Origin of the sequence: Kordiimonas sp. SCSIO 12603, assembly GCF_024398035.1 — a bacterium.
GTDB lineage: Bacteria > Pseudomonadota > Alphaproteobacteria > Sphingomonadales > Kordiimonadaceae > Kordiimonas.
Window position 1 is genome coordinate 1313378 of record NZ_CP073748.1, and the last position, 922746, is coordinate 2236123.

At 46.2% G+C, this 922746-nt stretch carries 873 protein-coding genes, 8 tRNA genes, 3 pseudogenes and 1 riboswitch (2 of these 885 only partly in view); of the genes and pseudogenes, 521 read left to right on the plus strand and 363 right to left on the minus strand.

Annotation, left to right across the window (positions count from 1 at the left end; genetic code table 11):
- Nucleotides 1-267 carry the 5' portion of a pilus assembly protein TadG-related protein gene (locus tag KFE96_RS05900; protein ID WP_255835061.1) on the minus strand. The gene continues 1203 nt to the left of window position 1, outside the view, so the window shows 267 of its 1470 coding nt (coding positions 1-267); its start codon is at nt 265-267; its stop codon lies off the left edge, out of view.
- Nucleotides 268-750: 483 nt separating this feature from the next.
- Here KFE96_RS05900 and KFE96_RS05905 point away from each other — a divergent pair, with 483 nt between their 5' ends.
- On the plus strand, nt 751-1743 hold the full coding sequence (locus KFE96_RS05905) for an alpha/beta fold hydrolase (RefSeq protein WP_255835062.1): 993 nt from the start codon (nt 751-753) through the stop codon (nt 1741-1743).
- Nucleotides 1744-1829: 86 nt separating this feature from the next.
- Here the strand turns inward: KFE96_RS05905 and KFE96_RS05910 are convergent, their stop codons facing one another.
- Complete coding sequence (locus tag KFE96_RS05910; protein ID WP_255835063.1) at nt 1830-2450, minus strand: TetR/AcrR family transcriptional regulator; 621 nt, start codon at nt 2448-2450, stop codon at nt 1830-1832.
- A gap of 120 nt (nt 2451-2570) precedes the next feature.
- Nucleotides 2571-3386, minus strand: a complete 816-nt coding sequence (hisN, locus tag KFE96_RS05915; protein WP_255835064.1) for a histidinol-phosphatase — start codon at nt 3384-3386, stop codon at nt 2571-2573.
- 94 nt (nt 3387-3480) lie between these two features.
- Between hisN and KFE96_RS05920 the strand changes: the two genes are divergently transcribed.
- Complete coding sequence (locus KFE96_RS05920) at nt 3481-4608, plus strand: FAD-binding oxidoreductase (protein WP_255835065.1); 1128 nt, start codon at nt 3481-3483, stop codon at nt 4606-4608.
- An 11-nt stretch (nt 4609-4619) separates the two neighbouring features.
- Here the strand turns inward: KFE96_RS05920 and KFE96_RS05925 are convergent, their stop codons facing one another.
- Complete coding sequence (locus tag KFE96_RS05925) at nt 4620-4871, minus strand: GlsB/YeaQ/YmgE family stress response membrane protein (protein ID WP_255835066.1); 252 nt, start codon at nt 4869-4871, stop codon at nt 4620-4622.
- Between the two features lie 12 nt (nt 4872-4883).
- A complete protein-coding gene (locus tag KFE96_RS05930; protein WP_247015356.1) occupies nt 4884-5111 on the minus strand; it encodes a YqaE/Pmp3 family membrane protein in 228 nt (75 codons plus the stop codon).
- 204 nt (nt 5112-5315) lie between these two features.
- Between KFE96_RS05930 and KFE96_RS05935 the strand changes: the two genes are divergently transcribed.
- Nucleotides 5316-6680 carry a methyl-accepting chemotaxis protein gene (locus KFE96_RS05935; protein WP_255835067.1) on the plus strand — a complete coding sequence of 455 codons (1365 nt, stop codon included), beginning with the start codon at nt 5316-5318 and terminating at the stop codon, nt 6678-6680.
- A gap of 38 nt (nt 6681-6718) precedes the next feature.
- Here KFE96_RS05935 and KFE96_RS05940 read toward each other — a convergent pair whose 3' ends face one another.
- Both KFE96_RS05940 and KFE96_RS05945 read right to left on the minus strand, forming a co-directional pair.
- A complete protein-coding gene (locus KFE96_RS05940) occupies nt 6719-7495 on the minus strand; it encodes a hypothetical protein (RefSeq protein ID WP_255835068.1) in 777 nt (258 codons plus the stop codon).
- Between the two features lie 154 nt (nt 7496-7649).
- Nucleotides 7650-8414, minus strand: coding sequence for a hypothetical protein (locus KFE96_RS05945; protein WP_255835069.1), 765 nt, complete (start codon nt 8412-8414; stop codon nt 7650-7652).
- A 204-nt stretch (nt 8415-8618) separates the two neighbouring features.
- Between KFE96_RS05945 and KFE96_RS05950 the strand changes: the two genes are divergently transcribed.
- From KFE96_RS05950 to KFE96_RS05990, 9 genes are all read left to right on the plus strand, one after another.
- Nucleotides 8619-10727, plus strand: a complete 2109-nt coding sequence (locus KFE96_RS05950) for a methyl-accepting chemotaxis protein (protein ID WP_255835070.1) — start codon at nt 8619-8621, stop codon at nt 10725-10727.
- A gap of 87 nt (nt 10728-10814) precedes the next feature.
- Nucleotides 10815-11645 (plus strand): mechanosensitive ion channel family protein, encoded by an 831-nt coding sequence (locus KFE96_RS05955; RefSeq protein WP_255835071.1) that lies wholly within the window; start codon nt 10815-10817, stop codon nt 11643-11645.
- Between the two features lie 305 nt (nt 11646-11950).
- Nucleotides 11951-12607 carry a penicillin-binding protein activator LpoB gene (locus KFE96_RS05960; RefSeq protein ID WP_255835072.1) on the plus strand — a complete coding sequence of 219 codons (657 nt, stop codon included), beginning with the start codon at nt 11951-11953 and terminating at the stop codon, nt 12605-12607.
- A gap of 57 nt (nt 12608-12664) precedes the next feature.
- Nucleotides 12665-14290 carry a hypothetical protein gene (locus tag KFE96_RS05965; RefSeq protein ID WP_255835073.1) on the plus strand — a complete coding sequence of 542 codons (1626 nt, stop codon included), beginning with the start codon at nt 12665-12667 and terminating at the stop codon, nt 14288-14290.
- Complete coding sequence (locus KFE96_RS05970; RefSeq protein WP_255835074.1) at nt 14287-14757, plus strand: hypothetical protein; 471 nt, start codon at nt 14287-14289, stop codon at nt 14755-14757. Before KFE96_RS05965 ends, KFE96_RS05970 begins: the two co-directional genes overlap by 4 nt.
- Before the next feature lie 2 nt (nt 14758-14759).
- Nucleotides 14760-15608, plus strand: a complete 849-nt coding sequence (locus tag KFE96_RS05975; protein ID WP_255835075.1) for a hypothetical protein — start codon at nt 14760-14762, stop codon at nt 15606-15608.
- Between the two features lie 196 nt (nt 15609-15804).
- Nucleotides 15805-17916, plus strand: a complete 2112-nt coding sequence (locus tag KFE96_RS05980; protein WP_255835076.1) for a methyl-accepting chemotaxis protein — start codon at nt 15805-15807, stop codon at nt 17914-17916.
- A gap of 97 nt (nt 17917-18013) precedes the next feature.
- Complete coding sequence (locus KFE96_RS05985) at nt 18014-18589, plus strand: hypothetical protein (RefSeq protein ID WP_255835077.1); 576 nt, start codon at nt 18014-18016, stop codon at nt 18587-18589.
- Between the two features lie 71 nt (nt 18590-18660).
- Nucleotides 18661-19101: a MarR family winged helix-turn-helix transcriptional regulator gene (locus KFE96_RS05990; protein ID WP_255835078.1), complete on the plus strand. Its 441-nt coding sequence runs from the start codon at nt 18661-18663 to the stop codon at nt 19099-19101.
- A gap of 55 nt (nt 19102-19156) precedes the next feature.
- Here the strand turns inward: KFE96_RS05990 and KFE96_RS05995 are convergent, their stop codons facing one another.
- Together KFE96_RS05995 and KFE96_RS06000 are read right to left on the minus strand one after the other, a co-directional pair.
- Complete coding sequence (locus tag KFE96_RS05995; RefSeq protein ID WP_255835079.1) at nt 19157-19573, minus strand: hypothetical protein; 417 nt, start codon at nt 19571-19573, stop codon at nt 19157-19159.
- A 25-nt stretch (nt 19574-19598) separates the two neighbouring features.
- Nucleotides 19599-20087 (minus strand): SRPBCC family protein, encoded by a 489-nt coding sequence (locus KFE96_RS06000; RefSeq protein ID WP_255835080.1) that lies wholly within the window; start codon nt 20085-20087, stop codon nt 19599-19601.
- A 231-nt stretch (nt 20088-20318) separates the two neighbouring features.
- Between KFE96_RS06000 and KFE96_RS06005 the strand changes: the two genes are divergently transcribed.
- The 4 genes from KFE96_RS06005 to KFE96_RS06020 all read left to right on the plus strand — a co-directional run bounded on the left by KFE96_RS06005 (nt 20319) and on the right by KFE96_RS06020 (nt 24068).
- The gene (locus tag KFE96_RS06005) at nt 20319-20669 is read left to right on the plus strand and encodes a YciI family protein (protein WP_247015333.1); all 351 of its coding nucleotides are present in this window, start codon (nt 20319-20321) and stop codon (nt 20667-20669) included.
- Between the two features lie 12 nt (nt 20670-20681).
- Nucleotides 20682-21923 (plus strand): RNA polymerase sigma factor, encoded by a 1242-nt coding sequence (locus tag KFE96_RS06010; RefSeq protein ID WP_255835081.1) that lies wholly within the window; start codon nt 20682-20684, stop codon nt 21921-21923.
- A gap of 484 nt (nt 21924-22407) precedes the next feature.
- Nucleotides 22408-22926: a PAS domain S-box protein gene (locus KFE96_RS06015; RefSeq protein ID WP_255835082.1), complete on the plus strand. Its 519-nt coding sequence runs from the start codon at nt 22408-22410 to the stop codon at nt 22924-22926.
- 5 nt (nt 22927-22931) lie between these two features.
- Nucleotides 22932-24068 (plus strand): methyl-accepting chemotaxis protein, encoded by a 1137-nt coding sequence (locus KFE96_RS06020; RefSeq protein ID WP_255835083.1) that lies wholly within the window; start codon nt 22932-22934, stop codon nt 24066-24068.
- Nucleotides 24069-24116: 48 nt separating this feature from the next.
- On the opposite strand, the gene KFE96_RS06025 is transcribed toward KFE96_RS06020, so the two are convergent.
- Nucleotides 24117-25157, minus strand: coding sequence for a proline racemase family protein (locus tag KFE96_RS06025; RefSeq protein ID WP_255835084.1), 1041 nt, complete (start codon nt 25155-25157; stop codon nt 24117-24119).
- 114 nt (nt 25158-25271) lie between these two features.
- On the opposite strand from KFE96_RS06025, the gene KFE96_RS06030 reads away from it, so the two are divergent.
- On the plus strand, nt 25272-26213 hold the full coding sequence (locus tag KFE96_RS06030; protein ID WP_255835085.1) for an ornithine cyclodeaminase family protein: 942 nt from the start codon (nt 25272-25274) through the stop codon (nt 26211-26213).
- Here the strand turns inward: KFE96_RS06030 and KFE96_RS06035 are convergent.
- From KFE96_RS06035 to typA, 3 genes are all read right to left on the minus strand, one after another.
- Nucleotides 26194-27804, minus strand: a complete 1611-nt coding sequence (locus tag KFE96_RS06035; RefSeq protein WP_255835086.1) for a hypothetical protein — start codon at nt 27802-27804, stop codon at nt 26194-26196. The two genes, KFE96_RS06030 and KFE96_RS06035, sit on opposite strands and share 20 nt — an antisense overlap.
- 243 nt (nt 27805-28047) lie before the next feature.
- A complete protein-coding gene (locus tag KFE96_RS06040) occupies nt 28048-28194 on the minus strand; it encodes a hypothetical protein (protein ID WP_247015325.1) in 147 nt (48 codons plus the stop codon).
- A 173-nt stretch (nt 28195-28367) separates the two neighbouring features.
- Nucleotides 28368-30206 (minus strand): translational GTPase TypA, encoded by a 1839-nt coding sequence (typA, locus tag KFE96_RS06045; RefSeq protein ID WP_247015323.1) that lies wholly within the window; start codon nt 30204-30206, stop codon nt 28368-28370.
- Between the two features lie 280 nt (nt 30207-30486).
- On the opposite strand from typA, the gene KFE96_RS06050 reads away from it, so the two are divergent.
- The 4 genes from KFE96_RS06050 to KFE96_RS06065 all read left to right on the plus strand — a co-directional run bounded on the left by KFE96_RS06050 (nt 30487) and on the right by KFE96_RS06065 (nt 34445).
- Nucleotides 30487-31368 carry a hypothetical protein gene (locus KFE96_RS06050; RefSeq protein WP_255835087.1) on the plus strand — a complete coding sequence of 294 codons (882 nt, stop codon included), beginning with the start codon at nt 30487-30489 and terminating at the stop codon, nt 31366-31368.
- Nucleotides 31369-31613: 245 nt separating this feature from the next.
- Nucleotides 31614-32489: a hypothetical protein gene (locus KFE96_RS06055; RefSeq protein ID WP_255835088.1), complete on the plus strand. Its 876-nt coding sequence runs from the start codon at nt 31614-31616 to the stop codon at nt 32487-32489.
- Between the two features lie 125 nt (nt 32490-32614).
- On the plus strand, nt 32615-33430 hold the full coding sequence (locus KFE96_RS06060) for a hypothetical protein (protein WP_255835089.1): 816 nt from the start codon (nt 32615-32617) through the stop codon (nt 33428-33430).
- A 103-nt stretch (nt 33431-33533) separates the two neighbouring features.
- Nucleotides 33534-34445 (plus strand): hypothetical protein, encoded by a 912-nt coding sequence (locus KFE96_RS06065; RefSeq protein WP_255835090.1) that lies wholly within the window; start codon nt 33534-33536, stop codon nt 34443-34445.
- Here KFE96_RS06065 and yjjX read toward each other — a convergent pair.
- The 5 genes from yjjX to KFE96_RS06090 form a co-directional block, all read right to left on the minus strand.
- Nucleotides 34442-34966, minus strand: a complete 525-nt coding sequence (gene yjjX, locus KFE96_RS06070) for an inosine/xanthosine triphosphatase (protein WP_255835091.1) — start codon at nt 34964-34966, stop codon at nt 34442-34444. The genes KFE96_RS06065 and yjjX overlap by 4 nt on opposite strands.
- A 24-nt stretch (nt 34967-34990) precedes the next feature.
- Nucleotides 34991-35719, minus strand: coding sequence for a hypothetical protein (locus KFE96_RS06075; RefSeq protein WP_255835092.1), 729 nt, complete (start codon nt 35717-35719; stop codon nt 34991-34993).
- Between the two features lie 161 nt (nt 35720-35880).
- Nucleotides 35881-36924 (minus strand): glycosyltransferase family 1 protein, encoded by a 1044-nt coding sequence (locus tag KFE96_RS06080; RefSeq protein ID WP_255835093.1) that lies wholly within the window; start codon nt 36922-36924, stop codon nt 35881-35883.
- Between the two features lie 22 nt (nt 36925-36946).
- Nucleotides 36947-37915 (minus strand): UDP-2,3-diacylglucosamine diphosphatase, encoded by a 969-nt coding sequence (locus tag KFE96_RS06085; protein WP_370650567.1) that lies wholly within the window; start codon nt 37913-37915, stop codon nt 36947-36949.
- Between the two features lie 568 nt (nt 37916-38483).
- Nucleotides 38484-39383, minus strand: coding sequence for an N-formylglutamate amidohydrolase (locus KFE96_RS06090; protein ID WP_255835095.1), 900 nt, complete (start codon nt 39381-39383; stop codon nt 38484-38486).
- Nucleotides 39384-39524: 141 nt separating this feature from the next.
- On the opposite strand from KFE96_RS06090, the gene KFE96_RS06095 reads away from it, so the two are divergent.
- Nucleotides 39525-39600: transfer RNA gene (locus tag KFE96_RS06095), tRNA-Val, on the plus strand.
- Nucleotides 39601-39635: 35 nt separating this feature from the next.
- Here the strand turns inward: KFE96_RS06095 and KFE96_RS06100 are convergent.
- The 3 genes from KFE96_RS06100 to KFE96_RS06110 form a co-directional block, all read right to left on the minus strand.
- On the minus strand, nt 39636-40517 hold the full coding sequence (locus KFE96_RS06100) for a dienelactone hydrolase family protein (RefSeq protein WP_255835096.1): 882 nt from the start codon (nt 40515-40517) through the stop codon (nt 39636-39638).
- A gap of 89 nt (nt 40518-40606) precedes the next feature.
- Complete coding sequence (locus KFE96_RS06105; RefSeq protein ID WP_255835097.1) at nt 40607-42043, minus strand: FAD-dependent oxidoreductase; 1437 nt, start codon at nt 42041-42043, stop codon at nt 40607-40609.
- A gap of 136 nt (nt 42044-42179) precedes the next feature.
- Nucleotides 42180-42560: a VOC family protein gene (locus tag KFE96_RS06110; protein WP_255835098.1), complete on the minus strand. Its 381-nt coding sequence runs from the start codon at nt 42558-42560 to the stop codon at nt 42180-42182.
- A gap of 190 nt (nt 42561-42750) precedes the next feature.
- Here KFE96_RS06110 and KFE96_RS06115 point away from each other — a divergent pair, with 190 nt between their 5' ends.
- On the plus strand, nt 42751-43695 hold the full coding sequence (locus KFE96_RS06115; RefSeq protein WP_255835099.1) for a CPBP family intramembrane glutamic endopeptidase: 945 nt from the start codon (nt 42751-42753) through the stop codon (nt 43693-43695).
- Here the strand turns inward: KFE96_RS06115 and KFE96_RS06120 are convergent.
- Complete coding sequence (locus KFE96_RS06120) at nt 43692-44555, minus strand: AraC family transcriptional regulator (protein ID WP_255835100.1); 864 nt, start codon at nt 44553-44555, stop codon at nt 43692-43694. The genes KFE96_RS06115 and KFE96_RS06120 overlap by 4 nt on opposite strands.
- Nucleotides 44556-44707: 152 nt before the next feature.
- Between KFE96_RS06120 and KFE96_RS06125 the strand changes: the two genes are divergently transcribed.
- Complete coding sequence (locus tag KFE96_RS06125) at nt 44708-47062, plus strand: serine hydrolase (protein ID WP_255835101.1); 2355 nt, start codon at nt 44708-44710, stop codon at nt 47060-47062.
- 54 nt (nt 47063-47116) lie between these two features.
- Here KFE96_RS06125 and KFE96_RS06130 read toward each other — a convergent pair whose 3' ends face one another.
- Nucleotides 47117-47707 carry an NADPH-dependent F420 reductase gene (locus tag KFE96_RS06130; RefSeq protein WP_255835102.1) on the minus strand — a complete coding sequence of 197 codons (591 nt, stop codon included), beginning with the start codon at nt 47705-47707 and terminating at the stop codon, nt 47117-47119.
- A gap of 82 nt (nt 47708-47789) precedes the next feature.
- Here KFE96_RS06130 and KFE96_RS06135 point away from each other — a divergent pair, with 82 nt between their 5' ends.
- Nucleotides 47790-48149 (plus strand): helix-turn-helix domain-containing protein, encoded by a 360-nt coding sequence (locus KFE96_RS06135; protein ID WP_255835103.1) that lies wholly within the window; start codon nt 47790-47792, stop codon nt 48147-48149.
- Nucleotides 48150-48199: 50 nt separating this feature from the next.
- Here KFE96_RS06135 and yghU read toward each other — a convergent pair whose 3' ends face one another.
- Nucleotides 48200-49072, minus strand: a complete 873-nt coding sequence (gene yghU / locus KFE96_RS06140) for a glutathione-dependent disulfide-bond oxidoreductase (protein ID WP_255835104.1) — start codon at nt 49070-49072, stop codon at nt 48200-48202.
- A gap of 217 nt (nt 49073-49289) precedes the next feature.
- On the opposite strand from yghU, the gene KFE96_RS06145 reads away from it, so the two are divergent.
- The 4 genes from KFE96_RS06145 to KFE96_RS06160 all read left to right on the plus strand — a co-directional run bounded on the left by KFE96_RS06145 (nt 49290) and on the right by KFE96_RS06160 (nt 51376).
- Complete coding sequence (locus KFE96_RS06145) at nt 49290-49643, plus strand: hypothetical protein (RefSeq protein WP_255835105.1); 354 nt, start codon at nt 49290-49292, stop codon at nt 49641-49643.
- A gap of 211 nt (nt 49644-49854) precedes the next feature.
- Nucleotides 49855-50496: a HupE/UreJ family protein gene (locus tag KFE96_RS06150; RefSeq protein WP_370650568.1), complete on the plus strand. Its 642-nt coding sequence runs from the start codon at nt 49855-49857 to the stop codon at nt 50494-50496.
- 10 nt (nt 50497-50506) lie between these two features.
- Nucleotides 50507-51025 (plus strand): hypothetical protein, encoded by a 519-nt coding sequence (locus KFE96_RS06155; protein WP_255835107.1) that lies wholly within the window; start codon nt 50507-50509, stop codon nt 51023-51025.
- 21 nt (nt 51026-51046) lie between these two features.
- Nucleotides 51047-51376, plus strand: a complete 330-nt coding sequence (locus KFE96_RS06160; RefSeq protein ID WP_255835108.1) for a DUF6488 family protein — start codon at nt 51047-51049, stop codon at nt 51374-51376.
- A gap of 44 nt (nt 51377-51420) precedes the next feature.
- Here the strand turns inward: KFE96_RS06160 and KFE96_RS06165 are convergent, their stop codons facing one another.
- The gene (locus tag KFE96_RS06165) at nt 51421-52050 is read right to left on the minus strand and encodes a LysE family translocator (protein ID WP_255835109.1); all 630 of its coding nucleotides are present in this window, start codon (nt 52048-52050) and stop codon (nt 51421-51423) included.
- A 296-nt stretch (nt 52051-52346) separates the two neighbouring features.
- Nucleotides 52347-53675 (minus strand): hypothetical protein, encoded by a 1329-nt coding sequence (locus tag KFE96_RS06170; protein ID WP_255835110.1) that lies wholly within the window; start codon nt 53673-53675, stop codon nt 52347-52349.
- Between the two features lie 227 nt (nt 53676-53902).
- On the opposite strand from KFE96_RS06170, the gene KFE96_RS06175 reads away from it, so the two are divergent.
- Genes KFE96_RS06175 through KFE96_RS06185 form a run of 3 tightly spaced genes read left to right on the plus strand, consistent with a single transcriptional unit; the run spans nt 53903 to nt 56402 of the window.
- Nucleotides 53903-54679, plus strand: coding sequence for a hypothetical protein (locus KFE96_RS06175; protein ID WP_255835111.1), 777 nt, complete (start codon nt 53903-53905; stop codon nt 54677-54679).
- Entirely contained in the window at nt 54679-55533 is an 855-nt protein-coding gene (locus KFE96_RS06180) for a hypothetical protein (protein WP_255835112.1), read from the plus strand. The genes KFE96_RS06175 and KFE96_RS06180 overlap by 1 nt, the downstream gene beginning before the upstream one ends.
- Nucleotides 55534-55553: 20 nt before the next feature.
- Nucleotides 55554-56402 (plus strand): hypothetical protein, encoded by an 849-nt coding sequence (locus KFE96_RS06185; RefSeq protein WP_255835113.1) that lies wholly within the window; start codon nt 55554-55556, stop codon nt 56400-56402.
- Between the two features lie 71 nt (nt 56403-56473).
- Here KFE96_RS06185 and KFE96_RS06190 read toward each other — a convergent pair whose 3' ends face one another.
- Nucleotides 56474-57919, minus strand: a complete 1446-nt coding sequence (locus KFE96_RS06190; protein ID WP_255835114.1) for an alpha/beta hydrolase — start codon at nt 57917-57919, stop codon at nt 56474-56476.
- A gap of 138 nt (nt 57920-58057) precedes the next feature.
- Between KFE96_RS06190 and KFE96_RS06195 the strand changes: the two genes are divergently transcribed.
- Nucleotides 58058-59551 carry a LytTR family transcriptional regulator DNA-binding domain-containing protein gene (locus tag KFE96_RS06195; protein ID WP_255835115.1) on the plus strand — a complete coding sequence of 498 codons (1494 nt, stop codon included), beginning with the start codon at nt 58058-58060 and terminating at the stop codon, nt 59549-59551.
- 3 nt (nt 59552-59554) lie between these two features.
- Here KFE96_RS06195 and KFE96_RS06200 read toward each other — a convergent pair whose 3' ends face one another.
- The 3 genes from KFE96_RS06200 to KFE96_RS06210 all read right to left on the minus strand — a co-directional run bounded on the left by KFE96_RS06200 (nt 59555) and on the right by KFE96_RS06210 (nt 62582).
- Nucleotides 59555-60160, minus strand: a complete 606-nt coding sequence (locus tag KFE96_RS06200) for a hypothetical protein (RefSeq protein WP_255835116.1) — start codon at nt 60158-60160, stop codon at nt 59555-59557.
- Between the two features lie 211 nt (nt 60161-60371).
- Nucleotides 60372-61538, minus strand: coding sequence for a serine hydrolase (locus KFE96_RS06205; RefSeq protein WP_255835117.1), 1167 nt, complete (start codon nt 61536-61538; stop codon nt 60372-60374).
- Nucleotides 61539-61661: 123 nt separating this feature from the next.
- Nucleotides 61662-62582, minus strand: coding sequence for a LysR family transcriptional regulator (locus KFE96_RS06210; RefSeq protein WP_255835118.1), 921 nt, complete (start codon nt 62580-62582; stop codon nt 61662-61664).
- Between the two features lie 126 nt (nt 62583-62708).
- Between KFE96_RS06210 and KFE96_RS06215 the strand changes: the two genes are divergently transcribed.
- Nucleotides 62709-63167: a (2Fe-2S)-binding protein gene (locus KFE96_RS06215; protein ID WP_247015255.1), complete on the plus strand. Its 459-nt coding sequence runs from the start codon at nt 62709-62711 to the stop codon at nt 63165-63167.
- A 3-nt stretch (nt 63168-63170) separates the two neighbouring features.
- Nucleotides 63171-65357, plus strand: coding sequence for a xanthine dehydrogenase family protein molybdopterin-binding subunit (locus KFE96_RS06220; protein WP_255835119.1), 2187 nt, complete (start codon nt 63171-63173; stop codon nt 65355-65357).
- Nucleotides 65358-65407: 50 nt separating this feature from the next.
- On the opposite strand, the gene KFE96_RS06225 is transcribed toward KFE96_RS06220, so the two are convergent.
- Nucleotides 65408-65881, minus strand: coding sequence for a potassium channel family protein (locus KFE96_RS06225; protein WP_247015251.1), 474 nt, complete (start codon nt 65879-65881; stop codon nt 65408-65410).
- 11 nt (nt 65882-65892) lie between these two features.
- A complete protein-coding gene (locus KFE96_RS06230; protein WP_255835120.1) occupies nt 65893-66114 on the minus strand; it encodes a DUF1289 domain-containing protein in 222 nt (73 codons plus the stop codon).
- A gap of 222 nt (nt 66115-66336) precedes the next feature.
- Here KFE96_RS06230 and KFE96_RS06235 point away from each other — a divergent pair, with 222 nt between their 5' ends.
- Complete coding sequence (locus tag KFE96_RS06235; protein ID WP_255835121.1) at nt 66337-67047, plus strand: bifunctional 2-polyprenyl-6-hydroxyphenol methylase/3-demethylubiquinol 3-O-methyltransferase UbiG; 711 nt, start codon at nt 66337-66339, stop codon at nt 67045-67047.
- An 89-nt stretch (nt 67048-67136) separates the two neighbouring features.
- Entirely contained in the window at nt 67137-67571 is a 435-nt protein-coding gene (locus KFE96_RS06240) for a DUF6491 family protein (protein ID WP_255835122.1), read from the plus strand.
- Nucleotides 67572-67649: 78 nt separating this feature from the next.
- Here KFE96_RS06240 and KFE96_RS06245 read toward each other — a convergent pair whose 3' ends face one another.
- Together KFE96_RS06245 and KFE96_RS06250 are read right to left on the minus strand one after the other, a co-directional pair.
- Entirely contained in the window at nt 67650-70757 is a 3108-nt protein-coding gene (locus tag KFE96_RS06245; protein ID WP_255835123.1) for an autotransporter outer membrane beta-barrel domain-containing protein, read from the minus strand.
- Nucleotides 70758-71051: 294 nt separating this feature from the next.
- The gene (locus KFE96_RS06250; RefSeq protein ID WP_247015241.1) at nt 71052-71762 is read right to left on the minus strand and encodes a DUF599 domain-containing protein; all 711 of its coding nucleotides are present in this window, start codon (nt 71760-71762) and stop codon (nt 71052-71054) included.
- Nucleotides 71763-72166: 404 nt separating this feature from the next.
- Here KFE96_RS06250 and KFE96_RS06255 point away from each other — a divergent pair, with 404 nt between their 5' ends.
- Nucleotides 72167-72547: a YbaN family protein gene (locus KFE96_RS06255; protein ID WP_247015239.1), complete on the plus strand. Its 381-nt coding sequence runs from the start codon at nt 72167-72169 to the stop codon at nt 72545-72547.
- Nucleotides 72548-72629: 82 nt separating this feature from the next.
- Nucleotides 72630-74951 (plus strand): P-loop NTPase fold protein, encoded by a 2322-nt coding sequence (locus KFE96_RS06260; protein ID WP_255835124.1) that lies wholly within the window; start codon nt 72630-72632, stop codon nt 74949-74951.
- A gap of 12 nt (nt 74952-74963) precedes the next feature.
- On the opposite strand, the gene KFE96_RS06265 is transcribed toward KFE96_RS06260, so the two are convergent.
- The 4 genes from KFE96_RS06265 to KFE96_RS06280 all read right to left on the minus strand — a co-directional run bounded on the left by KFE96_RS06265 (nt 74964) and on the right by KFE96_RS06280 (nt 79752).
- Nucleotides 74964-76142: a DUF3089 domain-containing protein gene (locus KFE96_RS06265; RefSeq protein ID WP_255835125.1), complete on the minus strand. Its 1179-nt coding sequence runs from the start codon at nt 76140-76142 to the stop codon at nt 74964-74966.
- 81 nt (nt 76143-76223) lie between these two features.
- Complete coding sequence (locus tag KFE96_RS06270) at nt 76224-76778, minus strand: sortase domain-bontaining protein (protein ID WP_255835126.1); 555 nt, start codon at nt 76776-76778, stop codon at nt 76224-76226.
- A complete protein-coding gene (locus KFE96_RS06275; protein WP_255835127.1) occupies nt 76768-78885 on the minus strand; it encodes a marine proteobacterial sortase target protein in 2118 nt (705 codons plus the stop codon). The genes KFE96_RS06270 and KFE96_RS06275 overlap by 11 nt, the downstream gene beginning before the upstream one ends.
- A gap of 132 nt (nt 78886-79017) precedes the next feature.
- Nucleotides 79018-79752: a hypothetical protein gene (locus tag KFE96_RS06280; protein ID WP_255835128.1), complete on the minus strand. Its 735-nt coding sequence runs from the start codon at nt 79750-79752 to the stop codon at nt 79018-79020.
- A 459-nt stretch (nt 79753-80211) separates the two neighbouring features.
- Here KFE96_RS06280 and KFE96_RS06285 point away from each other — a divergent pair, with 459 nt between their 5' ends.
- On the plus strand, nt 80212-82314 hold the full coding sequence (locus KFE96_RS06285) for a TonB-dependent siderophore receptor (protein ID WP_255835129.1): 2103 nt from the start codon (nt 80212-80214) through the stop codon (nt 82312-82314).
- An 83-nt stretch (nt 82315-82397) separates the two neighbouring features.
- The gene (locus tag KFE96_RS06290; RefSeq protein WP_255835130.1) at nt 82398-83783 is read left to right on the plus strand and encodes a serine hydrolase; all 1386 of its coding nucleotides are present in this window, start codon (nt 82398-82400) and stop codon (nt 83781-83783) included.
- Between the two features lies 1 nt (nt 83784).
- On the opposite strand, the gene KFE96_RS06295 is transcribed toward KFE96_RS06290, so the two are convergent.
- Together KFE96_RS06295 and KFE96_RS06300 are read right to left on the minus strand one after the other, a co-directional pair.
- Nucleotides 83785-85131 (minus strand): anti-phage deoxyguanosine triphosphatase, encoded by a 1347-nt coding sequence (locus KFE96_RS06295; RefSeq protein ID WP_255835131.1) that lies wholly within the window; start codon nt 85129-85131, stop codon nt 83785-83787.
- A gap of 86 nt (nt 85132-85217) precedes the next feature.
- Nucleotides 85218-85823: a TetR/AcrR family transcriptional regulator gene (locus tag KFE96_RS06300; RefSeq protein ID WP_255835132.1), complete on the minus strand. Its 606-nt coding sequence runs from the start codon at nt 85821-85823 to the stop codon at nt 85218-85220.
- Between the two features lie 219 nt (nt 85824-86042).
- Between KFE96_RS06300 and KFE96_RS06305 the strand changes: the two genes are divergently transcribed.
- The 4 genes from KFE96_RS06305 (at nt 86043) to KFE96_RS06320 (ending at nt 91314) form a co-directional block, all read left to right on the plus strand.
- Nucleotides 86043-86576: a peroxiredoxin-like family protein gene (locus KFE96_RS06305; RefSeq protein ID WP_255835133.1), complete on the plus strand. Its 534-nt coding sequence runs from the start codon at nt 86043-86045 to the stop codon at nt 86574-86576.
- Nucleotides 86577-86806: 230 nt separating this feature from the next.
- Complete coding sequence (locus tag KFE96_RS06310; RefSeq protein WP_255835134.1) at nt 86807-88231, plus strand: sensor histidine kinase; 1425 nt, start codon at nt 86807-86809, stop codon at nt 88229-88231.
- A gap of 15 nt (nt 88232-88246) precedes the next feature.
- Nucleotides 88247-89812, plus strand: coding sequence for a DUF3369 domain-containing protein (locus KFE96_RS06315; protein WP_255835135.1), 1566 nt, complete (start codon nt 88247-88249; stop codon nt 89810-89812).
- A 113-nt stretch (nt 89813-89925) separates the two neighbouring features.
- Entirely contained in the window at nt 89926-91314 is a 1389-nt protein-coding gene (locus tag KFE96_RS06320; protein WP_255835136.1) for a nicotinate phosphoribosyltransferase, read from the plus strand.
- Here the strand turns inward: KFE96_RS06320 and KFE96_RS06325 are convergent, their stop codons facing one another.
- The 5 genes from KFE96_RS06325 to KFE96_RS06345 all read right to left on the minus strand — a co-directional run bounded on the left by KFE96_RS06325 (nt 91315) and on the right by KFE96_RS06345 (nt 96054).
- Nucleotides 91315-91719, minus strand: a complete 405-nt coding sequence (locus tag KFE96_RS06325; RefSeq protein WP_255835137.1) for a MerC domain-containing protein — start codon at nt 91717-91719, stop codon at nt 91315-91317. It abuts the gene before it with no gap.
- Nucleotides 91720-91721: 2 nt separating this feature from the next.
- Nucleotides 91722-92216, minus strand: a complete 495-nt coding sequence (locus KFE96_RS06330; RefSeq protein ID WP_255835138.1) for a Fur family transcriptional regulator — start codon at nt 92214-92216, stop codon at nt 91722-91724.
- Between the two features lie 94 nt (nt 92217-92310).
- On the minus strand, nt 92311-92580 hold the full coding sequence (locus KFE96_RS06335; protein WP_255835139.1) for a hypothetical protein: 270 nt from the start codon (nt 92578-92580) through the stop codon (nt 92311-92313).
- A 126-nt stretch (nt 92581-92706) separates the two neighbouring features.
- Nucleotides 92707-93648: a CPBP family intramembrane glutamic endopeptidase gene (locus KFE96_RS06340; RefSeq protein ID WP_255835140.1), complete on the minus strand. Its 942-nt coding sequence runs from the start codon at nt 93646-93648 to the stop codon at nt 92707-92709.
- Between the two features lie 126 nt (nt 93649-93774).
- Nucleotides 93775-96054 (minus strand): CocE/NonD family hydrolase, encoded by a 2280-nt coding sequence (locus tag KFE96_RS06345; RefSeq protein WP_255835141.1) that lies wholly within the window; start codon nt 96052-96054, stop codon nt 93775-93777.
- A 175-nt stretch (nt 96055-96229) separates the two neighbouring features.
- Between KFE96_RS06345 and KFE96_RS06350 the strand changes: the two genes are divergently transcribed.
- Nucleotides 96230-98269: a winged helix-turn-helix domain-containing protein gene (locus KFE96_RS06350; RefSeq protein WP_255835142.1), complete on the plus strand. Its 2040-nt coding sequence runs from the start codon at nt 96230-96232 to the stop codon at nt 98267-98269.
- Nucleotides 98270-98527: 258 nt separating this feature from the next.
- Here KFE96_RS06350 and hmpA read toward each other — a convergent pair whose 3' ends face one another.
- Complete coding sequence (gene hmpA, locus KFE96_RS06355; RefSeq protein ID WP_255835143.1) at nt 98528-99706, minus strand: NO-inducible flavohemoprotein; 1179 nt, start codon at nt 99704-99706, stop codon at nt 98528-98530.
- Between the two features lie 166 nt (nt 99707-99872).
- Here hmpA and norR point away from each other — a divergent pair, with 166 nt between their 5' ends.
- Nucleotides 99873-101396 (plus strand): nitric oxide reductase transcriptional regulator NorR, encoded by a 1524-nt coding sequence (norR, locus tag KFE96_RS06360; RefSeq protein ID WP_255835144.1) that lies wholly within the window; start codon nt 99873-99875, stop codon nt 101394-101396.
- Here norR and KFE96_RS06365 read toward each other — a convergent pair.
- Together KFE96_RS06365 and KFE96_RS06370 are read right to left on the minus strand one after the other, a co-directional pair.
- Complete coding sequence (locus KFE96_RS06365) at nt 101382-101732, minus strand: hypothetical protein (protein ID WP_255835145.1); 351 nt, start codon at nt 101730-101732, stop codon at nt 101382-101384. The genes norR and KFE96_RS06365 overlap by 15 nt on opposite strands.
- On the minus strand, nt 101729-102721 hold the full coding sequence (locus tag KFE96_RS06370; protein ID WP_255835146.1) for a sterol desaturase family protein: 993 nt from the start codon (nt 102719-102721) through the stop codon (nt 101729-101731). The genes KFE96_RS06365 and KFE96_RS06370 overlap by 4 nt, the downstream gene beginning before the upstream one ends.
- Nucleotides 102722-102853: 132 nt before the next feature.
- On the opposite strand from KFE96_RS06370, the gene KFE96_RS06375 reads away from it, so the two are divergent.
- Nucleotides 102854-103459 (plus strand): TetR/AcrR family transcriptional regulator, encoded by a 606-nt coding sequence (locus tag KFE96_RS06375; RefSeq protein WP_255835147.1) that lies wholly within the window; start codon nt 102854-102856, stop codon nt 103457-103459.
- Here KFE96_RS06375 and KFE96_RS06380 read toward each other — a convergent pair.
- The gene (locus tag KFE96_RS06380; protein ID WP_255835148.1) at nt 103456-104091 is read right to left on the minus strand and encodes an ABATE domain-containing protein; all 636 of its coding nucleotides are present in this window, start codon (nt 104089-104091) and stop codon (nt 103456-103458) included. The genes KFE96_RS06375 and KFE96_RS06380 overlap by 4 nt on opposite strands.
- Nucleotides 104092-104228: 137 nt before the next feature.
- On the opposite strand from KFE96_RS06380, the gene KFE96_RS06385 reads away from it, so the two are divergent.
- On the plus strand, nt 104229-104858 hold the full coding sequence (locus tag KFE96_RS06385; protein WP_255835149.1) for an FMN-dependent NADH-azoreductase: 630 nt from the start codon (nt 104229-104231) through the stop codon (nt 104856-104858).
- Between the two features lie 53 nt (nt 104859-104911).
- On the opposite strand, the gene KFE96_RS06390 is transcribed toward KFE96_RS06385, so the two are convergent.
- Nucleotides 104912-106063 (minus strand): PepSY domain-containing protein, encoded by a 1152-nt coding sequence (locus tag KFE96_RS06390; protein WP_255835150.1) that lies wholly within the window; start codon nt 106061-106063, stop codon nt 104912-104914.
- A 556-nt stretch (nt 106064-106619) separates the two neighbouring features.
- On the opposite strand from KFE96_RS06390, the gene KFE96_RS06395 reads away from it, so the two are divergent.
- From KFE96_RS06395 to KFE96_RS06405, 3 genes are all read left to right on the plus strand, one after another.
- On the plus strand, nt 106620-107666 hold the full coding sequence (locus tag KFE96_RS06395; RefSeq protein WP_255835151.1) for a sensor histidine kinase: 1047 nt from the start codon (nt 106620-106622) through the stop codon (nt 107664-107666).
- Complete coding sequence (locus tag KFE96_RS06400; RefSeq protein WP_255835152.1) at nt 107659-108351, plus strand: LytTR family DNA-binding domain-containing protein; 693 nt, start codon at nt 107659-107661, stop codon at nt 108349-108351. The genes KFE96_RS06395 and KFE96_RS06400 overlap by 8 nt, the downstream gene beginning before the upstream one ends.
- Nucleotides 108352-108899: 548 nt before the next feature.
- Nucleotides 108900-109568 (plus strand): TetR/AcrR family transcriptional regulator, encoded by a 669-nt coding sequence (locus tag KFE96_RS06405; protein ID WP_255835153.1) that lies wholly within the window; start codon nt 108900-108902, stop codon nt 109566-109568.
- 74 nt (nt 109569-109642) lie between these two features.
- Here KFE96_RS06405 and KFE96_RS06410 read toward each other — a convergent pair whose 3' ends face one another.
- Nucleotides 109643-110008, minus strand: a complete 366-nt coding sequence (locus tag KFE96_RS06410; RefSeq protein ID WP_255835154.1) for a DUF962 domain-containing protein — start codon at nt 110006-110008, stop codon at nt 109643-109645.
- Between the two features lie 266 nt (nt 110009-110274).
- Here KFE96_RS06410 and KFE96_RS06415 point away from each other — a divergent pair, with 266 nt between their 5' ends.
- A complete protein-coding gene (locus KFE96_RS06415; RefSeq protein ID WP_247015170.1) occupies nt 110275-110871 on the plus strand; it encodes a hypothetical protein in 597 nt (198 codons plus the stop codon).
- A gap of 145 nt (nt 110872-111016) precedes the next feature.
- Entirely contained in the window at nt 111017-111571 is a 555-nt protein-coding gene (locus KFE96_RS06420) for a PAS domain-containing protein (RefSeq protein ID WP_255835155.1), read from the plus strand.
- Between the two features lie 233 nt (nt 111572-111804).
- Here the strand turns inward: KFE96_RS06420 and KFE96_RS06425 are convergent, their stop codons facing one another.
- A complete protein-coding gene (locus tag KFE96_RS06425; protein WP_247015166.1) occupies nt 111805-112383 on the minus strand; it encodes a TetR/AcrR family transcriptional regulator in 579 nt (192 codons plus the stop codon).
- Nucleotides 112384-112673: 290 nt separating this feature from the next.
- Between KFE96_RS06425 and KFE96_RS06430 the strand changes: the two genes are divergently transcribed.
- Nucleotides 112674-113219, plus strand: coding sequence for a hypothetical protein (locus tag KFE96_RS06430; RefSeq protein WP_255835156.1), 546 nt, complete (start codon nt 112674-112676; stop codon nt 113217-113219).
- A 15-nt stretch (nt 113220-113234) separates the two neighbouring features.
- On the opposite strand, the gene KFE96_RS06435 is transcribed toward KFE96_RS06430, so the two are convergent.
- The 4 genes from KFE96_RS06435 to KFE96_RS06450 form a co-directional block, all read right to left on the minus strand.
- Nucleotides 113235-113729 carry a hypothetical protein gene (locus tag KFE96_RS06435; RefSeq protein WP_255835157.1) on the minus strand — a complete coding sequence of 165 codons (495 nt, stop codon included), beginning with the start codon at nt 113727-113729 and terminating at the stop codon, nt 113235-113237.
- A gap of 2 nt (nt 113730-113731) precedes the next feature.
- Entirely contained in the window at nt 113732-114379 is a 648-nt protein-coding gene (locus KFE96_RS06440; RefSeq protein ID WP_255835158.1) for a hypothetical protein, read from the minus strand.
- Between the two features lie 123 nt (nt 114380-114502).
- On the minus strand, nt 114503-115633 hold the full coding sequence (locus KFE96_RS06445; RefSeq protein WP_255835159.1) for an alkene reductase: 1131 nt from the start codon (nt 115631-115633) through the stop codon (nt 114503-114505).
- A gap of 3 nt (nt 115634-115636) precedes the next feature.
- Nucleotides 115637-115909, minus strand: coding sequence for a hypothetical protein (locus KFE96_RS06450; protein ID WP_255835160.1), 273 nt, complete (start codon nt 115907-115909; stop codon nt 115637-115639).
- A 142-nt stretch (nt 115910-116051) separates the two neighbouring features.
- Between KFE96_RS06450 and KFE96_RS06455 the strand changes: the two genes are divergently transcribed.
- From KFE96_RS06455 to KFE96_RS06470, 4 genes are all read left to right on the plus strand, one after another.
- The gene (locus KFE96_RS06455) at nt 116052-117002 is read left to right on the plus strand and encodes a LysR family transcriptional regulator (protein ID WP_255835161.1); all 951 of its coding nucleotides are present in this window, start codon (nt 116052-116054) and stop codon (nt 117000-117002) included.
- Nucleotides 117003-117421: 419 nt separating this feature from the next.
- On the plus strand, nt 117422-117799 hold the full coding sequence (locus tag KFE96_RS06460; protein ID WP_255835162.1) for a DUF6404 family protein: 378 nt from the start codon (nt 117422-117424) through the stop codon (nt 117797-117799).
- Complete coding sequence (locus KFE96_RS06465; protein WP_255835163.1) at nt 117792-118181, plus strand: DUF6404 family protein; 390 nt, start codon at nt 117792-117794, stop codon at nt 118179-118181. Before KFE96_RS06460 ends, KFE96_RS06465 begins: the two co-directional genes overlap by 8 nt.
- A gap of 9 nt (nt 118182-118190) precedes the next feature.
- Complete coding sequence (locus KFE96_RS06470) at nt 118191-118562, plus strand: DUF6404 family protein (RefSeq protein WP_255835164.1); 372 nt, start codon at nt 118191-118193, stop codon at nt 118560-118562.
- 44 nt (nt 118563-118606) lie between these two features.
- On the opposite strand, the gene KFE96_RS06475 is transcribed toward KFE96_RS06470, so the two are convergent.
- Together KFE96_RS06475 and KFE96_RS06480 are read right to left on the minus strand one after the other, a co-directional pair.
- Nucleotides 118607-118966 (minus strand): DUF4345 family protein, encoded by a 360-nt coding sequence (locus KFE96_RS06475; RefSeq protein WP_255835165.1) that lies wholly within the window; start codon nt 118964-118966, stop codon nt 118607-118609.
- A 26-nt stretch (nt 118967-118992) separates the two neighbouring features.
- The gene (locus KFE96_RS06480; protein ID WP_255835166.1) at nt 118993-119916 is read right to left on the minus strand and encodes an SDR family NAD(P)-dependent oxidoreductase; all 924 of its coding nucleotides are present in this window, start codon (nt 119914-119916) and stop codon (nt 118993-118995) included.
- A 171-nt stretch (nt 119917-120087) separates the two neighbouring features.
- Here KFE96_RS06480 and KFE96_RS06485 point away from each other — a divergent pair, with 171 nt between their 5' ends.
- On the plus strand, nt 120088-120711 hold the full coding sequence (locus KFE96_RS06485) for a LysE family translocator (protein ID WP_255835167.1): 624 nt from the start codon (nt 120088-120090) through the stop codon (nt 120709-120711).
- Here the strand turns inward: KFE96_RS06485 and KFE96_RS06490 are convergent, their stop codons facing one another.
- Nucleotides 120712-121335 (minus strand): hypothetical protein, encoded by a 624-nt coding sequence (locus tag KFE96_RS06490; RefSeq protein ID WP_255835168.1) that lies wholly within the window; start codon nt 121333-121335, stop codon nt 120712-120714.
- A 63-nt stretch (nt 121336-121398) separates the two neighbouring features.
- Here KFE96_RS06490 and KFE96_RS06495 point away from each other — a divergent pair, with 63 nt between their 5' ends.
- Nucleotides 121399-122070: an ABC transporter substrate-binding protein gene (locus KFE96_RS06495; RefSeq protein ID WP_255835169.1), complete on the plus strand. Its 672-nt coding sequence runs from the start codon at nt 121399-121401 to the stop codon at nt 122068-122070.
- Between the two features lie 64 nt (nt 122071-122134).
- Here KFE96_RS06495 and KFE96_RS06500 read toward each other — a convergent pair whose 3' ends face one another.
- The 3 genes from KFE96_RS06500 to KFE96_RS06510 all read right to left on the minus strand — a co-directional run bounded on the left by KFE96_RS06500 (nt 122135) and on the right by KFE96_RS06510 (nt 124946).
- Entirely contained in the window at nt 122135-123361 is a 1227-nt protein-coding gene (locus KFE96_RS06500) for a multidrug effflux MFS transporter (RefSeq protein ID WP_255835170.1), read from the minus strand.
- Between the two features lie 119 nt (nt 123362-123480).
- On the minus strand, nt 123481-123951 hold the full coding sequence (locus KFE96_RS06505; RefSeq protein ID WP_255835171.1) for a nuclear transport factor 2 family protein: 471 nt from the start codon (nt 123949-123951) through the stop codon (nt 123481-123483).
- Nucleotides 123952-124013: 62 nt separating this feature from the next.
- Nucleotides 124014-124946 (minus strand): TIGR01777 family oxidoreductase, encoded by a 933-nt coding sequence (locus KFE96_RS06510; RefSeq protein ID WP_255835172.1) that lies wholly within the window; start codon nt 124944-124946, stop codon nt 124014-124016.
- 176 nt (nt 124947-125122) lie between these two features.
- On the opposite strand from KFE96_RS06510, the gene KFE96_RS06515 reads away from it, so the two are divergent.
- A complete protein-coding gene (locus KFE96_RS06515) occupies nt 125123-125443 on the plus strand; it encodes a hypothetical protein (RefSeq protein ID WP_255835173.1) in 321 nt (106 codons plus the stop codon).
- Nucleotides 125444-125711: 268 nt separating this feature from the next.
- On the opposite strand, the gene KFE96_RS06520 is transcribed toward KFE96_RS06515, so the two are convergent.
- Nucleotides 125712-126731, minus strand: coding sequence for a lipopolysaccharide assembly protein LapB (locus KFE96_RS06520; RefSeq protein WP_255835174.1), 1020 nt, complete (start codon nt 126729-126731; stop codon nt 125712-125714).
- Nucleotides 126732-127979: 1248 nt separating this feature from the next.
- The gene (locus tag KFE96_RS06525; protein WP_255835175.1) at nt 127980-128702 is read right to left on the minus strand and encodes a helix-turn-helix transcriptional regulator; all 723 of its coding nucleotides are present in this window, start codon (nt 128700-128702) and stop codon (nt 127980-127982) included.
- A 150-nt stretch (nt 128703-128852) separates the two neighbouring features.
- Here KFE96_RS06525 and KFE96_RS06530 point away from each other — a divergent pair, with 150 nt between their 5' ends.
- From KFE96_RS06530 to KFE96_RS06555, 6 genes are all read left to right on the plus strand, one after another.
- Nucleotides 128853-129836, plus strand: coding sequence for a DUF1376 domain-containing protein (locus KFE96_RS06530; protein ID WP_255835176.1), 984 nt, complete (start codon nt 128853-128855; stop codon nt 129834-129836).
- A 35-nt stretch (nt 129837-129871) separates the two neighbouring features.
- Nucleotides 129872-130426 (plus strand): hypothetical protein, encoded by a 555-nt coding sequence (locus KFE96_RS06535; RefSeq protein ID WP_255835177.1) that lies wholly within the window; start codon nt 129872-129874, stop codon nt 130424-130426.
- Between the two features lie 226 nt (nt 130427-130652).
- Nucleotides 130653-131240, plus strand: a complete 588-nt coding sequence (locus tag KFE96_RS06540) for a PAS domain-containing protein (RefSeq protein ID WP_255835178.1) — start codon at nt 130653-130655, stop codon at nt 131238-131240.
- Between the two features lie 431 nt (nt 131241-131671).
- Complete coding sequence (locus KFE96_RS06545) at nt 131672-132211, plus strand: PAS domain-containing protein (protein ID WP_255835179.1); 540 nt, start codon at nt 131672-131674, stop codon at nt 132209-132211.
- 133 nt (nt 132212-132344) lie between these two features.
- A complete protein-coding gene (locus KFE96_RS06550; RefSeq protein WP_255835180.1) occupies nt 132345-132896 on the plus strand; it encodes a hypothetical protein in 552 nt (183 codons plus the stop codon).
- A 176-nt stretch (nt 132897-133072) separates the two neighbouring features.
- Complete coding sequence (locus KFE96_RS06555; RefSeq protein ID WP_255835181.1) at nt 133073-133804, plus strand: hypothetical protein; 732 nt, start codon at nt 133073-133075, stop codon at nt 133802-133804.
- Nucleotides 133805-133806: 2 nt separating this feature from the next.
- Here the strand turns inward: KFE96_RS06555 and KFE96_RS06560 are convergent, their stop codons facing one another.
- Nucleotides 133807-134175 carry a VOC family protein gene (locus KFE96_RS06560; RefSeq protein WP_255835182.1) on the minus strand — a complete coding sequence of 123 codons (369 nt, stop codon included), beginning with the start codon at nt 134173-134175 and terminating at the stop codon, nt 133807-133809.
- A 320-nt stretch (nt 134176-134495) separates the two neighbouring features.
- Here KFE96_RS06560 and KFE96_RS06565 point away from each other — a divergent pair, with 320 nt between their 5' ends.
- The 5 genes from KFE96_RS06565 to KFE96_RS06585 all read left to right on the plus strand — a co-directional run bounded on the left by KFE96_RS06565 (nt 134496) and on the right by KFE96_RS06585 (nt 139289).
- The gene (locus KFE96_RS06565) at nt 134496-134942 is read left to right on the plus strand and encodes a helix-turn-helix domain-containing protein (protein ID WP_255835183.1); all 447 of its coding nucleotides are present in this window, start codon (nt 134496-134498) and stop codon (nt 134940-134942) included.
- Complete coding sequence (locus KFE96_RS06570; protein WP_255835184.1) at nt 134890-136194, plus strand: DNA-packaging protein; 1305 nt, start codon at nt 134890-134892, stop codon at nt 136192-136194. Before KFE96_RS06565 ends, KFE96_RS06570 begins: the two co-directional genes overlap by 53 nt.
- Entirely contained in the window at nt 136194-137363 is a 1170-nt protein-coding gene (locus tag KFE96_RS06575; protein ID WP_255835185.1) for a phage portal protein, read from the plus strand. Before KFE96_RS06570 ends, KFE96_RS06575 begins: the two co-directional genes overlap by 1 nt.
- 75 nt (nt 137364-137438) lie before the next feature.
- On the plus strand, nt 137439-137948 hold the full coding sequence (locus KFE96_RS06580; protein WP_255835186.1) for a hypothetical protein: 510 nt from the start codon (nt 137439-137441) through the stop codon (nt 137946-137948).
- Between the two features lie 141 nt (nt 137949-138089).
- A complete protein-coding gene (locus KFE96_RS06585; RefSeq protein WP_255835187.1) occupies nt 138090-139289 on the plus strand; it encodes an HK97 family phage prohead protease in 1200 nt (399 codons plus the stop codon).
- On the opposite strand, the gene KFE96_RS06590 is transcribed toward KFE96_RS06585, so the two are convergent.
- The gene (locus tag KFE96_RS06590; protein WP_255835188.1) at nt 139286-139948 is read right to left on the minus strand and encodes a hypothetical protein; all 663 of its coding nucleotides are present in this window, start codon (nt 139946-139948) and stop codon (nt 139286-139288) included. The genes KFE96_RS06585 and KFE96_RS06590 overlap by 4 nt on opposite strands.
- A gap of 139 nt (nt 139949-140087) precedes the next feature.
- Here KFE96_RS06590 and KFE96_RS06595 point away from each other — a divergent pair, with 139 nt between their 5' ends.
- From KFE96_RS06595 to KFE96_RS06645, 11 genes are all read left to right on the plus strand, one after another.
- On the plus strand, nt 140088-140402 hold the full coding sequence (locus KFE96_RS06595; RefSeq protein WP_255835189.1) for a ubiquitin-like domain-containing protein: 315 nt from the start codon (nt 140088-140090) through the stop codon (nt 140400-140402).
- A gap of 181 nt (nt 140403-140583) precedes the next feature.
- Nucleotides 140584-141675 carry a phage major capsid protein gene (locus tag KFE96_RS06600; protein ID WP_255835190.1) on the plus strand — a complete coding sequence of 364 codons (1092 nt, stop codon included), beginning with the start codon at nt 140584-140586 and terminating at the stop codon, nt 141673-141675.
- Nucleotides 141676-141808: 133 nt separating this feature from the next.
- The gene (locus KFE96_RS06605; protein WP_255835191.1) at nt 141809-143311 is read left to right on the plus strand and encodes a hypothetical protein; all 1503 of its coding nucleotides are present in this window, start codon (nt 141809-141811) and stop codon (nt 143309-143311) included.
- Nucleotides 143312-143332: 21 nt separating this feature from the next.
- Entirely contained in the window at nt 143333-145471 is a 2139-nt protein-coding gene (locus tag KFE96_RS06610; protein ID WP_255835192.1) for a hypothetical protein, read from the plus strand.
- Nucleotides 145472-145566: 95 nt separating this feature from the next.
- Nucleotides 145567-145761, plus strand: a complete 195-nt coding sequence (locus tag KFE96_RS06615; protein WP_255835193.1) for a hypothetical protein — start codon at nt 145567-145569, stop codon at nt 145759-145761.
- Between the two features lie 3 nt (nt 145762-145764).
- Nucleotides 145765-145992 (plus strand): hypothetical protein, encoded by a 228-nt coding sequence (locus KFE96_RS06620; protein WP_255835194.1) that lies wholly within the window; start codon nt 145765-145767, stop codon nt 145990-145992.
- Nucleotides 145989-146426, plus strand: coding sequence for a hypothetical protein (locus KFE96_RS06625; RefSeq protein ID WP_255835195.1), 438 nt, complete (start codon nt 145989-145991; stop codon nt 146424-146426). The genes KFE96_RS06620 and KFE96_RS06625 overlap by 4 nt, the downstream gene beginning before the upstream one ends.
- 12 nt (nt 146427-146438) lie before the next feature.
- Nucleotides 146439-146720 (plus strand): hypothetical protein, encoded by a 282-nt coding sequence (locus tag KFE96_RS06630; protein WP_255835196.1) that lies wholly within the window; start codon nt 146439-146441, stop codon nt 146718-146720.
- A 1-nt stretch (nt 146721) separates the two neighbouring features.
- Nucleotides 146722-147360 (plus strand): phage head-tail connector protein, encoded by a 639-nt coding sequence (locus KFE96_RS06635; protein ID WP_255835197.1) that lies wholly within the window; start codon nt 146722-146724, stop codon nt 147358-147360.
- Nucleotides 147357-147689, plus strand: coding sequence for a phage head closure protein (locus KFE96_RS06640; protein WP_255835198.1), 333 nt, complete (start codon nt 147357-147359; stop codon nt 147687-147689). The genes KFE96_RS06635 and KFE96_RS06640 overlap by 4 nt, the downstream gene beginning before the upstream one ends.
- The gene (locus KFE96_RS06645; protein ID WP_255835199.1) at nt 147686-148096 is read left to right on the plus strand and encodes a DUF3168 domain-containing protein; all 411 of its coding nucleotides are present in this window, start codon (nt 147686-147688) and stop codon (nt 148094-148096) included. The genes KFE96_RS06640 and KFE96_RS06645 overlap by 4 nt, the downstream gene beginning before the upstream one ends.
- Here the strand turns inward: KFE96_RS06645 and KFE96_RS06650 are convergent.
- The 4 genes from KFE96_RS06650 to KFE96_RS06665 all read right to left on the minus strand — a co-directional run bounded on the left by KFE96_RS06650 (nt 148084) and on the right by KFE96_RS06665 (nt 150070).
- Nucleotides 148084-148545 (minus strand): hypothetical protein, encoded by a 462-nt coding sequence (locus KFE96_RS06650; RefSeq protein WP_255835200.1) that lies wholly within the window; start codon nt 148543-148545, stop codon nt 148084-148086. The two genes, KFE96_RS06645 and KFE96_RS06650, sit on opposite strands and share 13 nt — an antisense overlap.
- Nucleotides 148546-148551: 6 nt before the next feature.
- A complete protein-coding gene (locus KFE96_RS06655; protein WP_255835201.1) occupies nt 148552-149019 on the minus strand; it encodes a hypothetical protein in 468 nt (155 codons plus the stop codon).
- A 97-nt stretch (nt 149020-149116) separates the two neighbouring features.
- Entirely contained in the window at nt 149117-149539 is a 423-nt protein-coding gene (arfB, locus tag KFE96_RS06660) for an alternative ribosome rescue aminoacyl-tRNA hydrolase ArfB (protein WP_255835202.1), read from the minus strand.
- 21 nt (nt 149540-149560) lie between these two features.
- Entirely contained in the window at nt 149561-150070 is a 510-nt protein-coding gene (locus tag KFE96_RS06665; RefSeq protein ID WP_255835203.1) for a hypothetical protein, read from the minus strand.
- Between the two features lie 144 nt (nt 150071-150214).
- Between KFE96_RS06665 and KFE96_RS06670 the strand changes: the two genes are divergently transcribed.
- The 12 genes from KFE96_RS06670 to KFE96_RS06725 all read left to right on the plus strand — a co-directional run bounded on the left by KFE96_RS06670 (nt 150215) and on the right by KFE96_RS06725 (nt 160025).
- Nucleotides 150215-150619: a phage major tail protein, TP901-1 family gene (locus KFE96_RS06670; RefSeq protein ID WP_247015062.1), complete on the plus strand. Its 405-nt coding sequence runs from the start codon at nt 150215-150217 to the stop codon at nt 150617-150619.
- A 10-nt stretch (nt 150620-150629) separates the two neighbouring features.
- Nucleotides 150630-150977: a GTA-gp10 family protein gene (locus KFE96_RS06675; protein WP_255835204.1), complete on the plus strand. Its 348-nt coding sequence runs from the start codon at nt 150630-150632 to the stop codon at nt 150975-150977.
- A gap of 208 nt (nt 150978-151185) precedes the next feature.
- On the plus strand, nt 151186-152079 hold the full coding sequence (locus tag KFE96_RS06680; RefSeq protein WP_255835205.1) for a hypothetical protein: 894 nt from the start codon (nt 151186-151188) through the stop codon (nt 152077-152079).
- Between the two features lie 25 nt (nt 152080-152104).
- On the plus strand, nt 152105-152614 hold the full coding sequence (locus KFE96_RS06685) for a hypothetical protein (RefSeq protein ID WP_255835206.1): 510 nt from the start codon (nt 152105-152107) through the stop codon (nt 152612-152614).
- A 1-nt stretch (nt 152615) separates the two neighbouring features.
- Nucleotides 152616-153206 (plus strand): hypothetical protein, encoded by a 591-nt coding sequence (locus KFE96_RS06690; protein WP_255835207.1) that lies wholly within the window; start codon nt 152616-152618, stop codon nt 153204-153206.
- Complete coding sequence (locus KFE96_RS06695; RefSeq protein ID WP_255835208.1) at nt 153206-156418, plus strand: phage tail protein; 3213 nt, start codon at nt 153206-153208, stop codon at nt 156416-156418. Before KFE96_RS06690 ends, KFE96_RS06695 begins: the two co-directional genes overlap by 1 nt.
- The gene (locus tag KFE96_RS06700; protein WP_255835209.1) at nt 156400-156996 is read left to right on the plus strand and encodes a hypothetical protein; all 597 of its coding nucleotides are present in this window, start codon (nt 156400-156402) and stop codon (nt 156994-156996) included. Before KFE96_RS06695 ends, KFE96_RS06700 begins: the two co-directional genes overlap by 19 nt.
- Nucleotides 156997-157023: 27 nt before the next feature.
- Complete coding sequence (locus KFE96_RS06705; RefSeq protein ID WP_255835211.1) at nt 157024-157206, plus strand: hypothetical protein; 183 nt, start codon at nt 157024-157026, stop codon at nt 157204-157206.
- On the plus strand, nt 157206-157463 hold the full coding sequence (locus KFE96_RS06710; RefSeq protein ID WP_255835213.1) for a hypothetical protein: 258 nt from the start codon (nt 157206-157208) through the stop codon (nt 157461-157463). The genes KFE96_RS06705 and KFE96_RS06710 overlap by 1 nt, the downstream gene beginning before the upstream one ends.
- On the plus strand, nt 157460-157987 hold the full coding sequence (locus tag KFE96_RS06715) for a D-Ala-D-Ala carboxypeptidase family metallohydrolase (RefSeq protein WP_255835214.1): 528 nt from the start codon (nt 157460-157462) through the stop codon (nt 157985-157987). Before KFE96_RS06710 ends, KFE96_RS06715 begins: the two co-directional genes overlap by 4 nt.
- A 13-nt stretch (nt 157988-158000) precedes the next feature.
- Nucleotides 158001-158405, plus strand: a complete 405-nt coding sequence (locus KFE96_RS06720; RefSeq protein ID WP_255835215.1) for a 3TM-type holin — start codon at nt 158001-158003, stop codon at nt 158403-158405.
- 51 nt (nt 158406-158456) lie between these two features.
- Nucleotides 158457-160025 carry a hypothetical protein gene (locus KFE96_RS06725; RefSeq protein ID WP_255835216.1) on the plus strand — a complete coding sequence of 523 codons (1569 nt, stop codon included), beginning with the start codon at nt 158457-158459 and terminating at the stop codon, nt 160023-160025.
- 177 nt (nt 160026-160202) lie between these two features.
- On the opposite strand, the gene KFE96_RS06730 is transcribed toward KFE96_RS06725, so the two are convergent.
- Together KFE96_RS06730 and KFE96_RS06735 are read right to left on the minus strand one after the other, a co-directional pair.
- Nucleotides 160203-161030, minus strand: a complete 828-nt coding sequence (locus KFE96_RS06730) for a response regulator (RefSeq protein ID WP_255835217.1) — start codon at nt 161028-161030, stop codon at nt 160203-160205.
- 192 nt (nt 161031-161222) lie between these two features.
- The gene (locus KFE96_RS06735) at nt 161223-161930 is read right to left on the minus strand and encodes a hypothetical protein (protein WP_255835218.1); all 708 of its coding nucleotides are present in this window, start codon (nt 161928-161930) and stop codon (nt 161223-161225) included.
- A gap of 150 nt (nt 161931-162080) precedes the next feature.
- On the opposite strand from KFE96_RS06735, the gene KFE96_RS06740 reads away from it, so the two are divergent.
- On the plus strand, nt 162081-163181 hold the full coding sequence (locus KFE96_RS06740) for a calcium-binding protein (protein WP_255835219.1): 1101 nt from the start codon (nt 162081-162083) through the stop codon (nt 163179-163181).
- Between the two features lie 273 nt (nt 163182-163454).
- A complete protein-coding gene (locus KFE96_RS06745) occupies nt 163455-164207 on the plus strand; it encodes a 4'-phosphopantetheinyl transferase superfamily protein (protein WP_255835220.1) in 753 nt (250 codons plus the stop codon).
- A 30-nt stretch (nt 164208-164237) separates the two neighbouring features.
- Here the strand turns inward: KFE96_RS06745 and KFE96_RS06750 are convergent, their stop codons facing one another.
- Together KFE96_RS06750 and KFE96_RS06755 are read right to left on the minus strand one after the other, a co-directional pair.
- Entirely contained in the window at nt 164238-165983 is a 1746-nt protein-coding gene (locus KFE96_RS06750) for a pentapeptide repeat-containing protein (RefSeq protein WP_255835221.1), read from the minus strand.
- Between the two features lie 101 nt (nt 165984-166084).
- The gene (locus KFE96_RS06755) at nt 166085-166732 is read right to left on the minus strand and encodes a suppressor of fused domain protein (RefSeq protein WP_255835222.1); all 648 of its coding nucleotides are present in this window, start codon (nt 166730-166732) and stop codon (nt 166085-166087) included.
- A 154-nt stretch (nt 166733-166886) separates the two neighbouring features.
- Here KFE96_RS06755 and KFE96_RS06760 point away from each other — a divergent pair, with 154 nt between their 5' ends.
- The 6 genes from KFE96_RS06760 to KFE96_RS06785 all read left to right on the plus strand — a co-directional run bounded on the left by KFE96_RS06760 (nt 166887) and on the right by KFE96_RS06785 (nt 173920).
- The gene (locus tag KFE96_RS06760; protein ID WP_247015029.1) at nt 166887-167714 is read left to right on the plus strand and encodes a flagellin; all 828 of its coding nucleotides are present in this window, start codon (nt 166887-166889) and stop codon (nt 167712-167714) included.
- A 104-nt stretch (nt 167715-167818) separates the two neighbouring features.
- Entirely contained in the window at nt 167819-169603 is a 1785-nt protein-coding gene (locus tag KFE96_RS06765) for a CIA30 family protein (RefSeq protein WP_255835223.1), read from the plus strand.
- Nucleotides 169604-169749: 146 nt separating this feature from the next.
- Complete coding sequence (gene kdsA / locus KFE96_RS06770) at nt 169750-170592, plus strand: 3-deoxy-8-phosphooctulonate synthase (protein WP_255835224.1); 843 nt, start codon at nt 169750-169752, stop codon at nt 170590-170592.
- Nucleotides 170593-170601: 9 nt separating this feature from the next.
- A complete protein-coding gene (locus KFE96_RS06775; protein WP_255835225.1) occupies nt 170602-171111 on the plus strand; it encodes an HAD family hydrolase in 510 nt (169 codons plus the stop codon).
- On the plus strand, nt 171108-171857 hold the full coding sequence (gene kdsB, locus KFE96_RS06780) for a 3-deoxy-manno-octulosonate cytidylyltransferase (protein WP_255835226.1): 750 nt from the start codon (nt 171108-171110) through the stop codon (nt 171855-171857). Before KFE96_RS06775 ends, kdsB begins: the two co-directional genes overlap by 4 nt.
- Nucleotides 171857-173920: a capsular polysaccharide biosynthesis protein gene (locus tag KFE96_RS06785; protein WP_255835227.1), complete on the plus strand. Its 2064-nt coding sequence runs from the start codon at nt 171857-171859 to the stop codon at nt 173918-173920. The genes kdsB and KFE96_RS06785 overlap by 1 nt, the downstream gene beginning before the upstream one ends.
- A 3-nt stretch (nt 173921-173923) precedes the next feature.
- Here KFE96_RS06785 and KFE96_RS06790 read toward each other — a convergent pair whose 3' ends face one another.
- The 4 genes from KFE96_RS06790 to KFE96_RS06805 form a co-directional block, all read right to left on the minus strand.
- On the minus strand, nt 173924-174997 hold the full coding sequence (locus KFE96_RS06790) for a hypothetical protein (protein WP_255835228.1): 1074 nt from the start codon (nt 174995-174997) through the stop codon (nt 173924-173926).
- A 36-nt stretch (nt 174998-175033) separates the two neighbouring features.
- Nucleotides 175034-175798, minus strand: a complete 765-nt coding sequence (locus tag KFE96_RS06795; RefSeq protein ID WP_255835229.1) for a hypothetical protein — start codon at nt 175796-175798, stop codon at nt 175034-175036.
- Nucleotides 175776-176834 carry a GSCFA domain-containing protein gene (locus KFE96_RS06800; protein ID WP_255835592.1) on the minus strand — a complete coding sequence of 353 codons (1059 nt, stop codon included), beginning with the start codon at nt 176832-176834 and terminating at the stop codon, nt 175776-175778. The genes KFE96_RS06795 and KFE96_RS06800 overlap by 23 nt, the downstream gene beginning before the upstream one ends.
- A gap of 116 nt (nt 176835-176950) precedes the next feature.
- Entirely contained in the window at nt 176951-177346 is a 396-nt protein-coding gene (locus KFE96_RS06805) for an adenylyltransferase/cytidyltransferase family protein (RefSeq protein ID WP_255835230.1), read from the minus strand.
- Between the two features lie 132 nt (nt 177347-177478).
- On the opposite strand from KFE96_RS06805, the gene KFE96_RS06810 reads away from it, so the two are divergent.
- The 10 genes from KFE96_RS06810 to KFE96_RS06855 all read left to right on the plus strand — a co-directional run bounded on the left by KFE96_RS06810 (nt 177479) and on the right by KFE96_RS06855 (nt 187521).
- Entirely contained in the window at nt 177479-179431 is a 1953-nt protein-coding gene (locus KFE96_RS06810; protein WP_255835231.1) for a LicD family protein, read from the plus strand.
- 255 nt (nt 179432-179686) lie between these two features.
- Nucleotides 179687-180592, plus strand: a complete 906-nt coding sequence (gene cysD / locus KFE96_RS06815; protein ID WP_255835232.1) for a sulfate adenylyltransferase subunit CysD — start codon at nt 179687-179689, stop codon at nt 180590-180592.
- Nucleotides 180593-180627: 35 nt separating this feature from the next.
- The gene (locus KFE96_RS06820; RefSeq protein WP_255835233.1) at nt 180628-181434 is read left to right on the plus strand and encodes a sulfotransferase family 2 domain-containing protein; all 807 of its coding nucleotides are present in this window, start codon (nt 180628-180630) and stop codon (nt 181432-181434) included.
- Nucleotides 181435-181442: 8 nt separating this feature from the next.
- Complete coding sequence (gene cysN / locus KFE96_RS06825) at nt 181443-183365, plus strand: sulfate adenylyltransferase subunit CysN (RefSeq protein WP_255835234.1); 1923 nt, start codon at nt 181443-181445, stop codon at nt 183363-183365.
- Between the two features lie 91 nt (nt 183366-183456).
- Complete coding sequence (locus KFE96_RS06830) at nt 183457-183954, plus strand: DinB family protein (RefSeq protein WP_255835235.1); 498 nt, start codon at nt 183457-183459, stop codon at nt 183952-183954.
- Between the two features lie 120 nt (nt 183955-184074).
- The gene (locus KFE96_RS06835; protein ID WP_255835236.1) at nt 184075-184683 is read left to right on the plus strand and encodes a hypothetical protein; all 609 of its coding nucleotides are present in this window, start codon (nt 184075-184077) and stop codon (nt 184681-184683) included.
- A 47-nt stretch (nt 184684-184730) separates the two neighbouring features.
- The gene (locus tag KFE96_RS06840) at nt 184731-185327 is read left to right on the plus strand and encodes a hypothetical protein (protein WP_255835237.1); all 597 of its coding nucleotides are present in this window, start codon (nt 184731-184733) and stop codon (nt 185325-185327) included.
- 318 nt (nt 185328-185645) lie between these two features.
- Nucleotides 185646-186278, plus strand: coding sequence for a hypothetical protein (locus KFE96_RS06845; RefSeq protein ID WP_255835238.1), 633 nt, complete (start codon nt 185646-185648; stop codon nt 186276-186278).
- Nucleotides 186279-186337: 59 nt separating this feature from the next.
- Nucleotides 186338-186682, plus strand: coding sequence for a nuclear transport factor 2 family protein (locus KFE96_RS06850; protein ID WP_255835239.1), 345 nt, complete (start codon nt 186338-186340; stop codon nt 186680-186682).
- Nucleotides 186683-186837: 155 nt separating this feature from the next.
- A complete protein-coding gene (locus KFE96_RS06855; protein WP_255835240.1) occupies nt 186838-187521 on the plus strand; it encodes a hypothetical protein in 684 nt (227 codons plus the stop codon).
- 81 nt (nt 187522-187602) lie between these two features.
- On the opposite strand, the gene KFE96_RS06860 is transcribed toward KFE96_RS06855, so the two are convergent.
- The gene (locus tag KFE96_RS06860) at nt 187603-188964 is read right to left on the minus strand and encodes a hypothetical protein (protein ID WP_255835241.1); all 1362 of its coding nucleotides are present in this window, start codon (nt 188962-188964) and stop codon (nt 187603-187605) included.
- 262 nt (nt 188965-189226) lie between these two features.
- Here KFE96_RS06860 and KFE96_RS06865 point away from each other — a divergent pair, with 262 nt between their 5' ends.
- The 4 genes from KFE96_RS06865 (at nt 189227) to KFE96_RS06880 (ending at nt 192131) form a co-directional block, all read left to right on the plus strand.
- Nucleotides 189227-190390 carry a Na/Pi symporter gene (locus KFE96_RS06865; protein ID WP_255835242.1) on the plus strand — a complete coding sequence of 388 codons (1164 nt, stop codon included), beginning with the start codon at nt 189227-189229 and terminating at the stop codon, nt 190388-190390.
- Between the two features lie 3 nt (nt 190391-190393).
- Entirely contained in the window at nt 190394-190603 is a 210-nt protein-coding gene (locus tag KFE96_RS06870) for a hypothetical protein (RefSeq protein WP_255835243.1), read from the plus strand.
- Nucleotides 190604-190730: 127 nt separating this feature from the next.
- Nucleotides 190731-191627 carry an alpha/beta hydrolase fold domain-containing protein gene (locus tag KFE96_RS06875; protein WP_255835244.1) on the plus strand — a complete coding sequence of 299 codons (897 nt, stop codon included), beginning with the start codon at nt 190731-190733 and terminating at the stop codon, nt 191625-191627.
- Nucleotides 191628-191687: 60 nt separating this feature from the next.
- Complete coding sequence (locus KFE96_RS06880; RefSeq protein WP_255835245.1) at nt 191688-192131, plus strand: DUF805 domain-containing protein; 444 nt, start codon at nt 191688-191690, stop codon at nt 192129-192131.
- On the opposite strand, the gene KFE96_RS06885 is transcribed toward KFE96_RS06880, so the two are convergent.
- The gene (locus KFE96_RS06885; RefSeq protein ID WP_255835246.1) at nt 192128-193693 is read right to left on the minus strand and encodes an LTA synthase family protein; all 1566 of its coding nucleotides are present in this window, start codon (nt 193691-193693) and stop codon (nt 192128-192130) included. The two genes, KFE96_RS06880 and KFE96_RS06885, sit on opposite strands and share 4 nt — an antisense overlap.
- Nucleotides 193693-194964 (minus strand): capsule biosynthesis protein, encoded by a 1272-nt coding sequence (locus KFE96_RS06890; protein ID WP_255835247.1) that lies wholly within the window; start codon nt 194962-194964, stop codon nt 193693-193695. The genes KFE96_RS06885 and KFE96_RS06890 overlap by 1 nt, the downstream gene beginning before the upstream one ends.
- 492 nt (nt 194965-195456) lie before the next feature.
- Here KFE96_RS06890 and KFE96_RS06895 point away from each other — a divergent pair, with 492 nt between their 5' ends.
- Genes KFE96_RS06895 through KFE96_RS06925 form a run of 7 tightly spaced genes read left to right on the plus strand, consistent with a single transcriptional unit; the run spans nt 195457 to nt 202796 of the window.
- Nucleotides 195457-196476, plus strand: coding sequence for an SIS domain-containing protein (locus KFE96_RS06895; RefSeq protein ID WP_255835248.1), 1020 nt, complete (start codon nt 195457-195459; stop codon nt 196474-196476).
- A gap of 29 nt (nt 196477-196505) precedes the next feature.
- Nucleotides 196506-197288, plus strand: coding sequence for an ABC transporter permease (locus KFE96_RS06900; RefSeq protein WP_255835249.1), 783 nt, complete (start codon nt 196506-196508; stop codon nt 197286-197288).
- Nucleotides 197264-197935, plus strand: coding sequence for an ABC transporter ATP-binding protein (locus KFE96_RS06905; protein WP_255835250.1), 672 nt, complete (start codon nt 197264-197266; stop codon nt 197933-197935). Before KFE96_RS06900 ends, KFE96_RS06905 begins: the two co-directional genes overlap by 25 nt.
- A 58-nt stretch (nt 197936-197993) precedes the next feature.
- Entirely contained in the window at nt 197994-199130 is a 1137-nt protein-coding gene (locus KFE96_RS06910; protein ID WP_255835251.1) for a hypothetical protein, read from the plus strand.
- Nucleotides 199123-200757: a polysaccharide biosynthesis/export family protein gene (locus KFE96_RS06915; RefSeq protein ID WP_255835252.1), complete on the plus strand. Its 1635-nt coding sequence runs from the start codon at nt 199123-199125 to the stop codon at nt 200755-200757. Before KFE96_RS06910 ends, KFE96_RS06915 begins: the two co-directional genes overlap by 8 nt.
- A gap of 9 nt (nt 200758-200766) precedes the next feature.
- Nucleotides 200767-201765, plus strand: coding sequence for a glycosyltransferase family 2 protein (locus KFE96_RS06920; protein WP_255835253.1), 999 nt, complete (start codon nt 200767-200769; stop codon nt 201763-201765).
- A complete protein-coding gene (locus KFE96_RS06925) occupies nt 201762-202796 on the plus strand; it encodes a hypothetical protein (protein ID WP_255835254.1) in 1035 nt (344 codons plus the stop codon). The genes KFE96_RS06920 and KFE96_RS06925 overlap by 4 nt, the downstream gene beginning before the upstream one ends.
- Before the next feature lie 4 nt (nt 202797-202800).
- Here KFE96_RS06925 and KFE96_RS06930 read toward each other — a convergent pair whose 3' ends face one another.
- From KFE96_RS06930 to galE, 4 genes are all read right to left on the minus strand, one after another.
- Nucleotides 202801-203385, minus strand: a complete 585-nt coding sequence (locus KFE96_RS06930) for a hypothetical protein (protein ID WP_255835255.1) — start codon at nt 203383-203385, stop codon at nt 202801-202803.
- On the minus strand, nt 203378-205177 hold the full coding sequence (locus tag KFE96_RS06935) for a hypothetical protein (protein ID WP_255835256.1): 1800 nt from the start codon (nt 205175-205177) through the stop codon (nt 203378-203380). Before KFE96_RS06935 ends, KFE96_RS06930 begins: the two co-directional genes overlap by 8 nt.
- On the minus strand, nt 205174-206313 hold the full coding sequence (locus KFE96_RS06940; protein WP_255835257.1) for a glycosyltransferase: 1140 nt from the start codon (nt 206311-206313) through the stop codon (nt 205174-205176). Before KFE96_RS06940 ends, KFE96_RS06935 begins: the two co-directional genes overlap by 4 nt.
- A gap of 98 nt (nt 206314-206411) precedes the next feature.
- Nucleotides 206412-207401: a UDP-glucose 4-epimerase GalE gene (gene galE / locus KFE96_RS06945; RefSeq protein WP_255835258.1), complete on the minus strand. Its 990-nt coding sequence runs from the start codon at nt 207399-207401 to the stop codon at nt 206412-206414.
- 187 nt (nt 207402-207588) lie between these two features.
- Here galE and KFE96_RS06950 point away from each other — a divergent pair, with 187 nt between their 5' ends.
- The 8 genes from KFE96_RS06950 (at nt 207589) to KFE96_RS06985 (ending at nt 220469) form a co-directional block, all read left to right on the plus strand.
- Complete coding sequence (locus KFE96_RS06950; protein ID WP_255835259.1) at nt 207589-208818, plus strand: glycosyltransferase; 1230 nt, start codon at nt 207589-207591, stop codon at nt 208816-208818.
- Nucleotides 208819-209180: 362 nt separating this feature from the next.
- Nucleotides 209181-211076, plus strand: coding sequence for a type I secretion system permease/ATPase (locus tag KFE96_RS06955; protein WP_255835260.1), 1896 nt, complete (start codon nt 209181-209183; stop codon nt 211074-211076).
- A 1-nt stretch (nt 211077) separates the two neighbouring features.
- The gene (locus tag KFE96_RS06960) at nt 211078-212448 is read left to right on the plus strand and encodes an HlyD family type I secretion periplasmic adaptor subunit (RefSeq protein ID WP_255835261.1); all 1371 of its coding nucleotides are present in this window, start codon (nt 211078-211080) and stop codon (nt 212446-212448) included.
- A gap of 67 nt (nt 212449-212515) precedes the next feature.
- Nucleotides 212516-214699 (plus strand): DUF6212 domain-containing protein, encoded by a 2184-nt coding sequence (locus tag KFE96_RS06965; protein ID WP_255835262.1) that lies wholly within the window; start codon nt 212516-212518, stop codon nt 214697-214699.
- Nucleotide 214700: 1 nt separating this feature from the next.
- Nucleotides 214701-216704, plus strand: coding sequence for a glycosyltransferase family 2 protein (locus KFE96_RS06970; RefSeq protein WP_255835263.1), 2004 nt, complete (start codon nt 214701-214703; stop codon nt 216702-216704).
- 114 nt (nt 216705-216818) lie between these two features.
- Nucleotides 216819-217880, plus strand: a complete 1062-nt coding sequence (locus tag KFE96_RS06975; protein ID WP_255835264.1) for a DegT/DnrJ/EryC1/StrS family aminotransferase — start codon at nt 216819-216821, stop codon at nt 217878-217880.
- The gene (locus KFE96_RS06980; RefSeq protein WP_255835265.1) at nt 217877-219766 is read left to right on the plus strand and encodes a hypothetical protein; all 1890 of its coding nucleotides are present in this window, start codon (nt 217877-217879) and stop codon (nt 219764-219766) included. Before KFE96_RS06975 ends, KFE96_RS06980 begins: the two co-directional genes overlap by 4 nt.
- Nucleotides 219767-219800: 34 nt before the next feature.
- Nucleotides 219801-220469, plus strand: coding sequence for a sulfotransferase (locus KFE96_RS06985; protein ID WP_255835266.1), 669 nt, complete (start codon nt 219801-219803; stop codon nt 220467-220469).
- A gap of 37 nt (nt 220470-220506) precedes the next feature.
- On the opposite strand, the gene KFE96_RS06990 is transcribed toward KFE96_RS06985, so the two are convergent.
- From KFE96_RS06990 to rfbC, 6 genes are read right to left on the minus strand one after another with little or no spacing between them, the layout of a single operon-like run.
- Nucleotides 220507-223464 (minus strand): glycosyltransferase, encoded by a 2958-nt coding sequence (locus KFE96_RS06990; protein ID WP_255835267.1) that lies wholly within the window; start codon nt 223462-223464, stop codon nt 220507-220509.
- Nucleotides 223465-223497: 33 nt separating this feature from the next.
- The gene (locus tag KFE96_RS06995) at nt 223498-225774 is read right to left on the minus strand and encodes a glycosyltransferase family 2 protein (protein WP_255835268.1); all 2277 of its coding nucleotides are present in this window, start codon (nt 225772-225774) and stop codon (nt 223498-223500) included.
- 15 nt (nt 225775-225789) lie between these two features.
- Nucleotides 225790-226668 carry a glucose-1-phosphate thymidylyltransferase RfbA gene (gene rfbA, locus KFE96_RS07000; RefSeq protein ID WP_247014939.1) on the minus strand — a complete coding sequence of 293 codons (879 nt, stop codon included), beginning with the start codon at nt 226666-226668 and terminating at the stop codon, nt 225790-225792.
- A gap of 42 nt (nt 226669-226710) precedes the next feature.
- On the minus strand, nt 226711-227610 hold the full coding sequence (rfbD, locus tag KFE96_RS07005; RefSeq protein WP_255835270.1) for a dTDP-4-dehydrorhamnose reductase: 900 nt from the start codon (nt 227608-227610) through the stop codon (nt 226711-226713).
- A 1-nt stretch (nt 227611) separates the two neighbouring features.
- The gene (gene rfbB / locus KFE96_RS07010) at nt 227612-228661 is read right to left on the minus strand and encodes a dTDP-glucose 4,6-dehydratase (RefSeq protein WP_255835271.1); all 1050 of its coding nucleotides are present in this window, start codon (nt 228659-228661) and stop codon (nt 227612-227614) included.
- Nucleotides 228662-228676: 15 nt separating this feature from the next.
- Entirely contained in the window at nt 228677-229240 is a 564-nt protein-coding gene (gene rfbC, locus KFE96_RS07015; RefSeq protein ID WP_255835272.1) for a dTDP-4-dehydrorhamnose 3,5-epimerase, read from the minus strand.
- 121 nt (nt 229241-229361) lie between these two features.
- Between rfbC and KFE96_RS07020 the strand changes: the two genes are divergently transcribed.
- The 4 genes from KFE96_RS07020 (at nt 229362) to KFE96_RS07035 (ending at nt 233461) form a co-directional block, all read left to right on the plus strand.
- Nucleotides 229362-230528 carry a glycosyltransferase gene (locus tag KFE96_RS07020; protein WP_255835273.1) on the plus strand — a complete coding sequence of 389 codons (1167 nt, stop codon included), beginning with the start codon at nt 229362-229364 and terminating at the stop codon, nt 230526-230528.
- Nucleotides 230525-231484: a hypothetical protein gene (locus tag KFE96_RS07025; protein WP_255835274.1), complete on the plus strand. Its 960-nt coding sequence runs from the start codon at nt 230525-230527 to the stop codon at nt 231482-231484. The genes KFE96_RS07020 and KFE96_RS07025 overlap by 4 nt, the downstream gene beginning before the upstream one ends.
- 66 nt (nt 231485-231550) lie before the next feature.
- Complete coding sequence (locus tag KFE96_RS07030) at nt 231551-232984, plus strand: mannose-1-phosphate guanylyltransferase/mannose-6-phosphate isomerase (protein ID WP_255835275.1); 1434 nt, start codon at nt 231551-231553, stop codon at nt 232982-232984.
- A 9-nt stretch (nt 232985-232993) separates the two neighbouring features.
- A complete protein-coding gene (locus KFE96_RS07035; protein ID WP_255835276.1) occupies nt 232994-233461 on the plus strand; it encodes a glyoxalase/bleomycin resistance/extradiol dioxygenase family protein in 468 nt (155 codons plus the stop codon).
- Between the two features lie 54 nt (nt 233462-233515).
- On the opposite strand, the gene galU is transcribed toward KFE96_RS07035, so the two are convergent.
- The 3 genes from galU to KFE96_RS07050 form a co-directional block, all read right to left on the minus strand.
- A complete protein-coding gene (gene galU / locus KFE96_RS07040; RefSeq protein WP_255835277.1) occupies nt 233516-234382 on the minus strand; it encodes a UTP--glucose-1-phosphate uridylyltransferase GalU in 867 nt (288 codons plus the stop codon).
- A gap of 39 nt (nt 234383-234421) precedes the next feature.
- The gene (locus KFE96_RS07045) at nt 234422-235693 is read right to left on the minus strand and encodes a hypothetical protein (RefSeq protein WP_255835278.1); all 1272 of its coding nucleotides are present in this window, start codon (nt 235691-235693) and stop codon (nt 234422-234424) included.
- A 178-nt stretch (nt 235694-235871) separates the two neighbouring features.
- The gene (locus KFE96_RS07050) at nt 235872-236492 is read right to left on the minus strand and encodes a 2OG-Fe(II) oxygenase (protein ID WP_255835279.1); all 621 of its coding nucleotides are present in this window, start codon (nt 236490-236492) and stop codon (nt 235872-235874) included.
- 105 nt (nt 236493-236597) lie between these two features.
- Here KFE96_RS07050 and KFE96_RS07055 point away from each other — a divergent pair, with 105 nt between their 5' ends.
- Both KFE96_RS07055 and KFE96_RS07060 read left to right on the plus strand, forming a co-directional pair.
- Nucleotides 236598-237137, plus strand: coding sequence for a hypothetical protein (locus KFE96_RS07055; protein ID WP_255835280.1), 540 nt, complete (start codon nt 236598-236600; stop codon nt 237135-237137).
- Between the two features lie 130 nt (nt 237138-237267).
- On the plus strand, nt 237268-237696 hold the full coding sequence (locus KFE96_RS07060) for a hypothetical protein (RefSeq protein WP_255835281.1): 429 nt from the start codon (nt 237268-237270) through the stop codon (nt 237694-237696).
- Between the two features lie 52 nt (nt 237697-237748).
- On the opposite strand, the gene KFE96_RS07065 is transcribed toward KFE96_RS07060, so the two are convergent.
- The 3 genes from KFE96_RS07065 to KFE96_RS07075 form a co-directional block, all read right to left on the minus strand.
- Nucleotides 237749-239968, minus strand: a complete 2220-nt coding sequence (locus KFE96_RS07065; RefSeq protein ID WP_255835282.1) for a patatin-like phospholipase family protein — start codon at nt 239966-239968, stop codon at nt 237749-237751.
- Between the two features lie 162 nt (nt 239969-240130).
- Nucleotides 240131-240853 (minus strand): hypothetical protein, encoded by a 723-nt coding sequence (locus KFE96_RS07070; protein ID WP_255835283.1) that lies wholly within the window; start codon nt 240851-240853, stop codon nt 240131-240133.
- A gap of 129 nt (nt 240854-240982) precedes the next feature.
- Entirely contained in the window at nt 240983-242638 is a 1656-nt protein-coding gene (locus tag KFE96_RS07075; protein ID WP_255835284.1) for an SUMF1/EgtB/PvdO family nonheme iron enzyme, read from the minus strand.
- Nucleotides 242639-242809: 171 nt separating this feature from the next.
- On the opposite strand from KFE96_RS07075, the gene KFE96_RS07080 reads away from it, so the two are divergent.
- Nucleotides 242810-244603: a winged helix-turn-helix domain-containing protein gene (locus KFE96_RS07080; RefSeq protein WP_255835285.1), complete on the plus strand. Its 1794-nt coding sequence runs from the start codon at nt 242810-242812 to the stop codon at nt 244601-244603.
- Here KFE96_RS07080 and KFE96_RS07085 read toward each other — a convergent pair.
- The 4 genes from KFE96_RS07085 to KFE96_RS07100 all read right to left on the minus strand — a co-directional run bounded on the left by KFE96_RS07085 (nt 244584) and on the right by KFE96_RS07100 (nt 249149).
- Entirely contained in the window at nt 244584-245021 is a 438-nt protein-coding gene (locus tag KFE96_RS07085; RefSeq protein ID WP_255835286.1) for a hypothetical protein, read from the minus strand. The two genes, KFE96_RS07080 and KFE96_RS07085, sit on opposite strands and share 20 nt — an antisense overlap.
- Nucleotides 245022-245030: 9 nt before the next feature.
- Complete coding sequence (gene glmS, locus KFE96_RS07090) at nt 245031-246845, minus strand: glutamine--fructose-6-phosphate transaminase (isomerizing) (RefSeq protein WP_255835287.1); 1815 nt, start codon at nt 246843-246845, stop codon at nt 245031-245033.
- Complete coding sequence (gene glmU / locus KFE96_RS07095) at nt 246845-248209, minus strand: bifunctional UDP-N-acetylglucosamine diphosphorylase/glucosamine-1-phosphate N-acetyltransferase GlmU (protein ID WP_255835288.1); 1365 nt, start codon at nt 248207-248209, stop codon at nt 246845-246847. The genes glmS and glmU overlap by 1 nt, the downstream gene beginning before the upstream one ends.
- Nucleotides 248210-248309: 100 nt before the next feature.
- Nucleotides 248310-249149 (minus strand): phytanoyl-CoA dioxygenase family protein, encoded by an 840-nt coding sequence (locus KFE96_RS07100; RefSeq protein ID WP_255835289.1) that lies wholly within the window; start codon nt 249147-249149, stop codon nt 248310-248312.
- A 482-nt stretch (nt 249150-249631) separates the two neighbouring features.
- Between KFE96_RS07100 and KFE96_RS07105 the strand changes: the two genes are divergently transcribed.
- Both KFE96_RS07105 and KFE96_RS07110 read left to right on the plus strand, forming a co-directional pair.
- Nucleotides 249632-250762, plus strand: coding sequence for a HAMP domain-containing sensor histidine kinase (locus KFE96_RS07105; protein WP_255835290.1), 1131 nt, complete (start codon nt 249632-249634; stop codon nt 250760-250762).
- Nucleotides 250763-250880: 118 nt separating this feature from the next.
- Nucleotides 250881-252029: a HAMP domain-containing sensor histidine kinase gene (locus KFE96_RS07110; protein ID WP_255835291.1), complete on the plus strand. Its 1149-nt coding sequence runs from the start codon at nt 250881-250883 to the stop codon at nt 252027-252029.
- Nucleotides 252030-252088: 59 nt separating this feature from the next.
- Here the strand turns inward: KFE96_RS07110 and KFE96_RS07115 are convergent, their stop codons facing one another.
- The gene (locus tag KFE96_RS07115; protein WP_255835292.1) at nt 252089-253621 is read right to left on the minus strand and encodes a S10 family peptidase; all 1533 of its coding nucleotides are present in this window, start codon (nt 253619-253621) and stop codon (nt 252089-252091) included.
- 149 nt (nt 253622-253770) lie between these two features.
- On the opposite strand from KFE96_RS07115, the gene KFE96_RS07120 reads away from it, so the two are divergent.
- The gene (locus KFE96_RS07120) at nt 253771-254211 is read left to right on the plus strand and encodes a nuclear transport factor 2 family protein (protein ID WP_255835293.1); all 441 of its coding nucleotides are present in this window, start codon (nt 253771-253773) and stop codon (nt 254209-254211) included.
- Here the strand turns inward: KFE96_RS07120 and KFE96_RS07125 are convergent, their stop codons facing one another.
- Entirely contained in the window at nt 254212-255108 is an 897-nt protein-coding gene (locus KFE96_RS07125; RefSeq protein WP_255835294.1) for a LysR family transcriptional regulator, read from the minus strand.
- A 171-nt stretch (nt 255109-255279) separates the two neighbouring features.
- Here KFE96_RS07125 and KFE96_RS07130 point away from each other — a divergent pair, with 171 nt between their 5' ends.
- From KFE96_RS07130 to mmsB, 7 genes are all read left to right on the plus strand, one after another.
- Nucleotides 255280-256785 (plus strand): CoA-acylating methylmalonate-semialdehyde dehydrogenase, encoded by a 1506-nt coding sequence (locus KFE96_RS07130; RefSeq protein WP_255835295.1) that lies wholly within the window; start codon nt 255280-255282, stop codon nt 256783-256785.
- A gap of 138 nt (nt 256786-256923) precedes the next feature.
- The gene (locus tag KFE96_RS07135) at nt 256924-259728 is read left to right on the plus strand and encodes a pitrilysin family protein (protein WP_255835296.1); all 2805 of its coding nucleotides are present in this window, start codon (nt 256924-256926) and stop codon (nt 259726-259728) included.
- A gap of 92 nt (nt 259729-259820) precedes the next feature.
- Entirely contained in the window at nt 259821-261740 is a 1920-nt protein-coding gene (locus KFE96_RS07140; protein ID WP_255835297.1) for a S9 family peptidase, read from the plus strand.
- A 28-nt stretch (nt 261741-261768) separates the two neighbouring features.
- Nucleotides 261769-262908 (plus strand): acyl-CoA dehydrogenase family protein, encoded by a 1140-nt coding sequence (locus KFE96_RS07145; protein WP_255835298.1) that lies wholly within the window; start codon nt 261769-261771, stop codon nt 262906-262908.
- Between the two features lie 6 nt (nt 262909-262914).
- Nucleotides 262915-263907, plus strand: coding sequence for a hypothetical protein (locus KFE96_RS07150; RefSeq protein ID WP_255835299.1), 993 nt, complete (start codon nt 262915-262917; stop codon nt 263905-263907).
- A 2-nt stretch (nt 263908-263909) separates the two neighbouring features.
- Nucleotides 263910-264971, plus strand: coding sequence for an enoyl-CoA hydratase/isomerase family protein (locus tag KFE96_RS07155; protein ID WP_255835300.1), 1062 nt, complete (start codon nt 263910-263912; stop codon nt 264969-264971).
- A gap of 15 nt (nt 264972-264986) precedes the next feature.
- The gene (gene mmsB / locus KFE96_RS07160; protein ID WP_255835301.1) at nt 264987-265868 is read left to right on the plus strand and encodes a 3-hydroxyisobutyrate dehydrogenase; all 882 of its coding nucleotides are present in this window, start codon (nt 264987-264989) and stop codon (nt 265866-265868) included.
- 54 nt (nt 265869-265922) lie between these two features.
- Here mmsB and KFE96_RS07165 read toward each other — a convergent pair whose 3' ends face one another.
- Nucleotides 265923-266642 (minus strand): response regulator transcription factor, encoded by a 720-nt coding sequence (locus KFE96_RS07165; RefSeq protein WP_255835302.1) that lies wholly within the window; start codon nt 266640-266642, stop codon nt 265923-265925.
- 283 nt (nt 266643-266925) lie between these two features.
- Here KFE96_RS07165 and KFE96_RS07170 point away from each other — a divergent pair, with 283 nt between their 5' ends.
- The 4 genes from KFE96_RS07170 (at nt 266926) to astB (ending at nt 272168) form a co-directional block, all read left to right on the plus strand.
- Complete coding sequence (locus KFE96_RS07170; protein ID WP_255835304.1) at nt 266926-268185, plus strand: hydrolase; 1260 nt, start codon at nt 266926-266928, stop codon at nt 268183-268185.
- Between the two features lie 118 nt (nt 268186-268303).
- Nucleotides 268304-269350 (plus strand): arginine N-succinyltransferase, encoded by a 1047-nt coding sequence (locus tag KFE96_RS07175; protein WP_255835305.1) that lies wholly within the window; start codon nt 268304-268306, stop codon nt 269348-269350.
- Entirely contained in the window at nt 269350-270828 is a 1479-nt protein-coding gene (astD, locus tag KFE96_RS07180) for a succinylglutamate-semialdehyde dehydrogenase (protein ID WP_370650569.1), read from the plus strand. The genes KFE96_RS07175 and astD overlap by 1 nt, the downstream gene beginning before the upstream one ends.
- Nucleotides 270828-272168, plus strand: coding sequence for an N-succinylarginine dihydrolase (astB, locus tag KFE96_RS07185; RefSeq protein ID WP_255835307.1), 1341 nt, complete (start codon nt 270828-270830; stop codon nt 272166-272168). The genes astD and astB overlap by 1 nt, the downstream gene beginning before the upstream one ends.
- Before the next feature lie 61 nt (nt 272169-272229).
- Here the strand turns inward: astB and KFE96_RS07190 are convergent, their stop codons facing one another.
- Both KFE96_RS07190 and KFE96_RS07195 read right to left on the minus strand, forming a co-directional pair.
- On the minus strand, nt 272230-272775 hold the full coding sequence (locus KFE96_RS07190) for a hypothetical protein (RefSeq protein ID WP_255835308.1): 546 nt from the start codon (nt 272773-272775) through the stop codon (nt 272230-272232).
- A gap of 105 nt (nt 272776-272880) precedes the next feature.
- Nucleotides 272881-273462 (minus strand): PAS domain-containing protein, encoded by a 582-nt coding sequence (locus KFE96_RS07195; RefSeq protein ID WP_255835309.1) that lies wholly within the window; start codon nt 273460-273462, stop codon nt 272881-272883.
- A gap of 333 nt (nt 273463-273795) precedes the next feature.
- Here KFE96_RS07195 and msrP point away from each other — a divergent pair, with 333 nt between their 5' ends.
- The 3 genes from msrP to KFE96_RS07210 all read left to right on the plus strand — a co-directional run bounded on the left by msrP (nt 273796) and on the right by KFE96_RS07210 (nt 276484).
- Nucleotides 273796-274758, plus strand: coding sequence for a protein-methionine-sulfoxide reductase catalytic subunit MsrP (gene msrP, locus KFE96_RS07200; RefSeq protein WP_247014859.1), 963 nt, complete (start codon nt 273796-273798; stop codon nt 274756-274758).
- 7 nt (nt 274759-274765) lie between these two features.
- Nucleotides 274766-275401 carry a sulfite oxidase heme-binding subunit YedZ gene (locus KFE96_RS07205; protein ID WP_255835311.1) on the plus strand — a complete coding sequence of 212 codons (636 nt, stop codon included), beginning with the start codon at nt 274766-274768 and terminating at the stop codon, nt 275399-275401.
- Nucleotides 275402-275464: 63 nt separating this feature from the next.
- A complete protein-coding gene (locus tag KFE96_RS07210; RefSeq protein ID WP_255835312.1) occupies nt 275465-276484 on the plus strand; it encodes an endonuclease/exonuclease/phosphatase family protein in 1020 nt (339 codons plus the stop codon).
- 43 nt (nt 276485-276527) lie between these two features.
- Here KFE96_RS07210 and KFE96_RS07215 read toward each other — a convergent pair whose 3' ends face one another.
- Complete coding sequence (locus KFE96_RS07215) at nt 276528-276911, minus strand: hypothetical protein (RefSeq protein ID WP_255835313.1); 384 nt, start codon at nt 276909-276911, stop codon at nt 276528-276530.
- Nucleotides 276912-276973: 62 nt separating this feature from the next.
- Nucleotides 276974-277426, minus strand: coding sequence for a MaoC family dehydratase (locus tag KFE96_RS07220; RefSeq protein ID WP_255835314.1), 453 nt, complete (start codon nt 277424-277426; stop codon nt 276974-276976).
- A gap of 108 nt (nt 277427-277534) precedes the next feature.
- On the opposite strand from KFE96_RS07220, the gene KFE96_RS07225 reads away from it, so the two are divergent.
- The 6 genes from KFE96_RS07225 (at nt 277535) to KFE96_RS07250 (ending at nt 282967) form a co-directional block, all read left to right on the plus strand.
- Nucleotides 277535-277894, plus strand: coding sequence for a CidA/LrgA family protein (locus tag KFE96_RS07225; protein ID WP_255835315.1), 360 nt, complete (start codon nt 277535-277537; stop codon nt 277892-277894).
- Nucleotides 277887-278558: an LrgB family protein gene (locus KFE96_RS07230; protein ID WP_255835316.1), complete on the plus strand. Its 672-nt coding sequence runs from the start codon at nt 277887-277889 to the stop codon at nt 278556-278558. The genes KFE96_RS07225 and KFE96_RS07230 overlap by 8 nt, the downstream gene beginning before the upstream one ends.
- An 86-nt stretch (nt 278559-278644) precedes the next feature.
- Entirely contained in the window at nt 278645-279943 is a 1299-nt protein-coding gene (locus tag KFE96_RS07235; RefSeq protein WP_247014845.1) for an amidohydrolase family protein, read from the plus strand.
- Nucleotides 279944-280081: 138 nt separating this feature from the next.
- Complete coding sequence (locus tag KFE96_RS07240; RefSeq protein WP_255835317.1) at nt 280082-281458, plus strand: S41 family peptidase; 1377 nt, start codon at nt 280082-280084, stop codon at nt 281456-281458.
- Nucleotides 281459-281659: 201 nt separating this feature from the next.
- Nucleotides 281660-282253 carry a hypothetical protein gene (locus KFE96_RS07245; protein WP_255835318.1) on the plus strand — a complete coding sequence of 198 codons (594 nt, stop codon included), beginning with the start codon at nt 281660-281662 and terminating at the stop codon, nt 282251-282253.
- Between the two features lie 72 nt (nt 282254-282325).
- On the plus strand, nt 282326-282967 hold the full coding sequence (locus tag KFE96_RS07250; protein WP_255835319.1) for a hypothetical protein: 642 nt from the start codon (nt 282326-282328) through the stop codon (nt 282965-282967).
- On the opposite strand, the gene KFE96_RS07255 is transcribed toward KFE96_RS07250, so the two are convergent.
- The gene (locus KFE96_RS07255; protein WP_255835320.1) at nt 282964-284199 is read right to left on the minus strand and encodes a diguanylate cyclase; all 1236 of its coding nucleotides are present in this window, start codon (nt 284197-284199) and stop codon (nt 282964-282966) included. The two genes, KFE96_RS07250 and KFE96_RS07255, sit on opposite strands and share 4 nt — an antisense overlap.
- Nucleotides 284200-284388: 189 nt before the next feature.
- Here KFE96_RS07255 and KFE96_RS07260 point away from each other — a divergent pair, with 189 nt between their 5' ends.
- Nucleotides 284389-284736 carry a hypothetical protein gene (locus KFE96_RS07260; protein WP_255835321.1) on the plus strand — a complete coding sequence of 116 codons (348 nt, stop codon included), beginning with the start codon at nt 284389-284391 and terminating at the stop codon, nt 284734-284736.
- Nucleotides 284737-284791: 55 nt separating this feature from the next.
- On the opposite strand, the gene ychF is transcribed toward KFE96_RS07260, so the two are convergent.
- Genes ychF through KFE96_RS07275 form a run of 3 tightly spaced genes read right to left on the minus strand, consistent with a single transcriptional unit; the run spans nt 284792 to nt 287302 of the window.
- Nucleotides 284792-285895 (minus strand): redox-regulated ATPase YchF, encoded by a 1104-nt coding sequence (gene ychF, locus KFE96_RS07265; protein ID WP_255835322.1) that lies wholly within the window; start codon nt 285893-285895, stop codon nt 284792-284794.
- The gene (pth, locus tag KFE96_RS07270) at nt 285895-286629 is read right to left on the minus strand and encodes an aminoacyl-tRNA hydrolase (protein WP_255835323.1); all 735 of its coding nucleotides are present in this window, start codon (nt 286627-286629) and stop codon (nt 285895-285897) included. Before pth ends, ychF begins: the two co-directional genes overlap by 1 nt.
- Before the next feature lie 34 nt (nt 286630-286663).
- Nucleotides 286664-287302, minus strand: a complete 639-nt coding sequence (locus KFE96_RS07275) for a 50S ribosomal protein L25/general stress protein Ctc (RefSeq protein WP_255835324.1) — start codon at nt 287300-287302, stop codon at nt 286664-286666.
- Between the two features lie 298 nt (nt 287303-287600).
- Between KFE96_RS07275 and KFE96_RS07280 the strand changes: the two genes are divergently transcribed.
- A complete protein-coding gene (locus KFE96_RS07280; protein ID WP_255835325.1) occupies nt 287601-288269 on the plus strand; it encodes a hypothetical protein in 669 nt (222 codons plus the stop codon).
- Nucleotides 288270-288342: 73 nt separating this feature from the next.
- Here KFE96_RS07280 and KFE96_RS07285 read toward each other — a convergent pair whose 3' ends face one another.
- Entirely contained in the window at nt 288343-290958 is a 2616-nt protein-coding gene (locus KFE96_RS07285) for a P-loop NTPase fold protein (RefSeq protein ID WP_255835326.1), read from the minus strand.
- A gap of 111 nt (nt 290959-291069) precedes the next feature.
- A complete protein-coding gene (locus tag KFE96_RS07290) occupies nt 291070-293499 on the minus strand; it encodes a TonB-dependent receptor (protein ID WP_255835327.1) in 2430 nt (809 codons plus the stop codon).
- A gap of 263 nt (nt 293500-293762) precedes the next feature.
- On the opposite strand from KFE96_RS07290, the gene KFE96_RS07295 reads away from it, so the two are divergent.
- Nucleotides 293763-294470, plus strand: a complete 708-nt coding sequence (locus tag KFE96_RS07295; RefSeq protein WP_255835328.1) for a CPBP family intramembrane glutamic endopeptidase — start codon at nt 293763-293765, stop codon at nt 294468-294470.
- A gap of 97 nt (nt 294471-294567) precedes the next feature.
- Nucleotides 294568-295296 carry a hypothetical protein gene (locus KFE96_RS07300; RefSeq protein WP_255835329.1) on the plus strand — a complete coding sequence of 243 codons (729 nt, stop codon included), beginning with the start codon at nt 294568-294570 and terminating at the stop codon, nt 295294-295296.
- A 106-nt stretch (nt 295297-295402) separates the two neighbouring features.
- On the opposite strand, the gene KFE96_RS07305 is transcribed toward KFE96_RS07300, so the two are convergent.
- Together KFE96_RS07305 and pgeF are read right to left on the minus strand one after the other, a co-directional pair.
- Nucleotides 295403-296335 carry a ribose-phosphate pyrophosphokinase gene (locus tag KFE96_RS07305; RefSeq protein ID WP_370650570.1) on the minus strand — a complete coding sequence of 311 codons (933 nt, stop codon included), beginning with the start codon at nt 296333-296335 and terminating at the stop codon, nt 295403-295405.
- A gap of 160 nt (nt 296336-296495) precedes the next feature.
- Nucleotides 296496-297260: a peptidoglycan editing factor PgeF gene (gene pgeF / locus KFE96_RS07310; RefSeq protein ID WP_255835331.1), complete on the minus strand. Its 765-nt coding sequence runs from the start codon at nt 297258-297260 to the stop codon at nt 296496-296498.
- A gap of 461 nt (nt 297261-297721) precedes the next feature.
- Between pgeF and KFE96_RS07315 the strand changes: the two genes are divergently transcribed.
- Complete coding sequence (locus KFE96_RS07315) at nt 297722-298327, plus strand: hypothetical protein (RefSeq protein WP_255835332.1); 606 nt, start codon at nt 297722-297724, stop codon at nt 298325-298327.
- A gap of 22 nt (nt 298328-298349) precedes the next feature.
- Here KFE96_RS07315 and KFE96_RS07320 read toward each other — a convergent pair whose 3' ends face one another.
- Both KFE96_RS07320 and lgt read right to left on the minus strand, forming a co-directional pair.
- Nucleotides 298350-299414 carry a class I SAM-dependent methyltransferase gene (locus KFE96_RS07320; protein WP_255835333.1) on the minus strand — a complete coding sequence of 355 codons (1065 nt, stop codon included), beginning with the start codon at nt 299412-299414 and terminating at the stop codon, nt 298350-298352.
- 5 nt (nt 299415-299419) lie between these two features.
- Nucleotides 299420-300250 carry a prolipoprotein diacylglyceryl transferase gene (gene lgt / locus KFE96_RS07325; RefSeq protein WP_255835334.1) on the minus strand — a complete coding sequence of 277 codons (831 nt, stop codon included), beginning with the start codon at nt 300248-300250 and terminating at the stop codon, nt 299420-299422.
- Nucleotides 300251-300424: 174 nt separating this feature from the next.
- Between lgt and KFE96_RS07330 the strand changes: the two genes are divergently transcribed.
- The 3 genes from KFE96_RS07330 (at nt 300425) to proC (ending at nt 302491) form a co-directional block, all read left to right on the plus strand.
- Nucleotides 300425-300670: an accessory factor UbiK family protein gene (locus KFE96_RS07330; RefSeq protein WP_255835335.1), complete on the plus strand. Its 246-nt coding sequence runs from the start codon at nt 300425-300427 to the stop codon at nt 300668-300670.
- A 325-nt stretch (nt 300671-300995) separates the two neighbouring features.
- A complete protein-coding gene (locus KFE96_RS07335) occupies nt 300996-301508 on the plus strand; it encodes a YbjN domain-containing protein (RefSeq protein ID WP_247014806.1) in 513 nt (170 codons plus the stop codon).
- A 149-nt stretch (nt 301509-301657) separates the two neighbouring features.
- Complete coding sequence (gene proC, locus KFE96_RS07340) at nt 301658-302491, plus strand: pyrroline-5-carboxylate reductase (RefSeq protein ID WP_255835336.1); 834 nt, start codon at nt 301658-301660, stop codon at nt 302489-302491.
- Here the strand turns inward: proC and KFE96_RS07345 are convergent.
- Nucleotides 302488-303363, minus strand: coding sequence for a transporter substrate-binding domain-containing protein (locus tag KFE96_RS07345; RefSeq protein ID WP_255835337.1), 876 nt, complete (start codon nt 303361-303363; stop codon nt 302488-302490). The genes proC and KFE96_RS07345 overlap by 4 nt on opposite strands.
- 442 nt (nt 303364-303805) lie before the next feature.
- Between KFE96_RS07345 and KFE96_RS07350 the strand changes: the two genes are divergently transcribed.
- From KFE96_RS07350 to KFE96_RS07360, 3 genes are all read left to right on the plus strand, one after another.
- Complete coding sequence (locus tag KFE96_RS07350) at nt 303806-305437, plus strand: peptidylprolyl isomerase (RefSeq protein ID WP_255835338.1); 1632 nt, start codon at nt 303806-303808, stop codon at nt 305435-305437.
- A gap of 74 nt (nt 305438-305511) precedes the next feature.
- The gene (locus KFE96_RS07355) at nt 305512-306537 is read left to right on the plus strand and encodes an AraC family transcriptional regulator (protein WP_255835339.1); all 1026 of its coding nucleotides are present in this window, start codon (nt 305512-305514) and stop codon (nt 306535-306537) included.
- A 92-nt stretch (nt 306538-306629) separates the two neighbouring features.
- Nucleotides 306630-307991 (plus strand): amidohydrolase family protein, encoded by a 1362-nt coding sequence (locus tag KFE96_RS07360; protein ID WP_255835340.1) that lies wholly within the window; start codon nt 306630-306632, stop codon nt 307989-307991.
- Nucleotides 307992-308038: 47 nt separating this feature from the next.
- Here the strand turns inward: KFE96_RS07360 and KFE96_RS07365 are convergent, their stop codons facing one another.
- Nucleotides 308039-308932: a LysR family transcriptional regulator gene (locus KFE96_RS07365; protein ID WP_247014790.1), complete on the minus strand. Its 894-nt coding sequence runs from the start codon at nt 308930-308932 to the stop codon at nt 308039-308041.
- Between the two features lie 139 nt (nt 308933-309071).
- On the opposite strand from KFE96_RS07365, the gene KFE96_RS07370 reads away from it, so the two are divergent.
- Together KFE96_RS07370 and KFE96_RS07375 are read left to right on the plus strand one after the other, a co-directional pair.
- Nucleotides 309072-309386, plus strand: coding sequence for a hypothetical protein (locus KFE96_RS07370; protein ID WP_255835341.1), 315 nt, complete (start codon nt 309072-309074; stop codon nt 309384-309386).
- Nucleotides 309386-309892: a hypothetical protein gene (locus KFE96_RS07375; protein ID WP_255835342.1), complete on the plus strand. Its 507-nt coding sequence runs from the start codon at nt 309386-309388 to the stop codon at nt 309890-309892. Before KFE96_RS07370 ends, KFE96_RS07375 begins: the two co-directional genes overlap by 1 nt.
- A gap of 209 nt (nt 309893-310101) precedes the next feature.
- On the opposite strand, the gene trxB is transcribed toward KFE96_RS07375, so the two are convergent.
- The 3 genes from trxB to KFE96_RS07390 all read right to left on the minus strand — a co-directional run bounded on the left by trxB (nt 310102) and on the right by KFE96_RS07390 (nt 312239).
- Nucleotides 310102-311070: a thioredoxin-disulfide reductase gene (gene trxB / locus KFE96_RS07380; protein WP_247014784.1), complete on the minus strand. Its 969-nt coding sequence runs from the start codon at nt 311068-311070 to the stop codon at nt 310102-310104.
- Between the two features lie 190 nt (nt 311071-311260).
- Nucleotides 311261-311533: a hypothetical protein gene (locus tag KFE96_RS07385; RefSeq protein ID WP_255835343.1), complete on the minus strand. Its 273-nt coding sequence runs from the start codon at nt 311531-311533 to the stop codon at nt 311261-311263.
- A gap of 172 nt (nt 311534-311705) precedes the next feature.
- Nucleotides 311706-312239, minus strand: coding sequence for a hypothetical protein (locus tag KFE96_RS07390; protein WP_255835344.1), 534 nt, complete (start codon nt 312237-312239; stop codon nt 311706-311708).
- Between the two features lie 168 nt (nt 312240-312407).
- Here KFE96_RS07390 and KFE96_RS07395 point away from each other — a divergent pair, with 168 nt between their 5' ends.
- The 3 genes from KFE96_RS07395 to KFE96_RS07405 are packed head-to-tail and all read left to right on the plus strand — an operon-like array spanning nt 312408 to nt 314291.
- Entirely contained in the window at nt 312408-313001 is a 594-nt protein-coding gene (locus KFE96_RS07395) for a glutathione S-transferase family protein (RefSeq protein WP_255835345.1), read from the plus strand.
- Nucleotides 313002-313028: 27 nt separating this feature from the next.
- On the plus strand, nt 313029-313838 hold the full coding sequence (locus KFE96_RS07400) for an ABC transporter substrate-binding protein (RefSeq protein WP_255835346.1): 810 nt from the start codon (nt 313029-313031) through the stop codon (nt 313836-313838).
- Nucleotides 313839-313883: 45 nt separating this feature from the next.
- Nucleotides 313884-314291, plus strand: coding sequence for a helix-turn-helix domain-containing protein (locus KFE96_RS07405; RefSeq protein WP_255835347.1), 408 nt, complete (start codon nt 313884-313886; stop codon nt 314289-314291).
- A gap of 3 nt (nt 314292-314294) precedes the next feature.
- Here the strand turns inward: KFE96_RS07405 and KFE96_RS07410 are convergent, their stop codons facing one another.
- From KFE96_RS07410 to KFE96_RS07420, 3 genes are all read right to left on the minus strand, one after another.
- Nucleotides 314295-314594: a hypothetical protein gene (locus KFE96_RS07410; RefSeq protein ID WP_255835348.1), complete on the minus strand. Its 300-nt coding sequence runs from the start codon at nt 314592-314594 to the stop codon at nt 314295-314297.
- A 147-nt stretch (nt 314595-314741) separates the two neighbouring features.
- On the minus strand, nt 314742-315008 hold the full coding sequence (locus KFE96_RS07415; RefSeq protein ID WP_255835349.1) for a hypothetical protein: 267 nt from the start codon (nt 315006-315008) through the stop codon (nt 314742-314744).
- A 314-nt stretch (nt 315009-315322) separates the two neighbouring features.
- Nucleotides 315323-317092, minus strand: coding sequence for an amidohydrolase (locus KFE96_RS07420; RefSeq protein WP_255835350.1), 1770 nt, complete (start codon nt 317090-317092; stop codon nt 315323-315325).
- 114 nt (nt 317093-317206) lie between these two features.
- Between KFE96_RS07420 and KFE96_RS07425 the strand changes: the two genes are divergently transcribed.
- Complete coding sequence (locus KFE96_RS07425) at nt 317207-317779, plus strand: hypothetical protein (RefSeq protein ID WP_255835351.1); 573 nt, start codon at nt 317207-317209, stop codon at nt 317777-317779.
- Nucleotides 317780-317820: 41 nt separating this feature from the next.
- Here the strand turns inward: KFE96_RS07425 and KFE96_RS07430 are convergent, their stop codons facing one another.
- From KFE96_RS07430 to KFE96_RS07450, 5 genes are all read right to left on the minus strand, one after another.
- Complete coding sequence (locus KFE96_RS07430) at nt 317821-318879, minus strand: hypothetical protein (protein WP_255835352.1); 1059 nt, start codon at nt 318877-318879, stop codon at nt 317821-317823.
- A complete protein-coding gene (locus tag KFE96_RS07435) occupies nt 318876-319358 on the minus strand; it encodes a hypothetical protein (RefSeq protein ID WP_255835353.1) in 483 nt (160 codons plus the stop codon). The genes KFE96_RS07430 and KFE96_RS07435 overlap by 4 nt, the downstream gene beginning before the upstream one ends.
- A gap of 36 nt (nt 319359-319394) precedes the next feature.
- Nucleotides 319395-319880, minus strand: coding sequence for a hypothetical protein (locus tag KFE96_RS07440; RefSeq protein WP_255835354.1), 486 nt, complete (start codon nt 319878-319880; stop codon nt 319395-319397).
- A 10-nt stretch (nt 319881-319890) separates the two neighbouring features.
- Nucleotides 319891-320121 (minus strand): helix-turn-helix transcriptional regulator, encoded by a 231-nt coding sequence (locus KFE96_RS07445; RefSeq protein ID WP_255835355.1) that lies wholly within the window; start codon nt 320119-320121, stop codon nt 319891-319893.
- 165 nt (nt 320122-320286) lie between these two features.
- Nucleotides 320287-320892, minus strand: coding sequence for a peroxiredoxin (locus tag KFE96_RS07450; RefSeq protein ID WP_247014766.1), 606 nt, complete (start codon nt 320890-320892; stop codon nt 320287-320289).
- 294 nt (nt 320893-321186) lie between these two features.
- Here KFE96_RS07450 and KFE96_RS07455 point away from each other — a divergent pair, with 294 nt between their 5' ends.
- The 4 genes from KFE96_RS07455 to KFE96_RS07470 all read left to right on the plus strand — a co-directional run bounded on the left by KFE96_RS07455 (nt 321187) and on the right by KFE96_RS07470 (nt 325181).
- On the plus strand, nt 321187-322248 hold the full coding sequence (locus tag KFE96_RS07455) for an AraC family transcriptional regulator (protein WP_255835356.1): 1062 nt from the start codon (nt 321187-321189) through the stop codon (nt 322246-322248).
- 120 nt (nt 322249-322368) lie between these two features.
- On the plus strand, nt 322369-323184 hold the full coding sequence (locus tag KFE96_RS07460) for a sterol desaturase family protein (protein WP_255835357.1): 816 nt from the start codon (nt 322369-322371) through the stop codon (nt 323182-323184).
- A gap of 201 nt (nt 323185-323385) precedes the next feature.
- Nucleotides 323386-324504, plus strand: a complete 1119-nt coding sequence (locus KFE96_RS07465; RefSeq protein WP_255835358.1) for a helix-turn-helix domain-containing protein — start codon at nt 323386-323388, stop codon at nt 324502-324504.
- Nucleotides 324505-324662: 158 nt separating this feature from the next.
- Nucleotides 324663-325181, plus strand: coding sequence for a hypothetical protein (locus tag KFE96_RS07470; RefSeq protein ID WP_255835359.1), 519 nt, complete (start codon nt 324663-324665; stop codon nt 325179-325181).
- A gap of 80 nt (nt 325182-325261) precedes the next feature.
- On the opposite strand, the gene KFE96_RS07475 is transcribed toward KFE96_RS07470, so the two are convergent.
- The 3 genes from KFE96_RS07475 to KFE96_RS07485 all read right to left on the minus strand — a co-directional run bounded on the left by KFE96_RS07475 (nt 325262) and on the right by KFE96_RS07485 (nt 329044).
- Entirely contained in the window at nt 325262-326173 is a 912-nt protein-coding gene (locus KFE96_RS07475) for a TraB/GumN family protein (protein WP_255835360.1), read from the minus strand.
- A gap of 95 nt (nt 326174-326268) precedes the next feature.
- Nucleotides 326269-327201: an EF-hand domain-containing protein gene (locus KFE96_RS07480; RefSeq protein WP_255835361.1), complete on the minus strand. Its 933-nt coding sequence runs from the start codon at nt 327199-327201 to the stop codon at nt 326269-326271.
- A gap of 145 nt (nt 327202-327346) precedes the next feature.
- Complete coding sequence (locus tag KFE96_RS07485; RefSeq protein WP_255835362.1) at nt 327347-329044, minus strand: hypothetical protein; 1698 nt, start codon at nt 329042-329044, stop codon at nt 327347-327349.
- A 246-nt stretch (nt 329045-329290) separates the two neighbouring features.
- Between KFE96_RS07485 and KFE96_RS07490 the strand changes: the two genes are divergently transcribed.
- The gene (locus KFE96_RS07490; protein WP_255835363.1) at nt 329291-329770 is read left to right on the plus strand and encodes an Lrp/AsnC family transcriptional regulator; all 480 of its coding nucleotides are present in this window, start codon (nt 329291-329293) and stop codon (nt 329768-329770) included.
- A gap of 124 nt (nt 329771-329894) precedes the next feature.
- A complete protein-coding gene (locus tag KFE96_RS07495) occupies nt 329895-330668 on the plus strand; it encodes a crotonase/enoyl-CoA hydratase family protein (RefSeq protein WP_255835364.1) in 774 nt (257 codons plus the stop codon).
- A 10-nt stretch (nt 330669-330678) separates the two neighbouring features.
- Here the strand turns inward: KFE96_RS07495 and KFE96_RS07500 are convergent, their stop codons facing one another.
- The 4 genes from KFE96_RS07500 to carA form a co-directional block, all read right to left on the minus strand.
- Complete coding sequence (locus KFE96_RS07500; protein WP_255835365.1) at nt 330679-331431, minus strand: ABC transporter substrate-binding protein; 753 nt, start codon at nt 331429-331431, stop codon at nt 330679-330681.
- Between the two features lie 140 nt (nt 331432-331571).
- Nucleotides 331572-332045, minus strand: coding sequence for a transcription elongation factor GreA (gene greA / locus KFE96_RS07505; protein WP_255835366.1), 474 nt, complete (start codon nt 332043-332045; stop codon nt 331572-331574).
- Between the two features lie 162 nt (nt 332046-332207).
- Entirely contained in the window at nt 332208-335456 is a 3249-nt protein-coding gene (carB, locus tag KFE96_RS07510; protein WP_255835367.1) for a carbamoyl-phosphate synthase large subunit, read from the minus strand.
- Between the two features lie 73 nt (nt 335457-335529).
- On the minus strand, nt 335530-336705 hold the full coding sequence (gene carA / locus KFE96_RS07515; protein WP_255835368.1) for a glutamine-hydrolyzing carbamoyl-phosphate synthase small subunit: 1176 nt from the start codon (nt 336703-336705) through the stop codon (nt 335530-335532).
- A 261-nt stretch (nt 336706-336966) separates the two neighbouring features.
- Between carA and KFE96_RS07520 the strand changes: the two genes are divergently transcribed.
- Complete coding sequence (locus KFE96_RS07520) at nt 336967-337422, plus strand: GatB/YqeY domain-containing protein (protein ID WP_255835369.1); 456 nt, start codon at nt 336967-336969, stop codon at nt 337420-337422.
- Nucleotides 337423-337493: 71 nt separating this feature from the next.
- Here KFE96_RS07520 and KFE96_RS07525 read toward each other — a convergent pair whose 3' ends face one another.
- Nucleotides 337494-337670, minus strand: coding sequence for a hypothetical protein (locus tag KFE96_RS07525; protein ID WP_255835370.1), 177 nt, complete (start codon nt 337668-337670; stop codon nt 337494-337496).
- A gap of 102 nt (nt 337671-337772) precedes the next feature.
- Between KFE96_RS07525 and KFE96_RS07530 the strand changes: the two genes are divergently transcribed.
- The 4 genes from KFE96_RS07530 (at nt 337773) to KFE96_RS07545 (ending at nt 343734) form a co-directional block, all read left to right on the plus strand.
- The gene (locus tag KFE96_RS07530) at nt 337773-338669 is read left to right on the plus strand and encodes a LysR substrate-binding domain-containing protein (protein WP_255835371.1); all 897 of its coding nucleotides are present in this window, start codon (nt 337773-337775) and stop codon (nt 338667-338669) included.
- A gap of 116 nt (nt 338670-338785) precedes the next feature.
- Nucleotides 338786-340696 (plus strand): DNA primase, encoded by a 1911-nt coding sequence (gene dnaG, locus KFE96_RS07535; RefSeq protein ID WP_255835372.1) that lies wholly within the window; start codon nt 338786-338788, stop codon nt 340694-340696.
- Nucleotides 340697-340771: 75 nt separating this feature from the next.
- Nucleotides 340772-342790 carry an RNA polymerase sigma factor RpoD gene (gene rpoD, locus KFE96_RS07540; protein WP_255835373.1) on the plus strand — a complete coding sequence of 673 codons (2019 nt, stop codon included), beginning with the start codon at nt 340772-340774 and terminating at the stop codon, nt 342788-342790.
- Between the two features lie 128 nt (nt 342791-342918).
- Nucleotides 342919-343734, plus strand: coding sequence for an aspartyl protease family protein (locus tag KFE96_RS07545; protein WP_255835374.1), 816 nt, complete (start codon nt 342919-342921; stop codon nt 343732-343734).
- Nucleotides 343735-343790: 56 nt separating this feature from the next.
- On the opposite strand, the gene KFE96_RS07550 is transcribed toward KFE96_RS07545, so the two are convergent.
- A complete protein-coding gene (locus tag KFE96_RS07550; protein ID WP_255835375.1) occupies nt 343791-344621 on the minus strand; it encodes a flagellin in 831 nt (276 codons plus the stop codon).
- Between the two features lie 143 nt (nt 344622-344764).
- Nucleotides 344765-346138, minus strand: a complete 1374-nt coding sequence (locus tag KFE96_RS07555; protein WP_255835376.1) for an amidohydrolase family protein — start codon at nt 346136-346138, stop codon at nt 344765-344767.
- 163 nt (nt 346139-346301) lie between these two features.
- On the opposite strand from KFE96_RS07555, the gene KFE96_RS07560 reads away from it, so the two are divergent.
- The gene (locus KFE96_RS07560; protein WP_255835377.1) at nt 346302-346526 is read left to right on the plus strand and encodes a hypothetical protein; all 225 of its coding nucleotides are present in this window, start codon (nt 346302-346304) and stop codon (nt 346524-346526) included.
- A gap of 71 nt (nt 346527-346597) precedes the next feature.
- Here the strand turns inward: KFE96_RS07560 and KFE96_RS07565 are convergent, their stop codons facing one another.
- The 21 genes from KFE96_RS07565 to KFE96_RS07665 form a co-directional block, all read right to left on the minus strand.
- Nucleotides 346598-348913, minus strand: a complete 2316-nt coding sequence (locus KFE96_RS07565) for a TonB-dependent receptor (RefSeq protein ID WP_255835378.1) — start codon at nt 348911-348913, stop codon at nt 346598-346600.
- A 94-nt stretch (nt 348914-349007) separates the two neighbouring features.
- Nucleotides 349008-350612 (minus strand): PepSY domain-containing protein, encoded by a 1605-nt coding sequence (locus tag KFE96_RS07570; protein ID WP_255835379.1) that lies wholly within the window; start codon nt 350610-350612, stop codon nt 349008-349010.
- A complete protein-coding gene (locus tag KFE96_RS07575; RefSeq protein ID WP_255835380.1) occupies nt 350609-350878 on the minus strand; it encodes a hypothetical protein in 270 nt (89 codons plus the stop codon). Before KFE96_RS07575 ends, KFE96_RS07570 begins: the two co-directional genes overlap by 4 nt.
- Nucleotides 350875-351195, minus strand: coding sequence for a DUF3325 family protein (locus KFE96_RS07580; RefSeq protein ID WP_255835381.1), 321 nt, complete (start codon nt 351193-351195; stop codon nt 350875-350877). The genes KFE96_RS07575 and KFE96_RS07580 overlap by 4 nt, the downstream gene beginning before the upstream one ends.
- A gap of 174 nt (nt 351196-351369) precedes the next feature.
- Nucleotides 351370-352554: an HD domain-containing phosphohydrolase gene (locus KFE96_RS07585; RefSeq protein ID WP_255835382.1), complete on the minus strand. Its 1185-nt coding sequence runs from the start codon at nt 352552-352554 to the stop codon at nt 351370-351372.
- Nucleotides 352551-353627: a response regulator gene (locus KFE96_RS07590; protein WP_255835383.1), complete on the minus strand. Its 1077-nt coding sequence runs from the start codon at nt 353625-353627 to the stop codon at nt 352551-352553. Before KFE96_RS07590 ends, KFE96_RS07585 begins: the two co-directional genes overlap by 4 nt.
- Nucleotides 353628-353641: 14 nt before the next feature.
- Nucleotides 353642-354970 (minus strand): ATP-binding protein, encoded by a 1329-nt coding sequence (locus tag KFE96_RS07595; RefSeq protein ID WP_255835384.1) that lies wholly within the window; start codon nt 354968-354970, stop codon nt 353642-353644.
- 9 nt (nt 354971-354979) lie between these two features.
- The gene (locus KFE96_RS07600) at nt 354980-355522 is read right to left on the minus strand and encodes a heme NO-binding domain-containing protein (protein WP_255835385.1); all 543 of its coding nucleotides are present in this window, start codon (nt 355520-355522) and stop codon (nt 354980-354982) included.
- A gap of 105 nt (nt 355523-355627) precedes the next feature.
- Entirely contained in the window at nt 355628-356632 is a 1005-nt protein-coding gene (locus tag KFE96_RS07605; protein ID WP_255835386.1) for a response regulator, read from the minus strand.
- 109 nt (nt 356633-356741) lie between these two features.
- Entirely contained in the window at nt 356742-357434 is a 693-nt protein-coding gene (locus KFE96_RS07610) for a response regulator (RefSeq protein ID WP_255835387.1), read from the minus strand.
- Nucleotide 357435: 1 nt separating this feature from the next.
- A complete protein-coding gene (locus KFE96_RS07615; protein ID WP_247014692.1) occupies nt 357436-357909 on the minus strand; it encodes a hypothetical protein in 474 nt (157 codons plus the stop codon).
- Nucleotides 357893-359956: a hypothetical protein gene (locus KFE96_RS07620; RefSeq protein WP_255835388.1), complete on the minus strand. Its 2064-nt coding sequence runs from the start codon at nt 359954-359956 to the stop codon at nt 357893-357895. The genes KFE96_RS07615 and KFE96_RS07620 overlap by 17 nt, the downstream gene beginning before the upstream one ends.
- Nucleotides 359957-359965: 9 nt before the next feature.
- Entirely contained in the window at nt 359966-360832 is an 867-nt protein-coding gene (locus KFE96_RS07625) for a glycosyltransferase family 2 protein (RefSeq protein WP_255835389.1), read from the minus strand.
- Nucleotides 360825-361325, minus strand: coding sequence for a glycosyltransferase (locus KFE96_RS07630; RefSeq protein ID WP_255835390.1), 501 nt, complete (start codon nt 361323-361325; stop codon nt 360825-360827). The genes KFE96_RS07625 and KFE96_RS07630 overlap by 8 nt, the downstream gene beginning before the upstream one ends.
- Nucleotides 361326-361397: 72 nt before the next feature.
- Nucleotides 361398-361862, minus strand: coding sequence for a hypothetical protein (locus KFE96_RS07635; protein WP_255835391.1), 465 nt, complete (start codon nt 361860-361862; stop codon nt 361398-361400).
- A gap of 4 nt (nt 361863-361866) precedes the next feature.
- Nucleotides 361867-363096, minus strand: coding sequence for a glycosyltransferase (locus tag KFE96_RS07640; protein WP_255835392.1), 1230 nt, complete (start codon nt 363094-363096; stop codon nt 361867-361869).
- Nucleotides 363093-364037: a glycosyltransferase family 2 protein gene (locus tag KFE96_RS07645; protein WP_255835393.1), complete on the minus strand. Its 945-nt coding sequence runs from the start codon at nt 364035-364037 to the stop codon at nt 363093-363095. Before KFE96_RS07645 ends, KFE96_RS07640 begins: the two co-directional genes overlap by 4 nt.
- A complete protein-coding gene (locus tag KFE96_RS07650) occupies nt 364034-365317 on the minus strand; it encodes an O-antigen ligase (protein WP_255835394.1) in 1284 nt (427 codons plus the stop codon). The genes KFE96_RS07645 and KFE96_RS07650 overlap by 4 nt, the downstream gene beginning before the upstream one ends.
- Complete coding sequence (locus tag KFE96_RS07655; protein WP_255835395.1) at nt 365314-366570, minus strand: Coenzyme F420 hydrogenase/dehydrogenase, beta subunit C-terminal domain; 1257 nt, start codon at nt 366568-366570, stop codon at nt 365314-365316. The genes KFE96_RS07650 and KFE96_RS07655 overlap by 4 nt, the downstream gene beginning before the upstream one ends.
- Nucleotides 366570-367838: an oligosaccharide flippase family protein gene (locus tag KFE96_RS07660; RefSeq protein WP_255835396.1), complete on the minus strand. Its 1269-nt coding sequence runs from the start codon at nt 367836-367838 to the stop codon at nt 366570-366572. Before KFE96_RS07660 ends, KFE96_RS07655 begins: the two co-directional genes overlap by 1 nt.
- Nucleotides 367831-369084 (minus strand): polysaccharide pyruvyl transferase family protein, encoded by a 1254-nt coding sequence (locus KFE96_RS07665; protein ID WP_255835397.1) that lies wholly within the window; start codon nt 369082-369084, stop codon nt 367831-367833. The genes KFE96_RS07660 and KFE96_RS07665 overlap by 8 nt, the downstream gene beginning before the upstream one ends.
- Nucleotides 369085-369347: 263 nt before the next feature.
- On the opposite strand from KFE96_RS07665, the gene KFE96_RS07670 reads away from it, so the two are divergent.
- The 4 genes from KFE96_RS07670 to KFE96_RS07685 are packed head-to-tail and all read left to right on the plus strand — an operon-like array spanning nt 369348 to nt 375278.
- Nucleotides 369348-371075: a sugar transferase gene (locus KFE96_RS07670; protein WP_255835398.1), complete on the plus strand. Its 1728-nt coding sequence runs from the start codon at nt 369348-369350 to the stop codon at nt 371073-371075.
- A gap of 2 nt (nt 371076-371077) precedes the next feature.
- Nucleotides 371078-371935, plus strand: coding sequence for a DUF4114 domain-containing protein (locus tag KFE96_RS07675; protein WP_255835399.1), 858 nt, complete (start codon nt 371078-371080; stop codon nt 371933-371935).
- Entirely contained in the window at nt 371926-373281 is a 1356-nt protein-coding gene (locus KFE96_RS07680) for an archaeosortase/exosortase family protein (protein WP_255835400.1), read from the plus strand. Before KFE96_RS07675 ends, KFE96_RS07680 begins: the two co-directional genes overlap by 10 nt.
- Nucleotides 373278-375278, plus strand: coding sequence for a hypothetical protein (locus tag KFE96_RS07685; RefSeq protein WP_255835401.1), 2001 nt, complete (start codon nt 373278-373280; stop codon nt 375276-375278). Before KFE96_RS07680 ends, KFE96_RS07685 begins: the two co-directional genes overlap by 4 nt.
- Here the strand turns inward: KFE96_RS07685 and KFE96_RS07690 are convergent.
- From KFE96_RS07690 to KFE96_RS07710, 5 genes are all read right to left on the minus strand, one after another.
- The gene (locus KFE96_RS07690) at nt 375275-376693 is read right to left on the minus strand and encodes a sigma-54 dependent transcriptional regulator (protein WP_255835402.1); all 1419 of its coding nucleotides are present in this window, start codon (nt 376691-376693) and stop codon (nt 375275-375277) included. The genes KFE96_RS07685 and KFE96_RS07690 overlap by 4 nt on opposite strands.
- A 14-nt stretch (nt 376694-376707) precedes the next feature.
- Nucleotides 376708-378972, minus strand: a complete 2265-nt coding sequence (locus tag KFE96_RS07695; protein ID WP_255835403.1) for a response regulator — start codon at nt 378970-378972, stop codon at nt 376708-376710.
- Complete coding sequence (locus tag KFE96_RS07700; RefSeq protein WP_255835404.1) at nt 378969-379625, minus strand: heme NO-binding domain-containing protein; 657 nt, start codon at nt 379623-379625, stop codon at nt 378969-378971. Before KFE96_RS07700 ends, KFE96_RS07695 begins: the two co-directional genes overlap by 4 nt.
- 144 nt (nt 379626-379769) lie before the next feature.
- Nucleotides 379770-381341 carry a sodium:solute symporter gene (locus KFE96_RS07705; protein WP_255835405.1) on the minus strand — a complete coding sequence of 524 codons (1572 nt, stop codon included), beginning with the start codon at nt 381339-381341 and terminating at the stop codon, nt 379770-379772.
- A 48-nt stretch (nt 381342-381389) separates the two neighbouring features.
- Nucleotides 381390-383132: an amylo-alpha-1,6-glucosidase gene (locus KFE96_RS07710; protein ID WP_255835406.1), complete on the minus strand. Its 1743-nt coding sequence runs from the start codon at nt 383130-383132 to the stop codon at nt 381390-381392.
- Nucleotides 383133-383371: 239 nt separating this feature from the next.
- On the opposite strand from KFE96_RS07710, the gene KFE96_RS07715 reads away from it, so the two are divergent.
- Nucleotides 383372-384640 carry a glycerate kinase gene (locus KFE96_RS07715; RefSeq protein ID WP_255835407.1) on the plus strand — a complete coding sequence of 423 codons (1269 nt, stop codon included), beginning with the start codon at nt 383372-383374 and terminating at the stop codon, nt 384638-384640.
- 23 nt (nt 384641-384663) lie between these two features.
- Complete coding sequence (locus KFE96_RS07720) at nt 384664-385677, plus strand: LacI family DNA-binding transcriptional regulator (RefSeq protein WP_255835408.1); 1014 nt, start codon at nt 384664-384666, stop codon at nt 385675-385677.
- Here KFE96_RS07720 and KFE96_RS07725 read toward each other — a convergent pair.
- Nucleotides 385674-386843 carry an ROK family transcriptional regulator gene (locus tag KFE96_RS07725; protein ID WP_255835409.1) on the minus strand — a complete coding sequence of 390 codons (1170 nt, stop codon included), beginning with the start codon at nt 386841-386843 and terminating at the stop codon, nt 385674-385676. The two genes, KFE96_RS07720 and KFE96_RS07725, sit on opposite strands and share 4 nt — an antisense overlap.
- 338 nt (nt 386844-387181) lie before the next feature.
- On the opposite strand from KFE96_RS07725, the gene KFE96_RS07730 reads away from it, so the two are divergent.
- The 6 genes from KFE96_RS07730 to KFE96_RS07755 all read left to right on the plus strand — a co-directional run bounded on the left by KFE96_RS07730 (nt 387182) and on the right by KFE96_RS07755 (nt 394804).
- On the plus strand, nt 387182-389635 hold the full coding sequence (locus KFE96_RS07730; protein ID WP_255835410.1) for a TonB-dependent siderophore receptor: 2454 nt from the start codon (nt 387182-387184) through the stop codon (nt 389633-389635).
- Between the two features lie 92 nt (nt 389636-389727).
- On the plus strand, nt 389728-391023 hold the full coding sequence (locus KFE96_RS07735) for a trehalase family glycosidase (protein WP_255835411.1): 1296 nt from the start codon (nt 389728-389730) through the stop codon (nt 391021-391023).
- 2 nt (nt 391024-391025) lie between these two features.
- Nucleotides 391026-391820 carry an SDR family oxidoreductase gene (locus tag KFE96_RS07740; protein ID WP_255835412.1) on the plus strand — a complete coding sequence of 265 codons (795 nt, stop codon included), beginning with the start codon at nt 391026-391028 and terminating at the stop codon, nt 391818-391820.
- Nucleotides 391813-393009, plus strand: a complete 1197-nt coding sequence (gene uxuA / locus KFE96_RS07745) for a mannonate dehydratase (RefSeq protein ID WP_255835413.1) — start codon at nt 391813-391815, stop codon at nt 393007-393009. Before KFE96_RS07740 ends, uxuA begins: the two co-directional genes overlap by 8 nt.
- Before the next feature lie 11 nt (nt 393010-393020).
- Nucleotides 393021-393932, plus strand: coding sequence for a sugar kinase (locus KFE96_RS07750; RefSeq protein WP_255835414.1), 912 nt, complete (start codon nt 393021-393023; stop codon nt 393930-393932).
- The gene (locus KFE96_RS07755) at nt 393929-394804 is read left to right on the plus strand and encodes an SMP-30/gluconolactonase/LRE family protein (protein ID WP_255835415.1); all 876 of its coding nucleotides are present in this window, start codon (nt 393929-393931) and stop codon (nt 394802-394804) included. Before KFE96_RS07750 ends, KFE96_RS07755 begins: the two co-directional genes overlap by 4 nt.
- A gap of 144 nt (nt 394805-394948) precedes the next feature.
- Here KFE96_RS07755 and gabT read toward each other — a convergent pair whose 3' ends face one another.
- Entirely contained in the window at nt 394949-396226 is a 1278-nt protein-coding gene (gene gabT, locus KFE96_RS07760; protein WP_255835416.1) for a 4-aminobutyrate--2-oxoglutarate transaminase, read from the minus strand.
- Nucleotide 396227: 1 nt separating this feature from the next.
- A complete protein-coding gene (locus tag KFE96_RS07765) occupies nt 396228-397649 on the minus strand; it encodes an NAD-dependent succinate-semialdehyde dehydrogenase (RefSeq protein WP_255835417.1) in 1422 nt (473 codons plus the stop codon).
- A gap of 151 nt (nt 397650-397800) precedes the next feature.
- Here KFE96_RS07765 and KFE96_RS07770 point away from each other — a divergent pair, with 151 nt between their 5' ends.
- Nucleotides 397801-398988 (plus strand): MFS transporter, encoded by a 1188-nt coding sequence (locus KFE96_RS07770; RefSeq protein ID WP_255835418.1) that lies wholly within the window; start codon nt 397801-397803, stop codon nt 398986-398988.
- A 12-nt stretch (nt 398989-399000) separates the two neighbouring features.
- Here KFE96_RS07770 and KFE96_RS07775 read toward each other — a convergent pair whose 3' ends face one another.
- Nucleotides 399001-400428, minus strand: a complete 1428-nt coding sequence (locus KFE96_RS07775) for an aldehyde dehydrogenase family protein (RefSeq protein ID WP_255835419.1) — start codon at nt 400426-400428, stop codon at nt 399001-399003.
- A gap of 1 nt (nt 400429) precedes the next feature.
- Nucleotides 400430-401317 carry a fumarylacetoacetate hydrolase family protein gene (locus tag KFE96_RS07780; RefSeq protein WP_255835420.1) on the minus strand — a complete coding sequence of 296 codons (888 nt, stop codon included), beginning with the start codon at nt 401315-401317 and terminating at the stop codon, nt 400430-400432.
- 160 nt (nt 401318-401477) lie between these two features.
- On the opposite strand from KFE96_RS07780, the gene KFE96_RS07785 reads away from it, so the two are divergent.
- Nucleotides 401478-402281 carry an acetoacetate decarboxylase family protein gene (locus tag KFE96_RS07785; RefSeq protein ID WP_255835421.1) on the plus strand — a complete coding sequence of 268 codons (804 nt, stop codon included), beginning with the start codon at nt 401478-401480 and terminating at the stop codon, nt 402279-402281.
- Nucleotides 402265-402627 (plus strand): DOPA 4,5-dioxygenase family protein, encoded by a 363-nt coding sequence (locus KFE96_RS07790; RefSeq protein ID WP_255835422.1) that lies wholly within the window; start codon nt 402265-402267, stop codon nt 402625-402627. Before KFE96_RS07785 ends, KFE96_RS07790 begins: the two co-directional genes overlap by 17 nt.
- Here KFE96_RS07790 and KFE96_RS07795 read toward each other — a convergent pair.
- The 3 genes from KFE96_RS07795 to KFE96_RS07805 are packed head-to-tail and all read right to left on the minus strand — an operon-like array spanning nt 402624 to nt 406721.
- The gene (locus tag KFE96_RS07795) at nt 402624-404084 is read right to left on the minus strand and encodes an aldehyde dehydrogenase (RefSeq protein WP_255835423.1); all 1461 of its coding nucleotides are present in this window, start codon (nt 404082-404084) and stop codon (nt 402624-402626) included. The two genes, KFE96_RS07790 and KFE96_RS07795, sit on opposite strands and share 4 nt — an antisense overlap.
- Nucleotides 404085-404102: 18 nt before the next feature.
- Complete coding sequence (locus tag KFE96_RS07800; RefSeq protein ID WP_255835424.1) at nt 404103-405395, minus strand: glutamine synthetase family protein; 1293 nt, start codon at nt 405393-405395, stop codon at nt 404103-404105.
- A gap of 48 nt (nt 405396-405443) precedes the next feature.
- Nucleotides 405444-406721 (minus strand): cytochrome P450, encoded by a 1278-nt coding sequence (locus tag KFE96_RS07805; protein WP_255835425.1) that lies wholly within the window; start codon nt 406719-406721, stop codon nt 405444-405446.
- Between the two features lie 159 nt (nt 406722-406880).
- Between KFE96_RS07805 and KFE96_RS07810 the strand changes: the two genes are divergently transcribed.
- Nucleotides 406881-407768: a hypothetical protein gene (locus KFE96_RS07810; RefSeq protein WP_255835426.1), complete on the plus strand. Its 888-nt coding sequence runs from the start codon at nt 406881-406883 to the stop codon at nt 407766-407768.
- Between the two features lie 70 nt (nt 407769-407838).
- Here KFE96_RS07810 and KFE96_RS07815 read toward each other — a convergent pair whose 3' ends face one another.
- Together KFE96_RS07815 and KFE96_RS07820 are read right to left on the minus strand one after the other, a co-directional pair.
- Complete coding sequence (locus KFE96_RS07815; RefSeq protein ID WP_255835427.1) at nt 407839-408672, minus strand: gamma-glutamyl-gamma-aminobutyrate hydrolase family protein; 834 nt, start codon at nt 408670-408672, stop codon at nt 407839-407841.
- A gap of 92 nt (nt 408673-408764) precedes the next feature.
- Nucleotides 408765-409772, minus strand: a complete 1008-nt coding sequence (locus KFE96_RS07820; RefSeq protein ID WP_255835428.1) for an AraC family transcriptional regulator — start codon at nt 409770-409772, stop codon at nt 408765-408767.
- Between the two features lie 146 nt (nt 409773-409918).
- Here KFE96_RS07820 and KFE96_RS07825 point away from each other — a divergent pair, with 146 nt between their 5' ends.
- The 3 genes from KFE96_RS07825 to KFE96_RS07835 all read left to right on the plus strand — a co-directional run bounded on the left by KFE96_RS07825 (nt 409919) and on the right by KFE96_RS07835 (nt 412582).
- Nucleotides 409919-410944 carry an AraC family transcriptional regulator gene (locus KFE96_RS07825; RefSeq protein WP_255835429.1) on the plus strand — a complete coding sequence of 342 codons (1026 nt, stop codon included), beginning with the start codon at nt 409919-409921 and terminating at the stop codon, nt 410942-410944.
- A 65-nt stretch (nt 410945-411009) separates the two neighbouring features.
- Entirely contained in the window at nt 411010-412257 is a 1248-nt protein-coding gene (locus KFE96_RS07830) for an NAD(P)/FAD-dependent oxidoreductase (protein WP_255835430.1), read from the plus strand.
- Between the two features lie 4 nt (nt 412258-412261).
- Entirely contained in the window at nt 412262-412582 is a 321-nt protein-coding gene (locus tag KFE96_RS07835; protein WP_247014630.1) for a 2Fe-2S iron-sulfur cluster-binding protein, read from the plus strand.
- A 139-nt stretch (nt 412583-412721) separates the two neighbouring features.
- Here the strand turns inward: KFE96_RS07835 and KFE96_RS07840 are convergent, their stop codons facing one another.
- Complete coding sequence (locus KFE96_RS07840; RefSeq protein ID WP_255835431.1) at nt 412722-415088, minus strand: TonB-dependent receptor; 2367 nt, start codon at nt 415086-415088, stop codon at nt 412722-412724.
- Nucleotides 415089-415273: 185 nt separating this feature from the next.
- On the opposite strand from KFE96_RS07840, the gene KFE96_RS07845 reads away from it, so the two are divergent.
- Nucleotides 415274-415350: transfer RNA gene (locus KFE96_RS07845), tRNA-Ile, on the plus strand.
- On the opposite strand, the gene KFE96_RS18250 is transcribed toward KFE96_RS07845, so the two are convergent.
- Nucleotides 415307-416857, minus strand: a complete 1551-nt coding sequence (locus KFE96_RS18250) for a recombinase family protein (protein ID WP_370650571.1) — start codon at nt 416855-416857, stop codon at nt 415307-415309. The two genes, KFE96_RS07845 and KFE96_RS18250, sit on opposite strands and share 44 nt — an antisense overlap.
- A gap of 2 nt (nt 416858-416859) precedes the next feature.
- Entirely contained in the window at nt 416860-417318 is a 459-nt protein-coding gene (locus tag KFE96_RS07850) for a hypothetical protein (RefSeq protein WP_255835432.1), read from the minus strand.
- Nucleotides 417319-417346: 28 nt separating this feature from the next.
- On the opposite strand from KFE96_RS07850, the gene KFE96_RS07855 reads away from it, so the two are divergent.
- Together KFE96_RS07855 and KFE96_RS07860 are read left to right on the plus strand one after the other, a co-directional pair.
- Nucleotides 417347-417937 carry a hypothetical protein gene (locus KFE96_RS07855; RefSeq protein ID WP_255835433.1) on the plus strand — a complete coding sequence of 197 codons (591 nt, stop codon included), beginning with the start codon at nt 417347-417349 and terminating at the stop codon, nt 417935-417937.
- Nucleotides 417934-418497: a hypothetical protein gene (locus KFE96_RS07860; RefSeq protein ID WP_255835434.1), complete on the plus strand. Its 564-nt coding sequence runs from the start codon at nt 417934-417936 to the stop codon at nt 418495-418497. The genes KFE96_RS07855 and KFE96_RS07860 overlap by 4 nt, the downstream gene beginning before the upstream one ends.
- A gap of 8 nt (nt 418498-418505) precedes the next feature.
- Here KFE96_RS07860 and KFE96_RS07865 read toward each other — a convergent pair whose 3' ends face one another.
- Complete coding sequence (locus KFE96_RS07865) at nt 418506-420026, minus strand: hypothetical protein (RefSeq protein ID WP_255835435.1); 1521 nt, start codon at nt 420024-420026, stop codon at nt 418506-418508.
- A gap of 247 nt (nt 420027-420273) precedes the next feature.
- Between KFE96_RS07865 and KFE96_RS07870 the strand changes: the two genes are divergently transcribed.
- Entirely contained in the window at nt 420274-420831 is a 558-nt protein-coding gene (locus KFE96_RS07870; protein WP_255835436.1) for a recombinase family protein, read from the plus strand.
- Between the two features lie 300 nt (nt 420832-421131).
- Nucleotides 421132-422646, plus strand: a complete 1515-nt coding sequence (locus tag KFE96_RS07875) for a hypothetical protein (RefSeq protein ID WP_255835437.1) — start codon at nt 421132-421134, stop codon at nt 422644-422646.
- 247 nt (nt 422647-422893) lie between these two features.
- Here the strand turns inward: KFE96_RS07875 and KFE96_RS07880 are convergent, their stop codons facing one another.
- The 6 genes from KFE96_RS07880 to KFE96_RS07905 all read right to left on the minus strand — a co-directional run bounded on the left by KFE96_RS07880 (nt 422894) and on the right by KFE96_RS07905 (nt 429045).
- The gene (locus KFE96_RS07880; RefSeq protein ID WP_255835438.1) at nt 422894-423409 is read right to left on the minus strand and encodes a hypothetical protein; all 516 of its coding nucleotides are present in this window, start codon (nt 423407-423409) and stop codon (nt 422894-422896) included.
- Nucleotides 423410-423443: 34 nt separating this feature from the next.
- Nucleotides 423444-425294 carry a hypothetical protein gene (locus KFE96_RS07885; protein ID WP_255835439.1) on the minus strand — a complete coding sequence of 617 codons (1851 nt, stop codon included), beginning with the start codon at nt 425292-425294 and terminating at the stop codon, nt 423444-423446.
- A complete protein-coding gene (locus KFE96_RS07890) occupies nt 425291-426073 on the minus strand; it encodes a hypothetical protein (protein ID WP_255835440.1) in 783 nt (260 codons plus the stop codon). The genes KFE96_RS07885 and KFE96_RS07890 overlap by 4 nt, the downstream gene beginning before the upstream one ends.
- 85 nt (nt 426074-426158) lie before the next feature.
- On the minus strand, nt 426159-428012 hold the full coding sequence (locus tag KFE96_RS07895; protein WP_255835441.1) for a type IV secretory system conjugative DNA transfer family protein: 1854 nt from the start codon (nt 428010-428012) through the stop codon (nt 426159-426161).
- A gap of 134 nt (nt 428013-428146) precedes the next feature.
- Nucleotides 428147-428575 carry a hypothetical protein gene (locus KFE96_RS07900; RefSeq protein WP_255835442.1) on the minus strand — a complete coding sequence of 143 codons (429 nt, stop codon included), beginning with the start codon at nt 428573-428575 and terminating at the stop codon, nt 428147-428149.
- A gap of 107 nt (nt 428576-428682) precedes the next feature.
- Nucleotides 428683-429045, minus strand: coding sequence for a hypothetical protein (locus KFE96_RS07905; protein WP_255835443.1), 363 nt, complete (start codon nt 429043-429045; stop codon nt 428683-428685).
- A 324-nt stretch (nt 429046-429369) separates the two neighbouring features.
- Between KFE96_RS07905 and KFE96_RS07910 the strand changes: the two genes are divergently transcribed.
- The 4 genes and pseudogenes from KFE96_RS07910 to KFE96_RS07925 all read left to right on the plus strand — a co-directional run.
- Nucleotides 429370-429855 (plus strand): J domain-containing protein, encoded by a 486-nt coding sequence (locus KFE96_RS07910; protein ID WP_255835444.1) that lies wholly within the window; start codon nt 429370-429372, stop codon nt 429853-429855.
- A gap of 234 nt (nt 429856-430089) precedes the next feature.
- A complete protein-coding gene (locus KFE96_RS07915; RefSeq protein WP_255835445.1) occupies nt 430090-431037 on the plus strand; it encodes a hypothetical protein in 948 nt (315 codons plus the stop codon).
- Complete coding sequence (locus KFE96_RS07920) at nt 431024-431503, plus strand: hypothetical protein (RefSeq protein WP_255835446.1); 480 nt, start codon at nt 431024-431026, stop codon at nt 431501-431503. Before KFE96_RS07915 ends, KFE96_RS07920 begins: the two co-directional genes overlap by 14 nt.
- A 63-nt stretch (nt 431504-431566) precedes the next feature.
- Nucleotides 431567-431701: pseudogene (locus KFE96_RS07925) on the plus strand (IS481 family transposase); the annotation flags it as partial.
- A 60-nt stretch (nt 431702-431761) separates the two neighbouring features.
- On the opposite strand, the gene KFE96_RS07930 reads toward KFE96_RS07925, so the two are convergent.
- The 5 genes from KFE96_RS07930 to KFE96_RS07950 form a co-directional block, all read right to left on the minus strand.
- Entirely contained in the window at nt 431762-433054 is a 1293-nt protein-coding gene (locus KFE96_RS07930) for a DUF5623 domain-containing protein (RefSeq protein ID WP_255835447.1), read from the minus strand.
- A 352-nt stretch (nt 433055-433406) separates the two neighbouring features.
- Nucleotides 433407-434705 (minus strand): relaxase/mobilization nuclease domain-containing protein, encoded by a 1299-nt coding sequence (locus KFE96_RS07935; protein WP_255835448.1) that lies wholly within the window; start codon nt 434703-434705, stop codon nt 433407-433409.
- Nucleotides 434702-435040 (minus strand): hypothetical protein, encoded by a 339-nt coding sequence (locus KFE96_RS07940; protein WP_255835449.1) that lies wholly within the window; start codon nt 435038-435040, stop codon nt 434702-434704. Before KFE96_RS07940 ends, KFE96_RS07935 begins: the two co-directional genes overlap by 4 nt.
- A gap of 291 nt (nt 435041-435331) precedes the next feature.
- A complete protein-coding gene (locus KFE96_RS07945; RefSeq protein ID WP_255835450.1) occupies nt 435332-436426 on the minus strand; it encodes a DUF2855 family protein in 1095 nt (364 codons plus the stop codon).
- Nucleotides 436419-437834 (minus strand): hypothetical protein, encoded by a 1416-nt coding sequence (locus tag KFE96_RS07950; protein ID WP_255835451.1) that lies wholly within the window; start codon nt 437832-437834, stop codon nt 436419-436421. Before KFE96_RS07950 ends, KFE96_RS07945 begins: the two co-directional genes overlap by 8 nt.
- Before the next feature lie 92 nt (nt 437835-437926).
- On the opposite strand from KFE96_RS07950, the gene KFE96_RS07955 reads away from it, so the two are divergent.
- The 3 genes from KFE96_RS07955 (at nt 437927) to KFE96_RS07965 (ending at nt 442685) form a co-directional block, all read left to right on the plus strand.
- On the plus strand, nt 437927-438511 hold the full coding sequence (locus KFE96_RS07955) for a TetR/AcrR family transcriptional regulator (protein ID WP_247020810.1): 585 nt from the start codon (nt 437927-437929) through the stop codon (nt 438509-438511).
- Nucleotides 438512-438812: 301 nt separating this feature from the next.
- Complete coding sequence (locus tag KFE96_RS07960; RefSeq protein WP_255835452.1) at nt 438813-441290, plus strand: zinc-dependent metalloprotease; 2478 nt, start codon at nt 438813-438815, stop codon at nt 441288-441290.
- A gap of 186 nt (nt 441291-441476) precedes the next feature.
- A complete protein-coding gene (locus KFE96_RS07965) occupies nt 441477-442685 on the plus strand; it encodes an alpha/beta hydrolase-fold protein (protein ID WP_255835453.1) in 1209 nt (402 codons plus the stop codon).
- A 51-nt stretch (nt 442686-442736) separates the two neighbouring features.
- Here KFE96_RS07965 and KFE96_RS07970 read toward each other — a convergent pair whose 3' ends face one another.
- From KFE96_RS07970 to KFE96_RS07980, 3 genes are all read right to left on the minus strand, one after another.
- On the minus strand, nt 442737-444413 hold the full coding sequence (locus tag KFE96_RS07970) for a serine hydrolase (protein ID WP_255835454.1): 1677 nt from the start codon (nt 444411-444413) through the stop codon (nt 442737-442739).
- A 150-nt stretch (nt 444414-444563) separates the two neighbouring features.
- Complete coding sequence (locus KFE96_RS07975; RefSeq protein WP_255835455.1) at nt 444564-445265, minus strand: LytTR family DNA-binding domain-containing protein; 702 nt, start codon at nt 445263-445265, stop codon at nt 444564-444566.
- Between the two features lie 4 nt (nt 445266-445269).
- Nucleotides 445270-446727 carry a sensor histidine kinase gene (locus tag KFE96_RS07980; protein ID WP_255835456.1) on the minus strand — a complete coding sequence of 486 codons (1458 nt, stop codon included), beginning with the start codon at nt 446725-446727 and terminating at the stop codon, nt 445270-445272.
- A 265-nt stretch (nt 446728-446992) separates the two neighbouring features.
- Here KFE96_RS07980 and KFE96_RS07985 point away from each other — a divergent pair, with 265 nt between their 5' ends.
- Nucleotides 446993-448513, plus strand: a complete 1521-nt coding sequence (locus tag KFE96_RS07985) for a serine hydrolase (RefSeq protein ID WP_255835457.1) — start codon at nt 446993-446995, stop codon at nt 448511-448513.
- A 52-nt stretch (nt 448514-448565) separates the two neighbouring features.
- On the opposite strand, the gene tmpT is transcribed toward KFE96_RS07985, so the two are convergent.
- A complete protein-coding gene (tmpT, locus tag KFE96_RS07990) occupies nt 448566-449204 on the minus strand; it encodes a thiopurine S-methyltransferase (RefSeq protein WP_255835458.1) in 639 nt (212 codons plus the stop codon).
- A gap of 104 nt (nt 449205-449308) precedes the next feature.
- On the opposite strand from tmpT, the gene KFE96_RS07995 reads away from it, so the two are divergent.
- The 5 genes from KFE96_RS07995 (at nt 449309) to KFE96_RS08015 (ending at nt 454869) form a co-directional block, all read left to right on the plus strand.
- Entirely contained in the window at nt 449309-449734 is a 426-nt protein-coding gene (locus KFE96_RS07995) for a helix-turn-helix domain-containing protein (RefSeq protein ID WP_255835459.1), read from the plus strand.
- Nucleotides 449735-449916: 182 nt separating this feature from the next.
- The gene (locus KFE96_RS08000; RefSeq protein ID WP_255835460.1) at nt 449917-450228 is read left to right on the plus strand and encodes a PadR family transcriptional regulator; all 312 of its coding nucleotides are present in this window, start codon (nt 449917-449919) and stop codon (nt 450226-450228) included.
- Nucleotides 450221-451990 carry a PspC domain-containing protein gene (locus tag KFE96_RS08005; protein ID WP_255835462.1) on the plus strand — a complete coding sequence of 590 codons (1770 nt, stop codon included), beginning with the start codon at nt 450221-450223 and terminating at the stop codon, nt 451988-451990. Before KFE96_RS08000 ends, KFE96_RS08005 begins: the two co-directional genes overlap by 8 nt.
- A gap of 22 nt (nt 451991-452012) precedes the next feature.
- A complete protein-coding gene (locus KFE96_RS08010) occupies nt 452013-453326 on the plus strand; it encodes an alkaline phosphatase PhoX (RefSeq protein ID WP_255835464.1) in 1314 nt (437 codons plus the stop codon).
- Between the two features lie 67 nt (nt 453327-453393).
- Complete coding sequence (locus KFE96_RS08015; protein WP_255835465.1) at nt 453394-454869, plus strand: DUF2271 domain-containing protein; 1476 nt, start codon at nt 453394-453396, stop codon at nt 454867-454869.
- 5 nt (nt 454870-454874) lie between these two features.
- On the opposite strand, the gene KFE96_RS08020 is transcribed toward KFE96_RS08015, so the two are convergent.
- Complete coding sequence (locus tag KFE96_RS08020; RefSeq protein WP_255835466.1) at nt 454875-455753, minus strand: LysR family transcriptional regulator; 879 nt, start codon at nt 455751-455753, stop codon at nt 454875-454877.
- A 127-nt stretch (nt 455754-455880) separates the two neighbouring features.
- On the opposite strand from KFE96_RS08020, the gene KFE96_RS08025 reads away from it, so the two are divergent.
- Complete coding sequence (locus KFE96_RS08025) at nt 455881-457128, plus strand: cytochrome P450 (protein WP_255835467.1); 1248 nt, start codon at nt 455881-455883, stop codon at nt 457126-457128.
- 61 nt (nt 457129-457189) lie between these two features.
- Entirely contained in the window at nt 457190-457723 is a 534-nt protein-coding gene (locus KFE96_RS08030; protein WP_255835469.1) for a hypothetical protein, read from the plus strand.
- Here KFE96_RS08030 and KFE96_RS08035 read toward each other — a convergent pair.
- Nucleotides 457713-457994: a DUF1294 domain-containing protein gene (locus tag KFE96_RS08035; RefSeq protein WP_255835470.1), complete on the minus strand. Its 282-nt coding sequence runs from the start codon at nt 457992-457994 to the stop codon at nt 457713-457715. The genes KFE96_RS08030 and KFE96_RS08035 overlap by 11 nt on opposite strands.
- 75 nt (nt 457995-458069) lie before the next feature.
- Between KFE96_RS08035 and KFE96_RS08040 the strand changes: the two genes are divergently transcribed.
- A complete protein-coding gene (locus KFE96_RS08040) occupies nt 458070-458330 on the plus strand; it encodes a GIY-YIG nuclease family protein (protein WP_255835471.1) in 261 nt (86 codons plus the stop codon).
- A gap of 50 nt (nt 458331-458380) precedes the next feature.
- On the opposite strand, the gene KFE96_RS08045 is transcribed toward KFE96_RS08040, so the two are convergent.
- A complete protein-coding gene (locus KFE96_RS08045; protein WP_255835472.1) occupies nt 458381-458701 on the minus strand; it encodes a hypothetical protein in 321 nt (106 codons plus the stop codon).
- A 122-nt stretch (nt 458702-458823) separates the two neighbouring features.
- Here KFE96_RS08045 and KFE96_RS08050 point away from each other — a divergent pair, with 122 nt between their 5' ends.
- From KFE96_RS08050 to KFE96_RS08075, 6 genes are all read left to right on the plus strand, one after another.
- A complete protein-coding gene (locus tag KFE96_RS08050) occupies nt 458824-459606 on the plus strand; it encodes a helix-turn-helix domain-containing protein (RefSeq protein WP_255835473.1) in 783 nt (260 codons plus the stop codon).
- 64 nt (nt 459607-459670) lie between these two features.
- Nucleotides 459671-460966 (plus strand): metallophosphoesterase, encoded by a 1296-nt coding sequence (locus KFE96_RS08055; RefSeq protein ID WP_255835474.1) that lies wholly within the window; start codon nt 459671-459673, stop codon nt 460964-460966.
- A gap of 439 nt (nt 460967-461405) precedes the next feature.
- Entirely contained in the window at nt 461406-461921 is a 516-nt protein-coding gene (locus KFE96_RS08060; protein ID WP_255835475.1) for a hypothetical protein, read from the plus strand.
- A gap of 44 nt (nt 461922-461965) precedes the next feature.
- A complete protein-coding gene (locus KFE96_RS08065) occupies nt 461966-462733 on the plus strand; it encodes a sulfite exporter TauE/SafE family protein (RefSeq protein WP_255835476.1) in 768 nt (255 codons plus the stop codon).
- 114 nt (nt 462734-462847) lie between these two features.
- Entirely contained in the window at nt 462848-465196 is a 2349-nt protein-coding gene (locus tag KFE96_RS08070; RefSeq protein WP_255835477.1) for a M1 family metallopeptidase, read from the plus strand.
- A gap of 84 nt (nt 465197-465280) precedes the next feature.
- A complete protein-coding gene (locus KFE96_RS08075) occupies nt 465281-465619 on the plus strand; it encodes a hypothetical protein (RefSeq protein ID WP_255835478.1) in 339 nt (112 codons plus the stop codon).
- Nucleotides 465620-465741: 122 nt separating this feature from the next.
- On the opposite strand, the gene KFE96_RS08080 is transcribed toward KFE96_RS08075, so the two are convergent.
- Both KFE96_RS08080 and KFE96_RS08085 read right to left on the minus strand, forming a co-directional pair.
- Nucleotides 465742-466110, minus strand: coding sequence for a hypothetical protein (locus KFE96_RS08080; protein ID WP_255835479.1), 369 nt, complete (start codon nt 466108-466110; stop codon nt 465742-465744).
- 67 nt (nt 466111-466177) lie between these two features.
- Nucleotides 466178-466852: a nitroreductase gene (locus tag KFE96_RS08085; protein ID WP_255835480.1), complete on the minus strand. Its 675-nt coding sequence runs from the start codon at nt 466850-466852 to the stop codon at nt 466178-466180.
- A gap of 296 nt (nt 466853-467148) precedes the next feature.
- Here KFE96_RS08085 and KFE96_RS08090 point away from each other — a divergent pair, with 296 nt between their 5' ends.
- The 9 genes from KFE96_RS08090 to KFE96_RS08130 all read left to right on the plus strand — a co-directional run bounded on the left by KFE96_RS08090 (nt 467149) and on the right by KFE96_RS08130 (nt 476031).
- The gene (locus KFE96_RS08090) at nt 467149-468375 is read left to right on the plus strand and encodes a 3-methyl-2-oxobutanoate dehydrogenase (2-methylpropanoyl-transferring) subunit alpha (protein WP_255835481.1); all 1227 of its coding nucleotides are present in this window, start codon (nt 467149-467151) and stop codon (nt 468373-468375) included.
- A 3-nt stretch (nt 468376-468378) separates the two neighbouring features.
- Complete coding sequence (locus KFE96_RS08095) at nt 468379-469395, plus strand: alpha-ketoacid dehydrogenase subunit beta (protein WP_247020758.1); 1017 nt, start codon at nt 468379-468381, stop codon at nt 469393-469395.
- Nucleotides 469395-470702: a dihydrolipoamide acetyltransferase family protein gene (locus tag KFE96_RS08100; protein ID WP_255835482.1), complete on the plus strand. Its 1308-nt coding sequence runs from the start codon at nt 469395-469397 to the stop codon at nt 470700-470702. Before KFE96_RS08095 ends, KFE96_RS08100 begins: the two co-directional genes overlap by 1 nt.
- Nucleotides 470703-470704: 2 nt before the next feature.
- Nucleotides 470705-472096: a dihydrolipoyl dehydrogenase gene (gene lpdA / locus KFE96_RS08105; RefSeq protein ID WP_255835483.1), complete on the plus strand. Its 1392-nt coding sequence runs from the start codon at nt 470705-470707 to the stop codon at nt 472094-472096.
- Between the two features lie 216 nt (nt 472097-472312).
- Nucleotides 472313-473572, plus strand: a complete 1260-nt coding sequence (locus tag KFE96_RS08110; protein ID WP_255835484.1) for a sulfite oxidase — start codon at nt 472313-472315, stop codon at nt 473570-473572.
- An 8-nt stretch (nt 473573-473580) separates the two neighbouring features.
- Nucleotides 473581-474024: a hypothetical protein gene (locus tag KFE96_RS08115; protein WP_255835485.1), complete on the plus strand. Its 444-nt coding sequence runs from the start codon at nt 473581-473583 to the stop codon at nt 474022-474024.
- Nucleotides 474025-474245: 221 nt separating this feature from the next.
- Nucleotides 474246-474863 carry a YceI family protein gene (locus KFE96_RS08120; RefSeq protein ID WP_255835487.1) on the plus strand — a complete coding sequence of 206 codons (618 nt, stop codon included), beginning with the start codon at nt 474246-474248 and terminating at the stop codon, nt 474861-474863.
- A gap of 2 nt (nt 474864-474865) precedes the next feature.
- On the plus strand, nt 474866-475477 hold the full coding sequence (locus tag KFE96_RS08125) for a cytochrome b (protein ID WP_255835488.1): 612 nt from the start codon (nt 474866-474868) through the stop codon (nt 475475-475477).
- Nucleotides 475477-476031, plus strand: a complete 555-nt coding sequence (locus KFE96_RS08130; protein WP_255835489.1) for a YceI family protein — start codon at nt 475477-475479, stop codon at nt 476029-476031. Before KFE96_RS08125 ends, KFE96_RS08130 begins: the two co-directional genes overlap by 1 nt.
- Here the strand turns inward: KFE96_RS08130 and KFE96_RS08135 are convergent, their stop codons facing one another.
- Nucleotides 476032-477663: an iron ABC transporter permease gene (locus tag KFE96_RS08135; protein ID WP_255835490.1), complete on the minus strand. Its 1632-nt coding sequence runs from the start codon at nt 477661-477663 to the stop codon at nt 476032-476034.
- A 148-nt stretch (nt 477664-477811) separates the two neighbouring features.
- On the opposite strand from KFE96_RS08135, the gene KFE96_RS08140 reads away from it, so the two are divergent.
- Together KFE96_RS08140 and KFE96_RS08145 are read left to right on the plus strand one after the other, a co-directional pair.
- The gene (locus KFE96_RS08140) at nt 477812-478861 is read left to right on the plus strand and encodes an ABC transporter ATP-binding protein (RefSeq protein ID WP_255835491.1); all 1050 of its coding nucleotides are present in this window, start codon (nt 477812-477814) and stop codon (nt 478859-478861) included.
- A 72-nt stretch (nt 478862-478933) separates the two neighbouring features.
- Nucleotides 478934-479953: a Fe(3+) ABC transporter substrate-binding protein gene (locus tag KFE96_RS08145; RefSeq protein ID WP_255835492.1), complete on the plus strand. Its 1020-nt coding sequence runs from the start codon at nt 478934-478936 to the stop codon at nt 479951-479953.
- A 56-nt stretch (nt 479954-480009) separates the two neighbouring features.
- On the opposite strand, the gene KFE96_RS08150 is transcribed toward KFE96_RS08145, so the two are convergent.
- Nucleotides 480010-480672 carry a Fe2+-dependent dioxygenase gene (locus KFE96_RS08150; RefSeq protein ID WP_255835493.1) on the minus strand — a complete coding sequence of 221 codons (663 nt, stop codon included), beginning with the start codon at nt 480670-480672 and terminating at the stop codon, nt 480010-480012.
- Between the two features lie 112 nt (nt 480673-480784).
- Between KFE96_RS08150 and KFE96_RS08155 the strand changes: the two genes are divergently transcribed.
- From KFE96_RS08155 to KFE96_RS08175, 5 genes are all read left to right on the plus strand, one after another.
- Entirely contained in the window at nt 480785-481714 is a 930-nt protein-coding gene (locus KFE96_RS08155; RefSeq protein WP_255835494.1) for a hypothetical protein, read from the plus strand.
- A 209-nt stretch (nt 481715-481923) separates the two neighbouring features.
- Nucleotides 481924-482394 carry a GAF domain-containing protein gene (locus KFE96_RS08160; protein ID WP_255835495.1) on the plus strand — a complete coding sequence of 157 codons (471 nt, stop codon included), beginning with the start codon at nt 481924-481926 and terminating at the stop codon, nt 482392-482394.
- A 1-nt stretch (nt 482395) separates the two neighbouring features.
- A complete protein-coding gene (locus KFE96_RS08165; RefSeq protein ID WP_255835496.1) occupies nt 482396-482815 on the plus strand; it encodes a VOC family protein in 420 nt (139 codons plus the stop codon).
- A gap of 114 nt (nt 482816-482929) precedes the next feature.
- Nucleotides 482930-484507 carry a HAMP domain-containing sensor histidine kinase gene (locus KFE96_RS08170; protein ID WP_255835497.1) on the plus strand — a complete coding sequence of 526 codons (1578 nt, stop codon included), beginning with the start codon at nt 482930-482932 and terminating at the stop codon, nt 484505-484507.
- 92 nt (nt 484508-484599) lie between these two features.
- Nucleotides 484600-485067, plus strand: a complete 468-nt coding sequence (locus tag KFE96_RS08175) for a hypothetical protein (protein WP_255835498.1) — start codon at nt 484600-484602, stop codon at nt 485065-485067.
- A gap of 63 nt (nt 485068-485130) precedes the next feature.
- On the opposite strand, the gene KFE96_RS08180 is transcribed toward KFE96_RS08175, so the two are convergent.
- Together KFE96_RS08180 and KFE96_RS08185 are read right to left on the minus strand one after the other, a co-directional pair.
- Nucleotides 485131-486414 carry a cystathionine gamma-synthase family protein gene (locus KFE96_RS08180; protein WP_247020728.1) on the minus strand — a complete coding sequence of 428 codons (1284 nt, stop codon included), beginning with the start codon at nt 486412-486414 and terminating at the stop codon, nt 485131-485133.
- 25 nt (nt 486415-486439) lie between these two features.
- Complete coding sequence (locus tag KFE96_RS08185) at nt 486440-486859, minus strand: DoxX family protein (RefSeq protein WP_255835499.1); 420 nt, start codon at nt 486857-486859, stop codon at nt 486440-486442.
- A gap of 274 nt (nt 486860-487133) precedes the next feature.
- On the opposite strand from KFE96_RS08185, the gene KFE96_RS08190 reads away from it, so the two are divergent.
- The 3 genes from KFE96_RS08190 to KFE96_RS08200 all read left to right on the plus strand — a co-directional run bounded on the left by KFE96_RS08190 (nt 487134) and on the right by KFE96_RS08200 (nt 489758).
- Nucleotides 487134-488279 carry an MFS transporter gene (locus KFE96_RS08190; RefSeq protein ID WP_370650572.1) on the plus strand — a complete coding sequence of 382 codons (1146 nt, stop codon included), beginning with the start codon at nt 487134-487136 and terminating at the stop codon, nt 488277-488279.
- 14 nt (nt 488280-488293) lie between these two features.
- The gene (yaaA, locus tag KFE96_RS08195) at nt 488294-489067 is read left to right on the plus strand and encodes a peroxide stress protein YaaA (protein WP_255835501.1); all 774 of its coding nucleotides are present in this window, start codon (nt 488294-488296) and stop codon (nt 489065-489067) included.
- 241 nt (nt 489068-489308) lie between these two features.
- Nucleotides 489309-489758, plus strand: a complete 450-nt coding sequence (locus KFE96_RS08200; protein ID WP_255835502.1) for a hypothetical protein — start codon at nt 489309-489311, stop codon at nt 489756-489758.
- Nucleotides 489759-489796: 38 nt separating this feature from the next.
- Here the strand turns inward: KFE96_RS08200 and KFE96_RS08205 are convergent, their stop codons facing one another.
- Together KFE96_RS08205 and KFE96_RS08210 are read right to left on the minus strand one after the other, a co-directional pair.
- Entirely contained in the window at nt 489797-490477 is a 681-nt protein-coding gene (locus KFE96_RS08205) for a PEP-CTERM sorting domain-containing protein (RefSeq protein ID WP_255835503.1), read from the minus strand.
- Nucleotides 490478-490688: 211 nt separating this feature from the next.
- Nucleotides 490689-491342, minus strand: coding sequence for a hypothetical protein (locus tag KFE96_RS08210; protein WP_255835504.1), 654 nt, complete (start codon nt 491340-491342; stop codon nt 490689-490691).
- 224 nt (nt 491343-491566) lie between these two features.
- Here KFE96_RS08210 and KFE96_RS08215 point away from each other — a divergent pair, with 224 nt between their 5' ends.
- Together KFE96_RS08215 and KFE96_RS08220 are read left to right on the plus strand one after the other, a co-directional pair.
- A complete protein-coding gene (locus KFE96_RS08215; protein WP_255835505.1) occupies nt 491567-492016 on the plus strand; it encodes a (2Fe-2S)-binding protein in 450 nt (149 codons plus the stop codon).
- Between the two features lie 2 nt (nt 492017-492018).
- Nucleotides 492019-494280, plus strand: a complete 2262-nt coding sequence (locus KFE96_RS08220; RefSeq protein ID WP_255835506.1) for a xanthine dehydrogenase family protein molybdopterin-binding subunit — start codon at nt 492019-492021, stop codon at nt 494278-494280.
- Nucleotides 494281-494360: 80 nt separating this feature from the next.
- Here the strand turns inward: KFE96_RS08220 and KFE96_RS18255 are convergent, their stop codons facing one another.
- The 3 genes from KFE96_RS18255 to KFE96_RS08230 are packed head-to-tail and all read right to left on the minus strand — an operon-like array spanning nt 494361 to nt 495576.
- Entirely contained in the window at nt 494361-494483 is a 123-nt protein-coding gene (locus KFE96_RS18255; RefSeq protein WP_370650537.1) for a PEP-CTERM sorting domain-containing protein, read from the minus strand.
- 30 nt (nt 494484-494513) lie between these two features.
- Entirely contained in the window at nt 494514-494840 is a 327-nt protein-coding gene (locus KFE96_RS08225; protein ID WP_255835507.1) for a hypothetical protein, read from the minus strand.
- Nucleotides 494806-495576 carry a VacJ family lipoprotein gene (locus tag KFE96_RS08230; RefSeq protein WP_255835508.1) on the minus strand — a complete coding sequence of 257 codons (771 nt, stop codon included), beginning with the start codon at nt 495574-495576 and terminating at the stop codon, nt 494806-494808. The genes KFE96_RS08225 and KFE96_RS08230 overlap by 35 nt, the downstream gene beginning before the upstream one ends.
- Nucleotides 495577-495801: 225 nt before the next feature.
- Between KFE96_RS08230 and KFE96_RS08235 the strand changes: the two genes are divergently transcribed.
- The 3 genes and pseudogenes from KFE96_RS08235 to metH all read left to right on the plus strand — a co-directional run bounded on the left by KFE96_RS08235 (nt 495802) and on the right by metH (nt 501374).
- Nucleotides 495802-496743, plus strand: coding sequence for a metalloregulator ArsR/SmtB family transcription factor (locus KFE96_RS08235; RefSeq protein ID WP_255835509.1), 942 nt, complete (start codon nt 495802-495804; stop codon nt 496741-496743).
- A 4-nt stretch (nt 496744-496747) separates the two neighbouring features.
- On the plus strand, nt 496748-497668 hold the full coding sequence (gene metF / locus KFE96_RS08240; RefSeq protein ID WP_255835510.1) for a methylenetetrahydrofolate reductase: 921 nt from the start codon (nt 496748-496750) through the stop codon (nt 497666-497668).
- Nucleotides 497668-501374 (plus strand): annotated as a pseudogene (gene metH / locus KFE96_RS08250) (methionine synthase). The gene metF and the pseudogene metH overlap by 1 nt, the downstream one beginning before the upstream one ends.
- 38 nt (nt 501375-501412) lie before the next feature.
- Here metH and KFE96_RS08255 read toward each other — a convergent pair.
- The 13 genes from KFE96_RS08255 to KFE96_RS08315 all read right to left on the minus strand — a co-directional run bounded on the left by KFE96_RS08255 (nt 501413) and on the right by KFE96_RS08315 (nt 514339).
- On the minus strand, nt 501413-502456 hold the full coding sequence (locus tag KFE96_RS08255) for a hypothetical protein (RefSeq protein ID WP_255835513.1): 1044 nt from the start codon (nt 502454-502456) through the stop codon (nt 501413-501415).
- Between the two features lie 94 nt (nt 502457-502550).
- Nucleotides 502551-503390 (minus strand): S9 family peptidase, encoded by an 840-nt coding sequence (locus KFE96_RS08260; protein ID WP_255835514.1) that lies wholly within the window; start codon nt 503388-503390, stop codon nt 502551-502553.
- A gap of 135 nt (nt 503391-503525) precedes the next feature.
- A tRNA-Thr gene (locus KFE96_RS08265) sits at nt 503526-503601 on the minus strand.
- A 29-nt stretch (nt 503602-503630) separates the two neighbouring features.
- A tRNA-Thr gene (locus tag KFE96_RS08270) sits at nt 503631-503706 on the minus strand.
- Between the two features lie 244 nt (nt 503707-503950).
- Entirely contained in the window at nt 503951-505180 is a 1230-nt protein-coding gene (locus KFE96_RS08275) for a TIGR03862 family flavoprotein (RefSeq protein WP_255835515.1), read from the minus strand.
- Nucleotides 505181-505251: 71 nt separating this feature from the next.
- Nucleotides 505252-506484 (minus strand): ABC transporter permease, encoded by a 1233-nt coding sequence (locus KFE96_RS08280; RefSeq protein WP_247020692.1) that lies wholly within the window; start codon nt 506482-506484, stop codon nt 505252-505254.
- Nucleotides 506481-507218, minus strand: a complete 738-nt coding sequence (locus KFE96_RS08285) for an ABC transporter ATP-binding protein (protein ID WP_255835516.1) — start codon at nt 507216-507218, stop codon at nt 506481-506483. The genes KFE96_RS08280 and KFE96_RS08285 overlap by 4 nt, the downstream gene beginning before the upstream one ends.
- The gene (locus KFE96_RS08290) at nt 507218-508690 is read right to left on the minus strand and encodes an efflux RND transporter periplasmic adaptor subunit (RefSeq protein WP_255835517.1); all 1473 of its coding nucleotides are present in this window, start codon (nt 508688-508690) and stop codon (nt 507218-507220) included. The genes KFE96_RS08285 and KFE96_RS08290 overlap by 1 nt, the downstream gene beginning before the upstream one ends.
- A 118-nt stretch (nt 508691-508808) precedes the next feature.
- The gene (locus KFE96_RS08295) at nt 508809-509552 is read right to left on the minus strand and encodes a sulfite exporter TauE/SafE family protein (RefSeq protein ID WP_255835518.1); all 744 of its coding nucleotides are present in this window, start codon (nt 509550-509552) and stop codon (nt 508809-508811) included.
- Nucleotides 509553-509716: 164 nt separating this feature from the next.
- The gene (locus tag KFE96_RS08300) at nt 509717-511153 is read right to left on the minus strand and encodes an aldehyde dehydrogenase family protein (RefSeq protein ID WP_255835519.1); all 1437 of its coding nucleotides are present in this window, start codon (nt 511151-511153) and stop codon (nt 509717-509719) included.
- A 44-nt stretch (nt 511154-511197) separates the two neighbouring features.
- The gene (locus tag KFE96_RS08305) at nt 511198-512460 is read right to left on the minus strand and encodes an FAD-binding oxidoreductase (RefSeq protein WP_255835520.1); all 1263 of its coding nucleotides are present in this window, start codon (nt 512458-512460) and stop codon (nt 511198-511200) included.
- A complete protein-coding gene (locus tag KFE96_RS08310; protein WP_255835521.1) occupies nt 512457-513386 on the minus strand; it encodes a proline racemase family protein in 930 nt (309 codons plus the stop codon). The genes KFE96_RS08305 and KFE96_RS08310 overlap by 4 nt, the downstream gene beginning before the upstream one ends.
- A gap of 8 nt (nt 513387-513394) precedes the next feature.
- Complete coding sequence (locus tag KFE96_RS08315) at nt 513395-514339, minus strand: dihydrodipicolinate synthase family protein (RefSeq protein ID WP_255835522.1); 945 nt, start codon at nt 514337-514339, stop codon at nt 513395-513397.
- 143 nt (nt 514340-514482) lie between these two features.
- On the opposite strand from KFE96_RS08315, the gene KFE96_RS08320 reads away from it, so the two are divergent.
- Both KFE96_RS08320 and KFE96_RS08325 read left to right on the plus strand, forming a co-directional pair.
- The gene (locus tag KFE96_RS08320; protein WP_247020676.1) at nt 514483-515193 is read left to right on the plus strand and encodes an AraC family transcriptional regulator; all 711 of its coding nucleotides are present in this window, start codon (nt 514483-514485) and stop codon (nt 515191-515193) included.
- 118 nt (nt 515194-515311) lie between these two features.
- Nucleotides 515312-516007, plus strand: coding sequence for a pirin family protein (locus KFE96_RS08325; protein ID WP_255835523.1), 696 nt, complete (start codon nt 515312-515314; stop codon nt 516005-516007).
- A gap of 32 nt (nt 516008-516039) precedes the next feature.
- Here KFE96_RS08325 and speA read toward each other — a convergent pair whose 3' ends face one another.
- Nucleotides 516040-517953, minus strand: a complete 1914-nt coding sequence (speA, locus tag KFE96_RS08330) for a biosynthetic arginine decarboxylase (protein WP_255835524.1) — start codon at nt 517951-517953, stop codon at nt 516040-516042.
- Nucleotides 517954-517965: 12 nt separating this feature from the next.
- A complete protein-coding gene (gene speB, locus KFE96_RS08335) occupies nt 517966-518877 on the minus strand; it encodes an agmatinase (RefSeq protein WP_255835525.1) in 912 nt (303 codons plus the stop codon).
- Nucleotides 518878-518997: 120 nt separating this feature from the next.
- On the opposite strand from speB, the gene KFE96_RS08340 reads away from it, so the two are divergent.
- A complete protein-coding gene (locus KFE96_RS08340) occupies nt 518998-519960 on the plus strand; it encodes an S-adenosylmethionine decarboxylase proenzyme (RefSeq protein WP_255835526.1) in 963 nt (320 codons plus the stop codon).
- On the plus strand, nt 519950-520813 hold the full coding sequence (gene speE / locus KFE96_RS08345) for a polyamine aminopropyltransferase (protein ID WP_255835527.1): 864 nt from the start codon (nt 519950-519952) through the stop codon (nt 520811-520813). Before KFE96_RS08340 ends, speE begins: the two co-directional genes overlap by 11 nt.
- A gap of 86 nt (nt 520814-520899) precedes the next feature.
- Here speE and KFE96_RS08350 read toward each other — a convergent pair whose 3' ends face one another.
- Entirely contained in the window at nt 520900-526041 is a 5142-nt protein-coding gene (locus tag KFE96_RS08350) for an S-layer family protein (RefSeq protein WP_255835528.1), read from the minus strand.
- Nucleotides 526042-526352: 311 nt separating this feature from the next.
- On the minus strand, nt 526353-527273 hold the full coding sequence (locus KFE96_RS08355; protein WP_255835529.1) for a LysR substrate-binding domain-containing protein: 921 nt from the start codon (nt 527271-527273) through the stop codon (nt 526353-526355).
- A gap of 112 nt (nt 527274-527385) precedes the next feature.
- On the opposite strand from KFE96_RS08355, the gene KFE96_RS08360 reads away from it, so the two are divergent.
- Nucleotides 527386-528669: a DUF5690 family protein gene (locus KFE96_RS08360; RefSeq protein ID WP_255835530.1), complete on the plus strand. Its 1284-nt coding sequence runs from the start codon at nt 527386-527388 to the stop codon at nt 528667-528669.
- 52 nt (nt 528670-528721) lie between these two features.
- Nucleotides 528722-530092, plus strand: a complete 1371-nt coding sequence (locus KFE96_RS08365; protein WP_255835531.1) for an alkaline phosphatase PhoX — start codon at nt 528722-528724, stop codon at nt 530090-530092.
- A 26-nt stretch (nt 530093-530118) separates the two neighbouring features.
- Here the strand turns inward: KFE96_RS08365 and KFE96_RS08370 are convergent, their stop codons facing one another.
- Nucleotides 530119-531903 (minus strand): acyl-CoA dehydrogenase family protein, encoded by a 1785-nt coding sequence (locus KFE96_RS08370; RefSeq protein ID WP_255835532.1) that lies wholly within the window; start codon nt 531901-531903, stop codon nt 530119-530121.
- 118 nt (nt 531904-532021) lie between these two features.
- On the opposite strand from KFE96_RS08370, the gene KFE96_RS08375 reads away from it, so the two are divergent.
- A complete protein-coding gene (locus KFE96_RS08375; RefSeq protein ID WP_255835533.1) occupies nt 532022-533014 on the plus strand; it encodes a GlxA family transcriptional regulator in 993 nt (330 codons plus the stop codon).
- Here the strand turns inward: KFE96_RS08375 and KFE96_RS08380 are convergent.
- Nucleotides 532983-533432: a BLUF domain-containing protein gene (locus KFE96_RS08380; protein ID WP_247020651.1), complete on the minus strand. Its 450-nt coding sequence runs from the start codon at nt 533430-533432 to the stop codon at nt 532983-532985. The genes KFE96_RS08375 and KFE96_RS08380 overlap by 32 nt on opposite strands.
- Before the next feature lie 333 nt (nt 533433-533765).
- On the opposite strand from KFE96_RS08380, the gene KFE96_RS08385 reads away from it, so the two are divergent.
- The 5 genes from KFE96_RS08385 to KFE96_RS08405 all read left to right on the plus strand — a co-directional run bounded on the left by KFE96_RS08385 (nt 533766) and on the right by KFE96_RS08405 (nt 542217).
- Entirely contained in the window at nt 533766-534389 is a 624-nt protein-coding gene (locus KFE96_RS08385; RefSeq protein ID WP_247020649.1) for a TetR/AcrR family transcriptional regulator, read from the plus strand.
- A 128-nt stretch (nt 534390-534517) separates the two neighbouring features.
- On the plus strand, nt 534518-535711 hold the full coding sequence (locus KFE96_RS08390; protein WP_255835534.1) for an efflux RND transporter periplasmic adaptor subunit: 1194 nt from the start codon (nt 534518-534520) through the stop codon (nt 535709-535711).
- 12 nt (nt 535712-535723) lie between these two features.
- Nucleotides 535724-538888 carry an efflux RND transporter permease subunit gene (locus tag KFE96_RS08395; protein ID WP_255835535.1) on the plus strand — a complete coding sequence of 1055 codons (3165 nt, stop codon included), beginning with the start codon at nt 535724-535726 and terminating at the stop codon, nt 538886-538888.
- Nucleotides 538889-538973: 85 nt separating this feature from the next.
- Nucleotides 538974-540077 (plus strand): MBL fold metallo-hydrolase, encoded by a 1104-nt coding sequence (locus KFE96_RS08400; RefSeq protein ID WP_255835536.1) that lies wholly within the window; start codon nt 538974-538976, stop codon nt 540075-540077.
- Between the two features lie 109 nt (nt 540078-540186).
- Nucleotides 540187-542217, plus strand: a complete 2031-nt coding sequence (locus KFE96_RS08405) for a TonB-dependent receptor (protein WP_255835537.1) — start codon at nt 540187-540189, stop codon at nt 542215-542217.
- Nucleotides 542218-542283: 66 nt separating this feature from the next.
- On the opposite strand, the gene KFE96_RS08410 is transcribed toward KFE96_RS08405, so the two are convergent.
- A complete protein-coding gene (locus tag KFE96_RS08410) occupies nt 542284-543753 on the minus strand; it encodes a beta-lactamase family protein (protein ID WP_255835538.1) in 1470 nt (489 codons plus the stop codon).
- Nucleotides 543754-543935: 182 nt separating this feature from the next.
- On the opposite strand from KFE96_RS08410, the gene KFE96_RS08415 reads away from it, so the two are divergent.
- From KFE96_RS08415 to KFE96_RS08425, 3 genes are all read left to right on the plus strand, one after another.
- The gene (locus KFE96_RS08415) at nt 543936-544316 is read left to right on the plus strand and encodes a BlaI/MecI/CopY family transcriptional regulator (protein ID WP_255835539.1); all 381 of its coding nucleotides are present in this window, start codon (nt 543936-543938) and stop codon (nt 544314-544316) included.
- Nucleotides 544309-545838 carry a M56 family metallopeptidase gene (locus tag KFE96_RS08420; protein WP_255835540.1) on the plus strand — a complete coding sequence of 510 codons (1530 nt, stop codon included), beginning with the start codon at nt 544309-544311 and terminating at the stop codon, nt 545836-545838. Before KFE96_RS08415 ends, KFE96_RS08420 begins: the two co-directional genes overlap by 8 nt.
- Before the next feature lie 127 nt (nt 545839-545965).
- Nucleotides 545966-547507 carry a serine hydrolase gene (locus tag KFE96_RS08425; RefSeq protein ID WP_255835541.1) on the plus strand — a complete coding sequence of 514 codons (1542 nt, stop codon included), beginning with the start codon at nt 545966-545968 and terminating at the stop codon, nt 547505-547507.
- A 12-nt stretch (nt 547508-547519) separates the two neighbouring features.
- Here KFE96_RS08425 and KFE96_RS08430 read toward each other — a convergent pair whose 3' ends face one another.
- The 6 genes from KFE96_RS08430 to ggt form a co-directional block, all read right to left on the minus strand.
- Complete coding sequence (locus KFE96_RS08430; protein WP_255835542.1) at nt 547520-548590, minus strand: nitronate monooxygenase family protein; 1071 nt, start codon at nt 548588-548590, stop codon at nt 547520-547522.
- Nucleotides 548591-548707: 117 nt separating this feature from the next.
- Nucleotides 548708-549181, minus strand: coding sequence for a phosphoribosyl-AMP cyclohydrolase (locus KFE96_RS08435; protein ID WP_247020629.1), 474 nt, complete (start codon nt 549179-549181; stop codon nt 548708-548710).
- Nucleotides 549182-549263: 82 nt separating this feature from the next.
- Nucleotides 549264-549776: a DUF3299 domain-containing protein gene (locus tag KFE96_RS08440; RefSeq protein WP_255835544.1), complete on the minus strand. Its 513-nt coding sequence runs from the start codon at nt 549774-549776 to the stop codon at nt 549264-549266.
- A 1-nt stretch (nt 549777) separates the two neighbouring features.
- Nucleotides 549778-551094, minus strand: coding sequence for an ABC transporter permease (locus KFE96_RS08445; protein ID WP_255835545.1), 1317 nt, complete (start codon nt 551092-551094; stop codon nt 549778-549780).
- The gene (locus KFE96_RS08450) at nt 551091-551765 is read right to left on the minus strand and encodes an ABC transporter ATP-binding protein (protein ID WP_255835546.1); all 675 of its coding nucleotides are present in this window, start codon (nt 551763-551765) and stop codon (nt 551091-551093) included. The genes KFE96_RS08445 and KFE96_RS08450 overlap by 4 nt, the downstream gene beginning before the upstream one ends.
- A gap of 195 nt (nt 551766-551960) precedes the next feature.
- Entirely contained in the window at nt 551961-553739 is a 1779-nt protein-coding gene (gene ggt / locus KFE96_RS08455; protein WP_255835547.1) for a gamma-glutamyltransferase, read from the minus strand.
- A gap of 428 nt (nt 553740-554167) precedes the next feature.
- Here ggt and KFE96_RS08460 point away from each other — a divergent pair, with 428 nt between their 5' ends.
- Both KFE96_RS08460 and KFE96_RS08465 read left to right on the plus strand, forming a co-directional pair.
- Nucleotides 554168-556129, plus strand: coding sequence for a TonB-dependent siderophore receptor (locus KFE96_RS08460; RefSeq protein ID WP_255835548.1), 1962 nt, complete (start codon nt 554168-554170; stop codon nt 556127-556129).
- A gap of 192 nt (nt 556130-556321) precedes the next feature.
- Nucleotides 556322-559573 (plus strand): glycosyl hydrolase, encoded by a 3252-nt coding sequence (locus KFE96_RS08465; protein WP_255835549.1) that lies wholly within the window; start codon nt 556322-556324, stop codon nt 559571-559573.
- 110 nt (nt 559574-559683) lie between these two features.
- Here KFE96_RS08465 and KFE96_RS08470 read toward each other — a convergent pair whose 3' ends face one another.
- Nucleotides 559684-561117: a S41 family peptidase gene (locus KFE96_RS08470; RefSeq protein ID WP_255835550.1), complete on the minus strand. Its 1434-nt coding sequence runs from the start codon at nt 561115-561117 to the stop codon at nt 559684-559686.
- A gap of 290 nt (nt 561118-561407) precedes the next feature.
- On the opposite strand from KFE96_RS08470, the gene KFE96_RS08475 reads away from it, so the two are divergent.
- The 5 genes from KFE96_RS08475 (at nt 561408) to KFE96_RS08495 (ending at nt 568500) form a co-directional block, all read left to right on the plus strand.
- Nucleotides 561408-562316 (plus strand): polysaccharide deacetylase, encoded by a 909-nt coding sequence (locus KFE96_RS08475; protein ID WP_255835552.1) that lies wholly within the window; start codon nt 561408-561410, stop codon nt 562314-562316.
- Between the two features lie 299 nt (nt 562317-562615).
- On the plus strand, nt 562616-564919 hold the full coding sequence (locus KFE96_RS08480; RefSeq protein WP_255835554.1) for a TonB-dependent receptor: 2304 nt from the start codon (nt 562616-562618) through the stop codon (nt 564917-564919).
- Between the two features lie 73 nt (nt 564920-564992).
- The gene (locus tag KFE96_RS08485; protein ID WP_255835555.1) at nt 564993-566474 is read left to right on the plus strand and encodes an amidase; all 1482 of its coding nucleotides are present in this window, start codon (nt 564993-564995) and stop codon (nt 566472-566474) included.
- 120 nt (nt 566475-566594) lie between these two features.
- On the plus strand, nt 566595-567551 hold the full coding sequence (gcvA, locus tag KFE96_RS08490) for a transcriptional regulator GcvA (RefSeq protein WP_255835556.1): 957 nt from the start codon (nt 566595-566597) through the stop codon (nt 567549-567551).
- Between the two features lie 193 nt (nt 567552-567744).
- The gene (locus tag KFE96_RS08495; RefSeq protein WP_255835557.1) at nt 567745-568500 is read left to right on the plus strand and encodes an SDR family NAD(P)-dependent oxidoreductase; all 756 of its coding nucleotides are present in this window, start codon (nt 567745-567747) and stop codon (nt 568498-568500) included.
- Here the strand turns inward: KFE96_RS08495 and KFE96_RS08500 are convergent.
- Nucleotides 568490-569287: a DUF1989 domain-containing protein gene (locus KFE96_RS08500; protein WP_255835558.1), complete on the minus strand. Its 798-nt coding sequence runs from the start codon at nt 569285-569287 to the stop codon at nt 568490-568492. The genes KFE96_RS08495 and KFE96_RS08500 overlap by 11 nt on opposite strands.
- A gap of 381 nt (nt 569288-569668) precedes the next feature.
- On the opposite strand from KFE96_RS08500, the gene KFE96_RS08505 reads away from it, so the two are divergent.
- A complete protein-coding gene (locus KFE96_RS08505; protein ID WP_255835559.1) occupies nt 569669-570079 on the plus strand; it encodes a hypothetical protein in 411 nt (136 codons plus the stop codon).
- 95 nt (nt 570080-570174) lie between these two features.
- Here the strand turns inward: KFE96_RS08505 and KFE96_RS08510 are convergent, their stop codons facing one another.
- Nucleotides 570175-570633, minus strand: coding sequence for an ester cyclase (locus KFE96_RS08510; protein WP_255835560.1), 459 nt, complete (start codon nt 570631-570633; stop codon nt 570175-570177).
- Between the two features lie 280 nt (nt 570634-570913).
- Between KFE96_RS08510 and KFE96_RS08515 the strand changes: the two genes are divergently transcribed.
- From KFE96_RS08515 to KFE96_RS08540, 6 genes are all read left to right on the plus strand, one after another.
- Nucleotides 570914-571690 carry an SDR family NAD(P)-dependent oxidoreductase gene (locus KFE96_RS08515; protein WP_255835561.1) on the plus strand — a complete coding sequence of 259 codons (777 nt, stop codon included), beginning with the start codon at nt 570914-570916 and terminating at the stop codon, nt 571688-571690.
- A complete protein-coding gene (locus KFE96_RS08520) occupies nt 571687-573144 on the plus strand; it encodes an amidase family protein (RefSeq protein ID WP_255835562.1) in 1458 nt (485 codons plus the stop codon). Before KFE96_RS08515 ends, KFE96_RS08520 begins: the two co-directional genes overlap by 4 nt.
- Nucleotides 573145-573317: 173 nt before the next feature.
- Nucleotides 573318-573935, plus strand: a complete 618-nt coding sequence (locus KFE96_RS08525; RefSeq protein ID WP_255835563.1) for a VOC family protein — start codon at nt 573318-573320, stop codon at nt 573933-573935.
- A gap of 22 nt (nt 573936-573957) precedes the next feature.
- The gene (locus tag KFE96_RS08530; protein WP_247020591.1) at nt 573958-574401 is read left to right on the plus strand and encodes a nuclear transport factor 2 family protein; all 444 of its coding nucleotides are present in this window, start codon (nt 573958-573960) and stop codon (nt 574399-574401) included.
- Nucleotides 574402-574518: 117 nt separating this feature from the next.
- Nucleotides 574519-575169: an FMN-dependent NADH-azoreductase gene (locus tag KFE96_RS08535; protein ID WP_255835564.1), complete on the plus strand. Its 651-nt coding sequence runs from the start codon at nt 574519-574521 to the stop codon at nt 575167-575169.
- A 193-nt stretch (nt 575170-575362) separates the two neighbouring features.
- Complete coding sequence (locus KFE96_RS08540; RefSeq protein ID WP_255835593.1) at nt 575363-575824, plus strand: DUF4440 domain-containing protein; 462 nt, start codon at nt 575363-575365, stop codon at nt 575822-575824.
- 131 nt (nt 575825-575955) lie between these two features.
- Here KFE96_RS08540 and KFE96_RS08545 read toward each other — a convergent pair whose 3' ends face one another.
- Entirely contained in the window at nt 575956-577335 is a 1380-nt protein-coding gene (locus KFE96_RS08545; RefSeq protein WP_255835565.1) for a cytosine permease, read from the minus strand.
- Nucleotides 577336-578176: 841 nt separating this feature from the next.
- Between KFE96_RS08545 and KFE96_RS08550 the strand changes: the two genes are divergently transcribed.
- From KFE96_RS08550 to KFE96_RS08565, 4 genes are read left to right on the plus strand one after another with little or no spacing between them, the layout of a single operon-like run.
- A complete protein-coding gene (locus KFE96_RS08550; RefSeq protein ID WP_255835566.1) occupies nt 578177-578308 on the plus strand; it encodes a hypothetical protein in 132 nt (43 codons plus the stop codon).
- A 14-nt stretch (nt 578309-578322) separates the two neighbouring features.
- Nucleotides 578323-578682, plus strand: coding sequence for a GntR family transcriptional regulator (locus KFE96_RS08555; protein WP_247020585.1), 360 nt, complete (start codon nt 578323-578325; stop codon nt 578680-578682).
- A 12-nt stretch (nt 578683-578694) separates the two neighbouring features.
- Complete coding sequence (locus tag KFE96_RS08560; RefSeq protein WP_247020583.1) at nt 578695-579555, plus strand: ABC transporter ATP-binding protein; 861 nt, start codon at nt 578695-578697, stop codon at nt 579553-579555.
- Nucleotides 579552-580490, plus strand: coding sequence for a hypothetical protein (locus KFE96_RS08565; RefSeq protein WP_247020581.1), 939 nt, complete (start codon nt 579552-579554; stop codon nt 580488-580490). Before KFE96_RS08560 ends, KFE96_RS08565 begins: the two co-directional genes overlap by 4 nt.
- 74 nt (nt 580491-580564) lie before the next feature.
- On the opposite strand, the gene KFE96_RS08570 is transcribed toward KFE96_RS08565, so the two are convergent.
- Both KFE96_RS08570 and rlmB read right to left on the minus strand, forming a co-directional pair.
- Entirely contained in the window at nt 580565-580999 is a 435-nt protein-coding gene (locus KFE96_RS08570; protein ID WP_255835568.1) for a cupin domain-containing protein, read from the minus strand.
- Nucleotides 581000-581013: 14 nt separating this feature from the next.
- Entirely contained in the window at nt 581014-581838 is an 825-nt protein-coding gene (gene rlmB, locus KFE96_RS08575; RefSeq protein ID WP_255835569.1) for a 23S rRNA (guanosine(2251)-2'-O)-methyltransferase RlmB, read from the minus strand.
- Nucleotides 581839-582071: 233 nt separating this feature from the next.
- On the opposite strand from rlmB, the gene KFE96_RS08580 reads away from it, so the two are divergent.
- The 14 genes from KFE96_RS08580 (at nt 582072) to KFE96_RS08645 (ending at nt 598813) form a co-directional block, all read left to right on the plus strand.
- A tRNA-Tyr gene (locus tag KFE96_RS08580) sits at nt 582072-582157 on the plus strand.
- 63 nt (nt 582158-582220) lie between these two features.
- Nucleotides 582221-582294: transfer RNA gene (locus tag KFE96_RS08585), tRNA-Gly, on the plus strand.
- 144 nt (nt 582295-582438) lie between these two features.
- On the plus strand, nt 582439-583629 hold the full coding sequence (gene tuf, locus KFE96_RS08590) for an elongation factor Tu (RefSeq protein WP_255835570.1): 1191 nt from the start codon (nt 582439-582441) through the stop codon (nt 583627-583629).
- Between the two features lie 170 nt (nt 583630-583799).
- Nucleotides 583800-583875, plus strand: a tRNA-Trp gene (locus tag KFE96_RS08595).
- 131 nt (nt 583876-584006) lie between these two features.
- Nucleotides 584007-584198 (plus strand): preprotein translocase subunit SecE, encoded by a 192-nt coding sequence (gene secE, locus KFE96_RS08600; RefSeq protein ID WP_247021798.1) that lies wholly within the window; start codon nt 584007-584009, stop codon nt 584196-584198.
- Between the two features lie 11 nt (nt 584199-584209).
- A complete protein-coding gene (nusG, locus tag KFE96_RS08605) occupies nt 584210-584743 on the plus strand; it encodes a transcription termination/antitermination protein NusG (protein WP_255835571.1) in 534 nt (177 codons plus the stop codon).
- A gap of 112 nt (nt 584744-584855) precedes the next feature.
- Nucleotides 584856-585284 carry a 50S ribosomal protein L11 gene (gene rplK / locus KFE96_RS08610; protein ID WP_247021802.1) on the plus strand — a complete coding sequence of 143 codons (429 nt, stop codon included), beginning with the start codon at nt 584856-584858 and terminating at the stop codon, nt 585282-585284.
- A 4-nt stretch (nt 585285-585288) separates the two neighbouring features.
- Complete coding sequence (gene rplA / locus KFE96_RS08615; RefSeq protein WP_255835572.1) at nt 585289-585984, plus strand: 50S ribosomal protein L1; 696 nt, start codon at nt 585289-585291, stop codon at nt 585982-585984.
- Between the two features lie 342 nt (nt 585985-586326).
- Nucleotides 586327-586842, plus strand: coding sequence for a 50S ribosomal protein L10 (rplJ, locus tag KFE96_RS08620; protein WP_247021806.1), 516 nt, complete (start codon nt 586327-586329; stop codon nt 586840-586842).
- 98 nt (nt 586843-586940) lie between these two features.
- On the plus strand, nt 586941-587315 hold the full coding sequence (gene rplL / locus KFE96_RS08625; protein ID WP_247021808.1) for a 50S ribosomal protein L7/L12: 375 nt from the start codon (nt 586941-586943) through the stop codon (nt 587313-587315).
- A 239-nt stretch (nt 587316-587554) separates the two neighbouring features.
- A complete protein-coding gene (gene rpoB, locus KFE96_RS08630) occupies nt 587555-591655 on the plus strand; it encodes a DNA-directed RNA polymerase subunit beta (protein WP_255835573.1) in 4101 nt (1366 codons plus the stop codon).
- Between the two features lie 128 nt (nt 591656-591783).
- Complete coding sequence (rpoC, locus tag KFE96_RS08635) at nt 591784-596001, plus strand: DNA-directed RNA polymerase subunit beta' (RefSeq protein WP_255835574.1); 4218 nt, start codon at nt 591784-591786, stop codon at nt 595999-596001.
- A gap of 123 nt (nt 596002-596124) precedes the next feature.
- Entirely contained in the window at nt 596125-597774 is a 1650-nt protein-coding gene (locus tag KFE96_RS08640; RefSeq protein ID WP_255835575.1) for a glycosyltransferase family 39 protein, read from the plus strand.
- A gap of 70 nt (nt 597775-597844) precedes the next feature.
- Complete coding sequence (locus KFE96_RS08645; protein WP_255835576.1) at nt 597845-598813, plus strand: glycosyltransferase family 2 protein; 969 nt, start codon at nt 597845-597847, stop codon at nt 598811-598813.
- Here KFE96_RS08645 and KFE96_RS08650 read toward each other — a convergent pair.
- Nucleotides 598810-599226, minus strand: a complete 417-nt coding sequence (locus KFE96_RS08650) for a hypothetical protein (protein WP_255835577.1) — start codon at nt 599224-599226, stop codon at nt 598810-598812. The genes KFE96_RS08645 and KFE96_RS08650 overlap by 4 nt on opposite strands.
- A gap of 449 nt (nt 599227-599675) precedes the next feature.
- Here KFE96_RS08650 and rpsL point away from each other — a divergent pair, with 449 nt between their 5' ends.
- From rpsL to rplQ, 31 genes are all read left to right on the plus strand, one after another.
- The gene (rpsL, locus tag KFE96_RS08655) at nt 599676-600047 is read left to right on the plus strand and encodes a 30S ribosomal protein S12 (protein ID WP_247021816.1); all 372 of its coding nucleotides are present in this window, start codon (nt 599676-599678) and stop codon (nt 600045-600047) included.
- Nucleotides 600048-600068: 21 nt separating this feature from the next.
- Nucleotides 600069-600539, plus strand: a complete 471-nt coding sequence (gene rpsG, locus KFE96_RS08660) for a 30S ribosomal protein S7 (protein WP_255835578.1) — start codon at nt 600069-600071, stop codon at nt 600537-600539.
- A gap of 33 nt (nt 600540-600572) precedes the next feature.
- On the plus strand, nt 600573-602654 hold the full coding sequence (fusA, locus tag KFE96_RS08665; protein ID WP_255835579.1) for an elongation factor G: 2082 nt from the start codon (nt 600573-600575) through the stop codon (nt 602652-602654).
- Nucleotides 602655-602720: 66 nt separating this feature from the next.
- On the plus strand, nt 602721-603911 hold the full coding sequence (gene tuf / locus KFE96_RS08670) for an elongation factor Tu (RefSeq protein WP_255835570.1): 1191 nt from the start codon (nt 602721-602723) through the stop codon (nt 603909-603911).
- A gap of 60 nt (nt 603912-603971) precedes the next feature.
- Entirely contained in the window at nt 603972-604286 is a 315-nt protein-coding gene (rpsJ, locus tag KFE96_RS08675) for a 30S ribosomal protein S10 (RefSeq protein ID WP_247017970.1), read from the plus strand.
- Nucleotides 604287-604291: 5 nt separating this feature from the next.
- Complete coding sequence (gene rplC, locus KFE96_RS08680; RefSeq protein ID WP_370650543.1) at nt 604292-605041, plus strand: 50S ribosomal protein L3; 750 nt, start codon at nt 604292-604294, stop codon at nt 605039-605041.
- 5 nt (nt 605042-605046) lie between these two features.
- Nucleotides 605047-605667 (plus strand): 50S ribosomal protein L4, encoded by a 621-nt coding sequence (gene rplD / locus KFE96_RS08685; RefSeq protein WP_247017972.1) that lies wholly within the window; start codon nt 605047-605049, stop codon nt 605665-605667.
- On the plus strand, nt 605664-605957 hold the full coding sequence (locus tag KFE96_RS08690) for a 50S ribosomal protein L23 (RefSeq protein ID WP_255835580.1): 294 nt from the start codon (nt 605664-605666) through the stop codon (nt 605955-605957). Before rplD ends, KFE96_RS08690 begins: the two co-directional genes overlap by 4 nt.
- A gap of 4 nt (nt 605958-605961) precedes the next feature.
- The gene (gene rplB / locus KFE96_RS08695) at nt 605962-606798 is read left to right on the plus strand and encodes a 50S ribosomal protein L2 (RefSeq protein WP_247017976.1); all 837 of its coding nucleotides are present in this window, start codon (nt 605962-605964) and stop codon (nt 606796-606798) included.
- Between the two features lie 13 nt (nt 606799-606811).
- Nucleotides 606812-607093: a 30S ribosomal protein S19 gene (gene rpsS / locus KFE96_RS08700; RefSeq protein ID WP_247017978.1), complete on the plus strand. Its 282-nt coding sequence runs from the start codon at nt 606812-606814 to the stop codon at nt 607091-607093.
- 62 nt (nt 607094-607155) lie between these two features.
- A complete protein-coding gene (gene rplV / locus KFE96_RS08705) occupies nt 607156-607476 on the plus strand; it encodes a 50S ribosomal protein L22 (protein WP_247019091.1) in 321 nt (106 codons plus the stop codon).
- Nucleotides 607476-608171, plus strand: a complete 696-nt coding sequence (rpsC, locus tag KFE96_RS08710; protein WP_247017981.1) for a 30S ribosomal protein S3 — start codon at nt 607476-607478, stop codon at nt 608169-608171. The genes rplV and rpsC overlap by 1 nt, the downstream gene beginning before the upstream one ends.
- Nucleotides 608172-608202: 31 nt before the next feature.
- Nucleotides 608203-608613: a 50S ribosomal protein L16 gene (gene rplP / locus KFE96_RS08715; protein WP_247017983.1), complete on the plus strand. Its 411-nt coding sequence runs from the start codon at nt 608203-608205 to the stop codon at nt 608611-608613.
- Between the two features lie 19 nt (nt 608614-608632).
- Nucleotides 608633-608824, plus strand: a complete 192-nt coding sequence (gene rpmC, locus KFE96_RS08720; RefSeq protein WP_247017985.1) for a 50S ribosomal protein L29 — start codon at nt 608633-608635, stop codon at nt 608822-608824.
- A gap of 11 nt (nt 608825-608835) precedes the next feature.
- Nucleotides 608836-609072: a 30S ribosomal protein S17 gene (gene rpsQ / locus KFE96_RS08725; protein ID WP_247017987.1), complete on the plus strand. Its 237-nt coding sequence runs from the start codon at nt 608836-608838 to the stop codon at nt 609070-609072.
- 48 nt (nt 609073-609120) lie between these two features.
- Nucleotides 609121-609489, plus strand: coding sequence for a 50S ribosomal protein L14 (gene rplN / locus KFE96_RS08730; RefSeq protein WP_247017989.1), 369 nt, complete (start codon nt 609121-609123; stop codon nt 609487-609489).
- Nucleotides 609486-609806, plus strand: coding sequence for a 50S ribosomal protein L24 (gene rplX / locus KFE96_RS08735; protein ID WP_370650573.1), 321 nt, complete (start codon nt 609486-609488; stop codon nt 609804-609806). The genes rplN and rplX overlap by 4 nt, the downstream gene beginning before the upstream one ends.
- Nucleotides 609799-610353 carry a 50S ribosomal protein L5 gene (rplE, locus tag KFE96_RS08740; protein WP_247017999.1) on the plus strand — a complete coding sequence of 185 codons (555 nt, stop codon included), beginning with the start codon at nt 609799-609801 and terminating at the stop codon, nt 610351-610353. The genes rplX and rplE overlap by 8 nt, the downstream gene beginning before the upstream one ends.
- 23 nt (nt 610354-610376) lie before the next feature.
- The gene (rpsN, locus tag KFE96_RS08745) at nt 610377-610682 is read left to right on the plus strand and encodes a 30S ribosomal protein S14 (protein ID WP_247018001.1); all 306 of its coding nucleotides are present in this window, start codon (nt 610377-610379) and stop codon (nt 610680-610682) included.
- Between the two features lie 12 nt (nt 610683-610694).
- On the plus strand, nt 610695-611093 hold the full coding sequence (gene rpsH / locus KFE96_RS08750) for a 30S ribosomal protein S8 (RefSeq protein WP_247018009.1): 399 nt from the start codon (nt 610695-610697) through the stop codon (nt 611091-611093).
- A gap of 15 nt (nt 611094-611108) precedes the next feature.
- Entirely contained in the window at nt 611109-611642 is a 534-nt protein-coding gene (gene rplF, locus KFE96_RS08755; RefSeq protein WP_255835583.1) for a 50S ribosomal protein L6, read from the plus strand.
- A gap of 12 nt (nt 611643-611654) precedes the next feature.
- On the plus strand, nt 611655-612005 hold the full coding sequence (gene rplR / locus KFE96_RS08760) for a 50S ribosomal protein L18 (RefSeq protein WP_255835584.1): 351 nt from the start codon (nt 611655-611657) through the stop codon (nt 612003-612005).
- 27 nt (nt 612006-612032) lie between these two features.
- Nucleotides 612033-612605 (plus strand): 30S ribosomal protein S5, encoded by a 573-nt coding sequence (rpsE, locus tag KFE96_RS08765; RefSeq protein WP_247018021.1) that lies wholly within the window; start codon nt 612033-612035, stop codon nt 612603-612605.
- A gap of 6 nt (nt 612606-612611) precedes the next feature.
- Nucleotides 612612-612806, plus strand: a complete 195-nt coding sequence (gene rpmD, locus KFE96_RS08770) for a 50S ribosomal protein L30 (protein WP_247018023.1) — start codon at nt 612612-612614, stop codon at nt 612804-612806.
- 23 nt (nt 612807-612829) lie between these two features.
- Nucleotides 612830-613285 carry a 50S ribosomal protein L15 gene (gene rplO, locus KFE96_RS08775; RefSeq protein ID WP_255832259.1) on the plus strand — a complete coding sequence of 152 codons (456 nt, stop codon included), beginning with the start codon at nt 612830-612832 and terminating at the stop codon, nt 613283-613285.
- Nucleotides 613286-613342: 57 nt separating this feature from the next.
- Nucleotides 613343-614674, plus strand: a complete 1332-nt coding sequence (gene secY / locus KFE96_RS08780) for a preprotein translocase subunit SecY (RefSeq protein ID WP_247018027.1) — start codon at nt 613343-613345, stop codon at nt 614672-614674.
- Nucleotides 614671-615318: an adenylate kinase gene (locus KFE96_RS08785; protein ID WP_255832260.1), complete on the plus strand. Its 648-nt coding sequence runs from the start codon at nt 614671-614673 to the stop codon at nt 615316-615318. The genes secY and KFE96_RS08785 overlap by 4 nt, the downstream gene beginning before the upstream one ends.
- Before the next feature lie 115 nt (nt 615319-615433).
- Entirely contained in the window at nt 615434-615802 is a 369-nt protein-coding gene (rpsM, locus tag KFE96_RS08790) for a 30S ribosomal protein S13 (protein WP_247018031.1), read from the plus strand.
- A 46-nt stretch (nt 615803-615848) separates the two neighbouring features.
- Nucleotides 615849-616238, plus strand: a complete 390-nt coding sequence (rpsK, locus tag KFE96_RS08795) for a 30S ribosomal protein S11 (RefSeq protein ID WP_247018033.1) — start codon at nt 615849-615851, stop codon at nt 616236-616238.
- 96 nt (nt 616239-616334) lie between these two features.
- Nucleotides 616335-617351: a DNA-directed RNA polymerase subunit alpha gene (locus KFE96_RS08800; protein WP_255832261.1), complete on the plus strand. Its 1017-nt coding sequence runs from the start codon at nt 616335-616337 to the stop codon at nt 617349-617351.
- A 174-nt stretch (nt 617352-617525) separates the two neighbouring features.
- Nucleotides 617526-617984, plus strand: coding sequence for a 50S ribosomal protein L17 (gene rplQ, locus KFE96_RS08805; protein ID WP_255832262.1), 459 nt, complete (start codon nt 617526-617528; stop codon nt 617982-617984).
- Between the two features lie 54 nt (nt 617985-618038).
- On the opposite strand, the gene KFE96_RS08810 is transcribed toward rplQ, so the two are convergent.
- A complete protein-coding gene (locus tag KFE96_RS08810) occupies nt 618039-618821 on the minus strand; it encodes a hypothetical protein (RefSeq protein ID WP_255832263.1) in 783 nt (260 codons plus the stop codon).
- Nucleotides 618822-619075: 254 nt separating this feature from the next.
- On the opposite strand from KFE96_RS08810, the gene KFE96_RS08815 reads away from it, so the two are divergent.
- The 21 genes from KFE96_RS08815 to KFE96_RS08915 all read left to right on the plus strand — a co-directional run bounded on the left by KFE96_RS08815 (nt 619076) and on the right by KFE96_RS08915 (nt 636018).
- Nucleotides 619076-620533 (plus strand): Do family serine endopeptidase, encoded by a 1458-nt coding sequence (locus KFE96_RS08815; protein ID WP_255832264.1) that lies wholly within the window; start codon nt 619076-619078, stop codon nt 620531-620533.
- 35 nt (nt 620534-620568) lie between these two features.
- Nucleotides 620569-621867 carry a replication-associated recombination protein A gene (locus KFE96_RS08820; protein ID WP_370650574.1) on the plus strand — a complete coding sequence of 433 codons (1299 nt, stop codon included), beginning with the start codon at nt 620569-620571 and terminating at the stop codon, nt 621865-621867.
- Entirely contained in the window at nt 621839-622732 is an 894-nt protein-coding gene (locus tag KFE96_RS08825; protein ID WP_255832266.1) for a hypothetical protein, read from the plus strand. The genes KFE96_RS08820 and KFE96_RS08825 overlap by 29 nt, the downstream gene beginning before the upstream one ends.
- 182 nt (nt 622733-622914) lie before the next feature.
- On the plus strand, nt 622915-623463 hold the full coding sequence (locus tag KFE96_RS08830; protein WP_255832267.1) for a PAS domain-containing protein: 549 nt from the start codon (nt 622915-622917) through the stop codon (nt 623461-623463).
- A gap of 116 nt (nt 623464-623579) precedes the next feature.
- Nucleotides 623580-623957: a fluoride efflux transporter CrcB gene (gene crcB, locus KFE96_RS08835; RefSeq protein WP_247018053.1), complete on the plus strand. Its 378-nt coding sequence runs from the start codon at nt 623580-623582 to the stop codon at nt 623955-623957.
- A complete protein-coding gene (locus KFE96_RS08840; RefSeq protein WP_255832268.1) occupies nt 623954-624928 on the plus strand; it encodes an RluA family pseudouridine synthase in 975 nt (324 codons plus the stop codon). The genes crcB and KFE96_RS08840 overlap by 4 nt, the downstream gene beginning before the upstream one ends.
- Before the next feature lie 8 nt (nt 624929-624936).
- Nucleotides 624937-625488, plus strand: coding sequence for a dTDP-4-dehydrorhamnose 3,5-epimerase family protein (locus KFE96_RS08845; RefSeq protein WP_255832269.1), 552 nt, complete (start codon nt 624937-624939; stop codon nt 625486-625488).
- Nucleotides 625481-626407, plus strand: coding sequence for a Gfo/Idh/MocA family protein (locus KFE96_RS08850; RefSeq protein ID WP_255832270.1), 927 nt, complete (start codon nt 625481-625483; stop codon nt 626405-626407). The genes KFE96_RS08845 and KFE96_RS08850 overlap by 8 nt, the downstream gene beginning before the upstream one ends.
- A gap of 21 nt (nt 626408-626428) precedes the next feature.
- The gene (locus KFE96_RS08855; protein ID WP_255832271.1) at nt 626429-626974 is read left to right on the plus strand and encodes a dTDP-4-dehydrorhamnose 3,5-epimerase family protein; all 546 of its coding nucleotides are present in this window, start codon (nt 626429-626431) and stop codon (nt 626972-626974) included.
- A 1-nt stretch (nt 626975) separates the two neighbouring features.
- Nucleotides 626976-627857: a glycosyltransferase family 2 protein gene (locus tag KFE96_RS08860; RefSeq protein ID WP_255832272.1), complete on the plus strand. Its 882-nt coding sequence runs from the start codon at nt 626976-626978 to the stop codon at nt 627855-627857.
- Nucleotides 627850-628527, plus strand: coding sequence for an HAD-IA family hydrolase (locus tag KFE96_RS08865; RefSeq protein ID WP_255832273.1), 678 nt, complete (start codon nt 627850-627852; stop codon nt 628525-628527). The genes KFE96_RS08860 and KFE96_RS08865 overlap by 8 nt, the downstream gene beginning before the upstream one ends.
- 1 nt (nt 628528) lies before the next feature.
- Nucleotides 628529-628969, plus strand: a complete 441-nt coding sequence (locus KFE96_RS08870; protein WP_255832274.1) for a hypothetical protein — start codon at nt 628529-628531, stop codon at nt 628967-628969.
- Nucleotides 628970-629668, plus strand: a complete 699-nt coding sequence (locus tag KFE96_RS08875) for an ATP12 family chaperone protein (RefSeq protein ID WP_255832275.1) — start codon at nt 628970-628972, stop codon at nt 629666-629668.
- Between the two features lie 107 nt (nt 629669-629775).
- The gene (locus tag KFE96_RS08880; RefSeq protein ID WP_370650575.1) at nt 629776-631308 is read left to right on the plus strand and encodes an acyl-CoA carboxylase subunit beta; all 1533 of its coding nucleotides are present in this window, start codon (nt 629776-629778) and stop codon (nt 631306-631308) included.
- 20 nt (nt 631309-631328) lie between these two features.
- Nucleotides 631329-631559 carry a hypothetical protein gene (locus KFE96_RS08885; protein ID WP_255832277.1) on the plus strand — a complete coding sequence of 77 codons (231 nt, stop codon included), beginning with the start codon at nt 631329-631331 and terminating at the stop codon, nt 631557-631559.
- Between the two features lie 2 nt (nt 631560-631561).
- Nucleotides 631562-631816, plus strand: coding sequence for a hypothetical protein (locus tag KFE96_RS08890; RefSeq protein WP_255832278.1), 255 nt, complete (start codon nt 631562-631564; stop codon nt 631814-631816).
- Entirely contained in the window at nt 631809-632042 is a 234-nt protein-coding gene (locus KFE96_RS08895; RefSeq protein WP_255832279.1) for a hypothetical protein, read from the plus strand. The genes KFE96_RS08890 and KFE96_RS08895 overlap by 8 nt, the downstream gene beginning before the upstream one ends.
- Before the next feature lie 17 nt (nt 632043-632059).
- On the plus strand, nt 632060-634045 hold the full coding sequence (accC, locus tag KFE96_RS08900; protein WP_255832280.1) for an acetyl-CoA carboxylase biotin carboxylase subunit: 1986 nt from the start codon (nt 632060-632062) through the stop codon (nt 634043-634045).
- A gap of 48 nt (nt 634046-634093) precedes the next feature.
- Entirely contained in the window at nt 634094-635254 is a 1161-nt protein-coding gene (gene argE / locus KFE96_RS08905; RefSeq protein WP_255832281.1) for an acetylornithine deacetylase, read from the plus strand.
- Nucleotides 635255-635539 carry an acylphosphatase gene (locus tag KFE96_RS08910; protein WP_255832282.1) on the plus strand — a complete coding sequence of 95 codons (285 nt, stop codon included), beginning with the start codon at nt 635255-635257 and terminating at the stop codon, nt 635537-635539.
- A gap of 17 nt (nt 635540-635556) precedes the next feature.
- Entirely contained in the window at nt 635557-636018 is a 462-nt protein-coding gene (locus KFE96_RS08915; protein ID WP_255832283.1) for a PAS domain-containing protein, read from the plus strand.
- A 3-nt stretch (nt 636019-636021) separates the two neighbouring features.
- Here the strand turns inward: KFE96_RS08915 and KFE96_RS08920 are convergent, their stop codons facing one another.
- Together KFE96_RS08920 and lipB are read right to left on the minus strand one after the other, a co-directional pair.
- Complete coding sequence (locus KFE96_RS08920) at nt 636022-636459, minus strand: hypothetical protein (protein ID WP_255832284.1); 438 nt, start codon at nt 636457-636459, stop codon at nt 636022-636024.
- Between the two features lie 199 nt (nt 636460-636658).
- A pseudogene (gene lipB / locus KFE96_RS08925) lies at nt 636659-637288 on the minus strand (lipoyl(octanoyl) transferase LipB); the annotation flags it as partial.
- 156 nt (nt 637289-637444) lie between these two features.
- On the opposite strand from lipB, the gene KFE96_RS08930 reads away from it, so the two are divergent.
- Entirely contained in the window at nt 637445-637687 is a 243-nt protein-coding gene (locus KFE96_RS08930; protein WP_255832286.1) for a FliM/FliN family flagellar motor switch protein, read from the plus strand.
- Nucleotides 637688-637770: 83 nt separating this feature from the next.
- Nucleotides 637771-637859, plus strand: a tRNA-Leu gene (locus KFE96_RS08935).
- 80 nt (nt 637860-637939) lie between these two features.
- Here KFE96_RS08935 and KFE96_RS08940 read toward each other — a convergent pair.
- From KFE96_RS08940 to KFE96_RS08950, 3 genes are all read right to left on the minus strand, one after another.
- Complete coding sequence (locus KFE96_RS08940; RefSeq protein WP_255832287.1) at nt 637940-638683, minus strand: transporter; 744 nt, start codon at nt 638681-638683, stop codon at nt 637940-637942.
- A gap of 317 nt (nt 638684-639000) precedes the next feature.
- Nucleotides 639001-639594: a DUF998 domain-containing protein gene (locus KFE96_RS08945; RefSeq protein ID WP_255832288.1), complete on the minus strand. Its 594-nt coding sequence runs from the start codon at nt 639592-639594 to the stop codon at nt 639001-639003.
- 99 nt (nt 639595-639693) lie between these two features.
- Nucleotides 639694-640926 (minus strand): acetyl-CoA acetyltransferase, encoded by a 1233-nt coding sequence (locus tag KFE96_RS08950; RefSeq protein ID WP_255832289.1) that lies wholly within the window; start codon nt 640924-640926, stop codon nt 639694-639696.
- A gap of 93 nt (nt 640927-641019) precedes the next feature.
- On the opposite strand from KFE96_RS08950, the gene KFE96_RS08955 reads away from it, so the two are divergent.
- Nucleotides 641020-642486 (plus strand): carotenoid oxygenase family protein, encoded by a 1467-nt coding sequence (locus KFE96_RS08955; protein ID WP_255832290.1) that lies wholly within the window; start codon nt 641020-641022, stop codon nt 642484-642486.
- A gap of 72 nt (nt 642487-642558) precedes the next feature.
- Here KFE96_RS08955 and KFE96_RS08960 read toward each other — a convergent pair whose 3' ends face one another.
- Both KFE96_RS08960 and KFE96_RS08965 read right to left on the minus strand, forming a co-directional pair.
- Entirely contained in the window at nt 642559-643359 is an 801-nt protein-coding gene (locus KFE96_RS08960; RefSeq protein ID WP_255832291.1) for a DUF1295 domain-containing protein, read from the minus strand.
- A gap of 1 nt (nt 643360) precedes the next feature.
- Nucleotides 643361-644551, minus strand: coding sequence for an acetyl-CoA C-acyltransferase (locus KFE96_RS08965; RefSeq protein ID WP_255832292.1), 1191 nt, complete (start codon nt 644549-644551; stop codon nt 643361-643363).
- 152 nt (nt 644552-644703) lie between these two features.
- Between KFE96_RS08965 and KFE96_RS08970 the strand changes: the two genes are divergently transcribed.
- From KFE96_RS08970 to KFE96_RS08985, 4 genes are all read left to right on the plus strand, one after another.
- Nucleotides 644704-645636 carry a helix-turn-helix domain-containing protein gene (locus KFE96_RS08970; RefSeq protein ID WP_255832293.1) on the plus strand — a complete coding sequence of 311 codons (933 nt, stop codon included), beginning with the start codon at nt 644704-644706 and terminating at the stop codon, nt 645634-645636.
- Between the two features lie 185 nt (nt 645637-645821).
- Nucleotides 645822-647249: a magnesium transporter gene (mgtE, locus tag KFE96_RS08975; protein ID WP_255832294.1), complete on the plus strand. Its 1428-nt coding sequence runs from the start codon at nt 645822-645824 to the stop codon at nt 647247-647249.
- Nucleotides 647250-647270: 21 nt separating this feature from the next.
- Nucleotides 647271-648065 (plus strand): response regulator, encoded by a 795-nt coding sequence (locus KFE96_RS08980; protein WP_255832295.1) that lies wholly within the window; start codon nt 647271-647273, stop codon nt 648063-648065.
- A gap of 126 nt (nt 648066-648191) precedes the next feature.
- Nucleotides 648192-649772, plus strand: coding sequence for a M20/M25/M40 family metallo-hydrolase (locus tag KFE96_RS08985; RefSeq protein WP_255832296.1), 1581 nt, complete (start codon nt 648192-648194; stop codon nt 649770-649772).
- Between the two features lie 24 nt (nt 649773-649796).
- On the opposite strand, the gene panC is transcribed toward KFE96_RS08985, so the two are convergent.
- Together panC and KFE96_RS08995 are read right to left on the minus strand one after the other, a co-directional pair.
- Nucleotides 649797-650654 carry a pantoate--beta-alanine ligase gene (gene panC / locus KFE96_RS08990; RefSeq protein ID WP_255832297.1) on the minus strand — a complete coding sequence of 286 codons (858 nt, stop codon included), beginning with the start codon at nt 650652-650654 and terminating at the stop codon, nt 649797-649799.
- A gap of 9 nt (nt 650655-650663) precedes the next feature.
- Nucleotides 650664-651605, minus strand: coding sequence for a glucosaminidase domain-containing protein (locus KFE96_RS08995; protein ID WP_255832298.1), 942 nt, complete (start codon nt 651603-651605; stop codon nt 650664-650666).
- Nucleotides 651606-651751: 146 nt separating this feature from the next.
- Here KFE96_RS08995 and KFE96_RS09000 point away from each other — a divergent pair, with 146 nt between their 5' ends.
- From KFE96_RS09000 to KFE96_RS09030, 7 genes are all read left to right on the plus strand, one after another.
- Entirely contained in the window at nt 651752-652615 is an 864-nt protein-coding gene (locus KFE96_RS09000; protein ID WP_255832299.1) for a division plane positioning ATPase MipZ, read from the plus strand.
- Nucleotides 652612-653061, plus strand: coding sequence for a DnaJ domain-containing protein (locus KFE96_RS09005; protein ID WP_255832300.1), 450 nt, complete (start codon nt 652612-652614; stop codon nt 653059-653061). Before KFE96_RS09000 ends, KFE96_RS09005 begins: the two co-directional genes overlap by 4 nt.
- 98 nt (nt 653062-653159) lie before the next feature.
- A complete protein-coding gene (locus KFE96_RS09010; RefSeq protein ID WP_255832301.1) occupies nt 653160-653888 on the plus strand; it encodes an ABC transporter substrate-binding protein in 729 nt (242 codons plus the stop codon).
- A gap of 84 nt (nt 653889-653972) precedes the next feature.
- Entirely contained in the window at nt 653973-655352 is a 1380-nt protein-coding gene (gene pgmG / locus KFE96_RS09015; protein ID WP_255832302.1) for a phosphoglucomutase/phosphomannomutase PgmG, read from the plus strand.
- Between the two features lie 142 nt (nt 655353-655494).
- Complete coding sequence (gene clpS, locus KFE96_RS09020) at nt 655495-655776, plus strand: ATP-dependent Clp protease adapter ClpS (RefSeq protein WP_370650576.1); 282 nt, start codon at nt 655495-655497, stop codon at nt 655774-655776.
- Nucleotides 655777-655833: 57 nt separating this feature from the next.
- Nucleotides 655834-658203 carry an ATP-dependent Clp protease ATP-binding subunit ClpA gene (clpA, locus tag KFE96_RS09025; RefSeq protein ID WP_255832304.1) on the plus strand — a complete coding sequence of 790 codons (2370 nt, stop codon included), beginning with the start codon at nt 655834-655836 and terminating at the stop codon, nt 658201-658203.
- A gap of 3 nt (nt 658204-658206) precedes the next feature.
- Entirely contained in the window at nt 658207-658737 is a 531-nt protein-coding gene (locus KFE96_RS09030) for a GNAT family N-acetyltransferase (RefSeq protein ID WP_255832305.1), read from the plus strand.
- On the opposite strand, the gene KFE96_RS09035 is transcribed toward KFE96_RS09030, so the two are convergent.
- From KFE96_RS09035 to KFE96_RS09070, 8 genes are all read right to left on the minus strand, one after another.
- On the minus strand, nt 658734-659879 hold the full coding sequence (locus KFE96_RS09035; RefSeq protein ID WP_255832306.1) for a GNAT family N-acetyltransferase: 1146 nt from the start codon (nt 659877-659879) through the stop codon (nt 658734-658736). The two genes, KFE96_RS09030 and KFE96_RS09035, sit on opposite strands and share 4 nt — an antisense overlap.
- Before the next feature lie 9 nt (nt 659880-659888).
- A complete protein-coding gene (locus tag KFE96_RS09040) occupies nt 659889-660644 on the minus strand; it encodes a glycerophosphodiester phosphodiesterase family protein (RefSeq protein WP_255832307.1) in 756 nt (251 codons plus the stop codon).
- Between the two features lie 8 nt (nt 660645-660652).
- Nucleotides 660653-661114: a RidA family protein gene (locus KFE96_RS09045; RefSeq protein ID WP_247018155.1), complete on the minus strand. Its 462-nt coding sequence runs from the start codon at nt 661112-661114 to the stop codon at nt 660653-660655.
- Between the two features lie 131 nt (nt 661115-661245).
- Nucleotides 661246-661950, minus strand: a complete 705-nt coding sequence (locus tag KFE96_RS09050) for a GGDEF domain-containing protein (protein ID WP_247018164.1) — start codon at nt 661948-661950, stop codon at nt 661246-661248.
- Nucleotides 661951-662030: 80 nt separating this feature from the next.
- Entirely contained in the window at nt 662031-663347 is a 1317-nt protein-coding gene (locus tag KFE96_RS09055) for a DNA polymerase IV (protein WP_370650577.1), read from the minus strand.
- A gap of 4 nt (nt 663348-663351) precedes the next feature.
- Nucleotides 663352-664221 carry an ROK family protein gene (locus KFE96_RS09060; protein WP_255832309.1) on the minus strand — a complete coding sequence of 290 codons (870 nt, stop codon included), beginning with the start codon at nt 664219-664221 and terminating at the stop codon, nt 663352-663354.
- A gap of 1 nt (nt 664222) precedes the next feature.
- Nucleotides 664223-664855, minus strand: coding sequence for a hypothetical protein (locus tag KFE96_RS09065; RefSeq protein WP_255832310.1), 633 nt, complete (start codon nt 664853-664855; stop codon nt 664223-664225).
- A 3-nt stretch (nt 664856-664858) separates the two neighbouring features.
- Complete coding sequence (locus KFE96_RS09070) at nt 664859-665134, minus strand: DUF3572 domain-containing protein (protein WP_255832311.1); 276 nt, start codon at nt 665132-665134, stop codon at nt 664859-664861.
- Between the two features lie 193 nt (nt 665135-665327).
- On the opposite strand from KFE96_RS09070, the gene KFE96_RS09075 reads away from it, so the two are divergent.
- The 3 genes from KFE96_RS09075 to KFE96_RS09085 are packed head-to-tail and all read left to right on the plus strand — an operon-like array spanning nt 665328 to nt 667423.
- Nucleotides 665328-665693, plus strand: coding sequence for a response regulator (locus KFE96_RS09075; protein WP_247018174.1), 366 nt, complete (start codon nt 665328-665330; stop codon nt 665691-665693).
- 6 nt (nt 665694-665699) lie between these two features.
- The gene (locus KFE96_RS09080) at nt 665700-667073 is read left to right on the plus strand and encodes a PleD family two-component system response regulator (protein ID WP_247018176.1); all 1374 of its coding nucleotides are present in this window, start codon (nt 665700-665702) and stop codon (nt 667071-667073) included.
- 11 nt (nt 667074-667084) lie between these two features.
- The gene (locus tag KFE96_RS09085; protein ID WP_255832312.1) at nt 667085-667423 is read left to right on the plus strand and encodes an SdpI family protein; all 339 of its coding nucleotides are present in this window, start codon (nt 667085-667087) and stop codon (nt 667421-667423) included.
- Nucleotides 667424-667441: 18 nt separating this feature from the next.
- Here the strand turns inward: KFE96_RS09085 and KFE96_RS09090 are convergent, their stop codons facing one another.
- On the minus strand, nt 667442-668293 hold the full coding sequence (locus KFE96_RS09090) for a sulfurtransferase (protein WP_255832313.1): 852 nt from the start codon (nt 668291-668293) through the stop codon (nt 667442-667444).
- Nucleotides 668294-668512: 219 nt separating this feature from the next.
- On the minus strand, nt 668513-668680 hold the full coding sequence (gene rpmG / locus KFE96_RS09095) for a 50S ribosomal protein L33 (protein WP_247018182.1): 168 nt from the start codon (nt 668678-668680) through the stop codon (nt 668513-668515).
- A 210-nt stretch (nt 668681-668890) separates the two neighbouring features.
- Between rpmG and KFE96_RS09100 the strand changes: the two genes are divergently transcribed.
- Nucleotides 668891-669652, plus strand: a complete 762-nt coding sequence (locus KFE96_RS09100; RefSeq protein ID WP_255832314.1) for an Hpt domain-containing protein — start codon at nt 668891-668893, stop codon at nt 669650-669652.
- Nucleotides 669653-669660: 8 nt separating this feature from the next.
- Here KFE96_RS09100 and rnr read toward each other — a convergent pair whose 3' ends face one another.
- The 11 genes from rnr to KFE96_RS09155 all read right to left on the minus strand — a co-directional run bounded on the left by rnr (nt 669661) and on the right by KFE96_RS09155 (nt 682458).
- Nucleotides 669661-671934, minus strand: a complete 2274-nt coding sequence (gene rnr, locus KFE96_RS09105) for a ribonuclease R (RefSeq protein ID WP_255832315.1) — start codon at nt 671932-671934, stop codon at nt 669661-669663.
- Nucleotides 671935-671972: 38 nt separating this feature from the next.
- Nucleotides 671973-674552: a type I DNA topoisomerase gene (gene topA / locus KFE96_RS09110; RefSeq protein WP_255832316.1), complete on the minus strand. Its 2580-nt coding sequence runs from the start codon at nt 674550-674552 to the stop codon at nt 671973-671975.
- A 95-nt stretch (nt 674553-674647) separates the two neighbouring features.
- Nucleotides 674648-675760, minus strand: a complete 1113-nt coding sequence (gene dprA, locus KFE96_RS09115) for a DNA-processing protein DprA (RefSeq protein WP_255832317.1) — start codon at nt 675758-675760, stop codon at nt 674648-674650.
- Nucleotides 675761-675824: 64 nt separating this feature from the next.
- Nucleotides 675825-676415 carry a glycerol-3-phosphate 1-O-acyltransferase PlsY gene (gene plsY, locus KFE96_RS09120; RefSeq protein ID WP_255832318.1) on the minus strand — a complete coding sequence of 197 codons (591 nt, stop codon included), beginning with the start codon at nt 676413-676415 and terminating at the stop codon, nt 675825-675827.
- Nucleotides 676416-676419: 4 nt separating this feature from the next.
- Entirely contained in the window at nt 676420-677664 is a 1245-nt protein-coding gene (pyrC, locus tag KFE96_RS09125) for a dihydroorotase (protein WP_255832319.1), read from the minus strand.
- Nucleotide 677665: 1 nt separating this feature from the next.
- Nucleotides 677666-678643 carry an aspartate carbamoyltransferase catalytic subunit gene (locus KFE96_RS09130; protein ID WP_370650578.1) on the minus strand — a complete coding sequence of 326 codons (978 nt, stop codon included), beginning with the start codon at nt 678641-678643 and terminating at the stop codon, nt 677666-677668.
- A 100-nt stretch (nt 678644-678743) separates the two neighbouring features.
- Nucleotides 678744-679820: a PDZ domain-containing protein gene (locus KFE96_RS09135; RefSeq protein ID WP_255832321.1), complete on the minus strand. Its 1077-nt coding sequence runs from the start codon at nt 679818-679820 to the stop codon at nt 678744-678746.
- A gap of 124 nt (nt 679821-679944) precedes the next feature.
- A complete protein-coding gene (locus tag KFE96_RS09140; RefSeq protein ID WP_255832322.1) occupies nt 679945-680292 on the minus strand; it encodes a helix-turn-helix domain-containing protein in 348 nt (115 codons plus the stop codon).
- Nucleotides 680289-680747, minus strand: a complete 459-nt coding sequence (gene ruvX, locus KFE96_RS09145; protein ID WP_255832323.1) for a Holliday junction resolvase RuvX — start codon at nt 680745-680747, stop codon at nt 680289-680291. Before ruvX ends, KFE96_RS09140 begins: the two co-directional genes overlap by 4 nt.
- A gap of 10 nt (nt 680748-680757) precedes the next feature.
- On the minus strand, nt 680758-681915 hold the full coding sequence (locus tag KFE96_RS09150; RefSeq protein ID WP_255832324.1) for a DUF3089 domain-containing protein: 1158 nt from the start codon (nt 681913-681915) through the stop codon (nt 680758-680760).
- 27 nt (nt 681916-681942) lie between these two features.
- Complete coding sequence (locus tag KFE96_RS09155; RefSeq protein ID WP_255832325.1) at nt 681943-682458, minus strand: GNAT family N-acetyltransferase; 516 nt, start codon at nt 682456-682458, stop codon at nt 681943-681945.
- Nucleotides 682459-682551: 93 nt separating this feature from the next.
- Here KFE96_RS09155 and gatC point away from each other — a divergent pair, with 93 nt between their 5' ends.
- From gatC to KFE96_RS09180, 5 genes are all read left to right on the plus strand, one after another.
- Complete coding sequence (gene gatC, locus KFE96_RS09160) at nt 682552-682842, plus strand: Asp-tRNA(Asn)/Glu-tRNA(Gln) amidotransferase subunit GatC (RefSeq protein ID WP_247018209.1); 291 nt, start codon at nt 682552-682554, stop codon at nt 682840-682842.
- Between the two features lie 10 nt (nt 682843-682852).
- Nucleotides 682853-684328 (plus strand): Asp-tRNA(Asn)/Glu-tRNA(Gln) amidotransferase subunit GatA, encoded by a 1476-nt coding sequence (gene gatA, locus KFE96_RS09165; RefSeq protein WP_255832326.1) that lies wholly within the window; start codon nt 682853-682855, stop codon nt 684326-684328.
- Between the two features lie 5 nt (nt 684329-684333).
- On the plus strand, nt 684334-685818 hold the full coding sequence (gene gatB, locus KFE96_RS09170) for an Asp-tRNA(Asn)/Glu-tRNA(Gln) amidotransferase subunit GatB (RefSeq protein ID WP_255832327.1): 1485 nt from the start codon (nt 684334-684336) through the stop codon (nt 685816-685818).
- 109 nt (nt 685819-685927) lie between these two features.
- Nucleotides 685928-686395, plus strand: coding sequence for a hypothetical protein (locus KFE96_RS09175; RefSeq protein WP_255832328.1), 468 nt, complete (start codon nt 685928-685930; stop codon nt 686393-686395).
- A gap of 60 nt (nt 686396-686455) precedes the next feature.
- Nucleotides 686456-687802 (plus strand): glycine zipper 2TM domain-containing protein, encoded by a 1347-nt coding sequence (locus KFE96_RS09180; RefSeq protein ID WP_255832329.1) that lies wholly within the window; start codon nt 686456-686458, stop codon nt 687800-687802.
- Between the two features lie 32 nt (nt 687803-687834).
- Here the strand turns inward: KFE96_RS09180 and nhaA are convergent, their stop codons facing one another.
- The 3 genes from nhaA to KFE96_RS09195 form a co-directional block, all read right to left on the minus strand.
- A complete protein-coding gene (gene nhaA, locus KFE96_RS09185) occupies nt 687835-689034 on the minus strand; it encodes a Na+/H+ antiporter NhaA (protein ID WP_255832330.1) in 1200 nt (399 codons plus the stop codon).
- Nucleotides 689035-689128: 94 nt separating this feature from the next.
- Nucleotides 689129-689647: a glycine zipper 2TM domain-containing protein gene (locus KFE96_RS09190; protein WP_255832331.1), complete on the minus strand. Its 519-nt coding sequence runs from the start codon at nt 689645-689647 to the stop codon at nt 689129-689131.
- Nucleotides 689648-689763: 116 nt separating this feature from the next.
- Entirely contained in the window at nt 689764-691026 is a 1263-nt protein-coding gene (locus tag KFE96_RS09195) for a diguanylate cyclase (protein ID WP_255832332.1), read from the minus strand.
- Between the two features lie 133 nt (nt 691027-691159).
- Between KFE96_RS09195 and KFE96_RS09200 the strand changes: the two genes are divergently transcribed.
- Both KFE96_RS09200 and KFE96_RS09205 read left to right on the plus strand, forming a co-directional pair.
- Nucleotides 691160-692329 (plus strand): ATP-binding protein, encoded by a 1170-nt coding sequence (locus KFE96_RS09200; protein ID WP_255832333.1) that lies wholly within the window; start codon nt 691160-691162, stop codon nt 692327-692329.
- A 164-nt stretch (nt 692330-692493) separates the two neighbouring features.
- On the plus strand, nt 692494-692772 hold the full coding sequence (locus tag KFE96_RS09205) for an SEL1-like repeat protein (RefSeq protein WP_247018225.1): 279 nt from the start codon (nt 692494-692496) through the stop codon (nt 692770-692772).
- A 51-nt stretch (nt 692773-692823) separates the two neighbouring features.
- Here KFE96_RS09205 and KFE96_RS09210 read toward each other — a convergent pair whose 3' ends face one another.
- The 5 genes from KFE96_RS09210 to KFE96_RS09230 all read right to left on the minus strand — a co-directional run bounded on the left by KFE96_RS09210 (nt 692824) and on the right by KFE96_RS09230 (nt 700305).
- Complete coding sequence (locus KFE96_RS09210; protein ID WP_255835594.1) at nt 692824-695511, minus strand: zinc-dependent metalloprotease; 2688 nt, start codon at nt 695509-695511, stop codon at nt 692824-692826.
- A gap of 170 nt (nt 695512-695681) precedes the next feature.
- Nucleotides 695682-696041 (minus strand): hypothetical protein, encoded by a 360-nt coding sequence (locus KFE96_RS09215; protein WP_255832334.1) that lies wholly within the window; start codon nt 696039-696041, stop codon nt 695682-695684.
- A 73-nt stretch (nt 696042-696114) separates the two neighbouring features.
- A complete protein-coding gene (locus tag KFE96_RS09220; RefSeq protein ID WP_255832335.1) occupies nt 696115-696624 on the minus strand; it encodes a DUF6702 family protein in 510 nt (169 codons plus the stop codon).
- A 20-nt stretch (nt 696625-696644) separates the two neighbouring features.
- Nucleotides 696645-697787 carry a GGDEF domain-containing protein gene (locus KFE96_RS09225; RefSeq protein WP_255832336.1) on the minus strand — a complete coding sequence of 381 codons (1143 nt, stop codon included), beginning with the start codon at nt 697785-697787 and terminating at the stop codon, nt 696645-696647.
- 139 nt (nt 697788-697926) lie between these two features.
- Entirely contained in the window at nt 697927-700305 is a 2379-nt protein-coding gene (locus KFE96_RS09230; protein ID WP_255832337.1) for a M1 family metallopeptidase, read from the minus strand.
- A 194-nt stretch (nt 700306-700499) separates the two neighbouring features.
- On the opposite strand from KFE96_RS09230, the gene KFE96_RS09235 reads away from it, so the two are divergent.
- The 3 genes from KFE96_RS09235 (at nt 700500) to smpB (ending at nt 702668) form a co-directional block, all read left to right on the plus strand.
- Nucleotides 700500-701054, plus strand: a complete 555-nt coding sequence (locus KFE96_RS09235) for a hypothetical protein (RefSeq protein ID WP_255832338.1) — start codon at nt 700500-700502, stop codon at nt 701052-701054.
- 231 nt (nt 701055-701285) lie between these two features.
- Entirely contained in the window at nt 701286-702176 is an 891-nt protein-coding gene (gene dapA, locus KFE96_RS09240) for a 4-hydroxy-tetrahydrodipicolinate synthase (RefSeq protein ID WP_255832339.1), read from the plus strand.
- Between the two features lie 6 nt (nt 702177-702182).
- The gene (gene smpB / locus KFE96_RS09245) at nt 702183-702668 is read left to right on the plus strand and encodes an SsrA-binding protein SmpB (RefSeq protein WP_247018241.1); all 486 of its coding nucleotides are present in this window, start codon (nt 702183-702185) and stop codon (nt 702666-702668) included.
- A gap of 1 nt (nt 702669) precedes the next feature.
- Here smpB and KFE96_RS09250 read toward each other — a convergent pair whose 3' ends face one another.
- Nucleotides 702670-703443 (minus strand): cyclic nucleotide-binding domain-containing protein, encoded by a 774-nt coding sequence (locus tag KFE96_RS09250; protein WP_255832340.1) that lies wholly within the window; start codon nt 703441-703443, stop codon nt 702670-702672.
- A 340-nt stretch (nt 703444-703783) separates the two neighbouring features.
- Here KFE96_RS09250 and KFE96_RS09255 point away from each other — a divergent pair, with 340 nt between their 5' ends.
- Entirely contained in the window at nt 703784-705901 is a 2118-nt protein-coding gene (locus KFE96_RS09255) for a TonB-dependent siderophore receptor (RefSeq protein ID WP_255832341.1), read from the plus strand.
- Between the two features lie 53 nt (nt 705902-705954).
- Here KFE96_RS09255 and KFE96_RS09260 read toward each other — a convergent pair whose 3' ends face one another.
- Both KFE96_RS09260 and KFE96_RS09265 read right to left on the minus strand, forming a co-directional pair.
- Nucleotides 705955-706590 (minus strand): uracil-DNA glycosylase, encoded by a 636-nt coding sequence (locus KFE96_RS09260; protein WP_255832342.1) that lies wholly within the window; start codon nt 706588-706590, stop codon nt 705955-705957.
- 67 nt (nt 706591-706657) lie between these two features.
- Nucleotides 706658-707236: an NYN domain-containing protein gene (locus tag KFE96_RS09265; RefSeq protein ID WP_247018250.1), complete on the minus strand. Its 579-nt coding sequence runs from the start codon at nt 707234-707236 to the stop codon at nt 706658-706660.
- A 117-nt stretch (nt 707237-707353) separates the two neighbouring features.
- Here KFE96_RS09265 and folK point away from each other — a divergent pair, with 117 nt between their 5' ends.
- Together folK and rpoZ are read left to right on the plus strand one after the other, a co-directional pair.
- On the plus strand, nt 707354-707980 hold the full coding sequence (gene folK, locus KFE96_RS09270) for a 2-amino-4-hydroxy-6-hydroxymethyldihydropteridine diphosphokinase (RefSeq protein ID WP_255832343.1): 627 nt from the start codon (nt 707354-707356) through the stop codon (nt 707978-707980).
- Between the two features lie 122 nt (nt 707981-708102).
- Nucleotides 708103-708405, plus strand: coding sequence for a DNA-directed RNA polymerase subunit omega (gene rpoZ / locus KFE96_RS09275; RefSeq protein WP_304665213.1), 303 nt, complete (start codon nt 708103-708105; stop codon nt 708403-708405).
- 67 nt (nt 708406-708472) lie between these two features.
- Here the strand turns inward: rpoZ and KFE96_RS09280 are convergent, their stop codons facing one another.
- The gene (locus tag KFE96_RS09280; RefSeq protein WP_255832344.1) at nt 708473-709294 is read right to left on the minus strand and encodes an SDR family oxidoreductase; all 822 of its coding nucleotides are present in this window, start codon (nt 709292-709294) and stop codon (nt 708473-708475) included.
- A gap of 142 nt (nt 709295-709436) precedes the next feature.
- Here KFE96_RS09280 and KFE96_RS09285 point away from each other — a divergent pair, with 142 nt between their 5' ends.
- From KFE96_RS09285 to parC, 10 genes are all read left to right on the plus strand, one after another.
- Nucleotides 709437-711578, plus strand: coding sequence for a bifunctional (p)ppGpp synthetase/guanosine-3',5'-bis(diphosphate) 3'-pyrophosphohydrolase (locus KFE96_RS09285; RefSeq protein ID WP_255832345.1), 2142 nt, complete (start codon nt 709437-709439; stop codon nt 711576-711578).
- Between the two features lie 89 nt (nt 711579-711667).
- Nucleotides 711668-712252, plus strand: coding sequence for an orotate phosphoribosyltransferase (gene pyrE, locus KFE96_RS09290; RefSeq protein WP_255832346.1), 585 nt, complete (start codon nt 711668-711670; stop codon nt 712250-712252).
- 75 nt (nt 712253-712327) lie between these two features.
- Nucleotides 712328-712855 (plus strand): DUF2062 domain-containing protein, encoded by a 528-nt coding sequence (locus KFE96_RS09295; RefSeq protein ID WP_255832347.1) that lies wholly within the window; start codon nt 712328-712330, stop codon nt 712853-712855.
- A complete protein-coding gene (locus KFE96_RS09300; protein ID WP_343264877.1) occupies nt 712845-713576 on the plus strand; it encodes a pyridoxine 5'-phosphate synthase in 732 nt (243 codons plus the stop codon). Before KFE96_RS09295 ends, KFE96_RS09300 begins: the two co-directional genes overlap by 11 nt.
- Before the next feature lie 6 nt (nt 713577-713582).
- Nucleotides 713583-714245 (plus strand): ribonuclease III, encoded by a 663-nt coding sequence (gene rnc, locus KFE96_RS09305; protein ID WP_255832348.1) that lies wholly within the window; start codon nt 713583-713585, stop codon nt 714243-714245.
- Complete coding sequence (gene era, locus KFE96_RS09310; RefSeq protein ID WP_255832349.1) at nt 714245-715156, plus strand: GTPase Era; 912 nt, start codon at nt 714245-714247, stop codon at nt 715154-715156. Before rnc ends, era begins: the two co-directional genes overlap by 1 nt.
- Before the next feature lie 22 nt (nt 715157-715178).
- A complete protein-coding gene (gene recO / locus KFE96_RS09315) occupies nt 715179-715925 on the plus strand; it encodes a DNA repair protein RecO (protein ID WP_255832350.1) in 747 nt (248 codons plus the stop codon).
- Nucleotides 715926-716134: 209 nt separating this feature from the next.
- Nucleotides 716135-717349 (plus strand): serine hydrolase, encoded by a 1215-nt coding sequence (locus tag KFE96_RS09320; protein ID WP_255832351.1) that lies wholly within the window; start codon nt 716135-716137, stop codon nt 717347-717349.
- A gap of 10 nt (nt 717350-717359) precedes the next feature.
- Nucleotides 717360-718292, plus strand: coding sequence for an alpha/beta fold hydrolase (locus KFE96_RS09325; protein ID WP_255832352.1), 933 nt, complete (start codon nt 717360-717362; stop codon nt 718290-718292).
- A 186-nt stretch (nt 718293-718478) separates the two neighbouring features.
- The gene (gene parC / locus KFE96_RS09330; protein ID WP_255832353.1) at nt 718479-720728 is read left to right on the plus strand and encodes a DNA topoisomerase IV subunit A; all 2250 of its coding nucleotides are present in this window, start codon (nt 718479-718481) and stop codon (nt 720726-720728) included.
- A gap of 71 nt (nt 720729-720799) precedes the next feature.
- On the opposite strand, the gene KFE96_RS09335 is transcribed toward parC, so the two are convergent.
- From KFE96_RS09335 to KFE96_RS09375, 9 genes are all read right to left on the minus strand, one after another.
- Complete coding sequence (locus KFE96_RS09335) at nt 720800-721192, minus strand: VOC family protein (protein ID WP_255832354.1); 393 nt, start codon at nt 721190-721192, stop codon at nt 720800-720802.
- A gap of 115 nt (nt 721193-721307) precedes the next feature.
- The gene (locus KFE96_RS09340) at nt 721308-721736 is read right to left on the minus strand and encodes a thioredoxin family protein (RefSeq protein WP_255832355.1); all 429 of its coding nucleotides are present in this window, start codon (nt 721734-721736) and stop codon (nt 721308-721310) included.
- 71 nt (nt 721737-721807) lie between these two features.
- On the minus strand, nt 721808-723388 hold the full coding sequence (locus KFE96_RS09345; RefSeq protein ID WP_255832356.1) for a TRAP transporter large permease subunit: 1581 nt from the start codon (nt 723386-723388) through the stop codon (nt 721808-721810).
- Nucleotides 723388-723834: a TRAP transporter small permease subunit gene (locus tag KFE96_RS09350; RefSeq protein ID WP_255832357.1), complete on the minus strand. Its 447-nt coding sequence runs from the start codon at nt 723832-723834 to the stop codon at nt 723388-723390. The genes KFE96_RS09345 and KFE96_RS09350 overlap by 1 nt, the downstream gene beginning before the upstream one ends.
- Before the next feature lie 59 nt (nt 723835-723893).
- Nucleotides 723894-725063 carry a TRAP transporter substrate-binding protein gene (locus tag KFE96_RS09355; RefSeq protein ID WP_255832358.1) on the minus strand — a complete coding sequence of 390 codons (1170 nt, stop codon included), beginning with the start codon at nt 725061-725063 and terminating at the stop codon, nt 723894-723896.
- 88 nt (nt 725064-725151) lie between these two features.
- The gene (locus KFE96_RS09360) at nt 725152-725889 is read right to left on the minus strand and encodes an arginyltransferase (RefSeq protein ID WP_255832359.1); all 738 of its coding nucleotides are present in this window, start codon (nt 725887-725889) and stop codon (nt 725152-725154) included.
- 21 nt (nt 725890-725910) lie between these two features.
- Complete coding sequence (locus KFE96_RS09365; protein WP_255832360.1) at nt 725911-727743, minus strand: SLC13 family permease; 1833 nt, start codon at nt 727741-727743, stop codon at nt 725911-725913.
- A 123-nt stretch (nt 727744-727866) separates the two neighbouring features.
- Nucleotides 727867-728790 (minus strand): flagellar motor protein MotB, encoded by a 924-nt coding sequence (locus tag KFE96_RS09370; RefSeq protein WP_255832361.1) that lies wholly within the window; start codon nt 728788-728790, stop codon nt 727867-727869.
- 77 nt (nt 728791-728867) lie between these two features.
- Nucleotides 728868-731333, minus strand: coding sequence for a penicillin acylase family protein (locus KFE96_RS09375; RefSeq protein WP_255832362.1), 2466 nt, complete (start codon nt 731331-731333; stop codon nt 728868-728870).
- Between the two features lie 125 nt (nt 731334-731458).
- Here KFE96_RS09375 and KFE96_RS09380 point away from each other — a divergent pair, with 125 nt between their 5' ends.
- The 9 genes from KFE96_RS09380 to KFE96_RS09420 all read left to right on the plus strand — a co-directional run bounded on the left by KFE96_RS09380 (nt 731459) and on the right by KFE96_RS09420 (nt 742119).
- Nucleotides 731459-732343 carry an NAD(P)-dependent oxidoreductase gene (locus KFE96_RS09380; RefSeq protein WP_255832363.1) on the plus strand — a complete coding sequence of 295 codons (885 nt, stop codon included), beginning with the start codon at nt 731459-731461 and terminating at the stop codon, nt 732341-732343.
- A 66-nt stretch (nt 732344-732409) separates the two neighbouring features.
- Nucleotides 732410-732634, plus strand: a complete 225-nt coding sequence (gene nrtS, locus KFE96_RS09385) for a nitrate/nitrite transporter NrtS (protein ID WP_255832364.1) — start codon at nt 732410-732412, stop codon at nt 732632-732634.
- Between the two features lie 27 nt (nt 732635-732661).
- Nucleotides 732662-733483, plus strand: a complete 822-nt coding sequence (locus KFE96_RS09390; RefSeq protein WP_255832365.1) for a methyl-accepting chemotaxis protein — start codon at nt 732662-732664, stop codon at nt 733481-733483.
- A 136-nt stretch (nt 733484-733619) separates the two neighbouring features.
- A complete protein-coding gene (locus KFE96_RS09395) occupies nt 733620-734120 on the plus strand; it encodes a YHS domain-containing (seleno)protein (RefSeq protein WP_255832366.1) in 501 nt (166 codons plus the stop codon).
- A 211-nt stretch (nt 734121-734331) separates the two neighbouring features.
- Complete coding sequence (gene rpsD, locus KFE96_RS09400; protein WP_255832367.1) at nt 734332-734943, plus strand: 30S ribosomal protein S4; 612 nt, start codon at nt 734332-734334, stop codon at nt 734941-734943.
- 428 nt (nt 734944-735371) lie between these two features.
- The gene (locus KFE96_RS09405) at nt 735372-737621 is read left to right on the plus strand and encodes a methyl-accepting chemotaxis protein (protein WP_255832368.1); all 2250 of its coding nucleotides are present in this window, start codon (nt 735372-735374) and stop codon (nt 737619-737621) included.
- 28 nt (nt 737622-737649) lie between these two features.
- On the plus strand, nt 737650-738369 hold the full coding sequence (locus tag KFE96_RS09410) for a TorF family putative porin (RefSeq protein ID WP_255832369.1): 720 nt from the start codon (nt 737650-737652) through the stop codon (nt 738367-738369).
- Nucleotides 738370-738587: 218 nt separating this feature from the next.
- A riboswitch (TPP riboswitch) is annotated at nt 738588-738727 on the plus strand.
- Nucleotides 738723-740561, plus strand: a complete 1839-nt coding sequence (gene thiC / locus KFE96_RS09415) for a phosphomethylpyrimidine synthase ThiC (protein WP_247018327.1) — start codon at nt 738723-738725, stop codon at nt 740559-740561. Its footprint overlaps the riboswitch before it by 5 nt.
- Nucleotides 740562-740664: 103 nt before the next feature.
- A complete protein-coding gene (locus tag KFE96_RS09420) occupies nt 740665-742119 on the plus strand; it encodes a hypothetical protein (protein ID WP_255832370.1) in 1455 nt (484 codons plus the stop codon).
- Nucleotides 742120-742380: 261 nt separating this feature from the next.
- On the opposite strand, the gene KFE96_RS09425 is transcribed toward KFE96_RS09420, so the two are convergent.
- From KFE96_RS09425 to KFE96_RS09440, 4 genes are all read right to left on the minus strand, one after another.
- Entirely contained in the window at nt 742381-742971 is a 591-nt protein-coding gene (locus tag KFE96_RS09425) for a hypothetical protein (protein WP_255832371.1), read from the minus strand.
- A 128-nt stretch (nt 742972-743099) separates the two neighbouring features.
- On the minus strand, nt 743100-743711 hold the full coding sequence (locus tag KFE96_RS09430; protein ID WP_255832372.1) for a DUF2306 domain-containing protein: 612 nt from the start codon (nt 743709-743711) through the stop codon (nt 743100-743102).
- A gap of 125 nt (nt 743712-743836) precedes the next feature.
- The gene (locus KFE96_RS09435) at nt 743837-744253 is read right to left on the minus strand and encodes a hypothetical protein (RefSeq protein ID WP_255832373.1); all 417 of its coding nucleotides are present in this window, start codon (nt 744251-744253) and stop codon (nt 743837-743839) included.
- A complete protein-coding gene (locus tag KFE96_RS09440; protein WP_255832374.1) occupies nt 744253-744525 on the minus strand; it encodes a SemiSWEET transporter in 273 nt (90 codons plus the stop codon). Before KFE96_RS09440 ends, KFE96_RS09435 begins: the two co-directional genes overlap by 1 nt.
- Before the next feature lie 213 nt (nt 744526-744738).
- On the opposite strand from KFE96_RS09440, the gene KFE96_RS09445 reads away from it, so the two are divergent.
- The 7 genes from KFE96_RS09445 to KFE96_RS09475 all read left to right on the plus strand — a co-directional run bounded on the left by KFE96_RS09445 (nt 744739) and on the right by KFE96_RS09475 (nt 749330).
- Nucleotides 744739-744945 (plus strand): RebB family R body protein, encoded by a 207-nt coding sequence (locus tag KFE96_RS09445; protein ID WP_247018337.1) that lies wholly within the window; start codon nt 744739-744741, stop codon nt 744943-744945.
- Nucleotides 744946-744980: 35 nt separating this feature from the next.
- Nucleotides 744981-745244: a RebB family R body protein gene (locus KFE96_RS09450; RefSeq protein ID WP_255832375.1), complete on the plus strand. Its 264-nt coding sequence runs from the start codon at nt 744981-744983 to the stop codon at nt 745242-745244.
- Nucleotides 745241-745906, plus strand: a complete 666-nt coding sequence (locus tag KFE96_RS09455; protein WP_255832376.1) for a RebB family R body protein — start codon at nt 745241-745243, stop codon at nt 745904-745906. The genes KFE96_RS09450 and KFE96_RS09455 overlap by 4 nt, the downstream gene beginning before the upstream one ends.
- Nucleotides 745907-746035: 129 nt before the next feature.
- The gene (locus KFE96_RS09460; RefSeq protein WP_255832377.1) at nt 746036-746506 is read left to right on the plus strand and encodes a DUF3291 domain-containing protein; all 471 of its coding nucleotides are present in this window, start codon (nt 746036-746038) and stop codon (nt 746504-746506) included.
- A 200-nt stretch (nt 746507-746706) separates the two neighbouring features.
- Nucleotides 746707-747600, plus strand: a complete 894-nt coding sequence (locus KFE96_RS09465) for a class I SAM-dependent methyltransferase (RefSeq protein ID WP_255832378.1) — start codon at nt 746707-746709, stop codon at nt 747598-747600.
- A 114-nt stretch (nt 747601-747714) separates the two neighbouring features.
- Complete coding sequence (locus tag KFE96_RS09470) at nt 747715-748473, plus strand: class I SAM-dependent methyltransferase (protein ID WP_255832379.1); 759 nt, start codon at nt 747715-747717, stop codon at nt 748471-748473.
- A 74-nt stretch (nt 748474-748547) separates the two neighbouring features.
- Nucleotides 748548-749330, plus strand: coding sequence for a class I SAM-dependent methyltransferase (locus KFE96_RS09475; protein WP_255832380.1), 783 nt, complete (start codon nt 748548-748550; stop codon nt 749328-749330).
- Here KFE96_RS09475 and KFE96_RS09480 read toward each other — a convergent pair.
- From KFE96_RS09480 to KFE96_RS09500, 5 genes are all read right to left on the minus strand, one after another.
- The gene (locus tag KFE96_RS09480; RefSeq protein ID WP_255832381.1) at nt 749327-749974 is read right to left on the minus strand and encodes a response regulator transcription factor; all 648 of its coding nucleotides are present in this window, start codon (nt 749972-749974) and stop codon (nt 749327-749329) included. The genes KFE96_RS09475 and KFE96_RS09480 overlap by 4 nt on opposite strands.
- Nucleotides 749961-751394, minus strand: a complete 1434-nt coding sequence (locus KFE96_RS09485; protein ID WP_255832382.1) for a histidine kinase — start codon at nt 751392-751394, stop codon at nt 749961-749963. The genes KFE96_RS09480 and KFE96_RS09485 overlap by 14 nt, the downstream gene beginning before the upstream one ends.
- A gap of 258 nt (nt 751395-751652) precedes the next feature.
- Nucleotides 751653-752711, minus strand: a complete 1059-nt coding sequence (locus tag KFE96_RS09490; RefSeq protein ID WP_255832383.1) for an aldo/keto reductase — start codon at nt 752709-752711, stop codon at nt 751653-751655.
- 51 nt (nt 752712-752762) lie between these two features.
- A complete protein-coding gene (gene grxD, locus KFE96_RS09495; RefSeq protein WP_247018369.1) occupies nt 752763-753095 on the minus strand; it encodes a Grx4 family monothiol glutaredoxin in 333 nt (110 codons plus the stop codon).
- 123 nt (nt 753096-753218) lie between these two features.
- Nucleotides 753219-753452: a BolA/IbaG family iron-sulfur metabolism protein gene (locus KFE96_RS09500; protein WP_247018372.1), complete on the minus strand. Its 234-nt coding sequence runs from the start codon at nt 753450-753452 to the stop codon at nt 753219-753221.
- Nucleotides 753453-753635: 183 nt separating this feature from the next.
- Here KFE96_RS09500 and KFE96_RS09505 point away from each other — a divergent pair, with 183 nt between their 5' ends.
- From KFE96_RS09505 to KFE96_RS09520, 4 genes are read left to right on the plus strand one after another with little or no spacing between them, the layout of a single operon-like run.
- The gene (locus tag KFE96_RS09505) at nt 753636-754832 is read left to right on the plus strand and encodes a glycosyltransferase family 4 protein (RefSeq protein ID WP_255832384.1); all 1197 of its coding nucleotides are present in this window, start codon (nt 753636-753638) and stop codon (nt 754830-754832) included.
- A 1-nt stretch (nt 754833) separates the two neighbouring features.
- Nucleotides 754834-756309 carry an oligosaccharide flippase family protein gene (locus tag KFE96_RS09510; RefSeq protein WP_255832385.1) on the plus strand — a complete coding sequence of 492 codons (1476 nt, stop codon included), beginning with the start codon at nt 754834-754836 and terminating at the stop codon, nt 756307-756309.
- Between the two features lie 46 nt (nt 756310-756355).
- The gene (locus KFE96_RS09515) at nt 756356-757417 is read left to right on the plus strand and encodes an NAD-binding protein (protein ID WP_255832386.1); all 1062 of its coding nucleotides are present in this window, start codon (nt 756356-756358) and stop codon (nt 757415-757417) included.
- 53 nt (nt 757418-757470) lie between these two features.
- Entirely contained in the window at nt 757471-757884 is a 414-nt protein-coding gene (locus KFE96_RS09520; RefSeq protein ID WP_255832387.1) for a DUF1330 domain-containing protein, read from the plus strand.
- Nucleotides 757885-757924: 40 nt separating this feature from the next.
- Here the strand turns inward: KFE96_RS09520 and KFE96_RS09525 are convergent, their stop codons facing one another.
- Nucleotides 757925-758131 (minus strand): helix-turn-helix transcriptional regulator, encoded by a 207-nt coding sequence (locus KFE96_RS09525; protein ID WP_247018381.1) that lies wholly within the window; start codon nt 758129-758131, stop codon nt 757925-757927.
- The gene (locus tag KFE96_RS09530) at nt 758131-758625 is read right to left on the minus strand and encodes a hypothetical protein (protein ID WP_255832388.1); all 495 of its coding nucleotides are present in this window, start codon (nt 758623-758625) and stop codon (nt 758131-758133) included. The genes KFE96_RS09525 and KFE96_RS09530 overlap by 1 nt, the downstream gene beginning before the upstream one ends.
- Before the next feature lie 125 nt (nt 758626-758750).
- Here KFE96_RS09530 and KFE96_RS09535 point away from each other — a divergent pair, with 125 nt between their 5' ends.
- Nucleotides 758751-759974 carry a retropepsin-like aspartic protease gene (locus KFE96_RS09535; protein WP_255832389.1) on the plus strand — a complete coding sequence of 408 codons (1224 nt, stop codon included), beginning with the start codon at nt 758751-758753 and terminating at the stop codon, nt 759972-759974.
- A gap of 117 nt (nt 759975-760091) precedes the next feature.
- On the opposite strand, the gene KFE96_RS09540 is transcribed toward KFE96_RS09535, so the two are convergent.
- The 3 genes from KFE96_RS09540 to KFE96_RS09550 form a co-directional block, all read right to left on the minus strand.
- Entirely contained in the window at nt 760092-760694 is a 603-nt protein-coding gene (locus KFE96_RS09540) for a hypothetical protein (RefSeq protein WP_255832390.1), read from the minus strand.
- A gap of 131 nt (nt 760695-760825) precedes the next feature.
- On the minus strand, nt 760826-761230 hold the full coding sequence (locus KFE96_RS09545) for a GFA family protein (protein WP_255832391.1): 405 nt from the start codon (nt 761228-761230) through the stop codon (nt 760826-760828).
- Between the two features lie 16 nt (nt 761231-761246).
- Nucleotides 761247-761696 (minus strand): MarR family winged helix-turn-helix transcriptional regulator, encoded by a 450-nt coding sequence (locus KFE96_RS09550; protein ID WP_255832392.1) that lies wholly within the window; start codon nt 761694-761696, stop codon nt 761247-761249.
- Between the two features lie 131 nt (nt 761697-761827).
- Between KFE96_RS09550 and KFE96_RS09555 the strand changes: the two genes are divergently transcribed.
- Entirely contained in the window at nt 761828-762763 is a 936-nt protein-coding gene (locus KFE96_RS09555; RefSeq protein ID WP_255832393.1) for a hypothetical protein, read from the plus strand.
- An 82-nt stretch (nt 762764-762845) separates the two neighbouring features.
- Here the strand turns inward: KFE96_RS09555 and KFE96_RS09560 are convergent, their stop codons facing one another.
- The 4 genes from KFE96_RS09560 to KFE96_RS09575 form a co-directional block, all read right to left on the minus strand.
- Nucleotides 762846-763949, minus strand: coding sequence for a type 1 glutamine amidotransferase domain-containing protein (locus KFE96_RS09560; RefSeq protein WP_255832394.1), 1104 nt, complete (start codon nt 763947-763949; stop codon nt 762846-762848).
- 63 nt (nt 763950-764012) lie between these two features.
- A complete protein-coding gene (locus tag KFE96_RS09565; protein WP_255832395.1) occupies nt 764013-765257 on the minus strand; it encodes a HAMP domain-containing sensor histidine kinase in 1245 nt (414 codons plus the stop codon).
- The gene (locus tag KFE96_RS09570) at nt 765241-765936 is read right to left on the minus strand and encodes a response regulator transcription factor (RefSeq protein WP_255832396.1); all 696 of its coding nucleotides are present in this window, start codon (nt 765934-765936) and stop codon (nt 765241-765243) included. The genes KFE96_RS09565 and KFE96_RS09570 overlap by 17 nt, the downstream gene beginning before the upstream one ends.
- 36 nt (nt 765937-765972) lie before the next feature.
- Nucleotides 765973-767373 carry a S41 family peptidase gene (locus tag KFE96_RS09575; RefSeq protein WP_255832397.1) on the minus strand — a complete coding sequence of 467 codons (1401 nt, stop codon included), beginning with the start codon at nt 767371-767373 and terminating at the stop codon, nt 765973-765975.
- Between the two features lie 258 nt (nt 767374-767631).
- Between KFE96_RS09575 and gdhA the strand changes: the two genes are divergently transcribed.
- Nucleotides 767632-768975, plus strand: a complete 1344-nt coding sequence (gdhA, locus tag KFE96_RS09580) for an NADP-specific glutamate dehydrogenase (RefSeq protein ID WP_255832398.1) — start codon at nt 767632-767634, stop codon at nt 768973-768975.
- Between the two features lie 239 nt (nt 768976-769214).
- Nucleotides 769215-770600 carry a pyridoxal-dependent decarboxylase gene (locus KFE96_RS09585; protein WP_255832399.1) on the plus strand — a complete coding sequence of 462 codons (1386 nt, stop codon included), beginning with the start codon at nt 769215-769217 and terminating at the stop codon, nt 770598-770600.
- Between the two features lie 26 nt (nt 770601-770626).
- On the opposite strand, the gene KFE96_RS09590 is transcribed toward KFE96_RS09585, so the two are convergent.
- Together KFE96_RS09590 and KFE96_RS09595 are read right to left on the minus strand one after the other, a co-directional pair.
- Entirely contained in the window at nt 770627-771202 is a 576-nt protein-coding gene (locus tag KFE96_RS09590) for a hypothetical protein (protein ID WP_255832400.1), read from the minus strand.
- On the minus strand, nt 771195-771728 hold the full coding sequence (locus KFE96_RS09595; protein WP_255832401.1) for an RNA polymerase sigma factor: 534 nt from the start codon (nt 771726-771728) through the stop codon (nt 771195-771197). The genes KFE96_RS09590 and KFE96_RS09595 overlap by 8 nt, the downstream gene beginning before the upstream one ends.
- A 90-nt stretch (nt 771729-771818) precedes the next feature.
- On the opposite strand from KFE96_RS09595, the gene KFE96_RS09600 reads away from it, so the two are divergent.
- Entirely contained in the window at nt 771819-773255 is a 1437-nt protein-coding gene (locus KFE96_RS09600; protein WP_255832402.1) for an amidohydrolase family protein, read from the plus strand.
- A gap of 115 nt (nt 773256-773370) precedes the next feature.
- Entirely contained in the window at nt 773371-773613 is a 243-nt protein-coding gene (locus KFE96_RS09605) for a hypothetical protein (protein ID WP_255832403.1), read from the plus strand.
- A 370-nt stretch (nt 773614-773983) separates the two neighbouring features.
- On the opposite strand, the gene KFE96_RS09610 is transcribed toward KFE96_RS09605, so the two are convergent.
- Together KFE96_RS09610 and KFE96_RS09615 are read right to left on the minus strand one after the other, a co-directional pair.
- Nucleotides 773984-774649, minus strand: coding sequence for a hypothetical protein (locus KFE96_RS09610; protein ID WP_255832404.1), 666 nt, complete (start codon nt 774647-774649; stop codon nt 773984-773986).
- Between the two features lie 316 nt (nt 774650-774965).
- On the minus strand, nt 774966-776357 hold the full coding sequence (locus KFE96_RS09615; RefSeq protein WP_255832405.1) for an aminotransferase class V-fold PLP-dependent enzyme: 1392 nt from the start codon (nt 776355-776357) through the stop codon (nt 774966-774968).
- Nucleotides 776358-776707: 350 nt separating this feature from the next.
- Between KFE96_RS09615 and KFE96_RS09620 the strand changes: the two genes are divergently transcribed.
- From KFE96_RS09620 to KFE96_RS09630, 3 genes are read left to right on the plus strand one after another with little or no spacing between them, the layout of a single operon-like run.
- Nucleotides 776708-777019, plus strand: coding sequence for a helix-turn-helix transcriptional regulator (locus tag KFE96_RS09620; RefSeq protein WP_255832406.1), 312 nt, complete (start codon nt 776708-776710; stop codon nt 777017-777019).
- 9 nt (nt 777020-777028) lie between these two features.
- Nucleotides 777029-777271: a hypothetical protein gene (locus KFE96_RS09625; protein ID WP_255832407.1), complete on the plus strand. Its 243-nt coding sequence runs from the start codon at nt 777029-777031 to the stop codon at nt 777269-777271.
- Nucleotides 777272-777277: 6 nt separating this feature from the next.
- Nucleotides 777278-777499, plus strand: coding sequence for a hypothetical protein (locus KFE96_RS09630; protein ID WP_255832408.1), 222 nt, complete (start codon nt 777278-777280; stop codon nt 777497-777499).
- Here the strand turns inward: KFE96_RS09630 and KFE96_RS09635 are convergent, their stop codons facing one another.
- Entirely contained in the window at nt 777500-778057 is a 558-nt protein-coding gene (locus tag KFE96_RS09635; RefSeq protein WP_255832409.1) for a MarR family winged helix-turn-helix transcriptional regulator, read from the minus strand.
- A 120-nt stretch (nt 778058-778177) separates the two neighbouring features.
- On the opposite strand from KFE96_RS09635, the gene KFE96_RS09640 reads away from it, so the two are divergent.
- Nucleotides 778178-778549 (plus strand): hypothetical protein, encoded by a 372-nt coding sequence (locus KFE96_RS09640; RefSeq protein ID WP_255832410.1) that lies wholly within the window; start codon nt 778178-778180, stop codon nt 778547-778549.
- Nucleotides 778550-778792: 243 nt separating this feature from the next.
- The gene (locus KFE96_RS09645) at nt 778793-780067 is read left to right on the plus strand and encodes a serine hydrolase (RefSeq protein ID WP_255832411.1); all 1275 of its coding nucleotides are present in this window, start codon (nt 778793-778795) and stop codon (nt 780065-780067) included.
- 88 nt (nt 780068-780155) lie between these two features.
- Here KFE96_RS09645 and KFE96_RS09650 read toward each other — a convergent pair whose 3' ends face one another.
- Nucleotides 780156-780638 carry a MarR family winged helix-turn-helix transcriptional regulator gene (locus tag KFE96_RS09650; RefSeq protein WP_255832412.1) on the minus strand — a complete coding sequence of 161 codons (483 nt, stop codon included), beginning with the start codon at nt 780636-780638 and terminating at the stop codon, nt 780156-780158.
- A 122-nt stretch (nt 780639-780760) separates the two neighbouring features.
- Between KFE96_RS09650 and KFE96_RS09655 the strand changes: the two genes are divergently transcribed.
- Both KFE96_RS09655 and KFE96_RS09660 read left to right on the plus strand, forming a co-directional pair.
- Nucleotides 780761-782188 carry a beta-lactamase family protein gene (locus KFE96_RS09655; RefSeq protein ID WP_255832413.1) on the plus strand — a complete coding sequence of 476 codons (1428 nt, stop codon included), beginning with the start codon at nt 780761-780763 and terminating at the stop codon, nt 782186-782188.
- Nucleotides 782189-782254: 66 nt separating this feature from the next.
- On the plus strand, nt 782255-783295 hold the full coding sequence (locus tag KFE96_RS09660; protein ID WP_255832414.1) for a serine hydrolase: 1041 nt from the start codon (nt 782255-782257) through the stop codon (nt 783293-783295).
- A 49-nt stretch (nt 783296-783344) separates the two neighbouring features.
- Here the strand turns inward: KFE96_RS09660 and KFE96_RS09665 are convergent, their stop codons facing one another.
- Complete coding sequence (locus KFE96_RS09665) at nt 783345-783881, minus strand: NADPH-dependent FMN reductase (RefSeq protein WP_255832415.1); 537 nt, start codon at nt 783879-783881, stop codon at nt 783345-783347.
- 21 nt (nt 783882-783902) lie between these two features.
- Complete coding sequence (locus tag KFE96_RS09670; RefSeq protein WP_255832416.1) at nt 783903-784316, minus strand: VOC family protein; 414 nt, start codon at nt 784314-784316, stop codon at nt 783903-783905.
- A 128-nt stretch (nt 784317-784444) separates the two neighbouring features.
- Here KFE96_RS09670 and KFE96_RS09675 point away from each other — a divergent pair, with 128 nt between their 5' ends.
- On the plus strand, nt 784445-785338 hold the full coding sequence (locus KFE96_RS09675; protein WP_255832417.1) for a LysR family transcriptional regulator: 894 nt from the start codon (nt 784445-784447) through the stop codon (nt 785336-785338).
- A 63-nt stretch (nt 785339-785401) separates the two neighbouring features.
- Here the strand turns inward: KFE96_RS09675 and KFE96_RS09680 are convergent, their stop codons facing one another.
- The 5 genes from KFE96_RS09680 to purC all read right to left on the minus strand — a co-directional run bounded on the left by KFE96_RS09680 (nt 785402) and on the right by purC (nt 789875).
- A complete protein-coding gene (locus KFE96_RS09680) occupies nt 785402-785854 on the minus strand; it encodes a hypothetical protein (RefSeq protein WP_255832418.1) in 453 nt (150 codons plus the stop codon).
- 127 nt (nt 785855-785981) lie between these two features.
- A complete protein-coding gene (purL, locus tag KFE96_RS09685) occupies nt 785982-788186 on the minus strand; it encodes a phosphoribosylformylglycinamidine synthase subunit PurL (protein ID WP_255832419.1) in 2205 nt (734 codons plus the stop codon).
- A gap of 11 nt (nt 788187-788197) precedes the next feature.
- Nucleotides 788198-788860, minus strand: coding sequence for a phosphoribosylformylglycinamidine synthase subunit PurQ (purQ, locus tag KFE96_RS09690; RefSeq protein WP_255832420.1), 663 nt, complete (start codon nt 788858-788860; stop codon nt 788198-788200).
- Between the two features lie 5 nt (nt 788861-788865).
- Nucleotides 788866-789105, minus strand: coding sequence for a phosphoribosylformylglycinamidine synthase subunit PurS (purS, locus tag KFE96_RS09695; RefSeq protein ID WP_247018457.1), 240 nt, complete (start codon nt 789103-789105; stop codon nt 788866-788868).
- Nucleotides 789106-789110: 5 nt separating this feature from the next.
- Nucleotides 789111-789875, minus strand: a complete 765-nt coding sequence (purC, locus tag KFE96_RS09700; RefSeq protein WP_343264878.1) for a phosphoribosylaminoimidazolesuccinocarboxamide synthase — start codon at nt 789873-789875, stop codon at nt 789111-789113.
- 201 nt (nt 789876-790076) lie between these two features.
- On the opposite strand from purC, the gene KFE96_RS09705 reads away from it, so the two are divergent.
- The gene (locus tag KFE96_RS09705) at nt 790077-790403 is read left to right on the plus strand and encodes a DUF1476 domain-containing protein (RefSeq protein ID WP_247018461.1); all 327 of its coding nucleotides are present in this window, start codon (nt 790077-790079) and stop codon (nt 790401-790403) included.
- Between the two features lie 145 nt (nt 790404-790548).
- Nucleotides 790549-791283, plus strand: a complete 735-nt coding sequence (locus KFE96_RS09710) for an ABC transporter substrate-binding protein (protein WP_255832422.1) — start codon at nt 790549-790551, stop codon at nt 791281-791283.
- A 55-nt stretch (nt 791284-791338) separates the two neighbouring features.
- Here the strand turns inward: KFE96_RS09710 and KFE96_RS09715 are convergent, their stop codons facing one another.
- Together KFE96_RS09715 and KFE96_RS09720 are read right to left on the minus strand one after the other, a co-directional pair.
- Nucleotides 791339-791923, minus strand: a complete 585-nt coding sequence (locus KFE96_RS09715; RefSeq protein ID WP_255832423.1) for a PEP-CTERM sorting domain-containing protein — start codon at nt 791921-791923, stop codon at nt 791339-791341.
- Nucleotides 791924-792070: 147 nt separating this feature from the next.
- Complete coding sequence (locus KFE96_RS09720) at nt 792071-792745, minus strand: hypothetical protein (RefSeq protein ID WP_255832424.1); 675 nt, start codon at nt 792743-792745, stop codon at nt 792071-792073.
- Between the two features lie 335 nt (nt 792746-793080).
- On the opposite strand from KFE96_RS09720, the gene KFE96_RS09725 reads away from it, so the two are divergent.
- The 3 genes from KFE96_RS09725 (at nt 793081) to KFE96_RS09735 (ending at nt 797380) form a co-directional block, all read left to right on the plus strand.
- A complete protein-coding gene (locus KFE96_RS09725) occupies nt 793081-795153 on the plus strand; it encodes a tetratricopeptide repeat protein (protein WP_255832425.1) in 2073 nt (690 codons plus the stop codon).
- Nucleotides 795154-795231: 78 nt separating this feature from the next.
- Complete coding sequence (locus KFE96_RS09730) at nt 795232-796404, plus strand: MFS transporter (RefSeq protein WP_255832426.1); 1173 nt, start codon at nt 795232-795234, stop codon at nt 796402-796404.
- A complete protein-coding gene (locus KFE96_RS09735; RefSeq protein ID WP_255832427.1) occupies nt 796397-797380 on the plus strand; it encodes a dipeptide epimerase in 984 nt (327 codons plus the stop codon). The genes KFE96_RS09730 and KFE96_RS09735 overlap by 8 nt, the downstream gene beginning before the upstream one ends.
- On the opposite strand, the gene KFE96_RS09740 is transcribed toward KFE96_RS09735, so the two are convergent.
- Nucleotides 797381-797656 carry an Lrp/AsnC ligand binding domain-containing protein gene (locus KFE96_RS09740; protein WP_247018473.1) on the minus strand — a complete coding sequence of 92 codons (276 nt, stop codon included), beginning with the start codon at nt 797654-797656 and terminating at the stop codon, nt 797381-797383.
- Between the two features lie 424 nt (nt 797657-798080).
- Here KFE96_RS09740 and KFE96_RS09745 point away from each other — a divergent pair, with 424 nt between their 5' ends.
- From KFE96_RS09745 to KFE96_RS09800, 12 genes are all read left to right on the plus strand, one after another.
- Complete coding sequence (locus tag KFE96_RS09745; RefSeq protein ID WP_247018475.1) at nt 798081-798386, plus strand: STAS domain-containing protein; 306 nt, start codon at nt 798081-798083, stop codon at nt 798384-798386.
- The gene (locus KFE96_RS09750; protein WP_247018477.1) at nt 798383-798748 is read left to right on the plus strand and encodes a response regulator; all 366 of its coding nucleotides are present in this window, start codon (nt 798383-798385) and stop codon (nt 798746-798748) included. The genes KFE96_RS09745 and KFE96_RS09750 overlap by 4 nt, the downstream gene beginning before the upstream one ends.
- A 68-nt stretch (nt 798749-798816) precedes the next feature.
- Entirely contained in the window at nt 798817-801099 is a 2283-nt protein-coding gene (locus KFE96_RS09755; protein ID WP_255832428.1) for a chemotaxis protein CheA, read from the plus strand.
- Nucleotides 801100-801117: 18 nt separating this feature from the next.
- On the plus strand, nt 801118-801678 hold the full coding sequence (locus KFE96_RS09760) for a chemotaxis protein CheW (protein ID WP_247018481.1): 561 nt from the start codon (nt 801118-801120) through the stop codon (nt 801676-801678).
- A gap of 49 nt (nt 801679-801727) precedes the next feature.
- The gene (locus KFE96_RS09765) at nt 801728-805039 is read left to right on the plus strand and encodes a methyl-accepting chemotaxis protein (RefSeq protein WP_255832429.1); all 3312 of its coding nucleotides are present in this window, start codon (nt 801728-801730) and stop codon (nt 805037-805039) included.
- Nucleotides 805040-805112: 73 nt separating this feature from the next.
- Entirely contained in the window at nt 805113-805967 is an 855-nt protein-coding gene (locus KFE96_RS09770; RefSeq protein ID WP_255832430.1) for a protein-glutamate O-methyltransferase CheR, read from the plus strand.
- Nucleotides 805967-806602: a hypothetical protein gene (locus KFE96_RS09775; protein ID WP_247018487.1), complete on the plus strand. Its 636-nt coding sequence runs from the start codon at nt 805967-805969 to the stop codon at nt 806600-806602. The genes KFE96_RS09770 and KFE96_RS09775 overlap by 1 nt, the downstream gene beginning before the upstream one ends.
- A 9-nt stretch (nt 806603-806611) precedes the next feature.
- A complete protein-coding gene (locus KFE96_RS09780; RefSeq protein WP_255832431.1) occupies nt 806612-807652 on the plus strand; it encodes a chemotaxis response regulator protein-glutamate methylesterase in 1041 nt (346 codons plus the stop codon).
- 73 nt (nt 807653-807725) lie between these two features.
- Complete coding sequence (locus KFE96_RS09785) at nt 807726-808919, plus strand: methyl-accepting chemotaxis protein (protein ID WP_304665215.1); 1194 nt, start codon at nt 807726-807728, stop codon at nt 808917-808919.
- 17 nt (nt 808920-808936) lie between these two features.
- Nucleotides 808937-809236: an STAS domain-containing protein gene (locus KFE96_RS09790; RefSeq protein ID WP_247018493.1), complete on the plus strand. Its 300-nt coding sequence runs from the start codon at nt 808937-808939 to the stop codon at nt 809234-809236.
- A 32-nt stretch (nt 809237-809268) separates the two neighbouring features.
- On the plus strand, nt 809269-810489 hold the full coding sequence (locus KFE96_RS09795) for a PP2C family protein-serine/threonine phosphatase (protein WP_255832432.1): 1221 nt from the start codon (nt 809269-809271) through the stop codon (nt 810487-810489).
- The gene (locus KFE96_RS09800) at nt 810482-811393 is read left to right on the plus strand and encodes an ATP-binding protein (protein ID WP_255832433.1); all 912 of its coding nucleotides are present in this window, start codon (nt 810482-810484) and stop codon (nt 811391-811393) included. Before KFE96_RS09795 ends, KFE96_RS09800 begins: the two co-directional genes overlap by 8 nt.
- Here KFE96_RS09800 and KFE96_RS09805 read toward each other — a convergent pair.
- Complete coding sequence (locus KFE96_RS09805) at nt 811390-812283, minus strand: LysR family transcriptional regulator (protein WP_247018504.1); 894 nt, start codon at nt 812281-812283, stop codon at nt 811390-811392. The two genes, KFE96_RS09800 and KFE96_RS09805, sit on opposite strands and share 4 nt — an antisense overlap.
- Nucleotides 812284-812428: 145 nt before the next feature.
- On the opposite strand from KFE96_RS09805, the gene KFE96_RS09810 reads away from it, so the two are divergent.
- A complete protein-coding gene (locus KFE96_RS09810) occupies nt 812429-812908 on the plus strand; it encodes a tetratricopeptide repeat protein (RefSeq protein ID WP_255832434.1) in 480 nt (159 codons plus the stop codon).
- Nucleotides 812909-813313 carry an MAPEG family protein gene (locus KFE96_RS09815; protein ID WP_255832435.1) on the plus strand — a complete coding sequence of 135 codons (405 nt, stop codon included), beginning with the start codon at nt 812909-812911 and terminating at the stop codon, nt 813311-813313. It abuts the gene before it with no gap.
- Here KFE96_RS09815 and KFE96_RS09820 read toward each other — a convergent pair.
- Nucleotides 813310-814230, minus strand: a complete 921-nt coding sequence (locus tag KFE96_RS09820; protein WP_255832436.1) for a hydroxymethylglutaryl-CoA lyase — start codon at nt 814228-814230, stop codon at nt 813310-813312. The genes KFE96_RS09815 and KFE96_RS09820 overlap by 4 nt on opposite strands.
- A 136-nt stretch (nt 814231-814366) precedes the next feature.
- Here KFE96_RS09820 and KFE96_RS09825 point away from each other — a divergent pair, with 136 nt between their 5' ends.
- The 5 genes from KFE96_RS09825 (at nt 814367) to KFE96_RS09845 (ending at nt 818949) form a co-directional block, all read left to right on the plus strand.
- Complete coding sequence (locus KFE96_RS09825) at nt 814367-815812, plus strand: alpha/beta fold hydrolase (protein ID WP_255832437.1); 1446 nt, start codon at nt 814367-814369, stop codon at nt 815810-815812.
- Nucleotides 815813-815823: 11 nt separating this feature from the next.
- On the plus strand, nt 815824-816567 hold the full coding sequence (locus KFE96_RS09830; RefSeq protein WP_255832438.1) for an ATP-binding cassette domain-containing protein: 744 nt from the start codon (nt 815824-815826) through the stop codon (nt 816565-816567).
- The gene (locus KFE96_RS09835; protein ID WP_255832439.1) at nt 816564-817733 is read left to right on the plus strand and encodes an ABC transporter permease; all 1170 of its coding nucleotides are present in this window, start codon (nt 816564-816566) and stop codon (nt 817731-817733) included. Before KFE96_RS09830 ends, KFE96_RS09835 begins: the two co-directional genes overlap by 4 nt.
- 94 nt (nt 817734-817827) lie before the next feature.
- Nucleotides 817828-818310 carry an RNA polymerase sigma factor gene (locus tag KFE96_RS09840; RefSeq protein ID WP_255832440.1) on the plus strand — a complete coding sequence of 161 codons (483 nt, stop codon included), beginning with the start codon at nt 817828-817830 and terminating at the stop codon, nt 818308-818310.
- Between the two features lie 3 nt (nt 818311-818313).
- Nucleotides 818314-818949 carry a hypothetical protein gene (locus tag KFE96_RS09845; RefSeq protein WP_247018530.1) on the plus strand — a complete coding sequence of 212 codons (636 nt, stop codon included), beginning with the start codon at nt 818314-818316 and terminating at the stop codon, nt 818947-818949.
- Here KFE96_RS09845 and mnmC read toward each other — a convergent pair.
- Nucleotides 818946-820814, minus strand: a complete 1869-nt coding sequence (gene mnmC / locus KFE96_RS09850) for a bifunctional tRNA (5-methylaminomethyl-2-thiouridine)(34)-methyltransferase MnmD/FAD-dependent 5-carboxymethylaminomethyl-2-thiouridine(34) oxidoreductase MnmC (RefSeq protein ID WP_255832441.1) — start codon at nt 820812-820814, stop codon at nt 818946-818948. The two genes, KFE96_RS09845 and mnmC, sit on opposite strands and share 4 nt — an antisense overlap.
- A gap of 121 nt (nt 820815-820935) precedes the next feature.
- Between mnmC and KFE96_RS09855 the strand changes: the two genes are divergently transcribed.
- The 4 genes from KFE96_RS09855 to KFE96_RS09870 all read left to right on the plus strand — a co-directional run bounded on the left by KFE96_RS09855 (nt 820936) and on the right by KFE96_RS09870 (nt 824532).
- Nucleotides 820936-821460 carry a gamma carbonic anhydrase family protein gene (locus tag KFE96_RS09855; protein ID WP_255832442.1) on the plus strand — a complete coding sequence of 175 codons (525 nt, stop codon included), beginning with the start codon at nt 820936-820938 and terminating at the stop codon, nt 821458-821460.
- A 65-nt stretch (nt 821461-821525) separates the two neighbouring features.
- Nucleotides 821526-822473 (plus strand): DUF2336 domain-containing protein, encoded by a 948-nt coding sequence (locus KFE96_RS09860; protein WP_247018537.1) that lies wholly within the window; start codon nt 821526-821528, stop codon nt 822471-822473.
- Nucleotides 822474-822489: 16 nt separating this feature from the next.
- Complete coding sequence (locus tag KFE96_RS09865; RefSeq protein WP_255832443.1) at nt 822490-823632, plus strand: aminotransferase class V-fold PLP-dependent enzyme; 1143 nt, start codon at nt 822490-822492, stop codon at nt 823630-823632.
- Between the two features lie 315 nt (nt 823633-823947).
- Nucleotides 823948-824532 (plus strand): lysophospholipid acyltransferase family protein, encoded by a 585-nt coding sequence (locus KFE96_RS09870; protein ID WP_255832444.1) that lies wholly within the window; start codon nt 823948-823950, stop codon nt 824530-824532.
- A 58-nt stretch (nt 824533-824590) separates the two neighbouring features.
- Here KFE96_RS09870 and KFE96_RS09875 read toward each other — a convergent pair whose 3' ends face one another.
- The 4 genes from KFE96_RS09875 to KFE96_RS09890 all read right to left on the minus strand — a co-directional run bounded on the left by KFE96_RS09875 (nt 824591) and on the right by KFE96_RS09890 (nt 828582).
- Nucleotides 824591-825592, minus strand: coding sequence for a DUF945 family protein (locus KFE96_RS09875; RefSeq protein ID WP_370650579.1), 1002 nt, complete (start codon nt 825590-825592; stop codon nt 824591-824593).
- The gene (locus KFE96_RS09880; RefSeq protein WP_255832445.1) at nt 825589-826146 is read right to left on the minus strand and encodes a DUF945 family protein; all 558 of its coding nucleotides are present in this window, start codon (nt 826144-826146) and stop codon (nt 825589-825591) included. Before KFE96_RS09880 ends, KFE96_RS09875 begins: the two co-directional genes overlap by 4 nt.
- Before the next feature lie 64 nt (nt 826147-826210).
- Nucleotides 826211-827626: an FAD-binding oxidoreductase gene (locus KFE96_RS09885; protein ID WP_255832446.1), complete on the minus strand. Its 1416-nt coding sequence runs from the start codon at nt 827624-827626 to the stop codon at nt 826211-826213.
- Nucleotides 827626-828582, minus strand: coding sequence for an L-threonylcarbamoyladenylate synthase (locus KFE96_RS09890; RefSeq protein WP_255832447.1), 957 nt, complete (start codon nt 828580-828582; stop codon nt 827626-827628). Before KFE96_RS09890 ends, KFE96_RS09885 begins: the two co-directional genes overlap by 1 nt.
- Before the next feature lie 124 nt (nt 828583-828706).
- Here KFE96_RS09890 and KFE96_RS09895 point away from each other — a divergent pair, with 124 nt between their 5' ends.
- The 7 genes from KFE96_RS09895 to rlmD all read left to right on the plus strand — a co-directional run bounded on the left by KFE96_RS09895 (nt 828707) and on the right by rlmD (nt 837005).
- Entirely contained in the window at nt 828707-830503 is a 1797-nt protein-coding gene (locus KFE96_RS09895) for an acyl-CoA dehydrogenase (RefSeq protein ID WP_255832448.1), read from the plus strand.
- A 28-nt stretch (nt 830504-830531) separates the two neighbouring features.
- Entirely contained in the window at nt 830532-831731 is a 1200-nt protein-coding gene (locus KFE96_RS09900; RefSeq protein ID WP_255832449.1) for an MBL fold metallo-hydrolase, read from the plus strand.
- Nucleotides 831732-831820: 89 nt separating this feature from the next.
- Nucleotides 831821-832078, plus strand: coding sequence for an exodeoxyribonuclease VII small subunit (locus KFE96_RS09905; protein ID WP_255832450.1), 258 nt, complete (start codon nt 831821-831823; stop codon nt 832076-832078).
- Nucleotides 832079-832087: 9 nt separating this feature from the next.
- Complete coding sequence (locus KFE96_RS09910; protein ID WP_255832451.1) at nt 832088-832978, plus strand: polyprenyl synthetase family protein; 891 nt, start codon at nt 832088-832090, stop codon at nt 832976-832978.
- 73 nt (nt 832979-833051) lie between these two features.
- Entirely contained in the window at nt 833052-834986 is a 1935-nt protein-coding gene (dxs, locus tag KFE96_RS09915; RefSeq protein WP_255832452.1) for a 1-deoxy-D-xylulose-5-phosphate synthase, read from the plus strand.
- Nucleotides 834987-835000: 14 nt separating this feature from the next.
- Nucleotides 835001-835747: a TlyA family RNA methyltransferase gene (locus KFE96_RS09920; protein ID WP_255832453.1), complete on the plus strand. Its 747-nt coding sequence runs from the start codon at nt 835001-835003 to the stop codon at nt 835745-835747.
- The gene (gene rlmD / locus KFE96_RS09925) at nt 835740-837005 is read left to right on the plus strand and encodes a 23S rRNA (uracil(1939)-C(5))-methyltransferase RlmD (RefSeq protein ID WP_255832454.1); all 1266 of its coding nucleotides are present in this window, start codon (nt 835740-835742) and stop codon (nt 837003-837005) included. The genes KFE96_RS09920 and rlmD overlap by 8 nt, the downstream gene beginning before the upstream one ends.
- Here rlmD and KFE96_RS09930 read toward each other — a convergent pair.
- The 5 genes from KFE96_RS09930 to KFE96_RS09950 all read right to left on the minus strand — a co-directional run bounded on the left by KFE96_RS09930 (nt 837002) and on the right by KFE96_RS09950 (nt 841850).
- Entirely contained in the window at nt 837002-837958 is a 957-nt protein-coding gene (locus KFE96_RS09930; protein ID WP_255832455.1) for an alpha/beta fold hydrolase, read from the minus strand. The genes rlmD and KFE96_RS09930 overlap by 4 nt on opposite strands.
- Nucleotides 837959-838023: 65 nt before the next feature.
- On the minus strand, nt 838024-839097 hold the full coding sequence (gene aroC, locus KFE96_RS09935; protein WP_255832456.1) for a chorismate synthase: 1074 nt from the start codon (nt 839095-839097) through the stop codon (nt 838024-838026).
- Between the two features lie 8 nt (nt 839098-839105).
- Nucleotides 839106-839921, minus strand: a complete 816-nt coding sequence (locus KFE96_RS09940; RefSeq protein WP_255832457.1) for an enoyl-ACP reductase — start codon at nt 839919-839921, stop codon at nt 839106-839108.
- Nucleotides 839922-839984: 63 nt separating this feature from the next.
- Entirely contained in the window at nt 839985-840890 is a 906-nt protein-coding gene (locus KFE96_RS09945) for a YihY/virulence factor BrkB family protein (RefSeq protein ID WP_255832458.1), read from the minus strand.
- A 6-nt stretch (nt 840891-840896) separates the two neighbouring features.
- Nucleotides 840897-841850 carry a DnaJ C-terminal domain-containing protein gene (locus KFE96_RS09950; protein ID WP_255832459.1) on the minus strand — a complete coding sequence of 318 codons (954 nt, stop codon included), beginning with the start codon at nt 841848-841850 and terminating at the stop codon, nt 840897-840899.
- 150 nt (nt 841851-842000) lie between these two features.
- On the opposite strand from KFE96_RS09950, the gene pdxH reads away from it, so the two are divergent.
- From pdxH to KFE96_RS09985, 7 genes are all read left to right on the plus strand, one after another.
- Nucleotides 842001-842603 (plus strand): pyridoxamine 5'-phosphate oxidase, encoded by a 603-nt coding sequence (gene pdxH / locus KFE96_RS09955; protein ID WP_255832460.1) that lies wholly within the window; start codon nt 842001-842003, stop codon nt 842601-842603.
- A gap of 113 nt (nt 842604-842716) precedes the next feature.
- Nucleotides 842717-844168: a coniferyl aldehyde dehydrogenase gene (locus KFE96_RS09960; RefSeq protein ID WP_255832461.1), complete on the plus strand. Its 1452-nt coding sequence runs from the start codon at nt 842717-842719 to the stop codon at nt 844166-844168.
- 9 nt (nt 844169-844177) lie between these two features.
- Complete coding sequence (locus tag KFE96_RS09965; RefSeq protein WP_255832462.1) at nt 844178-845329, plus strand: iron-containing alcohol dehydrogenase; 1152 nt, start codon at nt 844178-844180, stop codon at nt 845327-845329.
- Entirely contained in the window at nt 845323-845769 is a 447-nt protein-coding gene (locus tag KFE96_RS09970) for an acyl-CoA thioesterase (protein ID WP_370650514.1), read from the plus strand. Before KFE96_RS09965 ends, KFE96_RS09970 begins: the two co-directional genes overlap by 7 nt.
- Nucleotides 845770-845790: 21 nt before the next feature.
- On the plus strand, nt 845791-846594 hold the full coding sequence (locus tag KFE96_RS09975; RefSeq protein WP_255832464.1) for an SDR family oxidoreductase: 804 nt from the start codon (nt 845791-845793) through the stop codon (nt 846592-846594).
- An 11-nt stretch (nt 846595-846605) separates the two neighbouring features.
- Entirely contained in the window at nt 846606-847373 is a 768-nt protein-coding gene (locus tag KFE96_RS09980; RefSeq protein WP_247018582.1) for a glucose 1-dehydrogenase, read from the plus strand.
- 9 nt (nt 847374-847382) lie between these two features.
- Nucleotides 847383-848453: a phosphotransferase family protein gene (locus tag KFE96_RS09985; RefSeq protein WP_255832465.1), complete on the plus strand. Its 1071-nt coding sequence runs from the start codon at nt 847383-847385 to the stop codon at nt 848451-848453.
- Between the two features lie 75 nt (nt 848454-848528).
- Here the strand turns inward: KFE96_RS09985 and KFE96_RS09990 are convergent, their stop codons facing one another.
- From KFE96_RS09990 to KFE96_RS10000, 3 genes are all read right to left on the minus strand, one after another.
- A complete protein-coding gene (locus KFE96_RS09990; RefSeq protein ID WP_247018593.1) occupies nt 848529-849413 on the minus strand; it encodes an acyl-CoA thioesterase II in 885 nt (294 codons plus the stop codon).
- Nucleotides 849414-849433: 20 nt separating this feature from the next.
- On the minus strand, nt 849434-850213 hold the full coding sequence (locus KFE96_RS09995) for a class II aldolase/adducin family protein (RefSeq protein WP_255832466.1): 780 nt from the start codon (nt 850211-850213) through the stop codon (nt 849434-849436).
- Nucleotides 850214-850306: 93 nt separating this feature from the next.
- Nucleotides 850307-851713, minus strand: coding sequence for an MATE family efflux transporter (locus KFE96_RS10000; RefSeq protein ID WP_255832467.1), 1407 nt, complete (start codon nt 851711-851713; stop codon nt 850307-850309).
- Nucleotides 851714-851992: 279 nt separating this feature from the next.
- On the opposite strand from KFE96_RS10000, the gene KFE96_RS10005 reads away from it, so the two are divergent.
- From KFE96_RS10005 to KFE96_RS10065, 13 genes are all read left to right on the plus strand, one after another.
- Nucleotides 851993-853174 (plus strand): acyl-CoA dehydrogenase family protein, encoded by a 1182-nt coding sequence (locus KFE96_RS10005; protein WP_255832468.1) that lies wholly within the window; start codon nt 851993-851995, stop codon nt 853172-853174.
- Nucleotides 853175-853189: 15 nt separating this feature from the next.
- On the plus strand, nt 853190-854326 hold the full coding sequence (locus KFE96_RS10010; protein ID WP_255832469.1) for an acyl-CoA dehydrogenase family protein: 1137 nt from the start codon (nt 853190-853192) through the stop codon (nt 854324-854326).
- 11 nt (nt 854327-854337) lie between these two features.
- Nucleotides 854338-856074: a class I adenylate-forming enzyme family protein gene (locus KFE96_RS10015; RefSeq protein ID WP_255832470.1), complete on the plus strand. Its 1737-nt coding sequence runs from the start codon at nt 854338-854340 to the stop codon at nt 856072-856074.
- A 2-nt stretch (nt 856075-856076) separates the two neighbouring features.
- On the plus strand, nt 856077-857309 hold the full coding sequence (locus KFE96_RS10020) for an acyl-CoA dehydrogenase family protein (RefSeq protein ID WP_255832471.1): 1233 nt from the start codon (nt 856077-856079) through the stop codon (nt 857307-857309).
- 8 nt (nt 857310-857317) lie between these two features.
- Nucleotides 857318-858106, plus strand: coding sequence for an SDR family oxidoreductase (locus tag KFE96_RS10025; RefSeq protein ID WP_255832472.1), 789 nt, complete (start codon nt 857318-857320; stop codon nt 858104-858106).
- A gap of 105 nt (nt 858107-858211) precedes the next feature.
- Nucleotides 858212-858670, plus strand: a complete 459-nt coding sequence (locus KFE96_RS10030) for a MaoC family dehydratase (protein WP_255832473.1) — start codon at nt 858212-858214, stop codon at nt 858668-858670.
- A gap of 30 nt (nt 858671-858700) precedes the next feature.
- Complete coding sequence (locus tag KFE96_RS10035; RefSeq protein ID WP_255832474.1) at nt 858701-859621, plus strand: SDR family NAD(P)-dependent oxidoreductase; 921 nt, start codon at nt 858701-858703, stop codon at nt 859619-859621.
- A gap of 11 nt (nt 859622-859632) precedes the next feature.
- Nucleotides 859633-860814, plus strand: coding sequence for an acetyl-CoA C-acyltransferase (locus KFE96_RS10040; protein WP_247018612.1), 1182 nt, complete (start codon nt 859633-859635; stop codon nt 860812-860814).
- Nucleotides 860815-860874: 60 nt separating this feature from the next.
- Nucleotides 860875-861849, plus strand: coding sequence for an NADPH:quinone oxidoreductase family protein (locus KFE96_RS10045; protein WP_255832475.1), 975 nt, complete (start codon nt 860875-860877; stop codon nt 861847-861849).
- 85 nt (nt 861850-861934) lie between these two features.
- Nucleotides 861935-863002 carry a hypothetical protein gene (locus tag KFE96_RS10050; protein ID WP_255832476.1) on the plus strand — a complete coding sequence of 356 codons (1068 nt, stop codon included), beginning with the start codon at nt 861935-861937 and terminating at the stop codon, nt 863000-863002.
- Nucleotides 863003-863035: 33 nt separating this feature from the next.
- On the plus strand, nt 863036-864739 hold the full coding sequence (locus KFE96_RS10055) for a long-chain fatty acid--CoA ligase (RefSeq protein ID WP_255832477.1): 1704 nt from the start codon (nt 863036-863038) through the stop codon (nt 864737-864739).
- 8 nt (nt 864740-864747) lie between these two features.
- Nucleotides 864748-865506: an SDR family NAD(P)-dependent oxidoreductase gene (locus tag KFE96_RS10060; protein WP_255832478.1), complete on the plus strand. Its 759-nt coding sequence runs from the start codon at nt 864748-864750 to the stop codon at nt 865504-865506.
- Between the two features lie 81 nt (nt 865507-865587).
- A complete protein-coding gene (locus KFE96_RS10065; RefSeq protein WP_255832479.1) occupies nt 865588-867336 on the plus strand; it encodes an ATP-binding protein in 1749 nt (582 codons plus the stop codon).
- 41 nt (nt 867337-867377) lie between these two features.
- Here the strand turns inward: KFE96_RS10065 and KFE96_RS10070 are convergent, their stop codons facing one another.
- Nucleotides 867378-868379, minus strand: a complete 1002-nt coding sequence (locus tag KFE96_RS10070) for an isoaspartyl peptidase/L-asparaginase family protein (RefSeq protein WP_255832480.1) — start codon at nt 868377-868379, stop codon at nt 867378-867380.
- 86 nt (nt 868380-868465) lie between these two features.
- Between KFE96_RS10070 and KFE96_RS10075 the strand changes: the two genes are divergently transcribed.
- From KFE96_RS10075 to KFE96_RS10085, 3 genes are all read left to right on the plus strand, one after another.
- Nucleotides 868466-870229 carry a DUF885 family protein gene (locus KFE96_RS10075; protein ID WP_255832481.1) on the plus strand — a complete coding sequence of 588 codons (1764 nt, stop codon included), beginning with the start codon at nt 868466-868468 and terminating at the stop codon, nt 870227-870229.
- A 176-nt stretch (nt 870230-870405) separates the two neighbouring features.
- On the plus strand, nt 870406-871404 hold the full coding sequence (locus KFE96_RS10080) for a cysteine synthase A (protein ID WP_255832482.1): 999 nt from the start codon (nt 870406-870408) through the stop codon (nt 871402-871404).
- 95 nt (nt 871405-871499) lie between these two features.
- Nucleotides 871500-871919 (plus strand): disulfide bond formation protein B, encoded by a 420-nt coding sequence (locus KFE96_RS10085; protein ID WP_255832483.1) that lies wholly within the window; start codon nt 871500-871502, stop codon nt 871917-871919.
- On the opposite strand, the gene KFE96_RS10090 is transcribed toward KFE96_RS10085, so the two are convergent.
- Complete coding sequence (locus KFE96_RS10090; RefSeq protein ID WP_247018632.1) at nt 871916-872383, minus strand: Lrp/AsnC family transcriptional regulator; 468 nt, start codon at nt 872381-872383, stop codon at nt 871916-871918. The genes KFE96_RS10085 and KFE96_RS10090 overlap by 4 nt on opposite strands.
- 165 nt (nt 872384-872548) lie before the next feature.
- Between KFE96_RS10090 and ald the strand changes: the two genes are divergently transcribed.
- Both ald and KFE96_RS10100 read left to right on the plus strand, forming a co-directional pair.
- Nucleotides 872549-873667: an alanine dehydrogenase gene (gene ald, locus KFE96_RS10095; protein ID WP_255832484.1), complete on the plus strand. Its 1119-nt coding sequence runs from the start codon at nt 872549-872551 to the stop codon at nt 873665-873667.
- A 24-nt stretch (nt 873668-873691) separates the two neighbouring features.
- Entirely contained in the window at nt 873692-874660 is a 969-nt protein-coding gene (locus tag KFE96_RS10100; RefSeq protein ID WP_255832485.1) for an asparaginase, read from the plus strand.
- An 11-nt stretch (nt 874661-874671) separates the two neighbouring features.
- On the opposite strand, the gene KFE96_RS10105 is transcribed toward KFE96_RS10100, so the two are convergent.
- On the minus strand, nt 874672-875124 hold the full coding sequence (locus KFE96_RS10105; RefSeq protein ID WP_247018638.1) for a MarR family winged helix-turn-helix transcriptional regulator: 453 nt from the start codon (nt 875122-875124) through the stop codon (nt 874672-874674).
- A 125-nt stretch (nt 875125-875249) separates the two neighbouring features.
- Here KFE96_RS10105 and hppD point away from each other — a divergent pair, with 125 nt between their 5' ends.
- The 5 genes from hppD to phhA are packed head-to-tail and all read left to right on the plus strand — an operon-like array spanning nt 875250 to nt 879543.
- Nucleotides 875250-876338, plus strand: a complete 1089-nt coding sequence (gene hppD / locus KFE96_RS10110; RefSeq protein WP_247018640.1) for a 4-hydroxyphenylpyruvate dioxygenase — start codon at nt 875250-875252, stop codon at nt 876336-876338.
- Between the two features lie 54 nt (nt 876339-876392).
- The gene (locus KFE96_RS10115; RefSeq protein ID WP_255832486.1) at nt 876393-876941 is read left to right on the plus strand and encodes a VOC family protein; all 549 of its coding nucleotides are present in this window, start codon (nt 876393-876395) and stop codon (nt 876939-876941) included.
- 36 nt (nt 876942-876977) lie between these two features.
- On the plus strand, nt 876978-877985 hold the full coding sequence (locus KFE96_RS10120) for a fumarylacetoacetate hydrolase family protein (protein ID WP_255832487.1): 1008 nt from the start codon (nt 876978-876980) through the stop codon (nt 877983-877985).
- Between the two features lie 5 nt (nt 877986-877990).
- Nucleotides 877991-878641: a maleylacetoacetate isomerase gene (gene maiA, locus KFE96_RS10125; RefSeq protein WP_255832488.1), complete on the plus strand. Its 651-nt coding sequence runs from the start codon at nt 877991-877993 to the stop codon at nt 878639-878641.
- Nucleotides 878642-878661: 20 nt separating this feature from the next.
- On the plus strand, nt 878662-879543 hold the full coding sequence (gene phhA, locus KFE96_RS10130) for a phenylalanine 4-monooxygenase (RefSeq protein WP_247018648.1): 882 nt from the start codon (nt 878662-878664) through the stop codon (nt 879541-879543).
- 133 nt (nt 879544-879676) lie between these two features.
- Here the strand turns inward: phhA and KFE96_RS10135 are convergent, their stop codons facing one another.
- Entirely contained in the window at nt 879677-880801 is a 1125-nt protein-coding gene (locus KFE96_RS10135) for a Glu/Leu/Phe/Val dehydrogenase (protein ID WP_247018651.1), read from the minus strand.
- Nucleotides 880802-880969: 168 nt separating this feature from the next.
- Here KFE96_RS10135 and KFE96_RS10140 point away from each other — a divergent pair, with 168 nt between their 5' ends.
- The gene (locus KFE96_RS10140) at nt 880970-881173 is read left to right on the plus strand and encodes a hypothetical protein (RefSeq protein WP_255832489.1); all 204 of its coding nucleotides are present in this window, start codon (nt 880970-880972) and stop codon (nt 881171-881173) included.
- Between the two features lie 7 nt (nt 881174-881180).
- Here KFE96_RS10140 and KFE96_RS10145 read toward each other — a convergent pair whose 3' ends face one another.
- The 4 genes from KFE96_RS10145 to KFE96_RS10160 are packed head-to-tail and all read right to left on the minus strand — an operon-like array spanning nt 881181 to nt 886798.
- A complete protein-coding gene (locus KFE96_RS10145; protein WP_255832490.1) occupies nt 881181-882347 on the minus strand; it encodes an isovaleryl-CoA dehydrogenase in 1167 nt (388 codons plus the stop codon).
- A 23-nt stretch (nt 882348-882370) separates the two neighbouring features.
- Nucleotides 882371-884377, minus strand: a complete 2007-nt coding sequence (locus KFE96_RS10150) for an acetyl/propionyl/methylcrotonyl-CoA carboxylase subunit alpha (protein ID WP_255832491.1) — start codon at nt 884375-884377, stop codon at nt 882371-882373.
- Nucleotides 884374-885180 carry an enoyl-CoA hydratase/isomerase family protein gene (locus KFE96_RS10155; RefSeq protein ID WP_255832492.1) on the minus strand — a complete coding sequence of 269 codons (807 nt, stop codon included), beginning with the start codon at nt 885178-885180 and terminating at the stop codon, nt 884374-884376. The genes KFE96_RS10150 and KFE96_RS10155 overlap by 4 nt, the downstream gene beginning before the upstream one ends.
- A 10-nt stretch (nt 885181-885190) precedes the next feature.
- Nucleotides 885191-886798: a carboxyl transferase domain-containing protein gene (locus KFE96_RS10160; protein WP_255832493.1), complete on the minus strand. Its 1608-nt coding sequence runs from the start codon at nt 886796-886798 to the stop codon at nt 885191-885193.
- A gap of 125 nt (nt 886799-886923) precedes the next feature.
- On the opposite strand from KFE96_RS10160, the gene KFE96_RS10165 reads away from it, so the two are divergent.
- The 3 genes from KFE96_RS10165 (at nt 886924) to KFE96_RS10175 (ending at nt 892123) form a co-directional block, all read left to right on the plus strand.
- A complete protein-coding gene (locus tag KFE96_RS10165; RefSeq protein WP_255832494.1) occupies nt 886924-887799 on the plus strand; it encodes a LysR family transcriptional regulator in 876 nt (291 codons plus the stop codon).
- Between the two features lie 161 nt (nt 887800-887960).
- A complete protein-coding gene (locus KFE96_RS10170; protein WP_255832495.1) occupies nt 887961-889022 on the plus strand; it encodes an efflux RND transporter periplasmic adaptor subunit in 1062 nt (353 codons plus the stop codon).
- Nucleotides 889022-892123, plus strand: a complete 3102-nt coding sequence (locus KFE96_RS10175) for an efflux RND transporter permease subunit (RefSeq protein WP_255832496.1) — start codon at nt 889022-889024, stop codon at nt 892121-892123. Before KFE96_RS10170 ends, KFE96_RS10175 begins: the two co-directional genes overlap by 1 nt.
- Before the next feature lie 52 nt (nt 892124-892175).
- Here KFE96_RS10175 and KFE96_RS10180 read toward each other — a convergent pair whose 3' ends face one another.
- The 4 genes from KFE96_RS10180 to KFE96_RS10195 form a co-directional block, all read right to left on the minus strand.
- The gene (locus tag KFE96_RS10180; protein WP_255832497.1) at nt 892176-893396 is read right to left on the minus strand and encodes a threonine ammonia-lyase; all 1221 of its coding nucleotides are present in this window, start codon (nt 893394-893396) and stop codon (nt 892176-892178) included.
- 77 nt (nt 893397-893473) lie between these two features.
- Nucleotides 893474-894331, minus strand: coding sequence for an alpha/beta fold hydrolase (locus KFE96_RS10185; protein WP_255832498.1), 858 nt, complete (start codon nt 894329-894331; stop codon nt 893474-893476).
- A complete protein-coding gene (locus KFE96_RS10190) occupies nt 894324-895874 on the minus strand; it encodes a class I adenylate-forming enzyme family protein (protein ID WP_255832499.1) in 1551 nt (516 codons plus the stop codon). Before KFE96_RS10190 ends, KFE96_RS10185 begins: the two co-directional genes overlap by 8 nt.
- A gap of 75 nt (nt 895875-895949) precedes the next feature.
- On the minus strand, nt 895950-898313 hold the full coding sequence (locus tag KFE96_RS10195; protein WP_255832500.1) for a TonB-dependent receptor: 2364 nt from the start codon (nt 898311-898313) through the stop codon (nt 895950-895952).
- A 163-nt stretch (nt 898314-898476) separates the two neighbouring features.
- Here KFE96_RS10195 and KFE96_RS10200 point away from each other — a divergent pair, with 163 nt between their 5' ends.
- Nucleotides 898477-899133, plus strand: coding sequence for a TetR/AcrR family transcriptional regulator (locus KFE96_RS10200; protein ID WP_255832501.1), 657 nt, complete (start codon nt 898477-898479; stop codon nt 899131-899133).
- Between the two features lie 92 nt (nt 899134-899225).
- Nucleotides 899226-901424 carry a S9 family peptidase gene (locus KFE96_RS10205; RefSeq protein ID WP_255832502.1) on the plus strand — a complete coding sequence of 733 codons (2199 nt, stop codon included), beginning with the start codon at nt 899226-899228 and terminating at the stop codon, nt 901422-901424.
- 311 nt (nt 901425-901735) lie between these two features.
- On the opposite strand, the gene KFE96_RS10210 is transcribed toward KFE96_RS10205, so the two are convergent.
- Nucleotides 901736-902608 (minus strand): alpha/beta fold hydrolase, encoded by an 873-nt coding sequence (locus KFE96_RS10210; RefSeq protein ID WP_255832503.1) that lies wholly within the window; start codon nt 902606-902608, stop codon nt 901736-901738.
- A gap of 375 nt (nt 902609-902983) precedes the next feature.
- Here KFE96_RS10210 and KFE96_RS10215 point away from each other — a divergent pair, with 375 nt between their 5' ends.
- A complete protein-coding gene (locus KFE96_RS10215; protein WP_255832504.1) occupies nt 902984-903745 on the plus strand; it encodes a MipA/OmpV family protein in 762 nt (253 codons plus the stop codon).
- Between the two features lie 239 nt (nt 903746-903984).
- Nucleotides 903985-904455 carry a fasciclin domain-containing protein gene (locus tag KFE96_RS10220; protein WP_370650580.1) on the plus strand — a complete coding sequence of 157 codons (471 nt, stop codon included), beginning with the start codon at nt 903985-903987 and terminating at the stop codon, nt 904453-904455.
- A 43-nt stretch (nt 904456-904498) separates the two neighbouring features.
- Here the strand turns inward: KFE96_RS10220 and KFE96_RS10225 are convergent, their stop codons facing one another.
- A complete protein-coding gene (locus KFE96_RS10225; RefSeq protein ID WP_255832506.1) occupies nt 904499-905092 on the minus strand; it encodes a hypothetical protein in 594 nt (197 codons plus the stop codon).
- Nucleotides 905093-905474: 382 nt separating this feature from the next.
- On the opposite strand from KFE96_RS10225, the gene KFE96_RS10230 reads away from it, so the two are divergent.
- From KFE96_RS10230 to KFE96_RS10250, 5 genes are all read left to right on the plus strand, one after another.
- A complete protein-coding gene (locus KFE96_RS10230) occupies nt 905475-905999 on the plus strand; it encodes a hypothetical protein (RefSeq protein WP_255832507.1) in 525 nt (174 codons plus the stop codon).
- 70 nt (nt 906000-906069) lie between these two features.
- Complete coding sequence (locus tag KFE96_RS10235) at nt 906070-907653, plus strand: peptide chain release factor 3 (RefSeq protein ID WP_255832508.1); 1584 nt, start codon at nt 906070-906072, stop codon at nt 907651-907653.
- A gap of 270 nt (nt 907654-907923) precedes the next feature.
- Nucleotides 907924-911163, plus strand: coding sequence for a hypothetical protein (locus KFE96_RS10240; protein WP_304665217.1), 3240 nt, complete (start codon nt 907924-907926; stop codon nt 911161-911163).
- A 130-nt stretch (nt 911164-911293) separates the two neighbouring features.
- Nucleotides 911294-914803, plus strand: coding sequence for a hypothetical protein (locus KFE96_RS10245; RefSeq protein ID WP_304665218.1), 3510 nt, complete (start codon nt 911294-911296; stop codon nt 914801-914803).
- A gap of 194 nt (nt 914804-914997) precedes the next feature.
- Nucleotides 914998-916689 carry a calcium-binding protein gene (locus tag KFE96_RS10250; RefSeq protein ID WP_304665219.1) on the plus strand — a complete coding sequence of 564 codons (1692 nt, stop codon included), beginning with the start codon at nt 914998-915000 and terminating at the stop codon, nt 916687-916689.
- A 4-nt stretch (nt 916690-916693) separates the two neighbouring features.
- Here KFE96_RS10250 and KFE96_RS10260 read toward each other — a convergent pair whose 3' ends face one another.
- Entirely contained in the window at nt 916694-917305 is a 612-nt protein-coding gene (locus tag KFE96_RS10260) for a LysE family translocator (protein ID WP_255832509.1), read from the minus strand.
- A gap of 86 nt (nt 917306-917391) precedes the next feature.
- On the opposite strand from KFE96_RS10260, the gene KFE96_RS10265 reads away from it, so the two are divergent.
- Nucleotides 917392-917775, plus strand: coding sequence for a VOC family protein (locus KFE96_RS10265; protein ID WP_255832510.1), 384 nt, complete (start codon nt 917392-917394; stop codon nt 917773-917775).
- Between the two features lie 21 nt (nt 917776-917796).
- Nucleotides 917797-918858 (plus strand): SMP-30/gluconolactonase/LRE family protein, encoded by a 1062-nt coding sequence (locus KFE96_RS10270; protein ID WP_255832511.1) that lies wholly within the window; start codon nt 917797-917799, stop codon nt 918856-918858.
- On the opposite strand, the gene KFE96_RS10275 is transcribed toward KFE96_RS10270, so the two are convergent.
- From KFE96_RS10275 to KFE96_RS10290, 4 genes are all read right to left on the minus strand, one after another.
- Nucleotides 918851-919549: a GPP34 family phosphoprotein gene (locus KFE96_RS10275; protein WP_255832512.1), complete on the minus strand. Its 699-nt coding sequence runs from the start codon at nt 919547-919549 to the stop codon at nt 918851-918853. The genes KFE96_RS10270 and KFE96_RS10275 overlap by 8 nt on opposite strands.
- Nucleotides 919550-919604: 55 nt before the next feature.
- Complete coding sequence (gene fliP / locus KFE96_RS10280) at nt 919605-920330, minus strand: flagellar type III secretion system pore protein FliP (RefSeq protein ID WP_255832513.1); 726 nt, start codon at nt 920328-920330, stop codon at nt 919605-919607.
- 67 nt (nt 920331-920397) lie between these two features.
- On the minus strand, nt 920398-920709 hold the full coding sequence (locus KFE96_RS10285; RefSeq protein WP_255832514.1) for a flagellar biosynthetic protein FliO: 312 nt from the start codon (nt 920707-920709) through the stop codon (nt 920398-920400).
- On the minus strand, nt 920706-921032 hold the full coding sequence (locus tag KFE96_RS10290) for an EscU/YscU/HrcU family type III secretion system export apparatus switch protein (protein WP_255832515.1): 327 nt from the start codon (nt 921030-921032) through the stop codon (nt 920706-920708). The genes KFE96_RS10285 and KFE96_RS10290 overlap by 4 nt, the downstream gene beginning before the upstream one ends.
- Nucleotides 921033-921180: 148 nt before the next feature.
- On the opposite strand from KFE96_RS10290, the gene flgB reads away from it, so the two are divergent.
- The 5 genes in view from flgB to fliR are tightly spaced (at most 39 nt apart) and all read left to right on the plus strand, a layout consistent with a single transcriptional unit that may run on beyond the window.
- Nucleotides 921181-921606, plus strand: coding sequence for a flagellar basal body rod protein FlgB (flgB, locus tag KFE96_RS10295; RefSeq protein ID WP_255832516.1), 426 nt, complete (start codon nt 921181-921183; stop codon nt 921604-921606).
- A 39-nt stretch (nt 921607-921645) separates the two neighbouring features.
- A complete protein-coding gene (gene flgC / locus KFE96_RS10300; RefSeq protein WP_255832517.1) occupies nt 921646-922053 on the plus strand; it encodes a flagellar basal body rod protein FlgC in 408 nt (135 codons plus the stop codon).
- Nucleotides 922054-922067: 14 nt separating this feature from the next.
- Nucleotides 922068-922391 (plus strand): flagellar hook-basal body complex protein FliE, encoded by a 324-nt coding sequence (locus KFE96_RS10305; protein ID WP_255832518.1) that lies wholly within the window; start codon nt 922068-922070, stop codon nt 922389-922391.
- Nucleotides 922392-922409: 18 nt separating this feature from the next.
- Complete coding sequence (gene fliQ, locus KFE96_RS10310) at nt 922410-922673, plus strand: flagellar biosynthesis protein FliQ (protein ID WP_255832519.1); 264 nt, start codon at nt 922410-922412, stop codon at nt 922671-922673.
- A 4-nt stretch (nt 922674-922677) separates the two neighbouring features.
- Nucleotides 922678-922746, plus strand: the 5' portion of a protein-coding gene (gene fliR, locus KFE96_RS10315; RefSeq protein WP_255832520.1) for a flagellar biosynthetic protein FliR. The gene runs 690 nt beyond the window's last position; only the first 69 of its 759 coding nucleotides appear in the window; it begins with the start codon at nt 922678-922680; its stop codon lies off the right edge, out of view.

The window sequence follows — 922746 nt, forward strand, 5'->3', positions numbered from 1 at the left end:
CTGCGCATCAGATTCCATATCATTGATATCAAGAGCATGACCTGCGGCCAGACCAGCGCTATCAAGTGATTTCTGTAAAACATCCTTCACATAGAACATGCGTGCACCGTCTACGGTTAGCCCGGCTGCGCTTGTTAGCACCAATATACTGGTGGCAACAGCAGGCATAAGACTGCCTCGGTCATCCTGCCATAGGTTCTTTGCGAAATTCATCAACTTGCGGCCTAAGCAAGTGGAGAGTTTATACGTATGGTTCTTTTTCATCATGATATTTGCCTGATCACTTACCCCTAAAGTGAACTATGCAAATGGAAATTCTGTAAATCTTTGCGGACAATTTTAACTAAACTGGGCTCAGTTTGAGCAGTTCGGTCATTTAGAAAAATAACTATAGTATATTGATATAAAAGAACTTTAAGGCAGGCTGTCGATGTGGGTGTGACAGTTTGTTGATAAACGAAGTGAAATTTTGTGATCAACGATACCATAGAAAAAATATGTGAAACTACACAGCGAGAGGTTGGGTGCTTTACTTGAAAGTGATGATTCGTCACTCGCGTGAAAGCGTTTATGGTGGGCCTTATTGAGCGCGGAACCTCGTGAAACAGCCTTTGTTCTACGGAAATTTTACTGGAAATTAACCATAAGACTGTGCATGCTGATAGATATATCAGTCTAAGTGGCTGAAATATTTAGGCATACTGCATATTTAGTAAGGGGAATAATATGCAAACTATGGCGGAGGCGTGTGTGAGTAACGACAAGCTACCAACACAAGAGATGTTGGATTTTGCGAAGGCTAACCGGAGAGAGCCACCTAAAGATACGGTGTTTGACTATTTCAAGTCCACCGATGGAGAACAAATCCGGTTCGCCAGATTTCCTGCCAGTAATGTGCTTGATATTAAAGGTACAGTTATCTTTATTCCGGGCCGTACGGAATTTATCGAAAAATTCGTAGAGGATGTTCATATCTTCAATGCGCTGGGTTTTGCCTGTGCGGCAATGGATTTGCGGGGGCAAGGTATGTCTTACCGTCCGCACCCAGACCGTGAAAAGCATTTTGTTCGCAGCTTTGATCCTCATCTTGAAGATTTGAAGACCTTTTTTGATAAGGTGCTGACCAACAAGATGGAAAAGCCATATATTCTGATGGGCCACTCGGCGGGATCGCATGTCATTCTCCGGTTCTTGAAAGAACATCCGGGATATGCGGATGCGGCTATCACGGTTGCGCCGATGGTGAAGGTTAATGGCGGTGGTGTACCAGATTTTATATTAAGTGGCTTACCGTGGGTTATGCGCCATCTAGGGCTTGGCGGAAGTTATATCCCGGGTCATACAGCCTTTAAAACAGGCCGTTGGGGCTGGCGTAAAAAGCTTACCCATGATGATGACCGGTTCGAAGATGAAGATTACTTTATCCATAATAAAGATCGTCGTTTAGCAGTAGGCGGTGCCACTCATAAATGGCTGTGGGAAGCTGTGAAATCTACCAAAAAGCTAAATGCGCTTGGTTATGCTGAAGCTATTGATACACCAGTGTTGATGCTTCAGGCCGGGGAAGATCAAATTGTGGATAATGATGCCCAAGATAAATTGGTTGCGCGTATGCCAAATGCCCGTTTGGTGAAGGTAGAAGGCGCCATGCATGAAATCCTGAAAGAAACCGATGATCATCGAGCTGATGTCTGGAATGCTATCAGAGAATTTATGAGCCTAAGAGAGCGACCTGAGTTTTAAAGTATGCTTCAGATTTTGGGCACTAGAGTTAAAAAGGCCGCCGATCATAGTTCGGCGGCCTTTTTATTTAGAATCTAGATTGAGTATCAGGCGACGTTTTGCGCATCAATGCTCGCCGGTGTTTCGGCAAGGCCAAGGCCTTTTAAAATTGTCTCCGCCATAGCATACAGCTGTTGCCGATCACGGATTACTTTACTCATCATATTGATGCCGACCATCTGGGATACAAAAGTTGCTGCGGTGGTGCGGGGATTATCTACCCCTGTTAGTTCACCGCTATCTATGGCGTGCTCAAGAAGTTCTGTATAGCGGTCAACACGGGTTCCCATAATATCCCGGAAAACATGCGCTACTTCACAGCTGTTTTCATTGTTGGCCATGCCATTTGTAACAAGACAGCCTTTGGCGTCTTCATCATCCATTCTTGCATCAATCAAGTTTTCAAAAACTTTTCTGAACGCAGGCAGAATAGGATCGCCTTCTTTCAAGTCACTCATGAAACGATCGCAAGACTGTTTGCCATACAAAGCAAGAACTTCACTGAACAGTGCTTCGCGTGAAACGAAACTGTTATAGAAACTGGACCGAGTGATAGACATACGCGAAGAGAGCTCGCTTACGGACGTAGGTTCATACCCCTGTTCCCAGAAAGCGTCGAGCGCAATTGCTATTGCATCATCTCGATTAAATTTTGCAGGTCTTCCCATGGCTACCCCTCCTTAGGTTTACTGCGGTTTCAATATCCGTTGAATATATAGTCCTTGAGGTTTGTTTTGCCAAAACAATCTTGTGAAATGTTTCACTTTGTCGCTTTAAGCTAGGAAATTTTACTCATTTATGGTGTGTAGTGCGGCTTTAAGGAGACCTTTGTCACCCACCACAAGTAATTTCCCGCAATCCCCAGGAGCTTGACCTTGCCAATTTGTTGCACTGCCTCCGGCTCCGCGTACAATCGGAATCAGTGCCATCATGTCATAAGGTTTCAAGCCACTTTCTATAACGAGATCCATAAACCCCGCAGCGACAATACCATAAGCGTAGCAATCCATGCCATACCTTATAAGTTTGCTCTGGTTCAAAATCGCGTTAAAGATCGTACGTTCGTCATCTTTGAATAGATCAGGATCGGTTGTAGAAATAGTTGCATCTGATAACGAGGCGCATGACCGTGTTGAAATAGCCTCTCCATTTAGAGTTGCTCCTTCTGTCCACCCGAGATAGCGTTCTTTGATGTAAGGCTGATCCAGAATACCAATCACAGGTACACCTTCATGCTTCAGGGCAATAAGAGTTCCCCATGTTGGTAAGCCCGAGATAAAAGCGCGAGTGCCATCAACTGGGTCCAGAACCCATTCAAATGGGCTGTCTGTTTTCTTTATGCCGTATTCTTCCCCGTGAATGCTGTGATCAGGAAAGCGTTCATCAATCAGGGCTCTGATGGCTCGCTCGGCACCTTGGTCCGCCTCTGTTACGGGGTCAAAACCGTTATCACCCAGTTTATTATCAATATCCACTTTCTGCCTGAAGTACTTAAGTGTCACTTCGGCTGCTGCATCTGCCAGTTCACAGGCAAACTGTTTCAGAGTTTCTACTGAAACGCCGCTCAGGGTCTCTGGAAGAGTAGTTGGTTGGATATAGCTCATGATCAGCCCCTTTTTCATGAAACAAAGTGATGGACGCTTGCCAAACTGGCGACTTTAGACCACATATGACCCAGTAAAAGCAACGGGTACTGTTATGTTGGATACTGAATTTTTAGTTATTGGTGGTGGAATTGCGGGAGCGGGAGTTGCCTATTTCCTGGCGCCACATGCAAAGGTTATGCTTCTGGATATGGAAGCACAAGCCGGCTACCACACAACAGGTAGGTCCGCAGCTTTTTACGCAGAAACATATGGTGGCCCACTGCTTCAACCATTAACAACGGCCTCAAAAGCATTTCTGTTGTCTCCGCCTGTGGAGGTATCTGAAATCCCGGTCCTTACCCAGATGGGGGCTATCCATGTGATGAAAGAGGAACAGCGTAGCGCAGCAGAAAACCTTCTGGAAGAAATGAAGGAACTACCGGGAGTAAGAGAACTATCAGTAAATGAGGTTCTTGAGCGCGCACCGCATCTCGATAAAACTCAGTTTACCGCCGGGGTGAATGATCCTGAGTGCGGGAACCTTGATGTAGCAACATTGCATCAGGGCTATTTACGTGCCGCAAAAAAAATGGGTTTAGAAGTTCGTCTGGAAGACGGCTTTGAGAGTGCTGAATTTAAAGAGGATCACTGGTTGGTAAAAACCCGAAAAGGGCAAATAACAGCCAGGACACTTATTAATGCGTCAGGTGCCTGGGCAGATGATGTTGCTATAAAAGCGCACGTTCAGCCACTTAAGCTTAAACCGCTGCGCCGTACCATTGTAACAATACCAAGCCCTGAAGGGTTGCCATTTGAGAAAAATAGCCCGGTTGTGATTGATGTGGAGGAAAGCTTCTATTTCAAACCTGAAGGTGCAGGTTATCTTGTGTCTCCGGCGGATGAAACATTAAGCCCCGCATGCGATGCACAGCCAGAACTTGAAGATATTGCGATGGCTGTGGAGCATTTTCAGAATGCAACAGGCAGTACGGTTGAGAAGATTGAAGCGAAATGGGCAGGGCTTAGAACTTTTGCAAAAGATAAAGCGCCCGTTATCGGATATGATGAAAATCAGCCAAATTTCTTCTGGAATGTTGGGCAGGGTGGATACGGTATTCAAACGTCCCCTGCATGGTCAGAGCTTGCCGCTAATCTGGCAATGGGTAATGCTGTGCCAGAGCATCTTAGAAAGCATGGTGTGAAGGCCGAACCATATCGTCCGGCCCGTTTGCTTGATTAAGGTTGGTAGTTCTAGTCTCTGCTACGGCGTTTCTTTACGCCAATATCAAACATAAGCATGAGAAGAACGGCACCCGCTGTGCCTGCAATAATATCAGCTATCAGACCATTTACATGGAAGCCGATAATACCAAACAGGAACTTACCTATAACGCCGCCTGCGATACCGATTAGAATGTTCCAGAAGGCCCCCATGCCTTCGCCGCGCAGGATTTTACCTGCGATGAAACCAACAAGTGCACCAATAAGAATTGAATAGATCATTATTTGCTCCCCTTAGTAACGACTATATCTATCATAGCGTCCATAACGAGCTCTGTCATAATCCATTTCACGACGCAACTCATCATTTCTGTATTGGCTAAGGGAATATACCGCCCAAATGGCTGCTACGGGCCACCCGATAACGGTTAGCCATAAAAGTGCACAGAAAATTCCTTGAATGGGCCGCCAGATTGTAAAGAAAACCAACGGCGGGAAAATGATCGCCAACAAAAGGCGCATTCGTTCCTCCTATATCCTCGCAATGTGTGTCGTTCATGCCCTCTTACGGGGCCTATAAAAAAATATGTAAGAATTAATCATGATTTTACAAGGGGTAGGGATTCCTTAAGGATATCGGGGCATTTTTTGTGATGCAATTGAGGCACCTTATGGTAACAATTGCGCGGGGGCAGAATGATTGTTTTGGGTCAAGGGGATTATTGAGTGACCAACTTCTTGCGTAACTTTAAAGTTAATGTACGTATCTGGACATTAACTGGCCTAGCCTTTCTAGGCATGCTGTTTATTGTTTTTGAGTTTAATACGCTTATCGAAGAATTGCGCAGCGGTACTGTGAGCGATGCCCAGTTCGAAGACGATGAGTTTATGGTCTATGTTTGGACCGCTGTTTTCATGGCACTTATTCTGTTTTTGTCATGGTCTATCACTAACAGTGTGATGAAACCTCTTCGGCGTTTGCAGCAAGAGCTCGAAATTCTTTCCAATGGTAATTATGAAACAGCTGTTTCTGACCTGAACCATAGAGATGGTATCGCCGCCATGGCGCGTGCGGCAGAGCATCTCCGTGAAGGTGCTCTGGAAACCGAAAAGTTACGTGAAGAGGCTGAAGAAGCCCGCCTTGCTCGAGAAAACGAAGAGCGTGAACAGGAGCGTCGCCGTATTGAGGAAGAAAGCCGTCAGCGTGAAGAAGAAATCCAGCGCCAACAGCAGATGCAGGATGAACGCACCCGTATGCAATCGGAAATGGCTGATAGCTTTGAAAGTGAAGTGTCTAGCGTTATTCAGTCTCTTTCAAGTTCAGTTGCTGAACTGCAGATGGCTGCGGATACTATGACAGATGCGATTGAGCAAACTAGCGTAGAAGTGAACTCGGCTGCAGGCGCAACGAATGCGACTGGACAGGATATGGTTTCCGTTGCCGAGGCTACAGAAGGCCTTACAGGCGCCATTGGTGAAATTCGTACGCAGGTAGAGCAGGCGAATACTATTACCACTAATGCAATGAATGTGGCGAAGGACGCCGAGGGCCGAGTTACGTCTCTGACCGCTGCTTCTGACCGCATTTCAGAGGTGGTGCACCTTATTAACGATATTGCCGAGCAAACTAACCTGCTGGCACTGAACGCGACGATTGAAGCAGCGCGTGCCGGTGAGGCAGGTAAAGGTTTCGCGGTTGTGGCTTCTGAGGTGAAAAACCTTGCGAACCAAACGGCAAGTGCAACGCAGGAAATTGAAGAGCAGGTAAGTGCGATGCAGTCAGCCACGCACCAGACAGTGGACGCGGTGAAAACTATCCATAAAACCATTGACCAGGTGAGTGAGATTTCGGGCATGATTGCTGCCGCGGTTGTAGAGCAGGAAGCCTCTACGGGTGAAATTAGCCGCAGCGTTCAAAACGCAAGTCAGGGCACCGCTAACCTGAGCCATAACGTAGGCCGCGTGCAGGAAATGGCCGAACGTAGTTCTGGCGCTGCAAAAGTGGTGAATGAAAGTTCCGGTGGCCTTACCGAGCAAACAAGCGTGCTTGAACAATCAGTAAACCGTTTCTTACAGCGGCTTCATGGTTAAAGGGTTACATTTCCAAACGATTAGAAAAGCACGCTAAATCAGCGTGCTTTTTTTTGTGCATGAACACCTTGGCTTTTGAAGAATTTTTCAAACTCTGCATCTAGCCAACCGCTTTCGGTGATTTCTTTAAGGCGTGACTGTAGATGAGCTAGAAAAGGTGCTGTTTTTTCATTCTTGAAACAAATGATGCCGTCTACGAGTTTATCCAGCTTTATATCAGTTTTGGTGATTTTATCGCTCACACCAAGGCGCGGGGCAAGCGTATCCAGATCAAAATCAAATCCAACCAGTGCCTCAATACGGCCGATAGATAACAGGTTCAGCATCTGTACCTGACTTTGCAGAGAAAAATCTTCTTTCAGGCCATATTTCCGGATAATGCGCAGCAGATTAACATCGGAAGCCAGGCGCAAATTACGTAGCTCTTCAATGCTCATTGGAACAGGGCTGCCAGCTGGCACATAAACTGTTACAAACAGTTCCCTGATAGGGCCAACGAACACTAATTCATCAGCGGTAATGCCGTTATTTTCCCATGCATCAAGTGCTCCGGTGGAAATATAGTTGCAGTCCAGATCCCGGTTAATCATTAACCGTGTAAGCCGTGCTGAAGGGTAAAAGGTGATATTATAGTCACCGTCATACCCTTTAGTAAGTTCTTCCAGCACCTTATGATAAACGCCAACGCCGTTTTCCTCATAGGCGTATGGAATTTCAAGACTGGCTATGTTGATAGAAGTTGATGTGTCGTCTGCGCCCGTTTCCCCTGATAAACTTAAGAATAGAAGTGCTAATAAGCTATTCCTAAAATTCATTCATATCCCCTGTTTCCCTCGCCCCCCTTAGGCTTGGATGGATACTATCTGTGCCTTTTCATTTTTCAGACAGGTTTTTGATAGCATTACTGTGATGAAGGTGTATTTCGCCCGCATCAATTGGATACTCTAAAACTCTTGTAATAAACGGTCGTTATTGTTGGCTTTGGCTTGCGAAAAATTTCTCAAACTCAGCGTCCAGCCAACCGCTTTCGGTAATTTCTTTCAGTTTGTTACGCAGGTGTGCCCGAAACGGCGCTGTTTTTTCGTTTTTAAAGCACACAACGCCGTCTACAAGCTTATCCAGTTTGATATCTGTCTTTACGATTTTATCAGTTACACCAAGGCGCGGGGCTAGAGTGTCGAGGTCAAAATCATATCCAACAAGGGCTTCAATACGGGCAATGGAAAGAAGGTTCAGCATTTGTACCTGGCTTTGAAGGGCAAATGATTCCTTTAATCCGTATCGGCGCACGGTATGGACAAGGTTCACATCCGATGCCAGGCGCATGGTTTTCAGATCTTCAATGGTATGGGGTACTTTACCGCCAGCGGGTACATATACTGTTACAAACAGCTCCCTGATAGGGCCAATAAACTCTAATTCATCAGCACTGATGCCGTCTTTTTCCCAGCGTTCAATTTTTTCTGTACCGATAAAATCACAGTCCACTTCCCGGTTCGTTACCAAGCGGTTGAAACGGGCGGACGGCATGAAGGAGACGGTTACGTCACCTTTATAGCCTTCAGTCAGCTTTTTAAACACGGTGTTATAAACGCCGTCGCCTGTTTCTGTGTAGGCATAGGGAATTTCCATGCTGGCGACTGTAATGTCATCGTCAGCGGCATTTACTTCAAAAATTGAAGCAAAGAAAAATGTGGAAAGCAGGGTGCTCACAAGATTTGTTTTCGCACGCATCACTTTATGGCCTCTAGTATTCTCGGTTTAGGGGAATAAATCCCCGTGTGGTGTTATTAGTTATAAGCATAAACCAATATCCGTTAATTTTTCTATACCATTACAATTGTTAATGAATTCACCCACGGAAAGGTGAATAAATTTGTAACATATTGTCCATATAGCTAACCCAAAGATATTAAGTGTACGATTGGGGTCGGCAAAATGGCATTCAAGTTTTCTAATATCTCCCTGCGGTGGAGAATTGGGGCAATTGTTCTCACGGCGTCTGTGGGTTTCCTTATCATTGCGGCAACGGTTTTTGTTACCAGTCGCGAACGAAACGCGGTCGATCAGGTAGCTCTGAAGCTAGAGCGGATGACCGGAGAAGCAAATACGCTTAACCTCGCGGTTCTGAAAATGCGTCAGCACGAGAAAGATTTTCTCCTAAATCGGGATATGGGGTTTGTAACGGCTTATAAGTCGGAACTTCGGATGGCTCTGGCGCTGGAAAGTAGCCTGCAGAGTGAAATTGGTGATGCTGAAACCAAACAGGAACTCCAATTTATTCGGCAAGCTATAACCTCCCACGGCAGGCGCTTCGAAGCGCTTGTCAAAACCATGCAGCAGTTAGGCCTAACGGAAAACGAAGGGCTTGAAGGGGCACTTCGTTCTTCTGTGCATAATGCTGAAGCGCAGCTCAAAGCCTACAGTGCTGATGCTCTTACGGTAAAAATGCTGATGATGCGCCGCCATGAGAAAGATTTCATCATGCGGAAGGCAGATAAATATATTGGCCGTCATGCAACGAGGCTTGCGGAGTTCGAAGCATTATTACCAGCCTCCACGGTCCCCGAGGGCGAGCGCAGTGCTTTGATGGAACTGATGAAGACTTATCACAGTACCTTTAAAGATTTCGCAGATATCACCCTTAATCGGGAGGCTACTGTTACCGATCTTGCGGCATTATTTGAACCAGTGCCGGAACTGCTGGACGGTGTGGTGCAATACCTTGAGTTTTCCGCAAGTGAGGCAGAGGCTGAACGTACCCGGGTGCAAGATGGTGCTGAACAGCTTATTGTTATTGCCATCACCCTCACCACAATCATTGCGGCGCTGTTCAGTATTTTCGTGGGCTTTTCCATTAGTCGCCCCATGGAGCGTGTGCGCCTGAGTGTACAAAATATCGCAGGCGGCGCGCTTGATACTGATGTGCCGTGCGTAAGCCAAACCAATTCCATCGGTGCTCTTGCACGCGCTGTGGATGAAATGCGTGAAGCGATTAAAGCAGGGGAAATTATTAAAGCCAAAGCTGCCGAGCGAGAACGAGAAGAAGGTCGCAGGCGCGAGGAAGAAATCCGCCGCCAGGCAGAGATGGAACGCAGGCAACAGGAACGTGAAGCAACAGAGGCCGTGCGCCGCATGGAAGCTGCACAGAAAATTGATGGTCTGATTGAAAACTTCAGACGCGATAGCAATGCTATGAGCACTGTGCTTGTGCGGTCTGTAGAGGCGCTTCAGGCTACAGCAAGCCGCATGGCCGAAATTGCTGAAGATGCTACAAAAAGCTCATACCACGTACAAAATACAACAGAAGAAACGGCTGATAGCGTGCGGGTGGTTTCCAGCGTTACCGATGAAGTTTCCCAAGCTATCAGCGATATGAATGCGCAGGTAAAATCAGCGAGTGATACATCCGCAAATACAGTAAATCGCACCGAAGAGGGCAGCGAGGCTATTCGGAGACTTGAAGAAAATTCAGGCAAGATTGGTGAAATCCTTAACCTTATTGATGATATTGCCGATCAAACCAACCTTCTGGCGCTGAATGCTACCATTGAAGCCGCGCGTGCGGGTGATGCGGGTAAAGGTTTTGCTGTTGTTGCCTCAGAAGTGAAAAACCTTGCAGGTCAAACAGCAAGCGCAACCGGGGAAATCGCAACCCAAATTGAAAATATGCGTGCTGCAACCGAGCAGGCGGTAAAGGCCAATAAGGAAACGGTGGACGGGATTACGGCTCTGAACCAGACACTGGTTTCTATCTCTGGCGCGGTGGCCCAGCAGGATGCATCCACCCACACGGTGCAGGCAAATGTAGAAACTGCAGCTCGAAGTACAGAAGATGTAAGTCGGGAGATTTTGAATGTGGTTTCCCGTTCTTCTGAAACCAGTGCAGAGGCCAACAGCGTAATGCAGGCTGCTGAGGATATGAGCGGTGCTGCAGAAAAGCTCACGGTTTTGATCAGTTCCTTCCTTGATAATGTACAGCAGGTAAAAGGCATGCTCGGGAATGACGTTACGCATCCGCCAGAAATCATGCTTAAAAGTGCATAGACCAAAGGTTTAAAGACGCCTGTTCCCTTTGCGCTTGAAATTCGCTATTGTAACCAAGGGTTTCAGGTGCACCGTGATTGAGGAAAAATGATGGATTTTTTTAAGACAGACTCTGCGCTCTATGATGAGTGGATTTCAAAGGGCATTGATATGGGCCTCGCCATTCTTGGCGCCCTCCTTATTTTATTTATTGGTCTCCGTGTTGCGGGCTTCGCTGAAAAGCAGTTAAGAAAGCTCCTTGGTAAAAGTAAAAAGATGGATGAAACGGTTTCCCAGTTCCTTGCGAGCTTGGCGAAATATACCATTATCATTATCACCTTCATTGCTATTCTCGGCCAGTTCGGCATTGAAACAACCAGCCTTGTTGCTGTTGTTGGTGCTGCCGGCCTTGCTATTGGTCTTGCGATGCAAGGCACGCTTTCAAACGTTGCGGCTGGTGTGATGCTTCTTATCTTCCGTCCGTTCAAGGTGGGGCAGTTTGTTGAAGTGGCAGGCCACTCTGGTGTTGTGAAAGCGATCACTCTCTTTGTAACTGAGATGGATACTGGCGATAATGTACGTATTGTTATCCCGAACGGCAGTGTGTGGGGCAGCAGCATCCGCAACTTTAACCATCATGATATCCGCCGCCTTGATCAGGTTTACGGTATTGGTTACGGCGATGATATCGATAAAGCGATGGATGTAATCAAAGGCGTATTGGCGTCTGATGACCGCTGTAAGACAGACCCAGAAGCACTTGTTGCAGTGGTTGGTCTTGGTGAAAGCAGTGTGGATATTGTTGTGCGCGTTTGGTGTAATGCCAGCGATTATTGGCCGCTTAACTTTGCTCTGCTCAAAGCAGTGAAAGAAGCGTTCGATAAAGAAGGCATCAGCATCCCATACCCATGCCGCTCGCTTTACATGGAAAAAAGCTGATTCATGACCTGTAGATAAACTTATGGGTGTTAATTAAGGGCGTTTTCTTAACGCTCTTTTTTTTAAACTTATGTTCTTTTTCGAAAACCTCCAAGATCATATTATAGTTGTATTTTCAATGTTTTAAGATTTTTTTTAAAATCTATACAATAATAAAGCACGCAATAGGAGAAACTATTTTCTTGACTCTAAACTATTAAACTAATCTTATTTTCCATGCAGAGGGGGTTATGTTTGGATGAACTATAAGTTCGTTCCCCCTTTATCTATGTCTATACAATCAATGATTAGGTCGGGGAATTCTCATGCGCCAAATTAGTTCATTTTCTAAGTTCATTAAAAAATCAGTAATGTTAACAGCACTATGTGGTGTTTTGGCAGCATGTGGCGGGCAGGCAGTTCATAATTCTGCGGGGGTAGCAACTGTTTCGCAAGATCCATCACGTACAGGCGCTGTTGCTGGGGTTGGCATTGAAGGCCAAGACATTCAGGCGATGACTGATCAGATGATGAGAGACATGCTGACAAACCCAATGCTGGCTAATGCAGCAAACCCCCCGGCAATTATTGTTGATAGTGGTTTCTTCGTGAATGATAGCACCCAGCGTATGAACAAAGACCTGATTACCAATCGCCTTCGCGTGAACCTAAACCGTGCTTCTATGGGGCGGATGGTTTTTGTTGGCCGTAATTATGCAGGCATGGTGCAGCAAGAACGTTCATTAAAGCGTGAAGGTGTGGTTGATACCGCAACACGCGGCACTACACAGGCACAGGCTGGTGCTGATTACCGCCTTGGTGGCACAATTGCTTCATCAGATAGCCGCGATGCACGCACAGGCATGATGCAGCGTTACACCCAAATTACCTTTGAAATGGTTGATCTGGAACGTGGTGTTATTGTCTGGAGTGGCATTTATGAGCTTTCAAAAGCTGCCGCAGATGATGTTGTTTACCGCTAACACTATTTTCAAGCCAACCTTTCAATAAGGTTGGCTTTTTCTTTTGGGGGTTAAAAGATGCAGAAATCAACTTTATTAGCGACTGTCGCCATTTGCGGCTTGGTTGCATTTACACCTGTGGTCGCTGACGATAGTGCCGCTCTTCTGGCGCTGAGAAGCCAACCTGCTGTTAGCCAGGATGCACTTGCGCATGAACAGCAATTACAGGCACGCCATGACTATTTGAAAACAACCCTTAAAGCTGGTGGGCTTTCCAAAGCTGAAAAAAAGCAAATGAAGGCTGATTTGAAGGTTGTAAAAAAAGAACTGAAAGCAGTTAAAAAGGCTAATAAAAAAGCGCAGAAAGCTTATGATAAACGATTGGCTTCCTTAACGAAAAATCTTCGCAAACAATATGGTATGGGGCCATATCCAGCAGAAATTTCGAACTTTGTCGCAGATAAACCTGAAGTGTTAAAGCCGTTTTATTCAAGCTTGTTCATTGAAGGTGAACGGAACGCCACGTTGAATTTGAACCGTCTTGGTTTGGCCGCAATGGAAGCAGGTTATTATGGGCATGCTGAATGGGCGTTTGATCGTGCGATTGATAAAATCGAAGCAATTTATGCTGATAACCCACAGGCGAAAGCCGCGAAATCCAAGTTTAAAGAGGAATCTGTAAAAGATTTTAAAGGCGAGCCATATGAACGCGCTATGGCATATTATTATCGTGGGCTGCTTTATCTTCGGATTGGAGATTATGAAAACGCCCGGGCCGTTTTTCGTGCTGGCGAATATCAGGATTCGGTCTCTGATCTGGAAGAATTTCAGGCTGATTTTGCGGTTTTGAATTATCTGGATGGTTGGGCACTTCAGTGCCAAGGTAGAAATGGGGAAGAACCCTTCCGTCGGGCCAACGAAGTGCGCCCTAACTTAGCGGCGCCAGCGCCAGAAAATAATACATTAATGATTTCAGAATTGGGTGCAGGGCCACAAAAAATTGGCGAAGGTAAATATAACGAAATTCTGAAATTTGAGAAAGATGAACGCTTTGGTGAAACCAATGCCAGGTTCATCGTGGAGAACCGCACAGGCGCGACAACAGAATTTACGAATGAAATTGCTTCAAGCGTTTATTGGCAATCTTCCACGCGCGGTGGCCGCCCTATTGATGGCTTACTTGAAGGGAAAGCTTCCTTTAAGGAAACAACAGATGCCATTGGCGATGGACTGGCAACTGTAGGAACAGGCGTGGCGCTCGCAGGCCTCGCATCGGGAGATTCTGATGCCGCTCTTATCGGGGCTGGGGTTGCTATTATTGGCGGTATTTTCTCTGCTGTATCTGCCAGTTCAAAGCCGCAAGCTGATACACGTATGTGGGATAACTTGCCTGATTTGGTAACAGTAAGCACGGGCGCGTTCCGCAGTGTTGGGGAGTATCGCTATTCAACCGTTTATTCTGGCCCACACGGTGATATTGCATCGCCATCAGAAGTTTACATGATGGGTGGGGATGATACCTGCGGCATTATATGGACCAGATCGCGTAGCGCATTAAATGTTCCGGAATCAAGCCCCGGCGCTCGTATGACATGGAAGAAAATGCGCAAACAGAAAAAGCGTGTCCAGCAGAAGGATATGAACTTCCGAAATTGGCTGCTTGTTGAAGCACCAATAGATACTTTACAGGCTGAATTAAGATGAAAAAAATATTAACGCTTGCTGCGGTTCTTGCAGCAGGGGCTTCTGTTGCAGAAGCCTCAACCGCTGTTGGTCCAACAGTGAAATGTGATTTTCGCCCCTATAAAAATGTAGTACGCGCGGGCCCGGCTCTTATTTCGGATGTGCCAACAACCATGACAGCAATTCCCCTGAATGCTGTGCAAATTGTTGATAAAAACATTCGTAAGAAAATTCTTCCACAGGCTGTGTTTTCGAAACGCACAGCGACAGGTACGGTTGAAGTTATGACACGGCTTGTTAACTGTACGGATTATAATCAAGAAGTGCTGGTAAGAACCTCGTTTATGGATATGAACCAGATGCCGCTTGAACCAACAACCGTTTGGAAGCGAGTGTTTTTATCACCAAAAGCCACGCAGGTTTATTCCGAAAAATCTATTTCTACTGGCGTGGGGTATTTTCTTATTGAAGTAGACGAAGGGGATTAAGCATGAAGCTATTTATGAAAGCCTGTGTTTTTGCGCTGGCCTGTTCCGCGTTTTATGTGCCTTCGGTTTCCGCACAGCAACGCCCGAATGTACCGCCGGTGATGAAAAAAGCACCTGAGCCCAAACTGCCTGATCAGAAAGAATTTATCAAAGCCTTCTATCGAGAAAATAAAAAGAAGAGCAGGCCCCGTTTTATACTATTCTGGAACCGGGAATTTTCTGATGAAGTTGTCACATATTATATTGATTATGTAGCTGCCAGTTCAAACGCTTATGCTAGCGCCAGCCACAACCCCTATACAGGGCGGACAACGGCCAATGTTTCACCAGGAACGACTGAAGTTACATCTGGTACCCGTCGTTTGAACAAAGATCAGGCCCGAGAAAATCTAAGGGAATTGTTGAATATGAAGCTGGAAAGCAGCTTCAAAAAAACCATGATCCGGGGTGGTACGCGAGTGATTAACCGGGAAATGGCAATTCGGACGACTGGGGCTGATGCAGCCAGCAATGAAGAGGTGAACACACACTCGTTGGAAACCAAAGCCATGGTTGGTAAGGCGGATTTGATGATTGAAATCCTCCTAACCCCAAGTATGGAAACAGAATCCGGTTTTGCCTTTCAGATGAATGTGATTGAGATTGAAACAGGTGAGAATATCGCCAGCTTGTTTACGGATGGTATGCCTCCTGTGATTAACCGACAGGAATTTATTGCCACTAACCGTGGTTTTGAACGCCACACTTTCCTTGAAGGTTTTAGTGATGAAGCTGTCGGCCGCCAATTAGCCATTGAAACCATGAAGGAATTAACCAGTTATTGGCAGATGATTGCGGAAATGGAAGGTTAATAGAGAAACGCAAGGTTACTTCACCTTTATAGCAGATGCATAGAATAGGCGTTTATGGCGCCTTTTCTTTTGTAGTTATATGGACTGTCTTAAAAATTCTATAAAAGCGTAACAAACCCCTGCCAAAACTACCCTAAGTAGGGACGATTGGGGGCTTGGGTGATGAACCGTATTACCCGGAGCTGTGGGGTTTGGTATGATTAAGTTTACGGATGTATCGCTCAGGGCGCGTATTGCGGCCACGGTGGCGACTGCGCTTATTGGTTTTCTGGTTATTGGCTATACTATTTTTTCAGCAGGTCAGAAGCTGGATGCAGCAAGCGAAACCTTTTCAGAAAATGAGCATTATACCACGGAAGCTAAATCCCTGAATTTATCAGCGCTGCAGATGCGCCGGCATGAGAAGGATTTCCTTCTCCGGAAAGATCCAAAATATATCAGTTCTTACCGGAGTGAGGCTGCGAATGCGCTCGCGCGTGCTGATGCCCTTATCGCCCAACTCCCCACTGGCGCGTTAAGGGACAGCGTTCAGACAGCGAAAGAAGCACTGGTTGAGCACGGCAAAGTTTTTGAAGAAGTATCTTCGCTTATCACGGTCATCGGGCTGGATGAAACATCAGGTATGGAAGGGGAACTGCGTGCCGCCGTGCATGCAGTGGAAGAAAAGCTTAAAGGGTACGGCGCTAAGGACCTGACCATCCTTATGTTGATGATGCGCCGCCACGAGAAAGATTTTATTCTCCGCCAGCAGGAAAAATATATCACGCGCCATGACACACGTGTGGAAGAATTTAAAGCCGCACTTGAACGGTCAACTGTACCTGTGAGTGAACGCGGGGAACTTTTGGCACTTATCCAAACGTATAGCACTACATTTAATCAGTTTGCGGATATGAATTTGCAGAAAACTGCGCTTACTGGGCAGCTATCAGCGCTTTATAAAAATATTCCCGAGGAACTGCAGACAATCTCATCAAAGACAGAAGCCGCGAGAGATGAAGCGCAGGCGGTGTGGATAGAAACCCAGCGTTCTACCGAAAACCAAGCGCTCATTACCATTGCCTTCACCAGTGTGGTGGCTGTTGTGTTCAGTATCCTTGTAGGGCGTTCAATCACTGGCCCGCTTACTGAAGTGAGGAATGCGGTGATGGCAATTGCGGGCGGTAACAGGACAACGCCCGTTGCTTGCCGGGAGCTGGGTGATGCAATTGGTGAACTTGCGCGCTCGGTGGAAGATATGCGGCTATCGATTATTGAAGGTGAGGAGGCACAATCTGCCCTCTCCGATAGCCGTCGACGCGAGGAAGAACAGCGCTTGGCGCAAGAGCAGGCTGAAGAAGAAGCGCGCAGAATTGAAGCGCAGAAACAGCGGGAATCTGAAGAAGCGCAGCGCAGGGCAGTTGCCGCAGGGCAGATCAGCCACTTGATCACCAGTTTCCGTTCTACAAGCACTGAAACAACATCAAAACTACAAACCTGTGTAGGGGAACTGAAACAAGCAGCGGAAAAAATGGTGCATATCGCCAGTAGTGTTTCTGAAAGCTCCAATAGCGTGATGGCAGCAACCCACCAGACATCTTCAAATGTGCAGTCGCTCGCCGTAGCATCAGATGAGATGGCGGCCTCTATCAGGCAGGTAAGTGATCAGGTGCAAACTGCGGGCACTATGTCTGGCCATGCGGTTGAAGCAACAGAAGAAGGTAATGCAGCCATTAGCAGGTTGGTGGGTAACAGCAGCAAGATTTCCCAAGTCCTGAACCTGATTAAGGATATTGCCGACCAAACCAATTTGCTTGCGCTGAATGCTACGATTGAAGCTGCGCGTGCAGGTGAGGCAGGGAAAGGTTTCGCTGTGGTGGCGAGTGAAGTGAAAAACCTGGCAACCCAAACTTCAGATGCCACAGGTGAAATCTCCCAGCAGATTGAAGAAATTCAGGCCGCGACCAAAAGCGCTGTTGAAGCCAATGAAAAAACCGCTGGCGGCATTGGTGAATTGAACGCGACCCTAGGTGAGATTTCTTCCGCTGTTGCAAGGCAGGATGAAACTACTATCAGTGTGGGCAGGAATGTGCAGGAAGCGGCAAGAGGCACCCAGTCTGTCGCCGATGAGATTACAGGTGTTGCTGGTAAGGCTGATGAAGCAAGCCTTGAAGCTGGTGATGTGATGGAGGTCTCCCAGCGCCTTGCTGCTGCGGCAGATGAAATGGCGTCTACTATTTCTTCCTTCCTTGAAACTGTACAGAATGTGCAGGCGATGCTTGATGATGGGCATGAAGGTGAAGACGAAGATGCGCTTCTATTCGCTTAAAGAGCAGCAATACAGCGGTTTTCTTAATATCTTTCCATTGCTTGTGTTTGCCGTCATACTGCCTACATAAAATAAAAGACGACAGGCGAGGAATATCATGGAATTCAGAGGCAATAATGCTCTGCGCTGGCTTTCTTTCTGGGGCCAGTTTTTAACCTTAATAGTGTTAGTGGTTGTGGTGCTTGAAGTGCCAGAGTGGTCAGGTGTTCTTAAATATTTTGTGCCGTATATAATGTTGCCACTCACGGCTTACAGTGCGTTTCGCGGTTTTCTTTGGGTGCGGGAAGATAACCCGACACTTCATATCTCTGATGCGGGTATAATCTATAGCGGCCTCGGGAATATTCTTATTCCGTGGGATGATGTTATTGAAGTGAACGAAAAGCTTAACATCCACCTGAAAGACGAGAAAAAATACCGTCAGCATATGAACTTGGCCCACAGGCTTTCGCTGGTAGAGCGGGGTTTTCTTCATGGTTTGCTGCAATTACCGCGTGCCTCGTTCCTTTTGGAAACAGGGGCGATTTATGAAGCTATCGAAAAACATATCCCCGACCGTATGGTGGATGCGGAAGATGTTGAATTTGAAGAGCTTACAAATAATTGGGGCCTGAAAGAAGACACAGAACATCCCCGCCCAACATCCGGTTACGGCGCGAAAAAGAAGAACTGAATATAGTTGATGTGGATCAACAATATATGTAGCAATCAATCATCATCGTTGCTTATGCCGAGGACAGAGCTTTGAAGAAAACACGGACAGTGCATGAAGTGGCTTTTCGCCTGAGCCATGATATGGGTCAGCAAATTGCGCCGCGCCTTGATGCCTTGGGGGCTGATCTTGCGCCGCAACAGTTGAGGACTATGCGGCTGATCTGGTCTGGTGAAAATGTAACGCTGGTGGATGTGGCAGATACCCTAAAGCGGGATAAGGCACAGGTTGTGCGGCTCATTGATAAACTTGTGGAAGCCGGTATGGTAACGCGTGAACCAAACCCTGATGATGGCCGGAGTAAAATCCTGCAACTCACACCAAAAGGCCTTGCGTTTTTTGAAGGAATTGAAGCCTTGGAAGCTGAATTTTCGGAAAAACTTACTGAAGGCATTGCCCGGAAGGATTTAGAAACATTCTTCAGGGTTTCAGACATACTGTCCAAGAACCTGCGCGACATAGATATTCCTTAAAACCCTCCCGGGACTTGCTGGCAGCTGGCGCGGGGGGAGCAGCCGCTAGGTCGTTCTAGGCCTGTGCCATTGCGGCATCTTCTGTTTGTAGCTTTTTCTCTGCACGGCGGAAGATTTGCAGTGCCAATTGGGAAAGCGCAAATAAGCCGAAGGTCAGCAACAGGCCTCGCAGCATTACAGGGTCATATTGCTCATTAAAGAGCGATACCACTCTCGCACTACCGTTAAAGAGAAAATAAAGTGATGCTGGTAGAAGCAGCATCCAGTCTTTCTTCAAAGCGCCAATAGCAGTGATCAGTGCAATACTGAGAAGCGGTGCACCCAGTGTGCGCATGTTGGTGAAGCCGTAATCTGTATTGGCATTAAAACCAGCAGCCAGATTTACAGCATCAGGTGCGAAGATAAGGGTTAGGGCCGATGTGCCTAAAACAAGCACAAACAAGCCGGACAAAAGTTGGGCAAAGCGTAGCATGGTCGGATCTTTCATGTATGGGGAATTAGGCCGCAGCTGCAGCAGGTGTTTTGTTGGTATAGGCCTGAAGGTCAGCCAGAACCTGCCCGAATTGTTTGGAAAGGCCAAACTTCAGGAAGGGATAGAGGACATAACCAAAGGCGGTTAGCTCTATATTAGATGTCCAACTAACTTCAGCTTTATCGTTACCGAGCGCTGTTACAGACATTGTGACAATGTTTTTGTGTACGGGGAAAATACGCGGAGCATTCACAGGCACCACATCAAACACAAACTGCTTCTTCTCTGGCGAATAACTCAGGATTTTTTCAATGGCTTTAAGCCCATCTGGATTATCTGTGAATTCACAAACTCTGCCAGCTACAGGGGCGCCATCAACGGTATCGCTGCTATCAACCTTGTGGGAATGATGCACAAAGCTCATCCATTTATAGGCTTGGTCGAATTCTTCGGCGATGATGTACCAGGCTTCATCCGCTGTGCGGTCTATGACCACTGTTTTAATTATCTCCATCATTTCTCTCCAGAATATAGTTGATTTTTATCAAATATGTTATTTAATTGATAATTGTCAAGTATGTGGATGTGTCAGAGGAATAGATTAGTGAGCCGGGCATTGGTTAAGCCTATAGAATTCATAGCCTTTCATTTTTTTTTAAAAATATGTCAATATTGCCTTTCGCCGTTCGACATAGGGGTAAGCAAGCGCGCTGGGCGCTCGCTTTGTCAACGAGGAAACAGAGACATGAAATCATTTGCACTGCTGCTTAACCACGCGCCTGATCGTTATCAGGGCCTTTCCGAAGCAGATTATATGGATATCATCAAAGACTATGTGGGCTGGGTTGAGGAAATGACCGAGCGCGGCATCTATAAAGGCGGGCATAAGTTGATGGATGAAGCTGGTAAAACTGTTACCCGCGTAAACGGTAACACAGAAGTACATGATAGCCCGTTCGCGGAGCTCGCAGAGGTACTTGGTGGCCTGATGATCATTGAAGCGGAAAATTATGATGCAGCGCTCGAGATCGCAAAAAGCCATCCGCACATGAAACATAATATCTCCATGGATATCCGCGAAATCCATGATGTTTAAGCCCGAGCAAACATGACAGCGTTTGATCCAAACAGGCTTGATCAGTTAGCGAGGCGGGAACGGGGGCGGTTGATAGCCAACCTCGTTCACCGGCTTGGTCCTCACAGGTTGGAACTGGCAGAAGATATGGTGCAGGAAGCAGTGCTGGCTGCAATCAGTAGCTGGCCTTATCGCGGTATGCCGGATAAACCAGCGGCATGGCTCGCCCGTGTCGCGCAAAATAAAGCCATTGACCGCCTGAGGAGAGAAGGGCGAGAAGATCTTTTCGAAGAAGACAATGACCCTCGTAAACAAACGGGCGTAGCCGATAATATTTCCGATCCCCGGCTTTCTGACCCGGAACTGAAATTGATGTTTCTATGCTGCCATCCTGTGCTTTCCGAACAAGACAGGCTTATGCTGACGCTCAAGATCGTGAGTGGTTTCACAGCAAGTGAAGTAGCAAGTATTTTCCTGATAAGCGAGAGTACTGCAGCACAGCGGCTGGCGCGGGCAAAAAGAAAATTAAGATTGGATGAGCAACAGCTGCTTTCCGGTATTTCCCGTTTTGAAGTGAAAGCCCGTCTGGATACAGTATTGAAAGTAATTTACCTGATGTTCAGCGCAGGATATGCCCCGCGGTTCGGGGACAGATTGATCTTGAAGGATGTTGCTTTTGAAGCGCTCAGGCTTGCTGAAGTTATTGCGGCGGATGAAGAGGCAACGACACCAGAAGCCCATGCACTGGTGGCGCTTCTAGCCTTTCAAAGCAGTAGGTTTAATGCCCGGATGGATGAAGACGGTAAATTACTTTTGCTTAAAGAACAGAACCGAAAGCTGTGGGACCATAAATTAACGGAAAAGGCGCTTTGTCATATGCCGCTTTCCCAAAATGGGCACGCCCTTAGTCGTTATCATATCGAAGCCTCAATAGCCGCTGTACACGCTCTGGCACCAACGTGGGAGCAAACAGACTGGGCCGCCATATGCGTGCTCTATAATGCGCTTGAGCAGGTGGCTGATAGCCCCGTTGTGCAAATTAGTTACAGCGTGGCTGAAGCCTTTGAGAAAGGGCCTGTTTCAGCTCTTGAAAGACTGGATGCTATTTCAGATGTGGCAGCGGTTGAATACTATGCCCCATATTATCTGGCGCGAGCGGAAATTTATAAGCAAGTGAAGGATATGAAGAAGGCGGAGGAAATGTTGGCAAAGGCACAAAATTGTGCAACTTCTTCTGTTACAAATGAATTTATAGAAACAGCCTTCTTTACTTGATTATATTTAAGTTTGAATGGCTAACTTTAAATGTATTTACTTATTCAGCTGAGAACAAAATATAACTTTCCTTAAATGCAGTTTTTCATCATGAATTTCCCGAAAGATAACTTGACAATTTAAGGTTTTGTTTAATGATGTGTTTGCAATTAGTGAGAATATTTCACTTTTTGTTTATGGGTCATGCGCTTGAATTAAAAAGCGTTTGATGCGCATAAGTCTGTGAGGGGTCGAAAATGTGTGCTTGGGGAAGCAGCGCATTGGATGGGAACAGTAATATTGGTGAAGGCCTCTACGTTATGCAGCATATTATTATACTGCAAAGCTATCTTTAAAATTTAGAATGATCCGAGATCACCAGCCATTAATTGTTATGGGGGTAACTATCTGGTGGAAAACCGTTTTATGGTTGATCGCGGTCAAAGATATTTAAGCGAGAGGCTCTACATATAAGCACCGATATGATAAGAATTGGAGCATTCTTATGGACTATACGGGCAGGGAATTGTTTTTTGATAAAAACGATTTGATCGTTAGTAAAACAGATACACAGGGTAAATTAACCTACACAAACGATATTTTTCTTGAAATTGCAGGGTATACGGAAGCGGAAGTAATGGGAAAACCGCATAATGTTATCCGTAATCCAAATATGCCACGTGCGATCTTTGATCTTCTTTGGAAAACAATTTCTGCGGGTGAAGAAATATTCGCCTACGTGGTGAATTCTGCAAAAAACGGGGATCACTACTGGGTTATTGCGCATGTAACCCCAAGCCGGGAAAACGGCGAAATTATCGGTTATCATTCAACACGCCGTGTACCTAATCATCAGGTTATTCGGGATGTGATTGAACCTCTTTATGACCAGCTTCGTGCCCTTGAGCAATCTGCCACGAACCGTAAGGCGGGGCTTGAAAAATCTATGGGGGCACTCAGGGATATGCTTTCGAATAAGGGGCAATCCTATAACGAATTTATTTCCGATTTGATGAGAGGGTAAGGGGCATGTTTGAAAAGGTTGACACGATAGAGGATAATGCAAGTGCTCCTGCAGGAGCAGTGAAAGAAGAAACCATTGATCAAATCCTGGAAGTTTGTGAAGCAGTTTGCAGAGGCAATTTTGAAGCACGTATCCTGAATATTACCACAGATGACGGTACAGAACGGCGGTTGTGCCACCGGATCAATGAGATGATTGACCGTGTGGATGCCTATGTTCGGGAAAGCACTGCTTGCCTTGGATTTATTGCTAAAAATCAGTATTTCCGGCGTATTGCAGAGCAGGGCATGGTGGGCAGTTTTGCGGAAGCAACACGTGAAATTAACGCTGCCGCTGATGGTGTTGAGTTGAAAATGAATAATTTTCAAAGTCTGGTGGATGATATCGCCAGTATGTCTTCCCAGCTGAACAGCAGCGCCAATCAGATGAATCAAACCGCATCATCTGCGGCAGAGCAGACAACAACGGTGGCTTCAAGTGCGGAGGAAGCAGGGCTGAATACACAAACGGTGGCAACAGCGGCTGATCAGCTCAGCAGTAGTATTCAGGAAATTAATGTGCAGATGGCGCATTCATCCACGATGGCAACGGGCGCTGTGGAAGAAGCAAATCATGCAAATAGCCTGGTGGTTGATCTTTCCCAGACATCGAAGGAAATCGAACAGGTGGTTAGCCTGATTAATGCCATCGCGAAGCAGACTAACCTTTTGGCGCTGAATGCCACGATCGAAGCAGCCCGCGCTGGTGAAGCGGGCAGGGGCTTTGCCGTTGTAGCATCAGAAGTGAAAAACCTCGCGAGCCAGACTGCGAAGGCAACCGAGGATATCAAGCATCAGATTGAGGCCATACAAACAGCATCAACATCTGCGGTAGATGCTATCAGCCAGATCACGGATTCTATCGGCAATATTAATGAAGTATCCACAGGTATTGCGTCTGCGGTGGAAGAACAGGGAGCAGCTACACAGGAAATTGCCCGCAATGTTCAGGAAGCAGCATCAGGTGTTGCTGAGATTACAATGAACATCAACGGCGTAACCACAGATGTGGATAATGTGCATTCCGTGGCGGGTGAGGTGATGAAAATTTCAGATCATTTGGCGGAGCAGGCCACCAACCTACGGCAGATACTGAATAGTTAAAAAGATGAGGGCTGTGGCCGCGCAGAACACAGCCCTTGCTTTATCCTTTTATGTGCGCCAAATGGCCCCGGCAGCTTCCGGGATTGGTAATCCGTTTGGTAGAGGGTCGTGTTCTTCCACGGTAAAAACGGCTGTGCCGCTATAATGCGCGCTGCCACCAATTTCTGTAATAACAGCTGTATGGTCGCCCAAAGTGGTTTCTCGCACGATGCGGCCTTTGAACGGGATGCCGCTGATACCGCAGAACTTATAAGAAGCGCCTGGGTCCATCTGCCCTTTTGCGTGCGCGAGTGCTAGCCGCGCTGTTACACCACTTCCTGTTGGGCTGCGGTCAAGCTGGCCTTCCGCAAAATAACAGAGATGCGGGTTAACTTCGCCTTCTTTCAGGGGGGCGTCACCTGTGATAATCGTGCCGTAAAGAAAGCCCAGATCAGGTTCTTTCGGGTGCGTAATGGTGTGGTTTTCACGAATGGTGTTGGTAAGGTTAACCGCCGCGCGGCGCAGATCCTCAAGTGGGCTTTTCGAAAGATCAAGCCCAAGGCGCGATGCTGGCACGAAAGCATAATATGCACCGCCATAGGCGATATCAACGGTGATGGTTTCACCGTTTTTAAGTGTTACTTCCAAATCGCGTTCCGCCAGATAGCCTTCAACACTTTCAAAACTTACATGGCTTACTTTACCGTCAGATGTTGCGGATTTTACATGCACTGGTCCGCACGGGCATTCCAATACAAATTCTGTCAGACCTTCTTTGGCTTCTACAATGCCGCTTTCGATAGCATAACGGCCCATGGCAATGGTGGCGTGCCCACACATGGTGCTGTAGCCAGAATTATGTGTGAAGAGGACCGCTAAAGCAGCACCTGGGTGGGTAGGGGCTGTTGGGATAACACCGTACATATCCGCGTGTCCGCGCGGCTCAAGCATAGCGATTTCCCGTAGGCGATCATGGTTCTTATGAGCATCCCGGCGTTTTTCCAAAATGGTATTCCCTTTTAGTTCAGGATAACCGCCTGTAATGATACGAACAGGTTCGCCTGCTGTGTGCATATCCTGCACATGAAGTTCGGAAATTTCTTTCGCCATTTGATGTATCCCTCCCCATATTTTTCAAGGAAGCCTACATTAGATAAAGGGATAGGCAAGCCTTATTTCATGCGGTATGCAGGATAAAAGAGGGTTATTTCTCAGGGGGATAAGATGAAGTTTATCGAAGCAAAAGAAATTGCTGATTACACGCCATATGCTGCGCTTGTTGATGCGCTCGAATGTGCTTTTTCTTCCTCGTTTGAAAGCCCGAAACGTGCTCACTATGAAGTTGGTGAAGGTGGTTCCACCATGCTTGTTATGCCGTGCTGGGTGGATGATGATTGCTTTGGCCTTAAGGCAGTGAGTGTGGTGCCCTTGAATGCTGAACGAGGGTTACCGACTGTAAGCGGTATTTACCAACTATTTGATGCGAAGGATGGCAGGTTGCTGGCGTTGATGGATGCAGCTGAACTGACCGCACGCCGTACGGCTGCGGCCTCGGCTCTCGCGAGCAGGTATCTCTCACGTGCTGACAGCAAGCGCTTGTTGATGGTAGGCACTGGTAAGCTGGCACCGTATTTTATCGAAGCCCATGCAGCGGTGCGCGGGCTTGAAGAAGTTTATATATACGGTAGAGATCAGGCAAAAATGCAGGCCACCTGCGAAGCTGTACAGCATCTCGGGCTTGATGCACGTCCTGTGGGTAATCTTCCAGATGCCGCGGCGAATGCAGATATCATCAGCAGTGCCACAACCAGTAAAACACCTATCGTACTGGGTGAATGGCTTAGGAAGGGTGTTCATCTTGATCTTGTGGGCGCATACAAGCCTGATATGCGGGAGGTGGATGGTACCGCAGTTTCGAAAGCCAGCGTTTTTGTGGATACCCATGATGGTGTAATGGGGGAAGGCGGAGATATTCTTCAAGCAATTGGTGAAGGTGTGTTCACCGAGGCAGATATAAAAGCTGATTTAGCTTCGCTATGTATGGGTAAGCATGAAGGGCGATCATCTGCCGGTGAGATTACGCTCTTTAAATCCGTAGGGGCTGCTATTGAAGATTTCGCTGCGGCAAAGCTTGTATATGCTGGCGCTAGTTTGGCTGCTCTTTGATTTCCTTCAGTTTTTCTATCATTGCTTTTTGTTTCGCATCATGTCTGGAATGGAAAGATTGATGCGCGCTTTGTGAAAAGCCGCCAATTAGAAAATCAAAGCTAATTGCCTTTTGTTGTTCAAGATACTTTAGCGATAGAAACATGGCTGTTTGATCTGCAAAGAAGATATTTTTTTCATTATATGCGTTGGCTTTAAACAGGCGCTTTATATAACTCGAAACGAGGGTGGCATATAGCCGACCAGGTCCATCAGATTTTATTGAAAAGTTTCCAGCCGCAATATTACCCCACAATAATCGCCAATATCCCTGATTTTTCCGCCAGATCCAGCTGTTAATTTTTAAGCTGCCGTCTCCAAAGTTGTGGAATTCCTCAAGCGGCATGTTTATCCAGCCATCTATGTCAGAAATGAAGATGCTTTTGTAAGCTTTCAGATACTCAGGCAGCAACATATATCGAGCACAGCTGGCTATGGCAGCTTTTTTTTGAGGGCGATCATGGAGTATATGGTTCACCTCGAAAGTCCAGTTCAAGCGAACATCATATTCTTTCTCCCATCTCAACATTAATTCTTCGAAATGTGGGTCTATCGGTTTGCTGTCTACAATATGAAAATGGACAAGAGGTGATGGATTGCTTGCTCCAATAACTTGTAGGAACAGTTCGGCGTAAGAATGGAAGTATTTTGTATCACAGGATATGAGTACGGCCTGTTCGTCGGTAGTTTTATGCCTGTATGTGAAGCTGGTTTGATGTTTATTCTCATACCAGTGATATGTATCATTATGGTCTCGGATAACATCCTTGATGTCGGCCACTACATGCATCTGCTCAAATATACTGCTGTTGAAGCCCTCCATGTTTGAGGCCTTCTTATAATGATCAACCGCTTCATCAAATTTTCCGTGCATGGTGCACTGTGTTGCCTGAAAGTTAACGGCAGCTACACGGTTTTTGTTGAGTATATCTTGAGTAAAAGGATAAGAAGCAATTGCCGCCAGGCGCCGCATCATCGCTTTCGGGTTTTGTACAAATTGCGGCATATGGCGCCGAATGGCCGTGAAAGTAAGAATATCAAATAACAGATCGCGTATTTTTTCTTCGTCTATATCGCGAAGAAACAACTGCTTATCAGCAAGCATATCCTGGGAAAGTAGTCCGCTGAGTTGGTGTTTACGTGCAAGAAATGCAAGCAAAAGATATTCAAGTCGAACGTGGGGCGACAGTGTACGAGCAACTTCCCGGCTTGCTTCGATATCGGTGAACATCTCTTCAGGCGGGCTACCTGGGCTGCCGGGAGAACGGCTTGCTTTTGCCGTATTCAGTATTTGCAATTCCAGGTCAGATATGCCGGATAGCTGAAAAATAGTTTCTTCAACTGCGTTATATGATTGTTTTGCAATATCCGATAAACGGCCCCAATAAATCCAGGGCAACCTGTATGTGGACGGGAAGTTAAATTCGAGTGTGTGAAGTGCCTGAAGCCGGCTTTCCAAGGTGTTGGTTTTTAAAAGGAGTGCTAGCTCCTTTTTGAGAGCTCTTGCCTCTGAATGCTGAACCGCTGCGGCAAGTAAACGTTTGAAAACCATAAAATGAATCCCTGAATTTATGCAGCTTGGGGCAATAAAACTATCATTCAGGGAACCTACTGGTATTTGATGTAATATGGAATGGGAATTTCAGCGCTGACGCCGAGAAAAGATTTTAGCAGCCCTTCCTGTTATTTGAACGGAAATACGGAAAAGGGGTTCCTAGTGCGTCCAACAGCACAATAGGAAACGCGAGCAGCAGTTGCTCGCATTCCGTGACATATTCTTTATTGAGAGTAATTTCTAGCGGAACAGTTTTGTTAGCCGCTTGATAATACCTTGGCGTGGGCCTCTGTTTGCTGCTGCGATAGCTGCGTTATGCTCTGCAACCTGGCGTGCATATTCAGATTTCGTTACGCCGTAGTGGCACGGAATAGGTGATGTTTGCATTTTTTTTCTCGCGTTTGTCGTCGTGTCGGCTATGCCGTTTTTTTCTTTATACTTGCTATGTAGGTAGGCTGGATTTGTATTTCAACCGTCTAACTGCAATTTTCTTATTTCATAAGAATAAGGCAAAAAAAAGCCGACCGCAAGGGGCCGGCTTTTTTCAGAACTTCAAAGGCTTAACCTTCAATTGATTTCGCGTGTTTCTTACGCTCGTGCGGTAGAAGGTAACGTTTGCGAAGGCGGATGCTTTCTGGTGTTACTTCCACAAGCTCGTCATCATTAATGTAAGCGAGAGCTTCTTCAAGTGGCAGAATTTTTGGTGGTGTCAGCTTCACTGCATCATCTTTACCAGCGGCACGGATGTTTGTTAGCTGCTTGGCTTTCTGTACGTTCACATCAAGATCGTTATCTCGGCTGTTTTCACCGATGATCATACCTTCGTATGTATCAGAACCCGCGTCCACCATAATGATACCGCGTTCCTGAAGGTTAAAGAGTGCGTAAGCAACTGCTTTACCAGCACCGTTCGCTACAAGTACACCACGCTGGCGACCAGCGATTGCGCCTTTATAAACATCATAACGGTCAAACGAGCGGCTCATGATACCTGTACCGCGTGTATCAGTTAGGAATTCACCGTGATAGCCGATAAGGCCGCGAGCAGGCGCATCAAACGTGAGTCGAACCTTGCCGCCGCCAGATGGAACCATGCCGGATAGCTCAGCTTTACGGAGAGACATTTTCTCAACCACGATACCCTGATACGCTTCGTCCACATCAACCTGAACTGTTTCATATGGCTCAAGGCGTTGGCCGTTATCGTCTTTCTGGAACAGAACGCGTGGGCGGCTGATAGCAAGCTCAAAACCTTCACGGCGCATTGTTTCAATAAGAACACCAAGCTGTAGCTCGCCGCGGCCAGCTACTTCGAACGCATCCTTGCTTTCAGTTTCCGTAATTTTAATCGCAACGTTACCTTCAGCTTCTTTAAGAAGGCGATCACGGATAACGCGGCTTGTTACAAGCTTACCTTCTCGGCCAGCAAGCGGGCTATCGTTCACTGAGAATGTCATCGCCAGGGTTGGCGGATCAACCGGAATAGAAGAAAGAGGCTCTGATACTTCTGTTGTTGAAAGTGTATCAGCTACTGTTGCTGTTTGTAGGCCAGCGATGGCTACGATATCACCAGCTTCTGCTTCTTCAACCGGCACACGCTCAAGCCCACGGAACGATAGAAGCTTGGACACGCGGCCAACTTCAATCACCTCGCCTGCAGCGTTCAGGGCGTGGATTGGGTCTGTTACCTTCACACGGCCAGTTTCAATACGGCCTGTAAGGATACGGCCAAGGAAGTTGTCGCGGTCAAGCATGGAAACAAGCATGGAGAATGGTTTCTCTACATTGCCGTCCTGTACCACTTTTGGCAGCTCAACATGCTCGATGATTTTATCAAGAAGCGGGTGAAGGTTTTCGCGTGGACCGTCCAGGCTTTCATCACACCAGCCATCACGGCCAGATGCGTATAGCACAGGGAAATCAAGCTGGTCATCGTTTGCGTCAAGGTTCACAAACAGATCGAAACATAGGTCTGTTGCAGCGTCCGGGTTGCCGTCTGGTTTATCAACTTTGTTCACAACAACAATAGGCTTCAGGCCAAGGGCAAGAGCTTTACTTGTTACAAACTTTGTTTGCGGCATTGGGCCTTCTGCGGCATCAACCAGCAGCACCACACCATCAACCATCGAAAGGATGCGTTCAACCTCGCCACCGAAATCGGCGTGGCCCGGTGTATCAACGATGTTAATGCGTGTATCGCCCCACATTACAGAAGTACATTTTGCCAGAATAGTGATGCCGCGCTCACGCTCAAGATCACCGCTATCCATTGCACGTTCTTCAACGCGCTGGTTTTCCCGCACAGTACCAGACTGTTTAAAAAGGTTATCCACAAGCGTTGTTTTGCCGTGGTCAACGTGCGCAATAATAGCAATATTGCGGATTTTCTTTGTGCTCATGACACAGACTTTCACGAATAAGGGGCGGCTTTTACTTCAAGGGAGGGCCAGCCCGGAAACTAAAAAAGCCTTCCCGGATATGACAATTACATGACAAGGGGGAAAGCCTGAAACCTAACATTTGCGCGCCTTATACGCGGAAAGCCGCGCTGCGGCAAGTGAGAAAGTGATAGGGGGAATTATGTGAGGATTGATTGCATTGTTTAACTTGCAATTGTACATGTTATGGTGTTAATAATCGGGTGGAACAAATGGGGTACATAATTGATTGGGGGATATTATGACATTCGAAGTAAGTGAGAAATCCGTTTCAGCTGGTAAGTTAATTGAGCATGTCTTTAAAGGGCTTTTAAGCGGACAGTTCGGAATCACTCAAGTTATAATAATGCCCTTACTATTGATGTTCGGGTTATATTATCTCTTCTTTTATTTGCTGGCTGAAGTAGCACAAGGACAAATCTCTGTTGCTGTTGCCAGTTTGGGTTTCATTGCGAGTATGGTGGGCATGTTTATTGTGCTTTCTCGCCTGTATTTTAACCTGATACGTATTTTTCTGCTGGGGCGAGATTATGCCACATTCTGGGATGGTGTACCCATTTTCTATAATCAGCAAACCCTGAAGCAAAAACAGCTCAATACTAAAGGATTTGGCTGGCGCTTCTTTGTGTTTTTGCTCGTCACTAATTTGCTTGTTACCCAAATCTCCAATGCTATTTACGTCTTCGGGCAAGGAAGTGGTGGAAGTCCGAACTTATTAGTAATAATGCTGGGGTATTGGTTTTCAGGAATGCTATTTCTCACTTTGGCGGGTGTTTTTGCATTGCCCTTAGCTGCAAAGGTGACAAATTTAAAAGACAGCCCGTTTTGGGGTGGCTCATATACGAAATCAGGCGCGCAGCGTATTGGTGTGCTGCAAGGTGCTTTTTTCCTTGGTTTGGTTTTGATGCTTCCGACCTTGGTATATGAATTGATGTATGAGCGAGTGCTTTCCTCTGTTTCCGCGTTTTCTCCATTGCTGCTTGAGGCTTTTTTTGTGTCGCTTGGTGGTATTTGGCGTGCAGTGTTTGCGGCATTAATTGGTGCCAGCGTATACACACAGCTGTTCCCTGATTTGAAAGATGAGGCGCTCGAGGTTGAAGAAACGGACAAGATGGCAGCGTAAGGAAACTATCCAAGATTTATAAGCTGATCTGAAGTTTTTGCTGGGGGAGGTAAAGTCGGCATCCTGCAGAAGTTACTCGCAATTTAAAATAGATGTAGGATTGAATTGGTTTGATAAAGAAACCGTTAGATTGCTTGTTGGTGCTTTATCTTTAGAGCGGTAACTGTATAGTGGCTTAGCAATCTTGGGATGTATTTTAAGGCCCATAGTGCTTGTTTTTAGTAGAATTTCTGTGGGGTGAAACTATGGCTGACTATTCCGAAACATTTGCACGGCCGGCAAACGAAAACGTAAGCATGTGGGCTGCAGCAAAAAGTGGCTTCTCATATCTGTGGCAGCTAAAGCGGTCATTATTTCCGGTTTATGTAGGATACAGTATTTTCTATTTCATTGTTATGTATGCGCTCGAAGCTATGGGCCTGGGGTATATGACCCTCGCTGAAAATGGCTTTGAGATAGGGGATCATTCGGCTTTTACTTTAACGATTTTTTTGCTGTTAAATTTGCTGTTGATTTGGGGAACGTCCCTTATAAGTTTCTATATATACTCGAGTTTCGTTGGTCGAAGAGATGAAGTAGCCCCCAGAAAGAAGGGGTCTTTCATAGAGTTTTTCAAATATGACCTCATAGTTACGCAGATCAATGGCTTTCTTGGTACGTTTACGCTGCTTTACTCTTCCACGACTGCGGTAATTATTTGGGGAGTGATTGGGTTCGCTCTGCAGCCAGTGTTTATGCGGCTGCGTTTGGGTTTGGTTTCCGCAGCAGTGGGCGGCCAGGAAAATAGCTTTTCTGATGCATGGGTGTTGGGTGATGGCCTGGGGTGGCGCATGTTCTGGGCGTTCTTCCTTTTAATGTTGGGCGTTGGCTTGGGGATGATTGTTCTTGAAACCATTTTAGGTTGGTTTGTCGGATTTTTAGGTGCAGGGACTGAACAAGGGGTTGTCTCTTTCCAGCAAGTTTGGCAAGGCTTGCAATCTGGCTTGTTTGCGCTTGCGAATATGTTTGTAACAGCTGCGTTCTATTGTGCTCTTTGCCCTGAATATGGATTTCGCGTGAATGGAGTAGTGCAGAGTGTCAATGCTGCTGACCCTTTGAATGAAGCGCCAGTCAGCCCATAGGTTTCTGATCCCAATGCTATAGAATATGGCCGTCGAAAAAAAACTCCTGGTTTTAAAGGCGTTAGAGGCGCGATTTTTGGGCTGTGGTAAAGCAATATATCTATGAAAATACTAAAGAGAAATTTATGTCGTTCAGAGTGATGCATTCCACCATCGGCGGTGTTCGCTATTTTTACCGTACACTCCCTTTTACTCTTCTTCTGGTATTTGGCTATGCACTTTTGCAGACGTGGTTTAGCTTGTTTATTAATGCATTCCTTGGTGGGCCAATAAATATCAGTATTGCGGATGGTGTGTTGCTCACACTGGTTTCCTGGGGTGATATGATGCTGGCGCTGGGAGGTTCTTCGGTAGGATTGTTGATGGGTGGATATCTTGCCAGAATTTGGTGGGGTAAGTATTTAAGATATGATGAAGATAGTAGTGCGCAGCCCAATGGTTTTTCTAAAGCTATGGTATTTCTTATCTGCATTTTTCTTATATTTTGGGGCGTAATGGTAGGCGCCGCCAAATTAGGATTTCCAGATATTTCTGTAGGTATTCAGTACGCATTTTTTGGGCTAATATTTCTGTGTTTTGCAGGGTTTCTCAAATTACCGTTCAGTGTGCATGCCAAAACCAAATCGATATGGAAAGAGCTGAATTTGGGTGTTTTGCGCCATTCGATCCCCATGTGTTTTTCGTGCATACTCGGAGGTATAATTGGTGTTCTGCCAATTAGTTTATCTTTGGGTGGGATTGAGTGGTTGCTGAGTAGGCTTTTTGAAAGTGCCTCGCCGAGCATAACGAATTTTATGGACCTATTAACCTCAGGCAATATTGGGCTGTTGTATGCCGCTATTATTGCCAATTATCTTTGTGATCTTGAGCCACGTTTCTCATTGGTTAAAAAACCGAGAGAAAATAGAGAAGGTGGACTTTATCCTCAGCAATACGGGTGAATAAAAGCACCCTATAGTGGTTTCGGGACTTTAAGAAAACCAAGTTATCCCCATATGTAAGGTTACATAAAAAATAGTGCGACAGATTTTCGGGGGATGATCAATGAAAATAAGTATGTGGAATGCCGCCAAGGATGGGATGAGCTTTTCCTGGCAGGTTAAGGAAGCTATTCTTGGTTTTGCTGTGGTTTACGCTCTTGTGTTTCTGGCCTTTGTCTGGGCGCTTCAGGCAGTAGGGTTTGGTTATGTAAATCCTGATGAAGTAGCTGCCGCTCTTCTGAATGGCGGCATGTCAGAATTTTCCTGGGGTGCGCAGGTTGTTAATATAGCGACAAATGTTGTTGCTCTTTTGGGAGCAATGGTTGGCGGTTATTATTTCCAGCGAACATTTATCAGGCGAGAGGATAATCCTTCTGAAAAAATGACCGGCTCTGCGGGCGCTTATATGCAAAAGAGCTTTTTGGTGAAGCTGCTGCCTGCTGTTTTTATGGCTGGGGTTGCCATACTTGGTTTGCCGTTTTCGCAAATAGCGGCGTTGGTTGCTGGGGTTCTTGTGGTTCAGCTATTAATTATACGTTTTGAGCTTTCTGTTGTTTCAACGGCATTAAACGGGCCTGACCAGAGTTTTGCTGAAGGATATCAGTTGGGGCGGGGACAAGCGTTCAAAATGTTTGCCTTTTTGGTACTCGCAACCATTCTTGTGTTTATCGTTTTTATCCCAGTTGATATTGCTTTTAGCCTGCTTGCACCTTTTTTAGGGATAGGGTCTGATTTGTATATTGCAGCTTCTGTATTTATGCAGGCCTTTAAATCTGGCGCCGTTATTGGGGTGTCGGCTATTGTGTTGGGAGCTTACTATTGTGCGCTTAGGCCGGAGTATGGTTTCTTTGACGGTGAGCTATTTTACTCGGTAGGGGATGAAGATATGGCACATGATTCAAAACCCAGTGATATACCAGTTGAAGATGATACCCAGCAGGCAGAAGCTCCTACAAGCTATGGAAAAAAGCGTTAAAACAACTCGTTTTTAATAGCAACTAACGCGAAGCACAGGGCCTGCACATAGGTGCCTGTGCGGTCATAAAGGCCATCAGTAAGCAGGCCAATTGCGCCACCTTTTTGTTTGGTGTTGTGAGCATTGAAAACTCTGTCCATTGCATCGCCCAGTTCAAGCCCTTCGTTCAGTAATTCAGCTACCCTTGGCGGTAGTGGTAGTGTGCTGGTGCGGGCGGTGGCAATCTTACCATCTTTGGTACGCACAGCCATCCAGGCGAAGGTGAATAATTGACCATCGATGATATCAATACCGCCCTCAAGGCCTACGGTATAATCAGCTTCACTTACCACCTGTGCAGCGTTTTCTGCGCGGGTTTTAGCGCCCAGTAAGGTTTCACCGTCACTGGCGGGTTGGTCGGCAACGCCAGAAGGAACATTTATCGGTTCTAATTCGAATTCTTGTTCAGGGAACGTTTTTGCAAAGGCTTCTGCCACAGCATTAATCTTTACCGGATTATGTGAAGCCACAACCAGTTTCATACAGCACTCCCATGAATAGTGTGATTAGCTTTTGCAGCTATTTAAGGCAGCTCTGAAGGCTGAGGTAAAGCCGGGATGGCCAAGGTGAGTTGGCTTTGCAATCTGGAAACCAATCGGCATCTTTCTGAAAAGCTCCATACGGAGGTTTTCTTCAACTAGCTTTCTGGTTTCTTCAGGCAGAACCCGGCGCATATCCACCGCAAGAAGAGCATCTGCTCTATTTGATAATAACATGGAAATCATGCGCTGTACGTCGGCACTACCTTCCACATAAACATATCTTTCTTTGAGCAAATGTCGTTCCATTGCTGAGCCTTTATAGGCGGTCAGTCGTGCTTTGCGTTTAAAGTCCTTTGTCCCCGGTTTAAGGGGGTTATCCTTGAGCATAAAGAAATAAAGATTGGTATCACCGGCAGGGCCTACCATACGCGCATCACGTTCATCAGTGGTTTTCATGGATGAAGGGAACCAAATACCATTTTTATGGCTAGTCATAAGGCTATTGGCGCGAGAAAGCGGCGCTATGCTTACCTTAAACGGCTGATTCATTTTCTCCATTGAACAGGTGAAAAGTTCGTAGGCTGATCCCTTCAGTGTTCCGTCCGGCTGTAGTTGAGCCATGCGGGTATCACCGTGTGTGAAGAAGATAACAGGGGATTCTTTAATAGTATCGCCACGTGCAACGTGAGCGAGAGAGAAAGATAACAATATAAAGATGGCAAACTGCCAATTCCAACCGAACACCCTGGTCATAATGTAACCTTTAAACGCCGAACAACATATGCGGCCTTTTATGCTTGAAGTAGTGTTACACTTCCTGCGTGTTGTGTCTATAACTTATGTACAGCGCGGTATAGAGTGCTACCTTTTTACACACCTAACTTGTTGAAAAAAATGGTGTTCAACGATTTCTGTTACCTCGGCTGGATTGAGAGTGCACTGATAAATTGTTCCGCCACCGTTTCCCAGTTGTAGAGCTGGGCAAATTCAGCGCAAGCTTTCCGTTCAAGTTTCAGCGCTTCCTTGATTGCTGAATCCAGATTCTCGCTTAAGGCTGCGATTTGTGTGTGCCAATTACTGAAGGGGCCTTTGCCGTCTGCGCCTAGAACATCAAGAGGGCCTTGAACAGGATAGGCTGCCACGGGTGTGCCAGATGCAAGAGCTTCAATCATCACTAGGCCGAAAGTATCCGTTTTACTAGGGAAGACAAAAACATCAGCAGATGCATAGGCTTTGGCTAGTTCATCACCAAACTTGGCACCTAAAAATTCAACAGCTGGGTATTGTTCTTTGAGCTTAGCAATAGCGGGGCCATCACCCACTACAATTTTCTTACCGGGAGTTTCACAAGCAAGGAAGGCCTCAATATTTTTTTCAACCGCCACACGGCCAACATAAAGCTGTACGGGGGCACCGACCTTTTCAGCTGGCTTGTGCGGATGGAACACATTGGTATCTACGCCCCGTGTCCAGGGAACGATGTTTTTAAATCCCTTGTCTCTCAATAGTTGCCTTACTGTCGGTGTAGCTACAAGCACGCCAGCGCTTGGTGCGTGAAAACGGCGAAATATTGGGTAGAACAGGTTTTCGGGAAAGATGGTGCGCGCTGCAATATATTCCGGAAAGGCGGTATGATAAGCGGTGGTGAAAGCTTGATTGTTCTTGATGCACCACTTGCGAGCTGCCCAACCAAGCGGGCCTTCTGTCGCGATATGTACAGCATCTACCTGCCAGCGCTTCATGATAGCAGGTAATCTGCCCACTGTATTCCACGCCAGCCTGATTTCCGGATAAGTGGGGCAAGGCATGGTTTTAAACATCTTCGGGGTTAGCATATAAACTCGGTGCCCCATGGATTTCAGTTCTTTTCTGAGGCTGTCGAGGGTGCGAACAACACCGTTTACTTGTGGATGCCACGCATCGGTGACGATGCAAATTCGTAAAGGACGGTCTGTCATAATGAGCTCAATTCTTCCGGGGTTATTCGGCAGGAACCGGTGCGGGGGAAGGGTCTTTATCTTTGTTTTTATCTCGGCGTTTTCGCTTGGGTTTATTTTCGTCCCGGGCGGCAACAATATCAGCCCAGTAGAGTATTTCGAACTTACCGTTTTCGTGTTCTACAAGCGCTGTGCAGCTTTCTACCCAATCGCCATCATTCATATATTCGATGCCGTCAAAATTCTGAATTTCTGCGTGGTGAATATGACCGCAAATCACACCGTCCAAACCACGTCTGCGGGTTTCTGCGGCAACGGCTTCTTCATATTGGCCGATATATTCAACAGCATTTTTTACTTTATGTTTCAGATAGGCAGAGAGAGACCAATAATCATAACCCAGCTTTTTCCTGATCCAGTTTACCGTAGTATTGAGCTTTAGAAGCAGCACATAGGCATGGTCACCAAGATGGGCGAGCCATTTGGCATATTTCATCACGCCGTCAAACTGGTCACCATGCAGTACCCAGTACCGTTTTCCGTTGGCACCCTCGAAAATTATTTCCGGCTCCAATGAAACTCCAGCCAGATCATGGCCTTCGAAACCTCGCAGGCCTTCATCATGGTTGCCGGGGATATACACCACCTTTGTGCCGTGTTTGGCCATTTTCAACACGCGGCGGATTACATCATTATGGGTGGTATCCCAGAACCAGGAACGTTTGATTTGCCAACCATCTACAATATCCCCCACCAGATAGAGCTGGTCACAGGTGATGTTCTTCAGAAAATCAAGAAGCAGATCCACTCTTGCCGCACGAGTGCCTAAGTGAGTATCGGAAATAAAGACCGCTCTATAATGACGGTCTTTTTTCTTATCCTGTTGGTAACTGGATGTATCGGCACTATGGGGGCTGCTATTGCCTTCGGAGCCTCCGTGATCAGGGCCAGTATGTAAATCTCTGGTGATCACTGGAGAGGTTTCCAATGAAGCAGCGGGTGCGCTGTTCATCTCGCTTGCAACAGCGGCGAATGCCATAGGTGCATTCTTAAAGGCCGTGTGCATCAAATTGCTCAGGTCTTTCTTCATGTCTGCCTTTTTATGGCCGCAGAGTGACAGACTTGTGTCGGAGGTATGACGGTTTTTTGAAGGGATAGAAGGGTTTAGGTGCGTGATTTGTGGGTGGTGGAAGTGATTCGGATCGCATTTTCGTGATTGAAAAGCCCCTTTTGAGAGGAAAATAGATATGTACAAAAAAAATATTCAAAAACTGTGTTCAAAAAAACACATGTAAAACAGGTGCTTGTCTCATGTTAACGAAAAATCAAGCTTCTGTGACATATCCTCTACTTGGAATTAAGGTTTAAAGACATTACCTTAGTAGTCAGCGGGTAATACCGCTAATGCCCTCCGTGGGCGTTTCCTCCCTGAGCCTGGGCCACGCATTGCGTGGCCTTTTTTTTGCGCGCGTATTTATTTTTGGTGGAAAATATACACTATTACGGTGTGTATGGTCGTGCGGTACCGCTAGAGTACTAATTGTTTATTGCTTTTTCAGTGAAACTTAGGATAGCGCAGCTTATTCCGCGGCATTTTTCAGGTTGGGTCCTGACGCTGAAGAAATGGAAGCTGAAAAGGCCGCTATCACTTGCGACATTGCTTTTTCAAGCGCTGCTTTTACCCCTTCAAACTGAGGTAATTTTTCATAGGTACGCTCATTCATGTAAAGGGAGCGGTTGATTTCAATCTGTAGCGCATGGAGCCGCGCGTTCGGGTTGCCGTAATGCTGGGTGGAATACCCGCCTGAATAGGGCACATTGCGCCGCACATGGAAACCGGCATCCAGAAGGGCTTTTTCCGCTGTTGCTGTAAGCTGTGCGGCACACGCACTTCCCCAACTGTCCCCCAGAATAATATCCGGATGTTTTGATTTGCCTGTAATCGGGCTGGCTTCCGAAGGCATTGAATGACAATCAACCAGAAATGCGCTGCCAAACCGTTTGCGCCTGTTATCCAGAAGTTCGTGAAGTTTGCCGTGATAGGGCGCGTGGATTTCCTTCACACGCTTTTCTGCCTCGCGGGCTGGCAGTGGCTCTTTATAAATATAAGCACCTTCTGCCACGATGGAGGGAATGATCCCTAACCCTGACCGTACCCGGTGGCTGATATCCAACCTGCCAGGGTCAAGCGGAGGCGAAAACAGATTTGGGTCCAGCTCACCTGCCGCGCGGTTCAAATCCAGATAAGCACGTGCATGTGTTGCCGCCAGAAGGCAAGCGCCTTTCTTTGGCACCCAACTGAACAGTTCATCAACAAACGCATCTTCTGATTGCCTCAATTCTGCATCTGAAAGAATAGACCGTGCACGAAAACTTTCGGGATACAGCCGCCCACTGTGGGGAGCTGCGAACACAAAAGCCGTGTGCTGGTCTTCAGGCGGTGTAAGAACAAAGGCCGGATGTTGCGGTGAAACTGTCATGGCTTCAGGCTACTTGTTTTTCCCTGTCCTGTCATCCCCAAGCTAAGCATGTGAAAAATAAAAGAGACTTGCACCCAGAAGGGCTCGGAATTATACAAAAAGAAAGCCGCGCTATCAGATGCGGCTCTCACCATGATATCAGGTCGGTTAGCTCAGTTGGTAGAGCGTTTCGTTGACATCGAAGAGGTCGCTGGTTCGAGCCCAGTACCGACCACCATTTAAGTTTTTTATTATACCTCCATATGAGGCGGCTCAAGCCAATGCGTTGCCGAATAGATGCAATAGGCGGGTCCATGCCTTGGCGGCTTGCTTTTTATGATATCCGTGGAAATCCGGTGTGCACCAGCCGTGAAGAGTGTCTTTATACACTTCAATTTCGGCGGGGATACCAGCGGCTTTATAAGCTGCCCTTATAATCTCTTTGGTTTCAGGTGATCTTTCATCATCATTTTCTGCGACCGCGTGAAGGGCGGGGGCAGATGATTTTGATATGAGGAGATGGGGGCTGTTTGGCCCCTTTGTTACCATGCTGCGGCTGCCGTGGAATGAAGCGACGGCCCCAACACGGTGCGGCACAGCAGCTGCGGTGAGCACCACAAGTTCACCAGCCATACAGTAACCCATGGTGCCGATTTTACGTTCAGGGTCCACACTGGCCTGTTGATCAAGGAAATTGATATAGGCTTTTGCGTCTGAAGTGACGACTTCGTGGGTAAGCTTCCATGCCAGATCTCTTAAATAATCCAGTATGCCGTCATCGCTAAAGCTGGCGCTTGGGTCCACCACAGGGGCTTTTGCATCACGGTAATATGGGTTTACCAGAAGTACGGAATATCCGGCTTCAGCCAGCTGTTTGGCCACCGTTTGATATACGGGACGTAATCCCTTGATATCAGGCCACATGAGAACGCCAGGGTGTTTGCCGCTGGATGGGTGCACGAAATAACAATCAGAGATACCATCAGGCATTGTTACCTGGACGGTCGTTTCGGTTACAGCACCAGCGAAGGCGGCTTTTGGTACCATTGCGGTAAGGAGTGCCGCTGCGCCCAGTTTACCAAAATCTCGCCTGTTTATAGCGTCGCGGTTTGCAAGGAAACGCTCTGCATCTTTTTCTGTTAATTCATCACACACGTTCACCCCTCCATCATGCATGTTATATAATTACATATGCTAACCCTGATTTTTGTTTGAGCGGTAGTAAAGTTCTGGTGATGGCTGAATTATTGGATATCAAGAATAGCTTTGGCCGCCCGCAAACCTGACAGTAGAGCGCCATGAGTTGTGCTGTGATACTCAAATATTGTGTGTTCGCCAGCAAAAAAGAGGCGATCCTTTATAGGTTCTTTGAATATTTCATATTGTGATTTAGTGCCCCCAACCTGTGGGTATGAATAGGCGCCCTTGAAATTGGGATTTTCGGACCAATGCGTTGTTAAAATTGAAAGAGGTTGTCCAACTGCCTTACCCCAAACGGAACGTAAAACACTTAGGGCGTCTTGCGCCATTTCTTCCGGGGTCATTTTGTCAGCCAATGGTGCATAGCGGCCAAAGGATAAACCTAGAAGAATATTTTCATCGCTGAAAGTTCGGTAATTAAGCCAATAATTCCAACGCCCTTTGGGTTCGGTTAAAACGCCAAAATATTGAGTATCTACGTCCCAGAAGGCATCTTCGAATTTCAGAGCTATTTTGGTTACGGTGCCAAAACCAAGTTCGGATATAGCTTCCTCTAATGTGGCAGGCAGAGAGGGAGTAAATTTAATATGGTTAGCTTTCAGTACTCCTAACGGCACGGTGCAGATTGCATAATCAGCTGTGTATTCATTTACTTGAACACCGGATTTGCTATAGGAAACAGATCTCACCGGATTGTTTAGGTGAATATCTAATCCATCCATAAGGGGTTGAAGGATACTATCATATCCATTTGTGAAAATAACATCATCCCCTTTGAATGCTTCATCTGCAAATGCAAGAGCCGCAGAGATGTCTTCAATGCCTGCGCCGATATCAAACTCTACAAAAGCTGATAAAAGCCACTTAGCTATGGGGTCTTGAAGTATGCTGGGATCAATATCGTTAATTACTTCTTTAATACTGCGTTGATCAGAACGATTTACCTTATAGTAAAGCTCTTCAACTAATCGTTCGTAAAGGTCATCAATGCGTTCATATTCGGCATCGGGTATTGATCCTTCTTCGATATCAAAAACTTCCAGATTGTCGTCTTTGGTTACGAAAGTGGATGCGTTAACTTGCTTGGCTAGCTGTTGGATGGGGTTGTTATTGCTTGGGCCATGTATCCAGCCCGCGCCATATTCAAAAGGGGCGCCCATCGAAACATCTGTTTTTATGCGCCCGCCAACATAATTTCCTGCTTCAAGTACTATAACTTTAGCGCCTTGGTCCTTCAAAGTTTGCGCGGCAGATAATCCCGCGATACCTGCACCAATGACAATAATGGTTTTTCCCTTAATATTTTTCGATGTGGCTTTGGTGCTAAGGCGAGTAGTAAAAGCTTTGGAGGCCACTCCCGACAATAATAACGCGATGCTGAATTTAAGGATGTTTCGCCGGTTATGCAATTCAGGCTCCCTATGTTTATACCATCTGTAATAAACGGATAAACATTGAATGTCTCTTACTTCACTGACCATAGCAGAGACTATAAAAGTGCATAAGAACCAATATATCCGCGTGTGTGAAGTTAAAAAAAGGCGAAAACCGCAGTTGGGTTTCGCCTTTCATAATCTTTGGAACCAGCGTCGCGGTTATGCGAGGCCTGATTTCGTTTTACGCCAGTCTGTGTAGCGCGCAGATTTTGTTGCCGCTCGGATCACGAAGGTAAGCAAGATAAAGCTTGCCGCCAGCGCCTTCACGCACACCCGGAGGGTCTTCAAGTGTTGTACCGCCGTTTGCAAGGCCCACTTCGTGCCACTTATCAATTGTTTCAGGGTTTTCAGCAACAAACCCAATTGTGCTGCCGTTACCGCCAGATGCTGGTTCGCCGTTAATTGGTACGCTAAGAGAGAAAATGCCTGATTTCTCCATATAGAAACAACGGCCTTTGTCATCCATAAAGCCAGGTTTGTGGCCAAGCACTTCCATAATGGCATCATAGAATTTGCGCGATTTTTCCATATCATCTGCGCCGAGCATAATGTGACTGAACATAATTATATCCCACATGATTATTTGAATGCATATGAAACTATGGCCTATTTCGGGGAAGTCAATTCACGCATCCTTTAGAGACCTATTCAAAAATGTTGGGCAAACCATTTTAGCGCAAGATTATGATATATCTGGATCGGATATGTCGCCTAGAACAAGAAGAATATAATAAAAAATAAGGTCGACAGCGATGTTTAAAAAATACCCTCTCTTTCCACAGGAATTAAGTTTTAAAAGAAAAAGCTGGCCGTGGATCACACCACTTCTCGCGCTTCTGATTATCGGATTTGGTCAGGCAATTGCTTTTGTACCGGTTATAGAAACTGGTTTGATCCCGAAAGAGCGGCTCGAGAGTTATCCTGAAATTCTTTACATGCTCTTTGCCGGTTTTGGCGCAATGGTGCTGCTCCTTACCCTGTGGGTAAAACTGTTTGAAGGCCGCAGTATGGCGGGCATGGGCTTAAGCCTGAAGGACAAGCCAGTTGGTGAAGTGTTGAAAGGGCTGTTTTTTGGCGTTTTCATGTCAGGCTCTATTGTGGGGCTTGTATATATATTGGGCGGCTACGAGCTTGAGATCGATAGCCGGATCGGTTTCGAAGGCATCGTTATCGTTACACTGCTGCTCAGCGGTTTTATGATCCAGTCAAGCACAGAGGAATTGATATTCAGAGGGTGGCTGTTTGGCCGCCTGAGCGAACAATACGGCTTAGTGGTCGGTATCGCTGTTAACGCTGCGCTTTTTATTCTTCTTCATCTGCCGGGGGTAGATTTTGCCAGTATCACAGCATTTGATACGGGCATCTATTTTATTGGAATGTTCCTGTTTTCCCTATATCCAAGCTTGATGGTGATTAATGATGGTTCCGTATGGCGTGCCGGTGCATGGCATGCTGGCTGGAACTGGTTTTTCATCACGGGTTTTGGGCTTGCAACTACGGGGATTGATCTGGGAACGGTGCCGATTGTGGCAGACCTGCAAGCTGTTGAAGGCCAGCCGAGGTGGCTAACGGGTGGTGAATACGGGCCTGAAGCAAGTGCTATGATGATGCTTGTACTCGCTACAGCGTCTGCGTTCGAATGGCGAAAATATAAGGATAAGAAATCTGTTTTGGCTGCGGTGGAAGAGGGGGCTTAGGCTCCCTTACGCCACTTTGCAGGTGTAGTGCCTGTATAGCGCTTGAAACGTTCGGTCATATGGCTTTGCTGGGCAAAGCCAGTGACTGCGCTGATGGATGCGAGGCATTTGTCTGAATTTACCAGAAGGTCTTTCACTTTTTCCAAGCGGTGGCGCATAACAAAACTGGCGGGTGAAAGGCCACAGCTTTTCTTGAACATGCGAGCAAAATGAAAGGGGCTTAGGCCAACAACTTCAGCCATATCTTCAAGGCTTGGGCTCGCACATGTGCTTTCATCAACAAACGCCATCACCTTCTTCAGTTGCATATGAGAAAGCCCACCTTTAAGTGCTGAACCCGGAACCGCACCACTGCAGTGGTTGGTGGTAAGCCTGTAGAGAATTTCATTGGTGGTTTCTTCTTTGGCCAGCAAACTGGTAGCTGCTCCTTCATAGTCCAGCTGCAGGCGCTTTAGCATCAAAGTGCGCAGTATTTCATCTTGCTTATAAACTGTGTCTTTGAGGTTGATCAGCCTGCTATCCCGCTCAAATGTGCGGCTGGTGAAGAAATCCAGCTGTTCATCGGAAATATACAGATGCGCAAAGTTAATAGGCCCGGCAATTTCCCAACTGGTTTCCTGCCCTTTTGGCATAATACACAGTCTGCCAACCTGCCCCTTGTTTGAAGCCTGATCATGGCGGTAACTGTTTTCGCCGCCCTTAAGGTATAGACTGAGGGTATGATGGCCATCTTTTTTATAGCTGATGCTGTTTCTATCCACTGCCCAAAGCGCAGCCTTTGGCAGGTCTGCGCCTTTGCCTGTATGCTCGGCTATATTGGTGGCAGCTTCAAGAAAAGCTGTATGGCTATCATGTTTCATGGCGTCCCCATTATTCCGCAACCTGCTTCAAACGTTTTGCGCAAGAATCTGATATAAATTCCCCAAACCAATGTGGAAATAGAGGGGCAGGATTTCAAGGATAATAATGGCCTGTAGTTGTTTGTGGGCCTTGAAAGATTGTGAGACAGCTAATGAAGAAAACCAATGTAAAACAGCCTATACTCCGTGCATTAACGGGAGTGGCAGTTTCCGCACTGATGACTGTCGCCTCAGTGGCAGATGATGTAAATTTTGATATACGGCTTGAGAAGCTTGCTGAAGCGCTTGAAGAAAAACGTCAGGAACTGCATATCCCCGGTATGGCAGTAGCCATCATTAAAGATGATAAAATCATCATGGCGCGGGGGTTCGGGAAAAGTGATCTGGAAGCTGGCACAGCCGTAACCCCTGAAACGGTGTTTGGCATTGGTTCTACATCTAAAGCATTTACCTCAACCCTTGTTGGTATGCTGGCGGATGAAGGTAAGCTAGCGTGGGATGATGCTGCAACCAAGTATATCCCTTGGTTCACACCGCAGCTTAAAGGTGCGGAGGATGACCTGACAATTCGGGATATGCTTTCCCACCGTAGTGGTATTTCAAGGAATGATATCTTGTGGGCTAGCGGGAAAGTAGGCCGTGAAGCTATGATGCGGGAATCCCTTGATGCAGAGCCGCTTACACCATTCCGCAAGCAGTTTAATTATAACAACGTAATGTATGTAGCAACTGGCATGGCATCTGCGAAAGCTGTAGGCGCTCATGATTGGGATACACTTCTTGAAACCCGTATTCTTGAACCGCTTGATATGGATAGCACTACATCGCGGGATGCGCGTGTTGATGAAGTGGGGACCCATGCCAAGGGATACCGCTGGAATGAAGATACGGGCAGTTACACTCTGCTTGAGCGCAAAAACACAGATAATATTGGTGCAGCGGGTGGTATCCACTCCAATGTGCTTGATATGGCAAACTGGGTACGTTTCCACTTGAATAAGGGCTCCTTTAAAGGTGAAAAACTGCTGAGCGATGCGCAGTATGGTGAAATGTGGAATACCCAGATACAGGTAGGCGGCGGTGCAACATACGGCCTTGGTTGGTTCCTGCGTGAATGGGAAGGCAAGAAGATTGTTGAACACGGCGGCAATATTCTGGGATATGCGGCTCAGGTTGCTTTGATGCCGGAAGAAAATCTGGGTTTTGTACTGCTGGCAAACGTAACCGCAAGCCCTTTGCAGCAAGGTTCTATGCCACTTGTATGGGACATGCTCTTGGGCGAGGAAGCTGAAGGTGGCGCTAGCGAAAGCTTTGACACTTTCATTGGTGAATATACCGCGAATTTTGGCCCGTTCAACAATGCAACCTTCACAGTGAAGGAACAAAATGGTCGTCTGGCTGTTGATGTGCCGGGCCAGCAAGTGTTTGAACTGAAGGCGCCTGATGAAGAAGGTAAGCGCTATTTTGTGATTACTAATCAGGTTGCGGTTTCATTTGACGGTGCTGAAAACGGCAAGGCGAACCAACTGAAGATGTACCAAAACGGCATGACCTTTGAGCTGCCGCGTAAAGGTGTAACTGTTAAGGCAGAAGTAGATATTGAAACACTTCAACCGTTTGTTGGAGATTATGAGGCAGGCCGCCTGCCAGCGCCAATTAAAGCACAAATCGTGAATAACAGGCTGGCAATCGATGTGCCGGGTGAAATGGTTTATGAACTTCATTTGCCTGATGAAAAAGGCCACCGTCAGTTCCGGGTTAACCCGCAACTGAGTGCGAAGTTTACAGTGGGCGATAGTGGGGCCGTGGAAAAGCTGGCTATTTACCGTGGTGAACGGAAAGCGTTGGAAGCAACACGAGCAAACAAGGCCGACGCTGGCCCACAGCTACCTACCGCTGATGATATTGCGAAACTCCGTAAAGTTAAGGAGCAGGTTGCGGCTTTCCAAAAAGCTGGTGGGTTCCGATTTAAGGGAACACTTACCATGAAGCAGGCTGGTGTTTCCGGCACTCTCGAAAACATCGTTCCAAACGAAGATAGCTTCGAACAGCATGTGGATTTTGGGGATTACGGCCAAATTCGCACCGTTGTAAATCCTGAAAAGGCATTCATGGATAACCTTGGTGATAAACAAAATCTGACGGGGATTTATGAAACGCAAGTAAGACGTGATCACCCACTCGCGGGGCTTGATTGGGCAACCTATTATGATCAGGTGTTGGTTGTTGGGCAGCGCGAGCATAAGGGACGTAAAGTCCTTGCACTGCGCCTGAAGAAAGAAGGCTTGCCTGATGTGCGCATAATGCTGGATGCGGAAACAGGTGATGTCCTAAGGGCAAGAGGCCGGGTTCTTAATCAGGTTACAGGGCCAATCCCGTTTGAAACTACATTCAGTGATTACCGTGATGTGAACGGTTTGCGTATTCCTTTCAAAGTTAATCAGTTCACACCAATGGCTGGTAATATTCTGATTGAATATGAAAGTGTTGAACCGATCGCAGATTAAAAGAATAAGCACGAGCGAGGGGAAGGGCCAGCTTTGGGGAGCTGGCCCTTTTTATTACCCGCGGTGGTAAATAAAGGCTGCGTTTGTACCGCCGCCCTGGCCAACCGCTAGTTCAATGTTCAGATGTGCAACAGCTTCCAGATAACGTGCAGCCGAAAGCTTATTGATGGTAATTGGGGCAAAGCCCATGCTGGCCGCTAGATTTGCCACTTGCTCCATCGCGTCTTGATCATCTGATGCTACAAAGGCAGTGGTAAGGCTGCCGTTCCTGTTCTGGTGCTCTGCCGTCATTACATCTGCAAAGATTGTATTGAAGGCTTTCACTACTTTTACGCCCGGCACCAGTTTTGCAGTTTCTTCTGCCGCAGATGATGTTTCACCAAGCAGCATAGGAGACCAATCTTCATTCAGTGGGTTAGTGGCATCCACCAGAATTTTTCCTTCCAGTTGATCTGCATACTTGGTGAGCACATCTGCAGTAGCGGCATAATGAATTGCCACAATGATAATATCACCGTGTTTTACTGCTGCTTCAATCGGTGTATCGCCATCCCGGTTGCCTACAACTACTTCATGGCCTGCCGCGCTGATGAGGGCTGCGAGGCGGGAGCCAACATTGCCTGCGCCAATAATACCAACTTTCATAACTCATTCCTTCCGTGTTTGAATTCACGGCTGAAGGTATGTAGTATGGTTTCTATTATCAATTAGGTACCTAGGAGTAACCATGGAGATTTTTCCAACTGATGCACAGCCGGATGCTTTTGTCGCGCGCTGCCCATCAAGGCAAGTACTTGTAAGACTTGCAGAAAAATGGACCATGCTGGCTATTGTTGCTCTTGCTGAAGGACCGGTAAGATTTGGGGAGCTTAAGCGCAAGGTTGAAGGTGTTTCCCAGAAAATGCTTACTCAGACGCTAAGGAATCTGGAACAGGATAAACTGATCACTCGTCAGATTTATGACGAAATGCCTTTGAGAGTGGAGTATGAATTAACAGCTTTGGGGCGTGATTTATTGCCACTTATTCAGGCAATCAAAGATTGGACTGAGGTCCATTTTAGAGAGATTGTTGGCGAGGCTGAATAGCCTTGGTAGGGACGGTGCCGCACCAGTAGAGTTGATGCGGCACAAGGGGGTTATTCTGCAGCTGTTGCTTTCGCCAGCTTTTCAAAATCTTCGCGGCTGTGGCGGTTTGGAAGCTGGTCCGCTTCATCGCCCCACACACGGTTTACCTTGATACCGCGTTTCACGGCAGGGCGGGCGGCAATTGCTTCTGCCCAGCGCACCACGTTTGTATATTCATGTACAGAAAGGTATTTGGCAGCATCATAAAGCTTGCCCATTACCAAAATGCCGTACCATGCCCAGATCGCCATATCAGCGATGGAATATTCATCGCCAGCCATATAGGTGTTATCTGCTAAATGCTTATCAAGCACATCAAGCTGACGTTTCACTTCCATAGAGAAACGATCAACCGCATATTCAATTTTCACAGGCGCGTAGGCATAGAAATGACCAAAGCCGCCACCAAGGTATGGTGCGCTACCCATTTGCCACATAAGCCAGTTTATGCACTCTGTGCGGGCTTTATGATCTTCCGGCATAAAGGCACCGAATTTTTCTGCGAGATACATAAGGATGGAACCACTTTCAAACACGCGTGTTGCCGGTGTTGTTGAATGGTCCAGGAGTGCTGGGATTTTGGAATTTGGGTTCACGCCCACAAAGCCTGAACCGAACTGATCACCTTCAGAGATGTTCACAAGCCATGCGTCATAATCTGCATCCAGTTTGCCAAGCTCCAGTAGCTCTTCAAGAAGCACGGTAACCTTCACACCGTTTGGTGTCGCAAGTGAATAAAGCTGCAAGTCATGCTCACCTTTCGGAAGATCTTGCTCTTTTGTTGCACCAGAAATGGGGCGGTTAATATTCGCGAATTTGCCACCGTTGCCTTGGTTCCATGTCCAGACTTCATCGGGGGTGTAATCAGAAAGTTCCTGTGCCATATCCAAAATCCTTCAGAGTTTTATTCCATACAGGCCAATAACATTGGTGCAGAAACGGGAAGCTGCAATAGGGGAATGTTAATTTTGTAGCGATAATTACAAAAATACCAGCTACCCCCGCAGTTTTAAGCTATATCACATTATTGCGATTGCTGGCATTGCACTGGCTTGCTTTCGGATTATAAATACATGTAGTGAGACTTGAACGTAGGGTGTGATGGATAGTTCCAATTATAAATTGATGAGCCTTCTTGCTTTCAGCCTCATGGTATTCATCCGCTTTGTGGATGTTGCTGTGTTTGATGGCGATCATCAGCATCTGGAACATCACGCCCGTGCTGAGATAGAGCAGGTGTCGCATGATCATCACCATCATGATGATATGGGCCACGATACAGAAGAAAGCATAAGTGCACATGCTGGCTTTCACGCGCTTCTCAGTGTGTTTACCTTCCCTCAGTTTGAAGATTTTATTTCATTGCTCAGGAACGCTTCTGTCTATGAAGCCATACCAGAGAGCAGCATATTTTCGGTTCATAACGGGCCACCAGTTCCTCCTCCCTTGAAATAGCCGCTTTGCGGTTTGCTGGTCCTTCCATGGCACGGGCCGGCAACCACGTTTTTGATCGCAGCGTGCGTTGGTATGCTGCATGGATATTTGAAATCCCGCATGGTCAGGTTTTTCTGCATGCGCGGATGTTTGTGATGGAGTGAGTATGAAATTTATACACTCTTTAAAGCCGTTTGGGCATGTGGGGCTGCTTGTTTTGCTTGCTGTTCTTATGGTGCCAGAGATGGCTTTGGCACACGGTGTTGATGATAAAACTCGGGTCTTCCTCGAGAATAACACCGGTGTGCAGTTTATTCCGTTCCTCTATATCGGGGCGAAGCATATGGTCACGGGATATGATCATCTGCTGTTCCTTTTGGGGGTTATCTTCTTTCTGTATAGGCCGAAGGATATTCTCCTTTACGTAAGCATGTTCACCATTGGGCACTCTCTAACGTTGCTCTTTGGTGTAATCGCTGATGTGGGCGTGAATGCGTATATCATTGATGCCATCATTGGCCTTTCAGTGGTTTATAAGGGTTTTGATAATCTTGGTGGTTTCAAGCGTTTGTTGGGGCATTCGCCTAACCCTAAAATTGCTGTGCTGATCTTTGGTTTGTTCCACGGGTTTGGGTTAGCCACAAAGATTCAGGAATTTTCCCTGCCGCAGGACGGTCTTTTCACCAATCTGATTGCTTTCAATATTGGGGTGGAACTGGGGCAGTTCACGGCGTTGGCCTTTATATTGCTGATTATCAGTTATTGGCGCAGGCATAAAAGTTTCCTGAAGTTTTCCACCACCACTAATACGCTGCTGATGAGCGCGGGTTTCATGCTTATGGGATACCAGCTTGTCGGCTTTGCTGTCTCTTAAGGAGAAGATCATGCAAGAAAATATGACAACACAGCCACTCATGAAGGCAACCATCTTCTCTGCTTTATTAGCATCGGTGGCGCTTCTTATTATCATTTTGCCCGCAGAATATAATATCGATCCAACGGGTGTGGGCCGCAAGCTGGGCTTAACGGTGTTCAGCGAGCCTGCTTCTGTGCCAGTGAGTGCGGACAATGCTTCCACAGGTGAGCGGGAGACCATTCTTATCACGGTGCCCGCTAACAAAGGCATCGAATATAAGTTCATCATGAACCAGTACGCCAAGCTTGAATATGAATGGCTGACCGATGGCACGGCTCTTTACCATGATCTTCACGGTGAACCGGAAGGTGATACCACAGGTTATTATGAAAGTTTCACCATCGCGACCGCGAGTGAAATGAAGGGTAGTTTTACAACGCCTTTTGCTGGTTCCCACGGTTGGTATTTCAAGAATGAAACGGATGCACCTGTTCAGGTGCAGTTGATTGTGAAGGGCGATTATAGCTCTCACGCCCTTAAGCAATAATTCAATAGAAAGATAAAATAGATGACTAAATTTATCACAGCCCTTTTGGTGGCAATCACTCTCTCATTCACTGCGCTCGCGCATGATGGGCACGGCGAAATTTCAGATAAGAAAGCCAAATCAATTGCGGAAATCACACTGCGTAAGATGACGTTCAAGGATATGGGTTTTGAAGTGGGTAAACTCGGCAAAGCTTGGAATGCAATTAAATCTGAGAATGCCAGCATCTACCAGAAGCTTGAAAAAGAAATCATTGTACGGGTACGCCATCCTGAAACGGCACAGGTGGTATTTGTGATTATGAGCAAAGAAGGCCGTATTAAAGATGTGAAAGGCGCCCCAACGCCTTAAAGTTAAAAGAGGCAGGCTCGATATTCCGGGCCTGCCTGTCTTGTTTAGTCAATAAACGCCAGTCGAATACCGAAATATCCAAACAGCCCGCTCGCCCCCCAAGTGAGAAACTGGGTGATTTTTTTATTCTGCTTTACCTTTTTTCCAGCGTACGCTGAAACCACTGCAAGGAAGTGGCACCACAGCATGCCGTTGATGTTAAAAATCAGCCCCAGAATGATGAAGGAAAGCGCTTTATCCTCAACAGCAGGGTCAATGAACTGCGGCATGAAGGCCAGAAAAAAGAGCGCAATTTTCGGGTTTAAAACGTTGGTTAGAAACCCTTGTCTGAAAATACGGCTATAGACAATGCTGGTGCTGAATTTCCGCTCTGCTTCCGTATTTTCCTCGCTGGTGCGCAGCATGGAAATAGCCATATAAAGTAGGTAAGCAGCACCGATATATTTGATGATGGTAAATGCGGTGGCTGATGTTGCCAGAATGGCTGAAAGCCCGAAGGCAGCGGCGAAAATATGGATAAGTGTTCCTGTACCAATGCCGAGTGCGGCAGTGGAACCTGCCTTAAATCCCTGGCTTGCGCTGCGCCCGATAATAAGCAGTGAATCCGGCCCCGGTAGCATGTTTAGTAGCAAACCAGATACTATAAAAAGCCATAGATTATGAATGCCGTCCATCCGTTTTTCCTTTAAAAAAAAGCAGTTAGGCGCGCCAAGGCTGGCACGTTATTCGGGTGATTTAGGGTGTCCGGATTTTGTTAATTTGGAACACTGGAAGAACCAGCCTGTTTCCACAAAGTTGGGACTTCCTCCTTTATAGAAACCAGCTTGGCTTTTCCAGTGTTAAATTGAGGGGCGTAATTCGCTCTCGTTATTGTTCTGAGATTGAGAAATTCCAAGCGGTGCCGTTTTCACTGCCAGTTAAAACTACTTTCACCTTCTGGTCAAATATACCTTGCTTGAGGAGAGTAATCTCATTCGATGACATTGATGATATAACTATGATTGTGCGTACCATTAAACTGACTTTCATAATTCCCCGGAGATATCTGCAATTTCAAGCCTGTACCATTCCCTCTGTCTCTCAATAATCTTAGCTCGATAAGGTTTTCTCCAGATTGAAGATTTGCAGTCAGGGTCGTGGATCCTCCTGTAATGTTTTTAACATCACCAATGTATTTCTCATTTACAAACAACTGGTAATCATCGTCTTGCGCTGAATTATGATCGACTACAGTAATTTTTACCTTCTTGGTGGCGACTGTGAATGTATCGGAGATTCTTAAATCGGAGTCTTTTAAGCTGCGTTTCTCGCATGTACCATATGTATGGTTCCAACCTGTAAAAGCAGAACTGTTGCATTTGTTTATTTGGGCTTCCAGTTCCCTTTGGCGGCGTTCTTCCTCAAGGCGTCTGCGCTCTGCTTCCTCGCGGGCTTTGCGTTCTGCCTCTAGCCGGGCTTCCAGTTTCTTTTCTGCGTTTAAAAGCCTGCCAGCGATGCCGTCTGAGCTGCTATCTGGTGCTGCTGCTTTCTTTTCGCCGTTCAGGCGGGCAGCCAAATCTTTAAGTTTGTCTTCTTTTTTCTTTTTCTCTTCTTCGGCTTTTTGCTCTTTTTCTTTTTCGCGTTTAGCGTAGGCCGCATCAATAGCCGCAATTTCCCGTTCAGGAATTTCTGCCTTCAGGGTGCTAATTTTATAGAGCGTAAGGGTTGTTGCGCAAACGAAGGTTTTTTTAACCACTTCCGGTGAATATGTCTCATCATTCAGCCATGTGGCGAAATCAGCCCACGAACCGCTACCGGGGCTGAGGCTTGATTGCACTTCACCGTTCTTGCCAATAAGCAGATGTTTTGTGCTGTTCACAAACCGTGAGCCTCGGGCAAAGGTGTCGGTATCCTTAATTGTTGGGCCGCAATTTGGCTTCATGTCTTTCAGTTCAAAATCTATTTCAAACTCAAAGCTCAGAGGTTTCATGGCGTCAAAGCGGCGAAGAAGATCAGGGTATTTGGAGAGATCATCCCGAGTGGTGCCACTGGGTAGCTGAAAGTTCGTTCCCCTGTTCCACTTGAGCTTATAATAATTAACTGGTTCGCCAAGAAGCTCCCACCACTGTACTTCAAGGGTAATGCCCTGAATAAATTCAAAGCTCGCATTCCCAGAATGGTTTTTGATGATCGCTTGAAAGCGTTCTTCTTCTTTTTCCACGGTGGTTTCGAACGGATACTGGGCTTGTGCCGGGAGAGCTGCAGAAAGCGCCAACGTCATAAGTGCTAAGCGGCGCAAGCCGGAATTCAAAATACCCACAGTTTTATCCCCCATAATTGAAGCCCGTTTTAAAACGTCACGAAGCTACCATTCTACTGCCCGCATAATGTTGAATAATAAATTCATCTTCTGTTCAAGTTTTATTCCAATAATCGGCTAAACCATAGCCAAAATTAGAAAATATATTGCGCAGTAGCGGAAAATGATGCGAATGTTTTTTTTGGGATAGGTGAGGTGGATAAAGCTATTAGACGGGGGATATATTTATGCTGCTTCAACGGGCTAAAGCACATTTAAAAAACTATCAATTTTGCGCTCTGATTTTACTTTTCACTCTTGCACCACTGGGGGCTCAAGCACAATTGTCACCGGAAGTGGAATTTGACCTCACGGTTCGGGAACTGGAAACAGCGATTGAGCATAATAATTGGTCAGAAGCAAAGAAGCTTCTTTACCGGCTTGATAAGCTGGAAATTGAACTTCCGCCAGTGATGAATTTTTATAAAGCTAAAGCATGGCTAGAGGAAAAAAACGAGTTAAAGGCGCTTGGAGAATTAGAGATATTTCTGGGGAAGGTTGATAGTTCCCATACCAAATATACAGCAGCTCTCGATCTGTATTCTTATGGTAAACAGCTCTGGAAAATCGCACGGGGCCGCCATCGAGATCAATTGAAGTCATACAATGGTCAGTTTGACCAGGTAAAAAAGGATTTAGAATTAGCAATTCGGACACGCTATATTTTAATGAATAAGAATTTCCCTATGGATAGGTTTGGCGGAACGAGCTTGCAGGAAATGGAAACCGCTGATTTAAGCCGTATCATTGGTATACTTCAGAACCAATTGAGAAATGGCTCAAACAGCAGGGTGCGAAACGATGCAAGGGTTGGCCTTAGCGAAATTCAAAACGAATATTTGCCCGAATTGCGGCGGGACAACAAAAAAATTCAAAAGCTGGAGGCGAAAAAGAAAGAATTACTGGCAAATATGAGGGCCAAACTGAAGCTGCTCAGAAATGAGTATGACGAAGGGAAGTACTGATGTTTGGGTACGCACAGTTATTTGGCAACAAAGCCACTATTTTCCTGTGTAGTTTTATTATCGCTGTGAGTGTTTTTGCTCCTTCTTCGGCGCACGCGCAACTGCCGCCAAAAGTGCAGTTTGATCTTGCCCTCAGGCAGCTTGAACAAGCAATTGAGAATAATCAGTGGAGTGAAACTCTTCAGGTAATAAAAAAGCTTGAAGACCAAGGCTTAGAACTTCCTGCCATCATGCATTATTACAAAGGCCGCGCTTATGTAGAAACCGGAAAAGGGTTGCTGGCTACCAAAGCGCTGGAAGCCTATTTGGGGACGGCGTCAGATACAGATGCAAAATACACGGAAGCGCTTGATTTATATACACGTGCAACCAAGCGTAAAGAGCAGCAAAAAAGCTGGCTGGAAGCTGATATTAAAAAACTGAAATCAGCTATTCATAACGCAGAAAGTCGTTCTCGCACACATTGGGATGCTTTCCGTTATATTGCTAGTAACTGGCCGCTACTTTATGAATTAAGTCAGGTACGTATCAGTGAAGCAGATATTGAATATGGTTTGGAAAGTGAGTGCGAAGCAGCATGGAAGGCATCCGTTGCGGAAGCTGAACGTAAATTACAAAATGGTGACTATCCAAAGCGCCAGAGGAAACACTGTAAAAAACGCTCCAACTTATGCAATTTGGTTGATGAGATGAATGACTATAAAACCCGGGGACCAAAGGTTTGTCGCAGCATGCATAGGGATTGGGTTTCAACGCGATATAAATATAACGAGCAGCGCAATATTGTTCTTACAAAAACAGCTGAGCTAGAGAAAAAGCAAGCTGAACTGGCGGCATATAATCCCGCGCAGTAACGGGAAATGGGGGAGTGAAGATGGTTTCTTTTAAAGGGATGAAAACGTTTGCGGTATCTGTGGTTTTGCTGCTGGGTTTTATATGGGTCCCCGCAGTGAAGGCCAGTGCAACCTTGCCGCCAGAGGTGGAATTGGATTTAGCCTTAAGGAAGCTGGAAACCTCAATCGAGACAGGGGAGTGGTCTCAAGTGCAAAAAACTATTCTCCGCCTTGAGGGAATGGATATAAAGCTCCCGCCGGTTATTGAGTTTTATAAAGCGAAAGCAGAGATTAAAGCTGGAACAGGCTATGCGGCTCTTGAAGCGCTTGAACGGTATTTTGCGCAGGTAGATAACACTCACGGCAAATATCAGGAAGCGCTTGATCAATATAATACGGCCAAAGCTATTTGGGAAAAAACAAGGGCGGAATTTGAAAGCGGAGTGAAGGCAGTAAGGCAACAGCTTCAGCGCGTTGAATTGAAGTTAGAAAATGTTACTGATGAGCGTTATATATTTCTCAACAAACATTACCCGTTTGATACAATTGGCGGCACCACATGGGAAGAAATGGAAACGGGAAATTTAAACCGCTGTATCCGTATTATGAATGAGAGATATCACGAAGCCAATACCAAGCTGGAAGCAAAGCAATACCCGAAAAGCGAGAAGAAGGCCTGTAAAAAAGGATGGGAAAGTGGGTGCACTTTATTGAGGCAAAAGAACTTTGCTGTTTATGGGCATCAACTTTGTACAGGTGAATATAAATCCTATTTAACTAAGTATAACCGAGAGATCAAAGAACTGCGGGCTAAAAAGGCAAAGCAGGAAGAGGCCATTCAAGGGGCTGTCGATTTGCTAGAGAACGAATATAAAGAAGGCCGGTTTTGATTGAGACGATTGGATAATCTGGTGTGTGTGAAGGGAAAGATGGTGATCTTTCCCTTTGTGTTTTATGGGGCTTAGCGTGCCTTTGACATATCAGGCAAATCAACCACAATCGTGGTATCTGTTACCGGTTTGTCTTCCATAAACAGGTTGATGGTTTCTTGCACTTTTGGGGACAGCATAAAGAGATTATGCCCCGCATTCACCACCGTTACTGCTGTGCGATTTTTCATCTCTTCTGTAGCTTCAAGCTGGCTTTCAATATAGGTGCGACCATCAAGGGTACCTGAAAGCAGAAGAAGAGGGATATCACTCGCTGGTTTCGCGCGGAAACCATCGCCAAGATCCAGCTCCGGTGCCAAGCCATCCAGGTGATAACTGAAATTCAGATAATCCTTTAGAAGTGATGTTTGTGCTTCTTCCGCAATAGCTGCTTTACGGTCCGCCGTCATGCCGGATGCGATATCCATAAGCGATGACATCACATCATAGGTTACTGGATCTTCAGGGGTTATAAAGCGGGCCATCAAGCTTGCAATCGGTTCGGTAACACCATTATCCAGCGCATTATACATAGCAAGCAGTGCGCGGGTACGAATGGGGTCTGAAACCATGCCTGAAGCCAAATGCTGCATATCTCTGCGGTGGAACATATAGTCTTTCGTGCTGCCGTCCCGCTGTGGAAGTTTTAGAAGCACTGGTTCCTTATCCAGTTTCGCATGTACGCGGGCGATCATGCTTTTGATATCGCCGTACATGGTTTTGGCTGCTGGCTGGGTGTTCACAGCTTCCTGAACACGGTCAAAATAATCATCTGTCCGGGCTGGCATTTTTACCGTTTGGTTCATGCCTTCAGCGCTCGCGATAATCACACGGTCAATATGTTCATCAAATTCCTTGATAGTAGCCATAGCCAGATGGCTGCCGTAGGAAATACCCCACAACACCATTTTATCTGCGCCAAAGTGTTTTCTGAGATCATTCAGATCGCGGGCATTTTCAGTGGTGGTGTAACCTTCAACATCAATGCCTTCGGCCTTCCAGCGGGCAAGGCATTCCATAAAGCCGCGGCGATAATAGCCGAGATATTCCTCGTCGCTTATTTTCTCTGCGGCAGGCACTATCTGGTTTGAGCGGCACTGATCATAAATTCTGGAGGCACCTGTACCGCGCTGATCAACGGCGATAACATCACCATATTCCCTAAGCGCCATAAACATGGCTGTGCGGCGGTTCTTTGCAGTTTGAATGCCTGAGCCGCCGGGGCCTCCAGAAAGATAGAAAATAGGCGGGCCTTTTTTCTCACCCGTTGCCGGGAAGCGCACATAGCGCACCGGGATCATTTTACTGTTTTTGTTAGCCCTGTTTTCAGGAACCTTTATTTCACCTTCGAAGGCTGCGTAACTTTCGCCGCCACGGGTTTCGAAGGTGATTGCTTTTTCACTGTCATACTGTGCCAACGCGGTGCTTGTGAGGAGCATGGTGGATAGGCTTAGTATCATTGATTTATATGGGCGCATGGTTTTCCTCGATAGTTGTCGTGTCTCTATAGAGATTGCGTAATATGCTTGTTATTTCACGCTGTTATCTGCGAGCGGTTGGGTATCTTCTGCGAATGGTAATGGTTTTTCAGGGGGCTTGGTGTTAGCGTATTTCTTATGAATATTCGCGTATTTACATATATTATTCTGTTGCTTGCTTGTGCGTGTGGGCCCCTGAAGGCGCAGCCCTTTTACAGTATCGACAGATCATCGGTTATTGTTTGCCAGACCGCCGAACGGCCAGATTTCAGTAGCTCTGACTGTGAACGGATAGATGTGTGGGATGTTGACCCGCAAGGTACGCATTTCTGGATGCAGGCCGATATTGATATACCGCTTTCTCTTTTGTCATCAGACAAGCCATTGGGGTTTTATTTTGCAGGCAAGGCCAGCGCTGTTTTTTATATGAATGGCGCCCGCGTGGGTGCAAGCGGTAAGCCCGGTTATTCACTTCGGGAAGAAGAAGCAGGCCCAATGGATACGGTTTTTTATCTGCCGCGCAGTATCTTGAGAGAAGGCAAAAATACACTGGTGATAGAGATGTCTGGCTATCACGGTTATATCAAGCTGGTACAGCCAATTCACCGTATCGGGGTGGCGGAATATGTGCAGCCAACGGATATTATTCTCCGTAGTTATTCGGGATCTATTATCCCGTTTGGCGTGTTGGTGATTGGTGTATTTTATTTTGGCCTTTTGGCGCTGCGCTCTGAAACACCAAAAACCCAGATATGGGTACCTTTGATGGCATTTTTCGCACTTGGGCAGCTTTCCAGCGAGATCAGCAGGGGGCTTTTTCCATACAGTTGGCCGTTTCATGATATTCGCCTGATGGCTATCCTGTTTTTTGGAATTGCGGCTTCCGCCAGCCTTCTTATGCATGTTGTTCAGCGGTTCTTGGTTAAGTGGCAAACTCGGTCAATGCTGGTTTATTTGCTGGGGCTTTGTATTCCCGCGTTTGTTGTTCCGGGGTTTGATGCAAAATCTGTTGCTGTGTTCCTGACGGCGGCCATCATCGGTGCGGTAGTGAGCTTCAGCGCATACAGGCGAGGTGATCAAGCCGGGCTGAAATATGGTGTGGCCTTCCTGATTTTTACTATCAGCGTGCATTTGGTGCCGTCAGGCTTTCTTGATCGTTACTACTATTATTTTGTTGCGGCTCTTCTCATATTTTTGTTTGCACAGCAGATTAAACAGCTTGAGGCCGAACGTGCGCAGCAGGCTGAAGATCAAGCCCGTGCTGACCGCTTGCAGCAAATGCTGGATGAAGCAAACGAACGGGTTAATCCGCGCCGAATAAAGGTATCTCATGAAGGTAAAGTGGAACTGGTAAGTGCTAGTGATATTGCTTACTGCAAGGGGGCTCGGGACTATGTAGAGCTTAAGTGCAATAACGGGAAAACCATTCTTTGCAGCCACACTCTTGCTGAACTTGAAAATGAATTATCTGGTAGCTTCCTGAAGGTACACCGGTCTTATTTGGTGAATGGGGATTATGCGGAGACTCTTGAACGAGAAGCAAACGGGGCAGGGAAGCTGCTTTTGAAAACCGGGGAATATATACCCGTCAGCAGGCGCATTATGCCGAAGGTGAGGAAAGCCTTGGCATAATGCTTATGGGCGCTGGTCGGGCGGGAAAATCAGGTCAGAGTCCGCTGGTGGTTCTGAGGCGATAGTGCGGTTCCTGAATACAGGACGTCTTTCAGCGGAGGTTAGCTGGGTAGGCGGTTCAAGTAGATCTCCAACAATATCAGCGAACAGGAATTCTTCATCCTTGAAGGATGGTCGTACCATAAAGCTTACGAGCGACTTGGTAGGTGCATTCCTAACCTTATTTCCATCCTTGTCTTTTGCCCCTACGAGAGAGGAAGTGATCAGATATTTATGGCTGTCTTCGCCTTCCCAGGATTTATCCAGTGAAACAGTTACCGTTTTCATTTCCCGCGGCAAAATAAGCAGCAAACGCTTATTCATTTTAATCGCAACAGGTTCGCGTGGGCTGTTTATTTTGCGTTGGGTTAGCTCCCTGATCCTGAGTTTAACAACAATAGGCGATGTGTGATTATTGCGGATATCAAAGGTGTAGCTTTTCTCTCCGTTCATCACTTTGGGTTCAAGGGGGGAAGAAACAGAATAATCGGCCTTCACGCCCGCAAGCACTGGCATTGCGAGGAGAGCCAGTGAAGCGGTTAATAACGTGAAGGCCTTGCGAGGGATCATTGTAATTCTCCAAAATCTCATGGAGAAGACATTGCACAAGGCTTGCCAAAGTTAATTTTTGTTAACCATATGATTTATAAGGATAAAAAAATACAGGTAGAAAAACACTCTTAGCGAAACGCTAAAATGTTGTTTTATTTTGCAAAAATAGATCGTTGCTTTATGCGATTCAGGTGCCCTAACGAGGGTAGGTTAAGGCACCGTGCCAAGTTTATTCCTTGTTTTGTAAGTTGAGAATAATCTCTGCCGCAAACCGGTAGACATTCCCTGTATAAGTTGGCGTGTTTGAAAAGGCTGCAACTGTATAGGGCGTGCCGATTGGATGAATGAAGGCAATTTTTGTTGCTCCGTTGGAGCCATTTTGTGGTGAAAAACGTTCAGCAATTTTGGCGAAAAGCGGTTCTGTAGTCTGATACTGGTTATCCATTTCGCTACTGGAATAAACTCTGCCGCCATATGCATAATGCTTCTCTGCGCTATAGACGGTGCTAAATTCTTTAAGCGTGGTGGCGGTTAGAAGTTTGCCGCTATAAAGTGCGTCTATTAATTTGATGCTGTCTGCCGCCGCCATATAACTACCGTGGCCTACAAAAGAGGGGAAAGGGTAATCACCATCGTGGCGTTTGCCGCGTGGGTTATAACCAATAGCGATATCAACGGTTTTTGGCGTCGCGCCGTTCAGATCAATTTCAAATGTACCGCTATTTTCCATACCTGCAGGGCTAAAAACATACTCTTGTAATACTTCGCCGTAACTCTTGCCGCTGACTGTACGCAGGATATGCTGTAACAAAATCCAGTTGGTGTTTGAATAATCAAACTGTTCACCCGGTGTGAATTTTAAATCACCGCTGCCGTATGCTTTCACCCCTTCTTCCGGGCTCATATCCATGAAACCGAGTGAATGCATCGTGGCGCCTGGGTTAGCCTTCAGGGCTGCAGGAATTTTCCCTACAGGCGGCATATAATCATTGGGCAAGCCAGAACGGTTTATCAGCATATGGTGAAGTGTCACCTTATCGCCTGTGTCTGATCTGTAATCCGGCAGATAGCGTGTGATAGGGGTATGAATATCAAGCAGGCCTTTATCCTGCATAGCGAGCACAGCGATGGCGGTGAGATATTTGTCCACAGAACCTGTCTGGAAAATAGTATTCCGCGTAAAGGGGCGCTTTGTTGAAAAATCGGCTACGCCTCGTGTAACAGTGATTGCTGGTTCACCTTCAATACCCACCACTAATACACCGTTGAAATTTTGTTCTTCAGCCCAGCGAGTGATCGTGTTTTTTAATTGATCGTGTTTGTCGATTGCTTTTGCATCGCCCGTGATATTTGCACCCATAAAAATGGTTAGTGCAATAAGCCAGCTTTTTTTCACTGTTTTATCCTCGTTTAGTTATCGTTATTTGAGGTGAAGCTGACAGCGGTAGATAGGGTGTTCAAGCTTACTTCTGCCAGAGGTATAGCTCTATCTGCGAACGGTTAGGTGAATAGGCGTGAGTTAAGCGAAGCGGGCACGGCGCAGAAGCTGGCTGTTTTTCTTCAAGAAATCGATAAATACACGTAGTTTCTGGCTTTGCTGGGCACGGCGCGGGAAATAGATGCACGGGCCTTCTTCCGGTACTTTGAAGTCATTCATAACAGAAACAAGCTTGCCGCCTTCCAGATAGGGAGTAGCAAGAAAATCAAAATAGTAACAGAGCCCAAGCCCCTTACTGGCGGCATCAAGGGCGATGGCAGCGTCTGCAACGGTTAAGTTACCTGTGGTATCGATTTGAACTTCTTCACCTTCCACCGTCATATGCCAGCGGTATATCGGGCCATTTGGCCCGTGGCGAAACTGAATGCAATTGTGTTTTTGCAAATCCTCAATGGTTTTGGGCATGCCACGTTTGCGCAGGTAATCTGGCGCGCCAAGAATAACAGAATTAATGGTGCCGTATAGTGATACGGAAACCATATCTGGCTCAACGCTCTCTCCCAGCCTGATGCCTGCATCATATCCTTCGGCAATAATATCTACGTTGCGGTTTTCTACGCCGATATCCAGTGCGACATCGGGATAGGTTTGAAGAAAGGGAACGACAACAGGCTCAATGATATTTCTAACTGCCATTGTCGGGATATTTAGCCTGAGCGTGCCTCTGGGAGCTTCTGAAAAAGCACGTACTTCATCAAAAGCCTGTTCCATTTCAGTGTTTGCAGGTGCAAGCCTTCTATGCAGGGCCTGTCCCGCTTCTGTAAGAGCTACGCTTCGTGTTGTACGGTAAAACAATGGCAGGCCTAATCTATCCTCCATTTGCCTGATTGCCTGACTGATGGCGGACGTGCTCATTTCAAGCTCAATGCCTGCTTTGCTGAAGCTTTCATGCTTAGCGACTGCAAGAAAGATAGGTACGCTTGAAAGCCATTGTTTTTGCATAAGGCTGTTTTCCGATTGATTATTAAGTACAGCTAAACAGTGTTTCCATATATTTAATATTAATAAAACAATGGTCAATACCCATACTCTAGTCCTCAGGTCCAACCCCTCGGCTAGGTGAATGTCATGGCATCAATAAAACTTAACGGGCAGCGCGTTTCAGTAGACGCTGCGCCGGATACCCCGCTTCTTTGGGTTATCCGTGATCATCTGAATTTAACAGGGACAAAATTTGGGTGCGGTGTTGCTTCCTGTGGTGCTTGCACAATCCTTGTCGACGGCGAGCCAATGCGGTCGTGTCAATTCCGTCTCGAGGATGCAGAAGGTGTTGAGATCAGCACAATCGAAGGGCAGGAAGATAGTGCCTTTAAAAATGTTCAGGCCGCTTGGCGTGAACTAGATGTGGTTCAGTGCGGTTATTGCCAGTCCGGTCAGGTAATGGCGGCGGCGGCACTTATTCGTTCGAACCCCAAACCAACTGACGAAGATATTGATGAAGCGCTGAACGGCAATCTCTGTCGCTGCGGCACATACCAGCGTATTCGTGCTGCCGTTCATTTAGCAGCAGAAAAGATGGAGGCATGAATCATGAAAAATCTATTTGCTTCCAAAAATAGTGGTCAACCGCAGCCAACCCGAAGGCAGTTTATGCTTTCAGCCGCCGCTGGTGTATTAACGGTTAGCCTTGCGCCAAGCATAGTATCAGGTGCGGCAAAAGCAGCGAGCCCCTATGCAGCAGATTTCCTTGAAGTGGCCGCAGACGGTACAATCACGGTTATTGCCAAACATTTTGAAATGGGGCAGGGCACGACCACCGGCCTTGCAACAGTAGTGGCTGAAGAACTAGGCGCTGACTGGAATAAGGTTTCTGTCCGCTGGGCGCCTGCTGATGCCAGCCGCTATAATAACCTGTTCTGGGGCCCTGCACAGGGCACAGGCGGTAGTTCCGCCATGGCAAATTCCTATATGCAGCTTAGAAAAGCAGGTGCAGCTGCCCGTTTTGCATTCCTTGAAGCAGCAGCCAAACGTTTTGGTGTGCCTTCTTCTGAACTGGTTGCTGAAGACAGTATGGTGAAGCATAAGCCTTCTGGCAAAAACATTAGCTTTGGTGATCTCACGACAGACGCTGCAAATGTGAAGGTGCCTTCAGAGCCACCCCTGAAAGATAGCAAAAGTTTCAAACTGTTTGGCAAGCATATCGCTCGACAGGATAGTGATGCAAAAACCGATGGTTCTGCCATTTTTGCGCAAGATGTGAAGCTGCCGGGCATGCTGAAAGCAGTGATTGCCCACAGCCCGTATTTTGGTGGTACGCTCAAGAGTTTTGATGCAACAGAAGCGCTGAAAGTGCAGGGTGTGGTGAAGGTGATTGAAACCTCTCGCGGTGTTGCAGTTCTCGCCAGGGATACATGGGCCGCCATGCAGGGCCGTGAGATGCTGGATATCCAGTGGGATACATCTGGCGCTGAATTGCGCTCGTCCCCTGAGATCATGGATGAATACCTGAAAGTTGCTGAAACAAAAGGTACGAAGGTAAGGCAGGAGGGTAATGCAGCCACAAAGCTTGCAGAAGCGGATGACCGGATTGAAGCAACATATCAGTTCCCGTTCCTTGCTCACGCACCGATGGAAGCACTGAATGCAGTTGCTCATATTCATGATGGTAAGTGTGAGATTTGGGCGGGCTCTCAGTTCCCGACAATTGAACAAGCAACTGCCGCCGCTATCACCGGTTTGCCGCTTGAGAAAGTGGAAATCCATACGGTTTATGCGGGCGGCAGCTTTGGTCGCCGCGCTACACCAAACGCTGATTATATCGCCGAAGCAGTGGAGATTGCACACCGCCTTGGAGATAGCACACCAGTACACCTAGTGTGGTCTCGTGAAGACGATATTCGTGGTGGTCGTTACAGGCCTGTTGCTGTGCATAAAGTATCAGCATCCGTGGGTGCTGACGGTATGCCAGAAGCGTGGGAACATACGATTGTTACCCAATCGATATTGAAGGGTACACCGTTTGAACCAGTGCTTGTGAAAGATGGCATTGATTCCACATCAGTAGAAGGTGTGGGTGATACGCCGTATCCAATACCAAATCTTGATGTGAGCCTGCATTCGGTTGAATCCAAAGTGCCAGGCCTGTGGTGGCGTTCTGTAGGGCATACGCATACAGGGTATGTGATGGAAACCATGATTGATGCCTGCGCAAAGAAGGCGGGTGTTGATGCGCTTGATTATCGTATCAAGCTGCTGAAAGATCATAAGCGTCACAGTGATGTGCTGGCGGAACTCAAGGCAAAATCTCGCTGGGGTAAACCGCTTGGGAAAAATAAAGCGCGCGGTGTTGCTGTGCATGAAAGCTTCGGCACTGTTGTTGGGCATGTGGTTGAAATCAGCCGAGATGGTGATGGTTACATCAGCATTGATCATGTCACCAGTGCTGTGGATTGTGGCCTGGCGGTGAACCCGGATGTGATTGAAGCACAGGTGCAGAGCAGTGTTGTTTATGGTCTAAGTGCCGTAATGCAGTTGCAGATCACGCTTGATGAAGGGCTTGTGGAGCAGGACAACTTCCCAAGTTATGAACCTATGCGTATTTCCCAGATGCCAGAGGTTGAGGTGCATATTGTGAAAAGCAGTGTGCCAACACCGACGGGTATTGGTGAACCGGGTGTGCCGCCAATTGGCCCGGCATTTGTAAACGCACTTACTAATCTCACAGGAGAAACCTATACCAAACTTCCGCTTGCGGAGCATGGTGTGGATTTCGCCTAAACTCTCTCATGTAAGTGGGATATCAAACGCGGCTTTCGGGCCGCGTTTTTTTATATGATGGGGTCATCCCAGCTTTTGGGGTTACTGCTAAAGGACATTTCATGCACAGATTTCGTACGAAGTGCAGTGAGGAATTCAACCTGAAATGCAGTTGACCAACCAAATACAAGGAAACCGTTGGCAGCGGTAAGGCCAGAAAGCAGGCGCCAGTTATCGGGTAGGATGATATCCCCGAAACCGAGGGTGGTGTATGACACCAGCGCAAAATAAACGGCAGTTTCGAAAGTATCGAATATATCAAGCCCGATATAGACAAAACTCCACAGAACTACTTCAATCAAATGTGCTGCCATTACCCAGATAACAGAAACTGCAAGTGCGATAGTCGTCGACCAGAAATGAGGGTTGTTTTGCGCCCAATCTGTCAGCTTTTTATTGCGTTTAAGCGTGATGGATAGAACGCCGGCATGGATGAAGGCAGTTGCCACAATAACCGCAAGGCCGATTAATATCTGTATCAGCATATCTTTTCCCTTCAGGCCTGTTTAGCAGCTTTCCTCGCACGGATTTCAGCAAGAATACGCTCTGAGCGCTCTGTGGCACTGTCGATAATTTCCTGCTTTTCAGCATTACTTGCCCGTGACCAGCGGCCAATATCATCGCGTGTTCGGAAACATCCCATGCAGAATTCACGTGCACGGTCCAGTTGGCAAACACCCATGCACGGACTTTTGATTTCTTCAACGGTAGTGTTCACGCCATACTTTCCCTGGAACGTTTTCTCTTAAATGCTGTTTAGCAGGATTGGCGCATAAAATCAGCTAGTAACATGAGCGTCACTTTATTGTGTGGAATTTATATCAAATTGTAAGGTTAAGGATTTGATAATAAACAGTATATAGAAAACCTATTGGGGCCGGATTGCATCGTGTGGCTTGGCAGCAGTCACGATTGGCAATTTGTATGTTGAGGTAAAAAGATGTCCGAATTTCTCGGCTTCTCTCTGGCGTTGGATCTGCTTTTCAATGGTCAGAATATGGATTATTGCGAAAGGCCGCTCAGCCTTTCTGCGATGGATAAATTCAATATCATTGATGATATCCGTGAAGGTGGCCATGTTGCGGTAATCGCGCCCGGTGGCGGCCGTTTGGTGCGTAACCTTGTTGAGCGCGGTTTCCGTGTGGATGCCTTTGAAGGGCGTGAGGAATGCCTTAGCCACCTGAAGGACCGTTTCGCAAACTTTCCTCGGATTGAATTAAGTAACATGACCCGGCTCGAGGATCCGTTTAAGCGGGAAAAGATGCATTATGATGCGATTTTCTGCATGGATGATCTTCGTTCTTTCCGTGAACGTGCTGGCTGGACAGAACATGTGCACCGTATCATGAAGCCTGAAGGGCATTTCATTTATTCGCAGGTATCAAACAAGCTTCCTGCAAAGAAAAATACTTTGGGTAAATATTTTAATCTGGTTGGTAGCCATAATGTAACGGAAGATACCTCTAAAGAGATCAGAGATAGTTACTTGAATCTGGATTACTGGCGGCCCACGGAAAAAGATATCAAGATGGCGAAAAGCACACTTGATATGGTTAAATCTGCTTCAGGCCTGCGCCGAAATATCATGAGTGGTGTGGAAGTTCGTTATGTTGTGTGGCAGAAGAAAAGTCTGACTGAAAGCATTTCATAAACCTTTTTCTATAATTGTTGCTTCATCAAGGGTTAAGTTAGCTGGTATATTATTGGAACCAACAATAGACAGCGGACGGAGTTGGTTAAATGATGAAAGCACTTGGAACAGCACTGGTTTCCTGCGCGTTGGTGGCCACTGCTGCAGCAGCTTCCGACAAAGGTAGAGATCCAGAAAAGGTAACAAAAGAACTCGCTAAATATGAGCAAACTGGCGAAACCAAAGCATGTATTAAGGTTTCAAGAATTAGAAACACTAAAGTTCTTGATGATTATACAATTATCTTTAATGGCCGGAATAAAACCTCTTATTTGGTTAATCTGGAAAACAGGTGTCACGGCTTAGGCTTTGAAGAATCTATCGCTTACACGGTTCGAGCAGGTAGTTTGTGTAGAAGTGATATCTTTAGTGTTATCAACAGGGGGGGCGGTTTTATTCGTTCAACCTGTGGGTTCGCTTCCTTTGAGGTGATGAAGAAGTTACCAAAAGATCAGCAGAAAAATCAGCCGGCCCAATCAGAATAGGCCGATCGGATACTCTTAATAAAAAAAGCCGGAGCAGCGTTATGCATCCGGCTTTTTTAGTGAATATCTTTAGAAGCTTTAGAAAGCCAGGCCGAAGTTGAAGCTCACTGAATGTGCGCGCTGTTGATCAAGCTTTTCGTACGCATAGTGAATGCGTGCGGTCGAATCGATACCGAAGATATTGAAGGCACCACCGATTTGTTCCACTGATTTTGCTGTCCGGTCTACTTCCGCTAGGAAGCTGGTGTCGCCGCCTACAAAAATTGCTTCGAGTGGTTCTGCATCAGCACCTGACAGGTTTTGAGTGTAGGAATAGAAAATCTCAGGCCGTACAATGCGTGTTTCATTTCTTGTTTTCCAATTGAAGTCGTAGCCGAGAGCCGCGCCAACTGTACCGTCTACCCGTGTGAAAGATGTACTTTCCACTGTTAGGTTTGCGCTATCGCCACCTTCTTCGGTGTAACCACCTTCTGAATAATTTTGCGCAGCAATACGGCCAAACGGCTTGATGCTTAATTTACCAACAGAAAGATTGTATCCCGCCTCGGCAGTAGCAACAAAGTTCCATCCATTTGTGCGGCTTGTTACAAGGCGGTCAACGGTACCAAACTCGATATTCCGTTCACGGCGAATAGCAACATATTGCACCGTTGCCTGACCACCAAGATAGAAGCCACCAGCGCGTGTAAGGGCATAAACGGATGTAAACGGTGCGAAGGTTGATAGTTCGCTATCAATCGTATCATCTTTACCGGAAAGGCCGTTCAGCGTGAAGCCAGCGTTTACACCAACCACCAGATTTTTATTCACCGGAGCATCATAACCAAAAGTCAGGCCAACTGTTAAAAGACTGGCATCAAAAGCACTGATTTGGCTGGTGCGGTCACCGATTGAAGTTACCTCACGTGCCCATCCGCCGCTTGCGAAAGATTTGCCTTCTACATAGTCACCAAGCCGGTTTGATAAGTGGTTTGCCAACTGGCGTCTTGAAGCCTGTGCAAGGTAGGTAGAACCACCTGTGATATCAGGTAACAGAGCATTCAAAGCCGCTTCGGTTGTTTCCTGAGTTGTTAGACCAGATAGGCTGGCTTCCAGAACGTTATCCAGGTCAAGGCCACTGGTTACGATGTTGTCGTATAACCCTGTGGCTGCTGAATTGACATTAAGTTCAGATGCATCTTTGGGGCGTACATTCAGTGTAATTGTGCTGCCATCAGTGCCATCATTTTGTGTAAGTGAAACATCAAACAAGTACGGCGTGTTTGAAAGCGCAAGAGAAGAACCTGCGTCAGCCAGTGAAATATTGTTCGCTGTAATCAGATCAAAAGACTGCTGAGAATTCGTGAGGCGGGTAATAACTGGCACAATATCCACATCAGATGATGCAGTGAGTGTATCTGTAATGATCAGCTGGCCGTTTTGACCCGCTTCAGGGTTTACAATAAAGCGTAGTTCCGCATCGCCAGAAAAATCAGCATTGGTGAAGTTCAATTGGCTAACGGAAGCAATTTCAATATCTGCATCATTCACTGAAAGGTCAAGTGTACCTTCAAAGCTTGAAGAGCCGCTGAAAACAGCTTCGTTGCGAATATTAAGCTGGTTGTTACCAAGCCCAAAGGAAAGGTCGCCTTCCAGTGTTCCGCCCTGAAGCGTAACGGTGTCATCACCGTCGCCCATTAGAACATCACCTACAAAAGTACCAGAGTTTGTAAGGTTGAAGCCGCTGGTGTTTGCTCGTACATCAAGGGCAATCGTATCACCACCGCCATTACTGTCTGTGGCGATCAGGAAATTGCCTGTGTTTGTGAAGGTTGTAAGAGTGCCAGAGAGGTCCCGAATACCGTATGCGTTTTGACCTTCACCCAAGGAATTTACCTGAATTGTATTGTTGTTGGTAAATTCAGAAAGTGAACCATCTTCACGGATCAGAATAGCTGTTGCCACACCACCGGGGCCGCGTGTTTGTGTACCATCACTGTTATTGGTGATGAGAGCGTTGGTGCCGATGTTGATGATGCCCTGATTAAGGAACGTTGGTACGGTTACATTATTGCCAATAATTACACCCGTGGAATTATTATCCTGGGCAATAAGAGAAATGGAACCTGTATCAAACCAGATGCCACCTTCAAAGGTAACCGGGGCATCAGCTGTACCCTTGAATTCTACGCCTGTTGATTCAAGGCCATTGGAACCGCCGAGTGTTTCAATACGGCCTTTATGTACCCAGCTAAAGCCTGTGTCGCCAACTTCACCAAGTACAATATCATTGCCGCTTTCAGTAGAATCTACCAGAAAAGCAGGAGCCCCGCCTGTTGAGATAATAACGGAATCTGTTGCCACATCCGGATTGCCGTCATCATCCACATCATTGTTTTGGCCTACGCCTTCAAACAAAACACCGCCAGTGATGCTATCTTCGATAAGAACCACGGCCTTCGCAGGTTCGGCTGCATTATCCGAAGTTGCAACATCACCTGCTGTAAGGTTGCCTGCAATAGTGAATGAACCGTCAATGCGGTCACCTACACGAACAGCAACAGCGCCTTCATCATCAGTGTTCACGCTGCCATCAATGGTTACATTGCCTGTTACCGGGCCATTAATATCAATACCAATGGTGTTAACGCCGATAACGTTGATATCACCATCGTAATTGATGTTGCCTTCAAAAGCGGTATCAATCGCAAAACCGCGGCCACCGCTGCCGTGTACATCGAACACGGCAGTATCTTCTATAGTAATATCACCTGCGTACCCTTGGTCGCCATCAATAAGCAGGCCTACAACAGTTGTGTTGTTGGATTCGTTAAAATCACCAGCAGCCTGTACAGCTACAGAAACAGAACCAGCAAGAGTTAGGTCAGCCTGAATACGTTGATTGGAGGTATCAACAAGAAGGCCGCGCCCTGCCGCAATATCATTTGATGTAATGGTGCTGGAACTTTGGAGCGCAATATTATGGTTACCATCCACGATAATCGCTGTCCCGTTTCCAACAGTCACCGATCCATCGGCGGTTACAGTAAGCGTGCCGTTATTGCCAATATTGAAACCACTTGTTCTTAGTGTTGTGGTGCGGGCTTCTCCCAATGTCGCATCCTGTGCGAAAGCTGGTGCTGATGCCAGAACGGCAAAAAGAGCAAGGGCTGAAACCTGTTGGCGGCGTGCAATACTACGAACCACGTGTGCGTCCTTTATAATTCTTTGTCTGCTGTCTGATACGTGCCAGACCGCAGTTTCCTCCGAGTGCTGTATAGTGCTTTTGCAAGCTGAATGTTTGCTGAACAACCCCACCAAATACAGCCAGCCTATAATTCAGTTGAAAAATAGGGCAGATATAAGGCGTTGGTAACAGAAAAACCGCTTAGGGCAAAGCGCTATTCAGTGCCAGTGCAGATGTTTTCTGCCACTAGCATAAATAAGCCACACCCATGCTTAAGTTTATTCCCTGATTAGAGAAAATTTTAGACTTTGGTTCTACAGTTCCCGAACCAGTTTTACGGCGCGGGATGTGAACTCGCGGCGGGTCAGTACAAACACCACAGCAAGCGTTGCGCTCATGAAAACAAGGGGGCCAACAAACCATGTAAGCCCCGCAAGCGCGAAGAAATAGGCCCTGATGCCCCGGTTGAAATGGTGCCCGGATGCAGAAGAAAGTTTGGCAGCCACTGAGGCACGTTTCATACGCGCGGCTTTATCTTCATCATAACGGCTGTCGCTCATGCCGCCGATCACAATGGCACAGTAATTGGCAATGCGGAATGCCCATGCAAACTTGAAGAAAGCATAAATGAAAATCCCTACCAGCAGGCCAACCCGCACCACGAAACCATCTGCGGTTAAGGGTTTCGCCAGTGGAATATGGGCAAAAGCTACTGCCAGCTGTTCGCTATAGCCCATCGCCGCAATAAGCCCACCCAGCACAAGGATAGTGGAGGACGCAAAAAAGCTGATACCGGTAACAAGAATTTTAAGAACGCCCGTATCAATCATCCGCATCTCGCGGTTCGCGGCTTCTGTTAACCAGCGAAGTCGCTGCCCATCCATAAGGTGGGAAATTGCTCGGGTTTTATATTTGCTATGGTCTGCAAGGAATGTGTAAAGCGCCCAGAGAAGCAGGAAAAACAACAGCGCCATCATATCCATATCGCTGAAGTTCAGGCTTTCAGTGAATGTGGTGAATGTCATACTGATCTTCCCCTCTCGGCTTGGTTCCCTCTAGCTCAATACCCATAAAACATGCTGTTGGCCGTTTCTGCAACGTATTGTTTTTATGCGTGAAAACCACTGGTCTATTTTTGCATTGGGCCTTTGCAATAATCGTCACTTCCAGTCTGAAGATCCATCCCCATCTCTTGAACGTAGAGATATGAATTCTTCGGGAAATAAGCCCCCAGCATTCCCAACCTGTGCCTCGCCCTACACAAAGCGCAGGTTTCCTCACCTCAGCTATCATTCCCGTAAGCTGATGGTCTAAGCCCGCAACAGTCCCCTGATTTACTGTTGCGGGCTTTTTTTTATTAAGAGGTTCACTTTTGGGGTGTGTCTCCCATATAGTGAAATAAGAATGGTTCGCAAAAGGAAGATAGCTTGTGCGCTATATTTGGATGGCATGTGGGTGGATAGCATTTGTGCTGGGGGTGATTGGTGCCTTCCTGCCACTTTTACCAACGGTACCCTTTCTTTTGCTGGCAGCTTTTTGTTTCTCACGCGGCTCGGATAAACTTCATAACTGGCTGTTGAACCACGAAAAATTCGGTCCGCCTATCGCCGAGTGGCGCAAACACGGCGCCATTGCCACGCGCGTGAAATTTATGGCCATGGGCTTTATTCTTTTCTCAATCGGATTGAGCTTTCTCTATGATGTACCCACACGCGGTTTCATCATCCAGATCGTGGTACTGTCCTGCGTTTCCCTCTTCATCCTAACCCGTCCTGCGCCCCCTAAAGAGGCCACTGAAGAGGGCGAGTGAATTTGCTCTTAATAATTGAAAAATAGTCTTTAATGTATATCTTGAGCACCTTGCTGGAATAAAGCGTAGGTGGGGGATGTATATGTTGTTCGAGTATTTTTGGTTAGGGTTGTTTCCGACGCTACCATTCAAGTTTTTTTTATATGTGTTGCAAAGTTTTTTGCAAATCGGTTGGGAGCTTTGGCTGGTTTCGCTGATATTGTTTAGTTCATCTTATTTGTTTTGCAAATCGTTTGTTGATGAAGAAAGTGATACGGCTGAGACCGATGGTTTTAAGATTTCCAATAAAACTATGGTGCACTCAGCTAGTGTAAACATATCTGAAGATAGGCTAGGCTATGCACTGTTTGCAAAAAAGATAGCTAGGGCACTTGAGAGGCCTGATAAAGGTGATGGTTTTGTAGTTGGAATTGAAGGAGGTTGGGGGATTGGAAAAACCACACTTATAAATTACGTAAAATTGTCATTTAAGTCAGAGACGAAGCATATCTCTTTCTCGCCTTGGTTGATAAGCGATAGAGATAAATTGATATACTCTTTGTTGATGGAGCTAGAGTATAAAATTCAAGAAGACAAACTTCTCCCATATAAAGATATTCAGTCGTTGAGGGATTATTCTCGACGTTTTTCGGAGCGTGTTGGGCCGATTGTGAAACTGATGGATACATTGAAAGCTTTGCCTTTCAGTATGGTGTCTTTTGATGCATTTACTAGTCTTTTGAAATCTGATCAAAAACCACTCGAAGATTTAAAGTCTGATGTTGTCTCCGGGTTACAGAAGTTACCAAATCATTTTATTATCTTTATTGATGACCTCGATCGTTTGGAACCCTCTGAGGTTGTTGAAGTTTTAAGAATGGTTAGGGCTGCCGTCGAGTTTCCAAACATAACATATGTGTTTAGCTATGATGAAGATAACGTAGCAAAGGCGGTATCTAATCATTTCCAAATTGATAACGGTTACGATTATTTAGGGAAGATTATCAATGCAAAGTTTGTGGTGCCTAAGCCTGAACAAGATGATTTGCTGACTTGGTTTTTTGACGAATGTTATAGTTTGTATGAACAGGTGCTCGGCCTGACAAATCTTAGAATTATCCGAACTGATTTGCTTGCGATAAGGAATTTAGTGAATTTAGAAACGCCTAGGCAGGTGTTGACACTAATAAACTCAATTAAAATGAGGTGGCCATCCGTAGCTGAAAATGTAAGTTTTCGCGATTTTATATGGTTGGAAGCAATTAAGTATGACAACCCAGTTTTATACAAAGCGATTGAATATTATGTGACAAGTTATTTTAGAATTCAGGATACTAAGCACAAACGGATATGGATGGATCGGCTGAAAGATCAGGTACAAAAGGCATTTGATCCAGAACGTAGAACAGATGACTATAGTAATGCCGCTCTCAGTATGCTTCTTCCGGGTTCTTCAGGAGGGAGCACATTACAGTTATTTGAGAATGAGAGCGAAACGAAAATTGTTGAAAATAGACAATTTAAAAGACTAGCCAGTGTGAATTATTATAAGTATTTTTTCCTTCACGATGCAGGAATTGGTCATCTTTCCGATAGAGAATTCTCCGACGCTTTGAACGCTCTGGAAACACGTGAAGGCGCGATAGAAGTATTACGCTTTTTAGGTGATGAAGTTCGCTCTAATGGTTCGACTAAGTTAGATAGTTTTTTGTACCGTATTCAAAACGAAGATATCAACCTCATCTCAAAAGATGTTGCGTGTAATATGATAATCGGACTGGCCGACTACATGGACGAATATCTCCTGAAGGATGGGAATGAGCATTGGGGGCGTATCCTTATATGGAGTGTTGCCACGGTTATCCTATCGAGGTTTATCAAGTTAGTTCAGGGTATTGAGCGTGGAAACTTATTGATTGATATATGTAATAATCTTAAAGCAAAAAGTTGGTTTACTATAGATTTTCTGTGGAACGAAATGATAGCTCATGGTGAAACGGAGCATGCAAGTAAGCCTGAAGATCAGTGGTTGCTAAACTCTGAGGAGCTAAACTCGTTAAAGTGTTATCTGATCGATAACGTATACGAAAATATGTCCGAATCTATAGCAGATGTCCCACAGTTTTTTGACTATATCTACACTTGGTGGGAAATTCACCACCCATCTCTAAAAAAATGGTGGAATATGGTTTCGGTATCAGATGAAAAGGTTTTAGAAATATTATTGAGGTTACGTAATCTATCTACAGCAGAAATAAGGCCATTAGATATAGATCAAGTAAGAGCGTATTTCGATATACATGTAGGTCATTTACTCATAGGTATTAGCGATAGAAATCCTGGAAATCAGGAAATTCATAGAAAAATTAATATCTTAGATGCGGCTATAGAAGCCGGAAATAACCGAGTTTATAAAAAGAAATAATACGTTATTGATTTACCCCAAAAACGTCTCAAGTCGTGCGGCGATGTTCTCACGCAAGTTCATATAAAACAGCGCCATATCCAGGTTATGGTAATTGCCGCCGAAAATGCCTGCATTGAGGGGCGCTTGCTCGGGTTTTGAGATTTTCAGGAAACCATGCTCATCAAGCTGGGCATCTGTGCCCGGCAGCATGGGGCCGATAAGCCCGCTGCACTTAAGGCCGAGCGGAGTATCTGCACCTGCAGCGTACAGCTTTGGCAGCAAGTTCATATCATTTGGCACTGGTGTGCAGATGCCTTTGTGCAGGCTTTTATCTGCGTGGGCACCATCCGCTTTCCAGTTAAGGGGATTAATAGCTTTTACAGGCGTCGCCGCACGGCGGAACCAGCCTGATTTAGCCCAGTGTTCAGCCGCATCGGGTTGATGAAGGGCATCTGTGCCTTCAAGGAACGTGTCGTATGCCACAAACACGCCCGTATCATCCGCAGCTGTTGCAGGTGCAGCAATATGGGCCATATCTTTTACGTTTTCGTCTGTCACTTTAAAGCCGATCAGGTAGGCGGCGATAAAGCGTTCCTTAAGCGCGGGATCATCAAATTCTTCTGCAAGCAGCCGCATAGCCATGGCGCAGCCCTGGCTGTGGCCCGCAATGAAAAACGGCCTGCCGCCATTTTCAACGTCAATGAAATGTTTGAATGCCCGGCGCACATCACGGAATGCGAGATCAAGGGCTGCGCGCCCGCTTTCACTTGGGTTGAAGAAAACTGAAAGGGTTGCCTGCCTGTAGCGCGGCGCGAAAATGCGGCAGCTGCCGTTAAAGATGCTGGCTTGCCCCGGCATGATTACATGGTCCACCACTTCATCAGCGCGGTTGCCGCCAATGGCTGCGTTCCATGTGCGGGTGCCTACATAAGTGGTGGGATGAATATAAAACACATCCGCCAGTGTATCTTCCGCGTTAGTGCGCTCAATACCTTCTGGCGTTAAGGCGGCGTTGCCTAGCTTGCCGGGTTTTGCGGCCCACATATCATCATCTGTATAGTCTGGCTCAAGTGGTGGTGTTTTTTCATCGAACGTATGGTTCGGGTGGATGGCTTCCAGCCACAATTGCAAACTGGATTTACCGGATGCCTGAGTAGAAGATTTATGAGTAGAAGAATTACCAGAGGAAGTAACAGAAAGATCGTCCACAAGAATACCCCAACCGAAAACGAATAAATGAATATTTGTCCATATAGGATGGAAAGCTTAAGATTCCACCCTCACAATGGTTTAAATTTTAATGGCCTGCATGATAATGCGCCGATCTGTCTCGCCTACGCTACGGAACGGGTAACAGCTGACTAGCAGGATTTGCTCCGCCGCTGATTGCGGCACCGAAAGCGCATCTTTATGTGCCACCCACGCGCGGGTGAGACGAAAGCTTTCTTCAGCACCATCAAGGGTTTTAAAGGTGAGGATATCCCCGTCCTCAAGATGCTCTAGGAACGCGAAATGGGTATCCCGGTGCCCAAATACGATAGGGGTGCCGCTCACCTCAGCCATTACGGGGCCAAACGCGAGCGCGCGCATATTATCCCCTGCCAGCACATAGTGGGTGATGCCTTTATCCGGCAGGCTGAGTTTCGCCACCGGGTGTGTGTCCGCCCATGACCACGGCTTTAGGGGCTTGCCCGTTTTCAGGCTTTCTTCCCATGCGGATTTCACCAGCACTGGGGCGAGGGCGGCCTTGGCAGCGATGATCGCACCGCCGCCAAGTTGCCACAGGCCAAGCGCTGTGAGGAGGGCAGCGCCAGCCATGATGGTTTTATGTTTCCTACGCTTCACGGCGTGCCTCCCGGCGTAGCCACAAGATAAGCTCGGTGGCGAACAGCAGCAGGATAAAACCAGTGATCAGCTTCAGGTCTTTCATCGTGGCTGTTTGTGGGCCAGAGAAGTTTGACTGCGCCATCATTTGCGGTGCGCTAACACGGCGAAGTTTCATACCTTTCGGCAGGTTTTCAGGAACGATACTGTCTTGCGCTGAGGTGCCTTGCGGGCGGCTGATTTTTTCCTCTACTGCTACAAAGCTTGTATATTTGCTGACAATTTGGTGCGTGAGCGCTGTTTTCAGAATTTGTGCTTTTGCTTCTTCCTGCGGTAAGCCCCTGAGTGCGGCATCAGAAATGGCTTCCACTTTCTTGCGTGCCCACAGTTTGCTGATACCTTTCCCGTTTTCCATGCGCTTTAGGCGTTCGCTGATCTTCCAGCGTTTGCTGTTTACGCTTTCGCCTTCAAGCCGGATTTTGCTGTCATCGGTTTTCACCACAAATACCGTTGGGCGGTTGCCGTATAAATCAGGAAGGCGTGTGGGATAAGCTTCAAACATACCGTTTCCTGAAAGCGTGAGTTTTTGAACGCTTGGGGCGGCCATGTTGCTGAACAACTCTTCCAGTGTTTTCTCCGCTTCCAGTGGATTATCAATTTGCGTGTGGATACCGCGGCCAAATTCAGCTGCCTTGCGCATAAACCAGCCGTTTGGTGCATTCCCGACACCAACAGTGAACAGGCGTGTGGTACCAAGCTTTTCTTCTACCAGCTTGAACATAGCTTCTTCGTAGCCAATAGCACCGTCTGTCAGGAACATGATCTGCGGTAGGCTTTTTTCATCGGCGGGAGCTGTTTGGTTCAAATCCAGTGCGTTCACAAGAGCGGGCATCATTTCGGTCCCACCATCTGCTTCCAAACCCAAAATATAATTTCTGGCTCGATTTACGTTTTCAGCGGTTGCTTGTTGTGTAGCACCAAATAAACGACTGTAATCGTTATTGAATTTTATGATATCGAACCTGTCTTCCGTGCGCAGGCGGTCCACCGCTTCAAGAAGGGCACGTTTGGCCTGAACAATAGAGTGCCCATGCATAGAGCCTGATACATCAATGATAAATTGAATATCTCTTGGTGGTGATTTCTGTAGGCTTTCTTCCTTCTTTGGTGGAATAACTATGCCGAGAACATATGTGCCACTTTCGGTTTCTTCTTTTATAAACAGCGGTTTGGGTTTGCCCGCAGGTTTATACTCCCAGCGCAGGATAAAATCCCGGTCAGCTGGTTCGGTATCAGCCCGGAGCGTAATGTGATAGCGGTTTTCTTGCTCGGCAATCCGAATATCATGGCTGGGGCTGGTGAGTTTCTGAACAGCTGCACCAGGCGCCAAAAAAATATCAAAAACCGCCAAATTCCCAGCGTTTTGAGGATGGCGGTAAATGCCGTGTTTTTGGTGATGCGTAGCGAGCGCGCTTTTGGGTTCAGGTGTGGGTACCATATCTTCAAGTCGGTGGTACCGAGGTGTAATCGCCTGCGGTAGTTTCCAACTGAAAGTAAGGCCATTTTGCTCCGCATGGGTAATGAAGGAAATCTCTACCGTAATCACCGCACCCGGCGCCACATTCCCTACCTTTGAACTGAACATGTTTGGCCTTATCTGGCTGAGGAGGGCAGCTTTCTTGCCTTCTTTCACAGCCTGTTCGTAAATGCGTTTTGCTTCCTGCTTTTCCTTGATTTTTCCTTTGATACGTTTTTCGCCTACCAGCATTTCAAATGCATCAATAGCGGCAGTATCAGGAAGCGGGAAACGGTATGTGCCGTTAACCCACTGGTCGGTGGTATTCCTGAAGGATTGTTTGACGGTGGTGTAGGCGATGAAGCCGTTGATCTCTGTTTTCACCTCGCTTGAAAGCTGGAGGGCATCAAGCCATAACTGCGGCATGCCTTCATGCGGGATCGATTTTATTTCAAACCCACCTTCCTGCCAGCTTCTAAGTTGTTTCTGGTCAGAGCTTGCAGTTGGCGGTGATGTTTCATCCGCGAGTGCAGGTCGGGTGTTTAGAACAAGGCCGAAGGCGAGTGCGGCGGCTGTATAGGCATAGAGGAGAGGCTGTGAAAAGCGTAGCATGATGATATCCCGTTCTGATCTGTTGGGATAACTCTGCCTATAGAATAGGGTGGTTGCCTGCCGAGATAGTGGCAGGCTTGAGAAACATTAAGGCGAACTCATGCCGAAGAAACGCAGTTCGCCCTGTTTGCCTTATTTATGAATACGGCGATTTGTTTTCACACGAACAAGAGCAGGGCGCTGTTGACGGAAATATGCAAGACCAAACATAAGCGGAAGTAGAAGCAGGATCGCAGATGGTTCAGGCACTGCTGCTGGTTCAACCGTAATGGTGGTGGTTGCAAAACCGGTATCCCGTGCGCCGTTAATCTGTGGCTGATTACTGTTTGGAATAATCGTACAACCCGCTGGCTGGAACGTAATCAGTGACGTGATTAAACCACAGTCGCCGCCCGGGGTAACAATATCGCCGTTTGCAAGTGCAACAAGCTCACCCTGAGGCAAGGTAATCGCCAAACCAAGCAGGTAATTCCCCGGTGAAGAAAATACGGTACCGGCACCTGTTGCGAAGGTTGTTGTAAGGCCACCTGCAACATCGGCACCGCTGAATGTTGCAATAATGTTCGCTGCCGTTAGTGCGGTTGCAGATGCTTCTGACGCATAATAGGTAAGCTCAAAGCTTGAAAGATCAGGGATGTCGCACAAACTCCAGCGAGGTTGCGTGCCAATGTTTGCACCTGTCACGGGGCCTTGAATAAGAGCGGAACCACAAGCGTTGATGGTAAGATCTTCACCAAGACCTACAGGCGCATATGTTCCTACATCAGAGAAGGTATCGGTGTAGAAATCAAATGTTCTTGCTTGTGCTGTTTCACCACTGAGGGCGAAACCAAAAAATGCAGCTGCAATAGCAATCTTCTTAAACACGATAGTATCCTTTAGTTACTCGTGACCGTATGAATAAGTTTCACATCTTTAATATTTCTAATCTACATAGGTTGTATAAAGAAAAAGTAAAGAGCGTATTTGCAGAGATATAGGCGTTTTGTCTGGGAATGTACCGCGAAAAAAAGTGCCTAGCGTAAACGTGAGGTTATAGAGGGTATTACTAAACGGGTTTAAGCTATAGTTATGAAAGAGGTTTCTCTGCGATTTTCAGTTGGCCGCACTTTGAAAACATTTTACCGCAATTTCCACCTTTCACCGGAAAAGTATGGCATCAGCATCTCAGGGAAAGTGCAATAGTATAACCTGAACGGCATTATGCTTAAGTTTACAGAAGGGGTGAACTTAGGTTTTGTCCAAAGATAATATACAGGCCATCGCAAATCCGCTGTTTGAGTAAGGGCAAACAGCAAACTGTAATGATGCGAGAGCGAGGAAATAATGAACCTACTTTTAGGTGGGGAGCGTAAGAACGCTTTAACTGTGCTGAAATCGGCGACAGCGATTTTGGCGATAACGGCATGCACCACTATGTCGTATGCGGTGGATAACGCCGCAGTTGATGATGATGGAGATGTGCCTGTAGCCAATTCGGCAAACACGTATCCAGCTTCATTCTTTGATCAGTATAACCCTCAAAATGCCTTTGAAATGATCCAGCGGTTGCCTGGCTTTTCATTTGATGGCGGTTCAAATGCGCGGGGTTTTGGGGGTAACGCTGGTAACGTGTTGATTGATGGTGCACGACCTTCTTCAAAATCAGCAAGTTTGCGTGAAGTTCTTATTCGTATTCCTGTAGCGCAGGTTGAACGGATTGAGATCGTGCGCGGTGGTACAAGTGCTGGCGATACCGCAGGCCAATCCGTTGTTGCGAACGTTATTAAGAAAGCAGGCGGCACCAGTGGTACCTGGGTTGCCAAATTGCGCCGTCCACCTGATGGGCGTGTACTACCAAATGTTGAAGGCTCACTTGCAACGAAAATTGGAGGGTGGGATACCACAAGCCGGTTTGATGTTGGTTGGAATGGTGGCAATCGGGATGCGCTTCTTCGTGATGTAGATGCCGAAGGAAACCTGATCGAAAGTGAGGATGAAACTTTCGAAAACCAGTTTAACTTCCAGGTGTTCTCTGTTGAGGCAATCCGAGATGCTTTTGGTGGTAAGCTAACTGTAAACGGCCAATTTTTCCGCGATAGATTTAAAGGCGACTTCTTCCGTGAAGGATTTAATGGCCGTTTGCCTGATGGCGGAACGCCGGATTTTACATGGCAGAACAACGAAAACGGTGGTGGTGAAGAATATGAACTGAGCGTTGATTGGAAAAAAACGTTCAGCAATCAGTGGAAACTTCATTCTATCATACTTGGTACCATCAATAATTTTGGTTTTGAAAGCCGCACTATTGAAAGCGAACCAATTGATGTTGTGAATGATATTACGGATTTTGAACAAAACCGTAAGCGAAAGGAATTCATTCTCAGAACCACCTATGGTGATGCAGGTTCGAACAAATTCAAGCCAGAGTTTGGTTTTGAAGTAGCGCGTAACAGTCTGGATTCTGATCTGTCGATTGTATCAAACGGTGAAGCAATTGATCTAAGTTCAGCCAATGCGAGCGTTCGAGAAATCCGGGGTGAAGCATTTGCTAACTTTAACTGGGCAGCTACGAAAAAGCTTTCCGTGGATGGAGGCCTGACCGGCGAAATTTCAGAGATTGAAGTATCAGGTGACGCTGGTAACAAACAGACATTCAAGTTTTTGAAACCACGCCTTACCGCAACGTATAACTTCAGTGATAACATTCAGTGGCAGTGGCAGATTGAACGGACGGTTGGGCAGCTTAACTTCCGTGATTTTGCCGCAAGTGCACAGATTAATGATGACCGTACAACGGCTGGTAACCCTGATCTGGCACCAAACAGTGCTTGGGAGCTTTCTACAACATTTGATTGGAAGTTCAGCGAGCGTGGCTCATTGAGTGTTAACGCTTTCCACGAATGGCGCAGTGATATTCTTGAACAGATTATTCTGGCAAGCGGTGACCCGGGCCGTGGTAACGCGGGTAACGCGCGTTTTTACGGTGTGGAAGCGGAACTAAATATCCCGCTTGATTTCATTCTGCCGGGTGGCCTTCTTGAAATTGAAGCAAACCTAAGGGATGCAAGTTTTGATGATCCCGTAACAGGGCAGAACCGCCGTATCAGTGGCTTTAATCCATCTTTCCTTGGTTTTGATTTCCGTCAGGACCTTGTTAAAGCGAAGGTTTCATGGGGTATTAGATATAATGGCATCTTCAGGGAAGAAGTATTCCTCACTGATCAGATTATCAGCTTCCGTGGTAACCGTCGGGTTAATGCCTTCATTGAAACAACACGTTGGTTTGGTGTGAAAACCCGTTTTGCTGTGGATCTGATTAACACTGGTAAGTTCCGCAGACAGCGTGATTTCTTTGATCCCGCCCGCGGAGGTGCTTTCACTGGTTCTGAGATTTCAGACCGTACCAGAAAGCCGGAATTCCGTATCGAAGTGTTTGGTCAGTTCTAAGCAATTTGAACACACTTCCGTTAGGTAACTTGAAAGACCCTGTCAGCTTTGGCAGGGTCTTTTCTCGTTTTAGGGAGAGGGCAATGAAACAGATATTGGGCATTTTTGCACTGGCGGCGTTGAGCACAGCGGCCACCGCGCAAGACAGAGAAACATCCACAACAATGAAAGCCTATGCTGCGGGCTATAAGGCAGCATTTACTTGTAGTGCCACATTCAACGGCGGCAAAACGCCTGAAATGATTGCGGCACAGGAACTTACTGGTATTTATCAAGGCTTCAGAGCACCAATGGCGGAACTGCCCGATGCAGTGATAGACCATAAAAACAAGCGTGTGAGTGTGAAATTTAATGATGGTCTGCCGCCGCGTATCAGCCAGTGGCGCGAGGGGCTTGGCTGTACGCAACTTCCTGTTGGTGCTGATTTTGCCGATGCACAGTATTTGCCAACCGTTGATATAACCCGGCCAAATACTGGCGATAGCCAGCCTTGGAAGAAACTGGATACAGGCAGTGGCGCACTGAAAGCCAAGCTCAAGAGCATGATGACTGATCCGTATTACGGTAAGGATGCACTCACCACAGCGCTGCTTGTGGCAACGCCTGAAGAATTGCTCGCTGAAGAATATATCGAGGGTTACACGCCAAAAACCAGCCAGCGGACATGGTCTGTGGCGAAATCAATTGCAGCTTCAGTAATTGGGGCGGCGGTTGAGGACGGCATGATTGATGTCTCAAAACCAGCGAATATCACTGAATGGCAAAGCCCGATTGACCCGCGCAAAAACATCACGCTTGAAAACCTGCTGCATATGGCATCAGGCATTGATAGCAACCGGGCAGGGAACCGTACTGACCGCCTATACGCGGGTGGTGGCCGAATGAGCGATGGCGCGACAGAGCATTCGCTTGATGTAAAGCCGGGCACACGATTTAAGTATGCGAACAATGATACCTTGCTGGCCGTACGTGCCTTAAAGAACAGCTTTGAAAGCACAAAGGCATATAACGAATATCCGTTTACAGCACTTCTTAATAAACTCGGTATGAATGATACGGTGCTGGAAACAGACTGGGAAGGCAACTTCGTGCTTTCCAGTCAGGTGTGGACCACAAGCCGCGATATGGCGCGCCTTGGTATCCTTCATTTGCAGGATGGTGTTTGGAAGGGTGAACGCATTTTGCCTGAAGGTTGGGTAGAGTATATTGCCACCGCTAAAGGTCCGCAGCCTGCACCACGTAGAAGTGGAGCCAAACCAATGGGCTACGGTGCACAGTGGTGGCTCTATGATAAAGATTTTGATGGCATTCCAAATGATGCATATGCAGCTCGCGGCAACCGGGGGCAATATCTGGTTGTGGTGCCGTCTCGGAACCTAGTCCTGATCCGCCGAGGGCATGATCCGGCGGGTGGTGAAGGTTTCAAACTTGATCTTTTCGTTCGTGATGTATTGAAGCTAGTGAAATAACTTACAGATGATCAAACACTGAGCCCACTCTCGGGCTCAGTAATCTTTCATACATTTGCATCAGATAATTATCTGTCATACCGGCGACATGGTCACAAATCTCGCGCAGGCTTTCGCCGTGTTCCACATATTTTCCGTATGCTTCAGAAGGCAGGAAACGCCGTGGTTCATGAGCGATAATCTCAAACACATCCACTACCATCTGTTGGCCTTTAAATTCAAGGTGCTGCACGCTCGGTTTCTGGATGAGTTTATCATAAACAAAGGCTTTGAAATCCAGCATCAATTGCCGTGCGGCGGGCGCTAGATCAAGGTTATATTTCAGCATAGGGTTACTGAAGCCCTCCACCTCATGCATCACCAGATGATCAAGGAAATAGGTAACCAGCATGCTGATGTTCATTTTACGGCGGGATGCATCACGCGCAAACATGCCGCTGATAAAGTTATCATAGGCATTATTGCTGCCGAAATATTTAGGCCGCTCGCGCTGCTGGTATTCAATATAATTCCGGCACCGATCAACGGTGAAAAAGGCGCGGAAATCTTCACTGTCTACAAACTTGAGCGAGATTGCGTCCTCGAGATCATGTACCGCGTTTGAAATATCGTCTGCCAGTTCCATGATTGAGCAATCAAGTGATTTATATCTGGGTTTGCCGTGTTCACCTTCTTTGCCGGGCGCAACACTTGTGAAGCGTGCCAGTTCTTCATCGCTAAACACGCTTAGTACCCAATCTACCACCTGTTTTTCTGTATCCAGATAACATTTGGGTGGCTTGCAGCTGTTGCGGTCCAAAAGATGAAGGCTGCCTGAGCTGTCACCTTTAGACGGCATAATATCCTTGTTTGCCACGCGGCTATATGGTGCTGGATATTTAAGAATACCAAGCAAGCTGCGGCGGGTGAGGTTCGCGCCCGCATCTTTGGAGAAGTGCTCAAGCTTCGAAAGAATGCGGAGTGATTGTCCATTGCCTTCAAAACCCCCGCTGTTTCGCATGCAATAATTAAGGGCAACTTCACCGCCGTGTCCGTAAGGCGGATGGCCAAGATCATGTACAGAACAGATGGTTTGCATCAGTGTGGTGGTGGGGAGGTGTATTTCCAGATCAGGAAACTCGGTTCTCGCACGCTTCATCAGCCCTACACCAAGTTGGGATACCTCAAGCGAATGGGTAAGCCGAGTGCGGTAAAAATCACTATCCCCCAAATTCAGTATCTGGGTTTTCCCCTGTAGGCGGCGAAAAGCAGCAGAGTGAATAACACGGCCATAATCCACATCATAGGCGGTACGTGCTTCTGATGCACCGCTTGTGCTCGTTTCAAACCGTTCTTCCCAAATATTCATGATGGCTCCCCAGTTGGATTAGTATCATGGTGATACCACAAATTCCTGCCGGGAAAACCAGTTAGTAAGAGACAGTTGATGAAAAACTAGTGAGACAGGATCATATTTGCGCGGGATTCCAGGTCTGCTTCAATACGGGCTGATGGCAGATCTGCTCTGGCTCTGAGGACATGGCCCTGACGAAGATCAAACATAAGGCGCGCACGTTCTTCTGATGGGAAGTCTACGGGCAGGCTACCACGGGATTTTTCCTCTTCAAACCGTGCTGCGAAAAGGCTGTCTGCCCCTTTGATAATATGTTGGAGTTTCTCTGTTGCACCTTCCACGTGGCCTGCGCTGGTGGGTACACAGCTGCTGATAAAGCACCCTTTTGGATGTTCAGGCGTACTGTCATCTTCTGTGATGCCGGTTTCAAGGAAAGCAATGATTGCTTTTTTGATATCAGTTTCATCGTTGAAGGCGCTGATCGGGCTTTTACCAAAGTTTTGGGAATAATGGTCAATGGCAGCCATAAAAAGCTGCTGCTTATCCCCAAAGACAGAATAAAGGCTGGGGCTGTTAATACCCATGGCATCTGTCAGGTCACGCATAGAAGTGCCGTCATAGCCCTTTTCCCAAAACACCGTCACCGCAGCATTCAGAGCTTGTTCTCTATCAAAGCCTCTTGGGCGCCCAACCTTCTTTTCTGGCATTTCTCAAAACCTCAAACATACATCAGTTATTATATTAATAACGTTTGTTACAAATCTCAAGAAGGCATGAATAGTTATATGGTGTGTGCTCTCCAACTATCTGGTGTGGCGGTGAATTCAGGTGGTAACTTTTATTTGATAACGGTCGTTACATAATTGGTTGAAAATTATGCATAAGCTAATTAAATAACAATCGTTACAAAATTAAAGGAGTGTTCGATGTATAGTAAAAAATTAGCTGCTGGAACTGAGTTTCCAGTGTTTTCTCTGAAGTCTACCAGCGGTGAAGACTTAACCCTTGGCAAGGCATCTGAAGGATTTGATTGGCAAATGATTGTGGTTTACCGCGGCAAGCATTGCCCTTTGTGTACACAGTATCTGCAGCAATTGAATGCGAAGCTGGATGATCTTCATGGTCTCGGTATTGAGGTAATTGCTGTTTCTTCTGATCCGCTTGAGAAAGCGACAGTGCAGATGGAGCAGGTGAACCCGAATTTCCCTGTTGGTTACGGCTTGACCATTGAGCAGATGCAGTCACTTGGGCTTTATATTTCCAGCCCGCGTTCTCCCGAGGAAACAGATGCACCGTTTGCCGAGCCAGGCATGTTTATTGTGAACGAAGAAGGCTTGTTGCAGGTTGTTGATTATGCAAATAGCCCGATTATTCGCCCGGAACTGGGTCTTCTTGTTGGTGGCCTTGCGTTTATTAAGAACCCGGAAAACAACTATCCTATCCGTGGTACTTTTGAATAAACCAATATAGTGATTGAAGTGAATCCCGTGATCTATATGAGGCACGGGATTTTCTCAATTAATCAGAAATTTAAAACCTGCTTGCCAAGTGCCGGCTTACTTACACGTGCCTTGATGAGTTTAATGTTTTTTAACTCTTTACGCCCACACTTATAACGTTGGTTTGGGAGGAGCCAGCCTGGAGTTTGTGTTTTCAGTATCGTTTGAAGTGCGCAAAAAAAGGCAGGGCATTGTTCACCAAAAATATATTCTTCCGCCAAACTTCATCTGTATCCACCCGCTTAAACCTTCTTAACCTTTTGGTGTTGCTTTCGGGTTTGTTAAGCATCGTTGGTGTTTATGAAATTCAGCTGGGGGCGCAGCTTCATAAATTAAATTACCAGCACCAAAAATATATCGATCAAGTTTATAAAGCCGTTGATCAGTTTGAACAAACGTCTGGCAATATTGAACCCGTTAAAGATTACGTAATTCTTGTTAGAGAACAACCGATCGAATGCCTGAATATGGTAAGTGCGTTCGAGAAATTCATGATGAAAATCATAGGAACCGGTGAAGCTATTGCCCTGTGCGAGCAGGATAAACTTCTTGCGGATGATATTCTGGATGAACTGGACCAGTATTCCCGTGGTGAAATAAGCAAAGAGGTTGTGGTTTCAAAGCTTAAAGTTGGCCTGGAGGGGTTATCTTCACACGGTGCACAATTTCAGCCGTTTGTCGCGAAAACGGTATCTACAATGTATATCATTGTGATTTCCATGGTTATTACGAAAGCAATCATTGTCCCGTTTTTAGGAGTGATTTTATCATCTAGTGTTTCACGAGATTACAGGACCCTCAACAACACGAAAAAGCAGCTTATTAATGAGCAGGAACGGAATGAGCTTATACAAAACGAGCGCATGAATGCATTATCTACAATGGTTGCAGGTGTTGCTCATGAAATAAATACACCTGTTGGCGTTAGTGTTACTGCGGCATCCCATGCCCGCGAACGACTTATGCAAACTGAAGAAGCTTACCAAAATGAATTGCTCTCGGAAGAAGATCTTCAAAGCTATTTCGTTGATTCAAAAGAAGCTTTCAGAATTATTCAAAATAATTTAAGACGTACGTCCGAATTGGTGAAAAGTTTTAAACAGGTGTCTGTGGATCAGACCGAAGATATTGTTCGAACCTTTAGTGCCAAAGAGTATCTGAAAGATATCATCATCAGTTTAAAGCCGATTGTGAAAAAGCCTTCTGTGGAAGTGGTTCTGGATGATGTTGAAGATATTTACATCGAAACATACCCAGGGGTTTTAAGTCAGATAATTACCAATTTAATCACTAACTCTCTTTCTCATGCTTTTGCAGCGAACGACGGTGGCGTCATCAATATTGCTTTGTCGCCTTTATCGAACAAAAAAGTTCAGATTGTTTTTTCTGATAATGGTTGCGGCATTAGCAAAGAGAACCTCAGGCATATTTTTGATCCATTTTTCACAACAAAACGCGGTCAGGGTGGTACGGGCCTTGGTTTGCATATCCTTCATAACTTAGTGGTCGATAAACTGGACGGTGAAATCAACTGCTTTAGTGCAGAAGGTGAAGGTACACGATTTGTCATTAATTTCCCGTGCGTGAACCACAGTGCAGAAGAACAATTTATCTAGTAGGGGATAGATAGAATGGCGTTAGTAGGAACAAAATTAAAGTTAAGCCCAAGCAAACCCCAGCAGGTTTCAAATGAGGCGGTTAAAACCAACTGGAAAGTCCTGATCGTTGATGACGAGGACGAAATCCACAGTGTTACCAAGATGGCTTTAAAAGGCTATGAGTTTGGTGGCAGGCAGCTTGAGTATCTGGATGCATACTCCGCAGCGGATGCAAGACAGATCCTTAAAGAGCATTCTGATATCGCCCTTATCCTACTGGATGTTGTTATGGAAAGTGATAATGCGGGGTTGGATTTAGTTCATTATATCCGTGGTGATCTGGGGAACAAGCTAACGCGGATTGTGCTGCGAACGGGCCAGCCGGGACAAGCGCCAGAGAAAAAGGTAATCATGGATTATGATATCAATGATTATAAGGAAAAAACCGAACTCACATCTCAGAAACTTTATACATTGTTGAGCGCTTCCCTTAGGTCTTACCGCGATATGGTTGCACTTGAGGACAGCAGGAAGGGTTTAAGAAAAATCATTGAAGCTACGGCTGATATTTTCTCAATCAATTCTATGCAAACTTTGGCCGAGGGGGCGCTGGATCAGCTCATGTCACTCTTGAGGGTGAAAGAAGGGGATTCCTTTTATGGCAGGCGAGTGGATTCTCTAGCCGCGTTAAAGAAAGATAACTCCTCTTTTGAAGTCCTCGCGGGTACAGGGCGGTATCGTACTGGTAATGATAACAGTGTGGACCCCAACTCACTGAATTTGGAAAAACTGATCTTAGAAGCCTCCCAAAAGGGGCAGGTGGTAAAAGGTAATCAGATTGTTAGTCATCATGTGGGGAAAAACGGCCATGAAAATGTGCTCTATGTATCCGGTGAACTAGCGCTTGATCATATGGATCGTGATCTGATTGAATTATATGCTCGCAATGTCGGTATTGTTTTCGAAAATCTGGATTTGAACCGCCAGGTAGAAGAAACCCAGCGGGAAATTGTTTACCGGCTCGGTGAAGCCGTGGAAACCCGTTCCATGGAAACCGGCAACCACTTAAAACGGGTTGCGGAGATATCAAAGCTATTGGCGCTGAAATTTGGGTTATCTGAAGAAGAAGCTGAAATTATTAAATATGCTTCGCCTCTTCATGATGTTGGTAAAATAGGTATTCCAGATTCAATTTTGAACAAACCCGGTAAACTGAATGCTGAAGAATGGGCTGTGATGCAAACCCATGCGCGGCTCGGGTATGAAATGCTTCAATCATCAGATAAGCCTATTTTAAAAGCGGGCGCTATGATTGCGCTGCACCACCACGAAAAGTGGGATGGGTCTGGGTATCCACACGGTAAATCCGGTGAAGATATCCATATTTATGGTCGCATTACCGGGTTAGCAGATGTTTATGACGCTTTAGGAAGTAGGCGCTGTTATAAAGAGCCTTGGGCCCTTGGGGATATATACCGGTTTATTAAAGAACAGCGGGGGAAACACTTCCAGCCAGAACTGGTTGATATCCTTATTCAGAATCTTGATCATGTGGAGCATATTCTTACGGTTTTTGCTGATACTCAGGCGGCGCACTAATTCTTTCCTAAGGAGCTTCTACAAGGAATGCAGCCTGCAAAGGTTGCAAAATAGGGTGTGTGTGATAGCAAAGGCTCCAAGCATATTTCTATGGGGCATTCTGAGACGTATCTATGACCAATATTATTCTTGATACAGATAGCTATAAACACAGCCATTATCTGCAGTATCCCCCTGAAACAACCATTGTGAACAGTTATGTGGAAAGCCGTGGTGGCAAGCATGAAAGCGTGCTTTTCTTTGGCCTTCAGGCATGGCTGAAGAAGCTGCTGGCGAACCCAATCACACAAGCGGATATCGATGATGCCGCCTGGGTGTGCCATGAACACGGTATCAGTTTTAACCGGGCTGGTTGGCAGCATATTCTCGATAAACATGACGGCTACTTGCCGCTGGAAATTGAAGCAGTGCCAGAAGGCACAATTGTACCAATCAGCAATGTGCTTGTACAGGTACGAAACACTGATCCGGCATGCTATTGGCTCAGTAGTTTTGTGGAAACGTCACTATTGAGAGGTGTGTGGTATCCAACAACCGTGGCAACCATCAGCTATCACGCCAAACAAAGTATTCTGGAAGCGCTGGAAGAAAGCAGTGATGAGCTGGCTGAGCCCGTTGCGCAGTTTATGCTGCATGATTTTGGTGCGCGCGGTGTCTCTTCAGAAGAAAGCGCAGCACTTGGTGGTCTCGCGCATCTGGTAAACTTCCGCGGTACAGATACGATGAATGCGCTTCTTGCGGCCCGCACATATTATCAGGAACCGATGGCGGCTTTTTCCGTTCCTGCGAGCGAACACAGCACCATGACAAGCTGGGGAGAAGATAGGGAAGCCGATGCCTACAGCAATATGCTCAAGCAGTTTAAAGGTTCGAACATCATCAGTATCGTAGCCGATAGTTATGATATTTTCCGCGCAGTGAATGATATCTTCGGCGGTGAGCTGAAGGATCAGGTGCTTGAGAATGCGGAAGCAGGTTCACGCCTTGTGGTTCGGCCAGATAGTGGTGACCCTATTGAAAACCCGATCGCTGTTATCAAAGCTTTGATGGAACAGTTCGGTAGCAGCACGAACAGTAAGGGCTATAAAGTTCTGCCTGATCATGTACGTGTGCTGCAAGGGGATGGTATCACCCCGGATACCATCAAGAAAATCCTCAGCCGGATGCTTGAAGAAGGCTTAAGCGCTGAGAATATTGTGTTTGGTATGGGCTCCGGACTGTTGCAGCAAGTAACCCGTGATACCCAGCATTTTGCCATGAAATGCTCGGCGGTAAAGGTGAATGGGAACTGGCAGGACGTGTTCAAGAACCCTATCACCGATAAAGGGAAAGCCAGTAAGCGCGGTGTGCTCGCACTGGTGAAAACCGAAGAGGGTTATGAAACTCGCCAAGCAGAAAGCGCAGAAGAAAATGCCTTACGCACGGTTTACCGGAATGGTGAAATGCTGGTGGAGGACACGCTTGAGCAAATCCGCCACCGCAGCATGACATATAAGGCTTAGTTAGCTTTCACAGGCACTGCCTGATGCGCAGTGCCTCCCTGCTTTGATATTTATAATATGTGCGGTAATGAGTGCTAAGCCACCAGCGACACTGGCAATCAATTCACCTGTTTCGCTTTCGAGTACAAGCTGTGCCAGTAAAAGGAGTGCAACACCGCCAGCCGCGTTTACTGTAGGCTGCATGCTGCAGTGGCACTTGTATCCTCTGAATAGAGCAAAAGCGCTGAGTGGCAGCATAACCCCGATAAGCAGTAGTTCAATATCGTGGTTGATCTCCGCGTAGACTGCGATAGCAGGCAGTACGGCGATAAGAATAGGGGTAAGGATACAGTGCACCACACACAGGCCGGATGCCGCCATGGCAATCCGGTCCATTACACTTGAATAAGCGGCAGGCTTCTCCATCACTATAATCCCGGATTTGCGCTGGGGCATGTTTCTTCGCGGCAGAGGGTCATGATTTCCACCACTTTATCTCTGGGTGTAAAACCGGCGCTGTTGGCGTTATCTTCAAGCGCATATTGCAGGGCTGGATTTTCAATAGTGTCTACATGCCCGCAAGCTTCGCAGATCATTAAGATACTGTGTTTGGTGAACGGCTTGGAAATGGGCCGGGCTGTAAAAGTGCGCGTGGAATGCACGGGCCGTACTAGGTTTTTCCGTGTGAGATCAGTGAGCGCACGGTAAATGGTAGGGGCCGTGTTCACACCTTGAGGGCGCAGTATTTCAAGCAGTTCATATGCTTTTGCTGACCTGCCCAAAGATAGCAGTGCATCATAAACCATAGCCTGATTGTTGGTAAGCCTTGGTGGCCTTAGTGGCTGGTAGCCATTGTTTGTATTACCCGGTGCAGGTGCCATGCTACGCGCACTGGCACCATCATATAATTCCATATGTTTCATTGTTAACTCTCTCGCGTGCAGACGAGCTACACGACAAATATCAGCTGGCATTTGCTGCCAACTGGATCAGATATTCAGGTTGCAATAGGGAGAGTTAAGCTTTTGGCGGGGCACGGGCGCTTGCGGCCGAAATGCTGACGCTATGCGGGATCTGGCTATGAAGTGGGTCATAATTATTGCCCGCGAAAGGGGGGAGGGCAATAGTCTGGACATTGTCTTCAATATCCATAGCTGCATGCGCTACGAGACAGTATCCGCATTCCAGCCGCGCGTCAGTATCATCAAACTGATTTTCCATCCCATGGTGGTGGAATGAGAAAAGAATACGAGTGAAGATAAACAGCCCAAGCACAGTGAGAAGCAATAGATACCTCTTCAAGCAGACTGCGGGAAGAACAGGCTGTTTATGTTCTACTAACGTATTCATAAGGTAGGTTATATAATAACCCAATGGCGAAGGGAACCCTGATTTCGCTAAACCGAAGCTTATTTACGGTGTAATGTTTGTTGCATTGGCTGAGAGAATAGTTCGAGATTGTTGCCGTTTCAGGTACCAGATCACTATAAAAGCTACGACAAATTCGAACAATACTGCGACAATCGTGTCAAACCACGAGAACTGGATTTCCCCTAAGCTCAGAAGTGTTGTTGTCGGTTCACCGGGGATATCATATCCCGCGACTGTAAAGGCGACCAGATTATTGAAAATATGCATTCCAATCGCTGCTTCGAGGCCACCCGTATAATGAGTAACAATACAGGCGGTGAAGCCGGCAACAAATATCAGTAATACATATTGATAGAAATACCCAGAATCTGCTTCAGGGTTTGCGAAATGCAGGCTGGCGAAAATCATGCTGGTGATCACATAAACCACCCAAGGGCTTTTTAGATAACGTACAAAAAACTGGTTCGCGTACCCGCGCAATAGTATCTCTTCAGAGGCGGCTTGAAATGGTACCAATATCAGCGTGACTATAAGAAATGACCAATAGCTATTGCTGTCATAGACCCAGGTAGCACCGCCGGAAAACCATTCATAGAGAGCGAGGATAATCATCGCACCTCCATAAAGGAATGCGGCGTTCCGCAACACAGACCACCGGAACGTCGGGGCGCTGGTTAATAGATCTAGCCATTTCCTTTTATGAATTTTTGTTTGGGCAACCCAGAAGGCTGGGTAGAAGGCCAGGAAGCTAGCCAGGAGGAGAAGGTGATCTTCAAATCCGTCTGGCATATCATCTGTTGGTAGCGCTGTACCGATAATGCCGAGTGCAAAGAGGATCGCAACAGAAGCAATAAAGAAAACAACCACGCCTATCATGATAGCGAGTACCGACCACATAAAGCTGTTGTCGCCGTAGTGCGATTGGTGGATGAAATCTATCTTCTCTGGAAGGCTGTTGTCTGCCGTTACTGTTGTGTCGCTCACAAAATATTCCCCCGCTGAATAGATGGAATATCTACCCTGAGTGGTGGATGTAAGCAATATTTCGCCAATAACAAGTGCGGGAGATGGTGAAGGCCGGGATAAACCCGGCCTTCCAATTGGTTAATATTACTTCAGTGGTTTGATAGGCAGGTTCAGGTAACTGCTGTTTTGCCATTCAAGCTTTAGCGGTTCACCAGCGTCTTTGATGCTTTCAAGGCTTACATCTTTCCCTGTGCCGTAATTTACCTGGGCAATCACATTTTTATTTACATTCACGATGGCGGCGATGCGGCTGCCTTCGGCTATGCGCTTACTCACCATACGCGTGCGGTTAAATTCAATGCTTTCAATTTCACCGGGGGTCAGCAAGTGTCGCTTGGTTTCATCAGCCGCATAACTGGCGCGGCCCATATAGGATGCCAAGTGAATAAACTTGCCGTTCGGCAGGATTTCATAAAGCGTTACAGCCAGATCTACGTCCTTTTTGTTCATGCGAATATCGAGCTTGCCGGAGAACTGGCCCGATAACTCCATATCTTCACCAAAAGTATCGGTGAGGAATACTTTGCCGCCGAAAGTCTCTAACTGGTCTCGGATAATTGGCCACGGGTATGAAGCATTATTCTGTGTTTTGCGGTCAGTATAATCTACGGTTTGCAGCACATTACCTGTTTTTGTTTCTCGGTGAGTACTGAGGGTGTGGTGTTCGCCAGAGCTTTCTGTATTCAGATAATAACGTACTGTATCAGCGTTCATTTCCGCGAGCGACGGCACGTGCTTCCATGTATCTGCTCCCATCACTTGATAGTTTACTTTGTTTTTCACAAGGGCAGGCTTTGGTGCTCCTTTAAGGATGTGATCCATCCATTCAAAAGTAATTTCCGGCACATTAATAAAGGCGCTTTGATCAAGCTCAATACCGCGCAGGTTTTTACGCTGTGTGCCTTGAGCGCTCCAATGATCATAAGGACCGATGATCAGATAGTGATCCGCGTTTTCGTTATAGGTGTGGTGATCATTTAGATACCTGAGCGCAGAGATTTGCCCGTCATCATAATAACCTGTAATGGAAAGCACAGGGATGTTGATGTTCTTATAATCATTTTTATAAGGCACCATTGCTTGCCAGTATTCATCATACGCGGGGTGATCCAGCCATTTCTGGAACCAAGGGTTTGTAAGGCCATCAACCGCATCATATTCGCGGTAAGGGCGGCCACTTTCAAACCATTTAGTGTTAAGGCCTCCCCAGCGTGCATTATCGAAATACAGGTCGAAATCAAGATCGCGGTTGTTGGCTACATAAAAGGGCCACGCATAATTGGCGCTGATAGAAATATTGTTTTCCATCGGCAGGCCATAACCAGGTATAGCTGCCACATAAGGAACGATGGTTTTAAGCGCTGGGTGTGCATGCTTTGCCGCCGCCCATGCCGCGAAACCGTTGTAGCTGCCACCATACATTGCCACTTCGCCATTATTCCAGCTTTGCTTGCTGATCCAGTCAACCACCGCGTTGGCGTCTTTGTGCTCGGTCTCGTATGGGCGGATCTCATCCGTGCTGAGGCGTTTGCCGCGGGCATCAGCTATCACACCCGCATAGCCGTGAGCTGCTGCGTTCAATGCCTCACGGAGATTGCTGTCCGGTACGTTGTAAATTGTGAAATTAAGCGCTGCTGGCATTGGTTCTGCCACTCCGCGAGGGCGCACTACAACTGCTGAAAGGGTGATACCTTCAGGTGTTTTTATAAGAACGTTACGATCAGTAATATAACGGCGGTCAATATCTTCTTCTTGCAGGGTTTTGCTGGCAGGAATAACGGCGTTGTAAACATAATAATCCTGATAATTGTAAAGAAGGCTGGCTGCGTCTTTACTGGAAAGTTCGTCACTGCCAGCTACGCGCCCAAACACAAATTTCATGTAAGGGATACCTTGTTCCAGGCTATAGCCCATATAATAACTGGCTTTATGTGCCTCCTTGTTATTCAGTGTGCGGAAGATGGCTTCATACACATGCCTGAAAGCAGTTTCGAAACTTTCACCTGTTTGCTGTTCACGGATTTTGGTTTTGAAGAATAATTCCTGCTGAAGGGTAAGAAACGGGTTTGCGGGATAAGCGCTTGTATCCTGGTTAGCCCTGATTTCTGCCAGTGCCTTCAGTGCTTCATCAAATTGGCCCGTTAGTGCGAGCAGGCGCATTTTGGTATCCAGGTTATGGCCTTCAGTCTTCAGCAGTTTTTCTGCAAGCGCCTGCATATCTCTGTGAAGTTGGCTTCTTGAATTTAACCGTTCAGCAAAGCCCTCAAAATCGGCTTTCACGGAGGCAGGTGTTTTGAAATTGTCCTGCGCTATGGAAGTTGTGGAAAGAAGGGCTGTTAATAAAAGTGCTTTTGTAATTTTCATCGTCGTGCCTCGGTTCATCATGTTATTGCCTGCACCACATCGGTGCGGCTTGAGATACCAATTCCACGAGGCGAAAAATAAGTAATGATCACGAGGTGATTTTTAGGTGATTTTTTGTGACCAAGCCCAAAAACCATGATAAGTTCACCGCCAAACTCGGGGTGGGTAATCGGTAATGCGTTGGAAAATAAGACAATTTATCTTTGATGAGAAAGAACAGGCTCTGCATGAAAAAAATGCAGACGGCACTGAAAAAACTGTGCAGTTGGAGCCTCTCCTTGCCGAAGTGCTCACCTATTTTTGCCTGAACCCGGATAAAACCATCAGCCGGGACGAGCTTGTTGATGCAGTTTGGGAAGCTCGTGCTATCACGGATAATGCCGTAAACCGGGTTATTGCAAAACTCAGGAAACAGCTGGGGGATGACCCTAAATCACCCCAATTTATTGCCACCTATCCTAAAAAGGGATACCGCTTTATTGCACCAGTTTCTGAACTAGCGGCAGAATCGGTTGTGGAAACTACTGCGGCAGATGGGGAAATGCAGGCCAAGCCACACAGCAGTAAACCCATGATGGTGTTTGCGCTGTTTATTATTGCAGCTTTTGCCGTGATGTATTTTCAGCAACCCACAAAGCCGGAACCAACTGTGAAAGGCACCGAATTTCTAACCCGCGGTGGCGGTCAGGAATTTCAGCCTTCTGTTTCACCTGATGGGAACCAGCTGCTTTACACCACCTTTGAAGATAATTTCCTTCAGCTTTATTTAAAGAACCTTACAACGCAGGAAACCGTTAAATTAAGTGAAGCGGGCGCGCACCATGGCCCTGCGGATTGGTCAGACAGTGGTAAATATATCGCGTACCTTTACACAGACCAGGAAAGCTGTGAACTGCGTCGCTTAACCCTTGATGGTATGAAAATAACGGTGCAGGAAACCATTCATTACTGCCCGAAGAACAGCTACGGCAAAGTGATATTCACCCATGATGATAATAAGCTTTTGTATGCAGAAGCTAGCGAGGTTGGGCCGCCATATTCCATTTATGAGCTTACGCTGCCCGCGGGTACCAGCCGCCGCGTGAGCCAGCCAGAACTTATTCTGGGCGGCAATACACAGTTTGATCTGCACCCGACAGAAGATAAGCTTCTTATTTCCTCGCCTGATGCAGAGCAGTGGCTTGCATTTTTCACACTTGATCTGAAGCGGGATAAACTCACTCAGATGTTCCGCCTTAATGAATATATGTGCTGCGCAATCTGGAACCTTCGGGGCGACCGTGTGATCGTAATTGGTGAACATCCTGCGTATGACCTTATCAGTTTTGATCTGGAAGGTGGAGACAGGCAGATTATCCACAGTGCCAGCCACCGGATTAGCACCCCAATTCGGGATGATCATACAGGTGGTTACGTATATGTGGGCGGTATCTATAACCGTGATATTATCTCCTTGGAGCGAGCAGATGACTCGCAGGAGCTGGTGGCAGCCTCTTCAGTAGATGATCGGTTGGTAACGCTTGCACCAAACGGCAAGATGATCGCTTACATGTCAGATAAATCAGGGCAAGATGAAGTGTGGCTTCAGTCTCTTGAAGATCATCAGGAAAGAAAGCTCACATCAGGCAGTAGCCATAGCCATTATTATGATTTGAAATGGTCAACTGATAGTAAGCGTCTGGTTGGTGTTACTATCAACGAACTTCATGTGGTTGATGCTGAAACTGGTGAGCGCCAGAAACTTGATATCCCGCAAACAGAAATCCGTGGTGTTTCCTGGTTTGATGCAAACACACTTTCTTACAGTGTTGCCGTAAAAGGTGGCTGGCAGGTGCATTATTATGATTTGCGTACCAATACAGTAAGCATCGAAAACAGATCTTGGGCCTATATTCGTTACGCCTCTGATATGAAAAATACCTTGTGGTTTTCAGAAACAGGGGAGCTTTTTTCCGGTGAGGGTAGAGAGCCAACTGGCTTAACTCTTTCAAACCCGATCGTTGGCCGTAAATTTGCTGTGGAAAAACAGGGTGATCAGCTTTTTTACTGGCAGTTTGAAAATGGTAAATGGGCTTTCTATGAACATGCTGTTGGCGGGGAGAAAGAGTTACTGCTTCAGGCAGACGGTATGCCCGCTTTCGCAGTTGCTGATGATAAGATTTATCTCTCCACGCTGAAAAGTCATTCAGCGGATATTTACCGTACCGTAAAATAAAGCGCCGCACCCACCGCAAGGACGAAGGTATAGTTCACCAAGCGGTGGATGGGTTCTGTGTGCAAGCTTCCTGCGAATAAGCGCTAAACCAACCCCTGACAGGATGAGGTTTATCGGGAAGTTTCAAATCCGGTTCCGGCAATGTTTTCTTCCGAAAAAGGGGGCATTGCCAGAGATGCGTATCCGAATTTTGTTGCTCCCTTGATGCAGGGATATACGATCATTCAACCAAGCAAGCATGCACAGCCAGAATAGGGGTTAAGCAGCCAAATCTTCCGCCGGGCCGAAGAATTCATAGTGAATCTGACTTTCTGGAATATTCAGCTCTTTCGCGATTTTCAGCGCAGACTGCATGAAAGGCTTTGGCCCAAGGAAATAAAATTCAACATCCCGATCGGATGGAATTTGTGCTTCAAGCATTTCTTTGGTGATAAAGCCTTTGGCATGTGGTGCGCATGTTGCTGTTGGTTCGTTATATACAAAGATAGGCTTTACGTTGGTGTGTTCTGCCGCTGTGTTTTGTACATGTTCACGGAAGGCGTGGGTGTTTCTGTTCAGGGCCGCGTGAATAAAGTGAATTTCACGGCCTGTCGCTGCTTCGGTATTCAGCATGCTGATCGCAGGTGTAATGCCAACGCCGCCTGTTACCAGTACAAGGGGTTTGTCATTCTTACGCAGGGTAAACTCACCAAACGGAGGCATAAGAGCAATGCTGTCGCCTTGGTTCAGATTGTTATGTAGATGGTTTGAAACTAAACCATGTTCCTCCCGTTTTACGCTGATACGGAGATAGTTTTTACCCGGTGCATCAGAAAGGCTGTAATTGCGGCGAACATGTTGACCATCAATGTTGAAAAGTGCCGCAATAAACTGGCCCGGTTCAAAAGCTGGTACAGCACCGCCATCCTTCGGTGTAAGATAGAAAGATGTAATGATATCGCTTTCGCGTACTTTATCCTTGATGATAAATTCGCGTAGTCCGCGCCAACCGCCTTCTTTGCTGGCGCCTGCAGCATAAAGACCTTCTTCCGCATCAATAAGAATACCCGCGAGCTGGCCGTATGCTTTGCCCCATGCTTCGATGATGTCATCAGAGGCGACATCACCAAGCACTTCTTTGATGGCTGCAAGCAAACATTCGCCAACAATATTATAATGATCAGGCTGGATGCCAAGTGAACAGTGCTTCTGGATAATTTGCTTTACCGCACCATCAAGAGCACCAAGGTTTTCAATGTGGAGTGCATATGCCACCACTGCATTCGCCAGTGCTTTAGGTTGGGAGCCTTTGGACTGGTGAGTTTGGTTGAAATACGGAATTACCTCAGGATAGCGCTCAAACATCAGGGGATAAAAGCAGGATGTAATTTCATCAGCTTTAGGAGCCACTACAGGGGCAGTTGCTTTGATAATATCGATAGTGTTTTGATCTAACATAATTTCACTCTCACAGCATTAAACTGACAATTACATAACAACAAACGTGCCAGTTTCAGGATTGGCGGTATCTCTGGGGTTTATATGATCGGAACATGCTGGTGAGGTTAAATTAACTTACTTAATGGGATGTTAAAATAACTCAGGGTGTGTTAAATGAACCCGCATGAGTATGTTACCGTTTATCAGTATTGTTGAAGACCTGAGTAAGGCGCTCAAGCCAGCGGAGCGGTATGAGCGCCTGATTGATGCTATCGCCCAAGCCATTGAATGCGATGCAGTTGTTCTCCTTGAGTTAAAGCAGAATATGCTGGTGCCATTGGCTGCCAAAGGGTTGAGCGAAGAGGTGATGGGGCGCCGCTTTGATGTGGAAAAACATCCGCGCCTGAAAAACATTCTTGAGAGTGATCAGCCAGTTCGCTTTGAAGCGGAATGCAAGTTGCCAGACCCGTATGATGGTTTGGTGGCGGATAGCGAACAGCTTCATGTGCATGACTGTATGGGGTCCAGCATCTATGTGGATGGTGATATTTGGGGCGTACTTACCCTTGATGCGATGAAAGCAGGCACGTTTGATGCTCTTAATCCCACAGAAACAAGGGCCTATGTAGCAGCCGTTGCTGCTGCGATTAAAACCAGTCTGCATATTGAAGCACTGGAAGCAAAAGCCAGCCAGCAACATGAAATCGCCCAGTCTCTGATGCATTCGGAAGCGCAGGATCATATGATCGGTGAAAGTGATGCCATGCAGGCGTTGGTGGGAGATGTTGAAACCGTTGCTCCGTCCTTGCTCTCTGTATTGATCACTGGTGAAACCGGTGTTGGTAAGGAACTGGTGGCGCGTCAAATTCATGATCAGTCGGGCCGAGCAAGTGAAGCATTGGTGCAGATTAACTGCGCGGCACTCCCTGAAAATATTGTGGAAAGTGAGCTGTTCGGCCATGTGAAAGGTGCCTTTTCCGGCGCGGTTACTGACAGAAGTGGTCGGTTTGAACTGGCTGATGGTGGAACGCTGTTTCTTGATGAAGTGGGTGAATTACCGCTTGGGGTACAGGCCAAGCTTCTACGGGCGCTACAGAGTGGTGAAATCCAGCGGGTAGGGAGCGATAGGATTATCTCCGTTGATGTACGAATTATCGCAGCCACCAACCGGAACCTGCAGGAAGAAGTGAAGGCGGGGCGTTTTCGGGCAGACTTGTACCACCGCTTGAGCGTTTACCCGCTTCCTGTACCTGCGCTCAAGGAGCGCGGTAAAGATGTTTTGTTGCTCGCGGGCTATTTCCTGGAAAAGAACCAGCACCGCTTGGGGCTTGGTAAGGTTCGGCTTTCTGCCAGTGCGGTTGAAAGCCTGCTTTCTTATAGTTGGCCCGGTAATGTGCGAGAGCTCGAGCATATCCTTAGTCGGGCAACACTGAAGGCAAGCCGGGATCAAACGGGTGCTGATATGGTAACCGTTGGAAATCATCACCTAGCACTGGAGAATGGGGTGCATCAGGCATTAGAGCCTGACATGCCTATCCAAGCTAAGGATCACAGCAAAGATATGCGAGAATTGGTGGATGGTTACCAGCGACAGCTGATAGCAGACCGGCTTGAATATTATGGCGATAACCTGTCTGCGGTGGCGCGTTCGTTTGGGGTGGACCGCAGCAATCTTCTGCGCACTATGAAACGGTTAGGGCTCAGATAGTTCTTCTTTGAAGCTGCGCAGGGAGAGTATCAATCCTGCGATGGATGCCAAAAGTAAAATGAACAGCGGCAGAATGCGTTCTGCCTCGCCAGTTGTGGGATCAATGCGAATAAAAAACATGGTGTAGAGCTTACCGCACATATAGGCCCAGACGCCGAACTGAAGCAGCTTGCCTTTCATTTCATTCAGCGACCGCAGTGCATAGAGAAATAGGGTGATTGCCACATAATCATCCAGTGAAAGGGGCCAGAATTTATCGGAAGTGAGCACAACAATCGTCTCCCCTATGAACAGCAGAGCCGAATAGATGATGCTGTAGATACGCAGAGCTTTCATGATTTTTTCTCCGCAAGTGGTAGTTCAGAGAGGGCGAGTTCTTCATAATATTCGGGGCGATCACCGTAATCAGCTGGCTTGTCGATGTCTCCATTAAAGGGCGCAGTTAGCTGGCCTAAGTAATCCTTGGGGTACTCGGGGTTGTGGAGCCCGATAGAACCTACCTCCTTTTCTTTTGGCCAAAAGAAGGTGCCGAAAATAATATCCCAAACAATCAGGTTGTTGCCGTAATTGGTGTTGCTCTGCTCGATGGCTTTTGAATGGTGCCAGCGGTGAAGCTCGGTCATGGAGAAAATATAGTTCATCATGCCCAGTTTCAGATAAATGTTCGAGTGCTGGAACAGGCCGTGGATACCGTTGAATACGAAATAAAGAGCGGTGGTTTCTGTGTTCACACCAAGCACAAGGAAGGGCACAACCTCGGGGATCAGGAAATAGATTTTCTCAATGGGATGAAAGCGTCCTGCGTTTAAAAGATACAGCCTGTTAGGGCTGTGGTGCACGGCGTGAAACTTCCACATCCAGTGAATTTCGTGAGCCCAGCGGTGAACCCAGTAACGGCCGAATTCAGCAACCAGCAGCATGAGGAACAGTTGCGCTATAAGTGGCCAATCATGCGGCCAAAGCGAGGGTGCTCTCTCCCCGATTAGATAGGCCAAACCGGATACCAGAGTGGCAAGATATAGGGGTTTTAACAGCCGCGGCATGATGATTTGGGCAACCACCATATGAATAAAATCTGTGCTTACATCACCATCATTCTGGTTCCAGCTTTTGCGGAAGGGAAGAGCATGTTCCAGAAGCCAGATGCCAAGTGCACCAGGGAATAACACATAAAAAACCGCCAAACCTTCATGCACGCCGATTTGCAAAAGGGCATAAACAGCAAGAAGGCAGCTTGTCATAAAGATGGGGAAAATCAGCCGTGCCGCAAGTTCACGAACAAAGGTGGTGTTTTCCGCTTTTGTATTTTCGTTGGCCGTATCCATTTCTTTGCCCTCCCAAGTAAATAAATGGAAACATTGTTTCCGATAATAAACAAAAGATGATAGATATAGCAAGAAAATCCTGTTTTCTGTGGCTTGTGCTGTTAAAGAAAGAGGGTGAAACAGGAGCTGTTTTTGGAACAAACACTGAAATCAGATAAGCGTAAAATTAAACCGGAAGCTCTGGAGAGTTTGCGGGCAACTATTCTTGCGTTGTTCAGCGAAGACGAGTTTCACCGTGTAGGGATTAGGGATATCTGCAAACGTGCGAAGGTAAGCCCTCAAACGGTTTATAAATATTACGGCAACAAGGAAGAGCTGCTGCTTGCCTGTATCGAACCGGATATGGAGGAACTCACGGCACTCGCTAAGGAGCGGTCAGGCACAGCGGAGGGGCTGAAGGCCAAGCTTAACGCGCTGGCTTCAACCCAGTTTGAATTTTACGCAGAACGCCCCGTGATAGCGAAGCTTGTGTTTATGAACCTGCCGCCCATTTTCTGGGTGAACCGTGCGTCTGTCGCGCAGGCTGAATTTCAGGATTTGTACGAAGATGTGCTTAAGGAAGCCCGAGCGGCTGGTGAACTACCTAGCGCGCTTGATCTGACGTTATTACAGGATATCAGTTCAGGTGCAGCTTCCCGCGTAATCTTGCGGTGGCTATCAGCGGGTGCGAAGGATGACCTGCGCACTAGCGGTAAAGCATACTTCGAACTTTTATGGCGCTTAGCGAATGGGAATTAAGCTTCGGCTTGTGCTTTTTTTCTGGCACGGTAAGCAGCGGCTTTGGCGCGGTTACCGCAAATTTCCATAACACACCAACGGCGCTGGTGGTTTTTAGTGCGGTCGTAAAACCAGAGCGGGCAGGCCGGGCCTTCGCAGTTCCTGATTAATTCCAAATGTTCATCAATCAATAGGTCAGCGATGGCTTCTGCGATTGGTACTAAAAGGCTGTCTGCTGTTTCGATCTGGCGGTTCCGAGCAAGGGAAAGGGCACCCTGTTCCCCTGAGTTGGTTAATTGGTGCTGATATTTAACGGGTAACGCCAAAATATCATTCAGGGGCTTAAGTTGAGCATCAGCATCCGTAAAATGAACACCATTTTCTTTATAGCGCTCTAGGTAGTCGCGCAGCCATTCGCGCAGGTTACGCGCGGTTTTTGCGGTTTTATCAAGAACGGCTTTTGAGAAAGCCTTCCTCACATGTGTGTGTTCTTCATCGGTCAGCAGGCCAGCCTGCATAAGCCAGTTCGTAATGTCTTCCCCACTGGATAGCCAGTCAAACTCAGTGCCGGAAGGTGCGCAGCGGGTGTTGAGAAAATCAAGCGCCGTGTGTTCCGCTACAAAAAATGCATCTGGTCTTTCGTTTGTCGCCAAGGGGCTCTCCTGTTGGTCACTTACCTGTGATGAGTAACCTCTTAAGTGGCTCTTGACAAGTTACTATTCAGTTAATAACTGTCAAAATATGTTTTTAAAGGTTATTTGTTTAAACCATGTATGAAAGTGATAGAACCATGACCAAACTTCTTTATGTGAACGCTTCCCCGCGTAAGGAAACTTCACACACCGCTAAAATTGCTGAGGCATATGTAAACCAGCGCCTGGCGGATGATCCGTCAATTGAGCTGGTAAGGCTTGACCTGTGGCAAGCGAACCTGCCGGAATTTGATGGTGATAAAGCCGCTGCGAAAATGACCTTTTTCGGCGTTGGTGAACTGGATAGCGGGCTTGAAAGCGCCTGGGATGAAATCGTGAAAATTACTAACCAGTTTATTGAGGCTGATGAATATGTATTTGCGGTGCCAATGTGGAATGGCGGTGTGCCTTATAAGCTGAAACAGTATCTGGATATTATCACCCAGCCGGGCCTTCTGTTCGGTTTCACACCAGAAGATGGTTACTTCGGCCTTTTAGAAAATAAGCGAGCGGCTGCTTTCTATACAGCTGGTGTGTTCGCACCGGGTGTTCCTTCCCGGTATGGGCAGGATTTCCATTCAACTTACCTAAGCTGGTGGTTTGATCTGGTGGGTATTACGAACATCCGAGTGAATCGCTTCCAACCGTCTCTGTTAACAGCTGACCCTCAGGGGGATGAGCAAGAAGCGGTAGAGCGTTCAATCAATCTTGCGAAAAATATCACCTAAAGGGAAGGTGGTATGAAGGCGCGGGAACCTGCGGCCTGCGCCTTCACTTTTATTTATGCTGCTGCGGCGGCGGTGCGTTTTGGTTTGCGGTTCAGTTTGCGTTTTTTCAGCCACATCCACACACCTGTTACATATAAAAACGGTGGAAGCAGGCCTGCGATGGCAAACAGTATCTGGTGGATAAGGCCAAAAGCCTGTGCTTCATGCAGTGGGCGCATCCAGTTAAAGAAACTATCAGCCGCCGTCATTTGTGAAGGTGACCAGTTGATAAGCTCTGCCCCGGTATATTGATCAAGCAACAAAATAGTATCGCCGTCTTCGTGAATATCACCAGTGTGCTTCACTTCAAGGCGGTAGGTTGCTGTTCTCTCTCTTGGTAGGCGAATGTCTGTAATAGTGCCGCCGCTGTAGCGTTCATCCACCAACATTACCAGTGCGGAGAGAGAAAGTGGTTCGCCGCCACTATCTTTGGATTCGAATGGTCCTTGAAATTGTGTGCGCTCAGAAAAAGCCGAGATTGGTGCTTCGAACACTTCAGGGAAAGCCATGGTAAAGCCTGTGAAAGCGCTTACGATCATCACAAGCCCAAGTGCTGCGCCAAAAGCTTTGTGGCTGTCAAAAAGCACGCGCATGGTATTGGCGTTCCATTTGATTTTAAAAGCCTGTTTGAAACGGCGTTTTTTTGGCCACCACAGAATATAGCCAGATAGCAGAATGAAAAATGCGGTCCCTGCCGTGATGCCTGTGATGGTTTTCCCGGTGCCGCCCGCGAGGAATTTTTCGTGGAACTGCATCACGGTGAACATAAAGGTATCTGTAAAATGGAATTCACCTAGAATTTCGCCTGAATAAGCATCCATTTTATAGGCGCCAACATTTCGGCGCCCTTCGCGGTAATTGAAGCTATAAACACCGTCACTGCCAGTAGGTGGTTGAATATCGGCCAGTTCGCCTTTGGTGTCGTGTGTTTCTGCCCAGTTCTGCATATGAAGGGTTGCTTCCTCAAGACTTAGCATATGGCCTTGTTCAACCGATGTAAGTTTATCTGAATTCATCAGGCGTACGATTTCATCATCGAAGGCCAGCATAGAGCCGGTTAGCCCTAGAAGAGCAAATAAAAGGCCTAGAGTTAAACCCAGATAAAGATGCAGCTTCACCAGAAAATCTTTAAAGGTGAAACCGCGTTTAGTGGAAGCGCGCGCCATGGTATCCTCGCTTGTCGTGTTCTGCTTTCTATGTTTCCCATAGATGGAACTGGTGCAGTATCCCTTCAGTTTCCTCTTGTCCCCACAAGCGATGTCTGCAAGCCCCATTGAGGGAACGGGTTAAAGCATGCAAACATCACATTTCGGATCGGTATCCTTTTGAACAAAAACAGAAACGGCAAAGTGCAAACGCCATCTGGTAACTTAACTCGCTACTGGTTCACCACTGACAAGAGTTGCAGATCGTGTTTGGGCACGTTTACTTCCCACCAGTGATTGCTACACAGAATATTTCTGTCTTTGTTCTGATATCCTCTCCGATGCTGATTGGTTACTGCACCAGCAACAGTGAAGAAGCACGCTTGGGCTGTGAAGATAAGGTATGCTTTGATCACCGACAGTATCTAAGGGACAAACAGAGGCTTTCACTGGATGAAAAGTTGTTGGTCATTTCTTTACTGTTGTTTATCCACAATGGAGTGCGGATATCATTCTTTGCCTGTTAAATAATCTTTCGTTCAAATAGTTTGTCTGGGAATTAGAAAAGGAACTTGGTTTGCTGCGACTTGTCCCTAAAAACTGGAAAACAGATACATATATTATCGGGCTGGTTTGGCTTTCGACCCTACTGCTTATTGTCTTCTCTCATGAGCAACCACATCTGCATGTGGGTGAAGCTGTTTATATGGTTTTCCGTGGCCTTTTAGCTGTGCTGTTGCTGTACGTGTTGTTGCCACGGTTTTTTTATAAAGGCGAATATGCGCTCTTTACCTTGTCTGCGGTGCTGGCCTTTGCGGTGTTTGGAAGTTTTGAAGAAGGGGTGATTGAACCGTTTTTCTTTCCCTATACCCGAGGGGCAGATCCCTGGTCTGTCACTGGGGTGATTTATATGGCCATTGAAACCCTGCCAATGATTGCAGTGATGACCTTTATCAAGCTGGCGTGGGATTCAAAGGAAGCACAGGAAAACCTGGTGGCGGCGCATAGCGAAAAGATGGAAAGTGAGCTTAAATTCCTTAGATCTCAGATTAACCCGCATATTCTTTTTAATGCGTTGAATAACATTTATTCCCATTCACTGACAGATACGGGCAAAGCCCCGGATATGCTTTTGAAGCTTTCGGATTTACTGCGCTACACGCTTTATGAATGCAGTGAGGATTTAGTGCCGCTTGAACGGGAATTGGCCTCTATCAATAACTATATCTCTATTCAAGAAATGGGTCTTGAAGGTAGAGGGTTTATTGATCTGCATATTGAAGGCGACACACAGGGGAAATTTATCCTGCCGTTCGTGCTTATCACTCTTGTGGAAAACTGTTTCAAGCACAGTTTTGATACTCAGGACAAAGGGATTGAAATTCGTATTTCTATTAAGGCGGGGGAAGATAAGCTTATCCTAAAAACAGAGAATAGCTTTGATGAAGACCACCGTACGGAAAGTGAAGGAGTAAAGGAAAAAGGCGTTGGGATTGCGAATGTGCGCCGCAGGCTTGAGCTTTTAAGTGACAGAGAGTTTTCTCTTACCCACGGTAGGAATGGCGATGTTTATGTGCTTGAGCTGGAAATGCCGTTGAAGACAAAAGGGATAGGCCATGACTAAGCTTCGTTGTCTTATCCTTGAAGATCAGTTGCCAGCACAGCGCGTGCTTAAAAACTATATCACCCGCCTTGACGGGCTTAAGTTGGTCGCTACCTGTTCCAGTGCTGCGGAAGCTTCCGTGGTGCTAAGTACAGATGAGATAGATGTACTGTTTCTGGATATTCACTTGCCCAAAATGGATGGTTTTTCTTTTCTTAAATCGCTGGATAACCCACCACACGTTATCGTAACCACCGCATATTCCGAACATGCTGTGGAGGGCTTTGAACTTGCGGTGGTTGATTATCTTTTAAAACCCTTTTCCTTCGACCGGTTTGAAGAAGCGCTTAACCGCCTGCCTGATGAGAAGGATGTTCAGACGCCGCCGCAGGAAGAAATAAAATCCCTGTTTATCAAGGTGGATGGTGATTATCTTCGGCTTGATCTGGATAAGCTTGTTCACATAGCGTCGGACGGGAACTTCCTGCATATCAATACAGCTGATGCTCGGCACTATATTCTCGGAACACTTCAAAGTTGGGCTGATCGCCTGCCGCAGGAAAAATTTGTGCGGGTTCATAAATCACATATCGTGAATATGGATTATGTAGAGCGTATCTCCGGTAACCAGCTGTTTACCGCCAGTGGTTCTATCCCAATAGGGCGAGCTTTCAAGGATGGTTTGCTTGCCAAGGTGATGAATTAATCATCTGGGTGTTCGCCATTTTTCACAAAACTTGTACGTCAGTGTGAGCGCAATTTTTGCGTGACCTGATTTATGCTGTGCGTTTGCTGCGGATTTTTTCGGTAAGCACGCGTAGCGCGACATTAATTCAAAAACAGCTTCTTCAGTAAATTAAGAAATAACAATGAGTTATAAGTTTTATATTTTTTTTCTTGAAATTAGAATTTAAATTCTATTTTATACGAAATACAAGATTTCACGGCGTTTCTTGGAGTTGGCTGACACTCAATTAAAGGGTGTTTTGGTGCGGGATAGCGTTGTTGCTGAATGGCGAGTGCTTTTGCCATTTACACGGCGCCCCCACCAACATGTTACCTGCTGTGTTTTGGCATGAAGCCGCTCGTGTGGTGATATTAAATTCTCCTGCACGAGAGAATGTTTTGAGTGAGTTTAGAGTTGGCAGTGGCCGTTTGCAGGCTTGGGTACACAGTATCCTGCAAATATGGTCATTGGGAGCTTAGCGGCCACTGCTATTACCGTTTGGGGCAACTTAATTTAGGAATTAAGAAATGGGTGCACACTCTGCGGCTTTTGAACGCAATGGGGATGGTGCTTGGCTATATGGTGAGTGGGTTAACGAGCCAGCACAAAACAGATCTGAAAAAACATTTTTCCGTTTTCTGGATGCAGCCGAGCAACTGCTTGATGATGGTCACTGGCATGAGGTTTCTGTACAAAATATTGTAAAAGAGGCCGATGCATCTGTTGGCTCCTTCTATAATCGGTTTCAGGATAAAGAAGCGCTTCTGCACTGCCTTGATGGCAGGTTAGGGCAGGAATGTGAATTGACGGTTGATAGCTTGCTTCACGAGCTTGAGTTATGCCGTGGTTTGCTACCGAACGCCGCCCAGATAATGGTAAGTTTGTTAATGCGTCTCTGTACTGAGCGTGGAGGTGTTATCCGGGCGCTTGATATCGCTGCAAAAACTTCTCCTGCGGGTACATACACGGGCTTTAATCAGCGGCTGGAAGAGGCACTAGGCAGGTATGCAGAGCATCTTAAAAAGCATGATGATGTTCTCGCTAAATATGATGTAAACTGCATTGTGGGAGCGTTTTTTGAAACGTTCACGATTGCCCGAGAAGCCATACTCTACCGTAAATATGCCAGCAGTGGGGAAACACTACATGTTAATTTGATGCGGCATTTCCGTGTGAGTTTGATGAGCTGGAATTAAGGTATAAATAAATGACCCAATAAAAAAGCTGAGCACTGATGCTCAGCTTTTTTTATCTTCGGCTTTGAATATATTTATTCAGCAGTTTTCATTTCCGGTGAAGACGTATCCTTCTTCGTGATGAAATGCTCACGAGGCAGTGTGCCTGTGAGGGCCTGAAAATACATTTTGAAATCGCCCATCAAACTCCAGAATGGATATGTGAAGGTAGCAGGGCGGTTTTTTTCAATCACGAAATGCCCGAACCAGGCAAACGCATACCCTGCCACTGGTGTTGCGGCAATCAACCAGTATTTTCCGGTGAGGATAGCACTAACCACAAGGCCAATCACGATTGTGGTGCCGATATAATGCATAAAGCGATCAGCAGCCAAGCTGTGCTCTGAAAGGTAAAAGGGATAAAACTCTTCAAAAGTTTTATATTTTCGTTCATCAGCCATGGTGCCCTCCATCTTTCCCAAGGTGCCGCAATGGTGGCGTTTATTGATAATTTTGTCAAATAACTTCGCTGGTATATTTGCGTGGAAAAGCTCGTAGATTTGACAGTTCTACTTAAAAATGAGACTATTCAGCCGTGTACAAAAAAGCGAAGCCGTGAAAAATGGCGGGATAGCGACAGGTTTATTGGTTGGGAAATTTTCCTGTAGCCGCCTCTTATTTCCAGTTTTTGAATGAATTCATGGTTACGTCTCTTGAGGGGATAACGATGCCGTCTGAGCTGCACCGTGAGGCCATAATACGCAAAATCGAAGATCCCAGTGTGCTGCCTGAAAGCTCACTGCATTTCGAATTTGCCGATTATTTGGCCAGCATAGCGGAACAGGGCATGATACAGCGCAGTAGCTTTGACCCTTCTGCTATTCCGCCAGAAATTCTGCCAAACCTTATGATATGGGATGTATTCCCGCCGGAGGTCAGAACTGGTTTATCTGATATAGATTTTCGTTTCAGGCTTATGGGCAGTGGGCTTGTTTCAATGCTCGGGTTCGAGATGACGGGTAAATTGCTTACTGAATTCCCGTTGTTGGTTTGTAAAGAATATCTGCGAGATAATGCGCTATTAGCGGAAAAGCATTCCAAGCCTGTGTTTTCTCATACTGCACTTGAGTATCCTGATGGCACGTTTCTAACCACAGATAAGGCTTATTATCCACTAAGGCATAAGGATGGCTTACACGGTATGCTGGTTATGTTCACAGCTACTACCCTGCAAGAGCTTTACAAACCTGTGATAGATTTAGGGGAACCTTGCGCAGTTGAGGACCGTTTTCGCGTGCTGCCTGGTATTGCTTTGTGGAGTTAACTTATTGAAAATATTAGGTTATGTTAGTATTTCTTTGTTGATTTCTAAGTTCTATACGTTCGCCGTATTATCTTAATAAGTTATAAAGCTTTTCCCGACACACTCAACTCAAGGTGATTCTTGTAGGTGCGTTAGGGGGACGAGCGTGTCGGTTTTTGATGCGATGGCAAACTTTTATGGAGCAGATCCAGCCGAAGATGAAATTCATCTCTGGCCTGATCATCATGCTCCGGATACCAGTAATCATTTAAAAGACGTTGCCGCTTATTTCAATTCCAAGAAGCTTGGTCGGTCTTTTAACCAGCGTCGGGATTTGAACCCTGCTGAACTGCGTAGTTATCTTACATATTTCATGTTGCTTGAATGTGAATTCACAGAGGGCTCAACAGGGCAGGTCATCAGTGAAGCGCATGTCAGGCTTATGGGAACGGATGTTTCTGCCGTTTACGGCGATGGTACCGGGCAGAAGTTGAGTGATTTTCACGGTGTTGCGGCACTTGAACGTTTCAAGCGCGTTACAGAATATTGCATTCAGGAACGCACGATAACAGTTGCACGTTCGGCAGCTTTTAACCGTGGACGGCCAAATTGGGATGTAACAGCCCTTTATGTACCTTTTTCTGATGCGGAGGACAAAAATGTTACCCAGGTGCTGGTCTTTACCGATGTGCTAAGGTGTGAACCGGGATCTGTTAATTAATCATGTCAAAATAGCCCTCTGACAGAAGTGTAAAACAACGTTAAACAGGGTATTTAAATACTAACATCCGTTTATCGCGAACAAAGGGCATTTTACCGCAAGGGTCACGACAAAGAGTTTCTAGCCTGCTAGCTAGATACTCAGAGGAAAGAACCTGAGTTTCGACAGCTAAAAATCCCCACAGAGGGAAAAAGTGATAAACACGGTGCCAAGGGGTTCCGTGTTTTTGCTTTTTATAGGTCTTTTGGTTTCAGGAAAATTGCCATTTCACTGGCTACAGACATCAGCGGTTCGCTGCTTCTGGATGCGCGAGCTGCTACCAGTGCTCCTTCAAAAGCTGAAAGGATAAGCCGAGAAGTAGCCCTGCGCCGTTCTTCAGGCCAGCCTTCGCGCGCGAGCATTTCGCAAACATGTTCGATCCAGATTTCATGTGTACGGTGGGCAACTGGGGTAATCATTTCAGATTGAGGTACGGTCTCTAATACAATCGTGGAAATGGGGTTCCCGTTTCTGTAGCCAGATCGTTCCATCCATTCAGAGAGAAGGGTAGCATATTCCACAACAAAATCAGCAGCTGTAGGTAGCTCTTCGCCAATTTTTTTGATGGCGTTGGTAAGTGTTTTACCTGCAGCTTCCACCGCAGCCGCGCCGATCTCTTCCTTGCCTTCGGGAAAGTAGTGATAAAGGCTGCCTCTCGGGGCTCCAGATTTTTCCAGAATGGCATTGGTGCCCGTCGCAGCGAAGCCTTGCCGGCAGAATAATTCAGCCGCAGCTTCGACGAGAGCATCCCGATGTTTTTGTGGTTTAGCCAAAATTGTTTCCTAAAGCGCTTGGAGTTTTCTTATTATCTGAAGGCAAATGCCTAAAAGTCAAATCTCGAATAGTTAAGTCAGGTGGAATGCGCTTTTAGGTGTTGTTTATATGAGTGTGGGTACCGTAGTTGCCAAAAAAGCCTGTAATTGGCTGAAATGCTGACTCTTGGGCAGTGTTTGACGTAAGTTATTATAAATATTTGATATTTTTATAAATTTTTTACTTAAGTAGGTTTGACAGTGCTTTCTTAACATGGTTAATTTTTGTTAACCTTAAATAGAAATGCGCTATGAATTCAGATGACTTTCAAAATCGGCCTCCTCGTATAACGAGTGATGTAGGTGGTTTTTCCGTAAGCCTGGCATCAGGAGTGGATGACCCACGCGCCAGCTTGGCGGGGCAGGAAATCATGAAATTTTTCCGAGTGAAGACTGAGGGGCAACGTCTCGCGACGAGAACCGATTTTACGCCAAGAGATTTTCAAAAGTATTTACCGAAGATAGCGCTGATCGATTTGCTATATGATGCATCAGGTAATGTAGAAGATGGTGTCCTAAGGGTATCCGGTAGTGATCTTGATGCCATTTTTGGCCCAAGCACTGGCATGAAGGTTATGGATCATCCCAGTGGTGTGGGGTACCGCTGTATTGAGACCGCGAAGCTTGCTGTCCGAGAGCGAGCCAATGTTTTGGCTGATGCACAGGAAGTCCACCCATCAAAGCCTTTTTGGACCAGTCGCTCGGTGAATATACCTCTTGCTGATGAGGCGGGTAAAATTACTCAATTGCTTATTTATGTCAGCGTGGAAAGCAAAACGGGTACACCGAAAGAATGATTTCTTTTGGGTAGGTTAGCTGCTCGTGGCGAAACGCCCTCGAACAGCTTGTACTGCTAACCAATATGCGCCGTAAGCTACCAGAAGCCAGCCAAGTGGAAATGCCATATCAAATACATCCGGCCAATAGTTAAACCAGATGAAAGCATTGACGAGATTAAGGATGGCATCAACAAATTCTTCCACGGCAAGCTTGATGAGATATTCAATGCTAAAGCCATTATTCAATAGCTTTCCAACCACTTCATAAAGCTGGCCAAGTTCGATGAACAGGTATGTAAAAAAGGCCATGGTGCCATAAAAACCACCACCAAATGTCACCCAGTTTTCCATAAGCCAGCCAGGTTTGCTGTCGCCATTTTCTTCCAGTTCTTGTTCTACTTCGCTGTGATGGTTGAAAGGTGTAATGTGGCCTTTTTTCAAAGCCCACCAGTGTATGGCATAGGTGAAGGCAAATAATGGCACACCTATAAGAAGCGCCGCTTTAAATATATCAACGATATTAATCATAACTATTTCTCTTGCGGCTCACTAGGGGCAGATTCAGTCTTTTGTTTAGCTTTTTGGGCATTTTGCAGCTTCTGCCATTCGCCTTTGGCTTTTTCTGTGGTGCTATCGCGCCAGCGTGCAAGGGCAGGCCAAACATGATGGCTATATTGGGAAACCTGCTTGGAGCCGATATAATAGCCAAGATAAGCCATCGCGAGCCAGATAACGATATGATCTTCAATAACGCGGCCCCAGGTAATGAACCATATAATCGCTGCGATGAAATTATAGAGAGAATTGAGAAGAAACTGGATTAGTAGATCAAGCCCAAGATTGCTGAATATATAGGCGATCTTACTAAGGTTTGTGATGAATTCCCAAATTTCCTGAAGCTCTATCACCACGTATGTGAAGAAGGCCATGATACCATAAAAACCGCCACCGAATGTCATCCATTTGTTGATGAAGAAGTCGCCGTGATCGGTTTTTTCACCTTTTTCTTTTTTCTGTTTTTTTTCCTCCTTCATCTGCTCCATTTGGGCTTTTAGTTCTTCACGCGTTTCAAAATGCTTGAGCGTGCCCTGTTTAAGAGCCCAGCCAAGCAGGAAAAAACTGAAGATTCCCACAGGAATAGTAGCCAAGAAGAAGGCTTCGAATATTGCTGATATCATGCGCGCCCCGTTACGCTTTTTTTGTTTCCTCGCTATAAACTAATGTAGGAGCGGTAAGCTGGAGCTTCAATCCCTAAAAAAATAGGGAGCCCGGAGGCTCCCTTGCTGGAGGTGGGGTTTCCTCTATTTGAGGAATGGATAATCCGTGTATCCTTTTGCATCACCGCCATAGAAGGTATCGAAATCAGGTGTGTTTAGATCGGCGCCTTTTTTGAAACGTTCCACCAGATCTGGGTTGGCAATATAAGGTTGGCCAAACGCAACCATATCTGTGTTGCCTAGTGCAATCTCTGCCGCTGCAGTTTCTGCTTTAAAACCGCCTGCTGTTAAGATTGGGCCTTTAAAATATTGGCGTACAAAAGCGTTGATGCTTTCTGGTAGGTCAGGCTTGTCTTTAGGACGGTTCAGGTCGTCGTTTGCTAGTTCAACAACAGAAAGGTAGGCGATACCTTTTTCATTGAGTTTGGTGATGACATATTCATAAAGTGCACCGTTATCTGAAAGAGTTGCCTCAAGGAATGTATTCCAAGGCGAAACACGCACTCCAATTTTATCAAGCGGCCAAACTTCTGATACTGCATCCAGCACTTCAAAGAGCAGGCGAGCACGGTTTTCAATGCTGCCGCCATAGCTATCTGTGCGCTTGTTCACATCGTCAGACAAAAACTGGTTCAGGAGGTAACCATTCGCTGAGTGGATTTCTATACCATCAAAGCCAGCCGCTTTTGCGTTGGCGGCCGCTTGGCGGAAATCCGAAATCAAAGCTTTGATATCACCTTCTGTTAGCGCACGAGGCTCCACAAATGGTTGCCAGCCAGCTTCGGTGAAAGCCTGGCCTGATGCTTCGCCCGGGATGCTGGCCGATGGTGCAACAGGGGTTTCCCCGTTTGGCTGCAGGTCAGGGTGAGAAATACGGCCACAGTGCCATAACTGCGAGATCATCTTAGCGCCGTTTGCCTGCACTGCATTTGTGATGTTTTTCCAACCATCAATTTGCGCTTGGTTGTAAATACCCGGTGTGAAGGCATACCCCGCCCCTGTTGGGGAGATAATGGTTGCTTCAGAAATAATCATCGCAGCACTAGAGCGCTGTTCGTAATATTCGCGCATTAAATCTGTTGGAACACGGTCACTTCCTGTGCGGGAACGGGTTAGGGGTGCCATTACCACACGGTGGTTTAATTCAAGGCTCCCTGCCTTGAAAGGGGTGAACAAGGTATCTGTATTCGCTTCAAATGTTGTTTCTGAAGTCATGTCCTATCTCCGGGTTATAGAAGAATTTACGATGGTTTTTGTCAGGGAAAATGCTTCCGCGCGTTTCAGGATTGCCGTTATCAAGGGGCTGATTACAAAGCTGATCAACGGAATGATGATGGCTGCTGAAATCGCGCTCCTGAATAGGATCGAGGTTTCAGGAAACAGCGCAGCATTTGTGCTGGCGAGCAGTGCAACGGTTGGTGTTACAAACACCCACATCAACATAAGGGCTGCGGTACGCGGCGGTTTTTGCTGTGCTTTTTTACCAGACATTGTTTTTCTCTCTGACGAGTGGATCAAATCAATATCTGCTAGATAGGGTAGGTTTATTGATGTTATAATAAGCAATAATTTGATATTTGTATTGCGTTTTATGCAATAATGATTTTGCAGTGTATGAAAAGCGAGCCGTGGTATGGATCAGTTTGCAGCCTTGAAGGCGTTTGTTATTGTTGGTGAAGAAGGCAGTTTTGTAAAAGCTGGCGCGGTGCTCGGTGTGGCAACATCTTCCGTCACGCGTCAGGTGAATAATCTCGAGGAACATTTAGGGGTTAAACTCCTGCACCGCTCTACGCGCAGCGTAACGCTTACGGACGTGGGGGAGAAATATCTGGCAGATGTAAGCCGTGTTCTTGAAGATCTAGACCAGGCAAACCGTAGTGTTATGGATACGGGCACGGGGCCAAGGGGCCTATTGCGGGTAAGCGCGCCGCTTGAGTTTGCTAGAGTGCATATTGCACCATTTTTAAAGGAATTTGGCGACCTGTATCCGGATCTTGAGCTTGAACTGGACCTATCCAACCGAGTGATTAATCTCGCGGAAGAGCGCATTGATGTAGCGATAAGGGTTGGACAAATTGAATCCATGTCGCTGATCGCGCGCAGGCTTGCGGGCCATAGGCGTATTCTCTGCGCTTCTGAAGGGTATTTCAAGCAGTATGGTATCCCCGAACAACCGCAAGATCTGAAGCGCCATAACTGTATTTCTTTTGTTAGTAAAGCTGGCGGCAGAAATTGGCATTTTGAACGGGATGGTGAACGGTACACTGTAAAAGTAAAAGGGAATATGCGGGCCAATAACTCTGAAATCTTGCGACAATCAGCTCTTTTAGGGGGCGGGCTTATTCTGGCACCAGATTGGCTGGTTGGGTGCGATGTAACCTGTGGGCAGCTAAAACAGGTGCTGGCGGATTGGGAAGTGACCACCAACACCAAAAATGGGGACGTAAGCGCAGTTTACTTACCACATCACCGTGGATCACAGAAGATCAACGCCTTCGTTGATTTCCTCAAAGCGAAATATGAACCCACACCTTATTGGTTAAAAAACGTGCAGGGCTGCGATTTATTGTCCTCATCTGAATAAAAATGATCTGTGAATTCAGGGCAGGACATTCCCAGCGAAATATAGCAGCTTTTATGGTGTGATACGATATTTTGAATAAGTTTCAATTTTTTGCATCTGTGATTTGACATATCGAAAAAACCGGATGAAAGTCTCGCACATGAAGTATCACTCAGGTTTAGGGAGCTTGAGAGTTCAGTTTCGAAAATCGTGCGTAGTATTGAGTTTGATTTTCGTATTGCAGCCGCTGTTTGAGGGGGCTGCTGGGGGTGCTCATCGGTGGGAATTGGTTGTCTTTGAGCACCTCCAACTACTTTGATTGATATTCATTCTTTTCCATTTATCAGAAGTGTTTAGTTAGGCTTTCACTCGCCTGTGATTTGCATATTTATTTCAATGATTTACAGCTTAAGCGTTGTTTATGCGCCTTTGAGGAATTTATGAAGCAAGATCCATATAACGCACGTGTGCAAGCTGCTCTAGCATTAATCCAGAGCAAGGGGTGCAAACCGGGAGAGCTTTATTTCCTTGGCCAGGGCCTGTTGAAGCGTTTTGGTTTTGAGGTTAGGCCTTTTTATTTTCTCCCGGCATGGCAACGCTGTTTATGGATGCTCCCTCTTTTTGTAGCTGGCTGGTTTACTGCTAGTTACCTTATGAATTTGATGTGGAGCTCGGAGGGGTCTAATAATTGGGTGGGTTTTGTTGCTGCTTTTTTAACAGGGGGCTTCATGCAGGAACGCAGAATTAGAAAGTTAGATTTACCCGCATGGGGCGATATCCCTATTGAAGAATACGAGGAAATCAAATTCGATGATTAGTGGCGCGAGTAAAGAGTTACATGAAGCCCGTGTTGATGCTGCTATTGAACTCCTTTTGGCTAAAGGAGTAAAGCCTTATGAGAGCTACAGCCTGCCACAGCGATTGTTGAGGTTTTGTGGATATTCAACACGGCCTATGTATTTCTTGCACCCAGTATGGTTTGGGGTGCAAGTGGGGATATTGTACGCTTTATTGATGACGTTGGCATACGCTATTCTTGGTCAGGAGATTAGCTACGGAATTGCTCTGCCTATCTGGAGTGTCTTCTTCGGTACCTTTATGGCTATATTTTTCAAAAGAAGGCGTGAAAAGCTTGATTTGCCTGCATGGGAAGATATCCCTGTTAAAGATCCTGTTTCAGTGGATGTTGTGAATAAGTAAGTGTTCAGAATGACAAATAAAGAAGTTTATGAAGCGAGAACTGTTGTAGCTATTAAGTTGTTGGAAGAAAAAGGGGTTCCCCCATATCAAGCTTATTCTCCATTGCGGCGCCTGCTTAGAAAGATGGGTGTTACCTTTCGTCCATTTTATTTTCTAAGCAAACAGCAAATGACATGGTTGATGTGCTTATATTTTGTTGTTTTGAGCGCTATTGCCAACATACTTAATGGTCGCCCTCCCGAGAGGATTTTTACCACTGCTGTGCTTCTAACGGTTATTGGGTATTTTATGTTTCGCAGCTATTTTGGTTGGCGTTTAAAGCAGCTTAATTTACCCGCTTGGGAAGACGTGCAAATTCCGATAGAAAAAACTCACGTTTGAAGCAAAAGGAACCATATAAGGCATAAGGCTCCTTCGTGTTTTATTTAGATTGCATATACCAGCACGCCAACCATAACCAACTCAACGATCAGAGGGGGTATTGCGGCTTTATCAAAACCATCAAAAACTAAGCCCACCAAGCGGCCAATCGCTACTGCACCAAGTAGGATAGCTACGGCGAGATACCACATGGTTTGCTCCTGCATGTAACCCAGCACAAGCATGCTTACGCTGCCAAGGAACAGGCCTCCTATTACACCGCGAATGGTATTGAGCCCCATGATGCCAACAGGTTCAACAGCAAAGTTTTTCAGCATTTTCTTTGGTGCAAACATAGATGTCATGCCGAGCCCAAATAACATCAAGGTGGCAATGCCAATAAAAATTTCTGGAAGGTTTTCCATTTTTACATTCCTTATGATTGGCTGTGTTAAGCAAAGCTGAGAAGAGCTGCGTATGCATTGTCTTCAAATTTTGGGTTATCAAGGTCAGCATACTCAAGTGTCTGGTCTACAAGCTCACCTGTGGGGAAATTGCCTTTGCTTGCGTAGAAATGTCCGCTTTTGAAGGTTTCGTTCATCACTGTATCAACATAGCGCTTCGCACCTACATCAAGCCCGTGCATCATGCCAAACAGAGGCATTATCGTACCGCCGATATATTTGAACATGATCTTCTTCAGGAAGGGGAGATCGTCCATGCCGTTAGTGCCTGAAGTGCCACCCGGGCTTACGGTGATAAACCGTATATCCTTATGCTTGCGCGCCATTGCAGCCATCCAATATGCGGCGGTTAGCTTAATGGCACCATATTCCACCAAGGGATCGCTTCCTTCACCGTATTTTGTGCCGTTGGCAATTGCGCTGAATTCCTCTGTTGAAGAGGTTTCCATATGAGGGCGTTCAATACCCATTTTCGGAATGCCGCGTGCGGCTTCAGACCCTGCATAAAGCACTGTGGAATTAATTAGGTTGCGTTTCAGGAGTTTATCTACAAACACCGTATGACCAAGCAGGTTTACGGCGAAGATGTTGGTAACACCGTCTGCTGTCAGCGCACGGGGGGTCGTGCCGCCAGTGCCGCCTGCATTTAGAATAATGGCGTCTATCGGTGCTTTGATATTTGCGACCGCTTTGCGCACTGAAGAAAGGTCCATCACATCAATCAATATAATTTCAAAGATGGAGCGCCCGGTTTCTGCTTCCAGTTCTGCCTTGGCTGCAAGTGCTTTTTCCTTGTTCCGGCAAGCCAGATATATTTTCTTTACGTCATTTATCTGTGCGAATTGCCGAGCGCTTTCCCGGCCTAATCCAGCATTTGCGCCGGTGATAAGAATGGATTGTATGTTGCTCATGTTTCTATCCTTGTCTCAATGATTACCCCTTAGATAGGTTGGTTCAAAAATGAGTTGAAGATGGAAATAAGTGAACAGTGTGGTTCAAAAATGAAACAGTTAATATATCAGTCGCTTGACAGATAGTGGTGAGCAGGGCTGAATGGCTTTCGTTGTTGAAGGAGTTGCCTTATGCCTGTTGAAACCATTCTTGCTTTTACCCTCGCTTCTGTACTTCTCGCATTCGCGCCGGGGCCGGATAATCTTTTTGTGCTTACACAGTCTGCGTTAAAAGGTGTTAAGGCGGGTATATTTGTTACCTTCGGTTTGGCAACGGGGCTTATTGTTCACACAGCAGCCGTTGTGCTGGGTTTGGCGGCGCTCATTCAGGTGTCGGTGGTTGCTTTCACGGTGTTGAAGCTTGTGGGTGCAGCTTATCTTTTGTATCTGGCGTGGGGGGCATTTCGTGCAAAGCCTGAAATTGCAGGCGAAGGCGAAGATACAGGGCTTACTGGTTTTCAGTATTACCGCCGTGGTATTATTATGAATGTTACGAACCCGAAAGTATCTATATTTTTCTTGGCATTTTTACCTCAGTTTGTTGATCCGGCCGTGGGCAGCCTTACTATGCAGATGCTTACGCTCGCGTTTGTGTTTTTCCTTGTGACAATTGTGGTTTTCTCACTTTTTGCCCTGCTTTCAGGGTTTCTGGGTTCTCGGCTTGCTAGGTCAGAGAAGGCGCAAAATATTATGAATAAAATCGCCGCATTTGTTTTTGCAGGATTGGCAGCCAAGCTTCTGGTTTCTAAAGCCTGATTATTTAGGCATGAACTGCCTGAATGTTTCTTCCCGAAGGTTGGAAATGTTTTTAAGAGCTAACAGAGCTGCTGCGTAACCAATGAAATCTTCTTTGATAGCTGTATGCCAGGCTTTTAAGGCTGGATGATCACACGGTATCTTGGCCAGTAACTCCATCCCGGTTTTCAGGTATTGTTGCCTGAATTGACTATAAAGCTGGTGATTAAAGTTTGGGTAATTATTGCTATCTGCTTCCAGAACCAGAAGTTGCCATCGCGTAGCTGGATAGACAGCTGGTTGCCAACCACATTTTTCGGTAATTTTTTCCTGAAAATGAGGAAGTAAGGTCCGGTAGGCCGTGAGCTGTTCACTAGTGTAGTTTTTATAATTTCTTAAAATATAAGGCTCAAAACCATTCTGTGTATTTAGTGAATATACAGGGTAAGAGGTGAATATTGTTAGTGTAGTTAATATAATAAGGATATGTTTTTTACTAAATTGCATAACTAAACTTAACAACACTCTGTTTTTGTAAATATTTAAAAATGTATGTTTAATTTTTTCTTTTGTTGAACCTGTGTCTGTTACTGCATATAGTTCACTCAATTTTGTGGGAGCAAAAGAGTAGTGGGGCTTATGCATCAGGGACTCCGCGGCCTGTTTGGTCAAATAGTATTATTGTTAGCTTTTTTAAGCGGTTTTAGTGTGCAAGCGGATGAGCCACAAAAGCAAGCTGAAAAAGACCTTAACCCTGTGATTATGGGGTACATGAATTTTCCACCTTTGATGGAAGACGTTGAAGGTATGCCCAAAGGTTTAATGATTGATCTGGTTCGCAAGCTGGCGCTTGATCAAAAACTGGATGTAACCTTTGTTCACCCTCCAACTACTCGGCTCTATCAGGCAATTGTACTTGGTGAAGTGCATATGTGGGTGGGCAGCCCCTATACCAAACCCTTACAGGGTAATATTCTTTACACTGAAAAACCTATTACAAAGGCAAGCCTTTATCTGTTCGCGCGCAAGGGGCAAATCGTGCCTGAGCTGAACAAGTTAAGTGGTAAACCTCTTATCGTGTTAGCGGGGTATCAATATGGTGAATTGCTGAAACGCATTACCGGCATGCATGAAAACATGCTTGTTTTGCCTGCAAGGAACCGGGCCACGGCTTTTGATTTGCTCGAAAAGGGGCGAGCAGATTATTTTCTGGATTACCGAAGGCCAAATCTCGGTGTGCTTGGGGATTACAGCACTCGGGCAATTCAGTCTTTTGATATTCACCTGATCGTTTCAAAAAAAGCGCCGCAGCCAGAATTACTGCTTGAGAAGCTTGAACGAGGACTCGTAAATATCGGGTATCAGAGGCACGCAGAATAGAAGTGTTTAGGCGCATTACTGTTTAAAAAGCAGCTCTGCCAGTATGGGAAGCTGCTTTGTTGGTTTATGCTTCAGCTTGTTTTTCTTTTCTTTCGCCACCTAACAGCATCACAATAATGCACGTAGCGATGCCGCCGCCCGCGAGCATGAGCGTAAGGGCTTCATAGCCGTGCTCAAAAACAGGGCTGCTGGCAAGTGCTGCACCAGCCGCCGCACCGATAGTGGGCAGGGCGCTTAGAAGTGAACTTGCTGTACCGGCTGCATGTGCTGCTGGTTCAAGGGCAATAGCATTTGCCACAGGCATCATGATAGAGAAGGCCAGGCAGTATAGGAACACAAGGGACCACAAAATATAAAGCGGTACTTGTTCCTGCGCACATAAAAGCATGGCAACACCAATAATACCTGAAAGGGCGGCGCCAAGTTTAAGTGGCGCGCGTACGCTACGTGTACCGAGAATTTTGCGACTGATAGCGGGACCAATCATCACGCTGCTGGCACTCAAGGCAAACAGCACACCGAACTGTTCCGGTGTTACACCGTAGTGTGCGTTTGTCATGGCAGCACCGATACCAAGAATGGCTGCATAGCCGCCGAACACGGTTGTCATGGCCAGCGTTCCCATCAGGAAATCTCTGTGGGTGAAAAGTTCAATAACCAGGCCGAAGGTAAGCGGTACTCGTTTTTGCACCACGCGTTCAGCGCCTTCACGGGACGGCGCAATGAAAAACTTGGCAACAAACATTAAAGCTACTGTAAATACTGCAAGGAACCAGAAGATACCGTGCCATGTGGTGAACAGCAGAATGCCACTACCTACAAGCGGGGCGAGCAGAGGCGCCGCACCAAAAATCATCAAGATGGTTGCCATTAGTTTGGCAGTGTCTTTCCCGCCGCCCTGATCACGTGCAATCGCACGGGCAATCACCGGGCCGCTGCCGCCAAAAATACCCTGAATAAGGCGGTAGAGCGAGATGCTTTCAAGACTGTCTGCTGTTGCGCAGAGAATACTGGTGATAAGGAAACCAGTCAGCCCGATATAAAGCGGGATCATACGGCCGTATTTATCGGCAAGTGGCCCCCACAACAGCTGGCCGGGGCCGTAGCCGATAAAGTAGGCGGCGATAATCACGCCAGCTTCTTCAGCGCGCTGGCCAAAGTCAACCGCCATGGCTGGCTGGCCGGGCAAGGATATATCAATGGCTGTTGCGGTCATTGCGGATATCGCAGCGAGCGCAAAAATAAAAGAAGGCCGCTGTACAAAGGGCCTTACATCAGGGGAGGCTGTCATCTTTAAATTCTTTTCATTTCTGCTTCAATGATAGCCTTATCCTGAAATAATCATAAAGAAAAGCACGTAAATTGCGCAGGAGCTATGCACAACTGAATGGTCAACCTGCGCGGTGTATTTTACTGTTTATCCGTGGGCCAGCTTTGCCAGATAATGTTGTGAATAATCCATTTGCCATCTTCCTTGGCGAGATGGATATAATCAATTCCCCACATGGCTTCCGCTTTCGCGCTGGCGGTTTTTCCCATTACATCCAGTACCACCGCCCTGCGGAAGGCGTCTTCGGGCAGGTTTTGTTCTTTGTGGAATTTGGGGGCAAGCTTTAAGGCTGCTTCTTTGGTCATGGGGTAAGGGCCTTTGAACTCAGTTGTGCCTTCACCACGCCACCATCCGAGTTTTCGCATATCAGGCGCTAAAACTTTCTCAAGGCGTTCAGGTTCACCTCTATAGAAGCCAAGAATATAATCATTCACGGCTGCCTCAACAGCCTTACGTTCTGCTTCTTCCGCTTCTGGTGAGGCGAGTGCCGTTGGTGTGAAAATTAGGCTTAAAGCAAGCAGGCAAACAGTTGGTAGAGATAATATACGCATGGGTAACCTCCCTCGTGTGATGAGGTAAGAGTGTGCGCTTCATTCAGTTCCCTGTCAAACCACTATAGAATGGCCTTGAAAGCGGCCTTCAGTGTTGGGTGATTGAACCGGAAATCATTTTCCTGAGCAACCTGAGGCACAACCCGCTGACCTGTAAGGAAAAGGTCTGACAGATCCTGTAGAAACAGTTTCACCATAAACGCAGGCGCCCACATAAATTGAGGGCGGTTTAATTTCTTGCTCAGCTGTTTTTGGAAATCTTTCTGGCGTACGGGTTCAGCAGCCGTTGCGTTCACAGGGCCAGATATATCTGTATCATAGACAGCGAAAAGGATCAGCCTGATGATATCTTCAAGGGTAATCCAGCTCATCCACTGTTCGCCACTACCGAGCGTGGCACCAAGCCCGAACTTTGAGGCCATGGTCATGGGCTCCATAAAGCCCCCTTTTTCAGACAGTACAATACCGGTTCTGAGTTTTATAAGGCGACCAACATAATCCCTTGCACCTTCTGCTTCAGCTTCCCAGCTAGAGCAGATGGTTGCCATAAAATCTTCACCGGCAGGGGAATGTTCATCTGCGGTGCCGCGCACCATATCACCATAATAGCCAATAGCGCTGCCGCTTAGCAGCACTTTGGGTTTCTTGCTCTGACGCTTCAGGAAATCATTAATATGTTTTGAAATGCCAGCGCGACTATCAAAAAAACTTTGTTTGCGGGCCTTGGTCCAGAAACCGCCAGCAAGTGGGCTGCCAGCCAGGTGGGCGATATGGCTGAAGGCGGCATCATCAGGCAGGCTGTTAAGATCTGTAATGGCGGTAATGGTATCACCAAACAGCTTATGCGCCTTTTCTGCATCACGGGTGTAGATTGATACTTTTGCCCCGCGGCTGAGAAGTTCAAAGGCAAGCGCGCTGCCAATTAAGCCAGTGCCGCCCGCTATAAGCCAATGATCACCTTCATGAAGTCCCGAAGTTGCTGGGTTTTCTGTCATAAGAACAAACCGCCTTTCTAGCCTTCGTACGTATCTGATTTTACGATGGATTTTAGAGGTTTGTCTATGGTGGTTTGAAATAAACAGTTTAAAGCTTGTTGGGGGAAGATAGTTGGCAAAAACCTGTGATGCTGCTAAATGCCATATAGTGATTTTCTATACATAAAGGTGCCTTCATGCGTTATTGCCTTGTCTCCGTTATTAATGGCGGGCCAGATGAACCCCAGAAACATTATTATGAAGTTGATGGCTCTGATAATGTACTGCGTGCGGTGGAAGATTTTGGCGATGATAGCTACGCCTGGGATGCGGTAAGCGAATATAAAGACGGACAAAATAGCCTGCTTGAAATGCCTTACAGTGATATTGAGTGGGATGAAGAGCCCGCTGAAATACCTGAAGACGAACAGTTGATGATTGAAAGCGCTGTGGATGTTGAAGCGTTTGAAACTGTTTTCAAAGAAGCGCAGGAAAAAGGCGAGCGCGTCGAATGGTAGCCAAAACAAAATTTCGGTTTAAATGAAAAAAGGGCAACCAAAGCCAGATGGTTGCCCTTTTGACTTTTCTCCCCAGGGAGGAACGGGAGAATAATCTGGTGCGAGGCTACCATTGCAGCAGCCTCGCGTGCCTCAGGAATGAAGCAACTGGAAGAATTTTGTGTGTGGGAATTCTTCCAGCAGGGCTAATTGCCTTATGTTCCATTACGGTTTAATGACGGTTTGAAGAAAATTTCAAAAAGACAATAATTGTTGCCTTCGTGCACACTTATGCGCGTTTGATATCTTTCTTTAGCTGCTTCAATAGTTTCTTGAGATTTTTCTCGCTCGACAGTTTTTTCGCCGTGATCATATGTTCCGTGGCAGCTTTCTTGTCGCCCTTCATCAGGTAAAGCGTTGCCATATAATAGTTGGCGTAAGCTTCTCTGAATTTGTTATCGAAAACGCCGTCGTTCAAATATTCTTCAAGGTTGCGGATGCCTGTGTCTGGGTCCATTTTGCTTTTACTGGCAACAGCACCCAGATAGTAATTGGCTGTGTAAGCGGCAAAACGCTCAGGCCCTGTGTTTTTTGTTTTTTCAGATCCACGCTGTGTTTTTAGATACTCAAAGTCTTCAAGAGCTCGGGCATATTGTTTGTTGCCATAAGTGCTTAAAGCGCGCGTGTAACGAGCTTGAATATGATCTGGCACTGCCACGATAATGTCATCGTACAGCTTCATGGCTGCTTCAGGTTGCTCTGTACCCATAAAAACTGAAGCTTCAAGCAGTTGGCCTTCAATCAGGTTGTGCTTTTGAAGTTCTTTTGCCTGAAGAGCAGCTTTTTCTTTACTGCCGCCAAGGAAGCTTGGTGCGCTAAGGTAATAAGTGATTAAACCACGGTTGGCACCTACGTGTGCAGGGTCCAGCTTAACGGCATGTTCAAATGCTTTGCGGCAGGCCTTCGCATATCCCGGTGCAGAGAAAATAGAGGCCTGACCAGCGAGTTCACCATTGGCTGCGCCAATTAGGTACTGCAACTGTGCATCATCAGCGTTGATGGCTTCCGCGGCTTCAAGATACTCAAGTGCTTTTTTCTGTTTTGCAAGCAGCCGGTATGCCTCACCAGTGCGCAAGTTAGCTTCGAAAGCGGTGTCGCCTGCTTTCAGATCTTCCGCGAAAAATTCAATAGCGGCTTTGTAATCGCCCTTTTCAAAGGCTTGGTTGCCTGCCGTAATATCTGCTGTCGCTGGAAGACTTAAGCTTAAAACAGCAGCAAGAATAGTTCCCCTCAGTAGTGTGTGTCGCACAATATATTCCCAAAAATTGTTAAGCGATGCGGCATCATACTTCTGGAAATGTGGCATTAATACGAAAGGTTTATGCTCTAAGTTTGGAGGAGCAGAGCGAACGGTAAAAATGAGAAGGCCACAGCTGAGGAAACATGCTGTGGCCTTAACTACTACCGAGAGCGGTACTGTAGGGGTATATGCCTACGGTGATTGAGGGGGAATGAGGCATATCATACCGCTCGAGATCATATTTGGACTGTTTCGGTGCATTTTACTAATCAACTGGTGTGCACGTGTTTGTGAGGCATCTGTGACGCTGTGGACATGAGATGGTTTCAAGGGGAAGGGCGAGGCCAGCGAGTATATTCGATGGGGACCGCTGGCCTCTTGAGCTGAAAACAATCACGCTCGGGGCGATAGGTTGCAAAGCGTGTGTGCGGCGCTTGTGCAGGCTATCATTACTTAAGACGAACATTGCGCATGGTTTGGGAATAGAAAATCCAATTATTTTATATTTTTTATCTCACACACTTCTTTCCATATGGCGGCATCCACTAAAAAGCGGGCGTTGCTGAGGTGTATGGCCTTAAGGCTGTGGCGAACTTCTACGAGCCATATCAACCTGCGTGTGGGGCATTGCGGTATGGGGTCAGGTGCAAATGCGGCTGAAAACCAACCGCTGATATCTTGTTTCTTCAAGGAAGAGGAGAGCCGCTTGGCGATATGCCACTTGTGCCTGATCCCTGCCATTCGCCTGGTACGCAGCAAATGGCAATTGTTACCCTGCATCATGGGCAGCCGAGGGGAGGGGCAGATGCTGCGCCAGCGGGAAATTGTAGGGCGATAAACCATCGGGCTTTAGCGGCATGAATGCGACTCTCCTTTCCAGAAACTGGCTTTAACAGCCAATTAACCCATTCCGGCTTTAGCGCGCGGAATATTGGGGCCAACTGCCAAAAGATCACGAAGCCTAAGCGCTGCTTAACCGCAAACCACACAGGATGGGGATTTTGTATACTCGAGGAATATACTGGCCACCTTTTCTTCGGTGTTGGTGAATATATATTACGAATAACGTAATTAAATGTAAAGATAAAAAATTACGAATAACGAAATAATTGAGTAAGGCATAAAAGTGATGCACTTGATGGTTCTCATCCCTGTGGATGAGGTACGTTAAGTCGGTAAGTGATTAAGGGTGGCAGGGCAGATAATCAGGTACTTGCGGCAATAACCGTGAAATATATAGTTTAAGCGTTAAGCGTATTATTTAGCGGCTTGCGGCATGTAGCGTCGGTGTACCCACTGAACAGCGGCAAAAATATCGTCGGTATACACAGTGGGTGACAGAGAATTTTCTGTGCCTTTAGAGGTGGTGGCTTCCAGAACTTGTGGGAGCGCGCTAAAGCGCCAGCTTTCAAAGGCCGGGTTCGGTTGCTCTGGTACTGGCGCTAACCAGGTTTCACCACCTTCAGCTGTCACCATTTGCCTGAGAGCGAGCTTATCCTTTCCGCGTTTCACAAGGAAAATACCGCCCGGTGTCATGGGGTAAAAGTGTGTGCGCGGATCAGCTGTGATGATGATATCACCTTGCTTGATCTCTTTTGCCATGCTGCTGTCACCCATAATGAAACAGTGAAGACCTTCATTAGAGGTTAAACCCGGCGGAACGGGAACTTCCTGCACACTTTCGTTAGCTGGGTTTGCAACAAGGCGGCCATCACCAAACAGCAGCCCCGTAATAGGAATGGTGGCGATGGTTTCATCCGCAAGGATAGTACGCTTACCTTCTTCAAGGCTTTTCAAAAGTGATTTAGCAGAAAGATTTAAAAGTTCAGCAAGTGGGATAATTTCATCCGCCTGAACTTCGCGTTTACCCTTAATAATATCGGTTACCCTAGGAGGTGTGATGCCTAGAGCTTCTGCAACATCCTTGAGCTTGCAGCCTTGATCCTTAAGGGACGCCTTTATCCATTCCTGTGTTCGCATGATTGCATTATTTCGATAAACGTAAAACAAAGCAAGGAAAATCGTAATTTTTTCTCTTGCATAAATTACGATAATCGTAAAATAATATAAAAAGAGAACTCAAACTCTCACTTAACGTTCAAATGATCATAAATGATGGAGGAGAGAGGCGTGGCAGAATTTCCCGCTTTGCCGCTTTATACAGATGCTTATCTGGCTGATACACGGCACCTGACCACTGAAGAGCATGGTGCTTATCTTCTGCTTCTGATGTGCATGTGGCGAACTCGTGGCTGCGCGCTGAAGGATGATGATAAACTGCTCGCCAGAATAGTTGGGGTTTCTTCGCGCCGGTGGATGAAGCTCCGTTTGGTCCTCGAGGATTTCTTTCTGGTAGCTGATGGCCTATGGCAACAAAAGAAACTGAACCTGGTTTATGAAGCTGTTGCTGCAAAAGTGGAGAAGAACCGCGCAAATGGTGCTAAAGGCGGTAAAACGCGGGCTGCCCGCGCTAAAGCTTTGAAAAATAAAGAAAGCTTGCAAGCACCTGCTTCTAGTTTGGTTGAAGCAAAAGCCAGCCAAACTGGTAGCAAAAAGCAAGCAGCCAAAGCCAAAACGGAATCCAAAGAATCTTCTGGCAGTAGAGAGATGGAAGCACTTTGTAGTGAGGTTGCTGCTGCTTCTGGCCTTCTTATTGGGCGGCTTGAAAGGGCGCAAATCAAAGCATGGCTGGATGGTGGTTGTGATCCCCAGCAGGATATTCTTGCCACCATTTCTCGCTTGAAAGAACGGGAGGAAACCCGGCAGGGCAAAGCGCCCCTGCATCTCGCTTATTATAATGCGGCCGTTGAAGAGGCAAAAGGAAGTAAGGAGCCTGCGCATAGTATATCTGACACGGAAGCGAGGCTTATTAAAAATCAGCGACTGTTCGACCGGAAAAACCCTGAGCATTGGCGTACTTTTTTGGGGAATGCATCAAGCCGATACCGGGGTGATTATATGAGCCAGAATTGGGTTATCCCTTCTGGTCATCCCGTTTTTATGCCTGCCGATATTGGGCCGGATCCCCGTGCCAGATTTAACCCTTCCATTCCCGGTGAAGTTTACGGCGAATATGCCGCTTTTTGGGGATGGCAACAGCCGCGCAAAAGATAATTTCAAGACATACTCATATGAAAGAGAGGCTTTATATGAAGCACAGCAGAAAGATATATAAAACGGCAACATCCACCCAGGAACGTAGTTTGAGGGAAACTTGCCTTGCCGTGAAAGCTGAGGAGCAAGTGGGGGATGCCCGCTATTCTAAAGAAAGCATAGCCATAAAGCTGGAAGCGAGATTGATAACCGCAGCATGGACTTTACGGCGCATGCCTGACAGAGAGCAGAGCTTTTTGAAAATGCGAGGCGCACTTTGGCCGGAAATGATGGCAGAACCGGGACAGTATCCCCGAGAGCGCATCAGCAGTTTTGAAGCACGACGCCGGGTGCGTATTTCAGCTAAAGAAATTGATGAAATGCAGCCCACGCTTGATTTGCTGTTATTGTTGCCGGATCTCATCGATCGGCAGATCCTTTTCTGGGCAGCCTGGCATCAGGATGGTGAAAAGCAGGACCGGCTTCCTTGGGCAAAGGTGAGACGTGCCTTGTTGGCTGCGAACGGTAAAAACTATTCACGTTGGACACTTAAGCGTAGATATGAAGCAGGATTATTGTGGCTTTCGGCACTTGTGCTTTTGCAAAATTAAAGTGTGAGTCGTTCAGCTGTGGTGCATGTATTTGGGCAAAAAACCATCAATAGTTTTTCTTAAGTTTAATGATAATAAAACTAAAAATGCCGAATTTCTGCGCTTTTTTCGTTCTATAGGCGAAATATCTCTATGGATGGTTATGCATTTAATTAGGGTTAATGGAAAATTTACGCTATACTCTGTGGATAACCGTTCAGAGTTCCTTCTTTCAATGGAGGTGCTTATGTATATCAGTAAAAGAGAGTTTCTCGAGCTGTTGAAATGTTGGCAGGATATGCCAAAAACCCTTTCACACACGCCCGCTAAAACCACTTTTACACCATCATCTATCTCAAAACTATTACCTCATGTTTTCCTGATGAAACAAAACCGTGATGGGGAATTCCAGCTTAGGCTTATTGGAACTGAATTGGAGACCATGCTTGGGGGTAAAGAAGCAAGTCGATCCCGTTTTCAACAGCTTGCCCGTGATGAAAATGACTTTTTCGGTGAATTTGTAAATCGCAGTATGAAAGAGCCTATCGGGGGCTTGCTTAGCCAAAAAATAAAACTCGGGGAAGAAGGCTATATCAGATTTGAAGCTTTCACTGTTCCGTTGGCAGATAAAGCGGGAGTGCCTCGCTATGTGCTTGGGGCCGTGTCGGCTGAGCGGCATTTCCTTAACCCTCCGCTGCAGGGTGGTATCCATGAGGAACCCCGTATCAATTTCTTCGATTTAAATGCAGCAGATCTGGAACTTGGGATCAGAAATCACTTTGTGCAGCAAGAAGAAATGGCGGCAGAAACAACAGCCCAGTATATTGTTCATTAACAGCTTCGGAAAAGAAATAAGATATCTGGGAAAGCTACTGACTACAGATTATTATGGCGAGATATTGCCTGCCGTGAGTGAATTCTAGGCTTACAAGCTGCTTAATAAAAAAGGTAATGTGATAAATATCAACACCTTCCTCTGAATGTTGAAAGTGTATGGTTTTTTGATGTTATCACTATCTTTCATTTGGAAAATTACATTCGATTACGCGACTTATGCTGGAAGTGCAGCGAGACGCTCGCGTAAAATTTACAACAGCTTCATCGCGGATTGATTGCATTCTTTGCAAGGGTACATAGAATTGAATTCTACACGTTCTATGAAGGTTTTAACTCTTTGTTTAGGTATTGGCCCTTAGGTGGGTGATGGGGTCGAATTATAGTATTGTGTAATTTACAGCTTTAGGCTGTATTAATGAGGGTGATGTAGTGCTCTTAGATCAAATGCCAATGGCGGGCCTCTCCGAAGCTACCAGAAAGTTGGTAACTTATTGGCAAAGCTTACCTCAAACCGGTGAATTCAGGGTGCCTGAACGCCGTGTTTTCCAAAGCGGGCCTGTGGTTGCGCCCTATTTGTCAGAGCTATTTATCATTGAGTGGAAATCCGTCGATGAAATTATCATTCGGCTTTCCGGTACCAAACTTGACCGTATTCTTGGCCGCGAAGTAACAGGCGAAAACCTGTTCGATTTATTGCCTCCGGAATTATGCGAAGAAGAAAAAAGCTATTACCAGCATCTGAAAGATAGTGGGTGCGCCGGTATGCTTACTCGAGCAGCACAAAATCTAAATAATTTTCCAATTGTCTATAGAACAGTACATCTTCCGCTTGCGGATAAGGAAGGTAATCTCAAATACTGGATTGGCACAGGTAGTATGCTCTCTGAAGAACAGGTGCGTTCAGAATATGCAGGCATTGATTTCACGACTGTTTTTGAATTAGGTCGTGAATTTTTTCAGTGTCACTAAGTCTAAGCCAAGTCTTTCAAATAAATCTGCAAATAAATAACTACTGACCTTTTCTTTTTTCAGGAAAAGAATACACTTATCCACTAATGAAGCCATGTTTATTATATAAAATTGATGGATAGTGGGATTTCGAATGTATTCGAGAAACAGCCCAACTTATGAGGCTGCTGCAAAAATTGCATCATATGGCACTCTTCTTTTAGGGGAAGATGTACTTCCCCTGTCTCCTGCAGCTAGAAAGCTTTATGAGCTTTATCAGTCTGCCGCAGTAGATGGCCTTGCTGACCGTAAGAAAATCAGCCTGCCAACTCTTGGCCGCATGGCTGCTCAGGTTACTATTTTTGAACCTGTTCCTCTTAATCCTGATGATCTGGAAAATGAAGCGGAAGATGATGCCCGCATCAGGCTTCTTGGTTCTGCAACGGCGCAGTTTTATGGGGAAATCACGGGTACACTGATATCCGAATATAAAAACGCCACTATTGCGGGGCGTATTTTAAAGGCTATCCGGCTTTGCCAGATGGAACGTAATATTCTGGCAGCTGCTACCAAAATTGATGGGGCTGAAACCCCGCTTGAACTGCGCGCGATATATTTCCCTATGACCACAGACGGCAAAAACGCCAACCAGATTTTCTGTCATCTAGCTATCAGCGAAATGGTAGAAGATAGCATTCAGCTTTAATTTACGAAAAACGTAAAAAATAACTTGCACCTTAATGCATAATATTGCACTATAGGGATAGTTAAGATCTGCAAATATGTGTGACGTCGGCGATTAAATTCGTGTGATAGCGTTCACAAGTATTTCTCTTCATGGTAGCAGTTATATTATTTTATATATTATTGCGTGTGGGGGCTATGAATACTCTTTCAATTTTGCTTATGGCTACGTCAGGTTTCTTGAATTCTGAAACAGCAAAGCCAGTCGAAAATGCACCTTTTGTTTTTTACTTGTCTGAAAAGAATTTAAGCGCAGTCACAAAATCTAAACTTGGCGTACATGGTGCGCCCTCTGTTTATTTGGATGAAGATACTGAGTTTTCTGTTTGTTCGGTGTCGTCTGGTACAGATATTATACCTTTGGAACGATTTCTTGAATTTTCTTATGAAAGTAAAAAGCAGGTACCAGTAGCGGGTGTTTGCCAACAGTTTATGCCCGGACGCCGGATGTTGAGTTTATCACCCTCAAGTGAGTTTGATGTTCGTAAAGCAGCAGGGATTAAGCTCTCTTTTACGCCAAAGAACTATGAGATAAACATTTTACATCTCTCTGTTTTCAGTAAGGATAAAGAACCTATCCGTTTTGAATTGAAAGATAACGTTTCTGTTTCGGTTGGGGAAGCTGGGCACACAATTGAGTATGTAGGCTCCAAACCACGTTGGAAGCCAGATGTAGGGTGCAGAGCGGTGATAGAGCATGAACTGGGTAGGTCTTCTAAGCCGGTGTCATGTTCAAATTTAAGGCCTGGCCATTATGAGCTTTACTATAATGGTCCAAGAGAAAACGTGATTGCCGAAGTGAATGTGATGGTTTCCTTCGAGAAATTTGATCCTAATTTGCAGACACGTCCTGAGAGTGAACTGGATTAAGCTTAACGGTGCTGGTCAATCAGTACAGGGTATCCGTCAGGATCAATCACCATAAAGCTGCCGGGTCCACTATCGCCGCCGCCTTCGTTTTGAATTTCTAGGCCGACTGCTTTCAGTTTGGCTTTAATATCTCGAACATCTTCAAAGGATGGCAGTTCGCCCGCTGATTGGTCCCACCCGGGGTTGAAGGTAAGCATGGGGCCTTCGAACATGCCTTCAAACAGGCCAACGAGTGTTTCACCATTTTTCATGATCAGATATTTATGGTCTTCGTTTCCGGCGAATTGATTGAAACCAAGGGCTTCATAAAAGGCCTTTGATTTTGCCAGGTCTTTCACGCCGAGACTGATAGAGAAAGCACCAAGTTCCATGGGTATTGCTCCTGCGAGTATGAATGCGAACTCTGAAACTACCACATATACTGTTTGGGCTTTTGAGCCGGATGTCAATCGCAGAACGATAGGCATATCCGGCATTTAGAAATTAATTTACGAAAAACGTAAAAAATAACTTGCACCCTAATGCATAATATTGCACCATAGGGATAGTTAAGTTCTGCAGTTGTGTGCGTCTGGGTGGGCAGCCCGGTTTCACGCTTACCATAGAAGATCATATAAAGATTATTATCAAAGCACGCGGTATTTGCTCGCGTGCTTTTCTCGTTTTTACCTTTGTATATAGGAAGGGCTTCATGAAACTGGGATGCGAAAAGCTGGAACAGCAAAAAGCTATCAAAGCCAAGTTTCTGGATTTTCTTTCTGAAGGCTATTCTGTGGTGAAAGCGGCTGAAGCTGCAGGTGTTTCGGGACGCACTGTTTATAAATGGCGACGAGTGGATATCGCCTTTGCTGTTGAATGGGAGCAGGCGCTCGATATCGCCACTGATCTTATTGAGGAAGAAGCAATGCGCCGCGCCGTAAAAGGGGTTGCAAAACCCGTTTACCGTGGCGGTGAAGTGGTGGGCCACGTGCAGGATTATTCCGATAGCATGCTTATGTTTCTTCTCAAGGCGCGCAGGCCAGAAAAATACAATGATAAAGCAGGGAAAGCTGATCAGCAGACCCTTGATACAGTTGGGGTGAAAGATGCGCTTCTCCGTAAGTTCCGTGCGGTCGCTCAGCCGCCCAAAAAGAACTGAGTTTCTTAAAAGTCTTACCGACGAGGAAGCAGCGCTCCTTTTTTATGATTGGTCCTTCTGGGCAAGGCGTAGCCAATTACCGCCAAAAGGCGCTTGGGCGCACTGGCTTGTACTCGCGGGTCGCGGCTTCGGGAAAACACGCGCAGGTGCCGAATGGGTTAGGGGGCTGGTGGAAATAGCGGAAGCGGAAAAAGATCCGGTCCGTATAGCACTTGTTGCCCCCACACTCCATGATGGTCGCGCGGTGATGATTGAAGGCGATAGCGGCCTTATGAGGATTTGCCCGCCTTGGGCAACGCCAAAGTTTGAAAGCAGTAAACGTACACTTACGTGGCCCGGTGGCTCGGTTGCTACCCTGTTTAGTGCTGAAGAGCCTGAACGCTTGCGGGGGCCGCAGCATCATGCCGCCTGGTGTGATGAGCTGTGTGCTTGGCGGCATCAGGAAAGCACGTGGGATAACTTGCTGTTTGGGCTTCGACTTGGCAGCAACCCGCGCTCCATGATTACGACAACACCAAAGCCCACAGCGCTTCTGAAGGCACTTCTTAAAGCTGATGATGTTGCTGTCACACGGGGCAGTACATTTGATAATATGGATAATCTGGCCCGCAGTTTTAAAAGCCAGATTTTAAAAAAATACGAAGGCACGCGTCTGGGGCGTCAGGAACTAATGGCAGAGGTGCTGGAAGATGTGGCTGGCGCTTTGTGGCAACGCGCGCATCTCGATACGCTCAGGGTGTATAAAGCCCCTGAGCTGGACCGCCTTGTGGTGGCCATTGACCCACCGGCCACAGCCGGAGAAAACGCCGATGAATGCGGTATTGTTGCTGCTGGTACTGCTGGCGAGCAAGCCTATGTGCTGGCGGATTGCAGTGTTCAGGGCTTGTCTCCAAATGGCTGGGCGCGGCGGGCAGTGGCGCTTTATCATACATTGAAGGCAGATCGTATCGTGATTGAGGTAAATCAGGGCGGTGCGATGGCGGAAAGTGTGATCCGGCAGGTGGACGCTACAGTACCTATTACCGCTGTCCACGCCACTCGCGGCAAACGTACACGGGCTGAACCTGTTGCCAGTCTTTATGAACTATCTCGCGTGCACCATGTGGGTGCGTTCCCGCAGCTCGAAGACCAGATGTGCAGTTTTACCGGTGCGGGGCCCGGCAGCAGCCCAGACAGGCTTGATGCTCTTGTTTATGCCATCTCTGATTTAATGCTCGGGCACAGCGCCTCACCGCAAATAAGGAAACTTTGATGTCAGTATTCGACACGCTTTTTAAACGAAAACAGGCACCGCGCGGTGCGGCAAAAGATGGTGAAGCATATTCAGCCAAACGCCCGATTTACAGCCGCGTTGGCCCAGGTCAGGCAATTGCAACCCCGCGCCGATACGATAAGCTTGCCAAAGAAGGTTACCTGCAGAATGTAATTGCATACCGGGCGATTAATCTGGTGGCAAAAGCGGTGGCTAGTATTCCGTTTGTGGTGGAAGAGGGCGGTAAGCGAATGAGCACGCATCCGCTTGCCAAGTTGATTATGCGACCGAACCCAAAGCTGCGCGGTGAAAACTTTCTCTATAACCTTGTGGGCTATTATATGATTGCGGGTAACGCTTATGCGTTTGCCGCAGGCCCAAAGGAAGGCGCGCCAAAAGAACTATGGCTCTTGCGGCCAGATACCATGAGTGTGATTGAAGGCACAGACGGTTTGCCAGCTGGCTATGAACAGCAGGTGATGGGCAAAAAACAACGTTTTGTGGTGCCCAGTGTGTTGCACTGGAAAACATTTAATCCGCTCTCTGATTGGTATGGTATGGCGCCTTTAGAGGCTGCGGCAACATCTGTGGATGCCCATAATGACGGTAGCCGCTGGAACCTGGCACTTATCCAGAATGGAGGCACACCTTCAGGTGTTCTTTATCAGGAAGATGCGGATCATCCTCTTACGGAAGCGCAGTTTGAAGCCCTGAAAACGCAGGTGGAAACTCAGTATACAGGTGCCTTAAATGCAGGCCGCCCGCTACTCCTTGAAGGGGGGCTTAAGTGGCAGGATATGGGCATGAGCCCGAAGGATATGGATTGGTCATCTTCAAAGAATATGAGCGCACGTGAGATTGCGCTGGCATTTGGTGTGCCGCCACAAATGGTGGGCGTGCCGGATAGCATGACATATTCAAACTATAGAGAAGCGCGGCAGAGCCTGTGGGAGGATACAATTATCCCGCTGGCAAGCGATATCGCCGCCGAGCTGACGGCATGGCTCGCCCCCAAGTTTGGTGGTGCGGAGACAAAGCTGATGCTTGAGCTGGATGATATCCCCGCGCTCGCCGATAAACGCGCTCGCCGGTTCGACCGTATCGCGAATGCAAACTTCCTGAAGGATGAAGAAAAACGAGAAATGCTGGGATTTAGTACCAAAAACTAGCAATCTTAACGTGTTCTGGAAAATTTAACCTTTTTGCGCTATACTCTTTCTACAGATACAGAAAGGGCGTTCTCAGTGAAACACGTTGTGTGCCCTTGTTGTAATAAGGGCGTTCAAAATCGACATCTCTATATGGCGCATCTGCCCGCCACCGTTGTGTGCACGGGCTGCGGAACCTGGCTTACCATCGATGTAAAATCAACTGGCAGTATGCCTGCACTTGTGGTTTTCCTCGGGGTAGTGGTTGCCAGCCTGTTCTGGTTGCCGATCCTAGTGCTTGCACCGCTCACACTGGTGCTTACCCTTAGGGACAGGCAGCGTTTCACCGTTGAAACCGCAAAACGCTGTAAGCCAAAGTTATGGACTGTCACCGAAGAAAATGGTGAATTGTGCCAGAAAGATATGCCTGTGAAGATGGAAAAGATCAGGGCAGGGCGCGAAAGTCTGCGACGCCAGCTTTCCCAATCACATAAAATGGTACATCTCTCAAGCTTCAGGGATATACCGCCGCATATTAAATCAAAACAGGAAAAAAAATACGGAACGCCGAGTGATGAAGATAAACCACCAGGCTTGCCGCATTAGCCTGATTTAAAAGTTTCCTCCCAGATGAGTGTGAGGCATAGCCTTATTGCTCAGCTCAATAACCCGCATACATCCCCAATGTATGCGGGTTCTTTTTATCTGAATACGGCTGCAGGGCCCAAACGAACCAAGAGAATTTGCATGACATCACAAACAACTATCTTTCCTCTCGAACTGAAGCAGGAAAGCGAGGACGGCACTTTTGAAGGCTACGGCGCTATCTTTGGTAATGTGGACCGTGATGGCGATATTGTTGAGCGTGGGGCGTTTGATGCAAGCTTGAAGAAACGCACGCCTGCACTTTTATGGCAACATGATCAAAAACAACCGATCGGTCGGTTTGAAATAATCCGTGAAGATGAAAAAGGCCTGTATGTGAAGGCTCGTATTGCGGTGAAAGGCGACGGTGAACGTGTTCATGAGCTTTTAAAAATGGGGGCCCTTAACGGGCTTTCCATTGGCTTTGTTGCCAAACGCGCGAGCCGTAGTGCCACAACAGGTGTTCGTACTATTCACGAGGCAGATTTGATGGAAGTATCCTTGGTTACCTTCCCTGCCAATGAAATGGCCCGCATCGAAAATGTAAAATCCCGCCAACAGGATACCACTATGCCTCATACACCCCGTTCTTTTGAAACTCTCCTCAGGGATAACGGTTTCTCCCGCACGCAGGCAAAAGCCATTACGGCAAAAGGCTTTAAAGCCGCAGGTTTTGGCGCTTCGGAGGAAGCAGAAATCGCGGACCTGATCCGCGAAGTGAAAACTCGCACTTTGGCACTCGAGGAGAAGAGATCGGGTGCGGATGCTGCAATCAGTGCCTTAGATTTGTTGTTTGGCGGGGAACTGGATGAAAATGGGCGACAGCGAGCAAGGGCGGAGGTTGCTCAGAAAATCAAAGAATATATCTTTAATTATATAGTTAGTGCGCGGTCAGGTGCTGAAAGAATGCCTGTGGTGTTAAATGCAGGTGAAAGTAAGAAGTTTTATATTCCGCCTCTTTTTGATAATCAGCCTAGAAGGTTAATTGGTGTTAAGGTCGAAAAACTGTCTGATAACAACGCAAACGTAAATTTTGCATGTATTGCTAAGTACATTGAATGGACGACAAGAGGGCCTAAACTGCAAACAGTGCATTTAGATAGTCAAAATAGCAGAGCGAGGATAGCTGTTGGTGGAGCAAGTATTATCCGTGCTTGGGCATTAAAAGCTGAAAAGCGTGATGTTGAGGATGCAGTAGCTATGCTGGATCGTTATTCGCAAGGCACACAGTTACAACTGAAATTACGTAAAGAAAATAATGTAGATAGACGACAAATAGCTTTCAGAATTCAAGTCGCCTAATAATTATATTTACCCCACATCTGGTCCATTAATTTATCCCAATGTGGGATAGTTGATAACGCGATAGTCTCGTCACAGGCAAGGGGGGGCTGATATGGGAAAAAGCTCTGATATACCTGCAAAATTGTTCCTAATTGATATTGCCTTACGGTGAATATTAAATCGGGCTTATCAGCATTTTCCAGCTCGAATTGTGCATAGCTTTGTACCGCATCCGGTTTGCTGCTAATAGGGTAGGCGTAATTGTCGGCATAAATGAAAAATGGCTTGTTAGGATTGGCCTTTAGAAAACTGACAAGAGCGGAACGTTCTTTTTTAAAGAGTGTGAAAGCAAGGCTCAGTTCCAACTCACCAAATTCATTTTTTCCAATATAAGAAATACAGGCTTTTTCAAATGGTTGTTGTGTGTCCATCTGAAAGGCTGGGTTTTGAGAGTATAAATCAAGAAATTTCTTTTGAGAAAAGGTGCCATTAAATGCGCTGATTGGCCCGCCTTTTATCGTGTTGTAAAGGCTGGGTTCCGTGAAATAGATAGCTGTTGGCTTTTGAGGTGTTTTTGTTTCTTCAAAACTATTTGTTTGTGATGAAGGCCATAAATAAAGAGCGGTAGCTGTTGTTACCAGTGCGCCAATGGCAAAACTCAGGATATGTGTTTTCATGTGTTTCCCCAACAATGAAATATATTCTTATAAATAGTTTTAACTATTTGATTGTGAAAATACTCGCAAAATAATGTTCATCTTTTGTTCATGGTGTATTATATACCTTATGGGTGCAATTATCACATTGGGGAAAATAATGAAAAAGTTCTTAAATGCGTTTCTTGTTGGTGGCTTGCTGATTTCAAGCACTGCCGCGTTTGCGGGGAAAGTTACACTTACTGTTGAATTTGATCGGGCAAAAATCAAGTTTCGTCAGATTGATACAGAGGTAACACCGGTTTGTACGTTTAAGCGTATGGTGGCTGAGCGCCTGAATATAAAGATGAAGGAATTTAATCTTAGAAGATCTGGTTCCTTATTGAGGGCAGATAATATGTTGAGTGATCACCGCATTCATTCTGGTTCAATCATTAAGGTTGAAAAAGTAAGTTATTCAAGCCAGTGCCGCTAAACGGAACGTAAAATAACATGAAGCCGCCTGCGTGATGCTGGCGGCTTTTTTTGTTGCTGATGCCAACAAAATTTGGCCCCCAAAACTGTGCGATGCAGGATGGATATCGCGGCCTTTTAAACCGCTCATTACCTAGTATGGGGATGAGCTTTTTTTATACCTTAAATTATGGAGTGATGTCATGGATATGACAGACCTGAAGTCCGCGATTGATGATCATATGGATGCGGCAGAAAACAGTATTATGGGCCTGAAAGGCCGACTTGATAACCTTGAAACAGAGCTTGCACGTCCTGGTTCAAATGGCGCATTCGGTTTTGCCGCTGATGATGCAGAGCATAAAACCGCTTTCCTTGATGGCTTTATCCAGAAAGGCGATGATACGGCGCTGAAAGCATTTGAAGCCAAAGCTCTTTCAACGGGCACTGGTGGTGATGGTGGTTTTGCTGTGCCAACAGTGATTGATGAAGAAATTGAAAAGCAGCTTGTTGACCTTTCTCCTCTGCGCAAGATCGTGAAGGTGAAAACAATTGAAACAAGCGATTATAAGCGTCTTGTTAACACTGGCGGTACTGGCTCTGGCTGGGTTGGTGAAACTGATGGCCGTACTGAAACGGATACACCTTCTCTGAAGGAAGTGTCGATTGTGCCAGGTGAGGTTTATGCAAATGCTGCGGCAACCCAGCGCGCTCTGGATGATATGCAGTTTGATGCGGAAGCATGGCTGCAAGAAGAAGTGGCAGAAGAATTTGCTGTGAAAGAAGCGGCTGCAATTGTGAATGGTTCAGGCACAGATCAGCCAAAAGGTTTTCTGCATGCTGATTACACGGCAACAATCGGCAAAGTAAAAACCGGTGCTGCTGGTGCGCTGCAAGATGCAGATGTGCTGATTGATGCCGTTCATGCGCTTAAGTCCCGCTACCGTCAGGGTGCATATTTTGTGATGAACAGTGCAACCCTCGCTGCAGTTCGCAAGCTCAAGGATGCTGACGGCAATTTCATTTGGCGTGCGGGCTTGATTGAAGGCCAGCCAGATATGCTACTGGGTTATCCAGTTGCCGAAGTTGAGGACATGCCTGATATGGCAGATGGTGCTTTTGCGATTGCCTTTGGTAACTTTGAGCGTGCTTATACTCTTGTCGAACGGGCAGGCGTGCGTGTGCTGCGTGATCCATATTCCAACAAGCCGTATGTGAATTTTTATGCCACCAAACGTGTGGGCGGTGCGCTTGTGAATGAAGATGCAATCAAGCTCGTGGAATTTTCTGCATAGGTTTTGCATAAAAAATACTCTGCCATTCTGCTCTTTGTGTTCGCATCACTTTATGTGGGATGGCTTATTTCGGGCAGTGCTTCTGGCACTGCCCTTTTTCTTTTTAGCCATATAAAAATCAGGAATTACCATCATGCTGGCGAACCGAGTTCGGGAATATTCAAAAACAACAGGTACAGGCGATATCATTCTTTCTGGTGCTATGGCAGGCCATGTGCGTTTTATTGATGGGTTCAGTGTTGGTGACAGTGTGATTTATGTGCTCGAGGATGGTGCTAATTATGAAATTGGTACCGGCACATTAACAACAACAGAGACGCTTGAGCGCACAGAAATACAGGAAAGTCTGATTGATGGTGAGCTGAAGAGGGGGGCTGAAGCAGAGCCGGTTCCTCTTTCAGGGCAAGCTAGAGTTTATTGTGCAGCGACAACGGAGTTTCTTACAAAACGACCAGAGATTACGACAGATATCATTCGCGAGGTAACGCCAGATGCGGGTGTGACAATTGATGGTGTATCGGTGCAGGATGGGAACCTCAAGACGCCCGGGGAAGTTAGTGTTGGTGGCAGAACCACGTTTGGTAATCGTTTCCAAAACGGTGAATATGCGCTGACATTGTTGCCTGATACTCAGGGGAAAAGCATCTTTCATGTGAAGAATGACAGGGATGCTATTCGTTGGGGACATGGGGGGAACGCGTATGGAGGGTTTCAGGAGTTAGCCACCCTTTCAAATCAAGGAACTTTTGTAGCTCAAAGGTTAGCTCACCCTACGATGGCTCTTGGAATGGCTTCAGGTGAGAGAAGCTGGTTTGCACCTATTTTAAGCGGTGTTACAGATTTTGGAAAAGAGTTTGGTTATAGCCCGGCTTTACGAAATGGTGCTGGTGCCTGGTATTTTGAGCATGATTTACAGACAGCTAGTATTTTTGCTAACGGTGATGGCCATGCCTTTAGTCGGCATGGCAGGCATGTTTCCTCGCCCAACCAGTTTGATGGTACAGTTTTACGGCTTGAGCAATCTAATCCTTCATACGGAACAAACCTAGAGCTTGTCTCCACACAAGGCCAGCAGGCAAGTATTGTGTTGGGGGACGTGAACAATCTGGATGGTTTTATTATACAGTATGGTGCAAGTGACAGCATTTTTATGATGCGCCACCAGAACGATCCTGTTCTTTCCTATAGCTCTAATAGTTGGGACCTTCACCAAAAGGGTATAGTCAATCTCCGTTCTCTTGTTGCAAATGTGGGTGAAGGCGGTGCTCAGATACGCTGGACACGGAGTAGTAACGACAGAAACCTTACTCAGGCTTTTGTACCAGCGGGAGATGTATCAGCGACTAATGTTCAGTATAATTTCGGCATTGGTGCAAATGCGCACTCCATGAAGCTTAGCAAATATGATGGCGAACAAACTGTTTCCCTACAAACATGGAATACAGATGGCTCTGTTTCTCTTTATCATAAAGGTGGTGAGGCGCTAAAAACCACTTTTGACGGTGTGATTATACGTGATCCAGATACACCGGATGGCGTGAATACTAAAGCGCCGGTACTCAGGTTTGAAAATCAAGATGGAACGGGTACGGCTGGGTTTATTCAATCATACCATTCAGGCCCTTTTGTTTTATGAAACCAGAATTTGGATGCTCCTATGCTTTTTCAGGGTATCGATACAGAAGGAATAGTTCGGACTTTACTACAAGCTGATCCTGAGGATGGCATAGCCTTAAACTATAAAGATGAAACAAAATTAGTTACTACAAATGCGGGCGTGCAGATTACACTTCCCTCTGGGACTATTGCAGGAACAGATATCGGGCAAGCTGGATTATTGATCGGGAATACAGATTTAGGGCTTGGTTTTGATACCAATGAAATTGTGTCTGCCGGGAGTGATTTATATTTAGGTGCGCTAGAAGGTGCTACTCATATCCGCAGTGGAAATGCAGATATCGTGTCTATAGGCACAGAAGCAATCAGATTCAAACGAAGAATTGTTATAGAACATAATGAAATTGCTCGAGGGTCTTTAACCGACCGTTTGGTGCTTTCAGGCAACTCAAGCAGCAATGCTGGAGCAGCTATTCAGCTTTTTGGTGAAAGTCATACAACGCAAGCAAATGATATCCTTTTTCAAGCTGGAACAAATGTACGTTTATTGTGGGATGATAGTGCGGGGCATTGGAGTTTCGAGAATACCTGGATCAATGGTGTTGCGGATTTAACAAGAGGTATAGGCACAGATAATTTATATTTATCAGGGGGGACTAATACAGGATTGGGCGCCAATATTATTCTGTACGGTCAAGAGCATCCAACTAATGCGGATGATGTGTTGTTTCGCAGTGGTTCTAGCTCTGTCGCACAATATGATGCATCAGCTTCGGCTTGGGATTTCAAGCAAAAACCTTTAAGAGCAGCGGAATATATAACTAGAGGCGTAAATGATGAGGTCTTTAGTTTAAGTGGGGGGAGCGAAATAGATTTTGGCGCAAATATAAATCTACATGGGCCATCACATACTACCCAATCAAATGACATAATTTTTAGAACAGGTACAACTCCTGTATTACATTGGCAAAATACTTCTGAGGTATGGGACTTTAAAGACACAAGAATCGATAACTTATCTGAGATGCGACTTTCTACAGGTGTTATTGCTAATAACTCCGCCGACAGTATTTTGATTGTCTCAGGAAGCAATAGTGGTGGTACTGGCGGCAATATTGCTTTGTATGGTTCAGAACACTCTACAAAGGCAAATGATATCGAGTTACGCCAAGGTACAGCGGTGCGCTTGCATTATGATTATAGTCAGAGTGTGTTTGACTTTCGTGGTAATAAAATAAGAAATGCAGGCAGAATTGAACGCTCTACAAATACGGATATATTGCAGCTATCTGGCGGAACAGATGTATTTAATGGCGCAAATATATTGCTGTATGGCGGAGCGCATAATTCTCAGGCTAATGATTTCAGATTTCGTGCCGGCACGAATGATAAGCTGAGTTATAATGATGCTGTGGCGACATGGAATTTTCAGGCCAATAGTCTAGCTGGTGTGGCCAATATTAGGTTAGACGGTGAAACTAGTCGTATACATTTTTCGGAAATTTCCACAGGTGATGGGTTTTCTATCGTTCATGATGGAACTGGTTTTGCGGATACCAATTTGTTGGAAATTCGCGGAGGGGCTGGCGCGCCGACACTGCACAATACTCATATTTCAATTGCGAGAGATAGTGGTGCTACCCAATTTAAAGGGCGTATTCTTGCGAATGGTGGGGTACTTCTTTCAGCGGCAGGTGATGTATCCCCAACTTCTTTGGAACATGCGTTTCAGATAGGTGATACCTCTTCATATAATCTTGTGATGGATAGTAATGAGATAATGGCGCGCCATAATGGCGTGGTATCTCGGTTGAATATCCAAATTGAAGGCGGAGAAACCCACTTTGGAGGTAGAGTAACCTTTGCGGGTAAATCATCATTTGGTTCTCCCGGGGAACTGAGCATTTTCGAAGGCGCTGTTACAGCCACCAAATCATTCCACGTTATTGATACAGAAGCAGATAGCGCATTAGATGATTTGGATACCATTCACGGCGGTGCAGACGGTGATATATTGATCCTGCAAATCTCATCGAACAGCAGAGCAGTTACCGTTAGGGATAACATGGGCAACATTAGGCTCTCTAGTGATTTCACCATGGATGTTACTTCCGACAAACTGGTCCTCATTCATGTTGGCTCTAACTGGCACGAACTTAGCCGATCTAATAACGCCTGATTGCGCATGAAAATCATAATTAGTGCCCTTTGAAGCGACCATACGATTTAACAGAAAAACTTTACCACAACCCACTTTAAATAATGGAGAGACATATGTCTGACCACACAGCTACGCATACCCAAAACCCAGAAATCAATCCAAAGCAAGCGGCCGTTATTCTTCAGCTCTTACAGCGAACACAAATGCAGGGTGCTGAAATGCCTGCTTATGTGGATGTGTTCAATACGCTTTCGGCAATAGTTGCAACAGCCCCACAGGAAATGGCAGAAAATCAGGCTGGAGCATAACTTATGGAAATCGCAGCCTCAGCCCCTGGGGCTGCCCCTATTGGTGCAGGCCCTCATGTAACTGCTTCAATCCATTTCACAGAAGAGGCTCAAAACATCATTACATATGGCTTTCAGTATTCGGCCGTGGAGTTTTCTGGCAACTCAAGCCGACAGATAAAACAGTTACGATCGCTTCCAAAACGGTTGCTTGCTGTATCTGCTGGTCCAATTATGGGAGTGGAAAAATGACCAATGTGTCCATGAAACTCACTCAGGCCTGCATGAAGGCAATTTTATCTGGTGAGTGCCACTTGCTTGAGGACAGCATAACCGCTGTGTTGCTATCACCAGCCTATAGTTTTGAGAACAGTCATCGTCAGTATGCAGACATTAAAGCCTTTTCCTTGAAGTCTAGTGACTATCAGCCGGTACAACTGAATGGAAAAAGGATATTTGATCCAGCCAGCTTTATCTCAGACCCTATAAATTTTGGCGATCCTGTAACGATAGGGCCGGTTGGCGCTGTTGCCCTTGTAAAGGCATTTCCAAAAGCCTTGAAGGATACATCTTTGTTATTGGCGGTAGGCAACATTAAAAAATCAGGTTCTCCTGTTGAAAGTATCCGTGGGCCTTTCATTCTTACACCATCCCCTTCAGGCTGGTTCACATTTTCTCAGCCATAAGGCACATCTAACATGACAGTTTACGCAAAAGATCCGTCTTCTGAGGTGGATTACAGCTTTGATTGGGCCAATTGGCTCGCAGCTGATGAAACAATTACATCTACAAGTTGGTCTGTTGAACCAGGCGCGGCTAGAGCATTGGTGCTGGGCGCAGATATCGCGGCAGGTACTGTGCGCGGGAAATATGTTTCTGGCGGCGAAGTTGGCTGCCGGTACCAGCTTTCATGCCAAATTACAACATCCGCGGGACGTGCTGGCGAACGCAGTGTCATTATCAGAATAGTGGAGCGGTAATATGCGGGTCGTAGATATAGAAAAAACAGACATTCTACCGGTCCTGCTTGAAGAATTTAAAGATCACCTACGTATCGATGGTGCGGACGAAGATGCAAGCCTCAGCAGTTTTCTTTCTGTTGCCGTACAGCTTATTGAGCAGCGTTATGATATGGCAATTATCGCTCGTTCAGCACATGTGTTGCTTGATCGGTGGGATATTCCAGGAAAGGTAAAAGAGCGTTGGTGGCAGGGTGTTGCCGAAGGCTCTGTTGAAAGCCTGTTTTGCGCCGGCAAGTTTGCATTGCTGCCTGTAAAACCGCTTATTTCAATTTCTCAGATTGATACACAGGATGCAGCGGGAGATTGGCAACTTTGGCCGGCAGCAAACTATACAGTGGTTCAAGGTCTTGAAGGCGGTGTTAATCGAAAATCAGGCAACAGTTGGCCCGTACCAGAGTGTGCGAAAGGCGGTATCCGTTTGGCTGTTACATATGGCTTCTCTGATACATGGAATGGTATCCCCGCATCTTTGCAGCAGGCTGTGCTTATGCTTGCTGCCTTCCTCTATACCAATCGTGGTACCAGCCAGACGGGCGATGTCTTTATGGCGTCTGGCGTAAAGCCAATCCTCTCGCCATATGAAAGGAAACGCCTATGAATATGCTTAGTAATATGCGTAGGCGGGTCACACTCCTTTCGGAGGCAACTCATATAGGTGCAGGGGGTAGACAGCAGAAAACGCATCCATTGATCGCGGATGTGTGGGCCAAAGTGGAAGAAGATGGCAACCAGTTGGAAATCCGTGCAGATGGTGAAATCTTCCCTGCAAAAGCGAGATTTACCGTGCGTTACAGTTACCGCTTTGCAAAAGCCAAAGCAATTGAATGGCGGCAGCAACATTACCGAGTGACAGGGATGGTTATCGACCGAAGCTTTGAACCCATGATCAGCTTTACAGCGGTTACAAAAACGGGAGAACAGGTATGACGGCAATGGCAAGCCACCGTTTGCAGGAAGCTGTTTTCCATGCACTTAAGCATGATGAAACTGTTAGTGCGCAGATGTGCGGCATTTATGATGAACCACCTACTGGGGCAAGGTTCCCTTATCTCGCGATGGGGGATACTAATATTACGGTTCAGGATTTAAAAGATCGTGAAGGCGTACAGATCACTTTTGATGTCACCCTATGGTCTGATGAACCGTCACAAATGCAGGTGAAGGAACTTATGGCGCATACAGATGCTGTTCTTCATGAAGCAGATCTGGCGCTCGTTGGGTTTGATCTTGTCTATCTACGTTTAGCAAATGCGGGGGTTATCAGGCAGTGGAATGAGCAAGGTAGTCTGTATCGTGGTAGGCTAAGTTACACTGCGCTTGTTTATGCTTTGTGATTTTCCCAGTAATTTTTTACGTGGGCAAAAATGTTATCTACATAGGGTTCCGGCAGTAAATCCAGCATCACAAACTGGGCTAAGCCCATTGCATATTCGCTATCTTTTTGCTTCAGATAGATACAGTTCTGGCCTGTATGGGGATGGATATCTTTTTTAACGAGCTCTATGTCGCCCCAGAAAAGATTGATATCAGGCTCTACCAGTGTATTGCCGGAATAACCGAAAATACCTTTGGAATTTACCTGCCAAACGGGGCGCTTTCGTGTACGAGTGAGAAACACATTTAGCGCTCCCGAAAAAGCAAAGAAGATAATGATCCAGTTGGTCATTGACCAAGTGTCTGAATATATTTGATACCCAAGCAGAAATATAACCAGAAGCACTCCTGCTAAAGCTAGCAGTGCTCGGATATTCGAATGCTTTTTGTAGAGATAGAACTCACGCATACAGGGTTAGCCGTGCTGGCTAGCTTCATCCCAGCGGTGATGGATCATACATGCAGGGCGGCGACCATCTGCAATCAGTTCATCAATAGCAAGCTTAACGCATTTGCCTTTGCCGTATGTGATCTTAAGGCAGCTTACACCAGTACAATCATCGCTTGGCGCATTGATCATAGAGATATCCGACCAAGGGATTGTTTTTGTGGAAAACAGCTCGTTGATAACTAGAGCATCATCTGTGAGGCGGATATAGGGTGTGCTGGATAGAAGAGCAGCACTAACGCGAATAATACCCAATATGGCTAGAACAAGAACGACACCTGCCATGATTTCGAGCGCCATGAAGGACCCATTAAGAATCTTCTCTGCGCTAAATGCTGCGGCGATAACGAGCCCGGCAAGTGCTAGCTGATAGTGTCGTTTCTTCCTGTGGAAGATAACGATTTCATTTGGCCCAGTCATTGTGTTCGCGTTCATGAACACCCCCTATGTATACTCTTACAGCCCCCGCTGAGTTAGAAAATGATATGCTTATAATTTAGGCTCTGCAAGCATTTCGCTTAAGTGCTTGTAATCATTCATCAGTTCTTACTTTTGCCCTGTTTTTCTTCAGGGTGCTGGCATGGGATTTTGCCTGCAAACGGCGCTCTTTCGAAGCTCTGGTTGGTTTTGTACTAACACGTCTTTTAGGCTTTTTTGCGGCAGCAGTTATAAGATCGAACAAGCGTTTCTCGGCGTCCAGTCTGTTCATGTGTTGGCTTTTATGCACTTCTGCATGAAGTGTGATGGTGCCATCATCTGCCATGCGGCGTCCGGCCAATTTGCGTAGGCGCTCAAGCATACTTGGGGTGATACTGGCGTTATAGGCAGCATTGAACTTCAGCTGCACCGCGCTGTTTGTAGTATTCACATGTTGTCCACCAGGGCCGGAGGAACGTACAGCGGTGATATGAAGCTCATGCGGATAAAGGGTAATATTCGGTGTAACCTGTATCATGCACACCGCTATATCACGGTTTTAGCCTAGAGGCTTACATTCATTTTGAACAACTTCTATCTGGCGGGATGTGTTTATTACATCCGGGTGGCTCTCTTTAAAACCTAAACCGATAAGCTGATCTTTTTTCTTGGCAAGTTCTGTCACGCGGTCTGTGCATGTAAGTTCAGCGGTTTTAGTGGAGGCAAGAGTATCTGCACAGCTAGATGAAACCGCTTGAATTTGTTTGTTAAGGTTAATGATAGCAGGGTGTTTGGCGCTGGCGCCTATTGTTATCAAATGATCTTTGTCTTTATACAAACTCAGGAGCCGCTGGTTGCAGCTGGAGGTTTCTGATTGTTGCCTGCGTGCGATCGATGTGACGAGTTCAAGCAGTTTTTGATTTTCTGTCCTTAAGGCTTTGAGTTCCTCTTGAAGGCTTAAGATCGTTTGGGCGATTTCGTTTTGTGTGAAACTCCCATCAGATGTTTCCTGCGTCAAAGCAGGAGCTGTTAGCATCACCGTACATATTGCTGGAATGATAAAGCGCATCTGGACCTCTCCCTTTAACTTTGCCTCGAGATGAAAACGGTATCAGTCGATCTGTAAAGGTGCAAGTTTTACGGGTTATTTCAAACTTATATTATTCGACAGCGGGCCTTGTGCTCGCTTTTTTTATTCCTGAAGGAGATTAAAATGGCTGCACAAAAAGGTCGTGAATTACTTTTGAAAATTGACACGGGCAGCGGCTTTGAAACTGTAGGTGGTTTTAAAACCAACGAATTAGATATCAACAGCGATACAGTGGATATCACCAGCAAAGATAGCGCAGGCTTCAAGGAATTGCTGGCAGGCGCGGGCACAACGTCCTTTAGCGTTAGTGGTGATGGTGTTTTTGTCTCTGATAATGCTTTTAATATTGTCCATACTCATATGTTAAACCGTACGCATCCAGATTGTCAGATCATTATTCCGGGGTTGGCTACATATGAAGGGCCATTCGCTATCAGTAGCCTGCGCCTTACAGGGGCTGAAGGTGACGCTATCACTTATAACATTTCGCTTGAAAGCGCAGGTTCAATATCTGTAACGCCAGTTTAAGGAATAGCAGATGGCAAGAAAGATTTTTGGTGAAGCCAGCCTGAAAGTCGGCGCACGTAAAGTACGTTTGAGGCTGGACATTGGAACCATGATGGATTTGGAAGATCATTTTGGTATGGGCCTTGTACCCTTTCTTTCAGGGAGGTTTCCGGAATTTCGTCTAAAAGATATGGCAGTGCTTTATCTGGCTATGACAAAAGGCGATTTTTCTGATGCAGAGGCTTGCAGGAAAGCAGCCGAAACAATTGTGAAAACCGGCTTAGCCGAAGTGGCAACTGCGATATCCAATTGTCTTGAACAAACACTTAACCCGGATGTGACTGCTGAAAGTACAGAAAGTGCGAAGCCGGGAAAGTAGAAAGTGCCGATAAAGCAGAAATGCTTGATTGGCAGATAATTATTTCAACGGGTCTTACCTTAGGGTGGCCTTTGAGTGATGTACTAGCTGCCACTCTGCCTGAATTAATGTTGGGCGTGGGTGTGTGGAAACGTACCAATGGTATTGAAGGCACTCCTTCCCAATCAATGACTAAAGAACGTTTGTTCTCACTCATGGAGACATATTCATGACATCTGATGTTGCAGCTTTACCAGCACCCGGTGGAGCTGGTTTGAACTTGCAAGAAGTACAAAGTTTGCTTGCAAAAGTTGGAGAGAAGTTTGGTGGCTTGGCAACCGGGCTTTCTGCTGTTCCGGGTTTAACTAATATTTCGAGCTCCCTTATGGAGGCGGCAAATACGGCCCTTGGCGCAAGCACCCGAATAGGGGAAATGGTCTCAGGCGGTGCTGGTTCAGTTCCTGCACAAGGGGGCGAAGTCGAAGAAGAGGGGGAAGAAGCAAACCCTCTTGATAAAACCAAAACCACGATTAATGAGCTCGCAGGTTTATGGGATTCTTATTATCAGGACTTGTTCGATAAGGACGGTAAACTGAACACGGAAAAGGCTAAAAATCTGGCGCTTGAAGTGGGTGATACCATTCTGGGGACCAAGAAAATGGCCAAAGTGAGAAAGGCTCTCGCTGTTGGGAATGTGGTTCGTAGTACAGCAGAAGCTGTTATGGTGGCCGCAAAATCAGCGCCGTTTCCTGCAAACCTGTTACCGATTGGTAAGGCGGTGGCGCTTGGCGCAAAACAGCTCTCTGCTGTGAAGGGGCAGGCGCACGACGGTATCAATAATATTCCGTCTACAGGTACTTATCTTCTTGAAAAGGGCGAACGGGTTGTTGATAGCCGTTTGAATACCGATCTTACAGGTTATCTTAAGGCGCAACGTGCATTAAATGGTACGAACAGTGTCCCAAATTCAAATCATACGGTGAATAATAGCCCTGTTTTGAACCTCAGTTTCTCTGGTGATGTAAGCGGTGATGCTGTGCGCAGCAACCGCGGTGAAATTGAAAGCATGATCCGGGAAGTATTTGCGGATCACGCAATGGTTGCTCCGTTTGATGCTGCATAATCTGCTGTAAATATAGAGACATCTTATGACAGATATTTTCCTACCTGGTGCAGGGCTTGTGCCGGATGACAATATTCCTGCGCCTGCTGCCGTTCGCGTGCGAACGCGACAACGTACTAAGGTTTCTGTTGCTGAAAGTGGCAGGATGCTTAGCAGAATACACGGCGGGCAAACCTTTGAAATTGGGCTTACTTATAACCCGATGCTGAAGGAGCAGGCAGGACCTATCATTGCCTTTTTGCAGGCGCAGCAAGGACGAAACGGGATTTTTAAAGTCAAGCTGCCACAATTAACGGGCATTGCCGGTGTGAGGCTTGGTAACTTTGTCAATTTCACTGATAGCGATAAGCTTCATCTGATCACAGATTACACCAGCACGAACCAGTTTTCTGTAACACCCGATGTCATTGGCACGCCAGTTGTTGATACGAATGGACCGTTTGTTCGCTGTTCGCTTGTGGGGGACGTGCAGGAAATTCGCCTGGATCGCGATCGTCTTATCCGCCTTCAGATCGATGTTGTGGAAAGGCTCTAGCATGATTTTTTCAAAAGCAACTGTAGAGCCCACCCTGAATGCTCTTGGCGCGAATGGTTTTCGTTTCGCGTGGCTGGTGAATTTGGGTAGCGAATTCCTTTTCACAGATAATGAAACCAATCTTAACTTCAGTGGTAATGAGTATCTGAGCGGAGGTGAGCTGCTTGGCTTGTCTTCTATCACTCGGGAAAAAGGCATTAAGCTTCAAAGCTATAGTTTTACTCTGTCTGGTGTTCATCAGGAAACTGCCAGCCGATTATTGTTCTTACTAAATGAGACAGGTGAGCCAGTTAGCGCCCGCAATGTTGCGGGTATGAATGGTGAGGTCTGGCTGGCGCTGCTTGATGAAGGCGGCAGGCATATCACCCAAACTATTAAAATGTATCAGGGCACGCTGCAAAGCTGGAAAGAAAGCGATAGCGGTTCATCTGTTCGCATCAGTATTACACTTGCGAGCCCGTGGTCTAAGCCCACCCTCACCAAGGGGCGGTTTACCAGCGACGACAATCAACAGCAGCTTTATCCGGGGGATGGCTTTTTTGCTCATGCTCACAGAGAAATTAAAAGCTTGGGATGGGGAGCAGACGGCTAATGGGGTTCTTCAGTTTTATTGGTGGTCTGTTAGGGCTTGGTGGGCCAACGCAAACCATTGAGATTTCCAAGGCTGCTGCCGCGCGAGGTTTGCCTGTTGTTTACGGAAAAAAACGCCTTGAGGCGATTACCATCTTCAAGGATGTAAACGGCAAAATCTATAACTTCAACAACAGCGGTTATGATCATGTTGCGGCATTTGGTTCAACAGAAAAACACCGGAAAGATAAAGCGGACCATGATTATCTGCACCGGGTGGATGTATGGTGCCTGGGGCCTATTGAAGGTATTGAGAAGTTTTGGGTGGATGGATATCTATCCACCGAACCTCGTTTCAGCAGACGCATGTATTTTCGGGGTGCCAGCAAATATGGTGGCAGCAAAAACAGCACAGCTGCAGGTGGGCTGACAGCTAATTCACGCTGGCGTTCTAACTATCTTGGTAAAGGTGTAGCTTATACCTACAGCCGTTTTTACCATAGTTGGAAGCGCCCACAGTTTGATTCAGAACCTGAACTCACTGCCCTTATCAAAGGCGTTCGGGTGTATGACCCGCGTGAGAGCAGCCAATCTGCCAGTAATTCTGATAGTTGGGCATATTCCAACAATCTGGCACTTGTTGTGTTGAATTATTTGATGGCTGACTATGGATACGGGGCAAATGCGAGCGAGATTGATTTTGATAGTTTCAGAATTGCCGCCGATATCTGTGACGGTAAAGATGTGCGGCCCAGTGCTGCTGGCGCTTCGCTTGCGAATGTAAAACTACATGTAAATATCGCGCTTGATCCGAAAGATGGGGTCGTCAAGAACATCAAGAAACTGCTGGAAGGTACCGGCTGGTCACTTCCCTGGTCGAACGGTAAATTTAAGCTGATCCTTGAACGCGCTATCGATAATGATGAAATCGCCATGCGGTTTGATGCCGATAGCATTATCGGCAATTGGAATATTGAACGCGGGATGCGTGCTGACCGTCTCAACCGCATCACGATTGAATATAAAGAAGCCGCCAAGGATTATGAAAAGCTGACAGTAAGCTGGCCGAAGAAGCTTTATGTGGGTGGTGCTGAAAGTGGCGTGATTGATCCAAGCAGCCAGTACGGCCAGTTCCTTTCTGAAGATTTTGGCCGTGAGCTTCATACCAACATCAGTATCGATACGATAACAGACAGAAATGCAGCTATTAAGCTGGCCAAATATAAAGTGCTGAAAAGCCGAGTGCGTACCCGCATTACGGGCTTAGAGCTTGCGCCAAAAGCTATGCTGCTTGAACCGGGTGATGTTATCGAGCTGGATTTCCCGGATAAAATCCCCGCAGCGACCAGCAATATTTCAGAGCCAGATCTAGGGCCGGATAATGATCCCTCAGATGATGACCGCGCCAATAAATTTATTGTTGAGCGTGTAACCGTTTCGCCCAAACTGGATGTGAAAGTTGACCTTCTCGAGTATGCACCTGAGGTCTACGGCGAAGAACCGCTTGAGGATTTACCTGAAGTAGATAGCCCTTTTAACCCGGAACGCTGGGATAGTCCGCCAGCGGTAGAAAATGCACAGGCTACTGTGATTGATGAACTGCATGCAGATGGTTCTATCATGCGGTCGATAGAGCTTACATGGGATCAGCCAGACGGTGCTATCAGCCTTTCTCATTATGATATTGAATGGCGAAAACGTACGCCAGCATCGACGCCGCTTGAGGTGAGTAGTGATGGTGATGTGGTGCTTTCAGGGCAATATGATGATGAGGGCAGTCTTGTTGAATATGAAGATTTTCCCAATCACATGCAGGTGCTTGGAAATTCCGTGTCTGCGCGCATTGAAAATGTGCTTAATGAGGATGTGATTTATGATGTAGCGATCACATACCGCACTCAGCGCAGGCAAACATCAGATGCTGTTCTTTTGCAGGTGGATACATCGGCGGCGAAAACCCGGCTTGATGAAATTCCAGTTTACGTTGGGGTGTATAGCCCATCAGCGACCTATCAGATTGGCAATCTGGTTACCTTTGAAGGCAGCAGCTATGTCTATATCGGGCAGTCGCCAGGTAATGGCGGACAACCGCCTTCATCCATTTGGGCACTTCTTGCAAGTGTTGGCGGATACAGGGATACGGTTTTCCGGCGCGCGGCAAGCAGGCCTTCAACCCCTTCGGGCACGAATCCTAGTGGCTGGAGCGATGGCCCTCCGGCTGCGAACGGCCAACCGCTTTGGATGTCCACGTCTCTTAGAGGCGCTGACAACAGCATCGTCAAAAATTGGACTGTGCCGCAGGAAGTAGGCGGCTCTGGGCTCGAGGTACAATATTCATCGAACGGCTCCAATTGGCATGAGCCACCATTTATCAGCGGGGTTGATTTGTTTATGCAGCAACGCCTTTCGGGCGGTAGCTGGTCGCCCCCATACCGGATTGTTGGCGAAGCCGGTGCACGAGGCTCTCAAGGCCCTCAGGGGCCGCAAGGACCTGCAGGTGCGGTTTGGCATAGTGGTACAGGCTACCCAAGTAGCAGCCTTGGGAGTGTTGGCGATTATTATCTTCGGACCTCCACCGGCGATATCTTTGTTAAAACCAGTTCTACTTTTTGGCGATTGGATGGAAACCTGAAAGGAGGGGATGGAGACAGGTGGCATTCGGGTTCCGGAGCGCCTTCCTCTGGCCTTGGCTCCACTGGAGATTTTTATCTTCGTCGAGATACAAACCAAGTTTACCAGAAGACATCGGGGGGGTGGCAGTTAAACTTTGCGCTGACGGATAGTTTAGGTGCCCTTGCATCGCTTGATGTGGTGAATACCGGAGATATCAGTGATGGAGCTGTTAGTGAAATTGTTCCAGCACCAAACAGTACGAATGAAACTTTTAATCTTTCAACGTCGAATAATCATCCAATTACATATTTGAATAACGTAGTGGGAGCCTATAGAGGGACGCAGATTACTGGCCGCGTTCTCATTCGGCTAGCTGCGAATGATCCATTAAACAATGTGAACCTGACCTTGCAGTTGCGTCATTCACCTGGCGGGGCGCTTAATGAAAAAGTGATTTTCGTCGATAAATTCGCCCGGTCTTATCAGATAAGCGTTTTTGATTTTGGTAATGTTTCAGGACAGTCTCGATCATATTCTCTGCAACTGAATGCGGGATCAGGTACCTCTGCGAGTGTGTATATTTCCTATAGGAGTTTGGTCGCATGGACACCCAAAAAATAGGTGTTGTCTATTCCAAGGCAACTGGTCGGATTCTTTGTCCTATTACATGTAGCTTAGGTGAAGGTTTTGATGAAACTCAGTTAGATGAAGGACTGGGTATCATGGAAGTGTTTTATGGTTTTGATCATACGCGTTTTCGGGTTGATGTTACACAGGATCCCCACGAGCTTATTGAATTAGATGAACTACCTAATGACTTTGCTGAGTTGGACTTTACTCGAGCTGAAGCATTACAAACGGTTGATAATCGTGCTGGTGAACTACGTACAGCACTTGGTAGCACAGGATATGGGCAAGAGAGTGTTTATTTAGTCAAAGAAAGTCAAGCCAGAGCTTATTGTAGCGCCATGTCACCCATCGACGTGGAGTATCCAATGCTGCTGGCTGAGGTGGGAATTACAGCTGATACCATAGCTGAGGTAGCTAATGTTATATGCGGTATGGCCGAGGCTTGGCGGTCTTTTGTGACGGATATTGAAGCAACTCGTTTGATGGCTAAAAAGCAAATTAAGCTCGCGTCTTCTATCAATGAAATTGAGAATATTATGGATTCAATTTCGTGGCCTTCCCCAAGCTAATCTTCCTCCACCAGAAAGAAAATTAAAATGAAAAAACTTATCCTCGGGTGGTGTGATGCCATTCGGTTCAAAACCCGTGTGCGGCTAGCGAAAGTTAGTCGCTTTTTTTATGTCCAGAAAACAGCTTTTAAAGGGCTTCCAAAATGGCATAATGCGCTAATTCTTGGCGCAGCACTGATCACCTTGATGACCTTATGGTGGTGCCTGTGATGACAGAAGCGCCTTTTAAGAAAGAATATGCAGATCACTGGCTGAATGGCAGTAATACCAGAGCATCAGGTGATGGCAGCGAAACCGCCAATGCAGCTCTTATGCGCGCAACATTGGCCTTGGACCGTATGGAACGGCATGAAGCCGAATGTGGCAGACGATGGGGCATTGTAATGAAGATGATGTTCCTTGTGCTCACGAAGCTCGGTGGGCTTCTTAGTTTTCTGGTGGCGGATAAACTTGGATGGTTCGTATGATCCGCATTCATCCAAAAGAACAGCTAACAGAACATTTCTCCCTTGATGAAATGTGCCGCAGTGCTACAGCCAAAAAATATGGTTTGCCGAACCTGCCGCGAGAGGAATGCGAGCTGGCGAACCTGCGGGTGCTTTGCCGAAACGTGCTGGAGCCCGCTCGACAAATTCTTTCAAGCCCGCTGCGTATTACGTCTGGGTTTCGTTCCACTACCCTTAACCGACTGGTGGGAGGCTCGAAATCCAGCCAGCATATGCTGGGGGAAGCTGCTGATTTCTGTCCTTATAAACTGCCGGTGAAAGATGCAGCCTTCACGCTTTCTCATCAAGAGCACCTTCCTTTTGATCAGCTCATTTACGAGCGGCGGAAAACAAAAGGTGGTTGGCAGGAATGGATACATATTTCCCACTGTCGTGTCGGCTTGAACAGGAGACAGGTTCTGTCTGTCATCTTGGACGGCAATACGCGAATGGTGAAAGAGGGCATAAAAGCGCCCCCTGAATTTATTTTCGAACCAGCTGAATAGGCGGAGAATAGCTATGGGAATACCTATTTTGGATACCATTCTGGATGTTGTGAAAGGCCCACTGGATAAGCTTATTCCAGATAAAGGTAAAAAGGCTGAATTCAGGCATGCCCTGGAGATGGAGATCCTGCGCACAGGGCTGGCTCAAATGGAAATCAACAAGACTGAAGCGAAACATCCTTCAGTATTTGTTGCCGGTTGGCGGCCTTTTATTGGTTGGATCTGTGGGTTTGCCCTTATGTGGCATTTTATGGGGTTTGATATCCTAAACTGGGTTCGTGTCGCCTTTTTCCCCGAAGCACCTGAGCCGCCTGCACTGGGGGGCAGTGAAACACTAGTTACCGTGCTTCTTTCCATGTTGGGTCTGGGCGGGCTTCGGACCGTTGAGAAGCTCAAAGGTGTAAGCCGAGAGCGTTGATCGTGCCGCTGTTTGCAATTTTCTAATTTATCGAAATGAAGGGGCAGAAATATGCTGCAGGCAATAGCGTCTGTTGGCCCGAAGGGCAAAAATGCAGTTAGAGATATTTTTGTACTTCAGCTTGCATTGAAGGTTATGAAAAACAAACGGGGCAGACCATATTTCATAGGTCCGATTAATGGGCGGATGTCTCGGAAATTAAGCTTTGCTATTGAGGCTTACTATGACGAAAATAATATTTCATCCATGTCACTGGCGCAGTCGGGGTATGTTACAGCGCATAGTATTAATCAACTTGTTAAGAAGCTGCCCGCAAAGTTTCAGAAAACTGAGTTTTTGTTTGATGCCGATCATCTAAGGAATAAAAAACTATGGGTAATAAATGCCCGCAATGTCAGAAATTTTAAGGCGGCACGCAATAAGTTTCCTCTGCCAAAACGGCTTGAAAACCAGCTGGAAATCATCATTCAAAGCGCTGTACGTTTTGATAACCTGACAGTAGAAGTTGTTGATATCGATATTACCAGTGACGGTCGCTTTGTGGCGGAATTAGCTGTTTTGAAAGGTGAGTGCCTTGATCTTGAGAAGGCTGAGTTTTGCAAGGTTACCAACAAGCAGGAACTGAGGGCGTTTTTGCAGCAACGCATTTTGGCCCGGTCTCATGTTTTATGGAAAATTCAGTCAGGTAATGGCAGTAATTTGTTTCTGCAGTCTCGGGTTTTCCCGGAAATGGTTTTATCAACCGCAGATCAGCATGAAATCCTTGAAGCTTTGGGCGGTATGCCAGCTTTTCACTTTAAATCAATAACCAAGTGCCTGCTGGCTTATGAAAATAAACGCAGACATAAGAAGCTTTCTGGCAGAGAGACGGTGCGGTTTCAAGAATGTTTTGGCTCTGCCAGAAAGCAAATTCTGGACGCCCAAGTTACACGAAAATTAAGATGCAAGGCTTTCCTGAAAAAACTGGATAAAGAGGTAGAGAAACTAGCAAGCTTGCTTAAACAGGCAGCGATGGCTCATACGGAAATAACACATGCTTTAGAGCGTTATGTGACCCTGCTGGATGAAGAATTTCAGAAGAAATTAATCGCTGTGATAGTGACGTTTGTGGAAATTGGCGCTTCTATTTTCGGATTAGGTGCTGCTGTTCGTGGCTCCTCGCGATTAGCCAGGAAGGCTGAAGATGTTGAAGTAGCAGCTTTTGCGGCAGGTTCCACCTATTCTGCCAGTCTGGCTGAGCCTCAAGATACGGACCTTTTGCTAACAGCTTTGGGTGGCGCAGCTATGATTGCCGCCGCTATAGCTTCGGGCCCGGCACTAATATTAGCGGTTCTGGTTGGTGTTGCAGTTTCCATTGCAAGTTTGGTTAGAACACTGACTGGTATTGATGATGAAATAGACATTGCACATAGAGTTTATCAGGACGCTAAATTCCGTCTTTATGAGCTTGAGCAGCAGATCCCGAAAACCATCAATTCCATATCTGTCTTGATTGATGCTATGGCAGCAGGTAGCTGCTTGGTTTCCCTTGCAGATTTTGATCTGAATCCCGAAGAAGATTACAGCGCAGGTATGCGTGCATTGCTCACGCGGGTTAACGCCTCAAAATCATTTGAATGATATATCGCCCCAGCGGGGGTGGCCTTTGGGCCGGAGACGCCAATCACCCAGCTTAAGTTAAACCCCGCCAGCGCGACCAATCGAGCACGCTTTGCAGCAAAACAACTATAGCGGAAAAATATAAACAAATGGTAATCAATTTTCAGGATATAGCTGTAAAATTCATATTTAGCTGTATCAGATTGCCATTTTCATCATGGCTAGTTTTTTCCTGAGAACAGGTTGCACGCGCTCAAAAGACATATGCAGTTCTTTGAAAAACTGCCCTGCGTGAGTGAGATCATTTTCTTTGCCTAGAATCTCCAGCTGCGCCGCTAAGTTTGAAACATCATCGGCGCCGAAAATAATACTGGTGGATTTCAACTTGTGGGCCAGATATTCCACCTTTTCCGCGTTGCCGTCGATCACTGCTTCCCCAATTTCCCCTAAATGATCCGGTGATACAGTTAGATAATCATGCATCAGGCGCTTATATTCGCCTTTCAACATAATGCTGTATTCTTTAAGCGTATCCCAGTTCAGGAGCTCCATTTCATCACGGTCGAGGATGGCATAAATCTCATCATCTTCCTGTGGTTTGCGAGTAGCTGCAGAAAGACAAACGCCAAGATTTTTGTGAAGTTCTTTCCAGAGATTCAGTTCATTTACAGGTTTCGCTAATGTGCCGTTAGCTCCCGCCGCTAGATACCGTTTGATATCTTCTTTGCTGAGTTTCGCAGAAACCGCGATAATGGGAATCTGGTTATAATGATCAGATAGAGCGCGAATATGTTTAATCGCGTCAACACCTTGCGCCTTGCCCATTCCTGCTTCAATCAGCGCCATATCATACTGTTTGGTTTTACAGAATTCTACGCCTTCTGGTCCGGTTACTGCGACAGCGTAACCCAATCCCGCCTTCTCAATGATTTTCCCTAAAATACGCCCCATCACATGATTGCTGTCTACGATCAGCACTTGTTTCTTTTGTTTGGCTTTTTGAGCGTTTGCCGGATGGTGTGTCACGTAATCTGTCCTGAGGCTTTTATTTTTCCCTGTTTATCCCGTGAACATATTAACAAGGAGTTAAGTATTTGTGAGCTTTTTTCATGTTTTTGTGAAGCATAGGTCGCTTTGGGCGAGAAAAGCTTGAAAAAGGCAGCTTTTCTCTTCTGCCATACATGTTGTGTATAGAAAAAATATAAAAAGGTCAGTCTGTTAGCTTGTTGCCTCAGCTTGCTGCCATTCTTTTGCAAATTGCCATAATTTCTGCCGGATAGCAGGTGTGTGCCATGCGAGTTCTCTATTGTAGTGTGCTCGTATTAGCATACCATCAATCACAAAATGAGTGCTGCAGCGCCCTGCAGGGCCATCAAGGCTCACAGTTCTAAAATCTATACAGTGTGCGAATGCTGGGTCTGTAGAGAATGTTGTTGAAGGACGAAGGCGGCTTGTGCTGTAGCTGCGTTTATCATCTGCATTCGCGTTATATATAAATAAGCCGGATTGAGGTTCGGCACTTGCGGAGCGCTCTTTGTGTTGGCCTGAACCTGTGAAAAGCATGATATCGCTGTTTAAAACACTATCTGTGTGAGCGGTGCCACCAACAGGTTCAATAGTCCAGATAATTTCTGACGCGCTGTTTTTTCTGTCCAGTGGAGTGCCGCTCAGAATTTCATCGGCATAACCGGAAAGTTGAATGCGGCCGGCGGTGGAAACCAGGTATTCTTTCACCATTTCATTCAGGTCTTGCTGTCCGTCAGGTAAATAAATGCGGGGCACACTCAGCCGGATATCACCTATTTCCTTGGTTTGATAAGGTTTACCTGCCTCTGTACTTATCCATAAATACAGTGCCCCCATACCAATACCTAAAATACAAAAGCCAATAAACAGTCTGCGCAGCTTTTCTGCCCGTGACATCATTTTTTCCTCGCAAGATTTTTTATTATTTCCTTCTATATAAGAATAAATATCCCGAATTTCCATATCTTACAAAGCCGTTCATTTTCCGTTCAGCGCGCTTACTCATACTTGGCTTCAAGAACAGAAACATAATGAAAGAAAGACAGCGCGATGGGTGAGTATGTAAGAACAATTTTCGGCGAGATACTCTTTGATGGTTCTGGCGAAAACAGCTTTTTCCGCAGCGAAGGTGGGGATGATATCCTCGTTGGTGGCAGTGGTAACGATTATATCCACGGCGGAGGGGGTGATGACATTATTGTCGGAGGCGGCTTTGATGACGGTAATATTGTACATCACCCCTGGTTCGATGATCCTCGCACAGATGGTCCTGATTGGGATGGTTCCGATACGCTGATTGGCGGCTCAGGTAACGATACGATCATTGGCGCTGGTTGGCAGGATGGCGATGTGGCAGATAATGGTCTGTTTGATGTGGGCGAAGAAGTATCTGGTGAAGTGTTTGCAGGATTTGCCCCTGAAAATGTTATCTGGGCTGGAACAGGTGATGATCTAGCTGTTGGCGGTAACGCTAATGATATCATTGGCGGTGGTTCAGGTGATGATGATATCTACGGTCTTGGTGGTGATGATTTGATCTATGGCGGTTTAGGCGATGATAACATTTTCGGCGAAAACGGCTGGGATGATATCTGGGCAGGCCAGGGCGATGATTTGGTTGAAGGTGGCGCCGGTGATGATTTAATTGGTGCCAGTAGCGGCGATGACACTGTCTTTGGTGACGCTGGCGATGATACGGTTTTCGGTGGCTCTGGTGATGATCTGCTGGTTGGCGGTTCAGGCGATGACGAGATTTGGGCCGGTTCAGGTGATGATGATCTGGAGGGCGGCACTGGCGACGATCAAATTGGTGGTGGCTCTGGTGATGATCTTATCTGGGGTGATGCCGGCGATGATGATCTCTTCGGAGGATTAGGAAATGACACTCTCCGAGGCGGTGAGGGCGAAGATTATTTCTATTTCTCTGACGGTTCAGGGGATGATGATGTATCAGATTTTGAACTGGATGAAGACAGGCTTGTATTCACCAATGTAACCCGGATCGAAGATTTCGATGATGTGCTTTTCTATTCGGAAGACACTGAGTTTAACGGACAAACCGGTGTGTTGATTGAAACCAGCTCGGAAGACAGTGTTTTCCTTGTGGGTATTAGTAAATCGGATCTGATTGCAGATGATTTCATCTTCTAGAGGATTTGGCCCGTATAAAGAACCCTTTGGTGGTTGTACTGTTCCTCGCTCTTAGGTACAGCCACATTCCTTCACATTATGCGATCAAGTGAAGGATAGCCCCTTGTGCCCCCTGCACAAGGGGCCCTCTCTTTTTTACCTTACGGAATCTATAGCGTTGAGTGTTTTCGTTTCGCTCCCGTTCTTTTTATATAAAAGCTGTTTGCATCTTCTCTCGTGATGCCATAAGCCTGTTGTGTGGGGGCGAGCCAAACTTTGTTGGCAGTTGGATGTATGATGGTTGATAAAGCGCTGGAAATCGAGAAGGTAACGCTGAAAATTCGTGCAGCGGATGCAGCGCTTGGCGCGCAGAATATGCTTTCGAAAGCTGAACATGAACGCCTGGCAGGCATGCATGAAGGTGCGAGACCAGCGTTTGTAACAGCCCGGGGTATGCTCCGGCAGGCGCTCGGAGACAATATGGGGCTACTTGCTTCTTCTGTGCCGCTTGTCCAGGAAGGCACTGGCCGTATCTTCCTTGATGGCTTTGCTGATGATGAACCGCCTTTTTACAGTGTTTCACACACAGGCGGTGCGGAAGATGGTATTGCAGCCGTTGCAGTTTCCGAAACCAGCCCGATAGGCATTGATATCCAGCAACTTGATCCGGTAGCCGACTGGATGCGCATTGCGGAGCGCCGTTTTCCTGAAGAAGAATGGCTCCTTCTTGCTGCGATGCCTGAGGCTGAAGCTCGTATGCTGTTTTTCACTCTTTGGGCTATCAAAGAAAGTTTTGTGAAGATGGAAGACGGCAAGCTAATGCCTTACTTGCGCGGCGTGGAGCTTGATCTTTCCTCTGGAAAACCAGTGCTGAAAGCCCCAACACCGGGCGGCACGAAAGATGCCACTATCTATTTCCACTTTATCCCGGAACACCAGCTTGTTGTGTCACTTGTTGCGGCCAAACCAGTGAAGGTGGTGCTGGACAGTGATATCCGCCCACCAAGCCGCCGCGCTGACCCACTTAATAACCGTGGTGAAGTATAGCGTGGTTTTCCGTATTCTCTGGAATTTCCATTACCCCAGCTTGAAATAATTCCGTACCGCAAGAAACGCGAAGAATATATGCAAGGTGGCAATGCTGTTATGCAGCAGTTTCCACCAGTGGGGAATGTTTGCCTTTATGGGGAACAAATATTGCACCATGCTTGCTTGTTCGCTCAAAAGCCCGCCAAGGAAAGAAAGCGAATTGGCAAAGCTATATTGCGCCACATTCCATATTTCTTCCTCGTTCAGGTCCAAAATGCTGATATCCGCGGCGTTCGCATAGATAAACATAAAGGCCGGTAGCCAGAAGAAAAACAACCACATCAATGGCCGTGCGAAACTAAGTCCGCATTTGCTGATAATATCAAACGAACGGATCATGGCCCGTTCCCAAAAGCCTTTGGCCTCATTCCCTCGCCGTGCCAGCAGTTCCACCCTGAAAAACTTTTTCTCTGCCAAGTGGTGGTGCCCTTGGTTGGCCAGTTCCTGAATGCGCCGTAATTTTGCCGCTGCTTGGCTATCATAGGTTCTGCTGGTTAGTAGATATTCACCTTTTGTGCGCAGGCGCTGCCAGAGGTTGAGCTGGTTTTCTTCTTTGTTTTTATAAATGGGTATATCGGCAATTTCTGTATAACCAAGGTTGGGGGCCTGTTCAAACACTGCCCCGCGAAAATTAGGCACAGTTTCGCTTTTACTGGTAACATGCAGTTTATCATATTTATCTTGCAGGGTTTTATCCCATTTTTCATACCGCTCAGGCGGTTTAGCGGTTTTTGGTTTGCCAAAGCAAACATAATCAAAATTGGCAAAAGCTTTGAACTTGGCATTTTCAAAATCACAGCCTGCCAGAAACTGGCTTTCAGAAAAATTAACTGATGTGTAAAACACTGTATTATTCCAACGGGTTTTAGCCAAAAATATCACCCCTTGGGATGATAATTTGTCATAAAACTCCGCCCTTTCGAAGTCTGCCCCGCAGGAGAATATCGCCCTTTCGAGGTAAGCCTCGCCGGAGAATGTCGCTCTCTCGAAATATACGTCGCCGGTGAATGTCGCCTTTATGAAGTCTACCTCGCCGGAGAAAGTTGCACTCTCGAAATCTACTGTGCTGGAGAAAGTTGCACTCTCGAAATCTACTGTGCTGGAGAAAGTCGCCCCCGTAAAGTCTGCATTGTCGGAGAATGTTGCTCTCATGAAGTATGCCCCGACAGAGAATGTTGCCCTCTCGAAGTCTGCTCTGTCGGAGAATGTCGTCCCCCTGAAGTCTGCTCCGCCAGAGAATGTCGTCCATTCGAAGTCTGCCCTGTCGGAGAATGTCGCCCATTCGAAGGTTACCCCGCCAGAGAATGTCGCTCCCGCGAATGTGGCTTGTGTGGGGAAATGGAAGTGTGTGAAATCAATAAAGGTTATTTTATATTTACCATTTTCATCTTTTTCTTGGCCATCTGAAAAATCGATGAAGTGTTCTTCATATGCTTCGTCATTAACGCTTTTCAGGCGCACATATGCATGGGTGCCTTTTTCTTCCCGCACGCACCAACGGTCTGCATAGACTTGCACCCACATGTTCCATGCCGCTGCGCCGCATTTTGCGCGCTCAACAGGTGTGAGATTATCAGCCGCTTTAGCGCGGATACGTTCAGTGATCGTTAAAACGGTTTCGCCAGTGAATATATCCCTGAGCAGATCTGGTACACGGTCTTCGAAACGGATTTCTGTGCCATCTGGCGTGTAATATTTTTCTTTTTCACCATTTTCTGGCTGGTCTTTCGGCACCGCGTATCCCCCTTCGGTAGTGTGGTGGGCAGTATGGGAAAATGGCGGGTATTATACAACCTGAAAAATAGAGTATGTTTTGCTAGACTAACCGCGAGCGGCTATAGTGCTTTCCAGTATGCTTCCGTGCCCATCGCTTCAGCATTCTTGGCTTCTTCTTCACTGAGTGCGTAAATCTGCAAAAGCTCACTTCTACCTGTTATCAAATTAATCTCGGCAGGGAAGTTCTTTGGTGGTGCAAGCATGATGTGGCTAGCACGGAGTAAGTCTGCCTGTTCTTCAAGAGGGAGGATATCCCACAGCGCAAGGGATGCTTTATCCTTATAATGTCCCATAGCGAGTAATAGGTTATAGGCCATCAATTTGGCTATGAATTCCTTGGCGCTGGGGTTCGGCGCATCATATTCCATAATGAATTCAATCCCCAGCCCTGAATATTCGTCTGTCAGACCATCCCATGCGTTAGACATGCCGCTTGTTGCATATATCCATGTGGCCCGATCTTCTGTTGGTGAGAAGGTCAAAACGCTGTGATGCAGCCAGAAGGGGTGAATGTTTTGGCGGCCAAATTCTTCTTTGAACAGCTCTTCTGTTAGGGCTAATTGCTCGGTCTCAGCCTTGCCGAAAAGCTCAACATACAGTTCTTCATCCCTTTGTTTCCAACATTTTTCCAACATGTCTGCCTGTTCCTGAACGCGTTTTTCGGCACGTGCTGAAAGTTTATCAGTGAAAAAGGAAAGGAGAGACATGATCAGGTTCCGTAGAAATGGCGGCTTATCTTGAAAAACAGCCGAAAATTATATATACTGAAGCTAGTTCGAGTGGTTAGAAATAGCATGCCAGAACGGTATGTGAAAGATGTTTGAAAGAAGCATCTGAAGCCCAAGAAGAGGGGAAGCTAAAATGGCTTTTTCAGTTTTAACAAATGCTGGTGCTTTTGCGGCCCTCCAAAACCTGCGCTCAGTGAACACTGATCTGGCGAACACCCAACAAAGAATAGCAACTGGCTTGCGTGTAAGCAGCGCCAAGGATGATGCAGCAACCTTCGCTATTGCGCAAAACTTGCGCAGTGATATCGCAGGGCTTGATGCAGTGCAGGCCTCTCTCTCGCGGGCGTCCTCATCGGCTGATGTTGCGCTTGCAGCAGGTGAGGCGGTTTCTGATCTCCTGATCGAACTTAAAGAAAAAGCGGTGGCCGCGAAGGACAGTGGCCTTGATACCGCGAGCCGGCAATCACTCAATGATGATTTTGAGCAACTCCGTGATCAGATCACTTCGATTGTGGAAAATGCTGAATTCAACGGTACAAATATCCTTTCTGGTGCTGGGGATATTATTTCAGCCATTACGGACAGCGTTGGGGATAACACCGTTCAGATTGCGGAACAAAACCTCACGCTAGGCGGCGGTAATGTGCTTATTACCGCAACACAGGGCATTGCAACAGCGGCTGCTGCTTCTGCTGCGGTGGATGCTATTGAGCAATCAATTGCCAATGTAAATAGTGCGCTTTCTTCTATTGGTTCTGGCGCGAGGCGCATCGAGCTGCAAACCAACTTTACCCAGAAACTTTCTGATACCATTGAAGTGGGTATTGGTAATTTAGTGGACGCTGATTTGGCGGCAGAAGCTGCGAACCTGCAAGCACTGCAGGTACGGCAACAGCTGGCTATTCAGGCGCTTAGCATTGCCAATAGTGCACCATCCTCAATCCTGCAGCTGTTCAGATAAATCCCATACCATGACATTTGTCATGGCCTTCCTATGACACCTCTAACTTGCTGGTGAACCCTTCCGCTTCCATATTTTAGGAAGCGACAGAAAGAGGGGTTCTTATGAAACAGAAATTTATTGCCGTTGGTGCGGTGGCTGCCATTGCCTTGATGGCAACCTTTGGGATGAAGGAAAAAACCGAGGAAACTGCATCATCAGCGAAAGCAGAAGGCCGGAACAGTTTCGCTATCACAGATGTTCGCGCATTTGATGGTGAAAGAGTGATTGAAAAAGCAACGGTGGTTGTGCGCGGTGGTAAGATTACAGCTATTGGCAGGCAACTTGAAGCATCAGAAGGCCTAACTAAAGTAGATGGAACAGGTCAGACCCTTCTGCCGGGGTTGATTGATGCCCATACCCATACCTATGGAGACGCACTTGTTGATAGCCTGAGGTTTGGGGTAACAACCAACTTGGATATGTTCACTGACCCATCCTTGTTCCGCGAAGAAAAACCACAGCGTGAGAACCGCAAATTTACCAATAAAGCAGATATGTTCTCTGCTGGTATGCTGGCGACTATTGAGGGCGGTCACGGCACGGAATATCCAGTGAAGGTGGAAACGCTTTCCGCGCCTGAAGAAGCAGATGGCTGGGTTGAACGTCGGGTTGCAGAAGGCTCAGATTATATCAAACTGGTTTATATGCCCTATCAGCCTGTATTCCCCAGCCTTGATAAAGCAACGGCAGCTGCCCTCATTGAAGCCGCCCACAAGCGTGGGCTTTTGGCTGTAACTCATGTGTTCAGCATGAAGGGTGCTGAAGATATGCTTGAAGCGGGTACTGATGGCCTTGTGCATGTATTTGCGGATAAAGTTGTAACGCCTGAGTTTGCAAAGCGTGCGGCAGATGCGGGCATGTTTGTTATTCCTACTACCACCGTGATTGGGGCGATTGGTGCGGAAGGCACAGGTAAAATCCTTGTGAAAGACAAGGCTATTGAACCGTTCCTTACTGAAGAGCAGAAAATTAACCTGAATGGCAGTTTCGGGCAGGAAATTCCCGGTTTTAACATAGAGTATGCCATTGAGAATGTTCGCAGGCTTCATGAAGCAGGTGTGGTTATTCTCGCGGGTACAGATGCGCCCAATATGGGCACGACCCACGGTGCCAGTCTGCATCAGGAACTTGGCTTTCTTGTTGATGCGGGGATGACACCGATTGAAGCACTGAAAGCTACAACATCTTCTGTGGCGAAGCATTTCAGATTGGAAGGCCGAGGTGTGCTGAAGGAAGGCGCAACGGCTGACATGCTGCTGGTAAACGGAAACCCGTTTGAAAATATTGCATCTACCAAAGATATCGCACTTGTTTATAAAAATGGGTTTGTAATCAGCCGTACACCGAAGAAATCAGGTCTTGAGACGAAAACCGATCTGCCATCAAACTTGATGGATTTCTCTGAGGGACTAGTTCTGAAGGCTGGTTTCAAATGGGTGGCAACTGACGACAGTATGATTGGCGGCAAATCAGAAGCTGCTATCAAACGTGAAGGGGAAGGTATTCGCGTTGATGGCAGTATTAATCTCGGGTTCACTTATCCCTGGTCAGGCGCGATGCTGAGCTTTTCAGAAGCTTTTAATCAGCCTTATGATTTTACCTCTAAAGCTAAGATCAGTTTCCAGATCAGAGGTACTGAGGGCACATACCGCACAATGTTATTCCGCCCGGCTGGCGCTGGTATCCCGCCTATGCAGGCATTTAAAGTGACAGGTGAATGGCAAACGGTTGAACTGGATATTAAAGCTTTCCGCGATATCAATCTCTCTAAAATCGCGGGACTTTCCATTGTGGCTGGCAAGGAAGGTAGCTTCTGGATTGAAGTGAAAGATATGCAGATCAACTAAGTGAGTACACTTCTGAAATAATGAAAAGGTACTGTGTGATCGTGTTCGTACAGTGCCTTTTTTGAACGATCATTGAACAGTTTTCTTGCGATTTTTAGCTGTGATTGGTAGCCATAGCTAACTACCAATTTCTGCTTGAGGGAACTATGATCCAATCTGTTCAGATTACAGACAATATTACTGTGGCGAATGATCTGCCGTTTGTGCTTTTTGGGGGGCTCAACGTGCTGGAAAGCCGCGACCTTGCTTTTGATGTGGCCGGCCATTTTGTGGAAGTAACATCAAAGCTTGGCATCCCCTTCGTATTTAAAGCCAGTTTTGATAAAGCGAACAGATCAAGCGTGCATTCTTTCCGTGGGCCGGGCCTTGAAAAAGGTATGGAGATTTTCGCCGACCTTAAGAAAGAATATGGTTTCCCGATTATCACAGATGTGCACGAACCACATCAGGCAGCACCAGCCGCAGAAGTTGTTGATATTATCCAGCTTCCTGCATTCCTTGCGCGCCAGACAGATCTGGTAACTGCGATGGCGGAAACAGGTGCCCCAGTGAATGTGAAAAAACCGCAATTCCTTGCGCCTGAAGAAATGAAACACATCATCAAGAAATTTGCTGAATCCGGCAATGAACAGGTGATGCTGTGTGAGCGCGGCAGTTGCTACGGCTATAATAACCTGATTGTTGATATGCTGGGCATGGACGTAATGCGTGCCCAAGCACCTGTGATTTTTGATGCAACGCACGCACTTCAGCGCCCCGGTGGTCGTAGTGATAGCGCAGGCGGCAGGCGTGCGCAGGCTGCAGCTCTCGCGCGCTCAGGAATGGCGCTTGGTATTGCTGGGCTCTTCATCGAAAGCCACCCAAACCCAGAGGAAGCTTTGTGTGACGGCCCGTGTGCGCTGCCACTGCATGCCCTTGAAGGGTATCTTACACAGATGAAAGCTGTTGATGATATGGTGAAATCTTTCGATCCACTGGTAACAGAATAGGCAGGATATATGCGGCTACTCGTGCTTGATGTTGATGGGGTGCTGACAGACGGCACAATTTTCTACACTGCGAATGGTGAAGATTTGAAAGCCTTCCACGCACAGGATGGGCTTGGCATGAAGCTCTTGCAGAAATTGGGGGTGGAAGTGGCGGTTATTTCAGGCCGTACCAGTGCACCACTCGAACGTCGCCTTGATGATCTGGGCATCACACGCCGTGTGCTTAAGTGCGCGAACAAGATTGAAGCGCTGAAGGGTATGGCTGCCGATCTCGGGGTTGAGTTCAGAGATATCTGTTTTATGGGCGATGACCTGATTGATATCGAAGCAATGGAAGCCTGTGGTTATTCTGTCGCTCCCGCCAATGCGGTAGAAAGCGTTCGCATTATCGCGGATTTTGTAACCAAGAAAGAAGGCGGTCATGGTGCGGTACGGGAAGCGTGTGAGCATCTGGCCTTCCGAATGGGCCATAATCTCGAAGCCGTTGCCCGCAACACAACAAAGGTACTTGTGCAGTGAAAATTGTGATCCCCGCACGATATGGCAGCAGCCGTCTTCCCGGTAAACCGCTTGCGGATATTGCTGGCAAGCCAATGATTCAGCATGTGTGGGAGCGTGCGCTGGAAGCTGCCCATGAGGGCGATGAGGTTGTAATCGCTGCAGACGATGAACGCATTCTTGACGCTGCGAAGGCATTTGGAGCAACAGCTGTAAAAACCAAAGATACCCACGAAAGTGGTACTGACCGTATTGCAGAAGTGGCTGAGATTATGGGCTGGGATGTTGGTGAGATCGTAGTGAATGTGCAAGGTGATGAACCTTTGATACCGCCAGTACTGGCACGCACAGTAGGTGAGCTTCTCGCCGCAGATGACTATGCAGATATCGCTACAGCCAGCTGTGCTATCAAGCGTGCTGAAGATGTGCTGAACCCAAACATTGTAAAAGTAGTAACCGATAACCACGGTATTGCCATGTACTTCTCCCGCTCACCCATTCCTTATAACCGGGATGGTGATATTGATGTGGAGGCTTTCAACTACCAGCGTCATATCGGACTTTATGCTTACCGGGTTGGAGTGTTGAAAGGCTTAACAGCAATGCCGCAGGGGCGAACGGAAAAGCTGGAGCAATTAGAACAGCTCCGCGCTATGGAAGCCGGGATGAAAATCGCTGTGGCAGAAATTGCAGAAGCACCGCCCCACGGTGTGGATACACAGGCTGACTTAGACGCTGTGCGTAAGCATTTTGAGGCGCAGAACTGATGGCAGAAAACTCTCCAAAAGCTATCACCGCATCACGCGGTATTGCCTCTGGTGTTGGGCTGGAAGCGCTTCTCGGTATGCCGATTAAGCACGGGCTAAGTGCCGATGAAGGCGATGTTGTTATCGGCTGGGGCGAAAAGGATAACACCGAGAAAGCCAAAGCCTACGCCAAGAAGAAAGAGCTGGAATACTGGCGGCTTGAGGATGGTTTTCTTGGTTATATGACCCACCCAGCGCTTGATAAACGCAGGCTTTCGCTGATTGTTGATAAATCCGGCATTTATTATGATGCTCATATGCCAAGCGATCTCGAGAAACTACTGAACCGGGATGACTGGATCACCGATGAACTTCTAGAGCGTGCGGAAAGCGCGATGGCTCGTATCCGCAAGTGGCGGCTTTCCAAATATAATCAGGCACCCTTTGAAATCTCAGATGAGCTTGATGAGAAACTGAAGGCCTATAAAGGCCCAAAAGTGCTGGTGGTGGACCAAACTTACGGTGATAAATCCATCGTGCAAGGCATGGCTGATGACAAGATGTTCATGCAGATGCTTGAAGATGCGCTTGAGGAAAACCCAACAGCGCTGATCTTGGCCAAAGTGCACCCGGATGTGCTGTTGGGTACCAAGCGTGGGCATTTTGATGTTGAACGTAAGATAGACCGTGTGATGTTTGTGGCAGAAGACGTAGCCCCGCAAGCGCTGATGGAGCGAGTTGACCAGGTTTATGTGGTCACCAGCCAGATGGGCCTTGAAGGGCTGATCGCTGGTAAAAAGGTGAGCTGTTACGGCTTGCCGTTTTACGCGGGCTGGGGCCTGACCCATGATAAGCAACTCTGCGAAGCGCGGATTGCGAACCGCACTCTACCAGAGCTGTTTGCAGGCGCTTTTATTCTCTACACACGATATATCGACCCATATAATGGTGAACGCTGTGAGATTGAGCATGTGCTGGATATTCTGGTAGCCGAACGCAAAATTACTCGGCCAGAAGCGAAGCGGGCGGTGGCCGTTGGTTTTAGCGTTTGGAAGCGCGGCTTTATTCCTGAGTTCTTTGGTGCAGGGGTTGAGAACACTAAGTTTATCAAGCCAAACCAGCTTGAAGGCTTCAAGTTCCAGGACGGTGACTGTGTGGTGCTGTGGGGGCGTAAGCATGATGGTTTATCTGCCCAGCATGTGCCCGAGCATATCCCCGTTTGGCGTATGGAAGATGGTTTTCTGCGTTCTGTGGGGCTTGGGTCTGATCTACGCCGGCCGTCCTCGCTGGTGATGGACAGGGTTGGTATTTACTATGATGGTCAGCGTCCGTCTGATCTTGAGAAGTTCCTGGTGACCCATGATTTTGATGAGCATGACGCGAAGCGTGGTAAAGCGCTCCGGGAGCAAATCCTTGCATCCAAAGTCAGCAAATATAATGTTGGTGAAAAAGGTGGTCTTGATTTCCGCACTGAGGCTGCAGGCAAGGAAATTATCCTTGTGCCTGGGCAGGTGGAAGCAGATGCCAGCATTCAGTTTGGCTCTCCGCATTTGAAATCAAATGGTGCACTGCTTGAGGCAGTGAAGACTGATAAGCCTGATGCTTATATCATTTTTAAGCCGCATCCTGATGTTGCTTCAGGCAACCGAGAAGGCTCAGTGCCTGATGACGTGCTGAAAGCGTGCGCTGATAAAGTGATTACAGACGCTGATATCATTGATGTGCTGGTGGCGGTGGATAGTGTCCATACCATGACCAGCCTGACAGGCTTTGAGGCCCTGATGCGCGGCAAAGATGTTACCTGTTACGGAATGCCGTTTTATGCTGGGTGGGGGCTGACACATGATAAGTGTGAGATGTTGCGCCGGGGCCGGGAGCTTTCCCTTGATGTGCTTGTTTATGCGCTTCTCTGTGTTTACGCGCGCTACTGTGACTGGCCGAGCGGCTTAAGCTACGGCCCAGAGGCGCTGGTGAAGGATATCGCTAAAGCTTCAACAGGCGGGAAAATCACACCGGGGGCCTTTGCTGGTGTGAAGCGGTTCGGCCGGAAAGCCAAATATTTCTATGATGCTCTAAAACGCTAAAAGTTAGAGGCCTAAGCTGTCTATCATGTACCTTCGGACAATATTACCATCTTTTGATAAACCATGAATTTCTTGGAGACCAGCTTCATAATCTTGAGGCGTTATTGAAGAAAGAGTGTTTTTCTCAATTAAATTAGCTATCTCAGAAATGTATTTAGCTTGGTTATCTATGAAATCTTCCATCTGAATGCGGATATGTTCAATACCGGAGTTTGCGATTTCATCCAGTAGGCTCTCATCTTCTGCTAAGTTCTGTTTATGAGATAATGTGCGCGCAACAGTACCTGAATCAATAGTGGCGTTTATTTTTGCCTTGTTCTTTTTTGTCCATACAGACCGTTCAGGCGTGTTGTGTAAAACGCTTGCCATTACTGCTTGAGCAAAATGATCTTTTCGGTTTACCAAAACTACCTTGGCTTCATTCTTAAGCAGGAATTTTATGAAGCGTTTTATAGAGAAATTTGTGTTGTTAAACAAACTACTTAACACATCGGTCTGCAGTAAAGCATATAAGTTGTCGTCCTGAGAAAATATTCGTTCAACTTCATTATAGAAACGGCTTACCTGAAAGTTCTTATGGAATTTTAGCCAGGTTGCTGTTGCTCTGCCTAAATACTCATAGGGCATTGGCAGGTTATTTTCTTTCATAGCATGGCTGATGAATTCCGCATCAGCATAGGGGGTGGATATGAAGAATACTGGCCTTGCTTTCTTACTTGGGGACGCGGGTTGATAGGGCCTGAATGTGGAATTTCTTTGCGGACCTGTGCAGGAATAAGAATATGTTCCTGATGTAATTATTTTGTCTGGGTATTGAGTTTGTAGTTTTTTTATGAGCGGCAATTCATCCTTGGAACAGAAGACCAATATCTTTTTAATATCTTCAGTAACGTGCTGTTCATATGTTTCTGGAGTTGCCAGATTATAGCGCATTTGCCGATTTTGGGCAGACATCACTTTTCTAATGAAAAAGGGATCAGCAATTAAAAGGTGCGTCTCGTCATAGCTGTAAAAAAGATACAACCATGAGAAATAACGAAAGTGCAATATTAGCTCATCTGCGGAAGGCGCATTCAATATCTTAACTCTTAATAATTATATGCCCGGGTGCCTTTATATGGCTTTTTGAAGTGCTTTTACAAGCAGTTCGCCATAGAGAGCATTGGCATGAATAAGGTCATGTTGCGATTGACTTTTCAAAACGGCATCATTCAATGGCTTTGAACCTGTCATATAGTCGTTGATGGTAAATATGCCGCGTGTAATTGATTTATCAGGTTGGGCAATATATTGCGCGCCGAATTTTTCAAGATATCGGGAAAGACAGGCTTCAAACATTCCTAAAAGCTGTTTGCAGGTGTCAATACGATCATCATCAAAACGGTAAATTTTCTGCGTTTTTGTAATAAATTCAGAAGGCAATGGAGCTAATGATACATAGGCCTGTTTATCAGTAACCTGCCGCAGTTTTTCCAACGTTGTGTGCAGGAGCGTACCATGAATGAATTTCTCGAATGTTTCTTCGATTAAGGCATTAGAGAGAAAACCGCCTTCTTTGATGTATGTATCCATCTTGATAATAGTTTGAACCAACATGGAGCCACTTACCAACCCATGGAGATAAAAGCTTTTATATTTTTCTGGGTTAATTTCATTAGTGATATTGCCAGAGGTTTTTAAAAAACTGTCTCTTAGGTTTTTATCGTTTGAGCTGAGCTTGCCGTCTTCGGCCTTAAGCAAACGCATAGATTGGCCTGGTCCGCCAAAAAATGTAAATTTGAAGGATCCTGTGTAATCTGAACTGTCTACAAACCGTTTCAATGCGGTTATGTGGGAACTGCCAAGAAGGGCAACTTTATTTTTTCTCCGAAAAAGCATCCAGCAATTCCTCTTCGCAGACAATATCATCTTCATCATTCTGGATTGTTTGTGTTTCCGCTTGAGCATGTTCTTTGGGTGCATTGGGAACATCGAAATCTGCAAAAAAATGTTCCATTACGTGCGCAACACCTCTGTTGGCTACGCTGCGTTGGTTTGGCTCGTAAAACATGCCTTTGTATGGCGTGCCTGTAATGATCTCATAAGATGGGAAATAATCTACATCATCTCTTTCATCAGCCAGATCTCCTGCAACGGCTCTAAGAGTTGATTTAGAATATGTAGTGGATACCAGAACATGTTTTTCTGCAGCGGTTGCCGTTAACGGTACCGGGGATACTGTAAGAATGAATTTAATGTCATCATTAATGCTTTTGACTAATTCAATTGCCTTAACAAGTGAGGAATGAATTTCAGGGTATTTAAGATTCACAAAAACATGTTTGGATTTATCAAAGCTGCCTTGAAGTGTTCCTGGGCAAAGTGGGTAGAAATATCCTTCTTCAGTGTTTTTCCAGGCCTCGGTTAACCCCAGAGTGAATACAAAGAACTTAGCGGTCTTTAAACTTTTGCGAATAGCAGTGAATGTAGCATTACGCGCAGCTATCAGTTCTTCTTCACTGGTAAAGCCGTTAGGCTCAATGTTTGGGCGGAAAGGGTCGTAATAGCGGCCGTTAGCATCCTTCCAGCATTCTTTGGGGGCTTTCGATGGATCTACCGCCCATTCAAGCCACTGAAGAAGTAAGCTTGTGGTGTAGATGTTTCCCGTACGGAATGAAAAAATACCGTAGTTATATTTATGTTTGGTTTCTGCATCGATAAAATCTGGAGCAATTTCCCCATCATGCCAGTTATAACCATTAGCTGATAAGGCTTTGCCAATATGTTGTGCAAAACAAGAACCTGCAGTTAAAACTTGTTGATCAGGAAGTATTTTAAACTTGGGTTTCCATAAACCTTCAATGTTTAGAGGGTTTTTGCTGGCAACAGCGGTACGCCAAAAAGCTTCGGTAGGTAGATTTGAATATGGATGCATCACCAATATACTTTTCTTCTCTAGGGCTTCTATCCAGTAGTATTATATGCATTGATACGCTTATATTTTTGCAAAGGGTTTTTCGAGTATCAACGCATAAGTATATGTAGCTATAATTACAGCCTTTCCGATATGTCGCCAATTAATTGAGTGGTCGAAATGCCATCTGTTCTTTCGAGATAAACTACCTCACATAGGGGTTTATACTCGTCAAACTTGCCTTCCCAGTCATTTCCCATTACGAGCGCATCTGCTTTAAATCGCTGAATGTATTCACCCTTTTTCTCAAGAGATTCTTCTACAAATACTTCATCAACGCATTCTAAAGCTTTGATAATTTCAACACGGTCTGCAGTGCTATATACTGGGGCTCTGTCCTTTTTTGATATGTTGAGCTCATCGCTCGATACACCAACAATCAAATGATCTCCAAGTGCCGCAGCTCGTTTTAGCAATCTGATATGACCGATATGAAGTAAGTCATATGTGCCAAACGTAATTATTCGTTTCATTATGTTCCCAATAGGTAGTCATTTACTTGATTTTTGTATCGTGCAATATACGCATAGATTTATGTAAGTAAAGCAATAGCCCTTTGGGAAAGCTTCGTTTCCCTTGGTTCCTGTTCGGAGAAATTTTTAAATATGTCTAACTTTAAATCGGGTCAACTTGACCGATTGAAGAAAAATTTTCAGCAGCTTAGCGAAGGTATGAATTTAACAGAGTTAGGTAAGTTTCTACCTGGTCATAAGTGGTCGCCTTCGACAGCGTTAAAAGCACTGCATATCTCTGTACCTAAGGGCATTAAGAAAATTCGTATTGAGTCTGATTCAGGCGCTAGTTCATCTCTGTGTTTTAGCCAGCTTAGTTTTATTGGCCTGGAAAAAGGCAAGGTTATGCTGACTGATTTGTCAGAGTATGTGACTGCTTCTCAAAGCAGCCATTACCGAGATGCAGGCAATGCTGAAGCAGCAACTTCAGGTGCACTTTTTAGTAATAATATACATACAAAAGCTGAAGTGGGTGCCTTTTGGCAGGCTGATTTACCTGACACGGTAGAACTGCAGGATATTTACCTGCAAAAACGAGGGGGTGTTGAAGGTATTAACCACAGTAAGCTGAAAGTTTTTGGTACAAGAAGTACAGGTGAAGATGTTCTCCTGTACCGAAACTTTGAAGGCGAGTTTCGAAGTGCCCAATTGCAAGAACTTATAGCTTCAACTATTGAAGCGGCCGAGCAGCTTGGAAAGTTTGTACCGGACAGGAAAAAAGAAACTTACGATTTACTGCTTGAGCTAATTGCCGCAGATATAGCTGAAGCTGCTGCTCTGCGTAAAAAAGAGGTATTTGAACCAAATCAACTTTGGCGGACTTCTCTTGCTCGTAAACTATTGAAGCTTGTTGATGCTGCTTTGGTGCCTGGGCAGGATTTTGGAACCAAGCCTGAAAGCGGTTATGTTGCCAAGTTTGCAAAGCAAAAAGCACGTTTTTTGCGTATCAGGGTATATGGTGCTTTGGCCACGTCTCTTGGGGGAATACAGCTTTTAAATAGCAACGTACCAGATGCTGATATGCCTGTTTTTTCAGGTAAAACAACCAAATTTATGTATCATATATCAAGTGCTTTTGCGCCTGATTATTACCAACTGGGTTTCAGAGGAAAAGCTTGCTCTCGTATTATCGAATTTGAGAGCGAGGAAGAGTTTGATGGGCTGCGCGTTTGGAACGTTAACCAAATGCAATGTGCAAATACCTTGTTTATTGATTTCGAAATCAGTGATGACCGAAAGACATGGACATGTATTCACCGAAAAGGTCGGGAATATAAATATTTAAATGATATACTGGATCTTGTTGGTGCTTTGTGCCCTTCGCCAATGCTGCCTGAGCATGGATATGTATTGGGGAAAATGTTCACCATCTATCGCCGCCGTAATATGATCAAACCTTTATCTGCATTAACTAGAAATTCAGGAAATCTGGAAGAAAAGGTTTTTGAAGGTTCTAACTCTGTATTCGATCAACAAAAGTATGCGTCTCCGCTCCGCCTTGGGAAGCATGGATTGATGGTACCGATTGGATATCGGGACGAAAAGGAAACAATGCAGCAGCTTTGTAGGGTTCGTGATGATATTGAAGCACTCGGATATAAGCCGATGCTGATGTATGGAACGTTATTGGGTGCGGTGAGGGAAAAAGATTTTATTCCACATGATGATGATCTTGACCTGGCAATTATTGTTGAAGACGTACACCCAGATAAGTTGATTGAAGAGGCAGATAAAGTTTATGACGCGATGAAGGCCGCTGGGATTAAAACTAGCCGGGGCCCAGCCCATGCACCTCTATTTCACTGTCAGAGGCCACCTTTAACAATTGATATATTTATATTAGCGCAGTTTGAGGGAAAAATATATTGGCCTCATAAAGCTCTGGCAATTGTGCCTGAGGATGCAAATATCTTTCTTCCGGCTGGGCAGATAGAATTCAAAGGTGAATTATTCTCTGCCCCAGCGGATGTAGAAGCTGTCCTGGAAGCTCGGTACGGAGCAGACTGGCGCATCCCAAACGCTGCTTTTGAGTGGACAGGGCAGTAATTTGATTATTGTTATGTGAGTAGGATCTTTTTTACATAATTACAAATTTATAAGAAAAATATACTCAAAAATAGCTATTTGTATATATTTTTTGAAAAGTTAATCTCTGATATATGAGTTGTATAGAAAATATTGATTTCTTGTTACTTGTATATGGAGTAGGACCTTCCCAAGTTATTGAAGGGTTTTTTCCGTGGATTAATACCTACGGTGAGATATTCTTGAAGTGCATGTATTAATTTTAGGCGGTTATTAATGACAAAAACGCTTACTCATTTGAAGCGACTGGAAGCGGAAAGCATCCAGATTATGCGGGAAGTTGCAGCAGAAGCTGAAAACCCAGTAATGCTTTATTCTATTGGTAAAGACAGTAGTGTGATGCTGCATCTTGCCATGAAGGCATTTTACCCTTCAAAACCTCCGTTTCCTGTAATGCATGTGGATACCACGTGGAAATTCCGCGAGATGATCGAATTCCGCGACCGTATCTGTAAAGAAAACGGTCTGGACCTTATTGTGCACATCAATGAAGAAGGTGTGAAAGAAGGCGTTGGCCCGTTCACTCATGGTTCCGCAATCCACACGGATGTGATGAAAACACAGGCGCTTAAGCAAGCGCTTGATAAATACAAGTTTGATGCAGCCTTTGGTGGCGCACGCCGGGATGAAGAGAAATCCCGTGCGAAAGAACGTGTATTTTCTTTCCGCTCTGCCCAGCACCGCTGGGACCCAAAGAACCAGCGCCCAGAGCTGTGGAGTGTTTATAACACCCGTAAATCGCAAGGTGAAAGCATCCGTGTATTCCCGCTTTCCAACTGGACCGAGCTTGATATCTGGCAATATATCCACTTGGAAAATATAGAAATCCCAAGCCTTTACCTTTCTGAAAAACGCCCGGTTGTTGAGCGTGATGGCCAGCTCTTTATGGTTGATGATGACCGCATGCCTCTCCGTGAGGGTGAAACACCAGAGATGAAAATGGTGCGGTTCCGCACGCTTGGCTGTTATCCGCTAACGGGCGCCGTGGAATCTGAAGCCAGCACACTTACTGAGGTTATTCAGGAAATGCTGCTGACAACCACATCCGAGCGTCAAGGCCGGGTGATTGACCATGATAGCGCAGCTTCCATGGAAAAGAAAAAGCAGGAAGGATACTTCTAGCCTTTTGGGTAGAGTATTTGGATTGGAACCGTTTCATGACACGCCGCGCATACGTTGATCATAATGCCAGAAGATTATTCTACTGGTCCCCCAAAGCTGGATGTACCAGCTTTGTGCGCTGGTTTATGATTAATCGGTTAGGCGTTCGCTATAAGGATTATAAGGACCGTTATTCCGGCCCCCGAGGATATCTGGATGGTGAAGGGTACGGCCTGGATCATAAAGAAGCGAACAAGCTAGCACTTGAAGAGGGCTATGAAACAGTTGCTCTTGTACGTCATCCCGCTACACGTGTTTTAAGCGCCTATCTGAATAAGTTTGTTCTGTATGGTGGTGATTGGTTGACATCGCGGGAGAGGCTGGAGCCTTTTGTTCAAATGTCACTGCGTCAGTGGGGGTATGATGAAAGTGATGATCAGCTTTATGCTGGCATTTCGTTTAGCCAGTTTCTGGATGTTTTATCAAAACATGTAAAAGCGGCAGGTAGGGCTTGCCCAAAACTTGATAACCACTGGAATATTCAGTCTCAAATCAATGATGCGGCAACCACTTTCAGTTTTGATCATATTTTCAAAATCGAAGAGATGAATCTGTTTAGTGAATGGCTGAAAGAACAATATGGTATCGATGCTGATATCGAGCATAAAAATCAAACCAAATACGAAACCAGTGAAACCTATGCTGATTATAGCGAACTGTCTTCCGTAGAGATCGCTGAGGCACAATATCCTCTGCATGCGAATAGTTTTTTGCAACAGCATACCCTTGAAAAAATACACCAAATCTTCGCGACAGATTTTGACGTGTTCAATTATGACCCAATGGTCATCCCACAACGATAGAAATTGCCATGGCACACCAAGACGAACTCATTGCTAAAGATATTGATGCATACCTCAAAGCGCAGGAAGAGAAATCCATGCTGCGTTTCATCACCTGTGGTAGCGTGGATGATGGTAAATCAACGCTGATTGGCCGCCTTCTTTATGATAGTAAGATGATCTTTGAAGATCAGCTGAATGCACTTGAATCTGACAGTAAGAAAATGGGTACGCAGGGCGAGGAAATTGATTTCGCACTGCTTGTTGATGGCCTCGCTGCCGAGCGTGAGCAGGGCATCACCATTGATGTAGCATACCGTTTCTTCTCAACAGATAAGCGCAAATTCATTGTGGCGGATACCCCAGGCCACGAACAGTACACCCGTAATATGGCAACAGGTGCTTCCACGGCAGATGTAGCCATCCTGCTGATTGATGCGCGCAAGGGTGTGCTTACCCAAACACGTCGCCACAGTTTTATCGCCAGCTTGCTTGGTATCAAGCATGTAGTGCTTGCGGTGAACAAGATGGACCTTGTGGACTATGACCAGAAGGTACTGACAGATATTGAGCTGGAATACCGCGAATTCGCGAAAAACTTCGGTTTCAAGCAGATTGTATCCATTCCGGTTTCCGCGCTCAAAGGCGATAATATCCTGAACCACAGTGAGAACACACCGTGGTATAACGGCCCGTGCCTTCTTGAGTATCTGGAAACTGTTGAGGTTGATGATGATCGCCAATCCGCAGATTTCCGTATGCCGGTGCAGTGGGTGAACCGCCCGAACCTTGATTTCCGTGGTTTCTCTGGTTCCATCGCATCGGGTACTGTACGTGTTGGTGACAGCGTAAAAGCTCTGCCAAGCGCGAAGGAAAGCAAGATTAAATCCATCGTTACCTATGATGGTGAACTTGATTACGCGGTGGCGGGTGAAGCGGTAACGCTCACCCTTGAGGATGAGATTGATATCTCCCGCGGTGATGTGATCGCAGGCAAAGATAACCCGCCAGAAGTGGCAGATCAGTTCGAAGCAAAAATCATCTGGATGTCAGATGAAGCCATGCTGCCGGGCCGGCCATATCTTTTCAAAACATCAAATAAGATGATGCCGGGCGTGGTAACAGACCTGAAAAACAAGGTGAACGTAAACACGCTTGAAGAAACAGCTGCCAAGAAGCTTGAGTTGAATGAAATTGGCCGCTGTAACATTAATCTGGATAGCCAGATCGCGTTTGATCCATACGATACAAACCGCGAAATGGGCAGCTTCATCATCATTGACCGCATGACCAATAACACAGTTGGTGTGGGCATGATCGATTTTGCCCTTCGCCGTGCCTCCAACATCCACTGGCAAGCTATGGATGTGGATAAAGAAGCACGTGCTGAGCAGAAGCACCAGCGCCCTGCGGTTCTGTGGTTCACGGGGCTTTCCGGTTCAGGTAAATCAACCGTTGCCAACATTGTTGAAAAGCGCCTGTTTGCGCGCGGTCGCCACACTTATGTGCTGGATGGTGATAATGTGCGCCACGGCCTCAATAAAGATCTTGGCTTCACGGATGCTGACCGTGTGGAAAACATCCGCCGTGTAGGTGAAGTATCCAAGCTTATGGTGGATGCGGGCCTTATGGTGATGACCAGCTTTATCTCACCCTTCAAAACCGAGCGCCGCATGGTGCGCGAGATGATGGGCGAAGGTGAGTTCATTGAAGTGTTTGTGGATACCCCGATTGAGGTATGTGCCGAGCGTGATCCGAAAGGCCTTTATAAGAAAGCAAAAGCAGGTGAAATTAAAAACTTCACAGGCTTTGATAGCCCTTATGAAGAACCAGAGCGCGCTGACATCCACGTAAAAACTGCGGAATTCGCCGCAGAAAAATGCGCAGACCAGATTATAGAATATCTCGAAGAAAATGGTTATCTGAACGCGAACGGAAACGGGCAGCGATAAGCCAGATGAAAAGCGATAGATAAAATATTTAAAGGCTGGGATTTCTCCCGGCCTTTTTTGTAACTGAATGCCAGATAAGGGAGAGTGTAGTATGCTCAAAGAGACAATTGTAAAACTTATGGATTTCAAGCGCTGGGCCAATAAGCGTACATTCGGGTTTGCTATGTCTTTAACGGAAGAAGAAGCGCTCAAGCACCGGAACACCCATTTTGGTAACATCGTTCACACACTTAACCATGTGTATGTGGTGGATGATATTTTCAGGGCCCACCTTGAAGGGCGTGCGCATGGCTATATGGGCAGAAATACAGATACATCCCCACCTCTTGCCGTTGTGTTTGAAGCACAGCAGATGATGGATGATTGGTGGTGTGCTTACGCGGAAAGCATGACCGAAGAATTGCTTGCGGAAGTGATCAATTTCACCTTCGTAGATGGCGGCGAGGGCGCGATGACCCGAGGCGATATTTTCATGCATATTGTAAACCACGGCAATTATCACCGGGGTTTTGTGGGTGCTATGCTCAATCAGGCTGGGGTAACACCAGATGCCACTGATTATCCTGTATATCTGCGTGATGTAGTTTAAACGTAAAGATTGCCGTTAAGGTGAAAATCACATTGTGTTGAAAGACTTAAGAAAGGCTGCCATGGGCGGTAGCCTTTTTTATTCTGGTGTGTATAGTTCCCTCATTGGTTGGGAGGATGTATGCAAACACTACTGGATGATGCGAAGAAGGAATTGGCAGAGGGCGAAGAAATTCTCTGGCATGGGCAAGGAACTTCGCGGTTTTTACTATCAGGCAATGAATGGTTGTGCTTAGGCGTGGTGTTGTATCAGGTTTGGAGCTTTTTCTTCCTGACAGGAAATGTGGAATATGCTGATCTGAAAGAAATGCCGGATAAAGTATTCTATCTTCTTAACTGGTTAGCTTATGCCCTTGTACCAATCCTATTATTTTTTGGCTTAGGTGTTCCTCGCATTAGGATGAATTGGCGAAAGAATTCTTTGTATGTCCTCACCAATGAGCGTGTTCTGCTGCTTCACGGGAAAGGCACAGAGGCGGTTTCCTATAAAGGACTGAGAGCAGTGCATTTAGTGCGTCATTGGGGTGGCCGGGAATCTATAATTTTTGAACCCTTGCAAAGCAATATTCCGGTCAGCTACGGAATGCTGTTGGCGACATATCGTTATATGGGTGGCAGTGGCCAGATAGTACATTTTTCAATGCTCGAAGATGCCGCAGAAGCAAAGGCAGTGTTAAGCCAGATTGCGCCGGGTAAACTGGATAATGAACTCGTTGGTGAAGCTGCATAGCCTGGCGATTTCAGTGCGAAATATGTGGTGATGAACAAAGGAAATAGATGCTGGATTTGTTAACTAAAGCCAAAGATGAACTTGTTGAAGGTGAAGAAATCCTTTGGCACGGGCAGGGCGGTTCGAAAATACATTTTACCGGGCTTCAGATCACACTATTTGCATTCGCTGTGTTTTTGGTGATGTGGGTTTTGATTGGCGGACTGGTTCAGTTAGTTAGTGCTGATTTAGATACTGCAATTGAATATGTGACGGGTACCACTAAGCTCATGCTTCTGGTGCAGGCTATACCACTATTTACAATAGGGTATAGTGAAGCTGAAAGAACAGCAAACGAGAGGAAAGCATCCCTATATGTGCTTACCAATAAAGGCGCTATTCGGTGCACGCATAAGGGTGTGTTTTGCTATAACTATAATGAGCTGAAAACTATTCATTTGAAGAAGCACAGGAACGGTGCAGAAGCCATTATTTTTGAACCAAAAAAAACACAAGCGGTGCTCGGCTATAAAGGATACCGTTTCTTCGGGAATGGCGGGCTTGTATCTTTTGCAGTGCTTGAAGATGCGGCGGGAGCGAAGGCTGTGCTAAGTCGGATTGTGCCGGATAAGCTGGATGGTGAGTTCACAGGCGCGGTGGTGTAATTTCCTGAATAATGCCGTTTCTTAAAGGTTCTCGACAATGGTAGTCTTTTTTATAAAGAGATTTCGTGTTATTATACATATTCATCGTCATAGATTTAGGTTGATAAAGTATTCACATGGCAACAAAAGAAATAACCCGAAATCAAAACACAGGTAGATTTGTTGTTTCTGAACAAAGCAATCGTGGCACAAGTAGGAAAACTACTAGGATAGTAAAATCGCCCGTAAAAAAGGGACATTTCACTGTTAGTGATGCTCAGTATACTATACGGCAGTCATTAAAAAAGACCGGCTAGTTTTCATAAAAGTTGGGGGTGTATGTCTAGTCAATATTCTGGCTATACAGATAATGTGTTTATTAATTGTCCATTTGATGATCAATATAAACCGCTATTGAATGCTATAATTTTCACCATTTTTGATTGTGGCTTTGTCGCTAGATCTGCTCTTGAAGTGGAGGATGGCGCTGAAGTTCGTATGGATAAAATATATCGTCTTATTGATGATTGTAAGTTTGGAATTCACGATCTTTCTCGTACGGAGTTAGATGAAACAAATCAGTTACCCCGATTTAATATGCCTTTGGAATTAGGATGTTTTTTAGGGGCTAAAAGATTTGGTGAGAACAAACATAAATCTAAGAAAGCTCTCATTTTAGATGTGGAAAGATATAGATATCAGGCTTTTATCTCCGATATTGCAGGTCAAGATATTAGAGCTCACAATAACGATGTAAATGAGGTAATTCGTGTTGTTCGTAATTTTTTGCAGCGGGACTCAAGGCGTGTAACTGTACCCGGCGCGAATATAATTATTGAACATTACCAGAGATTTATACAGACGTTACCACAAATGGCGAATGATTTAAGAATGGATGAGGAAGAGCTAGGTTTCAATGATATTTGTATTTTGTCTTCTGTGTGGCTGACGGAAGCAGGAGAAATAGAATAGTATACGTAACTCTAATTTGGCTCAGTAACTGAGATATCCATGTATAAAGAACCATCATCATGACCAATCACCCTGATGCTAAAACGCTTGCTCGGCTTTGGATTGAAGGCTGGATCGCGGGTAAGCCAGATGATATTCCGCTGGCGGATGAATTTACCCACACCAGCCCTTTTGGCCGTATGGAAGGGCGGGAGAAATATCTGGAATGGGTGAAGCCCATGGCGGCGGAAAATGTTGTCTCGCTTAAGATCGTTCGCATTATGGGCGAAGGGAATGAAGCAGTTATTCATTTTATCCACGAAACACCCAAAGGCCCTCGGCCTGCTGTTGATTGGCTCGTGTGCAAAAACGGCAAAATTCTGGAAATTCAATCTTTCTATGATGCCATCGAACTGCGGGATTAATTCCTGACAGGCTTAGATAAGCTGCTATCCCTATAGTCGTGCCCGTAGAGGGCCACATAAACCAACTAAAGAAGCGTCCCTTACAACTAAGGTTTTGTTGTTTTATATGCTCCCCGCGCTATGTTTTGCCTACACGACGATAGCGAGAGTTAAAAATGAAAAAATATCTAAAATATTGTTCCGCCACCCTTTTGTGTGCGGCCCTGTTGGGGCACGCAGCTGTGGCAGCTGAAGAAACTAACCCTTGGGATAACGCCTACAATAACGAAACCAAAGAGCGTTTCATTCCTGTTGAGCTGTTCACTGGCCTCAAGTGGGACGGTAAGCACGAACTGGTGCTGAAGGAAGCCACCACCACCACCTGTGTTTCAGTGAACGGCAGGCAGTGTAATGATTTTTATATTAAAGGCCCTTTTAAAACCGAAACCAATGATACGGAGATTAAGTGGGCTGGTGAAGAGATTCCCTACTATATCCGTACGTTCGATAACCCCTATACGGGCAAAGTGATATCCCATTTCACTATCAATGCATCACGGGATGGCCTGGTGCGCCTTTATGATAAGCGCAAAAAGTGGGGTGAGAGAATATATACTGGCCTTGGGATTAAATTCCCGCTGGGTAACTGGAAGCAGGGCGAGGTACGCACCTATCTTTCACCAAGGCCAATAAGGCTTGAAATTCTGGAACTGGATGGGCCTGATCACTGCCTTAAATTCCGCTGGACCATTGGCGATGGTTCGAAAAGAAATTCCGATAATATCTATACCTTCTGCCCCAATATTGGTTTCAAGGCCATGGAGCACGCCAATCGCTCTCGTAAGCGAGATAGAAAATAAAGTGTTTAAAGGATGAAGCAATTTTTGCTTCATCCTTTAAACACGAAAAGACATGTAAGTCTTCGGTGGGGGAGCTCACTATTAATTTGCTTGTGATGCGAGTGATTTCCCAAGCCGCGCCATAGTTTCCAACAATAAGGTTTTGTAGCGAGCCGGGTTTTCCTCTGGGAATTCCTCTAGCAGATAAAGGTTTTGCTTTGGTATGCCGTTTTGCCGTTTCAAGTAATCCGTAATCAGCTCTTTTGGTGAAGCGCTATAGGTGAAATTTTCTCTCGCATCTCTAAGGGCATCCAGTACTGTTAGCTTAAGTCCGGCCTTAGCTAAGGCATCATCCAACAGCAGCATGCTAAAAAGTCCGCACTGGTAAGCTTGTTCATTCGATTTTCCCTCGATAAGGGCTTCCAATTCGGTAAAACACGCTGTGCCTGATCTCTCAAAATCTTCTTCAAGGCGGTTCGTTTGGTTCAGCAGTTCTTTGCTAAAATGGCCTTGCCAATAAAGCGAACTGGCCCAATACGTCCAGTTTTCCTCAGGGTCGAGAAAATCTGCAAACCAATTGTACGCTGCTGTCGTGGAAAGGTTAGAAATAATATTCAGGCTCATTTGCTCACGCACATATTCGTTTTCTATGTCCAGATTATCAGCCCTGAAGTTCAGGATCATGCTCTCGCCACCTTGTGGGATGCTGGTCCAGTAATATTTGTCAGTCGGTTGATTATAATGGTGAACAAAGAAATTGATCGCCACTTCGGGTTCCCATAGGCCCGTGTCTTTAAACTTCTTCAACGTGCCGCTAATGATGTTGGTGAGAAAATCTCTTGCCCATTCGGATGTGCTCGGGGCAAACATAATGCGGTACCCTTCACCAGAAACGTCAAAATCGCCACTGCCGATATAAATAGGTTCTCCTTGGCGAGCTGAGAAGTTATCAATGATGCCGCCATTGAAGATATCATAATAACCGGCTTCGGCTTTCATATCAGCGCAGCTGTTATCTTCATCCTTTATGCAAAGTGTTGAGGTGAACTTCCTTTGTTCACCAATCACACTGCGTGGGTTCAAAAGAATACCGCCTTGCTTGAGTTGGCTGATAGACCAATGATCCAGATGTATGCCTGTTTGATCAGGTTTTAAAACAAGGGAGAAAGATTGGAAGGGTTTGCCATTTATAGCTTTAACCACTGCATTAGCGATGATGAGATCAGCCTCCTGTACTTGGAGAAGTGCACCGATATCGGCGTTGCTATGATATTGAAACTGGAAAGATGTTGTTGGCCTGTCTAGCTGATAGGTGGCAAGCAAGTGGTTTTCCTGCTTTTCAACAATAATATCAGCATGAATTTTTTCAGTCTTTGTTGTGGTCTCTTCCTGAGCAGATAAGGGCTGCATCCACATAAAAACAGATATAGAAAATAACAAACTAATTGCGTGCATGAAACGCATCAAAAATCCCCATCACAAAATATCTAAAGTTTATTCAGCTATAAAATCTTAAGGTTGATCAAGCACTTAAAAAGTGTGTGAACTATAGGCAGGCGCGAGTGCGTTTAAAAGCTGGAAAATAAGAAAAAAGCTGTCTTTGTCTGATCAATATCAATTCCCAAAGAGTCCCGGAACTGTAACGAAACTGTATTAAATTCATCATAGGGGAGTGGCTCTATACCTCGCGGATTATAGGGTTGCGAGTATATGTGGGACAAATACGATGACTGATGTATTGCCGGGTCGGCACGGCCAAACTTCATCGGGCAGTTGGGGGCAATGGTTCGCTATTGCAGGCCTTGTTTATGTGCTGCTGGTTGCGGTGGCGACCATTGGTGGCGGTTTTAAGTTAGCAACAGGGGATCAGGCGCGGGAGCTGTTTGCTTTTGCAAGTAATCCCATCACTGCACTTGTGATTGGTACGATCGCCACGGCGCTTATCCAGTCTTCCAGCACGGTGACCTCTATTATTGTTGGCTTAGTTGCGGGTGGCTTGCCTGTTGAAATTGCTATTCCCATGGTGATGGGCAGCAATATTGGCACCACAATTACCAACACGATTGTAAGCCTTGGCCATGTAAGACAGGGGGAAGAATTCAAACGCGCGTTTGCTGCGGCCACCATCCATGATTTCTTCAATGTGATCTGCGTGATTATCTTCCTGCCGCTCGAAATTATGTTTGGTTTCCTGCAAAAGGTTGGGGCTTATCTCGCGAACTTTCTGGTGGGCGGTGAGAATGTTTCCATGGGCGGATTTAACTTTATTAAACCACTGGTTTCCCCGCCGATTAATTTGGTCGAGGGGACGCTCGAGCGCTTTGGTGCATCTGATGTGGTGGCTGGTATCTTGATGATCTTTATCGGGATCGGGATGATTTTCCTGTCCATTTCCTTCATTGGCCGCCTGCTTAAAGAACTGATGACCGGGCGTGCGAAGGATATTATGCATTATGCGGTGGGGCGCGGGCCTGTATCAGGCCTTGCATCCGGTACGCTTATTACGGTTCTTGTGCAGTCGTCTTCCACGACCACCAGCCTTATTGTACCGCTTGCGGGTAGCGGGGTGTTTTCCCTAAGGCAGATATATCCGTTCACACTGGGGGCGAATATCGGCACCTGTATCACCGCGCTTCTTGCGGCAACGGCGGTTGTGGGCGGGAACGCTTATTTCGCGCTTCAGGTAGCGCTTGTGCATCTGGTTTATAACAGCCTCGGTGTGCTTGTTGTTTACGGTATCCCGTTTCTCAGGAATATTCCGCCGCAGCTAGCTGAATGGCTTTCCGGTCTTGCTGTAAAGAAAAAGATATATGTTGCCGCTTATATTGGCACTGTTTTCTTCCTTGTACCTTCCGCGCTGATTGCGCTTAGCGAAACAATGGGAATTTAGACCGTGACAGATATAGCCCTTCAAAAAGAATTGCTGCGAGAAAAGATTACGCAGGTGGAAGTTACACTTGCGAACCTGCAAGACAGAATCGAAATGCTCGAAGAAGAAGAACAGCATAATATGATCGATCATCTGGAAGATTATATTGATGAAGTTCACACAGAAGCATACGGTTTGCAAGAGTATTGGACAGCCCTGAAAACCGAGATTTAGGTAAAATTTTAGGTAAAAATGTACACTAATAGTTAAATGGTTGTATTTTTTACTTGAGATTTACTATCAAAAAGTGCTTTATGCGCCCCGTCATTCAGGCAAATGATGTTAAGCGGGGGAGTTTGGCATGCCGAGTTTAGCGGCACAATTCTGGATCGCGGTGTTGAAGGTTACAGGCAGAAAGAAAACCTTCTTATCCGCAGAAGCCCTACATGGGATGATGGCGCAGCGCGCCAACAGCATTACCTATGATCCACCTGAGTATGTGGAGAAAAGGTGCCATGTGGATGAAGCCCTTGTGGGCGGTTATCCGGTTATTACACTCACACCAAAAACGGGTACGAGCGGTGATGCGTTTATGTATCTTCACGGCGGTGCGTATGTTTTCGAAATTATTGAACGCCAGTGGATGTTCGCAGCCGATATGGCGTGCAGGCTGGGGCGTACAGTTTACGTACCAATTTATCCGCTAGCACCCACCTCAACGGCCGCAGATACATTGGCTTTTGCTGAAAAAGCGTATCTTTGGGCAGAAGAAAAGGTGGGGTACCGCAGGCTGGATGTGTTTGGCGATAGTGCGGGAGCTGGTATGGCTGTGGCCATTATGCAGGTGCTGCAGGCCAAAGGCATTACGCCAAAGGCGAAAAGCTTAGCGCTTCTTTCTCCCTGGTTTGATATCACCCTTGAAACAGATGGTGTGCTTGAGGTGGATAGGGTTGACCCCTGGATATCAAAGCCGGGCCTGGTGGAAGCAGGAAAGCTTTATGCCGGTGATCTTCAATTCCATGACCCACGCGTAAGCCCTATTGAAGGGCCACTCAACAATTTGCCGCCGTGCCATATTTTTATTGGTACACGGGATATTATGCTGGCTGATTGCCGCAGGTTTGAAGAAAAAATGAAAGCCGAAGGCGGGGAAGTGTATCTCACAGAATATAAGGGCATGTTCCACTGCTGGCCGGTGGTGAAGTCCCCTGAAGGTAAGAAGCTTAGAGAGCAGCTTGCAGATGTGCTAACAGCCTAGATGCTGGATTCTTAAAGCGCTGCTGGTTATAAAGCGGGATCAATATATCTGGGGTCCCGCATGTTTAAGGCTTTGTTTCGCACTTTTAGTTTCACGCTCAAACGTATGTTTGAATATGGTGGGCGTTCTTGCCGTGAAGAATATTGGTATTTCCTGATTGCCAGTTTTGTTTTCCATATCCCTGTGTGGATTGTAGCGGCAATTGCGGGCGAAGTTTCTGGGCCTTGGGTTATCCTCGCATACCAGATTATTATTGGACTTGGTTTTCTGTCGCTTCAGTCTCGCAGGCTTCATGATCTGGGGTACCCGTCTTATTGGCTAGGGCTTTATCTTATCCCTGTCACCGTATGGCTTCTGCCAGTTGCAGGTGATTTTCTCAGCTTACAGTTTATGTATACCGCTCTTGTTGGGGCCTTTATGGGCATATGTCTGTGGCTGAAGGGTGTATCTGGCGATAATGAGTTTGGAGAAGATCCGCTTAAGGAAGATAGCGCTGAAGATTAGCGTTTTAATGAAACACCACTTTCCTTCATCACGAAAGCTGCAAAATCATTGATTGCCATTGTGTTTGGTGCTGTTACCTGCTTTTCGCTGTTCCAGATTAGATAATCAGTAGGAATATCCGTGAAGCCATGTTCTTTAAAAAGCGAGCCGAGTGCGGGCATATGATCGCCGTATAGAGCAACAGTACGTGGGCGTTTGCTATTTGAGTTTGTGCTCAAGTTTTGAAACAAGCCCATCAGGTTTTCCATATGCTGCTGGTATAGGGCGAATTCCCTATCCCCTGTTGGGTTTTCAGCGATAAGAGCCGTTTCATTCACATGCTCATCAAGTCTGCCTGAAGCCCACGGCCCGTGGCTTTCAATGGTGATTGCAAAGATGAACAGTGGCTTGTCACTTGTGGTGTGATGTTCGGCAACAATCTCATCAATGCGTTTCCCCAGTGCGCTATCAGCAATATACTTCCCGAAGTAGGGTGCGTCATTAAATTCTTCGATACCGATGAATTCTTCAAACCCCAGATTAGGCATAACATCGGAACGGCGGAAAAATTCTTTTTTCGCCGGGTGGATGCAGATTGTGCGGTATCCAGCATCTTTGAGCAAACTTGCAATTGTTGTTACTGGCTTTTGCGCAAACCGCATGTAGGGGTTTATGCGGTCCACCCCCAGTTTGTTGTTTTCCATCATGGACAGGAAGGAAAACTCTGTTTGCATGGTATAGGCACCCCATGCAGGAACCTCTATTGTACCAGTGGTTACACCGTCGGCTTCAAGATTGCGGAGTGCTTGCCAGCCGGTGCGCTTAGCCTCCGGTAACAGGGTGAATAAGCGTTCCAGATCGAAGTAGCTTTCCCCTTGTATAGCAATGATATCCTGAGGTTTCGCTGTATGAGCTGTTATCTGCTGCGTACGTAGCTCGGTTTTATCAACAGTCATCTTCAGAAGCATGCGGTACAGCATCACTGTTGGGAACAGGCCAAAGCGGGTGATGTCTTCTTTCAGTTCCAGAGTAACACCGTGCTCGTTCATCGTCTGTTCGTTGAAGGAAAGGCTGAAAATACCTCTGAAAACTCTGATGAACACAAGCCACAGGCCGATAAAGAGAAAATAGGAAAGGGCCGGGTGAGGGGTGCCAATCCATCCGTATATTGGAAAGCTTTCTTCAAAATTAAGGCTTAAGCCAATGATCCCTGCAAATGCTGCAATCACAAGCGCAATGATAGGCCAGCCTACATAGGAAAGATAAAATTCAGGATAGATGTAAAGGTTCCTGAGATTATCAAAATCATGAGCGTTAAAGGGACTATCAAGTACTTCATATTTCTTGTTGGATACGGCGGTAAGGCCCGCATAAAACAGCGTTGAACCTGCTAAAGCCAAAATGGGGTGTGCAGCGAATACCGCGAAACTACCATATACAAAAGCCCCCATAAGCGGTGTGAGCAGATAGAAGCTGGCTGAACGTGTTGCACCGCCATTTTCATTTTCGGGGATTTTTCTTGCGTATGCTTCAGCACCAAAAGGCAGCACAATGATGGCTGCAAACAGGATTAAACCCAGCATTATTGTTTTTTCCTGTTCATAAGGCGTGTAACGGCAGCGCTTGCTGCAAGCTCAATACCAGTTGGCGTGAAGAAATCACCATACAGCTGGCTATCAGCACGTACAACCCTGAGGAAATTATTGATGAAAAGTGTGTCTGGTGCCTTGGCATTAGACCAAAAATCATCAAGTGGTCCCTGGTATGTCAGGCCCTTCATATCGTAAATTGCGCGGCCCATTACTTTAACTGGTGCATTTTGCTTTAAAGCGGCATAGCCAACGGTACTGTTGATAAGCACAACACCTTCGGCACGTTTTAATAGTTTATCCAGGTCACCGCCTTCAATGTAATCAATCCGGCCAGTTGCACCGTGCCTGAGAGCTGCCAGCTCAATCAGGTTTCGGTAGTCAATCATGCCGTTATCCAGCGGGTGGCTTTTAAATAGAAGCCGTATACCATTTGGTGCAGCCTTTGCGAAGGAGGCTATTACTTCATCAATGAAATCAGGTACGCTTTCATAATTACTGTGATTTCTGATTTGGAAATCACTGTTCAATTGTAGCGGTACCATGAAATAACGATCCGTTGGCTTTGCATAATATGCCAAAGCCTGAGAATTCGCTTTTTTATAGGCTTGCTTGCGAATGAAACGGTTTATCCAACCTTTTGCTTCTGCAGATACCTTTTCCGGGCGGTGTGTTTGGTAATTCCTGAAATGCATACAGCATAGAATATTAGAAAGATGGAACATCAAATCCATTCTAACTCTGGCACCCATTGGGTTTGGTAGTGTTGGTCTGTCGGTCTGATTATCCAGAGCGCCGGTCTCTTTCAGGGTTTTGGCTCTCGCCTCTACAGCTTCTTTTGTCCGTGGTAGAGGAGAATTCGCGTTGGTCCCGCCTGTTTCAAGAGTCACATAGTTCGGGCGTGTGTAGCCTTCTTCAAAAACATGAACGCGAATATTTAATTTCGCAGCAATAGGAAAGATTGGTTGGTGAATTGGGCGGCAATCACCAAACAGAATAACATCAGTGATGCGCTTTTCTTTAATGAGTTCCTCGTAGAACACCGGTAGATATTCATGAGGTTGCTGAAAACGTGTGGTTTCTACCTTGTGTCGCCCGAATTTCCCAAACCAGATATCGCCGCCGCAATAGTTCACTCTGTGGCAGGTTGCTCCGGCATCCGTAAGCTTGTCAGCCAACACCTTATAAAAAGGTGATGCTAGTCCTTGCAGAAACAAGACTGACATTGGCTTAACTGCGCTGGATTTGCCAACAGGTTGTGACATGCGTTTCTTTCGTTATTGGAAATATGCCTAAAGGCGAGTGCTCGTCTTAACAAATGCACGGAACGCATTCAACTGTTTGCTAGTGCAAATGAACCGGTTTATGTATCTAAACGTTTGTTCATGTTGAGTTCATGCTGACCTATTAAGGAATAGAATTATGCTGCTACAAAAAACGTAATTCGGATAAAAATGTAATTAACGGTTGAGTTTTTGTACAGTGATGCTTTAGGGAATAGGTTACAAACTTATTACGCCTAAGTGGTAGGGAAAAGGTGTGAGCTGAGTTGCATATAGCGTCTAGTATAGTTGGTTTTGGCCATAATAAGGGAAATCAAATCCTTCGGTTAAAGCGACTGATTAGTTGAGAATGCTAAGGTGTTATGATAGCGTGCGTCAAATTTGCTTCTGCAATTTGTAATTCACAGCGACTAAAACCAGCCGCACTTATGTATTTTGTTAGCTATTAAGTTAGTGTGGTATCGGGGGGTATATATGAAAAGTTCCGCGGATTTGGATGCTAATCAAGAAAATATTCTTGAGCTTCCGGTTAGTTTAAAAGCGGATATAGGACAAACTCTTAAGGATATTGGGTCTAATTTTCTAAAGCAGGGACAAGCTTTGGAACGTTTGTCGCAGACCTATGACGAAGAGGCGTTCCGTGAAGCCATCATGACCATCATGAATACGCGTGGTCATTTGATTGTTATTGGAATGGGCAAATCTGGCCATGTGGCGCGGAAAATTTCTGCGACTTTGGCGTCCACTGGTACCCCGTCATTTTTCTTGCATCCTGCTGAGGCATCCCATGGTGATTTGGGCATGGTTACTGCTGATGATGCGCTTTTGCTTATCAGCTATTCTGGAGAAACTCCTGAAATTTCACAGCTATTGCCATCTCTTAAATCTTTTGGAAATAAGATTATCGCGATTACAGGTGCAAAAAACTCCACAATGGGGCGCGTGGCAGATGTAGTGCTTGAAATTCCAATTACTGAAGAAGCCTGTCCAATTAATCTGGCTCCAACAACATCTATCATTGTAACAGCAGCAATTGGTGATGCGCTTGCCGTTTCTCTTATGAAACTTCGTAATTTTCACGCTCGTGATTTTGCTCGCTATCATCCAGGTGGGTCGCTTGGGCGCAGGTTGCTTACAAAAGTTGAAGAAGCAATGCTGGTGAACAATGTTCCTGTTGTATCGCCGGATATGGTTCTTCTTGAATTGGCTGCGGAAATGGCAGGTGGCTCAGCAGGTGTTGCTGTGGTTGTTGATAAGGCAGGGCTACCAATTGGTGTTGTAACCAAAGGCCAGCTTGGCGTTGCTCTTAGAGTAACACGCCGTGTACGTGAAGTTGCTGCCCATCAGTGTATGAGTAAAGAATTTTCTACTATTCAGGAGGACGTAATTGTGGATGAAGCAGAATCCATGATGCGGTCTGATGAAGTAAAGTTCCTTGTTGTGGTTGATGAAAAAGGAAGGTATGCAGGCATCTATAAACATGAAGATGCTTAGCCTTTTTAGTAACCAATAGTGGTGCAACCATGAAAGCCAGAACGGCGTTATCCATTCAGCGGGATGTAATTTTTGCGATTTTTCTTCGCGAAATGAACGCCCGCTTTAGCCGTTATACATTCGGTAATATCTGGATTATCCTTGAACCGCTGGTGATGATTGGCATGTTCATGGTCCTTTTTGGTTTGCGTGGGCGTGGGGAATTCGGCTTCGTAGAACCGCCTGTATTTGTCTATACTGCATTCCTTCCTTTTAGATTGCTCTGGAATAGTACCATGCGTGCCAATATGGGGGCAGCGGGTGCTGTTCGAGGTTTGATGGGCTTCCGGCAGGTTAAGCTGTTTGACGTGTATTTAGCACGATCTGTTGTGGAAGGCGGTGTGTTTCTTGTGTCTGCCACGGTTGTGGGGATGTTACTTTGGTGGGGCGGTCTTAACGTTATTCCAAACGATTTTCTTTTGGTGTTCGCTTATTGTGCTCTCTTTTGGCTTTTTGCTGTTTCTTTCGGTATTCTTGCATCGGTGATGTCCGCGTTTTCCCCCGAGATAACAAAGCTTATTAACTTGATGACGATGCCGCTTATGTTTGTATCAGCTGTTTTTTTTCCAATGACTCTGATACCTGAGGATCTCCACAGTCTTTTTGCGAAAAACCCGATACTTCATGCTATGGAACTTATCCGTGAAGCGTGGTTTGAGCAGTATACCAGCCCTGTGGCTGATGCGCGGTATCTGGCTGCATGGACACTTGGTTTGCTTACACTTGCTATTTCAGGCTACCGATTAAGATGGCAAAGGATGAGCCAGCGATGATCAGGTTTGAAAATGTTTCCAAATATTATCCAACACGCTTTGGACCGAAGTATGTGTTGAAGAATTTAAATATTGAAATCCCTGATGATAGGGATGTCGCTATTTTGGGAGCAAACGGCGCTGGTAAGACCACAATGGTTAACCTGTTAGGGGGAACTGATTTCCCCAGTTTTGGCAAAATTCATACAGATAGATTCATAAGTTGGCCTTTAGGACTTGGCTCAGGCTTTCAGCCTTCTATGTCAGGTAGAGAGAATGTTCGCTTTATCTGCCGTATTCACGGTATTCGTAATACTCGTGAATATGAGGACTTCGTGTTGGATTTCTCGGAAATTGGTACAAATTTTGAGCTGCCTGTTGGTTCCTATTCTTCAGGTATGCGCGCTAAGTTTGGGTTTGCTGTAAACATGGCTTTTGATTTCGATACCTATCTGATTGATGAAATCATGGCTGTTGGAGATCAGGCTTTTAAAAAGAAGTGTTCTACGACACTGTCTGAAAAACGGGAAACTGCAAATATTGTTCTTGTTTCTCATGACGAAAAAATCGTGCAGGAACATTGTAATGCCGCAATCTTACTTGCGTATGGTGGCGCTGAATATTACGAAAGTGTAGATAGAGCGCTTTACAGATACAGAAATTTATAGGTTCAGACGGGTTAGTAATAACGCAATGAATAATATGTTACGCAAATTCAGGGAGAAGATGGCTGATCGTACGCGGTTTAGCGAACGGGCCGTTGAAGATGTACGCAGTCGTACACTTAGTTTCTCCTCATACCGCTGGGTGCTTTTGGTTACTCTGATTGTTGGGGCCTATTATGCGCTTCTAGCATCAGATAGATATGTGACCGTTGCCCGCGTTTATGTGAAGTCTGCTACTGAAGCTACAAATGTAAGCTTCACTCAGCTTGCAGGATTGCCTGGGGCAGGTGGGACTGATACCCGCGAAGCGTTGCTTGCACAAGCCTATCTTAGCTCACGCGATATGCTTGAGTATCTTGAAAAAGCAGTTGGTTTCTCTGAACATTTTTCTTCAAGCGAGTGGGATTTTTATTCTCGACTTAGTTCCAACGCATCTGATGAAGAACGCCTTGACTTTTACCGAGACGCTATCAGCAGTTCGATAGAGTCAGATACAGGTATTCTTACAATCAGAGGACAAGGCTACACTAATGAGTTTTCATTGGCTCTGGTTCAGGCGATGGTCAAGGAAACTGAAAGATATATCAACAGAGTTAGCCAGAGTATTGCTTTGCAGGAAATTGGTTTTGTTGAAGGCGAACTGGCAAATGCCCAAAAACGCATGGAGACTGCACGTGATGTGTTTCTCGCGTTCCAGAATAAAAATGGTATTCTGAGCATAGAAGCCGCAGGAAAATCACTGCAGGGTGCTATTTCTCAGATGGAAAACATGCTGATTGAACACCGAACAGAAGAGAAGGTGTTGGCAAGTTATCTGAACCCAGAAGCTGCTGAACTGGTTACTGTGCGGTCAAAAATTGCGGCGCTGGAAGAACAGCTTCTTATTGAAAGAGCAAAGCTTGCAAGTCAGGATTCTACAACTCTTAATGATCAGGCCGCTGAGTATAAGCGTCTTGAAATGGACCTTACATTTGCGACAGAGCTTTATCAAACAGCCCTTGTTGGGTTAGAGAAAGCCAGAATTGAAAGTTACCACAAGCTGAAGCATCTGGTTGTTGTACAAACACCAATATTGCCGGATTCAGCTATTCTGCCGCGTAAACTTTATTCAGTTATTACACTTTTCGTAGCTTTGACACTGATCTATGGCATTAGCGCCATGATCTTGGCTACAATCCGGGAGCACCGCGATGTTTAATGTGAAATCTTGGAAACAGGCTGTTATTGCTGGCGTTGCTGCGCTCGGCTTCAGTAGTGTGGCTGCCGCGCAGGTAGCTCAATCTGTTGAGCCGATCCCTGAAGAAAAAGTGGAAACTATTGAAGATAGATCTGCGTTTGGTAGCTTTATCTTTGGCGGTAAGTTCAAAGAACAAAGTTTCGTTGGTTTTAATCCTGATTATGTAGTTTCTACAGGGGATAGAGTTCTTCTGCAGTTGTGGGGTGGTTTTGAATTTCAGGGTGATTTCACAGTTGATGCCCAAGGAAATATTTTTGTTCCAAAAGTTGGCCCCGTGAAGTTGCTTGGTGTTCGTAATGCCGATGTAAATAAAGTGGTTAGTGATGCTGTTAAGCGCGTCTTTCGTAAGAATGTAAATGTTTATGCTAACCTTGGCGGTGCTGAGCCTGTGAAGGTTCTCGTAACAGGATTTGTAAAGCAGCCGGGGCTGTTCGCGGGACATGCTTCAGATAGTGTTCTATACTTTCTTGATCAGGCTGGCGGTATTGATCCCGCGCGCGGTAGCTTCCTGAATGTGAAGGTGCTGCGAAATGGTAATGAGCATAGAGCCGTTAATATTTATGATTTTATCCTTACAGGTCAGTTGCCAATCTTCCAGTTGAATGATGGTGATACCATTGTTGTAACACCTGTGCTTTCACAGGCTGGCGTATATGGTGATGTGCAAAATGAAAACTTATTCGAGTTTCATGGCCCATCTGTACGAGCTGATCATCTTTTGGCGCTTGCGCGACCATTCCCGCAAGCAACCCATGTTCGGATTAGCCGCAATAACCGTGCGAAGAAAGAAGTGGAATATATTCCCCTGACAGACCTGACCGGAGTAGAGATTTACCGCGGTGATGTGCTTGAGGTTATGTCGGATAAATCCCAAGGTACCATCAGCGTTCGCATAGAAGGTGAACATGTAGGTGCTCAGGAATTGGTGTTGCCGTACGGTGCTACAATGGGTGATGTACTTAACCAGATTACATTTGGTCCGAATGCACAGCCTGAAGCTATCCAGCTGTTACGCGAAAGTGTAAAGGTGCGCCAGAAAGAAACGCTGGAGGCACAACTTCGTGCCCTAGAAAGTAGTGTACTAACTGCTCGTTCAAAAACAGCAGCTGAAGCTGATTTGCGTCAGCGTGAAGCAGAACTGATCCTTCAGTGGGTTGAACGTGCGCGCAAGATTGAACCCAACGGGCAGGTATCTCTGGCTGGGTCCTCTTTGCGAGATGATATCTTGATGGAACCGGGCGATATCGTTCGTATTCCTCGCAGAAGCAAGTTGGTCATGGTGCATGGTGATGTATTGTTCCCTAACGCTATGGCTTACCGTAATAAAGGAACCGTGCAGGATTATATCAACCTTGCTGGTGGTTTTACTCAAAGCCGCAGTGCTGCTAATGTGTTATTGCTGCATAGAGACGGTACCTTCACAAAGTTGAAGAAAAGCCAATTCAACAGTAAATCGCTTGTGATACAGCCGGGTGATGAAATTTTTGTTCTTCCGAAAGTTCAGACCAAGAGCTTCCAGCTGGCATCTGATTTGATCAATGTATTCTATCAATTAGCGCTCTCTGCGGGCGTGGTGCTGCGTTTGTAGGCAAAGACCATGACTTTTAAACCTTATAGAATGTGGCGCAAGTTTCGCCGCGACCCTATTGCCTATTGTATTGATAGTAAGCATGCTTTCTTACGCCGAAAAGGTGCGCGTATGTTTGAGGAACAGACACGGCACTTTGAAACGCTGGGTGCTGAAAATTCGGATACACTGATTACAGTGGTGATGACGGCTTATAACACAAGCCATCTCGTGGAAGGCGCTGTTCGTTCTGTGTTGGCGCAAACCCATAAGAATTTTGAGCTTATGGTGATTGATGATGCAAGCACCGATGATACGCTTGATGTGCTGAAGAAACTGGCACAGGAAGATCGCCGAGTGCGTATATTTCACTCGCCAGCCAATCACGGCACTTATTGGTCCAAAAACTGGTGTCTGTCACAGGCTAAGGGCAAGTTCGTTGCCTTCCACGATAGTGATGATCTTTCTGACCCTATGCGGCTTCAAACGCAGTTAGGCGCGATTTTATCTGGCAAAGGTAAAATAGCTGTCACGTGCCGTTGGCGGCGTGTGGATGGCGAAGGCAATCCGCTGAATATTGATGGTCTTTCTGAACGGATGGCAGCCATCAGCCTTATGATCCGCCGTGAAGAAGTGCTCGCTAAAACGGGCTTTTTTGATTCAGTGAGAATTTCCGCTGATACGGAGTTCATCACACGCCTTACCCAAGTGTTTGGTATCCGTCAGATGCATCATATGCGGCAGGTTTTATATACTGGCCTTCTAAGGGATGGATCACTTACCACAGGTGCGAATTCCGGGTTCAGTTGGAAAACTGATAATGGCGTTAGCTTTGTTCGGGAGTTATCTGGAGACAGAGCTGAATATCATAAGAGCTTTCATAACTGGCATGATAGTAATCTCGGTAATGAAAAAGTGCTGACAGTTGCTTTCCCTCAGGAAGCACGACGGTTTCCGGCACCAGAGGGTATCTGTAGAAACTGTAATGATCTGGACACTGATCAGGTGATTGAGGTGAGTGCCGCATGAGCACAGATTTCAGCATACTTAAAACACTAGGCGTTATTGGTTTCGTGGAAACACTGCCGAAAACAGCTCTATTGCTAACAGATGCTGATATTCTGAACTATATTGAGGAAGTTGCAGATAGTTCGGTAACCCTTCAAGATATAGATAAAATAACACCAGAGACACGATTGGAATTTTCGCAGATTTATGTATTCACACGATCTGCTGAAACTGGCCGTGTGAGGATGTATAGGCGATCGGCCATAGACAGTGAGATAATTTCTGTAACCTACCAGATACTGCCGAGGTTAGCCTTGGCTGTGGGGCAAGATAATAGCCCGGTTGCCGATAGTGATGCTGGCCCGCGTTTGATGGTAGTGCAGCCCGGTAGTGGTTTTGAACTGTTTGCGAAAATGCTGCGCAGCGCCGGGGTTGCTGATTATCAGGAATACATCACGCCTGAAGTTCTTAGTTGGATTAGTGGTTATAGTGATTTTTCGTTAATCAGGTTTCTAAGGCAAATCCAGTTAGGCCGTACAGATGGTAGGCTTGATGCTATCTTTGGTATGGATGTACTTGCTGGTTTGTTAGAAAAGGGCATTTTAAGGCTTTCATATGTGAAGCGGCTTTATAAAAAAAATGGTGGCGAAATATTATATTTTGCAAACCGGGATAAATGCAGACAAGCCGTAGTAAATACATATCTGAAGAACACGTTATACCGAGGGCAAGGTAATGTACCAGCTGGGGAGCGTAATCAGGTTTTTGCGGGTGGTTTTGATCTTTCAGAGGCATTTGAGCAGCTTAAATTGTTGTTGGAAGCTGAATTTAAGTTTGAAAAACACTTGGAAGCAGTGGAGCATTTCAAATTCATCACTATGTGGGATTTAGAACGTAATGCGCCAATGGTCGCTGAAAATATCGCAATCTTCTTGCATGAACATATTCAGAGATCCGTGGAGATCGAGTATGATAGCTGGCTGGAAGATATTCCTGAATTTGCAGAAGGTGTTCGTCAGTTGAAAGAAAAAATATCGAAGCTAATTAAGTAGAAAATCAGCAGTTAATTTTGATTTCGCTTACTGCGAGGCTTACAAAAGCATCTACACCTTCAGCCAGCCTTGAAATGCCGCTGGATTGCATACGGATAATATAAAATGGCCGATCTGGCATTGCAGGCAGGGAGCCTGTAAAAGTCCAACGATTAAAACCTCTGCGGGATAGGCTGAATTCAATTGGTTTATCATCAATCCACAAAGTGGTTTCTTTCAGGAAACGCCGCTTGGTGAAGCCGCAGCCCTTAATGGTGAACGCTCGCGGTTTCGTAAGATCAACAGGCAGCATGACTGTGCCTAACTTCCCCATCCAGCGGAAACTTGTGCCGTCTCTCCGTTTACCGAGTTTGCTCCATCCAGAGCCAATGAACTCGTCCGATTCCGCTAAAATATGCGCTGCAACTGCTTTTTCAGGAAGAGGCGAACTCGGGGTTGGCGGGCTGTATGCTTCAAGCTCCCGTTCAAACCGATTTCTTTGAACCGTAAGCAAGGCATCAACGAAATCTACCGCAGCTTTTGGGAAGCGCGCTTCAGGTGATTTGAAGGACAGAATATTCGTTCCAGCTATTTCGGTTTTTTCAGTCATGATCCAACCATTCCAAATTCAAGGGGTAGTCTGCAAGTGATTTAGTTAAAATTTCACTACAGCTTTCCTGGTTTTTTGCAGGGTCTTCGACAGCGACTGTAAAAAATAACACCCCAGTGGTGTCTGTTTCTAAACGTAAAGGTGTTTTTTGATTTAGTCTGTGTGTTGCAGTGGCTGATGAGACTGTAAGATTTCCACCTGCATTCAAGCATAGTTTATAGCTACCGGGTAGGCCCAGAATGAATACACAGGAAACGATGTCACGCACAGGATCACGTTTCCACAATAACCCTGAAACAGGTTCATAGCCACTCAGGGTGTCTTCTTTTATAGATGCTGGAAATGATACCGGTATGTTGCTTTTATGGTTGCTGAGATAACTGCTTAGATGCTTGTTCGCAGATATCGTACCCTCCATAGAAGAACCAAATGACACTGCTTTTTTAGCATGTTTGAGTTGGGATGTTATTTCAGAAACTGTGCAGTGACCGCCAACTGAGCTATCCGAAATAATGGATGCTTCATATCCTAGCTGTGAAAGCAGTATGGGGAGTGGTGTGTCGCTGTATAATTGTAAAGTTGTGCACAGGGTATCCGTTGCAAATTTGGGGCTGGTTGCGCTGTCAAATTCTGGGAATGCATCTTCTAAAATAGCCTTGGGTGGTACAGCACCAACAAGTGCGACTTGTCCGGTGGCCTCTATTTCAGCAGGCGATTCTGTTGAGACCTGAGGGGAAGCTATCTCTTTCTGATCATCAATAATAAGCGCTCTATCCGTTTCTTGGAGTATCTGAGTATGGCATCTGCTGAAATCTAAATCATGTAGAAGGCCTTCCAAGTGGCAGTTATAAGCTGCAAGCCAGTCATGGATTTCTGGTTTGCTGATAATTGCACCTAGCGCGGCGGTCAACCGCTGATCTGCTTGAGCATGTGGCATGTTAAATGATGGAGCCACAACATGTTGTGCCCATTTCTGCCCAGCGGTGATAAGTGGTTTTTTGCCTTGTAATACCAGTGGTAGATAGGCGGGAACATCCCGCTTGCTCTCTGAAATAAGTATAATATCAGAGCGGCTTATATATTGGGTAATATGAGCGTCGGAACCGTGAATGTTTGTGAAGGCAATATCTTTCCCGAGATCTGTTAAGTTTTTAACGGCTTCTTCGGCGCCTTCATGGGGACCGATAACCAGTATTGTAGGTACATCTCTCGCGAGGTTTTTCTGCTGCGTGTCAGAACTGTGAGGGCACACAGGTAAACCAGAAGTAAGTTCGGGTAGCTGCAATTGGTGTTGATAAATGCTTGGGAATATCAATTCCAGCGGTATTTCGTCCGCAATTGCATCAGACTCCCTGCCGCGCCTTAACAGTGCCTGGGCTATAATGTCTGCCTTATCTCCAAAGCACTGCCTTAGCCAATTGGTATAGTTAAAGGGCCAATCTGGTGTTGTTTTGAGATGTGCCACAAAAAGCCGGTAGAGAGATTTAGTTGCAACGATCACTGTACCAGAGAAACGTTCGTATAACTTTAAGGTATCCAGGCTTTGGTAGCTGTCTCCCAGAATGAATAGTCTTGCTGCCGTTTGTTCACGCTTGTTGAGGTTAATCAGGTCTCTGTGCCGCTTTACCTTAATCGTTTTTGGTACTGGAAGCGGGACAGGAGCATGATCAGCAATCACAACCGTTACGTCTGCGTGTTCGTTCATAAACAGTGCTGTTTGAATAGTGTATCCCGCAGCAACTGTGCTGATGGGTGCAAGTTCACCGAATATGAAGAGGGTAGGCTTAGTCATGCTTCCCCCCCCTTTGCTGAACTTTCCATGGGGAATAGTTCATCGAGTGTATCAAGTTGTGTTTTCTGGTAAGCGCCGAATACCTCCTGACTGGCGGCTTCCAACTCGGATATTCCACTGTCGGAGCTATCAAGTGTTTTCAGGGACTGTACGAGTGCGGCGACGTTGGCATGCTGGTGCAGATTGTATGGGCTTGGGATGCCGATCATGGCATCAGAGGTGGCGAGAAGAGGCTTTCCGTACGCCAGTGCTTCCACGGATTTAATTTTGAGCCCAGTCCCCCCCAGATTAGGGTTCAGGATGATATCCATGTCGGCATAAAAGCTTTCAGCACTTTCTACAAACCCGTGCTTAGTGAAAGGAATATCCTCCGCAACGCTGCTGCCACATATGGCGCCAGCTAACTCGAAGGTGAAGCGTTCATGCAGAATGGGTTCTTTATTCAATTCTTTCACAAGTTCGCTAAGTGCGTGCTGGTTAATGGGATTGTTGCTGGCCAGATACCCAACCTTCAGCTTCTCTCGTGATGCCGTAGGTTTGGGTAGATAGTTTGCAGGTACATAGTGGCCCAGTGTTCGCACTGCTGTTTTTGACAGCCTTTCAAAGAAACTTGCTTCGGTAGACTGTATGGCAAGCACACAGTCAGCCCGTTTGAGTGCCTTGGCTTCTTCCCGTTTAGTGGTGTTATACCAGCTGGGTTCCATGCCATCTGCTTTCAGTCTTTTATGCCTGTCAGCAAACATATCGTGGGTATCAAGATATTTAGGGATGCCTGGCGGTACATCATCAAGCCAGCGGCTGAACCACACATAATTGGCCAGACAGTAATCAATTTTCCATATTTTCAGGATGCGGGCTGTTATGTCGCTTACTTCGGGCACATACCAATCATCAATCAAATGATGATTGCGTCTGGACTGTTTGCGCACGCCCTTCTGCGGATGAACAATATAGACATGCTCCCAGCAGTTACGCATGGCAAGTTCTTGCTCTTCGCTTAGTCCCTCAAGGCCACCATAGACAAAATGAATGCTGTAACCACGGTCTTGAAGAGTTTTGCACAGGCTAAAAACACGTGCACGATTCCCGTGGTTCTGGGGGTGTGACGGAATCGGCGATGTAACAAGAATCTGCATTCTATGTAACTTTCAGGCCCTGTGCTTTGAAGTAGAGTGTATTAAATCCTCCGGTCACGATAGACCGGGAATTCAATTATGCCAACTGTTGCTTATGGTTACCGGTTTTTTAAAAAAGCCCAGGCGTGTTTGATCATGTCTTCCAGTTTCGGATATTCTGGTTGCCACCCAAGTATTTCATTGGCCTTACTCGCATTCGCGATAAGGAAAGCAGGATCACCAGGTCGGCGATCTTCCTCAATGGCGTCAAAGTCTATGCCTGTTACCTTTTTTGCAGTTTCGATAACCTCACGTACTGAAAAACCTGTGCCCGTTCCTAAGTTGAAGGCATCGTAAAAGCCTTCTGTTTTCTCTACTCGGTCGAATAGATATTCAAGCGCTTTTACATGTGCTGAAGCCAGATCACATACATGGATATAATCTCGAATACATGTGCCATCAGGTGTAGGGTAATCTGTACCAAACATCTTGATGTTTTTACGTTTTCCGCTGGCAGCTTGTAATACAAGTGGAATGAGGTGCGTTTCAGGTTCGTGTAGCTCGCCAATTTGCCCCGAAGGATCACTGCCCGCGGCGTTGAAATAGCGGAGGGCTATGGACTTGAAGGTGCATGATACGGCTAAATCTCTCAGCATGCACTCCACTGCCCATTTGGTTTGTCCGTATGGATTGATAGGCAGTTTAGGTAGAGTTTCCACCAGTGCATCATCTTCTTCCGGTTGACCATAAACTGCCGCGGTGGACGAAAATACAATATGCTCCACCTTGTGCTTTTGCATGCTTTGTAAGAGATTAAGTGTTCCAGCCGTGTTGTTGTCGTAGAAAGAAAGTGGATTTACCACGCTTTCTCCAGCTTCAATAAAAGCTGCAAAATGAATAACAGCATCGATGTTATGCTCAGTGAATATTTTGTCGAGTAGGGCGCTGTCTCTTATGTCGCCTTCAATTACCTCGCCGTTTAGAACGCTTTCTTTATAACCGTTTGAAAAGTTATCAAGAATAATGCTTTTGTACCCATGTTGGTGAAGTGCTTTCACGGTATGGCTGCCAATAAAGCCTGCACCACCTGGAACCAAAATTGTTTTCATTGGTAAATGTCTCATTAGAAGAATTAATAATGTTTATAGCTTTTAGCCTTCTTGCAAGGTATTGGGAAGGCGGGTTTTGTTTTTCATGCTCATTAAGGAAGTTGCAGTTGAAGGTAATCTTTTGTAACTCCATAAGTTGATTTTATTCATTGCTTTATGATCAAGAGTAAGTTGGGGTACCTGATAGATGCGTATTTTGTTCGTTCATAATAATTTCCCGGGCCAGTATCGCCGGCTCTTAAGGTATATCGAAAGCAATCCAAAACTTGGTGTTGAAGTAAATGTTGCAACACTTCAGAAAAATGAACAGAAATTTAAGGCAAAGCGTGTTTTCAAGTTCAAACCACACAGAGATGCGACACAAGGTATTCACCCATCTCTGATTGCTACAGAGCGGGCTGTATTACAGGGACACGCGCTGTATGGTGCTTTCCTAAATAGCAAAGACACATCATTTAAGCCTGATCTTATTATGTCACACTCAGGATGGGGATCTAACATGTTCTTGAAGGATATGTTCCCCGATGCGAAATTGTTGACCTACTATGAATGGTATTATCATGCTCGTGGTGGTGATGTTGAATTCCTCAACAACAAAAGAAGTGATGCCAATGATGCCATGCGCATACGGATGAAGAATAACCCGATTTTGCAGGACCTTGCTGTAATGGATCATGGGCAATGCCCAACATCTTTCCAACACAGTCGGTTACCGGAAGTGTTCAGATCTAAGGTTAGTGTGCTTCACGATGGTGTGGATACTGAATTTTTCCAGCCTAATCCAAAGATTAAAGTTCGGATCGGTGAACATACCTTCTCTGCCGAAGATGAAGTGATCACTTATGTTGCACGTGGTATGGAGGAATATCGGGGTTTTCCTGAATTTATGCGCATGGTTAATATCCTGCAAAAGCAGCGCCCTAATGTGCATGTGGTGATCGTTGGTGATGACCGTGTAGCCTATGGTGCTCAGCGTAAAGATGGTAAAAGTTGGAAAGAGGCAATGCTGGAAGAACTACCTGAGCTGGATCATAGTCGTATCCACTTCACCGGGCTTCAACCGCTTCAAATGTTGAAGGGCTTGTTCCAGATTACCCGAGCACACGTGTATTTAACTGTACCATTTGTGCTTTCATGGTCGATGTTGGAAGCTATGGCTGCTGGCGCCTTGATTGTTGGATCAGATACTGAGCCCGTAAGGGAATTGATCAATCACGGCGAGAATGGCGTGCTTGTGCCGTTCTTTGATGTGGAAAAGCAGGCTAATACTATTTGTCATATTTTAGACAATAAAGCGGACTATGAACCACTGAAACAAAAAGCAAGAGAAACAATTCTTGAGAATTATGCGGTTAATGATCTGTTGCCAAAATATTGGCAGTTAATTGAAAGTGTCGCTAATGGAACAAAGTCTTAGTTGGAAAAGACGGTTTTTAGAACTCAGAATTGCAATTGAAGTAAGGTAGTGTTTTAAATGATATGGTTGTAGCTGTTGATAGCTTCACTGGGAAGTTTTACTCTAACAGCTTGAGATGTTTAAGATAATCGAGAGGTCTTTTTATTTCTTAGGTAACAACCATCTAAATTATAGCCGTTTGATTTTATCCATTATTGAAAACGCCGATTTTCCCTAGGTATTCGGTATCGACACCTATTATAGCGTGTGATACCTATCTCTGTAATTTGGGCAAGGCTCACCTATAGAACTGTCTCTCTTTAGGTGTATGTGAGAAAGACAAACGCGCTCGTTAATCTTTTCGGGGAATAGTAGTATAAGTTATGGCGTTAATTGATGATTATAGGGAAGAAGAGCAGGAAATCCGCCGTTCGTTCAAGGTGATTTCTTTCTATTCCATTATCGCAGCGATCTGTATGCTGGGAATGCCGATCTTTATGTTTCAGGTTTATGACCGGATATTGAGATCAGGTAGTATTCCAACTCTGATGGTAATGCTTGCTTTTGCTGTCTTTATTCTCGTTTGCTATGGATATTTTGATAGTGTTCGCCAACGCCTGCTAGCTAAAAGTGCAGTACGACTTGAATCTAAGGTTGCAGGTTTTTTGTTTGCGGGGGAACTTTCTCGTGAAAGCGGTGCGAATACACAGAGTATCCGGGATTTGATGGTTATTCGTCAAACTCTTACATCACCTGCGATGTCAGCTGTTTTCGATTTGCCTCTATTGCCACTTTTTACCTTACTTATCTTCCTTATTCACTGGGGTCTTGGTTTTGTGGTTCTGGCTGGTGCGGTTATTATCCTTGCTGTTGGTGTATTTGGGGACCGAGCAACAAGCCATGCGAATATGGAATATTCAAAGGCGGCTATCAATTCTAATAGCAATATGGACAACTATATGTCCTCGCAGGAACTTATCCGTTCTCAAGGACTTTATAGAGAAGCTGTTACTGATTGGGGCAGGGTGCATGGTGAAGCGCTTTCCCGCTATGTGGATAGCAACAACACACTTGCCAAATATTCTGGTGCGACCAAGGCCGTAAGACAGATTGTTCAGGTTTTGATGATTGCAGCGGGTGCACTTCTTGTATTGCTTGAACTGGCTAGCCCAGGTGTGATTTTTGCGTCTGCGATGATTGGTGGACGTGCACTTCAGCCAATTGAAGCGATTGTGGGCAGTTGGCGCACGCTCGTAGCTGCTGTAGAGGCTCGCAAGCGTCTAATGCAGCGCCTTGAAGAAATGGATCTTCCTGTTGATAGAACACCGCTTCCAAGACCTAAAGGTGTAATTGGTCTGGACCGTGTTATGTATGTGCCGCGTCCTGGGATGCAGCCAGTTATCAAAGGCATTCAAGGCGTTATTCAAGCAGGAGATAGCGTTGCTATTATCGGGCCGTCGGGTGCTGGTAAATCAACGTTGGCACGCCTTATCGTAGGATACCTAAGGCCAAATAGCGGTGTGATCTCTCTTGATGGGCAAGACCTTCATGTTTGGGACCCTACAGCCCGCGGGATGCATATTGGATATATGCCGCAGCAGGTTACGTTCTTTAATGCTACTGTACGAGAAAATATCGCAAGACTAAGAAAAGATGATCCACCTGAAATGGCTATTGAGGCTGCAAAGCGTGCTGGTGTGCACGAGGTGCTTATGAAGCTTCCTCAAGGATATGATACGGTTATAAGCCCGGCTCAGTTTATGCCTTCTGGGGGACAGTCACAGCTTATTGCGCTAGCTCGTACTTTTTATGGTAACCCTGCTGTACTTGTGCTTGATGAACCAAATGCAGCGCTTGATAAGCAAGGCGAAGAAATTTTCCACAAGGCTCTTGCTCAGGCCAAGAAAGACAAAATTACGACCATTGTTGTAACACAGCGTCCGAACGTGCTTCAGCATGTTGATAAAGTGATGTTACTCCAAGATGGTACAGTTAAGGATTATGGCGACAAAGACAAGGTGATGAACAGCGGTAATGTAACTACACAAAAAGCTGTGCAGAACCCTGCAAACAAGGTGGTTGCAGCCTCTCAAAAAGCGGGGCAACAAGCACCCGAGAAGAAGCCACAACCAAAACCTGTTATTAAGACGATGAAACCAGTTTCTAAGGCTGATGCTCCTGCACCAGCGCCGAAAATTGAGTTGAAGATGCAGCCGGTAGAAAAACCATCTACAGAAGAACAGCCAGCCGACCCGTCTACAGAAAAGAAGGGGGCATAGAATGTCTAATGAAATTGCAAAACGCCCTTCTTCGGAAGTAGCAAATCAAATGAATATGCGTTTTGAAACCAAGGATCTAAGGGATTGGACCGAAGGCCTTGATACGGATAAGCAGCCTATACTTCGTCAGGCGATGATTGTATTCTTCCTGATCTTCGTGATTGGTGGTTTTTGGTCTGCTACGGCGCCGCTTGGTGGTGCTATCGCCGCTAGTGGCCGTGTAGTGGCTGCCGATAAAAACCGGGTTATTCAGCATTTGGAAGGGGGTATCCTTCAGGAGCTTTATGTTCGTGAAGGTGATAAAATTGAAAAAGGGCAAGTGCTAGCAAAGCTTGATGAAAGCCTTATTCAATCACAGCTTAAAGCAGCGATTTTAACGCGTGCTACCCTTCGTATTCAGTTGGCTCGATACCGGGCGATTGTGAACGACCTTGAGAAAATCCAGTTCCCAACAAATATTAACCCAACAGTTGCGAACCATCCCCGTGTACTTGAGGCGATCGTCAGCCAAGAAGAAGAATTCAATGCACAGCGCCGTATTCAGGCTGAAACACTTGAAATTCTTGATACACGTATCGAAGGTGAAAAAATTCAAATGGAAGGGACCGAGCAGGTCTTTAAATCCATGCAGCACCAACATGCTCTTTATAAGAAAGAGCTTGTAGATTTCCGTGATCTTCTTGCTCAGGGGCTGATCCAGCGCACAAGAGTATATGCAACAGAACGGGCTGTAGTTGAGCTTGAAGCTCGTATGCAGAATTCTGGTCTCGCAATTAAAGATGCCGAATATAATATTAAAAATCTGGAAGCGGAGAAAAAGCAGGCACGCTTGACAGTTGTAACAGAAGCGAATGCGGAACTAGTAAACGTTCAACAAAACCTTAGCCGTATTGAAGCACAGGTGGACCGTTTTACTAATATGCTTCAACGTACCGAAATTCGCTCTCCTGTGAACGGAACAGTGTTCCGTTTGAGCACTACATCAATTGGTGCGGTGCTGAGGCCAGGCGATGCCTTGATGGAAGTTTTCCCTGATGATGACAAACTGACTATCGAGGTTAGGCTGAAAGTTTCTGATATCAATAAGGTATATATCGGCCAGGAAATTGATGTTGTTTTCCCAGGTAATCGTGTGAAGGCTTTAACACCGCTTCCGGGAGAATTAACTTATATTTCCAGAGATGCTATTGTAGATGAATCTGCACCAGGCGGAGCATATATCTTGAGGGCTTCTATTAATCCAGGTGAAGAAACCGAAGATTTTGTGCCAGGTAATATGGCTGAGGTTTATATCAAAACCACTCCAACGACATTCTTCGAAATCTTGGCAGGCCCAGTTACCCGTTTTGGCTTAAAGGTGTTTAACGAGTAGAAAACAAATCTGCCCGACATGATGTTGTGTCGGGCATTTTGGATACTATTTTAGGGGGGCATTTCATTTGTTTACCTTCAGTGTAACAAGAGAAGCGCTATCATCATTTTATGCTGCACCATTAAGCTTGATGGTCAGTGCAGATATATTCAACAGCCTGAAACCAGTTTTTCCTACCGGTATCAGCGTATTTTGTCTGCGGGAAGAAGGTGTTATTTCCCTTAAAGCTCCACCGAAAGATAAAAAAGGTTCTAAAGATCGGGAAGCAAACTCGGGATCAGTAGCTTTGTCGGGTATGCCTACAGGTCTTTTAGGGATTGTTACGTCAGAGGCTATGGCGAAAAAGGGCGACTCTTTTTGCGAGTTCGTACTTTTCCATGGTGCACAAAAACCAGAACAGCTTACTCTTGAAAAGCAAGGGAAGTTTGGGTTGCTGAAAGGGTATGAAGCTTCACAGCTTCAATTCATTAAATTCACAAATAACCTGTTGGCAAATGATCTCGTTAACCTCTATGAGAAGTTCGGGAAGAAAGAACAGCAACTCGTAAGCCTTCGCCGTAAAAATGAAGAATTATGGCTGGGTAACGAAAAAGCCAAACGGATGATTGCCGGTATCGGCTTCAGTACCCGCAGTGTTTCTTTTGAACTACTACCAGGCGAGGCCGCGATCACCTTTGGTGAAGGTGATGCTCGCTTTTCACAAGTACTGCCCACTGATCTCGCAGGATTCACGGGGCTTGCACTCTACCTCACAGATATACCTGAAGGTGATGGTAGCCTTTCAGTATCTATTGCCCGTAGAGCAGATGACAGTCTCGTTGGAAAGCTAACAGTACCGTTCAGCCTTCTTAAAGATGGGTGGAATGATTTCAGTACAGCTGATGCAGTGCGCCGTACATTCGGTGATGGGATTATAAGCATTTCTTATAACGGAGAAGAGGCTCCAAAGGTAATGCTGGCCGATCAAGCTGTGGATCGTTTTGGTCTGGAGCATAGCTCGATCGCCATTCGCGTTTATAAAGGGCTGGAAGATACGGCAATCTTTTCAGAGGATGATTTCCAGCTTTGTGATCCTGAAACAGTGAACTTATCCCAGAATGGTGCGTCTTTGATGAAGTTTGCGGAGTTTGTTCCCGGACCTGAAGAACAGAAACGGTGCGAACAAGCTCTGGGCGGGACTGTACTGTACCCTGAAAAGACAGCACTGACTGTAAGGTTGGTACAAAGCGAAATAACCGGTTTTAGAGTTTCCAAACAAATTACCCCATCCATGCGATATATTAAGGCTATGGCGAGCAGAACGTATGCCGATGAAAGTCCATTGCTTGTTGCTCTTATCGCGGGGAATGATGGAAAAATACCAACAGATATTGATGGTTTTCTTAATAGCCTTGGACCTGAACGGGTTATGTCAGGGCAGGATGGTGTTTTAGCTTGGACATCTATGGTGCTGTCCGGAGATGCAGATCAATTTTTTATTTTACCAGTAACAGACTGTTTGGTTGGGAAAACGGATTTAGTATTTGCGGCGAAGCCTCTTGGTGTGGGGAAAAACCCGGGAGTGCTACAATGGAAATCGCTGGAAATTGAAGCCGTTCATACATTGTCTGCAGATAACATTCGGCCAATTCCCGAAGAACAAAGGCTTATCGGTGAAAACCGGAAAACACAGGTTCGGGTTTCCCGTTTCTCTGAATTGGTCGGGCGCGTTGAATATTATGCTGGCCAAACCAAAAAACAGCAGCTTGCAGATAAGCATGGTTTCTCACCTTTGATGGTGAATGACGGCACAGGCGCTATGCAGACCCACCCGCTTGCTGATGCATTGTCAGCATCTATTATGGCGGGAGGGGCTGTTGTAGGCGCGAGACAGGTCATGGCGGAAATTGGTACAGGTCATGAAGCGGCCCCAAGCTTTACCTATATTTTGATGGTTATACCAACAGACTTGGATAATCGACAGGAAATCATCGAAGAGATTGCTGAAAAAGTTGCTCTAGGTATGTTGGATAGTAGGGATGAGGAAAGTGGCGTTTTCTGGTCTTCTCAGACAGTTCCGGCAATGTTCCGCTCTACACTCACTGTTGAGTTTGACAGGCCTCGTACAGAGGCAGGTGATGTTGTGTTTGCTGTCCTACCTATTAATGGCGATATCACTTGCGGGTGGTGTAACTGGTATATGTTTGCAAACCTTACTGATGGATACGAGCATCCTTTAAATATACTGGATGCTCCTGAGGGCGACAGCTAGCATGGCCGCTAAACCTCCCATTGGTGTTGTTATTCCCGGGTATGGGCATCCTCAGTTTTTAGCTGAAGCCATCACAAGTGCCTGTGAACAGGATACTGATAGAGATATCCATGTGGTGGTGGTTGATGATGGCTGTAAATTCCCGGAAACTCGTACCACAGTAGCGAACCTATTACCTATGTATGGGGGTAAGCTCCATTATATCAGACAGAAAAATACCAGATTACCTGGCGCGCGAAATACAGGTATTCGTTTTCTTTTGGAATTGCTGCCTGATCTGGATGCTATCTATTTCTTGGATGCAGACAACCGTATTTCACCATACAGCATTGAAGCATATCGAAAAACTATCGGAGATGACGCAGAGATAGGCTGGGCCTATCCGGATATTTCCTTTTTTGGTCTGTCACATGGTGAAAATGGTTTTGATACCAGAGAAACAGCCCCTGATTACAGCGTGTTGAAACATTTACGAGGTAATATCTCTGAGGCAGGATCCATGGTGCGCGCTGATGTATTCCGTAAAGGCGTTATGTATGATGAAACCATGATCTTCGGCTATGAGGATTGGGATTTCTGGCTTTATGCGCTTGAAGCAGGGTTTAAGGGGCGACGCTGTGAGAACTCAGGCTTTCTATACCGAAGGCGCCCTGAAAGCATGCTTGCAGATAGTACCCGTATGGGGGAAGAACTGGTTTCACGCATGCGTAGAACCCATAAAAAACTGTATCAACCGCAATATGTTATGGCGCTTGAACATGAAGAGGCACCGTATTTTGCCCTTTATCTCAGTGATTTGAAGGATACAGTTTTACTGTTTAGTGATCCTGCAATAGAAGCAGAAAAAATCAGTTTTCAGGAATTTAAAACCCGTTTCGATCATTGGGTTAATTCCCGCCGTGAGTTTTTCTTCCCTCAGCTTTTGTTGACCATGCAGGAGGCTACTTGGAATGCGTTGCAAGAAAATAGAGAACTGTTGCGTTGGCTGTTTTGGCAGATGCGAGAGCAAGGTGCTGAGCAAAGATATTTGAGCTTCACCGAAAAAAAAGAGCCCGCTTTTAAGGTTCGCAATGCAAGCTCTGAAGAACATAAAGAACACGTGGCTGTTTCAATTATGTCGGCGGCTTATTTAAGAAGCCAGGTCGTTGATAGCGAAGAAACAATTAAACAGTTGCCTGCACCGCAGTATATGCACGGTGACATTCACTTGCCTGATGTATGCGGCATAGATCACCTTGTGCAGAGCGAATTTGAACGGTTTGAAGCGGAGCTAAAAGAACGTTTGGCGCCTGTTCCACATTATATCTGGCACCAGAATAAATCGTATGCTGGGCCTGATCCTGCTTATATCAGGAAAGCACTGATACGCGACATATGTGCCATAGAAAACAGAGAACCATTCCCTGCTTGTAGGGAAATGGAACGTACACTGGTAGCTGTTAAAGATGATTTCCTGACAAAGGAAACAATCCGCAATAAAATTGTGAATCTGTTAAAAACGCTACAGAGCGATAATCATGAGATAGTACTGCTTGTTGAATATGCATCCAGGTGTGATCTGGAAGAGTGCCATTATCAGGATTGGAAACATCTAATCAGCACACTGATCCCTTATCGCGTTAGCGATAAAAGTGGTATTTACAAAATGTATTTGGGGCGTGGTATCTCAACAGAATTCGCGCAGGGAACACCTGAAGATATGGCGCTGTTCGCGCGCCAGTGTACACGTGTTATTGGGTGTGGTGCGGTAGCTATGCTAGAAGCCTTTGGTGAAGCGCGCCTGCACGGTGCACCGGGATATGTTTTATTGGATAGAGAATTTGAAATAGCCGATACCAAACATACCACCCAGTTGGGCAAGCTTCTAGCTTATGAACACGCAGTGGTTAATATCGCGACAGATGAAACAGATTATAGAAATTCTCTCTCGGCGGATGGGTTTCCTCCGTCCAAGTTTATGACAACAAAAGATTTTTATAGAGATATTCTGAAAGAAGCTGGCTAAATAAAGCTGGGATATGAAAATTTTGACGATCTATTGGTAAGCGTTTTGACACAAGACCCGAAAATTTTTTGTTTAGTACCTGATATGCCTGATCCCGCTGAGGTGGGGAGCTATTTGGCTGAAATACATACCAATCGTTGGTATACAAACTTTGGCCCTTTGAATGAGCGCTTTGAAACCGAGATGGCAATGTTTCTGGAGCAAACTGGTTCTGCGAAACTCGGTACGGGCACTTTTTCTTCAGCAACAACGGCACTGGAATTGATGTTACGTGCCAAGCGTTTGGGGGAAGGTGCGAAGGTGCTTATTCCGGTGCTGACTTTCCCAGCTACAGCGCTTTCGGTTCTTAATGCCAGCTATAAGCCGGTTTTTGCGGATGTGGATAAGGAAAGTTGGCTGCTTACTCCTGAAATCGCCCGTAAAGCGCACAGTAAAGAGCCGCTGGACGCTGTCGTACCCGTTGCAACATACGGCAAACCTCTTGATGGTGAAGCATGGCTTGAGTTTCAAAAAGAAACAGGAGTACATGTATTTTGGGATGCCGCTGCTGTTTTGGGCCAGCAGAAGATCCCGCAAGGTATTACCGCGGTATTCTCGCTTCATGCCACCAAACCATTTGGAGTTGGGGAAGGTGGACTGGTGGCAACGAACGATCTGGAAACCTTAGACCGGGCTCGCTCATTATCTAATTTTGGTTTTATTGGACCTGCCGGAGTTGTGCAACAAACCGGAACGAATGCAAAGTTTGGTGAATATTATGCAGCTGTTGGCCTGCAACAAATCGCCCGTTGGCCCGAAGTTATAGAGCGTAGAAAAAACGTTGCGGATGCTTATTGGCGAGAATTAAAGAAACTTGGTAATCGTATCGAATTGCAGGCAGGGTGTGGTGATGACTTTATTCCCGCTACTCTACAAATTTATGCCAAAGACTTAGGTAAACAGATTTTTGATGCGCTTGCTGCCGCTGGTATACAAACCCGCCGTTGGTACTTGCCGCTTCTTCATGAACATCCTGCATTAAAAGATATTACTTTTGTGGGGAATGAAAATGTTGAGGAAGCTATTCCTGTGAGCCTGGAACTTGCCGAGGGCTTGGTGGGATTGCCATTCCATGCTTTTCTGTCTGATGAAGATATTATTGAAATATGTAATGTAGTTGCTGAGGTTGTTTCATGACAAATAAGGATTTAAGCAAAGAAAAGCTGATCAAGCTGATTTATGGCTTTAGGCAACTAGTAATCGAAGAAAAGTTTGACGAAACGCGTTCTTATCTGAACGAGATTTTTTTCAGATTAGAGCTTAGCAAAGATGTATTCGGTGGCAATCTTCGTAAGATGCTTCCGGTTGCAGAAAAAGAAGCGACTATATTTGCCTCGGCAATAGCACAAATGGTTACCTCGCCTTCGTTTGTAATGCGTCGGAATATTTTTGAACTTCTTACCAAAAACAAACGTGTTGTTAGCCAGACTTTTGAAATCAGTGGGTATCGTGGTACTGGCCATTTTATAGATATGTTTAGTACATTTAACGAGGACGGCTCCCAAAGCATTTCGAGTGAGAACATTCCAAAGTTATTCAGTGTTCTTTCTATAAATGCACTTACAAAACCGCTTCTGAATTTGCTGTTCAAACAATCCAAAGATATTTCCTGGCCGGTTGCTCGTGCTTTTTTAACAGAGCAGTTGGTTTATAATCCGCTGTCGGAAGAAATACGTTCACTTATCATTGCGAAAAGCCATATCTGGGCAGATTGTAAGGCAACGGATGCGGTTATCAATACGATGGGGCCTGTCTATATGGGCTGCAGTTATGTGGATGCACCTAATAAGCATGAGGTGAAGAAAACCGTAAACCATATCGTTCGTGATTGGCTTATGCGCAAAGGCCTAAAGGATGTGAACTTTACAGGGAAAAAACGGGTTATAAAGGAAAAGCCTACGCTTATCGTAATGGCGGAGCTGTATACAGCCGTACATGCGATGCACCGCTGTTATGGACCTGCGATAAGGGCATTAAGGGAACATTTCAAACTGGTTTATATGTCTGCGGAAGGTAAGTGTGATCCTCTGTTGGAGTATATGTTCGATGTGATTGACACCTCGAAGCTGGATAAGGCTAATCCGAAAGCTTTCTTTGAAAAGGTGAAAACATATAGGCCAGATGTAATCTATTATCCGAGTATTGGTATGCGTGCGCTTAGCCTTTATGGATCTAATTTACGCTTAGCTCCAGTGCAGCTCATGACATATGGGCATCCAGCTACAACGCACTCAAAATACATTGACTATTCGTTGGTAGTAGAGGGGCTGGTGGGAGCCGACTATACAATCGCGGATAAGATTATCTATTGGCATGAAGTTGCACGCTATGAGCACCGTCATGACGCGGAAAAACCTGTTGCACAAATTCGAGAAAATGCGTCTTCCTTAAAAATTGCCGTACCTGCATGGGCTAGAAAAATCACACCGAGGCTTCTTACTATTTGTCAGGAAATTGAGAAACGGTCCAGTAAACCTGTTGAGTTTGTTTTCTTTCCAAATGGTGCTGGGGCAATTTATCAAGCATTCAAACGTCGCATTGAATTTATGTGTAGTGCGAAAGTGGAGCCTCGTAATAGCTATAATGGATATATCGACGAACTTTCCAAGTGTGATATTTTCTTAAGTTCAATCCCATTCGGGGCAACAAATGGAATTCTGGATGCCTGCCCTCTTGGGTTGCCAATGGTAAATATGAAGGGTGCTGAGGTTCATGCTATGAACGATTCAGAGATGGTCTCGCATATGCCTCAGCCGGATTGGCTATCTACCAATAACGATGAAGAATATATCAGTGCTGTTCTTCGCCTTATTGAAAATGATGAAGAGCGTGTTGAAATCAGTAAAGCATTGGCTGCATTTGATTTTGATAAAGTGATGATGGTTGATCCGGAAGGCAGCTGTCCATCCTTTGGGCGCGCTGTGCGGTTTGCTTATGAATATCATGAAGATATTCAGGCATCGGACCAAAAGTCCTTTTCAACTCAAGAAGTTGGGGAACGTCTAAGTGAAAAGGCTGCTTGATAGTTGAGGCTGATGGAAAATGGATAGTTCTAAAATGAAAAATCCACCTTTTGTCTGTATTGTTACCTATGGCCGTTCTGGTTCTACGGTCTTGCAAACTGTGTTGCAGTCTATCCCAGGGTATCATATCTGCGGGGAGAATATGAATGTGCTTTATTCCCTTTTTGGGGCATCTAGCGCTGCATACTCCAGCCGTTATGAACACGGTAACAAAGAACATAGCCCGGAAGACCCATGGTATGGCGCAGACAAGATTGTGCCAGAACGGTTTTCAAAAAAACTAACAGAATTGTTTGTTGAGGAAATTATCCAGCCGCCAAGAGATGCGAGGGTAATTGGGTTTAAAGAAATCCGGTTCCATGAAGCTGGGCCAGACAAGTTTGAAGATTACCTCAATTTTATCCATGAAAATCTTGCTCCCTGCAAATTTATTTTCAATGTACGCAACTGGGAAGATGTATCAAAATCCGGCTGGTGGGCTTCCATGAACCCAGATGTAGTAAAGGGGATTGTGGAAAACTGCGATCATATGTACGCAGAGTACGGGAAGAAATATCCTGATCGCTGCATTCAGATGTCATATGATGAAACTAGGAACAACCCTCAGGCTTTTAAGGCACTTTTTGATTTCCTAGGAGAGCCTTTTGAAGAGGACAGGATAGCTGAGATAACTGGACGAAGGTTAAGCCACACTGGCGTGTAGATTAGACAAGGGGCATTTAGCCCCTTTTTTGTTGCAACTAGAACATATCCTTTGTATCGGCTTTCCAGCCTTCAAGATATCCCCGAAGGCGTGCTTCATTCTGCAGCATGCGGTCTTCAATAATCTTTGGTGTTACACCGTTTTTCTCGCCCCATTCTCTATCAGATTTATTTAAATCTTCGAGTGTATTTTGAAGTTCTTTCTCAGTACCGATCAGCTTGTATCCAAAGAAGTGTTTGAAGAACGCAGCTTCAATCATATTGCGCTCCTGATTTTCTTCAGGCGTGAAATCATGGCTGTGATAGACAATTGAACGTACAGCATACACCTTGGTATATCCTGCTTTGATGATGTCATCAGCCCATACCTGATCTTCGCCAAACTTGGTTTCACGGTACGGAATTTTTTCCCATACATCTCGGCGCATACAGCTGTTGTTATCGCTATAGAAATGCAGAAGCTGCTTCCACTGAACATCTTCTTCATCTGCGTAACGTTTCTTGTTTGTGTCTTTGTGCACGCTAAGCGGTGCTAAAGCCATATGTTTGAAATGGGCGTTCAGGTCTCGTTGGGTGAACTCAGTTGCTTCTGGGTATGGCAAGTGTCTGCCAAATGCGCCAGCCGCATTTGGGTTGCTTTCAATGGATGATACCAGGTTATAGAGCCAGTCTTCATTGGCTGGTAGCGCATCATGGGTGAGGAAAGCGATAAATTCGCCCTCTGTCAGTTCAACACCCAGGTTCCTTGTGCCACCGTGATTGAAATCTTTTTTATCAATTTGATGCAGTTTAACCGATGGGTATTTTGCAATGGTTTCCAGTGTGCCGTCAGTTGAACCACTGTCGATTACTAGTATCTCATATGGCCAAGGGGTGTTTTGCTCCGTAGTAGCCTTTAAAACCTTGTCCAGGATAGGGCCAGCGTTTAGTGTGGGGATAACAACAGATGCCTTACTTTTACGAGCCTTCGGGGCTTTCTCCTTGGGAGCAATATCGTTCCCGATTTCCGATAGGCGCTCAATGATAGCATTTTCAACAAGCTCTGCTGATGCTTCCCAGCTGAAACTGTTTACCCATTCTCTGGCTGCAATGGATTGCTTTTGCCGTTTCTTTTCATTGAGAATTAGGGCTTCCATAGCGTCTGCAATTTTAGCCGGGTGTGGTTCAGCCAAACTTACTGTTTCTTTAGGGAAAATACATTCGGTACTTTCACCTTTGAGTTCCACAATAGGCAAGCCGCACGCCATCATTTCCTGAGGGACGAGCGAATAATTGGTCGCCGAGAAAACGACACCAATATCAGCTTTCTGGAAAAGAACAGCCAATTCTTCAGGGGAAGCAACACCGTGATCTTTAAACTTGAACGGGGCCGCCTGTAAATCCAGATCAGCGCCAAAGAAATCTACTTCAAAATCAACGCCACGTTTCGCTAGTTCTTCAAGCGCAAGCATACCTAGTTCAACAGCTCTGCGTGCTGTGAAATGGCGGGCATAGAAGGCAATACGCGGGTGTTTGTTTGGTTTTTTCTTTGATACTGGATGATAAAGTTTTGTATCTGCAGCCAGCCAGAATGGGCGTGCCCAGCGGCCGTATTTTTCTTCCATCAATTTGGAAAGCCATGGGCTGGCGCAAATGCAGTCTAAATCTTCATAATATGTTTGTTCGGCAGCTAAATAATAGCTCCCCATTGCATGGAAACTTGGCTCAAAATCCTGCACAAAATAAAAGCGTCGATTAAAATTACTGGCTGATAACACGGGCCATACCGTCCAGCAATCGGTTGCAATAATTACATCGCCTTTGGCTTTTTTAAAGCGTTTATCCAGAAATTTCACCTTGCCAGTAAATTGCTGAAAATGCTTCAGAATATTATCTGCTGCTTTTTCCTCGTTGGCATGATGGTTCGGATCGTTGATCCAGATTGTCTGCTTATGGCCCTGACGTTCCAAAAAGCTTGCCATACGGAAAATAGTCATATGACCGCCGCCGCCGGGTGCGAAATCAGGGATCACCCAATGAATTTTCAGCTTGCTGCTTTTAAAATCAAGAGAGGCTGGTGCAAGTTCGGCCTTTTGGTAATCCAGCATACTGCGGAGCCGCTCTGGCACAGGTAGCTTGGCCTTTGCCCGAACCTTGTTTTTGGGGGCTTTTTTATCTTTGGTTTTTTCCGTAACCGCTTTTTTTGTTCCCCAGACCGGGCCGTTCTTTAGAAAGTGAAGGAGCGGATCATCTGTTTCTGTGTCCAGTTCCTTGTGTTTCTTGAAGTACTCACCGTTACTGAAATCAGGGGCAGGATCAAACTTGGTCTTGGGGGCATTAATATAGTGGACTACAGGGTTCTCTTTGCCGATATGGTCGTAATGAAACACTTTATACCAACCAGTATTGAAATGCGGGTTTGGTTGGCGGTTATGGATATGGCCTTCGGTAACAAAGTGAAACAGCAGGCTTCCATCATACTCCCACAGATCCTTATAATATTGGCGGTACCAGTTTTCCAGAAACAGGCCACTACTGTTGATCGCCACCATATCTTTGACCAGTTTAGCACCGTTTTCCCGAAACTGCAGTGTGGTTGGGAAAGCTATATATCCTTTAAACTGACCAACATGGATAAAGTGTTCAAGTGGGGTACCTTTAAAAGACGTTACTTCAGGATAATTTTCGATATACAGCTTTGATGAAAACAGCGGTGATGGGTTTTTGCCGTGCCTGCTACCGGTTTCCAAGTATTGTTCAAGCGAATTTACATCAGGCCTACGCGCACCCGGGGCTTGGCTACGGTACCAGTCAGGGTCAAAGTATGGGTTTGGCTTATAGCCTTTTTCGTCCCCGATCATGATGAAATGTTCGAGAAGATCTTGGTTTTCTTCAACCGCATCTGGATACTTTGCACCATACCATTCAGCATTGAAAAGCCCAGACTGCCTTAGAACCTTTTTAGTGTTCTTTTTATGTGCAAAAGGGTTGGCGATAGATTTGATAATCTTCTTCATAATAGGTCCGCGTAGCGTATTCGTTAGTGCTTATTATTTTTGGTTCTGGTTTGGGCGCTTTAAAATGGAAGTGTGCGTTGGTTCTTGCCGTAGTAGTACGGGAGAATAGTGGGGGTCTGCAACTAACAAATGCGCCCATTTTTGACGTATTTTTTCTCGTTCGGTATTTTCACGAATTTTTTTCGCAGTATCCTGTGCATCATAGCCACGACTTTTAGATTCCAAGTGCTGGAATGTGATTGCAGGCACATAAATATTTTTTAGCCCAATTTTGGAGACAGCCAGACTGAAATCCACATCATTAAAGGCGACAGGCAAGTTTTCTGCATCAAATCCACCAGCTTTTTCATAAGTATTTCGGCGACAGGCCAGAAAGGCTCCAATGAGCGCTGATGTTTGGTGCGGTAACTGTGACCGACGATTATAGCTTTGGTTCGGGCTTTCACCATAAGCCTCTTTCAGTACAATATTATCGGGATCAAGAATGTATCCGCCATATTGCAAAGTGCCGTCTTCAAACAGTAGGCGCGCACCAACAGCACCAACAGTAGGTCGGTTGAGATATCCCCGTAATATATGATCCCAGCCGTAATCCAGTGCGATTGTATCGTTATTTAAAAACAACAGGTATTCAGCTTCAGTAGCCTGTACGGCAAGATTATTGAGCTCGGCCCAGTTGAATGGAGCATCGTGCAAAAGCACACGAATACCGTCCATTGCATCCACTCGTCTTAGCCAGTCTTTTGTGTCTTCTTCTACACTGCCGTTGTCCACAATGATGATTTCGGTGTCGTAGGAATGCTGCAAGGTGTTTCGGAGGCTTTTGATACAGTTCCGCGTAAGATCAAGCGCGTCTCGCATGGGAATGATAATCGCCATCAATGGGTTTTTCGCAGGCAATGGCCATTTTATATAGCCAGTTTCTGCTGCGACACCGGCATATGGATCATTGGCTTCCAGTTCAAGTTTGGCATCTGGAGTTGTTCTCGCGAAATGTGCTTCAACAGCTCGTTTGTATTCACTTACTGAAGCGATACATGTTTGTTTTGCTTCAAAGAGCATATGGGGAACATGGGCAAACGCTTGTTCGCCAAATTGTTCATACGCTTTAAGCCACATATCATGGGGCTTCATGCCTTCTGGGAAAACCCCTTCTTTTGCTGCAAACGCATTGGCATAAGAGGCTCTTGTCAGTAGTTCTTCATAATCAAAACTGTGCTTGAAAATAGGAACGAGGGTGCCGTCTTTCTCCATCCATTCGTGATCTGAAAAAAAGATAACAGCACTCGGGTTTTTTAGAGCCGCTTCCTGAAAGAAATATTCAGCACCATCGGTTGCTGAAAGGCCTTCGCCAGCATAAAGTTTTAACGCTATAGCTGTCTGTGGCTTGGCGGTGGTTTCCTGCAATAAATGCTTTGATTGTGAATAGGCCGCAACGGGGATCGCAGCATAATTTTTCAAGTCTGGTAATGCATTTTGAATAAACTCGATCTGCTGCTGGATGTTTTCAGGGCTCTGTTGTGCTGCATGCTCAAGCGCATTTGTAAAGCGAACAATGTTAAGCGGATATGAAGTGCCCATGTTAGGAATAGCGCGAGCAGGACATATTGGGGCACCGGTTGCGTGATCGAAGACCGCAAGAATTAAATGATCCAGCTTGGCAAGATGTTCAGGTATGTTTACCGTGAAGGTAAAGCCTGTGTGTTTAAAGCCCGGGTGCTGCTCCTCAACATCACGCCGAAGATCGTCAGCCTCAGTAGTGCCAACATATGTACCGTTCAAATAGAAATCCAGTCGCAGGCTTTCCCCTTTACGGCTCAAATCTAGAGCATAGCCAAAACATTCATTGCCTCTAATATCTTCAATCACGCCAAGAACCGGAGCAGGTTGGTGACCAAAATAGCTTTCAATGCGTGTGGCAAAGTCTGCTGCTGAATAGCCTGAGGGGCCATTATCTATAATCTGTAGGAAACGCCAGTTGTTGCTTATGGCTAGTAATGCCTTTGTACGGTGCTCCACCGATTTTATTTTGGTACCGAAATGTTTTTTTACGGTTTGAATAACCAACTTTTGCTGTTCAGCAGAATAGGGCATCCAAGCGAGTGGTTTGCCGAGTGACAGGGGCTGTAAAACCCCATAGATAAACTCTTTTGAATTGATAAGGCCGCTTAGAACGCTGGCAACGGGCTTGCCTTCTCTACGGCTGATATCGCTTTCATGCTTGGGTTCACGGCCCAGAAAGATGAGCAGGAAGCCTCTGACATCTTCCTTGCTGCAATGCTTTCTGGCTTTTTTCGTGAGACCAAACATAACATCTGCCGCAACCTACTGGCTGCGACTTTCAAATTTCAGCAGGTTGGAAAGATATTCACCGTAGCTGTTTTTATATTTTGCAGCTTCTTCTTCAAGTTTGCTGTCATCAATAAAACCTGAGCGCCAAGCCACTTCTTCCGGGCATGCAATCTTCAGGCTTTGGCGCGCTTCAATTGTTTGCACAAACTGGCTCGCCTGCAACAGGCTATCGACAGTACCGGTATCAAGCCATGCGGTACCACGTAGAAGTTTGATAACGTTTAAGTCACCGCGCTGAAGGTAAGCATCATTTACGCTGGTAATTTCCAGTTCACCGCGTGCAGAAGGCTTAACTTCTTTCGCGATATCAACCACATCTTTATCATAAAAATAAAGGCCAGTTACTGCGAGGTTGCTTTTCGGATTAGTCGGTTTTTCTTCCACGCTTAATGCGCGGCCATTTTCGTCCATTTCCACGATACCGAAGGCTTCCGGGTTGCCAACAGGATAGGCAAATACGTACGCACCTTTTTCAACACTGCCAGCCTGTTGGAGATATTGAGTGAAACCTGCGGCATAGAAAATATTGTCACCGAGCGCGAGCGCACAAGGTTGGCCGTCTATAAACTGTTCGCCAAGAAGGAAAGCTTGGGCAAGGCCTGCTGGTGTTTCCTGCACGACATAATCAAGCCTGATGCCCCACTGGCTACCATCGCCCAGAAGATCACGGTAGAGTGGCAGGTGCTGTGGTGTGCTGATGATCAAGATTTCCCGGATGCCCGCCAGCATAAGTGTGGTGAGCGGATAATAAATCATCGGCTTATCGTAAATTGGCAACAGCTGCTTGCTGATTGATTTTGTAAGAGGGTAGAGGCGCGTGCCTAAGCCGCCAGCCAGAATGATACCCTTCATAGTGTTTCCCCGAATTCTAAAATAACTTGTTTAAATACTTCTTTAGCCTAGCTGGCCTTCACCGAAAAGGCGTTTTACGCATTTTGCTGTGCTTTCGCGCCAATCTGGCATCGTAATACTGAACGCTTCCTGAACTTTATCACAATTAAGCCGACTGTTCATTGGGCGTTTGGCAGGTGTTGGATATTCCGCTGTCGAGATTGCATTTGCCTTTGGTACGGGGTGTCCGTATTTGTGGCCTTCTTCAAAAATGAAGGAGGCAAAGCCATGCCAATTCGTATCTCCGGAGCCAGCGAGATGGTAAACACCCGCGACATTAGCAAGCGGTTTTCCAGCATCTAACTGTTGTACTATTTCCAAAATGGCTTCAGCGATATCAACAGCATAGGTTGGGTTGCCGTATTGGTCCGCAACTATTCCTAGTTCATCTCGGTTTTGAGCAAGTTTAAGCATTGTTTTAAGGAAGTTATTCCCAAAAGGGCTGTAAACCCAAGCTGTGCGCAGAATGATGCTATTCGGGTTTGATGCAGTTGCTGCTATCTCACCAGCAAGCTTGCTGCGCCCATAAGCCCCTTGCGGCGATACGGGATCAGTTTCCACATAAGCATCATCTTTATCGCCATCAAAAACATAATCGGTAGAGATGTGAATGAAAGGCACCTCTATGCTTGCTGCAATAGCTGCAAGAGTTCTCGGACCTTCGGTATTAATCGCATTTGCAGCTTCTTCGTTATCTTCCGCGGCATCCACAGCAGTGTAGGCAGCCGCGTTAACAATCGCTGTTGGCTGAAACGCTGTTATGGCAGCACGCATACCATCCGGATCTGTAAGATCAAAATCAGGCCGACCCGCAGTGGTAAGCGTAATGCCTTTATGCTCTACCGCTTCCTTGAGAGAAAGCGCAACTTGGCCAGATGAACCTGCAACAAAAATGCGGGTCATATTAATCTTCCTTCAGTACGCCTTTGCGCTCAGTTGCGTGACTACGAAGCGGCGCCCACCACCATTCATTATCCAGATACCACTGGATTGTTTTTTTGATGCCGGTATCGAAGTTCTCTTCAGCTTTCCAGCCAAGTTCGTCTTCAAGCTTTGTTGCATCAATGGCGTAGCGTGCATCATGGCCCGGTCGGTCGGTTACATAAGTAATCTGCTCGGCATATGGCCTGTTTTTCGGGCGTACTTCATCAAGGATTTCGCAGATACGTGTTACCACTTCAAGGTTAGTGCGTTCGTTTCGGCCGCCCACATTATATTTCTCGCCCAAACGGCCTTTGCTCATAATGGTGAAAAGTGCTTTCGCGTGATCTTCCACATAGAGCCAGTCGCGTACGTTGGAACCGTCGCCATAAATCGGAAGAGGGTGGCCATCAAGAGCATTCAGGATTACCAGCGGGATAAGCTTTTCCGGGAAGTGGTATGGGCCGTAGTTATTTGAGCAATTGGAAATTACTACAGGGAAACCATATGTTTCGTGCCAGGCATTTGCCAGATGGTCCGCAGATGCTTTAGAGGCAGAGTAAGGTGAACTTGGGTCATAAGGTGTTGTCTCATGGAACAAACCTTCGTCACCAAGGCTGCCGTATACTTCGTCTGTTGATACATGAAGGAAACGGAATGCCTTTTGGTCAACCTCTCGAAGGCCCAGCCAATAAGCACGGGCAGCCTCAAGCATGTTAAATGTACCAACGATGTTGGTTTGAATAAATTCGCCAGCACCAGTGATGGAACGGTCTACGTGGCTTTCAGCCGCTAGGTGCATTACAGCATCAGGTTGGTACTTCGCAAATACTTCATCAAGGGCATTTCGGTCGCAGATATCTACTTTTTCAAAATGATAGAGTTCGCTATCTTCAATTTCCTTGAGAGTTTCAAGGTTGCCTGCGTAGGTTAGCTTATCAACATTGATTGCTGTGTAGCCAAGGTCTTTTACTAAATGGCGGCATACCGCTGAGCCAATAAATCCTGCACCACCTGTTACAATAATTTTCATCGATAAATTCCTAAACTACCCTTCGAAAACGAATGGGTTTTCAATATCTTTTAATCTTGGTTGGGCACGGTCCTTATCTGAAAGGATGGCAGTGTTAATATCTATCGGCCATTCAATGCCCAGATCGGGATCATCAAAAGCGATACCTGCATCGTGCTCTGGTGCGTAATAATCGTCTACTTTATAACAGAACTCTGTATCGGGTTCGAGTGTACAAAAGCCGTGGGCAAAACCTTTCGGGACCCAGAGTTGTTGCCAATTCTCTGCGGAGAGTTCAACCCCAATATGTTTGCCGTATGTCGGGGAGCCTTTACGGATATCAACGATAACATCCAGCACTTTACCGCGTGTTACACGCACAAGTTTCCCTTGCGTGTAAGGAGGTGTTTGAAAGTGCATGCCGCGAATAACGCCAACATCACGGGACAGGGACTGGTTATCCTGTACAAAATTTACGCCTGGAACAACTTCTTCGAACGCACGTGCATTAAAAGTTTCGGAGAAAAAGCCCCGATCATCACCAAACTTTTTGGGTGAGAACAGGTAAACTCCGGGTAGTGAAAGTGCTTCCGCTTGCATAAAATATCCCAATTATTATTGGCTTTAAGAATGTGCCCTTTATACTGACCGTAATTGGCAAATAAAAGAGCCATGATGAATATATTCTGAATTAGGCTCAACAGGGAAGAAAACGGCGTTTATGTCAGCGGTTATGCGGCATTGGGATGATGGGGTAGACCTCAGAACATTCAGTGAGAAATGCATGGATGGTTTTATTGGGCTGTCTGATGCCGGTTTCAGTGCGGATGAGTGCGAGATTTTGGCCTACCATCCAGGTGTTGAAAGTAACCCATTTCAGAAGATGCTGTATTCTCGCGCGATGCAATTTGGCGTGGCGCCGATTGCTGTAACGCAGCTTTCTGAACTGGAAAACGTGCCATCCGGGTTAAAGCTTTCTGTCCATTTTCATTGGATACATCAGATTTTTTCTAAGATTGGGACAGAAAAAAAAGCTGAAGCCGCTGCCGAAAAGTTTCTTGCTGATGCAAAGGCTTTGAAAAGTAACGGAGCCAGAATTATCTGGACCATCCATAACGTGATTTCACACGGTTCACATTATGAAGCGGTGGAAATGAAATTACGTGCCCAGTTTGCAGAACTCGCTGATGTAATTCATGTTATGAATCCCAGAACTGCAGCTTTATGTGCACCATATTATATGCTGGATACACATAAACTGCTTGAGGTGCCACATCCATCCTACGCTGGTGTTTACGGGGACTATATTTCAAAAAGCCAAGCGAGGCTTGAACTTGGATTGCCTGCTGGGAAGCCAGTGTTTTTGCTGTTTGGTTCTTTGATGCCTCAAAAAGGCACAAGACAATTTCTTCACGGTATGGATGAACTACAAAAGCATTTTGACGGAGAAGCGATTGCATTGGTCGCAGGAAAAGCACGGCTAGGTAATTTTTACGAGGAAATTCTGAGGCTTGCATCCTCGAGGGTTGATGTAAAGCTCATGGCAGGGCATGTGGATGATCAGCATATTCAAATGCTTTTCAAAGCGTCCGATGTTGTAGTTTGTCCTTATATTAAAGGATTGAATTCAGGCGTGGTAATGACAGCAGCCAGTTTTGGCAGACCTGTTGTTGCACCGTCTTTCATTAAACCAACTCTTCACGAAATAGAGGATGCTATCACAGAATTTGATCCTGCAGATTTTTCCAGTTCATATACGGCTTGTACCGAAGCTTATAAGCTCGGGCAAAAACCGCAGTTGGAAGAACAGCTGCTTAGGTGGGCTGATGCGAATGCTGCTCATGCTATATCCGAACAATTTTTCAGTGAACTGAAAGAGCGTTCATGACTGATCTTGTTGGATATAGAACTCTGCGGAAACGGGATTTTCGGGCTTCAAGGATTGGCGCTTTTGGTACGGTGAAGCGGCAGAAAGTGCTGTTGCCGCGTAAAGGGCTGAACCGTTCTTTTTTCGTGGGGAGTGCGGATAACTGGTTTCTGGATATGGAAATTGTTGCGGGCGGTCATGAAGCTATAAGAAACGCAGTTTCCATTGAATGGAGTTTTACTAATTCTTTTGGCAAGTCGCTTAAAATATCCACAGAGGAATACACAAATTATCTGTTTGCTGATCCTGTGGAGTTTTCTTCTCCTCAAAGGGTGTGGGTAAAGCGCCCGAAGGATGCTGTTTTTGCTGTGGCCAAAATCTGCCGCCTGATAAAAGGTGTGAAGATTGGCTTGTCTGCCAAATTGAAATTACAAAAATCGCAGGCAAGTCCAAATGGCGAACAAGAACGCTTATCCCGTGACAGAGCAACGCTTGGTAAACTGCTCGTTCAAGCGACAGAAGAAAAACGATATAGCGATACGAGTGATATTTTAGCGCGTATGGTTTATCTTTGGCGTATGCCGGAAGATCGACGTTTGCTGGAAACTTGTATTGATGCTCGTAAATTGGTTGAACGAGGTTTTAAAATTCCGGTGCCCAAACAACCTTATAAAGCTGAACATCAAATATGGGACTATGCCCAGAGTTTAAGTGGGGATAGCTCTTCAGATGGTCTTTTATCCCGTTGGTTGCTAAGCGAAGTTTTGATGCTCACTGCCTATGCAAGGCAGAATAAAATCAAAACAATAACTATAAAAGGTAACGGCACGTTGGCACGCCGTACACTTGCACTATCATTGGCTCAAAAGGCGTGTGGTGGTGCCTTTGAAATTCAGCGAAACCCTGAAATGCCCCTTGTTGAAATTGAACCTGTTTCCCAATTTATTTCCCGGGAAGAAGTTCAAAGTTATTTATAGCGAACGCTTGTTTCATCCGTTAATTCGCATAGAATATTTATATATCTGTTTATTTGGAGATTTTTTATGAAAAAGACCATCTATCCTGTGATTTTATCAGGTGGGTCCGGTTCTCGACTTTGGCCAATGTCGCGGTCAAAATTTCCAAAACAGTTTCTTCCCATGCTTGGACAGAAGAGTTTGTTTGTGCAGGCCCTTGAACGGGTTGGCTCAAATTACGGCTTTGGAACACCGCTTGTGGTGGCTAATGAACATCACCGTTTCATCGTGAATGAACAGGCAGATAAAGCAGGTATTGAACTGCAAGCAGTTGTGCTTGAACCCGTGGGTAGAAACACTGCTCCTGCTATTGCCGTTGCCGCATTACAAGCTGCAAAAACTGATCCTGATGCGCTTTTACTGTTTCTGGCTTCCGATCACGTAATTCTGGATACACCGGGCTTCCACAAGGCAGTGAATGCAGCTGCGTGTGCCGCTAAAAAGGGATATCTCGTATGTTTTGGTATGACACCGACACGAGCAGAAACCGGATATGGTTATATTCAAGCCGGTGAGGCTATTGCAGGCGCTAAAGGCGCATGTGTTATTGAAAGCTTTAAAGAAAAGCCAGATATAGCAACAGCAGAAGCTTACCTCGCGGATGGTGGCTATAGCTGGAACAGTGGCATGTTTATGTTTGCTGCTTCCACAATTCTTGAAGAATTCGAAAAGCTGCAGCCTGAGATGCTCACTGCCTGTGAGGCAGCGCTTGATAGCGCAAAGCCAGATCTGAACTTCCTCCGTATGGGAGAGAGTGAATTTGGCGCGGTTCCAGCCGACAGTATAGATTATGCCATTATGGAAAAAACTCACCGTGCGGCGGTGGTACCCGCTGAATTTGGCTGGTCAGATGTGGGCAGTTTCTCAGCACTTGCAGGTGTTCAAGATGCGGATGCAGATGGCAATGTAACTGTGGGCGATGTGCTCACTGTAGATACTAAAAATACCTTCGTTCACGGTGATGGGCATTTGATTGCCACAGTAGGTGTTGAAAACCTGGTTGTTGTTGCCACTGATGATGCGGTGATGATTGCTAATAAAAACCGCGATCAGGATGTGAAAAAGGTAGTGGAACAACTGAAAGCCGGTAAACGGGCTGAAGCCGATTTCCATTCCACCGTTTACCGCCCTTGGGGTAATTACCGAACACTAGCAATGGGTGACCGCTATCAGGTGAAAGAAATTGAGGTTTATGCGGGCAAACGCTTAAGCCTTCAAAAACACCACCACAGGGCCGAGCACTGGGTGATTGTAGAAGGCTCTGCTGTCGTAACCCGCGATGAAGAAGAAATGCTTCTCACTGAAAACCAAAGTGTTTATTTGCCAGTTGGAGCGGTGCACCGTCTTTATAACCCGGGAAAAATCCCGCTGAGGCTAATTGAAGTGCAATCTGGTAGTTATCTGGGCGAAGATGATATAGTCCGCCTTGAGGATGATTTTAATCGGGAAAACGAAAAATAGGGGGCGATAATGCCTGTTGACCGTGTACCAGAGGGATATTCAACCGTTGCGCCTTTTATGGTGGTTTCAAACGCTAGAAAAGTGATCGATTTTCTGAAGCATACATTTGGCGCGGAAGTTAACGGACTTGTTTATGGGGATGAGGGGCCGGGCGGCGAACGGCTCATCATGAACGCAGATATAACTGTAGGAATAAGCCGTGTGTTTGTTGCTGATGCGCGAGATGGCAATGCGCCAGCTCCAACTTCGCTTTACTGTTATGTTGAAGATGTAGATGCCTGCCACGCGAGAGCGCTGGAGGCAGGTGGTGTTGAAATGATGCCGCCCATGGATATGTTTTATGGTGACAGGCATGGCGGTGTGACCGACCCATGCGGTAACACATGGTTTATCGCTAGCCATATCGAAGATGTTGCAGATGAGGAAATGCAGCGCCGTGCCGATGAAGTGAATGCTGAACGTAGAACTGCCAATTAATAAAAAGCCCGCGATCATATGGATGCGGGCTTTTCTTTGTTATTTTGTGAAGGATTATTGGAATGTAATCAACTGGCGCATCTGAGAGGCGAGGATTGGATCATCTCCTGCCATTGAAAGATTCGCCATCAACCAACCAATTTTACTACCACAGTCAAAGCGTTTGCCTTCAAAGTTAAGGGCATGGAAAGGCTGGTTGCCGATAAGCTTATCAAGCGCATCCGTAAGCTGGATTTCACCGCCTGCACCAATTTCTTTGGCCGCCAAGTGGTCCATCACTTCAGGCTGAAGAATATAGCGGCCCACCACGGCTTCTGTGGATGGCGCATCTTCTGGGTGAGGTTTTTCCACAAGGCCTTTAACTTCCGTCAGCTTGCCACTGCTTTCCCCTGGGGTGATCACGCCGTATTTGCTTGTATCTTCCTTGGCTACATCCATTGTCGCGATGATATTGCCACCAACTTCATTGTAGGCTTGGATCATCTGCTTCAATACACCTGGTTTACCTTTGATAAGGTCATCAGGAAGGGCAACGGCAAATGGGCTGTCATTCACAAAAGAGCGTGCACACCAAATAGCATGGCCAAGACCGCGTGGGCGCATTTGGCGAACGTATGTGATGCGACCCTCTTCAAGAAGCATAGAGCGTGAAATTTCCAGCGCTTCTTCTTTGCCTTTTTCCTGCAGGATACGCTCAAGCTCATAAGCATGATCGAAATGATCTTCCATCACTTGCTTGTTGCGGCCTGTAACCAGAATGATTTCTTCAATGCCTGCCTCAAGCGCTTCTTCAACCGCATACTGAATAAGCGGTTTATCAAGCACAGGCAGCATTTCTTTTGGAATAGCTTTAGTAGCAGGTAGGAAACGAGTGCCGAGGCCTGCTACTGGTAATACAATTTTCTTAACGGGTTTAATCATGAGTATATCCTAAAGGAAATGTCTTCCGTAATTAGGCGATTATAATTCACCTAGGTATTTACGAGTAAGTCTTTTTCCTTCTTCTACCGCTGGTTGGTCATAGGCGTCAACGCCCATTAGGTGCGCTGTCACCACTGTTTCCAGCATGAAGGAAATAAATAAACCACCAAGGTTTTCCTCTGTCAGGCCGTCAACAACAAGTTCCCGTACCATTCTGCCCTTTGAACGCAGGGTATCCTGCGTTGCCTTACTCTGGCAGGTAACCATGTCACCAATGGTGCGAGCCGCCATATAATCCAAACCGTATTTACGGGCTTCTTCTGGATCAATGCGCGGACCTTTTCCGTAACTCGGAATTGTTACAATCGTACAAAACTTATCGTTTGGACCGTCCAGATACAGTTGCAATTGGCTGTGCTGATCAACAGGACCAACGGCACGAACAGGCGTTGTGCCAAGGCCATCTTTACCAAGGCTTTCTGCCCAAAGCTGCCCGTGCCAACGTGTGAAAGAACGAAGGCTTTCTGCATATGGCATTAAAAGAATTTGGGAAATGCCTCGATGTTCGGAAAGGGTCTGTGTGGCTGCTGCTCCTACAACAGCAACTGCTGTTTCCGGATTGTTTGCGAAATCTTGGCATACTTCAGCTGCGCCGTTTCTGAAGCCTTCAACAGATAGGCCAGAAGCCGCAACTGGTAGCATACCTACATTTGTCAGTACGCTGAAGCGGCCACCAACATCATCTGGATGATCCAAAATAATACTACCCATATCTTCGCCGTAAGTGCGAAGGGCGCGTTCACCCGGCTCTGTGATGAAAGAGAAATGATCCTTGATCGGTTTGATCAGAACCGCACGTTCAAGCCAGCTGCGGCAAGCAAGAAGCTGTGCCAGTGTTTCACCTGTTGTCCCAGATTTTGAGATAGCAATAATATGTGTGCGTGCCGGATTAAGGCGGTTGAACAGGCGGTCCATCAAAAATGGATCAAGGCTGTCTGGCGTATGAATATCAACGCCTGCAGCGCCTTGGTAGGGGGCGATAGCAATAGCAGCTTGCGCACCCAGGCTGGAACCACCTGTGCCAAGTACAATCAAATCTGTAAAGTTGTTGCGAATATGGCTTGATAGCTCACGAATGCCAACCATATCTGCTGCATCAGATGTTTGGCGGGCGAATGGTAAAAAGTCATCTGCGGCAAAATTTGTCGCGAACTTTGTTGCTTTTTCTAGGTTTGCTAAATACGCATTCTTAAGACCAAGCTTATCAAATTGATCCAGTGCGCTGCTATCGCCGAATGAATAGCTAAACATTTTTATCCTTAATATATCAATTGAGTGGCATGAAGCCGATTTACAGTCGCCCAACTATGAAACCGTGACTGAATATAATCTTAACCAAATAGTCAACATTTACTAGCAATACCGCAGATTTTATAAGTATGACCATCAATTAGCAAGTAAATGCAGATTGTTACACTTGTGCGACACATCAGCTATCAGCATTATGTTGGTATGGGCCTTCACGGAACCAAAGGTTAAAAGCCCACTTCTCTCCTTCTAAAACCGGGCAGGCAGCATGCAGGCTTTTGGGGTGTCTTGTTTTGGTACCTGGCGTACAGTTATGAAAAACCAGTAGCTTTCCTCGTTCTGCAGGCACTTTTATATCCAGTTTTGGAAACTCGGTTTCACCGCCTTTTTGCACATCATTCAGATATCCAAGAACAGTGATAAGTCGTTGCCCCCAGTTTTTCATGTTACGCACGGCTGATGGTTCTTGTGGATTGAAGGCATCAAAATGAGCTCGATACTCCTGACCCTTTTCATAGTGGATCACCTGAAAACGTTCCGCATAGTTGATAGGCAGGCCCAAAAGCCCTGCAATGCGAGAGGCAATGCGTTTGGTGCCCAGATCATGGCTATGATCCAGCCAGCAAACGGAATTCGTACGCGCCTGAGAAACCTGTCCTTCATCCACGCCCGAAACTTTGGCACGTTTCATTCCAGCACCATTTGCGGATGAAATTAGATGTTTACATTCCATTGAAGACAGAAAACTGTCTACGGAATAGACCCGAGGCTCCACACTTAGGTCAATGATAGCACGCTGCATAAATCCCCCTATAAGCTGCAGGCTACAGCCTAAAATTTGTAATTTACAATAGTAAAGCATATGCTGCCCTATATTCAAAGTGTTGGGGGAGTTATGGGGGAAATGATGAGCGATTCCGCTTTAGAAACGATTTGTAAGAAACTTTCATCAACAAAGGTACTTGTGGTTACGGGTATCCTGAGCGCTGCTATGATGTTTTTGGTGTTTCCAAACCTGCCATATAACGGCGTGAAAACACTTGATGCACGTTTCAGCTATGATGCGATAACTGTTATGCAGGTCTTGGATGGTTTGGGCGCTGATGGCAGAGAGTTTTATAAATGGGGTAGTAGCTTCATAGATATGGCTTACCCTTTCATCTACGGCAGTTTTTTTGTGGGTTTGATATATAGATTAAGCCCGAACGAAAAATTCCGCATTTTGGCTATTATTCCAGTAATCACAGCAATGCTGGATTTTACTGAAAACTCTATGATCACTGCTATGATCTATAATTTTCCGAACATTCCTGAAAAACAGGCCAGTATTACAGCTACGCTTTCTACGGCCAAATGGAGCAGTGTATTCCTCTTTGAAGCGATTGTGGTTCTGTTTATCGCCGTTCAATTATTCCGCAAGTTAAAGCCGCAAGAAACGGCTTCATGATCTTGCCACACTTATGTTTATCCTAGCGAAATCAGCCCTTTGTGAAAGGGCTGAGAGTAGAAAGCGGATGACAGAAGTGGTTTTTCTGCTCTAAGATCATCGCAGGTTAAGTTATTTCAGGGAGCGAATGATGGTTCGCATGTTTATTGGCGCACTTGCTGTTGCCTTTATTTCATTTGGTGCTTCCGCGCAGGAAGATGTTGATAACTATAAAGGTACAGGTGTTCAGCCACCTGAAGAAATTACCCTTCAACAGGGACCGCTTGTGGGTGATGTACGCCTGCCTGCTGGCACAAAGGTGAATACAGATAAAACTGTTCTTACAGGCAGTGGCGTTAATTCTTATGGCCGTATCCTTGCTTCCACAAAAGGGTCTTCCTCGAAAGTGGTTCGTTTTTTCCTCGATAATATGCCTTCGGTAGGATGGAACTTGATCAGCGAACTTCAGGATGAAGATATCATGCTGGTGTATACAAAGCCGAACAGAGTGGTGGTTATTATGATTGAACGCGGCTCTCGCGCTACAGATATTCGTATTACGATGACACCGCGCAGCTAGGGTATATTTCTTTAGCAAGAAAGATAAGGCGGCTTTAAGCCGCCTTTTTTATTTAGAAGATCCCACCGATAAACAGGAAGAAGGATGTTCGGCCTGCGTTGTTATGACTGCCACCTATAAAGATAGGGCCGATCGGACTTTCAACGCCTGCGAATAAAGTTCCGCCCAGTATCAGGTCATCGGCGCTGAAATCATCCAGATCAGCCCATACGTTTCCAATTTCTGAGCTGAAACCCAGATAGAGCGGAGAATCAAATAGTACTTTGCTATCATCGCCCATGCGGCGATAGAAGGTGAGGCCTGCCTGTGTGATGTGTGAACCAGCCAGTTCATTTCTTGAGAAACCGGAAAGGCTTCTAAAGCCACCTAACTGGAACACATTTTGGAATTCTTCGTTATCTGAGAAGTTCGTTCCGAATTCTGAGAAGAATGCAAGTGTATTTCGGCCCCAGCTTTTTGCTGCTGCGAATTCAAGCTGCAATGATCCGTTAGAAAAGGCATCTCCCTGGCCAACATCAACAATATAATTGGCATTCAGGATCATACCCTTACGAGGGAAGGTGAGGCTATCAAGTGTATCAATACGGAAATTAGCGAAAGCCCCGATATCGTCTACGATGTCGTTATCAATAATAGCCTGTAACTGAGGATCTGTAATAAGGCCGCTTCTACGTTCAATATCAATTAAGCTATAAGCGGCACCAACAGAAAAACTACCCCACTGGCCAAAGTTTCGGCCTGCTGACAAACTGAAATCAAGCACGTTTGCTCCGAGTTCGAATGCAATGATGCCGTCTTCATCCCGGAATGGGACGCCCGTGCGCTGGAAACGGGCAGTGGCCTGCAAGAAGTGTTTTTCTTTATAGTCTAGTGGTTGGTAAAGCTGAGTTTGCAGGCGCTGGTTAGAGCCAATTTCCACTTCATTCCGCCATTCACCGCCAAGACCATTGAGGCCGTTTCGCGTGTGTTGAAGACTAAGCTGGACGGAACTTTCACCGTTAAAGTTATCATCAAAAGCAACACCAAAGCGGAGTGTATCTTTAGCCCATTCCCGGTACTTGGCATCAATCGCCAACTTGCTGCCGCCAAGTTCGTGTTCATCAATAGTGTATTTTATGCGGTCAAAATACCCGAGACCGTATAGCTGGCTCAGCCCTCTTTCTAGCTTTGCTTTATCTAATTTATCGCCAGCGGTTATACCGAGGAACGCCTCAAGCTTCGCAGTGGCAAGAGGGCTGTCGTTTGTGATCTGGATTTCCCGGATATATGGGTCTGCATGCTGAGTTTTAGCTTCCCGTGCTTCAGCGAAGGCAGCCCACTGGGTATCATCAACGCTGTAGGCGGCCAACTTGCTCTCTACTTGTTCTGCGGCCTCCTTGCCAACAGCGGCAATTTCAAGGGTTTTCTTGAAATCGGTAAAGCTAAAGCCTTCCATATCTGGGGTTATGATAATGTCCCCGCTTTCTTCGTTGATGGAAGCAAGTTGGATGCGAGCATTTTGGTAAGTTAGAAGCGCTGAAATTTGTTTAAGTGCACCAGTTATGCCGCGGTTTTCGTGGGCATCTTTTTCTGGGTCGACTGCAAGGTTCACTACAATCACCCGGTCTGCGCACATATTACGGGCAACGGATACAGGTACGTTGTTAGCGATGCCGCCATCCACCAACAACTTACCGTTCAGTTCAAACACAGGGAACAGGCTAGGAACTGACATAGAGGCCACAATAGCATCTGCCAGATTACCGTCCCCTAGAACCACTTCACTACCGTTGGAAAAATCAGTGGCTACTGCACGAAACGGGATGGGAAGGTTATCAAAATCAATATTGCCGTGACTGCTTTTCAGCAAGCCCCTTATCACCTGGCTCAGGTTAGCGTTATCGATAAAGGCAGGTGGGTTCACTACTTTGCCGTCTACTACGCCGAACTGGTAAGGGATCAGGAAGCTATCGGTATCTTGCTTTCGGCGGAAGGTTTGCTGTTGGCGAGGAATACTGTTTGAAAGCACCGTATCCCAATCAATATCCTGAAGGGATTTTTTCATCTCGTCCACGGAAACACCACTAGCGTATAACCCGCCAACGATGGCTCCAAAACTGGTGCCGGCAATACAGTCTACCTGCACATTCATGGCTTCAAGCTGCTCTAGCACTCCGATGTGTGCCGCGCCTTTAGCGCCGCCGCCAGATAGCACAAGGCCGATTTTAGGGCGCTCTACCTCTTGTTCTTGGTCGTGGCTGTCTGCCGTGAGTGATGTTGATAATAGCCCCATAAGGCACGCCGCTGAGGCCAGCCTTTTTACTGATGTTTTAAAACACACCATCCGTAAGATATCCGCTTCATTCCCTTATCCAGACTCTCTTCATATCTGGTTCTTGAGGGAACGGAAACATAAGATTATGGCAGCGATTGGAACTCAAACTAAGATGGCGCCTTAGAAGTTCCATTTCAGCTGAAACTGCACAACTGATTCAGTGATGCCTTCTATGCCAAATTTATTATGCCAATACTGAAATTCGATGCCAGCGAACAGCTTGCCTGGCCTTTCAAAAAATAGGGCGCCGGTATCTACCAGAAGCCTTGGAATAATAAGCTGGTTAGCGCGGGTATGGCCTTCACTGCCTGCGAAATCTGCTACACCTTCGGTTAGGAAGGAGACCTTTCCTATTTTAAAAGGAAGGTTCCAGACTGCTGTAATTTGGTGTGTGCTACCGGGTAAGTCTGGGGTGTCGCGGATATAGGCAATAAGGCGAAGGAAATTGAAGCCGGGAACATTGATATCTGTGGAAAGGCCATAAAGATAGCGCGGGTTTTTGCCTTTAGGAAGTTCAAGCGAGCCTGCGAGATATAGATCACTGAAAGGACCAAGCTTCAGCTTTGATTCTGTCATTTTGTTGAAGCTTAGGCGGAGAATACCTTCTGTATAGTGGTTGAAATCACCACCGTTTGGAAAAGATAAATCAGAAAAGGCGAAGAAATCACCATATTTGAAGGCGTTGGCATATTCGAGTGTGATGATATGCCGTTCATTGGGACCAAGCTCAAAGTTATTTCCGTATAGATACTGGATATTAGGAGCGTGGAACTTAAAAAAATCATCTGCTCGAACAGTGATAGAGGATACTAGCAACACAAGAACAACGAGGAAAACTTTCATCGGATGCGACCTTGGCTAACGGTTTCTAAACCAAGGATACAGGAGGAAAGTAAACACTCTCTTGCTTGAAAGGGGGCTGAGAGCGCGACGCGAGCAGAGCGACCGCGCTCTCATACTTGAGATCAACTGTTAACTGATTTTGGCGAAACCAATCCAGTTTAGTTTCCAGTTAGTATCAAGCGACCTTATTTGAAGGTGATGCCTACCTGCTGTCAACCTTATTGTATCTCCCGGTTGCGTCTTCCATTCCCAGTACCCGCCAGTGTTGAGTATTTTGCTGGTAGCTAGTTTCTTGCCATCAAGCCATAACTCAAAGCCTTTACCGTCGCGTATGCTTGCTACACGGTGAGATAATTCGAATGTTCCACCTTCTTGAATATCCACCTGATAATCTAATACAGCGTTTTCACCGATACCGCCGCGGCCAGTGACACCAGCAGCTAAGCGGTGTTCATCGTGGGAATAAGCAGGGGTGGTGCCTTCTGCCTTACTGAAATGCTCGGCTTCCAGACGGCTGGTAAGAGGAATCCAGCCTCCTTTGGTGATAACAGAATTGCTGTAGTCGCCTTGACGGTTTTCCTGAACTGCAACCACACGGTATTCATAAATGTGTGGTTCCGCGTTTGCATCCCGGAAAACAGGTTTCATAAGGTTATCTGCAATCAAACGGTACCTGCCACCTTCGAAGAAGTTTCGGTAGACGCGGTATGTATGAAAGCCTTCATCAGCAACTGCATCCCAGCTGAGAGTTACCATATTTTCATTTTGGTCTAGTTTGAGGTTTTGAACAGTTGCCGGATATGCAGGTGTTGCAGCATAACGTTTTTTTGCACGGGTTTGCTCTGCAGCCAGTTCAGTTTCAAAGAGCTGAGTTTCAGCTGTTTTCGCAGGTGCTTCACCGTCCAGTGCAAGGCGGAAGCCTTCTATGCCGCCAACAAAATCACTGAAACCCGCACGGTGGGTTAGAGGGTTAGCTTTCCAGTGCCAGCTGTTGCCGCGCACCACACGGCGTTCACATGTGCCATCTGTACGAGCGCGGCCATCCGTGGGCGCACCTTCATAGTTGGGGTGATAACAATCTGCCAGAAATTCAAACACATTGCTGATCATATTATAGAGGCCAAATTGATTTGGCTTATAAGTGCCCACGACGGCAGTGAAACCTTCATGGTCAACACAGTTGAATTTACCGCCAGCAAAATTCACATAACTTGTGTTTGTCGAGCGCTGGAGGAAGTTTTCACCAGCTAAATCTGATGTATTTGCATAAGCGCATATTTCAGTGCCGTCTGGATCATCACCAAAATGGAATTTGGTGCGAGCACCGCCAAGGGCTGCATATTCCCATTCCGCCTCTGATGGCAGGCGATAAGGTTTTCCGGTTTCTTTCGCAATCCATTCTGCATAGGCATTTGCGCCTTTCCAGCCAATGCATACAACAGGCATATATTCACTGCGGGTTGGGAAATTACTGTCCCAACTGCCTTCTGAAAAAGGCTTCATCCAGTCATCTACCTCGTGGCGGCAGTTTTGTGGGGCATCATAATTTGTGGCTTCCACAAAGCGGCGGTATTCTTTCACCGTTACTTCGTAAATCCCCATGCTGAATGTTTTCAAATTAACTGTGTGAACGGGTTTTGTTGTTTCCTGATCTTCACTGCCCATTTCAAATGTAGCTGCAGGGATAGTTACCATAATCGGTTCGATAGGTTCCTGTGCCTGCGCACTGATACCGCCAAGCAGCGCAGCTGCTGCTAGCGGGATGTATTTTGTTATTTTCTGCATACTCGTTTCCTTGCTGTACGTAACTCTGGTGCGAAGCATGGTGAGCAAACCGTTGGAAATCCTATTGAAATTCTTAAAAATACAGAAAATAGAAAAATGATAGAAAAATATCGGGTGAAATCTATAGTGTGGCGCAGCCCGGTTTGAGGAAGTGTAAGGCGATTGAATAAGATGGTTTTGTTTGGGGATTTCAGATTTGATGAAAAGCAGAAAGTGCTTTTTAAATTTGGTAAACCTGTATCGCTTACGCAAAAGCAAACTGAGCTTTTGGCACTTTTTATCAGTGAGCCGCAAACCATTTTCAGCAAGGAAGATATTCTTGATAAAGTATGGGAAGGGCGCGCCGTATCAGAACAGGTGGTTTTCCAGAATATCAGCAAGTTGCGGAACGTGATCGCTAGTGATGCTATCAAAACTTTCTCAAAGCGGGGGTATCAGTGGCAAATACCCTTTGATGAAGAAAAAATACCGGGTACACCTCCGCTTCCACAAAAAAAGAAAATCTGGTTTCCTTATGTCTGGGGGCTTTCGTTAATCAGTATAATTTTTGTGTTTTTCTTTTCCCAGTCAGATAACGCAGAGAAGGTATTCACAGAAAACATCAATTTCATTCCAATCATAGAGCGGCATGAAGGGTTGATGACTGATGAAGTGCAAACCATTAATCAGCGCCTGTCTGAGGTTGCTCAAACAGTTGAAGCTGATGATATTTCCGCCATACAGTTTTTGAATTCCTCATTCATTGAGCGATCAAAATTGCAGCTTGATAATGATGGCTTGTTAATGTCTGGCATGCTTCGCCAGAAGACGGGAAAATATATACTTTCGTACCGCATTCAGGGGATATACAGGAATTGGGAAGCTCTTGTTATTGCATCGTCTCCGAAAGAACTTGCGGAAGCAGCAGCGCTACAAATTCAGCGGATCACCGTATCCAAATATTTCAGCCTTGAAGATGAGGCATTAGTTACATCAGAACTTGAGCTTCTGCATAGCGAGAACCCGGCGGATATTGATATATTAATTTCTCTCATCAGGCGGCATCTGGAAGAAGAAAACCAAGATGTTGCGGGTGCTTATATTGATGCCCTTCTTGGTATGGATGATGTGCGAAAAGAGCCTGCCTATCAGGCTATTGGTTTTATGCTTAAAGGGAAACGCGCACTTGCACTAAGCCAGTTTGTGAACGCAGAGCCATATCTAAGGGAGGCTGCTGCTATCGCTTCCGGAGCTGATTTGCTTTTCATTCAGTCAGAAGTTTTGAAAGCATTGGCAGAGGTTGCCATCACGGAACGTGAGTATCCGGAGATTAAGCGTTTGCTTCTTGAAGCGGCATCTTTGGCCCGAATGGCACAGGAGCCCGTTAAGGAAGTGAGAGCATACACGCTTCTTTCCATTATGGCAGGCAAGCTGGCGCAACATCAGGATAAATATGATTATCTCTATCAGGCGAAGCGTTTGATGCTGGATTACCGTTTTGATAGGTCACATTTTATGCTGGTGGATTATCATTTTGCCCTGTTTTCGGAAAATGTTGAAGAGCAGAAAAACTGGTATCGGCAAGCATTGAAGAGGCCAGAAACACCGGAAAATACATGGGTGCTTAAAAGCGCGGCTGATAACCTTGTAGAAATATTGATCAGTGAAGAGAACTGGGACGAAGCTTTTAATGTGTCTGAGCAGGTAGAGCATGATGCCACCAGCCATAAACTCAAGGCTAATATCTATTTTGGACAAGGGAATACTGAAAAAGCGCTGGCTGAAGCTGAGGCTGCGTTTAATATCGCTCGTGTAAGCGGTGATCGCTGGGTGGGTGTTTATGCCGCTCTTATGTTGCTTGAGCATGCTGTGACGATGGGTGACGAGATTAAAGCAGCGGAATACAGGCAGTATTTTCAAAGTAATCTGAAGGGGCGCTGGAAAGGTTGGCGTAAGGAACAGCTCGCTACCCTTGGTGTGTCATAAAGTATGAAATTGATAATACACCATTAAAGACCATCATTGTGAAATCAATGACAAAGATAAACAGCATCAGGCCCTTAAATACATTCCAAACACCTTCGCCGCGCCTGTTTGCAAGAGCGGTGGGTGCATTTCCGGCAAACTGTGAACCATGGGCTACAGCATTTACCAAAAGTAAAATAGCCCACTGAATATCTTTATCAAAATCGCTGATAAATATCAGAAGCAGAATATTCAAAATTGAGAGCGCCAGGTTAAAGCCGCCAAGAAACGGCCCCGTCGCGATAAGTGTTTGAAACACAGGAGTGTCTCGGTGTTCCTTTGGGACAACGATTTTTGCAAAAATTTCCCGGCGGATGTGGAAAACGTGAAAAGCTGAAGCAAACCATAGAGCGTTTAAGATAAGGACCAGCTTCAGCATAGTATCTTCCTATTCAACCGTTACCGATTTTGCCAGGTTTCTTGGCTGGTCCACATCCGTGCCCTTTTCAACTGCCACATGGTATGAAAGCAATTGAACAGGTAGTGCGTAGATAAGAGGCGCAGCAAGTTCACCAGCGGACGGCATTTTAAGTTTTGCGAAGAAACCTTCCTGACCCTCTGTATCATCCGACAAAAGGACAACTTTGCCTTGGCGAGCCATAATCTCTTGCAGGTTGGAAACAGTTTTATCAATCAGATCATCTTTTGGTGCGATACCAATAACCGGCACGTTTTCATCAATGAGCGCGATAGGGCCGTGTTTCAATTCACCTGCCGCATAGCCTTCTGCGTGAATATAGCTGATTTCTTTAAGTTTCAGGGCGCCTTCCATAGCGATAGGGAAATGGATGCCGCGGCCCACAAAAAGAATATCCTGAGCTGTTGCAATTTGGCGTGCGATATCGGCGATAGCATCATCATTATGCAGCACTTTCGCCATCAGGCTTGGTACATGCTCAAGCTCTGCTACATACTCTGCTTCTTCGGACGCAGATAGTTTGCCTTTGGCCGCTGCCAGTTTGATGGAAAAGGCCGCCAGTACCGAAAGTTGGCAAGTGAACGCCTTGGTACTTGCCACGCCAATTTCTGGCCCCGCATAAATCGGGAATACCACATCGGCTTCACGTGCCATGGATGAACCAAGCACGTTCACAAGTGCCATAACATGCTGCCCAGCCGCTTTTGCGTGCTTAAGTGCCGCGAGTGTGTCGGCGGTTTCGCCTGATTGGGAGATGAAAATGGCTAAGCCGCCATCAGGGTAAACTGGATCGCGGTAACGGAATTCCGACGCAATATCTACTTCAACCGGCACACGAGCCAGTTTCTCAATCCAGTAGCGCGCAACCTGGGCTGCATAAAAGCTGGTGCCACATGCGATGAGCGTTACCTTTGTAAGCCCTGCCAGATCAAATGGTATTTCCGGTAGCTTCACAGTCCCGGCGTTCGGATCCAGGTACCTGCCAAGTGCTTGCGCCACTACCGTTGGCTGTTCGAAAATTTCTTTCTGCATAAAGTGGCGGTGGTTGCCTTTATCCACCATGGTGTGCGCCACTTGGCTTACGCTTACAGGACGGTTTACTGCACTGCCATCCGCTTTGAAAACTTCTACAGAAGAACGTGTGATTTCAGCCCAATCACCTTCTTCCAGATAGATGAGTTTGTTGGTGAGGCTCGCAAGCGCCATAGCGTCTGAACCGAAATAGTTTTCACCGTCACCGATACCCACCACAAGTGGGCTACCGACGCGAGCACCGTACATCAAATCATCTTCACCACGGATGAGTACGCAAAGGGCAAAAGCCCCTTCAAGCCGGGAAACGGTTTTTTGGAATGCAGCACGCACTTCCATGCCGTCTTTCAGATATTCCGTTAAAAGCCGAGCTACAACTTCAGTGTCTGTTTCACCTTCGAAATGAATACCTTTGGCGAGGAGTTCATCCTTAAGCGGTTTGAAGTTCTCAATGATGCCGTTGTGAACAATAGCAACCCTGTCTGTCATATGTGGGTGAGCATTGGCTTCTGTAGGTTCACCATGTGTGGCCCAGCGTGTGTGACCAATACCTGTATTGCCTGTAAGTGGATGGTCTCGGAGAGCCTTTTCAAGATTAACGAGTTTTCCGGGTGCGCGCGTGCGGTTCAATTCACCCTTTTCAAGGGTTGCAATACCTGCGCTATCATAACCGCGATATTCAAGCCTGCGAAGGCTTTCCAGAATGCGAGGGGTGGCAGGGGAAGTGCCTAGAATACCAATAATACCGCACATTATTTTTTCCCCTTCTGAGCTGCTTTTTCAGCAGCCTTTTCTTCTCTGAAGTTAGCGGCAAATTCCGGAATACCCCGTTGTCGGCCACGTGCCACTGCAAGGCTGTCTTCCTCAACATCTTTGGTGATAATACTGCCGGCACCAACAATGGCGCCATCACCAATAGTGACAGGAGCAACCAGCGCTGAGTTTGAACCTATGAAAGCGCCTGCACCGATAGTGGTTTTATATTTTAGAAAGCCGTCATAATTACAGGTGATAGTGCCTGCGCCGATGTTGGCATCCGCACCAATTTCTGCATCCCCAAGGTATGTCAAGTGGCTTACCTTCACGCCTTCATGCAATTTGGTTTTTTTAATCTCTACGAAATTACCGATTTTGGAACCTGCACCAATATCAGCGGCAGGGCGTAAGCGCGCGAATGGTCCGATAGAGCTGTTTGCCCGAACATGGGCACCTTCAATATGACTGTTTGCTTTGATGGTTACACCGTTTTCGATAACTGAACCGGGTCCGAAGAAAACATTCGGCTCAATGGTAACATCGCTACCTAGCTTGGTATCGTGACTGAAATAAACTGTGTCAGGATCAATCATCGTGACACCGCCGTCAAGGGCCTGTTTCCGCCATTTTTTCTGCATGGCCATTTCAGCGCGGGCTAAATCTTCACGGCTGTTAATGCCGAGAACATCATCTTCTGATGCTTCAACAACAGCTACGTCAAGGCCATCGCGACGAGCAAATTCTACAAGATCTGTCAGATAATATTCGCCAGCGGCATTATCGTTTGAAAGTTGATGCAGCCATTTCTTTGCATGCGAGCCGCTGATAAGCATCATACCGCTGTTGCAAAGCGTGATGGCGCGTTCATCCTCAGAAGCATCTTTGAATTCAACAATGCGTTCTAATTTACCGTCTGTACTGGTGACAAGGCGGCCATATTTCGCGGCATCTTCAGGGCGAAAGCCTAAAACGGTTAAGCCGTTTCCAACTTCAGATCCGCCTTTTGCGATCATTTCTTCCATCACAGAAAGTGGGATGAAAGGGACATCACCAAACAGGATGATAATATCATCACTGAAACCTTCAGGCAGGCTATCCACGGCAATGCGCGCGGCGTGGCCTGTGCCTAATTGCTCTGTTTGTTCAACAAAATCAGCGCCCGGAACAGCATTCATCAATTGCTCTTTGCCAGAGCCGACAACCAGTATGTTTTTTGCAGGATTAAGCTGGTTTACGGTATCAAGCAGATACATCAGCATAGGTTTGCCACCTACACTGTGCAGCACTTTATGTGTGCTGGATTTCATGCGGGTGCCTTTACCTGCGGCGAGTATAATAGCTGCAAAGTTGCTGGTGCTCATGAAATAACGCCATCCCTAATTTCTTAAATAATGCGTGTACCTTAACGGGTTTAAGACGAATTTTCGAAAGAAAAATGGTGTTATTATGCAAATATAATGGCTATTTCAGCATTTCTTCTTCGGAAATAAGATGCCAGCTGGGTTTGCTGCCTTTTTCAGCCGCTTTTTTGTCTTTCCTGTGAAGGAAAGCGGTCATCACTTTATGTTTGATGTGCGGTACGAACGGTATGTTAAAACCCGGGTAGGGATTGAATGGATTATGCCTGCTGTAGGCCCAAATCTCCAGGCGGTTTGCGCCAGCCTGTGCCTGGCCGCGCCCATGGAAGCCGTTGGTGTTTGCTATTACAAGTGTACCCGCTTTTGCGGTTAGGCCTTTAGGGGACGGTAAACCCATTTCCTCTAAATCTTCAGGAGCTGCGCGGAGGGAGCCTTTTTCTGAGTATTTATCATTCATTTTGGCGGCACCTGTGGATTTACGGTACTCCCACTTGAGGCGCGCTGTAGTGCATTTGCTGGAGCCTGGTACATAGGTGAAGGGACCCATCTCCTCTGTAACATCCTCAAGGAAAAGCCATGCTTTCATCGTTGGATGAAATGTATCGGAATGCATATTTTTCTGTGGGTCAGCCTTTTCCTGCCGGAAACCATTCCGGATACGCTGGATATAAAGCATCGGCAGGGTGGCTTTTGCCCCAGTGTAGGAAAGATAGTTTCTGAATTCTGTATTTTCAGTTACCGCTTTAAGGGTTGGCGCGTTGCTGAGCGTTTCTCTATCCAGAAGAAAGCGCTGGGTGGCCGTGTCGCCCTGGGTCATTTGCCGAACTTCACCCTTGTAGGCGGCGATTTCTTCCCTGATCGAAGTTACTTCTTCAGCTGTTATGAAATCTTCTATCGCGATAAAACCATCCGCGTGAAAAGATTTGCGGTATGTTTTGGGCATTAGGCCTCTTAGAAGGAACCAGCGGATGTGGATGGCGCCTTGTGCGAGGAGTATTCTGCCTACATGTAAACCCAGCGTATTTAAAACCCTGGACCCTAATATTGGATTCGCTTTGAAATTCTTGGCCTGAGTGCCAATTTCAAAAAGCCAGAGCGGCCACATATGAACTTTAAATAGATTATACATATTAAGGTTTAGAGGTTTTCGCTAATAATCTCGACGAGCATACTTTTGACAGAAAAAAATACATGATCAAGCAATAGTTGCTGGTTTTATAAGGATATTTTCTGATATCCTGTCTATCTGGTTCTCAGTGGTTTTCAGTTAGTACTGTGTTGCGTGTTTTTAGTCGGGGGCAACATATGTGAATTAACACTGATTAAGGTGATTTTGTGCAATATCTGCACCCTGAATTACTGGTCTTTATTTGTATAACGATAATTCCTATCGTTCTGCTGCATCACTACAAGCATATCAAACATATGGATAAGGGATTTATCTATATTTTTGCTGGCTGTATTTTCCTTAGCTTGTCTTCCGGTCTTGATTATGCAGATACCTATATCGATGTGGTGAAAAACTGGATCAGAAACGACATCGATCAACGCCTGTATCGCAGCGGTATTGTGATTTTTGGATATTTCCCGGGCATCGTTCTGATGGGGTTGGGGTTCAGGAACTGGCTCGCGCTAACTTTCCGGCTAGAGGAAGAAATCAAGCAGCGCAGCGAAATTGAGCAAGAACTTAAGGAGCTTGCGAAAAGTAACGAAGAGATGGCGGAAAAAGCGAAAGCGGCAAACCGTGCCAAAAGTGATTTCCTCGCCAATATGAGCCACGAACTTAGAACGCCTCTTAATGCTATTATTGGGTTTTCAGAATTGATGGCCAGTGAAGTTTTCGGGAAACTGGGAGCGCCGCAATATAAAGAATATCTGGATATGGTGCACCGAAGTGGAAGCCACCTTCTAGATATTATTAATGATATTCTGGACCTTTCCAATATTGAAGTTGGCCGCATGCAGATGGTGGAAGAGGTTTTCTGCCTTAGTAAGCTGGTGCGTGACTGTGTGAAATTGCTTGATCCCATTATCCTGAAAGCAGGGCTGGAGACAGAGATATCTCTGAAGGAAGGGCTTATTGTTAAAGCAGACAGGCGTATGGTTCAGCAGATGGTTTTGAACCTCATCTCTAATGCTATCAAATTTACAGATCCGGGTGGGAAAGTAACTGTGGCTACACTGCCGATGCCTGATGATAGCTGTGCTTTTATGGTAAAGGATACAGGGTGCGGCATGAGCGAGGCCGAGGTTGTGCACGTGGTTCGGCCTTTTAACCAGCTTGAGGGCGCTATGACCCGTAGCCACGAAGGCGCGGGCCTGGGTCTTACGTTAGTGAAAACATTCGCCGAACTTCATGGCGGCGACATGTTCCTTGAATCTCTTAAAAACAGAGGTACATCTGTATGCCTGAAGTTTCCGCCAAGCCGAATGGTGCAACCTTCAAGTTTGGAGGCTTCAGCAAAATTAGAGACTTCCGCGGAAGCGTATGACGAGCTAAGCTCCTATCAGCGGGTAACGGAAAATCCGGAAGATAAGCTTCAGGAGAATTTATAATCTCTGTGGGGTGAAGCTTATGAATATGTGCTGAGTATTATTTTTTCTGAGTATTTAGCGGGTTGTATTAAGTATTTTAGTGTATTTTTAAATTATTGAACAAATATGGGGTTTTCTATTGCATCCTGATTTGCTGATATTTTTAGGCATTTCCATCGTCCCTGTGCTTATTTTGGCACGTTACCGACGTGTTATGCGTCTTGATCGTGGTGTATATTTCATTCTTGTTGGTACGGGGCTTCTTAGTCTGGCAGCTCTTGTAGATTATCTTGAAGAAACGCTTCTTGAACCTTTCATGTTGATGATGGCGGATAAAGGGGAATGGAACCTGCTTGTCGCAGTGCTTGGGTATATCCCCGGTGTTTTCTTAACAGGCCTTGGGCTTTCAAGATGGTTTCATGTAACCCTGAAGCTGGAAAGCGAAATTAAAAAGCGTGAACGTGCGGAAGAGAGCCTGAAACGCCGCAGTGAACAGCTTAAGGAAGCATTGGTTGCCGCGAGTGAAGCCAATCAGGCAAAGAGCGAATTTCTGGCGAAAATGAGCCACGAACTTAGAACCCCCCTGAATGCTATTATCGGCTTTTCTGAAGTAATGAATAATAAAGTGTACGGCAGTCTTGAAGTGCCTGAATATGCTGAATACGCCGAACATATTCATGAAAGCGGCAAGCTTCTTCTCGGTATCATTAATGATATTCTTGATTTAGCAAAGGTAGAAGCTGGGCAGATAACTATCACTGAAGAGGCATTCTTTCTCCGGTCGCTCGTAACGGATTGCTTGCCAATTGTGCAGGCCAGAGCCAGTGAGCAGGGGATTTATTTTGTCTCTAAAACAGAAGATGATCTTGTGCTGTGGGCCGATAAGCGCATCGTAAAACAGATGCTTCTTAACCTGCTTTCTAATGCGATTAAGTTTTCCCAGAAGGGTGGCGAAATTCTCGTTAAATCCTATGCGCGAACGGATGGCAGCCATGTGCTTGAGGTGTTCGACCACGGCGTTGGTATGACCAACGAAGAGATTGATTTAGCGCTAGAGCCATTTTCGCAGGCGCAAGCTTCAAAAGTATATGGTGATAATGCGGGTGCCGGGCTTGGCCTCGCGCTGGTGAACACTTTTATGGGGCTTCATGATGGCACTGTGGAACTTACATCCAAGAAGGGAAGAGGAACGCATGCCCGCCTTATATTCCCTGCGTCCAGAGCTGTTAAGCCATCTGATGATGATAGCCTTAATCATTCAATTATGGAAGATTTCCGGGCAAGTTAAAGCCCACTCTGCGAAATGCAAAGCGGGCTTCATGTTTTAACATTCAGCGAGTGATATCTTTATTCGTATTTCTTGATGAAATCGCGGATATCATTGAGGAATTTAAGGCGGCTTGGCTCATGCACATACATCATGTGGCCTGCTTCGTAATATGTGTATTCCACGCGGTCTTTTACGATATCTACTTCCGCCAGTGCGTTTTCTGCACCAAAGAAAGGTGTTGCGAAATCATAATATCCGCTGGTTACTAGAACACCCATATCCTTATTGCGGCGCATAGCTTTCCCAAGATACGGGATCACATTCACAAAACGGCCACCGTTCGGCACGCTTTTGCCCCATACGTTCCAGTTCCATTTCCAGCCTTTAGAAGCGCGCGCCGACATATTGTAAATGCGGCGACCAAGTTCCGGCTTTGAGAAGTCAACGCCCATAAAGTCAGTCAGGTGGCTGTTAATCGCTACATTGAAAGCATTGCCAGATGCATAGGCAAACGGGTCGCCCGAGAAAAACTCACCCGCGGCATCAGGTTCTTCACCCAGATAGCGGCTATCAAGGCGGCCAACCACTTTGCCTTCGTCGCGCATCAGTTCTTTGAAGAAACGGAAGACGTGAATACGCATGTTTGTGTTTTTCAGATATTGCTTTTTCAGGCCTGTGTATGCATGCAATTTATCAATGATTGCTTGTTCTTGCGCTGTGCTCAGACGATTACCTTGAATAAGTGCTTGGGCATATTCGCCCGCAGCAAATTCGCGCACTTCATTAAGGAAAGCTTCAAGGTTGGCAGGTTTGTTAGGTAGTTTATTATGATACCAGGCCGTTGCTGCATAACTTGGCAGGAAGGAAACATAACTCATGATGCTGCCATCTTGAATGCGGCTATTCTGGTAATCTAGAACAGCGGAGATCAGCATAATACCGTTCAGGCCAATATTGTGACGATTGGTAAGTTCATCCGCAAGAACCGCAGAACGCACAGTACCGTAACTTTCGCCCGCAATGAACTTGGGGCTGTTCCAGCGGTTATTGTTCTGAACCCACTGGCGGATAAAGCGTGCAACAGATTTGCCGTCCTCCAGCACTCCCCAATGTTTCTGTGGGTTGTTATCACCAAGCGAGCGGCTCATACCGGTGCCGATTGGGTCAATGAAAACCAGATCAGTAGCATCCAGCACTGTTTCAGGGTTATCCATCACTTTGTATGGTGCCGCGCCGTCATCATCCGGATCGCTAGGAATAACTGCGCGCTTTGGGCCAAATACACCCATATGCAGCCACATGGAAGCAGAGCCTGGGCCACCATTGAACACGAATGTCACCGGACGTGTGGATGGGTCTTTCACATCCTTCTTGATATATTCGTAAGCAAAGAAAGTGGCGTCAGCCTCGCCGTTTTCCATATAAGTGAATGTATCACCCGCGATGGTGCGGTAGTTAATCTTTTTGCCGCCAAAAGTGCCAGATTTTTCAGTGGTGAAAACCTGCGGCTCTTTCACTGGCGGATTGGCGTATTTCTTTTTGTCATCGGCAAGCGTAGAGCCAGCCAGAAGCACAGCCGAAAGCGCTGCGCCTGTTATAAATTTCTTCATGAGAACCCTCCCTATAACCGTGATAAAATTGGTAACGCGAATAGAGCGGTGGGCAAAGTAAAGTTTTTTTGTGCAAATGACAGTATAGGGTTGTTTGTTAAGTTTTGTAATGTTATGTCGTAACAAATAAAGAATAAGGCAGATATACTATGGCCCATGTCACGACAGTTTTTTCCGCCGCAATGCTGCTTTGGGCTGGCGTGCCAGATGAAGCGGCAATCAAACGCGCAGCTCTTGATTATATTGAAAGTCAGCACAAACCAAACCCAAGCCAGATGGCAAGCGCGCTGCATGATGAGTTAAAGAAGCGCACTTATTGGCGAGATAAAGACGGCAAACCGTTTGTGATGGAAACGTCGAAGGAAACCATGCTTCGTGTTGCTGAAACCTATAACGCAGATGGCAAAGGTTTTCCGGCACAGCCGAAAAAGATCATTGAGATACTGGACGTAGACCAAAATGTTGCTTCAGTGAAGCTTACAGCGGATGACTGGGTCGATTATATGCATTTGATGAAAGTCGATGGTGAATGGAAAATCATCAATGTTCTCTGGCAAATGCATGATACCACTAAGCAACAGAGCAAGTAGCTAACGCTCACCTACCAACGTTCTACGTTCACTGGCGATAAGGGCTGTTAGGAAATCTCGCATTTTGATCAAGTGCGGGCGTTCAGCCAGTTCTGCATGCATCGTTAACCACAATTCCCTGATCACACTTATCTCTCGCGGGAGTACGGTTGTAAGTGATTTCATTCTGTCAGCGACAAAACACGGCAGTAGTGCAATGCCGAGCCCGGCTTCAGCCGCGTGGGCTTGACCTGTCACGCTGGTGGTGCGGAAGATAATGTTGGGTTCTGTGATAGCTTTATCCAGCATTTGAAGTTCAGGAACCGGAAGTAAATCATCCACATACCAGATGAACTGGTGTTGTTGTAGATCTGTGAGGCGCACAATAGGTGGGTGTTTCTGAAGGTACGCTGGGGCCGCATAGAGCCGCAGTCGGTAATCCCCTAATTTTTCGCTGACTACGCGCCCATGTTGAGGTTTTGCGAGCACAATCGCCGCATCCGCTTCCCGTTTGGTGAGCGATAGGTGGCGTGTTTCGGCGACTAACTCAAGCGCGATGCCGGGGTTATGTGCATGAAAGCTTTGCATATGTCGTGCAAGAAACTGGCTGCCCACGGCTTCGGGGGAGGCAAGGCGAATAGTGCCTATGGGACCAGTGCTTTCCGGCGTGATATCATGAAGAAGCTCCAGTGAACTGGCTTCTAGCTTTTCCGCATGCGTGAGAAGGCGTCTGCCATCATCGGATAGTTTATAAGCGCGGTTTTCTCGCTCAAACAGGCTCACGCCCAGCTCTTCCTCAAGTGCTTTGATACGCCGCGCAACTGTGGTGTGATCTACCCCAAGCCTGAGCGCGGCGGATGAAAGTTTGCCTCGGCGAGCAAGCTCTAGAAAATAACGGATATCGTTCCAATCAAACATAATGATAGCTCTATAACAGTTTGTGCAAAAATGCACAATGAATGGTGCAAAACTTCTCAGTGACATGCATTTATGCAGGGTATAGGCTGCTTCTAGAATTTGGGAGGGTAGGGCTAAACCTTAAGCATATGTTGGCTTTGGTTAGCTCTCCACAGTCAGAAAGAGGTTAGTATGTACGAGTGTCATCATTATATGGCTGGCGAGAAGGTGGAAGGCACCTCTGGTCGTTTTGGCCCTATCTTTAATCCGTCCACTGGTGAGCAGATTGGTAAAGTTGCTCTTGCTTCAAAAGCGGAAGTAGAAAAAGCAATTGAAACAGCCGAGAAGGCATTCCCGATGTGGTCTGCAACTTCTGTTGTGAAGCGTGCTCGCGTTATCCAGAACCTTGTGCATGTTCTTTATAAGCGCAAGGATGAGCTTGCTGAGGCGCTATCGCGTGAGCACGGTAAAGTATTCTCAGACGCACAAGGTGATGTGCAGCGCGGCCTTGAGGTTGCTGAATTTGCACAGGGTATCCCGCACCTGATTAAAGGTGAGTTCAACGATAACGTATCAACGGGTATTGATATGTATTCTATGCGCAAGCCGCTTGGTGTTGTTGCTGGTATCACGCCGTTTAACTTCCCTGCAATGATCCCACTATGGATGAGCTGTATGGCAATTGCATGTGGTAATACATACGTACTGAAGCCATCTGAAAAAGACCCAACCGTTCCAATGCTGATTGCTGATTGCTGGAAAGAAGCTGGCCTTCCAGACGGCGTATTTAACGTTGTGAACGGTGATAAAGAAGCAGTGGATACTGTGTGTACAGATCCGCGCGTGAAAGCTGTTTCCTTCGTTGGTTCAACACCAATTGCACAGTATGTTTACGCAACATCAACAGCAAACGGCAAACGTTGCCAGGCTATGGGCGGCGCTAAAAACCATATGGTTATCATGCCTGACGCTGACCTTGATCAGGTTGCTGATGCCCTTATTGGTGCAGCATATGGTTCAGCCGGCGAGCGCTGCATGGCGATCTCTGTAGCTGTATGTGTGGGCGATGAAGTTGCTGACAAGCTTGTGAAGATGCTGAAGCCACGTGTTGAAGCGCTAAAAATCGGTCACTCAATGGATGCTGAAGCAGAAATGGGCCCGCTCGTAACAGCTGAGCATATGGCGAAAGTTAAAGGCTATCTTGATCTTGCTGAACAAGAAGGCGCAACTGTTGTGGTTGATGGCCGTGATTTCAAAAATGATCAGGAAGGCTATGAGAACGGTTACTACCTTGGTGGTTCCCTGTTCGATAATGTAGCTCCTGAAATGCGCACCTACAAAGAAGAGATTTTTGGCCCAACGCTTCAGATCATGCGTGCGAAATCTTTTGATGAAGCCGCTGAACTACCAACAATCCACGAGTTTGGTAACGGTACAACTATCTTCACCCGTGACGGTGATACAGCACGTGAATATGTAAACCGCGTTGAAGTTGGTATGGTTGGCGTGAATGTGCCGATCCCTGTGCCGCTTGCGTTCCACACATTTGGTGGTTGGAAAAACTCTGCCTTTGGTGACATCAACCAGCACGGCATGGAAGGCGTACGTTTCTATACAAAAACAAAAACAGTAACGTCACGCTGGCCAACTGGCATTCGTTCGGGTGCAGAGTTTGTAATTCCGACACTTAATAGCTAAATTGTATTTTACCCGGTGGTGGTGGCTGCCGGGTATTTAATTTAGTGCACAGAAAAACTGTAAGCTTTTTCTGTTTTTCTAGACTAGGTAATGGGGGAATATATCCCCCTTATCACCATTAGCGGGGAGACAAGTCTAATGAAACTTAAAACCATTTTAATGGGCGCTGTTGCGCTTTCTGCGCTTGCGGCATGCCAGCCAGAAGCATCAAATACTACAGCGACTGCGGCCGAAGCTGTAGCAGAAACACGTACAGCTGGCCTCGATACTGAATTCCATCTTGGTTATGAAAAATTCACACTGGATAACGGCCTGCGCGTGATTGTGCATGAAGACCGCAAAGCGCCGATCGTATCCGTTGGTGTATGGTTCCATGTGGGTTCCAAAGATGAGCCAACAGGCAAAACTGGTTTTGCGCACCTGTTTGAACACCTGATGTTCAACGGTTCCGAAAACTATGATGATGAATTCTTTAAGCCATTTGAAGCTGTTGGTGCGACAGCTATGAACGGTACAACATGGTTTGACCGCACAAACTATTTTGAAAATGTACCAACGCCAGCGCTTGAAATGGCGCTGTGGATGGAAAGTGACCGTATGGGCCACCTGCTTGGCGCGGTAACGCAAGACAAGCTGGATGAGCAAATCGGTGTGGTGCAAAACGAAAAACGCCAAGGCGATAATAACCCATACGGCCAGTATGAATACCGCCAGCTTGAGGGCCTTTTCCCTCCTGGTCACCCATACCGTCATTCCACAATCGGTTCTCTTGAAGATCTTTCAAATGCATCTCTTGACGATGTGAAGAACTGGTTCAAAGAATATTACGGTGCAGCGAACACTGTAATTGTTCTTGCTGGTGATATTGATGTGGCAACAGCTAAGCCACTGATGGAAAAATACTTTGGTGATATCGCGGCGGGCCCAGCGCTTAAGCAGCATAAAGCATGGATTCCAACGCGCGCAAATAACACCATTGAAGAAATGGTTGATCCAACAGCGCCGCAAACACGCATCGCGCGTAGCTGGGCTGTTGCAACACGGAATGATAAAGACGCCTACATGCTGAACCTTGCTTCAGAAATTCTGGGCGGCGGCAAAAACTCACGTCTTTATCAGGCACTGATTTATAACAACCAACTGGCAACAAGCGTGAATGTGGGCATTAACCCACTTGAGCTTGCTTCTATGTTTGAAATCACCGTTGACCTTAAGCCAGACGCAGATGAGAAAAAAGTGGAAGAGCTGATCAACGCTGAACTTGAAAAGTTCTTCGCTGAAGGCCCAACGGATGATGAGTTGAAGCGCGCGAAGACAAGCATTCTTGCTAACCGTATCCGCGGTCTTGAGCAAATTGGTGGTTTTGGCGGTAAAGGTACGGCGCTTGCGCAGGCTGAGCTTTATTCTGGTGATGCTGGTTTCTATGTGAAAACGCTGAACTGGATGAACATGGCGACAAAAGCGGAAGTTAAAAATGCTGCTGATCGCTGGCTGGGTGAAGGTTATTACCAAATCACAATGCGCCCACAGCCGAAATATACAACAACCGCTTCAACAGTTGACCGTTCGACTGGCCTACCAGATGTTGGTTCACTGCCTGATCTAACATTCCCTGAAATTCAGGAAGCAACGCTTTCAAACGGTATGAAGGTTGTCGTTGCAAACCGCCCAACAGTACCGGTTGTAACAATGGCAATGCAGTTTGATGCAGGTTATGCAGCTGATGCTGGCCGTCCACTAGGTACATCAAGCTTTGCGCTTTCCATGATGGATGAAGGCACAGCAACACGCTCTTCGCTTGAAATTTCCGCGGAAGCAGAAAGCCTCGGTGCAAACATTGGTACTGGTTCAAACCTTGATATGAGCACAGTGAGTGTTTCTGCGCTTAAAGCGAACCTCGGTGAAACACTGGCGCTTGCTGCGGATATCGTTCGTAATCCTGCCTTTGATCAAGGCGAGATTGACCGCCTTAAGCCGCGCTGGATTGCGGGTATTGGTCAGGAAAAAGCAAACCCTGTTCAGCTTGCACTGCGCACACTGCCAGCAATGCTTTATGGTGATGGCCACGCATACAGTGTTCCTTACACAGGTTCTGGTACTGAAGATTCCATCGGTGGTATGACACGTGATGATCTGGTGAAATTCCACACTGATTGGATCCGCCCAGATAACGCAACAATCTTTATGGTTGGTGATATCACACTGGATGAAGCAACAGCAGAACTTGAGAAAACGTTCGGCGATTGGGCTGCCCCAGCATCAGCTGTTCCAACAAAGAACATTGGTGAAGCCGCTTTGCCTGAAAATGCGCGTGTTATCATCATGGATAAGCCGGGCTCACCGCAGTCTCTTATCCTTGCGGGCCACTTGTTCCCTGCAACTGGTGATGAAAACAACATGAGCCAGCAGATGGCGACTGATATCCTTGGTGGTGAGTTCACATCCCGTGTGAACATGAACCTCCGTGAAGATAAAGGTTGGGCATACGGCGCTTATACCTTCACAACAGATGCTCGTGGCCAGCGTATGATGCTGGTTTACGCTCCGGTTCAAACGGATAAAACCAAAGAATCTATCGCTGAGCTTATGAAAGAGTTCGACGGTTACCTTGGTGATAACCCAGCAACCCAAGCAGAGCTTTCTCGTTTGATCGTAAAGAACACAAGCCAGATGCCAGGCCAGTACGAAACGGCTGGTGCGGTTCTTGGTAGTCTGCTTTCAAATGATCGTTTTGGTCGCGGTAATGATTATGTGCCAAGCCTGAAGGGTAAATATGAAGCACTGAATATCGATGCTATTAAAACGCAAGCTCAGGCAACAATGAAGCCGGGCCAGCTTACATGGTTGATTGTTGGTGATCGTGCAAACATCGAAGCAGGCATTAAAGAGCTTGGTATCGGTAATGTTGAAGTTTGGGACGCAAACGGCAACAAAATCGATTAATCGATAATGCATAAAGAATTAAGCGGTGCTTCGGCGCCGCTTTTCTTAGTTGGGAGTTTGGGGATTATAGAGTTCGATCGGGGAGACATGAGATGAAACATTTTTTGAAAGTGCTGAGCGTATCGCTATTGGCATCAACCGCGCTAGCGGATGATCACACCAATTGGCCGTATCCTGAAGATACACCGAAGGTATCACCTGTGGATGTTGGCTTGGCAGGTCAGATGCCTGCCGATATTACGCGTTTTCTTATGGTGCGCGGTGCGGGCGGCACAGCCCTTTCAAAAGATGGTAAATCTCTTGCTTTCACATCAAACGTAACTGGCTCTCCGCAGCTGTGGATTATGGATGCAGCAGGCGGCCAGCCAAAGCAGCTTACCTACGGTAACGGAGTTACCTTCTTTCGTTGGCATCCTGATGGTGAACACCTGATTTACGGTGCGGATAACAACGGTGATGAGCGCGAAGCTTATTACATGATGAAACGGGATGGCCTTTCAGAGCGCCAGTTAATGCCGTTCTCTGATGCTTTCCGCCGTTTCGGTAGCTTCTCTTCTGATGGCAGTAAATTCTCGTTTGCATCCACTGAACGTAATGGCCGTGATTTCGATATTTACGAAGCTGATACAGCAACAGGTGAAAGCCGCCTGTTGTTCCAGGCTGAATTTGGGTATTTCCCCGCAAGCTATCAGCCAAATGGTGACCATTTGATTATCACCCAAACGGTGGGTGAGGATGCAAACAATGTATTCCTGTTGAATACAAAAACCAAAGAACTGAAAACGCTGTTTAAACCAGAGATTTCTTCAGCTTATCAGGGGTTTGCATGGGCTGCGGATGGCTCCCATTTCTATTATTCAACCAATCAGGACCGCGAATATACAGCGCTCGCGAAATATGATCTGGCAAGCGGCGAGGTTACCACCCTGTATGAAGGTGATCATGACGTTGAAGCCGTGCGCCTGAACGGCGATAAAACATATCTTTCATGGCAAACTAACCATGGTGGGTATAGCAAGCTTCATGTGATGAACGTGAAGACAGGCAAGATGGTGAAAACCGCTGAACTACCAGACGGTGTGTACAGCACATCATGGAGCGAAGGTTCAAAACTTTCCGTTCGTATCTCTGCCTTTGACCGCCCGGGTGATGTGTTTGTATGGGATGTGAAATCAGGTGATGTAGAACAGGTTTATGCTTCTAATCTAGCGGGCCTTAATGCGGCAACGATGGTGAAGCCAGAGTCTATCACTTTTAAGGCGCGTGACGGCGTTACGGTTCAGGGCCTTCTCTATCTGCCGAAGGGTGTGAAGAAGCCTGCTGTTGTAGTGGATGTACACGGCGGGCCAACCGCACAGGCGCGCCCTGTATGGCTGGGCAGAACCCAGTATTTGGTCGGCAAAGGCATCGCTGTCCTTGATATCAATGTCCGCGGCTCCACAGGCTTTGGTAAAACATACGCTCGCCTCGATAATATGGAAAAGCGCCGTGATAGCGTGCGCGATCTTGCTGATGCCATCGCATGGATGAAAGAAGATGGCCGTGTGGACGGTGACCGTGCTGCCGTTATGGGCGGTTCTTATGGCGGTTATATGGTGAATGCCGTTATGGGCCTTTACCCTGAAGCCTTCAAAGCTGGCGCTTCTTTTGTTGGTGTATCCAACTGGGTACGCGCACTTGAAGAAGCTTCGCCGGGCCTTAAGGCGAGCGACCTTATTGAATACGGCGATATCCGTGAAGAAAAATGGCAGAAGTTTTATGCCGAGAATTCGCCGATTAATAACGCGCACCGCATCAAGGCACCGATGTTCTTCGAGCACGGCGTGAACGATCCGCGTGATCCGGTTACAGAATCTGACCGCATGGTAAAAGTTATTAGAGATAATGGTTTTGAAGTGGAGTATCTGCGCTTCCCTGATGAAGGGCATTCAGTCCGCAAAATGAAAAACCGCATAACATATGGCCGCAGGCTTGCTGCTTTCCTTGAGAAGCATCTGGCTGCGGAAAAGTAAGAAGTAAAAGTACTGAAGGGACACTAGAGTGGATTTTTCACTTAACGAAGATCAGCGTGCTATCCAGGAAATGGCGCGCAGCTTCACCGCTGACATGATCACCCCAAATGCGCATATTTGGGACGAAGAAAAAATCTGGCCACGCGATGTAGCGAAAGCTGCAGGCGAGCTGGGTTTTGGCAGTATCTATATTAGTGAAGAAGCAGGCGGGTGCGCGCTAAGCCGCGTTGAATCTGTGCTGATTTTTGAACAGCTTTCACAAGGGTGCCCTTCAACTGCCGCGATGATTTCTATCCATAACATGGCTACATGGATGATTGATGAGTTCGGTACAGAAGACCAACGTGACCGTTTCCTCGGTGATCTAACCACACTTAACAAGCTAGCAAGTTACTGTCTTACAGAGCCGGGTGCTGGTTCTGATGCTGCAGCCCTTAAAACCAAGGCTGTTAAAGACGGTGACGAATATGTGCTGAATGGGGCCAAGGCCTTTATCTCAGGCGGCGGCGAAAGCGATGTTTATGTAGTGATGGCTCGCACATCTGACGATGGCGCAAAAGGCATCAGTTGCTTTGTTGTTGAAAAAGATACTCCGGGCTTATCCTTTGGTGCGCAGGAAAAGAAACTTGGATGGCACAGTCAGCCAACCGCTGCTGTTATGTTTGATGATTGCCGCATTCCAGCAAGCAATCTTGTGGGTGCTGAAGGGCAGGGCTTTAAAATCGCTATGATGGGTCTTGATGGTGGTCGCCTTAATATCGGCGCTTGTTCCATTGGTGGTGCCCAGCGTGCACTTGATGAAGCTGTAGCTTACACAAAAGACCGTAAGCAGTTCGGCCGCTCAATCGCTGATTTTCAAGCAACTCAGTTCAAACTTGCTGATATGGCAACAGAGCTTGAGGCTGCACGTCTCCTGCTTTACGCAGCAGCACAGAAGGTTTCAAATAAGGCGCCAGATGCTGCATCAGCTGCTGCGATGGCAAAACGTTTTGCCACTGACACAGGCTTTGATGTGGTGAATAACGCACTGCAGCTTCACGGTGGTTATGGCTACCTGCAGGATTACCCGATCGAACGCATCCTGCGCGATCTTCGTGTGCACCAAATTCTTGAAGGTACAAACGAGATTATGCGCGTTGTTATCAGCCGGACGCTGTTGAAGGATTAAAACCTGATGCGCGCTCTTCTTTGCTTAGGTGTGTTACTGTTTGCTGGCTGTGATGATCCGCAGCCAACAAAGTCACGTGCCGAGGCGAAGGCAGAAAATCAGGATATGGTTTGGTTGAAGGATAGGCTTGAGAATAGCCCTCAATTCTTTGAGATAGATCGGCCAAAAGCCTGGAAATTTGTCAAAGAGCATAAAGATGACTTCCCAGAAACCAGCATAATCTCTACCTATCAGGATAGTGATACCTTTCTGGAAGTTTACCCGGTTTGGGTGGCCGATTTTAATGCGGATGGGAAAGATGATTTTCTTTTCGAACACACGGGCGGCACGGCGTCTTGTGTAAGTGTTGAGGTATTAGTTTCTAGCCAGGATGGCTATAAGTTCCATACCGACAAAGCGTTCTTTAATGAAGCAGATGTTGGTAGTTGTTCTGGTATGGGGCAAATCACTGGTGTGCGCCCAATTTCAGAGGCTGGTGACAATCGCTGGATATCCTATAGTTTCAATAAGCAAGGCGGCCATTTTACCTCTTTGGCGTTTTTGCCTTCCGGGGGGGTAGAGAAACTGGAAGTGAGCAAGTTTAACTTCGGTTTGCTGGGGTATGTGCAAGCCTCCCCAAATGTACCACCGTGTGAAACGGAATTGTGCCAGAAAGCACTGGAATTATCTCAGCCAGCACTTCAAGGCAGATTTGATGGTGTCCCTTTGGGGATTAGCGAAACTGAGCAAACAAAATATTTTACTGCCGTTTATGAGGAAGCCGGTAAAGCGGGGGAAAACCCTGCGCACCCATACGGTACCTTCGCAGGCGAGGATGTTCAGCTCATCAGCTTCAGTCATGACCAGAAAGATTACATTATAAAAATAGCAGATGGGGCACTGGGGTGGCGCCGATGGTGCTGCGGTGTTTCAATTTATGAAGCAACCGCAGATGGCTTCGAGCCTGCTGCCCATATGTTCGTAACCCCAAGAACCAGATTTCAGCTTGTAAAGGATTAACTATGAGTGATGCGCAAGACGCAGAAGTATTATTTGAAACCCGCGGCAATATCGGCCTGATAACGCTTAACCGCCCGAAAGCACTGAATAGCTTAACTGCGGGCATGGCAACGCTTATTAAGGCGCAGCTTGCTGATTGGGCTACAAAGCCCTCTGTTCACGCGGTTGTTGTTGTGGGTGCTGGCGAGAAAGCATTCTGTGCTGGTGGTGATGTTGTGAAGGTTTGCAAATCCTATCAGGCTGGCACTGAAGAATGGCGTGAATTCTTCCATGAAGAATATCTGATGAATGTAGCCATTGATGAATTCCCGAAACCATATATCAGTTTTGTTGATGGTATCACGATGGGCGGTGGTGTTGGCGTTTCTATTCCTGGGGATTTCTGGGTAGCATCTGAGAAAACACTATTTGCCATGCCTGAAACAGGCCTTGGCTTGTTCCCTGATGTTGGTGGTGGATGGTTCCTGCCGCGCCTTCCGGGTGAAACTGGGATGTTCCTTGCGCTAACGGGCGCGCGCCTTAAGGCGGCTGATCTATATGCGCTTGGTATTGCAAGCCATGTGGTGGCAAGCGATAAGGTTGATAGGGCAATTGAAGCGCTCGCAGCAGCAGAGATTAAAGATAATGATGATGCGGCGGAAGTGCTTGCGAAATTCCATGCTGACCCAGAGCCAGCACCGCTCTCACCACACTTTGATGATATCGATGAGCATTTCGATGGTGCATCCGTTGAAACCATCATGGAAAGCCTCAAGGCTGATGAAGGTGAATGGGCGCAGAAGCAGTTTAAAATTCTGTCCAGTAAATCACCAACCAGTATGAAGGTAACATACGAGCAGCTTAAACGCGGGCAGGGTATGGAAACTTTCCGCGAGAACATGAAAATGGAATACCGGATTGTGTGTAACACGATGAAGGGGAATGATTTCTTCGAAGGTGTTCGTGCGATCTTGCTTGATAAAGATAACGCGCCAGTGTGGCAGCCAGCGAGCCTCGCTGATGTAAGCGAAGCTGCCGTGGAAGCACACTTTGAAAGCCTCGGCGACAAAGAAATAGAACTATAAAAGGGATTTGGGATTATGAGTATCGTTGCATTTATTGGCCTTGGAAATATGGGCCTGCCGATGGCGAAAAACCTGTTGGGTGCTGGACACACTGTACGCGGGTTTGATCTGTCTGGAGAAGTTCGTGCTGCATGCACAGAAGCAGGCGGCATTGCTTGCGCGGCTGTTACAGAAGCTGTTGAAGGTGCGGATGTGGTTATCACTATGTTGCCATCTGGGGCGATTGTTAAATCTGTTTACGGTGAAGTGTTTACGGCTGCAAAAGCCGGTGCGCTCTTTATCGATAGTTCAACAATTGACGTAGCAACAGCGCGCGAAGTTGCAAGTGAGGCTGCTGATAAAGGCTTCACTATGGTTGATGCGCCGGTTTCTGGTGGTGTTGGCGGCGCGGCGGCTGGCACACTTGCCTTTATGGTTGGCGGCACGGAAGAAGCTTTCAAATCTGCTGAGCCAATCCTTGATCCAATGGGGGCAAAGATTGTTCATTGCGGTCAGTCCGGTAATGGGCAGGCGGCGAAGGCCTGTAATAACATGTTGCTCGCGATTTCCATGATTGGTGTATCTGAAGCCTTTAATCTTGGGCGTTCGCTTGGTCTTGATGATCAAACCTTCTTTGATGTGGCATCAAACGCATCTGGCCAGTGTTGGTCTCTAACCAGTTACTGCCCAGTGCCGGGTCCTGTTGAAACATCGCCCGCGAATAATGATTATAACCCCGGTTTTGCAACAGCGCTTATGCTGAAAGACTTGCGTCTGGCAATGGAAGCAGCGGGTAGTACTGGTGCGAACACGCCGCTCGGTAAGTTAAGTGAAGAGATTTACACAGCTATGAATGATGCTGGTAATGGCGGTGTGGATTTCTCAGGTGTTATCAAACACCTATCGGGCGATCTGTAAACAGATCGCCTCAATAAGCGAGAATAAAATGAAGAGGGGCTTTAGGGCCCCTTTTTATATGGCAGAGGCGCGGTATTCCGGGCTAGGTGTGCCGTTTGGGCCCATTGGCTTGCCTGAAGCACCGTAGCGGATAACTGCTTGAGTACGGTTGGAAACACCAAGCACTTTAAAGATAGAGTGCATATGTGCTTTCACTGTACCTTCTGCGATATTAAGGCGCGCTGCGATTTCTTTGTTTGGAAGACCATCAGCTGCCATCGCCAAAATCTGTTTTTGGCGGTAGGATAAGCGGTTCAGGTCTACGCCTTCATTGGTAGTTGTCGCCGGGATGTTTTCTTGAAAACGGCTGAAATCGTTCGATGATGTTGCGTGCAGATCAGGCGCTTTCACCTTGCCGTAATGGCCAGCAGTATTATCTGTTGGTAGACGCATAGCACGGCGAACTGTTGTGATCATGGTATTCACGGATGCTGTACGCGGCACCGTAAGTGTTCCCATCCAGCGACTTTCTGGAACATGTGTATCATTCGCAACTGTTACGATTGCAATTCCAGGATACAGGCGACGAATAAGTTTAACCCAATCTTCTCCCTGCTTGGAAAGGCTGTCTGGATGCAGAATGATTAGTGATAGATCAGTATGTGCAGCAGTTTTCGCCAGAAACTCATGTTCTGAACCTGCTTCAATAATATCTGTGAAAGATGCTGAAACTGCGACCACCTCCCTGAGAGAGAGTCTGAAGATTTCTTCGCTATCGACGATTAGTGCTTTCATTTTTATCCTCGCTTATACTAATTCGGTTTGTCGTGTTGTTATGAACCGAAACCCACTGTACGGAAGTGTTATTATATGTGGTGTTTATTACCCAAACTTCCATAGTTTCACCATAACCTAACTGAAAGTTGAACTGGGATGTATGCGGTGAAATGAGTTTTCGGTGCGGTGAAAGGAGAGTTTATGAAACTAGTTTATGGGTAATACGCCTTAGGTGTTGCGTTCGGCTCCATAAAGACGTTACAAACTTTCTAAATAATCACCCAAAGATTATAGGGACAAAATGACAATTACCCCAACGTCCATGCCGAACTGGCAAGCTTGTGAAGCCGCGCTTCAGCATATTGATTCCAGACAACAAGAGATGGTTGATACCGTTATCAAGTGGTCGCACATCAACAGCGGTAGCCGGAATCTTGATGGCCTTGCCAAAATGGAAGAAATTATCATTAAGGCGTTTGAACCGCTTGGTGCCGAAATTGAATTAATTCAGCTTGATGATGGTGAACTGGTAAATGCGGCAGGGGAGATTGTAACCGTTAAGAACGGGCGTACTATTCGTATTTTTAAACGTCCTGAGGCGAACCGAAAAGTGTTGATGACGGGTCACACAGATACAGTATTTGCGGTTGATCATCCGTTTCAGACCACAACATGGCTCGATGACAACACGCTAAACGGCCCAGGTGTGGCGGATATGAAGGGCGGTATTCTGGTGATGCTGAATGCCCTTATGGCATTTGAAGAAACACCACTTGCACAGTCCGTAGGGTGGGAAATCTTGTTGTCGCCAGATGAAGAAACTGGCTCACTTGCTTCCGCTAAGGTGTTGGCGGAACGTGCTAAAACTGCTGATATTGGTATGACGTATGAACCAGCACTTGCGGACGGTACGCTTGCTGGTGCGCGTAAGGGCAGTGGTAACTATTCTCTTATTGTAAACGGTAAGGCAGCCCATGCGGGGCGCGAGTTCCATAATGGCCGTAATGCCGTGGTACTACTTTCCGAGATGATTGGTGAATTAGCTGCACTTACAGGCGGTAGGCCGGAACTTACAGTAAACCCTGCTGTGATCAGTGGCGGTGTGGCGCCAAATGTGGTGCCGGATAAGGCGTGGTGCAAATTCAATGTCCGTCTTAAAGAACCTGAAGATGCTATCTGGTTTGAAGAGCAAGTAAACGCCATTGTCGAACGTGGTAATACTAAAGATGGGTTTGAAGTTATACTCCATGGTGGTATCAACAGGCCTCCGAAAGCTTTATCTGACGCGAACCTGAAACTTATGGACGCTATTAAAGCTTGTGGGCTGGAACTTGGTATTGATATCAATTATGTTCCTACAGGTGGTTGTTGCGAAGGAAATAATCTTGCGGCAGCTGGCCTTCCAAATGTAGACACGCTCGGTGTTCGTGGTGGTATGATCCATTCAGCAGATGAGTTTGTTGTTGCAGACAGTTTTTCAGAACGCGCAAAACTTTCAGCGCTTATTCTGATGGCTTTTGCCAGTGGTCAACTTGATCATGTTGTGAAAGCTAAGGCCTGATTAAGAAAATCAGGCCGTAGGCAACCGGGGCCCTTCAAGTTGCCCGGACGCTAGGGATTTTCTTGCGCAAAACAGGTGAGGACGCGAGAGAAGCCCACAAAACATAAGGAAAAATCACATGTTTGTGGTTCGACCCGTACGTTTAGACGATCTTGATGGGCTGATGGAACTCGCCCATAAAACAGGGACAGGTTTAACAACTTTACCAGCACACCGTCCCGCACTTCAGGAAAAAATAGAAGATTCAATTACCGCGTTTTCGTTGCCCGAGGGGAGCAGTGATAAACACGGCTATTTGCTGGTTTTGGAAGATACTGAAAAGGGTAAAATCGCAGGCACAAGCGCACTTATTGTGAATGTTGGCCTCGATAAACCTTTCTATAGCTACCGTATTCTGCATCAGGCGCAGCTTAGTAAAGAGCCGGAAATGCGTGTAGACACACAGCTTTTGCAGCTGTCGAATGACTTCACAGGCGCCACAGAGATGGCGACCTTGTTCCTTAACCCTGATTATCATCATGTTGGTAAGCTTGGTAAATTGCTTGCAAAAGCACGTTATATGCTTATCGCTTCGCATCCGAAACGGTTTGGTGAGCAAATTATCGCTGAAATCCGCGGTTGGGTGGATGAAAATGGTGAAAGCCCATTTTGGGAAGCAATTGGCCGCCATTTCTTTGGTATGGATTTCACAGTGGCAGATGAAATCAATGGTCGCGGCAACAGTCAGTTTATTTCTGACCTTATGCCAAAGCATCCAATTTATACGGCACTTTTGCCAAAAGAAGCACGTGATGTAATTGGGCGCCCGCACGATGGTGCAGCACCAGCCAAGCGCCTTCTCGAGAAAGAAGGTTTCCACTTCTCGGGTGCGGTTGATATTTTTGATGCTGGCCCTGAGATGGTTGTTCAGAAAAATGCTATCTGGACCGCGCGTAAAAGCGTGATGGGAGCTCTTGGCGGTTGTGTTGATGGTGAAAGCCATGATCCTGTGCACCTTGCCTGTAACCCTGATTTGGATAATTTCCGCGTGACATTGACGAATGTGGTCGAAGGTACAAGCGGCTTGTGGCTGCCGTCTGAAGCAGCTTCAGTGCTCGAACTGAAAGAAGGGGATGCAATGCGCTATGCCCCAGTTGACCCAATCAAACCAAAAGCCGGAGAATAATCGTGACACAATTTATTGGTGGTAACTGGCTTGATGGAAACGGCCAGGAATTCAGCTCGTTTGATCCTTCAAATAATGAAGTGATCTGGAGCGGTAAAGAAGCAACAGCTGATCAGGTTCAAGCCGCTGTGGATGCAGCTAAAGATGCGTTTGATGCTTGGGCGCTTACATCTCTAGAAGATCGTTTAGTGATCATCCGCAAGTATGGCGAACTGCTGAAAGAGCGCAAAACCGAGATGGCAGAACTTGTTGCAAAAGACGCTGGTAAAGCGCTTTGGGACGCAACAGGTGAAGCAACAGCGATGGCGAATAAAATTGAAATTTCGCTCAAGGCATTTGAAGAACGTACAGGTACACGAGAAGCGGTAAACGGTGCTATTCGTTCGCGCCTGACGCACCGCCCGCACGGCGTTATGGTGGTGTTTGGTCCGTATAACTTCCCTGGCCATTTGCCGAACGGTCACATAGTACCAGCGCTAATCGCCGGTAATACAATCGTTTTCAAACCAAGCGAGATCACACCAGCCGTTGCTGAGCTTATGGTGAAAACATGGGAAGAAGCAGGTTTGCCTAAAGGCGTGCTCAATCTTGTGCAAGGTGGCCGTGCTACAGGTGAAGCGCTTGTATCAGCAGAAGGCATTGATGGTCTCCTCTTCACAGGTAGTGCAAAAACGGGGCAGGCAATCTCCCGCGCACTTCTTGATCGCCCACATATCATTCAAGCACTTGAGCTTGGTGGGAATAATCCTCTGATCGTACATGAAGCGGAAGATACACAAGCTGCTGCGGTTATGACGATCCTTTCCGCCTTCGTAAGCTCGGGCCAGCGCTGTACATGTGCGCGCCGCCTTATCGTGCCTGTGGGCGCTGAAGGTGATGCATTCGTTGAAGCACTTGCCTCTGCGATGGATAAAATTGAAGTAGGCGCATGGGGCGACGATGAGCAGCCATTTATGGGACCTGTTGTTTCTGCGCACGCCGCTGATCTTGTTCTTAAGGCACAGGAAGGTTTGATTGCATCTGGTGCAACAGCCATCCGCGAAGTAAAGCAGATGGACCGTGGTGATGCTTATCTCACACCAGGTCTTGTTGACGTAACGAACGCTACCGATGTACCGGATGAAGAAGTATTTGGTCCAATGCTTCAGCTAAAACGTGTTGCGGATTTTGAAGCTGCTGTGAAAGAAGCAAATAATACCAAATATGGTCTTGCTTCCGGCCTGATTTCAGATAATCGCGATCTGTATGAAAGTTTCTACCCACGTGCTCGCGCTGGTATTGTAAACTGGAACCAGCAACTTACAGGTGCAGCTTCTACAGCACCATTTGGTGGTATCGGCTGGTCAGGCAATCACCGCCCAAGTGCTTACTATGCGGCGGATTACTGTTCATTTGCAGTAGCAAGCATGGAAAATGCTGAAGGTAAGGTTGAAGTAGCTGCGATGCCGCAAGGCCTTAAACTTGGTGGAGATGCATAATGGCAAACTGGCAAGAAGTTAACTTTGACGGCCTTGTGGGTGCTACGCACAATTATGCAGGCCTATCCTACGGTAACGTAGCATCTGCAAAGCACAAGGGCATGGTAGCCAACCCGCGTGAGGGTGCACTGCAGGGCCTTGATAAAATGCAGCACTTGCGTGATTTGGGTATGACACAGGGTATCCTGCCTCCGCATGATCGCCCTCATATTTCAACGCTTCGTAACTTGGGCTTTACTGGGACCGATGCTGAAATTCTGGTGAATGCCTACCGTGCGAACCCGGCGCTTGTGGCGAACCTGTCATCTTCAAGCACGATGTGGACAGCGAATGCGGCCACTGTAACGCCAGCGCCTGATGCAGCGGATGGCAGAACGCATTTCACACCAGCGAACCTTGCAGCTATGTATCACCGTTCAATCGAAGCGCCAACAACAGGCCGTATCCTCGCGGCTATGTTCCCTGAAGGGGAGCGTTTTGCGCACCATGCGCCAATCCCGGGTGGTGTGCATATGGGCGATGAAGGTGCAGCCAACCACAACCGTTTCTGTGCAGATTATGGTGAAGCGGGTGTTTCCCTGTTTGTTTATGGCCGTGGTGCTTTTGAAAAAGCGGATGATCTTACCTACCCGGGCCGGCAAACACTTGAAAGCTGCCATTCTATTTTTGCACAGCACGGTGTGAACCCGCATAAAATGCTGCTTGTTCGTCAGAACCCGGCAGCGATTAACGCAGGTGCGTTCCATAACGATGTGGTTTCTGTGTGTAACAAGAATGTTTTCTTCTATCATGAAGAAGCATTTGAAGACCCAGCATTCCTGTGTGAGCAAATCCAGAAAGCCATGGGCGACGTGGAAATGCAGTTTGTGAAAGTGCCAGCTGCCAAGGTTCCAATGGCAGATGCGGTTTCATCCTATCTGTTTAACAGCCAGCTTATCAGCACACCGGGCCGCGATGGTATGACCCTTATCCTTCCAACAGAGGTGGAGGAAACGGCTTCTACGAAAGCATATGTGGATGAGCTTGTGGCAAGCGGTGGGCCGATCTCTAACGCTGATTATATGGATGTGCGCCAAAGCATGCGTAATGGTGGTGGCCCTGCGTGTCTTCGCCTTCGTGTAGCGCTTTCAGATGATGATATCGCTGCGATGGGTTCAAACAGCATTATTACGGATGATCTCTTGGGTAGCCTGCGTACATGGGTGAAGAAGCATTACCGTGATCGTGTGATGCCGGAAGATCTGGGTGATGTAAGCCTGATGGAAGAAAACTTCGCAGCGCTTGATGAGCTTACCCAAATTCTGAAAATTGGCAGTGTATATGATTTCCAGCGTGCTTAAGCGCTAGACCAATACTTAATGAAAGGCCAGCCTGCGGGTTGGCCTTTTTTATTGGGGTGTGTTAGGTCTCAGGCCAGATAATTTGATCCAGTGGCATATAATCTGAACGAATGACCCGAGATTGTGGGATAATGGTAAGTGCTGGGTCCTCTATAGGTTTTCCGTCAATATGTGTGGAGCAAATGGAAAGCAAATAAGTTACTTCATCATTATAATCAGCCATCGGTAGGTGAAGGCTGGACAGCGTGGCTTTCCTGCCATTGATATCGCTGATTTGCCTTTCAATGAAGCCAATGGCAGGTGTTTTTACAAGGCGCTCATAGTAATCGATTTCGTAGAGCTGCTTTTCTTTATCTCGATAGGCCAGAATATTATGGCCGCTTATGTCCTGCTTTAGGTTTCTGGTGATGTTAGCACCGCACCGGGCGATAATAATGGTATCAGTATCAATGTATGCGAGCAGGGCTGTGTTGGCCTCGTGCTCAGAAGGAAGTGCTTCAAAATTGATGTCGCTGCGATGAGGACAGATATGGGGAGACTGAAGAGCGGCGTTCTTCCACACGGCAAATATATACCGTGTCGTTTTAGAGAAGAAAAATTGCTCCATATTGAACACCCAACTTACTCATAAGTAATCACTACAGACATCTTACAGATAGTGAATTAAAATCTAAAGACGAAAAGTGAATATTTACTAAACAGAGTTGTACAATTAAATGGCAGCGCGAGTGATATAGTATGTTTCTTCTTCTGGAATGCCGGCACCAATATCTGAATAAGAAATACTTAGGTTGTTTGCTGCTGTAATGCCTACACTTCGGTAATCGGTAAAATGCTTTGGGATAGGGGATGCTTGGGTCATACCAAGATAATAGCGCACATTGCCTTCTTCATCTGTTAGCGGCAGGTGAACTGTACAGGCTAGGAACACAGTACCGTTTTTACCCCTTAAAGGACGCTCCGTAGAACCCGCGCAAGGAAGCTCTCTAAGGTTTTTATAATAATGTGAATAAGCCATCACATGTTCGGGCGGCAGCAGGTCAAAAAGGTTTTTGCCCGTCATTTTTTCATGCAGGTAGCCCTGAATACCTGTGCCGATAACACGTATCATAATTTCTCTGGGGCCTAGATGTTCGAATAACACTACCTGATTAAGATGTTTTCCAAGTGAGGTGGGCGAAAATGCAGATTTTTTAGGGCATAGTGCACCAGCTTCCCGCGGCAATGATAACCACGTGTCTATCAGCCGTTCAGTGGCAGCTGAAGATCTAAAACCGGATAATATTTTATTCATGCCCACTCAAAACGCTCAAAACATATGCCCATTCAGGTGATTCTCAGATTTTCAGCCGAAAATCTGCCAAATGAATGACTGTAAATTGTTATCTGCACTATTAGGTGGCGATTTCCTTTCCCCCACAGAAAGTTCGCCCGTATGCAATAATCCAAACCAAAGATTAATCAAGTGAATTAATAAGACCGACCTGTCTAAAACGCCTTATTATCCGATCATTACAGCGTAATATCAGAGGCTTGCGGGTAGGTTTATGATCACGAAAATGCCAAGCAGACGTGACTGGACTGAAAAGCGCTGATCTTTATCTTATGTGATAAGGAGAGAGTGCACATGTTTATTAAAAAATCAAAAAGCTGGATGCTGAAAGAAAATAGCGTAACCAGTGAAAGTCTTTACCTGAACCGCCGGAAGTTTATCACTGGCGCGGCTGCTACAGCGGGCATAGCGGGCCTGGCTTCTGTAGGTGCTGGTGCGTTCACGGCAGACGAAAAGCGTGTTCTTAAAGAACTGAAGTACCGCCAGACAGATTTTACTGCGGGTGATGCACTCACGCCAGAGCAAGCGGTAACACAGTATAACAATTATTATGAATTTGGTGTTGGTAAAGGTGATCCTGCCCGGAATGCTTGGCGCTTGCAGCCACAGCCGTGGTCTGTGGAAGTGAACGGTCTTGTAGACAAACCAGCTACATACGCGTTTGAAGACCTTGTAGACATGAACCAGCTTGAAGAGCGGATTTACCGCCTTCGCTGTGTTGAAGCATGGTCTATGGTTATTCCGTGGATTGGTGTGCCTCTCAGAAAAATCCTTGAAAAGGTTGGTGTTCAAAACGGTGCCAAGTATGTAGCGTTCCAAACACTGGCAGACAGAGAGCAAATGCCCGGCCTTAGAAGCCGTGTGCTAGATTGGCCTTATGTTGAAGGTCTGCGCATTGATGAAGCGATGAATGATTTGGCCTTTATTGCAGTTGGCCTGTTCGGGAAGGAAATCCCGAACCAGAATGGCGCGCCGCTTCGCCTCGTGGTGCCTTGGAAATATGGCTATAAATCCATTAAATCAATTGTGCGCATCACGCTTACGGATAAAGAACCACCAACCAGCTGGAATATTTCGGCGCCGCAGGAATATGGTTTTTATTCCAATGTGAACCCTGAAGTTAGCCACCCACGCTGGAGCCAGGCACGTGAACGCCGCATTGGTGAATTTGGTCGCCGGAAAACACTGAAGTTTAACGGCTATGGCGAACAGGTTGCACATCTGTATGATGGTATGGATTTGAGAAAATTCTACTAGGCTGCTGATGAAGATCACGAATAAACAATTGCGCATGGTGGGCAAACCAATTGTGTTTGCCCTTATGCTTATCCCAGCTGTATGGCTCTCATGGAACTGGTATCAGGCGTTTCAGTATTTGCCCAATGATCTGGGATTTAATCCGCAGGAAACATCAAACCGTTTTACGGGTGATTGGGCCATGCGGATTCTGTTGATCTCGTTGGCGCTAACACCGTTTTCAAAACTTATAAAATCTCCTAAGCCGGTATTGTTCCGGCGCATGATAGGGCTGTTCGCCTTCTTTTACGTATGCCTGCATATCATTAGCTATGTATGGCTTGATATGCTCTTTGATTGGGCTGAGCTTTGGCAGGATGTGCTAAAACGGCTTTACATCACCGTGGGTTTGGGGGCGTTTCTGCTTCTTATTCCGCTTGCGGTAACCAGCACGCAGGGCTGGGTCAAGCGTATGGGCGCGAAGAGTTGGCAGCGGCTTCACAAAGTGGTTTACGCCGTAGGTGTACTAGTGATTATTCACTTCGCGATGATGCGAAAAGGCTTTCAGATAGAGCCGCTTATCTACGGCGGTATTTTAGGCCTGTTGTTCGTTCTTAGAATAAAGGCGGTGCAACAAGTGTTCCGCCGAAGAAAAGCAATATAAGTTTTCAGAAATAGAAACCCTGCCTTATACATTGAAGAAGCAAGCTTGGAGGCAGGGGAAGTTATGTCGACTGTTTATACATTTACCAAACGTTTTATTTTCGTTGTTCTGATTATTCTGGTGCTCATTGCCGCTTTTGAATTTCTTATTTCAAGAGAGAGTGTTTCCGATAATCTTGAAACGCCGAAACTGAGTGAAACGCAGGACACATTCAAAATTGTTACCTTTAATGTGGGGCTGCTTGATCTGCGCTACTTTGGCGTAACTGTTTTTAAACCAGCAGATTTTGTGGAAGAAAGGTTTGTTAAACTGGCGCCTGCCTTAAAAGCGCTTGATGCGGATATCGTCGCTTTGCAAGAAGTTTATGAAACGGATCATATCACCAAATTGCTGGCCGATGTTCAGGATGTATATCCATACTCCTTTTATAAAGAATCTGCGGTATTTCGACTGAATAATGGGCTGGTGCTGCTTTCCAAATTCCCGCTAAGGAAAACGGGACTTTATCCCATAGCGGCGGGCCCAATCGACGAAACTGTATTTGGCAGCAAGGCTGCTATGTCTGTCGTCGTGAAGCTGGATGAAGAAAGAGAACTAAGCCTTATCAATATTCATCCGACAAGCGGTGGCACGCTGGATGTGCAAGATTCTGCTGCAATTATGGAGGACCGCCGGCTTCAACTAGAGCAGGCGCACCAGTTGGATGTGCAAAATAATATAAAATACAGCATGATTTTAGGGGATTATAACACGAGCCCGAAAATCGCATCGGCTAACTACGAGTATTTGAAACAATATGGATATGTGGATGCGTATGCCCGTTACTGCGATGAGCATAATTGCAGCCTTTCAATGACATGGGACCCGGATAACCCGTTAAATATTGGTAGTACGCACGCAGATTCTTTAACTCAGCGAATTGACCATATTTTCTTGTCGTCAAACCTTACTAAAGCCAGCGAGGTGCGGAAAGCTGAAGTGATTTTCAGTGATCCTGTTGTGGAAATTGAAGGTAAGGGCGTAGTTCCAATATCGGATCATTACGGTGTTGCTATTGAACTATATCTTCCGACCAAGAAATAATAGCAAAAGGAGAGGCTTGCCTCTCCTTCGTAGGATCAGTTGACTAGATATTAAGCTCAAGATTGATGTGGCGGCCGCCGCAGATTTTTTCAATACGGTCGCTGGCTTCATCAAGTTCTTCACCCAGTTTCTTAAGCTCGCTAAGTGTCAGGCCGTTTTTCACAACAAAATCCCAAAGACCGCTGATCTCGCCGTTCATGGCGAACACAACGATGTTGATCAGCTTGTCATATTCTTTTTTTGGGAGTTCTGATTTAAGGCTTTTCACAACGCACTGGCATTCTTCCACCGTTGCGTCTTTATCTTCTACACAGCCTTCGTAGATTTTCTTTTCAGCTTCCTTTGGGGTGATTTTGTCACCAGCTGATACAGGGCCTGAAAAGGCAAGCATAAAGGCAGCGGCAGCACCAAATAGTGCATGTTTCATGTGGTTTCTCCTCGCAAGTCACATATGTAAAATGCGCCGTCTGCTATCATTTTACGCAGCAGTTATTTAGGGCGCCTTAAGATCATATAGTTAGAGATTGCGGTCATTTTAAGGGTGCCGTCCTGATTAAATGTTTTGTAGGCCGCTTTAATAAGCCCGATATTGGGGCGGGATTTGCTTTCCCTGGCACTTAAAACCTCTGTTTCAACAGAGAGTGTTTCACCTGGGAAAACAGGTTCAAGCCAACGAATTTCATCTAAACCCGGAGAGCCCATGCTAGCGGCACCTGTGGCTTTCACATGGTCAACGAGCATACGCATCATCATCGCACCTGTATGCCAGCCGCTGGCGCACAGTTTGCCAAATACGGAATGTTTGGCGGCTTCATCATCCAGATGAAAAGGTTGCGGGTCGTACTTGGAAGCAAACTCAAGTATTTCCTCGCGGGTTACTTCATACGAGCCAAATTTTTGAACATCACCAACTGCAATATCTTCAAAGAAAACTTTATACATAAATATATCCCTCTGTTCCTGATGAAGGTGGAGTGTATGGGTTTAAAGTCAAGCAGGCTTGCATGCACTCCAGGGAGCCGTTAGGACAAAAGGGTAAAGGAGAATGCATTGATTAAGTCATGGATAGGATTACTGGTTTTTGCGGGGCTTGCCTATGTGTTGGACGGTGTGTTCAAAGCATATGGTTCACCTGTTCCTGCGCCTATCGTTCTTATGGCTTTACTCGCTATCTTCTATACGGCATTTGGGTTGCCGAGTTTTCTCGCCAAATCAGCAGAACAGCTTTTCAGGGTATTCCCTTTGTTATTTATCCCTGCACTTGTCGGGGTGGTGGTTCTGCTTGAAACGGTGGCAGATAATATCTGGGTGTTACTTTTCGCGGTTACACTCAGCAGCCTTCTGGGGCTTGTTGTAGCGGGGCGCATTTATTTGATTTTTGCGAAAACCAAAGGAACAGTAGATGACTGAATTTTTTTGGTTTTTAAGTGTGTGCGGGCTATACGGTTTAGCGGATATCCTCTACCGCAGATCAGGGCGAAAACATTTCCTTCATCCGGTGATGCTGCCTACGATACTGCTGGTGTCTGTGTTGCATTTTACCAGCCTTGAATATGCAGTATTTGAGCGCGCTACCTATGTGTTTGATGTACTTTTGATGGCAGCTGTTGCGGCGCTTTCTGTGCCGCTTTACAGAAATTTTTCGGCTATTCGCCGTAACCCGGTTGCTATCCTTTCCGCACTTGTTGGTGGTTCTGTTGCAGGCAGTGGCAGTGCGGTTGTAGTTGCCTTGTGGGCAAAGGCATCACCTGATGTGGTTACGAGCCTTTACGTAAAGTCTATCACAACTCCTATGGCTGTTGCGGTGGTTGAGCCCCTTGGCGGTATTCCCGCCATCAGTGCAGTGGTGGTAATCCTTACAGGATTGATTGTCGCCCTTATCGGCCCGAGTGTTTTGAGGATGGTTGGTGTTGATCATCAGGTGGCACAAGGCATCGCTATGGGTACAGCAGGCCATGCGCTCGGTATGGCGGAAAGTATTAGGCATAGTGATCTGATGGGCGCTGCTGCTGCGTTTGCCATGGCAACAAATGGCCTTCTTACAGCCCTTCTTCTACCTCTGCTCCTTGGTTAGCTTACAGGAATGTGAAACCTGTGATGTTTGACATTTTATAGCGTTGCGACCACACTCCCGAAAACCATAAAGGTAGGGGAGGTTTCATGAAAAAGTTTCTAAAGGGCGCGCTTGCTGCAAGCACCATTCTGGCAGGTAGTGTGGGCGCGTTGGCAGCTGATATCACTATCATTCATGCAGGTGAATTGCTGGCAAAGCCGGGTGAAGCGCCAAAGAAAAATCAAACAGTTGTTGTTGAAGGTGGCCGCGTTAAAGAAGTGCGATCAGGTTTTGCAAACGCTTCGGATTTTGGCGAAGGCACGAAGGTCGTTGATCTGAAGGATAGCTTTGTAATGCCTGGCCTTATGGATATGCATGTGCATATTCAGATGGAACTTGGCCCAAATAACGACAGTGAAAAGCTGCGCCTGTCAAAGGCTGATGTAGGCATGCAGAGTGTGGGTTTTGCCCGTAAAACGCTTATGGCTGGCTTCACATCAGTGCGTGATCTGGGTAATGAGTTCACTCATCTCTATGCGCTACGTGATGCAACAGCGAAAGGCTGGGTGCACGGACCGCGTATTATCGGCGGCCGTATGATTGCTGCAACAGGTGGTCACGGCGATATCGACGGCATGCGTCATGATCTGCTTGAGAAATACACATCCAACACTATTTGTGACGGTGCGGATGACTGCATGAAAGCGGTGCGTAAGGCCGTAAAATATGGCGCGGATGTTATCAAGATCACTGCAACAGGTGGTGTGCTGTCTGATACCAATACTGGCACAGCCCAACAAATGACCGACGATGAAATGAAGGTTATTATGGATACGGCCCACGGCCTTGGCCGTAAGGTAGCTGCACACGCACACGCGGCGGGTGGTATTAACGCCGCTCTGCGGGCTGGTGTGGATAGTATTGAGCATGGCACCTATGCCGATGACGAATCTATTCGCCTGTTCAAGGAAAACGGCGCTTACATGGTGCCAACACTTCTAGCAGGTGAAACTGTGGTGCGTATGGCCAAGTCTGGCGCAATTAAATCACCTGACATTCGCGCGAAAGCACTTCGTGTTGGTGCTGATCTTATTGAGAATTTTGCGAAGGTTTCAAAAGCTGGCGTGAAGATCGCTTACGGTACCGATAGCGGCGTTTCCCGCCACGGTACAAATGCAGAAGAAGCGGTGTTGATGCACCAGGCTGGTATGAAGCCGATGGATATTCTTGTAACAGCTACTGTGAACGCTGCGGATCTCGCGAATATGTCTGATAGCTTAGGTACACTTGAGGCTGGAAAATATGCAGATATTATCGCAACAGATGGCAGCCCACTTAAGGATATTAAAGAGCTGCTCGATGTAGATTTCGTGATGAAAGATGGCAAGGTTTATAAAAATAAATAAACCGCATTTTAGCGCTGAATATAAGGGCCTGTTGACGAAAGTTAGCAGGCTTTTTCTTTTGTCCCCTTGTAAATTCTCTATAAGGATCAATGTATTAAACTAGGTATGTTGGCTTAACATCTCTAACGGGGGCTTATAATGATAAAACAAATTAGTACGGCAGCAATCTTGGCGGCGGCAGCATTTCAACCAGTTTTTGCAGAGGAAAATGTTGGCGCAACGCTAACAGTTGAGGAGCGTATTTATGGCGCGTCTAACTTTTGGAAAGAAGTAACCTATAATTTCGCCCATTGGCAGGCTGTGCCTGATCTTGATTGGGATAAAGCATATCAGGAAGCACTTCCCAGAATTATCAATGCGAAATCAGATTTTGAATATTTCATGGAGCTTAAAAAGCTCTGTGCGCAACTGAAAGATGGGCATACGAACATATATTTTCCTGATGGTATGGTTGACGCTAATCGGGACCGTTTCCCATTACAGCTTCGTTCCATTAACAGTAGAGCAATCGTTGAAAATATAGCTCGTGAGTATGCAGAACAAATCCCGCGCGGCAGTGAAGTTTTGGCAGTTGACGGCAAACCAGTTAAGCAAATGATGGAAGAAGATATATATCCTTATATCTCCACGTCAGCACCGCATATGTACCCTATCATTGCAATTGGTAGCTATCACAGGCTTGGGGTAGGCGTGCTGACGGGGCCAAATGATAGTGTGGGCACATTGCTTATTGAAACCCCCACGGGTGAACAAAAGACAATAGAACTGCCGCGTAACCGCAATGATGGTGATGTTGACTGGGCTGTCTCTAACGAGACGCCAGAAACCGTTGAATTTAAATGGCTTGATGATGGTAAAGCATATATCGCGCTTAACAGCTTTAGCAGAGAAGAGGTGGTGACGGGTTTCAAAGAAAATCTACCAGAACTTTATAAAGCGGATAGCATTGTTGTGGATTTGCGAAGAAATGGTGGTGGTAGTGGTTCTTATGCCGCAGAGATATTGAAAAGCTTCACAGATAAGCCTTTTTATCCTTCTGCATGGAAGACACCTATCCATAAGGGCGCCCATAAAGCATGGGGTAAATATGCGGATATGGCTGAAAGTCTGGAAAAGTACCGTGAATATTATGAAGGCCATCCTATGGAAGTGCGTGAACCAGAGCCTTTCATACCAGAGGCTGGGGATAAGCTCAAAGTACCAACAGTGTTCCTTATCGGCCCCTCAACTGCGTCTGCTGCAGAAGATATACTGATTATGGCGGATGATATCGGGCATATCACCATGATGGGGGAACCAACATATGGTTCAACCGGGCAACCATTGATGATGGACCTGCCTGGCGGTGGCCGGGCCCGCGTATCGGCGAAACGAGATTATTACCGCGATGGTAAAGAGTTTATCGGCGTTGGGGTTTTGCCGGATATTGAAGTGAAACGCACGGTTGAAGGCGTCCGTAATGGTACAGATGAAGTGTTGGCGGAAGCCATTCAGTTTCTCGGTACGCGCAAATAAACTCATGAGTTTAAGGTGACAATTCAAAATATTAAAAGGGAGCCAATATGTGTTGGCTCCCGCCTAATTTGGAGCGTTTTAGTTACCTTTTGTAAAGCAGTTCTCGCTATACCTAGCCTCATATTAGTGTAACGTGAGTTCTGAAGTTTGATTTATAAGTTGGTGTTAAAAGATGCTCGGGCCTTGTTGGGGGCGGCCGCAATGTCCATTGTGGGTGCGCTTCTTTCGTCCATGTTCTTTGTACATTTCAACGATGACTTTGGTCTTGCCCGCGCTCGCTGGTGGTGGGAAATCATGATGAACCTACAAGCGTTGTCCTGTGCTTTTGTATGGTTTTGTTATGTTGACCGATTGCGTGACCTTGATGGTAATCCAAGGCCCGTTATGAAGGTACGTATGTGGGCGGCACTGTTGCTTACGCTCACGCCTGCATGGGTTACGCTTTATGCAGCCTACCGTAATTGGTTTGTAGAGCGGCCTGAAATGCATGATCTCAATCCTATCTTTGTTCTAGTGATTGTTTCATGGATTGTGTCCATTCTTATCCCTCGGGCTATGTATCTGGCCGGGGACAAAACCGAACCTTTTAGTGTCTGGAAACTCATTAAACCTACGAGAACTTTCTGGAGGTTTTTAGCGGTAATCATTGTTGTATTGGTGGGTGCTTTACAGCTTTTTAGCTTGAAAATTGCTTATATGATTTCACCGTTTTTGTTGTTTTTTATCACGTCTATAGGATATTTTCAGGCCGGGATTGGTATAGAAGCGGCAGAAAATAAAAATAACGGCCTTTAATATTCACTCTCTGGTTCCCTAAAAGTTCAACAGGCTCTATACTGGTGTGGTTCAATCACCAAGGACCAACCAATGGGTATTAAACGCCATTCTGATCGTGGTTTACTGGGTGCCTTCGGCCTGCTGCTTACCGGAGTGATTGTTTCTTATCTGGTATTTCAATATTTTGATTTTGATGGCGAGGCTGCGCCCACCACACTGCGGTCCAGATTACAGTGGGAACTTATCCTGAATTTACAGATATTAAGTTTGGCCTGCGTCTGGTTTTTTTTCGTGGATTACCTCGAGGGTTTCAAAGGGTTCCGGCGACAAGCCATGAAACTCAGGATATATCTGGGGTACATAATGGTTTTAATGCCCCTGTGGATTGTGCTAACAGCTGTGGCAAATAACTGGTTTGTGGTTAGGGCAACCCAAACTGAAATTCATATACTCATTGTTGTGGTTATCTTCGTTCGTCTGGGTTTTGGCTTGGCGATCCGCTACTATAATGTGCTGGCTGAAAAGGCGAACGAACCTGCAGATAAACCCGTAGAGTTCAAAGATAATTATTTTGATTATGTGCTGTACCTTGGTGGTTCAGCCTTCCTTGTTTGGTGCGTGTATGTGGATGGTTACTGGCATTATGTCGTGCTTCCATTCCTGTTTTACCTGAAGGCTTCTGTGGCTTATGTAAGGCTTGGGCGCGCCATTGTTAAAAAGAAAGAAGCTTAGGCAATAGAAACTCGGTTTCTACCTGTATCTTTCGCGCGGTATAAAGCAGTATCTGCTTCTTGAAGTAAATCTCTCAACCTCGGTTCTGTCCCGCCTTCCCAAATCTTTAACCCGAATGAAGCGGTAAGGTTGATAGAGGTTCCATACACATTGATGGGCGTTTTCTCTATTTTCTTGCGGAGGCGCTGTGCGATTGCTTCCGCTCGTGTCGCACTGATTTTGGGTAGGAAAATAGCAAATTCTTCGCCGCCAACACGGCCCACAATATCCTGAGATCTAAGGGCGGATGAAATACGCTTACTGAAAGCTATCAGGGTTTCATCCCCAGTGGCGTGGCCGTATGTGTCATTAATATCCTTGAAGAAATCAATATCAGCCACAAGTACAGCAAAGGTTTCATCTTTTTCCACAGACTGGCGTAGGACAGGCTTTACGGTATCGGAAAAACCACGCCTGTTGAGAAGCTGTGTGAGAACGTCACGCTCTGCAAGGGTTTTAAGTTTGTCTTGCGTGTCTTGCCATTCACTTACGTCTGCGGCGCATAGCATTATGGCGTCATCCGCCATGCGGCGGGCAATTAGGTCTACAACCCTGTCGACACGTGTTTTAACCCCCTTAACGGCGAGCTCTTGTTCATCGGAATTCACAATGGAGGTAACAAGTTCCTGCATTACTTTTGGCACATAGTCATTCTGTCTCGGGCTGGCCTGAAACAAAAGTCGCATTGTGCTATTCACTGTTTTTGGAACACCAACATCTGAGAAAATGGCGATACCAAGAGGGATGAATTCAAGAATACTGTCCAGTGATATTTCCAGATGTCTGAGGGAGGAGAGCAGGCTTTCGTTTGCTCTTACAGCCAGTGTGGCATCATAAATTGTACTGAGGACCGCGGGTTCACCATCTTCCCAAATGACGCGCTCGTCAGAAACATCTAGCCAGATTTCATCACCATCTGTTGTATAATTACTTACTCTGTTGCGTTCGGGCTGTTCTTCACCGTTTTGAATTTTACGCCAGCGTTCGGCAATCTGCCTTTGGCGGCGCTTAGGGATGTGGGTACCAAGATCGCCGGCAGAAATAAAAGAGGCACAATCATCATATTTGAGAAGGTGGGCAATTCGGTCGTTCGCATAGAGGATATCAAAGCCTCGGTGGACTGTGATACCCACCAAAGATCCATCGAAAACCTCACGTAGCGAGGTGGATGAAATTTTTCTCTCAGCTGCCATTTGTCACCAACCCCCGGAATTTACTGAATGGTAGCATGTCAAAGATTAAGAAACTTTAACCAAATTTTACCTATGTAGTAAATATCTTTTTATATCAGATATTTAGATGGTTATTGTTTATATGGTTAATTTTTTCTGGGCTTGTGCAGATAAACCATCGTATGATTATGCCTCGAGAGGGGTAAGTGTATGCAGACGGTTTTTGAATCAGCTGATTATGCGGAAGTAATGGTTAAACGCAGTGTGCTTGAAGCTGCAGGTATGCATGTGTTGATGAGTGATTTCCACAGCGCTGGTGCTATTCCCCATGTTACGAACGACACTGGCTACCGCCTTCAGGTGGTTGAAGAGGATGTAAAGCAAGCGCTGATGCTCTTGCACCCTGAAATAGACCCGGAAGATTTGGTGCCAGCTTCTGAAGCGAAGCCTGCTCCAATGAAACAAGAGCGTGGGCTTATACAGGCACTTATGCCCTTTATTCTTGTTAAGGGCGGTATTTTGATGGCGGTTGCCATCTACTTCCTCTTTATATTTTAGACAAAAAAAGCGAGGCAAATTGCCCCGCTCTTTGTGTTCTTGATTGTTCGTTTCTTTAGTTGGCGAAACGGAAGTGGAGCACATCACCATCCACTACAATATATTCTTTACCTTCTAGGCGCATCTTGCCTGCGTCTTTAGCGCCTTGTTCGCCGCCGTTACCTACGAAATCATCATAAGCTGTTGTTTCCGCGCGGATAAAGCCAGTTTCGAAGTCTGTGTGGATCACACCAGCGGCCTGTGGTGCTTTAGTGCCTGTTGTAATGGTCCAGGCGCGGGCTTCCTTCGGGCCAACAGTGAAGTAAGTGATAAGCTCAAGAAGGTCATAGCCTGCGCGGATAACGCGCGCGAGGCCAGTTTGCCCAAGGCCCAGAGTTTCAAGGAACTCTGTTTTTTCTTCTTCTTCATCAAGCTGAGCGATTTCTGCTTCCACTGCTGCTGAAATAACAACACAGCCTGAACCTTGTTTCGCAGCCATTTCTTCAACGGCTTTGGAGAATTCATTACCTGTTGCAGCGCTTTCTTCATCAACATTACAGATGTAAAGGATCGGCTTTGATGTAAGAAGCTGCATGCCTGCAAGTGTTTTGATATCTTCTTCGTCAGTAAGCTCCAGCGTACGAGCAGGTTTGCCCTCCTTCAGGAGCGGGATGATTTTATCAATCATCGCCATAACGGCGATTGCTTCTTTATCACCACCACGTACCTTACGGCCAAGGCCGTGTACGCGGCCCTCAAGGCTTTCAAGATCAGCCAGCATAAGCTCCATTTCGATGGTTTCAGCATCTGATACCGGATCAACCCGGCCATCAACGTGGGTGATGTCATCATCTTCAAAGCAGCGAAGTACGTGGCAGATAGCATCCGTTTCGCGGATGTTGGCAAGGAATTGGTTGCCAAGACCTTCACCTTTGGATGCACCGCGCACAAGGCCCGCGATATCAACAAAGGAAAGCTGTGTTGGAATAATTTCTTTTGAACCTGCAAGCTTTGCTAGCTCGAACAGGCGTGTATCTGGTACAGGAACCTGCCCAACATTGGGTTCAATGGTACAGAAAGGATAGTTAGCAGCCGCCGCACTCGCAGTGTTTGTAAGCGCGTTAAAGAGTGTTGATTTACCTACGTTTGGCAGGCCAACAATACCACACTTGAAACCCATTATTTGTCTCCGCTCTTGAGGGCGCGTAAAGCGTCTGCCATAGGCCCATCGCTTGAATTCTGTTTAAGTGCCGGGCGCGCACTGATGGTGCGGGCCACTGGCTTTTTATTCGTTGTTTCTTCTGCTGTTTTTTCAGCAGGCTTTTTATTACCTGTAGAAGGGCGAGGCGGTGCCATTGTGCGCGCTACTTCGCTCATGAACCTGGGATTATCACCTTTAGCAAGCTGATCGCATTCCGATGCAATGGCGTCCAGAAGCTTATCCAGCGTTGGTTGCTCGGCCTTTGCGAAATCACCAAGCACATGGCCGTGTACACGGGCTTTATCGCCCGGATGGCCAATGCCAATACGGATACGGGTGAAATCCGCCCCGATATGGGAAGTGATTGACCGAATACCGTTATGGCCAGCAGCACCACCGCCGATTTTTACTTTGGTTTTGGCAAATGCCAGATCAAGTTCATCATAAAATACGACCACATCCTTCGGCGCCAGTTTATAGAAGCGCATAGCTTCGCCCACACTGCGGCCACTTTCGTTCATATAGGTTTGTGGTTTGATGATGATGATTTTTTCGCCAGCGATTGTGCCTTCATGAGTGAGGGCTTGCCAGCGTTTCTTTTCAGGTAAAAAATTATGGCGGCGGACAATTTCGTCCACCGCCATAAATCCAACATTGTGCCGGTTGTTTTCATACTTGCTGCCTGGGTTGCCTAATCCGACAAATAGCAGCATGGAAAATCCTCCGGCCTTAGAGCAGAAGCTCTAATTATTCTTCTGTTGCAGCAGCTTCTTCGCCAGCGTCAGCATCTGCAGCAGCGTTCTCAGCAGACTTCAGGCCTGATGGAGCAACGATTGCACAGATTACAAAATCACGGTCAGTGATTGTTGGTGTAACGCCTTTTGGAAGAGTTACGTTAGAAATCTTAACTGCTTCACCAAGATCAAGGTCAGCAACAGATGCTTCGATGAACTCAGGAATAGAATCAGCAGGAACGTTAAGTTCGATTTCGTGACGAGTGTGGTTGATAACGCCGCCGCGCTTCAGACCAGCAGACTCTTCTTCACCAGTAACTTTTACAGGCACAGACATAACAACCGTTGCACCTTTACCAAGGCGTAGGAAGTCAATGTGTAGTGGTGCATCAGATACAGGGTGTAGCTGTAGATCACGTGGAAGAACTGTAGCTTTCTTCTTGCCGTCTACTTTAATTTCATATGTGTGAGACATGAAACCGCCACGGTTTAGAAGACGGACGATTTCGTTCCGTGCAATCTGAATTGATTCTGGTTCTTTGCTATCGCCGTAAATTACAGCAGGTACAAAACCGGCACGACGTGCTGCACGGGAGGCTCCCTTACCAATCCGATCACGCGCTTCCGCTTCGATGGTGATGACTTTAGCCATTCACTTTCTCCAAACTTTAATACTGGTATTCAGACCATCCGAATACCGACCGTCGCTTCCTCCAAGGATGTAAGGACGGATTCCCCATAACAGGCATAGCTGAATGAGTCGGCGCGATGTACCGCGAATCCCTTCGAAATGCAAGAAATAAAGCAGTGTTGCGGGTATATTTATGACGCTATCCAGTGATTGTGATTAGGATTTCAAAAATAGGGATGTCACTGTTCAGTATCTATTCATATAAACTATGGATGATAGTTCATAGATATATGAAAAATGAAGATTTAGGAGCCAGCAAATGAAGAATATCTCCGCTCATGCAAAAGCTGCAATTGGCGCAGTGTTTATAATGGCTGCGGCTATGCCGGTACAAGCCGATGTTAAAGTGAGTTATTCTGACACGCTTGAGAAATACCACAGTGCCTTGGACCGTGTGGAATTAGGACGTGAAGAGACTTTTCGTAAATTTCGCACAGATCGAGGTAGAGGCGCTTCAATTCGACCGCGGGATTATATTAATAAAAGTCGGTTTTCTGGCACTGAGTGGGGTAATGAACGCGCGATCCCTGAAATAGAGAATTTCAGTGTAGATAACTTAATTGTTGCTATGTTCGAGCGTGGAATACATGCAGCAAAACCTGACTTTGATGGTGATATTCTTGTGCATGTTGATCACTTACGCGTGCGCAACCATTCTGTGTCCATTCTTAGTTCTTTCAATACCTTTATGGAGGGTACAGTAACTTTGTTGGATGCTGATGGTAAGGTTGTAGCAAAAGAAAAAGTCAAAGCTTATCCAACTCGTAATTTTACAGTTTCTCGAAGTTATAAAGGGTCTGAGTATGCCTACCGTACTGGATCGCTTAACACTCGGGTAGGGCCGATTTTCGCTAATTTTTCAGAGGCAGCACTGGAAAAACTGTTTCCTGAATATGATGCTCCGGGTTTTATCCTGGTTGAGGATTGATCAAGCCATAATATTTGTAAGCGTGGATATAGTGAGGGGCTCAATTGAGCCCCTCTTTTTGCTCTGAAGCTTTTTATTCTTCGGGGGACTCTTCAAAGTCTTCTTCTGCCTCTTCCGCTTCCTGTTCCTGCTCCTCTTCCTCTTCCGCTTCTTCTTCCAAAGGTTCTTCGTCTTTGGGCTCAAACTCGTCTAGTAAGTCAGAAATTACGCTATAATCTGTCTCGCTGTTTAATATTGATTGGTTTTTGCCAGCTGTGATTTGCGCGACAATGGTTTGCATGCTTTCCAACAAATTGTCTGTTTTTTCCAGTTGATTATTTGCTGTAACTCGGCGACGAGCTTCATAATATAGTTCCGGGAATTCTAGTATTACCGTGGCCAGAATGATTTCATTTTCCAAGGTGCTATGGGTTGGAAGGTGGTAGTTGAACCTAACGAGGCTAAAGAAACGTTTGAATTGGCGAGGATTACTCTTAAGGATTGGAACTACCATCTCAATAATTCTAAGTTCGCTAACGTCTGCTAAAGTGAGATTGCTGGCTTCTTCCAATTCAATATCTTGCATTTCATCAGCTTTTTGCTGTTTTTGAGCCGCCATTTTTGCCGTGTTTTTGGTATCCTCACCGTTAATGTCAATTGAGGCTCCACCGCCAACGCTATCGAGTTTTTGATCAGTGGCAGTATTAATGTTTGGTGAGGATGAAATTGGTGTTTGGCCCACTGGAGTTGTACCTGAATGCTCGCCGATCGATAGGTGGCTAAGATAATTCCTGATAGTTTCTGGATTAGATGAAGGTACATGAACGACGAATTGAACAATCTTTTCCAAAAAGCGACGGCCATAAGGCTGTTGGTCTTTGAGAAGTGGATTTTCTGAAAGCTTTTTGGCGGTTTTTTCGTATGCTACCTCAAGTGCATTTGCGACCATCTCTTTATGCATGCCCAGCACAAACAGACATTCCCGGGATTGGGCACCAAAGAACACATTTAGGGCTTCTACAACTTCATGAACAGCCTTAGGGGAACAGCGATCAAGATCATCGATAAAAACAGCAAGAAAGGTGTTTTCAGTTTTTAAGAGCTCGACAATGCGATTAAAGTCTTCCTCAATTTCCTCATCCGGTCCAGCAAGTTGCTCATAATCTGGCTGTTGAAACAGGTTTTCAAATTTCAGGCTTTTTGTAGCTTTGCCGAAATAGGAAACTACTGCCCAGATGGGAAACATGATGGTGTAACCATTATAGCCTGATTTGAGCCATTCTGGGCCCGTTGTTATCAGCTTTGCGTCATAGAGGAATATCGCAGTGCCTATGATCGCAGCAGGCCATATAAGCAAATTGCTTCTGAATATGTTGAAAAAGAGTGTTTTTAAGTACTCAAGGCGATTGAAACGCTTTAGATGCAAATCTAACAGAAAACGTATACCCCGCTTTTCAATCAATTGATCAATGACCTTTTTCATGATCGCAGCTTTTAAGCGAGTGCCATGGCCGTGGCGCCATGCATTGATTTGAATGGTGATGAAGGCTACTTCATGTTTCTTATCATGGGGAGGTAAGATGATTTCTTTGATTTTTTGGGTTTGCTCTATGCCCCAATCGAGGAAGATTAAATATAGAGACGCGAAACCTGTGATAATTCCTATATCCCAATATATAGAAAAATATTCTTGGAACAGAAAAGCGTATAGAGCAATTATGATCAACAGTGGATAAAGCGAAGCCGTTGCATGGTATAAAAGTTCTAGCCCCGGTTTGATTTCTCGCCACCAACTAAATTTACCAGTTTTTTTAGGTGCACTAGCTGTTGGCGATATTTCTTTTTCAAGCATCATCATGAATGATGATTTTCCGCTACCCCACGGCCCATCTACAGCGATCGTTAATGGTAGATTTGTATCTTTATGGGTGAGAAAGGCCTTGAGTGCACGAGCAAGAGGTCGAAAATTTAGCCGGTCCTCTGACGTGGCGTGATCACAGGAAACATGTTCTGCAAGAGTTAGGGGCTCTTCGGGAGACAATGGAGGTGGATTGTTACCTGTTTTGGTTTCCTTATGGGGTTTGCTTTTTATTGTTGTGATCCCGTCATGACGCTCCAAGACTGAGAAGTCTGCGTTTAATGATTTACTTGCATAATCGTGTAAGCGTTTCTGAAAGTTCAGAATATTCTTTTGAGAGGTATCCTTTCGGGTGTGAATGCGAAATGTAATGTGTATGTCGTCAGGAAAATTCTCATTGAGCGGGGCAATAATAGCATTTACAATGCGGATGTAATTTCCAATTTGTACAGGGCGTCCATCTGGAGACCGATTGTTTGAATTTAGATCAGGCCAACAATAATAATCATCTATTGTAATGTGTGTATCTGCAATAGTTTGGTAACGCTCCGCTATGACTTCATAGATTGCAGAGATAAGTGGAGTGGTTTCTACATCGTTTAATAACAAGAGATGTTTTTTATCGTCATATATATATTTGTCATATGGCGAGGGAGATAGTCCCTGTAATTTCCGAGCCGAATAATCTATGCCCCTAACGAGATTGGTTTTAGGTGGTAGGGCTAAGGCATGTTTGAAGTTGCATTTGGCTATAGTGAGGAAGTTGTTTGTGACAGGTAATTCGTCGTCAACTATAGCAAACGCCACATACGTTTCATTCTTGAAGTTTTTTGAAAGTGTCTTTGACTGCATTCTCGTCCCCCCACTGTGAAAATGAAGAAGCAAGGTAACACTTTTAAAGTGTTTTTTACAGGTTGTTCATACTCCTGCTGGCCCATGTGGGCCAGCAGTACTGAGTAGGTATTAAAATTTGTAGGATAGGCCTAGACCGTATGTGCGTGGTGGTCCAGCGATAAAGGTTGGAATACCGAAACTGCCGCCCGTATTACCGCCATCGATGATGTATTCTTTATCGAACACATTATCCATATAGCCTTGAATGGTTAGTCTGCCTTCCATAAGCCTTAGGCCAGCTCTGATATTCATCAGACCAAAGCTATCCTCGCGTGTGCCCGGTACAACAAAGAGTGTGCTGCCAGACGCTGGGTCAACAACCTCAAAGTCATCTTGATTGTCATCTTCGAAGTAAACTTCAGATTTCCATGTGTATGTGGGTGTCAGGAAGAAGGTTCCGAAATCAAGTTCATGCTCATAGTGGAAACCCGCAGAGAAAGAATGGTCTGGTGACAGGCGGAACTGGTTGCCGCCAAATACCTGTGCATTGCCTTCATCATCTGTTTCGTTAAAGCGGCCACGGTTATAGGCATAAGTAACGAAAATATTCAGGTTATCTGTTGGTTTGGCATCGAACCCAATTTCAAAACCGTATGAATCAGCTGTACCCCCATTTACGTTTTCAAAACGTGGTGGCTGACCAGGGCCTGCATCAACGGCAACTGATGTCTGGAAGTTTTTATAATCATAATAATAAAGCGCACCTTCAACCGTAAGGCGGTTATCCATAAAGCTGCCTTTAGCACCCAGTTCGAAACTGTTCACTGTTTCTTCAGGGATCAACGTGAAAGCAGGTGTTACACTGGCATCCGGGTTGGTTGTGAACGAATCTTCAATCACTTCAGGGCGTCTGCCGCGGCTATAGTTGAAATAGATATTGGCATCTTCTGAAAGCGCATAAAGAAGAACTGTCCGCCAGGAAAAACCACCAAAGGTGCTATCAACGTCAAAATCATCAGAAGAAATAACACCGTTTGAATTACCTGCGAGCAGGGCTGGTGTGCCAACAATAAGAGGGGTTAACGGGTTTGGTATTTCAACAGCGGATGAGAAAGATGTTTCTTTATTGTCATGGCTATAACGGCCACCTGCGATGAAGGTTAAACGCTCTGTAAGGTCTACTTCCACCTCGGCAAATACATCGAGAGAGACATTATCCGCAAAATTGGTAAAGGTTTCCTGCTGGAAAACACCTGTTGGAATGCCTGCTGCTGCAAGTGTTGCATTCAGGATTTCCGGGTTGCCGCTCAGGTAAGCTTGTGCCAGCGGAATGCTGCCACCAAAGAAGGCGGTACCATCAACCGGGTCTGATGTAGCGGCAACGGAACCAAAAAGGCCCGCTGTTGTACCGATATCGATACCAAGTGGTACGCCTTGGCTACCTTCTTCAACGAAAATACCGCCACCAAAGAAACCACGAACACTGCCGCCAGCATCATAGCTGAAGCGCATATCATGGCTGAATTGCTCGCCTTTTGCATCTTCTGCAAAGATAAAGATATCAAAGCCTGTCCCGTCTGGATCAAATACTTCAAGGCTATCAAACTCGCGGTATGCAGTTGTGCTGAGAAGGCGCCAGTTATCGGAGAAATTCCAGTCAACAATTGCAGTAATATCAAACAGCTCACGATCCACAGAAATATCTGTGCCGCCCAGGAAGTTCCCAAACGTGTTCAGGGAGGCTGGAGAGTTCGGGCTCGTATCGCCACCAATTGCCGGAATAACACCTGATTTAAAGCTGGTGCCTGTTGGGGTATCTTTTGAATAGTTTGCAATCAGATCAAGTGTCAAATCTTCGTGCGGGCGGAAGCGAAGGCTGGCTCGAGTGGCAAATGTATCGGTGCCGTTCAGGGCAGGGCCTTCTGTGTTTTCGGTGTAACCATCCGCATAATCATATGAAGCAGCAAGACGGAAGGCTACTTTCTCACTGAGGGGTACGTTAACAAAACCGTCAATACCAACGGTATCAAAGTTGCCGTATGTGGCGTTAATACCTGCTGATGGTTCAAATTCTGGCTTGTTGGTAATGATATGAACAGCACCAATTTGTGCTGAACGACCAAAAAGTGTCCCTTGTGGGCCTTTCAGAACCTCTACGCGCTCAAGATCATAAAGCGGTACGACAGAGCCGCGGGAACGAGAGATTGAAACGTTGTTCTGGAATACGGAAACACGGGCTTCAATATTTGATGCGCCGCTGTCTGACGTAATACCACGTAGTACAAAGCCCGGGTTATTCACGCTTTGCTCTTGTACCACAAAACCGGGTGTGAAGGCTGAGAGCTCTTCAAAAGAATCTACGCCGATTTGATTTAAGAAATCACCGTTATAAGCGGTAACAGCTAGTGGTACATCGATTGCACTTTGCGCTCTGAACTGCGCTGTTACTGTGATGATTTCAATTTCATCCTTGGCGGTTTCTGGTTTGCTTTCCTGTGCAGTGGCTGGTGTGGATGCCAAGGCTATGGCGCTGGCTGAGGCTAAAAGAAAAGTACGCATTTTGAAGAACTCCCTGAAATATATGCTCAGCCTCCTACCGGAGGGGAATGAAGAATGGGTGATGGTTTTGCTACGCTTTTGTGTAATGACTACAGCGTGTTAAGTTTATTGTCAAATGTGACAATAAACTATCATTTTGAAAAATGGAAAAGAAGGTTAGCTTTCCGTAGCGGTATAAGCCCGATCAATAACAGTATTTGACATTCAATTGACATTAAGTGGTGTAGGGCTGCCTTTAAAAAATATAAAACAGCGAGGATACTATGACTGACACAACAGTGACGAAGGCTGAGAAAAAGAGACAATTCTCCGTTTCAGCCCTTTATGATTTATTGCTTATTGTAGGTGTGCTTGTCGGCGTTAAGCAGACAGCTTTGCTCTATTCATCCCAGTTTGCGGGGCCTATCTCAACTTTTACGGCTATGATCGTGGCAACATGGATGTTGCGCAGGCGCGGTATGGCATGGGCCGATCTTGGGTTTGTAAAGCCTGAAAAAGTTTGGAAAATGCTTCTTCAAGCGGCTTTGGTGTTTGGTTTTATTTTACTGTTTCTGGCAGCAGGTGGTTTCATTGCTGATCTATTCTTTGACAAAGGCTTTGTTATTAATCGGTTCGAAGGTGTGGAAGGAAATGTGCCCGTTTTTATTATGTGGTTGTTCCTTGTATGGACGCACAGCGCTTTTTTCGAAGAAATGCTTTTCCGGGCTGTTATTATGAATCGTCTCAGCACATTCTTCGGGGGTGATACGGCGGCGACAATAGCGGCAATTGTTCTTTCCTCCATCTTTTTCGGGTACCGGCATGCATATTATCAAGGTGGGCACGGCTTTATTGTAACGGGCTTTGCAGGGTTGGGCTTTGCTATTGTCTATGTGGTTTTAGGTAAAAAGAACCTTTTGCCTCAAATACTTGCGCACGGAACAATAAATACAATCGGCTTTACTTTACGGTTTCTTGGTATGCGAGACTAATAAGTTAACGATTTGGTAACTATAGATTCTACTATTCAGTCGCTTTCTTATCTGATATTCACCCTCGGGCTCGGAATTAGGGGAGGGCGACAGAATAGTGAATAGAATTCTCTATATACTTTCTATCTGCGTTGCGGTGATTGCCGCGACACCTGTTTGCTCTCGAGCGACAGAAGGCCCTTCAGCGGCGCCTTTAAATGTTTATACACATGGTTTTGGACCTTTCGCCTTTTTACGAAAAGATGGAACGATTGAAGGACCAGGGGTTGATTTACTTTCCTGTGCACTCGGGGCAATGGGGATTAAATATCAATTGAATGTTGTGCCTCTCGCTCGTGCACGCCGGTTATTTGGAAATGAAACGCTCGATTTATGGTTTCCAACCTATCACTGGAATGGCAGAGATAATGAGCAATATATTGTTGGTGAGCTTGGGCGGCGGGAGCTGTCTTGGTATATTCGTCCTGACGCAAAAATAAGCCCTGATCATCCCGATTTTAAGGCGAAAGCTCTTATCGGCACGTTTGCAAAATCGGGCCCTGAAACAATGCTGCGCGAACGCGGGTACCGCATCGGCAAAACCAGCGATAACGGAAATCAACTCCTTCTTTGGTTGCTTGAAGGGAAAGTGGACGCACTGCTAACGCTTAATTTTCGTAACCTCCTATCGCAACGACTGAAGCAAAGGTTTGATGAGCTTCAAAAAACATATTATGAAACATTTCGTATGGGCTTTGAGATTGCTCAGCACTTTGACAAAAAAGAGCCTGCTTTCAGGCCGGCTTTTCAGGGCCATTTAAAAGCTTGTGAGTTACAGTCCAAGTAATGGAACTAGTGGCTGTCTAATTTCCTCGGTGCATATACCGACCTTGGTCAATAAAAAAGCCCTCATCCCGTAGGAAGAGGGCTTCTAAAATTTCTATCAAAACCTATTAATCAAACAGGCTGGAAACGCTTGTTTCGTGTGCGATACGGTTCATTGCTTCCGCAAGAAGCGGAGCAACTGTTACCACGCGAATTTTCTCACACGCTGCCACTGCATCTGTTGGGCGGATACTGTCAGTGATAACCACTTCATCCATGCCACTTTTCGTGATGCGTTCAACTGCAGGGCCTGAAAGTACGCCGTGCGCAACGTAGGCAGATACTGATTTCGCACCAGCATCAAGTAGCGCCTGTGCTGCGTTACAAAGTGTACCCGCGCTATCCACGATATCATCCACAAGGATACAGTCTGTGCCGGCAACATCACCAACAATATGCATCACTTCAGAAACACCAGCACGTTCGCGGCGTTTGTCGATGATAGCGATTGGTGCATCCATGCGTTTCGCGTAAGCACGAGCACGTACCACGCCGCCAACGTCAGGAGATACGATTGTCGTTGTACGACCTTCGTATTTTTCCTTCAGGTCGCGTACCAGAACAGGCATCGCATAAAGGTTGTCTGTCGGGATATCGAAGAAACCCTGGATCTGGCCTGCGTGCAGATCAATTGTCAGCACACGGTCAGCACCCGCTGTTGTGATAAGGTTCGCAACCAGCTTCGCAGAAATTGGTGTACGCGGACCAGGCTTCCGGTCTTGGCGCGCATACCCGAAATACGGCACAACTGCTGTAATACGGCGTGCAGACGCACGACGAAGAGCATCAATGCTCACAAGCAGTTCCATCATATTATCGTTTGCTGGGAAATTGGTCGGCTGGATCAGAAATACATCTTCACCCCGAACATTCTCATGGATTTCAACGAATACTTCCTGATCGGAAAAGCGTTTGATATCCGCTTTTGCGAGAGGAATGTTAAGATACTCACTAATTGCCTCAGCGAGTTCCGGGTTCGAGTTCCCGGTTAGAATCTTCATGCCCATTAAATGGCCTCCACGGTGATGAAGATTGACGTCGGTTTCCGACCCTTTATCAGTGCACAGGGTGCCTGTAAAGCGGGCAGATGCATCTCGGGCATATTTGTGCAGAAGGGAAATTAAAATCCCCTTAATATTGTGACTTATTTCTTACAGTTAGCTATGCAGGCAGCATTATTGCGGAAATTTGTCTGCCATAGTCTGGTTCGCCTCTATGTGTAGTGCGGCGATAGGAAAAATGCACATCACTTGTGTATGTATCGATTCTCACGTTATGGATGGCGAGAATGTTTGCGGCTTGTAGTCGCGCTGTTACAAGACCGGGTAAATCGAACTGGAAGTGATCGCTATCCTTGCCCGCAATGAAGAATTTTTCGAACGATGTATTTTTTTCGAGAAACTGATCTTTGAAACCAGCGCCAACCTCATAGCTTGGTTGGTGAATAGTGGGGCCAATGGCAGTTTTAATATTGGCGCGTGTGGCACCCAGCTTTTCCATTTCGAGAATTGTGTTTTCAAGCACACCGCCAAGTGCGCCTTTCCAGCCCGCGTGTGCTGCTCCAATAATGCCGGCTTGTTCATCTGAAAATAAAACTGGTGTGCAATCAGCCGTTAAAATTCCGAGAATAAGCCCGGGTGTTCTGGTAACCATCGCATCCGCCTTTGGGCGGTCTTCCCCCCAATCTGAGGAGGCAACGACAACATCTGCACTATGGTGTTGATAACAAGAAAGCACATGAGCATCACGGCGTTTTGCAATATGCTCCGCAACGATTCTTCGGTTCTCAGCCACATTTGCCACATCATCGCGTGAACCCGGGCCACAGTTGAGACTACGATAAATACCTCGAGAAGTGCCCCCCTCATTACTCATAAACGAATGAGGAAAAGAGCTGAAATCATCAATAGTAATATGCTTGGGCATGAGATTAATCATCGCTGAGGTGTTGTTTTTTCAAAACCTTATCTGCTTTAATTGGTAAAATAAAGGCGGGCAGAATACAAATAGCAGCTATTTCTTCCTGTTGGACTGAATATCCCCTGGATGCACGGAGGGATATTGTAACGGTTGTTCCAAGCTAGATACCAAATCAGTCAAATCCTATTGCAGACTTATGAAAAAAGAACAGCAGGCAATTGCCAAGAGCAATAGGAAGAAAACTGCCGCAGTGTCTTGTGGGTAGTTACATAATCTTAGGATAAAGTATCGCTCACAGGAGTGTTCTTCTAAGGGTTATATTGGTGAGCTGTTAACCTATCTATAGGTGCTCTTGCGTGTAAACAAGCGATTGCGATAGCGGAAATTTTATACTTGCACTGATGTTTACTTTCAGTTGAGATGCGTATTCATTTATCCAACTGTTTTGTGAATCGGGGAGATTTGTTGTGGTTAAAAAGAAACTGGCTTATGTGGTTGCAGGAGTTCCAGCTCTTTTATTAGCGGCCACTCTCCACACTCCTCTTCAAGCGCAAGATGGTAGCCCTGCTGAAACAGTATCAAGCGCGAAGGTTTGTGGTGCGATCGACGATACGGCAAAGCGGCTTACCTGTTATGACAAGCTGTTCCGTGCGAAAACGGTTGTTGCAGAGAAAAAGCCCGATGCGAAAAAACTTCAAGCGGCGCTGAAGGAAGCAGAAGCAAGAGCAAAAGCTGCTGAAGCACGCCTTGCGGAACTTGAGCGCAAACAACAGGAACTCGCTAAACAGCAGGCTAAAGCAGCTCAAACACCGGAACAAGCTTTTGGGAAAAGCGAGCGTAAGGCAGAAGATATTGATGAGCTGGAAGCTACAATTGAAGAAGTGGCTACGCTGAAGAATAATCAGGCAATTATCTTCCTTGATAACGGGCAGATTTGGCGCTCGATTGAATCTGCAAAACGCTTCTATCTGAAAGCTGGGAAAACGGTGCGGATTAAAAAAGGTTCTCTTGGTTCATACCGTCTGTTTGTAGGGAAATCCAAGAAAGCGCTACGGGTGAAACGTAAGCGTTAGAAGTCTGATCAACATGTGCTACCTAAAAGCCGGGAGGCGGAGGTAGCTCATGGTTTTGAACAGCAAGCACTTTAAAGAGAGTTCCCATTTCGTCAGGTGCGGTAAGGCGCTTAAGTTCAGAAAGAATCTTCTCCTGTTTGGCTGCATCGGCGCCAGAAGCCAGTGCCTGTGCACGGCTGCCGATACCTAGCGCCATCAGGAACATGCCCTGCGGTGTTGAACCATATGCCTTTGAATGTGCCTCTGTTGCCGCACGGTGAAGCTGATCAAACGCTACATGAGCGGTGAGATCAGCAGCGCCGGGTTCAGCGAACGGATCAACATATTCGTGGTTTTTAAGTGCCTGGAATGTATCGCCAAAACTGCTTATCCGGTAGCCGTAATCGAGGAACAGGGCCGAACCGCCATGTGTATTCAGACGGAGCGCTATATCTCCCATAATGGAAAGGGCAGAGGGGCAAATCTCGGCTATGCTGCCGTCCGGTCCATCTTTCATATGTTCGGGTATCAGTGCAACATGGGCGGTTGGTTTGGTAACAACCAGCTGAAATACACCATCTTCGACGTGCACACGGCGTTCCAGCCATTCGCCGTTTTGTCGTTCATACTGATGAATTGGAAGGGCATCAAAAAACTCATTCCCAATAATCAGGCTGGGGCCCTCTGGTACCGTATTCAGGGTATCGTGCCAGTTACCGTGCGGAACTTTCTTTTTCTGAAGTTCCCTTAATTGCAAGCTGGTTTCAATGAAATGAACCTCTGCGGCATCGACAAAGCCTTCTACTGGTGCTGTAGCGCGCAGGATATCAGCCATTAAAGTACCACGACCGGGGCCAAACTCAATCAGGTGGAAGCTTTGCGGTTTGCCCATTTTATACCAGCGGTCCGCCATATAAAGCCCGATGATTTCACCGAACATCTGGCTCACTTCAGGAGCGGTGATGAAATCACCATCTTTTCCGAAGACACGTTCTTTCTGGTAGTAACCGTGCTGAGGGTGCATTAGGCATTCGGCCATAAACTCTGCAAGCGTAATTGGTCCAGTGGCTTCAATACGGCGGATCAGGCTTTGTTTCAGCTCGGTCATCTAGCTTACCCTTTATTTGCTAGTGCTTTTTTGTGGCGAATACCTTTGCTGATAAGCCATGCAGCTAATAGGAACATCGGTACTGAAAGCATCTGCCCACGGGAAATACCTGCTATAAGGCCGATATGCGCATCAGGTTCGCGCACAAATTCCACAATAACACGGGTAAGCCCGTATCCCGCAATAAAGAGGCCTGCAAGCACACCGGGCATATCTTTTGCCACACGGGTTTTATGGTAAAGCAGTTGCAGAACAATAAAGAGAATAAGCCCTTCACCCAGTGCTTCATAAAGTTGGCTTGGGTGGCGCGCTAGTCCGCTCGGGTCACTTGGGAAAACCATTGCCCACGGTACATCAGTCGGACGGCCCCAAAGCTCACCGTTCACGAAGTTTGCAATTCTGCCAACAAGCAACCCAATAGGGCTGACGATGGCAACGGTGTCCGCCACCCGCATTAAATCAAGCTTATGTTTACGCACATATAAGATCACCGCGATTACAACGCCCGCGAATCCGCCGTGGAAAGACATGCCAGTAAGCCCACCATCCCAGAAGCGGATAATGCCCACAGGGTCTGCCATATATTTTGCGAAATCATAGAAGAAAACATACCCAAGGCGGCCACCAAGAATAATCCCGAACACAGCCCATGTGATGAAATCATCAATATGATCCCGGCTCATGGCGGCACCCGGTTGGCCTGATAGTCGGCGGATATACCACCAGGCAAACAAAATACCGCCCAGATAAGCCATGCTGTACCAACGAATAGCAATAAAGCCGAAATCAATCAGAACAGGATCAATCTGCGGATAGGGGATGACGCCAAGTGTCATAAGGAAATGCCTTTAATGTCGCTTCAATATCTGCGCCATCATGCTTTCTGGGCGCTTTGTGTCAAGTGAAGGCTTTGATAGAAAGGATTTAGGGCATGTGTGCGGCACATCGCCCATTGCAATTTCATGCATTTTCCCCCATATGAAGCACACTGATTTATAAGGAACATACCAATGCAGACACAGAATAAATTCATGGATGACCTTGCAAAGCTGGCAACAGGTGCTGTTGGTGCAGCTCATAGTGTGAAGGGTGAAATGGAAGGCGCGTTTCAAGCCTGGCTTGATCGTCAGCTTGCTGGAATGGATCTTGTAAGCCGTGAAGAATTCGAAATTGTACGTGATATGGCTGAAAAAGCCCGTACTGAAAACGAAGATTTGAAGGCTGAAATTGAAGCTCTCAAGAAGAAAATTGACTAATTTTACCATTTAAATACTGCTTTCGGGGGGAAAGTTATCCCCGATGGATATATGTCTTATCCACTTCAACATGCCTTTGTAACAGCCTGAAATACCGCTTTAAATTTTCCTGCCTTAAAGCGATGGTTGAAGAGTTTTCCACAAGAAATTTGGCCCAGACAAGAATATTTCCTTGCAAGTTTGGAAATTCATGGCACGCTATATTTAGTGTTAAGTCTGTAAGAGGGAGCCAGATATCGTGTTTCTGGTTATAAATTACTAGACGTTGACCGGCGGAAACTCAGCCGGTTCAGGCCGGCGTTACATCTCATAAGGGGAAACCGAGATGACGACTTTAAGTACCGGGCATTCCGAGATTGCACTAAACAATCCTGTAGACATGGCTGAAGAGCTTGCAGGCGCTAATGACTGGAGCGTCGAACGGCACGGCGATAATGAACTCGTCATGTTTATCTCAGGTGAATACACCGATCTGCAATTTCGCATCATGTGGCGTGAAGAATTTAAAACACTTCAATTCGCCTGCTTGTTTGATCTTAAAGTTCCAGCCAGCCGAAAAGCCGATATTTATAAAGTTATTGGACTGATCAATGAACGTATGTGGATTGGTCATTTCGAATATTGGGCTGAAGAGAATGTGCTGCTTTACCGCCACGCCAGCCTTGCGAATGATTTAATGCTCGGCGGCATTGGTGAAGATCATATGGTTACCATGGTGGAAACAGCGCTTGGCGAAAGCGAACGGTTCTTCCCTGTGTTCCAGTTTGTTATGTGGGGTGGGCACAGCCCAGAAGAAGCCATTGAAGCAGCAATGCTTGAATGTGCTGGATCAGCATAAAACCACAGGCCTCAGGCTTAGGGAGCGGTACCGGGATTTGATAACTTTTTTAACAGGTTGAAAAAGAAATTGTCATTTTCCTGTGCTTGAATGGAAAGGTAGGTGGATGTAGCATCCATCTACCTTTTCTATTGAAATATGAGGCCTTTATGCAGCACGTTTTCTCACCGGATAATCCACTGATTCTTGTTGGTTGTGGGCATATGGGCCATGCAATGGCGCTCGGTTGGCTGAGTGCTGGGGTTTCACCAGAAGCAATTTTTGTGATTGATCCTGCGCTGGATAGCGCCTGCTTGCCGGGCGTCGCTACAAAGCGCTGTGTTACCTCGTTTGAAGAACTGCCCAAAGGCACGTTGGCGAAAGCTGTTGTTCTGGCTGTGAAACCACAGGTGATTGACCGTGTGTTGCCGCAGGTGGCAGGTGTTGTTGATAAAAACAGCCTTGTTATTTCTGTGGCGGCGGGCGTTACACTTGATCAGATGCAAAGAGGTATCGAACACGAATGTGTGCTTATTCGCTCAATGCCAAACACACCAGCGGCAGTTGGGGCAGGCATTACAGGGCTTACTGCAAGGGAAGGTATTGCAGCTGCTGATAAAACGCTGGCGAGAGAGCTCCTGTCAGCCACTGGCGCAACGGTATGGATTGACAGCGAAGATCAGATGAACGCTGTAACCGCTGTTTCCGGCAGTGGGCCAGCTTATGTGTTCTATATGGTGGAATGTATGGCCGCGGCTGGCGTTCGCCAAGGCTTGCCCGAAGATGTGGCTATGGCACTGGCAAGGCAAACTATTATCGGGGCAGGTCGGCTTTTAGCGGCAGATAGTGATATTGAAGCTGCGGAACTTAGACGCAGAGTAACAAGCCCCGGAGGCACTACAGCCGCTGCCCTTAATGTGTTGATGCAGGAAGAAGGCTTGCCTGACCTTATGCTGAAAGCCATTGAAGCTGCAAACAAGCGCGGCGCTGAACTGGCAGGTTAAGGTTTTGCAGGGAATTGGTACCAGTATTTTTCCGGGATATTTTGAACTCGTTTGCTGAGGCGTGGGTTTTCCAGTTCAAAAACGACTGGGTTATGTTTCATAACCGCATCAAGGGCAATTTGCAGGTTTGAGGTCTTCTTGAACATGCGGTCATACACCCCGTTTTCCATGATGCGTTCCAGCCCCTGCTGAAGAATAGCTGCATGTTTGGTATCTGATTTATTCATATAAAAGAATAAGTCAGATTTATATTTCAGGATGACATGGGTGTTGAGCAGGATTTCCCCGCGTTTAAAATAGCGCTCAAGGGCTTCTTTGTTTCTTTCCCATTCCATGACAGAGCGCGGGTATATATCAACGCGCTGCCTTGCCAGCATAATAGGAAGGCTCTCGTTCGGTGCCGGGACAACCGTTAAGCCATTATGCTTGAGTATTGGGGTATCCGGCCAGGTGGTGCCTGAGGCAAAGGTAAAGGTCTTCAAATCTTCAAAAGAAGTAACCTGATTGATTTTGGCATCACTCTTTGGTTGAACGAATAATACCCGGGTACCCAGAAGGCCTTTCGTGAGCGGTATATCAATTTGCAGAAGCGTTTGTTCCCGGTCTTTGTCATGGCCGGTTAGATAAAGATTAAAAGGGGCCTGCCCGTGGCTAAGTTCAGAGAGTGTCCGGGCCTGATTATAGCGTACCAGCGAATAGTTCTCGAGGGTGTGGTCCCCATCCGCGGCGTTTAGGGCTGCTTGCAGTAGTTCAAGGAAAAACGGGTCAGATTGAGCATAGGAACCAAGCTTGAAATGTTCGGCATGACAGGAAAGCGTGCCACAAAAGAAAAGGCTGAATATACCGAATATCCATATTTTCACTAACGTCATGGGTTGATCCTACAGCGTTGATTCTCAAACAACAAGTATGCGGCAGATAAAAAAAGACCCCGGAAAAATCCGAGGTCTCGAAAGTGTATCAACATAGGGAGTTTACGCATCAAACGTCTATCAGCGTAAATTAGTAAAGGGCCGGTCCCGGAGGGGAAGTGGGGGAGGGGGAGGAACTCCGGGACCGACCTTTATGGCGGAAACCGCCAAAACTTTAAACTCGTTGCCGCTGAGCAGTTAGTGTGCTCGTTGGCGTTGACAGGTATATAGGCCTGCACCATGAAAAGGGAAAGAGATGATTTCGCCGTACCAGCTATGCGTTTTGCGCATGCCTTTCAATTATGAACTATTTGTTAAACGCATTGCTTGACGGCAGCGATTAATGCTTCATTATAGCGTTTGAAAAAGCCTATTTTAGGCAAATACTTAGCGGGGGATGCTCATGAACTGGTACAAAATGTCCGTGGCTGGCTTGGCAATATTTGCAGCGGCTGCATGTGGTGACAGTGGTGGTGAAACTACCGAAAAAAAAGATTGGAAGGCCGAAGTTTTAGTTGCGGTGGACCAACGTGATGCGGCGAATCCTGTTTTTGAAGAAGCATTGAATGCAAATCAGCCTGAAGTTTTGGCCTTTATGGGGCATATGGGCGAAGAGATGTGCGGCAAGATTGCACCGTATTTGGCAAGTGACGATAAAAATTACCGCTATTATGCAGCGATTGGTGCCGCATACTGCCAGGATGAAAAACTTTCCGCGAATCTTCTTTCTGCGTTTGATGCGGAAGAGGATGTGCGCATCAAAGAAGTTTTGGCTGTGGCCCTGGGTTATTCGGGCGGTGAAACAGCACGGATGCCGCTTTTTGATAATTATGCGGAGCTGGATGAAGCTGGTCTTGTGGCGATTATTCAATCCATCGCTTATGCACAGGTGAAGGCATCTGATTATCAGCTCGCGCCATTTGGTGAATTGCTTGATCTCACTTCCGATAAAAAACTTGGGTATGCTGCGGCTTATGCGCTTGGGCGTGTAAACGGCCTGAACAGTATGCTTGAGCTTGCGGATGTTGAACGCGCTATCGGTGAAGCGCCATCTGTTGATGTAAAAATTGCTCTTACCCGTGTTGCTCGTCAGTTCGGTAATGAAGCAGCACCGCTGTTGTTATCGCTTACCGAAGGACAGGCGAAGGTAGTTCGTATTGCAGCGATCACGGCAATGGCCCGGCTTTCTGATGAAGCAACGAAGCTGGCACTTTATAACCTTGTTGAAGACGAATCTGCTCATGTAAGGCATGCAGCTCTCGCGGCGCTTGCAAACCGGAATATGGATGATCCCGGTGTTGAAGCTATTCTTGATAACGCATTATCAAACGGTACAAGCTGGGATAAGGTTTCCGCCATGCGCGGTATTCGGGCGCGGGATGCAGAACTTGCAAACCGTGTAGCCAGTGAATGGCTTGCAGGCGATGATTATTACCTTGCATTTCAAGGGTTGATTATCTTGTCCGGTTCTGATGAAGGCCGAGAAATTCTGAAAGAATATGCTGATACGCATAAAGGCACTGTGCGCGGCTATGAAGCGGCTGTTGCGCTTGACCCATCTATTGAGGCGGATACCGTGCCGCGTGCAACACCTGATTTTGCTACGACGCAAAACTATGTGACCAAAACACTGACCCTTTCTACGACCCAAGGCGATATTGTAATTAAAATGCGCCCGAATGCACCGTTTGCAGCCACAAGCTTTTTGCAAGCGGCAGAACAAGGCAAGTTGGATGGTATGTTATGGCACCGGGTGATCCCGAACTTTGTGGCGCAAGCTGGCCAAAAGGAAGACCCAGAACTTTATAAGTGGGGTAGCATCCGTGAGGAATGGGGCGGTGCTCATGAAATTGGTACTGTTGGTGTAGCAACTGCGGGCCCTGATACCGGGACAACTCAATTCTTTATCAATACAGCATACAACATGCATTTGAATGGCCGTTACACTGTGTTTGGCGAAGTAACCAGCAGCATGAATGTGGTCTATAACCTTCAGGAAGGTGATAAGATTATAAAGGCCACTGTTAGCCGTTAAAGAAATAAGCCACCTCATTTTTTGATGGGGTGGCTTCTATATTTTCAGCCTTCAAAACAGGTGTGATTAGCGAAATGGAAGCCCTCAATTTTGTCAATTTAATACAGGCAGGTGCCATTGCTATTGGGGTGTTAGGCGGTGTTCTCTTTTGGCTTACCAAACCGTATGAATTTCGGGGTATTGCATTTTTCTATTTGGCGATGGCGCTGGCTGCCACAATCAATATTCTGGAAGAAACAGGCGTTACCAGAGATATTTATCTGGTTAGCCCTGTCTTCATCATGCTTTTTGGGCCTGCGACATATCTCAGTGCAAAGCTGATTATAGAGAAAAAGCTGCTTTGGCGTGAAGCATGGCACCTGGCACCAGCCTTACCGCTCCTGTTTTTTACCTCATACACTTATGAAGTAATTGCCGTTGGTACAATATGGCGGCTTGCCTATGCGCTCTTTACTATGTCGATGATCTGGAAATACAAGCGCTTGCTTGATGAAGAGCGTTCTGATGCCGAAGAATACTCGCTCAATTGGCTTATATGGGTGTTGGTTATAACTGCAGCTTTCAACCTTGTTGATCTTGTCCGTTTGAATATTCAGCCATTGATCCCTCACGGTTTGAATATATTTGGGCAAGGTGTGAATAATGCAGTTTGGCTTATTGCTTCAATGGTCATTATCGTGAAGTTCCAGATGCAGGGAAGCCTTCCAAAGAAAAGCGCAAAACTTTTGCCTGATACCAAAGATGGTGAAGCCAGGAAGGAAGACTATACAGCGGTTTTTGAAGAACTGGATAAGCTTATCAGGCTGAATGAATGGTATTTAAAACCGCGCCTTACCTTGCATGATTTAAGTGAACTAACCGGCCTGCAGGTTCGGGAAATATCCCGGGCAATTAATGTGGTGAAAGAGCTTCCCTTCAACGAATATATCAACGGCTTCAGGGTTGAATATGTCTGTAACGCTATAGAGACAGGGACCAAGCAATCTCTGCTTGAAATTGCAATGGCAGCCGGGTTCAGTTCTAAAGCGTCCTTTAATAAAGTGTTTAAACAAATCGCAGGGATGACACCCTCTGAATATAAAAGCCGCGTAAAGGCCTAATAACAGGATGATAGACGTCAAATAACCTGTTTCTGGACGACAGGAGTATTTGCTCTTCCTAACTCATAGCTTTCTAAAGCGAGGAGTTAGGTATGAAATTTATCCCCTGTGTGCTGGCAAGCCTATTGATTGGCTGTAGCGCAGCAAGCGAAGACATTGAGCCAGCAGGTAATGGCTTTATCTTGCAAAATGTAAATGTCGTTGATGTAGCGAACCGGTCAATTCTTTCGTCTAAAACCATAAGGGTGGAAAACGGCAAGATCACTTCTATTACTGATGTGGATGTATCTGATAGGTTGGCTGATCTTCCTGTCATTGAAGGAAAAGGTGGGTATGTAACACCGGGCCTCATTGATATGCATGTGCACATGTATGAGCGCGCAGCCTATGTGATGACGCTAAGCCACGGGGTAACCCATGTCCGCATTATGAACGGTGTGCCAAAGCAGCTTGAATGGCGTGATAAGGTAAATGCGGGAGAGATGATTGGCAGTAGCTCAACGGTTAGCAGCCCGATTATCTCTGGCTACAAAGGGGCTTATTTGCATCACGGTGTTGAAACCGCTGAAGAAGCGAGGGAAGCTGTTCGCCAGTATCACGGTGAAGGCTATGATCTTATCAAGCTTTATGGGAACTTGAGCGAAGAAGCCCTGAAGGGCGCTGTTGCTGAAGGCAAACGGCTGGATATGCCAATGGCCAAGCACGGACCGCATGCATCGGGTGAGATGCCTGTTGGTGAGCTAAAGGGACTGCAGTCTTTTGAACATGCGGAAGATATCTATCAAGGTCCGCTGAATTACAAATTTGAGCCCGATCGTCTGCCGGGCATTATTGCCGAATTGAAAGCAACAGAGGTACCGCTCACTCCAACGCTGAATATCTTTTACCAGTTAACGAAACTGAGCGAGGAAAAAGAAGCGTTTCTTGAGCAGACCCCAAAACACTATACCTCTTATATCATTGCGCTTGAGGCTAAGAAGAACCAGGTAGATCGTTGGTTAACCGCCTCTGACAGAATGGTGGCGCATAATAAAAAGACCCTCGCATTCTTGCAGCTGATCACGAAGCAGGCGCATGAAGGAGGAATTCCTCTACTGGTAGGATCTGATTCAGGCGTACTTTTGTCCCCGCATGGCCTTGCGACCCACACTGAGATGCGGCTGATGAAAGAAGCTGGGCTCGATAGTTATGAGGTATTGGCGGCAGCCACCATTAACTCAGCCAAGGCGCTGGGGATGGAAAACCAGATTGGGCAAGTGGTTGCTGGTTATAATGCTGATTTTATCTATACAGCATCTAATCCTGCCGATGATCTTTCTGTACTCGTGGAGCCTGCTGCAGTGGCAAAGGCAGGGCATTGGTACACGCGCGAAAAGCTTGATCAATTGAGAGTTGACGCCATTAAAAACCGAAGTTTCTGGGAAGAAGTTGGCGTGCTGTTTGGCGCTATGTAGATCATCCAAGTGGAAAAGCCCTCGCGATGTTGCGGGGGCTTTGTGTTTTAAAGGATATTACTTTCAGCTTTAATCTGCCGCACCATGAAATCACGGAACAGAGCCACGCGGAGCGACCCTCTAAGCTCGGGCGGGTAACAATAATAGCTGTTAAACGGTTTACCTTCGATTTGCGGCAGGACCCGCACAAGCGTTTGCCTGTTGTGCACCAGATAATCCGGCAAAACCGCAATGCCCATACCCGCTTCCACAGCATGCATTACACCGTATAGGTTATTTACCTGTAGGCGGGGCTTCCGCTTTTTGGTTGGATTACCAACATTTGCGAGCCAGCCAAGGTTCTTCAGTGTTGGCAGGTTTGTTGTGCCGAAAGTGATAAGGTCGTGGTTATCCAAATCTTCGGGCGTAACGGGTGTTCCCATACGGTCCAGATACTCTGGACTTGCATAAATGTGGGTGTGGAAACTCGCCAGTGGGCGCTGGATCAAATCAGCTTGCTCTGGATCATGAAGGCGGATCGCCACATCCGCTTCACCAGCGGCGAGATCAAGATCGGCATCATCAAGGATAACCTGCACATCAATATCAGGATATTCAGCCATAAACTGTTCAAGGTGAGGTGTGAGCCAAACGGCCCCGAACGTTACCATTGTGGTTACACGGAGAAGGCCTGATGGACGCTCTTTCGATTCCATTAAACTGCGTTCGGTTTCTTCAATGCGGTGGACCACATCACGGGCAGTGTTGAAAAGTTCCTGCCCTTCCTGCGTAAGAACAAGGCCGCGAGCATGGCGCGTGAACAGAGAAACATTAAGGCTTTCTTCAAGCGCACGAATTTGGCGACTGACAGCAGACTGGCTACAATTCAGCCGGGCGCCAGCATTTGTAAAACTGCCAGATTCCGCAACGGTATGAAAAATGCGAAGTCTATCCCAATCCATGCCATGTTCTCCTAAGTTTCGCTGACTATCCCATTCCTTGGGGCAGGGCGCAAGTCCTTCATGTCTTTATGTTTTCACTGCTTGCTGCGGCTCTTCATATTGCATAAACTGACCCTTACACAATCTTGAGGTCAGCTCCATGACAAGTAACGATAAAATTCTGGAAGCAGTAGCGGGATATTTCAAACGGGAATATCCAGGCATGACAGCAGAAGCTGTGATTTGCTTTATGATTTTATCTGATCTTGGTGATCAGGCACGTATGTATGATATCGGTGTTGGCACTGGCATGACATGGGAAGAAGTGTACCAGCATATGATGCTGATGAAAGTAGGGAACGGTGCAGGGCTGGTTGCATACCAGCAGCTGGCAGACGGGCATTATATGGCGATCCTTACAGATAAAGGTAAAGCAGCGCGAGATGCGCTTCAACAATCGGTTCCTGTAGGCTGATGGATATCGCACTTGCTCTTTCTGAAGGTAGGCGAGGGGCTATTGCCCGAGCAAGCGATGTTGCGCACCATATAAGAGATAATCCGGAAGAATTTAGAACGTTTGTAACGCTTTTATCCAGCGAGGATGAAGTGATTGTTTCCCATGCCTCGCATGCTCTGCAAACTTTGGGGAAAATAGCACCTGATCTGGTTAGCGGTTGCTCTTCAGAAATTGCAGTAAAGCTTATTGAAAATAGCCAATGGGAACTTACCGAAGCTTTTTCAAAGATACTTTCCATACTCACCTTGAATGAAAAGGAAACAGAGGCTGTTTTTGATACACTTTTTGAGCGGTTCGAAACAGGAAAGGGTAGCTTGCTCCGAACATGGGCGCTTCAAGCACTTTTTGATTTATCTGTGGTGCATCCACGGTTTGAGAGCCGAATTTCCAAAGCGCTCGGTATTGCTCTTGAGGCAGGCAGTAAAGCCATGCAGGCCAGAGCTAGAAAACTGCTTTCCCAATAATAAAGAATGAGGCCCACACCTGGGGGGAGCGGGCCTCAAAACCTGATACGGTTTAACTCAAAACATAGTACTCGAAACAATTAACTCAGAACATCATACTCAAAACACGGGTACTCAGAACTAAACTACTCAAAACAAGTTACTCAGAACAAAAACACTCGGAACACTATACTTCGAACAAACTCAATACTTGTACTCAGTACAAATTCCTATTCAGCGGCTTTTGCTGCTGCATGGTGCATTTCAGCAATATATTTTTCCGCTTCCAGTGCCGCCATACAGCCCATTCCTGCTGCTGTAACAGCCTGGCGGTAAACTTTATCTGTTACGTCACCCGCAGCGTAAACGCCCGGGATATCTGTTTCTGTGCTATCTGGCTTTTTGATCAGATAACCTTCTTCATCCATCGGAAGCTGATCTTTGAACAATTCAGTTGATGGCTTGTGCCCAATCGCAACAAAAACGCCGTGCACGTTAAGCTCTTCAGTTTCACCTGATTTAACGTTCTTCAGGCGAACACCTGTAACACCTAGAGGTTCTTCTGTGCCAAGAACTTCATCAAGCACTGTATCCCATTTAACTTCCACATTCTCTGTGGCAAATAGACGCTCTGCCAAAATCTTTTCCGAGCGGAACTCATCACGGCGGTGAACGATCGTTACTTTCGAACAAATGTTCGCCAGATATAGAGCTTCTTCAACAGCAGTGTTACCACCACCGATTACCACAACCTCTTTGCCGCGGTAGAAGAAACCATCACATGTTGCACATGCTGATACACCATAACCGTTAAATTTTTCTTCAGATGGAAGACCAAGCCATTTAGCTTGCGCACCCGTTGCGATCACAATTGTGTCAGCTGTGTAGATTGTGCCGCTGTCACCAATTGCTTTCTTTGGTGTAGACTTCAGATCAACTTCGTTGATGTAATCATAGATGATATCGGTGCCAACGTTTTCTGCCTGCTGGCGCATTGCTTCCATAAGCTCAGGGCCCTGAACAGCATCTGCAAAGCCAGGATAGTTCTCTACATCTGTTGTAATGGTTAGCTGACCACCAGCCTGCATGCCAGTTACGATTGTTGGCTTAAGGCTTGCGCGCGCAGCATAAATCGCAGCTGTATAGCCCGCTGGGCCAGAACCAATAATCAGCATGTTGCTGTGTTTTGTATCAGTCATCTAATCATTCCTTAGTCTCGCGCTCATGCTGCGCATTATTCCTCGGCAATTAGCCTGCCAATTTCTTGGGGCAATTTCTTGAGCATGTACATAATGCCTGAAATCGCACTTGCCAATGCATAACACGCAAGATCACGATGGATTGTTTCGATATTTATAATCGAAAAAGCTGAATATTAGGTGAAGAGACCTATTCCTGCTTGCCCAGCATCAATGTGAACAGGATCACAAAGTATAGCGGCAGCAGTACATAAGCGCCGCCTACAACACCCATTAGGCCCCACTGAATACCAGCCATGATCCACAGCATAGCAACGTTAATTAGGAAGCCGATGAACATACCTTCGCCGCCTTCTTTAACTTCACGCACCATAGGGCCGAGAATAGGGATAAGGAAAAACAGCTTTTGGAATAGAAGACCAAGATCCAGTTTGTTTTCTGGTTTTAGAGCAATATCAGACATGGGGAGTACCTCACATAAACTTCAAACTTAATGTTTATGTATGTGTTTTGGTTGCCCTTGTAACTGTGGACAATTGTCGCAGGATTTAACCCTTTGATTTTGTACAGCATTGTAGGTTTTTGGGCGTGAAGCCCTATTATGTCCTGCTACTATTTTGCTGAGAATCTAAGCGCTATTCGGGCAAGGGCGGCATTTTAGGTGTAGCGTTTGGTGTGCGTTCGTAGATAACTTCGCTTTTCTCACCCCAAACGCCGCGTAGCTTGAACTGTGTCCAGCTATACATCTGCCCGTTTCGGATGGAATAGCCGGCCCTGGTTTCCGTGGGGCCATCTTCTGTCGTGCCACGGATATATTCATGCACGATAATACTACCGTATGAACGCTCGGTGATGACACCGTCCGTATAAAAGCCACCGTTATTTACGTATCGGTATATAATCTGCTGGTCCACATTATCCCAGTGGATAAGGCTTTCACCTGCGTATGCTCCATCATTCACGCTGTGGATAATACGAACAACCTTGCCGCCAAAGGCCCATTCCCACCGTGTTACATCAATGAAGCGCTTTCTGGGATCAGGTGTATCTGAAAGGGAGGTCCAGGTTCCAATGAAAGGAATAAGACCCTTCAATTGCTCAAGAGGCTCTGCCGCGCGCACATTTGCGGAAACACATAACAAGATGAGCATGGAATAAATGAAACGCAAGAAAGCCTCCTCTTCATATGGCGGCAGAATAAGCAGGAATTTATGCGCTGCCAACATAGCTTTGATTATTTTTCAGATTTTATGGATGATCTTCATGTATGCTGACACTTTCTGGCGTTGATGTTTTTTACCTACTGCATTCCACGACTAATTATCAGAGAGGTAGATATGAAACTTTATTGGGCACCACAAACCAGATCGGCACGTGCTTTATGGATGCTTGAGGAAATTGGGCAACCTTATGAGCGAGAGCTGATTGAGATTAAGGAAGGCACTGCTCGCCCTGATGCGTTGCTGGCTGCAAGCCCTATGGGCAAAGTTCCTGCACTTGTTGATGGAGAAGCAAGCCTTTCGGAATCAGCTGCTATCTGTCTCTATTTAGCTGATCGTTATAGTCTTGGTAATCTGGCGCCTGCGCTGGATAGCGCTGAACGGGGCAAGTTTCTTTACTGGATGATGTATGTACCGGGTGTGATTGAGCCAGCTATGGCTGAAAAGTTTGGCGGCTGGGAAGCAAACAAATACTCTCACGGTTGGGGTGATTACGAGAGCATGATTGAAACGCTGGTATCAGCGTTAACAGGTAAAGAGTGGCTTGTTGGGGATAAATTTACCGCGGCTGATGTTATGATAGGTTCAACATGCTACTTTATGAAAAAATTTAACATTTTGCCTGATAATGATGTTTTAGATGCCTATGTGGCACGGTGTCTGGAGAGGCCAGCCTACCAGACTGCTTTAAAAATAGATGTGGCTGGCTAATGTGCTGAGCACTAAGGGTGAGGAAATTTGTTCAGACGCTTATTTGGTTTCATACTAGCTAGCGTTGTCTCTGTTTCTGCTTTTGCGGTGGAAAGAGGGACGATATCTTTATGTTCAGATGAGAACTTTTGGGCGCCATATGCATTTTCTTATGACGGGAAGAGTAGCGGAACAAATATAGAGATCGCCAAAGAGGCTCTGAAACGGTTGGGCTACCGTGTTAAGGCTCAACCGCTTTCGTGGCAACGGTGTTTATCAGAAGCCCGAAAGGGTAATTACGATGTTATAGTTTCAGCTGCTTACAGGCCTGAGCGCGCTGCTGATTTTTATTACCCTCTTGGGGCTGAAGCTGGCGAGATTTCCCCATACCGTATTATTCAGGCCAGTTATGCGCTGGTTACCAGAAGAGGTTATGTTTGGGATGGTATAAGGGATAATTTGCCTCACCCTGTTGGTTTACCAAAAGGATATTCAAATGCCCTGGAGCTTGAGGAAACAGGGGTAAAGGCGGTTTATGCGGAGCGTTATAGCCAGCTGTTTCGCATGCTGCTGAGAGGGCGGTTAAATGGAATTATTGTTCTAGAACCTGCTGCAAGGATCTATCTCCTTGATGAAGATTACCGGAATAAACTCATTGTTCAGCCAGCTATTTACAGTTCAAAATCTTATTACCTGATTGTTTCGAAAAAGGGGAAACTTGCTTTAGAGCAGGCCAAGATGCTCTGGTCTGAGGTCAAATCGATCCGCGAAGATAATGATGAAATGTATAATATTCAGGTGAAAGTACTTAAACAGCTCCGTAGGTGCCTGAGTGCTGCAAAAGATTGTAAACGGTAGCTTTTTTGAGTTTGCATGTGGCCTGAGCTTGGCTATTGTTTGCAAATGGAAAAGCAAGGGACCTATCAATTGGAAGATGAAAAAGCCATCGTGCCTGAGAAGCTACGTTCTCAGTGTGGGATTGCTGCTGCCCTTGATTTGATTGGTGACCGGTGGACCCTACTTATCATTCGGGATTTAATGTTTCACGGCAGAAATACCTATCAGGAAATTCAGAATGGGCCTGAACAGATATCAACGAGTACGCTTGCTGCTAAACTAAAAATGCTGGAAGAAAAAGGCCTGATCGGCAAAGAAATGTATCAGCAAAATCCGGTGCGGCACCGATATTATCTAACATCTGCTGGGAATAGATTAAGACCAGTATTACTGGCAATTGGAAAATGGGCAGATACAGAGGTTGAAGGTATTGGTCGCCAACCTCTATTTCCGCAAAATGATCAGGATGCCTGATTATTATCCGGCTTTATGAATATCAAAGCTCAGGATTTTTAGCTCTTTTTTATCCACCACACAGATAATGCTGGCTTCTTCACGGCTTTTGCCTTCAACCATTTTGATAAGCTCAAAACCGAAGTTGCGGTTTACCTTTGTTTTCTTATCAAGAAGGATGCGGCCCTTACCAAGCTTTGCACGTGTTTCTTTCATGCATACTTTAAGAGCTTTATCAGATTTGCCCGCAGCAAGTGCCGGAGCAGTAAAAGATAGGGCTGTAAGCGCCGCTACAGACGCCGCCACTAGGGAGGTTTTTTTCACAGTATTGTCCTTTAACAAACGGTCGCCTGAATACAGGCGCAAACTACATTACGCTGCTATATAGACCGAGACTTCGGTTTTGCAAGTTACTTTGTTTTTAAAATACAAACTGCGCGGATTAGCCGCAGTTTGGAATGTATTTGCAGGCTATCTGTGCTTGTTTTTAACTTGGGTGCCACAGCGCGGACAATTTAAGTGACCAACCCTTACTTTCAGGCTGCCGAACAAACTAATACGGAAAATCTCACCGCAGGAACGGCAGCGTCTCTGTGGTTTTTTCCAGATATGCACAAAGTAAAACGCGCCAAAAACCGCTACAGAAGCGATGGCTGCTGTTTCTGGAAGTGCTATCAATGCAATAGGTGCCATCATTAAAAAGATCGCTAAACCCAAAAATTTGTCTACGGTTGTCATCTTACACTCAATACGTATGCACAAGTATGATTCATGTTTGCCTGAATTTACCCTGAGCCCGAGTACAACTGATAAGCCTGAAAACGTTAAATGTCTATTAACGGAATTGAGAGATTTGAGGGTTTTTCATATTTATTTTCAGGGTCATGCCTAAAAGTACGAAAAATCACCTATCTATTTAGAAATTAAATAAACTTTTGTGAAATTTAATGAGTTTTTTGCTATATTTTTACGCTGAGAAATTGCTGTTTGCGAGCGGGTTTTGCATGTGTCATTTAACGTGAAGTAAAAAATGAAATATAGGCTTCAGTCTCCTAAAGCATGTTCCAGATAATATTCACTGCAGCCTTAAAAGAATTCTGGTTAAAGAGCCGCCACTCTGTTGGTTGACCACGCAGCCATGTTTGAATGATCTTGATATTTTCCAGATCAGCATCTCTGGTGGTAAGTGGGTTATCGGAAAGAATAACAAAATCAGCAGATTTCCCGGCAGTGATAGAGCCAGTCTCATGTTCAAGGCCTAACTGCCATGCAGCATCTATTGTCATTGCTTTCAGAGCTTCTTCAGGGGTGAGGGCTTCAGGCGTTGCCATAGGCTGACTTCCGGTGCGGCTCAGGCGCTGGCGTGCTGTACGCATTACCCTTAGTGAACCAATCGGGCTAGCGGGGTTGTCTGTATGCACAGAGATTTTTTGCCCCGTGTTTAATGCGGTTTTCAAAGGCATGTACCGGTTAACACGCTCCTGGCCTACTAAATCACCTAAAGCGTGACCATAGAAATACACATGATCCACAAAGAAACTTGTGGTCATACCCAGGGAATGAGCTCGCTCTAATTGCTCCTTGGAAATGAGGGCACCGTGTTCAAGCCGGTGGCGGTGATCAATGCGAGGATTAATCTTGAGTGCAGCTTCAGCAGCATCAAGGACGCGTTTCACAGCACGTTCGCCCTGCACATGAACGGCAACCTGATATCCTTGATCATGATATTTTTGAAAAAGAGCTTCAAAGTTATCCTGATCATAATTCAGCGCAGCCAGGTGGTTATGGCCAAGATGCAGGCGTTCTTTGACCAATTTAGTGTTTTCATAGGGCTCTTCAAAAGCAGCACCACCCGCGAAAGGGGAGCCATCCATCCAGAATTTTACACCAATCACTCCGCCTTGTTCCGAATTATCATCGGGTTTGCTGGTTTCTGGTAGCTGGTTTGGAAGGGCATAAATAACAGAACGAACAGGTGCATTGTCCATTTGTGTAACAGCTTGATAATCACCAAGTGGGTCATCGCTTTGAATAACAATACCCATGGCCCCCAGCGTGGTGTAACCAGCTTGAGCATACTTGGGAAACTGTGTCGCAAGAAGATACCTGTAAGCACCTTCAGGTGGTTTTGGGATAGCATTCATCAGAACACCAATCGCGCCCACTTCGCGTACGGTGCCTGTAAGCTCACCGTTTTTATCTTTCATGAACTCGGAGCCTTGGGGCGCCTCTGTATCCTTTGTGATGCCAGCAGCTTCAAGCGCGAGCGAGTTTGCATAGGCATCATGCATCATCTGCGTGAGGATCACCATCGGCATATCGGGGGAAAGCGCGTCCAGTTCTTCGAGGGTAGGCGCATGGAGGTCAGGTAACATCACAGGATCCCAACCGTAGGCAACCACCCAACCGTTATTACCGCCCTCAGCAACGCCTGCTTTAAGGCTTTCTATCACCTCAGCACGGTTTTTATTCGTGAAACCTGATACATCGGTAACGGCCCCAAGCGTGGCAGCAGACATTGGGTGTGTGTGGGGCTCAATAAAACCTGGCAGCATGGTTTGGCCGTTAAGATCAACTACCTCAACATCATCCGTTGCCAGCGCACGGGCAGCGGCTTCTGTGGTGGCTGAGATAATTCTGCCGTCTCTAACGAGTACAGCTTCTGCGGTTGGGTTCTTGTCATCCATGGTGACAATTGTACCGCCCACAAAGAGTGTTTCTTTGCTTGCATGAGGAGGCTGTATCCAGAAACAAAAAACGAGAAATGAAAGCGCCAGCACCACAAAAATAGCTGTGATAATAGGTAGTTTCCGTTTTTGCATCTCAGGCTCCCCGTTATTCCCCGAAATGACAATAGTCTGAATTTTGCTCAGGTAAAGGGTTTCTTGCTATTTCGCTAATGGCTTTCTAAGCTGCCGCTTAAAAGGGGAGAAATTATGAAAAACCTAGTTTTATCAGGTATGTTACTAGCCGGCTTTGCAGCGCCAGCGCAGGCAGAGGGCGTGTTTGAAACACTGCAAGCAAATTGCGGGAAAGCCTTCAAAGGCGAAGTTGCACGCGGCGCGCAGGATGATGCATGGCGCAAAGCCACGATTATCATGCATGTGCGTGAATGCTCTGATAAGCAGATTAAAGTGCCTCTTCATGTGGATGATAACCATTCACGGGTGTGGATTATTCGCCGCACGGAAGATGGGGTACGCCTGAAGCATGATCACCGGCATGAAAATGGCCATTCAGATACCGTTACCATGTATGGCGGCGATAGCCGTGAAGGTGATGGCGGTGCGGGAGACGATGAAATTGCCTTCCCGGTGGATGCTGAAAGCATTGCGATGTTCAAAGCGAATAAGCTGGAAGCAGCGGTTACCAATGTGTGGCACATTGCGGTGAAAGACGGCAAATTTTCATACCGCCTCACCCGCCCGAACAGGGATTTTATGATTGAGTTTGATCTTTCAAAACCTGTTGCAACACCACCAGACGCTTGGGATTTGGTTGGGCACTAGTAGTTTTGCGTTAGCTGACTATATAGGCCTGCCAATTCCTGTTAATCTTTCTTTAAAAAGGCTTCAATCCGGAAGGCTACGAAATAATCAGTGATGGCTGTGTATAATCCGTACAGTATGACCAGTGCTATAAGTATAGCGCCATAATCCCCGTTCCCGAGGGTTAGCTGTTCTATATCTAATTTCAGATACGCAAGTAAGGCACCGGTTAAAGCTAGGATAGTTAACCCTATTATTCTGGCCTTTTTAAAGCTCTCTCGGAATAGAGCTTCCTGAGCAGCAGGTAATTGAAGCATCTGAAATAATGCGGGTACAGCAAATTGAAGCCGATAGGCTGAATAAACCGCCGCAATGCCGGATAATATAAACATAAGAACCAGAAAATTAACCTGCGCAAATAAGAGGTATGAAGGTAATGCTATGAACAACGCGGCAATTTTGATGCTCGTACGTTTCTTTATTGTTTTCAGATGATCTTGTACTTCCTGAGATTGAATTGTGGAGTATTCAATTTCATTCTCTGTGTCTTCATCATCAAACATGCGAAGTGGTTTATGGTTCCAAACCAAATAGGCTGATGGACAGAGGTTTATAAGAGCAAGATAGATAAGCAAGCTTTTGGCGATAGAGATCGAGTTAATGGAACCATCCAGTTTTGTAGCGATAGAACCGAAACCTACGATTGCTAGCATAATCGCCATCTTATAGGCAAAAGCATACGCTTTGAGCCTCAGTAGTTGCTCCCGCTCATCTAGTACTAACTCTGCTTCCCTGTTCGCGAAGAAGTTATTTACAAAAAGCTTTTGTTTTTTTCGGCTTTCAGATTGCAACAAGGTATCGCTGCCGATTAAGCGAACTTCTTTTGGCGCAATAAATGGTAGTATGATGGCTAAAGCAAATAAACTGTAAAACAGGATCATCCAAAAAGAATAAGGATTGATTTCCATGTCTGGTCTAGAAAGTAATACACCGAGTATAAAAGAACTTATCGGGAGTGCGACAAATACTAAGATTGCACCTCTTTTCCACCATACAAAATGTGAAGGTATTGGCCCGTATTTGCTTCGGAACATCGGGTTTTGAATTGCTTGAGTTTTCATGATGTTGCGCTCGTTGTTTTCAGGTGTTTATCGGTGCCCAGCGGTTTTAATGTCCATGCAGCATACAAGAGCGGTAGCCCTGAATGAATTTGGGCAAAGCCAATAAGGGTGAAGAGATAACCCATAAATTCCGTTGGCAGCGGGAGAGGGAAGGCCAAGAACTTTGAGGCACAAATATAGAGTAACCCCATTCCATATATGACGATCGTAAAATGGCTGGCGAAACTATGTGCCTTGAGTGAAAGCTGTGTTTCTCTTTCATCTTTTGAAGCGTAATCGCTCGTTACTATCTTAATTGGGCGAGGAATATAAAAGGCAGAAAGGCCGTAGAGTAGCCAGAAAACAAAACCTATATATGCTAGCCATATAATTTCGTTGCCGAGCATCAGCCATGCTCCAATAGGCATGAAGAACGTGCGTGCGACGGTGAAGAATTTCGCAACAAGAACATTCCAGTCGTGTGATTGTTGATCTGTCATATCCGAAGGGTCCTCTGGTAAGAAATTCTGCGATTACTAATCTTCATCATCTAGGCTTGGGGGCTTTACAGCGAAGGCTAAATAAAGGCGCGGCAAGCCCATGTGCATGTAGGAAACTGTTATGCCTATGCCGATAGTTTCGGTGATGTTTTTAGGCAGATAGACTTGTGTGTCGAAGACTTCAGGTAGATTTGCGAGCATAAAATAGCCGGTCACAATGAACATAAAGTACCCAAAGACCTTGTAGGCAAAAGCATTTGCCTTGTTGGATAGCGCTATTTCGCGTTCATCCCGGTTTTCACTTGCATGCAGTATGCGTTCAAGGGGCTGTGGGAAGAAAAGCCACAAGAACATTATTGGTAGCATCAGAGCAAATAAGCTGAATTTTGCGAGGCTATCATTTGATACGATCAAAAAGCTTACTGCAAGAATAGGTAGGCCCGCGCAAATGGTAAGCATAGAGAGTTTTGCTACAGTTTGATTCCAGGTGCCTGTTTTCGAGCCGTATATTGTCATCCACATGATAAACCCCCTACTGCATGTTCAGTTGATCGGTAAGCGAAGGAAAAGGTTCGAGCGAAAAAAGCTGCTCGATCGGTGCTTCGAAAAATTCGCTTAACTTCAGCGCCAGTTCCAGCGACGCATTATAGTCCCCACGTTCCAGATACCCGATGGTTTGAAAGTTCACACCCACTGCATCCGCCACTTGTTGGCGGGATAGGCCTTTCGCTGTTCTGAATAGTTTTATTCTATTGTGTACCATGATCAATTAATATCTGATTCGTGACTATTTGTTGTATATGTATAACATTTTGGAAAAGAGTCAATCCCTATAGGTTGTGATGCACACGCGTTTATGGGCCGTGGGCAATAAAAAAGGCCCCGGTTTCCCGAGGCCTTTCTGTTCAGATAAATCTGGTAAGGAAGCTTAGAGCTTCTCAGCGTTTTTACCGAGGTATTCAGCAACGCCAGCAGCGTCAGCTTTCATGCCTTCGTCGCCTTTGTTCCAGCCAGCTGGGCAAACTTCGCCGTGCTCTTCGTGGAACTGAAGTGCTTCAACAAGACGTACGAACTCGTCAACGTTACGGCCTAGTGGTAGGAAGTTAACATACTGGTGCCAAACCATGCCGTCTTTACCGATAAGGAATGTACCACGAAGGCTGATGCCTTCTTCTTCGATAAGAACGTCGAAATCACGTGCGATTTGCTTTGTTTTGTCAGCAACCATTGGGAAATCAACTGGGCCCAGGCCACCTTCAGAAGTTGGTGTGTTGCGCCATGCAGCGTGTGTGTGCTCGCTATCAACAGAAACAGCAACAACCTTCACACCAAGCTCTTTGAACTTGTTCATGCGGTTGTGGAACGCAAGAATTTCAGAAGGACATACGAATGTGAAATCAAGCGGGTAGAAGAATACGAGGCCGTAATCGTCGCCGATGTATTCTTTTAGGTTGAAAGATTCGTTGATGCTACCGTCTGCCATAACAGCAGCGGCGGTGAAATCTGGAGCTGGTTTACCTGCAAGAACAGCCATGTGGGCCTCCTATAGAATTGAAGTAAATGTACAAACTGAATATCGAGCAATTACCACAGCGCTATGACAGCAATATGGCTCCGCTCGCTCGCGCATACTTTATGCTTTTTGGGGGTAAAATCAATGCGCTTTAAAGCGATTACTGTAATCGTATTTTTCGATTAATATTCAGTAAAATCAACGGCGTGATAAATTAACCCTGCGCTTTAAACTTTCGCTTGTCAAGTTTTCTCTTGGGAGTTTCAGAAAAGCAGATTTATAGTTTCATCAACAATATAAAATGCGAGGCTGTGGGTGCTTGAGTTCTACGACAATCTGTTCCGTTTCTGGGCTATTGGGCTTTTCTTTTTTCTGGGGGCCATTGTGGTCAGGAACTATGGCCGCACACAAACGGGTTTGCTTGGTTTTGCATCTGCTATATCGGGGGCTGCCTATCTCATTTGTTCTAGCGCGGTGGATAAAGCTGATATCGGCTATCTTATGCTGGTTATTGAGCCCTTTTGTTATATGGGGCCGATTGTGGTGTGGCTGTTCAGCCTTTCCTTGTTTCAGGATCATTTCAAACTAAACCGCTATCATGTTCTGGTATCTGTCGGGTATCTGCTTCTTTCAAGAATTCTTGAATATGAGTTCCGGAATGATGTTTGGGGCGTGTTAGGGCCGCTTCTTGTTATCCATGGGCTATCCCGGGTAGGGCTTTTGGTTCATGCAATTTATATCGCATGGCAAGGCTGGGCAGAGGATCTGCTAGAGAACCGCAGGAAATTCCGTTCCGTTTATATTGTGCTGGTAACAGGTGTTTCTGCTGTGATTTTCTTTATTGAGGTAATTTACAGGCCGGATGTGCCAACGGCGGCACTGCACTTGTGGCAATCAGCTTCATTTGCGGCGCTCGCGAGCACCATTGCATGGTTCGCTGTGGCCCCACGGAAAGGTTTGTTGGATGCAAAAACTGTTACAGTGAGCGAAAAGAAGGCGGCAGAGAAAACGGCCAATGCCAGCGATAAACTCGATCTGAAGACCATCAACAAGCTTGTTGTGGAAGAAGAGGGGTATCTGGAAGCGGGCCTTACCATTGCCAAGCTGGCGCAAGATGCCAAATTGCCAGAGCACCGCCTGCGCCGGTTGATTAATCAGCATATGGGCTACCGCAATTTTGCAGATTTCCTCAATCACTACCGGATTGACGCCGCCAAGAAACGGCTTGCGGATGCGGAAGCAAGACACACGCAGGTGCTGGTGATTGCGATGGATCTTGGCTACGGCTCATTGGGGCCTTTCAACCGTGCGTTCAAGGAGCGTACGGGGCAAACGCCCACGGAATATAGAAAACAAGCGCTTGCTGAAACTGAATAAAACTCGCCGATTTTGAAAAATCAGTGTTTGTTTTCAAAACCAGACAGCCAGAAAGCCCGTAATCCTTCATAGTTTCCATAGTCCCGAGTTCGACAGTTCGGTTATGAGGAAATAATAAAGATGGATACATTAATCTGGGTTCTTGAGCGTTTGTGGCGCGGGTTTACATTCGATTTTACTCGTTACTTTTTAGCCGCTGGTGGTGTTTATCTGATTGTGTGGGTGCTGTTTAATAAACAGTTTGCCCCGCTTAAGATTAGAAAGAAAACACCGCGGACACGCCAGATGGTGATCGAATTCCTCACATCAATGCGCACGGTGCTGATATACGGCTTTGTTGGTTTCCTTACCTTTTGGGGCATTGAAAGCGGTGTGATGCGTTATTACCTGGATATGGAAGAATACGGCACCGCTTATTATATCTTCTCCATCCTCTTTATGATTGTGGCACATGATGCCTATTTTTACTGGACACACAGGGCCATGCATATGCGCGGTGTGATGAAATATATCCACGGCGAACACCATAAATCCATGAACCCAACACCCTGGACAGCATACCGGTTTGATATATTTGAAGCCGCATCCCACGCACTATTTGTGCCGCTGTTCCTTTTATTTGTGCCGCTTCATCATGGGGTGATCGGGATATTTCTCATTCATATGATTATCAGAAACGCTATGGGGCATTCAGGCTATGAACTGTTCCCGCGTTCTTGGGCTACACATCCTATCCTTGGATGGTTAAACTTGGTAACCCACCATGATATGCACCATGCGAACGGGAACTATAATTTTGGGCTTTATTTCACTTGGTGGGACCGCATCTGCGGAACGGAGCACCCGGATTATATCGCTCGTGTAACGAAAACCCCGGGTGCAACACGCGCAAACCCACAAGGAACAGCTGAACCTGTTCATTTGCCTGCCGAATAACCAGTATTTGAAATCAGAATAGCGATAGCATGAAGGGCTGCTGATAGATGCGGCTTTTTGTGCTATTCTGTTTGTTGTTCACATTTGTTAAGCCATTAAATTAATGAATTTCAACTATTTATATATTTAACCTTTAAAGAATTCATCATATAGCCCATATGGTGAAATGCTGTGTGGTAAGGGAATAAAGGGGCCCTAAGCGTGACAGTGCTTGAGCTGTTAGATAACTTTCTCCGGTTTGGGGCGATTGCATGCTGTTTGATGACAGCAGCCTTGGTGCTGCGCGATGCCCGTAACCGTATATCAGCCAAGCTTTCTGCCTTTTGCTGTATTACCACATCTTCTTATTTGGCATCTTCCATACCGGGGCTTGGTGAAACCATTGGCTTCTGGATGTTGCCAATACTAGCTGTTTGTCTGTTTGGACCAACGGCGCTTTGGCTTTTCAGCCTTTCCATGTTTGAGGATGATTTCAAACTGAAACGGTTCCACTATATTGTGGTAGGCGTTTTCGCAGCTCTTTGCGTTATTCAGTATGCCCTTTACTGGACTTTCCTTGATCAGCCACCGCTTATCTCCCCGACCAAGCTTCATGCAGAACTTCGTGGAGTGCATTGGCTTTCAACCATTATCAGTTGGGCAGCGCTTTTGATGAAAGTGGCTATGTCGTTCCATATGCTCTATAGCGCATGGAAAGGGAAAGATGATGATCTGGTAGAAGCGCGCCGCAAATTCCGCGAAACCTTCGTGATGGCATCTGCGTTTATTTCCTTTGGTATTGTCATCACTGAGAAATGGTTGTTGGGCTTTGGCCACAGCACGGGCGCTATTTTGCTGCTGGGGCAATCGGCTTCTATCATGGCAGTGGTTATATATATGATGTGGCATGTAGGCGGTATTGACGGTAACTGGCTATTTGGTGAACCAGAGACCAGCCCGGTGCCTGAGAAGCCAAGGCGCCCACTTTCTGCTGACCGCCATGATCTTGAAACGCTGGATGCACTTGTGACCGAAGGTGTGCTTCTTGAAGCAGGGCTTACCATCAGCAGGCTGGCGGATATGGCTAGTATGCCTGAGCACCGTCTGCGCCGATTGATTAACGAGCATCTGGATTTTCGTAACTTTGCGGATTACCTGAATTATCACCGTATTGAAGCTGCGAAAGACCGCTTGGCCGTGATAAAAGATCGGCACGTACCAGTGCTAACGGTGGCGATGGATTTAGGGTACGGCTCCCTTGGGCCTTTCAACCGGGCCTTCAAGGAACGCGCGGGAATGACCCCTAGCGAATTCCGCAAAAAAGCGCTTGCCGATTGTTAAAAACAGTCGCTGATTTCTTTAAAAGCTGCCTATTTTCAGAATTGATAAGATAAAACGCTTCACACCTGTGCATTCTGCCCCTAGATAAGCCGCAACGCTTTATCTAACTCATGAATAAAATCTGTTCGAGAGTATTACGAGACACGAGGAGAGACGTTATGTCTTCATATGCACCTTCCCAAGAGTTCCTACCACTGCGCGGTATTTCGGCTGCTTTTCGTTCTGGCCTTAACACGTTTTTCAGCCGCAAGGCTGCGCAGTCCCTTATTGCTGCTGGCACGCTAATGGCGGGCACAGCATCTGCAACAGCGCTTGATGCTTACGCAGTTGAAGGCTTCTGGCTGAACAAAGCTGGCGACGCGATTGTGAAAGTTGGCCCTTGCACAAATTCTCACGCACGTCTTTGTGGTGATGTTGTTTGGACAGCAAACGGCGCGAATGTTGCTGTAGGTGATCGCGTTCTAACTGGTTTCCGTGTAGACGGTAACAAAAGTGGTGATCGCTGGACACAAGGCAAAGTAAGCCTGAACGGTAAAAAAGGTAAAAAAGGCAAGCTTCGCTTCGTTGAAGATACGCTGAAAGTTGGCACATGCCGCGGTTCAAAATGTAAGAACGTTACATGGACACGTCCAAGCGCAACACAAACAGCACAAGCTGGCCTAAACGGCGCTGAATAAGCTTTCCCCAGAAGCTTAATACCGAATAAAAAAGGCGGAGCATTTGCCCCGCCTTTTTTAGTATCTGAAGTTTGCCAGTGTTATTGACGAACTACTTTATAGCCTTTTGCTTCTAGAAGCTCTTGTACTGAGTTCTTCCCTGCAAGGTGGCCTGCGCCTACAGCAATAAAGATATCGCCTGAACCTTTCATCAGTTCATCGATTTGCTCTGCCCAGTTTTCATTACGGTCATAAAGAGCAACTTTCGCCAAATCAGGTGTTGCTTGCATCGCCTCATTCATAAGCGCGCCTACTTCTTCTGGTTTTCCAGAAGCCCAATTGGTTACAAGGTTGTTGAGAAGCGTTGAGCTTTCGCCAAGCTGTTCCAGCATTTCAATAAAATAGGCGTTTTCGTTTTCAGAACTTAAGGTGCCGAATATTTTGATCTGGGTTTCAACAGATTCTAGATATTTTACATCTTTAGATGCCGCTTTAGCTTCATTAAATAGTAGTTTGTCGACACCTGATTCTGGATCGAAACCATTTTGTACATAGTTCTGTACTGTGAGGTTAAGCCCAATAAACCAAGGGCGCAGTGAATCAAATTGCTTGAGCGCTGCTTCTGGAATTCCTAATCCACCAGAGAGCTCCTTAATTTTACTGAAATCTTCCGGGCTAAAGCGGTTACTGAATGTTACGCCAGCTGGGTTAAGCGCATATGGTTGTATGATAGCTATCATTTCCGACTGAGGTGTCTCTTCAACAGCTGCTTCGAAATAGACAGTTTCTGAACCTTTGAAGGCTGTTGTTATTTTATCTGAGCGCCAAACTGTATCGGGCTTGAGAAGATGCACTGTGCCAAACAGATAGATATTACTATCTTCATCAGAGAGTTTCCACAGTGCTGGACCATCCTCGGCCTGTACTGGGTTTGCAAAGAAGGCCGCTGTCGCGAAAAGGGCCGGTGCAAGGGCTGCTGCCGCTGCTTTTTTTAGTGTTAGCCGAAGTGCCATAGTGTAATTCCTCAATCTTTATTAACGCGCTGCTTATGTATTTTTTCTACGCGGTTACCTTTACAGTCTCAGGACAATAAAAAAGCTTACAGAAATTATTCGCTTGGTATGAAATAATTCAGATATTCCTGATAGGTGATTGATTTATCGTTATTTTTATCTGCCACCATAAATAGCTGTTTGATTTCATTGTCGTTTTCTGTCCATTCCATAAGGCCATTTGTTTTGGCTAAATGAACGCTTGCCTCTTCTGTAGCATCGGGATGCCAGCAGGTAGCCGCATAATTGAAAGAGTAAAGAAGAGTTTGCGAATGAAAGAAATCATCTTTTCTTATCTCTTGCAGTGCTACTTTAAACTCCGACGTTGATATTATTCTGTCTGCATTTTTATCGAGATAGCTGAATTCAGTGTTGAGATCTACTGCGCTAGGAATGGTGGGAGATTTTCCAAATTCTTCTTTGGATAACATGTTGTTCTGATCGGTATCCAGCGTGTTGAACAGCACCGTTTGCTGTGCTGTTGCCAGCTCCAGAATATTACAGCCTGGGCCTTTACGCTCATCTTCCGAGATCATTCTTTCATCAATTAACTTATCAAATTCCGGGAATTGAAACAGATACCCGCCAACGATATGTTTGTATTTCTGAGAGCGCACCGTTGGCTGAACCGTAGCCAAATATTCATTTAAAGATATTTGCCCGTTACTGTTGGCATCAAGAATAGCGAAAAATGGTTCAATAAGAGGGCTTTGTTCCTGCTCTACTATGTTGGTAAGGCCGAATATTCCCCCAACTGTAATGGCGCCAGCGATAAATCCTGTTACTAACATTATCAATCTCCTGTTTGGTTTTTCTTCAGGAGTGAGCTGCCCGTTTTCTAAATACAGCGTGATTGCTTCTCTCAAAACACCACTGGCTGTTTCACCGTTTTCTTTGCAGGCTTTCATAAAGGCCTGTTTGTTTTCATGAGGAAGACGAACTTCCAGAAACTCGGTCTTCTTGGGTGTTTGATTGCTGTTTTTAGTCATACGGACTTCTCATTTCCTGTGGATAACAGGGGTGATCAATGAGAGAGCACTATACAATCATTTCTGTGTATAGCTTGAGAAAAAACATGTCCCCAGAAAGGCTTAAGCGTGTCCGGACAGGTTGTTCCAAGAAGATGTAGCTATTTTATTTATTAAGCTGATCACGAAGAGTGCGCATGCAGGCACTTGCTATTTCACACTGAAGCTTTGCCTGTGGATTATCATCTTTTGAACAGATATCGCTTAGACGTTTAAGGCTTTCTTCCAACATATGAACAGTGGAAAGCAAGGTTTCTTTATCGGCGCTTGCTTTATCAATGGGTGGATCCCATTCCACAGAATCCGGAAGTGACTTATCCTGCGGTTCTTTCGCTTGTGTGAAGGCAGGCGCAACCTCATCTGCAAGCAGGCTTTCAATTGCCGCTGCAGCTGAATCAATAGGGCTTTTAGACTTGGAAGGTTCCGTCACCGGTGTCTGAGTGGCTGTATTAATTGTCGCCCTAGCCAGAGTTTCCGCGCTTGGACGCTTCATCTCGCTTGGGTTAATCGGAGCATCATCATAATCAGCAAGTACAGACGGCTCTTCCGTAAAGGTTGCTGGTGTACGTTTACGCTCACGCTGTGGCGGAGCGGCTATATGATCTTTCGGGAAAAGATCACTGTTATTAACAACTTCATCAAGGAATAGGGCGCTTGCATCTGTTTCGCTTGGGAAAACTGTATCGTCGCCTTGAGCGGGCAAAACAGGGGCAAGGCTGCCTTCATATCCTTCGAAGATACCGCCACACTGGCTGAATACTGGTGTGGCTTCCATTGTCCAGTTTTGATGCGCATCTTCAAGGAATTGAATAGTTACGGGGGCATCATGAATAGCGCTCCGGCGCTGGAAAGCGCGCGCTACCGGATGGCCGAGTTTTTCGTTTAAGCCCAGAAGATCAAGAATACTGGTGTCACCGCTTGCGTATCCTTCACCGAAAATGGCTGTCGCGAAGGGAGAGATGCTAACAACAAAGCCGTCTCGATCACTGATCCAAGACCAACCACCCGGGCTCGGGTCTTTAGCGGCTTTAACTGTAGATGTCTGCGTTTCGGCGGGTGATTGCTGATCGGCTATCATCGGCGGCTGCTCATCAGCAAACATTTCTGTTTCTGGCTCGCTTGCAGGAACACTGTGCATATCATCCTGATCAGGGAATTCAGTTTCCTGCTGCATTTCGCGTGAGCGCTCAGCAATCAAATCTTCATCGGTTTTCAAAATACGGAGGCTGGATTGCCGGGTCTTATGCTCAGGAAATGGTGTTACTGTCCCTGAAGGCTGTGCCGCCGTGCGCGTAATACCTAAATCATCACTCCAAAGAGCCAGTGTGGATTGATTGTCAAAAGGCGGAGCCGCGGGTGCTGCACGAGCCAGCGCAATCCAAACATTAGCGGATAAATCGTTCCGAGTAGCGATAATCTGGTGATGTTCCCGGCCTGTGTGGCTGATAAGCTCAATCACTTCTTCTTCATCCATCGGGAGCGATTTAAGAAGATTAGAGACAAGACTGGCACGGTCGCGGCACAGGCGAATTGCCAGATCAAACGGCGGATTTGACATGCCAGCGATCAAATCAGCAGCTGTACGGCGATTATCAGAATCTACATGCGGGATTAGCGCTTCAATAACATCAAGAAGCTGGGAGCGTGTTGGGGTAATTTTTGGAGCTTTGCCTGTAAGGAACAAATCAATCAAGTTACGGAAAAGAATGGAGCGATCTTCACCATCGCGCTCCCGGGCATATGCCACAAGCTCGCGAATCCTGCTGTCTAATGCATTCATGTCAAACGCAGAAGCGCTGGCCACAGGTCACTCCCCACCCAATTAAACACCCGATTCACACAAAATTCGGAAAGACTTGCGCTTCCCGAACCATATTCCTTGGGCAACATAACTCCCGAATCACCCAATAGTTTCATTGTACTTATTTCAGCGGCGGATGCTAGTAATGATTACACTTAGAAATAAAATTATCCGCATTTGGAACTTTATTTCCCAGAATTGCTTATGTAAGATACCCGGCAATTATTCAGTTTTTAAGGAGTTTCCCTAATGGGGCGTGTCAAACTAGATGCTGTTGACCGTAAAATTCTATCGTGCCTGCAATCAGAAGGCCGAATTACGAATGTTGAACTGGCTGAGCGTGTAGGAATTACAGCGCCGCCTTGCTTGCGTCGCGTTCGCGCGCTTGAAGAGGAAGGCTATATCCACGGCTATCACGCAAACCTTGATCAGGATAAGCTGCAATTTGGCTTAACTGTATTTGCAATGGTTGGGCTGCATAGCCAGGCGGAAAGCGATCTACAGGCGTTTGAGCAGCATGTGAAAAACTGGCCAATGGTTCGTGAATGCTACATGCTTAACGGTGAAATTGATTTTATTCTGAAAATCGTTGCTGCTGATCTCGCTGCATTCCAGGAATTCCTGACAAGCGAACTTACGCCTGCACCAAATGTGGCGAGTGTGAAAACATCTCTTACCATTCGTACATCAAAGCATGCGCCGGGTGTTCCGCTTCCTGAAGTAAGCTAAAAGCTTAAAAATAAGATTTATAAGGCTCGGTATTTTTACCGGGCCTTTTTTATACTCCACAGAGTTCTTGACCACCGGGTGCCCTGCCTTACCTGATAGAGTGTAACGCTATGGGGAAGTTTAAGTGGCAGAGACACCAGTAAGTACAGAAATTCAAGATGATATTCTGATCGTTCGTATAAACAGGGCGGAGCGCCGGAACGCTGTTGATGGTGAAACCTCGGAAGCTCTCTATCAGGCATTCAAAACTTTTGATGGGGATGAAAAGCTTTCTGTTGCAGTCCTAACCGGTGAGGGTGGTTATTTCTGTGCTGGGGCTGATCTTAAAGCGCTTTCGGAAGGAAGTAAAAACCCACTTCAAATAGAAGGGGATCTGGGACCGATGGGAGCTTCGAGGCTTCAATTGTCGAAGCCAGTTATAGCTGCGATTGAAGGACATGCTGTAGCGGGCGGCATGGAGCTCGCGTTATGGTGTGATCTCCGGGTGATGGCGTCTGATGCTGTAATGGGGATTTTCTGTCGGCGCTTTGGTGTGCCTTTGATTGATATGGGGACCATTCGTTTACCGCGCCTTATCGGGCAATCTCGAGCTATGGATTTGATCTTGACAGGAAGGCCTGTTGGTGCTGATGAAGCCGAGCATATTGGCCTTGTTAACCGGGTGGCTGAGCCAGGAAAATCTCTGGAAGCGGCTATTAAGCTTGCTCAACAAATTGCGGCGTTTCCACAGGCTTGCATGAGAAATGATAGGCTTTCGGTATTAGAACAGTGGTCACTTACCGAAGAAGAAGCAATGCAAAATGAGTTTAAACGAGGACTTTCAGTTATTGATGCAGGAGAAACTGTGGCGGGCGCCAAGCGGTTTGCATCAGGCGAAGGGCGGCATGGAAAGTTTTAAATAGGTAAGTTTATTTGGCTTTGCCAAGGAAATTATAGTTCATCAAGCAATTGATCTTGGTATTCGTTAGATCTCTATAATTTTTTCGATTTTTGGATAGGGCGAGGTAAACATTCTCTACACCTAGGCGAGGGGTAACGGCTTTTATTTTCGACAGCCCCTGATTTTTAATTTCCTGCTCAATAACAGGTGTTGAGCCCGCGATGTAATCCAGTTTGTGCCGCGATAGGTTTTCCACAAGCGAAGCATAGCTGTTTTGCTCCGATTTTACCGGGCCACCTGATCTGACATAGGCATCAAATCTAGCTTCAAGCATTGCACCAAGTAAAATTCCAACACGCTTACCGTCTAAGTCTTTGAGGCTACTGATTTGCGTAGAGTGCATATGTTCGTCAGTGAAGATATTCATTTGAGTTTCCCGTAACGGGAATTTTGCAAAATCGAATATTTCTTCACGTTCAGCCGTTTTGTGGGCAGGTACGATGGCATCCACTCGGCCATCAACCGCCATGGTATAAGCCCGGTTCCAAGATGGGGCAAAAATAACATTAGCATTTAGGCCACAGAAGCTGGCACCTCTTTCAATGCGTTCAGCGATAAGGCCTTGCGCGCCAAAGGGCGTATTTGCACGTTCCAGACTGGAGGAAAGATCAATAGTAATAATGGATAACGGCTTTTTTTGAGGCTCTTCCGCAGTATTCGGGGAAGCCATTACATGCAGTATTGACCAGAACAGAATGATGTAAAGAGTAGCTCTGTGCATGTGATGTTTCTGTGCCTCTCTCAACTTATTATATAACTCAGGAAAGTGGCTTGGTAAATAAAACTGAGATTTCGGAATGTGTTAACAAAAAAGCCTACTCAAAATAAGCAGGCTTTTTATATCTTCAGATATCGAGTTATCTATACAAAATCGATCTTTTCAACATCGTAGTAGCGATCACCGCCCGGTGTTTTCACTTCTACTTCATCGCCAAGGCGACGACCGATTAGAGCACGAGCGATTGGGGACTGGTAAGAAATGCGACCAGCTTTAACGTCGCCTTCTTCCTCGCCAACAATCTGGTAAATAACCGTTGCATCGTCTTCATCAATAAGCGTTACTGTTGCGCCAAAAACAATACGGTCACCCGCAAGAGCTTTAGGATCAATCACATCGGCGCGTGAAAGCTTGCCTTCAAGCTCCATAATGCGACCTTCGATGTGTCCTTGCTGTTCTTTCGCGGCGTGATATTCAGCGTTCTCTGAAAGGTCGCCGTGTGCGCGTGCTTCTTCGATTGCAGCAACAACATTTGGGCGCTCAACAGATTTTAAATTTTTTAGTTCTGCTTCCAGCCTAGCATGGCCTTCTGCAAGCATGGGCACTTTATCGTTCATGTGTCCCGTCCGACTTTTCTATTTTCACATCCGGCGGAGCATATGATGCTCCAGCCTTTACAAAATACGAGCGCCGACTCAAAAGAGCCGGCGCGCTGTTCTGTCATTATGTAGTAAAGAAATTGCAAAAAATCAAGCCTAAGCCGATTCTCTACTGATTCCTTAGTCGTAATCCTGAATCTTCTTCACATCCAGTGCACCAGCTTTTAGTGCTTTCAACGACTTAACCGCAGCGCGGGAAGCAGCAATGGTTGTGAAGTATGGAAGCTTCATCGTAAGTGCTGTGTTCCGTAGTTCATAACTATCCTGAATAGCTTGCTTGCCTTCAGTTGTGTTGAACATCAGCTGTACGTTGCCGTCTTTCATGATGTCTAGAACATGTGGGCGTGCGCCTTCATTCACTTTGTAAACGCGTTCTACTTCAAGATTGTTGGCGGCAAGATAATCAGCTGTACCTGATGTGGCGATAACGCCGTAACCCATATCGAGAAGGTTACGTACCATTGGTACAAGCGCATATTTGTCACTATCTTTCACTGAGATGAAGACTTTACCTTCTTCAGGTAGCTTCACACCAGCAGCAAGCTGGGATTTATAGAAAGCCATTGAGAAGGTTTTATCGATCCCCATCACCTCGCCAGTAGATTTCATCTCTGGGCCAAGCAGTACATCAACACCCGGGAAGCGTGCCCAAGGGATCACCACTTCTTTCACCGCAACATGCTCGGTGATTGGGTCAACCAGATCAAAGTCTGTCAGTTTTTCACCTGCCATTGCACGAGCAGCGAGGGCTGCGATTGGGCTGCCTACAGCTTTTGCAACAAATGGCACCGTACGGCTTGCACGTGGGTTCACCTCAATCAGGTAAACTTCATCGTCTTTCACCGCAAACTGAACATTCATCAGGCCAACCACGTTAAGAGCGCGGGCGAGTGCGCGAGATTGGCGCTTCACTTCGTTCACAAGGCCAACCGGCAAGCTGTATGGCGGTAGGGAACAAGCGCTGTCGCCTGAATGAATGCCAGCTTCTTCGATGTGCTCCATGATACCTGCAACATGAATGTTTTCACCGTCAGATAGCGTATCAACATCTACCTCGATGGCATCTTTAAGGAAGCTATCGATTAGTACTGGGCTGTCACCTGAAACTTGCACAGCTTCTGCGATATAGCGGTCAAGGCCTTCACGGTCATGTACGATTTCCATCGCACGGCCACCAAGCACATAACTTGGGCGGATAAGAACCGGATAACCAACACGCTCTGCAACCTGAACGGCTTCTTCGTGGCTACGGGCAAGGCCGTTGTTTGGCTGCTTAAGGCCAAGTTTCTCAACAAGTTCTTGGAAACGTTCACGGTCTTCCGCAAGGTCAATCGCATCCGGGCTTGTGCCCAGGATTGGGATGCCTGCTGCTTCAAGGGCGTGAGATAGTTTCAGAGGTGTCTGACCACCGAACTGTACAATCACACCTTTAACTGTGCCATTTTCCTGCTCGCGGCGGATGATCTCAATTACATCTTCTGCGGTTAGCGGTTCGAAATACAAGCGGTCAGATGTGTCATAATCTGTTGAAACCGTTTCAGGGTTACAGTTGATCATGATGGTTTCATAGCCTGCGTCAGAGAGCGAGAAACATGCATGACAGCAGCAGTAATCAAACTCAATACCTTGGCCAATACGGTTAGGGCCGCCACCAAGGATAACTACTTTTTCACGGTTTGATGGGTTTGCTTCACATTCGGCAGGCTGGCCTGCCGCAAATGTTTCGTAGCTTGAATACATATAAGGTGTTTTCGCATCAAACTCAGCGGCGCATGTATCAATGCGCTTAAAGCTTGGGCGTACACCTTTCTCGTGGCGTGCATCCATAACGGCAGCTGGTGTAACACCTGCAAGCTGGGCAAGGCGTACATCAGAGAAACCAAGCATTTTAAGTTTGCGTAGTGAACGCTCGTCAGCTGGAATGCCGTTCTCGGAAACGGATTTCTCAGCGTTTACAACACGTTCAAACTGCTGAAGGAACCACGGATCAAAGTGCGAAACACGGTGGATATCTTCAAGGGATACACCTTCACGGATCGCCTGCACAATGCGGAGAATACGGTTATATTTCGGCACAGCCAGATCGTTCAGAATTGGCTGGAAATCACCAGATGCTGGATCATAATCTTCGAACGTGATTTCGTCCAAACCGTCGAGGCCCGTTTCCATAGAGCGCATAGCCTTTTGAAGGCTTTCTGCGAAGCTACGGCCCACGGCCATTGCTTCACCAACAGATTTCATTGCAGTTGATAGGGTTGGGCTTGTGCCTTCAAACTTCTCGAAAGTGAAACGCGGGATTTTGGTTACAACATAATCGATTGTTGGTTCGAACGAAGCTGGTGTAACGCCCGTGATATCATTCAGAAGTTCATCAAGTGTATAACCAACTGCGAGCTTGGCAGCGATTTTTGCAATCGGGAAACCTGTCGCCTTGGATGCCAGAGCAGAAGAACGGCTTACGCGCGGGTTCATCTCAATAACAATTAAGCGACCATTCTTTGGGTTCACGGCGAACTGTACGTTCGAACCGCCTGTTTCCACGCCGATTTCACGAAGAACCGCGATCGAAGCATTCCGCATGATCTGATATTCTTTATCCGTAAGCGTGAGAGCAGGGGCTACAGTAATACTGTCGCCTGTGTGAATGCCCATTGGGTCTACGTTTTCGATGGAACATACGATGATGCAGTTATCCGCTTTATCGCGCACCACTTCCATCTCGTATTCTTTCCAGCCGAGGATGCTTTCTTCAACAAGCACTTCTGTGGTTGGGGAAGCATCCAGGCCTTTGGTAACGATCTCAATGAATTCTTCTTTATTATAGGCAACACCGCCACCTGTGCCGCCCATGGTAAAGCTTGGGCGGATAATAGCTGGGAGGCCTGTCCATTCTAGGGTTTCAAGTGCTTCTTCAAGGGTGTTTGCTGTACGGCCGCGGCACACTTCCAGACCGATCTTTTCCATCGCAGCATTAAAGCGCTTACGGTTTTCAGCCTTGTCGATTGCATCTTCATCCGCACCGATCAGTTGAACGCCGTATTTCTTAAGAATGCCCTGTTCGGAAAGCGCCAGTGCTGTGTTCAGGCCTGTTTGCCCGCCCATAGTTGGCAGGATGGCATCCGGCTTTTCCTTGGCGATGATTTTCTCAACAACCTCAGGCGTGATTGGCTCCACATATGTGGCGTCCGCCAGCTCAGGGTCTGTCATGATGGTGGCAGGGTTACTGTTCACCAGAATAACGCGGTAACCTTCTTCTCGGAGGGCTTTACAAGCCTGTGTTCCGGAATAATCAAATTCGCAAGCCTGACCGATCACAATAGGACCGGCGCCAATAATCAGGATGCTTTCAATATCGGTTCTTTTTGGCATGTTGTGTTATCCGTTTTTCTGGCGTCTGTTACATCTGTTTTTTGTGCTGAGGATCAATAAAAAGCCGCAAAAACTATGCGGCTTTATGATTCTCGATCATATTCATAAATTGTTCGAACAAATAGAAGCTGTCCTGCGGCCCGGGCGATGCCTCTGGGTGTTGCTGAACACTGAAGATTGGCTTCTTGGTATGTTCGATACCACACACTGTTTTATCAAACAGTGAGATATGGCTGATTTTAACATCTTCAGGCAAGCTATCACCATCCACGCTAAAGCCGTGGTTCATTGACGTGATTTCCACCTTCATTGTGCGCAGGTCCTGAACCGGGTGGTTCGCGCCGCGGTGGCCTTGATGCATTTTGTATGTCTTGCCGCCGAACGCGAGAGCAAGAAGCTGATGCCCAAGACAAATGCCAAAGATTGGCAGGCCTGTTTCAATAAGCTTGTGAATAATCGGTAGGGCGTATTCACCAGTCGCTGCTGGGTCACCCGGACCGTTCGATAGGAAAATACCGTCTGGGTTATGGCTCATGATATCATCAAAGCTGGTTTCAGCAGGTACTACAGTAACCTTCGCACCAGTGGCAGATAGGCAGCGAAGGATGTTATCTTTCGCACCGTAATCAACCGCCACCACATGGGCTTTTGGGTTTTCAAGAACGCTGTAACCTGATTTTAGGTCCCAGCGGGTGCCATCCCAGCTTTCATTGCTTTCGCGTGTTACATCTTTCGCCAGATCCATACCTTCAAGGCCCGGCCAATCTTTCGCTTGTTTGATGAGTGCAGGAACATCGAACGCACCGTCTTTACTATAAGCAATAACACCGTTTGGTGCGCCGTTTTCGCGGATGTAGCGTGTCAGCTTTCTGGTGTCGATCCCGCAGATGCCCACAAGGCTGTTTTTCTCTGTCCATTCTGCAAGATGGTGTTCAGCGCGGAAGCTTGATGGGTCAGTAATTTCTTCTCTGATAACAAGGCCCCGTGCTGCTGGAGAGCGCGTTTCAATGTCTTCTATATTAGTGCCAACGTTCCCGATGTGAGGGAAGGTGAAAGTGATGATCTGACCCGCGTAGGATGGGTCGGTCAGAATTTCCTGATAACCGGTAATGGAAGTGTTGAAACAAACTTCGCCGACGGTATCGCCTTCTCGGCCAAATCCATACCCCCAAAAAATAGTTCCATCAGCAAGAACGAGAACAGCAGAAATATCATCCGCTGGAGGTGAGTACAGATCAGAGTCGGTCATGGTCAGGCCTTCTTTCACCAGAGTGTCACAATGTCGTCCCTTGCATATCAAGGGATTAGCCGCTAGATAAACACACCTTAATAGGTATATTGGCTGCGGCCAAATTGACGGGACAATAATCAAACAAGGACTTGGGGTCAAGGGAAAAATATTATAATTTTTCCTTTAAAATCAATGACTTAGCAAATTTTAATAAATTGCTAATTTTTGGGCTCTGCGATAGTATGGTGGCTTCCGACTCGTAGACCGGGGTACAAGGATATGTTACGAGAAGATCTCACTAAAGCAATGAAAGCGGCGATGCTTGCAAAGGAAAAATGTAAGCTCACTACTGTTCGTCTGATTCTGGCGGCCGTTAAAGAAAAAGATATTGAGCTGCGCTCAGAAGACCGTACACCTGAAGAGGATGATGCACTCATCACTGATATCCTCTCTAAGATGGTGAAACAGCGCAACGACAGCATCAAGGCTTATGAAGAAGCCGGACGCTGTGAGCTTGCTGAACGCGAGCGCGAAGAAATCAGTATTATTCAGGAATTCCTGCCAAAGCAGATGAGTGATGATGAAATCACTGATGCTGCAAAAGCTGTGATTAATGAAATTGGTGCAGAAGGCCTTAAGGATATTGGCCGCTGCATGGGGGCGCTAAAGGCTAAATACGCGGGCCAGATGGATTTCGCGAAAGCAAGCGTTACCATCAAGGGTATGCTGAGCTAGTTTAAGCACCTATATATACATTATTAATAGGGTGAAGCTGCGAACGTGGCTTCACCCTATTTTTTTGCTGATCATACATGACCCAGATGTTTTGCTGTTTTCGGGAAGTATGATTTTGATTTTTCCGTTCTTTGGGAAGGCTTTGAAAGCTCTTTCCTTAATTCAGTTAAGGCAATATCATCGGTTGGTGCTAGCAAAATAGTAAGCCTTTCAAGAAAGCCAGGCTGTTGTGTGTCGGTGTTTTTCATCATTGTATCCTTTCATTTCTATAGGAGATATGATGAGATTTGACCAAATATACAAATTCGTAATATGAAGACTAAGGCTTAGATAAATTAAGGCTTAAGCAAATGGTTTTTAAATTACGCAGTCTTTCAGGGTTGATGGCGTTTGATGCCGCGGCACGGCACGGCAGTCTAACGCTAGCAGCTAAGGAACTTGGTCGCACACAGTCTGCTGTGAGCCAGCAGGTGAAGCTTCTGGAAGAAGAAACTGGATTGAAGCTGTTTGTGCGAAAACCTCGGGAAGTTGCCTTAACGCCGGAAGGTCGGGCGCTGGCGGATAGTGTGCGCGAGGCATTTGAAGGGATTGAAGAAACCATCAATCAGCAGAGCAAGCGGGATGAGCCTAATGTGCTCAGGCTTACCACCTATCAATCGTTCGCCATAAATTGGTTGATTCCGAGATTATCCAAATTCAATGCGCGCCATCCGGAAATTGATGTGATTCTCAATGTGGATGACAGACCGCAGGATATTCGTGCTGAAGGATATGATATCGCCGTGCGGGTTGGGCGTTATTCAAATGTACTGCTTAAAGAAATGTTTGCCCCCATTTATGCGCCTAGCTTGAGTGAGGGCAAGGATATAACCAAGGAGATTGCACATAGCTTTTCTCTCCTTGAGCACCAGACCAAAGATGCATGGGCCAGTTGGTTTGATCTAAATGGTGTTGATATTACCAAAGTGAAAATTGCAGGGCGCTATAGCCATTCGGGTTTGCTTATTCAGGCGGCTGCCGCGGGGGCAGGGATTGCGCTTGTGCCTTATGCGATTGCTTCTAACGCTATTTTCGCGGGGCAGTTTAAGTGTGTGCGCGGAAAGCCACTTGATACGCCATATGGTTATTACATTGTGCATGCACAGGAAGATAAGCCAGAAAAAGCTCGTTTGTTTGAAAGCTGGCTGATGGAAGAGTTTGCCGAAATGGAACGTCAGATGGCGCCTTATATTCAAGTTACAGAATAAAGCCGTCTGATAGACGCACTGAACCCTTGCATTTATAAAAGCATCTATGCGATTTTAATCTTTACGCGTACGCCCTGAGGCTGGGCGGTTTTCAATTTTTCTGAACGTGAGCAAATATGGCCTTTAGTCCGCAGTTTCTGGAAGAGCTTAAACAGCGTTTTACCCTGTCTGATGTTGTTGGTCGGCAGGTAAAGCTTGTGCTGCGCGGGCGGGAACACCACGGCCTTTGCCCATTCCACAATGAGAAAACACCATCCTTCACCGTGAATGATCAGAAAGAGTTTTATCACTGTTTTGGGTGTGGGGCTCACGGTAGCGTTTTTGATTTCGTAATGAACACACAGGGGCTTACTTTCCCTGAAACTATTGAAATGCTGGCCGCTGAAGCTGGCATGGAAGTGCCGAAGCAGTCGCGGGAACAGCAAGAGCGAGAGAAAAAGCGTGCCACACTTTATGAAGTGATGGATGCGGTTTCCAGCTGGTATCAGGCGCAGTTGATTGGCCAAATCGGACGCAGCGCATTTGATTATATTAAAGGGCGCGGCTTAACAGATGAAACGCTGAAGCGATTCGGGCTTGGATATGCACCCAATAACCGCTCCGCGCTTAAGGAAGCAATGCTCGCGCGGGGTATTGGTGAAGATCAGCTTATTGAAACTGGTATGCTCATTAAGCCGGATGATGGCAGACCAAGTTATGACCGATTCCGGGACCGTTTGATGTTCCCGATCACTGACCGGAAAGGGCAAACGATTGCCTTTGGTGGTCGTGCGCTTAGTAAAGATGCAAAAGCCAAATATTTGAATAGCCCTGAAACTACGCTCTTCCATAAAGGTGCAACACTCTATAATTGGGCAAACGCACGCGCAGCCAGCTATGACGCTGGGCAGGTGATGGTGGTTGAAGGCTATATGGATGTTATTGCCCTTGATCAGTTCGGCGTGAAATATGCGGTGGCGCCGCTTGGTACGGCCCTGACAGAAGACCAGATCGGTCATCTTTGGCATATGGCTGATGAACCGATTCTATCGTTTGATGGCGATAACGCAGGGGTAAGGGCAGCGAACAGGGCGCTTGAACGCGCGCTACCGCTTTTAAAGCCGGGAAAATCACTTCGCTTTATCATGATGCCTGAAGGCGATGACCCAGATACTTTGGTACAGCGTGAAGGTAAGCAAGCCATTGAGGGGATGATTGATAAGGCTGATCCCCTTGTGAATATGCTTTGGAAAGCGCTAACGGGCGCAGCTTCATACGATACGCCAGAACGCAGGGCAGGGCTTGAGAAAACGATTTTCGGTAAGCTTTCGGTTATCGAAGATGAAAATGTTAAAAAGCTCTATCAAAGTGAATACCGAAACCGGATTTTCAAACTATTCCGCGGCGAACAATCGGGTGGCAGCAGCCGTAAAGGATCATACGGCAAGCAAGGCGGCGCGGGTATGGTACGCCGTAAGAGTGGCGGTCGGCTGGCAACAGGTTTGCTGGCATCAACAAGCATCGGAAGAAGCCGCGGTGAGAGCGCAATTTGTGAACGCCTTGAGCGTGTCATGATGCTGACATTGGTGAATCATCCAGAGATTTTAGTGAAACATGAAGAGCATGTTGCGACTCTGCGGTTTACAGTGCCCGGGCTAGACGCTATACGCGATGCCTTGATCGAACAGGTAAACGATGATGTTCCCCTTGAACGTGAGGCAGTTAAGACCTACCTTCACGAAAGAGGGCTGACAAACTCATTGGGTACTTTAACTCGAGATGAAACGCTGAAGGACGATTGGTTCGCTTGGCCAGAAGCTGCACTTGCTGATGCGCTGACAGGTTTTGAGCATGTTTATAAGCGTTTTCAATATGTTACGGCTGCGCGTGATGCCTACAGGCAGGCTGAGGCAGAGTATGCGGCTGATATGACAGAAGAAAACCATGCACGGTTTGTTGCTGCGCAAGAGGCATATCGGGCACTGGAAGATAAAGAAGTTGATAAGGAAGGATACCGTCTCGAATCTGGGCGTATTTCGTTTGTTTAATACGAATCAGGACGGTTTTCTTTTTATAAATATGGTATAGACTGCGAGTCGCACGCAGATCTGGAGAAAATTTACATGGCAACTACTGCGAATCAACAAGAAGATAAAGCTGCTGGCCGCGATGAGGCGGGTGCAACACCGATGGGCGATTCCACGGAAGCAGCTGTAAAAAAGATGATCGCAAAGGCAAAAGAGCGCGGCTACATCTCGTATGATGAGCTGAACGCTGCATTGCCTACTGAAGAAATGTCGTCTGAGAAAATCGAAGACATTATGACCATGCTCTCCGAGATGGGTATTAATGTAACAGACGGCGAAGAGCAGGAAGCTGAAACTGAAGAGCCTGAGGCTGAAGAGCCAGAAGAAGGCAAAGAAGAATTCAAAGCATCAGATAAAAAAGAAGCTGGTGACCGCACGGATGACCCTGTTCGCATGTATCTGCGTGAAATGGGATCTGTAGAACTGCTCTCCCGCGAAGGCGAAATCGCTATCGCGAAACGGATTGAAGCAGGCCGGGCGACAATGATTGAAGGGCTTTGTGCAAGCCCGCTTACATTCCAGGCTATTGTGATGTGGGCAGAAGCGCATGAAAACGAAGAAATGCTGCTTCGTGATATTATTGATCTTGAGGCTACTCTCGGCAAACAGCCAAGTGTGAATGAGCTGGAAGACGAAAACGCTGGCGACGTGATGGCTGAAGGTTCTTCTTCTGAAGAGGAAGAAGAAACAGAAGAAGATGAAAATGCTGAAGGTGAAGATGATGGCGAAGAAAAGCCTGCTGCACCAACTGGCCCTCGTGATAGTGATGAAGAAGATGAAGAAGCGGCAATGTCGCTTTCTGCAATGGAAGAGCATCTCACACCTGAAGCTGTTGAAAAATTCAAGCTGATCACGGCTGCATACAAGAAATATGTAAAACTACAAACTCAGCGCTTCCAGCTATCATTGACTGGTGAAGACCTAAGCACATCTCAAGAACGCCGTTATAAGAAATTGAATGATGAGCTTGTTGAGCTTGTTCGTTCTATCAAATTCAATAACTTCCGCATCGAAGAACTTGTTGATGAACTATACGGCCTTAATAACCGCCTTATGAGCCTTTCTGGTCGTCTACTTCGTCTTGCGGAGCGCCATAAAGTAAGCCGTGTTGCTTTCCTTCAGGAATACCAAGGTAATGAACTTGAAGATGGCTGGGGTGACCGCGTTAGCAAGCTGAAAGGCAAAGGCTGGGCAGCCTTTGTTGAAGCTGAAGGCGTTGCAATTAAAAATATCCGCGATCAAGTGGAAGAAATCATGACACGTGCAGGTCTGCATGTGAGTGAGTTCCGCACCATTGTTCGTACAGTTCAGAAGGGTGAAAAAGAAGCCCGCATTGCGAAGAAAGAAATGGTGGAGGCTAACCTCCGTCTCGTGATCTCTATCGCGAAGAAATACACAAACCGTGGCCTTCAGTTCCTTGACCTGATTCAGGAAGGTAACATCGGCCTGATGAAAGCGGTGGATAAGTTCGAATATCGCCGTGGTTACAAGTTCTCTACATACGCTACATGGTGGATTAGACAGGCGATCACGCGTTCTATCGCAGATCAGGCGCGTACAATCCGTATCCCTGTGCATATGATTGAAACGATCAACAAGCTTGTTCGTACTGGTCGTCAGATGCTACATGAAATTGGCCGTGAAGCGACACCAGAAGAGCTTGCTGAACGTCTATCCATGCCACTTGAAAAAGTGCGCAAGGTTATGAAGATTGCGAAAGAGCCTATCTCGCTTGAAACACCGATTGGTGACGAGGAAGATAGCCATCTTGGTGATTTCATCGAAGATAAGAATGCGATCCTGCCTGTTGATGCGGCGATTCAGTCTAACCTTCGTGAAACAACAACACGTGTGCTTGCATCTCTTACACCGCGTGAAGAACGTGTCCTTCGTATGCGCTTTGGTATTGGTATGAATACAGACCACACACTAGAAGAAGTTGGTCAGCAGTTCTCGGTAACACGTGAGCGTATTCGCCAGATTGAGGCGAAAGCACTTCGTAAGCTGAAGCACCCAAGTCGTTCACGTCAGCTTCGTAGTTTCCTAGATACATAGGACCAGCTCCTCTGTTTAAGCTTGGTAATATATTCAAAAAGGGTGGTCTTCGCTGGCTGCCCTTTTTTGCCTTTTGGTTAGGACTTGGTTTTCAGCCTGCTTCAGCTTATGTAGACGGCGCTGAAATAATGCATCAACTTGAGCGAGATGCTTATGGTCGCTTGATGGTTGGTGTACATGTGAACGGCGAAGGGCCTTTCCCTTTCATTCTCGATACCGGTGCCAGCCGAAGTGTTATTTATCGCTCTTTGACAGCCTTGATGGATATTCAAGCTGTTCCCTTTAAATCCCGCAGTATTGTTACGGCGAGAGGATACAGGCGGGTGCAGGTTTTTGATGTGAGAGATTTGTTCGCGTTGGGGCAAACGCTACAGGTTGAAGATACTGTTGCTCTACCTGATGTTATTGGCTCACAGGCAAAGGGGTTAATCGGTGTGGATGTGCTCACCGGAAAAACATTGTTGATGAAACCAAAAGATGATCTGGCAGTTCTACTAGATTCATCTGATGATTTCCGTGAGGAAGATGGTTGGAGTTATATACAAGGACGCCCCGTCGCATACGGCTCGCTTGCTCTTGAAATTGAAATTGGCGGTGTAACGGTGCCGCTGATCGTAGATACAGGCGCTTCACATACTGTTATCAATACCTCTGGCGCAGAAGCAATGGCTCGTTCAGGCATAGAGGAAAAAGAGACATCAGCCCGTATTGCAGGAACCCGTTCAACAAAACAAATGCTGGTACCAGATCTTGTTTTAGGGGATTTGGAAATAGGAAATGCCGAGCTTTATGTAGCTGATATACCAGTTTTTGTCTTATTAGGTGCTTCGAATGTGCCGGCCATGATTCTGGGAATGGATGTTCTGGGGGAACATGAATTTGCTATCGATTTCAAAACTTGGCGGCTCTACATCAAGAACGCTGATAGAGCGGGGAAACAGTAAATAAAAACGCAGCAAACTCAAGAGGTTGCTGCGTTTTTCAATTTAGATAAAGCTTATTATTCTTGGAATAAGCTTACGATATTTGAAGGCTGGCTATTTGCAATTGAAAGCGCCTGTGTTCCAAGTGCCTGGCTAACCTGATCAGCAGCCAACTGCGCACTTGCTTCAGCAAGGTTGGCATCCACAAGATTACCAATGCCTTCCCGCGTTACATTCTCAAGCGTCTGAGAAAATTCTCTGGTCGCTGTGAATTCCTGTGAAGCTGCACCTAGCTCCGATAGGGAAGCAGTTACGTTTGCAATGCTCGCATCAATCGCTGCAACAGCGGCTTGAGCGTCTGACGCAGTTCCAATGCTTTGGCTATCGGTAAGTGTTACATTCGGGCCACCCAGCGATAGATCCTGAGCGCCAACCGTAACACTGCTATCGCCGTCAGGGCTGGTAATTGCGCTAATGGCATCACCACCAGACTGGAGAGCATTTGTACCGTTAAAGCTTGAATTTTCAACAATTCCGGAAATCTGGTCACGGAGCGCATTGAACTGTTGATTCAGTGCATCGCGGCTTGCGTCATCAAGACCAGGGTCTGATGCACGTACCGCTGTTTCGCGTAGTTCAAGAAGTGTGTTTGACACTTCTTCAGCGCCAGCGAGCGCAACGTCGGTTGTTGAAATAGCTCGGTCAAGCGATTGGCGTACACTATTCAGGCCACCAACGTCGCTTTCAAGGATTTGGGAAATCGCAAGCAGCGCAGCATTATCCTGCGGGCCGTTTACATCGCGGCCTGTCGTTACTCTTTCCTGTGTATTGGCAAGAGAGCTATTTGCTTTCTGCAAGTTTTGAACGCCCTGCAAGCTGCCGGCGTTCGTGTTAATGGAGTTTACCATTGTCTCAGCACCATCTTCTATGAACTTAATCTAAGCTCGCGGACCCCTCCGCAAACTTACACCCAATTTTCATTATGGCAGTTTTTTACCCAAGAAGAAAGGAGTAGATAATATTGTAACGATTGATTTACCGTCTGTTTACCTTATTCAGTGGGTTTTGTGCCTCGTATGGGCGGTAAAGGTTTATCTTTATTGCCGACTATGCCTTGCCGAAATAGCTTCACACCATTTTGCATCACCCACACCATACTGTTAAGTGCTCGAATACCATCTGCAGGGTTATCTGTAAGGTATATCAGATCAGCTTCTTTACCTTCAGTGATAGAGCCTGTGTATTCATCAATGCCAATGATTTTAGCGTTGTTGAGGGTAGCCAGTTTTAGAACTTTAAGAGGAGGTATCTGAATACGTTCGTGAAGTTCCATTTCATAGGGTAGGGATGCTCCAAAAATTACGCTGGGTGTTCCTGCATCAGTGCCAATACCAACTAGTGCCCCTTTATTTACGAGCATAAGCGTATTTGCCCGCAGTATAGGTAGTTTGGCTTTCAGATACCGTGAGTTATCCCACCAATCTTCCCAGTTAGTCACCATAAGGTCTGAACCCATATTCTGGTAAAGCAGATTGGTGTTAATATTGTCTGGGTCAAAAACATGTTGTTCTTTAACGGAAGTTTGCACATCCGCTATGGCTTCAAACATAGCGAGGGTAGAAATATAGGGTATTTGTCTATCGCGTAGTGTGTTGATAGCCGCTTCAGAAAGCTGCTTATCAATAGTTCCTTGGAGAATGCCGTCCACACCCGCATTCAGCGCTGCCTGTACATCATCTGCTCTTGCTGCGGCTACATAAACCTTGCGCTTTAACCTGTGGGTATAAGCTGCTGTTTGTTCCAGCCATTCCACTGGGAATTTTTGCATAGGATTACTTGAAAGCCAGCTTTTATCATCAAAGCTAACTTTGACAGCATCAGAACCACTCGCGAGTGCTAGGTTAACGGTGTTACGTACCTCTGGGAAGCTTGTGACCTTTTTATCTCCCCAGCCTCCGGGAATTGTGATGCTTTGCCCGGCTGCGAAATAAGATGGATAATCGTTTGGCCTCTCTCGCACTGCTGCTTTCAGAGCGCGCATAACACCGCGTCTTACATTCGGGTCAAATGTAGTGGTGATACCCCAATATAAATTCCTGCGGTACAGGGCTAATCGTTCATCCAGGTTCCTTTTTGCAAAACCGCCATCAGCGATATGTTGGTGTGCATCAATAAGGCCAGGAATGAGGTACCCTCCTTCAAGGTCTATACGTTCACAGCCGCCGCATTTCCCTGTGTAATTGAAAGATTTAATAATACCGTTCTCAATCAGCATGTTATCAGCCATCAACATGCTTTCTGATGATGCTTCATAAAAGCTGAAATTTTCCAGCAAAATACGTTCAGTTTGGGCAAAAGCCTCAAAACTGGTTAATGCTAGAACAGATGCTATGGATGCTGCGATGGATAGGCGTTTTGAAAACATGCTAACTCCCCGGTTTGCAGCGGTTAATTTTATTGGGCTTTTGAAGAATGTCTAGCAAGCAATTGTGGTTTTTGCATGTGCCAATGTTGCAAACAAGCTTGCTGATGACCATATCAGAAGGCAATAATAATCATAAGTTTACATTTGAAGCGAGGACCAACCCATGAATCAATATACTATGGTGTTTTTGATAGTTGTCACTGTAATGAGCAGCTTGGCTTTCAAAAACTGGGTGCAAATGAAATCAGATCAGGCAAAAGCAAAAATGAATGAACTGGGAGATGAAGCTTCCAGAAAAATTGCTGAACTTGAAGAGCGTGTGAAAGTACTAGAGCGTATCGCGACGGATAAATCTTCCCGATTGAGTGAAGAGATTGATGCTCTTTAATCGAGAGTAACCAGCACCAAATAAAAAGGCACCACATATACGGTGCCTTTTGTTTTTCTATTGCCGCTGCCTTACATTTTAAACTGAATTTGAAGGCCGTATGTACGCGGATCACCAAGTACTTCGCGGTTGTTCCGAAGGTCTGGCGAGCTTACATAATCCACATCAAACAGATTGTTGGCGAATACGAAGATACCAAAGTTTTCACCTTCGTAGCCGATACGAGTGTTCACAAGTGTTACTGCATCAACATCAGGATCAAGACCCGCGAACAGGCTTGGGTTTACAATAGCCTTTGCACTGCTACGGTAGTTCATATTGAGGTTGGCAATAAAGCCGTTGTCACCGCGGTATGTAGCACCTGTGCTTACGGTCCATTTCGGGGCATCAGCAAACGGGCGGCCTGAAAGATCATAAGTTTCGGTTGGTGTTACAACTAGAAACTCTTTGAATTTGGTATCTGAGAAGCCGAGTGTCGCATAAAAGCTCAGGTTTTCGTTTGGTTGGTAGAAAGATTCCAGTTCAAAACCGAGTACGCGTGAAGAACCAGCGTTTTCTGTTTGTCTGTCCAGATCATTTCCTGAAAGCTGAACATCAAGCTGCTGGTTTGACCAATCAATATAGAAAGCGTTGGCGTTTACTGTAAGTGTGCGGTCTAGCCACTGAGAGCGGAATGACAGTTCGTAGTTCCAGGTGCTTTCCTGATCGAACGGCACAGATGTAGCGCGTGCAACGTTGTTACTCAGGCCGCCAGAACGATAACCTTTCTGTATAGTGAAGCTTGTGGAAATATCGTCTGTCCAGCGGTATGTGGCCCCGAATTTAGGCAGGAACGCGTTAAATGTTGCTGAGTTTCTTGGCACTGTTGCAGAGGCTGAAGCTACCTGCCCATCAAGAACGCCGTTAATCCCTGCAACGATTTGCGCGGTTAGCGGATCAAATGCTGGATTTGTGGGATCAGGGAAGAGGGCACGGTTGGTAACCACAGGGTTATTTGAATATTCGTTTGTCTGTTTCTCATGATCAATGCGGAAGCCACCGAAGATGGAGAAATTATCAGATACATCATATGTTACATCAGCAAATCCAGCGACAGAGCTGATATCCTGCGGCGCTCTCGTTAGGTAATTCACAACGACAGGATCAACAGGCCCATAGAGCGATAAAACACCATCTGCTAAAGCAATGGGTAGGCCAAAACCACCAACTGCAGGTGGAGCAGTAAGGATTTGGCGAAGGCCAAGGCTTTCAATGGTTAGGAAGGTTGTACCACCAAATTCTTCATCACCGCTTTCATTGAAATAATAAGCCCCGAACACACCTTTCAGGCGGTCATATTCAAAGTTTATACGCAGTTCCTGTGTGAAGGTATCCTGTGGATTATCGTCGAATGTCGTACCAAGTGGCAGCGCTGATGCATCGGAATCCCACTGGAACGAATAACGGTTTTCATTGTAGGACGTGATGGAAGTGAGGCTCCAAATATCGTTCAGTTCGTATGAAAGTTCTGCAGTGAAAATAGTGTTTTCGTTGCGTGTTTGTGTTGGGGCATCATAGTCAATCAATCGGTTGTTAAAGCGGTCCGGTGTATCGACGATAGAGTTGGCGTGGCCAGTTTCATGGTCATTATAGGCGGCAACAAAAAGTGCTCTAAACCCTTCCAGGCCTTCTGGCTCGATAAGAAGTTTGGCACGCAGCGTTGTATCATTATCGAAATCAGATTTGATGCCCGTTGTGATATTATCAATGAAACCATCAAATTCTGTTGTTTCAACAGCTACCCGGAAAGCTACTTGATCTTCAATAAGCGGGCCGCCGCCAGCAAACGCATATTCTTCAAGACCGCCATTACCAAACGTAATCTGCCCGTGCGCATCCCATTCGTATGTGGGGTCTTGTGTGCGGATAACAACAGCGCCGGCTAGTGCGTTACGGCCTTGCAGAGTTGATTGTGGGCCACGAAGAATTTCAACCTGAGCAACATCCCAAGCTGTTAGCGGGCCTGTTGCAACTGCGCGGCGGGGAAGGGCTGCACCATCCACATATACGCTCGCAAGGTAGCTTGAACCGCCACCAGAAACGCTGAACGCATCAACACCGCGAATGTTGAAACCATTGTTGGAGTTGGCGGATGATACGTTAGCTGTGCGCGCAAACACGTCGTAAACATTATCAATGTTTTCTACTTCAATGGTGTCAGCCGTAATAACGCGAACACTGGAAACTGTTTCCTGAAGTGATTTGGCACGCTTTTCACCAATCACAACAATTTCTTCAACAGGCTTGTCTGCTTCGGAAGTAGCCTCTGTTTCAGCAAGCAGGGGGGAGCTTGATAACGCAGCTGCTACAGCTATAAGGCTCGATCGGGTATATAGATTTTTCAACATGTTTCGGTTCCTGAACCTAAATTGTTAATAATTATTATTTGCAATTATAAAGCCTATTTGCCTTGAGGCTTTCAATCGCGTTTTTTGTGGGGAATTACTCCGCAGGTTGTGCGGCCACTTTCCGGTGTCTGATCATTTCAGGACGTTTGAGCGGTATCTTCGAGGCAGAATAAATTAGTAAAGCACTAGCACCAAGCATCGTTAGATCAACAAGCGCTACAGCCCATTCACCGGCAAGCAGGGTTTTAAAGAGATGATCACCAGTGAGCACGCCGTTTGCAACGGGTACTAAAATTGATACCGCGGCTGAAGCCTGCAAAAGAAGCTTGGTAGACCTGTAAGCATTACCCAAACCAAAGGCGAAAATGATGCTTAGAACCCAAACGCTAAAATAGGTGTTGCCAACAATGGTTTCTGTAACGCTGTAACCAGCAGCAACGGCCATATGCTGGGCGAGAAACGCAGATGCCGTGGCCAATACCATGCCGCCGCATACACCCACTGAAAGTGCAGAAAGCCAGCGGTATGAATTCATTGCTTCATTACCCTTGCGGCCTGTACGGCGTTCCATCCAAAGCAGAATGCCGGAAATGGAAAGCATGCTGGTGGATATGCCGAGAAGAGCGTAAAGCACCTTAAGGGCAACACCGCCGTATGTGGCATAGTGGAGCGGCACAATAGAATAATAGAAACGCATACCGATGCCGCTGGCGTGCCAATCCTTCGAGCTCAAGAATTCACCTGTTACGGCATGAAAGGATACAGAACCACGTGGTGCCAGTGCTGTGCGTGTTACATTCGGGATATCCAGATTGAATTCAATATAAGCGTTTTTATCACCGAAATTTTGGATAATGGCTGTTTCCATGGCCGTACCTGGCTGCATCTCAATAGCTTTGGCATGCAGTTCATCCAGATTTGTCATTGGTGCTGCCTCACCCACATACTGTGGCGGTGTGCCGAGGATGGCAGCTTGTGCGGCTGCGGTGTCTCCTTTGTAGGCAGCACCAGCCGCGATCAGTAACAGAATGCCGGACAAGCCAATAAGCGCCCCTGTGAAGCCAATCATCGCATGGAAGATCAGCCCCCAAACACTCATGGCTTTGTGGCTGTCTGTGAGCATCAGACGTAAGCTGCGGCCTACACGGAAGCTGAACAGTTCCTTCAGGATTTTCTTATGAATGATCACCCCGGTGATAATAGAAAACATTAGAACCACACCCATAAAGCCCACAAGATAGCGACCCCAAGGTTTAGGAAGGTGAAGATCTGTGTGCATATGAGCCAGAAAATGGCCAACACCATCGTCACTGGTGTGAAGCATTTCATTTGTTTCGGGATCGAAATTGAAATTCTGGCTATGGCCAGTATCAACATCCCGAAGGAAAATGCGAGCGAGGGGATAAAACTCGTTCGGTGGTACCGCTACTACAAAATCAGCGTCGCCTTCAAACATGGCATCGGCTGCTTTTACAGTTTTATCCAGAGAAAACTCAGGCCCACTATAAGCACGGCGTAGCCGCTCATCTTCCCACAAGCCAACTTCATCAGTGAAAAGTGCTACGACACCTGAGAAACACACGATGAACATCAAAAGCCCTAGACCGATACCAGCCCAGGCATGACCTTCATACATCAGTTTGCGGCCAGCCTGTTTATCGGCTTTAGCCTGTAGTTGTTTGTTCTTATCAGCACTCATGCGCCTGCTCCCCCCATAATGGCATAGGCATTTGCACTGCCGGTAATTAGAATAATCAAGCCTGCATAGCCCCAGGCTTTGAGTGTTGATTTCACTGTGCAGAACATGATGCCAGCAACCGACCAGATGACCGGCATGAGAATGGCACCGATGATCAAACGATCAGCCGCTAAATCGTAGGGCAGATAAATATTTAAGAAAGCACCGCCAAAGATCGCTACGAGCAGACCACCGAATAGAGCACTGATTGCTTTACCTGCTGTCATGATGCAGCTCCCATTATAAGGGCACTGCAGCTTACAAAGGCAGAGATGGGGAAAAGCGCAGCTGCGAGCCTGGGCCTCACCGGGTGGAGTAAGACGAGCACAGTGCCGCCAAGCATAAAGAGCGCCAGCCAAATCACGATGCCTAACTCCCAACCGTAAGCCTGTTTCCAGCCCCATAGAGCAGCCAGATTAAGTGCTGTTGCAGCAACTTTATAAAAGCGTTTACTTAATTTGAGCGGCAGAATTTTGGGATCATTGGCCACATACGGTAACATTGCCGCAAATAGGCTAAAGCTAGACAGAAACCAGATATCCATTCGACAAGTACCCCAGTGTTGTCAATTCGGTGTAGCTGCATTCCAGTAGTTGCAGCGATTCTGGGGCATTAATAATGCGAGTCATTCTTACTTGCAAGGTAAAATGATGCATTACTCATGTTTGCTGGTTTCCATACCCTGAGTTACCTCAATACTTTAGGGTATTATTTTGTTTTACGCGGCTGCATTAACACCTCGTCTAAGTATCTGTATTGGTGAGTTTAGGCCAATATTGTCATTGGTTTGCTTAATTTTACCAAGCAGATGAGGGGTTAATACTGTACCTGCCGTTAGAACGAGTGAGCCGTATCTAGTGCGGATATCCTCTTCGATAATATCATCTTCCACAAGGTCAGTTACTTCTACTGTCGTTCCCACGTGAACTTGGGGGTCTCCTTGTTGGTGCTTTTCATGAATAAGGATGTGTTCAAACTGTTCAAGCAGCTGAGGGTCATATGCACCGATATTTCGTTTTAACTCACCAAATGATTTATGGAGCGAGAAGTTGCCATTTGCATCAACTGCATGGGCGCTAAGATCATTCAGAATTTTAAGGGTACGTGCCATTTTCGGGATTGAATTGCCCCAAACATCATCATTAGGCCAACCCGATCCATCAAAACCCTTATTTTGATACTGGATGGCATCCGCTACATCTTTGAACATAGGTGTTTTATCAAGCACGCGGTTGGCTGAACTTGTCGCTTTTTCAACAAGACGATATTCTTCATCTGTAAGCTGCTCTGAAGCTTCAATTTTGCTTTGCAATTCTTCAGGCAAAGACAGCTTCCCAAGACCAGAGAGAATAACAGCACATTCAAGTTCAAACGGGTTAATATCTCCGATGTATGGGGCAAGTTGCTTTGCCCATGCTCGGGTGTATGGAGCAGCACCCGCGCTGTTGCCACCTTTAAAGGCGATAACTTCACTCATAAGAGTAAGGCCCTCCAGCAAGGTTGCTTCTGCTGAGGTACGTTCATTAACCTTGCTTTCAAATCTTTTTAGCGCGCTGCGAACAGCGGTGAGTACATCTTCTGGTGAGCATGGTTTTGAAAGTATTTTAAAAACATGTCCATCGTTTATAGCCTGTTGGGATGTTTCTTCATCCGCTTGGCCTGTCATCATGATACGCTGCATGTCCGGCGCGATTTCTTTAGCTGCCTTCAGGAGCTCTAAACCATTCATTCCTGGCATGTTTTGATCCGTCACAAGAACAGCAAATGGCCCTTCTTCTTTAAGAAGGTTGAGTGCTTCCTGGCCGCTGGCCGCTGTGGAAAGGTTGATTTCCTTTCTAAGCCGGCGTCTGATTGCAGAGAGAAGTTGTAGGCTATCATCAACAAAAAGTATTTTTTTAGTCATGCTGCTTTCTCCTCTTGAATAGACAGGTTTTGAAGACGTTCAATAAACGATGCGATTGCCGGATTTTGCTGGTCAGCTGGTACACCTTCGTGTTGGAAGAACTGCCCAATGGCGGCGGCTACCGCTGCCTCATCAGTTGAGATATTGCTGGTCCAGATTTCCTTTAATCCCGAAACGATTTCCTGTGGAAATCCCCACAGATTTGCGAAGTTGATACAGAGGGTTTCATCCAGATAAGATTTTGCACCTGATGCAATGCCTAAAACTCTGCCCAAAGGGAGGAATTTGGCAAGCTGTCTGAGGAGAGCTGGGTCTAACTCATGCTCTGGAAAGTTATGGCAGTATGCATCAGCCATACGGGAATATTCCCCAGCCATATGAAGAAGGTCGTTTAATTCTTTGTGGTTAGGGCAGGTCGCGCTTGCTGGCTCCATAAAACGAGTTTGGTCTTTAAGAGTTGTCAGAACCTCTCTGCCCAGTGTTCTGACAGCATCGCCAGGGAGCAAGGTTGTATGCCCGTTACCAAAATAGGCTGAATTTGAAAGCTGCAGCAGCTTGGCAGATAAAGCCAGATCATCACCAATTATTTCGGCCAGTTCGTTGGCATCAAAATCTGGCTGCTCAAAGATCCGGTTAATTTTCTCAGCGGTGCTATCCGGTGTTGGTAAAGCTTCAATAGCAAGAGGCCGCGAAGATTGCTCTGTTTCGAAAAGAGGAATTTGTTCTTCAAGAAGTTTAATCAGCTTCTGGCTGTCAAACGGCTTCGCAAGGAACTGGTGGGTGATACCAACCGCTTTAATAACAGCGTGATCTGCGGCTTGACCAGAAAGAATAAAACGGCATGTGAACGGCCAGTTTTCAGCAAGGCTTTCCATTAATCCGGCACCATCCACATCTGGCATGCGCATATCGGAAACAATGATGTTTGCTGGCGTTTCTGACATAGCGATCATGGCTTCTTGTGCGCTCTCCACAAATCTCATATCCCAGTCCTTGCGTTTGCCTCTTAGAGCTCTACGAAGACCTCTTAGAACATCGCGTTCATCATCAACAAATAAGATGCTTGGTTTCATAGCTGGCCTCCCATCTATTGAGCATTAAGGGGCAGAGTGATTTTGAAACAAGTGCCAATACCCGCTTCTGTCTCTACCTCAATACTGCCACCCATACGCTGAGTGATGATTTTATAGGTGATCGCAAGGCCTTGGCCTGTTCCTTTCCCAACTTCTTTGGTTGTGAAGAAAGGATCATAGATACGTTCAAGATATTTTTCCGGAATGCCGCAACCCGTATCAGTGATTTCAAGATGAACCGCAGAAGCACTTGAGCGGGTAGATATGTTGATAGCACCGGAAGATGATTGTTTCTGTTCTTCAATAGCGTGTGCAGCGTTTACGATAAGGTTCAACATCACTTGATTAATATCACCGGCGTTACCTTTGATATGGGGTAGGTTTGAATCAAGATCCAGATTAAGGTCTGCTACATATTTCCACTGGTTGTGAGTAACAGTAGCGGTGGTTTCAATCGCTTTGTTTAAGTCAATATCCGCAGTAGCACTTTGCCCGGGATGGGAAAATTCTTTGATAGCAGAAACAATCGTACCGATACGTTCCATGCCTTCGAGGGACTGTTCGCCACAAGAAGGTAGTTCTTCCTGAAGAAACTCAAGATCAGCATCCTCTTCAGCATCTTTCAGCTTCTCGAGAATTTCAGCTTTATTGGGGGCCTCGAGGGAATTGATCGCCTTGCGGTACTCAGAAATAAGGCTTTCAAGATCCTCGAAGCTATCCTGTAAGAAATGGATATTGTCACGTACAAACTGAATAGGGGTGTTGATCTCGTGGGCAATGCCGCTGGCAAGCGTACCAAGCGCTTCCATCTTTTGGGCTTGGCTTAATTCCTGTTCAAGTTTACGGCGGCGTTTCTCTGCTTTCATGCGGCTGCTTAGATCACGGCAAATCCAAACGGTTTTAAAACCGTCTGCAACTTCAATTTTTGAAACAGCAGCTTCAATAGGAAATGGTGTGCCGTCTGTTTTAAGCCCATGAAGGTCGAATAGTTCATCACTTTCCCCGCCCTTCTGGGTTAGGTATTCAACTGTGGCTCTATGATCCCCTTCAAAAAGAGGCGTTAAAGGTTTGCCCGTTGTTGCACCTTCCGCTCCAAACAGTTTACGACTGTGCTCGTTGGCGCGGATAATGATACCGTTCTGATCAACCATGAAAATAGCTGCGATGGTATGTTCTAAAATGGTTTCAATCTGCTGGCTTTGTTCCTGCAGGTTACATGCTGTTTGGGATAGCTCTTTATTGGTTTGGTAAAGTTCATAGCTTTTTTGCTCAAGCAAGCTTTCAGCCTGTATTCTCGCGGCTTTTTCTCTGGCAATTCTGCTTTCTAATATTTGGATATCCATCGGTGCCTCCTATGCCATTTTCTGGATCATAAAGGTGGCGCTCGTGCCTGTTTCGCACACTTTTTCACGGGTGATGGAAACAGCAACTTTGAAATGTTCAGCACATGCTGTGATCAAGCCTTCGGCCAAATCCGCAAAAGGACACCGGGATTTATAGTCAAACAACAGTGTGCCATTCTGCGGTTGTTCGCAGGCGATAGTTGGAAGCTGCGCATCAGGGTAGAGCTTTTTAACTTCAATATGGATGTAATCTTCGATGCTTTCCAAAAAGGAGAAAATATCCTGATTAGTATCAATATGCTCAGGGAAGTTTTTCACAAGCGCAAAGAAAAGATACTCGCCAAATGCTTTCACCAGTTGCGATACAGGTGTTTCTGTACGTTTACTGAGAGCAACTACAAGCGCGACTAGCTCCTTGTAATCATATGTGCCAACCGATGTGTAGGCACCGCCTGTTTTCAGATCGCACGCAAGGATAATTTCTTCGGTTACAAGCGGAGAAAATACTTCATCCACCATGCTTAGAAATTCTGTAAAAACGATACCTTTCATCGTGCTCTCCAATCGTGGTTCATTCCGAACTTGATTGAAGTTTGCCACCAATGGCGGAACTCTACAGTCCCCATTTGGGGAGGGGGATAAAATTAATTTAAATTTTTAGATGTTTGAGCCAGCAGTGAGCACAAGTCGGATAAGATCAGCCTGGCGGTTTGTTTGGGTTTTTTGGAATATTTGCTTCAGGTAAGTACGCGCGGTGGAAACAGTAATATCATTTGCTTCAGCGGCTTTTTCAATGCGTTCACCAATCACAAGTGCATGGGTAAGATTAGCTTCTGAGGGGGTTAAACCAAACAGGTTTGCAATGGCTTCAGGATCGGGAATGATAGGTCTGTCAGGGTCTGAAACAAACATTACAGCATAGCCGCCCATATTTCCGCTACCATCTTCAAGTGGTGAGATAGCAAGGCATAATGCCCGCCGCATATCAGAGCGTGTTACCGCCATGATACCTTCATTTAGTTCGTCCAGATTATTGTTTGCAGCAGCGGCGATGAGTTCATGCAGGCGTTTGGTTTGTTCAGGTGTAGAGGCGCGGCATATTTCTTCATGCCCCCAATGGAGGCCATCTTCTTTCGCGAAGAGTTCAGCGCCTGCGCTGTTTACATATTGAACTCTGGCATTTGCATCTAGCACAATAATCGCGAGCCTTAGGTGGTTTAGTGCTGCTGCACCAATACGTTCAGAAAGGCTGATCTTTGCTTTTGTGCGGCCGGTTGATCTGCGCCATGCCTCAACTGCATCTTCAATACCTTCAGCCAGTAAGTTGGGCTTACATGGTTTTGTATAAAACCGAAACACATTGGCGGTGTTGATAGCGGTAAGAGTTAGGTCAAGATCAGTTGTGCCGGTTAGCATTATGGCTTTGGTACTGGTGACCGTTTCCCGCAGTTTAGAGACGAGGGATAGCCCTTCAAGTTCTGGCATGCGCTGGTCGCTTACAATAACCGCAGGCGGGTTCTTTTGTGCGGCCTCTAGCGCGGTTGTGGGATCACTGATGAAGGTTAGCTTATAACCATCTAAGAGTTTGGACATTGCACGTTCAAGTGCATGAAGTACAAAGGGTTCGTCGTCTACGAACAGTATCTCTACAGGTTCTTCCATGAGTTGCAGAGTAACATCAAAAAATCAGATATTCTACTATGCAGAAAGAAAAGAAAGTGAGGTGTTAAAAACCTCACTTTTGATGTTCTAGTCTCTGTGCATACCTCTATTATTCTACGGCTGATGCCATTACAGCATCTATTTTTTCCTTCAGAAGTTTCCGTGTGTTTTGTGTCGCTGTAGGGCCAATTTCTCTTAGTTGTTCACTGCAACGAGAAGCAAAGCCTGATAGCTTGCTATAACCATATAGAGCCGCACTTCCTCTTAACTGGTGCAGTAGCGAACATAGCCGGTTGTATGGAATTGTATGGTTCAGTTTATTCGATAGCTCGCGCAAATGCGCTGTGTATGATTGTTGTAGTTCCCAGGCTTCTGCCTGAATATCATGTTTGGATGAATGGACATTTACAATGTCACGTTCATGAAGGCGTTCCTTTAAGGTTGATATAAGGGCACTGATATCGAAAGGCTTTTCAATAAACTGAACGGCACCGGCTTTAAGCGCCTTTTTCTTTGCAGTTTCGCTGGAATCTGCACTCATCGCAATGCAGGTTGCCTGATGTTTAGCTGTTTTCACCTTTTTCAGAACAGAGGTTCCGTCACTGTCAGGTAAATTGAGATCAACCAGAAGCAGTTCAAATGGAAACCGCGAACTGAGCGAGTCTTCATAAAGCTTCAGTGCCTGTTCTGTGGTTTCAGCAATGGTAACGTTTGCACCTTCTGTTTTTAGGTTTGCTGCAAGAAACAATGAGATACTTGGAGTATCCTCTACAATTAAAATGCGTTTGCCTGTGATGCTCATGTTACCGCTTCTCTTCATACGTGAGTTTTTTGTTCCATTCTGAAATCATGTCACTGATGCCTGAGAAGGTTTCAGCGAAGGAAATCTTGTTTTCAGTTGGCTTAAGGTTTTCGGATTGAATATAAGCTTCAATCAGCTCATTCATGGCTTGAAGCTCATCAATGTTACCTTTATCGAACACACCGGCCGTGTGGCAGTTAACCAGACGTTTCAGAAGCTCAAGCTCCAGCGTGCCAGATAGAATGATCACCAGGCTATCAGGCGCTTGCTCTCTTACTTGTTCAGCCAGTCTTGCACCGCATTTTTGGCCATTAAAATCATTATCCAGAATATAGATATCATATCCGTGGATGAGCGTTTTTTGAGTGGATGAACTTACCTTTAGTTCGGGGAAACGTGCTTTTAGCTTTAAGGCCAGCATCCCCGTGTAGTGGAGATCATCATCAAGGATTAGCAGTTTATGCGACTTTTTCATCTTGTACTCCTTCGATCATAGGGGAAGTGGTTTCATGTTCCTTACAGCCCGGGTCACCCTTTTTCGGGTTTATGAACACAGGCAGTAGGTTTTTAGCTCGTGCGATCAGGCGGCGTGCTGGTCTTACCTTCACCCCTGGCGCAACGTAGATTGATTGAATATCAGCGAGGCTTGGCAACAGGCGGCTTGAGATATGTTTCTCGGAAATTCCTGTATATAAAAGAACGAGATCATACCCTGCACTCGCGGATTTGAGCCAATCCTGAGCTTGTTCAAGCGTATAGCCAGCTGCATCACTTGATTTGCCATACGGCACATAGTGGAACCCGTTAATTTCGTGCTTTTTCAGTGGAGCTTTACCCCGTATCTGGTCAGAAAAACCAGTGGTGCTGCTGCTGTCTTCTTCTGAAGCACAAACCAACAATGTTCTTAGACCCAAATTACTTGATACTTCGGCAAGTGAGGACAGTGGGATTTTGGTATCTTCTTCAAATCGTGTGATGCTGACAATGGTGGCGCTTCCTGAACGCCACTGCTTCATAAGCTGCAGTTCACCAAGGAAGTTGATATAATCCATTTTAGCGGGCGACTTAGGGAAAACATGATTATCCACAGAGGGCGGCAATAACGCTGCCAGATCATCGCTGTAAAGGATACGGCCAGATAGTTGGCGCAGTATTAATATGCTTAAGGCACCTAACCCTGCACCCGCGATAAAACCGAGGGCTGCGAATTGTTTACGTTTATCGGACGCTGGTATGTTTGGCATGCTGGCGCGGGATAAAATCTCGATAGTACCCGGTAAGCTGTTGCGGCTTTCTAAGCGTACCTGATCAAGGATACGGCGGGTTTCAGCCAGCATGCCAGCGATCTGTGACTTTTCTTCATTAAGACGCTTCAGTTCAATTAGTTTGCCGTTCAGATCTTTGGCAGCGTCTGATAATTCCTTGCGGCGTGTGGATAGTTTCCGTTTAAGAGCATGAAGTTCGGCTAGGGACTGCGATTTTTCAGCGCCGTCTGTGCCGGTAATAGCACCCGTTTTGCCGAGGGTGGCTATCAGCCGGCGGCGGCTTTCGATTGCGGTGTCGATTACATTCAGCGAGGCTGAAAGAGTCTGCACTTTTGGATGTGTCTTCTGATATCTGAGGAGTAGCTTTTGGAGCTCCGCAGCACGTTTAGCGCGCTCAAAAACCATATCTGCCATAGCCCGGTCGAGCAATGTGGCACGTTTAATTTCCATGTCACCAGTATCAGCATCCAGTGCGCCGTTTGATGCTTCCATTTCAAGGAGCGTATTTGAAAGCTCGTCTATTCTGATATCCAGTTCTTCAAGCTGGGTAACCTTGGTAAGGTGCGCTTTAGCAAGAGATGAGGAATCATATTCTTCACCAACTGCAAGCAGCTTTTCACCGAGAAATTTCTGTTTGGAACTAAGTTCACTTACTCGTACCTCAAGCTCTCTGGCTCTCAGGGTTGTACGTGAGCCAGATTGTTCCATATGGAGCTTGCTATAACTTTCTAGAAGCGCGTTTACAGACTGCTGAGCGTGTACGGCTGATGGATTTTTTGATGTGATTGAAATCAAGCCTTTAAGCTTCTTAATTGCAATGGAGTCTGCAAAATCTTTTAGTGTAGGGAAAGGTGCTGTTTCACCACGTTCTTCAAGTTTGTCTACAAAGATTTCATGGGCTCTTTCAAGAACCTGTTGGCTTTGCAGGTAAGTTGCTTCAGCGGAAACGAACGCATCGTAGAGACGAAGACGACTATCATCTTTATCGGCGTATAAAATCTTTGGAGACTTTGCAGCTACTCTAACCAAACCTTCACTTTCGAAAGTTGGTTTCGTAGAAAATAGAGCTGCTGCCCCTAGAAGAATACCAAGTACGAGAGACGTAACGATCGCTTTCAGCCATTGACCACGATAGAGCCGAGCAAGGGTTGCAATAGGATTCACGGGTTTTTCTTCGGCTTCCTCGACAAAGTCGCGAACCTGCCAAAGGTCTTCGTTCCCTATTGCTGTTTGGTTATGGTCTATCGTATCGGTCATGGCATTGGCCTATTTATTCAGTAGCTGACGAGCGCTTACATCGCTTTCCCAGGAGTTGCTATCTGGAGAAGCAATATAATTTCGGGCATGTGCAGCGAGCGCTGTGAAAGCAAAGACAGCAGCGCCTACCCAGTTTCCGGGTTTAAGGAAAAGGCGTTTTGCGAACAGGTAGGCGTTCGATTTACGTTTCTGTCCTCCGAGCGGCTCCATATCAGCTTCAAGCAATTTATTGCCTCGGTAAATGCGGCTCCGAACCTTGATTAGGTTGGTTAGATTCCTTGGAGGCTCAACATGGTATGGAGCGTTCTCAACCCATGTGGAATTGATGATCAGGCGCCTACGTATAAACTCATCGTCATTCAGTGTCTCTGGGATTTCTTGAAGTCGTTCTAAACCTGATTTACTTACTGCAAAAAAGCCGCCCATTTTTTGTTTGTCAAAATAGGGGTTCAGATACCAGGCCTTATAGAACGCCCTTACAGCCCAGCTAGCATTTTCGGTGCGGAACTTTGCTGTACCGTAGGCTAAAAACGCGTCAGACCAATTTAATCTGTGCACCATAGCGCGTACAGCGGGCGCAGTTGTTTTGATGTCTGCATCCAAAAAAACAAGTGGATAGGTTGAAGCAGTCTCAATACCTAAATTCAAAGCTTTTGATTTTGAAGCAATATCAGTGGTGATGATCTGAGCATCTGGTGCATATTCATTTGCAATATCTGCGGTGTTATCGCTGCAGCCATTGCATATGATGATAACTTCAAATTCATTTTGACGTGCGTCTTTCAGAAGTGACTGAAGTGTTTCTCCGATTACATTGGCTTCGTTATAAGCAGGTATAATGATGCTGCAGACTGGGTTTGAAACCGGGTTAAACATATTCCAGCTCCCGTTCGTCTGTATTAATGAAGTTCGAAATTGCGCTGATCAACTTTGGCTCCGCACAAGAAGAAGCACATCTGCTAGCTTTGAGAGAGCTGATATGGCGCAGCTTTTCCATGAGGCTGCTTTCATCTTGAGCGACATGAATGCCAGCACGACCACGCAGATTAGCGACGGTAGCCAATTGATGATCATTACGGTGTTCACCATATTTAGCGAGGCGGGGCATGATGATAATCGGTTTGCCGTAACGCATCGCGGTGAGAATTGTGCCCATGCCAGCATGCGAAACGATAACTTTGCAGTCTGCGATGTGCTTTGCAAATTGCAAAGGGGTAAGAGTGGCTGAAAAACTGATGCTTTCTGGTATTTTTCCTTGAGGGCCAATTTGTGCAAAACATTTGCTAATGGATTGATTTTTATGGAGTTTATCCAGCGTTTCTACAAGTCTGTCAAATGGGAGCTGGGTTCCTACGGTAGCGAAAATCATAAAAAAACTCCTTCCAAGTTAGGTTGTTCTATCTTGGAAGGAGCAATGCTTGTGCCAGTGTTGAAAGGGTGGTCAGAGGACACTACCGTGGAATTCCACGCCCGCCTTTCTTGCTACTTTGGGCCACTGCGAAAAAACTTTGTTCGCGTGAGAAGATACCAGTTTGGCAGACAGAGACATTTCTTCTGCGTTGGCTACACTATCAATAAACAGTGTTTTAGCACCGATTAGTTTACCGAAGCGGCAAGCAAAATATCCGTGCGCTGCACCAGTGGAGATAACCACATTGGGGCGGGTTATAAGCGTGATGTAGAGCAGTTTTAGGGCCATCATGATCAGGGTGAACTTCGTATCTCTATTCCCGTCTGTTACGGAATAAAATTTGCTGTCATTCACATCTGATTTTGATTCAGGGTTAACCGTTACGTATGTAACATCGCAATCCCTGAAAGCGGGCCGTAGCCTTAGCATTTGAACCCAGTGACCGCCTCCGGAGGCAACTGCAAGTACTTTGGTTTTTTTGTCCATATTCATCATTAGCTTAGCTCCTTGTAGATGTTGCGGGGGATAGGATGGATTTATAAAGATCAAGCAATTTGGAAATTTTCTGTGGCCATAACCCGATGTTGGTGATTTTTTCATAAGCACCCCGGGAAAGTTGCCTTCGCAGGGAAGGCATGGTTGCAAGAGTGCGAATAGCGCCGGCAATATGCTGTGAAAATTGCTCAGGGTTTGATACGTCAATTTTAAAGCCACACGTATCGTCGATCACGAAACCTGGACCGCCTCTGTCAGCTACAATGGCGGGTAACCCAAAACTTAACGCTTCATAGATTACGCTACCGCTTGGTTCGCGGAAGCTCGGGAAACAGAATATATCTGCTTTTTTGTAAAGTTCATCTACGGCGCTTCTTGGGATTTGGCCGTGGAAAGTCACAAGATGTTCTATGTTCAGCTCAGTCGCTAGTTCTTTACAGATTTCAATTTCTTCACCACGGCCAGCGACATCCAGATGAACATTTGGGATATCTTGTACGAGCGCCAGTGCTCTGATGCAGTCACGTAAGCCTTTTGTTCTAACACCGCGTCCAACATGTAAAAGGCGAAGGCCAGTACCGCGTGTGCCTGATGCTCGGCGGTTAATCTGTTGAATGCCCAGCTCACTCATAACCTCAAAACGCTGGACTTGGCTTTGACCAATCAGATCCTGAACATATGGTGCAACACCTAAGATCGCGCTGGCGTTTTGGTAACTGCTTTTAAGAAGCGGGTCAAAAGCCAGCCTAACCTGATCAATAAAACGAAACTTCGTGTACCATGCTGCTGATTGGCATTCTTCTTTAAATGCATCAGGTGTTGATAGGCTGCCACCCAATGGGCCAAGTACATACGGTAGGTTGAAGGTTTTGAAAGGTGATGGGAACCGCAATGCAATAGGTGAGAACTGGTGCCCTATATCGTAGGTTTTCTCGTCATTAAGCAGCTCTTTAATTTGTTTTTTGGCCCAGAAATAGAAACTTGGGTACGAAAGTTTCGCCATTGCATTAAGGCGTTCAAATTTGCGTGCCCAACTTGGTTCGAAACGGGAAATTACTGTCACATCCGGCAGTTGCTCGGTAAGCGGTTTTCTACCAGGCCGTTCTTGAGCAATGAGCGTCACATTTGCAGCTTTTGAAAGTTCCAAAACCCACATGTATGCACACCACGCTTCACCAACATCCGTGCCGTCACAGTAAGGAGCAATAGCGATTATGTTTGGTTTCCAACTCATAGCGAAACTCCTTTTTCTTTAGGCCAGGCTTTTACGAAATTGCGGCAAACGCCAATGAAATGACGCATGCGTTTATTGGTTCTGTTGCGCGGTTTGATGCTGTTTGAAAATGCCCAGTAAACTGCTCTGCTCAGGTTGAAACCCCAGAGAAGCAGAAATACAAACAGGGCTGTGAACCATCCGCTGTGTTTCAGATGTAGCCTAACAGTTGCCTGTGTAAGCATTAGGTCGCGTCGGTGATTCAGGCTTTTTGAACTGCCTCCACCCAGGTGTGTGATGGTCCCGATAGGCGCGAAATGAACTTCCTTGCCGCTACTGCGTAGGCGTTTGCACCAATCGGTTTCCTCGCCAAAGAAGAAAAAATCCTCGTCAAGAAGGCCGATAGTTTCAAAGCTTTCTTTGCGGGCAAGGAGATAGCAACCGGATATCGTTTCAACCGCCTGTGCGGTGTTGCGTTCAGAATATTGCATTCTATAGCGCTGGAAAAACTTCACACCGTTGATGTGGTCTAGACCAAGTGTTTGAATAGATAGGTTCAAGAGGCTTGGGAACTGGCTGGTACTGTGCTGCAAACTGCCGTCTTCATTAAGAACTTTACAGCCTAATGCGCCCGCGGAGGACGTGTTGTCCATATAATTCAGACTGGCCGTAAGAACAGCGCCGTGAACGATAGTATCTGAATTTAGCAGCAATATGTAATCACCTGAAGAAGCACCGATCCCAACATTGTTCGCAGCGGCGAAGCCCAGGTTCTTTTTGTTTTCGATCAAAAAAGCTGAAGGGAAATCACGTTTCACCATATTGGTGCTGTCGTCATCTGATGCGTTATCAACCACGATTACTTCAAACGGATAAAGAGGCGCATTTTCGTAAACTGATGTAAGGCAATCTTTCAGCAAATCTTCCGTATTCCAGTTGATGATGATGATTGAAAGTTTCATGCGAATTTCTCCTTGAGCGGAAGAGAAGGGTATCTGATTTGAGGTTTACGGCGCGGGGCAAGTGCAGGAACAGAAACCGCTGCACCGCAGCCAAGCAGGAAGAAAAACTGCACCATTAGGGCATTCCAGAAATGAACGGTTAAGCCAGCCAGCGTGAAGCCAAGAATTGTAATGATCCATGCTTTTCTAGCGTTTGTCGTAAGCATGCTTTTATTGCGGCGGCTTGTGGTTCTGCGCGCGATAAGAATAATTGCAATAACAAGGCAAAGAAGAGCAGGCAGCCCGTATCTTACTGTTGTAAGCAGCCAGTAGTTATCCATGGATGAGCTCATCCATGGTGCGCGGATCCAATCATTCAAACCGATACCAAAAAGAGGGTGGCGTGCAACTTCCGCTGTACCGTAATTCCAGATATGAACTCGGTTATAGGCGCTGTTGGCACTGAAGGTCAGGTAACTGATGAAGATCAGAACCGGAGAGCGGTTTGACATGAGTGAAAGGATAACCCAGCTGAAGCCGAACAGACCCAGAAGGATAGACCATCGGTTCGCAACACCTTTTGTAAACCTGTCCCAGGCGATTAAGCCACCTTGGAAAGCAAGCGCTGTGAAGGGTCCACCTGACAGAGAAAAGAAGGTTGCCATAACAATTGTGCCAAGGGTTTTTGTGCCCGTTTTATCAATTTTTTCCTTGATCAGAAGGTAATAGGCTCCGGCAAATGAACTTGCTGCAAACACACCATAGAGAATTGGGTGTTCAAATGATGTGAAGGCGCGGGTCAGGCCAAGGCGTGGTTCGATATAGTGTGGGCCAGCACCACCAAGCACTGCTTTGAAAGGTTCACGAAGGATATGAAAACCTGTGAAAGATTCAAGAATTGCAAAACCAAGAAGTGTTGCCGTTACAGTGAAAACCAGTTTGATAACGTTAGCGAAATCTTGTGCTGTTTTGATATAGGCCCGCGCTACTAAATAAGCACCAGATGTTTCGATGAAATAAATACCACCTGTTTCAATGCCTGAGGCAAAACCCATGTTAATACAGAGCGCAATGGTGGCCCAGATACCGTGGAAAATAACCAAACCATCGAAGAAAGAGAAAGGTGTTTTAGTGTTGTTCAATACTGCATTGATGGCAGGGAACAACATGATGATAAGAGTGATCCGGTAAGGAGATAAACGAAGCGAGCCCAGAGAAATGGATGTCTCAGGCGGAAGAGTGAATGTGAAAAGCAAAATCACAATCGGAAGTGCTGGCAATGTGAATTGCCCTTGTTTCATTGCGCAGTCCCTTCATGGTTTTGGAATGTGATTTTCTTCGCAAGGAATAGCTGCTTGACGATGATACGTTTCATAGTGCCTGCAACGGATTGCACCTTGCTTTTTAGGGGTAGTTTCCACCAGCAGATGAGACTTGCCTTAGTAAGCTTCGGCGCTTTCAGCCCCGCTAGTTTAAGAGCAAGAGAACGGCCCCATACAGCACCTTTTGTGGCGAATAGATTTGGCTGAGCCGCAAACAGAATTTCCGGTTTTTGTGGGATAGCTCGCAAATAGCCAGTTTTTATGGCTTTGCGAATAATTCTTTGGCCCCGCGCAGTGCGAACTACGATAAGAGATTTACCGTGTTCTTCTTCCTCTGGTGGGTTCTGCCATGGATCACCCACGGAAATATCAGCAAGCTCACCTGTATGATCTGCGCATGTATGGCAGCGCCACTGACGTTGCTTTTGCAGGATATTGCCCCAACCATCTGCATAAGTTGTTTCAAAAGTGTGGGTTTCTCCGTTTGTGGTTTCCCATTCGGCCTTCATACTGCCCGGCCAGCCATTGCCACGATATTGAAGATTTTTCAGCGTGCGATCGTCTGTTGCACCGAGATAGTTCAGAAGATTATCTGTACCCTTGTGGCTTGGTGTGCCCGCACAGAAGATAGAAAGCGTTAGGCCGATTTTATTCTTCAGAAGTTGATTTTGGCGGCTCACTTTTTGAACGCCTTCAATATCGCAAGGCTTGCCAATAACAACAGATTGACCTTCTGTTTTTTCCAGTTCCGGCAATGCGTCACAAATACTGGCCGGGGCATAACGTGAACCAGCACCTTCCATGAGTTCGCCTTTGTTCGTGCTGAACGCCGCCATGTTATATTTGGGTTTGTCAGGGTTAGCTTTTATATGAAGAGCGTTGGTGAAGTTACGTTGCTCCAGGCAGTAGAGAGCAAGTGCCGTTATCGCACCGCCGCTGGAACCTTTGAAACGGATTTCAGCATCATCCGCATAGCCTTCCCATACCTCAAGGATTGGGCCCCAAGCGGTTGCTGTTAGATCGCCTGTTTCTATATTTGCTTGTTCATTATTCGCGCCTGGGCAGTGGTCAATAATATGGGCTTCAAGCTGCTCACTTAGTTTGCTGCATACCTTTGGGCGGCGGGCTTCATCTTCAGTTTCATGCATCTGGATATGCTTGGGTGCAATCGCGGCGCAAGCACCACAGCCATTACATAGTCTGGAGCTAAGAATTTTTTCCAATTCAGACATTAGTTTGCCTCCCGAAGATTAGATTTTATGGTCGAAGCACGGCGTGCGAACTTTTGAGTTGGTACGCGGTTACGAGCAGTGAAAAGAATGGATTGCACCACACAGGCAAGGATTTCACCAACACAGGCAGTTGCCAGTAACATTGGTAGTGAGCCGCCTGTGTAGATAAAGAAGGCTCCTAATACGGAAGCCACTACCCGGATGATGTTAGCTTTCAGTGGAATATCTGTTTGTCCAAGAGCTTGAGCTGCAATGGATACAGGGGTTCTGCAAAGCCTGATAGACTGAGCAAGGCCAACCAAAATAATGATCATCATTTCTGCTTTGAAATCTGCACCAAACAATATCGTAAGCGTTGGGTTCACAAGAATTACAAAAGACATGAAGAAAACGAACATGATGCCATATGCCGCAACTTGAAAGGCAGTTACGCGTGAACTGAAGTTATTCCAGTTTTCTTTAGCAAGTACCAAAATTGGTAACCCAAGTGTAAGTGCTATCCGGCCGATAAGAAGAGCGGGAACCAAAGCTAGTTGGAACAGCATGGAAAAGTGTGCGAATTCGCTTGATGACATAATTGAAGACAGGATTACCCGCTCGCCCTGCATGCTCCAAAACATGGTTAAGCTGGTTAAAAGAAGCGGAAATCCAAATTTAACCATTTCAATAAATGTTTCTTTGTGTGCAGCTGCTTTATAGCTCTCACCAGAAAAAATATGGGATAGGGCGGTGTGCATACCCGCTTGAGCCAGCATGCAAGCGCAAACGATTTCCAAGCTTGGAACAATGGAAATTGATGTGAAGATTGCAAACGTGCCCAAAAGCATGGTGCTGCCTTCAACATATAAAGCTGGTGTGAAATTCAGGGTGCGCTGCTTTAGTCTGTAACCTTGGTGGGTAAAGCCTCTTATAAGTGCACTGCCAGCCAGGAATGCATAGCAGGCAAAGCTGATATTATGTACATTGTGAAGCCCCATGAGAAGAAGCATTGCTGCTAAAAACAAGCCTCTGATTTGTGCAATAGCATGTGAACCTGCAAGCGCTGCCTTCAGTTTATTTTGGTCTACTTGAAGGATATAGCGTTCGGTCGCCAGATCGGTCGACATGGCAAATAATCTGATAGCAAGAATAAGAAAGATAAATTCCCCAAGGCTTTCGGCACCTAGCAAACGGGCAATGATAACGTTCCTTAAGAACACACATCCTTCAAGCAACAGGTGGTTACCTGCAACGGTGCTGATTTTCTTTGCCATAGGAAGCTTAGGCATAAACCACCTCCAGTTTCTCTTTCGGCTCATCAAGGGCGTAGGAAATATCGTTCATTTGCTGAACCCAAACGCGCTTGGCGTTTGAAAGAGAGAAGGCCAATTCTGCTTTTGTTTTCCGGCGCTGATTGAAAGAAGCGAAGAGCGCAGAAACCACCTGATCCGTTGAATTTTTACGAAGATCAAATACCTGCTCTTGCTGGCCGCAGCTGGCGAATACGCCTTTTGCTTTCATGCTGTAAGCCATGTTGCAAACCGGAACGCCTGTTGAAAGCGCGGCGATGGTGGCGTGCATACGAGCACCTGTGAACCAACAAGTGTTAGATATGGTGCCTTTTAAAAGCTCTGGGCTGTTGGCATTTTCTTCGATTTGAATGCGGTCGCGATATTCGCTTGGTATAGCAAGCTTGAATGCCCGGGAAGCCACAAGATCACATTCGCTGCCGCCTGAGGGACGTACATGTGGTACTAGAAGTATATCTTTGTTGGTGTCTTCAAGAATTTTAAGGGCAAATTGAATAAGGCTTTGCTTATAGTCCGCTTTCAAGCCGAATTGTTCTGTTGCCGCTGCTGCATCATGCCATAGTAGGCCGCTTACATTAATGCCCACTGGCAGATCATCTGGCGTATTATCGCCGCCTACGCAAGGAAGACCAAAAGCAAGATCAACGCCTAAACGGTGCTTCTGCGGATCGAAGTCATCGCCTAACAAAGTTTGCAGGTTCTTGTAGCTATCTTCATCGCGAGCGTAAGCTAGGTGTGCAGCTTTTAAAATCTTACGTGCAATGCGGCGAGTTTTTGTGAATTGGTATGGGCCATAGGTTTGCGGCAACAAAATAAGCGGAACGCCTGAATCAATAGCCATCAACTTTGGAACGGTGATTTGTTCAAACCGGGCTGGGCCATACATATCTGTAAAGCTATCGCCGCCGCTTACATCAAGAACTGCATCAGCATTCTTTATGGCGGATAGGATAGGCGAAGGTAGGCCGAACATCTGACGCATGCGAACTTGGTGCATGTTATTTGGCTGATAAAAACGTTTGCCCGGCTTCAATGCTAAAGTGCGGTAATGCAAAGAAAGCAATTCTCCAAGCCGCATACTGCCACCGTTATCAAGTACAGTAGCTTGTTGTAGACCGCGTTTGTCCAGCGCTGAAAGAAGAGAAAGCGCTAAAGCTGTAACACCGTGGTTTCCGGTATCAGGTGCCGCGCCGGCGAGGATGATATTTGTAAGCTGTTTTTTCATGCCTTAACTATGGCAACAGCTATGCCAAGATGACTCAAAAGATAGGCCTTTGATTTTAAAGAATATTTTAAAAAGGCGATTGAATTATTTGCAATTTGGCATTTCCAATTTTGCCAAAAAGCTAGCTGCAATTCGCAAAATGCAAAGAAGGTTTATTTTGCAGTATTGGAAAATTGTTGAATTTATAAGGAGTTAGAGTTTTAGCTCCGTTGGCACGAAGGTTGCGCTGTTTATGGCTATCTTAATTAATAAGAGGCTGAAACATGACACAACAAGCTCCATTTTTTAAAGCCGATGTAATTCAGAAGTGGAAGCAGCACGATTGGGCGCGTTCTTCTCAGCCATATAATGTTTGGTATGCTATTCAGCGGTGTATAGCTGGCCTGTCGTTGCTTCTCTTATCTCCTTTGTTTTTGGTTTTATTTGTTGCCGTGAAACTCAATTCGCGCGGTCCCTTTATATATAAACAGAGTAGGCCTGGGTTTAAGGGCAAGACATTCACAGCCTATAAAATCAGAACCATGAGTGTGGGAGCTGATAAAGATCTGTCTCGTGCAAGGCAGGTTAGCAAAGATGATCCAATGGTCACCGGGATTGGTAAAATTCTGCGTGACTTGAAGATTGATGAATTACCCCAACTCTTTAACGTTCTTAAAGGTGAGATGGCTCTGGTAGGGCCTCGTCCCATTGCGCAGAGCTTACAGGAAGAGCTGGAAGGTAAAATTCCAGGTTTTTCTAGGCGGTTGAATGTACTTCCGGGGCTTACAAGTCTGGGTCAGGTTTGTATTTTTGATAACGCTGGTGCTGAGCATGTTGTAGATGATTGGAGTACAAGGTTTGAAGCTGAACTGGATTATCTTCACAAGCATTCATGGCGCTATGATATTGCGATTATTGGCCTGACATGCCTCTTTATCTTTAAGAAAGTAGCGCGGAAAGTTCCAAAATATGTAAAGCCTCTCGCGCTGTGTATTATTTTTGTTTTTCTTGCAGCTTGCAGCGAGAGATTAGCTACTCGCCCGTTTAATGAAGCAGACACCGCGTACGAAAAAGATATCCGTGCCTACGGAGACCGTATAGACCCCGCGCTTGTTGAAATAGAGCCCGTAGCCATTGATGTAGAAGCTTCTGAATTTGAAGATCCGGTTTACCGCGTTGGTTCGGGGGATGCCCTTAGTATTAATGTTTTTGGTGAAGAGGGGTTGGATGATCTGCTTGTACAGGTAGATGGTGATGGCTTTATTCAACTTCCTTTCCTTGAGACTGTGAACGTAGCAGGGCGGAGCCTTAAAGAAATTCAAACCGTTCTTAAAGCTGGTTTTGCCAAACAATTCCGCAATCCATGGGTTGTGGTGAACATGGCATCCCACAAAAGCCGTCCGGTTTATCTGTTGGGGCAGTTTAATAACCCTGGTGTGATTTACCTTGATGGTCCGACTAACCTTATGCAGGCCGTGAGCTTGGGACGCGGCTTATCGGAAGCTGCATATCTTAGGGGTGCAAGGCTATGGCGTAATGGTGATATTGCAGCCGTGGACTTGAAGGCGCTTCTGATGGAGGGCAAGGCAGAGCACAATATTACGCTGAGGGCGGGTGATACACTCGTTGTACCCAGTGCCCGAGATAATAAAGCCTTCGTAATGGGGGCTGTTGTACGAGCTGGCGCTGTACCATTTTCCAATGAACCAATGACTCTTCTTAAGGCTCTTACACAAGTGGGTGGGCCAGTTAAATCGGCAGCCCTAATGAGCCAGGTTCGCATTATCCGCACACACTCTGCCATTGAAGGGCAGCTTATTCTGGTGAATGCGGATCACATCCTTAAAGGCAAGGTTCCTGATCTTGAGCTTATGCCTGATGACATTGTTTATGTGCCTGATAACTGGATTGAAGGCTGGAACCAGTTTGTGCGCGCTATTGCTCCCACCATCCAACTTGCTGGGGGTGCCTTACAGCCATTCATCCAAGTTAAATTTCTGAAAGGAGACTAATAGTGAAGAATTCTTCCAAAATTCTTATAGCCACTTTGCTTGGGACATTCTTGTCCGGGGCAAGTTTCGCTGGAACGGTCTCTCCAGTGCAGTCAAGCGCAAGGCCTTTTGGCCTTGAACCTATTGGTGATGTGCAGCTGAAGGGATCAGATGCTGCCGCTGCTGATTTTGTCGCTAATGATCTTTCAAACCTGCAGGCGATTGTAAATAATACGCTGACAGAAAGCCAATCTATTGGTGATGTATCATCAATCGCACTTGACCCCTCAGATTTGTTTCTAAGTGAAACATCATCTGTTAGATCGTACTTTATTGGTGAAGGTGCCGGTTACCGGAATAGTCTCGGTGTTTATACTGGCGATAGTTCGGATGGCCTGAATGGCGATGCTTCGCTTATTTTGCCAGATGCTAGCACCAGTGGATATTACAGCTATCTGAACTCGGATTACCGTTCAAGCAGTTACCCCGTTGCACCGGGAGATTTTGTTGACCTTGGCGAATTTGAAGCTGGTACACAACTCAATCTGTTCCTGATAGCAAACGGCGCTTCAGGAGGCACAACAACCTATTTCACCGATATGGCGCTTAATCCGGATGATATTGATCATTTCGTTGTTCTAGCTACTCCTAACAGTCCGTACTTGCTTGTAGGCGTTGAGGACTTACTCGGAGGTGGTGACGAAGACTATAACGATGTGGTTGTAGCGCTTGATGTAGGTACCGTAAATGCCAGTAAGATGATTGCGAATGCAGTACCGCTCCCAGGGCCGGTAGCTGCCCTTCTTGGCCCGCTTTTCTTACTTGGTTTTGCTAAACTTCGTCGCAAGAAAACAACCGATGAGATGGCGGTATGCGCTTGATTTTGAGCAAATATCGTCTTGGTGCTTTAGCTGCAATGGTTGCAGTGGGTTTTTACCTGCTGCTACCACTGCTGGAAGCCAGCCTGAAGACAGATCACTGGGCTATCATAGCTTTATCTATGTTTAGCATTTTATTAATTGCCGCAGGAAAGTCGGACGAAAGAGTTTTCGGGCGTGGATGGCTGTTGCTCTTAAGTGCTCTCGCATTTCTATTGCATATTGCGCTGGATATTCAAAAACTCGTCTATCTATCAGGCATGTTCCTGATCGTGTTCACCATATCAGAGTGCTTTAAACTATCTTTTAAAAAGACTGTTTGGATTACAGTGTGTGGGGTGTTGATGCTTCCAGTTCCTTACGGTTTGGAACAATCTGTGGGGGTGTGGCTTGCTACTATTGAAGCAGAAATGTTTGTTACACTGGCCCAACTTTTGGACCTGCCAGTGTACAGATATGGATCACAGGTGGTTTCTGGTGAAGTAACAGTTACTATCAACACAAATTGCAGCGGTACACTGCTGTTCATCCCTGCATTCCTCGGCTGTTTGGTATGTGCTTCCATTCGGGATATTTCCCTTAAAGGTAAGCTGGGTATCATTGCTTCAGCTTTGCCTATTGCTATTGGGGTGAACCTTCTTCGCTTGTCTGTTTTATTGATTTTGAATTTTCAGGCACCGGAAGATTTAGTGAATACCTTCCATGACTTCCTGGGCTGGTTTATCATGCCAGTTGTTTGGCTTTTGCCTGTTTTAATCTTCCTACCACTTAATGAATTGGTACTGCCAGACATTAGACTATGGTCAGAGCAGACTGCCGCCTTTGCTTTTGCTTTAACTGTATCCAGCGTGAGTTACACGGCTTTAAGCGTAACTGAGAAAACGGATATCGAAGTAATTAGCGAGGTACCAAACTACGTAGCTGGATGGGTTGGTGAGCGGACAGATATTTCAGCTGAAGAACAAAAAATCATCAGTGCTGATTTTCTATCCCGTAAAACATTTTATGCACCGACCAGCGAGAGGCAGTTAATTCTGACCGCCATTTTCCATGAAGACAGCAATAAATCGCAGCAGCATTCGTCAGCCATATGTTTTCGCGCGCTTGGCTGGATTGTGTCTCATGTGGAATTTCAAGATGAAAACATAGATGCCAGTATTGAACATCTGTTGGTGCGCAGCCACGCACAGGTTCAGGCAGTCGCTGAAATTGTGGCTGAAATACCGGGAAAAAAAGGACGATTACGTCTGCAAATTGTGGAAGATCCCAAAATTCCGTTGTCTGCACGTAGGGCAGTTGCTCTGCAATTTCTGGAACAAATTCAATCTCGTTTGGGGAAACAATCATGAAACGTTTGATCGTACTAATATTGTTGATCGCCGGGTTGGCGACTGGCGGATTTTACAGCTTTAAACAACATCAAAGAAGTAAATGTGAAGCCTGGCTCGCTGAGGCTGATCAATTTATGCCACAAGGGTATTATGCTTCTGCTATTGAAGTGTTGACCCTGTATTTCTCCAATAAGAATTGTCGAACCAAAACGGATATTCACGCAATAACGCTTCTTTCTGAAGCACGCCTTCATGTTCCCTTGCCGGATAACGCGCATCTGGCGCAGGAGATTATGCTGAATAAACTTGGATGGAGCCTAAAGCGGGACCCCCGCTACCACTTGCCGCAAGCTGTGGCGTATCTTGGTGGTGAGAAATGGTTAGAGGCACAGAGAAGTGCCAGAAAGGCGGAGGGCCAACAGGCTGCGTTAATCTTACTAGCAGCATCTATTAAATTGGATGATGAAGAAAATATACTTCATGCACTTGAAGAATTACATTCCGTTGAAACCTCGCCACTCGTATGGGCAATTGTGGAAACTTCATTAATATCAGCCGAGGCGGTACAGTTTGACGTTAAAGATATCGTGCCTTCTATCCCCCGTGAATGGCGAACGTTTGCATCCCGTATTTTGGCTCCTTCAGTACCAGATGGTTTCATGTTTTTGGAACAACTGTCTTTAACTCCTTTAGAAGGAGAAGACTTAACAATTGCAACATCCTTACTTCTTTCTGAAGGAAGACCTCTTGACGCGATTGCAGCACTTGAAAACGCTTCGGAAGGTTTAACTGCCGAGCAGGCAAGCCTGTTAGCCAAACTATATTGGCGGATTGGTATGTTTCATAAACTTGTTTACCGGTTTCCTGAGAATATTCTCGATACGGCCCCTTTATTAAACGTGCAGCTATTAAAGTGCCTTGGGGCCTATGCTTTAGAGGCCAAGTGTGAGTTCAAAATGGATACGGCTGACATTCAAAAACGATACGGTAAATATGCTGCATCAGTTTGGGGTGAATTAGCTCAAAATCTCTCTAATGGAAAAATAGAATATGCGCCGACACTGAATGCTTTAGAGCGTGCGGGGGATATTCTGCCTGATATGGGACCAATCTTTCAGCTAAAGAGTAAATTATATCAAGCAATTGGTGAGAATGAGCTTGCACTCATAGCGGAAAAGAATGGAGCCATTCTTTCGGGTAAAGGCCCTGAATGGGCTGTGTTTGAAAATGCTGGCGAGAAAACTGACAATACAGAGATTTGCGAAGGTTTTGTATCTGACGCGAAGATTGATAATCTGGCGCTCATAAGAGCCTGTGTCGAGGAAGCAGATAAAACAACTAACCTTCATGTAGAGGCGATTAAAAACGCCAGTCCTGAAAAAGCGATATTCTGGCGCCTGGTTGAAGCTCGGTATCTTTTGATGTCTGGCGAAAGTGCTCAAGTAGCAAAAGCTATTCAGATTTTGAGGCCTGTTCTTAAATGGGCCCCTAATAACGCGCGTGCTTTCCAGCTTCTATCAGTTGCATACGCTTATTTTGATGATCTCGAAGCCACCTATGCTCATTTAGCAACGGCCGTTAAATTGCGTCCTGAATTTACAGTTGAGGCAACAAGGCTTGCGCTGGGTTTTTATCAAAACGGCAAGGAATTGTCTGGCAAGCAGCTGGCGCACTGGTGGGGGGCTTTTACACATATTGAACTAAATCAATATAACAGGTCTTCGGAAGTAGAACTCCGCAATCTGGTAAGGGATCGGTTGATGCTATTGGCTCAAATAGCGGAGGACAGTAAAGATCATGATCTTGCTCTCGCGGTATATCTAAAACTTCTTGAAATAGAAGAGGTTAATCATATTGCGCTCAATAACCTTGCATACAAATTATATGAAACCCAGGGTGATTTGCAGCATGCGCTAGAACTAGCTGAAAGAGCCGTAAAGCTTGCGCCGAATGTTACTGAATATCAGGCAACACTCTCTGATATTCAGCAAGCAATTGAAGCGCAAGGATCTTAGACAGCTTCTTTTTTCAGCCAGTCTTCTTTTTTACGGTAGATCGTGGAAGGGCTTACACCAAGTGAATCTGCGGCTTTCGGGATACTGCCGCTAAAAGCTTCAATTCGGTCTTCGATGATTTTCTTTTCGAGCTCCGCCAGTGTTGCCAGCGAATTGCCTTCCAGGCTAATTGCCTGAGAAGGTTGCTGCACAGGAATGCTGTTCGGAATTTCCTGAGAAATCGGAGATAGTGAACCAAGCTCTCCTTCAAGCGGTGGGAACATTTCCTGAGTAATCACTTCACCATCGTGAAGCACGGCCATGTTGCGGATTGTATTCTGTAGCTCCCTAACATTTCCAGGCCAGTTGTATGACATAAGTAGTGCTTGTGCACCTGCATCAAACCCTTGGAATTGTTTACCTTCTTCTTCTGAAAACTTAGCCAGAAAACTGGAAGCAATTTCAATCACATCCTGACCACGTGCGTTTAGTGGAGGCAACGCAATCGGTACAACATTAAGGCGGAAATATAGGTCTTCTCTGAACCTGCCGGCACGCACTTCTTCAATCGGATTTCGGTTGGTGGCGCAAATTACCCGCACATCTACATGTTCAGGCTGAGAAGCACCAACAGGGTGAACCATGCTGGTTTGAAGAAAGCGCAGAAGCTTTTTCTGCAAGGTTAAATCAAGCTCACACATTTCATCCAGAAACAGAGTACCACCTTCTGCGGCTCTTGCCGCACCTTCACGGTTTGAAATCGCCCCGGTGAAGGATCCTTTCAGATGACCAAATAGTTCTGATTCCAAAAGATCATGGGGAATAGCAGCGCAATTTACAGGAATAAAAGGCTTTTTCGCGCGAGGTCCAGCTTTGTGAATGGCCTCCGCGCACAGTTCTTTACCTGTGCCCGACGCACCTGTGATAAATACTGTCGCCTTCGATGCAGCCACGTTTTCAATGGTTCTGTAAACACGCTGCATGGAGCTGGAGGAGCCAATGAAATCGTGGAATGAGCCGCTTTGATGTGTTTGGCGAAGTGTATCAATTTGCTCCCGGAGCATTACCCTTTCAAGCGTGTTGTTCACTGTTGTGATCAAACGGCTTTCGCTGAAGGGTTTTACCAGATAATCAAGCGCGCCTAGCTTCATTGCATGCACCGCATTATTCAGCGAGGAATCCGCTGTGATGACAATTGCAGGCGTTTCGTTCGGCGTTCCCTGAATTTCTTCAAGAAAACTAAGCCCGTCACCGTCTGGAAGGTTGAGATCAAGAAGCAGTAGATCATAGTTTTCTTCTTTGATCGCTTCTCTGGCGGCAGCAAGTGTTTCAACGCTCTTTACGCCTAAGCCAGCCAAATTGAGCTGCTTTTCATAGAGAAGAGCCATAGAGAGAACATCTTCGATAAGTAATATCTTGCTTTCGAGGGTCGTCATAAAGCTATCCTCCGCTATCTATATAATTTACCGGTATCTTCAATCATCTGAAGGCCTTTAGGCAAGGTCTCACAAATGGTGCGGCCGGTATTTAATGTTTCTGTTACCAGTTCATTTTTCCAGTGAACTTGTGCCTGTTCGGATAAATGCTGAATACGCGGCAGGCCAAATGTACCGCTTACGCTCTTGAGCTGGTGAGCCATTTTAGCGACATGATCCGGGTCATGATTTTGAAGACCTTCCCGCATACCATCAAGAATTTTGCTCAAATCTTTAAGGCTCTGATCAATCAATAAACCGCAACTTTCCTCATCCAGCGTTTCCAGTAAACTTCCAAGTCTTTCCTGTTCGAAGAAAGGAATAGCGTTCTCTTGGTCTAAATTCTCGGTTATCGGTTCTGCCGTATCGCCGGATAGGTCAAGTGCGTTTTCAATCGCGTAATATAGTTGTTTTCTGTTGAAAGGCTTTGTCACCAGATCAACCATCCCTGCAGATTGGAAATCCTGCCGGTCTTCATCCATGCCGTGGGCAGTTAGCGCATATATTGGAGGTGCGGTTTCTTTGCCCAGCATTTGTATGATACGTTTAGTCGCTTCAATGCCGTCCATGCTTGGCATGGCAATATCCATGAAAATAATATCATACGAGTGCCTGCGCGCGGCCTCTACAGCTTCAATACCATTGTTAGCGATAGTAACCCGGCAACCAAACCGTTCTAGCTCGGTGCGTACGATGATTTGGTTGGTAGGTACATCTTCAGCCACCAGCACACGGGCTCTTCTATTCAGCCTCTCTTTGAAGTTTGTAAGAATGCGTTCTTCGGTTTGAGGTTGGCTCTCAGCGGCGGTGGCCACTTTAAAGTCCGCAGCTAACCAGAAGGTTGCTCCGTTGCCCAATTGGCTCTCTACACCCACTTCACCAGCCATAAGGCGTGCCAGCTGCCTGCAAATAGCCAGGCCAAGACCTGCACCTTCAACGTTTGATCTGCTTTGTGTACGTGTTTGTGAAAATTCTTCAAAGATAATAGCTTGGTCCTCAAGGCTAAGGCCGATACCAAAATCCTGAAGTTGAAACCTTAATTGATTGCTGTCTTCAGACGATGAATTTGCGCATGTTACTGCGAGTACTAGTTTTTCAGTTTCCGAATATTTCAATGCGTTTGAAATATAATTGTTGATAATTTGCCGTATTCTGGCGGGGTCACCCCAATAAGCACCCTTAACCTCATCATCGATACAGATATCCAATGTACAATTTTTTGCTTCCATATGCGGGTGCCAAAAATATTGGATGGAACCAATCAATTCGCGCACGGAAAATACAGATGGTTCAAGCTTCAATGTGCCGGCTTCTGTACGAGCAAAATCAATAACATCATTTAGAAGTGTGTGAAGGGTTTGGCCGCTGGTTTTGGCCATATCCACAAGAGCTGATGATCTACTAGGCAGGTCTTCATCTCCAAGCAGGTCAAGGCTGCCTAATATTCCGCTTAGAGGCGTACGAATTTCGTGGCTGATTGCCGCAACAAACCTGGATTTAAGGGCGCTATGTTCTTCTGCTTTATCTTTTGCGGTCTCTAGTTCTTCTTTTAGGGAGGTGAGCTGTTTTACCTTTTCTTCCAGCTCATTTGCTCTTGTTTCCACTTCTTGCTGGGCCTGACGTTCGGCGATTTTAGCCGCAGCATATGATGCCACTGTTCCTAAAATTTCTAAATCATTCTCATTGAAATGGTGTCTGTCTGGGTGTTCGCAATCAATCACACCAAGAAGGCGGTCACCGTGGATCATCGGTACACAAATTTCAGAACCGCCAGGCATTACATCTGGCACGTATCGAGGGTCGTTTGTTACATCGCTGATAATTTCCGCTTCACCGGAGAGAGCAACATTCCCTGTAATACCTTGCCCTAATGGAATTTCCAGAGGATTGAGTATCTCGTGCCCTTGAGGGTTTTTCTCCGCAATCGCAGCGGTTTGGATAAGGCGCTGAGTACCTTCATTAAACAGATAGAATACACAATCGGTGAAACCCAATTTACCAACAACTTCTTTAGCCACATACCAGCCAAGCTCATCAACGGTTTTAAGTTCGGTAACCGCAATGGCAAATTCATTTAAAATATGAAGCCGCCGCTGGTGTCCTTCATTACTTCGCGACAAGCTTTCATTCAGTTTGTAGAGCTCAAGGCTTTTTGCCTCAAGCAACTTTTCAGCCTCTATACGAGCTTGTTTTTCACGTTCGTAACGAAGTTTATCGATATTTTTTGGCAAGCTGTTCATACAGGTATTTGTATCTCAAAGATTGTATGATTACCATCATGTGTTTGATGCGAGGTTTCACTTATGATTTTGTGCGCGTTTTTGAAATAGGCAAGGCAGGCACTTGTTAAACCGCGGGCAACAGCAGCCAGCGGACGCTGTGATCTATATGTTAATTGGTATTTTCCATCTTTTCCCTCTGTTAGAATAATTTCTGGGGGGCGAGCGTCAGGATATAGCTTCTTTACTTCCACATGAATATGGCTGCCGACCTGATCAAGGAAATCCAAGCCGGAAGTAACACCCTCAAAATATTGAGGAAAGAGCTCAGCGAAACGGTGAAGCAATACTTTGCCAAACTGTTCGGCGATGTCATTCGGGTCTCGCTTTAGATGCTCAGACAGTGCAACATGAATATGGGCAAATTCTTCAAAGCTGTAATTACCGACAGAAGTGTATGAGCCGTTTATTTTATCACGAAGATCAAACAGAATTTTCTCAATATCGGCCTCAGATGTGAGGCTCGCCGCAAAATCCAGGTATTCCGTAAATAAAATGCCCCGCATCATTTTCACCTTTGCAAAATAGAAATTGAAACCTTGTCGGGCTTCCCAAATTGCAACAGACGTGCCAGCAACCATGATAGTGGTTTCGCTTAAAAACCGAGGTAGCACGCCCCTATCTTTGCATATTGCAAAAGCATAATGCGAAAACCTTTCCAAAATGCAAATGTTATAAAAGTTAAGAGATGGGGTTGAAAATGGGTGGGTTAACGTTTTTAACGGCGGCACGGGAAATGTATCCCGTGCCGATGGGGGCTAAATAAACAGTGTGGGTAGTAGTGTAGAGATAAGCAGCATGGCAGCGAATGCGCCGAGCATAAGACTGAGTTCTTCTATGGTGATTAAAGCACCATTTCCAGATTGCTTGGTGGCAATATCAAGATCAGTACTTTTGCGTAGATAAGACATGGCCAGGCCAATTGCGAGTGCGCTAACGCAGCCAATAAAGTTCCACCACAGCCAGAATACTTCTGGCACCATAAGCCAAAGATACATATTGATGCCGACACCCGTGATCAGGCCGAGATTTGCGTCACGTGAACCAATACGTTTGAACATGATTGCCATCATGAACGTTGCCAGGATAGGACCGTAGAAAACAGAACCAATTTTATTGATGGCTTCAATCACTGTATCTGCAATATCACCGCCAAATACTGAGAAAGTTACAATCACAATACCCCAGAAAAACACCATGATACGTGACCATGATACATACTGTTTTTCGCTAAGTTCGCGGCCTGTAAGGCGCGTGAAATCTTCCATGGAAACAGCTGTCAACGAATTCAAAGTAGAACTGAGGGATGACATGGCGGCTGCCATAAGGGCAACCACTAGAATACCAATGATACCATGCGGCAGGTAGTTCACGATAAACAGTGGTACCATCAGGTCTGGCTTATCTTTAGGGATGAGCGAGAGGAATTCTGGTGTTGTTAATGTGAAGGTGCCAAGCACTAGTCCTGTCAGGCAGTAGAGCATTACCATAGGAAAACGCAGAAGGCCGTTCATCAACAGGATTTGGCGAAGTGTTTTTTCACTACTTGCGGAAAGGGAACGCTGCGCCTGTGTCTGGTCGCAGCCATAATAGGAAGCATAGAGAACAATACCGCCAAAGATCATCGGCATCAGGCCCCATTCATCACCATTGAAACCGAAAGAATCCGCGCGGATAACGTCTAAGCGTGATGTGTCTACATTTGCCACAAGTTCATCAATACCGCCCAGATTGTGTAGAGCAAAAGCGCCTACTATGATCACACCAAAGAAGATAAGCCCCATCTGGATGGCATCAGAATAAACAACAGCTTTCATTCCGCCCTGAAGAGAATAGATAATGGTAATAACCCCAATTACGGAAATGGAGGTCCAGAAGCTGATCCCCATCATCCCTTCGAGAATAAGCGCAGTGGCATACACCATAATGCCCGTACCGAAGGAGCGGCTGATCTGGAATACAATACTGATAAGCATGCGCGTGGAAATGCCAAAACGCCCTTCAAGATATTCATAAATGCTCACCACACTGGAACGGTATAAAGGAGGCAGGATAAACATCAGCAGCAGGATCATCGCCAGCGGTACAGCAAATTCGTACGCCAGCCACACCATGCCGCCGCCGTTCTTTAGGCCTACAAAAGCAGGGGCTGAAATGAAGCTTATTGCGGAAAGTTGCGTTGCCATTGTTGAGAGCGTGAGCGGAACAGTGCCCATGCTTCGGCCGCCAAGGAAATAATCCTTTTTGTCGGTGTTCTCTTTGAAGAAATATCCCATCCCCAACAAGGCAATCAGATATCCTGCGATAATCGCATAATCCAAAAAGTTCATTAATCCCTCCCTACGAATTACTTAGTGTATAGGTGACGAAACGAGCCGTCACTCTGCTTCTTTTTTGTGCAGATATTCCGCCATCAGGAGGAAGCTGCTTGCAGTCCATGTAAAGCCCCGGTCACGTAGGCGTTCGCCCGTTAGTGCATGATGGTTTTCTGCAAAATCGAATTCCTTGCACATGCCGCAAAACCGTTTTGCAATATCGGTTGCAAGATCTTCAAACCCGCTTCTTAAAAGTCCGCTGAAGAACAGATAAGTGGAAGGTCCCCAGATAGGACCCCGCCAATAACCATCATCCATGAATTTTGGGCTGTCAGGATGTTCGGTTGCCAAGCCGTAAGGTGTGATAAAGCGTTTGATTTCAGAAACCAGCTTTCCTTTTATGTCCTCTGGTAGGCGATCTCCCAGCAGAATAGGCATGCAGTAGATAAGGCTATCAGAGGTGATAGTTTCACCGCGAACCGCTCCTTTGGCAGTAAATTTTTCGCCGTCCCAAAGCTCTTTGATGAGGTTGGTATACAAAGCGTCTGCGGCTTCTTTCCAGCTTTTGGCTTTTGCTGCAAAGCCATGTTCTTTTGCGAAAGAGGCGAGGGCATCACACTGAACAATCAGGAAGGTGTTTAGGTCAGGGCCAATCACGGGCACTATTTCATCAAACATAGTGGCGTTATCCCAGCCACTGTCATACCCGTGCATATAGTGCGCAAGTTCATTTGCTTCTAGGCGGCGATGATTTAACCAGAAGTTGGTCCAGCTTTCGATGGAGTAAAACAGTTCCAGAGCTTTTGTTTCATCAACTTGACCGCCCATACGGTTTTGCAGCTCTTCCAATGTCCAGCCATGGATTGGCGGCTTGGTATAGTTGAAGATCATATGAGTATCGTTATAGGCATCTGGGTAACAGCCAAATTCATCTTGCTCATCGGCTACCACCAGCATTTGATCCCAGGCTAGGCTGTTAAAAGCCGTACGGTCTGAATTTGAAGCCAGTGCCAGCGCGTTGAAGCAGTGATCCCAGCTCCAGATACGGCACATATAGTTTTTTGACATCAGCATCGTGTCACGCTTTAAAAGGCCATGCGGCTTCACGGTGGCAGACCATGTTATGTAAGCAGCCAGTTTTCTCGCAGCTTCAAGGGCCGGGCTGGCTGGTGGTGTGTTTTCCAGCCATTCGCTAAAATCAGCAGCTACGTCAGATTTACAAATATCGAAGTTGGCGCGGTTTGGTTTGGTCCATACGCTTACAAAAAGGTCAACCGCAATTTCCCAACTTTCGCCGGAAACATTAACCTGTACCTCAAATTCTTTACCTGTCTCAGCTTCTCGTTCTGAGTAGATACCCATATGTCCGGAAAGGCGCTCAATCTGAAACTTTCTGTGGATGGGGAGAATGTTGAATGTGGCTACTGAGCAATCGCCATGATCTGCTTCCAGTGTGTTTACCTCAGCTCGTTCTCTGGGTTTCAGGCTTAATCGGCAGTCCCCAGTTCCTTTAATACGGATAGTATCGGTGCCGTCAAATACCGCTTCAATTGATTGTCCCTTATGTTCCCAAAGGAGCGATGTTGGAGTTGCCACAGGCCTTGATTTTATATCTGGATCTGTAAATTCGGGGATGAGTTCAATGACAGGCTTCGCATCGTGATGGTGGCATTTGATATAGTGGCGATCTAGATCGTATGGTTCAAATTTGGCGATAAGGGGTGTGATTGAAAGCCATGAACCTCTTCTGCTGAAGGATACATCTTCAAGATTGACATGAACATCTGAATGCAAATTGCCGGACATAAACAAACCTTTAACTGGCGCAAGTGCGCGTTCCAAACCCGCTGAGATTTTGAATTTAAGCGGTTTTTCAAATAAATTGGAACCGGTTTCTATCATTGGAACTGGATAATTTCAACGAAAATAATTGTTATGAAAACATTGTATGTCTAATTATTGGTACCGATTTCAATTTTCACTTGCTATAGCTGGTGAGGGGATTTATTTCTTGGTTATGTGTTTTGTTATAAGTGGAGCGGGTGATGTCTGGATTGAGAAGGCGAGAGGAATTAATGCGCGAGATGTTCCGCGCTGCTGTTGCTGCGGTCCATCCGGAAGCATGTTTGCCTCGCTATCTATTGGCAACAGATAATTTCTCTGGTCGAACTATCGTTCTCGCAGCGGGCAAGGCAGCGGCTGCAATGGCTGTTGAGGCGGAGAAAATACTCGGTTCTGTGGAGGGGCTTGCAGTAACGCGTCATCACCATCTTCCTCAGGAGATGCCGAAGCATATCAGGGTGATTGAGGCAGGCCATCCTGTGCCAGATGATGCCAGTGAGAAGGTGGCTGCTGAAATGCTCACGCTTGCTGAAAGTGCGGGCGAGGGTGATCGGGTTATTGTTCTGATGTCAGGCGGGGCATCAGCGCTCTTGTCCGCCCCTGTTGCTGAAATTGATTTTGAAACCAAAAAGGCGGTGAATAAATTCTTGTTGCATTCGGGTGCTGCAATCTCAGAGATGAACTGCGTCAGAAAGCATTTGTCACGTATTAAAGGTGGGCGTTTGGCGAAGGCTGCATACCCCGCAAGCGTTGAAACTTATGCTATTTCTGATGTGCCCGGCGATGTCCTTTCAAATATTGGATCAGGACCAACATGCGGGGATACTTCGACGCTAAAGGAAGCCAGAAATATTCTAAACAAATATGGATGGAATGGTGATACTGGAGTTCTAGCGGCTATTGAGAATGAAGGTAATGAGACACCAGTACCCGAAATATTTATGGACAATAAAGAGCTGATTATAGCTAAAGCCGCTGATGCACTTACTGCAGCAAAGCAGTTAGCAGTAAAGGATGGCCGGCAAATATTGATGCTGGGCGATGATATTGAAGGTATTGCCGGTGATGTGGCGCAGGAACATGCAAAGCTTGTTCGTGAATGTCGCGCTAAAGGTGGGCGATGGGCTATTATCTCTGGTGGTGAAACCACTGTTGAGGTTGGAAACCCAAGCGGAAAAGGCGGTCGGAACCTTGAATATTGTGCGGCACTGGTAGAAGCGCTTGCTGGTATGAAAGGTGTTTCCGGGTTGGCATGCGATACTGACGGTATAGACGGTACTGAAGATGTAGCTGGTGCGGTTTTTGATGAAAATACATTATCCGCATTCGAAGGTGCTGGCGTTTCGGTGGCAGAAGCAAGGGCTACAAATTGTACGTATCAGCTTTTTGAAGCAATTGATGCATTGATTAAAACCGGGCCAACCCTTACCAATGTGAACGATTTTCGCGTCATTCTGATTGATGATGTATAAGTAATTGAAGTTTGGAGCTTTCTTTGGTTAATCCCGAAAAAAATACTGGTGTGACAAGTATTCTTGCTGTGGCGAAAGCAGCTGGGGTTTCCAAGGCTACTGTAAGTCGGGTCTTGAATAACCGTCCGGGAGTGAATGCGAAAACCAAAGCAAAAGTTCTAAAGGTTATTGAGGACACCGGTTATCAACCGGATGAAACAGCCCGTAACCTGTCTTTTGGTAAAAGCTCTAAAGTTGGTTTGAATACTGGCTTCAGTAGTCAGCTGAATGTGCATTTCTTCCTGTTCAGGCAATATCTGGAATCTGCTCTGTTTTCGAAAGGTATGCGAGTTGAACAGCTGCCAACCGATGAGCGGGGACTTTTTCCTGCGACTGCAGATCATATGGTTATTGCATCCATTTATGATGATGATCCCAGAGTGGCATATCTGCAGGAGCGTAATATTCCATTTGTCTCGCTCGGTAAAAGTAGTGCCGATTTTTGGGTGGCCTCTGATGAATATAGCGGCGGTCAGCAGGCTGCAGAGCATCTGCTGAAATTGGGGCATAAGGACATCCTGGTGTTAGCGGGTAGTGTGTCTGGCGATGGGGCTATGTCGTCTCCGCTTCATACTCGCGCTACTAGCGAGCGTATTCGAGGCGTGCGAGATGCGCTGGGGGCTGCTGGTATTGAGCTTCCAAACAAGCATATTCTTGAAGGTGACTTCACGGGGCTTGGTGCCTTTCTTGCTGTCAGGCAGGCTATTCGTGATGGTTTGAAGTTTACAGCGATTTTTGCGCTTTCTGATGTGATGGCTGCTGGCGCTATTAAGGCGCTAGAGGATCATGATCTTAGGGTGCCGGATGATGTTTCTATCATCGGGTATGATGAAATCCCGGAAGTTGGTGAGGCGATCACCACTATTCGGCAAAATACTGAAGAACTGGCCCATGCAGTGGCTGATCTGCTTGATGATGCGATCGAAGGCGCAGAGGCGCGTAGTATTACGGTACCTGTCGAATTAGTGGTGCGAGGCACCACTCAACAATTACGTTAAACCGTACTGTAAAAATATTTATGAAGTGGGAGCATTGCTGCCCCTAGCACTCCGCCATCCCCTGTATGATCTGAAATAGTCAATCGCGGCATGGCGCGGGGTTCTGAACGTCTGCCATCATCGTAGATTTTCAGTTTTTCAATAAGCATACGGGCGAGCGAGCGTGGGATGCGCCCACCAAGCACGATGGCATCTGTATCCAGAATAGCAGCGATTGCGGAAACTACGAGTGATAGCGCAGGTTCCGTTTTCTCAATCCAATCCGTAACGCCGGGTTGCTCAGGATCAAATTTCGCTAGCATGTCAGAAATGCCTTCAATATCAGCGCCTTTTTCCTGAAGCATAGTGTGAAGGAGGTCCAGCATTGGGCGTGGGTACATATTGCTAGGTACAATCAAACCAATCTCGCCAGCGTTACCGTTGCTACCTCTTAGCATTTCACCATTAATAACAATGCCGCCACCAATGCCCGCGGCAATGAATAGATATGCAAAATTTTCGTAATCACGACCAGTGCCAAGGAGGCTTTCGCCCAGAGCTGCGACATTGCCGTCGTTCTCTACCCAAACAGGGAGATTGAGTTCTTCAGCAATGATTTCATCAATATCAATGAGGGCCCATTCACCAAGGCCTGGCGGTGTATTGAACTTTGACCTGCCGCCAAGATTATAGCCGGAGATAGCAACACCAGCGCCAAGGATGGTATCGTGCTCGATATTATGTTCACTGGTGAAACTATCAAAAGACAGTTTGATCAGGTTAAGTACCTCTTTCCGGCTCATGGAGGGGGGGATGTGCGTTGTCTCTGCTATCGTTTCGCCAGCCAGGTTCACTAGTGCGATAGCAACACAGTCTGTCATGATAGATATGCCAATGGTGTAGGCGTAGTTTCCTACTATGCTTGTAGAAAGGCTTGGTTGGCCTCTTTTCCCGGTGGCAACGCGGTCGGATGCAATGAGTATTCCCTTTTCAATCATCCCTTTGATAAGGCGAGAAATGCTCTGCTGGGAGAACTCTGATAGCGAGGTTAATTCTGCCAATGTCAGATTGGGGCGTCTGATAAGCAGGGACAGGATTTTCCTCTCACTGAGTGAGCAGGGGGTGCGGGTCGAGTCTCTAAAAAATGGTGGTGTTGCAAAAGTTTTGTGACTCAGAAATCTGCTCATTCTCGCGCTTTCAATCCTGTTTCATTGCGAAATCCTAGTACTGATACGCATACCTCTATGCCGGGCGTATGTTGTCTAAAATTCCAAATATTTCAGCGGTTTCGAAATCTTACTCTAGCGATTTATATGTATTTGGCAACTATAAAACTTAAATATAACTCATAATAAGTTTTAATAATTGTGAAAAATATGTTGCAAATATAGTTTTTATTCACAATAGTCTCGACCTAAGAGCGAGGACCCGCCGAAATCCGGGGATTAGCTTAGAAGTCCATCGGCGTTTGACAGGGAAGGAAGGCGCAAGTTGGATGTGATATAGTGTAAATGGGAGGGATAAGATGACGTTTAGCTCACTTAAAACCAAACTTTTAACCGGCGTAACTTTATTTGCTGTTGCGGGTGCTGCATCTGCGCAAGATGCGTCTGAAAAAGAAGAAAAAGTACTGTCTTTGGAAGAAATCGTTGTTACCGGTACGAGTAAAGCGCGTAGCAGCTTTTCTACGCCTGTTCAGGTAACGTCCATTTCTGAAGATCAGCTTCGGAAATTTACAGCAAGTAGCCAGGCAGATATTCTGCGTTCAGTAACAGGTATTAAAGCTGAAGGCGGTGGCGGTGAAGTTGCTGCGAACGTTTTCATTAAAGGTTTGCCGTCAGGTGGTCAGTTCCAGTTTACTCCGCTCCTTTATGATGGTGTTGCATCCTTCAGTACATTTGGTCTGAACTCTTCAGCCTTTGATGTTTATTACCGTAATGACTTGGGCATTGAGCGCGTGGAATTTGTTCGTGGTGGTGTATCCAACCTGTTCGGCCCGGGTTCAGTCGCTGGTGTTATCAACTATATCTCCAAAACGGGTGAAGATGAGCCAGAAGGTCAGGTACAGTTTGAAGTGGCTGAAGAAGGCCGGTACCGCGCCGATTTTGCAGCGAGCGGGCCGCTAAGTGCTGATGAAGGCCTTTATTACGCTATGTCTGGTTATTACCGCTATGATGAAGGGCCACTTGATTCTGGTCTGCCAACTGAAGGTTACCAAATTCGCGGTAACATCAAAAAAGAATTTGGTGACGGATCTGGTTCCGTAACACTCTATACGCAGGTAATTGATGATAAGGTTCAGTTCTTCCTGCCTTTCCCACTAGATGGTGATACGCGTGAACGCCCAACAGGTAATGATGGCGAAACTATCTATACGCTGCAAACCCGCGATGCATCACGCTTGAGCTATCAAACACCTGATGGTGTTTTTGAAACACCTATTGCAGACGGTGTTTCCACACAAGGCGCTACTTTTGCGTTAGCGTTTGAGAAAGAACTGGAAAACGGTTGGGGCTTTAACGGTAAAGTTAAATACTCTGATTATGATCACCAGTTTAACCTGTTCCTTGATGGTGATGGTATTGCGAATACACCAGAAACACAGGCTGGTTTCCTCGCGGCTCGCGGCTTAGGTGATCTTGCTGGTGCATCATTTACATTCACAGAATCTGGGCAGGCGCTTGGTGCGAATGATCTGCTGTTTGCCAACCGTATTTTGGATCGGGACCGTCCGGCGACAGATTTTACCAGTGAATTGAATGTTACAAAAACCTTTGATGCAGGTGATTGGGAACACAGTTTCACGTTTGGTGGTTTCTTCGCAAACGCTGAAGCAGCGGATGATAATGTTATCTCAACATACCTTGGTGAATTCAATGATCAGCCGCGCCTTGTAGATCTTACCTATACGGATGAAAATGGTAATCCTGTTGTTTTCTCACTGAATGGTTTGACAAATGCTGGTGTTATTTTCTCTAATCGCGAACATACAGCCAAGCGTATTGCAGGTTACATCGCTGATCAGTTTGAAAATGATCGCTGGGTATTTGATGTTGGTTTCCGTGTAGAACGGTTTGTAGGTGATTTCTTCCGTGAAGGAACAACAACAGCTGTAATTAATGATGATCCAGGCTTTGCTCCAGGCCTTCAAAGTGTAGTAACAGGTGATGGCTCCTTCCAGATTGGTTCTGTTTCTACAACAGAATGGGCGGTTGCTCTTGGCGCTCTATACCGTCTCAATGACAATGTGAACCTTTACGGTAACTTCTCTCGGGGTTTCTTCTTCCCGCAGCTTCGCAGTGTACGTGTAAATTCACTTGGCGAAACAGCTTCTTACGATGCTGAAATTATCAAGCAAGCGGAAGTAGGTGTGAAATATGGTTCAGCTAATTTTGCAGCAACATTCTCTGCTTTCTATGCCGAACTTGATAATCGTGCGAACGTTGATTTTGTAAATGACGGTAATGGCGGAGTTGTTGAAGAGGTAAGCCTTCAGTCAACTAAGTCATACGGTATCGAAGCTACTGCTTCATATAATATTACAGAAACACTGCGCGTAGATGCGAATGTGACCCTTCAAGATCATGAGTTGACGCAAAATGATGGCAACCCGGCACTTATCGGCAATGAACTTCGCCGTCAGCCAAATCTGCTGTTTAACGCTGGTGTTTACTATGATGATGATACCTTCGACGTATCCTTCTTCCAAAACTATGTTGGCGATAACTTCGCAAACGATTCCAACAGTGTTGAGCTGGATGCCTTCAGTATCTTCCGTTTGGACGCTGGTTACAGCTTCGGCTTCGGCGGTGAAAAGAACGCACGTATTGGGCTTGGCGTATTCAACCTGTTTGATAGTCAGGGCACAACAGAAGGTTCGCCTCGCCAAGGTACATCTCAATCAAATACAGGCAACTTTTTTGTAGGTCGCCCGGTTCTGCCACGCCGCGTAACACTGCGGTTTAACTACAAGTTCTAAGTATTTGCAGAACCAAAGTTTCAGTGAGGGGAGGCTTCCCCTCACTTCTATTAAGCATCAGTAAGTTCGTAGTTATTTAAAGTAGATGTATCATGGAAGCTGAGAAAATTGAGCTTCAAGGCCCGACAAATAAAGCCTTGCATGAAGCCGCAGAAAAGATCCTGATCGAGAATGACCTGGGCGGCTATTCGGTACCAAACAGAGATGTGTATCCGTTCCAGTGGAACTGGGATTCTGCTTTTGTTGCTTTAGGATATGCGCAGTTCAATCTTGATCGCGCATGGCAAGAGCTTGAAACTCTTTTCAAAGGCCAATGGGATGATGGTTTCTTGCCGCAGATTATCTTCTGGAAAGATAACGCAGGATATTTCCCGGGGCCTGAGATTTGGCAAACAAATCAGCAGCCACGTACATCCGGCATCAGTCAGCCACCTGTTGTGGCAACTATTCTTCGCCAGCTTTGGGAACAAAACCAAAATGCTGAAGCGGAAGAAAAAGTTAAACAGCTAATTCCCCAGGTGTTTGCCCTGCACCGGTGGTTCGCATCCTTCCGCGATCCACTAAAAAAGGGCCTTGTTGTAACTACTCACCCATGGGAAACAGGCCGCGATAACGCGCCGGAATGGGATGAGGCAGCTAAACGTGTTGATACCAGCAATGTTACACCTTATGTGCGCCAGGATACCAAGCATCTAGATAAGAAGATGCGTCCACACAAAGAGGATTACGATCGTTTTATCGCCATGGTGGAGTTCGGCCGTGATGCTGGTTGGGACCATAAAAAAATCATCGAAGAAAGCCCATTCCGTGTAGCTGATGTGGGCATGACAATGATGCTCCTGCGTGCGAACCGAGATCTTCTTGTATTGGCTGAGCAGTTTGGTTTTGAAGGTGAAGCTGAGTTCCTGAAAAATCAAATTTCTCTCTCTGAAACAGGTGTTGATTATCTTTGGAATGAAGAGAAGCAGGCTTTCTGTTCCCGTGATGTTATTTCAGGTGAAAGCACAGGTATTATCAGTAGCGCATCGTTCCTGAATTTTTACGCGGATGTTGGCTCTGCTGAACAGCGTGCCGCAACCGAAGCTCATATTGATCGGATTGCAAAAGTAAGCCAGTTTCTTATGCCAAGCCTCGCGCCGGGTGAGGAACAATTTGATGCAATGCGCTATTGGCGCGGCCCTATTTGGGCGGTTGTGAACTACATGATTGCAACAGGCTGTGCCGAGCAAGGCCTTGAGAAGTGGGCTGATAAAATCAGAAACGATACTGCGGCGCTTATCAAAATCGCAGGATTCTCTGAAGCCTTTAATCCTGAAAGTGGTGAAGGAACGGGTGGTACAGATTTCTCCTGGACGGCGGCTATGTGGCTGCACTGGGCAGGAAAATAACCATGCTTCAGGATAAGGTCATTATTGTCACGGGTGCCACTTCTGGCATCGGTTGGGGTATTGCGCAGGAAGTATACAGGCAAGGTTCAAAGCTTGTCCTTCATGGTCGTAGCCTTAAAGAAGCGGAAGCAGCGGTAGAGAAGCTGGGCGAAAGGGCCTTTCCTGTCGCGGGTGATCTGACTGATGAAATTGCTTTGGATGCTTTGGTGCCTGCCGCTGTGGAAGCATTCGGTAAGCTTGATGGCCTCGTAAACAATGCCGCAGTAATGACCCGGGATGATATTGAACACACCAATCGCGATTTGCATGATGAGATTATGGCAATCAACTGCCGTGCGCCGCTGTTTCTCAGCCAATCTGCCATCAAACAGTTCCTGAGGCAGGGCTCAGAAGGTGCGATTGTTAATATCGGTTCCATTAATGCTTATTGTGGGCAAAACAACACCCTTACATATTCTATGGCAAAAGGGGCCCTTCAAACCATGACCCGAAATTTGGGTGATGCATTAGGGCCCCAGCGAATTCGTGTAAATCAGCTCAATGTTGGTTGGACGGACACTGAAAATGAAGACCGTATCCAGAAACTACAGGGTATGGGGGCAGACTGGCGGGATCAAATCCCGCCGGTTTTTGCACCGTCCGGGCAGTTGCTTCAGCCTCACAACATTGCGGCACACGCTGTTTTCTGGCTTTCAGATTTATCTGCGCCGGTAAATGGCCAAGTATATGAAGTTGAGCAATACCCGGTAATTGGCCGCAATAAAATCAATGTAGCCGAAAGGGCGAGCAATGCGTGAGGCATGGCGGTGGTTCGGCCCGAACGATCCCGTAAGTTTATCAGAAATACGCCAGACGGGTGCGACGGATATCGTTACGGCACTTCATGAAATTCCGATTGGCGATACTTGGCCGTTCGAGGCAATTCTTGAGCGCAAAAAGTTGATTGAAGAAACACCCGAGGGTTTATTTCCTCTGCGGTGGTCAGTCGTTGAAAGTGTGCCTGTTCATGACGCTATCAAGCGTGGTGATGCTGATGCGGGTAAATACATTCAAACATTTATCGAAAGTATGCGGAACCTGGCTGCTGCTGATATTCGGGTGATCTGCTATAATTTCATGCCTGTTATTGATTGGACCAGAACGGATCTGAGATACAGAACTGATAAGGGCGCTTATGCTTTGAAGTTTGATCATGATGTGTTTTCTGCTTTCGATCTTTTCATTCTTCAGCGTGAGGGTGCCGAAGAGGATTATTCCGCGGAAGAAATTGAGCGGGCAAGGCAAGTTTTTTCATCAATGAGCGCGGGTGAGAAAGATACACTTGCTCAAACAATTATGGCAGGCCTTCCCGGCAGAATGACAGATCAATACGGGATTGATGAATTTCGAAATGCCGTTGCGCGTTATGCAGACATCACCCGTGATGAGCTGCGAGGCAATCTTTTCAGGTTCTTAAAGGCAGTTATGCCAGTTGCTGAAGAGTTGGGGATGAAGCTTGCAATTCATCCAGATGATCCGCCACGTGATCTGCTGGGCATTCCTCGTATTATCTGTACCCCTGATGATCTTGAACTGTTGTTCAGCGAAATTCCAAGTACATCAAATGGTGTCACTCTGTGTGCTGGTACATTTGGCAGCCACCCGACCAACAATGTGGTTGAAATGGCCGATACGTTCGCTGACCGCATATATTTTGCTCATCTGCGCGGTGTTACCTTGGATAAGGAAAACCCACTTACTTTTACCGAAGACGAACACCTGGGTAGTGATCTGGATATGGTGGGTTTGATCCGTAACCTGCTCGCTGCAGAAAAGCGCAGGCCGGAAGGATATACAGGCGAAGTGTTCGTTCGGCCAGATCATGGCCACCTGATGATGGATGATGTGGGTAAGACAAGTAACCCCGGATATTCTGCGATTGGTCGTTTGAAAGGCTTAGCGGAGATCAGGGGCGTGATCCGAGCTCTAGAGCAAACAGGTAGCTAACGGTGGCCGCTATGCAGATTGCCATTGTTGGGGAATGCATGATTGAACACCGTGAAGGTACATCCGCGGGTGATCTTCATTTCGGTGGTGATACGGTAAACACCGCCGTTTATCTATCCCGCTTGTTAAGCAGCGAGAATGCGGATGTTTTATATGTAAGCCAGCTAGGTGGATCGGAAAAAGATAAACGGCTTTTAGCGTGTTTTAAGGATGAAGGGCTTAATTGTAGCATGCTGCCGTTACTGCCAGGAAGGCAGACGGGCAGTTATACAATTCACACAGATGAGACGGGTGAAAGGCATTTCACCTATGATCGTGCGCACTCTCCGGCGCGCGAAACTCTAAGGAGCATTGCTTGCAATGCAACGGGGCAACTGGCGAGCTGTGATGTCTTATATGTAACGGGCATCACACTCGCGATTTTTTCACCAGAAGATCGTGAAACGTTGCTTGCATTGATGGCAAAGATGAAAGAAGCGGGCAAACAGGTGGTGTATGATATGAACCACAGGCCCGTATTGTGGGAAAGCACGCAGATCGCCCGAGAAATACACCAGAGAGCAGCCGATGCCTCCAATATTTTTATGCCGTCGATAGAAGATCTGGAAATGGTGTTCGGAGCAGAAGAAAGTCTCTGTGTTATTGAAAAACAACAGGGCAGAGATGATTTGCTGCTGGTGCTTAAAAATGGTGGTGGTGAGCTGGCAATCTCGAAGGCTGGCAGGCAGTATGTTTACGGCCTGAGGGTAAATGAAAACGTTGTAGATACAACGGGCGCAGGCGACAGCTTTAACGCAGGGTTTCTTGCAGCGTATCTCACGAATGGGTCCATTGATGAGGCGGTAGAAAAAGCCCACCAGCTGGCATCAACGGTAATTATGCATCGTGGTGCAATTATTCCGCAAGAGGCTATGCCTTCATGAAGCCTGTTGTTGTTTCAGAGAACATTACCTGCACTTTAGGCGAAGGGCCAATGTGGTCCGCGCATCATGGTAAAATTTTCTGGGTAGATATCTTTGAAGGAATGGTACACGGGCTTCATACCCAAACCGGCGAAACAAAAAGCTGGGCTATGGGGGCGCGAGCATCTGTCGTTGTAGAAGATGTTGATCATAACCTTCTTGTCGTATGTCAGAACTCTATCAAAAAACTCAATCCGTTAACCGGAAAGATAATAGAGCTATCAACGTTTGAAGAAGGGTTGCCCGATAATCGTCCTAATGATGGCAAGCTGGACCCAAAAGGCAGGCTCTGGTTCGGCACTTCAGATCATTTGGAACAGAATATTTCCGGCAGCATCTATATGCTTGATAACGAAGGTATGCTTCATAAAAAGCTAACTGATTTTGGTAATCCAAATACTTTTGCATGGAGCCCGGACGGTACGGTTTTTTACCTTGCTGACTCTGTAAAACAAACAATGTGGGCGTTTGATTTTAGCTTGGAAACGGGCGAGCTTTCAAACCGCCAAGAGTTTTTCTCGCTTGCGGGCACTGATATTATCCCTGATGGTTCCGCTGTTGATGCCGAAGGCTATCTCTGGAATGCACAGTGGAACGGTTGGCGTATAGTACGCTATGCACCGGATGGTTCGGTAGACCGGATTATCAAAATGCCCGTTTCTTGCCCAACAAGCTGCGCATTTGGAGGGAATGACCTCGATATTCTGTATGTTACTTCGGCCAGAAAAGGGCAAACAGAAGCCCAGTTAGCAAGGCAACTGGGTGCAGGAAAGCTATTTAAAATCGATCTGGGTATAAAAGGCGCTTCAGTGGGGAATTGCTCTGTACAATAAATAGTGTGTTATACAGAAATTCATTGCTTAATATAAAAGTCTGTTCCTATGGGGAAAGGAACTGCCATTCTGGTAGATGAAGATGAAAAGGTAAACTGCCTGACCAAAAAAGGGGCGGCTGATCAGGCAGTTTTAGGGGGAGCTTTAAAGTTCCTTGAGGGATGCTTCCAGAATATCCAGACCCTCGTTTAGAATGTCGTTAGACGCGGTGAGGGCAGGTAGGAAACGAATAACATTGCCGCGAATGCCACATGCTAAAAGAATTAGGCCTTTTTCCGCCGCATGTTTCACCAGTGCGCCTGTAAGTTCCGCATTTGGTTTATTCGCATCACCTTCTTTAACGAGTTCAATAGCTATCATCGCGCCGAGGTTCCGCACGTTTCCGATACGGTTGTCATCCGCCTGTATTGCAAGAAGGCGTTGATTGAAGAGCGCGCCAATCTCGTTTGCGCGTTCACAGAGATTATCTTCCTTGATGATATCCAGAACCTTCAAGCCTGCAACGCAACCAAGTACTGAGCCACCATAAGTACCACCAAGGCCACCGGGCGCTGCGGCATCCATAATATCTGCTTTACCGATAACACCACTGATAGGGAAACCACCAGCCATTGCTTTGGCGACCGTCATCAAATCCGGTTCAACACCCATATGCTCTGTGGCGAAAAGCTTGCCTGTACGAGCAAAGCCCGTTTGGATTTCATCTGCAATCAGCATGATGCCGTGGTCATCACAGATTTTGCGGAGTGCTTGCATAAATGTGGTTGGTGCTGCGTAAAAGCCACCTTCGCCTTGAACGGGTTCAAGGATAATGGCTGCAACTCTGTTTGGTTCAATATCAGATTTGAAAATACCTTCGAGCGCGGTGAGGCTGTCTTCAGCGCTCACACCATGATAATCAATAGGAAAAGGTGCGTGGAACACTTCGCTTGGAAATGGTCCAAACCCAATCTTATAAGGGGCAACTTTACCTGTGAGTGCCATGCCCATCATAGTCCTGCCGTGGAAACCGCCCTTAAAGGCTATAACACCTGGCCTGCCAGTGTGAGCGCGTGCGATTTTGATAGCGTTTTCAACGGCTTCTGCACCAGTGGTTAGGAAAATAGTTTTCTTTGGTGTATCGCCGGGGGCTAAATCATTCAGTTTTTCTGCAAGCTCAATATAGCTTTCATAAGGATTTACCTGAAAACATGTGTGAGAGAAATGGTCGAGCTGATCTTTCACGGCCTCTGTGATGCGCGGATCGCTGTGGCCTGTGTTACATACGGCAATGCCGGTTGCAAAATCAATATAACGCTTACCTTCGATATCAGTGATTTCAGCATTTTGAGCAGTAGCCGCGAAACGGGGATGCATGGTGCCAACACCGTGCGGTACAGCTTTCAAGCGGCGTTCCCAAAGCTCTGCATTTGTTTTTGTCATATTATATCCCTCCGATGAGGCTGTATTTAATTTCGGTATATTCATCAATGCCGTAGCGGCTGCCTTCGCGGCCAATGCCGCTTTCTTTCACGCCGCCAAACGGGGCAACTTCGGTGGAGACAACGCCTTCGTTTACGCCGACCATGCCGTATTCAAGTGCCTCCATAACGCGGAACATTCGACCCATATCTTTTGTGTAAAAATATGCGGCCAGGCCGTAAGGCGTATCGTTCGCCATACAGATCACATCGTCCTCAGTTTTGAATTTGAAAATCGGGGCAACAGGGCCGAAAATCTCTGCCTGTGTGATGCTGTTGGTGTGATCAATGTTAGTTAGTAGCGTTGGTTCATAGAAGTTGCCGCCAATAGTATGGCGTTTGCCGCCGAGCGCGACAGTCGCACCGTCAGCGACAGCATTTTCAACCAGTTCTTCCACTTTGTTTATTGCGGCTTCGTTGATAAGGGGGCCAACAACAGTGCCTTCATCTGCGCCGTCACCAACGGTGAAGTCAGCTACTGCAGCAGTGAATTTTTCAATAAAGTTATCATAGATATTTTCGTGTACGTAAAAACGGTTTGCGCATACGCATGTCTGCCCCGCGTTACGGTATTTACTGATAAGAGCACCTGCAACGGCCGCTTCAATATCTGCATCCTCAAACACAATGAAAGGTGCATTCCCGCCAAGTTCCATAGACACCTTCTTCACGGTGTCCGCTGACTGTGCCATCAGAAGTTTGCCAACTGCAGTGGAGCCTGTGAAAGAAATTTTCCGCACGGTCGGGTGTGTTGTAAGTACCTTACCAATTTCCACTGGATCAGTGGTGGTTACAATTTTGAAAACACCTTCAGGGATGCCCGCTTTAATCGCGAGTTTTTCAAGTGCAAGAGCAGACAGTGGGGTGGCTTCTGCTGGTTTGATCACGGCACTACAGCCAGCAGCCAGCGCCGGCGCTACTTTTCGAGTGATCATGGCGACTGGGAAATTCCACGGCGTGATAGCGCTGATAACGCCAATTGGCTGTTTCAGCACCATAATGCGTTTGCCGTCAGCGTGGTGAGGCACGATATCACCGTACAGTCGTTTCGCTTCTTCTGCGAACCATTCAACAAACGAAGCCCCGTAAAGCACTTCACCGTTGGCTTCTGTGAGAGGTTTGCCGCATTCCGCTGTAATCAGGGCCGCCAGCGCATGCTGGTTTTCTATAATCAGGTCGTACCACGTGCGGAGAATAGCCGCTCTCGCTTTCCCAGTAAGGGTGGACCATTTTTTAAAAGCAATATCTGCATTTTCAATCGCATTTTCTACTTCGGCGACTGAATAATTTTTTACTGTGAATAAATGATCACCATTTGCCGGGTTTTCCACAGAAAGCCCAGTGTCGGTGCGGTATTCAGCTATCAGACTGTCATACAAAGTCATGCATCTGCCCCTAAATTAAAATACTCATCGGAGCCTCGCAGATCGAACCACTGGTCGCTTGCCAAATTGGGCCAAGATTCTTGACCGCATATGCCATGCATAAGAGAGTGGAATATTCCTTTATGTGAGAGAGGAAATTGGGAAGTGTTTTATGAAAATATTGAAGGCAGGTGCAGATTATTCACCTGATGCAAGAAGTTCTATTGTTGCGGCGGTTCTGTTGGGTATCGTCGCAAATATTTCTTTTATCATTCAGCCTGGTCTTGTAGGCGGGTTTGTCGAAGGTTTGGGACTTGGGGAACAACAGGCTGGTGAACTTGCTGCCGCAGAAATGTTTGGCATTGCTATCGCGACTATTGTGTTGTCGCTTGCGAGCTTGAAGGTGAATTGGCGTGCCAGTTTTTTGTTCTTCTCTGCTGTCGCCATCGCCGGAAACCTTGTTTCCGCCTATATGACAGAATTTGCTGATCTGGTACTGGCAAGGTTGCTTTCCGGCCTTGGGCATGGTGGGCTGATTTCCCTGAGTTTTTCAGCCGTTGGTCTCACATCAAAAACAGATAGAAATATTGGTATCTATCTCGCTGTGCTTTTGAGTTACGGTGCTGTTGGGTTGCTGGCCATGCCGTCTCTTATGGCAACGATTGGTTTGAAAGGGATTTTCATCAGCTTCTCATTGGTTGTGTTGATTGGTATAGGACTTGTTGGATATCTGCCGGATCAGGCGAAGAATGAGGAAGAAGTGCCTGAAGCAACTGAACCTCTTAACATTAAGCTGCTTGTTCCAGCCCTACTTGGGTATCTCGCATATAATATTTCGCAAGGTATTGTGTGGGCGTACCTGTTCCTGATTGGTGTTTCAAACGGATTGGAAGAACAGGTGGTGGCAAACGCTTTGTTTGTTTCACAGATTTTTGGTGTGCTTGGCGCACTTATCGCGATCGTGGTTTCCGCGCGAGTTGTTGGCCGGTTTGCGCCGCTCACTATTGGTATTCTTGGTGGAGCCGTGTTCATCGCACTCCTTTTGTTGAAGGTAGATTACTTCATCTATCTGATTGCTGTTTGTGGCTTTAACCTGATGTGGAATAAAGTGTTGCCGTTTATTCTGGCGGCGATCTCGGATTTTGACCTGCGTGGCAGGGTAATGCCATTCGCGCTTGCTATACAGATGTTTGGTTTAGCCGTTGGCCCTTATATCGCTTCGCAAATTGTTGGTGATGGTGATTACCGGGCTGTTGAACTTGCGAGTATTTTCTTCTTTGTGCTGGGGTATATCTTGCTGATTGTTCCGATAATGATGCGCAAGAAACAACAGAAACTAGAACTGAAGAAGGCGCTTTGAGCGCCTTCTTTTTTATTGGTTTGCACCGTAAACAGATTTGACTTCGAGGAATTCTTCAAGGCCGTGCTTGCCCCATTCTCGGCCATTACCGGACATCCTAAAACCACCAAACGGGGCCGCGCTATCAAGCCCAGCGCCGTTCAGATGGACCATGCCCGTGCGGAGTTCAGAAGCTATCTCAGCAGCTTCCTTCGTTGTTCCTGCCCACACAGCACCAGAAAGTCCGTATTCGCTATCGTTGGCAATTTTGATGGCTTCTTCAATGCTTTCGTATGCCATCAGTGTGGCTACTGGACCAAAAATTTCTTCCCTTGCAATTGTCATATCTGGGGTTACACCACCAAATACAGTTGCTGGGATGAAATAGCCGTTTTCAGGTGTGAAAGCGGATTGGCAACCTCCAGCTAATAAAGTTGCGCCTTCTTCGATACCGATCTGAATAAGATCTCTGACCTTTCGGTATTGAGCGTTATTGGCCATTGGGCCGAGGTCCGAGGTATCAGATGCACTACAGGTCATCTCACTAGCGGTTTCTGCGGCAATCTTTGCGGCTGTCTTATAATCAACTTTGTGAACAAGAATGCGCGCTCTCGCATTACAGGATTGGCCGCTGTTAAGCATCAAGTCTTTAATCGTTGAAGCAACGGCTTCTTCAATAGGAGCAGAAGGGCATATGATCGCTGCTGATTTGCCGCCGAGTTCAAGCGATACTCGCTTAATTGTTGGTGCAGCCGCTTCACTGATAGCGATACCTGCGCGGGTAGAACCTGTGAAGGAAACCATATCTACATCTTTGTGCGCTGTGAGCGGTGCTCCAACACCTATGCCGTCACCGTGCACCAAGTTAAACACCCCTTCAGGTAAGCCAACTACATCGATGATTTCAGCGAGAATGATAGCGTCAAGCGGGGCAAGTTCTGAAGGCTTCAGTACCATTGTGCATCCAGCCGCGATCGCTGGTGCAACCTTGGTGGCAATCTGGTTCATAGGCCAGTTCCAGGGGGTGATCATACCCACAACACCGATAGGTTCATGCCGCACTGTTGTTGTGCCAAGCTTTTCGCTGAAGGAATAGCTCTCAAGTTCTTTTAATATTTGCTCAAAATGCTGAGGTCCACTTGGCGCCTGAGCACCACGTGCGAGCGCCATTGGTGCGCCCATTTCCTGATGAATGGCGAAAGCAATATCTTCATTGCGCTCAATCAGTTTGGCATTGATGGCGGAAATCAGTTCTTTTCGCTCAGCAATGCTTGTGCGGGCAAAAGAAGGAAAGGCCGCCTTCGCGGCGGCTACTGCCTTATCAACATCGTTTTGGTTTCCGTAAGCTACTTTTGCAACAACCTGTTCGGTTGCTGGGTTGACCACATCACCAAAATCTTTCCCTTCTGGGGATACCCATTCACCGCCGATGTAAAACCGGGTTGCGTCTGGCAGGCGCATATTATTTTTCCTCAAGGCGAGATTTGTAGAACTGAGCACCTTGACCACCAGCTGCGCGCTTGCCGCGGTGTTCCCAGTCTCCACCCATTGCAGTTGAAATTACTTCTTCAGATTCTGTTGGTTGTGCGCCTACATCAGTGCGAACAGGATATGGTCCTTCAACAATCTTGTTCGTAAGCTTGCCAAGGCCTTCAACTTCCACTTCAACCACGTCACCTGGCTGTACCGGGCGGCTATTGGCTGGTGTACCTGAAAGAAGAACATCGCCTGGTTCAAGCGTGATATTCCGTGCAATATCGGCCACCAGATAGTGCATGTCCCATTCCATATTATCGGTATTATCTTCCTGAACGACTTTGCCGTTCACGATTGTGCGGATGACCTTGTTCTTGAAATCCCAGCCTTCTACAAGGCCTGGGCCAAGCGGGCAGAGCGTATCTGACCCTTTAACGCGTAGCATAGAGCCCGCATCTGTATCACGGAAATCATGAAGGCCGTAATCGTTGGCAACAGTATAGCCTGCGATATATTCGCCAGCTTCTTCTTGCGAGATATTTTTACAGTGCTTGCCGATAACGATGGCAATTTCACCTTCATAGTTCAGATATTTACAGTTGCTTGGGCGTACAATATCACCTTTGTGGGTGTTGAGCGCTGTAAGTGGCTTGTGGAAATAGGTTGGGGAACCTCCGAGTTTGGTCATGAATTCATCCACACGGCTATGATAATTCAGGTGAACACAGATTACCTTTCTTGGCTCAACCGGCGGCAAATGAACCGCCTCATCAACATGAACGCTACGTCCATCTTTTGCGCGTAACATATCGCCGTCACGTACGGTAAGAATTGGATAGCCATCAAGAAGAATTTTACGGTACTCGGTCGTCATTATACGCCCCTTTAAAAATTAATAGTCTTTCGGATTATTTCTACTAAAGAGGGGCCTGTCTTTCTTAGCATATGAGGACAATATAAGGCCGTGCGCTGGAAACTGGTGCTGGCCTTCATCATAGTGATCATCAGTTAGTTTTAACGGATGAGAATGTGAGATGACGGGTTTTTACTATCCAAGAACCAAATCTGGAAAATCAGCCATATTGCCGCCAGTGCCGTGGCATTATTCGGGTGAGCTGATCACCATGGAATACCGCACAGATGTGGAAGCAGTGAAAGCACTTCTGCCTGAGGGGTTTGAATTAGCTGATGAAGATCCCGGTGCGGTTGCCGCCATCTGGGCAGATTGGCAAAGCTGTTCTGATGATTTCAATGAAGTGCTTGATCCTGTACGCCTTCAGTACAAGGAAATGTTCATTGTTATCCGCTGCAAATACAAGGGTGAAACATACTCACGCTGTGCTTTCATTTGGGTAGATAAAGAGTTTGCTATCATCCGCGGCCAACATCAGGGATACCCGAAGAAACTTGGGGTTATTCAGCAGACACGTCCGGTGAATGTTGGTAAGGCCGGTCCGCGTTTAGCGCCGGGTGGTAAATTTGGCGTTACGCTCGCCGCTTTTGATCGCCGCCTTGCGGAAGGTGTGTTTGAAATTACGGATACAGCTGAAGCACCTGGATTTGTGAATGGTCATCCAATGGCTCATAGCCGCTGGTATCCGGCTATTGAAACAGACGGCACAGATAGCCTTTCAGAAGTGGTTACTATGTCAGGTTTTGATGTGGATTTTGGACGCTGCTTTAAAGGCGATTTTGATCTCACGTATTTTGATAGCCCGGTTGAAGAATTGGTTGATCTGCCCATCCGTGAGAAAATTGGCGCTTATTGGCATGAAGTGGGTGTTTCCTGGAAAGCCGGAACAACGCTTGAACGCCGGACCCTTGAAGACATTGGTTAATTCAAACCAGAAATATAGCCATCACGCCCATGTCTATTATGATGTGGGCGTTTCTATTTGTCGGGAACGGGCACTGGCGCTTAAGCTTTGTGAAACCGCGCGTGATCGGTTTGAGCTGAAGATGGGGCGAATGCATGATGAACCCATTGGCCCCCGTCCGGTGGGGAGTTGCCAGCTGCTAATACCAACAGAATCCTCTGAAGAAATTATCAGATGGTTCGATGAAAACCGGCAGGGGTTAACGGTTCTGATTCATACATTAAGTGGCGACGATTACCGTGATCATACAAAAGGGGTGCACTGGTTAGGCACCCCTTGTGAACTTGATTTGTCTGTCTTTGATTAACTCGTGGAATCTTCCAGAATTTGCAGTGTCTTGAGGTCTGAATGGAACTCAAGCGCATAGTGCCCGCCTTCGCGGCCCAGGCCGGATAAGCCAATACCGCCAAACGGTGCTGTAAGGTCTCGTACAAGGAAAGTATTTACCCATACCGTTCCGCCTCTTACCGCTCGGCCCACTCGTTCTGCCCGGTCACGGGAGCCAGTGTAAACAATGCCAGAAAGTCCAAATACGGTCGAGTTCGCAAGTGCAACACCTTCTTCTTCTGTTTTGAAGGTTTGGAACGTGAGGACTGGGCCGAAGATTTCGCTCTGAACAACTTCGCTATCATTGCTTTTAGGTTTGATGAGGGTTGGTTCCACCCACAAGCCATCTTCTTTATGTTTCTTGCCGCCACGAACAATTTCATCACCATTTTCACGGGCACGCTCGATGAAGCCCATTACTCGTTCTACATGGGTTGGGTGGATCATGGCAGACATGGTGGTATCACTATTCCTGCTATCGCCCATGATGTGCTGATCTGTGTATTCGTGGAATTTCTTTTCAAATTCTTCAGCAATAGATTCATGCACAATAATGCGAGAGCCGCACATACACACCTGGCCGCTATCATCGTACTGGCCTGCGGCCTTCTTTGCTGCGGCATCAATATCTGCATCTTCAAATACCAGCAGGCAGCTTTTCCCGCCAAGTTCAGCAGTGAAAGGAACAACATTTTCCGCAGCAGCTTTGCCGATGATACGCGCCGTAGGTACGGACCCCGTGAAGGAAATACGTTTCACACGCGGGTTATTCACAAGGGCATTGCCAACTTCATACCCCATACCCTGAACCACGTTAAAGACACCGGGCGGGAAGCCTGCCTGATCAACCATATCAGCGAGCAAGCTTGCGGACAAGGGAGACCACTCAGCTGGCTTTAGGATCACTGTGTTACCAGCAGCCAGTGCTGGTGCCACTTTCCATGTTGAAAGCATGAAAGGAGCGTTCCACGGCGTGATAATAACCGCAGGGCCTGCAGGCATGCGAATAACCCGGTTATGTGTGCCTTTACTATCCCAGACACGTTCTTCATGCTCAACAGCAAGGTCAGCATAGTTCCGGAAATTCAGTGCGCCACGAGGTACCAGCCTAAGTTCAAGGCTTTCCTGAAGCATCGCCATATCCATGCATTCAGCTGTAGCGATCTTTTCTTTGTTTTTTTCGATCAGATCCGAGAGCCGGTGCATATAAACTGCACGTTCTTTTGGTGTAAGTGCCGCCCATGCCGGAAACGCTTCGGTTGCGGCGGTTACCGCTAAATCAGCAGTTTGGTCATCACCCCGCGCGATGTTACCGAGAAGGTTATCCCAGTTCATCGGGCTCCGGGTTTCAAATGTAGCAGGGCTCGAAACTCGTTTGCCGCCAATATAGTGATGGGGGGAAACAGCGACGCCTTCAATCATTAAACGATCTGTCATAGTTTTTGTTCCGGAACCTTAAATATAATTGATATAATAATCGACCAAGCCTTGCTCATCGAGGTTCGCCGTTTCCTCAATTTCCGCTTCTTTGATCGCGATATAGTTATCAGTGATCAACGATCCAATCGCATTTGTCAGGTCAGTATCTGCCTTAAAGATCGCAAGCGCCTCCGAGAGGGAAGCTGGCACATGACGGTCTGTATTAACCGTTTCCAGGCCGTCGTTAGTTTCAGCTTCAGGCAGCTCGTAATCATGCTCGCAGCCAAGAAGAGCAGCATTTAAAACAGCAGCCAGTGCAAAATATGGGCTTGCGGCGCAGTCACCCACGCGGTGTTCAATACGTGCAGCTTTGCCACCTTCACCGGAAACCCGAACGGCTACGCCGCGGTGGTCATATCCCCAGTTTGCCCAGTAACCGGAAAGGCTGGCAGGCTGGAGACGGGCGTAGGAATTTACTGTTGGCGCTAGAATAGCTGACATCGCTTCATGGTGTTTCACAAGCCCTGAAATGCAGCCTTTTACCAGGTCAGAAAGTTGGCCTTTCTCAGTGCCGCCCGCAAACACATTATTTCCCTTCTTATCATTGAAGCTGAGATTGATGTGCAGGCCGCTGCCCGAGAGATCAGAGATGGGCTTTGGCATGAAGGAGAGCAAATAGCCGCGCTTGTACAGAACTTCCCGAGCCATAGTGCGAAACAGGAAGAAATCATCGCAAGCTTTGAGGGCATCGGTGTAGCCCATTGTTAGTTCATACTGAGGCGCATCAAATTCTGCGTTGAAAGATTCGATATGAATGCCGATTTTCTGCGCAACAGCCCAGATTTCATCAATCAAACCAGCGGGGTCGGTAAAAGGACCTGTGCCGTACACGAATGAACCAGGGGTGTTGTATGGCACCCAGTTACCGTCCACATCACGTTCGAAAATATAAGCTTCGCCTTCAAAGCCCACCATGGGGGTGAGGCCTTTTTCTTTCCACTTGGCAAGAATTCTCTTCAACGCGCCTCGTCCACACAGCTCGGAGGGTTCATCATTGTCATAGATATCAGCAAGCGCGATTTGAGTGTTATCTTCCCAGCCAATTCTGTATGCACCCGGGTCAAACATAGCCTCTACATCGGGCAAGCCGACTTCCACACCCGCACCCGGAGCTGGTACAATATCTTTGTTATATGTAACCGCATAGGCGCCTTTACAGAAGCGAGCCTTTCCCTCTTCTGCAAATTCTTTTGGAATATATTTACCGCGCGCCAAATTCAGCTGATCAGCAAATAATACACGAACCCTGTTCATAATTGATGTTTCCATCGTCTTCCCTTTAACCTTTGTTCTTACGTGTATTTCAGCATGATGCCGTTAGGCGGCTGTCATCTTCACAGGTAACTTTTTGATACCCAGAATGAAGTTTGACCGGAGATATGCGTGCGGCCCTGTCTGTTCGATTTTAGCGACACGTTTTGCAAACTCTTCAAGCACGATCCGTACTTCCAGTTTCGCGAGGAACATACCAAGGCAAACATGCGGGCCGCCCTGTCCAAAAGATACAAACCTGTTTGGTTTACGGGTTAGATCAATCTCAAACGGATTACCGAATGTGTCTACATCTCTGTTGGCGGCAGTGAACCATAGAACAACCTTGTCGCCTTCTTTGATTTGGTTACCACCATATTCGAAATCGCGTGTTGCCGTGCGGCGGAAATGAGTGGTAGGTGATGCCCAGCGGATCATCTCATCCGATGCTGTCATCATGAAACCATCATCATCCATGTTATCGCGAATTTGCGAGAGTAGTTCAGGTTGGTTTGCCATAGCGTGAATAGCCGCAGCGATACTGTAGCGCGTTGTATCGTTCCCTGCGGCGACGAGCAGGCAGAAGAAATTTCTGAACTCGTCATGGGACATGGAGTGCCCGTCCTTGGTCGGCTGAAGTACAGAGTTCAGCACGCCAAAAGATTCCCCCGCATCCATGCGTTTCAAAAGATCATTTGCATAGTCAAACAATTCTACAGCGGCTGGAGAACGGAAAGGCAGAAGGCGGTATTCTTCAGTATCTACTTTATCTACAACGAAATCCGTATAATCCGGATCGGAGTTGGAGATAAGTGCATCGCCTTTTTCTACAAGCCAATCAAGGTCTTCATCCGGCACCCCGATGATCTGCCCAAGCATACGCATTGGGAGTTGGCGGGCGATTTCATCTGTTGCATCAACTTCGCCTTTTGCCAGTGCTTTATCAATGAGTTCGGCTGTAATTTCACGGATACGATCAGAAAACAGTGCGACCTGACCACGGGAAAAAGCCTTGTTCACAAGCATGCGGAAATAGGTGTGTTGTGGCTGATCTGTTTCCTGAAATGTCTTTCGAGCTTCATATTCTTCTTCAGTTTGATCTTCGATACGAATACCGCGTGCGGAACTTAGTAGATCAGGCTGCTTATTCAGTGCCATAACATCTTCATGACGGGTGACAGACCAGAAGCCCCGGCCATTTGTTTCCTCTGTCCAGACAACCCCCTGGTTCTGCATTTTTTCAAATGTTGCAAAAGGTGCACCTTCGTTAAAGGCATCAAGGGATGAAAGATCAACAGCAGTGTCTGTTGACGGAGAAAAAGGATAATTCCAATGCTTGCTCATAGTCGCCTCTTAACTCATGTCTCTAATCAATCTTTCATCACGCTAAACCAAGGAAAAGCAGGTGTCTTAGCAGATGTGGACATAGTAAGGGGTATCGCTGGAAGGCCTTATTTTTTGCGCTTATAAACTGATTATTCAAGGTTCAAAGGAGTGAACGAAATGGGTGAAGTTGTAGGTGCAGGCCTTGTTAGTCATGTCCCGACTATCATGCTGCCAAAAGAAGTTCGGTATGAGATCTATGGAGGTAAGGACACCACCTTAATCGAAGGCTTTAAAAAGCTGCGATCTGAAGTGCTGGATAGTCTTGGGGCGGATACAGTTATTGTGTTTGATACCCACTGGGCAACACTGGTTGAATTTATTGTAACTTCTCACGAGCGCCGCACCGGGAAATATACTTCGGAAGAACTACCACGCGGTATGTGCCAGGTGCCCTATGACTTGAAGGGCGATCCTGAATTAGCTGAACTCATCGCGGCTGAAGTAGATGCAAACGGTACACGCTGCACCGCCAATGATGACCCGTATCTTCCTATTAACTACGGCACAGTGAATGTCGCACACCATATCGCCAAAGATGAAGCTTGGCTCAGTGTGGGTATGAACATGGCGGCCAAAGCTTCTGATTACCTGAAAGTGGGAGAGGGCATTGGTCGGGCTATAGCGAAATCAGGCCGTAAGGTTGTGCTGCTCGCGAGTGGTTCTATGAGCCATACCTTTCATACGTTTCAGGATATCAGCAACGGCAAGTATGAAACAGCTGATCCGGCCAACATCTTCTCAGATGCGGCGCGTGAAGCAGATTATGAACGCCTTGAATGGTTTAAAGAAGGGAACCACGCGGCAGTGATTGACGGTATGCCAGCTTATTATCCTCATAAACCTGAAGGAGCTTTTGGTCATTATTTGATGATGGCTGCGGCCATTGGCGGGCGTGACTGTAAGGCCAAAGGGCGTCAGTTCAGTGATTATGAAAACTCAGTGGGGACCAGCCAGGTACATGTTTGGTTTGATAAGCCTGAAGGCGGTTGGACTGCTGAAGCATAATAAAAAATGTGGCCAAGAGATTTTTTCTCGTTGGCCACATTAAGGGGGGACTAATCTATGTTAAAACTATCTAGAGTATCTGGTGCTTGATCCAGTTGATAATCTCCGCCCTGCGGTTCTCGGGCACTAGGATATCTTCATCAATCCCAAGCTGCCATGCCTGGCTTTTTGAATTTGGGTTTTCTGCAGCCGCATCAATCAATGCTTGATAGGCGCTTACATCTTCTTCCTTATCGAAAAAGCCTTGAGTAAGAAGATCTTTCTTATAAAGCCGGAACAACATGGAAAGCTGCTCAAGATCGAATTCAGGGTGGTACTGCACAGCCCAAACTTCTGATTTTCCAATAGGGATCACTGCGCCTTGAACCAAACTGTGCTTGTTGCTGCAAAGTAGGGTGGCTGAGGATGGCAGCGCTGAAACTTCATCATAGTGAATACAGGGTGCATCAAATGACGTTGGCTTGCCTTTCATGTATGGATGTGCTTTGCCTGCTTCCGTAAGTGTTACTTTGCGGGCAAAACCAATCTCGCGACCATTTGGGCTTGCTGCTACCGCACCGCCAGCGGCGATAGCGGCAATTTGAAGACCCCAGCAACTGCCCAGAACTGGTTTGCCAGTTTCGCAAAATTCTTTCAGGATTTTAATCTGGTTCTGCACAGCGAAAGTCTCATCAAAGGCCCGCAGGCTTGAACCGCTTATTACCATGCCGTCAAAATCCTCATAGCTCATGCCTTCGGGTAGAGCTGCATCTTTATCCGCTGCATAGATGATCGACATTTCTATGTCGGGGAAGTGGGCTTTAATAGCATGGGCATAAACATCGCTTGCAGAGCGCACATTAATGCTTTCCGCTTTACGGCGTACTTTTGCCGGGTTTCCTTCCATTAGAAGTAAATGGGGCATAGTTTCCTCTTACAGCATGACCAGAGCGTTATTGGTATGAAAGCCTGAAAACATCAGCTTTGCATATGTGGTCAATCAAATGAAAACACCAGTTAGTGAAGTTTTCTGAACTGCTGCGGTGCTATACCTGCCCAGCGCATAAAAGCACGAGAGAAAGTGCTGTGCTCAGAATAGCCAAGTTTCAGTGCCATTTCAGACAGGGACTGGTTCGGGCTGATCTTAAACTCCAGCGATGCGGCGCGCATGCGGCATTCATCAAGGATAGCCTGATAGGATACTTCCTCGGCTGCAAGTTTGCGGCGCAAGGTACGGCGCGAAAGACCCAGGGTTTTTGCCACGTGATCTTGCGTTACGTGACCGCGGCTAAGACCTTGGAAAATTGCTTGCCTTGTTTTCTCGCTCACGGGCAAGTAGCGCCTTTTTTCAACCAGCAGACGGTTGAGATAATTCAGTATATCATTCTCTACTGGCGGTAACAGGCCAATAGGATTGCTCAAAATCTTTGTAGGGAAGCGGATGCCGTTTGTCTCGGCTTCATACACAACATTGGCGCATACTTCGTTGGTAAGGTCCTTTTTCACTACATTCTTGTCAGCTTCAATAAGAATATCCACAGTTTCCCATGCGGTGGGCGCAGCTGTTTTAATGAAGGAAGAGAAAACACCAAGTGTGTATAAGGCATCTTCCGTGCGCGGCCAGATATCAGGGTCCAGAATACGGTAGCCAAGGGTTGTGAAATCTTCACCCATCTCCAGGCTCACGTCTGTGCGGTCTTGAATAAGAGGATAGAATTTCACAAGCCGATTAAAGGCCGTGCCTAGGGTTTTGGAACCAAGGATTGCCTGACCAACTTTACCACGTTTCGCATAATTAGATGCGAGACCGACTGACCAAGAAATACCGCCTCCGCTTTTGACAGAACCTGTCTTTTCAACGGTAGCAACAAACTCTTTCAGATCAATCAACTGCTGATCAAAATTGTTGCCTGATAGAGTTGGTTTTCTTAGCAGGCTGTCAAAATCCTGTGTGTTGATGCCGCGCTCTGCGAGTATGTTTCTCCAGTCAGATGCCGCGGACGCATTTACAAACGCGTGTTCCATCTTACTTCCCTTTATTCCTGACAGTTAGTACTCCCTCACACTGGTCAACCTTAGGGCGGCGATGAAAACTGAGATTGTCAAAGTCTATCAAACATGTGATAATTTCTATCATAAACGAAATTATGAGTATGCTTGAGGGGTGGGATGTGAAAGAAAATAATAAAAAGCAGGAGCCCCTTATTTGGTCGTCAGTGGTGCGCTCACTGACAAACCCTTTGATGGAACATGATCTGGATCCTGCTTCTCTGTATAGAGATAGCGGTATCTCCGCTGATGAAGTGCTGCGGGTGGATGGTGAAGTACCTCTTAAAAACTGGCTCAAATTTCTTGAACTGGCAGCAGAGCATGCGGATAATCCGATCCTCGGCATTCACTTGGCGAGAGCAGCCGGCCCGGAAACGTTAGGTGCTATTGGGTTTTTATTCCTTTCATCAAAGAATGTGCTCGAGGCGCTTGAAAACCTTTGCCACTATATGAACCTTCTGCAGGGGGTTACTTTTGCGCAGGTAACGCGTGATAAACATGAAACCGCATTTGTTTATGAAATTATGTATGCCAGTGATAATGATTGTAGGCAGGATGTGGAATTTTCTCTCGCACTTACCAAGCGGCAGATACGTATTTTCTCTGGTGGGCAAGCTAAAGTTCTAAGGATTAATTTTAAACATTCGCCACAGTGTGATCCTCGGCTTTATGAACGGCAACTCAAAACGCCAGTGTTCTTCAATCAAGATGAAAACAGTGTTGTGTTGCCGTCTTCCGCCAATATGATTTCCGGTAAGATTTTAGATAATACGTTGGCCCCAATTCTTAAAACTTATCTGGATCGGGAGCTTAAGACCGTTACGATGGCGATGACTTTCTGTGATCAGATCGAGCGGCTTTTATATGCAAACCGGATTGATCCACCGATAACGGCCAAGAAGGTTGCGTTTCAAATGGGGGTGTCTGAGCCTACGCTCTACCGAAGGCTAGCCGCTGAAGGGCGGAAGTTTTCCAATATGCTGGATGCCTATCATTTCGAACAGGCCAAAGAATATCTGGATACCAGCAGCCTGTCGGTAACCGAGATTGCCCATATGCTTGGGTTTGCGGATTCTGCGAGCTTTTCTCGCGCGTTTTCTCGGTGGTCAAAAGGGGTTGCTCCCTCCCGTTACCGCACCCGTGATTGACCGCATCTGCAAGGCGGTTAGGCTATAGGCTAGCTATAGATATCCTCTCGAAGGAGGTATCTATTATGGCAACCAACATGGAAAAATTGGTGATAATTGGCTCAGGGCAGGCGGCTATTCAGCTCGCTGCTTCCCTCAGGCAAAAAAAGTATGATGGCCGGATCACTATGATCGGTGAAGAGCCATATCTCGCGTATCAGCGACCTCCACTTTCAAAAGCTTTTTTGAAAGGCGAAATGGAGGAGGTTAGGCTCTTTTTGAAGCCGCAGAAATTCTATGATGATAAAGACATCGAGCTTATCTCAGATGCCCGGGTAGAGAAGGTAGATACCGTCAATAAGGAAGTGACCATAGGTAGTGGCACTTCTTACGCATATGACAAACTGGTGTTTGCTACGGGGACACGTCCACGGATGATTCCAGAGCTTGAAGGTGCTGAAAATGTGCAGGTTATGCGCACGCTGGATGATGCTAAAGCCCTTAAAACTCAGTTGGATCAACTAACGCATGTGACCATTGTTGGTGGCGGTTATATCGGGCTTGAAGCAGCGGCAGTGCTCCGAAAAATGGGCGTGGCTGTTGATGTGCTTGAACGCATGCCGCGGTTGCTTGCACGTGTAACAGGCGAAGAGATTTCTGATTATTTCAAAAACTTACATGAAGCAAATGGTGTGAACATTAGGCTGGGAGCTGAAGTTCAGACTTACCAGAAAGATGGAAGCTCTATAACGGGCGTTGAGCTAAATGATGGCACTACCTTCAAAACGAATTTGATTCTTGTAGGTATCGGCGTGTTGCCAAACCAGGAGTTGGCAGCAGAAGCCGGCATTGAAGTTGGAAACGGTATCATCGTTGATGAAAACTGCGAGACATCTGTTTCAGGCATTTATGCCATTGGCGATAACGCACTTCGTCCCCTTGAAGGTCAGCCGGAGAAGTTGAGGCTAGAAAGTGTTCCGAATGCTATTGATATGGCAGAAACGGCAGCACGACATATTCTAGGGCTTGAACGGCCTGCCTATGACCCTCCCTGGTTCTGGTCTGACCAGTATGACACCAAAATCCAGACAGTTGGTTTGTCCTCAGAACATACAGAAACGTTTGTGAGAGGCGATGTAGCTACAGGAAAATTCTCAGTTTTTTATTTCAAAGGCGAAACGTTTTTAGCGGTGGATTCTGTCAATGATCCACAATCCTTCATGGCATGCAAAAATATCCTCAAGATGGGGCTTAGGCTCACGAGTGAGACTGTGCAGGACCAAAGCAAAACCATGATGGACATTTTCAAAGAACTTAAAACACAGAAGGTTTAATGACATGGCAAAAATTACTTTTGTTTCCAATGATGGGGAAGAGCAGGTTATTGAGGCAGCCGAAGGCGAAAGCGTTATGGAAACAGCGCTCAATAACGGGATAGACTGGATTATGGCGGACTGTGGTGGTGCCTGTGCGTGTGCCACTTGCCATGTATATGTTGATGAAGATCAACTAGAGGCGACAGGCGAACCAAGCGAGATGGAAAACTCTATGCTTGAGTTTAATGATCATCAGCAATCTAATTCCCGCCTTTCTTGCCAGATTAAAGTGACTGAAGATTTAGACGGTTTGCGTGTAACAGCTCCCGAAAGTCAATATTAAATTCGATAAGATCGAAATCAAAAAGGGCTGGCAGAGATGCCAGCCCTTTTTATTGCCGTTTAGGAGTTCTTAGTTGCCAATGAGAAAGCCCCAAAGCATGAGCTTTGAGGCTTTTTTGTTTCTCTGTTGTTAGATGGGCTTAGAAGTTATAATTCAAGCCAATACCAAGCCAACGTGGTTTGCCAAAGAAGCGCTGGTTATAACCGCCTGGGCCAGTGAAATCGAAGGTGTAAACCAGATATTCTTTATCGAACAGGTTCTTTGCAAAGGCGCTGATTTCCAGCCCTGTATCTTCATGGGTATAAACAAAACGAAGATCAAACAGGGTGTAAGCACCTTGGCGAGAATTTTCGCTGTTGGTGATATCGAAGAAATGCGAGCCCTGATGGTTAAAGCTAACAATTGATGTGAGCTCACCGCCCGGAACGCCAGCTGTATAAGATACGGAACCATTGGCTGTGAAGTTTGGTGCAAGCACTGCTTCACGGTCATTCAGTTCTGTTCCCTGCACGTTCACACCGTCAACATCAGTGTTTAGCAAGCTTGCACCTAACTGGATATCCCAACCCGCCGCTGGAAGAATAGTTAATTCCGCTTCAGCGCCGTAGAAAGTTGCTTCACCATTAGTGATGAACTGTGACAGGCCCTGGAACGTAAGCGCTTGGAAATCACTATAATCATAGTAGAAACCAGCACCATTTAATCTGATTGTGCGGTCAGATGATGTCCACTTAAAGCCGATTTCATAGCTATCCAGTGTCTCAGCATCAAATGCTACCTGATCAGAGGTTACGAAATCTGTCTGGTCAAGGAAACCGGCGTTAAAACCACCTGATTTAAAGCCGCGGCTCCATGATGCATAGATAAGCGCATCATCGCTGATATCGTAATCAAGCGTTACTTTGCCGAGGAAATTATCATCGCGAATGCGAGATGCATCAGCGGATACCACATCAGCCGGGCCAGCACCAACAGCTGCAGCAAAACCGTTTGTATCACCCGCACGAAGACTAAGGTAATTTGCTTCGCCAACACCGTTCAAAAGGTTATTCAGCAAGAAACCAGCTGGTGCCTGGTTGATATAGTCAAAATCACGGTTTTCTTTGGTGTAACGTGCACCCACAGTAAGGTTCAGGCGGTCAGACAGGCGGTATTCTACCTGGCCAAAGCCTGCATATGACTGTGTATCCTGCGTATAATCCACATCAAAGAAGATAGCAGGAACCAATGTACCATCTGTTGGGAAGCCCGGTGTGAAGGCAGCGAGACCGCCATCAAAGGCTGCAGGGTCACTATCCAGAAGGGCTGCAAAATCGCCACGCCAGTTCACCTGCAGGTCATTGGCGCTTTCCACTTTGGTATCCAGATAGAACACGCCAAACTGCCAAACGCCACCATCAAAATCACCTGATAGGCGAAATTCGTTTGTCAGCGCATCGATCTCTGATCGGAACGTTGGTTCGATACCGGCTTGGGGGCCAACATCTGTATCTTCTTCGTGCAACTTGTCAGTCGCCTGATAAGAGAAGGTGTTTGTCAGCTCAATACCACCGAAATCATGAACATAGGTGGCGTGAACACCTTTTACTTCGATATCAAGGCGACCTTCTCTGTCGTATTCGCCAGCGAAGTTATCATCGTCTGTATCTGCATAACACCAGATATCGCGCGGTACATCAGTTGGACAGAAGGGCAGATTATCTGCGCCTGTCGCACCTAATGTTGCCTGATGCTGATATTGCGGTGCTACGGTATCCGATGAACTATAGAAGGCAGAGACGCTTAACAGGCCATTCTCAGCCACATCAATTTCTGCGCTACCGCGGATGGAGAAACTGTTGGCCTGGTTGGCATTTTCACCAATACGGTTTTCTACGTAACCATTGTTGGTTTTGTATGATGCCGCGAGCCTTGCTCTTACCGTATCAGACAATGGTCCGCTGATAGCACCTTCCACAAGGAAGGATGTATAAGAACCAGCTTCAGCGCGCAGATAACCTTCTGTTTCATCCGTTGGCTTGCGCGATACAAATTTAATAAGGCCGCCGGTTGCGTTACGTCCATAAATTGTACCCTGCGGACCGCGGAGCACTTCAACACGTTCCACATCAAATAACTGGAAGGTTAGGCCGGGTAGGGCTGCCTGATAGGCTTCATCCAAATAAATGGCAATGGGGCCTTCGTTGTTATCATTGAAATCATTCAATCCAACACCGCGCAGTGTGAAGGAAGGGTTGTTTCCTTCACCCACAGGTGTGCCTACATTAAGGCCTGGTACTTGGGCTACAATGTCCGGGCTGTCTGTAAAACCAAATTTCTGTAGTTTGTCACCGCTGAACGCTGTTACAGATACGCCAATCTCTTGTGTGGACTGGGCGCGTTTTTGCGCTGTTACGGTTACTTCTTCAATTACTATACTTTCTTGTGGAGCATTTTGTGCGGCGACAGCTTGGCTGAACGCAGCTGGTATAGCTATCGACGAAAGCAATAGATGCTTCGTGTTCATGAGCATTTCCTCTTCCCTTAATGAAACCTCCACGTACTTGTTTGAAGGAAGTAGAAGAAGGCCGCTTGTTAAAAACGGACAACCTGAAACAGATGTTCAATAACTCTAATCTAGTGGTTTGACAAAAAAGTAAAATTTCCTCTGTTCAAGGGAAAAAAGCTCTGCTAGGTAACACGCCGTGGTAAGGGCCTGTAGCTCAGTTGGTTAGAGCCGACCGCTCATAACGGTCTGGTCGGGGGTTCGAGTCCCTCCGGGCCCACCACTTTAAACCTACCAGTACTAAACACCCCGAAAGCCCTGAATGGAAGCGCGATTGCGGCGGTTCGATAACCTGTCTGTCGCGAGTAGAATAATCCGTCAGGAAACGCCAGTTTTGCAACCATTCTCTTGTGTTTCAAAAGGTCGGAATCCCAAAGCCTCCAAGGGTTTGAGAGGAAGCTAAAAGCTGTTCGAAAGCTCTGCTCAAAGCTCATAGGCGTTTTAGTGCTCTTATAGCTGTTTTCTTGTAAATAAAGCTTCTTCTCAGACAGTTTTTTAATCTGCTCTTCATAGGCCGTGATGAGGGTGTCATTGTCCGTGCCGATGATTCTATCCATTAATTGACCGATCTTGGCTTCAATCTTCTTTGCTTCTGTTTTCGCATTAGCAACATGACCAGATAGATTAGACTTTTGTTCTTTCCATAGGTCAGAGAACATTTCATACACTAAGTGGAAGAGTTTTGGGCTTGGTTGTAGCTCTTTGAGTATATCTTCAAAGCCGAGTTCAATGTCATCACGTCTGATTGATTTCTTATATTCAGAACATGTTTTCAACTGACAAAAATAATATGGGTAATATGTATTACGCCCCTTAGACCACGCAGCCGTCATTGGATGCTCACAAGTCCCGCAGTTGATAAATCCGCGTAGTGGGAAATCTTCATTTAGATCAGTGCGCGCAGGAATTTTCCCTTTGTTGTTTTTGCGCTCCTGTATCTTCTGCCATGTAGCAAGATCAATGATTGGTTCATGCTTGGCTGGGTGCATGAACAACTTCCATTTCTTCACGGTGATATAGCCAGCATAGATAGGGCGCTCAGTTAAAGCGATTGCTGCGTTGAGGTCAACTTCTCCTGTCTTCAAGCGCGGGATAGATGGATGCTTGTTTAAGAAGCGCTGGATTTCAGCGCAGCTTTCAAAACGACCTGATGCAAAACCTTCTAATGCTTCCTTGATGATGGAAGCATTAGGCTCATCTTTAACAAGCATTTTACCGTGACCTTGAACATTCTCATATTTGTAACCCATGACAGGGGAGAAGAGCCAATAGCCATTATGCACACGCGCTTTCATCCGGTTCTTCACTTGCTCGGCATTCTTTTGCCGCTGATGCTGAGACACGGAAGCGAGCAAGTTTTCAATTAGAATGGAATCTGAATCCTCACCGAACTCAATAGAAGGACTTTCAAGTTTGCCGCCTGCATCATTGATAGCTGCGCGTAAATCAAGATGAGCTTTAATATCCCGCGCCAAGCGCGAGATATCATCAATAATTACAACACATTTATCAGCCCGATTATCTTCCAGAAAAGCGAGCATAGCTTGCATGCCTTGGCGTTCAATCAAGCCGCCAGAAATACCTTCATCATGGAATACGTTCACAACGTCATAACCTTGCCGTTTAGCGTAGTCGCGGCAACGGATTTCTTGAGACTCAAGACCATGCCCACGTCTAACCTGTGCAGGGCTTGATACACGGCAATATATAACGGCTTGTTGTTGAAGCATTATTAGTTCTCGCTTTCCATTGATAGTTTGTCCTTCAAGTATAATTCATACTCGTCATCAAGTGGGGCAGCTTCAAAGTCTTCTCCACAGATTGCTTTAAGAGCGAGAGTGGTGGCATCTCTGCCAAAACCCAGATCAACAAATTGGGTCATGATCTGCCAGAGGGTGATGAGCAGTTCCTGTTTTTGCTCTTCTGTCAGATCAAACTCGTCTAAATGATGGCGATACTTTTCGAGTTCAGGAGAGTCAGCGGGTAGTGGGTCTGGGATTGGGGCATGTTCATTCATGTCTTCTACTTTCTTCTTTGTGTTTGCGAGGGCATGTATTCGCCAACGCTTGGAAAAAATTACATCAAGGTTGATATTTTTTTTGCTTGCGATTGTATTTTCGCTGATTGAAAACTTGCCATGCTTGGGGTTGATGTGACTACCAAGCAGCCGGAACATTCCAGAATATTCCAAATGCCAGAATCTCCTAACGTGAGGCCATATGAGTTTTGACCCGATACAACAGGGCTTGTTAAGCCATTATCCGCCAGACGTGCAGCAACGCTTGCGTAGGCTTATTCTGGAAGATTGGAACGCTTCTGGTGTTAAGTTACCTACCTATATGAAACTGCTTGCACGGCATATTGCCGCCACGGGTGTTTCAGAAGATTGGCTTGCCAAGCTTTCGCACCAGACGATGAATAAGATGCTTAAATCTATCTCCACACCTAGACATGAATTCTGGGCGTGTTTACATCTCTATATTATCAAGAAGTATGGGCCACAGGATATTGCACCGGAATTAAGTGACATTGATATTTTAGGGCAATCACTTGTACGCTTTGGTGATATTAAAGAGGTACCTTCATCATTAGAAAGAAGCATTAACGGCAAAGAGCTTATTATCAATGCACAGGGCGGCAAGCCATATGCTCTAGCAAGCATGACTGAGACATATAAAAGCAATGAGGCTTTTGCTGTTGAGGTGACATATAAAGCTGAGGGTGCTGCTGTTATTCAAAACAATCAGATTAAAGCCATCTTACGCGATGAAATGACCCGTCAAATTTCCATGCTAGAGGTTGATGTATGACCGATTATGCACGAGAGCGTTTTGAAGAGCTTAAAGCTTATGTAGATAATTTACCCAAAGCTGAATTTGATAAACAAGCAGCCAAAGGTCAGGTGCATAATAAAGCCATCTTTGATATGATCAGGAAAGGTGACGCACTTGGCGTTTATTGTTCTGTTAAGCAAAAACCGTCACTTCTTGAAAAGCGAGATGATGACGGCATGACTCCGCTTCATTGGAGCGGCTCAGACAAGCCAGGTGTGATGCAGGAGATACTCACAAGCGAAGTTAGTAACTCTCCTTGGGTATGTGATCGGTTTGGGCGCTTACCTCTTGATGTGTTGCGGGATGGTGGTCATCACACACACGCTGATAAGATGGAGCGCTTGACATATCCGCGATTATTCAGGGACGAAAAGGATGGGCCAGTGTCTCCAGAGAAGATCAAAGCGTTTGATGACAAATCAAAAGCACTCGGGCGACCTGATACCAGACCGCCCTTTGCAAACAATATAGACTTTAAATCCTCCATTCCGCGCCTGAAATCTCAGGCTAAGGATAGAGGGGATTTAGAAAGATAGGTTATCCGTTACTCTGGTTTAAAAAGTAAGTACGCTTCATGCCACCAAATATCTTTTGAAGGAAACTTCTCGACTAATTCCACAGTACAGTACCGAGCATTGCGGTGTTGCTCTTTGACGCTATATACAGCAATCTTTACGGCACCCGCTTCGCCAAAACCTAGAATACCAGAATGAAGAATAAGCGCGCCAAAATCAAAATTGCCACCACACGGCAAGCCCTTAGCCTTTCTATTGGTAAAGGTTATGCTATCTTTTAAAAGTCTTTGCCAACGAGAGCGTCTTTTCTGATCATTCTTACGTCCCCAATATGGTTCTACAGATGTATCTTCACGCACCCATTCACTGTCAAAGTGATTTTCCACATAGACCAGTGCGTATGTATTGTCTCTGAAAGTGTTGGTTTTTATGCTTGAGTGAAACTTTATGGCGTTATGTTTCGTTAAAAACGCATCAACAAGATTATCATAACGCTTTTTCTTTTGTTTCAGAGCCTCGATCTTCTTAGACAGCTTAGAGAAGGCCATATATTGGGAGCTATTTTTTGCTCGTCTTTCAAGACCAATTAACTTCTCTTTTGAGAACACGCGGCCTTGAATTCGCTCAATCCCAAACTGTCGCCTGCCAGCAGTATTGAGATTTATAGTGTTGAACTTAAAATTCTCACGCCGCTTATCAAACTCAAACCTTGATTGTAGCCATGGAGAGCTCACCCAAGGTCTCAATGAGTCAATAAGCTGAAATTCAATCTTATCATTCATTGATGTTCCCTTGGGAATGCGGAAACGAACAAGCGGTGCGGTTGTTGGCCTTACAGCCCCACCTTCATAAGAACTACCTTTATAAAATTGATGCCAAGGAACAGAGACCCAGTCTCCACTAATGTCAGTGCGTATCTTTTGTATACGCTCCTTTTCTCGTTGAATTGCAAGCTGGCGTTGACGTTCCTTTTCTGCCCTTTCTTGCGCGCGCTTTTCTTCTTCCAAGCGCCTTAGCTCTTTTCGGCGCTCCTCATACCGCCTTTTTGTTTTCTCAACTTCCACGTCATCTTGCAATAAATACTCCCTACCTTCCTTCATAAACTCAGAAAGCTCTACCATCCGATCACGCGCATTGCGGATGTCTCCAGAGATTTCGTCCAGATCAACTTTCCAACGACCAAGGTCAAGTGTACTGGATGTAACAATTTCGCCTGTTACTTCATCGCCGTCATTAAACAGCTTTTTGATAATGAGAATTTGCGGGTGCGTATCATCAATGCCATTGATACTATCCACTTCAATCACTTGGTCTCCATTAATCTCTACAGTGAATTCAAAGCGGCTTTTGACAACTGATTTCTTCTCATCGCCCCTTTGCTCAGAAATCACATGATTAACATCTGTTAGTACAACAGAGCCTTCGGGTAGTTTATCTATGACCAGAGTTTCTAACAGTTTTTCAATATAATCTGTTGGTGGGCGGTCTTGCGATTCAGAACATGCAACGACACACAAAACCAACATAAATGCACTTACGTATTTGATCATGATGCACCTCAAAGTTTCCGTTCAAAAACCCTCCTTTTCTCCCGTTTTTCATAATTGTGAGTTGACAGATTCACCCGTTAACCATAGCTAGGAAAGCCAATGACTTAACAAACATACGGTCGTATGTGTCGAGTCGATATCTGCAAATCCAGCCCTCGTGCGTAATGGAGCCTTTTTGCACGACTTACACGTATCGAGAGTCTCTTTTCCCTTTTAAATCAACCCGATAAAGCCGTATCCTTTATATATGAAGATAGGATATGCCCGCGTTTCTACGGATGATCAGAACCTTGATCTACAGATCAATGCGCTCAAAGCTGTTGGCTGTGACGCTATATATAAAGACCAAGGTATCAGTGGCATTAATACAAAGCGAGGTGGTCTTGATGCAGCTATTAAGGCTACAGGCCACGATGACAGCCTTGTTGTCTGGAAACTTGATCGCTTGGGTCGGTCATTAAGCTTTCTGATACAGCTTGTGGAAACGCTGCATAAACGCGGCGCAGGCTTTTGTTCCTTGACGGACGGGATTGACACCACAACGCCATCGGGAACACTTGTCTTCCATATTATGGGGGCTTTGGCTCAGTTTGAGCGTGAGCTAATCAGAGAACGGACTAAAGCGGGTATGCTTGCCGCCAAGGAACGCGGAATCATAATAGGAAGACCAAGAAAATTGTCTCCTTATCAGGTCGCACAAGCGTATGAACTTCATCAAAGCGGTCAAACGTTGACCGCTCTTGCCTCGCGTTACGGCGTTGACAGGTCAACGCTTTCAAGAGCGATTAGTGATACTTATCACTAGGTTTGACTAATGTTTCTGCAAACCAAATAACCAGCTTCCTGTCCGCTGATGAAGATAAGTTCAGATAGTTAGACAGTAATTGCCCACAATCATCGGCCTCCACCTTGCTGATCTTCTTTAGTAGTTCATTGAAATTGTCAGTTGTCATTTCGCTGTCCTTTCTTTTTATCGTTAGGTGCAATCAGGAATAAATCAAACAACCACCTGTGTTCACCATCTGCGTTATAAATATTATACAGATAGAAAGTATGCTACTAATTGGCGATATATTATGGAGGATATACTTAAGGAGAGGTAGTCATGCGAATATATACTGCGAATCTAATTGAGACTTCTTTAACCGAAAAAACTGGGCAATCAGTATATTTATCATCTACTAAAGCAGCTCATAATTATCCATTAAGAAATACAGACCCCATTGACCTCCTAGTATATGAGTTTGATGGCTCAATTATTATAACTCAAGCAGGAACCAGTAAGTTACTAATGAGCTATTGTCGTTATAACTCACAATACGACATATTTGATGAGCATCCATATTTTTATGAATGTGACTACAATCCCGATCACCTTCAACACATCCCTAAATCTGGGATTGCTCTTACTTCTGGGTGGGAAATGAAATTAAATTCCGATAATAGCTTTTTACTAATCAGTTCGAATAGTCACATGCCGCTAGGATTAAGGCTAAGGGAAGATATAACTTGGCAAAGACCGGCGGACGGCATTGGAGTTATAGGTTTATTAGATATTAAGTCTGTAGGTGGCCAGTTATCTTATGGTAGAATCCCGGCTCACTTTCGATTTGTCAACGTTCGTGAAATAGAGATTCCAGCTTCTCAGAGCGAAGGCGAATTTGGAGGTTTCGATTTTCCTTCAACGCTTGAAATGAACTCATGGCGGCACTTAACAGCAGCCGAGTCAAAAGAAAAACTGATTGGTGAGGCTTTTTTACCTTACTTCATTGTCCAAGACGAAACTCGTAATTGGCAGCTTCAAAATAGTTTGTACTATAGAGTAAGGCACTTGCAATTTTGGAGGCGACTTAAAGTATTAACTCATGCTGGTGGTGAACGTACGGAAAATATCCGTGTACGACGAAAGATAACATCTACTTCACAGAGAGAGATTGAGCAAAGAACTTCTATAAAGATGTCTATAGAAAATGAATTTAAGTTATCAAATATCAGAATTCCTCTGATACCATTACTTCCAAATACTTTGGATTTTTTTCGTCAAAAAACCTCCCATTCCTTAAGTCGCGAGTTAAAAATCAAAGAAGCCCTTACGGAAACTCTTGAAGAGGAGTCCACCTATACAAGTGTCCGCACATATAGATCTCCAATCAGAGTAGCTTTCTGGTGTTTAGCTTCAAAATTTGTTTTAGAACGGGCTGATGGCGATCCTGTTATTAGCTGGGAAGTAGAGGATGCTTCTAACACTCTGCATGAAGATTCATATCCAAAAAATGAAACAATTAACTTTGCGCGGGTTGAGGAGAGGCTAGATGAGACAACTCAATGTGTAGCGGAAATTGCGGTAGGTTCCTTTACTGACGACGGAATAATTACATTTGAAGTCTCATCAAATGTAAGTGATTTTCATTCGGGGCAGTTTGATTTCGAAGTCGTTAAGAAAAACAATTTAGATGGTACAATTGTAACCGAAATTTATGGAGGGTATTGGTCACCGTCAACGGGAGCTAACCCAATAGAAACCAAAGAAGTTGTCTATGTTAGTGAAGATGAGGTAATTGAAAATGTTACTGTTATCTCTAACACTTGCCTATGCATCTTACCATCGGAAGAAACTTAAAAGTAAGATATTATCAGAACTCTTGATAAATTAGCTCATTCGTTTCGACATTAGATATTATGAACGAGAATCATTGATACGTTTGTTTGTGTTGAGGATAATGAGCTCTAATTGGATAGGTTGAGCAAGCGGATAAATCCTGTCGTTTAAGGTAAGCGCAAGATGTGTAAATGTATGACATTTACGATCTTGGCAAGGGGGTCGCTAGCGCACCCCCGTTGCATCCCCCGCGCTTTATTATAAGTGTCTATATGGAAATTGTATAATTTCCTTCTTCTAAAGTTTTATATGGCGTACGTGAATCTGGCTCTAGTAATCTCAATCGGAAGTTTGCTTGAATGACCGTTGAAGTTGAATCATACAAAGAGTTTCTGTCAATCTTGACTAGGCAACTATATAAATTAGGCTCTTCAGCTGATAATTTTCCAGACTCTATTTTCGTAATAAACTGATAATTTTCAGGGGCATTTGATGAAAATTCCAAATTCTTCAATGTGTCCTCACCTGACAAAAGTAACAAAGCAGGTTCATCTGTTAATGAACGGACGATAAAAACATGACAATAATCTTCGCGATCTGCAGGTTGCTGTCCCAAGGCCGGAGGCAAAGATTGAATAATGGGGGAGTTTTGTGATCCAGAAACCATGTTGGCTATACTAGCAGAATAGCTAAAATGCAAATCTACATCGGAGTTCTTTTTCCAAGTGTACGAACCAATATGTTTTCCAGTTTCATCCCAGATAAAAGACAGTAATGAATTCATAAACTATGCCCGAAAAATGAATATGCTATCTAAATCAAGATAAAGCTAATTCGTCAAACTTAAATTTGATCAATGTCGAAGATAAAATAGGCGTTTGATCTGAAATAATCGAATTTGCTGCTGTTAATATTATTTCACTGAATTTGGGGAGGCAACGAAAAGTTAATTTAGTACCATCAGTTGCAATTGCATACAAAGGACATTCATACCTGATGATTTGTGCATTGTTTAATTGAAATGAGAACCTTTTAGGTAGTTGCTTCAACGATATCGGTTCAATTGCAGAAGACTGTAATTCATGAATTTCATTTTGATGCAATACTACCCATTGTCCTTTTGTAAAATGAGATATCATCTCAACGCCATAGTCATTCGCGATTAAATCTTTTTCACGTAATAATATCTGTGCTAAATTCTTTGTTAACTCACATACCCGTTCTATAAAAATTGTTTTATTTACGCTATTTAATGTGCTCCAAAAACGCAGATGTTTATGGTCGTAACAAAAGTTAAAATTTACATCATCTACTTTTGTATAAAATCCTGATTTCAGGCCAAATTCTTCTAGAACATCATCTGTGTATGTTTTTATTTCAGGCTGGTTGCTGTCCAATTCTTTAATACTTTCTACATTTTTGAATACTCTTTTGAATATTTCAGTATTTCGTATGTTACGATCAAAATAATCAAGTATTTGCTGAGTAAATTCACTTATTTGTTGTGAATTAAATTCTCTTTTAAAAAGCATTATTCTTTTATTGCTAGATTTTCTAGATTCATTTATTTTCTGCTGAATACCCTCGAAACTCCATATTAATGACGTAATTCCATCAATGTTTACAAGCTGGTCAGTCTTTATATGTTCGCCTTGGTTGGTATGCTCAAGGGTATAAACTAGCTTATCTCTAAACTTACGAATTTGATGGACCCATTCTCGAGTAATCGTTTCAGCTTCGGATTTATTAGGAAAAACATCAATCAACAACTTATAAATTGATGCTTGACGCGGACTTGCAACACCATTTTCGTCTTCCCTCATCATAATTGTTTGGTTTTCTAATGTACTTAGATGTGCGGGGATTTTTTGCATCGCTTTCGTATTAGAGATAATTGTATGAAAATTATCACCTGTCTTACCATGATCTTTGTTTAGTTGAGTAAGAATTGCATAATTTGTTGCATCAATTGTAGTATTGACTTGTTTAGTTTTATTTCTCCGGCGAGATAAAAAATCGAATGTATCTTGATATACGTCTATTTCATAATCGAGATTATATCTTTTCTTTACATAGCTATGTGCAGTATGGCTTTTTAAGACATTTTCAATTATAAACAATGTGTTTAGAGTAAGGTCGATAGTGCGTAATGACTCTACGGCGCTGTAAAAATCGGTTCCACTTACACCACTTGGAGATAGATTCATTAAAAAGTCATCTACAAACGAGTTCCCTATGCTTGTTTCAAGAATTCTATGTGTTTTGCCAGAATTAAATTTTAGAAAATTGATCAATTCAACTGCTGTACCTGGTAGTAAAAAAGAACTCTCATAGAACAATTCGAATGCTAGTGACGTCCAAAACGTGTCACGGCTTTTAACTACATTCGATTTAAAATTAGGGGATAGCCAATTTACAGTTGAATATAAAACATCGAAATCAAAAGTGTATACTTCGCCTTTTTTCGTATAATGTACGTTATGGATGTGGTTGCCGATTTCTTCTATCTCAGCAATTAAATTAATCGTTTGATGATATAATGCTTTTACTTCATCGTATGTAACTGTCTCTGGCCTGTCTATTTCAGTCTGAAATAGCATTTCAAAAGCATCAATGCTTTGGTTTGATCTTACGGCAAATTCAATTTTTTGAAGGTCTATCTCATTCACTGATTTGCTCCAGTTATCCAACTAATCAGAGTTTTATATTCATAATCAAGAGGTGATATTACTTCATCAAACCATGTATGACTCCGTTTAATCGTAATTGTATCATCATAAACTTGTTCTGGTTTATATTTTACAAAAGGGTCTCCCACAGAATGGATATGTCTTATGGGAATGTCTTTTTGCATATTCTTTGCGGACTTCCGAATTTCTGCAACACCATTATTTAGGTTTCTGTACAATTCAAGCTCATCGCCCAAAAATGCTGTATGAGGGTTTTTACCTCTCGAGATAAATTTGTGTGTTCGAGCAATCCAATGTGGTTTATTCGGCGCTGCAATTAAGTTAAGGCTACTTAATTGCATACATTTTTTATTTCTCAGGGTTTCTGCTGCTGCCCTTAAGGCGATATGTGTCCCCAAGCTATGACCAATAATAGAATATGACTCCATTTTGCTAGAGCTTAAATAACTATAAATAGCAGACTGCAATAAAGAAATAATTTCATCTAAATAAGCACACCCGACTTTCCCCCCAAGCAGGCTAGTTTTTTTAGGTATTAATGAGGGATTGGAAGGATAGCTAAAAAAAACTATATCAGTATTCTCCAGAACTGGCTCATCTAAAAAAAGACCGCCAACTCTCCCCCAATAAGTTTTTGGGTGATCAATAGAAATATTACCGCTGAAATTAAAACCATGAACTAAAAAAACCACATGTTTAGGGTCGCGTGTCGAGGCCTCTATACCAAATGCAGTATCTCTAAAACTTCTTATTGTCATTAGTTTTTACTCCTCCCAATGGCGAAAATTGCACTCTTAATTCAGAATTCCAATAAAATTATTTATTTTGGCCATTAGAGCGACATTATTTATTTTTGTGTTTTTTAAACCACCACCACTTTTTAGCGATAACTGGGTACTTGTTTTCAATGAACAATACCTGCTTGTCTCTGTGTAAAGTCATCATTTCATCTGCATAGGCAAGTGGGCGAGATACATCGTCATAGCTCGTGGTTTCAGATGTGCCAGAAGTGGAAGAACCACCTTGTGGCCCTGATGTACTGGATGAGCTACTGCCAAAGCTGAAAGAACGCTTTTTCATAGTCGTCATGCCGCATAAATGCTCGGCATATTTAGCCGTTTCATAATCCCTCGAACCAAAATACTGAATAACCCCTGAATTCGCCGCAAACGTACTCCATGAATCTCTGCCATATAGTTTCTTCAATTGTCCTAAGTCTTGGGTGAACACCCATAGTTGAACGCCAAGCCCCGCCATCGTGCCGTAAGCTGTTTCGATGATATTGAGCTTTTGCAGTGCTGGGAATTCATCCAAGATCACGCGCACAGGCTGTTTATTTGGGTCTGCCTTTTCTCTGGTAAGATCAATCATTGCAGAGGATATTAACAAGCGTAGCCAACGATTAAATGTTGGCAAACGATCAAGGGGCAGCGTGAGATATACGCTTATCCCGTTCTCATCCGTTTTTAAATCCTTAAACCTGAAATCAGACTTGCTCAAGCTTTCCCTGATCTTTGGGCTATCCAGAAAATGCGTATTCGATTGTGCTGTTGACAGAACACCAGAACGTTCTTTTTCGGCCTTTTGCCTAAACCTGAATGCCGCTTGTCTCACGATAGGATATACGCTTCCTGCCATATTGAGTAGGATTTCATCCAAGGTGTTGCTCAAATCATCAGCATCAGGCTCTGCCGCAGGCAGAGAAAGAATATCCCGTACACGTCCTAAATGTTTATTATGTGCTTCTTGTTCTTCTGTGACGACATAGAGAATAAAGCCTTGTATCAATGCCTTTGCTTCTTCCGACCAAAATGGGTCTTTATCGCTTGAGATCACAAGCGCATCCGCAAGCAACATCGCGTCACTGGATAAATCAGGATCAAGTGGGTCAAGCATATCTAATGGATTAAAATGAGCGATGTAATCAGGGTCTATGCCTTCGCCGTAAGTATCTTCTTCCAATGAAATTGCCCAAGGGTCTACAACATAAACCTTTTGCCCCATTTCCTTACGTTTAGCGACACTGCGCCGAGCATTTTCTCCCTTGGGGTCAATAATCAGGATAGAGGATGAAGAGCGTAACAAGTTAGGGATAATAGCGGTTGCACCTTTCCCTGTTCTGGTTGGGGCAATAGTGAGAGCGTGCATATCTCCTTCATAGATAATCGCTTCTTCTCTCGCTCCTCTATTTCTGATGGTATGCCCCAAGAATAAGCCATTTGTTTCTTCTTGTTTGCCAAGAAGCTTCCACTCCCTCAAATCTACAAGGTTCGCCCACCGTGATGACCCAAACACGTTAGGTAGCTTTGTTGCCGGTTCTATATAGATCATCATAAGCGCAATTAAGCTTAACCCTGTTAGACCACCGACAAGCCAGCCCCCAGGAATTGTTAATCCCTGATAGGCGCGTGTTTCAGGGATAATGTCACCAATAAAGACAAGCAGCACTCCAAGCCCGAATAATGTCCATAAGGCATGACGGCTAAACAGGTAGCGCAATGTAATGATAATAAGCCCAGCAATCACACCAACGGCCATACCGCTTAGAAAGCCCATGACGGTAGGAAACTCAAATACTAATGAAGGTCTTCCCCAATCATCTTTATGTGACCATAACCCGATCAAAGTAATAGCGAGTAAAAGAATAATAACAAAACCAGCACCACCACTGATTTTACGCGAGCCAGAATCTGACATACGTGCTTGCTCCCCATCAACACATTGAACATCTGGAGATTGAGAGTATTGCCCTTATAAAGAGAGTCAATTGATTGCAAAACGCATCACATGATTGTTATTAGTAACTTTGGATATGGGTAAAACTTGGTTGATTATTCCGCAGCAGATGAATTGATATGCACATAGGGGCGTTCTTGAGAAACTCCGGCCATTTGTCTTTCATATTGCGCTTTGCGCATGATTTGGTGTTTCTCAAAAAGCTGATGAATATTCTGGCGTTTTTCTGTCGTCATCAGATTAGCAGGTTTATTATACGGTGTATCCCACAGCACATCACCATCTGTATCATAGATAAGATCAACAATCAGGTCATGCATCATCCAGTCAACCTTTCTACCATCTTCGCGCAAGTGGTCATAAAAGGCATGTAGATAGAGTTGGATTTCAAATTCTGCATCATTGAGAATAATGAAACGCCCCAAAGCTTCATAGTAATCTCTATAGAGACGTACTTTACGGATATATTCCCCTTCTAAATCTTGTGTCAGAAGGTGACAGTGACGCAGTGCAAAGACATTCATGGGATTATTCATCCCTATAAGTATATCAGATATAGATAATAATCAGGAAGAAATCCCATATTAAGCAGCTTAAAATTCTGCGTATAAAATACCCAATCTATACTCTGTTATCGTTCCCGATCTGGAGATTTATCATTGGACTTAGAGAGCAGTTTTTTCATGCGCTGTTGATCTTTGGTCAGTGGCTTGTTCGCGTTTGATTTAGATACGCTTTTATTGCGGGCTTTAGCGGCTTTAATATCTGCCTTTGCTTGTGCTTCTGCGCTTCGTTTTAGCCCTGCATTTTTAGGGGTATAGGTTGGCTGGAGCGGCGTTGACGGTTTTTGTTTAGAAGCTGTCTTTTGTTCTGCTTCTTTAGCACGCTGTCTCATGCGCTTTAAAAGCTTATCCTGTGTCCTTTCAGATTGAAGGTTAAATTCATCCTTGGCAGCGCCTTTGTTCTTGCCGTGCCACTCATCATAACCAGACAACAATCCTCTCCCTTATCAACTTTGTTGATGAAGAACAGGCTAAGCCAATCAACTTATATAAGACTAATCACAACTGCGTTGGATGGTCATTTATCTATGACTACTTGGGGCTTTGCCCTTTTTTATGACTTGGGGTTTCACCCCCGGCGCGCAACAAGCAAAACCATGCATCACAGATCATTTCGTAATCGGTTCCTCCTAAAGGCCATCCTCCCATTACGAAGATGATCTTGCGCAGCTTTTCCTTGCCCCTTGCACCCCCATTCTCGGCGAAGGCCAAGGGTTCATGCGAACCCAATTTTCAATTTAAGGAAGGAAAAGAGAATGACACCTTATGACGCAGCAAAAATCCTTGGTCTAAGCGGTAACATCACACCCGAACAGGCAAAGAAAGCTCATAGAGAAGCTTGTAAGAAATATCATCCAGACATCAACCCCGCAGGGGAAGAAATGATGAAACTGGTGAACGAGGCTTATAGCGTCCTGCAAGATTTCACTGGTGACGTGAAGGAGCAGCAAACCGAATATGGCGAACAGCTAAATGCAGCTTTAAACGCCATCCTGAATTTATCAGGTTTGTTCATAGAAGTATGTGGGGCTTGGGTATGGGTGACAGGTAACACCATCCAGCACAAAGCAACACTTAAAGCCGCTGGTTACAAATGGGCGAATAAAAAGAAAGCATGGTATTTCAGGCCAGAGGAATATCGCAGTCGTGGGCGTGGTCAGTCATCACTCGAAGAGATCAGAGCCAAATACGGCTCAAGCAAACCACAAGGCAAAGGCCATGACAGATTGCAAGCATCTTGAGAGGGAATTTCCCTCTCTTTTTCTACTTATACGAATTTTGATAGTAAGAACTTACATGTTGATACAATTATAAATGCTTTGTTTTCTTGTATTTTTTACAATAGATTGTTTTAAAAACACTATCGATTAACCTCAGTTCAAAACGAACATTGAGAAAACCGTAAGCGTATTTAATTTACGACTTTTTTTGTTCATAGCCTGTTTAGGGGGGTGTTTTTAGATTAGGTGATTTTGATGAATGAATATATTGAGCCGTCTTTGTGGGACTATATTTCAGAAAATAAATGGTATGTGGTCCTATCATTCTTGGCCGTCTTGGTGCCTGTAGGTATAGCCATTTTAAATGGATATACTACTTGGAAAAAAGCACATTTAGAAAGGTATGAGAATGGGCTGTATATTGATGAAGCAAAGCTAAAACGGTCTGAACTACTGGCTGAAAACAAGCAATTAAATGTAGAGATAAGAAAAGCCCAAGCTCAAACTATCTTGAGGACGTATCAATTAAGTCAACAAACTAAAGAAGCTGCTATGGCAGGTATTGAATTTCAGCAGAAAGTTTTAGAGCGAGTAACCACGCCATATATTGAGATAGACAATATTTCGGTTTCAGATGGAATATTGAAGTTTGATATCGAGAATATCGGCGCGAATCCAATTAATCACATAGAGGTAGGAGCCTATTGTTACTCTACTTTGAATATCGATGGTGAAAAGTCATCTTTCCATCAAGGTTCTGACTTGGACTTAACAATAGCTGCAGATGATTTTTTTGTAAAACACCCTGAGGCGGAAGACTTTGAAAAACGGCTAACGAAATCCATACGATCTGGGCAAAAGAGAAATTTTCAATTTAGTATATTCCGCGAAGATCATGTGGCTGTATTACTTAAATCCCATGGAGAAAATACTGCCGCTGAAATTATCGTAAAATTAGACTTTGCAATTGATAACCACGAATTAGATGTAGGAAAAAACACTCAAAAACCGCAACATGTTGAGTTAGTCTTTTCGGTCAAATTAAACGATTTAAACGTTCCGGCAGAAAATATATCTATAAGTAATCGAAGACCCTCTTTTGTTTTTAATACTGAGAGGTTTTTGAAGTTTAATGGCGATGGTACAGCAACATTAACACCGCCAAGTAAACAACAAGTAAGAGGGGATGATGGACGAAAATAAGATAAAGGGTGCAGTCAATAAAGCATTGGAACAATTATTAGATTCAGATCAATACCTTTTATCCAATGATGTAAATGAACGCTCAATTTCTCATCGTCTTGCAATCTATCTTGAGCCCTTATTCCCCGAATGGCATGTCGATTGTGAATACAATAAGAACCATGACGACCCTAAAAGATTACGTATTCCGAGGCGGAAGATTGTATCTGCTGATACTCAAGCTACTACAGTATATCCCGATATAATTGTCCATAAGCGAAACACTGACAAAAACTTGTTGGTTATCGAGATGAAGAAAACATCTAATCAAGAAGACGACATATATGACTTACATAAATTAAAGGCTTTTAAGGAGCAATTAGGGTACGAATATTCAATATTTTTGAAGTTAAAAGTGGGCGCTACAGTAAGCCAACGTCTGTTTTGGGGTGAACGTGAATCAAATTGGTTCATTGAAACCATGTAATTATCTAAATAAGTTCAGGTGAGATCGTACAGTCCTAGCAGTTGAATGCAGTTGCAAAGATGAGAGTTGGATGATTGGATAAAATACTATAACACTGAACGAACCCATCAGGGTAAAATGTGCAATGGCAGAACACCAATGCAGACCCTAATCGATGGAAAACAGAAATGGTTGGAAAAGGCATTGAGCCAAACTTAACCTGACAAATAACCAACACATAGTCGGTAACTGTCAGATTAAGTCTGAAGTCCCTATTTACTATGCCTTGCGGGTGGCCTTAATAGAAAAGTCAATTTTCTTGATCAAGCTATTTCTAGGTTCACAATCGACATAGTATTTCAACAATATGCTTTTGAGCTTATGCAATAGCTCTATCACCCCTTCTGAAGTGCGTGCCTCTATCACAAACGGGTCATCAGCATCTACATCCCCGTAGTAAAATAGGTCATATTTATCGGTTTCTTCACGACTATGTTCCGCGAAAAACCAATCTTCCAGAATGCTCTTAAGCTTGTTCATTCGACCATACACTGACCAAGGTCTTTCTGGTGCCTGTTGAATTGCTTTAATGATGCGGGCAGCTTCTAAGTGTTTTGGAATTGGCATTGCTGCATTTGGGCGTCGATCATTGTAGGAAGACTGCAATCTCATAGGAATCGTCTTCTTAGTAGAGACGCGGTAAATAGTGCCTTTTGCTTGGGCGCGTCGTTTGTCTTGAGGAGATTTCGCTAGTGGGCTTAGGAAGACTTCGTGGTCATCTGCCGAGGTACCATTCCATGTTTCTTCTGTGATGGGTTCATCTATTGCGTCTATCTTTGACATCAGACCTTGGAAGTCATAATCGCTAGAAGCGTCTGCAACGACGAATAGCTCGCATTCATGAGGATAATACATACCCGCCCACTTTGATTTCAGAATATGCCAATTATGTTTCTTTGCCCAATCTTCACGTCCCGCATCGATAACCGCTGGCGCATAAGGTTCATCAATCAGAATAAACTGTCCGGTTGAGGGATCGAACCAGTCCGTGGAATGATCTGTTTTTGGCAACCTGTTATTTCTATCCCGGTTTGGGTAAGCTGCTTCAAAATCTTTTGATGGCTTTAGACCTGTGGCTTCCATAAAGCGCAAAGTTCTGACTGCTGAACAAATCATTCTTCGTGCCTCGCTCTGCGAATGACTTTGCTCATCTTTCACTAGATGGTCGGGCGCTACCACTCTAAACCAATCTAGCCCGCGCGCTTTCCGTAATTCAGATTTACTTGCTATTTCAAGTACTGGACTTGCCAGTGTAACTTTGAGAGTTTCTCTGCCAATTTTACGCACTTTGTTATCATACCAATATGCCGTCAGAAAAAGCTCCTCGCCCTGAGCGTCATTGGAGGTAACATTTTGAAATTGTTTACGTGCATGGGTATAATTCGCAAAAGACCCTGCTTTCGCCGCTATGTCCAAAGCTTTGTTATGGGGGATGCCATTAGCTTTTTTAAGCTGTTTGGCGTAACGCTTGATGCCATCAAGAGAAGATGGCTGAATGTTGTCTTTCAACATATCTATTCTCCTGGCCTGTCAGAAAGTGTCGTCCGTCAACCACTGCTCACAAGCCCAGAATAAATATATTGGGTGTGAAATTAAATGAAGTAGTGCTGTCAACAGCTTCGCAAAAACGGACGGCAAGCTCCTACCAAGAGCTAGATAGTAACATAAGCCTTGTGATGGAAAATTTCAATAGCTAGGTGGTTTAAATTCACAGCAATGTTCCTCTTGGAGGCAGGCTTTATCCACTATAAAGTTGTCAACGAATTGAATGATAATAACGCCTTATTTTGTTAACTGCTGTCGATTCATTAGCTGTCCGCTTATGACCGATAGCGATTCATATCAATTTATTGAAGCAATTTAATTATCCCAACTGCAAACCTCGTTTTTTACTTCGATACAATTGCCGTTCGCGGCTCCTATCCTTTGATTTAGAATGGGCTATTGGCTTACAAAGTCCGAGAGCTTGCCCAACCAATCCATGCAAGAACTTACGTTCTTCTTTTTGAGTGTATTTCAGGCGCTTCTTTTCCTGTTGTAACACCTGCCGTTCGGCAAGTTGCTTGAGAATGATAGTATCTTTCTGTTGCTGGTGCGCTTTCGCCTGTTCCCATGCCTTGAGCTGAGCCTCTTTCTTCCTTTGTACAGTTTTGCCAGATAGGAAGTCCCAAACACCCAATAAGCCTTTCTTGACCTTTTTAGCGTTTCGCTGTTGCAGGTTTTGTCTTTCGAGTTTTTGACGCTTAGCGAGGCTTTGGCGTGTTAGCTTCTGTTGCTTGGCAAGGGTGAATATCTTTTCCTGCAAGATGCTCTTTTCAGCATGATGGTTTTGCTTTTGCTGTTTGATCAGGTTTTTCAGGTTAGGTGTTATGTTCTCTCTAAACTTGGCCTTTGCTTCATCAACAGACGGCAGCTTGTCAGGTTCACCTAATCGTTCTCTGACTTCCTTGGTTTTTACACCAGCATATCTAGCAAGTGAGTAAACTTCACCCTGATAATCAACAGCTACAAAACCGCGCCTGTCACCTTTGGCTAACATAAAGCCATGTTCTGAAAGGGCTGCATTAAGTGCTTTTGTGCTATCTGAATATTGCCAAGCTTCTTGGAATATCTGTTTTATTTCTCTGGGGTCACGACCAGATCTTAAAGCCTGTTGCCATTCAGCCAGATCAAAGTTTGTCGGGTCACGTAAAGCGCGGTCTTTTAAGCCATCAGGTAGCTTCCAACCATGCTCAAGATAGAGTTCTTTTGAAAGTTCGGTCAGGCGGCGTTTAAAGAAAGGCAGGTTAACAGCCTTGAGCTTATCATCTTCAATGCCAATCCGTGACCAGACCACATGCGCATGACGCCTACCTTCTTTTTCATGGAAGACAATTGCTCTTGGCTGACCTTCCAAACCAAGGCGTTTTTCTACTTCATCAGCAGCACGGATAAAGGCGGATGTTGCCACCTGTTCGTGTGCAGGTGGGTTAAGAGATAGAGAAAACAAATACTGCTTACATCTAGTTGCTTTAGATACAGCATACGCTTCATCAAATGCCCCTTTAAGGTCATTGGCAATAAAGCCGCGCATTTCATGTATTTCTACATGCTCGTTTTCTTCTTTCATGAGGTGGTTTGCCAGTTCATGCCCACCACCTCTCTGGCTGGCTTTTAAGATCATGAACGTTTACCCAATCCCTGCATAAGCATAAGTCGCATATGAGCAATATCTGTACAGGCTTGTGTTAAAGCTTTTTCAGTATCAGGCGATACAACAAGCACACCAAGGCGCGAGCTTTCTGCCATCTCCAGCATAGAACCAGCTAAGTCACAGGACGCAAGTTTGGCTAATATGAGAGCAACCTGCTCCCGTGACATACCGCCAGAGGCTTTACGCTTAACAAATACGCAACGTTTCACATAGGTAGATAGTTTCTCACTACCAGCACGCTTTTGCAGTTCTGCACGTTCGTCATTGTTCAGGCGAACAGATAAAAGGGTGGAGGCTTTGCTCATGGCTTCGGCCTCCTGTTCAAATCAGGTCTTGTAGAACGATGTCTAGGCCTTTTTAGCTTGTTAGTTTTTGGAGAGCGTTTAGGAACAACTTTCGCTATGTCAGCATCATCTTCAAGATGGCTCAACCGGATTTCCCAATCAGCCAACATGTTGAACAATTCATCTAGTTCTTCGGGTGTATATAGGTTCGATGGAGTCCTTTCGGGCTCCACCACTTTATCTCTTTAAATGAGAAGAATGATACGATGTTTGTGTATGTATAAAAGCCCCCGAGTTCGGAGGCTTTTTTGTTTATAGTTTGATAATCAAGCCTTGGTCTGGGGCGAAGTTTCCTTTGGAAACATCCTTGAAGTGCTCCTGAAGGCTTTCAAGACCATTTGCTACAGTACAGCTAAGCCAATCTTTGCTTTTGAGGGCTGCTTTATACATAAAAGTGCCAGAACGCTTGTTAAACTCAGCGGGGCCCCAATCAGCTATCCGTTTTTGGATATGCCCGGGGGCAAAGAAAAACTCGGAACGGTTTGCTATAATGCCTTCCGCATCATTCTGGAAATCTTCCCAGTGGGTCATCCCAACATTGATCGTGTACTTCATATTGTCGCCAAGCTGGTTGTGAAGCGACGCCAGCAATTGTTTGTTGCCTGACATATCTACAATGACTGTAGGGATATCCTCAATAGATGAGAGATCATCATATGAAACAGTGCCGTTATAAAGCTTAAGGTTTTCCACATACTCACAGTTGCGGTTGGAAGTAACACCGATAATTGAAGGGGCATTATCATCTTCAGCGAGTGCATAAGCTAGACCAATGCTGGTTTTGCTTGAGGCACTCAGGATAAGTATTTGCTCGACTCCGTGCCAGTTCGCATCTTGTAAGGCATCCCAGATACAGAAGGATGTAAGATGTAGAGGAAACAGGAGCGAGCGTTCATGTTCCATAGATGGATCATAGGTTTTTTCAGCGCGCACTCTACGGTACATATTGTAGCCAGGCGGGAGGGTAGAGCGGTGCTCAGAAGCGTCAAAGAAAGTTTCACCCTTCACCATTGCAGGTTTCAGTTTCAGGTAATGCGAGGTGGGAAAATAACCGTAAAGTCGTTCGCCAACAGGTATTTCTTCGGAGCTTGATGATACAACATCGGCAAAACCCCACACAGGCAGAATACCCCATATTTCGCCATTATCATCCGATGGTGGGAAAAATTTCCAATAACCGATTTGGTCACCCACAGCACCGTATGTGATGTTATTGGCGGTAAAGGCAAAATGTTCAATTTTTACAAGGATTTCCCCTTCATCCAGAGTGAAGTCCTGCTCACTATTACCGGTATCTACCACTCGGATGGTGGTGAGATCATCTCTGCGAATTTGAAATTCAGCCATTTGGCTGCTCCTTACTTTCAAGCTGAGCGATAAAGTTCTGCAACATTCCCATTGCAGGCATAGCATTCGCGCGGAACCTGTTCAGGATATCCATTTTCTCTTTGTCGTTTGGGTCAACCTCGCTCACCATCTTGCTGAAACCATCCAGACGATTGTTTAGGAGCCAATCCTTCAGCCCTGCATCCTGCGACCATACAAACTGGTTTCGCATGAAGGCGGCGGTGAAATACAGATAATCTGTGTCGTGGTTTGGCACAGGTACCAGGCCGCAAAGCTCATTTTTCTTTTCTTCTGTATCGTAAGCTGCTTCCACATGGGCGATGAAAGCCGCACTGAAGACAGGCTGATAGGAGCGCACCATTTGCGGCGTAATTACATTGCCTTGGAAAATAGGTTTCATTTCCACGTTAGTGATCGCACTTGCCGTACAGTCTACATGCAATTCGCTTGGGCTTGTTGGAATAGTGCCATTTTCCAGAGTGATTGTATCTCTGCCGATATCTGTTACTCGACCCATGCGGATGATATTTTTAATGCGGCGTAATTCAGCGAGTTCCAGTTTGCTAACTGTTGCACCGTGGAACATGGAAGGGCGAACGTTTGTATCAATCCGCAGGAAATATCCGCATGCCTCTAACCTGTCGAACATATCAGTGATGGATGAAGCATTGGCGATGGCTTCCATTTGGCCCGCTTGCGCACCCATGGTGCTGTTAAAGAACTCAAGTGTTGGTTGGGTGTTCTCTCGGTCCAGCAGCCAGGCGTCTCGCGGCATAATCCAGCGGATTTTATCCGGGTCAGTGCCGTTTTCCAGTAGCCACAAACAGGCATCAATCCCCGTTTTGCCGCCGCCAATCACTGTATAGCCTTCAGGCGGTTCAGCTTGGCGTGTAAGATCATTCAGTGGGATGAAGCGCACACTGTTATCAATAGTGAAATTGGGGGTGTGAGTAGAGGGTACTTCGGTTTTTAGGTGCGTGGCATCAACCAGTTTTTTATAGGTAACGGTATGTGTTTCCCCAGATACTTTGGAAACAAATTTGCCGTCACCTATATAACTGCACATGGGGAAATATTGCACTCGGCCGGAAGGTAGGAATTGCTGACGCATCACTTCATCAAAATATGCGCTTACTTCAGCGCCAGATGCGAGATCATTCAAACCTTTATTGAGGCCTACCTGATCTTTGGTGCCTTTACTTAGTTCTTTTGAGCTGACGCCATAATAGGCGGAAGGTTGGTGCAGGGTGACGAAGGGGTAAGCCGCATTCCAGTGACCGCCTGGTTTTGCATATTCATCCACTAGGATGAACGTTGCGTCAGTTTCCGTAAGCAGGATGTCAGCGAATGCCATGCCCACGGCACCAGTGCCTACAATCAGATAATCTGTTTCGTGCGTGGTTCCCATATCTCTCCCCTTTTATAACAGTGTTATATCCTGTACTGTCATATATAACGATGTTATATGCTGTCAAGCGATACGGCGTAAGGAAGTGATGAGTGACTGATACTAAAGCGAAAATTTTGAACGCGGCGTCTGAATTGTTTCTTGAAGGAGGAGCGTCGGCTCTCAGTGTACGCGCTATTTCAAAACGAGCGGGATTGTCCACCATCGGGATTTACAGTCATTTCCAGGGCAAACAGGGTATCCTTGATGCCCTTTACATCGAAGGGTTTGGTTACGTATCAAACGCTGTGAATGTAGAAGAGCAGGGGGAAGGTCCTCTCGAGCGGATTATTATTGCGGCGGAACGTTACCTGCAAATGGCTGCACATCACAAGGCGCATTATAAATTAGTGTTTGGTGAGGGTGATAGTAGTTATGAACCCTCTGAAGAAGCAAAGAGTGCTGGCCGTACAGCCTTTGAAGAGCTGGTTAATCAAGCAGCAAAAGCTCTGCCTGATGGAGTAAGTTGGGCGCAGAAGCAGGAATTCGCCGTTGGCATATGGGCGCTATTACATGGATATGTAAGTTTAAGTGATCACGCTGTTACAAATCTTGTGGAAACCCAGAATTGGCGAGACATGATATTGAAATCACTTACCGCTTATGTGCAGGCGCAATTAGAAGCGTTTTCCCACTAAAAGAACTAAGGCTTTTCAATAGAATTGGAATCAATTTTGTATCCGCAGCTATGCCGTAAGGTTGGAATTTCTATCTTATTGATAAACTTTGGATTATTTCTTCAGTCATAAGAAAAAATTATGTTGATACACTGTAGCGATATAGTTTCCCTTGTAACCATTGCTGGTAGCGGCTTTGGGCTCATTTCTGCCACAATTCAATTGGTTAGCCTTTTATACTAATCTTTTGGCAGCTATTCCCATACCCAATGTTTCCCATTAGAACCTTCAGTGAGTTTGAATTTCTGCTCTGGAGGAAAGTATGAAAAATGTAATCAAGCTGGCGTGTGCAACAAGTTTGCTTGCGCTCTCTGCCGCTTCGGTATCTGCGTATGAGATGGATGTGGTGGATGCCCTTCTTCTTCAAGAAAAAGAGCCTGTAAAAAAGGCTCCTGCAAAACAGGATGAAGAAAAAAAAGAAGGTGCTGAGAAAAAAGATGGCGATAAAAAAGATGAAAAGAAAAAAAAGCCAAAGTTTAAAAAATACGAAGATGTTGTAACAGATAAAGCCATCACAAAGTATGGTGTTTTCACAACGCATCACGTGGACGGCAAAGTATATTTTGAAATCCCAGAAGACCAACTAGGCCGCGAATTTGTATGGCAGGTGAAGGTTGCTGGTATTGAAACCAATAAAGGCCTGATTTCAGCAGATTCTGCACGTCAATATGTATATTTTGAGCGTATCGGCGATGATCTGCTTCTTCGCGCACGTGATTATTCGGTAATTTCGAAAGAGGGTGAGCCAGAGACATTTGTTGTAAATGCAGCTGATCTGGACGGTATCCTTGCGAAACTTAAGATCGTTACATTTGGTGAGAATAAAACACCTGTTGTTGATATGACAGGCGCGTTCATGGGCAAAGTTAAAGGCCTTGAAGGTATGTTCAAAGCCAAGATGGATGCCAAGAATTCACTCGTGAAAAACGTTAAAGCATTCGAGCGCAATGTGGAAACACGTGTTCTTGGTCGCTTTAGCCGCAAGCAAGGTAAAGAAAGCCAGAATGTAACAGCGGAAATCCGCCATTCTATTCTTGCTCTTCCTGATGATCTGATGAAGCCGCGCCACTATAACCACCGTGTTGGTTTCTTTGACGCGCGTTATTCTGATTTCTCTGGTGAGAAAAACAAGGTTGAAACAAAACGTTTCATTAAGCGCTGGCGTCTTGTGAAAAAAGATCCGAATGCTGAAGTTAGCGAGCCAGTGAAGCCAATCACATGGTATATCGACCGTGGTACGCCAACGCGCTATATCGAAGCAGTACGTGAAGGTATTGAATTCTGGCAGGTTGCGTTTGAACAAGCTGGCTTCAAAAATGCGATTGTAGCCAAGATGGCTCCAACCGTTGAAGAAGATCCTGATTGGGATCCTGAAGATGCGCGTTACGCAGTAATCCGCTGGGTACCATCTTTCATTCCAAACGCAAATGGCCCGCATGTGGCTGATCCGCGCACAGGTGAAATCATCGAAGCTGATGTTCGCATGTACCACAATGTGATCAAGCTTATTGAAGAATGGTATTTTGCACAGGCTGGCGCAACAGACCCTCGTGCTAAGAAGCTACCTTTACCTGATGATGTAATGTCTGATCTTGTACGTTTTGTTGTAGCACACGAGGTTGGTCACTCAATCGGGTTGCACCATAACTTCATTGGTTCGAACGCATATTCTGTTGATCAGCTTCGCGACCCTGCGTTCGTAGCGAAAAACGGTGTTGCATCATCCATCATGGATTACGCACGTTTTAACTATGTAATGCAGCCGGAAGATGGTGTTTCACCAATTGATTATATTGCTGGCCCATATGATAAGTTTGCAATTGAGTGGGGTTATAAAGAATTCCCAGGCAATAAAACTGCCGAGGAAGAAGTTGAGCTTCTGAACAAAATCGCTGACCGCCAACTTGAAGATAAAGCTCTTCGCTGGGATGCTTATTCTGTTGGTCTTGCATATGATCCGCGTATCCAGACAGAGGATATCGGTAACGATGCAATGGAAGCAACACGCCTTGGTATGAAAAACCTTGAGCGTATTATGGCGAACCTTGTTGATGCCGCTTCTTATGAAGAAGGTAAAACATACGAGGAAGTACGTGTTGCGTACCGTGCGCTTGCTGGCCAGTTCCGCCGTGAAATCGGCCATGTTGCCAAATATGTTGGTTCTGCGATTTACCGCAATGAACTAGCACAAGGCCAAAGCCAGACAGATGTGTTTGATGCTTACCCGCTTGCGAAGCAGAAAGAAGCGATGAAGTTCATTGCCGATAATGCTTTCAAACTTCCTTCTTTCTGGAAGAATGAAGAAGTTCTGAAGCGTGTTGGTTATGATTTCTACAGCAACACAGTAAACGGTTTTGGTACTCGTATCGTGCGTTCTATGCTGGCTCCGGCTAAGATAGACCGTATCGTGAAATTCCGCGAAGGTGGTCTTGAAACATATGATCCGGTTGAACTGTTTGGTGATGTGAAAGCTGCGGTATTTGAAGAGCTTAAAGACCGTAAACCTAACGTTTCTGCGTACCGCCGTAACCTTCAGGGTGAAATGGTGAACCACCTGATTGCAGGTATTGAAGCAGAAGATGGTAAAGTAAGCGAAGATTACCGTTCATTGAGCCGTGCAACCCTTGTTGAACTTGAAAGCGAGCTTAAGAAGGTTGGGGCACGTAATGCGAAAATAATGTCTGGCATTCACTTCCTAAACCTTGCAGGTAAGATCGAAAAAGCACTGGATGCTGATTAAGATTAATCACTCAATTGAGTGTTAAAATGATGAGGGAGGTTAGCGAAAGCTGGCCTCCTTTTCTTTTGGTATATGCATAAGGTTTATAAACTTTCATCACGCGTAAGTGATTGTGCAATAAGGTGTTTTACCTTTAGTCCAGAAATGGTCGGTGTTTAGGGGAAACACATAAGGAAGAGTTTGATCATGAAATCAATTCTAAGCCTGTTGCTGGTGGGGACTATTGCAACAACTACCATTCATACATATTCAGCAAATGCCTACATGGGTTTTCAGGAAGCGAAGGAAACTGAAGCTGTTACTGTTGAACTAGGAAAACGTTATTTGCTTCAATCTGGTATTTTGGAGGAAGAACGGGAAATACTCGTTCATTTACCAAAAAGCTATGATCCTTCGGACGGTAATACTCAGAAATATCCTGTTATTGTTGTGCTGGACGGTGACAGCCATTTCGGGCATGCAACTCTTGGCTCAGGGCTGCTTGAAGAAAACAGCCGTATGCCGGAAGCGATTATTGTTGCTATCCCGAATGGCAGAGGGACACGCGGCCGGGATATGGCGCGCGAGATGGATAAGTTCCGTAATTTTATTGGAAACGAAGTGTTGCCGTTTGTAGAAGCCAAGTTTCCAACAAGTGGCCATAAAACACTGTTTGGTCATTCCCTTGCGGGATATTTCACTCTGAGTGTTCTTGCTGATGACGGTGATATGTTTGATGCCTACGTGGCTGCGAGCCCTGTGGTGCAGGTAAGAAACAGCGAACTTCTTGGTAAATTTGAAAAAATATTCTCTGAGAAAGCGGGATTAACTAAATCTCTCTATTTCACTCTTGCTGATGAAGCTGAAGAAGGTGTGCGTGCAACATCTGCTCTTAACAATATGGTTGCGCTCTTTAAGGAAAAAGCACCAGAGAACTTTGATTGGCGCTATGACTTTATCGATAATCAAGTACATATGACCACACCGTTCCTAACGGTTTATCAAGGTTTGTCTCATAGTTTTGCCGATTATCAGGCGCCTCGGTATGTTACCAAAGAAGAGTTTGAAAAAGCGGGTGGAATGGCAGGGCTGCAAGCGTTTTTTGAGCGCAGGGCTGGTAAATATAACACTCCAGATACTATCCCGAGCGAGGTGATGCAAAATACTGGTTTCCTTTATAGCAGTGCAGGAGATCATGAGGGCGCTATCAAACTGTTAGCTGCCAACCTTGATAACCATAAAGAAGATCTGTTTGCTTATCATGCGCTTGGGCGCGCTTATGGCGCTGCGGAGCTTTTTGAAGATGCCGTGAAAACCTATGAAATGGCAGTTGTTCTTGCAGAAAAACAAGAATCTTCGGACCTCGGCTTTTTGAAGCGACAAGTTGAACGCTATAAGAAAAGCCTTTCTCAGTGATTGGGTAAGGAAAGCCAGGCAAAGCCTGGCTTTTTTACTTCTGGCGTTGAGTTAGTGAGGAGCGCGTTCCAGTGTAACTGAACGTCCGCCTTGGCTTAAGGTCACGTTAGGCGCCTGATCTCCTTTTCCAAACTCTAATGACGCACCTGTTTGTGGCAGGAAGTAAAGGTTGGCCGTTTGGGCTGTTGCTTCCAGTTCAGCTTGTCCTTCCAGTTGAACCAGTATTTTACGGCCTTCCATGCGTACATGAAGGATAAGCCCGGGCCCGCCTTGGTATGTGCCAGTGATACGCTTTTTCTGCGCAGAAGAAAGGTTGGCTGCGCTTACGTTCTTCGGTAGCGTTGTTGTAACAAGTGCGCTGAAAGTGCCTTCGCTATCTTTGATGGTTTTCAGCTCCATGCCAGATATTTCAGCACCTTCATCACGGGTGAATTTCAAAACATCCATGCCGTTATCAAACAGGAACTGGTCACCGCCAATTGGCATCAGCGGCAGTGGTACACCGCCAGTGCGTTTTGATGTAAGCTGGTCACCCATCAAGCGTATTTCACGGTTTTCATGTTCGTTGATTTGGTACACACCTTCATATTCGCGAAGTTCGCTTTTGCTTAGATCCTCAACCACAGGCTCGGGGAATGGGTTGCCAAGTGCATAGGCCGCGATACGGAACGCGATTTCTGATGGACGGAAATCGGATAGGGGACTATCTGAGTTCTGAATAATTGCTACGCCAATTTCTGATTTCGGTAGATACATTAGAAAGCTGTTGAAACCATGAATGCCACCACCGTGTGAAAGCATCACTTCTCCCCTAAACTGCTGGTTATTAATACCGAAACCATATTCAGCTTCTAGGGCTTTGCCTTGCGGCGTTATCATTTGTCTGTAAGTGGCATCTTTCAGCAGTTTACCGTTATGCAAGGCTATGTTCCAGCGCAGAAGATCTTCAGGTGTGGATACCAAAGCGCCTGCAGCATGGGGTTGTGTCATACTAAGAATGGGGGCAGGAGCAAGATTGCCGTCAATAAGCGTATAACCGTTGGTGAGGCCGCGGATTAGCAGGTCATTACCACCAAACTCCGTTTTCTTGAGGTCATACTCATTGAAAATCGCTTCCTGCATATATGCATACCAAGCTTTCCCTGTGATTTTCTCAATGATGGCGCCTAGAAGTACATAACCAGAATTATTGTATGCCCAACTTTCACCCGGTTTAAAATCAACTGGAATATCTTTGAAGCTTGAGATCATTTCCTCTGTGGTGGCATCTAGGCGAATAGGGCCATCCATTACGCCTTCAATGCTGGTATAGCTTTTAATACCTGATGTATGGTTGAGAAGCTGAAGTACGGTAATGTTTTCACCGTTTGGGTAATCAGGCAAAAACTTTGATAGTGGGTCATCAAGGTTTAACTTACCGTCATCCACAAGTTTTAAAATGGCGGCGGCTGCAAACTGTTTGGTTACTGAACCAATCCGCATCACATGGCCTGGGTTAAGAGGAACCTCAAGTTCAGCATTGGCTTGCCCGCGTGCGCCGCGGTATATGATTTCATCGCCTCTGGAGACAGCAATGATAGCGCCCGGAATAAGGTCCAGATAAGCCTGTTCCATCAGCTTATCGGCATATTGTTGTAGGTTTTCTGATTGTTGTGTTTGTTGTTCAGAGCATGCCAGCAATGTGAAAGGCAGCAGAACAACGGCAAAAAGCATATGCATACGGCGCATATGGTCCTCCCTCTGTCGTCAAGTTATGCGCTCGTCGGGAAATCAATTTCCTCTCAAGGGCGCGCTGTTCTGTAACCAGCATGTTTTTCTTTTTATAGAAAGTACCATATCGCCAGGTATTTCTATTTCAAGGGGAAGTTTGAAGATTTGTTACCAGTTAAGTAAGTTTTTCCGGTGTGTTTTTCCAATAGGTAGACGTAGGCCAGTTTTGAAAACTACCGTGTCGTCTTCGATGAAATCGATCGCATCCTTGCGGGCTATAAAGGATTTATGGATGCGTATAAAACGGTTTGAGGGCAGGCTTTTCTCGAAACTTATCAAGGAGGCTGGTGTTAGTAGATAGTTATCCCCTCGCCATACTTTTACGTAATTGCCATACGCTTCCAGATGGTGGATATCTTCAAACCGCACGTGAATATGTTTGCTGTCTACCTTAATCAGCAGGCTATCTTGTATGGGGGCAGCTTCTTCCGGTGCTGCTGGTGGTTGGCTGGCATTGGAAATGCGGTGTCTCACTTTTTCAAGTGCTTGCTCAAATCGGTCAAACCGGTAGGGTTTAAGAAGATAATCAGTTACATCGAAGTTATAGCTCTCCAACGCATATTCTTCGTAAGCTGATGTGATGATAATTGCGGGCTTTTCTTTAAGCATGCTTAAAAAATCAAGTCCGCTTAAAACTGGCATTTCGATATCAAGGAAGATCAGGTCAACCTGCTCGGTTTTGAGGAATTCTAGCGCATTTTGGGCTGAATGGCAGTGCCCGGAGATTTCTACATCATCTACTTCATTCAGGTATGTTTTTATAATCTCATGCGCGAGAGGTTCATCATCAATGATCAGTGCTTTTATCATGGGATTAAAGGTCCATTACCAGTGAGATACAGAAACGATCCTGCATTTTTATGATATTGAGAGTATGCTGATCTTTATACTGCAAATTCAAGCGTTTATGAACATTTTTGAGGCCAATGCCGGGAGTGCTGTTTTTATAAGTTCGCAGGATGGAATTCTCACAAATGAAAGTAAGCTTGTTATCTTCTATGGTCGCTGAGATACGTAACCATGAGTTTTTGTTGTTTCCTTCCAAGCCGTGTTTGAAGGCATTTTCGATAAAAACGATTAACATCAAGGGGGCAATGGTGTGATTGGAACTGGTATTGCCGAAATGGACATTAAATTGGCAGTCTTCTCCCATTCTCAGTTGCTGTAGAGCTAGGTAATCTTGTAGGTAAGCAAATTCCTCTGCCAGTGGCACACGTTCCTTATCGCCTTTATAAACTACGTATCTGAAAAGTCCCGCAAGTTGCAGTACGGCTTCTGGGGCTTTCACTGATTTGGTTAGGGTGAGAGCATAAAGACTATTAAGTGAATTAAAGAGAAAATGAGGGTTTATCTGTTGTTGTAGCAGTGTAAGTTCAGCTTCTAACTGTCGTTTTCCTGCCTCTGATAACTGCCTGGAGTTTTCTTGCCATTTAAACGCCAGTATCAATGGTAAGCTACCGGCTAGTACCGCAAAACCCATATTAAAATTATGAATGCTGAAGATGTTGTCATCTCCGCTTGGGGTTAGTGGTTGGCTGCCGCCGCTTATTGGTAAGTTGAGGGCTATATAAGTTAGCGGTGGATAAAGAAGGATAAGCGTCATAAAGCCCGCGAAAACATAAGCCACCACACCGTGCTTGCTGAGGAAGTGGTTAATCAGTACGTGATGATTTATATAATAGAGCACATAAAGGCACATATATAAGAGCAGCATTTGAAGCCAGAAGAAGATGAAGGTGGGTATGTTTTCAAAAATATGCCTGAAATTTATTTCCATGGGGATAGGCTGGTTATAGATTGCCTCTGGATGAGACCCCAGGAAAAGAGCCGCTATAAAGCTGGCAATCACCGCCAGTGAAAATAGAGCATTATCAAGATTGATGTTGAATTTAATCTGGTTTTTTTGCCGTGTGCTAAACCAACCATTCACATATTCAATACCGTAAATCAGCCATAACAAAAGAAAACTGAAAATATCACTGATGACATATGGGGCAGTGTGTGATTGGTTGGCTAAACCCATTAAAATCGCAGGCCCCGTAAGCAGAATAATAAGACGGTATATCCAGCGGCGTTCAATGGTTTTTGGGCTGTATGTACTTAGAAGTAAAACTATTGGCCCCAACTCAAGAGTAAAGCGTGTGAGAGTGTAAAGGTAATTGGTAAGTCCCGCACCATCTTTCATAAACATATAAAATACGCTGTTTCCAAAGATCACTAAGAGCCCAGAGAGGTAGGGGGCAATAGCGTTTGTAACACTGGATAGGTTCATTGGATTTTCACTCAATTGTTCGCGCTGACTTTATGATGTTTATGCTCGCGATATTATACTCGCCCCAAAAGGGTTAAATGATCAACGGGCTGATTTCAGGGATAAACTAACTCGTCACCCATTTTAACGTTAAAAATGCCAAATTCTTCTTCGGTCACGAGTTTTGGGGCGTTCATCACTCTCATGTTGTAGATACTTACGCCGACCATATTTTGAACTCAACAGCGACAGAGGCAATTCCGCCCCCGCTTGTTGGAGAAGAAAAATGATCAGCAGAAATCGTAATATTCTAAAAACACCTAATGGATTGAATGTGCTCCGCACCGGCGCTTTGGGGCTTTGCGCTCTTGTGGTGACAGGTGTCCAGCAGGTTGCGGCACAGGAAAGCCAGAGTACCGAAAGCAGAATTCAAAAGTTGGATAGCTATTTTGAACGCTGTGAGGGTTACAAAATTTGTAACGGAACTGTTCTGGTAACAGATGGTGGGCAACTGGTTTATACTAAAACAATGGGGCAAGCCGGTGTCGATGCAGGCGTGAAACTGGAAGCAAATCATCAATTCGATATTGGTTCTATCACCAAGCAGTTTACCGCTACTGCAATTATGCGCCTTAAGGATCAAGGTAAGTTGGCGTTTGATGATGATGTGCGAAAATATCTCCCGGAATTGGCATATGAAGGCATTACCATTCGGCATCTGTTGAACCATACATCGGGGGTGCCAGAAGTGATGGGGTATTATTCACAGCAGTACCGGCAAGGTAAAGTGAAGGAGAATATCACTAATGATGGCCTATTGAAGGTGCTTGCAGAATTTAAAATGCCTGTTCGCTTCGGGCCTCAGGAAAAATGGGCTTATAGTAATACAGGCTATACCTTGCTGGCTTCAATTGTTGAGCGGGTGTCTGAAAAATCCTTTTCGATTTTTCTGGATGATGAGTTCTTTAATCCTCTGGGTATGAAAGACACAGTTTTGCGTACACCAGATACAGAAGATGAAATTGATAAAAGAGCTTATGGATTCAGCACGCAATTAACTGGGGAAATCCGCAAGAACGACCAAATACCGTTTTTCTATCTGGTAGGCGGCGGTGGTATCTATGCCACGATTTCTGATCTGCATAAGTGGGAACAAGCCCTTTCTGCGGGACAGTTGGTTTCAGCGGAAAGTTGGAAGGAAGCCACTACACCTATCACCCTAGCTGACGGCAGTACTAAAGAATACGGGTTTGGTTGGGGTTTGAGGGCTAGCAAGCTTGGCGCAGAACGGGTGGCTCACGGGGGGCATTGGCGCGGATTTAAGGCAGCGTTTGAAATGTTCCCGAATAAAGACCGTAGTATCATTATGCTCACGAATAACGGAGCAGACGATAGTGTTGATCAGGCGGTGGATGATGTAGAAGCTATTCTTGAAGGCAAGGAGCCCGCCCCCCTTAAGCGTTCAATAGCGCAAGCGCTCTATAAGGTGGTTAGTGAAGGCGGAGCTGATGCCGCGCAGCAATTTGTTAAGCAAACTGCGAGCAAATATTATTTTGATGAAGATGAATTAAACCGACTTGGTTACTTCCTTTTGGGAAATGATAAAATTGCTGAAGCGATTGCTGTTTTTGAAATTAATACAGAGACATTCCCCACATCGGCAAACACGTTCGATAGTCTTGCGGAAGCTTTTTTGAAGGCCGGGCAAAAAGCGAAAGCAGTGGCTACTTATGAAAAAGTGTTGAAGCTTGATCCTGATTTTGAAGGTGCCCAAGAAAAGCTCGCGGAGCTTAGAGTAGGGAAATAACGAGGCATAATCAGTCGAGCATGCAATTTTGCTCGACTGATTTGTTGTTGGCCTACTTGTTTTTCAATAGCCAAGCGTTTTCGGTAACGGGGGAGATATCAAATTCTTCATGCGGTAGTGGGTCTTTCACCAGCAATTTAAGCTGATAGGTATCAAAATAATGCTGGGTTACCTCTGTATCCGTGATTGGAAAAGGAGGTCCATTCCTGAGGGCAGGATCATATTCCAAACAGATAAGAAGTTGGTGGGCGCCCTCAGTGATATCGATTATATGGGCTGCATAGCGTTTTCTCATTTCAGCGGGTAAAGCCACCAGTGCTCCGCGGTCGAACACAGCGTCGACAAGGCCTAACATTCTGTCTGTCAGATCAAAGATATTACCCACATAAATATCTATATTCTCTGCACTGTAGAGTTTCATGGAACCGGCGGCAGTGACTGTTGGCTCTAGCTCTAATTCTTCAAATAACTGCGTGATAGCTGCTTCGCTAAGTTCTGCGCCAACAACGGAATGTCCGTTCGATAATAGCCAGCCAATATCTTTGGTTTTGCCACAAAGCGGCAAGAAAATGCGGCTATTCTCATATAGCTTAAGTTCGCCGAAATATTTCACAAGCTTTGGGTTTGCCTCGCTTAGGTGGAAGCGAATCTCATTCTTTGCCCATTTCTGGTGCCAAAATTGTTCATCCATAATCATACCTCATACTGAATTACCGCACCTTAGGCTCGCTTGAACCTATGGTGAATTATGGGTAGGCTACAAGTTCAAGTTAACTTGAGGTCAAGAGAAAAATTATGAACCCTGCTATCCTTGATATTGCTGAGGTTGCGAAACTATCTGGTTTGCCTGCATCTACCATCAGGTTTTATGAAGAGAAGGATCTTGTTCGCTCAATCGGCAGGCGAGGGTTAAGGCGTTTGTTTGAGCCAAATGTACTGCTTCGGCTTCAGCTTATAGTGTTGGGGCAACAATCAGGTTTTTCGTTGGAAGAGATTGGAGCAATGTTCACTGAAGGCGGTACCGAAATTAACCGAGAACAGTTGCTTGTGAAGGCTGATGAGCTTGATAGGAACATAAAGCAACTTACCGCCATGAGAGATGGTTTGAGGCATGCAGCTGTATGTGAAGCACCAAGTCATTTAGAATGTCCTCGTTTCCAAAAGGTGATGAAAATCACCAATAAAAAATATCTTCGAGACCGGCAGAAGCAAAAAATATAACAAAAATTTCTGGCACGAAAAATATTCTATCATTTTGTTTTATCATGAGTTTTTCTTTCTTTTTGGGTTAAGGGAAGCTCATCTATGCGTTACAATGATCTTTAATATAACATGCTACCTTGCATAACATGGTAGCATGTTATATAGTGATTCCCATGGACGCAAAAAATACAATTTCACAAATGCGACGCGGGATACTTGAGTTCTGCATTGTCAGCTTGCTGGCAAAGGATGAAATTTATACCGCCGAGCTAATAGATCGTCTGAAGGCAGCGAACCTAATCGTCACTGATGGCACGCTATATCCAATGCTCAACCGTTTGCAGAAAGCGAAGCTCCTGCAATACCGTTGGGTGGAGTCTGAAGCCGGTCCGCCGCGTAAATATTACGCGCTAACAGAAGAAGGGACAGCGTTTCTCGCGAAGTTAGACGCTGCCTGGCAAGATATGACAGATTCCGTGGAATCTATCCGCAGAGGACAGAACGATGAATAAGGTTGTCAGTATAGAAATAGCCGGTCAGGTTTTTTGGATAGATGAAGAAGCATATGATGTGCTTCGTTCTTACCTGAAAAAAATCAGACATCAGCTAGCGGGTGATGACTGTGAGGCAGAGATTGTTAAGGATATTGAATTACGTATCGCCGAGCTTCTCTACACATTCAGTAGCCACGATAAAAAAGCCATTACGGTGGAGCAGCTTGAAAGTGTAATTGAGCAGGTTGGCTTTATTGATGGTGATGAAGAGGCCGAAGATTATTCTGAACCAGTTCAACCTAAAAAAAGTTATCTGGACCCTCAGAATAAAATTCTCGCCGGCGTGTGTGCTGGTCTTGCTATTCGGTTCGGCGTGCCAGCATTTGTGTTGCGCTTAGTGTTTATAGCGCTGACCGCGCTTTTTGGCCTTGGTTTGGCGCTGTACCTGATTTTCTGGATATCGCTTGATAAAGCCAACAGCAGAACCAAAGCTCTGGCTGCTAAGGGTGAGACAGCTACAGCCCGGAAAATTGCGGAATATGACGCCCCTAAAGAAAATCCGTTTGTGCAACTACAGCGAATTATCTTTCTGCCTATCAGTTTGGTGGGAACCCTTTTATCGGTGATTGGTACTCACTTTGTGAACCGCCGAAAAGGATATTGGTTCCTCTTTAAGAACGCCTTTGCAGCAGGGTTGTTGTTTGCAGCTTTCTTTGTACTGGTGGGGGTTTATGTCTTCAATGAAGGCCGTCTGTTCCCTGTGGTAATTAACTGGGTGTTGAGTGCTGCGGCTCTCTATATCGTTGTGCTTATTCTGGCGATTTATTTTCGCGAATTTTACCTGGATCAGCCAAAACGAAAGCTGGACAGGAAGTTCAAACGTGCAGCCATCGCGCCTGTAATACTGGTTGGTTTGGCGTTTGCCTATCTGAACTATGCACATCTTAATCATGCCCACGAAGAAGTGGAGCGTAAGTTTGCACTAGAAGGTAATGAACTGGAACTGGTTTTCAATGAGGGTTTGCCTGATCTGATGAACCCGTATGCTTTTGATGTACGCTATAGTGTGATTACACATTCCGGCCCTGCAAACGAAGTGAATATGCTGATTTCTTATGACGCTGATGGCAGTACAGTAGCAAAGGCAAAGGAAAACATTCAAACCATTGAGTATGCTTTCAATTTTGCAGGTAATAAGCTCACGCTTGATCGCTCTTGGTCACTTGATCCAGATGCTTATGTCCGCGGACAGGGTGTAGAAGTTGTATTGGAAATCCCGCAAAACACGATCGTGAAAAGTAGTCGTGAACTATATCTCAGCCGTTATGGTGATCCTTACCGTTATTTCGCAAAAGACTATGGGATCGTGGAAGGCACATATCTGGCGGTTGGTGACAATCTTTATGACTATGGTCCCGAGCAAGATGGTCGTGTGAGCAACAACGAACGTATCGTTCTTCAGGACAAGTTCTGTGCGGAGTTTTTCTTCGGTGAAGTATGGAGCTGTAGCAGCAATATCCAATATAACATCGAATATAACTCTCGCTTTGATAAGGCTTTTGAAGCTCACACAGCGGAAATCAATGAGATACGTCAGTATCTGCTGCCTGACCGTAGTCTGTTTGTTTCAAATCTTGCCGAGCTTAACGAAAAAGCAAAAGAGCTTAGCGAAACCTACCCGGTGATTACCGAGTTCCAGCAACATGTTGAACAATTAATGGCCATAAAGGCTAAAAACCCGAGCACGACAGCAAATGGCGAGAGCAACCGCTCTCGCTAACAAACAAAACGGGGATAGAAAAATGGCTATGTTGCTAAATCGCAGAAGCTTTCTCTCAAAAACGGTGAAAGCAGGTACTGCTCTTACCCTTGGGGGAACGCTGCTGCATCTTTCCGCTTGTTCCAACGAGGATATCAAGCGGCCAATTTTCAACCTGGTAAAAGATCCAGATGGTATTTGTGATCTGCCAGCAGGTTTTCGGTACACCATTATATCAAGGCATGGTGAAATCATGTCTGACGGGCATTCAGTGCCAGATTATCATGATGGTATGGGGTGCTTTTCTGGGCCTAGTGGGGAAATCGTACTCGTACGTAACCACGAAATACCTACGTATTTCCCAAGTGATCCTCCGTCGCAGGAGCCTCGTTTTGCCTATGATCCAGATGCCAGTGGAGGCACGACCACTATCTGGTTAAATGACAAGATGGAGGTACTTAAGCACCATCTCAGCTTAACAGGAACTATCCGCAACTGTTCTGGTGGCAAGACGCCTTGGAATAGCTGGATTAGCTGTGAAGAGCCAGGTACTGGTCTGGGATCAGCGTGGGAAATGGGGAAGCGCCACGGCTATAACTTTGAAGTGAACCCTTTCTCGGCGCTGGAAAAAGTAAGGCCTCTTAAAGCTATGGGGCGTTTTAATCATGAAGGTGTCGCCATCGATCCAGCGACAAGCATCGCGTATCAGACAGAGGACAGGATGGAGGGTTGTTTCTACCGTTTCCTGCCTAACGTGAAAGGCCGTTTTGAAGAAGGTGGTGTGTTACAGGGCCTGAGATTTGTGGACCGGGATATCATTCATACGTCAGGTTTTCCGCTTGTGGCGGGCAAGCCTTATGCCTGTGAATGGGTAACGGTTGAAGAGCCTGATCCGGAAGAGGATACGGTTGCCGATCAGGCACAAGCCCAAGGTGCGGCGGTTTTTGTCCGCGGTGAAGGCATGGTCTATGATCGGGGGAGTATCTATTTTGCCTGCACATCTGGCGGTCAGCAAGGTATGGGGCAGATATTTAAATATACACCTGATGAAGCTGGTGGGCATATTGAACTTGTGTTTGAAGCCAAAGAGCAGGGTGTGCTTGAAAAGCCTGATAACATCACACTCAACCAGTGGGGTGACTTGGTGATTTGTGAGGATAATGGTTATGATACGCAGTGTCTGGTCGGGCTAACCCCTGAGGGGAAACTTTATTATATTGCTTCCAACACTCAGTCAGAGTGGTCTGGTGCTTGTTTTTCACCGGACGGCAGAACCCTTTTTGCGAATATTCATAAAGACCCCGGCATGACACTGGCCATTCAGGGGCCATGGGAGCAACTTCGAGCTGCTGCCTGACATATGTCAAAGACGTAATCTTGCATATCATTCTTATTGCCAAAAATATTTGTATTTGCTGGTGATAATGATGGTGCGCTTACGTTCTTCAACAATTCTGGCAAGTCTGGGGATTATCTCTGGGCTTGTTTTTCCTTTGCACGCTGAAACAGTTTCTGATCACCGAGAAAATATTCTCGGCACTTCCTTTGATATGGTGGTCCATGGCGCCAAGAAGGAAACGGCTACCAAGGCAATTGAAGCTGCAGTGTTGGAAATCAAACGTTTGCAATTGGTCTTTAGTCCGGCCTGGAAAAATAGCGAGCTTGCTGAACTAAACGCGGGGCAGGTATCAATCTCTAAAGATATGCAGTTGGTGCTAGAAGCTTGCGAATATTGGCAAGAACAAACCAAGGGGAATCTCAGTTGCCAGCTAGGTAATATTAAAGCTATGTGGGCTGATGCTGTGAAGAGCGGCAATTTGCCTGATAAAGCAGAACTGGATGAGTTGCTTGACAAGATTTCCAGAACGCCGATGGAGATATCTGAGGGTGCTGTGGATATTCATGGTATTAAGCTTGATCCCACAGCGCTTTCAAAAGGATACATTCTCGATAGTGCATTAAAAGTAGCACGATCATATGTGCCTGAAGCGACAGGCATTAAACTGGATATCGGAGGAGACGCGCTTTATTGGGGCGGAGCCGTGGCAAAGCCAGTCTGGACCATCGGAATAGCAAACCCCTTTGATATCGCTGACAATGCAGGATTTATGGCGACACTTACGCTCTCAGGAAAGGCGGTGGCATCCAGCGGGCACCGCACGCGTACATTCAGTGTTGGTGGGCAGAATTATAGCCAGATTATTGATCCTAAAACTGGTTGGCCTGTAGAAAATGCGCCAGCGGCTACTGTCGTGGCGGATGATGCTATGACAGCGGATGCGCTCGCCACTGCTCTCTCTGTGATGCCTATTGGGGAAGGTTTACAGTTGATAGACAGCTTGGCTGGTGTAGAAGCGCTGATTGTTTCCCCTGATGGGCGGCAGTTTCCATCAAAGGGTTGGCATAAATTATTAGCTGCTAACCATGTCTCGAATGAGGTGGCCTGGAAGAATGATTTTCGCTTCAAAGTGAACTTTGACATCCCTGATAAAGATGAAGGCAATTACAAACGTCCCTACGTGGGCATTTGGGTGACAGACACGAAACGAGAACTGGTTCGGAGCTTGCTTTTACTTGGCACGAGTAAAGAGTGGATGGAAGAAACCTATGTATGGTGGCGGCGTTACGGGCGCAAAGTGAAAGCAGTAGTAGACGGTGTAACCCGGCCCACACGCATGCCTGGCAAGTATAATATTACTTGGGACGGTAGAGACGATTACGGAAAACCCGTAAATGAGGGGGATTATATTCTTCATATCGAAGTTGCTCGTGAGCATGGCGGGCATACTTACCGTCAAATTCCTATCTCGATGAAGAATGAAGCCTTTTCTCTTACTCAAGCTGCTGAGGGAGAGCTCGGTGATGTGGCTGTTTACTTTGGTGAAAATATCAAAAGATAGAAATGTTACAGGTTTTCCCGAACGCAGGTTTTAACCCAGGACTTAATGTTGTTTACTTCGGCTGTGCTTGCAGGATCAGGTTGACTGATCAACCAGTAGGCCATATTTGCATCAATGGATTGTGTACTAACAGCCGCGACACCATAAGATTCTGAGATTTGTGGCAGTAACCATTCGGGGATAAGTGTAGCCCCTAAGCCATTTTGAATAGCTGTCAGAACATTTTGGAAAGCATCAAACCACAGCAGTTTGGTGCCTTCTGCTATTTCAATTTTGCTGTATCTAGTGAATAAATCCCACATATCTGGTTGGGCCTTCATGGCCAGTAATGGTCCAGAGAGTTTACCGTTCTTCAGGTGCGAGCTTACTCTATCTTTTGCGCTGACCAGCAGGAAGCGGATTGGGCTAAGTTTATCTGCATTTAAATGAGTTTGAGGTTCTGTACCAATATGAAGGCTGATATCCGCTGTTCCCTGTTCAACCAATCCAAAGTCATTTGAAGTGATAATTTCAACATTAAAACTCGCATGCCTTTTGTTGTGATCGGCAAGACGCGGGATAAGGAAATTCGAGCTAAGTGTTTGAGCGCACGACACTTTAATGGGTTTTTCTTTGGCTTCATACGCGAGTTCATTCCAGGTCCTCTCAATAGCTCCGAGAGATGCAGAAATTGTTTGGGCTAGCTTGGCACCTGTTTCAGTGGGTATTACACCACTGCCGTGCCTGATAAAAAGCGGTGCTCCCATATCTGCTTCAAGTGCACGTATTCTGTGGCTCACGGCTGAGGGTGTTATGCCAATCTCAGCAGCGGCTAATTTGAAGCTCTTCAACCGCGCCGCGGCTTCTGTTGCTCTCAGTCTATCTAGTGGCGGTAATTTGCTCATATCCTGCAAATAGAGCGATGCGAGGTGAATTCAATTCATCTCTGTGCGAATTAATTCATTTGAGCTTACTAAGTTTAACTGTCAGGCTTTTGGACTTGGGAGAGGATAATTATTGGGAGGGTCACCCATGGATACGGCATCACTAGAATTTCACAGGAAACGCGCAGCTGAAATGTCGCTGAAAGATATTCGGTTGGCGGACCCTGAACTGTTCCGTGATGATGTTATCTGGCCGTATTTTGAACGGCTCCGCAAAGAAGATCCTGTGCACTATGCGGAAGATTCTATGTATGGGCCATATTGGTCACTTACTAGATTTGAAGATATCTCTGATGTGAACCTGAACTTTAAGGATTTTTCTTCCAGTGCGGAGTTTGGTGGTATCACGGTAGCGGATATTACCGAGGACCTGCCGCTTGAAATGTTCATTGCCATGGATCCTCCAAAGCATACAGAACAGCGCCGAGTGGTAGCACCTTCAGTGAACAATAAAAGCATGCGGGATTACGAACCGCTTATCCGTGAGCGTACTATCAAGGTGCTGGAAAACCTGCCAGTTGGTGAACCGTTTGATTGGGTTAGCCATGTTTCTGTGGAACTAACGATCCTGATGCTGGCAACGCTTTTTGGTTTCCCGATTGAAGATAGAGCAAAGCTCACCCGCTGGTCTGATGTGGCGACAGGTAAAGAAAACAGAGAAATTGTTGAAAGCATTGATGCGTGGCGTGCGGAGATGATGGAATGTTTTCAGTATTTCCAGCAGCTAAGAGAACAGGCTGCTATTGAAGCGCCAAGGCCCGAACTTATTTCCATGCTGGCACACGGTGAAGCTACGCACGATATGCCGCCTATGGAATTCCTCGGTAACATTATCCTTCTGATTGTGGGCGGAAACGATACCACTCGTAATTCCATGACAGGTTCTATCCTTGCCATGAACCGCTGGCCTGAAGAATATGAGAAACTAAAGAGTGATCATTCTCTTATCCCAAATTTTGTTTCTGAGATTATCCGCTGGCAAACACCACTTGCACATATGCGGCGTACAGCACTCAAAGATGTTGAAGTAGGCGGTAAGCAGATCAAAAAAGGCGATAAGGTTATCATGTGGTATGCCTCTGGTAACTATGATGAAGACATGTTCCCCGAAGGCGACCGTGTGTTTATTGAACGGGAAAATGCACGCAGACATTTGGCGTTTGGGGCCGGTATTCACCGCTGTGTAGGTGCGCGGCTTGCGGAGCAGCAACTTACCATACTGTGGGAAGAACTTCTGAAACGTTATCCCGATATTGAAGTGCTAGAAGATCCAAAACGTGTGCCTTCAAGCTTTGTAAACGGCTATTCGCGCTTGATGGTGCGCATCCCTGAGTAACGCTAGGGCCCATTTGCTTTCTTCTTTTTTCGGGTTACCTTAAATTTTAAAGGAGAAAAACATGGGCCAACACTCTTCCAAATTTTTCAAAGCAGTTGCAGCGGCAGCTGTTTTATTTTCTGTAGGTGCTTCAGCCGATGAAGCTGTAGATATTTCTGCCGAAAGTTTCAAATGCATGCTTGAGATGACCAAGGTGCGCCACTTTTATGTGGATAACCTGTTGGGTGATCTTGAAGCCACTCTTGAAGTTGCAAACAGTAAGAAGGGCGGCGTTTACCCACCGGGTTCTGTTGTGCAACTTGTGCCAACGGAAGTGATGGTAAAACGTGAAAAGGGCTGGAGTCCGCGCACGAAGGATTGGGAATTCTTTGAAATTGATGTCTCTGGTGAAGGTAGCATTATCAGAGTGCGCGGTACTGATCAGGCAGTGAATAAATTTGGTGGCAACTGCCTTGAATGCCACGAACGGGCGCGGCCCAAATGGGATATGATCTGTGAGCAGGGCCATGGCTGTTTGCCAATTCCTGTAACTCGGAAACAAATCGCAGCGCTTCAGAAAGCTGATCCACGTTGCGCAGCAACGACTAAAGAATAAAGCGTTGATAGAGCCAGATACTGGCCGCGATATTTATAAAACATGTAGCGAAGAAACGGATGCGAAACGACCGTTTCTTCGTTTTGTGTCTAAAGAGCTTTTGCCCACAAATCGCGCCAGGCCAGCCGCCGAGAATGGCGAACAGGTGCAAGGTATTTTCCTTTACCCGCCAATTGCCTTTAATCGAGGCGCGTTTATCCCATCCATACATGCATAAGGTTATAAAACTGAGCGTGCCAAAATAAGCGGTGATAATGAGTGTGATGTTCATACCAAACTGATTATAGTTGTGATTGGTGAGCAGAATAATATGCATAGGCAGCCAAAGTAAAATGGAACCGCGTCAATGCTGAATGAAATTTGTTATGTGTATGTTTTGGGTACGAAGGATGGTGGACGCGCCCAAACTTATGTGGGTTGGACCAATGATTTAGATAAACGTCTGGCTGCCCATAACAGCGGAAAAGGTGCGAAATCAACGCGCGGCAGACAGTGGCAAATACTTCACACGGAGGAATTTAAAACCCGCGGTGAAGCTATGAGCCGGGAATGGCACCTGAAGCGGGACCGAAAATTCAGGAAAGAACTACTTGAGACTATTAAATAGCTACCCCGCCAGGTAAGCGCGAAAGACGGAGTAGCTAGCGCGGCGGGAGGTTATTCCGCTGCAACTGTGTTGCCGTGAAGCTCGGTTTTGCCTGTGTGTTTCGCCATGTAAAAAAGAATGGCGATGCTGCCTGTAAGTAGGGTTCCAATAAGGTAGGGGAGTGGGTTAATCCCTTTTCTTTTTGCATCCTGCCAAATCCAAAAATTGCAGATACCAAAAGCAATCACCAGATCAAAGCTTACCTGTAATCCCCATGGGCCCATGACCATCAAGCCATCAAGTGCGGCTGATAAGCTGCCCGCAAAAACGGCATACAGCGTGATAGCTGTGAAGATACCTAAGATCAGTTTCCAGAAAAATGTGTTGTTCATTCTCGCCTCCTGTGTTGGGGCTGATTGTATGGCCTGAGAGGTAATGGCAGCAATTCCCTAACAGGTAATAGCCGGAAGGTTTTTGCTCGTGTATGCTGATTTCGAGAGAACAGGAGGCAGATATGACAGCACAGGCACAAAGCGGTTTCGGCAGGCTGATGAAACAGTGGCGGCAGCACAGGGGGCATAGCCAGCTTGAACTGAGCCTGAGGGCAGAAGTCTCTCAGAAGCATATCAGCTTTATGGAGACGGGTAGATCGCGCCCCAAGGAAGATACAGTGCATAAGGTTGTGGAAGCACTTGAAATTCCTCTTCGTGATCGGAACAAACTTTTCGAGCTAGCGGGCCTTGCTCCTCAGTATGCTGAGGTTTCTATCTCTGATCAGGCAGTGACGCCTTATAAAGATGCGCTTATTCGCCTGCTCGCGCAGCAGGACCCATTCCCAGCTTATGTGGTAGATCGTTGGTGGAACCTTGTTGAAACTAACGAAGCCGGGAAAAAACTGTTTATGGCGCCTGGTGCGGATACCCCAAATCTTGTGGATGCTTTTATGGCACCGGGTATGTTCAGAGATATGGTGATGAATTTCCCTGAAGTTGCCTGGGCATTTTACCGTCGACTGCGCAGTGAAGCCCTTCAAGCGCCGGCGGACGCTAGGATGCAGGAATTGGCAGAACGGGCGAAAGCCTATCTTTCAGATGTGCCTGAACCGCTTCACTTAGGGCCGCACGAACTGGCACTATGTCCAAAACTCAAAATCGGGGATACGGTGATTAATACGGTGACGATGATCGCGCAGTTTTCTGAGCCTAATGCCATTGTGCTTGATGAGTTAAGGCTGGAGCTTGTTTTCCCGGCAGACGCTGAAGCCGCTGCGTTTTTTACTATGATGTCGCAAAGTTAAGATATTGTAATATTAAGAAAAATTCCCATACTAAAGCGTATGAAATATAGTGTGGGGGATCATCATGAAAAAATGGGGAATAAGGCTCTTAAAAGCTGCGTCTGCCTTACTGCTTCTTTTTGTAGTGGTTTTCGGAGTGTGGCTTGAAAATGCTACTGTCGTACGCACCAGTGGCGGCGTTTATCAAGCCATCTATCTGCCCTTTTTTAATGATAGACGAATAAAGTGGCGAGCGGATTTTTCAATTACAGCTGATGAACCCAATATTCAGCATATTCAGGGGCCGATTGTAGAACGCAAAGCGGACAAGAGTTTTGCGGCCCAGTGGGCGTGCGGCAATAGTGTGCATACCGCTGAAGTTGGTGAGTATGATCCGCTTAAGGTCACTTGCGGTGATAAAGCATACAGCTATGATTTTTACCCGCCGGCCAAAACAAATGATGCGGCAATCTTCAACACAGACGGCCCTGTTGCAGTTACATCTGATCTAGAAGGAAATCTGGATTATTTCCTCCGTTGGGGGATTGATACAGGTGTGTTAAATGCGGCTGGTAACTGGGCTTTTGGTGGTGGTCATCTGGTTGTTGCAGGTGATATGTTTGACCGTGGCAGGTATGTGTATGATCTTCTCTGGTTCCTGTATGATCTGGAACAGCAGGCAGAAGCTTATGGCGGTAAGGTACATATCCTCCTCGGTAACCACGAGCAATATGCGTTCATTGGGCTTATCAAAAGTGTTGAAGCAGAGCACCTGTGGGCGATTGAACAGATGATGCCGTACCCCTTGGCTCTCCGTGATGCCACGGTTCTAGGGCAGTGGTTGCGGACCAAGCCAGTGATGACGAAAATCAATAACGTGCTTTATATGCACGGCGGCATTAGTGAGCTTGTACTCAGTAGTGGTAAAACCATTGAGGAACTGAACGCGATGAACCGCGAAGCACTGGATAATTATTCTGAAATTTCGGATGATGTTTTTGCCCTTACACACGGCAATCACTCCCTGACCCAATACCGTGGTTATGCGCACGCCATGGATTATTACCCGGAGGCTGATCAAGGCTTGATCGACCGCACGAAACAGCAATTTGGCGTGGATTATCTCGTTGTGGGTCATAGTCAGGCGGAAACATTAGCTCCAAAGTTCGGCGGTGATGTTTATATCGTGGAAAATACCCATTTCTCAAAGGAAGCTTTGGTGTTTGAAGATGGTCAGCCTGTTATTAAACCGCTCTCGCTCCTCAAGGAACGATTTGAAGATAAAGCTTATCAAATCCGCTCCTTCAGCCTTTTCAATATGAGTGATTTGAAAGCCTTTTTCGGGCTATTCTCCGCCGCATCTCGAGTGCCGAACAGGTAGATAGTAATTATAAAGAGAGGTTTCGTAGCTGATTGGGGTTAAGGTGAAGCAGTTTATCAAAAAATGTATTCGTTTTGGAAAGCGTTGGCCATGCAGTGCTAGGTGGACAGTCATCGCAACTATTCTTAGTAGTATATTGGGGGTATATGGTTTTCTTGTCTATGAGGCATTTATTGTTGAGGAATACATCGTATATTTAATACAGGTATATCTTTTCCCTATTCCCATATTGGTTGCATTAGATATGTTTCTTTTCTCCAAAAGAAGTACTAGCAGTTTACCAAAATAAAAATAGTTCGAACGCTGTGATTGAAGGGTGGTTTATCCGTATGTATAGGCGTTAGCCTAATACGAGTATCAGCTAAACACTTTTCTCCGAGTGTTCTCGCAGGATGGTTTGTACTAAAAGGGCAATAAAGTGCGAGGGGGAATTGAATATATGTGGCTAAGATATTTTAGCATTGTTGGGTCAGTATATGGGGTCTCTTTTCTTGGAGTGCCAATTGTCCTCATAATTGGATTAGTGACCACAATGGGCTTGGTCGAGCTCCAGGATGGCGTCAACTTTATGCTCGTAATGATGATTATCAGATCATTGTATGGTTTAAAGAGTGGGATAGATTCGTATCAATTAGTTTCCGAACCCAACAAAGGTCAGTTGCCTAAATTATATTCTGCTGTTCGCAATAGGTTTGATGAATTAATTGATCTTGGTGGATATAGGGGGCTGCTCTGGAAGCTATGTATCATGTTGGGGCCATTTATTGTCGGAGCAGTCATTAGCTTGATACTTGTTGCTCTTGAAGGAATGTTTTTGCTCTTTTTGCTTGGTGATTTAGATATTCCTCAAATAATTATTGTGATTTCTGTAGCGTTTGCATCAATTGGTTTATCAGTTGTATTTTCATTGATGAATTGGCGTATTTATAAGGGGGGCTTCAAGGTTATTCAATAAACTGCCACTTTGCCTTATCGCTTCCCTTTGTTATACCCACGCTTATGTATGAAATTATCCTTCTTTTTGCCGCAGGGTTCTTTGGCGGTATTTTAAACAGCCTTGCGGGTGGTGGCAGCTTTATCACTTTCCCGGCACTTTTATCGGTTGGGGTGCCGCCAATTATCGCGGGTGCGACCAACACTTATGCTTCTATGTCAGGCTATATCAGCGGGGCATTTGCTTACCGGCATGATATGATCCGCTACAGAAAAGAACTACCTAAATATATTGGGTTTGCGCTGATTGGCGGTGCTATGGGCGCGTGGCTGCTGTTGCAAACACCACCAACGGTTTTTGAGGAAGTGATCCCGTGGCTGATGCTGTTTGCCACTGTGCTGTTTATTTTTGGCGGGAAAATCAACAAGCGCCTTATGGGAGCCGGGAACGGTGAACGCACTTTCATCAGCAGTGCGCTGATTATCCTGTTTCTTCTGGCGATTAACACTTACGGCGGTTTCTTTAACGCGGGGCAAGGTATCTTGTTTCTCGCCTATCTGGTGCTGGCCGGTTACACCAATATCAATTCCATGAACGGGTTGAAGCTGGTGGTTTCCAGTTGTGTGGCGATTATTGCAGTGGTGCTGTTTGCTGTACAGGGAGCAATCGCATGGTATGAAGGCAGTGTTATGCTGCTAGGTACGCTCACGGGCGGTTATGTGGCAGCGCGGATTGCCCGCAAGCTGCCAGACAAGTATGTGCGCACGTTTGTAACTTTGATGTGCATTGTGATCACGGCTTACTTCTTCTTCGATGTATATTATCGCAGCTAAACTTCGGTTCACCGCATAAGATTGTAATCTTGAAATTCTCCCGATAGGGTGCATGCTCGAGTTATTGGGCATGCCTTAGGCCAACACCAAGGGCATAATTTAGGGGAGAACAGTATGTTCAAGGGTTTCTTGCAGGCCTGTGTGCTTGCAGTGGGAGTATTCTCCTTCACGCATGCGCCCGCGTATGCGCAGATCAAACAATCAAAACAACCAGGCCAAGAAGATAAGTTTCGTCAGCTTGATGAAAGCCTGCCAACACCAAATGACCAGCGGATTGCCTCGGGCCATCCTGGGCCGGAATATTGGCAGCAGCGTGCGGATTATAAAATCCGTGTAACGCTGAATGATGATAATCAAAGCATCACGGGTTCAGAGAAAATCACTTACACAAACAATTCACCGCATACGCTGAGTTATATTTGGGTAAGGCTTGATCAGAACCGTTTTGCAAAACATTCGGATGATCATCTAACCACACCAAATAATCCAACCAAGCGCATGAGTTTCACGAACCTTGAGCGCATGAAATACCGCGAGAACTTCGATGGTGGTTTCAAAATTGGTTCGGTAACAGGTAAGGGCGGTAAAGCACTGCCGTACAGTATCGTGCGCACTATGATGCGGATTGATCTGCCAAAGCCGCTTAAGCCAGGCGCAAGCCATGAGCTGAACATCACGTGGTCTTACAATATTGTGGAAAGTAAGCAGATTGCCATTAAGCGTTCTGGTTTCCACCATTTTGAAAAAGACGGTAACAAGATTTATAACCTTGGCCAGTGGTACCCGCGTGTTGCAGGCTATACCGATAATGGCGCATGGAATAACCGCACTTTTTACGGCCTTGGTGAATTCCAGACAGAGTTTGGCGATTATGATGTAGAAATCACTGTACCGTCAGATCATATCATCTCCGCGACTGGTGAACTTGCAAACGGTAAAGATGTTCTAACATCAGAACAGCGCAAACGTCTTGAGACAGCAAAAACAGCTAAACGTCCTGTTTTCATCGTAACCAAGGAAGAAGCGCTTGAAGCCCAAAAAGGCAAAGCGACTGATACAAAAACATGGAATTTCCGCGCCGAAAACGTGCGTGATTTTGCGTGGGCTTCCTCGCGTAAGTTTGTGTGGGATGCAATGGGCCACTATCAGGCGGAAGATGACCGCACTATCATGGCGATGTCATTCTACCCTGAAGAAGGTATGCCGCTTTGGGATAAATATTCCACAGAAGCGATCGTTCACACGCTGGAAGTATATTCCAAATATACATTCCCGTACCCATACCCAACAGCGCAGTCTGTAAATTCTGCAACAAGCGGTATGGAATACCCGATGATCAGCTTTAACCCGCCACGTCCGACAGAGCATGCAGACGGTTCACGCACATATAGCCGCCGTACAAAATACGGTCTGATTGGTGTGATTATCCACGAAGTTGGCCACAACTATTTCCCAATGATCGTAAACACGCCTGAGCGTGACTGGTTCTGGATGGATGAAGGTTTCAACACTTTCCTTCAGGGTCTTGCACACCGGGAATGGGAAGAAGGCTGGCCGGGTAACAGTGGTGCTCCACACACAATCGTCCGTTTCATGACAAGCAAGAACCAGATGCCTGTGATGACAGATCCTGAATCTCTCATCCAGTTTGGTGCTAATGCTTACCAGAAGCCTGCGGTGGCGTTTAATATTCTTCGTGAAACTGTGATGGGCCGCGAAGCATTCGATCACGCGTTCAAAGAGTATGCACGCCGCTGGAAATTCAAGCGCCCGTACCCGGCTGATTTCTTCCGTACGATGGAAGATGCCTCTGGTTATGATCTTGATTGGTTCTGGCGCGGTTGGTTCTACACCACTGATCATGTGGATATCTCACTTGATAAAGTGACATGGGGCACGGTGAACACCAAAAACCCTGATGTGGAAGCAGCTTATAATGCCGAGCGTGAAGCAGAGAAGGGCACACCGCTTGTAGTAGAGCGCCACAAAGATGTGCGCCGCCGTGTGCTTGAGCGCCCTGAACTGCAGGATTTCTATAATGAGCATCCTCAAACAGCTGTGCTTGAGGCTGACCGCAACGCGTACCAGCGCCTGCTTGATGGCCTGTCTGATTGGGAAAAAGAAGCGCTGAATTCGGCAGAAAACTTCTATTTCCTTGAGTTCACCAACAAAGGCGGCCTTGTGATGCCAGTGATTGTTGAAATCGAATATACAGACGGCACAAAGGAAATGAAGCGCTGGCCTGCTGAGCTGTGGCGTCGTAACCCGAATAAAGTTTCGAAGCTTGTGATGACTGAAAAGGAAATTAAGTCCATCACGCTTGATCCGAAACGGGAAACAGCGGATGCAGACCTTGAGAACAACTACTGGCCACGTCGCCCTGTGCGCAGCCGTGTTGAACTCTTTAAGCGCCGCGGTGGCAGAAAGACCATGATGGAACGTGCTGGCGAAACCGCTCAGTAAGTTTCTACTGCATTAGAAAAACAAAAGGCGAAGCTTCACGGCTTCGCCTTTTTATGTAAAGGCTTGAAAGAGTGGGGGGAGAATATGGAGATTAATGAATCTAATCTGGCTTGGTTGCCTCTGAAGATCATTTTAATACTGGTTGGTATCAGTTTGGTCTGGGTTTTATTTATAAACTTTATTGTAAATGGCTTTGATATCAGCGCTTATAACTGGATTAGGTCATTTGGTTATTGGGTGTTCTTTTTTGGAATAAATTATTTTGTATATGGAAAGCCAAATATCACGGCTCATAGAGAGCTGTTGAATTCAGATGCTGATCAATATTTGAATGATTTAAACAAGAGCCTGTCAGAACGAGGTTTGTATAAGTTAGTTCTTAGCAAATGGTTTCTGACTCACAAGGATAAAACTGCTCAGTAAAATACCACTATACATCCTATGGCTTGAGCTTGGGGTGTATAGTGATATTTAGTCAATAGAAATAGATATCGAATTGTTAAAAGATAGGTGGTTAATTAGAAGATCAATATTGATCTTCTATTCTATAGATGTTGCAACCAATTATACTCTTTGCATTTAGAAAGTTGTTCTTGCCACCACTCAACCCAATTGTCTTCCTTTGGGTTGATACCATACAATTTGTAAAACCCTCCACCTGGTAATAGTGTCCCTTCACTGACAATTAGCCCTGTAATTGCTGGAAGATTATGCAATTTAGTCCATTCTCCTAAATTATCTAATCCTTGGGGTTGAAGGCTTTCTCCCCAAGTTTTCCCTAACTGACGTAAGCCCAGTTCATCATGAGTTTGTTTATATTGAGGAAACAGATCAGGGCGATGGACTTGTATTTGAGGGAGTTTTTGAACTAGATATTTGAGTAAGTTTTTACCATTAGCGTCTAAAGAAATCATAGAATGTCCCCAATGAAATAAAGATTTTGCAATATTTATCTTATTGGGGTGAAATACAACTATTAATTTAATACCCTTTGAAGCTGGTGAACTCCTCAATGGGTGCGCGGTCGGTTTTAAGCTGATTTACCTCTGCTTCATTATCCGCAAAGCCAAGTGCCATACCGCAGTATAGGATATCAGTTTCAGGCAGTTCGAAATGCTTGTGAAGTGAAGTGCGAGCCATGCCCCATGCTTCCTGCATGCAGGTGGCGAGGCCCATTTCCGCAGCGACGAGGGCGATAGACTGCATAAACATACCAAGGTGTGCGAATTGGCCTTTGCCCATACATTCGTCCATCACGAAAAACAGGCCAACAGGGGCGCCGAAGAAATCAAAGTTGTTCACGAGCCACTGAAAACGTGCCGCTTTATCTTCACGCGGAATACCAAGAAGCGCATACATATCTTCACCTACCTTATAGCGGCGGCTTCTGTATGGTTCTTTCAGATCAGCAGGGTAAATGGAAAGATCGCCTTCTGCTTCACCTTTCGGATTATTCGCCAGCGCCATTTTTGCGGCCATGGAGGCAGCTTCTTTTTCCTCGCCCGCTACCACAATCACCTTCCAAGGTTGGAGGTTACCGCCTGAAGGCGAACGGCTCGCGCGCTCAAGAAGGTCTGTAATGGTTTCCTTGCTTACCGGTGTATCCAGAAATGCGCGTGTGGAAATGCGGCTATTGAGTGCGTCTGTTACTTTCATATTCCATCCCTCGTTTATCGTTTAACTGTATCTAGGGTAGCGAGCGCCACAAACAAGAGCACTTAAGATTAGACGACTATCTGTTCTTTATCTGTGGTATGATGCCGCGCCAAATTGGGGTGTAACCGGGTGCAATTGTTGTTTTTTCTGCTGTGTTGGCACTGTGCCTGTTGGTAACCAGCCCGTGAACACAAATGATTCCCCTTGTAATTCGCGAAAAAAAATTGCATTCTCGGCGAAAATTAAGTCAGTATTGCTGACGTATTGTCACAGAAACAGTCTAGGGTCTTAACGCTATGTCGGATTATGAACCGCTGAAGTTCTATGTGCCTGAACCAACAGGCCGCCCGGGTGATGAACCTGATTTTACCAAACTTGAAATCCCTGAAGCGGGCAGTGCACGCAAGCCTGCGATCGATTGTCGTCCGCAGGAAATTAAGGATTTGGCAACAACAATCATCCGTGTGATGAACCGTGATGGTGAAGCGGTTGGTCCTTGGGCTGAGGATATCGATGATGGTGTGTTGCTGGATGGCCTTAAGGCAATGATCCGCACGCGTGCGTTCGATGAGCGTATGATGACACTTCAGCGTCAGGGTAAAACATCCTTCTATATGAAGTGTACTGGCGAGGAAGCAATCGCAATTGCGCATAAAGCGGCGCAAACCAAAGGCGATATGAACTTCCCAACATACCGCCAGCAGGGTCTTCTGCTTTCGACAGATTATCCAATGGAAGATATGATCAACCAGATTCTGTCTAACGAGAAAGATCCACTGAAGGGTCGCCAGCTGCCTATTCTTTATAGCGCGCGCAGCCACGATTATTTTACGGTTTCCGGTAACCTTGGCACACAGTTCATCCACGCAGTTGGTTGGGCGATGGCATCTGCAATCAAAGGCGATACAAAAATTGCTTCTGCGTGGATTGGTGATGGTTCAACAGCTGAAAATGATTTCCACTCAGCACTTGTGAACGCTTCTGTTTATAAGCCACCAGTTGTTTTCAATATTGTGAATAACCAGTGGGCGATTTCATCCTTCCGCGGTATCGCAGGTGGTGATGAAGCGACATTTGCTGAACGTGCGCACGGCTATGACATTCCGTCCCTTCGTGTTGATGGTAACGATTTCCTTGCGGTTTATGCTGTATCCCGCTGGGCAATTGAACGTGCTCGTCGCGGCTTTGGTCCTGTTCTTATTGAATGGGTAACATACCGTGTGGCACCACACTCAACATCGGATGATCCGTCCAAGTACCGTCCGAAGGAAGAATCAACAGCGTGGCCGCTTGGTGATCCGATCCTTCGCCTCAAGAACCACCTGATTGCTCGTGGGCTTTGGTCAGAAGAGCGTCATGCTCAGGCCGAAAGCGAGTATGACGAAGAAGTGCGCGTAGCAACCAAAGAAGCTGAATCACACGGTGTTATGGGCGCAGGTTCAAGCCCGAAAGATATGTTTGAAGCGGTGTTTGAAGAACTACCGCCACATCTGCGCGAACAGCGCCAGAAGATGGGAGTATAACCAATGCCGCAAATGTCTATGATTGAAGCCATTCGCGATGCAATGGATGTGAAAATGGCTGAAGACGACAATGTAGTCGTGTTTGGTGAAGATGTTGGTTATTTCGGTGGTGTATTCCGCTGTACGCACGGCCTTCAGGATAAATACGGCAAGAACCGCGTGTTCGATAGCCCGATTAATGAAAGCGGTATCGTAGGTGCAGCTATTGGTATGGCTGCTTACGGCCTGCGTCCATGTGTGGAAATCCAGTTCGCAGATTATATCTATCCTGCTTATGACCAGATTGTATCAGAGGCAGCACGCCTTCGTTACCGTTCTGGTGAGCAGTTTACAGCGCCGATTACGATCCGTACTCCAGTTGGAGGTGGTATCTTTGGCGGGCAGACACACAGCCAGAGCCCGGAATCACTTTTCACCCACGTAGCTGGTGTGAAATCGGTTATTCCGTCAAACCCATATGATGCCAAAGGCCTGTTGATTGCAGCGATGGAAGATCCTGATCCTGTAATCGTATTTGAGCCAAAGCGCCTGTATAACGGTCCGTTCGATGGGCACCATGATCGCCCTGCGAGCAACTGGTCCAAGCACCCGCTTGGTGATGTGCCTGAAGGCCACTACACTGTGGAAATCGGTAAAGCTTCTACTTTCCGTGAAGGTAAAGCTGTTACCATCCTTACATACGGCACGATGGTTTATGTTGCAGAAGCTGCGGTGAAAGAGACGGGCATTGATGCTGAAATCATTGACCTGCGTTCACTACTACCACTTGATGTGGATGCGATTGTTGAATCTGTGAAGAAAACAGGCCGCTGCATGGTGCTTCATGAAGCGACACAAACATCTGGTTTTGGTGCTGAGCTTGCTGCTCAGGTTCAGGAGCGCTGCTTCTATCACCTTGAAAGCCCAGTTGTTCGTGTAGCCGGTTACGACACACCATACCCACACGCACAGGAATGGGATTATTTCCCTGGTCCAGCACGTGTTGGCCGTGAACTCAAAGCTATGATGGAGGCGGTATAATGGGACTGCATAAAATCCAGATGCCAGATGTTGGTGAAGGTATTACCGAAGCTGAAATCGTAGAATGGAACGTAAGCGCTGGTGACGTTGTCAAAGAGGATGACGTTCTCGCTGCTGTAATGACAGACAAAGCAACGGTTGAAATCCCAAGCCCGGTTGATGGTGTGGTGAAAGAAATCTCTGGCACTATTGGTGATATGACACCGGTTGGCGCCGTGATCATCACACTTGAAGTTGAAGGTGAAGGCAACGAAGCGATGATTTCAGCTGAGGCTGACGCGCCAGCACCTGCCGCTGAAGAAGCGCCGAAAGAAGAAGCAAAACCGGAAGCGAAAGCTGAGCCGGCTCCAGCACCTGCGCCAAAGAAAACAGCTGTTGTGAAAAAGCCAGTTGCTTCTGCGAAGAAAGCAACATCTGGCGCACCGCGTAAAGAAGGTGAGAAGCCAATTGCTTCTCCTGCTGTGCGCAAACGTGCTGCAGATGCTGGTGTGAAACTACAGTATGTATTTGGTACTGGCCCTGCAGGCCGTATCACGCACGAAGATCTTGAAGATTATATCTCTGGCGCTTCTGCACCGGTTGGTGGTTCATCAAAGCGTGCTGATACATCTGTTGAAGAAACAAAAGTTATCGGCTTGCGCCGTAAAATTGCTGAGCGTATGCAGGATGCCAAGCAGCGTATCCCGCACATCACTTATGTTGATGAGATTGATGTAACGGCGCTTGAAGAACTACGTGAGCATATGAATGCGACACGCAAAGAAGATGATCCGAAGCTAACAATCCTGCCTTTCATTATGAAGGCGATGGTTATGGCGATTAAAGATTATCCAAAGCTGAACAGCCACTATGATGACGGCAATGACATGCTGTACACATATGGCGGCGTTCATATTGGTATGGCTGCGCAAACACCGGGTGGCCTTATGGTGCCAGTGTTGAACCACTGTGAAGCAATGGAAATCAATGATTTTGCGAACGAAGCAAAACGCCTTGCAAACGCTGCACGTGATGGTTCTATCTCTCGCGAGGAATTGACAGGTTCAACAATCACGCTTTCAAGCCTTGGTAAGATGGGCGGCATTGTTTCCACACCTGTGATGAACAGCCCGGAAGTTGCGATTGTTGGCGTGAACAAAGTAGCGATCCGCCCAGAATGGCGTGATGGTGGTTTTGTACCGCGTAAGATGATGAACCTTTCTTCATCGTTTGATCACCGCATTATCGATGGTTGGGATGCTGCTGAATTTATCCAGCGTATCAAACAGCTGCTTGAAAACCCAGCAACTCTCTTCATGGAGCGCTAATTATGAAAACGATTAACTGTAAAGTTCTCGTGCTTGGCGCGGGGCCGGGTGGCTATGTTGCTGCTATTCGTGCGGGACAGCTTGGTCTTGATACTGTGATTGTAGATGGGCAGGCACCGGGCGGCACATGCCTGAATGTTGGCTGTATTCCATCTAAAGCACTTATCCATGCTGCTGATGAATTTGAAAAATCCATGCATTTTACTGGCGAGAATGTTCTGGGCATCAGCGTTCAAACGCCGTCTATTGATCTGTCTAAAACCATTGAATGGAAAGACAGCATCGTAAAACGCCTGAACAGCGGTGTTACTGGCCTGCTCAAAAAGAATAAAGCACAGCTTGTTAAAGGCTGGGGCAAGATGGTTGACGGTAAAACTTGTTTGGTGGCAACCGATGAAGGCGACGTAACTATCAAGGCTGAGAATGTAATCTTGGCAACTGGTAGTGTGCCTGTTGAAATCCCGAGCCTACCATTTGGCGGTAATATTATTTCTTCTACAGAAGCACTGTCACTTGATGGTGTGCCTGAGAAGTTGGTTGTTATCGGCGGTGGTTATATCGGGCTTGAACTAGGTACAGCATACGCGAAAATGGGTGCGAAAGTTACAGTTGTTGAAGCTGCTGAGCGTATCTTGCCGCAGTATGATGCTGATCTATCCAAGCCGATTATGGCGAGCCTTAAGGATCTTGGTATCGAAGTGCTTCTGAATACAAAAGCTAAAGCAGCTAACGAAGACGGCACAGCGCTTACTGTTGAAACAGCTGATGGTGATAAAACACTGGAAGCGAGCAAAATCCTCGTAACCGTTGGTCGCCGTGCGAAAACAGAAGGCTTTGGTCTCGAAGAGCTTGATCTAACCATGAATGGCCGCGTTGTTGCGATTAACGACAAATGCGAAACATCCATGACAGGCGTTTATGCGATTGGTGACCTTACAGGCGAGCCAATGCTGGCCCACCGTGCGATGGCACAAGGTGAAATGGTTGCTGAGATTATCTCTGGCATGAACCGTACGTTCGATAAAGTTTCTATCCCAGCCGTTTGTTTCACTGACCCTGAAATCGTGACAGCTGGTCTGTCGCCTGAAGAAGCGGAAGCTGCGGGTTATGAAACCAAAATTGGTGTCTTCCCGTTCGCAGCCAATGGCCGCGCGATGACTATGGAAGCTGAAACTGGTTTTGTTCGCATTGTAGCGCGCAAAGATAACCATCTTGTGCTTGGTATTCAGGCTGTGGGTAAAGGCGTTGCTGAACTTTCAGCTGCCTTCTCACTTGCCCTTGAAATGGGAGCATGCCTAGAAGATGTTGCGGGCACAATTCACGCGCATCCGACACAAAGTGAAGGTTTCCAGGAAGCAGCGCTTAAAGCCCTTGGACACGCTCTGCATATCTAAGATTTGGCGCTCCTTAAATTCCAAAGCCGGGCACTTAGGTGCTCGGCTTTTTGTATTTCTAACCTAATAATTTTTGTTTGATAGAATGTAGTTAAAAATAATTTCTAAAATACAGTGTTGGTATTTCACAAAACTGTTGTTTTTTATGTTTTTTCTTGCGTTTAAGGCTGCTCTGTAAGAGCTTGCTACTAATTTACCGAGTTTTGGGAGGCAAACATGGCAGGTAAAAAAGCGGCGATGAATATTTCACGCAGAAAGCTGTTGTTGGGGGGCGTTGGTTCCGCTGCTTTTATGTTTGGTACGAATATTCCGTTCCTTAAAAACATGCCTAAAGGCCTATTGCCTGTCGCTTATGCGAATGACGATGTTCGGCTGGATGATGATGCGCTTATCGCTCGCAAAGATGGCCTCACGCTCCTCAATGCTCGCCCGATTAATATGGAAACACCAGCGCATTTATTGGATGATGCTATCACGCCTGCAAGCCGGTTGTTTGTGCGCAATAATGGTATTGTGCCGGATTATGAAGAGCACCCAGCTGATAGTTGGACAATCACTATTGATGGTGAAGTGGAAACGCCCCTCACGTTGTCGATTGCAGACCTAAAACGTGATTTTGAGGTGGTTACTAAACAGCTGTGGATAGAATGCGGCGGCAATGGCCGTAAGTTCTATGAGCCGGGCGCTTCTGGGAACCAGTGGTCGTTAGGAGCTATCGGTTGCCCTCAGTGGACAGGGGTTCGTCTTCGTGATGTGCTGAAGAAAGCTGGCGTTAAAGATACTGCCGTTTACACGGCCCATCACAGCGTGGATATGCACTTGTCTGGTGATCCCGAGAAAGCGCCAATTTCGCGAGGTGTTCCAATCTCGAAAGCCTTAGAAGAAGATAGCATCATTGCGTTCGAGATGAACGGCGAACCGCTCCCTGTGCTGAATGGTTTTCCGGTGCGTTTAGTGGTGCCGGGCTGGCCAGGATCATGCTCACAGAAATGGCTTAAGCGCATTGAAATCAGAGATCAAATCCATGATGGTCCGAAGATGACAGGTACTGCCTACCGTATGCCTGCATATCCTGTTAGTCCGGGTACGGAAGTGCCCAAAGAAGATATGGTTATCATCCACGAAATGCCTGTGAAATCACTGGTTACATACCCTGTAACGGGTAGCCGTGTGAAGCTGGGTGAAAAGGTGGAATTCAGGGGGCATGCATGGTCAGGGCAGGGTGATGTATCTGAGATGGAAGTCTCCATTGATTTCGGGGCTACATGGCAAAAAGCAAAGCTGGATAAACCAGTGAACAAATTCGCGTGGCAGCACTGGAAGGCGATGCTTACCTTCCCGAAAGCTGGATATTATGAAGTGTGGGCACGGGCCACAGATCATACCGGAACAAGCCAGCCTTCTGTGGTGCCTGGCTGGAACCCTAAAGGGTATCTGAATAACATGCAGCACCGCGTTGCTGTATTTGCGGTTTAGGTGCTTTGATGCGTGCTGTTATAATCAGTGTGTTGATGCTTGCTGCTTGTAGTGAAGCAGAAATGCCGGAAGTGGATCAAGAATTGCAAGAGCGCCGAAGTGCGCGCGTAGAAGCTATGGCCGCTGCCTATGATGGTTCTATCCGATACAAAGATACCTTTAACGCCCTTGATCCCTTGATTAAACGCTCTGCTATCGCGCGTGGTAGCAAGTTTGACCCCAATGATGATTATTGGGGCTTACCGCGTACAGAAGGGTATGAAGAGGTGGCTGCTTACTGTGCTTCTTGTCATAGTTTGGCGATCGTGATGCAGCAGCGAGTAACGCCAGAACGGTGGGATTATCTTCTCGATTGGATGGTTGAAAAGCAGAATATGCCTGAACTGGAAGCAGAAGAGCGTGCGCTTATCCATCGTTATCTCATAGAACATTTTTCTTCAAATAAGGAATAGTGTTCCAAATTTTGGAACACATTGTCGCAAAAATCGCGCTTTTGTGAGCAGAAAAATCTCCCTAAGTTTGTAATGTGAAAATTTGCAGGTTTGTCGGTGTTGAGTATTCGAGCCTGTCGTTTGTCAATAAAATCAGAATGTTGATACATTTTTTGTAGGTTCTCGTGATTGAATTCGCACTGTGAGAGTATGCAAAACACATTCAGACGAGGAGTTTTATAATGAAGTTACTAAAAACGGCTGTAATTGGTGCATCTCTCGCACTTGGTTCAATCGCAGCGCCTGTAATTGCAGCTGATGTAGCGGCGCCATCAGGTGTTTATAAAGTTGATCCAACACACGCGAGTGTAACATGGAAAATCAGCCACCTGGGCCTCTCAGTTTATAATGCACGTTTTACAAAGTTTGATATTGATCTTAACCTTGATGTGGATGATGTAAGCAAATCATCTGTGAAGGCAGTGATTGATGTGACATCTGTTGAAACAGATTATCCGGGCGAGACAGATTTCAACGGTGAAATCGCGAACGATCCTAAATTTTTGAACAGCAGCAAGTTCCCGAAGATTGAATTTGTTTCCAAGTCTGTTGAAAAAACAGGCGATAAAACAGCGAAAATCCACGGCACAGTAACAATGCTTGGTGTTTCTAAAGATATGACGCTTGATGCAACGCTTATTGGCGCAACAGATGCTCATCCATTTGCGAAAGTACCTGCGGTTGGTTTTAACGCAACAGGTACATTGAAGCGTTCTGAATTTGGTTTCACACACCTTGTGCCTTACATTGGTGATGAAGTTACCTTCAACATCGACGCTGAATTCCAGAAAGCTAAGTAATTATGAACGCGGCGAATAATACAGAGCGTTACACTAAAGTTGCCATCCTTCTGCACTGGTTGATTGCTTTTGCGATTATTGGTTTGATGGCGGCCGGTATCTGGATGACAGGCGCGATTAAGGAAAAGGAAACACAGGCAACTGCGTTTGAGGTTTACCAAATCCATAAATCAATCGGCCTTACAGTGTTGGTGCTCAGTGTTGTTCGCCTTATCTGGCGTTTTACCCATAAGGTGCCAGCGATGTCCTCAGGCATGGTTGCATGGGAACGTATGGCGGCACACACCACTCATTTTCTGTTTTATGCCTTGATGATTGGCCTTCCCATTACGGGTTGGTTGATGGTTTCTGCAAGCCCATGGGGGCTGCCGACCATGTATTTCAACCAGTTTGAAGTTCCGCATCTGCATGCGCTTTCAAGCCTTGATATGGCAGGTAAACAGGAATGGGAAGGTGTGTTTAAGGAAATGCATGAAGTGATTGCATATGGCGGTATCGCACTTATCGTTCTGCATATTGGTGCAGCACTGAAGCATCATGTAATTGCAAAAGATAATACGCTTGTTCGTATGTTGCCGTTCCTGAAAGCTCCAGTACAGCGAGAAGAAGAATAATGATGAAAAACCTTATAATTGGTGCCCTTGCATCTGTATTGATTGCTGGCGCTTCTTTTGCGGCGGATTGGAAAGTCGATCACAGCAAAAGCGAAGTACGTTTTGGTGGTACTCATGCAGGGAATGAATTTACCGGCGTATTTGAAAAATGGCAGGCAGATATCAATTTTGATGCGTCTAACCTTTCTGCTTCAAAGGTGAAAGTAACTTTTGATCCATCAACAGCGAAAACAGGCAACGGCCTTTATGATGGTACTTTGAAAGGTGAGGACTGGTTCAAGGTTGATACGTATAAAATAGCCGTCTTTGAAGCAGTAACTTTCACCCACACAGGCGGGAATGCTTATACGGCTGAAGGAACGCTTCAAATCCGCGATAAAACTTTGCCTCTTACCCTTGCCTTTACGCTTGATACAAACGGTAATATTGCTGAAATGAACGCAAGCCATTCGATTGATCGTATCGCTTACGATCTCGGTGTGCAGTCAGATGCTGATGCCGCGTGGGTTTCAAAGAATATTGAGCTGAAAATTAAAGTGGTGGCTTCCCACTAACTAGTGTTTTCGGTCTGTCAGCTTATTCAGTGTAAGTACTGGGATCAGGCCAATTAAAACAATAGCGATGGCGGCAGTGGAAGCTTCCGCCAAACGCTCATCTCCCGCCAAACGGTAAACCCGTGTTGCCAGCGTTTCAAAGTTAAATGGTCTTAGAAGCAGAGTTGCTGGTAGTTCTCGCATCGTATCCACGAAAATTAAAATACCCGCAGCTACCACTGAGCGTTGCATTAGGGGGAAATGGATTTCTTTCACTAGTCTGAACGGTTTTGCGCCAAGGCTGCGTGCCGCTTGATCATAAATCGGCGGTATCTGTTCAAGCCCGCTTGATGTGGTGTTGTAGGCTACTGTCAGGAAGCGTACTACATAGGCGTAAACCAGTGTTGTCACTGTGCCAGTAAGCAAAAGGCCAGAGCGCCAATCAAAGGTGGTTTCAAAGAATTCAGCCAACCAGCGATCAAGTTGGGAAAGTGGCGCAAGTAAGCCAATCGCGAGCATCGCGCCTGGAAGCGCATAACCAAGAGTGGAAATTTGAATGGCACCGGCTGTTGTTTTTGTCGGTGCAATACGCTGTGCATAGGTAAGCATAAGCGCCGCGATGAGCGCGACACCAACAGCCATTCCTGCAACTGACACGCTGTTAATGGTAAAATCACTGAAATCATAACCAAGCTTTGGGTCACCCACAGTGATGGCTAGATTGCCGAGAACTGCGAGCGGAATTACACATCCAAGAAGCACAGGAAGCGCGCAGATTAAAACAGCACCAAAGGCTTGCATGCCCTTAAGGGGGGCTCGGTTCATGGCAGCATCACGGGCATGGGCGCTTTGCGTGGTCCCCTTACGGCTCCATTTCTCCAGCACAACAAGGAAAGCCACGATAATGAACATCACAGCTGCCAGCTTCATGGCTGCCATTTTCTCCCCCATAGCGAACCATGTTCTGAAAATACCTGTGGAGAAGGTGGGTACGCCGAAGTATTCCACCACGCCAAAATCAGCGAGTGTTTCCATCAGTACAAGCGCAAGGCCTGCGGCGATTGCGGGGCGCGCAGCAGGCAGAGCGATTTTGAAAAATGCTTTTAGTGGCCGGGCACCAAGCGTGCGTGCGGCATCAAACAGTGTAGCTGAACGCTGAACAAAGGAAGCTCGCGCCAGCATATAAACATAAGGATAGAGCACCAGGCTCAACATCAGTGCGGCACCCGTTAATGACCGAATTTGCGGAAACATATAATCCCCCGCTTCATAGCCAGTGATCGCCCTGAAAGCAGTTTGCACGGGGCCACTGAAATCAAGCAGATCGGTATACACATAGGCCACGATATAAGCAGGCGCGGCGAGCGGCAACATAAGCGCCCAGGAAAAGAATTGACGCCCCGGGAACTGAGTTGCTGCAGTTAGCCATGCGGTGGAAACACCTATAATGGTGGAATAAAGGGCTACTTGCGCCATCAACAGAACTGTGTTGCCAATATAGCTTGGTAGGATTGTTTCCTTCAGGTGGGTCCACGCAGGGTCAGCGCCTGAAAACAGGCTTATGATAATAAACACCATTGGCACGGCGATAAGGGCGGAAATCAGCAAACTTGAAAGCTGCCATCCATAACTTGTGCCACTGAGTTTTTTCATAAAATAATCCCGAACTAAAAAGCGCCTATCTTCTTGGTGAAATGAATACCCTGTGATAATCCGTCTCACACTATGAAGCAGGCTTGGAATATCTTCTTCATTAGATTAGGGTTCAATTTCAAGTAAAAAGACAAAGCATTTCCTGTTTATGACCTTAACTTTCCAAAATATTTCTCATGCTTACGGTGATAACGCCGTTCTGAAGAATGTAAACCTTGAAGCAAAGGCCGGTGAAATCACCTGTCTTTTAGGCCCGTCAGGTGGCGGTAAAAGTACTATGTTGCGTTTGGCAGCTGGCCTAGAGCCACTTCAGGCTGGCGAGATTTTGGTGGACGGTGAAACACTGGCTACGCCGGGGGATGAACCCGCACCGGAAGATCGCCCTGTTGGTTTAATGTTTCAGGAAAATGCGCTGTTTCCGCATATGACCCTTGCGGAGAATATCGCTTTTGGTCTTGAGGGAAAGACCAGAGCGGAAAAAGAGGCAATTGCTTCAAGCCTCTTGAAGTCCATCGGGCTGCCGGATTTTGAAAGCAGGTATCCCCACACCCTTTCAGGTGGGCAGCAACAACGTGTAGCACTGGCTAGATCACTCGCACCAAAACCGCGCGTTCTGTTGATGGATGAACCATACGCAAGCATTGATAGTACACTCCGTCGTGCGCTCAGGGAATCTGCGCGCCGTACGCTTAAGGAAAGTGGGACAACCACAATCCTTGTAACGCATGATCCATCAGAAGCGATGGAAATGGCGGATGTGATCGCGGTGCTTGATGCCGGGAAAATTGTTCAGGCTGCTACGCCTAAGGAACTGTATGAAAACCCGGTTGATCCAACGGTGGCTGGACTGTTTGGGAATGCGCAAACCATTCCCGCACTTTGCACAGAAACTGGTTACCTCACGGATTACGGCAGCATTGGCTGCCCTAAGGCTGACACATCTGAACGTAAGAATTGTACGCTCGTTGTACGGCCAAGTGGCCTTAAGTTAGAAAAGGTGGAAGAAGCATCGCTTCGTATTGCGGATATTCGTTTTGTTGGAAGCAGTTGGTTGGTGTTCTTGTTGCCGGTTGAGGCGGCACCATCCCTTGCCCCACTTCGAGTGTCGGTTCCAAACGCAGATAACCTTTCAGTAGGGGATAATGTTCGTCTCTCTGCTGCTTCGAAGGAATTCTTCGTTTTCCATCACCAAAAATAACCCAGAGGCTGGACAATTAATTTTGTTATTGATAATTACTATCAATAAATATGAAAGAAAATAGGGGATACCATGATTCGCCAATTTACCAAGACAGCAATGGCCGCAGCGATGGCAGTAACAGGCTTGTTCGCAAGCTCAGCAAATGCGGATGGTGTTGTGAATGTATATAGTGCACGCCACTATGATACTGATCTCGCGCTTTACGCTGATTTTGAAAAACAGACAGGCGTTAAAGTTAACCTGATTGAAGCAGCGAGCGATACGCTCATTGAACGTATCCTGAATGAAGGTAAATACAGCCCAGCTGATATTCTCATCACTGTGGATGCAGGCCGCCTGTACCGTGCAGAGCAAAAAGGTATTTTTGCGCCGTTTACATCAGCTGTTTTGGAAGAGCGTGTGCCAGCACATCTTCGTCATCCAAATGGTCAGTGGTATGGCCTTTCCAAGCGTGCTCGTGTGATTATTTATAATGCCGCAAAAGGTAAGCCTGAAGGCCTGAACACTTATGAAGATCTGGCGAAGCCTGAGTTCAAAGGTCAGATTTGTGTTCGTTCTTCTTCCAATATTTATAATATCTCGCTTCTAGCTGCTATGGTTGGCCGTGTTGGTGAAGAAAAAGCGGAAGAATGGACCAAAGGCGTTGTGGCAAACTTCCGCCGCCGTCCACAAGGGAATGACACAGCAAACATCCGTGCGGTGGCTTCTGGTGAGTGTGAACTTTCAATTGTGAACACCTATTATCTGGCACGTTTGCTTGCAAGCGGTAATGAAGTGGGCAAACAGGTTGGTGTAATCTACCCGAACCAGGAAACTTCTGGTACGCACGTGAACATCAGCGGTGCTGGTGTGCTTAAGTATGCGCCGAACCGTGAAAACGCCATTAAGTTCATTGAATATCTGACAGAAAACCGTGCTCAGTACCTGTTTGTTGAAGGTAATAATGAGTACCCGGTTGTTAAGGGCGCGAATGTTACTGATGTTGTGAAGCAGATGGGCGAGTTCAAGGAAGATACAATTAATGCAAGTGAACTGGGTATAAACCAGGCCGCTGCTGTGCGTATCTTTGACCGTGCCGGTTGGAACTAAGTTTTAAACGCCATAGAGTGATTTAAGGGAGCTATTTAGCTCCCTTTTTTATTTGCCTAATCTGCCCAGATGCGGGTGAGATTGCTTTTTGCTTTGAGAATTTGCATGCGAGCGTTGAGGTTTTCGTCTGTGTCTGGCAGCTGCGCGAGCGCTGTATGCAGGTCAAACAGAATTTCTCTGTGCTCAGCAAGGCGAACACGACTTTGAACCCAGCCGACAGCGGCTAATCGTGTCCCTTCTGTTACCTCAGCTACATGGTGAAGTGTGGTGGAAGGATAGAGGGTAAGCGCACCCTTAGGCAGTTTTACCTTTTCTTCCCCATCATGCTTGCAGAGCACCAGCTCACCACCTTCATATGTTTCCGGATCAGACAGGAACAAGGTGAAAGAAAGATCAGTGCGCGTACCAGCGATGATTGGGTCATCCACATGCGTCCCATACTGCATACCAGGGCCGTACCGGTTGATCATGAGTTTCGCGAATTTCTGAGGGAGTGCGGCTGCTTTGAATACAGGATGATTCATCAGCGCTTTCTCAATAAGTTTTAAGGCCCCTTTAACTTCAACAGCATCAGGGCGAGCCTGAAGGTTTGATTTCACCCGGCGCGCGGTGCGGCCTGCGGTTTTCTTTCCGTCTTCATAAAGCGCATCATTTGATAAAGAATCTGTAATGGCCTTGAGTGTGTGGGAATCTAAGATATTATCGAGAAAAATTTGCATGATCTTTTGTAATAATGAGAATTGTTTGCAAAATAGATTAATCATGATTAATCTGCCGATCAACTAAATTAAACCCGCATGTTTTTTTGTCAATTTTGAAGGGGTAGGATCAATGGAAAAGCGTACCAAGCTTTGGACGAATATGAGCGCTATTGCCTTTGCTAGTGTTACAGCGCTGAGCGGCTGTGCCACAGGCGGCGAAGGTGAAGGCGAGGGGGAAGGTGAAGGCGAAGGCCATCAGGTTGTTGTCGACGGTTCCCAAACATCACAAGTTGCTTCTTCTGGCGGTGAAGGCGAAGGAGAAGGTGAGGGCGAGGGAGAAGGCGAAGGTAACGCTGCCCCTGCTGGTGAAGGCGAGGGAGAAGGTGAAGGAGAGGGCGAAGGCGCTGCTTCTGATGCTGAACTCGCGAAAGATGATCTAGCATACCTAACACAACTTGGCCTTATGCGCGGCCACCTATTTGTGGGTAATGAGCTTTATAAAGCAGGCCATATTGATCACGCTAAAATGCATATGAAGCACCCAAAGAGTGAGCTTTATGCTGAAGTTGTACCTGCGTTTGAAGCGCGCGGCTCTAAAGGATTTGCTGAAGAGCTTGAAATGCTTGCAACAGCTGTAGAGGGCGAAAAAGGTGATGCTGCCGTGGCTGCTGGTTATGCGGCCGTAACTGCCGCCATTGCGAAGAATGAAGGCTTTGTATCTGCCGCAAGCGGCACTGCTGCTGAAAAGCTGAAACTTGCTGTTGCGCTTCTCCGCACAGCTGGTGAAGAGTATGCGATCGCTGTTGTAGACGGTAAAATGCAGAATGCACACGAATATCAAGATGCGTTCGGTTTCACAAACATCGCGAAGGCTATCCTTGAAACATCTTCTAAATCTACTGCTGCTGAAGCAGAGGTTGTTGGTAAAGCGGTAGCTATCATTGAAGGTTTGAAACCACTTTGGCCGGGCATTATGCCTCCAGAAACGCTGACAACAGAAGCTGGCCAGCTTTATGGCGCCGCTTCACAGATTGAGCTCTTGGCGCTTGGTCTAGAATAAATCTACAAAAGCATAGAAAAGACAAAGCCTCGGTTTTTCCGGGGCTTTTTTATGCCGAACAGTATAAATCTTGGTTTTGTTCACATATTCGCAATAAAATCTCTGCAACTACTTTCTAAATATGGTAGGCAAATATCCAATCGTATAAGTGAAGGTGTTAAACCTTTAGGGGTGTTGGCCTTGTATAAATTAAAGACTATGGATGTGTGATGAGTAAGCAGGACATATATCAAACCACAGAAAGCCAGATTTTGGCGGTTCTTGAAGGCGAAGAGAATGTAACAGCGCAAATGGCAACTGTTTCTTGTCTGTTATCGCTCGCATTCCCGGAAACTTATTTCTGGACTGGCTTTTATGTGGTTGATCCGGTGCAGGAACGCATGCTGGTGGTTGGACCTTATCAAGGTACACTTGGGTGTTTGCGCATTCCATTTGGTCGCGGTGTATGTGGTACAGCTGCTGAAACCGGCGAAACTCAGGTGGTTGAAGATGTGCATGCATTAGCAAACCATATTGCCTGTGATAGCCGCTCCAACAGTGAAATTGTTGTGCCAGTGACAAACACAGCTGGTGAGCTGATCGCTGTGTTTGATGTGGATTCAGAACAGCACGCAGCATTTGATGAAACAGATAAAGAATGGCTTGAGCGCATTCTTGGTAAAGTTTTCTCAGGAAAATAAGATGAAATATCTCCATACAATGGTTCGGGTAACGAACCTTGAAGAATCTATGGATTTCTACTGTAACAAGCTTGGGCTTAAGGAAGTAGGCCGGAAAGAAGTGGAAGCAGGGCGTTTCACGCTTGTTTTCCTCGCGGCTGAAGACAACGAGGATGCTCAGGTAGAGCTTACTTATAACTGGGACCCGGAAGAATATGATGAGGGCCGTAACTTTGGCCATCTAGCTTACGCGGTGGATGATATTTACGAAACCTGTCAGCGTTTGATGGATAAAGGCGTGGTTATTAATCGCCCTCCGCGCGATGGATATATGGCCTTTATCAGGAGTCCGGATAATATTTCTATCGAGCTATTACAAAAAGGTGGACGCCTAGAACCGCAGGAACCGTGGGCTTCGATGAAAAATATTGGCAAGTGGTAAAAAAAAATACCGTTTTTTTTGTCAATAGGCGAGATTATCGGTTTCTGTAAACCGAATATTTAGGGTTGTTCACCAAGGTATAATGTTAAGAGTGGAATCGCAGGGGATTTTTTCTTGAAACTGCATTGGTCAGACAGATTATCGTTTAAGCTAGCGCGTACAGCAGTAATTATTGCATTTGTTGTAGGTTTAATCTTATCCGCCGGTCAGGTGTATCTTGATTATCTTGAAGAAGGTGATCTTCTTGATCAGAAGGTGAACAAAAGTTTGGCGGTGGCGCAAAAAGCTGCGACACGGGCTGTACTTATTCTTGATTCTGATTTGGCGACAGAGGTTGTCTCTGGTCTGATGGAATATGATTATATCGCGGAAGCGGCTATCCTCGATGATCACGGAGCCGTACTTTCTGCAGACCAGCAGGATACCTCGGGTTTCGGCACAAATAGTGTACGGGTCGCCAGGCAGTTAATCACAGATATTTCCACCTACGAACGTGAACTTGAACTACCAGATACCATGGCGGATCAGCCAGGCAGCTTGCGCGTTGTAGTTGACCGAGCTGTGGGTTTGCAGCCTTTCTTCTCGCGTGCTGTAACAACCTTTATGTCAGGGCTAGTACGCAACCTTTTGCTCGTACTTCTCCTTTATTTTGCGTTCCACCAAGGGCTTACAAAATCCCTTGTTCAGATTGTGGAAAAGATTTCTGCGATTAATCCTGAACAGCCGAGAGAGCAAAGAATTGCGGTTCATAAAAAACATCGCAAAGATGAGCTTGGCCTTCTTGCGAGCCAGATTAACCTGTCTTTTGATGCGGTGCAGGTGCTTATTGATAACCTTAGATCAACAAACAAAGCGCTTTCATCTTCTGAGGAAACACTACGGAAGCGGTCCTGGGAACTTGAGCAGGAAGTTGAGCGTACCAAGAAAACCACCATGGAGCTTTTGGTTACTAAAGAGCAGGCCGAAGCTGCGAACCGTGCAAAAAGTGTGTTCCTTGCAAACGTGAGCCACGAACTCCGTACACCGCTTAATGCGATTATTGGTTTCTCAAGCATTATGGCTGATCAGATGTTCGGGCCAATTGGCCATGAAAAATACCGCGAGTATCTTCAGGACATTCGAAACTCCAGTGAACATCTCTCCGATATTCTGGGTGAGGTGCTTGATTTGGCTAAAATTGAAGCTGGTCAGTTCAACATGGAAGAAGAAACTGTTGATGTGGTGAAAATGTTCCATGAAAGCCTTGCGCTTATTGGTGGACAGGCGCTGCAAAAAGGTTTCCAGATCGACCTGAAGTTACCACCAAATGAAGACCTGCCTAAAGTTAACGGGGACCGTTTACGTCTTAAGCAGTCTGTTCTTAATCTTCTGTCTAATGCAGTGAAGTTTACTCCGGCAGGTGGTAATAATGTGCAAATCGCCTCTTGGGTTACAGATAGTGGTGAGTTAGCAATTAACGTTAAAGACAGCGGTATTGGTATTCCGAAAGAAGATCAGGAATTGGTTTTCTCACCATTTGTAAGAGCGGCATCAGCGCTTAGTAAAAACCATGAAGGCACAGGCCTTGGTCTTGCTTTGGTGAAGGTTTTTGTTGATATGCATGATGGCCGGGTTGAGCTTGAAAGCACCATGGATATCGGCTCTAGCTTTACCATTTATCTTCCAAATGAACGTATTATCGAAGAGGCTTAAGCCGTTTTAACCTTCGTTTAGCAAGGAATAATATCGCTTTTGTTTCGCTCGTTCTTTCTATATCGGTGAATGTGGAACTGAGGGGAAATACGGTGATTAAGAAACATGTAATGGTTGGGGCACTTATGGCTCTTTCATCAACTGCTACAGGGGCAAGTGACGTAAGCCCTGAAGATATGGTTATCAAACTTTTTGATGCGATGCGCGCCGGTAATGGCGGTGCTATCCGCGAAATGGTGGTGGCAGACGCACGGCTTGACCGTTTGAAGCCAGATGGCACGTTACAGCAAGGCACTTTTGAACGCTGGATCAGTTGGGTTGATGCGCAGGAAGATGGCGATGCTGATGAACAGGTGTTTGGTGTGAAAACACTTTCTGCATCACCAGAACTGGCGACTGTTTGGGCGCCGTTTGAGCTTACTTATAAAGGTAAGTTTGTTGGATGCGGTATTAACCAGTTCACACTGGCGAAATCGAAGGATGGTTGGAAATTCTTGTACGGCATCGATATGCACCATGATGGTGATTGCGCCGAGTTTAAGAAAGAAATTATGAAGTAGCCCGAGGAAAACGGGCGAGGGTAGAAAAGGGAAGCAAGCGGTGGGCTTGCTTCCCTTTTTTAATTACATTGCGTCTAGCGCTTGAGATAGATCTGCGATCAGATCATCAGCGTTTTCAACACCAACTGAAATGCGGAGCATGGACTCTGTGATGCCGAGGCGTTCTTTTACGTCATCAGGTACATCAGAGTGTGTCATGGCGAATGGGTGTTCCATAAGGCTTTCTGTACCGCCTAGACTTACCGCAAGTTTGATAACCTGGAGTGCATCAAGCACACGGAATGCTGCTGCTTCATCACCGTTTACATCAAAGGCAAATGTTGCACCTGCGTGGCCACCACATTGCTCTTTGAAAATACGGTAACATGGGTGGTTTTCTTCAAGGAAACCAAGGTAATGAACTTTACCTACCTTAGGATGATCTCGAAGGAATTCAGCAATCTTTTTCGCATTTTCAGAGGCAGCTGACATACGTAGTTTAAGCGTTTCAAGAGAGCGCATAATCAGCCAGCCAGTATGTGGATCACACATTGTGCCGAGGATTGTACGGAAGCCTGCGACAGGGCCCATACGTTCAGCGCTACCCACAGCCGCACCAGCTACAACATCAGAGTGGCCAGCCACATATTTTGTAAGTGAGTAGATAACAATATCCGCACCATGCTCAAGCGGGTGCTGCCATACTGGGCCAAGGAAGGTGTTATCTGTCATAATAACAGGGCGTGTGCCTGTTTCTTCACCAAGTTTATCGGCAGCGTCACGGCAGGCATTCAGATCAACAAGGCCATTCGTTGGGTTGGCTGGGGTTTCCGTATAAATTACTGCAACACGACCAAGCTTTTTCGCTTCTTCGATAGCTGGTTCAAGTGTTGGCTCTGTGCCGCCAGATTCAAATTCAACAGCTTTGATGCCGTATTCCGGTAGAATATTACGGATAAGATATTCTGTACCGCCATAGATTGGCGCAGAATATACGATCACATCACCAGGGCGAAGGTGCGCCCAAAGACAAGTAGAAATCGCCGCCATGCCGCTTGAGAAAGTAAGGCCTTTGTCAGCGTTTTCCCACAGTGCCAAACGGTCCTCGAGAACTTCCAGATTTGGGTTGTTGATACGGGAATAAATCAGGCCTGGCTCTTCACCTTGTTCTGCTTCACGTTTGCCGTATGCAAGTTCAAAGAACTCTTTACCATCTTGTGCTTTATCAAACACGAACGTGGATGTCATAAATACCGGTGGCTTAAGAGAGCCTTCCGAGAGTTTTGGGTCATAGCCATAACCCATCATTTGTGTTTCGGGGCTCAGGCGGTGGTTACCGATTGATTTTTTACGGTAATCTTTTGTCATTGGGATATCCCTCTGTTGGATTTTATTATTGTTCTTCGGTTGTTTCTTTAGGTGCAAACTTTGCTTTTAGAATATCAAGGTTTTGGCTGAATACGTAGGTGGAAAGTGCATATGTCGCGATCGCGGGAATTGCTTCTGCAACACTGTCGTATATCAAATGAAAACCAATGGCGCCGATAGATGTGATCATAATGCCCAAGGCACCATATGAAGCAATCCAGTGTCTGCGGTACAACACCAAGGTAACCGCACTGAAGGTTTCAATAGCGCCGACTATTGCCATAAGTTCACGGTTCAGGCCAAAACGCTCGAAATAGCCAAGGAAGTTCTGTGTCATTTCCACATGCCAGCCAACGAATTTGATACTACCAACAAATCCGAAAAAGATAATAAGAATGATGGCAGCAACCCAGCCTAATACTGAAAAGAAAGTGGACCTGTTCATAAGCGTTATTTCCCTGACGTTTAGAAATCTTTGTCGGTGAAAAAAGTTTCCTTTGCAACTGAAATCTGCACTTGTGGGCTAATTAATGGAATCCCTTAATTTGTGCGGGTTTTCAGCACTTAATGGAAAGTGTTATAGGGCTTTGGGCGAATTTGTTTGCGCAATCAGCCACTAATGTTTAGCCATTGAATATTCAATAATTCAGAGAGTTTTACGCGTGCTTCAGAATAGAAATGTTTTTTTACTTTTGTTTGCCCAAGCTTGTTTTCTAGCCGTGTCCATGACAGCGGTAACCTTCTCTGGTCTTGCCGGGAAATTATTGGCTGCTGACCCAAAGTTTGCCACGCTCCCAACATCGCTGGTAATTGCAGCTACAGCACTTTCAACCGGGCCTATGTCAATGCTCATGCAGCGGTATTCTAGGCGGTTTGGTTTTCGGCTTGGTGCTGGGTTTGGTTTACTCGCGGGCCTTGTTGCTTCAGCGTCTCTGTATTTTGGTGATTTTTATATGCTCTGTGCAGCGATGGCACTGTTGGGACCATTTCAGTCAAGTGCGCAGTATTACCGTTTTGCTGCTGCTGAGAGTGTTCCTGCGACCCATGCACCACGTGCGCTTTCTCTGGTGCTTGTTGGCGGACTTATTGCTGCGGTACTTGCTCCGTCAGCAACACTTTATCTAAATGATAGTTTTGCACCGTACAGTTTTATGGGCGCGTTTGTTTTTGTTGTGATGATGACAACACTGGTTTTTGTGCCTATTGCTTTTCTCAAGCCTCTGGATAAACCGTTAACTGTTCAGGACGCTGAAGATAAAGGGGAAGCTCGGCCGCTATCAAAAATTGTCAGAACACCCAAATTTATTGTGGCCGTTATAAACGGCGCACTAGGCTTCGCGATGATGAGTTTTGTGATGACAGCAACCCCACTTGCTATTGAGGCTTGTGGGTTTGGCACAAATGTGAGCGCCAGAGTTATTCAAGGGCATGTTATTGCCATGTTTCTGCCAAGTCTCTTTACGGGGCACTTAATCAGTCGCTTCGGACTGGTTCCAATTTTGTTATTGGGGCATGTGATGTTTGCGATCGCGTTTATAACGGCGCTTTCTGGTATTCAAATTTGGCAGTTCTCTGTTGCACTTATCGCACTTGGGCTTGGATGGAACTTCTGTTTTATCGGCGGTAGTAGTTTACTCACTCAAGTGCATTCAGATGCCGAGAAAGGAAGAGTGCAAGGGCTTAATGAATTTCTCGTGTTCGGCATGTCTGCGGTTGCATCCTTCGCTGCGGGCATTATCTTGGATACATATGATTGGAGCCTCGTTAATCAGGCCGCGTTTGTGATGCTGGTAATAGCCGCACTGGTAACGCTCTGGTGGGCTTTGTGGTCAGAGCCTCGTAAGGCAGCGTCATTAGTTAATTAAAGTGGAAATTCATCATGCTTATTGTTCTTTCACCTGCAAAGAAACTTGATTTTGAAAGCGAAAACCTCCGTACGGATGCAGATACACCTGCAATGCTTACGCAGGCCAAGAAGCTGGTGAAGGTAGCTAAAACGCTGAAGGCTGAAGACCTCAAGGCGATGATGGGAATTTCGGATAATCTCGCGGAGCTGAATGTGCAGCGGTTTAAGGCTTTTAAAACGCCCTTTACACCAACTAATGCTCGCCCAGCCATCGATGCATTTCAGGGTGATGTTTATGTTGGCCTTGATGCTGCAACATTGAACGACGAAGACCGTGAGTACGCAAATAGCCGTATTCGTATTCTGTCTGGCCTTTACGGGCTATTGAAGCCGCTTGATTTGATGCAGGCCTACAGGCTTGAGATGGGCACCAAGTTTGCCAGTGAGCGCGGCGCTAATCTATATGCTTTCTGGGGCGATTTGATTTCAAAGGCACTGAATAAGGATATGGCAGGCTTAGAGCACCAAGTGCTGATCAATCTGGCATCTAATGAATATTTTAAGGCTGTAGATCAAAAGGCTCTAAAGGCCGAGATCATTACGCCCGTGTTTCAGGATGTAAAAGATGGTAAAGCACGTGTGGTATCTTTCCTTGCCAAAAAGGCCCGGGGTATGATGGCTCGCTATGTAATTGATAACCGCATTGATAACCCTGAAGCACTAAAAGCTTTCAATGAAGGCGGGTATACATTCCAGCCTGATTTGTCTGACGGTAAAAAATGGGTATTCCAGCGCCTACAGCCATAGAGCTTTAAAAAAACACGAGCTCCTCGGTAACGAGGGGCGCGCATTGAAATCATATTGAATTATTTACTTCGTGTCAGTTCTAGATACTAAGAGATCCTGTGATCGCATGTACTTTATGTGTGATGCTGCTTTAACTATTTTTAATACAATTAAAGCGGGTTTAGTGCTGGTGTAAACCAAATTTATATAATAACATTACATTAGTCGTAAACTTTCACTTGATTGGCTGGGGAGGGTCGTGATGAAGCGTATCCTGATGATAACGGGAACAATTCTAGTTGTGTTAAGTGGTGTCGTATATGCAATGCAGCGAGATAATCCTGCACCGTACAGTGAAGAGGAATATATTCAGTTTCTCGCCATTGAAGAATTGTATGCTGGTAGAGGCAATGTGGGAGAGACCACAGGAATGCCGATTGTGTGGTTTAAGGTGCGCAATAATGGGGTATCTACCATTGAGCATATTCAGGTAACCGTTGAGTTTCTTGATAAAAATAACAATGTGGTGTTTGAAAAGAAGCTACATCCTGTACACCAGGGAAGGGAGTCTGGTGAACCTGTACAGCCTCTTGAGCCAAATGAAGTTTGGCAAATGTCTGCTATACGGTACTATATTGTTAGACAAGTGCCACATACATGGCAATTGGGCAATGTAAGAGCAAAGATTACCGAGATTGAATTCAAAACATAAAAAAAAGCCCGGTTCACGGGCTTTTTCATTCATTAACTCTAAGCGCTTTTGCGTCTACGGCGGGCTATAACCATTCCCATCACCGGTAGCAGTAATAGTGCTGCACTTGGCTCAGGAATTGTGGCCGGATTGATCGTTAGAAATGTAGAGGCAAAGCCCGTATTTCTGTGGCCGTTAATGTTCGGGGAGAAGCTAAGGCTACATGTGGGGTTTGTACCATATGTAATACCGTCAATCCGAATACCAGCATCACACTGTGAAAAACCGATGTTTGTATCTGGAAGAACAAAGCTTGCTGCTGTACTTGGAATATCAACAATCAAGCCTAGCTGATAAGTGCCAGGTGCTGTGAAAAGTGACCCAATACCCGTATTTACAGCCACATTCAGAACATTTGCTGCATTAGAACCAGATCCTGAAGCAATGATTTGCGTAACGTTATTGATGGTAAGATTCCACGTAATTGTAAAATCTGTCAGGTCGTCAAGTGTACAAAGACCATATATTCTATTAGAAGCAGGTGTTGAGCCGCCACGTACTGACTGCCGAACATCAGACCCACATGCGCTAAGATTAAATGTCTCGCCTAAAGCTACAGGACCGTATGTTCCTGGATCGGAAAATACGTCGATACCAATGTTGAAGGTAGCATTTGCACCATTCAAACCTAAAAGTGCAACTGATACTGCTGCCGCAAGTCGCTTAACAAACTTATACATACTATATTCCTAAAAAAGGAACGACCCCTACAACGCGCATAATTCAATACGATTCTGTTCATATGTAACTAAAAGTAGTGATTATAGCAATAATGACTTTATCAAAGCTTTGTGAGTTTTTGAGAGGTTGTTAGAAAGCGGCATGATATAATGCAAGCAAAAAGCCCCATAAACAGATGGGGCTTTGAAATATTTCTAAGGCTTGAAGGGGTTACTTGCTGCTCTTTCTTCTACGCCGCGCTGCAATGGCTGCGAAAGCTGGCAATAGGAGTAAGGCTGCGCTTGGTTCAGGAATTGTAGCTGGGTTTATCGTCAGCTCAGAAAAGGCAACACCAGTATTACGCAAGCCGTTGATATTTGGAGAGCCACTGGAATACCCACTGTAGTTTCCGTATGTAACGCCATTGATGATAATCCCAGAATCGCTACCTGCACGGTACCAATAGTTATTTGGCAGCAAAATCCAGTCATAACTATCGGGGATGTCAATAATCAGGCCTAAAGTATATGTGCCGGCAACCGTGATGGCTGTGCCTGCCCCTGTAGCAATAGTATGATTCAAACCATTAACAGCATTTGAACCAGAATAGGTGGTGGTCGAAACCACAGTATTATTCAATGACAACTGCCAGGTAAGTGAGAATTCACCAAGATAAGAAAGTGTACAAAGGCCGTAACTGCCGCCATAGGTCACATCATTTACTGATGAACCACATGCTGAAACATTAACATCATCACCTAATGTAACTGGGTTATATGTACCCGGGTCGGATTCAACATCAATATACCCATATGTTGCTTGAGCTGCTGTACTGCACATAGCAATGCCGCAGATAACCCCTATCTTCTTCAGCAAGTTATTCATGTTTAATGTGCCTTTTTATCACACAAATTTTACGTTCTTTGGATTACACCAAGAACAATGTACGCGTAGATTGTTAACAATAATGTAAATATACTAAATTTGCGAGAAAAAAGCGTTTTTAATGCTTCACTGTTCCTCCGTGATAAACATAAGTTGTTTAGACATACGGTGCTTTTGATATATAGTAACGGCTCTTAGGAAGACAATTCAGAGGGGAAATCTCCATGGACTTTAAAGTCAATGGTAAGACCGTGTCATATGATGGTGATGCGGAAATGCCGCTTCTTTGGTATTTACGAGACATTGCTGGCATGACTGGAACCAAGTTTGGGTGTGGTGAAGGGCTGTGTGGTGCTTGTACTGTGCATGTTGATGGAGCTGCTGTACGTTCCTGCCAAACGCTAATGGAAGATGTCGAAGGTTCAAACATTACGACGATTGAAGGGTTGGCTAACGGAGATAAGCTAACGGAACTTCAAAAAGCATGGGCGGAAAATGATGTGCCGCAATGTGGGTATTGTCAGGCTGGCCAGTTAATGCAGGCCGCGTCTCTTCTGAACGAAAACCCGAATCCAAGCGATGAAGAAATTGTTGATGCGATGGAAGGTAACATCTGTCGCTGTGGTACCTATGAGCGTATCAAAAAAGCAATTCGTCAAGTAGCGGAGGCATAAGCATGAGCAGGCATCTTGAAAATGTATCGCGCCGCGGCTTTTTGAAAACAGCTGGTGTTACTTCCGGTTTGATTCTCGCTGCACCGATGTTGTCTAACCATGTTATGGCAGCTGCCCGTAGTGAGGAAGAATTGGTTTCTTCCGGATATCTGGCAATCAAACCTGATGGTACGGCCCATGTTTTCGTACACCGCGTAGAAATGGGGCAAGGTAGCCGTACAGGTTTGCCACAAGTAGTAGCCGATGAGCTTGAGGCTGATTGGGGTCGTCTTCATATTGAAGCTGCTTTTGGTGATAAGGCTCGTTTTGGTGACCAGAACACTGATGGTTCTACATCAATCCGGAAGTTTTATGACGCCTTTCGTCAGGCAGGTGCCGCTGCACGAATGATGATTGAGCAGGCCGCCGCCAATGAATGGGGTGTTTCAGTTTCTGATGTGGAAGCTAAAAACCACAGAGTGATAAACAAGACCACAGGTAAATCTGAAGATTTTTCAAAGTTTGTTGTCGCTGCTTCAAAACTTGAAGTGCCAAAAGATGTAAAGCTAAAGAAAAAGGTAGATCGTACGTTCATTGGTAAACCTCAGCGTAACATTTACATGAAGCAGATTGTAACCGGGGATACCCAGTTCGGTCAGGATACCATTCGCCCAAATATGGTGTTTGCCGTTGCAGCGCGCCCGCCAGTTGTAGGGGGTAAGGTAACGTCATACGATAAAGCGGCGGCTATGGCTGTGGACGGTGTACTGGATGTGGTTGAGCTTCCGGCACTTGAAATGCCTGCACTCTTTAAACCGGTTGGCGGTGTTGCTGTTGTGGCTTCAAATACATGGGCTGCGATGAAGGGGCGCGAGGCACTGAATGCACAGTTTGAAGGCGGGGCAAACGCTTCTTATGATTCCGCTGAATATGAAAAACAACTTTGGAAATCCATTGATGGTGATAGCGTAACACATATGAAACGCGGTGATGTGGATGCAGCCCTTGAGGGAGCATCAAAAACATATAGCGCCGATTATTATGTACCGCACCAACACCATATCCCTATGGAGCCGCCAGCTGCGACTGCTGAATGGAATGGTGATGATCTGAAGATGTGGGTTTGCTGTCAGGATCCAACATCTGTACAGGAAACAGTTGCTGCATTCGTTGGCAAAAAACCTGAAGAAATTTATGTGGAAGCAACACTGCTTGGTGGTGCGTTTGGCCGTAAATCTAAGCCTGATTTCGCCGTTGAAGCAGCGCTTGTTGCTAAAGCTGTTGGACGCCCGGTTAAAATGGTGTGGAGCCGTGAAGATGATGTTCGCCACGGCTATTATCACACCGTTGCAGCACAGCGTGTGAATGTTGGTGTGAAAGACGGCAAGGTAACCGCTTGGAAGCATAAAGCCGCGTATCCATCTATTGGTGCCACCTTTAACCCTGCAGCTGACCAGCCAGGTGCTTTCGAACTTGGCCTTGGTCTTCTTGATATGCCATTTGATACAGCGAATATGCAGGTGGATACTGGTAAAGCACCAGCTCATGTGCGTATTGGCTGGATGCGATCAGTAGCTAATATTCAGCAGGCATTCGCCGTAGGTTCAATGGTAGATGAAATTGCACAAGGCGAAGGCAAAAACACTGCTGATATGTGGATGGAATTGATTGGTTCTGACCGCAAGATCAACCCAAGTGTTGATCTGGTGAAACAACCTGGCGCCCCACGTGATCCTCAATACAGCAACTATGGTGAAAGCCTGGAGCGCCATCCTGTTGATACAGCCCGCTTGAAAGCTGTGCTTGATAAAGTGGTGCAGATGTCTGGTTACGGCAAAGATATGCCAGAAGGTAAAGGTATTGGCATTAGTGTGCACCGTAGTTTCGTTTCTTATGTTGCTTGTGCTGCTGAAGTTGAGGTGACTGACGGTGAGCTAAAGGTAACAAATGCCTGGATGGCGGTTGATTGTGGTGTTGCAGTGAATCCGGACCGTGTGAAAGCGCAGATGGAAGGGGCTGTCCTCTTCGGTATGTCTATTGCGATGCACGGTGAGATTACAGCGAAAGATGGCGCTATCGTTGAAGGAAACTTTGATGGTTACCCTGTGTGCCGCATGAGTGAATGCCCGCCAGTAGAAACAGCGATTATCGAAAGCGATGCAGTTCCGGGTGGTGTAGGTGAGCCAGGGGTGCCGCCAGTGGCACCAGCCATTACTAATGCGATCTTTGCGGCCACTGGTAAGCGTATTCGCAGGCTGCCAATCAAGGATCAGTTAAGCGCTTAAGCTGGCTGGCTTCTGGAAATAGAAAAACGCCGCCTTGGAAAGGGCGGCGTTTTTGTTTGGAAAAAGATATGTAAATTAGCTTAGCTGGTGGCTGCTTTTCTTCTGCGAATATATGCCATTCCACCCAAACCACTTAGTAGTAAAAAAGCAGATGTAGGTTCTGGTACGGGGGCTGCTGCACGGAGTGCGCTAAAGTTGTTCACATTGCGGGTATTACCCTCAGCGATAGCAATTTACAGTAGTCCAGGACCGCCTTGATCGAAGTGCTCGAGTGTAAAATGATTAAGACCCGCAGAAAGTTCAACAGTATGGAACGTGATGCCAAAATTGGTTTGCGTTAGTGTGCGTTGCCCATTGTTAATGTTAAAGCGGGTGGAATCATCTGAACGGAAAAGCAAAGAATAGGTTCCTGCGTCCGCCACATTAAAATACCCACTGGTGCGTGAAACAAAAGCATTTGATGTATTGCTAGGCAAAACCACAGGTGGGCCCAAAAAAGGGGCATGATGCCCCTTGATGTATTCTTTATTTACCGTCTTCGTCGGATGTTTCATCATCATCAAGTTCATCAAATAGATCATCGTCCTCTGATGGAGGGTTGCCATCATGGATTTCAAACAGGCGATTCTGACGATATGCCGAACGCATTAGTTCATACCCATTTTCATCTTCATAAATGGAATTAATTACGTTATGAGCACGTGCGCGCTGATCAAGCGCATCTACGCCAGTACGTGTCAGGTTCAGGCCTTTCACATTAAGTTTTGCGATACCGATTGTAACGGGATCTGCAAAAACATAGGTGCCGAAACCGATTGCATCTCTACCATTTGATGGACCTACAAATGGGATGATGAAATATGGGCCATCACCAACACCCCAAGCTGCTAGCGTTTGGCCAAGGTCTTCTGAGTGGTATGGAATGCCCATACTTTCAGAAATTTTGAAAATACCGCCGAGACCAATTGTTGTGTTTACAACTAAACGGCTCAGTGTTGTGCCTGCACGCTTAAACTTAAACTGAAGAATGTCATTCACCAAAACCCAAGGTTCGCGAAGGTTGCGCATAATATTGCTTATACCTTGACGTGGTGGCTCTGGGATAACTGTCTGGTAAACGGAGGCAACAGGGCGATAGATGTTTTGATCAACAGCCTTATTGAAACCATAAGCCGCACGGTTATAGCCTTCCCATGGGTCATTCGGATCAGTCGTTCCTTGGGTGGAAGCACAAGCGCTGGTGAGAGCGATTAATGCAGCGGCAGCCAACTTTTTAGGGGAAAAAATAGTGGGCATAGTTTCCTCATACATTCTTCATATATTTATCGATACTTAAAACAGGTGCAGTAGCCGTACAATATGGCTAAGGTGTGACGCACTTTAAAGTCTCTTTATCATCCTTTGACGAAAAGCTTCATTCACAAAAAGATGAAGTGTGGTTAATGGATAGTTAATAAAATAAAGCTTTACTTATATAAAGAAACCTTTATATTGATTCTTGTTGGAAAATGAGGGTCATGTATGGAACTGCTTTTATCAGCTCTGCGAGCCGCGGCCGAGGCTACTCGCCTTAGGATATTGGCGTTGCTTGCTAAAGGTGAACTTACTGTTGGTGAGCTTGTTAATATTCTTGATCAAAGCCAGCCTCGAGTATCTCGTCATTTAAAGCTTATGTGTGAAGCAGGTGTGCTTGATCGTTTTCAGGAAGGCACCACAGTTTTTTACCGTTTGGCAGACCAGGGTAAAAATGGTGCTTTGAATAAGGCCATTATTGATTTGGTGCCTTCGGAAGATCCCGAGTTTTCAAAAGATTTACTGGCACTTGCTGATATCCGTGAAGAGCGTTTTGAAAAGGCACAGTCTTATTTCAGGGAAAATGCAGCAAGTTGGGGCGAAATTCGTTCTCTTCATGTTGCAGAGGGGCAGGTTGAAGAAGCGCTGATAGAACTTCAGGGGAAAAAACAGGTTTCCCGTCTGCTTGATGTTGGAACAGGTACAGGGCGGATGCTTGAATTATTCGCGCCTTACGCATCTCAAGGGCTAGGGCTGGATGTTTCCCGAGAAATGTTGGCGGTGGCACGTGGTAACCTTGCTAATAAAGGGCTTGAGAACAGCCAGGTTCGCCAAGGTGATATGTATGAACTGGGTGTTGGGGATGCTAGTCAGGATCTCGTGGTTTTTCATCAGGTGCTTCATTTCGCTGATGAGCCATCAAAAGCCATTAAGGAAGCTGCAAGAGCGTTGGCGCACAATGGTGAGCTGTTGATTGCAGATTTTGCACCACATCAGGAAGAATTTTTGCGTGAGGATCATGCGCACCGCAGGCTTGGTTTTGCGGAAGAGGAAATGATCCAAATGGGGGAACAGGCTGGGCTGGCCTGTAAAGCAGTGAAGCATCTGGATGGTGGTAAACTGCGCGTTACACTTTGGCAATTTGGGCAAGCATCATCAGGTGAGGAGTAGGCCAGTGGCCCCTATTAATGACCCATACGGACGTGCGAGTTCGCTTTTCGCTGAACCCGTGAAAGACGTGAATGTTTCTTTTGAATTTTTTCCACCTAAAACGGAGAAAATGGAAGAAACATTATGGGCTTCTGTGAAAAAACTTGAGGAACTTAACCCAAGCTTTGTTTCCGTTACATATGGTGCAGGCGGTTCTACTCGTGAGCGTACCCACAAAACAGTGAAACGTATTCTTGATGAAACATCTCTAAAGCCGGCAGCCCATCTCACTTGTGTTGGTGCGTCCAAAAGTGAAGTGGATGAAGTTATTCAGGACTATTGGGATGCTGGTGTTCGTCATATTGTGGCGCTGCGTGGTGACCCGGAAGAAGGTGCTGATAAATATGTGCCGCATCCAGATGGATACCAAAACGCAGCGGACCTTATTTCAGGCATCAAGAAAATTGGTGATTTTGATATCTCCGTTGGAGCTTACCCTGAAATCCACCCGGATAGTCCCAACTTGGCGGCTGATCTTGATAATTTGAAACGTAAAATTGATGCTGGTGCTACGCGTGCGATCACCCAGTTTTTCTTCGAAGCTGATAGCTATTTCCGTTTTGTGGATCACTGCCAATCTTTCGGGATAGATGTGCCGATCGTGCCTGGCATTCTACCAGTAACAAATTTCAAAACACTGAAGAACTTTGCTGGTGCATGCGGGGCAAACGTTCCAGCATGGCTTGGTGATATTTTTGAAGGGCTTGATGATCGCCCGCAAACCAGAAACCTAGTAGCTGCGAGTGTAGCCAGTGAGATGTGCCGCCGCCTATATGCTGGCGGTGTGAGAGATTTCCATTTCTACACACTTAATCGCGCAGAACTAACATACGCTATATGCCATATGCTGGGGCTTAGGCCTCCAGTTGGGTCAGGAACTGAATAATGAGTAAAGTAACAGAAACACTTACGAAGCTTGCTAAAGAACGTATTCTTATAATGGATGGTGCCATGGGCACAATGATCCAGAAGGAAGGGCTTGAGGAAGCAGATTATCGTGGTGAACGCTTTAAAGATTATCATCTTGATCTGAAAGGTAATAACGACCTGCTCGTTATCACAAAGCCTGATGTGATTGCGAAAATTCACGGTGAGTTCTTAGCTGCCGGCGCTGATATTATTGAAACCGATACCTTTAACGCCACAAGCGTTTCTATGGCAGACTATGATATGCAGTCGCTTGCCAAAGAAATTAACGTTGAGGGCGCGAAGCTTGCACGCCGTGTAGCGGATGAGTGGACTGCTAAAACCCCAGAAAAACCTCGTTTTGTAGCAGGCTCTATCGGGCCAATGAATCAGTCGCTTTCCGTATCACCAGATGTGAATAACCCAGGGTACCGTTCTGTTACCTTTGATGAGGTGGCTGCTGCTTATAAAGAGCAGATTGAAGGTTTGATTGAAGGCGGTGTGGATATCATTCTTATTGAAACAGTGTTTGATACCTTGAATTCAAAAGCTGCTATTTTCGCGACAGAAGAAGTGTTCGAAGAACAAGGCGTTCGCCTGCCGATGATGCTTTCCTGCACAATCACGGACATGTCTGGCAGGAACCTTTCAGGGCAGACTATAGAAGCTTACTGGAACAGTGTTCGTCATGCAAAACCGTGGTCTATTGGCCTTAACTGTGCCTTTGGCGCAGAGCAACTAAGGCCACATGCGGTAACTATTTCAGATATCGCCGATACACTAGTGTGCGTGTATCCGAATGCAGGTCTGCCAAACGAGATGGGTGAGTATGATGAAACGCCTGAGATTACGGGCGGTTTGCTTGGTGGATGGGCTGAAGAAGGTTTGTTGAACATCACTGGCGGGTGTTGCGGCACTACACCGGATCATATTGCAGCTATCGCGAAGGCGGTGGAAGGTAAAGCCCCGCGCAAGGTACCGGTATTTGAACCTGTTATGAAACTTTCAGGTATTGATCCTGTTAAAATTAACTGCATGGAACCAGCTGAGTAACCGTTATGACCAAGCCAATTGCACAGTTTATCAATGTTGGTGAACGCACAAACGTTGCGGGTTCCGCCAAGTTCAAAAAACTGATTTTTGAAGAGAATTACGAAGAAGCAGTAACGGTTGCCCGCCATCAGGTAGAAGGTGGTGCGCAGATTATCGATATCAACATGGATGATGCCATGCTTGATGCCGAGGATGCGATAGAAAAATTCTTAAAATTGATCGCTGCGGAACCGGATATTTCCAGAGTTCCGGTTATGATTGATAGCTCCAAATGGTCTGTGATCGAAGCAGGCCTAAAGTGTGTTCAGGGTAAAGCGGTAGTGAATTCTATCAGCTTGAAGGAGGGCAGGGAGCCTTTCGTTGAACAGGCGAAACGAATTATGCGCTATGGTGCCGCTGTTGTTGTGATGGCGTTTGATGAGCAGGGGCAGGCCGATACCATTGAGCGCAAATTTGAGATTTGTAAGCGCTCTTATGAAGTGTTGGTGAATGAAGTTGGTTTCCCGCCCGAGGATATCATCTTCGATCCTAATATCTTCGCGGTGGCGACGGGTATTGAAGAGCACAATAATTATGGTGTGGATTTCATTGAAGCGACACGCCTGATTAAAACCCATCTGCCATACGCCAAAGTTTCCGGCGGTGTATCTAATATCTCTTTCTCTTTCCGTGGTAATAACCCGGTGCGTGAGGCAATGCACAGTGTGTTCCTGTATCACGCCATTAAGGCTGGTATGGATATGGGGATTGTGAATGCGGGCCAGCTTACGGTCTATTCAGATATCCCCGATGAGCTTCGTGAACGGGTGGAAGATGTAATCCTGAACCGCCGTGATGATGCGACTGAGCGTCTTCTTGATGTGGCAGATGAATACCGTGGTCTTATCAAAGAACGTAAGGAAGATCTTTCCTGGCGGGAAGAGCCTGTTGCCAAGCGGATAGAACATGCGCTCGTTAAAGGTATCAATGATTTTATTGAAGAAGATGCCGAGGAAGCACGTCAGCAGTTTGCGCGCCCTATTCAGGTAATTGAAGGTCCACTGATGGACGGCATGAACGTGGTGGGTGACCTGTTTGGCTCTGGTGAGATGTTCCTGCCGCAGGTGGTGAAGTCCGCACGCGTTATGAAACAGGCGGTGAATTATCTTCAGCCTTTCATTGAAGATGAAAAAGAAGAAGGTTTTAAGGCTAAAGGCAAGGTCATCATGGCAACCGTAAAGGGTGATGTTCATGATATCGGTAAAAACATCGTTGGTGTTGTGCTGCAGTGTAACAACTTCGAAGTGATTGATATGGGTGTGATGGTGCCGTGGGCTGATATCCTCAAGGCTGCGAATGATCATGATGCTGATATGATTGGTCTTTCTGGCCTTATTACGCCATCTCTTGACGAAATGGTAACTGTCGCGACCGAGATGGAGCGTAAAGGCATGGATATGCCGCTTCTTATTGGTGGAGCCACTACAAGTAAGGTGCATACGGCGGTTAAGATTGCCCCGACTTACACAGGGCCAATTACCCACGTACTTGATGCATCTCGCGCGGTAGGCGTTGCCAGTACGCTGGTATCTGAAGACCTGAAGGCTGGTTTTGTAACCAATACCAAAGCTGAATATGCTGATATCCTTGAAAAACGCCTTGCGAAACCAAAGGCAGACAGGCTTGTCAGCATTGAAGCTGCTCGCGAGAATAAAGCGACACCGGATTTTGACGCTTTCACACCAGTGAAACCAAGTTTCCTTGGTACAAAAGTGTTTGAAGATTATCCACTTGAAGATCTAGTTGAGCGTATTGACTGGACACCTTTCTTCCGCACATGGGAGCTTGCGGGTTCATTCCCGGCAATCCTCGAAGATGAAGTGGTAGGTGAAAGCGCCAAAAGCCTTTATGCAGACGCACAAGCGATGCTGAAGCAGATTGTGGATGAAAAATGGCTTACGGCAAAAGGTGTGATTGGTTTCTGGCCCGCGAACAGTGAAGGCGATGATATTAAGCTCTACACGGGTGATAACCGAGGTGAGGAACTATCAACTATCCACTGCCTAAGGCAGCAGGTATCAAAACGGGCTGGGCGCACAAATGATTGCCTAGCTGATTTTATTGCGCCAGCTGGATCAAAGCCTGATTATATGGGCGGTTTTGCGGTGACTACTGGTCACGGTATTGATGAGCATGTAGAGCGGTATAAAGCTGCGCATGATGATTATAATGAAATCATGCTCAAGGCACTTGCTGATCGCCTTGCAGAAGCGTTTGCTGAACGTATGCACGAGCGCGTTCGGAAAGAGTTCTGGGCGTATGCACCAGATGAAAATCTGACAAACAAAGAGCTTATTCAGGAACGATATCAAGGCATACGTCCAGCACCCGGTTATCCCGCATGCCCTGATCATTCGGAAAAACCTGAGCTTTTCCGTCTGTTAAACGCACAGGAGGAAACAGGTATTGAGCTTACTGATAGCTTTGCCATGATGCCAACAGCTTCAGTGTCTGGTTATTATTTCGCCCACCCTGAAGTACATTATTTTGGCGTTGGCAAAATTGGCAAGGATCAGGTTGAAGATTATGTGGGGCGTCGTGACAGTGATATTGAAACGATCGAACGTTGGATTAGGCCTAATCTTGGTTACTAAATTCAAAAAAGCCGCTTCATATTGGAGCGGCTTTTTGTTTAAGGCTTTAACTCTGGAAAATCTTTGAACAGGCGTTCATTAATCATGTGCCGGTTTTTCCATAGGTGCTGGTACCACTCTACGCGTTTATGAGCGTGCTGCATAAGCATGCGACTGCTGGTCACATAGTGTTTCGCGTTGCGGCCTAGCATTTCGCGGAAATTTTTGTCCTTTACCAAGCGGCGAAAGCCGTTTTCCCACTCTTTTGGCGTTCTGGCTATAAGGCCGGTTTGCTCATGGCGAATGGTATCTGCGTAAACGGTTGGGCTTGCAATCATAGCTGCCCCTCCTGACGAAGCTTCAAGGAATTTTATGTCGCTTTTGTACTGATTGAACACAGTATCATCGAGTGGAGTTAATACGATGTCGCAGCTGTTGATAATGCGGAGATATTCATCATATTGGACAAGTGGACTGAATTTCTTCTTTGGGCTTTCGATAGCATCGAAAAACTCTTTATCAAACAGAATAATCGGTTCAATTTCAGGATGTTCAGCTATAATCTTATTATATACTTTGATAAGAGGTTTCCATGCGTTCTTCCGGTTTAGAGCGCCAAAGAAAACCCGGATACTATCCTGCGATTTAGGTACAGGAGCAGGCATACGCATTAGCTGGTTTTCAAAAAGTGCTACCTCGCTATTGTGGGCGAGAAATGCGTCAGCCAGTGGTTTTGTGCTGCACTGAACACCATGACACATCTGGAAACGTACCCAATCAAGCGATGCAGCACGCTTTGCTGCGTTAAAAGGGTTTTCGGGATAGTCATCATATTCTACCACAAATAACCAATCTTTCTCTATGCAGCTTTTTACAGCCTTAGGCCAATCGGTTTTGCTAAGGAACGAGCGCTGCAGTACTAGTACCTTTGGTTCTTCGCGGGGAACATTGCTGATGAATTTCAGAGCGTTTTCATTCAACTGTACATTTGCGCCTAATTGCCTAAGTGCCTCAACTGGCTGACCAACACGAACATCCATCGCCGTTACCGCATATGCACAGAAGGAGATATGGATGTTGTTATTATAATCGCTTGAGTACATGTATAAAATTCCCCCGGAAAACCAGCGGCACCTTACACGGAGAAAAACTAGCCGCCAAGGTACAATTCACAGCCTGGGAAACCTCTTCTATTTTTTACTGTGTCTTTCTGATTATCCAGTCGGTCACGGTATTAAATGTTTCGGTCATGTTATTGTGCCCTAGGTTTGAGAATAGAGCATATTCATAAGGCTTGCCTGTGTGGATCAATTTTTTCAGACGTGATACTGAGAGATCAATTGGGACGCTGCCGTCTTGTTCACCGAATACCCAAAGTCCAGGAATGTTAAGGTGTGCTAAATTGTCAGAGGGATTGCTATCTGTACCAAGGAAATCAGGCCAGATGTATTCGCTGGTTCTGGCATTTAATGCCTCTGCGTAACTAGGTACACGCTTACTATCTAAATCGCGTGTGTACTTGCTGTAGATATCTTCTTCGCTGACTTTGCAAACTGGCCCGCTCCACAGCACCATAAAATCCACATCGCCGGCTTTTTCAGCGGCAATAGGCACAATCCAGCCTGCTTGGCTTATCCCGGTTAGGCCCGTGGGGGCAGTGTTGGTTTTTGGGTGTGCTTGAACTGCCTTTAGTGCGGCGGCAGCATCATCTGCAAGCAAGGCAATGTTTGGCCCGCTTACGCTTTGGTTACTTTCATAGAAGCCGCCAGATTTACCTGCTCCGCGTTTATCATAAACGAGTGCGGCAATGCCGGTATCAGCAAAACGTTTGGCCCAGTGCAGGCTCCGAGTTTGTTTACCTGAGCCATGAACAAATACAACAGCAGCTTTTATGGGTTTATCGGTGGGCAACACCAGCGAACCAGAAAGCTGTATGTCATGGCTGGGGAATGTGATTTCTTCAATGAGATAATCATCAGCATAGATTGGCGCGCTAAAGAACAGCATTACAGCTGCAAGCAGAAGCTTTTTCATCATTATATCCTCGCTATATTTTATATTTTTATAAAACCAGCTTAAAGACTGAGTTGAAAAGCTCAACTATGAATTTGAATAGATGTCTAAGCACACTACAGCTAAGTGCAAATTATCGAGGATAGTTTCTTAGGAAAGTGGTGCCCGCACACGGACTTGAACCGCGGACCTGATGATTACAAATCAACTGCTCTACCAACTGAGCTATACGGGCATGCTTGAATAAGCATCTCTGTTTCAGGATGGTGCCCGCACACGGACTCGAACCGCGGGCCTGATGATTACAAATCAACTGCTCTACCAACTGAGCTATACGGGCATGTAACCATCCCAAACAGGGTGCTTCCTGCGGAAGCGAGCTAGGGTATAATCCGAACATTTCCTATGCGCAAGAGAAAACGTCAAAAAAATTACACTAATATTGTCTCATCAAACAAGGCGGGCGGATTTCCTTAAGTTTTGTGAGGTTTAGAGGCAAAAAATCTGTCTGAATGAAAGCATGAATAGCCAGAACACAAAGGTGAAAAATACCTTGTGTGGGTTTAAGGATTGAATCAACCGTCTCAGCTGTTGGATTTTAGGTATTTTATAGCACCGTGGGCTGCTTGCCTGCCTTGTGCCATGCAGGCCGTTAGAAGGTAACCACCAGTAGGCGCATCCCAATCCAGCATTTCTCCAGCACAGAAAGTGCCAGGTATAGCTTTCAACATTAGATCTTTATCCACACTGTTCCACATCACACCGCCAGCTGTACTGATAGCCTCTTCGATAGGTCGGGGGGCCTCAAGTTGAATGGGGAGGGCTTTAATAGCGGCAGCTAATAATGCTGGATCGTTTCGGGTGGTTTCATCCAGACATTCACGTATCAATGCAGCTTTAACACCGCTGAGGCCGGTTGTGCGTTTGAGGTGTGTGGAAAAGCTTTTTTTTCCCTTAGGCTTGCTGAGTGAAGCTCTTAAGCGTTCGAGACTGCGGTCTGGTGTTAGGTCTAATGTTAAAACCGCTGGCTGTGCACTAGAGGTAATAGCTCTGCGGATATGGGAAGAAAGAGCATAGATTGCGCTGCCTTCCAAACCGTATCCACTTATCACAAAATCGCCCTGAACCTGGTCGGGGCCAAAGCTTAAAATAGTATTCTTAATTGGTTCACCTGCATTACGTTCCTTGAAGTGATCAGACCAGTTCACCTCGAAGCCACAGTTAGATGGCTGAAATTCAGTGGTATTTGCGCCATGTTGTTGGAGTTGCGGAAACCAACTGCCATCAGCACCAAGTTTAGGCCAACTGCTACCGCCAAGCGCGAGAATAGTAGCTTTTGCCTTTACATATTGGGGGGCTTCACTGGTGTTAAAATGGAGTGCTCCGTCGTTCCAGCCCTGCCAATGACAGCGTGTGTGAAGTGTCGTACCAAGGTTTTCCAGTTTTTTTAGCCACGCGCGTAGAAGTGGGGAGGCCTTCATAACCTTTGGGAACACTCTACCAGAGGAGCCAACGAAGGTTTCTGTACCCAGTTCGTCAGCCCAAACTCTCATATCACTGGGGGTAAAAGCTTTAATTGCAAGTTTAATTTCTTCTGAGCCTTCTGAATAGCGTGTTAGAAATTTTTCTAGTGGCTCGCCGTGAGTGATATTAAGGCCAGACTTCCCAGCCATAAGGAATTTGCGGGCTGGCGTAGGCATGCGTTCAAAAATATGCGGTTTAAAGCCAACTTCAGCACAAACTTCTGCCGCCATAAGGCCTGCTGGGCCGCCGCCAATAATAGCAATTTCGACTTCACTTGGCAGCGACGGCATTTCTGTTTCCTGTCATTAGGGTGCGTTCAGGCGCACCCTAATGTTTTTGCTTTCAGGCAGCAAGTGTTTGCTTATTCGGTCCTGAGTGCATCAATCGGATCAAGTTGGGATGCTCGACGGGCAGGGTAGAAACCAAAAAAAACGCCCACAAAGGCGGCTGCCCCAACAGCTATCAAAATTGTGGTACTTTTGATGAGTACAGGCCATTCGCCAAGTGAACCAATAAGCTCTGTTAGACCAAAGCCAATGCCAATACCAATCACACTGCCTACAAGGCAGAGTACAACAGATTCCACTAGGAACTGATTTAGAATATCAATGCCCCTCGCACCTACAGCCATCCTGAGGCCAATTTCTTTGGTACGTTCCGTTACCGATACCAGCATGATGTTCATGATGCCGATGCCGCCAACTACGAGAGAAATCGCAGCGGTCGCAGCAAGTAAAACGCCCAGTGTTCGTTGGGTAGCTGAACGAGCTTCAATAAACTCAGATAGATTTCTTACCGAAAAATTATCTTCTGAACCCGGTGAGATTTTGCGTTTGTCTCGCATCACATATTTAATTTCTTCTTCAGCTTCAGAGATATCAAACCCCGGATCGACCGTAAGAGATATTGAGCCAACAGAATTAACGGAAGCGCTAGATCTACGACCGCTTACCCGCATTCGGTGAGTTGAAATAGGCACCATGACAATATCATCCTGGTCTTGACCCCAAGAAGATTGCCCTTTGCCTTTCAGGGTGCCAACCACAGTAAAAGGGATGTTTTTGATGCGGAAACGTTGGCCGATGGGATCATTACCACTGAAAAGTTCGTTAATGATGGTTTGGCCCACTAGAGCAACCTTGCCGCCCGTTTTTACCTCTCGTTCAGTAAAGTTTCGGCCTTCTTCGATTTCCCACTGGCGAACATCAATATAATCTGGGTGAATACCCGCAACTTCTGCCTGCCAGTTGGTGCCGGAAAATACCATAGCGCCACTTGAACGTAGATAGCCTGATACACCTTCAACAAAGTTTAGTTCCTTTAGTACTGAAACATCGGTTTCCGTCATCGGAGGGGCAGAACCGGCGCCGCCTCTTCGCCCACCAAAGAAACTGGAGCCCGGGCGTACCATCAGCATGTTAGTGCCAAGGCTGTTGATGCGTTCGTCAATTTGCTGTTGGGCACCATCTGAAATTGATACCATTACAATAACAGACGCGATGCCGATGATAATGCCGAGCATGGTTAATAAGCTGCGGAGTGCGTTCAGGCGCAGTGCAATAAACGCGATCTGGAAGCATTTGATAATACTCATTCTGCGGCTCCCATGCTCTGTAGGTTATTACTGTCCGATAGGAGTTTCCCATCACGAAAAACAAGCTGACGATCGCAGAATTCGCCTACTTCCTGATCGTGGGTAACAATAATCATGGTGATCCCGCTCTCATTCAGCTTCCTGAACAGTTGAAGAATTTCCTTGCCGGTTTTGTAATCAAGTGCACCAGTTGGTTCATCGGCAAGAATAATGCGTGGGCCATTCACGAGTGCGCGTGCAATGGCAACCCGTTGTTGTTGACCGCCCGAAAGCTGGTTTGGATGGTGGTCCATTCTGTCACCAAGGCCGACTAACTCTAGGCATTCTTTTGCTCGTTCATCGGCGTTAAAACCATGAAGGTTGCCGTACATAAGTGGCAGTTTCACATTTTCAACTGCTGATGTGCGAGGTAACAGATTGAAGTTTTGAAATACAAAACCGAGTGTGTGATTTCTGAGGCGGGCGAGATCATCACGATTCATTTTTGCAATATCATTCCCTTCAATATGAAGACCACCGGATGTTGGTGTATCAAGTACGCCAAGCATGTTCATAAGGGTTGATTTCCCGGAACCGGATGCTCCCATAATGGAAATAAGTTCACCTTCGCCAATGTCGAAGCTTACGCCGTCCAGCGCATGAACAACCTCTGATCCCATCCGGTATTCTTTTCTAAGATCATTGCAGGCAATGAGCGGTGCGCCAGTGCTTACCTGTATTGCTGAGGGACTCATTATTGGGTTGCCTTACGAACGCGGGTGATTACCTCGGCACCTTCTGGCAGATTATCACCGATCACTTCCGTATGGCTGCTATCAGCAATGCCAATACGAACAGGAACAGCTTTGATTGCACCGTTTTCTTCCTTTACCCAAACAGTAGCACGGCGAATTTCAGCTCTTTGGCGCTGAAGTTCTTCATATTTCTTATATTGTTCATCGGTAAGGTGGCGCTTAAGAACTGCTGAAGAACGTGCACGGAACAAATCACGCATTGCGCTTCTATCACCACCATTTTGCATTTGAGCTCTCAGGCTTTGCATTGCCTGTTGCATATCAGCCTGTATGGCAGACCGCTGTTCATCACTAGCTCCAATCGCTTCAAACATTTGTGCAAAACGTGCGCCGCCACGACCGCCGCGTTGTCCTTGTGGTCTTGCTGCTTCTTGCGCTGCTTGTTGGGCAGCCTTCATTTCATCAGAAGCACGTACCCGGAGCGCTGTATTTGGAATTCTGAGTACATCAGAACGCTGTCCGGTTTTAATTTCCATATTCGCTGTCATGCCCGGGAGCAGAAGTTGACGGTCATTCCGGGCATTGATGATAACAGTGTAGGTTACTACGTTATTTAGCTCCAGTGGTGATAGGCGAACCTGAGCCACGGTACCGGTGAATTCTGTACCTTCATGTGCATCTACTTGGAATGTAACCTCGTTGCCTTCGCGCACGCGGCCGATATCAGATTCGTCAACGCTGGCTTCAATCTGTATTTGTTTCAGGTCTTGCGCGATTTTGAATAGTACTGGGGCTGAAAAGCTTGCGGCAACAGTTTGTCCCTGATCCACATTTCGTTCAATGATAACCCCATCTATCGGAGAACGAATGTCAGTACGCTCAAGGTCAATTTGGGCATTTGCTAGAGATGCCTCACGCTGTTTAATGGATGCTTTGGCGCTGATCACCTGAGCTTCTGCAATCTGAACGCCTGCCTTAGCACTTTCCAGAGCTGCTCGGGTAGCATCAAGGGCGGCTTCCGATATGGCTCCATCTTTCTGAAGAGGAAGCTGTCGATCATAATCACGTTGTGCTTGCACAAGAGTGGCATTTGCGCGGAGAACAGTTGCTTCCTGAACAGCTAAATTCGCTCTTGCTGCTTCAAGGTCTGCTTGGGATTGGTGTACCCTCTGCTGAAAGGTTTGCGGATCAATTTTGGCGACTAGCTGGCCTTTTTTTACTTCATCGTTAAAGTCAGCATGGAGTTCTTCAATATTACCTGAAAGCTGAGAGCCAACTTCAACAGTGACCAGCGCTTCTACTCGACCTGTAGAAGCAATTGAACGAGTGATGTCACCTCTGTTGGTTGGCGATGTTTCGTAAGTGGTACCAGTTGCGACTGCTTCTGTGGATGATGATTGAAAGGCATATGCGCTGCCTGCAACAATACATACGCCTATCCATAAATATTTGTTTTTTATTAGTTTTTTCATTGGCCCCATTTCCTCAAAGCAAGTTTAGAAGCGCGCTTTTAGAAGCGCTGCCGTTATTCTCTATTAGTTTGTACGTAAGAGAAGGCTAAACCATTCACTAAAATATGCTTTTTAAAAATTATGTGATTGAGGAAGCCATAAGTTTCAGGCCGATAACGAAGGCAGCGGCATAGATAATTCTGTAAAATATTGCCTCTGGAACACGTTTGTTCATCCACACTCCAAGGAAAAAACCTATTGGTACTAACGGTATAAGTGATGCTGATATAGCCAGAGTTTCGATATTTATTTGCGATGCTAGAAAATATGCGGGCAGTTTTACCAAGTTTACAATTGCGAAAAACCAAACTGCTGTGGCTGTGAGCATGCGGGGCGATAGCCGTTTCGGGAGGATATATACGTGAAAGGGCGGAGAACCAGCATGAGCAATAAAACTGGTATAACCAGCGATGCCACCCCAAAAAATTCCTAAAGGTGTTGGAGCATCGGAACCATCAGTATTCTTTTGTTTGGGCCACCAGCGGTAGAGTACGAACACAACTGCTATGACGCCAACAATAAACTGGATGATCTGATCATTTACAAAAGAAGCAGTGAGGGTACCAACTATGATGCCAATGATGGCGCCGGGCAAAAGTAGTTTTAGGTGGCCCCAGTCAGCCTCGCGTCGATATTCCCAGATACCTAAGGCATCCATAGCGAGAAGAAGAGGGAGCATAACAGCGGCAGCGGTAGTTGCAGGCATTACAAGCGCTAATAGGGGCACTGCCAACAGAGCAACACCACCAAACCCACCTTTTGATATACCGGTAAAAATAACTGCAATAGCAGCTACCAGATAGAATGTAGTATCAGTTTCCACGCAACATGCTCCAAAATTTAGGAAGCCACCATACACGCTATTTAGTGTGGACGTGTTGCAAATTATGAAACGTAATGTGTGGTAAAAGCGTGATTGGTAGCGCGACAAATAATACAGGCCTCCGAGGAGCTAGCGGAGGCCTGATAGTGCTTACAGGCTTGTGCCTAAGCAAGCGAGTAAGCAGTTTTTACAGTTGTGTAAAACTCTGCGGCATAGCGGCCTTGTTCTCTGGAACCGTAGCTTGAGCCTTTAGTGCCGCCAAATGGAACATGGTAATCAACACCAGCTGTTGGCAGGTTCACCATCACCATGCCGGCGCGGCTCATTTGCTTGAAATGGTTCGACGATTTTAAGGATGTGGTGCAAATACCTGCAGATAGACCGAAGTCGGTATCGTTTGCGAGGGATATTGCTTCATCTAGATTGTTTGCTTTTAGTACTGTCGCGACTGGGCCGAAGATTTCTTCGCGGTTAATCCGCATATCATTGTTTGTATCTGCAAAGAGAGCTGGCGCCATATAGAAGCCTGGTGTTTCTTTTTCAAGCAGCTCACCACCACAAAGAAGGTTTGCGCCTTCCTGTTTTCCGATATCGACATATTTCTGGTTCTGATCAAGTTGACGTTGGTCAACAACTGGGCCAATCTGTGTGCTTTCTGCCAGTGCATCACCTACTTTAAGGCCTGCTACCTGAGCGTGGAGTTTTTCTGTGAATTCATCATAAACGGATGCTTCAACGATCAGTCGTGAAGAGGCGGTACAGCGCTGACCTGTGGAGAAGAAGGCACCGTTGAGTGCACATCCAAGTGCGTTATCAATATCAGCGTCATTCAGCACAATAAGTGGGTTTTTACCTCCCATTTCAAGCTGATACTTTGCGTTTCGTGCGCTACATGCAGCTGCAACGCGAGAGCCTGTACCAACTGAACCAGTGAAAGAAACCGCATTCACACGCGGGTCATCAAGTAGTGTTTGGCCCACTTCGCGGCCTGCGCCCATTACCATGTTGAAAACACCGTTAGGTAGGCCTGCGCGAGAAATAATTTCTGTAAGTGCCCATGTGCTGCCAGGTACGAGCTCAGCAGGCTTGATAACCACTGTGTTGCCGTATGCGAGAGCTGGCGCGATTTTCCATGCAGGGATGGCGATAGGGAAGTTCCACGGTGTGATAATACCCACAACACCAACAGCCTCGCGGGTTACATCAACAGTAACACCCGGACGGACGGAAGCCAGCATATCACCTTGGATACGAAGTGTTTCACCCGCGAAAAATTTGAATATCTGGCCAGCACGAGCTACTTCGCCAATCGCCTCTGGAAGAGTTTTACCTTCTTCACGAGCAAGAAGTTCACCTAGTTCAGCCTTGCGGGCAAGGATTTCAGAACCAATGAAATCTAGTGCATCGAAACGTGCCTGAATATTGCTGTAACGCCATGTCTTGCTGGCTTCTTCTGCTGCAGCAATTGCATCAAGTGTCTGCGATTGGCCAGCACGCGCATATTCACCAACAATGTCATTTGTATTTGATGGGTTGATGTTTGAGATAGCATTATCAGCGGCTACCCATTCACCGTTGATATAGTTTTTAAAAATCGACATGGTTTTATCTCCGTTCAAATATCTTTATCTGCGCCAGAAGCTGTTTACCCAAAGCGAGCAGGGCAATAGGGGGCTTCTGGGATGTGGCGTTCTTTCTCGGTCATAATTTCAGCAATTAATCGGCCTGTTGCAGGAGCAAGCATTACCCCCATCATACCGTGACCCGTTGCGATGCATGTGTTTTCTAAACCCGGTAATCGTCCAATCATCGGTAAGCTATCCCATGTCATGGGACGCCATCCGTACCATTGTTTTTCTTCAAGGCTAGAAATGTCTGACAGCAGGTAATCATCAACACTTGTGCGTAGTTGTTCTATCCGGTGAGCAGGCACTGTGCGGTCAAAGCCTACAAATTCCATCATGGAACCTATCCGTAATTCATTCTTAAAAGGCGTTATAGCCACATTCTTTTCTGGTATGATCAATGATGTTCTTGGGGATACTTCAGGTTTTGGTAAGGTTATGGAATACCCTTTGCCCGGTAGAACTGGGATCGAGCATTTGAGATCACGCGCGAAACTATTTGATAACGCTCCTGATGCGATAACAAGTTGCCCGACATCAAGAACGCCTGAGGAAGTTTTTAGTCTGCTTGCAACCCTGCCATTGAGTTCAATCCCTAAAACCTCGCAATTCTCAATAAAGGAAACACCACGCTTTTTGAGGTGTTGTGCCCATGATAATGTTAGGTTTTCTGGCTCCAGCAAGGCATCGTCTTTATAGAAAAAGCCTCCTGCGAGGTCTTCTTTTAAAGCAGGGTCATATTGCTTTAAATTATTTCCATCGTACCTTTCGGCTTTAAGCCCAAAAATCTTATTGAGAAGGTCATCTGTTTTAGCAAAACCATCCAGAGCTTTTTGATTTTTAAAAGCATACATTAAGCCGGATTTATGCCAGTTGCAGTCAAAAACTTTAGCTGCGATTAATTGTTCATATTCAGCAAAAGCGGTGTCTAAAATAGTCTTCAAATGGCTTGCTGTATCCAGCATTTTATCAGTTTTGCAGTTTATGGCGAACTGAAACATCCAGTTTAAGAAAGATGGTTTTAGCTGTGGTTTTATCCTGAATGGAGATTTGCTGTTAAAAAGTGATAGCAGGCCAGTTTTTAAGGCTTCCGGTGAGTTAAGTGGCAGGATGTGGCTGGGGATAATATGGCCACAGTTGCCAGCTGAACAACCAGAAGCAATAGTGCCGCTATCAAGCACAAGAACTTTATGGCCTTCGGCAGATAGATAATGTGCACAAGCGAGGCCAATGATACCAGCCCCGATTATGATGGTAGGTCTATCTGATAGCTCTTGTGTCATGGCATTCCCAAGTGGAATGGATCGTTCTCATCAAAAATTAATCTTGTTTCGCCGCAGATATAGGCACTGCCAGTGATGGAAGGGATGATCTCGCCAGCACTGTTTTTTCTATATGAGGCCTCAAATACACTGCCTACAATACTTTCCTGTAGCCAGCTTTCGCCTTCATTTAATTTACCATCATCAGCAAGGCAGGCCACCTTGGCGCTGGTGCCTGTGCCGCATGGAGATCTGTCATAAGCGCCGCCGGGGCACATAACAAAGTTCTTGCTGTTAACACCGTCAAGTTTTGAGGGGGCAAAAAATTCAATATGATCAATTTCCGCACCGTTTTTGCCGGTAATGTTATTGGCTGCTAAAGCACGTCGGACACAGAGCGATTTGTACGTAAGATCAATGATGTTATCGGTGATCAGCTCTACAGGGCTATCCTGTACCAGGAAAAACCAGTTGCCTCCCCAGGCAATATCTCCCGTTACGTCACCTATTTCAGGTACACGGACAGTTACATTTTTCCTGAACCGGTAGCTGGCAATATTTTCGAGGCGCACTTTGTTATCAGAGAGAAGCTCAGCTTGCACGACGCCAACTGGCGTCTCTATATCGTGAATGCCCTCACTAATTTTCCCTAGATATGCCAGTGTGTTGATAAGGCCAATAGTGCCATGACCACACATCCCAAGAAACCCTGCGGTATTGAAGAAAATCACACCAGCCGTATTCTTTGGATCGACCGGTTCGCACAAAAGGGCACCAACCGCCGCGTCAGAGCTTCGCGGTTCACGGATGGATTTCGTGCGGAAATCATCAAATTCGCGTGCGAATAATTTGCGGCGTTCTGCCATAGAGTTGTGGCCCAAATCTGGGCCACCTTCAATAATAACGCGGGTGGGCTCACCCCCGGTATGTGAATCTATAACTCGCATTTAAGGTATTATCCTACCTTACCTGGCCAGCTATCCCACCAGTTTCTGAACTGTTGCCATGCTTGCTCAATAAAAGCTTTTTGAGAACTGGAAAGCTGGTCAAAATCATTTAATTGGTGCGTATATTCAGGGTTGCCTTCCAGCACCATCAAATGTTTGTAGTAGAGAACCAGATCAGGGCCTTCATCGAAGGTAGCTAATACCTGCAAAGCGGAATCAAGTTCATAGGCAAGTCGGCGCGCTTCTGCATCGCCCTTCGCTGCCCTCTGACAAAGCTCAACAAGACGTAAGACTTCAGTCGGTAGAGCGTTACCAACACCGGTAATCGCGCCACCTGCTCCACAGTTTACAAACCCGTGGAATGCCTGAGTATCTACACCTACCATGAGAATGAGATTGTTATCACCTGAAGTGATATTCTCTGCTGCATAAGTAAGGGATTGAGCACCACCAAATTCCTTGAAGCCAACAAGATTTGAGTTTTCTTCTCTTAGTTTAAAGAAGAGGTCAGCTTTGGTTTCATAGCCATAATAAGGGCTATTATAAATAACAGCAGGAAGTTCAGGCGCTGCCTTTAGTACAGCCGAGAAATGATGATACTGTGCGGTGGGAGAAATCCCTCGGGATAGAACCCGAGGGATAACCATTAGGCCCGCGGCGCCAACGTCAGCCCCGTGTGCGGCTAGGGCTGCCGCACGTTTAGTGTTTTGGGCGCCAGTGCCTACAATAACCGGTACACCTGCGTCACAAAGGGCTTCCACCCCTTGCATTCGCTCTTCATCAGTGAGAAGCGGCCAATCCCCCATCGATCCGCAGTAAACAACAGCACTCATGCCAGCGTCGATCTGCTCACGACCCTTCTGCGCCAAAGCAGCGAAATCGGGCGTTCCGCTATTGTCGCAGGGTGTCATCAACGCCGGCATACAGCCAGAAAAAATACTGTTGTTTGTCATAGTAAACGTCCTCTTGACTACCGTGTTATTGCAGGATTGATAATATCACCGGGGTTCTTTTACGTCTTGGCAATTATCTTGATATAAACTTGATTTTTTGCATAAAATGAATTTCTTAAACTGCCAAAAAACAGGTTTTATGTATGGTTGATAAGCGTTATTGCCCGACAGAGGAATTATTTGATTGTTTGCCAGATACTGTGTTTTTCATCAAAAACACAGCTGGACAATATGCTGTGGTGAATGAAACGCTTGTTAAAAGATGTGGCCTCCGCAGAAAGAGCGAACTTATAGGAAAAAAGCCGTCAGAGGTGCAGGGACGTTCGCTTGGGGCTGATTATGAAAAGCAAGACCTGAAGGTTTTATCTAGCGGTCAACCCATCGTAAACCAGCTGGAACTTCATACTTATCCGGATCGTTCTCTTGGATGGTGTATGACCAACAAGTATGCAGTTTATGATGATGAGGGTATCCTGTTGGGGCTCGCTGGAGTTTCACAGGATTTGCGTGCTCCTGATGAAAATCATGCAGATTATGCTCAATTGCAATCAGTTATTGAGTATACGGAAAATCATCTATACTTGCCACCGGACGTGAAAAGTTTGTCGGAAAGAGCCGGGTTTTCTCCTTATCAACTGGATCGCCGTATCCGTGATATCTTTGGTCTTTCCACGGGGCAATGGATACTTAAATTGAGATTGGACCTCGCTCGAAAACAGTTGCTTACAACAAAACTTCCCATTGCGGAAATCGCGAATAATGTTGGCTATGCAGACCAGAGCGCATTTAGCCGGCAGTTTTATCGAGCAACCGGTTTCTCTCCGCTTGCTTTCAGGAAAACTGGGAAATACTAAGCACGTTTAAAGTATCTAATGTTGCATTTTTTGGAACGCTAAGTGTCAGTTATCGCTGCTTGTGCCTAGTCCTCTAACGCCTATTTCTTCAACATGTTTAAGAATAAGGAGATGCGAAATGCTGACAGTGAGAAGAAGCGAGGATCGTGGTTATTTTGATCATGGCTGGCTTAAGAGCCATCACAGTTTTTCCTTTGGTGATTATTATGACCCACAGTTTATGGGGTTTGGTTCCCTACGTGTGATTAATGATGATATTATTGCCCCGAATATGGGGTTTCCAACCCATCCCCATCAGGAGATGGAGATTGTTTCCTATGTGGTGCGTGGTGGTTTGAAGCACAAAGACACGCTGGGGAATGGTTCAATTATCAAGGCGGGTGATGTACAGCGCATGACAGCAGGTACGGGTATTCGCCATAGCGAGTTTGCTGGTGATGAAGAAGTTCATCTCTATCAAATATGGATATTGCCGGGCACAAAGGGCCTTGAACCATCCTATGAGCAAAAACAGTTTTCAGCGTTGGAAAAGCAAGGCGCTTGGAAACTTGTTGGTAGTGAGGATGGGCGGCATGGTTCTGTGACTATTCACCAAGATATAGCAATGTACTCAACGTTGGTGGATGCCGGGGATACGGTTTCCTATGCTCCCGAAGATAATAGAAAGCTCTGGCTACAAATGGTTTCGGGTGAAGCGGAGGTAAATGGCGAAGTTCTCTTCGCGGGCGATGCAGTAGCGATTGCTTTCGAAGATGAGATCAGTTTTAAAGCGCTACAAGACAGTGAAGCTTTGTTGTTTGATATGGCGATGTAAATGAAAAAGCCCCGTATTGTACGGGGCTTTTATTATTTTGTTTTAAGGTAAGTATAACCCTTAAGGCAATTCTCATAAAAGTCAGTAAGCTTCACGCCTTGCCTTGATTTAATAGTGCCTGCTGCAATTTCCTGATCAATGGCATCTTTCACACGGTCAGCCATAGCGCCCGGGTTATACTGCATGATCTTCAGGACCTGTGCGGCGGAGGAACCCTCTACTACTTCTTCGATATAAAAATCGTTAGGATCATCATCATCGCAGGAAACATGTACCTCATTCAGGCGACCAAAGAGATTATGCATATCGCCCATCACGTCTTGGTAGGCACCAGTTAGGAATAAGCCGATATAATATGGTTCTTCCTCGTTAAGCGCGTGAAGAGGCAGGGTGCTATTGGTAACAGTATCACCTATGAACTGTGCAATTTTACCGTCGCTGTCACAGGTGATATCCACGAGCGAGCAGTTTTTTGTCGGTTCTTCATTCAAGCGGCTGATGGGCACAACAGGGAGTACCTGATCAATCGCCCAGCTATCAGCTGCAGATTGGAAAACAGAGAAATTACAGAGATATTGGCTTGATAAGCGCTCAGTAAGGCTGGTGCTTTCTTCCGCCATACTGTCGTGGGTATCCAGATTACCTTCCACCCGGCGCATTACAGTCCAATACATGGTTTCAATGCGGCCAAGTTCCTTAAGGCCGATCACGCCCAGTTTGAAACCAGCTTCCGCATCTTCCTTGATTTTCTGAGCTTCGTTATGAGCAGCCTGATAGTTTTGAAGGTCATGCAGATTTTCAACCAAATCACGCATGTTGGTTACAAGAATATGTTCATCTTCAACAGCTGCAGTTGGCACAAGGCCGGTATCGTTTTTAATCTCACCGATCACTTTGGTTACAACGCAGCTATGATGTGCGGTGATAGCGCGGCCGCTTTCGCTAACGAGTGTCGGGTGCGGTGCGCCTTCAAGGTCACATACCTGTTTGGTACCGTAAACCACAGATTCTACATATTCCTGCAGGGAATAGTTGCGAGAGCTTTCGCTGGTAGAACGGGTGCCGTCATAATCAATGCCGAGGCCGCCACCTACATCAAGATATTTGAGCGGTACACCAAGTTTATAGAGCTTGGCATAAATGCGTGCAGCTTCGTCTATAGCATCCTGTACGGAACGAATATCAGTGAGCTGGCTACCGATATGGAAATGAAGCAGGGAGATACAATCCAGATATCCCTCAGCTTCGATCAGCTCAACGGCATTCAGGATTTCAGAAATACTGAGGCCGAATTTAGCGCGTTCTCCGCTGGAGCTTTCCCATTTACCGCGGCCTGTAACGCGCATTTTCGTGCGAAGGCCGATAATTGGCTTCACTTTCATCTCATTTGCGAGATCCAAAAGCGGCTTGATTTCAGAAAACTTCTCGATCACTACCACTGTATTACGGCGAAGTTTATTACCAAGCAGGGCAAGGCGCAGGAACTCTTCATCTTTATAACCGTTGCAGATGGTAAGTGCTTCAGAACTGGTTTTGTAGGCAAGAACAGAAAGGAGTTCGGCTTTTGAACCAGCTTCCAAGCCAAAATGGAAGGATGCGCCAGCGCGGGTGATTTCATCCACCACTTCGCGCATTTGGTTCACTTTGATCGGGTAAACACCGCGGTAGGGTGCGTCGTATTTTGCTTCTTCGATTACTTCACCAAAGGTGCGGTTCAAACGTTCTACCTGACTGCGGAGAATGTCATGGAATCTGAGTACTACGGGAAATTGGATACCTTCCTGAACAATCTCATCGAGCACAGCACGCATATCAATACGAACGCTGTGATCTGTTTCAACGGGCAAAACATGCATATTGCCGTTTTCGCCAATATCAAAGAATGTGCCACCCCACCGACTTACACGGTAGATGTCTTCAGATTGTTCAATAGTCCAGTTTTCCAATTCAGATAATCCTTACTTATCAAGAACAAGAATAAGTTCACGTACCACTTTTGCAGCAAATACTTCGCTGTTGCCAGTGCTGTCGATGGGCGGTGATAATTCAACTACATCCGCACCTACAAGGTTTTTCTCGCGGAGAATTTTTACAAGACTGATAAATGAGTGGAAATCCTCACCGCCCGGTTCTGGCGTACCTGTGCCCGGGAAAATGCCCGGGTCAAAATAATCCAGATCAAGGGTCAGGTAAATTGGGCGTTCAGCAGGAATAGCTTTCACTCGTTCTAAAAACTCGTCACGGCTGGTGGCGATAGTTTTGTGCTCACGCATATATTCATATTCTTCACGGGTGCCTGAACGGATACCGTACTGAATAAGTTCGTTCTGATCTGTGAAATGATCAAGCGAGCGGCGGATGATGGATGCGTGGCTATAGTGATAGCCTTCATAACCATCCCGCAGGTCAGCATGAGCATCAAGGTGTAGTAACACCATATCAGGGTATGCTTCTAAATGCCGTTTGATAGGCGCATAGGAAATGCTGTGTTCACCACCAATGGTGAGGATTCGCACTTTGTCACCAGCCAGATCAATATCCTTGAAGATAGTTTCGAAATCATTGGATGCTGATTTCCACTGTTCTTCAATCCCTGTTGAGGCATCAAGCTTCAGATTGCCAAGGTCATAAAACTTGTGATCTTCCGTACAGCCGTTCTGGTAGGGTGAAAAGCTTTCAATACCATCTGATACATACCTGAGAGCATCAGGACCAAAGCGGGTTCCCTTGCGAAAACAAGCAGTTCCATCAAATCCGAAGCCGATCAAGTGCGTGCTGTTTCGGTATAGGGCACCACCTTCTACGGCGCAGTAATAAAGATCATCCGGTGTGTTCAGAGCGACAGTGATGTCGCAAATCTTTTCGCTCATTTTTACTTTCCTAAGCAGAAGAATACTGACAGTATCATTTTCTTGCTCGCATACCTTAAAAAGTTAGGGTATGTCATCCCCCCAATTTTACCGAGGACTATTTCTTTGTGGAGCTAGGCATTGTTCTTTGAAGGATCAGAAAAAAAAGCTGAAATCATCTTAAGCAGTAACAAGATTAATCTGCTTGATGATACGTATAACGATTTCTGGGCAGAAATGGTGGAAAAATGCCATGCACAGATACTTTCCAGCACAACAAATGATCGCTGTAAGGCATTTCTACTGTCGGAATCCAGTTTGTTTGTCTGGTCAGACAGGCTGCTTATTCTTACGTGCGGCACAACACGCCTTGTGAAGGCTGTGGAATATTTCCTGCAAAAGTTTGGGACAGATGCGGTAGAGCAGGTGATCTACCAGCGCAAGAATGAGTATTTCAGCCACAAACAACATAGTAATATCCTAGATGATGTAGCGCTGCTTAATGAATATGTGCCGGGATCAACCTTCCGTTTCGGAGAGCTTGATAGCCATCATGGGTATCTTTTCAGTGTGGATAATGATTTCCGTTCGCAGGATAGCGACCGCACGTATGAATTGCTGGCGTATCAGATTGGCCGTGAAGCTTCCACGAAGTTGACAGACCCGTCACTTTCTTGCGCAGATGTATTTGAATTCCTTGAGCTCGACGAGATTATCCCAGGTTTTCAGGTAGATGATTTCCTCTTTGAGCCATTCGGTTATTCACTGAATGCTATCAAAGGGGATGATTACCTGACCATTCACATTACGCCGCAGGCGAACAGCAGTTATGTGAGCTTTGAAAGTAGTGTGGACCTTATCGAACATGCGCCGCGTATCCTAAGGGTTCTGCGTCCAGCATCGTTTGATTTGATGACTTATAATGATTTTGATTTTGCTGACCGCATCAGCGAAATGATCCCTGCAGAATATGTAAGCAAGGAGCTGGTGAGCTATAAAATGCCGTCCGGTTATGATGTGAAATTCGCAAGCTTCCTGCGCCCCCAAACGAAATTTACTGAACCAACCAAGGTTTTTGCCCAAGGAGAAGATTATGTACTCTGATCTATGGATTGAAGAAAAATTTGAAGACTTTCTGGGCCTGCGCCTGAAGGTGGAAAAAGTGCTGTTCTCAGGCAAAAGTGAGTTCCAGAGCGTGGATGTGGTGGAAACCAAGGGCCACGGTAAAATGCTCTTGAACGACGGCCTGATTATGGTGACGGAAAAAGATGAAATCGCCTACCATGATATGATCGCCCACGTGCCGCTTTTCACACACCCAAATCCGAAGAAGGTTTTGGTAATCGGCGGTGGTGATGGTGGTACTGCCCGAGAGGTGATCCGCCATAAAGGCGTTGAAAAATGCGTGATGGTGGAAATTGATGCGATGGTGGTTGATGCCTGCAAAGAGCATATCCCGCAAACATCTTCTGCGCTTGATGATCCGCGTATAGAACTTATCATCGGAGACGGTGTGAAATATGTGAAGGAAACATCAGAGAAGTTTGATGTGATCCTTGTCGATTCAACAGATCCGATTGGCCCAGCTGCCCCGCTTTTTGGTGCTGAGTTTTATACAGATGTTATGAACTGTCTGTCTGATGATGGTATCGTTGTTTCACAAGGTGAAAACAGTTGGTATGCCCTTGATGTGCAGCAGTCACTCCTCAAAGTGCTGAACGACGTTTTTGAAAATGTATGGCTTTATAATTTCTCAAACCTTACCTATCCGGGCGGGATGTGGAGCTTTACGTTCGCTTCAAAGAAATATGACCCTATCAAGGATTTTGATGCGAGCCGTGTGGCGGCTTCTGGCCTTGAGTTTGATTATTATAATGCCCCGCTGCATACAGGTGCATTTGCTATCCCAAGCTTTGCCTTGAAAGGCCTTGATGGGCTTATCAAAAACGGTAAGTAGATTTTAGCGCCATATAAAGTAAAGCAGGGCTACAGACGAATCTGTAGCCCTTTTTTTAGCTTCTGTAGAACAAGGAGCGCTGCGTTTTAGAAACGGAAGCGTGCCCGGATTGTGGCTGCGTGACTATCAAAGCCAGACCGGAACTCCCCATCGTAGCCGAGGGAAATTGTAGTGCCGCGCTCGGCGAGCAGCGCAACAGAAGCATCCACTTCAAAACTTGATTGGCTAGGGTCAGCACCAATCAGGTTGAAGTTGTTGGAGCCGGCGAAAGAAGCACCCAATGTGCGCTCATCACCAGCAAAGTCGTAGTAATATCCAACAGAAAGTTGAGGCAGGAGCTTGTAGCTGCCGAAGTCAGTCGGAGCAGCGAATTTCACGCCCACACCACCTTCGAAGTAGCTTACGCTATCTGCTTCAATATTAAGGCCAAGGCCGCCTGCTTCCTGATAATCATCCTGATCAACAGACGCATACTGAAGGCTTGCAAATGGTGTTACCTCAATGCCTGAGAAATCAGTTTTGATACCACCAACAACCTTTGCGGAGAATTCGTTCACATCAAACTCACCACGGATAGTTTCATCAAATGTGCTAAGGCGTGCGCTGTCTGCATTACCAAACACATAAGAAAGTGAGCTGTTCAGGAAGGATGTGCCGTCATCATAGCCTGCGTAAGCGTTGATGCTGTAGCTGTCGATGCCAGTTACTTCACCAGCACCGCCTACCTCATCGATATCAATATCTGAGTATGAGAAAGCTACACCAGCGCGAACATCATCACTAACTGCGGTATCAAGACCAATCACAAAACCATATGCATCAGCATCATAACCAGTTTGGGAAAGGTTGTTTTCACCATCTTGGTCCGCTGTACGGCCAAATGCCTGACCCCAAAGACCAAAGCCTGCGTTTTCACCGAAACCAGAGAAACGATCTTCGATTAGAGATAGAACCTGGTTTTGTGTTTCATACACTTCACGTACGATACCAGCATTCAATGTTGGTAGAAGGCTTTCAGTTGCACCAGTGAACTGATCGTTGCTTGTGAAGCCGTTTACAGCGTTTGCGATTGTGCCAAAAGCGGTATTCCCTGAGCCTGATGTAAGCGCGCCAGTGAAAGCAGAAGCGAAGCCGTTGATGTTTGCATCTGAAGATACGTTGCTTAGGTTAGCAACTGTTGGTGTAAGCGTGATGCTGTTCCCTGTCGTTGCCAAGGCAAAATCAACAAGGAAGCTGTTATCCCCGGTGAAGTTTGCTGAACCTGTTAGGTCACCAGTTGCTGTAAGCAGTGTTTGTGTTGTACCGAAGTTCACTTGCGTTACATCAGCAATATCTTGCGCAATTGTGCTGTTAGCACCAAGAGCCACATCACCAGTTACTGCTAGCGTACCGTCCTGTGTGAAATTCAGGCCACCGTTTACTGCAACATCACTGTTGATAGTGCGTGCCGCATCAACAACAAGGTTTGCTGCATTGATGTTTACCTGATTATCACCAGTGCCTAGATCAATGTTACCGTTGATCGCGCCACCCGTGATGTTTAGAACATCATTACCGCTACCTGTTAGAACGTCACCGTTCAGTGCACCACCAGTTTGGTTGATGATTACATTACCTAGAGATGTACGTGTATCAATCGCTGCTGTTGCACCGCTGATGGTACCAGAGTTTGTGATGGAACCCGTGAACGTGATGTTTTCAAGCAAGATACCTGCTGAAGTTTCAGAAGCAACTGCGCCTGAGTTATCAATTGTTAGGTCCACTTCAGGGCGCATCATGTTCGGCGGGTAGAAAGCACGGATACCAGCAGAAGCACCAGACGCCAGAGCATCACCACGGCCCTGAATTGTGCCTGAGTTAGTGATTGTGTGCGTGCGAGTACCAGCTAGTGCCTGAATGGATACACCAGAACCGTTATTGCCAGCGCCTGCATCAATAGTACCAGTGTTATTCAGTGTGATGTTGTTTGCTGTACCGTCAAAGTAAACAGTACCATTACGCTGGTCACCAGTACCGAGAATGGAGCCTGAGTTATTAACAACAAGGCCTGTACCGTCGATGTTCAGTGCGCGGCTATCTGATGAAATCGTACCAGCGTTGTTTACAACACCGCCTGTGTGATCAGCACCGCCAGCAGGAACTGGGTTGCCAAAGTATAGGCCATTGTTCACGCCAGAGATAACACCACCAGCTTCGTTGGTAAGTGTACCTTGGAAGCTAACGCCGTTCACGAAGCGGATACCAGCTGTTGTGCCAGCCGTTGCCTCGCTGTTGATCAGGCCGGAGTTAGTAATTGTACCAGTGAACAGGCCAGTTGTTGAACCGTCCAGCGCGCCATCAACACGTGTACGTTCAAAACGGATACCGTCACCCGCAGTTGCAGCACCCGCGCTTGCCTGACCGCGGCCCTGGATTGTGCCTGAGTTTGTAATGGTGAAATCGTTACCATCTGCAGAAAGCTGGGCAGAGAAACCTGCACCTTCGTTGCCTGCGCCGGCATCGATTGTGCCGCTGTTGTTCAGGTTGAAATCCTGAGCAGTGATGTCAGCATACACAGTACCGTTACGCTGGTTGCCTGTACCAAGGATGTTGCCTGAGTTAACGACTGAAAGATTTGTACCGTCAATGTTCAGTGCGCGGCTGTCAGATGAGATCGTGCCACGGTTGGTGAGACCACCACCAAAATCTACACCATCAACCAAACCACCATCGTGGTTACCTGTACCGAAATACACACCGTTATTAACGCCAGAGATCGTGCCGCCCTCTTCGTTTACAAGTGCGCCTTGGAAGTTAACACCATTCACCGCTCTGAAGCCGCCAGTTGTGCCAGCTGTTGCTTCACTGTTGATTGTGCCAGAGTTCGTGATAACACCAGTGAATGTACCTGTTGAGGAGCCGTCGAATGCACCATCAACACGGGTGCGCTCTAGCCTGATACCATCACCAGCCGTTGCTGTGCCTGCGCTGGCTTGGCCGCGGCCTTGGATTGTACCTGAATTATCGATCACAAAGTTGCTGCCATCAGCAGATAACTGTGCAGAGAACCCAGCACCTTCGTTGCCCTCACCAGCATCAATTGTACCGCTGTTGTTCAGCGTGAAGCTTTGTGCAGTAATATCGCTATATACAGTACCATTACGTTGGTTGCCTGTACCAACGATGTTGCCTGAGTTGTTTACAACAAGACCTGTACCGTCGATGTTCAGCGCGCGGCTATCAGAAGAGATAGTACCAGCGTTGTTTACAACACCACCTGTGTGGTCTGCACCGCCAGTTGGAACCGCGTTACCGAAGTATAGGCCGTTGTTCACACCAGAGATTGTGCCGCCTTCTTCGTTTGTAAGTGTGCCTTGGAAGCTCACACCATTCACAAAGCGGATACCAGCTGTGGTGCCGGCAGTTGCTTCACTATCGATTGTACCTGAGTTTGTGATTGTTCCAGTAAACAAGCCTGTTGTTGAACCGTCTAGAGCGCCGTCAACCCGTGTGCGTTCAAAACGGATACCGTCACCAGCAGTTGCAGCGCCTGCGCTTGCCTGACCGCGGCCCTGAATTGTGCCTGAGTTTGTGATGGTGAAATCATTACCATCTGCAGAAAGCTGGGCAGAGAAACCAGCACCTTCATTACCTGCGCCGGCATCGATTGTGCCAGTGTTGTTCAGTGTGAAATCTTGCGCGGTAATATCGCTGTACACAGTACCATTACGCTGGTTGCCTGTACCTACGATATCGCCAGAGTTATTAACTGCGAGGCCAGAACCATCGATGTTCAGAGCACGGCTGTCAGATGAGATTGTACCAGCGTTATTTACAACGCCGCCAGTGTGATCAGCGCCGCCAGTTGGAACTGGGTTACCGAAGTATAGACCGTTGTTCACACCAGAGATTGTACCGCCTTCTTCATTGGTAAGTGTGCCTTGGAAGCTCACACCGTTCACGAAGCGAATACCAGCTGTTGTGCCTGCAGTTGCTTCACTATCAATTGTACCTGAGTTTGTAATCGTACCAGTGAACAGACCTGTTGTTGAACCATCTAGTGCACCGTCAACACGTGTGCGTTCAAAACGGAGGCCATCACCAGCTGTTGCAGCACCTGCGCTTGCCTGACCGCGGCCTTGAATTGTACCTGCGTTTGTAATAGTGAAGTCATTACCTTCAGCGGATAGTTCAACTGAGAAGCCTGCACCCTCGTTGCCTTCGCCTGCATCAATCACGCCACCGGTTTGGTTATTCAGTGTGAAGTTTTGTGCTGTGCTATCAGCATATACAGTACCGTTGCGCTGGTTACCTGTGCCGATGATATTGCCTGAGTTGTTGATCGTTAGATCAGAACCATCAATGTTTAGCGCACGGCTACCAGACGAAATTGTACCTGTGTTTGTTAGTGTTCCACCTGTGTGTTCGCTATCACCAAAATAAACACCGTTGTTCACACCGGAAATAGTACCGCTGTTCTCGAAAGTGCCTTGGAAAGCAATAGCGTTATTGAAGCGTACGCCAGCAACTGGGCCTGAAGCTCCTTCAGAGGCGATTGTACCTGAGTTGTTGATTGTACCTGTGAACAGGTAAATTGGAGCAAGGCCGGGACCTTGGAAACGAAGACCATCACCAGCTGTGTTGGCTGGGGCTGCATCTTGCCCACGACCTTGAATGGTGCCAGCATTATTGATTGTTGCGTTAACGGAACCATCTAGTTCCAGAGCAACACCCGCGCCATTATTACCAGCGCCGGCATCAATCACGCCACCAGCATTGTTGTTGATAGTGTAGTTGTCAGCTGTGCGGTTGGCATAAATTGTACCGTTACGCTGATCACCTGTACCCAGAATACTACCTGAATTGTTTAGCGTGGTGCCATCAACTGTTAGGTTAACCGCGCGGGATTCGCCTTGAATAATGGCGCCAGCCGCGTTGTTAATAGTAGCATTCAGGCCACCGGTACCAACATTTACAGTCTGTGTTACACCAGTTGTAGAGATTGTTCCGCCGTTATTAAAAATTACACCGCTGTTGATAATGTTGATCACAGGGTTGGCAGCGACCGTACTGCTGCTGCCTGATGTTACAACGATAGTTTCATTGTCTGCTGTGCTGTTAACAGTGGCGGTGTTGCCGTTTGGCACTTCTGTTTGCGCAACTGCAGCTGTGGAAAGAAAAGCGATAGTGGAGACAGAGGCCGCCAGCATCAGCTTTCTACTTTTATTATGACTTAATGAATAACTCATTTTTCTTCCTTCCGAGGAACCTATACCTTCGTAAGAAAATGCATTGGGGGCATTTCCTGAACGAGGCAAAGGTCATGGTGGGAGGAAAAAATATCTAATTCTATTTAGTTATAGAAAATATTACTTTGTAAAATAGTTGTTTAATTTCAGTGCTTTAGATTGATGTGTATCACATCCATGTGTATGCTCTAGTATAGTTTCGTGATTGGCTGTGAACTGAGTTGTTTAAAATTTTACGTAATTTAGAAAATTTCTTACCTATTCATAACTGTATTGTTAATCTGGCGTTCATATTACTTAACAGTTTTTACCTATATTAGAGAAATAACCTGTGGAGGCATGTATTTGCCCAGCGCTTCAACAATGCCGGGAACTAGGTTCAGGCGCGGGCAGCTGCTGCGGTATGCAAAACCAATAGTTCGGATAAATCTTTCCGAATTTACGCGGATATAAGCGCAGTTCAGATCCCGTTTTTTACACTCTTCAACACCCATCGCAGGAAGAAGTGTGCAGCCCATACCTTTTGATACATACTGAACCAATGTTTCAAGGCTGGTGGCGGAAAGGTCAGACGGAAGGTTAGAGCCTACTGATTTGTCCTTGCAAAGTGCCAGTGCACTATCTTTTAGGCAGTGCCCACCCGCGAGCAGGATAATATCTCTGTATGGTAATTCGCTTTCTTCAACACTTTCTTGCCCTGCAAGAGGGTGGTCTTTGTGAACCGTGAGGTAAAGTTCTTCATCATACAAATCCACGGTCTCAACACCATCACGCCGTTGTGGCATGGCCATCATCGCGATGTCTACTTTACGGTCTATCAGGTTATCCAGAAGAACTGTGGGCCCTTGTTCACTGAAAACCAGTTGAACGCCTTCAAATTCCCTGCGAAGGGCATCGCAAATGGTTGGCAGCATATAAGGGGCCACTGTCGGGAAGATGCCTATCCTGATCGGAACGGCAAGAGGATCGCTGTATAGCTTCACCAGATCAGACATTTCCTGCATGCCAACAAGCACAGAAGCTGCGGCATCCATAAATTTTCCGCCTGCATCGGTTAAGCTAATACCAGTTTTCTTGCGATCGAACAGAGTGAGGCCGATGCGGGTTTCTATCCGCTTTATCTGATTTGAAAGCGCGGGCTGTGTAACATTACAGGCTTGTGCAGCTCGGCTGAAACTTTGGTGTTGTACAACAGCGGAAATATATTCAAGATCGCGCTGGTTTACCTGCATCGTATAATCCTTCAATTTAAAAAATTAATAGAATATTAACTATGCTGGAGCCGAAACAAAAATAACAATACTGTAATATGTGTTTAGTTTAGGCTCGGGGAAGCAGGATTTTATGAACGGATCGTCGGGAAAAATTACCAGATGGCTTGAAAAAGCCCCTGCGCCTTTATTTGTCCTATATGCTACCAGCGCGGCATTCATTACTTATTTTTGTATGTATGCTTTCAGGAAACCTCTTACCGTCGGCACCTTTGAAAATGTTGTTGGTTGGGAAGGGGCTATTGATTTTAAAACCGCTTTAGTGATCTCTCAGCTTGTTGGATATGCCGCTTCCAAGTGGATTGGCATTAAGGTTGTCTCTGAGATGACTGCTGCAAGGCGCGCACTTGCAATTTTGTTATTGATTGGAATAGCGGAAATTGCGCTTGTCCTTTTCGCATTATTGCCAGCACCACTGAACCTTATTCCTTTGTTTTTCAATGGTTTGATGCTTGGTATGATATGGGGGCTCGTATTTTCCTACCTTGAAGGACGACGCACCAGTGAAATTTTGGGAGCAGGGCTGGCGACCAGTTTTATCGTGTCGTCTGGCGTAGTGAAATCAGTTGGGAAATACCTGATCCTTGATTGGAATGTATCTGAATACTGGATGCCAGCCTTAACGGGAGCTTTGTTCTTTGTGCCATTATTCATTGCTGTTTTCTTTCTTTCCAAACTGCCGCAGCCAACTGAAGAAGATGAGATGGAGCGATCAGCGCGAACCCCAATGCATAAGGCAGAGCGATTATCATTTTTGAAAGATTATATGGTAGGACTGTTAGCTCTTGTGCTTGCCTATGTGGTTTTCACAGCTTTCCGAGATTTCCGGGATAATTTTGCAGCAGAGATATGGATCGCGCTTGGTTTTGGTGATGCGCCGAGCATGTTTACCTTTTCTGAAGCGCCGGCCACACTTATAGTTCTTGTGGTGCTTGGTGCGACTATGTGGATTAAAAGCAGCAAGTTTGCATTAAAGCTCTATCATATGATTATTGCCGTAGGCGCTGGTATTCTGGCTTTTGCGACATATGCTTTTCAGGCAGGCATAATTGGGGGCGCGCTATGGATGGTGCTTTTGAGCTTGGGGTTATACCTCGCCTACGTACCATTCAACTGTATCCTTTTTGACCGTATGATGGCAGCAGTGAAAAAGCCAGGGAATGCGGGTTTTCTTATCTATCTGGCTGATGCTTCGGGCTATGTGGGAAGTGTTGGCTTAATGCTCTATAAAAGCCTTGTGGCGCCTGATCTGAATTGGATCGAATTCCTAGAAGGATTTGCCTATATAACCGCAGTTGTTGGCCTAATTTTGGTGGTTTTATCAAATTTATATTTCAGTAAGCGCATTCATACATAGAAACGTCATATTAAGTTTGTTATGTAGTAACGAAATTACCTGAGAGGCCATAATGAAGCTGGATAGAAGACAATTTAATAAAGCTATTGGATCAATTGCATTTGCTGGGCTTGCGGCAAGCATGGCGGGCTGTAGCCCGTCTGTTGCAAGAGAAAAGCTGCAAGCTTATGGCCCGCTTATTAAAGATCCTGATGGCCTTTTCGATTTGCCAAAAGGCTTTAGCTACAAGGTTATCTCCAAACTTGGCGATAAGATGAGCGATGGCTGGACGGTACCTGACCGTGCTGACGGTATGGGCTGTTTTGCTCTGAATGGCTCAGAAGTAGCGCTTGTGCGAAACCATGAATTAAAGATCGGTCACACGGGTGAGGGGGCTTTCGGTGAAACCATACCGGAAGGTGTTGAAGTTTATGACACCAACGATGATGGTGAGATCATGGCAGGCGGCACTACCACTATTGTGTATGATGTGGTGAGCGGTGAACGTGTAAGAGAATATGTAAGCCTTGCAGGCACGATCCGGAACTGTTCTGGTGGCGTTACCCCTTGGGGGAGTTGGCTTACGTGTGAAGAAGATGTCACAAACGCTGGTAATGGGGCTCATAAAGATCATGGCTATGTTTTTGAAGTGCCGGCAGATGCAGAAGGCGTAGTTAGCCCTGTACCGCTCAAGGAAATGGGGCGTTTTAACCATGAAGCTGCGGCGGTTGACCCTCGCACCGGCATTGTTTACCTGACTGAAGATCGTGATAACAGCCTTTTTTACCGTTTCATTCCAAAGGTAAAAGGCAAGCTATCGGAAGGCGGAAAACTGCAAGCTTTGGCTCTGAAAAAGGCCAAGGGTATGGAAACCCATAATTGGAATGATAAAAACCTGACAGTAGGTGTTTGGGAAGCTTCAGAGTGGGTTGATCTGGATAACCCTGAAAGCCCCGAGGATGATCTTCGTTATCGCGGGCAGGAAAAAGGCGCGGCAACCTTCGCACGTGGTGAAGGTATTCACTGGGGTGATGGTGAGCTTTACTTCTGCTGCACCTCCGGCGGTGCCGAAGGTTACGGACAAATTATGCGCTATAAACCTTCTGAACATGAAGGCGAGAGCGGTGAGGCTGATAAGCCGGGGCAACTGCAGTTATTCCTTGAATCCAGAACATCTGAAGAATTTAACTTTGGCGATAACCTTACCGTCGCACCAAACGGACACCTGATTGTGTGCGAAGATCAGTATAGCCTTGTAGTGGATAACCATCTGCGAGGTGTTACTCCTGAAGGTAAGCTATATGATTTCGCGAAACTGCAGTCTCAGACAGAGCTTGCGGGTGCTTGTTTCTCACCTGATGGCTCTACGCTATTCGTGAATGTTTATAGCCCTGCAAAAACACTGGCAATTACAGGGCCGTGGGCAGATTTTAAAAACGCTTAATGGAGAAGGAGCATAAGCCCCTTTTTTTATGCTGACACGACGGCTTTAATCAGCGCCAGTGTTTCTTCGTTCCATTCAATATCTGATGTCTCTAAACGGTTAAGGCGGTGGTATTCCGCAGCAGCGAATTTGCTTTCACCTAAACCACTTTCCTTCTGGTCAGCGGCTTCCAGCAGTGTAATGACATAATAAAAGATATCTGCCATCCGCTCGATCAGCTTCTTTAACTTCATGGACTGCAATGCCGTGCTGGATGATTTGCATGCTTCCATATCTTTCTTGAGAACGGTGAGATAGCTTTCTGCTTTTGCTTTTTCAGATGCGACAGAAGTGGGAAGCATAGCCAGATAATCTTCCATTGCTTTGAAGTAAGCTTCATCATGGGCATAGCGTGCGATATCCCGCTGCACCTGCACGATAAGCGTATTATGGGTGCCTTCCCAGTTCTCGTAAATTACACTGTCTCTGAGCAGACGCGGCAGGCTTGATTGCGTTTCAATAGCGCCGTTACCGCCCAAAGTGTCGATTGAATGGTGGACATTATCAACCACGCGCTTTGAGATAATGCTTTTGCTGATGTTGGTCATCAGGCGGAGGAAGGCATGCATATAGTCTGGCATCTCTTTGCCTGTGTCCGCATCGTCCTGTCCGGCAAGTAGTGCATACATGCCAGCAAGACCAACGGTTACATCGGTTTTGATGCCCGCGAGATTTTCCTGCACCAGCGGATAATCAATGATGGTATTTCCAAAAGCCTCTCGGGTATCTGCATAGTTTCTAGCGGTTTGATACGCACGCTCGTTCATGCCGAGAACGGAGATTGCCAGAGAAATGCGGGAGAAATGAACCACCTGTTCCATCATACGGTTAAAGCCGCGCTCTACGCTGCCTGCAGGCACTGCATATGCATCGTGAAAATCAATCTCGGAAGATGCGAGAGCTTTTGTACCCATTTTTTCCTTGAGACGGCGGAAAGTGAAATCATTCTTACTGCCATCAGGTTTACGTGCTGGTACGATGAAGACTGACAGTCCTTTAGTGCCTTTAAGTTCTTCGCTGTGGCGGGCAGTGATAACCATTAATTCAGCATTAGCGTTAGAGCAGAACCATTTTTCACCGCGAATGCGCCAGTTACCGTCGCTATCTTTCCAGGCTTTGGTCGCGTTTTTACCAACGTCTGATCCGCCTTGAACTTCTGTAAGGAATTGGGATGACGTGAAGTTATCGTCATAACTTGGCACTTCAAGCATATCAATCCAGTGCTGACGTTCAGGAAAATCATCTACGTAACGGAGCAGGCGAACAGTCTCAAACGTGCAGGCAATTGGGCAGTTATGCCCAGCCTCACCAGCGTAAGACGACAGGAGGAAAAAAGCCATGCCCTCTTTCAGACCACCGAGCGTGCCGAGCCGCTTGATCATGCCAGAGCCATAGATGATATTCCCGGCTTCGTTATATTTGGGGTGGTGGATGATGCGGTCATCCCGGTCACCAATACCGTTAAAATGCTCAACACGTGGGTTGTTGAAGCGGAGGTCATTTTCCATCACTGCTGGTTCGAGTTCAGCTGGAACTTGTGCGCCGAAAGAAACTAATTCTGGGTGCAGTTCCTCATATGCAGCGCCAAGCCAATACCGGAATGTGTGAACAATATCGGGGTCAGTCAGGTAAGAATTTTCCTGCATTTTCGCCATCCACTGGCGCATGCCTTCTCGGCCTTTGTTCTGTTCAGGACGCGTTTCTGCGGCCCCCATACGTTTTTCATCCAGTGCGGCTGCCGCATCTTTGGCTAAATTCTGGTTCATGTTCATCTTTGTCCTCCAACCCGCAGAAATGAGCGATTTTCATCATTATATTCTTGAATTTGGCTGAAATACTATGGTATTTAGGACAAAATGTTTGGTGTACAGGTCAAAGGAATATGATCATATGAGCGGTAAGAAGATTCTGGTGTATTGCCCGAAAGAAAGCCTTGGGTTTAGCGCTTATATGATTCAGGAGCTTTGCTGGGCTGCTATTCAGATCGCGGGGAAAATGAGCGCAGGCCTCGCCATGCACATTAATAAGCCGCGGCATAGCGTTCAGCTTGTAAGTGCGACGGGGCAGGCATCTGCCTCCTCTTCTGGCGTTACAATTGTTCCAGATGCTTCTATTGCGGATGTGGAGGAAGCTGATGTGGTATTTCTCTCCGCATTTTGGGGAAGTGCGGATAAGGCGCTTGAAGCTGAACGTGATTTGATGCCGTGGCTACAGAAACTTGCGAAGCATAAATGTATAATCGCTGCTATTAGTAACAGTCCGCTGTTTCTTGCAGAAGCTGGCTTGCTGAACGGTGAAACCGCAACCATTTATGCGCCTTATGCAGATGAATTTAAGGCCAAATACCCGGTAGTAGACCTAAAGCTTGAGCGAGCGATCACGAGCGCGGGGAATATTTACTGCGCTGACGGTATTGCATCCAGCTGTGATATGATTGTTCTTATTCTCGAAACTTTATTTGGCCCCAGTGTTGCGCGTGAAGTAGAGCGCAGGTTCCTTATCGGTTTTAACCGTAGTTACATGGTGAATACTATTGATTTTGATGGGCAAAAGTTCCATCAGGATACAAAAATTCTAGCAGCGCAAAAATGGATTGAGCGCCATTATGCACAGGATATCTCTATTGCAGGTGCTGCGGACATGGCGGGAATGAGTACGCGTAATTTCAGTAGACGCTTTAAAGCCGCTACGGGAGATACACCAAATGAGTATCTCCAGCGTGTACGAGTTGGGGCGGCAAAGCTCCTGTTAAAGAATGGGCGTGATCGAATTATCGATGTTTCCCACAAAGTGGGTTACACGGACCTCGGTTCCTTTAACCGTATATTCCTGCGTATTGTTGGAGAAACCCCTAGTGAGTACCGGAAAAGCCAGTTGCAGTAAGTTGCTGTTTTTCAGCCATCTTGTACATAAGCGGCAGGATATTCTTCTGGTCCATAATAGAGGGATCAAATTTATCCTGACTACTGTACTTCAGGATTAACTGTTGGTTGCTCATGCTATCCCCAAGGAAAGCCATGGACCAATCATGGAACGTACGCGTGTCAATACGGTTGACACTGATTAGATCAATGGCGCCATGTCGGTGGTCGGCGCAGATATGATTGCAGAAGATGTTACTTACTTTCCTGCGTTGGCCTTCAAGAATTTGTACGAAATATTTACCGTGGAGCCATAGGGCGCCAGTAACATTTTCGGCTTTGTTACGTTTTCTGGCAGACTGGAGCAATTGCTCCATATCCAGCTCTGTTGAGCGGTTCACTTTGCTTGCGTAAGTAAGCTGTATCAAGGAATTTGGCATAACTCTCTCCCGCGGCTCCCCAACGCCTTTTACGTATTTGTACAGTAGTGGATCACTAATTATGACAAATTTTGTAAGATTTAAGTGTTAACAAAAAATTACCAACTCAAAAACTGGCTAATAAAGTTAGAGAAGTTAGTCTGAGTCGTCATTTTTCGAAACAATTAGATTGTACAGAGCTGTCTTATGTTAAGAATGGTTCTTAAATTCTGCACAGTGTGATGTGATTTTTCCTATTAATTATATATCTTTACCTAGTGCTAGCCGCTTATTTACAAAATTGTCAATGTTTACGTAGTTGACAAACTTACGAGTTTTTGTCAACTACGTCTCATGGAACAAGATCTTTTACTTATAAATGCGATGGATGTGTTCATCCGTTACGGTTTTAAAAAAGCCTCAATGGATGATGTAGCAGCGGCTGTTGGTATGTCCCGGCAGGCGATTTACAAACGCTACCGTAATAAGAAAGACCTGTTCCGGTCTGTCATTGAGTTTGGCATGAGAAGCTCGAAAGAGGCTGCGATAGCATCTCTTAGTATTAAAGGGCTTTCACCAAAAGAAAGACTGCTTCAAAGCTGTTTTTGCTGGGGCGGGCAACATATCGAACGTATGCGGTCTTCACCACATAGTTTCGAGGTGATTGCTTTCGCCAATGCTGAAATGAAAGACCATGCCAGGGCAATGGAAGAAGAATATACGGAAGCAGGCATTGAAATGCTGCTGAGAGAAGGGCTTTGCTCAAGTAAAGATGAAGCCTTCAATATTCTCTTCACCATTGAGATGGCATCTAAAGGGTTATTCCATTGGGGTGAAGATTTGCGCTCCTATATGGAAGGTGTTGCACAGGTAATAAACACGCTTTTGCCACGGGGGGAGCCGTGTGAGGTTAACGAAAGCCTTGATGTTTATACCCAGGTAATGAACCCGAGTTGCGACGAAGCGAGTGAGATATAGCCCCGATAAAGAGGGTAGCAAGCTCACCGTACAATTAGGCGAAAGCCAACGGAATGTTGTTTAGAGTGCTCATTATGAGTGCTCTTGAACAGGTTATGAATGTTTGAATATTGAGTAGAGAGGGCGCTATGCCACAAGTGGAAAAGAAATCTATCTCCTCCCGTTTTTCTTTTGTTTACGGTCTCGTTGCACTGGCGGGCGGTGTTTTTGTTATGATGGCGGCAGGCGCCAGCAATAATGTTGCAGATGCCGCGGCTCAAAACCGCCCCGTTGATAAAGGGCAGCTTGTTGAAACCATGACGGCAAGTGTGGTAGATGGAAAATATGTGGTGGAAGCACCAGGTCGGCTTCAGTCGCGCCAAAACCTTCTTATTGTTGGTGAGGTTGCTGGTAAGATTACTTATGTGAACCCTAAGTTTGTTCTTGGAGGCCGTTTTGCTGAAGGCGAAACATTCTTCCAGATCAACAAAGCAGATTATGAAGCTGAGGTGGCCCGTTCTAAAGCAGGCGTTGCAAGTGCTGAAGCTTCTCTGGTTCAGGCTCGCCTTGATAATGAACGCCGTCTTGATCTTGTTAAAACGGGTGCTGTTTCAGAAGCGTCACGCGATCAGGCTGTTGCTAATCTCGCTGCGGCAGAAGCTGGTGTAGCGCAGGCGAAAGCAAGTCTTATTCGTGCTCAGGAAAATCTGGAGCGGACTACCGTTAAAGCGCCATTTCCTGCGCTTGTAACATCAGAAAATATTTCACTGGATTCCTATGTTTCACCAGGGCAGGAGCTAGCTCGTATTCTTGATACACGCGCCGGCGAACTGGTAGCAGGGCTTTCCCCCCGAAAGGCCGCAGCGGTAACGAGAGCGCTTTCAATCCTCGCTGAAAGTAAACTCGTTGCCGTTGCCAAGCCTAATGAAGGCTCGGTAGGTTCCGGTACATTAACTGGTTATGTGGATCAGTTTTCACCATCAATTGATGCAGCGTCACGTACAGCTCTTGTGGTTGCTGTATTCCCGGAGGCCTTTAGCGCTGAAAACGCAGGACGTGTGTTTGCGAACGATTTCATGACCCTTGAGATTGCTGTTGAGGCTGACCAGCAGGTATGGCGTGTGCCAGTTGGTGCTGTACGGAAAGACAGCTATGTATGGGTGGTGAAGGATAGCAAGCTTTCAAAACGTTTGATTACCGTGATTGACCATGAAGGCGAAAATGCGCTTGTAGCCTCTAAGGATGGCCTTGAAGGCGAACAACTAGTACTTTCTATCCTTTCGGAAGAGCATGAAGGCCTGAAGGTGCGTGCTGCTTCAACTGCTGTTGCGCAGCTGCAGTAGGGAGCAGGTATCATGAAAGGTTTAATCAAAGGCGCTCTCGAAAACCGGGTGGCTGCCACTCTTTTTGCTTTTGTATTGATTATGGCGGGTTTGCTTTCATTGCAGACGCTGAATGCTCGCTTATTCCCTGAAATTATCATTCAGGGTGTAACAATCACTGTTCCTTATCCAGGCGCAACTCCTACTGAGGTGGAAACTTCAATTGTTAAGCCAATTGAAGAACGGCTTGAGGGTATGGAAGGTGTTCGTAAAATTACGGCCCTCGCAGCAACAGGTGTTGCCAGTGTGCTTGTAGATATTGAAGACGGTGAAAGCATTCCGGATATGCTGGATGATATCCAGACAGAGATTAACCGGATTACCGTATTCCCGCAACGTTCTGAACGCCCGCAAGTGGTTCATACAGAGCAAGACGAGCTTATTGCACTATTGATTATCTACGGTGATAAAAGTGTCGAGGAATTGAAGCGTGTTGCGGAACGAGTGCGCTCTGATCTTACTGATCTAGACGAAATCTCCCGTGCAGCTGTAAATGGCGCTCCTCCTTATTTGATCGATATCTCAATCAGTGAAAACACACTGCAATCTCTTGGTTTATCCCTTGGTAATATCTCTGATCGTATTGGCGAGCAAAGCCTTGATCTATCGGGTGGTGAAATTGAAAACAACAGGCAGAAACTTCTGGTTCGTTCAACAGGTGAACGCCGTACAGGTGACCAGTTTAGGAATGTTGTGTTGGGTTCTGGTGAAACAGGTACACCGATCCTTCTTGAAGATGTGGCTGATATTAACGACGGTATCTCCGAAGCACCTATTCAGGCAATTTATAAAGGGAAGCCTGCCACGTTTGTAACGGTATTCCGTACGGGTGATGAACAGATTCTTGATCTGGCAAATGCTGTGCGTGGGTATTTCGCTGAAGATATACAAGGCGTTCTTCCAGAAGGTGTAGAAGCAGCCTTCTGGCGCGATGAAGCGTCTATCCTTGAACAGCGTATGAGCCTGCTTTCTGAGAATGCGATCCTTGGTTTGATCCTTGTGTTCCTTCTTCTTATGGCATTCCTTGATATCCGTATCGCGGGATGGGTGGCTTTCGGTGTAACAGTGGCCTTCGTTGGTTCGTTTACGCTGATGAGTATCTTTGGTGTAACCATTAACATGCTTACGCTTTTTGGCTTTATTCTCGCGATTGGTATCGTGGTGGATGATGCGATTGTGGTGGGTGAAAATATTCACGGTACTTGGCGCAACCAAGGTGTAACGCCCAAGGAAGCCGCAAAAATTGGTGTGCTCCGTGTATCGACGCCTGTTCTGTTCTCTGTGACCACGACGATTGTAGCGTTTGTGCCGCTCCTGTTCCTGCCGGGTACGTTTGGGCAGTTCCTTGGCCCAATTGCCGCCGTTGTGATTTGTGTGTTGGTGCTTTCGCTGTTTGATAGTTTCTTTATCCTACCCAAGCACTTGTCGCATTTGCGTGTTGAAGGCCCGCGTCGTTTCTCACCGCGCAAGATTGCTGACCCGTTCCGCAATTGGTTCGCGTCTCGTCTCCGTAGGTTTACAGAAGGCCCAATTCGCCGCGCGGTAACAACCACTGCTGCCCACCCGCTTACAACAGTACTTGTGGCATTTGGTATCTTTATGGGGTCTATGTCGCTTTTGACAGGTGGTGTTGTGAAGGTGGTTTTCTTCCCTGCGGTGGAAGGCGATTATATCACTGCAGAACTTGAACTATCTGAAGCAACGTCCAAAGAACAAACTCTTCGCTATGCGGATTACATTGCGAAAGCTGCTGAAGAGGCGGCGAAGGATTTTGAGCTGGATGATGATCCGCTTCGCGGTGTGTTCACCTCGCTTGGCCGTACAGTAGCACCAGCTACAGCCGCACCTTCGACAGATGGTGGTGCTGCATCGAATAAAGCTTATATCGAACTACTATTGAAAGATGCATCTTCTCGTAATTTCTCAACAAGCGATTTTGAGAAGCTATGGCGAGAAAAAGTGGGTGAAATCCCAGGGGCGCAGAAACTTACTTTCACGGCTGACCTGGTTTCACCTGGTGCGCCAATTCAGCTTGAAGTTAGCACACGCCTTGATAGTGATACCAGATCAGCGGTAGCTGAAATCGTACGTGAGCTAAAATCGTTGCCGGGTGTGTATGATGTGCGGGATGATCGTTTCCGTACAACTGATGAAGTGCAGATTTCATTAAAGCCTCTCGCGCGTTCGTATGGCATTTCACAGGAAGATCTGGCTCGTGAAATCCGCGCAACCTTCTTTGGTGCTGAAGTAACTCGCGTTCAGCGTGATCGTGAAGAAATTCAGGTGCGTGTGCGCTTGCCAAAGCAGGAACGCCTTTCTGTTGAAGCAATGAAAAACTTGCGTATCCGTGTGGGTGATGGTTTCATTCCAGTAACAAGCCTTGCTGATATCAACATTGAACCTGCACCAGCGGCTATCAACCGCATTAATTCGCGCCGTGTTTATACGGTTTCGGGATATGTGGATACATCACTGATCACTGCGGGTGAAGCGACAAACTATATCCTCAATGAGGTGCTGCCGCGTGAAGCTGAGAATTTCGACGGCCTTCATATTACGCTTTCTGGTAATCAGGAAGAGCAGGCGAAAACGGTTCCAGCTATTGCCCGTAACTTTATGATGGCGATGATGGTGATCTATACGCTGTTGGCGCTGAGTTTTAAGTCATACTCTCAGCCGGTTATTGTGATGATGGCTATTCCATTTGGCTTTATGGGCGCGCTTATTGGCCACGGCTTGCTTGGTATGGATATGACACTTCTTAGCATGTTTGGTGTGATTGGCCTTAGTGGTGTGATCATTAACAACTCTTTGATGGTAGTTAGCTTCATCAATGACCGTATTGCCGAAGGTGAAGAATATCACACAGCGGTAGTTGAAAGTGTGCTGGAACGTTTCCGTGCGATCCTTCTTACGACACTAACAACTTTCCTTGGTGTGACACCAATTATCCTTGAGACAAGCGTACAGGCGCAGTTCCTTGTGCCAACGGCGGTATCTCTTGGTTTTGGCATTATCATTGGTACATCAGTGCTGATCTTCACAATTCCCGCGCTTTCCATGATGCATCTGAAGGTGTTTGGCCACCATAGCCGGAGAGGCAAGCAAAAAGCAGTTGCTGCGGCAGCTGCTGAATAAACCTCAACCAATAACTTTTAAGGCGCGGGCGGCTTCGGCTTCCTGCGCCTAATTATAATAACCAGATTGGGGGATGGAGAAGGCAGTGTTGAAAGTGTTAAAGGGTATTTTGATTGTTCTGGTGTTGTTGATCGTTATCGCAGCCGCTGTGATTTATTCTATAAATGCTAAAAATATCGGTGAAGATAAACTTGCCCGATCTACAGCATTCAATGGTGAGAAGTTCGTCAATATTGACGAAAATAAAAAAGCCGCTGGCGATATTTGGAAGATTATCTCAGCCTACCGTGGACTTGATACAACAGACCACGAGCCTACTGTTACAATCCCAGTTCAGAAAGTAACTCGAGCGCAGTTGGATGCGCTGCCGGATAATAAAACCCATATTATCAAGCTTGGTCATTCAAGCCTGCTGATAAAAGGCGCAGGTAAATACTGGCTTGTTGACCCGGTGTTTTCAGAACGTGCATCGCCCTTCAGTTTTCTTGGTCCCAAGCGCTTTCATGAAGCGCCGATCAGTATGGATGAATTGCCTGAAATCGAAGGTATTATCATCAGCCATAACCACTATGATCACTTAGATAAAGGGGCCATCCAAACTTTGAAGGCGAAAACAAACCGCTATTTCGTACCGCTTGGTATTAGTGGTGATCTCGTTTCCTGGGGTGTTGATGAAAACCGTATCGAAGAGTTGGTGTGGTGGGAGAGTATAGAGCATGCAGGCCTCAAGCTTACATCTGTACCAGCTCAGCATTTCTCAGGCCGAGGGGTAGGGGATAGTAATATCACGCTCTGGACTGCTTGGGTACTTGATTTTGGTGGTGATAAAATTTTCTATAGCGGTGATGGCGGTTATGCGAAGGAATTTGCAAGAATTGGTGAAAAGCTTGGCCCGTTTGATATCACGTTTATGGAGGTTGGTGCCTATAATGAATTATGGCCGGATATCCACATGACACCAGAGCAAGCTGTGCAGGCACATGTTGATTTAAACGGGCGTTTTATGGTGCCAGTTCATAACGGAACTTTCAATCTGGCAATGCATACATGGTATGAACCGTTTGACCGTGTACTTGTGGAGGCAGATCAGAAAGATATAGAATTGATAACACCAAGGTTTGGTCATGTTATTACTTTAGATTATCTGGGTAGCTATAGTCAGGATCGTTGGTGGCAAAAGCTTAAATAACTTAGAAAAATTGCTACGCCGTATCTTGAAAGTTCGGAAAAAGCTTGTAGTTTCCTCACAACAATAATGCTCGGGTGGTATGCCGCTCGGGCAATTCAGTGGGGGTAGTATGTTTGAGTTTTTAGTTGCGCCGTCGTTTATGATGGCGACAGTTTCCGTGGCCGAAGTTAATTTCAGTACCGTTGATGATGATATCGAAGTGATCGAGATTAAAGGGCGTAATGTTGAAAATATTGGCAAGGTAACGGCTGGTTCAAGCGGGCTTGTTGGTTACGATGATTTGAAAAATCGCCCAATTTCCCGTGTTGGGGAAATTCTTGAAGTTATCCCTGGGCTTGTGGCTACCCAACACTCTGGCACTGGAAAAGCAAACCAGTTTTTCCTCCGTGGGTTCAACCTTGATCACGGTACCGATTTTGCGACATTCGTTGACGGGGCACCAATCAATATGCGTACGCACGGTCACGGCCAAGGGTACACAGACATGAATTTCATTATTCCTGAACTTGTTGAACGCGTGGAGTTTAAAAAAGGGCCATACCACACTGAAGTTGGTGATTTTGGTTCTGCGGGTAGCTCTTCCATTTCCACCTACAATAGACTTGATAAAAATATCGCAAGCGTAACGTTTGGTGAAAATGGTTTTGCGCGCGGCCTGGTTGCGGCAAGTTTTGATATTGCCGAAGATGTTCACTTGCTTACAGCAATTGAAGGTAACCTGTATGATAGCCCGTTCGAGCGTGAAGAAGATCTTGAAAAGTTGAATGCATTTGCAAAACTTTCCGGCGCGTCTGAGGATCTTCGCTGGAATGTTGGTTTCAACTATTATGACGCTGGCTGGAACGCGACAGATCAGGTCGCTAACCGCGCGGTAGAAAGTGGTTTAATTGGCCGCTTGGGTACGCTTGATGAAGACTTGGGCGGTAATACCGAACGTTTTGCCATTACAGCGAATGTTGCAACAGAAGATACAAGCTTTTCTGCCTATTATATTAACTATAGCTTCAACCTGTTTTCTAACTTCACATATTTTCTGAATGATCCAGTGCGTGGTGATGAATTTGAGCAGTTTGATGACCGCTCTATCTTTGGCGGTAATATTCAGCGCCACTGGCATCTGGATGCGCCTGTACCAGTTAAATTTACGGTAGGTGCAGATATCAGGCATGATGATATTGGTGCTGTTGGGCTTTACGGTACTGAAGGCAGGGTTCGCCACACGCTTATTCGTGATGATGACGTTTCATCAACCAGTTATGCAGGCTTTGCTAAGGCTCAGTTCGAGCTTGCAGAGAATGTAAGGTTTGAAACAGGCGCAAGGCTGGATCATATCGCTGTAGATGTAAATGCAACGATTAACGAAAACAGTGGCAAGGAAACTGATACAATCGTATCGCCTTCAGCTTCTCTGGCGTGGCGTGTTGCTCCAGAGATTGAGCTTTATGCTAACTACGGCGAAGGCTTCCATTCTAATGACGCCAGGGGCGGTACGATTAGTGTGGACCCTGTTACTGGCGACGCGGTCGATGCTGTACCGCTTTATGTGAAATCACGTGGTGCAGAAATTGGCGCACGCTATGAAACAGAAAGATTTAAAGCAGCCTTAGTTGGGTTTTGGCTAAACCTTGATTCTGAACTTGTGTTTGTGGGCGACGCTGGCACAACAGAAGTGAATGATGGCACACGCCGGTTTGGGGTGGAAGCCAGCATGTTCTGGCAGGCGGCAGACTGGCTGAATATGCATGCATCCTATGCCTACACTCGTGCTCGCTTCCGTGGCGGTGTGGCTGAGGACCGCATTCCGAATGCCGTACCAAGTGTGTTTAGCGCAGGTGTGGATATCGACCCCGCAGAAAACATCTCCACCAGCTTCATTCTTCGCCATTTTGGTGGTGCGCCACTTATTGAAGATAGTTCCGTTAAATCAGAGAGCACAACAACAGTAAACTGGGGTGGTTATTATAGCTTCAGCAATTTCAAGTTGGGTGTTGAGGTTCTGAACCTGTTTGATAGCAAAGACCCTGATATCAGCTATTTCTTTGAAAGTCGCCTCCCGGGTGAAGCAGCTGGTGTTGAAGGCCTTCATACACATCCGCTTGAACCAAGGCAGCTTCGTGTGACCTTGCAGGCGACATTTTAAATAACTGATCTTGAGCAATTATATATAAAGCTACTCATCTTTTGAAGATGAGCAGCTTTTGGCGGGTTATTGTTTTTGTAGTGCAGCAATTTGTGCTTTTGCATTGGCGCACCAGGTACAGCCTTTGTTTGGTGCAATATCTAGCGACCGCTGATAGCTGGCGATAGCTTGAGCTTTATCGCCTTTAGTCCGATATCCTTCGCCCAAACTTTCCCACAGATTGCCTTTTCCCGGGAATAATTCGATATTAAGTTTGAATAAGGCGATCGAAGTTTCGTACTGACCTTGTTCTTCAAACGCGATGCCCACTCGGTTTAATAAAGATGGCTGCATTATCGGCTTGCCAGTTTGCTTCTCAAAATATTCTGGCAATTTCGCTGCATCAGCCGCTGGTTTGGATTGCATGAATTCATACACCACCCTGTGTGGAGAAACGGTGAAGGCTTTTGGCACATAATCTGGTTCAAAAACCATCCTGTGTACCTGATAGGTGGGCCATTCTGCTGTGGAGGTGTTGCTCGCATATATAATGGTTACGTCATCTTCTGGATACCAAGCAAGTCCAGAGAAAAATATGCCGTTTCCCCCGTTGTGAGTGACTAAATCTTTTCCGTCGTAACCAGACCGAACGCCCCAGCCATACCCGTTGTAGACGTTAGGTCGATTAGGAATTGGAACGTGTTTGGCAAAGAGTTGATTGCGAACAGGTGCCGACAGTATCTTATCTGTCTTCAGGGCCTCCAACCACATGTAGAGCTCGTTTGACGTGGTTGCCAGACCACCATTACCTACCAGGTTCCATGATACGCTATCATCTTTCAGATACCGCTCTAATGTTGTTCCTCTAGGGATGATACCGTGCCAGTATTGTTGCGCTAAAGATTGCCCTTTCCGTTCTGGCAAGAGATAGCCTGTTTGCTTTAGTCCCACAGGCTTGAAAATGTTTTCGTTTAGGTAAGTTTCATAGGAAGTACCGGAAACCTCCTCAATGATGGCAGCTAGTAAGCTATAGCCCGCGTTGGAATATTTATAATCTCCAAGTTCTAATATTAATTTGCTGGTTAATGCTTTGTTTAAGAGCTCGTTTTTAGTAGTGCCGTCGAAATCACCACCAAAACCAAAATCAAGGCCGGAGGTGTGGGTTAATAGATGATGGACAGTTATGTCTTTTTTATCATCAGGGATATCAGGAAAAAACTTATCTAAGCGATCGGTTGTGGATAATTTCTTTTGGTCTACCAGTTTCATAATAGCTGCAGCAGTAAACTGCTTGGTATTGGAGCCAATATCAAAGACTGTGTCGGGAGTGTTATCTACACCATTTTCTTTATCGGCAAAGCCGTATCCTTTGTTCAGGATAATCTTACCATCTTTTGCGACCAAAAGAGTTCCCGCATACCCTTTCTCTACCCCTGATATCATATAGTCATCTATTCGCGCGGCGAGCGCCTTATCAGAAGGGTTATATTCTGGATCGGAGGCTTGTGAATGTGAGGTGGCAAAAATGCAGGTAATTAACGCAAATATATGTTTCATTTCCTTTGAATCCCCGTGAAGTGCTGTCGTTATATTTATTTGTTTTATTGATGTGTTAGTACGTCTCATAATTTACTAATCACAATTAATTGTTGTGATGATATATACCGTTATTTATTTTTGTTTACAGGTGTAAACAAAAAGGCTTTACATTATCGATTACATGTGTAATCAATAAGCCCATGACAGATTCAAACACACATATCAGTGAAGCTGAAAGCAAGGTTATGGAAGCGCTGTGGCGCACCTATCCTTTGAGCGCAGAAGATATTACCGGCAGTGTTGGTGAAGAGCAGAACTGGCGCACGGGCACGGTGAAGACCCTTCTTAATCGCCTGCTTTCCAAAGGGGCTATCTCAGCGGAGAAGCAAGGTAAGAAATATCTCTACAGCCCAGTGCTTGCGCGTGATGAGTATCTCAGTACCGAAGGTGAAAGTGTGCTGAACCGCTTGTTCGGCGGTAGTGTGTCTTCACTGGTGTCTCATTTTTCCAAGCATGAAAAGCTGGACCAGAAGGATATTGCTGAACTTAAGAAGCTGATTGGGGAATTAGACGATGATTGATTTTCTGATGTCTGTAGCTTCCATGGCTGTGGCTGCCACGTTTGCAATTATTGTGGTGCTTTTATGCAGAAAACATCTTCAGGAGTTTTTTGGGGCACGTATTGCGTATGCGTTTTGGGCGATTGTTCCGATTGCCATGATTGCCAGTATGTTGCCTGCTGATGTTGTTTATAAAGTAAATGTTCTGCCAGAGATTGAGGTAGCGAACATAAAAAATAGCGCGGTAGCTGTTCTGCCTCGTGAAGGGACAGAAAGCGCATTTATACCGGAAGATAATAAGCCCTTCTTCTATTCTCTTAGTATACTTGGTGGGATGGCTGTTTTCTGGATTGTTGGTGTTGGACTGAAGATAATCCGTATGGCAGTTCAGCAGCGACAGATTATGAAGCAGACCGGGCTTAAGAAAATACATGGCAATGTGTTCAAGGCATCCCGAAATGATGTTGGGCCTGCGGTGGTTGGTGTTTTAAGGCCTCGCATCATCGTGCCTGAGAACTTTCATTCTGTTTTCTCAGAAGAAGAACAGAAGCTTATTTTGGCGCATGAGCAATCTCATATTCAGGCGGGTGATCTGCGGGCTAATTTGGTGGCCGCTGCTATCAAGGCCGTGAACTGGTTCAATCCACTTGTTTATGTGGCCTTTAATTATTTCAGAATGGATCAAGAATTTGCGTGCGACGAACGGGTGATGCGCACGCACCATGCTCAGCGAAAGCTATATGCAGAAACGCTGTTGAAATCTCAACTGATGTTCCAGCATACAGCGCCTTTTAGCTGTGCATGGAAACCATCTGGTATGCACCCACTTACACAACGAGTTGGCAAATTAAAAAACGGAGAACCAACCATGACACGACGCACACTTGGATTAACTGCTCTAGCTGTATCTGCTCTCACGATTGGTAGCAGCGCATGGGCAACACTGGCCTCCAATACGGTTTACATCGAAAGCCCTTCAACAAGAGTTGTTGAAGTTACGGATAGCGAAGAGGCTGAGCTGGGTTCGGCATTGGTGACTACTCTTCTTGAAGGGCAGCGACAGGCCGCACGCGTGCTTGTGAAATCAGGCGCTAACGTAAATTATTTCATGCCGGGTGATGGGACACCGCTTTTAATCGCCGCTGATAATGGTGATTTAGGCATGGTTAATATGTTGATTGAAGCTGGCGCTGATGTAAACAAACCTGCACCGGGTGACGGAAATCCGCTGATTGCCGCAGCTGGCTCCCGGAATCTAGATATAGCTGGCCTGTTGGTTACGCACGGTGCTGATGTGAATGGTTTTGTTCTTGGTGATGAAACGCCACTTATTCAAGCTGTTCAAAACAATGATTATGCGATGACAAAGTTCCTTGTTGAGAACGGTGCAGATGTAAACCTTCGTGTGAAAACCGGCAACGAGATATATGGCCGGGCAGAGTACCGTTCACCTCTTGGGCAGGCTGAGCTGAAAGCATCCAGCAAAATTGTTAATTATCTGAAACGGCAAGGTGCAACGCCTGTTGTTGGTAAAGAAGACTAATCCAAACACTTCCAAACATCTGGCTGCTTTAATTCTAAACTAAGGTGGCCCTCAATAAAGCCCGAACTCTGCTGTAGACTATGCGGCAGAGAACGGAAAACCTATATCACGACAGTGAGGAATTCTTATGTCTATGTTTTCAAAACGGTTTAAAAAAGCCGGGAAAACCGTAGTTGGTGCTGTGCTCGCAGCCAGCATGCTTTCATCAGGCCAGGTACTAGCCGTTTCAAACCTTGATAAACTGGAGCAAAACCTGCGGCCTCGTTATACGGTTGGCTCAGAAATGCCTCGCTTTAATCTGGCTGAACGTATGAAGCATTACGGTGTGCCAGGTGTTGCGATTGCTATCATTAAAGATGGCAAACTTCATGAGGCAAAAGGTTTTGGCGTGCTGCAAGCCGGAAATGATACGCCAGTGGATGGCGATACACTTTTCTCTGTCGGTTCTGTTAGTAAGGTGGTGACAGCAGCGCTTATTCACCGGATGCAGGATGAAGGAAAATTAAATGTTGATAGAGACGTCAATGATTTCCTGAAAACATGGAAGCTACCTGATGATCGGAAGTGGGATGATGGTAAAATTAACCTGCGTATGATCCTTTCTCACACGGCTGGCTTTAACGTTCACGGCTTTCCAGATTTCCTGCCGGGAGAAGAATTACCAACGGTTTATGATACACTGAACGGCACTGCGCCTGCACGCACAGATGCGTTGAGGCAGGTCTATCAGCCGGGTAGCCGTTACCGTTATTCTGGCGGTGGTTATACGCTGGCTCAGCTTCTCGTATCAGATGTTTCCGATAAATCTTTTGAAGATACTGCAAAGGGCACACTTTTGGCCCCACTAGGTATGAATAGAAGTAGTTTTGAAAACCCTCTGCCCGAAACTGTGCCCAATGTTGCGAAAGCGCATAACCGGAACGGCGAAGCGGTAGCGCTGCCAAGAGGATATGAAGCTATGCCGGAGATGGCAGCATCAGGTTTCTGGACAAGCGCGAATGAACTTGGAACCTTAGTTGCTGCACTCATAGAGAGTTACCGAACCAATGAAGGTTTCCTTAAACAAGCAACAGCAGTGGACATGATGACAAAGGTTGCGACTTCTGTGCACGGAATGGGCCCGCGGCTGCAAGGTTCTGGTTTGAAACGGGTTTTCCATCATGGCGGCGCGAACGATAGTTATCGGGCCTGGATTGAAGGTAATCTGGCAACTGGTGATGGTCTTGTTGTGCTCACCAACGGTTCCGGCGGCAACAATCTTTATGTAGAGATTAGAAATGCGGCTGCAGATACTTATGATTGGGTGATTAACGAACCTGTATTGATCCCAGAGATCAAACTACCAGAGGCCATGATGGCGAGCTATACAGGAAAGTTCAAACCATCTGAAGAATTCACCAAGTTACACCGTGAAAACCTGATTGATTATTTTTATGATATGCCGCTCATTATCTCGGCAGAAAACGGGAAGTTAATGGTGGGGAGAGAAGGCTCAGACAGGAAAAGTGAACTTGTTCCAACCGCAGGTAACCGGTTTATGGTACCAGCTCTCAATGGCCGGATGGGGACTGCAGAGCTTATTTTCCATAGAGATGGCCATAAGAATATAGTGGGGATGACACTTAGTAATGATGGGAAACGTTCTTACTACGATTATGTAAGCGAATAAATATTGGCTCCCCTACATCGTGTGGGGGAGCATTTCTTCTACGAGAATTTTCATAAGTTTAGCTGCAGGCATAGACCGAATACGTGCGACCTCTGATCCAGCCCACTGAGCCCCAAAACCATTTTCACCCAAGGCTTTCGCAGCTGTATTTACAGCTTTCCCCGCATCATAGGCGATGGGGTAGTCAGGAATAGCACGTGTCGAAACTGTTTCCCCAAATTCTGTGAAACGATTTCGTATAGATCTGGCTGGTCGACCAGATACAACACGTGTCATTATCGTTTCCTGTGCGCTTTCGACTGCAATGCGGTGGTCTGCATCAATACAGGTTTCAGGGCAAGTTACAAAGGCTGTGCCCAGCTGTGCAGCTGCAGCTCCGTTCTTCAGTGCTGTGGATATATCTTTCCCATCCATCAAACCACCTGCGGCTATGACGGGAATAGAGATATGTTTGGTTAGAAGCCTTAGCAATTCAACAAGGAGTAGCTTTTCATCTGCCGCATCCGGGTTAAAGCAACCACGATGGCCACCAGCTTCCCAGCCTTGTGCAACAACCGCATCTATTCCTTTTTCTTCAGCAAGCTTCGCTTCTGAAAGGTTTGTCGCCGATGCCAGCAAATAAATGCCAGCATTCTTAAGTGCATCTATTGTGGTTTGGGAAGGAAGACTAAAATGAAAGCTAACAACAGCAGGCTTTTCTTCCAGAACCATGTGAAGCATGTCTGGGTTTTCATCGAAGGTTAAATATATTTCCTTCAATTCCTTTGGTGCGTCTGCGTCAAATTCGTCAAAGAGCGGCTTGAGTGTTTCCAGCCAAACCTGTTCTTTCTCTCTGTCTTGCTGTGCGGGTGCATGGCAAAAGAGGTTAACGTTAAAAGACTGATCTGTAAGAGCTTTAAGCTGCTGGATATCACTTCGAGCTTTTTCAACATCGGAAGCCCCCAGTGCAATAGAACCTAACCCACCTGCATTTGAAACAGCCGCAGCTAGTTCTGGCGTGGAAACACCAGCCATTGGCGCCTGAATAATGGGAAGTTTCAGGGAAAGCTTCGCCATAAGAGAATTTGAGTATGCTAGTGTCATTACTATCTATTTAGGTTTTGAGATGATTTTACAAGGAGTGCCTTGAGGAATTCCCTATCGGCAAGATCATTTATCCTATGATCTTGCCAAAGATATAATAATGACAGGCCTGTGGTATTAAGGTTGGTAAGGAAGTGAAGAATGGTGGTGTACGATACGGAGTGTACCTTCTTCATCCTTCTTGTAACCCCAGCTTTTATCCACTTTCGTAACGTTGCCGTCTTTGTCTGTGAAGGTTACCCAACCCATCCACATGCCAACATCACCTTCAATGAAGCTCGCTGATGTTTCTGATACTACTTCGCGCCAGCCTTTGATGCCGAAACCACCATCAAGTGGGAAGTTTTCATCATGGCCAACGAAGTAGGCTAGGGCGCCTTCTTTTGTTGGACGGAATGTTTTCTCACCGCTTGCAAGCGTTGGTTTGAATAGAACCGGGCCAAGATTATAGCCGTATGCCGCGTCAAGTACGTCATTCGCTAGTGCTCTGGCTGCATCGATGCCGCCTTCTTCATATGCTTTTGAAATAGCAATAAGCGCATTTCCCCATGCTTCGCGGGCTTGTGTTAGTTCTGTTTCTGTAATTGGCATCATGTTCTCCATTGATTAGATTTAGATATATAAAAAAATCCCGATACTACAATACGGCTACATAATTTGTTTGGATTGTAACTTATTGGTTATTCACAGCAGATGCAGCGGTAATTCGGTAAAACATCCCCATTGAAAAATCTTGCAGCAGCTCGAAGTGCCCTTCAATCAATATTGGATCATAGGTGAATTTTACGGGTATATCCGTGATTACCTCTACGAAACCTCCAGGGCCGCCGGGCATATGGAAAGGGCAGGCGTGTGGATATGCCATCAGGATAAAGTGGCTTTGAAATTCTCCTGCATCAAGAGGTAATAAATAGCCATTGAGTTTTACGGATGAGTTATCAAGAGATTTGAGTGCTGGTGTAAACGTAGGCACATATTGAACGAAGTTATTAATCTCTTCCTGTCTAACCTCAATGCCTGTCAAAATGCTCCAATCAATTGAGCCCTGAGTACTTGGTGCAGGTTTCCATATTTCCGGAATATTTTGTTCAGCGAAGGGACGGAGAAGATCATCCTGAGCGGTTACATTTATGCTTATAAAAAGGCTGAGAAAAATCAGGATGCGGTATGTGAACTTATTTTCCATTCTAGCGTCCTCTTTTTAACAATATAGATGGATCAACGCGGTATGCATTAAGGGCAGGCCACAGTGATGCAGCAGCCCCAATCAGAACCACCCCTATTATCAGGCCAAGTTCGGTTGAATATAATCGCATGCCTGTAAGCCCAAATACCGCAACAGGGGCGTAAGTTTCATGAAGAACCAGTAGTAAAAGATGGGCTAAGGAAACACCAATAACAGCACTGGTTATTGCGATTAACAACCCTTCCAGAAGACGTTGGCTGATAGTAAATGTTGTGCTGGCTCCAACTGCTCGCATAAGCGCCATATCGTATAATCCCGCAGCTGAAGAATGACTGACTGTTACAAATATACTCATGCCGCCAATCACCGCGAGTATTATAGCAACAGCCTGAATGGTTTCTGAGATGCCAGCGGTGAGGTCAAAAAGCCTAGTGATTTCAATAGCGGGTGCCGCTGCTTGCAAACCGGGTGTTGAATTGACCATGCGGGGCATATGAACGGCTGCGATTGGCGATTTGTACCGAACAAGAAGGGCCGTGATTTCACGCTCTTCTGTGTCTATCGATTGTAGATCTGTGACGGGCCGAGACCGTATATCCTTTTCATGATGATGAGCCTCATCCTCATGTTCTTCATGTTCTTCATGTTCTTCATGTTCGCTGTGTTCTTCTAGAGTGTCATGTGCTTCTTCACCGTGGGCAAGCCATATGCTGTCCACGGACGTTAAAATCAGGCGATCTAAAATACTGTCAGTTGGCTCCAGAATACCGGTTACTTCATAGGGGGCGTGTTGGTGTTGAGCTTCATTGGTTCCGGAAGAAGACAGGCCGTGGGAACTGTAAAACTTTTGGCCCAGGTTCATTTTAAGCGCCTTATGTACTGATGAACCAATGACAACCTGCTGAGCTTCATGCCATATTTCGCCAGAAGCTAAACGGGCATTATAGAATTTCATAATATTAGGCGTTGTCCCTACAACCCTGAATCTTCTGAAACTATCCCCGAGTGCGAGCGGTAATGTTTCAGAGACATGGGGGTGTTTCATTATGGTTTGGGCATCCGTAAGAGGGATATTGCCTGTTGGGATATCTATGTGAAGTAAACTTGAAAGAACAAGCTGAAGAGGGCTGCCTTTAGCTCCAACAACCAAATCAACATCAGCAATATCCTGTTTAAGCCGGTATGTTGAATGTGCTTTTATTTGAATAAGTAATGACATCAGGGCGACGGCGGCTGCAAGCGTAGCTATGGTAAGAAATGTGCTTAGTGGACGGTGCAGCATGTTTGCCAATGTTAATTTGAAAATGAGCTTCTTCATGCTGGGCTCGTTTCTTGGCTTTTCAAAATGAGGCGCTTTTCAAAGAAAGGTTTAATACGCTTATCATGGCTTGCCACCAGCAGTGTTGCACCCCATTCGGTACACAAGTTATTTAGCAATTCCATAACGTGTGCGGTATTCTCATCATCAAGAGCTGACGTTGGTTCATCCGCAATAAGGACTGGTGGTTGGCACATCGCGGCTCGAGCAATTGCCACACGCTGTGCTTCACCATGGCTTAAAGCTGAAGGCTTGGTGTGTTTCTTATCAGTTAAACCTAAGCGCTTTAGAAGATGTTCAGCCCAGTCTTTATCAATAGGCTGGTTGGTGAATTGTTGGGGCAGGGTTATGTTTTCGTAAACGTTTAGGCTGGAAACTAAATGATAGTCCTGAAAAATTAAACCGAACATTGATGCTCTCAGTTGGTCTATTTCTCCGGATTGTAAACCAGATAGTAGTATACCGTTTACCCAAATATCACCGGAAGAAGGGTTAGATAGGCCAGATAGTAGAGAGATTAATGTAGTTTTTCCGCATCCTGAGGCGCCTAGCAGAAGTTGGTTTTCGCCTTCATTCAAGCACCAACTTTTAATGTATAGTACCTCTTGGTCGCTATAGCGGTGACGTAGTTCTTTAGCTTCGATTAGCGGCGTTTCACTATCTGTAGGCATGAGCGATATACTGGCATTAGGTATATTAGTTTTTTTGATTTAGTAATGTTATATAATCACTTTATAAAATGAGCAAGCTTCAAGAATATGACTATAACTATAGTAAGAAGTGGGGAGTGTACGGTAAATGGGGTACCCTAGATAAACAACAGGCAGCGCCATAGCACTGCCTGTTTCTTGGAAGATTAATCGATGTCAATAGCCGATGGCCTGGCCATCTTTGCGCATCTCTGTTGCACCTATGTAAACCCCGGTTTTAGGGTCACGCATAATGGCTTGATATCCACCAAACATAATGCCGTTATCAATAACTTGAACCCGGTGGCCCATTGCTTTCAGTTTTGCCACCGTTTTAGCGTTGATGCCTGGTTCAAGGTTTAGGGTTCCGATTAAATCCACACTGTTATCACCGATGCGACCAGTTGGCTCGCGACCACCGATATGGTTAAGCCTTGCTGCATCACCAGCTTCTTGCAGGTTCATGCCGTAATCAACAATATTGATCAGCACCTGAACGTGGCCTTGTGGCTGCATCCCACCACCCATCAAGCCGAAGCTGATATATGGCTGACCGTCTTTCATCACAAAAGCAGGAATAATAGTATTAAAGGGCCTTTTCCCCGGTGCGTAAACATTCGGGTGATTAGGGTCCATAGAGAATAATTGACCCCGGTCCTGAAGCATAAAGCCGAGACCATCAGGCACGAGCCCAGAGCCCATACCACGATAGTTAGATTGAATGAGGGAAACCATCATGCCGTCTTTATCAGCCACCGTAAGGTATGTGGTATCCCCTTCACCTTCAATTCTTGGGTCGCCCGGCTCAGGATTAGGGTTAACCTTGGCTGGGTCAATAAGAGCAAAACGCTTTTGGCCATATTCGTCAGTGAGCAGGCTTTTGATATCAAAATCGCTGAAGGCAGGGTCTGCATAGAAGCGGCCTAAGTCTTCAAAGGCTAGTCGTTTCGCTTCTGTAATGTAATGAAGTACCTCTGCGCTGCCGCGTGACCATTGGGTTAGGTCTACATTTTTTAAAATATTAGCCATTTGAAGGGCTGCAAAGCCTTGGCTGTTTGGCGGCAGTTCACAAAGTTCATGGCCTCGATAGTCAACACAAGCGGGGTCTACCCATTCGCTCTTATGGTTTGCAAAATCTTCATAGCGCAGGTCTCCCCCAATGCGTTTCATATAGGCATCAATAGTTTTCGCTATTTCACCTTTGTAGTAAGCGTCTCTGCCTTCGCTGGCTAACATTTTAAAGGTACGTGCCAGGTCAGGGTTTTTGAAAAGTGATCCTGCTTTCGGTGCACCATTTTTGAAATAAGTAGCGCGGGCATTATCAAATTCATTGATTGTCGCAATGCGTTCTTCAAAGCGTGCCAGGTTCATCTGGAAATAACGTGCGATTACTGGCGACACTGGAAAACCGTTTTCCGCATAGTCAATTGCAGGCTTTAAAACGTCTGACATGGGTTTGTTGCCAAAGCGTTTGTGAAGCTCGAACCAACCATCTACAGCACCGGGTACACTAACAGGTAAATCCCCAAATGGTGGTAGTGTGTCCTTGCCCTTCAGTCTCGCCGCTAACTCATCATAAGAGCGGCCCTTAGGGCTCCTGCCTGATGCATTAAGGCCATAAAGTTTCTTGGTTTTCGGATCCCATACAATAGCGAACAAATCGCCGCCCATTCCGTTGCCCGTGGGTTCCATAAGTCCGATAGCGACGTTTGCTGCAATGGCTGCATCTACTGCATTCCCACCTGCTTTGAGGATATCTATTGCTACTTGGCTTGCAAGTGGGTGCGCGGTGGCTGCCATGCCGTGTTCTGCATAAACTGGGCTTCTGGACCAAAGCGCACCAACAGGTCTGCCGCCAGCGCCAATATCATCGATAACTGGTTTATCGTCAGCTGCGGTTGCGGCTAATGAAGCTGCCAGCATTATCGTGGCAGCGCCTTTTTTTAGAAACTTCATGTTTTATTCCCCTCATAAGCAGCGTGGTGTGGCTGCGTAACTTGCCCCTGAGTTTTCAAACGGAAGGTTACCGCAAACCAGACGATTGCCAATACAAACACGAAAAGGTGATTGCCTCTAACTGAAGTTATAGAGATATGGGTATTGCTTGACATAAGGGCCAAAGGCTTGTGTGTTACCGTGCAATGTAAGCGAAAGTACGGTTTGGGACGTGCTTTGGAGCTTACAAAGGGAATGTTCATCCCATGGGGGCGGGGGATATACATGAAGAGATAATTTTGTGTGTTTATTAGTGATCGCGTGTGTTTCGCGATTAAACCCTGAACTATTGCCTAAATTGCCCCGATATGCCGTTTCCTCAGACTATAAAATTTAATCAAAACACCAAACTTGCCAGGCCTTACCGCTTAGCTGTTCTGTCAGTATTTTTGCCTGCTTTTATTACTCTTGATGCGCAAGCCGATGCTACAGAGTTTTATGATTTGAAGGAAATCAGCGTAACAGCTGTTAGAAGCAAAGATAGAGTTCTTCAGCCTGCGCTTGAGCTTGATCAGGCATATTTTGAACAGACTGTCCCAACAGATTTTACCGATGTTTTCCGGGGTGTACTTGGGGTTGGTATTCGGACTAACTCAAGGGGTGAAGCAGTACTGAGGTTACGCGGTTCGGAAGAGCGTCAGTCGCAGGTGTTTATTGATGGCGCGCCAATAAGTGTTCCTTGGGATGGTCGCGCTGACCTTTCTCTGTTTCCTGCTAGTTTGATTAGAAGCGCGCGGGTTATCAAGAGCGCAGCACCTATTGAATATGGTGCAAACGCGGTTTTGGGTGTTGTCGATATATCTACTCTTGATGATAGTGATGAGTTCCGTTTGAACGCACGCACGGAATACGGCACCCATGATACCTTCACGTTGGAGGGTGATGTCTATATTCCAATTGGCAATTGGGCGCTTCAGTTTGGTGCAAACCATTTCGAGCGTGATGCCATCAGTGTTGCTGATGAAGATGTTATTCCGTTTGATCCGCTGGAAGGCGAAGGCAGAACCAACACTGACTTGGAAAGTACAAGCCTTTTTGCAGCCGTATCACTGGATGAAGAATGGGGAACAGTGCGTGCGTCCATTTTTGATATCAATTCAGAAAAGGGTATAGCCGCTGCGGCACATATTGATCCTGCTGTTGGAAGCCCGCGTTTTTGGCGATATCCCAACTGGCATATGACACAAATAAACTTGGCTGCAGATATTAATTTGAATGATACTACCAATCTAAGGGTGAATACTTGGCGGCAGGACTTCGAACAAACCATACTGTCTTTCACCGATGTGAATTATAACGAGCTTGAAGACAGACAGGATGATGAAGATAACACATGGGGCGGGCGCGTTGTGCTTTCTCATGAGCAGCCGCTCATTACTACACGACTGGTAGCGTCCTTACAGCAAAGCACCCATGAGCAAACCGAGGATGACATACTCGGCGGTGTGAACGGGGAACTGGAAAGGTTTCGCCAGCGTTTGTTCAGTGTTGGTGGCGAAGTTGATGTGCCTTTAAGCGAAAATGTGAAAACATCTTTTGCACTTGCTTATGACAGAGCAGCAACACCGCTAACGGGTGGCCGACCAGAACAGCCAGCCATTGGAAAATGGGCGGCAAGCGGAGCATTGGAATGGCAGGCATCACCTGATGTAACTGTCACTGCAACGGTAGGACAGCGCCTTAGATTTCCAACCATGCGGGAGTTATATGGCACGGCGCTTGGGCGTTTTCTTTTAAACCCTGACCTAAGGCCAGAAACAGCTTTGTTGGCTGATGTAACCATTGATTGGGCTCCAGCTGATTTACCAATTACACTAACGGTTACACCGTGGATTTCACGTATAGATGATACGCTTTCACGCCGGAACGTGACGGTAGATGGCTCTGTTCTTCGTCAGCGGTTTAATCTGGAAGGCTCACGCGGTATTGGCCTTGAGGCGGCATTCACTTGGGCGGTGAGTGACGGACTAAGCTTTGAAGCAAATATGCTTCTGCAGGACTTGAAGGCAGATCAGAATGAAGAAGGTAATCGTCCAGTATTGTTTCAGCGACCTAATAGCCAGATATTGCTGGCCGCGAACTATAGGTTTGAAGGCGGAGCTAATATACGCGCTGAAATGAACCACACTGGTCGCGCTTTTGATGAAGATGAAGACGGTAGTGTTGTGGCACTTAACAGATCAAATGAATTTAATGTGCAGTTTTATGTGCCTCTCAAGGAAACCAGCTTTGGCTCTTTGCAGTTTTATGGTGCCTTGAACAATATTACAGATACGGTTGTCTTGCCGCAGTTAGGCTTACCTGCGCCAGGACGGACTATAAAATTTGGTATTAGGCTTAATGGAGGATAATGCCATCAAAGATCACAAGCATGTGACGTGCAGGAGCTGTGAAAAGAGGCCATCTTCTTTCACGCATGCTTGAGTATATAAAACGTTATTTTATAACGTTCCTGTATTCGGGAATAGAAGTTCGCTATGAAATGGGTAAAGCGTTCTCGCTGTTTCAATCGAGTAGACCAACAAAGCATAAGGGGGAGACCTATGAAGCTTGGGATTAACTTAGGACTGGCACTGATGATGGCTACATCACCACTGCTGGCTGCAGACGATGATTTGATGTCTGCAAAAACTTTTGCTGGTATGAAAGTTCGGAATATTGGTCCGGCTTACATGTCTGGACGTGTATCTGATATTGCAGTTGATCAGACCGATCCATCCACATGGTATGTTGCTATGGGATCTGGTGGTGTTTGGAAAACAGTGAATGCAGGTACAACATGGAAGCCGATCTTTGACGATCAGGATGTTTATTCCATTGGTGATGTTACTATTGATCCTAGCAACCCAAACATTATCTGGGTTGGTACAGGTGAGAATAACGGTGGTCGCCATATCTCATTCGGCGATGGTGTTTATAAATCGCTTGATGGCGGTAAAACATGGAAGAACATGGGGCTGAAAGCTTCCGAGCATATCGGCGATATTGTTATCCACCCGACAGATTCAAATACAGTTTGGGTTTCTGCTCAGGGGCCGCTTTGGTCAAAAGGCGGTGAGCGCGGTGTTTATAAAACTACGGACGGTGGTAAAACATGGCGCAATGTTCTTGAAGGTGACGAATGGACTGGTGTAGGCACACTGGCAATTGATCCGAGCAACCCAGATAAACTTTATGCCGCTAAATGGCAACGTCAGCGTACTGTAGCAGCGTTAATTGATACAGGTCCAGGATCCGGCCTGTTCACATCTGATGATGGTGGTGAAACTTGGGTGAAGATGAAAACAGGTCTGCCGGGTGGTGACCTTGGTAAATCAAGCATCGCAGTATCACCAATTGATCCAAACGTTGTGTATGCAGCAATTGAAACAAATGGCCGTAAAGGTGGTTTCTGGCGTTCTTCAGACAAGGGTGCAAGCTGGAAGAAAATGTCTGATATCGTTGGTGGCGGTACAGGACCTCACTATTATCAGGAAATCTTCGTAGATCCTGACACGTTTGACATGGTTTATATGTCTAGCAACGTAAGCTCGTTTTCAATGGATGGCGGTAAAACATGGAAGAACGTCAACCTAAAGAACCGTCACGTTGATGATCATGCTTTTGCATTCCACCCAACTGATCCTGATTTCATTCTTGTGGGTTCAGATGGCGGCCTTTATGAAAGCCGCGATAACATGGCGACATGGCGCTTTATGGAAGGTATTCCGGTAACGCAGTTCTACAAGATTGCGGCTGATGATGATTACCCATTCTATAATGTTTATGGCGGTACACAGGATAACTCCACTCAAGGTGGGCCAAGCCGTACACGCCGTGAAGATGGTATCAAAAATTCAGATTGGTATCTGATTATGGGTGGTGATGGTCACCAGCCTGCAACAGAACCTGGCAATCCAGATATTGTTTATGCGCAGTGGCAGCAGGGTAACCTGAACCGTTATGACCGCAAAACACGGGAAACAATCTACATTCAGCCGCAAGGCAAACCGGGTGACCCGGCAGAGCGCTTCAACTGGGATGCGCCGATCAATGTTTCTCATCATGACCCGAAGCGCCTGTATCACGCATCACAGCGCCTGTGGCGTTCTGATGATCGCGGTGATAGCTGGACAGCGATTTCACCTGATTTGACCCGCAATGAGAACCGCCTGCACCTTCCAATGATGGACCGCAAGTGGGGTGCTGAAGCTGGTTGGGATCTTTATGCGATGTCCAACTACAACACGATTGCGAACGTGGCTGAAAGCCCAGTGGATGAAAACATCCTTTATGTGGGTACAGATGATGGCCTTATTCAGGTTACGTCTGATGGCGGTGAGAACTGGACACGCTACGAGATTGGTAAAATCAAAGGCGTTCCTGCGCGTGCATACGTGAATGATATTCGTGCTGACCGTTTCGATGCCGATACAGTTTACGCGGCACTCGATAACCATAAGGAAGGTGATTATAAGCCTTACCTTATCAAGAGTACAAACCGTGGTAAAAGCTGGAAAATGATCACTGGTGGTCTGCCAGAGAAGAACCTTGTGTGGCGTATTACACAGGACCATGTGAACAAAGACCTTATGTTCATTGGTACTGAGTTTGGCCTTTATTTCACAGTTGATGGTGGTTCAAACTGGGTAGAGCTAACAGGCGGCGTTCCAACAATTTCTTTCCGTGATGTTCGCATTCAGCGTAGAGAAAATGATTTGGTAGCAGGTAGCTTTGGCCGTGGTATCTTCATTCTTGATGATTATTCAGCTCTTCGTGGTTTGAATAAAGATACACTTGATCAGGAAGCGCTCCTATTTGCTAAAGATAAAACGCTTCTTTTCAATGAAGATGGCCTTCATAGTGATAATCAGGGTGCTAACCAGTGGGTTGCTGATAACCCGCCATACGGTGCAACCTTCACATATTATCTGAAAGACACGTTTAAAACATCTAAGCAAAAGCGTGTTGCTGCGGATAAGAAACTCGCAAAAGATGGCAAAGATGTATTGTTCCCGGCGTGGGATGTGCTTGAAGCCGAGCTTCGTGAAGCAAAACCAAAGGTATTTGTAACCATTAAGGATGCTTCTGGAAAAGTGATCCGTCATGTAGCAGCTGCAAACAAAAAAGGTGTGCAGCGGGTAACATGGGACCTTCACCATGCGGCACAGGAAGCGATTACCTATGCGGCGAGTTCTTCACGTGCGAAGAATGCGAACGGTGTAAAAGCTATTCCTGGTACATATACAGCAACACTGAATGTGCGCGAGAACGGCAATATTCGCCAGCTGGCACAGCCGGTTTCTTTCGAAGTGGTAGCCGATGTTGCACCAACGCTTCAGAAAGCATCAGCTGCTGAAGTGCAGGCCTTCCAGCAGAAGGTTAGCAAAGCTGGCGCCGCTGTTCGGGCGGCAAGTGCTGTGATCAGTGACCTGCAGAAGCAGCTTAAAGTCTACCGCGTGGCGATGGACCGTACAGCTGATCAGGCAGCTCTTGAAACACAGTATGAAGCTATTCGTGCAGAGCTGTTCAGCTTAGCCGAACTGTTGAATGGTAAGAAGGCGGATGACCGTAAAGGTGCTGAGCCGGAAACTATTTCAAGCCGTATTGGTTTTGCACAGTTTAACAGTGGTAGTTCTTATGGACCAACACCACAGAGCCATGAGCAAATGGGCTATGCGCTTGAAGCCTTCAAGGATGTGCGCCGTCGTCTTGGTATCATGACTGAGCAGACAATCCCTGCGTTTGAGAAAGCTCTGGAAGATGCTGGTGCCCCGTGGGTACGAGGCTCAATGAAGCTGCCAAGCGCTGAGTAATTCCTGCGCTTGAATATCACTTAAGTGATTAAATGAAGGAGCCACCGGTAATTATCGCCGGTGGCTCTTTTTCTTGAAAGTGCGGTTATTGGCTAGCAGTTTGCTGGTTTTTAGTTTGCTGTGCGTCCTGCAATAATTTTTTCTGCTAGATCAGCTATCTCAGCTTCTGGATTTATAGGATTACTAGAAATAATGAGGTCTGGTGTCATGGGCTGTTGGCATAAAGCATCCCCTGATGACCGGGTAAAGATAGCTGTTGGTAAGGTCACTTCGAGTTTGGACCCGGATAAAATAAGTGGTTGAATACGGCCAGTTGTGCATGATCGAACGCCACTTGATGGGCCAGCTATCACTGCTTGTTTTGAATCCTGAAACGCCGTTAAAAACAAAATGGATGATGAATAACTGAGTGGCCCCATTAGCAAGTATGCTTGGCCAGGTATTTTTAGCTCTTCTTGTCCATCAACAGGGATCATATAGTCAAAGGGTGCTTCAACAATGGAACCAAGTTCCCCCTTCACCGGGCCGAGACGAAGGTTTCTTTCCGTCAGCCGTACTTTGAATTTCGAAACAAAAGAAAATGGTTCGGAAGCGACATAAGGCGCAATGCCCAGATGCCAATAGTGATCAGTGCCGCCAGGGTTCTTGCGTACATCAATAATTACATCTTTTACGCCCTTGTCGTGAAATTCCTGCCATGTCGCTTTCATGAAATTGAAAAAGGCTTCTTCGTGGGCTGGCTTATAATAAAACCGGTCAATCCGTAGATACCCAATATCGTTATCAAGTCTCTCGCGTTGAACCAGTTCCTCAAGCTCGGGATCTACTGCTCTTGGGTTTTTATCACTACCAATGACCGTGTGGGTGTGGGGCTGTCCATTTTTTTTGGTTTCAATCTTGTAATAACCGCTGTCCCCATAAAGCATCCAGTACATCTGGGAAAACCTGTCAGAAGCTAAGGCAAGGCGGTGGCTTGGAGAATCGCCGTGCATTCTACTTGAAATGGCTTTTATAATCTCTGCTGATTTGAGGCCGTTAATTCGTGTTATTTCATCACCTGCTTTGAAGCCTTCAATTGTCCCTTGGGTATCAGCAATATAAATACGGTTTGCTGTATCTATTTGTACTTTAAAGGGGAATAGGCGGCCGCCGCTTTCTATATGGTTTTGAAGATATTTGCCTGCTTCGGGAAAGAATACAGCCATGTGACCGTCTTGAAAATATGGGTTTAACTGCGCTAAATATTGCCAAGCTTCATAGTGGCTCAGTGGTTTCTTTAATCCTTCTGAAAGTCTATCTATTTGAAACTTCACCTGTTCTACATCCATGGTGAAACTTGGATCGGGATGGGTAGTCTCCAGCAGGTCTTTTAGCTTTGCTAAGTCCTCTCTAAGCGCCTCAACTGAAACTAATTCGCCTTCCGGCAATCGTTTCGTTTGTACTTCGGTTTGTTGAGAAGATGTATGAGCAGTACTGCTTACAGGAGCCGCTGTTGCACAAATGCTAAAGAGCATAGCGCTTGAAGCGATTAGGGTCGTTTTCATTTTCTGAGCCTCGCATGAAGGTATAGTTTATTATAATTTATAAGGTCTGTCTTATGTTTAGCTGATGGTGACCGTTTTCAAGCCATTTTTAAAAAATGTTGAACCGAAGAGTTAAAAGCGGGGAAAACTTGATGATTTTGCATGACATGCGTACAATTTATTTTCCCCAATATAGTTTTTAAATTTGATCATTGGAGATATAGCTGAGATCACCTGTCGCCTTAGCTATTTTCGGGTGTTCGCTATTTAGGCTTCGGTCATTCTGTTTTTGATAAAACAGGAGGTCCGTTATGATTAAGAACAAGATAGCTTGGCCAAAAGGTGCTAAATGCGCTGCTGCCATTACGTTTGATATTGATGCGGACAGTTTGATCCATATTTCTAAACCTAATGACGGCCATGATCGATTGTGCCCGCTTTCTATGGGGCTTTACGGTCCAACTGCTGCAATGCACCGCATATTGGATACCTATAAAAAGTTTGGCATTAGGCAGACATTTTTTATTCCTGCTTGGTGTATGGAACAATATCCAGAGATGGTGGAAAATATTCTGGAAGGTGGGCATGAAATAGCGCACCACGGCTATATTCATGAAGATCCTACTACGCATTCAACAGAAGAGCAGCGGTACTGGTTTGAAAAAGCTTTGGACGTGCATGTGCGCATGACCGGCAGCAAACCGAAAGGTTACCGGGCACCTGTTTACAATGTGAATATGGCTGTGGTTGATCTGCTGATTGAACACGGCTTTCTCTATGAAAGCTCCATGATGGCAGATGATACACCATACATTCTGCAAACAGATAAAGGTCGCTTGGTGGAAGCACCTGTTCATTGGGCTGTAGATGATTGGCCACCTTTCGCACATTACCCTGAAATTGATTATATGATGCATGTTCAGCCCGCGTCACATGGTCTTCAGGGCTTCTGGGAAGAGTTTGAAGCACAGCACAAACATGGTGGTTTTTGGATGTCTATCTGGCACCCATTCCTGACTGGACGGCTATCCCGCTGGTCGATGGTGGAGGAATGGCTTGAACGAGTGCTTGAACGCGGTGATGTATGGTTTGCTCCGGTTCATGAAATCGCTTCATATGTTCAAAGCCAGCATGAAACAGGTGCACAGGATATAAGGGTGGACAGGTTGCCTTATTATCCACAGGCACAGTTTCCAGCGGCGCGCGAACATAAAAAGTAGCACTGATTTTCAAGTATTCAGAGAGATATCACACCCCGAAGCCTTTGTTGGTTTCGGGGTTTTTCTTTAGATGTGAATTCCTTTGCTGAGAGCAACCTTAGGCTGCTTATAAAACATTTATAATCAATGCTTTAGTTTGTGTTCTGAGTGCATTCATCTATAGGCTGAATTTATCTCACATGATGTCAGGAGAGTCTTCTTTCATACTCAGTGTCGGGGAAAAGGGTGCCCGATGATGGGCTGCGGCAGCTGCTCCCGGAGTGCCTGCTGATTAATTTCTGATGTATGGGAGGATGATAATGCGCAAGCATTTCGTACCGAGCACGTTGCACCGGCAGCTGATGAGTGCTGTTGCTGTTACTACCGTTCTGGCAACACAAGCGTGGGGACAGGATGATGGAAAAGAACGTGAGCAAAAATATGCTCTTGAAGAGGTTGTTGTAACCGCACAAAAACGCTCTGAATCTCAGCAGAGTGTTGGTGTTACACTTTCTGCTTTTTCTGGCGATGTAATGAAAGAACTGAATGTTGATGATATCGCTGATGTAGCGGCAAATATCCCCAACGTTCAGGTGAACTATGGTTTTGGCCCTACAAATTTTAATGTACGTGGCCTTGGTGTGAATGAATTCTCCAGTAATCTGGATTCACCAATCGCCGTACATGTTGATGAAAGCTATATTTCGAAGAGCTTCACCACGAGCTTGCTTTTGTTTGATATTGGACGAGTTGAAGCGCTTAAAGGTCCGCAAGGTACACTCTTTGGTCGGAATGCCACAGGTGGCGCGGTAAACTTTTTCACCAATAAGCCGCATAATGAGTTTGAAGCTAGCATTAATGCTGGGTTTGATACTTATGAAACGCTCCGTGTTGAAGGTGTATACAATACACCACTTACTGATAGCCTAAGCCTCCGCCTGTCTGGTTTTGTTATTAATCAGGGGCAGGGCTTTTATGAAAATACCACACGAAATGAGGATGAAGGCAAAACTGATAAGTGGGCAGTACGTGGCCAGCTTAATTGGGCTGGTGAAAACACTGAGGTGAACTTGTCACTTTCTTACGGTCAGGATCGTTCCGACTTTATTCCGTATGAGGGTGTAGGTGTTGCAACTCCTGAATCGGTAGCTGCTGGTGCCCCTGAGTTTTGTCCTGAGTATCTGAATGGTACTGTGCGTGGTAATACAGCTAATTGTGTACGTACAATTGATGGCTTGAACCCGGGTGACGATGATCCATTCACATCAGAAGGTGATGTTGAACACCAAGTGAATAACGAATCTTTCATTGGTCAACTTCGCATTGATCATGATTTCTCAATTGGTACATTCTCTTCCATATCAACTTACCAAACATTTGAACGCGATCAGCGTGAAGATGCTGATGGTACGCCTGGTCCGGGTATTGAGAACTTCTACTATGATAAAGTAGAGGTGTTTGGTCAGGAACTGCGCCTTGCGTCAGATAACGCCGGTGTTTGGAACTATGTTGCAGGCCTTTACTATCTGAAAGATGATTTCCGTCAGTCAGAATATTTGCGTGTTGCAGGCGGTGCTGTGCCAGGCTTGTTCTCTAGCTTTACGCAGAGCAATGAAGCCGTTGCAGCTTTCTTGCACAATAACTTCCAACTTACTGATTCCTTCAGCCTTACAGGCGGTATCCGCTGGAGTAGAGAAGAAGTAACCATCGTTGGAGGTACCGATGCTGGCTTAGGCTCTATTGATTTTGGTGATGGTGAAGATGGCCCGGAAACAATCGTCGCTACGCTTGCGACACATACACTGTTGCCAGATGGTGGTGAACGTACAGATGAAAACGTAAACTTCAAAGTAGGTTTTGAGTGGGAACCAGAGCTGGAAGCTTTTGATCAGTTCTTGTTCTTTGGTAATGTTTCTACAGGTTTCCGTTCAGGCGGTTATAACGCGACCTTTGTTTCTGCGCAGGAAGGTTTCACGTCTCTTGAGCCTGAAACAATCACTGCTTATGAAGCTGGTTTCAAAACTACATTTCTAGATAACCGCGCGCGCGTAAATGTATCTGGTTTCATTTATGATTTCTCCAACGGCATCGTAAATGTGGATACGCCTTTCGCGGTTCTGCCAGTTGCTGTGAACGCTGCCTCTATTGATACTAAAGGTATTGAGATTGATGGTCAGTTCCTTCTTGCACCTGGCCTTGAACTGAACGTTGCAGGTGGTTGGCTTGATTCTGAAATCGTAAGCGATATTACGGCAGCTGGTGTAAGCCTTAATGGCTTTACGCCGGTAAATGCGCCTGAGTGGACCTTCAATGGTCAGCTTCGCTATGAATTTGAAGTAAGTGATGACTGGAACATGATTGTTTCAACAGATTGGAGCTGGCGCGATGACCAGTTCCTGGAAACAGTGAATGCACCGTCTAACCTTGAAGATGCTTACTGGATTGGTAATGCCCGCATCACGCTTACTGATGTTACCGAGAAATACAGCGTTTCCATTTATGGCAGTAACATCACCAATACCACATACCGGACCTACGCGAATGATCTGCCGAGCTTTGGCTGGCTCTTGAATATCTATGGCCCACCAAGAGTGTTTGGTGTTTCCGCAGGCATACGTTTCTAAACATTGAGAGAGAAATCATCAGGGGCCTTCGAGCCTCTGAAAACCGTTTAGTTTGAGGGTTGGAGACCGATCAATGACCAATGATTTTGCATATATGGCGGCTTATGAAATCGCTGATTTAATCCGAGCGCGGGAAGTGTCTCCGGTGGAAGTAATGTTAAGTACTATCAACCGCATTGAAGCGCGAAATGCATCTATGAATGCTTTTGTGTTTACGGCTTTTGAAGAAGCCCTTGAAAATGCAAAGGCGGCTGAAGATGAGATAATGCGCGGTGATTACAAAGGCCCGCTTCACGGTATTCCAACCGCCATGAAAGACCTGTTTGATTTTAAAGAAGGGTGGCCGTCCACACTTGGTGGTGTTCCAGCGATGAAGGATAATATTGCAGAAAACAACTGCGCTTATACAGAACGCATGGAAGCGGCTGGTGCGATTATTGTTGGTAAAACAAATAGCCCTACGTTTGGTTATAGAGGAACTTGTGACAATTTCCTTTTTGGCCCTACGGGAAATCCATTTAACACCAACTACAACAGTGGCGGTTCGTCAGGTGGTAGTGCGGCAGCGGTAGCTGATGGTTTAGTGCCAATCGCGGAAGGAACTGATGGGGGTGGTTCTATTCGTATTCCAGCTGCCTGGTGTAACAATTATGGTTTCAAGCCTTCCTTTGGTCGCTCACCTATTCTTATAAGGCCAAACGCTTTTGGTGCTTCCACACCGTTCATTCATATGGGGCCAATCACGCGTAATGTTAAAGATGCTGTAAATACACTTAATGCCCTATGTGGGCCGCATCCGGGTGATCCTTTAGCTGTTATGCCAAAGGAAGATCTAAGTGGATATGTTGGCCGCCCTGTTGGTGGCATGAAGGTAGCGTTTACTGAAGATTTTGGAATTTTCCCGGTTGTTCCAGAAGTAAGAGCTGCAGTGCGCCGCACAGCTGAAAAACTACGGGAAGCGGGAGTTGTCGTTGAGGATGTGAAGTTTGATATTAAGCACTCTGCTTATGAACTAGGTGAACTTTGGTGCAAACTATTTGCTCCGCTTAACAATCATGTGCTCGATAGTTTGAAGCAAAATGGTGTCGATCTTCTGAACGGTGATATGCAACAGGTGCCTGATGAATTCATCAAATGGTCAAAATATGCTTCGGAAGAGCTCACATTTGTAGAGCATCATCGCCAGCAAAGTATTCGCGGTGAAATCTTTGATGAACTCCAGCGCGTACTAGAGGGTTATGACGCTATTATCTCTCCCACTCTTGCTTGTTTACCCGTTTTGAATGAGCAAAATGGCGATACTATGGGGCCGACAGAACTTGAGGGTGAACAGGTTGAGCCGCTTATTGGTTGGTGCATGACATACTTCAATAATTTCACAGGGCATCCTGCTGCAAATGTGCCAGCGGGACTTAGTAAAGATGGTTTGCCAATTGGGCTTCATATCACAGGCCGGATGGGTGCAGATGGTGATGTTATCGCGCTCAGTAGTGCCTTTGAGCAAGTTGCCCCGTGGCAGCAACACTATGATGTGTGTAAAGCACGTGCGTTGTAAAAACGGCTGAATGGAGTGGGGCATAAGTGCCCCATCATACTTCACCGATGGCATATAGACTTTATTATTAAATTCTGGCTAACATGCTTTAATCAGATGGGAAATTTGAGGCTTTAACATATGGCAAGACTTCCGCAGCTTAGAGGACTTCAGGCATTTGATGCCGCAGCAAGGCACTTGAGCTTCAAAAAGGCGGCTGAAGAATTAAACGTTACGCCTACCGCGATTAGCCATTTGATCAAAGCCCTTGAAGATGATCTTGGTCTAAAGCTGTTTAACCGGTTGACCCGGTCTTTATCTCTCACTCAGGCTGGTGAAGTATACGCACCGCATGTGCATGAAGCCTTTCGTAAGCTTGAAGAAGCTTCACTCGCCATTACGGATAGTGACGCCAGTGGTCCTATCCATATCACCACGACAAAGACATTTGCCAGTAAATGGCTATCGCCTCGTTTGCATACCTTTAGCGCTGAAAATCAGGAGTTCCGAGTGAAACTTGATGCCAGTGATATGGTACGCGATTTTGCTGTGAATAATATTGATATTGCAATCAGGCACGGTACTGGCGATTACGGAGGCCAGTATTATTCCTGGATACTCGATAACTATGTAGCGCCAGTTTGTTCACCTGATTTATTTGAAAGTGGCGATATCACGCCGGAAGACCTGCTCAAACATCCACTGATTGTTTATGAATGGAGTGGGTTTTGTGAAGAAGATCCTGACTGGGAAAAATGGTTCGCTGAATGTGGCATTGAAAAACCTAATCTGGATTTAGCAGAAACCTATAGTGACGAGCATATTTGTGTTCAGGCAGCTTTGGATGGCCGCGGTATAGCGCTCACAAGCCTGTTGGCTAGCGCTTCTCATATTGAAGCAGGGCGATTAATCGTGCCTGTTCCTGTGTTGGTGAAAGATAAAAGTTATTATCTCGTTTGCAATCAGCTTCATTCCGAGAGCAAGAAAGTGAAAGCTTTTGAAAACTGGCTGTTGGAAGAGGCTGATACTTTCAGGGATACAGCCGTTGGCGCTCTTATGGAAAAAGAGTGGCTAAAGGATAACGAACCTTCTGAATAGCCCTCAAATAACATTTATTCATCTAAAGATCTAAATTCCTCAGCTATCAGATTAGCTCTTATCGCTCGTAGATTAAGCCAATTAATCGTTACTCTTAAAATAGAGAAAATCCGAGCTGGGAAGCGGCTTTATCATCTGTATATCTATAATAAAGCCGGGCTTTTCGCTATCAGAGAAATGAGGCTTTATCCGGATGACACAAGAGTTGAACGGGAAGATCGCGCTAGTTACAGGTTCTTGCAGAGGTATTGGCCGGGCATGCGGCAAAGCACTGGCAATAGCAGGTGCTCAAGTGGTCTTGAACTGGAATGAATCTGAAGACGACATCAATAATGTTGTAACCGAGATACGGTCTTTAGGGGGGAAGTGCATGCCTGTGCGTGCTGATGTCTCCAATGAGATCGATGTTCGGCAGATGTTCAACTATATTGATGAAGTCTGGGGCGCGATTGATATTGTGGTGAATAATGCCGGCGTTGCGCTTAGCAAGCCGTTCCTTGATAGTACGGAAGAAGATTTTCAATATATTTTTGATACCAATGTAAGGGGTGCTTTCTTTGTCGGGAAAGAAGCGCTGAGGCGTATGCAAGGCCGCAGCGATCTACCGCGGCTGATCAATATTGGATCAGAACTGGGGTATCTTGGACGCCCGAACAACGCTCTTTATGCAGCATCAAAAGCAGCCATGATGAACCTTACCAAATCCTGGGCCACAGAATTTGCGCCGTATGTGTTGGTTAATACGATCGCACCAGGGCCTATTTCCACACGCATGTTAGACCCTAAACGTATGTCCGAGGAAAGTTTGGAACTTGAACTGAATAACCCGATGGGACGTTTGGGAACGGTTGATGAAGTGGCTGGCTGTGTCAGATTTTTAAGTGGCCCGGAGGCCACTTTCATAACCGGTCAAACTCTTGGACCTAATGGCGGGGCCGTTATGCCGTAAGGGAGCTTGCGGGCTTTACAAGGAAATCTAGTGGGTGAGTGGTTTTACTGTCACCATTCACCACCGTGATGTCCTGTGGGCATGCTGACATTGCAATGATAGTTGGCATACAGGCCTTAAGGACTATTTCATCCCGTTCTTTTGAAACCGGTGGTAACCAGCGAAAATCACCATTTTCCTCAACTGGAACATTCATCCACACATTGAAAGGGCTTGGCACATAGGCCTGTGTTCTGCCGATAGCATACATCGCCATTCGCATGTTATCTGAACAGTTATCATGATAGCCTTCAACGCCCAATTCTTCGTACCGGTACACATCACAGGCCGCGATTACTGTATCGTGAATGCCAGCTGATGAATCTGCGACAACTTCAAGAATAGGCCGACGGCGGTTGGTAACAAGCTTATCTCCTTCTCTGGGAATAGTCCGGTTTAACGCAGTTCGGCTATGTTCCATGGACATATATTCAGCCTGATTTTCGGCATTAAAGGCCCATAGATCACATACTTGACGCCCCGTTGGGTTTGCTAGAACCAGATACTCGTTTTTCTTGAGAATAACCGCACGGCCTTGTCTGGCAGGTATTCGGTAAGTTTTGTTAAACTCGACACGGCCGCTCGGTGATGCAGGGGTAACCAGGGTATCATTAAAGCCTTTCAATTCCGCAGCAGACCCTAACGCGCTGCGAAGCTTTTCTTCTTCAGTGATGTAACACATTCTGGAGCCTTTCTTACTCGGGCTGCGCGCTTTGCCCAGCCAAAACCACAGTTCCAGTTTGCTCATACTTTTTAATGGTCCCGCTAATGATCATTTTTCATGTAACGCTGTATTTTTGATCAGTTTATCCGTGACGTCCCTGAAGCTATATTTTCTGTGTCGGTACGGCGTGAGGTATCGACAGCATTTCCCAGCGTATCGGGGATTGCAGTTCCATGTTTCATGGAATGAGTTTTAGTCTCCCGAGGATGTGGTAGGCGCGGAAAATTGGAGCTCTCCCTCCCCCTGAGCGTTTCCTATCAGTTGGCAGTAGCCTACGCATCCCAACTTAACCTTTCGAAGGTTAGCTACCTTTAGCCCCGGGTTGGCTTCAGGTAGACGCCCACCATCCTTGAGTCTTGGATGGTGGGCTTTTTTATTAAATCATGAATAATCAAGGATGATCGGATGACGGATGAAGAACAGATAAAAGGCATTATTCGGGCTCAGTTTACAGCTCTGAAATGGGGAGCAGATATCAAACCAAATTGGCCAAGTTTTGAGGCGGGGTTTACGGAAGGAGCCTACCTTATTCCTGCAAAGCGCCCAGCGAAGCCGATTAGTGTTTTTGATTTTATCCAACGAATGGAGGGGTTACGAAAAGACGGTAGTCTTGAAAGCTTTTCTGAACAAGAAAAGGGTACGTTTATTAAAGTGGTAGGTAATATAGCAATTGCACTTGCCGGTTGTGAGATGACAGAAAATAAAGCAGAGGTGACCAAAGATATAAGCGCGTTTTTGCTTGTTAAAACAAATGGTGAATGGTCAATCGCGGCACAAGCTTGGGATGTTGTTGAAGATTTTAATGCGCTTGCCTAATTAAAGAGCCCACAGATATCACCTGAGTGGATTCTGGTTTTATCTGTGGGAAGTGTTGGGAACTTAAAGGGGCTCCCAAGGACAATGCTTGAATATTAATCGGCGGAAACATCAACGCCGGCGATTTCGTCCTGATTAAGCGGCATTACACCAATCTGGAAGAAAAGCCCGAGCGCATCTTCGTGGTAAAGATAATCAACCACTTTACCATCGTTAAAAGTGAACATTTCACCGCCATAGATATCGATTTTTTTGCCTGTACCTGGGATGCCGTAGAAATCACCTTTGTGGGTGCCGCGAAGACGGAAGCGGCTTGCAACTTTATTACCTTCGGCGATAAGCTCAATTGCATCTTCGTGAATGTCAGGGAAGGCTTCGCGCCAGAATCTCACAAGAGTTTTGAACCCTTCGCGCCCTGTTGGCCAGCCTTCAAGGAATTGTTCGTGGTTTACGTTTTCATCAAAAATCTCATCAATCATATCCATGTCACCATGGTTCCAGCAGATTGAGTAAATTTTCTCGACGATTTCTTTATTTCTTTCCTGTTCGGACATGGATGATCTCCTGTTCAGATAACCGTTAAATGCTTACTTTTCTCCGCGCTAAAAGCGCTTCAGGAGAAAGCTCTGCCTGCAATCATTGGTCTGATGCTCTTCCGTGTCACCTTACTATTCATCAAGGATTGGGTGAGGCTGATTCACCTCAGCTGTTATTGGAAACTCATCATCTGTTGGATGAATTTTGCGGTGTTGTAGCTTTGACCTGCTGTTCATAGCCTAATCACAAAATAACTGAATTTTATCGCTGTGTTGAACAGGTGAAAAGGAACGGGATGTGAGCTTCTTGAGTTTTAAAGATCAAACCGTATTGGTAACTGGTGGAAGTAGCGGTATTGGTTTTGGCGTGGCCCAAGCTTTTGCTGAAGCTGGTGCAACACTGCATATTATGTCGCAAAGCTCAGACATTGTTGCAGCCGCCGAAAAGCTCTCAGAAAACTCTTCTGTACTTGTTACCGCACATCAATGCGATATTCAAAATTCGGAAGCAGTGAAAGAGGCGCTTGCATCAATAGGACAACTGGATGTGCTCGTAGCCAATGCTGGCGTAGAACGTGTTACCCCGATTACGGACTTATCTTCACAAACCGAGGAAGATTTCAGAACCATTATAAATACCAATATTCTGGGTACATATTATGTAACTCGGGAAGCCGTACGATATATGGAGCAGGGTAGTAATATCATTATTACCGCATCTATCTGGGGCCGTACCGGTGTTGCTGAATTCAGTGGTTATGTAGCCTCCAAGCACGCTAACATTGGGTTTATGCGCAGTCTTGCCCGCGAACTAGGGCCTGAGGGTATCAGGGTAAACTGCGTATGCCCTGGCTGGGTGAAAACGGGGCCGGCTATGCAATCTCTAAAAGAAATCGCTGAAGATAAGCAAGTAAGCGAAGAAGAAGCTCTCTCTGAAATTACCGCAAACCAGTGTTTGCCGGGGATTCAGGAGCCCTCTGATATTGCAGGATTATATCTCTATTTAGCGTCGCCATTTGCCAGCAATATTACTGGTCAATCTATCAACGCGGATAGAGGTGAGCGACTTTCATGAATGGGAAGTTGGATAAGATGGATCTCTTAACACCGAATTATGCCCTACGGTTTCTGGATGCTGTTGAAATAGTGGGTCTAGTGAAAGAGGGCCATTTGTCCACACAAGAGTTGATAGAGTGTTCTAGCCGGTCGGCGGCAGAAGAGCAGAAGAATATTTTTATTCGTACATCAAAGCCCGAGAAAATCGGGCTACACACAGATATCTCAACCCTAAATCAAAAACTTGGTGCTGTACGCAGTATGCTGGATGGTATTCCTGTTGCTTGGAAAGATAATTTTAAACATAAGAATGAGCCATTAACTGCGGGCCAAAAGTCCCCGAGAATGCACCCGAAGGATAATGTTGCCGCAGTATCAGTTGAGTTTGCAGAAGCTGCTGGCCTTATTCCTGTTGGCGCAACCAACATGAGTGAACTGGCTTTTTCGGGACTTGGGCTTAATGCCCATCATGGCACACCATATAACCCGTATTCAGCTGCACGGCGGCTTATTCCTGGGGGATCATCAAGCGGATCTGCTTCCGCTGTTTCGATGGGCTTAGTGCCCATAGGAATTGGGACAGATACATCCGGATCAGTTCGTATCCCCGCTTCTATGCAAAATCTGGTGGGTTTTAAGCCGTCTTTCGGAAGGTACCCGATTGAAGGTGTAATACCACTGGCACCCAGCTTAGATACCATTGGTTTCCTCACTCGCAGTGTAAGGGACTGTATTCTCTTAGATGATATATTCAGGGGGCACAGTTCGTTGTTTGCGGGACTGACTTGGTCACAATACGAAGCAAAAAAAAGAACAACCCATGCGCTGAAGAAGACAATTTTTGTTCCCGAAAATTATATCTGGGATCAGGCCTCGGAGATTGTTGTCGAACGGTTTGAAGCCGCTCTCACAACCCTTGATGAAGCTGGATATTCTATTGTTCGAAAAGAATTTAATGTCTTTGACCGTGTGGCTAGCCTGTTTCGTGATAACGGTACCTTGGTGGCTTTTGAAGCAGGTAGATTATACAGAGATTACGCATATAGTTCGAAGTCAAAGTCCATGGACCCATTTGTAGTATCTAGACTTAGGGATGCTATAGAATTGAAAGATCGTCACGGGGCAATGATCCTTTCATACCGGAATGAGCTGATCAAGGATATGAACCGTGAACTAGCGGGCGGAATGCTGGCAATGCCTACAGTAGCTGTTGATATACCAACGATGGTTGATGTGCAGAAATCAGCTAAAGCGTTTCACCGTTATAACCAGTTATGCCTCAGAAACACGATGCTGGGGAGTTTTCTGAATTTACCGGGTGTATCGCTTCCCATGGAAATGGGCAGAAAAGAACTGCCTGCTGGATTACTTCTCTCTGCAAACAGCGAAAATGATCGCGCCCTGTTGTGGGAGGCGCATAGCATGCTTCCCATCATCAACCCCCAGTATGTTGCCGATACCAGATACTCATAAGAAGCTGATTTCAAAATAAAATATTGGCACCTCAATAGTGCTCAGCCATCGAATTAGGACATGTCGTTCGCGGATTTGAAGGCAGACCCCATATTTTTTGGGTGATCAAGTGGCGGGCTTTTCTCCCGAAAAACTGATCACCGAATGAGTATGTAAGGAGGAGAATAATCCTGATGTCTGTAATCAACAAAGATGACCGGCAAGTAGCTCCCACGGCAACTTCTGAGACAGAGTTATCCAATACCTTTCTTGGTGACGCCATTGAAATAGCGATTGTAACGCCTGACCATAAGAAAACGATGGAAGGCCTGGTAAAAATGGGTATTGGGCCATGGCGGGTTTATACCTTTTCACCAGAAAACACTACAGAACAAACCTACCGAGGTGAACCAGCTGAGTTCGAAATCAAGGTTTGTTTTGCCAGAAGCGGCAACATCATCTGGGAACTGATGCAGCCTCTCTCAGGGCCAACAATTTTTGAGGAATACCTGAAGAGAAACCCAGAAGGGGGCATTCAACATATCGCTTATGATTGTGGTGATATTCCGCTTGAAGAACGCTTTGCTGAATTCGAACGCAGAGGCTTTAAGTGCATCCAATCAGGCAAGTGGATGGATAAGAATCACTTTGCTTTCTTCGATACAGAAGAAGAAACGTCAACCGTATTTGAAACCTATTATTTCCCTGCAGACTTTGAATATCCGGAACCGGAGGAATGGTACCCGTCGGCCCCACCTGAAGTGGATAACAAAGTTTATAGCAGCGGCGGCGCGCCAAAAAATCGCGACTAATCAAAGATAAGGAATAGAAATCATGAAAAAACCAATGAACCCCGAAGACGTAGATTTTGCACTGGTTGAAGCGTTCCATGCAGGCGATCTGGATGCAGCAATCGAGCTTCACGAGCCAGACTGTGTAACATGGGCATTGCCTCATGAAGGTGCTCGTTTACTTGAAGGCCGCGATGCCATTCGTGCAGGCTTTGAAAATGGCTTGTTTGGTATCACGGGTAAAATGTCCCTTATTGTAAGGCACATCACCCGTGCCGGTGATTTGGCACTCATGCGTTCAAGCTGGAAAGTGGTAGGCAAGCTTAAAGACGGAACGCCTGTAGAACTTGGTCATTCTGGTATTGAAGTTGTACGCCAGCAGGCTGATGGATCATGGAAGTTCGCGATTGATCACCCATGGGGCTGTAACCCGAATGTAAACGATCATTTCGCATCTCCGCCGGTTCCTGGCGAAATCGTAAAATAATTCTCTAGCTGTTCCTCCTCCAGATAACTGAGAGGTGGGGAACCAAGCCTTTGTTAGCGGCGCCCATATGTTCTGGGTGCCGCGCATTTTTTAGGCTCAGACATAGAAAGAAACCCTATGGCCAATATTCTTGTTATTGACTCGTCAGCGCGTTTTGAACGCTCGCTCAGTCGCCAATTATCAGATGCTTTTGTAAAATCATGGAAGGATCAATATCCTGATGACGTTTTTACCTTCAGAGATGTTGCGAAAAATCCTCCACCCCATGTAACGGAAGATTGGATTGCAGCAGCATTCACTGATGAAGCAGAACGCACTGATGCCCAGCGGGAAGCTCTGTCAGCTTCTGATGAAATTACGCAGGAAGTGCTTGATGCAGATGTGATTGTTGTAAGTGCCCCCATGTACAACTACGGCATGCCTTCCACCCTTAAAGCCTGGGTTGATCAGGTGGTGCGAATTGGTAAGACCTTTAGTTTTGATCTGGCTCGCGGAGCTAAGCCTATCGAGCCAATTCAAACAGGTAAATCAATGGTTATTCTTACCTCATCCGGTGAAGGAAACTTCGCAGCAATTGGTTTGCAGGATCATTTGGATGTTCACATGAAATCAGCTTCTCAATTAATGGGCGTTAGTCACCATCATTCGATCCGCATTGAATTTCAGGAATATGGTGAAGAAGACAAGCGCTTCCAAAATTCCTATAAAAACGCAATTGCAAACATTCCAAGTGTTATTGAGGCCGTTATAGGCGAGCAATTGATTTAGGCTTCTAAGATATAGGTTATCTTCTTCGTTTGTTATGGAGGTAACCTAAATCAAACATTCCTCATTGAACGGGTGAATACACATCACCTGACCTGCACAGCCATCTCCTGCAGTATTTGAGTGATACGCTCGCCTGATTTTTGCCTAGCTAAAATAGGCGAGCCAGTTCTGCAATATAAAGGAGAATGTGGTGATGATTGCAAAAGGGATGAACTATGTTTTCGGGCTAGCGCTGCTCGCAATTTCAACAACTGCAACGGTGCAGGCCGAAGAAAACAAGGCGCTTTATAATTTTGTGCACGATAATAATCAGGCAATTGCCAAGGCTATTCTTGAAGGCGACGCAGATTTTCTATCATCTGGGTATACTGATGATAGCTATCTTATGGCGCCTGATACACCTCTGTTACGTGGTCCGGCTGGAGCACATGGTTATTGGCAGGCAGTGATTGATTCAAAGCCAGCCGAAGTAAAACTCGTTACAACAGAAGTGCATGAATCTGGCGATCTGGCATACGGCACAGGCACCCTCGCGGTAACAGCGCAAGACGGTAAAGTTTATAATAGCAATTATGTTTTGGTGTTTAAGAAGATCGGCAGTGAATGGCGCTTGCATCTGGATATTTGGACACCAACACCTGCCTCAGGTAAGTAATAAGCTATCAAGCATAGCGAAATGAAAGGCAGCTACCTATTCGGGTAGCTGTTTTTTTATGGATAGAGTTCATAAAGAAAAACACCTGGTGAAATGATCCAACAGGTGTTTTTTTAATGTGTTTTCTAGAGTTAGGCTTCTGGATATGCGCGTGAGATAGAGGGAGAAGCTTGCCTAAGCCTCCATTTTACGATTGTGACATAAACGGCCGCTGAGACAATCATGGACGGTACAGTGGCCGTTAGGTATTGGAAGCTTATCTGGCCAGAGGAGAAGCTGAAGGCGGATAGGCCAGATAACCAACCGCCAAGCCACATCCACAGAACCATACCAACCAACTGTGCGGCTACAGCCACATAGTTCACCCCGTGGGTATATGAATAAATACCAGTGGGTTCATAGCAGGCTTCCACCGAGATCTTCTCTTTTCTGAGAAAGAAATAATCTGCCATCACTACGGCCCAATAAGGTCCGGCGAGTAATCCAACGAATAATAGGATAATACCGAACAGGCTTTGAAGCTGTGCGTCATAGACGAATACCAAAGACGGTAGTGCAACCAGCATTGTTGCAAGTTTGTATGGTAGTTTCGGAATAAGTGAAAGCAGAGCCATTACGCCTGCATAGAGCAAGAGTGAGCATGTGGTGATGGTGCCTAAAATGATGATGATAGTTGCTAAAAAACCAAGCTCTAGTTTCACGGTCCAGATGGCTGGATCAATTTCACCCGTTGCCAGAGTTGCAACGCCGCCTGTTATTGAGAATAAGATAGCGATAAGGCCAAGACCCCAGAAGCTACCCCAATAAGCTGCTTTTTCCGTTTTTGCGAACTTATTCCACGCACCCAAATATGGCTGCCAGGCAACAGCCCACACCACGCATGTTTCAATTGCGAATGCCCAGCCAAATTCACCAGTTGGTTTGTGAGAGAGCACTTTCTCCATATGACCGCTGCTCAGGAGCTCATAAAGGATATAAAGCGAGAAGCCTCCAAGAATTGGGACTGTGATGGAAGAAAGATAAAAGCCTGTCTTAGGTGAACTCATAACTAGAAGCATAGGGATGAGAATGCCTCCGCCAACGGCATAGAGTGTGAAATCCCCTGTAAAACTAGCAGAGGGGCCTATGAGCTCTGTCACGGCATTTAATGAGGCCGTACCTGTCATTGAAGATAGAAGGCCAATCCAGCCGAAATTAATGAAGATAAGAACAAAGGCGCCATAGTATGCGCCTCTGAACCCAAAAGTAGGGCGGAGCACGAGTATTTCATCCATACCATATTTAGCACCGCGCTGCGAGGAAACGGCGCACAGAGCGCAAGCGGCCAGATTGGCGGTTACGCAAACCACAATAGTGGGCCAGAACCCCAAACTTTCAGAGAAGTAGCTGCCGACCATGAAAGTGGCCAGAAGGATATTGCCGCCCGCCCATAACCAGAACATGGACCAAAAATTTGCGTGCCGATCTGATTGAGGAATAGGCTTTAAACTAATGCCCGATGACTGTTCCATAGAATTACCTTTCCGCAACAAGGTTATAAAATACTGAACCAAATGGTTGCGATAAGAAGGGGGATAACACCTACCACTAACAGTAATAGGTGGTCTCGGAGCTTCACGGATCTGGTTGTTTTCTCTGGATTAGAACTGTTCATCAAATGATCCTCCGAAACTGTTCAAAATATTTCGAAACACGTGATTTGAGGCATGTTTCGTCATTAAACAGCTTATTCAGAGGAGGGCGTTTGTCAGGTGATGTGTCTTCAGCTTACCGATGATGGTGAGTAATCTGTCGGACAGTGTTTATAGCGGCGCCTAATTTCGCAGGTGTTTTATGTAGTGTATTACAGGTGTATGGAATCAGTCCAAATATTGGGTGTTTTAGGGGGTGTATAACACCTAGTAACACACCTATTACACCTGCGTCTAAAAATACTTGAAAAATAAAATCTTTAAAAATCAATGCCTTAATTGTTTTTGGTGAAGTTTTTTGATATTGCCTCTTGTCAAATGTGAGGTGGTGTTGTACATAACTAATACACCGGCACGATAAAACGCCCAAACAGAGACATAAGTCCACGGGAGTTAGCCAAGAGAAGCCCAAAGGCTCAGATGGTATGCGAGGAAAAAGTGCTGGTAACGGGAACAGATAAAATATCGGCCCGGGAACGACAGCACTAATAACAAGAAAGACCACAAGGTCTCATACAGCGAGGAAAAAATTGGGGGAGCCAGAGATAAAAATAAAATCTGGCCCCCTGATCTTAAAAGTAAAAAAAAAGAGACACGACAGTTTAACAATAAGCCTGAAAACAGGCGCCGCCCAATGAGGCAAACAGCGAGGAGAATAAAAATGACAACCCGCACTTATACATCAACAAAACGTATGGTTCGTCGTAGCCGCCGTGTTGCGCGTGCAACTGCAAAGCTTGTGGCCCAGCCGCTCTTTGCCGGCAACGTTAATCTTCTTGCAACTTCTGCGTAAGAAAGGGAGTTTTTATGACGCCGGATTGGAGCGATGATCAGCCAATTTACCGGCAACTGAAGGACAAAGTGGTGACAGCCATTATGGAAGGTAATCTCCCTGAAGGAGAGGCACTTCCATCAGTAAGAAATGTCGCTGTGGATTTACAGATTAATCCTATCACTGCATCAAAAGCCTATCAGGAGCTAGTAATGGACGGACTTGTTGAAAAACGACGCGGACTGGGCATGTTCGTGATCGAAGGAGCTCGGGAAAAGCTGCTTGAAGCAGAACGAGCTAAGTTTATTGAAGAAGAGTGGCCACGGGTTCTAGAAACAATTCGTCGGCTTGGTTTTGAACCGGAAGACCTGCTTAAAAGCGGGCTTGCCAACTAGGAGGGGGCCAATATGACAGAATATGTTGTTGAAGCACGAGGGCTTTCAAAGTCATTCGGCAAATTCCAGGCCCTTAAACCAGTTGATTTCAATATCCCACTTGGCAGAATTGTTGGTGTGATTGGCGCAAATGGCGCTGGGAAAACCACAATGCTGAACGCGGTTCTCGGTCTTACCACATATGATGGTAGCCTGAGTGTGATGGGCCATGACCCAGCGAAAGAACGCGACGCATTGATGCAGGATGTTTGCTTCATCGCAGACGTTGCAACACTGCCGAAATGGATGAAGGTTTCAGACGTTCTTGATTATGTTGAACGTGTTCACCCGAAATTTGATCGCTCAAAAGCGCTTGATTTCCTAAGCCGCACGAAAGTACCGATGGACCGTAAGGTGCGTGCTCTTTCAAAAGGTATGACGGTACAGGTGCATCTAGCGGTGGTGATGGCGATTGATGCCAAGCTGCTTGTACTGGATGAGCCAACACTCGGCCTGGATATTATTTTCCGGAAGCAATTCTACCAAAGCCTTCTTGAAGAATATTTTGATGAAGACCGCACAGTGGTTATTACAACGCACCAAGTGGAAGAAATCGAACATATCCTCACAGATGTGATTTTCATCAAGGATGGCGGTATCGTTCTACAGAGCGATATGGAAGAGCTTTCTGAGCAGTTTGTTGAAGTGATGGTGGAGCCGGGTAAAGAAGAAGAAGCGACAGCTCTTGGCCCAATCCGCGAAAGTTCAACGTTCGGTAAGAAAACTTGCGTGTATAAAAATGCTGATCACGATGCGCTGGCTAAATTGGGTGAAACGCGCCGCCTAGGCCTGGCTGACATTTTCGTGGCGACCATGACAGGAGGTGGGCAATGAAAACCTTTCAGGCCCTGATTAAAAGGGAAATCTTAGACGGCAAAAATGGATACATATGGGCGCCAGTGGTGCTTGCAGGTATCACTGTGCTGCTCTTGTTCCTTTCCGTTCTTGGTTTTGGCAACATGATCGAAATTCATGGTATGGAAAGACACGATATCCAGAATTTTGGTGATGCGCTTACACGTTTGGCAGAAAAAGAGCCTGCAGAGATTAGTGCCGCAATGACCTTTGGATACTGGAGCATGGGTTCCCTTCCATGGATCGCATTCCCGTTCGTTGTGTTCTTCTCTTTGTTGAGTAGCCTATATGAAGAACGCCGTGACCGTTCGATCTTGTTCTGGAAGTCTATGCCAGTTGCGGATTGGCAAGAAGTTCTGGCGAAGCTTTTTGTGCCGGTTGTGATTGTTCCAATCATCTTTATGGCTGTTGTTATTGTTTCCCAGCTTGCAATTGCCTTTTTCTTAACCTTCGTGGTTCTGTTTCAAGGTGGTCCTATCCTTGAATTATGGCCGCTAGGTTCGATGATCGGCACATGGTTCTCTGGCCTTGGTATGTACTATGTATATGCGCTATGGGCACTGCCGATGCTGGCTTGGGTATTGTTGGTATCATCATTCGCGAACCGTTTGCCTTTCCTTTGGGCGGCACTTGTACCAGCGGTGATGGCGGCAGTAGAGGGTATCTTCTTCGAAACAACAGGCGTGTTGCGCTGGATCGCTATCCATGTTGGTGGTTGGACAGAGTTTGCATATCGTGATTATGCAAATACGATTAGCATCGACGGCCCAAGAGAGTTGCTTGATTTTGTAGTTGGTGGTCCTCAATTCGATGCTCTTTCATATAGCTTGGGCAGTGGCGAATTTTGGGCGGGGATTGTAGTTGCGGCAGCTTTTGTTTTCGCTGCAATCGAAATCCGGAAGAAAGCAGTTTGATAATCCAGTTCAATCTATAAAGAATGGAGAGCCATCTTTTGATGGCTCTTTTTTTGTGTGATGAAGATGTGGGCTTATTTATTAAGATCAGGGTGCCAGTTTTCGTCTTCGATCAGTTCATAGCTGTCAAACAGGAAACCCGGGCTGACCATACAGCTTACTAAGGTCCAGTCACCGTTGGAGCGTGCGCGCTGCCAGTTATCAGCGGGTACGAGAATTTGAGGTGCCTGTCCGTGGAAGATGTCAGGGCCAAGTTCATATGATTGAACCCCCTTATGGTGGAGGTCGATTTCAAGTGTTAAAGCCGCACCTGCGTGCCAATACCAGATTTCATCACCGTCAGTACTATGCCATTTGGCAAAATCCGTACCCTCCAGAAAATAGTAGATAGATGTTGCCCGACCTCTTGCTTCAGCACCGCCTTCGTTTTGATAAGTACGGCGGTAGTAGCCGCCTTCTGGATGAGGGGAGAGGTCAAGTTTCTTAATAACGTCTTTAGCGGTTACCATAATCTACTTCTTATTTAGTTCTGGTCTGCAATTTCATATAGAGCGATTGCCGCGGCATTCGAAACATTCAGGCTTTCAATCTGGCCTGACATAGGAATCTTTGCAATCATATCACATGATTTACGTGTGAGGGGGCGCATACCCTTTCCTTCGGAACCCATCACAATAACTATATTGTCGCCTAGTTTTACATCGCGGATTTTGGTTTCAGTATTACCGTCGAGGCCCACGTGCCAGTACCCCATTTCCTTAAGGGTGTCTAAGGTCTGTGAAAGGTTGGCCACACGAAGCCAATCCAGAGTCTCTAAGCCGCCAGCAGCAGAGCGTGCAAGTGTACCGCTTTCTGATGGACTGTTACGGTCCTGTGTAATTAGTGCACGTGCGCCAAAAGCAGCCGCGGAGCGCATACAGGCGCCAACATTATGAGGGTCGGTTACTTGATCCAGCATAAGGATGATGTTTTTTTTGCCATCAATTGGGGTGAGGCTTTCGATATCAGTGCCGGGCAGGGGGCGTACCTCAAGTAGAATACCTTGATGTGGAGAGTCTGTGCCGACAGTTGCATCTAAAATGCTTGTGTCATTGATCACGACCGTTTCAATATTTGGCCTAATAGAGGTAATACGCTCATTTGATAGCGCTTTTTCTGTGCCAACAAGCCTCACACACTCACGGTTTTTATTCTGTAGAGCAGTTTCCACGGAATTGCGACCAAACAGAAAATAACCGTTTGAAGCTTTTGGTTTCAGATTGCTATCTGCGTGAGATCTAAAGCTTTTATCTCGGTGTGGGCCTTGATTCCGATTTCGCGCGCCTTGATTATTTTTTTTGCGCGGCATTTGATTTGTCTTTTGTCCAGAGTGTCGTTTTTTATTCATCATATTCACTTGTTATCTGGGTGTCTTTTTTTGGCTCAACACCTAAGGTTCAGAGGGGCTATAAATCACTCTGCAACAAAGCTCATCAAAAAAAATACATTTTTTTAATTCGTTTGTGTTGACACCGAGTAAGATATGGGCATATTGCGCCTCACCGCGACGCTGATCAAGGTCAGCGTGACGAACTCGATTTTGGAGAGATGGCCGAGCGGTTAAAGGCGACGGATTGTAAATCCGTTCTCGTATGAGTACGCAGGTTCGAATCCTGCTCTCTCCACCATCACCTTCCCTAGATGCATTTCTTCGGAGGGTTTTGTTATGTTCGGGGGATAGCGATGATTGTGCGGGTGTAGCTCAATGGTAGAGCAGAAGATTTCCAATCTTACGACGAGGGTTCGATTCCCTTCACCCGCTCCAAATATTTTAAATGCCTCTTCTGGGGCGGCTTATTGAATGTGATTACTCCTAGGGTGGGGTGTCACGGGGTATGAAAGTTCGTCTGAATATATTTTACGCGCACGCGCGCGTGTTCAGGCGTAAATGCTTGCAAGGATTACGGGCATGGCTAAAGAAAAGTTTGAGCGTAATAAGCCGCACTGTAACGTTGGTACTATTGGTCACGTTGACCACGGTAAGACAACACTTACAGCTGCGATTACAAAAGTTCTAGCTGAAGCAACAGGCGGTGAAGCTGTTGATTTCGCGAACATCGATAAGGCTCCTGAAGAGCGTGAGCGTGGTATCACAATCTCAACAGCACACGTTGAGTATGAGACAGAGACACGCCACTATGCACACGTTGACTGCCCAGGTCACGCTGACTATGTGAAGAACATGATCACTGGTGCTGCTCAGATGGACGGTGGTATTCTTGTTGTGAACGCAGCTGATGGCCCAATGCCACAGACACGTGAGCACATCCTACTTGCACGTCAGGTTGGTGTACCAGCGCTTGTAGTATTCATGAACAAAGTTGACCAGGTTGACGACGAAGAGCTTCTAGAGCTTGTTGAGATGGAAATCCGTGAGCTTCTATCTGAGTACGACTTCCCTGGTGATGATATTCCAATCGTAGCTGGTTCTGCTCTTGCAGCACTTGAAGGTCGCGACGCAAACATCGGTGCAGAGAAGATTCTTGAGCTGATGGCTGCAGTTGACGATTACATCCCACTTCCAGAGCGTGCGGTTGACGGTGCATTCCTAATGCCTGTTGAGGACGTATTCTCTATCTCAGGCCGTGGTACAGTAGCAACTGGCCGTGTTGAGCGTGGTATCGTTAAGGTTGGTGAAGAAATCGAGATCGTTGGTATCAAAGATACAGCGAAAACTACGGTTACTGGTGTTGAAATGTTCCGCAAGCTTCTAGACGAAGGTCAAGCTGGTGATAACATTGGTGCACTTCTACGTGGTGTTGCACGTGATGATATCGAACGTGGTCAGGTTCTGTCACACGTTGGTACAATCAAGCCACACACAAAGTTCACAGCTGAGACATACATCCTCACTAAAGAGGAAGGTGGTCGTCACACACCATTCTTCGCTAACTACCGTCCACAGTTCTACTTCCGTACAACTGACGTAACAGGTAACATTGAGCTACCTGAAGGTTCAGAGATGGTAATGCCTGGTGATAACGTGAACCTGAAGGTTGAGCTTATCGCACCAATCGCGATGGACGAAGGTCTTCGTTTTGCTATCCGCGAAGGTGGCCGCACTGTAGGCGCCGGCGTTGTAGCTGAAATCATCGAATAATTTCGGTAATAAACGAAAAGTGGGTCGGTCTTGCCGGCCCATTTTCTTGCGCAGTGATCGATTGAAAATTGAAGCGCAGTAAGTCATTTAAAAAAAATGACAAAAAACACTTGCAAGGGACGCGATAGAGCGGTAAACCGCAGCCCTCGCTAGTGACGAACTAACGGTCTAGGGGCGTAGCTCAGTTGGTAGAGCACCGGTCTCCAAAACCGGGTGTCGGGGGTTCGAGTCCCTCCGCCCCTGCCATTAGATCGAATAGAAAAATAGGCTGCGTGAAAGCTTTTTAGTTTTAAGCGCCTTATAGATAATGGATTGATTAGCCTGCGGTTTTTGGTAAGAGAAGCGCGGGCTTGTTGGGTAATTATAAAGGATCGAACATGGCAAAAACATCGCCAGGTGAATTTTTCCGTCAGGTAAAGCGTGAAGGCGCTAAAGTTACTTGGCCTACGCCGAAAGAGGCGGGAATCACGTCTGTGATGGTTTTTGTGATGGTTGTGATTATGGCTGTGTTCTTCCTTGGTGTTGATTATCTGCTTAATGCTGGCGTGCAAGCGCTGCTTGGCCTTTAGGAGTTAATAATATGAGCAAATCTCGCTGGTATATTATTCATGCTTATTCTGGCTTTGAAGCTAAGGTTGCGGCAGCTGTTAAGGAACAGGCGCGGATTCAGGGGCTTGAGGCTCTGGTTGATGATGTGATTGTTCCAACTGAAGAAGTGATTGAGGTTCGTAAAGGTAAGAAGGTTTCATCTGAGAAGAAATTCTTCCCTGGTTATGTTCTTGTGAAGATGGTTCTTACAGATGATACATACCACCTTGTGAATGCTCACGCTAAAGTAACTGGTTTCCTTGGTGCGAATGGTCGCCCAAGTCCGATTTCAGAAGCTGAGGCTGCTCGCATCCTTAACCAGGTTGAGGAAGGTGTTGAGCGCCCACGTCCGAATATCGTTTATGAAGTTGGTGAAGAAGTTAAGGTTACAGATGGCCCATTCGCGAGCTTTAACGGTATCGTTGAAGAAGTGGATGAGGATAAAGCACGCTTGAAAGTGTCTGTGTCTATCTTTGGTCGTGCAACGCCTGTTGAGCTGGAATACGCCCAGGTTGAAAAAGTTTAATAAGAATTCGGGGTAATCCCGAGTGAAGTGCGGTAGGCCGCGCCATTGGCCGCACCGCGCACCCTAATTGAAGTGGTTGATCACTTCTGATGTTTTTCGAAAGGGAAATACAATGGCAAAGAAGATTGATGGTTACCTGAAGCTTCAGGTACCTGCTGGTAAAGCGAACCCGTCACCTCCAATTGGTCCAGCTCTTGGTCAGCGCGGTGTGAACATTATGGAATTCTGTAAGGCGTTTAACGCTAAAACACAGAAGATGGAAGCTGGGATGCCAATCCCAACAATCATCACTGTGTATGCAGACCGTTCATTCACATTCGAAATCAAGACACCACCTGCATCTTTCCTTCTAAAGAAAGCTGCTGGTCTTAAGTCTGGTGGTTCAACTCCTGGCCGTGCGGTTGCTGGTAAAGTAACACGTGCACAGGTTAAAGAAATCGCTGAAGCTAAGATGGTTGATCTGAGCGCGAACGATATCGAAGCAGCTATGCTGATCATCGAAGGTTCTGCTCGTTCCATGGGCTTCGAGGTAGAGGGTTAATAAGATGGCAAAAGTTGCAAAACGTATGGCTAAAGCTTGGGACGGTCTAGACCGTGAAAAGCTTTACACTGTTTCAGAAGCTGTTGCTGAACTTAAAGCTCGCTCTGCAGTGAAATTCGATGAGACTATTGAAGTTTCTATGAACCTTGGTGTTGACCCACGTCACGCTGACCAGATGGTTCGCGGCGTTGTGTCTCTTCCACACGGTACTGGTAAAACTATGCGCGTAGCTGTGTTTGCTCGTGGCCCTAAGGCTGAAGAAGCAACAGCAGCTGGTGCTGACGTAGTTGGCGCAGAAGACCTGATGGAAGATATCCAAAAAGGTAACATGGACTTTGACCGTGTGATCGCTACTCCTGACATGATGGCTGTTGTTGGTCGCCTTGGTAAGGTTCTTGGTCCTAAAGGTCTTATGCCTAACCCTAAGCTTGGTACTGTAACTATGGACGTGAAAGCGGCTGTAGAAGCAGCGAAAGCTGGCCAGGTTGAATACCGTGTTGAAAAAGCAGGTATCATCCACGGTGGTGTTGGTAAAGCTAGCTTCGGTGAAGAGCAGATCGTTGAAAACGCTGTGTCTTTCATCAATGCTGTAATTAAAGCTAAGCCATCAGGCGCCAAAGGTACATATGTTAAGCGCGTTGCGATGTCATCTTCTATGGGCCCAGGCCTTAAGATCGACGTAGCGACACTAGAAGCTTAACTGTAAAAGATTTGTGTCGCGCTTTGGTGCGGCACACACATTTGGGCGGATGTTTTGCCTGAATGAGAGTAACTGTCCGAGATTACAGGTGAACTGAAGTGTGTTTCTAGTGAGCGACCTTCAGGTTTTAAAAGAAGCAGTATTCGCAACACTGTGGCCTGTATGAGATGGGTAAGGGAATTTTGCCGAAAGGCGATGTGCGGTTCCTACAGGATCGGATGTAATCCATCCTGCGCCCTGGACAGGGTAGCGTATTACTTCGATGTATAGAGTTTATGAGGTAATACAGGGCTCAAATTGACGAGACCATTTATATGGTTCTCATAGTCGGAGACGAGAAAAGTGGAAAGAGCCGAAAAGCAGGATCTGGTTGCATCCATGCACGAAGTATTCTCGGACGCTGCGTCTGTTGTAGTTGTACACTACGATGGTCTGACAGTTGCTGAGATTACTGCACTGCGTGCGCAAATGCGTGAAGTGGGTGCTACACTTAAAGTAACCAAGAACCGTCTAACTCGTCTTGCGCTTAAAGGTACTGAATACGAAGGTATTGCTGACCTGTTTACAGGTCCAACAGCAATCGGTTTTGCTGCTGACCCAGTATCCGCACCTAAAGCTCTTGCTAAATTCGCTAAGGACAACGAAAAGCTTCGTATCCTTGGTGGTGGCATGGGCGCTAACGTGCTGGATCAAGCTGGTGTTAAAGCACTTGCCGAGCTTCCATCCCTCGACGAACTTCGTGGCAAACTTGTGGGTCTACTACAAGCTCCTGCTCAGAAGATCGCAGCGGTTACGGCAGCTCCAGCGGGCCAATTGGCTCGTGTATTTGGCGCTTACGGCGACAAAGACGCAGCTTAGACTTTAAAAAAGTATCCCGGGTGGCCCTGGCCGCCTAAATTATTATGCATTATGACACGCGGATCCTTGAATGGACCGCAAATTTGGAGTGAGTTAAAATGGCTGATCTCGCAAAAATCGTAGAAGAACTATCTGCTCTTACAGTTATGGAAGCTGCTGAGCTTTCTAAGATGCTTGAAGAAACTTGGGGCGTATCTGCTGCTGCACCTGTTGCTGTAGCTGCTGCTGGCGCTGCTGGTGGTGAAGCTGCTGCTGAAGAGAAAGACGAGTTCGACGTAGTTCTTGCAGACGCTGGTGCGAAGAAAATCAACGTGATTAAAGAAGTTCGCGCTATTACTGGTCTAGGTCTTAAAGAAGCTAAAGAGCTTGTTGAAGGTGCACCTAAGACAGTTAAAGAAGCTGTATCTAAAGACGAAGCAGAAGAGCTTAAAGGTAAGCTTGAAGCTGCTGGCGCTAAAGTTGAACTTAAGTAATTTCTTAAGTAAAACAAACCAGAGGTCGGAAGCGATTTTCGCTCCCGGCCTTTCGGCGTCCTGAGAGCTTGGGACTTAAATATAAGCTCCATATTTGAGGTGGCGAGGTGGGCTGCGCTCAAAATACTTGGATTTTCAGGAGTTTAGGGTAGATTATTCCCCTAGGCTCTATTTTGACAGCCGAACTGGGCAGTGTATTTAGCTCAGGGTAGGCACAGCTAAAGGAACGAGGGCGAAGCATGGCGACTTCATTTACTGGTCGTAAGCGCGTGCGTAAAGATTTCGGTTCTATCTCCGAAGTGACGCAAATGCCGAATCTCATTGAGGTTCAACGACGGTCCTATGACCATTTCTTCCGCGCAGGTGCAGATGAAGAGGAGCGTTTAAGCTCTGGACTTGAAAGAGTTCTTAAATCTGTATTCCCAATACAGGATTTTGCGAACACAGCATCTCTTGAATATGTTCGGTATGAGCTGGAAGCGCCCAAGTTCGACGTAGAAGAATGCCAGCAGCGCGATATCACTTACGCTGCACCGCTGCGCGTAACTCTCCGTCTTATCGTGTTTGAGGTTGATCCTGAGACCGAAGCGAAATCTGTTCTCGATATTAAAGAACAAGATGTTTACATGGGCGATCTGCCGCTGATGACCGACAACGGTACTTTCGTTGTGAACGGTACAGAGCGTGTAATCGTTTCTCAGATGCACCGTTCCCCAGGTGTGTTCTTCGATCATGACCGTGGTAAAACACACAGCTCAGGTAAATTCCTGTTTGCTGCACGTGTAATCCCTTACCGTGGTTCATGGCTCGATTTTGAGTTTGATCCAAAAGACATCGTAAACGTTCGTATCGACCGCCGTCGTAAGCTGCCTGCTACAACTATGATGTACGCGCTAGGCATGACAGCGGAAGATATTCTTGAATACTTCTATAAAACAGTAACCTACCGCCGTGCGGAAGGTGGCTGGCGTATGCCGTTTAAGGGTGAAGCATGGCGTGGTCAAAAGCCAAGCTTTGACCTGATCAACGCTGACTCTGGTGAAGTTGTTGTTGAAGAAGGCAAGAAAGTAACTCCACGTCTGGCTAAGAAGCTTGAAAAAGATGGTGTTGAGGCAATTCTTGTTCCTGATGATGTGATCTTCGGCAAGTTCGTTGCGAAAGATATGATCAACGAGCAAACCGGTGCGATCTATGTTGAAGCAGGCGATGAGCTTGGTGAAGACGATATCGATGCACTAGCAGCGGCAGGTTTCGACGAAATTGAAGTACTGGATATCGACGAAGCTTCTGTTGGCCCATACATTCGCAATACACTGAAAGTAGACAAAGTTGAGTGTCATGATGGCGCTCTAGCAGAAATCTACAAAGTTATGCGCCCAGGTGAGCCGCCAACCAAAGAAACAGCTGAAGCTCTGTTCTATGGTTTGTTCTTTGATAGCGAGCGTTACGATCTTTCCGACGTTGGTCGTGTGAAGATGAACATGCGCCTTGACCTAGACTGTGACGATAGCGTTGGCACTCTTCGCAAAGAAGATATCCTTTCTACGCTTAAAACACTTGTTGAGCTTAAAGATGGCCGCGGCGAAATCGACGATATTGACCACCTTGGTAACCGTCGTGTTCGTTCTGTTGGTGAGCTTATGGAGAACCAGTACCGTATTGGTCTTCTTCGTATGGAGCGAGCAATCCGCGAGCGTATGTCTTCTGTAGATATCGACACTGTTATGCCGCACGATCTTATCAATGCGAAGCCGGTTGTTGCATCTGTTCGTGAATTCTTTGGTTCCTCACAGCTTTCACAGTTTATGGACCAAACAAACCCACTTTCAGAAATTACACACAAACGCCGTATGTCTGCGCTTGGCCCTGGTGGTCTTACACGTGAGCGTGCTGGCTTTGAGGTACGTGACGTACACGCAACGCACTATGGTCGTATCTGTCCAATTGAGACTCCTGAGGGTCCAAACATTGGTCTGATCAACTCGCTTGCGACATACGCACAAGTAAACAAGTACGGCTTTATTGAAAGCCCATACCGTAAAGTTATCGACGGTAAAGTAACTGATGAAGTTGTATATCTTTCAGCGATGGAAGAGGGTCGCTTCAAAGTTGCGCAAGCAACAGCAGAACTTACCGAAGATATGACTTTCGCGAACGATCTTGTTTCCTGTCGCCAAAGCGGTGAATACCTGATGTCTGATAGCTCTACTATCGACTTGATGGACGTTTCACCAAAGCAGCTTGTATCCGTTGCGGCATCGCTTATTCCGTTCCTAGAGAACGATGATGCGAACCGCGCGCTTATGGGGTCAAACATGCAGCGTCAGGCTGTGCCGCTCGTGCGTGCTGAAGCACCGTTCGTTGGTACAGGTATGGAGAAAACAGTTGCTGCCGATAGTGGTGCTGCAATCGCTGCCCGCCGTACTGGTGTGGTTGAGCAGGTTGATGCAACACGTATTGTTATCCGCGCAACAGAAGAACTGGACCCTGGTAAGTCTGGTGTAGATATCTATACACTTCACAAGTTCCAGCGTTCGAACCAGAACACATGTATTAACCAGCGCCCGCTTGTAAAAGTGGGTGACCGTATCAAGAAGGGCGATATCGTTTGTGATGGCCCATCTACAGATATGGGTGAACTGGCTCTTGGCCGTAACGCACTTGTAGCGTTCATGCCGTGGAATGGTTACAACTTCGAGGATTCCATCCTTATTTCCGAGCGTATCGTGAAAGAGGACGTATTCACATCTATCCACATCGACGAGTTCGAAGTGATGGCACGTGATACGAAACTTGGCCCAGAGGAAATCACACGTGATATTCCAAACGTGGGTGAAGAAGGCCTTAAGAATCTTGACGAAGCTGGTATTGTTTACGTTGGTGCGCAGGTTCACCCTGGTGATATCCTTGTAGGTAAGATCACACCAAAAGGCGAAAGCCCGATGACACCGGAAGAAAAACTTCTGCGTGCTATCTTTGGTGAGAAAGCTTCTGATGTTCGTGATACATCCATGCGCTTGCCGCCTGGTGTTGCTGGTACAGTTGTGGAAGTACGCGTATTTAACCGCCACGGTGTGGATAAAGACGAACGTGCTCTTACAATCGAACGTGAAGAGATTGAGCGCCTTACAAAAGACCGCGAAGATGAGCGTGCAATTCTTGAGCGCAACATCTATGGCCGTTTGAGTGGTTTCCTAGTTGGCAAGACTGTAACGTCTGGCACAAAGGAAATGAAGAAGGGCACAGCGATCACTGAAGAAGGTCTTGAAGAACTTCGTCGTATTCAGTGGTGGGATCTTGCTGTTGATGATGACCAGGCAATGGCTGACATCGAAGCACTTCGCAAACAGTTCGACGATAGCCGTGCTCAGCTTAAGAGCCGCTTCGACGAGAAAATTGAAAAACTTCAGCGCGGTGATGAGCTTGCTCCTGGCGTTCTGAAGATGGTTAAGGTTTTCGTTGCTGTTAAGCGTAAGCTACAGCCTGGTGATAAGATGGCGGGTCGTCACGGTAACAAGGGTGTTATCTCTCGTATTCTGCCACAAGAAGATATGCCTCACCTTGATGACGGTACGCCGGTTGATGTTGTACTCAACCCGCTTGGTGTACCATCACGTATGAACGTGGGTCAGATTCTTGAAACACACCTTGGCTGGGCGTCTCGTGGTCTTGGTCGCCAGATCGATGGCATGCTTGAAGCATACCGACATGGTCAGACACAGATCGATGAGTTCCGCACGAAGTTCAAAGATGTATACGGTGACGAGCAGTTTGAAAGCGATGTAGCTGATCTTGATGATGATCAGATTCTGGAGCTTGCTGGCAACCTCACTAACGGTGTTCCAATGGGTACACCTGTATTTAACGGTGCGGTAGAAGCAGATATTGTGACAATGCTTGAGAAAGCAGGTCTTGATAGCTCTGGTCAGGTTGACCTCTACGATGGCCGTACTGGTGAGAAGTTCGACCGTAAGGTAACAGTTGGTTACATTTACATGCTGAAGCTTCACCACCTTGTGGATGATAAAATCCACGCGCGTTCTATTGGCCCATACAGCCTCGTTACCCAGCAGCCGCTTGGTGGTAAGGCTCAGTTTGGTGGTCAGCGCTTTGGTGAGATGGAGGTGTGGGCACTGCAAGCTTATGGTGCTGCATACACGCTTCAGGAAATGCTTACTGTTAAGTCTGATGATGTACAGGGTCGTACGAAGGTTTATGAAGCTATCGTACGCGGCGATGATACATTTGAAGCAGGCATCCCAGAATCCTTCAACGTACTTGTGAAGGAAATGAGATCGCTCTGTCTGAATGTTGAGCTGATCACTGGCACAGACGAGTAACCAGTATCCTTGAGTTTGGCCGGGGCTTGCTCCGGCCTGCTTACCAAGTTTGATGGTAGGCATTTGTTTTGGAAGGCGATTGGAACCCCTTGATAAAAAGGTTCCACAGAAATTAAGAGAAGCCGGACATGAACCAAGAAGTGATGAAATACTTCAATCCGAACCAGAAACCTGAGACGTTTGATCAGATTCAAATCTCGATTGCGTCTCCAGAGCGTATCCGCTCCTGGTCTTTCGGTGAGATTAAAAAACCTGAGACAATCAACTACCGTACTTTCAAGCCTGAGAAAGACGGTCTTTTCTGTGCACGTATTTTTGGGCCGGTAAAAGATTACGAATGTCTTTGTGGCAAATACAAGCGTATGAAGTACCGCGGCATTATCTGTGAGAAATGTGGTGTGGAAGTTACGCTTTCCAAAGTTCGCCGTGAGCGCATGGGGCATATCGACCTTGCTGCTCCTGTAGCGCACATTTGGTTCCTTAAGTCACTACCAAGCCGTATTGGCCTACTGCTTGACATGATGCTCAAAGACCTAGAGCGTGTTCTCTACTTTGAATATTATGTTGTTATTGAGCCCGGCCTAACGCCGCTTAAGCAATTCCAACTTCTTTCCGAAGATGATTATTACCGCGCGCAAGATGAATATGGTGAAGATAGCTTCACTGCAGGCATTGGTGCGGAAGCTATCCGCAAGCTTCTTCAGTCTATGGATCTTGAAGATGAGCGTGAAAAGCTTCTTAAAGAGCTTGCTGAGACTAAGTCTGAGCTTAAGCCTAAGAAGATCATCAAGCGTTTGAAAGTTGTTGAAAGCTTTATCGAATCTGGCAACCGCCCAGAGTGGATGATCCTTGAGGTTGTTCCGGTAATTCCACCAGAGCTACGTCCTCTTGTTCCACTGGATGGTGGTCGTTTCGCGACATCTGATCTGAACGATCTATATCGCCGCGTAATCAACCGTAACAACCGTCTGAAGCGCCTGATTGAGCTTCGTGCGCCTGATATTATCATCCGTAACGAAAAACGGATGCTTCAGGAATCTGTTGATGCGCTGTTTGATAACGGTCGTCGTGGTCGTACAATTACTGGTGCGAACAAACGTCCACTGAAATCTCTTTCAGATATGCTGAAAGGTAAGCAGGGTCGTTTCCGTCAGAACCTTCTTGGTAAGCGTGTTGACTATTCTGGTCGTTCCGTGATCGTGGTTGGTCCTGAACTTAAGCTGCACCAGTGTGGTCTTCCGAAGAAAATGGCGCTTGAGCTGTTCAAGCCGTTCATTTACTCACGCCTAGACCGCAAAGGTATCGCAACTACAATTAAAGCTGCGAAGAAACTGGTTGAAAAAGAGCGCCGCGAAGTTTGGGATATTCTTGACGAAGTAATTCGCGAGCACCCAGTAATGCTTAACCGTGCGCCTACGCTTCACCGTCTTGGTATTCAGGCATTCGAGCCGGTACTGATTGAAGGTAAAGCTATTCAGCTTCACCCACTCGTATGTGCGGCCTTTAACGCCGACTTCGATGGTGACCAGATGGCGGTACACGTACCACTTTCTATCGAAGCGCAGCTTGAAGCACGTGTACTGATGATGTCTACAAACAACATCCTGTCACCTGCGAATGGTAAGCCGATTATCGTTCCGTCTCAGGATATTGTACTAGGTATCTACTACATGACATCCATGCGTGAAGGTGATGTAGGTGAGGGTAAAGTCTTCTTCGATATGGACGAAGTTGAGTTTGCGCTTGATAACAAGGTTATCACGCTGCAATCCAAAATTAACGCACGTATCGAAACCGTAGACAAAAATGGTGAGAAAACATACATCCGCGCTGAAACAACACCGGGCCGTATGCTTCTTGCTCGTCACCTTCCAAAGCATCCGAACGTTCCGTTCAGCTTGATCAACCGTCGTTTGACGAAGAAAGAAGTCACAGAAGTTATTGATGTGGTTTACCGTCACTGCGGTCAGAAAGAAACTGTACTGTTCGCTGATGGTATCATGGGTGAAGGTTTCAAACGTGCTTGTGCTGCTGGTATTTCCTTCGGTAAAGACGACATGATTATCCCGCCAGCTAAAGAGAAACTGGTTGATGATACGAAGGCTGTTGTTCGTGAATTCGAAGACCAGTATCAGGATGGCTTGATCACCCAAGGTGAGAAATACAACAAAGTTGTAGACGCTTGGGCGCAGTGTGGTGACAAAGTTGCTGAAGCCATGATGGCTGAGATGGAACGCACAACGGTTGACGATAACGGCCGTGAAAGCGACGTAAACTCAGTATTCATGATGGCGCACTCTGGTGCTCGTGGTTCCGCGGCTCAGATGAAACAGCTTGCTGGTATGCGTGGTCTGATGGCTAAACCTTCTGGCGAGATTATTGAAACACCAATTATCTCGAACTTTAAAGAAGGTCTGTCAGTACTCGAATACTTCAACTCTTCTCACGGTGCTCGTAAAGGTCTTGCAGATACGGCGCTTAAAACAGCGAACTCCGGTTACCTGACACGTCGTCTTGTTGATGTATCTCAGGACTGTGTGATCGTTGAGCGTGATTGTGGTACGGAAGCAGGTATTACAGTTGAGGAAGTATCTGAGGGTGGTGACGTTCTTGTTCCACTATCAGAGCGTATCCTTGGCCGCTGTCTGTCTGTAGATGTGAATCACCCTGTGACAGGTGAGCTTCTCTTCGAAGCAGGTACACTGCTTGACGAAGAAAAAGCAGACGCTGTTGAAACAGCTGGTATTGCTGAAGTGAAGATCCGTTCAGTTCTGACATGTGAAACCCGCAACGGTGCTTGTGCCAAGTGTTATGGTCGTGACCTAGCGCGTGGTACTGAAGTGAACATGGGTGAAGCTGTTGGTGTAATTGCCGCTCAGTCGATTGGTGAGCCAGGTACACAGCTTACAATGCGGACGTTCCACATTGGTGGTGCTGCGACTGTAAACGCTGAATCTGCGATTGAATCTTCTGCTGATGGTAAAGTACGCATCGATAACCGCAATGTTATTGAAGACAGTAAAGGCCGTAAGATCGTAATGAGCCGCAACATGGAAGTTGTGGTAATGGACGATGAAGGTCGTGATCGCTCTAAGCACCGCCTTGCATTCGGTTCGCACCTGTTCAAAGACGAAGGTGATATGGTTGTTAAAGGCGAGAAACTCGCTGAATGGGATCCATACACTATTCCGATTATCACAGAACAAACTGGTACTGTTCGCCTTGTTGACCTTGTTGACGGTGTATCCGTTAAAGAGGTAGTTGACGAAGGTACAGGTATCGCATCGAAAGTGGTAACAGACTGGCGTTCAGCTCCTAAAGGCGCAGACCTACGCCCACGTATTACACTGCGTGACGACAACGATAACGTTGTTGAATTGGCAAACGGTACGGAAGCTCGTTACTTCCTGTCTGTAGACGCAATTCTTTCTGTGGAAGATGGTCGTCACGTGCAGGCTGGTGATGTGATTGCACGTATTCCTCGTGAAGCTGCGAAAACAAAAGATATTACTGGTGGTCTACCTCGTGTGGCTGAGCTCTTCGAGGCTCGTCGTCCGAAGGATCATGCGATTATCGCTGATATCGATGGTATTGTTGAGTTTGGCCGTGATTATAAAAACAAGCGCCGCATCAGCATTCGTCCTCGTACAGAGGAAGAAGGTGTGGAGCCAGTTGAATATCTGGTACCAAAAGGCAAGCACATCACGATTCAGGAAGGTGACTTCATTCAGAAGGGTGAATATCTGGTAGACGGTAACCCGGCTCCACACGATATCCTTCAGGTAATGGGTGTTGAAGCTCTCGCGAACTATCTCGTGAAAGAGGTTCAGGATGTATACCGTCTTCAGGGTGTGAAGATTAACGATAAGCACATTGAGGTTATCGTTCGTCAAATGCTTCAGAAGATCGAGATCACTGCATCTGGTGACACTACATTCCTACCGGGTGAGCAAGTTGACCGCGAAGAGTTTGAAGCAGTTAACCAGAAGATGGAAGAAGAAAGCCGTCTGCCAGCTAAAGGTAACCCAATCCTACTTGGTATTACCAAAGCTAGCCTGCAGACACGCAGCTTCATCTCTGCTGCGTCGTTCCAGGAAACAACACGCGTTCTTACAGAAGCATCTGTAGCTGGTAAGAAAGATAAGCTTATCGGTCTGAAAGAGAACGTAATTGTTGGTCGTCTGATCCCTGCGGGTACTGGTTCTGTTGTGAACCGCCTGCGCCATGAAGCGCAAAAGCGTGATGCTATTGCAATGGCTGAGCAGGAAGAAGCAAACGATCCAATGGCGACAGCTGAAGCTGAATTTGCTGCTGCAACATCAGGTGGTGAAGAAGCTGAAGCGTAATAGCTTTCCTTTTAGATGAAATTAAGAAAAGGGCTGGCAGAGATGCTGGCCCTTTTTGTGTTTACATTCTGGCTAAACATTCAATAATGCAGAGTAATTTTGAATGGAATAAAAGCCAACACAATGAAATCACTTCAAGAAAAGTTATCCAATATAACTGCCTCAAGTATTTTTGTTTATGTCGGTCTCTGGCTTGTATTTGCGACGACCAGATTTCTATTGAATGGCGTTTTTAAGGGCTGGAATCCTGGCTTATATCACGATGCAGGTCTGCATTATATGTCAGGAGTGATGGTCGAAACCTATTTTGCGGAGAATTGGGGAACGAACCCAATTGTTTATTTGGCTAATTTTTTTGAACAATATGCTTTTACAGGAGTGGGGCTATGGCCTCCGGTATTCCATTTCTTTGAAGGTATATGGATCATTCTGTTTTCTGGAAGTCGTTTGTCTATTCTAGCGTTGGATGCGGCTATTGTGGGTTCAACGGCGTTATCTGTATTTCATGTTGGCAAGCCTTATCTCAGGTTTGGAGAAGCTTTTTTCGGGGCGCTAGCGATATGTGTAATGTATCAGTTTCTACTGGCATTAGAGATATTGATGATTGATGCTTTTACCGCCTTCTGGATGTTCTGGTCAGTTATTCATTTCATCAAATTTCTGAATATACCAAGCCTTCGCAATGCTATCGTCGCTTCATTTATGGCCAGTATAGCTATCTTATCAAAAGGTACAGCTATTGCCTTGGTCCTGGTGTTGCCGCTCGCCACATTATTGGCAGATAAGTCACATCTTCTTAAAAACTACCGATATTGGATTATTCCGATAATTATCGGTGTTCTCACTGCGCCTTGGTATTTGCTTACATCGCAATATTCCAGTCAGGGATTCCGATTTGAGTTTGGCTGGGATTATACCTCTCTCGCCTTTGTTGAATATAGTGCTTATGTTTTTCAGAACATGGGCATCATTGGTATGGCATTGCTGTTTTTTGCCGTGATCATAATGTTCAAGGAAAAAATCTGGACAAAAGATAATAACCTGTTTGCAGGCTTGGCTGCATTGTGCATTGGGGCGTTCCTGTACCAAATTCTCATGCCCGTTGCTTTGCAAGACCGTTATATCATTGTGCTTTATCCTGCTATGTTGTTGATCGCGTTTAAAGGTCTTTCCTGTTTGCATGATTTGCGCCTTAGAAAGGTACTCATATTTGCTGGTCTGATTAATATTTTTGCTTTCGCCTTTCTAACATATGAAAAACATGAAGAGAGCGGAGAGGAAGCTGCACAGACAATTATTGAAGCGATGAAAGGCAAAGGTGAACCAATCTTGCTTATTGCATCACCGGAGATTGAAGGCGTGCTGGCTACAGATATCTGGATGAATGCACCAAAAGCTTTGTTGAGCGATATCTATTTTCTCAGAGGTGTTAAACTGCTTGGTGGAGGAGGATACAATAATCTGGACTATGAGGTACGCTATCCTGATCTTGATGATGTTAAGCAAGCTATCAAGCAAACTGGGATTAGCTTCCTAGTTATTGAACAGTCAGAACGTACAGGGATATGGGAGCATAATGCGCAGGTTGCAGAAATCATTGCAGCAGATAAAGCAATGTTTGTTGAACTGGCGACTATCGAGATCAGTGAAAACAGGTCTGTCAGGGTGATCCGTGTTGAAACACGAACAGAACAAGTTCCTGATTTGGAATTGATCAAAAGTATCAATCAAAATAGAGTGCTAACAAAGTTTAAAGGCATGTTTCATCAATGATTCATTGTTTTGCCTGATGCAGTATTTGTACTGGGCATAATATTTTAATATCGGAAGTGGGAGAAACTACGTGGCTAAAGCCATCACAATTGCCGCAGTTATACCAGCTTACAAGGTTACGAAACATGTTTTGGGTGTTATTGAGCGCATTGATGCAAAGTTCACTCATATTATTGTTGTAGATGATAAATGCCCTGATGGGTCTGGTGCCTTGGTTGAACAGCAGTGTGCTGACCCACGAGTGAAGGTGTTATATAACGAGCACAATAAAGGTGTTGGTGGCGCTGTTATGGCTGGCTACCAATATGTGCTTGATCAAGATATAGATATCGCTGTGAAAATTGACGGTGATGGCCAAATGGCACCAGAACTTGCTGGTCGCTTTATCTCTCCGTTGATGTCTGGACAGGCGGACTATGCCAAAGGTAATCGTTTCCAGTCACTCTATTCTGTTCGTCAGATGCCATTCGTTCGGTTGTTTGGCAATGCTGTCCTCAGTTTTATGACGAAGCTTTCTAGTGGTTATTGGCGACTGTTTGATCCTACAAACGGATATACAGCTATTCATCGATCAGCTTTAAGTAAGTTGGATTTATCCAAGCTTGACGAAAGATATTTCTTTGAAACTGACATGCTTGTTGCACTGGGAGATGTTGGTGCGGTTGTTAGAGATGTTGGTATGGAAGCGGTTTATGCTGATGAGGTAAGTAACTTACAAATTCGTAAAGTTTCGATCCCGTTCTTTTTCAAACATATGAAAGCTACCGTTCGCCGAATTTTCTATAACTACTATATGCGTGATTTTAATTTGGGTTCCGTAAATTTGCTTTTTGGCTTGTTGTTATTTGTATTTGGCATCGTTTTTGGAGCAGTGAAATGGCGTGAATCTATCGTAACAGATTCAGTGGCTACCGTTGGTACGGTAATGATTGCTGTCTTACCAATTATATTGGGGTTTCAGTTGTTAATGTTTTTCCTGAGCTACGATATTGCCAGTGAACCAAAAGATCCTATTCAAGATCTGGACAATGACCTCTAGTTAGGGGCTTCCTGAGATATGGCTGTATGATCTTTAGTTTCGGCTGTTGAAGGTGTTGCTTTGGTAAACAGGATAAGTAATCCAACTAAAATAAACATTAATCCGACGACGTACCAAATATCCATTTTGTCGCCAAAAATATAATAGGCTAAAATTGGGGTGAATACGAAGCTAAGCGCTACAAAAGGGTAGGCTAGACCAAGAGAAACTTTCGTCAGTATCCATATCCAGAAAATAGTGATAGAGCCATATAGAGTTATGGCGCTTATGAAATAGGGGTCCGATATCAAACTTGGGATCGAAAAGGCATTCTCTGAAGCGCTCTGCCTGATAGCTGACAGCTTAAAAAGGATTTGCCCACACGCCAAACCAAGTGTGTAGATGATCAAAAGTGCAAGTGTTTTAATATCCATGAATGGTCTCTTACCCTGATAATTGTCTGTCGGCTATAATATATAAAACCATTGCTGCAGCTTCTGGGTGATGCTAGTCAATATGGCTTAGGACACGCAAGTGGCTTTTATTATTTTGTATGAATCAGGCCTTGTTCTGCGAAGTGAAATTTTACGAAAGTTTTAAGTGGGATTTCGCCATTTATCGTGCAGCAGGTTACTGTAGGTGCCTGAAGATGCTTTTATCCTTGACGTTCCGCCATTTTCCGTATATGTAGCCCACCTCGCCAGAGCTCAGGTGGTGGCTTAAATCAAGCCAAACGCTGGGGTTTGCTGGCTTTAGAGAATTGAAAATTTGATTCCCAAATGGCCTCGTTGGATATGAAATATTATCTGATGCAGGTTGTTTTGCTGCATAAAAACAAGGCGTTTGGGGTGATGGTGACAGAGAAAAACGGCAAGGAATAAAAATGCCTACCATTAACCAGCTAGTGCGCAAGCCGCGCAAAGCAAAGCCAGCGCACAATAAAGTGCCAGCGCTTGAAGCATGTCCACAAAAACGTGGCGTGTGTACACGTGTTTATACAACAACACCTAAGAAACCTAACTCAGCGCTTCGTAAAGTTGCGCGTGTGCGTCTTTCAAACGGTCACGAAGTGACATCATACATCCCGGGTGAAGGTCACAACCTTCAGGAACACTCTGTTGTTCTTATCCGTGGTGGTCGTGTGAAAGATTTGCCTGGTGTTCGCTACCACACTCTTCGTGGTGTGCTTGATACACAGGGTGTTGCTGATCGTCGTCGTAGCCGTTCGAAATACGGCACGAAGCGTCCGAAGTAAGATTAGAGAAGGAATTAACGCATGTCTCGTCGTCATAGCGCAGAAAAACGCGAAGTTCTACCTGATCCAAAGTTCGGTGACGTAGTTCTAACAAAATTCATGAACAGCCTGATGTATGATGGTAAGAAATCTACAGCAGAGCGTATTGTTTACGGTGCATTCGATAAAATCGAAGAGCGCGCGAAAACTGAAGCTCTTGGCCTGTTCCATGAAGCTCTAGATAATGTAAAGCCTGCTATTGAGGTTCGTTCTCGCCGTGTTGGTGGTGCGACGTATCAGGTTCCTGTAGAAGTTCGTTCTGACCGTGCTCAGGCTCTTGCGATCCGTTGGATCATCGATGCTGCACGTAAGCGTAACGAAACTACTATGGTAGATCGTCTTTCAGGTGAGTTGCAAGACGCGGCGAATAGCCGTGGTGCTGCTGTCAAGAAGCGTGAAGATACGCACAAAATGGCAGAAGCTAACAAAGCATTCTCACACTATCGTTGGTAATAAGAAGTTATTCTTAGATAAGGAACTTGATCCATGGCACGCAGAACGCCACTCGATCGTTATCGTAATATCGGCATCATGGCACACATTGATGCTGGTAAAACAACGACTACTGAACGTATCCTTTATTATACAGGCCGTAGCCACAAAATCGGTGAAGTACACGATGGCGGCGCTACAATGGACTGGATGGAGCAAGAGCAGGAGCGCGGTATTACAATTACTTCCGCTGCGACTACTTGTTTCTGGAATGATCACCGCATCAACATCATTGATACACCGGGTCACGTAGACTTCACAATTGAAGTAGAACGTTCCCTTCGTGTGCTTGATGGTGCTGTAGCTGTATTTGACTCTGTAGCTGGTGTTGAGCCTCAGTCTGAGACTGTTTGGCGTCAGGCTGATAAGTACAACGTTCCGCGTATGTGCTTTGTAAACAAGATGGACCGTATGGGTGCTAACTTTGATCGTTGTGTAGACATGATCAGAGAGCGTCTGGGTTCAACAGCTCTTGTTCTACAGCTTCCAATCGGTGCTGAGGCTGAGTACGAAGGTCTTATCGATCTTATCAAATTCAAAGAAGTTCTTTGGGTTGGTGAAGATCTTGGTGCTTCTTACGAATACCACGATATCCGTGCTGATCTTGTTGATGCAGCTGAAGCAGCCCGCATGGAAATGATCGAAACAGCTGTTGAAGCTGACGAAGAGTTGCTTGAAAAGTACCTTGAAGGTGAAGAGATCAGCGAAGAAGAGCTGAAGACTGCTATCCGTAAGGGTACAATCGACGGTCTATTCGTTCCGGTTCTTAACGGTACTGCATTCAAGAATAAAGGCGTTCAGCCACTTCTTGATGCTGTAATCGATTTCATGCCTGCTCCAACAGACGTTGAAGCGATTAAAGGTGTGGATGCTGATGATCACGAAAAAGAAATCGTTCGCGAATCTTCTGACGACGAGCCGTTCTCTGCTCTAGCGTTTAAGATCATGAACGACCCATTCGTGGGCTCGCTAACATTCGCTCGTATCTACTCTGGTGTTCTTGAGGCTGGTACACAGGTAACTAACTCTGTGAAGCAGCGTAAAGAAAAAGTTGGTCGTATGCTTGAAATGCACTCGAACAGCCGTGAAGACATCAAAGAAGCGCGCGCGGGTGATATTATCGCTCTAGCTGGTCTTAAGCAGACAACAACTGGCGACACTCTATGTGCGAATAACAAACAGGTTATTCTGGAGCGCATGGAATTCCCTGATCCTGTGATCGAAGTTGCTGTTGAGCCTAAGTCTAAAGCTGACCAGGAAAAAATGGGTATTGCTCTAAGTCGTCTGGCTGCTGAGGATCCATCTTTCCGCGTTACATCTGACGAAGAATCTGGTCAGACAGTAATCGCTGGTATGGGCGAGCTTCACCTCGATATTATTGTTGATCGTATGAAGCGTGAGTTCAAGGTTGAGTGTACAGTGGGTGCACCTCAGGTGGCATACCGTGAGAGCTTCGCTCGTGAAGTTGAAGTTGATTACACTCACAAGAAACAGTCCGGTGGTTCTGGTCAGTTTGGTCGCGTGAAAATGGTGGTAACACCAGGTGAACGTGGTACTGGCATTGAATTCACAGACGAAATTAAAGGCGGTAACATTCCTCGTGAATACATCCCTGGTGTAGAAAAGGGTGTTAATGATATCGCTGAGGCTGGTGCTCTTATTGGCTTCCCAATCATCGACTTTGGCGTGCGCCTGATCGATGGTGCGTACCACGATGTTGACTCCAGCGTACTTGCGTTTGAAATCGCAGGTCGCGGTGCGATGCGTCAGGCTGCGGAAGATGCCGGTATTAAGCTCCTCGAGCCAATGATGAAGGTTGAAGTTGTTACTCCAGACGAGTATATGGGTGACGTAATCGGCGACCTTAACAAACGCCGCGGTCAGATTCAGGGCTCTGAAGCTCGTGGTCCGGCAACGGTTGTTAACGCGATGGTTCCTCTTGCGAACATGTTTGGTTATGTGAACGAGCTTCGTTCATTCACACAAGGCCGTGCACAGTTCACTATGCAATTCGACCATTACGATGAAGTGCCTGCAAACGTAGCTGACGAAATTAAAGCTAAGCTCGCAGGTTAAATAAAAAAGAAAAACAAATGCTATGGATCCCCTGGTAAACAGGGGCCGATATAAAAGGTATTTAAAATGGCTAAAGAAAAGTTTGAGCGTAATAAGCCGCACTGTAACGTTGGTACTATTGGTCACGTTGACCATGGTAAGACAACACTTACAGCTGCGATTACAAAAGTTCTAGCTGAAGCAACAGGCGGTGAAGCTGTTGATTTCGCGAACATCGATAAGGCTCCTGAAGAGCGTGAGCGTGGTATCACGATCTCAACAGCACACGTTGAGTATGAGACAGAGACACGCCACTATGCACACGTTGACTGCCCAGGTCACGCTGACTATGTGAAGAACATGATCACTGGTGCTGCTCAGATGGACGGTGGTATTCTTGTTGTGAACGCAGCTGATGGCCCAATGCCACAGACACGTGAGCACATCCTACTTGCTCGTCAGGTTGGTGTACCAGCGCTTGTAGTATTCATGAACAAAGTTGACCAGGTTGACGACGAAGAGCTTCTAGAGCTTGTTGAGATGGAAATCCGTGAGCTTCTATCTGAGTACGACTTCCCTGGTGATGATATTCCAATCGTAGCTGGTTCTGCTCTTGCAGCACTTGAAGGCCGCGACGCAAACATCGGTGCAGAGAAGATTCTTGAGCTGATGGCTGCAGTTGACGATTACATCCCACTTCCAGAGCGTGCGGTTGACGGTGCATTCCTAATGCCTGTTGAGGACGTATTCTCTATCTCAGGCCGTGGTACAGTAGCAACTGGCCGTGTTGAGCGTGGTATCGTTAAGGTTGGTGAAGAAATCGAGATCGTTGGTATCAAAGATACAGCGAAAACTACGGTTACTGGTGTTGAAATGTTCCGCAAGCTTCTAGACGAAGGTCAAGCTGGTGATAACATTGGTGCACTTCTACGTGGTGTTGCACGTGATGATATCGAGCGTGGTCAGGTTCTGTCACACGTTGGTACAATCAAGCCACACACAAAGTTCACAGCTGAGACATACATCCTCACTAAAGAGGAAGGTGGTCGTCACACACCATTCTTCGCTAACTACCGTCCACAGTTCTACTTCCGTACAACTGACGTAACAGGTAACATTGAGCTACCTGAAGGTTCAGAGATGGTAATGCCTGGTGATAACGTGAACCTGAAGGTTGAGCTTATCGCACCAATCGCGATGGACGAAGGTCTTCGTTTTGCTATCCGCGAAGGTGGCCGCACTGTAGGCGCCGGCGTTGTAGCTGAAATCATCGAATAATTGAATTACGGCCCCGCTCACTGAGTTGGGTTGGGGCCCTCTTTTTTAAGGTAAAGATCAATGGAAGCGCAAAATATTCGCATCCGCCTGAAGGCATTTGACCACCGTGTGCTTGACCAAGCCACTGGTGAAATTGCTAATACGGCAAAGCGTACTGGCGCATTGGTTCGCGGTCCTATCCCGATGCCAACAAAGATCGAAAAGTTCACAGTTCTTCGTGGTCCACACGTGAACAAGAAGTCTCGTGAGCAATTCGAAATGCGTACACACAAACGCTTGCTCGACATCATTGACCCAACTCCGCAGACAGTTGATGCTCTTATGAAGCTAGACCTAGCTGCTGGTGTTGATGTTGAAATCAAACTGCAAGGATAATCACCATGCGTACAGGTTTGATTGCAAAGAAACTAGGTATGACACGCATCTTCAATGATGCCGGTCATCACGTGCCAGTAACAGTTCTACAGCTTGAAGGCTGTCAGGTTGTTGCTCAGCGCACAAACGAAAAAGACGGTTACACAGCTCTTCAACTAGGTGCTGGTACTCGTAAAGTTAAAAACGTGACCAAAGCTCAGCGCGGCCACTTTGCTAAAGCACAAGTAGAACCTAAAGCGAAAATCGCTGAGTTCCGTGTAAGCGAAGATGCTCTTGTTGAGGTTGGTGCTGAAATCACTGCAGACCACTTTGTTACTGGCCAGCGCGTTGACGTTGTTGGTACATCAAAGGGTAAAGGTTTTGCTGGTGCGATGAAGCGTCACAACTTTGGTGGTCTACGTGCTTCGCACGGTGTATCCATCTCTCACCGTTCACACGGTTCTACAGGTCAGTGTCAAGACCCTGGTCGTGTATTTAAAGGTAAGAAGATGGCTGGTCACATGGGTGATCACCGTACGACTGTACAAAGCCTTGAAATCGTTGAAACACGCGTTGAAGAAGGCCTAATCCTCGTTAAAGGCGGTCTACCAGGCTCTAAAGAGAGCTGGGTACTCGTTTCTGACGCTGTGAAAAAGGCTGCACCGGAAGGCCTGCCGATGCCGGCTGCATTCCGTATGCCTGCTAAAGCTGAAGAAGCTGCACCTGCTGCAGAAGCTCCAGTTGAAGCTGACGCTGCAGAAGCTACTGAGGAATAAGCGACATGAAAACGAATGTCCTTACTCTTGATGCCAAAAAAGCTGGCGACATCACTCTAGATGACGCTATCTTTGGCCTAGAAGCACGTGCAGACATCCTGCACCGTGTTGTAAACTGGCAGCTTGCTAAGCGCCGTGCTGGTACTCACGCTGTACAATTCCGCAGCGACGTATCTCGCACAGGTACTCGTCTTGGTCGCCAAAAAGGTGGCGGTACAGCCCGTCACGGTTCTCGTCGTTCTAACATCTTCGTTGGTGGTGGTCGTGCATTCGGTCCTATCCCACGTGATCACGGCTTCGACCTGCCTAAAAAAGTACGTAAGCTTGGTCTTAAGACTGCGCTTTCTGCAAAGCAGGCTGAAGGTAAGCTGATCGTTGTTGATGCTGCTGAACTGAAAGAAGGCAAAACTAAAGAGCTAAAAGCTAAGCTTGAGAAGCTTGGTCTTGCTAACGCTCTGTTTGTCGACGGTGCTGAAGTGAATGAAAACTTCAAGCGCGCAGTAAGCAACATCCCGAACGTTGATGTTCTACCAACTCAAGGTGCGAACGTGTACGACATCATTCGTCGTGACACACTTGTTCTCACTAAAGAGGCGGTTGCTAAGCTCGAGGAGAGGCTCAAATGACCAGTGCGAAGCATTATGATGTCATCAAAAGCCCAGTGATCACTGAGAAAGCAACACTAGGTGCTGAATTCAACCAAGTAACTTTCAAAGTTGCGATCGATGCTACTAAGCCAGCTATTAAAGCTGCTGTTGAAGCACTGTTCGACGTGAAAGTGAAAAAAGTCAACACGCTACGCCAAGAAGGCAAAGTAAAACGTTTCCGTGGTGTACAAGGCAAGCGCGCCGAGTACAAAAAGGCAATGGTTACTTTGGCTGAAGGTCACAGCATTGACGTGACGACGGGAGTGTAATCCAATGGCACTCAAGCAGTATAAACCAAATACTCCAGGTCAGCGTGGCCTCGTTCTTGTAGACCGCGAAGGTCTTCACAAGGGCAAGCCTGTTAAAGCGCTTACTGAAGGTTTGACAAAATCTGGTGGTCGTAACAACAAAGGTCGCATCACAGCTCGTCGCCGTGGTGGTGGTCACAAGCGTACATACCGTATGATTGATTTCAAGCGTACGAAATGGGATGTACCAGCGACTGTGGAACGCCTTGAATACGATCCAAACCGTACAGCGTTCATCGCTCTCATCAAGTATGAAGATGGTGAACTAGCGTACATCCTTGCTCCACAGCGTCTTGCTCCAGGCGATACTGTTATCGCTGGTGAGAAGGTTGACGTGAAGCCTGGTAACGTAATGCCTCTTGCTAACATGCCTGTTGGTACAATCATCCACAATGTTGAGATGAAAAAAGGCAAGGGTGGTCAAATCGCTCGTTCAGCTGGTGCATATGCTCAGCTTATCGGTCGTGACCGTGGTTACGCTCAGCTTCGTCTATCTTCCGGTGAAGTTCGTGTGGTTCGTTCTGAGTGTGTAGCTACAGTTGGTGCTGTATCTAACCCAGACAACCAGAACATTAAGCTCGCTAAAGCGGGTCGGAATCGTTGGCTTGGTCGCCGTCCATCTGTTCGTGGTGTTGCCATGAACCCGGTGGATCACCCACATGGTGGTGGTGAAGGCCGTACTTCAGGTGGTCGTCACCCAGTGACACCTTGGGGTAAACCAACAAAAGGTAAGCGTACACGCTCTAATAAAGCGACTGACAAGCTTATCATCCGCACGCGCCACGAGCGCAAGAAACGCTAAGGAGTCCTGTAATATGGCACGCTCTGTATGGAAAGGCCCTTTCGTTGACATGCACCTTCTCAAGAAGGTGGAAGCGGCTCATGAAAGTGGCAAAGCAAACCTAACAATCCAGACTTGGTCACGCCGGTCTACGATTCTACCAAACTTTGTAGGTATTACTTTCAATACTTACAATGGTCAGAAGTTCATCCCTGTTTATGTATCAGAAGATATGGTTGGTCATAAGCTTGGTGAATTCGCGCCGACTCGTACTTACTACGGTCACGCGGCTGACAAAAAAGCGAAGAGGAAGTAACAGTGGGTAAGCAATCTGCACCACGCCGTGTGGCGGATAACGAAGCAGTCGCTACAGCTACTATGCTTCGTGGCTCGCCGCAGAAACTAAACCTAGTTGCGGCGACTATTCGTGGTATGAAAGTGGAAAAAGCTCTTACTTCACTGAGCTTTAACCGTCGTCGTTCTGCGATTGATGTTAAAAAAGTTCTGCAGTCTGCAATTGCAAACGCAGAAAACAACCACAACCTGGATGTTGATAACCTGATTGTTGCTGAAGCAACTGTGGGTAAAGCACTGACGATGAAACGTTTCCGTGCTCGTGCTCGTGGCCGCGCTGCAAAAATCGTTAAGCCATTCAGCCGTCTGCGCATCGTTGTGCGCGAAGTTGAGGAGACAGTATAATGGGTCAGAAAGTAAGTCCCGTTGGTCTGCGCCTGGGTGTTAACCGCACCTGGGACTCACGCTGGTATGCTGAGGGTGAAGAGTACGGCTCAATGCTGCACGAAGACCTCAAAATCCGCGAGTTCGTGTTTAAAGAACTATCGCAGGCTGGTATTTCAAAGGTCGTTATCGAACGTCCAGCGAAAAAATGTCGCGTAACTATCTACTCGGCTCGTCCGGGTGTGATCATCGGTAAAAAAGGCGCTGATATTGAGAAGCTTCGCAAACGTGTTGCAAACTTCACAACTTCAGAAGTTAGCCTGAATATCGTTGAAGTTCGCAAGCCAGAGATCGATGCTCAGCTTATCGCTGACAATATTGCACAACAGCTAGAGCGCCGTGTTGCGTTCCGCCGTGCAATGAAACGCTCTGTTCAAAGTGCAATGCGTCTTGGCGCTGGTGGTATTCGTATCAACTGTGCTGGTCGTCTTGGTGGTGCGGAAATCGCGCGTACTGAATGGTACCGTGAAGGCCGCGTGCCACTACACACACTTCGTGCAGACATCGATTATGGTACGTCTGAAGCTCTTACTGCATACGGTATTCTCGGTATGAAAGTATGGGTGTTCAAAGGCGAAATCATGGAACACGACCCGATGGCTCACGAGCGCCGTGCAAACGAAGCTCAAAGTCAAGGAGGCCCGTCCCGCCGTTAGGCTGGGACGGCTAGAGTAGGAGCGACACACTATGTTGCAACCGAAGCGTACTAAGTTCCGCAAGGCCCACAAAGGCCGCATCCACGGCAATGCCAAGGGTGGAACAACACTTAACTTTGGTCAGTTTGGTCTGAAAGCTACAGACCCTGGCCGTGTATCTGCTCGTCAAATCGAGGCAGCTCGTCGTGCCATGAACCGTCACATGAAGCGTTCTGGTAAGGTATGGATCCGCATTTTCCCGGATACACCTGTAACTGCGAAACCTGCTGAAGTTCGTATGGGTAAAGGTAAAGGTTCCGTTGATCGTTGGGTATGTAAAGTCAAGCCTGGCCGTATCATGTTTGAGATCGACGGTGTATCAGAAGAACTGGCCCGTGGTGCGTTCGAACGTGCAGCTGCAAAGCTGTCCGTTGGTACACGTATCGTGGAACGGATGAACTAGAGTTTTACGGAGAAAAGTGATGAAAGCGTCAGAGCTTCGTTCAAAGTCGAAAGACGAGCTCCGTGAAGAGCTTGTAAGCCTAAAGAAAGAGCAGTTTAACCTGCGCTTTCAGGCTGCTTCCGGCCAATTAGAAAATACTGCTCGTGTTCGTCAGATCCGCCGCGATGTTGCGCGGATCCAGACGATCCTCGGTGAGCAGGCAGAGGCGTAAGGAGTTAATCAATGCCAAAGCGTATTCTGCAAGGTGTAGTGGTAAGCAACAAAGGTGATAAAACTGTTGTTGTGAATGTTGAGCGTCGTGTGAAGCATCCTTTGCTTGACAAAATTATTAAACGTTCTAAGAAGTACCACGCTCATGATGAGAGCAACCAAATTCAGGTTGGGGATGTAGTCCGTATTCAGGAATGTCGTCCTCTTTCTAAACTGAAGACTTGGCAAGTAGTTGGCGGTGAGGCGTAAGCCTCACCGTTCTACTGTTTGTCGTTGAATTAATATAAGGGGTAACCCATGATTCAGATGCAAACTAACCTCGATGTGGCCGACAACTCCGGGGCCAAGAGGGTACAGTGCATTAAGGTCCTTGGCGGATCTAAACGTAAGACTGCTGGAGTAGGCGACATTATTGTTGTCTCAGTCAAAGAGGCGATCCCTCGGGGTCGTGTTAAGAAGGGTGACGTGCACCGTGCCGTTATCGTTCGCACTGCAAAAGAAGTTCGTCGTAACGATGGTACTACTATTCGTTTCGACAACAATGCCGCTGTTCTAGTGAACAAAAACCATGAGCCAATTGGTACACGTATCTTTGGCCCTGTTGTTCGTGAGCTGCGCGCTAAGAAACATATGAAGATCATCTCGCTTGCACCGGAGGTGTTATAATGGCCGCTAAGCTTAGAAAAGGTGATAAGGTCGTTGTGATTGCTGGTAAAGACAAAGGCAAGCGCGGCGAAATCACATCTGTAATGCCTGCTGAAGGTCGCGCGACTGTACAGGGTGTAAACCTTGTAAAGCGTCACAAGCGTCCAACTCAGGTGAGTGCTGGTGGAATCGAGACTAAAGAAGCTCCGATTCAGCTGTCTAACCTCATGATTGAGGATCCAAAAGACGGTGCACCAACACGCGTTGGTTTCAAAGTATCCGAAGACGGTAGCAAGGTTCGCGTTGCTAAGAAGTCTGGGGAGGTGATCGATGGCTAATACTGTTCAGCCACGTCTACGCACTCGCTATGACGAGACAATCCGTGCATCTCTAGTTGAGAAGTTCGGTTATAAAAACCCTATGCAAGTACCTAAGCTTGAGAAAATCGTTCTCAACATGGGTGTTGGCGAAGCTGTTAATGACAAGAAGAAAGTCGCAAAAGCTGCTGAAGAGCTTGAAGCTATTGCTGGCCAGAAGCCTGTTATTACGAAGGCTCGTAAATCTATCGCTGGCTTCAAGCTACGCGAAGGTATGCCAATCGGTACTAAAGTAACTCTACGCGGTGAGCGTATGTACGAGTTTCTTGACCGTCTGGTAACTATTGCTATGCCACGTATTCGTGACTTCCAGGGCGTTAACCCTAAGTCATTCGATGGTCGCGGTAACTACGCAATGGGCCTAAAAGAACAGCTCGTGTTCCCTGAAATTGACTACGACAAAGTAGATCAAGTTCGCGGAATGGACATTATCATTTGTACGACGGCTACGACAGACGCGGAAGCACTTGAGCTTCTAAGCGGCTTCGATATGCCGTTTAAGAAATAACGGTCGCCAAGGAGGGTTTTGATATGGCTAAGAAAAGTGCCATTAACAAGAACGCACGGCGTGAGAAGACTGTAGCAAAGTTTGCTGACAAGCGCGCTGCTCTGAAAGCACAGGTTTATGATAAGAGCCTGTCTGATGACGAACGCTGGTTAGCTGCTCTACAGCTCGCTGCACTGCCACGTAACGGCGCCAAGACACGCCTTCGCAATCGTTGTGAAGTGACTGGTCGTCCGCGCGGTTATTATCGTAAATTTAAGATGTCTCGTATCGCGCTTCGTGAGCTCGGCTCCGCAGCGAAGATTCCTGGCATCGTTAAGTCAAGCTGGTAAGGGGATAAGCTCATGTCGATGACAGATCCGATCGGCGATATGCTGACCCGTATCCGCAACGGTTTACAAGCTCGTAAAACTGTTGTTGCTACACCTGCTTCAAAAACACGTCAGCGTATTCTAGATGTGTTGGAGCGCGAAGGTTACATTCGTGGTTACTCTCGTACAGAACTCGAGAATAACAAAGCTGAGTTAGCTATTGAGCTGAAATACAATGAAGGCGAGCCTGTGATTCGCACACTTAACCGTGTGTCTAAGCCTGGTCGTCGTGTGTATAGCTCTGTAAATGACTTGCCACGTGTTCATAACGGTCTTGGTATTTCTATCGTTTCCACACCGAAAGGTGTTCTCTCTGACGCTGAAGCGCGCGAGAACAATGTGGGCGGTGAAATTCTCTGCACCATTTTCTAAGGAAGGGAAGATTTAATGTCCCGTATCGGTAAAAAGCCCGTAGCTATTCCAGCTGGCGTAACCGTTTCCTTGAACGGTGCTGAGCTAACAGCTAAAGGCCCTAAGGGTGAACTAGCAATGACATTCGTTCCTGAAGTTACTGTAGCTCAGGAAGAAAATACGATTGCTATCACTCCGGCTAACGACACAAAGCGTGCCCGCTCTATGTGGGGTATGCAGCGCACATTGGTTTCCAACATCTTTGAAGGTGTTACTACTGGTTTCAGCAAGAAGCTTGAAATCAACGGTGTAGGTTACCGTGCTCAAATGAAAGGCAGCTCACTGAATTTGCAGTTGGGTTTCAGCCACGATATCGACTTCCCAGTACCTGCAGGCATCAAAATTGAGACGCCTGACCAGACTACAGTCGTTATCTCCGGCATCGACAAACAACAAGTCGGTGAAACAGCAGCCAAAATTCGCGAGTACCGCAAGCCAGAGCCATACAAAGGCAAGGGTGTTAAGTACGCAGGCGAATATATCTTCCGCAAGGAAGGTAAGAAGAAGTAATGGGTGGCTTGAATGTCTAACATTAGTCTTTTTGAAAAGCGCCGTCAGCGTAACCGCACACAACTTCGTAAGAAGAGTGCGGGCAGACCACGCCTTTCAGTCCACCGGACAAACCAACATATCTATGCTCAGATTATTGATGACGTGAAGGGCGCTACTGTAGCTGCTGCTTCTACTCTTGAAAAAGATCTGAAGGGTGCAGGTTCTAACAAAGAAGCTGCTACTAAAGTTGGTAAACTGATTGCCGAGCGAGCCAAAGCTGCGGGTGTAGAAACAGTAGTGTTTGATCGTGGTGGTTTCTTGTACCACGGTCGTGTAAAAGCACTTGCTGAAGCTGCGCGCGACAATGGCTTGGCATTCTAGGCTTAGATAATAGGAAAAGGATGTCCAATGGCACGCCCAGAACGCAATCGTGAAGAGAGCGAACTAGTTGAAAAGCTTGTCCACATTAACCGTGTGGCTAAAGTTGTAAAAGGTGGTCGTCGTTTTGGTTTCGCAGCACTTGTTGTTGTTGGTGACCAACGTGGCCGCGTAGGTTTCGGTAAAGGTAAAGCGAAGGAAGTTCCTGAAGCTATCCGTAAAGCTACCGAAGCTGCTAAGAAAACAATGATCCGTGTACCACTTCGTGAAGGCCGTACACTGCACCACGACATTAAGGGCCGTCACGGCGCTGGTCGCGTGTTGCTACGTACTGCGGTTCAAGGTACTGGTATCATCGCAGGTGGTCCAATGCGTGCAGTGTTTGAAGCACTTGGCGTACAAGACGTTGTTACGAAATCACAGGGTTCTTCAAACCCGTACAACATGATCCGTGCTACGTTTAACGCTCTGTCTCTTCAGAACTCTCCACGTCAGATCGCTGCTAAACGCGGTAAGAAAGTAGCTGACATCGTTGCACGTCGCGGTGATGTTAAAGTTGCTGCTGCTAACGAAGCTTCTGAAGAAGCTGCTACAGCGGAGTAATGACCAATGGCTGCTAAGAAGAAACAAACTGTAACGGTAACGCAGATCGCTAGCCCGATCCGCCGCCATAAAGATCAGCGTGAAACGCTGATCGGCTTGGGCCTTAACAAATTGAACAGAACGCGTGAGCTGGAAGATACACCAGCAGTTCGCGGCATGATCCACAAAGTGCGCCACATGGTGCGCGTTGAAGATCAATAAGCGAGCGTTTTGGAGATAATATCATGAAACTCAACGAAATTCGTGACAACGACGGTGCTCGCAAACTGCGCACGCGTGTAGGTCGCGGTATCGGTTCCGGTAAAGGTAAAACTGCCGGTTCTGGTCACAAAGGTCAGAAAGCACGCTCAGGCGTAGCTATCAATGGCTTTGAAGGTGGTCAAATGCCGATTTACCGTCGTCTTCCAAAGCGCGGTTTCACAAGCATGAACAAGAAAGACTTCCAGGTTCTTAACCTTGGTCGCCTACAGAAGGCAATCGATGCTAAGAAAGTGGACGCTGGTAAAGCAATCACTATCGAAACTCTAGTTGAAGCTGGTGTTGTTGGTAAGGTTGTAGACGGCGTACGTCTTCTTGCTAAAGGTGAACTTACTGCAAAAGTTGACATCACAGTAACAGGTGCTTCTAAAGGCGCTGTTGAAGCTGTGGAAAAAGCTGGCGGTAAAGTTACTGTTGCTTAAGGCACGATAAAAGAACGATAAGCCGAGATAGAGATTAAGGGGCTGGAGTAAGCGTATATGGCATCCGCTGCAGAACAATTGGCGTCCAATTTGAGTTTGTCTTCGTTCGGTAAAGCCGAAGAATTGAAGAAGCGTATTTGGTTCGCCCTAGGTGCACTTATTGTGTACCGCTTGTGTACTTATATTCCATTACCAGGCATTGACCCGGTAGCATTGAGAAACATGTTTGCAGATCTAGGAGGTAACTTCCTTGATGTAGTGAACACATTCTCTGGTGGTGCACTTCAGCGGATGTCTATCGTGACACTCGGGATTATTCCTTATATCTCGGCTTCCATCATCATGCAGCTGCTCACAACTATGAATTCCACGCTTGCGCAGTGGAAGAAGGAAGGTGAGCAAGGCCGCAAGAAAATTAACCAGATGACACGCTACGGTACTGTAGCTCTGACAATTGTGCAGGGCTGGGGTGTAGCAACTGGTTTGCAAGGACAGGCTGGTGTTGTAATCGACCCAGGTTTGTTCTTCGTGTTAACAACAGTTATCACGCTTGTGGGCGGTACTATGTTCCTGATGTGGCTTGGTGAGCAAATCACTCAGCGCGGTATTGGTAACGGTATTTCCCTTATTATTTTCGCAGGTATTGTTGCAGAGCTTCCGGGTACGCTTGCTCAGGCGTTCACTCTAAGCCGCAACGGTCAACTGGATGTTGCTGTTCTGCTTGCCATGCTTATTGGTGCAGCGGCCCTTATCTGGTTTATCGTATTCTTCGAACGCGCTCAGCGCCGTGTGGTAATTCAATACCCGAAAAGGCAGCAGGGTAACCGCGTTCACCAAGGTGACAAGAGCCACCTACCGCTTAAACTTAATGTTGCGGGTGTGATTCCTCCGATCTTTGCTAGCTCACTTCTGTTGATGCCGCTTACAGTTGCCGGTATGTACCAAACAGGTGGCCCAGAGTGGATTACAACAGTAACAGCGCTGCTTGGCCCAGGTAAGCCAGTATATATCGCGCTATACATCGCTCTTATTGTATTCTTCTGCTTCTTCTACACAGCTATTCAGTTTAACCCTGAAGAAACTGCAGATAACTTGAAGAAGCATGGTGGTTTTGTGCCAGGTATTCGCCCTGGTAAGAGAACTGCTGAGTATCTGGATTATGTGCTTACTCGTCTGACTGTGATTGGCTCTGCTTATATTGCAACAGTATGTGCTATTCCTGAGTTTCTTATTGGACAGGCTAACGTTCCATTCTACTTAGGTGGTACAAGCTTGCTCATCGTTGTGAATGTGACTATGGATACTGTATCTCAGATTCAGTCACACCTGATGGCACAGCAATATGAGAGTCTCTTGAAAAAATCGCGTCTTAAGGGAGGTCGCCGGTGATAATTATTCTGTTTGGTCCTCCGGGCGCAGGTAAAGGTACACAGGCACAACGTATCGAGAAGGCACAAGGCCTAGTTCAACTATCTACCGGTGATATGCTGCGCGCAGCAGTAGCAGCTGGTACTGAGATGGGCAAAGCCGCAAAAGCTAAAATGGACGCAGGTCAATTGGTTTCAGACGAAATCGTAATCGGTATTATCCGTGACCGTATCCAAGAAGCAGATTGTAAAAATGGTTTCATCCTTGATGGTTTCCCACGCACAGTAGCGCAAGCAGAAGCTTTGGATGAAATGCTTACAGCACAGAGCTTGCAGCTGGATGCTGTTGTTGAAATGAAAGTAGACGACGAAGCACTGGTTGACAGAATCGCAGGCCGCTATACATGCGCCGGCTGTAACGAAGGATATCACGATACAAACCTGAAGCCGAAGGTTGAGGGTGTGTGTGATCAGTGTGGATCTACAGAGTTTAAGCGTCGTCCAGATGATAACGCAGAGACAGTAGGGAAGCGTCTGAAAGAATATTACGCACAGACGGCGCCAGTATTGCCGTACTATGCGGAAAAAGGAATTTTGCAGCAAGTTAATGGCATGGCTGCCATTGATGAGGTAACTGCAGAAATTGCTGCGGTTTTGGCCGCATAAAAAAACTGTCATAAGGCGGTTGACGAATTGGGGTTTATTCATATAATCCCCGGCTTCAACGCGTCTTGTGGCGAATTGTCGTATGACGTGAATAATTTGATTAGGAGATATGGTCGTGGCGCGTATTGCTGGCGTTAACATTCCGACCAATAAGCGTGTAGAAATCGCTTTGACATACATTCACGGTATTGGCTCTACAACAGCCAAGGGAATCTGCGAAACGCTGAATTTCCCACGTGAACGTCGGGTAAACGAACTAACAGATGCTGAAGTAATTCAGATCCGTGAAATGATTGACCGTGAACACACAGTTGAGGGTGACCTTCGCCGTGAAGTAGCGATGAACATTAAGCGTTTGATGGACCTCAAAACATACCGTGGTCTTCGTCACCGTAATAAACTGCCTGTACGTGGTCAGCGTACATCGACAAATGCTCGTACTCGTAAGGGTAAAGCAGTTGCGATTGCAGGTAAGAAGAAATAATTAGGAACAAGCTGTTTAGGGCTTCCGTAAATAAAGGTCTGATGAGATGGCAAAAGATGCTGGACGTGTTAAGCGTCGTGAGAAGAAAAACATCGCGAATGGTGTTGCTCACGTAAACGCTTCATTCAACAACACAATGATTACTATCACAGATGTACAGGGCAATGGTATTTCCTGGTCATCTGCTGGTATGATGGGTTTCCGTGGCTCCCGTAAGTCTACTCCATATGCTGCACAGGTTGCTGCTGAGGACGCAGGTAAAAAAGCACTAGAGCACGGTATGAAAAACCTCGAAGTGGAAGTAAAAGGCCCAGGCGCTGGTCGCGAGTCCGCTCTGCGCGCGCTTCAAGCTATTGGATTTACAATTACATCAATTCGTGATGTAACTCCAATTCCACACAATGGTTGTCGTCCACCAAAACGTCGTCGCGTATAACGCGGCGACCGTACTGGTTGTTACTTGTAGAGTATTGGCGCGATCCTTTGGCGCTAAATTATTGTTTAAAGCGTCATTAAGAATGAGGGTTACAACGTGATCCAGAAAAACTGGCAAGAGCTAATTAAACCAAATGGCCTGACTATTACTCCAGGTGCTGATCCACTTCGTAAAGCTAAGCTCGTAGTTGAGCCGCTTGAGCGTGGTTACGGCATGACACTGGGTAACGGTCTACGTCGTGTTCTGCTTTCTTCCCTACAAGGTGGTGCTGTAACAAGCATTCACATTGAGGGCGTTCTGCACGAGTTCTCTTCTGTACCTGGTGTACGTGAAGACGTGACAGACATGGTTCTAAACATCAAACAGCTTCCTGTTCGTGTAACAAGCGACGGCACCAAGCGTCTGAGCCTTACAGCTTCAGGCCCAGGTGAAGTGAAAGCTTCTGCTATCCAAGAAGTTGCTGATGTTGAAATTCTTGATAAGGACCTTGTTCTTTGTCACCTTGATGAAGGTGCTACACTGAACATGGAACTGACTGTAGCTTCAGGTAAAGGCTATGTAGCAGCTGAGCGTAACCGCCCAGAAGATGCTCCAATCGGTCTTATCCCTGTAGATGCACTCTACAGCCCTGTTAAGAAAGTAAGCTACAAAGTTGAAGCTACTCGTGAAGGTCAGGTTCTTGACTATGACAAGCTTACAATGGAAATCGAAACTGACGGTACAGTAACTCCTGAAGATGCAGTAGCTTTCGCTGCCCGCATTCTTCAAGATCAGCTTTCTGTATTCGTGAACTTCGATGAGCCAGAAGAAGCTGCTAAGCCTGAAGAAGATGAAGAGCCAGCGTTCAACCGCCAGCTTCTTCGTAAGGTTGACGAGCTTGAGCTTTCTGTACGTTCTGCAAACTGCCTGAAAAACGATAACATCGTTTACATTGGTGACCTTGTGCAGAAAACAGAAGCTGAAATGCTTCGTACGCCGAACTTCGGTCGTAAGTCACTTAACGAGATTAAAGAAGTTCTTTCTTCCATGGGCCTACGCCTTGGTATGGAACTTCCAGCTTGGCCACCAGAGAATATCGAAGAGTTGGCTAAGAAACTCGAACAAGATTACTAAGGTTACCATGAGCGGTTCCACGGAACCGCTTTTGTACCTTACTAAGCCGGATGAAAGCGTGGTGAATTCACCTCGCTTTTGTTCAATTTAAAACCTCCCCGATTTGTTAGGGGACACCTACCGGTACTACACGGAAATTCGTGCAAGGCCGGATAGGCAAACGGAGTAAGAAATATGCGCCACAATAAATCAGGCCGTAAGCTGAATAGAACTGCTAGCCACCGTAAGGCTATGTTCCAAAACCTTGCACAGGCTCTTCTTAAGCACGAGCAGATTGTAACAACTCTGCCAAAAGCTAAAGACCTAGCACCAATCGTTGAGAAGTACATCACTCTTGGTAAAAAAGGTGGCCTTGCTAACCGTCGTCTTGCGATTGCACGTCTGCAAAACGAAGAGCTAGTTGGCAAAGTATTCGCTGAGCTTGCTGAGCGCTACAAAGATCGCACAGGTGGTTACACTCGCGTTCTTAAAGCTGGTTACCGTCACGGTGATAACGCGCCAATGGCTGTTATCGAGCTAGTTGATCGTAACGAAGATGCTAAAGGCCAAGACAGCCACAAATTTGGTAGCATTGAAGCAGATCTTTCTGCGAAAGCTAACAAAGGCGTGCCAGTTGAAGCTGACGCTGAATAATTTTTCTACGTTTGTAGAAGCGAGAAGGGCGATCATTTGATCGCCCTTTTTTTGTTACTGTTCTATTGGTAAGCCCAAGCGCACTTTATACCGTCGGATTTTCCCGAAAGTTTCTTCCATTTTAAGTGTCTGTCTGGTTTCTTTATCAATCCAGAATTTTGCTGCGCCTCTACCGCCATAATCAATTTCCAGAATCCAAGCCGGAAGTGGATTACCGTTCATACCCTTTAAGGTTTCCTCACCTGTTACAGAATAAATATATTCCTGTGGCGGGGTCTTGGATCCTGGGTGATAGAAATTCATGTGGAAGCTCTTTCCAGTTTCAAGCGGTAAGAGACCAAACGTTTCCATATCCAGTTCCCAGTTCAGGGTTTCTGGCTTGCTCTCTATGCTAAAAGAAGCCTGGGTATTGCCTGTTATATTGGTGTCACCTTTCGTGAGATTAGGCTCAAACGTGAAGGCTGATACTGCTTGGTCTGCACCGTGAATTGTTTTGTGAAAAACTGGACTGAAATCCTTCACGCGGTTCAGTGAATATATCAAACGGTTGGACCGATCTTGTGCGGAATGCCAGTCCTGCTTTATTTCAACAAGTGTTTCCCCGTCTTTTTCAATAATATTTGTTGTGCGGTTCCAAAGCTCCATCCCCAGTATTTTGCCAGTGGATGTATCTCGCATATAAACCAGGTATTGATTAGTTCCGGTGCGATAGTTTTCAGCTTTTAAGTTTTGGAATTGAAAGGTTTCTTTCATTGTTGCGGATGCAGCAGAAAAAGAAAGTGAACTTGCTAGCATTATAGATAGCATTGCTGTCGTAATCGTTTGTTTTAAAGACATTAATTCCCCCTTGGTTTGTAGTAATGGACTTTACGTGGTGCAATAAAGTGCATATTCGAAGCTTTTGCGTCAGCGTGTTCAGTTCGTGCGATTAATTGAGGTCACAGTGGCACCACAATTGATGCATAATGATGTTTGAAATAGCTAATTGGGCCTTTGCAAAGGAAAGCCATTGTCATTGCAAGCCTATCTGGCTTAGAAAATAGGTTCGGTCTTTTAGAAGGCTTATGACTAGTTTGGAGAGTGAGAATTTCATGAGACGTTTAAGCAGGAAAATCTTCTTGTGTGGTGCCTTGGTTGCTTCTGCATTTGCTGGTGCTTCAGCACAATATGAAAATGCGGACAGGCAGGTGCCGTCTTCAAACGCACAGGTGCAGCTTTCTTATGCACCTATCGTGAAGGATACAGCCCCAGCTGTAGTGAATATCTATACAACGAAAGTGGTGCGGGCCAGACGATCAGCAATGTTTGATGATCCGCTTTTTAAGCGCTTTTTCGGTGATCAATTCAGTTTTGGCGGCAGTCCTAAAGACAGAATTCAAGGGTCACTTGGTTCTGGTGTAATTGTACGCCCCAACGGTGTGATTGTTACGAACCACCATGTGATCGAAGGTGCAGATGAAATTCGCGTAGTACTTTCTGATAGGCGAGAGTTTGCAGCTGATGTTGTTTTAGCTGATCCGAAAACAGATTTGGCGATCCTGCAAATTAATGCTCGCGAAGAACGTTTGCCGACACTAACGCTAGCAGATTCTGATAATGTACTGGTTGGTGATCTTGTACTTGCCATTGGTAACCCGTTTGGTGTTGGGCAAACAGTAACAAGCGGTATTGTTTCTGCAACAGCACGTACTCAGCAAGGTATCTCTGATTTTGGTTTCTTTATTCAAACAGATGCCGCGGTAAACCCCGGTAACTCGGGCGGCGCACTCGTGGGCATGCAAGGTCAATTGCTTGGCATCAATACAGCGATTTATAGCCGTACAGGTGCGTCAAACGGCATTGGCTTTGCCGTTCCAGCTAATATGGTGAACTCAGTGCTTCGCGCGGCTTTAAACGAAGGGCAGCTTGCTCGTCCTTGGCTCGGTATTCGCGGGCAGAGTGTAACTAATGAGTTAGCGTCAGGCCTTGGCCTTGATCGTGCAGGTGGTATTTTAGTTGATGAAGTATACCCGGGTAGTCCCGCAGCACTCGCTGATGTTCAGATTGGTGATGTGATCATGGCTGTTGATGGTAAAGAGGTTATTGATGAGCCAGGGCTTAACTTCCGTGTTGCAACAATGGAAAATGGTGCTGATGTGCCTCTAGCCGTACTCTCCGAAGGTTTTATTCAGGAAAAAACGCTTACACTTTCACTTCCGCCTGAGCCAGTAGAGCGCAATCTTACTAAACTAGATGGGCGTCATCCATTCCAAGGGGTGACAGTAGCTAACCTTTCTCCGCGCTTTAATGAGGAAATTCAGGTTGATCCATTCCTTGAAGGTGTGGTGGTGCTTAGGGTTGAGCGCAGAACAGCAGCGGGCCGTTACCAGTTTGTAGCACCCGGGGATATTATTCTCGGTGTAAACGGCAATACGGTTGAACGTGTTGAAGACCTTGCATCACTGGATGAAAATGCGGAGCGTTTTGTCTATCAAGTTCAGCGCCGCGGCCGCGTACGTGAATGTGTGATCGTACCAAACCGCTCCTACCGCTGTCGTGATATTCGGTAAAGTTAGTGAGTGATCTTTTTGAACAGCCAAATGTGATGGACGCTGCCTCCGGGCCGCGTCCTCTTGCTGATAGGCTCAGGCCAAAAGATATCTCTGAAGTTGTCGGCCAGGAACATTTGCTGGGCGAGGGAGGTTCTCTTGCACGGATGGTGGCAAGCGGACGTATCAGCTCGCTCATTTTGTGGGGACCGCCAGGAACCGGGAAAACAACGATTGCTCGATTACTGGCTAATCATGCTGATCTGGCGTTTGAGCAGATATCAGCCATTTTTTCTGGGGTTGCTGATCTCAAGAAAGTTTTTGAAGCAGCAAAAATGCGCCGCATGTCAGGGCGTGGAACGCTTCTGTTTGTGGATGAAATCCACCGATTTAATCGGTCGCAGCAAGACGGTTTCCTCCCATATGTGGAAGACGGCACCATTACATTGATTGGCGCTACCACTGAAAATCCGTCCTTTGAGATAAACAGTGCGCTTCTTTCCCGAATGCAGGTGTTGGTGCTTAACAGGCATGATGACAGCATGCTGGAAGAGTTGATCTCACGTGCGGAAGATGAAGTGGGTAAGCCTCTTCCCGTTGATGAACAAGCCCGAGAAAGCCTTAAGGTGATGGCTGATGGGGATGGTCGTTTCCTGCTGAACTGTGTTGAAACTGTTTTTGATTTGGCCGGGGAGGATGTTCTGTCAACAAAGGATATTGGAAAGCTTCTTCAGAAACGTGCACCATCTTATGATAAAGACCGTGACGGCCACTATAACCTTATATCAGCATTCCATAAATCCATGCGTGGCTCTGATGTAGATGGCGCGCTTTACTGGATGGCTCGTATGCTGACAGCGGGAGAAGACCCGCTTTATATCATTCGCCGTCTGGTACGTATCGCCAGCGAAGATATTGGTATGGCAGACCCTGAAGCTATCCATCAAGCATTGGCCGCCAAAGATGCTTATGAATTTCTAGGTAGCCCGGAAGGAGAGGGGCAAATTGCTCAGGCTGTGATCTATCTAGCGTCTGCTCCTAAATCTAATGCAGCATATCTGGCTGAGAAAGCTTCAAAGGCTGTGGCTAAACAAACGGGTAGTCTTATGCCGCCAGCTCATATTCTCAACGCGCCAACTAAAATGATGGCTGAGATGGGATACGGTGCTGGCTATATCTATGATCATGATGTGGAGGGTGGTATCTCGGGGCAGAATTTCTTCCCAGAAGATATGGAACGACAGACTTTCTATAACCCAGTAGAGCGGGGATTTGAACGCGATATCCAAAAACGTATGGCGTATTTCGCCAAGGTTCGTGAAGAACATGCCGCAAAGCTTAAGAAAAATAAATAGTTTTACACATTTCATTGGCATTGATTGGTCTGGCGCAAAAGGGAAGCGCCATAAAGGAATAGCTATTGCTATCTGCGAAACCGGAGATAGTGCTCCTGCCATTGTTGAACCATCATTTGGTGAAAGATACTGGAGCCGTAAAGAGATCACAGACTGGATCAAGGCAGGATGTGGTTTACCTACTGAGGCGAAGATACTTATTGGCATTGATGCTGCTTTTGGCATGCCGTTTGATGATGAAAATGCGTATTTCCCTGGTAGGAAATTCCCTGAAACAGTTCCAGAACTTTGGCAAGAAATAGCGAGTTGCTGTGTAGAGGAAGTTGACTTGTTTTCAGGTGCATTCGTAGAGGAATACAGCGAATATTTTCAGCAGCATGGTGGGCGAAAAGGTAAATGTTATAGCCGTAGGATGCGCAGAACGGAAAGTATCTGTATCGAAACTGGCGCGGGGCCATGTGAAAGCGTTTTTAATCTTATAGGAGCCAGCCAAGTTGGGAAATCTGCACTTTCCACGATGCATATGCTTCACTTGCTACAAGAATGCTCTGACACTGCAGTATGGCCTTTTGATGAACCAAACACAGCGCGAATATGTCTTGTGGAAATCTATGCCGCTCTTTTTGCAAAACTAGGTGGCCACAAAGGGAAAATGCGATCATCGAGGGAACTTAATATAGCGCTGCAGGGTTTGAATTCGAAAGCATATCAAGGTGAACTGCCCAAGAAGATAGATGATGTCACTGATGCACTAGTAACATCTGCGGGGTTAAGAGATATCGCGAATTCAAAGCAGTATTGGCAGCCGGCTTATCTTGTTCCAAAGATAAGAAAAACCGAAGGTTGGATTTTTGGTATCAAGTAGAAGTTTGACAACCAATATTTGTATATAACAATTGGTTTATTTGTAGATAATCGTTTTACCATTTGTTCAGTTGTTGGTTATATATTTTAAAGCGCGTACTGCCTTGGGGAAGGTAGGTAAGGGGGAATAGAGCACAACAACCTTCGCGTGGGTTGGCATGATGCTCTAGGTGAGGAAACCGTATGACCGAAGACTTTCGTTGGGGCGAACATTGTGACTCTTTGTGTAATGCTCCTCTAAAGCTGTTGAAGCGTGAGGATCTTGATCCAAGGCACCCTGCTATCGAGTTTGACAATTACTGGAGCAGTTTAAATGGTGGTGAGATACCTGCCAAAGAAGATTTTTCTCCCGTGGATGTTAAGCCTGTTCTCAAATGGATGATGTTGTTCGAACGCCAGATGAAAGATTCGGACGACCAATATAAATTATATCTTCAAGGCACCTCTGCCGCAGAATTAACGAACGGCTCGCTTCAGGGGCAGTATCTCCATGAATTCACTAATGCTGATTGTTATAATTCTCGTCGAGACCTGATGAGATACGTACTCAAAGAAGGGAAACCCGGGTTTGCAACAGCGCATACAGCGCCTTTGAAAACTGATAGTGAATATTCAACTGATGTAACTGTTGGTATGTTCCCTTTTAGGAATATTGAAGGGGAGTGCCAGGTTTTTGTCGTACCCGCACCAGTATCAGAAAAGATTCGTGGCTGGTTGAACGCTTCTTGGTAACTAAAATGCTGAAATATCCAGTTTTTATTCAATAAAACGCAAGCCTTCCAAATTCTCATTGTTTCCTCTATGGTGCGCGGCAAAGATGAATAGTTTGGGAACGAAGAAGCACTCATATGAATATGCTGATTGCGATAGCCCTTGGGGGCGCAACTGGGGCGTTGTTACGTCATTTTGTTGCTGTCAGCATTATGCGGGTGCTCGGCTCAGGTTTTCCGTACGGCACCTTCTCCGTGAATATGATTGGCAGCCTTATTATGGGTGTTCTAATAACAGGATTTGCCATGAAGTTTGAAGCCTCACAGGAACTGCGTGGTTTTCTTACTGTCGGGCTTTTAGGCAGCTTTACAACATTCTCCACATTTTCGCTTGAAGCAGCTCTAATGATTGAGCGCGGAGATTGGCAAGGCGCTGGGCTGTATACCTTTGGCTCCCTTATTATTGGTGTATTAAGTTTATTTGCAGGCATGTGGCTTGGTAAGGTTTTATTATGAGTGGCGTTCAGAACATTAAAGTTGAAAAAGATGATGAAGGCGTTCGCATAGATCGCTGGTTTAAACGTCACTATCCTCATGTTGGATTTGGTCAGCTCCAGAAGATTATGCGCAAAGGCGAAGTTCGTCTTGATGGTAAGCGTGTGAAAGGCAGCGAACGGGTTGAAGAAGGGCAGACGATCCGCGTTCCACCGCTTGGGGATGCGCCAAAACAGGAACCCAGAGCACCGAAGTTACGTATGAGCGAGGCTGATATTGAAGAGCTTCAAAGCCTGGTTATTTACCAAGATGATGATGTTCTCGCGATTAATAAGCCTGCTGGCCTGCCAACGCAGGGCGGTACAGGGCAAGTGAAACATCTTGATGCTATGCTGGATTTCCTGAAATTCGGCTCGAAACACAGACCACGCCTTGTTCACAGGCTAGATAAAGATACTTCTGGTGTGCTTCTTCTAGGCCGTTCAGCTAATGCGGCTGGCGCACTTGCTGCGGCATTTCAGACAAAAGAAACAGATAAACGCTATTTTGCCCTTGTGCGGGGCGTTCCTAAAGTGCCCGATGGACGGATTATCCTCAAAATGGATAAAGCGCCGATTAAAGGTAATGAACGTATGGTGGTAACGCCAGATGGTAAGAAATCTATTTCAGATTATGCGGTAGTTGATCGGGCCGCACAGGAAGCTGCATGGCTTGCCCTTAAACCGCATACAGGGCGTACGCATCAGCTTCGCTTGCACTGCGCGGAATTAGGGCATCCTATCATTGGTGATGGCAAGTATGGTGGTCCGGAAGCCTTCCTTTCAGGAAGCATTTCCAGGAAGATGCACCTGCATAGTCGATTCATTACTTTCCCACATCCAGATGGCAGCAATGTAACAATTACCGCCCCATTGCCAGAGCATATGCAAGCCAGTTTTGATATGCTTGGTTTTGATATTGAGGACTATGACGACAGCATTCTTGATGAGTAGAATGTGATATGGAAAAGTCTGTAAAGTTCGGATTGCCGAATGACGTAATACTCACACCTCTCAAGCCTATTACCGATAGCCGAGGAACTCTTTGCGAAGCTTTCCGTTTAGACCGTGTTCCTGAAAAGGAATTCGTGCAATGGAATTTAGTTAGATCCAATGTTGGTACCTTGCGCGGAGTGCATGTACATAAAAATCGAGCGGATTATCTAGTTGTTATCGAAGGTGAAATGCTGTTGGGGCTCTATGATATGCGCCGTAATTCGCCAACTTTTCAGCAGAGCACAATTGTCAGTATTACACCAGAAACTCATAAAGCAGCTTATATTCCAACGGGTGTAGCACACGGTTTCTATTTCACTCAGCCAAGTCTCACGATGTATGGCCTAACGGAATACTGGAGTATGGCGGATGAAATGGGATGCCATCCTTTCGATGCTGATTTGAAGTTAAACTGGCCGGAAACTGAAAATGCAAAACTGTCTGATAGAGATCAGGCTGCGGGCACGCTTGCGGTAATGCAAGCGGAATATGATGAATGGGTAAATAAAAATGGCTGATGCTGTAAGAATTGGACTTATTGGCTGTGGTCGTTGGGGGAAAAATATCCTTCGAGATCTTTTGCTGCTTGGTTGTGATGTGCATGTTGCAGAACATAGAGAAAAAAATAGGGCATTAGCGCTTGATGCAGGCGCCTCTTCTGTTTGTTACGATCAATCAGAGCTACCAAATGAAATGGATGGTTATGTCATTGCTGTCCCCACGGCTAGGCACTACGAGACCTTGTTGACTCTAGAAAATAGTGTTGCTCCAATATTTATTGAAAAACCAATGGTGCCAAGTTTAGAGCAGGCTGAAGATATTGCTCAGAGAATGGGGGATCGTGTTTTTGTAATGCACAAATGGCGGTATCACCCTGGTATTGAAAAAATTGCAGAACTGAGAGCTTCAAATAAATACGGAAAATTGGAACATTTAAGAACCAGAAGACTGCAATGGATGCAACCGCATAAAGATGTAGATGCTTTCTGGATTTTGGCCCCTCATGATGTTTCTATAATCATGCATATACTTGGTGATTTGCCGAAGATCAAAGCTGTGCAGGCTATGGTAACGGACAATGATATTCATGCCCTCACAGCTTTTTTGGGTAATTACCCAAGTGTAGAAATGAGTGTTTCGGATATTCATCCGAAGACAGAGCGTCTTGTTTCAGCAAAATTTGAGCGTGCGGTAGTTTCGATGACTGATCCATGTGACGATTTTCTTCACATAAGGTATCTGGATGCTGATGGTACGCCCGGTGAAGAAGTATCTAAGATTCAAATATCAAAAGAGTTTCCTCTGATCCGGGAAATTCGGTCATTTGTTGATTATATTTCGGGTGGCCCAAAACCCTTCAGTTGTGTAGCTGATGAAATTAAAATGATGCAGGTGTTACATTCGTTACGCACAGAAGCATTAGCTTCCGCTGGATAATAAACTGAGTTTTATAGATAGATGTTTGATGTTTTTAGTTTGCCGGAAGGCGTTATAGTATCGACACAGCAGAAGTTTTCGGATGATAGAGGATGGTTATATGAGGGCTATAACATTTCTAGATGCCCTACAGAACTTCGGCAGTTAACTATATCGGAAAGTGATGCAAATACACTTCGGGGTATGCATGTACATTATAAGCGACATGATTATGTGATGGTGGTTAGTGGTGCACTGATCTTGGGGCTTGTTGATATGCGACCCAATTCAGATAGTTTTCGTAAAAGCAGTTGTCTTATATTGAAGCCTGAAGAAGCTTGCACTGTCTATATCCCACTAGGAATAGGACACGGATTTGCATTTCAAGAGAAGACGCGATATCTCACAGGATTAAGTGTAGCTTGGAGCCCTGAAGATGAATTTCTTTTCAGGTACGATGATCCTGTACTTCAGTTTGACTGGGGCGTTAACGAACCGATTTTGTCTGAAAAAGATAGAAATGCAGGTTCATTTGAAAGTGCTGTAAGGCAGTATCTTGAGGCCGCCAGTGGTTCGCAAGGAGGGTAATTTGCCTCTATTTTCTGTTGTAATACCTACATATACCAACTGTGAAACAATTGTCTGGGCGATCAGGAGTGTGCAGGAGCAAACGTTACAGGATTTTGAAATCCTTGTAGTTGGTGACGGAGCGCCTAAAAAGACTTCTGAAATAATGGCACAGGAATGTGCGAACGATAAGCGTATCACTTTCTTTGAAAACTCAAAAGGTGAAGGAAACGGTGAGCTGCATAGGCATCATGCTCTTCTTAAAGCTAAAGGTAAGTATGTTGCCTATTTAGGGGATGATGATCTTTGGCATAAAAGCCATTTAGAAACAGTGAAGTTGCATCTGCACGAGGTGGATTTTCTGAATACGGTGCATCTATGCCTATATCCGAATGACAAACTCATTGCGTTTCAAGGTAATTTGAATGACGCTGCTTTACGTAGTGCAATGATGAAGAATAAGTACAACTTCTTCGGGCCGACGACCGCTGCCCATACCATGGAAGCATATAGTAAATTGCCTTCTGGCTGGTCCCCAAAACCGCAGGGTATGTGGTCTGATTTACATATGTGGCGGCAGTGGTTTGGCCAAAGCGATGTGCGCTTTAAAACCGTCCCAGAAATTACCACGATGCATCTGGATTCTAGCGTGAGGGGTACACCCACTATAGAAAGAGCACTTGAATCTCAAAAATGGCTTGAAAAATTGCGGAATGATGATGAATTTAAAGCCATTAAGGCAAAAGCGCTAGAGAACTTGCTTTTAGACACAGATAAAAAGCGTTATGCGGCTTTTCAATTCCGCGATCAACTCTCGAAAATGGGACTTATGGCCTTACAAGGGAAGCAAATCTCGATACAGACCTTGGATCGAGTAGTAAGGTTGAGGCCGGTGGATGACTGAGTTCAATAAACTTGTTATTTTTGATTGTGACGGCACACTTGTTGACAGTCAGCATATGATTATTGGTTCAATGCATGACACCTTTGATAAGGCGGGTTTCGAGAGAAAAACGGACCAAGAAGTTCGCGCCATCGTAGGCCTAAGTCTTCATGAAGCGATAGCCAGCTTGTTACCACATGAAGGTACTGAGGTTCATGCGGCGATGACGAATGATTACAAACAAATATTTTATGAACGCCGAACACAGCAAGGAGCAGGGCCTGACCCCCTCTATGATGGAACACGTGAGGCACTTGTAGCCCTTAACGAAGCAGGGTATCTGCTTGGTGTTGCTACGGGGAGCAGCCGAAGAGGATTAGATAGAGTTCTTGCAGAGCATGATCTGGCAAGTTTTTTCGTAACACTACAAACTGCAGATGGGCATCCTTCTAAGCCTCATCCTTCGATGATTTTTACCGCTATCGCTGAGGCAGGGTCAAGTCCTGAAAGTGCAGTTATGGTTGGTGATACCAGTTATGATATCATGATGTCCGTGAAAGCTGGTACAACGCCTATTGGCGTAAATTGGGGATATCACAGTGAAGATCTATTGGCGGACGTAGGTGCGAAGCATATTGCCTCTCATTACAATCAGATACCCGCTTTGGTGAAAGCAGCGATAGGTGATTAATATGAGTGAAATTAAAGATGAAGTGAATGCTGAAGCATCAAAACCTAAAGTTATTTTTCTAGTAGCCGCAGCGGTGTTTGCGCTAGTGGCCGCATTTGCCTATTTGAATGAAGAAGAGATTATCGAAGCCAGTGGAGCTACTGGTTTCGCGCTTTTGTTGATGTTGTCTGTTCTTGTTTCCCTGTGCCTTGTTTTATGTTACCGCATGCCGCGTCTTGGAAATCGGTTGCTTGGGTACGATGTTGTCATCACCAAGCCTGATGAAAAAGGCAAGGCGGATATGCAGTACTCTGGCGGATTTAAGATGGATGGTGGTGCAGACCTGAAACGCCAGAATAGCCGTAGGAAAGAAGCTCGTTATTCCAGAAAAAAATATGCTGAAGTAACTCGGCAAATGCAGGAAGAAAAAGCGCAGCTGTCTGAAGACCAAGGTAAAGAGTAAATGAAAGTTTTCTACAAGGAAGTAACTGTTGAAGCCGTGGATGGCGGCTTTGGTGTCGCCCTTGATGGCAGAATTATTAAAACACCAGGCAAAGATACGCTTGTTATGCTGACATCGGTCCTTGCCGAAGCGGTGGCTGAAGAATGGCGCGCGCAAAGTGATGAGGTTGATGCTTCAACAATGCCTATCACCAAGCTTGCAAACACGGCGCTGGACCGGGTAGCAAAACGAATGGATGATGTGGCGGCTGAAATTGCGAATTTCGGAGGCACAGACCTACTCTGTTACAGGGCAGATGAACCGGAAGAACTTATTAAACGTCAGAATGAGATCTGGAACCCTTATCTTGAATGGGCCAAAGATGTACTACACGCAGATTTGAAGACAACAGATGGCATCATGCCTGTGGCGCAGGATGAAGCTGCACTTAATCAACTTACGGTGCAGGTAATTGCTTGCGATCCCTTTGAGTTGACGGCGTTACATGAATTTACCAATGGCTTTGGCTCTCTAGTGCTCGCGCTTGCCTATATGCAGGGGCATAAGCCCTTTGATGAACTATGGGCCGCTAGCCTTCTTGATCTTACCTATCAGGAAGAACAGTGGGGGCTTGATTATGAAGTTGAAGACAAACGTAAAGAAAAACTCGCTGATTTAGAAGCAACATGCAGGTTTTTGAAACTAGTTCGGGATAACTAGGCTGGCAAAAGCAGGCTAATCCATATACATATGATTTGATTTTCAGGGGCTACGGCCCCGTGCGCCGCCCCAAATCTGGCGCAAAGGGAGAAGGGACCAAATATAAAATGAAAGAAATCCTGGAAAGGCTCGAAGAAAAACGTAATCAGGCTCGCCTTGGCGGCGGTCAGAAACGTATCGATGCCCAGCACGGTCGCGGCAAACTTACTGCACGTGAACGTATTGATCTTTTGCTCGATGAAGATAGTTTCGAAGAATATGATATGTTTGTAGAGCACCGCTGTGCGGATTTTGGTATGGAAGATACCAAATTTGCAGGTGACGGTGTTGTAACAGGCTCAGGCACAATCAATGGTCGCTTGGTTTATGTATATAGCCAGGACTTTACCGTGTTCGGTGGTTCACTTTCTGAAACACATGCACAGAAAATCATTAAAGTTATGGACATGGCCATGAAGGTGGGGGCACCGGTTATTGGTCTTAATGATAGTGGTGGCGCTCGTATTCAGGAAGGTGTGGCAGCCCTTGGTGGTTATGCGGATGTATTCCAGAAAAATATTCTGGCTTCTGGCGTTGTGCCGCAGATTTCCATGATTATGGGCCCTTGTGCTGGTGGTGCAGTTTACAGCCCGGCGATGACAGATTTCATTTTTATGGTGGAAGATACTTCTTATATGTTTGTAACAGGCCCTGATGTGGTGAAAACTGTAACAAACGAAGTGGTGACACAGGAAGAACTTGGTGGCGCTTCTACGCACACAACCAAGTCTGGTGTCGCGGATAAAGCCTTCTCAAATGATGTGGAAGCCCTTGCGCAACTTCGCCGTTTTATGGATTTCCTACCACTCAATAACCGTGAGCCAGCGCCTGTTCGTCCAACATTTGATAAGCCGGACCGTATCGAGGATTCCCTTGATAGCGTGATCCCATCAAACCCAAACAAGCCATATGACATGCATGAAGTGATCACTAAAATGGTGGACGAGGGTGATTTCTTTGAAATTCAGCCTAGTCATGCAGGCAATATCATTGTTGGCATGGCACGTATGGATGGTCAGACAGTAGGTATTGTTGCTAACCAACCAATGGTTCTTGCGGGCTGTCTGGATATTGATAGTTCGAAGAAAGCTGCACGTTTTGTTCGCTTCTGCGATTGTTTCAATATTCCAATCGTTACTCTTGTAGATGTTCCAGGCTTTTTGCCGGGCACTGCACAGGAATATGGTGGAATCATCAAGCACGGTGCGAAGCTTCTGTTTGCATACGGTGAAGCAACTGTTCCGAAAATTACGATCATTACCCGCAAAGCATATGGCGGAGCATATGACGTGATGGCATCCAAGCATTTGCGTGGTGATTTGAACTATGCATGGCCAAAAGCAGAAATTGCTGTAATGGGTGCGAAAGGCGCGGTGGAAATTCTTTACCGTAAGGAAAAGGATGATCCTGAGAAAATTGCTGAACGCACTAAAGAATATGAAGACCTGTTTGCTAACCCGTTTGTAGCGGCGCAGCGCGGTTTCATTGATGAAGTAATTATGCCGCACAGCACGCGTAAACGTGTGATCACAGGTCTCCGTAAGCTTGCTAATAAGCACTTGGAGAACCCGTGGAAGAAGCACGATAATATTCCGCTTTAGGGTGTTGTGAAGGTCTCAAAATGAAAATTACCAAACGGGCGATATATGGGTTGATGGGTGCTGGTCTAGTGATCGGTGCCACCTTTGTATTGTTCCGTTTTGGCCAAGAAAGCACAGGGAATGGCTGGTTCTTTTTAAAGGATACTTTGCCATTCATCGTGATTTTTTCATTTGGGGTCATGTTGCTGTGTATGACATTGCCGAAAAAATGGGTTGCGAAGCTCCTTAAGATCGTTGGTGAAGGAACATAGGAATGTTGGGTGTTATTGCTGATTGGCTAGCTACAAATCGTATTATACTGCGTCGGCTGTATATTGTTTCTGTATGGTCGATGGCACTGTTCGTTATTGGTGGTGTTTTTATCATCATCGTGATGACAGTTCCGGAAGATGAACAGGGTGGCTTTGTAGTGAATTGGTTAGCAATAGTAGCGCCTGTTTTATTCTTTATTGTTTATCCGTCTTACTACAAATTTGTTCGCAGGAAGTTGAATAAGAATAATGGCTAGACCTCTCCCGAAAGATTTAGAAACAACCATTAAGGGCGCTGCTTCAAAGGCGGAGAGCCGCTCAAGTTTTACGCTTGGTATGATGCTTGGTGGTGCTTTTGGCTTTGGGCTTGGTGCAGCGGTATTTGGTGCAATCGGTGGTAGCCTGTTCTTTGGAATGGGTGCTGCTTCGGTTCTGGTTTTATGGTTCCTCGCCTGGAGGCGCGGAAATAAAAAGAATTCATAAGGAAAAAGGGTCCCATCATGTTTAAGAAGATCCTAATTGCAAACAGGGGTGAAATCGCTTGTCGGGTTATGAAAACCGCGAAAGCGATGGGTATTAAAACTGTTGCTGTTTATTCAGATGCAGATGAAGATGCGCTGCATGTAGAAATGGCTGATGAAGCTGTTCATATCGGCCCGGCTGCAGCCGCTGAAAGTTATTTGATCGCTGATAAAATTCTTCAGGCTGCGAAAGATACAGGCGCGGAAGCGATCCACCCAGGGTATGGCTTCCTTTCTGAGCGTGCAAGCTTTGTAGAAGCTGTTCAGGCGGCAGGCCTTACCTTCATTGGTCCTGATCCAAAAGCTATTGAAGCAATGGGTGATAAGATCACATCGAAGAAATTGGCGGCTGAAGCTGGCGTTTCCACGGTACCAGGCCATATGGGGATTATCGCTGATGCTGATGAAGCAGTAAAAATTTCTGCTGAAATTGGTTACCCTGTGATGCTTAAAGCATCCGCAGGCGGTGGCGGTAAGGGTATGCGTATCGCTTGGAATGATGAAGAAGCCCGCGAAGGTTACATCTCTGCACAGAATGAAGCGCGCACAAGTTTCGCTGATGACCGTGTATTCATTGAGAAGTTTGTTGAAGAGCCACGCCACATTGAAATTCAGGTACTTGGTGATAAGCACGGTAACGTTATTTATCTTGGTGAGCGCGAATGTTCCATTCAGCGACGTCACCAGAAGGTAATTGAAGAAGCACCAAGCCCGTTCCTTGATGAAGCTACTCGTAAAGCAATGGGTGAAGAATCTGTAGCACTTGCGAAAGCGGTGGATTACCACAGCGCGGGAACAGTTGAATTTATTGTTGATAAAAATAAAAACTTCTACTTCCTGGAAATGAATACACGTTTGCAGGTGGAACACCCTGTAACAGAGCACATCACCGGCGTTGACCTTGTTGAGCAGATGCTCCGTGTAGCAAACGGTGAAAAACTTTCTATGACGCAGGATGATGTGAAGCTTAAGGGCTGGTCTATGGAGACACGCGTTTATGCGGAAGATCCGTTCCGTGGCTTCTTACCGTCTATCGGCCGCCTAACACGTTACCTGCCACCAGAAGCGTCTGATACAGTGCGTGTGGATACTGGCGTTTATGAAGGCGCTGAAATTTCCATGTTCTATGACCCAATGATCGCGAAGCTGATCACAACGGGTGAAACACGGGAAGAGGCAATTGCAGCACAGCGTACAGCGCTTGATGAATATTATATCCGTGGTATCGCGCATAATATCCCGTTCCTTTCTGCTCTTATGGCGCACCCGAAGTTCCAAGCGGGTGATATGACGACTAATTTTATCGCTGAGGAATACCCAGACGGCTTTGAAGGTGGTGCTCTGGCTCCAGAGGTGAAGGAAGCAATGATTGTTGCTGCAACTTTCATCAATGCTGTTGAACGCTCACGTGCATCACAGGTTGAGGGACAGATTGCAGAGCCTCGTTCTCCGCAGGAAAAAGCTTGGATTGTGTCTATTGATGGGGAAGATGTTCAAACAACTATCATCCCAATCGAAGACCATGCTGAAGTTGGCATTGGCACAAAACGTATTGCTATTACTAGCAACTGGGTACCTGGCCAGCCTGTATTCCACGCGAAGATTGGTGACCGTGAATTCGCAATGGAAATTGACCGTGAACCTCTTGGTTGGACGCTGACATGCGATGGTGTTGCGGAAAATATCCGTGTTCAAACAGAACGCGCTGCGGCTCTTTATGCATTGATGCCGGAGAAGGTAGCACCAGATACATCCAAGTTCCTTCTGTGCCCAATGCCAGGACTTATTGTTTCTGTCTCTGCTCAAGAAGGCGATGAAGTGAAAGCAGGGCAGGCACTAGCTGTTGTGGAAGCGATGAAGATGGAAAACATCCTCCGGGCAGAAAAAGATGCGACTGTGAAATCGGTGAAAGCTGCGGCGGGTGATAGCTTAGCGGTTGATGAAGTAATTATCGAATTTGAATAAAACATATTGAGGCAGCTTCGGCTGCCTCTTTTGTTTCGGGGAGCGAGTATGTCTGTAGAGTTTGAAAAGACCAAAGAACTGTTGGGTCAGTTGATTGCTTTTGATACCACAAGCAGAAATTCCAACCTCGAATTGATCTATTTTATCGAAGGCTATTTGGGAGAGAAGGGTATCCCATCTGTGCTTGTGCATAATGACGAAGGATCAAAAGCCAATCTTATCGCTACTATCGGACCGAATATCTCTGGAGGTGTTGTGCTTTCGGGGCACACCGATGTAGTGCCCGTTGATGATCAGGATTGGGATACTGATCCATTTGTGATGACAGCACATGATGGTAAGCTTTTCGGCCGTGGCACTTCTGATATGAAGGGCTTTATTGCTGTTTGTTTGGCTTATGCAGAAAAGTTCAAAACCGCAAATCTCGCAAAGCCGGTGCATTTTGCTTTTTCATATGACGAAGAAGTTGGGTGTCTTGGTATTCAAGCCATGTTGCCAGTACTGAAAGAGCATATAGCCCAACCTCGTTTAGTTGTTGTGGGAGAGCCTACCTCTATGGCTGTAGCAAATGCTCATAAGGGCCAACATGTGTCGCGCACCAAAGTACATGGCAGAGAGGCACATTCCAGCAGAGCGGAAGATGGCGTAAACGCAGTGATGGTCGCCGCTGATTTGATTAAGTTCATTGAAGGTATGGCCGAAACAGCAAGGAATGGCGGCCATAAAGATGATATGTTTAACCCGCCTTATACCAGTTTCAATGTGGGGCCTATCACGGGCGGTAGCGCTTTTAATATTATCCCTAATTACTGTGAGTTCGATTGGGAATTTCGTGCAGTTCCTGCCGATGATGGAAAAGAGCATTTGGCGAAGTATGAAGCTTATATCCGTGATGTTGTTAACCCTAAAATCTCAGCCAGGTTTCCAGAATGCTACGCCGAGACATCTGTTTGGGCTTACTTGCCACCACTAAAGGCATACCCGGGAGATGAGGCTGAAACACTTGCCTTAGCGCTTGCTGAAAAGAATGCGACTACTGTGCTTGCATTCGGTACTGAAGGTGGACATTTCCAAAGTATTGAATTCCCTGCCGTTGTCTGCGGGCCGGGTGATATTGCCCAAGCTCATAAACCTAATGAGTTTATTGAAAAATCACAGCTTGAGGCATGTGGACGTTTTATGGAACGCTTGATTGAGGCTTTGAAATAAATGACAGATCGTGTTGCTGTAAAAGTTTCCATTACAGGTAAAGTACAGGGTGTAGGTTATAGGGCTTGGTGTGTTGCCGAGGCTGAAAAGCTTGACCTGCATGGTTTTGTACGTAACCGTATAGATGGTAGTGTAGAGGCTCTGTTTGTTGGGCCACAGTTGCATATAGATGCGATATTGAAGGCTTGTGAAGAGGGGCCCGTTTATGCTGCCGTTGAGAGTGTAGCTGTGCAGGAAGCTAAGGGACTGGTACCTCCCAAATTTCAGGTTAAGCCGACTGTATGAATAAAAAGGGGTAGGGCATGAGCGAATATACGGATTTAATAAAACAAATACCGCTTGACCCTCGGCCTGATCTTCCAATTTTCTCTAATATACTTGAGTTATATTACTCAAAGCGTGGCTCCAAAATTCTCCCCAGTTGGTCTGATTTCATCATTACAGATTTCATTGGCTGGCACGCAAATATGGCGCTGTCTGAAAAGGAGGGCGGAGATTTCCGGTTTCGTATTTTCGGAACTGGATTTGCCGATTTATTTGGATCAGACTTCACAGGAAAACGTCTTTGTGAATCGATGGCTGCAGGGCATACAGAAGCCTGTAAGGCACACTTCGTTAATCTCGTGCAGGAAAAACATATTGGTTGGGTAAAGGGCAATTTACCGATCGAAGGGCGTGATTTCTTACCCTTTGAAGTGATAGATTTACCCCTGCAGGATGATAATGGCGAAGTAACCAAATTTTTGCATTTTATCAGTGTATAACTGCTATGCGCTGTCGGCTTGATTTGCTTTGAAATCGCCAGATGATTTAAAGTTATACCCCAAGAGCTTTAACTGTTTATCATCAAGTTTAAAGCTAAAGGTTTCATAGCCGAAACCATTTACAAATTTAGTTTCAAAAGACACAACAACTATTGTGCCTTCTTCGGTGGTGGATCGCCAATTAAAGCCGGTACGGTTTCCTGAAATGCGTTCACCGGTTAGATTTCTAATATCGGCAATATTTTTTTCGAAAACTTCAATATCCATTTCTGTTTTAAGATCAGGATGGGCCATATCATCATAGATGGCGGAGAATGAACGAGTGTTATAAAGCGCCTGAAAATCTTCAATAAGGGGCTTAACTTCTTCAAGTCTTTCGCTGACACTGCAGCCTGCTATCGTAAGAAAAAGAAAAAACAGGCTGGTTTTCAGTAGACGCATAAGAAATCCCCCACAAATATGTGAGGGATTGTAATCAGTTAAGTTTTAGAATTCTATCTTAAACCTGAAAAACCGGGTGGCTTTTTGCTATATCTTCCGCTTCAGGCTTTGGTGTGTCAGTTGGCATAGCCTCATAAGGTAGTGAATTACCTTTTGGACGTTCTTCAACCGCTTCGATTTTCATAGGCTGTGTCTCAAGCCCAAAGACTTCATCAAAGGTTTCTTTAATCACAACATCGAAATCATCCATGGTGATAGGCAGGCCTAAATCAGCCATGCTGGTAACACCGTGTTCTGAAATGCCGCATGGAACAATACCTTGGAAATGGCTGAGGTCGGGCTCGATGTTTACAGCAATGCCGTGATATGTCACCCAGCGCTTAACCCGAACGCCGATTGCGCCGATCTTATCTTCTTTGCCAGCGCCGCGTTCTACCCAAACGCCAACTCGGCCATCGCGGCGTTCAGCTGTTACGCCGAATTTCGCTAAGGACTGGATCATCACTTCTTCGAGACTATAAACAAATTTGCGAACGTCACGCCCGCGCTTTGTAAGGTCTAAAAGGAAGTAAACTACACGTTGCCCTGGGCCGTGATAAGTATATTCACCACCTCTGCCGGCATCATAAACAGGGAAGCGGTCAGGATCGATCAAATCAGAAGGATCAGCACTGGTGCCCGCTGTGTAAAGCGGCGGATGTTCCAGAAGCCACACCATTTCTGGTGCTTCGCCTGCACGAATCGCCTTCACACGCTCTTCCATCTCTTCCAGAGCTTGTGGGTATTCGATTAGTTCGTCACTAATACGCCATTCAAGTGTGTGCGGCATGTTCTGTACTCCTGTAACCAACAAGCGCTTCATACTGCTTTTGCCGAGTAAAGCCAAGATATAAGCGTATGCGGAAGATTCTTGAAGTGAAGCAAGCTTTTAGTTAATTGTTTGATAACGGCTCCTGTGCAACATTGCAGGAGAAAAGAGGTATTTATGAATTTTCATGCTGCAAATCGAGTCTCGGTAGAAATCACAGTGGTGCTTGGGCGCACGCACATGCCTATTCGCCAGCTCTTGAAGATGGGCCGTGGCGCGGTGATTGATCTGGATGCAAAGCATGAAGATGAGTGTTGGATCTATGCCAATGGTGAACTTATCGCACGTGGTGAGATTATCATTGTTGGTGAACGCATTGGGGTGACCGTTACCCGTATGATGAGTGAATTGCAGATTTAGGCTTCCTATTTTCAGTTGTTTGAAAAATGTAACATTTTTCTCTTGCCAGTTTTGATCTCGCTTGTTAGATAAGCGCCCGTTCCGCGGCCGTGGCGGAATTGGTAGACGCGCAGCGTTGAGGTCGCTGTGGGATTAAGTTCCCGTGGAAGTTCGAGTCTTCTCGGCCGCACCATTTATCTCTCGGGATAAATTGTAAAAAAAGAGCAATCACTTCATGTGGTTGCTCTTTTTTTGTTTGGTTATTGCTACAGTCTAAAAAGATTTTGCGATGAAAAGCCTGAAGTCAACATCGGATGTCGCATCGGTTAATCCGAATAAGGTACTTGCCTCCATTGACCAGCCATCACCTAGCTTTGCCGAAACCGCAGGCCCAACCGAATGGTTTTGATTTCTGAAGTCAGGGAAGTCCGCTGTGGAACCGTAGGTGTTAAAGGATTGGACCTGTAGGTTATAAATGGAGTTTACCTGATACCGAAGGCTAGAGCGTGTTTGAAGGAAAATGCCGTTGTTACGGTTATCCCCAAATTGTAGCTGAGCCAAAATCAGAGCGCGCGCTGTCCATTTCTCGGAAAGAGGGATATCGCTTGTCCAGTTGAAACTCACTAGATTTGGGCGGTCATCGCCTAACAATAAATCCACGCGAAAAGCGGAATCGAAGCCGTTTTCCTCACGGTTTAGGAATTGGTACTGGGCTTCAAACTGAACAAGATCGAAATCGAAGTCACTGTTAAGAGTATCAGCACCTTGGACAACTGCTCTAAGTCTCAAATTATCAGTGACACTTTGCTGATAGTGAAAACGGCTTACTACACGTGATGGCCTGCCATCTGATTCCGGGGCGACTGCAACACGAAGTTCTGCTGCTTTGCTACCGGGCGTTACTTTGGGGCCAAATACTCCACCAACGTTTTGAGCGGAGGCCTCGATTGATACTAAGAGTATTGTTAAGCTTGCTAATACCAGCGTAGCAATACGTAAAGAATGAGTAACCAACATAAAATCCTGCTGTTCAGCTGATTTATCAAATCAAACTGCTTTCCTGTCTTATTACGACTGCGGGTGTCGCTATTGAGTATGATTGTAGATGAATTATCTACTTTGGTTTTTTTCTAAAAACATGCTCATGTTTTGTAAAATGACGATCTGTTGAAACCGCCAAGTTAAGGCTGCCTTAGCATCGTTTTTTGGAAGAGGAAATAGGTATCGGAAGAAAGTGGGGTTATCTGTTGAACAAGAAATGTAGTTTGTAGCGGTTTGAGGTATTTACAAAAAGAACAACCACCTCATGTAGCTGCCCTTTTTGTGTTTTGATATTATTCAACAGCAGTAGCTGATTTAGCGCGTGACGCTTGGTAAGCAAACATAAGTGGCCAGAGATAGTTGATAGAACCAAAGATGCGCTGTGTCAGACCTTGATAACCTTCAGGGTCAAACCCGTTCAACGCCAACCAGAGATAAAGCATGGCTGACAAGCTAACAAAAACCGTTATGGCGTGGAGTTGTTTCCTGATTTCATGATCCTGAATGTCGAGGAGACAGAGGGCAGGGGCAAGAATACTGAAAATACCAATGATATACAGTCCGTGCATAGGTCCGCCCATTGGCCAAATGCCATTCGCTACCATGGAAATACCGAAGATGATCCAGCACAGGCTGCCAGCAGAAAAAGTGCACTGAGAAAACCGCCAAACACCTATGCCAAACAGTATCAGGGCGGCGCCTGAAGATAGGGCTGCGATATTGGCGATAAAATGCGCTGTATTATCCTGAAGTGTCATAACACTTACATGTGAAGCTATGGGATTATAGTCCACAGCAAAAAAGCCAGCGATTGTGGATAGAATAAGCCAGGCTGGCAACGGAATATATCCCGCCTTGACCAGCTGATTTCTTGTTGCAATATTCATATAGCCTCCCCATTCAGCCTGCCTGATATAGGCGAGGGCTGACCCCTTGATAGACTAAATGTGATCTGTTGGTTTGTGAAGCACTCTTTTAGCGTGTGGTTACATACCAACTACGAAAGAAACATTAGTGGTGCCGGAACCGCCAACATTATATGTGGCAAATGTTTTAGCGCCGCCAATTTGCATATCACCAGCTTGGTCACTTGTTTGTCTGTAGGCATCAAGCAGCATGCGAACACCTGTTGCACCTACGGGATGACCTAGGCCGATAAGACCGCCAGACGGATTCATTGGAAGTGAGCCTGTGCGCTCTAGCATACCGTCTTCAATAGCTTTCCAAGCCTCACCAGGGGCGGTAATGCCAAAATGCTCAATCGCCATATATTCTGTGATGGTGAAACAGTCGTGGGTTTCAATACCGTCCAGTGCTTCAGGGCCGGAAATGCCAGCTCGCTTGTATGCGTCCGTAATGGCTTTTCTCGTCCAAGGTAGAATGTGCCCATTTGATCCCTTGGAAGCAGCAAATTTTGTCGCAAGCTCCATAGGCGCAGTAGTGTGGCCCCAGCCTTTAATACGAGGAATGGCTTCAACGGGAATACCGTGTTTGTTAGCATAGTCTCGTGCTTTGTTTTCTGTCGCTAGGAATACAACAGCAGCGCCGTCTGTCACTTGTCCGCAGTCATGGCGTCTCATCCAGCCTTCCACCACGGGGTTGGCATTGTCATCGGCTAAGAAACTCTCTTCTGTGAAACTCCAGTTACGACTTTGGGCATTGGGGTTTTGTTTACCGTTATCGAAATTCTTTTTTGCAATGGCGGCTAAGTGCTCACGCTTAAGACCGTATCTTTCTTCATATGTTTCTGCGAGGTCGGAGAACAGGGATGGCCACACATAGGTACGTCCGTCAGTTTCCTTGCCGGCCCATGCTGCGGTGCCCAAGTGGTTTGCAGCAATATTGCCGGGTGCATTCCGCATAAGTTCCACACCAAGCACGCAGGCAAGATCATATCGGCCTGCCTCCAGATCAGCCATAGCGGCCAGTGTGGCCAGTGAGCCTGAGGCACAAGCTCCTTCATGTCGAGATGTTGGAAGGCCTGCAAAATCAGCATGGATATGGCCCATAAAGCCGCCGAGCAAACCTTGGCTGGCGAACAGTTCACCAACAAAGTTACCAATATGAATGACTTCTACATCTTTTGCATCCAGCGCTGTTTTCTCAAGACCGGAGAGAACGCAATTCTGCATCAACTCAAAAATTCCGAAGCCCTCGCGTGCCCAATTTCTTGAAAAATCAGTCATTTCCCCGCCGAGGATAAAGATGTCTTTAGCCATAATTCATGCTTTCCATTGAAAGTTACTTGCATAACAATACTTACTGGTTCATACATTTGTCAATTGTCCTTTAATGATGAGGGGAGAAATCACATGGCAGTGGAACTTGTTAAAGAATATGAAAGCTCGATCAAAGAGAATGATCACCCATATATGAATGGGCCGTGGGCGCCTGTGCATAAGGAATATAATATCACCGATATGGAAGTGATTGGGGAAATTCCAACGGATATTGATGGTGTTTATCTTCGTAATTCTGAAAACCCAGTGCATCAACCACTGGGCCGTTATCATCCATTTGATGCCGACGGCATGCTCCATATGATGAGCTTTAAAGACGGCAAAGCAGAGTACCGTAACCGCTTCATCCAAACCCGTGGTTTTAGGGCTGAACAAGAAGCTGGTGAAAGCCTTTGGGCTGGATGGACAGCATATCCGGTTAAATCCAAACGTATCGGTGAATGTGCTCAAGACGGATTGAAGGATGCCTCCTCAACTGATGTGGTAGTGCACGCAGGCAAGGTGATGACAACTCATTTCCAGTGTGGTGAAGGTTACAGGCTTGATCCATATACGCTTGATCAGCTTGGAATTGAAAGCTGGACACCGATTGAAGGAATTTCAGCGCACACTAAAGTGGATGAAAACACTGGCGAGATGATGTTCTTTAACTACGGAAAACATCCACCATATCTGCACTATGGTGTTGTAGGCGCTGATAATAAGCTGAAGCATTATATCCCTGTGGAAATTAATCGCCCAAGCCTTCCGCATGATATGGCCTTCTCTGAAAACTACTCAATTCTCAATGATTTCCCGATGGCATGGATACCTGAAATGATTGAACAGGATATTTTCATGCCGCGCTATGAGGCAGATAAGCCTTCTCGTTTTGGTATTGTGCCACGTTATGGTAACCCGGAAGACGTTAAGTGGTTTGAGGCAAAGCCAACATATGTTCTTCACTGGCTCAATGCATACGAGGAAGGGGATGAGATCATCCTCGATGGCTATTTCCAGGGCAACCCAATGCCTGAACCACTGAAGGACCAACCAAAACGCTATGCGATGATGATGGCACTGGTTGATCTGAATTCTCTGCAGGCGCGTCTTCACCGTTGGCGCTTTAACCTGAAAACAGGTGAGACAATCGAAGAAGATCTCGATGATGAAGTGCTTGAGTTCGGTATGTTTAACCAGAAATATGCTGGTAAGAAGTACCGCTATGCATATAGCGCCAAGCCCAAGAAAGGAATGTTCCTTTTTGAAGGGCTTGTAAAACACGATCTGGAAACGGGTGAGAAGCAAACCTGCATGTTTGGTGAAGAACGTTACGGTAGTGAAGCACCATTTGTGCCGCGCATTGGTTCCAAATCAGAAGATGATGGCTATCTGGTTTCTTTTATCACAGATATGAAAGAGAACCGCTCTGAATGTGTGCTGATTGATGCGCAGAATATTGAAGCAGGGCCTGTATGCCGGATTATTCTTCCGCACCATATTTCAAGCGGTACCCATGCAACATGGGCGAATGGGGAAGATATCCGCGCAGCAGGGTAGAGCTTCGACATAACAATAAAAAAGGCTGGGACAGTTTTCTGCCCCAGCCCTTTTTTGTATCTGTAATATCCGTTAAGCGCTCTTACGTGGTGGCATCGGAATGAAGCCACTTGTTGATGCTTTGTAAGCTTCATACTCCGGATACTTTTTAGACATATGACGCTCGGTTAACGCTTTGCCGCTTACTTTCACAAGGAAGAAGGTCATCACGAGCGGGCTGAATACTGTGTAGATGCCGTATGGCGACGACAGGGCGATAATAGTCAGGCCAATCCATACCATTGCGTCGCCGAAATAGTTGGGATGGCGTGTCCATGACCATAAGCCTTGTGTCATTAATTTGCCCTGGTTTTCAGGGTCTTTTTTGAAGGCTGTAAGCTGATGGTCACCAACAGCTTCGAAGAAAATGCCGATAAACCAGATGGCAGCGCCGATATAGCCGAACATTGTTGTTTCATTGCCTTCAAGGCCAAGCATACCAAACTGAACAGGGAATGAGATTAGCCACGAAAGTACACATTGCATGCCGAAAACAAACCAGAGGCTTTTGATAATGAATGGTCCGTCACCACCGGCTTGCTGGCGCATTCTCACATAACGGTAATCTTCACCGTGAGGCAGGTTCCGTTTACCAAGATACAGGCCTAATCTTAAAGCCCAAATGCTCACCAGCGTTACCAGCAGTAGCTGCATTGGGTGGCCATTTGAATGGTTTATGTAAGTAACAACACCGGGTAGTGCGCATGCCGGACCCCAAAGAATATCGACGATGCTGGCATCTTTTTTAAAAATGCTGATGACCCAGAATGTCAGAAAAACGAGAGCCGAAATGCCGAGGCTTTCGAGCGCGATTGATGTAAGTTGATCCGACATTTTAAATCCTTTCAATAATCATGGCCGAGCCTAAGCCAGCTGCGCCTGAAATAGCAACCATGCCCATAGTTTTATCTTGACGTTCAAGCTCATCGAGTAGTGTACAGAGGAGGATACCGCCCGTTGCCCCCATAGGGTGCCCGAGCGCGATAGCGCCGCCATTTACGTTTAATTTATCTCTGCTAATCCCAAGTTCCTGCATAAAGAGAAGGCATACCGCTGCATACGCTTCATTAAACTCAAACAGATCAATATCATTGGCCGACATGTCAGCTTTTTTCAGGCAATCCCTTGCAGCTTCAATGCCGCCGGTGAGAGAAAGAAGAGGATCGCCGCTTAGGTTGGAAACTGCTTTAATCTGGGCACGAGGTTTAAGTCCGGCGGCTTTTCCCGCATCAGCAGAACCAAGCAAGATTAAGGAAGCAGCATCAGCGAGAGCAGGGGCTGATCCTACATGATGAATATGGTTTACTTTATTATATTCCGGGTATGTGTGCAGGAATGTTTTATCTGCGGCTGATGAGTTCATGATATTTACGAGACTATCAAAACTCGCCAGTTTTTCAGCGGTGGTGTTGGGCCTTACTGTTTCATCGTGAGCAAAATGGCCATCATCAGTGCTTATAGATATGATTGAACGCTCAAAACGGTTTTCCGTTTCAGCGATGCCTGCGCGTTTTTGAGATTCCGCGGCGTAGGTATCGGCTTCCTCGCGTGTAATATCTGTTTTTGTTGCTACAAAATCAGCCGCTGACCAGAGCGGGGAAAAGGAGCAGGCTTGCATAGTTGCCGGATCGCTGTAGTAGGGCCCAGCGTCGGAAAAAGGCGCAACCCGAGACATGCTTTCAATACCGCCTGCCAGTAACAACTTACCTGAAGTTGGCGCTTTGAGCGCTGCTATCTGACACGCATCAAGGCCGGAACAGCAAAAATTATTCACTGTCATCGCAGCGACGTCAGACGGGAGGTTTGAGGAAAGGGCGAGGGCTCGGGCAATATTCCCGCCTTGTTCGCCGGTTTGCGTGACACAGCCCAGAATAAGGTCTGAGATATGTAGTTTATCTGTATGCCTCATTTTGAGTGCATCAAGTAAAGTTTGCCCTAATTCTATGGGCTTGGTTTTTGTCAAGCCGCCACCGGGTTTTACAGCGCCGCGCCCAGTTCGGACACCATCATAAATATACGCATTCACTTAAATCTGCTCCCCTCAGTATTTTAAGTAACTTTCATAACAATACTTACTATTCTCGTTAGAAGTCAAATAGAACTGTGCCCGACGTGGACAAGGACCATTTTATCTATTAACAGATAGGGAAGAAGATGACCTTATGAGCCTGATATTTAATGAGCGAAACCAAGCAAGATACTACTGGCGCTATTGAACGTGCGATTGATGCTCTATGTGATACGCCCACTTTACTTTTGCTCGAAGGGGCTTGGCTTGGCGTAAAACGGTTCGATGAATTTCAGCAAAAAACCGGCCTTATGAAAGCTATGGTCAGCAGCCGCCTTAAGAAGATGGTTGAGATTGGTGTGCTTTATAAATCAGCCTACTGTCAAAAGCCGCCACGATATGAGTATTTATTCACCGAGATGGGGCTTGATCTGTTTCCTGTCGCAATGATGATGCTGGATTGGGAACAGACATGGTCTGATCAAGAAGGGCGCATTCAGGTATCCCTTTCTCATAGTGTTTGTAAGGCAGGAAATGTAAAGCCCGTTTGTAGTTGTGCCGAATGTAATACTGAGGTTCGTATTCAGGATGTGGAGCATATCATTCATGCAGAAAGTGGTGCGGCTATCGGCGGTTACAGTAAACGGCGCAGGCAGGCGGGACTGGATAGAAAATCTACGGTTCTTTTTGATGAAATATCGGAAATATTCGGAGACCGGTGGCTCAGCCTCCTGATCCGTGCGGCGTTTTTGGGGAGTAAACGATATGATACCTTCCTTGAAATGACGGGTATTTCTTCGAACATATTAGTGAGCAGGCTTAACCTTGGTATTGAAAAAGGTTTATTTGTAAAACGAGCTTACCAGAGCAACCCAGAACGGTTTGAATATCTGCTGACAGAGAAAACATATGCTCTCTACCCTATATTGCTTTTCCTTGTGAAATGGGGGGATTGCTGGTTTGGGGAAAGTGCTAAAAATTCTGTGGAACTTGTTCACAAAGCATGTTCAGAAAAGCTAGCGCCACAAATTTCCTGTAGCCATTGCGGTAAAGAGATGACAGTTTTTAATACCAGTTTTAAAGTGGCGGAACCCAAGAGTTAATCATGTATTATTGTTTCTGTTCTAAGTTTTAGAAGGAACAAGAAATTAGTTTATTTGATGTAAAAGTTTACAGTTGCAAACGTTGGGGCGACCCAATAAGAGACTTGCAATATACGGCGGTTTATCTTTTCCGCGCATGCAGAGCTTTATAATTTAGATTTAGTATCTTTTGAGGGAGGGCAGACATGGTTCTTGAAGAACAGACACCAGAAATTAAAGACCCTCAAAATAATGATGCCGAAGCCCAGCACCACGAAGTGCAAACTGATGTGCATATGGATAGGGATTTTGTTCAAACCCTTCAATATGCGCTTCGAAAAGATGATGAAACCAAGATTCTTGAGCTTTTAGAAGAAGTTCATGCCGCAGATGTTGCTGATATTCTTGAGGTTTTGTCTTCAGGGCAGCGGACAAAACTTATTGCGCTTATTGGCGCGAATTTCCCGGCGGAAGTTCTTGCTGAAATTGAAGGTGAAGCGCAGGACGATCTCTACGAGCAGCTCCCCAATGAACAAATTGCGGAAGCGGTTACCGAGATGGAAACCGATGATGCGGTTTACGTTCTCGAAGAGCTGGATGAAGAAGACCGTGCTGAAGTTCTTGAGCAGCTTCCCACTGATGACCGGGTCGCGATTGAAGAAAGCTTAAGCTATCCGGAAGACTCCGCGGGCCGTTTGATGCAGCGAGACCTGTTCGCGATCCCTGAATTCTGGACAGTTGGGCAAACGATTGATTATTTGCGCTCTGATAGCGAAGATATCCCTGATGACTTCTATGATGTTTTCATTGTTGATCCAACGCATAAGCCGATCGGTTCGCTGCCGCTTTCTCGTATATTGCGTACTGCACGGGAAACAACAATTGCGGATATCATGCGTCGGGACATCTTTAAGATTGAAGCGGTAGCCGATCAGGAAGAAGTAGCATATCAATTCAGTAAATATCACCTTATCTCTGCAAGCGTTGTGGATGATGCAGGGCGACTGGTTGGTGTGATTACCGTAGACGACGTTGTTGATGTAATTGGTGAAGAAGCTGAGGAAGATATTCTTGCTCTTGGTGGTGTTAGAGACGAATCTGGCCTTAATGAAAGCTTTATAGAGATCACTCGGGGTCGATTTACTTGGCTGTTTGTAAATTTGCTGACCGCAATCCTTGCTTCTGCTGTAATCGGTATGTTTGAAGCTACAATTGAGCAGATGGTAGCGCTCGCCGTTTTGATGCCAATAGTAGCATCTATGGGCGGTAATGCGGGCACACAGACTATGACTGTTTCTGTGCGTGCGATTGCCACCAAGGAACTTTCTTCATCAAATGCGCTGCGTGTGCTTGTTCGAGAGTTTACCGCTGCTGGTGTGAACGGAACAGTGCTTGCCGTAGTTTCTGGTTTGGTAGCATGGTTTTGGTTTGATAGCTTAATGCTTGGCGGCGTATTTGCAGCAGCTATGATATTCAATATGGTGGTTGCAGGGCTTTGCGGGCTTTTAATCCCGATGGGGCTCTATAAAATGGAGATTGACCCAGCAATTTCATCAAGCGTTTTTGTAACTACAATTACTGATGTTGTTGGTTTCTTTGCATTTTTGGGGATGGCAGCTCTCTTCCTGCTGTAGAGCGCTGGTTAGGACACATACGTGAACAAAGGCACCGTTTTACTGGTTGATGATGAACTGATTGTCTTGCAGTTGCAGGCGGCAGCTGTGCGCCATTTTGGTTTTGAAGCCATCATGGCAGATACGGCAGAAGAAGGACTGCATCTGGCTGGGAAACATAATCCATCTTTGATTATCAGTGATGTCCAAATGCCCGGTGAGGGTGGTTTTGATTTTGTAAATGGCCTCAGGCGGCGCGGCATTAAAACCATGCCTGTTATGTATCTTACTGGCTATGATGACATTATTACTGTGCGTGATGGGCTGAAAGCTGGAGGGGATGATTTTATTATCAAAGGCGGCCCTGTAGAAAACCTCCGCAAGCGCATTGCCTTCTGGATGACAAGTGGGTTTGTTGGCTTGCCAGATGAACTAAGAAGGCGTGCAATTGACGCTGTATCCCAAGATAATTGTGAGGGATTTTCCGGTATAGAGAATTATTTCGCGGGTGATGATTTCCTTGTGGAACGGGCTACATCTCAAATGCGAGAAGAGGTGAGTTCACTGCCTGAAAACTATGGTTTCCGGATGATCGAACGTGTGTTTTTCATGGCGCGTCTTTCTCACATTGTTATCACCCAGTGTAGCGGATTTGGGGACCTTGTTCGTTTCCCTGAAGCACTGGACCGTATTACAAGAATGCTTGATATGCCTTGGTCTAAGGATATGTCTGCTCTTTATGGTGAGTATGAATACTGGACGCAGGATATTCGGTTTGTCAAAGCTGGCGCTGAACCACTTAAACCTTTTCAGGATTATCAGTGGCCTAATATCTGAATTCTGTTCGCCGAACTGCTATACCATCTCAGCTCAAAAAGATTCCCTTTTGAAATCAAATCTTTAAAGCATATGTTGTGGCAATATATGCATAAAATCTGGTTAGCTATATTTCAGGGGGATATTTTGAATAATTTAATGAAGACAGTAGCCATAGGGGCTGTGATGGCTTTTTCTTTCGCTGTAGAGGCAGAAGAAAAAGTTGATTTGGATATTGTTTCTAAAATCCGGACAGAGGGTTTCGCAAATTCACAAGTTAAGAGCATTCTTCAACATTTGACCGATGATATTGGGCCGCGCCTTACTGGAACGCCAGCAATGTTGGAAGCTAACAATTGGACCAAAGAAAAGCTGGAGGAATGGGGGTTAAAGAACGCTAAGCTTGAAGGATTTGAATTTGGCCCGGGCTGGACGATGGAAGGCGTCCGGGTGTTTATGACTGAGCCACGTAAAACTCAGCTTTATGCCATGCCTATCAGCTGGCATCCGGGTACAGAGGGTGTGCTTGAAGCTGAGGTGATATATGCGCCTATCCGTTCCAAGAAGGATTTTGAAAAATATAAAGGCAAGCTTGAAGGCAAGCTGGTAATGGTGGATCGGGTTCGTGATCAACGTGAACCAACAAATAAAGTATTCCGGCGACATGATAAAAAAGGTCTCGCTAAAATACAGAAGTTTGACACGGACATTGGCGGTAATGAGATTGATGGTTGGGTAAGCTATAAGAGCTTTTTCTATGAATTAGGCATGTTCCTAGAAGCAGAAGGCGCTGCGGGAATTATTCGCCGTTCACCGCGCACAGGCATGCTTATTGAAGCATCTGGCTACCGTCACCTTGAAGGGTTAACGGCAAAAATCCCAGGCGTTCGTTTAGCTGCGGAACATTATGCTCGTGCTGTTCGTCTTCTCGATGAAGGAGAAGAGGTGAAAATGAGCCTTGATGTGGATGCAACTTTTCACACAGGCGATATGAATAGCTATTCCACTATTGCTGAAATCCCGGGGAAGGGTAGAAAGCCTGAGGTTGTTCTCGCTGGGGCACACCTTGATAGCTGGTTTGTCGGTGATGGTGCGGTGGATAACGGTGCAGGTGTTGCTGTTGTAATGGAAGCTGTTCGTATCCTGAAAGCTATTGGTGTTGAACCAAAACGCACTATTCGTGTAGGTCTTTGGGGTGGTGAAGAACAGGGGTATTATGGTTCTCAGCAGTATGTGATGGATCACTTGGCTTCGCGCCCGGAAAATACAGATGAGCGTCTGAAATATATGGCGCCATATGAAAAACACTACCGCCAGTTCCCAATTACCAAGAAACCGGAGTTTGATAAATTTTCAGCTTATTTCAATCTGGATAATGGTTCGGGTAAAATACGCGGTGTGTATGCGGAAGGTAATTCAGCGGCGGCTTCAGTTTTTAAGAAATGGTTGAAACCATTCCATGATCTTGGTGCTAATACAGTAACGTTAAATTCAACAGGCGGCACAGATCATGAAGTGTTTGATGATATTGGGTTACCGGGCTTTCAGTTTATTCAGGATCCGTTAGATTACGGCTCGAGGTTGCATCACAGCCAGCTTGATGTGTTTGACCACGCTTATATAGAAGATCTGAAGCAAGCATCAGTAATTATGGCGAGTTTTCTATACAACGCCGCTATGCGTGATGAAAAAATGCCGCGCAAGCCGATGCCGCAAGCAGAGAAATAGAATTTTGGAAAGAGCTTTAAGGCGCTAAGGCGCCTTAATCGCCATATTATCCAGAAGCCTGATGTCACCTAGGCGCGCAACAGAAACCACTCTGGCTTCTTCGGTAATTTCATGAATTTCATGCAGTGTATCTTTGTGAACAATTGATACGTAATCTACAGCAGTGAACCCCGCTTTAAGTAAGGCATCAGAAGCCTCACCTTCCAGGACGCGTAAATCCTCGCCAGCTTCTGCCTTGGAAACGAGTTCTTTCAGTATCACATTAAAAGTGCCAGCAATCCTGCGTTCTTTTTCGCTTAGGTAAGCGTTGCGGGATGAAGCCGCCAAACCATCACTTTCCCTAATAAGTTTGCCACCAAGAATTTGAACAGGAATATCCAGATCACGCGTGAACTGCCGTATAACGGCTAACTGCTGATAATCTTTTTCCCCGAAGATCGCTACATCCGGTTGGCACTGCATAAAAAGTTTTGAGACGATTGTCGCAACACCGTCAAAGTGACCAATTCGGTTGGCTCCCTCTAGGATCTCACTAAGACCATCAAGGGTAACACGTGTTGTGTGCCCACTTGGGTACATCTCTTCAACGGAAGGAGCGAACACAATGCTTGCCGGGGTGGCTGCTAATTTTTCGCGGTCAGATGCTTCTTGTCTAGGGTATTTATCTAAATCTTCATGCGCGCCAAACTGAGTTGGGTTTACGAAGATGGAGACGATAATACGGTCAGAATGTTCTGTAATAGCGTTTACCAGTGAAAGATGGCCATGATGGAGGGCTCCCATAGTGGGAACAAGGCCTACGCGCAGTCCTTCTTTTTTCCATTCAGCGACCAAGCTGCGGATCTCACTAATGGTGCGCACAACAGGTGTCATTTTAGGCATTTTAAGCTCTTATGAAGTAGAATTGGTGGCGAGAGCTGCATTATCCAGCCCGCCTAATTCATTGTAATTAATGATAGAAAGCAGATCGTTTACATAATCCGTTCCGCGCTCTGAATATTCCAGAAGAGCAGGGGCAAGCGCAGCGCCCGTAAGGATAAGAGAGTGTTCCCTGAGTTCAGCACGTCGGCGGCGCAGTTCTGCATAACTGGCATGCCTGTTTAAGTTGGTCATATAACTGCTTACACTATCTAGCAGGTAGTTAAATTTTTTGATGCGGTGGGTTTTACCTTCTTCTCTGGCACCAGGTACACAGCCATCATCGTTTTGGTCCCATGTCCACTGCCCAAATAAAGCATTGCATTGCTGTGCGAACTTACTTGTACCCCAACCCGTTTCGATAGCAGCTTGAGCGATTGCGAGAGAAACCGGCACAACATCAATTTTGTAGAGAAGTGCGTCGATCGATTGAACAGAAGGTATTTTATCAAGTTTTACGCGGTATTTTTTTGCTGTTCTTGTCAGCCAGTCATTTTCAGCACCGCTAAGATCATTTTTTTGCTCAATCTTGTCTCTAAGTGTGAGAAGGCGACCTCTGTCCGCGATGATCAGCTCATTAGATCGGAGGATGATCGGCAACATGGCTGACATGAATAGCCGTTTTTTCTCATTCGCATTTGGAATGTTGGGCAGAATATCAGGAAGGCGCGTAAGGTATACGCGTGGTACATCTTCCATTTCATGCATATCTTTATCCAACAACTGAGAGAGCTTTGCAGTAAGCTCAGCCTTACCTTTTGGCGGATATTGGTGTGCCAGATAGTTTGGTTTATCTGGGACAAAAGCATCTTCTCTGGATACACTAAGCATGTGTCTCGCAATGCCGATTGGGATAAGGGCCAATAGCGCTGCAAAGAGCAAATATGCCATAAATATACGCAGTTTATTGCGCACGATCAGTGTATCTCCCTTACTATTTTTTCTATATAATGATCATATAGAATATAGCATTTGGCAAAATTATGGATGCACAACTATTAAAGCATCGTTACAAGTGATGTTTTGCACCATTTTAGTTCTGTGTAAAGGGAGGAGGCTTCATGCCCGATAGTGCGGCTCAAAATCAAGGTCCGGTAAACGGCAGGCCATATCTTATTGTTCTTGGTAATGAAAAGGGTGGTTCTGGTAAGTCTACAACGGCAATGCACATCGTTATCGCTTTGCTGCGTGATGGATACCGGGTTGGTACAATTGATCTTGATGCGCGGCAAAAAAGCCTAACTCGCTATATCGAAAACCGACAGGCTTTTTGTAAAGAAACCGGTCATACATTGCCGATGCCGGAAGTTCGAGTGATTCCTCGGTCTGAACATCGTTCTTCGGATGCGGCGGAAGCTGATGAAAAAGAACGATTTGAAGCGGCTTATATTGAACTTGCGGATAAAGTGGATGTACTTGTCATCGATTGTCCGGGAAGTGATACATATCTGTCTCGTCTCGCGCATACCGCTGCTGATACGCTTGTAACGCCTGTAAATGATAGTTTTGTTGATCTTGATTTACTTGCTCGTGTGGACGCGGATACCCATAAGGTGATTGGACCAAGCCTTTATGCGGAAATGGTGTGGAAGGCGCGTCAGCGTCGTTCTATGGCTGATGGTGGTCAGATTGACTGGATTGTACTTAGAAACCGTGTTGGGTCGCTACATGCGAAAAACAAAGAACGTGTTGAAGGTGTTTTAAGCGAACTAACCAAACGGATTGGTATTCGTTATATTCCAGGGTTAGGTGAACGTGTGATTTACCGTGAGTTATTCCTGAAAGGCTTAACACTGATGGACCTGAAGGATACAGGCGGTGTTGATGGGAAGGGGCTCTCGATGTCTCATGTCGCGGCTCGTCAGGAAGTTCGGAACTTGATTGATGGCCTGGCGCTTTCTTTCCGTGAAAACGCAGTTTCATGATTGCCTATCTCGGCATAGGTATCTTGCTCGCGGGTGCTCTTATGGTGCTCCTGAACTGGTGGGCGAATACAGATGTGAAAACTGCTAAATCAGCAGTCCTTTGGGGAATTTTCCTTGTTTGTGGTTTGTTGGCTTTGCTTCTTATCGCTTCGGGTAAGGGCATTGCTGCCATTTTCCCTGTCGGGGTTGCTCTTTGGAAAAGTCTACCTGTATTGAAGGGGCTATTAGGTGGTAGTCGCAATCAAGGTGGTGAGACGCAAGGGAGCAGACAGTCTAGTCTCACTATCAAAGAGGCTTATGATATCTTAGGGCTAAAACCCGGTGCAACTGATGAAGAGATACTGGCAGCCTACCGTAAGCTAATGGCCAAATGCCATCCGGATACAGGCGGGAATGATTGGATGGCTTCAAAACTCAATGAAGCAAAAGATATTTTGTTAAAATAAACGTGAAACTTTTTCTTTTAAGCTGCACTTAACAATCCAGACTATATAGTAGTACCGTATTGTTTATTAGTGTTTGATTTGGCTTTGTTGGAAAAGTTTTGTTCAAATATTTTGTCATCTTTGTAGGTGTAATTGCCACGGCTACCGCAGTTTATGCTGAGGGTGAGCCCATTAGAATAGGCCTGCTGAGTAATGTACCACCTTATGTTCAAAGTAATCCGACCCGAGGGCTGGAGCCTGATCTTATTCGTGCGGTTTATGGGTACTTAAATAAGGATGTGAAGCTTCAGCATATTCCTATTCTCCGCATGGACTATATGCTCGAGGAAGGCAAAACGGACGGTGTCGCAATATACAGATCTGGCAAAGTTGCTTGTTTTGAAAGCGATATCTTTAATTTATGGCATGATGGCCTTTTGATACATCCGGATATGAAAGGTCGTGTAAATAGTTTGGATGACCTCGCAGATCTTTCTGTAGGTAGCTTCCCTAACGTGGATATTGTGTTGCCAGATGTTGCTCCCAAGTTACCAATTAACTCAGCTACATATGTAACGTTACATGATAGTCGGCTCGTTTATGATATGTTCAAAAGTGGCAGGCTGGATGCTTATATTGGAGATTATTGGGTTCTTGAAAGCATCCACAAAAATCAACTAAAAAAGCCTGAATTGAAGCCGTTTCATCTTGTCAAAACTTTTACACCTACGGAGCGTAGAGTGTGCTTTGGTAAGATGCAAAACAGAGATGAATTCAATAAAGGGCTTAGGGCTATTAAGCGCTCCAAAGAATATGATGCCATCCAATTGAAATATAAACCTGAATAATTAAGTCTATCTGCTTAATTCAAGCGTTGATTTTTTCTGTCAGCCCTGACAATTTGGGCTATTAATTTAATTATTGAGGCTATCATGACCGCACATACTTTTCATTCAACTGTTCTTCGTGAATATGATATTCGTGGCATTGTTGGAGAAACCATCAGCACAGCTGATGCAAATGCCCTCGGCAAGGCATACGGTACGCAGGTTAAGCGTGAAGGTGGTAAAACAGTTTGTGTTGGTTTTGACGGTCGTGTTTCTTCGCCAGACCTTTCAACTGCCTTGATGGAAGGGATCGCCAGTACAGGCGTGAATGTTCTCAATGTTGGCCTAGGCGGCACACCAATGCTGTATTATTCGGTTTTTGAGCTGGATACTGATGGCGGCATTATGGTGACAGGTTCCCATAACCCACCAAATTATAATGGTTTTAAAATCATGAAGGGCAAGAAGCCTTGCTTTGGTGAGGCTATTCAAAGCCTGGGGCAAACAGCTGCGGACGGTGATTTTGAGACTGGAACGGGTACCATTGAAGAAGTTGATATCTTTGACCGCTATATTGACCGCCTGATGCGCGACGTAGATATGCAAGAATTCAAAGTTGCATGGGACCCTGCGAATGGCTCAGCAGGCCCTGCGGTGGAGGCGCTCGTAAAGCGCCTGCCTGGTGAGCATATTGTGATCAACGCAGATGTGGATGGCACATTCCCTAATCACCATGCGGATCCAACTGTTGAGAAGAACCTGCAGCAGTTGAAAGATGTTGTTGCAGCTGAAGGCTGTGATATGGGGCTTTCCTTTGATGGCGACGGTGACCGTATTGGTGCCGTAGATAGCCAAGGTCGTGTTGTATGGGGTGATCAGATGCTCGCTGTGATGGCTGGTGATCTGCTTAGAGAAATTCCGGGTGCACCAATCATTGCTGATGTTAAAGCGAGTCAGGCACTGTTTGACCGTATCGCGGAACTTGGTGGTGAACCAGTTATGTGGAAAACAGGGCATTCGCTGATTAAATCGAAAATGGTGGAGCTTGAAGCGCCACTTGCAGGTGAAATGTCAGGCCATATTTTCTATAAACATAAATTCTATGGTCATGATGATGCCATATACGCTGGCATTCGTTTCCTGAATGCAGTTTCAAAGCAGGGCGGTGATCTTGATGCCCTTAAGGATGGTTTGCCTGCCGCTATTAACACACCAGAACTTCGATTTGACTGTGATGAAACTCGTAAGTTTGAAGTGGTAAAAGAAGTTAAAGCGCGGCTTGAAGAAGCTGGTGCTAATATGTCTACAGTGGACGGTGTACGCGTGCAGACTGAAGATGGCTGGTGGCTCCTGAGGGCTTCTAATACACAAGCTGTGCTTGTGGCGCGCTGTGAAGCATCATCAGAAGAAGGATTAGAGCGTTTGAAGGTTGCCCTTGTCGGCGCTCTAGAGGCTTCTGGTGTAGCTGCGCCAACAGACCTGTAGAAAAAAATCAGAATTCACGACATGTTTACCCTTTTAATGGACACTTTAAGCGTTACATTAAAAGGGTAACAGTTTCGGAGGACGGTTCTTGTCTGATAAGGATAAAGATCAAGGAAATAATGAAAATGGCTCAGGCACTGGCCTGCTGACCAAGCCAGAAACGAAAACCAAAAAACCATCAATGTATAAAGTTATTTTGCTTAATGATGATTATACGCCGATGGAATTTGTTGTGCATATCTTGCAGCGTTTTTTCCGTATGACCATGGAACAGGCAACAGACGTTATGTTGCAGGTTCATCAGAAAGGCGTCGGAATTTGTGGTATATTTACCTATGAGGTTGCTGAAACCAAGGTAAACCAGGTTCTGGCGTTTGCTAAACAGCATGAACACCCTTTGCAGTGTACGCTGGAAAAGGAATAACTATTCGCTCAGAAAATAGCTGCGAATAGATTTATGACCGACTAAGGATTTTTTATAGTGCCAAGTTTTTCACCACATCTGGAAGATACGCTCCATAGAGCGCTTAAAGAAGCTAATGATCGCAAGCATGAATATGCAACGCTTGAGCATCTTCTTTATTCTCTTCTTGATGATCCAGATGCAGTGGCAGTGTTGAGAGCATGCGGTGTAGATATCGATACATTGCGCGAACAGTTAATTGATTACCTTGATGAAGAAATGAATAGCCTGAAGGTAGAAACCGATGGGCTTGAAGCAACGCCAACAGCTGGTTTCCAGCGTGTTGTGCAGCGTGCGCTTCTTCATGTTCAATCTTCCGGCCGGGAAGAGATGACAGGAGCCAATCTTTTGGTGGCGCTTTTCTCTGAACGTGAAAGCTATGCTGTTTTCTTCCTCCAAAGCCAGGATATGACACGGCTTGATGCTGTAAGCTATATTTCGCACGGCATCGCAAAAGTACCGGGCTTTGATGAAGAGCGTTCCCCTAATGGCGTGGATGATGATATTGAAAATGTAGCTTCAGAAGCCGCTGATGCAGGTGAAGCTGCGCAGAAAAAACAGCAGGAAACAGCGCTTGGTGCTTACTGCGTAAACCTGAATGAAAAAGCTAAAGATGGTAAGATCGATCCGCTGATCGGTCGTGGGTCGGAGCTAGAGCGTGCTGTGCAAATTCTCTGCCGCCGTTCGAAGAACAACCCATTGCTTGTTGGTGATCCAGGCGTTGGTAAGACAGCAATCGCTGAAGGCCTTGCTCGTCGTATTGTTGAGGGCGAGGTCCCCGGTGTACTTGATAATGCTGTTATTTTTGCACTAGATATGGGAGCGCTGCTTGCGGGTACTCGCTACCGCGGTGATTTTGAAGAACGCTTGAAATCTGTGGTGAAGGAACTGGAAGCCAAGGAAGGCGCGGTTCTGTTTATTGATGAAATTCATACCGTGATTGGCGCAGGCGCTACGTCTGGTGGCGCAATGGATGCATCAAATCTGCTTAAGCCCGCGTTGGCGAATGGCAGCATTCGCTGTATGGGGTCTACGACCTACAAAGAGTTCCGTAGCCATTTTGAAAAAGACCGAGCTTTGTTGCGCCGTTTCCAAAAGATCGATGTGAATGAGCCGTCTGTTGATGATGCGATTAAAATTTTGAAGGGCTTGAAGCCTTACTATGAAGAACATCACAGTGTTCGCTATACGGCGGATGCTATTAAAACTGCGGTAGAGCTCGCAGACCGTTACATCTCTGATCGTAAACTGCCTGATAAGGCGATTGATGTAATTGATGAAACGGGCGCTGCTCAGATGTTGTTGCCGCCGTCACGCCGGAAGAAAACTATTGGTGTGAAGGATGTGGAAGCAGTTATTGCAACAATTGCTCGCATTCCGCCGAAATCGGTATCACGCGATGAAAGCCGTGTGATGCAAACGCTTGAGAAAGATCTGAAGCGTGTCGTATTTGGCCAGAATAGCGCAATTGAAGCACTTTCCGCAGCTATTAAGCTTTCTCGTGCAGGCCTGCGAGAACCGAATAAACCAATTGGCTCTTATTTATTCAGCGGCCCCACAGGTGTTGGTAAAACGGAAGTTGCTCGTCAGCTTGCAAGCCTGCTTGGTGTGGAATTACACCGCTTTGATATGTCTGAATATATGGAGCGACATTCCGTTTCGCGCCTTATTGGTGCGCCTCCAGGTTATGTTGGGTTTGACCAAGGTGGTTTGTTGACTGATGCCGTAGACCAACATCCGCACTGTGTGCTTTTGCTGGATGAGATTGAAAAAGCGCATCCTGATCTCTTTAATGTGCTCCTGCAGGTTATGGATAACGGAACACTTACCGATCATAACGGTAAGAAGATTGATTTCCGTAATGTTATCATCATCATGACCACAAATGCCGGTGCCCGTGAGCTCAGCAAAAATAGCATTGGCTTTGGCCGTGATACGGATGATACGGCAAGTGATGAAGCTATTAAACAGACATTCAGCCCTGAATTCCGTAACCGTTTGGATAGTGTCGTACCGTTTGGCTTCCTGCCGCCAGAAGTGGTTGCTCGTGTTGTAGAGAAGTTTGTACTGCAGCTTGAAATCCAGCTTGCTGACCGCAATGTTGAACTTTCTCTTACAGAAGAAGCGAAAAACTGGTTGGCGGAAAAAGGTTACGACAAGCTTTATGGTGCTCGTCCGCTTTCCCGCGTTATTCAGGACAATATCAAGAAGCCGCTCGCCGATGAACTGCTGTTTGGCAAGCTTGCAAAGGGTGGCGAAGTGGTTGTGAAGCTGAAAGATGATGAACTGACGTTTGAAATCATTCCACATGTGACAGCCGCACAGAAGAATGCTACTGGCCCGTCAGCAGGCGGCAAGGAAGAGCGCACACCTGAGCCGGTAAAATAATCCATGATTATTGAAACTGAACGTTTAATCCTGCGTCCATGGACGCAGGGTGATAAAAAGCCGTTTGCTGCGATGAATGCAGACCCTGAAGTGATGCGTTTTTTCCCAAGTACGGTAGGTGAAGAGCAATCGAACGCTGCTGTTGACCGAGCCATTCAACACCAAAAAGATTATAGTTTTTGTTTTTGGGCTGCTGAGTTGAAGGCCGACGGTCAGTTTGCAGGTTTTATTGGCTTACAGCATGTCCCAGATGCCTTGGAATGCGCGCCAGCGGTGGAAATTGGTTGGCGACTTGCACGCAATACTTGGGGGCAGGGATTAGCACCTGAAGGAGCCCGTGCCGCGCTTCGCTACGGGTTTAATGTTCTTAAGCTCGACGAAATTGTCTCTCTAGCACCAAAGCTTAATAAACCATCACTTCGTGTGATGGAGAAAATTGGTATGACAACAGACGCAGTTGATGATTTTGAACATCCACTTCTCTCGGAAGATAGCCCTTTAAGACCCTGTGCTTTATATAGAATTAAGCGCTAACCCTTTTTGAAAGGGGTGTGTTTTGAAAGAATTTTTGCTTCAAACGCAATCTGATGTTTTTCTTGTCTCAGGAAGTTTGCAACGGCGTCTCTGAAGCCTTCATTGACAATCCAGTGGGCACTGTATGTTGTTGTAGGAACATATCCTCTTGCAAGCTTATGTTCACCTTGCGCACCCGCTTCGACGGTTTTAAGACGATGTTTGATGGCATAGTCTATTGCCTGATAGTAGCAGGCCTCAAAGTGAAGGCAGGGGTGATCTTCTATGCAGCCCCAATAACGGCCATAGAGGGTTCCGCCACCAATCAGATTTAGGGCACCTGCAATAGGGTTTCCATCGCGTTCACATAGGAATAAAACAATGCTTTCGGGCATGGTTTCACCGATAGTTTGGAAGAATTCCTTGTTCAGATAAGGCTGGCCCCATTTTCGAGCGCCTGTATCCAAGTAGAATTCAAAAAAAGCATCCCAATGTGCGTCCGTAATATCAGCTCCCTGAAGCCAACGAATAGTGATGCCATTCTCAGTAGCTGTTCGTCTTTCTTTACGGATTTGCTTTCTTTTTCTTGATGATAGATCTTGTAAGAAATCATCAAAGGTATCGTAGCCATCATTTTGCCAATGGAATTGTTGAGCGTGCCGTACAAGAAAGCCATTTTCTTCAGCGAGTTTGGCTTCAACATCTTCTATGAAGGTTAAATGGCTTGATGAAATACTTAATTTTTCTGCCGCGGCAGCAACACCAAGAAGAAGCTGAGATTTGATATGGGCATCATTGTGTTTAACAAGCAGTCGAGGGCCGGTAACTGGTGTGAAAGGAATACTGGATTGAAGCTTTGGGTAATATGAACCGCCTGCATTTTCGTAAGCGTTTGCCCAGGCATGGTCGAAAACATATTCGCCGTATGAATGTGATTTCACATATAGCGGTACTGCTCCCACCAGAATGCTGTCTTCATCTCTCAGGCACATGTGATAGGGCTGCCACCCTGTTTCAGCGGCTACCGAACCGGATGTTTCCAGAGCTGCGAGAAAAGCGTGGTTTACAAATGGGTTACTACCCGCGAGTGCGTTCCAATCACGCGCGGGTATTTCGTTAATATCAGGAATAAGCTCTAGCTTAAGCTCAGTAGCTTTCACCACTTTAGAACCTTATGATTGATCACCAATAACAGCAGGAGCTTCAAAAATTAGGGCATCTGCATGCTCGCGTCCAACTTTTTCCTGCATATCTGTTCTTACGGTCCATGTTAGCAGTGGTTTGCCTGTTTTTCTCCAGCGCTCGCAGGCGCTGTTAGGCATAAGATTAATATCGCAGGCGATAAAGTCAGGTTTGGTTTTCCTGAGGACAAATGGCCACATCAGGCGGGCTTTCCAGTTTAGAAGCATTTCTCTGCCAACCACCAAACCACGAGCATATTTAGGCATATACTGCCTGAACCACCGCACGATGCGAGGGTCAAAGCTCATAACAGCGACTGGGCCAGCATAGCCTTCAAAGCAGTGGCGTACACCGGCACATACTTTTTGAATATCGTCATGTTCGGGTGATTTGATCTCAATAAAAATTGGGACACGACCATCAACCAGATCTAGCACATCGGCAAGGCTTGGCATCGGTAGACCCGTTTTTCCGACTGTATATTTTTTCAGTTGCTGGAAACCCCACTGATCAACAGAGCCTTTACCTTCTGTCAAACGTTCCAAGGTGGCGTCATGAAAAACCACTACGATATTGTCAACGGTGGCTCTGACATCTATTTCAACTGCGTATCCTGCTTCAACAGCGGCCTGAACCGCAGCCAAAGAGTTTTCTTCTCGTTCACTCCCCGTGGTAAACAAACCACGGTGGGTAATATCGAGATCGGTTATCCAAGGAAAACTTCGCTTAGGAGCTTTTGCTGCCATAAATCCTGCTATTCAATTTCAACAAGTGCATCAATTTCTACTGGAACATTCAGGGGCAGGGCGTTTGTGCCAACCGCTGAACGGCTATGACGACCCTTATCACCAAATACTGCTACCATTAGATCACTGGCTGCATTGATTACTTTTGGCTGATTGCCAAAACCGTCAACGCAGTTCACGAAACCCCCAAGTTTAACAATACGCTTAACACGGTTTAGATCACCGTTCGTGGCTGCTTTCAGTTGTGCAATAATGTTCAGGCCACATAATTTTGCGGCGGCACACGCATCTTCTTCTGAAACTGTATCACCCACTTTTCCTTCAAAAGCGAGTTTGCCGTCCTGCATTGGAATTTGGCCTGAAACACTTACTAAGTTACCAGTAACAATAAATGGTAAGTAATTTGCCACCGGAGCCACAGGCGTTGGAATATCAATACCAAGTTCTTTTAGATTTGCTTCAACACTCATGATTAAACTCCAAAACAGATCGATTAATAATTTGGTAACTATATTAGATATTGCCGTACAAATGTCTACAGACAATAAAAAAGGAGCTTCAAACAGAAGCCCCTTTTGTGTGAACAGATGAGGTTAATCTTTTATGCCGTGCGCAGGTGTTTCCCGCGGCGGGTTTGTTTGTCGTTATACATTGCCATATCAGCGGCTTCTATAAGTTCTGCCGGATCAGTGGCGCCATTGAATGGTTGAATGCCAAGGGAGCATTTTGCCGGGATTTTTGTATCGGCGAATTCGATGGTGAGTTCATTTACGGCGCGTTGGATTGCCCTAAGGCGCTTGCGACCTTGATCTTCCGAACAGCGTGTTAGGATGATCGCGAATTCATCACCTGAAATTCTGGCTACAATATCTACCGGGCGAATTAGTTTGGTCAGTAATTTAGCCACGCGGCGTAGCAGTAGATCACCTGCGCTGTGACCGTATTCGTCGTTGATGGCTTTGAAACCGTCTAGATCAATAAACCCGAGAACACCTGATTCACTGTGTCGTGCAGCTGATGAAAGCGCACGGCCAAGTGCAGCGCGAAGGCCTCTGCGGTTAGGAATACCAGTTAGTTCATCGGTTACAGAAAGCTGTTCTAGATAATTGATACGACTTTCCTGTTCTGCCATACGCTGTTCGGCGGTAGCCGCATAACTTAGAACTTCCGTAATCAATTGCCAGCCATCGCTATCAAACTTAACGTTTGCATTGGCGGCATTCTTCATAAGTTTGCCAGCAAGCGTGCTGATATAAGGGTTGATTTCAGCGCGTTCTGACAGTTTTTCTTTTGATTGTTCAATCACACTAACCTCCTCACGGTTCTACACGCTTTTTTATAAGCAAGTGTTATGCCACTGGTGGTTCGGTTTAGTGCCTTGATTAATCAGGACTTTTTAGTGCTTTTTTTCTGCTGGGAAGATGTTGCCGATTGAAAGTTGCGCCCTTTGGAAATTGCTGCCGTGCCAAATTTGCCTTTAAGCTTATCCATAGCTCGTTCGGCATTGGTTCGCTTGGTGCGTTCCGGTTCAATCAAATCTGGTTGATCTGCTTCTATCAGGGGCCGGAAATGACTCATCCCGATACCAATAAGCCGATATGGAGTTCCATCGATTAAAGGCTTTAAAAGGCTTTGGCTCACTTCAAAGATTGTTCCAGCCATTTGAGTGGGTGCGTCTAAGGTGCGGGAGCGTGTGATAATGCGGTGCATGCTGGTTTTCAGTTTGAGTGTAACGGTAGAACCCGCCAGTTCTTTCCGTTTCAGATCACTTGATACTGTTTCACTGATATCCCAGAGTTTTTCTTCAAGGGAGGGGTAGTCTGCCAGATCTCTGCTGAGTGTGCGTTCTGCAGATACACTCTTAGCACCGCTTTGTGGCTGAACTTTTCGATTATCAAGGCCGCGCGATAGATTATAGAGCCGCATCCCCGTTTCTCCGTACCGACGGGCAAGAGAGCTTTGGCTCTGCTCTTGTAATTGGCAAATGTGGGTGAAACCATCTTTGGCTAAGTTTTTAGCCGACTGCTTTCCAATACCGTAGATCGCGGTTATCGGTAGTTTTCCGAGAAGTTCCTCTTTTTCACTATCCCCTATAACAGTAAATCCGCGAGGTTTATCCATATCAGATGCTAGTTTGGCGAGGAATTTATTGGGGGCTAGCCCCACCGAAACTGTAATCCCGATTTCTTTTTCAATTTCGTTGGCAAACTTGGCGAGAAGCACAGCCGGTTTTGCCCCGTGTAGTTTTTCAGTGCCTGTAAGATCAAGGAATGCTTCATCAATGGAAAGCGGTTCAACAAGCGGTGTAAGTTCTTTCATTTTCTCACGAATTTGCCTGCCTACCTCGCCGTAGCGTTTCATCCGTGGGCTTACAAAAAGCGCGTCAGGGCATAATTTTTTAGCTTTGTAGATTGGCATAGCGGAACGAACGCCAGACATACGGGCAATATAGCATGCTGTTGAAACTACCCCCCGGTTTGAACTGCCGCCAATGATAAGGGGTTTGGTTGCATATTCAGGGTTATCGCGTTTTTCGACAGACGCATAAAATGCATCACAATCTATATGAGCTATACTGAGATCCAGTAATTCGGCATGTGAGATGATACGAGTTTTCTTACAGGCAGGGCAATGCCCTTTGCCTTCAAAAGTATGAAGGCAACTACGACATAAACTGAAAATGGTTTCTTCAGAATCAGTCATAAGGTTAAAGTCTGGCAGCGCCGCGAATGCCGCTTGAGCAACCATGTTTAGCTTGAACAAACTGCGTGTTACATGCGTTTGGCATAATATAATTGGTGATACGCTTCGGCAATTCCTGATAGATCTGCTTTATATTTGATAGACCACCACCAAACACAATCACTTCGGGATCAAGTGTATTAATTACTGTTCCAAGAGAGGCCGCAAGCTGCTCAATAAACAGATCGATCGTTGCTTGAGCTTCTGGCGTTTGCATATTTGCTATTTCTTCCGCGCTGATATGTTTGCCTGTTTCAGTTTCAAAGCTCTGGCTGATACCGGGGCCTGAAATCCAGTTTTCGATGCAGTTTATTCTGCCGCAATAGCAGTTTCTGTCAGTAGTAACCTGGTAGGGAAGGGGATTATGACCCCATTCACCAGTAAGAGCATTCGGCCCTGTTATCAGGTTGTTGTGCGCTACATAGCCAGCACCTACGCCGGTGCCTAGAATAACACCGAAAACGGTTGCTGCACCTGCTGCTGCGCCGTCAGTTGCCTCTGATAAAGTCAGGCAATCAGCATCATTGGCCATTTTTATGCTTCGTTTCAGGCCTTGCTCGATATCAGCTTTCAGGTTCTTTCCATTCAGGCACGTTGAATTGCAGTTTTGCATAACACCTGTGAATGGAGAAATTGAACCGGGAGTGCAGATACCAATACTTTCAGCTGTTCCTTCAAGAGCTTCTAGTTCGTTGATAAGCTGAACCACCGTGTGAACTGTTTCGTGATATAGGCCTTGAGGGGTGGTTTTTCGAATTCGTTTTGTCTCATTTCCATTGGCATATAAGCCAACAGCTTCAACCTTAGTACCACCTAGATCTATACCAATCTTCATATCATGCCTTTAGAAGGTCTTTTAAATAATGTGTTAGCTCCGGCCACGTATCAATACGCGCATGGCTATATTCAGTTTGTGGGATCATAGCACGAAGACGCTTATCCGCCACAAAATGCACCCTGTGGGTTTCCGGGCTTAGTTCCGCCACAGATGCATGCTGCGGCGGGAGATCATCAACAAATACCGTGTGGCCAGATGTAAAATCCGTAAAACGTTTTACCGCAGCGCCTTTATCACCCTTGTTTGAGATTACTGGGCAGTGAATACCTTGTTCTCGAAGGCTGTTTTCACGTCGCTCGCGACAATGTGAAGGCACGTTTGTAAGCACAGCTACCTGAAAATGTTCTGAAAGCTCTGCAAGAGCATCCACGGCACCATCTACTACAGGTACATGATCAACGCATTCATCAAAGAAGCTGCCGATAAGCTTTTTTACCTGAAGAGGGTCTGCGAGCTCATTTGTGGCTTTGTGGTAAACGTTCCCGGATATTTGAAAACTGGTGAGCCGAAGTTCAAAACCATGGTTAAGCATGTGGCCTTCAAGTGTTTCTACAAATTTCAGGAGAACTTCATCTGCATCTAGCAGCAGGATGGGGCGCTCTGGGTTTAAGGTTTGTAGAAGCGTTTCCATATATCACCATTCTTGGCCTACGCCGCCGCCAAGGGCACGCCAGGCATGTACAATATTCTCTGGTTTTTCACCGGTTTCTTCAGCAAATAAAATTAGATCAGGCTCGTTTGAAATCAAAAAATCAAGAATACTGGCTTGAAAATCCACTTCAGCGAGATTGGCACGTATCTCATCTGGTGAAAGGCCACTCAGTGCCAAGAATCTATCTCTGAGAGTGTCATCACCTACAATAAATCCAATTGCTTTAAAGGCGATTTCTGATGCAAAATCGGGTGACATGAGAGAAAACCTGCTTGATGTTGGTGTATTCCGTAATAATTAGAGATAGATAATCGATTTATTTAGGGAGTGTTAACATTAAAATGCAAAAAACAGTATTTAACACCCTAGTCGGGCTTGTGTTTTCCACTAAACCACGACTATTATTTAAATTATAGTATTACTAGCACCTTACGAAGGGCCAGAAATCGCGATGGGAAAAAAGATCCTGATAGTTGAAGACAACGAACTGAATATGAAGTTGTTCTGCGACCTTCTTGAAGCACATGAATATGAAACTATTCAGACAAGAGATGGTATGGCTGCGCTTGAATTGGCGCGTGAACATGAGCCTGATCTGATTTTAATGGACATTCAGTTACCCGAGGTTTCTGGATTGGAAGTTACCAAATGGCTGAAAGAGGATGAAGACCTGCGTAAGATTCCTGTTGTAGCTGTTACAGCCTTCGCTATGAAGGGTGATGAAGAGAAAATTCGCGAAGGCGGCTGTGAAGCTTATATCGCGAAGCCAATTTCAGTTGGCCACTTTTTGGAAACAGTAAAGCAGTTCGCAGGGTAATCCTCCATGACAGCACGGGTGCTGGTGGTTGACGATGTTCCACCAAATGTAAAGCTTTTAGAAGCGAAACTCACGAGTGAGTATTTTGACGTGCTCACCGCATTCAGTGGCCCTGAAGCGCTGGATGTAATTGGGCGCGAGCACCCGGATATTATTCTTCTCGATGTTATGATGCCTGGTATGGACGGCTTTGAAGTATGCCGCCGTATTAAAACAGATCCAAGCACAGCACATATCCCCGTTGTTATGGTAACAGCACTTGATCAACCTTCTGATCGTGTTGCGGGCCTTGAAGCAGGCGCTGATGATTTTCTTACAAAACCCGTTCAGGATTTAGCGCTTTTTGCACGTGTTCGCTCTCTCGTCCGGCTTAAAGTGATGATGGATGAGCTTCGCAACCGGGAAGCAACTGGCGCAAATATGGGCTGGGAAAACGAAGAAGATGCTCCGCTTGATTTCGAAGTGCCAACGGACGGCAATATCCTGATCGTTGATGAGCAAGAGCGTGTAATGGAACGCATCGCACGTGCTCTCGAAGGCGTTGGCGAGTTGACGTTCATCGCTGGCGGTGACGATGCCGCTGAACGTGCTCGTGAAAAGAATTTTGATCTGATTATTGTATCACTCACTATGCGCAACACAGATGGCTTGCGTGTATGTTCTAAACTCAGGTCTTTCGAAGAAACACGCCATGTGCCGATTCTGGTAATGGTGGATGACGGCAATACCAAGTTGCTGGTTCGTGCGCTTGAAATGGGTGTGAACGATTATGTGGTGCGCCCAGTTGATCGCCTTGAGTTTCTTGCGCGGGTCAAAACCCAGTTGAAGCGCAAACGCTACGCAGACAAACTTTGGGAAAATTTCCATTTATCCATGCAGCTTGCGACAACAGATGCGGTGACAGGGCTTTATAACCGTCATTATCTGACAAGCCATATGGATACCCGTCTTGCAGCTGCTCATAGCAGCGGTAAGCAGCTTTCAGTACTTATGATGGATATTGATCACTTTAAAAAGGTGAACGATACCTATGGGCACGCTGTTGGGGATATTGTTCTCAAAGAATTTGCAAACCGTATCGCAAAAAATATCCGCGGTGTTGATCTGGCAGCACGTTATGGCGGTGAGGAATTCGTTGTGATGATGCCTGAAACACCAACAGATTGGGCCTATATGATTGGTGATCGCCTTCGTCAGGAAGTGTGTGATAACCCATTTGAGGTTGGCTTGGCTGAAGGTCCTATCAATATTTCTGTATCCATTGGTGTGGCGTCAAATAAAGAAGGGCAGTCACCATCCCAGCTTCTGGAAGAAGCTGATAAAGCCCTCTATGCGGCAAAGGAAGCAGGCCGTAACCGTGTAATTATTGCAGGCGCATAATAGGAAAAGCCTTGAATAATGAAGCAGCTGAAAAGCTATTATTTTGGATGGTTTTTGTCCTGCCCACTTTAATGGTGCTCACAGCAATTCCAATGATTTTAGAGATCGTACCTCCTAATGGCGCGATTGGTGTTCGTACCGCGGTTTCACTCTCTTCTGAAGAAGCGTGGTACGCTATAAACTTTCGCGCAGGTGTTGCGATAGCTATTAGTTCAGTACTTTCAATTATGCTTAGTCTTGGTTTGATGAAATATTTGAACAAAACGAAAACTCAAAAAAGCCTCTATGCTCTCGTTAGTTTTGGTATCTTGTTTATGATAAGCCTCTCTATTGCGGATCAAGCGTATTAAGTTTTAAAGTTTAGTTTCCTATCTTTCGGGCATGCCTGTTTCTATAGGTAGTCTTTGATCTTGTGACCATTCATTCCAAGACCCAAAATATGTAGCAATATTCTTGAAACCCGCTTGCTTCAGCGCAACATAGGTATTTGAGGTGCGGGACCCCTTAAAGCAATATAACCAAATAGGTTTTGAAAAATCTATTCCTGCATTAAGGCATTCTGCTCTTACTTCATTTGGGGACTTTATTGAACCATCTGGTTTCATCATTCGATACCATTCAAGCCACTTTGCGCCTGGTATCCGGCCTTTTCTGGGGGAAAAGTCCTTCCCGTATGGTGAACTGCTTTCACCAATCCATTCATCGACATCTCTTACATCAAGAAGTGTTACCATATTCTGATTGAGTGACGAGAGTACATCATATTTGTCCACGATAAGGCTTTTGCCAGCTTCAGATAATTCGAAATTTGCGGGTGTAATTTTTGTGATAGATTCTGTCACCGGGTATCCATTGGAAATCCATGCATCTAAGCCTCCATGCAGCACATGGGAATTATCGTTTCCTAGGTAGGAAAGGATGAAATGGCCTCTGCATGATTGGCCAAATCCGCTCCGCATATCCTGTTCGTAAAAGACCACTGTTTTTTTGTTGTTTATACCAGCATCTCCAAATTTCTTAGCCAGAAATTTCCGCATGGCGTTTATGCCAGTTTTATCGGATGAGGCTAGATAGGTGAAGATATCTGGTATGTTGACAGCACCCTCTATATGAGCTGCTTCAAATGCTTCTTTTGAACGCGTATCCACAATAGCGATATTATCTTTTGCCATGAGGTAGGCGAGTTCTTTAGGCTCAATTAGGATATTGGGTGCGATCATCAGTTTATTCCATGTTAACTAGATATTGGCCTCTGAGCTTATGTTCGGGACTTTTGATAAACAAGAAAAACTATCTATCAGTAGGTAGATTCATTGTGAAGTTAAATTGAAGTAAATGATGCAGTCAGATTTAAAGAGAATAAGAGATGGCAAGCATGCATAAAAAAACGCCGCAGCCAGTTAGGCGCGGCGTTTCTTTAGATCTCATAGAATCCAAGATTACTTAATCTTAGCTTCTTTAAACTCTACGTGCTTACGTACAACCGGGTCGTACTTACGCTTAACCATTTTCTCGGTCATTGTACGAGGGTTCTTTTTAGTTACGTAGAAGTAGCCTGTATCAGCAGTGCTAACAAGCTTGATCTTGATGCTGGACGGCTTTGCCATCTGATTAACTCCAAGAAAACAGTTATTCCCGGCCGCACAATGCAGCCTGTGTGAGGGCGCAAAATACCCACAGCGGGGCAGAAGTCAAGCTTTGTTTATCAAAGGAAGACATTTTTATGTATTCTTTTAAAACTATTTCAGGATACTAACGAACAAGTAACTATTTTTGTGCGAATAGAAGTAGAAATTTTTTAGTTGTGAGGAAGGCTTATGTCCGGGTTGGAAAACGATCTGCTTGAAGAACTCAAGAATGAGGCAATCGATACCGTCGAAGATCGACTCCAAAATATTCATGATGCTTTAAAGGGAATTCTTGACGGTACCCTTGAAGGCAGGCAAGCGCTGGCGACTATTCGCCTGGAAGCACATTCTCTGAAGTCTGTGGCATCTAGCTTTGAAATGAAAGCGCTTAAGGTGATGTGTCACCGGTTTGAAGATTATTTCTTTAACCTGACAGAACTTACCGAATCTAATGTCAGTGATATTCAATTTTTTGCTGATCGCATGGCTGAATGTCTGGAAGCCTTTATTGCGGGTAAAGAATATGATGTTTCCAAGATGGTGCGTCAGCTCCCCAATAAAGGCGGCTTTGAGGTAGGAGATATCGTTGTCTCTGAAATCGAGGTAATGCTTGTTATGGCGCCGGGTACTGCAACCAAAATTGTAACCCGCGAACTTCTTGAATGTGGTTACCGCATGGTGAATGTTGCAACCACTATGGACGCTATTCAGTTGATTCCTTCTATGAAGCCAGATGCAGTGATTATTTCCCGCCATATGCCTGAATTGACAGGCGTTGATTTGGCTGCGGCTCTGAAGGCAATGCCAACAACGAAAAATATCCCTGTCGCACTTCTGGCAACAGATGACGGCAAGCTTACAGGCCTGCCGAAATCAGTGCCAGTGCTCCGCAAAGGGTCAAACTTCGCGGATGATGTGGCTGATGTGTTCGTAGAACTAGGTATTCTCTAGAGAATATTCTATTTCTTCTTTTTAGAGGCGTTGCGGCTACGGCTGTGGCGCCTTTTTTGGTTTTTGATGCGTTCTTTACTGTTACGGCGTGGTTTGCCGGATACAGATCCCGCATCGCCTTCCGTTACTAGCTCAAGTTTTAAACCGCCGGTGAACTGGTTTGCTTCAGTAAGGCGTACGTCCAGTTTGTCACCGAGTTTGAATTCTTGCCCGTAACGTTCACCAACCAATTTGTGTTGATCTTCATCAAGTACGTAATAATCGTTTCCAATCTCGGAAATCGGAATCAGGCCATCACCGCCAGAAGGCTCTAGTTCTACGAACAGACCAAAGCGAGTTACACCTGTCACACGGCCAATGAATTCATCACCAATATGATCAGAAAGGTATGAAGCCATATAACGGTCAGTCGAATCGCGTTCAGCTGCCATAGCTCGTCGTTCAGTGCCGGAAATCTGCTCACCGATCGATCCCATATCCAGCATCTCACGTTCTGTAAGGCCGTCATCGCCCAGTTTAAGGGCTTTCACGAGCCCACGGTGCACGATCAGATCTGAATACCGCCTGATGGGAGAGGTGAAGTGCGCATAGCGCCTAAGAGCAAGACCAAAGTGCCCAAGGTTCTCAGTACTATAGTAAGCCTGTGTCTGGCTTCTGAGTACTACTTGGTTCACCATCTGCTCATACGGTCCATCTTTTACTTGATTAAGAATGCCGTTAAACAGACGCGGCATCATCACTGCACCCTTGGCGAGCTTCATCTTCAGCGATGCAAGGAACTCCCGCAGGCTATCAAGCTTATCCATTGATGGTTCTTCATGCACGCGGTACATGGCTGGAACGTTTTTATCTTCAAGGGTTTCAGCCGCACATACATTGGCTGTTACCATGAATTCTTCCACTAGGCGGTGGGTGTCGAGCCGTTCTCTAAGCGCAATACCTTTTACCTGTCCTAAATCATCCAGTTGGATACGGCGCTCAGGCATATCAAGCTCAAGCGGATCGCGTTTTTCGCGTGCGCTCATAAGGGCTTTGAAAGTACCGTAGAGCGGTTTCAGTACGGGCTCCAGCAACGGCTCAGTCATTTCATCAGGCATGCCGTCAAGCGCACGCTGTGCTTGCTGGTAATTAATGTTGGCATGGCTTTTCATCAATCCACGTACAAACTGGTGGCGAAGTTTCTTACCGTTTTTGTCGAACCACATATGAACGGCCATACAGGCGCGTTCTTTACTCGGCTGTAGGCTACAAAGGCCAGCTGAAAGTACTTCAGGTAGCATGGGGACCACACGATCCGGGAAATAACAGCTGTTACCACGGCGAAGCGCTTCTTTATCCAGTGGGCTATCAGGCTGCACATAATGGGCAACGTCAGCGATTGCTACGATTGCATGCCAGCCTCCCGGGTTTGCTGGATCAGGGTCTTCCTCCGCCCAGATGGCATCGTCATGATCTCGGGCATCAGCGGGGTCAATTGTGATAAGTGGTACGTTTCGCAGATCTGTACGGTTGCCAAGGTCAACAGGTTTTGCTCGGTCAGCCGCTTTTGTTACATGCTGCGGAAATTCATACGGAATATCGTGGGCATGAATAGCGATCATGCTAATGGATTTTGCAGCAGCTACATCACCTAAACGTTCTTTAATGCGCGCACGGCGAGGGCCTAGCTTGCGGCGGTTACCGCTTCTGATGAATTCAGCGGTTACAAGTTCACCGTCTGCAGCGCCACGAGTATCTTCGCGGTCCACCCAATATTCATCACGGTCTTTCTTGTTTACCGGGTGAATTCGACCACCATTTTCATTCCCTTTGAATACACCGAGGATGCCAGAAGGAGCTGCGCGTAGCGTTTTAATTACTTTGGCGCGGTAAATTGGTGGATCATCTTTCACAGGTATAAGGTGAACAAGGGCGCGGTCGCCTTTACCCATAGCAGGTGTCTTTTTACGTCGACCTTCCTGAATATAGATAGTGGGAGGAGGGCCATCACCTTGGTAGTTTTCTAGCTTGCCGAGCGGATCGCCATGCTTATCAAGGCCCGCGAATTCAATAACCTGTACGCCTGGTAAGCGATTTGCAGGCCGTAGGGCACGCTGTGTATCCTTGGCAATATGGCCTTCTTCAACAAGTTCTCTCAGAACTTGCTTCAGCATAATTTTTTCCTGGCCTCTAATGCCAAAAGCGCGAGCAACCTCGCGCTTTGTAACCTTGCCTTCATAGCCTTTGATGAAGTCAATCAGTTGTGCTTTTGTCGGGAACTCTCCCGTACGGTCTTTAGCCAATTAAGGTCTCTTTCTTTATAACCCGGTATGAAAGCGCCTTATGACGCTTTCTTCTTCGGGGCAGCTTTCTTAGCTGTTGTTTTCTTTGTCGTAGTCTTTTTCTTGGCAGCAGCTTTTTTCTTCGCTGGTTTTTTAGCAGCTTTCGCGGCTAACCATTCAAGAGCTTGCTCAAGAGTTACAGACTGTGGATCAGTATCTTTGGGCAGCGTTGCATTCACACGCTTGTGGTTCACATATGGGCCGTAACGACCATCAAGAACGCGTACTGGGCCTTCTTCCTCAGGGTGCTCACCAAGTTCTTTCAGAACTGTTTTAGAGCCACCTTTTTTCGCCGCTGTTTCAGCGATAAGTGTGACCGCGCGGTTTAGGCCGACGGTGAACACGTCCTCGCTGCTTTCAAGCTTTGCATAGGTGCCGTCATGTGCAACATACGGGCCGTAACGGCCAATGGCACTGGTGATAGGCTTACCAGTTTCCGGGTGCGCCCCCACTTCGCGAGGAAGGGATAAAAGCTGTAAAGCTTTTTCCAAGTCTACAAGGCCTGCATCCATATCTTTCGGAATGCTGGCACGTTTTGGTTTTTCACCCTCAACGTCGCTGCCAACCTCGATATAGGGGCCAAAACGGCCAACTTTCACTTCGATTTCACCACCGGTTTCAGGATCGATACCCAGTACTTTGTTCTCTGGTGTGCCGCCTTCTTCACCTTCGGCATTCTTAGAGCCGAATTGGCGTGTGTACTTACATTCCGGATAGTTCGAGCAGCCTACAAATGCGCCAAAACGACTTGTTTTCAGGCCAAGGCGGCCATCATCACAGCTTGGGCATTTACGGGCTTCATCGTCATTCTCAAACAGCATTGGGCCCAAGTATTCATCAAGCGCATCAATAACCTCTGCGTTGCGAACACCAAGAATTTCTTCTGTTTTCGGTTTGAAAGCCGTCCAGAAAGCTTCGAGAACTTTCTGCCACTGCTCTTTACCATCTGAAACATAGTCAAGCTGTGCTTCAAGATCCGCTGTGAAATCATATTCCACATACTGCTGGAAGAATTTCTCAAGGAACGCTGTAACCAAACGGCCTTTATCGTCCGGCACGAAACGGTTGCGGTCCATGAACACGTAACTGCGGTCACGCAGCACTGTAAGGATTGAAGCGTAAGTAGAAGGACGGCCGATGCCCAGCTCTTCCATTTTTTTAACGAGGCTTGCCTCAGTAAAACGTGGAGGAGGATCAGTGAAGTGCTGTTTCGGGTTCACCTTATCAAGGTTTACTTCTTCGCCTTCCTTCAGAGCAGGGAGGCGTGCTTCATTCTCGTCAGATTCGTCATCCTTACCTTCCTGATACACAGAAAGGAAGCCTTCAAACTGAATTACAGTACCTGTTGAACGTAGCTCCGCCGATTTATCAGCATTCAGGATCGTAACGGTAGTGCGCTCCATTTGCGCACTTTCCATCTGGCTGGCCACCGTACGGCGCCAGATAAGCTCATATAGTTTCTTCTCATCAGCATCCAGAACACCAGCTACATCAGACGGCGTGCGCATTGGATCTGTAGGACGGATAGCTTCGTGTGCTTCCTGCGCATTTTTCGCCTTTGTTTTATAAACACGTGGCTTTTCGGGCAGGAACTTATCACCGTAACGGCTACTTACCAGTTGGCGTGTTGCATTCAGTGCTTCCTGAGCGATAGTAACGCCGTCCGTACGCATGTAGGTGATCAAACCAGTTACTTCACCACCCAACGATTTACCCTCATAAAGGCTCTGGGCCACACGCATGGTCTTTGCAGCAGGGAAACCAAGCTTACGAGCTGCTTCCTGCTGAAGTGTAGATGTTGTAAATGGCGGTTGCGGATGACGGCGCGCAGGCTTGCGTTCAACACCCGCTACAGTTAGTGGTGTGTTTTCTACAAGGGCTGCTGCCTTTTTCGCAGCTTCTTCGTTTGCAAGAGCATACTTATCAAGTTTTTCACCGTTTAGCGCAAAGAGACGGCTGCCAAAGCCTTTGCTGCCGCCAGTGAGGTCAGCTTCAACGGACCAGTATTCGCGTTCAACAAACGCTTCAATTTCATTCTCTCGCTCACAAACGAGGCGAAGAGCAACTGACTGCACACGACCTGCTGAACGAGCACCAGGCAGTTTACGCCACAGCACAGGTGAAAGTGTGAAACCCACAAGATAATCAAGTGCGCGACGCGCTAGGTAGGCATCAACAAGCTGTTGGTCCAGTTCACGCGGTTCGGCAATCGCCTTCAGGACGGCAGATTTAGTGATTTCGTTAAAGACAACACGCTTCACTTCAACATTTTTAAGGGCGCGTTTTTTTGCAAGTACCTCAAGCACGTGCCAGCTAATGGCTTCCCCTTCACGGTCGGGGTCAGTTGCGAGATACAGTTTGTCAGATTCTTTAACAGCTTTTGCAATTTCGGTGAGTCGCTTGTTTGAGTCTTTATCAACAACCCAATCCATTGCGAATTCTTCGTCAGGCTTCACCGAACCATCTTTTGCAGGGAGGTCACGCACATGACCAAAACTGGCTAAGACTTTGAAATCTTTACCAAGATATTTGTTGATTGTTTTAGCCTTTGACGGCGATTCTACAATAACGACATTCATGTCTGCGCGTATCCTATGACTGTAGTTCGGCTACAAATTTTTGCCTGATCATTGCTTTCACCTAGTTCGTCGGGCCACGTTTTGCAATGACATTATTAATTTTTCACGGCTGCGAGGCTGTATTTACCACCTGTGTGGCGAATAATTTCCCCACTTAATTCCAGTACCAGAAACTCAGCCATTAGATCACTGCTACTTCTTCCTGTAAGTCTAACGATCTCATCAATATGAATAGGGCTGTGACTTAAATATTCAACTAACGGTCCACTAGGTACGGTTGCCACTGGTTGCTGGATTTGAGATGGCCTCTTTGGCTGACTTTTCGGTAATGCCAACGGGGCGTTGATTGATGGACCCAATTCCGGAATAATATCATCAGCGCCTTGGGTGAGAATGGCACCGTCTTTAATTAGCTGATTTGTCCCTTGCGCACGAGGATCAAGCGGTGAACCGGGTACTGCGAAAACGTCACGCCCTTGTTCAGCTGCAAACCGTGCGGTGATGAGCGAACCCGATTTCTTTGCTGCCTCTACCACAAGAAGTCCAGTTGATAGCCCTGATATGATACGGTTACGGCGGGGAAAGTGTCTCGCTTTAGGTTCGGTGCCTATCGCCATTTCGGTCACCAGTAACCCTTGCTTGGCGACCATGGTATATAAATCAGTATTTTCTGGAGGATATATAAAGTCTATCCCACCAGCAAGACAGGCGATAGTGCCAGTTAAAAGAGAGGCTTTGTGCGCTGAAGTGTCGATGCCACGTGCGAGACCAGAGGTGATGGTTATACCTTGCTCACCAAGAGCTGTAGCGATTTTTGAGGTTATTTTTTGCCCTGCGGCGCTGGCGTTCCTAGCACCTACGATGCCAACGGATGTTGAATGAAGGAGAGCTTCATTCCCTTTAATAATGAGTACAGGCGGCGCATCTGGTATTGCTGCCAAGGCTTCTGGGTATCTTTCTTCCCCTAAAAAAATAAAGACAGCGCTGAAATCAAGCGTTCTTTGGCGTTCTTCTTCTATTTGATTTTCAGAAGCGAGCTTAAAGTTCTTTGGTAGACGATTGGTTGTGGTAGAAAGATGACTAACAGCTTTTCGTGCTGAGCCATGTTCTTCAAGAAGCTTGGAGAAAGAAACAGGGCCAATGCCATCCGAGCGAATAAGTCTCAGTCTGGCAAACTTTTCCTCTATGTCGTCTTTTTCTACAAACATGGGGGTACAGTGGCCCCCATTTAAAATCCTGTCAATATATGGTGTTAATATACACCCATACAGATTATTTCTTTTTACCAATCTTTGGCTCTTCGCCTTTCAAGATACGTCCGATGTTTTCCTGATGGCGGTAATAGATCATCGCGGTCATGAACGCGATGGGCATCCAACTGTTACCACCGACCAAAACGTAATTTATAATTGGTGCGGCAACTGCAGCGATAAGCGCTGAAAGGGATGAGATGCGGAAAACGAGTGCAGAAAGCAACCAAGCGCCAACAGTTGCAGCCCCCATAACTGGTGAAATAGCAAGCAAAGTACCAATGAAGGTTGCAACGCCTTTACCGCCCTTGAACTTTAGATAAACAGGGAAGCAGTGGCCCATAAAGGCAGCCATGCCTGCATAAACGGCCATCCATTCGTCTGCTAGATAACGGGTAAGAAGCACCGCAATAGCTCCTTTACCTGCATCAAGAAGTAGAGTGGCAAGAGCTAAGTCTTTCCGGCCTGTGCGGAGTACGTTTGTTGCACCAATATTGCCGGACCCCATTTCACGAATGTCACCAAGACCAGCAAGTTTAGTGAAAACAAGCCCGAAAGGTACAGAACCCAGAAGATAACTTCCGACCAGAACAATCGCGAGTTCAATTGACATAAGTTTATGCTTCCTGATTAAAAAGCGTTTTACCGCCAACAATTGTGCGCCAAACTTGGCCTTGGACAGGCACCGTATCAAACGGTGTGTTCTTCGCAACTGATTTAAATTCTTCCGAAAGAATGCGCCAAGGCTTTTCCGCATCAAAGATCATGAGATCAGCTGGTGCGCCTTTCTTGAGAGTGCCATAAGGCAATTTGAGGAGTTGGGCAGGGGTTGAGATAAGGGCTTTTAAAGCTGTCATCAATTCAACCTTGCCAGAATGAACAACAGAAAGCGTGAGAGCGAGCAGTGTTTCTGCTCCGACAATGCCGGCCGCCGCTTGACCAAGAGGTAGACGCTTAACATCAGCACTCTTTGGGTTATGGTCGCTTACCATCACATCAATTGTACCATCAGCAAGTCCTGCAATGAGTGCTAATCTATCTTCTTCACTTCGCAGAGGTGGCAGTACCTTGGCAAAGGTTCTGTAACCCTCTAGGGCGTTGTCGTTAAGCATCAGATAGTGCGGTGCTGTTGCACAGGTGATTTTAATCCCTTGTGCTTTAGCACGTCTTACTGCTTCTACGCCTTCTCGAGATGAAACCAATGCAAAGTGAACAGGTGATCCTGTGAGTTCTGAGAGGCGAGCATCCCGTTCAATCTGGATGACTTCTGCCGCAGCTGGAATGCCAGCCAGGCCGAGACGAGTTGCAAGTTCGCCTTCGTGAGCAAAACCATCTGCTGCGAGGCTGGCATCCTGTGCATACTGCACGATTAGTGCGCCAAAATATCCTGAATATTCAAGTAGACGGCGCATTACGAGTGGGTTGCTCACAGCTTTATTACAGTCGGTGAATGCAACGGCGCCAGATTCCTGCATCTGGCCGATTTCAGCTACTTGCTCGCCAGACATACCTTGGGTGGCCGCACCCATTGGGTAAACGCGAACACTGTTACCATCTTCTGATCGGCGGCGAATACGCTCTACTACTGCATCGCTATCAATCAGAGTTGTTTGGTTAGGCTGAAGAATTACGGTGGTGATACCCCCAGCTGCAGCTGCCGCACTATCCACGCTGTGAGAGCGCATATCAATAATACCAGGGCTGAGAATACGGCCTTTGCAGTCCACAATCTCTGCGCCTTCAGGTGTTGTGATGTTTTCACCGATTTCGGCAATTAGCCCGTTTTCAACCAGTAGATCGCCTTTGACATCCGTTTCGTTTGACGGATCAATAAGGCGGGCATTCTTATAGAGAGTTGCCATCTTATTCATCCCCTCTCAAACCGCGGGTGAGTACATCAAGGCACGCCATGCGAGCGGCAACACCCATTTCGACCTGTTCTTCAATCGCCGAACGGTCAAGATCATCTGCTACATCGGAGGCAATTTCAACGCCCCGGTTCATTGGGCCGGGATGCATAACCAGAACATCATCTTTGGCAACACTTAGCTTTTCCTTCGTAAGACCCCAGAAGCGGTAATACTCTCTGAGCGAAGGCAGGAAAGCACCGTTCATGCGCTCTTGTTGTAGACGAAGCATCATCACTACATCGGCCCCTTCAAGGCCTTCGTCCATCCGGTGATATACTTCCACACCAAGACGGTCCACATCTACAGGGAGGAGAGTCGGAGGAGCAATAAGGCGAACACGAGCCCCCATGGCATTTAAAAGGTAGATGTTTGAGCGTGCAACGCGGCTGTGCGCAATATCCCCGGAGATCACAATGGTTTGGCCGTGGATCTGGCCTTTGCGGCGACGGATAGTGAGCGCATCCAATAGGGCCTGTGTTGGATGTTCCGATCGTCCGTCCCCGGCATTAATAACGGCGCAATCCATTTTTTCGGACAGGAGTTTAACAGCTCCGCTATCGGCGTGGCGCATCACAAGTACATCTGGATGCATGGCATTTAGTGTAGCAGCTGTATCCAGAAGCGTTTCTCCCTTTTTGATGGAGGAAGTGCCCGTGGACATAGAGATTGTATCCATACCGAGGCGTTTGCCTGCAATCTCAAAGCTCATTAATGTACGTGTTGAGTTTTCGAAAAACAGATTGATCTGCGTAAGGCCTGCACATGTTGATGTGGTTTTCTTGGCTTGTCTGTTTTGATCAACATATTTTTCTGCAACATCAAGCAGATGTTTGATGGAGGTTGGATCCATACCCCATATGCCAAGAAGATGTTTATGCGGAAAAAGTGAGCCCGAGGGCGGAGAAATTTCCGCGCGCGGGTAGGATGCCATGCTGGTGTTTTGCGTGCTCATTAAAACCGTCTTATAGAAGGTAAAATACTGGCTCGCAAGAGACGATATTTGATATTTAAAGGAAATGAAACTGGATAGTTTACTTCACTAAAATTTCTCGTTTCATTGTGTGTGTAAACTCAGCATCTTTTCTCTTGAAAGTGAGTATAGAGTTTTCGGGAATGGAGTGAAGCTCACACCCTCTGCGTTCCGGTTTTTTTCCGTCTATCGATTCAATCGTATCACCGGCCTGTAATCCCGAGACTGCGGCTGGGGAAGAGGGCGATACTTCAAGAATACGGAGTTTTCCATCTACCGGTGCAATGAGAGCCCCGCTTCTTTGTTGTGAAGGCATTTCTGGCGTGATGCCTAATGGGTTTGTAATCTGAACTCTTTTGTTTTTTGTATCAAAAGTCAGCCTGTAATTTTTCATCAATTGAGCAGAGAAGATGTTTTCTCCCGGAATTATGGAGACAACAGGTTCATTGATAGTATGTTTTCCGAAGGTGAGATTAACTTTTGCTCTCGTGGAGAGGGAAATGTCTGTGCCGTTAACGCCTTGCGAAACTGTGGCGGGAACTGCTGATGTATGCGTGTCAACATTCTTCAAGCTAGATAAAACAAGCATTTCTCCAGCGGCGGTATCCATCAGTAATTTCAGCTTTTTATCGCCGAGGTGTGTATTGAGCCAAGGGCGGTCATCCGGGCCTGAAGTAGAGAAGATATCAATGCCGTTAGGAGCTGGAATATGGCCGCGAGAGACAAAAATCTCTCCTTTGGTGTAATCAAGGGTTAGCATTGTATTCTCAAATACAGAAAAGCCAAGAATACCGTCTATGCGTGTTCCCATTACCAGTTCTATTGGGTCAAATTCCGTTAGATGGACGTACCTGCGCCCAATCTTGAAGGCACCGATGCTTGATTTTGATATCTTTGTATATGTACGGCTTTTTACATTTTTCCCGGTAATACGTTCAAAGGAATCTGGGTCAAGGAAGCTTTCATAGGCTCCTGTATCCAGTAGCATATTCAGCGTTACGATTGTGTTTGTTGTTTTAGACCGGATGCTGAGAGGTAAAACAAAATAAATACCACACTGTATGCTGGGTAATTTAATAGGTGATTTTAACGGTTGTTGCGCAGAGGCATGGGGAAGGGAGAGAGAAAAGGCTATCAATAATAGGATTATATGCCGCATGAACTCCACCTTTGAAGATAGATAAGTATCTCATAAAAAAGGTGCTTTCTCAATTGAACTAAAGGTGAGTATTAGGAGCGAGGCGGTGTTTAACTCGGGCGGGTTATTTCTCCAGATGTGCTTGCCATTTTTTTGACCACTCATTGAGTGGTCGCAATTTTTCGCTGAGTTCTAACCCCAACGGCGCTATGGTCCACATGGTATCAGGTGTTTGTTCCAGAATTTGGGCAGCTTTAAGTTCTTTAAGTCTGCGGTCCAGTACACTCGGGGACATGTTATCGCAGGATTTCTGCAATTGCCGAAACCCTTGAGGTCCTGATTGTAATTCCCATAAAATTCGAAGCGTCCAGCGGCGCCCAAGTAGATCAAGGGCTGCCATTATAGAGCGACCAGTGTCCGATCCTCTAACTGGGGTGCCGGGTAGCGGGATATTTTCTCGCTTCTTGCTCACAGGGCGTGCAAAGCTCCTTGGAGAATATATGCTGCAGCCATCTTATCAACGACTTCCTTGCGTCGGGCACGGCTGCTGTCAGCTTCCAAAAGAGTGCGTTCAACTGCAGCGGTGGAAAGGCGCTCGTCCCAAAGGGTTTGGGGTAGGTCAAAATGCTCAGCGAGATTATTTGAGAACGCGGTTACAGATTGGCAGCGAGGGCCGAGAGAGCCATCCATATTCACAGGCCAACCAATAACAAAACCGCCTACATTCTCTTTTTCTACAATCTCTTTAAGGCGCGCGACATCATCCTTAAAGCGTTTGCGGCGGATAATCTCAAGTGGTGTTGCAATTGTAAGAGTAAGGTCCGAAAGGGCGAGGCCGATTGTTTTACTGCCCGGGTCCATGCCTAAAAGGCGTTGACGGGGTTTAAGCCCCGCCTTGAGTTCTGAAATGGAAACTGTGTTGCTCACTGAGCAAATCCTATCTGTTTGCTTTTAACCATGCTTGGGCACGCTCTACAGCATTTTCACGGAGATTCATATAGAACATGTGATAGTCGTAAACATGATAGTTTTCACCATCTAGCTTATATTGCTGCCAGGCTTCACCGGGCAGATCAACAATATAGAGAACGCCGTCTTTGCCGCACTGTGTGCCTGTGAAGTGCGGTACTGGCGCACCGAGTGGGGCATCAGCATCATCACTCCGTACCATTGCACCGCGGTGTGCAGAGCGTGTTTCGTTTGAACCGATAAGCCAGTCTTGCGGGTTTGTGCAGAGCATTTGGGTGCCCTTACGTGGCAGGAAGTTCAGTCCGGGCGTATGATCCATATAGAAGTTTGGCCCCCAAGGATTTCCACCTAGTCCATACGTTTGATATGAAATTACACAGCCTGTCTCTGTTTTCCGCTCGCATGCTTTAATATCTGCCAGTGCGCCAAGGTCATTTTCGATACTTACAGGCCATCCGATTAGGTAGGCTGCGATCATACGCTTCTGAAGTTCAGTGCCACTGATACGTTGTTGAAGCAAATGTAGTAGATGCAGAGAACCTTGACTATGTCCTGCCAAAATGAAAGGACGATCATTGTTGCGATTAGCAATAAACTCATCGAAAGCTGCCTGTACGTCCTGATAGGCAAGCATCATAGCTTTCAGGCCTTCACCTTTATCATCAAAGAATGCACCAAAGCTGGCTTGACGGTAACGTGGTGCATAGACCTGGCCTGCGGCATTGAAGACGCTGGCTTGAAGTTTCATCGAACGCTTATCCACGCGCATATTTGCCATTTCAGCGCTATCTGGCGCATTCCATGCGTCCTTCAGGATGTATGTGGTCGGATGCACAAAAAACACATCAGCTTCGGGTACCATGGTGATCTGTGTGATCCCTTGGGGTAGAGACGTAGCTGTTGAGCCATTGCCTGGCAAAGCTGCCCAAGATGCGTCGTTGGTATAATCGCGCTGCGTTGAAGGTGTGTCTTCAGAGAAGGAATGGGACGGTGTGAAAGCTATCTGCAGTGCGGCGCGAGGGTTGTTGTTGTACCACCACGAAAAGCCAATGAATGCTATTGCAGTGAGTACTACAAGCCCTGCTATAACTAATAAGAATATACTCGCTGGTTTGGTTTTAGCCATCGGTTTCCCCCGTCATAATCCGTTTTGTTACGGCCATAGCGCCATAATATGATCGTCAATTACCCGGCCATCTTCATATCTAAGCACTTTGTGACGTGTGCCTTCTAGTTCAAAGCCAAGGTTTTTATAAAGTTGTTGCGCTGCAACATTATCACTGTGCACGTGAAGTTCAATACGCTCAAGCGTTTCGTGTTTTTTTACCCAAAGAATAAAATGATTGAGGATTGCTTTGCCAATGCCGTTCCCTCTGTGCCCTTGTTTCACAGACATAGCGAAGCTTGTACTGTGCTTTACACGGGCACGCATATCTGTCCAGCTATCAAGCATGCCGATGATTTTACCATCCCTTAAAGCCAATAGGCATGTTTCCGAAGGATGTAGAGCTTTCTTGGAAATCCAGAAGCGCTGTTTAAAGCTGCCAGTTCGAAATTCTGATTGTCGTGTGATCAAGTGGTCAGAAGTGCCGTAAATTTCCTTAATATATGCGTTCAGAGCACGTGCGTCAGAGGCCTTAGCTTCACGAATTTCAATATTTGCTGCCACTATAGTGATTCCCTACTTGCCCCAATGGGTTTCTGGCGCTAAGTTCCGCGCTTGATCTTATTCGTTTTTCCTGACTACTCATAGGGAATTTCCATGTCAAACATTGACAAGGCAACTGTTGCCAAAATTGCGCGTCTTTCGCGCATCAAAATTGAAGAAGACAAGCTGGAGCCACTAGCGGGTGAGCTTAACAATATCCTTGGTTGGGTAGAGCAGCTTGAAGAAGTAAATACAGATAACATCGAGCCAATGGCGAGTGTTGTTGATGCAAAGCTGCGTTGGCGCACTGATGATGTGAATGACGGCGACAAGCAGGAAAGCGTTCTGAAAAATGCGCCACGCGCAGAATTCGGCTTCTTTGCTGTACCTAAAGTAATTGAGTAGGGCTGGCCTGATGACTGATTTAAATAAACTTAAAATCGCGGAAGCGCGTGACTTGCTGCGCAAAGGCGAGCTTACAGCACGCGAGCTTACAGAAGCTCACATTAAAGCTGTTGATGAAGCTGATGTGCTGAACGCCTACATTGAGAAAACACCTGAAATCGCGCTTGAACAAGCTGATAAAGCGGATAGCATGATCAAAGCGGGTGATGCACCAGCAATGGCTGGTATTCCTGTAGGTATCAAAGACTTGTTCGCCACAAAAGGCGTGCACACACAGGCGTGTTCAAAAATTCTTGATGGTTTCAAGCCAGAGTATGAAAGCACAGTAACCCAAAAGCTTTGGGATAATGGTGCGGTTATGCTTGGTAAGGTGAACATGGACGAATTCGCCATGGGTTCATCAAACGAAACAAGCTACTACGGTCCGGTGAAAAACCCTTGGCGCCGCGGTGACACAGATACTGTGCCGGGTGGTTCATCTGGTGGTTCCGTTTCTGCGGTTGCTGGTTTTGCGGCAATGGGTGCAACGGCGTCTGATACGGGTGGTTCAATCCGTCAGCCTGCTGCCTTCACTGGTACATTCGGTATTAAGCCAACATATGGCCGCTGTAGCCGTTACGGTATGGTTGCGTTTGCAAGCTCGCTTGATCAGGCAGGTACAATCACACGCGACGTTCGCGATGGTGCCATTATGCTTGAGGCGATCTCTGGCTTTGATAAGAAAGACAGCACAAGCGTTGATGTTGCTGTACCAAACTTTGAAGCGGCCCTTACGGGTGATATCCGCGGTATGAAGATTGGTATTCCAAAAGAATATTATCTTGACGGTATGTCTTCAGAGCTTGAAGCACTGTGGCAAAAAGGTATTGAGTGGCTTAAGGCTGCTGGCGCTGAAATTGTTGATATCAGCCTGCCGCACACAAAATACGCACTGCCAACATATTATATCGTGGCGCCTGCTGAGGCTTCTTCGAATCTCGCGCGCTATGACGGTGTTCGCTACGGTCTTCGCGAAACAGTTGAAGGTGGCGGCCTTGAAGATATGTATGAAGCAACACGTGCGGCTGGCTTTGGTGACGAAGTGAAACGGCGTATCATGATTGGTACATACGTTCTTTCAGCTGGTTACTATGATGCTTATTATCTGAAAGCTCAGAAGGTTCGCCAGTTGATTTCAAACGATTTCAAAGAAGCGTTCAAATCTGTTGATGCGATCCTGACACCTACAGCACCGTCGGCTGCATTCGCACCGGGCGAGAAATCAGACGATCCGCTAGCAATGTATCTGAACGACGTGTTCACGGTTCCTGCTTCGCTTGCTGGGCTGCCGGGCTCAAGTGTTCCTGCTGGTCTTGATGAAGGTGGTTTGCCGCTTGGTCTTCAAGTGCTTGGTAAGCCTTGGGATGAAGAAACAGTTCTAAAAGTATCAGGCGTTCTGGAAGAAGCGGCAAGCTTCAACCATGAGCCTAAAGTTTGGTGGAGGTAAGCGCTATGACTTATATTATTCAAGGCGCTCATGATGATTTTGAAGTTGTAATCGGCCTCGAAATCCATGCTCAGGTTACTTCAAACGCGAAGCTTTTTTCTGGTGCATCCACTGAATTTGGTGCTGAGCCAAACGCGCAGGTGTCTCTCGTAGATGCTGCGATGCCGGGTATGCTGCCAACAATTAACGAAGAATGTATCCGTCAGGCAGTGCGTTCCGGTATTGCTCTTGGTGCGCAGATCAACAAATTCTCCAAGTTTGATCGTAAGAACTATTTTTATGCTGACTTGCCGCAGGGCTATCAGATTTCTCAGTTCTCGCATCCAATCGTTGGTGAAGGTGTTGTAACCGTTGATCTTGAAGGTGGTAAAACCAAAGAGATCGGTGTGGAGCGTATCCACCTTGAGCAGGATGCTGGTAAATCCATGCACGATCAACATCCTCAGTTCACATATGTTGACCTGAACCGCTCTGGTGTTGCACTGATGGAAATCGTATCCAAGCCGGATATGCGCAGCCCTGAAGAAGCGGCGGCTTATGTTACTAAAATCCGCACTATCCTTCGCTACATTGGTTCTTGTGACGGTAATATGGAACAGGGCAGCATGCGTGCTGATGTGAACGTTTCTGTTCGTAAGCATGGTGAGCCTTTTGGTACACGCTGTGAATTGAAGAACATCAACTCTGTTCGTTTCGTGCGTCAGGCAATTGAGGTTGAAGCACGCCGTCAGGTAGACATTATCGAAAGCGGTGGTGTGGTTGATCAGGAAACACGTCTGTTTGATCCGAACAAAGGCGAAACACGCTCCATGCGTTCGAAGGAAGAAGCGCACGATTACCGCTACTTCCCTTGCCCAGATCTGTTACCAGTAGAATTTGGTGATGATTTCATCGAAGCAGCACGTGAGAGCTTGCCAGAGCTTCCTGACGCTAAGAAAAACCGTTTCATGGAAGAACTAGGCCTGAATGATTACACTGCTGGCGTTCTGGTTGCTGAAAAAGAATCAGCTGATTTCTTCGAGGTGCTTGTTGATGCACTAGCGAAGAAAGCTGGTAAAGATGCTGGCAAAGTAGCTGTTAAGGCCTCTAACTGGCTGACAGGTGATCTGTTCGGCGCGCTGAATAAAGCGAGCAAAACTATCACTGAAAGCCCAGTTTCAGCAGCTCAAGGCGCTGATCTTCTTGCCCTTATCGAAGATGGTACAATTTCTGGCCGTATTGCTAAGGATGTGTTCGAAGTAATGTTCGAAACAGGCAAAGATGCTGAAGCAATCGTTGAAGAAAAAGGTCTGAAACAGGTTTCTGATACTGGCGAGATCGAGAAGATCATCGACGAAGTGATTGCAGCCAACCCAGGACAGGTTGAACAATACCGCGGCGGTAAAGATAAGCTTATCGGCTTCTTTGTTGGTCAGGTAATGAAAGCAACTGGTGGTAAAGCAAACCCGGGCGTTGTGAATAAGCTTCTCAAGCCAAAGCTTGATGGCTAGTTTCAGCTGAAAATTAAAGAATAGAAAAAGCCGCTGTATTCCAGCGGCTTTTTTTGTGCCTCAATTTTGCCCAATGGTATCAATAAGCTTCCTTTGAATGGAGGAAGATATGCGTACTTTACTCATGACAATGATGCTACTGGGGTCGATTGGGGCTGTTGCTCAGGACCAGCAGGAAGAACAGGAAAAAACAAAAGAACAAGCTGAACAGGCCGTTAAACCTGATTACTCCAATCTGTGTATTGGCGATGGGTGCGATGCTTATCTGCCGTTTATTACCCGCGGCCCTTCCTTATATCCGGAAGTTAAAGGAAGAAAACGCTTGAACAGTGTTCTGGGCGGTGTCGCTGGTGCGGTTCTTGGTGAAGGGATCGCAGGTGCTCCCGGCGCTGTTGGTTTAGGCCTTTTAGGGGCTGGTCTTGGCTATAATTTCGAGATCGACCGCAGATATGAAGAGCAATACCGTGAGCAGAGGAAGTCATGGGAGCGTGGTGACGATATTTATTATAATCCGTCACATCCCATTCCACAGAATGCCCATTGGCTTCAACGAGACGGTAAAAATAAAAAGAAATAACAGTTCATTCCCGGTTCAGGTTCATTCTCGTAATTTTCACTCCATAATAAGGAGAGTGATATGTTGAAGAAAACTATACTCCTACTAAGTGCCACAGCGATGATCATGCCTGTGAGTAGCGCATTGGCTGAGGGTGATCGAGGTTCGAGAAAAGAGCCAACCTTTAAGGAAAGATCAAACAAATCATCTCAACGACAAGCGCGAAGCTCGCGTAACCGGTCACAGGATAGCCGAGCCTCTCAAAGAAGATCAAAGCGTTCCGAGGCATCGCGACAGAGTAGAAGCAGGCAAGAAACTCGCTCCAGCAGCCGCAGTAGTCGGCAGGAAAGTCGTGCTCGTACTCGTAGTAACTCCCGCGAGGCTTTTTCGGCACCATCAAGAGTAAGGCCGGACAGGGCTGAGCGTCCTCGTCAAACTGAGCGGCAAGAAGTTAGACGACAGACCGATAATACTCGTGGTTCTCGTACAGCTGAAAGAAGGCGGGAGCAGGAATACACTCGTTCCAGATCAAGTTCATCAAATGAACGTCGCTCTTCTGTAACTTATCGTCCTTATGAAGCGGAAACACGTGCCCGCCGTGATGAAAATCGCCGTACGCAACAAGCACGCAGGGATGAGCGTCATCTTGAACGTACAACACGTAATGGAAACCGTCATGTTACACGTTCGGTAAACAGGCACTCGAATACTGTGTATTCTTCACATAATCGACGTTCAAATGCCTATAATACACGCCGTACATATAGCGAAAATAACAGGCACCGGAATTATTATGATAACCGTAGAACACACGTGCGGAATAAATATTATTATAATCGGAACTATTATTATGATCGCCGCTATAGACACCGTTCCAATAACTATTGGTATGTGAATGTATTCCCATATAGCTGGCACTTTGGCTATTACGCCAGCCGTTATGATCGGTTCGATTATGGCTATTGGTATGGCAACCGTTACTATGACTATTATGGTGACTGGCCTTATCACCGTGGTTTCTATCATACCCATGCTTCTTGGGGCTGGTTCCATAATCACGGTCACTACCACTATGGGACATACTGCCCGGGCTATAATAGCGGCTATTATTATGAGCCAACACATGCTCACTATGATAACGACATAGATGGTGATGAATTTGCTGGAGCGCTGTTAGGTGGTGTTGTTGGCGGTATCATCGGTGCAGAAATTGATGGTGGTCGTAATAAAACAACAGGGGCTGTAATTGGCGCTATCGCTGGTGCAGTAGCCGGAGCCGCGATCGCTGATGATGACGACGATTATGATTATGATGGTCGTCACCGATATGAGCGTGAAGCATATGTGCCACCAAGTAAAGCTCGGTCATGTATGCGCTATGAACCCGTTGATGGTGGGTATGAGTGTGTAAAATGGGCTAAAGATTAGAAGGCCTATCACCTGTAGAATAACAAGGCGGCTTATGAGCCGCCTTTTTCTTTGGTGTGTGGAAGATTGAAGTGCAGGACTATATACCCTGTGACGCCAGCCAAAAGTGACCCAATTAAAATACCAAGCCTTTCATCAAATAACTTGTTCACACCTGTTTCTTCAAAGGCCAGTGAACCAATAAAAAGGCTCATGGTGAAACCAATACCGCACAGGATTGATGTCCCCCAAAGTGTGCTCCAGTTCATGCCTTTTGGTAGTTCAGCAAGTTTAAGTTTGATACTCAGCCAGCATAGACCGAATATCCCGATTTGCTTTCCAATAAACAGGCCAAGGATGATACCCAGCGGCATGGCATGTTTGATATCAGCAATACCAACGCCAGAAAGATTTATCCCGGCGTTACAGAAGGCAAAAACTGGGAGGATGATAAAGGCCACAACAGAGTGAAGATCATGCTCCAGGCTTATAAGAGGAGAGGGCATATCGTCGTTTTTATGTTTCATCGGAATAAACACCGCGAGAAGCACACCTGCCAGCGTTGCATGGACGCCAGATTTCAAAAGAGCAATCCACATAACAGCGCCAAGGAAAAAATAGACACTGCGTTCACATACTTGCATTCGGTTCAACATAAATAACCCAAGCGTACAAACAGCAGCAATCAGCAGCGCAGCCATTGATATCTGACTGGTATAAAACAGAGCGATAATGAGAATGGCGCCAATATCATCAAAGATAGCGAGTGAGGTTAGGAATATTTTGATGGTAACGGGTACTCGGTTGCCAAGCAGAGATAAAATTCCAAGTGCGAACGCTATATCTGTTGCAGCTGGAATAGCCCAGCCTTTAAGGGCTATCGGATCATCCATATTAAACCAGATATAGATAGTAGCTGGTATAAGCATGCCGCCCACAGCACCTATGCCAGGAAGTGTGATGGAACCTGGTTTGGAAAGTTCTCCGATAAGGAGTTCTCGTTTCAGCTCCAGCCCAACAAGCAGGAAGAAAATTGCCATCAGGCCATCATTTACCCACAAGAGAAGAGGTTTAGCTATTTCAAGCGCACCTACACGGACTTCAACAGGTATATCAATAAGAAGGCTGTAGAATGAAGCGAAAGGGCTATTGGCGAGAATAATTGCCAATAGTGCTGCTATGATGAGCAAGATACCACCGGCGGCTTCCTGCTGAATGAATTGTTTGAAATAGTTAGAAGCTGTCTGGTGCATAATGTTTCCTATCACAGTGCCCAACTATGATATGGAAACATATGTTGATATATAAAAGCTATAGAAAAACCGATTTTTCTATAGCCGTTGTCTATCAGTAATTATCGTTTGGCTCGTTATCTTGCCGGTCATTGTAGGTGTGTTGCGCACCGTTTGGATCAAAGATAATCCGGCTTCTTGAACCACTGAACAGAATGTTTACAGGTGTACCAGCAGGGAAAGGTTGATCATCAACCTGCACCAGAGTTACACGGTTTCCACTTTCGGTAAGAATGATGTATTCAAAACCGCGTCTATCACTCGCGGATTTTTCAATGCTGTTACCGATTAGGCCACCAATAAGTGCGCCACCGATTGCGCCAATTACACCACCAGCACCGTCACCAACAGTTGAACCAGCAGCAGCACCAACTCCGGCACCAGCAAGTGTACCTACGCCGCTGTCATTATTTTCAATTTTAACAAAACGGTAGCTCTCAATTGTGCCACGTTCTACACGGCGAACTTCACCAACAGCGCTGCCGTCGTAGCTGTTAGAGGAATAGCTCGGGCCACATGCTGCTACAGCAAGAGCGAGAGGCAGGGCTAAAGCAAGTTTGGCTGTTTTTTTCATTGTTTGTGTCCTGTGCTGCTTTTTGTTTCCATACTATTTGCCTGCCAATAACGGCGGGAAGATGGCAATTTTTAGCAATTTAAAGGAACAAAGCTGAACGGGACTTGAATAGAATTCTAGGAAGCGATGATATATTGGTCTCTGCCATTTTCTTTTGCTTGATAGAGAGCTTCATCAGCTTTTTTAATCATATCATCTATTGACAGATTGCGCTCAAAACACACACCAAAGCTAGCGGTAAAAGAAACGACACCTTGCTCTGTTTCAATGGCGATGCTTTTAATAGCGGCTTGGAGACGAAGGAAGAATTCTGGGGCTGCTTCTGTGGTTAGGTTAGGCAGTAAAAGACAGAACTCCTCACCGCCGAAACGAGCTGCAACATCAGATTTTCTGATAATTCCTTCAAGGGCCTGAGCCATTTTCTTTAGAGCTACATCACCTATGTCATGACCGTAAGTGTCGTTGATCTTTTTGAAAAAATCTATGTCAATGATAGCAAGCGCTAGCGAATTATTTTCTCGGTTAGAAAGTGCGAGCATGGGCTCTGCACTTTCAAAAAAAGCTCGGCGGTTAAGCATGCCAGTTAAAAAATCTCTGGTCGCGGCATACTCAAGCGTTTTAATTTGATCTTGAATCTTGAAAAGGCTGGCAAGGCGGCATTGAAATTCTTCCGGTGAAAAAGGTGTGCGTAAAAAATCATTGGCACCATACCTCAGATACTGAGCAGCATTATTAGTATGTTCATCCAAAATGGTTAGTATTGCAACTTTAGCAAAATCAAATTGTTTTCTGAGTGCGGTCACTAGCTGAATGCCGGAGCCATCCGATAGTTCCTCACCTGCAAGAACCAAGTTGATGTCGTCTTGTTTTTCAAGAACTTGTTCTGTTTCTTTGATGCTGTCACATACCCATACAGACATTTTCAGAGCAGTAAGTGTTTGTATTTGTTTTTGCCGTTCGCGTTTGTTTGCGTTTGCTATCAAAATTTTATGTTTGTTGGGTGACAGGAAGTTGGTAACGACATCCAATAGGTAATTCACCGCAACAGGGCTGTCTTTTACCACATAGTCCAGAATACCTTTCTGAAAGAGCCGGGACTTCAAGTCACTGTCATATTGGCCAGAAAATACAATGGTCGGGATATCATGCTGAATGGTGAAATCAACACTTTCGCCTTGCGTGGCGTCAGGCAAATTCAGATCTACAAGAGCCAGGTCATACGAAGTTGAACCATCAGCAAGCTTAGCTTTGGTTTCTGCGTACGTAACAACATGATCAACTTCTACATTTTCCAAACTCGTCAGTTGTTGCTGCATAACTGCAGCATAAAACTTGGAATCTTCAACCAATAAAATACGTTTTGCGGGCGTTACGGGCACATTGACCTCTGATTTTATTTTGTACAATTAGGAAGGTAATCGCATTCCTTTAATAAAGTATAAAAAGGCGAGTGTAATCAATAGGTAACATATTTGTTTAAAGTTATCATCGGTATAATGGGGTTGAGTGTGTATGGCCAATACGTTGATTTCTTTTGCAGTTAAACCAGTTTCGCAGGCGGAGCTTTGCGGCGTAGCTTATGATAGGTTTTGCGCAGATGAGGAATTAGTTGCTATTCCTGTTGTTGATAAAGGAATGCCTGTTGGCCTGCTAAAACGTGTTGATTTCCTTTCCAAACTGGCAGACCGTTTTGGCCGTCCACTTTTTGAAGCCAAACCTGTTTCAGTACTAATGGATCCGAATCCTGTGATTGTGGAGGATACTTTCACCTTAGATATCCTTAATAAGATGATGGTGGAGGATGAAAGCGCTTTGCGTGACGGTTTTATCATCACTGAAAATAGCTTTTATAAAGGGATCGGGACAGCAGCAGAGCTTTTAAAGGCTAATATGGCACGTGCTGAAGAACGTATGATGGCGCTGGAGCTTGCTCAGATGAAGGCTGAAAGCGCTGCCCAAGCAAAAGCAAGATTTCTTGCCAATATGAGCCATGAACTTCGAACACCACTGAACGCTATTATCGGGTTCTCTGAATTGATTATGGGGAAGCCTAAAGAGGAAGAAAATTCAGCGGATGTAAGAGGGTATATTCAGGATATTCATCACAGCGGTAAACACTTGCTAGGTGTTATTAACTCTATCCTTGATATGTCAAAACTTGAAGCAGGCGCTTTCCAATTGAGTGAGGATTATTATTCACCAGATGAAATTTCTGATCAGGTAATGCGTATTATGGAAGGTATGGCCTGGACTAAGAAAATTTCACTGACATCATCTGGGTTCAATAACAAAGACGAATTATTGATTGATATTCAGGTCTTCAGGCAGGCGGTTATCAATTTGGTTTCCAATGCCATTAAATTCTCGCCAGATAATGCTACCGTTCGCCTAGAATATAATATCTTGCCGAACTCAGGAGTTAAAATCTCGGTCATTGATAATGGTCCGGGTATGGATCCTGAGAGCCTCAATAAGGTTATGGAACCCTTCGTGCAGGTTGAAAGTGGTCATAATCGAAGATTTGAAGGAAGCGGTTTAGGGCTTTCCTTGGTGAAAGCTTTTGCAGAGGCACATGGAGGCTACTTTGAACTAAAAAGCCGCATGGGGAAGGGAACAAAAGCTTCAATCATTTTGCCACCGCACCGTTGTTCCCATGAAAATGTGGTTACACTTGCACTGTAGTTGGCCTAAAAATTCTTCGTGAATCCTAATATCTTTGCTACAGTAAAGTACAAAAGTGGCAATTGCCCTATAATAAAATCCTCTCATCATATGTATTGAACAAGCCGGAAGGGACCTTGTGCAAGCTTTGCGCTGCACGAGAAAATTGGCTGTTGGAGGATGATATGGGACAAAAAGACAGGGATTTATATGATTATGTAGCTGACCGTTTGGCCGCCGCTGAAGATGGTAGAGCGGAAGCGCTTTATGATTTGGGACTTCTTTATTCTACGGGGCAAGGAGTTGATCGGGATTATGTAGCTGCGCATAAATGGTTTAATTTGGCTGCGGAACGGGGCGTTAACCGAGCAAAGGTTGATCGTGAAGAGCTTGCTCATGAAATGAGCCGCAGAGACCTTGTTAAGGCGCTTAAGCAGGCACGTGAGTGGTTGGAAGTTCATTAAAAAAAGGCGGCTCAATTGAACCGCCTCTTAAATGTTCTGGTTTGAAGGAAATTAACCTTCAGTTACATCCAGTGCTTTTGCAATAATGAAGGCAACATGATCACGGTGTGCTCTTGTTGCTGCATCACCACGCCAGCGCGCCATATTTTTCTCAATTTTCTTGAGGTTGGCTAGGGCGTTTGATTTGGCCACATAATCATAGTTGCCAGCATTCATGATACCGATCAAACGGTTCACATAATGCAACTGAAGCTGTTGACGTAGTGTATTTACGGCACCGCGGCTATCAGCATCGAAGATAGCAGATGTCAGATCATCCATTACTTCTGTGATTGAGTATGTGTTGCCGTATAGAGCGCTATCGCTAATACGCTGGAGTGTATTTGGATGTAGCAGATGCGACAGGATAATGCCCTGGAAGCGACCTACGCGGTTATGAACGCGTGGATCTTCACCACCAAAGTGGAAGAAACCACGACGCTGAATACCAACGTGTTGCAACAGGTCACTGCTTGCTTCAAATGCATCTGGAGAGAAGATATAATCAGCAAGAAGCTTCATTGCTTTACGCTGCTTTTCTTCTTCAACAGGGCGGTAAGGCGCTGTAGCACCTGGCTGGCCAGCAACAGAACGGTCTACATACACACCACCAATATAGCGAGATGCAATGTTACCGTGGCTATACATATCGCCTGTTACAACAGCGTATGCATCGCGTAGTTCCTGATAGCTTTGGCCTTCTTTAGTGAACTTCTGGCGCAAAGACTTAAGCGCTTCCTTGTTCATCTTCAGACGGTCTTCAGCAAAACGAACAGCATCATCTGTCATATCAAAGATGTTAACGCGAGGATCGATACCACGGCCTGGTGCACGCATATCATCTGCATCGTTACCAAAGGCTAGGCCTTTTTCATTCGAACGAGCGAGGTGTGCCTTACGAGTTTCAGGGTCTTCCATGTCTGGTGAATAACCAAACTGAATAGCCCAGATATCATAATCGCCAGGACGGATGGTGTAATAATGCGCCTGCTCTTTGCCTTTTGGTGCAAAGTTAATAGCAGGATAATCCATTACAGAACCGGCAAGGCCGTTTCCTTGAGCATCCATATCATATGTTGTTTCATATGAACGCGCTTGTGTTGCTTTCATATTGTGGTTCAGGCCAAGAGTGTGACCAACTTCATGAAGCATTAGGTAGTAAATGGATTCTTCAACAAGACGGCGTGTTGTTGCTTCATCACGGCCTTGCGCAAGAGAAAGGGCTTTACCTACCATATTATTTAGCTGGATCTGGCCTGCCATATTACAGTTTGCTTCGTGGGCGCGGAGGCGATCCATAAAGCTTGCTGTTTCATCGTCATGCTCTTCATGAATAGCTACACCTGCATCTTCAAATACGTTACTTGAACGTAGGCGGTTTGTGATGAAGCTATATTCAAGCATGATATCAGCGCCAAGGATTTGGCCTGTATATGGGTTTGTGAAGCTTGGGCCATAGCCGCCAAATGGTGGTGTTGGACTTGATGTCCAGCGCAGCACGTTATAGCGAATATCGCCTGCATCCCAATCCGCATCATCTGGCTGTTGCTTCACAACAACGGCGTTTTTGAAGCCGGCTTGTTCGAAGGCAATGTTCCATGCTTCAACAGCTTTTTTGATTGTTGGACGAAGTTCAACTGGAGTTGTGTTTTCCATCCACCAAACAATTGGTTCTACTGGCTCTGAAACTGCTGCATTTGGATCTTTCTTCACAAGATGCCAACGGTTGATCATATCGCGCCACGGGGTTGCAGAGTGAGATGTCATATCGTTTACATAATCGAGGAAGTAACCAACGCGTGCATCATCCATGCGAGGTTTGAAGTCATTTTCGGGCATAGCAAGCAGTGTGTGCTGCATGCGAACATTCACGTTACGTGCGTCTGTAATTTCAAAACCGTTTCCGCCATTTGCTGGAGCTGGGTTTGAGAATACATAATCAACTGTAACTGCTGTGTTTTCCGGGTAGTTGTTTACGTCAGAAATACGTGTTTTCGCCTTAGAAACTTTACCAAGGCTAAATTGCTCCCAAGGTTTAACACGTGGGTTACCACGAGGCTTGAGGCGATCAAATGCTTCTGTTTTAAAGAGTTCATCAGCATCAATCAGGTAACGTACGCCGTTTTCTTCCTGATCTTCTTTAGCGTTCTTTGCTTTAATTTTGCTTACAGCAATAATGGAAGGGCTGATGTTTGCGTCTTCCGCACGAGCGAGTGCATTATCCTGATCAAAATAGAAGAATGGGTTTTGCTGAACAAACTCGATTTTATCGAAGTGCTTGTTAAGCTTGAATACTTTTTGCTGGCGGTATTGGCCGCGGAAATGGCCGCCTTCAACAACACCGTTTTCAATATGAGAGAAGTAGATGAAATCTTTTCCGATTTGGTCTTCGGAAATTTCCATCATCATTTTGCCTGTTTTTTTATCGCGGTAAAGCTTGAACAGGCCATCCATTTCCTCGTGATCTTTCACAAGGTCTTTGATGGTTTTATCTTTTTTCTTCTTCTTTTTTTTCTTATCAGCGTCTTTGTCGCCGTCTTTTTTATCTGCTTTCGCTTTATCTTTTGTGTCAGCTTCTTCCTGCTTTTTTTCAGCAGCAGGTTTCGCTGGTTTATCATCCTGAGCGATCGCAGGTGCGCCAGTTACTGTAAGCGCCCCCAGCGCTACACCAGCTAGCAGGTGACGAAACTTAAGTTCCATTTTAATCACCGTGTTTTCTCCTTGTTGAAGGCCTCGCTCGGCCGTTAGTTATAGTTATAGATGCCCAAGCTTGCACATTGGTACAGTGTAGCAGACATAGTCAATGCTTCGCCGCACGCTTTAACGCGCAGAATGAACATTTGAACGCATTTGATGGAAATAATAGTAGATTAACGAGATTCCCGGAGGATCGTTTTAAAACGCTCAATGATATCATCGCATGATGTTTTAGGCTTTTTAACAGTGGCGGCGGTCATTGTGTTTTTGAACTCTAGCCGACCAAGAACCTTCTGATAATCGTCTCTGGCCAGAAAGGCAATTTGAGCGTTTGTTTTAGCAATATATTCTTCAAGAAGATCATCTGCCACTTTGCAATATTTCGCACCACCAGCAACAACACCGTTGTTACGAGCGTAATTTAAAATAGTGTCTTCTTGCTTTTTAGAAGCGCTTTGCGCATTTGCAGCCGCTGTAGTTGCAACAGTCACTGTTAGGAGGGATGTGATTATTGTTTTTCTTATCAAAGACATATCTTTATCCATTCGGTGTCGTTCGCTTAATAAACACTAAAGCTCATAAATGTGGCAGGCAAGTGGATAAATACTAATTAAACTCAAATGTTACTGGGCCGGTACCTTCGCGGATGTCGTCTGTTTGTTTGTCACCGTTTACCACAGCCATTACCGTATTGGTTTGTCCCGGCAGATCATCTAGCAAAACAGCATTCATTACTGAGATTTTTTTAGGGGCTTCTGGAAGGTCGGCTTCCAAATACATGTAAATCATTTGATCTTGCATCTCAAAACCTAGATAGCTGAGTGGAACTACTTTGCCATCACCTAAGATAAGTAAGTTTTCCTCAATATAAGAAGGGATAGCTGCAGAGAGAGCTTCATAGTCATTGTCGTCGAGGAAGGTCATACGCCGATCAGCCATGACTGAAAGCTTAGCTTCCAGTTCATGAGAGAAGATTTCAAACACAACTTCTATAGAGTTGTCTCTGGCATTCCAGTCTATGCGAGTGAAGGAAGTATAGACATTATGAGGAGTGGCAGGCTGAGTCCCAAAAAGCAAAAAGATGATGCTAAATAATGAAACTAAAATCGGCCGCATGGTATTCTCCCGAAGTCAACTTAGCTGAGTTCGTACCCTACAACACGGTTTCTGCCAAATGATTTTGCGCTATATAGCGCCTGATCCGCGCGGTCCAGAGCTGCTTCAATGGTGATTTCACCTTGGTTCCATTGAGCAACTCCAATACTGCATGTAAAACGGAGTTTTTCATTTTCGCTGATGGTTCTGTTGTCAGCCACATTTTTACGAACAGTTTCCGCCATACGAATAGCATCGTTAATTTCTGTATCAGGCAGGATTGCTGCGAATTCTTCCCCACCCATACGACCTACAAAGCCAGCCTCTCCAATTGTAGAGGTAGCAATGTTTGCAAAGTCTCTAATCGCGACATCACCGGCTGCGTGCCCATATGTGTCATTTATGCGTTTGAAATAATCAATATCCATCATGAGCACCCAAATACTATTGGTTTGAGTGGCCTGAATGGTTTCTTCACCCATGGAAGTAAATCGGCGGCGGTTCCAAAGGCCGGTGAGGGAGTCTGTATTGGCAAGGCGTGTTAACTCTGCCTGTTTTTCCTCAAGCTCTGCCTTGGCATGAAATAGCTGTTCTGCCAGTTCGGCATTTCTGGCGGCATCTTCAGCAAGCAGGGTGGTATGCATTGCCTTATCATTTTGAGCCATATGCATTTGAGAAACATCACGCAGCGTCCATATTCTGACCTGCTGGTTTTCAAGTGGTTTTGTTGATCTTTCTACAGTTACGTTGTCTTCAAGAAATACTGTATCTGTGAATTGCAGATCTGGTGCCGAAAGCACGGCATCTATTACATCATTTGCTTGAGAGGCATTGGTTGCCAGTTCATGCCATTTCCCGAAAAGTTCCTTCACGTTTTTGCATTTAGGGCAAAATTCGATGAGTTCACGTGCCGCGGTGTTGCAAGTGATAATCACACCATTCAGATCTGTAAGTAATATTGCTTCATCTAAATCATCAGGATTAAGATGCCAGGTTGGCGAAGCTTCCATGCTGGTTGGAGCTTTCTGTATAAAAAACACAGATATGCCAACTACAAGTAGAACGCCGCTGGCTATCAACAAGCATTCTCTAAGCTCACTGGAAATATCGGGGACAAGAGCACTCAACAGAAGCACTAACGCGAGAACCGATATAAAGATATTTACCCTATATTCTTTACGCAAAACAAACTGCTCTTATTGTAAAGCTATACCCCAAAACGAGGCTACGTTAGTCTCAATATACTGTTGAGTCTATTGTTATTCTGTTAATAACAAAAAAGAGGGGCCTAAACCCCTCTTTATCCAATTTAAACTAGAATTATTAGTTCTTGTCGGCTTCTGCCTTGGCTGCTTTTTCTGCTCGCTTTTTATCGGCAAGCACGCGCTGCATAAGGTTCTTACGCGCGGAGCCTTTGAACATTTCAACACGGCTTTCCATAGCGCGTTCAGGCCAATAGTTATTAGCTTTTTCCACATCTGCTAATTCATGGTGTGGATCAAGAACGATATTTTTGATCTCTTTGTCACGTACCAGCATCTTTGTGGCGTTCTTGGCATTTTTACGCCAGATCTCAGCCGGTATACGAAGTTCTTCGGTAGAGCCGTCTGTATATTCAATAGCGAGGACGAGAGGCATCACGAGACCACCAATGTTTTCAAAATCAATGAAATAGATCTCATGGCCATGCTGAAGAAGCTCACGCTCCCAGTCTTTAAGGCCCTTAAGCTTGCGCTCATAGCCTTTTTTCTGGCTATCCGTCACGGTGAACTGATCGTACTCATTGTAGAAATCAAGTAGCTCAGGGAATTTATTCACGCGTGTGTTGATGCCTTCAGCCTGATTGCGAAGCTCTGCAATATAATCACGGTCTGAAAGTTCTTTCTCTCGTTTAATCTGCGCTTCGGTTTCAGGGTTTTGCGCCAGGCGTGCATGTGTCAGGCCTGTGATGGCAATGTCCACGTGGTCCGTAGAATAGAACCAACCGCGCCAGAACCAGTCTAGATCCTGTGCTGAAGCATCTTCCATGGTGCGGAAGAAATCAGCTGGATAAGGGCGCTTAAAGGCCCAACGTTTTGAATATTCTTTAAAGGCAAAGTCAAACAGCTCTCTACCCATCACGGTTTCGCGGAGAACATTCAGTGCAACAGCTGGTTTGATATAGGCATTAGGGAAGTATCCAAGGATGCTATCAGACTGGGTCATGATAGGCGTTTGGTTTTCGCTCTGCATATAGGGAATAGCTGCACGAGGATGGCTGTAACGAGATGGATAGTATTCTTGCCATTCGCGTTCTGCTCGTGATTGTAGGAAGCTGTTCAAGCCTTCATCCATCCAAGCCCAGTTACGCTCATCAGAGTTGATAACCATTGGGAAATATACATGGCCAATTTCGTGGATAATCACGGAGATTAGGCCGTATTTTGCGCGGCGGCTATATGTACGCTCTTCTTCACCGTCTTTATTTTTGGTGATGGTTGGGCGTGGGCCGTTTGATGTGATCATTGGGTATTCCATACCGCCACCGATCGGGCCGTTTACTGACCAGGCAACAGGGTACGGATATTCAATTGAATAACGGCTGTATGTTTCCAGCGTGTGAGCAATTGACTGTGTGGAGTATTTATCCCAAAGTGGCATTGCTTCTTCTGGGTAAAGTGACATCGCAAGAACCGTGCGGTCAGACTCAGGCATTTTCACGCCCCACGCGTCCCATACGAATTTACGAGAAGATGCGAAGGCAAAATCACGAACGTTTTCGGCTTTAAAACGCCATGTTTTCGTATTGTCTGTGCCTTCTTTTTCATTCTCCAGCGCTTCTTCACGGTTCACGATGAAAACAGGGCGCTCGGCGGTTTTAGCTGCTTCAAAGCGTTCGCGCTGTTCTTTTGTTAGAACTTGCTTGGCGTTTTGCAGTTCTCCGGTTGAACCAACGATGTGATCAGCAGGAACAGTGATTTCCACGTCATAATCGCCGAACTCAAGTGTGAATTCGCCTGTGCCCAGGAATTGTTTGTGTTCCCAACCCGCAAGGTCAGTGTATGCCGCGAGACGAGGGAACCATTGTGCGATGAAATAAACATCATTGCCATGACGTTCATAAGGTTCGAAACCGCCCCGTGCACCCATCTTTTTAGCTTCAGGGATATGATACCACCAGTCGATATCAAACTCGATGCTAGCGCCCGGTGCTAAAGGCTTAGGCAGGTCAATACGCATCATGGTGTCATTGACCACGTAATCGAGTTTCTTGCCTTTTGATTCCACCTTTGTGAGATGAAAACCCCAGTCTGTACCTTTGGTTCGCGCAATATAATCCATCGCATAATAGCTTAGGCGTTTTTTGGCACGGTCGCTTTGGGTCATTGTCTCAAAAGCATCAGAGTGTTTTGAGAACTTATTCTGATCCATCTGAAGCCAGAGATAGGTGAGCGTATCAGGAGAGTTATTAATATATTTAATATTCTCTGAGCCAGTGATTGTGCGCTTTTTTTCGTCCAGCGACACTTTGATTTTATAATCTACTTGCTGCTGCCAGTATTCGTGACCAGGTGCACCAGAACCTGTGCGGTACACATTTGGTGTTGGTAACTGTTCCTCAAGCTGACGGAATTTATCGACAAAGTTGCCTTTAGTTTGCTCAACCTGCGCTGTCGCGGGCAAAGCAATACATGCGGCTAACATTAAGCCCCAAATACGCATGTGTTTCTCCCCAAGGTGTTTTATTTGTGTGAAACTTTTCTAAGTTAGGGGCGAGAGTAGGATGGGTCAGTCTGATAGGCAAGTTACCTTCTAACAGTTTTTTTTATTTTTTTCGAAGGGGAGCAAAAGAGCTTTTCGTATCTGAGATGTAATTAACATCAAAACCAATGAAATGGTCACGACGGAGGATAATAATGAAAAGCAAGACAGTATTGAAAATGTCTCTTATGGCCGTTGCGTTCGGCTTTGCAGGTACTGCAGCCACCGCAGAGGGATATGGGGAACGTTTTAAAAAGGCTGACACTAACGGCGATGGTGCAGTGTCTCACACGGAAATGATGGCACAGGTGCAAAGCAAGTTTGCCGAGTTTGATAAGAACGGTGATGGCTTTATTGTTCTTGATGAACTTCCAAAAGAAATGCCTATGGGCGAAAAACGGTCCAAAAAGCTTGAAAAGAAAAAAGCGAAAATGGAAATGCGCCTTAAAGAAAAAGGTGTGGAAGATACAGATGCTTTCATGAAGAAAATGCATGACTGGAAACCGACCCGCATGAAATTTATGGCGCGCCATGATCATGATGGTGATGAGCGTTTGTCTGTAGAAGAATTTGGTTCACGTATGATCCATATGTTCAAACGTATGGATGGTAACGGTGATGGATCAGTGACAATGGCTGAAGCGAAAGAAGCGAAAGCTAAATTCATGAAGAAACGCCACAAAAAGCATAAGAGAAAACATCACGGCTAAACCCTCGCTTTTAGCCCGATGTGCCTGAAACGCCCGAAGCCCCCTTAACTTTGCCTTCAGGCGTTTCTTTTAGCAAAATTACTGCCCAATCTTTGCCTTGCTTCAGAATTATTAGTTGGTGCGTAAGAAATTATTGATCAACAGATGGTGTTCAATGGCTTCTGAGACTTGCCCTTTTGTGAGGCGAGCGTTAGTGTGCCGCGAAATTCTGAAATATATAGGGCATTCACCATGTTTAAAGGTTCTATCACAGCGCTAATTACACCAATGAAAGATGACAGCAGTGTTGATACTTCTGTTTTCCAGAAATTCGTGGACTGGCAGATAAAACAAGGAACACATGGTTTGGTGCCTGTAGGCACAACAGGGGAAAGCCCGACACTTACGCACGAAGAACATAAGCTCGTTGTTCAGCTTTGTGTGGAAGCCGCAGATAAGCGCGTGCCAGTTATCGCGGGAGCAGGTTCTAATAATACCGTTGAAGCGGTGGGCTTTATTCAGCACGCTGAAAAGGTTGGGGCGGATGCGGCTTTGATCGTAACGCCTTATTATAACAAGCCAAGCCAAGAAGGGCTTTATCAGCACTTTAAGGCCATTCATGATGCTGCTGATTTACCGGTTATCATTTATAATATTCCGGGTCGTTCTGTGGTTGATATGTCTGTTGAAACAATGGCGCGTTTATTTGAACTGCCACGTATTGTCGGTGTGAAAGATGCGACAGGTGATATGAACCGCTGCGCAGATCAACGCGCTGCAATGGGCCCTGAGTTTGTTCAACTGTCTGGTGATGATTCGTCGGCACTTGGTTTTAATGCAATGGGCGGCGTTGGTAGCATTAGTGTTTCTTCTAATGTTGCCCCAAAACTGTGCTCTGAATTCCAAGAAGCAACACTAGCTGGTAATTTTGCGAAAGCGTTAGAGTTACAAGATAAGCTCTTGCCTCTTCACCGTGCAATGTTTATGGAACCAAGTCCGGCGCCTGCAAAATATGCAGGCTCGCTCATTGGCACATGTGGTGCTACAGTTCGTATGCCGATCTTGCCAGTTTCTGATGAAGCAAAGACTGCTATCCGTAAAGCTGTGGAAGATCTAGAACTGGAAACTGTTGATTTTGGATAAGTAAACGTGGCTGCAAAAAAGAAGAAAAAAGATAAAGCCCCAAGCCGTATAGCTGCAGATAACCGTAAAGCCCGTCACCTTTATAGTATTCAGGATGAATTTGAGGCGGGCATTGTGCTCACTGGTACCGAGATTAAATCACTGCGAAGTGGCGAAGCCAATATTCGTGAAAGTTATGCTGAAGAAAAAAATGGCGAACTTTGGCTGATTAACGCACATATCCCTGAATTTTCACACGGTAACCGTTTTAATCACCAACCGCGCCGTCCTCGTAAGCTTTTGATGCATAAGCGCGAAATCAGTCGTCTTGGTGGTGCCATCCAACGTGAAGGCATGACCCTTGTACCGCTCCGTATCGTGTTTAACGAGAAAGGTAGGGCAAAGCTTGAGCTCGGCCTTGGCAAGGGTAAGAAGCTTCATGATAAACGTGAAACTGAAAAGCAGCGTGATTGGAACAGGCAGAAGGCCCGCTTAATGAAAGACCATTCTTGATTTAAACAGGAATGGTTATCGCAAATCTTACCGGGCTATCAGCTCTACCACATATAATTTCGTTCTTTCCAGGGCGTAGCTTAGCTGTTGCTGATGCACTGTATTTGCTGATGCTTTTGCCATTCACAATAGTGCCTTGTTGGCTACCCATATCCCGGACAATATAGCCTCCGTCTCTTCGCAATACTTCGAAGTGATTATCGCTAAGTTCGGGAATGCCGGGGAGTGGCACCTTCAGGCTTGAGGGACCAACGAGGCTATGCTGCATTTTTGAGGATATATTTCCAACACCAAAAGGGAAATCTTTAAGTTCTACATAGGTAAGGAATTTATCTGCAACGAGCCGTGAAAGCCCTTCAATTGAGGGATATTCACTTTTGAAGTGCTGTATTTGATGTTCGCTCTCTGCCTGAATAGCTTGTACAACGCTGTAACTGTTCCTCAGACGGGCTGCAAGGGTGTGCACAACATGGCGAACGAGCGGGTCAGAGAAGCTACGCCTGAAGGCATTTGCCTCAATGAAGAGAGTGGTTGTTCTATCAGCAGATGATTTTGCGGTAACGGAGTGAGACTGTTGTTTGATAGCGCTTACTTCACCTAGTAATTCCCCTTCGCCAATAGTGGCTACATGGTAAGCATCATCTCCTTCCTGCCGCCAGATTTCCACCTGACCTTCCATAATCATATAAACACCATCACTTTCAGCACCTTGCCGATAGATGGTGTCTCCTTTTTGGAAGAAACGTTCTTCACCTAATGAACTTTCAGCGCTCATTTTGTTCCTCATAGATATATGGACAACCGTGGAATGGTATTCATTTATGTACAATGCTGTATGATAGAATAGAGATATTAATCAATGGTTTCAATCTATTACGATATTTCCTTATATTCTTCATATTTTGTTTCTTTGCATGATTTGCCAGTTTTATTCTCCTTAATGGTGTAGGGCGTGGGATTTTATTGCGGGAACGGTCCGATGCATTTTTGCAACAGATAATGAGAATTGATCTCAAGTTCCATGTTTCTAGGTAAGAGTGATTTGCAAAATCATTATATGGAATGCTAGACGGCCTCCATAACTTGTTAACCACTCTTTCCCCATAGGAGTTACTATGAACTTCAACCTTAAATCAGGTACAGCGCTTGCCGCACTGCTTATCGGTGCTACTGCTGTAAATGCTGCAGAAGTTGCGCAGCAGAACGCTGATGATATTGATGAAATCATTGTTGAAGGCCGTTATCTGTCCCTAGACAAGATTAACGCTGTTAAAACACCAACACCGATTATCGATGTACCGCAGAGCCTTTCAATCATTTCTGCCGATCAAATCATCCGCCAAGGCTTTACAAGCGTTAGCGATCTGGTTCTTTACACTCCTGGTGTGAACAGTTCACAAGGTGAAGGTCACCGTGATGCAGTAGTTTTCCGTGGCGTACGTTCAACAGCGGACTTCTATATCGACGGTGTACGCGATGATGTTCAGTATTACCGCTCTTTCTATAACCTTGAGCAGGTTGAAATTCTTCGTGGCCCTAACGCACTTCTTTTCGGTCGTGGTGGTACAGGCGGTGTTCTAAACCGTGTGACTAAAAAGGGTGTTATCGGTGAAGATTTCTTTGGTTACAAAGCAAGCATTAACACATTTGGCGCGTTTGACCTTCAAGTAGATAACAATCTTGCTGTAAGCGAAAAAGCTGCATTCCGTTTGAATGCTTATTATGAAGATCTAAACAACCACCGTGATTTCTTCGATGGTGAACGTATCGGTGTTAATCCAACTGTGAAGCTAGAGCTTTCTGAAGCTACAACGGTGAACCTCTCATACGAGTATATCAATAACGAGCGTTTCATTGATCGCGGTATTCCATCTGTGAATGGTCGCCCGGCTGAAGAGCTTGTAGATATTACATTTGGTGATCCTGACATTAATACTACAACGCTTGATGCACATGTTTTCCGCGCCAGCGTTGAGCACCAGTTCAATGACAGCTTTAAGGGTAACTTTAGTGCGTCATACGGTGATTATGACAAGCTTTATTCAAACTTCTTCCCTGTTGCGTTCGATGCGGCATCAAATGAAGTTACACTTGATGGTTATGTTGACACCACACAGCGTAAGAATTTGATCCTGTCTTCAAACCTTATTGGTGAAGTTGATTTTGGTGGTTTCGGTCACACTATTCTTGCTGGCGCTGAATATATTGATACGGTTAACAACAATGACCGTTTCAATTCATTCTTTAGTGGCTCACAGGATGATCGCGAAACATTTCTCGCGACACGCCCTCTAAGCTTGAATAATGGTGTTGGTACAAACGCTGCTGGCGAAACAACAACAAATGATTTCTCAGTTGATCTGAACGACGATACTGAAGCTGACCTTGAAGTATTCTCTCTATATATTCAGGATCAGATTGAAATCTCTGACAAGCTAGACCTTATCATTGGTGGTCGTTTCGATACTTTCAAAATCCGCGTTGATAATGTTGAAACATTCATCAATACAGGTGAAAGAGAAATTCGTGAGCGTAGAGATTCAGAATTCTCTCCACGTCTAGGCCTTGTGTTCAAGCCACAGGAAAATATTTCGATTTACGGTAGCTTCAGTGAGAGCTTCCTCCCACGTTCTGGTGAGCAGTTTGCTAATATTAACCAGACGACAGAGGCGCTTGACCCAGATACATTCCAGAATATTGAAGTTGGTCTAAAGTGGGACTTCGCTGATGGCCTGAGTTTCACTGCTGCTTTGTTTGAAGTTGAGCAGAGATCACCAGTTGTATCCGATGCGGATGCTGGTCAGCTTGATATTATCGAGAGTGAAATTCGCGGTATTGAAGTACAAGTGCTTGGCCAGCTTACTGAAGATTGGTTTGTGTCTGCAGGCTATAGCTATCTTGAAGGTAACCAAACTAATGGCAACCGCGTACGCGAACTTCCTGAGCACACAATCAACGTGTGGACTAATTATCAGGTAACTGAGCGTTTTGGTCTTGGCGCTGGTCTTACATTCCAGGACGAAAGCTTCTCAGATAACGGTAACTCGGTAACACTGCCAAGCTTTGTTCGTATTGATGCTGCGGCATATTACGATCTAAACGACAGTGTGCGTCTGCAGGTGAATGTGGAAAACCTAACTGATACGGAATATTTCCCGAATTCACACAATGCAAACAACATTACAGTTGGCGCACCGCTTAACGCTCGTTTCTCTATTACGGGTCGTTTCTAGGCTTAAAGCTCTAGTTATTGAATGAATAGGGCCGGGATGTTTCCCGGCCTTTTTTATTGCCTTGATAATCTTTGGGCTTGGGTAAGGGCGCTGAGAAACATCTCTTCCGTTAGCACTTTAGTGTTCAGATTATAGCGCGAGCAATGATAACTGCTGACAAGCCATAGGCCCTCTCTCAATTTATATTCGCAACCGTGCATGAACTTATGTGCTGACACTTGAAGGCCAAAAGTTCTAAGCGCCGTATCATGCGCCACCTTGCCTAAAGCAAAAATCACTTTCAGCTTCGGCATGTTATCAATCAGTGAAAGAAGGTAAGGGCGGCAATTGTTGATTTCAGCAGCCGTGGGTTTGTTCTGTGGAGGGACACATCTCACCGCATTTGTGACTAAGGCTCTATTTAGCTTGAATTTATTTCCGTTATGAAACTCGCCGTTGGTGTAACCAAGTTTACTTAGCGCGGCATAGAGTAAGTCCCCGGATTGATCACCAATAAAGGGTTTGCCTGATTTGTTAGCGCCTTGAAGCCCTGGAGCAAGGCCCAGGATCATAATCTCGGCGTCCATTGGGCCAATATTGTTCACAGCACCATTGTGATAATTTGGATATAGTTTGCTATTTTCTTGCCTGAAGGTGGTTAGGCGAGGGCATGAATTACAGTGTTTTTTGGGTTCGATTAATTCAGGCATGGTATATCTCACAGGCATAAAAAAAGCGGCTTATCATAAGCCGCCTTCTTTCAAATAGGGAAGAGTTTTAGTCTTCCCCGAATTCTGAATCCCATGGATCATTTTCTGGACGGCCTGATGCAGGGCGGCCAATCATGTCCTTAAGGTCAATCAGGTCAACGAACTGGTCAGCTTGGCGTCTTAACTCATCAGCAATCATGGAAGGCTGTGTTTTATTAGAGCTCACAACCGTGGCTCTTACACCGCGGCGCTGTACAGCTTCCAGAAGTCTGCGGAAGTCACCATCGCCAGAGAACAGGATCACATGATCAAGGTTTTCTGAAATGTTGAGCATATCTACGGCAATTTCGATATCCATATTGCCTTTGATTTTACGGCGACCATTTTCATCAGTGAATTCTTTCACTGGTTTGGTAACCAGCGTGAAGCCATTATAATCAAGCCAATCAATAAGAGGACGAAGTGGTGAATATTCCTGATCCTCCAAAATAGCCGTATAATAAAAAGCGCGAACCAATCGACCCTTTTGGGAGAAATGTTCACGCAAACTTTTATAGTCTATTTCCATGTCGAGGGCACGAGCAGTTGCATATAGGTTAGCCCCGTCTATAAACAACGCAATGCGTTCTTCAGGATAAATCAACATTTTGAGTTCCTATCAAAAAAAATACGCGCAGAAGTATAATTGTACAAAATAGTGTAGGTAACTACACATTACGGTTAAATGTACCATAAACTAATATTGACTGCAGGCAGTTAACTTTTGGTAAAATTATGGTTAAGTGAAAGGCCTGTTCTTGAAAAGGTATTTTTGGTGAAGGCGGAAAAAGTAAAAATATTACTGGGTCTTGGTGGAAATTTGCCTTCCGGTCAGCGTAGTCCGCTTCAAACTGTACGTGAAAGTATAGAATTGATGCAGAAGCTGAATATTGAGATTACTTCAGTCTCTCCATTTTTTGAAACAGAACCGGTGCCTGCTTCGGGGCAGCCTAATTTTATAAATGCTGCAGTTATAGGGAACACCACTCATAGGTGTGATGTGCTGTTAGGGTTGATTAAGGAGCTTGAAGTAAAGCTTGGGAGGCAGCCAGCTGAACGGTGGAGCGCGAGAACTATTGACATAGATATACTGGCATACGGCGATAGCGTGTTCCCGAATATCAAGGCGTGGCAAGATGTGGTGAATGATGCTGATCCGGCGGCAATTCTGGCGGAACCTGTAGTGCCGCATCCGCGGTTGCATAAAAGAGCTTTTGTATTGGCACCTCTGTCAGAGATTGCAGGGAAATGGAAACATCCGGTTCTTGGGCAGACTGTAAAAGAAATGATGAAGGCAGATTTGATTGTGGAACAAATGCCTCATATCCGGAAACTGCAAGAAAACCAATAAATAGCCTTTGAAAGGCGGATTCATTCCTTTACAGTGAAGGTGTGTATATGTATAAGCAGGCGCTTATATGGAGGTCGTGCGCTTGATCGCACACCACAATTAAAGAATTTTGGAGATAGTGAATGGCTCGCGTTACCGTTGAGGATTGCGTTGACAAGGTAGATAACCGCTTTGATCTGGTTCTCGCTGCAGCACAGCGTTCTCGCCAGATTTCTTCTGGTGCACCGCTCCTTGTAGAGCGTGATAACGATAAAAACGCAGTTGTTGCTCTGCGTGAAATCGCTGATGAACATATTCAGGCAAATGACCTGACAGAATCAGTAATTCACGGGATGCGTAAAGTTGTTGAATCTGATGAGCCGGAAGAAGTGGATATGTCCATTCTTATGGCTGGTATGGAAGATCAGGCTCCAGCTTCAGAGTAATTCTGAGTTCATATCTAAAGAAAACCCGGCCTTGAGCCGGGTTTTTTATTGCCTGAAATTTGTTGGATTATTTTGCTGGCTTGTGGAACTGGTCTGCCGCAAAGTTAAAGAGGCCAGATCCGCCAAGTGTTTGCCCGCCACAAACAGGAAGTACGGCGCCTGTGATATATCCTGCGAGATTTGAGGATAGGAATACAGCTGCTTGGCCAATATCATTTACGCTACCTAGCCTGCGGGCAGGTACGCTTTGTATAAGCATTGGAAGAGTTTCTGGAGAGCTAAGGCGTTTCATGCCCTCTGTGCCGTCAATAGGGCCGGGGATAATGCTGTTTGAACGAATACCTTGTGGACCCCATTCAATAGCCAGTGTTTTCATAAGTTTATCGATGCCAGCCTTGGCTGCACATACATGCGCTTGATGACTGTAACCGTCGAGCGATTGTCCTGCCGAGATAAAGATGATGGAACCTTTAGTTTCCTTGAGCTGATCATGGGCTGCTTTTGCTGTGTTGAATGATCCGATCAGGTCAATATCTACAACTGTTTTAAAACCATTATAGCTCAGGTCTTCTACCTTACTCATAAAGTTGCCGGCGGCACCTGCCACAACAATTGAAACAGTTCCCAGTGTCGCTTTGGTTTCTGCGAAAGCTTTTTCCATGGCTTCAAGATCGCGTACATCGGCTGCAACTGGGAATACATCCACTCCGTATTCTCTGATTTCTTCTGCCGCTTTTTCCAGTTTTTCAAAAGTGCGGCCACAGATAGCTATTTTCGCACCTGCTGCTGCCATGTTTTTGGCAATGCCTAAGTTGATGCCGCTGCCGCCGCCGGTGATGAATGCCACTTGCCCTTCGAGCATGCCTGTTTGAGGTTTGAGCTCAGACATAAAGTCCCTCCGCTTGAAAATTTCCCACACTTCTTCGGTAACTGTTAATGAATTTTACCATAGCATAATAAATGGGCTGAAATTCTTTCTCGAAAAGAGTATTGCTATCAGTTAGATGAATTAAAAGAGTAAAGGTTGCCGCGTGATCCGTCAGTTTGAGTTAGTTGATCTTGTAAGAGCCTACGATAAAAACGTGGATGAGGCTCTCCTTAACCGTGCCTATGTATTTGCGATGAAAGCTCATGGTAGCCAGACGAGGGCGTCTGGTGATCCGTATTTTTCGCACCCACTTGAAGTGGCTGGTATCTTAACGGATATGAAGCTGGATTGTGATACGATCGCTACGGCACTTCTCCATGATGTGGTGGAAGATACAGTTGCAACCATCGAAGAAATCCACGAGCTTTTTGGCCCCAAGGTAGCTGAACTGGTGGACGGTGTTACCAAGCTCTCAAAAATTGAAATGCAGACCGAAAGCATGCGGCAGGCGGAGAACTTCAGGAAGTTTCTTCTAGCGATGTCGAATGATATCCGCGTGCTTCTGGTTAAACTTGCTGACCGTATGCACAATATGCGTACGCTGGGGCATATTAAGAAAATTGAGAAACGCAAGCGAATTGCCAAAGAAACGCTTGATATATACGCACCGCTTGCTGAACGCATTGGTATGCATGAGCTGAAAGATGAGCTTGAGCATCTTGCCTTTACGCATATGGACCCTGAGGCAATGGAATCCATCAATGCACGGCTCCATTATCTTATAGAAGAAAGCCCTAACCTTGAAGCTGACATGGTAGCAGCGCTAACGGAACTTCTTAAAGAAAATGGTATTGAAGCCAAGGTTAGTGGCCGTATCAAACGCCCATATTCCATCTGGCGGAAAATGGAGCGACAGAATATCAGCTTTGAGCAGCTTTCAGATGTGATGGCCTTCCGTATTATGGTGGATGATGTTTCTACCTGTTACCGCACTCTCGGTATCGTCCACGGTGAATGGCCAATGGTACTAGGGCGCTTTAAAGATTATATCTCGCTTCCGAAACAGAATTTCTACCGCTCGATCCACACAACAGTGATTGGTCCACATAACAACAAGCTTGAAGTACAAATTCGTACCCATGATATGCATGAAGAGGCGGAAATCGGGGTTGCCGCGCACTGGCAGTATAAACAGAAAGCTGAAAATGCTGAGGGTTCTCAATATCGCTGGATTAGGGAACTTCTTGAAATTCTTGATCATACACATGACCCGGAGGAGTTCCTGGAGCACACCAAACTTGCGATGTATCAGGATAAAGTATTCTGCTTTACCCCGAAGGGGGAACTAGTGCCGTTGCCGCGTGGTTCTACCACTGTGGATTTTGCTTATGCAGTACATACCGAGGTAGGAGATCACTGTGTTGGCGCGAAGGTAAACGGCCGTATGGTGCCCCTTCGTCACCAGCTTGATAATGGTGATCAGGTTCAAATCTTGACGTCTAAAGGACAAGCGCCATCGCCGCGGTGGGATAGTTTTGTTGTAACAGGTAAAGCTCGTTCTGCTATTCGAAGGCATGTGCGCTTCCAGCAACATGAAGAATATAGTCAGCTAGGGAAAACACTTATCGAGAAAGCTTGCCGCCGGAACGGCCTTGATTTCTCAGGTAGGGTGATCGAAGAAGCGGCGAGTGTTCTTAACTTGTCTGACGCTGATATGCTCTTTGCTCTTGTCGGGCAAGGAACACTTTCTGAGGAAGAAATTTTGCGGGCCGCTTTCCCGGGCTTTAAGGAAGATGCTCGGAATGAGGGCCTTCCTAATGTTCACCAGGATTGGGAACAGGTGGATGATGGTGCTATTCCTATTTCCGGGATTACTCAAGGTTCAGCAGTTCAACTTGCTTCTTGCTGCCATCCGGTGAAAGGTGACCGTATTGTAGGTCTTCGCGTGCCGGGGCAGGGTGCTGCAATTCATACTATTGATTGCTCTAAACTTACAGAATTTGATGATCGGCCAGAAATGTGGCTCGACTTGCGCTGGGAAGAAGGTGAAGAAGATAGTGATGCCTTCTACACTGGCCGTTTGCGCCTTGAAGTGGTGAACGAACGCGGTGCTTTAGCAGCGATTGCTGCAACAGTTTCCAAGACAGGTGGTAATGTCTCAAACCTTGAAATCCCACAGCGTGATCCCGAGTTTTATGTAATGATCATAGATATTGAAGTGAAAGATGTGAAACACTTGAATGATATCACCCGGGCCTTAAGGGTTAGCCGTGTAATCAGTAGAGTTGACAGGGTTTTGGGATAATTCGCCTCAGTTAAGCGTATTTGACTTGACGAACCTTCGCGCGGGTACTATCCGCGCAGATAAATAATTTCACTTATCAGGAGCCAGCAATGGATCAGGAAGCTGTATTGAATGAATTTCGCGCGGCAGGCGCTCTGCTTGAAGGTCATTTCAAGCTGTCTTCGGGCCTTCACAGCCCTGTTTATCTGCAGTGTGCAAAAGTTCTGATGGACCCGCAACGTGCTGGTCGCTTGTGTGCTGCTTTTGCTGAGAAACTTAAGGCAACTGGTGTAGAAGTTGATCTTGTAGTGAGCCCGGCAATGGGCGGTGTTATCGTGGGCTATGAAGTTGCTCGCCAGCTTGGTGTTCTAGGCATTTTCACAGAACGTGTTGATGGTGAATTCGCGCTTCGTCGTGGTTTTGAAATCCCAAACGGCGCGAAAATTCTGATGATGGAAGATATCATCACAACGGGCTTGTCTTCTCGTGAATGTATTAAAACCATCACTGAATGGGGTGGTGAAGTTGTGGCTGCTGGCTGTTTGATTAACCGTTCCGGTGGTCGGGCAGAAGTTGGTGCGCCGGTTACAGCACTGGCAACTATTGATGCGCCAACATATAAGCCTGAAGATGTACCTGCTGAACTTGCTGAAATTCCAGCAATTAAACCTGGTAGCCGTGGGCTGAAATCATAATCCATGGTATTTAAGCGGCGGACCCCACTTACTTTTTGGCAAAAAACGGTAGATTTTTTCTGGCCGCGCTCAGGCTTGAAAAGAGCGTGGCTTTATATCTGGTACCGTATCGCTCGGTTGCCGGGAACGCCTTATAGCATTGCTGCTGGTTTCGCTTCCGGTGCTGCTGTTTCCTTTACACCGTTTCTTGGCCTTCATTTCTTGATGGGGTTTGCAGTTGCCTGGATAGTGCGGGGTAATTTACTTGCGTCAGCCATCGGTACGGCTATTGGTAACCCATGGACATTCCCCTTTATTTTCGCGCTTACCAGCCAAATTGGCTCAGCCATACTGGGTACTGATGTAACAGCGGAAGTGCCGCCATGGGATATGGGCGCGATGGCCAATGATCCGTTTGGGTATCTTGCCTCATTTTTGCCCGTTGTATTTCCTTTGATTGTCGGTGGTTTTCCAGTTGCAGTTATTGTTTGGTTCCTGTTTTACTTCGCCTTTAGAGGATTGATTTCAGGGTATCGTGATAGTCGCCGCTTGAAGATGGAAGAAAAAGCAAAAATAAGGTCCTCAGAAACAGTGATGAAAGAAGAGGAAAAGGATAGTGCATAGACTTCGCTTAGGTGTGAATATTGATCATGTAGCCACTATTAGAAATGCGCGTGGTATTCGCCATCCTGATCCAGTACGTGCTGCAGGCTTGGCAGTTAAAGCAGGCGCGGATGGCATTACTGCTCATCTGCGTGAAGATCGCCGTCATATTTCTGATGAAGATATTGCAACACTTGCTGATGTGCTGACGGTGCCTCTGAATTTTGAAATGGCCGCGACTGATGAGATGCTTGAGATTGCACTACGTCATAAGCCACATGCTTGTTGTCTGGTGCCGGAAAAACGGCAGGAGCTCACAACAGAGGGCGGCCTTGACGCAGCAGGGCAACATAACCGTTTGAAGCATTATGTTTCAGAACTGAATAAGGCTGGTATTCGTGTGAGTTTATTCCTGGATGCTGATAAAGCACAGCTTGATGCAGCGCTGTCTCTTGGTGCGCCAGTGGTGGAAATTCACACAGGTGCATACTGTGATCTTACAGGGCAAGCGCGTGAGGAAGAACTCATTCGTATCAAAGAAGCTGCGTCTTACGGTTATGAAAATGGCCTTGAAATGCATGCAGGCCACGGCCTCAGCTATGATACTGTTGGCCCTATTGCCGCGATTGCAGAATTACGCGAACTGAATATTGGCCATTTCCTTATTGGCGAAGCGATTTTCCACGGCCTTGAGGCATCTGTGAAAGAGATGCGCCGGCATATGGATGAAGCGAGAGCATAAAATAGAATGGCACCACTGAAAAAAATCGCTGGATATACTTTTACTAAAGCAAGTTTGCTGGATGAGGCACTAACACACCCATCCTTGTCAGGTACATACAACTACCAGCGTCTTGAGTTTTTAGGGGACCGTGTTCTCGGTCTAGCAGTTTCCACATGGCTTCTCGAAGCATACCCGAGTGAAGCAGAAGGGCAGCTTAACCGCCGTTTTACTTCACTTGTGCGCAAGGAAACTCTGGCAGAGATGGCAAAGAAACTTGATCTTGTAAAAGCGATCAAGCTAACGCCAGGTGCTGAAACAGAAGGAACACGCGATAAAGAAGCCGTGCAGGCTGATGTATGTGAAGCCATTATTGGTGCCATGTATCTAGATGCGGGCTTTGGTGTTGTAGAAGAATTTATCCGGAAGCACTGGATACCCATGATGAATGAAGATCAGGATGTTGTGAAAGACAGCAAAACCCTGCTTCAGGAATGGTGTCAGGCCCGTGCGACCGCACTTCCCAAATATGAGGTTGTTGAAAGATCAGGTCCTGATCACCAACCAATTTTTACAATTGAAGCGACTGTAAAAGGCAAGGGTTCTGCCCGTGCACAAGGCAGCGCGAAAAGGATTGCGGAACAAGCTGCAGCAGCGGCACTGTTCAGTATCCTTGCAGGAGAGAAATAATGTCTGAAAACCAGACAGCTGAGACTAAATGCGGTTTTGTGGCGCTAATTGGTGCGCCAAACGCAGGTAAATCAACGCTTTTGAACGCGCTTGTGGGTGCAAAGGTTGCGATTGTTACGCATAAGGTACAAACAACACGTACCCGCATTACCGGTATCGGTATGCATGAAGAAACTCAATTGGTGTTCATTGATACACCGGGTATTTTTGCACCAAAACGCAGGCTTGACCGCGCGATGGTCAGCGCGGCCTGGAAAGGGTCTGAGGATGCAGAAACAACTGTTCTGATGATTGATGCTCGTAAAGGTATTACAGAAGAGGTTGAGCATATCATTGAAGGCCTCAAGAATGCTGGGCGTGAAGTTATTCTCGTGTTGAACAAAATTGATGGCATGAAAAAGGATGGCCTTCTCGCGCTTATTCAGGAATGTAACGAGCATGGCATCTTCACAGATACTTTCCTTATTTCTGCCCTTCACGGCGAAGGCGTTGCAGATCTTAAAGCATTCCTTGCTGATAAAGCGCCAGCAGGCCCGTGGATGTACCCGGAAGATCAGCTTTCCGATACTACGATGCGTATTCTGGCGGCTGAGATTACACGGGAAAAAGTATATCTTCGCCTGCATGATGAACTGCCTTACGCCACAACAGTGGAAACCGAGAAGTGGGAAGACCGCAAAGACGGTTCCGTACGCATTGAACAGGTTATCCATGTTGAGCGTGAAACCCAGAAGGGTATTGTCATCGGTAAGGGCGGCAGTATGCTGAAAACCCTGGGCCAGATGGCACGCGAAGAAATGGAAGAAGAGTTCCAACGCCGTGTGCATTTGTTCCTACATGTTCGAGTGACAGAACGTTGGGCCGATGATAAATCCATGTATGAAGGCATGGGTCTAGATTTCGTAAAATAAAGTAGAGATCAGGAACGTAGGTATGGAATGGCAGGATGAAGGGATTGTTCTTTCTGCCACTCGCCTTGGCGAGAGTGATGCTGTTCTTGAGATTATGACCAAAAACCACGGGCGTGCTCGTGGTTTTATCAAGGGCGGTATGGGGCGCCGTAATAAAGCGAACCTTCAGCCTGGTAATTTCCTTTCCGTAAATTGGCGTTCAAGATTAGAAACCAATTTAGGCCGCTTCACCGTTGAACTGCTTCACAGCCCTCTTGGTAATATGCTTGGTGATGGTAACCGCTTGGCAGCGCTTGCGGCTGTTACATCTGTTGTGGTGACTACCATGACAGAACGTGAGCCACATCTGAGTGTTTATGAGGGGTTAAGCGCGATCGTAAAGCTTTTAGAAGCGTCTGATAGCTCCCTTGAAGGGTGGGGGGCGGCCTTTTCGCAGCTTGAACTCGGAATATTGCAGGAGCTCGGCTATGGCCTTGACCTGAGCGAATGTGCAGGTACGGGTTCAACTGAAAATCTTATCTATGTTTCTCCAAAGTCTGGCCGTGCTGTTTCTGAAGAAGCAGGCTTTTTGTACCGTGACAAGTTACTAAGTTTACCGGCATTTCTTGCTTCACCTGGTGAGGGTAAAATCGATATGCAGGCTAGTGTGGAAGCTCTTCGGCTTACCGGATATTTTCTGGATCGGTATGTATGGGCTGTTCGAACTGGTGGGCAGCCAGCTGCTAGAGAGCGTTTTCTTTCAAGCCTTCAAAAGCATACCCTTTCCTAGTTAGGGTATTTTCTTCCAACTATTTCTCGTATTTTAGGGTTGATTTTATATCAATCGCCCAGTGTGTAAATGCACGACTATGCATCACATGGTTGTGATTTTTAGTGAGAAATACGTGTTTATTCGGTGTGTTACGCATATCACGAGGTAAAATTCCTCAACTATAAATATATAACTAAATACGACACGACAGTTAGGGAGAAAGCTAGATGATTAGCTTAAAAATGGCCGCTCGCCGGGTTGCGAGTGCTGGCTTGTTGGTGGGATTAATAACCGCACCAGGTATTTCTTCAGACATAAATATTACAGCGAAGGTAACAAGCGATGAAAAGCTGAAAAGCTTTTTGAATGAACATATTACTGAGGGGTTTTCTGGAACGTTACTTATTGCTAAAGACGGCAAGATCGTTCACGCACAAGGCTATGGATTTGCTGACCGTGAAAACAAAATACCCAACACGCTAGATACCGTATATTCAACAGGTACGTTGACACGGTATTTTACGGCGGCTGCTATACTTAAGTTGGCGGAGCAGGGTAAACTAAGCCTCTCTGATACACTCAGTAAATTCTTTGATAATGTACCTGCTGATAAGCAGAATATTACTGTCCACCATCTACTTACTCACACCCCCGGGCTGTTGAGTGTAGAAGAATGGGATGCCTTTGAAACTATTAATACGGATGAGTTTTTAAAGGATGTGTTTTCCGCAGAGAATGAAATTAGCCCAGCTGTATATCTGCCTAAGTTTAGTTTCAAGCCGGGTGATAGGGTTATCGAATTTAGTGAAGGCTACGGTCTTCTAAGCCTTATAATTGAAAAACAATCTGGCCAGTCATTTGAAGCGTTTCTCAAGGACAACCTTTTTGATCCAGCGGGTATTACCGATACCGGATATCTCCTGCCTGATTGGGATAAGTCACGGATTGCAAATGGATATGTAGGTGAAGATGGAGAAAGCTGGGGTAATTTACCAGACCGCCTTAACAAATTAGGAAAGCTCCCACCTTATATACAGGGAAGTATGGGCCTGCTATCAACTGCGAGCGATTTATATAAATGGCATACTGCACTATATGGCGGAAAAGTCCTTTCCGACGCTTCGCTCAAGCTTCTTCATAAAAGACATACCGCTATACCTGAAGCTTTTGAGGCAGATATCGATGCGGCTTACGGTATTCAGGTTTCTGAAACATGGTCTGGTACGCCGTGGATATTTAATATCGGATCGAGCGTTATTCGCGCCAATATACCAGCCTTTAAGGTAACATATCACTATTTTCCAGTGGAAGACACTGTTGTTATATTTGCTGGCAATACCCCGCTGAACCGTGAGGTTAGGCAAGCTTTACCAGCTTTTGTTCGGGTACTTTTAGAACCTGACTATAAACCTGTTTCATCAGATAATAAGCAAGCGCAGTAGGGGAAGTATGATGAAAAAAACAGTAAGAATCTTTGTTGCTTCCGTTGGTTTCTTTGCCTTGGCAGCTTGTGCTTCAGGTAATGAGAGTTTTTTTAAGGGTAACGAGTATGTAGAGCGCGGCTCAGTTGCCGCTGAAACCAGCGACGGTACATTTAATGTATCTTACCTGAAATCACAGAGCAGTGGTCGCAGAGTAATAATTCTGCACGGAACACCCGGCCAAGCGGCTGATTATTACCGTACTATTCGTAATGCACCCGCGGATATGGAATATGTGGTTGTCGACCGTCCGGGATACGGTGAAACAACGCCGTATAAGCTTCTAGCCTCTCTTGAGGCACAGGCTGATGCTATTGCGCCGTTACTGATAGAGAAAAATGGCCAGAAGCCAATTGTTGTTGGGCATTCCTCTGGCGGCCCGATTGCTGCGATGGTTGCTATTCGTCACGGTAATAAAATAGGCGGGTTGATGCTGGCTGCTGCCTCTATGGACCCAGAGTTGGAGCCTGATCCAGTTTTTGTTCAAAAGCTAGGTAATGCACCGGTTGTTTCATGGTTCGTGCCTAAAGATCTGCTTATCCTGAACCGGGAACTTTTATCCCTTCCTAAGCAACTTGAAGAAATGAAGAGCAAACTTAGCACGATCACAGCGCCCACTATTATCATGCACGGTACTGCTGATCTGCTCGTTCCGTACGGTAATGTATCCTATATGGAAAACTATATCTCCAATGCTTCATATCGGGAGACGGTTAAGATTGAAGGTATGGGGCATGAAATTCCCTGGGCGCGGGAGATAACCTTTGCCAAAGGTATTCGTAAACTGGCTGATGAAGACTATACTATTCCAACTTCTGAAATCAGAATTGACCGCCGCGATTGGGCTTTCACTGCCGAAACTCGCCGAGAGGTTAGAGATCCCGCCAATAGATCTGAAAAATAGAAGCTAATATTAACTTTTATGTTACAGCCTTGATGACCTGTATGGATGGTTTTATTGGGGCTGTGACAACGTTTTGAGGCTCTCTAATACAGCTTATCCGTTAAGCGGTTTTGTTGACTCCAAACAAATTGTGGAAAACAGCAAGATCATAGTAGCCAAGCGGATTTTGATTGCTATAGTCACTGCATGAGTAGTGAACCTAATTTCAGTGAAAACATTGTAGAGGCACCGTTTAGCGATGCCTTGAGCGAGCGCTATCTAGCGTACGCACTCTCCACGATTATGTCTCGTTCATTGCCTGATGTGCGGGATGGCCTGAAACCAGTACACAGACGCTTGCTTTATGCGATGCGCCTTTTGAAGCTGGATCCAAAAACAGGCTACAAAAAATGTGCCCGTGTTGTTGGTGATGTTATCGGTAAATATCACCCGCATGGTGACCAATCTGTTTATGATGCCCTTGTGCGCTTGGCACAGGATTTCTCTGTTCGTTTCCCACTTGTGGACGGGCAGGGGAACTTCGGTAATATCGACGGCGATAACGCGGCGGCTATGCGTTATACAGAAGCCCGTCTCACCGAAGTTGCTGCCAAGCTTATGGAAGGGCTTGAGGAAGATGCGGTAGATTTTCGCCCGACATATGACGGTGAAGACGCAGAGCCTGTTGTTTTCCCTGGTGCATTCCCTAATCTTCTTGCGAATGGTTCCACTGGTATTGCGGTGGGTATGGCAACAAATATTCCGCCCCATAATGTTGGTGAGCTTGTGGATGGTATGCAGCGTCTTATTGAAGCGCGCCGTAATCCAGCCATTGAAATTACCACGCGCGATCTTTTGGATAGCATTCAAGGCCCAGATTTCCCAACGGGTGGGCAGGTTGTTGAGCCCCGCGAAAATATCATTGCAGCTTACGAGCAAGGCAAAGGTAGTTTCCGCCTGAGAGCACGCTGGGAAAAAGAAGAACTGCCACGCGGCCTTTACCAAATTGTTGTTACAGAGATTCCGTATCAGGTTCAAAAATCAAAATTGATTGAGAAAATAGCTGATCTGATTTCTGATAAGAAGCTACCAATCCTTACAGACGTTCGAGATGAATCTGCGGAAGATATTCGTATCGTTCTTGAGCCAAAGAACCGTACGATTGATGAAAATATGCTGATGGAAAGCCTCTTCAAGTTGACTGAGCTTGAGGTGCGTTTTTCTCTCAACTTGAATGTCATCGCACTGGATAACCGTCCGAGAGTGCTATCACTGAAGGAAACACTAGATAGTTTCCTTGAGCATCAGATTGAAGTTCTTCTGCGCCGTAACAGGTTCCGTCTTGAGAAGATTGAGCGCCGCCTTGAAATTCTTTCTGGTTATCTGATCGCCTATCTGAACCTAGATGAAGTGATCCGCATTATCCGTTTTGAGGATGATGCAAAAGGTGGCTTGATGAGCACCTTTAAGCTGACGGAAGTGCAGGCGGAAGCTATCCTTAACATGCGCTTGCGTGCACTTCACAAGCTTGAAGAAGTTGAAATCCGTTCTGAGCATGCGAAGCTTGAAGAAGAACGTGCTGGTATCTTGGCTCTTATTGAATCTTCAGATTTGCAGTGGATTGCTGTGGGTGAAAAGCTCACTGAGGTCAAAGAAAAATTTGGTCAGTCTACCGAGCTTGGTAAGCGGCGCTCTACATTTGGTGAAGCCCCAATTGCTGAGGCCGTACCACTTGAAGCCATGATTGAGAAAGAGCCGATTACGGTTGTTTGCTCGAAGCGTGGCTGGATCAGAGCACTTAAAGGCCATACGAAGCCAGAGGAAGTCTTGAAATATAAGGATGGGGATGAGGAGCAATTCCGTTTCCATGCTTATACCACAGATAAAATCTTCCTCTTCGCTACGAACGGTAAGATATACACCATCGGCGGTGATAAGCTGCCGGGCGGACGCGGTAACGGTGAACCTGTTCGCTTGATGGTGGATATGGACCCGAACGATGAAGTGGTTGCGCTTATTCCTTATGTGCCGGGTGCGAAGATATTTGTAGCTTCCTCTATTGGTAAAGGTTTTGTTCTGGAAGCAGACCAAGCCGTAGCCATGAAGAAGGGTGGTAAGCAAATCCTGAATTTGCCGGGTGATGCTGTTGCAACCCACTGTTTCACTGTAGTGGGTGATAGTGTTGCCGTAATTGGCGATAACCGTAAGCTTCTGGTATTTGGCGTGGATGAAATTCCAACCATGAACCGCGGGCAGGGTGTTGCTCTCCAGCGCTATAAAGATGGCGGTATGTCTGATGTGATGATGTTCCACCGTGAAGAAGGCCTTACATGGCCCATGGGTGGTAGCAGTGATCGCTGGCGTACGGAAACAGAGCTTGCTCCTTGGACAGGTAAGCGAGGCAACGCAGGTAGGCTTCCACCGATGGGTTTCCCGAGGAACAATAAGTTCAGATAAAATAAAGGCCGGAGAATACTCCGGCCTTTTTTATTGGCTCCTACCATATGGGTAAGGAATAAATGTGGGAATTAGCCCTGAGGAGCCATGCAGAATGCATTTAGCTTGTTGCCGTCCAGATCACGGAAATATGCTGCATAGAAGCCCATGGATGGATCTCCGCGGAAGCCTGGCTCGCCTTCACATTTACCGCCTTTAGCGATGGCTTTATTGTAAACAGCGGCAACTTGATCCTGATCCTTGGCAAGAAGAGCAATCATCACGCCGTTGCCGACACTTGCGGCGTTACCGTCAAACGGTTTTGTAATGGAAAAACCAGGTGAACCAGTTGGGTCACCAGAACCCCACACGATGAAACCATCAAATTCCATCGTGCGTTTTGCACCTAGCTCAGCAAGAACTGAATCGTAAAAAGCGGCACTCTTATCGAGATCGTTTGCACCTACTGTCGTATAGCCAATCATTTAAATACTCCCTCATGTATGTAAGTAATGCGCTTACTATAACGGAGTATATGCCAAAAATTGTCAGCAGGCTTCTTTAATCTCTTGAATAGCAATTATTCAGGATTGAATAGGGCTAAGAAACGCCATTTTCTGCAAGGAAGGCTGTAATTTTATCACCTGTTACAAGGCCAGCAGCTCGTGCTTTCTCTTTTCCGTTTTCAAAAAGAATAAGCAATCCTGTACCGTGAAGATTGTGGGCCTGTCTGAAAGCTTCATTTGTATCAAAATCAACACGAATAGCGCGGATTTTTGGTGCTTTCCCTTCCTCAACTAAGCCTTCAAATGCTTTATGCTGCAGGAGGCATGTTGGGCACCATGATGCATAGACTTCAACGAGAAGCGGTTCACCACGTTCTTGAAGCTGTTCAAAGCGTGTTGGTTCATATTCTTCCCAGCCAGCTAGGATAGGGTCATCCGGGCGCAGGTTCATATAAATCAGGTTACCAAACAGCATCACCGCAATAACGCCAGTAACACCTAAACTCGCAATAATTTTCTTCATTGAAATCTTCATACATTTGCACCTAAGGCCTAAGGCTCTTTGGTGCAAATGAAACGTTTGTGAAGAAAGCGCTAAAACAGTTGCTCAGGCAGCCATGTAACGGTTTCAGGGAAAGCTGCAATCAACGCCAAGGCAAGTATCTGGATGATAACAAAGGGTATCACGCCTTTGTAAATCGCTGATGTTGGTACAGTTTCTGGCACCACGCCACGAAGGTAGAACAGCGCAAATCCGAATGGCGGTGTAAGGAAACTGGTTTGAAGATTCATAGCCATCAAAACACCTAGCCAGATAGGACCATATGTACCGTCCATAGCAAGAAGAGCAGGTGCAACCACAGGAACCACAACAAAAGTGATTTCAATGAAATCAAGGAAGAACCCTAATACGAACATCAAAACCATTACCAACAGAATAGCAGTAAATTGCCCACCAGGTAGGTTATGGAGCATACCTTCAATGATATCATCACCACCAAGCCCACGGAACACGAGTGCGAATAGCGATGCTCCAATAAGGATGGCGTAAATCATCGTAGATATACGCACGGTGGATAGCATTACCTCATTCAGGATATTACTTTTATATGTTTTCCATAAAGCACGGGCAAGGCAGATGAAAAACGCTGCTGTTAGAATAATTGCTGCCCAGAATGCAATTACATCACTGGTTGGGACAATTTCTCTCGACTGACGTAGATCAAACTGGCTGGCGATGAAGAGCAGGGAAAGTAGAGCTGCAACCGCAACAAAGACAAACCTTCTTGTACCAGTATCCAAACGTGCAGCGCCTAGTAGGATAGCACCAATAGCCCCTACAGATGCAGCTTCTGTTGGTGTGGCAATGCCTGATAGAATTGAACCTAATACTGCAACAATCAGCACCAGTGGCGGTAGAAGTGCGATAAGAAGTTTGCCGTAAAACGCTTTATCTAGTGCTTCGCCTTCTTCACGAGGGATAGCAGGGCTGCTATCCGGTTTCAGAATAGCGATAACAACCTGATAAAGAATATAGAGACCAACGAGCACAAGGCCGGGCAAAAGCGCACCGGCAAACAGTTCACCTGCACTCATCGGAGTGGGAGAGAACACACCTTTATTCAACTGCGCTTGCTGCCATGCTGAAGAGAGTACGTCCGCTAACAGGATGAGCACAATAGATGGTGGGATAATTTGCCCAAGTGTGCCTGCTGCTGCGATAGAACCTGTAGCTAGCGATGTATCATATCCTCGGCGCATCATGGTAGGCAGTGATAGAAGCCCCATTGTAACAACGGTTGCTCCCACGATACCTGTGGATGCGGCGAGTAGTGCGCCAACAATGGTTACAGAAATACCCAAACCACCCCTGAGCGGGCCAAACAGGCGCCCCATATTTTCAAGTAGGTCTTCCGCAACGTTGGATTTCTCCAGCATTACACCCATGCTTACAAACAGGGGGATAGCAAACAGCAGTTCGTTCCTGATCACATTACTGAACAGGCGGTTGGGCAGGATTTCAAGAAAAGTAAAATCCAGTGTACCTGTAGCCATGCCAATAAGGCCAAACAACAAGCCGGTACCGCCAAGTGTGAAAGCAACAGGAAAGCCTGAAAGAAGAAACCCAACCAGCGTTATAAACATACTGATGGTAAGAATAAGGGACATATCCATTAGCTAGCCCTCATTTGCTTGAAGCTTCTGATCGCATCCGCAATGCCGTGAAGGGTCATGGTAAGGGCAAATAATAAGAGTGTTGTTTTAAGAATATACACAAAAGGCAGACCGCTCGATTCCACACTGGTTTCCAGAATGCGCCAGCTATCAAGCACATAAGGCACGCCGGCAATCCACATGAGTGTAAGGAATGGGAACAAAAGGAATAAGGTGCCGAAGAAGTTCACTTTGGCTTTGCCTTGATCACTGAATTTGCTGAAAAATAGGTCTACACGCACATGCTCGTTTTTAAGAGCTGTATATCCAGCACCGCCAAGGAACATAACGGCGTTTATATACTGCAGGCTTTCCTGTAACTGAATGCTGCCAGATGAGAATACATAAACAAGCAGTACTACTGCGAACTGTACGAGTACTAATAAAAGCGGAAGAACGGCCAACATTTGGCCGCTCTTTTCTAAAATCCCATCAATAAGGGTAACAACACGGTCGAGCATAATGATTATGTATCTAGGAGCCCACGTGCGTGAACGAAGGCTTGTTCCCCAATTTCACCCCACTGCATACCCGATGTACGGGATTCGCTAAAGCTTTTGAATACTTTCTGCGAAAGCTCATCCGTGTTCGCGGCATCTGCAATCACCTCAGCGGATACTTCAGCTAAGCGCTTAAGAATAGTATCGTCAAAACGCTTCAATTCTACACCGTGATCATTAATGAGTGTATTAAGAGCACGGGCGTTATTCGCGTTAAATTCAGCGTGCATCATATCGTTTTCTGCCATAGAGGCGGAGCGAATGATTTCTTGCTCGCGAGGGCTCATATCTTCCCAAAGTTCTTTATTCAGACCCATGCTAAGCGTTGTGCCCGGTTCATGAATACCTGGATAATAGTATTTTTTCACAATGGTATGGAAACCAAAGGCCAGATCGTTCCATGGACCGACCCATTCGGTAGCGTCAATATTGCCCTGGCTAAGTGCTTGAAAGATTTCGCCACCTTGTTTGGTAACAGGAGTGGCGCCAATACGTTTCATTACCTCACCGCCGAGGCCGGGCATACGGATACGCAAGCCTTGGAAATCTTCAATACTATTGATGTCTTTGTTGAACCAGCCACCCATTTGGGTGCTGCTGTTACCAGCTGCAAACGGTTTGATGTTGAAGCCGCCGGAAAGTTCATCCCATAGTTCCTGGCCACCACCAAATTGAATCCAGGCATTCATTTCGTTTGCTGTCATACCCATTGGAACAGCTGCGAAGAAGTTGAAAGCAGGGGATTTGCCTTGCCAGTAATATTCCGCGGCGTGATACATATCAGCCTTGCCCTGGCTTACAGCATCAAAACATTCAAGCGCACCTACAAGTTCACCTGCAGCATATAGTTTAACTTTAATAGCACCATCAGAGAGTGCCTCGATACGTTTTGCCAAACGATCAGCGCCAGTGCCGAGACCGGGGAAGTTCTTAGGCCAGCTGGTTACCATTTTCAGGTTACGTTTTTTGCCAACAATTGCTGGCGCGCCATCTGCTGTTGTGGTTGTTCCGCCATCACAGGCTGCAATAATTGCAGCAGCACCTGCAACACCTGCGCCGCGCAATAATGCTCTGCGACCAAGGTCTGTTGCTTTGCCTTTATTTTCTGTGGCTTCTGAAGCGGCCTTTTTACGCACTGTCTCTTCCCCTTTATCCCTTACTGGCGAATCTGATTCGCTGCCCGATAGTATAAGCAGCAACTATAAGGGAGCAAGCTTTCAGAGCTTATTTTATGGGTTTGTTCTCGGTATTTTGATACCAGCCGTTCGGACCAAGCTTTTCCAAAGGTTGGAAGCGGGCTTTATAGCGCATCTTTTGGCTACCTTCGACCCAATACCCAAGGTAAACGTAAGGCCGTTTAGCCGCTTGAGCGCGATTGATATGATCAAGGATCATATAAGTGCCAAGGCTACGTTTTTCTTCTGAAATGTCGAAGAAACTATAGATCATGGAAAGCCCATCACTGAGTTCGTCAGAAAGAGCCACAGCCATCAAATGCCCATCTATAGCTCTGCGGTATTCGATAAGAACTGTCGTAACCGGGCTGGTTTCCACCATATCTTTGAATTCCATGAAGGACATACCCGCCATGGTGCCATCTTGGTGGCGTGTATTCAAATACTGTTGCAGCAGAGCAAATTGTTCTTCTGTAACGAGAGGTGGCCTGATTTCACTGATTAGGTCACTATTGGTCTTAACAAGCCGTTTTTGCGATTTACGGATTTCAAACTCATCCGTGCGAACTCTTACTGAAATACATTCCGAACAAGCTTCGCAGGCAGGGCGATAAACAACTGATTGGCTACGCCGGAAACCAACTTTCCCAAGTGCTTCAGAAAGAGCAGGAGCATCAGGTCCTCTAAGTTCAGTGAAAACCTTCCGTTCAACTTTGCCTTCCAAATACGGGCAGGGTGACGGTGCCGTCACGTAGAATTTTGGAAATTGCAAGCCCTGATCGGTCATTGATGGTCCGTTTGATCTTAATTATAGGAGACCATAATACCACGGAACGAAAATAGTGAAAGTAGCCCACATAACAAAAATTAAGGGTGTCCCTACTTTCACGAAATCAATGAAACGGTAATGACCCGGTGCCATAACCAATAGATTGGTTTGATAGCTCATCGGTGTAGCGAAACTACAGTTAGCGCCGAAGATAACCGCGAGCAAGAACGGCATCGCGTCTAATTGAAGCTCTGCGGCCAGTGAAACTGCGATTGGTGTGAATAGAACGGCTGTCGCATTGTTGGATAGAACGTTTGTTAAAATCGCCACCAGCATAAAGAAACCGGACAGGAGTACCCATACGGGCGCAGCTGACATAGCTTCAATTGTGGTGTGGGCAAGCCAGCTAGCACCACCAGTTCCTTGCATAGCTGTGCCGAGCGCGAGCGCCGCACCAACAATTGTGAACACTCTGCGGTCAATAGCCCGGCCAGCTTGGCGCACATTAATACAGCGAGTAGCAAGCATAAGTGTTGCACCAAGAAGAGCCGAGATAACGATTGGCAGAATTTCAAATGCTGCTGTGAATACGATACCTGCAAAAATCATGAGAGCTCGTACAGTATATTCCTTCATGGGAATATCTGTTGCTGAGGATTCCATCAGCATCACATCACGGTTTTCTCTGAGCGCTAAAACGTTGTTACGCTTACCCATAACAAGTAGTACATCGCCAGCTTCAAGTCTAAGCTGGGAGATAGCAGCCCGGATCATACGGCTCCGGCGCTGAACACCAAGTACATTACAGCCTGTTTCAGAGCGAAAACCTGTTTGTGCGATAGTGCGGCCATCCATGCGTGAGGCTGGCGCTATAATCGCTTCAGCAATAACTCTGCGGCTACCTTTTTGTTCTTCTGTGTCTTCGCCTTCTGCGCTGGTTACGGCATCTGGTGTGGCGTTAAGGATTTCAGTCATTACGCTGCGAGTAGCGGCTACCAGAACAATATCACCATTCTGAAGGGTAATGTCATCGTATGGGGGCAGGAGTTTGTCTGGCCCGCGTTGGATCATGCGAACTGTTACATCCTTAAGCCCTGGGAACATGCCTGCAATCGCCCTTTGGCCAACAAGGCCGTTGTCGTCATTCAATTCTAACTGGAACAGGAATTGTTTACCGCTCCGATTTGCCAGCTGCCCTGCCATATTTTCACGGGAAGTGAGCAGTTTGGGTGCGATAAGTACTACATATACAAGACCAACCATGGCCATGACTGCACCGGGGATGGTGAAGTCAAAGAAACTGATAGTGCCGCCGCCAGCACTTTCAAAGGCACCTGCTGCGAGAAGGTTTGTACTGGAGCCAATTTTGGTCATGTTCCCGCCGAGGATAGCTGCAAAGCTAAGCGGCATCATGACCATAGCAGAACGCTTGCCTAGTTTTTCAGCGAGAGCCGCCAAAATAGGGATGAAAATCACGACAACTGGCGTGTTGTTCATAATGGCTGAAATCAACATTACCACAATCAAGCAGGCAATGATAACAAGGCGAGGTGTGCTTTTCCCTACATTGATAAGGAAACGAGCCGGCCCGTTTAAGGCACCTGTTTGCACTAGTCCTTGCCCCACAACAAGTAGTGCCATGATGGTAATAAGAGCGGGATCAGCAAAACCCATAAGCAAATCTTTGCTGGAGATTATCCGCTTGCCGCTATCATCAAGAATAGGGGCTACTTCAAACATAAGAAGTAGTGCGCCAACGGTTGCTATACTGGAAATCTCAAGTGGGATTTTGTCATACGCATAGGCACAGATAGCACCTGCAACGATCATGAATGTAAGCCACATTTGAATTGTTGGTTCAACCAGTTCCATAAGCAGCTTTACAAAGCCCCCTGTAATAATTCAGCCAAAGAATGGCTCTCCCTTGGCTGTAATTGTTACAGTCGAAAAGGGGGTACCACAAGCTGGAATCATGCAAATGGTGAAAATTACCTGTTAATAACTGCCACTTAAGCTTGGAGGAACAACAGGTGCTTCGCGAAGAACAAGTACTGTAATTCTGCGATTTTCTGTTTTTGTAGGTTGATCAGGATATAGAGGATCTGTACCTGCTTTGCCGATGACTTCAAAAATACGGTCTTCGGTAACACCAGAAGCATCTAAAACACGGCGTGCTGAATTTGCACGGTCAGCACTCAGTTCCCAATTAGTTGCACCGTCTGACCCTTGGTACCGGCCGCCATCTGTGTGGCCTTGAACCGTCAACCGATTTGGCAAATTCTGTACAGATTTACCAATTTCCATAATTAGTACGCGAGCATATTCATAAAGATCATCGGAGCCTGGGCGGAACATTGCACGCTGATCTTTATCGATTAGCTGAATTTTAAGGCCGTCTTCAGTGATTTCCATAATCAACTGATCTTGCATTTCAGATAGGGTAGGGGACTGTTGTATAGCAAGGCGAAGTTGTTCCTGCGCTTGCTCAAAAGACATATCTTCACGCTCTTTGATACGTTCAGCCAGTTCTTCTATCCGTTCCTGTTCAGCTTGTTCAGCTGTCTTTCCATCTTGCCCCTGATCACGGTTTTCGTCTGTCGGTCCGCTTTGTGGTGGGCCTGGTATACTTATCGCCACGATTGGGGACGGGTTACTGCCTCGTGCGTCTTCAGAAGGCGGGTTGATCTGATCCGTTCCAGAGCTACCAACAACAGCTGCTGTTGTTGGAGAGAAATAATCAGCAAGACCTGCAAGAGTTTCTGGCGGAGCGACATTAAGTAGCCATAGAAGCATGAAGAAGGCCATCATTGCGGTGGTGAAGTCAGCGTAAGCCACTTTCCACGCACCACCATAGGAGGCATCACCTTCGATAATGATGATGTCATCAGCACTCAGTTGTTTTTCATCAATATCGGCCACGCGCCAATCTCCGAAACTCTTGTTCTGAAAGTAATGGAACAATAGTCCTTAAAATATTGTAAATTCAAGCCTTATAATCAATCTGCGGGTTTGAGTGTAAGCACATCCCTAGAGCTTTCCGGCACTCTTTTTCCTGCTTGTTCTTTAAAGCTACTTGTCGGAATTTCAAAATATTCCACATCCCGCCAGAGAGGGAATAAATCCCGGTAATGGTTGGAAAATGGATTGCCCGACTGACCTGTTGGCTGCACAAAAAGGCTTTTGTCTGGCGCGCTCATGTCAAAAATGCCTCGGTAACTTGCGCCGAAACTTGATTGGTTCAAGCTCGCGGGATTGTTACTGATACCTGATACATTCACTGTGTAACGACCGCCTCCAATCGGTGAAGCAACTTCAAACATATTTCGTAATTGCGGTACATTGCTAAGCGGGCGGTGGGTTTGGTGCAATACATGCTCTTTACCCCATGTCCAGTTTGTTGGGTCTATGCCGTGGCGCTCGCTTAACTCTTTTATCGTTGTTTCCATTGCTCGGTTTGTCATCGCCTCACAAGTTTCAGTTATATCGACTGTATTAATATCGTCGCACCAAGCAAGGGAGACATCTCGGCTAGACACTGGGATATCGAAATATGCAGGGTTTAAATCTGATGCTGTTTTACCTGAACCCCAGAAGAGAGAGCTTTTTACGAGAACGGGGCGCTGTGCAGAATATGGGGCATACAGTTCAGCCAGGTCGTCTGCCATCAATAGTCTTTGATAGTTGCGGAACCAGCTTTCGAAAATCAGCGGGCCGGCCTCAGATGTCAACATATTGCCGTCCCATTCAGCTAGAATGCTCTTAGCGCTACTTTCATCATCAAGGAGTGCTAGCAAGTGCGGTAATATATCACGTGCCATATCTGATACGATATCACTGTGGAGCCTCTTGAAAGAGGTAGCATCATGTTGGTCAGTTTGAGATAGCTGATCTCTGATCCGGTTACCTCGATAAGGCAAAGACCAATCCCGTGTGATGAAATATGGATAATCCTTATCCACGATTTTTTCATTCGCGGTGGCGATCACACCGTCTTCAGGATTGAACCTTGTAGGCAGTTCATCGAACGGCAAGTAGCCTTGCCAGTCATAAATAGGGTCCCAGCCCGGTGAAGGCAGGCGGCCATTAATTTTATTTTCGGGGTGGCGAACAGGAACAAGCGCGGGCGCATAATACCCAATATTACCTTCAATATCTGCGTAGATCATATTCTGTTCAGGGCCGAAATAATATTTCCCGGCAGCTTTAAACTCTTCAAAGTTTTCGGCGGCAGAAAGCTTTTCAAGTGCAACAACTGCCGTATCTGTTTCCTGAAGGGCTGTCCATTGAAGGGCAAGTACATAATCACCATCAATGAAATCTTTGTCGTCAGGTCGAATATCAGAAATAACCGGACCGTGGCGTGTTTCTCGCACATCAAGAATAACGTCTTCTGCGCCTTTTACCTTGATGATTTCCTGCCTCTTCACGAATTCTGCGGGACCTGTTGGTGTAAGGTAATTGCCATTCTCAAGCAGTTTTTCAATAAACAGATCCTGGCTATCAGGGTAGGTGTTGGTGAAACCCCAAGAAATGGTATCATTGCGGCCCAGCACTACATAAGGAGAGCCCGGAAAGCCAACTCCAACAACATTTTTACCTGTTGCCGTGTTATGTGTGCGCATCAGATACCAAATAGACGGTGTGGTTAGACCGAGGTGCGGGTCGTTCGCTAGAAGTGGTTTGCCAGATTTGGTTTTACTGCCGTCTACAACCCAGTTGTTGGAGCCGTAACCTGCAGGCTTCTCAGCACCAATTACTTCAGCAATACCGAAGTGGCTTGCATCTGCAATTGCTTGTGTGATTTGGGGCAGAGGAAGCTCTTCCGGATCTCCAGGGTATGTTGGATAGATAGACAAAACCTGTTCAGGGCTTAGCTTAGTAAGCATGCGAGCTCGGGCGATTTCATGGCGCATATTACCTGAAAGATCGAGCCACATCAGTTTTTGCCAGATAATTGAATCGATAGGATGCCATGGCTCTGGTGTTACACCTGTAAGCAGAAATTCAGGAGGAAGGGCGCCGCTGTGTTGTTTTAGAAATGCGTTTACACCTGCGGAATAAGCCTCGAGGCGTTTCTTAGTATCGGCAGGAAGCGCTTCCCAAGCCGATGTAGCCCTTTCTGTAAAGCCGAGTGTGCGGAAGAATTTATCAAGAGGGAGAGCTTCTTTACCAAGAATTTCAGCAACGCGGCCATGCGCTATTCTGCGGTTCATTTCCATTTGCCACAAACGGTCCTGAGCATGAACAAAACCAACGGCAAAATTTATATCGTCGATAGATGATCCTAGAATATGAGGGACACCATGTTCATCTCTCGCAATCGTGACATCTTCTGAAATACCTGCAATGCGGATAGTGCCGTTAGTTTGCGGCAGGCTGCTTGTTAGCCATACATAGCCAAAAAGGCCTGCGGCGATCAGTAAGCCAATAATTGTAATTAGAATAAACTTTAACTTGCTCATGTTTCCTCCCCCGAACCATGAATAGAATGCTGGACAGCTAAAAGAACTGCCCCTATGCACAAAAGTAGATTTATCGCAGTTAAAGTGAATTAGACTGAAGAGTCTAGTCATCAAGGGGAATTAGTATGGCAAAAGTTGCATTTCTTGGACTTGGAGTGATGGGATATCCGATGGCTGGGCATTTGGCGGCGGCCGGGAATGATGTAACTGTTTATAATAGAACCGCATCTAAAGCTGAAGCCTGGGTTGAGGAATATTCCGATAAATGCACTGGGGAACTTTATGCTGCTCCAACACCAGCAGGGGCTGCCGCGGATGCTGATTTTGTTTTTGCCTGCGTAGGTGCCGACAAAGATGTTGAGCATATCTGTGTGGGTGAGGAAGGCGCTTTTGCTGCAATGAAAAAAGGCGCCGTGTTCATTGACCATACTACAGCTTCAGCAGCTTGTGCACGTGAGATGGCGGATAAGGCCAATGAATACGGCCTGTCGTTTGTAGATGGCCCTGTTTCTGGTGGTGAAGCTGGCGCGGTTAACGGCGTACTTACTGTTATGTGCGGTGGTGATCGGGCAGCCTTTGATGCCGCGGAGCCTATAATGCAGGCTTATGCAAAATCTATTAAACTATTGGGTGAAGCTGGTGCTGGCCAGCTTACCAAGATGGCCAACCAGATTTGTATTGCAGGTACGGTACAAGGCCTCGCAGAGGCACTTCATTTCTCCATGGAAGCCGGTCTTGATGCCAAGGGGGTAGTGGAAGTTATCAGCAAAGGTGCTGCGCAGAGTTGGCAGATGGATAACCGCGCCAACACGATGATTGACGGCGAATTTGATTTTGGCTTTGCAGTTGATTGGATGCGTAAAGACCTTTCTATTGTACTGGATGAAGCGCGCCGCTCAGGGCTTTCATTGCCGTTAACGGCGCTTGTTGACCAGTTTTATGCAGATGTCCAAAAGATGGGTGGGAATAGAAACGATACATCCAGTCTTATCCGCCGTTTCCGCGATTAGGTAAAACGTGATTTGAAACTCGTCATACCCCCAGCTAAATACACTTAGCATTTGCTGGGGGTTTTTATGTTTTGGCAATTCGTATTTGAAAAGAAGACAGTGAAGCGCGCTTTGAAAGTAGCGCTTGTTGTCGGTACCATTCTCGTAACCATTAATCAGTGGCAAGCCCTTACGGGTGATGTTCCGCTTGATATTATCAAGGTTATCTTAACCTATATCGTGCCTTATTGTGTCTCCAGCTATTCAACTGCAACTGCTCTGCAGGAACAGCAAAACTCATCCGAGGAATAAAGAATAGTGGCACGAGGGGGCCGAGTTATGACAGAGACAAATCAAAACCTGAAAAATGCAGCAGAAACCGTGGGGGTTATCAAGGCTAATGCAGAGGCTGTAAATGCGGCATCTAAAGCCCGAGTTACGTTTATTGAAGAATTGGTATCCCAATCAGAGCGCATAACTGCAAGTGTTGCAGGTATTGAAGGTAATGCTAGAGAAAATTATGACGTTCTTGAGGGCACATCCAGTGAAGTTCGTAATATCGTCAATGATGTGCAGTTGGTTATAAATGCTCTTAAATCCAGTTTAGATAATGCCCAACGAATGGCATCGGCTCTCCAAGCCTTTGAGCAGCGGTTTGAGCGGGTAGGGTTAATTTCCGATGAAATTACAGCCATTGCCAAGCAAACGAATATGCTAGCTCTAAACGCGATGATTGAAGCAAAACGGGCAGGTGAAATGGGGTTGGGCTTCGCGGTCGTTGCCCAAGAGGTTAGGGACCTCGCCAGCAGTACAAGCCAATCTGCCAATGAAATTAGCGAGCTATCAAATGAGCTTACAGGTGGCATTGACGCGATGGTAGCAGATTGCAGCAGTTTGCAAACCAGTATGTCTGATAGCGTTGCGACGGGAGATAATAACCTCTCACAAATTGCTATGATTGGTGAATGTATTGATCGTGCAGTAAGCCAGTCTTCCCAAACCGCAGAAGAAGCATCCAGCCAGAGTAATGAATTTGCTTCACTGATAGGGCATCTAAGTCAGCTTAAAGCAGATACTGAGGCTGCAATCGCGGGGTCTTCAAAAAACATAGAACTGGCAACCAATGTTTTGAACTTAATACAGCAGGGTAAAGCCTCTTAACCGTTTAACGAGTGCTTTGATCCAGTTTTTAGCGCTTTTATGGGTTTTGCTGTTCACGTACTTATTAGTATATTTGTTACCTGTATAGATAGCAATGTGAAGAGACGTTTTGTCTTTCGTTGACTATATTAAGTTTATGGAAGCAAAATATATAAAGTTGATTGTTCCTACCCTGTTGATTGCGGGCTGGGTACAATATTCACCAGCTGTTGTCGCACAAGATACTATTGGCACAGCAAATGAAGCGCAGACCATTGCAGTGGCAATGGGCGGGTTTGATCCAACCAGCTATTTCAGTGGTGATTTACCTGTAGCGGGCCAACAAAATATTTATCACATTCATCAGGGGCAATATTATTATTTTGCCTCTATTGAAAATAGAGATGCCTTTGTTGCTAATCCTGTAAAATATTCACCACAATATGCAGGACATTGTGCACACTCTTTTTCACAAACTATCGAAAGGCTTGGTGATCCCAGCGTTTTTAATGTGGATAAGGATGGTAAGCTCTTTTTGTTTGCCGATAAGGGGGCAAAGGAAGCTTGGCTGAAGAATGTAACTGAATATAAAGAGTTGGCTGATAAAAGGTGGCAAATCCGCCAGGAAAACATCACCAAGTACAAAGTGACATTCTAAAAGTGAGATTGCTTGGCTTTGGTAATGCCTTGTAAGTTAAGTATATAGCCGATTATAGGCTAATTCGTTTGACTTTTCGCTTAATCAGTTATATGCACGCCCAGTTAATGAATGGGGAAGCCAATTGGTGGCACGCCCCGCGCAGGCAATATAGTGCACTCGTTTTCGGACCGCACACCGCCTGTGGCGCTTAAAAAGAGGAGCGATTCGCATGTCCAAGCGTATTCAAGCGAAATACAAAATCGACCGCCGTATGGGCGAAAACATCTGGGGCCGCGCTAAGTCTCCAGTGAACACTCGTGAATATGGCCCAGGTCAACACGGTCAGCGCCGTAAAGGTAAGCTTTCTGACTTCGGTATTCAGCTACGTGCTAAACAGAAGCTAAAAGGCTATTACGGTAACATTCAGGAAAAGCAGTTCCGTCGTTACTACGATGAAGCTGTACGTCGTAAAGGTGATACAGGTGAAAACCTAGTTGGTATTCTAGAATGCCGCCTAGACGCTCTTGTATACCGCGCGAAGTTTGTTCCTACAGTGTTTGCTGCTCGTCAATTCGTAAACCACGGCCACGTTCTTGTTAACGGTCAGCGTTGTAACATCCCATCACGTATGGTTAAGCCTGGTGATGTTGTTGAGATCCGCGAAAAATCTCGCCAGATCCCAATGGTTATTGAAGCTGCTGGTAGCCCAGAGCGTGAAATTCCTGAGTATGTAACAGTTGAAGGTGCTAAAGCTACTTTCGTACGTGTTCCTACTCTTGATGAAGTTCCATACCCAGTAATCATGGAACCGAACCTAGTGGTGGAATTCTACTCTCGTTAATTTTAACGAGACAAGGACAGTTTCCAGAAAGGCCGTGGGCATTTTGCCTGCGGCCTTTTTTTATGGAATCTACTTCTATGCAAAATATGAATAATAAAAATTGATCAATGACGTTTTACTCTTATGGTTAAGCCAGGCTTAACCTTCACTCAAGAGTTGCTTTTTAAATATTCTACGCTGTGATTAGCCCGAAAAAATATCAAATAACATAAGTTTATGGTTAATGAATTATTAAAAATCTAATGATTTCAATGATTTAACCTATTATTAAAATTTTATCTATTATCCTCGGTGTAGGAGCGGTGCACAAAAGTGCAGGCCAAATTACATTTAGGGTATTTGTGAGAGGTTACCCTGTTGGGGCAGTAGATTTGGACGAGCCTAAAAGTGAATGAAGCGTGTAGGGCGCTTTTGCGAAGGGTGAATCTATGTTAAATCTAAAGCAGCTGAACATTTCTGTTCGGCTACCGTTAGTCATCTCAATTATTGTGATCATCACAAGTGGTGTAGTTTCCTTCTCTGCTTTCTTAAGCGCAGGGAACGAAGTAGAGGCACAGGTGCAGGACCGACTGGAAGCGGTACTTGTTTCAAGAAAATCAGAACTTGGTACATACCTGGCTTCTATTCAGGAAGATCTTAAGCTTGTTGCAGAGAACAGTAACACACTTAATGCGCTCAAAGCTTTCTCTGATGGTTGGGCGCAGCTTGATGGTGCAGCAGAAGAAGAACTCCAGCGCTTATATATTCAGGATAACAAGCATCCGACTGGTGAAAAAGACAAATTGTATGATGCGCTTGATGGGTCAGCATATAGCGAAGCGCATGCAAAACATCACCCCTGGTTCCATGCTCTACAGCAGAGCAGGGGATATTATGATGTTTTCCTGATTAACCCAGAGGGCGATCTCGTTTATTCGGTTTTCAAGGAACTGGACTATGCAACAAATCTGGTATCCGGAAAATGGCGGGCATCCGATTTAGGCAACGTTTTTAGAGATGCGGCAAATATGAGCCGGGCACAGGATGTTTTTTATGATTTCCGCCCATATGCTCCAAGCCACGGTGCTGCGGCAAGTTTTATTGCGCGTCCTATCTTTGATGATGGTGGCGTACTGGCTGGTGTACTGGTTTTCCAAATGCCGATTGAGCGTATCGATGGGATCATGCAGAAAAGCGAAGGTATGGGAGAAAGCGGTGAGACCTATATCGTCGGTACCGACAATCTTATGCGTTCGAATTCTCGGTTTTCTGAAGAATCTACAATTCTTGACCCGGAAAAACGTGTTGTTGGGGCAACGGTTTCAGGTGCTTTAGCTGGAAGAGCTGGTCTTGAAGTTGTTGAGGATTATCGAGGCATTGATGTTGTCTCAGCCTATGCCCCGATTGAATTCCTGGGAACCAAGTGGGCGTTGCTCGCTGAAATTGATGTAGCAGAAATGCGGCAACCGGTGAATAGTCTTGCCTGGATGATGTTAGGGCTTGCCGTTTTCATTTCTGTTTTGATGGCGGTGGTAAGCACCTATTTTGCCAGAGGTATCACAAAACCCATCAATGAAATGGTTGGCGCAATGGGTAGCTTGGCTGACGGGGACAATACGATTGAAGTCCCTCATCAGGAGCTGACTGATGAAATAGGCCATATGGCTAAAGCTGTTAACGTGTTCAAGCAGAACTCTATAGAACGCCGTCGTCTTGAAGCTGAAAGCAAGGCTGCTGAAGAGGCAAGAGTTCAAGAGGAACATGAGCGGCAGGAGCGAGAAGCTAAAAGACGTGAAGAAGAACTCGAGCGCCAGCGCGAGGAAGCTGAAGAACGTGAAAAACGCATCATTGAGATGACAGAGTTGATCTCTAACTTCGATGTAACAACGGAAGAGCTTCTTAAAACGGCGTCATCGGCTGCAACTCAGCTTGAAAGTACGGCTCAGTCCATGAGTGGTACAGCAGGGCAAACCAATGAACAGTCTGCCACAGTGGCATCAGCAGCTGAAGAAGCCACGGTGAATGTACAGACTGTGGCCAGCGCTACCGAGGAATTAAGCGTTTCTATCGCTGAAATCGGTGAGCAAATCAAACGCTCGAATGAAGCGAATAGTGCGGCTGCGGGTAAGGCAGATGAAGCTGGTGCTGTGATGCAGCAGTTAAGTGATGCATCCCAGTCGATTACTGACGTAGTGAAGCTTATCAACGACATTGCAGAGCAAACAAACCTGTTGGCGCTGAATGCCACCATCGAGGCTGCCCGAGCGGGGGATGCTGGTAAAGGATTTGCTGTTGTGGCAAGCGAAGTGAAATCGCTTGCGGGTCAAACAGCACAGGCAACTGAGCAAATTGAAGAGCAAATTCAATCTGTTCAGGAAAAAACGACCATCGCAGCTGGATCAATGAGCCAAATCCAGGATGCTGTAACCATGACAAGTGAGCTCGCCTCGGCTGTCTCCTCCTCTGTTGAAGAGCAAGGGATTGCTACCGAGGAAATCGCCCGCAACGTACAGGAGGCTGCAGCGGGCACCAATGAAGTGAACATAAACATTTCACAAGTTGCGCAGGGAGCTGCTGACACCCAGGCGGCGTCTTCTGAGGTGCTGAGTGCATCACAGGAAGTCGCACGAGTGTCGACACATTTACAAACATCTGTAGAGCAGTTCCTGAAAGACGTAAGGCGTGTAATGGAACAGTAATTTCCCTAGTTAAAACAGGAATATACTTATGAAACTTCATCAGAATACTAACCGTAATGCTGTATCTAGTAAAACAACCTTAGGTCTTTTTGCATTCGCTCTAGGTGTATTTTCGGCGCCAGCTTTGGCGCAAAACTCAGGGAATGATTTTTCATTTTCTGGAAGTGCTACCTTTGTGAGCGATTACAGGTTCCGTGGTCTTTCTCTGTCAGACAAAGATTTTGCAATTCAGGGCGGCTTGAACCTTAACCATAAAAGCGGCTTTTATGTGAGCACATGGGCTTCTTCCATTCAAGAGTTCGCAGGGTCTGAAACTGAGCTCGATCTCTATGGTGGATATAGCGGGTCAATCGGCAACCTTTCCACAAATGTTGGTATAATTGCTTATATTTACCCGGGGTCTGATAACACCACATATTATGAGGTTTATGGGTCTGTAAGTGGCACCATGAAGAATATTTCATGGACACTGGGTTCGGCATATGCGTGGGACCAGAATAATATCGGTGGGCAGGATAATATCTATGTTTACCTGAGCGGCAGCAGGCCACTGGGCAACAGTGGGGTCTCGGTAAATGGGTATATAGGTTATGAAGATGGCGCGTTTGGCACTGATAAATGGGATTGGAACGCTGGGCTTTCCTATAGTTTCCAGAGGTACACCCTCGGTGTTTCTTATGTGGATACCAACACCGGAAGCGGTACAGGCTCTGCCGGTGTCATAGCCAGTATTTCAGCAAGTTTTTAGTCGAACCTCCACCAGGGCACGGTTTTGGGCATACGCTGTATTATGCCTCAAAAAATGCAGAAAAAGGGCCAACCCTGTGCCCAAAACTGTGCCCCTCTTTATGCCCCTGTTGGGTATCTTCCATAATGCCGCTTCTGCTCAATCGGGCATTTTCCTGAAAAGTGAACCGAAACTGCTTGCGTGCGGGCGCGCCCCCGCGTAAACCTGTTCTTCACACAACGTGTTCCGAGGGGAGCCTAACTGCGTCATGGCGTGCAAGTGGGCTGAGAGTTTGCTGCGTAGCGGGCTGGCTACAGGCAATGACCCTTAGAACCTGATCTGGCTAACACCAGCGTAAGGGACGGAGCTTTATAATGCCTGATAACGCTAATACCGAATTTAACGTAACCACTGGCGCACTGCCGGGTTCTGAGAAGATTTTTGTTCGCTCAGAAAACCGTGATGATGTGCGCGTACCAATGCGGGAAATCCACCTGCATCCTTCTGCAAACGAAGTGCCTGTACGTGTTTATGACACCTCTGGCCCTTATACTGATCCAAAAGCGAAGATTGATATCTACGAAGGCCTGCCTGAAATGCGCAAGCAGTGGATCCTTGAACGTGGTGACGTAGAAGAATATGAAGGCCGCGAAGTAAAGCCGGAAGATAACGGCAACGCATCTGAAAAATATCTGGCACCAGAATTCCCGGTGAAGAAAACCCCACTGCGCGCGAAAGAGGGCATGAATGTCACTCAAATGCATTATGCGCGCAAAGGCATCATCACCCCTGAAATGGAATTCGTGGCTGTGCGGGAAAACCTTGGCCGCAAAGCACAGGCTGAAAAGCTTGAGCGCGAAGGCGAAAGCTTCGGTGCCAACATTCCTGATTATATCACGCCAGAGTTCGTGCGTGAGGAAATCGCTACAGGCCGTGCGGTTCTCGTAAATAACGTAAACCACCCGGAAAGCGAGCCGATGATCATTGGCCGCAACTTCCTTGTAAAAATCAACGCCAACATTGGCAACTCTGCCGTATCTTCTTCCATCTCGGAAGAAGTAGATAAAATGGTGTGGGCAACCCGCTGGGGCGCTGATACGGTGATGGACCTTTCAACAGGCCGCAATATCCACAACACACGTGAATGGATCATCCGTAACTCACCAGTGCCAATCGGCACCGTGCCGATTTATCAGGCGCTTGAAAAGGTAGACGGCATTGCCGAAGACCTAACATGGGAAATCTACCGTGATACGCTGATTGAGCAGTGTGAGCAGGGTGTTGATTATTTCACCATTCACGCTGGTGTACGCCTGCCGTTCATCCACCTAACAGCAAAGCGGGTAACAGGTATTGTATCCCGCGGTGGTTCCATCATGGCGAAATGGTGTCTGGCGCACCATAAGGAAAGCTTCCTCTACACGCACTTTGAGGAAATCTGTGAAATCCTTAAAAAATATGATGTGGCCTTCTCTCTTGGTGATGGTTTCCGTCCGGGTTCGATTGCGGATGCAAACGATGAAGCCCAGTTTGCTGAACTGCGCACCCTTGGTGAGCTAACCAAGATCGCATGGGAACATGATGTGCAGGTGTTCATCGAAGGCCCAGGCCACGTTCCGATGAACAAAATCAAGGTGAATATGGAAGAGCAGCTTAAACACTGCCACGAAGCACCATTTTACACGCTTGGCCCACTAACAACGGATATCGCACCGGGGTATGACCATATCACATCAGCGATTGGCGCGGCGCAAATCGGTTGGTACGGCACAGCAATGCTTTGCTACGTTACGCCGAAAGAGCACCTGGGTTTGCCTGACCGTAACGACGTGAAAGAGGGCGTGATCACTTATAAGCTTGCGGCGCACGCGGCTGATCTGGCGAAAGGCCACCCGGCAAGCCAAATTCGTGATGATGCGCTTTCTCGCGCGCGCTATGAATTCCGCTGGGAAGATCAGTTCAACCTGTCGCTTGATCCAGAGCGTGCTCGTGATTTCCACGATCAGACATTGCCGAAAGAAGCCCACAAAGTGGCGCACTTCTGCTCTATGTGTGGTCCGAAATTCTGTTCGATGAAAATCACGCAGGAAGTGCGGGATTATGCAGCGCAGAAGGAAGAGGCGGAAACAGGTATGAAGCAAATGTCTGAAGAGTTCAAAAAGCTGGGCTCTGAGCTTTACCTGCCAGCCGAGAAGATCGACGCTGCTGAGTAGTTGAAATACTATTTAAAAGTTGTATTTATTAAAGCCGAGGCAATTACGCCTCGGCTTTTTTATTAGCTAATTTAAACGATTGCATAATATACGGGGGAATAAGATGCGATTTTCACAGGCATTTGGATTAAATAAGAGGCAATCTCAGTTGGATTTCGTTGATATTGATGTATCGCGCGACTTCCCTTTATATATTGATCCTGCAACCTTTTTATCCAGAGATGATGAATTCAGTATTAAGTGTAGTACTGATATAGCAGATTTTTTCGAACACATTTTTGAGGCTATTAAGCAGAAGAAATTTCGGAAGGGGCTAAAGTTACTAGAAGGATTGCGGGAGCCTAATGAGGTTTATTTGGGTGTTTCTAAGGGGAAGCCTAATGGACGTGGTGTCGGTAAGGTGCAAGCCCAAGCAATCTTTCAGAGCTTAGTTAACAGTAAAGCAGCAAGTACCGGTTTATTAACTGACTTATCTGATTGTGCGCTATTTGTCCCTGGTATTGGCCCCGATAAAATTTCAGATATAACCACGAATATTATTAGAAGACATTTGATTGAATACACTCAAAATCAATGTCGGCTTCACGGCATTGATCTTGATGATGAAGTTCCTTCGGGAATTTTTTGGGACTATGAAAAAGGTTGTTGGCATACTGGCGAGTATGTCAACTTGCCATTGGTTGATGGGAACGTGGTTATTCTTGTGCCAAAAAGGTTTGTTAAGTGGCCAGGTTCAATGCAATCTTTGAGCAATAAATACTATACACATTTTGTATCCAACTTCATTCGTGAAGAACAATTGGAAACGAATGGCGCGTTAGTGCAAGTCGCTCAAACCACAAAAAGACGTTATGTACTAAAAAAAGATATTGAGAAGACATTCCCTCAAACAAAGGGTTTTTTGGTCGACTTTTCTGAGGAAAATCCCAAAGTTTTTAGACAATTTAAAGAGAGTTTAGGGCTTACTAATCCGATATCGGATAAGGAATTTCTAGCTAAATATGAAGAAGATTATTCGCCAGTAGATTTTGGTGATGTTTTAATCAAAAGGCTTGGAGAGATACCGGCAGGTAGAGCTTCGGCAAATGAATATCATCGTTTTATAGCGGGGGTGTTAAGCTATTTATTTTACCCTGATTTAGTATGCCCTGAAATCGAATACTCAATACATTCCAGTCGAAAAAAAATAGATATTAAATACACTAATGCAGCTGATAAAGGTTTCTTTCGAAGGGCTTTTCTAGACTCAAAAATTCAAGCTCGGAAAATTATGATCGAGTGTAAGAATTATTTCAAAGACATTGAAAACCCTGAGATAGACCAGATGTCAGGGCGGTTTAGTACATTAAGAGGTCAGCTTGGGTTTTTAATATTCCGGTCGAGCGATAATATGGAAACCGTTTTAGCTCGATGCCAAGATACAGCTCGCGATGGTAGAGGTTTTATCATTCCTATCTGTGACGAAGATATTATTTGTATGATTGGCTACGCGCAGAAGGTTGATGGCCGTAAATTGGATAGATTCCTACAAAAACGCTTTAACGAACTTCTTAAGTAGCTGGGTGAATCCGAACAAATGTAGGCTACGCTCGTGTATCATGCGATAATGTGTGTATTTTATCATTATTGTGATGTTGAATATGAAAAGGGTGCAAATGTTTGCACCCTTGATGAAGTTATTTCTAGAGTTAGGCCGCAGCGCGCTTTGAGCGTTCCTCTCGCTGGAGCATAAACCATTCTACAATCAGCAGGTTTGGTACCCAGCTTATCCAGGCCAGCAAGGGGTGAAGCTCCCTGAAAATACCTTGGTACAGTTTTTCTATTTCACTTTGCCTTGCTGTATCATTTTACTGATATGCTTGGTTACCAGTCTGGTGGTCGTGTCGAAGGATAAACGCATTTTGCGGCTCTCCCGGCCTCCAAATTGCGATTTCACCTTTCTTTCTTCGAGCAGACGAATGTCGCTATCGATAGAGAAATAAGCTTCTGCGCCGCTTTTATCCAGCGTTATAAACTCTTCTTTCAGGGATGGTTTGGAGTTTTTGATGGTATCATATGTAATGTAGGTGCCGTTTTTGTAGGTTTTCAAATTGAAAACCACAAAGCGCACTACGCGGTCATGGAAGAAAAGGCGGCCATTTGAATCTATTTCTGACCATGTTCTGTATATATAGCCTCTGTCTTTCTCGGTCGTATTAGCGGGCCTGTATAGTTGATAGAGAGTACGAATGTTTTCGTTCCGGCCCGATACAATTTTACTATAGGCACGCCCAATAAAACGAAGGTCAGCTTCATCATCGCAGGAGAATTCAAGCAGGCCGCAATCCTGATCTTTTGCCGTGGCAGCAGCTAGGCCGGGACCAGTGAAAAGGATTGCCAGTGATAGAAATAGCAGTTTGGCTTTGTGCATGATGTATTCCCCCAATGACGCATGCTTCATGAATTAAACTATGTGCATAATAGTTATTTCAATTTAAATACCTATCAAGAAAACATATTCATAGCCCCATTATGCCAGCATAAAGGGGCATGTGTTTTTTATGCCGCAGCGCGCTTTTCGCGTTTCTCTCGCTGGAGCATAAACCATTCTACAATCAGCAGGTTTGGTACCCAGCTTATCCACGCAAGCACAGGGTAAAATTCACTGAATTTCATGCCTGCGGCGAAGGAAAGGCCCAGATAAATGCGGAGTGTTACACCTGAGAGGGTGAGCGCATAGCTGCGGATCATCCAGCGGCGATGCTCCGCCACATTCTTGGCGCGGATGCTGGTATAGGCCATGCTCACTGACCAGAACCAGATGATTGCCATCAGCCCAAAACCCACTTTTGCCACGAGCCCGCCATACGCGCTCAGCGCCAGTGCAAAGCCCGCAACTGCGCTCAAAAGTACAGAAAGCACATACACGCGGCCCATCCAGCGGTGCAGGTTTATGCGTTTGGCGCGGAAGCCCTCAAGGAACTGAAATGGCCCGATTGCCATGGCAAGAAAGCCAAAGAACAGGTGCCCATATGCTGCCACAGGGGTGGTTTCAAACATGTTTGATGCAAAATTAGAGCGCAGGTCTGGCGCAGCTACATTCGTGAGCGCATAGCCTGCTACACCGAGTGCGAGCACGGTCATGGTAAGCCACAGAATTTTCCGGGTCATGGATTGGTTCCTCCTCAAGCTGTCGTTATTGCTTTGCATATGTGTGGCGGTGTTTTCACCGCTCTTATGCATGTTACGCTAACTGAGCTGTTGTGGATTTGCAACCATTCGCTCTAAACCAAAGGTTAGGCCTGTTTTGGTTTGAGCATATAGCGGCTCACCTTCCAGTAGCTGATACCGCAGATAAGCCCGGTAATTATATAAGGCATAGATGTGCCGAAGGGGAAAAAGATACCAAAGCTGATGCCGATAAGACCGCCAAAAGCTGTGGTGGTGACTGGGCTTTCCCAGAAAACTTCCCGAACCAGCAGCCAGAGCCCCAATATAAACGGGGTAAACAGGAGACCAATAAATGAGGTTACAAGGAATAGATCGGTGAATTTATCAAGCACCGAAGAAAAGAGCGTGGGGCCAATACGGTCAAGCTCATAATCAACAACATGATATATACAGAACCCCACCATGCCCACAAGCCATGACAGGCAAATGGCCCCATATGTTTTGAAAGCGCCCAGATGCTGTTTTTGCGTGCCCTCTGCCACTAGCCTTCACCCCGCCGTGTGTTGTTTATTTTTTTAACGAGTATGCTGCTGGCAAGGACAAGAGTGAAGCTGTTGGCGGCAATAAGCGGATAGCTCATCAGCATAAAGCCATATGTAAGCCAAAGTGCTACGCCAAGTGTGAACAGGCTATACATACCAAGGGATATGCTTTTCGTATCATTCGTGCGCCATACCATCAGCGCTTGCGGCAAAAAGGCAAAGCTGGTGAGAAAGGCGGCGACATAGCCGATAAGCTCAATAGATAATGGCATGGTGATTTGGCCCCGAACGCGGTGTAACTGTTACTGTGCCTTTCATAGCAGATTTCCCCCCGCCTACAAGCATGTTGCTGGTTACCTCTATATACATTCTAAAATAGAATAACACTCGCATATGCTTTTTTTCTTTGGGCTTTTGCGAAGCTCCTGTACCCTCTGGTGTGTGTTGTTGAGAGTACTCTTAATGATTTTTTTGGGGAATTTATTATGGCAGTGCCAACACCAGTGAATGGTCAGATTACAGATGCGGTAACTCAGGCTAATATTACAGTTCTTGCGCAGGCCCCGGCAATGGCGATGGGTTCGCTTTATCAGGCTCAGGCTAATGCGCTTTCCATTTTATTTGCAAATTCTGTGGATGCACAGGCCAAACTCGCGGATAGTTTTGAAGCCATTACCGACGAACGCACATAATTTCCGGCGTTAACGACAACGCATAAGGATTTTTTATGGCGGATAGTTCAGGCAGTTTGAACAGGCAAATCACAGAAGCAGTGGATTATGCGAACCAGCGGGTGCTGGGTGAAAGCGGGCGCGTGGCCTCTGGTGTGCTTCAGCAATCTGCGGCGACATCACTTTCGGTGTTGTTTGCAAGCAGCGTGCAGGCAAACCAGAGGCTCCACTTGCTGGCAGACCAGATTACCGCCGAGAGTGCAGCGCGCATGCGGATTGGTGCTGTAGCTTCTTCAGGTAAGGCGAAAGGCAAAGCATGACACAGGAAAATGATGCAGACCTTGTTGAAGAAAACATAAATGCTGATACAGCCGATGCACCTGAGGCAGAGGCGTCTTCCGGTGATGATAATGTGGTTGATATCGCTGAAAATATTTCGGCGGACGCGAATGATCGAGAGGAGGCATTCGCGGACCATGCCGAAGTGGGAGAAGACCACGAGCTCGCAGAAGAAGCCTTACGGGCTGCAGAACATGCCACAGCGAGTTCAGAGGATAATGTAGCGACCATGGCTGCAAGCCCTGAAGAGGCGCAGGCCCAGTTTGCTGAACTGGCGGGTAGCATTGCAACGGGCGAAGGGGCCGCTGATTTAGCGCTTTCGAGCCTCTGTCAATCATACGCGCATGCGCTCTCTCTCGCTTTTCATGATGCGGTGCTTAACCAACAGCGGCGGTCAGCCTTAGGGCAGGCCGCAGTTGCACGGGCAGCGGAAACCATTCAGGACGCAAAGCCTGAAGACTTTGAAACCCAACTCTCCCAACTGGTGAAAGGGCTTGATGCGCTTGGTGTTTCCGCCTCCCGTGAAATGGAAACATTTATGGGGCTTTCAAAGCAGTTCAGCGTCGCGACAGAGCAGTTGATGCAAGTGCGGCAGATGACAGAAGCGTCGACGAACACGTCAGACGCAGTGGCCGCTGAATAGACCCGATACTAATTTCATTAGCCAAGCCAACATCAGAGCGGAGAATATTCGCTCTGAATTTCTACATCTCCCTTTAAGTTTGGATTCTCATACCCATATCAAATTCCTGAGGATTTGAGGGAGAGTTTTATGCCACACGGAAACACGCCTGCGTATCATCTGGCACAGTTGAATATTGCCACCATTAAATATCCGAAAGAAAGCGAAGAAATGAAGGACTTCATGGATGCGCTTGACGGCATTAACTTGCTTGCGGAATGCTCTCCGGGCTTTGTTTGGCGGTTGAAGGACGATACAGGCAATGCCACCGATTACACTATGTTTGATGACAAAACACTGGTGAATATGAGCGTATGGCAGGATGTGGCGAGCCTTCATAAGTATGTTTATAAATCTGGGCACACGCATTATATCGGACGGCGAAAAGAATGGTTTGAAATGCCAGCTGAGGCACACATGGTGCTTTGGTGGGTGCCTGCGGGACACCAGCCAACAGTTGAGGAAGCCACGGAACGTTTGCTTCATCTCCGTAATCACGGCCCAAGCGCACAGGCCTTTACGTTCAAACAAGCTTATGATGCTGAAGGCATAGAGCTTTAATTTCCGGCGTGGTGCCTGAGCGGTTGTTTGTCACGCCCGGGCGCTCATTTGTCAAAAACAGGTCAAATTCTGGAAAACTTTAGTTTAATATCAATCACAAGTTTTTGATGCTCTGACTGCTTTTGTCACCTTGGCACAAAATGGCTTGGGCCCTAAGGTCAGTCGGGAATGTTAACGCATAACAAGTGGGGAACTGATCCATGAAGAAACTACTGACAGCGGTTGCTGGTGCCGCGCTGCTTGCAACAAGCTCTTTAGCGCTTGTGCCGAGCACAACAGCAGATATGCAGGCTGGCCACGTTGAAAGCGCCAAGCTTGATAAAATTCTTGCAGCACAGCCAGAGGCAACAAAGGCGCGCTATCCTTTCCGTCATCCTAAAGAAACACTTGAATTTTTGGGTATCGCACCTGGTATGACAGTGGTTGATGCTCTGCCGGGTGGTTATTACGGCAACATCCTCGTGCCTTACCTAGGCGATGAAGGTGCCCTTTACGGTGTTCAGTATTCCCTGAAGCACCGCGGTACTGATTGGGCAACACGCGAAGATAAAGATCAGCGCCTTGCAAACCATAAAGCTTGGCCAGAGCGCTTTGCGAAAAATGTTGCTGAATGGACCGGCGACAGCAAAATCAAAACAGGTGCTTTCCTGTTCGGTGATGTACCAGCAGACCTTGAAGGCAAGGTTGATGCATTCCTTCTATTCCGCGCGATGCACCACCTGAACAAGCATGAAGACACAACAGGTACCCGCACAGATGCGATTGCTGATATCTATAAAGTGCTTAAGCCGGGCGGTATTGTTGGTATCGTTCAACACCGCGCACCGGAAGATGCTGATGATGATTGGGCAAAAGGTTTCAACGGTTATGTGAAGCAGTCCACAATCATTGATGCAATGAAAGCTGGTGGATTTGAACTTGTTGATGTTTCAGAAGTGAACGCAAACCGCAAAGATCAGCCTGTAGAAGGTGATTTTGTTTGGCGTTTGCCTCCAGTGCTTGCAGGTTCACGTGATGATGCTGAAAAGCGTGCGAAAATGCAGGCGATCGGTGAAAGTGACCGTATGACACTGAAGTTCCGTAAGCCAAAATAAGCGCTTAGCGAATTGTGAATTAAGGAGGCGGGGGCATACACTCTCGCCTTTTTTATTTTGTATCGGTGGTTGTCCGTGTACACTCGGCAAAAATCAGGCGAGAGGGAATATATAATGAAACTGAATTCTATTTCGAAATTGGCTCTGGCAAGTGTTGTTTTTTCAACAGTGGCTTTTGCTGGTGTTGTTGCCGATGACCATATTAAAGCCGCAGTAGCCCATAAAGACCGGCCTGCAGATGATGTTACCCGGGACCAGTTCAGGAAACCAGCTGAGGTACTTGAATTTATTGGTATCGCCCCAGGTATGAAAGTTGTTGATGTAAATTCCGGTGCTGGATACTACACAGAAATTCTCGCGCGTGCTGTGGGGATGGAAGGAACCGTTATCGCCCATAACGGCCCTGTTTACTGGGATTTCGTGAAAAACAGCATTGGTGAGCGGTATGAAGGTCGCCTCGGAAATGTTAGAAATATCTATACAGGTTCTGAAAATGTTGCAGCTGCTGAAGGGACAGTGGATGTAGCGATGGCTGTGCTGTCTTATCATGATTATTTCTTCAAACACAAAGCCCGTAAGGGTGATGAGAACATTCCCGAAATACTGGCGTCTATCCGTAAGGTGCTAAAGGATGATGGTGTGTTTGTCGTGGTTGATCATGTGGCGCCAGCAGGAAGCGGTACAGAAGCCGGTAATACTCTTCACCGTATTGATCCTGAACTTGTGAAAGAACAGGTATTGGCGGCTGGTTTTAAGCTGGTGGAAACAAGTGATATTCTTGCGAATTCTGAAGATCCACATACGATCTCGCCATTTGCTGAGGGTATTCGCGGTAAAACAGATCGTTTCATTTTCAAATTTATGAAAAAATAACGCTAACACCATCGTTACTGGGATGTGTGTGAAAATGCTGTACCTTCCTGTCGAAATGACGGGAGGGTATTTTTATGTCTGAAACAGATCAAGAGAAACGCAGTTTTTTTAAGGGCTTTGGTGGGTTTGCATTGTTGATAATCGCTATTGGTTCGGCAACAGCTATATTTTCTGAGCGTGATAAAGACTATTCGGAAGCAGGTCCACAAAGCTTGATGGCACTGGTGACAAGTGAAGATCGTCCTGAAAACCATAAGGCCCGTGATCAGTATCGTCACCCGCTTGAAACGCTTACTTTCTTTGATGTACAGCCTGAAATGAAAGTTGTGGAAATTTTCCCGGGTGGTCCGGGTGGTTTCTACCGCCGGATTATCGAACCTTATATTGAAGGTGCAGGCAAGGGTGGTGCCTATTACCCTGTGAATGGCGGTATCGGCTGGCCATCCGAGCAGGTAGAAGATCTTCCGTATGGTGAGATTGATATGGCGCTTGTGTTCCGTGCCCATGGTTTCTTGATTTATGGTGATCCAGCACAGGATCATGTGGATGATCTTTTCAAAATGCTGAAACCCGGTGGTTACCTTGGTATTGTGGATCACGCAGGTGATGAAAGTATCCCGCAGGACCCGGAAGCTGAAAGCGGTTATGTTAATGCCAGTTATTTCCGTGCAATGGCAGAGAAGGCGGGTTTTGAATTCGTAAAAGAAAGCGATGTAAACAGAAACCCTAAGGATACCAAAGACCATCCGGATGGGCTTTATTCACTTCCGCCAAGCCTCAGAAGCGGTGATGAAGATAAATATCGCGCGATCGGTGAAAGTGACCGCTTTACGCACCTATACCGCAAGCCGGGCTAAACCAGCTTATTCCGCCAAGCGTAGATGGCCGCCTGTGTGCGGTCAGAGAGATAGAGCTTGCTAAGGATCGAGCTGACGTGGGTTTTCACAGTCTTTTCGCCAATAGAGAGCTCTTCCGCTATCTCGGCATTAGAGAAGCCTTTTGCGATGGTCTGCAATACTTCGAATTCTCTTTTAGTGAGCTGCTCATGGGGCGGCTCATCTTCTTTGGAGCTAGCAATCTGTTGCATCAGGGATTTAGCCAAACGTGGGCTGAGAGTTGTCTCTCCGCGGTGGCTGCTTTTGATGGTTTTTACCAGCTCTTCTGGCGGAATATCTTTGAGAAGATAGGATGTGATCCCCGCGTTAGTTGCTTCTACAAGAAACTCATCACCCTCGTGGCTCGTTAGCATGATGATATTGGCTTGAGGGCAGGTTGTTTTGATTTTCTGTGCTACTTGAACACCCGAGATATCAGGTAGAAATAAATCCATTAAAATAATATCGGGGGTATGCCGGGCGCAAAACTCAAGGGTTTCTGCACCGCTACCAGCTTCTCCGATGACGCAAAACTCAGGAATGGTTTTTAAAAGAGAAACCAGCCCGCGCCGTACGATAGCGTGATCATCAACAATCAGAATGGAAATCTGGTTAGCGGGTTCCATAGGTTTGTCCGTTATTTGCTGTCGCACGCCAGCTTATTTCAATACAGGTGCCTTTTCCGGTGCCCGTGATGATGGCAACTTCTGCACCAATTTTGCTGGCACGTTCTTTCAGATTGGTTAAACCAAACTGGTTTGGTTTTATATTGGTTTCATCAAAGCCTTTGCCGTCATCACAAATGCTGAGCACCCAGCGGTTACCTTTAAGGGCTAAAGTGATTTCAGTATCGGTTGCTGAGGCATGTTTCCATATATTGTTTAGGCTTTCCTGCACAATACGCTTAATATGGTGCGCTTCATTTTCCGATACTTTTACGGTGGTTGCCTGAAGCCTGATGGATAGGTCTTTCTCTTCACGGAATTTAGCAGTTATGGATTCCAGAGTTTCCGCCAAATTGCTTGTCGCGCTTGCATCAGTTTTTAAATTGTTGAGGAGAGTGACAATTTCCTTGTTGATTTCCTCAACGGTTTTACTGGCTTCTTCGATTTGAACTGAAACCTCGTTCGGCAAGTTCTGATTTGCTTTCAGAGCACCCAGCTGCATGGAGAGGCCAAATACATTCTGCTTTACTGTATCGTGTAACTCGCTTGCGAAAAAATCACGCTCATTACGCGCTGAGATCAACTGCCTCAACTGAACAATTTCCTGAAGTTCTTCTGCCATTTCGTTCAGCCGTTTCATATGGTCTGTAATTTCATCAGACCCTTTTTCCTGAATGCGTTTGGAGAAATCACCCGCTGACCAGCGGTCTGTTACTTTTACAATTTCACTGAGGCGAGAGGAATACCCAGAAGCTGTAAGTAGGGCACTTATCACACCTGCGAAAATAGCAGAAAACAACAATTCCCAAAGGTAATAGGGAAAAGTAAGGCCGCATTGAAGAGCTCTTAAAAACTCAAAAGGGGCATATATCTGATATTGGGCGGAGCCAATTTCTTCACCTTGTTCAGTGATAACTGGAAGCGTGAAAGAGCGGTAATAAATATGATTTTTTTTATTAAGTTCTTCAACTTCTCTAGGCCAGAAAGCGGTTGTGCTTTTATCCTGAATATAATTGGTGATGGTAAGTTTTGTATAAACTCTTCCGCTACGGGCTTTGTTAAAATAAAAGCCCAGCGGATCTTTGCTCCATGGCACGCGGGTGTGGTAATGGTCAAAAGTGCTGGCTGCGGTATTGATTGCTTCTTCTGATAATGGCTGACCAGTTTCCATTGCATGAGCGAGGTGAGGTAGGGCTTCTTCGGTCACCCATTTTTGCAAGTGGTGATGCTGAAGCGCCGTATGGTGATCATGATAATTGGTAACCATAAAGGTACCAAGATTAATCACAAAGAAGACAAAGACGAATGCGAGCACGCTGTTACGCGCCATACGCCACCAAAGCTTTGATCTGGCTTTATTAATGTTCTGTACCCTAAACATAGCCCCCACTGCCGTTTATTATTTTTTATGTCTATAGCGCTTTTGGCGGAGCTTGACCTCCGTCTTAAGGCGGAGGTGTGGTGCGTCCTGTGCCCGATGTGCTACCCGAGCATACTGAATATAGTGGGGGCAACCAATGAAAACTATCTGCTAGTCGGGTCTCGTTTCCCGATTTAGTTTTCTTGGGAAATATACTGTTTCACCGCCTGATCATCGCTCAGGCGGTTTTTTTATGGGAATTAGTTTCCGGAAGAATGCTTAAGGGCACGGCATCGGGTATTTGGTCTCAATAGCGTCGATTTCTTTCATCAGCTCTTTTGGGAGCACCATATCATGGGTATCAAGCGCCGTTTTAAGCTGCTCAAGGCTCGTTGCACCAATGATATTGGATGTAAGGAACGTTTGCATATTCACAAAGGCATTTGCCATTTGCGCTGGATCAATACCGTGTTTGCGGGCGAGAGCCACATATTCTTCCATCGCGGCAGTGCCTGCTTCATTCAGGTAACGACCAAAAGTACCGCCCCAGCGGGTTAGGCGAGCGCCTTCTGGGCGAGCGCCATCACAGTATTTACCAGTAAGGAAACCTGACGCCAGTGGTGAGTATGCTAGCAGGCCGCAGTCTTCACGTTCTGAAACCTCTGCAAGGCCCACTTCGTATGAACGGTTCAAAAGGTTATAAGGGTTTTGCACGCTTGCGACACGTGGCAAGCCTTTGGTATCGGCGAGATTAAGCGCGTGCATAGTACCCCAAGCCGTTTCATTGGAAAGACCAACAGCACGGATTTTTCCTGCATCAACCAGTGTTTTCATTGCTGACAGCGTTTCTTCAAGCGGAACGCTATCATCAGTTTTTGGCTGTCGGTAACGCAGTTTACCAAAGAAATTGGTTGGTCGGCTTGGCCAGTGAATTTGGTATAGATCAATATAATCAGTACCAAGGCGTTCGAGGCTGGCATCACAGGCTTCGATCACTGCATCATATGACAGATCATTTCTGCCGTTTCTGTGCAAGTGAGGGCGCATGTATTTCAGGTTTTCACCTGGTCCTGCAACTTTGCTGGCAATCACCACCTTGTCGCGTTTGCCAGTTTTTTTGAGCCAAGAGCCAAGCACGCGTTCAGTGGCGCCGTAAGTTTCCTTGCGTGCAGGCACTGAATATAATTCAGCCGTATCAAGGAAATTAACGCCATATTCAAGCGCCATATCTATCTGGGCGTGGCCTTCTGCTTCTGTGTTCTGTTCGCCCCATGTCATGGTGCCAAGGCAGATTTTGCTTACACTGATACCAGTGCGGCCAAGTTTACGCATTTCCATAAGAACACGCCCCTATAGGATGTTTGAAAAATATCTAGTGCTGTTAGAAGCTTATGCTTCGATCAGGTTGTTGTCTTTCAGCAGCTGCTGCAGCTCACCTGATTCAAACATTTCTTTCACAATATCACAGCCGCCAACGAACTCGCCTTTTACGTAGAGCTGAGGGATTGTAGGCCAATCTGAATAGGCTTTGATACCTTCACGGATTTCCATGTCTGAAAGCACGTTGAAACTTTGGAACTTTACACCAAGGTGCATCAGAACCTGACTTACTACAGATGAGAAACCACACTGCGGGAAAGTTGGATCACCCTTCATAAACAGAAATACATCATTTTCTGATACGAGGCTTTTGATTTGATCAAACGCTGGGTTATCACTCATTACTTTATTCCTTAAATTTTGCCGGATTTTAGCTGTAAGATAAGGGCTTGATGCCTCTTTTCCAAGGGGAGAAAGCTAAAATCATACTATTTTGGTTAAATTTCTAAAAACAGGGCTTAAAGCCTATTCAGGTACAGTTGTCTGAAGGGCAAGGGCGTGGAGCTCACCACCCATGCGGCCTTTCAGGCTTTTATAAACCATCTGGTGTTGCTGTACGCGGGATTTGCCGCGGAAACCTTCATACTCAACAAACGCAGCATAATGATCACCATCACCGCGCAGGTCTTCGATGCGCACTTTCGCACCTGGCATATCTTCCTTGATAAGGGCGATAATATCGTCTGACAGCATTGCCATAATAAAAATACCTCTAACTTCCTAAGTTTGGAATCAGTATAGCAGGGCAGAAATGGCTTCGTCACCTATTAAGCGAGGCGAAAGCGCTAACTTAACGAAAATAATTATTAAATCCGGTGTTAATCATATTTTCATCTGCTATGGTTCCCCTGAGTTTTCGGAGCGATTGGTATGAAATGCCTTTTGGTTACAACACATTACAAGCCACTCATTGGGGGCGCTCTAACAGTTTATGATGCACTCGCTAGCCACGCTGGCGAGGCTATTGAAGTGCTTACAGCGCACACAGATTACGTCGATGGCTCTGAGGTTGAAGGCTGGCAGGAATTTGATGAGGCTGCATCATACAAAATTCACCGTATTAAAGAATTAAGGCCTATCAGGGACAGGGAACCCTCACTCCGAAACAGGGTTTTAGGCAAAGTAAGTGCGTGGCAGCTTAATCGCATCGTCCTTGAAAAGACCTTGGAACTAATTGATGAGGGCGGTTTCGACACGCTCTGTATAGGCGCGCTTGATACACTTGGATGGCTAGGCTCTGCGGTTAAAAAGCAGCGTAATATTAAAGTAACTTTGTTTATTCACGGTGAAGAAGTTTCACAGGAAGCTTATTCTGCCCGGGCAATGGAACGCCGCTTTGCGAGCCTTGCGAGTGTGGACCGTATTTTTGCTGTAAGTAGCTTTACAGTGGGTATTCTTAAAGCCAGATACGGTATTTCTGAAGAAAGCATTCGCCTGCAATCAAACGGTGTTGATCTAGATCTCTTTGATGGCACTGATATGAGTAACGTGCGTGCAACACATAAGCTGACAGATACTCCGTTGGTGTTCGCATGCGGTTGGCTTGTTGCCCGGAAAGGCTTTGACAGGCTTATAGAAACTTGGCCTGCAGTGCTTGAAAAAGTACCAGGTGCGCAGTTAAAAATTGCTGGCGGTGGCCCGCTTGAAGAAAAGCTTTCCTCTCAAATCAAAACTCTGGGGCTCGATAGCAGTGTGGAGCTTCTGGGATGGGTAAATACTGATAACCTGAAAAAATGGTACGGTATGGCTGATATTTTTATTATGCCAAACCGCACTATGCCTGATGGAGATACAGAAGGATTTGGGTTGGTGTTTCTCGAAGCCGCTGCAATGAGAACTCCAAGCATTGGGGGGAATGCCGGAGGTGTTGTTGATGTGATTATCCATGAACAAACTGGCCTTTTAATTGATGCCGAAGATCCGGTGAACATTTCTGAAGCGCTTATTCAATTGCTGACGAATGAAGAATATCGCGAAAAGCTAACCATTCAGGCATATGAGCATGCGCAAACTCAAGGATGGCAGCAAAAAACAAACGACTTTATCGCTGAACTTAAAAAGCTGGTAGCAGATAATTAGCATGGCTGTAGCTAAAGAAAATATTGGAGATAAAGTAGCCCGTGGTGCTATTTGGGCGGTAAGCATGCGCCTTATTGTACGGCTTTTGGGGCTCGTTAACGTAGCTATATATGCCCGTATCCTTACTAAAGCTGAAGTAGGGTTGATTGTTCTTCTTATCTCTCTTGTGGCTATTTTACAGTTGCTCCTTGATAGCATGGTTCGCACTTCTCTTGTGCGTATTCAAAATCTAAGAGACGAACATTATGGGGCAGCTTTTAAACTTCGCCTGTTAGGCGGTTTGGTGGCAGGTGTTATTGTTGCGCTCGCGGCTGGACCTGCTGCTAATTTTTACGCAGAAGAAAGCTTGAAGAACTCCCTTTATGTTCTTGGCGCGGTTTTAGTTTTTGAAGGTTTAGCAAGCTCTTGGGTAGTTTCGTTCCAGCGTGAACTTCAATATCATAAAGACTTTATTTTTGAGACAGTGGTTGGTGTAGGCCGCATTTTGGTAACTATTGCACTGGTCGTGTGGCTTAGGAATATTTGGGCGATTGTCTGGGGATTTGTTGCAGCTGGTATTTTGCGGGTTGTTTTAAGTTATATCATGTGTTGGGGGCGATCGTTTAAATCTGACAAGCAGGCAGAACGCGAAATTTGGCAGATTACCAAATGGATAAGTGTTGAAGCGATCGCAAAATTTGCGGAAGACCGGATCGACCGTATTTCAATTGCCAAGGTTGGTACAACGGGCCAATTGGCCGTTTTCTCTCAGGCGTTGGATTTGGTGATGTTGCCAATTGGCAATTTGATTTTACCAATTGGCCGCGCTTTTTTGCCGGGCCTGCACAAACTCCGAGAGCAGGGCGAAGAATTTATTGCCGAGACATACGCAAAAGCAGTTGGAGCGATGATCGCGCTTTGCTTTCCTATCGCATTTGGGCTTGTACTAATTGCTGATCCTTTTGTTCTTTCCTTGTTTGGGGACAATTGGCCTGAACTTATATTTGCACTACAGTTAGCGGCACCGTTTGCGCTTGCTGAAGGTGTGTATGCCAGCCTTGGTCAGGTGTATCAGGCTGAAGGGCATATTAAAATGCTCTCTCTCTTACAATGGGTGAGAGTGATTGTTTTTGTGCCATCCGTAATCTGTGGCTATTTGTTTTTCGGTATCTACGGTGCAATAGCAGCTAAATCTATTGCCTCATTCGCACTGCTTTTGCCTGCATTCTACTTCATTATAAAAAATGTTCATGTGAAGTGGCGTTTTGCAATAACCCAGATATCTAGATCCTTAGTTGCGTCTATGGTTATGGCAGTGATTTATTTGTTAGCCACAGGGCCTATTTTTACTCATGTCCCGGAATCCTGGCTCCAGTTTGTGATTGGAGGAGTTATCGGAGGTTCGGGTTATGCCGTGGCACTGTATTTGATTTGGATGATTTCCGGAAGGCCCGATGGTTTGGAACAGAAAGCCTTCAAGATGTTGAAGCTTGCGTGATACATCCTGTATGAACGATCAGGTTTATGAAGTAGGGAGTTGAGGTATGTCAGCGTTAGAGGCAATTTATCAGGAATTTGGAGCTGATGTAGCACCTTTTATGCATAGGCTTCGCGATGAGGTGCAAGATACGAAGCCTTATAAAGGGTTGCGTATCGCTCATGATATTCCGCTTACACGTACGACACTTATCAAGGTGGATAGCCTGTTAAAAGGCGGTGCTGACTTACTGGTTTCAAACTTTAGCTTTTGCACACCTGACGCTTATGCGCTCAAGGTGCTTGAAGAAAACAAAATTCCATACAAGCCTGTTCATGAAATAAGTGGCGAATTTGATGTGTTGATGGATTGTGGGGCTGAACTTCTTGAAAACTGTACGGCCAAACTAGGCGCTGTAGAACTGACTCGTACAGGTGCCGTAGCTTACCAAAATGCTCATACGCCTTACCCTGTTATCTCTGTGGATGATACACGCCTGAAGCAGCTTGAAACCTGTCTGGGAACAGGAGAGGGGGTGCACCGGGCGATTGTGAACCTTGCAGGACGTGATTTGACGGATGCAAAGGTCATGATCTTCGGGTTTGGTAAGGTTGGCCGCGGGATTGCGCATTATTTTAAAACCATCACTGATGATATCACTATTGCTGAGATGGATGAAAAGCGGCTGAAGGTGGCTACAGATCGTGATCTGAAGGTTGTAAGCGCTGATCAGGCCGATGAAGTGGAGACATTAGCGCGTTCTGCTGATGTAATTATTACAGCCACAGGTCTGAAAGACATTATTAGTAGAAGCTATGATACTTCGGCATTCTTGAATGGCCCACTGCTTGCCAATGCTGGCGCTGAGGACGAGTTCGGCTATGACTTTAAAGATAGCGATATTCTGGGTGCTAAGGTACCAGTGAATTTTACCGAAAATGAACCAACCCTGATGAAGTTTCTGGATCCGATTTTTTATGCTCATACTGTGGCACTAAATGATCTTTTGGAAGGACGTGCCCCAGGTTTTCATGCACTTAATAGAGTAACGGATAATGCTGTGATGGCAGATTGGTGCCGTTTTCATAACCGTACCGAAGAAGAACTTGAGGCGATCTTCGGCCCATAACTTGCCAAGTGAAGTCCTCCCTCTAGTTTACGAATAGATAGAGGGAGAACCCAATGAAACATGTCGACCCGGAACGCGAAGCTTTCGATGCCTTTAAAGCTTTACCACGTGACGTACCTGTTAATATGCTCAATCTTATCAAGCTTAAAGAGATAGCTAAATATGAGGATGGTACCGAGTGTTCAGGCGCTGAAGCTTACGCGGCCTATGGCCGTGATAGCGGTCCGATCTTCAGGCGTGTAGGGGGTACAATTATTTGGCGTGGTGAGCCCAAAGTTATGTTGATTGGGCCATCGGCTGAGGCATGGGATATAGCTTTTGTTGCACGTTATCCGACGGCGAGTGCTTTCCTTGAAATGGTAACAGACCCTGACTACCGCATTGCAGTGAAACACAGGCAAGCTGCGGTAGCAGACAGCCGTTTGCTTCGCACCCATGAAGTGGAAGGCGAGGATGTTTTTGGTTAGTGTCTGAATGCTAAATGAAGCTATGGATTATGTGGCAAACTCATTCTTCTTCATAATCCATAATATCCCCCGGCTTACACTTTAAATATTCACATATTTTTTCAAGGGTAGAAAAGCGCATTCCCTTGATCTTACCGGTTTTTAATATCGATAGATTTTGTTCGGACATACCGATGTAGGCGGCGAGTTCTTTGGATTTCACATTACGCTGCGCCATCACGACATTTAAGGTCACTTTGATGGGCATTAGTAAAACTCCTTATTTTCTGCCTCAATATCTCTTGCCTCATTCAGCAGTGTAGCAACAAGCGTAAATGCCAAGCTGATCAAAAGTAAAAGGCCATGATTTTCCAGTAGCTGAACGAATGCACCAACAAGTGATTGGTTGCTGATTACAGGCTCTACAAGCCAGGAAATTACTACGCCAATTACGAAGAGAAATGATGCTTTGCGCAAGCTGTCACTAACGGCTTTTGTGAAACGCCCGCCCAGCGTCAAATGCTTACCGAACAGGGATAATTGAACAAGTCCCCAAGCTACGATTGCATTAGGCAGGAAGCTTAAAATGGCTTTCCACCAAGTTATCTCCGCAGGGGATCTGAAAACCACCGGCCCTAGGTCTACAGTTTCAGCACCTATCGTAACTGCTGCGAGTGTAAGCGAAGGCTGCAGAAGAACAAATATAGCCCCGAATATTGATAACAGTCTTAGAAGTCTTGCTATCACAGAAAAGTGACTCATGATTAATGTCCTTTATATAAAAATTCATGTTTTATATTAATTTATAATTATTAAGCATGAAGTAACCTGTATAATAACTGCGAGGATAAAAAATGCAATGCTACCGGCGTAGTAAGATTATTAAGGTGCCATTTTTAATGGGCCTTATGGTGATTTTCACTGGTTGTTCGGATTTAGATAATCTGGATATTGAAATCACACCCCAACCACTTGCGGCACCAATTGTGCTGAAAATGGAGGAAGATCCAAGATTTCCAGTGGTCACAGCATCAGTAAATGGGAAGCCCGGTTTTCGGTTTGTGCTTGATACCGGCTCAACACTCACGGGACTGTTTATGCATGAAAAGGCACAATCCTTAGGTATCAAGGGTGTTGAAAGCGTTTTTGCTCCAAATGGTTCAGGAGAGGGAGAGAAACCAAAAACCAAAAAGGTGAAGGACATAACCATTAGTTTTGGGGAACTGAAATTTGAGGGAATGACAGTTTTAGCGTTTCCCGCAAGCGTTTCGGAAGGTCTTGCACTAGGGCGGCAATATCCTATTGATGGGGTTATTGGCTATGACCTGTTTTCTCGCTACATGGTTACGTTTGATGCGCAGGCAAAAACTGTAACGCTGTCAAACCCTGAAACTTATAAGCCTGATGACGCTTTTGATGTATTTCCTCTTTCAGTGAATGGTGCGACCGCATTCTCAGGCGGGCGAACATCATTTGTTGATATGCCGTTAGCGCAGGAGGACGGTGTTTTCTTTGATGCCAATTTGCATCTTGATACGGGATCGTCTTTTTTTCTTTCTCTTATTCCCGGGAGTAATCCAGCCATTAAGGCCATAAAAAATGGCTGGATAAGTAGTTCCCGTGGTATTCAAGGGAAAGCGAAGGTGGTGTGGCGTGCTTCAACCGATGCCATTCTATTAGGTCAACGGCTAGAGAACATTCGCACAGTTTACGCGCCAAAAGGCAGCTCTACCAAAGGCAGGCATGGCAGAATAGGGCATGGTTTCTTAAAACGCTTTAGGTACACGGTGGATTATTCTGGTGAGAAACTTATCATTGAGGCGCTTGAGGATAGCTTTAAACCATATGCAACAGGCTATACCGGGATATCAGCTTATCCGCATGAACAAGGGATGCATGTAACAAGCATTAAACCGAGTTCACCTGCCGAGAAAGCTGGGGTTCAGGCTGGTATCTATACTCATGTAAACGGACATAATGTGGCGGGTTTCTCCAAACACGAAATTGATAAGCTCTTGAATGTTGAGGCCAGCGAAATACTGGAAATTTGCAATGCTGACCTCTGCTATAAATTGCAAGCTGCGAATGTACTGAACCCTCCGGTAAACTAGAGGTGGATTTTAAAGCCAGTTAACATCACCCGCTCAAAACTAGATCAATGGACTGTGAGAAAAGATTATAGATATCAATGTTTAGAAATGAAAATAGAGAGCTAATAAGGCCTTAATCTATTTCGATACAGCTTTACAGTAGTTGAGACCAACTTCAGCTGAACTCAAACATTTAAATCGAGCCTTATTGGTTACATTTTTTTGGAAATCGAAATGAAGGGCGTTGCCTTTCACCTTGCCGGGCTTATCATTGCTTTCGAAATAAGCTAAACAACCTGCATAGTTGTCCCAAAGATTCATGGTGATTTCATCTTTCGTTTCGATATCTACTCTGGGTACAGGAATGGCCGAACATTGGATATTTTTGTCTTTTAATGTATATTGAATCCATAAGCCGTTAATACGAGTGTTTTCCTGAGAAAGTCTATCATTCCTATCAAGCAGTTTCTGTCGAGCTTCAATTTCCGACTGAGTTTTATCTAAGCGTTGCTGGGTCGAAGTAATAGATGTTTGTGAATCTTTGATTTCGGTCTGCTTTTGACTGTTCTCCATCTGCTGCCATAAGGCTACGCTACCCGCTATCAGTGCTATAACGGAGCTTGCAGTTTTTAAGAAGTCATTTACATGGCTGGCTTTTGAGCGAGGTTTGTCGCGGTCTTTTAAGTCTCTTTCTTTCTCGTCAATTTCCAGCTTAAGTAGTTTTTCTTCCAGTTCTTCCATGGTTTCCCCCTTTGAGTAATACTCGAAACAATGGATAAAAAATATTAGAAGAAGAGTGGTAGCATAAATTCTCTTTTCTGGCGAGTCGCGAGTTTGCTTTGAAAAAGGGAAGGCATCAGGTAATAAGATTTTCAGCCTTTAAAGGCTTCCATATGCTGTTTCCCTAAACCGCCTATTTCATCCCAGCCAGCCTTTGAGCCCACCCATATGTGATGGGTCACTTTCAGATGATCTATGTCCTCACCAAACAGGCCCGCGGGGACAAATATATGAGCGTCATCATTTTTGCCGGGTAAGGGCGAGCCGCAGGTTCTGCAGAACCAGCCTTCCCAATCATGAGCATCAGGTTTTTTCCAGTGTGTGATATTGTCTTTGCCGCTCAGCCAGTGAAATTCTGTATTTGGCACAATGACGACTGCAATACCGTTACTGCCAGAGGATTTGCGGCATATAGAGCAGTGGCACATAAATATCTGTGTGAGCTCCGTCTCCACTCTAAAGTTAACGGTGCCGCAATTACATTTCCCTTGTGGCATATCTTTGGCCCTCAGCTTATTTGGATGCTTTTATGAGCTTTTTACAGAGAGAAATAAGGTTTTCCGCTTCACTGTCTGTAAGGCCAGTTTCTGAAAATACCTTATCAGTTACATAGCAACTGCCCTCAAGAGAGGTTAATCCAGCATCAGTTATCTCAATGATTTTTTGCCGTTCGTTACCTTCCGGAATTGTACGTGAAATTAAGCCTTTATCATCCAGGCGGCGCAGAAGAGGGGTCATGGTCGCTTTGCCCACGCCAATTCTTGTAGCCAGTTCTGTGATTGTGATGCCGTCTTCTTCAGCGAGCGCCATCAGAGTGATATATTGGGTGTACGTCAGACCATGTTCATTCAAAAGCGGTCGATACAGTTGATCAATAGCGTTCGAGGCTGAATGCACAGCAAAACAAAGCTGCTTATCCAGCGTTAGATCATCAGGGATATTGGGCTGTGGGTGTCTGCTCACAGTGTGTCCTTTGTATAAACTCAACCTTCCATTTTTAGTTAGCATTTGATTATTGATATTCAAAATGTTTATATACGAATAGTATGTACACGAATTAAGTGGAATAACTGATCATGTTAAAAGGAAGTACAATGGCACTTTCAGTGGCGCTGGCCTCTATGCCCATTGCAGCAGATGAGCGTGTAGCTGCACAGAAAAATCTTGAAGCGTTTGAGCAGTTGTTTGGCGTAACAAACGGCAAGCGCCGTAACCATACCAAGGGTTTTTGCTTTACGGGTGAGTTTATACCCCAAGGAAGTGCTATCCAAGAACATAGCAACAGTCCTATTTTTAGGGAAAAATCTACTGTCAGGGGACGCCTTTCCCATAAAGGCGGTAAGCCGAACCCCGCGGATGATACGCCCGGCCATTATGGTTTAGCTTTTGAAATTTCAGCGCCGAATGGTGAAAAGCATATCATGAACATGAATACGGAACATTTCTTCCCCGTTTCAACGACAGAAGCTTTTATTGAATTATTGAGAGCTAAAGCGGCGGGGCCAGAAGCCACGGCAGCATTTGCGGCAAAGCACCCTGAGCTTAAATTCTATAATGCTTACCATGCTGAAATAACGAAAAAACTGAAAACCTATGAAGGTGCTGTGTATAACAGCATTAACACATTCCATCTGGTGGCTAAGGATGGCCGCAGGTCCGCAGTTCGGTGGTCATTTGTACCGTCAGGCGAGCAAGGGCTTGTTATTGAACCTACAGAAAGCTTCTTTTTTGAAAATATACAGGCCAATCTGAAAAAGGGGGAAGTGGTTTGGGATATGCTGATTTCCTTTGCTAGCGAAGGGGATGATATCCTTAACCCAGCTATTAAATGGTCTGACGACAACACCAAGATACTTGCTGCAAAGCTGAAGGTCACCAATGTAATGCAGGAAGAAGATGGTACGTGTGACCGCATGAACTTTGACCCAACACTGGTGACTGAGGGCTTTGATGCTTCAGAGGATCCCATGCTTCGTGTAAGGTCTGCTATTTATGCTGTTGGTGCAGAGCGGCGGCTTTCAGAAAAATAGTATGATTGGGTAATAAGTTGCTCACTACGCCTCTGCATGGAAGGCGCAGTGAGCATGCACTTGTTTGAGTTAAAGGAAGAGTTTACTCAAACAAGGTGCGGAGAGATTGTAGTTCCTGGCTTTCAGGATACATGGTGGTGGCGCGGTTGAATTCAGCATGGGCTTTATCTGGGTAACCTTGTTCATTGAGGGCCTCGATTAAGCCATAGGAATACATGGGATGACTGAAGTGCCTGCTAACGGCCTGCATGATTTCAAGCTCAAGTTTCTTGGCTTCATCACTTTCCGCAAGTTTGTAACTGTAGAAACCATACAGCGCTAAATAGTTAAGATCATAAAGCTCTGGCGATTTCTTCAAGGCAACATCAATAAGGTATGGGCCAGATATGCGTGCTTCCTGCACCAGTTTCATGGTTGCTTCATCCTTGAAAAGCTGGCGTTCTTTCGGTGTGATACCAAGCTGTACAAGCAAAGCTTCTGCAGCGTTTGCAACAGCCATTGGGTTTTGGGCGGTGATGAGCGAACCATCTACCGCCACATATGGCAGCATAGGTGCATTTTTCATATAAATGGCGCCGCGTTCCTTGAGCTTGTCTTCAAGCAGGAAAGGAAGCTGATCAATAACGTCTCCACCAAATGCCTGTTCTTCAAGGTTGGTAAAACTGTTTACGTGTCTGCCAGAAACAAGATAGCTGCCATCAGCAGCTTTTGCGTTCACAAGAGCTGCAGGCCCGTGGCATACAGCAGTGATAGGTTTGTTAATTGCTGCGAATTCATTGATCAGAAATGTTGTTGGTTCATGGACTGGTAGATCAAACATGGCACCGTCACCGCCAACCACCAGAATACCATCATAATCTTCGCTCGTTACAGTATCGCTGGCGAGTGTTGCGCCAAGCTGTTTCAGGGCAGGGGTTTCGTTTTTGAATTTTTGGATGTACGGCAGATCATCCTTTTTATTATGCACAAGAACAGGGCCGCCTTTTGGGCTGATAATATCTATCTTTACGCCATTTTCATAAAGAACCAGATAGGCTTGCGCGAGTTCTTCTAAATCATAGCTCAGGTTTTCACGGCCTTCTTCGCCGTAGCTTGAAACAAGTATCGCGACACGTCTCTCTTGCACTGAAGCTGAGCTAGCGAATGCCGTGCAAAGCAATATAAACAGGGATAATATATACCGCATGGGTTCCTCCTTTTCTGTCGTTCTGAAGATGGTAGAGGAGGGTGTGTCGAGCTTATGTGAAGGTCAGGGTGTTTTATATTTGAGATGTACTGAGAACATATTGTTTTCTGTAGAAACAGATACTGTCCAGCCAAACAAGGTGCAGATGCGCTCAACTAGATAAAGCCCAAGCCCGAGCCCGCTACTATCATTTCTTTTGCTGCGATCGTGAAGAGGGTTTTCTACCGGATATATTGTAGTTGGATTTTCAAAGATAATTTCATCACCATCCGTGCGGATTGTAAGCTGTTTTTCTGCGCTGTGAGCCAGCACGTTTGAAAGCAGGTTATTGATAAGCAGGGAAAGGAGCTGTTCGTTAGCTGTCACTGCCAGGGTATCCGGCACTTCAATATGCAGTTGAAATGCTTCTGTGTTGGCAATTTCGGTGTTTTTGAGAATAGCGTTCTCTAGTGCATGAAGGAACGTTATGGTCTCAAGCTTTTGAGTTTCCTCTCTCGCTAGCGCAAGCAGAGTATCAATCGTTTGCTCTAAATCTTTTACAGCGTTAGTAAACTGGGCATGCTGCTTCGCGGACAGAGGTGTATTTGTTTCAATCTGAGCCGCAAGGTTTTTAAGGATAGTGGTTGGTGTCCTCAGTTCGTGACTTGCATCGCGGGTGAAATCAGTCTCTCGTTTTAAAACAGTTTGAATATGCAGCATGCTGCGTTCAATTTCACTGGCGAGATAGCCAATTTCATTATCTGGAAATGGCTTGGCAAAACCCGGTTTAAATGCTTTTAAATTAAGGGTTTCTACTTTTTCCGTAAGTTCGATAAGCGGTTTGGAAGCAGCACTTGCAACGGGCCAAGCGAATGCGATAGCAAGCGCTGAAAAAATGGCCAACACAAGAATAAGCGATAAGGAAACATAGGGTAGATATTCTCCTCCCACCTCAAAAGCACTGACATCAGCGACAAGGATATAGGTATCTTGTCCGAGCGTTAGTGGGCTTAGATGCAAGGTGTTGCCTGCATAGGTGAATTCTATTTTGTCGGGGTCTTTAAGATGCTCTTTATAGATTGGTTCGGGGAGTTTGTTCCAGCCTTCATAGAGCATTAAAAATTGCGATCTGGGTGCATTGATTAAGCCGGTTTTGGCGAACTGCTGTTCAATGTATTGAACTTCATCTGATACGATGCGGTTAAAGACATTATCCTCGACCACCCATGAATATGCGAGTAATAGCATGCTGTATACAAGGCAGGTAAACAGTGTGAAGCTGGCAAATAGAAGATAGATACGCCTTTGAATACTATGCTTTTTTACCATCAGTCGCTTCCAGTTTGAAACCAACCCCGTGAATGGTTTTAATAAGAGCAATATCATATGCCTTATCAACGGATTTGCGAAGGGTATAGATATGAGAGCGTAAAACGTCGCTATCAGGGAAATCATCACCCCATACCTTGCTGACAAGTTCATTTCGGCTCACTGCATTGGGGTATGCTTCTGCAAGGTGCCATAGGATTTCATAATCTGTAGCGCTAAGCTCAATGATGTGTCCTGCACGGGTTACAGAGCGTTTTCCTGGGTTAATCACTAGATCGCCGACCGTGATGAGGGATGATTTATGCAGTTGGTGTCGCCGGGAAAGGGCTTCGCACCGCATGGCAACTTCTGCAAGCTCGAAAGGCTTGGTTAGGTAATCATCAGCGCCGGCTGCAAAACCGTCGCCCTTGTCAGACAGGCTATCGCGCGCCGTTAACATAAGAACAGGCATATTAATGCGAGATTGCTGTTTGAGCTGACTGCAGAGATCAATACCGTCTATATCAGGCAACATTAGATCAAGCACGACCACATCAAAATCGTGTGCCTGTGCAATAGAGAGCGCCCGGTGCCCATTTTCCGCATAATCAACTATATGCCCTTGATCGCTGAGATAGTCATAAAGCTGCTCTGCGATAGCGGAGTTGTCTTCAACGATTAGAATGCGTAGATGGCTCACGAGCGTTCCCTTATTGGAATGATCATCATAGTTAGATCATTTGCTTCTAATAAGTTCAAGGGCTTGATTTAGCTCTACATCTTCGCCGGCTTGAAGACTTGCCTGTGTTGCATGTACTTCATAATCAGGCTTGATACCGCCGGGCGTGTTGGCCCCGCTTGGGCGCACGAGCATGCGTGTAGTTATATAGGCACGCAATTGGGAATGAGGCAGGTTGAAGAGATTACCTTGGGCGGTTTGGTTGGCATTGCCGCCAGTTTCTTGCCCGATTAGTGTCGCAAAGCTAAAATCTTTCATGGTAGACGCGAACACAATACCTGATGAATAGGTGATAGGGCTGATCAGCACATATTTTTCGCCTCTGAAGCGCTTGCCCTCAGGCATAGGGTCAATCCAGTCGTCCCAATCAGTATCAATAATATCGCCTGCGTTGCCTTTATAATTGAACCAGCCACGGTTATCGGAATTCAATTTTTCCCGAACTTTAGAAACCATACGAAACGGTTTATTTGCCAGATAACGAGAGAGATAAAGGGCGGTATCAGTATTGCCACCAGTATTTGCTCGAACGTCGACAACAAGAGATGTTGCCCCAGTGTTTGTATAGCTTTCAAAGGCTTCATCAATGAATTCTTCAAACCAGTCTGGGTCAATATCAAAATGGCCAACATGAAGGTAAGCTGTGTTGTTACCTAGATTTTTATAGTAGAAATCACGGCTTTCTTCTTCCGTTTCACCGATCTCCTGCCATGCCTGATTTTTTGATATGGCCAGTGAATAAGTGCCGCCGTTCTCTGTTTCCAGATTAAGGGTAAAGTCGTTCATCACATCGTGAACTGCCCATATGTAAATGGGGAAGCGCGCTGCAACAAACTGCTTCCGCAGGTATTCAGTTTCTCCGCCAACATACCGCTGCATGCTATCAATTAAGGTTTCTGCTGATATGCCGTTTATTGCTGTAATGCGGCTGCCAGCAGTAATATTCTCTCCGGAGAGTGTTTGGTAATTGTTCTTGATCAGTAATTGATTTTCCTGATCAATATGAACTCGGAAAGGGAAGGGTTTGTTGCCTGTTTCCTGTAACCGTTCATATTCCTGATAGGGCCAGATAAGCATGGAATGCCCATCACCAAAAGTATGTGTGAGTTGCCCAACGGTTCTGAAAAATTCAAGGCGTGTTAAAGGCTTTGTAATATTGGCTTTCAAAGAGCTGCTTAATGCTTCGAGAGCTGGAATATCAGCATAACCTACTAGATCAGGGTGCCTTTCAAGCGCACCAAAATAAAAGGCATCAATATCTTCTCTAAGATCAACAGGTGCTATTTTCTTCTCTATAAGGGCCGGATCGTCAAGTGGAGGGAATATCTCTAAATGTGGTTCCGAGCAGCCCGTTAAAAAGCATGCTGTTATCATCAATGAAAAGGCTGTGCGCCGCATTGCCAAGTCTCCTGTCGTGGAATTCTCGACGATGCTAGCCGCCGGGGTGTGAAGCTTTTGTCAAGAATGATCACAGCAGAACACAAATGATTTATTCTTATAAAACAAAGATAAAGCCCGTTGAACTTTCCTTAAGTAATCACAAAGTATGGTTGCGTACGAAACTAATTTTGCAGAAATTGAAAGCTGCAATTGAACAAAGCTATTACCCAAAATTGGCGTTGGGGGTTATAGGCAGCTAAAGAAAGCGATACCAATATGTATGACGATTTAACCATCGAAAATTTCATGAGCGGGTTGGTCAAGCGTAATCCTAACGAGCCTGAATTTCATCAGGCAGTTAAGGAAGTTGCTGAATCTGTTATTCCCTTTATCAACGCTAATCCAAAATATAAGGATGCCCATATCCTTGAGCGCATGACTGAGCCGGATAAAGTGATTTCTTTCCGTGTGGTTTGGGAAGATGATGAAGGCAATGTGCGCATTAACCGTGGGTATCGGGTGCAGTTCAATAACTCAATTGGGCCCTATAAAGGTGGTCTTCGTTTCTCTCCAACAGTGAACTTAAGCGTGCTTAAGTTCCTTGGGTTTGAGCAGACATTTAAAAATAGTCTGACAACGCTTCCGATTGGTGCGGGTAAAGGTGGTTCTGATTTTAATCCTAAGGGTAAATCAGACAGCGAGATTATGCGTTTCTGTCAATCTTTCATGACACAGCTTTACCAGCATATTGGTGCCAATACAGATGTGCCGGCAGGAGATATCGGGGTAGGTGCTCGCGAGATCAGCTATATGTTTGGCCAGTACAAGCGCCTCACACACCAGTTTGAAAGCGTACTAACAGGTAAGGCTTTGGAATTCGGCGGCAGTTTGATCCGTACAGAAGCGACAGGGTACGGCAATGCTTACTTTATGGAAGCAATGCTGAAGCAGCACGGCGGGTCTATTAGCGGCAAGAAATGTCTGGTTTCAGGTTCCGGTAATGTGGCGATTTTCTGCGCAGAGAAAATCATGCGACTAGGAGGCACGGTTCTTACTCTTTCAGATTCTGGCGGTGGTATCTATTTTGAGAATGGCCTGACGCAAGACCTGCTTGAGATCATTAAAGACCGGAAGATCAACAAACGTCAGCGTCTGTCTGAAATTGCTGTGGAACTTGGTGCACAATTCCTTGAAGGGCAAAAACCTTGGGGTGTGGCAGCTGATCTTGCCTTCCCGTGTGCAACTCAGAATGAGCTTGATGAAGCAGATGCCAAATCACTTGCTGCAAATAACTGTATTGCGGTTTCTGAAGGCGCAAATATGCCGTGTACGCCAGAGGCAGTACATTTGTTTGCTGAAAACAACATTCTTTATGCTCCGGGTAAAGCTTCAAATGCAGGCGGTGTGGCCGTTTCAGCGCTTGAAATGTCTCAGAACAGCATGCGCCTTGCGTGGTCAAGCGAAGAGCTTGAGAATAAGCTTCTGGGCATCATGAATGATATCCACGGCCAGTGTGTGAAACACGGAGAACGTGACGGTAAGGTTGATTACGTTCAAGGTGCTAATATCGCGGGCTTTATTAAAGTGGCAGATGCAATGCTTGCATACGGTATTGCATAGCTTTTAAAAATATAATCTATGAACAGGCGGCCCTGAGGGGCCGTTTTTTATAAAATTATAAGTTTGCGCTTTTGATTGAAAATATGTTCTAAGTGTCAGCAGTTTTGCAGCGATAACATAGTGTTTAATTTATATGCTGGCGCATATTAGGTATCACTTACCGAATTATTCGTATGGATTAGCTTCATCATTGCTGAATAACGAGCAATGACAAATGTAAAAATTAGTGTGTGAGTATAATGGAACAAACTCTAGAGATTTTTAACAGGTTGGTGGGTGAACTATTGGCCGATGAAGCCAAGAACCCAATGGCAGAACATATTCCGTCAGCTTTGTTATATGAACATCTCGATCTTAAATTACAGAAAGAAGGGATCAGTTCTGCGGAGCTTGAGAAATCTCTGAAAGAGCTTGTTTTTGCGACACCTCGTACAGCTACGAACGCCTTTTTTAATCAGCTTTTTGGTGGGCGTCAGGATAAAGCAATCCTTGGGGATCTGCTCTCTGTTATCCTCAATAATAGCATGTATACCTATAAGGCCGCGGGCCCTCAGATTGGCGTAGAGAAAACCATCGTGCGGGAAATGTGCAAGATGGTTGGCTGGGGCGATGCATCAGACGGTACGCTGGCTCCTGGTGGTTCCATGACCAACTTTATGGGCATGGTGATGGCGCGTGATGCTTTCAGTGAAAAAATCCGATATGAGGGCATGCAGCAGAAGTTGACAGTTTATACCTCTGCGGACAGCCACTATAGCATCCCTAAAAATGCAGCTTTCTCTGGCATTGGCCGCAAGAATGTTCGTGAAATTAAAACCGATGATAAAGGGCGGATGGATATGGCCGCTCTCCGGAAAGCTATTCAGGATGATATTGAGGCGGGTTGCCAGCCGGTGTTGATCAACTGTACGGCAGGAACAACGGTTCTTGGTTCATATGATAATCTGGTTGAAGCCGGGGCAATTGCAAAAGAGTTTGATATTTGGCTACATGTTGACGGCGCCTATGGTGGGGCTGTTCTGTTCAGCGATAAATATAGACACTTGATTGAAGGTATTGAGGGTGTTGATTCATTCTCAGTGAATGCGCACAAAATGCTTGGCACGCCGCTCAGTTGTTCGCTGATTTTGGTGAAGGATAAGAAGCATCTTTATGATTCCTTTTCTAATGACGCATCATACCTATACCAAACCGATCATGATGAATTTAATCTGGGTAAAAAATCTATCCAGTGTGGACGCCGGAATGATGCGCTGAAGTTTTGGGTGCTTTGGAAGAGCGTTGGTACAAACGGTTTGGCACAAATCGTTGATAAGCAATTTGAACTGGCAGAGGCTGCAAAACAATATATCAGTGAAAACCCGGATTACGTTGATTACAGCGTGGATGATACGGTTTCTGTATGCTTCAATTATAAAGGCATACCAGCAGAAGATATCTGTACGCTGCTGTATGAAAAATCAGAATTATCAGTAGGTTATGGTTCCTCTGAGGGTAATACTTTCATTCGTCTTGTTACTATCAATGCAAACAATGAAAAAGAAGACATCATGAACTTCTTTAAAACGATTGAAGCCTTTGTTGAAAAGCACAGCCTCGCGCCCAAGCAAGCTGTAAACTACTAAGGATTATAGGCGGCCCTGAGGGCCGCTTATCCAAGCTCTTTTGCGAGTGTCTGCAACGAGGCAAGGCTGCGCCGGGCACGGTCAATTAAAATGCCTAATGCGATGATAAAACCACTGATATACACGAGTGCGAACACATAGAGGCTTATGGAGGCTTCGTATTCTTCCAAGGTTGGTGTGCTCAGTATGAATTGGTTAAACATTAACCCAGCCACAAATAGGACAGCAGCAGCACATACGAAAACACCGCTCCAGGCCCAGCGGTACCTGCGTTCTGCGATAGTTAGTGCTCGTGCAAGTTCTGCTTTAACAGCTCCTGTAGCCACACTGTGTTCAACAAGTCTGGCCCATAAGCTGAAACCCAGCGCGGTAAGTGAAAAAGCAGTTACGCTCAGGCCAACAAAAAGGCTGCCTTTGATGATGGCTAAATAGAGGCCAAAGCCAAAACCTGCCAATGAAATCATGGTTTCAAGTGCGAATACCCAATATTGAGCCCACAGGGAAAGTCTAACATCTTTACCGGTTATGGTTTCGTCTGAGGTTTCGTTCGTTTGCCATAACTGAGCAATATCATCAAAATTGTTGGTATCATTTTCAGTCATTTGCGAGTGCCTTTAGATCATGGCGCAACATTTGTTTCGCGCGAGTTAGTCTGATGGATACTGTATTGGCGTTTTCGCCAAGTACGTCAGCTATCTCTCTCGGGGCAAAACCTTCGAGGGTGAGAGTGATAACCTGCCTTAGGTTGATTGGGAGCTGATGAACGGCTGCCATAAGTAAGGTTAGCCTGTTTCCTGCCACAGCTTCTTCAAGCGGACTGGGTTGATCGGAAGGAAAGCCGGGATCAATCTCCACGCTCGTAGGGCTGGAGGCTTCCTTAGCTACATGGCTAAGGCCCCGGTTATGGGCGATACGAGCCAAAAAAGTACTTAGCTTGGAATCTGACCTGAATTTAGGAAGAGCACGCCAGACGGCTGTCAGTACTTCCTGATGTAATTCCTGCTGCAAATCCGGGTTACGTTCATAGCTACAGGAAATTCGCCATAAAAGGCCCCCATGCTCTTGAACTACCTCTTCAAATTTAACCGCTTCTTTCACGTTTTCAGCCCTGTGACCTTGTTCCGACACATTATTAGTCTGCTGAAGAAAAAAATCCTTTCAAATGAAAGAAACTTTTTTTCGGGCTGACTGTTTTGGGCAGACACGAAGGAGTTAGTCATGAAGTATAAAGCTATAATTTTTACCGTGAAAATATGCGTATGCCTATTATCTTTTGCAGTGCGATCAACCGCCATGGATGAACCTGCTCGGAAAGCGAAAGACGATGTGCTTGTTATCACCAACGCGCACGTCATCGTTGGGGATGCCAGCGATGTGAAGCAAAATCAGGCTGTTACCATTAGTGCAGGGCGTATACTTAAAATTCAGAGCATGCGGAATTTTGTCAGAACGAATACAGAGGCAAAAATTCTTGATGCGCAGGGTGGGTATCTTATCCCAGGGTTGATCGATACCCATGTTCATACAGCTGTGGGGCCTGTTGCGTTAAAGATAGAAGAGGGCATTCCGGTACCGTCCCAGGCACCGTCTCATGCGATTGCAGATTATACGATGGCTTCGCTCTTGAAATACGGTGTGACGGCTGCTCGCGATCCTGGTGGTAAAACTGAAATTACAGTGGCTACAAAGCTTAAGCAGCAAGCTGGAGAAATTTCTGGACCAATGTTGCAGGTTGCTGGCGAGGTAATTGACACAACGGTTTTCGAAAATCTGACAACTGCTGTTAAAGATCTTCAGACCATGAAGGATGAAGTTAACCGCCAGGCAGACGCGGGTGTTGACTGGATTAAGTTATATAACACATTGCCCGAAGAGATGCTTGGCGCAGGTATTGAAGCAGCCCATGCTCGAAACCTGAAGGTAACTGGTCATTTGCAGGCGACAACATGGACAGATGCTGCGGAACTGGGCATCGATTCCATCGTTCATATTATTCCTGCTTCAGCTGAGCTTCTTCCTGCAGCTAAGCGCGATGAGTATCATGATGCATCAATGAAAACCACGTCGATCCTGAAATGGTTTGAGCTTGCCGATTTTAACTCGCCAGCTATCAAACAGATGATTGATACCTTAAAGCAGAACAACGTTTCTATCGATCCTACACTCGTGTTTTTCCATGCGATGACATACGGAAACGATGATCGCTACATCAAAAATCCGGCGCTTGTAGATGCTGGAACAGAACTGGTTGATAACTGGACCAATTTCTTCAACGCAAACCTTGGCTGGACTTCAGAGGATTTTGACTATGCAAAAAGCGTTTGGCCGCGGGTGCAAGAATTTACAAAACTGCTTTTTGATAGAGGTGTAACGCTAACTGCAGGAACAGATGCGAATAACCCTTGGGTTGTTCCGGGTGAGAGTTTGCATACGGAACTGGAACTGTTAGTGGCAGCGGGTATCAAGCCGCGTGATGCTATTACAATTGCCACCAAAAATGGCGCAGCCCTACTTGGCTTGAGCGATCAAATCGGCACTGTTGAGGCAGGTAAAAGAGCTGATTTGGTACTTTTGAAAGACAATCCATACGCGGATATCAGGGCGACGAGGGGCATTTTGTGGGTGATGCAAAATGGTCACCTGGCAGGCCAATAATCAAGCCAAAAACTATCCGAAAATTCAAACGTTAACTTAACCGCCCGTAGAGCCAGATTTACTCGAAAGAGTGTTCGCCATGGGCATTGTGAACCCAAAAAAGAAGAGACGAATTATGCTTAAGAAGAAAATTATCCTTATCGCGGCAGCTGTTGTAACAGGTATTATGTGGTGCGCTATGATTGCCGGATTACTGTTAGATTTAGATGATCAAACTGTCATCTATTTGGTTACAGCGACAGCGATTGTAACAGAGATTGGCTTTTGGATAGCGGCATCTGTTTTCGGTGTTGCAGTGTTTCAGGCACGCCGGAAAGTATTAGCAGCATTTATGAGGCCTTTTCGTTCGGCGCAATAATGCTATCTGACTATTGAAGCACAGGAGCTTAAGGCCTTCTGACGTCCGCAGGAATAGTATTTCCCGCGGGCGTTTGTTGTGATGTTTATTAAGAATGTCAGAGCGAACTTGTTATTTTCATCGAAATACTAACTGCAAGCTTGATGAAAATAACAATCTCTATGATTAATAACCCTGAGATGCCATTAATACTGGTGTTATACATAGGATATTATCCAAAAGCAGAACTTTTCACTGAGTTCAATAAGATACAGTTCCATCATATATACATATCAGGCTCATAAACTGACATTTGGCTAACGCCACATATCAGCCACCTAACCAGCTTGACCATTCGCTCACAAGGGGCTCAAGTCTTCATGAGTTTATTTTATTTGCTTATAGATGTACCACTGATACGAGGGTAATCTTCAGCAGTTACCATTCTTCTGACATCTAAGACTACAAACTCGTCTGCTGCGGCTTCATAACTCATTAAAATAGTTTCGCCGAAGCTTCTTCGCTCAATCATCTTGGATACAAAACTCTCCTCAATGCTGCCTTCGTTTAGGGCAATGATGAATGCTGTAATTCTATCGATAGCTTTTTGTGCGTCGTCAGTATTCATCTCTTCTTCAAAAAGAAATTTGATTACACCAAGATTGTGAGTTTGGAAAAATAGTGATAATCCGAGGCTATATTGCTTGTCGGATGAAATTTTTTTCTTAGACCCTGAACTGGCTATTTTTTTAATTTTGTATTTGTATGCTTCACTAAATAAATACTTAAGGCCCTTCTTTAGGAGCTGGTAATGGTCTTTGCCCATCTCTTTCAAGAAAGATTCAAAATATGGTTTTGTAATATATAGAACTATAGCGGTGGGTATAAACCACTCGGTTGTTGCAAACATTTCGGCATGTTCACGACGTTTCTTTTCTAAGCTTAACCCTTTATTGTTTATGATATCTGCAAAATTTGATGCCGTGCTTTGTTCAATAATAGATGAGGTTTCAATTAAAATATGAGGAAGAGTACGTTCGGTGGGCTTCGGTGTCATAATTGTATCTATAATTTTGTTAATATATGGATTTTTATAGAACGTATTATACAGCTTATCGGAGTGTATTGTTATTAATAATATTAAAGCAGGTGTTATTTAATATTGCCAGTTAGAACTATGAAACTCACACAAAAATTCTTAATAAAATAAATTATATATTAATATCATATATTTAAATATGTATCGATCAGGCTTACAACCTGAAGCGCTTTGCCCTTCTTTTATTCACCCGGCCCACACGCCTTCGGAGATAAATTATCCGGCCCAAATGAACTGATTGCTTTTCGTATCTGGGGTTATATGAATATATAGGTTATTTCGTAAGCAGTTTGATCAGACCAGTGATATCAGAAGAAGTTGTTCTACCATTTGTCAAGCATGCACGAAGAACAGGACGGCTTTCGAATTGAGCGACCGAAACCCAGTATTGTCCACTTTCTTGTACTCGGGAAACATATTGTTGCACAGCACCTGAGCCTTCAGGGGGAGTCATGCAAGCCACACCCATCTGGGAATCGTTTTCTCTAGTCCAACCACAAGCTATTAGGCCAGCAGTCAATTCGTTGATTAATTGAATTGAATGGTTAACGTGATCTGAATATCCTGCCCAACCTGCGGCTCCTAGTGATAAAAACAATCTTAGACCAACGAAGCGTCGAGACCATTGCGCACTATTTACGTAAAAATCGTTTTGTGCGTCACTTTCTGGCATATAACTCGCCTTCACTCGAAAGACTTCGGCTAAAACATTAGGTCTGGATGTAAAGAACATGCCAGCCCCCATCGTTGTGGCAAACCATTTGTGGGCGTCGATCGTAACGGAAGTTGCTTTTTCTATTCCCGCCAAAATATGCCGATTTTCTTTGCAGGCAATGATTGCGCCGCCCCATGCTGCATCAACATGAAACCAAACATCATACTGGTTGGCTATTTCTGCGCACTCAGGTAACGGGTCGACCATACCAGCATTTGTGGTACCAGCTGTAGCGGCGATCATTGTAGGAACATGTCCTGCGGCAATATCAGATTTGATTTCTCGTTCCAACGCCGCTGTATCCATGCGACCAGCACCATCGGTAGATATTAACCGAACAGATTGTCTTCCTATTCCAGCCGTATGTGCAATTTTAAACCATGCAAGGTGACTTTCGGCAGACGCGTAGATGATTGGACGGCCAGAAAACGCACCCACACCTTTCTCGCCATATTCAGGGCATTTAGCCGTTAAGGCGCTTAGTACGGAAGTAGAATTTGCTTCTGCTCCACCACTAGTAAAGTGACCGTCAGCCCCATCAGGTAGTCCAATTCTCTTTGTTAACTGCCTAATTACATGTTGTTCAATTTCTACAGCTTTAGGCGCATGTGACCAAACGCAAATTTGAGGATTAAAAGCAGAAACAATTCGGTCAGCGCATTCGGAGGGAAACGTTGGTGCAGGATTAAACAAACCTAGATAACCAGGATGCGTCATTTGAACAATGCCATCATCGAGAGATGAAAGCACCCAATCCATTAATTCATCGAGGCTTGTTGCTTGGTCGAAAGTAAAGTCTGCAAGAATTGACCGCCATGTTTCAGATGGATTATTAGGCGTGGCAGAGCGGCCCCTAGGTGCAGATCTTAGTTTCTGTAATTTCTTTGTTAGCTGATTTTCCACTACATCCATATTCTCAAAACTCGGAAATAATGCTGTATTATTCGTCATGTTTCTGATCTCTATACCCTGATTATGTTATCCAAATTGCCGTGTATGCGATGCGCTAGACATTATTACCAGAAAACGCAGCTAGCACTTATTTTGTGAATTAGGGGTCCGTTAATGGCGAGATGGTGACCTTTAAACTTACACCTGTTCACTTTAAATCCCGTATTTGTCGGTGAGCAGATGATATCGCTACCACATGTCTATCAGCTTTTAACTGTTATCTAGTGAAATTGGGTGCGCGTAAGGATTAGTATCATTAGAGGTACGTATAACTATGATACACCACGTTTGTGTTTACGAGCCGAATATTTTTACTTGACTCAATGGTAAGTTGTTGCTTACCGTAAGTCATGGCTTACCAAGAAATATTCACAGCACTGGCTGACCCAACCCGTCGGCATATTTTTGAAACACTTCGCAGTGAACCGAAAACTGTCAGTGAACTGGCTAAATTACAGCCGGTAAGCAGGCCTGCGGTTTCCCAGCATTTAAAGGTGCTGCAACAAGCAAACCTAGTGGATGTGGAAGCCAGAGGTACAAAACGTCTTTATTCCATTAACCGGGCAGGGCTCAAGGAGCTGAGAGAGTATCTGGATAGCTTCTGGAATGATGCCTTAAGCGCCTATCAGGCCGAAATAGAACGCCGGATGAAAACCAATTAGGAGACTTTTATGTTCGATCCTATCGTTAAGCGTATTGAAGTTCCGTGTAGCCAAGAAAAAGCATTTAATATTTTTGTAGGTGAAATGATAACTTGGTGGCCTGTTGACCGTTTCACTACCTCTGCCATGAGCGGGAAAAAAGTAGAAGATATCCGAGTGGAAGCGAAGGAAGGTGGTACAATCACCGAGGTAAGTTCAGACGGCAGTGAAACTCATTGGGGCCGTATAAAAACCTATGATCCGTTTGGCTAGGTCGCTATGGATTTTCATATCCCAAACCCGAAAGATATACGCGATGAAGCAAGCCTGGTGGAAGTAACTTTCACAGTTCTTGATGCTCAGCGCACGATGGTAGAGCTTAAGCAGAGCAATTGGGAGGCGTTTGGTGATAAAGAGCGCGCCGAGGGTATCTGGGGTGGTTACAATTTTGGTTGGGGCCTTATCTTCGAGCAAGGTTATAAAGCCGCATGTGAGAGCTGATCAGTTTCCATCTTTATGATGAGCGCAGATAAGCTCAAGCTCTGTGCTTAGTAGAGGTTCACCAGTCAGTGTGCAGATACCGCCCTTTGGGCCAGTTTTGAAATAGCGGCATGAAGGGCAGGTACCAAAGCTTTTGTTCTCATTCAGCTTTTGAAACTGTTTGAGAAGAGTTTGAAGGCTCTCATTAATCTCTAATTGCTGATCTGCTGGCAGGGCAGCATTCAGTGATGACCATAAGGTTTGTTGTTCTTTTTTGATAGAAATGCCTTTATCTGTAAGGCGCAGATGAGATTTCCGTTTATCATCAGGATCGGTGATTTTCTCAAGTAAACCTTTATCCTGCAGTTTATCAACTGATTTGGAAACTGTGCCTCTGGTTTGCCCCAGATATTCACACAGCATCAAAAATGTGTCGCTGTAACGATTACAGCGCCCAAGATAGCTGATGATCTGCATATGAATGTGCTGCAGACCATGCGCATTGGCGATGGGTTTATCTGCCATCTTAAGCTTTAACGCTAAAGCTTCGAGAAAATTTTCCAGCCGTTTTTCATTCATACCAAGGGCTTAGCGAGGCTGTGACACTTTGTCAATAAGTTTCGATACGAAACTATATTGACATTTGTGATGTAGTGACAATATTAGTTTTGTATCGAAACTAAATTATGGATAATGATCATGGCAACTCGTTTTATCACCCCTACCATCCACGGTTTTCTGGATTATGCAGCCGCCCTTGGGCTGATTATTCTGCCGTTCGTATTTTCACTTGCTGATGTGTCACCACTTGTTCACTGGTTTTCAGTGGTAACGGGTGTTGGCCTTATCGCCTATAGCCTGCTGACAGACTATAAGTTCAGTATGAAAGGCCTGTTTTCCTATAAAATGCATTTAATATTTGATGCCCTTGCTAGTGCGGCTTTCATCTTGCTGGCGTTCCTGCATGAAGGAACAATTTTTACCATGGGGTATTGCCTGTTTATGGCGAGTGGGGTGCTTGCGGTGATCGCTCTGTCTGGTGATGAAGAGCAGGTTGTTGCAGCACAATAAGCTAACCAGGGCTAATTAATGAAAGGCAGCCTTTCGTGGCTGCTTTTTCCTTGGGGTTGTCTAGCGGCGCTTTGTTTTCACCGTGCCTGCATTTAATGCCTTAGCGAAACTTCCTATAGTTTTATTGCCCGCTAATTGGGAATGCTCAATTACCCGTGAAGAGATTATATTTCTCCTTAATAAATATTGATATGATATAACATATTATGTATTAAAGAAGCTTATTTAAAAGGGGGATAGTATATGCGGTATGTTCTAGGCGGCCTTGTGGCTGCCATTAGTGCTTTTGTAATTATGGCGCTCATTGTTGCAAATGCAGTTTTTGGCTGGACACGAACAGCTATTGCGCCAAGCGGTGATGCGCAAGCATTTGTTAGCGCAGCTTCTGAATATATGAACATGGAGAACCGGGGCAATGCTGTCATGATGCTTCTGGAAGACGGAGCAATAGTCGGTGAATATTCCGTGGCAAAGGGCGAAAAGGTTGACCGTCATACTCATTTTCAGCTCGCATCGCTCAGTAAGTGGGTTTCTGCTTGGGGGGTGATGACGTTGGTGGAGGCAGGGAAGCTTGATCTAGATGCTCCTGTGGCACGGTATTTGAGCCGGTGGTCTTTGCCTTCGAGTGATTTTGATCATGATAAAGTCACTATTCGTCGCCTGTTGAGCCACACGGCAGGTTTAACCGACGGACTGGGGTATTCAGGCTTCAGTGCAGATGAAGCTATACAGTCACTTGAGGAGTCTTTGACGCAGGCAAGGGATAAACCAGACTATACGGACGGCAGGGTGCGCGTAGGTATTGAGCCGGGAACTGTGTATAATTACTCAGGAGGTGGTTTCACGCTGTTACAGCTCGTAATTGAGGAGGTGAGTGGGCAATCCTTCAACAGTTATATGCGGGAGAAAGTACTTATTCCCTTGGGGATGGAGCGCTCAACATATGTGTTGAGTGAGGATAATGATAATCTCGCGCAGTTCTTTGATGAAAATGGCCAGATTGCCCCTCATTATCGTTATACAGCTTTGGCAGCTGCCTCGTTATATGCACCAGCATTGGATATTGTCCGCTTTCTTCAGGCACATGCGGTAGGCCCTAACGGGGAACCTGTGGGCAGAAACATACTATCGCCAGAAACGCTGGAAATAATGCGCATGCCTATGGGGTACAGCTTTGGGTTTGAAGTATATGGTGTCGGAGTTGGACTGTACGGAACAGATAAGGCAGGTGAATATATTATTGGCCACGATGGCAGCAATCGTCCAGCAATTGGCACGACAGCCAGAATAAACCCATCGACGGGAGATGGGATTATCATACTAGCGACGGGACATAGGAATTTAGCCACTAAAATAGCCGGTGAATGGGGTGTATGGAAAACCGGAAAACCGGATATTGGTCTTATTTTTAATGAGATACTTGGGACTATAAAGTTAGCACTTGTTATAGGGCTTATCGTCTTTATCTCTATATTAATCTTGTGGTTAAGACGACCTGTAAAGAAAGTTTCTGGTTGAAATGATGGTATTGCCAAGGCTTGAGCGTGGTGGCGAGTAAGCCTTGGTGTTCTGCAAGCAATATCAAACAAAAAGTAAGTCGGTTTAGCTATAACTTCTTTAATAGGGCGCCAAGTTGTTGTTTTTCTTCTGCTGTAAGCGAAGATAATTCGCTATGCGCCAGGTTAAACCGATCTACAGCAACTGTTTCGGCCAGTGTAACACCATCAGCTGTCAGGCATGCTAAGTGCACTCTTTTATCTGCTGTGTCTTGAATGCGAGCAATTAAACCTTTTCGCTCTAGCCTGTCGAGTGCAGTTGTCATCGCGCCCGATGTTAATATCACCGAACGGCAAAGCTCGGTGGGCGTTAAGCGGTAAGGCTTGCCGCTCCGCCTAAGTGTAGCGATGATATCGAAATCTGTGTATTTCAGGTCGTACTTTTTAAGCGTGCGATTGGCATCGGCTTCAAAGCGGTTCCCCAGATGAAGTATCCTTCCAACCACTTGCATCGCAGATGTATCCAGCTCAGGGCATTCAGTTTTCCACTGGCTACATAGTTCATCAATCGCATCATTAGTTGGCTTGGTCATACTACATACTTTGTTTGTTATTCATCATTTGGTTGTAATTTATCTTGACATCAAAGTAAATACCTTTACATCAAGATATGTGCATTAGACACAATAAATAATAATATTTGCGAGGATTTATAATGATACAAAGCGCTTACGTGGGCGTTCAGAGGTCTGTGGTCTTTGCCGCTGTACTCTTTATGGCTGCACTATCAGCAGTTTCACATGCTGAAGATGATGTAACACGCAACCTTACTGAGTTGATGGAAGTGAGCCATGAACGTGGACTCTACAATGGTAATATTCTGATCACTAAGGGTGATGAGATACTGTTTGAGAAATCTTATGGGTATTTTAGTGGCGACAAAACCCGGATGCTGGATAGCCAGTCCGTTTTCAGTATAGGCTCAATTGCCAAAGAATTTAATGCAGTGGCTATCATGATGCTGGTGGAAGAGGGTAAAATCAGCCTCGAGGACCCGGTATCAAAATATTTCCCGGATCTGCCTGCGTGGGCGACACTTGTGAAAGTGAAGCATCTTCTTAACTACACAAGCGGACTACCGCGTGTGAAATGGGGCGAGATTAAAAACCACGGTGATGCTTTTGATGATTTGAAAGAGCTTGAAAAACTGCCATTCGCGCCGGGGGAGGGCTATCTCTATACTAATAACAATGTATTCCTTCAGCGGATGATCATTGAAAAGGTCACAGGGCAATCGTTTACGGCCTTTGCAACAGATAATATTCTTAAACCACTGGGCATGACAGGGGCGCTTGTTGACCCTGCTCCCGGTGAAGGGCCTGTTACGGCTTCATTCAGTAGCGAATTTGTAAATGATGCACACTCGCATCCTCCAATCGAAGGCTGGGTGTTTGTAACCGCTGCAGATATGGTGAAATGGTTTAAGGCACTGCATTCTCGGCAGTTGATAACTAAAGAGTCTATGAAGACTGTGTTTGCGTCTTTTTCACCACAGCAGCGCGGCGCAATGGGGGAAGGCAGATACGGTTCTGACGGTGACGTTACCTATCACAGGCATCACGGTTCTCACTCGAACTATGAAGCGCTCGTTACCTACAGAAAAACAGATGATATCTCTATTGTTTTGCTGACAAACAGCAAAAGCCGGAAAATTGGTGACGTTACAATCGCTGTTGAAAATATCCTGGATGGGAAAGCTTATCGTTCCCCTAAAAAATCATTCAGTACAGTAATTGTGGATGAATGCGGGAAAGGCGCGACAGCGTGCCTTGCGGCATACGAGAAGCTGAAAGCAAGTGATCCTGATCTCTATGATTTTGATAATGAATTTGCATTAAATAATGTTGGTTACCATTTCCTTAGCAACGGGGATACCGAAGGTGCGATCCTCATTTTTGAAAAGCTGGTGAGCGAATTCCCGAAAGCAGCCAATCCCTATGATAGTTTGGGTGAAGCCTATGCCAAGGCAAAGCGGTTTGATCTGGCACTTAAGAGCTATCAACGTGCTTTTGAACTAAACCCTGAAAACACGCATGCGGAAGCCATGATTGAGAAAATCAAAGGCTGGATAGAGGGTAACTAGAGATAGCTGTGCACTTTCGAGTGCACTTACCAACAAAGCTACTTCTAACTATAAAGCGACACGAAGATGAAATACCTATTTTCTGTTTTGTTACTGCTTGTGTCAGTAACGCTTGGGGGCTGTCAAAGCCACACTTCCATAGCTTCCTATATGGATGAACTCGCCGCCGAAGGTGAGTTTAACGGCAATATTCTCGTCATTAAAAACGGTGAAGCGCTTTATGAAAATTCTTTCGGTTTTGCGGATGCTTCTAAAACCGAACAGCTCACCAGAGAACACCGTTTTGGTTTAGGGTCGATATACAAAGAATTCCCCGCAGTTGCCATCATGCAGCTACAGGAAAAGGGGCTGCTGAGTGTGGATGATAAGATCGATACCTACTTGAAAGACCTTCCAGTCTGGGCATCAAAAATCTCAATCAGAAACTTACTGCAATATACAAGCGGCCTGCCGAAAGTGGCATGGGAGAAGTATCTAGAAAGAGGTGAGATAATAACGGATGCAAAAATTCAACAGGACCTCTTCAATGTTGAAGAATTGAACTTTGTGCCTAGTGAAGATTATTTATACACTAACTATAGCCCTATGCTGCTGGCTCAAATTGTTGAAGTAATTACAGGCCAAACATTCAACGATTATGTATTCCAAAATCTGTTTCTTCCGTATTCCATAAACAATGCTACAACACATACGGTAATACCGTTTGTGGATAGGCATTTAATGGCTATTCCGTTTGATAAGGCCTTCAAGGAAGATGCTTGGAAGCTGGAAATTTCAGGGGCATTATTTTATTTCACCGCGCGTGATCTGTATCAATGGGTAGACCAGCTTCATGCCTATAAAATCATCAGTGCAGAATCCTTTAAGCTGCTATCCGAAGAAGCAGACTTCTTCGGTAATATTCAAGCGCCTTTGGGGTCGGTTAAGTGGGGCGATGGGAATGTCGTTGAACATACCCACCACGGTGAAAACGGCAATTTTGAAAGCGTTATGCGAAGATATTACAGTGGTGATGATGAGCTCACTATCATCGTATTCTCCAACCAGAAACGTCAAAACATGTTCGAAATTTCAGATGAAATTAAGAGCATTGTGAAGTTCGATTAGAGAATGTAGAACACCCGGTTTAGCCGGGTGTTTTTTTGGGTGTGGCCGCTTAAAGCAAGCTTACCAAGGCGTCTTTCAGTTTTACGGCTAAAGCTTCATTTGAAAGCGCGCCGGTTTCCATATCAAAATTGTCATAGAAACTTGGGATAGACAGGCTGGCTTTCACATCACCTGCAAAATGAGGTGCGGATGTTTCAGCTACTGCAAGTACATTGCGTGCACCGCCCGCACCGGGCGATGTGGCCAACAGTACCATCGGCTTACCCTGAAATACCTTTGGGTCAATCCTTGAAGCCCAGTCAAACAGGTTTTTGTAAGCTGCCGTGTAGGAACCATTATGTTCCGCGAAAGAAATGATCACTGCATCCGCCGCGCCGATTTTATCGAAAAAGGCCTGAGCTAGTTCAGGTTTTCCGAGCTGGTTTTCGCGGTCGATGCTGAAAAGCGGTAGCTCATAATCATTAATATCCAGAATTTCTGTTGTGATATCAGATTGAGCGGTGGCTAGCACTTCCGCTGCATATGTTACCAGTTGTTTGTTAATGGATTGGCTGCTGTTTGTTGCTGCAAATGCTAGAATATTCATGGGGTATCTCCTGTCGCGGTATTACTGTTTCAGGCTTTCAAGGCCTGTGTATTCAATGAACTCAATAACATTGTCATCAGGGTCCCTCACAAAGAAGGATAAGCCTGTTGAAACCCGGTGTGGCTCACCGCTAAGCGGAATACCAAGATCCGATAACTGGCTGAGCACAGCACCTGCATCTGTCACCTCAAGCGCAACATGGGTATAGCCTGTATATTTTTGTGGGCCTTCCATCAGGATATTGTTCTTGCTGCCCTGATTGGCGTTCAGAATGAAATTGATATTAATGCCTGATGGATGCTCCATAATGGCTACAGGTTCAGGCCCGATGGGGCCTGCAATAAATTCAAAGCCTAGTTTGCTGTAAAAGCTTCTCGCTTTTTCAAGATCACTAACCCTAAGGCCAATGTGGTTCACTCTGGTTAATTCTTTCATCTTACGCATCCTCAATCTGCTGTTCGTGTCTGTTGATTAAGAATGTATGTGGTTTCGTTTTTGTTGTGTAGTTCGAATAACGAACTATATTGTTCTATAAATAGAACGTTTGATATGATGAAAGCCTGATGATGAATTTAAATGATATGGTGCTGTTCGCGAAGGTGGCAGAATGCAAAGGTATTTCATCGGCGGCAAAGGTAATGAATATTCCCAAATCAAGGGTAAGTCGCAGAATTGCGACCCTTGAAGAAGCCCTCGGCACTCGACTTCTGGAACGCACAACCCGCGCCATTGAGCTAACAGAAATGGGCACCATCTTCCTTCCGCACTGTAAACGCATTGCTGAAGAAGCAGAAAGCGCACTTGAATCCATCAACCGCCTACAGGAAGCCCCAAGGGGTGTGCTTCGGGTAAGTGCCTCTGTCGGCACAGGGCAGTATCTTATCGCGCCTTATCTCGGTGAATTTATGGCTGAATACCCTGAAGTGAATGTTGAGCTTGATCTCACCAACAGGCGGGTGGATTTAATCACCGAAGGTTATGATCTGGTTATCAGGGTGGGGGAGCTTGAAGACAGTACGTTGATGAGCAAGAAACTCGGGAATGCCAGGGCAGTTATGTGTGCCTCGCCTGATTATTTGAAGGAACATGGTAATCCTACCTCGATCCGCAAACTCGGTGAGCATAAGAAAATTGTTATGAGCAGCAGCAACAATACTACCGAATGGGTGCTGGAAAGCACCAGCGGTGAACTTCAGGCTATTGATGTAAAACCAGCAGGCAGTGTGAATGATTTCACGTCGCTCAGAAGTGTGGCAGAGCAGGGCGGCGGCATCGCCCTTATGCCTGAATATGTGATTGCAGATGCTCTTCAGGCCAAGCGCCTTGTGCGAGTTTTACCAGATTGGCGCAGCAAGTTGATTTCATATTATATCTTATACCCAAGCAGGAAAGGCCTAACCAAAAAAGCGGAAGCTTGGATCAGCTTTTTTACCAAACGTATCAATGCTGCCGCATGATAAAAAGCCGCTCTCTGGCATTTGCGGAAAACGGCTTCATAGCTGATTTAGTATGAGTGCGGCTTATTTCGCTAGTGCGAGCACTTCTTCGAACGATAGGCCGCTCAGTTTGTCTTTGAGCTTATCGTAAACAACCTCTGTTGTATCTTTGCCGGTCGCGAGGCCTGCAGCAGCGCCCGCAAGGCTGCCCACATCGCTCATCTCCGCTTTCGCAAGGGATTTAAGCGCATCTGTAAGCTGGGCTTGCTGCTCATCACTGAGAGAAGCCTTCATATTTGCCACAGATGATTTAAAGCTCTCTAGGCTGCTTGTATCAAGCTTCAGCGTTTCAGCGGCCTTCTCAGCCACATCCTTGGCTACTTCCTTCACTGTGTCCATCGCAGCAGATTTTTCAGCCGGTGCTTCAGCAGCAGGTTTTTCTGCGGCTTTTTCTGCTGTGTTGCTGTTTGAGCTGTCACCACAGCCAGAAAGCATCAGGCCAATGGTTGTTGCGGATAGAATAAGAGCATGTTTCATAACATTTCCCCCTCTGAATTGGTTACGCAAGCACACTATACCAAAAGTTTGATTTTTTTGTGGCGTTAAATGAAAAAAGGCGCTCGGTTGAGCGCCTTTCTTGTTTTTTATGCTTAGTGAAAGCTGCTTATTCAGCGGCTTTTGCCATATAGTTCGGTAGCCAACCTTCATGTGCGGCGGTTAGCTCGCTCATTGCAATGCTTACGCCGCCGCTTACTGAAAGTGTATCACCGCCTGTTGTACCGATGACAGCCACAGGGATGCCTGCATCCTTGGCTTCCTTACGGATGGTTTCAGCAGTATCAGCATCAGCCGCCACAAGATAGCGGGCCTGACTTTCACTGAAGAGGCTGGTGTGAAGCGGTAGATCGCTTTCAAGCGTTACATCAGCACCCATGCCGCCAGAGATTGCCATATCAGCAAGCGCCGCGATAAGGCCGCCGTCTGAAAGATCATGGCAGGTGCTTACCTGACCATTTTCAATCAGTGCACGTACGAAATCACCGTTTCTGCGTTCGATATCCAGATCAACGAATGGAGGTGCGCCCGCATCTTCACCAAGGATTTGTTTCTGGTAAAGGCTTGCACCTAGCTCATCTTTAGTTTCACCAATAAGAACAATAGCTTCGCCCGCATTTTTAAATGCGATTGTTGCCATTTTTTCATTGTCTTTCATCACGCCCACACCGCCGATTGCAGGGGTTGGCATAATGCCGGAACCGTTGGTTTCGTTATAAAGCGATACGTTACCGGATACGATTGGGTAATCAAGCGCACGGCAAGCTTCGCCCATGCCTTCAAGACAGCCCACAAACTGGCCCATAATCTCTGGGCGTTCAGGGTTACCGAAGTTCAGGCAGTTTGTGATCGCGAGCGGTGTTGCACCCACAGCGGTAATATTACGCCATGTCTCAGCAACAGCCTGACGGCCACCTTGCTGCGGATCAGCATAGCAGTAACGCGGGGTAACATCGGTAGAGATCGCCAGCGCTTTCTCCGTGCCGTGCACACGTACAACAGCTGCATCACCACCCGGGCGCTGGATAGTATCACCCATTACCATGTGGTCATACTGTTCCCAGATCCAACGGCGGGAACAAAGGTTTGGGCCACCAATCAGGTCAAGCACAGCTTTATTCAGATCTTGGGGAGCCGCTACATCAGCCGCATCGCGCTTATCTGTATAAACATAAGGGCGTTCATATTCTGGTGCATCTTCAACGAGGCTGTTGATTGGCATATCACCAACAACTTCACCGCCGAACTTCAGGGTAAGCTTGCCAGTGTCGGTAATTTCACCGATTACAGCGAAATCAAGCTCCCACTTCTCGAAGATAGCTTTTGCCATCTCCTCGCGGCCCGGCTTCAATACCATAAGCATGCGCTCCTGGCTTTCGCTTAGGCACATTTCATATGGTGTCATGTTCGCTTCGCGCTGCGGTACGTTATCGAGGTTCAGTTCAAACCCAACACCGCCCTTGGATGCCATTTCAACGCTTGAGGACGTGAGGCCAGCGGCACCCATATCCTGAATAGCGATGATCGCATCTGTTGCCATTAGCTCAAGGCAGGCTTCGATAAGAAGTTTTTCAGTGAACGGATCACCGACCTGAACGGTTGGGCGCTTTTCTTCGCTGTCTTCTGTGAATTCAGCAGATGCCATAGTTGCACCGTGGATACCGTCGCGGCCAGTTTTAGACCCCACATAAACAACAGGGTTACCAACGCCCGCTGCTGCACAGTAAAAGATTTTATCTGTATCAGCGAGGCCCACTGTCATAGCGTTTACAAGGATGTTGCCGTTATAGGAAGCATCAAAATTGGTTTCGCCACCTACAGTTGGGACACCCACACAGTTACCGTAGCCGCCAATACCTTCAACAACACCAGATACAAGGTGGCGTGTTTTCGGGTGATCAGGTTCACCAAAACGTAGCGCGTTCATGTTGGCGACAGGGCGTGCACCCATGGTGAATACATCGCGGAGGATACCGCCAACACCCGTTGCGGCGCCTTGATATGGTTCAATATAAGATGGGTGGTTGTGGCTTTCCATTTTGAAAATAGCCGCCTGACCATCACCAATATCGATTACACCTGCGTTCTCGCCCGGGCCCTGGATAACCCAAGGGGCTTTCGTAGGCAGCTTTTTCAGGTGAAAGCGTGATGATTTATAAGAACAGTGCTCTGACCACATAACCGAATAGATACCAAGCTCGGTATAATTCGGTTCACGGCCCATCGCAGATACGATGCGTGCATATTCTTCTTCGTTCAGCCCGTGCTCTTTAACGATTTCAGGCGTGATTTTAATGTCATTCACATTTGTCATGTCACTAATCCTTACCCGAGACGGCTCATTACAGATTCAAACATCACACGACCGTCCGAACCGCCAAGGGCTGGTTCGATCATCCGTTCCGGGTGCGGCATCATGCCAAGCACATTGCCTTTGGCGTTCATTACACCTGCAATGCGGCGCTGAGCACCGTTGATGTCGTCTGCATAGCGGAATGCCACTTGGCCTTCACCTTCAAGGCGGTCAAGCGTATCGGCATCTGCGAAATAGTTACCGTCATGGTGAGCAACCGGGATCGTGATCTCTGCGCCTTCATCATATCCATTTGTGAAGAGGCTATCAGTATTTTCCACTTTCAGCTTCACATCCTTACACACGAAATGCAGGTTTGCGTTACGCATCAAGGCACCCGGCAGTAGGCCAGTTTCCGTAAGGATCTGGAAACCGTTACACACACCAAAAGTTGGTACACCATCTTCCGCGCGCTTGATCACTTCTTTCATGATGTGTGAGCGTGCAGACATAGCGCCACAGCGCAGATAGTCGCCATAAGAAAAACCGCCGGGCAGGGCAATGAAATCGACCTTGTCGAAATCATAATCCTGGTGCCAGACCATAAGTGGCTTTTGCCCTGTAATTTTCTCAAGGGCAACAGCCATATCCCGGTCACAGTTTGAACCCGGGAATACAATGACTGCGGATTTCATATGCGCTACTCCAGCTCGATGCTGTAGTTTTCAATCACAGTGTTCGCAAGCAGCTTGCGGCACATTGCGTCTACTTCTTCTTGAGCTTTGGCGCGATCAGTTGCCTGAAGGTCAAGCTCGATATATTTGCCTTGGCGTGCTGCATCAACACCGCCGAAGCCCATGTTACCGAGAGCGTGCTCAATCGCCTTACCTTGTGGGTCCAGAACACCGTTTTTAAGAGTTACAAAGATACGGGCTTTCATTGGCCTTAGCCTTCCTTCTTGTGATCAGCAATTTCTGTAACATCCGCGTTTGGCAGAATACCAAGGCGGCGGGCAACTTCCTGATAAGCTTCCATTTCACCACCTAGATCGCGGCGGAAACGGTCTTTATCCAGTTTTTCACCGGTTTTCATGTCCCACAGGCGGCAACCATCCGGGCTGATTTCGTCCGCCAGAACAGTGATAACGTCTTCACCGTCTTCAAGGCGGCCAAACTCAAGCTTGAAATCAACAAGCGTGATGCCGATGGCAGAAAAAAGCCCTGAGAGGAAATCATTCACTCTAAGGGCATAATAAGACATTTCTTCCAGTTCGTGTTCCTCGGCCCAGCCAAAGGTAAGAACGTGTTCTTCGGCAATGAGCGGGTCTCCAAGTTCGTCGGATTTATAGCAGTATTCGACGATTGGGTTCGGAAGTTTGGTGCCTTCCTCAATACCGAGCCGCTTAGACATGCTACCAGCGGCGATATTGCGGACAATTATCTCAACCGGGATAATTTCCACCTTCTTTACCAGCTGCTCACGCATATTCAGGCGTTCGATAAAGTGAGTTGGGATGCCAATATCGCTGAGCGCTTTAAAGATGTGCTCTGAAATAATGTTGTTCACCACGCCTTTGCCTGCAAGGGTTCCCTTTTTCTCGGCATTATACGCAGTGGCATCGTCTTTGAAGTATTGAACAATAGTTCCTGGCTCCGGCCCTTCAAACAGAATTTTGGCCTTGCCTTCATAAATTGTATTGCGGCGGGACATGTGCTCTTTCTCGTCGCTAGGGTTTGTAGTGGTGCGCACTACATAACCGAACATTGAGCCTGCGACAATCTTTCTGTAACATTTATTGTGAACATTTCATAACATACGGAAATTACGCAAAGAAATTTCCTGTACCTGTTGAAAGACTATGCTAAATTTATTATGTCCAAAATAGGAATCGGACGAGAGGAAAAACAACTAATGACAACGTTTGACAACCGCGAAAAAGCCTTCGAAGACAAATTTGCTCATGATGAAGGGATTGATTTCAAGGTACGTGCACGCCGTAACCGCCTATTTGGCGAATGGCTGGCTACGGAACTTCTGGGCCTTTCTGGTGATGCGGTAGGGGAATATGCAGGTTCCGTTGTTACTGCCGATCTTGAAGAAGAGGGCGATGATGATGTGCTCCGTAAGGTTCATGCTGATCTGGAGGCGAAGAATGTTGATCTTTCTGATCACCGCCTTGAGAAGCGCCTTGAAGAGTTTATGGCTGTTGCCCGTGAGCAAATCGCAAGCGAAGCGTAAATTAAATACAGAGACAGTATAGTAAAATGTAAAGGGAAGCTTTTGCTTCCCTTTTTTAATTGTACGTTAAGTTGTTTATAGTTAAGTTCTTCTAACCATAAGGTTGTATAAGGGTTGTTAAGTGTTGTCCGGGGTAAAGCTCATATTGATTATACTGCTGACCATCTGTGTCGGAGCGGTAAAGGGCGAAGAGGTATTGAAGGTTGGCTTGCTGACCGAAGACCGCCCTCCATTCTATATGGCATCTAGCGAAAAAGGTTCTCTTGAAGGTATTTATATTGACCTGCTAAATGAAGCCTTTGCTGGTACGAACGTTCGCCTTGAATTTCACCGTTTGCCGCAAACTCGCCTTCGTCTCATGATGGAAGAGGGGGGCCTGGATGTTGAGCCGGGGATCGATATGCGCTGGAGGCAGCGACCTCAGGAGGTTCTTGGGTCTGTTTATAGTGAACCTTTCATGGAAGATGCAGAGGTTCTTTTATTTGCGAAAGACGCTTACAGGGAAGATTATAATAAAATCTATATGCGTAAGCTGAGGTTTTGTGGTGTTCGAGGATATGAAATCCCTGATGCGTTGAAAGATTATCTTCCTAGTGAGTATGACAGCGCTAGCCAATTGTATGTTCTCAATGAAGTGCAGGCACTGCGGATGCTTGAGATGTCGCGGTGTGACTATACATACATTTCAAAGCTACTATACCGATTTTTGAATATCTGGAATGCTTATGAAATTGAAGTACATCCACATGCGCTTCAGCATTTCCAACTGCGTTTTCGGTTAAATAGAAAGCATGAAAAACTGCTTGAGCGAATTAACATGAATTTGGCACATATGCAGCAATCTGGTGAATTGCAGCGCATTATGAAGCGTTACGAATAATCTAATTCGGAAGCCTGTCTTATGAAACAGGCCCTAGTTGTTTAGAAAGCTGAAACTAAACGGCTTTTCTTTGGTTCATTCTGTAACCGATAAAGCCAAGGGCCAGAAGAAGTATCAGGAGAGTTCCTGGTTCTGGGGTAGCAACAATATTTACAGTAGTTGTGTCGTTGCTTGTTAAATGTTGGTTTGAGCTAACATTAAGTATAGTACCGTTTGGCAGTGCAATTGTACCAACACCTGTTATGTTTGAACGCAGGATACGTACAGATAATTTAATTGTATAGACGCCGACTGTTGGAAACACAGTACCAAGACCTGTTGGGACTGTAAGCTGAAGGCCGTCTGCTACAGCGCCATCGAAATTACTATTATTGAAATCTCTGAACCGGGCATAACGAACGCCGTTAATATCCCATCTTACGCGGAAAGCTGCATAACTGGCGAGGTCACAGAGTGAAAAACCATTCACAGTGGTCCCACAAGCATCGAGAAGTAAATTATTCCCGATAGTGGTTGGGGTATAAAGGCCAACATCAGTTGTGAGAATGGGAAATGTAGCTTGCGATGGTGTGCTGACAAGCAAGGAGCAACCTATTGCCGCTAAACATACTTTAACTGTTTTTATAAAGTTTTTCATCATTCATGCGCCTTTCAGGCGACCCCATATCTATATGGACTATATCCTGTTTCGCCTGAGAAATAAAGAAAATGCAGCTGTTTTGGTAAATCTGACTTGAGGCCGTAAATAAAAACAGCGCCCAAGCCGGAGCGCCGTTTGTAAATTATATTATGCTAACGTTTTCCGTCTTCGTCTCATGGCTATGAGCAGCGCCGGAATAAGAATAAGGGCAGTCTCTGGTTCTGGAACTGGTGCGGTAACTGATAAGCTAGCCTGCGCAAAGCTTGTGTTCCGGTATCCGTTAGTTGTGTATCCTGAAGTGGAACACCCAGTACCGGGGGGGCCATAATGAACGCCGCCAATGTTTACGCCTGGATCACACCATGCTCGAGCAACATTTCCGTCAGGCAGCAGGACATCATTCCAAAACTCTGGAGTGTGAATTAGAAGGCCGATAGTATAGTTACCAACTTGAGAAATAAGAGTGCCAGCTCCTGTTGAAAATGTGGGTGTAAGACCATGTACAGCATTTGAGCCAGTATATTCAGCAAGTGTTGATGTCACGCCATTCTGGCTAATTGACCACGTGAATTCAAAATTCTCCAGTGCTGTGTTGGACAGAGTACAAAAGCCATAAGAAGGCTGAGAATTTGGTGTGTGAGTGGCTCTGTGAAGAGTGGAGCCGCAGGCATCAACTGTAAGATCTTCACCAAGCGCAATGGGAGAGTAATTGTCTTGTTGCGCCAAAACATCGAAATAAAAATTGAAAGTTGCTTTGGCTTCTACTGAAATGCCGAGAGCAGAAACCAGCACACCGCAAGCTACTAAGGCTGTTTTTAACATGATGACCCCATCAACTACTTAAATGACTAACGCGTATTTTAAGTTTAGTTATTCATACATATATTTAATAAATATATAATGAGATAAAATTAAAAATGCAAATAATGAACTAGATAACTGTATTTAAATGGAAATTCATTTCATGGGTGGGCTGAGAAGGTTGTATTGATATTTGCCCGGAAACCTTGGTGAAAGCTCTAAAGGGGCGTAAAATTAGAATAAATACCGCCCATATGTCCGTGTCAGCACTATCTTTGGCTTGAATTATCTGTAAGATATTGTTTTAAATCTTAATTAAATATTGTTCACCCGAAATAAGTGTTGGTGGGGTTTTGATGAAAAAACTTGGTATATTGGCAACGTGTTCCTTCATGGTTTTAGTCGCCTGTGGGTCTTCTGAAGAACAGGAACAACAGCAGCAAATAGATTTTTCTGCCTTTGATATCCCCACACTTGAAAAAATTGTTGCGGATGGTGAACCTGTTCAGGCTATTCAGATTATCCGCGGTAAAGAACAGCTTAATTTAGCGACGATCGAAGATTTTCTCCTTTCAACAGAGATTTATATCACGCTGTTGAATGGTGTAGCCGCTGAAGTAGAGCTGAATAAAGCTGTAGAATTGGGGGCAGAAGGGGAACAGGTTGACTTGTTTCGGGCACGCGTTCTTCTGTTGCAAAAGAAGCTGGAAGAAGCGGAAGAGTTCTTAGCTGAAACAACATTTACCAATGATTTAGCGTATGAAGCGTTATTGCTGCGCGGTGATATTAAAAACGAGCTAAGAGAGTATGAAGCTGCCAGAGGTTTTTATCAGGCTGCGGTGGATGATAAGCCCGATAATTATTATGGTTATGTTGGATTAGCGCAATTGGAGCTAAATCAGGGCTTTATTGATGATGCTTTTGCAAATGCCAGCAGAGCGAATGAGCTTCAACCCGATGATCCGATCGTTCTTTATCTTCTCGGGTCCACAAGCCGCTATCTCTTAAAACCAGATGAAGCAATTGCATATCTTAAGCGCGCACTAGAGCTTAATGGACAACACTATCTGGCGCTTCTTGAACTCGCGGCCATCTATATCGAAAAGAATGAATTTGAAGAAGCTCGTAAGCAGCTGGATGAAGTTTATGCTCTTTCCCCAGAAGATCGGATGGCGCGTTATTATTCTGCGCTTCTGTTAGCTTCAGAAGGAAAGAATGAAGAAGCCGAAGAGCTTATGTTGCGCCTTGGGGATTTGCCAAAAATCTACCCTCCGGCAGCTCGGGTATATGGGCATATAGCCTACCGCCTTGGCAAATATAGTACGGCGACGCCTTATTTAGAGCAGTTCCTGCGACTTTTACCAGAAGATAGACCTACCCGTCTTGCGCTGGCAGAATCCTATACGCGCAGAGGTAAGGCGAAAGAGGCACTTCGTCTGCTAAAAGTACTACTTGATGCAAATGAGGCTGACCTGGAGGCTAACTTGCAAGCCGCGGCCGCCGCTGGGATTATGGGGGACCGTCAGAAGGTTGGTGAATATGTAACCCGTGCTCAAAATCTCGCAAAAAATGGCAGCGTTGATGATCAGGAATTAATCCGCTCGCTTGGGCGTCGTTTGGCTATCAATAACTTCCAAAAAGGTAACGATAAGGTTGCTATTGATCAATTGGAAGCAATGGCAGCTGAGGATGATAAGGACCTGTTAACACTAACATTGATGGCCAATCTCCAGATGGAGACGGGTGATCTGGAAAGTGCGGAGAAAACAACCAGCAGGCTATTAGCTGTTGCTCCGGATAGTCCTGTAGGGGCCAACCTTATGGGATCTATCAGATATCGCCAGCGCAAAGTTGATGAAGCCCTTGAGCTTTACAACAAGGCAATTGAACAGAATTCCGAGTATGTTTCAGCGCTTAAAAACCGAGCTCTTGTTTATCTGGTTCAGGAAAAATTCCAGGAAGCGCGAGAAGATTTGGCAAAGGTAGTTGCCGCTAATCCAAGAGATGCACAGGCGAGAGGTATGTTTGGTAGAGCGCTCCTTGAAACCGGCGATGCTAAAGAGTCTCTGGGGCATTTTCAGGCTGCTGAGGAAGTTTTTCCGAGATCCGCTATTTTACATGCAGATCATTCAGAGGCCCTTGCAAAACTCGGTTATTATTCTACGGCGATCAAACGTGCTGAGAGAGCTATTTCTTATTCAGGCGGGCACGAAAAGCTAAATGAATATTTAAATAATCTGATCGCTGAGTGGACCGAAATTGATAAGAAACAACGCGAAGAAGAGGCTAAAGCCAGAGAAGAACGTAAGGCTAAACGTGCAGAACAGCGCAAAGAGCAGCAAGAGCGTTTAAAAGAGGGGCAGAAAGAAGAGGAAACATCAGATGAAGGTGATGTTGAGCCACCTGAAGATGAACCGCCCCTTCACTAATCAGTTGAATGATTTTTAAACTTCATTACAAAAAGCGCACTATACTTTCTTAGTGCGCTTTAGTTTTGTGAAAAGAATATGCCGTTTCTGTTTCTAATCATATTTTCTGTAATGGCAGGGTTCGCTGTTCTCTTACCCACCATTGTATATCATTTGGAAAATCTTGGTGCGACAAGTGCTGAGGCGACGCAAATTCTTGCATGCTATAGTTTTGCACAGTTTTTTAGCGGTACACTTCTTGGGCGTCTATCAGACCGGATAGGTAGAAAGCCAGTTCTTGTTGTCGGGCTATTTGGTGCTTTTGCTGCTTATGGGTTTCTTCATCTATATGCTTTTGATCTGGTAAGCACGTTAGCAGGGCTCGTACTCGCGGGCTTTTCATCTGGTATTGTGGCGGTAGTATTTGCTTCAGTCACTGATATGACACTTCCTGAAAACCGAGCAAAGGGTATGGGGGCAATGGGAGCAGGCATTGGTCTTGCTTTTACATTGGGGCCTGCTATTGGCGCGTTCCTGGGGGCGGCAAATGCTACAGAAGCAACTATTCAAACACCGGTTCTTGCATCACTAGGGTTTGTGGTTTTGGGGCTTCTGAGCGCTATCAGATTGAAAATTGTTGTTCTCTCTACTGATAATCAGGAAGAAGAGATAGGTGGCTGGAAGTTGGTGGCAGCCAAGCCTGTTTTAATGCAAATGGCATTTTTGATGTTTTTGTTTACTGCTACAACAGCACTTACAGAACCTATTATGCCACTGCTGCTTGATTACCGTTATGGATGGGGACCTAAAGAGCTTGGAACTGTCTTCGGGTATGTAGGGCTGATTATTATCCTCGTTCAGGGAGGTTTAGTGGGCCCGCTCGCGAGAAGGTACGGTGAACGAAACTTGGTGGTAACTGGTGTTTTATTGCAGTTCGTTGGGCTTATGATTTTGATCTACACGCCTGTATCATTCGGTATATTCGTGGGATTAGCCTTCACAAGTGTTGGTGGTGCGCTCTTCAATACTAATGTTCTGGCTATAGCATCCATGCAAGCACAGGAAAGCCGGCGGGGCGTAATTCTTGGGGCGTTTCAGTCAATGATGTCTGTTGGCCGTTCAACGGGTCCATTAGCTGCAGGACTTCTGTTTACAATGAACCCAGATATGCCAATGTTTGTTGGTTCTGCAGTTTCTGTTGTCGTTTTAATGTGGCTTGTATCACTTTTATGGATTTCCCGTGAGCACTTGAAGTTGGCCTCCGATGATTGAAGGAAGAGCGATCACCGAAAGTTGGGAACTAAAAGTTCCTTTTGTTATCTCTCGGTCAAGTCGAACTCATGCGACGGTTGTTTATCTCGAAATTACTAATGGTACATTTGTTGGTCGGTCCGAATGTCAGCCAAATACACGGTATGATGAAACACCTGATAGTGTGATTGATGAGTTAAATGCGCTGTTTCCTGCTACGCTTGAAAATCTAGTGGAAGCTATTGGTGGTTTGCACAGTATAGCTGCTCGAAATGCACTTGATTGCGCGCTTCTGGATCTGGAAGCGAAAATGAAGGGCGTGAGCGTTTCCGAGCGACTTCTCTTACCTCCGGCTTCTTCCGTACAATCTGTTTATACCATATCGGTTGGAACACCCGATGATATGGCGGTTCAGGCTAGAAAATTGTTTGGTGAGGGTATTCGGTACGTCAAGCTGAAACTGGCAGGTGATGGTGACGGTGAACGGGTTAAGGCTGTGAGGGCCGCTGTACCTGAGTTGAGCATTATTGTGGATGCGAATGAAGCTTGGGATGAACCGCTATACCGACGTTACATGCCTGTAATGGCTGCGTGCGGTGTAGAGCTGGTGGAGCAACCTTTTCCTGCTGACGCCGACCAGATACTATCAGAACTTCCCAGAGATGTTCCTGTATGTGCTGATGAAAGTTGCCATGTTGCAGCCGATGTTGCGCGACTTAAAAATCGCTATGATGCTGTGAATATCAAGCTTGATAAGGCCGGAGGGCTGAGGGAAGGGCGCAGTTTGATGCATGCCGCCCGCGCTGAAGATATGAAAATAATGGTTGGCTGTATGCTTGGTACCAGCCTTGCTATGGCTCCCGCCTACTATCTGGCGTCACAGGCTGATTATGTTGATCTAGATGGACCAGCGCTTCTGAAAAAAGACCGCAAAAGCGGTCTTAAAATTTCTGACGATGTAAAAATCTATTGTCCGGATGTAAAGCTCTGGGGTTAGTTAAATCCCATCAGGGCCTGTAGCTGGCGTGTCATCGGTAAACGCGTTTAGGCCAATAATAGTATATGTATCTTTTACACCAGCCACTGTTTGTACGGTATTTGCAATAAAACGGCCGATCTCCTGATCGCTTCCTAATTGAAACTGCGCAAGAAGGTCGTAGTTTCCTGATGTAGAATATACGCTCCGGACCTCAGGGATGTCATCAGCAATAGTAGCAGCAACATTATATGTTTTGCCCAGTTCGCACTTAATCATCACAAATACTGTTTTCATTTTCGAATCCCAATGTTTGATTTTCTATCTTCTAACCAATTGAACGGCAGTTGTGAAGGATTTGAATGTGCTTCGTAACATTTTGATAGGTAACTATTAATGTCTGATGCATAGGTGAAATTAGAAGTTTAAAATTAACTTATATCGAGTAGGTGGTCACAATATGATTACTCATTGTGTTTGCTACGTAATTAGATGTTGACGTTCCCTTCCTGTTAAATATGGTTAATCCACCTAAGTGTGTGTTTGCTGCTTTGGTATGAACTTATTTTTTGCTTACTTATTGTAAGTAAACGGTTTTATTTTTGAATTTTAATAAAATTTTTTCGAAATCGTCAGTCATTGTTAAAACTCGGTTAACGATTAGAGCATATTTTCAACGTAGGTGTGGAATTCACAATATGCGTGAAAAACGGAAGTTATTATGACGAATAGTCAGGATACCTCTGCGCGAGAGGTAAAGCTACCAAGGGAATTAGATCTGTTGGCTGCTGAATCTCTCAAGGAAACATTGCTTGCTGAACTGGATGAAGGTGAGGGCCTTCTTCTGGATGCATCTGATGTTGAACGGGTATCTACCCCTTGTATCGAAGTGCTTGTCTCCGCGCAAAAAACATGTGTGGCAACAAGCCAAAGTTTCCAAATTTCTAATTCATCTCAAGTGCTGGTTGATGCGTTTAGTGCGCTTGGTCTGGATGAACAGTTTAAAGGTTGGAGAACAATCCAATGAGCAAAAAAATTCTGGCAGTAGATGATAGTAAGACCATGCGTGACATGGTTTCATTTACACTGAAAGGCGCGGGGCATGATGTGCTTCTGGCTGATGATGGTGTGAATGCTCTATCTGCTTTGACCGGTGAAACTGTTGATCTCATTATTACTGATATCAACATGCCGAATATGAACGGAATTGAATTGGTGGAAAAGCTTCGCGCAGATCCCCGTTTCCGTGCAACGCCTATTCTTATTCTAACAACAGAATCTGACGATGGTTTGAAGCAGCGTGGCCGTGCTGCTGGCGCTACCGGTTGGATCGTGAAGCCTTTTGTACCTGAAAAGCTTTTGAAGGTTGTTGATAAGGTTTGTGCTTAAGTTTTAACTCGTTTTAGTGCTGAGTTTCCCTGAATTTATTAATATGTAGGTGCTAGATGCTTCCTGCCATGACAGATGACCCATTTGCTCAGTTTAAGCTGACATTCTTCGAAGAATGTACAGAGCTGCTGACAGATATGGAGCAAAATCTGGGGCTTGTTGAAAGCGGCAGTTTTGACAATGAAACCCTGCATGCGATTTTCCGTGCTGTTCATTCCATTAAAGCTGGTGCGGATGCATTTTCCTTTAAACGCATGGTTGCTTTTACGCACAGGTTTGAGTTTTTGCTTGATTTGCTGCGGGAAGAAAAGCTGGCGGTAGATGAGCCACTTGTTGATACACTTTTTAAAAGCTTTGACGTTCTTTCTGATCTTGTAAGTTTTGCGCAAAACGGGGAAGAACCTGATGCGGAATATGGGCAGGATGCGCTTGCGGCAATTGAGGGTTACCTAAGCGGTGATGTTGGAAGCCAACCAGCGGCGGAAGCAACAACAGATAAACCTGTTGTCGAAGAAAAAACGGATCAGGCTGTCGTCGAAACAGCGGATGTTCAATCGAAAGAAGAGGGCATCAACCACTTCCGTATTGAATTTACACCTAAAGAAGCGATGTATCGGCACGCTAATGAGCCACTGCTTATTATTCGTGAGCTTATGGAACTTGGCGAAATTACGACCACAATCGATACAGAACGCCTTCCAGAGCTTGCCAAGCTCGAACCTGAAGATGCTTATTTCAGTTGGGTGTTTGAGCTAAAGACCCGCTATGGCCGAGATGATGTCGATGAAGTATTTGAGTTCGTGATTGATGACTGTGATCTTACTATCGTTACCCTTGGTGATGATAATGAGGTTGTAAGCGTTGATGTAAGTCCGGGACATGATAGTGACGACGATGATGATTTTGGTTTCTTTGTTGATGATGAGGCCCTGAAATCCGGCGTTGTGGATGCTAATCCGAAGCCTGTTGAAGAAGCTGTAGCCGAAACCAAGCCTGCTGAAGTTAAAGCTCCTGCTGCCGCGGCCCCAGCCGCAACAACACCTGCTGCGCCGACTGGCCCCGCAGCAAAAGCCGCTATGCCTAAGAGTGCTTCTATTCGTGTTGATGTGGATAGGGTCGACCGGCTTGTAAACATGGTTGGTGAGCTCGTGATCACGCAGTCTATGCTTGCGCAGGAAGTCAATAATAGTGCGATGGACCAAAGCAGCAATGTAACGAACGGTATGGAAGAGCTTTCCATGCATATCCGTGAGTTGCAGGAAAATGTAATGTCTATTCGTATGCAGCCTGTAAAATCAGTGTTTGCACGCATGCCCAGAATTGTTCGGGATGTTTCTAAGAAAGTTGGCAAGAAGGTCAAACTCATTACAGAAGGTGAAACAACGGAAGTTGATAAAACTGTAATTGAGGAATTGGCTGACCCGCTTACACATATGATCCGTAACTCGCTTGATCACGGCCTTGAGACACCAGAAGAACGGCTTGCGGCAGGTAAGGGTGAAGAAGGTACAATTCGCCTCTCTGCTGAGCATCGTGGCGGCAGAATTGTGATTGAAATCACAGATGATGGCCGCGGTATTAACCGTGAAAAGGTTCTTTCGCTCGCCAAGGAAAAAGGCATCGTCGCTGAGGATGCTTCTTTGAGTGACGAAGAAATAGATAACCTTATCTTTGCTCCAGGCTTTTCCACAGCAGATGAGGTTACTGACCTTTCTGGCCGCGGTGTAGGTATGGATGTGGTGCGCAGAAATATTCAAGCACTGGGTGGCCGGGTTTCTGTGACCTCTACACCAGGCGTTGGAGCGCGTTTTCAGCTAACTCTTCCACTTACGCTGGCTGTACTTGATGGCATGATCGTCGGTGCATCAGATGAAAAATATGTAATTCCAATCAACAATATTATTGAAACTGTACGTCCGCCTTCAAGCGACGTGGAAACACTCATTGATGGTAACAAGGTTATCCGCATTCGTGGTGAATATATCCGTGTAGTTTCAGTGGCGCGTATGTTTGGCGATTTGAACGCGTCAAACGATCCATCCAAGGGATTGGTTGTGCTTGTAGAAGCAGATGGCGGTAAAGTGATTGGCCTTCACGTTGATATGCTAGCAGGTCAGCAACAGGTGGTGATTAAATCCCTTGAAACTAATTACCGGGCCGTCAAAGGCATTGCTTCGGCAACAATCCTTGGTGACGGCAGTGTATGCCTCATTCTTGATATTGATGCGCTCGCCCGTATGGAAGTACCAAAAATAAAGAAACCAGAGCTGATGGCAGACAGCTTCGTTCCTAAACAGACCGAACAAACAGAGATGCCATCCGCTGAACATTTAGAAGCAGTCACTGCTTAAAAGCAAAAGGAAGTCGACATGACAGATGATGTTGCTGAAGGACAGCAGGTACCGGCGGGTTTTGATCCCCGGCTGCTTGGTAAGGCACAGTCAGATGTGGATGAGCAAGATGTTCAGCGTGGAAAGCTCGTTCAATATGTTTCGTTCAAGGTAGACGATAGCGAATACGGCATTGATATTATGGCGGTTCGTGAAATTCAGGGGTGGGTAACTGTAACTACTCTTCCTAACACTCCTGAGTATGTACGCGGGGTTCTTAACTTGCGTGGTACAATTGTTCCGATTTTTGATTTGAGATGCCGTTTCGGTAACGGCCTCACAGACGCTACTCCCCTTCATGTTGTGATTATTGTAGCTGTTGGAGAACGCATCATGGGCCTGCTCGTAGATGCTGTATCTGACATCTTAACCATCGGTACTGAAGAAATTCTTCCTGTCCCTGAGATTGAGGCACGCTCTGATCAGCGTTTCCTTAATGGGTTGATTACAGTTCAGGACCGTATGGTGGCGCTTCTTCAAATTGAGAAGCTTTTTGATATTGACGAGCTGGTTGCTCGCGTGGGTGCTGCTGCTGAATAGCAGACCACGTGGAATAGACTTTAGATTTGTAAGCCCTTAGGAGGCAAAAATGGCGGATATTAGTGTTTCAAATGTGGGCGAACAGGAAACTGGCAGTTTCCTAAGTTCTGCTTCAGCGAGAGCATGGTTGATTATGATCGTGGCTTTTGTTGTGATTGCGGTAGCATTTACAACGTTCAATGAGCAACTTGGTACGTTCGGTACGCTGGCAGTTATTGCTGGTGTTATTGGTACGGCGGCCTTTTTTGTAGGCGCTAGTGGTACTGGTTCATCTGGTGGCAACGCTTTACACCTTCGAGATATGGAAGGGCAGGTTAATGCGATTAAAAAATCGCAGGCTGTTATCGAATTTAACATGGACGGTACGATCATTACCGCCAATGAAAACTTCCTGAATGCCATGGGGTATAGCCTCTTTGAAGTTCAAGGTAAGCATCACAGCATGTTTGCAGAGCCAGCTTATGCGGCAAGTGCTGAATATCGGGCATTTTGGGAAAAGCTAGGTCGTGGTGAATTTGAAGCTGGTGAGTTTAAGCGCCTTGGTAAAGGCGGTCGTGAAGTTTGGATCCAGGCGTCTTACAACCCGATTTTTGATGAAGAAGGGCGACCGTTCAAGGTTGTGAAATATGCGTCTGATGTAACTGATCAGAAAAAACAGTCTGCTGACTTCGAAGGTCAGATTGATGCTATCGGCAAATCTCAGGCCGTTATCGAATTCAACATGGATGGAACGATCATTACCGCCAATGATAACTTCCTTCAAACCATGGGCTATGCGCTTCACGAAATTCAGGGCCAACACCACCGAATGTTTGCCGACCCAATTCTGGCAGCAAGCCCAGAATATGCGGCTTTTTGGGAAGCTTTGAACCGAGGTGAATTTGCATCTGGTGAATATAAGCGCCTTGGTAAAGGTGCTAAAGAAGTATGGATTAACGCTTCCTATAACCCGATTATGGATTTGAATGGTAATCCGTTCAAGGTTGTGAAATATGCATCAGATATCACGGCACAAAAGCTTCAGGCTGCGAAGGATGCATTTAATGCCCGTATTAAGGTGGCACTGGATAGCGCAACAACGAATGTGATGCTTGCCGATACTAACTTCAACATCTTCTACATGAATGAAAGCATGGTAGCGATGATGAAGAATGCGGAAGCTGATATCCGTACTGAGTTGACGAATTTCGATGCTGATAGCCTGATCGGAACCAATATTGATGTGTTCCATAAAGACCCAAGCCATCAGCGTGGTATGGTAGGTAAGCTTACTGATACCTATGCTACTCAGATTACTGTTGGTGGTCGTACGTTTGATTTGATTGCAAACCCTGTGTTTGATGAAGGTCACAACCGTATTGGTACCTCAGTTGAGTGGGCGGATATTACTGAAAAACTAGCGCAAGAACGTGCTGCTGAGGCTCTTGCGCAGGAAAATAGCCGCATTAAAACAGCACTTGATGGTGCTAAAACCAACGTGATGCTGGCAGATAATGATTTCAACATCATTTATATGAATACCAGTATGAAGGCGATGATGAAGAACGCAGAGGCCGACCTGAAAAAGGATCTGCCGAACTTCAACGCCGATGCCCTTATTGGTTCTAACATTGATGGCTTCCATAAAGACCCGAGCCACCAGCGCAGTCTGGTTGGTAAACTAGACCAAACCTATGAAACGCAGATTAAAGTTGGTGGCCGCACGTTTGATTTGATTGCTAACCCTGTAATGGGCGAAGACGATAACCGTATTGGTACATCTGTTGAATGGGCGGATATCACCGAACGATTGGCGCGTGAGTTACTTGAAAAGAAAGAAGCAGCTCAAAACGCACAAATTAAGCAAGCACTTGATAAAGTAACTGCAAACGTAATGGTGGCCGATGCTGAGATGGGCATCTCTTATATGAATGAGAGTATGCAATCGATGTTTAAGGCGGCGGAAACTGATATTCGTCAGGTTCTACCAAGCTTTGACGCATCAAACCTTATCGGGCAGAACCCTGATATCTTCCACCAAAATCCTGCACACCAACGTGGTTTGATTACAAACCTAGCTGCAACGCACAGCACTGAAATCAGTGTTGGTAGCCGGAAATTTACGCTTATTGCGAACCCTGTTCATAATGCTGAAGGCGAACGTCTTGGTACAGTTGTGGAGTGGGGTGATGTTACAGCTGAACGTAATGTTGAAAGCGAAATTAACGCAGTGGTAGATGCTGCCGTTGCAGGTGATCTCTCGCAGCGCGTTGACCTGAACGGTAAAGATGGTTTCCTTCTGAACGTATCGAAAGGTATCAACGAATTTGCTGAAACATGTGCACAAGGCCTCGGTGATGTTGCCCATATGCTTGAAGCAATGGCGATGGGTGATCTAACCAAACGTATTACCAATGAATATCATGGTACATTTGACGAGTTGAAACGCAATTCTAATGAAGCTGCTGAGAAGCTTTCTGAGGCATTATCACAGATTTCTATCGGTGCAGATGAAGTTAGTAATGCATCAACAGAAATCGCATCTGGAAGTGCTGATCTATCCCAGCGTACCGAACAACAAGCTTCTTCACTCGAAGAAACAGCGGCTTCTATGGAAGAAATGGAAGGTGCGGTTAAAACCAACGCAGACAATGCCAAAGAAGCTAACTCCCGTGGTCTTGCGGCCCGGGGTGTGGCTGAAAATGGCGGCGCTGTGGTTGATAAAGCCGTATCAGCGATGTCTCGCATTGAAGAATCTTCGCAGAAGATTTCTGATATTATCGGTGTGATTGATGAGATTGCCTTCCAGACTAACCTGCTTGCATTGAACGCTGCTGTTGAGGCTGCGAGAGCAGGGGATGCTGGTAAAGGCTTTGCTGTGGTGGCTTCTGAGGTTCGGGCTCTGGCTCAACGTTCTTCTGAGGCTGCGAAGGATATTAAGTCACTCATCGTGGATAGTAACACTCAAGTTAAGGACGGTGTGGAGCTGGTAAACGAGGCTGGTACACAGCTTCGCGAAATTGTGGACTCCATTAAAACGGTAACTGAACTTGTTTCAGAGATTGCTTCTGCGAATCAGGAACAAGCCACAGGTATTGCGGAAATCAACCGTGCCGTTGCTGAAATGGACGAAATGACCCAGCAAAACTCTGCTCTGGTAGAGGAAACAGCTGCTTCTGGTCGTTCACTAGAAGAACAAGCAGAGCTCATGCGTGAGCGTGTTTCTTTCTTCAGAATTGAGGGTATTGAGCAGCCGAAGATTGTTTCTCCGGTTTCAAGACCAGCCCCAAGCCAGCCGGCACCAGTGAGGGCCGCTCCGGCACCTAAGCCAACACCTGCGGCAGCTGCGCTGGATGATGACGATGATTGGGCTGAATTCTAAGAACTGTCTGATTTAGATTGAAGAAGAGCGGGGTACGCCCCGCTTGCTTATTTTGATGGGGTAGATGGAATTCATGACTAATCGCGAATTTACATTTCGAAAATCTGAATTTAATGCGCTGCGTGAAATTGTTTATGCGCGTACAGGAATTCATCTTAAAGAAACCAAATTCGAAATGGTTTACAGCCGCCTGGCTCGTAGAATTCGCGCGCTCAAAATGCAGGATTTCGCAGAATATCTTGAATATATTAAAAGTCCAGAAGGTGATGCGGAAGCTGGTGATTTTGTTAATGCAATGACAACAAACCTAACGCGGTTTTTCCGTGAGGGTCACCATTTTCAGTATCTCCGCAATGATGTCATCAAGCCAAAAGTTGAAGGTGCAAGAAAAGGACTGTTTGACCGAAAGCTACGCATCTGGTCTGCTGGATGTTCTTCAGGCATGGAACCTTATTCAATTGCTATGACGGTGAAGGCTTCATTGCCATCCAATGAAAAGTGGGATGTAAAAATCCTCGCTACCGATATTGATACCAATATGTTGAATACTGGTAGAGCTGGGCTTTACCGCGACCGTGACTGTGAAAGTATCCCACCTAAGCTTCTAAAGCGGTTTGTAGATATTCAGCCGGACGGTAAAGGGCAGATGAATAGTGACCTGCGATCGTTGATTAGCTTTAAGTACCTTAATTTGATGGAAAGTTGGCCAATTAAAGGGCCGTTTGATGCTATTTTTTGCCGGAATGTGATGATTTATTTTGACGTTCCCACCCAACAGAAGCTTGTTACGCGTTATATGGATTTACTTGGGCCTGAAGGCCTGATTTTTGTTGGGCACGCGGAAGCTCTGGTTGCCAACCACCCCTCCCTAATTTCTGTTGGACGATCCAGTTTCCGGGTAGCTGATGATTATAGGAAGAGCGCATAATGGCTGTAACAACAAATGAACGCAGACTCGCTGCAAGAAATCAGCCTGAAATTAAGCGATATTTTGATAGTAAATATAAGCATATGGTTGTGAAGCTCTTGCCGGGTGATCATTATGTTTCCGGTGAACCCAGCGAAATGTTGGTGACCGTATTGGGTAGCTGTGTTGCGGCATGTATTCGAGATCCTGAAACAGGTATTGGCGGTATGAACCATTTCATGTTGCCTGCTGGTGATGCGAATAGCTGGAGCGCATTAAATGCAGCCATGCGCTACGGCAACCATGCAATGGAAGTGCTTATCAACGAAATGATGCGGCTTGGCTGCCCGCGCGAGAGAATGGAAGTTAAAGTATTCGGGGGCGCAAATGTTATTGGCGCTGGTGGGGATGTAGGCCACCGGAATGCAACGTTTGTGGAAGAGTATTTGGCAAATGAAGGCTTCACGCCAGCGGCAGTGGATTTACGCGGTAGTTATGGACGGCGTATTCATTATTTCCCGGCTACAGGCAAGGTGAAACGGCTTTTGCTCAGAAGAGCATCAGATCGTAAGGTCTTCTCAAGTGAAAGCAAATACCAACAAAATATGAAACCGTCGGAAGAATCTTCTGGTGGTGATATTGAGTTATTTGATTAGAGATTTTTGATGTCTGAGAAGAAAATAAGAGTATTGATTTGTGATGATTCCGCTCTCGTAAGGCAGATACTGAATAGTGTTTTTGAGAGTGATCCTCAGATTGAAGTAGTAGGAACTGCTTCTAATCCTTTGATTGCACGCCAAAAAATTAAACAACTCAATCCTGATGTGCTTACACTTGATATTGAGATGCCAGAAATGGATGGTCTCACCTTCTTAGAGAAAATCATGACGCTGCGCCCGATGCCAGTTGTTATGATCTCTTCTCTAACACAGCAGGGAACCGCTCAAACCCTTCGTGCTTTGGAACTTGGCGTGTGTGATATTGTTGGTAAGCCAACAAGTGATCTTCAGACCAACTTCCAGACGATGAAGCATGAAATCATCACAAAGGTAAAGGCAGCGGCTAGTGCACGTATCCGGCCTCCTATGGCAATGCGACGTGAAGAAAAAACGGCAAGTAAAGGCCGTTCCGCAGTTGAACTTATTGCTTTCGGTGCCTCAACAGGCGGGGTTGTGGCATTAAAAGAAGTATTACCTGAATTCCCGATCGATAGTCCTCCTATCGTTATTGTTCAGCATATGCCGGAAGCATACACTCCTGGGTTTGCTGAACGCCTGGATATTGCGGCCAGAGTTAACGTCGTTGAATCTGAAGACGGTATGGAACTTAAGCCCGGCTGTGCATATTTGGCGAATGGCGGGCAGCATATGAAAATCGTGAAGCGCGGAACGAAAATGTATATCGAGCAGTGTGATGCCGAAGCTGTTTCCGGGCACAGGCCAAGTGTTGATGTAACCTTTGAATCCATTGCTGAAAACATTAAAGGCAAAGTGGTTGCTTCAATCCTTACAGGTATGGGCCGTGATGGTGCCCGAGGTATGCTGGCTCTTCGAAGAGCAGGGGCTCTGACCATTGGTCAATCCGAAGATACTTGCGTGGTATATGGCATGCCGCGAGTGGCATTTGAAGTTGGCGGGGTGGAGAAGGTGCTACCCCTTTCTAAGATCGGGACAGAGGTTCAAAAAGCTTGCTGGCCAGGGGCTTAATTAATCTGGCTTTGTTAACCTTATGATAAGGCTAAGTTGTAAGTATAGAACAATAATTTAAATCGGATACAACATGTCATCAATTAATAGCTTGGAAACACAACCAGTGTCTGAAGGCGTTTCAGCTAGTATTTTGGAAGGTAGTTCTTTGGAGGCGTCTCTAAAGAAATGGTTGGAACTGCGCCATATTCTAGGCCGTAGTTATTCAACATTGGGCGGTGAAATTGATTTAGTTGCGGCGCTTGTTGCAACAAGCACTGATGAACTTTCAGAGCTGTTTCATAATCTTGTAGGCAATGCTCAAAGCCAGAGCCAGAGTATGGAGCAGATTATTCATTCTGCTTCCCGTATCACTCTGGATAGCGAAGAACTCACTTTGCAGGAAGTTGTAGGCTTTCTGGAAGAGGTTTTCTCCGAAGGTATTATGAATGTGCTTGAGCTTGCACAAACGGCTATGAGCCTTGTGTATGCGCTTGATGATGTTGTGATTGATGTAAATGAAGTTGTTAAAAACATCAAAGAGATCGAGCAGATCAACAAACAAACTAACCTTCTGGCCCTGAATGCGAAAATTGAAGCAACGCGGGCAGGCGAGGCAGGCAAAGGCTTTGGTGTTGTCGCTGATGAAGTACGCCAGCTCTCCAAAGATATCAATAATATGTCTACTACTCTGAGAACCAGAGTTGATGCGGTTCATAAAGGTATTGAGAACGGACACGAAAAGCTTCAATCCATTGCCAGCCTTGATATGAGCAGCAACCTTCAAGCTAAAGACCGTATTGAAGGTATGATGCATGCTCTTATTTCTCAGAATGAAGACTTTACCCGTCGTCTTGAACACTCAACGGAACTTTCCAGGCAGCTACAAAATGATATGTCTTCTGTTATTCAGAAGTTCCAGTTCCAGGATAGAGCACAACAGCAGCTTGATAGTATCAAGATTACAATGGGTGTTCTAAATGATATCACAGAAGACTTGGCCGTAGAGACCATTACGGAGAACAGCATTGAAGATGTTGAAAATACGTCTGAAAATATGCAGGGCTGGGTCGATACAGTAATTAAAAAATGTACACTTGGAGAAGTGCGTCAGCGTTTTGTACAGGGCGTGTTGCTAAGTACTGACGGCAGCAATAAGATTGTTGAAATTTCGAGCGCGTCCGATGATGATGAGATTGAGATGTTTGATGCTGCTTTAGGGGATATCAGTCAACCATCCGTTAGCTTAGATGATGAAGACGATGACGATAACATTGAGCTATTTTAGATTGGGAGAAAGTCACGATGGATTATAAAATTAATAATAACGGCGGTAGTGCAACGGTAGTTTTTTCTGGCGATATTACGTTTTCAGAAAATGTAAGTTTCCGCCAACTGTTGAAAGATATTGCTGAACAGCAAGTCGAGAGCTGTGTTTTTGATCTTTCCTCAGTAGATATGGTGGATTCCGCAGGCCTTGGTATGTTTTTGATTGCCCGCGAGCAAGCAGAAACAGCTGGTTGGAAGCTTTCTGTATCTGGTGCACAAGGCCATGTTGCAAGCATGTTAAAGCTTACAAAACTATCTGATTTACTTGATGGTTAAGCTTTTGGAATTTTGCAGCTTGGTAAGTGTGTATGAATAGCTCTGAAAATAGTTCGGTCGGTGGTAATGATCGTGACCAGGAGTTGGTTGCAGGCGTAAAAGCCGCAAAAATCCTTATTATTGATGATATGGCACTGATGAGAAAAATCATCGGTGTCTGCCTTTCCCGCGGAGGTTATGAGAACCTTCTTTATGCGGAAGATGGTGAAGAAGCTCTTCAAATGGTGGAAGAGCATAACCCGGATATCCTTATTCTCGATTTGAATATGCCGAAGGTGAATGGCTATGAAGTATGCCATGCACTTCGAGCAAATGAGAAATATAAAAGCCTACCAATTCTAGTGCAGTCTGCCTCTGAAACTGATGAGGAAAGAGTGCAGGTTTTTGCTTCTGGTGCTACAGACTTCGTTTCCAAACCTATCAACCAGCCAGAATTGCTTGCACGAGTGCAAATGCATCTCGAGAATAAGTTAATGATCCATAGCCTTTCAGATTTCCGAAAACGCATGGAGACAGAATTGGTTATGGCACGCGAAATGCAGCAATCTTTGCTGCCTGAACGGCCTGTTATCAAAGAAATTGAAAAGCGCACCAACGCCACAATTGAGAGCTTCTATAGAGCTTCTTTTGAACTGGGCGGTGACCTTTGGGGGTGTTGGGAACTGCCTGATAATAAAATTGGCATCTATGTTCTCGATATTACAGGGCACGGTGTGGGCTCGGCCCTTAATACCTTCAGGGTGCATGCTACAATGGCGCGTTTCAAACGCTCAAAGAATGATCCCGCTGCCTTTTTAACTGATTTGAACCGTGTTCTACAGCCAAGCTTCCCGCTGGGGCAGTTTGCGACCATGTTTTACGGCGTGCTTGATTGCGCCACTCATGAATTGACATATGCAGGCGCAGGTGCGCCAAGACCAATGGTTATATCTAGTGATGATGTTCGTTTGCTGGACAGTAGCGGTTACCCTGTTGGGATTGCGCGGAAGCCAGAGTATGTAAATCTCAAAGATAAACTGCTGCCCGGCGAAAGTCTTTTCTGTTATTCAGATGTACTAGTTGAGGCTCCTCAAGAGGAGGGCGGCTTCTTAGGTGAAGAAGGATTGGTTTCCTGGGTTAAGGAACTTTCTCAGGAAGTTGAACGTCCTAAATTGGTGTCACGTTTGCTCAAACGTTTCTTTTCTGTTCAATCTGATTTGCTACCTGATGATTTAACAGCGGTAGCGATACACAGAAAGGATGTTGATGAATAGTTTGGGGGTCACTAGCCGTAAGCCTTCTGTTGTGTTCTTTTCTAGTGTTGAAGGGGACTTTACGGAGCTTTCTGCTGAGCTTAATGTGGATAAGTATCAGGTTATCGAGATATCTGATCTTATCGAGCTGAAAAAAGTTGCTCATGATAAATCCTGCAATTTGAGCGCTCTGGTTTTCTCAACCGCTCAAGGTGTTGAGGAAGCGGAAAAGATTATTGAGCAGCTGGACCTCAATTATATGGAAATTGGTGGGCCTGTTATTGCTGCCGTAAGAGAAGAAGAGCAGCAAAATGAAGAGGCTCTTTTAAATCTGGGGGTTACAAAGGTGTTCCAGCGCAGGCTGGGTATTGAAGCCCTCAATCTAGTACTTTCCATCGAGATTGATGAATTCGAACGCATTTGTAAATTGCGAGAAGAGCTGCAGCGCCGTGCCTCAGCTATTGGGCAAATTGTTGACGGCACTTTCCGGTTTAAAACACGCCGTGAAGCACAGAATTTAGCAACGATGCTTTCGCTTACATGCCCTAATCCTATGCCTATTGCCATAGGCCTTACGGAATTGTTGATCAATAGCGTTGAACATGGCTGCTTAGGTATTGGGCACGATGAAAAAGGTGCGCTTATTGAACAAGGCACATTGGCGGACGAAATCGATCGCCGCCGAGCCAGCCCAGAGTATTGTGATAAATGCGTTGTGGTTAAGTTTGAGCGTAAGCAGAATTGTTTGATTTTTGACGTGTCGGATGACGGTGATGGGTTTGATTACAAATCCTATATCGCAGCTGATAAAGGGCATCTTAAAAAGCATGGACGCGGTATTATGATGGCTAAGGGCTGCTTTGAAGAGTTGGAATATTTCGGTAACGGAAATCGTGTGCGCGCAGTACACCGTTTTGGTTATTAATCCCCTGAAAATTTATGTTTGTCTCGTTGTAGTTCCTCTGCGATGAAATCATAAACTGCTCTTATCCTTGCGCTCCGGCGTAGATCAGAGTGACAAACCAACCAAATATCAGCATTAAACACGACAAAACCATCAAACAAACGCACTAAATTGGGATCATCATGAGCGACAAACCAACTGCACGCACCAACCCCTAATCCTTTTTGAACAGCAGCAGATAAGGCAACAAGGCTATTTGCGCGAATAGCGGGGGTAAGAGCAGGGCGATCTGTTGCAACTCTGCCCTTGCTTGTGCGAGCCATAATAAATTCATCTGGCATGATGTTTTCGTGGTGCTTCAGGTCACTCAAAACCTCAGGTTTACCGTGCTCAGCAATATAATCTTTGCTGGCATAATAACTGTAATTCAGTGTGACTGTTTTTTTGGCGATCAGATCATTTTGCTGCGGCCGGAACATACGGAGCGCGATATCTGCTTCTCTGCGTAAAAGGTCTGTTGCCTCATTATCAATCTTAATTTCAATGGATATACCCGGATACGCTTTCCTGAGTTTCTTTGCTGTTTTCAAAAGCCACTCAACGCCAATAATTTCAATGCAAGAAATGACGACGGTGCCCTTCAGGCTACTATCATGGCCGGTAATTAGCCGTTCTGCTGCATGTATGTCATCTCGCATATGTCTGGCGTGTTCAATAAGCTCTTCGCCAAGTGCTGTCAGTTCAAGGCCATTCCGATTTCTTGCAAATAGATCGGCGGTGGAGTTTTCCTCCAGCGTAGCCAGCCTTCTTGATAGAGTAGGTTGGCTTACTTTCAATTTTCTGGCCGCAGCCGAGAGGCTGCCTTCTTCTGCGATTGCCAGAAAATATTTCAGATCATCCCAGTTTAACATGTTTCCCGCCTTTGAAATTTTAGATCTATTCAAAAATGAATATTTAATATTATAATTTCAACAGTTTTATTCATAAATGTTGATATTATTTTTGTTCTGTCACTCGCATCTCCCCATTCGCGAGTTTGTAAGACAGGAGAGAAAAATGAATACCGCCCTTAAATCTATCTTGGTTGCAACATCGCTAGCTCTATCATTTGGCGCTGTTGCTGCCGATAATATTAAAACGTTACATATTCGGGAAAATCATCAGTTCTCAAAGGGGCAAAATGCTCTTCAGGCTGGAGAGCTATCCAAAGCACGAAACTATTTTAAGCGTGCGCTCAGGTCTAATCTGGCGCTGAACTATCAAGTTGCTGCTCATAATAATCTTTGTGCTATTGGATATGCGACAGGTAGCCATGATGAAGCACTGAAGGCTTGTATAAATGCGTTAAAGCTTGACCGTAATTTTTGGCAGGCCCATGTAAATATGGGCAATATCTACAAAGCAGCAGGTGATTTGGAAGCGGCGGAAACAGCTTATAAATCAGCACATGCTATTAATCCAACTAGTCAGACTATACAAACCGCCCTATCTTCCCTTCAAGATACTCGAACAAAACAGTTTTCGGAGAATAGATAAATGACTGAGGCTCTCTTTTATCCTATGGCTGCGCAGGCCTTTCTGATTTTTGCAGTCGTCATTCTTCTGGCAAAACGGCGCTTTACCGCTATTGCCAGAAAAGAAAGTGATTTGAAGTATTTCAAATTCTTTCAGGGTTCTGGAGAGCCTGAACATGTAACTGCTGTACAGCGTAATATGATCAACCAGTTTGAAATGCCGATGCTGTTTTTCTTCGGTTGTTTGGCGGCAACGGTTTTTGGACGTGTTGATGATGTGTTGTGGGTAGCAAGCTGGGTATATGTTGGCCTGCGCGGCCTTCATGTAATGGTCCACGCGGGCTCTAATAACGTGAAGCTCAGAGCCCTTGTATGGATGCTTAGCAACTTTGCATTGCTATTTTTCTGGGTTTGGATGGTGCTTTAGGCTTGAGGTACAGGGAAACCACCTGCCTGAGAAACTGCTGATGGAGCAGGGCGCCCCAGGATGGTTTCAATCCATTTTGCCAGCTCAATCACCTTATCCAGTTCAATACCTGTTTGAACATCAGATTGGGATAGAAGATACAGTAAATCTTCTGTCCCGATATTACCCGTAGCCCGGGGTGCAAACGGACACCCGCCAAGACCCGCAACAGAGCTATCAAGCACGGTGGCGCCGCCCTTATAGGCTGCCCATGCATTAGCTATCCCTGTGTTGCGTGTATTATGAAAGTGTGCTCTGAGCGGAATGTGCGGCACTGCATCTTTAATGCTTGCGAGTATATCTTCCACCTGATTTGGTACGCCCACGCCGATTGTATCAGCAATAGCGATTTCGCGTGGTTCAAACTCTGCGAGCTCTTTGGCCATATCAAGTACTGTGGAAGCTTGAACCTTACCTTCAAAAGGGCAGCCAAAGGCTGTAGAAACTGTAACCTGTGCACCAACACCATCATTTTTTGCAAGCTTCATAATGGCGCCAGCTTCCTGAATAGTTTCAGCGCGGTTTTGTCCCTGGTTCTTTTGCCCAAATGTATCTGACGCTGTCACTACACAGCCTACTTCATCAACGCCGCGTTTGTTGCCTTCACGTGTTGCGAGGGCGCGAAGATAGCCTCGTTTGTTAAGTACGAGGCCAATGTATTCGATATCAGGGTTATCAGGGAGATCGGCAATAACAGCTTCAGCGTCCGCCATTTGGGGAACAAGTTTTGGATGTACAAAGCTTGCTACTTCAAGTCGGCGGATACCTGCATCAACCGCTTTGTTGATGAGGTTTACTTTCTGCTCGGTAGAAAAATGAACTTTTTCGTTTTGCAAGCCATCACGAGCGCCAACTTCAACAATTTCAACGGTTTTCATACTGATAATCCTTTTAACAACATGGCCTTTCCCTACCACAAAATTTAATTTTCAGAAATATTTCGAAAAAAAATTGTAAGCTTTTTTTATAGCCGCTGACTTTAAGGGGGACACTTTAATGGCGAGGAGCATTAAGTTGAAGTTTATAACTCGAGGTACGACAGCGAGCCTTTTGGCCTTTGCAGCGCTAACGCCTGTAACAGCCCAAGAGGCTCAACAACAAAAGAAATTGCAGATGGAGCCATGCTTCGTCAGCGGAATTACCCGCGGAACCAAGTGTGGCACGATCGAACTGCCAGTGAACTATAACCAGCCAAATGGTGAGACAGTATCTATTCATGTTGCAATTGCGGAAGCACGCAACACGGAAAAAGAAGCTGATCCACTCTTTATTCTTGCAGGTGGCCCAGGGCAGGCTGCTGGAGAATATGGCGCGCTCGTAAAGCTGGCTTTTTCTGGTATCAGAGAAAAACGAGATATCGTAATGATCGATCAGCGCGGTACAGGCAAGTCATATGGCATGAACTGCGAGATGGATGAAAACGTTACTTCCATGGATGAAACGCTTGAGGAACTTGGCAAGTGTCATGCGGGAATGAAGCTGGATACGCGACAATTCTCTATGGAAAATGTGCTCCGCGATATGGATACCATTCGTGAAGAACTGGGATACGATAAAATCAACCTGTGGGGCGCTTCGTGGGGTACTCGTACGGCTGATGCGTATATCAAGCAATATCCGCAGCATGTGCGTAGCATGGTGTTGGACGGTATTCTTCCATCTGATATAGCGCTCTTTGAAACCGCGCCCAAAAGTGCACAACGTGCGCTCGAGAAAATTATCGAAGAATGTGAAGCTCAAAGTAGCTGCAATGAAGAGTTTCCAAATTTCCGGGCTCAGGTATTTGACCTGATGGAAAAGGCCTCGAATGGTGAACTGCACTATAAAGGGTTAAACCCGATTTCTGGCAAAATGATTGATATGCAGGTTGAGCTTACAATGGCGGTTGAAAGCCTGCGGTCTGTTATGTACCGAGCTGATGGCACAACGCTGTTGCCATTCGTTGTAAATGAGGCTTCTAACGGAAACATTTTCCCAATGTTGTCCCCTCTCTTCGGCAGCGGCGGCGGTGGTATGTATATCGGGGCTACCCTTTCCATGCTTTGTGGCGATGAAGTTTCCCGCGTAACACCAGAAGAAGCAAAAGCGGCTGGTGAAGGTAGTTTTGCTAGAGATAGCTATTACGGCGTATGGTCTCAGATGTGTACCAAGTGGAATTATGAAGTGCCAACATGGGATTATAAAACCCCGGTAGATACAGATATCCCAACGCTGGTTCTCTCCGGTAACCTCGATCCAATCACACCTCCTGAGTTCGGTGACCACTATATGAAAGGTGTTTCAAACGGGCGCCATATTGTGGTTCAGGGAACTGGCCACAACACGAGCTTTACTGCTTGTATGCCGGAACTTATGACTGAATTTATAACCACTCTTGATGTGGAAGCGCTTGATACAAGCTGTCTGGATCATTTGAAGCGTATGCCGATTATCATCGGTGCAAACGGCAACGTGAAGTAGGGGGAAGACTTATGATTTCTGTTGAAAATATTTCTAAATCCTACGGTGACGTGCAAGCTGTGAAAGGCATGACGTTTCAAGCACAGGATGCTCAGATAACTACACTGTTAGGGGCGAATGGTTCAGGTAAAACAACTACACTTCGTTCTATTTCAGGTTTGTTGAAGCAGGACGGTGGTGCCGTGAAAGTAGATGGTATTGATGTAAAGCAAGATACCATTGCAGCACAAAGACGCCTCGGTGTATTCCCCGATAGTTTTGGTCTCTATACACGCCTCACCACGCGTGAACATATGGAATACTTTGCTGAGCTTCATGGTCTTCACGGTTCTGCATTAGATGCCGCTGTATCTGAAGTTTCCGAGCGTCTTAACCTCGAGGATATTCTGGACCGACGTACTGAAGGTTTCAGCCAAGGTCAGCGTATGAAGGTGGCTCTATCGCGGGCAATTATGCATAAACCACAGAATATTGTGCTTGATGAACCGACACGTGGTTTGGATGTGATGAATATCCGCTTGCTGCGGCATATTCTTCAGGAACTTAAAGATGCTGGGCACTGTGTACTTCTTTCCAGCCACGTTATGGCAGAGGTAGAAATTCTTTCTGACCATGTGGTGATGATGGCCGACGGTGTTGTATGCGCCGAAGGTAGCCCTCAGGAACTGATTGCAAAATCAGGCCAGCCAAATCTTGAGGAAGCATTTGTTGTTCTAACAGGTCAAAAAGACCATCAGGAAAGGAATGTAGCATGATCGCTCAGGCCTTAGCAGTTTATAAAAAAGAGATGCGGGATATGTTGCGCGATCGTCGCATGTTGATCGCAGCCTTTTCCTTTGCCCTTCTTGGGCCAGCTTTTATGGGCTTTATCGCCTTCCTTACAAAGGAAGATGATCCAGTTGAAGTAAAGATTACCGCTGCAGTTAGTTATATGGAACAAGCACCTGGTTTGGTTGCTTTTATGGAACGGGAAGGGCTTGTTGTTTCCCCATATACTGGCGACAAAGTCGGTGAAACCTTACCTGAGGGCGCTGATGCTCTTGTGATGTTACCATCAACATACGCCGAAGATTTGAAATCGGGTAATCCTGTTTCAGTTCAGGTGTTTACAGATGAAAGTTCACGTAAAGGACTTGAACGTGGCCGTACGATTATGGGCCTTGTTGAAGGGTATAACAGTTATCTAACTGTTCACCGGATGACAGCGCGCGGCATCCCGACTTCGCTACTAACATCTGTGGTGCCTTCGCGTCATGATATCTCGGAAAAGCATCTGGCAGTGCAGTTGCTTGGTGATGGTTTGGCGATGATGTTTATTCTGGCAACATTCGTAGGCGGCTTATCTGTGGCTGTTGATACCCTTGCGGGGGAACGCGAGCGCCATAGCATGCAGCCACTATTAGCACAGCCTGTTACTTCTATGGCCGTTATACTTGGTAAACTTGGGATGGTGTCCAGCTTTAGTATCATTGGTACAGTGTTAATGGTGACAACAACAATGACGACTATGTCATTCATCCCTGCGGAAATGTTACCTCTTTCCATCTACATTGATGCTTCAACAATCACTCTTTTGTTGATGCAGCTTATTCCGTTTGCAATTTTTATTGCAGCTTGTCAGCTCTTTATCAGCATTCAGGTGAAAAGTTTCAAAGAAGGACAGAGTTATATCTCGATGTTCATGTTTGTGCCGATGTTTGTGGCTTATCTTAAGATATATGGCAGTGCTAAACTGCCACCAGTTGCGAACTATTTCCCGGTGATGACTGATATGGAAAGCATTAGCAGCCTGCTGTTCACTGGTGAATTTGCAGCGACTAACTTCTTTATCTCAGTTGCAATTAGTGTTGTAGGAGCATTGGCGCTTACGTGGTTTACATCGCGTAAACTGCAGAGCGAAGTACTCTTGGACGCAGCGTAAAATAATAAAAAGCCAGTTACCTGTTGTAGCTGGCTTTTCTTTTCTGGTAGATGCAGTTTTATATTCTATCACTGCTTGGATGTGTATTTAAGATATGAATTTCAAAGGGATACTTCAGGAGCATAGCGCTATGCTTGGCCGTATCGTCTCATCTTATGAGGCGGATAAGGCGTTGCAGCAGGAGCTTATGCAGGAAGTGTCATTGGCGCTTTGGCAAGCGCTACCGAAATTCAAAGGCGAGGGAAGCATGAAGGGATATATTGCCCGTATTGCTCAGAACCGCTGTATTTCACATGTAGGTAAAGCCGTAAAACAGCCGAAAAGTGCTGAACTTGATACGAATATCCCGTGTGGGAGCGCCTCTATTGTTGAAACTCTTGAGAAAGACCAGCAACGCAGATTGCTTCTGAATGCCGTGCGGCAACTGCCTCTTTCACTCAGAGAGGTTACAACGCTTGCTCTTGAAGGGTTCTCTCACCGGGAAATCGGTGAGGCACTGAATATCAGTGAAAATAATGCGATGGTACGTTTCAGTCGTGCGAAGGCCGAGTTGAAGAAAGCTTTGGCAAGAGGATAGACCATGACAGACAATAATAATGATATGAAACCGATGAACGACGATATGCCGGAATGGGATGACCTGCAGGAGATGTGGCAGGAACAAAGCCCTGATATTGATATGGGTAAACTTGCCCGTAATGCTCGCTTTGTATGGTGGCGTATGCGTTTCAATTTCATTACTGAGGTTGCAGCTTGTATCTTTGGTTTGGCTGTTTTCGCTACCTTCTTTGATATCAACTCTCTTGCGACTACACTGTTTGCCATCTTTGGGGTTAGCTTCTGTATTATAAGCTTGTGGGGCGCAGTTTATATCCGCCGTGGTGCTTGGGGTAAGCCTGACGATACGGCGCTTTCTCTTCTCAAATTACAGGTCGCAAGAGCAGAATCTGCGATTAGGTACATTGTTGTAAACAAATATATGAGCTACGGCTCAATAGTAATATTAGCCTTGGGTTATTGGGTCATATATGAAGAACACGGTACGCTTCTTCCCACTGGTAATGATCCTTTCAAGTACTTCTTTCACGGTGTATTGATCGGCCTTGGTATTACAGCCCTATTATACCCGGTTTTCGGTGGGTTTTATATTCGTAAAAAAGAAGCGTTGATCGCTGAACTTCAAGCACGGATAGATGAGCTTACTGAGCTCACCTAAACTTTCTTTCCTCTAATGATTTGCCGCACCATATAGCGTATAGGGTGCAGACGTTCCTGCACCGGAATAGGCATAGGAACGGGATCTCCGCATATAAGTGCCGCAAGATATTCAGCAGCCAGTGGTGCTTGCTGATATCCTTTAGAACCAAATCCCGTCATAACATAGAGACCCTCTTGATATGGTATTTGGCCCTCTATTTTCGCCTTCGATGTTTTAGCGAGCGGTTCAAGCAGGTTTTTTGCTGTATCCCAATCCGGTACAGGACCAATGAAGGGCAGATAATCTGGTGATGTTGCTCGCAAGCTCTTCCAGGATTTTACGGAGGGGGCCGGATTGAAAGTTATACCGGTATTATCTTTTAATTTCTCAAAGATTACAGCTGTGCTCTCATCGCTGTAGTTCAAGTTAGTGCTAGCTTCAAAGGTTGATCCAATGGTTTGATCTCCAGTGATAGGCGCAGTCACATATCCGCCAAATGCTGTGCTGGTTTGGGGCAGGGCATTATCTTGGTCCATCACCTCAACTTGTCCGGCCTTGGCTGTTAAGCCCAGATGATCACCTACTAAATCAAAAGTAGGAGTATTTGGTCCTGTTGCCAGAATAACCACATCAAATTCATGGGTCTGCTTTGCGGTGCTAAGGAGCCATTTATCTTTTTTTGTAGCATGTTCAACGGTTTCAGTAATAACCTTGATATCATTTGTAAGGCTGGAAAGAACTGCTTTGGTCGATAACGAGCCTGATTTAGGGTAAGTGAGCGCTTCATCTTCAAGTTTTAACCAGTACTCGTCCCACCCAAGCTTTTTTGCCAACTGAGTGAACTTCTCGCGCTCATCAGTGTCTTTGCTAACTAGTTTTACACCTTTGTTTTCAGCAAATGCCGCTACGTATGGTGGATAGCTGCAGGCATGAATGAAGGCAGAGGTAATGAAGCGTTCGGCAGGTTGTTCTCCAAGCTGGAAAGCAGGAGCCATAATCGCAGCTGGCACGTTGCTGCCAGTTGGTGAGGTATCTTTAAAAAGGGTAACATCACGCCCTTTACGTTGAAGGGTTGAAGCCAATGCCGAACCTGCAATCCCTCCACCAATAATAGCTATTTCACCTTTTGGTGCTGGTTTTGTAGCCTGCATCCAGTGGGCTCGCTTCGGTTCGACCTGCTGAATGTGCTTATCAAAGGTGCCGACTAATCTTTCGCGTTTACGGCCGTATCCCTTAGTTTTATCAACTATGAAGCCTCGATCCCTAAGGCCGCGCTTAACGAAACCGGCGGCAGTGAATGTTGCGAATCTTGTGCCCGGTATTGAAAGACGGGCGATCTGATCGAACACATCATCAGACCACATATCAGGGTTTTTAGCTGGGGCAAAACCATCAAGAAACCAGCCGTTAACAGTGGCATCAAGTTCGCTATAACATTTGGCGCTGTCACCAAACATGAGGATTAGTTCGATTTTTCCGTCTTCAAAATAGCGGTGATGAAACCCTTCAGAAGGTGCGGGCCATGCAGCGCAGAGCGCTTGGGAAAACTCTGCAAGCTCAGGGAAGGTAGCATGAGCTTTTCTAAGAGCCTCTTCAGAAAGCGGATATCCTTCTACTGAGATAAAGGTGAGTCTGCCTTTGGCGCCTGAGGCGAGAAAAGCTTTGTAGGTGGCAAGAAAGTTTAAGCCAGTACCAAACCCTGTTTCTGCAATCACATAATGCTTAGTATCCATCCATATATCAGGGGCGCCAATACCTTTCAGGAAAACAAAATCAGTTTCTGCGAGGCCATCTTCCTCTGAGTAATAAACATCACCAAACGCTGGAGCCACAGGCGCATTGCCGCGCCATTCCAGAGATGCTTCACTGAGTTTTTTTACCATAACAGACCTCATTTTTGCTTTTTAATACTCGGTCATTGGGCTTTTGTCTGCTTTGAATTAGATAAACAATAAGGAAAATTACCCAGCTATACGCTGGGACTGGAAGGTAAAGGGGGATTGTATGCTGTATTCACTTGAGGGAGTGACACCTGAAATTGCCAAAACTGGGTGGACTGCTCCAACAGCAACAGTGATTGGTAATGTTAGCTTGGCTGAAGAAGCCAGTATTTGGTTCAATTGTACCATCAGAGGCGATAATGATCCGATCAATATCGGCAGTCGAAGTAACATCCAAGATAACAGCGTGCTTCACACGGATATTGGTGCACCCATCAATATCGGGGAGGGGGTAACAGTTGGCCATAAAGTAATGCTTCATGGCTGTACGATTGGCGAAAACACTCTAATCGGGATGGGGAGTACGATCCTGAACCACGCAAAAATCGGCGCCAATTCTATTGTCGGAGCCAATAGCTTAGTAACAGAAGGAAAAGAGTTTCCAGAGAATGTTTTAATCGTTGGTAGTCCTGCTCGCGTAGTGCGTGAACTTAAGCCAGAAGAGCTTGAAATGATTAAGAAATCTGCTCATGTCTATGTAGAGAATGCGAAGCGTTTTCAAACAGAGCTGAAAGAAGTGAAGATTTAGCTAGATAGTTCACAAGTTTCGCTTTAAAGGTTAGGTTTGTCTGTACCGTAGTATGCGAGGGGCGTGTGTCCGATATTAATAATTTGCGCCATTTGGAGCTTAAATCTCGGGAAGAGATTGCAAGCAAGATTGGGCGAATAATTGCATCAGATTCATCGGCTTCCGATAAAGAGGCCGCGTTTGAACTCGCGCGTACTTTAGTTGAAGATGCTGCGGTGTCTGTGAGGTCTGCTCTTGCGGCGGAACTACGTGTCTGTAATTTCCTGCCCCCTGAACTAGTCTCATCACTCGTTAATGATGTTGATGAAATATCATTGCCGTTTCTTGTGGCGTCAGATGCTATGGATGATGAGTTTTTAGAGGATATTATCCGCAATTGCGGAGATAATGCGCAGGAAGCTGTTGCTACGAGGCAAGGTATTTCTGAGGCAGTCAGTTATGCGATTTGTGATGTCGCTTGTAAATCAGCTGTTGAAATCCTCATGGAAAATGAGACAGCAGAGGTTTCTGAGCGTGGCAGTGAACGTGTTATGGAGCGTTTCCCGGAAGAGCGCAGTTTGCTGGAAAAACTTTCTCAACGTTCTGATTTACCCGCCGATTTGGCAGAACGTATTATTTTTAAGGTTTCACGGCAGTTCGGGGAATATCTGGTTAAGAAGTTTCGTATTTCTACAGATTATGCGTCGTATCTGGCGTCTATCGTAAATCGGCAGGTGTTTAACCAAACGCTGGAAATGGCTCCGCTTTCAGAGGTGGAAAACTACCTCAAACAATTACGTGGTGAAAATGCACTGAATTCTGACGTTCTTTTGAATTATATGCAGAGCCGAAATGTGCGACTGTTCACAGCAGCAATAGCGGTATTAATTGATAAGCCCTTTTCCAGCGTGGAACCTGTTCTCGCTCGCGGCGATAAAAAGATAATGGCGCGCCTTTTTGAAACAGCTGGTTTTTCAAAATCCGTTGTTGGTGTGCTGTTGATTGCTTACGAAAGGTTGCTGCGGGGGCACTAAATAATTGGAGTGAGTTTTGACTATTTCCTGCCAGCGCCATCTTTTCGATATTCCTTCCGATATTTGTTATCTTAACGCATCTTACATGACGCCGCTCACTCTTAAGCAGGCGGAAGTGGGCGAGGCTGCCCTCAAACGATGCATGCAGCCCTGGACCGTGAGCCCTCAGGACTTTTTCGATACTGTCCAGCCGGTGAAAGACCTTTCAGCCCGAATGTTTGGCGTTGATCCTGAAGATATGGCTGTTATTCCTTCGGTGAGTTACGGCATCGCAAGCGCCGCGAAAAACATTAAACTGGAAGCCGGACAGAAGATTATACTTCTCGAACATCAGTTTCCCTCAAATGTCTATGAATGGCGTGATTTAGCTGAAGCACAGGAAGCTTCAATTATCACTGTTCCAACACCAGAAAACCATGACTGGACTTCCGCAATCCTTGAGGTGCTTGCTGAAGAAGGAGAGGATGCTGGTTTGTTGGCGCTCGCGAATGTGCACTGGTCATCTGGTGCTCTTTTTGACCTGAAAGCTATCTCTGTTGAGTGCAGAAAAAATGGTGTTTCGCTTGTGTTGGACCTTACCCAATCAGCGGGAGCAGTCCCAATTAATTTGGCGGAAATTGATCCTGATTTCGCGGTGATTGGTAGCTATAAATGGATGATGGGCCCATATAGCATGGGGGTAATGTATGTACCGCCACGTAACCAGCAAGGCAGGCCGCTTGAGCAGAACTGGATCGCCCGTAAGGATAGTGAAAATTTCAGCCAACTTGTTGATTATAAAGATGGATATCAACCGGGTGCCGCGCGGTTTGATATGGGGGAAAAATCCAACTTTATTCTAAGCCCGGTTTATGCAGAGGGTATCCGGCAGCTTCTTGAGTGGGGTGTGGAAAATATCGCAACTTCAATTGATGCGCTGAATATGAAGCTCGCTGCTATTTGTGTGGCTGCCGGATTTGAACCAATTGAAACAGCATACCGATCACCAAATATTTTGGGAGTTCACGTGGGAAAACGTGCAGATGAAGTGCTTGGTAAACTTAAAGAAAACAATATTTCGGCTGGTATCCGCGGGGACATGTTGCGCCTTGCTCCACACCTATGGGTGAATGAAAATGATCTCGATCGTTTTGAAAGTGTTTTCAAAAGCTTGAAATAGCCTGTTTCGATCTGAAGCGCTGTTTCAAAATGGTACATATTTCGATTAAAATATCTGTAGTTTTTTGAAACGTATCTAATTAAGATGTTGATATATATGGTTTTTATTTTTGGCACGCTTAATGCTGTTATATAAGTGTCTTGGAAATCTTTGCCTGAGGTGACAAGACGTGATTTGAAGAGCCTGCTTCCATTTTGCCTGAGTGGAGCAGGCTCGACTTATCAGCGGGCAGGAGCAATCCTGTCCGTTTTTTTATTGCCAAATCCCTGTGCAGTAGAATAGCTTCCCTCGCTCGGGGGAAGTGAAGGAAGTTCCGTGAAAAGAAAACTAATCTACGACAACGGTTTTTTCCGTGGTCTTTTGCATGTGATTGCGAAAGCGTTTCTTAGGATGACTGGATGGACTGTAATTGGGGAAGCACCAAACGATAAAAAATATGTGGTGATTGCAGGGCCTCACACCAGTAACTGGGATTTCCCTCTTTTTATTGCTGTTGCAGGGTATTTAAAGCTCAGGCCTTCTTTCCTTGGAAAAGATAGTTTGTTTAAGGGCCTTCATGGGAGGTTTTTCTACTATATGGGCGGTATCCCTGTTTACCGGGAAGGACCGGAAGCCGCTGATATTGTTGATCAGGCGATAAGAGCTTTTGCTGATAATGATGAACTGATTTTAGGTATTGCCCCGGAAGGTACCAGGTCAAAGGTAGAAAAGTTAAAATCAGGCTTTTACCGGATCGCAGAAGGGGCGGGGGTGCCTATTCATATGGCCTATCTGGATAGTGAAAAGAAAGAAATTGGTTTTGGTCCGCGGTATGTACCTTCCGGGGATATGGCGAAGGATATGGAAGAAATCTACCAGTTTTACAAGAGCAAACCCGGTGTAAAGCCTCGGGGTGATTAATTAACTATTTATTGGCAGTGAAAAAGGGAAGCGTTAGCCTCCCCTTTTGATAGCATTATTATTTTTTCGCAAGCGCTGTACTTATTTGCGTAATAGGAACACCGTTCACTGTAACTACATCATTTTCAATAGTTATCCGTGTGTGTAAGTTTCCATCTTGTTGTTTGATTAAACCCATCTGTACATATTGAGCTAGCTGAGCATTTAAAACCTGATCAACTTGATCTCTAGTAAGGTTTTGTCCTTGCATACTCATTGCAGACTTTATGAATTGAGTTAGGAATGCATAATCAGCACTGAAGTTACTTTCACCTTTGATGGCCTTTGAAAGAACAGTTTGTATAGTTTCTTCGTTGAGGTCTAAATCGCTTGGAATTACGTAGACTGAATCAATATTCATAGAGCCGCCGCTGTTTTCAGCGCTCAATTCATTTATGTTTATTGAAATGCCAGCTTTTAGTTGCTGTTGCATTACTTCTTCAAGTTGACTGACAGCTTCCTTGCTTTCTTCTTCGGCAAGTTCCAAGTTTGGGTTTAATAAAGCTTGCCAGCCTAATTGTCCTATCTTTTGCTGAGTTTCCAGAAGGTCAACAAGGATGTTGCCAACGCTCATATCGGTTTTAATATTCTTGAGCGATAACTCCCCGAAATCAGTTTTAACAAACATTGACGAAAGGTGTGATGTTAGAGCTGCATCAACACTGTTTTCTGATTCATTACCAATGATAGTTTTAGAACTATAATTGGCCTTGCCGAGGGTAAACTCTATATTTCTAGCGTATTCTTGAAACACAAAATGTATGTTATCTGTGTCAGCGGTTGCATTACCTGCCCAAAAACTATCGCTAATTTTTGTCATTGAACCGTTGATAGAAACTTCTCCAAGATCAAAGATCACTTTTGTTGGAACGGTAGTGTTTGTACCTCCTTCAGTGATGATCTTAGATTCTTCAATTGTTAAAGAAGCACCACCCCAATCTAAAGATATATCTGTGTTGTCAGCCGAATTATTCAGGCTCCAGCTAGATGAAAGGGGTTTAATGTCCCAGCTAACACTTATGTCATTTTTATCAGTAGTTTGGCTGGCAAAAGAATGCTGCCCCCTTTAAGACTTGAAGTGAAAAGAACTTCGCCGCCGAATGAACTACTTATAGTGTAGGTGCTTTTGAGACTTTCAGCTAAAAGAGTCATAGCTTTTTTTTCTGTGGGCGAGGTATCGTTTTCTTTTTCGATGAGCTTTTCAAAATCTACTTCAATGTCACCAGACGCATAGGCCGCACCAAAATGAATGCCGTCTTTAAAAATAACTGGGCCGTGTTGAATATTAGTAGAAAACGTTATGCCAGTTCCGTTTGTATCTGCTTCAAATGGAAGACCGATATCTTGCAGTGGAGCTAATATTGATGGCGACAGCGGAAAACGAATTTTAAAGTCTGAACTAAACCAGCCATTATTAAATTCTATTACCTCTAGTGGTATGCTCACTTGCTGGCTATAGGCATTAACGGTTTTACGGACACCTTCTTCGATTGAAGAACTGATTAATTTTGCTCCGCCAATATAAAACGCAGTACCAGCTAGCAAAACGCCAATAATAATTTTGGAATTTTTCACAAGAACCCTCTTAAATTTAAAGAAAGCACTTATAAGATGTGTACAACTTTAGTTCTAGTTAAAATTAAAAGATTGAGCCAGGGTTCATTATACCTTTAGGATCAATTGCTTGTTTGATTGCTTTCATCATGGAAAGCGCCGTGTTTGATTTGGTTCTGGCCAGTTCTTCCCGTTTAAGTGTGCCAATACCGTGTTCCGCAGAAATAGAACCACCATATTTGATCGTGAGATCATGAATAAGCCTGTTCATTTTTTCCCAGTTGGCTAAATACTCAGCTTTATCAGCGCCTTCCGGCTGCATCACATTAAAGTGGAGATTACCGTCTCCTAAATGCCCGAAAGGGGTAGGGCGACAATTGGGGAAATGTTCTGCAAGCAGGGCTGTGGCTTCCTCAATAAAGGCAGGGATTTTGGAAACTGGTACAGAAATGTCGTGCTTGATACTGCCGCCGACATATTTCTGGGCCTCTGACATGCTTTCTCTGAGTTTCCAGAATGCTGAAGCTTGATTTTCTGATTGAGCAACAGCACCGTCCTTAATAAGCCCTTGTTCAAAGGCCTTTTCCACCCAATCATCCATGCTTTCTGCAAGTAACCTGTCTGCGGCGCTGGTTGCTACTTCCATCAGCACATACCAGTTACATGTTGTATCCAGTGGGTTCTGGGCTCCCTCAATATGCTCAAGAACAAACCCCAACCCTGTATGCGGTAGGATTTCAAAAACGGAAACCCGGTCGCCAGATGCCAAGCGGGCACTTGAAAGCAATGAAAGAGCATCTTGCGGTGTGTTAACACCCAGCCAGAATGTATGTTTCTGCATTTCAGCGGGATATAATTTGAAGGTGATACGGGTGATAACGCCCAAAGTGCCTTCCGCGCCGATGAGGAGCTGGTCAAGCGCATAGCCGGTGTTGTCTTTCCTGAGCGATGAAAGATCACTGAAAACCTCACCGTTTGGCAGTACAGCTTCAAGGCCTAGTGTTAATGCACGTGTAGTGCCGTAACGAATAACATGCACACCACCAGCGTTTGTAGATACAATGCCTCCCGCTGTACAGCTTCCCTCAGATGCCAATGACAATGGAAATAGAAGCCCATGTTCTGCTGCCGCTGACTGGATGGCGCTAACAGTTACACCTGCATCGACGGTGACCGAGAAATCTTCAGCATCCACACTGATATGTTTGTTAAGGCGTTTGGTGCTAAGAATAACTTCGTTGCGACCTTCAAGGCCTGCAATACCCCCACCAACAAGGCCTGTGTTCCCGCCTTGCGGTACGATAGCGATGTGGTGTTCATCACAGTAACGAACGATATTTCGTACGTCTTCTGTGCTGGATGGCATCAAGAGGATAGGGGCCTTGCCAATAAATTTATCCCGCCATTCTCTTACATGAGGGGAGATAGCTTCCTGATCTGTTGTTGCGCCTTTGGGCCCCAACATATCCGTAAAAGCATCTATATGGCGTTGGTCTAACATCAATTGTTCCTTGGGGCGGCGGCACGTTCCAGCCGGTCATTAAGGGCAATACCGATACCGTGATTGGGAATGGATGTAACGGCGATAGTTTTTGTATTCTTCGCGTCGGCTTCCCTGAGCGTATTAAACAGGTTTCGTGCAGCCTCGGCAAAGTCGCCGCTTGGGCTCAGGTTAAAGTCACAATCCACATCACCAAAACCAATCAAAGTCTCGCCTTCTTTTCTTTCCAAAGCATTTAGGCGAACAGCGGAATTAGGGGCATAGTGGCTTTTAAGCTGGCCCGGTGCAGTAATCGTACTGTCTTCCCGGTTATGCACTGCCATGCCCATGGTTTCGGCGATATCTTCAGCTGTTAGTGTACCGGGGCGGAGCAGAGTGAGTTTATCACCTTCTACGCCGATGATGGTGGATTCAATGCCTACATTTGTAGAACCGCCATCAATAATCATTGCGATCTTACCGCCTAAGCCTTCTTCTACATCCTTTGCCGTGGTTGGCGATAACTTCCCTGATGGGTTTGCGCTTGGTGCGGCGATAGGGCGATCAAGGTTTTCAATAATACTGCGAGTGGTTTCATTATCCGGGCAACGTACCGCAAGAGTTGGGAGTTTGGCAGAAACAGTATCAGAAATGCCGTTTTCATCGCGGCGCGGCAGAACCAGCGTAAGAGGGCCCGGCCAATAGTGATTCATCAGTTTTTGTGCATTTTCGTTAACGTAAACGTAATGGTCAGCCATCTGAATCGAAGAAACATGACAAATAAGTGGATTATTTGAAGGCCTACCTTTTGCGGTATAAATTTGCTGCACCGCAATATCATTGAGAGCATCTGCCGCTACGCCGTAAACAGTTTCGGTGGGAATAGCCACCAATTCACCATCAATTAATTGTTCGACAGCGCGCAAAATCGCCCCATCTTCACTGGAGAATACGACTTGAGTTTTCTTTGTTGCCATGCACAAATCTCAACTGAGGGACAAGGATTACATCAATTCTAACGGCCACAGAGCCGGATACAGGTTTATTATGCTGATAGGCCAGCTGTAAAGGGCTGGCAATGCCTTTGTAGGAAGTTTGCACATGAGCGAATATCGCGCACCACTTGAAGAAATCACTTTTGCTCTGGAAACTGCTGGCGGAATGGCTGACTGGACAAGCCTTCCTGGCTGTGAAGAAGCGGGGCCTGAACTGGCCTCCGCAGTTCTTGAGGAAGCAGGAAAACTGGCATCAGAAGTTATCTCGCCCACAAACAAGGTCGGTGATCTTGAAGGCGCTGTTCTGCAGGATGATGGTACGGTAAAAACACCAGATGTCTTTAAGCCCATGCAACAGGCATTTGTTGAAGGTGGATGGCCAACACTTGCTGCAAATCCTGCTTTTGGTGGGCAGGGACTTCCGAATGCTCTCGCTATTGCTGTTACTGAAATGATGACATCTGCAAACATGGCCTATAGCCTTCAGCAGATGCTGACAAGCGGTGCGATTGAAGCCATTGAAGCACATGCCACTGCTGAGCAGTGCGAAAAATACCTTCCCAAAATGGTGTCTGGCGAATGGACAGGTGCCATGAACCTTACTGAACCAAGTGCAGGTTCTGATGTAGGGGCTCTTAGAAGTAAGGCAGAGCGTCTGCCTGATGGCTCATATAAAGTTAAAGGCCAGAAAATTTTCATTACATGGGGTGATCATGATCTAGCAGAAAACGTGATCCATCTGGTGCTTGCACGGTTACCGGATTCACCTGCTGGCACTAAAGGCATTTCTATGTTTCTTGTGCCAAAATTCCATGTAAATGACGACGGTAGCCTTGGCGAACGTAATGATGTGAAGGTTGCTAGCCTTGAGCATAAGCTCGGCATCCATGCAAGCCCAACATGTGTGATGGCTTTTGGCGAAGAAGATAATTGTATCGGCTATCTGGTTGGTGAAGAAAATCAAGGCATGCGCAATATGTTCACCATGATGAACCATGCGCGTATTCAGGTTGGCCTTGAAGGTGTTGCTATTTCAGAGCGCGCTTATCAGCAAGCAGTTTGGTATGCGAACGACCGTGTTCAGTCAGCAGCGATTGGATCACCATCTCGCGAGCCGGTAACTATTATTCATCATCCGGATGTTCGCCGTATGCTGATGACTATGCGTGCGCAAACGGAAGCATGCCGAGCTATTGTTTACCGAAATGTTTGGGCGCTGGACCGTGCTCATAAAGCGGAAAGTGAAGAGGAACGCCGCCAAGGAGCTGCTGAAGCGGACCTATTGACGCCAATTTCAAAAAGTTACTCCACAGATATTGGTGTTGAAATGTCGTCTCTTGGTGTGCAGGTGCATGGCGGTATGGGCTTTGTTGAAGAAACGGGGGCCGCACAGCATTACCGGGATAGCCGGATTGCGCCAATTTATGAAGGTACCAACGGTATTCAGGCGCTTGATCTGGTTGGCCGTAAATTGCGCGCTGATGGTGGTGTGCACTGGCAGGGCCTGATTGCTGAAATGGAAGCATTTGTCAGTGCCCTTGGTGGGAAGATGGCGGGCAGTAAGGTTGGCCTCGCTGCTGGTGTGGCAGCACTTAAGACTGCGGCTGACGTGCTTGTTGCAAACGGGCATGAAGGTATGGTTGAAACAGCTGCCGCTGCAACACCATATTTGCGCTTGTTTGGCACTGTCCTTGGCGGTTATATGCTCACTAAACAGGCTGTTGAAGCAGAGCGCAGGTTGGATGCCGGGGAAGGTAATCCCCAGTTCCTGAATGCGAAGATGACAACCGCGATATTTTTTGTTGAGCAGTTAGTGCCACAGACGGTGGCGCTGCTGGAGAATGTGAAAGCGGGTTCTGCATCCATGATGGCAATGGATAACGACGCATTCGTCCGCAACTAATATTCTAAACTACCGAGGGCCAAGATATATGACCGAACAGGATAATCTGGAGAAACCAGAAGCCAAGGCGCAACAGGTTGCGGACCATAGAACCGCACCACAAACATGGTCACGTGGTGATGAAAATCTGGATTATCCTTTTGGCGAAGATGTACCTGATGCTGAGAATACCTTTGAAATAGCAAAAGGCGTGCACTGGGCGCGTATACCGCTTCCGTGGTCACTTGATCATATCAACGTTTATTTGTTTGATGAAGGTGATGGCTGGACCGTTGTTGATACCGGCTCACGCGGTGATCGAGGCAGGGAAGCTTGGGAGCAGCTTGAGAAAGGGTTGATGGGCGGCAGGCCGATCAAGCGTATCATTGCTACCCACCTACATCCTGATCATTTGGGGCTCGCAGGCTGGCTGGTTGAACGTCACGGCGCTGAATTCTGTATTACACAAACTGAATATCTGATGGCGCAGCATCTGTGGATGAGTGCAAGCAGTGATTTCCCAGATGAAGAAATAGATTTCTTCTTTAAGGCTGGCGTGAACCCCGATCTTGAACAAATGATCCGCTCAGCGGGTTTTGGGAATTTTAAAAAGGGCGTTCACAAACTACCCTATCAGTACACACGTCTTGAAGATGGCAGTGAAATCACCATTGGTGGCAGGCGCTGGCGTGTGCTCGTTGGAAGAGGGCACTCGCCAGAGCATGCCTGCCTTCTCTGTATGGATGAGCCATTGATGATCTCTGGCGATCAAATTCTGCCGCAGATTACCTCTAATGTTTCTGTTTATGCTCGTGAACCTTTGGCAAACCCGCTTGGGCACTGGATCGCCAGCCTTGAACGAATGAAGCAGATTGAGATTGATCCTTTGGTAATGCCGTCCCACGGCCCTGTGTTCAGGAACCTGCATAACCGGCTTGATACACTTGTGAACAGCCATATTGGTAAGCTTGAAAAACTGTATGAATGGTGCGCTGAAAGCCGAAGTCCAGTAGATACATTCCCAGCACTTTTTAAGCGCAAAATCACTGGGTTTGATTTCTTTATGGCGCTGGGCGAAGCGATTGCACATTTGCATTTGCTTGAGGCCTTGGGCCTGCTTGAACGTGACTTTGATGGCAGTGTTTATAGCTTTAAGGCGGCGGGAAACATGGAAGCGACAGATATTGTTGCTGCAACACTGCAGCTTCCCGGTATGGCGCTTAGAAAAATTGAAGAAGCTCTCTCTTAATACCTCCGAAACTGCTTTACTGCATGTGGTGAACAGTCCTATATAGGCATCTGAATATATGGGCCTTTCATAACTATTAGGGGATATAGATGAGCGACGTGCAAATCGGCGGAAAAGCTATTGCAGATCTTTCTTTTGAAGAAGCAATGGGCGCGCTGGAGCAAGTGGTGGCAAAACTGGAATCAGGGCATGCACCGCTGGAGCAATCTATTGACCTTTATACACAAGGCACACAGTTGAAAGCGCACTGTGAAGCAAAGCTCAAAGATGCGCAGGCAAAAATCGAGAAAATCACTCTGGATGAAAATGGCACTGCCGCTGGCACACAGCCATTTGACGTGGAATAGGCCAAATCCGTGGAAGCAGCATTAAAGCAGGCACTTTCGGCAACTTCTGTTGCTGTTGAGAAAGTTCTGGATCCTATTTTGAGGGTGCCGGAAGGTCCTGAGGCAAAAGTATATGAGGCGATGCGCCACGCTGTGTTTAACGGCGGTAAACGGCTTCGCCCGCTGTTGGTATTGGCAAGCGCTGAACTGTTTGGAGTTGAACGTTCCTGTGCGCTCCGCGTAGCGGCAGCTATTGAATGTGTTCACTGTTATTCGCTTGTGCATGATGATCTACCCGCTATGGATGATGACGACCTGCGCCGCGGCAAACCAACTGTTCATGTCGCATTTGATGAAGCGACAGCTATTCTTGCGGGTGACGCACTCCTTACTATTGCTTTTGAAATTCTTTCTGATGAGAAAACTCATCCAGATCCACGTGTCCGCGTAGAACTTGTTAAAGCACTTTCGAAAGCTGCAGGAGCTGCGGGTATGGTTGGTGGCCAGATGATTGATCTATCCGCGGAAGATCATGATCTTTCCGAGCATGATGTGTTCCGCTTGCAGAACATGAAAACTGGTGCGCTAATTAGTTTTGCATCTGAGGCAGGGGCCATTATGGCACGCGCCAGCAAACAAGCGCACGCCAGCCTTCAGGGTTATGCCCGTGATGTGGGACTAGCGTTTCAGATTGCGGATGATCTTCTCGATGTGGAAGGTACAGAAGAAGAGGTTGGCAAGGCTGTTGGCAAAGATGAGGGTGCAGGGAAGGCAACTCTTGTGGGCATTCTGGGTATTGAACGCGCACGCCAGCAAGCCCAGATATTAGCAGATCAGGCTATTGATCATTTATCGGATTTCGACGATAAAGCCCTGCTTTTGCGTGCTGTGGCGCATTTTGCTATAAATCGTCGCACTTGATAGGCCCTAAGCAAAAGTAGTAATAATAAATATAAGCAGAGGCAAAAAGATCTCTGCAATGAAGGATTGAAAGTTGAGCGTACGCCCCGATACACCTTTGCTGGATAAGGTTCCAACACCCGAAGAGCTTAGAAAACTGCCGAAAGAACAGCTACAGGAATTAGCTGATGAACTTCGTGCGGAAATGATTAGCGCTGTTTCAACGACCGGAGGCCATTTTGGGGCAGGCCTTGGTGTTGTTGAGCTTACAGTAGCGCTGCATTATGTGTTTAACACGCCGGAAGATCGTTTGATCTGGGATGTAGGTCATCAGGCCTATCCTCATAAAATTCTAACTGGTCGCCGTGACCGTATTCGCACCATTCGCCAGCCGGAAGGCCTTTCGCCTTTTACCAAGCGTGGTGAAAGCGATTACGATCCGTTCGGTGCAGGGCATTCTTCAACGTCTATTAGTGCGGCACTTGGTATGGCGGTTGCCAATAAAATGGCTGACAAGCCGGGTAAGGCTATCGCTGTTATTGGTGATGGTTCCATGAGTGCGGGCATGGCGTATGAAGCCATGAACAATGCCAAGCAGGCTGGCAATCAGCTTGTTGTTATCCTGAATGATAATGATATGTCGATCGCACCAGCTGTGGGCGGCTTGAGCGCATATCTCGCTAAAATCATCAGTTCCAAGCCATTTATGGAAATGCGCGACTGGGGCAAGAAGATGATTGAGCTTCTACCGCGCCCACTTGCTGATCGTGCCCGTCAGGCAGAAGAATATGCCCGCGGAATGGCAACAGGCGGTGGTACGCTGTTTGATGAACTTGGTTTCTATTATGTTGGCCCGATTGATGGCCACAATATGGATCACCTTTTGCCTGTGCTTGAAAATGTTCGCGATGCCATTGATGGCCCGATCCTTGTGCATGTAGTAACAGAAAAAGGTAAAGGCCATCCGTTTACTGAGCCTAATGTTGAAAAATACCATGCAGTGCCACAATTTGATGTGGTGACAAAAGAGCGTAAGAAATCAACACCAAAGGCGCCAACTTACACCAATATTTTTGCTGAGGAACTTATCCATCAGGCTGGTAAGGATGATAAGGTCGTAGCGATCACTGCTGCGATGCCATCTGGTACGGGGCTTGATAAGTTTGAAAAAGCATATCCGGACCGCATGTTCGATGTAGGCATTGCCGAGCAGCACGCCGTTACATTCGCGGCAGGTTTGGCTGCAGAAGGCTATAAACCATTTGCTACAATTTATTCCACGTTTCTGCAGCGTGCCTATGACCAAGTAGTGCATGATGTAGCGGTACAAAAACTTCCTGTACGCTTTGCTATTGACCGTGCTGGCCTCGTAGGGGCAGACGGCCCAACACACGCTGGTTCTTTTGATGTAACGTATCTTGCAAGCTTACCGCATATGGTGGTTATGGCAGCGGCTGATGAAGCTGAGCTGAAGCATATGATTGCGACAGCAGCATCGATTGACGACCGTCCTTCTGCGGTACGTTACCCGCGCGGCGAAGGCCTCGGCGTTGAAGTACCTGCAGAAGGTACTGTTCTAGAAATCGGTAAAGGCCGTATTGTTAAAAAAGGTACATCTGTTGCGATTGTTTCCCTTGGCGCACGCCTTGGTGAAGCATTGAAAGCTGCGGAAGACCTGGAAAGCCGAGGGCTTTCCACAACAGTAGCTGATGCGCGCTTCGCGAAGCCCGTTGATGAACAAATGCTGCGTGATTTGGCTGCAAGCCATGATCTACTTCTAACAGTGGAAGAAGGTTCCATCGGCGGCTTCGGCGCCCACGTGATGGATTTCCTTGCGGGTGAAGGTATTCTTGATGGGCACCTTAAGGTACGTGCGCTTAAGCTTCCAGATGCATTCCAGGATCACGGTAAGCCGGATGACATGTATGAAGAAGCAGGCCTGAATGCTTCCGGTATTGTTGAGGCTGTTCTTAAGGCGCTTGGCCGTAATGATGTTGGGCAGTCTAAAACAGCAGCTGGTGCTGAATAACTGAAAGATACACCATGAGCGGAAAGACCCGTGCAGATGTAGCGCTCGTTGATCGCGGGCTTGTTGAATCGCGTGCCAAGGCGCAGGCGCTGATTATGGCGGGCGTTGTTTTCTCCGGCGAGACAAAAATCCTGAAAGCGGGCCAGCAAATCAAGGAAGGCCAGGCTCTTGAGGTGCGCGGAAAAGACCATGACTGGGTAAGTCGTGGTGGGCTTAAGCTTGAAAAAGGCCTTAAAGAATTTGGTGTCGATCCAAAGGGTTACACAGTTATTGATGTAGGTTCTTCCACGGGCGGCTTTACAGACGTTTCGCTCCAGAACGGCGCGGAGAAGGTGTTCGCTGTTGATGTTGGTCACGGCCAGCTCGCGTGGAAACTAAGAAACGATGACCGGGTTATAGTTCTGGAGCGCACAAATGCGCGGTATCTCACAGAGGAAGAAATCACCGAACCGGTTGATATGGTGGTGTGTGATGCCAGTTTTATTTCGCTCCGTACGGTGCTCCCGGCAGCCATGAGCTTTGTTAAACCGGGCGGTAAGCTGATTGCCCTTATCAAACCGCAGTTTGAAGTAGGTAAAGAAAATGTAGGTAAGGGCGGCGTGGTACGCGACCCAGCCCTTCACCAAATGGTATGTGATGAAACCCGCGATTGGCTTGATGGCCTTGAAGACTGGAGCGCTGTCGGGATAACTGAAAGCCCCATCAAAGGCCCTGAAGGTAATATTGAATTCCTGATATATGGTGAGAAAATCGGTGGCTGATACACTTTCCTTTGAAATTACCTCCCTTGGTGCGCAGGGGGACGGTGTAGGCAGTAGCGGCGATGTACCTGTTTATGTGGCAAACACCGTACCGGGTGATAAAATCACAGCTGAAGTGCAAGAAACCAAACGGAACGGCATTTACGCGGAGTTGGTATCGATTGATGAGCCGAGCGTGCACCGTGTGGAGCCTGTTTGTAGCCATTTCGGCAAATGCGGTGGATGCCAACTTCAATATCTAGAGGGCGATTTCTATAAAAACTGGGTGAAAGAACGTGCTGTTATGGCGCTGGCACATCACGGTTTTGATGGATCACTGGTGCGTGACCCAGTTATTACCCCGGAGGGTAGCCGCAGGCGCGTGGCGCTAAAGGCGCTTAAGCTTGGTAACAGTACTGTTCTCGGCTTTAACGCACATAAAAGCCACCAGATCATTGATCTTAAAGAATGTTTTGTTGCTCGACGTGAAATTACCAGCCTTCTGAAACCGCTTCGTAGCGCGCTCAATACAGTGCTTAAGGTGCGTAATCAGGCAGAAGTTCATTTAACTCTAACGGCCACTGGCATTGATATGCTTGTTGATGCGCCTATTGAGCTTGATCTGGCCGCGCGTGAAGCACTTGTGGATTTCGCGAATGAACATGATTTAGCGGCGATCCACTGGCGTGATCAGGGTTTTCTTGATCCAGTGGTTATCCGCCGTAATCCTGTAATGGATATGGCGGGCGCTATGGTAGGGCTTAATCCTGCATCTTTCATTCAGGCGAGTGACGAGGGGGAGAATGCACTTGTCGCTGCAGTTGTTGAAGCATGTGAAGGGTATGGCCGTGTGGCTGATCTTTTCTGCGGAATGGGCACTTTCACATTCCCACTCGCTAAAGATCACCAGGTACTAGCGGTTGAAGGCGCGAAACAACCACTGGATAGCTTGCAGGCAGGTGCTAATTTTGCGACAGGCTTTAAGCAGATTATTGCCAAGCACAGAGATTTGTTCCGTAGGCCAATGACAGGTAAGGAGCTCGCAGGGTTTGAAGCTGTTGTGTTTGACCCGCCAAGAGCTGGTGCGAAGGAACAAGCGCAGGAACTAGCAAACTCGGATGTGAAACGAATTGTTGCGGTTTCTTGTAACCCCAATACTTTCAGCCGTGATGCACGTTTTCTTGCGGATGGAGGCTATACGCTTGAATATGTGGTGCCAGTAGATCAATTTTTATGGTCACCGCATCTTGAGCTTGTTGGGGTGTTTACGAAAGCCTAATTATTCAGGCTTTCGATAAATTCCTTTGCAGTACGGGCGGATTCTTCCGGGATTTCTTCCATGGGTACATGACCTACACTATCAAAGGTAATGAGGGTACTGTTTGGCATGCGTTTATGCATTTCAACACCGGCTTCAACTGGGATGAGTAGGTCTTTCTCTCCCCACAGGAGGAGAGTAGGTAGGTTAATTTTTGAGACAGGCAGATCACCACGATTTTCTCTATAGCTACCAAAACGTTTGCTAGTTGCCGCACGGTTGCCCGGCAGGCGGGCTAGTTCCCAATAACGATCAATCATTTCTTCGGTGATTTTGCTCTGGTCTACAAAACCTTTCTTCAAGCCTTCTTCCACAATGCTACGCGGGGTGATGTTCAGCAGTATCCAGTCTGTGTACCAACGGCCAGCAAGTTCAAAAGCGAGGGGGCGATCAACTTTGCTGCCTTCAGGGGCTGAAATGCCTGCAGGATCAACGAGCACAAGGGCTTTCAAATCTTGCGGATACATAAGTGCATACTGCAGGCTGGTGCCGCCGCCCATACTGCTGCCACCGATGATGAATTTATCAATATTCATTGCTGCTTTGAATTCACGGAGAAAATCCACAAATGCGCCGTATGTATAGCTATCAGCAGGTGTTGGACCCGTTAGCCCATGGCCCGGTAGATCAACAGTATAAATCAAATAGTCGCTGCTGAGAATTTCAACCCAGTCTTCCCAGGCATGAAGTGATGAATTGGACCCGTGAATAAGCACAAGGGTTTCACCATTTTCATTGCCTTGCTTCCTATAGTGCGCATAAGCGCCAGATGGAAGTTCGATAAAATCAGAAGCACCAGTTGCGTATTTTTTGACCAGTTCATGACGTGGGATATCTGGTGTCCAGAAAATAACCACTACTGCGCCGACGATTAAAATAAGAACTGCAAAGAGATATTTAAAAACCTGCTTCATACCTTCCCCCTATGAATAGAAGAAAGATTACACAGATTTCCTAAAAGCTCAAATTTGCTAGTAGGCTAACCGCACTGTGCGCGGTGCAGCATCATATGATCAGCAAGAACAATAGCCATCATCGCTTCGGCAATCGGCACGGCACGGATACCAACACATGGATCATGACGACCTTTGGTTACCACATCAATGCTTTCGCCGCTGCTGCTTACGCTCTTACGCGGTGTAAGGATCGAGCTGGTTGGTTTTACAGAGAAACGAGCGACAATTGGCTGCCCTGTTGAAATACCGCCAAGGATACCACCTGCGTGGTTTGCCCCAAACACTGGTTTACCGTCTGGCCCAGGGTGCATTTCATCGGCGTTTTCTTCGCCAGTAAGGCAAGCGGCATTCATGCCTTCGCCAATTTCAACGCCTTTTGCAGCGTTAATGCTCATAAGGCCAGAAGCCAGATCAGCATCCAGTTTGCTATAAATTGGTGCACCCCAACCAGCGGGAACACCCTCTGCAACCACTTCAATCACAGCGCCGATAGAACTGCCTGCTTTGCGAATAGCTTCCAGTTCAGTTGCCCATTCTTCGGCTGTTACAGGATCAGGGCAGAAAAACGGGTTTTTCCGTACTTCATCCCAATCAAGCCGGTTGCGGTCAATTTTACTGCTACCCATTTGCACCATGCCAGCACGGATTTTAATACCTTCGCCCAGCGCTTTTCTAGCGACAGCACCAGCTGCAACACGTGCCGCGGTCTCCCGCGCGCTTGAACGGCCTCCACCACGGTAGTCACGGATACCGTATTTGGTGGTGTAGGTATAATCAGCATGACCCGGGCGGTAGGTTTCAGCGATATTGCCGTAATCCTTTGAGCGTTGGTCTACGTTTTCGATCATCAACTGAATTGGCGTGCCGGTGGTTTTGCCTTCAAATACTCCGGAAAGGATTTTAACAGCGTCGGGTTCCCGGCGCTGCGTTGTATATTTGGATTGTCCAGGTTTACGTTCGTCCAGATACTTTTGGATATCCACTTCTGAAAGATTGAGCATCGGCGGCACACCATCAACGGTGCAGCCAAGGGCAGGGCCGTGGCTTTCGCCCCAAGTGGTGAAGCGGAACAGTTTCCCAAAAGTATTGAACGACATAAAACTACTTAATCCAGAAGATTGATGAATTCTTTCATGTGTGCATCGTCATTAACCATGCATGTAGTGTTGAAACCAGCATCCACATAGTGTGTTTCGCCAGTAACACCGCTTGAAAGATCAGAAAGAAGATAAAGGCCAGAACCTGCTACATCATCAAGGGTGATGTTGCGGCGCAGTGGTGCGTTTGCTTCATTATACTTCAGAAGCATGCGGAAATCACCAACACCAGAAGCTGCCAGAGTTTTCATTGGGCCAGCAGAAAGTGTGTTTACGCGAATGCCTTTTTCGCCAAGGTCTTTCGCCATATAGCGTGTGCTTGCTTCAAGAGCGGCTTTCGCAACACCCATCACGTTATAGTGCGGGATTGCTTTCTGTGAACCATAATAGGAAAGGGTCAGCATGCTGCCGCCGTTTGCCATCATTTTCTCTGCGCGCTGAGCAACTGCTACGAAGCTGTAAGCAGAGATGTTCATTGTCATCAGGAAGTTATCAAGCGTTGTATCAACATAACGGCCGCGAAGCTCTGACTTGTCAGAATAACCAATCGCGTGCACGATGAAATCAATATTATCCCACTTTTCTTTCAGCTTATCGAACATAGCATCAATAGATGCACCGTCAGATACATCACATTCAGCGAGGAAATCAGAGCCAAGGGATTCAGCGAGTGGAGCAACACGTTTTTTCAGCGCTTCACCCTGGTATGAGAAAGCAAGCTCTGCGCCTTGTTCTGCACATGCTTTTGCAATGCCCCAAGCCATCGAGCGATCATTGGCAACGCCCATAATCAGCCCGCGTTTTCCTTCCATCAATTTTGTCATGACAGTCCCATTTATTGTTTCGGTTATCTGCTGTTTGATAATGTACACCAAGGGATTGATTGGTCAAACAGCATCAGATTCCGATTTTTCGCTTTCCGTATCGGAATCCTCAGTTTCATGAGGGGTTTTAATGCTATTTTTTTCAAAAGTATAGGCAGCATTAAGCTCTCCGCCCAAAATAAAGCCGATACTTACGAGAAAACAGAAAAGTTGCAGGATAACCACACCAGCGAGTGAGCCGTAGGTTACGTCATAGTTTCCTGCATACTTCAGGTAAACCGAGAGGCCTTTTGCTGTGCCAAAGAGCATTAGCAACGAAAATATGGTGCCGGGCAGATGAGAGGGTTTTCTTACCCGTCTTGGTGTAAGCGAAAAATAAGCGAAATGTAGCCCAAGCATGAGAAGAAGTGGGCTTACCAGCAAGCTGAGATATCGCCATATTTCATTAATGCCGTCTGTAGCAGCATCGGGAAACAGGCTTGTGAAAGCTTTAATAAGTGGCGGACCAAGTACCAGGGTAGACATTGCTGCAATAACGGCAATACCGCCAAAGATAACCACTCCCAGGCTTTCCAGGCGGCGAATAACGATAGAGCGTGCGTATTCCTTGCCGTAGGCTTTGATCAATACCCCGCGTGCCGCTTCAACAACAGCGGCCGCTGTCCAGATAGCAAAAAGGATAGAGCCTGTCAGGATTTCGCGGCCTGTGTTTTTCACAACGCCTTGAATAGGGCCATCAATTACCTTGGAAACCTCAGGTGGAAGTACATCCAGCATGAAGGCAATGCCTTCCAAACCGCGTTCTGTTTGCCCGAGAAAGCCTGAAAGCGAGATTAAAAAGATAACGAAGGGAAACATGGAAAGCATGGTTAGGAAGGCCATGTTTCCGGCTGCTGCAAGTGCATCATTTTCCATAAAGAGCTTTAAAGCTCTTTGCCAGATATTCAGATGTTTTTTCAGCAGATCCATACAGCTTTATCCAAGCCCGGCTTTTTTCCGAATATTTTCACCGTGCTTTTTGCCCCATTCTTTAATCATGCGCTCCAACTCCGCATCTCTTTCAGTAGGTAGAGTGATCTTAAGAGACACATACATATTGCCAACAGTATCGCCTTTTTTCACACCTTTACCTTTAAGGCGCAAGCGTTTCCCCGTGCTGCTGTTCTTTGGAATGCGGATTGTTAGCCTGCCGCTTGGCGTAGGAACCTGAATATCACCGCCAAGCACTGCCTCGTCTAGTGAGATAGGAAGTTCGAGGTGAATGTCATTGCCTTCTCGGGTGTAGTAGGGGTGATCAGCCACATGTACTTCGACAAGTGCGTCACCTTTAGGAGCACCGCCTACACCCGGACCACCTTGGCCAGATAGTCTGATAACCTGCCCACTTTTAATACCAGGCGGGATTTTAATATCCACATGGCGGTTATCATTCAGTTTAAGTCTGCGTGTGCCGCCCTTGATCGCTTCTTCGAAACCAATGGTCACCTCATAACTGATATTCAGACCTTGTGAACGACCTGCAGATTTATAAGGATTTGTTTTGGCGCCAGATGAACGTTTTTCTTTTTTGCCGCGACCAGTGAAGCTGAAAAAATCAGAAAAGATATCTTCTGCATCATCGAAGCCAAAAGAGCCACGCCTGCGCGTGCCACCAGCAAATCCTGAGCCGCCGCCAAAGCCACCTTGTGGCCCGGAATGAACTCTTTGATTACCATTTTCATCAATCTCGCCACGGTCATATTTCGCGCGCCGATCAGCATCGCCTAAAATATTATAGGCGGCAGAAACCTCTTTAAAGCGTTCAGCAATCTTCTGATCGTCTTTATTTCGGTCAGGATGGTATTTTTTTGCCAGGGACCGATAGGCTTTTTTAATTTCCTCGTCAGAGGCGCCCTTACTTATCCCCAATCGATTATATAGGTCGCTCATATATGCTGTATCAAACCGTAGAACTGATTACTTCGTACATCTCTATGCCCAATATAATAGGCTTATTGCCGCATACAATAAAATCATGCGACTTGCGCATTTTTTTTAAGCTATTAAATGTTAACGAGTGGTTACGAGGAGTTAGCATAAATGACACAAAAGATGTCTGCATTCGGGAAACCGTTTGAAACGCTTGCTGAATGGCTCAGTGAAGCGGAGAAAAAAGAACTGAATGATCCGACTGCTATGGCGCTTGCTACGGTGAACGAACGGGGTATGCCAAGTGTTCGAATGGTGCTTCTAAAAGGTGCAGATGAAAATGGCCTTGTGTTTTACACCAACCTTGAGAGCCGCAAGGGACAGGAACTGAGAGCTAACCCTAATGCTGCTCTGTTGTTCCATTGGAAAAGCCTAAGGCGGCAAATAAGGGTGGAAGGTGCTGTTGAGCCAGTTACACCTGAGGAAGCGGATATTTATTTTGCAAGCCGTGCGCGGGCAAGTCGTATTGGTGCGTGGGCGTCTAAGCAGTCTTCTGAAATGGAAGGTCGTTTCGAATTTGAAGCTGCGATCGCCAAATATACTGCCAAGTTCGGAGCGGGCGATATTCCGCGCCCTGATTTCTGGTCAGGCTTCAGATTGAAGCCGAAATATTTTGAATTCTGGAACGATAAGATGTTCCGGCTTCATGAACGCAAAACCTATACGCTTAATGATAATGAAAGTGGTTGGGCGCAAGGCGAGATTTATCCCTGATATTATTAGGTAATTCTACTTAATGTGAATATTTTCATATTTTTGACTTTCCTCTGGATTGAACTATTTTCCTATGAATATACTCATACGGAAACAGGGGAAAGGGAGTTCCGATGGATGATATTCAGTTTCTTGAAACTTCAGCAGATGTAATTGCTGAAAAGCTTGCTAAACAGCGTGCTGCCTATCTTGCTGAAGGGGAAGTTTCATCCGCCGTTCGGAAAGACCGTCTTCGCCGCGCGCAGGACTGCTTGTTCAACCATAAAGATGAATTCATTAAACTGATTTCTGATGATTTCGGAAATCGCTCTGCGGAAACTACGCTGTTTGCTGATGTGGCGGCGAGCGCTGGCGCACTCCGTGACGCTATCAAGCATGTTGATCGGTGGATGAAGCCGTCTAAGCGTTCACTCCAGTTTCCGCTTGGTTTATTGGGGGCAAAGGCTGCTGTTGTACCGCAGCCAAAAGGTGTGGTTGGCCTTATCACCCCTTGGAACTTCCCGCTTACGATGGTTTTTGTACCGCTTGCGCAGATGCTGGCAGCTGGTAACCGGGTGATGATCAAGCCGTCTGAAGCGACACCGCGCACATCAAAATTCCTCGCGGAAGTAGTTGCTAAATATTTTGATGAAACTGAAGTAACGGTAATTACGGGTTCCGTACCTACCAGTCAGGCCTTTTCAAGCCAGCCATTTGACCACTTGATGTTCACGGGCGCACCGGCTGTGGGTAAACTGATTATGCGAGCAGCCAGTGAGAACCTTACGCCTGTAACGCTTGAACTTGGCGGTAAAAGCCCGGTTGTGGTGGGCAAAAGTGCTGATCTTTCCATGGTCGCGGAGCGTGTGGCGACCATGAAGCATATGAATGCTGGCCAGATCTGCCTTGCGCCAGATTATGTGAATATTGATAAAGCTCGGCGTGATGAATTTGTGGATGTTTACACCAAAAAGGTAGAAAGCATGTACCCGGCCATGCTTTCAAATGATCAATATACCTCAATTATCAGCAAGCGGCACCGGGAGCGCCTTGAAGGTTATATTGAAGATGCCCGCGAGAAGGGCGCAGATGTACGCATTATTAATCCAGCAGACGAGGATTTTGCTGGCCAAAATCAAGCCAACAAACTGCCTTCTGCCCTTATCCTCGATCCTTCTGAGGATATGAAGGTTATGCAGGAAGAAATTTTTGGCCCGATCTTACCTGTACGCACATATGAAAGCACAAGTGAAGTGATTGAGTATGTGAATGATCATGAACGCCCACTGGCTCTCTATTATTTCGGGCAGGATGCTGCGGAAGAGCATGAAGTGCTTACACGTACGACATCTGGCGGTGTAACAGTGAATGATGTTCTTTGGCACGGTGCCCATGAGACACTGCCATTTGGCGGTGTGGGCAATAGTGGTATTGGCCATTATCACGGTTATGAAGGTTTCCTTGAATTTAGCCACCAGAAATCCGTGCTCAAGCATCCAAAACTTAGTATTGGTAATCTGCTTGGGGTGGTGCCACCATATACGAGTAAACTTACCAAAAATATTGAGCGCCAATTGAAACGCTAGGGGGAAAGTGTGCCTGAGTTTGGTTTTAACAGTGTTGGCTCTGTCCTGATTGAGGATGGGGCCGCTTCCCATTTAGGAGAAATCCTGAAAGCTCGTTTTGAGCTTGAGAATATTATGCTGGTAACTGACAAGTGCCTTGTGGACCTGGGCCTTGTTGAGCCCGTTGTGAAATCGCTTGAAGCCGCTGGTATTCCAGTGATTGTGTTTGATGAAGTGGAGGCTGATCCTTCTGAAGCAACGGTTAAAAAAGCTGCGCTCAAGGCAAAATCCTTCAGTGTTGACGGTGTAATCGGTTTTGGTGGCGGTAGCCCTATGGATGTTGCCAAGCTTGTCTCTGTTCTGGTGAAAGGTGAGCAAGAGCTTTCTGAGATGTATGGCGTTGATCAGGTTAGAGTATGTAAAGTTCCGCTTATTCAAATCCCAACAACCGCGGGGACGGGTTCAGAAGTAACGTCTGTTTCCATCATCACGACAGGTGAAAACACCAAAATGGGTGTTGTAAGCAGCCGGATTATGGCTGATCTCGCTGTGCTTGATGCCACGCTTACATGTGGTTTGCCTGCGCATATAACCGCGGCTACGGGCATTGATGCCATGGTACATGCAATTGAGGCTTACACAACAGCTATCAAGAAAAACCCCATGTCTGATGCGCTCGCCAAAGAAGCGCTTCAACTGCTTGGTGGGAATATTGTTGAGGCCTGCAAAAACGGCAATAATATTGATGCAAGGCGCGCTATGCTTACAGGCGCAATGATGGCTGGGGTTTCTTTTGCGAACGCACCAGTAGGGGCAGTGCATGCGCTGGCCTATCCGCTTGGTGGGCAATTCCATATTCCGCATGGGCTTTCTAATTCACTGGTATTGCCGCATGTACTGAAATTCAACACCCCGAAAGCTGATCATCTTTATGCAGAACTTGCGGATGTAGTTGGGCTGGCGGGCGTCACCAATATGCAGAAAACTATCGAATTCATTAAATGGCTTGATGACATCGCAGAGGCGGTGGGTATTGAACGGCGCTTAAGAGATGTACGCATTCCTGAAAGCGCTATTGAAGGCCTTGCGGAGGACGCGATGAAGCAAACACGTTTGCTGGTGAATAACCCCCGTGAGGTAACGCTCAGTGATGCTCGCGCAATTTATGAGGCCGCGTGGTGAGCGATAAAACAATAAAACGGCCGCTTTCTGCTTATCCTCATGTAGCTGATATCCAAACTCGATGGATGGATAATGATGTTTACGGCCATGTGAACAATGTTGTTTACTACAGCTTCTTTGATACGGCTGTGAATGAAATGCTCATCAAAGCTGGTGTGCTCGATATTCATAGAGGTGAAGTCATCGGGCTGGTGATTGAAACCAAGTGCGAATATTTTGCGCCAGTTGAGTTCCCAGATGGCCTTAAAGCAGGCGTAGCTATATCCCATTTGGGCAATAGCAGTGTGCGCTATGAGATTGGCCTTTTTAAGGAAAATAGCGAGGAAGCCGTAGCGCAAGGACATTTTGTTCATGTTTATGTGGACAGATCGTCTCGTCGCCCCACTTCATTACCAAAGGACCTGCGTTCGCTGTTGGAGACACTCCTCCTGGCGGCGTAAACCACTGATTGGGAGGGAAGTTTGGACGTTAAAGGTAAAGTTGTCGTTGTAACGGGCGGCGCGAGCGGTATTGGTACGGCTCTGTGTAAAAAGTTCGCTGCTGAAGGTGCAAAAGCTGTTGCGGTAGCTGATTTGGATTATGACGGTGCATCAAGTGTGGCTGGCGAAATTGGTGCACAGGCAAAAGCGTACCGTCTTGATGTAACAGATCAGGAAGCTGTGCAAAGCATGGTGGATGATTTTGAAGCCGCTCAGGGCCCAATTGATATGTATGTATCAAATGCGGGTATTATCTTTTCTGATGCACCAGACTGGACAACAATCTCCCAAACGAATGAACAGTGGCAAAAAATCTGGGAAGTGAATGTGTTTGCGCACATCCTTGCTTGCCGCGCTGTGTTGCCGCAGATGATTGAACGGAAAAGCGGTGCTTTCATCGTGACGGCTTCAGCTGCTGGCCTTCTTAGCCAGATTGGCGATACATCCTATTCTACGACAAAGCATGCGGCTGTTGGTTTCGCAGAAAGTATGGCTATCTCCCATGGGGATGACGGTATTTATGTGGCTTGCCTGTGCCCGCAGGCCGTTAAATCCAAAATGACGGCAGATGCGGAAGATAGCTCTGCAGCGGTCGACGGTGTGATGGAAGCAGATGAGTTTGCAAACCGTGTGTATGCGCAGATGCAGGAAGGTCGATTTATGATTCGTCCACACGATACTGTAGAAGGATATTTCCAAGCCAAAGCAGCGGATTATGACCGCTGGATTGGTGGTATGCGCAAGTTCCGCCGCAATCAGATGCAAGCAACCGGTAAGCCGATTTAGGAGTATTTATAATGGATTATACAAAATTAATGGATTTCACCGGCAAGGTGGTTTTTGTTTCTGGTTCTTCTCGTGGTATCGGTGAGGCGCTTGTACGCGCGTTTGCGGCAAATGGGGCGCGAGTTATTGTATCTTCCCGTGATCAGGCGGCTTGTGATGCGGTGGCGGAAAGCATTCGCGCTGATGGTGGTGATGCAAAAGCAAAAGCGGCGCACGCAGGAAAAATGGAAGATGTAGCGGCTGTATTTGACTGGATTAAGGAAGAATACGGCCAGCTTGATGTGCTCGTGAACTGTGGCGGTACAAACCCGTTCTACGGCCCAATTGCGGACACCCCAGAAGCAGCGTTTGATAAAACCATTGATGTGAATCTTAAGGGCCCATTCTATCTTTCTTCAGAAGCCGTGAAGATGATGAAAGAAGCAGGTAAAGGCGCAATTGTGAATGTGGCGTCCATCAATGGTATTACACCGGGCCATCTTCAGGGCATTTATTCCATGACCAAATCCGCAATGATTAACATGACTAAGGCATTTGCTCGTGAATATGGCCATGACGGTATCCGTGTAAACGCAATTTGCCCGGGCCTTGTTGAAACCAAGATGACAGAAGTATTCACATCAAATGATGAAATGCTTCAGAAGTTTACGAACCAGTTCCCAATTCCACGTGCGGGTCAGCCTCATGATATGGTGGGTGGTGTGCTTTATCTGGCATCGGATGCGGCAGCCTTCACAACAGGCACGACACTTGTGATGGACGGCGGTGTAACAGCATAAGGAACTGATATGTCTGAACTTAATAAAACCGTTGCTGTACGAGAAGGTGAGGAACTGGATGCTGGATTGATTGATGGCATCCTGAAGGAGCGCATCGAAGGCCTTGAAGGTACACCTGAAATTCGCCAGTTCGCGAGCGGGCAATCAAACCTTACATATTCAATCGCCTATGCGAACAGAAGTCTTGTATTGCGTAGGCCACCGTTTGGTACGGTGCCAAAATCAGGCCACAGTATGATCCGCGAATATAGCGTGATGAATGCACTGAAGCCTGTTTACGGAGCGGTTCCAAACACGCACTTCCATGTGCCGACTGAAGGCAGCCTGCTGGGTGCCGAATTTTATGTGATGGACCTTGTGGCTGGCCGTAAGCTTGAGCGCAAAATCCCTGCTGAATGGAACTTCACCACAGAAGATACCCGCAAGCTTGGGCTTTCGTTCTTCGATAAGCTTATTGAGCTGCATAAGGTTGATTTCAAAGCTATTGGACTGGGTGACTTTGGGCGGCCGGAAGGCTATGTTGAGCGGCAGGTTCTTGGCTGGAACAAGCGCTACGAAAAAGCTATGACTGATGATGTACAGGATTTCGCTGACGTTCGGAAATGGCTTGAAGAAAATATGCCAAAGGCTGAAGTGGGGCATTCTATCCTCCACGGTGATTACCGTTTGGATAACGTGATCTTGTGTGAAGAAAATCCTTTTGAAATCAAAGCAGTACTTGATTGGGAAATCAGTGCGCTGGGTGACCCGTTGATGGATCTCGGTAATACTTTGGCCTACTGGACACAGGCCGATGATCCAGAAGGCATGAAAGCCATGTCGATGCAGCCAAGTTTTGCTGAAGGTATGCCGACACGTGCTGAAATTTGTGAAATCTATGCCCGTGAAACGGGCTATGATCTTAGCAATTTCAATTATTACTATGTTTACGGTGTATTCCGTCTGGCGGTGATTTTGCAGCAGATTTACTACCGCTATTTCCATGGGCAGACTAAAAACAAGAACTTCGCTGGTTTTGGCGTGCAGGTGGATATCCTAGGCAATTATGCTCGCCAGCTCATCGAAAAACCGGGTATGTAGATAGCTATTGATGGTAAGTAAAAAGGCGGTGCTCAATGAGTGCCGCCTTTCTTGTATCTGCTCTTTTTTGGGGCGTTATTTGCCTGAAAGCTTTTCTTTTTCCTCGTTGGTCAGGCGCAGGAGGCCTTCCTGTGACGTTGAGGCGAGGAGCCGACCGTCACGTGCATATAGCGCACCGCGGGCGAGGGCGCGGCCTTTGCCGCTCCAGTAGCCTTCGGTTTTATAAAAAACCCAATCATCAACTCGGAAATTCTCCCGGTGGAACCAGATAGCATGATCAAGGCTAGCAACGGTTTTAAGGCGCTTATCACGCGGAATAATAGCGTGTGGACGCATGCTGGCTGATATCAAACCAAAATCAGAAACATAAGCGAGCAAACGGTCGTGGAGCAGTTGCTCATCACCGATTGGTTCTTTCATTTTGAACCAGAAACCAGTTACTGGGTCTTTCGGTTCAGGCTTCAGGATATCCATCCGGTCAATAGAACGCATTTCAACAGGCAGGAACGCAGAGTTTGGTCTTGATTTACCAAGCTCCTTCATTACCCGCTCGTAATAAGCTTCATCACTTTCGAGATCATCAGGGCCGGGTACATCGCTTAGATCAATCTGGTGTTCCATTCCCACTTCGCCCACATGGAAAGAGGCGGCGAGTGTGAAAATTGCCTGCCCGTTTTGGATAGCGTTCACACGCCGTGTAACAAAGCTTCTGCCGTCTCTGATTGGGTCAACATCATAGATGATGGGCTGACCTGCGATACCTGGGCGAATGAAATAGTTATGGAGAGAATGCAGGCGGAACTCAGGGTCCACTGTTTGCGTGGCGGCGTCCATTGCCTGCGCAATCACATGGCCACCAAACACGTGCTTATTGGGCCATTCATTTGGGTCACCTCTGAAGAGGAGATTATCGAGACGTTCAATTTCTAAGCCATCAAGAATAGCTTTAACATTAGACATAAAATTCCTTAACTCGGGGATTAATCTCGGAAACTTGGGTCAAGACGGTCCATTTTCCGGAGAAGTGCAGGCCACGTGAAGTTATCTGCGCCATTAGCACCTGCTACCACTAACAGGTCGCGCAAGGCATTGTTCAGGGCGTCTTCACTCATGCTGTAAAGTTCTTGGCCTGTGCTTTCAGTGAGAATTTGGATTTTGCAGGCTTTCTCAAGGAAATACATAAGCTCAAATGCTTTTGCCACGCTATCACCAACAGTTAGCGTACCGTGGTTCCTTAGAATAAGGGCATTTTTTTCACCCATGTCTGCAACAAGGCGTTCTTTTTCGCCGTCATTTACGGCAAAACCTTCATAATCATGATAGGCTACATTGGCCCACGCAGGAATGGAGCTTTGGCAAAGAAGCTTAAGGCCTTCTTTCTGGTTGGAAACAGCTACGCCGTAATCTGTGTGCAGATGAAGCACACAGTTGGCGTCATCTCTTGCTTCATGGATTGCACTATGGATAACAAAACCTGCAGCGTTGGGGATATAGGGTGTATCCATCAACACATTACCGTTCAAGTCCACTTTAATTAGGCTGGAGGCTGTGATTTCATCAAACATTAGCCCTAGCGGGTTGATAAGAAAATGGTGATCGGTATTAGGGATGCGGGCGGAGATATGGGTGTAAATCAAATCATCCCAGCCAAAATGCGCCACAAGGCGGTAGGCCGCCGCCAAATTCACTCGAGCTTCCCATTCTTCAGCTGAAACTTGATCTTTTACCGAGTTAATTTCCAAAATTCCCGGTTTCGCCATGATAACCTCCTGTCCCCAATTCCTAAGACTGTGTCACTATAAATGACATTCATTAAAAAGGTAGGCTGAATTGAAAAAAGGTCCAGCAGGTGGTTATTCTTCTGGGTGCTCGACGGCATAGGCTCTAACAGGCTCTCTACCAACACCAGCAACAGATTGAACGGCAAGGGGAAGATGCTTTCCTGCGGCCTCCAGCCATGCGGTGGAACGGAACCTTAGAACAAGGAGAAGTGCTTTGATGGCATAATCAGCGATAATAACCGCATACATCACTTCTACGCTATACCCCATATAGGCAACGGCAAAGCCAATGGACAGGCGCCCAACAATCATACCGGCAAAGGTTACAAACAGTGGGTACCGAGTATCACCCGCGCCCCTAAGGGCTCCGCCGATTGCGAATTCAATCGCCATCAATGGCTGTACAACCGCGAGAATCAGGATGAAGTATTCCGTGTGGGCACGTACTTCCGGGTCAATCGACAGCATAGCGGCCAGCGGTGTTTTAAGGGCGTATGTGATAAGAGCCATAATCGTCATACAGATGATGGCGAGCCGCATAGTCATCCAGCCGTTGGCAATGGCACCTTCAGGGTCAAGTGCCCCTAAATGCTGGCCGGCCAGCGTTGCACTTGCCGTACCGAAACCAAGGCCCACGACAATACACACACTAAGTACTGTAATGCCGATACCGTAGGCTGCAAATGCGGCGGTACCGTAACCAGCCACCAGCATCATAAAGAGGAGGAAGCTTGATTGGATAAGGATTTGCTCGAGCGCAGCGGGAGCGCCAATTTGAATAAGCTGGCTAAGGCGGTCTCCGTTAAAAGCTTCGCTGGGTTTTGGCTTCAGCACATAGCGGCGCGTTAGCCAGTGAAGGAAAAACCACAAAAGTACCAGGCTTTGACCTAAGCCTGTGCCCCACGGAATGCCTGAAATGCCCAGTTCAGGTAAACCAAACTTACCATAAAGAAATGCGTAAGAGCCAAGAATACCTAGGATCGTGGAATATGCAGTGAAAACAAGAGGCCGCATTACATCTCCAATCGCACGAAAACTGGTGGCGATTGTAAGCGTAATAGCGAAGACAATATTCAAGATAGCTGTTGGCCGGATGTAATCAGCAGCCATTTTACTGGATGCAGGATCTAGTTTGAAAAGCCCAACCATTTGATCAGCACACAGATATGTAACGCTGCCTAGAATAATAGAAATGAATACGGAAAGAGAAAGCGAGCTGGTTGTGGCCGCTGAGGCTTCACTGGTATCCTCGGCTCCCCACGCTCTGGCGACAACGGCTGTTGTCGCTACAGAAAGCGCCATAGCTGCAGCCATTAAAAGGAAATGAATGCGCCCGCCCGTTACAACAGCAGCGCTGGCTTCAGAACCAAGAGGTGCAACAATCCACAGGTGAGCGAATGAAATCGAAACCATCAGGATATTACTGATGATGTTCGGCCCTGCCAGTTGCCAGACTTTCCTGTAAGATAATTGATCCATAAAACTGGATGAACTTTCACATATATACTGCGATAAAATACTCAAAAGAACATTAGCTTAAAATGACTTAGTTCGAATGTGATGGGTGTCACAGAATTTCTTCAAAAATCTGGAAGGGCGTTATTCTGCGGCCTTTACGGCACTATGGCTTTGCTAGGGCTGTGCTGGATTTTGTCAAATACAAAAAATTATGTCTTTTAACCTTGAAGCGGCGCCTAATCGCCTTACCCCTTATATGCGAATTGAATTTGGCCGAAGATCGGCGAGTGGGAGGGTTATATGAGTGATTTAGAGGCGTTTCGTAGCGAAACCCGTGCCTGGCTAGAAGAAAACTGCCCAGCAACCATGCGAAGTGGAGTAGGGGAGTCCCTCACAAGCGGCGAAGGTGATATTTGCTGGGGTGGACGTAAATTCCAGTTTAAATCAGAAGATCAGAAGCTTTGGCTTGAGCGTATGGGCTCTCGCGGTTGGACAGTGCCAACATGGCCTACCGAATATGGTGGTGGCGGTCTTTCGAAGGATGAAGCGAAAATCCTTCAGGAAGAGCTGCGCCGTATTAAAGCGAAACCAGCGCTTGTTTCTTTCGGTATCTGGATGCTTGGTCCTGCGCTACTGAAGTTTGGAACACACGAACAAAAGCTTGAGCATCTTCCAAAAATCGCACGCGGTGAAATTCGCTGGTGTCAGGGGTATTCTGAACCAAACGCAGGATCTGACTTGGCGTCGCTGGCAACAAAGGCTGAAGATAAAGGCGACCATTATATCGTAAATGGTCAAAAAGTATGGACATCATACGCGGATCAAGCGGATTGGATTTTCTGTCTTGTACGCACCAACCCTGATGACAAGCATAATGGTATTAGCTTTGTACTGTTCGATATGGAAAGTGAAGGCGTTTCCACAAAACCAATTCAGTTGATCTCAGGTTACTCGCCATTCTGTGAAACATTCTTTGATAATGTAACAGTATCTAAAACGAACCTTGTTGGTGAAGAAAATAAAGGCTGGACGATTGCCAAGTATCTTCTCACTCACGAGCGTACTGGTATCAGCGATATGGGTATGCCAGCGCCGCTCAACAGCCTTGCAGTTGAAAAATTAGGTACGATTGATGGCGAACTGGAAGATAAAATGCTTCGCCATCAGATCGCAGAGCATGAAATTGATGCTGCTTCTTTTGTGTTCACTATGGAACGTGCGAAGGATGAAGCCAAAGCGGGCGGCGATATGGGCGCCTTTTCTTCCATGCTTAAAGGCTACGGCACAGAAATTAATAAAGCCCGTCATGAGCTTATCGTGAAAGTAAACGGTTCTGATGCCTTCGAATGGGAAGGTCAATTCTCAAACAATGGCGAAATTGCAAGAAGCTGGCTACGTACGAAAGCCAACTCAATTGAAGGCGGTACCACAGAGGTACAGCTGAATATCATTGCAAAACGCATTCTAGATTTGCCGGCGTAAGGGGGAGTTTGACCAATGGCTATGATTTTGAATGAAGAACAGCAACTGCTGAAAGAATCTGCAGAAGGCTTCTTTAACGAAAAAGCACCAATTTCCCAGCTGCGTCAGCTTCGTGATGATAAAGACGAGACAGGTTACTCGAAAGAGCTTTGGACAGAAATGTCAGAAATGGGTTTCGCGGGCCTTCTTGTTGATGAAGACCACGGCGGCACAGGTTTTGGCGTGATGGGGGCAGGTATTGTTGCGGAAGCAATGGGAAGAACGCTTTCTGCATCGCCGTATTTTGCCAGTTCTATTGTTGGTGCATCGCTTATTAAGATGGCGGGCAATGATACGCAGAAATCAACCCTGTTGCCTGCAATCGCCGCTGGGGAGACAATTGTTACCCTCGCTGTTGATGAAACAAGCACACACAATCCCGAACGTACCTCTGTAAAAGCTACATCTGCTGAAGGCGGTTATGTACTGAACGGCATGAAAACATTTGTACCTGAAGGCCATGTGGCTGATCAGATTATTGTCCTTGCTCGCACGTCAGGTGATGCGGGTGATGCGAACGGCTTAAGCCTGTTCCTTGTTGACCGCCGTGCCGCTGGTGTGATTGCGGACCGTACAGTGATGTCAGATAGCCGTAACTGGGCGAAAATTACGCTAGAAGGTGTGAAAGTTTCTGCCGAAAATCTTCTTGGTGAAGAAGGTGCGGCGATGAAAGCACTGGGACCAGTGCTTGATAAAGCAAATATCATTCTGGCGTCTGAACTGCTTGGTATTGCGCAGGAATGCCTAGACCGTACAGTTGCTTACCTGCAGGAGCGCAAGCAGTTTGGCGTGCTAATTGGTTCTTTCCAGGGGCTTCAGCACCGTGCAGCCCAGCTTTTCAGTGAAATTGAAGTAACACGCTCTGCGGTCATGAAAGCGCAGCAGATGGCAGAGATGGGCGGCGATGTAAGTTGGTTTGCAAGTCTTGCAAAAGCAAAAGCCTCTAAAACTGCTGAACTTGCTACGAATGAAGCTATTCAAATGCACGGCGGCATCGGCATGACGGATGAATTTGATATCGGTTTCTTTATCAAACGTGCCCGTGTTGCGCAGACACTTTATGGCGGTTTCAATTACCACGCAGACCGTTTCGCACGCACTAGCGGTTATTAAGGGGGAAATAGATGCTTGATGCACTGGAATTGCCGGAAGTTGATCCAGCTACACCGATAGATACCGTTATGCGCGGTCTTTGTGCGCCGGGTATGCCGTTTGAAACCGTTGAGCAGGAAATAGACGGTATCACGCACACGGTTTTTAAAAACCAACCGCCAACGATGCGCGAAGTCCTCATAATGCTGATGGCTCATGATGAGAAGGAATTTCTCGTTTACGGAGATACCCGTCTTAGCTTTAAGGAAACACTGGCGCGCGCTACACAGCTATCACAGGCGCTTGTTGATGATTTAGGCGTGAAAAAGGGCGACCGTGTCGCGCTTGCGATGCGTAACTATCCTGAATGGCCAATTGCTTATATGGCGATTGTTGGTTCCGGCGGTATTGCGGTGTTGATGAACGCTTGGTGGACCGAAGAAGAAATGTCTTGGGCCATGAATGATTGCGGTGCCAAAGTTGCTGTTTGTGACGGTGAACGCGCCAGCCGCCTCGGTGCATACATCAGCGATAATCCCGATACACAGGTTCTTGTTGCACGGGATGAAATTGAAGAAACAGCAAACATCCGTCGGATGGAACCTTTCCTTGAAGGAAAATCACCATTTGTATGGCCTTCTATTCCTATGGAGTCTGATGATCCGTGCCAGATGCTTTACACATCGGGCTCAACAGGCTTTCCAAAGGGCGCATATTCAAGCCACCGTGCTGTGAATGCTGTTCTCTTTAACTGGATTGTGGTGGCGCTTTCGCTCAAGATGCTTGGCCGTACGAACCCGGACCCTGATTTCCAGCCGATTATGTTGGTTGCTGTACCCTTTTTCCATGTAACGGGGCTTATGCCTGTTCTTATGGTTTCCGCTATTGCTGGCCGTAAGCTTGTGCTGATGCACAAATGGGATGTGGAAATGGCGTTCCAGATGATTGATGCTGAGGGCGTTACTTCATTTACAGGCGTACCGACTATGTCGTATGATATGGCGGCATCCCCGCTTCGTAAAAATTACGATTTGTCTACGCTTGTTGATATCGGCGGCGGTGGTGCTGCACGCCCGCCAGAGCATGTAAAACTTATCAAAGAAGCTTTTAAGGAAAGTAGCCCGGGTATTGGGTACGGCCTTACAGAAACAGGTTCGCTTGGTGCGCTTCTTTCTGGCGATGAATATGCAGAACGCCCTAATAGTGTGGGTAAAGCAACACCGCCGATGGTAAGCGTGAAAATCGCTGGCGCGGATGGTGCACCGCTTGCAAATTATGAGCGTGGTGAAATTTGCATCAAATCGGTTACCAACGTGAAAGGTTATTGGAATAACCAGGAAGCCACAGACCGTGCATTCAAGGACGGTTGGATGCATACAGGCGACGTTGGTTATATTGACGATGAAGGATATATTTTCATCGTTGACCGTATGAAAGATATCATCATCCGTGGTGGTGAAAACATTAGCTCCCTTGAGGTGGAAGGTGTGCTGCATGCACATGCAAAAGTGGAAGACGTAATGGTCTTTTCACTTCCTTGTCCGCACTTGGGTGAAATTGTGGGGGCTGCGATTGTGCCTGGGGAAGCAGGTGTAAACGCGGCAGAAATTCTGGACGAAGCGAAGGCACATCTTGCGGCCTTTAAGATCCCTGAAAAAGTGTGGATCAGAGAAGAGCCAATGCCGCTTATCGCTTCCGGTAAAATTGATAGAAAAGCAGTGAAAGCCCATTACCAGGAAATGTGGCAAACTGAACAAGAGGGGAATTAAGTATGGATTTAGGTCTTTCTCCACGCGCAACTGAATTGCGCGATAAGGTCCGTAACTTTATCGAAACACATGTAGTGCCTGTTGAAGATGAATATCATCATGAAATTGGCAAAGGCGGCAGCCGCTGGGAATTTACACCGCGGATGACTGAAATCCTTGAAACACTCAAGGCACAAGCAAAAAAAGACGGCCTTTGGAACTTCTGGTTGACAGATTCAGAAGAAGGTTATGGCCTTACAACTGTTGAATATGCTTATCTGGCTGAAGAAATGGGCCGGTCGCATATCGCTGCTGAGGCATTTAACTGTAGCGCGCCAGACACGGGCAACATGGAAGTAATTGAGCGTTACGGCACTGATGAGCACAAAGAAAAATGGCTGAAGCCGCTTCTCGAAGGCAAAATTCGTTCTGCTTATTTGATGACAGAGCCTGATGTTGCTTCGTCTGATGCCACAAATCTTGAAATGAGTGCAAAGCTTGATGGTGATCACTATGTGCTGAATGGCGAGAAATACTGGGCTTCTGGCGCTGGTGATCCACGCTGTGCGGTTTATGTTGTAATGGTGAAAACGGGTGATGAAGATACACCGCGTAAGAACCGCCACAGCATGATCCTTGTAGAGGCTGGTACGCCGGGTATTGAAATTCTGCGTCCAATGATGGTGTTCGGACATGATGATGCACCGCACGGTCATATGCACATTCGTTTCACTGATGTAAAAGTACCAAAAGAAAATCTCGTTCTTGGTGAAGGTCGTGGTTTCGAAGTATCCCAAGGCCGCTTGGGCCCTGGCCGTATTCACCACTGTATGCGTTCTATTGGTGCTGCTGAACGTGCGCTTGATCTACTCTGTAAGCGCGCAACAACACGTGAAGCATTTGGTCGTCCGCTTGCGAAACTTGGTGCTAACTATGATATCATCGCGGAAGCACGTATCAGCATTGAGATGACCCGTCTGCTATGCCTGAAGGCTGCTTATATGATGGATACAATCGGCACGCAGGCTGCGCAGCCATATATTTCGCAGATCAAGGTGCAGGCACCTCGCATGGCGCTTGAAGTGATTGACGAAGCGATGCAGATGCATGGCGGGCGCGGCATTAGTCAGGATTTCCCACTAGCATCTATGTGGCACGGTCAGCGTACGCTTCGTTTCGCAGATGGGCCCGATGCCGTACACCGGATGGTGATTGCGCGTACTGAGTTGAAGAAATACCGTTCGAACAGCGTGTAAGTCTGCCGATGGATATTTCCAAACTTTATAATATTGAAGGTAAAGTCGCTCTCGTCACAGGGGGCGGCTCAGGTATCGGAGCGATGGCAACTGAGGCGCTCGTGAGAGCGGGTTGTAAGGTTTATATCGCTTCTCGTCGCCTTGATAGCTGCTTGGCGATTGCTGATGAACTGAATGCAATTGGTCCCGGGCGTGTTATTGCGCTTTCCGCTGATCTTTCAACAGGTGAGGGGACAGAAGAACTGGCAAACCACCTGAAGAGTGTGGAACTAGAACTGCATATCCTGCTGAATAATTCAGGTATGACATGGGGCGCTCCGTTTGAGGAATTCCCACGCCAGAAATGGGATGATGTATTAAGGCTTAATGTAACGGCGGTTGCTGATCTTACGCGCTTATTGCATCCGATGCTGAAAAAAGCTGGTAAAGCAGATGATCCTGCGCGTGTTATTAACCTAGGTTCTGTTGCGGGAACGCGTACAGTTTCAAATATGGCTTATAGCTACGGTGCGAGTAAAGCGGCCGTGCACCATATTACCAAGATCTTGTCTCACGAGCTGGCTGTAGACCACATAACAGTGAACGCAATCGCGCCAGGGCCTTTCCCGAGCCGGATGATGGCCCATATCACAGAGGATGAGAAGCGCAGGAAAGCAATGGAATCTGTTGTGCCGCTTAGGAGAGTTGGTACGGGTGAAGATATTGCAGGTGTTCTTCTGATGCTTACCTCACGAGCGGGCAGTTATATCACTGGTGGGATCATTCCGCTTGACGGAGGCATGTCTGCATTACCGTAACGAATCGATCGAATTAATTTGATTCGTTTTAAATAAATGATTCGTAACAATGGCTTATGAAAGTTTCTTGAATCTATACTCGAATCTGGGGATTTGGAGGGAATAATGAGTAAAACTGTTTCAAAAGAAGAGCTTAAAGATTACATCGGCAAGGAAACTGGTGTGTCAGACTGGTTCCTGATTGATCAGGACCGCATCAATAAGTTCGCTGATGTGACACTGGATCACCAATTCATTCATGTTGATCCGGAAGCGGCGGCCCAAACACCGTTTGGCACTACAATCGCACACGGATTTCTAACACTTTCCATGCTTGCACACCTTGCGACAAGTTCAATGCTCAGCATTGAAGGAACAAAAATGGGCGTGAACTACGGCACGGAAAAAGTACGCTTCCTTTCACCTGTGAAAGTGGATAGCGAAATCCGTGCTCGTGTGAAGCTTGTTGAAGTAACAGAAAAGCCGGGTAACCGCCTGCTGCTGAAAAATGAAGTGACAGTAGAAATTAATGGTGAACAGCATCCGGCGCTTATCGCTGAGTGGTTGACCATGGTTTTTGTCTAAGAATTTATACCGATTGGTTGGAGAGATTTAATGAGTATTCGTTTTGATGATCGGGTTGCGATTGTAACTGGTGCTGGTGGTGGCCTTGGTCGTTCACATGCTCTTGCACTGGCTGCACGCGGTGCCAAGGTTGTGGTGAATGATCTTGGTGGTGATGTAACTGGCGAAGGTGGTTCTTCCGCTGCAGCTGAAGCTGTTGTGCAGGAAATTATCGATGCGGGCGGTGAAGCGATTGCGCACGGTGCTAACGTATGTGATGAGGCGCAGGTGGCGGACATGGTTCAGAAGACCATGGATAAATGGGGCCGCATCGACATTCTCGTAAATAACGCTGGCGTACTCCGTGACAAGACTTTTGCGAAAATGACACTGGATGATTTCAATTTCGTTATGCAAGTTCATGTGATGGGTTCTGTAACTTGTACAAAAGCGGTTTGGGAAATCATGCGTGAGCAGGGTTATGGCCGTATTGTGATGACGACATCGTCTTCTGGTCTGTACGGTAACTTCGGTCAGTCAAACTATGGTGCTGCAAAACTTGGTCTTGTTGGTTTCATGAATACTCTGTGCCTTGAAGGGCAGAAATATAACATTCATGTAAATAGCCTGGCGCCAATGGCGGCAACCCGGATGACAGAAGGCCTTCTACCGCAAGCTGCGCTTGATCTGTCGACGCCGGAATCTGTAACGGCGGGTCTTCTCACGCTTTGTGATGATGAAGCACCGAACCGTACAATCCTTTGTGCTGGTTCGGGTGGTTATGCAAAAGCCGCTATCTATGAAACAGAGGGTGTTTACCTGAAACCAGAAGAGCAGACACCAGAAAATGTGCGTGCTGCGATGGGCGATATCAATAATCCAGAAGGCCAACAGGAACTTATCCAGGGTGGCCAGCAATCCATGAAATTTATCGGCAAAGCGGCTCAGGCCCTTGGCGTGAAAATCAGTTAAGGAGACCTCAGATGCGTGAAGCAGTAATTGTATCAACCGCACGTACCCCAATTGGCCGTGCTTACCGTGGTTCACTGAATGCCACTCTTGCACCAACACTTGGCGCCCATGCTATTGAGCATGCAGTTAAGCGTGCTGGTATCGATGGTGGTGAAGTTGAAGATGTGATCATGGGCTGTGCGCTCACACAAGGCTCATCTGGCTCAAATATTGGCCGTTTGGCTGCTATGCGTGCAGGTTTGCCGACAACAGTTTCTGGCATGACACTCGACCGTCAGTGTTCATCAGGCATGATGGCGATCGCAACGGCTGCAAAGCAGGTGATGTATGACGGTATGGATGTTGCCGTTGGTGGTGGCCTTGACAGTATTTCTGTGGTGCAAAACGAGCATATGAACCGTTTTCAGGCTGTTGATCCAAGCCTTACAGCAATGCACCCGCATATGCATATGCCAATGCTTCAAACAGCTGAAGTGGTGGCAGAGCGTTACGGTATTAGCCGTGAAGCAATGGATGAATATGGTCTTCAATCACAGCAGCGAACACATGCAGCGCAGCAAGCTGGTAAGTTTGATGATGAAATCGTGCCGATTTCTTCAAAAATGGCCGTTGTGAATAAAGAAACCAAGGAAATGACATTCCATGATGTTACCCTTGAAAAAGATGAAGGTAATCGCCCAGAAACAACAATCGAAGGTCTTTCTGGCCTGAAAACTGTGATTGAAGGTGGTACTATTACAGCCGGTAACGCGAGCCAGCTTTCTGATGGTTCATCAGCCGCTGTTGTGATGGACGCGAAAACAGCAGAGAAAAAAGGCCTTGATGCTCTTGGCTTCTACCGCGGTATTGCTGTAGCGGGTCTTGAGCCTGACGAGATGGGTATTGGCCCGGTGTATGCTATTCCAAAGCTTCTTAAAAACCACGGTCTATCTATGGATGATATTGGCCTTTGGGAATTGAACGAAGCATTTGCTGTACAGGTTCTTTACTGCCGTGATAAACTTGGTATTCCTAATGAGCTACTCAATGTAAATGGTGGTGCAATTTCCATCGGTCACCCATATGGTATGTCTGGTGCACGCATGGTTGGTCATGCGCTGATCGAAGGTAAGCGTCGCGGTGCAAAATATGTTGTCTGCACAATGTGTGTAGGTGGCGGTATGGGCGCTGCTGGCCTCTTTGAGGTAGCATAGGTTTTATGGGGAAGGGCGGCTGTTGTCGCCCTTCTTGTATTTTTTGAAGGGGTTTAGGGCATGAAAGCTGTTCTTTGTGAGGAACTGGGGCTTGCTGATAAGCTGGTAATTAAAGATGTGGCTGATCCGGCACCAGCGCCGGGCCATGTGGTTGTTGATGTAAAGGCTGCGGGCCTTAATTTCCCAGATACGCTGATTATTCAGGGTAAATATCAGCACCGTCCGGAAATGCCGTTTACACCAGGCGGTGAAGGCGCTGGTGTTGTATCTGCCATTGGTGAAGGCGTTTCGCACCTTAAGGAAGGCGATAAAGTTATCTTTATGTGCCAGACGGGGGCTTTTGCTGAAAAAGTAATGGTACCTGCAATTACGGCCATCCCAATGCCAGACGGGCTTTCTTTTGAAATGGCGGCTGGTATTACGCTTACATACGGCACTAGTTATCATGCGCTCAAACAGCGTGCCCAGCTTCAGGCTGGTGAAACTGTTCTTGTGCTCGGAGCCGCAGGCGGTGTTGGCATCGCGACTGTTGAGCTTGCAAAGGCTATGGGCGCAAAGGTAATTGCGGCAGCTAGTACTGATGAAAAGCTTGAATTTTGTAAAGCATCTGGCGCAGATGAATTGATCAACTATTCAACAGAAGACCTTCGTAGCCGTATTAAGGAAATCACAGAAGACAAAGGTGTTGATGTAATTTATGATCCCGTTGGTGGTGATTATACTGAGACAGCTTTCCGCTCAATGGCGCCAAATGGTCGTCATCTGGTGATTGGTTTTGCCGCCGGTGATATTCCGAAAGTGCCGCTGAATTTATGCCTTCTGAAGCAGGCTTCGCTTGTGGGTGTATTCTGGGGTGCATGGGCGCGCGCGAATCCTTCTGATCAGATCCAGAACATGACTGAGATACTAGGCATGGTGGCGAGCGGTAAAGTACGTGCTTCTGTAAACGATGTGTTCCAGCTTGAAGAGGTAGAAAAAGCATACGCTTGCCTTACGGAACGCAGGGCTAAGGGTAAGGTTATCCTGACGCCATAATAATTAATTTCAATTTCTGGACTCATTGGTCTTGAAATTTGCCGAAGGGCGGATATTTTGTTTTTTCAACGATAGTGGGAAGCATATGAACGCCCTTCGCCTTATTGCAGGAAATACTGCAAAAAAACGCATTGAAGAACACGGCCTGACACCAGAATTGGTGCGTATGGTTGTGGGTGCGTCGGGCGGGCCAAAGTGGCTTGTGCTTCTCGGGCTTGATAAGTTTCTGTTCGGGAAGTGGCTCGCAGGTTCTGATCACACCATTGATCTTGTTGGCTCCAGCATTGGCGCATGGCGAATGACAAGTGCAGCGCATCCCGATGCAGGTCCTTTTATTGAAAAATTCATATCCCAGTATTTTGAGTTTCGTTCAGAGCATGCCAAAACGCCTGAGGCGCTTACTCGAAGTTCTTACGAGTTTCTTGATCGTCTTTTCGAAGGCGGTGAGGCTGAAAAGATTACGGCGAATGCGAAGCGTAATTTGAATATTGTGACCGTGCGGTCACGGGGCATGCGCAGCGATAGTTCCAAATTCAAGGAAGGCGCTGCTATTCTTGCATCTGCGGGTGCTAATGCTGTGGATCGTGCCCATCTGGCGAAGTTTTTTGACCGTGTGGTTTTTCATTCAGGCGAAGGAGTGCCGTGCAGTAGCGCATGGGATGATTTCCGCCGCAAAGATGTGACGCTAACACCAGGTATTCTTGCCGATGTGCTGCTCGCGAGTGGTTCCATACCTTTTGTTGCAGACCCTATTGTTAATATCAAAGGGGCTCCGGAAGGTGTTTACCGTGATGGCGGTGTAATTGATTACCATTTTGATATACCATGGAAGCTGGATGAGGGGATTGTTCTCTACCCACACTTTTATGGGCATATTATCCCCGGGTGGTTTGATAAAAGCCATAAAAAGCGCCGTGCGACGGGCGCAACCTGGGATCAAACTTTACTATTGGCACCATCTGACGAATTTGTGCAGACGCTGCCGGGTGGAAAAATTCCAGATCGGAACAATTTCACAGATATGACCGATGATGATCGACTGGCCTATTGGACGATTGTAATCAATGAAAGCGAACGATTAGCTGATGAATTTGCAGCGTGCCTCGATAACCCCGATATGCTTCTGGCGCGTATGGAGGCAGCGCCGCAATAGTTTATTCGTTCGTGTTGGGAAGAAGGGAAGAAAATGGGTGCACCATTTTTAAGTGACGTACCGTTTGATGAAACAGATATGCTGGCGAACCACATGGGGGATATGGTGAACCATGCGGTAGCCGAACATGGTGAAAAGCCATCGTTTAGCTGTATTTTGCCAACAGGCCATTATCAAACACTGAATTTTAAAGAACTAGGCAGATATTCTGATGCCGTAGCTGCGTATCTGCGGGAAGAGCTTGGCTTACGCCGCGGTGATGTGGTTGCGATCCAGTCACCAAACGCACTGGCATATCCTGTTCTGGCTTTTGGTGTGTTTAAAGCAGGCCTTACCATCACGAATGTGAATCCGCTTTATACGCCGGATGAAACCAATCACCAGCTTAAGGATAGCGGTGCGAAGGTTTGGTTTGTCATTGATGTATTTGGTGACCGTATTAAGGAATCTACCGAAGGCACCAATGTGGAACGTATCTATAAGCTTTCAGTGCTTGATTTCTTCCCGCCGGTTCAGAAAGCACTGCTTGGTTTTGCTATGCGCTATGTGAAGAAGATTGTTCCAGCTTTCGAGGGTGATGCAGCAGGTACGATGGCGAGTGTTATTAAGACGGGGCTTAAGCACGTGGATGCTGGCGCTGATCTGGCCTATTACATGCGGAACCTAACGCTCGATGATGTGGCGATCTACCAATATACGGGCGGTACAACGGGACGCAGTAAAGGGGCTGAGCTTACCCACAGGAATGTGGTGGGGAATATCTCACAGTCTAAAAAGCGGGATGATGCTCCGGAGCAGGATGAGAACGACTGTATGATGCTGCTCTTGCCGCTTTATCACGTATATGCTTTGGCGGTTGGTGCGCTGAACTGTATGTATTCAGGCACGCATGTAGCGCTTGTGCCTTCTCCAAGGCCACTTTCTAACCTAAAGCCGGTTTTCGAGAAATTTAACATCACTATCCTGCCAGGGATTAATACCCTTTATATCGGCTTGATGCAGGAAGAGTGGTTTAAATCAAATCCGCCCAAGAACCTGCGTCTGTGTTTCTCTGGTGCTGCGCCGCTGCAGCCTGCTACAGCTGAAGCTTGGGAAGAAATGACAGGGGCCGCTATCTATGAAGGTTACGGCCTGACTGAAGGAACGTGTGTTGTATCTTCCATGCCGTTCAATAAACCACCAAAGCGCGGTACATGCGGTATTCCTGTACCGGGTACTGAAGTGCGTATTGTGAGCGATGTTGGGGAAACCCTCGGCCGTAATGAGGCTGGCGAGATTTGGGTTAAAGGCCCTCAGATCATGAAAGGTTACCTGAATAACGAGCAGGCCACGACAGATACTATTGTAGATGGCTGGCTGCGCACAGGTGATGTAGGTATGATCGATGACGAGGGTTATCTCTCTATCGTTGACCGTATCAAGGATATGGTGATTGTCTCCGGCTTTAACGTATATCCAGCGGATGTTGAGGACGTTCTGACCAATTTTGATAAAGTTGGTGAGGCCGCAGTTGTTGGGGTGCCGGATGATGAAACTGGTGAACGTGTTGTTGCCTATATCGTGAAAGGTGATCCATCACTTTCTGAAGAGGAAGTGCATGAACACTGTGCAGAACATTTGACTAATTACAAAAGACCCAAGACAATCAGGTTCATTGATGAACTTCCTAAATCTCCGATCGGGAAAGTTCTTCGTCGTGAACTGAGAGATGATGCGCGCGGTGCAGCCGCAGAATAGGATACTTTATGGATCTTGGGTTTAAGGGAAAGCGGGTTCTGGTAACAGGCGGAACCCGTGGTATTGGTGCCGCAATCATTGATGGTTTCTTAGCCGAAGGCGCCACTGTTGCCTTCTGTGCCAGAAATCAGGATGAAGTAACGGCGAGAGTGTCTGATCTTAAATCCAAGGGCTATCAGGTTTTTGGTAGCGCTTGTGATGTCGCGGACCCAAATGCCTACGTAAGTTGGATTAACACTGCTATCGCTGAACTAGGTGGCCTTGATGTATTTGTACCCAATGTAAGTGGTGGTGCAAACGCAGGCGAAGAAGGCTGGAAAGCAGCCTTTGATGTTGATCTTATGGCAACGGTACGCGGCTGTGAAGCTGTTGTACCTCACCTTGCTCAATCCCGTGGTGCTATTACCGTCATTGCCAGTATTGCTGGTCTTGAAGGCTCTGGCGGAGGTCCGTCACCCTATAATACAGTGAAAGCAGGCCTTATTACATACGCAAGCCAATTGGGTGAAATTGCTGCTCCGCATGGTGTGCGGGTGAATAGTGTATCGCCAGGACCAGTGCATGTGGATGATGGTTTCTGGGGTGACGTTGAACGTTCTCAACCCGATATGTATAAGGCCGTTGCAGCACGACATCCGCAAGGTAGATTAGCGACATGTGAGGAAGTGGCGAACGCTGTTTTATTCCTTTCAAGTAGTAAAGCATCCTGGGTTACGAGAACCAATATGGTGGTCGACGGCGGCTTCACAAACAGGGTACAATTTTAAAATACTAATTTGGTCAGACTTTATCTGTTCGTTAACATTTAAACCGTAGTCTCAAGCTGATTAATTTAATACTTGGGTGTTATGAAACGAGTTTTACGAGCAATTCCTTGGGTCGCAGGGCTTTCGGGTGTATTGAGTGCTGCGCTCGCATTCTTTTTGGTTAGTGGAGAAATGTTGGGGTATTTGCCCGCTCTTGCCGCTGGCCTTGTTGGTAGTTTGTCTGGTGTTCTGGTGCAGATGGTGCTTGAACGCTTTACTGTGCGTCCTGAACGGGCTTTCCTTGATGCAATCGCTGCATATCTTGAAGGAGATTTTTCCCACGAAGCTTCTGAGGATTTAGAGTTGGCCGATAGGCCCGACCTTCATGAAGCGTTAAACGCAGTGAAAGAAGCCGCGGTACGCTCAAAGGCCCGGTTGATAGAATTCTCTGAAATCGAACAAAACCTTCAACAAGTAGTGCAGGATAAGCGCCGGAATGAAGCTGTTCTGAAAGAGCAGCGAGAAGCTTTTGCTAAACTTGCGAACGAGCTTTCAAAAGCTCGCGATGCTGCGGAAACGGCGAATATTGCTAAATCAGAATTCCTAGCTACGATGAGCCATGAGATCAGAACACCGCTTAATGGTGTTATAGGCATGATCGACCTGCTTTCGGATACACGACTTGATGAAAATCAGCGCTATTTCGCGGAAACACTACAACAGTCTGGCCAAAGTCTGCTGGCGGTAATTAATGATATCCTTGATATCTCTAAGCTTGAAGCGGGTAAGGTTGAACTGGATTATCAAGGCACAAGGCTGGATTGGGTTATTGCTGATGCTGTACAGTTCCTTGGTTCCAAGGCTCAGGAAAAAAGCCTCGACGTCATCTGGAATTCTTCCAATAAGATCCCCGAAGTTATTATTTCTGACCCAACGCGTCTCCGGCAAATTCTTTTTAACTTGCTTGGGAATGCCATTAAATTCACTGAAGTTGGGAAGGTGGAAATTAACGCTGAACACGTAAATACCGTGCAGGGTGAACATACTATCAAAGTTTCTGTAACAGATACTGGTATTGGTATTTCGGAAGAAGCGCAGAAGAAGCTGTTCCAGAAGTTTATGCAGGCAGATGCCTCAACAACACGCCGATTTGGTGGAACGGGTCTTGGTCTGGCGATCTGTAAGCAATTGGTGACCTTGCTTGGCGGTGAAATTAACGTAGAAAGCAGGGAGCTCGCGGGCTCCACTTTCTGGTTTACCTTTAAGTGTAAAGCAGGTTCTGTGGATGATTTACCTGCTGATAATGAGCTCAATCAAGCCGTGACAATTTCAAGCGTTGCAATCAGCAAGAAGCTTAAAGTTCTCGTGGTTGATGATAATGTGATTAACCAGAAAATTCTTGCCAGTATGCTTGGAAAAATTGGTCACGATGTCATGGTGGTTTCTAATGGTGCAGAAGCGTGCAGCGAAGCTGAAAACCAAGATTTTGATATGATCCTTATGGATATTCATATGCCAGTTCTTGGCGGTATTGATGCCACCAAATGGATCCGCGCAATGGATGGTGATAAAGCTAAAATCCCGATTGTTGGCTGTACCGCAGATGCTTTCCCTGAGCAGTTAGAGAAATTTAAAGCGGCAGGAATGGAAGATGTTGTTACCAAGCCTGTGAATAAAGGGCGCCTGTTAACGGTGATGAACACAGTGTTGGGCGAAGAGATCCATACATTTGCTTTGGAAAAAGCTGAGAAACCCGCGGCTCCTAAACCAGTAAAAGAAATTAGTATCAAGGAAGAACTGATAGAGAAGAAGGATGATCCCTTGTCTTCTCTATTGGAAGAATTAGGCTAAAAGAAAAGGCAGAGTTGATACTCTGCCTTTTTTATTTTGAATTATTTTGAGCCGTAAAGTGCGGTCGTTGCAGGTTTGTTACTGGCGACCACCCCTCTGTACATGCCTGCTGAATTGAAGGTGAGGGCATAATTGCCGTCCTTATCAACAGCGATAATACCGCCACTGCCACCCATTTCTACCAGCTGTTTCATAACTACAGCGTCAGCGGCTTCCTTTAGGGATTGACCACCATATTCCATCATCGCACAGATATTGCGAGCGACAGTTGCACGAATAAAATACTCACCGTGCCCTGTGCCTGATACACCGCAGCTTTCATTGTTGGCGTATGTACCAGCGCCTATGATTGGGCTATCGCCTACACGGCCATGGGATTTATTTGTCATACCACCTGTTGAAGTACCTGCGGCAATATTGCCGTGTTTATCAAGTGCAACAGCACCAACTGTACCGAATTTGTAATCTACAGGATTATCAAGTTGTGCTTTTTCATTGGCTTTAGCGCGCAAAAGTTGCTGCCAACGAACATCAGTGCGGAAATAACTATCTGGTGCGCGTTCGATATCGTGTTTTTTCGCGAATTTTTCAGCACCTTTTCCCTGCATCATCACATGAACAGATTTTTCCATAACCGCACGTGCGAGTGTGATAGGGTTTTTGATATTCCGAACCCCAGATACAGCACCTGTATTCAGGGTTTTACCGTCCATAATGCTGCTATCGAGCTCATTTTTGCCATTTGCCGCAAACACAGCTCCTCGGCCCGCATTGAAGAGCGGAGAATTTTCCAGGATTTTGATCGTTGCAGTGATGGCATCCATTGAGCTGCCACCATTTTTAAGAATGGTTTCACCGGCCAGAAGGGCTTCGTTAAGTTTAGCATGGATTTTCGCTTCACGTTCTTTCGTCAGGCGTTCTGGTGTAATGTTTCCAGCGCCTCCGTGGATAACCATGATATATTCAGGGCGTTCAGTTTTTGCGAATCCCTCATAAGAAACAAACAAAAGTAATGCTACTATTGAAAATATTTTAACCCACATACGTGTCCCTCCATTTGACAGCACCTTAATTGTCGAGCATCGTTTGAAAAAACACAATAGCTTTCAATAATGAGGGGGAACTCAGAATGCGGGCACTTTTAAAAACTGCGTTGCTGGCTGGCTGCGGTTTGTTAAGCGTAGGCATTTCTGCACAGGATGCGGAAAATGCGGCACTTCAAGCCATTATCAATAAAGAGCGTGAAATCCATTATGCGGAAAACCCGGGTACGGGCCCAAAGGATGCTCCACGTAAATTAGCGTATGAAATGCGGGGCGAAAGCGAAGCCGACCAGCGGCGCAGAACCCAAGCATGGTCTGTCCTTCTGGCTGAGTTGGATAATATTGACCTGGGTACACTGAATGAAGCTGACCGATTAAATGCGGAACTGATGCGGTATCACTTGAACAGCTATTTGGTGTTTAACAAACATGATGCCTGGCGGATGCCGTTATATGCAGACAGTGGTTTTCATACTGCGCCTGCGCGAATGTACCGTAATATGAACTTTAAATTGGTTGAAGATTATAACGCGTATCTTTCCCAGTTAGAGGATTTGCCAAACTATTTGGAAGAAAACCGCCAGAACCTTCAGAAAGGTTTGGATGAAAACTTTACCATGCCGCAGGTGGTGCTGGATGGTTTGTTACCAACCTTTGACGCTCTCGTTGCTGATAATGCAGAGAGCAGCAGTTTTTATACGCCTTTCAAGGAAATGTCCCGCGTATTAAATGAAGCGGAAAAAAATGAACTGAGGGTGAAAGCAAAGGACATTATCGAAAATAAGGTTATTGCAGCGTATAGGGATCTCTCAAAATATATGCGTGAGGTTTATTACCCGAATGCGACAACAGAGATTGCAGCCAGTAAAAAGGCAGGGGGCCGAGCTTACTATGAAGATATGGTGAAGTTTTATACCACCGTTGATATCTCGGCTGATGAAGTGCATGAACTGGGCCTTCGTGAAGTGGCGCGCATCCGTGCTGAGATGGAACAAATTATTAAAGATGTGAAGTTTGAAGGGACGTTTGCTGAATTCCTTGAATTCCTGCGCACAGACCCACAGTTCTATGTGAAAACACCAAAAGAGCTGTTAATGCATGCCAGTTATTATGCCAAAATTATTGATGGCCGAATGCCTGCATTCTTCAATAAGCAACCACGTCAGCCTTATGGTGTTGAAGCTGTTCCTGCGAGCTTGGCACCAAACTATACAACAGGCCGTTATGTTGGAGCAGAACTTGATGCACCACGTGGTGGATATTACTGGGTAAACACATATGCCCTTGATAAGCGGCCGCTTTATACCCTTGCCGCACTGACACTTCATGAGGGTGCACCAGGCCACCATACGCAAACAGCGCTTTCGCTTGAACTCGAGAACGTACCTGAATTCCGCCTTGGCATGTATCCGCATGCATACGGTGAAGGTTGGGGACTGTACTCAGAAAAGTTGGGTATAGAGATCGGGGTATATGAAACACCTTATGATCATTTTGGCCGCTTAAGTTATGAGATGTGGCGTGCTTGCCGCCTTGTTGTTGATACGGGCATGCATGCAAAAGGTTGGACACGGGCACAGGCTATTAAACTTCTGGAAGAAAATTCGGCGCTTTCGAAGCATAATATCCGTGCTGAAGTGGATCGCTATATTTCTTGGCCGGGGCAGGCACTTGCGTATAAAATGGGTGAGCTGAAAATCCTGGAACTTCGTGCCCGTGCTACCAAAGCATTAGGTGATAAGTTCGATGTGCGTGATTTCCATGATCAGGTAATGGCAGCTGGTGGCATTCCGCTATATCTGCTTGAAAGACGTATTGACCGCTGGATTGCAAAGGCAACAGCTGAATAGCATAGTGCGTATCGTTTTGGAAAAGGCGGCTAGAGCCGCCTTTTCGATTCTGAATAGATTAATTTTCTGATTTGTTAGAAAAATATTTCCATATAACATTTTTATTAGTTGAATAATGCATTGAAAATATGAGAGGGGTGCCCACATAGAGTTTTTTTGTGACCCCGGAGATTTTTATGTCTGACCAAACAAGTGCAATCGCTGCCATTGGTAATACCCCGCTTATCAAGCTCAAATATGCATCAGAGCTAACGGGTTGTACCATTCTTGGTAAGGCGGAGTATGCAAACCCCGGAGGTTCACTAAAAGATCGCCCTGCGCTGAATATTGTAGAAGAAGCTGAAAAAAAAGGCCTTCTAGAACCAGGTGGTTTGATCGTTGAAGGAACCGCCGGTAATACAGGAATTGGGCTTTCTGTAGTTGCAAATGCAAAAGGTTACAGAACCCTGATTGTGATGCCTGAAACTCAGTCTCAGGAAAAGATCGATACCCTGCGTGTTATGGGGGCTGAGTTAAAGCTTGTACCTGCTGCACCTTATTCAAACCCCAATAACTTCCAAAAAGTGGCGAAACGCCTTGCTGAAGAATTGGCTGATTCTGAGCAGCATGGTGTTATCTGGGCAAACCAGTTTGACAATGTGGCAAACCGCGAAGCGCATATTAAAACAACAGCTCGTGAAATCTGGGCGCAGACTGATGGTAAGGTTGATGGTTTTATTACTGCTATTGGCTCTGGCGGTTCGCTTGCGGGTACTGGGATTGGCCTCAAGGAATTTAATAAAGATATTCAGATTGGCCTTGCTGACCCTATGGGCGCGGCGATGTATAGCTACTTTAAAACGGGTGAACTGAAATCAGAAGGTAGTTCTATTACAGAAGGTATCGGGCAGGGCCGTATTACGGCTAATGTGGATGGAGCACCAGTTGATCATGCCTTCCAAATTCCTGATGATGAAGCCCTTCCGATTGCTTTTGATCTTTTGAAGAAAGAGGGCCTGTGTGTTGGATCTTCGTCTGGCATCAATGTGGCTGGCGCTATTAAGCTCGCACGTGAGATGGGCCCAGGTCATACGATTGTAACGCTTCTTTGTGATAGCGGTCTTCGATATCAGTCAAAAATGTTTAACCCTGAGTTCTTGCGTAGTAAGAATTTACCTGTTCCGGGATGGTTATAAGTAAAATTTCCTATAACTAATTGCAGATTTACATTTCATTTCCTTCGTGAATAGTTATTGTATAACGCTTTCATGTATTCATTGAGGGAAATGAAATGCAGCATTTATTTGATTTAGAGACTTATTCTAGTCGTCTGCGTTTAATCGGCTTTATCGCTATTGCTATCAGTATTGTTGCTTGGTGGAGTGATCTTTCAGGTGCTGTTTATGTGTGTCCATACTGCCGCACGCAGCGAACTGTTATTGGTCTTTTAGGAATTTTGCTGATTATGCCGAACCCACGGCACTGGATACTCAGATATATTGGTGCTGTTGTTGGTTTCCTGGGGGCAGTGGTTGCTTCTATGCAGCACTTTAACGGCTGGAAGAAGGTATCCGCGGGAACGTTTGAGTTTAACGAACGTATCTATATTGATTCCTTCCTGCTATCAGGGTGCGCACTTTTCATCATCACAGCGCTTGTTTGTCTGCTGTATTCAAAAGAGCCTGTTAAAATAGAAGAAACTGAAGACTAACTTTTCTGGAGCGGTAGCCTTGTGCGCTTAAGCACTGTGCGCAAGGCAAAGCTTGAATGAACCCGAGCAACACCGGGTAGCCGTGTAAGAATATTGTGGACGCGCTCATAATCAGGCGCGTCTTTGACCACCACGCGGATCATATAGTCTACATCGCCGCCCATCAGATAGCATTCCATTACTTCTGGTACATCTTTCACAGCTTCTTCGAACGCGTTTAAGCGCTCTTCCTGCTGTTTTTCCAGTGATACCCGAACAAATACTGTGCCTGGTAGGCCGATGGCCTTTGCATCCAGGTGTGCAGCATAGTGGGTTACTACACCTTTTTCGTGAAGGTTTTTAACGCGCCTCAAACAGGCAGATTCAGAAAGGCCAACAATTTCTGCCAGCTCAACATTTGAGAGTTTTCCTTGCTTTTGGAGTGTGTCCAAAATCGCATGATCAATCTTATCTAGTTTTATCATTGGTGAAATCTTGCGTATAGGTTCGGTTTATTCGTAATATCTTGCAAAATTTTAATAAATTGTGATTGCCTTTGCAAGGACATTGCGAGGCTTTTTCTATAAGTTTGCATCACGAATTCAAGCGGGAAGCTTAGTCAGTTAAATTGAGTAATTTGGAGGTGGGTAATGCTAGTTGGCGTTCCTAAGGAAATTAAAAACCGTGAATACCGTGTAGGTCTAACACCAGCATCTGTACGTGAGCTTATTATGAACGGTCATGAAGTGATTGTTCAGCATAATGCAGGTTTTGAAATTGGCTTCAGTAATGAAATGTATGAAGCTGTTGGTGCAACAATCATCGAAACGGCGGAGGAAATTTTCGCAAAAGCTGACATGATTGTAAAAGTAAAAGAGCCTCAGCCTGTTGAGTGCGAAATGCTTCGCCCAGGCCAGATTCTTTATACATACCTTCACCTGGCTCCAGACCCAGTTCAAACACAAGGCCTAATCAAATCAGGCGCGATTGCGATCGCTTACGAGACTGTAACTGATGATTTTGGTGGCCTGCCACTGCTTGCGCCAATGTCAGAAGTTGCTGGCCGTATGTCTATCCAGGCTGGTGCACATGCTCTTGAAATGAGCCAAGGCGGCCGTGGTATGCTTCTTGGTGGTGTACCTGGTGTTGCTCCTGCGAAAGTTGCGATTATTGGAGGTGGCGTTGTTGGTACAAACGCCGCTCGCATGGCTGTTGGTATGGGCGCTGATGTAACAATTCTGGATCGTTCAATCCGCCGTATGCAGCAGCTTGATGATATCTTTAAAGGCTCTGTGAAAACTGTTTATTCAACACAGGATGCTGTTGAAGAGGCGGTTCTTACATCTGACCTTACAGTTGGTGCGGTTCTTATTCCGGGTGCTGCTGCACCGAAGCTTGTGACGCGCGAAATGATCTCTCGTATGCCTCGCGGTAGCGTGCTGGTTGACGTAGCGATTGACCAAGGTGGTTGTTTCGAAACATCAAAAGCGACAACACATGAAGAGCCAACATATAATGTTGACGGTGTGGTGCATTACTGTGTGGCTAACATGCCGGGCGGTGTGGCACGTACATCTACGCTGGCACTTAATAACGCAACACTTCCGCATGCCGTAGCCATTGCTAACAAAGGCTGGAAACAGGCACTTAAAGACGACAAACACCTTCTAGAAGGTCTAAATGTTTGTGAAGGTAAGATCACATATGAAGCTGTTGCTCGTGATCAGAACCTTGATTATGTGCCTGCACTAGAAGTTATTGGCGCGTAACGGAAAATAAGCTACAAGGGCGGCATGGAAAAGATGCCGCTCATACAAATTTTCGCCCTTGGCGGAACAATCGCCATGACCCCGGGAACCGCCGGGGTTGTGCCTTCACTTGATGCAAAATCCCTCGTGGATGCAGTGCCTTCTCTCACTGATATTGCAGAAATCCAAGCCGAAACTCTGGCTGCTGTTGGCAGTGCCAACCTGAGTTTTCAACGGATATATGATGTGTGCAGGCGCGCTGAAGCCGCTGACTGTGACGGTGTGGTTATTACGCAAGGTACAGACACGCTCGAAGAGACGTCTTTTCTCGCAAGCTTACTTTATAAGGGTGATAAGCCGCTTATGTTCACAGGCGCTATGCGTACACCAAATCAACCTGGCGCTGATGGGCCTTCTAATCTCTATAATGCGGTGCTGGCGGCTGCCAGCGGTGAAGTGAACGGTGTTTCACTTTTGATGAATACGGAACTTCATGATCCTGCGCTTGTAGCAAAAGAGCATACGGCAGAGGTTTCGGCTTTTGTTTCCCGCGGCTTTGGCCCTGTAGCCCGTATAATTGAAGGCGAGGTTCGCACGTTACGGGTGGTTGAACCAATCGCGGATATTGAATTTTGTGAACCAGAATCAGTGGCGTTAGTGAGTGCTGTACTGGATTTGGAGCCTGTTTTCATCGAAAAGGCGCCTGATCTTGGTTTTAAGGGAATGGTAATTGAAGCTTTTGGAGCAGGGCATCTGTCTGAAGCTTGGGCTGATGCCGCGGCAGAATTGGCACGCGAAATGCCGGTAGTGCTCTCGACACGGATCACTGAAGGACCTGTTCTTGAAAACTCATACGGTTATAAAGGCGCAGAAATCGATTTGCTTAACAGAGGGCTTTTGCCTTCTGGATACCTAAAAGGCCGTAAGGCCCGTATCCTTTTATCTTTGCTGCTTGCGGAAAATGCAGGAACTGCAAAAGCACGCTTTATTGAGGCGGTAAGGAAGCTTGGCTAAGCTTCCTTCTTCTACGTTTTGAGCTGGATTGCTTCAAGTTTCATTAGGAGTGAATTTAAGGTGTTAAATTCATTATCCGATAGCTTTTCGATGATGTCCGCTTCGTAATTAAGGGCGATCGGAACAACTTGCTTGTAAATCTCGATGCCCGAGTCTGATAGCGTTAGCACCGAACGGCGCTTGTCTTCCGGTGAAAATTTACGTTCCAAGCGCCCTGCATCAATAAGTTTATTCACAGCCCGCGATACAGCTACTTTATCCATTGCAGTTCGGTCAGCGACCTGTCCGGCAGATAATTCAGGTTCTTCGCCGACAACAGCCATAACGCGCCATTCTGGAAGGCTTAATTGGAAGCGTTCTTCATATTGAGCGGCAATTCCCTGGCTTATTCGGTTCGATAAAACCGACAAACGGTAAGGTAGAAATTCGCCCAGATATAACGCACCATTTTGCTTTTTTTCCATTACGGCCTCATGCTGTTCTTGCAATTAGTTTCGTTTGTAACTAATATGATCGCAACTTAATTCAAAGGTGTTTTTAACCAAACACCGAATCCCTTTCTACATGCCACTGGAGGAGTTGTGGAGTCATGTCAGATCTTTTTGAAAATCCAATGGGCCTATGCGGATTTGAATTCGTAGAATTTACAGCACCAGAAAAGGGCATTATTGAGCCGCTTTTCGAAGCAATGGGCTTCACAAAGGTTGCGAACCACCGTTCGAAGGACGCTTCACTTTGGCGTCAGGGCGGTATTAACTTTATCACAAACTATGAGCCTAAGAGCCCTGCACACTATTATGCGGAAGAGCACGGCCCATCAGCGTGTGGTATGGCCTTCCGCGTTAAAGACGCGCACTTTGCTTATAACAAACTTCTTGAACTTGGTGCTCAACCAGTTGAAGTGCCTACAGGGCCAATGGAGCTTCGTCTACCTGCGATTAAGGGTATTGGTGGTGCGCCACTTTATCTGGTTGATCGTTTTGAAGAAGGTCAGACAATTTATGATATCGATTTTGAGTGGATTGAGGGCGTTGACCGTAACCCAGTTGGTTGTGGCTTCAATGTAATTGACCACCTAACACATAATGTGTACCGCGGCCGTATGGCTTATTGGGCTGATTTCTATGAGAAGCTGTTTAACTTCAAAGAAATCCGCTACTTCGATATTAAAGGCGAATATACAGGTCTTGTTTCCAAGGCTATGACAGCGCCTGACGGTAAAATCCGTATTCCGCTGAATGAAGAAGCAGCTGGTGGTAGCGGTCAGATCGAAGAATTCCTGATGGCATACAACGGCGAAGGCATTCAGCATATCGCATTCTCATGTGATAACCTGATTGAATGTTGGGATCGCTTGAAAGCTAACGGCGTTAAGTTTATGACAGCGCCTCCAACAACTTATTATGAGATGCTTGAAGAGCGCCTTCCAGGTCACGGTGAGCCGACGGATGAACTACAGGCTCGTGGTATCTTGCTTGATGGTACAACAGAAGGTGGTGAGCCTCGTCTACTCTTGCAGATTTTCTCTGAGACAGTACTTGGCCCTGTATTCTTCGAGTTTATTCAGCGTAAAGAAGATGATGGCTTCGGCGAAGGTAACTTTAAAGCGCTGTTCGAATCTATTGAGCGTGATCAGATTGCGCGCGGTGTTCTAGATACAGGTAACGCTGCTGAGTAATTAGTTCACCCCGGAGCTTAGGCGCCGGGGTTTCTTGTTTGAAAGGGCCTCAAAATGAAACTGCAAGGTATTCACCACGTTGCTTACCGCTGTAAGGACGCAAAAGAGACAGTTGAATTTTACCAAAAGCATATGAATATGGATTTCCAGCTGGCGATTGCGGAAGACCATGTGCCTTCAACCGGCGCTTATGATCCATATATGCATTTGTTCCTTGATGCTGGTAACGGCAATGTACTTGCGTTCTTCGAGCTACCGGAACAGCCTGAGATGGGCCGTGACGGTAACACACCAGAATGGGTGCAGCATATTGCATTTCAGGTGGAAGATATGGATGCGCTTCTTGCGGCTAAAGAAAGCCTTGAGGCAGCTGGCATTGATGTTTTGGGGCCTACGGACCATACGATTTTCAAATCTATTTACTTCTTCGATCCAAACGGCCACAGGCTGGAACTCGCAGCCAACACGGCACAGCCGGGTATGCACAAAGAATTGAAACGAGTTGCACCCGAAATGCTGGAAGAATGGTCTAGAACAAAAAAAGCACCAAACCATGCCGATTGGGTTCATGGACGCGGTGAGTTCAAGCCACACGAAGAATAAGCTGTTTGATAAAAAGAATTCTAAGGGAAGATACCAATGAAATTAGCTTCACTTAATGAAGGCCGCGACGGCAAACTGGTTGTTGTATCCCGCGACCTGAAACGCATGACATCTGCGGCAGAAGTTGCGCCAACAATGCAGGCTGCGATTGATGATTGGGATGCGGTATTACCGCGTCTTCGTGGTTTATACGAAAGCCTGAATTCAGGTGCGATTGAAGGCGAGGCATTCCGTGAGGAAGATTGTGCATCGCCACTGCCACGCGCTTACCAGTGGGCTGATGGTTCCGCATATGTGAACCATGTTGAACTTGTTCGCAAAGCACGCAATGCTGAAATGCCTGAGACATTCTGGACAGACCCTCTGATGTATCAGGGTGGTTCCGATACATTCCTTGGCCCGCGTGAAGATATCGTATTCCCAACGACAGATGGTTGGGGCGTTGATTTTGAAGCAGAAATTGCTGTTATCACGAATGATGTACCGCTTGGCGTGAGCCATGAAGATGCAGGGTCGCACATTAAGCTTTTGATGCTGGTGAATGATGTATCCCTTCGTGGTCTTATCCCAGGTGAACTTGCAAAAGGTTTTGGTTTCTTCCAGTCAAAGCCATCAAGCGCGTTCAGCCCGGTGTGTATCACTCCCGATGAATTAGGTGATGCTTGGACAGATAACAAAGTGCACCTGCCGCTTGTTTCTCACCTGAATGGCGACATGTTCGGTAAACCTGAAGCTGGTGTAGACATGACATTCGATTTCGCGAAGCTTGTTTCACACGCTGCGAAAACACGCCCGCTGGGTGCCGGTGCTGTTGTTGGTTCTGGTACAGTTTCCAACAAGCTTGATGGTGGCCCAGGTAAACCAGTTTCAGAAGGTGGTGTTGGATATAGCTGTATTGCGGAAATCCGTATGATCGAAACAATCATGAACGGCTCACCAAGCACAAACTTTATGTCTTTCGGTGATAAAGTTCGCATCGAAATGTTTGATAAAGACGGCGCATCTATCTTTGGTGCTATTGAGCAAACTGTGGTGAAAGGCTAAGCCACATGCGCAAGCTATATGGATATTTCAGATCGTCTGCTGCTTACCGGGTTCGCATTGCACTTAACCTCAAGGGGCTTAAGTATGAGCATGCGAGCATCAACCTCAAACCGGGTGTAAGTGAGCACCAATCAGACGATTATAAAGCAATGAACCCGCAGGGGCGGGTGCCTTACTTTGTTGATGGTGATATGGGGCTTTCCCAGTCACCAGCTATTCTGGAATATCTTGAGGAGGCATACGACAGTGTGCCTCTGCTGCCCGCGGACAAAGAAGGGCGTGCCCGTGTACGCCAAATCGCAAGCCTGATTGGCTGTGATATTCATCCGCTCAATAACCTTTCTGTGCTGATGCGCATCAAGGGGCAGTTGGGAGCCGATGAAGAAGCAGCGAATTTATGGTATCATCACTGGATCATTGAAGGCTTTACAGCGCTTGAAAAAATGCTTTCTGAGAGCGAGCAAACAGGCAAGTTCTGTTTTGGAGATACACCAACGCTCGCAGATGTGTATCTGATACCGCAAATCTGGAATGCACGCCGGTTTAACACCCCGCTTGAAGCATTCCCGACACTTACTCGTATTGAAGCAGCCTGTAATGAACTTAAAGCTTTCATTGATGCTGCACCAGAAAATCAACCGGACACACCGAAGTAACAGTTAGACGGAGTGAAGACATGCTTATTAAAACAAGGCTAGGCCGTGAAGTTGAGGTTAACGAAGATTATACCGTTGATCAGAACTGGGAGCATTTCACCCCTGAAGAGCATGATAGGTGGGACCGTCTTTATGCGCGCCAGAATGCGCTTCTTCCGGGCCGGGCGTGTAAGGAATTTATGGAAGGCATTGAAAAACTTGAGCTTTCCAAAAGCGGTATTCCAAACTTTGATGATCTTTCAGACCGTCTTGAGAAGCTAACCGGTTGGCGTGTGGTTGCTGTGCCTGATTTGGTACCGGATGAGGTTTTCTTTGATCATTTAGCAAACCGCCGTTTCCCGGCAGGTAATTTTATCCGCAGTGAAGAACAACTGGATTACTTGCAGGAACCAGATGTGTTTCATGATGTGTATGGTCACGTACCGCTTCTAGCGAACCCGGTGTTTGCAGATTATATGGAAGCTTACGGCAAAGGTGGCCAACGTGCTATGGGGCAGGGTGTTCTTAAAAACCTTGCACGCCTTTATTGGTATACTGTGGAATTTGGTCTTATCAAAACAGATGAAGGTATGCGCATTTATGGTGCAGGCATTCTCAGTTCCAAGTCCGAGAGTATCTATTGCCTTGAGGACGAGAGCCCGAACCGGATTATGTTTGATCTGAAGCGTTTGATGCAGACGGACTATATCATCGATGATTTTCAGCAGACATATTGGGTGATTAACAGTTTTGAAGAACTACTTGAATCCACATATCAGGATTTTGGTCCGCTTTATGATGCGCTCATCAAAGAAGATAAAGTTTACAGCGTTGAAGAAATTGCAGCTAGCGATGATGTACACCATGAAGGTACGCAGGCTTATGCCAAGGCCGGTGGCCGCCACGCTAAACAAGCTTCATAACACTAATAACAATAATAATATTGGGCTGGACTGGGCTGTCTCATTGAGGCAGCCCTTTTTCTTTACAAGAAATGTGCAACAAAAAAGCCCCCACCGAATGGTGAGGGCTTCTTGAGTTTAAAGGAGTTGTTGCTTATTCAGCAGCAGCTGCCAATTTTTCTTCGTTAGCGCGGCGAATGATATCTTCAGCCATTTCGTTGGCGATGATACCAGTTGGACGTGCTTCAGCGTCACTTGCCTGGAAGATTTTTGTAAGTGTTTCGCCAATGCGAAGTACTTTTTCTTCACGAGCAGCTTCATCAAGCTTCTCTTTGTAAACTTCTGATTCAACAGAAATAATACCACCAGCGTTGATTACATAATCTGGTGCGTAAAGAATACCGCGCTTGCGCAGCTCTTCGTCTTCAACGCCTTCAGTTTCAAGCTGGTTGTTTGCAGCACCTGCAATGATTTTCGCTTTAATATCGTCGATTGTCTTAGGGTTCAAACCACCACCAAGAGCACACGGTGCGAATACATCAACGTCAAGAGCGTGGATGCCGTCTGTACCAACAACAGTTACATCACCCATTGCTTTAACGGCTTCGATGTTTGCATCAACAATATCTGTTACAGTAACTTTAGCGCCAGCTTTAAGAAGATGACCAACAAGATACTGACCAACGTGCCCAACACCCTGTACAGCAACGCTTACACCGTTAAGGCTGTCTGTTCCAAGCTTGTGCTTAACAGCGGCCTGAATACCAGTGAATACGCCAAGAGCTGTGTGTGGAGATGGATCACCAGTACCGAATTCACCGCCGTCCAGACCACAAACGAAGTTTGTTGCTTCTGATGCAGCGCCAAGCATGTCAGTGTTTGTGCCAACATCTTCCGCAGCATAGTAAGTACCGCCAAGACGGTTTACCATACGGCCGAAAGCACGCATAAGATCAGCTGTGCCAAGTTCTTTAGGGTTACCGATGATTACAGACTTACCACCGCCAAGGCGAAGGCCAGCCATTGCATTCTTGAAAGACATACCGCGTGAAAGGCGAAGTACATCATAAATTGCATCTTGTTCACCGCGTGCTTCAGCTACATCAATAGGAGCTACTTTGCGGTGTGCTGCAGCATAATCCCAAAAGCGTGTACCACCTGTTGCAGGGCCAAGCGCTGTTGAGTGTACTGCGATGATCGCGTTAAGGCCTGTTGCTTCGTCTGCACAGAAAACAACTTGTTCGTGGTTTTTAAAACTGCGCGAATCAAAAACGGGCATTACGATTATCCTCTTCCCAATAATATCCCGAGCAAATACTCGATACCAAAAGAAGCTTAAGAACTCTTTATCATCTGGTCTGATGGGGCTTCTTTATTTCTATGTTGCAGGCAAAGCTTTCTAAAAGAACCAGACTGAATGCTTTAACCTGAGTACGTGAGCCGCCTTATGGCTTCTCATGCATTGCGGGGGATTATGGCACCATTCACGCGAAATGAGCTTTCGAAGATTCAAAATTTAAGCAATGAAGTGATAGTTTTTGTGTTCATTTTTGAAATATGTGAACAAAAACTATTTGTGCATAATCAACCGCAAAGAAAAACTAAGGCGCAGGGCGCCTTAGCGTTATTCGTTCAGGCTACCGTAGCGTAAACTTTAGTTACGCTGTTTCACCAAATAGTTCGCGGCCGATCAGCATACGGCGGATCTCGTTGGTGCCTGCGCCAATTTCATAAAGCTTGGCATCGCGCCACAGGCGACCAGTGGAATATTCATTGATATAACCATTACCGCCAAGGGACTGGATCGCTTCACCTGCCATTTTTGTTGCATTCTCTGATGCGTAGAGAATACAAGCAGCGGCATCTTTCCGTGTTGTTTCACCGCGGTCACATGCACTGGCTACAGCATAAACATAAGCACGCGCTGAGCCCCACGCAGTGTACATATCAGCGATTTTACCCTGCATAAGCTGGAAAGTGCCGATTGGTTTGCCGAATTGCTGACGTTCATGCACATACGGGATCACTGTATCAAGGCAAGCGCGCATAATGCCGAGTGGGCCGCCAGAAAGCACAACGCGTTCGTAATCAAGACCAGACATAAGGATTTTAACGCCGTCACCTTCTTCGCCAACACGGTTTTCAAACGGCACGAAGCAATCTTCAAACACAAGCTCACATGTGTTTGAACCGCGCATGCCAAGTTTATCTAGCTTTTGCGCTGTGCTAAAACCTTCCATGCCTTTTTCAATCATGAAGGCTGTAATACCGCGAGAACCTGCCTCTGCATCGGTTTTTGCGTATACCATCAGAACATCTGCATCAGGACCGTTTGTGATCCACATTTTATTACCGTTCAGCACATAACCGTCGTTTTTACGGTCTGCTTTCAGGCGCATGGATACAACATCTGAACCAGCACCTGGTTCTGACATGGCGAGAGCACCAACATATTCACCAGAAATCAGCTTTGGCAGATATTTAGCTTTCTGTTCGTCGCTGGCATTCTTTGTGATTTGGTTAATACAAAGATTTGAGTGTGCACCGTAACTAAGGCCTACAGAAGCACTGGCGCGGCTAATCTCTTCCATCGCGATCACATGCGCCAAATAGCCCATGTTTGTGCCGCCATATTCTTCGGGGGCTGTCATGCCGAGAAGGCCAAGTTCACCCATTTTCTGCCAAAGATCAGCTGGAAAAACGTTGGTTTCATCAATTTCGGCAGCGCGAGGCGCAATTTCATCTGCTGCAAAACGTGCTACAGTTTCGCGAAGCATTTCCATTTCTTCGCCGTGGTTAAATTTAAGATGTGGAAACTCAAACATGAGACTATCCCTATGTGGTGTTTTTATTCGTCTGTTATTGTTAGAAGCACGGTGCCGTCTGCAACTTGATCACCAGCCTTCAGGCTGAGACCGGATACAACACCGTCTCTTGGGGCATTGATGGTCTGCTCCATTTTCATGGCTTCCATCACGAGAAGAGGTTGGCCTTTTTCAACGGTTTCACCATCAGTAACTTTGATTTCAAGCATCTTACCAGGCATTGGTGCTACAATTGTGCCCGGTCCGTCTGCATCATCATCAGCACCGCCATCACGAGCGTGGCGAGAGATTTTGATAGTGCTCGAACCTTTGATAAGGGTAACGGTAGCGTCTGTTACCTTAGTGAACAGCTGTGTGCTGAGGCCATCCAATGTATAGAACAGCGTGCCTTCGTTTAATTCGAAGGAGGCTAGATCAAACTCTTGGCCAAGAACCGTAATGTTCAGGTTTGGTGCAGTGTGATTTACAGTAGAAGTCACCATTTCACCATCTGCATCATCGAACCAAAGCTCTTCGGTGCGCGGCATATTCAACCGGAATGCATCACCCGATGCCCAAGGATCATCTGCTGGCATACGGTTTTGCCGTGCAGCAAGAATAGCAGCTGTTGCCACCGCATAATCTTCAGCGGTAACTTCATATGGCTTCAGCAGGGTATCCGCATATTCCTCAATGAAACCAGTGTGTACATCACCTGCTTTGAAATCAGCGTGAGCCAGGCATTTACCAAGGAAATCACGGTTCGTTACAAGGCCTGTAACTGGTGTTTCAGCGACAAGACGCTCTAGTGCCTCAATAGCCTCAATACGGTTTTCACCCCATGCGATTAGCTTACCGATCATTGGGTCATAGTGAATGCTTACACTATCACCGTCTTGTACGCCTGCATCAATGCGCGCGCCGAAAGCAGTTTCAGCGTATGGATCAAACATACCAACGCGGCCAATCGACGGTAGGAAGTCATTATATGGATCTTCTGCATAAAGGCGCACTTCAACAGCGTGACCATCTACAGCAAGATCAATTTCATCCTGCGCAAGCGGTAGCGCTTGTCCTTCGGCAACCATGATCTGCCATTCAACAAGATCAAGGCCTGTGATCATTTCAGTTACCGGGTGTTCAACTTGCAGCCTTGTATTCATTTCCATGAAATAGAAGCTGTTTTCATCAAGCCCGTTTGAAACATCGGCGATAAATTCAACGGTACCTGCACCTGTGTAATTGATGGCTTCAGCGGCTTTCACAGCTGCTTCACCCATTTTTGCACGCATGCTGTCTGTCATGTCTGGGGCAGGGGCTTCTTCCACCACTTTCTGGTGGCGGCGCTGAAGGCTACAGTCACGTTCAAATAGGTGAACAGCGTTGCCGTCAGCATCACCAAATACCTGCACTTCAATGTGCCGTGGCTTTTGGATCAGTTTTTCAATGAGGAGCTTGCCGTTACCAAAAGAGTTCTCACCTTCGCGGCGCGCGGCTTCAATGCCTGCTTCAATCTCATCTGCGCCGTATACCATGCGCATTCCCTTACCGCCGCCGCCAGCAACAGCCTTGATAAGCACAGGGTAGCCAATACGGTTAGCCTCAGTAGTTAGCGTTTCAAGGGATTGATCATCGCCGTGATACCCGGGAACTACTGGAACATCAGCATCTTCCATCAGCTTTTTAGCCGCACCTTTAAGCGCCATAGCACGCATAGAGGCTGCGGAAGGACCAACGAAGATTATATCGTTCTTTTCGCAAGCTTCTGCGAACTCAGGGTTCTCTGATAAGAAACCATAGCCAGGATGCACAGCATCAGCGCCTGTGCGCTTGGCTGCTTCAATAATTTTATCTGCAACCAGATAGCTTTCGCTCGCGGCAGCCGGGCCGATAAATACAGCCTCATCAGCCATGTGACGGTGCATTGCGTCTTTATCCGCTTCAGAATAAACAGCAACAGTTTTAATGCCCATCTTTTGGCAGGTTGCCATCACACGGCAGGCAATTTCGCCACGGTTTGCGATTAGCAGTTTTGCAATTTTACGGCTCATGCGTCTTCGCCCTTATCTATAATCCAGCTTGGTTTACGTTTTTCAAGAAATGCAGAAAGGCCTTCTTTGCCTTCCTCGCTTGCGCGGCGGGCAGCGATACGCTCCGCAGTATTCGTACGCAGTTCCTCGGTAATTTCTTTGCCTTTTACAAAAGTGATCAGGTCTTTCGCTTCCGCCTGAGCAGTAGGTGCACCACCAAGGATGTTTTTGACCAATACGTTTGCAAGGCTGAAAGCTTCCTGAAGGGAAGGCGCCAGTTCGTGAACAAGGCCAATCTCCTGTGCTTTCGCAGCGTCAAAGCGTTCAGCTGTAAGGAAGTAGCGGCGTGCGTGGCGTTCACCAATCGCTGCCACCACGTATGGTGAAATGGTTGCAGGGGTTAGCCCTAAGCGTACTTCTGAAAGAGAAAATTTCGCGCTTTCAACAGCAATAGCCATGTCACAGCAGCTTACAAGCCCAACACCGCCACCAAATGTTGCACCGTTCACGATTGCAATAGTTGGTTTTGGGCAGTTATTCAGGGTTGCGAGCATACCTGAAAGGTTCATCGCATCACGCTGGTTCTGCTCTTCCGTATAAGAAGCTGCGGCTTTCATCCAGTTAAGGTCAGCGCCCGCTGAAAAGCTTTTGCCGCCGCCAGTAAGGATAATCGCTCGTACATCAGGGTTTTCGCCTAGTGTTTTAAAAGCGTTATTTAGTTCCCAGATCAGATCATCATTAAAGGCATTGTGTACATCAGCCCGATTAAGGGTAACTGTTGCAACACCGTTATCTTCAATGGATGTAAGAAGTGTATCTACCATTATATCCCCCTTACATTCTGAACACGCCGAACTTGGTCGGCTCAGCTGGGGCGTTTTGTGTGGCAGATAAAGCCATGCCGAGAACACGGCGCGTATCAGCGGGGTCAATTACACCGTCATCCCACAAGCGGGCAGAGGCATAATATGGATGGCCTTGTTCTTCATACATATCGCGGATTGGCGCTTTGAAGCCTTCTTCTTCATCTGCGGACCATTCCTGACCGCGAGCTTCCATACCGTCACGTTTCACTGTTGCCAGTACGTTTGCTGCTTGTTCGCCGCCCATCACAGAAATACGAGCATTAGGCCACATCCACATAAAGCGCGGCTGGTACGAACGACCGCACATGCCGTAGTTACCGGCGCCGAAGCTGCCACCGATAAGGATTGTGAACTTAGGCACGTTCGCGCAGGCAACGGCAGTTACCATTTTGGCTCCATCACGAGCGATACCGCCATTTTCATATTTCTGACCAACCATAAAGCCGGTGATATTCTGCAAGAATACAAGCGGGATACCACGCTGCGCGCAAAGCTCAACAAAGTGAGCGCCTTTAAGTGCGCTTTCTGAGAAGAGCACGCCATTGTTTGCAACGATACCTACCGGATAACCGTGGATGTGCGCGAAGCCGCAAACAAGCGTTTCACCGTATAACTTTTTAAATTCGTTGAATTCACTGCCGTCTACAATACGAGCGATAATTTCGCGTACATCATATGGCTGGCGGGTGTCTTTAGGTACAACACCATAAATTTCTTCTGGTGCATAAAGCGGCTCAACAGTATCACGGCGCTCAAGTGGTTCAGCCTTCTTATGGTTCAGGTCAGCTACAATCTGACGTGCGATCGAAAGCGCATGATAATCATCTTTTGCCAGATGATCTACGACACCAGATGTGCGGGCGTGCACGTCACCACCACCAAGGTCTTCAGCACTAACAACTTCACCGGTTGCTGCTTTCACGAGAGGAGGGCCGCCAAGGAAAATCGTGCCTTGGTTCTGCACGATAATACTTTCATCAGCCATCGCAGGTACATAGGCACCACCTGCTGTACAGCTACCCATGACCACAGCGATTTGCGGGATACCCATCGCAGACATATTGGCTTGGTTATAGAAGATACGACCAAAATGATCACGGTCTGGGAACACTTCATCCTGATTAGGGAGGTTTGCGCCGCCACTATCCACCAAATAGATACATGGTAGACGGTTTTCTTTGGCGATTTCCTGCGCGCGAAGGTGTTTCTTCACAGTAAGCGGATAGTAAGTACCGCCCTTAACAGTGGCATCATTACATACGATCATACATTCAACGCCGGAAACACGACCAATGCCAGCGATCACACCAGCTGCTGCGATATCAGCATCATACATGCCGTAGGCTGCAAGCTGGGATAGCTCTAGAAAAGATGTGCCGGGATCAAGAAGCGTATTTACGCGATCTCTTGGCAATAGCTTACCGCGCGCTAAGTGCTTTTCACGGGCACGTTCGGGTCCGCCGAGGGCAATTTTCTCACATTTTTCGCGAAGATCATCCACCTGTGCCTGCATGTGCGCAGCGTTTTCCGCAAAAGTTTCGCTTCCTACCACTATAGTGGAATGAAGAATGGTCATATTCGGTTACTCCCAGCCTACGGATGTTGGCTCCACCGGGTTTATCAATTGGATTGGTGGCATTTTACCTTTACGCGTGGTATTGGTAAAATTGATGTTGAAAATGTAATTGATAGATTTTGTCTATGATGGATTTGTATTTACTTCGGTACTTCCTTGCGGTTGTTGAAACTGGCAGCTTTACGCGTGCTGCTGACCGAGTTTTCGTCACGCAACCAACGCTTTCTGCGGGTATTAAAAAGCTTGAAGGACAGGTGGGGCATGTGCTGTTTGAGCGTTCAAACAGGCGTGTTTTTCTAACCGATGCTGGTACGCGTTTTTTGCCTCGCGCGAAAGCGATTTTGCACGAATGTAATATGGCTATGCAGGTTCTGGAGGAAGCTGAAACAGCACCAGTGCTTAGGTTAGGTGTCTTAATCACTTTATCCAACAGAGCAGTAGGGGCGCTTCTTACCGGCTTTAGAAAGGTTATGCCCCATGTGGCTATTGAGCTTACGGATGGTACGGAGCAAGAATTAGCAAATAGGCTTGATGATAGAAGTCTGGACTATGCACTTTCGCTGCACCGCGGTGAGAATGAGGATAAGGCAATTCCGCTGAAAACTGAAGAATACCGTTTTGTCTTGCCGCCTGATCATAAACTTGCTGGTAAAGCTGTAATTTCAGCAGAAGATTTAGCGGAAGATTATATGATTGTGCGGAGCCGCTGCGAAGTTCTCTCTGAAACCAGCAGATATTTTACTGACCGTAATGTAAGACCAAGACTTGTGTACCGAACGCCGAATGACAGCCGCGCACTTGCAATGGCTGCAGCGGGAATTGGCGGTACAGTAGTTCCAGAAAGTCTTGTTGATGAAAGGGTTCATGCCTGTAAATTAAAGGGCTTTGATTACACACGGAGGCTTGCACTCTTCAAGCCTTCCTACAAGCTGCCTGCGGGGTTTGAGACTGTGGGAGCGGCTTTTGAAGATTTTATCGCAAATAATTGGGGTAATTCATAAAATTACCGAAGGGCCCGCAGATTCATATTCGTATCTGATAGTTACAGTTTAATAATCGATTTATACTTATTCGAGTATTCTTGGGTCTCACAGACCTTTGATAACCGTGTTAGAGTATCTTGGGGTACAAGTGCCCCAAATTTAAAAACAAGGATATTGTCGTGCAAAGCGGACGTATAATTTTGGGGGCTGTACTTGCCGGGTTAGTTGGTTTTGGAGGTTGGCTTTATATAGCTGAACCTGAGGCACAAGGTGGTCGCCGCGGAGGCCGGGTGGTTTCTGTTGTTGCTGACCCAGTGGCAACACGTAGTTTTTCCGATATTGTTGAGGCTATCGGAACTGCAAATGCGCGTGAAAGCGTAATGCTGACATCACGGGTTTCTGACACTGTTAAAACGGTACATTTTGAAGATGGCCAAGTGGTGCAAAAGGGTGATCTACTTGTAACCCTTGAGGATCGAGAAGAAAAAGCTAACGTAAGAGAAGCTAAAGCGAACCTTGAAGAAGCTGAAAGCCAATATGCACGTATTGAGGATTTGGTTACACGAGGTAACGCATCTACCTCGAACAGAGATGCGCAGAAACGCAGGGTGGATGAAGCCCATTTCAGGCTTGATGCTGCAAAAGCTCGCCTTGCTGACCGCCGTATTGTAGCGCCGTTTGATGGTGTTCTGGGATTGCGGCAAATCAGTGAAGGGTCGCTTTTGTCCGCGAATACAGTGATCACATCTATTGATGCGATCGATACGGTTTATGTAGATTTCAGTGTACCTGAGCGTTTTATCGCAACGCTTGATGAAGGCCAAATGGTTGATGCCAAGGTTTCCGCGTACCCCGACCGTACTTTCAGCGGAACCGTAAAAACGGTTTCCAGCCGTGTTGACCCAGTAACACGTTCTGTTCTTGTACGTGCAGAGGTGGAAAATGCTGATCATGCCCTAAGGCCCGGTTTGTTGATGCGGGTTCAGGTTGTTAGCCGTACGTGGGATGCCTTCTCGGTTGCTGAGCAAGCTGTAGTGCCGACTGGCGGTAAGAATTATGTCTTTATCCTGAACGGAGACGAAGCAGAACGGCGGGAGGTAACACTTGGTATTCGCCGTCCGGGTTATGTGGAAGTACTTTCTGGCCTCGATGGCAGTGAAAAAGTGGTTACCGAAGGGACCATGCGCTTAGGCAGACAAGGTACTAAAGTGAAAGAACTTGTTCGGGAAGGGGCGGAATAATGATCCTTTCTGATGTATCCGTAAAACGCCCGGTATTTGCCGCGGTAATTAGCATGATGCTGGTTGCTTTTGGGTTGGTATCTTTTCAGGATATTGCCGTTCGCGAACTACCTGATATCGATCCCCCGATTGTAGGTATTCGCACCAACTATGGCGGTGCTAACGCGAACGTAGTGGAAACCAGAGTTACCCAGATTATTGAAAATGCTATTGCTGGTGTGGAAGGTATTAAAACCATTGAATCCACAAGCCGGGATGGTCGCTCTGATGTAACAATTGAATTTGAACTAAGCCGAGATATCGATTCTGCAGCCAATGATGTGCGGGACCGTGTAAGCCGAATTCTTAATAACCTACCGGAAGAAGTTGATCCGCCAGAAGTTTCTAAGGCCGATGGCGATACACGGCCCATCCTGTATTTCAATGTAACAAGTCCAGTAATGGATATCCTTCAGCTAACGGATTATGCGGAGCGCAATATTGTTGACCGCCTTTCTGTTGTTGATGGTGTAGCACAGGTAAGAGTTCTCGGGCAGAAACGGTATGCAATCCGTGTACACCTTGATCGTCAGGCGATGGCGGCGCGGGGTGTAACCGTCACGGATGTAGAATCTGCACTTCGTTCTGAGAATATTGAACTTCCTGCCGGACGCGTTGAATCAATTGAACGCGATACAATTGTGCGTTTGAACCGTGAGTATGCAGATCCACGTGATTTCGAAACCATGGTTATTCGTGAAAATGCCCAGGGCGAATTTGTTCGCATGGGCGATATCGCTACAGTAGAACTTGGAGCGGAGCGTGATGAACGTCTGTTCCGCGGTAACGGCGAGAGCATGATCGGCCTTGGAGTTGTAAAGCAATCTAAGGGTAATACTGTTGCTGTGGCTGAGGCTGCTAAGGCCGAAGTTGAGAAGATCAAGCAAACACTGCCTGAAAGCATGAATTTGTTTGTAGCGTACGACAGCTCAGTTTTCATCGATAAAGCTATTGAAGAGGTGTATTTCACGCTTGGCGTGGCAATGGCTCTGGTGGTCCTGGTGCTTTACCTGTTCCTGGGGAATGTGAAGACTGTTCTAGTGCCGGCAATCACAGTGCCAATCTGTATTATCGCTAGCTTCTGGATTTTGAGCCTGACGGGCGTAAGTATCAACCTTATTACGCTTCTTGCCTTAGTGATGGCTATCGGCCTTGTGGTGGATGATGCCATTGTGGTTCTTGAAAACATTTATCGCCGTGTAGAAGAGGGCGAGCCTGGTTTGGTAGCGGCTTACCGCGGTGCTCGTCAGGTTGGATTTGCGGTTATTGCGACAACGCTTGTGTTAATTGGCGTGTTCGTACCAATTGCTTTCCTACCAGGAAATATTGGTCGTCTGTTCGGTGAACTTGCAATTACTATGTCCGCAGCAGTGGCATTCTCAAGCCTTGTAGCGTTAACGCTGAGCCCAATGCTGTGTTCAAAGCTTGTACGTCGTAGAAATAAAAAGCCAGCCTTTGCAAAGAAACTCGACCAGATATTTGAGCGACTACAGAATGCTTATGGTCGTTTCCTTGAAGTGTGTCTGCACAATAAAACACTGGTTATTCTATCGTTCCTTGTGTGTATTGCTTTGATCGGGGGTGTGTTCCAGCGGGTGCCTAGCGAGCTAGCGCCACCAGAGGACCGCGGTGTGGTGTTCATGCCTGTAAGAGGCCCAGAGGGCGCCAGCTATGAATATATGGCGCAACAGGCGGAACATATTGAAGAGCAGGTAATGCCGCTTGTAAATGGTCCTGAGGTCGAACGCTATATCCTTCGGATTGATGGCGGTAACGGCTTTGGTATCCTCTTTATGAAACCGTGGGACGAACGTGAACGTTCCACTCACGAAATTGCTGCTGAACTTCGCCAGAAATTCAATGCAAATGTTCCGGGCGCGATGGTTATACCGATTACTCGTAGCGGCCTAGGTGGAGGCGGAGGTTCTTCTGAGTTTCAGCTGGTTGTTGGCGCTGCGACTTATGACGATCTTGGTCGTTACCGTGAGATTCTTCTGGAAGAATTCGGTAAGTATGAAGGCCTTCAGAATGTAGACATCGATTATATCGAAACGCAGCCACAGTTTAAGGTGAGAATTGACCGGGAACGTGCTGCTGATCTTGGAGTTTCAGTGCAGTCAATTGGCCGCACGTTGGAAACTATGATGGGTGGCCGCCGTGTAACTACCTATGTGCAGGACGGTGAAGAATATGATGTGATCCTTCAGGCAAAGGAAAGTGATCGCAGGCAGCCGCTTGATATGGAAAATATCCACGTGGAATCAGGCCGCGGTGGGTCGCTTATACCGCTTAACAATCTGGTTGTTATTGAAGAGGTCTCTGGTGCTGGTTCGCTTCGCAGATTTAACCGCATTCGTGCACTCACAGTTTCTGCCAACGTAGCTGATGGCTATACGCTTGCTGAGGTGCTCAAAGAAGGTGAGCAGATTGTTATTGATAACCTGCCTGATGTAGCGGCAATTGATTACAAAGGTGCATCTCGTGAATATCAGGAAGCAGGAAGTGATATCTATTTCATCTTTGCGCTTGCTCTCGTGGTTGTGTTCTTAGTGCTTGCAGCTCAATTTGAAAGCTTTATTCACCCGATGGTTATTATGCTCACTGTACCTCTCGCAATCCTTGGCGGTTTGCTGGGGCTCTGGGTGGCGGACAGCACGCTTAATATCTACAGCCAGATTGGCCTGATCTTGTTGATTGGACTGGCGGCGAAAAACGGTATTTTGATTGTGGAGTTCGCGAACCAGCTTAGGGATGAAGGGCAGGAGATCAGAGACGCTCTTTTGAATGCTTCTAAAACTCGTTTGCGCCCGATTATGATGACTGGTTTGTCAACAGCGATGGGAGCCGTACCGCTTATGCTCGCTTCTGGTGCTGGTGCAGGTAGCCGGATCACCATTGGTGTTACGGTGTTTAGTGGTGTGATTGTAGCGACATTCTTTACCTTGTTTGTCGTGCCAGTGTTTTACGACATCATGGCGAAATACACCAAATCACCGGGCTTTATTGCAGCGCAGCTCAGAAAATTTGAGCGAGATGAGGCAGCAGGTAAGCCTGCAGAATAAAAGAAAGGTCGGAGAAAACTCTCCGGCCTTTTTTCATGTGATTGAGTAAGTTTTAAACCGTCTTTGCAGCATCTACCTTAAAGCCTGCTTCTTCAAGCGCTGTAACAAGCTGTTCTGCGTGGGCTCGGTCTTTGGCTTCCACAACCAGTTCCATTTCTGTTAGCTTAAGCGATACCGCACCAAATTCGCGCTGGTGACGTAGTTCCAAAACATTGGCACCAACTTCGGCAACGACTTCTGTTACTTTTGCCAGCATGCCTGGCTGATCCATCATTGTAATACGAAGGCGAGACAGGCGGCCATCACGAGCCATGCCGCGCATAATAGCGGTCGCAAGAAGGCGGCTATCAATATTGCCTCCGGTTAGCACCATGCCGACCTTCTGGCCTTTAAAGCGACCAGGGTATTGTAGAAGAGCAGCAAGGCTAATTGCACCAGCACCTTCCACGACCACTTTCTCAATTTCCATCATCATCACAATGGCTGCTTCAATGCGGTTTTCTGGCACGATTAAAATTTCATCAACCAGTTCACTTGCTACTTTACGGGTATTCATACCCGGATTTTTAACAGCAATACCTTCTGCAATTGTAATGTTACTGCCGCCTAAAGAAAGACCTTCGACGGTTTCCTTCATGGCAGGAAAAGCTTCTGTTTGCACACCAACGATACGAATGTTTGGGTTGATGTGTTTCGCGATTGTTGCGATACCGGAAACGAGGCCACCACCGCCGATTGGAACAATCAGTGTGTCTAGATCAGGTATATCTTCCAGCATTTCCAAGCCGACGGTGCCCTGACCGGACATAACCTTCGGATCATCAAATGGGTGAACGTAGGTAAGGCCCTCTTTATCAGCTAGATCATATGCTGCTTGGGTCGCTTGCTCGAAAGTTTTTCCAGTGAGAACTACGCGCGCGCCCAGTTCTTCTGTACGTTTCACTTTATTAAAAGGTGTACCTTCGGGCATTACAATTGTTGCCGGAATACCTAGGCGGCTTGCGTGATAGCTTAAACCTTGCGCGTGATTACCCGCCGAGGCAGCAATAACGCCTTTTGCACCTTCCTCTAGCGAAAGCAAACGGTTTAGTGCGCCGCGCTCTTTATAGGCGGCGGTAAATTGAAAAATTTCAAACTTGAGATAACACTCGGTACTGGTGATATCAGACAGAGTACGAGACAATTTTGTGGGCGTACGGCTAACAGCACCTTCAATGGCTTTTGCTGCTTTGAGTACATCTTGTGGGGTTATTGCTAGTTCCTGTGTACTCATTGGCCTGTCTCCATAAACAAAATACGGTCTGCAGCAATGCCACAGACCATGTGTAATTGTCTAGTATTACAAAGTGATTAGCTGATAGATGCAAGAAGCTTATCTATAGCCGCTGTGCACTCAGGTTCGGTTAGGAATGGCACATGCCCAGTATCAGGCACAGTGACTGGCGTTAGGTTTGGGTGTGTATTTGCCATCTTCATTAGGGTTTCGTGAGAGAGGATATCTGAAACTTCACCGCGCACCACCACCATTGGAAAGTCTTTGGTCGCCTCAAAAACAGGCCAGAGATCTGGGGCAGATTGGTCGCTTTGGCCTTCAAAATTATTTCTGATAGCGGGATCATATTGAACCGTCGGAATGCCGTCTACTTCGGTATAAAGCTTTTTGGCGAATGCAAGCCATTCTTCATCAGTGAAATCAGGATAAACGCCTGTATTGGCTAGCTTGGTAGCCTCAATCACTTCATCCCAAGTTTGGGGTGGTGTGCCTTTACCCACGTAAGACATAATACGTTCAATGCCTTTGGGATCAACTTCGGGGCCAATATCATTAATAATTGCCGCTTTGAAAATGCCGGGGTACATAGCGCTCATCATGATGGTCATTAAACCACCAAGAGAGGTACCGAGGGCGATCACCTGGTCAAGCCCAAGGTGTTCAATAAGAGCTTTCATATCTCCAACATATACATCGGGACGATACCTGCTTGGATCATGGTCCCAATCTGAAAGGCCGCGCCCACGTTGCTCGACGCATATCACTCGGTATTTCGGGGATAGATGTTCGGCAATGCCTGCAAAGTCTTTTGAGTTACGAGTGAGGCCTGGCATACAGAGTACGGTTAGAGCGCCTTCTGGTGCATTATTATAATCTCGGTAATGCTGTTTCAGCCCGTCTGGGTTCGTGAAATACTCACTGGTATACTTAGTCAAATTCAAGTCCCCCAAATGTTATGCGCAGTTCGCGTTTCAAAATTTTACCGTTCGGGTTGCGGGGAAGGGCTTCTGTAAATACTACACCCGCAATCCGTTGCTGTTTACCAAGCCGCTCATTGGCCCAGTTTTTTAAAGTGTGTTCGTCAGTTTCGGCGCCAGGCTCTTTCACCACAACTGCTAAAGGTGTTTCCCCCCAACGAGAGCTTTTCGCGCCAATTACCGCGATGTCGTTAACGTCTGGGCTGGTTATGAGCATTGCTTCGATATCCTGTGGGTAAATGTTTTGCCCGCCCGACAGGATCATATCTTTCTTGCGGTCTACAATGTAAAGATAGCCTTCTTCGTCTAACTGTCCAATATCACCTGTTCTTATCCAGGCATTGCCGTTTTCATCCAGCCATGTTGCCTCCCTGGTTGCGTCTTCTCTGTTTAGATAACCCGGCATGACAATTCGGCCGTTTGCAACGATTTCGCCAGAGGAGCCAGTGGGCACTTCTTTATCATCGTCACCAATGATACGGATATCAGTACCCAAAAGCGGTTTCCCTACCGATGACATGCGACCTTCTGCTTCCTCGGGTTCAAGTGTGGTGATAATGCCTTCTGTAAGGCCGAAAAGCTCAATGATAACTGGGCCAAAACGTTGATAAAGGTTAGCTTTTAAATCAGCATGTAATGGTGATCCGCAGCTCATTACAGCTTTTAGGGAAGAGATGTCATATTTCTCTTGTTCTGGGTCTTCCATTAAGCGCTGATACTGGATTGGCACCATAGAAAAGTTGGTTATTTTCTCGTTCTGAATAGTTTCCAGTGTAAGCCTTGTATCAAATGTTTCATGCACATAGAGAGTACCACCAGCAAGTAAAGTAGCAAGAAAACCCACCCAACTGATATTTGAATATAGACCAATGTTGAAGAGCGTACGGGCATTACCGTCATAACGAAGAGCAATACTCATATCATATGCCCAATCTCTGCGACCTCGATGGGTGTGTAATATCCCCTTCGGCATACCAGTTGTGCCAGAGCTGTATATTACGTTGAGCGGGTCATCGTCCTGAATGTCTGTTGTTGGTTTATGATCTGGCGCTTCTCTTTTAAAGGTTTCGAAGGTATCGCCTTCTGATCGATCGCCTGCGATGATGTGAAGGGTGCCAGGGTGTTGGTTTACATAGTTTGTGAGCCGTTCGGCTTGGTCTGTTGTTGTGATAACGGCCTTAACTTTAGCATCTGTCATCATAGCCGTAACAGCTTCGTCAGTGACGGAGAGATTTACAGGAACGCTGCAAGCGCCGGATTTCATCACGCCGATAATTGCTTCAACCATCTGTCGGCCATTTTTCATTACAATGCCAACCATGTCACCGCGCCCGATACCCTTTTGGTTAAGCGCATTAGCCAACTGGTTGGTGGCGGTGTCTAATTCCTTCCAGGAAAGCATATCTTTGCCGGAAATTAACGCGGTTTTATTGCCTTTCCACTTGCCGTGAAGTGAGAGGATTTCCGGGAGTAAAGGTGCCGATGTGTTGAAAGGGCTCACGTGATCATCCAATAATAAAAATAACAAAAAGAATGATAATAGGGAGGGGCCGGCGGAACCGACCCCATGGGAGGTTTAGAATTTCACGCCAAATGTCGCTGTAACAGTGCGTGGCGGGCCGTAGAACGCAGAAGCAATGCCTTCTAAGCCTAATGTAGACGCTGTGCCGTCGGCATTCGCGAAGTTGTAACCTGCAACAATATATTCTTTGTCAGTCAGGTTCTTACCGTGCAAGCCAATGCTGTATTTGCCGCCCTCAGATGTCCAGACGATACTTGCGTCGAACAAAGAGTAAGCTGGTTGATCAAGGAAGGCATTTGGAACCTCAAACTGGTGTGTACGGCTTTTATAGGACCATGCACCTGAGAAAGAGATTTCGCCGTCTGAGTTCAGTAGTTCCAGTGGACGATTGTAAGTTAGGCGCAGGTTAGTGGAGAGGTCAGGCGTATTCTGTACCACTCGCTCATTGGCTACATCCTGAATTGTTGTTACGCCGCCTTCTGTCACAGCTGTTAGGAACTCATCATACTGAGCATCTACCCAGCCTAGAGAGAAAGTGGCAACAAGGCTATCGCCATCAACACCCATATCTGTGCCGAGAATTGCATTACCTTCAAGTTCAATACCTGTGATGCTTGCTTTACCAGCGTTTGTTGTCACGCCTGCGAAGCTATCGTTGATACCGTCACCATTTGTATCCACACCAACAGAGCCCGGAATTTGAACATCTGTATAATCGCTGTAGAAGAAGGCTAGGTTTGTTTGTACACGGCCATCAGCCCAGTTTGATTTCAGGCCGACCTCATAAGTAGTGATGTTTTCAGGATCAAACTGCATGAAATCAAAGATTTCAGCTTCTGAAACTGTACCATCATTATTCAGGTCAGGCGCAGCTGTGGTTGCACCGCGTGGGTCAAACCCTCCACCTTTGAAACCTTGGCTAAAGGAGATGTAAGCCGTTTGATCGTCGTTTGGCTGCCATGAAAGGCTTACACGTGGTGTGAAGTCCTTAAATGTTTGTGAACCATTGAAATCTGATGTTGTCGCGATAAGTGTCGCGTCACCACCAAACGTATCAGAAAAACCGCCAATAAAGGTGCGGCGCAGCACGTTAGATGTACGTTTGTCGCTTGTGTAGCGGCCGCCTACGCTTAGCTCCAAGCCAGTATCCATGCCAAAATGTTTTGCCAGGTCAAAGGTGAAGTCACCAAAGATAGACCATGATTTCGTACCTACATCACCGAAGGTGTTTGCGTTCAAACCAGGCAGGCCAATGGCTGCACCTGTTTGTGCAAGAAGTACATCAAATTCGTTGGAAGCATTGGCATCTAGGTAATAAAAACCAAGGAGACCGCTTATAGTCTCACCACTATAGAGAAGTTGCAGTTCTTCGCTGAACTGATCGTTCTCATAAATTACTGGTACGTCAACATCAGCCACAGGTAGGCTATCGAAATCAATAGCTTGGAAGCTTTCGTCTTCACGGTATGCAAGAATGTTTTTAATGGTCCAGTTTTCGTTGATTTCATACTCTACGAGCATGGAGCCGCCATATTGTTCTGCCTCATTACGAGCATCAAGGCCTGCGCGTGTATCAAACACATCATCTAGAACTGGTGCGCCGCTAAATAGGCCAGGAATCAAACGGTGACCTGATTTAGGATTACTCTTATCTTTTAGGTAATCTGCGGTAAAGCGGATGAAGAGAGCATCTGATGGTAAGATTTCGCTGCTTGCTCGGAACGCCAGAATATCTTTGTCATAATGCTCTGCGCCAGTTTCGATATTTTCACCGTATCCGTTACGCTGTAGGTATGCGCCAGAGGCACTAAAGCGAACAGTATCAGAAACTGGTAATTCAGCGGAAGCTACGATCTCGTGTTGACCAAAAGTACCGCCTGCCAAGTTAAGCTTGAGGGATGGTTCATCACCAATGCGCTTGGTTACATATTTGATCGCACCCCCGATAGTGTTCCGGCCGTATAGTGTACCTTGCGGACCGCGAAGTACCTCAATACGCTCAACATCATATACATCAAGTACACCACCTTGTGGGCGGTTCAGATAGACATCGTCAAGATAAATACCAACACCCGCTTCAAAACCAGCGACAGGGTCCTGCTGGCCAACGCCGCGGATGAAGGCTGTGATTGTTGTGTTGGTACCGCGAGAAACCTCAAGTGTTGTATTTGGAATACTTTGGGCAAGATAGGTGATGTCCGGCGCACCCAGCTTTGCGAGTTGCTCGCCGGATAAGGCAGTTACTGCGACAGGTACATCTTGTAACGATTCAGAACGGCGACGAGCCGTTACTTGAATTTCTTCCAGTTGCACATCATTGGAGCCGCTGTCTTGTGCGGAAACGGCGGGGGTTAGCGTTAATCCTGATAGGCAGGTACTCGCCATCATTACTGCCAAAGCAGTTTTATTCGTTCTCATTTCATCCCTCCCCAGGAACGTTCAAGTTATGTCAGTTTGATTAAATTCAACGTTTGTTGAAATGTCAACAAAAATTCAACGATCATTGAAAAAATATGTGGTTTTCGTTTTCAATAAAGTAATGTTACAAAACTACTGAAGTGATTTGAGCGGAGGCTAGTGCGTGACAAAAGCACCGGAGAAAAACCGAATTAGAAGAAAAGATCGTATTCTCAATGCGGCTGAGGCTTTGTTTGCCAAACACGGTTTTGAAGGCGTTTCTATGCGGATGGTTGCTGATTCCGCTGAGGTTGATCTCGCCCTCGCTAGCTATCATTTTGGCAGTAAACGCGGTTTGTTTGATGCGGTTCTTTTGCGCCGTGCAGAAGTTCTGAATGATCTGCGTTTGGCAGCACTTGAAAAATGTCAGGCTGAAGCTGGTGAGAATGGGCCGAGCGTTGAGGCCATTATTGATGCATTTCTACATCCTCTTTTGGGGGAAGGGTTGCAGGCTGATGAAGGTTGGCTTCATTATTTTGAACTCATTGCACAAGTGAACAGCTCCTACGAATGGGGTGGGCAATTGATGACTAAATATTTTGACCCACTCGTGCGCAAATTTATGGAAGCTCTTAAGGCTGCTTTGCCTGATGCTGAACCACAAGATTTTTACTGGTGCTATCATTTCCTTTCGGGGGCTCTTACTCTCACCATGGCGCATACAGGTCGTATTGATCAGCTTTCCGATGGAGCCGTGAAATCGGAAGATATGGTGGGTGCGTATGAGCGTATGGTGCCTTTTATGGCCGCAGGTTTTAAAAAAATGTGTGAAAAAGGATAGATCACGCATTATTGTGCTTTTCGGGTCTATGACACATGATAAATACACATAGAAAATAACAACACATTTGGGTTAGTACACAGGGGGAGTTTATGAAAACGATCTTAGCTGCCGCCCTTCTTGCGGCAAGCATGCCTGCAGTGGCGGAAGAATTTACAATTGATCGTCTCGTTGCGGGGCCGTCTATCAATGGCTCTAGTATGCGCGGCCTTCAAATGTCGCCTGACGGTAAGCGTATTACATTCTTGCGAGGCAAAGAAAACAACCGTAATCAGCTCGATTTATGGGAGTTTGATACAAAAAGCGGCAAGGCGAAGCTGCTGATTGATTCAAACGTTCTTCTGGGCGGAAAAAAAGAAGAGCTATCCGAGGAAGAAAAGGCGCGCCGTGAACGTCAGCGGATTGGTGGCATTTCTGGTATTACTCGGTATTTCTGGAGTAAGGATAGCAAATCACTGATGTTCCCTGTGGGGGGCGATGTTTATGTACTGCCGCTGGGCGGTAAGGTTAAGCGCCTTACAGATACACCAGAGTTTGAAACGGATATCCGTTTCAGCCCTAAAAGCACTTATGTTTCTTTTGTTCGTAACCGTGAAGTTTACATTGTAAACGTTAAAACCGGTGAAGAGACCAAGCTGACATCAGGCTCGACCGATACAATTGCTAATGGTATGGCTGAGTTCGTAGCGCAAGAAGAACTAGGCCGCTTTACAGGGTATTGGTGGTCTCCGGACGAAACCAAAATTGCTTTTGAGCAATTTGATGAGAGCGATGTAATTATTAAGGATCGTTACGAAGTAAAAGGTGACGGTTCGGTAACATCTATCAAACAGCGCTATCCTGAAGCAGGTACTACGAACGTTACATACAAACTCGGTGTTGTTTCTGTTGCGGATAAATCGGTTGATTGGATTGATGCGGGTGGTGATCAGGATACGTATCTTGGTCGTGTGAACTGGACACCAGATAGTCAAACGGTAATTTACCAGCGCCTCAATCGCCCACAGACGCAGCTTGATATGGTGCTAGCTGCAGCTGATGGTTCCAGCCAGCGTACGCTGCTTACAGAACAATCAGATATTTGGGTAAATCTGCATAATATTCTGCGTTTCACAAACGATGGCAACAATATGTTGTGGGCTAGTGAGCGTACTGGTTTCCGGCATCTTTACAATGTGAATATGGAAACTGGTGAAGCAACACCAATTACTTCTGGTGACTGGGTTGTGAGCAGCGTGAACCGTGTGGATGAAGAAAATGGTACTATTTACTTCTCTGGTTTTAAAGATAGCCCGATTGAAAGCCATCTTTATTCTGTTCCAATGGCCGGTGGTGATATCACCCGGATTACCAAAGAAGAGGGATGGCACGGTGCACGTGTAGGTGATGGTTTCTTCATTGATAACTTCTCAAGCCCGACCCAACCCCCACAGATTGTCGTTAAAGACCTGAAAGATGGTTCAGTTCGTTTCGCGATCAACGAGAATAAGCTGGATGGTAACCACCCATACGGTAAGTATTTAGACGGTGCAGCGAAACAAAGCTTTGGTACGATTAAAGCAAGTGACGGTAGCGACCTTTATTATCGCCTATACCTGCCACCAAGCATGGAAGAGGGTAAAAAGTACCCGGCTATTATGGCGCCCTATGGTGGCCCGCACGGTCAGAGCGTACGGAAGACATGGAGTGTGAACTTCAATGAAATCCTTGCACGTAAAGGCTTTGTTGTAATGGTTCTTGATAACCGAGGCATGTGGAACCGAGGTATTGAGTTTGAAGGCCATATCAAAAATGCTATGGGCACGGTTGAGGTTGAAGATCAAGTTACTGGTGCTAACTACCTAAAAACACTTGATTTTATCGATGGTGATAAAATTGGTATGTGGGGTTGGTCTTATGGTGGTTACATGACCATCATCAACATGTTCAAAGCACCTGATGTATTTAAAGCTGGTGTATCTGTTGCTCCGGTTACGGATTGGCGCCTTTATGATACAGCTTACACAGAGCGCTATCTGAGCCACCCGAATGATCCAGGTAATGTGTATGAAAACTCATCTGTGTTTAAATATGCAGATAACTTCAAAGGTGACCTGCTATTAATCCACGGTATGGCAGATGATAACGTGTTCTTCGATAACGCAGTTAAGCTTATGGCGACATTGCAGAAAGAAGGAAAGCCATTTGAGCTGATGACATACCCCGGCAAGAAGCACGGTATTCGTGGCGAAAATACCCGGAAGCATTTATGGAAATTGGCGCTAGATTTCTTTGAACGTAAGCTCAAATAAGAAATTAATGCTGAATAAAACATGAAAAAGGGGCAGTTTTCTGCCCTTTTTTTATATGAAAAATCAATGAGATAAAAGTTTCTAATGTAACTTTAACAGAATCTTGCTTGATTTATTTAATTACTGGACTAGATAGTCTATTAAGTCATCGGCGTGACTGTTCTGAGTTATAATCAAACAGAGGGACGTCGAAACAGCCTGTTATCAGGAGGGTATATCTTCCTTCCTCCCTGATTAGACTTCTGATAATAGGCACCTGGCTGAAGCCGAAGGGGGTGTCTGGATTCTCCCCTTCGGCTTTTCTTTATGTTTTATGCAGCTAAAGTGCGGTCATACACGGGTTTGATAGAATCTAAAATCGTACGTACCGTGCCTTTAAACTGTTCTACATGGAACATATGATCGGCATTTGGCAGGGAAATAAAACGCCCATTTGCAAAATTATCGGCAATCTTCATATTTGCTTCGACAGGTAGAAAATGATCATGTTCTCCAGTGAAGACAGTGACATCCATATCATTTGGCATTTTGCTCAAATCAGTATTAGCATGATCCAGAATACGCTTGGTATTATGCTTAAACTGTTCTTTGATGCCGCAATTGGCGTTTAAGAGGGCGTGACGTAACTTATCTGCGGTTAAGCGCGCCAATCTATTAGTTTCTCTTAATGCTGGATTGGTCATCAGGTCGGTAAAGCTCTCGGCAAACTCTTCGGTTTTATCCCACTCCAGTAGGAACAATAGATGGTTGAATGCATATTCAAGCCTGTCGGGCATTTTATCCATTGCGGAACCAAGAACTAGGTGTTCAATGTTGTTATACATCTGAGCATAGCGCATTGCGATAATGCTACCGTAACTACAGCCCAGCATATTGACGCGTTCCGCGACGCCCAATTCACAGAGGCCGTGATGAATGGCTTGGCAGATGAATTCAAAGTCATATTCATGCGGTAATACACCAGTTTCACCGTTGCCTGGCGTATCGACAGTAATTACCCAAGTTTCCTGGCTGAACGCATTGCTTAATTTTTCAACGGCCGTGATGTTTTGGAAGGCACCGCCAATGAATACGAGCGGTAACGTGGTAGAATTGGGTGCATATTCTTTCATATGCACAGGGAAACCTTGATAGGAAAACCGGTGGAATGTTCCTTCCGGGGAAATCTTTGTAGCATAAGTCATTTGGCACTCTCTTTCTCAGCAGAATGTGCCGTGTCTAACGCTCACTAAAAAAACCAACATCAACTCAACAAAGCGTAGACAGGGCAATTTTTTCAGTAATACGGGTGATTTTCTCACCACGTATGCCTCTATAAGCAAAGCATGTGCCAGTAAAGGTGGTTAATTACATCTATAAAGTTTAATTTTCGTGAAAAAATGGCAACAAAATTCAGATATTCTAAATTTTGTGAATGGCTGAGAGATTTTTTTTTAACTTTAGAGCAATTACGAGCCACAGGGATTTGAGAAAAGTATGCGGTTTTTCATCCAGAAATGCCGAATTTCAGTACGTATTAGTGAATTTTAGAGGTGTCGATGATTTTCAGTGGGAAAAATATGAAACATTTATTGGTAGTAAAGTTATCGCTTGCTCTCGTTTTCGTGGTCTCTTCAGGAAGCGTTATAGGGCAGGAGGATGGTAGGGGTTGGCAAGTGGGGGCAGTAGGGCTTTTATACGATAGTCCTTTTGAGCTTGAGGATACTCAGGTGCGCGTGTTCCCGAGTATCACTTATCAAAGTAGTAGCCTTTATCTACAAGGGTTGGAAGCTGGGTATCATTTGTTAACTCCTAATTATCGAGATAACTTGCAGCTATCAGCTGATGTATTTGTTGCTGCACGAGGTGTTGCTGGGCAGTCTCTTAGTGCCTTTGCCCTTGATGCAGGCCTCAGGGCCCGTTTGGGTGGCCGTTTAGGGTTTGTTGAAGCTGAATTCAGGCGGGATATAACAGGCCAGTATAACGGGCAGGAAGTTTCGCTAGGATATGGATATCGTTTTGTTTTGGGTAAGCTCACATTCATTCCAAGTATTCGTGCATCATGGAATAGCCGGAAATTAGGCAATTTTTCCTATGGTGTAACTTATGAACAAAGAGAGCGTATGCGCGAAAACGGAGAACCGCTTCTTCCGTTCTTTCGTGTTGAAGAGAGCTTTATTAATTATTCGGTGAACATATTCACAACGTATCCGATAACAGATCGTATCAGCTTTATTGGTTTTGGAAGTGCTGTGCTTTTAGCAGATGCCGTTACCGATAACCCGGGCATTACGGATGATTATGAGATAAGCGCTGGTTTTGGGGTTTCTTACAGTTTTTAAATACGATGTGATCTAGTTGTATCCTGTCGCCGTATTCTAAATATCACTGATGAAAATCACAGAAAGTGGGCCCATTAGTGAAGATGTCAGACATTCTAAAATAGATTTGCCGCCCTCTAGTGGTGCGGCGCACAACGCTTAATCTGCGGTCGATATGTTTTGGCATCTTTTCGCTCATACCTGATCCGCAGCCAATTAATCAGAGGATAGGTACAATGATTAAATCTTTTGGAACTATGATGATAGCAGCTTCGCTTGTTGTGGCAGGCAGTGTGGTAACGCTTGCTGGAGAGCACAAGCCGAACAAAGATATTGTTGAAATTGCTGCAAGTAATAGCTCGTTCACCACGCTGGTTGCTGCAGTTAAGGCTGCTGGTTTAGTAGAAACCCTACAAAGTAGTGGACCCTTTACGGTTTTTGCCCCAACAGACGAGGCTTTTGCCAAGTTACCAGCGGGCACTGTAGAAAACCTCTTGAAGCCTGAAAATCGTGAGCAACTAGTTGCAGTACTCACATATCATGTGGTGCCAGGTAAGGTACTGGTGAAAGATGTTGTTGGTTTGAAAGCTGCAAAAACAGTGCAGGGGCAGGATGTGAAAGTTACGGTTTCAGATATGGGTGTGATGATCGATAATGCCCGGGTGGTCGCGACAGATATAAAAGCGGAAAATGGCGTAATTCATGTAATTGACAGTGTAATTTTGCCGTAAATTAAGTGCTGGTGGCGGTCTGGTGGCCGCCATCATTTTCCAATTATTCTACCATAAACAGTAGATCATGCTTTCTAAGCAGTTTCGCGAGTTCTTCCTCGTTTTCTACAACTTCTCTATAAATCCATGTGTACCAGGTTTTGCCAAGAAGAACTCTTCTGGCTTCATCTTTTCCAAACAGAGAAGCGGATGCATAATATTCTTGAAGGCCTACAATAAGATGCACATAGGTGCTGTAATCGTCACGTGCACCACCACGCCTGCCACTAGGTACTTTCGGATATAAAGTTTTCAAATCTTTAATAGCCTCATTCACTTGCGGTTCAAAAGCGATACCGAACCAGTGCAACTGCTCGTGAATGAAGGTTGAGAGCGCTGATGCATCATCTTCAATAAAATAATCATTCAGTGTTAGTATTGGATGACTGTGCGGAGCGTCATCTTGATCTATCTTAATTGAGTAAGTGAATACGAACGGGCTTACATCATATGTATCAAGGAGCCGTTTCAATTGTTTCTCAGCAGCCTTTTCACGGGGAGAGTTATTGGCAAGCCGGATATCAAAGTCAGATGACGAGGCGAAGGCCGAAAGGCTCAACACAAAAATAAGTGAAATTGTAAGAAGAATTCGAGACACGGCATAACCTGATTAAAAAGGTAACGATTTAGCAACCAGAGAAGCCTATATTGGTGATACAGGGCACGCTAATAAAGATATCGTGTTAAAGGGGTGAATGGCCCCCAGGCTGTTGATGAAAAGGGGGCCATTCGTTCCGCACTTAAGGCTGTTGATACCATCGGGTTAAGTGCGAAATTCTATGTTCGAAACAAATATACTTACTTCATGGCATAGAAAATATATCCTTTAAATCAATTTAAATAGATTTCAGTAATCGTCTTAATCGATAAGTATTGCTTCGCTCCATCACGTTCAAGAGAGCGGATAAGCTCGCTGTTGTAGCCTTTTCAGGAAGGTTTATGTTGGTGAAGATCTAATATTCGCTTGAGGTATGCATCCTATGTTTTCCAATGCCGTAAAATCTGCTTGTCTTACTGCCACCTTTTTATTCACCGCCGCCATTGAAGCACAGGATACAAAAACACCTGAGCAAACCGCGATTGAGAAACTTGAGTTCCTTGTGGGCGAGTGGGAAGGGCCAGGTATCTCTTACCGGCAGGACGGTAGAGAAAGCCAGTACCACGATAAAGAAAGCGTGTGGTTTGATGTGCAGAATAGCCTGCTTATTATTCAGGCCCGGGGTTTCCGGGATGGCAGACAAACATACGGTCTTCATACCGTTATCAACTACGATGCTGAAGCCGGGCATTATTGGTATAATCCATACACGTCAAAGGGCGTAAGCAGGCCGTTTAAATGCGTGCTGGAGGCGAAAGAGTTCAAATGCCGCGTGGAAGATGGTTCTTACCGCCTCACATTCCGCCGCACTGAAGATGGATCATGGAACGAGTTCGGTGAACGCAAAACAGAGGCTGGCTGGCAAAAGAACTTTGAGACCATTCTGAAAGCGGCACCTTCAAAATAGAATAAATACCTTCCATCTTTCTCAAAAATCGTTATTTTGCGCGGGAATTTGATTTGGTTGGAAGACTTTCATGGCTTTAGAGCAGGAAATTGATAAACGTCGCACCTTTGCGATTATCTCACACCCGGATGCGGGTAAAACCACACTGACAGAGAAACTACTTCTCTTTGGTGGTGCTATTCAGATGGCAGGTGAGGTAAAAGCCAAGGGTGAGCGTCGTCGTGCCCGCTCTGACTGGATGAAGGTGGAGCAGGAACGTGGTATCTCGGTTGCGTCCTCTGTGATGACCTTTGATTTTGAAGGCAATACCTTCAATCTGCTTGATACGCCAGGTCACGAAGATTTCTCTGAAGATACATACCGCACGCTTTCTGCCGTTGATAGTGCTGTGATGGTGCTTGATGCTGCAAAAGGTATCGAGCGGCAGACCCGCAAACTCTTTGAGGTATGTCGCCTGCGCGATATGCCGATCACAACCTTTATCAACAAACTTGACCGTGAAGCCAAAGACCCGTTTGAGCTTCTTGATGAAGTGGAGCAGACACTTGCACTTGATGTAACACCGGCGAGTTGGCCAATTGGTATGGGCCGTGATTTCAAGGGGTGTTACGACCTTATCCATGATCAGCTTATTCTGTTTGATCGCGGTAAGGGAGATAGCCTTTCAGAAGGTATTAAGTGTGAAGGTCTTGATGATCCGAAGCTTGATGAATTGTTGCCTGATTACGCTGTTGAGAAGCTCCGCGAAGATGTTGAAATGGTGCGGGAACTTTGCCCGGCATTCGATCTCGAGCAATATCTGGACGGCATATTAACACCTGTATTCTTTGGTTCTGCCATCAATAATTTTGGTGTGCAGGAACTACTTCAAGGTGTTGGTAGCTTTGCGCCAAAACCACGCCTTGGTAAGGCCATGGAGCGGGAAGTAGAGCCGCTTGAAAACAAGGTTTCAGCTTTCGTTTTTAAAATTCAGGCGAATATGGACCCGAAACACCGTGACCGTATCGCGTTTGTACGTATTGTATCGGGTCGGTTCAAAAAAGGCATCAAGCTGAAGCATATTCGGAGCGGCAAAACTATGGCCGTGCATAACGCTCAGCTGTTTCTTGCGCAGGACCGTGAGATTGCGGAAGAAGCGTTCGCTGGTGATATTATTGGTATCCCGAACCACGGTAACCTCCGCATTGGTGATACGCTCACTGAAGGCGAAACACTTCGTTTCACAGGGGTACCGTCTTTCGCACCGGAAATTCTCCAGAAGGTACGCTCCGAAGATCCAATGAAAGCAAAACACCTTGGCCGCGCGCTTGAACAGCTTGCGGAAGAGGGCGCTGCTCGCGTGTTTAAGCCGTATCTTGGTAGTGACTGGGTAGTTGGCGTTGTTGGAGCGCTGCAGTTTGACGTTCTAGCTGACCGCATCCGTACAGAATATCAGGTTCCTGTTATTTTTGAGCCAACAACGCTTCTCACTGCGGAGTGGGTAGAAGGGGATCACCGCGAGGTGAAACAGTTCTCGGACGGGAACCGTGCTTCCATGGCAGAGGATCATACTGGCTCACCAGTTTATCTGGCGCGGAACAACTGGCACCTTGATAAAGCCAAGGAAGATTTCCCAAGCCTCAAATTCCTGCGTACCAAGGAAGAAGTTGCGTAAATATCTTCTAAAGTTGTTTGAGTATGATAAGCCAGTACTTGATTTAGGTACTGGCTTTTGTTTTTTTAGTATTTAGAAATTAATAAAATATTCTAATTTTTTTGCCTCGCGCGTTTTAATAATCTCTTATTTTTGGAGCTGTTAGAGGTAATGTACTTATTCGTTAAGTTTATAATCTTTTGGTGTTGCAGATCAAAATCAACTCCCTTAATCAGTGGTGTCTACTAAACGTTTGATTGATTTTCAGTGTTTGCGCTGATGGGGGAATATATGTCTGATATTGTTGGTACCGTGGATGCCGAGATTCTTGAAGGTACTGATGGCGATGATGTGATCAGAGGCTTGGATGGGGATGATACACTATTAGGTGGTGCAGGAAATGATACCTTAATTGGAGGTTTCGGCAGAGATGTACTAGACGGTGGAGAGGGTATCGATACCATAGACTATAGCTCATCCCCAGCGGGCTTTATAATGTTTACTTCTGGAATTATTATAGATTTTAATGGTGTAGGTGAAGCATCTCGAGATGTACTGATAAATTTCGAAAACATCATAGGTTCCGTTTTTGCGGACCGTATCTTCGGTAATGAAGCAGATAACCTTCTTGATGGAAATGGCGGTGGAGACCTCCTTCAAGGCTTTGAGGGGGATGATACTCTAATTGGTGCTGTAGGCTCTAGCGCTGGAGCTACATATTCGTCATCTAATGAAGCTGTTTCCATTAACTTAACAACAGGCGAAAACCCATCAGGCGGGCATGCTGAAGGTGACGTTTTAATAAACATCTCCAGACTTTTTGGTTCTAATTTTGATGATCATCTTGTTGGCCTTTTTGCTCAGCCTACTACTCTAGGAGGCTTTGAGGGCGATGATACTCTTATAGGTGGATTCGCTGCGGATAGTATCAGTGGTGGCAGTGGTGATGATTTCATCAATGCAGGTGCTGGCGATAATAGGGTTGAAGGAGGAAACGGAGACGATCGGATTGAGGCCGGAGCCGGAGATGATATAATTCGCGGGGGTAACGGAGATGATTTTATTGATGCAGGTGAAGGGTTTAACTTCATAGATGCTGGCGATGGTGATGACACTGTTCTGGGCGGTAGCGGAATAGATAATGTTATCGTTGGCAATGGGGTTAGTGTTGTCCGTACTGGCGATGGAAATGACACTATAACTATTTTGGATGATGGTATTGCGGATGTTGACGGCGGTAATGGGATTGACCAACTGGAAGTTGAAGGAATAGTAGACCTGTTGGCAGGGACGCTTTCCGTTAATGGCCAAAGTAGCAATATAGCGAACATTGAGGAATTGTTGGCCCCCTTCCAAGCGGGTGATGTTGTTTTTCTGGGCTCAAATAATGACGATCAACTTTCCGGATCCGATGGAAATGATACGCTGGTTGGCCGGGAAGGTGATGATCTAATTAGAGGTCACGCAGGCGATGACAGCATTGAGGGAAACGCTGGTGACGATAATTTGTCCGGTGGTAACGGAGATGACCTACTTATAGCTGGCGCCGGTATTGATACATTAAGCGGGGGGGCTGGCGACGACACTTTGATTGGTACCGGTGTTGATCGCGTACGTGCTTCTTTTTCTGATTTTGATGGAGTCAAAGGAGTTGTTGTTGATCTTGAAGCTGGGAGAGCAACAGACGCTTATGGTGATGTCGATGTACTAATAAATATCGTTGATGTTTATGGTACGTCCGGCAATGATCTAATTTCCGGCGATGGTAAGAACAATAGGTTAGAAGGTTTTGATGGAGATGACACACTTATTGGTGGCCAAGGTAGAGATACGTTAGGGGGTAGAGCGGGGGATGACTTTCTTGACGGTGGCGAAGGTATCGATGGCGCTCGATTTACATTCTCAGGTGGTGGAACCCTTGTTGTAGACCTTAATCAAGGTGTTGCTCTTTCGGGAGACGGGGAGCTGGATACACTTGTAAGTATCGAAAACATATTTGGTTCAGCGTTTGAGAGTAATCTACTGATTGGTGATGCAAATGATAATTTAATACGTGGCTGGAATTTTAATGATACGCTGATTGGAGGTTTGGGAAATGATTTCTTGCAAGGTGAAGGCGGAGATGATGTCCTTATTGCTGGAGGGGGGAATGACAGCTTATTAGGAGGCGCTGGAGCCGATATATTCGAGTTTAGCGATGATTTTGGACGTGGCGAAATTTTCCGCTTTGAACTTGGTATTGATAAAATTAATCTGAATGGTTTCGGGATTAATAGTTTTGCAGATGTTCAACGTTTATTTACCACAGGTATTAACGGAGGTGCACGGATCAATATCAATGGAAACATCATTGATATTCACGGTATACAAACTTTTGCACTCTCAGCGAACGATTTCACTTTTGAAACACGTGACCCAATTATAATCCCTGATCTTCCCGGTCCTGAGCCTATGCCAGAGCCAGAAGAGCCGGTAGGTGATCAGCTTGAACGGGGCGATGATACTAATGAGGTGATCGAGACCGGTATCGGGAATGATCGTCTGCTCGGATTTGGCGGCAACGATACCCTAATTGGTAATGGCGGTAATGATTTTATCTCTGGAGGTACTGGAAATGATATTGCCTCCGGCGGCGATGGTGATGATGAAATTTTCGCTGGCCCGGGTGATGAAGGTGATGATCTGTTTGTTGGAGGGCTAGGAAGCGATGTTATCGGTGGCGGTGCAGGGAATGATACCCTTATCGGTGGTGTTGGTAATGCCTCTATACTTAATGAAACAGCTGATCCAGCCGTAGCTGCCGGTAATAATACTCTGTTTGGTGGTGCAGGCGGGGATATTCTGGTCTCAGGTGGGTTTAACGATCTGAACCAAGATAATGTGTTCCAGGACGGCGAGCAGGTAGCAACAGCAATAACCAATAATGCCGCTTTTGGGGGTAGTGGAAACGATACTATCTACGGTGCGGCTGGTGCAGATGTTTTAGGCGGAGGTGAAGGGGCTGACTTTATCAACGCAGGGGCAGGGAATGATACCCTTTTCGGAGGGCAGGAAACTGTTGGAGCGACCTTCTTCAATGACACTTTAATCGGTGGCGATGGTGATGATTTGATTTTTGCAGGCGCCGAGCGTGATTTTGTGGAAGGTGGCTCGGGTGCGGATAGTTTATTTGGAGGCGCCGGGCTTGATACGATTGTTGGTGGTTTAGGCGATGATAGTATCTTTGGCGGCGCTGATGATGACGTTTTAACCGGTGGTGATGGTGCCGATACCTTCTTCTTCGCTGGCAACCATAGGGCAGACGAAATAACAGATTTCAACGTTGATGAAGATATACTTTTCCTCGCCAATACGATTGATGATTTAAGCCAAATTGATATCAGCGAATTTGTTCGCGAAACTGTTAGGTCCAATGGTGTTGATGCTGATGAATTGGGAGTAACCATTTTTACCGGAGGTGGTGATATCTTTATTGCTGACCTGACCGTACAGGATTTTATAGACGGCAATATCAATTGGGTACTGAGTTAAAAAACGATTTTTTAATAGGGATGTAACATCCCTATCTTTCCTTTTTTTGCAGATACTCAGACTGAATATTATCGCAAATAGCATTAATAAATTTTATCAATTTTTCAGTGTTTGAGCTGATGGGGGATGTATGACCAATATTTTGGGCACGGAAAGCGACGATACTCTAGAAGGTACTGATGGCGATGATGTGATCAGGGGATTAGACGGGCAAGATACACTATTGGGTGGTGAGGGAAATGACACTTTAATTGGTGGTCTAGGCGCTGATTTGCTTGATGGTGGTGAAGGCATTGATACCGCTGATTATAGTGCCTCGACAGCAGGTATATTTATTGGTGATTTTCAATCATTCGTAACTGGCTGGCCTAGTTCAAGTTCTGGAGAGGGCGCAGGCGATAGGCTTATAAGCATCGAGCACATCATAGGTTCTCCCTTTTCGGATCGCTTGGTCGGTACCGCTGAAGATAACATTTTAAATGGCAATGGTGGAAATGACTTTTTAATAGGCCTCGCTGGCGCTGATACTCTGATAGGAGGAGCCAACGATAATGTAGGAACCTCATATGATGCCTCACCTTCTGGAGTTAATCTAGACCTGGAAGAGGGTACAGCATCTGGTGGTCACGCAGATGGAGACTTGCTGATAAATATTCGGCGTATTGCTGGGTCTGACTTTGCAGATACGATTAACGGTTCAGAAGCTGATGAGATATTTGCTGGTGATGGTGGAGATGATTACTTAAATGGCGGCGGTGGTGATGATAGCCTGAACGGACAATCAGGTCGGGATACACTGATTGGAGGGGCCGGAAATGATACTTTGCTTGGTGGCTTTGGAGTTATAGATGGGGGCGCAGGTGATGATTATATTTTCTTTAACGGTACCTTCAGTGGCGATGTGACCATTGATGGTGGTAGTGGTAATGATACATTATTCGCTTTTTCTTCTGGTGATATTGATCTCAATACTGGCGCAGTTACCGATGAAACAGGTGCACAGATAAATCAAATTTCAGGGTTCGAAAATCTAGAAACGGGTTTTAGTTTTCGCTCTGTCCACTATGTAGGCAATGAATTTTCCAATGGCCTACGCGGAGGTCAACATAGTGATCTTTTAGAAGGTAGGGCTGGAAATGATACACTTATCGGTGGTGATGGAGATGATACCTTAATTGGCGGCCTGGGTGATGATGAAATTGAAGGTGGAGCAGGCAGCGATTTAATTGTTTTGGAAGCTGACCACGGTAACGATGTTCTTTCCACCATTACAAGCTTAGATATTATTGATATATCCGCGATCTCTTCGATTGCTGATATTCAGCAGTTATTGGCCAACGCATCTGAAACTATGGTTAATGGGACATCGGGTGTACTGGTACAAACGGGCATTAGCAGTAGCCTTTTCTTTAGTGGTTTAACCCTATCCGACATAGAAAATGTTGGGTTTAACTTTGTGAATGGTGGGGTGAACTCCTCCAGTTCTGAAGGTGTCGTTGGCGGAGCAGGGGATCAAACCGATGGTGATGATACACTGACCGGGACGACGGACCCTGAGGTTATTGAGGGTGGAGCGGGTAATGATGTGTTGCAAAGTAGATCAGGTGGAACAGGAGGGGATACGCTGAGAGGCGGTAGTGGTGATGATGAGCTGATTGGAAATGCCATCAACCGGTCTGGTGAAGGGGATTTGCTGGAAGGTGGCGACGGAAATGACACTCTTCGGGGATTAGATGGGCCAGATACGTTAATTGGTGGACCTGGTGCGGATACCTTTTTTGGAGAGAATTCTAGCGTTCCTACCTTTACTTTCGAATTTGTTTCCTATGCAACGTCATCGGCTGGTGTAAATGTTGATAATTTTGTTACCACACGCAATGGCACGTTTGAGGGACGAGGCCTTGGTGGTGATGCTGAAGGCGATATCCTTTTTAATATTCAGAACATTATTGGATCAGCTTTTAATGACACTTTAACAGGTGGAGGCTTCCTGCGAGGAGGAGATGGCAACGATCTTCTAACGGATAATGGTATTGCTCCCAATAAACCTGCTGTTGGAGAGGCAGAACTATCTGGTGGTAGTGGCGATGATACGCTTTTAGGCAGTAGTCGTGGAGGTACCACTTTTGAAGGTGGTACCGGTCAGGATCTATTCATTATTCATGATAATCTTTGGGGTGATACGATCTTTGATTATACTACTGAAGATATAATCGATATCTCACGCCTTAATTCTGAGTTGCGTAATTTGGAAGAGGTTAGGGAAATTGCATCGCTAAATGTTGATGGGAACCTTCAAATAGAGGTTTCTGGCGGTGTTTTCCTTACATTAAATGGATTAAGTATTGATGATCTAGACAATATCAATTTTATTTTTGCAGAATCAGATCCAACGCCAGATCCAACGCCAGATCCAACGCCAGATCCAACGCCAGATCCAACGCCAGATCCAACGCCAGATCCAACGCCAGATCCAACGCCAGATCCAACGCCAGATCCAACGCCAGATCCAGATCCCACTCCTGACCCAGAGCCAGATCCTGAGCCTACTCCTGACCCAGAGCCAGAAGAACCTGTAGGCAATCAACTTGAGCGTGGCGATGATACTAATGAGGTGATCGAGACCGGTATCGGGAATGATCGCCTACTCGGATTTGGCGGCAACGATACCCTAATTGGTAATGGCGGTAATGATTTTATCTCTGGAGGTACTGGAAATGATATTGCCTCCGGCGGCGATGGTGATGATGAAATTTTCGCTGGCCCGGGTGATGAAGGTGATGATCTGTTTGTTGGAGGGCTAGGAAGCGATGTTATCGGCGGCGGTGCAGGGAATGATACCCTTATCGGTGGCGTTGGTAATGCCTCTATCCTTAATGAAACAGCTGATCCAGCCGTAGCCGCCGGTAATAACACTCTGTTTGGTGGTGCAGGCGGGGATATTCTGGTCTCAGGTGGGTTTAACGATCTGAACCAAGATAACGTGTTCCAGGACGGCGAGCAGGTAGCAACAGCAATAACCAATAATGCCGCTTTTGGAGGTAGTGGAAATGATACTATCTACGGTGCGGCTGGTGCAGATGTTTTAGGCGGAGGTGAAGGGGCTGACTTTATCAACGCAGGGGCAGGGAATGATACCCTTTTCGGAGGGCAGGAAACTGTTGGAGCGACCTTCTTCAATGACACTTTAATCGGTGGCGATGGTGATGATTTGATTTTTGCAGGCGCCGAGCGTGATTTTGTGGAAGGTGGCTCGGGTGCGGATAGTTTATTTGGAGGCGCCGGGCTTGATACGATTGTTGGTGGTTTAGGCGATGATAGTATCTTTGGCGGCGCTGATGATGACGTTTTAACCGGTGGTGATGGTGCCGATACCTTCTTCTTCGCTGGCAACCATAGGGCAGACCGTATTACTGACTTTGATATTAACGAAGATATTTTGTTCCTTGCAAATACGTCGAACGATTTAAGCTTGATTGAAGATGTTCAAACGTTTGTTTTAGAGGCGACGCTGAGCTTTAGTGATAGGGATGAGGTTATCTTTGGTGTAAGTGTTGAAACTGGTGGGGGCAGTGTTTTTATCGATGGTTTGACTGTGCAGGATTTTGTAGATGGTAATGTTAATTGGGTGCTGAGTTAATTCTCTTATCTAGTAGAAAGGCTTGAATAAGTATTTCTCCTTAAATGAGTTTTGATCATCATACTGGTGAAGGCGTCACGTTTTTGTGAAAAATGTGTCGCCTTTTTTTGTTGTCGAGAAAATGCCGCATTTCTCATTCAGCGTACATCGCTAAGCGTGTATTTGTTTTCTATTAGTTGCAATGGTTGGGGCGTATGACTGATATTTTAGGTACTGAAAATGATGATACCTTAATTGGTACAGATGGTAACGATGTTATTCGAGGCTTGGGCGGGAATGATTCTATTCTAGGTGGAGCAGGTGATGATACCTTAATCGGCGGTTTGGGGGCGGATCAGCTTGATGGTGGTGAGGGTGTTGATACCATTGATTACAGTGCTTCTTCCGAAGGCATCCTCATGACATCCATTGGTCTGGTTGTTGGCTTTCCCAACCCTATAGCTGGCTCCGGTGCCTTTGATATTCTTACTAATTACGAAAACATTATCGGTTCTGTTTTTGCTGATGAAATATTCGGGAATGAAGCTGACAATATTCTTGATGGCAATGGAGGCACGGATTTTCTTCAAGGCTTTGAAGGTGATGATACTTTAATTGGTGCAGAAGGTTCTAATTCTGCAGCGCTGTATTTCTCTTCTGATGAGGCAGTCTCAATTAATCTTGCTACGGGTGAAAACCCTTCGGGGGGGCATGCTGAAGGTGACGTTCTTATCAATATCTCTCAGCTATTTGGTTCCGAATTTAACGATCTTTTAGTTGGGTTTGCTGATCAATCTACAACGCTTGATGGCTTTACGGGTGATGACACTTTAATAGGCGGGACTGCTGGGGACAGGATAGAGGGCGGTAGTGGAAACGATACAATAGATGGTGCTGATGGCGCTGATAATATTAGAGGCGAAAACGGTAATGATTATATAGAAGCGGGCGACGGCAATGATTTTGTATCTGGTGGAAACGGAGATGATATAGCCTTCGGCGGCGCGGGAGACGATGAAATTTTTGCAGGACCTAATGACGAAGGTAATGATCTGTTCATTGGGGGACTGGGCTCAGATACCATAGGGGCTGGGGCTGGTAATGATACGGTTGTTGGCGGTGTTGGTAATGTTTCTGGTACAGATGAACTTTCAACATCGGCTATTGATGCCGAAAGCAATGTGCTTTTTGGTGGTGCAGGCAATGACATACTTATCGTAGGTGGTTTTGATGACGAAAACCAAGATGGTACTTTCCAGAGCGGAGAACAAATAACCAGTAGCACAGCCAGTAATGTCGCTTTTGCAGGGGTGGGTGATGATACCCTCTATGGTGTTTTGGGCGCTGATATCCTAGGCGGTGGTGATGGCGCTGATTTTATTGAAGCCAGTGGTGGTGATGACACCATATTTGGAGGGCGTGAAAGCAGCGGTAATGTACTGTTTAACGATACCTTGAATGGTGGAGCAGGAAACGACGTTATTTTTGCTGGCGCCTTAAGCGATTCAGTTGACGGTGGTGCTGATGAAGATCAACTTTTTGGCGGTGCTGGAAATGACACAATCGATGCAGGTAGCGGTGATGACAGTATATTTGGTGGCGCTGGTAATGATACCCTAACGGGTGGTGATGGTGCCGATATTTTCTATTTCGCCAATACACACGGCAATGATGAAATTCTCGATTTTAGTATAGGCGATGATACTTTGTTTTTGGCTAATACCGCTACAGACCTGAGTTCGATTGCTGATATCGCTGACTTTATCTCCAATGAAACGAGGACAGATGCATTATCAGGCACCGAGGTGAATGGTGTTGTTATTGATACAGGCGGTGGGGAGATATTTATTCGTGGTCTGACATTGGCAGATTTCGAGAATAGTACCGTTAATATAGTGCTGAGCTAAACTTTTAGCCTCTTGTCGCCACAGCAATACTAGCGGCAGTTAGCATGCCCCCAGTAATTCTGTTAAACCAGCGCCTAGCACGGGGCTGGTTTAACTTTGTCCGTAGTCTCGCTGCGCTGACAATGTAAAAGCCTATAACCCCATATATAACCAGAACAGTGAGAACCATAACCAATAGTATATCAGCGCCTGTCGCGGCTTTGAGGTCAAGGAAAGTTGGCAAAAATGCCAGATAGAAAACAATGACCTTTGGGTTGCTGATGCTTATCGTAAAGCCTGTTATCAGTGTACGGCCAGTTTTAGCTTTTACTTGTTCTAAATCAGCAGCTTCTGTTGAACTTGTGAAAGCTTGATAGGCCATCCAAAGCAGGTAAGCTGCACCAAGGTATTTGATGACGATAAAAACAAGTTCAAGTTCAGAGGCAATATAGCCTAGCCCGTAAAATGCACCGAGAAGGTATGTAAGATCACCAAAGGTGATACCTGTCAGAAGAGCAAAAGCAGACTTTGATCCCTTTGAAATTGCCTGCGCAATAACCGCGAAGTTTCCAGGGCCCGGAGAGCCTGCGAATACGATCATGGCAACGATAAATGCTAGGCTGGATTCAAATGTCATAAAGCACCTTTACAGATAAAATCGCATCTCCCGTAGCAGAAAACAGGTAATTCCGCTAGATTGCCTTTAGGGAAGAGGAGACACAAATGGGTGAAATAGGAAAAATTACTGGCCTTGGTGGCATATTCGTTAAATGCCGGGATGTGGATGGGCTTGTTAAATGGTACCGAGAAGTACTGGAATTTCCGTTTGATGGATATGGTTCTAATTTTCTGGCTGATGATAACAAGGGCGGTTATAGCGTTTGGGGGCCTTTTAAGCAGGAAACCGACTATTTTAAACCATCTGAAAAAGAATTCATGATTAACCTGCGTGTGGATGATCTGGATGCTTTCCTGTCGAAGTTGAAAACCAAAGGGATTGAACTGGTTGGGGAGCCTGAAAACCATGATTATGGTAAATTTGCATGGATTGTTGACCCAGAAGGCACGAAAATAGAACTTTGGGAACAGGTTGGTGACGCGCCTTAACATTAATTAAAGGGGGATGTTATGAAGGCAAAGTGGATTGGATATGGTTTAGGGGCCGCACTTGGCGTGTTTCTGGTATGGCCTTCAAATATTGATGCTGTTTCTTACGAGCCACCGATGGACAAAGGCTTTACCGGGGATTTTTCCTTTAATGATGATCTGCACGGTGCAGAAGTGCTTTCTCTTCAGGATGGACACGGCCCAGAAGATGTTGCTGTAGATGCTGAAGGGCGTATCTATGGCGGGCTTCATGATGGGCGGGTTATTCGTCTTTCGTCAGATGGTAAAAATCAGGAAACATTCGCAACTATTGAAGGTGGCAGGCCGCTTGGTCTTCATTTTGATAATGCAGGCAACCTTATTGTAGCAGATGCATGGAAGGGGCTGCTTTCTTTCTCTCCAAGCGGTGAAATGACAGTTCTTTCAACCGAGCATAGTGGCAGGCCATTTGAGTTTGCTGATGATCTTGATATCGCGAGTGATGGTAAGATTTATTTCTCGGACGCAAGTGATAAGTATAATCAGCCTGACTACCGCCTTGATCTGCTGGAAGCCCGCGGGCATGGGAGGTTACTTTCTTATGATCCTGCAACGGGTGAAACGAGCCTGCTCCTCGATGGGCTTTATTTCGCTAATGGTATTGCACTTTCAAAGAATGAGGATTTCGTGCTCGTGAATGAAACTGGCCGGTACCGCATTACGCGCTATTGGCTGAAAGGGGAAAAGGCAGGCACAAGCGATATCTTTATCGATAATTTGCCAGGTTTCCCTGATGGTGTTTCCGCGAACAGAAATGGTATCTTCTGGCTTGCTATCCCAAGCCCTAGAAACCCCGCTATGGATAGTGCTCATCCAACACCGTGGCTAAAGGGGCTCATATCGAAATTACCAACTTTTATGCAGCCGTCCGCTATTAAGCAAGGCACGGTTATTGGCCTTAATGAACGGGGTGAAGTTGTTCGCACCCTTCATGACCGGGACGGCGATAAAGTGTTTATGATTACATCTGCGGAGCAGGTGGGTGATCAGCTCTATTTAGGCAGTCTTGAAGCCCCGCAGATTGTGCGTTTTAAGCTTAGGTAATAACTGTTGTCACCATGATGGGAACCATGGTGGCAACCATAATGGCGGTTTGTGCAGCTTCCGCGGCTTTCTGTGCTGCTTCACTAACAAGATTACCCTCTGTGATTTCCTTCATCCGGTGGCGACGTTCTTTTAGAGCCTTGCCTTCAAACGGAATTTTCAGAAGTTCTGATTTTCTAAGAAGTGACAGAAGCACCAATGTGCGTTCGTCAATTTCTCTGGTTTCTGTGAAAATAGCTTTTTCAAGCCGGGCAACCAAATCTTGTTCTGGTCTCGGGTTCAGTTCTGGGTAATAGGTTTTATCAAAGAAGAAAAAGGCTTTCCCTTCAACGGCTTTAAGGATGCCTCGCCCACACAGGCCTTCTGCAATACGTTCTCGTAAGTTTTTGATTGTGGCAAATTTTGAAAGCCAGTGGCTGGCTCCTCGATCTTTCTTGTCTTCGTTTACAAGGTTGAGGGCCGTATTAAGTAGCTCATTTTCGGTTTGTTCGTTTGAAAGTAATTTCACTGTGAAATTGTCGTCTTTTTGAACTTCAATCCGACCAAGCATGATCAGTTCGGCCATAACGGCAGAGGCAACGTGGCTTCCGTAAATATAAGCTGCATTTGTCTCTAGCTTTCCATCCTCCTCACGGAGTGAAAGCAGCATAATTTCTTCATGGAAATAGAGATTATCTTTTTGATTTGTCATCTAATTTCTCCCTCGCAATAGAATATATTGGAATAAAGGGAGATAATTCAAGATTTTACCCGCCCACTCCGGGTGGTGGTGCCTGACCAAAACTTTGAACCAGTGAACCTGCAACCAAGTTCCAACCATCCACCAAAACAAAGAAAATTAGCTTGAATGGGGTGGCAATCATAACCGGGGGTAACATCATCATACCCATAGACATCAGGATGGAAGCAACCACCATATCAATCACTACAAATGGGATATAAAGAAGGAACCCAATTTCAAAGGCACGCCTGATCTCACTAATCATGAAAGCTGGTACCAATGTTGTCATGGGAACTGTATCTGGTGTGGTAGTAGAGATGTTTTCGCCCGATAGATCCACAAATAAAGCGAGGTCTTTCTCTCTTACTTGTGAAAGCATAAAGTTTCTAAGCGGTACTGAGGCGCGGTTATAGGCCTCAACCTCATCAATTTCTTCGTTCACTAGCGGTTCAATACCAAGGGTATAAACCTCGGTGAGGGTAGGGGCCATTACATAGCCGGTTAGGAACAGAGCAAGTGAGATGATCACCATGTTAGGCGGTGTTTGCTGGGTTCCCATAGCGCTTCTGAGAAGGGAAAATACAATCACCATACGAGTGAAGCTGGTCATCATGATCAAAATACTTGGCGCAAGGCTAAGCACCGTAAGTAAAAGGATCATTTGAACCACGCGGCCACTTAACGTGCCACTTTCACCAAGGTTGATATTTATGCCTGGTGGTTCCTGTGCCAGCGCATCGGGGGCAAACATAAAAGAGCCTGCTACCAAAAGAGGTAGGAAAAAGAAAAAGGATTTTAGGATCAAGCCCTTATGAAATTTAAGAGAGTTTATCTTCAGGTGTTTCATCTTTTTCAACTAACTCTTTAAAGGCAATATCTGCTTCTGAAATAGTTTGTGTTCCGCCGGGGTTTGTGGCGATTAAATATTCTTTATTTTTCCACCGGACAACAACCAGGCGATTGCGGCCATCAAGAAGCTTGCTTTCAAGGACTTCCAGTTGTTTCTCGCCGCCTTTAATGCGAGGTTGGCCGGGAAGTAGGCCAAGGCGCTTAACCGCCCATGACATGCCCACCATTAATGCTAGTACAAACAGCAAAGCTGCAAAAGCGACGAGAGTATCTCCAATCATGCTTTTTGTTGCCCTTCTTGCTGTCTGGTTTGTTCACGTTGGCGTTTCATTTTTTCATTCTCGGCATATACACGCTCTAAAATGATTGAAACAGTATTTAATGCTTCGAGAGGGACAGGGCAATCAACATCTAACGCACTTAAAAGTTCGGTAAGATCTTTATCCTGACGAACCTTCACATCTTTAGAAAAGGCAATTTCCAGAAGTCTGTCAGCCAAAGCACCTTCTGCTTTAGCTGTGATAACCGGAGCCAAGGCTTTGGAATGCTGTTTGACAGCAACAACTTTCGTTGGGTCTTTTTCCTGATCGTTTCCTGAATTCATAAGGCTATTGAGCGCTAATAGTGAATAAATTGCAAGGACTTGATGAAGGTAGTTAGGTTTTTTTCCAGTGTTTGGAACTTGTTAACTGGCCTTATGGCATGTTAGTGTACTGTAAATCTGTATATCTGCGTAAAATTGCGGGGCAAAGATGGATATAAATTCCTTACCACTCATGGCAGCGCTTAAGAAGCGTATGGCTTGGCTTAACCAAAATCAGGCTGTGCTTAGTGAAAATGTGTCCAACGCAGATACCCCTGGCTATAAAGCTAAGCAACTGGCTAAACAGGATTTTTCTCAATTGGTTGATAATCTTTCTGGTGGTGATCAAGCAAAACCATCTATGAAGATGCGTACGAACCACGAACGCCATATCACGGCGGATGGTGGCGTTGCAGGGAAGAACTTCAGTGTAGAGAAAAATGATGAAGGTGAAGAATCACTTGTTGGAAACAATGTGGTTCTGGAAGAAGAAATGTTAAAGGTGGCTAATAATCAGATGCAATATGGCATGGTTGTGAACCTTTATAAAAAGAATGTAGGGCTGTTGAAAACGGCTCTTGGCAAGCGGCAATAAGCCAGAACGCTTAACACCGTTTCTAAGTTGAGGTTTTAAATGGATCTTCAAAAGGCGATGATGGCATCAGCTGCTGGTTTGCGAGCGCAAACTGTACGGATGCGAGTGATATCTGAAAACATTGCTAACCAGAATTCTGTTGCATCAGACCCTGGTGCGGACCCTTATCGCAGAAAGATCGTTACTTTCAGTAGTGAGCTGGACCGTGCAAATGGTGTAGCGCTGGTTCAAGCTGACGGTATTGATTATGATCAGGCAGAGTTCGGTAAGAAATACGATCCAGGTAATCCAGCAGCAGATGCTTCTGGTTATATTAAAACATCAAATGTAAATGGTTTGATTGAATTGATGGACATGCGGCAGGCGCAGCGTACATATCAGTCAAACCTGAATGCTCTAGAAGCGAGCCGCCGCATGGCGACAATGACGCTTGAATTGCTTCGCTAAGTAGGAGAGGTTAGATGAATATTAAACAGCTAGACGCTCTTAGCGCTTATTCTCAAGCTTCCAAGCAGCTTCAAAATGGCATTGGTGCTCGTGAAGGGCAAGATGGTGTAGGTTCTGGTGGTTCTGCCTTTTCTGGTTTGATCGATGACGCTTTAGGTGATGTGAAAGCAGCAACCGCTAATACTGAGGTAACAGCGGCTAAAGCTCTTGTTGATGAAGCTGATATGGTTGATGTTGCTACAGCCGTTTCCAATGCAGAATTGGTTGTTGAAACCGTTGTAACAGTGCGTGATAAAGTAATTTCCGCCTATAACGACATTATCAAGATGCCAATCTAAAGCGTATTTGGGGATTTTATGACCGATCTTGAGGTAATGGATGTCGCTCGGGATGCGCTCACCACATTATTGTATGTAGTCAGCCCAATTCTTGGTGTTGGATTGGTTGTTGGCCTTGCAATCGCTTTCTTTCAGGCGCTAACCCAGTTACAGGAAATGACGTTAACATTTGTACCAAAAATCATCGCCGTTTTTGGTGCAATTTTAATTTTGATGCCATATATGGGCCGCCTGATGGGGGACTTTATGATGCGTATTTCTGAACGTATCGTAGGCGGCTAGTTCCGTGCTCGGTGATGTTCTGCCACAGGAAGCTTTCGGCTTTATTCTTATATCAATCCGGTTGGCTGCAATT

Coding starts and splice junctions, on each gene's coding strand:
- flgC (WP_255832517.1), top strand. CDS start 921,646: ATGGATCTTCAAAAGGCGATGATGGCATCAGCTGCTGGTTTGCGAGCG.
- KFE96_RS06680 (WP_255835205.1), top strand. CDS start 151,186: ATGACATCTGATGTTGCAGCTTTACCAGCACCCGGTGGAGCTGGTTTG.
- KFE96_RS09215 (WP_255832334.1), bottom strand. CDS start 696,041: ATGTCTTTGATAAGAAAAACAATAATCACATCCCTCCTAACAGTGACT.
- KFE96_RS09780 (WP_255832431.1), top strand. CDS start 806,612: ATGTCTGAGAAGAAAATAAGAGTATTGATTTGTGATGATTCCGCTCTC.
- KFE96_RS07900 (WP_255835442.1), bottom strand. CDS start 428,575: ATGAATGTCTTTGCACTGCGTCACTGTCACCTTCTGACACAAGATTTA.
- speB (WP_255835525.1), bottom strand. CDS start 518,877: ATGAGCGAAAAGATTTGCGACATCACTGTCGCTCTGAACACACCGGAT.
- KFE96_RS09820 (WP_255832436.1), bottom strand. CDS start 814,230: ATGAAAACCGTTGAAATTGTTGAAGTTGGCGCTCGTGATGGCTTGCAA.
- rplL (WP_247021808.1), top strand. CDS start 586,941: ATGGCTGATCTCGCAAAAATCGTAGAAGAACTATCTGCTCTTACAGTT.
- KFE96_RS06085 (WP_370650567.1), bottom strand. CDS start 37,915: ATGAACAGCGCACCCGCTGCTTCATTGGAAACCTCTCCAGTGATCACC.
- KFE96_RS07415 (WP_255835349.1), bottom strand. CDS start 315,008: ATGACAACCGTAGACAAATTTTTGGGTTTAGCGATCTTTTTAATGATG.
- KFE96_RS06385 (WP_255835149.1), top strand. CDS start 104,229: ATGACCAAACTTCTTTATGTGAACGCTTCCCCGCGTAAGGAAACTTCA.
- glmS (WP_255835287.1), bottom strand. CDS start 246,845: ATGTGCGGTATTATTGGTATTCTAGGCACTTCCCCTGCCACCCCTCGC.
- KFE96_RS08315 (WP_255835522.1), bottom strand. CDS start 514,339: ATGACAAACAACAGTATTTTTTCTGGCTGTATGCCGGCGTTGATGACA.
- KFE96_RS09985 (WP_255832465.1), top strand. CDS start 847,383: ATGTCTGAACTTAATAAAACCGTTGCTGTACGAGAAGGTGAGGAACTG.
- KFE96_RS10230 (WP_255832507.1), top strand. CDS start 905,475: ATGTTTTCCAATGCCGTAAAATCTGCTTGTCTTACTGCCACCTTTTTA.
- KFE96_RS10260 (WP_255832509.1), bottom strand. CDS start 917,305: ATGACATTTGAATCCAGCCTAGCATTTATCGTTGCCATGATCGTATTC.
- rplN (WP_247017989.1), top strand. CDS start 609,121: ATGATTCAGATGCAAACTAACCTCGATGTGGCCGACAACTCCGGGGCC.
- KFE96_RS06835 (WP_255835236.1), top strand. CDS start 184,075: ATGCAAACACTACTGGATGATGCGAAGAAGGAATTGGCAGAGGGCGAA.
- KFE96_RS08830 (WP_255832267.1), top strand. CDS start 622,915: ATGACCGAAGACTTTCGTTGGGGCGAACATTGTGACTCTTTGTGTAAT.
- tuf (WP_255835570.1), top strand. CDS start 582,439: ATGGCTAAAGAAAAGTTTGAGCGTAATAAGCCGCACTGTAACGTTGGT.
- KFE96_RS09635 (WP_255832409.1), bottom strand. CDS start 778,057: ATGAATGAAAAACGGCTGGAAAATTTTCTCGAAGCTTTAGCGTTAAAG.
- KFE96_RS09515 (WP_255832386.1), top strand. CDS start 756,356: ATGTCAGCGTTAGAGGCAATTTATCAGGAATTTGGAGCTGATGTAGCA.
- KFE96_RS09790 (WP_247018493.1), top strand. CDS start 808,937: ATGGATTATAAAATTAATAATAACGGCGGTAGTGCAACGGTAGTTTTT.
- KFE96_RS07640 (WP_255835392.1), bottom strand. CDS start 363,096: ATGAGTTGGAAACCAAACATAATCGCTATTGCTCCTTACTGTGACGGC.
- accC (WP_255832280.1), top strand. CDS start 632,060: ATGTTTAAGAAGATCCTAATTGCAAACAGGGGTGAAATCGCTTGTCGG.
- KFE96_RS09395 (WP_255832366.1), top strand. CDS start 733,620: ATGGAAGCAAAATATATAAAGTTGATTGTTCCTACCCTGTTGATTGCG.
- KFE96_RS07910 (WP_255835444.1), top strand. CDS start 429,370: ATGACACCTTATGACGCAGCAAAAATCCTTGGTCTAAGCGGTAACATC.
- rpsL (WP_247021816.1), top strand. CDS start 599,676: ATGCCTACCATTAACCAGCTAGTGCGCAAGCCGCGCAAAGCAAAGCCA.
- KFE96_RS07665 (WP_255835397.1), bottom strand. CDS start 369,084: ATGAAAAAACAGCTTACAAATATCATCCTCGCCGGCGCGGCACCTGAT.
- KFE96_RS07865 (WP_255835435.1), bottom strand. CDS start 420,026: ATGATCAAATACGTAAGTGCATTTATGTTGGTTTTGTGTGTCGTTGCA.
- KFE96_RS09890 (WP_255832447.1), bottom strand. CDS start 828,582: ATGGCAACAAAGAAAACTCAAGTCGTATTCTCCAGTGAAGATGGGGCG.
- KFE96_RS08130 (WP_255835489.1), top strand. CDS start 475,477: ATGATGAAAAACCTTATAATTGGTGCCCTTGCATCTGTATTGATTGCT.
- KFE96_RS07120 (WP_255835293.1), top strand. CDS start 253,771: ATGGCCCATGTCACGACAGTTTTTTCCGCCGCAATGCTGCTTTGGGCT.
- KFE96_RS07800 (WP_255835424.1), bottom strand. CDS start 405,395: ATGGAAACATCAATTATGAACAGGGTTCGTGTATTATTTGCTGATCAG.
- KFE96_RS07305 (WP_370650570.1), bottom strand. CDS start 296,335: ATGAAGATTCTAACCGGGAACTCGAACCCGGAACTCGCTGAGGCAATT.
- norR (WP_255835144.1), top strand. CDS start 99,873: ATGAGTATGTTACCGTTTATCAGTATTGTTGAAGACCTGAGTAAGGCG.
- crcB (WP_247018053.1), top strand. CDS start 623,580: ATGAATATGCTGATTGCGATAGCCCTTGGGGGCGCAACTGGGGCGTTG.
- KFE96_RS08970 (WP_255832293.1), top strand. CDS start 644,704: ATGAGCGAAACCAAGCAAGATACTACTGGCGCTATTGAACGTGCGATT.
- KFE96_RS08475 (WP_255835552.1), top strand. CDS start 561,408: ATGATTAAGAACAAGATAGCTTGGCCAAAAGGTGCTAAATGCGCTGCT.
- KFE96_RS10145 (WP_255832490.1), bottom strand. CDS start 882,347: ATGTTTGAGTTTCCACATCTTAAATTTAACCACGGCGAAGAAATGGAA.
- KFE96_RS07830 (WP_255835430.1), top strand. CDS start 411,010: ATGGCAACCAACATGGAAAAATTGGTGATAATTGGCTCAGGGCAGGCG.
- arfB (WP_255835202.1), bottom strand. CDS start 149,539: ATGATACAGGTTACACCGAATATTACCCTTTATCCGCATGAGCTTCAT.
- KFE96_RS09070 (WP_255832311.1), bottom strand. CDS start 665,134: ATGTCACCCGATTTTGCATCAGAAATCGCCTTTAAAGCAATTGGATTT.
- KFE96_RS08955 (WP_255832290.1), top strand. CDS start 641,020: ATGGCAGTGGAACTTGTTAAAGAATATGAAAGCTCGATCAAAGAGAAT.
- KFE96_RS06105 (WP_255835097.1), bottom strand. CDS start 42,043: ATGGTCAGTGAAGTAAGAGACATTCAATGTTTATCCGTTTATTACAGA.
- KFE96_RS09335 (WP_255832354.1), bottom strand. CDS start 721,192: ATGATTGGCTATACGACAGTAGGTGCAAACGATCTCGATAAGAGTGCC.
- KFE96_RS09455 (WP_255832376.1), top strand. CDS start 745,241: ATGACACAGGAAAATGATGCAGACCTTGTTGAAGAAAACATAAATGCT.
- KFE96_RS07385 (WP_255835343.1), bottom strand. CDS start 311,533: ATGTCTGATATTGCTCTAAAACCAGAAAACAAACTGGATCTTGGTCTT.
- KFE96_RS07055 (WP_255835280.1), top strand. CDS start 236,598: ATGAGCGATTCCGCTTTAGAAACGATTTGTAAGAAACTTTCATCAACA.
- KFE96_RS10100 (WP_255832485.1), top strand. CDS start 873,692: ATGGAAAAGATGCCGCTCATACAAATTTTCGCCCTTGGCGGAACAATC.
- KFE96_RS10155 (WP_255832492.1), bottom strand. CDS start 885,180: ATGGTAGATACACTTCTTACATCCATTGAAGATAACGGTGTTGCAACA.
- gdhA (WP_255832398.1), top strand. CDS start 767,632: ATGTATGACGATTTAACCATCGAAAATTTCATGAGCGGGTTGGTCAAG.
- KFE96_RS09320 (WP_255832351.1), top strand. CDS start 716,135: ATGATTAGCTTAAAAATGGCCGCTCGCCGGGTTGCGAGTGCTGGCTTG.
- KFE96_RS06450 (WP_255835160.1), bottom strand. CDS start 115,909: ATGTCTGGTAAAAAAGCACAGCAAAAACCGCCGCGTACCGCAGCCCTT.
- recO (WP_255832350.1), top strand. CDS start 715,179: ATGGAATGGCAGGATGAAGGGATTGTTCTTTCTGCCACTCGCCTTGGC.
- KFE96_RS09765 (WP_255832429.1), top strand. CDS start 801,728: ATGGCGGATATTAGTGTTTCAAATGTGGGCGAACAGGAAACTGGCAGT.
- KFE96_RS08095 (WP_247020758.1), top strand. CDS start 468,379: ATGCCGCAAATGTCTATGATTGAAGCCATTCGCGATGCAATGGATGTG.
- KFE96_RS07755 (WP_255835415.1), top strand. CDS start 393,929: ATGAAGCCTGTTGTTGTTTCAGAGAACATTACCTGCACTTTAGGCGAA.
- KFE96_RS07895 (WP_255835441.1), bottom strand. CDS start 428,012: ATGTCAGATTCTGGCTCGCGTAAAATCAGTGGTGGTGCTGGTTTTGTT.
- KFE96_RS08235 (WP_255835509.1), top strand. CDS start 495,802: ATGGAACTGCTTTTATCAGCTCTGCGAGCCGCGGCCGAGGCTACTCGC.
- KFE96_RS08960 (WP_255832291.1), bottom strand. CDS start 643,359: ATGTCGGATCAACTTACATCAATCGCGCTCGAAAGCCTCGGCATTTCG.
- KFE96_RS06840 (WP_255835237.1), top strand. CDS start 184,731: ATGCTGGATTTGTTAACTAAAGCCAAAGATGAACTTGTTGAAGGTGAA.
- KFE96_RS06720 (WP_255835215.1), top strand. CDS start 158,001: ATGGGAATACCTATTTTGGATACCATTCTGGATGTTGTGAAAGGCCCA.
- KFE96_RS08155 (WP_255835494.1), top strand. CDS start 480,785: ATGGAAAAGCGTACCAAGCTTTGGACGAATATGAGCGCTATTGCCTTT.
- KFE96_RS08825 (WP_255832266.1), top strand. CDS start 621,839: ATGCCGCAAAGCTTAAGAAAAATAAATAGTTTTACACATTTCATTGGC.
- KFE96_RS07345 (WP_255835337.1), bottom strand. CDS start 303,363: ATGACGTTAGTGAAAATATGGATATTCGGTATATTCAGCCTTTTCTTT.
- KFE96_RS08405 (WP_255835537.1), top strand. CDS start 540,187: ATGTTTGAGTTTTTAGTTGCGCCGTCGTTTATGATGGCGACAGTTTCC.
- KFE96_RS05960 (WP_255835072.1), top strand. CDS start 11,951: ATGCGCCAAATTAGTTCATTTTCTAAGTTCATTAAAAAATCAGTAATG.
- KFE96_RS10070 (WP_255832480.1), bottom strand. CDS start 868,379: ATGTGGGTTAAAATATTTTCAATAGTAGCATTACTTTTGTTTGTTTCT.
- KFE96_RS06860 (WP_255835241.1), bottom strand. CDS start 188,964: ATGCGTTTCATGCACGCAATTAGTTTGTTATTTTCTATATCTGTTTTT.
- KFE96_RS07440 (WP_255835354.1), bottom strand. CDS start 319,880: ATGTGGATGACAATATACGGCTCGAAAACAGGCACCTGGAATCAAACT.
- KFE96_RS06440 (WP_255835158.1), bottom strand. CDS start 114,379: ATGATATCAGCAATATTCGAAGCCTTCTTCTTGGCTACTATTCCTGTG.
- KFE96_RS08325 (WP_255835523.1), top strand. CDS start 515,312: ATGCTGACAGTGAGAAGAAGCGAGGATCGTGGTTATTTTGATCATGGC.
- KFE96_RS06465 (WP_255835163.1), top strand. CDS start 117,792: ATGATTAGTGGCGCGAGTAAAGAGTTACATGAAGCCCGTGTTGATGCT.
- KFE96_RS07620 (WP_255835388.1), bottom strand. CDS start 359,956: ATGACCGATACGATAGACCATAACCAAACAGCAATAGGGAACGAAGAC.
- KFE96_RS06695 (WP_255835208.1), top strand. CDS start 153,206: ATGGGGTTCTTCAGTTTTATTGGTGGTCTGTTAGGGCTTGGTGGGCCA.
- KFE96_RS06590 (WP_255835188.1), bottom strand. CDS start 139,948: ATGAAAACACATATCCTGAGTTTTGCCATTGGCGCACTGGTAACAACA.
- KFE96_RS06350 (WP_255835142.1), top strand. CDS start 96,230: ATGCGTTGGAAAATAAGACAATTTATCTTTGATGAGAAAGAACAGGCT.
- KFE96_RS07210 (WP_255835312.1), top strand. CDS start 275,465: ATGTCGACTGTTTATACATTTACCAAACGTTTTATTTTCGTTGTTCTG.
- rplC (WP_370650543.1), top strand. CDS start 604,292: ATGCGTACAGGTTTGATTGCAAAGAAACTAGGTATGACACGCATCTTC.
- mnmC (WP_255832441.1), bottom strand. CDS start 820,814: ATGGTAAAAAAACTCAGTGAAGCATCTCTGGAATGGCGCGGCAATGCG.
- KFE96_RS06685 (WP_255835206.1), top strand. CDS start 152,105: ATGACAGATATTTTCCTACCTGGTGCAGGGCTTGTGCCGGATGACAAT.
- KFE96_RS06000 (WP_255835080.1), bottom strand. CDS start 20,087: ATGGAGATAATTAAAACAGTGGTCATAGACCGCACAGCGGATGAAGCC.
- KFE96_RS18250 (WP_370650571.1), bottom strand. CDS start 416,857: ATGCTTCAACAACAAGCCGTTATATATTGCCGTGTATCAAGCCCTGCA.
- KFE96_RS08040 (WP_255835471.1), top strand. CDS start 458,070: ATGCTGAATGAAATTTGTTATGTGTATGTTTTGGGTACGAAGGATGGT.
- KFE96_RS09465 (WP_255832378.1), top strand. CDS start 746,707: ATGAAGAAACTACTGACAGCGGTTGCTGGTGCCGCGCTGCTTGCAACA.
- rpsS (WP_247017978.1), top strand. CDS start 606,812: ATGGCACGCTCTGTATGGAAAGGCCCTTTCGTTGACATGCACCTTCTC.
- KFE96_RS09885 (WP_255832446.1), bottom strand. CDS start 827,626: ATGTTAGACCAACGCCATATAGATGCTTTTACGGATATGTTGGGGCCC.
- KFE96_RS06390 (WP_255835150.1), bottom strand. CDS start 106,063: ATGGCGCGCGCTTCCACTAAACGCGGTTTCACCTTTAAAGATTTTCTG.
- KFE96_RS06775 (WP_255835225.1), top strand. CDS start 170,602: ATGCGGCTACTCGTGCTTGATGTTGATGGGGTGCTGACAGACGGCACA.
- KFE96_RS10140 (WP_255832489.1), top strand. CDS start 880,970: ATGGCTTCTCATGCATTGCGGGGGATTATGGCACCATTCACGCGAAAT.
- KFE96_RS06925 (WP_255835254.1), top strand. CDS start 201,762: ATGAGCACAGATTTCAGCATACTTAAAACACTAGGCGTTATTGGTTTC.
- gabT (WP_255835416.1), bottom strand. CDS start 396,226: ATGACAAAAACAAATGCAGAGCTTTGGGAACGCCGCTTGAAAGCTGTA.
- KFE96_RS09840 (WP_255832440.1), top strand. CDS start 817,828: ATGAATTTCAAAGGGATACTTCAGGAGCATAGCGCTATGCTTGGCCGT.
- KFE96_RS09995 (WP_255832466.1), bottom strand. CDS start 850,213: ATGGCGAAACCGGGAATTTTGGAAATTAACTCGGTAAAAGATCAAGTT.
- kdsA (WP_255835224.1), top strand. CDS start 169,750: ATGATCCAATCTGTTCAGATTACAGACAATATTACTGTGGCGAATGAT.
- mmsB (WP_255835301.1), top strand. CDS start 264,987: ATGAGTATCGTTGCATTTATTGGCCTTGGAAATATGGGCCTGCCGATG.
- carA (WP_255835368.1), bottom strand. CDS start 336,705: ATGACCGACTCTGATCTGTACTCACCTCCAGCGGATGATATTTCTGCT.
- KFE96_RS07150 (WP_255835299.1), top strand. CDS start 262,915: ATGCGCGCTCTTCTTTGCTTAGGTGTGTTACTGTTTGCTGGCTGTGAT.
- rplA (WP_255835572.1), top strand. CDS start 585,289: ATGGCAAAAGTTGCAAAACGTATGGCTAAAGCTTGGGACGGTCTAGAC.
- fliP (WP_255832513.1), bottom strand. CDS start 920,330: ATGTTTGCCCCCGATGCGCTGGCACAGGAACCACCAGGCATAAATATC.
- KFE96_RS06210 (WP_255835118.1), bottom strand. CDS start 62,582: ATGCAAAAACAATGGCTTTCAAGCGTACCTATCTTTCTTGCAGTCGCT.
- KFE96_RS07545 (WP_255835374.1), top strand. CDS start 342,919: ATGCATCAACTTGAGCGAGATGCTTATGGTCGCTTGATGGTTGGTGTA.
- rplF (WP_255835583.1), top strand. CDS start 611,109: ATGTCCCGTATCGGTAAAAAGCCCGTAGCTATTCCAGCTGGCGTAACC.
- KFE96_RS06795 (WP_255835229.1), bottom strand. CDS start 175,798: ATGCTTTTTCGGAGAAAAAATAAAGTTGCCCTTCTTGGCAGTTCCCAC.
- KFE96_RS10015 (WP_255832470.1), top strand. CDS start 854,338: ATGCTTGATGCACTGGAATTGCCGGAAGTTGATCCAGCTACACCGATA.
- KFE96_RS10060 (WP_255832478.1), top strand. CDS start 864,748: ATGGATCTTGGGTTTAAGGGAAAGCGGGTTCTGGTAACAGGCGGAACC.
- KFE96_RS08280 (WP_247020692.1), bottom strand. CDS start 506,484: ATGAGTATTATCAAATGCTTCCAGATCGCGTTTATTGCACTGCGCCTG.
- KFE96_RS09760 (WP_247018481.1), top strand. CDS start 801,118: ATGACAGATGATGTTGCTGAAGGACAGCAGGTACCGGCGGGTTTTGAT.
- KFE96_RS07590 (WP_255835383.1), bottom strand. CDS start 353,627: ATGAAACCAAGCATCTTATTTGTTGATGATGAACGCGATGTTCTAAGA.
- KFE96_RS06560 (WP_255835182.1), bottom strand. CDS start 134,175: ATGGAACTTGGTGCTTTCTCTATCAGTCTCGGCGTGAAAGACCTGGCA.
- KFE96_RS10030 (WP_255832473.1), top strand. CDS start 858,212: ATGAGTAAAACTGTTTCAAAAGAAGAGCTTAAAGATTACATCGGCAAG.
- KFE96_RS08550 (WP_255835566.1), top strand. CDS start 578,177: ATGACAACCCGCACTTATACATCAACAAAACGTATGGTTCGTCGTAGC.
- dnaG (WP_255835372.1), top strand. CDS start 338,786: ATGGCCTTTAGTCCGCAGTTTCTGGAAGAGCTTAAACAGCGTTTTACC.
- hppD (WP_247018640.1), top strand. CDS start 875,250: ATGTCAGATCTTTTTGAAAATCCAATGGGCCTATGCGGATTTGAATTC.
- KFE96_RS07050 (WP_255835279.1), bottom strand. CDS start 236,492: ATGCAGCGTGCTATCATTGACCTAAGTGTGGAGCCTCGGGTCTATTCC.
- KFE96_RS09460 (WP_255832377.1), top strand. CDS start 746,036: ATGCCACACGGAAACACGCCTGCGTATCATCTGGCACAGTTGAATATT.
- KFE96_RS08015 (WP_255835465.1), top strand. CDS start 453,394: ATGATGGTGCGCTTACGTTCTTCAACAATTCTGGCAAGTCTGGGGATT.
- KFE96_RS06710 (WP_255835213.1), top strand. CDS start 157,206: ATGACAGAAGCGCCTTTTAAGAAAGAATATGCAGATCACTGGCTGAAT.
- KFE96_RS07810 (WP_255835426.1), top strand. CDS start 406,881: ATGGGTGAAGTTGTAGGTGCAGGCCTTGTTAGTCATGTCCCGACTATC.
- KFE96_RS09255 (WP_255832341.1), top strand. CDS start 703,784: ATGAACTTCAACCTTAAATCAGGTACAGCGCTTGCCGCACTGCTTATC.
- KFE96_RS06035 (WP_255835086.1), bottom strand. CDS start 27,804: ATGGTTTTCAAACGTTTACTTGCCGCAGCGGTTCAGCATTCAGAGGCA.
- KFE96_RS05975 (WP_255835075.1), top strand. CDS start 14,760: ATGAAGCTATTTATGAAAGCCTGTGTTTTTGCGCTGGCCTGTTCCGCG.
- KFE96_RS07735 (WP_255835411.1), top strand. CDS start 389,728: ATGGAAGCTGAGAAAATTGAGCTTCAAGGCCCGACAAATAAAGCCTTG.
- KFE96_RS09445 (WP_247018337.1), top strand. CDS start 744,739: ATGGCAGTGCCAACACCAGTGAATGGTCAGATTACAGATGCGGTAACT.
- KFE96_RS06215 (WP_247015255.1), top strand. CDS start 62,709: ATGGCATCAATAAAACTTAACGGGCAGCGCGTTTCAGTAGACGCTGCG.
- KFE96_RS07710 (WP_255835406.1), bottom strand. CDS start 383,132: ATGTCCGGCAATTTGCATTCAGATGTTCATGTCAATCTTGAAGATGTA.
- KFE96_RS08065 (WP_255835476.1), top strand. CDS start 461,966: ATGTATGAAATTATCCTTCTTTTTGCCGCAGGGTTCTTTGGCGGTATT.
- KFE96_RS06705 (WP_255835211.1), top strand. CDS start 157,024: ATGAAAAAACTTATCCTCGGGTGGTGTGATGCCATTCGGTTCAAAACC.
- KFE96_RS06480 (WP_255835166.1), bottom strand. CDS start 119,916: ATGAGCAACATACAATCCATTCTTATCACCGGCGCAAATGCTGGATTA.
- KFE96_RS07235 (WP_247014845.1), top strand. CDS start 278,645: ATGAAAAAGTTTCTAAAGGGCGCGCTTGCTGCAAGCACCATTCTGGCA.
- galU (WP_255835277.1), bottom strand. CDS start 234,382: ATGATTAAACCCGTTAAGAAAATTGTATTACCAGTAGCAGGCCTCGGC.
- KFE96_RS06500 (WP_255835170.1), bottom strand. CDS start 123,361: ATGACAGCCTCCCCTGATGTAAGGCCCTTTGTACAGCGGCCTTCTTTT.
- KFE96_RS09740 (WP_247018473.1), bottom strand. CDS start 797,656: ATGAAAACAGTATTTGTGATGATTAAGTGCGAACTGGGCAAAACATAT.
- KFE96_RS06995 (WP_255835268.1), bottom strand. CDS start 225,774: ATGTTTGGTCTCACGAAAAAAGCCAGAAAGCATTGCAGCAAGGAAGAT.
- KFE96_RS07360 (WP_255835340.1), top strand. CDS start 306,630: ATGAAATTTATCCCCTGTGTGCTGGCAAGCCTATTGATTGGCTGTAGC.
- KFE96_RS07855 (WP_255835433.1), top strand. CDS start 417,347: ATGAGTTTTGACCCGATACAACAGGGCTTGTTAAGCCATTATCCGCCA.
- KFE96_RS05965 (WP_255835073.1), top strand. CDS start 12,665: ATGCAGAAATCAACTTTATTAGCGACTGTCGCCATTTGCGGCTTGGTT.
- rpoB (WP_255835573.1), top strand. CDS start 587,555: ATGGCGACTTCATTTACTGGTCGTAAGCGCGTGCGTAAAGATTTCGGT.
- KFE96_RS09180 (WP_255832329.1), top strand. CDS start 686,456: ATGTTGAAGAAAACTATACTCCTACTAAGTGCCACAGCGATGATCATG.
- KFE96_RS07680 (WP_255835400.1), top strand. CDS start 371,926: ATGCGCTTGATTTTGAGCAAATATCGTCTTGGTGCTTTAGCTGCAATG.
- KFE96_RS09670 (WP_255832416.1), bottom strand. CDS start 784,316: ATGAAAGAATTAACCAGAGTGAACCACATTGGCCTTAGGGTTAGTGAT.
- KFE96_RS07950 (WP_255835451.1), bottom strand. CDS start 437,834: ATGGGAACCACGCACGAAACAGATTATCTGATTGTAGGCACTGGTGCC.
- KFE96_RS07430 (WP_255835352.1), bottom strand. CDS start 318,879: ATGAAAACTCAAGCAATTCAAAACCCGATGTTCCGAAGCAAATACGGG.
- KFE96_RS05955 (WP_255835071.1), top strand. CDS start 10,815: ATGATGGATTTTTTTAAGACAGACTCTGCGCTCTATGATGAGTGGATT.
- pgmG (WP_255832302.1), top strand. CDS start 653,973: ATGACCGCACATACTTTTCATTCAACTGTTCTTCGTGAATATGATATT.
- rfbA (WP_247014939.1), bottom strand. CDS start 226,668: ATGAAGGGTATCATTCTGGCTGGCGGCTTAGGCACGCGCCTCTACCCT.
- KFE96_RS08210 (WP_255835504.1), bottom strand. CDS start 491,342: ATGAATAACTTGCTGAAGAAGATAGGGGTTATCTGCGGCATTGCTATG.
- KFE96_RS10250 (WP_304665219.1), top strand. CDS start 914,998: ATGACTGATATTTTAGGTACTGAAAATGATGATACCTTAATTGGTACA.
- KFE96_RS06745 (WP_255835220.1), top strand. CDS start 163,455: ATGATGGTTGATAAAGCGCTGGAAATCGAGAAGGTAACGCTGAAAATT.
- KFE96_RS06605 (WP_255835191.1), top strand. CDS start 141,809: ATGCTGGCGAACCGAGTTCGGGAATATTCAAAAACAACAGGTACAGGC.
- KFE96_RS06890 (WP_255835247.1), bottom strand. CDS start 194,964: ATGTCACAACCTGTTGGCAAATCCAGCGCAGTTAAGCCAATGTCAGTC.
- KFE96_RS08950 (WP_255832289.1), bottom strand. CDS start 640,926: ATGGCTAAAGACATCTTTATCCTCGGCGGGGAAATGACTGATTTTTCA.
- KFE96_RS08485 (WP_255835555.1), top strand. CDS start 564,993: ATGACCAATGATTTTGCATATATGGCGGCTTATGAAATCGCTGATTTA.
- KFE96_RS07560 (WP_255835377.1), top strand. CDS start 346,302: ATGAATCAATATACTATGGTGTTTTTGATAGTTGTCACTGTAATGAGC.
- KFE96_RS08185 (WP_255835499.1), bottom strand. CDS start 486,859: ATGAACAGGTCCACTTTCTTTTCAGTATTAGGCTGGGTTGCTGCCATC.
- KFE96_RS06180 (WP_255835112.1), top strand. CDS start 54,679: ATGTTTGGGTACGCACAGTTATTTGGCAACAAAGCCACTATTTTCCTG.
- KFE96_RS08875 (WP_255832275.1), top strand. CDS start 628,970: ATGAAAGTTTTCTACAAGGAAGTAACTGTTGAAGCCGTGGATGGCGGC.
- KFE96_RS09755 (WP_255832428.1), top strand. CDS start 798,817: ATGACAGATGACCCATTTGCTCAGTTTAAGCTGACATTCTTCGAAGAA.
- KFE96_RS09060 (WP_255832309.1), bottom strand. CDS start 664,221: ATGAAGATTGGTATAGATCTAGGTGGTACTAAGGTTGAAGCTGTTGGC.
- fusA (WP_255835579.1), top strand. CDS start 600,573: ATGGCACGCAGAACGCCACTCGATCGTTATCGTAATATCGGCATCATG.
- KFE96_RS06875 (WP_255835244.1), top strand. CDS start 190,731: ATGCCGAGTTTAGCGGCACAATTCTGGATCGCGGTGTTGAAGGTTACA.
- KFE96_RS07445 (WP_255835355.1), bottom strand. CDS start 320,121: ATGGTACACAATAGAATAAAACTATTCAGAACAGCGAAAGGCCTATCC.
- KFE96_RS09045 (WP_247018155.1), bottom strand. CDS start 661,114: ATGAGTGTTGAAGCAAATCTAAAAGAACTTGGTATTGATATTCCAACG.
- KFE96_RS09450 (WP_255832375.1), top strand. CDS start 744,981: ATGGCGGATAGTTCAGGCAGTTTGAACAGGCAAATCACAGAAGCAGTG.
- KFE96_RS09080 (WP_247018176.1), top strand. CDS start 665,700: ATGACAGCACGGGTGCTGGTGGTTGACGATGTTCCACCAAATGTAAAG.
- KFE96_RS10085 (WP_255832483.1), top strand. CDS start 871,500: ATGCAGCATTTATTTGATTTAGAGACTTATTCTAGTCGTCTGCGTTTA.
- KFE96_RS06865 (WP_255835242.1), top strand. CDS start 189,227: ATGACTGATGTATTGCCGGGTCGGCACGGCCAAACTTCATCGGGCAGT.
- KFE96_RS06940 (WP_255835257.1), bottom strand. CDS start 206,313: ATGCAGATTCTTGTTACATCGCCGATTCCGTCACACCCCCAGAACCAC.
- KFE96_RS09525 (WP_247018381.1), bottom strand. CDS start 758,131: ATGCCCATCAAAGTGACCTTAAATGTCGTGATGGCGCAGCGTAATGTG.
- panC (WP_255832297.1), bottom strand. CDS start 650,654: ATGCCTAAAATGACACCTGTTGTGCGCACCATTAGTGAGATCCGCAGC.
- KFE96_RS09100 (WP_255832314.1), top strand. CDS start 668,891: ATGTCCGGGTTGGAAAACGATCTGCTTGAAGAACTCAAGAATGAGGCA.
- KFE96_RS09950 (WP_255832459.1), bottom strand. CDS start 841,850: ATGAGCGACCTATATAATCGATTGGGGATAAGTAAGGGCGCCTCTGAC.
- KFE96_RS06090 (WP_255835095.1), bottom strand. CDS start 39,383: ATGACAGTTTCACCGCAACATCCGGCCTTTGTTCTTACACCGCCTGAA.
- KFE96_RS09075 (WP_247018174.1), top strand. CDS start 665,328: ATGGGAAAAAAGATCCTGATAGTTGAAGACAACGAACTGAATATGAAG.
- KFE96_RS08370 (WP_255835532.1), bottom strand. CDS start 531,903: ATGAACATGAACCAGAATTTAGCCAAAGATGCGGCAGCCGCACTGGAT.
- KFE96_RS06040 (WP_247015325.1), bottom strand. CDS start 28,194: ATGCAAACATCACCTATTCCGTGCCACTACGGCGTAACGAAATCTGAA.
- KFE96_RS09390 (WP_255832365.1), top strand. CDS start 732,662: ATGACAGAGACAAATCAAAACCTGAAAAATGCAGCAGAAACCGTGGGG.
- parC (WP_255832353.1), top strand. CDS start 718,479: ATGAGTAGTGAACCTAATTTCAGTGAAAACATTGTAGAGGCACCGTTT.
- yghU (WP_255835104.1), bottom strand. CDS start 49,072: ATGGCACAGGAACTTTCTGATTACACCCCCGATGAAGTCTGGACATGG.
- KFE96_RS07060 (WP_255835281.1), top strand. CDS start 237,268: ATGGTTCGCATGTTTATTGGCGCACTTGCTGTTGCCTTTATTTCATTT.
- KFE96_RS07100 (WP_255835289.1), bottom strand. CDS start 249,149: ATGCCCAAAACATACCGCAAATCTTTTCACGCGGATGGTTTTATCGCG.
- KFE96_RS06470 (WP_255835164.1), top strand. CDS start 118,191: ATGACAAATAAAGAAGTTTATGAAGCGAGAACTGTTGTAGCTATTAAG.
- KFE96_RS09800 (WP_255832433.1), top strand. CDS start 810,482: ATGAATAGTTTGGGGGTCACTAGCCGTAAGCCTTCTGTTGTGTTCTTT.
- KFE96_RS06820 (WP_255835233.1), top strand. CDS start 180,628: ATGACACGCCGCGCATACGTTGATCATAATGCCAGAAGATTATTCTAC.
- KFE96_RS07785 (WP_255835421.1), top strand. CDS start 401,478: ATGACGGGTTTTTACTATCCAAGAACCAAATCTGGAAAATCAGCCATA.
- rpsH (WP_247018009.1), top strand. CDS start 610,695: ATGTCGATGACAGATCCGATCGGCGATATGCTGACCCGTATCCGCAAC.
- KFE96_RS09905 (WP_255832450.1), top strand. CDS start 831,821: ATGAGCGACGTGCAAATCGGCGGAAAAGCTATTGCAGATCTTTCTTTT.
- KFE96_RS07350 (WP_255835338.1), top strand. CDS start 303,806: ATGAACTGGTACAAAATGTCCGTGGCTGGCTTGGCAATATTTGCAGCG.
- KFE96_RS08305 (WP_255835520.1), bottom strand. CDS start 512,460: ATGACACAAGAGCTATCAGATAGACCTACCATCATAATCGGGGCTGGT.
- KFE96_RS09900 (WP_255832449.1), top strand. CDS start 830,532: ATGACCGAACAGGATAATCTGGAGAAACCAGAAGCCAAGGCGCAACAG.
- KFE96_RS10065 (WP_255832479.1), top strand. CDS start 865,588: ATGAAACGAGTTTTACGAGCAATTCCTTGGGTCGCAGGGCTTTCGGGT.
- KFE96_RS09830 (WP_255832438.1), top strand. CDS start 815,824: ATGATTTCTGTTGAAAATATTTCTAAATCCTACGGTGACGTGCAAGCT.
- KFE96_RS09745 (WP_247018475.1), top strand. CDS start 798,081: ATGACGAATAGTCAGGATACCTCTGCGCGAGAGGTAAAGCTACCAAGG.
- KFE96_RS06625 (WP_255835195.1), top strand. CDS start 145,989: ATGACCAATGTGTCCATGAAACTCACTCAGGCCTGCATGAAGGCAATT.
- rpsJ (WP_247017970.1), top strand. CDS start 603,972: ATGGAAGCGCAAAATATTCGCATCCGCCTGAAGGCATTTGACCACCGT.
- KFE96_RS07075 (WP_255835284.1), bottom strand. CDS start 242,638: ATGCAGAAAATAACAAAATACATCCCGCTAGCAGCAGCTGCGCTGCTT.
- KFE96_RS07670 (WP_255835398.1), top strand. CDS start 369,348: ATGACACAACAAGCTCCATTTTTTAAAGCCGATGTAATTCAGAAGTGG.
- KFE96_RS05910 (WP_255835063.1), bottom strand. CDS start 2,450: ATGGGAAGACCTGCAAAATTTAATCGAGATGATGCAATAGCAATTGCG.
- KFE96_RS08560 (WP_247020583.1), top strand. CDS start 578,695: ATGACAGAATATGTTGTTGAAGCACGAGGGCTTTCAAAGTCATTCGGC.
- KFE96_RS08145 (WP_255835492.1), top strand. CDS start 478,934: ATGATTCGCCAATTTACCAAGACAGCAATGGCCGCAGCGATGGCAGTA.
- rlmB (WP_255835569.1), bottom strand. CDS start 581,838: ATGCCGCGCAAAAAAAATAATCAAGGCGCGCGAAATCGGAATCAAGGC.
- KFE96_RS10285 (WP_255832514.1), bottom strand. CDS start 920,709: ATGATTGGAGATACTCTCGTCGCTTTTGCAGCTTTGCTGTTTGTACTA.
- secY (WP_247018027.1), top strand. CDS start 613,343: ATGGCATCCGCTGCAGAACAATTGGCGTCCAATTTGAGTTTGTCTTCG.
- KFE96_RS09345 (WP_255832356.1), bottom strand. CDS start 723,388: ATGGATATGTCCCTTATTCTTACCATCAGTATGTTTATAACGCTGGTT.
- tmpT (WP_255835458.1), bottom strand. CDS start 449,204: ATGGATGAACAATTTTGGCACCAGAAATGGGCAAAGAATGAGATTCGC.
- KFE96_RS08425 (WP_255835541.1), top strand. CDS start 545,966: ATGTCTATGTTTTCAAAACGGTTTAAAAAAGCCGGGAAAACCGTAGTT.
- KFE96_RS09540 (WP_255832390.1), bottom strand. CDS start 760,694: ATGGAAGAACTGGAAGAAAAACTACTTAAGCTGGAAATTGACGAGAAA.
- KFE96_RS08930 (WP_255832286.1), top strand. CDS start 637,445: ATGAATTTTCATGCTGCAAATCGAGTCTCGGTAGAAATCACAGTGGTG.
- pyrC (WP_255832319.1), bottom strand. CDS start 677,664: ATGGCAACTCTCTATAAGAATGCCCGCCTTATTGATCCGTCAAACGAA.
- rnc (WP_255832348.1), top strand. CDS start 713,583: ATGGCACCACTGAAAAAAATCGCTGGATATACTTTTACTAAAGCAAGT.
- KFE96_RS08430 (WP_255835542.1), bottom strand. CDS start 548,590: ATGACACTAGCATACTCAAATTCTCTTATGGCGAAGCTTTCCCTGAAA.
- KFE96_RS06640 (WP_255835198.1), top strand. CDS start 147,357: ATGAATATGCTTAGTAATATGCGTAGGCGGGTCACACTCCTTTCGGAG.
- KFE96_RS09555 (WP_255832393.1), top strand. CDS start 761,828: ATGGCACTTTCAGTGGCGCTGGCCTCTATGCCCATTGCAGCAGATGAG.
- KFE96_RS10010 (WP_255832469.1), top strand. CDS start 853,190: ATGGCTATGATTTTGAATGAAGAACAGCAACTGCTGAAAGAATCTGCA.
- KFE96_RS07960 (WP_255835452.1), top strand. CDS start 438,813: ATGAAAAATGTAATCAAGCTGGCGTGTGCAACAAGTTTGCTTGCGCTC.
- KFE96_RS06575 (WP_255835185.1), top strand. CDS start 136,194: ATGTCAGTATTCGACACGCTTTTTAAACGAAAACAGGCACCGCGCGGT.
- KFE96_RS07530 (WP_255835371.1), top strand. CDS start 337,773: ATGGTTTTTAAATTACGCAGTCTTTCAGGGTTGATGGCGTTTGATGCC.
- KFE96_RS09235 (WP_255832338.1), top strand. CDS start 700,500: ATGAAAAGCAAGACAGTATTGAAAATGTCTCTTATGGCCGTTGCGTTC.
- KFE96_RS07085 (WP_255835286.1), bottom strand. CDS start 245,021: ATGCTGAAGCTGGTCCTTATCTTAAACGCTCTATGGTTTGCTTCAGCT.
- KFE96_RS08855 (WP_255832271.1), top strand. CDS start 626,429: ATGTTTGATGTTTTTAGTTTGCCGGAAGGCGTTATAGTATCGACACAG.
- KFE96_RS07480 (WP_255835361.1), bottom strand. CDS start 327,201: ATGACTAAAAACAGCAATCAAACACCCAAGAAGACCGAGTTTCTGGAA.
- KFE96_RS09920 (WP_255832453.1), top strand. CDS start 835,001: ATGAGCGGAAAGACCCGTGCAGATGTAGCGCTCGTTGATCGCGGGCTT.
- KFE96_RS09440 (WP_255832374.1), bottom strand. CDS start 744,525: ATGCCATTATCTATTGAGCTTATCGGCTATGTCGCCGCCTTTCTCACC.
- KFE96_RS06980 (WP_255835265.1), top strand. CDS start 217,877: ATGACAAATAAGGATTTAAGCAAAGAAAAGCTGATCAAGCTGATTTAT.
- KFE96_RS07165 (WP_255835302.1), bottom strand. CDS start 266,642: ATGAAAGCACTAATCGTCGATAGCGAAGAAATCTTCAGACTCTCTCTC.
- KFE96_RS09005 (WP_255832300.1), top strand. CDS start 652,612: ATGATTGCCTATCTCGGCATAGGTATCTTGCTCGCGGGTGCTCTTATG.
- KFE96_RS06125 (WP_255835101.1), top strand. CDS start 44,708: ATGAAGAAAACCAATGTAAAACAGCCTATACTCCGTGCATTAACGGGA.
- KFE96_RS08150 (WP_255835493.1), bottom strand. CDS start 480,672: ATGCAAATTTTTCTCGATAATATCTTAGATTCCCACACACTCAAGGCC.
- KFE96_RS08285 (WP_255835516.1), bottom strand. CDS start 507,218: ATGAGTCCCTCAGCAATACAGGTAAGCACTGGCGCACCGCTCATTGCC.
- secE (WP_247021798.1), top strand. CDS start 584,007: ATGGCAAAAACATCGCCAGGTGAATTTTTCCGTCAGGTAAAGCGTGAA.
- KFE96_RS06490 (WP_255835168.1), bottom strand. CDS start 121,335: ATGCATAAGCCCCACTACTCTTTTGCTCCCACAAAATTGAGTGAACTA.
- KFE96_RS07260 (WP_255835321.1), top strand. CDS start 284,389: ATGCAGACGGTTTTTGAATCAGCTGATTATGCGGAAGTAATGGTTAAA.
- KFE96_RS09325 (WP_255832352.1), top strand. CDS start 717,360: ATGAAAAAAACAGTAAGAATCTTTGTTGCTTCCGTTGGTTTCTTTGCC.
- KFE96_RS08300 (WP_255835519.1), bottom strand. CDS start 511,153: ATGTCGATTTTTAAAAACTATATCAACGGTGAATGGGTAGCCGCTGAT.
- KFE96_RS10105 (WP_247018638.1), bottom strand. CDS start 875,124: ATGGAAAAAAAGCAAAATGGTGCGTTATATCTGGGCGAATTTCTACCT.
- KFE96_RS09610 (WP_255832404.1), bottom strand. CDS start 774,649: ATGACACCGAAGCCCACCGAACGTACTCTTCCTCATATTTTAATTGAA.
- KFE96_RS06800 (WP_255835592.1), bottom strand. CDS start 176,834: ATGCATCCATATTCAAATCTACCTACCGAAGCTTTTTGGCGTACCGCT.
- KFE96_RS06915 (WP_255835252.1), top strand. CDS start 199,123: ATGTTTAATGTGAAATCTTGGAAACAGGCTGTTATTGCTGGCGTTGCT.
- KFE96_RS08555 (WP_247020585.1), top strand. CDS start 578,323: ATGACGCCGGATTGGAGCGATGATCAGCCAATTTACCGGCAACTGAAG.
- KFE96_RS08055 (WP_255835474.1), top strand. CDS start 459,671: ATGAAAAAATGGGGAATAAGGCTCTTAAAAGCTGCGTCTGCCTTACTG.
- KFE96_RS07635 (WP_255835391.1), bottom strand. CDS start 361,862: ATGATGAATATGGACAAAAAAACCAAAGTACTTGCAGTTGCCTCCGGA.
- KFE96_RS07750 (WP_255835414.1), top strand. CDS start 393,021: ATGCAGATTGCCATTGTTGGGGAATGCATGATTGAACACCGTGAAGGT.
- KFE96_RS10305 (WP_255832518.1), top strand. CDS start 922,068: ATGAATATTAAACAGCTAGACGCTCTTAGCGCTTATTCTCAAGCTTCC.
- KFE96_RS05930 (WP_247015356.1), bottom strand. CDS start 5,111: ATGCGCCTTTTGTTGGCGATCATTTTCCCGCCGTTGGTTTTCTTTACA.
- KFE96_RS07025 (WP_255835274.1), top strand. CDS start 230,525: ATGACTGATCTTGTTGGATATAGAACTCTGCGGAAACGGGATTTTCGG.
- rplD (WP_247017972.1), top strand. CDS start 605,047: ATGAAAACGAATGTCCTTACTCTTGATGCCAAAAAAGCTGGCGACATC.
- KFE96_RS08310 (WP_255835521.1), bottom strand. CDS start 513,386: ATGCGAGTTATAGATTCACATACCGGGGGTGAGCCCACCCGCGTTATT.
- KFE96_RS06935 (WP_255835256.1), bottom strand. CDS start 205,177: ATGACTAAGCCTACCCTCTTCATATTCGGTGAACTTGCACCCATCAGC.
- KFE96_RS10235 (WP_255832508.1), top strand. CDS start 906,070: ATGGCTTTAGAGCAGGAAATTGATAAACGTCGCACCTTTGCGATTATC.
- KFE96_RS07330 (WP_255835335.1), top strand. CDS start 300,425: ATGCAGACACAGAATAAATTCATGGATGACCTTGCAAAGCTGGCAACA.
- KFE96_RS06060 (WP_255835089.1), top strand. CDS start 32,615: ATGTCGTTCAGAGTGATGCATTCCACCATCGGCGGTGTTCGCTATTTT.
- hisN (WP_255835064.1), bottom strand. CDS start 3,386: ATGAGCTATATCCAACCAACTACTCTTCCAGAGACCCTGAGCGGCGTT.
- KFE96_RS07660 (WP_255835396.1), bottom strand. CDS start 367,838: ATGCCTAAGCTTCCTATGGCAAAGAAAATCAGCACCGTTGCAGGTAAC.
- KFE96_RS07065 (WP_255835282.1), bottom strand. CDS start 239,968: ATGGGGCTATTATCAACATCACTCACGGCAGACAGCCACGACCAAGAA.
- KFE96_RS09625 (WP_255832407.1), top strand. CDS start 777,029: ATGTTCGATCCTATCGTTAAGCGTATTGAAGTTCCGTGTAGCCAAGAA.
- KFE96_RS07195 (WP_255835309.1), bottom strand. CDS start 273,462: ATGAATAAAATATTATCCGGTTTTAGATCTTCAGCTGCCACTGAACGG.
- rpmD (WP_247018023.1), top strand. CDS start 612,612: ATGGCTGCTAAGAAGAAACAAACTGTAACGGTAACGCAGATCGCTAGC.
- KFE96_RS09065 (WP_255832310.1), bottom strand. CDS start 664,855: ATGGAAACGCTTCTACAAACCTTAAACCCAGAGCGCCCCATCCTGCTG.
- KFE96_RS08390 (WP_255835534.1), top strand. CDS start 534,518: ATGCCACAAGTGGAAAAGAAATCTATCTCCTCCCGTTTTTCTTTTGTT.
- KFE96_RS09810 (WP_255832434.1), top strand. CDS start 812,429: ATGAATACCGCCCTTAAATCTATCTTGGTTGCAACATCGCTAGCTCTA.
- ychF (WP_255835322.1), bottom strand. CDS start 285,895: ATGGGTTTCAAGTGTGGTATTGTTGGCCTGCCAAACGTAGGTAAATCA.
- KFE96_RS08525 (WP_255835563.1), top strand. CDS start 573,318: ATGTCTGTAATCAACAAAGATGACCGGCAAGTAGCTCCCACGGCAACT.
- msrP (WP_247014859.1), top strand. CDS start 273,796: ATGTTTATTAAAAAATCAAAAAGCTGGATGCTGAAAGAAAATAGCGTA.
- KFE96_RS09835 (WP_255832439.1), top strand. CDS start 816,564: ATGATCGCTCAGGCCTTAGCAGTTTATAAAAAAGAGATGCGGGATATG.
- KFE96_RS07460 (WP_255835357.1), top strand. CDS start 322,369: ATGGATACATTAATCTGGGTTCTTGAGCGTTTGTGGCGCGGGTTTACA.
- rpsN (WP_247018001.1), top strand. CDS start 610,377: ATGGCTAAGAAAAGTGCCATTAACAAGAACGCACGGCGTGAGAAGACT.
- KFE96_RS05945 (WP_255835069.1), bottom strand. CDS start 8,414: ATGCGTGCGAAAACAAATCTTGTGAGCACCCTGCTTTCCACATTTTTC.
- KFE96_RS09090 (WP_255832313.1), bottom strand. CDS start 668,293: ATGATCGCACCCAATATCCTAATTGAGCCTAAAGAACTCGCCTACCTC.
- KFE96_RS07795 (WP_255835423.1), bottom strand. CDS start 404,084: ATGACAGATCGTTTAATGATTGAAGGCGTCGCTGTTTCCCCCCATCAC.
- KFE96_RS06220 (WP_255835119.1), top strand. CDS start 63,171: ATGAAAAATCTATTTGCTTCCAAAAATAGTGGTCAACCGCAGCCAACC.
- KFE96_RS09960 (WP_255832461.1), top strand. CDS start 842,717: ATGGATGATATTCAGTTTCTTGAAACTTCAGCAGATGTAATTGCTGAA.
- KFE96_RS07250 (WP_255835319.1), top strand. CDS start 282,326: ATGGGTATTAAACGCCATTCTGATCGTGGTTTACTGGGTGCCTTCGGC.
- KFE96_RS08160 (WP_255835495.1), top strand. CDS start 481,924: ATGAGTAAGCAGGACATATATCAAACCACAGAAAGCCAGATTTTGGCG.
- topA (WP_255832316.1), bottom strand. CDS start 674,552: ATGAATGTCGTTATTGTAGAATCGCCGTCAAAGGCTAAAACAATCAAC.
- purL (WP_255832419.1), bottom strand. CDS start 788,186: ATGACAAATGTGAATGACATTAAAATCACGCCTGAAATCGTTAAAGAG.
- rplR (WP_255835584.1), top strand. CDS start 611,655: ATGTCTAACATTAGTCTTTTTGAAAAGCGCCGTCAGCGTAACCGCACA.
- KFE96_RS07365 (WP_247014790.1), bottom strand. CDS start 308,932: ATGGATTGGGATAGACTTCGCATTTTTCATACCGTTGCGGAATCTGGC.
- KFE96_RS07405 (WP_255835347.1), top strand. CDS start 313,884: ATGGAAAAGCAAGGGACCTATCAATTGGAAGATGAAAAAGCCATCGTG.
- KFE96_RS07295 (WP_255835328.1), top strand. CDS start 293,763: ATGACTGACACAACAGTGACGAAGGCTGAGAAAAAGAGACAATTCTCC.
- KFE96_RS06475 (WP_255835165.1), bottom strand. CDS start 118,966: ATGGAAAACCTTCCAGAAATTTTTATTGGCATTGCCACCTTGATGTTA.
- KFE96_RS09150 (WP_255832324.1), bottom strand. CDS start 681,915: ATGGCTAAAACCAAACCAGCGAGTATATTCTTATTAGTTATAGCAGGG.
- rpsK (WP_247018033.1), top strand. CDS start 615,849: ATGGCAAAAGATGCTGGACGTGTTAAGCGTCGTGAGAAGAAAAACATC.
- KFE96_RS07190 (WP_255835308.1), bottom strand. CDS start 272,775: ATGGAGCAATTTTTCTTCTCTAAAACGACACGGTATATATTTGCCGTG.
- lpdA (WP_255835483.1), top strand. CDS start 470,705: ATGAAAACGATTAACTGTAAAGTTCTCGTGCTTGGCGCGGGGCCGGGT.
- KFE96_RS09420 (WP_255832370.1), top strand. CDS start 740,665: ATGCGATTTTCACAGGCATTTGGATTAAATAAGAGGCAATCTCAGTTG.
- era (WP_255832349.1), top strand. CDS start 714,245: ATGTCTGAAAACCAGACAGCTGAGACTAAATGCGGTTTTGTGGCGCTA.
- KFE96_RS09620 (WP_255832406.1), top strand. CDS start 776,708: ATGGCTTACCAAGAAATATTCACAGCACTGGCTGACCCAACCCGTCGG.
- dapA (WP_255832339.1), top strand. CDS start 701,286: ATGTTTAAAGGTTCTATCACAGCGCTAATTACACCAATGAAAGATGAC.
- KFE96_RS06970 (WP_255835263.1), top strand. CDS start 214,701: ATGGCCGCTAAACCTCCCATTGGTGTTGTTATTCCCGGGTATGGGCAT.
- KFE96_RS07835 (WP_247014630.1), top strand. CDS start 412,262: ATGGCAAAAATTACTTTTGTTTCCAATGATGGGGAAGAGCAGGTTATT.
- KFE96_RS08840 (WP_255832268.1), top strand. CDS start 623,954: ATGAGTGGCGTTCAGAACATTAAAGTTGAAAAAGATGATGAAGGCGTT.
- KFE96_RS06760 (WP_247015029.1), top strand. CDS start 166,887: ATGGCTTTTTCAGTTTTAACAAATGCTGGTGCTTTTGCGGCCCTCCAA.
- KFE96_RS06150 (WP_370650568.1), top strand. CDS start 49,855: ATGGTGCCAGAGATGGCTTTGGCACACGGTGTTGATGATAAAACTCGG.
- KFE96_RS09600 (WP_255832402.1), top strand. CDS start 771,819: ATGAAGTATAAAGCTATAATTTTTACCGTGAAAATATGCGTATGCCTA.
- rplK (WP_247021802.1), top strand. CDS start 584,856: ATGGCAAAGAAGATTGATGGTTACCTGAAGCTTCAGGTACCTGCTGGT.
- KFE96_RS10175 (WP_255832496.1), top strand. CDS start 889,022: ATGATCCTTTCTGATGTATCCGTAAAACGCCCGGTATTTGCCGCGGTA.
- KFE96_RS08350 (WP_255835528.1), bottom strand. CDS start 526,041: ATGAGTTATTCATTAAGTCATAATAAAAGTAGAAAGCTGATGCTGGCG.
- KFE96_RS07585 (WP_255835382.1), bottom strand. CDS start 352,554: ATGACTAAAAAAATACTTTTTGTTGATGATAGCCTACAACTTCTCTCT.
- KFE96_RS08035 (WP_255835470.1), bottom strand. CDS start 457,994: ATGAACATCACACTCATTATCACCGCTTATTTTGGCACGCTCAGTTTT.
- KFE96_RS06190 (WP_255835114.1), bottom strand. CDS start 57,919: ATGCGCCCATATAAATCAATGATACTAAGCCTATCCACCATGCTCCTC.
- KFE96_RS09775 (WP_247018487.1), top strand. CDS start 805,967: ATGGCTGTAACAACAAATGAACGCAGACTCGCTGCAAGAAATCAGCCT.
- KFE96_RS06165 (WP_255835109.1), bottom strand. CDS start 52,050: ATGGACGGCATTCATAATCTATGGCTTTTTATAGTATCTGGTTTGCTA.
- KFE96_RS09470 (WP_255832379.1), top strand. CDS start 747,715: ATGAAACTGAATTCTATTTCGAAATTGGCTCTGGCAAGTGTTGTTTTT.
- KFE96_RS06025 (WP_255835084.1), bottom strand. CDS start 25,157: ATGGCGAAAGAAATTTCCGAACTTCATGTGCAGGATATGCACACAGCA.
- KFE96_RS06950 (WP_255835259.1), top strand. CDS start 207,589: ATGCGTATTTTGTTCGTTCATAATAATTTCCCGGGCCAGTATCGCCGG.
- KFE96_RS06320 (WP_255835136.1), top strand. CDS start 89,926: ATGACCAATATTATTCTTGATACAGATAGCTATAAACACAGCCATTAT.
- KFE96_RS06160 (WP_255835108.1), top strand. CDS start 51,047: ATGACTAAATTTATCACAGCCCTTTTGGTGGCAATCACTCTCTCATTC.
- KFE96_RS07255 (WP_255835320.1), bottom strand. CDS start 284,199: ATGGCAGCTGAGAGAAAAATTTCATCCACCTCGCTACGTGAGGTTTTC.
- rpsQ (WP_247017987.1), top strand. CDS start 608,836: ATGCCAAAGCGTATTCTGCAAGGTGTAGTGGTAAGCAACAAAGGTGAT.
- KFE96_RS09530 (WP_255832388.1), bottom strand. CDS start 758,625: ATGAGTCACTTTTCTGTGATAGCAAGACTTCTAAGACTGTTATCAATA.
- KFE96_RS09665 (WP_255832415.1), bottom strand. CDS start 783,881: ATGAATATTCTAGCATTTGCAGCAACAAACAGCAGCCAATCCATTAAC.
- KFE96_RS06910 (WP_255835251.1), top strand. CDS start 197,994: ATGGCTGATCGTACGCGGTTTAGCGAACGGGCCGTTGAAGATGTACGC.
- KFE96_RS07655 (WP_255835395.1), bottom strand. CDS start 366,570: ATGTCTGAATTGGAAAAAATTCTTAGCTCCAGACTATGTAATGGCTGT.
- KFE96_RS06930 (WP_255835255.1), bottom strand. CDS start 203,385: ATGACTGAAAAAACCGAAATAGCTGGAACGAATATTCTGTCCTTCAAA.
- KFE96_RS08510 (WP_255835560.1), bottom strand. CDS start 570,633: ATGTCCGAACAGGAAAGAAATAAAGAAATCGTCGAGAAAATTTACTCA.
- KFE96_RS09585 (WP_255832399.1), top strand. CDS start 769,215: ATGGAACAAACTCTAGAGATTTTTAACAGGTTGGTGGGTGAACTATTG.
- KFE96_RS09030 (WP_255832305.1), top strand. CDS start 658,207: ATGATTATTGAAACTGAACGTTTAATCCTGCGTCCATGGACGCAGGGT.
- KFE96_RS06405 (WP_255835153.1), top strand. CDS start 108,900: ATGGGTGCACACTCTGCGGCTTTTGAACGCAATGGGGATGGTGCTTGG.
- KFE96_RS08540 (WP_255835593.1), top strand. CDS start 575,363: ATGATTGCAAAAGGGATGAACTATGTTTTCGGGCTAGCGCTGCTCGCA.
- pgeF (WP_255835331.1), bottom strand. CDS start 297,260: ATGCCCAAGCATATTACTATTGATGATTTCAGCTCTTTTCCTCATTCG.
- KFE96_RS08940 (WP_255832287.1), bottom strand. CDS start 638,683: ATGTTGGTTACTCATTCTTTACGTATTGCTACGCTGGTATTAGCAAGC.
- KFE96_RS07975 (WP_255835455.1), bottom strand. CDS start 445,265: ATGATAAAAGCACTGATCATTGATGATGAACCTCTCGCGCATGAGATT.
- KFE96_RS09210 (WP_255835594.1), bottom strand. CDS start 695,511: ATGGAACTTAAGTTTCGTCACCTGCTAGCTGGTGTAGCGCTGGGGGCG.
- KFE96_RS08865 (WP_255832273.1), top strand. CDS start 627,850: ATGACTGAGTTCAATAAACTTGTTATTTTTGATTGTGACGGCACACTT.
- KFE96_RS07715 (WP_255835407.1), top strand. CDS start 383,372: ATGTCTGGATTGAGAAGGCGAGAGGAATTAATGCGCGAGATGTTCCGC.
- KFE96_RS10245 (WP_304665218.1), top strand. CDS start 911,294: ATGACCAATATTTTGGGCACGGAAAGCGACGATACTCTAGAAGGTACT.
- KFE96_RS09855 (WP_255832442.1), top strand. CDS start 820,936: ATGCTGTATTCACTTGAGGGAGTGACACCTGAAATTGCCAAAACTGGG.
- KFE96_RS08080 (WP_255835479.1), bottom strand. CDS start 466,110: ATGATTTCTTTAGACGCTAATGGTAAAAACTTACTCAAATATCTAGTT.
- KFE96_RS10035 (WP_255832474.1), top strand. CDS start 858,701: ATGAGTATTCGTTTTGATGATCGGGTTGCGATTGTAACTGGTGCTGGT.
- KFE96_RS09340 (WP_255832355.1), bottom strand. CDS start 721,736: ATGAAGAAAATTATTGCGAGTTTAGGTGTTACTGGCGTTATTGCGGTG.
- KFE96_RS08205 (WP_255835503.1), bottom strand. CDS start 490,477: ATGTATAAGTTTGTTAAGCGACTTGCGGCAGCAGTATCAGTTGCACTT.
- KFE96_RS07820 (WP_255835428.1), bottom strand. CDS start 409,772: ATGGAACACGCGTTTGTAAATGCGTCCGCGGCATCTGACTGGAGAAAC.
- KFE96_RS08045 (WP_255835472.1), bottom strand. CDS start 458,701: ATGAACAACACATTTTTCTGGAAACTGATCTTAGGTATCTTCACAGCT.
- KFE96_RS07285 (WP_255835326.1), bottom strand. CDS start 290,958: ATGCAGTCAAAGACACTTTCAAAAAACTTCAAGAATGAAACGTATGTG.
- KFE96_RS07920 (WP_255835446.1), top strand. CDS start 431,024: ATGGACGAAAATAAGATAAAGGGTGCAGTCAATAAAGCATTGGAACAA.
- KFE96_RS10180 (WP_255832497.1), bottom strand. CDS start 893,396: ATGAGTACACAGGAACTAGCAATAACCCCACAAGATGTACTCAAAGCA.
- KFE96_RS06505 (WP_255835171.1), bottom strand. CDS start 123,951: ATGCGTATATTATCTCTACCAACTGTTTGCCTGCTTGCTTTAAGCCTA.
- KFE96_RS06920 (WP_255835253.1), top strand. CDS start 200,767: ATGACTTTTAAACCTTATAGAATGTGGCGCAAGTTTCGCCGCGACCCT.
- KFE96_RS06845 (WP_255835238.1), top strand. CDS start 185,646: ATGTCTAGTCAATATTCTGGCTATACAGATAATGTGTTTATTAATTGT.
- KFE96_RS07565 (WP_255835378.1), bottom strand. CDS start 348,913: ATGTTGAAAAATCTATATACCCGATCGAGCCTTATAGCTGTAGCAGCT.
- KFE96_RS06185 (WP_255835113.1), top strand. CDS start 55,554: ATGGTTTCTTTTAAAGGGATGAAAACGTTTGCGGTATCTGTGGTTTTG.
- KFE96_RS08020 (WP_255835466.1), bottom strand. CDS start 455,753: ATGAGCAAATTACCGCCACTAGATAGACTGAGAGCAACAGAAGCCGCG.
- thiC (WP_247018327.1), top strand. CDS start 738,723: ATGCCTGATAACGCTAATACCGAATTTAACGTAACCACTGGCGCACTG.
- KFE96_RS07630 (WP_255835390.1), bottom strand. CDS start 361,325: ATGATTTTCGCTACCGTAGGAACCCAGCTCCCATTTGACAGACTTGTA.
- rplV (WP_247019091.1), top strand. CDS start 607,156: ATGCTTCGTGGCTCGCCGCAGAAACTAAACCTAGTTGCGGCGACTATT.
- KFE96_RS06080 (WP_255835093.1), bottom strand. CDS start 36,924: ATGACAGACCGTCCTTTACGAATTTGCATCGTCACCGATGCGTGGCAT.
- KFE96_RS06885 (WP_255835246.1), bottom strand. CDS start 193,693: ATGCTGGGTTTAATCCTGTTTGCAGCCATCATTGTGCTGCCTTTTGGT.
- KFE96_RS07080 (WP_255835285.1), top strand. CDS start 242,810: ATGGTTTTGTTTGGGGATTTCAGATTTGATGAAAAGCAGAAAGTGCTT.
- KFE96_RS09735 (WP_255832427.1), top strand. CDS start 796,397: ATGATTGAAGGAAGAGCGATCACCGAAAGTTGGGAACTAAAAGTTCCT.
- KFE96_RS08410 (WP_255835538.1), bottom strand. CDS start 543,753: ATGAAACATATATTTGCGTTAATTACCTGCATTTTTGCCACCTCACAT.
- KFE96_RS08255 (WP_255835513.1), bottom strand. CDS start 502,456: ATGTACTCAAGCGATTATAATAACAACATCCATATCTCCTTCTGTGCA.
- KFE96_RS06895 (WP_255835248.1), top strand. CDS start 195,457: ATGAAAAGTTCCGCGGATTTGGATGCTAATCAAGAAAATATTCTTGAG.
- KFE96_RS08000 (WP_255835460.1), top strand. CDS start 449,917: ATGCGACGCGGGATACTTGAGTTCTGCATTGTCAGCTTGCTGGCAAAG.
- KFE96_RS07930 (WP_255835447.1), bottom strand. CDS start 433,054: ATGTTGAAAGACAACATTCAGCCATCTTCTCTTGATGGCATCAAGCGT.
- KFE96_RS09590 (WP_255832400.1), bottom strand. CDS start 771,202: ATGACTGAAAATGATACCAACAATTTTGATGATATTGCTCAGTTATGG.
- KFE96_RS07275 (WP_255835324.1), bottom strand. CDS start 287,302: ATGGCTAAAGTCATCACCATCGAAGCGGAAGCGCGTGATCGGATTGGT.
- KFE96_RS07695 (WP_255835403.1), bottom strand. CDS start 378,972: ATGAACAGCTTGCCAAAAAATATCGATAAACTTCGTTACGAACGTGAA.
- KFE96_RS09645 (WP_255832411.1), top strand. CDS start 778,793: ATGCGGTATGTTCTAGGCGGCCTTGTGGCTGCCATTAGTGCTTTTGTA.
- KFE96_RS09410 (WP_255832369.1), top strand. CDS start 737,650: ATGAAACTTCATCAGAATACTAACCGTAATGCTGTATCTAGTAAAACA.
- KFE96_RS07245 (WP_255835318.1), top strand. CDS start 281,660: ATGTCCATTGTGGGTGCGCTTCTTTCGTCCATGTTCTTTGTACATTTC.
- glmU (WP_255835288.1), bottom strand. CDS start 248,209: ATGAGCACCAGCAACTTTGCAGCTATTATACTCGCCGCAGGTAAAGGC.
- KFE96_RS09680 (WP_255832418.1), bottom strand. CDS start 785,854: ATGAAACATGCTCTTATTCTATCCGCAACAACCATTGGCCTGATGCTT.
- KFE96_RS07860 (WP_255835434.1), top strand. CDS start 417,934: ATGACCGATTATGCACGAGAGCGTTTTGAAGAGCTTAAAGCTTATGTA.
- KFE96_RS07125 (WP_255835294.1), bottom strand. CDS start 255,108: ATGTTTGATTGGAACGATATCCGTTATTTTCTAGAGCTTGCTCGCCGA.
- KFE96_RS10205 (WP_255832502.1), top strand. CDS start 899,226: ATGAAAACGATCTTAGCTGCCGCCCTTCTTGCGGCAAGCATGCCTGCA.
- KFE96_RS07140 (WP_255835297.1), top strand. CDS start 259,821: ATGAAACATTTTTTGAAAGTGCTGAGCGTATCGCTATTGGCATCAACC.
- KFE96_RS07580 (WP_255835381.1), bottom strand. CDS start 351,195: ATGGATATCTGGTTTCTGTCTAGCTTTAGCCTATTTGCGGCAATGTTA.
- KFE96_RS09895 (WP_255832448.1), top strand. CDS start 828,707: ATGAGCGAATATCGCGCACCACTTGAAGAAATCACTTTTGCTCTGGAA.
- rpmG (WP_247018182.1), bottom strand. CDS start 668,680: ATGGCAAAGCCGTCCAGCATCAAGATCAAGCTTGTTAGCACTGCTGAT.
- KFE96_RS08895 (WP_255832279.1), top strand. CDS start 631,809: ATGGCTAGACCTCTCCCGAAAGATTTAGAAACAACCATTAAGGGCGCT.
- KFE96_RS06990 (WP_255835267.1), bottom strand. CDS start 223,464: ATGAAGAAGATTATCAAATCTATCGCCAACCCTTTTGCACATAAAAAG.
- pyrE (WP_255832346.1), top strand. CDS start 711,668: ATGGATCAGGAAGCTGTATTGAATGAATTTCGCGCGGCAGGCGCTCTG.
- KFE96_RS06130 (WP_255835102.1), bottom strand. CDS start 47,707: ATGAAAGTTGGTATTATTGGCGCAGGCAATGTTGGCTCCCGCCTCGCA.
- KFE96_RS09725 (WP_255832425.1), top strand. CDS start 793,081: ATGAAAAAACTTGGTATATTGGCAACGTGTTCCTTCATGGTTTTAGTC.
- KFE96_RS07765 (WP_255835417.1), bottom strand. CDS start 397,649: ATGACTTTGTATGACAGTCTGATAGCTGAATACCGCACCGACACTGGG.
- KFE96_RS10025 (WP_255832472.1), top strand. CDS start 857,318: ATGGATATTTCCAAACTTTATAATATTGAAGGTAAAGTCGCTCTCGTC.
- KFE96_RS08180 (WP_247020728.1), bottom strand. CDS start 486,414: ATGACAAAAGATTACCGTAAAAAATCAATCGGTAACCACCGCCTGAGC.
- KFE96_RS07370 (WP_255835341.1), top strand. CDS start 309,072: ATGACAAGTAACGATAAAATTCTGGAAGCAGTAGCGGGATATTTCAAA.
- KFE96_RS10290 (WP_255832515.1), bottom strand. CDS start 921,032: ATGAATTCAGGAAACGATCAGGAAAAAGACCCAACGAAAGTTGTTGCT.
- KFE96_RS09675 (WP_255832417.1), top strand. CDS start 784,445: ATGATGAATTTAAATGATATGGTGCTGTTCGCGAAGGTGGCAGAATGC.
- KFE96_RS09200 (WP_255832333.1), top strand. CDS start 691,160: ATGGCCAATACGTTGATTTCTTTTGCAGTTAAACCAGTTTCGCAGGCG.
- KFE96_RS06110 (WP_255835098.1), bottom strand. CDS start 42,560: ATGTTCAGTCACATTATGCTCGGCGCAGATGATATGGAAAAATCGCGC.
- carB (WP_255835367.1), bottom strand. CDS start 335,456: ATGCCAAAAAGAACCGATATTGAAAGCATCCTGATTATTGGCGCCGGT.
- KFE96_RS07470 (WP_255835359.1), top strand. CDS start 324,663: ATGTCTTCATATGCACCTTCCCAAGAGTTCCTACCACTGCGCGGTATT.
- KFE96_RS09785 (WP_304665215.1), top strand. CDS start 807,726: ATGTCATCAATTAATAGCTTGGAAACACAACCAGTGTCTGAAGGCGTT.
- KFE96_RS10195 (WP_255832500.1), bottom strand. CDS start 898,313: ATGAGAACGAATAAAACTGCTTTGGCAGTAATGATGGCGAGTACCTGC.
- KFE96_RS08440 (WP_255835544.1), bottom strand. CDS start 549,776: ATGGAAAATAAGTTCACATACCGCATCCTGATTTTTCTCAGCCTTTTT.
- KFE96_RS08920 (WP_255832284.1), bottom strand. CDS start 636,459: ATGCGTCTACTGAAAACCAGCCTGTTTTTTCTTTTTCTTACGATAGCA.
- KFE96_RS07355 (WP_255835339.1), top strand. CDS start 305,512: ATGGAAGCCCTCAATTTTGTCAATTTAATACAGGCAGGTGCCATTGCT.
- KFE96_RS08050 (WP_255835473.1), top strand. CDS start 458,824: ATGACAGCACAGGCACAAAGCGGTTTCGGCAGGCTGATGAAACAGTGG.
- KFE96_RS08100 (WP_255835482.1), top strand. CDS start 469,395: ATGGGACTGCATAAAATCCAGATGCCAGATGTTGGTGAAGGTATTACC.
- KFE96_RS09265 (WP_247018250.1), bottom strand. CDS start 707,236: ATGTTGATTTATCCTGAAGAACGCATTGCGTTGTTTATAGACGGGGCT.
- KFE96_RS08320 (WP_247020676.1), top strand. CDS start 514,483: ATGGTTGATAAGCGTTATTGCCCGACAGAGGAATTATTTGATTGTTTG.
- KFE96_RS08435 (WP_247020629.1), bottom strand. CDS start 549,181: ATGCCAATTACAGAAACAGAACTAACACAAGCCCGCGAAGCATGGGGA.
- KFE96_RS09250 (WP_255832340.1), bottom strand. CDS start 703,443: ATGAGCGCTGAAAGTTCATTAGGTGAAGAACGTTTCTTCCAAAAAGGA.
- KFE96_RS06455 (WP_255835161.1), top strand. CDS start 116,052: ATGGATCAGTTTGCAGCCTTGAAGGCGTTTGTTATTGTTGGTGAAGAA.
- KFE96_RS09360 (WP_255832359.1), bottom strand. CDS start 725,889: ATGACCGATCAGGGCTTGCAATTTCCAAAATTCTACGTGACGGCACCG.
- KFE96_RS07815 (WP_255835427.1), bottom strand. CDS start 408,672: ATGCCCCATTTACTTCTAATGGAAGGAAACCCGGCAAAAGTACGCCGT.
- KFE96_RS06365 (WP_255835145.1), bottom strand. CDS start 101,732: ATGAAAGCTCTGCGTATCTACAGCATCATCTATTCGGCTCTGCTGTTC.
- KFE96_RS07740 (WP_255835412.1), top strand. CDS start 391,026: ATGCTTCAGGATAAGGTCATTATTGTCACGGGTGCCACTTCTGGCATC.
- KFE96_RS09425 (WP_255832371.1), bottom strand. CDS start 742,971: ATGCACAAAGCCAAACTGCTATTTCTATCACTGGCAATCCTTTTCACT.
- astB (WP_255835307.1), top strand. CDS start 270,828: ATGGCAAACTGGCAAGAAGTTAACTTTGACGGCCTTGTGGGTGCTACG.
- dprA (WP_255832317.1), bottom strand. CDS start 675,760: ATGTTTGTAGAAAAAGACGACATAGAGGAAAAGTTTGCCAGACTGAGA.
- rfbB (WP_255835271.1), bottom strand. CDS start 228,661: ATGAAAATTATTGTAACAGGTGGTGCAGGATTTATTGGCTCAGCGGTA.
- pth (WP_255835323.1), bottom strand. CDS start 286,629: ATGCTGCTATTTGTCGGATTAGGCAACCCAGGCAGCAAGTATGAAAAC.
- KFE96_RS09720 (WP_255832424.1), bottom strand. CDS start 792,745: ATGTTAAAAACAGCCTTAGTAGCTTGCGGTGTGCTGGTTTCTGCTCTC.
- rplE (WP_247017999.1), top strand. CDS start 609,799: ATGGCTAATACTGTTCAGCCACGTCTACGCACTCGCTATGACGAGACA.
- KFE96_RS09560 (WP_255832394.1), bottom strand. CDS start 763,949: ATGCGGTATATATTATCCCTGTTTATATTGCTTTGCACGGCATTCGCT.
- KFE96_RS09650 (WP_255832412.1), bottom strand. CDS start 780,638: ATGACCAAGCCAACTAATGATGCGATTGATGAACTATGTAGCCAGTGG.
- KFE96_RS06285 (WP_255835129.1), top strand. CDS start 80,212: ATGAACCTACTTTTAGGTGGGGAGCGTAAGAACGCTTTAACTGTGCTG.
- KFE96_RS06155 (WP_255835107.1), top strand. CDS start 50,507: ATGCAAGAAAATATGACAACACAGCCACTCATGAAGGCAACCATCTTC.
- KFE96_RS06850 (WP_255835239.1), top strand. CDS start 186,338: ATGACCAATCACCCTGATGCTAAAACGCTTGCTCGGCTTTGGATTGAA.
- KFE96_RS07420 (WP_255835350.1), bottom strand. CDS start 317,092: ATGCAAAAACGGAAACTACCTATTATCACAGCTATTTTTGTGGTGCTG.
- KFE96_RS06565 (WP_255835183.1), top strand. CDS start 134,496: ATGAAACTGGGATGCGAAAAGCTGGAACAGCAAAAAGCTATCAAAGCC.
- purC (WP_343264878.1), bottom strand. CDS start 789,875: ATGTCCCGCCGCAATACAATTTATGAAGGCAAGGCCAAAATTCTGTTT.
- KFE96_RS06630 (WP_255835196.1), top strand. CDS start 146,439: ATGACAGTTTACGCAAAAGATCCGTCTTCTGAGGTGGATTACAGCTTT.
- KFE96_RS06305 (WP_255835133.1), top strand. CDS start 86,043: ATGTATAGTAAAAAATTAGCTGCTGGAACTGAGTTTCCAGTGTTTTCT.
- KFE96_RS10160 (WP_255832493.1), bottom strand. CDS start 886,798: ATGACCATTCTTCATTCCACTATAGTGGTAGGAAGCGAAACTTTTGCG.
- KFE96_RS10080 (WP_255832482.1), top strand. CDS start 870,406: ATGTCTGACCAAACAAGTGCAATCGCTGCCATTGGTAATACCCCGCTT.
- KFE96_RS06050 (WP_255835087.1), top strand. CDS start 30,487: ATGACATTCGAAGTAAGTGAGAAATCCGTTTCAGCTGGTAAGTTAATT.
- KFE96_RS07605 (WP_255835386.1), bottom strand. CDS start 356,632: ATGGAAGAACCTGTAGAGATACTGTTCGTAGACGACGAACCCTTTGTA.
- KFE96_RS06645 (WP_255835199.1), top strand. CDS start 147,686: ATGACGGCAATGGCAAGCCACCGTTTGCAGGAAGCTGTTTTCCATGCA.
- KFE96_RS10000 (WP_255832467.1), bottom strand. CDS start 851,713: ATGGATCAATTATCTTACAGGAAAGTCTGGCAACTGGCAGGGCCGAAC.
- KFE96_RS06010 (WP_255835081.1), top strand. CDS start 20,682: ATGACAGCGTTTGATCCAAACAGGCTTGATCAGTTAGCGAGGCGGGAA.
- KFE96_RS07105 (WP_255835290.1), top strand. CDS start 249,632: ATGGATAAGGGATTTATCTATATTTTTGCTGGCTGTATTTTCCTTAGC.
- typA (WP_247015323.1), bottom strand. CDS start 30,206: ATGAGCACAAAGAAAATCCGCAATATTGCTATTATTGCGCACGTTGAC.
- gcvA (WP_255835556.1), top strand. CDS start 566,595: ATGGCAAGACTTCCGCAGCTTAGAGGACTTCAGGCATTTGATGCCGCA.
- rfbD (WP_255835270.1), bottom strand. CDS start 227,610: ATGACCCGCATTTTTGTTGCAGGTTCATCTGGCCAAGTTGCGCTTTCT.
- KFE96_RS09630 (WP_255832408.1), top strand. CDS start 777,278: ATGGATTTTCATATCCCAAACCCGAAAGATATACGCGATGAAGCAAGC.
- KFE96_RS07775 (WP_255835419.1), bottom strand. CDS start 400,428: ATGCGCCTGCCAGACGCAACCCGGTTTTACATCGGCGGTGAATGGGTA.
- KFE96_RS09055 (WP_370650577.1), bottom strand. CDS start 663,347: ATGACTGATTCTGAAGAAACCATTTTCAGTTTATGTCGTAGTTGCCTT.
- rpoC (WP_255835574.1), top strand. CDS start 591,784: ATGAACCAAGAAGTGATGAAATACTTCAATCCGAACCAGAAACCTGAG.
- KFE96_RS08500 (WP_255835558.1), bottom strand. CDS start 569,287: ATGAGCAAACTGGAACTGTGGTTTTGGCTGGGCAAAGCGCGCAGCCCG.
- KFE96_RS07170 (WP_255835304.1), top strand. CDS start 266,926: ATGACAATTACCCCAACGTCCATGCCGAACTGGCAAGCTTGTGAAGCC.
- KFE96_RS07685 (WP_255835401.1), top strand. CDS start 373,278: ATGAAACGTTTGATCGTACTAATATTGTTGATCGCCGGGTTGGCGACT.
- KFE96_RS09575 (WP_255832397.1), bottom strand. CDS start 767,373: ATGCGGCGCACAGCCTTTTCATTGATGATAACAGCATGCTTTTTAACG.
- KFE96_RS10075 (WP_255832481.1), top strand. CDS start 868,466: ATGCGGGCACTTTTAAAAACTGCGTTGCTGGCTGGCTGCGGTTTGTTA.
- KFE96_RS06290 (WP_255835130.1), top strand. CDS start 82,398: ATGAAACAGATATTGGGCATTTTTGCACTGGCGGCGTTGAGCACAGCG.
- KFE96_RS06600 (WP_255835190.1), top strand. CDS start 140,584: ATGGATATGACAGACCTGAAGTCCGCGATTGATGATCATATGGATGCG.
- KFE96_RS08375 (WP_255835533.1), top strand. CDS start 532,022: ATGAGCGGTAAGAAGATTCTGGTGTATTGCCCGAAAGAAAGCCTTGGG.
- KFE96_RS08220 (WP_255835506.1), top strand. CDS start 492,019: ATGAGCAGGCATCTTGAAAATGTATCGCGCCGCGGCTTTTTGAAAACA.
- KFE96_RS08030 (WP_255835469.1), top strand. CDS start 457,190: ATGGGCCAACACTCTTCCAAATTTTTCAAAGCAGTTGCAGCGGCAGCT.
- rpmC (WP_247017985.1), top strand. CDS start 608,633: ATGAAAGCGTCAGAGCTTCGTTCAAAGTCGAAAGACGAGCTCCGTGAA.
- KFE96_RS06830 (WP_255835235.1), top strand. CDS start 183,457: ATGCTCAAAGAGACAATTGTAAAACTTATGGATTTCAAGCGCTGGGCC.
- KFE96_RS08545 (WP_255835565.1), bottom strand. CDS start 577,335: ATGGAACAGTCATCGGGCATTAGTTTAAAGCCTATTCCTCAATCAGAT.
- KFE96_RS06960 (WP_255835261.1), top strand. CDS start 211,078: ATGTCTAATGAAATTGCAAAACGCCCTTCTTCGGAAGTAGCAAATCAA.
- KFE96_RS08495 (WP_255835557.1), top strand. CDS start 567,745: ATGACACAAGAGTTGAACGGGAAGATCGCGCTAGTTACAGGTTCTTGC.
- KFE96_RS08395 (WP_255835535.1), top strand. CDS start 535,724: ATGAAAGGTTTAATCAAAGGCGCTCTCGAAAACCGGGTGGCTGCCACT.
- KFE96_RS08200 (WP_255835502.1), top strand. CDS start 489,309: ATGAAGCGTATCCTGATGATAACGGGAACAATTCTAGTTGTGTTAAGT.
- KFE96_RS10240 (WP_304665217.1), top strand. CDS start 907,924: ATGTCTGATATTGTTGGTACCGTGGATGCCGAGATTCTTGAAGGTACT.
- KFE96_RS06005 (WP_247015333.1), top strand. CDS start 20,319: ATGAAATCATTTGCACTGCTGCTTAACCACGCGCCTGATCGTTATCAG.
- trxB (WP_247014784.1), bottom strand. CDS start 311,070: ATGACTGATACAAAACACAGCAACATGCTGATTATTGGTTCTGGCCCA.
- KFE96_RS06015 (WP_255835082.1), top strand. CDS start 22,408: ATGGACTATACGGGCAGGGAATTGTTTTTTGATAAAAACGATTTGATC.
- yjjX (WP_255835091.1), bottom strand. CDS start 34,966: ATGAAACTGGTTGTGGCTTCACATAATCCGGTAAAGATTAATGCTGTG.
- speE (WP_255835527.1), top strand. CDS start 519,950: ATGTACTCTGATCTATGGATTGAAGAAAAATTTGAAGACTTTCTGGGC.
- KFE96_RS07995 (WP_255835459.1), top strand. CDS start 449,309: ATGAACCCTGCTATCCTTGATATTGCTGAGGTTGCGAAACTATCTGGT.
- KFE96_RS06700 (WP_255835209.1), top strand. CDS start 156,400: ATGGACACCCAAAAAATAGGTGTTGTCTATTCCAAGGCAACTGGTCGG.
- KFE96_RS06295 (WP_255835131.1), bottom strand. CDS start 85,131: ATGAATATTTGGGAAGAACGGTTTGAAACGAGCACAAGCGGTGCATCA.
- KFE96_RS07600 (WP_255835385.1), bottom strand. CDS start 355,522: ATGAAAGGTATCGTTTTTACAGAATTTCTAAGCATGGTGGATGAAGTA.
- KFE96_RS07205 (WP_255835311.1), top strand. CDS start 274,766: ATGAAGATCACGAATAAACAATTGCGCATGGTGGGCAAACCAATTGTG.
- nusG (WP_255835571.1), top strand. CDS start 584,210: ATGAGCAAATCTCGCTGGTATATTATTCATGCTTATTCTGGCTTTGAA.
- KFE96_RS06655 (WP_255835201.1), bottom strand. CDS start 149,019: ATGAACGCGAACACAATGACTGGGCCAAATGAAATCGTTATCTTCCAC.
- KFE96_RS08650 (WP_255835577.1), bottom strand. CDS start 599,226: ATGGATATTAAAACACTTGCACTTTTGATCATCTACACACTTGGTTTG.
- KFE96_RS09510 (WP_255832385.1), top strand. CDS start 754,834: ATGGCTGTAGCTAAAGAAAATATTGGAGATAAAGTAGCCCGTGGTGCT.
- KFE96_RS08120 (WP_255835487.1), top strand. CDS start 474,246: ATGAAGTTACTAAAAACGGCTGTAATTGGTGCATCTCTCGCACTTGGT.
- KFE96_RS08915 (WP_255832283.1), top strand. CDS start 635,557: ATGAGCGAATATACGGATTTAATAAAACAAATACCGCTTGACCCTCGG.
- KFE96_RS09655 (WP_255832413.1), top strand. CDS start 780,761: ATGATACAAAGCGCTTACGTGGGCGTTCAGAGGTCTGTGGTCTTTGCC.
- KFE96_RS09205 (WP_247018225.1), top strand. CDS start 692,494: ATGGGACAAAAAGACAGGGATTTATATGATTATGTAGCTGACCGTTTG.
- KFE96_RS07595 (WP_255835384.1), bottom strand. CDS start 354,970: ATGGATATCCAAATATTAGAAAGCAGAATTGCCAGAGAAAAAGCCGCG.
- KFE96_RS07770 (WP_255835418.1), top strand. CDS start 397,801: ATGAAAATATTGAAGGCAGGTGCAGATTATTCACCTGATGCAAGAAGT.
- galE (WP_255835258.1), bottom strand. CDS start 207,401: ATGAAAACAATTTTGGTTCCAGGTGGTGCAGGCTTTATTGGCAGCCAT.
- KFE96_RS06260 (WP_255835124.1), top strand. CDS start 72,630: ATGTTGTTCGAGTATTTTTGGTTAGGGTTGTTTCCGACGCTACCATTC.
- cysN (WP_255835234.1), top strand. CDS start 181,443: ATGGCACACCAAGACGAACTCATTGCTAAAGATATTGATGCATACCTC.
- gatA (WP_255832326.1), top strand. CDS start 682,853: ATGACTGATTTAAATAAACTTAAAATCGCGGAAGCGCGTGACTTGCTG.
- KFE96_RS06615 (WP_255835193.1), top strand. CDS start 145,567: ATGTCTGACCACACAGCTACGCATACCCAAAACCCAGAAATCAATCCA.
- KFE96_RS07550 (WP_255835375.1), bottom strand. CDS start 344,621: ATGGTAAACTCCATTAACACGAACGCCGGCAGCTTGCAGGGCGTTCAA.
- KFE96_RS05995 (WP_255835079.1), bottom strand. CDS start 19,573: ATGCTACGCTTTGCCCAACTTTTGTCCGGCTTGTTTGTGCTTGTTTTA.
- KFE96_RS07965 (WP_255835453.1), top strand. CDS start 441,477: ATGAAATCAATTCTAAGCCTGTTGCTGGTGGGGACTATTGCAACAACT.
- KFE96_RS07135 (WP_255835296.1), top strand. CDS start 256,924: ATGAAACTTAAAACCATTTTAATGGGCGCTGTTGCGCTTTCTGCGCTT.
- mgtE (WP_255832294.1), top strand. CDS start 645,822: ATGGTTCTTGAAGAACAGACACCAGAAATTAAAGACCCTCAAAATAAT.
- KFE96_RS06985 (WP_255835266.1), top strand. CDS start 219,801: ATGAAAAATCCACCTTTTGTCTGTATTGTTACCTATGGCCGTTCTGGT.
- KFE96_RS09350 (WP_255832357.1), bottom strand. CDS start 723,834: ATGTTGGCCGTTCTTCCGCTTTTATTAGTACTCGTACAGTTCGCAGTA.
- KFE96_RS06900 (WP_255835249.1), top strand. CDS start 196,506: ATGAAAGCCAGAACGGCGTTATCCATTCAGCGGGATGTAATTTTTGCG.
- KFE96_RS08690 (WP_255835580.1), top strand. CDS start 605,664: ATGACCAGTGCGAAGCATTATGATGTCATCAAAAGCCCAGTGATCACT.
- KFE96_RS06235 (WP_255835121.1), top strand. CDS start 66,337: ATGTCCGAATTTCTCGGCTTCTCTCTGGCGTTGGATCTGCTTTTCAAT.
- KFE96_RS06550 (WP_255835180.1), top strand. CDS start 132,345: ATGTATTCGAGAAACAGCCCAACTTATGAGGCTGCTGCAAAAATTGCA.
- KFE96_RS06755 (WP_255835222.1), bottom strand. CDS start 166,732: ATGTCTCTCCTTTCCTTTTTCACTGATAAACTTTCAGCACGTGCCGAA.
- KFE96_RS07035 (WP_255835276.1), top strand. CDS start 232,994: ATGCCTGTTGACCGTGTACCAGAGGGATATTCAACCGTTGCGCCTTTT.
- rpsG (WP_255835578.1), top strand. CDS start 600,069: ATGTCTCGTCGTCATAGCGCAGAAAAACGCGAAGTTCTACCTGATCCA.
- KFE96_RS06635 (WP_255835197.1), top strand. CDS start 146,722: ATGCGGGTCGTAGATATAGAAAAAACAGACATTCTACCGGTCCTGCTT.
- KFE96_RS09190 (WP_255832331.1), bottom strand. CDS start 689,647: ATGAAAAAAACAGCCAAACTTGCTTTAGCCCTGCCTCTCGCTCTTGCT.
- KFE96_RS05980 (WP_255835076.1), top strand. CDS start 15,805: ATGATTAAGTTTACGGATGTATCGCTCAGGGCGCGTATTGCGGCCACG.
- KFE96_RS09930 (WP_255832455.1), bottom strand. CDS start 837,958: ATGAAGCAGGTTTTTAAATATCTCTTTGCAGTTCTTATTTTAATCGTC.
- rpsE (WP_247018021.1), top strand. CDS start 612,033: ATGGCACGCCCAGAACGCAATCGTGAAGAGAGCGAACTAGTTGAAAAG.
- KFE96_RS08910 (WP_255832282.1), top strand. CDS start 635,255: ATGACAGATCGTGTTGCTGTAAAAGTTTCCATTACAGGTAAAGTACAG.
- KFE96_RS09805 (WP_247018504.1), bottom strand. CDS start 812,283: ATGTTAAACTGGGATGATCTGAAATATTTTCTGGCAATCGCAGAAGAA.
- KFE96_RS07970 (WP_255835454.1), bottom strand. CDS start 444,413: ATGCGCCGTATGCATATGCTTTTTGCCGTTGTTCTGCTGCCTTTCACA.
- purS (WP_247018457.1), bottom strand. CDS start 789,105: ATGAAAGCCCGTATCTTTGTAACTCTTAAAAACGGTGTTCTGGACCCA.
- KFE96_RS07030 (WP_255835275.1), top strand. CDS start 231,551: ATGAAAAAGACCATCTATCCTGTGATTTTATCAGGTGGGTCCGGTTCT.
- KFE96_RS09565 (WP_255832395.1), bottom strand. CDS start 765,257: ATGGTAAAAAAGCATAGTATTCAAAGGCGTATCTATCTTCTATTTGCC.
- KFE96_RS09405 (WP_255832368.1), top strand. CDS start 735,372: ATGTTAAATCTAAAGCAGCTGAACATTTCTGTTCGGCTACCGTTAGTC.
- KFE96_RS05950 (WP_255835070.1), top strand. CDS start 8,619: ATGGCATTCAAGTTTTCTAATATCTCCCTGCGGTGGAGAATTGGGGCA.
- KFE96_RS08880 (WP_370650575.1), top strand. CDS start 629,776: ATGAAAGAAATCCTGGAAAGGCTCGAAGAAAAACGTAATCAGGCTCGC.
- KFE96_RS08885 (WP_255832277.1), top strand. CDS start 631,329: ATGAAAATTACCAAACGGGCGATATATGGGTTGATGGGTGCTGGTCTA.
- KFE96_RS10050 (WP_255832476.1), top strand. CDS start 861,935: ATGAACGCCCTTCGCCTTATTGCAGGAAATACTGCAAAAAAACGCATT.
- cysD (WP_255835232.1), top strand. CDS start 179,687: ATGACAAAAACGCTTACTCATTTGAAGCGACTGGAAGCGGAAAGCATC.
- KFE96_RS08260 (WP_255835514.1), bottom strand. CDS start 503,390: ATGATGAAAAAGCTTCTGCTTGCAGCTGTAATGCTGTTCTTTAGCGCG.
- KFE96_RS08140 (WP_255835491.1), top strand. CDS start 477,812: ATGACCTTAACTTTCCAAAATATTTCTCATGCTTACGGTGATAACGCC.
- KFE96_RS09500 (WP_247018372.1), bottom strand. CDS start 753,452: ATGGCAATGCTGTCAGACGATATTATCGCCCTTATCAAGGAAGATATG.
- KFE96_RS07985 (WP_255835457.1), top strand. CDS start 446,993: ATGATCAGCAGAAATCGTAATATTCTAAAAACACCTAATGGATTGAAT.
- KFE96_RS07290 (WP_255835327.1), bottom strand. CDS start 293,499: ATGCGTACTTTTCTTTTAGCCTCAGCCAGCGCCATAGCCTTGGCATCC.
- KFE96_RS08290 (WP_255835517.1), bottom strand. CDS start 508,690: ATGAAAAAACTAATAAAAAACAAATATTTATGGATAGGCGTATGTATT.
- KFE96_RS08075 (WP_255835478.1), top strand. CDS start 465,281: ATGGAGATTAATGAATCTAATCTGGCTTGGTTGCCTCTGAAGATCATT.
- KFE96_RS06460 (WP_255835162.1), top strand. CDS start 117,422: ATGAAGCAAGATCCATATAACGCACGTGTGCAAGCTGCTCTAGCATTA.
- KFE96_RS08945 (WP_255832288.1), bottom strand. CDS start 639,594: ATGAATATTGCAACAAGAAATCAGCTGGTCAAGGCGGGATATATTCCG.
- KFE96_RS06075 (WP_255835092.1), bottom strand. CDS start 35,719: ATGACCAGGGTGTTCGGTTGGAATTGGCAGTTTGCCATCTTTATATTG.
- KFE96_RS06135 (WP_255835103.1), top strand. CDS start 47,790: ATGGAGATTTTTCCAACTGATGCACAGCCGGATGCTTTTGTCGCGCGC.
- KFE96_RS07115 (WP_255835292.1), bottom strand. CDS start 253,621: ATGAAGAAATTTATAACAGGCGCAGCGCTTTCGGCTGTGCTTCTGGCT.
- KFE96_RS08640 (WP_255835575.1), top strand. CDS start 596,125: ATGAAATCACTTCAAGAAAAGTTATCCAATATAACTGCCTCAAGTATT.
- KFE96_RS07805 (WP_255835425.1), bottom strand. CDS start 406,721: ATGAGCAAGCATTGGAATTATCCTTTTTCTCCGTCAACAGACACTGCT.
- KFE96_RS06240 (WP_255835122.1), top strand. CDS start 67,137: ATGATGAAAGCACTTGGAACAGCACTGGTTTCCTGCGCGTTGGTGGCC.
- KFE96_RS06585 (WP_255835187.1), top strand. CDS start 138,090: ATGACATCACAAACAACTATCTTTCCTCTCGAACTGAAGCAGGAAAGC.
- KFE96_RS09130 (WP_370650578.1), bottom strand. CDS start 678,643: ATGGCATCCTACCCGCGCGCGGAAATTTCTCCGCCCTCGGGCTCACTT.
- KFE96_RS08845 (WP_255832269.1), top strand. CDS start 624,937: ATGGAAAAGTCTGTAAAGTTCGGATTGCCGAATGACGTAATACTCACA.
- KFE96_RS08850 (WP_255832270.1), top strand. CDS start 625,481: ATGGCTGATGCTGTAAGAATTGGACTTATTGGCTGTGGTCGTTGGGGG.
- KFE96_RS06740 (WP_255835219.1), top strand. CDS start 162,081: ATGGGTGAGTATGTAAGAACAATTTTCGGCGAGATACTCTTTGATGGT.
- lgt (WP_255835334.1), bottom strand. CDS start 300,250: ATGACACTTGGCGTCATCCCCTATCCGCAGATTGATCCTGTTCTGATT.
- KFE96_RS08820 (WP_370650574.1), top strand. CDS start 620,569: ATGGACGCTGCCTCCGGGCCGCGTCCTCTTGCTGATAGGCTCAGGCCA.
- tuf (WP_255835570.1), top strand. CDS start 602,721: ATGGCTAAAGAAAAGTTTGAGCGTAATAAGCCGCACTGTAACGTTGGT.
- KFE96_RS08870 (WP_255832274.1), top strand. CDS start 628,529: ATGAGTGAAATTAAAGATGAAGTGAATGCTGAAGCATCAAAACCTAAA.
- KFE96_RS08215 (WP_255835505.1), top strand. CDS start 491,567: ATGGACTTTAAAGTCAATGGTAAGACCGTGTCATATGATGGTGATGCG.
- KFE96_RS07155 (WP_255835300.1), top strand. CDS start 263,910: ATGAGTGATGCGCAAGACGCAGAAGTATTATTTGAAACCCGCGGCAAT.
- KFE96_RS10115 (WP_255832486.1), top strand. CDS start 876,393: ATGAAACTGCAAGGTATTCACCACGTTGCTTACCGCTGTAAGGACGCA.
- KFE96_RS08125 (WP_255835488.1), top strand. CDS start 474,866: ATGAACGCGGCGAATAATACAGAGCGTTACACTAAAGTTGCCATCCTT.
- KFE96_RS09715 (WP_255832423.1), bottom strand. CDS start 791,923: ATGATGAAAAACTTTATAAAAACAGTTAAAGTATGTTTAGCGGCAATA.
- KFE96_RS09815 (WP_255832435.1), top strand. CDS start 812,909: ATGACTGAGGCTCTCTTTTATCCTATGGCTGCGCAGGCCTTTCTGATT.
- KFE96_RS06715 (WP_255835214.1), top strand. CDS start 157,460: ATGATCCGCATTCATCCAAAAGAACAGCTAACAGAACATTTCTCCCTT.
- KFE96_RS07230 (WP_255835316.1), top strand. CDS start 277,887: ATGACTGAATTTTTTTGGTTTTTAAGTGTGTGCGGGCTATACGGTTTA.
- KFE96_RS07320 (WP_255835333.1), bottom strand. CDS start 299,414: ATGACCGAGCTGAAACAAAGCCTGATCCGCCGTATTGAAGCCACTGGA.
- KFE96_RS07650 (WP_255835394.1), bottom strand. CDS start 365,317: ATGAAACAAGGGCAATTCACATTGCCAGCACTTCCGATTGTGATTTTG.
- KFE96_RS07280 (WP_255835325.1), top strand. CDS start 287,601: ATGAAGAATATCTCCGCTCATGCAAAAGCTGCAATTGGCGCAGTGTTT.
- KFE96_RS08355 (WP_255835529.1), bottom strand. CDS start 527,273: ATGCAGGTAAACCAGCGCGATCTTGAATATATTTCCGCTGTTGTACAA.
- argE (WP_255832281.1), top strand. CDS start 634,094: ATGTCTGTAGAGTTTGAAAAGACCAAAGAACTGTTGGGTCAGTTGATT.
- KFE96_RS07890 (WP_255835440.1), bottom strand. CDS start 426,073: ATGACAATAAGAAGTTTTAGAGATACTGCATTTGGTATAGAGGCCTCG.
- KFE96_RS06195 (WP_255835115.1), top strand. CDS start 58,058: ATGAATATTCGCGTATTTACATATATTATTCTGTTGCTTGCTTGTGCG.
- KFE96_RS09000 (WP_255832299.1), top strand. CDS start 651,752: ATGCCCGATAGTGCGGCTCAAAATCAAGGTCCGGTAAACGGCAGGCCA.
- KFE96_RS09520 (WP_255832387.1), top strand. CDS start 757,471: ATGAAACATGTCGACCCGGAACGCGAAGCTTTCGATGCCTTTAAAGCT.
- KFE96_RS08165 (WP_255835496.1), top strand. CDS start 482,396: ATGAAATATCTCCATACAATGGTTCGGGTAACGAACCTTGAAGAATCT.
- KFE96_RS09545 (WP_255832391.1), bottom strand. CDS start 761,230: ATGCCACAAGGGAAATGTAATTGCGGCACCGTTAACTTTAGAGTGGAG.
- KFE96_RS07945 (WP_255835450.1), bottom strand. CDS start 436,426: ATGGCTGAATTTCAAATTCGCAGAGATGATCTCACCACCATCCGAGTG.
- KFE96_RS07780 (WP_255835420.1), bottom strand. CDS start 401,317: ATGACGACCGAGTACCGTAAAATTCTTCTTGATGGCTATCCAATTCTT.
- pdxH (WP_255832460.1), top strand. CDS start 842,001: ATGACACAAAAGATGTCTGCATTCGGGAAACCGTTTGAAACGCTTGCT.
- KFE96_RS08225 (WP_255835507.1), bottom strand. CDS start 494,840: ATGATGATGAAACATCCGACGAAGACGGTAAATAAAGAATACATCAAG.
- KFE96_RS06120 (WP_255835100.1), bottom strand. CDS start 44,555: ATGAAACATGATAGCCATACAGCTTTTCTTGAAGCTGCCACCAATATA.
- KFE96_RS06225 (WP_247015251.1), bottom strand. CDS start 65,881: ATGCTGATACAGATATTAATCGGCCTTGCGGTTATTGTGGCAACTGCC.
- KFE96_RS09640 (WP_255832410.1), top strand. CDS start 778,178: ATGGCAACTCGTTTTATCACCCCTACCATCCACGGTTTTCTGGATTAT.
- KFE96_RS07610 (WP_255835387.1), bottom strand. CDS start 357,434: ATGAGCATCACAGGCAAACGCATTTTAATTGTAGAGGATACTCCAAGT.
- KFE96_RS08275 (WP_255835515.1), bottom strand. CDS start 505,180: ATGCCGTCGCTGCCAAGTGAAGTCGAAATTGCTATTATTGGCGGCGGC.
- rpsC (WP_247017981.1), top strand. CDS start 607,476: ATGGGTCAGAAAGTAAGTCCCGTTGGTCTGCGCCTGGGTGTTAACCGC.
- KFE96_RS06525 (WP_255835175.1), bottom strand. CDS start 128,702: ATGCGAACACAGGAATGGATAAAGGCGTCCCTTAAGGATCAAGGCTGC.
- grxD (WP_247018369.1), bottom strand. CDS start 753,095: ATGAGTGATAACCCAGCGTTTGATCAAATCAAAAGCCTCGTATCAGAA.
- KFE96_RS10090 (WP_247018632.1), bottom strand. CDS start 872,383: ATGATAAAACTAGATAAGATTGATCATGCGATTTTGGACACACTCCAA.
- KFE96_RS07555 (WP_255835376.1), bottom strand. CDS start 346,138: ATGTTTTCAAAACGCCTATCCATCGCAGCATCCATAGCATCTGTTCTA.
- KFE96_RS07525 (WP_255835370.1), bottom strand. CDS start 337,670: ATGAAAAACACCGACACACAACAGCCTGGCTTTCTTGAAAGGCTTACT.
- KFE96_RS09615 (WP_255832405.1), bottom strand. CDS start 776,357: ATGACGAATAATACAGCATTATTTCCGAGTTTTGAGAATATGGATGTA.
- KFE96_RS10275 (WP_255832512.1), bottom strand. CDS start 919,549: ATGACAAATCAAAAAGATAATCTCTATTTCCATGAAGAAATTATGCTG.
- KFE96_RS07045 (WP_255835278.1), bottom strand. CDS start 235,693: ATGTTTAGCTATTCATTCGGCGATAGCAGCGCACTGGATCAATTTGAT.
- KFE96_RS08890 (WP_255832278.1), top strand. CDS start 631,562: ATGTTGGGTGTTATTGCTGATTGGCTAGCTACAAATCGTATTATACTG.
- KFE96_RS10120 (WP_255832487.1), top strand. CDS start 876,978: ATGAAATTAGCTTCACTTAATGAAGGCCGCGACGGCAAACTGGTTGTT.
- KFE96_RS07335 (WP_247014806.1), top strand. CDS start 300,996: ATGACGACTTTAAGTACCGGGCATTCCGAGATTGCACTAAACAATCCT.
- ggt (WP_255835547.1), bottom strand. CDS start 553,739: ATGAAGTTTCTAAAAAAAGGCGCTGCCACGATAATGCTGGCAGCTTCA.
- KFE96_RS07020 (WP_255835273.1), top strand. CDS start 229,362: ATGTCAGCGGTTATGCGGCATTGGGATGATGGGGTAGACCTCAGAACA.
- rplQ (WP_255832262.1), top strand. CDS start 617,526: ATGCGCCACAATAAATCAGGCCGTAAGCTGAATAGAACTGCTAGCCAC.
- KFE96_RS10020 (WP_255832471.1), top strand. CDS start 856,077: ATGGATTTAGGTCTTTCTCCACGCGCAACTGAATTGCGCGATAAGGTC.
- KFE96_RS06325 (WP_255835137.1), bottom strand. CDS start 91,719: ATGGAGAAGCCTGCCGCTTATTCAAGTGTAATGGACCGGATTGCCATG.
- KFE96_RS06555 (WP_255835181.1), top strand. CDS start 133,073: ATGAATACTCTTTCAATTTTGCTTATGGCTACGTCAGGTTTCTTGAAT.
- KFE96_RS06330 (WP_255835138.1), bottom strand. CDS start 92,216: ATGAAACATATGGAATTATATGATGGTGCCAGTGCGCGTAGCATGGCA.
- KFE96_RS10265 (WP_255832510.1), top strand. CDS start 917,392: ATGGGTGAAATAGGAAAAATTACTGGCCTTGGTGGCATATTCGTTAAA.
- KFE96_RS07240 (WP_255835317.1), top strand. CDS start 280,082: ATGATAAAACAAATTAGTACGGCAGCAATCTTGGCGGCGGCAGCATTT.
- KFE96_RS08005 (WP_255835462.1), top strand. CDS start 450,221: ATGAATAAGGTTGTCAGTATAGAAATAGCCGGTCAGGTTTTTTGGATA.
- KFE96_RS07425 (WP_255835351.1), top strand. CDS start 317,207: ATGAAAAACCTAGTTTTATCAGGTATGTTACTAGCCGGCTTTGCAGCG.
- KFE96_RS06445 (WP_255835159.1), bottom strand. CDS start 115,633: ATGACTTCAGAAACAACATTTGAAGCGAATACAGATACCTTGTTCACC.
- KFE96_RS06610 (WP_255835192.1), top strand. CDS start 143,333: ATGCTTTTTCAGGGTATCGATACAGAAGGAATAGTTCGGACTTTACTA.
- KFE96_RS06175 (WP_255835111.1), top strand. CDS start 53,903: ATGCTGCTTCAACGGGCTAAAGCACATTTAAAAAACTATCAATTTTGC.
- KFE96_RS06400 (WP_255835152.1), top strand. CDS start 107,659: ATGACTAAGCTTCGTTGTCTTATCCTTGAAGATCAGTTGCCAGCACAG.
- KFE96_RS07880 (WP_255835438.1), bottom strand. CDS start 423,409: ATGAATTCATTACTGTCTTTTATCTGGGATGAAACTGGAAAACATATT.
- KFE96_RS08450 (WP_255835546.1), bottom strand. CDS start 551,765: ATGCCTACAGATAGTGAAACGCCGCTAATCGAAGCTAAAGAACTACGT.
- KFE96_RS10150 (WP_255832491.1), bottom strand. CDS start 884,377: ATGAGCCGTAAAATTGCAAAACTGCTAATCGCAAACCGTGGCGAAATT.
- KFE96_RS09845 (WP_247018530.1), top strand. CDS start 818,314: ATGACAGACAATAATAATGATATGAAACCGATGAACGACGATATGCCG.
- KFE96_RS06145 (WP_255835105.1), top strand. CDS start 49,290: ATGGATAGTTCCAATTATAAATTGATGAGCCTTCTTGCTTTCAGCCTC.
- KFE96_RS07475 (WP_255835360.1), bottom strand. CDS start 326,173: ATGGCACTTCGGCTAACACTAAAAAAAGCAGCGGCAGCAGCCCTTGCA.
- KFE96_RS07395 (WP_255835345.1), top strand. CDS start 312,408: ATGAAACTTTATTGGGCACCACAAACCAGATCGGCACGTGCTTTATGG.
- KFE96_RS08025 (WP_255835467.1), top strand. CDS start 455,881: ATGGATACGGCATCACTAGAATTTCACAGGAAACGCGCAGCTGAAATG.
- KFE96_RS08385 (WP_247020649.1), top strand. CDS start 533,766: ATGGAACAAGATCTTTTACTTATAAATGCGATGGATGTGTTCATCCGT.
- KFE96_RS10165 (WP_255832494.1), top strand. CDS start 886,924: ATGATGGATTTGTATTTACTTCGGTACTTCCTTGCGGTTGTTGAAACT.
- aroC (WP_255832456.1), bottom strand. CDS start 839,097: ATGTCGTTCAATACTTTTGGGAAACTGTTCCGCTTCACCACTTGGGGC.
- KFE96_RS10040 (WP_247018612.1), top strand. CDS start 859,633: ATGCGTGAAGCAGTAATTGTATCAACCGCACGTACCCCAATTGGCCGT.
- KFE96_RS10055 (WP_255832477.1), top strand. CDS start 863,036: ATGGGTGCACCATTTTTAAGTGACGTACCGTTTGATGAAACAGATATG.
- KFE96_RS08470 (WP_255835550.1), bottom strand. CDS start 561,117: ATGAAAACGACCCTAATCGCTTCAAGCGCTATGCTCTTTAGCATTTGT.
- maiA (WP_255832488.1), top strand. CDS start 877,991: ATGCGCAAGCTATATGGATATTTCAGATCGTCTGCTGCTTACCGGGTT.
- KFE96_RS06650 (WP_255835200.1), bottom strand. CDS start 148,545: ATGCGTGAGTTCTATCTCTACAAAAAGCATTCGAATATCCGAGCACTG.
- KFE96_RS09770 (WP_255832430.1), top strand. CDS start 805,113: ATGACTAATCGCGAATTTACATTTCGAAAATCTGAATTTAATGCGCTG.
- phhA (WP_247018648.1), top strand. CDS start 878,662: ATGCTTATTAAAACAAGGCTAGGCCGTGAAGTTGAGGTTAACGAAGAT.
- KFE96_RS05925 (WP_255835066.1), bottom strand. CDS start 4,871: ATGATCTATTCAATTCTTATTGGTGCACTTGTTGGTTTCATCGCAGGT.
- KFE96_RS09475 (WP_255832380.1), top strand. CDS start 748,548: ATGTCTGAAACAGATCAAGAGAAACGCAGTTTTTTTAAGGGCTTTGGT.
- KFE96_RS10215 (WP_255832504.1), top strand. CDS start 902,984: ATGAAACATTTATTGGTAGTAAAGTTATCGCTTGCTCTCGTTTTCGTG.
- KFE96_RS08135 (WP_255835490.1), bottom strand. CDS start 477,663: ATGAAAAAACTCAGTGGCACAAGTTATGGATGGCAGCTTTCAAGTTTG.
- proC (WP_255835336.1), top strand. CDS start 301,658: ATGCAGCACGTTTTCTCACCGGATAATCCACTGATTCTTGTTGGTTGT.
- KFE96_RS06855 (WP_255835240.1), top strand. CDS start 186,838: ATGAAAAAATATCTAAAATATTGTTCCGCCACCCTTTTGTGTGCGGCC.
- plsY (WP_255832318.1), bottom strand. CDS start 676,415: ATGTCAATTGAACTCGCGATTGTTCTGGTCGGAAGTTATCTTCTGGGT.
- KFE96_RS06065 (WP_255835090.1), top strand. CDS start 33,534: ATGAAAATAAGTATGTGGAATGCCGCCAAGGATGGGATGAGCTTTTCC.
- KFE96_RS06250 (WP_247015241.1), bottom strand. CDS start 71,762: ATGACATTCACCACATTCACTGAAAGCCTGAACTTCAGCGATATGGAT.
- KFE96_RS08380 (WP_247020651.1), bottom strand. CDS start 533,432: ATGCCAAATTCCTTGATACAGCTTACTTACGCAAGCAAAGTGAACCGC.
- KFE96_RS08010 (WP_255835464.1), top strand. CDS start 452,013: ATGGCTATGTTGCTAAATCGCAGAAGCTTTCTCTCAAAAACGGTGAAA.
- purQ (WP_255832420.1), bottom strand. CDS start 788,860: ATGAAATCCGCAGTCATTGTATTCCCGGGTTCAAACTGTGACCGGGAT.
- KFE96_RS09750 (WP_247018477.1), top strand. CDS start 798,383: ATGAGCAAAAAAATTCTGGCAGTAGATGATAGTAAGACCATGCGTGAC.
- KFE96_RS08565 (WP_247020581.1), top strand. CDS start 579,552: ATGAAAACCTTTCAGGCCCTGATTAAAAGGGAAATCTTAGACGGCAAA.
- KFE96_RS06485 (WP_255835167.1), top strand. CDS start 120,088: ATGCCTGTTGAAACCATTCTTGCTTTTACCCTCGCTTCTGTACTTCTC.
- KFE96_RS09730 (WP_255832426.1), top strand. CDS start 795,232: ATGCCGTTTCTGTTTCTAATCATATTTTCTGTAATGGCAGGGTTCGCT.
- KFE96_RS05920 (WP_255835065.1), top strand. CDS start 3,481: ATGTTGGATACTGAATTTTTAGTTATTGGTGGTGGAATTGCGGGAGCG.
- KFE96_RS06735 (WP_255835218.1), bottom strand. CDS start 161,930: ATGATGTCACGGGCAGAAAAGCTGCGCAGACTGTTTATTGGCTTTTGT.
- KFE96_RS08570 (WP_255835568.1), bottom strand. CDS start 580,999: ATGGTAACCGCTAAAGACGTTATTAAGAAACTTGACCTCTCCCCTCAT.
- KFE96_RS07375 (WP_255835342.1), top strand. CDS start 309,386: ATGGATATCGCACTTGCTCTTTCTGAAGGTAGGCGAGGGGCTATTGCC.
- nrtS (WP_255832364.1), top strand. CDS start 732,410: ATGTTTTGGCAATTCGTATTTGAAAAGAAGACAGTGAAGCGCGCTTTG.
- KFE96_RS06675 (WP_255835204.1), top strand. CDS start 150,630: ATGGCAAGAAAGATTTTTGGTGAAGCCAGCCTGAAAGTCGGCGCACGT.
- KFE96_RS05985 (WP_255835077.1), top strand. CDS start 18,014: ATGGAATTCAGAGGCAATAATGCTCTGCGCTGGCTTTCTTTCTGGGGC.
- KFE96_RS10135 (WP_247018651.1), bottom strand. CDS start 880,801: ATGCCCGTTTTTGATTCGCGCAGTTTTAAAAACCACGAACAAGTTGTT.
- KFE96_RS08420 (WP_255835540.1), top strand. CDS start 544,309: ATGATTGATTTTCTGATGTCTGTAGCTTCCATGGCTGTGGCTGCCACG.
- KFE96_RS08115 (WP_255835485.1), top strand. CDS start 473,581: ATGCGTGCTGTTATAATCAGTGTGTTGATGCTTGCTGCTTGTAGTGAA.
- KFE96_RS08360 (WP_255835530.1), top strand. CDS start 527,386: ATGAACGGATCGTCGGGAAAAATTACCAGATGGCTTGAAAAAGCCCCT.
- nhaA (WP_255832330.1), bottom strand. CDS start 689,034: ATGCACCAGACAGCTTCTAACTATTTCAAACAATTCATTCAGCAGGAA.
- fliQ (WP_255832519.1), top strand. CDS start 922,410: ATGACCGATCTTGAGGTAATGGATGTCGCTCGGGATGCGCTCACCACA.
- KFE96_RS09480 (WP_255832381.1), bottom strand. CDS start 749,974: ATGGAACCCGCTAACCAGATTTCCATTCTGATTGTTGATGATCACGCT.
- KFE96_RS07435 (WP_255835353.1), bottom strand. CDS start 319,358: ATGACAGATCAACAATCACACGACTGGAATGTTCTTGTTGCGAAATTC.
- rfbC (WP_255835272.1), bottom strand. CDS start 229,240: ATGCAAGCGGAAGCACTTTCACTACCCGGAGTTTACCTGTTCTCACCC.
- uxuA (WP_255835413.1), top strand. CDS start 391,813: ATGCGTGAGGCATGGCGGTGGTTCGGCCCGAACGATCCCGTAAGTTTA.
- yaaA (WP_255835501.1), top strand. CDS start 488,294: ATGCTTATTGTTCTTTCACCTGCAAAGAAACTTGATTTTGAAAGCGAA.
- KFE96_RS06905 (WP_255835250.1), top strand. CDS start 197,264: ATGGCAAAGGATGAGCCAGCGATGATCAGGTTTGAAAATGTTTCCAAA.
- KFE96_RS08060 (WP_255835475.1), top strand. CDS start 461,406: ATGTGGCTAAGATATTTTAGCATTGTTGGGTCAGTATATGGGGTCTCT.
- KFE96_RS08445 (WP_255835545.1), bottom strand. CDS start 551,094: ATGAAGAAGCTCATTTTCAAATTAACATTGGCAAACATGCTGCACCGT.
- KFE96_RS08415 (WP_255835539.1), top strand. CDS start 543,936: ATGACAGATTCAAACACACATATCAGTGAAGCTGAAAGCAAGGTTATG.
- KFE96_RS07450 (WP_247014766.1), bottom strand. CDS start 320,892: ATGGCTGTTCTTGCAGGTAAACCAGCTCCAGATTTCACCGCCGCTGCT.
- KFE96_RS07490 (WP_255835363.1), top strand. CDS start 329,291: ATGGGGCGTGTCAAACTAGATGCTGTTGACCGTAAAATTCTATCGTGC.
- KFE96_RS06415 (WP_247015170.1), top strand. CDS start 110,275: ATGCCGTCTGAGCTGCACCGTGAGGCCATAATACGCAAAATCGAAGAT.
- KFE96_RS09230 (WP_255832337.1), bottom strand. CDS start 700,305: ATGCGTATTTGGGGCTTAATGTTAGCCGCATGTATTGCTTTGCCCGCG.
- KFE96_RS07940 (WP_255835449.1), bottom strand. CDS start 435,040: ATGAGCAAAGCCTCCACCCTTTTATCTGTTCGCCTGAACAATGACGAA.
- KFE96_RS06020 (WP_255835083.1), top strand. CDS start 22,932: ATGTTTGAAAAGGTTGACACGATAGAGGATAATGCAAGTGCTCCTGCA.
- KFE96_RS10270 (WP_255832511.1), top strand. CDS start 917,797: ATGAAGGCAAAGTGGATTGGATATGGTTTAGGGGCCGCACTTGGCGTG.
- KFE96_RS07915 (WP_255835445.1), top strand. CDS start 430,090: ATGAATGAATATATTGAGCCGTCTTTGTGGGACTATATTTCAGAAAAT.
- KFE96_RS09660 (WP_255832414.1), top strand. CDS start 782,255: ATGAAATACCTATTTTCTGTTTTGTTACTGCTTGTGTCAGTAACGCTT.
- KFE96_RS09485 (WP_255832382.1), bottom strand. CDS start 751,394: ATGTTTAGGGTACAGAACATTAATAAAGCCAGATCAAAGCTTTGGTGG.
- KFE96_RS07870 (WP_255835436.1), top strand. CDS start 420,274: ATGAAGATAGGATATGCCCGCGTTTCTACGGATGATCAGAACCTTGAT.
- KFE96_RS08810 (WP_255832263.1), bottom strand. CDS start 618,821: ATGTCTTTAAAACAAACGATTACGACAGCAATGCTATCTATAATGCTA.
- KFE96_RS05970 (WP_255835074.1), top strand. CDS start 14,287: ATGAAAAAAATATTAACGCTTGCTGCGGTTCTTGCAGCAGGGGCTTCT.
- KFE96_RS06275 (WP_255835127.1), bottom strand. CDS start 78,885: ATGCTACGCTTTTCACAGCCTCTCCTCTATGCCTATACAGCCGCCGCA.
- KFE96_RS06315 (WP_255835135.1), top strand. CDS start 88,247: ATGGCGTTAGTAGGAACAAAATTAAAGTTAAGCCCAAGCAAACCCCAG.
- KFE96_RS07215 (WP_255835313.1), bottom strand. CDS start 276,911: ATGAAACATGCACTATTTGGTGCTGCCGCTGCCTTTATGCTTGCCTTT.
- KFE96_RS07130 (WP_255835295.1), top strand. CDS start 255,280: ATGTACGAGTGTCATCATTATATGGCTGGCGAGAAGGTGGAAGGCACC.
- gatC (WP_247018209.1), top strand. CDS start 682,552: ATGTCAAACATTGACAAGGCAACTGTTGCCAAAATTGCGCGTCTTTCG.
- KFE96_RS06430 (WP_255835156.1), top strand. CDS start 112,674: ATGAATTCAGATGACTTTCAAAATCGGCCTCCTCGTATAACGAGTGAT.
- rpoZ (WP_304665213.1), top strand. CDS start 708,103: ATGGCTCGCGTTACCGTTGAGGATTGCGTTGACAAGGTAGATAACCGC.
- KFE96_RS09795 (WP_255832432.1), top strand. CDS start 809,269: ATGAATAGCTCTGAAAATAGTTCGGTCGGTGGTAATGATCGTGACCAG.
- KFE96_RS07500 (WP_255835365.1), bottom strand. CDS start 331,431: ATGCACAGAGCTACTCTTTACATCATTCTGTTCTGGTCAATACTGCAT.
- KFE96_RS07070 (WP_255835283.1), bottom strand. CDS start 240,853: ATGAAAGTTTTCCTCGTTGTTCTTGTGTTGCTAGTATCCTCTATCACT.
- KFE96_RS08505 (WP_255835559.1), top strand. CDS start 569,669: ATGACGGATGAAGAACAGATAAAAGGCATTATTCGGGCTCAGTTTACA.
- KFE96_RS06880 (WP_255835245.1), top strand. CDS start 191,688: ATGTTTAAGGCTTTGTTTCGCACTTTTAGTTTCACGCTCAAACGTATG.
- KFE96_RS06300 (WP_255835132.1), bottom strand. CDS start 85,823: ATGCCAGAAAAGAAGGTTGGGCGCCCAAGAGGCTTTGATAGAGAACAA.
- rplP (WP_247017983.1), top strand. CDS start 608,203: ATGTTGCAACCGAAGCGTACTAAGTTCCGCAAGGCCCACAAAGGCCGC.
- KFE96_RS08110 (WP_255835484.1), top strand. CDS start 472,313: ATGGCAGGTAAAAAAGCGGCGATGAATATTTCACGCAGAAAGCTGTTG.
- KFE96_RS06115 (WP_255835099.1), top strand. CDS start 42,751: ATGTTTAAAAAATACCCTCTCTTTCCACAGGAATTAAGTTTTAAAAGA.
- KFE96_RS08535 (WP_255835564.1), top strand. CDS start 574,519: ATGGCCAATATTCTTGTTATTGACTCGTCAGCGCGTTTTGAACGCTCG.
- KFE96_RS06810 (WP_255835231.1), top strand. CDS start 177,479: ATGTCTAACTTTAAATCGGGTCAACTTGACCGATTGAAGAAAAATTTT.
- KFE96_RS06540 (WP_255835178.1), top strand. CDS start 130,653: ATGTATATCAGTAAAAGAGAGTTTCTCGAGCTGTTGAAATGTTGGCAG.
- KFE96_RS09220 (WP_255832335.1), bottom strand. CDS start 696,624: ATGCGGCCGATTTTAGTTTCATTATTTAGCATCATCTTTTTGCTTTTT.
- KFE96_RS06030 (WP_255835085.1), top strand. CDS start 25,272: ATGAAGTTTATCGAAGCAAAAGAAATTGCTGATTACACGCCATATGCT.
- KFE96_RS08520 (WP_255835562.1), top strand. CDS start 571,687: ATGAATGGGAAGTTGGATAAGATGGATCTCTTAACACCGAATTATGCC.
- KFE96_RS06535 (WP_255835177.1), top strand. CDS start 129,872: ATGAAGCACAGCAGAAAGATATATAAAACGGCAACATCCACCCAGGAA.
- KFE96_RS06515 (WP_255835173.1), top strand. CDS start 125,123: ATGCGTTATTGCCTTGTCTCCGTTATTAATGGCGGGCCAGATGAACCC.
- KFE96_RS06725 (WP_255835216.1), top strand. CDS start 158,457: ATGCTGCAGGCAATAGCGTCTGTTGGCCCGAAGGGCAAAAATGCAGTT.
- KFE96_RS06370 (WP_255835146.1), bottom strand. CDS start 102,721: ATGGATACGGCCAACGAAAATACAAAAGCGGAAAACACCACCTTTGTT.
- KFE96_RS09705 (WP_247018461.1), top strand. CDS start 790,077: ATGACAACGTTTGACAACCGCGAAAAAGCCTTCGAAGACAAATTTGCT.
- KFE96_RS07570 (WP_255835379.1), bottom strand. CDS start 350,612: ATGAGTGCTGATAAGAACAAACAACTACAGGCTAAAGCCGATAAACAG.
- KFE96_RS09990 (WP_247018593.1), bottom strand. CDS start 849,413: ATGTCTAATGTTAAAGCTATTCTTGATGGCTTAGAAATTGAACGTCTC.
- KFE96_RS07840 (WP_255835431.1), bottom strand. CDS start 415,088: ATGAACACGAAGCATCTATTGCTTTCGTCGATAGCTATACCAGCTGCG.
- KFE96_RS07520 (WP_255835369.1), top strand. CDS start 336,967: ATGTTACGAGAAGATCTCACTAAAGCAATGAAAGCGGCGATGCTTGCA.
- KFE96_RS10220 (WP_370650580.1), top strand. CDS start 903,985: ATGATAGCAGCTTCGCTTGTTGTGGCAGGCAGTGTGGTAACGCTTGCT.
- gatB (WP_255832327.1), top strand. CDS start 684,334: ATGACTTATATTATTCAAGGCGCTCATGATGATTTTGAAGTTGTAATC.
- KFE96_RS07875 (WP_255835437.1), top strand. CDS start 421,132: ATGCGAATATATACTGCGAATCTAATTGAGACTTCTTTAACCGAAAAA.
- KFE96_RS08480 (WP_255835554.1), top strand. CDS start 562,616: ATGCGCAAGCATTTCGTACCGAGCACGTTGCACCGGCAGCTGATGAGT.
- KFE96_RS09375 (WP_255832362.1), bottom strand. CDS start 731,333: ATGAGCAAGTTAAAGTTTATTCTAATTACAATTATTGGCTTACTGATC.
- flgB (WP_255832516.1), top strand. CDS start 921,181: ATGGATATAAATTCCTTACCACTCATGGCAGCGCTTAAGAAGCGTATG.
- KFE96_RS09980 (WP_247018582.1), top strand. CDS start 846,606: ATGGATTATACAAAATTAATGGATTTCACCGGCAAGGTGGTTTTTGTT.
- KFE96_RS09260 (WP_255832342.1), bottom strand. CDS start 706,590: ATGCCTGAATTAATCGAACCCAAAAAACACTGTAATTCATGCCCTCGC.
- KFE96_RS05940 (WP_255835068.1), bottom strand. CDS start 7,495: ATGAATTTTAGGAATAGCTTATTAGCACTTCTATTCTTAAGTTTATCA.
- KFE96_RS09365 (WP_255832360.1), bottom strand. CDS start 727,743: ATGGAACTGGTTGAACCAACAATTCAAATGTGGCTTACATTCATGATC.
- KFE96_RS06665 (WP_255835203.1), bottom strand. CDS start 150,070: ATGCGCTTTATCATTCCAGCAATATGTACGGTGATGCTAACAGCTCCT.
- greA (WP_255835366.1), bottom strand. CDS start 332,045: ATGAACGATAAAGTGCCCATGCTTGCAGAAGGCCATGCTAGGCTGGAA.
- hmpA (WP_255835143.1), bottom strand. CDS start 99,706: ATGTTAGATCAAAACACTATCGATATTATCAAAGCAACTGCCCCTGTA.
- KFE96_RS08085 (WP_255835480.1), bottom strand. CDS start 466,852: ATGAAAGTAACAGACGCACTCAATAGCCGCATTTCCACACGCGCATTT.
- KFE96_RS06345 (WP_255835141.1), bottom strand. CDS start 96,054: ATGAAAATTACAAAAGCACTTTTATTAACAGCCCTTCTTTCCACAACT.
- KFE96_RS06570 (WP_255835184.1), top strand. CDS start 134,890: ATGCGCTTCTCCGTAAGTTCCGTGCGGTCGCTCAGCCGCCCAAAAAGA.
- KFE96_RS06765 (WP_255835223.1), top strand. CDS start 167,819: ATGAAACAGAAATTTATTGCCGTTGGTGCGGTGGCTGCCATTGCCTTG.
- KFE96_RS06435 (WP_255835157.1), bottom strand. CDS start 113,729: ATGATTAATATCGTTGATATATTTAAAGCGGCGCTTCTTATAGGTGTG.
- KFE96_RS07730 (WP_255835410.1), top strand. CDS start 387,182: ATGACGTTTAGCTCACTTAAAACCAAACTTTTAACCGGCGTAACTTTA.
- KFE96_RS08090 (WP_255835481.1), top strand. CDS start 467,149: ATGTCGGATTATGAACCGCTGAAGTTCTATGTGCCTGAACCAACAGGC.
- ald (WP_255832484.1), top strand. CDS start 872,549: ATGCTAGTTGGCGTTCCTAAGGAAATTAAAAACCGTGAATACCGTGTA.
- KFE96_RS08530 (WP_247020591.1), top strand. CDS start 573,958: ATGAAAAAACCAATGAACCCCGAAGACGTAGATTTTGCACTGGTTGAA.
- KFE96_RS07725 (WP_255835409.1), bottom strand. CDS start 386,843: ATGAGCAGATTTCTGAGTCACAAAACTTTTGCAACACCACCATTTTTT.
- KFE96_RS10005 (WP_255832468.1), top strand. CDS start 851,993: ATGAGTGATTTAGAGGCGTTTCGTAGCGAAACCCGTGCCTGGCTAGAA.
- KFE96_RS07690 (WP_255835402.1), bottom strand. CDS start 376,693: ATGACGACCCTCGAAAGCAAGATATTACTTATCGAAGATGTTCTCTCT.
- KFE96_RS07575 (WP_255835380.1), bottom strand. CDS start 350,878: ATGACAGCAGGTAAAGCAATCAGTGCTCTATTCGGTGGTCTGCTCGTA.
- KFE96_RS06690 (WP_255835207.1), top strand. CDS start 152,616: ATGATTTTTTCAAAAGCAACTGTAGAGCCCACCCTGAATGCTCTTGGC.
- rplO (WP_255832259.1), top strand. CDS start 612,830: ATGAAACTCAACGAAATTCGTGACAACGACGGTGCTCGCAAACTGCGC.
- KFE96_RS07220 (WP_255835314.1), bottom strand. CDS start 277,426: ATGTATAAAGTTTTCTTTGAAGATATTGCAGTTGGTGATGTTCAAAAA.
- KFE96_RS08465 (WP_255835549.1), top strand. CDS start 556,322: ATGAAGCTTGGGATTAACTTAGGACTGGCACTGATGATGGCTACATCA.
- KFE96_RS08815 (WP_255832264.1), top strand. CDS start 619,076: ATGAGACGTTTAAGCAGGAAAATCTTCTTGTGTGGTGCCTTGGTTGCT.
- KFE96_RS06055 (WP_255835088.1), top strand. CDS start 31,614: ATGGCTGACTATTCCGAAACATTTGCACGGCCGGCAAACGAAAACGTA.
- rpoD (WP_255835373.1), top strand. CDS start 340,772: ATGGCAACTACTGCGAATCAACAAGAAGATAAAGCTGCTGGCCGCGAT.
- KFE96_RS06785 (WP_255835227.1), top strand. CDS start 171,857: ATGGCAGAAAACTCTCCAAAAGCTATCACCGCATCACGCGGTATTGCC.
- KFE96_RS09430 (WP_255832372.1), bottom strand. CDS start 743,711: ATGACCCGGAAAATTCTGTGGCTTACCATGACCGTGCTCGCACTCGGT.
- KFE96_RS07980 (WP_255835456.1), bottom strand. CDS start 446,727: ATGAACCTATCCAGTGTTACAAACGCTATTGCCCCCTACCTCTCTGGG.
- KFE96_RS08070 (WP_255835477.1), top strand. CDS start 462,848: ATGTTCAAGGGTTTCTTGCAGGCCTGTGTGCTTGCAGTGGGAGTATTC.
- KFE96_RS06805 (WP_255835230.1), bottom strand. CDS start 177,346: ATGAAACGAATAATTACGTTTGGCACATATGACTTACTTCATATCGGT.
- KFE96_RS09040 (WP_255832307.1), bottom strand. CDS start 660,644: ATGGCAGCAAAAGCTCCTAAGCGAAGTTTTCCTTGGATAACCGATCTC.
- KFE96_RS07935 (WP_255835448.1), bottom strand. CDS start 434,705: ATGATCTTAAAAGCCAGCCAGAGAGGTGGTGGGCATGAACTGGCAAAC.
- KFE96_RS09945 (WP_255832458.1), bottom strand. CDS start 840,890: ATGGATCTGCTGAAAAAACATCTGAATATCTGGCAAAGAGCTTTAAAG.
- KFE96_RS07705 (WP_255835405.1), bottom strand. CDS start 381,341: ATGAACTTTTTGGATTATGCGATTATCGCAGGATATCTGATTGCCTTG.
- KFE96_RS06595 (WP_255835189.1), top strand. CDS start 140,088: ATGAAAAAGTTCTTAAATGCGTTTCTTGTTGGTGGCTTGCTGATTTCA.
- KFE96_RS06510 (WP_255835172.1), bottom strand. CDS start 124,946: ATGACAGAAAACCCAGCAACTTCGGGACTTCATGAAGGTGATCATTGG.
- KFE96_RS09490 (WP_255832383.1), bottom strand. CDS start 752,711: ATGGAAATGCGTAAACTTGGCCGCACTGGTATCAGTGTAAGCAAAATC.
- KFE96_RS09175 (WP_255832328.1), top strand. CDS start 685,928: ATGCGTACTTTACTCATGACAATGATGCTACTGGGGTCGATTGGGGCT.
- KFE96_RS09280 (WP_255832344.1), bottom strand. CDS start 709,294: ATGTCTGAGCTCAAACCTCAAACAGGCATGCTCGAAGGGCAAGTGGCA.
- KFE96_RS07625 (WP_255835389.1), bottom strand. CDS start 360,832: ATGTTTAACCCGGTTTCAAACCCAGTCTGCAGCATCATTATACCTGCT.
- KFE96_RS06410 (WP_255835154.1), bottom strand. CDS start 110,008: ATGGCTGATGAACGAAAATATAAAACTTTTGAAGAGTTTTATCCCTTT.
- KFE96_RS09940 (WP_255832457.1), bottom strand. CDS start 839,921: ATGACAAAATTGATGGAAGGAAAACGCGGGCTGATTATGGGCGTTGCC.
- KFE96_RS07615 (WP_247014692.1), bottom strand. CDS start 357,909: ATGAAAAAGTCGCATAAACTGCTAATCCTTGATGATGATCTCCACTAC.
- KFE96_RS09605 (WP_255832403.1), top strand. CDS start 773,371: ATGCTTAAGAAGAAAATTATCCTTATCGCGGCAGCTGTTGTAACAGGT.
- KFE96_RS06670 (WP_247015062.1), top strand. CDS start 150,215: ATGGCTGCACAAAAAGGTCGTGAATTACTTTTGAAAATTGACACGGGC.
- KFE96_RS08230 (WP_255835508.1), bottom strand. CDS start 495,576: ATGCCCACTATTTTTTCCCCTAAAAAGTTGGCTGCCGCTGCATTAATC.
- KFE96_RS07645 (WP_255835393.1), bottom strand. CDS start 364,037: ATGAAACTTTCAATCATCATCATCAACTGGAATACGGAAGATTTGCTG.
- KFE96_RS09380 (WP_255832363.1), top strand. CDS start 731,459: ATGGCAAAAGTTGCATTTCTTGGACTTGGAGTGATGGGATATCCGATG.
- KFE96_RS06200 (WP_255835116.1), bottom strand. CDS start 60,160: ATGATCCCTCGCAAGGCCTTCACGTTATTAACCGCTTCACTGGCTCTC.
- rpsD (WP_255832367.1), top strand. CDS start 734,332: ATGTCCAAGCGTATTCAAGCGAAATACAAAATCGACCGCCGTATGGGC.
- KFE96_RS10210 (WP_255832503.1), bottom strand. CDS start 902,608: ATGACTTATGCTACAAAGATTTCCCCGGAAGGAACATTCCACCGGTTT.
- KFE96_RS06955 (WP_255835260.1), top strand. CDS start 209,181: ATGGCGTTAATTGATGATTATAGGGAAGAAGAGCAGGAAATCCGCCGT.
- rplB (WP_247017976.1), top strand. CDS start 605,962: ATGGCACTCAAGCAGTATAAACCAAATACTCCAGGTCAGCGTGGCCTC.
- KFE96_RS06620 (WP_255835194.1), top strand. CDS start 145,765: ATGGAAATCGCAGCCTCAGCCCCTGGGGCTGCCCCTATTGGTGCAGGC.
- KFE96_RS07175 (WP_255835305.1), top strand. CDS start 268,304: ATGTTTGTGGTTCGACCCGTACGTTTAGACGATCTTGATGGGCTGATG.
- KFE96_RS08365 (WP_255835531.1), top strand. CDS start 528,722: ATGAAGCTGGATAGAAGACAATTTAATAAAGCTATTGGATCAATTGCA.
- KFE96_RS10045 (WP_255832475.1), top strand. CDS start 860,875: ATGAAAGCTGTTCTTTGTGAGGAACTGGGGCTTGCTGATAAGCTGGTA.